Raw genomic sequence first — 922,746 nt, forward strand, 5'->3', positions numbered from 1 at the left:
TGGAGGTGTGGGACTCCGGCCCGGGCATTCCGGCGGGTCAGGAAGAGGCTATCTTTGATAAGTTTGCCCGCGGGAATAAGGAGTCCGCCATTCCCGGCGTCGGGCTGGGGCTGGCGATCTGCCAGGCAATTGTTGAGGTGCACGGCGGCACCATTACCGCCCATAATCGCCCCGAAGGCGGGGCCGGGTTTTGTGTTACACTGCCGCTTGATGCCCCACCCGACCTGAATGAACTTCCAGAGGATTTGTGATTAACGTCCTGATTGTTGAAGATGAACTCGCCATCAGTCGTTTTCTGCGTGCCGCGCTGGAAGGTGAAGGGTTACGCGTTCACGATGCCGGGACGCTGCAACGAGGCCTGATAGAAGCCGCCACCCGCAAGCCGGACCTGGTGATCCTCGATTTGGGCCTGCCGGATGGCGACGGCCTCGACTTTATCCGCGAAGTGCGCCAGTGGAGCCAGATGCCAATCATTGTGCTCTCGGCGCGTCTGGAGGAGACCGACAAAATTGCCGCACTCGATGCCGGTGCCGACGACTATCTCAGCAAGCCGTTTGGCATTGGCGAACTGCAGGCGCGTCTGCGCGTCGCCCTTCGCCGTCACGCGACCACCGTCCCCGTCGACCCGGTGTATACCTTTTCCGATATTCGTGTCGATCTGGCCTCGCGGCGTATTCAGCGCGGTGAGGCTGAAATCCACCTGACCCCCATCGAGTTTCGCCTGCTGGCGGTGTTGCTCAACAATCACGGTAAAGTGCTCACCCAGCGCCAGCTGTTAAGCCAAGTCTGGGGACCGAATGCAGTGGAGCATAGTCACTACCTGCGCATCTATATGGGACACCTTCGCCAGAAACTCGAAGCGGATCCCGCGCGTCCACAGCACCTGTTAACCGAAACAGGGATTGGCTACCGCTTTATGCTTTGAGCATAAAAAAGCCCGGTGGCGCTAGCGCTTACCGGGCCTACAAAATCGAAGCAGTTGTAGGCCGGGCAAACGCAGTGCCGCCCGGCGCACAAATCGCAGTTATGCGTTTTTCAGCACTTCGCTGACAATCTCTACCGCTTCTTTCTCAATCTGCTGGCGGTGTTCCGCCCCAAGGAAGCTTTCGCAGTAAATCTTGTACGCATCTTCCGTACCGGATGGACGCGCCGCGAACCAGCCGTTCTCGGTCATCACCTTCAGGCCGCCAATTGAGGCACCGTTGCCCGGGGCCGCCGTCAGACGGGCGGTGATCGGGTCACCCGCCAGGGTGCTGGCACTGACCATGTCAGGTGACAGCTTAGAGAGCGCCGCTTTCTGGGCGGAGGTGGCTGAGGCCTGCAGACGGTTGTAGCTCGGCGCACCGAAACGGGCGGCCAGCTCATCGTAGTGCTCCTGCGGGTTCTTACCGGTGACAGCAGTGATCTCCGCCGCCAGCAGGCACATGATGATACCGTCTTTGTCGGTAGACCACGGCGTACCGTCGAAGCGCAGGAAGGAAGCGCCCGCGCTCTCTTCGCCGCCAAAGCCGAAGCTGCCGTCGAACAGCCCGTCAACAAACCACTTAAAGCCCACCGGCACTTCCACCAGCTTACGGCCCAGGTCGTTAACCACACGGTCGATCATTGCGGAGGAGACGAGGGTTTTACCCACGGCAACCTCTGCGCCCCACTGTGGACGATGCTGGAACAGGTAGTTGATCGCCACCGCCAGATAGTGGTTTGGATTCATCAGGCCCGCAGGGGTGACGATACCGTGACGGTCGTAATCCGGGTCGTTGGCAAAGGCGAGGTCGAACTTGTCGCGCAGCGCCAGCAGGCCAGCCATCGCGCACTCGGAGGAGCAGTCCATACGGATCGCGCCGTCTTTATCCAGGTGCATAAAGCGGAAAGTCTGATCGACATGATCGTTAACGATGGTCAGATCCAGCTTGTAGTGCTCCGCAATACGTTTCCAGTACTCAATCCCGGAACCGCCGAGCGGATCAACACCCAGCTTCAGACCGGCTTTCTGGATCGCCGCCATATCGACGATATCTGCCAGCCCTTCAACGAACGGCTGCACCAGATCCTGCTCTTTCACGTGGCCGGAAGCCATCGCCTCGTCCAGAGAGATGCGCTTCACGCCTTTCAGGCCATCAGCCAGCAGCGCGTTGGCACGATCTTCCACCACTTTGGTAACGTTGGTGTCAGCCGGGCCGCCGTTGGGTGGGTTGTATTTAATGCCGCCATCTTCCGGCGGGTTGTGGGACGGCGTGATCACAATGCCGTCAGCCTGCGCGCCGCCCTTCTGGTTATGCACCAGGATGGCGTTAGAAACGGCAGGGGTCGGCGTATAGCCGTTGTTTTCCTGAATGATGACATCCACGCCGTTGGCCGCCAGCACTTCCAGTACGGAGATAAACGCTGGCTCTGACAGGGCGTGTGTATCCTTACCCACGTAACACGGACCGGTGACGCCGTTTTTGGCACGCTCTTCCGCAATGGCCTGAGCAATGGCCAGAATATGCGGCTCGTTAAAGCTATGGCGTACCGCACTGCCGCGGTGCCCGGATGTACCAAACTTAACTGCGTGTTCTGCGTTGCCCACTTCCGGCTTCAGCACGTAATACTGTGCGGTAAGCTGGGCGACGTTAATCAAATCGCTCTGTTGTGCAGGTTGACCCGCACGATTGTGATTTGCCATTGCCTGGTCCTTCTGATGCAAGGGTTAGATAGTACCGCAAACCTTATCAATCAATTCCACCGGGAACTGCATCGACTGCATGATGTGTTCGATCATGCTGCGTTTACGTCCGGTATTGGTATTGGTGATCACCCAGTACGGTGTACCAGGCAGGTGCTTGGGTTTAGTTTGATTGCCATTCTGTAACAGCGTTTGCTCGTCACCCGCGAAGTAGACACGCGTGCGACCATGCAGTGACTCCGTCGCATCGGCAAACGCGTTGTTATCCAGTGAATAGAGTGTAGTCAGCACTAGCATAAAGCGGTTAACTGCTTTCTTCTGCTCAGCGTATTCGTCAGAAAGCAGCAGTTCGCGCATCGCACGCACTTTGTCTTTTACCTGCGTCAGCGGCTTTTCCTGGGCGACGGCAACGGGCTGGCGCGTCTCTTTGAGGGCCGGAGCGGCAGACTGCGAGGCGGCGGCCATTTTGAGCATGCGCCGTAAAATGTCGGACGCGCTCTCACCGATATGCCGCGTCTGGCTGGCGATATACTGATAGAGTTCGTCATCAACTTCGATTGTTTTCATCTTAATCCAGTGCGATATCTTATCTGAATACAAGTCGTTGGGAGTATAAGGTCAAAACCCAACAGCGGATAGCGTCAAGCCAGAATGGCGGCAAAAGTCAGAATTAACTGTTTCCTTGCAGCCGGGCGGCAGAATGGTCAACATGATACCCTAACCTGACATACGTAAAAAAAGAACTTTGCCATGAAATTGAATACCCGAGCGCAATCTGCACAATCGCCGCACAATAATTCTCCCATCGTCCTGGTGCATGGTCTGTTTGGTAGTCTGGATAATCTTGGCGTACTGGCACGGGATCTGGTGCAGGATCACGCGCTGCTGCAGGTGGATATGCGTAACCACGGCCTGTCGCCGCGCTCGCCGCAGATGACCTACGCCGATATGGCCCAGGATCTGCTGGATACGCTGAATGAGCATAATATTGAAAAAGCGATCCTGATTGGTCACTCCATGGGTGGCAAAGCGGTGATGGCGCTGACGGCGCTTGCGCCGGAGCGCATTGCCGGCCTGGTGGTGATCGACGTGGCGCCGGTGGATTACGACGTGCGCCGCCACGATGAGATCTTCGCCGCTATCAACGCCGTCACGGACGCTGGCGTCAGTACCCGCCAGCAGGCCGCGGCGGTCATGCGCGAACATCTGGATGAAGAAGGCGTGGTGCAGTTTCTGCTGAAATCCTTCGTCGACGGCGAGTGGCGCTTTAACGTGCCGGTGCTCTGGGATCAGTATGACCAGATCGTCGGCTGGCAGCCGGTGCCGGCGTGGCCGCACCCGACGCTGTTTATTACCGGCGGCAACTCCCCGTACGTGACCGAAGCGTATCGTGATGCGCTGCTGGCGCAATTCCCCCAGGCGCGTGCGCATGTCATTGCCGGGGCCGGACACTGGGTACATGCCGAAAAACCGGACGCGGTGCTGCGCGCTATCCGTCGTTACCTCGCTGACACGGCAAATTGATTAAAAAGAGAGCGACTGGTCGCCTGCGGGCCTCCAGTCGTTGGCGTGCCGTTTTCGGTGATGTATGATGGCGCGCTTATCGCCCGGGCATTAGCAGGGTGTCTTGTTTCCCCCGAAGTCTCAAAATCATGGCCAAAGAACACACGGACCGCACGACATTAGATCTGTTCGCGAATGAGCGTCGCCCGGGACGACCAAAAACCAATCCGCTTTCGCGTGATGAACAGCTGCGCATCAATAAGCGCAATCAGCTTAAACGCGATAAAAGCCGCGGGCTTAAACGCGTCGAGCTGAAACTGAACGCTGAAGCCGTCGATGCGCTGAACGAGCTGGCGAATGCTCGTGATATCAGCCGCAGTGAGCTGATTGAAGAGATGCTGATTTCGCAGCTCGAGAAATGGCACGGCAAAGCGTAAGTCAGAAAACTCCCCTTCTTATTGCTTTCATGTAGCACAGAGTGCAGTCCTGGGTGATTGCAGTTTCCGCAGGCTTCTCTGTTCTGCTATGATTGCCCTTATCCGTGGCTAAATTGCGCCACCATACCATTAAGTTTCAAGAGGTTATTTTACTCATGGCAATCATCGGCATTTTTTTTGGCAGCGACACGGGTAATACCGAAAATATCGCAAAAAACATTCAAAAACAGCTAGGTAAAGACGTTGCCGATGTGCATGACATTGCGAAAAGCAGCAAAGAAGATATCGAAGGTTACGATATTCTGCTGCTGGGCATCCCTACCTGGTACTACGGTGAAGCGCAGTGCGACTGGGACGACTTCTTTCCGTCTCTGGAAGAGATCGATTTCAACGGCAAACTGGTAGCCCTGTTCGGCTGTGGCGATCAGGAAGACTATGCCGAGTACTTCTGCGATGCTCTCGGCACCATTCGCGACATCATTGAGCCGCGCGGCGCCGTGATCGTTGGTCACTGGCCAACTGCTGGATACCACTTCGAAGCCTCAAAAGGTCTGGCCGATGATAATCACTTCGTGGGCCTCGCCATCGACGAAGATCGTCAGCCTGAACTGACCGCTGAGCGCGTAGAGAAATGGGTTAAGCAGGTTCGCGAAGAGCTGCATCTCGACGATATCCTCAACGCCTGAAATGCTGCGGCGCAACGTTAAAGTTGCGCCGCATTGATAGGTAATATCAATCAAAATAATTGCTACAAATTTTTAACTTTTCCTGCCATACCTGTACAATGATCCAGGTTCAAACGGGTCACCCTGTAACAAGTTTGTTGGCGGTACCACGTTTTTATAAGCATACTTTACTTGAGACTTGCAGTTTTCATTAGGTCATGGCAGTTCTATAATGAGACGCATTTCCCAGGTGCATTTTCTGTCACTTCTTCTTTAGAAGTGAATCGTTTAGCAACAGGACAGATTCCGCATGACTGACAACAACACCGCATTAAAGAAGGCCGGACTGAAAGTCACGCTTCCACGGTTAAAAATCCTGGAAGTGCTTCAGGGTCCGGATAACCATCATGTCAGTGCGGAAGACTTATACAAGCGTCTGATCGACATGGGCGAAGAGATTGGTCTGGCGACCGTTTACCGTGTACTGAACCAGTTCGACGATGCAGGCATTGTGACGCGTCACAATTTTGAAGGCGGTAAATCCGTATTTGAACTGACGCAGCAGCATCACCACGATCACCTGATTTGCCTGGATTGCGGCAAAGTGATCGAATTCAGCGACGACTCTATCGAATCACGTCAGCGTGAAATTGCCGCACGTCACGGCATTCGTCTGACCAACCACAGTCTCTACCTGTATGGCCACTGTGCCGAAGGCGACTGCCGCGAAGATGACCACGCGCACGACGCGAAATAATTCATCCGCATACTCTGAGCCAACCTGACGGTTGGCTTTTTTTTGCCTGTCATTATGTAAAAAGCCCGGTAGCGCCTCACTGACACAGACCTACGCATTTGTAGGCCCGTGTCAGCGTAGCGCCACCGGGCGTGGTAAACAGCCGATTACTTGCTGTTGTTATTGCGGATCTCCTGCCAGATTTTATCGCAGTCTTTGGTCACGTCCTGATTGTTACCCGTTTTACGCGCCTGGATACAGGCCTGGTAATCTGCAACCCGAACGGTCTCTTGTGTCGCAAATTGCTCGTGCGCCTTCTCCTGGCGCAGCACGTCCAGCACGCTCTGGCAGGCTTCGATCTTCTCTGGCGACCCTTCAGCGGTATTGATACAGGCGCTGTAGGCCTCTTTCAGACGGGTATCTTCTTTCTGGGTCTGAGGTTGCGCGCAGGCGGTCAATCCTGATGCCACCAGCGCGACCAGTACGATTTTTTTCAGCATAGCAGTCTCCGGTCGGCGGGGTTATCCCCCGCCGGATGTGTCATCAGAAGATGGTGAACGGGGCGATAACCATAAACTTCACGTCTCGCTCATCCTGGAAGATATTGCCGTAACCGCCGCCGTAGCTTGGGATATCGGAATGGTTGTCATACTGCGTGAAGTGCAGTTTGAACATGGTGCCTTTCGCGCGACCATCCTGAAGGGTGTAGATCGCATCCAGACTGTAGGCCGACTCTTTAATCTTGTTAGAGGCAATATCTTCACGCTGGCCCGCGCTGTTGATCAGCCAGTCTGCCGGTTTTGCATCCCAGGCGTAAACATAAGACGCGCCCACACTCCAGCCTGCGAGGTTCCAGTTGCTCAGGTCATACATCGCGCCGAAGAAGACCGCTTTTTCGCCGTTGGCGTTGAAGTCGGAGCGGTTATCCCACCACACGTCCAGACGACCGTTGGACGAAGCGTAGGTTGGGGTCATACGCTGCAGGAAGTAACCCTGCTGACCTTCCGCCTTAACGTAAGTCCCTTCCAGACGTAAATCGACCTGCCCGACCTATAACCCAGGGTCAGCGCCTGCAGCCATGCCGTGCCGTCGTAGATATCATTCACGGTGCCGCTGTCGGCTTTATCACGCGTGCCGTAGAACTGGTAGCTGGTCGAGAGCGGGCCGCCCACGGTATCTAACTTGTAGCTGGCTTTGGCAAAATATTGATCGATGTAACCTTCGGCCTGACCAAACGCGGCTTCCAGAATCAGGTGATTTTTGAAATCGTACTTCGCGCCAAAGGAGTGGAGATAATCGACGCGGGTTTTTCTGTCATTCTGATAGAACTTGTCCATCTCGAGGTGCCACGGCGCTTTGTACTCGTTGGTCCACATGTACGAGAAACTCAACGCACCGCTGTCGCCGTAGTCAAAGTTGGCCCCGGCTTCGGCACCCTGATAGGTACCCGGCATAAAGCTCCAGTGCGGCGCTAACAGGGTTTGACCGGTTGGCTGCAGCCAGCCGCCGCGCGCCCAGACCGGGCCATATTTAAATTTAGCAGCCGCTTTATACAGGCTGATCCCGCTCTTATCGCCGGACCAGTCCTCTTTATAGGCTTTGTTGCTGGAGGAGAACGCAATTTCGTTCGGGTGGCCGCTGTCGCCATTTTCCGCCATTTCGATGGCTGTGAACGCAGCGAGATCAAGACCGAACATGTCGGCGGCATAGCCGGACTGGAAATCAAGGTTGGCGTTCCAGGTGGAGTGAGCCAGGTTAGTTTCGTATTTGTCTGCTTCGACATTTTTGCGGTCACGTTCACGCTGCCAGTAATAAATACCGCCCGTGAGCGTGGAATCATCAATAAAACCTTCGGCCTGGGCTTTCGGAGAAACCATCCAGCCTGACATTGCTGTTACACCGGCAATAGCCAGCGCAAGCGCACTACGTTTGCCACTGAACGTACGCATAATTAATCCTCTTTGACGTATTTAAAGCGCCTTAAACGGCGAAAAACAAAAAAGTAAAAAATGGAGGTAACCAGAAATACCCGCTTACATCTCCTGTCTGTAGACTATTTTTCGCGACGCGAATTATCAACGCTTTTCAGCGATCAAAAGTCAGGATTATGACAAAGCGCACATATTTGATTGCTATTTGTAACAATCAAAACTGAAAAGAATTTTTAATTAAAATAATGCACGTAATTAGCGGGTTATTTTTAACAGACAGCTATTTAACGGCCAGTTCGATAGCTATTATCGTGAATTTGTGAAAGGGAAGAGAAAGCGAATCGTTTTAAGAAATGGGATTAATTCGCAACGCGAACATATAGTCGGTTAATGGCTTGCTTGCGGGGCAAAAAAAACGCCGCTATGCGCGGCGTTTATCGAAAAATAATCAGTTACTCACCGACTTTCGTCCAGGTATCACGCAGTCCGACGGTACGGTTAAATACCAGTTTGTCCGCAGTGGCGTAGCGGCTATCGAGGCAGAAGTAACCTTCGCGCTCAAACTGGTACGCATGACCGGCAATAGCCTCTTTCAGGGATGGCTCCGCAAAGCCCTGCTTGATCACCAGCGATTCCGGGTTAATCACCTCCAGGAAGTCCTCAGCAGCACCTGGGTTTGGCACGCTGAAGAGGCGATCGTACAGACGGATCTCAACCGGCAGCGCATGTGCCGCGCTGACCCAGTGGATAACGCCTTTCACCTTGCGACCGTCGGCCGGATCCTTGCTCAAGGTCTCGGCATCGTAGGTGCAGAAGATGGTGGTGATATTGCCTTCAGCGTCTTTCTCAACGCGCTCAGCTTTGATCACGTAGGCGTTGCGCAGGCGCACTTCTTTGCCCAGCACCAGACGTTTGTACTGCTTGTTCGCTTCTTCGCGGAAGTCGGCACGATCGATCCAGATCTCTGCGCTGAACGGCACTTCACGGCTGCCCATCTCCGGCTTGCTCGGATGGTTAGGCATGGTCACCAGCTCGCTTTCGCCCTGCGGATAGTTTTCGATAACCAGCTTAACCGGATCGATAACAGCCATCGCGCGCGGCGCATTGTCGTTCAGATCTTCGCGGATACAGGATTCCAGCGACGCCATCTCGATGGTGTTGTCCTGCTTGGTCACGCCGATGCGTTTGCAAAACTCGCGGATAGATGCGGCGGTGTAGCCACGACGACGCAGACCGGAGATGGTCGGCATACGCGGGTCATCCCAGCCTTCAACGTGCTTGTCGGTCACCAGCAGGTTCAGCTTACGCTTGGACATCACGGTGTATTCCAGATTCAGACGAGAAAACTCGTACTGACGCGGATGTACCGGAATGGAGATGTTATCCAGCACCCAGTCATACAGACGACGGTTGTCCTGGAACTCCAGCGTACATAAGGAGTGAGTAATGCCTTCCAGCGCATCGCTGATGCAGTGGGTGAAGTCATACATCGGGTAGATGCACCACTTGCTGCCGGTCTGATGGTGATCGGCAAACTTAATGCGGTACAGCACCGGGTCACGCATCACGATAAACGGCGAGGCCATATCGATTTTAGCGCGCAGGCAGGCTTTACCCTCTTCGAAGCCACCGGCACGCATTTTTTCAAACAGCGCCAGGTTCTCTTCCACGCTGCGATCGCGGTACGGGCTGTTTTTGCCCGGCGCGGTCAGCGTGCCGCGGTATTCGCGGATTTCGTCAGCGGAAAGCTCGTCAACGTAGGCCAGACCTTTGTTGATCAGCTCTACGGCGTAAGCATACAGCTGGTCAAAATAGTCGGAGGAGTAGCAGATGTCGCCAGACCAGTTGAAGCCCAACCATTGCACGTCGTTCTTAATGGACTCTACGTATTCGATATCTTCTTTCACCGGGTTGGTGTCATCGAAACGCAGGTTGCATTGACCCTGGTAGTCCTGCGCGATGCCGAAGTTCAGGCAGATCGATTTCGCATGACCAATGTGCAGGTAGCCGTTCGGCTCCGGCGGGAAACGGGTATGAACTGTGGTGTGCTTACCAGTGGCCAGATCTTCATCAATGATCTGACGGATAAAGTTGCTCGGGCGGGCTTCAGCCTCACTCATCGTGGATTCCTCAAAGCGTAAACGACGTATAACGGCATATGATCTTATAAGCCGGGCGTAGTGACAACCTTTAGTTACGCAAAAAACGGTCTCTGAAGAGAATTATGAGGGCGATTGCTGCAAAAAAAAGCGGCGGGGATATCCCCGCCGCTCAGGCACTAACGCTTACTCAGGAGCACTTATTTGCCTTTAATTTCATACAGTGGTGTCTGGCCAGCAACGACCTGACCCTGCGCCTTAATGACCAGGCCGCTGAAGTCGTCGATATTGCTGCAGACAACCGGGCTAATCATCGAGCGCGCGTTGGCGTTCAGGAAGTCGAGATCCATCTCCAGGACCGGCTGACCCGCAACCACTTCCGCACCCTCTTCGACCAGGCGTTTGAAGCCCTGACCACCCAGCGCAACGGTATCGATACCCATGTGGACAACGATCTCCGCGCCTTTCTCGGTTTCCAGGCAGAACGCGTGGTTGGTGTTGAAGATTTTAACGATGGTACCGGCAGCCGGAGAGACCACGGTTTTATCCGTTGGTTTCACCGCCACGCCATCACCGACAGCTTTGCTGGCGAAGGCTTCATCAGGCACCTGCTCCAGGGCCACTACGTCGCCGGTCACTGGTGAAACCAGTGCTGCGATGGTGGTCGCGTTGGCAACAGCCTGTGGCTTAACAGCCGCAGGTGCGGCAGCTGGCGCGGATGTCGCTTCAGCAGCGGCAACAGGACCGGTAGTTTTCATCGCATTGGCGATTTTCTCAGCCACGAAGCCAACGATAATCTGCACGCTGGTTTTGTTCAGACGAATGACGCCAGATGCGCCCAGGCGCTTCGCCATCGCTTCGTTGACCAGAGAAGAGTCTTTCACGTTCAGACGCAGACGGGTGATGCACGCATCGATACCGGTCAGGTTATCAGAGCCGCCAACTGCCGCGATGTACTGACGCGCCAGACCAGAAACGTCTTCATTGGTTGCAGCACTGACATTCACATCCTGACCATCTGCTTCGCTACCGGCAACCGCCAGCTCACGGCCCGGGGTCATCAGGTTGAATTTGGTGATGGTGAAGCGGAACACCACGTAGTAGATAGCGAAGAACACCAGACCTTGTGGGATCAGCATGTACCAGTGTGTTGCCAGTGGGTTACGGGAAGAGAGCACCATATCCACCAGACCAGCACTGAAGCCGAAGCCCGCAATCCACTGCATACTTGCTGCAATGAATACAGAGATACCGGTCAGTACGGCGTGGATCACATACAGCACAGGCGCCACGAACATGAAGGAGAATTCCAGCGGCTCGGTGATACCGGTGAAGAAGGCCGCGAATGCGCCCGCCATCATAATACCCAGTACCTTCGCTTTGTTCTCAGGACGCGCGCAGTGGTAGATAGCCAGCGCAGCACCCGGCAGACCGAACATCATGATTGGGAAGAAGCCCGCCTGGTAGCGACCGGTGATACCGATAACCGCTTTACCTGCTTCGATGGACTGTGCGCCGCCGAGGAAGTTAGGGATATCGTTGATACCGGCAACGTCAAACCAGAATACGGAGTTCAGCGCGTGGTGCAGACCGACCGGGATCAGCAGACGGTTGAAGAACGCATAGACGCCCGCACCGACAGAACCCAGTTTCTGGATCTGTTCACCGAAGTTCACCAGACCGTCGAAGATCACCGGCCAGATGTACATCAGGATGAAGGCCACAACGATCATCACAAAGGAGGTCAGGATCGGCACCAGACGACGGCCGCTGAAGAAGGAGAGCGCTTTTGGCAGCTCAACACCACTGAAGCGGTTGTAGAGTTCAGCGGAGATGATACCCACCAGGATACCCACGAACTGGTTGCTGATCTTACCGAACGCAGCCGGCACCTGATCGGCGGGGATCTTCTGGATCATAGAAACCGCAGCCGGGGAGCAGAGCGTGGTCAGCACAAGGAAGCCCACGAAGCCGGTCAACGCCGCAGCGCCGTCTTTATCTTTGGACATACCATAAGCCACACCAATGGCGAACAGTACGGACATGTTATCGATAATGGCAGAACCGGATTTAATGAAGAACGCCGCTAACGCGTTGTCTCCACCCCAACCCACCGGGTCAATCCAGTAACCGACACCCATCAGTATTGCCGCCGCTGGCAGCGTGGCGACCGGCACCATTAAGGCGCGGCCAACCTTTTGTAAGTAACCTAAAATGCTCAATTTGTTCCCCCTATGAGACCCCTATAACGGTATGTTCTCAGCTGTGTTTTTATTGTGTCACTAACTTGTAAATACAGTTGATGATTCACTGGCTTTGAGAGTGTGTGGAAAATTAATTCGTATCGCAAATTAAACGCGTACTTTTTGTGAGTTTTGTCACCAAATATTGTTTATCCCCCTCCCCTGCACTGGCAAACAGGGAAAACTTATTTTATGATACGAAAAATCAAGACGGATTGACCCCTCTCGGTGTGAACCAGGTTAGGCTTATAGCATGCCCCGACAAGCAATCCGCCAACTTTTACTAAAACTTCAGAGGTGAATAATGAGACTGATCCCCCTGGCAACCGCAGAACAAGTAGGTAAATGGGCTGCTCGCCATATCGTACAACGTATCAACGCGTTTAAACCGACAGCCGATCGTCCTTTTGTACTCGGCCTGCCGACCGGTGGCACACCTCTTACCGCCTATAAAGCACTGGTTGAGATGCATAAAGCGGGCCAGGTTAGCTTTGAACATGTTGTTACCTTCAACATGGACGAATACGTTGGCCTGCCAAAAGATCACCCGGAAAGCTACCATAGCTTCATGCACCGGAATTTCTTTGATCATATTGATATTAAACCGGGAAATATTAATCTGCTGGATGGAAACGCACCGGATATCGATGCAGAGTGCCGTCATTACGAAGAAAAAATCCGCGCGTACGGTAAAATCCACCTGTTCATGGGTGGCGTCGGCAACGACGGCCATATCGCTTTCAACGAACCTGCCTCTTCTCTGGCCTCCCGTACCCGTATCAAAACCCTGACACATGACACCCGTGTGGCAAACTCCCGTTTCTTTGATGGCGACGTTAACCAGGTGCCAAAATACGCTCTGACCGTTGGCGTGGGTACCCTGCTGGATGCGGAAGAAGTGATGATTCTGGTGCTGGGCAGCGTGAAAGCGCAGGCGCTGCAGGCGGCGGTAGAAGGCAACGTCAACCACATGTGGACCATCAGCTGCCTGCAGCTGCATCCGAAAGCGGTTGTGGTATGCGATGAACCGTCTACCATGGAACTGAAAGTGAAGACGTTGAAATATTTCAACGAATTAGAAGCAGAAAACATTAAAGGTCTGTAATGTGACGCCGTCTCTGCCTGCAGAGACGGCATGCTATTTTTAAACCGGGGGTCGTTATGTACGCTTTAACCCACGGTCGGATTTATACCGGCCATGAATTTCTGGATGACCATGCGATCGTTATCGCCAATGGCCTGATTGAACGTGTCTGCCCACTGGCTGAACTGCCAGCGGACATTGAACAACGCTCGCTCAATGGAGCAATCATCTCCCCCGGTTTTATCGACGTACAGCTTAACGGCTGTGGCGGCGTGCAGTTCAACGATACCGCCGACGCCGTCACCGTTGAAACGCTGGAAATTATGCAGCGTGCTAATGAAAAATCGGGCTGCACCAGCTACCTGCCGACGCTTATCACTACCAGCGACGACCTGATGAAGCAAGGCGTTCGCGTGATGCGTGAATATCTGGCGAAATACCCACACCAGGCGCTGGGCCTGCACCTTGAGGGACCGTGGCTGAATATCGTCAAGAAAGGCACCCATAATCCTGATTACGTCCGTAAACCTGACGATGAACTGGTTGATTTCCTCTGTGCCAACGCGGATGTGATCACCAAAGTGACCCTGGCGCCAGAAATGGTCGATCCTGAAGTGATCCGCAAGCTGGCGGGCGCAGGTATTGTGGTCTCTGCAGGGCACTCCAACGCCACGCTGAAAGAGGCCAAAGTGGGCTTCCGCGCCGGTATCACCTTCGCGACCCATCTTTATAACGCCATGCCTTATATTACAGGACGCGAACCCGGTCTCGCCGGGGCGATCTTCGACGAACCGGACGTTTACTGTGGCATCATTGCCGACGGTTTACACGTCGATTATGCCAACGTGCGTAACGCTAAACGCCTGAAAGGTGACAAACTCTGCCTGGTTACCGACGCCACGGCACCGGCAGGGGCAAATATTGAACAGTTCATTTTTGCTGGTAAAACAATATACTACCGGAATGGACTCTGTGTGGATGAGAACGGAACGTTAAGCGGTTCGGCTCTGACCATGATCGAAGGCGTGCGCAATCTGGTTGAACATTGCAGCATTGCCCTCGATGAAGTGCTGCGTATGGCAACGCTCTATCCGGCACGCGCGATTGGCGTAGACAAACAGCTGGGCAGTATTGCACCGGGGATGGTCGCTAACCTCACCGCATTCACACACGATTATAAAATCATCAAGACCATCGTTAATGGTAACGAGGTCGTTACAGAGTAAGCGAAAGTATGACACCTGGCGGACAAGCTCAAATTGGCAACGTTGATCTGGTAAAGCAGCTGAACAGTGCGGCGGTTTATCGACTGATTGACCAGCACGGACCCATCTCCCGGATTCAGATTGCAGAACAGAGCCAGCTTGCCCCCGCCAGCGTGACGAAAATTACCCGTCAGCTTATTGAGCGCGGGCTGATTAAAGAAGTGGATCAGCAGGCCTCCACCGGAGGCCGTCGCGCTATCTCGATTGTTACCGAAACCCGTCATTTCCACGCCATCGGCGTGCGCCTTGGTCGCCATGACGCCACCCTGACGCTGTACGATCTGAGCAGTAAGGCTATTGCTGAAGAGCACTATGCGCTGCCGGAACGCACTCAGGAGACCCTCGAACATGCGCTGCTTAACGCCATCGAGCAGTTTATCGAATCCTGCCAACGCAAAATCCGCGAGCTGATTGCCATTTCGGTGATCCTGCCCGGGCTTGTCGACCCGGAAAGCGGTGTGATCCGCTATATGCCGCATATTCAGGTCGAAAACTGGGCGCTGATCGACGCGCTGGAGAAGCGTTTCGCCGTGACCTGCTTTGTGGGTCACGATATCCGCAGCCTGGCGCTGGCGGAGCACTACTTTGGTGCAAGTCAGGATTGTGAAGACTCAATTCTGGTGCGCGTTCACCGCGGTACGGGCGCCGGTATTATCTCTAATGGCCGCATTTTTATTGGCCGTAACGGTAACGTGGGCGAGATTGGCCACATTCAGGTTGACCCGCTGGGTGAGCGCTGCCACTGCGGCAACTTTGGCTGTCTGGAAACCGTCGCTGCCAATGCCGCCATTGAGCAACGAGTCCGTCATCTGCTGGAGCAGGGTTATCAGAGCCGCGTCACGCTCGATGACTGTAAAATCAACGCCATCTGCCGGGCGGCCAATAAAGGCGACGCGTTAGCCAGTGAAGTGATTGAGCAGGTTGGCCGTCATCTGGGTAAAACCATTGCCATCGCCATCAACCTGTTTAACCCACAAAAAGTGGTGATCGCCGGTGAAATTACCGAGGCTGAAAAAGTGCTGTTGCCCGCCATCGAAGGGTGCATCAATACCCAGGCGCTGAAGGCGTTTCGCCAGAACCTGCCGGTTGTTCGCTCCGCGCTGAACGACCGTTCCGCGATTGGCGCTTTTGCCCTGGTAAAACGCGCCATGCTTAACGGTATCCTGTTGCAGCGTTTGCTGGAAAGCTGACAGCGCTTTATAGTGACGCCTTCTTTTTTTGATGTCGGGAAGTCCATGACCATTAAGAATGTAATTTGTGATATCGACGGCGTGCTGATGCACGACAACGTTGCCGTGCCGGGCGCAGCAGAGTTTCTTAACGGCATCATGGAAAAAGGCATGCCGCTGGTGCTGCTCACCAACTTCCCGTCACAGACCGGGCAGGATCTGGCGAACCGTTTTGCCACCGCCGGTATCGATGTGCCCGCCAGCGTGTTCTATACCTCGGCAATGGCCACCGCAGACTTCCTGAAGCGTCAGGAGGGCAAAAAAGCGTACGTGGTCGGTGAAGGCGCACTGATCCATGAACTGTACAAAGCGGGCTTTACCATCACCGACGTCAACCCCGACTTTGTTATCGTTGGCGAAACGCGCTCCTATAACTGGGAGATGATGCACAAGGCGGCCTTCTTTGTCGCCAACGGCGCCCGCTTTATCGCCACCAACCCGGATACCCATGGCCGCGGCTTTTACCCCGCCTGTGGCGCGCTCTGTGCCGGTATCGAGAAGATGACCGGCCGCATGCCGTTTTATGTTGGTAAGCCCAGCCCGTGGATCATTCGTGCGGCACTCAACACAATGCAGGCCCACTCGGAAGATACGGTGATTGTGGGCGATAACCTGCGCACCGATATTCTGGCGGGCTTCCAGGCCGGGCTGGAAACCATCCTGGTGCTGTCAGGGGTCTCCACCCTGGACGATATCGATTCGATGCCGTTTCGACCAAGCTGGATTTACCCCTCGGTCGCGGAAATTGATGTCCTGTAACCCAAAACCACGTCCCCGGACGTGGTTTTTTCATTTTGGCTGATCAAAAACAGAAACCCATCTAATAAAAAACGCCTTTTACTGAATAAACATCAATAATCAAGCTTAAGGCGTACGCTTTTTTCAACATTCATCAACAGGTATTGCACTTTTTTCTTTTTACCCGGCAAATCGCTTGCCGCCCCTCCGCTTTTGCGGCATTTTCATAAGCAAGCAACATCACACTGCAACAGGGTTAATGGAGAAGGTTATGTGTTCAATTTTCGGCGTACTGGATATCAAAACTGACGCAGGCGAACTGCGTAAAAAAGCACTGGAACTGTCCCGTCTGATGCGCCATCGCGGCCCGGACTGGTCCGGTGTCTACGCCAGCGATAAAGCCATCCTGGCGCACGAGCGTCTGTCGATTGTGGATGTCAATGCCGGTGCCCAGCCGTTATATAACGAGAAAAAAACCCATGCGCTGGCGGTCAACGGTGAAATCTACAACCACCAGGCGCTGCGCGCGGAGTACGGTGATCGCTATACCTTCCAGACCGGTTCTGACTGCGAAGTGATCCTGGCCCTCTATCAGGAGAAAGGCCCGGAGTTCCTTGACGAATTGCAGGGTATGTTTGCCTTTGCGCTGTACGACAGCGAAAAAGATGCGTACCTGATTGGCCGTGACCACATCGGAATTATCCCGCTCTATATGGGCCATGATGAGCACGGCAACTTCTATGTTGCCTCTGAAATGAAAGCCCTGGTGCCAGTTTGCCGCACCATTAAAGAGTTCCCGGCGGGCAGCTATCTGTGGAGCCAGGATGGCGAAATTCGCCAGTACTATCAGCGCGACTGGTTCGATTACGATGCCGTTAAAGACAACGTCACCGATAAAAACGAACTGCGTCAGGCGCTGGAAGATTCAGTGAAAAGCCACCTGATGTCGGACGTGCCTTACGGTGTGCTGCTCTCAGGCGGTCTGGACTCGTCCGTTATCTCGGCGATCACCAAAAAGTATGCCGCACGTCGCGTGGAAGATCAGGAGCGCTCCGAAGCCTGGTGGCCGCAGCTGCACTCCTTCGCCGTCGGCCTGGAAGGATCCCCGGACCTGAAAGCCGCGCAGGAAGTAGCAAATCACCTGGGCACCGTGCACCATGAAATTCACTTTACGGTGCAGGAAGGTCTGGATGCGATCCGCGACGTTATCTATCACATTGAAACCTATGATGTGACCACCATCCGCGCCTCCACGCCGATGTACCTGATGTCCCGTAAAATCAAAGCGATGGGCATTAAAATGGTGCTTTCCGGCGAAGGTTCTGACGAAGTGTTCGGCGGTTACCTCTACTTCCATAAAGCGCCGGATGCCAAAGAGCTGCACGAAGAGACCGTTCGTAAGCTGCAGGCCCTGCACATGTTTGACTGCGCCCGTGCCAACAAAGCGATGTCTGCATGGGGTGTTGAAGCGCGCGTCCCCTTCCTGGATAAAAAATTCCTCGACGTGGCCATGCGTATCAACCCGCAGGACAAAATGTGCGGCAACGGCAAGATGGAGAAACATGTTCTGCGCGAATGCTTCGAATCTTACCTGCCTGCAAGCGTGGCGTGGCGTCAGAAAGAGCAGTTCTCTGACGGCGTAGGTTACAGCTGGATCGACACCCTGAAAGAAGTGGCAGCGAAGCAGATTTCCGATCAGCAACTGGAAACCGCCAGCTTCCGCTTCCCGTACAACACGCCGGGTTCGAAAGAAGCCTATCTGTACCGTGAGATCTTCGAAGAGCTGTTCCCGCTACCAAGCGCAGCAGAGTGTGTTCCTGGCGGTCCTTCCGTCGCCTGCTCCTCGGCGAAAGCCATTGAGTGGGATGAAGCCTTCAAAACCATGAACGATCCATCAGGTCGTGCCGTGGGTGTGCATCAGTCCGCTTATAAGTAATCAGCCAGATCGTCATGAGGCCCTTCGGGGCCTCTTTTTTTGCCTCGCGTTTCGCTGGACAAAATCGATTAATAACCAATAATTGCCGAATAATCGGCCACGCTGTTCGCAACCTAACCAAACAGTCACATTCCAGACATTTTCGTTGAAAAAGGTGTTGACGCTGCAAGGGTCTATACGCATAATGCGCCCCGCAACGCCGATAAGGTAACGCGAAAAAAAGATGGCTACGTAGCTCAGTTGGTTAGAGCACATCACTCATAATGATGGGGTCACAGGTTCGAATCCCGTCGTAGCCACCATCTTTTTTGCGGGAGTGGCGAAATTGGTAGACGCACCAGATTTAGGTTCTGGCGCCGCAAGGTGTGCGAGTTCAAGTCTCGCCTCCCGCACCATTCCCAGGTAAGCGTTGCACGGATGGGGTATCGCCAAGCGGTAAGGCACCGGTTTTTGATACCGGCATTCCCTGGTTCGAATCCAGGTACCCCAGCCATATTTCTTCGATTTTGCGGTTCTCCGCGGTTATTGGGGTATCGCCAAGCGGTAAGGCACCGGTTTTTGATACCGGCATTCCCTGGTTCGAATCCAGGTACCCCAGCCATCGAAGAATGCAGTCTGGCTACGTAGCTCAGTTGGTTAGAGCACATCACTCATAATGATGGGGTCACAGGTTCGAATCCCGTCGTAGCCACCATATCAGCTTGTATCGATTCCGGTCGGTAAAGCAAAAAATTGTTGGGGTATCGCCAAGCGGTAAGGCACCGGATTCTGATTCCGGCATTCCGAGGTTCGAATCCTCGTACCCCAGCCAATTTAAAAAGTCGTTAAGCTGTTTGTTTAACGCAATTGGGGTGTCGCCAAGCGGTAAGGCTCTGGTTTCTGATACCAGCATTCCGGGGTTCGAATCCCTGCACCCCAGCCACATAAAAAAAGCTCGCTTCGGCGAGCTTTTTGCTTTTCTGCGTTCCCGAACTGAACAAGCCGGGTGGCGGCTTCGCCTTACCCGGCCTACGGAACGTCTAGAGCCCTAAGGCGTACTTCAGCGCCTGACGTTTCAATCCACCGGCTCGCTGTGCCGCCATCAATCCCACATTACGCAGGATGCGCAGCGGTCCCAAATCGTTGCTGAACCCGGCGTAAAAGAGATCCATACCTGACTGCATAATAAAGTTATCTGCCATCCGTCGCGTCTGATAACGCTTAAGCACCTGATGGCTGGCCCAGGCTTCGCCGTGACTGCGGGCGTTGCTTAACACGTCCAGCAGCGCCTCTACGTCGCGATAGCCAAGGTTGACCCCCTGCCCCGCCAGCGGATGAATGGTATGCGCCGCATCGCCGACCAGCGCCAGCCCTTCGCGGGCATACTTCAGCGCATGACGACGCGTCAGCGGGAATGCCCCTGCAGCGACCGGCGTGACCTTACCCAGACGCGACGGGAAATGGTGGGCGATTTCGCGCTGCAGCTGTTCCATAGAGAGCCCCTGCAGCTGGCGGATCCGCGCGGGGGTGTCATACCACACCAGGGATGCCCAACGGTCAAACAGCGGTAAAAACGCGTGCGGACCGTTCGGGGTGAAATGCTGCCAGGTGCTGTCACCCGGATCGTTCTCACAGGCGACGGTGATCAGCATGCAGGATTGCTGATATTGCCAGGCGTGAATGCCGATCCCGGCCAGCTCGCGCACCCGGGAATTTGCGCCGTCGGCCCCAACCAGCAGTTTTACCGCCAGCTGCTCGCCGTTATCCAGCTCAATCAGATGCTGATCGTTATGGCGGTGGAGCGCCTTCACCGACGCAGGAACACGCAGCGTCACCTGCGGATGCGCCTCCAGCGCCTGCCAGAGCGCCTGTTGCAGCACCCTATTTTCAACCATGTAACCCAGCAGCGGGAGTTTCAGCTCCGCGGCGTCAAACACCACGTGGGCGTTTTCCCACTCCCAGGTCTCCAGGCAACGATACGGATGCGCGCGCATGGCCAGCACCGCGTCCCATACTCCCAGCCCGCGAAGCAGATCAACTGACGCGGCGCTGATCGCCGAAATGCGTACGTCCGGCTGCTGTGACGCGTCAAAAGCAGCAGGTGGCGCCTGTTCGATAACCGTTACGTCGAACCCGTGTTGCGCCAGCCCCAGCGCCAGCGCCCCGCCGACCATACCGCCGCCGACGACGGCGATCCCGGCTTGTTGGATAGTCATGGTCATTTGTCCTTATTTGATAATCTCCTAAGTTTACCGGATTTTTTTGGCCTTGAGGCTGACAACCTTCATACTGGTCACAACCGCACCAAAGCATTACAATACGCGCCCTGCAATCCTGAGCATGAGCAAGTCGATGACAAAAAAACTCCATATTAAAACCTGGGGCTGTCAGATGAACGAATACGATTCATCCAAGATGGCCGATCTGCTGGATGCCACCCATGGGTATCAACTCACCGACGTGGCGGAAGAGGCAGATGTGCTGCTGCTGAATACCTGCTCAATCCGTGAGAAGGCGCAGGAAAAAGTCTTTCACCAGTTAGGTCGCTGGAAGCTCCTCAAGCAGAAAAACCCGGATATCATCATCGGCGTTGGCGGCTGTGTTGCCTCGCAAGAAGGGAAGCTGATTCGTCAGCGCGCCCACTACGTCGACATTATTTTTGGTCCGCAGACCCTGCACCGTCTGCCGGAGATGATCAACTCCGTACGCGGAAGCGGTAATCGCAAAGCGATTATTGACGTCAGCTTCCCGGAAATCGAAAAATTTGACCGTCTGCCGGAACCGCGCGCAGATGGCCCGACCGCCTTCGTCTCCATCATGGAAGGCTGCAATAAATACTGCACTTACTGCGTGGTGCCTTATACCCGCGGCGAAGAAGTCAGCCGTCCTTGCGACGACATCTTGTTTGAGATCGCCCAACTGGCGGCACAGGGTGTCCGCGAAGTGAACCTGCTCGGGCAGAACGTTAACGCCTGGCGCGGCGAGAACTATGACGGCAGCACCGGCTCGTTTGCTGAACTGCTGCGTCTGGTGGCGGCGATTGACGGTATCGACCGCATCCGCTTTACCACCAGCCACCCGATCGAATTTACCGATGACATCATCGAGGTTTACCGCGATACGCCAGAGCTGGTGAGCTTCCTGCATCTGCCGATTCAGTGTGGTTCTGACCGCGTGCTGAACCTGATGGGCCGTACCCACACGGTGCTGGAATATAAATCGATTATCCGCAAGCTGCGTGAAGCGCGCCCGGATATTCAGATTAGCTCTGACTTTATCGTCGGCTTCCCGGGTGAAACGGACGACGATTTTGAACGCACCATGAAGGTGATTGGTGATGTTAACTTCGACGTGAGTTACAGCTTCATCTTCTCGGCGCGTCCGGGAACGCCTGCCGCCGATATGGTTGACGACGTGCCGGAAGAGGTGAAAAAGCAGCGTCTCTATATTCTGCAGGATCGCATCAACCAGCAGGCCAACGCCTGGAGCCGCCGGATGCTCGGCACCGTACAGCGTGTACTGGTAGAAGGCACTTCACGTAAGAGCATCATGGAGCTCTCTGGCCGTACGGAGAACAACCGCGTGGTGAACTTCGAAGGTACGCCGGATCTGGTGGGCAAGTTCGTCGATATTGAGATCCTCGAGGTGCTGACCAACTCCCTGCGTGGCAACCTGGTGCGCACCGAAGATGAAATGGGCCTGCGCGTCGCCCAGTCGCCGGAATCGGTGATTGCCCGTACCCGTAAAGAAAACGATCTCGGCGTCAGCGTTTATCAGCCGTGATCCTTCGGCCTGTCGTTTCTGGCAGGCCTTGTATTTCCCCCTGCTCTCCCCCATATCCTTCGCAATGCTTGCGCCTTTATTCCGTGGCGTGAATACTTTCATAAGACAGACCCACTGCCCTATGACACCCGAGACATTAAGAGGAACGGTTTGAATATAGACACACGTGAAATTACCCTTGAGCCAGCAGACAACGCTCGCCTGCTGAGCCTGTGCGGGCCGTTTGATGACAACATCAAACATCTGGAGCGACGTCTGGGTATCGAGATTAATCGTCGCGATAACCAGTTCAAACTCACCGGACGCGCCATTTGCGTCAATGCCGCTGCGGATATTCTCCGTAGTCTGTACGTTGATACCGCGCCGATGCGCGGTGAAACTCAGGATATTGAGCCGGAACAGATCCATCTGGCGATCAAAGAATCGCGAGTGCTGGAGCAGAGCGCGGAGAGCGTGCCGGAATTCGGCAAGGCTATCCACATTCAGACCAAGCGTGGCGTCATTAAGCCGCGCACGCCAAACCAGGCGCAGTACATCGCCAATATCCTCGATCATGACATCACCTTCGGCGTCGGCCCGGCAGGTACCGGTAAAACCTACCTTGCGGTGGCTGCTGCCGTGGATGCCCTTGAGCGCCAGGAGATCCGCCGCATTCTGCTCACCCGTCCGGCCGTTGAAGCGGGCGAGAAGCTGGGCTTCCTGCCTGGTGACCTGAGCCAGAAGGTCGATCCTTACCTGCGCCCGCTGTACGATGCGCTGTTTGAGATGCTCGGCTTTGAGAAGGTCGAAAAACTGATTGAACGTAACGTCATCGAAGTGGCTCCGCTGGCCTATATGCGTGGCCGTACCCTGAACGACGCGTTCATCATCCTGGATGAGAGCCAGAACACCACCATCGAACAGATGAAGATGTTCCTGACCCGTATTGGCTTTAACTCCAAAGCGGTGATCACCGGCGATATCACCCAGGTCGACCTGCCACGCAGCACCAAGTCGGGACTGCGTCACGCTATTGAAGTCCTGTCCGAAGTGGACGAAATCAGCTTCAACTTCTTCCACAGTGAAGACGTGGTGCGCCACCCGGTGGTTGCCCGCATCGTCACGGCGTATGAAGCGTGGGAAGCCGCAGATCAAAAACGTAAAGCAGAACAGGCCGCGGAACGTAAACGCGAAGCCCAGGAGCAAGAGCAGAAATGAGTCAGGTGATCCTCGATTTACAGCTGGCCTGTGAAGACAATTCCGGCCTGCCGGAAGAGAGCCAGTTCCAGGCGTGGCTGAATGCCGTCATCCCGCAGTTTCAGGAAGAGTCAGAAGTCACGATTCGCCTGGTGGATGAAGCAGAAAGCCACGACCTGAACCTGACCTATCGCGGGAAAGATAAGCCGACCAACGTGCTCTCTTTCCCGTTTGAAGCGCCGCCGGGTATCGAAATGCCGCTGCTTGGCGATCTGATCATCTGCCGCCAGGTGGTTGAGCAGGAAGCGAAGGAGCAGCAGAAGCCCCTCGAGGCCCACTGGGCGCACATGGTGGTGCACGGCAGCCTGCATCTGCTGGGCTACGACCACATTGAAGATGACGAAGCGGAAGAGATGGAATCCCTTGAGACAGAGATAATGCTTGCTCTGGGCTATGAGGATCCGTACATTGCCGAGAAAGAGTAGTCTGTAGGGCGCGTTTGCGCCTTACTGGCATAATGTGCCGTTGCGTATGACAAAAGTCCGCGACGGCAGTCAACAGACCAACATGAGAACCCTTAACAAACGCCATGAGCGACGACAATTCACACAGTAGCGACACACCAAACAGCAAAAAAGGATTTTTCTCCCTCCTTCTGAGCCAGCTGTTCCACGGTGAACCTAAAAACCGTGATGACCTTCTGGAGCTTATCCGTGACTCCGGGCAGAACGAGCTTATCGATGAAGATACGCGCGAGATGCTTGAAGGGGTAATGGACATCGCCGACCAGCGCGTTCGCGATATCATGATCCCCCGTTCGCAGATGATTACCCTGAAACGCAACCAGACCCTGGATGAGTGCCTCGATGTCATTATCGAATCCGCTCACTCACGTTTCCCGGTGATTAGCGAAGACAAAGACCACATCGAAGGAATTTTGATGGCCAAGGATCTGCTGCCGTTTATGCGCAGCGATGCCGAAGCCTTCAGCATGGAAAAAGTGTTACGTCCGGCGGTGGTTGTTCCGGAAAGTAAGCGGGTAGACCGCATGCTGAAAGAGTTCCGCTCTCAGCGCTACCACATGGCGATTGTTATCGATGAATTTGGCGGTGTTTCGGGCCTGGTCACCATCGAAGATATTCTTGAGCTGATTGTCGGCGAAATTGAAGATGAATATGACGAAGAAGAGGATATCGACTTCCGTCAGTTGAGCCGCCACACCTGGACCGTGCGTGCGCTCGCCCCTATCGAAGATTTCAATGACACCTTCGGCACGCATTTCAGCGATGAAGAGGTGGATACCATAGGTGGGCTGGTGATGCAGGCCTTTGGTCACCTGCCGGCGCGTGGCGAAACCGTGGAAATTGACGGCTATCAGTTCAAGGTGGCGATGGCCGACAGTCGACGTATTATTCAGGTTCATGTCAGAATGCCGGACGATGCTCCGCAACCCACACTGGATGATTGATTTAAATGGCATTTGCCCCCTTGCTTGAACGCCAGCGCACGCGTCTGCTGCTGGCGCTGATCTTCGGAGCCAGCGGTACGCTGGCTTTTTCCCCTTATGACTTCTGGCCAGCGGCCCTCGTCTCCCTGATGGGACTCCAGGGGCTGACCCTTAACCGACGCCCTGTTCAGGCGGCGGCGATTGGCTATTTCTGGGGGCTGGGCCTGTTTGGCTCCGGTATTAACTGGGTTTACGTCAGTATTGCCCAGTTTGGCGGCATGCCAGGCCCGGTGAATGTTTTCCTCGTGGTGCTGCTGGCGGCCTACCTCTCGCTCTATACCGGTCTGTTTGCCGGTATTTTGTCGCGCCTGTGGCCTAAAACCAGCTGGTTGCGGGTGGCGATTGCCGCCCCGGTGGTCTGGCAAATTACCGAGTTCCTGCGCGGCTGGGTGCTGACCGGCTTTCCGTGGCTGCAGTTCGGCTATAGCCAGATAGATGGTCCGCTGAAGGGGCTGGCGCCGGTGATGGGCGTCGAGGCGATCAACTTCCTGCTGATGGTGGTCAGCGGCCTGCTGGTGTTGGCGCTGGTGCAGCGCAACGGGCGAGCGCTGGCAGTCGCTCTGGTCCTCTTTGCCCTGCCTTTCCCGCTGCGTTATATCCAGTGGTTCACCCTTGAGCCGGAACGCGCCACCCAGGTATCGATGGTGCAGGGTAATATTCCCCAGTCGCTGAAATGGGATGAAGGTCAGTTGATCAACACCCTGAAGATTTATCTGGATGCCACCCAGAAAGAGATGGGCAAATCCCAGCTGATTATCTGGCCCGAGTCGGCAATCCCGGATCTGGAGATCAACCAGCAACGTTTTCTGACCATGATGGACGATCTGCTGCGGGCGCGAAACTCCACGCTGATCACCGGTATCGTTGACGCGCGGCTGAACAAGCAGAACCGTTACGACACTTACAACACCATTATCACGCTGGGAAAAGACAATCCGTACAGCTATGAGTCGGCGAACCGCTACAACAAGAATCACCTGGTGCCGTTTGGTGAGTTTGTGCCGCTGGAGTCGATACTGCGCCCGCTGGCGCCGTTCTTCGATCTGCCGATGTCTTCGTTTAGCCGGGGCCCGTACGTTCAGCCTCAGCTGAGCGCCCACGGCTTCCTGCTGACCGCCGCCATTTGCTACGAGATTATTCTCGGTGAGCAGGTGCGGGATAATTTCCGTCCGGACACCGACTATCTGCTGACCATCTCCAACGATGCCTGGTTCGGTAAGTCGATCGGTCCGTGGCAACATTTCCAGATGGCGCGGATGCGCTCCCTGGAGCTGGCGCGCCCTCTGCTGCGCAGCACCAACAACGGCATTACCGCCGTGATTGGTCCGCAGGGTGAAATTCAGGCTATGCTGCCGCAATTCACCCGCGACGTGCTGACCGCAAAAGTCACGCCGACGACCGGGCTGACCCCTTATGCCCGCACCGGCAACTGGCCGCTGTGGATCCTCACCGCACTGTTCGGTTTTGGCGCCGTGCTGATGAGTCTGCGCCAGCGCCGCAAGTAGTTCCCTCCCCTCTTTGCCCGGCGGCGCTACGCTTGCCGGGCCTACGATCTTGTAGGCCGGGTAAGGCGAAGCCGCTACCCGGCAATTCTCACTGCGACACAATTCTGGCACGGCTATTGCTTTATCTATTTACGTAAACGCGATTTGGCTTACTGTGCAACCCGGTCGCACCAGCGTAGCTCATCAGTAGCACCGAAACGGTGCAACGGAAGATTTATGCCTCTGAATGGTGCGGCGCGCTTCGCAAAAATAAACATTAACGCAGCAAAATCTTTACATTAAGCCAAACTAAATGTTAACAAACAGGTATAACACTGCACTCGTATCGCGCGAGCTATAACAACATCACACCGAATATCAATGCGTCTCTGGCGCTGATAATAAAGGAGTTGGATATGCAATTACGTAAACTGGCCACAGCAATGCTGGTGATGGGATTGTCCGCAGGCGTCGTACACGCTGAAGATGCTGCTCCGGCAGCAGGCGGTACCCTGGAAAAAATCGCGAAAAACGGCGTGATTGTGGTCGGCCACCGTGAATCGTCTGTTCCGTTCTCATACTACGACAACACGCAAAAAGTCGTGGGCTACTCACAGGCTTACTCCAATGCGATCGTCGACGCGGTGAAGAAAAAGCTCAACAAACCGGATCTGGAAGTGAAGCTGATCCCAATCACTTCACAAAACCGTATTCCACTGCTGCAAAACGGCACCTTTGATTTTGAGTGTGGCTCCACCACCAACAACCTTGAGCGTCAGAAACAGGCTGCCTTCTCCGACACCATCTTCGTCGTCGGTACCCGTCTGCTGACCAAAAAAGGCGGCGATATTAAAGACTTCGCCGATCTGAAAGGCAAAGCGGTGGTTGTGACCTCCGGGACGACCTCTGAAGTTCTGCTGCATAAGCTGAATGAAGAGAAGAAAATGGACATGCGTATCATCAGCGCCAAAGACCACGGTGACTCTTTCCGTACTCTGGAAAGCGGTCGCGCCGTCGCGTTTATGATGGATGATGCTCTGCTGGCGGGCGAGCGTGCTAAAGCGAAGAAACCGGATAACTGGGAAATCGTCGGCACCGCGCAATCCAAAGAGGCCTACGGCTGCATGATGCGTAAAGACGACGCTGAATTTAAGAAACTGGTCGACGATACCATCGCTCAGGTTCAGACCTCCGGTGAAGCAGAGAAATGGTTCGATAAGTGGTTTAAAAACCCAATCCCACCAAAAAATCTGAACATGAACTTTGAGCTGTCTGACGACATGAAAGCACTGTTTAAAGAACCGAATGACAAGGCACTTAACTAATTAGAACCACTAAGGGGCGGGTTCTCCTGCCCTCTCGATTGTCGGGAAGCGCGGACAGACTAAACGCTGAGTGGTCGTTCCCCACTCAGCGCGAATATTAAAGCTTCTCACCAATCTTCGAGGGTAGCGCTGCTACCCTTTTTTTTCTGGAGTTTACTATGTCAATTGACTGGAACTGGGGCATTTTCCTGCAGCAAGCCCCGTTCGGCAACACCACCTATCTTGGCTGGCTGTGGAGCGGTTTTCAGGTCACGGTCGCGCTGTCGATCACCGCCTGGATTATTGCGTTTCTTGTCGGCTCGTTGTTCGGTATTTTGCGTACCGTGCCTAACCGTTTTCTCTCTTCCATTGGCACCTGCTACGTCGAACTGTTCCGTAACGTTCCGTTAATCGTGCAGTTCTTTACCTGGTATCTGGTCATCCCGGAACTGCTGCCGGAAGATATCGGCATGTGGTTCAAATCTGAACTGGATCCAAACGTGCAGTTCTTTGTCTCCTCGATGCTCTGTCTGGGTCTGTTCACCGCCGCCCGCGTCTGCGAGCAGGTGCGTGCAGCGATCCAGTCTCTGCCACGTGGACAAAAAAATGCGGCGCTGGCGATGGGTCTGACCCTACCGCAGGCTTACCGCTACGTCCTGCTGCCAAACGCCTATCGCGTGATTGTGCCGCCGATGACCTCGGAGATGATGAACCTGGTGAAAAACTCGGCCATCGCCTCCACCATCGGTCTGGTGGATATGGCCGCGCAGGCGGGCAAACTGCTGGATTATTCCGCCCATGCGTGGGAATCCTTCACCGCCATTACCCTGGCCTACGTATTGATTAATGCTGTGATTATGCTGGTGATGAACCTGGTTGAACGTAAAGTTCGCCTGCCGGGCAACCTGGGGGGCAAATAATCTACGAATTTGACTGGAGCTCTATTGTTCCCTCCCTGCCCTACCTGATCGATGGCCTGATCATCACGCTGAAGATCACCCTGACGGCGGTGATTGTCGGGATTGTCTGGGGCACCCTGCTGGCGGTAATGCGTCTGTCGAGCTTTAAGCCTGTGCCCTGGTTTGCGACCGCTTACGTGAACGTATTCCGTTCCATCCCGCTGGTGATGGTGCTGCTGTGGTTCTATCTGATCGTTCCTGGGTTCCTGCAGAACGTTTTAGGCCTGTCGCCGAAATCCGATATCCGTTTGATCTCGGCGATGGTGGCTTTCTCCATGTTTGAGGCGGCCTACTATTCAGAAATTATTCGTGCCGGGATCCAGAGTATCTCCCGCGGGCAGTCCAGCGCCGCCCTGGCCTTAGGCATGACCCACTGGCAGTCGATGAAGCTCATCATTCTGCCGCAGGCGTTCCGCGCCATGGTTCCGCTGTTGCTCACCCAGGGCATCGTGCTGTTCCAGGATACCTCGCTGGTCTATGTATTGAGCCTGGCAGACTTCTTCCGTACCGCCTCCACCATCGGCGAGCGCGATGGTACCCAGGTTGAGATGATCCTGTTCGCAGGTGCGGTCTATTTTGCAATTAGTTTAAGCGCGTCGCTGTTGGTCAGCTGGCTGAAGAAAAGGACAGTGTAATGATTTCCCTGAAAAATGTTTCTAAATGGTATGGGCACTTTCAGGTGCTGACCGACTGCTCCACGGAAGTGAAAAAGGGCGAAGTGGTAGTGGTGTGCGGGCCGTCCGGCTCGGGTAAATCCACGCTGATCAAAACCGTGAACGGTCTTGAGCCGGTGCAGCAGGGCGAGATCATCGTCAACGGCACCAAGGTGAATGACAAGAAGACCAATCTGGCGAAGCTGCGTTCCAACGTCGGGATGGTGTTCCAGCACTTTGAACTCTTCCCGCATCTGTCGATCATTGAGAACCTGACCCTGGCGCAGGTGAAGGTCCTCAAGCGCGATAAGGCGGCCGCGCGTGAGAAAGGGCTGAAACTGCTGGAGCGCGTGGGTCTCTCCGCCCATGCCGATAAATTCCCGGCGCAGCTATCCGGCGGCCAACAGCAGCGCGTGGCGATTGCCCGCGCGCTCTGTATGGACCCGGTGGCGATGCTGTTTGATGAACCAACGTCCGCGCTTGACCCGGAGATGATCAATGAAGTGCTGGATGTTATGGTTCAACTGGCGCAGGAAGGGATGACCATGATGGTAGTCACGCACGAAATGGGCTTTGCGCGTAAGGTCGCAAACCGCGTGATCTTTATGGATGAGGGTAAAATCGTCGAGGACTCCGCGAAAGAAGAGTTCTTTAATAACCCGCAGTCTGAACGCGCGAAAGACTTCCTCGCCAAAATCCTGCATTAATCTCCCCGGTGCGCAATCGCTCAGATTGCGCACCGCTTCACGCTTTTTATCTCTTTATCTCGTCTGCCTCTGCCTTCAGCGTTAGCCTTGTCGCCAAACAACACTAAGAAATGGAGATTTCTATGGCACTGCCCATTATCCTCGATTGCGATCCGGGTCATGATGACGCGATAGCACTCGTCCTTGCCCTCGCCTCACCCGAGCTTGAGCTCAAGGCTGTAACCTCTTCTGCCGGTAACCAGACCCCTGACAAAACCCTGCGCAATGTGCTGCGCATGCTGACCCTGCTGAAACGCAGCGATATTCCGGTGGCAGGCGGCGCAGTTAAGCCCCTGATGCGCGATCTGATCATTGCCGACAATGTACACGGAGAAAGCGGCCTTGACGGCCCTGCCCTGCCCGAGCCAGATTTTGCGCCGCAGGAATGCACGGCAGTGGAGCTGATGGCAAACGTGCTACGCGAAAGCGCCGAGCCGGTGACGCTGGTCTCTACCGGTCCGCAAACCAACGTCGCCCTGCTGCTGAACAGCCACCCGGAGCTGCATGCGAAAATCGCCCGGATTGTGATCATGGGCGGTGCGATGGGGCTGGGTAACTGGACGCCTGCAGCGGAATTCAACATCTTTGTTGACCCAGAGGCGGCCGAGATCGTCTTTCAGTCCGGCATTCCGGTGGTCATGGCCGGGCTGGATGTGACGCATCAGGCACAAATTATGGCGGAAGATATCGAACGTTTTCGCCGGATCGGCAACCCGGTGGCAACCACCGTGGCGGAGCTGCTTGACTTCTTTATGGAGTACCATAAAACCGAGAAGTGGGGTTTCCAGGGGGCACCCTTGCATGACCCTTGTACCATCGCCTGGCTACTGAAACCGGAGATATTTACCACCGTGGAGCGCTGGGTAGGCGTGGAAACGCAGGGGAAATACACTCAGGGAATGACGGTGGTGGACTATTACTTCCTGACGGGTAACAGGCCAAATACCACTGTTATGACAAACATTAACCGCGAAGCCTTTGTAGATTTATTAGCCGAACGGCTGGCGTTTTACGCTTAACGCCACGCACCACCTTTGAACTGAAAAAGCTGGCATCACCGTGCCAGCTTATATTACGACAACATTAGGGTTCAAATGGCCGACGCTGGAACTGATCGTGGCCGCATTTAGGACAGACCGGCAGCATCTCCGGTGTATAAATCGCCATGTGGAAATGGCAGTTCTCGCACACCAGATTCCCCAGCCCGACAACCTCACCGCTGTGATACACCCCGTGATGGTTCAGATCCTGAAAGACCTCACGCCACTCTAGCTGGGTTTTATCGGTAATGTCCGCCAGCTCCTGCCAGAGGCTCTCTTTAATCACCCGCATAAACACACTGTCGGTGGCCTCGTCCTGGCTTTCGCCATAGCTACGGGCGAACTCTTCCAGATCGCGGCGAACCGCGCGGGTCACCTCTTCCACTTCGGTGCGCGTTAACTCACCCGTCTGCAACACCTTAACGCGTGCATGCTCGACGAGCGCATCAATATCACGCTCACCATTCCGCAGACGTTCTGTCAATGTGGCGACCAGTTCACGGTAAAATTGAGCAACCTTGTTCATCATTTTGCCTCCCGGGTAAGTAAACCTCTCTAATGATAGACCTTATTTGCGCCCCGCTTTGTCAGGTCATCCACACTCTACGTAAATTCCTGCAAGGCGCTTTTAGTGGTAAAGGCTGTTTTGACGCGGGCGTTTGGGCTATGCTATGCGGATCTGAATTACCACATCCATTGGCTACATTTGTAGCTGTATTGAACACAGGACCACTGGCTGCCATGCAAGAGCAATACCGCCCGGAAGAGATAGAATCGAAAGTCCAGCAACACTGGGACGAGAAGCGCACTTTTGAAGTCACCGAAGACGAGAGCAAAGAGAAGTATTACTGCCTGTCGATGCTTCCCTATCCTTCTGGCCGACTACACATGGGCCACGTGCGTAACTACACCATTGGTGATGTGATCGCCCGTTATCAGCGCATGCTGGGCAAAAACGTCCTGCAGCCAATCGGCTGGGATGCGTTTGGTCTGCCTGCAGAAGGTGCCGCGGTGAAAAACAACACTGCGCCAGCGCCATGGACCTACGACAACATCGCCTACATGAAAAACCAGCTCAAGATGCTGGGCTTTGGCTATGACTGGAGCCGCGAGCTGGCGACCTGCACCCCGGAATATTACCGCTGGGAGCAGAAGTTCTTCACCGAGCTCTACAAAAAAGGGCTGGTCTACAAAAAAACCTCCGCCGTTAACTGGTGCCCTAACGATCAGACCGTTCTGGCGAACGAACAGGTTATCGACGGTTGTTGCTGGCGCTGCGACACCAAAGTTGAGCGGAAAGAGATCCCGCAGTGGTTTATCAAAATCACCGCTTACGCCGACGAACTGCTGAACGATCTGGATAATCTGGACCACTGGCCAGATACCGTGAAGACCATGCAGCGTAACTGGATCGGCCGCTCTGAAGGGGTAGAGATCACCTTCAACGTTGAAAACTACGATCAGCCGCTGACCGTCTACACTACCCGTCCGGACACCTTCATGGGTGCGACCTACCTGGCCGTGGCCGCAGGTCACCCGCTGGCGCAGAAAGCGGCAGAGAACAACCCGGAACTGGCGACCTTTATCGACGAATGCCGCAACACCAAAGTCGCCGAAGCTGACATGGCAACGATGGAGAAAAAAGGCGTTGCCACCGGTTTCTATGCCAAACACCCACTGACGGGCGAAGCGATCCCGGTCTGGGTCGCCAACTTCGTCCTGATGGAATACGGTACCGGCGCGGTGATGGCCGTTCCGGGTCACGATCAGCGCGACTACGAGTTTGCCACCAAATACAACCTGGCGATTAAGCCGGTTATCCTGGCAGCAGATGGCAGCGAGCCTGACCTGTCTGAACAGGCATTGACCGAAAAAGGCACCCTGTTTAACTCCGGTGAATTTAGCGGCCTGAGCTTTGAAGAGGGCTTTAACGCCATTGCTGACAAACTGGCCGCGCTGGGCGTTGGCGAGCGTAAAGTTAACTACCGTCTGCGCGATTGGGGCGTTTCCCGTCAGCGTTACTGGGGTGCGCCAATCCCGATGGTGACGCTGGAAGATGGCACCGTTATGCCAACGCCAGAAGATCAGCTCCCGGTGATCCTGCCGGAAGATGTGGTCATGGACGGCATCACCAGCCCAATCAAAGCCGACCCTGAGTGGGCGAAGACTACCGTAAACGGTATGCCTGCGCTGCGTGAAACCGACACCTTCGACACCTTTATGGAGTCCTCCTGGTACTATGCGCGTTACACCTGCCCGCAGCATCAGGAAGGGATGCTGGATTCCAAAGCCGCAAACTACTGGCTGCCGGTAGATATCTACATTGGCGGTATCGAACACGCCATCATGCACCTGCTCTACTTCCGCTTCTTCCACAAGCTGATGCGCGACGCGGGCCTGGTGAACTCTGACGAGCCAGCAAAACAGCTGCTGTGTCAGGGCATGGTGCTGGCAGATGCCTTCTACTATGTGGGCGCAAACGGCGAACGTAACTGGGTTTCGCCGAAAGACGCGATCGTTGAGCGCGACGAGAAAGGCCGTATCGTGAAGGCGAAGGACGCGGCAGGCCATGAGCTGGTCTATACCGGCATGAGCAAGATGTCCAAGTCCAAAAACAACGGCATCGATCCGCAGGAGATGGTAGAGCGTTACGGCGCGGATACCGTGCGTCTGTTTATGATGTTCGCCTCTCCGGCGGATATGACTCTGGAGTGGCAGGAGTCCGGCGTAGAAGGGGCTAACCGCTTCCTGAAACGTGTCTGGAAACTGGTTTACGAGCACACCGCGCAGGGTGAGGCACCGGCACTGAACGCCGCGGCGCTGACGGAAGATCAGCAGGCGCTGCGTCGCGATGTGCATAAAACGATTGCCAAAGTGACTGATGATATTGGTCGCCGTCAGACCTTCAATACCGCAATTGCGGCTATTATGGAATTGATGAACAAGCTGGCGAAAGCCCCGCAGGAGGGCGAGCAGGATCGCGCCATCATGCGTGAAGCGCTGCTGGCTGTGGTACGTATGTTGAACCCGTTCACCCCGCACGTCAGCTTCACCCTGTGGCAGGAGCTGAACGGCGAAGGCGATATCGACAATGCGCCGTGGCCAGTGGCTGATGAATCCGCAATGGTGGAAAACACCACGCTGGTCGTCGTGCAGGTCAACGGTAAAGTCCGCGGTAAGATTACTGTTCCGGTTGATGCAACCGAAGAGCAGGTCCGCGAGCGTGCTGGCCAGGAAACTCTGGTGGCGAAGTATCTTGATGGCGTTACCGTACGTAAAGTGATCTACGTGCCTGGTAAACTGCTGAACCTGGTCGTTGGCTAAGCGCGGGAGGAAGCGTGCGACAACTGGCAACATTACTGTTATCGCTGGCGGTGCTGGTCACCGCCGGATGTGGCTGGCATCTGCGTAACACCACACAGGTGCCGGAGCAGATGAAAACGATGATTTTCGATTCGGGCGATCCAAATGGTCCGCTTAGCCGTGCCATTCGTAACCAGCTGCGTCTTAACGGCGTTGAACTGATCGAAAAAGGTACGCTGCGCCAGGACATCCCATCGTTCCGCATCCTGAGCTCTACCCTGAGCCAGGATACCGCCTCCATCTTCCAGGATGGTCGTACTGCGGAATACCAGATGGTGATGGAAGTGCACGCTGCGGTACTGATCCCGGGTAGCGATATTTACCCTATCAGCACCAAGGTTTACCGTTCGTTCTTCGATAACCCGCAGACGGCACTGGCGAAAGACGCTGAACAGACCATTATCATCAACGAAATGTACGACAAGGCGGCGGAACAGCTAATCCGTAAGCTGCCGAGCGTCCAGACTGCTGAAAAAGAGAATGACCTGAAAGCTCAGCCAGCTGCTCAGCCAACGGCATCCTCCTCGCGCGTCTCCACGACGCTGGGTCAGTAATGCTCAGGTTGTACCCTGAACAACTCCGCGCGCAGCTCAATGAAGGGCTGCGCGCGGCGTATCTGCTTCTCGGAAACGATCCGCTGCTGCTCCAGGAAAGCCAGGACGCCGTGCGTCAGTTTGCGGCCTCTCAGGGCTTTGAGGAGCACCACAGTTTCACTCTGGATAACAGCACCGACTGGCAGGAGATTTTCTCCCTTTGCCAGGCCATGAGCCTGTTTGCTGCCCGGCAAACGCTGCTTATCCAGCTCCCGGAAAATGGCCCTAACGCGGCTATCAACGAACAGCTTGCTACGCTGGTTAGCCTGCTGCACAGCGATCTGCTGCTGATCGTTCGCGGCAACAAACTGACCAAAGCGCAGGAAAATGCCGCCTGGTTTACGGCGCTGGCAAACCATTCGGTGCTGGTGACCTGCCAGACACCGGAGCAGGCGCATCTGCCAAAATGGGTGGCAGCCCGGGCAAAGCAACGCAATCTGCAACTGGATGACGCGGCCAATCAGCTCCTTTGTTACTGTTACGAAGGTAACTTGCTGGCGCTGGCCCAGGCTCTGGAGCGGCTGGCGCTGCTCTGGCCCGATGGCAAACTGACCTTACCGCGCGTTGAGCAGGCAGTTAACGACGCGGCGCACTTTACTCCTTTCCACTGGGTCGATGCCCTGCTGTCCGCTAAGAGCAAACGCGCTCTGCATATTCTGCAGCAACTGCGTCTCGAAGGCAGCGAGCCGGTGATTCTGCTGCGAACCTTACAGCGGGAACTGCTGCTGCTGGTGACGCTTAAACGTCAGTCAGCGCATACGCCTTTGCGCGCGCTGTTTGATAAACACCGGGTCTGGCAGAACCGCCGCGTCATGACCACCGAAGCCCTGAACCGGCTGAGTCCGGAACAGCTGCGCCAGGCCGTTCAGCTTCTGACGCGCACCGAGCTGACCCTGAAGCAGGATTACGGTCAGTCGATCTGGTCTGAGCTGGAGAGTCTCTCGCTGCTGCTGTGCCACAAGGCGCTGGCGGACATTTTTATAGAAGGGTAAGAGATGCATTCTCTACAGGCACTCTATGGCGGCACCTTTGACCCCATCCACTATGGGCATCTGAAACCGGTCGAGATCCTGGCCAACCAGATTGGCCTGCAGCGTGTCACTATTATGCCGAATAACGTGCCGCCGCATCGCCCGCAGCCCGAGGCCACCGCCGCCCAGCGCAAACAGATGCTGGAGCTGGCGATCGCCGATAAACCGCTGTTTGTTCTTGATGAGCGCGAGCTGCGCCGGGATAGCCCTTCCTATACGGCGCAGACGCTAGAGGAGTGGCGTCGCGAACAGGGGCCGGAAAAACCGCTGGCCTTTATTATCGGCCAGGACTCGCTGCTTAATTTCCCGAGCTGGTATCAGTACGAAACAATCCTCGATAACAGCCATTTAATCGTCTGCCGTCGGCCAGGCTATCCCCTGGCGATGAAAGAGGAGCAGCATCAGCTTTGGCTGGAGCAGCATCTCACTTATCAATCTGAAGATCTGCACAACCAGCCTGCCGGCAAAATTTACCTCGCGGAGACGCCCTGGTTTGATATTTCAGCCACGCTTATCCGCCAGCGCCTGCAGCAGGGTCTCCCCTGCGATGAGATGTTACCGATGCCGGTGTTGCGTTATATTCAACAGCAGGGGTTGTATCAGAAAAGCAGCAACTGACTGGCGCTCGGGAGAAAAAGCGCGCCATTCGCGCTCTCGCCATTGACACCCCCGTCCAGGCTGATATCCTCCGCTGCCAGACTTCCCGCCAGCACTGTTTTACAAAAACTGTTTTACAAAAATGGCGATGCAATCTTCGGCTGAGGGTGGGATGATACCCGCCTTCTCATGCCCGTCCGGTGACATTTGTCCCGACACTGCAGCCAGTTCAGGTATACTGTCTGGCTACGAATTTATAGTTGTTCAATCTCACTCTCCCAGGGGGAAAACTTGCAGGGTAAAGCACTCCAGGATTTTGTCATCGACAAAATTGATGATCTGAAAGGTCAGGACATCATTGCCATCGACGTTCAGGGCAAATCAAGCATCACCGATTGCATGATTATCTGCACCGGCACTTCTACGCGCCATGTTGCCTCCATCGCCGATCATGTGGTTCAGGAGTCTCGCGCTGCCGGCATGATGCCGCTCGGCGTTGAAGGCGAAGCCACCGCTGACTGGGTCGTTGTTGACCTTGGCGATGTGATTGTCCACGTCATGCAGGAAGAGAGCCGTCGCCTGTATGAACTGGAAAAACTCTGGGGTTAATGCGTGAAGCTGCAACTGGTAGCCGTCGGTACAAAAATGCCCGACTGGGTACAAACGGGGTTTACTGAATATCTGCGTCGTTTTCCAAAAGACATGCCGTTCGAGCTGGTGGAGATCCCCGCGGGCAAACGCGGTAAAAACGCGGATATCAAACGTATTCTCGATAAAGAGGGTGAGCAGATGCTGGCTGCTGCCGGTAAAAACCGCATCGTCACTCTCGATATTCCGGGCAAACCCTGGGATACGCCGCAACTGGCGGTTGAGCTGGAACGCTGGAAACAGGACGGTCGCGACGTCAGCCTGTTGATTGGCGGACCGGAGGGATTATCCCCCGCCTGCAAAGCGGCAGCAGAACAGAGTTGGTCTCTCTCCGCGCTGACGCTCCCCCACCCGCTGGTTCGGGTTCTGGTTGCTGAAAGCCTCTATCGCGCGTGGAGCATCACAACCAACCACCCTTATCACCGTGAGTAATGATTAAGTCCTGGATAAATTAAGCAGCGGATGAAACTACAGAATTCTTTTCGCGACTATACGGCTGAGTCCGCGCTGTTTGTGCGCCGGGCGCTGGTCGCCTTTTTGGGGATTTTGCTGCTGACTGGCGTGCTGATCGCCAACCTCTATAATCTGCAGATTGTCCGTTTTACCGATTACCAGACCCGCTCCAACGAAAACCGCATCAAACTTGTTCCTATCGCCCCCAGTCGCGGCATCATCTATGACCGCAACGGTACGCCGCTGGCGCTGAACCGCACCATCTACCAGATTGAAATGATGCCGGAGAAGGTCGATAACGTGCAGCAGACGCTTGATGCACTGCGCAGCGTGGTTGATCTCACTGATGACGATATCGCCGCCTTCAAAAAGGAGCGCTCGCGTTCGCACCGCTTTACGTCGATCCCGGTCAAAACCAACCTCACCGAGGTGCAGGTGGCCCGCTTCGCCGTGAACCAGTACCGCTTCCCCGGCGTGGAAGTTAAAGGCTACAAGCGTCGCTTCTATCCGTACGGTTCTGCCCTGACCCACGTTATCGGCTATGTCTCTAAAATCAACGATAAAGATGTCGACAGGCTGGATAAAGATGGCAAGCTCGCCAACTATGCGGCAACGCACGATATCGGCAAGCTGGGTATTGAGCGTTATTACGAAGACGTTCTCCACGGCCAGACCGGTTACGAAGAAGTTGAAGTTAACAACCGGGGAAGAGTGATCCGTCAGCTGAAAGAGGTGCCGCCGCAGGCCGGACATGACATCTATCTGACGCTGGATCTTAAACTCCAGCAGTATATCGAAACCCTGCTGGCCGGCAGCCGTGCGGCGGTGATTGTCACTGATCCGCGTACCGGCAGCATTCTGTCGCTGGTATCAACCCCAAGCTATGACCCGAACCTGTTTGTGGATGGCATCTCCAGCAAAGACTATTCTGGCCTGCTCAACGACCCGAATACGCCGCTGGTCAACCGCGCGACCCAGGGGGTTTATCCGCCTGCGTCAACGGTGAAACCGTACGTGGCGGTCTCTGCCCTGAGCGCCGGGGTCATCACCCGCAATACCGGCCTCTTCGACCCGGGCTGGTGGCAGCTGCCGGGCTCTGAAAAACGCTACCGTGACTGGAAAAAGTGGGGTCACGGGCATCTGAACGTCACCAAATCGCTGGAGGAGTCGGCGGATACCTTCTTCTACCAGGTGGCCTACGATATGGGGATCGACCGTCTCTCGGAATGGATGGGCAAATTTGGCTATGGCCATTACACCGGTATCGACCTGGCCGAAGAGCGTTCCGGTAACATGCCAACCCGCGAATGGAAGCTGAAACGCTTTAAAAAGCCGTGGTATCAGGGTGACACCATTCCGGTAGGTATCGGCCAGGGCTACTGGACCGCGACACCGATTCAGATGAACAAAGCGCTGATGATCCTTATCAACGACGGGGTGGTGAAAGTGCCGCACCTGCTAATGAGCACCGTCGAAGATGGCAAAAAAGTGCCGTGGGCGCAGCCCCATGAACCGCCGGTGGGAGACATTCACTCCGGTTACTGGGAAATTGCCAAAGACGGGATGTACGGCGTCGCCAACCGCGCGAACGGGACGGCGCATAAGTACTTTGCCGGCGCACCGTACAAAATTGCGGCGAAATCCGGTACCGCGCAGGTCTTCGGCCTGAAGGCGAACGAAACCTATAACGCACACAAAATTGCTGAACGTCTGCGTGACCATAAGCTGATGATTGCGTTTGCCCCTTATGAGAACCCGCAGGTTGCCGTGTCGATCATTCTGGAAAACGGCGGTGCCGGCCCGGCGGTCGGCACCATTATGCGCCAGATCCTCGACCACATTATGCTGGGTGACAACAACACTGACCTGCCGAGCGAGAGCCCGGCTGCCGCCGGCGCGGAGGACCAATAATCGTGACGGATAATCCGAATAAAAAATCGCTGTGGGACAAGATCCACATCGACCCGGCCATGCTGCTGATCCTGCTGGCGCTGCTGGTTTATAGCGCCCTGGTCATCTGGAGCGCCAGCGGCCAGGACCTCGGGATGACCGAACGCAAGATCGGCCAGATCACCATGGGTCTGATCATCATGGTGGTGATGGCGCAGATCCCGCCGCGCGTCTACGAAGGCTGGGCGCCCTATCTTTATATCTTCTGTATTATCCTGCTGGTGGCGGTCGATGCGTTCGGGGCGATTTCGAAAGGCGCGCAGCGCTGGCTCGACCTCGGTATTGTGCGCTTCCAGCCCTCGGAGATTGCGAAAATCGCCGTCCCGTTGATGGTGGCACGCTTCATTAACCGTGACGTCTGCCCGCCGTCGCTGAAAAACACCGCTATTGCGCTGGTGCTGATTTTCCTGCCGACGCTGCTGGTAGCGGCGCAGCCAGACCTCGGCACCTCGATTCTGATCGCCCTCTCCGGCCTGTTTGTGCTGTTCCTCTCCGGGCTGAGCTGGCGGCTAATCGGCATTGCAGTGGTGCTGGTCGCCGCCTTTATCCCGATTCTGTGGTTCTTCCTGATGCACGATTATCAGCGCCAGCGCGTCATGATGCTGCTGGATCCGGAGAGCGACCCGCTCGGGGCAGGCTATCATATAATACAGTCGAAGATTGCAATCGGCTCTGGCGGCCTGCGCGGTAAGGGTTGGCTGCACGGTACACAGTCGCAGCTTGAGTTCCTGCCTGAACGTCACACCGACTTTATCTTCGCGGTGCTGGCCGAAGAGTTAGGGCTGGTCGGGATTCTGATCCTGCTAGCGCTCTACCTGCTGTTGATCATGCGTGGATTGTGGATAGCCGCCCGGGCGCAAACCACCTTTGGCCGCGTGATGGCCGGTGGCTTGATGTTGATTTTATTCGTTTATGTTTTCGTAAATATTGGTATGGTGAGCGGTATTCTGCCGGTGGTAGGCGTACCGCTTCCGCTGGTGAGTTACGGAGGCTCGGCCCTGATTGTTCTGATGGCCGGGTTCGGGATCGTCATGTCGATCCATACACACAGAAAAATGTTGTCAAAAAGCGTATAAGGGGCACGCAATGCGTAAGCAGTGGTCTGGGATCTGCATCGCAGTGAGTTTACTGGCAGCCTGTACAAGTGACGATGGTCAGCAGCAAGCGACCGTCGCACCGCCGCAGCCGGCAGTATGTAATGGTCCGGTGGTTGAGATCAGCGGAGCCGATCCGCGTTTTGAACCGCTCAGCGCTACCGCGAACCAGGATTACGAGCGAGACGGTAAAAGCTACAAAATCGTCCAGGATCTTTCCCGCTTCAGTCAGGCAGGCCTGGCGGCTATTTATGATGCCGAGCCAGGAAGCAACCTGACCGCATCCGGTGAAGTGTTTGATCCAATGCAGCTTACGGCTGCGCATCCGACCCTGCCGATCCCGAGCTATGCGCGTATTACCAACCTGGCGAATGGCCGGATGATCGTGGTGCGTATTAATGACCGGGGCCCTTACGGCAACGATCGCGTCATCTCGCTTTCGCGCGCCGCGGCCGACCGCCTGAACACGTCAAACAACACCAAAGTGCGGATCGACCCGATTATTGTCGCCCAGGACGGCTCGCTCTCCGGCCCGGGTATGGCCTGTACTACCGTGGCAAAACAGACTTATGCCCTGCCCGCGCGTCCCGATCTGAGCGGCGGTATGGGTAGCGCGTCGTCCGTTTCCGAACCTGCGCCGCAGGGTGACGTGCGCCCCATCAGTAACGATACGCTGAAAAGCGAAGACACCATGGGCGCACCGGTGAGCAGCAGCGGTTTCCTCGGCGCACCCACCACGCTTGCGCCAGGTGTACTGGAAGGCAGCGAACCGCCAGCGCCACAGCCGGTTGTTACCGCGCCGGTGAACCAGACGGCTCCGGTCACTGCGCCAGTTTCCGCTCCGACTCAGGCGCCGGTTACGGCCCCCGTTTCCGCCCCTGCCCAGGCCGGTGGCTTTGTCGTGCAGGTTGGCGCAGTCAGCGATCAGGCACGTGCGCAGCAGTATCAGCAGCGTCTCGGCCAGCAGTTTGGCGTTCCGGGTCGCGTTGAGCAAAATGGCGCAGTCTGGCGTATCCAGTTAGGCCCGTTTGCCAGCAAATCTGAAGCCGCTGCGTTGCAGCAGCGCCTGCAGAATGAAGCGCAGTTACAATCGTTTATTGCTGTTGCAAAATGATAATCGGCGGTATCCGAATTGTCAGTATTTGTCATGTTGATACACATTCTCATGCTGAAAGTCGGATGCCTGCCTGTATAGCATTTGCTATAGTAAGGCACTTTTTTTAATTCCATCACGGATGTCGTTGTTCTGACCATGAAGACCACTTTCTCCGCTCGTTTTATGCAGCGCATGGCGCTCACTACGGCGCTTTGCGCAGCCACGCTCTCTGTTGCTCACGCCGATGACCTGAATATCAAGACCATGATCCCGGGCGTTCCGCAGATCGACGCGGAATCCTACATCCTGATCGACTACAACTCCGGCAAAGTGTTGGCTGAACAGAACGCTGATGCACGACGCGATCCGGCCAGCCTGACCAAGATGATGACCAGCTATGTCATCGGTCAGGCCATGAAAGCAGGAAAATTCAAAGAGACCGACCTGGTCACCATCGGTAACGATGCGTGGGCCACCGGCAACCCGGTATTTAAGGGCTCATCTTTGATGTTCCTGAAACCGGGTATGCAGGTTCCTGTCTCTCAGCTGATCCGCGGCATCAACCTGCAGTCCGGTAACGACGCCTGCGTGGCGATGGCAGACTTTGCCGCTGGCAGCCAGGATGCCTTCGTCGGCCTGATGAACAGCTACGTGAGCGCGCTGGGTCTGAAAAACAGCCACTTCCAGACGGTTCACGGCCTGGATGCTGAAGGTCAGTACAGCTCTGCGCGCGATATGGCGCTGATTGGTCAGGCGCTGATCCGTGACGTACCGAACGAATACACCATCTACAAAGAGAAAGAGTTTACCTTTAACGGTATTCGTCAGACCAACCGTAACGGCTTGCTGTGGGACAACAGCCTGAACGTTGACGGCATCAAAACTGGCCACACTGAAAAAGCCGGTTATAACCTGGTCGCTTCTGCTACTGAAGGCCAGATGCGCCTGATCTCTGCCGTGATGGGCGGTCGTACCTTTAAAGGACGCGAGGCCGAGAGCAAGAAGCTGCTGACTTGGGGCTTCCGCTTCTTCGAAACCGTGAATCCGCTGAAAGCAGGTAAAGAGTTTGCTTCTGAGCCGGTCTGGTTCGGGGATAACGATCGTGCCTCCCTGGGTGTCGATAAAGATCTCTACCTGACCATCCCTCGTGGACGCATGAAAGACCTGAAGGCCAGCTATGTGCTGAACGCCAGCGAGCTGCACGCTCCGCTGAAGAAAAACCAGGTTGTCGGCACCATCAACTTCCAGCTCGATGGTAAAACCATCGATCAGCGCCCACTGGTGGTGCTGGATGAAATCCCTGAAGGCAATTTCTTGGGCAAAATCATTGATTACATTAAATTGATGTTCCATCACTGGTTTGGTTAAGAATTGAACACTTGAAAGTGTGATTTCTGTCCCCATATACTATGTAACCTGATAACTCCCACCTGATGTGGGAGTTATTATTTTTTTGACGTACTGCCGGAGCTCCCATGAAAACCAAACTTAACGAACTGCTTGAATTCCCTACTCCTTTTACTTACAAAGTAATGGGGCAGGCGTTGCCTGAGCTGGTTGATCAGGTGGTTGAGGTGGTACAGCGCCATGCGCCAGGTGACTACTCTCCGACGGTGAAACCAAGCAGCAAAGGTAACTACCACTCCGTGTCGATCACCATCACGGCGACGCATATTGAACAAGTCGAGACCCTGTACGAAGAGCTCGGCAATATCGATATCGTTCGTATGGTGCTGTAACGCCTTTCGGTTACCCGCATCGCCGGGTAACCTGCTTCCCCTCTGTGATATACTCCCCGCTACAGTTTGTTCCTTCGTTCGGAGAGATCGTTTTGTATCAGGACACCCTTCTCGTTCGCCAGCTTGGGCTGCAGCCCTATGAGCCTGTCTCCCAGGCTATGCATGAATTTACTGACAAACGTGACGAGAACACGCCGGATGAGATCTGGCTGGTAGAGCATCCCCCCGTCTTTACCCAAGGCCAGGCAGGCAAAGCTGAGCATCTGTTGATGCCTGGCGATATTCCGGTTATCCAGAGCGATCGTGGCGGGCAGATTACCTATCACGGGCCGGGTCAGCAGGTGATGTATGTTCTGCTCAACCTGAAACGCAGGAAGCTTGGCGTGCGCGAACTGGTAACGCTGCTGGAACAGACGGTGGTTAACACGCTGGCTGAATTTGATATTGAAGCCCACCCGCGGGCGGACGCCCCCGGCGTCTATGTCGGTGAAAGGAAAATATGTTCACTCGGTCTGCGCATTCGTAAGGGGTGCTCTTTTCACGGTCTGGCATTAAACATCAATATGGATCTTTCACCTTTCCAGCGCATTAACCCTTGCGGTTATGCGGGAATGGAAATGGCACAAATGAGTCAATGGGTAGAGGACATTACGCCTGAGATTGCACGTCCACATTTGGTAAACTCTTTTTTAGCACTGCTAAACAATCCACCACACAAATATATTACTGCTTAATTCTCTTCCCCTTCTGGCTCATTTATTTGATGAGCCATTCTTATTTCATACCATTTATCCTTTACAACAATCCCTGATTTCTATATTTTCAAAAAGCCTGCAACACGTCTGCACATTCGCGTTTCACCTGTTTTTCAGCGTCGGCATGGCCAGCAAACTGGCGCAATTACGCCCGAACAAAAATCATACGACTCAATGAGTTAATTTAAAAAACTCCAATTATTTTAAGCAGTTTACCCATATCAATAAGCACATTATTTAAATTCAACTATTATTTATATCGTGAATAAATACGGAGGGATAGCGTGGATAATAATAAACTTCCAGAAAAGCGCTTGAGTGAAACCGGAAGTGATGCAAAACCGCAAATTTTTCGGACTTTACGTAATATCGATCTCAACTTATTGACGATTTTTGAGGCGGTATATGTTCATAAGGGGATCGTTAATGCTGCGAAAATTCTGAACCTCACTCCCTCGGCAATTAGTCAGTCCATTCAAAAATTACGGACAATTTTTCCCGATCCCCTGTTTATTAGTAAAGGCCAGGGTGTAACTCCTACCGCCTATGCCACCCACCTGCATGAGTACATTAGCCAGGGGCTGGAATCCATTCTCGGCGCGCTGGATTTAACCGGCAGCTACGATAAGCAACGCATCATCACTATCGGTACGACCCCCTCCGTGGGCGCCCTGGTGATGCCGATGATCTACCATGCCGTGAAGACCCACGCGCCACAGTTGATGCTGCGTAATATCTCGGTCAGTGACGCCGAGGCACAGCTCAGCCAGTTTCAGACCGACCTTATCGTGGACAGCAACGCCCTGAACGCCCGGGCCTTAAGCCGTAATGTACTTTTTGCGGATAAGCTGCTTTTGGTCTGTCGTAAAAATCACCCGGCATTGCACGAGCCTGCCACGGTTGAAAATCTCCAGCGCTACGAGCAAACGCTGCTGCTGATGGAGGGTCAAAATCTCAACGGGCTGCGCCAGCGCATTAATGACATTTTCCCGGAACGTCTGGTCAATTTTAGCAGTTACAATATTTTTACCATTGCCGCGCTGATTGGCAGCAGCGACCTGCTGGGCATCATCCCGGAGCGCCTGTTTGACCAGGTTCGTCACTGCTGGCCGGTGGACCAGATCCCCTTTGCCCCGCTCAATGCTGAATCCGTTGAAATCTCGCTGTATTACAACAAGCTGAGCCTGCGGGATCCGGTCCTTGAAAATATGATTACTATCATCCGCCAGGCTTTTTGAGCCTCACTCTTATCTGTAAAACCGGGTTATGCCGCACAAAAGGCTTAAAACAACAACTATTTTACAATTTGGCGACCGGGCAGGCTGCTTTATCGTCCGTATCAATGATATACTGCCTGTCGTTCGTTCAAAAATAGTTGATAAATACAACATTCCCTTGAATTGAAACGCTTTCCTTCGATATTCGCAACTGGAAGACGCACGCTATGAGTAAACCCATTGTGATGGAACGCGGTGTTAAATACCGCGATGCCGATAAAATGGCCCTAATCCCGGTTAAAAACGTGGCTACGGAGCGCGAAGCGCTGTTAAGAAAACCGGCATGGATGAAAATCAAACTTCCGGCGGACTCTTCGCGTATTCAGGGAATCAAAGCGGCGATGCGCAAAAACGGCCTTCACTCCGTTTGTGAAGAAGCCTCCTGCCCGAACCTCGCTGAATGTTTTAACCACGGCACCGCGACCTTCATGATCCTCGGCGCTATCTGTACCCGCCGTTGCCCATTCTGCGACGTTGCCCACGGACGTCCTGTTGCCCCGGACGCCAATGAACCCCAGAAACTGGCGCAGACCATCGCTGATATGGCGTTGCGCTATGTGGTTATCACCTCCGTCGACCGTGACGATCTGCGCGACGGCGGCGCTCAGCACTTTGCTGATTGCATCACTGCCATCCGTGAGAAAAGCCCATCCATCAAGATTGAGACCCTGGTTCCGGACTTCCGTGGCCGTATGGATCGCGCGCTGGAAATTCTCAATGCCAACCCGCCAGATGTCTTTAACCACAATCTGGAAAACGTACCGCGCCTCTATCGTCAGGTGCGCCCGGGTGCAGATTACAACTGGTCACTGAAGTTGCTGGAGCGCTTTAAAGAAGCCCATCCGGATATCCCGACAAAATCGGGTCTGATGGTCGGTCTGGGTGAAACCAACGAAGAGATCATTGAAGTAATGCGTGATCTGCGTCGTCATGGCGTCACCATGCTGACGTTGGGCCAGTATCTGCAGCCAAGCCGTCACCACCTGCCGGTGCAGCGTTACGTGAGTCCGGAAGAGTTTGACGAGATGAAAGCCGAAGCGATGGCAATGGGCTTCACCCATGCTGCCTGCGGTCCGTTCGTTCGTTCCTCTTACCACGCCGATATGCAGGCGAAAGGCGAAGAAGTGAAGTAAACCCGTCACAAAAGTTTACAGTTCACCCATAAAAAAACCGGCTTACAAGCCGGTTTTTTTTATCAAACGCTTTAACGCGTTGCCGTTACTCTTTGTGAGAGAGCTTCTCGGCAGCGATATCTGCATCGGCACTTCTTTTCGCCGTTGCATCATCTTCGTTCATCGCCTTTTTAAAGCCTTTGATGGCAGCACCCAGGTCTCCGCCCAGCGTACGTAATTTTTTGGTACCAAACAGCAGGACAACCAGTGCGGCTACCACCAGCAGTTTGGTAATACTAATCTCACCCATAGATACCTTCTTGACGTAAACAGGCTGCATTTCGCGCCTTAAAAACCCGACCGTATTAACGGTCATTTAGCGCCCGCACACAATAGCAATCTGTAACAAGGTGAATCAAGCGTTGTTTAAAAAACTCACAATAATTGCGGTGGCGCGAAACGTCGGTTGCGCAGGACAGGCAACTGCTGGCGCGCATGGGTGATGCGCTTGCGGTCGATTTCAGCCAGCAACAGTGCCGAGCCTTCAGCCGCGGCCGCAATGGTCACGCCCAGGGGGTCGATAATGCGGCTCTGACCGATGTTCTTATTGCCGCACTCGCCTGCTGCGATCACATAGCAGGTTGTGTCCAGCGCCCGGGCCGCCAGCAGCGTTGACCAGTGGTGCTCCTTGAGCGGCCCTCTGACCCATGCCGCAGGTAAAACCAATACTTCTGCTCCCGCCAGCGCCAGATTCAATGCCATCTCCGGGAAGCGCAAATCGTAGCAGGTCATCAGCCCCAGATGGATGCCGTCGATCTCAATCAGCGGCGGCACAACCGAGCCCGCATCAACCAGACGGGATTCCTGAATACTGAACGCATCATAAAGATGAAGTTTGGCGTACTGGGCAACGATCCTGCCGTCGCGCAGGGCGACAAGGGTGTTAATCGCTCTGCCTGCGGTTGAAGGAACATGCACGGTCAGTACTGTGGTCAGGTGATTATGCGCGCTCTCCTCCAGCAGCCGGGTCATAAAGCCACCGTCGAGCGGCTGAGCGGACTTTACGGAGAGGTCGGGATCGTTATCATCGCGCGCCAGCAGCGCTTCGGGCAGCACCAGCAGCGATGCCCCCTGCTCTGCCGCCTGCGCCATCAGCGACACGCAGGTTCCGGCATTTTTTTGCCAGTCCGCTGTTACTGCAAATTGTCCAACCGCAACGTACATATTTTCCCCCTGCATCAAACGGCGTTACACTCATAGCCCTTACACATCAAACAGCAGGTATTGTTCGTGTTTCAACTACTTTTAGCCGTTTTTATCGGTGGGGGCACAGGAAGCGTGGCGCGCTGGCTGTTAAGCATGCGGTTTAACTCCCTGCATCAGCAAATCCCGTTCGGCACGCTGGCAGCGAATCTCACGGGTGCCTTTATCATTGGCCTGGGGCTGGCGTGGTTCAACAGGATGACCCACATCGATCCGGTCTGGAAATTATTGATCACTACCGGCTTCTGCGGCGGGCTCACAACGTTCTCGACCTTTTCGGCGGAAGTGGTGTTCCTGTTGCAGGATGGCCGCGCCGCCTGGGCGCTGCTGAACATTGCGGTCAATCTGCTGGGCTCGCTAATGATGACCGCGCTCGCATTTTGGTTAGTTTCTGCGATTAACGCGCATTAAAAAGGCGGCCCTTAATGTTGGCTTAATTTTTCTCAGGCACCCTTGAGGCGGTTGACTGAGAGGGCGTGAGAATGAAAGAGAAAATGGCAAGCGCAGGGGCGGTAATGCTGGGCGTACTGATTATCGCCAGCTTTCTGAAACTGTACATGTTTAGCTGAGCTGAAACGAAAAAAACCCGCTCAATGAGCGGGTTTTGGAATTCTTGCTGTCTCGTCTGAATTACAGAGCGATTACGTTAGCAGCAGAAGGGCCTTTGGCACCGTTAGTGATTTCAAACTCAACGCGCTGACCTTCAGCCAGAGTTTTGAAACCATTGCTCTGGATTGCAGAGAAGTGTACGAACACGTCTTTGCTGCCATCTTCCGGAGTAATGAAACCGAATCCTTTGGACTCATTAAACCACTTAACGTTACCTTTAATCTTAGACATCAAAATTACCTTTACATGAAAATTGGACACAAATGCTGTGTCGGGTATCAGTACAACAATTGTTAGCGGTTTTGTCCAGTGGCTTTTTGAAGAAAAGTGACAAAAGTCGCGTTAATTTTTCCTCCCCAATTTTTATCCTTTACTATTCAATAACTGGCTATTAAATGACCAGTGTGTAAAGTTTTTTCAGTTAAAACTGAAACCGCATCCAGGCGAAGTAAACGTTGCCGTTGTTATAGGTGCCGGGGATGTAGGTCATCTGGAAGGTTGCCGGGCCATATCCCACAGAAGCCAGCGGCAAGAGCACCGGAATGGGAATGTAATTCCAGTTATCGCGGGCCGTCACGCCAGTGGTATAGCCAAGCCCCAGATGGACCTTATCATTCGATAGCGGACGCCAGGTTTTTTCCCAGCCGTAACCCGCTACAGGCTCCCACTTATTGTAGGAATCCTTAAAGGCCATCATGTAGAGGCCGTGCCAGTTACCTTTTTCATCCCAGCGTGACTGCCCGAACCCTGCCCCCCAGGGGCGCTCATTGTGGCGATCGGTCTTCTCTTTGTCATAAGCGAAGCGGGCATGCCAGGTTATGGCAGGCACATAGAGATCGTAATGCTGCGGCTTTTGCCAGGTTTGTTTTACATTATTCGTGAAGGTGCTCACCCAACTGTCGGAGGACGTTACGTCTTGTGCAGTCGCTACAGTAGAAAAAGAAACCTCAGCCAAAATAACAGAAAAAATTAAAATAAATTTATTAACAACTCTCACGATATTATTACCAATTATATATACACTGCATGTTTGCGCACAGAATATGCTCATTGATATTCGCGAGGTATGCCCTTTTACTTTATTAATCATTAACGCCGCATAAAAAAACCCTGAAAATAGCTTGCACCTGATATTAATTAAACAGCAATTAAGCAAAACTAATACTGAGACGACAGGTTATTTACCGCCGAGATAATTAAAATCGGTAATGCAGCACGGTAAGCCGCTGCGGCCCCGGCATCGCAGCGCAACAGGGGAGCAGCGGTCGTTGCAGCAGTGCACATACGCAGAACGGCCTCTTCCAGCAGAGCCTTCATTGATATCGCTTTTCCGCTATTGCTTTCCTGAGCGCTCTATTTCCCGGCACACCCAAAAGCCACAACAGACAATAATCCTGCAATTACATTCAATTATTTTTAAAGATCCAGCTAACGAGCGTAAATATTATTACCCGCGTTAAACCAAGGTATTTTTACGACAGTCTGAACCCGCTGTTTTTTCTCCGACAGCAGAGACGATTTATGCGCAACCGGCAGTGAAACCTTTTAGACAAGCGATTTTAAAAAGCGCAGACGCAAGCCTCATAACGGTTTAACATTCGTACCACAATCGCGTTTGCGCACACGCGCAGGCACCATCGGCGAAGAGAATGAGCCCGGCCACAGCAAAATTGGAAACATTGCCCCTCTAGTAGCCGATTTATTGATTTTAGTCAGCGAGACCGGGCCATTATTTCGGCACATTTTGTCACCTTATTTTCATTGCTACTTATCCTTCGCTCTGGGGGCGTCGGGAAACAGAGGAAACCATGCTAACGTTTATCGAGCTCCTGATCGGGGTGGTTGTCATTGTCGGCGTCGCGCGCTACATCATTAAAGGTTACTCCGCTACCGGGGTGCTGTTTGTCGGCGGTCTGACTCTGCTGATTGTCAGTGCCCTGATGGGTCACCAGGTGCTGCCATCCAGCGCCACCAGCACCGGTTACACCGCAACCGATATCATTGAATACATCAAAATCCTGCTGATGAGCCGCGGTGGCGATCTGGGGATGATGATCATGATGCTCTGTGGGTTTGCCGCCTATATGACCCACATCGGCGCCAACGACATGGTCGTTAAGCTGGCCTCAAAGCCGCTGAGCTATATCAACTCCCCTTACCTGCTGATGATTGCCGCCTATTTTGTCGCCTGCCTGATGTCACTGGCCGTATCGTCAGCGACGGGCCTCGGCGTACTGTTGATGGCAACCCTGTTCCCGGTAATGGTCAACGTGGGAATTAGCCGCGGCGCGGCGGCAGCCATCTGTGCCTCTCCGGCAGCGATTATTCTCTCCCCCACCTCCGGTGACGTGGTACTGGCCGCTAAAGCCGCCGAGATGCCGCTGATCGATTTCGCCTTTAAAACCACCCTGCCAATCTCTATAGCCGCCATTATCGGCATGGCAATTGCGCACTTCTTCTGGCAGCGCTACCTCGATAACAAAGAGAACATCTCGCACGAACGCCTCGACGTCAGCGAAATCACCACCACGGCCCCCTCCTTCTATGCCATTCTGCCGTTTACGCCCATCGTCGGCGTGCTGATTTTCGACGGCAAGTGGGGCCCGGAACTGCATATCATCACCATTCTGGTGCTGTGCATGCTGATTGCCGCGCTGCTGGAATTTGTTCGCGGCTTCAATACGCAGAAGGTCTTTAGCGGCCTGGAAGTGGCGTACCGCGGCATGGCGGATGCCTTCGCCGGGGTGGTGATGCTGCTGGTCGCGGCTGGGGTCTTTGCCCAGGGGCTGAGCACTATCGGCTTTATCCAGAGCCTGATCTCCATCGCCACCTCGTTTGGTTCAGCGAGTATCATCCTGATGATGGTGCTGGTCGTTCTGACCATGCTGGCAGCGATGACCACCGGCTCCGGTAATGCGCCGTTCTACGCCTTCGTGGAGATGATCCCGAAACTGGCGCACTCGTCCGGTATTAACCCGGCCTATCTCACCATCCCGATGCTGCAAGCCTCCAACCTGGGCCGCACCATCTCCCCGGTTTCCGGTGTGGTGGTTGCCGTTGCCGGGATGGCGAAGATTTCGCCGTTCGAAGTGGTAAAACGCACCTCGGTTCCGGTGCTGGTTGGACTGATTATCGTGATTATTGCCACGGAAGTACTGGTGCCTGGCACCGCCGTGGGCTAAGCCACGCCACAGCATAAAGCGCCTGCGGGCGCTTTTTGTGCTTTAATAAGCACCAGCAATATTTTGCATTCAACCATCAGGAATTGACATGTTCAGAAAGGATTTCGTTTTGCCTGTCAGCGTCACCGCAGTTGCGCTGTGCGCTTTCCCGGCGCAGGCCGCCCCGCTTCAGGCGACGCAATACGCGGATTTCGATCGCTACGTGCTGGCGCTCTCATGGCAATCTGGTTTTTGCCAGAGCCTGCATGACCGCAACCGCGCAGCGCCAGATGAGTGCCGCCTGCAAAAAGAGCGTGACGACAAAACGACGATCCTCACCGTTCATGGCCTGTGGCCGGGCTTGCCGAAATCTATCGCCGCCCGCGGCGTCGACGATCGCCGCTGGATTCGCTATGGCTGTGCCACCCGCCCTATTCCCAATATGCCGGAGGCAAAAGCCAGCCGTAAATGCGACGCCGCCGAGACCGGCCTGTCGCTGACCGGTGCCGCGAAGCTGAACGAAGTGATGCCCGGCGCAGGCGGCAACTCCTGCCTCGAACGTTACGAATATGCCAAACACGGCGTCTGCTTTGGGTTCGATCCCGACGCCTATTTCGGCACCATGGTGCGCATGAACCAGGAAGTCAAAGCCAGCCCTTTGGGGCAGTTCCTCGCGGCCAACTACGGCAAAACCGTCACCCGCAGCGCCTTTGACGCCGCCGTCGCCAGAAGCTGGGGACCGACGACGGTGAAAGCTGTCAAGCTCAGCTGCAGCGGTAATCCGGCCTATCTCACGGAAGTACAGCTTTCCCTCACCGCGGCCAGCATCAACGCCCCGCTGGCGACCTCCTCATTTGTGCCACAGCCGCATCCGGGCAACTGTGGCAAACAGTTCGTGATCGACAAAATCGGTTACTGAGATCTTACCCTTTTCGCGCGTCCGGGCGGACCAGATCAAAGCGTTGATCCTCGCTAATGGCGAAGTACGCCGTCGGGCCACCGGCGCGCAGCACCGGCTGCGCTTTCGCCGTCTGATAGATCCCGTCCTGCAGCAGGTTTTCGTCAATGTGGATCCCCACCACTTCCCCCAGCACCAGCCAGGTATCGATCGAAGCGCCGCTGGCGGCAGTCAACTGGATACACTGGGACAGGCGGCACTCAAAATTGACCGGACTTTCGGCGACGCGCGGCACCTTCACCAGCTGGCTCTCCGCTTTAGTCAGCCCGGCACGTAAAAATTCATCCTCCCCATGCGCAAGGCTGGCAGAGGTCTCATTCATGGCGCTGGCCAGCTCACGGGTGGTGAGATTCCAGACAATCTCCCCGGTCTCGACAATATTGCGCACGCTGTCCTTCCAGCCGGTGCTGGCAAAACCGATGATGGGCGGATGGTAATTAAAACAGTTGAAGAAGCTGTAGGGCGCCAGATTGGGCCGTCCTTCAGGATCGCACGAGGCAATCCAGCCAATCGGACGTGGGCCAACAATGGCATTGAGTGGATCGTGCGGCAGGCCGTGTCCCTGGGAAGGTTGATAAAAGTACATAGCGCTCTCTGAACAGGTTTGGAATGTAAACCGGCAGGCACGGATTACGCTTCGCTCATCCCCCTGCCCCAAGAGGATCAGCGTAACGCAATCCGTATGAAATGAAGAATGAATATGTGTCGTTTATCGACGCTTATCAGCGGCGCTCACTTTGTAAGGGCGCATAAAAAGGATAATCCAAATCGACGAACGATCACGTTTTTCGTACAAAATTCATACTATCGAGGCAGATGACAGCCCGGAACTCAATCCACGCCATGAATGTGACAGCCATCACTTCAAACCCGGGCGCAGACTCAGTATTATCAGTTAACGTTAAACCCTCGCTACCGGATGGCGAGGGTTTTCTTTTGGCATCTTCTGCGGTTGTCGCAGCATTAACGACATGGAGTAAATAATGTCCAGACCCACCATTATCATTAACGAACTCGATGCTGAACGTATCGACCGCCTGCTGGAGCAACCGGCCTTTGCATCGCTGCCCGTCGCAGATGCCCTGAACGCTGAACTGGATCGTGCCCAGATGTGTGCCCCGCAGGACATGCCGTCCGACGTGGTCACCATGAACAGCCAGGTGAAATTCCGCGATCTGACCACTGGCGAAGTGCGTACCCGCACGCTGGTCTACCCGGCGCAGATGACCGACAGCAGCACGCAACTGTCGGTCCTGGCCCCGGTGGGGGCCGCGTTGATTGGCCTGCGTACCGGCGACACTATCCACTGGGAACTGCCAGGCGGTACCGCCACGCATCTGGAGGTGCTGGAACTGCTCTGGCAGCCTGAAGCGGCAGGCGAATACCTGCGCTAAGCCCATCTGAATAAGCGTTTACGCGCTTAACCCAGAGGATGCCCGGGCATCCTCTTTCCGGCCTTCCGCGATCAGATCACGCCGCCAGGCATAGGGTTGACCAGCCCCGTGACCCGCTCTTTTGCCACTTCCGCGCTTTGTGCACCAGGCACCAGAATAATTTTCCGGCAATCTTCCTGACGTTTATCAAAGATCTCATACCCGCGAGCCGCCTCTTCAAACGGCATATAATGGGTGACGATCTCTTCAGGCGTGAGCAGCCCCTGCTCGATCAGCGGCAACAGTTCACCCAGCCAGGCATGAACGTCAGTCTGCCCCATTTTAAAGGTGAGCCCTTTGTCAAAGGCATCGCCAAACAGGAAACCATGAATAAAGCCGGCATAGACGCCCGGTACGCTGACGATCCCACCGCGTCGTACCGCAGCAATACACTGCCGCAGGGCTTTACCGCTGCTGCCCTCGAGCTTGAGATTGGTCAGCACCGTTTCGGTGGTGCTCCCTTTCGCCTCAAAACCTACCGCATCGATAACAGCATCCACCCCACGCTGTCCCCGGGTCTGCTCAATGATTTTTTCTGCGGCATCGTCGTCGCGATCAAAGTTAATCGGGATCGCGCCGTAACGATCCTGGGCGAAGCGCAGTCGGTAGTCGTGATGATCGACGATAAAAATCTGCTCGGCCCCGAGGTAACGTGCGCAGGCAACGGTCAGGAGGCCTACTGGCCCGGCACCAAACACCGCGACGCTGCTGCCCTGAGTGATCTGGGCATTTTTGGCGGCCTGCCAGGCAGTGGGCAGGATGTCCGACATAAACAGGGCCTTATCATCTGACAGCAGCGGCGGCACCTTAAAGGGGCCAACGTTGCCTTTTGGCACGCGGACATATTCCGCCTGGCCGCCGGGCACACCACCGTAAAGATGGCTATAGCCAAAAAGCGCAGCCGGAGGTGGGATCTGTTTTTTATTCAGGGAGGCACCGCGCCCGCTGTTGGTATTTTCACAGGCGGCATAATGCTGCATGCGGCAGAAAAAGCAGTCGCCGCAGGCAATGACAAAGGGGATCACCACGCGATCGCCCTTAGCGAGGTTTTTCACCTCTCGGCCGGTCTCCACCACTTCCCCCATAAACTCATGGCCGAAGATATCGCCATGTTCCACCTTCGGGATCTTCCCATGATAGAGGTGCAGATCAGAACCGCAGATCGCGGTGGCGGTGATGCGCAGGATAATATCGTCAGCTTGTTCGATGGCCGGATCGGGTACCGTTTCAACCTTAACGTTATGTGGGCCATGATACGTCAATGCTTTCATTCGACCTCCGGATTCAGAGAAAAAATGCGGGCTTACCTTAAAAGGGTAGCCATCAGCGGGGATATACCGGGAAAATGCACGGCTTTGGGATTATTCCTGGCCTGCAAGCGCGACGGCAGAACAGCTACAAGCGGGACGATATTAAAAAATGCCTGCCAGCTATCAGAATTTGCTTATATTTTGTGTTTGAATGGATTAATCGTAAATAAACAGGGAGAAACGGTTATGTACTAGACGATTATTATGCCGGTAGATGTTTTTGAGATGGAATTGAGCGACAAGGCGATTCGCCATGCTGAATTCCTGGCGCAACAGGATGGTATTATTCACTTACTGCATGTTTTACCGGGATCTGCCACCTTCGGATTGCATCGCTTCGCCGCGGACATGCGCCGCTTTGAAGAGCATATCGAAAAAGAAGCACAAGCTCGGTTAAAAACCATGATCGGCCATTTCAGCATCGACTCATCACGACTCAGAACCCATGTCTGTTTTGGTAATGTGCGTGACGTAGTGAATGAGATGGCCAGCGAGCTGAAGGCAGATATCGTGGTGATCGGGTCGCGTAACCCGTCAATCTCCACCCATCTGCTGGGGTCGAACGCCTCCAGCGTGATCCGCCACGCCTTTGTGCCGGTGCTGGTCGTGAGATAAAAAAAAGAGGCTACCTCAGGGTAGCCTCTTTACATTGCAGGTGTTGTCTTACGTTCTTATGCTGTTTTGGTACGAATCAGATGATCAAAGGCGCTCAGTGACGCTTTCGCCCCTTCGCCGGTGGCGATGATGATCTGCTTGTACGGTACGGTGGTGCAGTCGCCCGCCGCAAATACGCCCTTCACGCTGGTTTCACACTTGGCGTCGATGATGATCTCGCCCATGCGGTTACGCTCAATGGCGCCTTCCAGCCAGGTAGTGTTCGGCAGCAGACCAATCTGAACGAAGATCCCGGCCAATGCGACGCTGTGCACATCGCCGCTCACGCGGTCGCGGTACTCAAGACCGGTCACTTTGCTACCGTCACCTTTCACTTCAGTGGTCTGGGCGTTCAGGATGATGTCGACGTTGTTCAGGCTGCGCACTTTATCCTGCAGAACCTGATCGGCTTTCATCTCCGGCGCAAACTCCAGCAGCGTAACGTGCTCCACGATACCGGCGAGGTCGATGGCCGCTTCCACACCGGAGTTACCGCCACCAATTACCGCCACGCGTTTGCCTTTAAACAGCGGGCCGTCGCAGTGTGGGCAGTAGGTCACCCCTTTGGTGCGATACTGCTCTTCGCCAGGCACGTTCATGTTGCGCCATTTCGCACCGGTGGCAATGATGACGCTGCGCGCTTTCAGCACCGCACCAGACGCTGTCTCAATCTCGTGGAAGCCGCCTTCCTGCGCCGCAGGCACCAGTTTGCTGGCGCTCTGGCTGTCGATCACATCCACTTCATATTCGCTGACGTGCGCTTTCAGGGCGCCAGCCAGTTTCTGACCTTCGGTTTTAGGTACGGAGATGTAGTTTTCAATATCTACTGTATCCAGTATCTGGCCGCCAAAGCGTTCGCCCATCAGACCGGTGCGAATACCTTTACGGGCAGAGTAAACCGCAGCCGCCGCACCCGCAGGGCCGGAACCGACGATCAGCACATCATAGGCATCACGCTTGTTCAGCTCTTCTGCCGCACGTTTTTCAGCGCCGGTATCCACTTTAGCGACGATTTCAGCCAGCGTCATACGACCCTGACCAAACTCTTTACCGTTCACAAATACCGCCGGAACGCCCATCACGTTACGATCGGTGATTTCGTTCTGGAACACCCCACCGTCGATGGCGGTGTGTTTGATGCGCGGGTTCAGCACCGCCATCAGGTTCAGCGCCTGCACTACGTCCGGGCAGTTATGGCAGGAGAGCGAGTAGTAAGTTTCAAACTCAAAATCCCCGTCGAGGTCGCGGATCTGCTCAAGCAGCGCCAGGGCCTCTTTCGACGGATGACCGCCGGTCCACAGCAGGGCCAGCACCAGTGAGGTAAATTCGTGTCCCAGCGGAGAACCGGCAAAGCGCGGCCCCTGGGTTGAACCTGGGTTGGTGATCAGGAAAGAGGGTTTACGCACCGCAAGCGCGTTATCTTCCTTAAAAGTGACCTTTTCGGACAGGTCGGCAATTTCCGCCAGCAGTTCCTTGATTTCTGCCGATTTAGCGCTGTCATCCAGCGTGGCAATCAGCTCAACAGGTTTGGTCAGCTTCTCAAGGTAGGCTTTGAGCTGGGTTTTCATATTTGTGTCGAGCATTCTTTATCTCCTGCTTAAAAAACATCATCATGCAAGCGGCCTAATCCTGGCTGCCTGAGTGCAACTTGCATCATGGTGCTGGAATGAAATGGGCGCGGATGCGCCCATTGAATGCCGGGTGGCACTTCGTTTACCCGGCCTACGTTTTGTAGGCCTGTGCAAGCGCAGCGCCGCCGGGCGTTGCAAACGAATTTCCAAAGTGGTTCGCGTCAGAGCAAGGCGGCTAGCCTGTGAGTCCCCGGGAGCTTACATAAGTAAGTGACCGGGGTGAGCAGGCGACGCCAACGCCACTATGGCGCGAAATACGACGGAAATTTAGATTTTGCCAACCAGGTCCAGGGATGGAGCCAGAGTCGCGTCGCCTTCTTTCCATTTCGCCGGGCAAACTTCACCTGGGTGAGAAGCAACGTACTGAGCAGCTTTCACTTTACGCAGCAGGTCAGATGCGTCGCGGCCGATGCCTTCAGCTGTAACTTCTACCGCCTGGATGATGCCCTGCGGGTCAACGATGAAGGTACCACGGTCTGCCAGACCCTGATCTTCACGCATGTTGTCAAAGTTACGGGTCAGGGCGCCAGTTGGGTCGCCGATCATCGCATATTTGATTTTCGCGATGGTTTCAGAGCTGCTGTGCCATGCTTTGTGAGTGAAGTGGGTGTCAGTAGAGACAGAGTAGATATCTACGCCCAGCTTCTGGAACTCGCTGTAGTGGTCAGCAACGTCACCCAGTTCAGTCGGGCAGACGAAAGTGAAGTCAGCTGGATAGAAGAAGAAGACGCTCCAGCGACCTTCGGTATCTTTCTCGGTAACTTCGATGAATTCACCGTTTTTGAACGCCTGGTTTTTGAAAGGTTTGATTTTGGTATTAATTAAAGACATCTGTACTTCCTCCGTGTTTTCGTTGAGGTGTAAGGTACCTAACTTTGCCGATCCGAGCCAATGCGTTTGCATTATCAAATCAATCAGCGATACCTAACAACCCTGCACAAGAAACTGCGTGAACTAAAAAAGTAAAAAGGCCGCCTTGACGGCGGCCCTGATACCCGACTAACCCGAGGGCTCTTCGGTGCCAGCCACGCTGGCGATGTGTTGCGCTCTACATGACCTTTAGCAAGGCCGTAACAGCGAGGAGGATTACACCACCCACCCCAGCAAAGGGCAATTAGGATAGACGTTGTAATACCTATGGCTGTGATAGGTTTTATCTAATCGTCTCTTTACTGTTGATCTTATAAGGATTTAAAACGTACCTCTCACGCTCTCACCACTCTTCGTCCATACTAGAGAATAACTCGCATCGTTACCCTTTATCGCCGCCATAAGCTCTGCCACAACCTGGCGCGATTATGCAAAGTCCAGCAGTGAAACGCCCCTGAAAGCTTCTCCTGATCCGACATCTGTACGTTTAATAAACCTGAAAGGTCACGAAGCCATTATGGATGCTTTAGATGCCGTAGCCCCTCCAGCTATCTATTACATGAATAATGAGAATACATTACAAGAAATCGCAGGATTGTCAGATGCTGAACAGCTCAAATTAACGGTGGCTGCCCCCTTACAAAGAGTCCAGGGGGAATATCAATATCCCTCCCCATTTTATTTGACCAAAATTATTCACTTCTGGGCCAGCTTGTTTATTCAATTAATCTGCAACCATGATATATTAAGTACAAATTCAAGCGTCGTTAAGTCAGCCATTCTAATGGATGATGAATATCTGGCTAACCTCTATAGTTATATTATCTATGCCACTTATGGCAAACAGCTTATCAGGATGAGTTATGGCTAACCTTTATGACCTCAAAAAATTTGACTTAAATCTTCTGGTGATTTTTGAGTGTATATATCAACACCTTAGTATCAGTAAGGCTGCGGAGACGCTTTTTATTACCCCTTCCGCTGTCAGCCAGTCCTTGCAGCGGTTGAGAAACCAGCTCAACGATCCGCTCTTCATCCGGGCGGGAAAAGGCATCACCCCGACCACCGTTGGCATCAACCTGCATAAACATCTGGAAGAGAACCTGAACCAGATTGAGCAAACTATTAACATCATGCACTCCTCCTCGCTCAAAAAGAGCCTGACGGTATACGCGCCACAGGCGCTGACGCCGGACCGCCTTTTCGGGCCGATGAAGTTGCTGATTCGTGAACACAATTATGAGATTGAGTACCACGATCTGTTGCTGTCTAAAGATAGCGCTGACGATCTGCTGGCCTACCGCAAAGCCGATCTGGTCTTTTCCTTTTCATCCATAACGAATCGTTCGATTGTCTGCAATCACTTCCTGACTACTCCCGTAGTGATGGTCTGTCGACAGGGGCACCCCCGCATCGGCGAGTCGGCAACCCTGGAGCAGTTAAACGAAGAGAAGTTTACCTATTACATGATCGACGAATCCGGAATAAACCACTTACGTGCAGAATCGCATCAACATTTCCCGGATAGAAAATTTGGTTTTCGTAGTGACTCCTTCTTCTCGCTTATTAACATGATCAGCTCCTCCAATTTGCTGGGGTACATACCTGAAGTTGCCTACATTCAATACCGCGACGTACTTAAACTCCAAAAAGTCAATATCCCTTTTTCGCTGCCCGATCTGAACATTTATATGATGTACAACCGGACTGCTATAACAAGTAAGGTTTTTTCGAGTTTCATCGAGCAACTCAGCTCAGATGGCTTTAAGTATGATTAATGCTGGTAATGATCACCTGCGTCATTATATATATGCCAGATTAATAATTCTGGCATATTGAATCCAGTTATTTAGTTCGCAGACTTATAATGCGCAAAGGCGTTTTGCCGCGGCCAGCAGAGTGCTTTCCTGTTTAGCAAAACAGAGACGAATTAATTTATGCGGGAACGGGTCGGCGCAGAATACCGAAAGAGGGATGGCTGCGACGCCCGCCTCTTTCGTCAGCCATTTGCAGAAAGTGACGTCATCCAGATCGGAAATCGCACTGTAGTCCGCCAGCAGGAAATAGGTGCCTTCGCAGGGCAAAATCTCCAGCCGGCTGTCTCGCAGCGCGTCGATAAACAGATCCCGGCGGGCACGATAAAAATCCGGCAGCTCACGGTAATGTTCTGGCTGGTTACGCAGCATATCGGCAATCGCCAGCTGTGCCGGGGTGTTGACCGCAAAAGTCAGGAACTGATGCACCTTACGCAGTTCGGCGCTAATAGCCGCTGGCGCCACGCAGTACCCCACCTTCCAGCCGGTCATATGGAACGTTTTGCCAAACGAGGAGACGGCAATCGCCCGCTCGCGCAGCTGTGGATGCGCCAGCACGCTGGCATGCCCCGTTTCTGCAAAGCAGATATGCTCGTACACTTCATCGCTCAACACATAGATTTCGCGTTCCGCAATGGCCTGCCAGAGCGCGGCAAAATCCGCCTGCTGCCATACCGTGGCAGAAGGATTGTGCGGCGTATTCAAAATCACCAGCCGGGTTTTGTCACTTAGCAGCGCCGCGAAGGCCTGCCAGTCCGGGCGAAAATGCGGCGGCTGGAGCGCCACGCGTTTCACCACGCCACCCGATAACGCAATCGCAGGGGCATAGCTGTCGTAGCTTGGGTCAAAGCAGATTACCTCGTCGCCGGTACGCACCAGGGCGGTGATCGCGGCGTAAAGGGCTTCGGTCGCCCCGGCGGTGACGGTGATATCGCTGTTGGCATCTGGTCGATAGCCATACAGTTCCGCGGTTTTATCGGCAATCGCTTCGCGCAGCGGTTGCGCCCCCGTCATCGGCGCATACTGGTTGGCGCCGTTCGCCACATGGTAAGCCAGCCGCTGTTGCAGATAGTCCGGGCCATCGAAATCGGGAAAGCCTTGCGACAGGTTAATCGCCTTATACTGCTGCGCCAGGGCGCTCATCTGGGTGAAGATGGTGGTGCCAAGACCTGGAAGTTTACTCTGTGGAATCAACGCGTTATTACTCATTTCAACGGGCCTGTATGTAATACATATGTTGCTGCCACTATAACACGATGTTAGTATTTGGCAATCAAGACGCTTAGACGTCTAAACCATAATGATATTCCTGCCGAAGAGGTAAAAAGGATGACAGACAACCTGCAACTCAACGCCCTGGTAGATGCCTGCCACTGGATCGGCGCAAAAGGCTGGGCGCCCGCCACCGGCGGCAATATGTCCGTACGGCAGGATGAGACCTGGTGCTGGCTTAGCGAATCCGGTAAAGACAAAGGCAGCCTGACGCCCGCTGACTTCCTGCAGGTTGAGATCGCCACCAACCGCGCCCCCTCCGGGCGTAAGCCTTCCGCAGAAACTGGCCTGCATACTCTGATTTATCGCCTTTTCCCGGAGGCCAACGCGGTGCTGCATGTGCATACGGTCAACGCCACGGTGCTCTCCCGACTGGTGAAAACGCCGGAGCTACGCCTCAGCGGCTTTGAGATGCAGAAATCACTCCGCGGCCAGACCAGCCACCTCGATACGGTGCCCATCGCCGTGTTTGATAACGACCAGGATATCGACGCCCTGGCCTCGCGAATCGCCCATTACGCTCAGGAACGTCCGCTGAATTATGGTTTTCTTCTGCGCGGTCATGGCTTAACCTGCTGGGGAGGCGACGTGGCCGAAGCCCGGCGTCACCTTGAAGGCCTCGAATTCCTGTTCGAGTGCGAGATGCGTTTACGACAACTGGAGAGAGTATGATTCGCGCGATTGTGACGGATATTGAAGGCACCACCAGCGATATTCGTTTTGTCCACAATGTCCTGTTCCCTTATGCGCGCGAGCGGCTGGCGGCCTTTGTCAACGCCCAGCAGTATGCCGAACCGGTCAACACCATTCTGGATAATCTGCGCGAAGAGATTGCCAGGCCGCAGGCCAGCACCCGGGATCTGATTGACACCCTGTTCGCCTTTATGGACGAAGACCGCAAATCGACAGCGCTAAAAGCGTTGCAGGGGATCATCTGGCGGGAGGGTTACGTCAACGGCGACTTCACCGGTCATCTCTATCCGGACGTTCTGCCCTCTCTCGAAAAATGGAAAGCGCAGGGCATTGATCTCTATGTTTATTCCTCCGGCTCCGTGGCGGCGCAGAAACTGTTATTTGGCTACAGCGACGAAGGTGATATTACTCATCTGTTCAGCGGCTATTTTGATACCCATATCGGTGCCAAACGCGACGTGCAGTCTTATCAGAATATTGCGGCCCAGATTGGCGCAGCCCCCTCGCAGATCCTCTTCCTGTCGGATATTCATCAGGAGCTGGACGCCGCGGAACAGGCCGGTTTTCGCACCCTGCAGCTGATTCGCGGCGATGAGGACGGTGCCAGCCACCACCATCAGGTGCATCAATTTGACGACATCAATCCGGAGCAGATCCCTTCATGAGCGCATTGACCATTTATTCAGATAAAGAAGCCAGCCAGCCGCAGTGGCACAGCACCGACGCTGAGGCGATCCAGCAGCAGCTGAACGCCCGCGGCGTCCGCTTTGAGCGTTGGGAAGCCGACCGCGATCTGGGCCGCGATCCGTCGCCGGAGACGGTGATTAATGCCTACCAGCACGCCATCGATAAGCTGGTGGCGGAAAAGGGCTACCAGAGCTGGGATGTCATCAGCCTGCGCGCGGATAATCCTCAAAAAGAGGCTCTACGGGCGAAATTCCTCAATGAACACACCCACGGTGAAGATGAAGTGCGTTTCTTTGTCGAAGGTGCGGGGCTGTTCTGCCTGCACATTGACGACCAGGTCTATCAGGTTTTATGTGAGAAGAACGACCTGATCTCCGTTCCCGCCGGTACGCCGCACTGGTTTGATATGGGCTCTGAGCCGAACTTTACCGCGATCCGGATTTTCGATAACCCCGAGGGTTGGGTAGCGCAGTTTACGGGCGATGCGATAGCGGATGCGTATCCGCGGTTGCCTTAAGGTGCCCTGCCCCGGCCTACAAACGGTTGTAGGCCGGGTAAGCGTTAGCGCCACCCGGCATTATTCAGACCGCACTTCCCCCAAAAGCCCCCTTCGCCACCTCGTCAGGCGTCACCACCCCGCTATCCAGCACCCAACCGCTAATTAACGCCGCAGGCGTGACGTCGAACGCCGGGTTATAGACCTGCGCCTCTTCCGGCGCCCACTGCACCGCACCGAAGCTCCCCGCCGCGCCTGTCACTTCCCGGGCATCGCGCTGTTCAATGGGAATCGCCTCCCCGTTCGGGCAGTTCGGATCGAGCGTGGTTTGCGGGGCGGCTACATAGAAGGGAATACCGTGGAATTTCGCCAGCACCGCCAGGGAGTAGGTGCCGATTTTATTCGCCACATCGCCATTAGCGGCAATGCGATCCGCCCCCACCCACACCGCGTCCACCTGGCCTTTCGCCATCAGGCTGGCTGCCATTGAATCGGTGATAAGACTATACGGCACGCCCAGCTCGCCCAGCTCCCAGGCCGTCAGCCTGCCGCCCTGCAACAGCGGACGGGTCTCATCCACCCAGACGTTGCTGACGTTGCCCTGCTGATGCGCCAGAGCAATCACCCCCAGCGCCGTGCCTACGCCCGCCGTCGCCAGCCCGCCGGTATTGCAATGGGTGAGCAGGCGGCTGCCGGGCTTCACCAGCGCGCTGCCCGCATGGGCAATCGCGTCGCAGAGCTGCCTGTCTTCTTCAATCAGGCGCAGCGCCTCTGCCCCCAGCGCCGGGACAAAATCCTCCTGCCACAGCGCCTGTTTCATGCGGTCGAGATTATTCATCAGGTTGACCGCCGTCGGACGCGAGGCGCGCAGGGTCTCCAGCGCCACCGCCAGTTCATCCCGGCTGTGGCCGTTTTCCGCCAGCAGCGCCAACAGCAGGCTGGCAGACAGGCCAATCAGCGGCGCGCCGCGCACGCGCAGGGCGTGAATATGCCCCACCAGCGCCTCTACCGTTGTCGCATCCAGCCAGCGTTTCTCCTGCGGAAGCGCCTGTTGGTCGAGAATAAATAGCTGATTTTCCGTCACCCGCAGGCTGGTCGTCTGTAATCTCTGCATGTCGTTAATTCTCTGTTGCGTTGTTGTAGCACATTGTGTCAGGATAAAATTCAGATGTATAGACGTCTAAATGTCTTTATTACCGGAACAGATGAGGAACAGGCAATGTCGCAATACCATACCTTTACCGCTCAGGACGCCGTAGCGTATGCCCAACAGTTTGGCGGCCTCGACGATCCCACCTCGCTGGTGGAGGCGCAGGAGGTAGGCGACGGTAACCTCAATCTGGTGTTTAAAATTTTCGATAACGCAGGCGTCAGCCGCATCATCGTTAAGCAGGCCCTGCCCTACGTGCGCTGCGTGGGGGAATCCTGGCCGCTGACACTGGATCGCGCCCGCCTCGAAGCACAAACCCTGGTGGAGCACTATCAGCACAGCCCGCAGCACACGGTCAAAATCCACCACTTCGACCCGGTTCTGGCGGTGATGGTGATGGAAGACCTCTCCAGCCATAAGATCTGGCGCGGGGAGCTGATTAAAAATGTGTTTTATCCCCAGGCGGCGCGTCAGCTGGGGGAATACCTGGCTCATGCCCTGTTCCACACCAGCGATTTTTACTTGCATCCGCATACCAAAAAAGCGCAGGTGGCAAAGTTCCTCAACCCGGAAATGTGCGAGATCACCGAAGATCTCTTCTTCAACGATCCGTACCAGATCCACGCGCGTAATAACTACCCGGCGGCGCTGGAAAGTGATGTCGCCGCCCTGCGCGATGACGCCCAGCTGAAAATTGCCGTCGCCGCCCTGAAACACCGCTTCTTCTCCCAGGCCGAAGCACTGCTGCATGGCGACATTCACAGCGGCTCAATTTTTGTCGCCGAGGGCAGCCTGAAGGCCATTGACGCCGAGTTCGGTTATTTCGGCCCGATTGGATTTGATATCGGTACCGCCATCGGCAACCTGCTGCTGAACTTCTGCGGCCTGCCGGGCCACCTCGGCATTCGGGATGCAGCAGCCGGGCGTGAACAGCGCCTGATCGATATCCAGCAGCTGTGGACCACCTTCGCGGAACGTTTCCAGGCGCTGGCAACGGAGAAGTCCCGCGATGCGGCGCTCAGCGTGCCGGGTTATGCCAGCGCGTTTCTGAAAAAGGTCTGGCACGACGCCATTGGCTTCTGCGGTACCGAGCTGATCCGCCGCAGCGTGGGCCTGTCACACGTGGCGGATATCGACACCATCCGTGATGACGAGATGCGTCACGAATGCCTGCGTCACGCCATCACCCTTGGTAAAGCGTTAATCGTCATTGCCGACCGTATCGACAGCGTGGATGAGCTGGTGGCGCGGGTACGTCAGTACAGTTAGGTGCGGTCTGTTTGCCCGGTGGCGGCTTCGCCTTACCGGGCCTACAAAACCTGTGCGCTATCCCAAATACTCAATCACCGACAACCCACCGTTGTAATCCGTGCTGTAGATAATCCCCTGTGCATCAACAAACAGATCGCATGACTGGATCACCTGCGGGCGATTGGGACGGGTATCCATCATCTTCTCCGGTGCGGCAGGCACCAGCGCCCCGGTCTCAACCGGACGATAGGGATCCGAAATGTCGTACGCGCGCACGCCCGCATTCTGATAAGTTGCGAAAATCAGCGTTGAGCTGACAAAGCTTCCGGGGCGGTTCTCGTGCAGGTTATGCGGCCCGAAGTGTGCCCCTTTCGCCACATAATCCCGCTCGTTTGGCTGCGGGAAGGTGGAGATACTCACCGGGTTCGACGGCTCGCGAATATCAAACAGCCAGATCAGCTTCTCGCCGTCTTCCTGATTGTCGAGCACCGCTTCGTCCAGCACCACCAGCAGATCCCGGTCCGGCAGCGGCAACGCGGTATGGGTACCGCCACCAAACGGCGGGCTCCAGTTGCGATGGCTGATCAGCTTCGGCTGGGTTCTGTCTTTCACATCCAGCAACGTAAGGCCGCCGTCGCGCCAGCTGCCGTAGGCAGTATCCCCGGCGATAATCGCATGATGCAGGGCGTAGCGTTTGCCTTCCGGCCAGTTTGGGGCTTCCCCTGCCGCCTGGTTCATCCCCGGTAGCCACCAGCGCCCTGCCACTTCGGGTTTACGGGGATCTGCCAGATCGACGGTCAGGAAAATGTAATCAGTAAAGCCGTCGATCAGCGCCGAGACATAGGCCCAGCGTCCGCCCACGTACCAGATGCGGTGAATGCCGATACCACTCAGCGACAGGAAACTGATTTCCCGCGGTTTATCCGGGGTCGAAATATCAAAGATGCGCAGCCCGGCGCTCCAGCCTTTGTCCTGCACGTCGCTGACCGTCTCCCCCACCTGGCGGGTGTAGTAGACCTTTTCGTCAGCAAAGCGGGCATCGGCAAACAGATCCCGGGCGTTGATCACCAGCAGCAGGTCGTCATGGGCCTGCAGATGCACGTTCCAGGTGCCCGGCGGCGCAGGCACATAGCCCGCCGCCTTCGGGTTCTTCGGATCGCGCACGTCGACGATGGAAAAGCCCTGGGACACCATATGCCCAATATAGGCGAAGCCGCGATGCACCATCAGCTGTACGCCGTCCGGGCGTCCGCCCTGGTCGCTGTGGCCGATTAAGCGCATATTGCGGCTGTATTCGGGAGTGGGTAATGCGGTCACGCAACCTCCTGTTGCCCGGTGGCGCTGCGCTTACCGGGCCTACAGTCCGTAGGCCCGGTAAGGCGCAGCCGCCACCCGGCAAAGTTTATTTTGCCTTCGCTTCTAACGTCGCGAACCACGGGGCGATAAAATCGTCGGTCTGGCCCCAGCCTGGAATGATCTTGCCTAAAGAGGCCACGTTCACCGCACCCGGCTGCGCCGACAGCAGCGCCTGCGGAATAGCCGCAGCTTTAAAGTCATAGGTGGCAGGCGTCGCTTCCCCGGCAATTTTGTTAGCGATCAGACGCACGTTCGTCGCGCCAATCAGCTTCGGATCGACCGCCACGCTCACCACCCATGGGCTGCCCGCTTCGCGCATCAGCTGCAGATCCTGGTTGGAGATATCGATGCTGTAGAGTTTGATCTCGGTGCGGCCGTTCTCTTTCAGCGCTTTATAAGCGCCCTGGCTAAAGGCATCCCAGGTGCCCCAGATGGCGTCGATCTTGCCTTTCGGGTATTTCGCCAGCACCGCGCCCACCTTGTTGGCGGTGTCGCCCTGCACATCGGACGATACCGCCCCGATGGACTCCAGCTCTTTAATGCCCGGGTTCTCCTTCAGCAGCGCCTGGTAAGCGGTCTGACGGCGCTCCATCGGTGGGAAGCCCGCCACCCACAGCTTAATGATGTTGGCCTTGCCGTTGAAATCCTTCACCAGCTGGCCGAACGAGAGGTTGGTCAGGGAGGCGTCATCCTGCTGGGTCACCGTCACGCCCGGGATCTCCCCGTTGACCGCAGTATCAAACACCGCCACCTTGATCCCGGCATCCACCGCCTTTTTCACCAGCGCGGTGGAGTACGGGTCACGCCCCTGAGAGAGAATAATCCCGTCATACTTCTGGCTGATGGCCTGGTTAACGAAGTCCTGGAATTTGGCATCGTCGCCGTTGCTTAAAAAGGTGCTGACCTTAAAGCCGAGCTTTTTCCCTTCCTGAATCGCCCCGGCCACAAACTGGGTGGTGTTGTCATCAGAGCCGAGGTTACGGATCACCGCGATGCGGATCTGCCCGTCGTGGTTGGCAATGGCCGCTGGCACCGGCGCAGGCGTCGCCGCATAGCCCGGCAGTGAACTCAGTAATCCCAGCGTCAGCAAAGAGAGTGCAACTTTTTTCATTCTGTTATCCCGTTGTGTTGTTAGCGTTTTTGTACGTACGTCATCGCCAGTGCCACTGCAAGCACCAGCCCTTTTATAATGTCCATGGCGTAATAGGGTACCGAGAGCATCACCAGCCCGTTGGAGAGCACCCCGAGGATCACCGCCCCTACCAGGGTACCCAGCGCGTTCGGTTTACCGGAGCCCGCCAGCGAAAAACCGATCCACGCCGCCGCCACCGCATCCATCAGATAGCCGCCGCCAGCATTCACCTGCGAGGAGCCAATGCGCGAGGCGAGCAGAATGCCGCCCAGCCCCGCCAGCAGCGAGGCGATCACATAGGCCGCCACCTTGTAGCGTGTGGTGCGGATCCCGGATAAGCGCGCCGCTTCCGGGTTACCGCCAATGGCGTACATCCGGCGACCGTGGGTGGTGAGCGACAGCCCCAGCTGCGCCAGCAGCGTCACCGCCAGCATGATAATGACGATGGTCGGCACCTGCCCCAGCGCGCCAAAGGCCGCCGGGATGGTCCCCTCCGCCATGTCGCCGCTCGGCAGGACCATGTTCTCGGTGATCGACCCGCCGTAGCTGTAGGTCATCGCCACCCCCTGGATCACAAACAGGCTGGCAAGAGTGGCAAGCATGTCGGGAATGCGCAGAATGACGATCAAAAAGGCGTTAAACAGCCCCACCAGGGTGCAGAGCACCAGAGTAATGAGAATGGATTCAGTGGTGCCGAAGCCGTGCCAGACGAAGAGCGAGATCACCAGCGCATTCGCCAGCGACGCCGTCGACCCCACCGAGAGATCAAACCCGCCGATGGTCAGCGAGATGGAGACCCCGACGGCAATCACCGTCACGATGGCAATGGAGCGCAGAATGTTGATGATGTTGTTGGGGTCGAGGAAGTTCTCTGACGCCAGGCCGAAAATGGCCACCAGCGCGACCACCGTCAGCAACATGCCCCATTTATAGAGAAAATCGAAAATGTGCTGACGGCCAGACGCCGCCGCATTGAATGAAAGGGCCTTGCTCACGACGCCGTTCCTCCGGTTGAATAATAAAGTAATGTCTCTTCGCGGGCGCTTGCCCCATCCACTTCCGCCACAATGCGCCCGTCCCACAGCACGCAGATGCGGTCACACAGCCCCACCAGCTCAGCGAACTCGCCCGAGGCGTAAATCACCCCTTTGCCTTCCCGCGCCAGGCCGTCAATAAGCTGGAACAGATCGGTTTTGGCCTTCACGTCCACCCCTTTCGTGGGCTCGTCGAAAATCAGCACCTGGGCGTTGCCGCGCAGCCACTTGCCAATCGCCACTTTTTGCTGGTTGCCGCCCGACAGACGGCGCAGTACCTGCCCTGGCCCGCGGGTGCGCACCCCCACCCGGGCGATCACCTCTTCCGCCCAGCGCCACGCCTGGCGATGACCAAACAGGCTCCAGCGCGAAAAGGTCTTATCCGCTGACACAGCCAGGTTCATGCTCACCGGCTCATCAATGAAGATGCCCTCTTTGCGCCGCTCCTCCGGCACCAGCGCCAGCCCGCGCAGCACCGAGTCTGCCGGGTCGCGCGGCGTCCAGGGCTGATGGTTCAGCTCGCCCTTCGCCACCTGGCTTTTGGTCGCCCCAAAGAGCGCCTTGCAGAGTTCGGTTTTCCCGGCCCCCGCCAACCCGGCGATTCCAAGAATTTCCCCCTTACGCAGATGCAGGGAGATATCCTTCAGCAGCCCTTCGTCGTGCAGCCCCTCCACCCGCAGCAGCGTTTCGGTGCTGTGCTTTGGTCGCGCAGGCGGATAGATATCGCTCAGCTCATGGCCAAGCATCTTCTCGACAATCGCCTCCCCGCTGAGATCCGCCATCGGGCCGGACTCAATCAGCTTGCCGTCGCGCAGCACCGTTAAGGTGTCGCAGATCGCCTTCAGCTCATGGATGCGGTGGGAGATAAACACCACCCCGATCCCCTGCTGTTGCAGGCGACGCACCACGGCGAACAGCCGCTCGCTCTCATGGGCATCCAGCGGCGCGGTAGGTTCGTCGAGAATAAGAAAGCGGCAGTGATGGGAGAGCGCCCGCGCCAGCAAAATTTGCTGCTTCTCCGCCAGGGTGCAGCTGTCGATGGAACGTCGCACGTCGAGGGTGACGTCGAGCTGCGCCAGCGCCTGCCGGGCCTGCTCGCGCATCGCGCCCCAGCGGAAGCGGTGCCCCGGCTGCGCCAGATGGTCGAGCATGATGTTTTCTGCGATGCTGAGGCCGGGGATCAGCGCCACGTCCACCTCCTGCTGCACCAGGTGGATACCCAGCTGTTTGGCATCCACCGGCTCACGAATGACGACGGGCTGATTGTTAATGCTGATTTCGCCCGCATAGTGGGCGTGCGTCCCGCACAGCACCGCCATCAGCGTGGACTTCCCGGCGCCGTTCGCGCCCGTGAGCGCGTGCACCGATCCGCCCGTCAGGGTGAAATCCACCTGCGACAACGCCTGAAAGCCAGAAAAAGCCAGGCTGATGCCGCGCATCTCGAGGCGACTGGTTATCATCCGCTGCAATCCTGTATTAATCTTTTGATTTATAGAATTTTTCACAGCACTGGCTGGCTGGCAACGACGGAAAAAGCATAAGATAAAGCAAAATAATATTAGCCATCCGGATGTCCAGACATAACATCAGGTTAGCGCTTCGCAAAAAGGAAACCCTCATGAGCAACACTGACATCCGCGTCGTTCCCGGCCCGGCAAACTACTACTCCCACCGCGGTGCTCTGGCTCGCCTGGACGATTTTTTTACCCCGGAGCAACTCTCCCGGGCGGTATGGATCTACGGTGAACGCGCCTTGGCCGGGGCCCGACCGTTCCTGCCGGAAAGTTTTGACGCGGCGGGGGCAAAACGGCTGCTCTTTAAAGGCCACTGTAGCGAGCGCGATGTGAATCAGCTTGCAGAAGCCTCCGGCGCGGATCGCAGCGTGGTGATTGGCGTCGGCGGCGGCGCGCTGCTGGATACCGCCAAAGCGGTGGCCCGCCGCCTGGGTCTGCCGCTGGTGGCTATTCCCACCATCGCGGCCACATGCGCGGCATGGACCCCGCTGTCGGTGTGGTACAACGACGCCGGGCAGGCGCTCCATTTTGAGATCTTTGACGATGCCAACTATCTGGTGCTCGTCGAGCCCGAGATCGTCCTCAATGCCCCGGCAGAGTACCTGCTGGCGGGGATCGGCGACACGCTGGCGAAATGGTATGAAGCGGTGGTGCTGGCGCCAGAGCCTGAACAGCTGCCGCTGACGGTGAGGCTCGGCATTAACGGGGCGCTGGCGATCCGCGACGTGCTGCTGGCGCACAGCGAGCAGGCGTTAGCCGACCAGACGCGGCGCGAGGTGACGCGTGAGTTTCATGACGTGGTGGACGCCATCATCGCCGGTGGCGGCATGGTCGGCGGGCTCGGGGAGCGCTACACCCGCGTGGCGGCAGCGCATGCGGTGCATAACGGCTTAACGGTGCTGCCTCAGACCGCGCCATTCCTCCACGGCACCAAGGTGGCATACGGGATCCTGGTGCAGAGCGCCCTGCTCGGCCAGGATGATGTGCTGCGCGAGCTGGTCGCGGCGTACCAGCGTTTTAACCTGCCCACCACCTTGCGTGAGCTGGAAGTGGACATCCATAACCGCGAGGCGCTGGACCGGGTTATCGCCCATACCCTGCGCCCGGTAGAGTCGATCCACGCCCTGCCGATCGCCGTGACGCCAGAGGTTCTGCGCGCCGCGTTTGAAAAAGTGGAAAACCTCAGCCACCCGGCGCATTGACGCCGGGAACTGGCCCTCTATACCTAATGATGATCATCACCACTCTCGTAACGAGGTCATCATGCAGATCGATTTAACAGGTAAAAAGGCGCTGGTTACCGGCGCCAGTCGTGGGATAGGCCGTGCCATTGCGCTCTCCCTGGCACGTGCTGGCGCCGATGTGGTTATCACCTATGAGAAATCCGCCGATAAAGCCCAGGCCGTCGCGGATGAGATCCGCGCGCTGGGGCGGCACGCCGAGGCAATCCAGGCGGACAGCGCCAGCGCCCAGGCGATTCAGGATGCCGTCACCCAGGCGGCGCGAAGCCTCGGCGGGCTGGATATTCTGGTGAACAACGCCGGGATTGCGCGCGGTGGTCCGCTGGAGACGATGACCCTGGCGGACATTGATGCCCTGATTAACGTCAATATTCGCGGGGTGGTGATCGCCATTCAGGAGGCGCTGGTTCACATGTCCGACGGCGGGCGCATTATCAACATCGGCAGCTGTCTGGCGAACCGCGTTGCCCAGCCGGGCATCGCCGTGTACTCCATGACCAAATCGGCACTTAACTCCCTGACCCGCGGGCTGGCGCGCGACCTCGGACCACGCGGGATCACCGTCAACCTGGTCCACCCCGGCCCCACCCACAGTGATATGAACCCGGAAAATGGCGAGCAGGCGCCCGCCCAGCGTCAGCTTATTGCCCTCGGGCACTACGGGCAGGCAGAGGATGTCGCCGCCGCGGTGACCTTTCTTGCCAGCCCCGCCGCCGGGCAGATCTCCGGCACCGGGCTGGATGTGGACGGCGGGCTGAACGCCTGACGCTTGCTCGCAGAACTGATGTATGCCTCTGTCGCCCAGCAGAGGCGTTTTCGACCCGCCTCGACAAACTCACTTTTGCCGCTTTTTCCGCTCTTCTCCTCGCCCTACAGTACCCCATAAGTAATTCGGAATTTATCTAATAGTCTTATTATTTCCTTATATTTTGTGTGGGCGTACAGTGGAGGTACGGATGAAGATTGTCTGGTCAAAAACCGCGGAGAAGCAGTTAGCGAAAATCGATTCTCGCTATCGCTGGCGCATTGCACGCAGGCTGGCGAGTCTGGATGACCATGCCGCTCCCGTGGCAGATATTAAAAAATTGTCCTCACCCGAAAACCACCATCGATTGCGGGTGGGTGATTACAGGGTCATCTACACCCTTGAAAATCAGCAAAGTGATACCTGTTATGTGGTATCCGTTAAGCGTCGAACAACAACCACCTATCTTCATGAGGAGCATATGGAATATGACTGTGCAGTTGATTAAGGATGAAGAGGGAAAAACGCAATATGCCGTCATTCCGTACAGGGACTATCTTCGCATGCGCTTAGCCATGCTGGAGCAGGATGACGACGATGAAAGCGAATGGGAAGACATTCCATACGAATCAGATATCTACGATAATGTTGGCTTGCCGGGAGAGGTATGTAACGTAATGCATAGCGAAAACGTCAGCCTGCAGGCGGCCTGGCGCATCTACCGCGGTCTGTCCCAGCAGGAGGTGGCCGACAAACTGGGCATCAGCCAGTCCGCCGTATCACAGCTTGAGGCCGTGGACTCACGCCCGCAAAAACGCACCCGCGAAAAGCTGGCGGCCATCTATGGCTGTAAGCAGGAGCAGATCAGCCTCTACTTACCGAAAGAGGGTTAACAGCACTTCGCGCCGCCTTTACCGCCGTAGCGGGCATCCTGGCGATCGCGGAAAAACGCTTCGTAGGTCATCGGCGTCTGGTCAGGATGGTTGACGCGCATATGCTCGACGTAGTTGTCGTAGTCCGGCACGCCGATCATCATTTTTGCGGCCTGCCCTAAATATTTACCGGCTTTTGACAGGGTATCGAACATCACGTTTCTCTCACAAAAAAGGTAGGCCGGGCAAGCGCTAGCGCCACCCGGCACACAGGTTAATGCGCCCCTTTCGCCTGGGTCACAATCTCTTCATAGTTGGCTGGCATCGGCTCATACGGCGTCTCTTTCGCCGTAGGTTTGTCCTGTTTCAGGGCAGCCAGCGCGGTCTTCAGAGAATAGAGCGCCAGTACCACAACCACAACCATAAAGAAGATGGTCAGCCCGGCATCCAGACGGTTGTTAAAGACCAGCTGGGAAAGCTGCGACTCGGTGTACTGCGCTGGGATCTTGCCGCTGTCGATCATCGCCTGGAACTTGTTGGCGATGGCCAGGAAGCCCACTTTGGCATCGCTGCTGAAGGCTTTCTGCCAGCCTGCGGTCAGGGTACAGATCAGCAGCCAGGCGGTTGGCACCAGGGCGACCCAGGCGTAACGCTGGCGTTTCATCTTGAACAGCACCACCGCACAGAGCATCAGCGCCATACCGGCCAGCATCTGGTTAGCGATACCGAACAGCGGCCACAGGGTGTTGATGCCGCCCAGCGGATCGACCACCCCCTGATGCAGGAAGTAACCCCACGCCAGGACGCAGAGCGCCGTCGCCAGCAGGTTCGCGGGCAGCGATTCGGTGCGTTTCAGGTTAGGTGAAATGACTCCCAGCAGATCCTGCAGCATAAAGCGCGCCGCCCGTGTCCCGGCATCCACCGCCGTCAGGATAAAAAGCGCTTCGAAGAGGATGGCGAAGTGATACCAGAACGACACATCCATCAGACCGCCCAGCGCGCCGTGCAGAATGTAGGCCATGCCCACCGCCAGCGTCGGCGCACCCCCCGCGCGGGAGATAATCGACTGCTCGCCCACCTCGTTGGCAATCTGAGAGAGGGTATCCGGGGTAATGCTAAAGCCCCAGCCGCTGACCACCTGGGCCGCAGAGGCCACCACGTCCGCCGTACCGGCAGGCGCCAGCACCGCAATCGGGCTGTTCATTGCAAAGTAGACGCCCGGATCGATAATGCAGGCGGAGACCAGCGCCATAATGGCAACAAAGGACTCCATCAGCATACCGCCGTAGCCGATAAAGCAGGCCTGATTTTCATTAGCCAGCATCTTCGGCGTGGTGCCGGAGGCGATCAGGGCATGGAAGCCAGAGACGGCGCCACAGGCGATGGTGATAAACAGGAACGGGAACATATTGCCGGACCAGACCGGACCGGTGCCATCAATAAACTTTGTTACCGCCGGCATGGTCAGGGTCGGGCGCATGATCAGAATGCCAATCGCCAGGCCGACAATGGTGCCGATTTTCAGGAAGGTGGAGAGGTAATCCCGCGGCGCCAGCAGCAGCCACACCGGCAGTACCGCGGCCACAAAACCATAGCCCACCAGCATCCAGGTCAGCTGCACGCCGGTATAGTCAAAGTATGGCGCCCAGGTTGGGCTCTCGGCCACCCAGCCGCCGGAGATAATGGCGAAGACCAGGAAGACCAGGCCAATCACCGACACTTCGCCGATGCGCCCCGGGCGCAGGTAGCGGATGTAGATCCCCATAAAAATTGCCAGCGGAATGGTAAAGGCGACGGTATATGTCCCCCACGGGCTGTGGGTCAGGGCTTTCACCACGATCATCGCCAGCACCGCAAGGATGATCACCATGATCATAAAGCAGGCCACCAGCGCAATCACCCCGGCGGTCGGCCCCATCTCCTCTTTCACCAGCTCGCCGAGGGAACGCCCGTCGCGGCGGGTGGAGACGAACAGCACCATAAAGTCCTGCACTGCGCCTGCCAGCACCACTCCGGCGAGGATCCAGATCATCCCCGGCAGGTAGCCCATCTGCGCGGCCAGTACCGGCCCCACCAGCGGCCCGGCCCCGGCAATAGCGGCAAAATGGTGACCGAACAGCACTTTTTTGTCGGTTGGCACATAGTCCAGCCCATCGTTATGGCGCACCGCAGGCGTCATGCGCGTCGAATCGACCGAGAGGACGTTATGGGCAATAAACTTGCCGTAAAAACGGTAGGCAATCAGATAGATACAGACCGCTGCGACGACTATCCACAGCGCATTGATCTGTTCACCGCGGTTGAGGGCGATATAGCCCAGCGCAAAGGCACCCACGACGGAGAGCCCTGCCCATATGAGGTATTTCCCTGAGTTATTCATGATATGGTTTCCATCATCGCAGAAGTGAGATGTTACATTTTGTATCTATAACACTCGCTTAAGATTTAACAACTCAACTACACGTAAAAACAGACATCCAACCAGTCATTTACATAACATTGTTAAGCCGATCACTTTCACCCGCACCTGCCCGCCTCGCTTATTACCCAGCTCACATTTCGCGCAAATTTCCCCCTGACCGTCATTACAGAATGATTTACATCAGTTTTTTTGTTGCTTTTCTCACCAGAATAGCGTGGCAGGACATTACATTAACAAGGAAAAGGAAATGAAAAGTTCACACCCTGAGGAGTACAAGGTTGGTCCCGGCGCCTATATCGCCCTGGCGTTTGCGGCTGTTTTTTTCTCTGGATTGTTGGGCGGTAAAGCGTGGTACGGCGTGTTCGATTTCACCACGCTTAACGGCGCGTTTGGCAAGGTAGTCAGTAAAGCCTCTCTTAACGATGGCGCCTTAACCACCGCCACCAGCGCCTTTCGCGGCACCGGCGGCAGCGGCGCGATGGACGGTTTTCTGTTTGCTCTGGGGCTTATCCCGGCGGTGATGTTCGCTCTCGGCATGATCAACGTGCTGGAGCATTACGGCGCCCTGCGTGCCGCACGCAAACTGCTGACGCCTCTCCTGCGTCCACTGCTGGGCATCCCCGGTACTACCGGTCTGGCGCTGATCGGCAGTCTGCAAAGCACCGACGTTGGTGCCTCGCTGACCCGCAACCTCGCCGACGAGGGGCAAATCACCGAGAACGAGAAAGATGTCTTCGCCATGTTTCAGTTCTCGGCAGGGGCGATGATCACCAACTTCTTCTCCTCCGGCGCGATCCTCTTCACCCTGGTGGCAATCGACGGCACGGCGGCGGTCCCGACCTCCATCGGGGCCTGCATCGCGGTGATGTTTCTCATGAAAATCGTCGGCGCCAATATGATGCGCCTGATTGTCCGGTTCAGGACTAAAGCCCCCGTCTCTACCCCGGCAAAAGGAGAAGCCTGATGAGCGCCCCGAATGCGAATCCTGTTATTACCGACGTCTTTGTCGAAGGCGCCCGCAAGGGCTGGAACATCGCCACCAGCAGCACCCTGCCGAATGTGGTGATGGCGTTCATCATTATTAAAGCGCTGGAGATCACCGGGGCGTTAAAAGGGCTGGGGATGATTTTTGCCCCGCTGATGGGGCTGTTTGGCCTGCCGGGTGAAGCCGCCGCGGTGCTGATTGGCGGCTGGATGTCGATGGGGGGCGGGATTGGCGTTGCTATCGGCCTGTTTGATAAAGGCATTCTCACCGGTGAGCACCTGGCGATCCTCGCCCCGGCCATCTACCTGATGGGCTCCCAGGTGCAGTACCTGGGGCGTATTCTGGGGGTGATTGGCACCCGCGCCACCCGTATTCCGCTGATGATCGGCATCTCGGTGATCAACGCCTTCTTAGCCATGCTGCTGATGCGCATTATTCTCTGAAAAAGGACCTTACATGAATCTTGAACATTACATCGAAGAGTTGAAAACCCTGGTCAACGTCGACTGCGGAACCAAGACCGTCGCGGGCGTGGCGACGGTGGCAACCACTATGCAGCGCCTCTGGCAGGCAGAAGGCTGGCATACGGAGCAGGTTGATCTCGGCAATCAGGTCGGCCCCGGCCTGTTTGTCACTAACACGCCGCAGGCGCAGAAATTTGACGTACTGCTGGTGGGCCATCTGGATACGGTATTTGCCCCCGGTACGGCGGCAGCGCGTCCGCTGAGTCAGGATGAAACAAGGCTGTTTGGCCCAGGCGTGTCAGACATGAAGAGCGGCCTGCTGAATATTCTCTGGGCGATGCGCGGCCTGGATGAGGCCGATAAACAGCGGCTGTCTATTGCGGTGGCGATGAACCCGGATGAAGAAACCGGCTCGGTACACTCTCATGAATGGATTGGCGAGCTGGCAAAACGTTCCCGCTGCGTGCTGGTGTGCGAAGCGGCCCGCGCCGACGGCTCACTGGTGAAAGCCCGCAAAGGCATGGCGGGCTATCAGCTGCACTTCAGCGGCGTGGCGGCCCATGCCGGTAACGATCCGGAGAAAGGCCGATCGGCAGTGACGGCGCTGGCGAACGCCGTTATTGCCATTAACGCCTTAACCGACTGGGATCGCGGCACCACGCTCAACGTTGGGGTGATTCAGGGCGGCAGCGCGGGCAACGTCGTGGCCGACAGCGCAGAGGCCGAGCTGGACGTGCGCTTCTGGGAAAACGAGGAGTACGACCGGGTGCATCAGGCGCTGGAGGCGCTGTGCGCCAGCGGGTTCCTTGATGGCGTCACCACCACCCTCACCCGTGTTAACCACAAACCGGCAATGGCCACCAGCGACGAGACCCGCACGCTGATGCAGTTAGTTGAAAACGCCGGACGCGAAGAAGGCGTCACCATTAGCTGGCAGGCGGTAGGGGGCGGCAGCGATGCCAACCACACCGCCGCGCAGGGCATTCCAACATTAGATGGCTTTGGCCCGATCGGCGCCGGGTTCCACAGCCCCGCCGAGTGGCTGGAGATTGCCTCCATTGAACCGCGGATCAGGTTGTTGAAGCGGGTGGTGTCGATGTTGTAATCCCTCTGCGTAAAAATGCCCGGTGGCGGCTTCGCCTTACCGGGCCTACAACACACCGAACCGTAGGCCGGGTAAGCGTCAGCGCCACCCGGCACACAGCAACCACGAACCGTAGGTCGGGTAAGCGAAGCGCCACCCGGCACACAGCCGCACTCTCTACCCCAACACCATCGTACTCAACCGGCAGGTACAGCAGCGCCGTCCCTGTTCGTCATAGATCACAATCTCCCAGCTCTGGCTGGTGCGCCCGAGGTGTAGCGGCTGACACACTCCGCGCACCTTGCCCTGCGCCACCGCCCGGTGATGGGTGGCGTTCAGCTCCGTGCCCACCACGCTCTGCCCGTCGCGGGTCATCAGAAAACCAGCCATCGACCCCAGGGTCTCCGCCAGCGCCGCCGACGCGCCGCCGTGCAGTAAACCAAACGGCTGATGAGTCCGCGTATCTACCGGCATTTCGGCCTCCAGGGTGTCGTCTCCCAGCCGGGTGTAGACGATCCCCAGATGCGCCACCATCGTGTTCAGGCTGGTGGCGTTCAGCGCCTCCAGCGATAAATGACGTTTCCAGATCATCTAGGCCCCCAGCGTGGAGCCGCCGTCCACCACGATATCCTGCAACGTGATGTGGCTGGCGTGGTCGGAGGCGAGGAACAGCACGGTGCTGGCGATCTCCTCTGGGCGGGCGATTTTACCCAGCGGAATGCCGAGCTTGAACTGCTCGCCAAACCCGCGAATACGCTGCTGCTCGGCATCGTCGCTTTTCCACAGGGTGCGCTGCATGTCGGTATCGGTGGAGCCCGGCGACACCAGATTAGAGCGCACGCCGCTCCCCGCCAGCTCCAGGCCGACGGTGAGCGCCAGGCTTTTCAGCGCCGCTTTCGAGGCGCCGTAAGCGCTCATGCCGATGCGCGGCGTATGGGCCGCGTCGGAAGCCACGGTGACAATCGCCCCGCCCTGCTGACGACGGAACTGGCCCATCGTCTGCTGGAACAGGTTGAACGCCCCGCCCACGTTGACCGCAAAGGTCTGCTGCCAGTCGTCCTGCGACAGCTGGTCAGTCGCCCCCATCCGTAAAATACCGGCGGCGTTCACCAGTACATCCAGACGATCCATCCCCGCCAGTAAACGTCCGCAGACCGCATTCACCTGGACAGCGTCCGCCACGTTCAGCACTTCGGTGGCAAAGGGATAGCTCGCCTGCGGAAAGGCGACGTCAAACCCCGTCACCTGGGCACCCGCCTCAGCAAACGCCAGCGCGGTGGTATAACCGATGCCTTTACCGGCCCCGGTCACCCAGACGGTTTTACCCGTGAAATCCAGCATCATTTCACCTCGCGGGAGAGCAGCGCCCACCAGGCATCAAGGGTCGGATTTTTCGCCAGCATCACAAAGTCGATATCGCCATGCACTTTGCGCCAGCGCGCCGCCAGGGCCATCATCCGCACCGAATCCAGACCGTAGTCGATCAGGTTTTCATCATCCATCGGCTCATCGGACTCATCCAGCAGAGGCAGGATGAGCTCGCGCAGCGCCGCTTTGCTGGCCGGTAGCGACGGCAGCAGCTCGTCGGTGGTCACCACGCGCCCGGAACGACCGGCCACATATTTAAGCGACATCAGGTGCTCGTCCCGGGTGAAGTCCGCCAGCGCATCGGCGACAAAGAACGGCTGAATGTCGCGCATAAAGGCGTCGATGGCAGTGGTCATGCAGCCGATATGGGCGTACACGCCGGTGATGATCAGCTGGTCGCGGCCGCTCTCTTTAAGCATCTGCTCCAGCGGCGAGCGGTGAAACGCGCTGTAGCGCCACTTCACCAGCACGGTGTCCGCTTCGTCCGGCGTCAGTTCAGCCACGATGCGCTGCTGCTCCGGCGAGCGGGTCAGGCCCGGCCCCCACATGTCATTCAGCAGGGCGCGGTCTTCATCGCTCTGCTCTTTCGGCTGGGCGGTGTAATAAACCGGGATCCCCTGCTGTTTGCAGTAGTCGCGCAGGCGGGCGATGTTCGCCACCACCTGCGCCATCATCGGGCAGTTATCGCCCCAGAAGTTGAGGAAATACTCCTGCATATCGTGGATCAGCAGCGCGGCGCGCGCGGGCTCCATCGTCCAGCTCACCTTATTGGTCGGCAGATCTGCCGCGCCCGGCAGCGCGTAACCGGTTAATTTTGGAATTGCCATCGTCTTGCTCCTCAGCCCCGGGCCCGTTCGGCCAGCCACAGGCGTAATTGTTTTTTATCGACTTTCCCTACCGGCGTCAGTGGCAGTGCCTCCAGGCACTCGACGCGATCCGGCAGCTTAAATTCAGCCACGCCCTGCTCGCGCAGGAAGCGGCGCACCTCCACCGCGCGCAGGGGCTGTTTCACCACCAGATACGCGCAGCTCTTCTCGCCCAGCAGGCTGTCCTCCATGCTGACCAGCGCGGCGTGGATCACCGCCTCGTGGCGCAGGAGCAGGTTTTCCACCTCTTCGGCAGCAATTTTTTCACCGCCGCGGTTAATCTGATCTTTCTCTCGCCCCTGCACGGTGATGTAGCCCTGCTCGTCAATGGCGATCAGATCCCCGGAGCAGTAAAAGCCGTTCGCATCGAAGGCGCTGGCGTTGTGCTCCGGGCTCTTGTAGTAGCCGCGGAAGGTGTACGGTCCACGGGTCATCAGGCGCCCCACCTCGCCGCGCGGCAGCGGATTACCGTGCTCATCGGCCACCCATACTTCGTCATCCGGGCACATCGGGCGACCCTGGGTATTGATGATGCGCTCCGGCGTATCATCCAGCGCGGTGTAGTTCACCAGCCCTTCGGCCATGCCAAACACCTGCTGGAGCTGACAGCCGATCTCAGCCGGAATACGGGCGGCCAGGGTGGCGGAGAGTCGCGCCCCGCCTACCTGCAACAGTTGCAGGGATGCCAGCTGCGTATTGCCCGCCCCTTCCGCAATGGCCTGTAACCACAGGCTGACCGCAGGCGGCACCAGCGAGGTGACGGTGATCTGATGCTGTTCGATTAGCGGGAAGCAGAGCGTGGCGCTTGGATCGTTCGCCAGCACCACGCAGCCACCGGCCATAAAGACCCCCAGCGAGCCGGGGGAACTCATCGCGAAGTTATGCGCCGCCGGTAATGCGTTCAGGTAACGGGTATCCGCGGTAATGCCGCAGATCTCGTTGCTGCGACGAATGCTGTAGTAATAGTCGTTATGGGTGCGCGGGATCAGCTTCGGCGTGCCGGTGCTGCCGCCGGAAAGCTGGAAGAATGCCACTTCGTCCGCCGGGGTTGGGCTGGCGATAAAATTTTCTGCCGGGCGGGCCATCGTTGCCTCCAGCCCGTCGCCGCGCAGCAGCACCACGCGCAAGGAACGGTGCTGGTCAACAAAGGTGTTGAGGAAGTCGTCGCCAGCAAAGAGGCCGTGAGCGCGATCGGCAATCAGCAGGGCGGGTTCAATCTGGCTGGCGTAGGCGTTCAGCTCGCTGCGCTGATGGCTGAAGAGCGCATTAACCGGGGCCACCCCCACCTGCAACAGGGCGAAAAAGGTGATGTAAAACTCGGCGACGTTGCCCAGCTGCACCAGGGCGGTTTCACCCCGCTGAACGCCCTGCGCCTGCAACGCAGCTGCCAGGTTATTGACGGACTGCTGGAACTGGCCGTAGGTAAAGCGGCGTTCGCCGTCGATAATCGCCAGCGCGTCGCTGTCGCCGTGGCGGGTGAGAATGTCCGTCAGGGGCAGATCCTGCCAGTAACCTTTTTCACGATAGCGGCGGGCAAATTCATCGGGCCAGCGGGTAAAGGGAAGGGTCATGATTAATCCTTAATGCATACCAAAAACGTTGAGCATGGTGGTCAGCTTCACGCCGGTTTCGCGCCATTCGGCCACCGGGGAAGAGGCCGGAACAATCCCGGCGCCGGCAAACAGACGTACGCTGTTGGCCTGAATACGTGCGCAGCGGATGGTGACCACCCACTCGCCGTTGCCTTCGCTGTCGCACCAGCCGACGATGCCGCCGAACAGCTCGCGGTCGAACGGCTCCAGCTCGGCAATCAGCTCTTTCGCCGCCTGGTGCGGGAAGCCGCTCAATGCCGGGGTCGGGTGCAGCAGGCAGGCCAGGGTCAGGGCGTTCTCATCTTCACGCGCTTCGCCTTCTACCGGGGTGGCGAGGTGCCACAGGGTTGGGGTAGTCACCAGCTGCGGCGAGGCGGGCATGGCCAGCTGATGGCTGCGCGGGGCCAGCACCGCCTTCATCGCCTGGGTGACCAGCTCATGTTCGTGACGATCTTTTGCCGAGGCCAGCAGCTTGTTGCCCGCCTCGCGATCGAGCATGTCGTCCGGCTGACGACGGGCCGAGCCTGCCAGCGGCAGGGAGCTAAAGTGTGCCCCCTCTTTACGCAGCAGCAGCTCCGGGCTGGCGCCGAGCAGCACCCCGCCATCCTCCAATGGGACGTGGAAATTAAAGCTGGCCGGGTTCTGGGCGATCAGTTTTTCCAGCAGCGCGCCGCTGTCGAGTTTCTCTTCGGTTGCGATATCGATCAGGCGCGACAGCACCACTTTGTTGACGCGCGGAGTGGCGGTCAACGCGGCGGCGCGAGCCACCATCTCTTCAAAGGCTAACTGGGCCGGGATCTCGGTACGGGATTTGACCGTCAGCGGTGAGGTCCGGGCGGCATAGCGGGCAGATTGCTGACGCGCCGGGCGGGCAAAAGATTGCCACTGCTCCGGGATAAACAGCGACGACGGCTGGCGGGTATCAAAGGGGATGGCCCCCACCATCACCGGGTTAGCGATCCCGGCGGCTTTGGCATCTGCAAAGGCCTGGGCCAGCTTTTGCTGAAACGCGCTGGCCGGATCGTCGCCATTGACGGCAGGGGTCGTGAAACGGGCAAAGCAGCCAGAGGTGGTAAAACTGCGATAGGGCGACATAAAGAAGAAGCTCTCTTTTTGCAGCCGGGTCGCGTTGTGCTGAACATCCTCAGCCAGTGACGTATCCATATCATCCTCCTGAAATGATAAAAGCAGTAAGAATTATTATCATTTATATTTTCGCTGGCTAACCTAATCCCAGAGCGCAATGGTGTCAACAGCCCAGCGTGTAAGTTGTGCGACTATCGCTTGCATCCCTTCGCCTCATTCATGAAAATGAGAAGCATTAACTTCAACAAAAACAGGATGCCCCTTCGTGAAACTGCCCGCCTTTTGCCGTAACACCCTGCTTTTTATCAGCCTTTTATTTTCAGGATTAACCTCAGTCGTCGCCGCCGACTGGCCGCGTCAGGTGACGGACAGCCGCGGAACGCACACCCTTGAGAGCAAACCAACGCGGATTGTCTCCACCAGCGTGACCCTCACCGGCTCCCTGCTGGCCATTGACGCCCCGGTGGTCGCCAGCGGTGCCACCACCCCGAACAACCGGGTGGCGGACGATCAGGGTTTCCTGCGTCAGTGGGGTGATATCGCGAAACAGCGTAAGCTGGCCCGGCTCTACATCGGTGAGCCGAGCGCAGAAGCGGTGGCCGCACAGATGCCGGATCTAATCCTCATCAGCGCCACCGGGGGCGATTCCGCCGTCGCGCTCTACGATCAGCTCTCCGCCATCGCCCCGACGCTTATCATCAATTACGATGATAAAAGCTGGCAGGCGCTGCTGACCCAGCTCGGCACGATTACCGGTCAGGAGCAGCAGGCCGCGGCGCGGATTGCGGAGTTTGATAAGCAGCTCGCCCGGGTGAAAGCGCAGATGAAACTGCCGCCGCAGCCGGTGAATGCCATTGTCTATACCGCCGCGGCTCATAGCGCCAACCTGTGGACCGCCGAGTCGGCGCAGGGCAAGCTGCTGCAACAGCTCGGCTTCTCTCTTGCCACTCAGCCCGCCGGGCTGAATCCGTCCCAGAGCCAGGGCAAGCGCCACGACATTGTGCAATTAGGGGGTGAAAACCTGGCCGCCGGACTGAACGGCGAAGGGCTGTTCCTGTTTGCGGGGGATCAGAAGGATGTGGATGCGATCTACGCCAACCCCCTGCTGTCCCATCTGCCGGCGGTGCAGAACAAACGCGTCTGGGCGCTGGGTACCGAAACCTTCCGTCTGGATTATTTCAGCGCCACCCGGGTGCTGGAGCGGTTAGAGACCTTGTTTAAATAGTCGTGCCTGTTGATGCCCGGTGGCGCTGCGCTTACCGGGCCTACGGTTCGGGCGGGTGTGGGTTTTGTACCGTGCGGCCTTATGCCCGGTGGCGCTTCGCTTACCGGGCCTACGGTTCGGGCGGGTGTGGGTTTTGTACCGTGCGGTCTGATGCCCGGTGGCGCTGCGCTTACTAGGCCTACGGTTCGTGCCGGTGTAGGTTTTGTAGGCCGGGTAAGGCGTAGCCGCCACCCGGCACATTCCACCGCGTTAAACCGTGGCAATCTCCTGCCGAAACCGGCGTAGCTCCGCCAGCACCACCAGCAATATCGCCCCCACTATAGCCAGCACAAACCCGCTACTGCTCGCCGCGGCTACCGGGGTCATGATTGCCCCCAGGCCACCCAATATTGCGGCACCAATCGCATCGCCGGTAACGTTTTGCGCCGTCCACAGGCCGTTGATACGTCCGAGCATCACCTCCGGGGTCTGGGTCTGGATCAGGGTGTATTGCAGCAGCGAACTCACCGCGCTCAGCCAGCCAAACAGCGCCAGGCAGATCACCCCCAGCGCCCAGACCGGCATCAGGCTGAAGAAGCCGATGGCAACAAACGAGGCCAGGGTCGCCAGCAGCATAATCAGCCCCGGACGGGCACTCTGCGCCAGGTTGCCGCTGGTGAGGGCACCAAAGGCTGCACCCAGCGGGATGGCGGCATAGAGCAGGCCAATCTGCGACACGCTCATCTGCCACGAAATCGCCAGCGCCGGATAGAGCACCCGCACCGCGCTTGCCATCGTCAGCAGCCCGCCCAACAGGGCGATGCCGCCAATTAGCGGATTGCTGAACAGAAAGCGGATCGCTGCCAGCAGCGACTTAAGCGGATGCTCGCGCGGCTGGGGCGGAGGCGGCAGCAGGGGCAGACGCAACAGGGTTAAGGTGGTGATAAAGGTGCCCGCCGCGGCGAGGCCGTAGTTCCAGGCCACATTCCCAGTGCCGAGCAGCAGGCCGCCGACCATCGGCGAGATCACCGATCCCAGACGCACGGTGAGCATGGTGATGGCCCCCGCCTGCATCAGGTTTTCGCGCCCCACCAGCGCAGGCGTCGCCGCCAGCAGCGCTGTCACCCCTAATGATGCAAAAAAGCCATCCCACAGACCGAGGGCATAGATGGCGATTAATGATGGCTCCGGCAGCATGGCGTTCAGACAGAGGCCGACAAAGCCCACCCCGCAGGTGCCCCGCGCCAGCAGAATCAGCTTCTTACGCTCGTAGCGATCCGCCAGCACTCCGCCCACCATCAGGCCGATAAACATCGCCCCGCCGGTGAGGGTAACAGAGAGCCCCACCAGCCAGCTGGAGTGGGTCATCATCTGGATTTGTACCGGGACGGCCACGCCGAGCAGGCCAAGGGATAAAATAGAGATAAAACGGGCAATAAAAACAGCACGAAACGCCGGATGGGTCTTCAGCAAACTCAGATTGAGCAGCCAGGATTGTCGGGTCATTACAAAGCCTTAATGGTTTCTTTTGTACCAATTCCATGGCCGCACATGCTAACATAGCTAAATAAGATAGATAACGATAATTACTATCATTATCAAATCATGGACGTAGCTATGTCGTACTCCCTTTCCGCGTCACGTGCCGTTGCCGTGCCCGGCTTACTGTTACTGCTCACGCTGGCGATTGCCCTCAGCCTGTTGGTGGGCGCCAAACCGCTGCCCTTTTCGGTAGTGGTGGATGCCCTCTCCGCCACCTGTCAAAGCGCCGACTGCACCATCGTGCGGGATGCCCGCCTGCCGCGCACCCTGGCCGGCCTGCTGGCCGGCGCTGCCCTCGGTCTCGCCGGGGCGCTGATGCAAACCCTGACCCGCAATCCACTTGCCGACCCGGGCATTCTTGGCGTTAACGCCGGAGCGAGCTTCGCCATCGTGCTGGGCGCGGCGCTGTTTGGCTTTTCCTCTCCCGGCGAACAGCTGGTGATGGCGCTGTGCGGCGCCTTTGCCGCCTCGCTGCTGGTGGCCTTTACCGGCAGCCAGGGCGGCGGTCAGCTCAGCCCGGTGCGCCTGACGCTCGCGGGCGTGGCGCTCGGCGCGGTGCTGGAGGGCTTCTCCAACGGCATCGCCCTGCTCAACCCGGACGTTTACGACCAGCTGCGCTTCTGGCAGGCGGGCTCCCTGGATATCCGCACCCTGCAAACGTTGCAGGTGGTGAGCGTACCGGTACTGATCGCCGCCGCCGTGGCGCTGCTGTTAAGCCGGGCGCTCAACAGCCTGAGCCTTGGCAGCGACACCGCTACCGCGCTCGGCAGCCGGGTGGCGCGCACCCAGCTTCTGGGATTACTGACCATCACCGTATTGTGCGGGAGCGCCACGGCGGTAGTGGGCCCCATCGCCTTTATCGGCCTGATGATGCCGCACATGGCCCGCTGGCTGGTGGGAGCCGATCACCGCTGGTCGTTGCCGGTCACCCTGCTTGCCACCCCTGCCCTGCTGCTATTTGCCGATATCCTGGGGCGACTGCTGGTACCGGGTGAACTCCGGGTATCGGTGGTCAGCGCCTTTATCGGCGCGCCGGTGCTGATCTTCCTGGTGCGCCGCAAGCGTGGAGGTGGAGTGTGATGGCCCCTTCCCGTCGTTTAGTGTTCAGCTGCCTGCTGCTGGTGCTGATGAGTCTCGCCGTGGCGATCGTCAGCCTGCAAAGCGGCGCGGTGACGCTCGATTTCTCTCAGGTCTTTAACGCCCTCACCGGCAGCGCGCCGCGCAATATCACCATGGTGGTGACGGAATGGCGACTGCCAAGGGTGGCGATGGCCCTGCTGGTGGGCGCGGCGCTGGGGATCAGCGGCGCGATATTCCAGTCGCTGATGCGCAACCCGCTGGGCAGCCCGGACGTGATGGGCTTTAACACCGGCGCCTGGAGCGGCGTGCTGGTGGCGATGGTGCTGTTTGGTCAGCACCTGACGGCCATTACGCTTGCGGCCATGGCGGGCGGTATTCTCACTTCGCTGATCGTCTGGGCGCTTGCCTGGCGCGATGGGATCGAGACCTTCCGCCTGATCATCATCGGCATCGGCATGCGCGCCATGCTGATGGCCTTTAATACCTGGCTGCTGCTGCAGGCATCGCTGGAGACCTCGCTTTCTGCCGGGCTGTGGTTCGCCGGGTCGCTTAACGGCCTGACGTGGGCCAAAACCCTGCCCGCCGCCCCGCTGATCATGCTGATGTTTATCTGCGCCCTGTTGCTGGTGAAGCGCATGCGGCTGCTGGAGATGGGCGATGACAGCGCCTGTGCGCTGGGGGTGAGCGTCGAGCGTTCGCGCCTGATGCTGATGCTGGTGGCGGTGGTATTAACCGCCGCGGCCACCGCTATCGCCGGACCAATCTCCTTCATTGCACTGGTGGCGCCGCACATCGCCCGCCGCCTGAGTGGCACCGCCCGCTGGGGGTTAACCCAGTCGGCGCTGTGCGGATCGCTCTTGCTGCTGGCGGCGGATCTCTGCGCCCAGCGGCTGTTTATGCCCTATCAACTTCCGGTGGGGGTGGTGACCGTCAGTCTCGGCGGCATCTACCTCATCGTCTTGCTTGTTCAGGAGTCCCGCAAGAAATGAGTGCCAATCTGACCCGCTTGCGCGGCGACAATCTGACCCTTGGCTACGGTAAGAAAATCGTGGCCGAGGATCTGCAGGTGGCGATCCCCGACGGCCACTTTACCGCCATTATCGGCCCCAACGGCTGCGGGAAATCGACGCTCTTACGTACCCTGAGCCGTCTGATGACGCCGCTGCACGGCAGCGTTTATCTTGATGGCGAGCAGATCCAGCGCTTTGCCAGCAAAGAGGTGGCGCGCCGCGTCGGGTTGCTGGCGCAAAACGCCACTACGCCGGGGGATATCACGGTGCAGGAGCTGGTGGCGCGCGGGCGCTATCCGCACCAGCCGCTGTTTACCCGCTGGCGTAAAGAGGATGAGGCGGCGGTAGCCAAAGCGATGCAGGCCACCGGCATTACCGACCTGGCGGCGCAGAGCGTGGATACCCTCTCCGGCGGGCAGCGCCAGCGGGCGTGGATTGCGATGGTGCTAGCCCAGGAGACGTCGATCATGCTGCTGGATGAGCCGACCACCTGGCTGGATATCAGCCATCAGATCGATCTGCTGGAGCTGCTGAGCGACCTCAACCGCACCCAGGGCTTTACCCTGGCGGCGGTGCTGCATGACCTGAATCAGGCCTGCCGCTACGCCACCCATCTGATTGCCCTGCGCGACGGCAAGATTGTGGCGGAGGGGGCACCGAAAGCGATCGTCACCCCGGATCTGATCGAGCGGATCTACGGGATGCGCTGTATGATTATTGACGATCCGGTGGCGGGTACACCGCTGGTGGTGCCGCTGGGACGGCGGTAGAAAAACGCCGGGTGGCGGCTACGCCTTACCCGGCCTACAAAACCCTTATGGCACGAACCGTAGGCCCGGCAAGCGCAGCGCCGCCGGGCGTTGTTGCTACCCCAATATTTCCTTCAACACCGGGCCGATTTGCTCAAACGCCTGCGGGGAGATGATCTCCACATGGGCGCAATCCTGATGGTAGACCTCTAACTCCCCTACCCACGGCGCCCAGGCCTTGTGCGGATCCATCGTTCGTGTGCGTTCCGCAACAAATAGCGTCGCTTTGCCGTCAAAGTTGGAACTGTGCGCCGTGGTCAACAGGCGTACCGCATCGGCGTAGTTACCCTCGATGGCGCTAAACAACTCCCCGGATGCCTGTCCCTGCTGGGCAGCGAGAAATGCCTGTCGCTCACGTTCAATCTCCGCTAAAACCTCAGGATCCAGGCCGTTGGCCTCTTTTTCGGACCAGTTTTGCGTCTCCGGCGGCCAGGTGTCGAGCAGGCCGAGGAATGCCACCTCTTCTCCCTGCGCGCGCAGGCGGGCGGCGATCCCCTGGGCCAGGGTGCCGCCCAGCGAATAACCAAACAGATAATAAGGCCCGTGCGGCTGTTGAGCCCGGAGCGTCGCCAGATGGTGCTCGATCACCTCGTCCAGGGTAGCGCAGTTTTGCATTGGCCCCGGGCGCGGCGACTGAATGCCAATGATCGACCAGCGCGAACTCAGGTAGCGGGCCAGGACGCTGAACTGCCAGGCAAAACCGGAGGCGGGATGGAAGCAGAACAGCGTCGGGCCGTGGCTTTCGCGCAGAGGCAATAGTGTCTCGTAACCCAGACGCTGAGCCTGCTCGTCGCTGATGTCGGATGCCAGTAGCGCGCTCAGCTTGCCTACCGTCGGGGCCACCATCACCTGTCCTGGCGTAACCTGGCGGGCAAAGTGGCGGCTGAGGCTGGCGGCAAGACGCATCGCCAGCAGCGAGTGGCCGCCGAGGGCGAAGAAATCCGCCTCGATGTCGTTAATCTCACACCCCAGCAGGGCGTAAAACGCCGCGGCAATGGTCCATTCGGTGTCGGTTTCCGGCGGGCGCCCCTGGGCTTTAACCGTCAGTTCCGGCAGTGGCAGCGCCTTGCGATCCAGCTTGCCGTTGGCGCTGAGCGGCAGGTCACTGAGCTGCAATAACACTACAGGCACCATGTGCGGCGGCAGTTGAGTTTTAAGGGTATTTAACAGCGCATCACGATCCAGCGGCAGGCCGGATTCCGAAACCACGTAGCCCACCAGTTGCCGGGCATCGCCGCCGGTATCTGCCGCCTGATTGATGACGCAGGCGTGGGTCACCGCCTGGGCCACGTCCGGCAGGGTCAGCATCGCCCGGTCGATTTCACCCAGCTCGATGCGCTGGCCGCGAATTTTCAGCTGATCGTCGCTGCGGCCCAGATACTCCACCGCGCCGTTATCCAGCCAGCGGGCCACGTCCCCGGTGCGGTACATGCGCTCGCCGGGGGCAAAGGGGTCAGCGATAAAGCGGCTGGCGGTCAGATCCGGGCGGCCCAGATAGCCCTGTGCCAGCTGAATGCCGGTGAGGTACAGATCCCCTGCCACGCCGAACGGCACCGGGCGCATCATCCCATCCAGAATGCGCAGGCCGGTGTTCCACACCGGGAAGCCAATCGGCACGCTATTACCTGTCACCCGTGCCAGTTCCGGGCCATATGCCGGATACCAGCTGACATCCACCGCCGCTTCGGTGGGGCCGTACAGATTATGCAGCGGCACCTGGGTGAGCTGCTCCCACTCCCGGCACAGGGCGGTGGGCAGGGCTTCGCCGCTACAGAACACCTGCTTCAGGCTGGCGCAGCAGGCAACATTTTCCGGGGTCAGCGACGCGACAAAGGCCGCCAGCATCGAGGGGACAAAGTGGGTGGTGGTGACGCCATATTTCCCGAAGAATTCCTGCATCGCCAGCGGATCGCGGTGCGCCTCCGGCTCGGCCATCACCAGCTTCGCCCCGGCGATAAACGGCCACCAGAACTCCCATACCGAGACGTCAAAGCTGCACGGCGTTTTTTGCGCCACCACGTCTGCGGCGGTGAGCGGGTAGTGGTTTTGCATCCACAGCAGGCGATTGACGATGGCGGTCTGGCCGACCATCACCCCTTTCGGTCGTCCTGTCGAGCCAGAGGTAAAGATGATATAGGCGGTCTGTTCCGGCCTGCTCAGGTGCAGAGGTGTGGCATCCGCCGCAGGCAATAGTATGTTGTAACTAAAAATCGCCACCGGCAGATGGTCAAAGCGCGGGCGCTGGTCGTCGGTAGTGATCAGCAGTGAGGGTTGCGCATCCTCGATCATCATCTGCAGGCGATCGTCGGGATAGCCAGTGTCCAGCGGCAGCCACGCGGCCCCCACTTCGACAATGGCGTGCAGGGCCAGGGTCAGGAACACCGAGCGCGGGAGCGCCACCGCCACGCTGTCGCCGGGCTTCACCCCGCGTTCACGCAGCAGGTTCGCCAGGGCCACCACCTGCTCGCGCATCTGGCGGTAGGTCAGCTCGTATTGCGCATCGGCCAGCGCCGGGGCGTCCGGGGTTTTCGCCGCCTGCTCCGCCACCAGCCCGCTCAGGGTGGTATGCGGCAGCGGAACCGCGGTCTGGTTAATCTTTTTCAGCTGTTGATATTCGGCATCAGAGACCGTTTCGGCCTCGCCGCAGCGCAGGTCGCTGTTAGCGGCAAACTGCGCCAGCAGCCCATGCAGGCGCTCGACGTGGCGCACCAGGGTGGCCTCGTCGTAACGCTGTTTATTGGCGAGGATCTCAATACTCAGCCCGCCCTGCTCGTCCGGGAAGAGCGCCATCTCCAGATCGTTGACCGGGCCGGTGGCGAGGGTATGGGTCACCGCCTGAACGCCGTCGATATCCAGCTGATAGTCGAAGACCTTGACGTTAAACACCGGGCCAAACAGCGCCTCGTCACTGGCGGCACGCCCGCTGTCGCGGACGATCTGCTCGGCGTCGTAACGCTGATGGCCGCGCATCTTTTTCATCTGCCCCGCCAGGCGCTGGGCCAGTTCCGGCAGCGTCTCCTGCGGGTTGATGTTCACCGCCAGCGGCAGGACGTTCAGCACCGGGCCGGTGGCGGTGAGTGCCGCGGAGCCCATCCGGCGCATAAAGATAAACCCGGCGGCATAACTCATCCGTCCGGTCAGGCGGGCGAGCCACAAGGCCACCAGGGCCAGAGCAAGGTCGGTGCGCTGGCTCTGGCTGTTATTCGCAAGCTGGCTGAAGGCCTGGCGATCGGCGGTCAGCTTCAGGTGCAGAATATCAGTTGTGGCGGCGCGCCCCGGCAGCGGCGCGCTGGAGAGCGACACCGGCGGCGGCAACTGCTTGCGCTGCTCCGCCCAGAAGGCGCCGTCGCGGGCCCAGGCCTCGCTCTGCTGGTAGCGCTGATACTCCTCCACCACTTCAGCAAAGGGGGTAAACGGCGATTCCGGCGTGGCTTCCCCCTTAGACCAGGCGCGGTAAATGGCGGCGATCTGCCGGGTAATGGCCGGGAAACTGAATCCATCCACCACTAAATGGTGATAGCGCTGATACCAGTACCAGCGGTTATCCGCCACCTGAAGCAGCTGGTGGAAGGCCAGCGGCTGGCCGCTGTCGACGCGCAGGTTCTGGTTGAGGTCGCCCTGCATGGTTGCCAACGCGGCGGCATGCGGATCGGTGTGGTGGCGCAGGTCGATAATCTGCGGTTCCGGCAGGGTAGCACTCTCGTCCACCCACTGCCCGATCTCGCCGTTATCCTCGGTAAACCGCATGCGCAGGGTATCGGCCTGCATCATGCCCGCCACCACCGCTTTCGCCAGCAATGGCGCATCCACCGGGCCGGTCAGCTCGACATAGTGGGCCACGCTCCAGGCGTTGGGCAGGTCGGAGAGCTGTTCCGCCATCCAGATCCCCGGCTGGGCCGCCACGAGAGGGTGTTTTACGCTCATGGAGTCACCTGTGCAAAATGGGCCGGGCTCAGGGTTTGCCAGTGGGCCGCCAGCCACTGCTGACAGGCTTCCTGCGACTGTGCCTCACACACCACGCGCCAGCCTTCAGGCATAGCGCACTGCTGCGGCCAGAGGCTGTACTGCTGTTGGGCATTTTGCACAATGGCGAACAGACCCTGCGGATCGTCGAAGGGGTTACTGAATTCCATACCAGACTCCATTATTAAATAAGCGGCTGCCAGAGAGTCATCAGCCCCTGCGTCAGCCCTCCCCGCCAGCAAAGTGCATCATGTCCGCCTTCCACCGGACGCCAGAAAACCGGCTGCTGTGTCTGCTGTAGCTCGGCATACAGCGCCTGACAGGCGCGAAAAATCAGCGGCTCACGTCGCCCCGCCTCAAGGACGATGCGCAGCCCCTGGGCTGAAAGTTGTTGGTTTTTGAATTGTTCAATAATCACGCCCTCCTGCTTGCCGCCGCGATGTGGCCACCAGAACGACCCCGACTGGCTGAGCACGCAGCCAAAGCGCTGGGGCCAGTGCAGCCCGGCATAAAGCGCCGAGAGGCCGCCAAAACTCTGCCCGGCGACCACGGTGCGATCGGCGCGGTCGCTGAACGGCGCCAGCGCCTGCACCTGCGGCAGTAGCTCCTCCTGAACGGCGAGCCAGAAATCGGGATTACAGGGTAGCTCGCGGCTGCGATGGTCGGTGTCGATGACGTCGATCAGCACGTAGACCGCAGGCGGTAACTGACCATCGAGGGTGAGCGCCGTCAGCGCGGGCCAGACCGGCATGCTTTCGGCCCAGAACTGGCCGTCGAGCAGCACCGCCAGTGGACGTTCCTGCGGATTCTGTTCGCCGGTAGTGAAGATCCATACCCGGCGGGTGTTGCCGAGCCTTGCGCTCTGCCAGGTGATGCACTGCGCCGGTTGATGCGGGGTATCCGGCCGATCCCAGCCAGGCTGTAGTGGCGCCTCGGGCATTTCGAGAGCCGAGACCGGATGGCCGCGTCCGCCGCGCCAGTGCTGCGGGTTGCGCGGATCGGCGATAGCCTTTGGCAGCAGCCTGCGCCAGCCTTCGCGCAGGGCCATGCGGTCCGGGGGATCGCTGGCAAACACTGCATCCGCAAAGTCGTCGTCGCGTTCAGAGGGGATAAAACAGTAGCTGCCGCGCCAGTGGGGGCTGAACTTGCCCTGCCACTGCCAGACGTCGGTGCCATTAATGCGCTCCAGCGTCTGGGGGCGGGCGTTATGGTGATGATCGGTCACGCCGGTGATATAGAGCCAGACCCTTTTTAGCGGCGAGGTCTGCTCTGTGCCCTGCGGGTCGCGCCAGCAGAACGTCACCCGATAATGATCCCCCTCCCGCACCCGGTCGGGCCCCTGTTTCGACTGCCACCAGGCATCACTTCCCGTTTCCAGCGTCGTCACCGATTCAACCCCATGATTTGTTCTGAATTGTTGATTAAAGATAAACAATATCGATAATATTATTGATAACTATTTGCATTTGCAATAGCGTATGGGCGCGCTGTGGGAAGCGCGAACAGTTAATAACCATGCTCTGCGCTGCGTACTGACTCAGGATCGAGGGGTTTTCGCAGACTGCGGGCGATATCCTTCCGCCGCCTCACCCATTCGGGACGGAGCCATGAGGCATGCGGCATCGAAAAGCAGGACATACAATGAATAATAAGCTTCACTCGCTGACCTTACTGGTCAATCTGGGAATTTACGGTGTGGCACTGCCTGCGATGGCAGCCGAAACCGCCGGGCACGAAGATACCATGGTGATCACCGCCGCCGAGCAGAACCTGCAGGCGCCGGGCGTCTCCACCATTACCGCGGATGAGATCCGTAAAAACCCGTCGGCGCGCGATGTGTCGGAGATCATCCGCACCATGCCGGGCGTTAACCTGACCGGTAACTCCACCAGCGGCCAGCGCGGCAACAACCGTCAGATTGATATCCGCGGCATGGGCCCGGAAAACACCCTGATCCTGATTGACGGTAAGCCGGTGACCAGCCGCAATTCCATCCGTCTGGGCTGGCGCGGCGAGCGTGACACCCGCGGCGATACCGGCTGGGTGCCGCCAGAGATGATCGAGCGTATCGAAGTGATCCGAGGCCCGGCGGCGGCGCGTTACGGTAACGGCGCGGCAGGCGGCGTGGTGAACATCATCACCAAAAAGGTCAGCAACGAGTGGCATGGCTCCTGGAACACCTATCTGAATGCCCCGGAGCACAACGAAGAAGGCTCCACCAAACGCACCAACTTCAGCCTGAGCGGCCCGCTGAGCGACGCTTTCAGCTTCCGTCTGTATGGCAACCTGGATAAAACCCAGGCCGACGCCTGGGATATCAACCAGGGTCATCAGTCTGAACGTACCGGCGCCTATGCCGACACGCTGCCCGCCGGACGTGAAGGCGTGGAGAATAAAGACGTGAACGGCGTGCTGCGCTGGGAATTTGCCCCGATGCAGGCCCTGCAGTTCGAAGCGGGCTACAGCCGCCAGAACAACCTCTATGCCGGGGATACCCAGAACACCAACAACGACAACAGCAGCAACGGGCTGGTGAAGAAAAATTACGGCAAAGAGACCAACCGGATCTATCGCCAGAACTTCGCCCTGACCTGGACCGGCGGCTGGGATAACGGCATCACCACCAATAACTGGGCGCAGTACGAGCACACCCGCAACTCCCGTCTCGGCGAGGGGCTGGCGGGCGGTCTGGAAGGGCTGTTCAACAGCGATAAGTTCACCGACACAGACCTCTCCGACGTGATGCTGCACAGTGAGATCAACCTGCCGATCGACTTTATCGTCAACCAGAACCTGACCCTGGGCGCCGAGTGGGATCAGCAGCGGATGAAGGATATGTCCTCCAACGGCCAGGCCCTGCAGGGCGGCGCCATTGCGGGAATGAGCGATAATCGCAGCCCTTACTCCGATGCGGAAATCTTCTCCCTGTTCGCTGAAAACAACATGGAGCTGACCGACACCACCATGCTGACCCCGGCGCTGCGCTTCGATCATCACTCCATCGTCGGCAACAACTGGAGCCCGTCCCTGAACCTTTCCCAGGGGCTGGGAGATGATTTCACCCTGAAGATGGGCATCGCCCGTGCCTATAAAGCGCCGAGCCTCTACCAGACCAACCCGAACTACCTGCTCTACAGCAAAGGCCAGGGCTGCTATGCCAGCGCCGACGGCGTGGGCTGCTACATGCTGGGTAACGAAGATCTGAAAGCGGAAACCAGCATCAACAAAGAGATTGGTCTGGAGTGGAAACGCGACGGCTGGCTGGCGGGCGTGACCTGGTTCCGCAACGACTACCGCGACAAGATTGAAGCGGGCTATGCGCCGATCGGCCAGACCTCTGCCGGGAGAACCCGCACCGATATTTATCAGTGGGAAAACGTGCCGAAGGCGGTAGTTGAAGGGCTGGAAGGCACCCTGAATGTGCCGGTCAGCGACGCCATCAACTGGACCAACAACATTACCTATATGCTGCAAAGCAAGAACAAGGAGACCGGCGACCGTCTGTCGATCATCCCGGAGTATACGCTGAACTCCACCCTGAGCTGGCAGGTGCAGCAGGATGTGTCGTTGCAGTCGACCTTTACCTGGTACGGCAAGCAGCAGCCGAAGAAGTACAACTACAAAGGTCAGCCGGTGAGTGGCTCTGAGAAAGACGAAGTGAGCCCGTACAGCATCGTCGGCCTGAGCGCGACCTGGGATGTGACCAAATATGTGAGCCTGACCGGCGGCGTGGATAACGTCTTTGATAAACGCCAGTGGCGTGCGGGGAATGCCCAGACGACGGGGAATGCGACGACGGGGGCGTATATGTATGGTGCGGGGGCGTATACCTATAATGAACCGGGACGGACGTGGTTTATGAGTGTGAATACGCGGTTCTGATGGTTTAGGTCGGGTGGCATGGGGTATATGCGGCGGCTGTAGAGGTTCCGTTCACTTCCGGAGCCGTGCTTCTCTGTTACCGCCGAACCGGTGAACGTGCCAGGGTGGCTCAATCGCCACCACCCTGGCAACCCGGGCTCCCGGCAAGAAAATCGCCGCTTCGCGGGTTGTTCGCCCCATCCCTGGGGCTTACCCCTTCGGGGCCAGCGCAAGCGCTGTCCAAAATTGCTCCCGGCAATTTTGTCCTCAGCTTATTCCTTCAGGCTTTCGGGTCGGGCACCAGCCTGCATCCCTGCAGGCTATGCCCTCTCGGCGCATCCCTGCGCCTCGCCCCGGCCTTCCGGAAACGCTTCGGCGATTTTCAGCCGGACCAGGAAGCCGCTGTAAGGTCTTTGTTTTTTTGTTATTTCTTCATCGCTGTTTTTTTGGTTTTGTAGGCCGGGTAAGGCGAAGCCGCCACCCGGCGTTGTTGTCGTGCTGCGCCCACGCCCGGCGGCGCTACGCTTGCACGGGCCTACAAAACACAAAACCTGCACCAGCAAAATCACAGCACTGAAGAATCGTAAAAAGAATAAATGACCCACAGCGATGCCCGTGTCCGGCTGAAAATCGCTGAGGCGTTGACCGCAGGCCGGGGCGAGGCGCAGGGACGCGCCGAGAGGGGGCGACCTACAGGGATGTAGGATCGCCCCCGACCCGAAAGCCGAAGGGAATAAGCCGAAGGGACCGCGTAGCGGCGATTTTCGTTGCCGGGAGCCGGGGTTGCCAGGGGGGAGGCGGCGAGCCCCCCTGGCACGTTCACAGGTGACGCGGTTTACAGAGAAGCAGCGAACGCAAGGTGAACGGAACCCCCTCCACCGCCACATATTCCGCCACCCAACCCCAACCCCCGCCCGGCGGCGCTACGCTTGCACGGGCCTACAAAACACAAAACCTGCACCAGCAAAATCACAGCACTGAAGAATCGTAAAAAGAATAAATGACTCACCGCGATGCCCATGTCCGGCTGAAAATCGCTGAGGCGTTGACCGCAGGCCGGGGCGAGGCGCAGGGACGCGCCGAGAGGGGGCGACCTACAGGGATGTAGGATCGCCCCCGACCCGAAAGCCGGAGGGAATAAGCCGAAGGCACCGCAACGCGGCGATTTTCCTGGCCGGGAGCCGGGGTTGCCAGGGGGGAGGCGGCGAGCCCCCCTGGCACGTTCACAGGTGACGTGGTTAACAGAGAAGCAGCGAACGTATGGTGAACGGAACCCCCTCCACCGCCACATATTCCGCCACCCAAGCCCAGCCCCCGCCCGGCGGCGCTACGCTCGCACGGGCCTACATCCCCCCATCACCCAACTGCCATCTCCCTAAGATGCTTCTTCAGCTTATGATACTCATCAATCACATACTGTTCCGCAGCCTGCTGGTCAGCAATCGCCTCCACACGCACGGCGCAATACTTATACTCCGGCGTTTTGGTAATCGGGCTCAGGTTCTCCGTCACCAGCTCATTACAAGCCCCGATCCACCACTGGTAGGTCATATAGACCGCCCCTTTGTTCGGACGATCGCTCACCTGCGCACGGGTGATGACTTTGCCTTTACGCGAGGTCACCCACACCAGCGCTTCATCCTCGATGCCCAGACGTGCGGCGTCCGCCGTGTTGATCTGCGCATAGCCCGGTTCATCGGCCAGCGCCGCCAGCGCCGCACAGTTCCCGGTCATCGAGCGGCACGAGTAGTGCCCCACTTCACGCACGGTTGAGAGCACCAGCGGATACTCCTCCGTCAACTTGTCGATCGGCGCGACCCAGTCGCAGGTATAGAGCTGCCCCAGCCCGTTAGGGGTGGAGAATTCCTTCTCGAACAGGTAATCGGTCCCCTGATCGGCCTCGGACTCGTCCCGGCACGGCCACTGGATATAGCCCAGCTCGCCCATCTTCTCGTAGGTGGCACCATAGAAATCCGGACACAGATGACGCAGCTCATCCCAGATCTCCTGGGTGTTGTTGTAGTGCATCGGGTAGCCCATCCGCGTGGCAATTTCGCTGATGATCTGCCAGTCCGTTTTCAGGTCCCACTTCGGCTCAACCGCTTTAAAGAAGCGCTGGAAACCGCGGTCGGCGGCGGTGTAGACCCCTTCGTGCTCACCCCAGGAGGTGGACGGCAGGATCACATCCGCGGCAGCGGCGGTCTTGGTCATAAAGATATCCTGCACAATGACCAGTTCCAGCCCCTCAAACGCCTTACGCACCGCAGAGAGCTCGGCGTCCGTCTGGAGCGGATCTTCTCCCATGATGTACGCCGCGCGCACTTCCCCGTGGGCCACCCGGTGAGGCAGCTCGCTGATGCGATATCCGGTATGGGCCGGCAGTGAATCCACGCCCCAGGCTTTGGCAAACTTGGCCCGGTTTTCCGGGTTATTGATGTACTGATAGCCCGGATAGGTATCCGGCAGCGCACCCATATCACACGCGCCCTGCACGTTGTTCTGCCCGCGCACCGGGTTCACCCCTGCGTACGGTTTGCCGAGGTTGCCGGTCAGCAGCGCCAGGCTGGTGAGCGACCGCACGGTTTCCACGCCCTGGTAGAACTGGGTCACGCCCATGCCCCAGAGGATCGCCGCGTTTTCAGCCGCCGCGTACATCCGCGCCGCCTGGCGGATCTCCGCCGCGCTGACCCCGGTGATTTCTTCAACGGATTCCGGCGTATAGCCTTCGACGATCTTGCGATACTCTTCGAAGCCCTCGGTACGCGCCGCCACAAAGGCGCGGTCGTAGAGTTCTTCTTCAATAATCACATGCCCCATCGCGTTGAGCAGCGCGATGTTGGAGCCGTTTTTCAGGGCCAGGTGCATATCGGCGATGCGCGCGGTTTCGATTTTGCGCGGATCGCAGACGATAATCTTCGCCCCGTTGCGTTTGGCTTTGATCACGCGGTTCGCCACGATAGGGTGCGAATCCGCCGGGTTGTAGCCAAAAATAAAGACCATGTCCGCTTTTTCAATGCCGACAATGGAGTTGCTCATTGCGCCGTTACCGACCGACTGGTGCAGACCTGCAACCGATGGGCCGTGTCAGACGCGCGCGCAGCAATCGACGTTGTTAGTGCCGACTGCCGCGCGGGCAAATTTTTGCATAATGTAGTTGGTTTCATTCCCGGTACCGCGGGATGAACCGGTGGTCATGATCGCGTCCGGGCCGTGCTCAGCCTTAATGGCGCTGAGCTTGCTGGCAACATAGTCCAGCGCTTCGTCCCAGGAGACGGCTTCCAGCTTGCCGCCGCGCTCGCGTCGGATCATTGGCGTCTTCAGGCGCGGGGTGAGAATTTTGGTGTCGTTGATAAAATCCCAGCCGTAATACCCCTTCAGGCAGAGATCGCCCTGGTTGGTTTTACCCTGTGCTGCTTCAGCCTTGACGACTTTGCCGTTATTGACCACCAGGTTGATTTTGCAACCCGATGCGCAATAGGGGCAAACCGTGACGACTTTCTTCATCGGTGTTACTCCGTTGGTAATATGTCCCCAGCGGTATGCATTAACTATGCCAGCCTTAGAATTAAAATTAAGTAATTGAAAAGAAGAGGGATAAATGGCGGGAAGGGGTCCGTTCGTCAAAAGTGTCATGACGAACGGACAGCGGTGACGTTAGCGTACGACCAGGGCGTCGTAGTCTTTAAAGCGGTAGTTGATTAACGAGATAACCCAGCAGGCGACAAACAGCCCGACCACGATAAACCCGGCGTTGCCGAGATTATCGTTCAGCGCCGCGACGCCGTTCCACAGGCCACCTTCAAGACCCAGCTTATCCGCCAGCAGGCCCAGCGCTTCCAGCCCGCCGATAAACAGCGCCACCACCACCGAGGTGCCGGTGATGGTCATGTTGTAGTAGAGCTTGCGCTGCGGCTTGTTGAAGGCCCAGCCGTATGCGCCCACCATAATCAGGTTGTCGAGGGTGTCGATGAGCGCCATGCCGCTGGTGAACAGCAGCGGGAAGACCATGATTGCCCACACCGACATGCCGCTGGAAGCACCGGCCGCGGAGATCCCCAGCACCCCGATCTCGGTGGCGGTATCAAACCCAAGGCCAAACAGGAAACCCACCAGATACATGTGCCAGCTGCGGGTGACCAGGCGAAACGCCGAGCGGAACAGCCAGTTCATCACCCCGCCGCGGGCAAACGACACCGTTTCCGGCACACTTTCGCCGCGCTTCATTTTGTTAAAGCTGCCCCAGACGTCGCGCAGAATAACCAGGTTGACCAGCGCCATCGCCAGCAGGAAAAAGGCGGAGACCGCCGTGCCGATGGTGCCGCCGGTTTCGTGGAACCATGCCATATTGCGGCTGAACGCCGTAGCGGTGGCGGCGATGGCAATGGAGACCAGCACCACAATCGTCGAATGCCCCAGCGAGAACCAGGCCCCCACGCCGCAGGGACGCTTGCCCTGCTGCATCATCTTGCGGGTGACGTTATCGATGGCGGCAATGTGGTCGGCATCCACCGCGTGGCGCAGGCCATAGCACCAGGCCAGCAGGCTGGCCGCCAGCAGCGATGGCGTGGCGTGAAAGAGGTAGAACGCTAGCCCCCAGGCGAGAATATTGGTTGCGATTAACGCCAGCATCAGCGCCAGGGCTTTGGGATGGTTATTGAAATATTTCATGTACATAGTCAGATCCAGATTCAAAGAAAAGTCGCGGCGGCAATCACTGCCTGCCCAAAAGCCACCGCCCCGTCACCGGCGGGAAGCCGCCCGGGAAACAGCACGGTAAAATCGTTCAGCCAGAACTGCAGACGCTCGCGCAGCAGGCGGTTGTGCAGCACCCCGCCGCTGCAGACAACGGTGGAGAGCGCCAGCCGCCGGGCATGTTCGCCCGCAAGGGTCGCCAGCCCTTGGGCCAGCGCGTCGTGAAAGGCCCACGCCCGGGCGTTGTCCGGCGCCTGCCAGCCGAGCCACTGGCGCCAGAAGGTGGCCATATCCAGCTCGCCGTCGCGCACCGGCATCGTGACCGGGTGGCTTTGCGGCGCGGCGCTCAGGGCCAGGGCTTCCAGCCGACAGGCGGCCTCCCCTTCGTAGCTGATCTGTTCCGGGGCGCAGTTGAGCGCCGCGGCCACGGCGTCAAACAGCCGCCCGGCGGAGGAGGCCAGCGGCGCATTCACTCCGCGCTCAATCGCCCGGGCCAGCGGCTGCCAGGGTTTGTTCAGAAGGTGGGTGGCCTGGGGCAGCGTCCGCCACTCGGGGACAAACGCCTGCCACTGGGCCAGTAGGTTGCGCCAGGGCTGGCGCGCCGCCAGATCGCCGCCGGGCAGCGCCACCGCCGGTAGCCCACCCAGCTTTTCGCAGGTGCGGTAGTTCACCCGCAGGCACTCCCCACCCCACAGCGCGCCGTTTTCCCCCTGGCCGATACCGTCCAGCACCAGGGCGATGAGATCCCCGCCGTCCCGCGGCCAGCCGTGTTCCGCCATGCAGGCCGCAGCGTGGGCGTGATGATGCAGCACCTGATGCTGCGGATAGGGCATCTGCTGACCGAGCTGCGTGGCGCGGTAGCCAGGGTGGGCATCGGTCACCACCCGCTCGGGGGTAAACTGCCAGATAGCCTGAATGGTGGTCAGGGCCTGCTGCCACTGACGTTCGGCATCTTCATCATGCAGATCCCCCAGATGCTGGCTCAGCACCGCCTGGCCGCCACGCACCAGGCAGAAGGTATTTTTACGATCCGCCCCCAGGCAGAGCAGCGACGGGGCCTGTTCAAAACCGGGCGGCAGGGGCAGCGCATCCGGCACAAAGCCTCTGGCGCGGCGCAGCATTTCCCCGCTGGCGCGCATCACCGAGTCGTCCATGCGCTGGACGATATCGCGGTTATGGAGCAGCCAGCCGTCGGCGATCCCGGCGAGATCGCGCAGTGCCTGCGCGTTGGTGAGCGCAGGCGGGCAGCCGTTCAGGTTGCCGGAGGTCATCACCAGGGGGCGATCGAGATCCTGCATCAGCAGATGCTGGAGCGGATTGGCGGCCAGCATCACCCCCACCTCATTAAGCCCGGGGGCGATGGCCTCGCAGAACAGAGTGTGTTTTGCCACCAGCACCACCGGCGCGGCCGGGGAGCGCAGCAGCGCCTGCACGTCGTCAGGCAGCCATGCGGCGAGACGCGCGGGGATCATCACCGCCAGCGGCTTGGTCGGGCGGCGTTTACGTTCCCGCAGCCTGTTTACCGCCGCAACGTTTTGCGCATCGCAAGCCAGATGGAAGCCCCCCAGCCCTTTTACCGCCACGATCACGCCCTGTTTCAGCATCAATACGGCGGCCTTCAGGGCGGCTTCCCGCTCCTCACGCGCCTCGCCGCACACCCAACTGACCTGCGGCCCACATTCCGGGCAGGCCACCGGCTGGGCGTGAAAGCGCCGGTCCGCCGGGTTGCGGTACTCCGCCTCGCAGGCCGGACAGAGCGCAAACCCCGCCATGGTGGTGGCCGGGCGGTCGTAGGGCATCGCCCGGATAATGGTGAAGCGCGGCCCGCAGTGGGTGCAGTTGATAAACGGGTAGCGGTAGCGGCGCTCGCGCGGGTCGTTCATCTCCGCCAGACAGGCCGGACAGGTGGCGGCATCCGGCACCACCTGGGTGGTCATCTGGCTGTGGGCGCTGGCACGGATGGTAAAATCCACCGGAGGCTGCGCCCAGCGCCAGGGCTGCTCATGGATATTGTCGATACGCGCCAGCGGCGGACAGCCGACGGCAAGCTGGCGGATAAAGGCCTGCGCCCCACCGACGAGACGCACCTCCACCCCTGCCCCGTCGTTGCAGACGTCGCCCTTGAGCCCCAGTTGCTGGGCCACCTGCCAGACCCAGGGGCGGAACCCCACCCCCTGGACTTTGCCGCGAATGCGCACCCGCGTGCCGTTTGTACTCATTTAACTCTCCACCGCCTCACGCAGGCGGGTTTTCATGTCGCGATAGGTGGTCTGGGCGTAGCGTTCCGCCCAGGGCTGATCGGCGATGGCGTCGATTTTGACGGCGCAGTATTTGGTTTCCGGTGTTTTCGAGACCGGGTCAAGATTGTCCTGGGTCAGCTCGTTACAGGCGCCGATCCACCACTGATAGGTCATGTACACCGCCCCCTGGTTGATGCGCTCGTTGACGTCCGCCCGGCTGATCACCTTCCCGCGGCGGGAGCTGACCCACACCAGCTGGCGATCCTGAACGCCCAGTTTTGCAGCATCCTGCGGGTTCATCTGCACAAAGCCCGGCTCGTCTGCCAGGGCCTGCAGCGCGGCGCAGTTGCCGGTCATGGAGCGGCAGGAGTAGTGCCCCACTTCGCGCACGGTGCAGAGCACCAGCGGGTATTCATCGTCCGGCACTTCCGCCGGCTTGCGCCACGGGGCGGCAAAAAGCTGGCCTTTGCCGTTCGGGGTGTCGAAGCGGTTATCCGCATAGAGCCACGGCGTGCCGGGATGGTCGAGGGTCGGGCAAGGCCACTGGACGTGCCCCATCTCACCCATTTTTTCCCAGGTGACGCCGTAGAAGAGCGGGCAGAGCTCGCGCATCTCGTCCCAGATCTGCTGGTTGTCGCGATAGTGCATCGGGTAGCCCATCTCTGTGGCGATCAGGCTGATGATCTCCCAGTCGCGCTTGACGTTGCCTTTTGGCTCAACGGCTTTTTCAAAGCGCTGGAAGCCGCGGTCGGCGCAGGTAAAGACCCCGCCATGCTCGCCCCAGGAGGTGGCGGGCAGCAGCACGTCCGCCGCCTCGGCAGTTTTGGTCATGAAGATGTCCTGCACCACCACAAAATCGAGGGCCGCAAAGCCTTTGCGCACCAGGCCCAGGTCCGCCTCGGTCTGGAGCGGATCTTCCCCCATGATGTAATACGCTTTGACCTTACCCTCCAGGGCGAGGTGCGGCACCTCGGTGATGCGCACGCCCACCTGGTCATCCATCCGTGCAGGATCAACGCCCCACGCCCGGGCGAACTTCTCCCGCACCTGCGGGTCGGTCACATCCTGGTAGCCGGGGAACTGGTTGGGTATGACCCCCATGTCGCAGGCACCCTGGACATTGTTCTGACCGCGCACCGGGCCGACGCCGCAGTGTTCGCGCCCGAGGTTGCCAGTGAGCAGCGCCAGGGTTGAGAGCCCTTTCACCACGTCCACCGCCTGCCCGAACTGGGTGACGCCCATCCCCCACATCACGGTGGCGGATGGCGCGGCGGCGTAGATGCGCATCGCATCGCGGATCTGCCGGGCGCTGACGCCGGTAATGCCCTCGACGTTTTCCGGGGCGTATTCGCGCACCGTCTCGCGCAGCCTCTCCAGCCCGTCGGTGTAGCGCGCCACGTAGTCGCTGTTGTAGAGGTTCTCCTCCAATAGGGTGTAGATGAAGGCATTCACCAGCGCCATATTGCAGCCGTTTTTGATCTGCAGATGGCGGTCGGCGATGCGCGCGGTTTCGATTTTACGCGGATCGCAGACGATCACCTTCGCGCCGTGCTGTTTCGCCTTGATCACCCGCCGGGCGACAATGGGGTGCGAGTCGGCGCAGTTGTAGCCGAAGATCAGCAGACATTTTGAGTGCTCGATATCGCTGATGGAGTTACTCATCGCCCCATTGCCGAGCGTCTCCTGTAGCCCGGCCACGCTCGGGCCGTGACACACCCGGGCGCAGCAGTCGACGTTGTTGGTGTTGAGCACCCCGCGGGCAAACTTCTGCATCACGTAGTTGGTTTCGTTCCCCGTTCCGCGGGACGAGCCGGTGGCCATGATGGCCCGCGGGCCATACTTCGCCTTGATCTCTCCCAGCCGCTTCGCGGTATAGCGTATGGCCTCCTCCCAGGAGACCGGCACAAACTTGCCGCCCTTCTGGTAGCGGATCATCGGCTGCGTGAGGCGCGGCGTCAGGATGCGGGTGTCGTTGAGAAAGTCCCAGCCGTAGTAGCCCTTCAGGCACAGCTGGTTCTGGTTGGTCACCCCCTCTGCCGCTTCGGCACGGACGATTTTGTTGTTCTCAACGACGAGTTTTAATTTGCAGCCCGCACCGCAGTAAGGGCAAACGCTGGTGATTTTTTTCATCAGTAACAGACCTGCTAAAAGTGAAAAGAGAAAATGCTTACAGCATCATGGAAGAGACAGTGTCCAGCGCCGCCCGACGGCGTTTCTCCTGGCTCAGCTGCTCAAGTTTTTGCCTGTCGATGCAGACAATGGCGTTGGTCGGGCAGGCCTGCACGCAGGCCGGACCGTCCGGCTGGTGGTAGCAGAGATCGCACTTGTTGGCTTCGGCCTTCTCCGACATCACGTTCAGCCCGCTACCGATGCTGCGCACAACCGGACGCAGGACCACTTCCATCGCGCCGTACGGGCAGGCCACCACGCAGGTTTTGCAGCCGATGCAGCGCTCCTGGTGGACGTGAACAAAATCGTTATCGCGGGTAATCGCCCCGTTCGGACAGACGGTGGCACAGGGAGCATCTTCGCACTGGCGGCACATGGTGGCGGTGGAGACGTTGACGCCTTTAATGACGTGAATACGCGGCAGGAAGTTCTGCGGGGTCAGCGACGCGCAGTCCTGGGTGTCGTGATGGGAAACAACGCAGGCCACTTCACAGGTACGACAGCCGATGCATTTGCTGGCATCGGCAATGATAAAGCGATTCATCCTTTAACTCCGGCTGGGTAATAAGCGGGAGGGGGTATGCATAAATCGCGCCAGAAATTATAGCGTTGAATTTAAAGGGTTTTATTGAGAGGTGTCACTGTCGTCGTCAGAAGTGACGATGACAGGATTGCACTTTTATTTAGAAATGATGAACTCGATCATGCACAGCATCGCTCATTCCATGAGTCACGGTAGATAATATTCCCATCTGTATATTTCCAGGTGATCGCCTCGTAACGTAACTCCAGCGTTTCAAGATGAGTACTACTCATTCCATTCGGAGCCAGATAGGGTGCAACAGTTGTAAATTTCACATTCTCCAGAATGATATTAAAATATTCAGCCTCAATACCTGAATCAATGATTCGGTACATCTTAATTGTGGCTTTCTTCATCGTTCTTCCTTCACATACTGCACGATAAAGAAGCGGCGTGGTCCGGTCGAACTCTTTTACTATAGTGACGGGGCGATGGACACGCGTCCCGGTAAGCTTTCCCAGATTCGGATCCACCGGAATGGTGACACCGTGGGAGAACGACTTAAGCTCAATTGAGCCTAACCGTAGCGGCATAATGCAGCCACCTACAACTGGAGAGCCATTTTCATCTTCAAGCCATAAATGGGCGGGTGTAGACATATAACGTCCTTATTATTTCAAAAATTTAAATTGAGCTTTACCACTTAATGAAAATTAGAACAACTAAAAAAAACACAGGTATAGGCCATAAAGGACCGTTTGGAAAAAAATGTATCAGCACCAATGCGAATAATATTGTTAAAATGGACGGACCATAGTAAGAGAGTAAAGACTTAAATATCCGCCTGAATATTCTATATATTATATTAATCATGGTTAACTAATCATCTTAGTGATGATATCAGCTATATCGCTATCCGATGTTGAATGAGAGAATGCTCCGGCTCGTTCAAATAATGGTTCTACCAGGAAATACATCATTTCAAGCTCCCGTGAGTACAACGCTGCGTAATAGGCTGGATAGATATATTTCAGACGTTGCGCACTGTCGGCCGCTTTCTGCACGACGCCATACATACCCACAACGGCAACAACTCCTCCGGCCTTACCGCCAACCGACGCACTCATTTCAAGACTTAAGTTCATACCAATAGCGACACAGTAAGCGACCGCTAGCGCGAATCCTGCGCTGGTGAGAGCATTTGCGTCAATATGAACGTTAACCGCCATTAACTTACGCTTGATATTCTCTAACTGCTCAGACGTTTTGTACTGAAATATATCATTGAAATAAATACGAAGCATTTCACAGGCAATATCATTGTTCTGAAAGACCTGTACAACGCCATTTGCAAAACGAACATCTTCATTCTTTTGGTTTCTACAAACATCCTGATAATCATCTGTAAAACAGGATGTGTAATAAAGGGCTCGTTTAGCACCTGCGCCTATGGTTTCTATCTGCGTGGAAACCACTTCTCTAACGCCTGTTAGCGCACGATCGAGCTTTAACGCAAGAATATTGTTTGCTTGTAAATAGCTAATAACGTCATTGTTATAATTCATAGCCGCCCTGGCAATTTAGCTTAAGTCAACCCAGCGAGTATAAGAGGTAAAATTTAATGAGTAAATAAGCAAATTATATTTTGCATCTAATAAGTTCATAAGAGAACTTTTAAACGTTCTGGGTAATAGTTATGGCATTTATAGGGGCTGTCATCGACATAAGTAACGATGACAGTTTTGATATTTTCGCTGCGGATGTTAAAGGGGCAGGAAATATCATTTTCATGATAAGCAATAGTATCAACATCGTAGGCCGGGCAAGCGAAGCGCGCCCGGCATAGACTTTCTGGAAAGTGCCTCGCAACCTCTAAATTAACCTTATCCAATTCATGGTTAACGCTTTTATAACTGTAATCAGGCTCGTAGAGTGACTGCGTTGCGGCAAATCCACAATCGGTCGCAGGAACCCGTATTCTACATAGCGATATTTATAAGTCGCAGCAGCGCTTATCCTTCAGGCTCGCGGCGGCAGTGGCGAGCCCCTTTATTGATTCAAAGAGAAGGTAAGGTTGCATCATTCGATACCCTTCATAATCAATAATATGATCTATTTTGCAACATTAATGCAACATTTCCTCAATATACTCCGCGCCTTGTTTACATTTATTGACAAGGAGTATTGCTTTGAAATCGTCCGTACGTCCTCTGGCTGTCCTGATTTGCCTGTTCTGCACCACCGCCCAGGCTGAAACTCTCCTCAACACGCCCCGTCTCGCCGGGATCGATAATCTCCGCGATATAGCCGGAATCGATACGGCCTACACCACCACCTATAACGGTGAGATGCGCTCCGGCGTTTTCTATCGCTCCAATGCCCTGACGCCCCAGGGCGACGATCTTGCCACGCTCAACAGCCTGGCGATTTCCACGGTGATTGATGTCCGCTCCCCGTCGGAAGTGGCCGCACAGGCCGATACGCTGCCTGATGGCAGTCGATATGTGAACATCGACCTCATCGGGGATAACGGCACGTTCGTGATTGATCTCAGTAAGATGACCGTCGGCGATGTGGACGCGATGATGGAAGAGGGAGAGCGTAGCTTTGTCACCAGCGATTATGCCCGTCAGGGACTCGGCGAAGTCTTCCGGGAGCTGGCTAACGCGGATGATGCTGCGCTCTATCACTGCACGGCAGGTAAGGATCGCACGGGGTGGATTAGTGCGGTATTGCAATCAATAGCGGGCGTCAGTCAGGACGATATTATGGCGAACTATCTCGCCACCAACGACTACACAGCGGCACGCCTTAATGCCACCGTCGCCATGCTGCCGGCCTCGATGAAAGAGACGTACGGCGCACTGATGGGGGTGCGTGCAAACTGGTTGCAGGCTGGCCTGGATCAGGTCATCGCCAGCTATGGTTCAATGGACAGTTACCTTAAGGACGGGCTGGGCCTCGACCAGGCCACCATTTATGTGCTCAGAGGCAAGATGGTGCGCTATCTGACGCTGCCCGGTCAGGAAAACCTGTCTGGCAATGCGGGGGCTGGGGCCAGCGCGCTAAATGCTCTGCAGGATTCGGCACTCTCCGGACACTACACCGCGTTCAACTATTATCTCCAGAATGCCATCGATCAGAGATCGTTAGGCGGCGTGGAAAAACAAATTGGCGGCCAGGTTCATGCTGATGCCGAAAGCTATCTGCTGCGTCAGCCATCACGACAGTACGACGCCATTGCACCACAGATTACAGGCCGTAACCTTCAGACGGAGCAGTCTCAGGTCTGGCTGCAAGGGCTGACAAGTTACCTTGGAACAGACAGCCACGACGGCGCAAGTTCCAGTAATGAGCATACCAACGGAGCGCTTGTGGGCGTCACGCACCGCTTTAATGACTCCGCAACCGCTAACGGTGCCATCGGTTACAGCCAGGGTTCTGTTTCTGCGGCAGGAGGTGATGTAAAAACCCATACCACCTCGGCTACGCTCGGTGCTCGCTATGGTTTCCGTTCACTTAACAGCGGTCCATGGGCGGGTATACAGGGGAGTGCGGGATACATCGACTATGAGAGCGAGCGACATCTGGGGGGTGGCTTAGGTACGGCTCATGGGGACAGCAGCGGTCAGTACTACAGCGGCCGGGCCTCAGTGGGTTGGCTCACCAGAGCATCCTCACTGACGCTCGATCCCGCGCTGGGAGTGCAGGTCACTCACCTTTCGATTGATGGATTTCAGGAGAAAGGCAGCGAACTGGCGCTGGATATGGCAGGCGTGAATGAAACGCAAACCAGCGCAACCGCCGATCTGGGCATAGCCCTGTTGCCGCAACAGGTGGGAAGCTGGGCGCTAACGCCGGGCATCAATCTGGGCTATGAACGCCTGTTGAATGACGATAGCGTGAACAGTCACGGAACGCTGTATGGAATAGGTATTGATCAAACCTCTTCATTCGGCAGCAAAAATCTGTACAAAGCGGGTCTGCGTCTGAACGGGGAATACCGTAATATCACGGTCGCGACGCGCGTGGATTATCTCTCAGCAGATACTCACAGCGACGGTGTTACTGAATCGCCACGGGTTTAACAGACACCTCAGAGTCATTTAAGATGACTTAAAGAGAGGTGCCCATGAGCGGTAAGCGTTATCCCGAAGAGTTTAAAATTGAAGCGGTAAAACAGGTTGTTGATCGCGGCCATTCTGTTTCCAGCGTGGCAACACGTCTCGGTATCACCACCCACAGTCTTTATGCCTGGATAAAGGCATATGGCCCGGATTCCTCAACCAATAAAGTCCAGTCAGACGCTCAGGCCGAGATCCGACGCCTCCAGAAAGAGCTGAAGCGGGTTACCGACGAACGGGACATATTAAAAAAAGCCGCGGCGTACTTCGCAAAGCTGTCCGACTGAGGTACGCCTTTATCCGTGACAACACCCATTGCTGGCCTGTCCGACTGCTTTGTCGGGTGCTGGATGTGCATCCGAGTGGTTTTTACGCCTGGCTTCAGCAGCCGGATTCACGGCGGCATCATGCTGACCTGAGGCTGACGGGGCTGATAAAGCAGTTCTGGCTGGAGTCGGGTTGCGTTTATGGTTATCGCAAGATCCACCTCGACCTGCGGGATACCGGACAACAGTGCGGAGTTAACCGTGTCTGGCGACTGATGAAGCGAGCCGGGATAAGGGCTCAGGTCGGGTACCGTAGCCCACGGGCACGTAAGGGTGAAACCAGCATCGTGACGCCCAACAGGCTCCAGCGGCAGTTCAACCCGGAAGCACCGGATGAGCGTTGGGTAACGGACATCACTTACATCCGGACTCACGAAGGCTGGCTGTATCTGGCTGTGGTTGTTGACCTGTTCTCGCGCAAAGTTATTGGCTGGTCAATGCAGCCCCGGATGACAAAGGATATTGTCCTGAATGCACTTCTGATGGCCGTGTGGCGACGTAATCCTCAAAAGCAGGTGCTGGTTCATTCTGATCAAGGCAGTCAGTACACAAGCTATGAGTGGCAGTCGTTCCTGAAATCATACGGGCTGGAGGGCAGTATGAGCCGTCGCGGTAACTGTCATGACAACGCAGTCGCAGAAAGTTTTTTCCAGCTACTGAAACGTGAACGGATAAAGAAAAAGATCTACGGAACGCGAGAAGAAGCCCGCGGTGATATTTTTGATTACATCGAAATGTTTTATAACAGTAAGCGTCGGCATGGTTCGAGTGATCATATGCCACCAACTGAATACGAAAACCAATATTATCAGCGGCTCGGAAGTGTCTAGATTATCTGTGGCGATTCAGGTTAAATTCCCAGCGCAGCGTAGTAACAGCAATAAGAAGAATGCAGGTAATCAAAAAATAGAGCGTGCCGCGATGACGTTGATGCGCGGGAAACAGCGCCCGAACCAGCAACAGCGTTAAGGCCAACAGCGTTAATACAGGAAAGGGCACAGAAGGCATGGTGGCAAAATCAATCAAGATATTGGCTGGTAATCATTGCACATTTCCCAAACACTATCTCCTCTTATAAAAAGCAGGTGAACTACATCAGTAAGCTATGTGCCAACGTCCGCTCCTGGCACGTAGCGGACCGCTTGAAGAGCCATATGGTCTTCTAAGAGCGAAGAGCGGGCATTCTTTGATAATGAACAGTCCATGGCTCCTAAAACAACGAGATGACTACTGAGCTTGCAGAGAGAAGAGACGTTACATAATATTGAAAGCATATGGAAATTAATCTCATTGGCTTTTTACCTGTATTACTGCCTGTTGCATTATCACCCGGTGCAAGTTTCACACTTGTCATGAGCAGTGCACTGTCTGGTGGGCGCAATGGTCTTGTCAGAACCCTCGCCGGAACAGCATTGGGTATTTACACTCATGCTCTTCTGATTGGACTGGGTATAACTGCCCTTATTGTTTCATCTCCCGCAGTTTACGATGTCATAAAACTTGCAGGTACCCTTTATCTTCTTTGGTTGGGTTTTATGCTCATCAGAAGCGGCTTGAGTGCAAAGCTCAATCACCGGAATAATGGCATGACCACAGTTACTCTAAGAGATGCTTGGCTGGCTAATATCTTAAATCCTAAAGCTATTATCTTTTACCTCACTGTTGTTTCTCAGTTTAGCGGTAAGCATGGTGGCGTAGAGAATTACCTGGCATTAGCTTCTGTGCACGTAGCAGTTATGAGTCTTTGGCTTATTGCCATTAGCCATACCCTGGTCTTCTCAGCCAAAAAGGTTAATCCAGCGCAGCTAAAAAAATACGTGAACACAGCTGGAGGGACTCTACTCATCATTTTTTCACTACATAATCTTGCACACTGAGTTCTGAAAACTCAGCAAGCTATAGTCTTGAGAGGCAACGTCTGCTCTTGGCACAAAGCGGACATTCCAGCGTTATTTACCCGCCTACCCCCGCATATCAAACCCAACCTTTTGAAAATCCCGATACACCTCCGGATTACTAAACGCCGGGAACGTCGCTTTTTGGGCTGCCACTTTCAACGCTTCACAATACTCTTTATCGCCATCGCTGGTAGATACCTTTAACGCCCTACTATCCTGCGCAAATTCCATATGCAGCCTGCATTTCTTTCCCTTCCAGCGTTCTGGCTCAGCGATTTCATCCTCTATCGCCGCCTTGATTCCCCGTGCCTGCGAGCCCCACTCATCCTGATCGTCCCAGCGGCCAGAACTGCAACTGCCCAATGCTGAGGTTTTGTGGCATCCCGAAGGTTGTAACGGCGCACACCCTGCCGCCAGGCTAACCACTACTGCAAGCATGAACATCTTCCCTGGCATTTCGCGTGCTCCTGTTAAAATTACTGGCGCGTTATTTTCGGCATTACGGATTATCAGACTGCGGACCGGTGCCGCCGATTATGCTGTTCAGATATAGAACAGCTAGCAGAACTGAACGGTATCAACTAAACATCCAGACCCTACTGGCGTAACTTAATCAAATAACCATTTACCTGCTTCGGCAGATTCAGCGAACATACGTACAGTAAGTGGTAAGCGGGTTGCCTCAACGTCTTTCTGTTTAACGTTACCAAACCATCGTTTTAGCCGAGGAATATTCTGCCAGGGGAAATAGTAACGCCACTTCACATTTGACAGATCCACGTTGAATATCTGCTCATACTTAATCAAAACGTAATGTAGATCATCTCCTGGCACGTCAAATAAATCAGAATCCAGTACAAGCATTACCTCTTTGCCCTCATTGTCGAGTTCCTTCGAGATCTCTTTGTTGAATAATTCAAGTACCTCATTAGCGATTGTCATATTTTTGCATCAAAAAGATGTGAACTGAATACGGTCTTTAGGGCGAGCAATCAGGTTGTATTTTGCCTGAGTTTTACGTGAGACCTGGTACAATGAATTGACCAGCCCAACCCAGCCAATCCATGGAACATAACGAGCAATGACAGCGGCGAGACTATTAGTCGTTCTCATTCTTATACCGACGGGAGTTTTAACTCTCAAGCCAAAGGGTACTTTTGTATCCTTAAGCAGCATTCGTGCATACTTAGAGACAACACTCGTTCCTTTGATAGCCGTTCCTGGCTTCGTTCTTGTTTCCAGCCATGGTTGACCAGCAAGGATAGCAGCACCAGACGAAACCCCGATCCCGAATTCATCACAAAATTGCTCGAGGAATATCACATCAAATAGTTCGCCAGCCGTCAGGTTAGATTGACCGTGATAAAAGTATGTTCCGTTTCTTTCTTCTGTGGTATCCATCCACTCACCTCATTAAGCCGTCTGGCGTTCGTTCCATGCATCGGTGAAAATAATATTCCCATCGTTATGCTTCCATGTGATTGTTTCGTAGCGAAGCTCCACCGATTCAAGGTGATTGTTATTCCGATCTTCTGGAGAAGCCATTGTAGGGGTAACTGAAACAATACGAACACCTTCAAGAAGAATATTGAAGTATTCCGCTTCCTGGCCTGCATCATTAATTTTATAGAATTTCAGTTCGCATTTAACTAAGCGCTGGCCCGTGGCTACTGCTTTATACAGGTATGGGGAGGAGGGGTCGAACTCTTTGGTGATCAGCATTGCCGAATGCTGGCGCGGGCCTGTTGGTTTACCGGTAAAATTATCGGTTGGTATGGATAAGTTATGGTGAAAACCCTTGAATTCGATGCTGTAGTCCCGGTGTTGAACATCGCAGCCACCTTTAATTAAAGCGCCGCCATCGTCGTAAAGCCACATGTTGCCAGGAATAGCCATTTCCACATCTCCGTGTTGTAAATCCATATTCTGAGTGTGGATTATACAGAAATAGCGCAGGAATTATACGGCAGGCATAAAAAAGCCGCTTACGCGGCTTCGGGATTAAACGTGGTCTGCTGGAGTCCCGCTGTGGATTTCGGCAAGTCTCAGCTATTCAGTTTTTAGATCCGTACAGAATCTCCCCCTCACAACTCCCCAAACACCAGCACCCCATCCCGGTCTACCAGACTTTCATAAACCCTCTCGACGGCCCCCTTCACCTTCTCCGTCATCGGATAATAAAACCCCACAATATCCGGCTGGATGCCAAGGAAAACCACCTCCCCCACATCCCCCTTCAGCTGATCCACCAGATAATTCAGCGGCATATTATGCGTCGTCATCATAAACATCTCGGCAATATCGTCCGGGTCAATACGGCGGATCTCACCTGGGTTGAGTCCCATATCCGTCGCATCCACAATCAGCAGCCGCGCCGGGCGCAGCTCGCGGATCGCGACCACGTCGTTTTCCGGCGCGCTGCCGCCGTCGAACACCACCCAGTCGCCGCGCGGGGCTTCCCGGCACATCTCGGCCAGCAGCGGACCGGCGCCGTCGTCGCCCATCATGCTGTTGCCGACGCAGAGTAAAACATCAGTCACGTTGCCTCCTCACCATCAGGTAGATGGCATTTTCCTGGTGAATGGCGTGGAGCATGCCCAGCAATGCTTCGCTCCATTCCTGCTGCTGCGCCGTCTGCCGCGCTATCGCGGCGTCAAAGGCGCTGGCCAGCATCACAATATGATTACTGTCGATGACAATCTCCCCGTAGCGCGGCACGCCCTCCATCTTGCGCCGCGCCTCGCTCCCCGCTTCGAGGGTGGCGATCCAGTCCAGATAGGCCTCCCACGGGCAGGTGAGCGCCGCCTCCAGGCAGTCGATCACCCCCAGATGATGGCCGATGGCCAGCCCGTAGTAGATCACCTGCTGGGCATCAGCAGGCGTGTTGTCATTCTGGTCAATGAACTTGCGGCTGAGCTGGCTGAATACCACCGTCTCACTCATCACACACGCTCCTGCCCGACCACCTCGAGGAGGTTACCCACGATCTCGTTCAGGCGCGGATCGTTCTCGTTTGCCAGCCAGCGGGCCACGCTTTCGTCGCCCTCGATCAGATGGCGCATAAAGTCGTCGGCGATCTGGCGGCCATAGCGGTAGCCTGCCAGGCGGCGGGCGGCGCGGTCGATGCGCACCCGCAGGGGCTGGACCATCTCCGGGTGCAGCAGTTCGGCGGGCTGGTTGTCCTGGCTGCCCGGCTCGCGGGCGTGGATTTTTTGCTCCAGCAGCCCCAGCGCCATGGCAAAACCGTAGAGCGTGGCGGCAGGCGACGGCGGGCAGCCGGGAATGTAGACATCCACCGGCACGATTTTGTCGGTGCCGCCCCAGACGCAGTACAGGTCGTGGAAGATGCCGCCGGAGTTGCCGCAGGCCCCGTAGGAGATGCAGATCTTCGGATCGGGGGCAGACTCCCACGCCCGCAGCGCCGGGGAGCGCATGGCGCGGGTCACCGCCCCGGTGAACAGCAGAATGTCGGCGTGACGCGGAGATGGCACCACCTTGATGCCAAAGCGCTCGGTGTCGAAGATGGGCGACAGGGTGGCGAAGATCTCAATCTCGCAGCCGTTGCAACCGCCGCAGTCCACGCGGTAGACGTAGGCGGAGCGTTTGATTTTTTTCAGCAGCGAGGCCTTCATGCTGGCGATGGACTCGTCCACCGTGACGGGGACCGGGATCCCCTGCTCGTTACGTGGCCCTAACAGTTCGCTCATCGTGTCGCTTCCTCCATTTCCCGGGTCAGCTGGATCTTGTCCGCCGGGGTCAGCCCCTGCAGGCGCTTGCAGTCCGGGCAGGTTTCAAAACTCTCGCGATGCGATTCGGCGCGCTGGTCGCCGTTGTGGCGCAGCAGGGCGATCGCGTAATCAATCTCTTTCTGCACCGCATACGGGCGCTTGCAGACCCGGCAGTGACAGATGTCAAAGCGCGACTGTTGCAGGAAATCCGCTTTGCTCCACACCGCCAGCTCATACTCCTGGGAGAGCTTAATGGCGGTGGTCGGGCAGACCTCTTCGCAGCGTCCGCAGAAGATGCAGCGCCCCAGGTTGAACTGCCAGGCCAACTGGCCGTTTTTTAAATCGGTTTCCACCGTCAGGGCATTGGACGGACAGGCGTTTACGCAGGCCGCGCAGCCGATACACTGCTGAGGATCGTGCTCCGGCTTGCCACGCATATTTTTGTCGACCGCAATCGGCTGGAGGGGATAGGACTCCGTCACCGTGCCGGTTTTGATCACTTTTTTGATAAAGGTAAACATGGCAAGTCCTTATTTCAGCGGCGAATTTTTGCGTTCAATGCTGTAGCGCTCCAGCTCTTTGTACGGCACCACCTGGCTTTTCTTCTTGCGCACGTCCACCACCGTCATGCGGTCGGTGCAGGAGTAGCAAGGATCGAGGCTGCCGATAATCAGCGGCGCGTCGGAGACGGTGTTGCCGCGCAGCATGTAGCGCAGGGTCGGCCAGTTGGCGTAGGTGGCCGCCCGGCAGCGCCAGCGCCACAGCTTCTGGTTGTCGCCGGTCATGCTCCAGTGGATATCGTCCCCGCGCGGCGCTTCGCTAAAGCCCAGCGCAAAGCGGTTCGGGATGTAGGTGAAACCCTCCACCATCAGCGCGCCGCCCGGCAGGTTGTCCAGGCCGAAGTCGATCATGTTCAGGGCGGTAAAGACCTCGTTGATGCGCACCTTCAGGCGGGAGATGACGTCGCAGCCCTGCTCGCTGTGCACTTCCATCGGCAGCAGGCCGTAACCGACAAACGGGTGATCGGCGCGGGTGTCGCGGGCGTGGCCGCTGGCGCGCACCATCGGGCCGACGTTGCTAAAATCGCGGGCGATCTGCGGGTCGAGACGGCCCACGCCGACGGTCCGCTGTTCGATGTTCGGCGTGCTCAGCAGAATATCCACCAGATCCTGCACCTCACGGCGCATCTGCTGGGCCAGCTGGCGGGTGGCGATCATGTCCTCTTTCAGCAGATCGCGACGGATGCCGCCGATCAGGTTCAGGCCGTAGGTTTTACGCGCCCCGGTGAGGATCTCCGCCATCTTCATGGAGGTCTCACGCACGCGGAAGAACTGCATAAAGCCGGAGTCAAAGCCGACGAAGTGGCAGGCCAGGCCGAGGTTGAGCAGGTGCGAGTGCAGGCGCTCCACCTCCAGCAGAATGGCGCGGATCATCTGGGCGCGTTCCGGCACCACGATCCCCATCGCGTTCTCCACCGAGGTGGTGTAGGCGGTGCTGTGAGCAAAGCCGCAGATGCCGCAGACGCGATCTGACAGGAAGGTCACTTCGTTGTAGCCCATCCGCGTTTCGGCCAGCTTCTCCATGCCGCGGTGGACGTAGAACAGGCGGTAGTCGGCGTCGATGATGTTCTCGCCGTCGACGAACAGGCGGAAGTGGCCCGGCTCGTCGGAGGTGACGTGCAGCGGACCAATCGGCACCACGTTATTTTTCTTGTCGCCGAGTTCGTTAATGAACTCGTAGGTCTCTTTGTCGGTGGTCGGCGCCGGACGCTGGCGGTAATCCATGCTGTCTTTACGCAGCGGATAGAGTTCGTCCGGCCAGTCATCCGGCAGCACCAAGCGACGCTCGTCCGGCAGCCCGACCGGGATCAGGCCATACATGTCGCGCACTTCGCGCTCGCCCCAGACGGCAGCAGGTACGCGCGGGGTGACGGAGGGGAACTCTGGCTTATCGGCGTCCACTTCCACGCGCACGGTGAGCCAGCAGCGGGTGCCCTGCTCCATCGACAGCACGTAATAGACGGCATAGCTGCCGCAGAGCTGGCGTTCATCGTTGCCAAAGAGCACCGACAGCCAGCCGCCCTGTTTGTAATAGAGGAACTCGACCACTTCCGGCAGGTAGTTGATTTTCACCGTGACGGTGATTTGATCTTTGGTCTGCCAGGCTTCATCCAGCACCACGCCTGGGAAGGCCTGGTGCAGTGCGGCGAGATAGTGTTGACCAATTTTTTCTTCAGACATGGGTATTCTCTACAGTCACGCCGCCAGCAAGGAGACGAAAGCTAAAAATGCCAGACCAAAACCGGTCCAGGTAATTCGTGAGGTGGCGTTAAAGCGCAGGCGCGCCATGCTGTTCTCGAACAGGGCGATCACCAGCACGCCCACGACCAGCTTGACCACTGCCACCACCACCGCCAGCAGCAGGCCGCCTGCGGAGAAGTGGCTCATCTGTCCCCAGGGGATAAACACCCCGACGAACATCTGCAGCACCACCAGCTGTTTCAGGCTGATGCCCCACTTGAGGAGCGCAAAGCCCGCCCCGCTGTACTCTGACAGTGGCCCTTCCTGCAGCTCCTGCTCCGCTTCGGCAAGGTCAAACGGCAGCTTGCCCATCTCGATAAAGGTGGCGAAGGCGCAGGCGCACAGAGCAAGGAATAGCGTTACGGTGTGCGCCGCCGGCCAGTGGTAGATGGTGGCGGTAACCGCGCTGATGTGGGTGGTGCCTGCCACCTGAGCGGCAACCCACAGACCCAGCAGCAGGATCGGCTCCACCAGTACGCCGAGCATCGCTTCGCGGCTGGCGCCAATCCCGGTGAACGGGCTGCCGGTATCGAGCCCGGCGATGGCGAAGAAGAAGCGCGCGATGGCGAAGAGGTAGATCAGGGTGATGAGATCCCCCAGCGCGGGCAGCGGTGAAGCGAGCGTAATCACCGGCAGCGCGCTGGCGATGGCGAACATCACCCCCACCATCACCAACGGCATCAGGCGGAAGACCCAGCCAGAGGCGGCCGGGGCCACGCTCTGGCGGCCCAGCAGCTTGATGAGATCGCGGTACTCCTGGAAGATATCCGGCCCGCGACGGGTATGCAGACGGGCGCGGGCCACGCGGGTGATGCCCGCCAGCAGCGGCGCTGCGGCAAAGAGCACCAGCGCCTGAATCAGTGCGTAGATCAAAGTCATGTTCAGGCTCCTCGGGAGATAACGACAACCACCAGCACCGCCAGCTCAATCAGGGCGATACGGTGGAACAACACGGCGGTGCAGTCGCACTGCCAGCCAGGGATAAAGCGAACCGGGTTAAGCCATTTGCGCAGCTTCAGCACCGGCGCGAAGGACTCCTTAACCGGCATGGCAAAGCCGTGGGCGGTGATGACCATCGACTGCTCGTGGTCGTAGCCGCACACCCAGGCAAAGCCGCGGGCGCGGTTCGCCAGGCGGTTGCCTTTGAAGAGCACCAGCACGATAAAGGGCAGCAGCAGCCCCGCCAGCAGCAGGAGGGTGATCATCGGCTGGGAGACGGTGTTTACCGTTCCGCCGTTCACCGGGAACAGGTGGCCAATCATCGGCAGAAGCCACGGCGCGGCCACGCCGCCCGCCACGCAGCAGAGCGCCGCCAGCACGGTGCTGGCGGTCATCAGCCACGGGGCGCAGCAGGCGTTTTCCGCCTCCGGGGTGCGCGGTGCGCCGAGGAATGTGACGCCGTAGACTTTCGCCATACACATCACCGCCAGCGCGCCGGTGATCGCCAGCCCCGTAGCCAGCAGTGGCCCCAGCAGGCGGGCAACAAAGGCGTCGTGGGTGCCGAGGTTAAAGAAGGACTGGTAGATCACCCACTCCCCGGCAAACCCGTTCAGCGGCGGCAGGGCCGCCATCGCCATCAGCCCCACCAGCATCGCAAGGGAGATGAGCGGCATTTTTTTGCCGATGCCGCCGAGCTTCTCGATGTCGCGATGGCCGGTGCGATACCACACCGCGCCCGCGCCGAGGAACAGCGTGGTTTTAAACAGGCCGTGGTTCACCAGGTGATAGAGCCCGCCGGTAAAGCCCAGCGCCACCAGCAGCGGGCTTTGCAGCGCGATGCCGGTCACCCCTGCCCCCAGGCCGAGCAGGATAATGCCGATGTTCTCCAGAGTGTGGTACGCCAGCAGGCGCTGGATGTTGTGCTCCATCAGGGCATAGAGTCCGCCGACAAAGGCGGTGATCATGCCCAGCACCAGCAGCAGCACCCCGAGCCACAGCGGCGGCAGCGCCCCGCAAAGCGCGATGGTCAGCATGCCGTAGAGGCCCACCTTCATCACCACCGTGGAGAAGAGCGCCGCGGCAGGCGCGCTGGCGTTCGCATGCGCCTGGGGTGCCCAGCCGTGCAGCGGGATCACCCCCGCCAGCAGGCCAAAGCCCGCCAGACCCGGCAGCCAGATGCTGGCCCCCGGCGCCTGGTCTGAGGCCATCGCCCCCATCGCCGCGAAGTCCAGGGTGCCGTAGTAGCGCCACGCCTGCCAGCAGGCGAAGGCCAGCAGCAGCGTCCCCAGACGTCCCAGCACAAACCAGAGCTTGCCGGACTGGGCGCAGCCGGTAAGAAACGCGCCGCACAGGGCCATGATCTCCGCCATCACCACCAGCCAGCCGAGGTTATCGACCATGATCGCGGCGACGGCGGCGGCCATCAGCAGGTTGGTCAGCAGGCCGTTACTTTTGGCCTGCGGGTGGCGATGCCAGGCGACAGTAAACAGGCTGATGAGCAGCGCCGGCAGGCCGATGGCGATAAGCCACACCGCCCGGATGCCGCTCATCTGGATGTTGACGTGAAGCCAGGCGATCTCCCCCGTCTGTGAAAGGTGCGGCGCGGCCAGCAGCGCAACTCCTCCTGCCGTCACCGCCAGGGCGCTGGCAATCGCCCCGCCAAAGCCGGTAATGGCGCCGCTGAGGGTGCGGTTGGCGCTGAACACCAGCGCCAGCACGGCGCTGACGAGGTACCAGCCCAGCGCCTGGTTAATTAACGAAAAAACAGTCATCAGCGCTCTCCTTGTTGCGACTGGAACAACGACAGATCGCCCAGATCCGTATTGATAGTGAGCTCGCGTTTGCGCTTGCTGGCGCGGGCGATATCCTGGTTATTCACCAGACGCAGGGATTTGGTCGGACAGGTGCGTACGCACGCCGGGCCGTCCGGATCGAAGTGGCACAGGTCGCACTTCACCGCGATGGCACGCACGCCCGGCACCCAGTCGAGGAACGGGCTGACGCGGGCCGGGGCTGGTGGGGCCATCGGCGCTTTCGGGGTGTTGCTGTTGGCGGGGATCGCCAGCGGGCGACTGCCGGCAAACTCAATGGCGCCAAACGGACAGGCGATGCCGCACAGCTTACAGCTGACGCACAGGCTTTCATTGAGCTGGATAGCGCCGTCAACGCGGGTAATGGCGTTGACCGGGCAGACCTGGGCGCAGGGGGCGTCTTCGCAGTGATGACAGAGCTGCGGCGCGGAGTCTTTACTGTTACGCATCACTTTCAGCCGCGGCTGGCTTTGCAGGCCATGCTGGCGATGGTTTTCTGAACAGGCCGCCTCACAGGTGTGGCAGCCGATACAGAGCGAGGGATCAGCAATTACAAAACGATTCACCTGGTTTCCTCTGGTGATAGTCATTTTTGACGAAAAACGGGCGGAAGTGTCATTTTCGACACCTGTCGACACCCGGCTCAGACCGCAGCGTGGTGCTGCGCGAGGACGGCGAGGGTCAGGGATTCGCCGCGCTGCGTTGCCTGCCAGATCGCGGCGTAAACCCCACTGATTTTATTCAGGAAATGGTTCAGCACCGCCTCACGCTGGTCGATGTTGATCTCGCCATCCAGCATGCCGTCGTCACCGAGGCGGGCGCGGCCAATCAGCACGCTTTCTGGGTTATCGCGCTCTTCAACGGTGTAATTGAAGATATGCCCGTTGAACGCCTGCTCCGGCGTGACGCGAATAAGGAAGTGGTCGAACAGCCAGAAGCCGAGCCCGCTGTCGGTGTGGCAGCCCACGGTAAGGTGCAGGCTGGCTTTAGAGAGGGTGATAGCCTGAATCAACGAATTGCCGTAGTGGTTCCAGTGGGATCGCAGCACCCGCTGCTGTCCGGCAATGATGGTGGCCTTCTCACTTAATTCGGAAAGTGTCATGTGACGTACCTGATGCGTAATGTGTAAAGAGTTCGCTCCCTTAAGCACGTTTCGTGCCATTTTTTAATTTATTGAATTTAAGTAAAATAATTTTTAAAGCCGTTGGGATCACAAAAAATGACATGTCATTTCGTCATCTTTGACCGTGCGCCGTGTCCGCTCTCGCCACCCTGCTGCTAAAAGATGGCATCAATATTGCTTAATCCGGCCAGACTTTACCGGGAACAGCACAATGCACGAAATCACCCTCTGCCAGCAGGCGCTGGAATTGATTGAAAAACAGGCTCACCAGCATCAGGCGAAACGCGTGACGGGCGTCTGGCTGCGCGTCGGCGCCTTCTCCTGCGTGGAGAGCAGCGCCCTGCAGTTTTGCTTTGAGCTGGTGTGCCGCGAGACGGTCGCCGAAGGCTGCGCCCTGCATCTCGAAGAGCAGCAGGCGGAATGCTGGTGTCAGGATTGCAAAGCGTATGTCGAGCTGTTGACCCACCGCGTACGCCGCTGCCCGCAGTGCGGCGGGGCGAACCTGAATATCGTCGCCGACGACGGGCTGCATATCACGCGTCTGGAAATTGAACAGGAGTAAACCATGTGTACCACCTGCGGTTGCGATCAGGGCAACCTCTATATTGAAGGCGATGAGCATAATCCTCACTCCGCTTTTCGCAGCGCCCCCTTTGCGTCAGCACACCGTCCGGCGCTGCGCATCACCCGCGTGGACGCTCAGGCTTTTACCCCGAAAGAACCTCTGGCGGGCCAGCTGGATTATGGCCACGGCGAGGCGGGCACCCATGCTCCCGGCCTCAGCCAGCGCAAAATGGTGGAGATCGAGATGGACGTGCTGGGCAAAAACAACGACCTGGCCCGGCGCAACCGCGCGCAGTTCAGCGCCCGCAACCAGCTGGCGCTGAACCTGGTCTCCAGCCCCGGCTCCGGTAAAACCACCCTGCTGACCGAGACCTTAAAACGTTTGCAGCAGCGCGTACCCTGCGCGGTGATCGAGGGCGATCAGCAGACGGTGAACGACGCCGAGCGGATCCGCGCCACCGGCACCCCCGCCATCCAGGTCAACACCGGCAAGGGCTGCCATCTCGACGCGCAGATGATCGCGGATGCGATGGCGCGCCTGCCGCTGGAGGATGGCGGCATTATGTTTATTGAGAATGTCGGCAATCTGGTCTGCCCGGCGAGCTTCGATCTTGGCGAGCGCCATAAGGTGGCGGTGCTCTCCGTTACCGAAGGCGAGGACAAACCGCTGAAGTATCCGCACATGTTCGCCGCCGCCTCGCTGATGCTGCTGAACAAGGTCGACTTGCTGCCCTATCTGAATTTTGACGTGGAGAAATGCCTCGCCGCCGCCCGGGAAGTGAACCCGGAGATTGCGATTCTGCTGGTCTCCGCCACCCGCGGCGACGGGATGGACGCCTGGCTCGACTGGCTGGAGGCGCAGCGATGTGCATAGGCATTCCTGGAAAAATCAGCGCCATCCATGACGGCATGCAGGCCAGCGTGGAGGTGTGCGGCGTACTGCGCGATGTGGATCTGACCCTTGTTGGCGATTGCGACGAAAACGGCCAGAGCCGTCTCGGCCAGTGGGTGCTGGTGCATGTCGGCTTTGCCATGAGCGTGATTAACGAAGAGGAGGCGCTGGATACCCTTGCCGCCCTGCAGAACATGTTTGAGGTGGAGCCGGACGTCGGCCCGCTGCTGTTTGGCGAGGAGCCCCGCTGATGCGCTTTGTTGATGAATACCGCGACCCGCAAAAGGTGATGCAGCTGATCGAGGCCCTGAAGGCCCGGGCCGGGCTGCTGGCCTACACCGCTGCCCGTCCGCTGCGCATTATGGAGGTGTGCGGCGGTCACACCCACGCCATCTTTAAGTTCGGGCTGGATCAGCTCCTGCCCGACAACATCGAGTTTATTCACGGCCCCGGCTGTCCGGTCTGCGTCCTGCCGATGGGGCGGATCGATACCTGTATCGAAATCGCCAGCCATCCGGAGGTGATCTTCTGCACCTTCGGCGATGCGATGCGGGTGCCGGGGCAAAATGGCTCGCTGCTGGACGCCCGCATGCGCGGCGCGGATGTGCGGATCATCTACTCCCCCGCCGATGCGCTGAAGCTGGCCCGGCAGAATCCGGATCGCAAGGTGGTCTTCTTCGGGCTGGGGTTTGAAACCACTATGCCCGCCACCGCCCTGACCCTGCGCCAGGCAAAAGCGCTTAACGTGCAGAACTTCTTCTTTTTCTGCCAGCACATCACGCTGATCCCGGTGCTGAAAAGCCTGCTGGCGCAGCCGGAAAATGGCATCGACGCCTTCCTGGCGCCGGGGCACGTCAGCATGGTGATTGGCACCCATGCTTACGACTTTATCGCCGCCGAACATCAGCGCCCGCTGGCGGTGGCCGGTTTTGAACCGGTGGATCTGCTGCAGGGGGTGCTGATGCTGGTGGAGCAGAAGATTGCCGGCATAAGCCAGGTCGAAAATCAGTATCGCCGTATCGTCCCGGAAGGGGGCAACGCCGTGGCCCAGGCAGCCATCGCCGAGGTGTTCGGCATTGAAGGCGACAGCGAGTGGCGCGGGCTGGGGGTGATTTCGCACTCCGGCGTGCATCTCACCGAAGCGTATCGTCAGTTTGACGCCGAGCGTTACTTCCGCCCCCGGGCGCAACAGATTTGCGACGATCCCGAGGCGCGGTGCGGCGAGGTGCTCACCGGGCGCTGTAAACCGGCGCAGTGTCCGCTGTTTGGCGGCAAATGTACGCCACAAAGCGCCTTTGGCGCGCTGATGGTCTCATCGGAAGGGGCGTGCAGCGCCTGGTATCAGTACCGTTCTCAGGAGTGTGAAAGTTGAAACAGATAACCCTCGCCCACGGCAGCGGCGGACAAGCGATGCAGCAGCTGATCGGCGAGCTTTTTATGCGCGCCTTCGCCAACCCGCTGCTGGACGAACAGGAAGACCAGGCCCGAATCCCGCTGCACGAGCTGACCGCCCACGGCGACCGGCTGGCCTTTTCCACCGACAGCTACGTGATTGACCCGCTCTTCTTTCCGGGGGGTGATATCGGCAAGCTGGCCATCTGCGGCACCGCCAATGATGTCGCGGTAAGCGGGGCGATCCCGCGCTGGCTCTCCTGCGGCTTTATCCTCGAAGAGGGGCTGGAGATGGCGACCCTTGAGCGCATCGTCACCAGCATGGCCGCCACCGCGGCGGCGGCGGGCATTACCATCGTCACCGGCGATACCAAGGTGGTGCCGCGCGGCGCGGCGGACAAAGTGTTTATCAATACCGCCGGTATCGGTTCGGTGCCCGAGGGGGTAAACTGGGGCATGCGCCAGATTGAGGCCGGGGATGTGCTGCTGGTGAGCGGCACGCTCGGCGATCACGGCGCCACTATCCTTAACCTGCGCGAAGGGTTAGGTCTGGAGGGCGATCTGCAGAGCGACTGCGCTGTACTGACGCCGCTGATCCAGGCCCTGCGTGGCGAGCCCGGCATCAAAGCCCTGCGCGACGCCACCCGCGGCGGCGTGAACGCCGTGGCCCATGAGTTTGCCGCCAGCAGCGGCTGCGGGATTGAAATAGAAGAAGCCAGCCTGCCGGTGAAACCCGCCGTGCGCGGCGCGTGCGAGCTGCTGGGGCTTGATCCGCTCAACTTCGCCAACGAAGGCAAGCTGGCTATCGTGGTGGAACGCCAGGCGGCCGAACGGGTGCTGGCCCGGCTGCGGGAACACCCTTTAGGCGTGAACGCCGCTATTATTGGTGAGGTGGTTGAGCACAAAGGGGTACGACTTACCGGACTCTACGGCGTAAAACGGTCGCTGAATTTGCCCCACAGCGAGCCACTGCCGCGAATTTGCTGATCCGGGCGGCGCATTCGTCTCTCATTTTTCTGGATACTCTGGATAAAACGCATGTCGTATACACCCACCAACGATCCTGTCGATCACGGATTGTTCGACATTACCCGTACTTTGCTGCAACAGACCGATCTTTGCGCCCTGGCGCAGGCGCTGACCCAGCATGTCCGGCAGATAAACCTCGCCGATAGCGTCCATATTCTGCTCTGGCAGTCGGAATCGCGCCGGGTTTATCTCTACAGCACCGACGAACAGGGCTGTGATATCCGCTACGAAGATGAGCCCCTGCTGGCGAGCGGCCCTTTCCGCCGCATGCTTTCCCGCCCGGACGTGCTGCACTGCACGGCGGCGACCTTTAACGAGACCTGGCCGCAGCTTGCCGCCCTCGATCGTTATCCCTCGTTTGCTCACTATTGCCTGACGCCCATCGCCGCCGATGGCCGCATCTTCGGCGGCTGCGAGTTCTTGCGCACCCAGGAGAAGCCCTGGAGCGACAGCGATTTTTCCCGCCTGCAAACCCTGACCCAGGCGGCCGGGCTGGCCGTGGAGCAGATCCAGGCGCGGCTGCACAACAGCGATAACTACGACCTGCTTTGGCGGGAGCGTAACGATTTTCGCCTGCTGGTGGCGATCACCAACGCCGTGCTGTCGAAGCTCGACCTTGATGAGCTGGTGTCGGAGGTGGCGCAGGAGATCCAGCGCAACTTCGGCATTGACTCTATCAGCATGGTGCTGCGCAGCGATCGCAAAGGGAAACTACTTGTCTATTCCACCCACTACCTCGATAAAGAGGCGCCCCTGCACGACCAGAGCGAGGTGGACGAAAAGGGCACGCTGTCTGAAAAAGTGATGCGCAATAAGCAGATGCTGATGCTTAACCTGCATCACCGGGATCAGCACGCCCCCTATGAACGCATGCTGTTTGATATGTGGGGGGAGCAGGATCAGACCCTGTGCCTGTTCCCGCTGATGTTCCGCGACCGGGTGCTGGGCACCCTGAAGCTGGCGCAGTGCAAAGCCCAGGTGTTTACCCCATCCAATCTGAAGCTGCTGAACCAGATTGCCGAACGTGTCGCCATCGCCGTGGATAATGCCCTCTCCTACCGGGAAATCAGCCATCTCAAGGAGCGGTTGATCGACGAAAACCTGGCCCTGACCGAGCAGATCAACAACGTTGCCACCGATTTTGGCGAAATCATTGGCCGCAGCAGCGCCATGATGACGGTAATGAAGCAGGTGGAGATGGTCGCCCAGAGTAACAGCACCGTGCTGATCCTCGGCGAGACCGGCACCGGCAAGGAGCTGATTGCCCGCGCCATTCACAACCTGAGCGGGCGCCGCGATCGGCGGATGGTGAAGATGAACTGCGCGGCGATGCCTGCCGGGCTGCTGGAGAGCGATCTGTTTGGTCACGAACGCGGAGCCTTTACCGGCGCCAGCGCCCAGCGCATTGGCCGCTTTGAGCTGGCAGACAAAAGCACCCTGTTCCTGGATGAAGTGGGCGATATGCCCATTGAGCTTCAGCCTAAGCTGCTGCGCGTACTCCAGGAGCAGGAGTTTGAACGCCTCGGCAGCAACCGCATCATCCACACCGACGTGCGGCTGATTGCCGCCACCAACCGCGATCTGACGCAGATGGTGGCCGACCGCGAATTCCGCAGCGATCTCTACTATCGCCTTAACGTCTTCCCCATCTTCCTGCCGCCGCTGCGCGAACGCCCGGAAGATATTCCCCTGCTGGTGAAATCTTTCACCTTTAAGATTGCCCACCGGCTGGGGCGCAACATCGACAGCATACCTGCAGAGACCCTGCGCCAGCTCAGCAGGATGGAGTGGCCAGGCAACGTACGCGAGCTGGAAAACGTGATTGAGCGTGCCGTGTTGCTCACCCGCGGCAATGTCCTGCAGCTTTCGATGCCGGATATCGATTTTCATCGCGCCAGCAGTGCCGCACCGGAGACCGTGGTGAGCGATATCCGCGAAGGCGAGGAGGAGTATCAGCACATTGTGCGGGTGCTGAAAGAGACCAACGGGGTGATCGCCGGACCGCGAGGCGCAGCCCAGCGTCTGGGGCTGAAACGCACCACCCTGCTGTCGCGCATGAAGCGCCTGGGGATCGACAAAAACGCCCTCCTTTGAGCAACCGGGCCGCAAACAGGTTAAGATAGCGCTCCTTTTGTCCACCGCGAGAAGAACATGCAGACCACCCACGCCACATTTCTTCTCGCCGGACAGATCATTCACCGCGTCACCTTCGAGCCCGCCACTTTCACCGAGGCCGATCTGCTCTGGCTGCCGCACCATCACCAGCTCTCTGACGCCGGACGCAAACGCAAAGCCGACCACCTGGCCGGGCGCATCGCCGCCTTTCACGCCCTGAACAGGCAGGCCATTCCCGGCATCGGCAGCAGCGGCGAACCGCTGTGGCCTGCCGGGGTGCGGGGCAGCCTCTCCCACAGCGGCACGCAAGCGGTAGCGATTTGCCGCGATAATGGCCTGGTGGGGATCGATTGCGAAGCGATTATCGCGGAAAACGAAGCGCGTGAGATTCAGGATGGCGTGATTGATCCTGCTGAAGCCCAGGTGCTGGCCGACTGCGGTCTTCCCTTCGCGCTCGCCTTCACCCTGGTGTTTAGCGCCAAAGAGAGCCTGTTCAAAGCGCTCTTCCCTCAGGTACAGGCGTGGATGGGGTTTGAATGCGCGCGCGTCACCTCCCTGACCGCCGATGCTCTGACCTTAACGCTGACCCGCCTGCTTCCTCCCTTCACACAAAATCAGGTATTTACCGCGCACTGGCTGCGTAAAGACGCGACGGTCGTGACGCTGATTTGTGATGAATAATTGCTCAGGATCGTGATCCTTTTCTCCTTTTAAACAAATTAGCTGCCTGAACCGTAGACAGTTTTATCAGGCAGTCTTATCGTTACATTGAATAATAAATCATTATTGAATAAATATTCAATGTGGAGAAAAAGAATGAACACGACCTTTGTAAAATCCGCTTTACTGGCCTCAATGATCGCCGCTTCCGGTTCCCTGTTTGCCGCCGATAACGGACTCATTGCGATTATTACCCCCTCACACGACAACCCGTTCTTCAAGGCTGAAGCCGACGGCGCGGCGGCGAAGGCAAAGGAGCTGGGCTACACCACCCTTGTCGCCTCGCACGACGATGACGTGAACAAACAAAACCAGCTGATTGAAACTGCCATCGCCCGTAAGGCGAAAGCGATCATCCTGGATAACGCCGGGGCGGATGCCACCGTCGGTCCGCTGGAGAAGGCCAAAGCGGCAGGCGTCCCTGCTTTCCTGATCGATCGTGAAATCAATAAAACCGGCGTGGCGGTAGCGCAGATTGTCTCGAACAACTATCAGGGGGCGCAGCTCGGTGCGGAGAAATTCGTCAAGCTGCTGGACGGCAAAGGGAAATACGTTGAGCTGCTGGGCCGTCCGTCGGACACCAACGCCCACGTGCGCTCCCAGGGCTATCACGATGTGATCGACGACTACCCGGACATGAAGATGGTGGCGCAGCAGACCGCCAACTGGAGCCAGACCGAAGCCTTCACCCGTATGGAAGCCATCCTGCAGACCAACCCCGATATCGTGGGCGTGATCTCCGGTAACGACACCATGGCGCTGGGCGCCGAAGCCGCCCTGAAGGCCGCCGGGAAGAACAACGTGATTGTGGTCGGCTTTGACGGCAGCGACTACACCCGCGACTCGATCCTGAAGAACGGCAACATTAAAGCCACGGTGCTGCAGCCAGGCTGGCAGCAGGCGCAGATGGCCGTTGAGCAGGCCGACTACTACCTGAAAAACGGCAAAGCGCAAAAAGATGAGAAGCAGCTGATGGACTGCGTGCTCATCGACGAATCCAACGCCAGCAAGCTGAACCTGTTTAACCTCAGCAAATAAGCGGAGGCAGTATGCGATTAACACAATGGGGCGCCGCGCTGACAGGCGCAGCCGCCCTGTTGCTGACGGCCTGCACCGTGGTGGATCTGGATGAGAACGGCAAGCCGATTATGCCTGCCGATCCCAACGCCAAAGCGAGCTTTGACAACCAGACCCCACAGCAGATCGCGCAACAAACCTGGCAGCCGCGGATCCTCGACGCCGCGAAAAATCATGCCCTGGACGCCAGCGCCCTCACCACCCAGCTGAACACGCCCGCAGCCACACCGCAGAGCGTCTTCGTGCGCCTCACCGGCAAGGTGGAGCGCGTGGATGTCAGCAACGCGCGTGAGCAGAAGCTGGTGATGACGGTGAACGGCCAGCCGATGGAGATCCAGAGCGGGCCGGTGATGCGCGGCAACGCCATCCGCGACGCCGCCGGGTTCCGCTTCGATGAATTTACCAACCAGGTTCAGTATGCCCAGCTCTCCCGCGCCCTCAACCGCGAGGCGGCGAAGCATCTGCCGAAAATCGACGACAGCTGGAGCGGCAAAAATGCCACCGTGCTGTTCGCCACCACCCTGACGGGCGGCAAGGCGAATGAGGCGGCAGCGCTGGAACTGAAACAGGAGACGCCGTGATGAGCGATACCCTGGCAGACGACATTATCCTCAGCACCCGCGGCATCTCGATGCTCTTTCCCGGCACCGTGGCGCTGGATAAGGTCGATTACCGCGTCTGGCGCGGCAAAGTGAATGTGATTATCGGCGAGAACGGCGCCGGGAAATCGACGCTGATGAAGATCCTCGCAGGCGTCCAGCAGCCCAGCCTCGGCGAGATGTGGCTCAACGGCAAACAGGTCTCGTTCGCCAGTACCCGGGATGCCGCCGCCCACGGCATTGGCATGGTGCACCAGGAGCTGAACCTGTTTGAGAACCTCAACGTGGCGGAGAATGTCTTCCTTGGCCGCGAGCTGCAAAAGGGGATAACGCCGATCAACGAGGCGGAACAGGAGGCCCGCACCGCAGAGCTGCTGAAGCGCCTCGATCAGCCTATCTCCCCGCGGGAGCTGGTGGGCAACCTGAAGGTGGGACAGCAGCAGCTGATCGAGATCGCCAAGGCGCTGGCCGAGGACGCCGACATCCTGATCCTCGACGAGCCCACCTCGGCGCTGAGTAAAACCGAGGTGGAGATCCTGTTTCGGGTGATCCGCGAGCTGACCCGTCAGGGGGTCTCCATCATCTATATCTCCCACCGGCTGGAAGAGCTGATGGCGATAGGTGATGTGATCACCATTCTGCGCGACGGCAAATTCCAGGCCGAAGCGAAGGTGCAGGATATCGACGTGCCGTGGATTGTGCGCGAGATGCTCGGCAGCGACCCGGTGAGTAACTTCCTTGAGCCGGGCCGCACCTTCGGCGCGCCGGTGCTGGAGGCGGAGCACATCACCTGCGTCAACGCTGCCGGGAATACGGTGGTGAATGACGTCAGCTTCCAGGTCAAAGCCGGGGAGATCGTCGGCATCTACGGCCTGATGGGGGCCGGACGCACGGAGCTGTTCGAGTGCATGCTCGGCACCGAGCGCAACTATCTGGGCAAGCTGTGGCTCGACAGTAAACCGGTGCCCCAGCGCTTAACCACCGCCGAGCGTATCCGCATGGGGATGAGCCTGGTGCCGGAAGACCGCAAACGCACCGGCATTTTTCCCGGCTCGTCGGTGGCCAGCAACCTGACCATCGCCAGCCTGTGGCGTCGGTTGCAGCGCGGCTTTGCCATTGCGCAAAAGGCGGAGCAGCAGGTCGTCGCCAGCACTATCGGCAACCTGTCGATTAAGGTCTCCACCCCGGAAGTAGAGATCCAGGCGCTCAGCGGCGGCAACCAGCAAAAGGTGGTGATTGGCCGCTCGCTGCTGACCAACCCGAAGGTGCTCTTCCTTGATGAGCCGACCCGCGGCATCGACGTGGGGGCCAAAGCGGACGTGTTCCGCATGATGGTGCAGCTCTCTGAGCAGGGGATCGCGGTGGTCTTTTCCACCTCGGATTTGAAAGAGATTATGGCGGTATCTGACCGCATTCTGGTGATGTCCGGCGGCAAACTGACCGCCGATATTGTTCGCGATCGGGCCGAAGAGTCGGCACTGGTAACCGCAAGTGCTCAGGGGTTCTAAGATGAAAACGACACAGTCTGTCGCGCTGGCGCCGCATAAAGGGGCCGCGCTTTCCCGGGAAAATGTTCTGCTGCTGTTGCTGAAAATGCGCACCTTCATTGCGCTGTTTTTGATTGTCGGCTTCTTCACCATGACCGTGCCGGGCTTTCTCTCCACCGGCAGCCTGGTGATCATGATTAAGCATATCGCCATCAACGCCTTCCTGGCGCTGGGGATCACCTTTGTGATCATCACCGCCGGGATCGACCTCTCCATCGGCGCCACCCTGGGGCTGTGCGGGATGATTGCCGGGTGGATGATCACCAAAGGCATTGTGCTGCCGATGTTTGGCATCGCCATCTTCCCGAGCGTGTGGGTGATTGTGCCCGTGGTGCTGCTGATTGGCGCGCTGATAGGGGCGGTGAACGGCTGGATCATCACCCGCTATAACGTGGCGCCCTTTATCTGCACGCTGGGCACCATGTACGTGCTGCGTGGCGCGTCGATGCTGACCTCCGACGGCCAGACCTTCCCGGGACTCTCCGGCAATCCGCAACTGGGGAATACCGGCTTCGATGAGATAGGCGCAGGCACGTTCCTCGGCATTCCGTGGGCCATCTGGATGATGATCGTGCTGGCGCTGGTGATCGCCTACATCGCCCGCCGCCTGCCCTTTGGCCGCCACGTTTACGCCATCGGCGATAACGAGCGCGCGGCAGAACTCTCCGGGGTGCGGGTCAAGCAGGTGAAAGTGCTGGTCTATACCCTGTCCGGCTTCTGCGCCGCCATCGCCGGGATTGTGGTCTCTGCCCAGCTGTTAGCCAGCCATCCGGCCAACGGCACCGCCTTTGAGATGAACGCCATCGCCGCGGTGGTGCTGGGCGGCACCTCGCTTGCCGGCGGCCGCGGCACTATTCTCGGCACCCTGATCGGCGCCTTCGTCATCGGCTTTTTAGCCGACGGCCTGGTGATGATGGGGGTGAGCGAGTTCTGGCAGATGGTGATCAAAGGGATTGTGATTATCGTGGCGGTGATTATCGACCAGATGCAAAACCGGATGCAGCAGAAAGCGGCGGTGGTGGCGCAGAAGGCGGTGATGGAAGGGAAGTAGCGACATTGTGCGGGGTTTATGCCGGGTGGCGGCTTCGCCTTACCCGGCCTACAAAAACGTTAACGCAATGAAATAATTAAAGATTTATAAAAGACATACAGCGGCTCCCTGGTCCGGCTGAAAATCGCCGAAGCGTTTCCGGAAGGCCGGGGCGAGGCGCAGGGACGCGCCGAGAGGGCATAGCCTGCATGGATGCAGGCTGGTGCCCGACCCGAAAGCCTGAAGGAATAAGCTGAGGACAAAATTGCCGGGAGCAATTTTGGACAGCGCTTGCGCTGGCCCCGAAGGGGTGAGCCCCAGGGACGGGGCGAACAATCCGCAAAGCGGCGATTTTCTTGCCGGGAGCCGGGATTGTTAAGGGGGCGGCGATAGCCCCCTTAACACGTTCACCGGTGACGTGGTTTACAGAGAAGCAGCGAACGCAAGGTGAACGGAACCAGCACCTCAGTCGCATGTTCCCCCTCACCCATCGGGCTTACACCCCTTTCAACAAACTCCGCGCCGTCGGGTAATCGGTGATTAACACATCAATATACTTCCCTTCCAGCGCCCCGCGAATGGCGTTGCGTTTCTCTTCCCCGCCCGCCAGGGCGATTACCTGCGGGCAGGCGCGGATCTGCGCCAGCTCCATACCAATCACCGGATCTTCTTCCGCACTCAGCACCGGCTCGCCTTTCGCATCGTAGTAATGCAGGCAGATATCCCCTACCGCCCCTCGTTCGGCCAGCAGTTTAAGCATCTCTTCGTTGTAGTAGTTGCCGGAATTTTTCAGCAGCTGCGACGGCTCCAGCTCGCCGATGCCGACGATCGCCACATCCACTTCGGCAAATTTGCTCACTACCGCCGCCACGTCCGGGCTGCTCACCAGCCGGGCGCGCTCCTCTACCGAGTGCTCAATACTTTGCGATGGCAACAGCCACGCCGGGCAGCCAAGATGCGCCGCCAGCTGCTGGGTAAGAATGGTCGCCTGCACGTTGCCGTTGGGACCCACGCCGCCCAGAAGCTGGATCACCCCCGCGGCGCGGATATTCTGCGGGTGCATCTCATCCACCATGCAGCGGATGGTGCTGCTCCAGGAGGAGATCCCCACCAGGTCTTCCGGACGCAGGCGGGTTTCGACATAGTGCGCCGCCGCGCTGCCGATGGCGTGCTTGATCTGGGCGTTGGACGGGTTCTCGCCCACGTCCACCACGATGGCCTGTCGAATGCCGTACTGCTCCTCCAGCGCCTTTTCCAGCGAGACAAAAATATTGGTAGGCTGAACGACGGTAATTTTGACCAGCCCCTCTTTCTGGCAGCGCGTCAGCGCCCGCGACACGAAGGATTGCGAGAGGTGCAGCAAGGAGGCAATCTCGGACTGCTTTTTATTCTCGCTGTAGTAAAGTGTGGCGATCTTCACCAGCAATCGCTGTTCATCCTGTTTCGACATAACATTCCCCTTAATCGGCTGTCGTTATTTTTATTCATCACTGAATATTTAACAAGCAAGCGCCTGCCCGATCCGCCAGGCAAATGTGATCCTTTTCTCCTTTCTTCGAAATTTGCCCGCTCAAACCGTAGACAAACCCCGGTTATGGCGCTGCACTCCCTGCTAAGGGGCCGACTAACGGCACAAGGCAGCAATAGCCAACGTCGGGTGTTTGTAGTGATTAGGGATGGTGAACTGGCCGAGGGCAGTAACTGGGAAGCCGCGTTCCATGCTATTTTTTCTGCTGGTTGTAACCCAATGGGCGGCTCCAGTCATCGTCATACTTGATATTCCCTTCGATATAAAACCACTCAATTCCTGAATAGGAAATTGCGATATTCTCCATCATTCCTGGCGTGCGAGAACCCGGGATATAAGCATGAGAAGCATTAACTGACATGATCACAATGCTTGTAAGCGTAATTCTGTAAATCTCGTATTCAATGCCAGCCTCGTTGATGTCGTAATAGTGTATTACTGCCTTTTGCAGCCGCTTACTTTGACAGACTGCAACCGCAAAATATGGCGAGGTTTTATCAATCTCTTTGTGCAGGGTAAAAGCGTTGTGTTCGCGCGAACCCATAAGTTTACCCGTGTTGCGGCATGTGTTCTGGTACACACCGTAACTGCTGTTCATAATTTCAATTGCACCCTCACGGTCCAGCGCCATACAACTGCCTTTGATCAGCTGTCCATTTTCATCATAGAGATACATATAAGCTGGTAATGACATCGTTATTTCCCTTATTGATTACTTGAGACGTTCCAGTCATTGTCGATAAAGAACACGTAGCGATAATTTGAACCATTAAGCGTGTACGACACGCCATAGGTATAACCCGGCCTAAGCATCAGGTTTAAACAGGAGTCTGGATAGGAGAGAGCAACGTGCTCATTAGTAGCAAATTCTTTGTATTCTCCACCCTGCATTGAAGAAATGTTATAGCGACTCAGGACGTCGGTTTTATCCACCGAAAAGCAAACATGCCCCTTATCAACGATGATCGAGCGCCAGGGGGCTGCACGATCGCCTTTACCACATCCGACAAGGGTTACAGATAACAGAATCAAGGATAAGTAGCGTTTCAATGCGGGAAACTCCCAAGCACTTTCTGATATCGAGCGATGAGTTTGAGGGTAGGCTCTGACGGGTCATAGTTTTTGAGGCGATACAGGTCGTTTCGATTACCGAATCCATATGTTTTCAGCAACCAGTAATCACTCACGATACATGCCTGATTTTCTATGCCATAGTCCATCAAATTTGGTTTATTAAGCTCATAGTTGTAATCAACAGCCCATGAGAATGCGCCACGCGTTCTTACCATCATCCCGCGCTGGTGTTGCCAGACATGCATCATTTCATGCAGAAATATGTGCTGACCGCCTATGCGATCGTTTTTGACGTGTGGCTGTGAAAAATCAGGCTCATACACCCCTTCCTGAAAATATATTTCGCCGTTTGGCGCCATGGCGACGTTGTTCGCCTGCATATTGAAAGGAAGATAGCTGCTGCGGTGAATCCATACTTCGTTATAACGAATACTAAAAGCGTAGAGCGTGCGAGCCAGATTAATTTCACCAAGGGTCAATAACCGCAGACCTCCGCGATTTATTCCATTCGACATATTATCCCTCCAATAAGAAGGATTTATCATAGCAACGGTTTAAAATTGTACAATTGTTTATGTGCTGAATAAAAATAGACAATACATTGGTCTCGTTTATCATATTTCATATCGCTAAGCGTTAAACAGAGTACCTTTCTATTTTTCGTTAGCATAGCTAATATTTAAACAATTCATATTGGTATTTAAACAGCCCATTAATCCGGCATGACTGAGGTCAACATGTTTTATTAGTCTGCCTTCGTAACCCTTTGAAATAAAAATTACTACAATTGCCTTAGGTCTTGCCAAATCATTTTCTCTAAAGCTTTTTACAGCCCTTATGTTGACCGGCGACCTTGCAAGGATGAATGTGTCCTTCTGATTCTTCGCCCTTAATTCCCCTCTCGACGCGGATCATTCTGAAACAACTGGCGTAAAAACAGTATTACGCAGCGGTATGGCGCACCACGATGCGTTATTCCGCTCCGCCCGCAGGGCAATCACCTGTGGTCAGGCGCGGATGTGCGCCAGCTCCATGCCGATGACCGGGTCTTCTTCCAGGCAAATGTGATCCTTTTCTCCTTTCTTCGAAATTTGCCCGCTCAAACCGTAGACAAACCTCCTGACTGGGCATATCTTACATTACATGAATAATAAATCAGCATTGAATATATATTCAAAGCGGTCATAAATCCCTGCTCTGACAGAGAGAACAGGGAAATAGCTTACCCGGCTGGAATAATTATTCACACTAGATTATAAATTCAGGAGGTATGTTATGAATCCGTTTTCGCTCTCCATCGCGGAGCTCGAAACCCGGGCGCGCTCGATTCGTCGTCGGATCATCGTGCTGAATGCCGAAAGCCCGGCGGGCGGCCACACCGGGGCCGACCTGTCGCAGGTCGAACTGCTCACCGCCCTCTACTTCCGCATTCTGAACTGCTCCCCGGCGCTTCAGGATAGCGATGAACGCGATATCTATATCCAGTCGAAGGGCCACGCAGTGGGCGGCTATTACTGCGTGCTGGCCGAGGCCGGGTTTATCCCCGTTGAGTGGCTCGCCACCTATCAGCATGCCGACTCTCACCTGCCGGGCCATCCGGTGAAACATAAAACGCCGGGCATTGAATTGAATACCGGCGCGCTGGGGCATGGTCTGCCGGTAGCCGTAGGGATCGCCCTGGCCGCGAAACGCAACAACAGCAAGCGCCGGGTGTTTGTGGTGACCGGTGACGGGGAGCTGGCGGAAGGCAGCAACTGGGAGGCCGCGCTGGTCGCCGCCCACTATCAGCTGGATAACCTTTTCATTATCAACGACAAAAACAATCTGCAGCTGGCGGGCTCCACCAAAGAGATCCTCAATACCGATCCGCTGGATGAGAAATGGAAAGCGTTCGGCCTGGAGGTGACCGCCTGCAACGGCAACGACATGGCGGACGTGGTCGCCACCCTGGAAGGGCTGAAGCCCAACGGCAAACCCCATGTGGTGATCGCCCACACCACCAAGGGCGCGGGAATTTCGTTTATTCAGGGACGGCCTGAATGGCACCACCGGGTGCCGAAAGGGGAAGAGATTGAACTGGCGCTGGAGGAACTGAAAGATGAGTAATAGCGAACACCTCGCCACGGTGATGGTGAATGCCTTTATTGACGCCGTTGAACGCGGCGTGGACCTGGTGCCGGTGGTGGCGGACTCCACCTCGACGGCGAAAATTGCCCCCTTTATGCAGCGTTTTCCGGGTCGCCTGGTCAACGTCGGCATCGCTGAACAGACTCTGGTGGGCGCCGCTGCCGGTCTGGCAATCGGCGGCAAGATCGCCGTCACCTGCAACGCCGCGCCATTTTTGATCTCGCGGGCTAACGAGCAGATCAAAGTCGACATTTGCTACAACAACACCAACGTCAAGCTGTTCGGCCTGAACGCGGGGGCCAGCTACGGGCCGCTCGCCAGCACCCACCACAGCATCGACGATATCGCCATCATGCGCGGCTTCGGCAATATCGAAATTTACGCCCCGTCGAGCCCGAACGAGTGCCGCCAGATCATCGACTACGCCCTCGACCATGTGGGCCCGGTCTATATCCGTCTCGACGGGAAAAACCTGCCGGAACTGCATGACGACAGCTACCGTTTTGCGCCGGGCAAGATTGACGTCCTGCGCAGCGGCCAGGACGTGGCGCTGGTGGCAATGGGCTCGACGGTACATGAAATTGTGGAAGCTGCTGCACAACTCGCGGAAGAAGGTATTGACGCCACTGTTATCAGCATTCCATCTATTCGTCCCTGTGATACCCAACAGCTGCTGGCCGCCCTCGCCCCGTGCAGGGCGGTGGTGAGCGTCGAAGAGCATAACGTCAACGGCGGCGTCGGCAGCCTGGTGGCGGAAGTGCTGGCCGAAGCGGGATGCGCCGTGCCGCTGAAACGGCTGGGGATCCCGGATGGACAATACGCGATTGCTGCCGACAGAGCGTCAACGCGGGCACGCCACGAGATTGATGTCGCTGGGGTGGTGAAGCACGCCCGGGAAATGCTGACGCGACAGGTTTGCTGAAAATAACAACAACATCTTACTGGAGAGAAAAGCAATGTCCCGAATTCCTCAACAACTGACAATGGGCGTGGTCATCGGCAACCGGGGGTTCTTCCCGAGCTATCTGGTGGCGGAAGCGCGCGAGCAGGCGATCGCCCTCTTTGGCCGTCTGGGTATCAACACCATTATGCTCGATCCCAGCCAGACCGAACTCGGCGGCGTGGAAACCCGTCAGGATGCGAAAGCCTGCGCCGAGCTCTTTCGCGCCCACCGCGACAGCATTCACGGCGTGGTGGTGCTGCTACCTAACTTTGGCGATGAAAAAGCCATCGCCGAGACCCTGCGTCTCTCCGGTCTGAACGTGCCGGTGCTGGTCCAGGCCGAGGAGGACAACCTCGATAAAATGGGGCTGGCAACCCGCCGCGACAGCTTCTGCGGCAAAATCTCCCTCTGCAACAACCTGCGTCAGTACGGCATTCCTTTCACCCTAACCACCCAGCACGTCTGCGCCCTCAACGGGGAGGTGTTTGAGCAGGATCTGAAGCGTTTCGAGCAGGTCTGCCGCGTGGTAAGCAGCATGCGCGGCGTGCGCGTGGGGGCCATTGGTGCGCGTCCGGCGGGCTTTAACACCGTGCGCTACAGCGAAAAATTACTGGAGAGACTGGGCATCGCCGTGGAGACGCTCGATCTGTCCGAAGTCTTTACCCGGATCAAAACCCTGCGCGACGATGACATCCGCGTGGATGAAAAACGGCGGATCCTGATCGACAACGCCGACGCCAGCCGCATTCCGGCCGACAAGCTGGTGACCATGGCGAAGCTGTTTGTGGTCATCAGCGAGTGGGTGGTTGCCAACGATATCGACACCACCGCCATCCAGTGCTGGACCTCGTTGCAGGAGAACCTGGGCATTAACGTCTGCTCGATCATGAGCGTCATGTCCGGCCAGCTGATGCCGAGCGCCTGCGAGGTGGACGTGATGGGGGCACTCTCCATGTACGCGCTGGCCAGCAGCAATATGAATCCGGCCTCCATTGCCGACTGGAACAACAACTTCGGCGACGAGCGCGACAAGTGCGTGCTGTTCCACTGCGGTAACTTTGCTGCCGAAAGCCTGGAATCCCCGCACATGGGCACCGCCGACATCATCGGCACCACGGTCGGGAAAGAGAACACCTGCGGCGCGGTGCATGGTCGCCTGAAAAGTGGCCCCCTCACCTACTTCCGCCTGAGCACCGACGATCTGACCGGGGAAATTAAAGCCTACGTGGGCCAGGGCCAGTCGGTGGACGATCCGCTCGACACGGTGGGCTGCCGGGCGGTGATCCAGGTGCCGCATCTGGAGAACCTGCTGAACTGGATCTGCCGCAACGGCTTTGAGCATCACGTGGCGATGAACCACTCCGCCAGCGCAGAGATCCTGCATGAAGCCTTTACCCGCTACCTCGGCGTCTCAACTTACCTTCATCGTTAAGGCTGGAGGCCGCTATGTCGGTGAACAAGGACATTATCATCGCCCTCGACGAGGGCACCACCAATGCCAAAGCGGTGGCGCTGGATGCCAGCGGGCATGTGGTGGCGAGCTTCTCCCGGGCGCTGGCGATCCAGACGCCCCACGAAGGCTGGGTTGAACAATCCGCCAACCTGCTGGTGGAGGCCTCTCTGGAGGTGGTGGCCCGCGCATTGGCCACCGTCGGGGTAGAGAGAGTGGCGGCGCTGGCGATCAGCAATCAGCGTGAAACCGTGGTGGGCTGGGAGCGGGCAACGGGCAAACCTATTGCTCCGGCGCTGAGCTGGCAATGTTCCCGCACCGCGGCCTTTTGCCACCAGCTGCGTGAGCAGGGCCACGGCCCGGAGATTAGAGCGGCCACGGGCCTGCCCATCGCGCCGCTGTTTTCTGCCTCCAAAATGCGCTGGCTGCTGGATAACATCCCCGACGGCGCAGCGCGTGCCGCCCGGGGTGAGATCTGCCTCGGCACCGTTGACAGCTGGCTGCTGTGGAACCTGACCCAGGGGCAGGCGTTTAGCTGCGACTACGCCAACGCTGCCCGCACCCAGCTGATGAGCCTGCACAGCGCCGACTGGGACCCGCAGATACTGGCGCTGTTTGGCATCCCCCCCGCGGCCCTGCCTGATATCAAACCTTCCAGCGGACTGTTTGGTTACACCCGCGGCGGCCCCTCCATTCCTGACGGCCTGCCGGTGATGGCGATGATCGGTGATTCTCACGCCGCGCTCTTTGCCCACGGTCTGGGGGCGGAAGGCTGCGTGAAGGCGACCTACGGCACTGGCTCGTCGGTGATGGCGCCGGTGGCCTCTGCCCGCAGCGAGGTGAGCACGCTGGCCACCACCGTGGCCTGGCACGATGGCGATACGCTGGTCTACGGGCTGGAGGGGAATATCCCCCACACCGGCGACGCGGTGGCGTGGATGGCGGACAGCACCGGGCTAAGCGAACTGTCGCAGGCGGAGCTTATCCATGAGCTCAACACCCTCCCCCGCTCGGTAGACTCCACGCTCGGCGTCTACTTTGTTCCGGCGCTGACCGGCCTTGGTGCGCCGTGGTGGAATGAAAACGCCCGCGGGATGATCCACGGCCTGAGCCGCGGCGTGAAGCGGGCGCACCTGATCCGCGCGGCGCTGGAGTCGATCGCCTATCAAATTGCCGACGTGGTGCAGGCGATGCGCGCCCATCCGGGCTTTGCCCTGAACGCGCTGATGGTTGACGGTGGGCCGACAAAAAATGACTGGCTGATGCAGTACCAGGCGGACCTGCTCGGCTGCCCGGTGATGCGCAGCGACGTGGCGGAACTCTCAGCGATGGGGGCGGCACTGCTGGCCCGTAAGGCGCTGTTTAACCTGACCACCGCCCAGCTGCGCCAGTATCTGCCGGAGCATGTCACCTTTACGCCGGATATGGCGCGTCATGTCCGCTTGCAGAGCCGCTGGCAGGCCTGGCAGCAGGCCGTTGCGCTGGTACGCCAATAAAAATGCCCCGTCCGGCTTATCACCAGACGGGGCAAAAAAACGGGTACCCGAACCAAACCGACAATTGGATAAGCGGGGATTGCTCCCCACATACCGCTACTTCTTCGTTTCGTAAGCGAGAACAGCTTTCACTTCTACATCACGCTCCTTAAAGCTCAGCTCACATAACGTTTCGCGAACCAGAAACGTGACGCCCAGCACAGTTAAAGCCAGCACCAGGATCGCCCAAAAGGCGTACTTGTTAAGCATGTCATTGCCTCCTTGCTAAGAAGAGGCTACCATCCAAATTGCTTAGGTTTGGGTAGGTAGCCCCGGTTGATGGAAACATCTCCGGGGCTTTTGCTTTCTGCATCTCCAGACCTGCCTGAGCTCAGAAAGCATCAGGCACCCGCCGCAATACTACGCTCGCTCAGGTGAAAAAACCGCCTTTTCACTGGTTATTTAGCCAGGTAAATTACTTTTTCAGAAAACGTTTAGATGCTGGCGTGAAGTACGTTAAATCGACGTCATCACCGGAGCAGAGTGCAGTCATGCCAGAGGCGTAGAAACGTCATTCTGTACTACCTTTTTCGTTTGACGAACCTGTACGCTGAGACGAGCTTCAGTTATCGGGGTTAGGCTGATGGTGCTGGCGATGAAGCATCAGGGCTTCCGCGATGATGTCCTGTTTGCTTTTACGCGTTTCGTAAGCGGTGGCCTGCACGTACTCACAAAGCTCTTCATCGATGCGTGCGCTCAGCATGGTTAACCGGGCATTTTTACTTTCACCTCGCGGTCTGCGCTTTGATGGATAACTTCTGATTTTGTCCACACTCCCTCCGCCTTAAGCATGCAGTTATTTCATGTCCTGAAATATGAAAGTCTGCTTAAAACATGTCAACATTCTAAATCTGAGACACATTTTGTTGAAGGCATGTTAAATCAGAAAGACTTTATCGATAGATTATTTTCAAATGAAAGAAAATGATATGTCTTACAATAGACAGATAGGTACAGTAAATTATGTTTGCGATTAGACTTCCTCAATAAGACTTGCATGATTGATAAAGTGGTCATCTTTACAAGGATGGTGCAAACTTCAGGTGCACCAGAGCGTTATGCGCCTCACGAAAATCATATTCAAAGAGGATGCGCCGATACCCGATGCGTTTGAGCTGAACGCTTTAGATAACCTCTACAAACTCAATCAACCCAAAAGACCAGGTAAAGACTATTTTATCTAGTAACAACCTTTTAAAAATCGTCACCAAATAACATTATTAAGACAATTAAATAAGTCACTAAAGTTTGACTTTAGTCAAATGAGTCAAGGCGCATAAAGAGAGGTAACCGGACGATATCATGCCCACCAAAGAGGTGGGCGGACCTGTTTATCCGTGGTGGTGATGGTTGTAGCGCGCCTCACGATCGTGCTCGCATTCCCGCGCCTGTTTCTGCCCTGTCCTCAGGCGGTAACTTCTGATCTGTTCTCCTGGCGCACGCCCGCAAACAGCCAGCGCCAGAAAAAGACCTTCACACCCGAACCCAGGAACATCGCCAGCCAAAGCCACGGGCTGTATTTGAGGCTGGTATGAATGACCTCCACCAGGTCAACGTGCAGATGATCGGCGATGGCATACTCAACAATTACCCGCGCGATCAGCATGGTTACCATCATGATCGTAATCGCGACTGATTTCCCGATATGTGGCAGGTAGCCGGACGCCCAGCGCCATAGGAAAGCGGTACTCAGGATAAATACTGTCAGCAACTGCAAGCCAATATCGAGGCCATATTCATGAGCCTGTCTGGAGATATTCAGCACGCCAGCAATAATGACAATAGCCAGAAGGATTTTTTTAATTATGCCCATTTCAAATTTCTCTTTTCAATTAAGCAAAGAATTTAATAATTAATTCACATCACCATGAATCAGGACGACATTCGACAAAGTCACGCCCTCCCACACCGCGCAGAACAAGGTTGCGCCAGCCGAAAAGGCTACGACCCACGGACATTTACAGACAGCTGGTTTATTTGCGCTGAGTGCTACCATCTGCGCAATTAATACCAGCGGGGCGATGATAAGGCGTTTTAATTCGGGCTGCTAAAGATAATAAATGTATACTTTTAATTGCGGAGTAATCTGAATAAATAATATTGTTAATAACAAAAGAAAATAAACGGCGCAGGGGCCCCTTTTCAGAGGCGCGCCTGCAATAAATTCACTGTTATGCCGTTTCGGGGCGAACGTGAAATGCCTCGAGGCGTTTGATCTGCCGTCCATCGTTATCAAAATTATCTGCGGCCAGCCAGCCACGCAGAGCCGCGTCCCGCTCCGGCCATTCGCTGTCTATGATGGAGAGCATATCGCTGTCGCGGTTACGGCCTTTACGCACCAGCTTCTGGCGCAGCCGCCCTTCCCAGGTAAAGCCCAGCCGCTCTGCGGCCCGGCGCGAGGGGATGTTCATCGAATCGCACTTCCACTCCAGACGGCGATAGCCTCGCTCAAAACCATATTTCAGCAGCAGCCAGATCGCCTCTGTGCCGAGCGGACTGTTTTTCATTTTGCGCGACCAGGTGACATGCCCTATCTCCACCGAACCCAGCTGTTGCTCAATGGCCATATAACAGACCAGCCCGACGGCGCGCTCGCTCTGGCGATCGATCACTGCAAAAGGCACCAGCGCCTTATCCTGCACTTTGCCCTGCACCCAGCTGGCGGTCTCTTCCACGCTGGCAGGTTGATTGCTGGCAAGCCAGGTCCAGTCGCTGTCGTCGCCCAGCGCGTAGGCCTCGAACAGATCGCTCGCATGCTGGTGCGCATTCAGCGGCTCAAGGCGGCAAAAACGCCCTTCCAGCACCCCACGCTCCAGTACACTGGCCCCCTGCCAGCCGGGAACAGGATCGTTAACCATCTGTCCCCAGATATTCATCTCCGGCACGCTGCTACCCCCTTTCTTTGTGAACGGTTTGTTATTTCACAATACAGGATTGTCTGCATAACAGTACTGCCGGGCGCGTTAATCGCGTAAATAATTCTTTATGCTGGGGATGTATCAGGAGAGAAGGTCGATGAGAGGACGGCGCTGCGCTTGCACGGGCCTGTGTTTCGCGCCGCCTTGATTTTCCATGCCGGGTAAGGCGCAGCCGCTACCCGGCAGGATGCAGATTACTTCAGGTTCTTGAGCATTTTCACCGTGGCATCCAGGTCAATCTCATCTTCGGAGAAGATAAAGGTTTTGCCCTGGAAGGTGGTGATAGCCAGTTTTCTTACCGTGCGCATTTCGCCCGCTTTGGCCGTTGATTTCGGCGCGATATTGCCCATCAGGCTCTTCACCGACAGCACGCCGTTCTCTTTATCAATCCGGGTTTCGGCAGGCTCTTCTTCGCTGTAGACCAGGTAAGATTTGATGGAGGTGATTTTATGGCGCTCGCCATCAAGGTAAATATATTTGCTCTCGGGGATCACCTTCACCGCATACGCCGACAACCCCTTGTTGTTGGTGGTCGGTTCAAACGTTACCGCGGCATCTTTCTTAATCAGATCGGGATTGGCGACCTTAATCACATGAAAATAGCGGTTATCGCCGTTTTCATCTTTGATAAATCCAAAGCCCTTATCTGCAAACCAGGTTGTGATTGTTCCGTTCATCGCCATTGCCGTTACCGCCTAATTAATCGTTACTAACTCAGTTTTTGCCGCGCGCAGTGTAAAGCACAACGCTTGCGCAGACTATGTCTTTCATGCAGGAACTACTCATTGCCCCACTGGTTGAGGAAATTAGCGATATCGTCAATGCGCTGGGTGTTGATGCCGGCTTCCACCGCCATCTCGGTCTGCGCCGCTTCGCTGATCTCTTCGTTATTCATCAGGCGGGTGATCAACAGCTGGAAATAGAGCGCCAGCGAATCACGCTCTGACTCGTTGACCGGCTCGGCGGCTTCCGTCGTGTACTCATCCACGATGTCATAATATTTAATCGGTACGTCGTTGCTCATGCGTTATCCTCAGGGTGTCAGTTGTTGCGAGGATTTTAGCATCCTCACAATATTTTTTCCGCGGGCGCCACAATAGACTTGCTCATGTTGACTCCGGTAATGCCAAAACCGCTGGTCTCGTAAAGATGCCGGGCACGGGTATTATCCCCTGCCACTCGCAGTCTGATCTCTTTAAAGCCCCTTTCGCGCAGATGCGCTTCAAAAACGCGAAGAGTCTGTTTACCCAGCCCCTGCCCCTGACAAGAGGTGAAAATATGAAAATCGTAGATAAACACTGAACGCATCATTGTATCGGGTTTATACCAGAGATAACCGACAGGCCTGTTGGTCTGATCTATCGGCGCAACAAGAGAGAGTAAAACGTGTCCATGCGTATTCACGCCTTCAGGAAGCATTTCGGCAATTTCCTGCTTCGCTCTGGCAAGAGAATCGTGTTGAGAGAGTCCGTAGTTTGAGGCGATCTCCTCGGCATAATCATTAATAAAATAGTCCAGATAAGCAGGATACTCATCCTCTGTCAGGGGTCGAAATGAGAACATTGCTTGCTCCTTAATGTTAATAATCAGGCCAATATTAATAGCGATAACGACTCTGGAGCGTCAAGGTAGACTGGGCCTGTTCCATAGGGAAAGGGAGAACCTCACCCGTTGTCTATACTCAACTCATCACAGACAACGGAGTGCGCTATGCCTTTACCCGATTTTAAATCCTCTGAACCCTACACCCTCGGCATCGAACTGGAACTGCAGGTGGTTAACCCGCCGGGCTACGATCTCAGTCAGGACTCTTCTGCGCTTATCGCCGCCGTGAAAGATGACATCAAAAGCGGTGAAGTGAAGCACGATATCACCGAAAGCATGCTGGAGATCGCCACCGGCGTCTGCCAGAACATTGACCAGGCGGCGGCGCAGTTTTCCGCCCTGCAGCAGAGCATTTTGCGGGCTGCGGCGGAGCAGCATATTCAGATTTGCGGCGGCGGTACGCATCCGTTTCAGAAGTGGCAGCGTCAGGAGGTGTGCGAGGACGAACGCTACAACGCCACGCTTGAGCGTTTTGGCTATCTGATTTTGCAGGCCACGGTGTTTGGTCAGCACGTTCATGTGGGCTGCCGAACCGGGGATGACGCTATTTACCTGCTGCACGGGCTGTCGCGCTTTGTGCCGCACTTTATCGCCCTGGCGGCCACCTCGCCCTATATGCAGGGGACCGACACGAAATTCTCCTCTTCGCGCCTCAATATCTTCTCCGGGTTCCCGGATAACGGCCTGATGCCGTGGGTTAACAGCTGGCAGGAGTTCGAAGGGCTGTTCCGGCGTCTGAGCCACACCAGCATGATTGACAGCATCAAGGATCTACACTGGGACATTCGCCCGAGCCCCCATTTTGGCACCGTGGAGGTGCGGGTGATGGACACGCCGCTGACCCTCGCCCATGCCATTAATATCGCGGGGCTGATCCAGGCCACCTCCCACTGGCTGCTCACCACCCGGCCTTATAAGCACCAGGAGCGGGATTTTTTACTCTATCGCTTTAACCGTTTTCAGGCCTGCCGCTACGGGCTGGAGGGGATCCTGACGGACGTCCACACCGGGGAACAAAAAACCATTGCAGAAGATCTCGCCTGGCTGCTGGAGCGCGTCGCCCCTTCTGCGCAGAAGCTTGGGGCGTCGAGTGCGATTGAAGACATCGCCCGAAGCCTGAAACAGGAGAAGAGCGAGGCTCAGCGCATGCGGGACTTTATCGCAGACGGCGGCTCGCTCATCTCGTTAGTGCAAAAACAGTGCGAGGTTTGGGCGACCAGCCCGTAATCGCTCTGTTTTAACCTCCAAAGCGATCTTCTGAGGTGTGATAGCTTCCCCCTCTCCCTTTGGGAGAGGGGCAAACGTTATACCGCCTTACGGAACCTGCGGGTCAGTCGCTTCTCGATTTCGACGATGAAGAACATCGCGCCCGCGGTCGCCAGGGTTACACCCCAGTAGCGCAGCGGCAGCGCTTCGGTGCCGAACAGCATCTGCATAAACGGCAGGTAGATAATCGCCAGCTGCAGCAGCAACAGCACGCCCGTCACCAGCCAGATGCCTTTGTTCGCCAGCAAACCGCGGTTCAGGGAGAAGCCTTCGGTGTTGCGGCAGTTAATCATGTAGACCCACTGGGCGCAGACCAGCATCTGCAGCAGCACGGTGCGAATGAACTCCGCGCTGTGGCCGCGCGGAGCCAGCCAGGCTTCCAGCGCAAAGGCGGCGACGGCGATCAGGGTGCCGACAAAGGCCACCCGCCAGACGGCATAACCATCCATCACGTGCTGCCCGGTCTGACGCGGCGGGCGACGCATGATGTTGCGCTCGGCGGCCTCAAACGCCAGCCCGAAGGAGAGCGTGGCGGAGGTCGCCATGTTCATCCACAAAATCAGCACCGGCGTCAGGGGAATGATGTTCCCCGCCAGCAGGGCAATCACAATCAGCAGCCCCTGCGCGAGGTTGGTCGGCATGATAAACAGAATGGTCTTCTTCAGGTTGTCGTAGACGCGACGCCCCTCTTTCACCGCGCTGGCGATAGTGGCGAAGTTGTCGTCCGTCAGGACCATATCCGCCGCCTCTTTGGTCACTTCCGTGCCCTTGATGCCCATCGCGATGCCCACGTCCGCCTGGCGCAGCGCCGGGGCATCGTTTACACCGTCGCCGGTCATACCGACGATTTCACCTTTCTCCTGCAAGGCTTTCACCAGACGCAGCTTATGCTCCGGGCTGGTGCGGGCGAAGATATCGTACTCCACCGCCGCTTTTGCCAGCTCGCTATCATCCATCTGTTCCAGCTGGGAGCCGGTCACCGCCTGGCCACTGTTGGCGATCCCCAGCATCTGGCCGATACTCATGGCCGTCTGCGGGTGATCCCCGGTGATCATCTTGACGCGGATCCCCGCCTGCTGGCAGGCATGAATGGCGTCGATCGCTTCCGGACGCGGCGGATCCATCATCCCGGCGATACCGAGGAAGATCAGGCCGTGGCTGAGGTCGTCGTGGGTTAACGTCTGCTCACCGTTCGCCGGTTTGTACGCCGCCGCCACCATACGCAGCCCCTGACGCGCGTAACGCTCCATCTCAGCTTCCCAGTAGCTGCGGTTGAAGGCTTCGGCGCCATTGCGGGTCTGCTGCTGCGCGCAGAGAGCGAAAATAACGTCCGGCGCGCCGGTGATGAGGATCTGCTCCTCGTCACCTATCCGATAGTGGGCGCTCATGTACTTGTACTGGGAGTCAAACGGGATCTTGTTAATCAGCGTGGTCGTTACCGGTGCCAGCCGCGCTTTGGCCGCCAGTACCTTCAGCGCACCTTCGGTCGGCCCGCCGGTGATACGCCACAGGCCGCGCTCGTCCTGGATCATCTGGCTGTCGTTACACAGGTCGATGGTGCGCAGATAGTGCTCCAGCACCGTACCCGGCTGGATCTGCACCGGCTCGTCGCTGCCCTCCAGAGAGATGTTGCCTTCCGGGGCATAGCTGTCGCCCTCAACGCGGTAGCAGCTGTCGGCGGTGATGATCGCCTTAACGGTCATCTCGTTCATGGTCAGGGTGCCGGTTTTATCCGAGCAGACCACGGTCATCGCCCCCAGAGTTTCTACGGTGGGCAGTTTACGGATAATAGCGCGCTTGCGGGCCATCGCCTGCACGCCCAGCGACAGGATAATCGAGATAATGGCAGGCAGACCTTCCGGAACCGCCGCCACGGCCAGGCTAATCAAAGAGAGCAGCAGCTCGCCGAGCGGCATGTCGCGCAGCAGCAGGCTAAAGACGAACAGCGCGGCCATCATCGCCATGATGATCCCGAAGATGGCCTTGCCGAGTTTGTCCATCTGCACCAGCAGCGGAGTGCGGTGCTTTTCAATCCCGGCCATCATCTGATTAATGTGGCCCAGCTCGGTCTCCAGGCCGGTGGCAATGACTACCCCAACGCCGCCGCCTGCGCTCACCGTGGTACCGGAGAAGACCAGGTTGGTGCGGTCGCCGAGCGGTAATTCCCCGTTCAGCGGCTGGGTATGTTTATCCACCACCGTCGATTCGCCGGTGAGAATAGCCTCTTCAACGCGTAAATTATGCGCCTCAATTAAACGCATATCGGCCGGAATACGATCTCCGGCACGCAGAACAATAATATCCCCGGGAACTATTTCAGTTGTGGGTATTGTTTCATGATCGCCATCACGAATAACACGGGCATCGCTGGCGAGCATATTCCGGATACTGCTCAGTGATTTTTCGGCGTTACTTTCCTGAATATGACCAATTAACGCGTTAATGACCGCCACCCCCAGAATAACCAGGGTATCGATCCAGTGGCCCATTATTGCCGTTAATAGTGCAGCGGCCAGCAATACATAAATCAGCACATCGTTAAAATGGGCCAGAAAACGCAGCCAGGCTGGTCTGGCTTTCTTCTCCGGCAGCGCGTTGGGGCCATGCTTGTCCAGTCGCGCCTGTGCTTGCGCGCGGCTCAGACCCGCCGCGGTGCTCTGCTGCGCGGCAAGCGCCTGCTCTACGGTCTGCTGATAGGCCATGTCTGGCGTGGTGGGCGGCGGCGTCTGGGTGTGGTGCATTTTGGTCATATTTCAGCTCCTTCAGATTGCGGTGAGCAAAAGCCTGAATTCCATATCTGCTTTTATAAATCTGTCGACAATATTGGGTTGTCAGGAAAATTAATTTATCGCACTATTATTGTTGTCGGCGGCATTAAACCGGTAACGTTTCATTTCATCAGAGCGATTTTTACAAATTATTTCTAAACCGAAACTAAACGAGAGGGAACCATGTTTGGGATTTATCGCGGACGACGCCTGGCGTTATATATTTTTGTTGCCATTGTTATTGCAACGTTAATTGGAATGAGTACCTATACCTTTGTAAAACTATTCGCCGGAGGCTGACAATAATTGACATTAACGCAGGTTAATTGAATAGAGATTTTTCTGACGGGGAAATATTAGCGAATTAGCGGACCATTATTTATCTCGCCTGCGTCTGACGGTTGATATTGCTTTACGAAGCCCTATCCGTGACAATGTTATTTTTAACTGACGATTAACATAATCATGAGACACCCGTTAGAACCGCTGTTAACGGCAGGCGGCATTTTGTTGATGGCCTTTCTCTCCGTTCTGTTACTGCCTGCGCCGTCGCTGGGGCTGGTGGTGGCGCAAAAGCTGATGACCCTCTTCCATCTGATGGATCTGAATCAGCTTTACACCATCATCTTTTGCCTGTGGTTTTTACTGCTCGGCGCCATTGAATTCTTTATTCTGCGTTTCATCTGGCGCCGCTGGTTTGCGCGTTAAGTCTGCTGTTAATGCGCGCGACTGTGGTTATCCTTGCGATACGCCCCAGGCGGCTGGTTAAAGGTGCGGGTAAAGACGCGGGTAAAGGTCTGCTGGGAGTCAAAGCCGTAACGCAGGCAGATATCGTAGACCTTTTCGTCTGATTCACGCAGATCCCGCGCCGCCAGCCGCAGCTTACGTTCGCGAATATAGCGCCCCAGACTCTCGCCTTTATACTGCATAAACAGCCGCTGTAAGTGCCATTTGGAGTAGCCCGCATGTCGGGCGATATCCTCGATACGCAACGGCTGATGAAGGTTGTCGTCGATCCACTCGACAATGGTGTCGATAACCTGAGCGGAAATAGTCATGCTGCTCTCCCCCTCTGCTCTTCGATTTAACATTATTCCCACCACGCACGAAATTGTTGCGTGGCATCATCTACCCTGACCGGCTCACCGAGCTCCGGAGTCAGCAGGCGATATTTTTTATCCTTGCTGGCCTGCGTAAGCTGGATCAGTGGGTCGTTCCAGGTGTGTTTTGCCAGCACAAAGCGCCCGGAGTGGCCCGGTACTACCGCGCTGGCATTAAGATCCGCCGCCGCCTGCGCCGTTTCGGCAGGCTGCATGTGGATGTACTTCCAGTCCTGGTCATACTGGCCGTTCTCCATGATCGCCAGATCGACGGCGCCGAAGCGCTCGCCAATGGCGCTAAAGTGCGGGCCATAGCCAGAATCACCGCTGTAGAACACTTTCGTCTCTGGGGTGACAAACATAAAGCTGCCCCACAGCGTCTGGTTGCGCTTGAGCCCGCGCCCGGAGAAGTGGCGCGCCGGCAGGACATGTACGGTGAGATCGTCGCTGATCCGCACCGACTGCTCCCAGTCCCGCTCCTCAATGATCGAGGGTTCCATCCCCCAGTAGCGCAGGTGCGATCCCACCCCGAGCGGCGTGACCACGCGCTTCACTTTGGGCAACAGGGCTTTGATGGTGGCGTAGTCGAGATGATCGTAGTGATCGTGCGAGATAATCAGCAGATCGATATCGGGCATCTCTTCGGCACGCCACGGGTCCTCCCCGGCAAAGGCTTTATTGAGAAAAGAGAAAGGTGCGGCATAGTTGCTGAATACCGGATCGATCAGAATGCGTTTGCCTGCCAGCTGCAGATACCACGAGGAGTGGCCGAGCCAGACCAGCGTCTCTTGATCCAAGGGCAGCGTGGCCAGATCGGTTTTCACCAGCGGCAGCGGCTGGGCCGGACGTGCGTTCTCACGCTTCGTCACCAGAAAATCCCACCACGCCGCCAGCATGTTCTTATTGCCGGTAAAGCCGGGCGTCGGCAAGGTGTTATGGAACTGGCCATCGCGATACTGCGGCGAGGCGGCAAACTCATTCAGCTGCGCGCCCTGTGGCGGCTGGCCGAACCCGGCATTGAGTACAAACGGCAAACTCGCCGCGGATGCAATCATCATCACTACCACCACGCTAACAATAAAACGCTTTTTCATATCCCGACCCGAATTCGCGCCCCATCCGATGGCCTGCGCGGGCAAAACTTGATTATGAGTGAGTAAGCACTCATTATAGAAGTGATGCGAAAGTCGTCAAGACGTTTTAAGATCTTTGACATTCCGCGTTGCAGCCCCACAAAGGGCATGATTCAATCGGGGTTTTTGCACATTACCTGGAGGAAATGCAGTGGCTCGTCCGAAAAGTGAAGATAAAAAACTGGCGTTGCTGGACGCGGCAACCACCGCGTTTGCCCAGTCCGGCATTGCGGCTTCTACCGCGTTAATCGCCCGCAGTGCAGGCGTGGCAGAAGGCACCCTGTTTCGCTATTTCGCTACCAAAGACGACCTGCTTAACGCCCTCTATCTGCACCTGAAACAGGATCTATGCCAGACCATGCTGGCGAATATGGATCGCGCCCTGACCCAGCCAAAAGAGCATACCCGCAATATCTGGAACAGCTACGTTGACTGGGGGATCCGCAATCCGGTGGCCCACGGCGCCATCCGCCAGCTTGGGGTGAGCGAGAAGATCAATGCCGAAACTGAGCAGGCGGTGCATGAGATGTTCCCGGAGCTGCATGAGCTGTGCCGTCGCCATATCCGCCCGGTGTTTATGTCGGAAGAGTTCCGGCTGTTTGGCGACGCGCTCTTTTTATCCCTGGCGGAGACCACCATGTCCTTCGCTACTCGCGAACCGGCCCGCGCAGCCGAATTTAAGGCGCTGGGTTTTGAAGCGATGTGGCGGGCGCTGGCCGAAGAGGATAGCGATGGACAGTAAAACGCTCGCCGCCTGTGCAAAACAGGTGGCGCTGGAGCTGCCCTTTACCGAACACTGCTGGCCGTTCGGCCCGGACTACGATGTGTTTAAGGTCGGCGGCAAGATTTTTATGCTGATTGGCGTCGCGCGCGGACGCCAGCACGTAAGCCTGAAGTCCGACCCGCAAAAATCGCTGCTCAACCAGCAGATCTACCGGGGCATTGAGCCTGGCTACCATCTGAATAAAAAGCACTGGATCTCGATTTATGCGGCGGAGGATATCACCCCTGAGCTGATCGCCGATCTGGTCAATGATTCGTGGCATCTGGTGGTGGATAAGCTGCCGAAAAAAGAGCAAAAACGTCTGCGTCCGGGCCCTTAAGCGCTCGGAATGCCCTTACCTTTGTTCCTTTCCCTTTGTATCATTTTCCCTTTTGCATTAAACCCCAGGAGTCGTTATGGATATCATCTCTGTTGCCTTAAAACGTCACTCAACAAAGGCCTTTGATCCGAGCAAAAAATTGACTGCCGACCAGGCGGAACAGATTAAAACTCTGCTGCAGTACAGCCCGTCGAGCACCAACTCGCAGCCGTGGCACTTTATCGTCGCCAGCACCGAAGAAGGCAAAGCGCGCGTGGCGAAATCCGCAGCCGGTGGCTTTGTCTTCAACGAACGCAAAATGCTGGATGCCTCTCACGTGGTGGTGTTCTGCGCCAAAACCGCGATGGACGATGCCTGGCTGAACCGCGTGGTGGATCAGGAAGAGGCCGATGGCCGCTTCGCCACCCCGGAAGCGAAAGCTGCTAACCACAAGGGCCGCACCTTCTTCGCCGATATGCACCGTGTCGATCTGAAAGACGATCATCACTGGATGGCAAAACAGGTTTACCTGAACGTCGGCAACTTCCTGCTGGGCGTGGCCGCAATGGGCCTGGACGCCGTGCCAATTGAAGGCTTTGACGCCGCCATCCTCGATGAAGAGTTTGGTCTGAAAGAGAAAGGCTTTACCAGCCTGGTGGTCGTGCCGGTCGGGCATCACAGCGTGGAAGATTTCAACGCCACGCTGCCGAAATCGCGTCTGCCGCTGAACACGATTGTGACTGAGTGCTAATGATTACTGGCACGCTGGGTTCCGGCGTGCCTGTTTTCAATAGAGCGTAATCTGCGGATGCTTAACGCCGCACACCAACGCGTAACGCGTTAAGGTATCCAGACTCGCACGGGTAATATTGGCTTCCATTCGGGAGACGGTTGGCGCGCTGACCCCCATGCGCTCCGCCACCTGAGCACGCGTCAGTCCAGCCTGTTTGCGCCACTGTGCCAGCATCTCCTGTAGCCGCGCCTTACGCTCTTCGGCGTCAAAGGCAGCCTGCACATCTGAATCGCTTAACAGCTCCGCTCTTAACGTATCCCAGTCAATGATCTTCTTGCTCATCCAACATCTCCTGTTGTCTTTTCAGTGCCAGACGGATTTCAGCAGAAGGCGTTTTCTTCGTCTTCTTGATAAATACACGCAGCAGATAAATTGTTTTTTCCCGCTGATATATATAGATCCCGCGACTATGAATCAGACCGACGGTTCTTATTTCAAACAAACCATGGGGTAATGGCTCGCTGTCGGGCTCCCGAAGCGCCGTTGGGTTAGTACGCAATTTATCAAGCTGACGAATCAGCTTCGCCTGTACGCCTGCAGGCAACGAGAGGATCTCTTCTCTGACTGCCTGATGAACGATAAGTCTGAACACGATTTTTCATCCCTGGAGATATTAGCATGTAAGGCAATTTGCATTAAAGGCTAATTTTGCCTTTCGTGATTTACCTTACACCCTTATATCCAGGTCAGACCGGTGTGACTTCTATTCCCTGAAAGCCCCTCGCAGAAATTATTTCTGTGCAGCCAGCCACGCCATTGCCCTCTCTCCCGCCTCATCCACCGGCAGATAGACCAGCAGCCGCGAGCCGTTGCGCGGGGCGGAGTACCAGTACATCTGCTGGAGATGAAAATCCCCCAGTTCGGGATGGGTAAAGAGCTTGAGCTGGTTTTCCACGCCGCGCACGTCGTTGCGCTGGTGCCACAGACTTTCAAACTCCTCAGATACCGCAAAGAAGCGTGCCAGTTTGGCCTCCCACTGCGGGTCGCCCCGGTGCTCGGCCATCGCCGCGCGAAAATAGGAGACAAAAATCGGCAGTACATCGCCGCGCTTGCCCAGCCGGGCGCGCCACGCCGGATGGGTGAGGAAGAGATAGATACAGTTGCGATCTTCCGGCGGAATGGCGTTAAAGTCGACGCCCATCAGATGACCGAAGCTGTCATTCCACGCCACGATATCGAAATTCGGTTTCTGAATGCTGGCGGGTTTTGGCATCAGAGTATCGAGCAGACGTCGGGTGCCTTCGCTGATCCCCTCGCAGTAGACCGCCTGCGGCGCTTCGCCCGGCGGCAGGCCAGCCAGCAGAAAGAGGTGGCGGGCTTCGGTCGGGGTACATTGCAGCGCTTTCGCCACCGCCGCCATCACCGCGCTGGACGGGTTTACATTCCTGCCCTGCTCGAGCCAGGTGTACCAGGTGACGCCCACATCCGCCAGCATGGCCACCTCTTCACGCCGCAGGCCCGGCGTGCGGCGGCGACCGCTGCGCGGCAGGCCAAGACGCTGCGGGTCGAGACTTTCGCGTCGGGCACGTAAAAAGGCGCCCAGCTGTTTACGGGTGTCATCCTGGAGTGCGGTGACCGGTTCAGACATCAGCGCCATAGTGCCCCCTGCATAGTAGTGCCAGTACCAGTATAAGCAAGAACTGGTACCCGTTTATCAGATGGTTGATGCTACGACCATCTGATGAATGACGCAATGGAGTCACCATGAATAGGTCAGTTGTTTCACCGGGCCGGGCAGGCCTGATATTGCTGTTAACCGGCCAGATGCTGCCGCTGATCGATACCTCGATCACCAACGTGGCGCTGGATTCCATCACCCACTCGCTGCACGCCACCGCCACCGAGCTGGAGCTGATTGTCGCCCTCTACGGGGTGGCCTTCGCCGTCTGTCTGGCGCTCGGCAGCAAGCTGGGAGATAACCTCGGGCGCCGCCGTCTGTTTATGTGGGGCGTGGCGAGCTTTGGCCTGGCCTCACTGCTGTGCGGCGTGGCAGGCAATATTGAGCAACTGCTGGCCGCACGCATCGTGCAGGGCGCGGGGGCTGCGCTGATCATGCCGCAGATCCTCGCCACCCTGCATGTGACGCTGAAAGGCACCGCTCACGCCAGAGCCATCAGTCTGTTTGGCGGCATCGGCGGGATTGCCTTTATCGTCGGGCAGATGGGCGGCGGCTGGCTGGTGTCGGCGGATATCGCCGGGCTGGGCTGGCGCAACGCCTTCTTTATCAACGTGCCGATCTGCCTGCTGGTGCTGGCCCTGAGCCGTCGTTTTGTTCCGGAAACCCGTCGCGATACGCCGTCGCGCATCGACTGGCCGGGCACCGCGCTGCTGGCCGCGATCCTCTGCTGCCTGCTGTTCCCGATGGCGCTGGGGCCGCAGTGGCACTGGTCCTGGCCGCTGAAGGCGATGCTTCTCGCTATTATTCCGCTGGGCTGGTTGATGGTGCTGAACGCGCGTAAAAAAGAGCGGGAGGATGCCCACCCGCTGATCCCACCGCGTCTGATGCAGCTCGGCAGCATTCGCTTTGGCGTGCTGATTGCGCTGCTCTTTTTCAGCGTCTGGTCCGGGTTTATGTTCTGCATGGCGCTGACCATGCAGACCGGCCTGGGGATGGCCCCGTGGCAGTCCGGCAACAGCTTTATCGCCCTGGGCGTAACCTATTTTGTCTCGGCATGGTTTGCCCCGCGCCTGATTGCCCGCTACAGCACCAGCACCATTCTGCTTACCGGCCTGGCAATTCAGATAACCGGCCTGCTGGCGCTCATCGCCACCTTCCGCATCTGGGGGCTGGAAAACACCGCCCTGACCCTCGCCCCGGTCACCGGGCTGGTCGGCTACGGCCAGGCGCTGATTGTGAACAGTTTCTACCGCATCGGCATGCGCGATATTCAGCCCGACGACGCGGGGGCCGCCAGCGCCATTCTCAGCACCCTGCAACAGGCGGCGCTCGGCCTGGGGCCTGCGATATTTGGCGCGATTTTGCTCCACGCCCTGCAAAACCATCACGGGGATTACGCGGAGGCGATTAACTTCTTCCTGGCGGTAGAAACGGGCATGATGGTGGTACTGGCGCTGGCGACCTTGCGGCTGCGCCATCGTCTTAGCCTGCCGGTGACGAAAGCCTGCCACGCGTCCCGATAAGCCCCGGGGTTTGCATAATCGATCCGCAGCCGCCATTATGGCGGCTGCTTTAATACAGGAGATGTTATGCAGGAGTTTATTTCCCTGGTCGAAGAGTCAGGTATTGAAATTAATCACACCACTTCCCTCGTGATTATCTTTGGAATTATTTTTCTTACTGCACTGATTATTCACTTTATTCTGCACAAAGTGGTATTGCGGGCCTTCGAGAAACGCGCCCGAGCCAGCAGCCATTTATGGCTGCAAATCATCACCCAGAATAAATTATTTCACCGTCTGGCCTTTACCCTGCAGGGGATCATCGTCAACGTTCAGGCGGTATTGTGGCTGCAAAAAGGCAGCGATGCGGCAGAGATATTAACCACCTGCGCGAAGCTGTGGGTGATGATTTACGCCCTGCTGGCGTTCTTCTCGCTGCTGGACGTGATATTCAACCTGTCGCAAAAAATGGCCACCGCCTCGCAGCTGCCGCTGAAGGGTATCTTCCAGGGCATCAAGCTGGTGAGCGCCATTCTGGTGGGGATCCTGATTATCTCCCTGCTGATTGGTCAGTCTCCCGCCATTCTGATTAGCGGCCTGGGCGCGATGGCGGCGGTGCTGATGCTGGTGTTTAAAGATCCGATTCTCGGGCTGGTGGCGGGCATTCAGCTCTCGGCCAACGATATGCTCAAGCTCGGCGACTGGCTGGAGATGCCGAAATATGGCGCGAACGGCACGGTAACCGATATCGGCCTGACCACCGTCAAGGTGCGTAATTTTGATAACACGATTACGACCATTCCGACCTGGGCGCTGGTCTCCGACGCCTTTATCAACTGGAGCGGCATGTCAGCCTCCGGCGGACGACGGATTAAGCGCAGCCTGAACATTGATACCACCAGCATTCATTTTCTCGACGAACAGGAGCAACAGCGGCTGATTCAGGCGAAGCTGCTCAAGCCCTATATGGCCACGCGCCATGAGGAAATCACCCTGTGGAATCAGCAAAACGGTGAAGGCGAATCGGTGCTAAACCTGCGCAAAATGACCAATATTGGTACCTTCCGCGCCTATCTGAATGAATATCTGCGTAACCATCCGCGTATTCGCCAGGATATGACCCTGATGGTGCGCCAGTTAGCACCGGACGCCAACGGTCTGCCGATTGAAATCTATGCGTTTACCAACACCGTCATCTGGGCGGAATATGAGGCGATTCAGGCCGACATTTTCGACCATATTTTTGCGGTGATCGATGAATTTGGCCTGCGCATTCACCAGTCGCCGACCGGAAACGATATTCGCTCGCTGGCCGGCGTGCTGGCAAAATAACTCAGGTGCTGGCGCGGGAAATAAAGCGCCAGTTCATCATCACCCGCTCCGTGGGCGCATCGGGGTTGTCGATTTTGTTCAGCAGCAGATCGACCGCCTTGCGCCCGATATCCCGCGATGGCTGTTCAATGGTGGTCAGCGAGACCATCTCCGACAGCTCGGTACCATCGAAACCCACCACCGCGATATCTTCCGGCACGCGCAGCCCGGCCTTTTCGATAGCGCGTAACGCTCCTGCGGCCAGGGTATCGGAGACCGCAAACACCGCATCCGGACGCGGCTCTGTTGCCAGCAGTTTGCTCATCGCCGCCATCCCGGCCGCCGCACTCAGATCGCTCGCATACTCGACCGCCTGATACGCCAGGTCACGCAGATGCAGCACGCTTTTATAGCCCCGCTCGCGCAGGCGGGCATATTTGTAGCTCAGGTCGTGGTTGATAAGCGCAATCCGCTGTCGCCCGCCGTCGGCCAGGCGGCTGACCACATGCTGGGAGGCGTCGACATCGTTGATCCCCACACAGGAGACCGCCCCCGCATCGGCGTATTCGGCGCACTGTACCCAGGGGGCATCGCCGATGAGTGCCGCCAGTTCGGGGAGGCGGGTGAAGGCATCCATGGTGATAATGCCGTCGACCATTTTGCCCGAGAGCAGGCTGAGCCCCGAGCGGGAGCGTTCAATATCGGAGCCGGAGTTACACAGCAGAATGCGGTAGCCGTTTTTCTCCGCCTGCTCCTCAATGCCCTTCACCACCTCGGCGCAGAACGGGTTGGCAATGTTGGAAACCATCACCAGCACCATATAGCTGCGCGCCGTGCGCAGCTGGCGGGCCAGAAGATTGGGCTGATAGTTCGCCTCTTTAATCGCCTGCAAGACGCGATCGCGGTTTTTGGCTTTGACGGTATCGCTGTTATTCAGCACGCGTGATACCGTCGCCACCGAGACGCCCGCCAGTTGGGCGATTTTCTGAATTGACATAGCGACGAGTGATCCTGCAGTTTGCGTTTGCAGCAGGCTACCATAAATGGGCTGCCCGGCGCACCGGGCAACGTATTACTGCGCGACAGCGACCCAGCGCTGCTGCTGATGGCTTTTGACTATCGCATCAATGATATACATGACGCTCGCCCCGTCATGGAAGGTGGCGAACACCGGCTTCTCCGGCATCCTGCCCGCCTGTACCGCCTGATAAAAGTGCGCCATCATATTTTTAAAGGCATCCGGCCAGCCTTCGATATGGCCGCCCGGGAAGTGGGCGCTGTCGGCCACATCCCGGTTCATCAGGCCCGGATCGTCCGTCAGTACTTGATTGGCCTGCGCCCGATGGCCCAACCACAGCTGCTGCGGCACCTCCTGATCCCAGGCCACGGAGCCCTCGCTACCGTTTACCTCGAGGCTCAGGCGGTTTTTACGTCCGGCGCTCACCTGCGAGACGTTAAAGCTGCCCTTACTGCCATCGTCAAAGCGGAACAGCACCGAGCCGAAATCCTCGGTGGTGACGGGTTTGTCTTCATATACCGCATCGCCCGCCTGGCTGAAGGTTTGAGTGCCGGCGACGTTCGCCTTGCGGGTCGGCCAGACGATAGCGAGATCGGCCATCACTTCGGTGATGCGCCGTCCGGTCAGGAATTGAATAGTGTCGCACCAGTGGGAACCGATATCGGCCACCGCCCGCGATGCGCCCCCGAGCGCGGCATCAACTCGCCAGTTGTAGTCGGTTTCCAGCAGCATCCAGTCCTGCAGGTAACTGCCGTGGGCGGCAAAGAGCCGTCCGAGGGAGCCAGCTTCTACCATGCTCGCCGCCTGGCGCACCATCGCAAACTGACGGTAGACAAAGCTCACGCCGTGTATCACCCCCGCCTGTTCCGCCAGCGTGACCAGCTCCCGGGCCTCGTCTGGCGTCATGCACAGCGGCTTTTCGGAGAAAACATGTTTACCGGCACGCAGGATCTGGCGGTTGATCGCCGCATGCAGATGGTTAGGGGTGCAGTTGTGCACCACGTGCAGCTCCGGGTGCGCCAGCAGTGCCTCCACACTGCCGTAAGCGTGGGGAATATTCAGCGCCCGGGCTTTCTCTTGCGCCTGCTCCAGCGAGCCATCGCAGAGGGCGACCACCTGCACAAACCCCAGGCGGCGCAGGGCTTCGATATGCGCCGGGCCGATAAAGCCGCTGCCGATAATGCCGACGTTAATCATCACGCTCTCCTGCGGCGAAATCATCAAATGCCCGATCGGATACCGGGATAATATGGCGGGAGATAAACTCGCGCCCTTCCTGCGCCCCGGTTTCGCCATCTTTCAGGCAGCACTCCCACTCCAGCACCGCCCAGCCGTCGTAGTCGTACTGGGTCAGCTTGCTGAAGATGCCCTTAAAGTCGATCTGCCCGTCCCCCGGCGAGCGGAAGCGTCCGGCGCGGTTGATCCAGCTCTGATAGCCGCCATACACCCCGCTGCGCCCGTTGGGACGGAATTCGGCATCCTTAACATGAAACGCCTTGATGCGGGTGTGGTAGTGATCGATCCAGGTCAGATAATCGATCTGCTGCAACAGCAGGTGGCTCGGATCGTAAAGCATGTTGCAGCGCGGATGGTTGTCTACCAGCGCCAGAAAACGCTCGAAGGTGACGCCGTCGTGCAGATCTTCCCCGGGATGAATTTCATAGCAGACGTTAACCCCCTGCTCATCGAACGTATCCAGAATGGGTCGCCAGCGGCGGGCCAGTTCACTGAACGCCTCCGCAAAACGCGCCTCGTTGTGCGGCGGCCAGGGATAGATAAACGGCCAGGCCAGCGATCCCGAGAAGGTGGCGTGAGCCGTTAATCCGAGCCGTGCCGAGGCCACCGCCGCCTTTTTTACAATGTCGGTTGCCCAGGCCTGGCGGGCGCTGGCGTTACCGCGCACCGCCGGAGGAGCGAAGTTATCGAACGCCTCGTCGTAGACCGGATTGACCGCGATAAGCTGCCCCTCCAGATGGGTGGAGAGCTCGCTGATGACCAGCCCCTTCTCCGCCAGCCTGCCGCTTATCTCGTCGCAGTAGGTCTGGCTTTCTGCCGCCTGCTCGACGTCAAAAATCGCTTTATGGTTGCAGGGCATTTGCAGCGCTTTGTAGCCCTTTTCCGCCGCCCAACCGGCCAGCCCGTCGAGGGTGTTGAACGGCGGATGCTCCCCGATAAACTGCGACAGAAAAATACCCGGGCCTTTAATCGTCCTCATACCACCTCCAGAAATTACGCCTTGTCATCGTCATATTTGAACGAGACAAGGAAAACGAGTGCAATCACGGCAGCAGCCACCGCCGGGATCCACCAGAATGTTACCCACGCCTGTGGCACGGTCTGTCCCGCCACCAGGCGGTTGTAGAGCGCGCCGGAAATCTGCGAGCCGAGCAGCATGCCGATACCATAAGTGAACATCACGATCATGCTCTGCGCCTGGCCTTTGACCTTTTCGCCCGCCACGCGGTCGGTATAGATAAAGCCCACCACAAAGAAGAAGTCATAGCAGACGCCGTGCAGCAGGATGCCGAGATAGAGCAGAATGCGTCCCTCTTCACTTACCCCCAGAGCAAACATCGCGTAGCGGACAAACCACGCCAGCATGCCGATCAGCAGCATGTATTTAACGCCCAGACGGCGGAACAGCAGCGGGATCACCAGCATAAAGAAGATTTCGGACATCTGGCCGAAGGACATGGCGGTACTGACATCCGCGATCCCGGCATCCGCCAGGTAAGAGGCGGTATAAGCGTAGTAGGTGCCGAGCGGGACGGAGATCAGCATCGCGCAAAGGCAGAAGATAAAGAAGTGACGGGTTTTCAGCAGGGCGAAGGCGTCGGCGCAGAAGAGATCGCGCACCTTCACCGGCATCCCTTTGGCCGGGGCAGGCGTGTGCGGCAGCGTCAGGCTGTAGAGCGCCAGCAGGACGGAGCTGGCCGCCGCCACGTGGAAGATGGTAATGCTTGCGGCCACGCCGGTAACGCCGATAAAGATCCCCGCCACAATCCAGCCGATGGTGCCAAACACGCGGACCACCGGGAAGGTCTTGTCGATGTTCGCCAGGCTGTGGAAGGCGATGTTATTGGTCAGCGCCAGGGTTGGCATGTAGCAAAGCGTGTAGCCAAACAGCAGGCCGATTAGCAGCGCGCCATTTTCAGCAATTAGTGCGCCAGGCACGAACCACAGGATCGCCGCTCCGGCCAGGTGCATCACCGCCATCACCTTCTGCGAGGCGAAGAAGCGGTCCACCAGCATTCCGAGCACAAACGGCGATAAAATAGAGGCGATCGGCCCGGCGGAGAAGGCGTCGCCAATCAGCAATGACATGTTGTGCTGGGTCATCACCAGACCGAGCGTTACTGACCAGCTACCCCAGATAAAAAATTGCAGGAACATCATCAGGGAGAGGCGCGGTACCAGCAGCCGATACTCCCCTGTCACCTTTCCACTACTTTCAGTTGTCGACACCATGATAAGCCCCACCCTTAAAAAGTAATCGATTACAAACCGTATCAAATGAAAAGTAATCGATTACAAAATAAAGATCCTGGGGATCGGTTAAGAAGTGCGAGAGGGGTCACGATAAAGGTGAAGTGGGGTGCGCGGGGGTGCCGGGTGGCGGCTTCGCCTTACCCGGCCTACGGTTTTTATGCAAGCTGGGCGGTTGCAGGTATAGCCTTTTGGCTATAATATTTTATAGCCAAAAGGCTATAAGGAAATCACTATGTGGGAAGTCGAAACAACGGATATGTTTGACGAATGGTTTCACCATTAGAAACAAGTCCTGAAAGAAGATGTCCTGGCTGCGTTGCATATTCTTTCTGAGTATGGCCCTCAACTGGGGCGGCCCTGGGTTGATACCGTTAAGGCATCGCAATACACCAATATGAAAGAGCTACGCATTCAGCATGCAGGGGATCCGGTTCGCGCTTTTTTTGCCTTCGATCCCGGGCGTCAGGCCATTATTTTATGCGCTGGCAACAAGACAGGCGCGGGTGATAAGCATTTCTATAAGCGTATGATTAACATAGCTGACGCTGAGTTCAGCAAATATCTGGCGAGTAAGGAGGCCAAATGGCAACGTTAAAAGAACTGATGGCCCAGCAGAGTGAAGAAAGCCAGGAGCGGATAGCCGCTAAGGTTGAAGAATTACGCATTATTGTTGCGCTCAACCAACTGCGTGAAGAGCTCAATATGTCGCAAACAGAGCTTGCCGCCGCGATGGGCGTTAAACAGCCTACTGTTGCGAAAATAGAGCAGCCGGATAATGATCCGCGCCTTTCTACCCTGAAACGCTACGTTACAGCTTTAGGAGGCGAAGTGAGTATTGATGTCATACTGCCTACCGGAAAGCGGGTCGCGTTCCACATTTGATTATTTCTGCCCGGCAAGCGCAGCGCCGCCGGGCAGAAACCGCACTACTTTTTGCGGGAGAGTTTAAACGCCGCAAACAGGAAGACAATCCACACCGGGAGCAGGATCGCCGAGGTGCGCATGCCATCCATGGTGCACATCAGCACCAGGATCATCCCCAGGAAGGCGATACAGAGATAGTTACCCGCCGGATAGAGCAGCGCTTTGAACTGCGTCTCGCGCCCTTTGCGACGCATCGCCGCGCGAAAACGCAGGTGGGCCAGACAGATCATGATCCAGTTCAGCAGCAGCGTTGCCACCACCAGCGCCATCAGCAGGCCAAAGGCTTCGTGCGGCAGCAGATAATTGATCAGCACCACCAGCGAGGTAATGCCCCCGGAGAGCAGCAGCGAATTGACCGGCACGCCGCGACGGCTGACGCGGGTTAAGAATTTCGGGGCGTTGCCCTGCACGGAGAGACCAAAGAGCATCCGGCTGTTGGAGTAGACGCCGCTGTTATAGACCGACAGCGAGGCCACCAGAATCACAAAGTTGAGCGCCGAGGCCACCACGTTGCTGTTCAGATCGTGGAAAATCATCACAAACGGACTGCTGTCGGACTTCACTTCCACCCACGGGTAGAGCGCCAGCAGCACCACCAGTGAACCGATATAAAACAGCAGAATACGGTACACCACCTGGTTGACCGCTTTCGGAATGCTTTTATGCGGATCCTGCGCTTCCGCGGCGGTGATGCCGATCAGCTCCAGCCCGCCAAAGGAGAACATGATCACCGCCAGCGACAGTACCAGCCCTTTCCAGCCGGTCGCGAGGAAGCCGCCGTGCTGCCACAGGTTGTCGATGGTCGCCCGCTCGCCGCCGTGTCCGGAGAAGAGCAGCCACAGGCCAAAGCCGATCATGCCGATAATCGCCAGCACCTTGATCAGGGCAAACCAGAACTCCGTCTCGCCATACAGGCGCACGTTCACCAGGTTGACGGCGTTAATGATGATGAAGAACGCCGCGGCCCAGACCCAGGTGGGTACGTCCGGGAGCCAGTACTGCATATAGATGCCTGCGGCGGTCAGCTCCGCCATGCCCACCAGCACGAACATTACCCAGTAGTTCCAGCCCGACAGGAAGCCCGCGAAAGGGCCCCAGTATTTGTAGGCGAAATGGGCGAAGGAGCCGGAGACCGGCTCTTCAACCACCATCTCGCCAAGCTGGCGCATGATCAGAAAGGCGATCATGCCCGCAATGGCATAGCCCAGCAGCACGGCGGGGCCGGCCATCTGAATGGCGGGCCCGATACCGAGGAACAGTCCGGTGCCGATAGCGCCACCGAGAGCGATAAGTTGAATATGTCGATTTTGTAAACCACGATGGAGCGTCGGTGTCTGTTCCGACGCGGCTTCAGCAGCACTTTTGTCTGAAGCGGATGAGGCGTTTCTCACGGCCTGGCCCTGTCTCTTTTTGAGGAAGGGGCACCTTTTAACACTTCAGGCAGACGGGAGCAAGTTAAACGCCGGGCAACAGTTGCTGCCCGGCGGGAGGGGATCACGAACCGATCAGGCCGCCGTCCGCTTTGGTGATGACGACCGTTGACGCCCGGGGACGTCCGTTCGGGTTGTTGTCCGGCCAGTTGGAGACGGCGCGCGGGTTTGCCGGGTCGGTAATGTCGTCCCCGCCCTCACCCGGATGCTGAATATTGATAAACAGCGTGCGGTTATCCGGCGTGAAGGCGATACCGGTAATTTCGCAGCCGCGCGGGCCCGTCAGGAAGCGGCGATACTCGTTGGTGCCCGGAATGGTCGCCACCATCTGGTTATTGCCCATCCCCTCGTAGGCTTTCTTATTAATGGTGCTGGAGGAGACATCGGTCTGGATCCATAGCACCCCCTGATGATCGAACGAGAGGCCGTCCGGGCTGCCGAATTCGGCCCCCTTCATGCTGCCCTTCGCCTTTTCATCCGTCGTGTCCGTGCGTCCGGCCAGCACCAGAATATCCCATTTGAAGCGCAGGGCCGCGGGATCGCTCCCCTCTTCGAGCCAGTGCATGATGTGGCCGAAGGTGTTATTGGCCCGCGGGTTGGCCGCGTCCACCGGCGCTTTGCCCTCTTTACCGCGATCGCTGTTGTTGGTCAGGGTGCAGTAGACGCTGCCGCTGCTGTGGGGATCGACCGCGATCCACTCCGGGCGATCCATTTTGGTCGCGCCCACCGCGTCGGCCGCCAGACGGGTTTTGATCAGCAGATCGCCCTGGCTTTCGAAGCCTTTGCTCTTATCCAGCCCGTTCTGGCCGAAGACCAGCGGCAGCCATTCGCCGGAGCCGTCGTCGTTGAAGCGGGCGACGTAGAGCGTGCCGGTGGTCAGCAGCTGCATGTTGGCGTCGCGATCCGCCGGGTTATATTTATTGTCGGAGACAAATTTATAGATGTACTCAAACTTCTGGTCGTCGCCCATGTAGGTGACCACGCGCTTATCGGCGGCCAGGGTGACAGCGGCGCCTTCATGTTTGAAGCGCCCCAGCGCGGTGTGCTTGCGCGGCGTCGAGTCCGGGTTGTAGGGGTCGATCTCGACCACCCAGCCAAAGCGGTTGGGCTCGTTAGGGGTTTTATCCACGTTGAAGCGGTCGTCCACTTCGCTCCAGCGGTAGGACTCATCGCTGTCGCTGATGCCGTAGCGCTTCTCCAGCGCGTTCCGCTCGCCTTTCTTAACAAAAATATCTGACCAGTTCTCTTCGCAGGTGAGATAAGTCCCCCACGGGGTGTGGCCGTTGGCGCAGTTCTGCATGGTGCCGAGCACCCGCTCGCCCTGCGGATCGGCGGCGGTTTTCATTAAATCCTGCTGACGCGCCGGGCCGGTGATCTGCATCGGGGTGTTGACCGTGATGCGGCGGGCGAAGCTGGAGGGGCGCACCACTTCCCAGTCACTGCCGTTCTTTTTCACTTCGATAACCGACACCCCCATCGCGTTCTGGCCTTTACGCGCTTTGTCCAGGCTCCAGTTGGCGGTGCCGTCGGTAAAGAGCATGCCGTTGTCGATATACTCATGGTTCATCGCCAGCAGGCCGTGGCCGGGGTTCTCCTCCCCCTGCGGCAGGCTGAACCACGCCATACCGTCATGGTGCATGCCCGCCTGGGCCGCCTGCTCATCGGTAGTGTTGCTGGCGTCAAATTTGAACGCTGGCATGGCACCTTTCATGCCAGTGGCGTCGCCCCAGCGGTAGAAAGGCCGGGCGATGTAGCCCTCGGGCACCCTGACCGTGTCGTCGGTGGAGACCGGAATGCTGGTAAAGCCGAGCGCAACAGCCTTGCTCAGGGCGGAAGGCTGTGAGACCGCCGCAAGGGCGCTTTCAGGCTTGAGCAGGAACGGGAAAGAGGCGGCGGCACCGGCTACGGCACCCATCTGCAAGAAGCGTCGGCGGGAGAGGAACATCTCCGCCACGCTGGAAAATACCGGGTTAGCGCTGGGATTGCTGACATCGTCACGATGTTCTTTTTTGAATACGGACTTAAGAGGTTTACCCACGATGGCTTCCTTTCTTTTGGCTAAGAAACGATAAAGTGGGAACACTATAAGAACAATTGATTACATTTTTATAACAGTCGGACGGTGGGGCATCCCTGCCCCGATAACAAGGAACGAACTCAGAACTCGTAGCCGACAGAGACCTTAAAGGTGCGCGGCTCACCCTGGAAGAGGTAGGTGCCGCTGTCATCCACGCTTGCCCAGTAGTTCTCATCGGTGACGTTTTCGATCCCGGCGCGAACGGTCATCTGGTTCTGGTCATTGTTCACCGCGAAGCGGTAACGCACCCCCAGATCCAGCGTGGTGTAGCTATCCAGCTTCTTGCTGTTGGCGAGATCCGCATACTGTGAGCCAGAGTGGTTCACCCGGGCGGTGGCGGTCAGGCCATCGACGGGTTTGATGTCATACTCGGCCCCCAGCACGCCGTAGAAGTTCGGCACGCCAATCGCGTCGTTGCCCTGGTTTACGCCGTTGTTGGTTTTGGTCAGCTCCGCCTGCAGCCAGGTGGCGCTGGCGTTCAGACGCAGGCCCAGCATCGGCTCGCCAAAGATGTTCAGCTCCACACCGCGGTTACGCTGTTCGGCATCCAGACCGTAGTATTTGGTCTGGCTGTCGAGAATGGCGGACGGCATTTTGATCTCAAACAGCGCCAGCGAGCCGCCCACGCGACCGAAATCGGCCTTCACCCCCCACTTCGTTCTGTTTCGAGTGGACGATACCGGTGCTCTGACCATAGTTGATGGCGGTGTTTGGCGCGGTTTTACCCGGCTGCAACGCCTCGGTGTGGTTGGCATACAAGGAGACTGTTTCCCACGGCTTGTAGACCACGCCGTAGGTTGGCATCCAGCGGTCGCCATCGAAGCTGTCAGCCGCATTTTCCATCCCGGTGATTTTGTTATAACCGCGGATCACCACCTTCTGATGACGGGCGCCGACGGTAAACAGCAGTTTATCGTCCAGCACGCCGAGGGTGTCGCTCAGCAGCCAGCCCTGAGTGCGGGTGCGGCCGCTGGTCAGCGGATCGCTGTAGTTGCCGCCTGAGCCGTTGAAGTTGGTGCTCGGCGGCGCATCCACGCCGGTGTTGTGGTAGATGTTGGTGACCGGGTTATCCTTCGCGGCGGACATCTTCCAGGCGATTTTTTCGTTTTTGGTCATCGCCGAATAGCCAACGTTCACCTTGTGCGAGACAAAGCCGGTATCGAAGTTACCGCGAATGCCCGCCATGCCGCTCACGCTGTCGCTGAGGCGGTTGGTATCCAGACGGGACGCGGTGGCTTTGCCGCTCTTGTCCACCAGCTTGGCACCGCTGTAAAGCCCCTCTTCATGGGCGTGTTGTGCCCCCAGGCCGGTATAGGCGGTCCAGTTATCGGTGATGTCATACTCGCTGCGCCACATGCCGAATTCGTTTTCGATATTGCTGTAGGCCCATTTCTGGGAGTAGTTGCGATCGTTTTTCGGCGGCTCCGGTACAAAATCCACGCCGGAGACGTTGACCCCGGTTTCTGAACCGTGGAAGGTTTTCTTCTGATAACCCAGATCCACGGAACTGCGGAAGTTATCGCCCGCATAGTCGAGGCCGGTGGAGAGCAGCGTGGTGCGACGGCGGTCGTTGGCGACCGGGGCTTCACCTTCCCGGTGAACCACGTTGACGCGGGCGCCAAACTGGTCGTTGTCACCGAAGCGACGTCCGGCATCCAGGGTAGTGCCAATCTGGGAATCGGAGGTGTAGTCCACGCCCACTTTCGCCTGCGGCGTGGCGCCTGCATGTTTCGGCTCAAGGTTGATCATCCCGCCCACGCCGGAGCTGGCCGCGCCGTTCATCAGGGAGTTGGCCCCTTTGAAGATCTCAATCCGCTCCACCATCTGCGCATCCACCACCTGACGCGGCAGCACGCCGGAAAGTCCGCCGAAGGTCATATCATCCCCGTCGAACTTCAGGCCGCGAATGCGGTAGCTCTCCGCGCTGTTGCCGTAGCCCTGCACGGACTGGACGCCCGCATCGTTAGCCACCACGTCGGCTATGGTGCGCGCCTGCTGATCTTCCACCAGCTTCGAGGTGTAGCTGATGATGTTAAACGGCACGTCCATGGCATTTTGCTGCCCGAGCATCCCCATACGCCCGCCGTTTGCCACCTGGCCGTCCAGGAAGGCTGGCACTAGCTGGTCGCCGCCGGATTTAAAATCGCTGGCAGCGGCCTGCACCACGAGGGTCTCTTCTTTTTTGTTCTCAGCCGCGACGGCGGAATGGGCGATGGCACCGATGGTAAGGGCCAGCAGCGTTTTGTTCATTTTTCTGGTGTGGTTCATGATTAACTCGTTCAAATACGCGCAAAATGGCCCGTTGCCGGGCCTTGATTGTTATGAGAAAGATTATTTCAGGGCGATACGCACCACGCTGTCCGGCCCGTTGGTGGAGTGGTCTTTGTTGAACGGCTGTTTAACGGTGACGTACAGGGTCTGACCATCCGCCGACAGCAGCAAGCTGTTGGGGTTTGGCGGCAGATCCCAGCTCTGCTTCACTGCATAGGTGGTGGCATCCAGGCTCAGCAGCTTGCCGCTTTCGCGCTGGGTGATGTAGAGCTCGTTGCGTTTGGCGTTGAACTTCACCGCCAGCGAATCGCCTACGTCGAGCTGTTTGATGAGTTCTCCGCTGCGGATATCCAGCACCAGCGTGGTTTTGGCTTTGGAGTTATCGGTGACAAACAGGCGACCGGTGGCGGGATCCTCCGCCAGGTTGAGCAGCAGCGCTGGTTTATCGCCAAGCGGCTTCCAGCGTTTTTCGATGCGGTTGCTGCGGGGGTCAATAATCAGAATTTCGCCGCCGCCGTTGGCCACGTAGAGACGCCCGGTTTGTTCAGACCACATCAGGCCGGTCACCCACTGCCCCGCGTTTTTGATGGTTTTTTTCAGCGTCAGGGTCTTCGCATCCACCACCCAGACCACCGCTGGATCGCCCACTCCGCCGATATAGAGTAGGTCGTTATGCAGCAGCACCTGACGCGCGCCGTACGGGTAGCCCTCTTTATTGCGCTCGGTAAACAGCAGACGTTTTTTCACTTTGCCGTCTTCAGTGCTGATGGCGCTGATCCCGCCGTCCAGCGAATTCGTGGCATAGACCGTTTTGCCGTCCGGGGAGATAGCGAGCGCGAAGTTTTTCAGATCGGTATGGCTGCGACCGATGGTTTTGAGGGTCGCCGGGTCGAGCTTGTAGATCACCCCGCCCTGCACATCCTTGAAACCTTCCGAGCTGGCAACATACAGTGCATCCTCTTTCGGGCTCAGGACCATTTCGTACAGGCCGTCAGCCAGATCGCGTTTTACGAGGTTGGTCTGCGCCGGGGCAGCAGGTTTCGGGATATCAGCAGCAGGTTGGGTTGTGGCAGTGTGCTGTGCAGCACAGCCGCTGAGAGAGACAGCCACCAGCAGCGCCAGGGTAGAAAATTTCTTTGACATCAGGAGCATCCTTTACCGTACAAATCGAATTTGCGGTGGACGTCTGCGTCGCATAAGTGTTGCGATTATGGTTGTGATATCGGAGCTTACGCCCCGTGCAGAGTCACCATTAACACTCAGTGTTCCATGTGAGATCTGCGCTCACTGCTCTTGCGGAAAAGTCCCTGTGCACCCGCAAACACTAAAGAGAATGAGAACTATACTCATTATCTTTATATGATCAAGTGTAAACAGGGGCAACAAAGTAAAAAGGGAGATAAGCGCGGGTTACTCTTTGCGGGCCTGCAACACAAAGGGGGAGTGCTGTTCGTCAACCGGCATGCTTTTCAACACCGCAGGCTGGGCACCAGACAGCTCCGTCATCCCCAGCGCCGAAAAGACGCCGCTGTTGATGACCTCATCCGAAAACGGCACATTGCCGTTTTCCTGACGAATAATCGCCTTGCTGAGGGCGCGTAATATGTCAGGCGAGGTCACATCCAGCCGGGTGGTGGGCGAGACGCCGAGCGCCTGGCTGACATTCTGGATATAGGCGGTGGTATCGTTGTTATCCTGCGGTGGCGCCCAGCGGGAGATAATTTTGCTGATGGTATCCAGCCCGCGTCGCTGGTAGGAGAGCAGGTTGATCCCCAGCGCGCGTATCCCGTGTTCGGGGGTGGCAAAGGTGGCGAAACGCCCGTCAGTGCCATTCTGCCCCAGCCAGCTAAATGCCCAGCTGGCTTCCAGATTGCCGGGATTGTTATTGCGAATCCCGCGAACGCCTGCGCCTGGCGCCCGCCAGGCGGGACCGGAGCGGCTGTTTTTGTACTCAGACAGGCGGTTCATCAGCGCGATTTGCTTCTCACTCCAGCCCTGGATACGGGCGTACTGATCCAGTTGACCAAACGAGGCGGGCGTCGCGGCAACGGCGGTCTGGCGGGTATCAGCGGAATTGAGCGTCGGGATAGCGGGCTGCGAAACGATCGGTTGCGATGCGTGGGATACCTGCTGAAAAGAGGCCGGGACGCTGGTCTGCGACGCCCCTGAAGAGTCGGTCTGAGCCGATAGCGTCGCCACTTGCTGCGTGTTCATGCTCTGCTGCTGGACATAGTAATGCGCAATACCGGACATCATTTCCTCTGAATACTCACCCGTTATCTGTTCGGGCGTTGCCGGGTTCGCGTCGCTTGCCCGGCCTGGACACTACATGAATTATTTTTTGTTGAGCATCGATTTCAGATCGGCAAACGGATTGTAGGTGGCTGCTCCCACATCCTTTTGCGCATCCTCACCCGCCACCACGGTGGTTCCGTACATGTCGGCTTCGGTGTACTTCGAATGCTCGTGATCGTGGCAGAACAGGCACAGCAGCTCCCAGTTACTGCCATCCTCCGGGTTATTGGTGTGGTCATGATCGATATGGTGAACCGTCAGTTCACGCAGGTTTGAATAGACAAACTCCCGCGAGCAGCGTCCGCATACCCAGGGATAGATTTTGAGGGCTTTCTCACGGTAGCCGCTTTCCAGCCGCGCGTAGTTTTTGGGGATCAGAGCCATTGCCGGTGTTACCTGTCAGAAGGTGAGACGAGAATGTCGCTACTATATCGCAGAATGGAACCGAAGGAGAAAGGTACAGAACGCAGAATCGCTAAAAGGTGAAAAATGGAGTTTGAATGGCACGCCCTAAAGGATTCGAACCTTTGACCTACGGCTTAGAAGGCCGTTGCTCTATCCAACTGAGCTAAGGGCGCACAGAGAAGAAACTTCGCAGTGGTGAAGCGCGTGGAATTATACGGTCAACTCCGGTTGAGTCAATTGATTTTAGTACAATCCTCTTTCAGTTCATACCCCTGCCCCTCCTCAGCGCCGCTTAACAGGAAAATCCGCAAAGTGTGACTGACAGCAGCGCGCGCTTCTGACAAAATATGCTCATCCCCCCTTTCACTCCTTACAGACGGAATCTTCTCTCTGATGGCAGCAAAGATTATTGACGGTAAAACGATTGCGCAGCAGGTGCGCTCTGAGGTTGCGGAAAAAGTGGCAGCACGTCTGGCCGCGGGAAAACGCGCCCCTGGGCTGGCGGTTGTGCTGGTCGGCAGCAACCCGGCTTCACAAATTTATGTCGGCAGCAAACGTAAAGCGTGCGAAGAGGTCGGCTTTCTCTCCCGCTCTTACGATCTGCCGGAAACCACCACGGAAGCAGAGCTGCTTGAGCTGATCGATACCCTGAACGCCGATAAAGCAATCGACGGCATTCTGGTTCAGCTGCCGCTGCCTGCGGGCATCGACAATGTGAAAGTGCTGGAACGTATCGCGCCAGACAAAGACGTGGACGGCTTCCACCCGTACAATGTGGGCCGCCTGTGCCAGCGCGCGCCTCGCCTGCGTCCCTGTACGCCGCGCGGCATTGTGACCCTGCTGGAGCGTTATAACATCGACACCTACGGCCTGAACGCCGTGGTGATTGGCGCATCCAATATCGTCGGTCGCCCAATGAGCATGGAGCTGCTGCTGGCCGGCTGCACCACCACTGTGACCCACCGCTTTACCAAAAATCTGCGCCAGCACGTCGAAAATGCTGACCTGCTGATCGTGGCGGTCGGCAAGCCGGGCTTTATCCCGGGCGAGTGGATCAAGGAAGGCGCTATTGTGGTGGACGTGGGGATTAACCGTCTGGAGAGCGGCAAAGTGGTCGGCGACGTGGTGTTTGACGATGCCGCCGCCCGTGCCTCTTATATCACCCCGGTTCCGGGCGGCGTAGGCCCGATGACCGTTGCAACACTGATTCAGAATACTTTACAAGCATGCGTTGAGTATCACGACGTAGAGGAAGCGTAAGATGGCGACATTTTCATTAGGTAAACACCCGCATGTTGAGCTGTGCGATCTGCTAAAGCTCGAAGGCTGGAGCGAGAGCGGTGCCCAGGCCAAGATCGTCATTGCTGACGGTCTGGTCAAAGTTGATGGCGTGGTGGAAACCCGCAAGCGCTGCAAGATCGTAGCCGGACAGACTGTGAGCTTTGAAGGTCAGAGCGTGACCGTAACGGCCTGAGCCGTCTGATGCCCGGCGGCGCTGCGCTTGCCGGGCCTACATACGGGCTCTGTCTGTAGGCCGGGTAAGGCGCCAGCCGCCACCCGGCAATTCTCTTCACTATTCCCCCACGACCATCACGGTTAATTATCGATCAACTTCAAATAATCACTATTTCATCTGTTAAAAGGTGAGAATTCAGTTGCGCAGATTTCACCCTTTCATCACGATAAGTAGAACGTTCTACTAAAACGTTCTACTCACTATAACAGCGCTCACAGAGCGCACTCGGGGGAAATCAGCATGAGTCTGATATCAGGGTTTGTTAAATCGCTGTCAAAATTGTCGATGATTGGTCGCGCATTAATGCTGCCGATCTCGCTGCTTCCCGCTGCGGGCCTGCTGCTGGCTTTCGGCGATAAATTCCACCTGCCGTTGATGATGAACGCGGGCGGCGTCATTTTTGATAACCTGCCGATGCTGTTTGCCATCGGCTCTGCCGTCGGCCTGGCGTCAGAATCGGGTATCGCCGCGCTGTCGGCAGCGGTGGCGGTGTTTGTCACTAACATCACCATTGGCACCGTGCTCGGCATTACGCCGGAGATGGCCTCCCAGGGTGGCAAGTACGCCATGGTGGTGGGCATCCCGACCCTGCAGATGGGCGTCTTTGGCGGCCTGCTGTGCGGGATCCTCGCCGCGTGGTGTTATAACCGCTTCCACACCATGCAGCTGCCGGAGTTCCTCGGCTTCTTCTCCGGAAAACGTTTTGTGGCGATCGCCACGGCGTTCCTCTCATTTGTGATGGGGCTCCTGCTGCCGTACGTCTGGCAGCATATCCAGGCCGGTATCGACGCGCTGTCGGTGATCGTTAACGGTGATAACCAGGCGGCCTCGACCTTTATCTTTGGTCTGGTTGAACGTGCGCTGATCCCGCTGGGTCTGCACCATATCTGGTATCCGTCGTTCTGGTACTCGTTCGGGGATTACACCACCCAGGCGGGCCAGGTGATCCACGGCGACCAGACCATCTGGTTCAAGATGCTGGAAGAAGGGGTGAAATCCTTCAGCAGCGATACCTACCAGAACGCCGGTAAATTCATGCAGGGCGAGTTCCCGCTGATGCTGTTCGCACTGCCTGCGGCCTGTCTGGCGATGTACCACGAAGCGCACACCAAAAACAAAAAGATTGCCGCCGGTATTCTCTTCTCCGCGGCACTGACCTGCTTCCTGACCGGGATCACCGAGCCGGTGGAGTTCACTTTTATCTTTGTGGCGCCGATCCTCTACGTCTTTAACGCCATCATGGCGGGCCTGGCCTACATGACCATGTACCTGCTGCATGCGCATATCGCCAAGTCCTTCTCCGCGGGCTTTATCGACTATCTGTCGTTCGGGATCCTGCCGTCGTTCAACGGCTACCAGACCAACTTCCTCAACGCCATTATCATTGGTGTCCCGATGGCGCTGATTTACTACTTCACCTTCCGCTTTGTGATCCGTCGTTTCGACGTGAAAACGCCGGGCCGCACTGAAGTGACGGCCAATGCGGACGATAAAACCGATACCGAAATTGCCAACGAAATCATCGGCCTGCTGGGCGGCGCGCAGAACATCAACTCTGTCGGCTCCTGCATCACCCGCCTGCGTCTGGAAGTGGCGAAGAGCGATGTGGTGGACAAAGACGGTCTGAACGGCCTCGGCGCACGCGGCGTGGTCTTCGTCGGTGACTCCGGCATTCAGGTTATCTTTGGCGCCCGGGCGCAGTTTATCGCCCAGACGATGTCCACCCTAATCGGTAAATAATAAGCTGCCTGTCCGACACGTCTCCTGTACTCTTACGGGAGGCGTTGTCTTATCAGGCATTTCAGGGAGAAGATGTGAAGAAGGTCAGCATCATTGATGTCGCCAGAGAGGCAGGGGTTTCGGTCTCTACCGTCTCGCTGGTTCTGCGTCAGAAAGGAAAGATCTCAGAGGCGACGATCGAAAAAGTCCACGCCGCCATCACCGCCCTGGGCTACGTGCATAACGTGGCCGCCGCCAATCTTCGCGCCAACACCTCCAACCTTATCGGCCTGATCCTGCGCGATTTCAGCGACAGCTTTTCCATTAAGGTAATGGCAAGCATCGTCCAGGAGCTGGAAAAGCAAGGGTATATGGTCTTTCTCGGCCAGCCGCTGAACGACGGTGAGCATCTTGAGCGCTGCCTGCTCTCCTTTAAGCAGCAGGGGGTTGCCGGGGTGATCTACCTCTCCTCCAGCGCCCAGCAGGCCACCCTGCCCGCACTGATCCGCCAGTGCCCGCTGCCGCTGGTGGCGGTCTCCCAGTCGCTGCTCAACGAAACCTGCAATCTGGTGATGCGCGATAACCGCCAGGCGGCGCATCTGGCGACCCGCTATCTGATTGAGCGGGGCCATCGCAATATCGCCTATATCGGTGGCCGGGAAGGCGACTTAATCCGCGAGCAGCGGCTGCTCGGTTTTCGCAGCGCGATGACGCAAAACGGGCTGGTGTTCCGCGACGAATTCGCTCCCGTCTGCAGCGACGATACCCAGGCGGTGAGTTTCGCCACCCGTCAGCTGCTGGAAAAAAACAACACCATTACCGCCCTGCTCTGCCACTCCCCGGATGCGATGATTGGCTCTATCTCCGGGATCCATCACGTTGGCCGCACCGTGGGGAAAGATGTCTTCCTCACCCAGCAGGTGGCGCTGGTGGGATTTGAAGATATGCTGCACGTCAACCTCACCTCCCCGTCCTTTACCTATGTCTCCTCCGCCAGCGAAGAGACGGGGCGTCAGGCGGCGGGGTTAATGATCCGCCAGCTAAAAGAGCCTGAGCTGCAAACCCAGCGCATTACTCTCTCGGGGCAGCTCGTCGCCCGGGAATCGGCATAATTCAGATTTACGCCCGGCTCTGCGTTAAGCCGCGCTCTGCTATATTTCCTTGATTTGCCATGGATAATCCTTATGCCAACCATTATTACCCACGCCGCTGTGCCGGTTTGCCTCGGCTTAGGACTGGGCAGCCGGGTGATCCCCCCTCGCCTGCTGTTCGCCGGGATCGTTCTCGCCATGCTGCCGGATGCCGACGTACTCGCGTTTAAGTTTGGCGTCGCCTACGGCAATATTTTTGGTCATCGCGGGTTTACCCACTCGCTGCTCTTTGCCTTTGTGGTGCCATTACTCTGCGTGCTGGTCGGGCGACGGTGGTTCCGGGCGGGGCTGGTGCGCTGCTGGCTGTTTTTAACCGTGTCGCTGCTGTCGCACAGCCTGCTGGATTCGGTGACGACGGGCGGGAAGGGGGTCGGCTGGCTGTGGCCATGGTCGGATGAACGCTTTTTTGCGCCGTGGCAGGTGATCAAGGTCGCGCCCTTTGCGCTGTCGCGCTACACCACGCCGTACGGGCATCAGGTGATTATCTCGGAACTGCTATGGGTGTGGCTGCCGGGGGTTATCGTGATGGGTTTGTTGTGGTGGAAGCGGCGTTAAAAAAGCCGGGTGGCGGCTGCGCCTTACCCGGCCTACAAAAACCCATGTCCGGCAAGCGATGCGCCGCCGGACATGATGGACTTACTTACGGCGCCAGGTGGTGCCCTGCGGGCCATCTTCCAGGATGATGCCCATCTCGGTGAGACGGTTACGCGCGGCATCGGCCGCGGCCCAGTCTTTCGCCTGACGCGCTTCCAGACGCGCCTTGATTAACGCTTCAATTTCAGCCACTTCGCCGTCATCCGTCTGCGCACCGCTCTGCAGGAACGCTTCCGGCGCCTGCTCCAGCAGACCCAGTACGCCAGACAGTTTACGCATATGAGAGGCCAGCGCATTAGCCGCATGCGCATCTTCCCCTTTCAGACGGTTCACTTCACGGGCCATATCGAACAGCACAGAGTAGGCTTCCGGCGTGTTGAAGTCGTCATTCATCGCCTCGATAAAGCGGGCTTCAAACGCCTCGCCGCCCGCAGCCGCCACGGAGGTGTCAGTCCCGCGCAGGGCGGTGTAGAGACGCTCGAGAGCAGAACGCGCCTGCTTGAGGTTCTCTTCGCTGTAGTTCAGCTGGCTGCGATAGTGGCCGGACATCAGGAAGTAGCGGATGGTTTCAGCATCGTAATACTTCAGCACGTCGCGCACGGTGAAGAAGTTGCCCAGCGATTTGGACATCTTCTCGCGGTCAATCATCACCATCCCGGAGTGCATCCAGTAGTTCACATATTCGCCGTCATGGGCGCAGGTGGACTGGGCGATTTCGTTTTCATGGTGCGGGAACATCAGGTCAGAACCGCCGCCGTGAATATCGAAATGGTTACCCAGCTGTTTGCAGTTCATGGCCGAACATTCGATGTGCCAGCCCGGACGGCCCGCGCCCCACGGGGACGGCCAGCTTGGTTCACCCTCTTTGGACATCTTCCACAGCACGAAGTCCATCGGGTTGCGTTTAACCTCAACCACATCCACGCGCGCCCCAGCCTGGAGCTGATCCAGATCCTGACGGGAGAGCTGACCGTAGTGCGGATCGGTCGGCACGTCGAACATGACGTCGCCGTTGTCCGCCACGTAGGCGTGACCTTTGGCAATCAGCTGTTCGGTGATCTCAATGATCTCAGGGATATGGTGCGTCGCACGCGGCTCCATGTCCGGGCGCAGAATATTCAGCGCGTCGAAATCCTTGTGCATTTCGCCAATCATACGATCGACTAAATCGACAAAGTTTTCCCCATTTTCGTTCGCGCGTTTGATAATTTTGTCGTCGATATCGGTGATATTGCGTACATACTTAAGGTTGTACCCAAGGAAGCGCAGATAGCGCGAGACCACGTCGAAGGCGACAAAAGTACGGCCATGGCCGATATGACAGAGATCGTAAACGGTAATACCACACACGTACATGCCGACTTCCCCGGCATGAATAGGTTTGAATTCCTCTTTTTGGCGCGTCAGTGTGTTGAAGATTTTTAACATCGAAGATTCCATGTGAGACGTGTGTGGGTGAAAACAGCATATTCTAATGGTAATTCAAACCCGAAGCAGCACGCAATGCAAGGTGATCGCGTCGTGAGGTTATGCTATAACAAGCGCTTATTGTGGCCCCTGGCGGGGTCGAAGCACCACTATAACGGAACAGGATGCAAAAATGGTTACTTTCCACACTAATCATGGCGATATCGTAATCAAAACCTTTGATGACAAAGCGCCTGAAACAGTTAAAAACTTCCTGGACTACTGCCGCGAAGGTTTCTACAACAACACCATTTTCCACCGTGTCATTAACGGCTTTATGATCCAGGGCGGCGGTTTTGAACCTGGCATGAAACAGAAAGAGACCAAAGAGGCTATCAAAAACGAAGCTAATAACGGTCTGAAAAACACCCGCGGTACCCTGGCGATGGCCCGTACTCAGGCGCCACACTCTGCCACCGCGCAGTTCTTCATTAACGTAGCAGACAACGACTTCCTGAACTTCTCTGGCGAAAGCCTGCAGGGTTGGGGCTACTGCGTGTTTGCAGAAGTGGTAGAAGGTATGGACGTGGTTGACAAGATCAAAGCCGTTTCTACCGGCCGCAGCGGCATGCACCAGGACGTTCCAAAAGAAGACGTTGTGATCACAAGCGTGACCGTCAGCGAATAATTCGTGGCGACACTCTTTATTGCAGATCTGCATCTGCAAACAGAAGAACCGGCGATCACCGCCGGTTTTCTGCGTTTTTTGCAGGGTGAAGCCCGCCACGCCGATGCGCTTTACATCCTGGGGGATCTGTTCGAAGCCTGGATTGGCGACGACGACCCGAACCCGCTGCACCGCGAGATAGCGGGTGCGCTTAAAGCGCTGGTCGACTCTGGCGTCCCCTGCTTCTTTATCCACGGCAACCGCGACTTTCTGCTGGGCAAACGCTTCGCCCGGGAAAGCGGCATGATCCTGCTGGCGGAAGAGACCGTCCTCGACCTGTATGGCCGCCGGGTGCTGATTATGCATGGCGACACGCTCTGCACTGATGATACCGGCTATCTGGCGTTTCGCGCCAAAGTGCATACCCCCTGGATCCAGACCCTGTTTCTCGCCCTGCCGCTGTTTATCCGCAGCCGTATCGCCGCGAAGATGCGCGCTGGCAGCAAGGCCGCCAACAGCAGCAAATCGATGACCATCATGGACGTGAACCCGCAGGCGGTGGTCAGCGTGATGGAAAAACACCAGGTCCAGTGGCTGATCCACGGCCATACCCATCGCCCGGCCATGCATGACCTGACCGCCAACGGCGAGCAAGCCCACCGCGTGGTGTTAGGCGCCTGGCATAGCGAAGGATCGATGATTAAGGTCACGCCCGAAGGCGTGGAACTGATCGCTTTCCCTTTCTGAAATCCCCGCCTGAAAATTATTCAATTTTTTTGAACTCCTCCCGCAAATTGTTTTGATTTTAATCACACTTTGGTCGGCCTATGATTACTCACATCAGGGCAACAACGCCCTACTCCAGACAAATCAGCTTAAGGAATACGACCATGAAATCCATCAAAACTTTCGTTGCAGTTGCCGCACTTTCTCTGATCTCTTTCGGTTCTTTTGCCCAGAGCGTGAGCGCTACCGCCTCTACCATTGACCGCGCCGAAGCCAAAATCGCCGCTCAGGCCGCTAAAGAGGGTGCAGCCTACAAAATCACCAGCGCCCAGTTCGACAACCGTGTGTACATGACCGCTGAACTGACTAAATAACTTAATGCATTGCCGTGCCGCCAGATAAAAGACCAGCGACAGCGACAATACGATGAACAAGGAAAAGAGAATGAAAAATATCAGTATCGTCAGCGCCCTGCTGCTGGCCGCTTCCCTGACTTCTGGCGCGATGGCCGCCGAGAACACCTTCTCCACCCCGGAGGCGGGTTCGAATATCGACACGGCTGTACATCAAAATCATATTGATGTGAGCCATGCTTTTGATAAAGAGAGCCTGACCGCAGGTAATCTCCTGTAAATTGTCAAAGCAACCTGTGAAAAGACCGCCTTTCGGCGGTTTTTTTGTGGCAGAAAGCGCGGGATTTTGCCGGAAGTTTTAGCCGCGCAACCGTTTTCCTTGCCTGTGTATCGTGCTATTCTCTCTCACCTCAAAAGCCGAGAGTTGTGCACCACAGGAGTTTTAAGACGCATGTCTTCCAGCAATAATCCGGCGCGTGTCGCCATCGTGATGGGGTCCAAAAGCGACTGGGCTACCATGCAGTTCGCCGCCGAAATCTTTGACATCCTGAACGTTCCTCACCACGTTGAAGTGGTCTCCGCGCACCGCACCCCCGATAAACTGTTCAGCTTCGCCGAAAGCGCGGAAGAGAATGGTTATGAGGTGATTATTGCCGGTGCCGGCGGCGCCGCGCATCTGCCTGGTATGATTGCCGCCAAAACCCTGGTGCCGGTGCTCGGCGTCCCGGTTCAGAGCGCAGCCCTGAGCGGTGTCGACAGCCTCTACTCCATCGTGCAGATGCCGCGCGGCATTCCGGTAGGGACGCTGGCGATTGGCAAAGCAGGCGCAGCTAACGCCGCACTGCTGGCCGCTCAGATCCTGGCAACTCATGATAAAGAACTGCATCAGCGCCTGGTCGCGTGGCGTACCGCCCAGACCGACGAAGTACTGGAGAACCCGGACCCGCGAGGTGCGGCATGAAGCAGGTTTGCGTCCTTGGTAACGGTCAGTTAGGCCGTATGCTGCGCCAGGCTGGTGAACCCCTGGGGATCGCCGTCTGGCCGGTCGGGCTGGACGATGAACCTGAAGCCGTGCCGTTTCAGCAGAGCGTCATCACCGCAGAAATCGAACGCTGGCCGGAAACGCCGTTAACCCGCGAGCTGGCTCGTCACAACGCCTTCGTTAACCGCGACGTCTTCCCGATTATTGCTGACCGCCTGACGCAAAAGCAGCTGTTCGACGATCTGCATCTCGCTACCGCGCCGTGGCAGCTGCTGAGTGAAAAAAGCCAGTGGCCGGGTGTGTTTGACTCTCTGGGCGAACTGGCGATCGTCAAGCGCCGCGTGGGTGGCTACGATGGCCGCGGCCAGTGGCGTCTGCGTGCCGGGGAAACCGACCAGCTGCCGGACGAGTGCTACGGCGAGTGCATTGTTGAGCAAGGCATTAACTTCAGCGGTGAAGTGTCGCTGGTGGGTGCCCGCGCTCATGACGGCAGCACGGTCTTTTATCCCCTGACCCACAACCTGCATCAGGACGGCATTCTGCGCACCAGCGTGGTCTTCCCGCAGGCCAACGCAGCGCAACAAGCGCAGGCAGAAAGTATGCTCTCTGCCATCATGCAGGCGCTGGGCTACGTCGGCGTAATGGCGATGGAGTGCTTCGTCACCCCGGAAGGCCTGCTGATCAACGAGCTGGCACCCCGCGTCCACAATAGCGGCCACTGGACGCAAAACGGTGCCTCCATTAGCCAGTTTGAACTGCATCTGCGCGCCATTACCGGCCTGCCGCTGCCGCAGCCGGTGGTCAACAGCCCGTCGGTGATGATCAACCTGATCGGCACCGATCTGAACTACGACTGGCTGAAGCTGCCGCTGGTGCATCTGCACTGGTACGATAAAGAGGTGCGTCCGGGACGCAAGGTCGGCCATCTCAACCTGAATGACAGCGATATCCCTCGTCTTTGCGCAACGCTTGAAGCGATTGTCCCGCTGCTGCCGCCGGAGTACGCCAGCGGGATTGCCTGGGCGCAGTCAACGCTCAGCTAAGCCTCACCGCCGGGGAGTTGACCTTCCCCTTCCCCGGCGTAAAATCCTGCCCATTGTTGTTTTGAGGGATCCTTATGAACGATGGGACGGACTACCGCGCCATACTTGCTACCGACACGCCATTAATTGACGTGCGTGCCCCCGTGGAATTTGCCCAGGGCGCCATGCCTGCGGCACACAACCTGCCTTTGATGAACGACGACGAACGCGCCGCCGTGGGCACCTGCTATAAACGCCAGGGTCCGGAGGCGGCACTGGCGCTCGGCCACCGGCTGGTAAGCGGTGAGACGCATGAAGAGCGCCTGGAGGCCTGGCGCGCCGCCTGCCTTGCCCACCCGCAGGGCTATCTCTGCTGCGCCCGGGGCGGACAGCGCTCGCATATCGCGCAGGCGTGGCTGAAAGAGGCCGGGGTGGATTATCCGCTAATCGTCGGCGGCTACAAAGCGCTACGCCAGGCGGCAATCCAGGCGACCGTTGAGCAGGTGCAAAAACCCAGCGTGCTGATTGGCGGCTGCACCGGGAGCGGCAAAACGCTGCTGGTGAAGGCGCATCCTGAGGGCGTCGATCTCGAAGGGCTGGCGCACCACCGCGGCTCGTCGTTTGGCCGCACGCTGGCCCCGCAGCTTTCGCAGGCCAGTTTTGAAAACTATCTCGCCGTCGAGTTGCTGAAAAAGGACGCCGCGCGTTGGGTGCTGGAAGATGAGGGGCGGATGATTGGCTCTAACCATCTGCCGGAGTGCCTGCGCGACCGCATGGCGCAATCGCCCATTGTGGTGGTTGAGGACCCGTTTGAGGTGCGCCTTGAGCGCCTGCGCGAAGAGTATTTCGAGCAGATGTGGCAGGCCTTTCGTACCGCGCGTGGCGAAGAGGCGGGCTGGCTGGAGTACGCGGAGTATCTGCACCACGGCCTGTTTGCCATTCGCCGTCGGCTGGGGTTACAGCGATATGCCGAATTGACCGCCCTGCTGGATTCCGCGCTCGTTGAACAGCAGCGTACCGGCAGTACGGAGGCGCATCTCAGCTGGCTGGCGCCGCTGCTCAATGACTATTACGACCCGATGTATCGCTATCAGCTGGAGAAGAAGGCAGAGAAGATTGTCTATCGCGGGACGTATGGGGACGTGGCGGAGTGGCTGAGCCGCTGACAGAACGCCGGGTGGCGCTGCGCTTACCCGGCCTACACCGTTCCAGTACGCGCAGTGCAACCGGAAACAAACCGCACCGCACGTAGCCCCGGATCGCTGCGCGCTACCGGGGGAACAGACGACTCAGAAATCGTAGCGCAGACGCACCAGGTTCATATCGCCCAGATCGTCGGTGCTGGAGGTGAATACGTGCTCGTAATCGACGCGGAAGCCGTAGTCCAGCTGGAAGCTGATCCCTACGCCGTTGTCGATGCGCTGGTAGTTGCGGCCATTCATGGTCTCAATACGGTCACCCATAAAGTAAGGCTGGATCGTTTTCACCGCATACTGACCAATCGGGAATTTATAACCCGCGAAGTACTCAATACCCCACGCATCGCCCGCGAAGTAGTCATTTACCGACACTTTTTTGCTGGTCATAAAGTTCTGATACCAGCCGCCGCCTGCGGAGAAGGTCCAGTTGTCCGGGGTCCAGCTCAGCGCGGTACCGAGGATGTTCTGATCCCAGCTTTTGCTGTCGCCGTTATCCGGGTTACGCATGTCGGCGCGGGTGTAGTTCCAGGCAGCGCCCCAGGTCAGATCGGTGGTCAGACGATAATCCAGGCCCAGTGAACCGCCGCCTTTACGCTTGTAACGCAGACCGTTGCCCGGCAGGTATTCGCTGTCTTCGAACAGGTAAGAGGCGTAGATATCGGCATCGCCGAGGGTTTTCTTATATTTCAGCATCTGGCGGGAACGGTAAGAGCCGTCGTAGTCACCGTTGATGCCGTTCCCCGGGGCCTGGCCGATCATGTCGTAATCCCAGATATCGGTTTTCGCGCCGACCACATCGTAATAGACGCTGTTCTGCTGACCAAAGGTCAGGGTACCCCAGGTGTCGCTCTTCAGGCCGGTGTAGAGCATGCGGCGGGAGGTATCGCGCGCGCCGTCCGCATGGTGGTTGTCCCAGTTAAACTGCGCCGGAATGTTCACACCCAGCTCGTAGTAGCTGACCCAACTGATGTCATCAAACAGGTAGTAATCCGCCGCGAAACGGAAGCGGGTGCCGCCGTCAAAGCCGTTACGCTTGTAGCTGTTTTTGCCGTCGTCGCCGGTCATGTTCTGGAACTGAGGACGAATACTGCCGCCAACGGTGAAGTTCAGACGGCTCAGCGGATTGCCCGCCTGCGGATCTTGTTTAAGAACGGTGATTTCAGCCTGGGATGCAAAAGAGGTCAATGCCACTGCTGCGCCAATAGCCACTGCCAGCGCTTTTTTATTTATAGTCACTGTTTTTCCTTGTTAAACACACTGCCATTTATTTATCAGGTGAATATTAACCAGGATTTATCTGTCCGTGTTGCCCAGTTTTTAATGTTTTGTGCCACTAAAATTCAATGATTTATCTTTTTATGCTACATAGCCATCACGTGCCAGTATAAAAACTGGCACGTGATAGTTCAGGAAAGGAATTAACCGGAGAACTGGCGGAACAGGGCTTTGCCTTTCAGTAAACGCGCCCCCAGCCAGCCGCCGCACAGCGAAAGCAGCACCGCTCCGCTGAGCGGCAGGATCGCCCACAGCCGCCAGTCCGGCTCCCACGGGAAGTCGAACACCCGGGTTTGCAGCACCGCCAGCGCGGTTTCTGCCCCAATGGCCGCCACCAGGCCAGCCACCAGCCCCAGCAGGGCGAACTCGCTCCACAGCGTGGTGCGCAGCAGCTTTTTACCTGCACCCAAGGTACGGTAGACCACCAGCTCCTGATGACGCTGGCGCATCCCGACCTGCACCTGGGCCAGCAGCAGCAGCACGCCGCAAATTGTGACCAACACCACCATCACCTCCAGCGCCCGGCTCACCTGCTCCAGCACCTGCCCGACCTGTTTGAGGATCGCGCCGATGTCTAGCAGGCTGATGGTCGGGAACTCGCGGTTAAGCTGGGTGAGCATGCCGTTGCCATTCTCCCAGCGGAAGCTGGTGAGCCAGCTCTGGGGCTGCCCGTCCAGCGCCCCGGCGGGGAAGATAAAGAAGAAGTTAGGCCGCAGGCTCTCCCAGTCGACCTTGCGCAGGCTGGTCACTTTCGCACTGAAATCCTGGGTATCGCCGGTAAAGGTCACCGTATCCCCCAGGGCGACGTTAAGGCGTTTTGCCAGCCCCTCCTCCATGGAGACTTCACCCGCTTTTGGCGGCCAGTTGCCGGCCACAATGGGGTTGTGATCCGGGCGCTTATCCTGCCAGGTGAGGTTCAGCTCGCGGTTGAGGGATTCATCTTTATTGCCCTCGGTGGACTGTCCGTTAATCTGGGTCAGGCGCGCCCGCACAATGGGGTAGTAAGACTCCGGGATAATCTGGTGTTCAGCGAGAAACGCTTTCAGGGGCGTTACCTGCTCCGGGGCGATGTTGATCAAAAAGTAGTTCGGGCTTTCTGGCGGGAGCTGCTGTTGCCAGCGATCCAGCAGATCGCCGCGCAGCACCAGCAACAATGCCAGCAGCATAAACGAGAGCGAAAATGCCGACAGCTGGCTGAGGGTCGACCACGGCTGGCGCAGCAGGCGATTTACCGCCAGACGCACCGGCAGCGATTTTACCGTCAATCCTTTCAGCACGCTGAGCAGCATCCAGCCCAGCACGCCGCAGAGCAGCGCCAGCACGACGGCGCCAGCCAGCACGGCCCACAGCAGCATGCTCCCACCCATCAGCCAGGCGAGGAGCATCACCACCACCGCCACGATAGCCGGAATGTAATATTTCAGCGGCCAGACGCTGGCCACCACGTCGCGACGCAGAACGCGCAGGGGCTGTGTCGCCAGCAGCAGGCGGTAAGGACGCAGCCCCACCAGCAGCGAAATGACGGTCATCGCCCCGATCGCCCAGAGCCACGGCCACAGGCTGGCAGGAGGCAGCGCGACGGGCAGCACCGGCTTGAGGAGTACCATCAGCACTTTTTCAAACAGTAGCCCCATCATCCCGCCGGTGACAGCCGAGAGCGTCAGCACCATCAGCCACTGACCGATAATCAGTTTGCGCAGCTGCGTCCTGCCCGCCCCCAGCGTTTTGAGGATCGCCACCAGATCGTAACGGCTGCGGCAGTAGTGGCCCATGGCGACTGCCACCGCCGCCACCGCCAGCAGCAGCGTCAGCAGCGCCGAGAGCAGCAGGAACTGCTGGGAACGCTCCAGCGATTTGCCGAGCGCGCCCTCCTCCTGCTCCATCCCGGACCAGCGGTGCTCCGGCTTCAGCTGCGGCAGGAGCCATTGTTCGTAACGTTCCAGTTGCGCGGGCGTGCCGCCAAACTTAAAGCGCCAGGTGACGCGGCTGCCGGGCTGTACCGCCGCGGTTTTGGCGACATCGGCGGTGTTCATCAGCAGACGCGGCGCCATCTGGAAGGGGTTAAAACCGGAATCAGGTTCTTGAACCACTTCCCCGGCGATTTTCAGGGTGGCATCGCCGACATCAATGCTGTCGCCGGTTTTTAAATTCAGCAGCGCCATCAGACGCGACGCCAGCAGCACCGTGCCCGGCGCAGGCTTCAGCCCCGGCGGGTTGGTCTGAAGCTCGCCGTAGAGCGGATAGATATCATCGACCGCCTTCACGCTCGCCAGCTGCGGCGTCTCGGCGGCAAAGGTCATGGTCTGGAAACTGATCTGCTCACTGACCTTCAGCCCCTCTTTTCTTGCCTCTGCAATCCACGCCTGCGGCACCTCGCGGGAGCTGCGTAGCGTCCGGTCGCCAGCCATAAACTCGCGGCTTTGCTGGCTGAGCCCCTTTTCCATCCGATCGCTGACGCTGCCGAGCGCCAGCACGCAGGCCACCGCCAGGCTTAACGCCAGCCAGACAATCAGCAGCGAGGGGGAGCGCCATTCGCGCCAGAACCAGCGGGCAATCATGCTTCCTCCCTCAATTCACCGTTCACCAGACGCAGGCGGCGGTCACAGCGGGCAGCCAGCTGCGGATCGTGGGTGACGAGGATCAGCGTCGTGCCGTGCTCGCGGTTCAGGGAAAAGAGCAGATCGGCAATTTTATCCCCGGTCTGGCGATCGAGGTTGCCGGTAGGTTCATCGGCAAAGAGCACATCCGGGCGACCGTTAAACGCCCTGGCCAGCGCCACGCGCTGCTGCTCGCCGCCGGAGAGCTGCGCCGGAAGATGATCGAGGCGTTTGCCCAGCCCCAGCTGCTCCAGCAGCGCTTTTGCCCCCGCCCGGCTCTGGGTAGTGTTCTCGCCGCGCAGCAATCCCGGCAGCTCGACGTTCTCCAGCGCGTTGAGGGTTGGGATCAACATAAACGACTGGAACACAAAGCCAATGTGCTTTGCCCGCAGGGCGGCGCGCGCCTCTTCATCGAGCTTATGCAAGGGTTGCCCGACCAGGTTGACCTCGCCGCTGCTGCCGTCATCCAGACCGGCGAGGATCGCCAGCAGCGTGGATTTGCCGGAGCCCGATTCACCAATCAGGGCGATGCTCTGCCCGCGTTTGACAATGAGTTCAACTCCGGTGAGGATGGAAAGCTCGTGCTCACCCTGACCCACGGACTTCTTAAGATGATGAACTTCAACAATGTTTTCCGCTGGCATTTGCCCTTCCTGTTTTTGATGCTGTTCTCATTTCGCGCCGCAGCTGCGGACACGCTATTAATTCTGGGTGACAGTCTGAGTGCTGGCTACCGGATGGCGGCCAGTGCCGCCTGGCCTGCGCTGCTGAATGATAAATGGCAGAGCAAAACGTCGGTTGTTAACGGCAGCATTAGCGGGGATACCTCCCAGCAAGGGCTCTCCCGTCTGCCTGCCCTGCTGAAACAGCACCAGCCGCGCTGGGTGCTGGTGGAGCTTGGCGGCAATGACGGCCTGCGCGGTTTCCAGCCACAGCAGACCGAGCAAACCCTGCGCAAAATTTTGCAGGATATCCGCGCCGCGAACGCCCAGCCGCTGCTGATGCAAATTCGACTGCCTGCCAACTATGGTCGTCGGTATAATGAAGCCTTTAGCGCGATATATCCGAAGCTTGCTAAAGAGTTCGATATTCCGCTGCTGCCCTTTTTTATGGAAGAGGTTTACCTGAAACCGCAGTGGATGCAGGACGACGGCATTCACCCCAATCGGGACGCCCAACCGTTTATCGCCGACTGGATGGCAACCCGGTTGGCTCCATTAGTTAAACATGACTCGTAATTCAACGGAGATCCTGACAGGTAAAGTTATGCAAAAATCGGTCTTAATTACAGGATGTTCCAGTGGCATTGGCCTGGAAAGCGCCCTTGAGCTGAAGCGTCAGGGGTTCTGGGTGCTGGCCGCCTGCCGTAAACCGGAAGATGTTGAACGGATGAACGGCATGGGCTTAACCGGCGTACAGCTGGATCTGGATTGTACCGACAGCATTGAGCGCGCCGCCGATGAGGTGATCGCTCTCACCAATAATCGTCTGTACGGGCTGTTTAACAATGCCGGTTTCGGCGTTTACGGCCCGCTGCAGAGCGTCACCCGCCAGCAGCTTGAAGCACAATTCTCCGCCAATTTTTTTGGCGTTCATCAGCTGACTATGCGCCTGCTGCCAGCCATGCTGCCGCACGGCGAAGGCCGGATTGTGATGACCTCCTCAGTGATGGGGCTTATCTCTACCCCGGGCCGCGGGGCTTACGCCGCCAGCAAATATGCGCTGGAAGCCTGGTCAGATGCCCTGCGCATGGAGCTCCGTCACAGCGGCATTAAGGTGAGCCTGATTGAACCAGGCCCTATCCGCACCCGCTTTACCGACAACGTCAATCAAACCCAGGCTGACAAACCGGTGGAAAATCCCGGTATCGCCGCCCGTTTTACCCTGGGGCCGGAGGCGGTGGTCGCCAAAGTGCGCCATGCTTTTGAGAGCAAAAACCCCAAACTGCGTTATCCGGTCACGCTGGTGACCTACGCCGTCGGCCTGCTGAAACGTCTGCTGCCTGGCCGGATGATGGACAAATTTTTACAGGGTTGAGTTGAAGCCACGCGCCACGCCCCCATGTAAACAGAAACTCATAATTGGGATAGCCGCATGTCCGTACAGAATATTGTCAACATTACCGAAGCCAACCTGCACCAGACTCTTGAACAGTCGATGACCAAACCGGTGCTGTTCTACTTCTGGTCTGAACGCAGTCAGCACTGTCTGGAGCTGACGCCGGTGCTCGAGAAGCTGGCAGCCCAGTATAACGGTCAGTTTATCCTGGCGAAGCTGGACTGCGACGCCGAGCAGATGATTGCCTCCCAGTTTGGCCTGCGCGCCATTCCTACGGTTTATCTGTTCCAGAACGGTCAGCCGGTGGATGGCTTCCAGGGCCCGCAGCCGGAAGAGGCGATCCGCGCCCTGCTGGATAAAGTGCTGCCGCGTGAAGAGGAGCTGAAAGCGCAGCAGGCGGCAGCGTTGATGGCCGAAGGCAAACATGACGAAGCTCTGCCGCTGTTGAAAGAGGCGTGGCAGCTCTCCGGTCAGAATGGTGAAATTGGCCTGCTGCTGGCGGAAACGCTGATTATCTTAAAGCGTTCTGAAGAGGCCGAAGTGGTGCTGAAAACCATCCCATTGCAGGATCAGGATACCCGCTATCAGGGGCTGGTGGCGCAAATTGAACTGCTGAAGCAGGCGGCGGATACGCCGGAAATTCAGCAGCTGCAACAGCAGGTTGCCGACAACCCTGACGACGCGGTACTGGCGAGCCAGCTTGCGCTGCAGCTGCATCAGGTGGGTCGTAACGAAGAGGCGCTGGAACTGCTGTTCAGCCATCTTAAAAAGGATCTGGCTGCGGCGGACGGCCAGGCGCGTAAAATGTTCCAGGAAATTCTGGCCGCCCTCGGGACGGGTGATTCACTGGCTTCGACCTATCGCCGTAAACTTTACGCTCTGCTGTACTGATTCTGCCAGCTGGCCGATCAGTGCCGCCTTAAATACTCTGTCAGCCGCCGTTATGGCGGCTTTTTTATCTCTGCTGGTAGCGTTTGTTTAGTCTTCCTGATGTTTAATTTTAAACAAATGTTAATCAGACTTTAACAATGTAAAATATAGCCTTTGGCATGTCCACGTTTCTGGACGATTAGCCCGCCTGGAGTAACGTTTATCTTCCATTTGTGATCATCGCAAAACTCCCGCACACGGTGCCATTAGTCTCCTCTGGCAGGATGGTGTTAAACTTTTTCGTTATGAAAAGGCCACGCTAATAACTATAGGAAGTATGCGGCATGACACATATCTTTTATGAGTTCACCTCTCTTAAGCCGGGTGTTCCTGATGTAGAAACATTAATGCAAGTCATCCGCTCATCGGCAGAAACCAGCTTCGTTATTGGCCCGGAAGTCGTTGATTTCGTCAAAAAAGCGCTGATCGTCAACACCACCATCGTCAGCTTTAAAAACTGCAAATTTGCTTTCGACAACGGCACGCATTTCATTGAATTTGATGGCAAAGGTAAATCTAAGCGTTACAACGAGGTCCCGCACTGGTTTGTCTCCCCGGCAGATTTCTCCCGCTCTCAGTGGCTGATCAACCATAAGCTGTCGGATGTGATGGCGACAACGTTTATCGATGTGCTGATGTCTTACCCGCTGAAAGAGCGCCGTGCCCACTGCAATCTGCTGTTTGGTTTAGACTTGCATAAGACAGGTATCGTGCCGTCCAGTACGCCTGCTGCGAGCAAAATCGGCAATAAAAACGGTAAAACCACAAAACCGAAAATTATCGAACTGGGCTCCTTCGAACTGTTCAGCCAGTTCTTTGACCGCCTGAAAAGCGCCGTAGCGGAGGATCGCTTCCCGACCCTGCAGGTGCTGACGGGGATCGATGATCTGTCGAAAGCGCCAAATAACCTTAAACAGGGGATCCGCACCTGGTTTAAAGCGATCTCCGGCGATCTGCCACCGAATAATAAACGCGTCGAAGCGGGTAACGCCGGTCTTTTCTGCGCCCCGGTGCGCGAGCAGTTGCAGCAGATTGAAGCGATGGGGCTGGAAAAATATTATGCAGGGCTGTCGCGGGCGATCGTTGAGGCGGGCGAGCAGTATATCGCTGACTTCTCTTACACTCATCCCGAAGCCTGATCTTCTCCGTTGGCGGAAAACCGCGTTGCCCTGCTATTTTTAGCGGGGCTTTTTTATGTCTGAATCCAGCCCGGCTCGTTGATTTGGCGGGAATTTACCCCTGTTTGCCGGTATACTTATGCGCAACAAACGAACAGTTTTAATCGCAACATGGAATACAAAACAGGAGGTTTTACATGTTCATCGTCATCCCTATTTTGATCTTCGTGGCGCTGGTGATCGTCGCCGCCGGTGTCAAAATCGTTCCGCAGGGCTACCAGTGGACGGTTGAGCGTTTTGGTCGATATACCACGACGCTGCAGCCGGGCTTAAGCCTGGTCGTGCCGTTTATGGACCGCATTGACCGCAAAATCAATATGATGGAGCAGGTCCTCGATATCCCGTCTCAGGAGGTTATCTCCCGGGATAACGCCAATGTCACCATTGATGCGGTCTGCTTTATTCAGGTGATTGATGCGCCGAAAGCGGCCTATGAGGTCAGTAACCTTGAGCTGGCTATCATCAACTTAACCATGACCAACATCCGTACCGTTCTGGGCTCGATGGAGCTGGACGAAATGCTCTCCCAGCGCGACAGCATTAACACCCGCCTGCTGCACATCGTCGATGAAGCCACCAACCCGTGGGGCATCAAAGTGACCCGTATTGAAATTCGCGACGTGCGTCCGCCTGCCGAGTTGATCACATCCATGAACGCCCAGATGAAGGCCGAGCGAACCAAGCGCGCCTACATTCTGGAGGCCGAGGGGGTACGTCAGGCGGAGATCCTGAAGGCTGAAGGGGAAAAACAGTCGCAGATCCTGAAAGCTGAAGGCGAACGCCAGTCGGCCTTCTTACAGGCTGAAGCCCGTGAACGTTCGGCGGAAGCGGAAGCCCGCGCCACGAAAATGGTTTCGGAAGCTATCGCAGCCGGGGATATCCAGGCGGTTAACTACTTTGTGGCGCAGAAATACACCGAGGCGCTGCAGGCCATTGGCTCGGCGGATAACAGCAAGGTGGTGATGATGCCGCTGGATGCCAGCAGCCTGATGGGCTCGATCGGTGGTATCGCGGAACTGATCAAAAACAGCGGCAACGAGCGCAAATGATGATCGAGATGATTGCTGCACATCCGCACGTTTTCTGGCTGAGCCTCGGCGGACTGCTGCTGGCGGCAGAGATGCTCGGCGGCAACGGCTATCTGCTGTGGAGCGGCGTGGCAGCCGTTATCACCGGGCTGCTGGTGTGGATCTTACCGTTCGACTGGGCATGGCAGGGCGTGCTGTTTGCCCTGCTGACCCTGATTGCCGCCTGGCTCTGGTGGCGCTGGCTTTTAAGGCAGGTGCGCGCCCAGAAGCCCGCCGATGCCCGGCTCAATCAGCGTGGTAAACAGCTGGTGGGGATGCAGTTTACCCTGGACACCGCCCTGGTTAACGGGCGCGGTCATATGCGCGTCGGCGACAGTTCATGGCCGGTTGTGGCCGACGAGGATTTAAGCGTCGGCACCAAAGTTGAGGTGGTGGCCGTAGAGGGTATTACCCTTCGCGTCCGGGCCCTTTCCCGATAAGAACAGGAATAGCATGATGGTCAGGAAGACAACGCTGGCACTCAGCGTTAGCGCCTTACTGGCGAGCGCCGCGCCGGCATTTGCCTCATTTGATATGGAAGACTGCAACTGGAGCGATGAGCACTGTCTGCTGAAAGGCGACCCGGTGCTGACGCCCGGCAACGACTCCCGCGACAATCTGCTGCGCCTGCTGAGCGAAGCCAAATCCTTTGCCCTGCCCGTGCAGTCGATGCCTGCGGATATCACCCGCTCCCGGGATTTCTATTTTGCTTACCACCCGGAGTGGGATGACCTGGAAGATCCGGTCACCCCAGCCGCGGACAAACCCGCTGAAGAGAGCCTTCTCAGCCAGCAGCTGGCCGCATTGCAGCTCGAGGCCGTTGACACCCGGCAGGATGGCGAGCAGGAAAACCGCTTCGTCTCGAACAGTGCCGACAGCCTCAGCCAGTTTTTTGCCGCGCTGCTGGCCGACGACGCGCTGACGGCGGAACAGCGCCATGCCCTGGGGCAGGCGCGTCTGGGGCTCTACTCTGGCGCAACCGATGAGCAGATCTCCGCCTCCCTGACGACCCTTCCTGCCCACTCTTCAGCCCTGCTGTATAAAACCTATCTGACCGGGGCGGCCCGTTTTTATGGTGGCGATTATGACGAGGCAGATCGGGCGTTTACCTCGCTCGTTGACAGCGATCGTCCGTGGCTGGCAGAGACCGCGGGCTATATGCTGATGCGCACGGCGCTGAACAAAAGCAGCCAGAACAGCACCGGAGAATATGGCGATTTTGATATCGACCGCATCGACCGCCCGGCCGCTGAACAGGCGCAGAAAGCGGCCCAGACCTACCTCCAGCGCTGGCCGGAGGGGCGTTACGCCGATTCGGCGCGCGGTATGCTGCGCCGCATCAACTGGTATTTGCAGGCGTGGCCGCAGCTGGCAGAGCTGTACGAGCAGCGGTTCCAGCAGGCTGAGGATGCTGAGGCGCTGCGCGGCCTGGTGACCGAATACGATAATGTCTACGGCATGCAGTTCTACGGTCGCGCCGTGCGGGAGGCCTTCCCCGACGCGCCGCAGGTCAGCTATATCGAGCTGCTGCGCGCCCTTCGCCTGAACAGCGACGAGAAACCGACCCTGACGCAGGAGGATCTCAACAGCAGCAAACCGGCGTTTGAACAGAGCGGCAAGCTGGCGCTGTGGCGCAATTTACAGTTGAACCTGTGGCAGGCGACGAATAACCCTGCCGCCATCCTTCAGGCCGTTAAACCGGCAGAAACACTCCCGGCGCACGATATTGTCGCCTTCAGCGAGCAGGTACTGTACGGCGACGCGCTGATGGCGCAAAAGCAGTGGCCTGCGGCGCGTGATTTCTGGCTTAAGCTGCTGAAACTCAGCCAGGATGCTGAACAGCAGCAGTACGTGCAGTCCAGACTGGCGGCCACCCTGGTCTATAGCGGCAATACAGAGGCGATCTTTGCCGCGGATAGCGCCATCACCAGCCTGCGTTATCGCTCCCGGGTGTTGAAAGCGGTAGCCTCGCCTGAGCGGTTACGTCAGCAGGCCAGTCAGGGACCCAACAATGAAGAGCGGACCATTGCGCTGCATACCTTGCTGGTGCGCGATTTAACGGAGAACCGCTTTAGCGACTGGTTAAATGACAGAAAGCTCGCCAGCGCGATAACCTCGCCAGTCATTGGCAAAGCGTTTGACGATGTTAACCTGAGCGTATTCGACTGGAATGGTGATGCCGCCGAAGCCGGTTATGTGTGTCGTAGTCTGGATAAAACCGTTCAGGTGCTCAGCCAGAACGCCGAAGATGCCCATGCCCTGAACTGTCTGGGCGAGTTTTTCCGCACAACCAATACCCGTGTCGATCTGTGGAAAGAGAGCGCGGGTAACGGTCTGCTGGAGGCGGCCATCCACCGCAAAGAACCTTACGGGCAGTTCGACAGACAGGCTTACTACCAGCAGGTCATTACCTCACCGAAGGCGGAACATGAAGACAAGAGCTATGCGCTCTATCGGGCCATCATGTGCTACGCCCCGTCCGGCTATAACGAATGTGGCGGAACCGATGTGGACAAAGCCCAGCGCAAAGGCTGGTTCTCGCAGTTAAAAACGCAGTATCCGGGCAGTCCGTGGGCGCAAAAACTCAAATACTACTGGTAGCCGCGCTGCTGGCCGGAGAGGCGCAGGCGGCAGAAATTGTTACCGCCCACGAACATCCGGCCTTCTGGCTCTGGTCAGGGGTGAAGGCCAGCGACGCACTGAAAGAGGCGCAAACGGTCTATCTCCATCAGGGCGAAGTGCTGGCCCGGCCCAATGAGGTGGTGTTTCAGCGCCTCGGCTTGCCGGTCAGTCGCCTGACCTTTCCCTCCATCTGGCTGACCGTGCGCTTTACCACCCTTGAGGTACCGCCGACCATCGTGCCGAGAATTGTCCGCCTGATGCAGCGCTGGCAGGCCGCAGGAAATCAGGTAGTAGGTTTGCAAGTCGATTTTGATGCCGCTACCCACCAGCTGGCGGACTACGCGCGCTTTTTGCGCACACTTCGCCAGCAATTGCCGCCTGAATTCGCGCTGGGGGTGACCGGGCTACTGGACTGGGCGAAAACCGGTGATGTTGCCACGCTGAATAGCCTGGCAGTGGATGAAATGGTGATCCAGAGCTATCAGGGCCGCCATACGGTAGCCAACTATCAGGCCTATCTGCCCGCGCTTGCCCGGCTGCGCATTCCCTTTAAGCTCGGGCTGGTACAAAACGGTCAGCGGGATGTGCAGGCCGAAGCGCAACTGCGAAAATCTCCCTGGTATCGCGGTACGGTGGTGTTTATGCTCAACCCGGCCCGGCGTTAAGCCTTCGCTTTGCGGTGACAGCAGCCGGAGAGATTATCGATGATCGGGCAGTCGGCGCTCTCATCCCCCGGGCAGCTCTCTGCCAGGGCCAGCAGCCGATCGCGCATCGCCTGTAGCTCTACAATATGCCGCTCAATTTCGGCCACCTTATCCAGCGTCCGGCTTTTTACATCGGCGCTGTGGCGGGCAGGATCGTTAAACAGCGTCACCAGATCGCCGCACTCATCCAGATTGAACCCTACCTGACGCGCCTGGCGCAGCAGCGTCAGTTCATCAAGGTGCTTTTGCGTATAGCTCCGGTAGCCGTTCTCACTGCGCAGCGGCGGTGTCACCAGCCCTTTCTCTTCGTAAAAACGAATCGCTTTGCTGGTTAAGCCAGTTTTTTTGGCAACATCACTGATATTCACGTTTCCCCCTTGACCTTCCCCTTGATGGAAGGTTTAACCTTGATAACAGTTAGATGAAAGTGTCTCTCCGGTCAATATCTGGCTGGAGATTTATAAGGAGCTAATTATGTCTCAAACCATCGATCTGACACTGGACGGCCTCTCCTGCGGCCACTGTGTCAAACGCGTTAAAGAGAGTCTGGAGCAACGCCCGGACGTTGAGCATGCAGAGGTGACCATCGAGCACGCGGTCGTCACCGGCAGCGCCAGCGCCGATGCCCTGATCGACACCATCAAACAGGCCGGTTACGGTGCGGCGTTAAGCCACCCAAAGGCTGATCCGCTGACAGCGTCAACAACTCCGTCGGAAGCACTGACAGCGGACCCCTCTGAGCTTCCGGCAGCTCACGACAGTGATGACAGCCAACAGCTGTTGATCAACGGCATGAGCTGCGCCAGCTGCGTCACCCGGGTGCAGGATGCCCTGCAGGCGGTTCCGGGTGTGGCACAGGCACGGGTCAATCTGGCGGAACGCACTGCGCTGGTGATGGGCAGTGCTTCCGCCACTGATTTAGTGCAGGCTGTTGAAAAAGCGGGCTATGGCGCCGAAGCGATTGAGGATGACGTCGAACGGCGGGCGCGCCAGCAGGAGTCGGCCATCGCCACCATGAAACGTTTTCGCTGGCAGGCGATTGTTGCCCTGCTGGTAGGTATCCCGGTGATGGGCTGGGGTATGCTCGGCGACAACATGATGGTTACCGACGATAACCGCACGCTGTGGCTGGCGATTGGCGTGCTCACCCTCGGAGTGATGATCTTCGCGGGTGGCCACTTTTATACCAGCGCCTGGAAGAGCCTGAAAAACCGCACCGCCACCATGGACACCCTGGTGGCGCTGGGTACCGGCGCGGCGTGGCTCTACTCGATGAGCGTAAACCTCTGGCCGCAGTGGTTCCCGATGGAAGCGCGCCATCTCTACTATGAAGCCAGCGCGATGATTATCGGCCTGATTAACCTCGGCCATATGCTGGAGGCGCGGGCCCGCCAGCGCTCCTCAAAAGCGCTGGAGAGATTGCTCGATTTAACCCCGCCAACCGCCCGGGTAGTGACCGAACAAGGTGAACAAAACCTGCCGCTGGCCGAGGTTCAGGCGGGTATGATCCTGCGCCTGACCACCGGCGATCGCGTCCCGGTGGACGGGGAGATCACCCAGGGCGAAGCCTGGTTTGACGAAGCGATGCTTACCGGCGAGCCTGTGCCGCAGCAGAAAAGTGACGGGGAGAGCGTCCACGCCGGTACGGTGGTGCAGGATGGCAGCGTGCTGTTCCGCGCAAGCGCTGTCGGCAGCCACACTACGCTGTCGCGCATCATCCGCATGGTGCGTCAGGCCCAGAGCAGCAAGCCGGAGATTGGCAAGCTGGCGGATAAAATTTCCGCCATCTTCGTGCCGGTAGTGGTGGGTATCGCTCTGTTCAGCGCCGCTATCTGGTACTTTTTTGGCCCCGCGCCGCAGATTGTTTACACCCTGGTGATCGCCACCACGGTGCTGATCATCGCCTGCCCTTGCGCCCTGGGGCTGGCGACGCCGATGTCGATTATCTCCGGCGTCGGGCGTGCCGCGGAGTCGGGCGTGCTGGTGCGCGACGCCGACGCCCTGCAACGCGCCAGCACTCTGGATACGCTGGTCTTTGATAAAACCGGTACCCTCACCGAGGGTAAACCGCAGGTGGTAGCCATCCATACCCTGAACGGGATAAGCGAAGCCGATGCTCTGCATCTGGCCGCCGCGCTCGAACAGGGTTCCAGCCACCCGCTGGCGCGGGCGATTCTGGAGAAAGCAGATAGCGCCCTGCCGCAGGTAAATAACTTCCGCACTCTGCGCGGGCTGGGTGTCAGTGGGGAGGTCGATGGCCATACGCTGCTGCTGGGCAACCAGGCGCTGCTGACCGAAAACGGAATTGATACCGGGGCGCTGAATGAACATCTGCAAAAGTATGCCTCGCAGGGGGCAACGCCGGTACTGCTGGCGATTAACGGCGAGGCCACGGCGCTGTTTGCCATCCGCGATCCGCTGCGCGCAGACAGCGTGGCTGCGCTGCAACGCCTGCACCGGGAGGGTTATCGTCTGGTGATGTTGACCGGCGATAACGTCACTACCGCACAGGCTATCGCCAGCGAGGCCGGTATTGATGAGGTGATTGCGGGCGTACTGCCGGATGGCAAAGCGGATGCGATTATCAAACTGCAGGGCCAGGGCCGCCGGGTGGCAATGATAGGCGACGGCATCAACGATGCCCCGGCGCTGGCACAGGCTGATGTCGGGATTGCTATGGGCGGTGGCAGCGATGTCGCTATCGAAACGGCGGCGATAACCCTGATGCGCCACAGTCTGACCGGCGTGGCCGACGCGCTCGCCATCTCGAAAGCAACCCTGCGCAACATGAAGCAGAATTTGCTGGGAGCCTTTATCTATAACGCCTTCGGTATTCCTATCGCCGCCGGGATCTTATGGCCGCTGACCGGCACGCTACTGAACCCGGTGGTGGCGGGTGCCGCTATGGCCCTCTCCTCTATTACGGTGGTCAGCAACGCCAACCGCCTGTTGCGCTTTAAACCTAAAGCTTGAGGTTGTGGCAGGACAAGGACGTCTTGCGCCACTCCTCCCCACGCGCTAGCATGAATTTTTCATCAGGGAGCGCGTATGGGTCTGTTTCAACGTCTGAAAGCATCGTTTCGCGCCCTCTTCCCCCGCCGCTATCGCTGGCCTGGTCTTGATATCACCCTTCCCGGCGGACAGCATCTGCATCTGGTCGGCAGTATCCATATGGGGACGCGGGATATGTCTCCCCTGCCCGATGGCCTGGTTACCCGCTTGCATCACGCCGACGCGCTGATCGTCGAAGCGGATATCTCCGGGGATGAGTCGCCCTTCGCAGGGCTTGCGATCCCGCCTCCGCTGGCGGAGCGTCTCAGCCCGACCCAGCTTACGGAACTGCAACGGGTCGCCGAGGAGCTTGGATTATCGCTTAATCAGCTTGAGAGCCAGCCGCTGTGGCAGATCGCCATGGTATTGCAGGCTACCCAGGCGCAGCGGTTGGGGTTGCGGGGAGATTATGGCATCGATTACCAATTGCTGAATGCCGCGCGTACGCAGAACCTACCGGTCATTGAGCTGGAAGGAGCTGCCAGCCAGATCGCCCTGCTGCGCCAGATGCCAGACGACGGTTTGCTGCTGCTGGAAGATACCCTGACTCACTGGCACACCAATGCCCGCCTGCTGCAAACCATGGTGAGCTGGTGGCTGGATTCCCCCCCTGTCGTCGACAAGCTGGCGCTTCCGGCGACCTTCAGCGAATCGCTGTATGATGTGCTGATGCATGAGCGTAATCAGGCGTGGTGCGAAAAGCTGCACGCATTGCCGGCCGGGCGGTATGTGGTGGCGGTAGGGGCGTTGCATCTGTACGGCGAGGGGAATTTGCCGTCGCTGCTGAGATAAAAAAGTGGCCAATATTTCTATTGGCCCGTCAAAGAGGAATTTCATCATTGTTATTATGCCGGAGGAGACCCCCGGTTCAGCAGATTGTCGCTCAAAGTGACCATCACTGCCAACACTATTGCGCAAGATGGTGCTATTTTTTAGCCGCTTTTCAGGCGTATTCTTAAGGCGTTTATTGTCCGGGCTAAGAAGGATTGCTATGACTCCCGCCGTTAAATTACTCGAAAAAAACAAGATTTCGTTTCGGATCCACAGCTATGACCACGATCCGGCTGAAACCAATTTTGGTGATGAAGTGGTGCGTAAACTAGGTCTGAATGCGGATCAGGTCTATAAAACATTGCTGGTCGCGGTCAATGGCGATATGAAACATCTCGCCGTGGCGGTGACCCCGGTTGCCAGTCAGCTGGATCTGAAGAAAGTGGCCAAAGCGCTGGGCGCCAAAAAAGTGGATATGGCCGACCCGATGGTGGCGCAACGCACCACGGGGTATCTGGTGGGGGGTATCAGCCCACTGGGGCAGAAGAAGCGCCTGCCGACGCTGATTGATGCGCCTTCACAGGAATTTGAAACGATCTATATTTCCGGCGGCAAGCGCGGGATGGATATTGAACTGGCGGCGAGCGATCTGGCGAAAATGCTGGATGCGCAGTTTGCGGACATCGCGCGCCGGGATTAAAAAATCGCCGGGTGGCGCTGCGCTTACCCGGCCTACAAAACCCAAAACCGTTAAAACCGTTCGAACCGTAGGCCGGGTAAGGCGAAGCCGCCACCCGGCACTGACGGCGCTTACTGCCAGCTCACTTCACCCTGCGGTTCATAGGCATTCACATCCAGCGGTGAGTTCTGCTGGATGTACTGCTTCAGCACCTCGGCATCAATAAAGCCGGTATTCACATAGCCGGGTTTATCATCAATGTGCGGATAACCATCGCCGCCGGTGGCGTTGAAGCTCAAGGTCGCCATACGGTAGGTTTTTGCCGGATCAACCGGTTCACCCTTGATCTTCAGGTCGTTGAGCACCCCACCCTTCGCCACAAAGCTCACGTTGGCAAACTGCGGATAGGCCCCGGAGTCCGGTTTCATCTGCGCCACCGCGGTGAGATAGTCGGTGACCTCTTTGCCGCTCATATCGACATAGACCAGCACGTTGCCGAACGGCTGCACCTTGAGGACATCTTTATAGGTGATATCGCCGCCCTCAATGGAGTCGCGGATGCCGCCGCCGCTCATCACCGCAAAATCGGCATTGGTGCGCGCCATTTGCGCGGCCAGGATCAGATGGCCCATATTGGTCTGGACGAAGCGCACCTTGCTGCGATCGCCTTCCAGTCTGCCATTGAGCGTGCCGATCTTCACATCCAGCTGCGCTTTACCTTTATTCTGGAACGGCGTCAGCAGGGAGAGCATCTGTGGGTTTTCCGCAATTTCTGGCGTATAGAGAACGCGCTCGCTCTGGCCGTTATCGTAGGTCACCTTCTTCTTCAGGTTGACCGGGATGAGCTGGTAGTGGACCAGCTTCATCTCGCCGTTACGGAATTCGAAATCGGCCCGGCCCACATATTTGCCCCACTCGTGCGCCTGCACAATCCAGATGCCGTTCTGCTTATCGGGCGCGCACGGCGTGCCTGGCACGTAGTCCACCTGCTTTTTATTTTCCGAGGCCATGCAGACCGGATCCTGGGAGTGACCGCCCACGATCATCGCCAGGGAGCCCGCAGGCAGGCTGCGCGCCATCTCGACATCCCCTGGCGCATTCGAGCCATGCTCGCCGTTATCGTAATGGCCCATATGGGTAGTAGCGATAATCACGTCCGGCTTTTCGTTCTGCTGTAACTCCTGGATCACCAGCTTCGCTTCGTCAGCCGGTTTACGGAATTCGATATCAGTAAAATATTCCGGGTTGCCGATTTTCGCCGTATCGTCGGTGGTCAGCCCCACCACCGCAATTTTAATATCCTGGCGTTTGAAAATGGCCCAGGGTTTAAATAAGCGCTCGCCGGTGCTTTTCTGATAAATATTGGCGGAGAGGAACGGGAATTTGGCCCACTTCTCCTGCTGGCGTAATACTTCGATGGGATTATCAAACTCATGGTTGCCCACGGCCATCGCATCGTAGCCAATCAAATTCATGCCGCGAAAATCGGGTTCAGCGTCCTGTAAATCTGATTCCGGCACGCCGGTATTAATGTCGCCGCCGGAGAGGAGCAGCACACTGCCGCCTTTTGCCGCCACCTCTTTACGGATCCCATCCACCAGAGTTTTCTGTGCTGAAAGACCATATTCGCCATATTCGCTGCGCCAGAAGTGGCCGTGGTGATCGTTGGTATGCAGGATGGTGATGTTATAGGTTTTATCTTTTTCCCAGGCCTGGGCCGGCAGACTGAGCAGCCCACACGCCGCAATGATTGCCAGCGCGACGCCTCGCTTCATTAACTTCATTTCTTCACTCCCTGATGCATAGACAAACGCAAAAATTACAATGAGTAATCAGAATAGACAAATATGTTTTCAGAATTGCGACTTTCCTCAAATGTCGGGGAAAGGTATGTTAGGCGGATAATAATTACATCCTGCACTTCCTATAACAATCGACGTGGTATTTATGGCAATCAGTGAATCTACTCCACCGGTGTCGGCTGCTAAGGCTCGCACCTCATTTGGTATTCTCGGTGCAATCAGTCTTTCGCATCTGCTGAACGATATGATCCAGTCGCTTATTCTGGCGATCTACCCCTTATTGCAGTCCGAGTTCTCTCTTACCTTCGTGCAGATCGGCATGATCACCCTCACCTTCCAGCTGGCGTCGTCGCTGCTGCAACCGGTGGTGGGCTACTGGACGGATAAATATCCGATGCCGTGGTCGCTGCCGATTGGCATGTGCTTTACTCTGAGCGGCCTGATCCTGCTGGCGATGGCCGGGAGCTTTGAAGGGGTACTGGTGGCTGCCGCGCTGGTGGGCACCGGCTCGTCGGTATTTCACCCGGAGTCGTCCCGCGTGGCGCGTATGGCCTCCGGTGGCCGTCACGGACTGGCGCAGTCGCTGTTCCAGGTGGGCGGTAACTTCGGCAGCTCCCTCGGCCCGCTGCTGGCGGCGGTAATTATTGCCCCCTATGGCAAAGGGAACGTGGCCTGGTTTGTGCTGGCCGCGCTGCTGGCGATCGTGGTGCTGGCACAGATCAGCCGCTGGTACGCCGCCCAGCACCGGGTTAATAAGGGCAAACCAAAAGCGCCGGTTATCAATCCCCTTCCGCGTAACAAGGTTATTCTGGCGGTCAGCATCCTGCTGATGCTGATTTTCTCCAAATATTTCTATATGGCGAGCATCAGCAGCTATTACACCTTTTACCTGATGGAAAAATTCGGATTATCGGTACAAAACGCCCAGTTTCATCTCTTCGCCTTCCTGTTTGCCGTCGCCGCCGGGACCTTTATTGGTGGGCCATTGGGTGACAAAATTGGGCGTAAATATGTGATTTGGGGCTCTATCCTTGGCGTTGCGCCTTTCACCCTTATTTTGCCCTACGCAACCCTGTGGTGGACGGGTGTTTTAACCGTGATCATTGGTTTTATTCTTGCCTCTGCGTTTTCTGCCATTCTGGTCTATGCCCAGGAGTTGCTTCCGGGGCGTATCGGCATGGTATCCGGGCTGTTTTTTGGTTTCGCTTTCGGCATGGGCGGCCTTGGCGCGGCGGTATTAGGCCTGATTGCAGACCATACCAGCATCTTTTTGGTCTACAAAATCTGCGCTTTCCTGCCTCTTCTCGGGATGTTGACTATATTCCTGCCTGATAACCGGCATAAATCCTGATTTATCTGCGGTCAAACTTCTGGTTTGGCCGCGCCCTTTCCTTATGTCATCGGCCTTTCTTTACATTACTTCTGATAAATTCCCCGCACAGTCTTTCACCTCGCTCTTATTGCTGTTTTTGCCAAAATTCAATAATTATTCATAAACATAATCATTAATTCTGTCATAAACTATTACACGGTTTTTGGTTTGCGGACCAAAAATGGAGTCATACAGCAACGAAAGGAGACGGAATGCACCACGCCACACCGCTTATCACCACCATTGTTGGTGGACTTGTACTCGCTTTTATTCTCGGCATGATTGCCAATAAACTGCGCATTTCCCCTCTGGTGGGCTATTTATTGGCGGGCGTGTTAGCAGGGCCTTTTACACCCGGTTTTGTTGCTGATACGAAACTCGCTCCGGAGCTGGCAGAGCTTGGCGTGATCCTGCTGATGTTCGGTGTGGGTTTGCATTTCTCCGTTAAGGATTTGATGGCGGTAAAGTCCATTGCCATTCCCGGCGCGATCGCCCAGATAGCCGTGGCGACGTTGTTGGGTATGGCGCTTTCAGCGATGCTGGGCTGGCCGCTGATGACCGGCATCGTGTTTGGCCTCTGTCTTTCTACCGCCAGTACCGTGGTGCTGCTGCGCGCGCTTGAAGAGAGACAGCTGATTGACAGCCAGCGGGGGCAGATCGCCATCGGCTGGCTGATTGTTGAAGATCTGGTGATGGTCTTAACCCTGGTGCTGCTGCCTGCCATCGCCGGCATGCTGGAAAAAGAGAATGTCGGTTTAGCCTCGCTGGCGCTCGATATGAGTATTACCATCGGTAAGGTAGTGGCGTTTATTGCCATTATGATGCTGGTGGGCCGCCGCCTGGTGCCGTGGATCCTTGCCCGCAGCGCGTCGACCGGCTCGCGTGAACTGTTCACCCTCTCGGTGCTGGCGCTGGCGCTGGGTATTGCGTTCGGGGCCGTGGAGCTGTTCGATGTCTCCTTCGCGCTGGGGGCCTTCTTTGCCGGGATGGTGCTGAACGAATCGGAGCTGAGCCACCGCGCCGCCCACGATACCCTGCCCCTGCGCGACGCCTTTGCGGTGCTGTTCTTCGTCTCGGTAGGGATGCTGTTCAACCCGATGATCCTCATTGAACAGCCGCTGGCGGTGCTCGGCACGCTGGCCATCATTATCTTCGGTAAGTCACTCGCCGCTTTCTTCCTGGTGCGTATGTTCGGCCACTCGCCGCGTACCGCGCTGACTATTGCCGCCAGTCTCGCCCAGATTGGTGAATTTGCCTTTATTCTCGCCGGGCTGGGCATGGCGCTGGATCTGCTGCCTCAGGCCGGGCAAAACCTGGTGCTGGCGGGGGCGATCCTCTCAATTATGCTCAACCCGATACTGTTCGCGCTGCTGGAAAAATACCTCGATAAAACCGAAACCCTGGACGATCAGACGCTGGAAGAGGCCATTGAGGATGAGAAGCAGATCCCGGTGGATATCTGTAACCACGCCCTGCTGGTGGGTTTTGGCCGCGTCGGCAGTCTGCTGGGTGAGAAGCTAATGGCCCAGGGCATTCCACTGGTGGTGATTGAAAACTCCCGTACCCGCGTGGATGAGCTGCGCGCGCGCGGGATCCGTGCGGTGCTGGGGAATGCGGCGAACGAAGAGATCATGAATCTGGCGCATCTCGACTGCGCGCGCTGGCTGCTGCTGACCATTCCCAACGGCTATGAAGCGGGTGAAATTGTCGCCTCGGCGCGAGAAAAGTGTCCGGATATTGAAATCATTGCCCGCGCCCATTACGACGACGAAGTGGATTACATCACCGAGCGTGGCGCGAATCAGGTGGTGATGGGTGAGCGCGAAATTGCGAATACGATGCTGGCGCTGCTGGAGAAAAAGGCGGTGATGGGGTAAAAAAAAGCCTGCTGGCGCTTCGCTTAGCAGGCTCACACGTCGCCCCGGCAAGCGCAGCGCCGCCGGGGGATGGGCTTATCTGTCCCAGTAGGACTCTTCCAGACTGTCTTCCCGCTCCGGCAGGCCGCGCGTTAAGCGCGGTGAGTGCTGGTTTAGCACCTGATAGCTCACGCGGTTTGCGTACTTACACACCTGGGCCAGCGACGAATAGGTCAGCCAGTTAAACTTGTGTTTGCTGGAGTTCGGCACGTTGGTACGGTGGAACGCGTTGGCAGTGATATCGTGCAGCAGCGCCGCCAGCGCGCCGTCGCCTGCGCCGTTGGTGTTCATGATCTTCTCCGGGCCGCCCATGTACGGGGCGATATGCGAGAAGATACGCAGCGGATTAACACAGTCTTTGTGGCGCATGGCGCGGCTGAATTCAAACTGGTTGAACTCGGCAATCGCCCCCGGCAGCAGCGGATGCTGGGTCTTGCGTTTTGCCTCTTCTTCGGTGAAGCCAGCCATATACAACCCTACCGGCCCGGCGGTGCAGAGCACCAGGTCGACCCAGTCCAGCGCCTTATCGGATGCCAGCAGCGGATCGCTCTCGCCGGTCAGGGCTTCGGCCTCTTCTTCGTTCATCGCCAGAATCGAGACGTGCTCCTTCAGGAACGCCTGCCACCACTCCGGGTTATCGGCGATGACAAATTTGGTGCCCAGGGTCAGTACCACCGGCACGTTGTATTTCTTCGCGTATTCCACCGCCTTCATGGTCGCTTCCGGCATCGGCTCGCCGGGCTTGCAGCGCACCAGATAGGAGGTCAGCACCAGTGCAGATGCGCCGGCGATCACCTCTTCAGGAATACTCTCGGCGCGCAGTTGGTTCATATGGCCAGGGCTGATGGCGAAGGTGCGCTCGCCGGATTCACCGATCAGCGTAAAGCAGCGGCCAATCGCCCCGTCCACCCCCTGGAGGTAGTTCAGATCGGTACGACTGGAGGTGTTGCAGAGATAACGGTAGGCGTAACTGCCGATTTCAACATTGCTGCACATCACGCCCAGCAGCACGGAGCGGTCGTCCGCCAGCACGGAGTAGTTGTGCATGGTGTTGCCGATGGTCCCCCCGGCAAACTGATGGGTGATCAGGTTATCCCGCACCAGCTCCTGATAGAGCGCTTCCGCTACATCGTCTTCAATTACCAGAGAGTGCCCGGCGCTCAGGCCGTAACGTTCGACAAACGCATCGTCCACTTTTGCTTCAATATCCACCAGCGTCTGGTCGATACCCACCACCCAGGCGGCACTGGACTCATTTTCCGGCTGAATTTGCTGCAGCAGCGGATCGCGGGCGTTAACGGGAAAGTAGTGTTTGGATTTACGTTTACCGGGAAATTTCATGTTCTGAGCTATGAGTGACGGATGGGCCGGGAATGGTAGCACAAACCCGGCGCAGAGTGCGATCAGCGGCTGCGGGTCACCAGTGATGCCATCATCTCGATGTGCTCAGGATTATCGTTAAGCGCCGGAATATACTCGTACTTCGTCCCGCCCGCTTCGAGGAAGAACTCCCGGTTTTGCACCGCGATCTCTTCCAGGGTTTCCAGACAGTCTGACGCAAAGCCCGGCGACATCACCTGGATATGCTTCACGCCCTTCTCACCCAGCATTTTTAGCGTTTCATCGGTATAAGGGGTCAGCCACGGCTCGCGGCCAAAGCGCGACTGGAAGGTCATCATCACCTTCTCGGGCGGCAGGCCGAGGGCGGACACCAGCTCACGGGTGGTATCGCGGCAGCGCTGCGGATAGTCGTCCCCTTCGTTGGCGAATCGCTGCGGGATGCCGTGATAGGAGAGCAGCAGCAGATCCGGCTCGCCGTGTTTCTCAAACGACGCACGGGCGCTGCTGGCAAGGGCGTTGATATAGAGCTCGTTATCCGCGTAGTCGCGAATAAAGGTCACGCCAGGAATGCGACGACGGGTTGCCAGAATGCGCGCCAGCTCATCCCAGACGGCTGCCACGGTGGAGCAGGAGTACTGTGGATAGAGCGTCAGCACCACAATGTGATCAACGCCCTGCGCCAGCAGTTCATCGACGGCGCTTTTCAGGGAAGGTTTGCCGTAACTCATGCCCAGCGCTACCGGCATATCCGGCAGACGGGCAGCCAGTGCTTTCTCCTGACGACGGCTGTAGACCATCAGCGGCGAACCCTCTTCCATCCAGACGGACTGATAGAGCTTTGCCACGCGCGGCGAACGGATCGGCAGGATCACGCCGCGCAGCAAAGGCCACCACAGCAGGCGTGGGGTATCCACAACGCGCGTATCGCTTAAAAATTGTCGCAGGTAGCGTTTTACCGCCGCTGGAGTAGGTGCTTCGGGGGTTCCCAGATTGGCAAGCAGGATGCCGGTTTTCGCCTGACTCATTCACGCCTCATAACCTTTTAACAGGCTGATAAGTGTATCTGAAAAGTGCGTAAACGGAACCAATTGCAGTAAAAGGTAGAATGAGAATTTTTCTCACCCGGGGACCCGGGTGAGAACCCACATCATCCTTCAGGCTGCCTCTTTGTTGGCTGCGCACTCTCACCCCAGTCACATAGTAATCTATGTTCCTGGGGATTCGCGTGCTTGCCGCCGCGATGCAGCCCGAATGATTTAGTGGGGGCGTGATTAGCCGAGGATCTTTTCCAGCTCTGCACGCACATCAGCGACAGGCTTAGTACCGTCAACTTTTGCGTATTTGGTGTTACCCGCCTGCGCTTCTTTGCTGTAGTAGCCGATCAGCGGCGCGGTCATCTGATGGTATTCCACCAGGCGCTTACGCACGGTCTCTTCCTGATCGTCTTTACGGGTGGTCAGCTCTTCGCCGGTCACGTCGTCTTTACCTTCCACCTGCGGTGGATTGAACTTAACGTGGTAAACGCGGCCGGAAGCGGAGTGTACGCGACGACCGATGATACGGTCAACGATCAGTTCGTCCGGTACGTCGAACTCCAGCACGTAGTCTACGTTAATGCCCGCTTCTTTCATGGCATCCGCCTGCGGAATGGTACGTGGGAAGCCGTCCAGCAGGAAACCGTTACGGCAATCTTCCTGAGAAATGCGTTCTTTAACCAGAGCGATAACCAGCTCGTCGGTCACCAGTTTGCCGGCGTCCATAATGTCTTTCGCCTGTTTACCCAGCTCGGAGCCAGATTTAACAGCGGCACGCAGCATGTCACCCGTAGAGATTTGCGGAATACCGTATTTCTCCATGATGAACTGAGCCTGAGTTCCTTTACCCGCGCCCGGAGCGCCAAGCAGAATAATACGCATTGCGAAAATCCCCTCAAAAGTCGATTCAATTTTTCAAAAAGCGCTAAACAATACCACCAGAACGGGTATCGCTCAAGAAAGGCGGGCAGGCTGAAACGGTTAATGAGGGGAATTTATTAGTGGGTGCAGGCAGATAACCTGCACCCTTATCCTCTCTTCAGCGAAGAGAGGGAAGTAATTTACGCCAGCAGCAACGCATTCACGCGTTTGATGAACTGGTTAGGATCTTCCAGCGTGCCGCGCTCGGCCAGCAAAGATTGATCCAGCAGCAGTTCAACCCACTCGGCGAAGCGGGCTTCGTCCTGGGTCTCGGCTGCACGTTTCACCAGCGCGTGATCCGGGTTCAGTTCAAAGATGTATTTCACCTCCGGCACAGCCTGGCCCGCGGCGGCGAACAGCTTCGCCATCTGGGTACTCATCTCGTCAGCATCAGTGGTGACGATGGCAGGGGTATCGGTCAGACGGTGGGTGAAACGCACCTCTTTCACGCGATCGCCCAGATGGGTTTTCACGCGCTCAACAAACGGCTCCAGCGCTTTTTCTGCCTCTTTCGCGGTATCGTCCACTTCATCCGCCAGCTTGTCGATGGACTCATCGGCTTTGGCAACGGACTGGAACGCTTTGCCGCTGAACTCGGTCAGGTAGTTCATCATCCACTCATCGATGCGATCGGAAAGCAGCAGCACTTCGATGCCTTTCTTACGCAGCAGCTCCAGGTGCGGGCTGCTCTTCGCCGCGGCATAGCTGTCGGCGGTGATGTAGTAGATCTTCTCCTGCCCTTCTTTCATGCGGGAGATGTACTCTTCCAGCGACACGTTCTGCTCGGAAGAGTCGGTGTGCGTGGAGGCGAAGCGCAGCAGTTTGGCAATGGCTTCAACGTTAGACGGATCTTCCGCCGGGCCCTCTTTCAGCACCAGGCCGAACTGTTTCCAGAAGGTCTGGTATTTTTCGGCGTCGTCTTTCGCCAGCTTATCCAGCATCTGCAGGGCACGTTTGCTCAGCGCGGTGCGCAGATTACGGGTTACGGTGCTGTCCTGCAGGATCTCACGGGAGACGTTCAGCGGCAGATCGTTGGAATCAATCAGGCCGCGCACAAAGCGCAGGTAGTTCGGCATGAACTGTTCGGCTTCGTCCATGATGAACACGCGCTGCACGTACAGCTTCAGGCCGTGCTTGTGATCGCGGTTCCACATATCCCACGGTGCCTGCGCCGGGATGTAAAGCAGGCTGGTGTATTCCTGCTTCCCTTCCACACGGTTGTGGCTCCAGGTCAGCGGATCGGTAAAGTCATGGGCGATGTGCTTGTAGAACTCGTTGTATTCGTCGTCTTTGATTTCAGACTTGTTACGCGTCCACAGCGCCTGCGCCTTGTTGATCTTCTCCCAGGAGATGACGGTTTCGCCGTCTTTCTCTTCCTGTTTTTCGATCTCTACCGGCAGGGCGATATGGTCAGAATATTTGCTGATGATGGAGCGTACGCGCCAGTCGTTGAGGAAATCGTCTTCCCCTTCGCGCAGATGCAGGATGATCTCGGTGCCGCGATCGGCTTTGGTGATGTCAGCAACGGTGTACTCACCTTCGCCGTGGGATTCCCAGAATACGCCGTTTTCGGCGCTTTCGCCTGCCGCGCGGGTGCGTACGGTAACTTTATCCGCCACGATGAAGGCGGAGTAGAAGCCCACGCCGAACTGACCAATCAGCTGGCTGTCTTTCGCCTGATCGGAACCCATCGACTGCAGGAACGCTTTGGTGCCGGATTTAGCGATGGTGCCGAGATGGTCAATGGCTTCATCACGGGTCATACCGATGCCGTTGTCGGCGATGGTCAGGGTGCGGTTCTCTTTATCAAATGAGACACGCACGCGCAGTTCGCCGTCACCTTCATACAGCTCTGGCTTCGAGAGCGCACGAAAACGCAGCTTGTCTGCCGCATCAGAGGCGTTAGAGATAAGCTCGCGCAGGAAAATTTCTTTATTGGAATAAAGAGAATGGATCATCAGGTGCAGAAGCTGTTTTACCTCTGACTGGAAACCACGGGTTTCTTGTCCTTTCATACTAAGTCGACCTCAACAATGCCATTTAATGGGGTTTAAAAGCGTTGAGGGAGAGATGGGGATACGGGGGAAAGTTTTCAAGCGGAGGCCACGACTGCAGCCTCCGTTTGGTCAGAAATTAATCTTGTGACGTCCTGCCAGAGAGTGGGACAGCGTAGTGCCATCGACCATTTCCAGCTCACCGCCCACCGGCACACCGTGGGCAATTCGACTGGCGTCGACGCCCGACTCCGCGCACAGCTCGGCGATATAGTTGGCTGTCGCCTCCCCTTCCACCGTTGGGTTGGTGGCGAGGATCACCTCGTTAATCGTTTCCGATTTCAGGCGCTGTTCAAGGCGGTCCAGGCCGATATCATCCGGACCAATACCGTCCAGCGGCGACAGGTGCCCCATCAGCACAAAATAGCGGCCGGAAAACTGGCCGGTCTGCTCAATGGCATAGATGTCCGCAGGACTCTCCACCACGCAGATCTGACCATTTTCCTGACGACGCGGGTTGGCGCAGATGTTACACACCTCCTGCTCGGTAAAGGTGCGGCAGTCGGCACAGTGGCCAATTTCTGACATGGCGCGGGTCAGGGCCTGCGCCAGACGCATGCCGCCGCTACGATCGCGTTGCAGCAGGGTAAACGCCATGCGCTGCGCCGACTTCGGGCCTACGCCCGGCAGGCAGCGTAGCGCTTCCATTAACTGCGTAAGCAGCGGACTGGTTTGCATTAGAATGGCATCTTAAAGCCCGGTGGCAGCTGCATTCCGGAGGATACAGAGGCCATTTTTTCTTTCTGAGTTTCGTCGATACGGCGCGCAGCATCGTTGAATGCAGCGGCAACCAGATCTTCAAGCATCTCTTTGTCGTCTTCGAGCAGGCTTGGGTCGATCTCCACGCGACGGCAGTTGTGTGCGCCGTTGATGGTCACTTTGACCAGACCTGCGCCCGATTCGCCAGTGACTTCCATCTGTGCGATCTCTTCCTGCATCTTCTGCATTTTTTCCTGCATCTGCTGGGCCTGCTTCATCAGGCCACCCAGACCGCCTTTACCACCAAACATAGGCTTCTCTCTTCTTTCACGTTAAAGATAACAACCGTAAGTCAGACTCACGATCAAATGGGTCGAATACTCTCTTCATCCAGTTCTGCATCGAAGTAACGCTGCAGGGTCTGAATGTTATTATCCGCGATAATTGCCTCGCGCGCCTGCGCGAGCTTCTCTTCATAAATGGCCTGACGCCACTCCAGCGGGGTACGGACCGCCGGATTATCATCTTCAATGATAGTCAATTCAACCGGCGCGCCCTGTAATGTGGAGAGCGCCTCAGTCAGCACCTGCTGAGCGCTCGCCGAATTCAGGTGACGCTGGCCCGGACGCAGATGCAGGCAGATGCGGTTGCCCTCCTGCTCACGCCAGGCGTTGAGCGCAACCTGCTCCACCAGCTTCGGCAGCTTCAGTTTACTGACCTCTGCCGCCCAGGCATCGCGCGCAAGCGACTCTTCCGCCAGCTTCGCGGAGAGTTCCGGCGTTTTCTCGTGCTCCAGCGCCTTTTTCAGCGCCTTCGGCGTGGCAATCTCCACCTTCACCTCTTCGGTGACGGTGGTGGCTTTCCAGCGATAGGCTTCTTGCTTAACCGGCGCCTTCGGCTCAGAAGTGACCGATGCCGAACGCGACTGGACACGATCCGTGACCGAAGCCAGACGTTCAAGCGCGGCGTTATTTACCGGCCGCGCTCTTGCAGGCGCTGCCGGTTCACTCTTTTTTGGTCTGGGTGCTCCCTGCGCGCGCTGTAGCTGGCTGCGGGCAGCAAGCACCGAACTGGTGGCGTCCGACAGCGGCACATTTTGCGGCGATGGCGCTGCCGGCTGTACTGGCACCTGCTGCGGTGACATAACCGCCGTCGGCGCGGCCGGTGCGAACGACTGCGGCTGCACCTCGGGTTCCGGCAACGGCATGCGCGGATGGAACGCCAGCGCGCGCAGCAGGGTCATCTCAACCCCCATACGTCTGTCGGGCGCGAACGGCAGCTCTTTGCGGCCAATTAACAGGGTTTGATAGTAAAGCTGTACATCCGTTGGCGGAATGGTTCGCGCCAGCTCGCGCATCCGCTGTTCAATCGCGGCCATATCCGGGCCTAGCGCCGCCGGGGAGAGCTGCACCATCGCAATACGGTGCAGCAGGCTGAGCATCTCAACCAGCAGGGCTTCCCACTCCACGCCGCGTGAGGCCGAGGCGTTGACCAGCTCCATCACCCGCTCGCCGTTGGCCTCGACAACCGCTTCAATCAGCGACAGGGCCTGATCGTCATCCAGCGTGCCGAGCATGGTGCTCACCGCCTGAGTGGTCAGCTTGCCGTCGCCGCTGGCAATCGCCTGATCGGTCAGGCTGAGCGCATCGCGCAGGCTGCCATCGGCGGCACGCGCCAGCAGCTGCAGCGCCCGCGGTTCATGGGCAACCTGCTCTTCGTTCAGGATGTATTCGAGCCGATCGCGGATCTGCGTGACGTCCAGCGCCTTCAGGTGGAACTGCAGACAACGGGATAAGATAGTGACCGGCAGCTTTTGCGGATCGGTGGTCGCCAGCAGGAATTTAACGTGTGCAGGCGGTTCTTCCAGCGTTTTCAGCAGGGCGTTAAAGCTGTGGCGCGACAGCATGTGCACTTCATCGATCAGATAGACCTTGAAGCGGCCACGCGCCGGGGCGTACTGGACGTTATCCAGCAGATCGCGGGTATCTTCGACTTTGGTGCGCGATGCGGCATCGATCTCAATCAGATCGACAAAGCGCCCCTGCTCAATTTCACGGCAGTTATCGCACACGCCGCACGGCGTGGCGGTGATCCCGGTTTCGCAGTTAAGGCCTTTCGCCAGCAAACGGGCAATAGAGGTTTTACCGACGCCACGGGTGCCGGAAAAAAGCCAGGCGTGATGGATACGGCCTAGCGATAAGCTGTTCGCCAGGGCGGTCAGCACATGTTCCTGGCCGACAACGTCAGCAAAGGTTTGGGGTCGCCATTTACGGGCTAACACCTGATAACTCATGGGCAGGCTCTGCAACGCTGGAAGGTGGATATTCAGGGGGGTAATGCTAACACAACCTCACCCGTTGGGCGAGGTTGCGGGCGGGAGGATTAATGTCCCGGGAATGGCACGAGGCTGTAGCTGGTGATGCCCTGTTTTTCGAGGCGCTGTTCACCGCCCAGATCGAACAGGTTGATGATAAAGGCCGCATCGGTTACTTCACCACCCAGGCGACGGATCAGCTTCACGGTCGCTTCAATGGTGCCGCCGGTGGCCAGCAGATCGTCAACCACCAGCACTTTATCGCCAGGCTTGATCGCATCAACGTGGATCTCAAGCTGGTCGGTGCCGTACTCCAGCTCGTAGCTCTCGGCGATGGTTTCGCGAGGCAGTTTGCGCGGTTTACGCACCGGTACAAAGCCCACGCCCATTGCCAGCGCAACCGGGGCGCCAAACAGGAAACCACGGGCTTCGGTGCCTACAACTTTGGTGATCCCAGCGTTCTTATAACGCTCAACCAGCAGTTCAATGCTGAGCGCGTACGCTTTTGGGTCTTCCAGCAAGCTGGTGACATCACGGAAAAGAATGCCAGGCTTCGGATAATCCTGGATGCTTTTGATGCTGTTTTTAAGAAATTCAAGCTGCTGCGCAGTTGCGGTCATAAATGGATGCCTGATGAAAACGGTGTTACTCACGGAGCGGATAAAGGGTTGGTCAAAGTAACAATTGTTTAACCTTTAACCAGGCCCGCCCGTGCTCGAAAACGGTCGAATTTACTGGCTGCGCACAAGAAATGCAACAGCCAGTCTGAGGATTATTGCTTTTGTTGCTTTTCATCAACAACGGGGATCCGCCACATGAAAATGAGCAGGCAAGTGAGGATCGCCAGCAGCAGGATCCGTACCCACATCATTTTGACCAGCCATAATGAAATGGCGAAGGTCACCAGGATCAGCGCAATGGCCCGCGGCTTAGCCCCGGGCGGCATCGCACGGTACTGTTGCCAGTGGCGCAGATAACCGCCAAACCATGAGCGGTACAGCAGCCAGTGGTGAAAACGTGGCGAGGAGCGGGCAAAGCACCACGCCGCAAGCAATATAAAAGGGGTAGTCGGCAGAAGGGGTAAAACGACACCCAGCGTGCCGAGCACTACCGCAAGCCAGCCAATGATGATTAAAATAGTACGCTGCATAATGCGAATCGGTATCAAACTGAACGGCTACTGTACCACTGGAGTGCGGATTGAAAACAGCCTTGCTTTTACAGACACTGCAAAATCAGCTGTCGGCCCTGCGCACGCAGGCCTCCCCGCTGATGCAGCACGCCACGCTGAAGCCGCGCTTTGACCGGCAGCTGTTCCGCACCCGCAGCACGGTGATGAATGCCTATCTGGATGAAGCCCAGCACAACCTGGATGAGCTGCGTCACGCCGTGGAAAAGGGGCAATCTGAGCAGGTGGCCTGGCTTGCCGGTCATCTGGCGGAACAGATTGCCGCCCTGCATCGGGAGATTGCCGCCTGGCCGCTACGCGTCTGGGACAGTTCCTCTGCTGGCACCACAAAATGGCAGCGCAAGCGTCTGGAACACCAGGAGTTTGAACGTCGGCTCTGTGAAATGAAAAATGAACGCACGGCGCGGCTGAATCAGGCCGAAACGCTGGAAGAACAGCAGATGCTGATGCGTGAAATCACCGCCCTGGAAGGACGGCTTGAACGTTGCCGCAAGGCACTGGATGACATTGAACGCGTTATCGCGCGTCTGACCCGTTAACAGGAGTAGTGTGTGTCACTGGAAAACGCCCCCGACGAAGTCAAGCTGGCCGTCGACCTGATCATGTTGCTGGAGAACCATGCTATCCCCACTGAAACAGTGCTGAAAGCGCTGGAGATTGTTAAGCGGGATTTTGAAGGGAAATTACCCTCCCCCCTGCCCTCTCCCTGAAAGGGAGAAGGCGAGAGCGAGGGGGCGCATCACGCTGGGGTCGGATCGTCACCCTTAATGTCACGTTTCACTTCAGTGTGCTCGTCGCCCTTCTCATTGCGCAGATGCACTTCCAGCTGGTTAAACGCGATATTGATGTTGTTCTCGCGACACATACGTTCGATAGTGCGGTTCAGTTCATCCACCGTATAACTGCGATCGCGCAGTTCACGCACGTACAGACGCAGCTCATGATCTAACGTACTCGGCCCAAAGGTTGTAAAGAAGACGGCTGGCTCCGGATCGTGCATCACTTTTGGATGATCCATCGCCGCTTTCAGCAGGACATTTTTCACCGTCTCCAGATCGGAACCGTAGGCCACGCCGAGGCGGATCACCACGCGGGTGATGGTGTCCGACAGCGACCAGTTGATCAACCGCTCGGTGACGAACGCTTTGTTCGGGATGATCACCTCTTTGCGATCGAAGTCAGTGATGGTGGTCGCACGGATACGGATCTTGCTGACGGTGCCCGAGAAGGTGCCGATGGTAACGGTATCGCCGATACGCACCGGACGTTCGAACAGAATAATCAGGCCAGAGACGAAGTTCCCGAAGATCTCCTGCAAACCGAAACCAAGGCCCACCGACAATGCTGCCGCCAGCCACTGCAGTTTGTCCCACGACACCCCGAGCGAACCGAAGACGGTCATGGCACCCACCACCAGAATCACATAGTTCAGGATGGTGGTAATGGCGTAGGAGGCCCCCTGGCGCATATTCAGGCGCGAGAGGATCAGCACCTCCAGCAGGCCGGGTAAGTTGCGGATCAAGGCCCATGCCACCACCGACGAGACCAGCGCGAATAGCAGGCTGCCCATGGTGACGTTTTTCACCACTGCGGCCCCCGCTTCGGTGCCGCTGTAGTGCCATAGCGTAATGCTGTCGAGATAGGCAAAGACGGTGATTAAATCAGACCAGATCGCCCAGAACATCACGCCGAACAGAGCAATCATCACCAGCATGGTGATACGCAGCGTCTGCTGGTTGACCTGCTCCAGGGCGATGGTCGGCTCTTCCTGCGGTTCAGCGCCTTCGGCCCCCTCTTTCACCATATTCTGCCGACGCGCCAGCGCGCGGCGATAGGCAATACGGCGGGCGGCAACGCTCAGCCCGCGCAGCACGGTCTGATAGAGCAGGTTCCAGAAGATCACCAGATAGACGGTTTCAATCCAGCGCCCTGACAAACGCAGGGTGGTATAGAAATAGCCGGTGGCCGTCAGCACCATCAGCGCGACAGGGATAATAGAGAGTACGGTGACCGTCACCAGACGAATGGTATGCGACTCTTTGTCACGCCAGCTGTCACGGAATATCGGCCACATCAGGACGCTTATCAGTAGCAGGTTAAGCAGGATCACGAACTGCCCCAGCACATCATCCATCAGATGGAGCGGAGAGAGTTCCGCCACCACCGACCAGAAGTGCAGCGGCAACAGCGCCAGGCTGATGCGCACAATCTGGCGGCGCCAGTGACTGGTCAGCTGCGCAGGCATATTGAAGTGGCTCACCGCCACGCCGTCTTTTTCCAGCACTTTCCAGCACAGGCCAAAGACCAGCCAGAACAGCGCCAGCTTTTTGCTGAAGGCCCACAGCAGATCGCTGATATTGAGCTGCATGGTGAGCAGGATCAGCCCCGCCGCCAGAATTAACAGGCAGACCGGCAGGGCGCGGATCAGATCGATAAAAATGGCTTTCGGAGTATGAAGCTGGCTGTCATTACGCAACTGCCCGACTTCATTCGCCAGCTTCGCCTGGTACTTTTTCAGCCAGCCAAGACGCCAGCGGATTAAACCGGCAATCAGCAACAGCGGCAGACCCGCCAGGAAGGCAAAGGCCACCGCCGGGCCGGCTTTTTCCCAGTTAACGGTGATTTTCATCCCATTAATCTGGTCTTTTAGCATGCCCGGGAAGGATTTTATCCAGTCCCAGTCCATCGGTTTGTTGCTGTTCACCCAGAAGATTTGCTGGGTGAGGATCTCCTGCAGGCTTTTGGATACGCTCACCAGCTGCTGCTGGTTGATCTGCAGGTTAATGGCCATCATCAGCTGATTACCCAGCTGTTTATTCATCTGGTCCAGCAGCTCGCGGCGCATATCCACCACCTGCAACAGCGCGTCGTGGACCTCTCCATTGACCTCGCTTTTGTGCCCCTCTTCCAGCTTCGCCACAAAGGCATCGCTCTGGAACAGGGCGTCGCGCTGCTGGTTGACCTCAAACTGCTCCAGGCGCAGATCCGCAATGCGGTTGGTCATGTCCTCCAGCTCATCGGCGGAAGGTAAAGTTTGCTGCTGCTGATAAAGGATACGCGACAGTAGCAGGCCGCCTTTCAGGACGGCAATCTGCTCTTTAATATTGCGTTCCGACTGCAGGGCGCGATCGAGCCAGTTTTTGACTTTAATGTTCTGCTGAACCAGCGAGTTGCCGTTTTCGGTGGCGGTTATCAGACGCTGGCTGAGCTGGTGGTTAACATCCAGCTCTTGCTTCACCAGCGGGTTTTCCTGGATACGCGCGGTTTCGTCCGGGTTGATGGCCTCCTGAGCGGTTTTCTCCGTCAGGGTCAGTCGCTTGCTGTTAACCGCCTCCTGCAGCAGTTGCAGTTGATGCTCCAGACGGTTGATGTTTGCGGTGACGTAGTCGCGCTGTTTTTGCAGGGTATCCTGCAGGACGGTATTGCCTTCCAGGCTCTTGCGTTGCTGTTCGATCTGGGCATTCAGCAGAAGCTGCTGCGTCATGAGCAACGTTTGCTGCGTGGGGCGTAACGCCGCCTCGCCCACCGCGGTGCCGTTCAGCCGATTGCGGATCTGCTGCAACTCCTGAGAGGCGGTATACATCGCGTTCTGTACGCGCTCCGGCTGAGTTTGCAGCGAAACCAGCTGGCTGTTGTAGGTTGAGAGATCGCTCTGGGCGGTTTGTAAGTCGTCGAGCAATTGCGATACGCGCAGTTCCAGCTGGCGTAATGAGAGCGTGGCCAGCGTTTTGCGGGTTTCGTCATCATTGTCCACATCGCTCAGCGCATTCAGGCTTTCGGTCGCCTTACGCATCGCTTCCGGCGCCTGGGCCACTTTCTGGCGTAATTGTGTGGTTTCGGCCTTGATCCGCTCAAGCTTATCAATAGTCTCAAGGGTTTCCGTCAGGTCTTTTTGCACCAGCTTGTCCTGCGGATTGAGCTCTTTTTGTTTGCTCAGGGCATCAAGCTGGCTCTGAATATCTGCCCGGGTTGGCGTGTCGCTGGTGTTATCACCACGTGCAAACGCAACCGGGGAGGCCAATAAGGCAAAAAAGAGAAGCAAAATAAAGGCAAAAACAGGATGCGATTGGCGTGTGTAGTGCGACATAGTAATGTGTAATTTGTGTGATGAATGACCGGGATGACCGGCGTGAAGAATATCACGGCAGTCGAAAGCAAAATAGCGTGAACTGTTGGCTCCTGGATAATTCCTGGGAGTCAGGCCAGAAGCGGCTCAGGCTGCGCCCGTAGCGTGGGACAGAGCTGGTACATCTCCAGCAGGATCGCGACATAATCACGGGCTTCACGTTGCAGATCAAAAGACTGGGGGGCAAACAGCCAGTTTTCCATAATGCCGGAAATATAGCTGCGCATCAGAATGGCGGCGCGACGGGTCAAAAGATTAGCCGGGAGCATATTGGCTTTAATACAGTGCGTCAGGGTTTGTTCGATCCGGTCGTAACTGGCCAGACAGAGACTGCGCTGCGCCTGCTGCACCACCGCCATCTCCCCAACAAATTCACATTTATGGAAGATGATCTCGATCATAAGACGACGTCGTTCTTCAATAACTGTCGCCTCAAGGATATAGACCAGAATCTCTCTTAAAACTGAGAGTGGATCGTCAGGGAATTTTGCCCGATACTCAGTCTCAAGATCTCCAATACTGGATTCTGAAAGCTCCCAAATTTCACCAAATAAATCTGACTTATTTTTGAAATGCCAGTAAATCGCTCCCCGGGTAACCCCAGCAGCCTGAGCAATCTGTGCCAGAGAGGTGGAGGAAACCCCCTGTTGCGAAAACAAGCGTAAAGCGACATCAAGGATGTGTTGGCGTGTTGCAAGTGCTTGTTGTTTGGTTTTTCGTGCCATGCGCAGGTGAATTTACAGGAGCCAGATTTACATACATTTATGAATGTATGTACCATAGCACGACGATAATATAAACGCAGCAATGGGTTTGTGGACGCTTGATCCATTGATCAATTTGAAATCGGAAACTCGAGGTTTACATATGAACAAAAACAGAGGGTTAACGCCTCTGGCGATCGTTCTGATGCTCTCAGGCAGCTTAGCGCTTACAGGATGTGACGAAAAACAGGCTCAACAAGGAGCGCAGCAGGTGCCAGAAGTTGGTGTCGTGACGCTCAAAACCGAACCTCTCCAGATGACAACAGAATTACCCGGCCGAACCAGCGCTTACCGTATTGCTGAAGTGCGTCCACAGGTAAGTGGCATCATCCTGAAACGTAATTTTACTGAAGGCGGCGATGTTAAAGCGGGCGAGTCTCTGTATCAGATTGATCCTGCAACCTATCAGGCGAACTACGAAAGCGCAAAAGGCGATCTGGCCAAAGCGCAGGCTGCTGCAAAAATTGCCCAGCTGACCGTCAACCGTTATCAGAAACTGTTGGGTACGCAGTACATCAGCCAACAGGAATATGACAGTGCGCAGGCGGATGCCCAGCAGGCTAATGCTGCGGTCGTCGCTGCGAAAGCTGCCGTTGAAACCGCGCGTATCAACCTGGCCTATACCAAAGTGACCTCCCCAATCAGCGGCCGTATTGGTAAATCCGCTGTGACCGAGGGTGCGCTGGTACAGAACGGCCAGACCACTGCGCTGGCAACCGTGCAGCAACTTGACCCGATCTATGTCGATGTCACCCAGTCGAGCAACGATTTCCTGCGTCTGAAACAGGAGCTGGAAAACGGCACCCTGAAGCAGGAAAACGGCAAAGCTAAAGTTGAGCTGGTCACCAGCGACGGCATCAAGTTCCCGGAGACCGGCAGCCTCGAGTTCTCTGACGTGACGGTTGATCAGACTACCGGTTCAATCACCCTGCGCGCTATCTTCCCGAACCCGAACCATACGCTGTTACCGGGTATGTTCGTTCGCGCCAGCCTGGAAGAAGGGATCAACCCAACCGCACTGCTGGTACCACAGCAGGGCGTGACCCGCACCCCGCGCGGCGATGCCAGTGCGATGGTGATTGGCGCTGAAGACAAAGTCGAAGTTCGTCAGATCAAGGCAACCCAGGCGATTGGTGATAAATGGCTGGTGACCGACGGTCTGAAAGATGGCGATCGCGTCATCATTACCGGATTACAAAAAGTTCGCCCAGGCGCCAAGGTAAAAGCGCAAGAGGTCACGTCTGACAATCAACAACAAGCCTCAGCAGGCGGTCAGTCAGAACAACCTAAGTCTTAACTTAAACAGGAGCCGTTAAGACATGCCTAATTTCTTTATCGATCGCCCCATTTTCGCGTGGGTGATCGCCATTATCATCATGCTAGCCGGGGGACTTGCGATCCTGAAGCTGCCTGTCGCGCAATATCCAACCATTGCGCCGCCAGCAATTTCAATCGCCGCAACCTACCCAGGGGCTGATGCCAAAACGGTGCAGGACACCGTCACGCAGGTTATCGAACAGAACATGAACGGTATCGATAACCTGATGTACATGTCCTCCAACAGTGACTCAACCGGTACTGTTCAGATTACCCTGACCTTCGAGTCAGGTACGGATGCGGACATTGCCCAGGTTCAGGTACAGAACAAACTGCAGCTGGCGATGCCACTGCTGCCGCAGGAAGTACAACAGCAGGGTGTGAGCGTGGAGAAATCCTCCAGTAGCTTCCTGATGGTTGTCGGCGTTATCAACACCAACGGCACCATGACGCAGGAGGATATTTCCGACTACGTGGGTGCTAACATGAAGGACGCCATCAGCCGTACTTCTGGTGTCGGTGACGTTCAGCTGTTCGGTTCTCAGTACGCGATGCGTATCTGGATGGATCCGAACAAACTGAACAACTTCCAGCTGACGCCGGTAGACGTGATCAACGCCATTAAAGCGCAGAACGCCCAGGTTGCAGCCGGTCAGTTAGGCGGTACGCCGCCGGTTAAAGGCCAGCAGCTGAACGCCTCGATCATCGCCCAGACCCGTCTGACCTCTGCGGATGAGTTCAGTAAGATCCTGTTGAAGGTGAATCCGGACGGTTCTCAGGTGCGCCTGCGCGACGTGGCGAAGGTGGAACTGGGTGGTGAAAACTACGACGTGATCGCGAAGTTTAACGGCCAGCCGGCATCCGGTCTGGGGATTAAACTGGCGACTGGCGCCAACGCCCTGGATACCGCGACGGCGATCCGTGCCGAACTGAAGAAAATGGAACCGTTCTTCCCGTCAGGCCTGAAAATCGTCTACCCGTATGACACAACGCCATTCGTGAAAATCTCCATCCACGAGGTTGTGAAAACGCTGGTAGAAGCGATCATTCTGGTCTTCCTGGTCATGTATCTGTTCCTGCAAAACTTCCGTGCGACGTTGATTCCAACCATCGCCGTACCGGTGGTTCTGCTCGGCACCTTTGCTATCCTGGCGGCCTTTGGCTTCTCGATAAACACCCTTACGATGTTCGGGATGGTGCTGGCGATCGGTCTGCTCGTGGATGACGCCATCGTGGTGGTCGAAAACGTCGAGCGTGTGATGTCCGAAGAGGGACTCCCGCCGAAAGAGGCGACCCGTAAATCGATGGGCCAGATCCAGGGCGCACTGGTCGGTATCGCCATGGTGCTGTCGGCGGTATTTATCCCGATGGCCTTCTTTGGTGGTTCTACCGGTGCGATCTATCGTCAGTTCTCGATCACTATCGTTTCCGCGATGGCCCTGTCGGTACTGGTGGCACTGATCCTGACCCCGGCCCTGTGCGCCACCATGCTGAAACCGGTGGCAAAAGGCGATCACGGCGAGAACAAAAAAGGCTTCTTCGGCTGGTTTAACCGCATGTTCGATAAGAGCACGCACCACTACACCGACAGCGTGGGCAACATCCTGCGCAGCACCGGTCGTTATCTGCTGCTCTACATCATCATCGTGGTCGGCATGGCCTACCTGTTTGTTCGTCTGCCAAGCTCCTTCCTGCCGGACGAAGACCAGGGCGTATTCCTGACCATGGCTCAGCTGCCAGCAGGTGCTTCCCAGGAACGTACCCAAAAAGTGCTGGATGAGGTGACGGATTACTACCTGAACAAAGAGAAAGCCAACGTTGAATCGGTGTTTGCGGTTAACGGCTTCGGCTTTGCGGGTCGTGGTCAGAACACCGGTATCGCCTTCGTCTCTCTGAAAGACTGGGCTGAGCGTCCGGGCGACGAGAACAAAGTTGAGGCCATTACGGGTCGTGCGATGGGCACTTTCTCGCAGATTAAAGATGCGATGGTCTTCGCCTTTAACCTGCCAGCGATTGTTGAACTGGGTACGGCAACCGGCTTTGACTTCCAGCTTATCGACCAGGGTGGTCTGGGCCATGAGAAACTAACTCAGGCGCGTAACCAGCTGTTTGGCGAAGTTGCGAAGCACCCTGACCTGCTGGTTGGCGTTCGTCCGAACGGCCTGGAAGATACGCCGCAGTTCAAAGTGGATATCGATCAGGAAAAAGCCCAGGCGCTGGGCGTCTCTATCAGTGACATCAATACCACACTGGGCGCAGCCTGGGGCGGTAGCTACGTCAACGACTTCATCGACCGCGGTCGCGTGAAGAAGGTCTACGTGATGTCTGAAGCGCAGTACCGTATGTTGCCGAGCGATATCAACAACTGGTATGTGCGCGGCAGCAACGGACAGATGGTGCCATTCTCAGCCTTCTCCACCTCACGCTGGGAATACGGCTCGCCACGTCTGGAACGTTACAACGGTCTGCCATCCATGGAGATCCTGGGTCAGGCGGCACCGGGCAGAAGTACCGGTGAGGCCATGAACCTGATGGAAGAACTGGCAGGTAAACTGCCAGCAGGCATCGGCTACGACTGGACGGGGATGTCCTATCAGGAACGTCTGTCCGGCAACCAGGCCCCTGCCCTGTATGCCATCTCCCTGATTGTGGTCTTCCTCTGTCTGGCGGCGCTGTATGAGAGCTGGTCGATTCCGTTCTCCGTTATGCTGGTTGTTCCGCTCGGCGTTATCGGCGCCCTGCTGGCCGCCACGTTCCGTAGCCTGAATAACGACGTTTATTTCCAGGTGGGCCTGCTGACAACCATTGGCTTGTCGGCGAAGAACGCGATATTAATCGTCGAATTCGCCAAAGATCTGATGGATAAAGAAGGGAAAGGCCTGATTGAAGCGACGCTGGAGGCGGTACGTATGCGTCTGCGTCCTATTCTGATGACCTCGCTGGCCTTTATCCTCGGCGTTATGCCGCTGGTTATTAGCTCGGGTGCAGGCTCCGGTGCACAGAACGCCGTAGGTACCGGTGTAATGGGCGGGATGGTGACCGCAACCATCCTGGCCATCTTCTTCGTGCCGGTGTTCTTCGTGGTCGTACGTCGCCGTTTCAGCCGTAAGAACGACGAAACCGAACACAATCATCCGGTGTGATGACCCCGATTCGGGTTTAAACCTTAAAAAGGCCGCATATGCGGCCTTTTTTTCAGCAATTAAAAATCATAAAATTAGCTTATTGAGGGTTTATATATTTAATGTAACCCTTAAACGGCTTATCATATTTAACCTGGTTCTATTACAGAAATTCTCAAATTTTTGCGTCACGTCTTAGGTATTAAGAGTATTCCTAGTGTTTTTTGATTTTAAACGCCCGGGCCTATGATTTTAAGTGTGGCCGGAAAATCACACAGGGGGATAAGTAAAGAGCTGTATCAGGATAAAACAATATATAACATAGCGACCGCCAGAGCCTGTAAAATGCTGCGTAATTGTAATTTTTCGTAATAGCGCGGTGAAATCCTGATTAGAGTAGATTATAGTTAAAGCAAGAGGCATAACAGTAGTCATTGACACTGAGTCAAGTTGTACCCTTCCCGACAACGATGTTCGGTGAGTAAAAAATCACTCAAAAAGGGGATGCGCTATGGACGAATACTCGCCCAAAAGGCAAGATATTGCACAGTTGAAATTCCTTTGTGAATCCCTGTACCATGACTGCCTGACCAATCTCGATGAAAGCAACCATGGCTGGGTAAATGACCCTACTTCTGCCATTAATTTGCAGTTAAACGAGTTGATTGAGCATATTGCTACCTTCGCGCTTAATTATAAAATTAAGTATAACGAAGATAATAAGTTGATTGAGCAGATTGACGAATACCTGGATGACACTTTTATGTTATTCAGTAGCTACGGCATTAACACACAGGATTTACAAAAATGGCGTAAATCTGGCAATCGGCTTTTTCGTTGTTTTGTCAATGCGAGTAGAGCTAATCCGTTAGTTTCTCCGGTTAAAATTATTACAAACAATTAGGTGAATTTATGTCTGATAAACCATTAACCAAGACTGATTATTTGATGCGTTTGCGACGCTGTCAGTCCATTGACACCCTCGAACGCGTCATTGAAAAAAATAAATACGAGCTTTCTGATAATGAGCTTGCGGTATTCTATTCAGCAGCCGATCATCGCCTGGCTGAACTTACGATGAATAAGCTGTACGATAAAATCCCAACTGCTGTATGGAAGTTTGTACGCTGATTGTCTCTCACAACTGTCAGAGATAAAGACTCTACTTTCAGATGTTTCATCCTTTGCATGACAGGCCGTTCTCCATCGCTGGGCTAGCGCCATCGTTGGGGGGGAAGCATTGCGTTGTACTGAACAGCCAGCCATCTCATCCCACCCGCCCTTTCCTGGTAACTGTTATGATATTTCTTAGCATAACTGTTACTGTCCACAAACATTGTGGTCACTTAAAATATACGGATCCTTCGTATTAAGTTGAATTCAGAAAGGGCAGAAGATGACCGAGATACAACGCCTGCTTACCGAAACCATTGATGATCTCAATGTTCGCGAAAAGCGTGACAACAAGCCGCGCTTCAGCATCAGCTTTATTCGCAAACATCCTGGTCTGTTTGTCGCCATGTATGCGGCGTGGTTTGCTACGCTGGTGGTGATGCTGCAATCCGAAACGCTGATTGGTTCCGTCTGGTTGCTGGTTGTCTTGTTCATCGTCTTTAACGCCTTCTTCTTCTTTGACGTTAATCCGCGTTATCGCTATGAAGATATTGATGTGCTTGATTTCCGGGTCTGCTACAACGGTGAGTGGTACAACACGCGCTTTGTGCCTCCTCAGCTGATCGAAAATATTCTGCATTCCCCTAACGTCGAGTCGCAGCAAAAAGAGAAACTGCAGAAGATGATCGCCACGAAAGGCGAGCTCTCTTTCTACGATGTCTTCACCCTCTCCCGCGTAGCCGCCTAACCCTGGCTCTGGCCTGCCGCCGACATCAGCGGCAGGCATCTTTATCCCGCTTAACGTCTCTTCTTACGCCCCTGCACCGCCTTAAAGCGCGGATTAGATTTACAAATGACATATAGCCGCCCTTTACGCTTCACAATCTGACAATCAGGATGGCGTTGTTTAGCGCTGCGCAATGAATTCAGAACCTGCATACCTACCTCAATATGATTTGTTATAACATAACAATTAGCATATCCGAGTAGAGGTGCAAAAACAACCTGCGCCTGTAGCGATCGTCGGGTTTTCGCTCTGTGAAAAAGTCACTTAAAATGGTATTTAATTCAGTGTCTCAATTGCTGAATGAATTCACTCTCAACAGCGTGCTATGACACTACACTTCAACGGCTTTTTCGTTTTAATGTCATCGGCTTGGGCGCCCTATACCGGCGTTATAAAAGGAAACAGGAGCATGACAACCCGACACCTGGTCAGTGTGGTTACCTGTGTACTCATCATTGCTGTCCTTGTTCCTGTCTGCCTGAGCATCTGGCTGGCACACCGCAATGCAGAAGATAAGTTTGTCGATGATTTGAATAGTTACTCTTCGCGCGTACAGATACGTACCGACAAAGTGATTAGCCAGGCGGAATCCGCGCTGAAAGAGATGCACGCTTTTAACGGAACCCCCTGTACCTACGAACATGCGATGGCGATGCGCCGCGCCTCCTTTTCCTGGCGCTATATTCAGGAAGTCCTTTACGTTGAGGATCTGAAACCGCGCTGCTCGTCGCTGGAACAAGTGAGCCATGCCGCCCCGTTTCCGCCAGCATTGCGCATCACCTCCGATGGCTACCGGGCCTGGGTCACCTCACATAACGATCTGGGCCTCGACCGCTATATGGCTGCGATTGGCACAGAGCACTACATTGTCATGATCGATCCGGCCTCGCTGATCGATGTGATCCCCTTTGGCTCATGGCCGATCGACGTCGCCCTGGTGGGGCTTCGCCGCAATATCGTTTTTGCCAGCAGCAACAAGCTGGATATGCAGGTGTTCCAGGAAATGCAGCGCAATGGCAGCACGAATTTCCAGCATAACGGCGTGATGTACAACCGGCACGATGTTTCTGACCTGGGCTTCACCATTGTGGCGTGGTCCTCTCTGACCCCTTTGCAAAAGAGCTGGCACCACCAGCTTATTTTCTGGCTGCCTTTTGGTGTCCTGATCAGTCTGCTGACAGCCTGGTTTATATTGCGCGTGTTACGCCGCCTGCAGTCGCCCCGGTATCGTTTAATGGATGCGATTAATGCCCGGGAATTCCAGGTTCATTTCCAGCCGATTGTGAATCTGAACAGTGGCAGACTCACCGGTGCGGAAGCCCTCGCGCGCTGGTCGCAACCGGACGGCAGCTATCTGTCACCCGATATTTTTGTCTCCCTGGCGGAACAGACGGGCCTGACCAATCAGCTGACGACACTTATCATTGAAAAGGTGTTTGAGGATATGGGCGAATGGTTACGCCAGCATCCGGGCCACCATATCTCGATAAACCTGGCGCCGGAGGATTTGATCTCGGGTACCGTGCTCCCGCTGCTGAGCCGCCTGCTGAATCAGTGGCAACTGCACCCTTCGCAGATTGCGCTGGAGCTCACCGAGCGCGGGTTCGCCGATCCTGCGGTCAGCGCCCCGGCCATTGCCGCATTCCGACGTGCCGGGCACTCTGTCTATATTGATGATTTCGGAACGGGTTACTCCAGCCTCAGTTACCTGCAGGATCTGGATGTCGATACGCTAAAAATTGATAAGTCGTTTGTGGATGCGCTGGAATATAAAAATGTCACCTCGCACATCATAGAGATGGCCAAATCGCTCGATCTGGACATGGTGGCAGAAGGTATTGAAACCGAAGGCCAGCTGGCATGGCTTCGACGCCACGGTGTGCAGTACGGTCAGGGCTGGTTTTACAGCAAGGCGCTGCCGAAAGAAGCGTTTATCCAGTGGGCGGAAACGAATCTTGATCCCGAGAGCCACGCTTAGCACCCGGCGGGAAGCGCCGCCGGGCGTCACGCCTATTCGTCCAGAAGCGGCGAGAAGCCGCCATAAATCATCCGCTTACCGTCGAATGGCATCGATTCGCCAAATTCTTTCATTCGGGGATCGTTCATCATCTTCCGGTTCGCTTCGTCGCGCACCTCTCTGGAAGGATATTCAATCCAGCTGAAGACCACTTCTTCGTTTTCTTCCGCCTTCACCGCCAGGCGAAAGTCCGTTAATTTGCCGTCGGGTACGTCATCTGCCCAACACTCTACAATACGCAGCGCGCCAAACTCTTTAAACAGCGGCGCGGCTTTCGCCGCCAGCTCGCGATAAGCCTCCTTATTATTCGCGGGAACGGCAACCACAAAACCATCGACATACTTCATCAGATAAACCTCCGAAGTGAATGTGCGGCCACGTGGTGTGGCCGCATCCGCGATTAAGTTTAGTTCTGTTGCCAGCTAAAGGCGTAACGCACCTTTTTCACCTGCAGGATAAACTCCGGAGAGACGCTTGGGCTCCAGGAGTCATCGCCCCCAACGCCCATATGGAACGCGTCGAGGTTCAGCCAGCAGCCGGGCTCCTCACGTAACAGATGGTGATGCGAGGTCTCGCGCAGCTGCGTCTGACTGTAGCGGCTTACCGAGAAGTGAAAATCACCCTCCAGCTGATGCTGTCCTACATTCAGCTGACGCGTATCGCAGCGCAGGCCGTTGTCGGTCGGGAAAATGTAGGGAGTGTGCAGCTCAGCAAGCGGCAGTTCCCAGCGTCCCTGACGGGCAGCGAGCTTGCGATCCGGGTAGTTCTCATGGGGCCCGAGACCTTGCCAGCTTACGGTCTGCGGCGTCTGCGCCAGCTGACAGCTCAGCCCGATTCGGGCGGGCTCTGGCATATCACTCGCCACCTGCACCTCAACGTCGCCGTGCAGCACGCCCTGGCTATCGATGCGCCAGCATTTACGGCTCAGGAACAGCACCTGATTGTTGTGCTCCCAGGCGTGGAGCGTGGCGATCGTTACCCCCTGCGCCAGCTGCTCCCCCTCGCACTGCAGCAAACGCGGCGTCAGGCTGTACATCCCTGCCGCCTTCCAGCGTTCCACCCAGGCATTCGGATCGATGCGGGTCGCTTCGCTGACGCCGATATCGTTATCCAGCGGGGCGCGGGTAAAGTTATCGGTCAGCGGCGAAAGCAACGTCGGCACGCCGTCGCGCCACCATTGCGTCAGGTTGCCGCTGGTGCGATCAAACTCCCAGCGCTGCTGCTGATGGGTTATGACCAACGCATCATCCTCACGGATCAGCTGTGGAATGGGCCCGGCAGACTTTGGCGTCGCAATGCATAACGGCGCTGGCAAGGGCCATTGTTCCCAGGCGCAAAGGTGGTTTTCAGCAGACCACGGCGTGGCGACAGGCTGAATAACCTCAACGTTCAGCCGCAGATCGCCCGGCGCAGATGTCCACTGCGGCAGCGCGATCTCCAGCCGTTGCGTCCCTTGTGGCGGAATGTCCAGCGCCACAACGTCGGTGGCCAGCACGTCGCCATCGCGCATCACCGACCAGCGTAACTGCTCGTTGTCCGTGGTGCGGAAGAGATAATCGCTCTGCACCTCCACCACCAGCGGGGAGTGGCTTTGCAGGGTAAAGGTGAAGAACTGCTGCGCGCGCTGGGCCTCATAGAGGGCCGGATGCGGCGTGCGATCCGGGAAGACCAGCCCGTTCAGACAGAACTGTCTGTCATTCGGTTTATCACCAAAATCGCCACCGTAGGCCCAGAAAGGGTTGCCCTGTTCGTCATGCTTCGTCAGCGCCTGGTCGACCCAGTCCCAGACGAAACCGCCCTGCAGACGAGGATGTTTGCGGAAGGCTTCCCAGTATTTAGCGAACCCGCCAAAGCTGTTGCCCATCGCGTGCGCGTATTCGCAGAGGATCAGCGGACGCGTCTCATCCGGCATACCGATCCACTTTTTAAGGGACCATTTCGGTACCGCCGGGAAGGGTTGGTCCTGATCGACGCGGGCATACATCGGACAGACGATGTCGGTCGCCGCCGTATTCGCCCCGCCGCCCTCATACTGCACCGGACGGCCAGGATCGGTGGTTTTCACCCAGCGGTAAAGGGCGTCATGGTTGGCGCCATGACCGGATTCGTTGCCCAGAGACCAGATGATGATCGACGGGTGGTTACGATCGCGCTGTACCATGCGGGTGACGCGTTCGCTCATGGCGGGCAGCCAGCGCGGATCGTCAGCCAGGCGGCTCATCGGCACCATGCCGTGAGTTTCGATGTTGGCCTCATCCACCACATAGAGCCCATAGCGATCGCACAGGCGATACCAGAGCGGGTGGTTAGGATAATGCGAGCAGCGCACGGCATTAAAGTTGTGCTGCTTCATCAGCTCAATATCGCGGCGCATGGTGGCTTCGTCCATTACCTGCCCGCGCTCAGGGTGATGTTCGTGACGGTTTACGCCACGGATCAGCAGCGGCTTGCCGTTGAGCTTCAACAGCCCGTTTGCGATCTCGACACGACGGAATCCCACATCGCAAGCTTCAACGTCCTGGATCTGGCCCTGCGCGTCACGCAACACGAGGGTCAGCCGGTAAAGGGCGGGGATTTCCGCACTCCACAGCGCCGGGTGTTCCACCTTCAGAGAAACATTTACTCTCTCCTGCCAGCTTCCGCGCTCATCGACAACCGCAGAGCCCGGTGTACCGATGGCGCTGGCGATACGCTCTCCGTCCCGCCACAGGTTAACGCTCACCTCGCAGCCTGCGTAGTCGTTCCCGCCGAGAATCAGCCCCAGTTGGAGCTGTGCGCGGTCATAATCGGCGTTCAGCTCCGTCACAACGTGATAGTCGGCGATATGGGTATCTGGCTTATGCAGCAGGGTAACGTCGCGGAAGATACCGCTCATCCGCCACATGTCCTGATCTTCGAGATAGCTGCCATCGCACCAGCGCAGCACCATGACCGCCAACCGGTTGCTGCCTGACCGCAGAAACGCAGACACGTCAAACTCCGCAGGCAGACGGCTGTCCTGGGAGTAACCCACCCACTGCCCGTTGCACCAGAGGTGAAAGGCGGAATTAACGCCGTCAAAGACCAGCCGCGTCTGACCGCTTTCCAGCCAGCTGGCATCCATATCGAATGTGAGCGAGTAACAACCGGTCGGGTTCTCAGCCGGGACAAACGGCGGATTCACCGCAATAGGATAGGTGACGTTGGTGTAGATCGGCGTATCAAAGCCCTGCATCTGCCAGTTGGAGGGAACGGGCATCACCACCGCATCCGCGCAATCCTCCTGCGTCCAGCTGTCGGGAACCTGCTCTGGCGCAGAAAAAAAGCTGAACTGCCAGTCACCGTTCAGCGAGCGGATGGCCGGGGTTGGCTCCTCATCCCGCGCGGCGTGCTCGTCACGCCAGCCGCTCAGCGGGACGTGGGCAGGAAGTCGGTTCCATTGGGTGACACCGGGATTCTCCCAGTCACGACGGGCAAGTAGTGTGCTGAGGGTCAGCGAAGCACGATGGGACATAGTTACCTCTTTGCGAAGCGCTCACAATTTATGGCTACAATGCCCTGTCAGGTTGCCAGGGTAAAGGGGGAGAGCGTCATGAAGCGATGGCGATCACAAAAGCGTTAACGACGCGCCAACTGTTCGGCCAGCAGCGCCAGCGATTTAAGCTGGCGGGCCAGATCTTCACTTCCCTGCGGGATCCCCTCCCGGGCGGTGGAGTGGCGCTCGATAAGCGTCACCGGCAGCCGGGTTTGCGTCGGGGCCGCGTCGGTAGTGCCCTGCTGCGCCAGCAGCCACTCTACGCTGCGCAGTCCCGCCTCACGAAACGCCTGACGAACCGTGGTCAGGGGCGGGGTAAACCATGCGCTGTCAGTGGTATCGTCAAACCCCACCACCGAAACCTGTCCCGGCACAGCAATGCCCTTTTCGGCACAGGCGCGCATCACGCCAAGGGCCATCTGATCGTTCGCCACCAGGATCCCCTGCGGGAGGGTCGCCCCGGCGAGCAGCTGATGGCCTTTTTCATAACCTGAAGCCGCGCTCCAGTCCCCCTCCGCAACCGCACACGGTCCCAGGCCCGCCTCGCCTAAGGCAGACAACCAGCCGGCAAGACGCGCCCGGGCAGAGACGGAACTTTGCGGCCCGCCAAGCAGGGCGATCCGCTGATGGCCCTGCCCCAGCAGATGTTGCGCCCCCAGAGTGGCCCCTTGCCCGGCATCAAACACCAGGCTGTGTACCCGGGCGTCAGGGGAGACATCCAGAAACAGTACCGGCACCGGAAGGGCCTGCGCCTGCAGGCTTTCTGCCTGGGCGTCTTCAAGCGGCACGTTGACCAGCAGCCCTTCCACGCGCTGAGCCAGCAGCTCCTGCAGCGCCGCCATACATTGCTGGGGATTTTCCACCATCGAGATCAGCACGCTCGCGCCGCGCTCGCCTGCGCGGGTCTTCACCGCCGAGGCAATTTGCGAAGGAGCATGCAGGGCCAGATCGGTGGTAATCAACCCCAGGGTACGGGTGCGTTTACCGGCCAACTGCTGGGCGCCGCGATTGGGAACATAGTGCAGCTCGGCCATCGCCTGCAGCACTTTCTCCCGGGTCCGGGCCGAGACGTGGGCCGCATCATTAATGACCCGTGAGACGGTTTGATAAGAGACGCCCGCGAGGCGGGCAACATCATAGAGCGTTATGGCTTTCATGCGCTTCGCGTTGCAGTGACAGAGGTACCTATTCTGTCATAACGCCTGGCGTAAAGCATGTGAGCGCTTCGCAAAATCAGACAACGCGCTCAGGCTGCGGGGCTAACGGGCGCGGTCTCTGACGAAACCATGGCAGACAGATCTGGATCAGCGGGCCGATGCTTAACGCATAGAGCACGGTACCGACGCCAAAAGTGCCCCCCAGCAGGCAGCCAGTCAACAGAACTGAAATCTCAATCGCCGTGCGTACGCTGCGAACCGACCAGCCGGTGCGGGCGTTGATACCGGTCATCAGGCCATCACGCGGCCCGGCGCCAAATCCGGCCCCGATGTACATGCCGGTCGCCAGCGCATTTACGATGACCGCGCTGACCAGCAATACGCAGCGGGCCATCAGCGAATCGATAGCCGGAATAAATGCCAGCGCGACATCAGCCGCCAGACCGATGGCAATCACGTTACTGATGGTGCCGAGCCCCGGGCGCTGGCGCAGCGGGATCCACAGCAGGAGCACCAACACGCCGGTCAGAATGATGACGGTGCCAATATCCATTCCCAGCAGTTTTGCCACCCCCAGGTGGAAGACATTCCAGGGATCGGCCCCCAGATCCGCGCGCACAAACATCGCCGTTGACAGGCCATAGAGGCTTAATCCGATGTAAAGCTGAAGTAATCGACGTAACATGATCGCTCTCCGGTGGTTTCTGCTTTTATCATTGCCTGAAATGGCCCTATGATTAATGACCAGTTTTCAAAAAGTGGACTGCCTGTGTCATCACGTCGATTTGGAAGTCAGTCATTAGTGCGTCTGCTGGGTCACTGGCAGGAGAGCCCTTCCCGTACCCCGCTGTGGCGACAGCTGGCCGATGCCCTGCGCCTGCTGATCCTGGACGGCAGGCTGGCGCTGGATACGCGCCTGCCGGGAGAGCGGGAGCTGGCTTTAACGCTGGAAGTCAGCCGGACCACCGTCAGCAGCGCCCTTGCCCTTCTGCGGGATGAGGGCTACCTCGAAAGCCGACACGGCAGCGGATCGCGGGTGATCCTTCCCGACAGCCGCACGCCCCCTACCCGCGCCAACGCCAGTGCGGCGCTGGATCTCTCCACCGCCGCCCTGGGTGCCGGGCCGGAGATCCATCAGGCCTATACCCATGCCCTGACCGCCATGACGCAGCATCTGACGCAAACCGGCTATGACCAGCTGGGATTGCTGGCCCTGCGCGAAGCTATTGCCGCACGCTATACGGCGCGCGGCCTGCCGACCCGGGCAGAAGAGGTGATGGTGGTGAACGGCGCCGTCAGCGGGCTGGCGCTGGTACTGCGCATGTTCACCGGGCCAGGCGATCGGGTAGTGGTGGATCACCCCACTTACCCGCTGGCTATTGCCGCCATCCAGGGCGCCTCTTGCCGGCCGGTAGGTGTCTCGCTGCCGCAGACCGGCTGGGATATTGACGGCTTTGCCGCCACTCTCGCCCAGACCGCGCCGCGCCTGGCTTATCTGATGCCGGATTTCCACAATCCTACGGGCCGCTGCATGGATGCGACGAGCCGGCAAGCTATCGCCGCGGTGGCTGCCCGGGCCCGTACCCTGCTGGTTGTCGATGAAACCATGGTTGATCTCTGGTTCGATGCGCCTCCCCCTCCGCCGCTGGCTGCCTTCTGCCCGAACGGCAATGTCATTACCCTCGGCTCGGCGGGAAAAAGTTTCTGGGGCGGCCTGCGTCTGGGCTGGGTTCGCGCTCCGGCGCGCACCATCGCCACGCTGGCGCAAACGCGCGATACGCTCGATCTCGGCTCGCCGCTGCTGGAACAGCTGGCGACCCTGTGGTTGATTGAGCAGGGCGAAACCTTTTTACCTGCCCGACGGCAGATGCTGCGTGAGCGACGAGATGGCTGTGCCGCGCTACTGCGGGAGCATTTTCCCGACTGGCGCTTCCAGGTGCCGGAAGGGGGCTTATCCTACTGGGTGGAACTGCCGGATATGCTGGCCACTCAGCTCGCCACTCGCGCCGAAGCGGCGGGTATTCATCTGGGGACCGGGACGCGGTTTGGGCTTTCCGGGGCATTTGACCGCTATCTGCGCATGCCCTTCTCTCTGGAGCCAATGGCGCTGGAAAACGCCCTGGTGCGGATCAAGCCGCTGTGGCTGGCGCTGATTAACGGTGGGCAAAACGTAAAACGTACGCTGGTGTGATCGCCTTTTCGCCGTGGGCGAGTGCAACGCTGATATTAATTACGGGAAAAAAGTGAGCGGGCGCACAAATAATCGCGCATAACGGGCAATTTAAAAATGTCTGACTGTAGTTGTTACAGTCAGACATTTTCAGCATGGGAGGTCAGTGCTGAGCAGGAATAGGAAAACCTTTCAGGGAAATAACAAAACTATCGCCTTCTTTCTTTATTTTTGCGCCGGTATCACACCAGTCAGACGCAATTCGAAAGAACTCATCACTGCCAACGTCCCAGCCCAGGCGGACATGTTTGACATAGCCAGAGCGCAGAAGCGTGCAGGCTTCGGAGTAGCTGCTGGCGGTTGATTGTTGATGTTGTTTCATTTTTTCTTCTTCAGAATTTTTCTTAGTGCCTTGATTTCTTTAGGAGTAAATGGAGCTACACTCTCTTCTTCCGTATGCTGATTGTCGATATCCTCCTCCGTCACTCCCGCCTCATCTGCTACAGCAAATGCCATCTGCAGCAGCTTCTCAGTGGTAACGCTGAGATTCTCATTATTCACTTCGGCATAATGACGAAGTTTCTCTTTCAGCGCTTCGTCAATTTTTACATTCAGGACTGCAGTCGTCATCGTTTTTACATCCCTGGCTATTTTTTCTTAAATTAATACACGAAGTTAACATTATTATCCAGATATATATTCTCTGCTTATACATCATAAAAATGTCACACTTACCCTGCAGAAAATTTATGACAGAATAATGACAGCCATGTTTCAGTATGATGACAATTTGCGAAATATACAGGTCAGTTTAAAAATATATAATATGCGTACTGTTATTGGGGATAATAGCGCTGATGGGATTTGAAGAGATGCTGAGGAGAGCAGAAATGGGTGGGGGCCCTGCCAGCTACATCCCGGCACACACGTCGTCTGCCCTGGCTGCTTCCTTCCGGACCTGACCTGGTGAACAGAGTAGCGTTGCGGGAGAACCAACAGAGCCCCCATTGAGAGCGTTGTTAACCAACGCGCTGGCGCATTATCACTGTACGGGATTGCAATTGCAAGTTAACCGCGTCCGGGTGATGTTTTATTGCGCAAAGCGTTTACAGATTGGGCGCTTTCTTCCTGTCTTGTCCGTAAATCTTTATCATGCCCTTAACACAGGAGCACAAAATGGACGAGCACGACTCTTTTCCCCAGCGGGTATGGCAGATAGTGGCCTCAATTCCCGAAGGCACGGTCACCACCTATGGCGAGGTGGCGCGGCTGGCGGGTTCTCCCCGTGCAGCGCGACAGGTAGGCGGCGTGCTGAGAAGGCTGCCTGAAGGCAGCACCCTGCCCTGGCATCGGGTGGTCAACCGCCACGGAGCGATCTCCTTAACCGGGCCAGATTTACAGCGCCAGCGTCAGGCCTTACTCAGTGAAGGCGTGCAGGTGTCGGGAAGTGGGCAAATTGATATGCAGCGTTATCGCTGGCGGTATTGAACTGCCCCTCTCAGACGAGAGGGGCATGAGGCATTAAAGCTGGGTTGGGGCCGGGGTAGCCGTAGAGGGGCTAACCTGAGTTGGTGACGTTGACGGCACCGTTGTCGGCGCACCGCCGCCAGGCTGCAGCGGCAGCGAGGTCTGCTGTACCGGCACCAGAACCAGATCGGCTTTGGTTCCACCCTGGTTGATCACCGGTTTAACGATATCGGTCATCAGGACAACCTTATCGTCGATGGTGATAGCTGCGCTCAGTAGGATGCGGGCGTTAGGCTGAACATCCGCCGGGTTAAACGGCAGTTCAAATTTAAATGGCGCCTGTTTACCCTCGGTACGCGTCGCCCGCTGCGCCAGAACTTTCGATGGCGAATCCGCCAGCGAAGCATCAGACAGGGTAACGGTTAACACTGCATCCGGCGGTAAAGCCACCTTCTGGCGGATCCAGATTGTACCTGAGACATTTGGCTGCTGAATGGTCGGCTGCGTCGCTACGCCAGCAGTGTTAGGGTTCGGCGCTGGCGTCTGAATGTCTGCGCTTTTGTCCGCGCAGGCAGAGAGAGCAACCGCTACCGCTAAACCACTTAACATGTGCACGAGTTTCATTGAGTTCTCCTTATCATCAATGCACCAGCGGGATCGATACCGCCAGATGAGTGGTTAACATAAAGATAACGAGACTAAGTGTGGCACAGATCAATTATTTATGCCTGGAATCCCCCTGTTATTCAGATTATTGCACCCATCGGACCACTTGCATTTCTGCGTTATACTCTGCGTATCTTTCGCCACGGCGTGTTAATTGAGGACGACTATGAGTCAGGCACTAAGCAATCTGCTGACATTATTAAACCTGGAAAAAATTGAAGAAGGACTCTTTCGGGGACAAAGCGAAGATCTGGGATTACGCCAGGTTTTCGGCGGCCAGGTTGTGGGACAAGCCCTCTACGCTGCAAAAGAGACCGTACCTCAGGAGCGCTTTGTGCACTCCTTTCACAGCTATTTTCTGCGCCCTGGCGACAGCCAGAAACCGATCGTGTATGACGTTGAAGTCCTGCGCGACGGCACCAGTTTCAGCGCCCGCCGCGTGGCGGCGGTGCAAAACGGCAAGCCAATCTTTTACATGACCGCCTCATTCCAGGCGCCGGAGCCGGGCTATGAGCATCAGAAAGCGATGCCCCCTGCCCCCGCGCCTGACGCGTTGCGTTCCGAGACGGACATTGCCCGTGCGCTGGCGCATCTGCTGCCCCCGCAGGTTAAAGAGAAGTTTCTTTGCGATAAACCACTGGAGATCCGCCCGGTTGAGTTCCATAACCCAATGAAGGGTCATATCGCCGAGCCTGCCCGTCAGGTCTGGATCCGCGCGAACGGCGCGATGCCGGAAGATTTCCGCGTGCATCAATATCTGCTCGGTTATGCCTCCGACTTCAACTTCCTGCCGGTTGCCCTGCAGCCACATGGTGTGGGCTTCCTTGAGAAAGGGATGCAGGTTGCCACTATCGACCATTCGATGTGGTTCCACCGTCCGTTTGATATGAACGACTGGCTGCTGTACAGCGTGGAGAGTACCTCGGCGTCGAGCGCCCGCGGGTTTGTTCGTGGTGAGTTTTATACCCAGGATGGCGTGCTGGTCGCTTCTACGGTGCAGGAAGGAGTGATGCGCAACCGCGGCTGATATGAAAAAGCCGGGTGGCGTCTTCGCCTTACCCGGCCTACAAAAGCACAATCCGTAGGCCCGGTAAGCGTAGCGCCACCGGGCAATACTTTAATTTTACGCGTTGTATGCGTTCTCGCCGTGGCTGTTGACGTCCAGACCTTCGCGCTCCTGCTCTTCCGGTACGCGCAGCCCCACCGTCATGTCCGCCAGTTTGTAGCCGATAAAGGCCACAACACCCGACCAGACCACCGTGATGGCGATACTTTCCAACTGAACCAGAACCTGGTGACCCATGGTCACGCCTTCCGCATAACCCACGCCGCCAAGGGACGTTGAGGCGAAGAAGCCGGTCATGATGCAGCCGATGATGCCGCACACGCCATGCACGCCAAAGACATCACACGGATCGTCCACACGCAGAACACGTTTCAGCGCCGTCACGCCCCACAGACCGGCCAAACCCGCCACGATACCGATGATCAGCGCGCCACCGACACCAACGAAGCCACAGGCCGGGGTGATGCCCACCAGACCGGCAATGGCACCGGAACAGGCACCCAGCAGCGAAGGCTTGCCGCGTACCGCCCACTCGCCAAAGATCCAGGAGAGGATAGCGCCCGCTGTCGCCACAACGGTATTCACGAAGGCCAGCGCCGCGATTTCATTTGCTGCGCTTGCGGAGCCAGCGTTAAAGCCAAACCAGCCGAAGTAGAGGATCGCGGTGCCGGTAAAGACCATCGGCAGGTTGTGCGGTTTGAACGCCTCTTTGCCGAAACCGACGCGTTTGCCGATCAGGTAAGCCCCCACCAGCCCCGCTACCGCGGCGTTGATATGCACAACGGTACCGCCCGCAAAGTCCAGCGCGCCATGAGAAGCCAACAGGCCGCCGCCCCAGACCATATGCGCCACCGGCACGTAGGAGAGCGTGAGCCATACCACCACGAAGATCAGCACGGCGGAGAAGCGGATACGTTCCGCCAGCGCCCCGACAATCAGCCCGACGGTGATACAGGCGAATGAGCCCTGGAACGCCACGTGGATGTACTGATAGAAGCTGCCCATGACCGCGGTCAGCTCGATATTTTTCAGCATCGCCCAGTTAAAGCTGCCGAAGAAGGCGTTGCCCTCTCCGAAGGCCAGCGAGTAGCCGTAAACCACCCACAGCACACAAACCAGCGCAAAGGTCACCGTCACCTGGGTGAGCATGGAGAGGACGTTTTTGCCGCGGATCAGGCCGCCGTAGAAGAGCGCGATCCCCGGAATGGTCATAAACAGCACCAGCGCGGTGCAAATCATCATAAAGGCGTTATCGGCTTTGTCTGCTACCGCGGGTGCAGCCATTGCCAGCCCCGGCAACAGCGCCAGAGACCCCAGACCTGCTTTAAGTGTTGTTGTGTTCATTTTCTCGATCCCTATCACTGTGTGCCTGCTGTTTTACAGTGCCGCTTCGTCGGCTTCGCCTGTACGAATGCGAATAACGCGTTGCAGCTCAGCAACGAAAATTTTGCCGTCGCCAATTTTGCCGGTGTAGGCTGCTTTGCTAATCACGTCGATGACTTCATCCAGCTGATCGTCGGCAATCGCCACGTCAATCTTCACCTTTGGCAGAAAGTTAACGCTATATTCTGCGCCACGGTAGAGCTCCGCATGCCCCTTCTGTCGACCAAAGCCTTTCACCTCGGTGACGGTCAGCCCTTGAATACCCATTGAAGAGAGTGCTTCACGCACGTCTTCGAGCTTGAATGGTTTGATTACCACGGTAACCAGCTTCATATATCCCCTCCAGTCAGAATTCGGTTTTGGCGAGCTAACGAAGGAGGTATTGCAAGGGGTGTGCCAAAATTGAAAAGGGCGTGAATACGAGGCATCGCGATAGATGGCGAAAAAAAACGCACCATGACAGTGCAGGGTGCGTTTCATTTTTGCACCAACCGATTCAGCGGCTGGCAGGTTGCTTAATTTTAGTGCATCAGGCGCTGAGGGACTCCTCCCGCGCGCTGGCGGCCAGCTCTTCGCCAGCGAGCTGCAGTTGATACATTTGCCAGTAACGCCCTTTCGCCTCAAGCAGTTGCTTATGGGTGCCGCGCTCAACCGCCTGGCCGCGGTGAAGCACCAGAATGGTATCTGCCTCAACTATGGTCGACAGACGGTGGGCAATCACCACCAGAGTGGTGTGCTCGCGTACCGCCGCCAGCGCCTGCTGGATAGCCTGCTCGGTGCCGGAATCGATGCTGGCGGTGGCTTCATCGAGGATGAGCACCTGCGGTGTATCGATCAACACCCGGGCCAGCGCTAATAGCTGCTTTTGTCCGACTGACAGGTTATTCCCCTGCTCGCCCAGCCGGGTATGGATACCGTCGTGCAGGCCGCGGGCCAGCTCCGCCAGCTGTACTTTCTCCAGCACGTCCCACACCTGCTCTTCGCTAAATGGCCGTCCCAGCGTCACGTTGGCATAGAAGGTGTCGGCCAGCACCACCGGATCCTGCTGCACCATCGCCACCCCTTTACGCAACACGGCGTGGCTCAGGGTCGAGAGCGGGCGCCCATCCAGACGAATTTCACCTTCGGTGAGCGGGTAGTAGCCCATCAGCAGGCTGGCGAGGGTACTTTTACCGCTGCCGGTATGCCCCACCAGCGCGACAAAGCTTCGGGACGGCACCGTCAGGTTGATATCCTGCAATACCAGACGATCGTCGCGATAGGCAAAGGAGACCTGATCAAATTCGATCGCCCCGCTTTGCAGCTCGCGCTCGTCATCGCCATAGGCCTGGCGCGGGCGATCCATCAGCTCAAAAACGCGCTCACCGGCAACAACCGCCTGCTGCAACATCGACTGCTGGGTAGTAAGTTCAATCAGCGGCTCATTAAGACGGCCCAGATAGCTGATAAAGGCATAAAGTACCCCCACTTCGATGGTGCCACGGGCGGCAAAGCCAAACTGCATCAGCAACCCGCACAGCACCAGCGCCGAAAAGAGGCTTAACAGCGGGCGCAGCAGGAAACCGTCCAGACGCAGGGTCTGCATGCGAGCCATGTAGTGTGAGCGGCTGGCCTCGCCCATCCGCTCGCCAAAGCGCGCCTGCTGACGGAACTGCTGAATCACGCTCATGCCATTGATGACCTCGTTAAAGCCATCGTTGATATCTGCCAGATAGGTTCGCACCCGGCGCACAATCGGTGTGCTGTAGCGCTGGTAGATGATCATCACAATCATCACCGCCGGGAAAATCGCCATCGCCACCAGCGCCATGCGCCACTCCAGGCTGAACATCGCCACCAGCATGGCGCCGACCAGGGCGGCGCTGCGCAGCACCGTCGCCACCACCGTGACATAGAGATCGCGGATCACTTCCGTATCGTTAGTCACGCGGGAGATAATCTGCCCGACAGGCTGGGTATCGAACGCGCTCAGCGGCTGGCGCAGCGCGGCGTCCATCACGTCGGTGCGCAACTGCTGCACCACCCCCACGGCAGCCTGGTTGAAGAGCAGCGACTGGGCGTAGTGCAGCCCCGCCGCCAGCAACTGTAGCCCGACATAAGCCACCGCCAGCCCGGTAACTAAACCGAGCGGCAGATAGTTTTTCGCCACCATGTTATCGATGAAATAGCTGATCAGCAGCGGCCCGGTCACTTCAGCTATCGCCGCAATCCACAGTAGCACCACCGCCAGCGTCAGCGGCTTACGCCACGGCGAGCCATACGCCAGCAGGCGCTTCAGGGTAGGCCACAGCTGGGAAAAACTACGCATCGGCGGCCTCCTCGTCCGTTTCCGGCACCTCATCCAGCGCCGCTTCCAGTTGTTGATAACGGTACATATCGCGATACCAGCCCGGCTGTTCCGCCAGCTGCTCATGCTGCCCGCGCTGGGCAATGTGTCCGTGCTGCATCACCAGAATTTCACTCGCCTCGGTCAGGGCCGAGAGACGATGGGCGCTGATGATCACCGTGCGCCCCTCCCCCCACTGTCGCAGGTTATGCAGGATCTGATGTTCAGTACGGCCATCGACGGCAGAAAGGGCATCGTCGAGGATCAGAATTTCGGCATTCAGCAGCAGCGCACGGGCGATGGAAATACGTTGCTTCTGCCCGCCCGACAGCATTACGCCGCGTTCGCCCACTTCGGTTTCATAGCCCTGCGGCAGGCGCAGGATATCGTCATGGACGCTGGCGAGACGCGCAACGTGCTCGATCTCCTCGCGTGTGGCGTGCGGACAACCCAGCGCAATATTATTCGCGACGGTATCGGAGAAGAGGAACGGCGTCTGGCTCACCACCGCAAGGCGGCTGCGCCAGCTATCCAGCCGCAGCTGCGGCAGCGGAATATCGTGGAAGCGGATCTCACCCTGAGGGATATCGAAGTGACGCTGGATTAGCGACAGAATGGTGCTCTTCCCGGCGCCTGTTGGGCCGCAGATGCCCAGCATCTGCCCCGGTTGCAGCGTAAAGTGGACGTTTTCGAGCGTCACCTGTTCCGTCTGTGGATAGCTAAAGGCGCGGACGGCGACATTCAGCTCGCCGCGTCCGTTCGGTACCGTCTCGCTACCGTCGTTGACCACCGGCGCTTCGGCGAGCATGGCGCGGATCCGGCTGTAGGCCGCACTGCCGCGCTCGACAATATTGAACATCCAGGCCAGGGCCAGCATCGGCCAGATCATCAGCCCCAGATACATGGCAAAGCTGGTCAGCTGTCCGAGCGTCAGCGAGCCGTTAATCACCATCCAGCTCCCGCCGCCAATGGCCAGCAGGTTAGCGGTGCCGATGGCGATATAAATCGTGGGATCAAAACGGGCGTCAATCCGGGCGACGCGCAGGTTTTTGGCCCCGGTATCCGCCGCGTCGGCGGCAAACAGCGCCGACTGACGATCCTCCAGGCCAAAGGCTTTGATCATCCGGATACTGGTCAGGCTCTCCTGGGTGCGGTCGTTAAGAGTGGAGAACGCCGCCTGCGCCAGCTTGAAGCGCTGGTGAAGCTGGTCGCCGTAGCGTTTGATCGCCAGGGCCATCAGCGGCATCGGCAGCAGCGCCAGCAGGGTTAACTGCCAGCTGATTTGGGTCGACATGACGATCAGCACCGCGCAGCCCATCACCAGCGAGTCCACGAGGGTCAATACCCCTTCCCCGGCGGCAAAGACCACGCGATCCACGTCATTGGTGGCGCGGGCAATCAGGTCGCCGGTGCGGTGACGCAGATAAAACTCCGGATGCTGGCGGCTGAGCTGGCGGTAAAAATCTTCCCGCAGCTCGACGGCAAGCTGGTATGACGCACCGAATAACAGTACGCGCCAGACATAGCGTAGCAGGTAGACCACCACCGCCGTCAGGACCAGCGTGCCGATCCACATCATCACCCGTGCGGTGGTGTAATGCTGTTCCGTAACGCCATCCACAACGTAGCCCACCACTTTTGGCCGGATAAGCTGCAGAATGGCAATAATAATAAGCAGGGCGACTGCACCGAGGTAGCGTTGCCACTCCCGGCGAAAGTACCAGCTTAACTGAGCAAATAATCGCACGCGGTCTTTTCCTGAGGATTGTATTCCGGGTTATTCAATGGGTAAGGCGGTGGTGTATTTTATCTGTTCCATCGCAAAGCTGGAGGTGACATCCGACAGACCCGGCACGCTGTTGACCAGCCGTTTATAGAAGTCATCATAGCGCTTCATGTCTGCTACCTGTACGCGCATCAGGTAGTCATATTCGCCCGCCATGCGCCAGAAGCCCAGCACTTCCGGCATCTGTGAGACCACGCTGACGAATCCGCAGTACCAGTCGCTACTGTGGTGCTGCGTTTTTATCAGCACAAACGCGGTCAGGCCAAGCCCCAGTTTTTCGGGATCGAGCAGCGCCACACGCCCCAGCAATATGCCTTCGTCTTCGAGTCGTTTCAGGCGTTTCCAGCAGGGCGTGGTGGTCAGATTAACGGCATCCGCCAGCGCCTGCAAAGAGAGGGTGCAGTCGCTTTGCAGTAAGGAGAGCAGCTTACGGTCAATTTTATCTAGCATAACCACCCCGCAGAGAAAATTTTTCTCCTTACATTCTATTTTAAAGGCCAGATAGCAACAATTTTTTCTGTGCTTTTCGCTATGCTGGGCACAAAATGACAAATGGATAACTTCGATGAATAGCACCTGGGTTAAAAACGCCATCAGTGAAATTAACGCCGACTATCAGCGCTCGGCGGACACACACCTTATTCGCCTTGCCCTGCCCGGTTTTCCAGGTATCCAGCTCTATCTGAAAGATGAAAGCACCCACCCCACCGGCAGCCTGAAGCACCGTCTGGCGCGCTCGCTGTTCCTGTATGGGCTGTGTAACGGCTGGATCAATGAAGGCACCACCATTATTGAATCCTCCTCCGGTTCCACCGCCGTTTCCGAGGCCTATTTCGCTCGCCTGCTCGGCCTGCCATTTATCGCCGTTATGCCGTCGTGTACGGCAAAACGCAAAATCGAACAGATCGAATTTTACGGTGGTCGCTGCCACTTTGTGGAAAGCGCCTGTGAAATTTATGCCGCCTCAGAGATGCTGGCCCGGGAGCTGAACGGCCACTATATGGATCAGTTTACCTTCGCAGAGCGGGCCACCGACTGGCGCGGCAATAACAACATTGCCGACAGTATCTTCCGCCAGATGCAGAATGAGCCCCACCCGGTACCGGCCCATATCGTGATGAGCGCGGGCACCGGCGGCACCTCGGCCACTATTGGCCGCTATATTCGCTGCCAGGGTTACGATACCCGTCTTATGGTCGTGGATCCGCAGAACTCCGTATTCCTGGATTACTGGCAGCAGCGCGATCCTGCCCTGCGCAGCCCGGTGGGGAGCAAAATCGAAGGGATTGGCCGCCCGCGCGTCGAACCGTCGTTTATCCCGGACGTGGTCGACGAGATGCTCCGCGTGCCGGATGCCGCGAGCGTCGCCACCGCCCTCTGGCTGGAAACGCAGCTGGGCCGCAAGGTGGGGGCCTCAACCGGCACCAACATGTGGGGGGCATTACAGCTGGCCGCGCGGATGCGTGAGGCAGGGCAAACCGGCTCGGTCGTGACGCTGCTGTGCGACAGCGGTGAGCGCTATCTGGAGACCTATTACAATGCCGAATGGGTGAAAGCGAATATTGGTGATGTGGCGCCATGGCTTGCGGAAATCACCCGACTGGTAAAATAAAAAAAAGCCAGACGTTCGTCTGGCTTGCTGGAAGGGTCTCACTATTCGGGGGAATAAGGAAGATCAGGTGTATCCAGCCAATGGGTTAAGAAGTGGGACACGGCCTCGTTGCGGCAGTGTCCAATAACCGGTAAATGCGCCAGCTCGGCGATCAGCTGTGGCATCGCATTGCCCATAATCAGGCCGCGTCCCACGCTGCCCAACATCTCGCGATCGTTCATCGCATCGCCAAACGCCATACACTCCTGCAGGCTCAGGCCCAGATGTTCGCTCAGCACCGCCAGCGCGGAGCCTTTGTTGCACCCTACCGGCAGCACCTCCAGACAATCTATGGCCGAGAAGGTGAGATGCGCGCGACTGCCCAGCGCCTCGTTAAGTTGAATGCGCAGGCGGCACAGATCGTCATGATCGCCACAAAAACAGATTTTGGTCACCGCATGGGCCGGGATACGGCGCAGATCGGTCAGCTGGTACTGGAAGCCGCTATAGACGTGCGCTTCCAGCAGCGCCGGAATTTCCTTGCCTGTCAGCCAGCCGGTATCGTTAAAAACGTGAATGCTGGCCTGCGTATCCCATGTACTGTGCAGCACCTGTTCTGCTACATCCGGGGCGAGATCCTGACGATAAAGCACATCCCCTTCCAGAGAGTGAATGCGCGTGCCGTTGCCGGTAATCAAAAAGGCGTCGAGGGAGAGCGCCCCCATTAAATGGCGCATCTCCAGCACATGACGGCCCGTGGCGAAGGTGAGCGTAATATCGCGCTCACGCAGCCGCTTAAGCACGCTCAGCGTCTTATCACCTAAACGGTGATCCGGCATTAACAAGGTGCCGTCCATATCAAATGCCGCCAGCCGCGCCATGGGAACTCCAAAAATGTGAAGGGGTAACTTGTGCAACAGTATTGCCTGGTATATACGGAAGTAATACTGAATAGATGGAAATTATTGTTCCGGGTTTACGATGCGCCAGCTTAATCGACTTAATCAGTACCAGCGACTGTGGCAACCCTCTGCCGGTGCGCCCCAGCAGGTCAGCGTGGCAGAGCTGGCGAGCCGCTGTTTTTGCAGTGAACGGCATGTCCGCACCCTGCTGCGTCAGGCCCAGGAGGCGGGCTGGCTCAGCTGGCATGCGCAGTCCGGACGCGGAAAGCGCGGCGAGCTGCGCTTCCACGTCACGCCGGAATCGTTACGTAACGCGATGATGGAAGAGGCGCTGAAAAGCGGGCATCAGCAGAACGCCCTGGCGCTGGCCCAACTGGCACCCCAGGCGCTGCGTGCCCTGCTGCATCCTTTTCTCGGCGGGCAGTGGCAGAATGACACCCCGACGCTGCGCATTCCCTATTACCGTCCACTCGATCCGCTCCAGCCTGGTTTTCTGCCGGGCCGCGCTGAACAGCATCTTGTGGGACAGATCTTTTCCGGACTGACCCGGTTCGACGATACCCGCAGCGAACCCGTGGGCGATCTGGCGCATCACTGGGAGATCTCAGCCGACGGGCTGCGCTGGCATTTCTACATTCGCTCCACGCTGCACTGGCACAACGGGGATAAAGTCGAGGCAACCCAGCTCCAGAGCCAGCTGGCGAAGCTGCTTACCCTGCCCGCGCTGCGCAAGCTGTTTAACAGCGTGAGGCAAATGGAGGTCACCCATCCTCAGTGCCTGACTTTTGTATTACACCAACCCGACTACTGGCTGGCGCACCGGCTGGCAAGCTATTGCAGCCATCTTGCCCATCCTGAACAGCCCCAAATCGGGAGCGGGCCGTTTCGCCTGGCGATCTTCGACGCGGATCTGGTCCGGCTGGAAAGCCACGAGCAGTACCATCTCGGGCATCCGCTACTGAAAGCGATCGAATACTGGATCACGCCTCAGCTTTTTGACCAGGATTTAGGCACCAGCTGTCGTCATCCGGTGCAGATTGCCATCGGTGAGCCGGAGGAGCTTGCCAGCCTGCGGCCGGTCAGTAACAGCATCAGCCTCGGTTTTTGCTACCTCACGCTGAAACAGAGCGACCGTTTAAGCGAGGCGCAGGCCCGCAGGCTGATCGACATTATTCATCATACGTCGCTGCTGCATACCCTGCCGCTGGACGAAAATCTCATCACGCCGACCCAGGAGTTGCTGCCAGGCTGGTCAATCCCGCAGTGGACGCGGGAACAGGAGACCGTTCTGCCGGAAACGCTCACTCTGCTTTATCACCTGCCGGTGGAGTTGCATACCATGGCGGAACAGCTGAAACGCTATCTGGCGCAGGAAGGATGTCAGCTTAGAGTGATGTTTCATGACGCTAAAACCTGGGATGGCTGCACCGCCCTGGCGGAGGCGGATATCATGATGGGGGACAGGTTAATTGGCGAGGCGCCAGAGTACACCCTGGAGCAGTGGTTGCGCTGCGATGCCCTGTGGCCTTATCTGCTCAGCGCACCGGAATTTGCGCACCTGATGGCGACCCTGGATGCCGTTCAGACCCAGCCCGACCCATCTGCCCGCCATCTGGCGCTGAAAGAGGTTTACTCCCGTCTGATGGCGCGTGGCGTGCTGACGCCCCTGTTCAACTATCAGTACCAAATCAGCGCTCCGCCGGGGGTAAACGGCATCCGCCTGAATCCGCGCGGCTGGTTTGACTTTACCGAGGCCTGGCTGCCTGCGCCGAAAACGTGAAGAAGCTGGTCGCCGCCACGGGCAGACGTTACCATAGGTTTTTAACCGTCAAAGTTGGGAAGATTAATGAAACGTGCCGTTGTCGTGTTCAGTGGAGGCCAGGACTCCACGACCTGTCTGGTTCAGGCTCTGCAGCAATATGATGAAGTCCATTGTGTGACTTTTGACTATGGTCAGCGCCATAGCGAAGAGATTGAGGTCGCGCAGAAACTGGCGGTGAAACTCGGCGCACGGGCGCATAAGGTGCTGGATGTCACTCTGCTGAATGAACTGGCGGTGAGTAGCCTCACCCGGGACAGCATTCCGGTGCCGGACTACGAACCGGATGCCGAGGGGATCCCGAATACCTTCGTACCGGGGCGTAATATCCTCTTCCTGACCCTGACGGCCATCTATGCTTACCAGGTGAAAGCCGAGGCAATCATCACTGGCGTGTGCGAAACCGATTTTTCCGGCTATCCCGACTGCCGCGACGAGTTTGTAAAAGCCCTCAACCACGCCGTGAACCTCGGCATGGCCAAAGATATCCGCTTCGAAACGCCGCTGATGTGGCTCGATAAAGCCGAAACCTGGGCGCTGGCCGACTACTGGGGCAAACTGGATCTGGTGCGTAACGAAACGCTCACCTGCTACAACGGCATCAAGGGCGATGGCTGCGGCCAGTGTGCGGCGTGTAACCTGCGCGCCAACGGTCTGAATCACTATCTGGCGGATAAAGCCGGGGTGATGGCGGCTCTGAAGAAAAAAACCGGTCTTAACTGACCGGAGCGGTCTGCCGGGTGAAAGACGCTTCGCCCGGCATTAGAAGCAGGGTTATTTGATTAACAGCTCCAGCTTCTCACGTAACTCCCCCTCCAGCGGCAGCGCTTTCTGCGTTTTCAGATCGATGCAGACAAAGGTAATTAACGCATCTGCCACCACCTGTCCTTCCGGCTCCAGGGTGATCACCTGACTCAGTACCCCACTTTTCCCGTTTAACTGCTGTAGCTGGCTGGTCACGGTGAGTAGATCGCTGAGCACTGCGGGACGGCGATAGTTGATATTGATGTTCGCCACCACAAAAGCGATACGACGCTCGGTCATCCACTTAAAGCTGTCGCTGTTTTCCAGTCCATCCCAGCGCGCCTCTTCGAGGAACTCCAGATAACGGGCGTTATTAACGTGTTGGTAAACATCCAGGTGGTAGCCGCGTACTTTGATTTGGGTCTGCATAGCGCAATAGCCTTTAGAGTTGTTATTTATAAGATTCAGAGGTCATAACTGGTATGACCTCCTTATCCTGGCAAATTTTTGCCACTGTGCAAGTTATTACAGCATCAGATGCGCAAGATTACGTTCCACCAGCGCCCCACCCATACCCGGAACCTGCCGGAGATCGTCCAGGGTTTTAAACGGACCGTACTCTTCGCGGTAACTGACGATCGCCTGGGCTTTCTTTATCCCTACGCCATTCATCACCTTTGCCAGCTCCTCTGCCGATGCAGAATTAATGCTGACCCGCACCCCTTCCTCTTCGCCATTATTGCTGCTCGCGACGGCTTTCGACTGCGGTGACGACGTGGCGGAGGCCGACGGCTCAGATTTGCTTTGTGTGACCTGCGTTTTCGCGACCGAGGGTGCCGCCAGCGCGCTCTGGCTCAACCCCGCCGTTACGATGGCAAGCGTGACAAAAAGGGCTTTGATTCCATGTTTCATGCTGTTTTCTCCTTGTTTGTTGACAGCCCCCTTACCTTATTCGGGCCGCTTTTCAGGAACAAACAGCAGATTGCAGAAATGGAAAAGGCCGCGAAAGCGGCCTTTTGGTATTGCAGTATGTTGCTTAAGTTTGCGAGCAGGGCCGTAATTACTGCTGAGTGATGATATCGCCCAGCTTAATTTTGGCTTCTTTACGCAGGTTGCTCATCAACGCTTCGAAAGCGATTTGCGCGTTGTTCTGGGTGATACCCTGAACCATCGCTTTCTTCTGCGCTTCCGGCATGGTGCCCGCTTTGACTTCGTCCAGCGCCAGAATCACCACGTTGCCCTGCATATCGTTGGCGATACCAAAGCTCGGTTTGTCTTTCGCAGGCTGGCTCAGGGTAAATGCCGCCTGGCTGATCGGATCCTGACCGGTACGGCTCAGGGTCTTCGCCTCACCAAAGCTCAGGCCAGCCGCTTTCAGCGCTTCATCACCTTTACCGGCTTTCAGCTCAGCCAGCAGCTTTTCAGCATCCAGCTTCGCCTGTTGAACGGCTTTGTTATGCTTCACCAGCGCAGTAATCTGATCTTTCACCTCGTCCAGCGGCTTAACAGCCTCCGGCTTGTGCTCACTCACACGCAGAACAAAGGCGCGGTCGCCGTCCACGGTGATGATGTCGGAGTTGCTGCCCGGGGTGCCGTTTTCGCCCACCAGACCGCCACTGAAGATGGCATCCGCCACTGGCTTGAAGTTCAGCTCTTCCGGCAGGTTGTCACGATCAAACCAACCGGTGGTGACCGCTTTCGCGCCCGCAGCCTGCTCAGCACCCGCCAGGGATTCGTTGTCATTGCTGGCCGCATCGCTCACTTTCTGCTGCAACGCATAGAAGCCATCCAGCGCTTTCTCCTGCTTCACTTTCGCCGCGATCTCATCATGGACGTCAGTCAGCGGTTTGGTTGTCGCAGGGGTGATATCATCCAGACGTGCCACCAGGAAACCGACGGAAGATTTAATCACGCCAGAAAGTTGACCTTTCTCTTTCAGGCCGGCATTTTTCAGCTCGTCCGGGGTGGTCGCCTCTTCCAGCCAACCCATGTCACCGCCGTTTTTCGCAGAGATGATATCGGTAGACTTCTCTTTTGCGACCGTTGCAAAGTCGGTGCCTTTGTTCAGCTCATCCAGCGCCGCTTTAGCGTCAGCTTCCGTTTTGGTCTGGATCACGCTGTAACGGTTACGCTGTGGCTGAGTGAACTGATCCTGATGCTGATCGTAGTAAGACTGGATCTCCGCATCGGTGGCGTTTTCCTGCATCGCAGCCGCATCCAGCTTGATGTAGCTCACGCGGAACTGTTCCGGGGCGGTGAAGTTGTTTTTGTTCTGCTCGTAGTAGCTTTTCACCTCTTCGTCGCTCGCCTGCTGTTTCGCAGCCAGGGCGTTAACGTCGAAAGTGGCTTCGCGCACGACGCGCTGCTGAGCAACCAGCGTCGCCAGCTCGTCCGCTTCGCCCTTAAGCATGAAGTCGGTGCCCACAACAGCGTTAATAAGCTGCTGAGTGGTGAGCTGATTGCGCAGCGCCTGAGCGTATTGATCCGGCGTCATCCCCATCTGATTAACGATGGCGGTATAACGGGTGTTATCGAATTTGCCGTTATTCTGGAAAGCAGGGGTCGCGAAAATCGCATTCTTCACCTGGTCATCGCTGATGCTCAGACCCAGTTCACGGGCATACTGATCCAGCAGCGCTTCATCGATAAGACGGTTCAGCGTCTGCTGACGCAGGTTCTTCATGTACCCTTCGTTCGCCGCCAGTTCTGAGAACCGATCGCCCAGCTGTTGCTGCATGCGGTTACGTTCACCGGCAAATGCATTCTCAAACTGCCCACGGCTAATTTCCTGGTCGTTCACTTTTGCGGCGTAGTTTGCACTACCGCCAATCAGGTATCCGCTCACGCCGGTCAATATGAACGACACGATAATGATACCGAAAATAATCTTGAGCACGAGACTGTTAGCAGCCGTGCGTAAGCTGTCCATCATGGTGTAACCACACTCCGCTGTAGGTGACTGGTGACCTGACGCTGGCGGAATCCTGACCGCAGCGCGTAAAGGCGTATTGTGACAAGAAACCGGGGCTATTGTCAGCCCACAACTCGCATAAACTCACATAAATCAGGTCTGGACAAACAAAAAAGGCACATCAAATGATGCGCCCTTGTACTTTTCAACTTCCCTGAAGTAAGAAAGCGATCAGTTTACCGCGTCTTTCAGCGCTTTGCCGGCACGGAAGCCCGGAACTTTAGCAGCAGCGATGGTGATCTCTTTACCGGTCTGAGGGTTGCGGCCAGTACGGGCAGCACGCTCTTTAACAGCAAAAGTACCAAAACCTACCAGCGCTACGTCGTCCCCGGCCTGCAGAGATTCGGTAACAGAAGCAATCAAAGCATCTAACGCACGTCCAGCCGCAGCTTTGGAGATGTCAGCACCCGCAGCAATTTTGTCAATCAGTTGAGATTTATTCACTCTTCTCTTCCTCTCTTTATAATTTATATCGCGTCTGAATCCTTCACAACGCGACCGCGCAGCAGTTATATCAGGCCTGCCATGACCTTACAACACCCGTTGTTGATGGCTAGCCCAATCAGCAATCTAAATTAGCTATACAAAAAAAGGCTGGCAAGCCCGAAATAGCTTACCAACCTTTTTTTTATTGACGCTCTTTGCGCGAGGTCACTATTTTGCGGTCACAACCTGCATTCCTGAAGGCTCATTCTGCAACGCAAGTGTCAGAACTTCCTCAATACGTTTCACCGGATGAATCTCCAGATCGGCGATAACATTATCCGGAATCTCTTCCAGATCGCGCTTGTTCTCATACGGGATGAGGACCGTTTTAATGCCACCGCGGTGTGCCGCCAGCAGTTTCTCTTTCAAACCACCAATCGGCAATACCTGGCCACGCAGGGTGATTTCACCGGTCATTGCCACATCGGCACGAACCGGGTTACCGGTCAGGCAAGAAACCAGCGCGGTACACATAGCAATACCTGCGCTTGGGCCATCTTTCGGCGTTGCCCCTTCCGGCACATGAACGTGAATATCGCGTTTTTCGTAGAAGTCCGGATTAATACCCAGTTTTTCCGCACGCGCGCGCACCACGGTCAGCGCAGCCTGAATGGACTCCTGCATCACTTCACCCAGCGAGCCGGTATAGGTCAGCTTACCTTTACCCGGTACGCAGGCGGTTTCAATGGTCAGCAGATCGCCGCCCACTTCCGTCCATGCCAGACCCGTTACCTGTCCGACGCGGTTTTCGCTGTCCGCTCGGCCATAGTCGTAGCGCTGAACACCGAGGTATTCGTGCAGGTTGTCGCCAGTGATTTCAATGTGCTTCAGCGACTTATCGAGCAGCAGCTGTTTAACCGCTTTACGACACAGCTTGGAGATTTCACGCTCCAGGCTACGCACGCCCGCTTCACGGGTGTAGTAACGAATGATGCCGATAATCGCGCTGTCATCGACTGTCAGTTCGCTCTCTTTCAGGGCGTTACGTTCAATCTGCTTCGACAGCAGGTGACGACGGGCAATGTTCAGCTTTTCGTCTTCGGTGTAGCCAGAAAGACGGATCACTTCCATACGATCCAGCAGCGGTGCCGGGATGTTCATGGAGTTAGAGGTCGCCACGAACATCACATCGCTCAGGTCGTAGTCCACTTCCAGGTAGTGATCGCTAAACGCCACGTTCTGCTCTGGATCCAGCACTTCAAGCAGGGCAGAAGCCGGATCGCCACGCATATCGGACGACATTTTGTCGATCTCATCCAGCAGGAACAGCGGGTTTTTAACGCCCACTTTCGCCATCTTCTGGATCAGTTTGCCCGGCATTGAGCCGATATAGGTCCGGCGGTGACCGCGGATTTCCGCCTCGTCACGCACGCCGCCCAGCGCCATACGGATGTATTTACGACCGGTGGCTTTGGCAATGGACTGCCCCAGAGAGGTTTTACCCACCCCCGGCGGCCCGACCAGGCAGAGAATTGGACCCTTGAGCTTATTCACACGGCTCTGAACCGCAAGATACTCAAGGATGCGATCTTTGACACGCTCAAGACCGTAGTGGTCGGTATCCAGGATCTCCTGGGCCTGACGCAGGTCTTTTTTGACCTTGCTGCGGGCGTTCCACGGAACCTGAACCATCCACTCGATATAGCCGCGTACAACGGTCGCTTCAGCCGACATCGGAGACATCATTTTCAGCTTCTGCAGCTCTGCTTCCGCTTTCTCTTTCGCCTCTTTTGGCATCTTCGCCGCGTCGATCTTACGCTTCAGCGCTTCGTTTTCGTCCGGCGCGTCGTCCATCTCGCCGAGCTCTTTCTGAATAGCCTTCATCTGCTCGTTCAGATAGTACTCGCGCTGCGATTTCTCCATCTGCTTTTTCACGCGGTTGCGAATGCGTTTCTCAACCTGCAGCAGATCGATTTCAGACTCCATCATCGCCATCAGGTATTCCAGACGCTCGTTGACGTCGGACATCTCCAGCACGGACTGTTTGTCCGCCAGCTTCAGCGGCATGTGTGCAGCGATGGTGTCTGCCAGACGTGCAGGATCGTCGATGCTGTTCAGCGACGTCAGCACTTCTGGTGGGATTTTTTTGTTCAGCTTGATGTAGCCTTCAAACTGACTGATCGCGGTGCGAACCAGCACCTCCTGCTCACGCTCGTCCAGCTGAGGTGAGTCGAGGTATTCGGCTTTTGCTGCGAAGTGTTCGCCATCGTCAGATAGCGTGGTAATACGCGCACGCTGCAGCCCCTCGACCAGCACCTTGACGGTGCCATCAGGCAGCTTCAGCATTTGTAAAATAGAGGCCACGGTCCCGACGGTGAAAAGATCGTTTACACCCGGCTCATCCGTTGATGCTTCTTTCTGCGCAACCAGCATGATTTTTTTATCATGATCCATGGCGGCTTCAAGGCAACGGATAGATTTTTCCCGCCCTACAAATAAGGGTATGACCATGTGCGGATAAACCACCACATCGCGCAACGGCAATACGGGGATTTCAATGCGTTCAGAACGCTCAGGATTCATAGAGCTCTCTCTTAGTTTAGTGTCCGCCTGGTAAGCTGGTCATGAGACTGTGCTTCACATAACCATTAACATGTAATCCAGTATATGGGGATGTTTCCCACACATTCAACGCCATGTTTACGGAAAAATAAAAGGGGGGATTAAATCCCCCCTTTTTGATTAACTACTTGTATGCTCTGGTGAATTATTCGCCAGATGCCTGCTGCGCTTCCGGCGTACCGTAAATCAGCAGCGGCTTGCTTTGACCGGCAATCACGGACTCGTCGATAACCACTTTCTCGACCTCTTCCAGAGAAGGCAGGTCGTACATGGTATCGAGCAGGGCTGCTTCAACAATAGAACGCAGGCCACGGGCACCGGTTTTACGCGCCATCGCTTTCTTGGCAATTGCGTCCAGCGCTTCGTCGCGGAATTCCAGCTCAACGCCTTCAAGATTGAACAACGCCTGATACTGCTTGGTCAGGGCGTTTTTCGGCTCTTTCAGAATTTGAATCAGCGCATCTTCGCTCAGTTCTGTCAGCGTGGCGACAACCGGCAGACGACCAATGAACTCAGGGATCAGACCAAACTTGATCAGATCTTCTGGCTCAACCTGCATCAGCAGCTCGCCCTCTTTCGCTTTTTCAGACTTCGCTTTTACGGTGGCGCCAAAGCCAATACCCGAGCCGGTTTCAACACGGTTAGCGATGACTTTATCCAGGCCGGCAAACGCGCCGCCACAGATAAACAGGATCTTGGAGGTATCAACCTGCAGGAACTCCTGCTGAGGATGCTTACGACCGCCCTGCGGTGGAACCGCGGCAACCGTCCCTTCGATCAGTTTCAGCAATGCCTGCTGCACACCTTCACCGGACACGTCACGGGTGATCGATGGGTTATCGGATTTACGCGAGATTTTATCGATCTCATCGATATACACGATACCGCGCTGTGCCTTCTGCACATCGTAATCACATTTCTGCAGCAGTTTCTGGATGATGTTTTCCACATCTTCACCCACATAACCGGCTTCTGTCAGGGTGGTGGCATCCGCCATAGTAAATGGAACATCCAGCAGACGTGCCAGGGTTTCTGCCAGCAGGGTTTTACCGGAACCGGTTGGGCCGATCAGCAAAATGTTACTTTTGCCCAGCTCAACGCCGTTGCTGTTATCCCCGTTACGCAGACGTTTGTAGTGGTTGTACACCGCCACTGCCAGCACTTTTTTCGCCTGTTCCTGACCGATGACATAGTCGTCAAGATGATGACGAATCTCATGCGGGGTCGGTAACGCGCTGCGCTCACGGTGTGGTGCGACTTCTTTAATCTCTTCGCGGATGATGTCGTTACATAAGTCGACACATTCGTCGCAGATATACACGGATGGCCCGGCAATCAGTTTGCGCACTTCATGCTGGCTTTTGCCGCAAAAAGAGCAGTAAAGCAGTTTGCCCGATCCATCTTTGCGTTTATCTGTCATGAGTCAAAACCTCTTTTTAAGTTCTTTGTGCCGCACATGACGACGCAAATGCCATTCTCAGACGCAAGCTGCTCGTAAGCAAAGTGCCGCCCTACCATAGTATAGCGGCACACCCGCGTCGTGGGCATCAATTACGATGGGTCAAAATGGAGTCGACTAAGCCGTACTCAACTGCCTCTGGTGCGGACAGGAAGCGATCGCGCTCGGTATCACGCTCGATCTGCTCAAGTGATTGACCCGTGTGGTGAGCCATAAGTTCATTCATGCGCCCTTTAACTTTCAGAATTTCACGGGCGTGAATCTCAATGTCTGTCGCCTGGCCCTGGTATCCGCCCAGCGGCTGGTGGATCATAACGCGCGAGTTAGGCAGGCAAAAACGCTTGCCTTTCGCCCCTGCGGTCAGCAGGAATGCGCCCATCGATGCCGCCTGGCCCATACAAATGGTGCTCACATCAGGCTTGATGAACTGCATGGTATCGTAAATGGACATCCCGGCGGTGATAACGCCACCCGGGGAGTTAATGTACAGGTAAATGTCTTTTTCCGGGTTTTCCGCTTCCAGAAACAGCATCTGCGCCACGATCAGGTTCGCCATGTGGTCTTCCACCTGGCCGGTCATGAAGATAACGCGTTCTTTAAGCAGACGGGAGTAGATATCAAAAGAACGTTCACCGCGAGAGGTCTGTTCAATAACCATTGGCACCAGCGCCATATGGGGTGCAAAGTTATCTCGTTCGCCACTGTATGACATTTCCGTCTCCTGGATAAAAAATGAAAATACCTGCTGTACTGATTGTAACCTTGCGGACGGATTATCAGCCAGTCTCTTTAATACTACTTCCCCACTAATGGGGATGGCTCAGCCCTATTTCAAGCATAACAATCTTTTGTTGTAACGCTAACACTGAAAAGGCGTTTTATCACGCTTCGTGATTTATAACTGTGATAAAAAAAACCCGCCGCCGAAAGGCAACGGGTTTTTTGCTCAAACTTTAAACAAAGCGGGCAGAATTACGCCTGCTGGTTCATCAGTTCGTTGAAAGAAGTGGCTTTTTCGGACACTTTCGCTTTGGCCAGAACCGCTTCAACAGCCTGCTCTTCCAGGGCGACATTGCGCATGTTTTCCATCAGCTCTTTGTTGCTGCCGTAGAAAGCAACAACTTCTGACGGATCTTCATAGGCAGAAGCCATCTCTTCGATCAGACCTTTAACGCGCTCTTCGTCAGCTTTCAGCTCGTGGGTACGGATCACTTCGCCCAGCAGCAGACCAACGACAACGCGGCGTTTAGCCTGCTCTTCGAACAGCTCGCGTGGCAGTTCCAGCGCTTGCTTCTCGTTGCCACCGAAACGCTGTGCAGCCTGACGGCGCAGAACGTCGATTTCGCTGTCGATCAGCGCAGACGGGATCTCGATCTCGTTAGCTTTAACCAGACCTTCGATAGCCTGAGACTTCACGCGGTTACGCACGGCGCCTTTCAGCTCGCGTTCCATGTTTTTACGCACTTCTGCACGCAGACCTTCAACAGAACCATCTTCAACGCCGAAACGTTTGATGAAATCTTCAGTCAGTTCTGGCAGTTCGCGGTCTTCAACTTTCTTCAGGGTAATGGCGAACTTAGCCGCTTTACCTTTCAGGTTTTCAGCGTGGTACTCTTCCGGGAAGGTTACATCGATGGTGAACTCTTCGCCAGCGCTGTGGCCTTTGATACCCTCTTCGAAGCCTGGGATCATACGACCCTGGCCCATCGCCAGTACGAAGTCAGACGCTTTACCGCCTTCGAACTCTTCGCCGTCTACAGAGCCGGTGAAGTCGATGGTGACACGGTCTTCTGCGTCAGCAGCGCCGTCTTTATCTTTCCAGGTCGCCTGCTGCTTACGCAGGGTGTCCAGCATGCCGTCAACGTCAGCTTCAGTCACTTCAACGACAGGTTTTTCAACTTCAATCGTTTCCAGGCCTTTTAGCTCAACTTCTGGATAGACTTCGAACTCTACCGCGTAGGTGAAGTCTTCGCCCAGTTTGTATTCACCCGGAACATAGGTCGGGGAACCGGCTGGGTTGATTTTTTCTTTGATGATCGCGTCAACAAAGTTGCGGCTCATCAGGTCACCCAGCACGTCCTGGCGAACAGAAGCGCCATAACGCTGAGCAACGACATTCATCGGTACTTTGCCCTTACGGAAGCCGTCAATACGGACTTTCTTCGCTACGTTGACCAGCTCGCTTTTTACAGCGTTTTCGATGCTGTCAGCAGCGATTGTAATCGTTACACGGCGGCCAAGGCCTTGAGTGGTTTCAACTGAAACTTGCATCTTGTTACCTCAAAAAAATCACAGTGCTCGGTCAACTCTGAATTTGCCTCGCAATACCGGGATGCTCTCTTGTAGCAGATTCACATTCCCTGTCGCCAGAATCATCCCGAAGACATTCATTAAGACGCGGCATTATAGCGGCATCACTTTAGTGAGTCGAGAACGGTTGGCGTATGTTGCTGCGGCTTTTTTCACAAATTAAGGCTATTTTTAGCCTTAAAATCGCGCCACCTGCTCAAAACCCGGACAAAACAAAACGGCCCGCAGGCCGCTTTGACGTAATCTTTATGCAACATACTGGAAAAGCTCCTGCTGTTGCAAACAGGATTTATTACGCGATCGTTCCGGCTCCCCGGCACGGTGGCGATGCGAAAATCGTATCCTGTAATCCCTTCCACTCTTTGATTGTATAAGTGTGGAGCGCCAGCGCGTGGACCGTGGTCGAGAGCTCTTCCGTCAAGGTTCCGTAAATCATACGGTGACGGTTGAGAAAACGCTCGCCAGCGAAACGGTCACTGACCAGCACCACCTTAAAGTGGCTCTCAGAGCCTGCCGGTACGTTATGACGATAGCTTTCGTCGACGACTTCAAGGAACACAGGTTCAAACGCCGCCCTTAACTTATCTTCAATCTGTTCACGTATCATCATGAAATTACTCCTCCGACAACGCTGAGATGTCACCCATCCCTTTAAATGTTAGCCGCTTTTACCGCTTGCATAACAACAAGACAACAAAAATTTAGCTTTCGTCTGATTTTCTCATTCAACCGTATGAAGTCCTATAAGGGAAGCGTCGTTTTGTCGTTCGAATAACGGAAAAGCGTTTCAGGTGGTCAGTTTTCAGACAAGGCGATGAATTTACATGCGTTGACCACTTCCCCTTGCCGTTGGCGATGTTATGATGGCGGCAATTTTTATCTCTATATGCTTACGATTCGTTGAGAGCCTGAACATGTTAAAAAAACTCTTTTTCCCTTTAGTCGCCCTGTTTATGCTGGCTGGCTGCGCGACCCCGCCAACCACCATTGATGTTTCGCCAAAGATCACCCTGCCACAGCAGGATCCAAGCCTGATGGGCGTGACCGTAAGCATTAACGGCGCAGACCAGCGTCGCGACCAGGCGCTGGCGAAAGTCACCCGCGACAACCAGGTTGTCACCCTGACCGCTTCCCGCGATCTGCGTTTCCTGCTGCAGGAAGTGCTTGAGAAGCAGATGACCGCTCGCGGTTATATGGTCGGCCCAAGCGGTGCGGTGGATTTGCAGATCATCGTCAACAACCTGTACGCTGACGTCTCTCAGGGCAACGTGCGCTATAACATCGCCACCAAAGCCGATATCGCCATCATCGCTACCGCGAAGAACGGCAACAAGATGAACAAAAACTACCGTGCAAGCTACTCTGTTGAAGGTGCGTTCCAGGCCTCTAACCAGAACATTGCTAACGCGGTTAACAGCGTGCTGACCGACACCATCGCCGATATGGCGCAGGACACCAGCATTCACGAATTCATCAAGCAGAACGCACGTTAAGTCTGCCTGCTGACCCGGCCACCGGTCGGGTCAGTATTACCTCATGTCCAGTCATTACTTACGCATTTTCCAGCAGCCTAAATCAGCTATCTTGCTGATCCTCGGTTTTGCCTCCGGTTTACCCCTTGCCCTGACATCCGGCACGCTCCAGGCGTGGATGACCGTCGAAAATATCGATCTTAAAACCATCGGCTTCTTCTCGCTGGTCGGTCAGGCCTATGTCTTTAAGTTTTTGTGGTCACCAATGATGGACCGCTACACGCCGCCTTTCCTCGGCAGGCGTCGTGGCTGGTTGCTGATGACCCAGGCGATGCTGCTGCTGGCGATTGCCGCCATGGGCTTCCTTGAGCCTGCGTCACAGCTGCGCTGGATGGCTGCGCTGGCGGTGGTGATCGCCTTCTGCTCTGCGTCGCAGGATATCGTTTTTGATGCCTGGAAAACGGACGTGCTTTCAGCCGAAGAGCGCGGCGCCGGGGCCGCCATCAGCGTGCTGGGTTACCGTCTGGGCATGCTGGTCTCAGGCGGGCTGGCCCTGTGGCTGGCGGACAGATACCTCGGCTGGCAGGGGATGTACTGGCTGATGGCCGTCCTGCTTATTCCCTGCATGATCGCCACAATTCTTGCCCCGGAACCGAGCGATGTGATCCCGGTCCCCCGCTCCCTTGAGCAGGCTGTGGCTGAACCGTTGCGTGACTTTTTTGGCCGTAACAACGCCTGGCTCATTCTGCTGTTGATTGTGTTGTACAAACTTGGCGATGCGTTTGCGATGAGCCTGACCACGACCTTCCTGATACGCGGAGTGGGCTTCGATGCTGGTGAAGTGGGGGTCGTTAACAAAACGCTGGGGCTGATTGCCACCATTATCGGCGCGCTCTACGGCGGCGTGCTGATGCAGCGCTTAAGCCTGTTTCGTGCCCTGCTGATTTTCGGCATTCTGCAGGGGATTTCGAACGCCGGATACTGGCTGCTCTCCATCACCGATAAGCATATGCTCAGCATGGCAACGGCGGTGTTCTTCGAAAACTTGTGTGGTGGGATGGGGACAGCCGCGTTTGTCGCGCTGCTGATGACCCTGTGCAATAAATCGTTCTCCGCCACGCAGTTCGCCCTGCTCTCGGCGCTCTCTGCGGTGGGTCGCGTCTATGTTGGCCCTATCGCAGGCTGGTTCGTTGAAACACACGGCTGGGCGGAGTTCTATCTGTTCTCTGTGTTTGCGGCCATTCCAGGGCTGCTCCTGTTATTAATATGCCGTCGTTCGCTGGAATATACCCAGCAAACCGAACACTTTATGGAAAGGGCGCTCTACCCGTCCGCCTATCGCTTCGCCTTAAGAGTCTTGCTGGCGGGCTGTCTGATGCTGGCGCTGTGGCTTGTCGTGGCGATCGTGAATGCCACGACCACCCTCGATCTGCCGTTTACTCTGCTGCTGCTTGATGTGGGTGCGCTGCTGGCGATGGTCGGGATCGTGACCGGTGCGCTTCTCGATTATCTGGCCATGCGTAAAACCCAAACGGCGTAAAATGATAAAAAACGGTTATTTGCCGTTGTAATCACCTTGTGAAATTATAACGGTAAATAAATCTGTCCATTTCAAAATAATATTTGTTGTTTCGTGCGTCTTAGAATTCCGGAAATTATTGGAAGCGGTAATAAACCCTATTTTCCTTTAACCGATTCAGCAACCGAAAGATTAATTTTCCGTTTTTTAATTGTCTTTTTATTGCAAATTATTTGTTAATTATTTGTGTCTTTTTCACAATGGTTATACCAATTCCCCCCTTTCCCCTCCCGACAGGACTGGATTCGTTATAAGCCGCGTATGACGGGCCTCCTGTCCGGGATTGGCTATACTTTGCAACATGTGTGACTTATCCGGCAGAACCCGGTAACACGTTACTGACACAGTCCTAATGATGTTTACAGTAATGTAACCTTCCCGTAAAATGCCCCCACACTTTAAACGCCACCAAGGTCCCCGTGGAATTGAGGTCGTTAAATGACACTTAGGAAATACAATAAAGGTTTGGGCTGGTTGTCGTTAATTGCAGGCACTGTATTACTCAGTGGCTGTGATTCTGCGCTTCTGGACCCCAAAGGACAGATTGGACTGGAACAACGTTCCCTGATTCTGACGGCTTTCGGCCTGATGATGATCGTCGTTATTCCTGCCATTTTGATGGCTATTGGTTTCGCCTGGAAGTACCGTGCGAGCAACAAAGATGCAAAGTACAGCCCTAACTGGTCACACTCCAATAAAGTGGAAGCTGTGGTCTGGACGGTGCCTATCCTGATCATCCTGTTCCTTGCCGTGCTGACATGGAAAACCACTCACTCGCTCGAGCCGAGCAAACCGCTGGTTCACGATGAGAAACCTATCACCATCGAAGTGGTCTCCATGGACTGGAAATGGTTCTTCATCTACCCGGAACAGGGCATTGCTACCGTGAATGAAATCGCCTTCCCGGCGAACACTCCGGTAGAGTTCAAAGTGACCTCTAACTCCGTGATGAACTCCTTCTTTATTCCGCGTCTGGGCAGCCAGATTTACGCGATGGCCGGTATGCAGACTAACCTGCACCTGATTGCCAACGAAGCAGGCACCTATGACGGTATCTCCGCCAGCTACAGTGGTCCGGGCTTCTCTGGTATGAAGTTCAAAGCCATTGCCACACCTGACCGTGCCGCTTTCGACCAGTGGGTCGCTAAAGCGAAACAGTCCCCGAACACCATGTCTGACATGGCTACGTTCGAAAAAGTGGCAACGCCTAGCGAATACAACAAAGTGGAGTACTTCTCTAACGTGAAACCGAATTTGTTCAAAGATGTCATTGGCAAATTTATGGGACATGGCAAGAGCATGGACGTGACCCAGCCTGAAGGCGAGCACAACTCGCACGAAGGTATGGAAGGCATGGACATGAGCCACGCGGAAACCGCTCACTAAGGGGCCGAGGAAGAAAATGTTCGGAAAATTGACACTGGATGCAGTGCCGTACCATGAACCTATTATCATGGTTACGATTGCTGCAATTATCATTGGTGGCGCGGCCTTAGTTGGCCTGATCACTTACTTCGGTAAGTGGAGCTACCTGTGGAATGAGTGGCTGACTTCGGTCGACCACAAAAAACTCGGCATCATGTACTGCCTCGTCGGTATCGTCATGTTAATTCGTGGCTTTGCGGATGCGATCATGATGCGTAGCCAGCAGGCGCTTGCCTCCGCAGGCGAAGCAGGCTTCCTGCCACCGCACCACTACGATCAGATCTTTACCGCCCACGGCGTTATCATGATCTTCTTCGTGGCGATGCCGCTGGTTATCGGTCTGATGAACGTGGTCGTGCCGCTGCAAATCGGTGCGCGTGACGTTGCGTTCCCGTTCCTGAACAACCTGAGCTTCTGGTTCACGGTTGTCGGTGTGATTCTGGTTAACCTCTCTCTGGGCGTCGGTGAGTTCGCGCAGACCGGTTGGCTGGCCTATCCGCCGCTATCGGGAATTGAATACAGTCCTGGTGTAGGTGTTGACTACTGGATTTGGGCGCTGCAGCTCTCCGGTATCGGTACTACCCTGACCGGTATTAACTTCTTCGTGACCATCCTGAAGATGCGTGCCCCAGGCATGACGATGTTCAAGATGCCAGTATTTACCTGGGCATCTCTGTGCGCCAACGTCCTGATTATCGCCTCTTTCCCAATTCTGACCGTCACCATCGCGCTGCTGACCCTGGATCGCTATCTGGGTACCCATTTCTTTACCAACGATATGGGTGGCAACATGATGATGTACATCAACCTGATTTGGGCCTGGGGTCACCCGGAAGTGTACATCCTGGTTCTGCCGGTGTTCGGTGTCTTCTCCGAAATCGCGGCGACCTTCTCGCGTAAACGTCTGTTTGGTTACACCTCGCTGGTGTGGGCAACCGTATGTATTACCGTTCTGTCGTTCATCGTTTGGCTGCACCACTTCTTCACCATGGGTGCGGGCGCGAACGTAAACGCCTTCTTCGGTATTACGACCATGATTATCGCAATCCCTACCGGGGTTAAGATCTTCAACTGGCTGTTCACCATGTACCAGGGCCGTATCCAGTTCCACTCAGCAATGCTGTGGACCATCGGCTTCATCGTGACCTTCTCCGTCGGTGGGATGACCGGTGTACTGCTGGCTGTTCCAGGTGCTGACTTCGTTCTGCACAACAGCCTGTTCCTGATCGCGCACTTCCACAACGTTATTATCGGCGGCGTCGTCTTCGGCTGCTTCGCTGGCGTAACCTACTGGTGGCCAAAAGCGTTCGGCTTCACGCTGAACGAAACCTGGGGTAAACGCGCGTTCTGGTTCTGGATTATCGGTTTCTTCGTGGCATTTATGCCGCTGTACGTGCTGGGCTTCATGGGTATGACCCGTCGTCTGAGCCAGCAGATCGATCCGCAGTTCCACCCAATGCTGCTGATTGCAGCGGGCGGCGCGGCGCTGATTGCCTGCGGTATCGCATGTCAGCTGATTCAGTACTACGTCTCTATCCGTGACCGTAACCTGAACCGCGACCTGACCGGTGACCCATGGGGTGGCCGTACGCTGGAGTGGGCGACCTCTTCTCCACCGCCGTTCTATAACTTTGCCGTTGTGCCGCACATTCATGAGCGTGACGCATTCTGGGAAATGAAAGAAAAAGGCGAAGCGTACAAGCAACCTACGCATTACGAAGAGATCCACATGCCGAAAAACAGCGGTGCGGGCATTGTCATCGCCGCCTTCACTACGGTATTTGGTTTCGCAATGATCTGGCACATCTGGTGGTTGGCGATTGTTGGCTTTGCCGGCGTCGTAATTAGCTGGATTGTGAAGAGCTTTGACGAGGACGTGGACTACTACGTACCAGTCCGTGAAGTCGAAAAACTGGAAAACCAGCATTTCGATGAGATTTCTAAAGCGGGGCTGAAAAATGGCAACTGATACTTTAACGCACTCAACTGCCCACGCGCATGACCACGCGCACCACGATACAGGGCCGACGAAAGTTTTCGGCTTCTGGATCTACCTGATGAGCGACTGCATTCTGTTCTGCTGTCTGTTCGCGACCTATGCCGTTCTGGTGAACGGCACAGCGGGCGGCCCGACCGGTAAGGACATTTTTGAGCTGCCGTTCGTTCTGGTTGAAACTGCCCTACTGCTGTTCAGCTCCATCACCTACGGCATGGCGGCTATCGCCATGTACAAAAACAACAAGAGCCAGGTTGTCTCCTGGCTGGCGTTGACCTGGTTGTTTGGTGCTGGCTTCATCGGGATGGAAATCTATGAATTCCATCACCTGATCATGGAAGGCTTCGGCCCGGATCGCAGTGGCTTCCTGTCAGCGTTCTTCGCGCTGGTCGGTACCCACGGTCTGCACGTGACTTCCGGCCTGATCTGGATGGCTGTTCTGATGTTCCAGATCTCCCGTCGCGGCCTGACCAGCACTAACCGCACCCGTATTATGTGCCTGAGCCTGTTCTGGCACTTCCTGGATGTGGTTTGGATCTGTGTGTTCTCTGTAGTCTATCTGATGGGGGCGATGTAATGAGTCATTCTAACGATCATGGCGCTTCCCACGGCAGCGTAAAGACCTACATGACAGGGTTTATCCTGTCGATCATCCTGACGGTCATTCCGTTCTGGATGGTGATGAGCGGTACTGCTTCTCACGCGGCAATTCTGGGTACCATCCTGGTTACCGCGGTAGTGCAGATTCTGGTGCATCTGGTTTGCTTCCTGCACATGAACACCAAGTCTGATGAAGGCTGGAATATGACAGCATTCATCTTTACCGTGATTATCATCGCAATCCTGGTAGTCGGATCCATCTGGATTATGTGGAACCTCAACTACAACATGATGGTTCACTAAGAGCGGCGAGTATGTTTAAGCAATACCTGCAAGTAACAAAACCAGGCATCATCTTTGGCAACCTGATCTCGGTGATCGGAGGGTTCCTGCTGGCTTCTAAAGGCAGCATCGATTACACCCTCTTTATCTCCACGCTGATTGGGGTGTCACTGGTGGTTGCGTCCGGTTGTGTATTTAACAACTACATCGACATGGATATCGACAGGAAGATGGAAAGGACGAAAAATCGGGTGCTGGTAAAAGGCCTGATGTCTCCTGCCGTCTCGCTGGTGTACGCCACCTTGCTGGGTATTGCTGGCTTTATGCTGCTGTGGTTCGGCGCCAATCCTCTGGCCTGCTGGCTGGGGGTGATGGGTTTCGTGGTTTATGTGGGCGTCTACAGCCTGTATATGAAGCGTCACTCCGTCTACGGTACGTTGATTGGTTCTCTCTCCGGCGCTGCGCCGCCGGTGATTGGCTACTGCGCAGTCACCAACGAGTTCGACAGCGGTGCGCTCATCCTGCTGGCTATCTTTAGCCTGTGGCAGATGCCCCACTCCTACGCCATTGCGATTTTCCGCTTTAAGGATTATCAGGCAGCGAACATCCCGGTTCTGCCGGTGGTGAAAGGCATCTCCGTCGCCAAGAACCATATCACGCTCTATATCATCGCTTTTGCGGTGGCTACGCTGATGCTCTCCCTGGGCGGTTACGCCGGATATAAATATCTGGTCGTGGCTGCAGCGGTAAGCGTCTGGTGGCTCGGCATGGCGCTGCGCGGTTATAAAGTGGAAGATGATAAAGTCTGGGCGCGTAAGCTGTTCGGCTTCTCCATCATCGCCATTACCGCACTGAGCGTCATGATGTCTGTAGATTTTATGGTGCCGGATTCACATAACCTGCTGACTTACGTCTGGTAAGTTTTAATAACCTTACGTCTGCCCGCCAGACGTAAGCACAAAATAGCCCGCCACCTTAACGGTCGCGGGCTATTTTTATATTAAAGACAAATAATTCACGGCACATAAATATAAACAAAATATCGATCAAGCCAAAAAGAGAACATATAAACTGCTGCAAATAATATTAACTACCCAACGATATGGACCAATGGTAATCTTCGCCGTGGGTAATTAGCCCACCTATTAATTTCATTCCATAAGGAAATACAAAATGAAAGAATTATCAGTTCAAGAAATTCAGTTCGTATCCGGCGGTTTTAACCTGTTCGGCGCGTTAAGCGGTTTCAACAGCTTCCTGGCTAATGCGTCTCAGAGCTTTGGTACCTTCGCCCTGAACTCCGGTGCAGCATTCGCTGACTTCGTCGCTGAAAGCGCCACTGCGTTTGGTGATTTCCTGAAGGGTGATTCAAACTGGAATGGTTTCCTTACCAATGGTGCTAACAGCTGGAATAAATTTACCGACACTGCCGGTAAAAACTGGTCCGAATTTAAGGATAATGCTTCCTCTAGCTGGAACAGCTTCCTGGATGGCGCCAACGCGTAATTCGCTATGAATATAGAGTCAGGGCTTTGCCCCTGACTCTAGACTTTTAAATTTATTAAATCCCCTTTTATTTTTTTATAATTATTACTGCTCTTTTTGTCGTGAACTACCGTTCCTCTCTCTATTAACGTGATAGAAAAAAAATTAATCACCTTGCCCCCGGTTTAATCGCACGAATCATTAACTCCAGAAATAATTGTTTATCATCGCTCTGTTTACCCCGTCCCGCTCTCAGACTACACTGGACGCGCTTTTTAGACAGAGGTGGTAATGAACGACTATAAAATGACGCCGGGCGAGCTACGCGCTACCTGGGGTTTGGGGACGGTTTTTTCACTGCGCATGCTCGGTATGTTTATGGTTCTGCCGGTCCTGACGACATACGGCATGGCGTTACAGGGCGCAAGCGAGGCGCTGATTGGCCTTGCTATCGGCATTTACGGCCTTGCGCAGGCAATATTTCAGATCCCCTTTGGCCTGCTCTCCGATCGCGTCGGCCGTAAACCGTTAATCGTCGGCGGGCTGCTGGTGTTTGTCGCCGGTAGCGTGATTGCCGCCCTCTCCCACTCTATCTGGGGCATTATTCTCGGTCGCGCCTTGCAGGGCTCCGGTGCCATCGCCGCCGCCGTGATGGCGCTCCTGTCCGATCTGACCCGTGAACAGAACCGCACCAAAGCGATGGCCTTTATTGGCGTGAGCTTCGGCGTGACCTTTGCCATCGCCATGGTGCTGGGCCCGATCATCACTCATGCTCTTGGGCTACATGCCTTGTTCTGGATGATTGCCGTCCTGGCGACGCTGGGTATCGCCCTGACGATATGGGTAGTGCCGGACAGCAAAAACCATGTGCTGAACCGCGAATCGGGAATGGTTAAGGGCTGCTTCAGCAAAGTGCTGGTTGAGCCGCGCCTGCTGAAGCTCAACTTCGGCATTATGTGCCTGCACATTTTGCTGATGTCCACCTTCGTCGCCCTCCCCGGCCAGCTTGCCGCAGCGGGTTTCCCCGCAGCCGAGCACTGGAAAATCTACCCGGTGACCATGCTCATCTCGTTTGTCTCCGTGGTGCCGTTTATTATTTATGCCGAAGTGAAGCGCCGGATGAAGCGCGTCTTTATCACCTGCGTCGCTCTGTTGTTGATTGCGGAAATTGTGTTGTGGGGCTCAGGCCCGCACTTCTGGGAGCTGGTTGCAGGTGTGCAGCTGTTCTTCCTTGCGTTCAACCTGATGGAAGCCCTGCTGCCGTCCCTGATCAGTAAAGAATCCCCGGCAGGCTATAAAGGCACGGCAATGGGGATCTACTCCACCAGCCAGTTTATCGGTGTGGCAATCGGCGGCTCTCTGGGGGGCTGGGTCGATGGCATGTTCGATTCGCAAACCGTTTTCCTTGCAGGTGCGCTGCTGGCAACACTCTGGCTGCTGGTCGCCAGCACCATGAAAGAACCGAAGTATGTCAGCAGCCTGCGGGTGGAAATTCCGTCTGATGTGAATATCAGCGATGCCTTAAAACAGCGACTTGAAGCCAAAGAGGGTGTCAGTGAGGTATTACTGGTGCCTGAGGAGCGCAGTTTGTATGTCAAAATCGACAGTAAAGTGACAAACCGCTTCGAAGTTGAACAGGCACTGAGAGCCTGAAAAAATGCCCGGCTAAGCCGGGCATTTTCTTAATCGCGGAAGTTCTTGAACTGGAACGGCTGGCCGAGATCGCCGCCGCGTACCAGCGCCATCACGCTCTGCAGATCGTCGCGGGATTTCCCGGTTACACGAATCTCTTCGCCCTGGATCTGCGCCTGTACCTTCAGCTTGCTGTCTTTGATGAGCTTAACGATCTTCTTCTGAACCGCGCTTTCAATGCCCTGCTTCAGTTTGGCTTCAACAAACCAGGTTTTACCGCTGTGGACAAAATCCTCCGGTACATCCAGAGACGTCCCCTCAATGCCGCGCTTCAGCAGCTTGGCACGCAGGATATCCAGCAGCTGATTCACCTGGAAATCAGACTCACTCAGCACTTTAATCGTCTTATTTGCATCATTCAGCTCAAATGAAGCCTCAACACCACGAAAATCGAAGCGAGACTCAACCTCGCGGCTGGCGTTGTCCACGCCGTTACGTACTTCCTGGATATCAACTTCGGAAACAATATCGAAAGATGGCATCTTTTCTTCTCCCTTCACTTTTGTTGCGTTGCATAATACCCGCTACGAGGCATAACTCAACAGAAGCTTAGTTGTCGACGCTATACTAAATGCTGTAACACCTGGCGCAGTTGCAGGTGAGGAGGAACGATGAAAATTACCGTGCTCGGATGCGGGGCATTGGGACAACTTTGGCTCACCGCACTTTGCAAACATGGGCATGAAGTACAGGGCTGGCTGCGCGTGCCACAGCCCTATTGCAGTGTAAACGTGATTGAAGAAGATGGGAGTATCTTTAACGAATCTCTTATCGCTAACGATCCTGATTTTCTGGCGCAAAGCGATCTGCTGCTGGTCACCCTGAAAGCCTGGCAGGTTTCCGATGCGGTCCGGGCGCTGGCAACCACCCTCCCCCGCACCTCTCCGATCATGTTGCTACACAACGGCATGGGCACCATTGAAGAGCTAAGACACATTCACCAGCCGCTGCTGATGGCAATCACCACCCATGCTGCCCGCCGGGATGGCAATGTGATTGTTCATGTCGCCAGCGGCATGACGCATATCGGCCCTGCCCGCGACCAGGCGGGCGACTACAGTTATCTGGCGGATCGCTTTCAGCAGGTGCTGCCGGATGTCGCCTGGCACGATAACATTCGCCCACAGATGTGGCGCAAGCTGGCGGTAAACTGCGTGATCAATCCGCTGACTGCCCTGCTGAATTGCCCGAACGGTGAGCTTAAACATCATCCCGAGGAGGTGGCTACCCTGTGCGCTGAGGTGGCTGCCGTGGTGGAGCGGGAAGGCATTCACACCTCGGAAGAGGACATTCGCTATTACGTCGAAGAGGTCATTGAGAGTACCGCACAGAATATCTCCTCGATGCTGCAGGATATCCGCGCCCTGCGCCATACTGAAATTGACTACATCACCGGTTACCTGCTAAAACGCGCCCAGGCGCATGGTATCAGCGTGCCAGAAAATGTCCGTCTGTATGAACAGGTTAAACGTAAGGAGAGTGAGTATGAGCGCGTCGGCACTGGTATGCCTCGCCCCTGGTAGCGAAGAGACCGAAGCGGTCACCACCATCGATCTGCTGGTTCGCGCCGGGATTAGCGTCACAACGGCAAGCGTCGCCAGCGATGGCAACCTGGTTATTACCTGCTCTCGTGGGGTGAAGATTGTGGCAGATGCACCGCTGGTGGAAGTCGCCGACGGTGATTACGACGTTATTGTCCTGCCGGGTGGCCTGAAGGGCGCCGAGTGCTTCCGCGACAGCCCGCTGCTGGTCGAGACGGTCAGGCAGTTCCACCATTCCGGGCGGATCGTCGCGGCCATTTGCGCCGCGGCGGCTACGGTACTGGTTCCGCACAATATCTTCCCGATTGGCAACATGACCGGTTTCCCGACGCTGAAAGATCGCATTCCCGAAGAGCAATGGGTGGACAAACGTATGGTCTGGGATCCGCGCGTCAACCTGCTCACCAGCCAGGGGCCAGGTACGTCGATTGATTTTGCGCTGAAGATTATTGAGCTGCTGGTCGGGCGTGAAAAAGCGTATGAAGTGGCCTCATCGCTGGTGATGGCGGCGGGAATTTATAATTATTACGAAGCGTAGAAATTGCCCGGCGGCGCTACGCTTGCCGGGCCTCCAAAGCACGAGTAGGCCGGGTAAGGCGTAGCCGCCACCCGGCACAACCACTACGGACGATACACCTTCACATTGGTAAAGCCCTGCTCGCGCAGATAGAGCGCCTGCAGACGGCTCATCACCCCGCGCTCACACCACAGCAGATAGGTTTTGCTCTTATCGAGATCGCCAAATTTAGTGCTCAGCTTGTAGAACGGCAGTGAGGCCACTTCTACTCCCTCCGGCTCAAACGGCTTCGCATCCTGCTCATCAACGGAGCGGATATCCAGCAGCACGTCATCCGGGCCGAAACCGTAAACGGTCTCCACTTCGACGACTTCCTGCTCGGTCTGCTGGGCGATTTCGCGGATATCGATGTTAGAGGCTTCCTCCACCACTTTATCAAGAATGGAGAAATCGAAGTTCTCTTCCTCCGCTTCGATCTTCGCCTTCACCGCTTTTACGGTTGGGCTCTTCGAAATCACACCGCAGTATTCTGGCATGGTGCGGGCGAAATCTTCAGTACCGATTTCACGCGCCAGGTCGATGATGTGCTCTTTATCGTGAGAGATCAGCGGACGCAGGATCAGCGTATCCGACACGTTGTCGATCAGACGCAGGTTGGTCAGGGTCTGGCTGGAGACCTGACCCAGCGCTTCGCCGGTCACCAGCGCCTGTACGCCATAGCGTTCAGCGACTTTCGAGGCCGCACGCACCATCATGCGCTTCAGCACCACGCCCATCTGGCCGTCGTCCACTTTCTCGAGGATTTCACCCACCACAGGTTCAAAGTTAATCGCGACAAAACGCACGCGATGGGAGCTGCCGAAACGGTTCCAGAGATAGTGCGCAACCTGACGCACGCCAATTTCATGTGCAGCGCCGCCAAGGTTAAAGAAGCAGTAGTGTACGCGGCAGCCGCGACGCATCAGCATATAGCTGGAAACGCCGGAGTCGAAACCGCCGGAGATCAGCGACAGCACATCTTCCTGAGTACCAATCGGGAAACCGCCAATCCCTTCATAGCGGCCTTTAATCAGCAGCAGACGGTCGTTTTCGATTTCCAGATGAACGGTCACTTCCGGGTTGGTCAGACGTACGCGCGCAGATTCAACGTGCTGATTCAGACCACCGCCCACGTAACGTTCTACCTCAATCGAGCTAAACTCATGTTTACCGCGACGCTTGGCGCGTACGCAGAAAGTTTTGCCTTCGATCTGATCGCGATACTGCGCCAGCGCTTTTTCGAAGATGTCGTGCAGGGAAGTGAACGGAACATCTTCCACTTCCAGAATATGGTGGATCCCCGGGATGCGGGTTAAGGCATCACGAATGTCCAGGCGCTTGTTTTCATCTTTAGCGCGGACTTCAACGTGATCCCAGTGACGCACGACGGCAAGCGTCTCGTCGTAGTGCTTCAGAACGTTACGAATGTTCCCGGTTAAAATTTTAATAAAGCGCAAACGCACAGATTGGCTTTTGATGGTGATTTCCGGGAACAATTTAATGATAAACTTCATGGCGGCAATGTTTCTTTGGCAAGCATTTAAGCTTGTAATGGAAAAGTACAGCAGCCCCTTTAACCGAAGGCTGCTTCCAGGCGCGCAAGTATACCACCATCAGGCGCCTCCTGTGCACATTGCGCGTTATTTGATAATTACCCTGAGTCCGATACCATATCAGGGATAAAAAACTGAGAGTCAGACATTCACTATGCCGAAGAAAAACGATGCACCCGCCAGTTTCGAAACTGCGCTGAGTGAACTGGAGCAAATCGTTACCCGTCTGGAAAGCGGCGACCTGCCGTTAGAAGAGGCGCTTAATGAATTCGAACGCGGCGTGCAGCTGGCGCGCCAGGGCCAGGTAAAGCTGCAACAGGCGGAACAGCGCGTGCAGATCCTGCTCTCCGACAATGAAAACGCTGCCACCACACCCTTCACCCCGGATGCCGAGTAGATGGATTTTTCGAACCAGCTTCAGGCGTGTGTCGAGCGAGCTAACGACGCACTGCGCCGTTTTATAGAACCACAGCCTTTTCAGAACACTCCACTGGTTGAGGCCATGCATTATGGCGCACTGTTAGGCGGTAAGCGCCTGCGTCCTTTTCTGGTCTATGCCACCGGCAGAATGTTCGATATCAGTCTGGATACGCTGGATGCCCCGGCCGCTGCGGTAGAGTGTGTTCATGCCTATTCGCTGATCCATGACGATCTCCCGGCGATGGACGATGACGATCTGCGCCGCGGGCAACCAACCTGCCATATTAAGTTTGGCGAAGCGAATGCCATTCTGGCAGGCGATGCCCTGCAAACGCTGGCGTTTTCGATCCTGAGCGATGCACCGATGGTGGAAGTGGCGGATCGCGACCGTCTGGCGATGGTTTCGGAGCTGGCGATGGCCAGCGGCGTTGCCGGCATGTGCGGCGGTCAGGCGCTGGATCTGGAGGCGGAAGGCCGTCAGGTTAATCTGGAACTGCTGGAGCGCATTCATCGTCACAAGACCGGGGCACTGATTCGCGCCGCCGTTCGTCTGGGGGCGCTGAGCGCGGGTGAGCGAGGACGCGAAGCCTTACCGATTCTGGATCGCTACGCAGAAAGTATCGGTTTAGCGTTCCAGGTTCAGGATGACATTCTGGATGTCGTGGGCGATACTGCAACATTGGGTAAACGTCAGGGTGCCGATCAGCAGCTTGGCAAAAGTACCTATCCCGCCCTTCTGGGCCTTGAGCAAGCCCGACAAAAAGCCCGGGACCTGATTGCGGATGCCCGTCAGTCGCTTGAGCAACTGGCTGCGCAGTCACTGGATACCTCGGCACTGGAAGCGCTAGCGGACTATATAATCCAGCGTGATAAATAACGAAAAAACCACGATGAGTCTCTGATGAGTTTTGATATTGCCAAATACCCGACACTGGCGTTGGTTGACTCCACCCAGGAGTTACGTCTGTTGCCGAAAGAGAGCCTGCCGAAGCTGTGCGACGAACTGCGTCGCTATCTGCTCGACAGCGTAAGCCGCTCCAGCGGCCATTTCGCCTCCGGGCTTGGCACGGTGGAGCTCACCGTGGCGCTGCATTATGTCTACAACACCCCGTTCGATCAGCTGATCTGGGACGTAGGCCATCAGGCTTATCCGCACAAAATTCTTACCGGCCGCCGCGATAAAATTGGCACGATTCGCCAGAAAGGCGGCCTGCATCCGTTCCCGTGGCGGGGCGAAAGCGAGTACGACGTGCTGAGCGTCGGCCACTCCTCCACCTCGATTTCTGCCGGGATCGGGGTAGCGGTCGCGGCGGCTAAAGAGGGCAAACAGCGCCGCACCGTCTGCGTCATTGGCGATGGCGCGATCACCGCCGGGATGGCCTTTGAGGCGATGAACCACGCGGGTGATATCAAACCAGACATGCTGGTTATCCTCAACGACAACGAAATGTCGATTTCTGAAAATGTCGGGGCGCTGAACAACCACCTGGCGAATCTGCTCTCCGGCAAGCTCTACTCCACCCTGCGTGAAGGCGGCAAAAAAGTGCTCTCCGGCGTGCCACCCATTAAAGAGCTGCTGAAGCGCACCGAAGAGCACATCAAAGGCATGGTGGTTCCCGGCACGCTGTTTGAGGAGCTGGGCTTCAACTACATCGGCCCGGTGGACGGGCACGACGTACTGGGGCTGGTCTCCACGCTGAAAAACATGCGCGACCTGAAAGGCCCGCAATTCCTGCATATCATGACCAAAAAAGGTCGTGGTTATGAACCGGCGGAAAAAGATCCGATCACTTTCCACGCGGTCCCTAAGTTCGACCATACCAGCGGCTGCCTGCCAAAAAGCAGCGGCGGCATGCCGAGCTATTCGAAAATCTTCGGTGACTGGCTGTGCGAAACCGCCGCCAAAGACAGCAAGCTGATGGCTGTGACCCCGGCGATGCGTGAAGGCTCCGGCATGGTCGAGTTTTCCCGCAAATACCCGACTCAGTATTTTGATGTCGCCATTGCCGAGCAACATGCGGTGACCTTTGCCGCGGGCCTGGCGATTGGCGGTTACAAACCGGTGGTGGCGATTTACTCCACCTTCCTGCAGCGCGCCTACGATCAGGTGATCCACGACGTCGCGATCCAGAAACTGCCGGTGCTGTTCGCCATTGACCGGGCGGGCATTGTCGGTGCCGACGGCCAGACGCACCAGGGGGCGTTCGATCTCTCCTTCTTGCGCTGTATCCCGGATATGGTGGTGATGACCCCGAGCGACGAGAACGAATGTCGTCAGATGCTGTTCACCGGCTATCACTATCAGGATGGCCCAACGGCCGTGCGTTATCCGCGCGGTAACGCGGTTGGCGTTACTCTCGAGCCGCTGGCAAAACTGCCGATTGGTAAAGGCGTCGTCAAACGTCGCGGTGAAAAACTGGCGATCCTCAACTTCGGTACGCTGATGCCGGAAGCGGCAAAAGTGGCGGAATCCCTTAACGCGACGCTGGTGGATATGCGCTTTGTGAAACCGCTCGATGAGGCGCTGATCCTGGAGATGGCATCTGAGCACGAAGCGCTGATCACACTCGAAGAGAATGCGATTATGGGCGGCGCGGGCAGCGGCGTGAACGAAGTGCTGATGGCGAAGCGTAAAGTTGTGCCTGTTCTGAACCTGGGCCTGCCGGATCACTTTATTCCGCAGGGCACCCAGGACGAAGCACGCGCCGAAATCGGCCTGGATGCCGCAGGTATCGAAGCGCGCATCGCCGCCTGGCTGGCGTAATCCCTCCCCTTTCCGCTCCTGCTATGCTTAACGGTACGTTTTAAGCAAACAGCAGGAGTGGAACCATGCAATACAATACATTAGGAAAAACGGATCTTAAGGTTTCCCGTCTTTGCCTGGGCTGCATGACCTTTGGTGAACCGGACCGGGGTAAACACGCCTGGACGTTGCCGGAAGAGAGCAGCCGTCCGATCATCAAACACGCCCTCGAAGGCGGCATTAACTTCTTTGATACCGCCAACAGCTACTCCGACGGCAGCAGCGAAGAGATTGTTGGCCGGGCGCTGCGCGATTTTGCCCGCCGCGAGGAGGTGGTGGTTGCCACCAAGGTTTACCATCAGGTAGGCGATCTGCCGGAAGGCCTCTCCCGGGCGCAGATCCTGCGCTCCATTGATGACAGCCTGCGCCGCCTGAATATGGAGTATGTCGATCTCCTGCAGATCCACCGCTGGGATTACAACACCCCGATTGAAGAGACGCTGGAAGCGTTGAACGACGTGGTCAGGGCAGGCAAAGCGCGCTATATCGGCGCGTCGTCAATGCATGCCGCCCAGTTTGCCGAAGCACTGGCATTACAGGAACAACACGGCTGGGCACCGTTCGTCACTATGCAGGATCACTACAATCTTATCTACCGCGAAGAAGAGCGTGAGATGCTGCCCCTCTGCTACCAGCATGGCGTGGCGGTGATTCCATGGAGTCCGCTGGCGCGCGGGCGTTTAACCCGTCCGTGGGGCGAAACCACTGCCCGCTCGGTGTCCGATGAATTTGGCAAAACGCTGTATGACGAAACCGAGGCCAACAACGCGCAAATCGCTGAGCGCTTAACGGGCGTTGCCGAGGATCTTGGCGTAACGCGCGCCCAGGTGGCGTTGGCATGGGTGCTGAGCAAACGGGGCGTAGCCGCACCGATTATCGGTGCCTCGCGGGAAGAGCAGCTGGATGAGCTGATCAACGCCGTGGATATCACCCTGACGCCGGAGCAGATTGCCGAGCTGGAGACGCCGTACAAGGAGCATCCGGTGGTGGGGTTTAAATAGATGTGAACGCATTTGTAGGCCGGGTAAGCGCAGCGCCACCCGGCAATACAAGCCGCACAACGTTACGCGAAGTGGTCGTAACCTTTCCAGTCGAGCGTCACCGGCTCGCCGTTCTGCACAAATTGCAGCCCTTCGCTCTCCGGCATAATCTGGCCGATACAGGTAAACCCAGCCCCCAGATTGGCTAACGCCACATCCAGCGTGCCGCGGTTCAGCTCGGGTACGGTAAAGCACAGCTCGTAATCTTCACCGCCGGAGAGCGCCCAACGCAGCGCCTGCTCTGGCTCCACATGCCTGCGCATCGCCTCAGAGAGCGGGAAGAGATCGAGGTCGATCCGCGCGCCCACGCCGCTGGCTTTCAGGATATGCCCCAGATCGGAGATCAGGCCATCGGAGAGATCGATAGCTGAACTGGCGCGATCGCGCAGCGCCTGACCGTGCAGAATACGCGGCGTCGGGCGCAGATGGCGTTGCACGAAATAGGCCGCGTCATCGGCGTTTTGTACCATCAGGCGCTTCTGCAAAATTGCCAGCCCTGCCGCGCTGTCACCCGGCGTACCGGTGACATAAATCCAGTCGCCCGGCTTCGCGCCAGCGCGTTTCAGCGCGCGGCCAGCCGGTACATAACCGTGGATCGCCAAGGTCATCGACAGCGGCCCGGCGGTGGTATCGCCGCCGATCAGCTGCATATCGTAGTAGTTAAGCTGTTCAAACAGCGCGTCGCTGAAGGCCTCAAGCCAGCTTTCATCGACCTCTGGCAGGGTCAGCGCCAGGGTTAACCACGCCGGATCGGCCCCCATTGCCGCCAGATCGCTCACGTTTACCGCCAGCGCTTTGTACGCCAGATCGGCAGGATCGATATCCGGCAGGAAATGGTTACCGCACACCAGGGTGTCGGTGCTAATCGCCAGCGTCTGTTTTTCGGGGATGTTGAGAAGTGCACAGTCGTCGCCGATGCCGGTTTCCACATCGCGACGCGAGCTTCTGACTCGGTCAAAATAACGGGCAATCAGGGAAAATTCGCCACATGCCATACGTTATGCCTCAGCAAAGAAAATAAAAAAACCGGAGCCCGCACCACCCAAAGGCAGTACGACACTCCGGCTTGCGGATCACTTTTTACGGGGACGGATCGCAGGTGCAGCTTTATCCAGCACGCCATTCACAAATTTGTGGCTGTCTTCAGCACCGAAGGTTTTCGCCAGTTCGATCGCTTCGTTGATGGCCACTTTGTAAGGCACATCGTCACGTTTAGACAACTCAAACAGTGCGATACGCAGCACCGCTTTTTCAACCTGGCCCAGCTCTTCGAGCAGACGGGACAGGTACGGCTTCATCAGACCGTCGAGATACGCGCTATTAGTCGCCACTCCCGACAGCAGTTCACGGAAGTACACGACGTCAACGTCTTTGACGTCTTGTTCCGCCAGGAACTGGTATTCAACATCAGCGATGTCGTTCTGGGACAACTGCCAGGAGTAAAGTGCCTGAACGGCACATTCACGGGCGCGGCGACGAGCAGCAGGTTTCACGGAATTCCCCTTACAAAAAAATCAGGCCTTGATGGCTTTCAATACATTGATCATTTCAAGCGCGGTCAGTGCAGCTTCTGCACCTTTGTTACCGGCTTTGGTGCCAGCACGTTCGATGGCTTGTTCAATACTTTCAGTGGTGAGTACGCCGAACGCGACAGGAATTTCTGCATCCTGCGCCACGTGCGCCAGACCGTTGCTTGCGCCACCCGCAACATATTCAAAGTGCGCGGTACCGCCACGAATCACCGTACCCAGTGCGATTACCGCATCGTATTTGCCGGTTTTCGCCAGTGCGCCCGCTGCCAGTGGCAGTTCGTAAGCACCCGGAACCCAGACAACGGTAATGTTTTCGTCTTTCACCTGGCCGATACGTTTCAGGGCGTCAATCGCGCCATCCAGCAGGCTGTCGTTGATGAAGTTGTTGAAACGCGCAATGGTGATGGCGACGCGAGCGTCCGGGGTAGCAACGGCTGCTTCAATAATGTTCATACTCTTCCTTAACGGGTTCATTTGGTGGCCCCGCAGGGGGGCGGATTTTATCATAATATTTTGCGCACTGCTTCCCTATTTAGGCAAGCCTTACGCGGTGGTCAGGTGAAGACAGACATCCGGCCCAACCGGACGTATTTCGCTGAAGCTAAATGCCGGTGCATCCGCCAGTTTTTCCAGCCCTGGCAAGGCGCACAGGCCGCGCGCGTCGCTGCCTAACAGTTTAGGCGCAAGATAGACGATCAGCTCATCCACCAGCCCCGCCTGCAACAGCGCCCCGGCAAGCGTCGGGCCAGCTTCGACCCAGATGCTGTTGATCTGCTGTTTGCCCAGCAGCATCATCAGCACCACTAAATCCAGATGTCCTTTATGCTCCGGCACCAGAATGCTGCGCACGCCTTCCGGCCAGCTGCGCGCATCTTCCTGAGTGCGGGCAAACCAGGTCTCACCTGGCTGCTGCACAATGCGGTGCTCAGGGGTAACAAGATTCTGCCGGTCGACCACAATCCGCAGCGGCTGGCGTAAATTCTCTTGCGGATAGAGTGCCTGAGTATCCGCGTTTAGCTCATCCCAGCGCACGGTCAGGGCAGGATCGTCGGCCAACACTGTGGCATGCGTGGTGAGGATAGCATGGCTTTGCGCGCGCAGACGTTGCACATCGCGCCTTGCCTGTGGGGAGGTGATCCACTGGCTTTCACCGCTGGCCATTGCCGTGCGGCCATCCAGCGACGCGCCAAGTTTCAACTGCACGTAAGGGAAACCGGTCCGCATCCGCTTGAGAAAACCTTTATTCAGGCGTTCGGCTTCACTCATCATCAGGCCGTGGCTGACCTCAATCCCAGCCTCCTGAAGGCGGTATAGACCGCGCCCGGCTACCTGCGGATTAGGATCCTGCATCGCCGCCACAACCCGTGAAACGCCAGCGGCAATCAGGGCATCGCAGCAGGGTGGGGTTCGGCCATGATGGCTACAAGGCTCCAGCGTGACGTAGGCGGTTGCGCCCCGCGCCTTCTCGCCTGCCATGCGCAGGGCATGCACTTCGGCATGCGGCTCACCGGCACGGTAGTGAAAACCTTCCCCGACGATCTCGCCATCCTTCACAATGACGCAGCCGACATTTGGATTGGGATGGGTGGTAAAACGCCCGCGTTGCGCCAGCTTGAGCGCTCGCGCCATGTAAATCTCATCCAGCATGGGCTTAATCCTGTAGGCGGGCGATCTCTTCGCCGAACTCTTTGATATCTTCGAAACTGCGATATACGGAAGCAAAGCGGATATAGGCAACTTTATCGAGCTTTTTGAGCTGCTCCATCACCAGGTTGCCGATCATTTTACTCGGCACTTCGCGTTCGCCGGTAGCGCGCAGCTGGGTTTTGATGTGATTAAGCGCCATTTCAACGTCATCTGCGCTCACTGGCCGTTTTTCCAGTGCCTTAAGCATCCCGCTGCGCAGTTTTTCTTCGTTGAACGGTTCGCGGATGTCGTTACTTTTCACCACACGCGGCATCACCAGCTCTGCCACCTCAAAGGTGGTGAAACGTTCGTTACACACCAGGCACTGCCGACGGCGGCGCACGGACGAGCCCTCTCCCACGAGTCGGGAGTCGATTACTTTGGTATCCACGGCGAGACAGAATGGGCAATGCATACGGTGTCCTGACTATCGGGTTGACTGAACTCTATTTTACCCCGAACTGGCCTCACAACAAAGAAGGAGCGTTTTTGAGATAAAGGATCTATACGAACGCCTGCGTCGTTGACTACCCTTAGCAGAATCCGATATTTCAGGGAAATAATTGCCATGACAAGACGTTACCTGAGGATCCTGCTGGTGGGAAGCCTCTTTAGCCTCAGCGCCTGCGCGCAGCAAAGCGAAGTTCGTCAGATGAACCAGAGCATCAGTTCGCTGAATACGACCATGAACAAGCTGAACCAGGAAACCGTCAAAATCACCCAGCAGAATGCGCTGAACGCCAAATCGACCAGCGGCGTCTATCTGCTGCCAGGGTCAAACACCCCTGCCCGACTGAACAGTCAGATCGGCACGCTGCGTATGTCGCTGATGAATGTTGCGCCTAATGCCGATGGCACCCGGGCCACGCTGCGCATCCAGGGCGAATCCAACGATCCGCTGCCGGCATTTAGCGCCACCGTAGAGTGGGGCCAAATCCAGGGCACGACCGACAGCTTCCAGGAGCTGAACGTTCAGACCCAGCTCATTAATGCTCCGGCCAGTGTGCTGGCCCCCAGCGATGTTGATATCCCACTGCAGCTAAACGGCATGATGCCCGATCAGCTCGGCTTTATCCGCATCCACGATATTCAGCCCGTTGCGCAATAATCCCCCTGCGGAACGTGTTCGCGTTCCGCTCCCTTCTTTGGTTACAAACATTGGCAACAGAAATGTTTGCTATTACAATCCGCTCCGTCAAAAATACGCAAACGTGAACGCAATCGATTACGTATGTGAGAGAACTGTGAAACAACACATATTTTTGTGAGCAAGGATTCCTATAATAGGCTCCCAGAAACACGAAATATTTAGAAACGCAATTCGCGCCTTTTTCACTCCCGTCAGGGATTTCAAATCAGTGGCATTATTATGAAAAAAACATTACTCGCAGCCGGTGCAGTCCTGGCGTTCTCTGTGCAGGCAGCGGAAAACGATAAACCAGAGTACGTCTCCGACTGGTGGCACCAGAGCGTTAACGTCGTCGGCAGCTATCACACCCGTTTTGGACCGCAGATCCGCAACGATACCTACCTGGAATACGAAGCGTTTGCCAAGAAAGACTGGTTTGATTTCTATGGTTACATGGATGCGCCGGTCTTCTTCGGCGGTAACACTGACGCCAAAGGTATCTGGAACCACGGTTCCCCACTGTTCATGGAGATCGAACCACGCTTCTCTATCGACAAGCTGACCGGCACCAGCCTGGCGTTTGGTCCGTTCAAAGAGTGGTACTTCGCGAACAACTACATCTACGACATGGGTCGCAACAAGTCCGGTCGCCAGAGCACCTGGTACATGGGTCTGGGTACTGACATCGACACCGGTCTGCCGATGAGCCTGTCCATGAACGTCTATGCGAAATACCAGTGGCAGAACTACGGCGCGGCGAATGAAAACGAGTGGGATGGCTACCGTTTCAAAGTGAAATACTTCGTGCCAATCACTCAGCTGTGGGGCGGTAACCTGAGCTATATCGGCTTCACCAACTTTGACTGGGGTTCAGATCTGGGCGACAACGATTTCCGTGACCTGAACGGTAAGAAAGCGCGCACCAACGACTCTATCGCCTCCAGCCACATTCTGGCGCTGAACTACGATCACTGGCACTACTCTGTTGTTGCCCGTTACTGGCACAACGGTGGTCAGTGGAACGACGACGCAAGCCTGAACTTCGGCGACGGTGACTTCAGCGTTCGTTCTACCGGCTGGGGTGGTTACCTGGTTGTGGGTTACAACTTCTAATCTGTTCCAGAAGACTAGCTTGAAAACTAAGCACCGGTCGAAATGCTCGTTCGGTGCTTTTTTATGACAATACCGGTCTGCTAAAAAGTAAATGGACTGAGCCAATAGCTAATTGCAAGTAAAATCGCCACACACAGACAGCGTCGGGGGAAGGTTGAGAACATTACCAGATCTCCTGCACGTAACCGGAACGCTGTCGTTCTTTGCGCAATTTTTCAAGCTGCTTACGCAGACGTAGCCAGTAAGCCACGCGTTTTGAGCACAAGCGGGTAAGTTGAATCGCCAGGTCACTTGCCCCGAGAAGTGCGCCACAGCACATGAAGATGACTGAAATCAGCGTCTCAATCGCCCTGCCGATAGCATGCCAGTTCCAGTGGAGCTCACCGGCGCTCAAGGCAAAGCCGGCCCCAAACAGCAATGCAATCACCAGCATGCAAGGGGCGAAAATGAACAGAACAGAATGATAAAATGCCGCGACGCTTTGATCGCTGCGATACCAGTTTCCGTTAGTGATATAACAGCTGCCGTCAGTATAGTTATAGATACCGACTGCTTGATTACTGTGGTGGTTAAAAATAGTTAACAGGTGGTCGCCAACGCCGATAAAAGGCGCATGCACTTTATAGAAAAAGGGCAAAATTTTATTCATCTGGCTACGCCATGTCGGATCGCCCATTCGCCAGTTCAGTGATAACGGCCTTCCCTGACAAACATACACGAGCGCTATGCCGGAGTTATCAGAAATGTATGATGTCCACTCCCCCCCTCTGACCGCAGTGACCTGATGTTTTATCTCACTCAACTGCGGGCCAAAATCAGAGAAACCTTTTGGCATCGCATCAGGAAACGGCAGCGTTAACAACGAACAGCCAATATCTTTGCAAAATGCCGTATCACCGCGTTTTGCCTGTTCCAGCCTTTTCAGTAGTTCTCTAACGCGCGGTGAAGTTCTCAAACACACGGCATGGAGATCCTCCAGACCATAGGTGAGCAAGATCATCGTGACAACGAAAAACAGCAGCATCATCAAATAACCTGATGTAAACATCATCGAGGCGGAAACAAAAAATACTGTGACGCTGGTAAATAGACGGATAAGAGGAAGAGGTAAGGCTGGGCGTGCACCCGCCGTATTTAGCGTTACAGTGCCGTCTGTAATCCAGTCAATCCAGTAATTTCCATCGTTTAAACGATGGGTACCCATAAAGATCTGGCTGCCCGGCTTTAACAGGTCAAAGTTGACATTTTCATCAAAAAAAGACTTATCAGTATAAAAAGTATGCTGAGGTGTTATCAGGCGCAGATAGCTGCTTTTGGGATTGTTGCCCGCAGTAAAACCGTGAAACTGCAAAGTGAAATAGTGCGTATTTTTCATTAACTAACATCCGTGTTAAACGTGCAAAAAGCATCCATGTTTTTAAGCCGTATGGCGAAGCTATCGCATCACTAACAGGCTCCGGCGCAGCATCGCCCACAGAAAATTGTTTTAACGCTTTGTCGCGATAGCCGCTTTCCAGCCGCGTAGAATTTTGGGGAGTAATAGCCAGAGGTGTATCAAACGCTGGAGCAAACCCCGTTGTACGTTGCCCTGTTTTATTAATGATAAAAAAAACCGCAGCACTGAGGCTACGGTTTTTTTAAGCAGAGGCCGGGTTACGGAAGAATAGACGGCTGATCCGCCCCTTCTTTTTCGACTTTCTGCTGGAGCAGGTGCTCGCGCTTCATGCCAAGTTTCAGTGCCAGTGCAGACGCCACGTAGATGGACGAGGCCGTACCGATGGAAACACCGATCAGCATGGTCAGCGAGAAGCCTTCCAGAATCGGACCGCCGAAGAGATACAGCATCAGGATTACCATCAGGGTAGTTCCGGAGGTGATCAAGGTACGGTGCAGCGTCTGGGTCAACGACACGTTAAAGATTTCGTACGGCGTACCGCGACGGATCTTACGGAAGTTTTCACGGATACGGTCCGATACCACGATACTGTCGTTCAGCGAGTACCCGATAACCGACATCAACGAGGCCACAATGGTCAGGTCGATCTCGATATGGAACAGCGACAGAACGCCCATGGTGATCACCACGTCGTGCGCCAGAGCGATAACCACCCCGGCAGCCAGACGCCATTCGAAGCGGAAACCGACATACGCCAGGATACAGAGCAGCGCCACCAGCAACGCCATCGCACCGGTCTGGGCCAGATCAGCACCCACGCTCGGGCCAACGAATTCGATACGTTTTACCGTCGCATTCTGGCTGGTCGTTTCGTTAATCACGGTCACGACCTTACTGCCCAGCTCCTGGCTGCCGTTGGCATCCTTCACCGGCGGCATACGCACCATGATGTCACGGCTGCTGCCGAAGTTCTGCAGCAGCGGCTCTTCAAAGCCCGCCTTTTGCAGCGACTCGCGCATCTGGTCCATATCGACCGGTTTTTCCAGGGTGATCTCAATTACCGTACCACCGGTAAAATCGAGACCCCAGTTAAAGCCCTTCACGCCGATGATGGCGATGGACAGAATCAGCAGAAAACCTGATATGCCAAAGGCCCAGTAGTCCCAGCGCATAAAGTCCCAGACTTTACGGCCGTAGTTCAATTGTTCAACAGTATATTCCTGTGCCACAACGCACTCCTCAGATAGACAGCTTTTTAACGCGCTTGCCGCCGTACAGCAGGTTCACGATGGCACGGGTGCCGACGATAGCGGTAAACATTGACGTTGCCACACCAATACCGGTGGTGATAGCAAAGCCCTTGATCGCGCCGGTACCCACTGCATACAGGATAATAACCTTAATCAGTGTGGTTACGTTCGCATCAAAGATGGAGCTGAAAGCGCCACGGTAACCTTCGTCAATCGCCTGTTGGACTGAGCGACCATTGCTCAGTTCCTCTTTAATACGTTCGTTTATCAGTACGTTGGCGTCGACCGCCACCGCAAGGGTTAGAACGATACCCGCAATCCCTGGCATGGTCAGCGTTGCCCCCGGGAGCAGGGACATAATGCCGACAATCAGCACCAGGTTTGCAATCAGCGCAGAGGTCGCAATTAGACCAAACTTCTTGTAGAAGAAGACCATGAAGATGATGGAGATTGCCAGACCCGCCAGACACGCTTCCAGACCCTGAGTGATGTTCTGCATCCCAAGGGTTGGACCGATGGTACGCTCTTCAACAATCTGAATTGGCGCAATCAGCGCACCGGCACGCAGCAGCAGCGACAGCTGACGGGCTTCGTTCGGGTTGTTGATACCGGTGATACGGAAGCTGTTACCCAGGCGAGACTGGATATTGGCGATGTTAATCACCTCTTCCTCTTTCACCAGAACCGCACGACCGTTGGCATCTTTTTTACCGCTGTCTTTGTACTCCACGAACAGGGTCGCCATCGGTTTACCGATATTGTCCTTGGTGAAGTTAGACATGATGTTACCACCCGCGCTATCAAGCGAGATGTTAACCTGCGGCTGGTTGTACTCATCCTGGCTGGAGGTGGAGTCAGTGATGTGGTCACCGGTCAGGATCACACGCTTGTACATCACAACCGGCTGGCCTTCACGGGTCTGTTTCACTTCAGAGTCGCCCGGAACGCGGCCAGATGCGACAGCAGACTGATCGACGTTGGTGTTAACCAGACGGAATTCTAGGGTCGCGGTTGCGCCGAGAATCTCTTTGGCACGCGCGGTATCCTGGATACCTGGCAGTTCAACCACAATACGGTCAGCACCCTGACGCTGTACCAGCGGTTCAGCAACGCCGAGCTGGTTTACACGGTTACGCAGGATGTTGATGTTCTGCTGAACCGCGTATTCACGCGCTTCTTTCAGACGCTCATCGGTCATCACCGCACGCAACTGGTTGCTGCCCTGAGAAGAGAGCACCAGATCGCGGTGACGCTGGGTCAGATAATCTATCGCCTGGTCGCGGGCATTGCTGTCACGAAACGTGATGCTCATCCCGTATTTGTCTTCCTTACGCACGGTGGTGTAAGGGATGCCTTTATCGCGCAGATCGCTACGCAGGCTATCAATGTTTTGTTCCTGAAGTTTTCCGAGTGCGGTTTCCATATCCACTTCCATCAGGAAGTGAACGCCGCCACGCAGGTCGAGACCGAGTTTCATCGGCTCAGCGTTGATAGCAGCTAACCAACGCGGAGTTGCAGGAGCAAGGTTCAACGCCACGACATATTTATCACCCATCACGCCCATCAGCGCTTCACGAGCGCGGAGCTGCGTGTCGGTGGAGTCGAAGCGAGCAAGAATTGCGCCCTCTTCCAGTGCCACAGACTTAGCGGTAATTTTTTCTTCTTGTAAAGTTTTCTGGACCTGGATCAGCGTTTGCTCACTGGCGGCGACGCCGCGCGCGCCAGTGATTTGAACAGCCGGATCCTCACCATACAGGTTGGGAAGTGCATACAGCAGGCCGACGACAATGACGACGACCAGCATGACGTACTTCCACAAAGGATAACGGTTTAACACGGCAGTTCCCTTTGGGAAAAGTTAATTACAGCGCCTTCATGGTGCCTTTCGGCAGAACGGCAGCAACGAAGTCACGTTTGATAACCACTTCAGTGGTATCGTTCAGTGCGATAACGATATAGCCGTTATCAGCGACTTTGCTTACACGACCTACCAGACCACCGTTAGTCAGCACTTCATCGCCTTTCGCGATGGAGTCCATCAGCTTTTTGTGCTCTTTGGTGCGCTTCTGCTGTGGACGCAGGATCATGAAATAGAAGATCAGACCGAACACCACCAGCATCAGAATCAGAGACATCGGGCTGCCCTGCGCCGGTGCACCTGTTGCCGCTACCGCATCAGAAATAAAAAAGCTCATTAAATTTCCCTCATTAAATAAATTAATCAACGTTCAAAGGTGGAACATCCCGACCCTGTCGTTGGTAAAAATCGGTCACGAAGCTCTCTAATTTACCCTCTTCAATAGCCTTGCGTAAACCAGCCATTAAGCGCTGGTAATAGCGAAGGTTATGAATCGTATTGAGTCGCGCGCCCAGTATTTCATTACAACGATCAAGATGATGCAAATAGGCACGAGAATAATTGCGACAGGTATAGCAATCGCACTCGGCATCGAGTGGGCTGGTGTCGCTTTTATGCTTCGCATTACGGATTTTTACCACGCCATCGGTCACGAACAGGTGACCATTACGGGCGTTGCGGGTCGGCATAACGCAGTCGAACATATCAATGCCGCGACGTACGCCTTCAACCAGATCTTCTGGTTTACCGACGCCCATCAGGTATCGAGGTTTATCTGTTGGAATTTGCGGGCAAACATGCTCCAGAATACGGTGCATATCTTCCTTCGGCTCCCCTACAGCCAGACCGCCGACAGCGTAGCCATCAAAACCTATCTCTACCAGACCTTTAACAGAGATATCGCGTAAATCTTCGTAAACGCTGCCCTGAATAATGCCAAACAGCGCATTTTTATTGCCGAGGCTATCAAAACGGTCGCGGCTGCGCTTCGCCCAACGCAGCGACATCTCCATCGAGCGCTTGGCGTAGTCCCAGTCCGCCGGGTATGGCGTACATTCGTCGAAGATCATCACGATATCGGAGCCGAGATCGTACTGAATCTCCATTGATTTTTCAGGATCGAGGAAAATCGGGTCGCCGTTAATCGGGTTGCGGAAATGTACACCCTTTTCGGTGATCTTGCGGATATCACCCAGGCTGAAGACCTGGAAGCCGCCGGAGTCGGTCAGAATCGGTCCTTTCCACTGCATAAAGTCATGCAGATCCCCGTGCAGCTTCATGATCTCCTGACCAGGACGCAGCCACAGGTGGAAGGTGTTACCGAGGATAATTTGCGCGCCAGTGGCTTCAACTTCTTCCGGCGTCATCCCTTTTACGGTGCCGTAAGTACCCACAGGCATAAAAGCGGGCGTTTCTACTACGCCACGATCAAACACCAGGCGGCCACGGCGAGCGCGACCATCGGTGGTATCGAGTTCAAATTTCATTTTTTCTCCTGCACCAGAAAAACAGTCCGGCGCGTTAAACCAGTGCCGCGGACTTATTCCCCGACACGTTCATTCAAAGCCTGCGGATTGTACGTGATAAACATCGCGTCACCGTAGCTAAAAAACCGATATTTTTGTTCTACCGCAGCCTTGTAAGCATTCATGGTGTTTTGATAACCCGCAAATGCCGATACCAGCATGATCAGGGTCGATTCCGGCAAATGGAAATTCGTTACCAGCGCGTCGATCACCTGATATTGATAACCCGGGTAGATGAAGATTTGGGTATCGCCGAAGAAAGGCGCAATCAGATCGTTTTTGGCGGCCTGGGCTGCGCTTTCCAGCGAGCGAACCGAGGTGGTGCCAACCGCAATCACGCGGTTACCGCGCGCTTTCGCTGCCAGTACCGCATCCACAACCTCCTGCGGCACTTCGGCATATTCGGAGTGCATGATGTGGTCTTCAATGCTGTCCACACGCACCGGCTGGAAAGTACCCGCGCCGACGTGCAGGGTCACAAACGCCATCTCAATGCCTTTTGCGCGCAGTTTTTCCAGCAGCGGTTCATCAAAGTGCAGGCCCGCGGTCGGCGCTGCTACCGCGCCAGGCTTCTGGCTATATACGGTCTGATACAGCTCGCGGTCGGCCTCTTCGTCCGGACGCTCAATGTACGGCGGCAGCGGCATATGGCCGATGCTGTTGAGGATATCCAGTACCGGACGCTCATCGTTGAACTGCACTTCAAAGAGCGCATCGTGGCGCGCCACCATGGTGGCATTGATGCTCTCGTCATCCCCCAGCAGCAGCTCCGCGCCCGGCTTCGGTGCCTTGGAAGCGCGAATATGTGCCAGAATACGTTTATCATCGAGCATTCTTTCGACCAGCACTTCAATTTTGCCGCCACTGGCTTTACGGCCAAACAGACGGGCCGGGATCACGCGGGTGTTGTTGAACACCAGCAGGTCGCCCGGGTCGAGCTTGTCGAGCAGATCGGTGAAGGTACCGTGCGTCAGCGCACCCGTCGGCCCATCCAGCGACAATAAGCGACAGCTACTGCGCTCCGGCATAGGATAGTGGGCAATCAGGGACTCGGGTAAATCAAAAGAGAAATCGGCGACGCGCATGGCATATACTCGTGACTTAAAAACAGGCGGCTTAGTCTAGTGCTCACACCTCTTTGCTGCAACAACTAGCCTCGCTTCGGATAACGAATCGCATGAATTTTCTCGCTCACCTGCACCTCGCTCATCTCGCTGACAGCTCCCTTTCCGGCAACTTGCTGGCCGACTTCGTGCGCGGCAACCCCGCTGAGGCGTATCCCGCCGACGTGGTGGAAGGCATCTTCATGCACCGCCGGATTGATGTCCTTACCGACAACCTGCCCGAGGTCAAAGAGGCAAAGGAGTGGTTCCGCCCGGAGACCCGGCGCGTGGCGCCCATTACGCTGGATGTGATGTGGGATCACTTTGTCTCCCGCCACTGGGCTCAGCTCTCCCCGGAGATGCCGCTGCCGGAGTTTGTCCGCTACGCCCATGCGCAGGTGGCGATCATTTTGCCCGATTCACCGCCGCGCTTTGTGAATCTGAATAGCTATCTGTGGTCGGAGCGCTGGCTGGAGCGCTATAGCGAGATGGATTTTATACAGCGGGTGCTTAACGGCATGGCCAGCCGCCGTCCGCGTCTCGATGCCCTGCGCGACTCCTGGCAGGATCTGGATGCCCATTACGACGCCCTGGAGACCCGTTTCTGGCAGTTTTATCCGCGGATGATGGAACAGGCGAAACATAAGCAGCTTTAATATAAATGTGATTGATAGGTAAAAGCTGGGTTAACGATTGTCAACGCCTCTTTGTCTTTCAGGTGAACACTCTCTATACTGGCCCGCGTTGCGTTCTAAATAACCTTAGTAATCACAGGAGAATCATATGGTTCTGGTAACTCGTCCGGCTCCGGATTTTACAGCTGCCGCCGTTCTGGGCAATGGTGAAATCGTTGAAAACTTCAACTTCAAACAGCACACCAACGGTAAAGCCACCGTTCTGTTCTTCTGGCCGATGGACTTCACCTTCGTTTGCCCGTCTGAGCTGATCGCGTTCGACAAGCGTTACGAAGAGTTCCAGAAGCGTGGCGTAGAAGTGGTTGGCGTCTCCTTCGACTCTGAGTTTGTACACAACGCATGGCGTAACACCCCTGTCGACAACGGCGGCATCGGTCCAGTGAAATACGCGATGGTTGCGGACATCAAACGCGAAATCCAGCAGGCTTACGGTATCGAGCATCCGGACGCGGGCGTTGCACTGCGTGGCTCCTTCCTGATCGACGCGAACGGCATCGTGCGTCACCAGGTAGTGAACGATCTGCCACTGGGTCGTAACATCGACGAAATGCTGCGTATGGTTGACGCACTCCAGTTCCACGAAGAGCACGGTGAAGTGTGTCCGGCTCAGTGGGAAAAAGGGAAAGAAGGTATGAACGCGTCTCCAGACGGCGTTGCTAAATACCTGTCTGAGAACGTATCCAGCCTGTAATTGGCACGGTTTACGAAAAAGGCCCGCTTATGCGGGCCTTTTTTTATGCCTTACGCTGTGTCTCCCGCCAGATGCGCCAGGCCATACCGGCCAGCAAAATCACGCCCGCAATCAGCACGCCCCACACCAGCAGCGTGGTCATCCTGCTCTCCCGCTCGGCCGCGGAGGTGGCGGTCAGACGCCCCTCGCCGCCTAAGGCAACATTATCCTGAAGGTCAGCCTGCGGCAGGTTTGCCATATCATAGGATTTGCGCAGATCGGCAGGGATCAGCATGTCGGGCTCCACCTTTGCAGGCTTTGCCGCCCCGTTGCCCCAGGCGAGCACATACGGCGCTTTACCCTGCGCGTTGAACACCAGGTCATAGCGGTCGCGATGCCCCGTGACGCCCGGCAGATATTCTGGCAAACGCGCACTCAGCGTCGTGATTTTCACTGCCTGCACCAGGCCCCCGTTAAGCGAAACCGGTGGAGACATTTTCCCCTCCAGACGGTAGAGAACCACTTTTTTCAGCGGGTGCCATGCCTCTTTTTCGCTACTCCGCCACGCTATCTCCACGGGAAGGACGCCATCGCCATTCAGTAAGATGCTGACAGCACTCAGCGGCTGCGGTCGCGCCCAGTGCCACTGGGCTTCACTTGTCGATAACTGTTCTCCTTCCCCCTCCAGGCTGATCTCTTCCGGGGCCGCCTGGGCAGGTGCGCTAATTGCGTTTACGCCGGTCAGGGTTATCTCCTGGCTCTGCGTATTCAGCACCACCATGAGATAGCGATTCGCATCGGGAGATAAAACCGTATCGGTATCGATCCGGTCGAGCTTAAGGCGATCCTGGCCACTGACCACGTCCAGCAGGGGCATATCCTCGCGCAGGGTATACCACTGCTTAAGATCCTCGCTGTAATAAACCGACGCCGTTCCCTGCCACGGCGTCTGAGGGCTATTCCAGAGCAGCTGCAACTGGGACAGGGCCATCTCGCCCGTAGCCTGCTCCGGCAAGGTCAGCAGATAATGTTGCCCGGCTGCGGCGGCTTTTTGCCCCTCGAGCACTATCTCTACGCCGTTTCGGGAGCGGAGCAGGATTTTATCGCTATCCTCATCCCCGCGCGCAGGTGCAAGCGGCGAGGCGTTCAGAGGAAAGAGGCGAAGTGGTGTGGATTGCACTGACGCTTGCGGACGCGTCGCGGTGACCAGGCTGAAGGGAACCGGCTCGCCCGACTGATTAAAGACGCGGACATCATGCAGATCGGGTGACGTGCTCTGCTCATAGACGGCAAGCGGCAGCATCACCCGATACCACTGGGAAGGGACGGACGTATCCAGTGAACGCCCAAAGGCATAGTCCTGGGGCGATTCCGTTTGTCCCTCGTCGCAAAACGCCGGGCCGGAAAGCACCAGCAGCGCACTACACGCTACCGCTTTCATCCATTTCATTTTTCATCTCCTGTTTTGGGCGGCAGCGGTGAGAAATAACCCACGATCAGTACCAGGATCGCCACGCCGATAAACGCCACCGCGCGCGACAGCCCGCCTCCGCCCGCGCTGTCTACCAGCATCAGTTTAACCATCACGACTCCCAGCAGCGCAGCGCCGCAGAGCCACTCCTGCCGGGAAGCCCGACGGGTAGCATGGATCATGACCACCAGCGCGCTCAGCATCCAGAACAGGGCAAAACAGGTCTGGACAAGCCGGGAATCCCACAGCGAGGCCATATTCCAGGCCACGTCGCCATACCAGGCCAGCGCGCGCATTAGCGCACCGTTAAGCCACCAGAAGCCAAACGCCATAAGCGCGACGGCAGGCCACGGGCGGGCTTGCGAAAGCCGCGCGGGATAGTAACGATCCACCGCCCGATAAAAGACCACCAGCCCCAGCAACGCGAACGCGGCACCTTCTTCAAGCGGGTTCACCAGCGGCAGCCAGGTCTGTCGGTAGACCACGCCGTCCTGGAAATTGGTGACGACCAACAATACCAACAGCGCCACGACAACAGGGATCGGTGCCAGGCAGGCGTATAGCGCAGGCCACTCCCGGAACGGCCACCCGTGACGCCGTACCGCCGCAGAGAGCGCCATAATCAAACCGCCACCTGCTGCCATCGCCAGTCCACTGCCCCAGGCCACCATTCCCCACGGCAGCGACCGGGCAAACCAGTAAAGCTCGGCGGCCAGCGCCAGTAAAATCATCCAGAACAGCGACAGATGCAGCCCCATCGCGATGCGCGGCAGGAGCCTTTTACCGTCGCGCCGCAGCAGCATCAGTGCGACAGGAAGTGCAGCGCACCAGGCCAGATTTGACCAGCCAGCGGCAAAGATCTGCTGATGCCAGAGCTGATAAGCCACCATCAGCAGCATCAGCGGCCAGAGCAGCCATTTGCTGGCATCCAGCTCCCGCCACGCCAGACGAGCGGCCACCTGCCGCCAGCCCCAGACCGAGACGGCCGAGAGCGCCAGCACGCCTGCCAGAGCAGATAATTCCTGCTTCAGCATCAGCTGCGACGCCCCCAGCAGCGCCACTATCCAGAACAGCAGCCCGCCGGCCAGCAGTACCCCACTGACGGGCAGAACGATTTCCCGCCACAGCCAGGCCGCAGCCAGCCAGCAAAGACTGAGGACGGCGAAGATAAGCAGCAGGCTCAGCGATGTCACACCGTTCGTTTGCGCCCACAGCGCGCTACCCAGCGCCAGCACCAGCAGCGCCGTCCCGCTATAGCTCATACGCCGCTGCTGCTGTTGCACGCCCAGCCAGAGGATACCCAGCCCCTCCAGTGCCCAGGCCATCGCCGTCCAGCGCGCCGACAGCGCCAGCGGAATGGCGAGCGTGGCAAACCCGCCGCCGATCGCCAGCGCCGCCATGACCAGCGGCCGACCGAGGGAGGGATAGCGCCGCAGGGCAAGGAATGCGAGGGTAAGATAAAATGCGCCGTAACCCAGCGCGCTGAGCGCCGGACCATATTCCCAGTGGCGGGTCATGCCGTACTGCATCCCGAAGCCTATCAGTGGCGGGGCAAACAGCAGCACGCCGTCGATAATCTGCTTCCCTTTCTCCTGCGCCCGCAGCGACAGCGCCACGCTCAGCACGCCGAATATCAGCGTATTGGCAATCAGGAACAGCTGGCAGACCCCATAGTCTTCAGGCCGGTAGTCGCTTAGCCCCCACAGGCCAGCCACGCCGAATGTAAACAGCAGCCCGAGCAGATTCAGCTCGCGCCAGTGTTGCCAGATGCTGATAGCGAGAATGCCGATGGAAAGCAGGAGGTAGAATGAGAACAGCGCCACAAAGCTGCCGCCTCCGGTAGACAACAGCAGCGGCGCAAGATACCCACCGAGACTCGCCAGCATAGCGAGGCTCAGGGCCCTCTGCAGCACCGCCAGCCCGACGCTCGCCGCGCAAATGACCACCAGCAGCGCAAAGGCCAGCGTCATCGGCAACATCTGCCAGAGCCGGAAAGCACCAAAGATGGTCAGATAGAGGATGCCTGCCGCTCCACCCTGGAGGATCAGCGAATAGACGCGCTGTCTGTGCCGCAGCCGCCACCCGAGGACCAGCAGAACCATAGCAAGCAGCGCCGTCGCGGCCAGGCGCAGCTCAAGCGGGAACAGGGCGTGCTCGACGGTATAGCGCAGGAGGAATGAAAGACCGAGAAAAAGCAGCAGGATCCCAAGCTTCGCCAGCGGATTGCCCCGCATGAACCAGCGCACCAGCGACGTCAGCATGCCGCCAAAGGCAGAAGGCTGTTTTGCCGCGGGCGCAGGAGCCGGAGCCGGTGCTGCCGCGGCAGCGGGAATATCCGGGCGCCAGGGGTCGACAGGCGCGGGCGCGTCGTCAACCACTGGCTCAGCCACGGCCACCGGCGCAGCGGCCTGTTCAGGCTCCGGTGCTTTCTCTGCCACGCCGCGCTGCTCAAGAGCCTCAATGCGCTGGCGAAGCCGGGCAATCTCCTGTTTCGCCGCCGTGCTTCGATTAAATCCGATAACCGCAAGCACGGGCGCAACCACCAGCGCAAAAATCAGGAACAGACAGCCAAGGATGTAAAGCTCGTCCATGTTTCCACCTTCACCGTTAACGATCCGTTAAGATTGACACAAATCGTTGCATTTACGCCATCTTAAAAGGTGGTAGCCGTTCCGCCCGATATTAACTACCGAACCAGACCGCAGCGGAGACTGCCTGAAGCGTGAGCACGCCGTCCTGGAACGTCGCTTTACCCTCTTTGCTCTTCCACGTTTTCCCCGCCAACAGCGGTGAATCTTCCAGCACCACTTCGCAGGCCTCGCCCCGGTTAATCGCCACCAGCACGCGCTGCTGATTATAGACGCGAACAAACACCACCACGTTGTCGTGGGCGTAGACCACCTGACAGCCGCCGTAGCGCAGGGCCTGGCTCTGCTTGCGCAGCTTAATCAGCCGCTGATAGAGCGCCAGTAGCGTCTGGTCCTGCTTTTCAGCCTCCCACGGGAAGGTTTTACGGCAGAACGGATCATTGTTGCCATCGAGCCCCACCTCGTCCCCGTAATAGATACAGGGCACGCCAGGCCAGGTAAACAGCCAGGTGACCGCCAGCGGCAGGCGAGCGACATCCTTACCGAGCAGCGACTTAAAGCGGGCGGTGTCATGGCTGTCGAGCTGGTTAAACATGCGTAGCTGCTGCTGATGCGACAGGCTGGCGCGGTAGTTATCCATCCATTTTACGCAGGTTTCAGCGTCGATGTTCTGCGGATCGTAAGAGATATCGGTGTTGGCAAGGAAGCCCCACAGCGGGAAGGTGAAGCCGCGGTAGTTCATCGCTGAATCTTCTGCATCGGCCTGCAGCCACTGGCGGGCGTCACCAAAGTGCTCGCCAAAGACGAAGGCCTCCGGATTGGCCTGCTTCGCCGAACGGGTGATCCCGGTAACATGCTGAAGATTATGGCGCGCCCCACCCTCTTCTCCGAGCATATGCACCACATCCAGCCGCCAGCCATCCATATTCCACGGCGCTTTCAGCCAGTGACGAACAATACTCTCCTCGCCGCCGTAGATCTCGTTCACCACCCCTGACGACTGATAATCCAGCTTCGGCAGGCTGGCGTAGCCCAGCCAGTCGAGGGCGCGGCCCTCGTCGTCAAAGCTATACCAGTCGCGCTGGGGCGAGTCCGGGTTATGACAGGCGCCGCCGGTTCCGCGGTTGTGGCGATCAAACCAGGCGTGGGAGTCCCCGCTATGGTTAAACACCCCGTCCAGGATCAGGCGCATTCCCTCCCGTTGGGTATTCTCCCGCAGGCGTAACAGGGCCTCATCGCCGCCAAACCGCTCATCCACGTGGCGGTAATCTTCGGTGTCGTATTTATGCACGCTGGGGGCGACAAACACCGGATTGAGATAGAGTGCCGTGACGCCGAGTTTTTTCAGCCAGGGCAGCTTTTCACTGATGCCGTCGAGATCCCCACCGTAAAAGGTGGAGCCCCCCGCCTGGGCGGTGACCGGTTCGTCCCACTCGCGGAAAATCGTCTCATGGCCTGCGGCATGGTGATAATAGGTTTTGTCCAGCTCAGGGTTGCGCCGCTGGCTGCGGGCAAAGCGGTCCGGGAAGATCTGATAAAAGACCTGCTCGACCACCCACTGCGGCCCGGCATCCGGGTAATCAATGGCGAACTGCTCCAGCCGGGCGGGAGGAAAGCGGCTGAAGCCCTGCGGGGTGAACCACAGCTGGCGGTTATGCCAGAGCATTTTAAAGCTGTAGCGGTGCCGCGGCTGCCCCTTCGTCGTGTCAATGGTCGCCCGCCAGGCAGTGACGCCCGGCTGCGGCTGGCTGCGCTGCTTATGCATCGGCAGCGAGGTCTCTTCGTTATCGAATTCAGCGCGAAGCGTCACCCGCTCAGGCAGGTTTTCCCCTGTCAGCCACAGGGTGATGACAAGTTTGTCGTTGTTTTGTTTAACAAATGGGGCAACCGGCAGGTGCCATGCATTCAACATCTTTTATCCCCTTTCCCAGAAATGAGGCCACCTTGCCACAGGGTAGTTGATGTTCCCTCCTCATGGAGAGATTTATTGGGGGAGGAGGAAGGGGGAGGAGAAAAATGCCCGGCGTTTGCCGGGCATTTCGGTTACTGAGCTTCTGCTAACTGGCGCTCGCGGCGGCGTTTAAAGACCCATCCCACCAGCAACAGCGCAATCCACGCAAAGCCGACATACAGCGAGATACGGGTTTCCGGGTGGTAACCAATCAGGCCGATAATAAAGACCAGGAAGATCAGGCCAGCAACGGTAGTTGCCACGCCGCCCGGCACTTTAAACTTCAGCGCTTTTACCTCTTCAGGCGACAGACGGCGACGGAAGCCAATCTGCGACATCAGAATCATCATCCAGACCCAGACGGTGGCAAAGGTTGCCAGCGACGCGATCACCAGGAAGACATTCTCCGGCATGATGTAGTTCAAATAGACCGACAGCAGCAGCGCCACGGTCATCACCAGCACCGTCACCCACGGCGTGCCGCGGCTGGAGGTTTTGGCAAACGCCTTCGGCGCACTGCCCTGCTCGGCCATGCCGTGCAGCATGCGCCCCACGCCGAATACGTCGGCATTGATGGCGGAGAGCGACGCGGTGAGCACCACGAAATTCAGAATACTGGCGGCGAAGGTGATCCCCAGATGCTGGAACGTCAGCACAAACGGGCTACCGTTCGTGCCCACCTGGTTCCACGGATAGATGGACATGATCACAAACAGCGTGCCCACGTAGAAGACCAGGATACGCATCGGCACCGAGTTAATGGCGCGCGGAATAGACTTCTCCGGATCTTTCGCTTCCCCGGCGGTGATACCGATAATTTCGATCCCGCCGTAGGCAAACATCACCATCTGCAGCGACATCACCATGCCTATCCAGCCGTTACTGAAGAAGCCGCCGTTACTCCACAGGTTATGGATGCCGGTTGGTTCACCGCCGTTGCCGATACCCCAGATAATGATGCCAATACCGGCGGCAATCATGATGATGATGGTGGCCACCTTAAAGAAGGAGAACCAGAACTCCAGTTCGCCAAACACCTTCACGCTCATCAGGTTGATAGCGCAGATGATCAGCACCACGCTGAGCACCCAGATCCAGTGCGGCACCGCCGGGAACCAGACGCCCATATAGATGCCGAAGGCCGTTACGTCGGCAATGGCGACAATCAGGATTTCGAAGCAGTAGGTCCAGCCGGTGATATAGCCCGCCAGTGGGCCTAAGTTTTCCTGCGCATAGCGGGAGAAGGAGCTGGCTGAGGGGTTATGAACGGACATCTCTCCCAGCGCGCGCATGATGATGTAAGCGGCAACACCGCCGATAAGATACGCCAGCAAAACGCTGGGACCGGCCATTTTGATGGCATCTGCCGAGCCATAAAAAAGACCAGTACCGATCGCAGAACCCAGCGCCATAAAGCGGATGTGGCGGGCGGTAAGGCCCCGCTTCAGTTTGTTAGAGCTTTCCATTTACGTCTTGCCATTCAACACAAAAAAAACAAAAAACCACGGGGCCATAAGCCCCGTGGTTGAACATTTATCCGTTGATTAGTGCGCGTTCGACGTTACCCGACGCCCCGCAGCACGATCCCAGATTACGGCCAGAACCAGTGCAACAACGGTAGGCATCAACCAGGCCAGGCCCTGTTCGGACAGCGGCAGACGCTGTGTCCAGGCAGGGAGCGTATCGCCGATAGCCGATGCTTTAATGCCGTCAAGGATACCAAAAAGCAGGCTAATAAACATGGCCGGGGCAATAATTCGGGAAGAATTATTCCACCAACCGCGGGTGAAGCTCAGCACCACCAGCACGATACACGGCGGGTAGATGGCCGTCAGCACCGGAATGGAGACCTGGATCAGGTGGCTCAGACCGAGGTTAGAGACCGCCATGGAGAAGATACCGAGGATGAACACCAGCGTACGGTAAGAGAGCGGCAGATACTGGGCAAAGAACTCGGCGCAGGCGCAGGTCAGACCCACCGCCGTCACCAGACAGGCCAGGAAGATCAGGATCGCCAGCAGGAAACTCCCCGAACCACCGAAGGTATTCTGAACATAGGCATGCAGGATAGCCGCGCCGTTTGCGCTCTGGTCTACCAGGGCCGCGCTGTCAGAACCCAGACGGAACAACGCCAGATAGAGCAATGTCAGGCCTACGCCCGCAATCAGACCCGCCCAGATGGTGTAGCGGGTCAGCAGACGCGCTTCGGTCACACCGCGGGAACGGGCGGCGTTCACAATGACGATACCAAACACCATCGCGCCCAGAGTATCCATGGTCAGGTAGCCGTTGACAAAGCCGTTAGAGAACGCGGCGTTTTTGTAGGCGTCCATTGCATCGCTGATCGGGCCAGCAGGCCAGATAACGGCAGCCACGGCCAGGACAATCAGGGCCACGATTTTCAGCGGCGCGAGGAAGTTACCTACGGTATCCAGCAGCTTGCCCGGATAGAGGGAGACCAGAATCACCAGAGCAAAGTAGATCAGGCTGTAGATCAACAGCGGCATAGCGCCATCGCCGGTCAGCGGAGCGATCCCCACTTCAAAGGAGACGGTCGCGGTACGCGGGGTGGCAAACAGCGGGCCGACGGCCAGATAGCAGACGGTTGCCAGCAGAATACCTGCGACTTTCCCGATAGGGGTGCTCAGGCTATCCACGCCGCCGCCAACTTTCGCCAGCGCAACGACGGTCAGCACCGGCAGGCCAACCGCGGTAATTAAAAAGCCAATCGCAGCGGTCCAGACGTGTTCACCCGCCTGTAAGCCAACCATTGGAGGAAAGATGATGTTGCCAGCGCCAACGAACAGCGCAAATGTCATAAAGCCCAGCGCGATGATGTCGCGCGATTTCAATTGATGGGTCATAAAACCTTACTGCCTGTGGATGTGGTGTTGAAAACGTTGAATTTTTCGCTATCCGTTGCGGAACAAAACAGCGGAAAAAATGTGCAACCTCAGCGGGAAATGCTTCCCTACCGGCGTGGAGAAGAATAGTTTTTCGATTTACCACGCAAATACAGTCTGTCCGACGATATCAGGGTGGCAATTTAAACGCTTATAACGTTTAAAGGCAATATGGGATCTCAAAACCAGAACAATATGCCAACTCGAAAGTTAGAAGTGGGATAATAAACCATTTATAAGAAAAACTCATGGCTAATCATGCGAACAAAAAAGCAACAGGCGTATAATATTTATTCGCGCTTCGCTGAACTGCAAAGCAAACAGGCCAGCATTAGCTGGCCTGTGGCAATTTCTGATTACAGTGACGCCGTCAGGCGCTGTTACTGGCAATCAAACGTTCCGGGATCACAAAGCTAAAACGCGTACTTTTCCCCGGCGTACTGACGATATCCAGGCGGCTGTCGTGGTGATTAATGGCGTGTTTAACGATCGCCAGCCCCAGGCCACTGCCCCCCGTCTGCCGGGAGCGCGCCTTATCCACCCGGTAAAAACGCTCGGTAAGACGCGGAATATGCTCCGGGCCGATACCGGGACCATCGTCTTCCACGCTGAACTCCGCTCCCGTTGGCGCATGCTGCCAGCGCACGGTGATGTGGGTGCCAGGCGGGGTATGATTCACCGCGTTATAGACCAGGTTAGAGATGGCGCTGCGCAGCTCGTCGGTACTGCCGCGTACTTTCAGGCTGTTATCCACCTCAAAGGTGAGCTGATGCTGCTGCTGGCTTAACGTCTGCGCTTCGCGCTCCAGCATTCGCAGCATCATCGGCACGTCGATGGTTTCATTCAGCGCCAGGGTTGGTGCCGCCTCAATGCGGGAGAGAGTCAGCAGCTGCTTCACCAGCCCTTCCATGCGCTGCGTCTGCTCACGCATGGTATGCAGCGCTTTTTCCCGCGGCGCACCTTCCAGCGTCTGCTCCTGCATCATCTCCAGATAGCCCTGCAATACCGTCAGCGGGGTGCGCAGCTCGTGGCTGACGTTGGCGAAGAAATTGCGCCGCGCCCCTTCAAGCTGGTGCATTTGCGTCACATCCCGCGCCACCATCAGCCACTGCTGGTCGCTGTAGGGCATCACGCGGATCTCCAGATGGCGACCGTTGTTCATGACCAGATTGTGCGGGCGGGTAAAATCGCGTTTCTTCAGATACTGCGCAAACTCCGGATAACGCAGGAGGTTGAGGATATTCTGCCCGTTATCATCCGGCCAGCGCAGGCCCAGCAACTGCTGCGCCAGTCCGTTACACCAGAACATCGCCCCCTCTTCGGTGGTCAACACCACCGCATCCGGCAGCGATTCGGCGCCGCTGCGAAAGCGTTTGATCAGGCTGCCCAGCTCGCGTCGGCGTTTTTTATTACGCATCTGCATCTGGTGCAGACCATACAGCAGAGGTTCCCAGCTGCCGCTTCCTGGCGGTGGGGTCATACTTCTGTCAACCCATAGCCACCATGAGAGGCGGAGCAGATTCCAGAAGTGCCAGATCAGCAGTCCGGTGACTGCCGCCAGCAAAAACCAGGGTAAATAACCGAAAACAGCCCCGAGGATCAGGGCCGGAATACAGCAGAGTATCAGTTCAAAACAGAGCCTTTTCCATGACAGCCGTTCCAGCACGCGTCACACTCCTGTCATTGTTCAGAAACGGGTTGAGAAACGATAACCCGTGCCGCGGACGGTCTGCACCATGCGATCGTGACCGCTGGTTTCCAGGGCCTTGCGCAAACGGCGGATATGCACATCCACCGTGCGATCTTCAACATAGACGTTAGTGCCCCAGACATTGTTGAGCAACTGCTCGCGGCTATAGACGCGTTCCGGGTGGGTCATGAAAAAGTGCAACAGTTTGAATTCCGTTGGTCCCATATCGAGGGGATTTTCACCGGTCATTACGCGGTGCGAGGTAGGGTCCAGACTCAGCCCCTGCATCTCAATCACCTCTTCCACCGCCATCGGTGAAATACGGCGCATCACGGCTTTAATGCGCGCCACCAGCTCTTTCGGGGAAAACGGTTTGGTAATGTAGTCATCCGCGCCGGTCTCCAGACCGCGAACGCGATCTTCCTCTTCGCCGCGGGCCGTTAACATCATCACCGGAATATCGCGGGTTAACGCTTCACGTTTAATATGTTTGATGAATTGCAGACCAGAGCCACCAGGCAGCATCCAGTCGAGCAGGATCAGATCGGGCCAGGGTTCGTTGAGCTGGTTCACCGCGCTGTCGTAATCTTCGGCCTCTATCGGTTGAAAGCCATTTTGTTCGAGCACGAAACAGACCATTTCGCGAATGGGTGCTTCATCTTCTACGACCAGAATACGTCTCGCCATACTTAGCCCTGTCTTATTAAGGTTACATGTTTGTAATACGGCGTCATTATGCGTCAGATTTATGACAGATTTATGAAAAACGCGCCCGCTCATAAAGGCAAGCCGTTGTTTTATGGCAGCCCCGATTGTAGCGGTTATCTTCCTCCCCCTGAAAGTTTATAATCCCGCTAACCATTTTTTGCCACGGATCTGTTATGCGCATACTTCACACCTCGGACTGGCACCTGGGACAAAATTTTTACAGCAAAAGCCGCGCCGCCGAACATGAAGCATTTCTCAACTGGCTGCTTGAGATGGCGCAATCGCATGACGTGGATGCCATCCTCATGGCCGGGGATATTTTCGATACCGGCTCGCCGCCCAGCTACGCGCGCGAGCTCTATAACCGTTTCGTAGTCAATCTGCAAAAAACCGGCTGCCATCTGGTGATTGTGGCCGGCAACCATGATTCCGTCGCCACGCTGAATGAGTCCCGCGAGATCCTGGCGTTTCTCAACACCACCGTGGTCGCCAGCGCCGGACACGGGCCGCAAATTCTGACCCGACGCGACGGCACCCCCGGCGCGGTACTCTGCCCGATCCCGTTTTTACGCCCCCGGGACGTGGTACGAAGCCAGGCGGGCCTCTCCGGGCTTGAGAAACAGCAGCAGCTGTTGCAAGCCATTACCCACTATTATGCCGAGCAATATACCCAGGCCTGCGCGCTTCGCGGCGACAGCGTACTGCCGATTATCGCCACCGGGCATCTCACCACCGTCGGCGCCAGTAAAAGTGACGCGGTACGTGACATCTATATCGGTACGCTGGATGCGTTTCCCGCGCAACATTTCCCGGCCGCTGACTATATTGCGCTGGGCCATATCCACCGGGCGCAGATGATTGGCGGTTGCGAACATATCCGCTACTGCGGCTCCCCTATTCCCCTCAGCTTTGATGAAACCGGCAAAAGCAAATGCGTCCATCTGGTGAGTTTCGACCAGGGCAAGCTCAGCAGTGTCGAATCGCTTGAGGTGCCCATTACCCAACCGCTGGCGGTGCTGAAGGGCGATCTGGCGGCCATTACCGCTCAGCTTGAGCAGTGGCGCGGCGTGGAGCAGACGCCTCCCGTCTGGCTGGATATCGAACTCACCACCGAGGAGTACCTGCACGATATGCAGCGTAAGATCCAGCAGCTGACGGACGATCTGCCGGTAGAGGTCCTGCTGGTGCGGCGCAGTCGCGAGCAGCGCGAGAGAAGCCTTGCCAGCAACCTGCGTGAAACCCTCAGCGAGCTGCGGGTTGAGGAGGTTTTTGAGCGCCGACTCGCCCAGGAAACCCTGGATGAGACCCAGCGGGCCCGGCTAAACGAGCTGTTCAGCCACACGATCCACGCCCTCAGCAATGAGGAGGATGACGCATGAAAATTCTCAGCCTGCGCCTGAAAAACCTTAACTCGCTCAAAGGCGAATGGAAAATCGACTTTACCGCCGAGCCCTTCCTCAGCAATGGCCTGTTTGCCATCACCGGCCCAACCGGCGCGGGTAAAACCACCCTGCTGGATGCCATCTGCCTGGCGCTGTACCACGAGACGCCGCGCCTGAATACCGTCTCGCAATCGCAAAACGATCTGATGACCCGCGACACCGCTGAGTGCCTTGCCGAGGTGGAGTTTGAAGTCAAAGGGGTAGCTTACCGTGCGTTCTGGAGCCAGAACCGGGCGCGCAACCAGCCGGACGGCAACCTGCAGGTGCCCCGCGTGGAGCTCGCCCAGTGCAAGGACGGTAAGATCCTCGCAGATAAAGTGAAGGACAAGCTGGAGCTGGTTGCCTCTCTGACCGGGCTGGACTATGACCGCTTTACCCGCTCGATGCTGTTATCCCAGGGGCAATTCGCCGCCTTCCTGAACGCCAAACCGAAAGAGCGCGCCGAACTGCTGGAGGAGCTGACCGGCACCGAAATCTACGGCCAGATCTCCGCCATGGTGTTTGAAAAACATAAGGCGGCACGCAGCGAGCTGGAGAAGCGCCAGGCCCAGGCGGCTGGCGTGGTGTTGCTCAGCGAAGAGCAGCTACAGCAGCTTCAGCAAGGTTTGCAGGTACTTACTGACGAAGAAGCGCAACTGCTGGCACAGCAGCAGGGACTCCAGAAAGATTATCAATGGCTTACCCGCCACGATGAGCTGGTGCAGGAGCAACAGCGGTCGAAGGCCGCGCAGCAGCAGGCGCAGCAGGCCCTGACGGACGCCACGCCGGAGCTGGAAAAACTGCATCTGGCCCAGCCTGCGGCCCTGCTGCGCCCGCACTGGGAGCGGCAGCAGGAGCAGCTTGCCCAGCTTTCGCAGACGGAACAGCAGATGCTGGATGTGAATACTCGCTTACAGTCCAGGACGGCGCTGCGTTCAGGTATTCGTAACGGGGCGCTGCGCACGCACGACAGGCTGCAAACCGAGCTGACTGCACTCACCCAGTGGCTTACCGACCACGACCGCTTCAGCCAGTGGGGCCAGGAGATTGCAGGCTGGCGCGCCCACTTCACCCAGCTTAATCGCGATAAAACCCAGATCGCGACGCTGACTGGCCGTATCACGGCGTTACGCCATAAGCTGGCGGGATTACCGGAGAGCGCTCTGACGCTTACCGCAGAGCAGACCGCCACCGAGATGGCACAGCAGTCGCAGTCCCGCGCGGCACGTCAGCGCCTGACCACCCTGCATGCCCGCTATCAGCCTCTGCAACAGCGATTGCGGCAGAATAGCGAAAGCGTGCAAAAGGCCCAGGCCGAGCTGGCAAAACTGAACGAAACCCTGACGTTGCGCCGCCAGCAGTACAAAGAGAAAAACCAGCACTATCTCGATCTCAAAACCTTATGTGAGCAGGAAGAGAAGATTAAGAAGCTGGAGAGCTACCGGGCGGAACTGGAGCCCGGAAAGCCCTGCCTGCTCTGCGGCTCTACCGAACATCCGGCCATTGCCCAGTATCAGGCCCTGGCGCTCACCGGAAACCAGCGCCGCCGGGATGCGATGGAAAAGGAGGTCGCCGCACTCAAAGAGGAAGGCCTGCTGGTTCTGGGGCAAGTGAATGCGCTAAACAGCCAGCTTCAGCGTGAAACAAGCGAAGCGCAGACGCTCTCTCAGGATGAGCAAGCGCTCACTAAAGAGTGGAATGCGGTGTGTGAAACTCTTTCTGTGCAGTTGAGTATTCAGGACGATATCGCCCCGTGGCTGGCTAAACAGGAGCAGTACGAACAGCAGCTTTACCAGCTGAGCCAGCGCCTGACCCTGCAAAGCCAGCTGAGCGAAGAGGAAGCCCAGCTCCAGCTTTATCAGCAGCAGCTTCTGGCGACGCGTACGGCTATGGCGCAAACGCTTCACGCCCTGTCGCTGGCGGCGCCGGAGGACGGTAACGAGTCGGCCTGGCTTGCGGAACGGGAAAAAGAGTCGCAGGCCTGGCAAGAGCGGCAGTCTCAGCACAGCGCCCTGCGGGAGCGCATTACCGCCCTGGCACCGCTGCTGGATACCCTTCCGGCAACGGATTCCACCCAGGCGGAAAGTGCGATCCCGGATAACTGGCGCGACATCCATACTGAGTGCGTCTCTCTGCAAAGCCAGCTCACCACGCTACAGCAGCAGTACACGCTGGAAAGCGAACGCTTACAACAATCGCAGGCGCAGTTTGCCGCCGCGCTGGCTGCCAGCATCTTTAGCGATCGGGAGGCGTTTCTGGCGGCCCTGCTGGATGGCGATACGGTTCGGCGTCTGGAGCAGTTGAAACAGACGCTGGAGAGTCAGATCCAGCAGACCACGGCCCTGCTTCAGCAGGCCGGACAACGACTGAACGAACATCTGGAACAACGTCCGGCAGGCCTGACGACGGACGCGCCGGCTCTGCAGGAACAGCTTCAGCAGCTCGGCCTGAAACTGCGGGAAAATACCACCCGCCAGGGAGAGATCCGCCAGCAGCTCAAGCAGGACAGCGACAATCGCCAGCACCAGCAGGCACTGATGCAGCAAATTGAGGAGGCGGCCCGTCTGGCGGATGACTGGGGTTATCTTAACGCGCTGATCGGTTCCAAAGAGGGGGATCGCTTCCGTAAGTTTGCCCAGGGCTTAACCCTCGACAACCTGGTATGGCTCGCCAACCAGCAGCTGATGCGTCTGCATGGCCGCTATCTGCTGCAACGCAAGGCCAGCGATGCGCTGGAGCTGGAGGTGATGGATACCTGGCAGGCGGATGCCGTGCGCGATACCCGCACCCTTTCCGGCGGGGAAAGTTTCCTGGTAAGCCTGGCGCTGGCGCTGGCGCTTTCCGACCTGGTGAGCCACAAAACGCAAATTGACTCGCTGTTCCTCGACGAGGGCTTCGGCACCCTGGACAGCGAAACGCTGGATACCGCCCTGGATGCGCTGGATGCGCTGAATGCCAGCGGCAAAACCATTGGCGTGATCAGCCACGTCGAGGCGATGAAGGAGCGCATCCCGGTGCAGATCAAAGTGAAAAAGATTAACGGGCTGGGGTACAGCAGGCTGGATAAAGAGTTTGCTGTTTCATAAGCCGGGCTCGCTACGCGTCACCCGGCTTTTGCCCTGTCAGTTTGGCCACAGCCAGGCCGCGCCGCGCACACCGCTGGAGTCGCCGTGCACCGCTTTACGGATCGGGGTTTCGCATTCGCCGCCAAACACCCACTGCTTCACCAGCTGGGGAACGGTGCTATAGAGACGATCAACGTTGCTCATGCCGCCGCCCAGGACGATCACATCCGGGTCGAGAATGTTCACTACGTGCGCCAGCGACTTCGCCAGCCGCATTTCATAGCGGCTGAGCGCCAGCTCCGCGACGGCGTCCTGCTCTTCCACCAGCCGCATGATCTCGTTGCCTTTTAGCGGATGCCCACTCAGACGACGGTAATCGGTGGCGAAGCCGGTGCCGGAGATAAAGGTCTCGATACAGCCCTGTTTGCCGCAGTAGCACGGCACTTCAGCGCGGTACTTCAGTTCGTCTTCATCCATCCACGGCAGCGGATTGTGCCCCCACTCGCCAGCCGTGCCGTTGCCGCCAATATGGGCGCGGCCGCCAAAGGCCACGCCTGCGCCGCAGCCGGTACCGATGATCACCGCAAATACGGTCTGTGCCCCCGCCGCGGCGCCGTCGATAGCCTCTGACACCGCCAGGCAGTTGGCGTCGTTCGCCAGCCGGACTTCACGGTTCAGGCGCTGGCTTAAATCGCGGTCAAAAGGCTGGCCGTTGAGCCAGGTGGAGTTCGCATTTTTTACCACGCCGGTATAGGGCGAAATCGACCCCGGGATCCCCATACCGACCGTGCCGGTCTGGCCGGTGGCCTTTTCGGCCATCTCCACCAGAGTAGCGATGGTTTCAATGGTCTGCCGGTAGTCGTCACGCGGGGTAGGCAGGCGATGGCGGAACAGCTGCTCCCCCTGCTCGCCAAGGGCAATGACTTCTGTTTTCGTGCCGCCGAGATCAATACCAATTCGCACAGAACGTTCCTCATTATTTTGATTATCAACAGAGTAGAAGCCTGCTACCCGATTAGCAATGCAAGCGATGCGACAATTCGCTATCATGCCCGCTGAATTAAACGACAAGACCGTGGAAATTATCATGCTGTGGTTCAAAAATTTGATGGTTTACCGTCTCAGCCGCGATATCGAACTGCGTGCAGACGAGATGGAAAAACAGTTAGACCTTTACGCATTTACCCCGTGTGGCAGCCAGGATATGGCCAAAACCGGATGGGTTCCGCCTATGGGATCACAGAGCGATGCGCTGACCCACACCACCAATGGTCAAATCATCATCTGCGCGCGTAAGGAAGAGAAGATCCTGCCGACGCCAGTGGTGAAGCAGGCGCTGGAAGCCAAAATTTTTAAGCTGGAAGCCGAACAGGGCCGTAAGCTGAAAAAAACCGAGAAAGATTCGCTGAAAGATGAAGTGCTGCACTCCCTGCTGCCGCGCGCCTTTAGCCGCTTCAGCCAGACAATGATGTGGATCGACACCGTTAACGGCCTGATTATGGTCGACTGCGCCAGCGCCAAAAAAGCAGAAGATACTCTGGCGTTGCTGCGTAAAAGCCTCGGTTCGCTGCCGGTGGTGCCGCTGACGATGGAAAACCCGATCGAGCTGACCCTCACCGAGTGGGTACGGGGCAACAACGTCCCGCAGGGCTTCCAGCTGCTCGACGAAGCCGAGCTGAAAGCGATCCTGGAAGATGGGGGCGTGATCCGCGCCAAGAAACAGGAGCTGGTCAGCGATGAAATCGCCGTGCATATCGAAGCCGGCAAGCTGGTGACCAAACTGGCCCTCGACTGGCAGCAGCGCATTCAGTTCATGATGTGTGACGATGGCTCGATCAAGCGCCTGAAGTTTTCCGACGAGCTGCGCGATCAGAACGACGATATCGACCGGGACGACTATGCCCAGCGTTTTGATGCTGACTTCATTCTGATGACGGGTGAACTGGCGGCGTTGATTAAGAGCGTAGTGGAAGGATTGGGCGGCGAAGCACAGCGTTAATGCTTCATGCCAGGCTTTATGCCAAAAACAGGAGCCGGGTTAACCCGGCTCTTTTTTTTACAGATAACGACACAGATAAGAGGCAGGTTCAGCAACCTGCAGATGGAATTCGCTGTGGCCTGGCACGTTGAAAACATCGCCAGGGTTATAGACTTTCCACTCCGTTTCCCCCGGCAGTAACACTTTGAGCGAGCCGCTCACCACGGTCATCTCTTCTGGCTGCGCGGTACCGAAGGCGTACTCCCCCTCTTCCATTACGCCAACACTGGCGCGGCCAGTAATGCTGCTGGTAAAACCGATGGACTTCACTTTACCGGAAAAGTATTCATTAGTCTGAAGCATGGACTGGTCCTTATTGTCGTTGGTTGTCAATCCAATATAGGGGTGACACTCCGTACCTGTCACGCAAAATCATCAGACCAGCAATTCCGAGGCCAGCCGGGCCACCAGCACGTTTGATAACAGCACCGGCACGTCCAGGTGTTTTTGCAGTAAATCACGGTGATGTTGATGAAAACCAAGACAATCAAGCATCAGGACATCTGCGCCGCGGGCCAGCAGATCGCGTCCGGCGTCGATCAGTTTCTCTTCGCTGTCCCAGAAAGGATTGGCTACAGCGAGCAGCGGCGCCTTAGCCAGGCAATGCCATTTGCGGGATTGGTTCTCCATGAGCTCAGGGATCGGCACGATCACCCCCACCTGATGGCCATCGACAATCGATCCGACCAGCGGCGGGATGATCCGCGTCGGCTCAAGCAAAATCGCATTACGGGCGACGAGGCCAGTGATGGGCGCGGTGCTCATCAGCAGGATCACCTCATAGCCCTGGTTATCGAGCACTTCGATCACGCCTTGCAGGGCGCACGCGATCTTCGGCAACGAGACGTTTCCCAGCTCGCCGTCACTGAGCAGGGTAGGCAACTGCGCCTCGCCCGGTTCAGGGGCGTAGTCTTCCATGACCTCTTCCCGGCTCAGCGTACCGAGCAAACTGTGATGCGTAATTTGTTGCGCAGAAATATGCTCCGTTAAGAGCGGTAGTACTTCGCTTACCGGGACTACCCCAATCGTGAGGATCGCCAATGTCGCCTTCATCGTTCTCGCCTTTCTATACACTCACTACCGTGACACAGATACAGGCACACTACGCTGTTCAGAAAAAAGTGCTGAAAAGCGTAGCAGCAGATTCAACGGCTGGAATGTAAAGATTCACGTGCCTGACAGAATGTGTCTGTTAATCTTGAACATTACCCTCCGTTTAATGTTTACGCTTTTTAAATAGTGTGATTACGGTACGGTTTTGAGCGTATTCGGATTTAATTCAGGCTTTGTCGGGATCTTCGTAACGCACTTTCGCGTCCTTCGCTTCCTGCTCCGTTTCATGCTCACTGATCAATGAATCCGGTTTAGGGTGGTCAGCACGCAGCTGATACCAGGTGACAGTCTTGCCCGTTGCGCCTTTCTCAACGGCAACAATACGGGCTTCACGCGGATAGGGAGGTCTGGTTGGCATAGTTCATCCTTTATTTTATTAGGTTGGCTGAACTATCAGTATAGACATCAGTTAGCTGGCGCATGCCAGATGAAGCGCAGCGACGATATTTTGCACCACCTGCGCGGGGGGAAGGGAGGCATCCACCACGTGGTGAGCGGCCTCGCGATAGAGCACGTCACGCTCCGCCAGCACTGCGCTCACCTCTTCGCTGATTGGTTTGCCGGTAAGGGTTGGGCGCTGTCCCTCTTCCGGAGAGGCTTCGAGACGCCCGACCAGCACCGGAACCGGGGCACAAAGATAGATCACCCGGCCCTTTTCACGCATAAACTGACGGTTGTAAGCGGACAAAATAATGCCGCCGCCGGTGGCGATAATGCCGGAGCCTGCTGTCACCGCCTCGAGGGTCGCTGTTTCACGGGCGCGAAAACTCTCCCACCCTTCCTGCTCAACAATCTCGGCGATGCTTTGCCCGGCATGGGTCTGTAGCCAGTGATCGGTATCGACAAATTCACTCTGACACAGACGAGCCAGTTCAAGACCGACGGTGGTTTTGCCACAGCCGCGGGGGCCAATTAAAAAAATAGGCTGGGTCATGACCAGGTGTTCCCTTTGATGCCGCGCGCATGCGGTGCGTGAAGTCGAAAAGAGTGCAATGATACCATTAAGCTAGTACACGCGTTACTGTAAAAAAATTATTACACAAGGCGTGACTTTTAACTGACATTTCCGGCAACCCCAGAGATAAAAGGGGAAACTCTGTAAAGAAATCATTGCACTAAACGGTGCGCTCACCTTACCTGAACCCACCTGCCGTTGACAACCCCGGATTGCGGTAATAATGGCCAAAACCACTAACGCAGTGATGATTATCCCTGGCGGCGCTTCACTTCCAACAGCCATTTATCCAGCTCAGCGGCGAACTGCTGCCTGTCGCGCTGGGAGAGGCTGTCCGGCCCGCCGGTCTGCACGCCGCTGGCGCGCATCGTGTCCATAAAATCACGCATCGTCAGCTTTTCACGGATAGTGGCTGGTGAATAACGCTCGCCGCGCGGATTGAGCGCGGCGGCCCCTTTCTCCAGCACCTCCGCCGCCAGCGGAATATCGGCGGTGATCACCAGATCGTCCGCGCTGCACAGGCGTACGATCTCATTATCGGCCACATCAAAGCCGGCCGGTACGCGTAAGGAACGGATAAAACGGGACGGTGGCACGCGCAGGTTCTGATTCGCCACCAGCGTCAGCGGCATCTGTACGCGCTCGGCAGCACGAAACAGGATCTCTTTAATCACATTCGGACACGCATCGGCATCCACCCAAATCGCCATCTTCTCTCTCCGGCATAGAACAGGCGGCTATTGTCGCCTGCTTTTCGCCCCAGGCAAAGTCGCAGATGGTGCCGACGCTTTAATGCTGCGTAAAAAACCGCGATAGGCTAAAGTTCCACAATCATAACAAAGCCTAAGAGAGGGACGTGATGGAGAAGAAAATCGGTTTTATCGGCTGCGGTAATATGGGCAAAGCCATTCTCGGCGGTCTGATTGCCAGCGGTCAGGTGCAGCCTGGCCAGATTTGGGTCTACACCCCATCACCAGACAAGGTAGCCGCCCTGCACGACCAGTACGGGATCAACGCCGCGCAAAGCGCCCAGGAAGTGGCCCAGGTGGCCGATATCGTCTTCGGCGCGGTGAAGCCGAACATGATGGTGAAAGTCCTGAGCGACATCACCTCCAGCCTCAATAAAGAGACGCTGGTGGTCTCTATCGCGGCAGGCATCACCCTCGATCAGCTGGCGCGCGCGCTGGGCCATGACCGTAAAATCGTCCGCGCCATGCCTAACACGCCGTCGCTGGTAAAAGCGGGCATGACCTCCATCACCCCTAACGCGCTGGTGACCGCCGAAGAGGTTGCCGATGTCGTCAATATTTTCCGCTGTTTCGGGGAAGCCGAAGTGATTGCCGAGGCGATGATCCACCCGGTGGTGGGCGTCAGCGGTTCAGCACCCGCCTACGTGTTTATGTTTATCGAAGCGATGGCAGATGCTGCAGTGCTGGGCGGGATGCCGCGTGCGCAGGCCTATAAATTTGCAGCGCAGGCGGTAATGGGCTCCGCCAAAATGGTGCTGGAAACCGGAAAACATCCGGGCGAGCTGAAAGATATGGTCTGCTCTCCGGGCGGCACAACCATTGAAGCGGTGCGGGTGCTGGAGGAGCGCGGTTTCCGGGCAGCGGTCATTGAAGCCATGAACAAGTGCATGGAAAAGTCAGAGCTGCTGAGTAAATCCTGATCGACAGCCGGACGTCAGGCGGCCACTTCGGTACGGTTACGTCCGGCATTTTTTGCCTTATAGAGCGCAATATCCGCCGCTTTCAGCCATTCCTGATAATGCACCATTGACGTCGTGAGCGGCGCAACACCGACGCTGATGCGGAGCTTTACCTGCGGAGCACCCGGCAGGTGCAGTTCCGCCAGCCGTTCATGGACCCGCGACATCGCCGCAATGGCGTTTTCCGCAGGCGTCCCGCTCATGATCACCGCGAACTCATCGCCGCCAAAGCGGCCAATCATATCGCTGGCGCGTAACGTCAACTGTAGCTGGCGGGTCACGGCGATAATCGCCTGATCGCCTACATCATGGCCCCAGGTGTCATTAATGCCTTTGAAGTGATCGATATCGATCAGCAGGATCGTGGCGCTCCGGTGATAACGACGACAGTTTTCAAATTCCGTACGCAGCAACACTTCCCAGTGACGGCGGTTATATACCCCTGTCATCCCATCCAGGGTACTCATCAACTCAAGACGGCGCTTATGTTCCACCAGACGGCTGGTTGTACGGAAACTGACCCAGGCAAACAGCATCGGATAACCAATGATCCCTGGCAGCGCGAGCCAAATCTCAAGCGGGGTGCTGAGGAAGCCTGCCGGAATGTGCATCAGTTGCAGGGTAACCAGCGCCGCCAGCGCGGTCATCAATGCCCCTGTGCCATAGAGCCTCAGCCCCCCCACGCCCATCAGGTTCATGCTCATCATCATAACCAGTGCCGCGGTGGGCATGGCATTAACGCCCATCAGCCCAATCCACACCCCGGCCATAATGGAATCGACTTTGAGGTTAAACATCTCATTGTGGTAGGGATCGGCAGAACGCATCGCCAGTTGCCAGGCCAGATGGGGCCAGACAAAGACCCAGCCAACCAGCAAAAGCCACCAGACGCCGTTGACCGATTGCGTGGTCAGCACGCTGGCAACAGGGAAAAACAGAAAAGCCAGACCCGCCGCACGCGGGAGCCGTAAACGACGGGCCAGACGAATTCCTGAGCGATGATGCTCATCCGCCGAAAGCGCCAGATTTATTCCTTCCCGGGCATAGACTTTGTTGTAAATGTTTTCATCATTCATGGTCATTGGGAACACTCAAAAGCATTTTCCCAAATTATAGAAAGGCTTATCTGGCGCTAAGTATGATATTTCGGGTGAGCCAAACGGAACGCTCACCCTTTTGAACTAGCCGGTTTTCTTCAGGCAGGCGCTCATGAACTTACTCCGATCGTCCCCTTTGAGGGATTGTTGGGTCGCCTGGGAGTTGCATTCACGCATCCTTTGTTGTTGCGGCGTCAGGCTTTTTTCGTTGGGTTTAGAGGAGGCGTTTTTCAGGCAATCGCTCATGTAGGTCTTACGGGAGTCGCCCTTCAGGTCCTGGGCGGTCGCCTGCTGATTACAGGTGGTCATACGTTGCTGTTGCGGTGTGAGCGGCTGATCTTGCGCCCCCGCCGGAGCAAGTGAGAACAGGCCAAGGAGCAGGGTCGCCAGTAGTGTGATTTTCATAGCACTTTCCTTCTGTGAATGATCTCCTTAAGTCTGGTTCGTACTGCTAAAAAAACCACCCGCACCTTTGGGATAATTTCGCACGGCGTTTATTTCGGCGTCGCCCATTCCGTCGCTAATAAGCAGAATAATATGTTGGACCAGTGGCTGGGTGATATCCCGATAGCGCGGTCGATGCGCCATTTTCAGCATAGATTGTGGGGGTAAACAGCAGGCGGGAAGTCATGCAATATAAAGTACGCTCTGTTTCACTTATTTTTTCCAGTCCGGAATAGATAAAAATAAAACAGAGCGATGACAGGCAACCGGGGTGACGGTTCTTTGACAACAACTCAGGTCAAATAACCGGTCAACTGCGCGGGTGCCGTAGCAGCTTTTTTACGTATTGCTGCAGCATCTCGCTGTCCTCGGCCGGAACCTGAGCATCTGGCCTCGCCTCATCCAGCGCGCCTTCAACGCTTGCAATCAGCGCCTGTTGATCGCTTTGCGCCATCTGCCTTAGCAGGGCAGTAACCACTATTTCCAGCGCCTCAACCTGAACCACCAGCTCTTTTGACTCTTCTTCCTTTTCTGCCAGCTTAACTAACAACTCTGCAATAAGATTTTTCACAGTGCTATTTCCTTATCAAGTTTTTTCCGACGTTATCATTATGATTGAGACTTGCAAAGTGGGTAAAAGTACTATTTTTAAGCAAACCCCACACCGCTCATAAATTAGTTTCCATACGACCGGGAAAAATGAGACTTAAATTAAATTTTGCTTTTCCTGTGTAGCCTGAATTAAAAACAAGAACCGCCATTTCACATAAATGATAATGGCGGCCAGATCACAATATATTATATAGCTACATTAAGAGCGGCGGACTTCCTGCCGGCGGCGCTGGCGCATTGCCCACGCCAGTTGCAGGATGTTTACCAGCACCACCACGGCGGTGGCGGCAAATACCCAGCGGAAACCGGCCATCGCCGAGACCGCGGCCCCCATCAACGGACCGGCAACATTCCCCAGATACATAAACGACTGGTTATAACCGAAGATTCGCCCGGTGACCCGATCGCTGGAGTACTTAATCAGCAGGGTCTGCACGGCGGGCAGCATGGCGCCATCCGCAAAGCCAAGTAAAAAGCGCAGCACGCCCAACTGCAACGGAGTGGTGACAAAGGACATGGCGAAAAAGAGCACCACCGCCACGATAAGCGTCGCCATCAAAATACGCCCGGTGCCGATGCGGTCCCCGAGCTTGCCCAGACGTGGGGCGGACATCAATGCGGAGATGCCCGGCACCGCAGCAATCATCCCGCTGAGGAAGGCGATGTTATTACTCTCGGGTGCCATCGACTGAATAAAGAGCGCGAGGATCGGCCCCACCGAGCCGTTGCAAAGCTGGATAACCATGGTGGTGATGAACAGGCTGATCATCAGCCCCGGATAAGGGAGCGAGGCAAATACCGCCTTGCCGCTCAGCCGCTCCGCCTTGCTGACGGTGGGGCGAGCCCCCTCTTTAATCAGAAACAGCGTTACCAGAAAACTTACCATCAGCAGGACCGCCGTGATCAGGAACACCGCGCGCAGACCTACATGGTCTGCCAGAAAACCGCCCATCAGCGGGCCGCCGATCACGCCGCTGATTTGCGCCGTCGACAGAGTACTGATGGCCCAGCCGCTGCGCTCCCGGGGAACCTGGGACGCCACCAGCGCTATCGCGTTTGGAATATAGCCGGAGGTCAGGCCCATCAGTGCACGCAGCAGGAACAGCTGCCAGACATTAGTCGCAAAGGCCTGAAGCAGGATCGCAATCGCCATCCCCAGCGAGGCGCGCAGCAGCATCAGCTTGCGCCCTTTGCGATCTGCAAGGCTACCCCACATGGGCGAGACGATGGCCGAGACCAGAAAGGTGACGCTGAAGGTCAGGCCCGACCACATCGACAGCGCTTCGTGGGAAGAGACGCCCAGCTGGGACACGTACAGCGGCAAAAAGGGTAAAATCTGGCTAATGGCAAGGCCGGTGAAAAAACAACCGAACCAGACCGAAATGAGGTTAACTTTCCAGGATTCCATAGGCGGGTACTGTCTTCATATTACGTAAATTCGTTATCAGATTAGCAAGTTACCTTTCACCGGACGTTGTCAGAGATGCGCCCAGCGTCTCTTTGGGGTTTTATCTTCCCAGTCATCATATTTGTGAAATATGTCACATATTTTCGCCTTTTTGCTGGTGATTTATGCTTTGCGGGCAGTAGCCAAATCCCCGTATCCCAAGGTGAAAGTGGTTAGCATGGGCGGCGTTATAGTCCGGGCCGAGGGCGTTACCAAAATAGCCGCAGCTGGCACTGAGTAGCGCACGCAGCCAGGGTTCGGTGGAGGCACTCTTCCAGCCGCGCAAGACCGAAATTCGCTGACCGTTTTCCAGGGTAAAGCCGCTGATATCCAGCGCCTCGGCGGTGGCATGCTCGCTGCGCCGGGCGTTGGCGCGGTGATAGATATTGCGGCAGGCAAAGCTGCCGAAATGGTCAATGCGCGACAGACCGCTGCCCATCATGGTTTCGGTGATGGGCCGGGCCTGCTGGTTGACGAACAGCGCCGAGCTGAGCGCCAGCGGGCAGCTGGCAAGAAAACTGCTGCTAAGACTGACGGGGCCAAAACTACGCACGCGCACCACATCACTCAGCGGACACTCTCCCGTAGTGTCGGCCACCGCCTGGGTGCGGATCAGCTGACGCGCATTGGCCTGCGCCAGCAGCACATCACAATGCTCAGGCGTCAGGCGACGGAGCTTAAACTGGGTCAGGGTGCCGGGGGGATCCTCAAGCGTGAGCGGTGCAAACGGGTTGTAATAAGACGGCAGCCAGCGGTAGCCCGCAATGGCCGCGGCGATGATAACAAGACAGATAATCAGGCTTTTCCCTTTCACTCATCCTCCTGAAACGATGTGCCAAAACATTATGGCAGAAGGCGGCGAATCCCGCCGGGCATCGTGATATGGTAAGCGTTTTGAGTCAGAGTGGATGAGTGTACGTGATGGCGAAGTTGCGGGTAGGTATTGTCTTTGGGGGAAAATCAGCAGAGCACGAAGTGTCGCTGCAATCGGCCAAAAATATCGTTAACGCGATTGATAAGAGCCGCTTTGAGGTCGTGCTGCTGGGCATTGATAAACAGGGTCAATGGCACATTAACGACGAGCAGGGCTATCTGCTTAACGCCGACGATCCGGCGCATATAGCGCTGAATCCGTCTGAGGTCAGCGTTGCCACCGTGCCGGGTGTGACGAAGGGCCAGCTTATCGATGCCGGTACCGGACAGTCGCTTTCACAGCTCGATGTCATTTTCCCGATTGTCCACGGCACGCTGGGTGAAGATGGCTCCCTGCAGGGGATGCTGCGCATGGCGAACCTGCCGTTCGTCGGCTCCGATGTCCTCGGTTCCGCCGCCTGCATGGATAAAGATGTCACTAAACGCCTGCTGCGTGACGCCGGCCTGAACGTGGCGCCGTTTGTTACCCTGACCCGCGCCAACCGCGAGCAGCACACCTTTGCCGATCTGAGCGCCCGCTTTGGCCTGCCGCTGTTTGTCAAACCGGCGAACCAGGGCTCCTCCGTTGGCGTGAGCAAGGTGAACAGCGAAGCGCAGTTCAGCGAAGCGGTACGTCTGGCGTTCACCTTCGATCATAAAGTGGTGGTTGAGCAGGGAATTAAAGGGCGTGAGATTGAGTGCGCGGTGCTGGGCAATGATTTTCCGCAGGCCAGTACCTGCGGCGAAGTGGTGCTGAACAGCGACTTCTATTCCTACGACACCAAGTACATTGATGACAAGGGTGCGCAGGTGGTGGTACCCGCGGCGCTGGATGCTGACGTTAACGACGCGATCCGCGCAATTGCCATCGAAGCCTATCAGGCGCTGGGCTGTCGCGGTATGGCGCGCGTCGACGTCTTCTTAACGGCGGACAACCGCGTGGTGATCAATGAGATCAACACCCTGCCCGGCTTCACCAACATCAGCATGTACCCGAAACTGTGGCAGGCCAGTGGCCTCAGCTACCCGAATCTGATCACCCGCCTGATTGAGCTGGCGCTGGAGCGACATGCCGCTGACAGCGCCCTGCAGATTTCAGTAAACGGTTAATCCGCGTCGTTCGCCGTCGTCTCTTCCGGGCGACGGCGAATAATAAACCCCGCCAGCCAGAAGCTGACAACCCAGGTCACCAGCCCCACCGCATAAGTCTGCCAGCCCTTCGCTTCGAAGCCCAGCAGCCCCACCACCCCATTCAGAATAAAGATAAGCCCAATAGCAAAGGCGTAGAAATGCCAGTCACGGCGAATTTTGGCAGGCAGTTTCATGGTCGCTCCAGAAGAAAAAATCTATCCTCGCACAGATTTGTCCCCAGGTCTGCGGCCTATGCGGAAAATCTGAAAAGTGGGCAGGATTTCACTTAAGTAAAAAATCTGTGATGCGCGGCAGAATTCGGCAAACCAGGAGAATTCTCTGGGCTAAATTACCATCATTCCGATATTGACAACGGTCATGAGCTGTCAAACTTGACGTGTACAACAGGCACATAGCCAGTCAGAACACTCGGAGGTATGTATGGCAGATTTTACGATGTCAAAGCCCATCTTCAACACCAGGCAACCAAAAACCTCCACGGCAGGAAATATTGCATACGCGCTGTTTGTGCTGTTCTGCTTCTGGGCTGGCTCACAGCTGCTGAATATTCTTGTGCATGCACCCGGCGTCTATGAGCACCTGATGCAGGTTGAAGAGAGCGGTCGCCCGCGCGTTGAGATTGGGCTCGGCGTCAGCACCGTCTTCGGGTTGATCCCCTTCCTTGTCGGGCTCATGGTGTTGGGCGCCGTTGCCCTCTACGTGCGCTGGCGCCGTTATCGCTAGTTGAGCGCCATGCATTTTGCCCGGCGATCGTCAACGCGCTGGGCAAACCAGGCTGTCGTCAGATTGCGGGTGATTTTCGGGCTCTCAAGCTGGATCCCCGGCAGCATCGCTCTCGGTAGCGCCTTACCGCTCTTCTGCTCCGCCAGTTTAAATACCTGCTGATAGAGCTCGGTTTTCTCAAACGCAAAGCTGTCGCCCTTCTCCAACTGCCGACGGATCTCACTGTCGCTCATGTCCAGCTTGCCTGAAAGCATGCGCACCGCCAGCTCCGTCTTCCCTGCGTTACTGCTGCCATAGGCGATCAGATCGCCATCCAGGGCCAGCTTCACCCCACTGGCGCGGCTGACGGCATTCTGGAACGCCGCATTGCGGCTCGCATACCAGCCCGCGTTAAAGTCAGCAAAGCGGTAGAGCGGCACCGTATAGCTGGCGGGGTAGTTCAGCAGATGGTAAGTGCCGAACCACAGGCCGCCGCGCAGGGAGAAGACCTCCTGGCGAACCGTGTTCTCGATTTTCCACGGATAGCCGTCGGTATGCTTTTCGGCAAAGGCGATACTGACCTGCATTGGACCACCGGTATGCACCGGATTCAGGGAGCCAAACAGGGTCTGCCCCATCGGCACCGTACCGATCATATCGTCGAAGATGGCGCTGAGCTGCTTCTCGGTTTTCACCGTATCCAGCCGCTCGCTGTAGCTCTTGCCGTTTGGCGATTTGATCTTCAGTGCCGTGTGGACCAGAAACACCGGGATGTGCAGTTTTTCGGCGCGACGATCGATCTCCTTCCAGGCGATTTTATTCAGCCCCGGCACCGCCGGATCGGACTGATACAGCGACTCCTGCTGTGCCACCGCCAGCACCGAGCAGATGTTCTCCTCGGTAGGGGCAATCTTCTGGCTCTCAAAGGTTTTCGCCAGCGCCGAGGCCCACTGGTCCCGGTCTTTTACCGTGGCGGGCATTTTTTGCCGCACCACGCTTGCCACGTCGACGGGCTTTTCGCCCTTTTTCAGCGGCGCAGCCCCTTGCTCAGCACACCCGGCCAGCACCAGGGCGGCAAGCAGGGAAAAAGGTAATGCGCGCGGTACGGTAAAAGACATAACAGCTCCCTGTATCAGCTCAGCGTATGGGTAACTTCCTGAAGATCCTGACCATCCAGCTCACGTTCAAAACTGCGTAAACGTTTATAGATGGACATCAGCTCCACCAGCGTGGTCCATGAACTGATCAGATACTGGAACGACCCGCGTACCTGACCAAACACGTTAGTAATTTGCGTCATCAGACCCAGCGTAATCGTACCGGCTACAATCGACGGGAACAGCAGGAACAAACCGAAAACGTTATCTACCTGCAGATACAGAATGCGGGCAATATTGAAATACATGTAGTGGAAATAGAGGCGGAAGTAGTTCCGGCGCACCGCGCCAAACAGCTCACGTACCGTTGGCGGCGAGGCGCGGCTGGCATCGTCTTCGCCGTAAACCAGCTCTTTACGGTAGGCGGCCTCAACGCGCTGGTTTTTGAACTCCAGCCCCGGCAGTTTGATCCCCACCACCGCCAGCAGACCGGTGCCCATCAGCGACCAGACAATCGCGGCGATCACCAGGCCATAGGGCAGATGACCCACAATCGGCAGGTCCGGCACGTGCGCCGACAGCGTGACCAGAACCGGCAGGAAGGCGATCAGGGTCATAATGGCGTTGATAAAGCTGACCCCCATATCCTCAAGCGTGGAGGCAAAGCGCATAGTGTCTTCCTGCACACGCTGGGCTGCACCTTCAATATGGCGCAGCTGCTGCCAGTGGGCCATATAGTGTTCGTTCATCGCGGTACGCCAGCGGAAGACGTAGTGGCTGACGAAGAAGTTATTCATCACACCGATAACAACGGCGATAAGCGCGATACCGAGGAATACGCCAACTTCATGATAAAACTGATTGATAGAGACTTTGTGCGGCGCGCTGAGCGCGGTCTGGATCAGGTCATAGAACGGGGCATACCAGGCGTTGACCGCCACGCCCACCTCCACCAGAAACCAGGTGACGAAGATAATCAGCGCGGTGCCGAGAATCGACCAGTACTGCCAGCGGTGCGGCGAGTAGACAAACCAGAACAGGGCAAACACCCCAACGCAGAACGCATAATAGGCATAGAAAATCAGATAGCTGCGTGACCAGAAACGTGCCGCGCTGATCGGCACATCACCCGTAGCGCCAACCAGACGCTCAAACCAGGCTCCGCCACCCGCCTGCCAGAAAATGACCGCGATCAGAGCCCAAATAAAGGCCGAGAGAAAAAAGGGTCCCGGTTTTGGGAAAAACGACTTAAACATAACGCTTCCTTCTTGTAGTTATCGCTACTGCTGTGGACGACGGATTATCAGACCTGTGGGCCCTGTATTAGTTCGCCGTCAACCGCCACCCGAGCGGAAAAGCCAATGAACCTGGCAGGTATCATAAGCGCAATGTCACAAAACAGGAGATGGGTAATAACGAAATTGTTCGTATTTACCCGCGGTTACGTTTTTCACGCTATCGTTATGCTGTTATGGCCTTTGCATTATGGTGTTTAGTAGTATAAATACGCATACTTTTTCATTCACTTCATGGATACTTTCGTTGAAACGTTGTCTGTTCCTCTCCGCCGCGCTGTTTACGGCCAGCCTCACCAGCGCGCAGGCTGTCGAGCCGATCGCCGACCCGGCTTTTGCCTCCGATGTGGTTGATCGCTACGCGAATCATATTTTTTACGGAAGTGGCGCAACGGGGATGGCTCTGGTGGCGATTGACGGCAACCAGCGCGTATTCCGCAGCTTTGGCGAAACGCGCCCGGGCAATAATATCCATCCGCAGCTCGATTCTGTGGTGCGCATCGCCTCCCTGACCAAGTTAATGACCAGTGAGATGCTGGTGAAACTGCTCGATCAGGGCGTGGTCAAGCTCAACGATCCGTTAAGTAAATATGCGCCACCGGGCGCCCGGGTGCCGACATATCAGGGCGCGCCGATTACGCTCGTCAACCTGGCTACGCACACCAGCGCCCTGCCACGCGAACAGCCTGGCGGCGCAGCCCATCGTCCGGTCTTCGTCTGGCCAACCCGCGAGCAGCGCTGGAACTGGCTGTCGACGGCCACCCTGAAATCGTCCCCGGGCTCGCAGGCCGCCTACTCGAACCTGGCGTTCGATCTGCTGGCCGATGCGCTCGGCAACGCCGCGGGCAAGCCCTATGCGCAGCTGTTCGAAGAGCAGATTACCCGCCCGCTGGGGATGAAAGATACCACCTTTACCCCCTCTCCCGATCAATGCAAACGCCTGATGGTGGCGGAAAAAGGGGCCAGCCCGTGTAATAACACGCTGGCGGCGGTCGGTAGCGGCGGGGTTTACTCCACCCCTGGCGACATGATGCGCTGGATGCAGCAGTTCCTCTCCTCTGATTTCTACGCGCGCAGCAACCAGGCCGACAGAATGCAGACCCTGATCTATCAACGCAGCCAGTTAAGCCGGGTGATCGGGATGGATGTACCAGGCCGCGCGGACGCGCTGGGTCTTGGCTGGGTCTATATGGCGCCTAAAAATGGGCGTCCTGGCATCATTCAGAAAACCGGCGGTGGCGGCGGATTTATCACCTATATGGCGATGATCCCGCAATCTAACGTGGGGGTGTTTGTGGTGGTGACGCGCTCGCCGCTCACGCGTTTCGTCAACATGAGCGACGGCGTTAACCAGCTGGTGGTGGAGCTGAGCGAGAATAAACCGCGGGTTATCCCGGCATCCTGACGCTAATATTCAGCGGGCAAGTGGTTGATTCTGACCAGTTTGCCCCTGTCCATGGTGATGTAGTTCCCCTGGCGTAACGCTGCAAGCACTTCTGCCACCACGGAACGCGAAATACGTGTGCGGCGCTGGATATAATTCATTACCCCCACCCGCATACGCAGCGTCTCATCCCACTGGGCCATATCCAGCAACGTGGAACGGATTTGACTGTACGAATTGTTGCCCACCAGCTGTTTGTCGCGGATCTCCATTACCCGGTGGTGCCAGGAGAGCCAGCAGAAGGCATCTGACCATAAACCGGCCTGCTGGATCAGATGACGGGCCCCGGATGCGGGTAACCAGAAACCAGTACAGGGGGATTGTGCCACCAGCAGGTATTCGGTGCTGCAGCCCATCATGCCGGCATTGAGCCCGAAGATATAAGGTGCGGTGACAATCTCTATCAGCAGATCGTCCTGCTGACGGTGGATACTGAGCGTGCCCGACTGCAGCACTACTGCGTTTTCATTTTCTTTATCGCAATCCTCGAAGACAGGATGCATTGCAGGAAGCGTAAATGGCGTGCTGTGCGCCACCAGGCACTGTTCAAGTCGGGAGAACTCAGAAATGGGTTTTGCATAACGGTTCATGAGATCTCAAGTCATCCTTAACTGACGCTATAACAACGGGGAGGCAAGCCTCCCCGTATCAGACATATTACCAGGTGTATTTCACACCCAGATTTGCGCCCCAGTTTTGATCGACATCACCACCACCCAGATAGGTAGCATCAGTGTATGCACTGAAGTTTTTGGTGAAGCTGAACTGGGTTCCCAGGCCTACGCGTACCGCAGAGCCTTTCACACCATTATCGATGTTGTCGCCATTAACTTTGGCATCTTCACCGGCATCGTCATAAACGTAGGCCAGTTTGAAGAACGGCGTCAGCGCCTGATCGCCGCCATAGCCGAAGGTATAACCTGCATCGATACCGGCTTCATAACGCATGCTGTCGTAAGACTGGCTTCCCACACGCAGGTCGTTGCTCAGGCGGTAGTCATCCCCAGACTGGAACAGACCGGAGATGGCTGCATATGGGGTCAGGTAACCGGCAGTGTTCGGTTTCCAGTCGTAACCCAGTTTCAGCCCAAAGCCCCAGGCGTCATTCGTGGTATTGCCATCGACATATTCACCATTGCTCATGTTCGCTGAGAGATCGTTATTGAAGCGCGAGTAGCTCAGAGAGCTATCGATGAAGACATCGTTAGCAAAGCGCGCGGCGGAATAGAGCATTGCAGTCTGGCTGTCCTGATCCACCTGACCGCTGCGGTCGCTCATATCGCCTTTCGCAAAGCCTGCTGCCGCACCGAAGATCCAGTTAGCGTTATTGCCATCAATATGGGTATCGAGGCCCACCATGATGCCGCTAACGTCCTGATCGTAATGGATAGTGCCGTTATCGCCGTCAAAATTACCGCCGAAGACGTTCACCCATGCGCCACCGTTGTCTGCCAAGCCATGACGGCTGTTGGTCAGACGGTTAGCGAGCGCATCCTGCTGCAGATGCCAGATGTTGGTGTTGGCAGATGGAATGCTCAGCGCCATGTTGGCGTAATCAGTCAGACGCTCCTGACGCAGCACTACGGTATCGCCCTGCTGCTGTGCCTGATAGGTATAAGCACCGAGATCCGCTTTATTGGCTGCGGTGAAGCTGGCCTGCGTATCGGCGTTATTATCGTAGACGCGAATAATTTCCTTATTCTTGTAGTCAGCGACAGAACCCGCGCCGGTTGCGTCATCCAGACGCACTTTATAGTTACCGGACACTTCACCGTTCACCGCCAGATGACCGTCAGAGTTCAGGGCGATCACCCCGTAATCGTAATCGGCCTGGTGGATATCATTGGTGATATAGCGAGCATTGTTAAGATCGGAATTGAACACATAATCACGGCTGGCAACATTCAGCACACCACCATCGGTCAGCACCATTTTATGAGTGTCGACCTGGCCCAGACCCAGCGCCAGTTCAGCATGGTTATCCACGGTAATGGTGTTGGCATACAGCTCCGCGGTTTCCTGAGTCAGGGTGGTCCGGCTTGCGCTGTCGAGATACAGGCTGTCGGTTGCCACAGCACCGGAATCGCCGATGTTCATGGTCGACGCGTTGGTCAGAGTGATGCTGTCAGCCAGTAAGCCGGAGTTTTCTACATTGACCTGTGAACGGTTGTTGACGGTCAGCTTGTCAATGTTGGATTGCTTACGGGTATCCCATTCGGAACCGTTATCCAGCGCGACGTTGAACAGACCGCTCTGATAAACCTGATTGCCCACCAGATGGCCATTACTGTTGAAGGTGGAGCCAGGCCAGATGCTGTTTGGCTCCAGGCTACGCCAGTCGACGCTGCTGTAGCCCAGACCATACATCTGAGAAGGTCCAATCGCCTCGACGCTGGAGACGGCTGCGCCGACCCACTTGCTGCCGTTAGTAAGGGTCAGATCCAGTTTGTCAGTACCATCCCAGCCGTTAGTGGTCGGGTTGTAGACGTTGTCAGCAGTGGTGTCGGTAGCCGGATCGCCATCTGGATAGAAGTTGTTGTCGAAGGTGCTGGTGAACAACACATCGCCGGTCAGCGTGGAGTGATCGAAGTTAGCCGTAGTCTGCATGGCGTTATCTGCGCTGCTGGCACTGACGATCAGCGCTGCATCATCCGCAGCCGTGGCGTTGCTCTCGCCGTAATCGCTTGGTTTCGCCGACTGACCGTAAAAACCGTTGGTGCCCAGATCGCTGTATGCGCCGGAGGTGACAACCGAATCTTTAACCTGCAGGGTGTTGGTAAAGACATGGCCGTTGTCTTCAATGCCGGTCACAGAATCATACGGCGTGTTATCCAGCTGGTGATAGCCCTGAGTCAGGTTGATACCGGCCACGCGGGAGTTGTTTTGAATAACGATGTCAGATTCTACGTCGAGGGTAATGGCATTGCCCAGCGCGTAAGTATCCCAGTAACGGGTGGTTGTGTTGGTACCCTCAACGACGTCATACGCGTAGTGCTCGTAGGTATCATTGATGGTTGAATTGTCGACATTCAGACTAAAACGATCGTACTGGTTATGCGTTGTACCATCTGCATTCAAACCGCCAGCACATTCGGTGGTCATGCAACCGGAGGTGATCATACCGTTGACTGTGCTGTTGGAAATTGACAGCGAATTGGCATGCCCGCCCGCACCATCATCAAGGTAATACGTTGAGATAACGCCGTTTACTGTCGACTTGTTAATGACAGGATAGATATCGTTGTCATGTGTCGCACTGGAGTAATTCCAGTCGGTGTAGCCGTTATACCAGGCGGAGGTAGACGTATTATCATATCCAAAGGTGTTATAAGTGCTACCAGAAATATCTTTTGCATTGGCCTGAGAAGCGATAGCCAGCGTGCAGGCTAATGCAAGTTGAGATACAACAAATTTCTTTTTCCATGTTTGCATTGGGTCATCCCTCCTCAGGGACGTAAGCAAGTTTGTCCGTAAATACAGTGCAAATATATTGCGAGGAGAATTATGCAGTCCCTGAAGAAAATAGTTCAATGAATGCAGCAATTATGTCCGAAAACAGACAATATAAGCCACGCACTTTTTAAAATATAAAAAATAATAATAAAAAGCATAAATAACAGCAGCTTAAATTCATTCGAAAGAAAAGAAACACAAGGCGAAAGATCATCGGGAATTATTAAATAAAAGCGAACAAGAAATATAATATATAAATGATAAGAGCGTTTATAAAAAACAATGAGAAGGATTAAGATATTACCAGGGATACCTATATCCAGGTTCTATTAATTATCGCGAGACTTTATAATGTAAACTTATTTCAGGGTGTAAAATATAAAGCCATAAATAATACCGCTCCCACCGCCCAGCATTCTCTACCTAAACGACAACTTTAGTAAAACAGTCCGGCTGCATTTCAGGTACACTGTTCCTCTTCGATTCACTACCTCAGGCATATCATGACCGATTTAATTGCTCGTCCCCGTCGCCTGCGCAAAACCCCGGCGTTGCGCGCATTATTTGAAGAGACAACCCTGTCCCTGAACGATCTGGTGTTGCCGATTTTTGTTGAAGAAGAGATCGACGACTACAAAGCCATCGACGCCATGCCAGGCGTGATGCGCATTCCTGAGAAGCATCTGGCGCGCGAAATCGAACGCATTGCTAACGCAGGCATCCGCTCAATCATGACCTTCGGGATCTCCCACCATACCGATGCCACCGGCAGCGATGCCTGGAAAGAGGACGGTCTGGTGGCGCGTATGTCGCGCATCGCCAAACAGGCGGTGCCAGAGATGATCGTTATGTCCGACACCTGCTTCTGCGAATATACCTCCCACGGCCACTGCGGCGTGCTGTGCGATCACGGCGTGGATAACGATGCCACCCTGGAGAACCTGGGCAAACAGGCCGTCGTGGCTGCCGCCGCAGGCGCTGACTTTATCGCGCCATCTGCCGCAATGGATGGCCAGGTGCAGGCCATTCGCCAGGCGCTGGACGCCGCGGGCTTCACCGATACCGCAATCATGTCCTACTCCACCAAATTCGCCTCCTCCTTCTACGGTCCGTTCCGTGAAGCGGCGGGCACCGCGCTGAAAGGCGATCGCAAAACCTACCAGATGAACCCGCTCAACCGCCGCGAAGCGATCCGTGAATCGCTGCTCGACGAAGCGCAGGGTGCTGACTGCCTGATGGTGAAACCGGCTGGCGCGTATCTGGATATCCTGCGCGATATTCGCGAGCGCACCGAGCTGCCGCTGGGCGCCTATCAGGTGAGCGGCGAGTACGCGATGATCAAATTCGCCGCCCAGGCGGGGGCGATCGACGAAGAGAAAGTGATCCTCGAAAGTCTGGGGGCGATCAAGCGCGCCGGCGCGGATCTGATCTTCAGCTACTTCGCGCTGGATCTGGCCGAGAAGAAAATTCTGCGTTAATCCGTATTGCCGGGTGGCGGCTTCGCCTTACCCGGCCTACGGGCCCACAACACAAGCTTCACTCCTCTGCAATACAATCGACATCTGGCGCTTCTACTGTCTCAGCAGAACAGGAGGAGGAGCCACCATGTTTAGTCTCGACAGCGTTCTCGATGATCTTTGGCCGCAGGCAAAACCTGCACCCTGGCAAAAAAACCTGTTAAAGAAGCTCTTACACGAAGAGGAGTTTCAGCAGTTTGCCGCCGACCACCGTCACCTGAAAGGGCTCGATATGGTGGAACAGGTTCTGGAGCATCTTGATATCCTCTGTACCATTCCGGCTCACGACCTCGAACAGATACCCGCCCACGGCCCGCTGATTGTTATCGCGAACCACCCCACCGGTACGCTGGACGGGCTGGCGCTGCTGTATGCCATCTCCCGCGTACGCCGGGACGTGAAAGTGGTGACCAACCGCATGCTGACGCATCTGGCGCCGTTAAGCTCGCTGTTTATTCCGGTGGATAATATGGGCGGACGGACAGGGAAATCGTCGTTCGCCCTGATGGAGCTGCACCTGCAAAATGGTGGGGTACTGATCTTCTTCCCGGCCGGGGAAGTCTCCCGCCCCACGCGCACCGGGATCCGCGATAAAAAGTGGCAACCCGGCTTTATCAAGCTGGCGGGCAAATTCCGCGCCCCGCTGCTGCCGGTCCATATCCACGCCCGCAACAGCCTGCTGTTTTATGCGAGCACCCTGCTCTCTCCAGACCTGTCGATGCTGCTGCTGATGCAGCAGATGTTTCGCCGTCGCCACAGCCGCCTGCCGGTGAAAATCGGTCAGCAGATCGGCTGGCACCACTGGTACAGCCCTACGCTCTCCGCCCGGGAGATGGCCGAGCAGTGCCGCCAGCACGTGCTGCGTCTCGGCAAAGGGCTGCCGGGCGTGTTCAAAAGTGAGTCCGCCATTGCCCGCCCGGAAGATCGTGCGATCCTGAAGCGCGAGCTGGCGCAGGCGGAGTGTCTGGGCACCACCGCCGATGGCAAAAGCATCTATCTGTGGCAGCGCAACGGCCAGGAAGAGGCGCCGATCCTGCGCGAGCTGGGCCGCCTGCGGGAAATTGCTTTTCGCGCCGTGGCCGAAGGCAGCGGTAAACGACGCGATACCGATCGCTATGACGATGACTATCTGCACCTGATTTTATGGGATGACGACGATCTGGAGATTGTCGGCGCCTACCGCTTTATGCCCACCGCCTTGCAGGGACGAGATGCGCTCTACAGCCACAGTCTGTTTCACTACGGCGACGACATGGAGGAGATCCTGGAGCACGGGATTGAACTGGGGCGCAGCTTTATTCAGCCGCGCTATTGGGGACGGCGCGGGCTCGACTACCTGTGGTCCGGGATTGGCGCGTATCTGGCGCGCTATCCGCACTACCGCTACCTGTTCGGGCCGGTCTCCATCTCTGGGGGATTACCGCCTGCGGCGCGGGATCTGCTGGTGGCCTTTTACCGGCTCTGGTTCCCGGCCACTCATCCGCTGGCGACCTCGCGCCGACCGTATCCCGCCTCATTGCCCGACGTGCTGGCGCAGTTTAGTGGCGAAGATTATGTGGAGGATCTGACCCGGCTGAAGTCACTGCTTGGTAATCTGGGGTGCGGCATCCCGCCGCTGTACAAGCAATATTCCGAGCTGTGCGAGCCCGGCGGCGTGCAGTTTATCGATTTTGGCAGCGACCCGGCGTTTAACAACTGCGTGGACGGGCTGGTGCTGGTGGATTTGTGTTATCTGAAAGCCAGCCGTTATCAGCGGTATATCGAAGCCCATTTGTAGCGCCCGGTGGCGGCTTCGCCTTACCGGGCCTACGGGTGCCTCTGTCATGGGGCACGATAAAATGGTTTATCCCCTAAAATCGTTGCCCGATGCATTATCCGCCGCTGCGGCAGGTAATCGGCATTGGCGTAATGCTGGGTCACCCGGTTATCCCAGATCGCCAGATCGTTCTCCTGCCAACGCCAGCGCACCTGGAACTCAGGCTTAGTGATATGCGCAAACAGGAACCCCAGCAGCGCCTCGCTCTCTTTCTCGCTCAGGTCAACAATCCGCGTGGTGAAGCCTTCGTTGACAAACAGCGCCTGTTTGCCGCTCACCGGATGGGTGCGCACCACCGGGTGCAGCAGCGGCGGGTGTTTTGCAACGGCCTCGCGCCAGCGCTGGTGCTCCTCTTCCGTTTTACGGTACTTATACTCCGGGAACGATTTTTTGAAATCGTGCTCCGCCCGCAGGCCGCTCAGCAGCTGTTGTAACGGGGCGGATAACGCCTCGAAGGCGGCAATGCCGCTGGCCCACAACGTATCCCCTCCGCTCTCCGGCAGCCGTTTCGCCGCAAGGATCGCCCCGGCGGGCGGGGTCTCGATAAAGGTGACATCGGTGTGCCAGTTGTCGTTATCCGGTGGATTATCGTTATGGGTATCCAGCACGATGATCTCCTCCACGCCCTCGGCATGGGGATAGACCGGGTGAATATGCAGATCGCCAAACCGCAGCGCCAGGGCGCGCTGCTGCTGGGGCGTCACCGCCTGCTCGCGCAGGAATACCACCTGATGGCGCAGCACCGCGTGATAGAGCTGCTCAAACTGGTTATCGCTTAATGGGCGGGTCACATCCAGGCCGGAAATCTGTGCGCCAATGTACGGCCCCAGCGGGGTAATGGTCAGACGTTCACTCATTGTATCTCTCCATGCCAGGGCGTCAGGCGACGCTGTAGCGCGCGCAGCCCCAGTTCTAATCCGAAGGCGATCACGGCGATCACCGCGATCCCTGCCAGTACCACGTCCGTCGCCAGGAACTCCCCCGCCGACTGGACCATAAAGCCTAATCCGCGCGTGGCGGCGATCAGCTCAGCCGCCACCAGCGTTGACCAGCCGACGCCGAGGCCGATGCGCAGCCCGGTCAGGATCTCCGGCAGCGCGCCGGGCAAAATCACAAACCACAGCACCTGGGCACGGCTGGCCCCCAGCGACTGCGCCGCACGGATCCGCACCTGTTGGGCGCTTTTAACCCCCGCCACCGCCGACATCGCCACCGGGGCGAAAATCGCCAGGTAGATCAGCAGGATCTTTGAGGTCTCGCCGATGCCAAACCAGATCACCATCAGCGGTAAATACGCCAGCGGCGGCACCGGACGATAAAGTTCGATCAGCGGATCGAGAATGCCCCGCACCGTCGGGCTTAAACCCATCGCGATGCCCACCGGGATCCCGACGATCGTCGCCGCCAGCAGCGCCACCAGAATGCGCCCCAGGCTGGCCGCCAGATGCTGCCACAGGGTGGCATCCATAAACCCCTGCGGACCGGCGATGGTAAAGAGTTTCACCAGCACCTGGCCCGGCGGCGGCAGGAACAGCGGGCTTATCCACTGTGCCGCCGCCACTGCCCACCACACCGCAAGCAACACCAGCAAGGTGGTGACGCTGAGCGTCAACGAGCGGGAAAAGGGCCAGCGCAGGGTCAGCCGTTTGCGCGCGGTTTTGTCATTCACCACAATGCTCATGAGAAGGCCTCCCGCTGTTCAAACACGCGGCTCAGCACATATTCGCGCCGGGCAATAAAATCGGGGTCCGACTTGATGCTGCGCACCGGCTCTCCCGCCACGAAGCGGCGGGCAAAGTTGAGCGGCAGACGCTCCAGCACCCGGCCCGGCCCCGGCGAGAGCAGCACCAGTTCGGTGGCCATAAACACCGCTTCTTCGATGTCGTGAGTGATAAGTAGCACCTGCTTGCCGGTCTCATGCCACAGGCGCAGCAGCAGGGTTTGCATCTGCTCGCGGGTAAAGGCGTCCAGCGCGCCGAAGGGTTCATCCAGCAGCAACAGTTTCGGATTGGCTGCCAGCGCCCGGGCGATACCGACGCGCTGACGTTGCCCGCCGGAGAGCTGCCAGATAAAGCGTTTTTCCGCCCCCTCCAGCCCCACCTTTTTCAGCATGTCGCGGGCAATCGCCAGCCGTGCTTCCCGTGATTCGCCCACCAGCTGCAGGCCGAAGGCGACGTTCTCCTGCACGTTACGCCAGGGCAGCAACCCTTCGTTCTGAAAGACCACACCGCGCTCGGCACCGGGTCCTACTACCTTTTTCCCTGCCAGCTGGATAGCGCCATGCTGATAAGGTACAAACCCGGCGATCAGATTCAGCAGCGTGGTCTTCCCGCAGCCGGACGGGCCGAGCACCACCAGCAGCTCGCCGCTGTCCAGCGTCAGGTTGATATCCTCCAGCGCATGCTTGCCAGCGTAATCGGCGTAGAGACTTGTAATATTCAGCATCCGGCCCTCCTTACTTCACAAAGCGATCGGTCACGTACTGGCTGTAGTCCGCCGCCACCGCGGGCACTTTGCCCTGCTCTTTCAGGAAGCCTGCGGTATCAACAATCGCTTTATTCACCGGGCCTGACAGCTGCTGCAGCTGCTGGGCAGGCGTCAGGTAGGTATTGCCTTTTACCAGACCCGGCACATCGGCTTCCGGCATCCCGCTCAGGCGGGCCAGTTTTTCGAGGTTAGCGGGCTGTTTCAGCCATTCATCCGGGTTGGCAATGTAGGGCTGCTGAGCGTCGATGGCGCTTCTGGCGAAGGCTTTCACCACCTCCGGGTGTTTCTCGGCGAAGTCTTTACGCACCACCCACACGTCCAGGGTTGGCGATCCCCACTGGCCCACCTGGGCGGAGTCGGTCAGCACGCTGCCGTCCTTTTGCAGTTCGTTTACCGCCGGGGACCAGACATAAGCTCCGTCAATATCGCCACGCTGCCAGGCGGCGATGATCGCCGGGGGTTGCAGGTTGATGATCTCCACCTGCCCCGGCTTGATCCCCCAGTGTTTCAGGGCGGCGAGGAGGCTGTAATGGGTGGTGGAGATAAAGGGCACCGCGATGCGTTTGCCGATCAGATCGTCTGGCTTCGTGATGTTTTTCTTCACCACCAGCGCTTCGGAATTACCGAGCTGCGAGGCCAGCAGGAAGACTTCAATCGGCACCTGCTGACTGGCGGCGACCGCCAGCGGGCTGGAACCGAGATTGCCAATCTGCACGTCGCCGGAGGCCAGCGCCCGCACGATGGCCGCGCCGCTGTCGAACTTACGCCAGTCCACGTTGGCGCCGCTCGTTTTCTCAAAGGTTTTATCCGCCTGGGCCACTTTTGCGGGCTCAGCGGAGGTTTGATACGCGACGGTGACATCTATCGCCTGCGCCTGGAATACCCACAGCGCCAGGGCGCCGAGTAATGAAAAACGCGATGAAATTGCCATGGTGTCTGCTCCCCTCTGTTGTTATGGAGGCAGTATTTCCGCGGCGAGAATTTTGATAAAGGAATTAAAAAGCATCGTTAATGCCGAATCGTTTTTAGAAAAAAAGCGGCAATAGATAGTGAATTTTGTGCGATCTACCGTGCCCGGCGGCGCTGCGCTTGCCGGGCCTACAAGAGCCGTAGGCCGGGTAAGGCACTGCCAGCAATATTGCAATTTTGTTACATCCGTTACATAACCGCAGCCGCACAATTGCCAGCCCTCCATTGACAGGCATCATAGGCGGATAACTTCGCAAAGGTATCTGAGATGATCAAAGTGGTGCTGGTGGACGATCACGTGGTGGTACGTTCCGGGTTCGCCCAGCTGTTAAATCTGGAAGACGATCTGGTGGTGGAAGGCCAGTACAGCAGCGCCGCAGAGGCCTGGCCCACCCTTAGCCGCGAGGCCATCGACGTGGCGGTGCTCGACGTCGCCATGCCCGATGAGAACGGCCTGAGCCTGCTTAAGCGCCTGCGCCAGCAGCGCCCGGGCTTTCGCGCCATTATCCTCAGCATCTACGACACTCCCGCCTTTGTGCAGAGCGCGCTGGACGCCGGGGCCAGCGGCTATCTCACCAAGCGCTGCGGCCCGGAAGAGCTGGTCCAGGCGGTACGCTCCGTGGGCATGGGCGGCCACTATCTGTGCGCCGATGCGGTCAAAGCCCTGCGCGGCGGCGAGCCGGTGTCTCAGGCGCTGGCGGTGCTGACCCCGCGCGAGAAAGAGGTGTTCGAGCTGCTGGTCCAGGGCAAAAGCGTGAAGGAGATTGTCTTCCAGCTTGAGCTCAGCCACAAAACTGTCCATGTCCATCGCGCCAACGTGTTGGGCAAACTGCAGTGCAACAGCACTATCGAGCTGGTGCACTTTGCCCTCGATCACCAGCTGCTGACCGGCCACTGATGCGGCGCTCCCTGCGGCACCTCATCCTCTCGCTGTTTATTATGCTGGCCTGGGGCACCGGCTGGCTGATGCTGTGGACGCTGAGCTTTTACCTCACCCGCAACGGGCAGCAGGCGGCGCTGTTTTTGCCTCAGGGCGTCTATCTGGCGCTGCTGATCGTGCTCTCGCGCCGCTTCTGGCCAGCGCTGATCCTCCCTCCGCTGGCGGCGATGTTCTGGCTGCACGAGGAACAGCTGCTGACCCATCACCTGATGCTGGTGGTGCCCCTGGTGGGCACCGTCAGTGCGTGGCTGGCGCAGCACTACTGGCACCGCTATCCCCTCTACTGGCAGCGCCTGTCGCTGCTGATCGCGGCAGTGACCCTTAATGCCCTGCTCCAGACCCTGATCCTGGCGCCGTTCCTTGAAAGCCCGGCCACGCTGCTGGTGCTGGCCTCCTTTACCGGCGGGGTGCTGCTGACGCCGTTCGTCTACCTTGTGTTTGAGTTTTTGCGCCAGCAGCATCGCTACCATCTGCTGGGGCTCGATACCAGCAACCCGCCGCTGCGCACCTCGCTTATTATCTGGTGCAGCCTGTTTTTTATTATCGGCATCGGCACCCAGATGGTGCTCTCCCCGTCCCTGGAGCGGCTGCTGCTGATTGTGGTGTTTCTGCCCAACGTGGTGATGGCGTGGAAGTTCGGCTGGCAGGGGGGCGTGCTCTCCGGGCTGCTGGGCAGCATGATGATCACCATTGCCCGTCAGGTCGGCGTAGGGTTCAGCGATCTGCTGGAGCTGGAAATTTTTCTCGCCACCCAGTCGCTGCTGGGGATTGGGCTGGGGATCGCTATCAGCCGCCAGCAACATCTGGCGATGAACCTCGATCACTATCGTCGTCGGCTGGAGGCAGAATTGCAGGCCCGACGCGAGCTGACCGAAAAGCTGATCCATACCGAAGAGGATACCCGCAAGCACCTGGCCCGGGAGCTGCACGACGAGATTGGGCAGAACATCACCGCCATTCAGATCCAGTCCCAGCTGGTGAAACGGGCGGGAGATAATCCGCAGGCGTTAGAGGCCGCCGGGCAGATTAACGAGCTGGCCCGCCGCATTCACCACTCCACCCGCCAGCTGCTGCGCCAGCTTCGCCCCCCGGTGCTGGACGAGCTCTCCCTGAACGAGGCCCTGCACCACCTGGTGAACGAGTTCGCCTTTGCCGAGCGCGGCATTCAGTGTCGGTTTGACTACCGGCTCACCGCCCCGCCGCAGAGTGAAACCCTGGTCTTCACCCTCTATCGATTGCTCCAGGAGCTGTTGAATAACGTCTGCAAACATGCCAACGCCAGCGAGGTCAGCGTCCTGCTCTGTGAGCAGGATAACCAGCTGCGGCTGGAGGTTAAGGATAACGGCAACGGTATCAGCACACAGCAGATCCCCGGCTTCGGCATCCAGGGGATGCGCGAGCGAGTGCATGCCCTGGGCGGCGAGTTCCTCCTGGAGTCCCAGGGCGGCACGCGCGTAATTGTTAACCTGCCCACAGTTTTGCAACAAACACACCGCTAACCAGGAAAAAGTCTTAGTCACGCCAGACTTTCTCTCATCCCTTTTTCCTCGCCCTTTCATACAGTCATTGCAAATGGAGAACGCCATGTCCGCACTGTCAGCTGAACAGGTTACTCAACGCTACCGCAGGCTGCGCCCGCGACTGCTGCTCTGCATGGTCACCGGCTACGCCGCGTTTTACCTGACGCGTAAAAGCCTCAACTACGTGCTGCCCGCATTGCAGTTGGATCTGGGGTTAAGCAAGAGCGATATCGGCCTGATCGGATCGCTGTTCTACCTCAGCTACGGCCTGTCGAAATTTTCCGCCGGACTGTGGCACGACAGCAAGGGCCAGCGGGCGTTTATGGGCATCGGCCTGATGGCGACCGGCGTGCTGAACGTGCTGTTCGCCTTCGGCGACTCCCTGCCCCTGCTGCTGTTTATCTGGACGCTGAACGGCTTCTTTCAGGGATGGGGATGGCCGCCCTGCGCCAGGTTGCTCACCCACTGGTATTCGCGCAACGAGCGCGGCTTCTGGTGGGGATGCTGGAACACCTCCATCAATATCGGCGGGGCGATTATTCCGCTGATCTGCGCCTTCGCCGCCCATCGCTGGGGCTGGCAGGCGGCGATGCTGACACCGGGGATCATCAGTATCGTGCTCGGCCTGTGGCTGACCACACAACTGCGGGGCACACCGCAGGAAGAGGGTCTGCCGTCGGTCGGGGAGTGGCGCAACGATCCGCTGGAGTTGCGCCAGGAGCAGCAGAGTCCGCCGATGGGGCTGTGGCAGATGTTACGCACCACCATGCTGCAAAACCCGATGATCTGGCTGCTCGGGGCCTCCTATGTGCTGGTTTATCTGATCCGCATCGCCCTGAACGACTGGGGCAACATCTGGCTGGCGGAGAGCCACGGGGTAAACCTGCTGAGCGCCAACGCCACGGTGATGCTGTTCGAGGTGGGCGGCCTGCTCGGGGCACTGTTTGCCGGATGGGGGTCGGATCTGCTGTTCAGCGGCCAGCGGGCGCCGATGATTTTGCTGTTCACGCTGGGGCTGATGGTGTCGGTCGCCGCCCTGTGGCTGGCTCCGGTTCACCACTACGCCCTGCTGGCGATGTGCTTTTTTACGGTGGGATTTTTTGTCTTTGGTCCGCAAATGCTCATCGGCCTTGCCGCCGTAGAGTGCGGACACAAGCAGGCAGCAGGCTCGATTACCGGTTTTCTTGGCGTGTTTGCCTATCTGGGGGCGGCGCTGGCCGGGTGGCCGCTGTCGCAGGTTATCGAACGCTACGGCTGGTCGGGGATGTTCAGTTTGCTCTCCATCGCCGCCGTGCTGATGGGTTTACTCCTGATGCCGCTGCTGATGGCGGGCATCACCGCTTCTCGCAGTCACATAACGTCATAAAAAGGGCTGAATAATGAAAACAACGCTTCTCTCTACCCTCATTGCTTCCGGGATCGCGCTGGCAACCTTAACCGGTGCCGCACAGGCCAAAGGCCGCCTGGTGGTCTACTGCAGCGCCACCAACGAAATGTGCGAGGCCGAAACCAAAGCGTTTGGCGACAAGTACGACGTCAAAACCTCGTTTATCCGAAACGGCTCCGGCAGTACGCTGGCGAAAGTGGATGCCGAGAAGAAAAACCCGCAGGCTGACGTCTGGTACGGCGGCACCCTGGACCCGCAGTCTCAGGCCGGTGAAATGGGGCTGCTGCAGCCGTACAAATCAAAAAATCTGGAGCAGATCATGGAGAAATTCCGCGATCCAGCCAAGGTGAAAGGCAACCTCTCTTCTGCGGTGTACGTGGGCATTCTGGGCTTTGGCGTTAATACCCAGCGCCTGAAAGAGAAGAACCTGCCGGTGCCGCAGTGCTGGAAAGATCTGACCAAACCGGAGTATAAGGGCGAGATCCAGATTGCCGATCCGCAAAGCTCCGGCACCGCCTACACCGCGCTGGCGACCTTCGTCCAGCTGTGGGGAGAAGATCAGGCTTTCGACTATCTCAAACAGCTGAACGGCAACGTCTCCCAGTACACCAAATCGGGCATCGCCCCGGCGCGTAACGCTGCCCGCGGCGAAACGGCCATCGGCATCGGCTTCCTGCACGACTACTCGCTGGAAAAAGAGCAAGGCGCGCCGCTGGAGCTGATCTCCCCGTGCGAAGGCACCGGGTATGAGATTGGCGGCGTCAGCATCCTGAAGGGGGCGCGCAACGAAGAGAACGCGAAACTCTTCGTGGACTGGGTGCTGTCGAAAGAGGCCCAGGAGCTGGCGTGGAAGCAGGGCAAGTCCTATCAGATCCTGACCAACACCACCGCAGAGACCTCCCCGAACTCGCTGAAGCTCGATGACCTGAAGCTCATCAGCTACGACATGGATAAGTACGGCTCTACGGATGTACGCAAGGCGTTGATCAACAAGTGGGTCAGCGACGTGAAGATGGGTAAATAAACCCGCTATTGCTCCTTTGCCGGGTGGCGCTACGCTTACCCGGCCTACAACACCGGAATACCTATGTCACAGACACTCGCTCTCCATCCCGTAAAAAAACGGGATGCGGTCTTCCTTTGGGTTTTTGTTAGCTGGCTGGCGTTTGCCCTGCTGCCGAGCTGGAGCCTGGATTACGGCCTGCTGGAGTCCACCGGCGACGAGATCCTCGACGCCTACAGTTGGTCACACTTCAACATTAGCTGGCTGTGGTATCTGCTCCCCACCCTGCTGCTGGTGCGCCCGTTCACCGAGGCGAAGCGCGAACAGCGCAGCCGCCACTATCTCGACGCCGGTTGGGCGCTGCTGTGCATGGCCTTTGTGGTCATCAGTGCCACGATTGAAGGGCGCGGCCTGGGCTACGCCACCATTGTGCTGTTTGTGGCGCTGGGGGCGATCATGACCCTGGCGCTGACCCGCCTCGAGTGGCTGGGCGGCGACCGCTTTGTCATCGGCTCGCTGATTACCATTGTCGCCCTGATCGGCATCTTTATCGTCTGGCCGAGCATCGCCATCTTTATTCCGATGTTCACCAACGACGCGGGGGAGTTCGCGCCGCTGGCGTTTATGAATGTGCTCTCCCAGGCGCATATCATCCAGGTGATCATTAACTCGATCCTGCTCTCGATCGCCGTCGGCATCGGCTGCACCTTCTTCGGCCTGGTGCTGGCGATCTACACTACCCGCATCGCCAGACGCAGCGCCATTATTGGCCGTATTTTCTCCATCCTGCCGATTGTTACCCCACCGTTCGTGGTGGGCCTCGGCGTGACGCTGATGATGGGCCGCTCCGGCTATATTACGGAGCTGATGGTGGACTGGTTTGGGCTGACCAATACCAACTGGCTGTATGGCTTCACCGGCATCTGGCTGGCGCAGGTGCTGGCCTTCACCCCGATGGCCTTTATGATCCTCGACGGGGCGATCAAGACCATTCATCCGTCGCTGGAAGAGGCGTCGTACACCCTGCGCGCCAGCCGCTGGCAGACCTTTAACGGCGTCTTTGTCCCGCTGCTCAAGCCCGCGCTGGCTAACGCCTTCCTGATCGTCATCGTGCAGTCGTTGGCCGACTTCAGTAACCCACTGGTGCTGGGGGGCAACTTCGACGTGCTGGCGACGCAGATCTACTTCTACATCACCGGCTCCCAGCTGGACTATCAGGCGGCCAGCACTCTCGGCGCCTTCCTGCTGCTCTTCTCCCTGCTGGTGTTCTGCATCCAGTATATGTGGATCGGCAAGCGCTCCTACGTCACCGTCTCCGGCAAGTCCTACCGCGGCGACGTCCAGCCCCTGCCGGTCACCCTGGTGTGGAGCGTGGTCGCCCTGCTGACGGTGTGGATCGCCTTTAACGCCCTGCTCTACGGCAGCATTTTCTACGGCAGCTTTACCGTCAACTGGGGGGTGGATTACACCCTGACGCTGGATAACTTTATCAAGCTCTTCGGCCAGGGGATGAGCGACGGGGCATGGCCTTCGCTGCTCGATACCCTGCTCTACGCCGGGATCGCCGCGCCGATCACCGCCGCCTTCGGGCTGCTGATCGCCTGGGTGGTGGTACGCCAGCAGTTCAGGGGCAAGAAAACCATCGAGTTCACCACCATGCTCTGCTTTGCGGTACCGGGCACCGTGGCGGGCGTGTCGTACATCCTCGCCTTTAACAGCGCCCCGGTGTACCTCACCGGCACCGCGGCCATCGTGATTATCTCCATGGTGATGCGTAACGTGCCGGTGGGCATTCGCGCCGGGATCGCGGGCCTCGGCCAGATCGACAAATCGCTGGACGAAGCCTCTCTGAGCCTGCGCGCCGGAAGCCTGCGCACCATTACGCACATTCTGCTGCCGCTGCTGCGCCCGGCCATTCTGTCGGCGCTGATTTACAGCTTTGTGCGCGCCATTACTACCGTCAGCGCCATTGTGTTCCTCGTCACGCCGGATACCCGGGTGGCAACGGCCTACATTCTGAACCGCGTGGAAGACGGCGAATACGGCGTGGCGATTGCCTACGGCTCAATCCTGATTGTGGTCATGCTGGCGATCATTTTCCTCTTTGACTGGCTCATCGGTGAGGCGCGTATCTCCCGTTCAAAAGCCAAAAACCAGGCGTAACACTATGACTCAGAAACATTTCGTTGAACTGCGTAACGTGACCAAGCGCTTTGGCGCCAACACGGTGATTGAAAACATCAACCTGGCGATCCCCCAGGGGCAGATGGTGACCCTGCTCGGCCCCTCCGGCTGCGGCAAAACCACGGTGCTGCGTCTGGTGGCGGGGCTGGAAAAGCCCACCGACGGACAGATCCTCATCGACGGCGAAGACGTGACCCACCGCTCCATTCAGCAGCGTGATATCTGCATGGTGTTCCAGTCCTACGCCCTCTTCCCGCACATGTCGCTGGGGGAGAACGTCGGCTACGGCCTGAAGATGCTCGGCGTGTCGCGCGCGGAGATCAAATCCCGCGTTAAAGAGGCGCTGGCGATGGTGGATCTGGAGGGCTTCGAGGACCGCTATGTGGATCAGATCTCCGGCGGCCAGCAGCAGCGCGTGGCGCTCGCCCGCGCCCTGATCCTGAAACCGAAAGTGCTGCTGTTTGATGAGCCTTTAAGTAACCTCGACGCCAACCTGCGTCGCAGCATGCGGGATAAGATCCGCGAGCTGCAAAAGCAGTTCAACATCACCTCGCTGTATGTGACCCACGATCAGAGCGAGGCGTTTGCGGTGTCGGACACCGTGCTGGTGATGAACAAGGGCAACATCATGCAGATTGGCTCCCCGCAGGATCTTTATCGCCAGCCCGCGTCGCGCTTTATGGCGAGCTTTATGGGCGATGCCAACCTGTTCCCGGCTACCTTCACCCAGGATTACGTGGCGATCCACGGCTATCGCCTGCCGCGTCCGCTGCATTTTGCCGCCCAGGGGACGGGCACGGTCGGCGTGCGCCCGGAGGCGATCACGTTGAGCCAGCATGGCGAGACGAGTCAGCGCTGCGTGATCCGCCACGTCGCCTATATGGGGCCGCAGTACGAGGTGATTGTGGAGTGGCACGGGCAGGAGATTTTACTGCAGGTGAACGCCACGCGGCTGCAGCCGGACGTGGGGGAAGAGTATTTCCTGGAGATCCATCCGTACGGGATGTTTGTGCTGGCTGAGGTGGCCTGATTGATGCCCGGCGGCGCTACGCTTGCCGGGCCTACAAACCGCATGAACCGTAGGCCGGGTAAGGCGTAGCCGCCACCCGGCAAAAAATTAGCGCTGCGCGTTCAAATCCGCAATGTCTTTCGGCGTGGTGCGACAACATCCCCCAATCAGCTTCGCCCCTGCCGCTAACCACTGCGGCAAATACCCCGCCAGCGTCTCGCACGCTTCCCCGTGGTGGTGCCAGGTCTTACTCACCGCATCATAATGCTCGCCCGAGTTCGGGTAGACCACCAGCGGCAGCGCGGTCAGGCTTTGCAAATGCTGCAGCGCGGCGGTGGTCTTCTCCAGCGCGATACAGTTAATCCCCAGCGCAATCACCTGCGGGTAAGTCGCCAGCACCGACACCACCTCGCGCAGGGGCGTGCCGTCGCTCAGGTGCTCGCTGTCGCGCAGCGTAAACGAGAACCACGCCCGGGCACGCGGGTATGCTGTCAGCAGATCCGCCAGGGCTTTAATTTCAGCAAACGATGGCAGGGTTTCGCAGGCCAGCAGGTCAGCCCCGGCATCCAGCAACGCCTCTACCCGCGGACGATGAAAGGCGGTAAAAACCTCTGCGCTGCGCAGATAGTCGCCGCGGTATTCCGACCCGTCCGCCAGATATGCGCCATAGGGCCCCACCGAACCGGCCACCAGCAGCGTACCGGCTTGCGGATTTTCCGCCAGATACGCTTCCCGCGCCTTGCGCGCCAGCTCAACGCTTTTGCTAATTAGCGCCCGGGACTGTGTCTCATCCAGCCCGCGAGCGGCAAACCCGTCCGGCGTGGCCTGATAGCTGGCGGTGATCGCCACCTGCGCCCCGGCGCGGAAGTAGTCGAGGTGCACGTCGCGGATCAGCTCCGGGTTCTCCATTAATACCTTCGCCGACCACAGGCTGTCGGCCAGGTTACAACCGCGCGCTTCCAGCTCCGTTGCCATCGCCCCGTCCAGCACCACAAACGGCTGGGTTTCAAGGAGGGCGGTAAGCGGATTATTCTGCGACATGTTCAGGCTCCTGGGTTTTCAGATTTTGAGTAAGGTAGTACGCGCCATAGCAGAGCGCCACAAACGGCAAACCACAGTAAAGGGCGATGCGCTGGCTCGGGTCAAAGGCCAGGCCGACGCAGGCCACCAGGCAGAGGATAAAGCCCAGCACCGGCACCAGCGGATACCACGGGGCGCGATACTGGAGCTCGCTTAAGGATTTGCCCGCCTGCAGATGGCGACGGCGGAAGACAAAGTGCGAGGCGCAGATGCTGATCCACACTGCCACCACCGCAAAGCCAGAGATGGCCGACAGCGCGACAAATACCGTATCCGGGGCCACGACGCTTGAGAAGAGCGCCAGCACGCCGCCGAGCATCGACACCGACAGCGCCGTCAGCGGCACGCCGTTTTTGTTCACCCGGGCAAAGCAGCGCGGCAGGGTATTTTCATTCGACAGGGACCACAGCATCCGTCCGGAAGCGTAGAGTCCGGAGTTGGCCGCCGAGAGGATCGCCGTCAGGATGACAAAGTTAACGATATCCGCGGCATACGGAATGCCCACCTTCTCAAACACCAGCACGAACGGGCTTTTTTCCACTCCGGCCTGCTGCATCGGGATCAGCGCCGCCAGCACAAAAACGGTGCCGATAAAGAAGATGATCAGCCGCGCAATGGTGGTGCGAATGGCGACAGGAATCACCTTGTGCGGGTTTTCGGTTTCACCCGCCGCAATGCCGATCAGCTCGGTACCAGAGAAGGCGAAGTTAACCGCTACCATGGTCATCAGGATCGGCAGCCCGCCATGCGGGAACCAGCCTTCGGCGGTGATATTAGAGAGCCCCGGCGCGGGAGAACCGTCCTGCATCGGGATAAAGCCAAAGATGGCCGCGCCGCCCAGAACAATAAAGGCGATGATGGTGATGACCTTCACCAGCGAGAACCAGAACTCCCCTTCGGCAAAGAAGCGGGTTGAGATGACGTTGAGGGCAAAAATGACCGCGCAGAAGACCACGCACCACACCCAGACCGGCACCTGCGGGAACCAGTACTGCATGCAGAATCCGGCGGCGGTAAAGCTCGATCCCAGCGCTACCGTCCAGGTGAGCCAGTAGAGCCACGCTACGGTATAGCCGGTTGCCGGACCGAGATAGCGCGCGGCATAGACGTGAAAGGCGCCGGTCTCCGGCATCGCCACAGAGAGTTCGCCGAGGCACTGCATCACCAGCCAGACCACCAGCGCGCCAATCAGATAGGCCAGCAGCGTGCCCGCCGCCCCGGTGGTGGAAATAATGTAACCCGTATTAAAAAAGAGCCCTGTGCCAATCACGCCGCCGAGGGAGAGCATGATCAGGTGGCGGGTCTTCATGGTGCGCTGTAGCTGCCCGTTTTGTTCTGTTTGCATATCACCTTCTATACGTATGGACATCTAAACATCCAAAAGAAGGTGTGTTTATACCGCGATTGTTAACAAATTGCTAGCCATGCACCAGACGAAGACGCGCGCGACGGGCGCTCAGCCGGGGCCGCACCGTGTAAATCACATAGAGATAGGGTCGCCATGCCATAGGACACCTCCTGCAAACCGGTACTTACAGCATGTACCGCGCCGGGCCCCGCGTCGGTCAGGCGAAAGTGGGATCTGTTTATTAACCGCTAAACTGGCGAGTGGTGCGGCCTGTTGCCCGGCGGCACTGCGCTTGCACGGGCCTACGAACTGGCGGGTGGTGCGGCCTGTCGCCCGGCGGCGCTGCGCTTGCGCGGGCCTACGAACTGGCGGGTGGTGCGGCCTGTCGCCCGGTGGCGCTGCGCTTGCGCGGGCCTACGGACTGGCGGGTGGTGCGGCCTGTCGCCCGGCGGCGCTGCGCTTGCGCGGGCCTATGGACTGGCGGGTGGTGCGGCCTGTCGCCCGGCGGCGCTGCGCTTGCGCGGGCCTACGGACTGACGGGTGGTGCGGCTGCCCGGCGGCGCTGCGCTTGCGCGGGCCTGCTCATCCACGTAGGCCGGGTAAGGTGCAGCCGCCACCCGGCAGAAGATCGCAATATGTTAAATTACGCAAAACACTCTATAGTCGTAGTGTTTCATTAAAAAAGGATGAGCTGATGCGATTTAACGGACTGACCAAAGGTTTCTTCATACTGATACTGCTGATGGTTTCATGGGCGTTTTTTGATGTGCTGTCGCCCTACTTCTCAGCCATCCTGTGGGCTGCTATCCTGGCGGTGATTTTCTATCCGGTCAAAAACACCCTGCGTATCAAGCTGGGGGATCGCAACGGGCTGGCGGCGCTGCTGAGCGTGCTGCTTATTTGCCTTATCGTCTTTATTCCGCTGATGGTGATCTTTTCCTCATTAGCCTTTGAACTCAATATTGTTTATACCCGCCTGCAGCAGAACGACACCCAATTTTCCGGGGTGTTCGCTGGTCTCTTCTCTCATCTGCCCGACTGGCTGCGCGCGCTGATGATCGAACATGATCTGGATACCGCCGCGCAGATCCAGCAAAAGCTTTCTGAAGCGGCGTTACGCGGCGGGCAATACCTTGCCGGCAGCGCCTTCCTGATAGGTAAAGGCACCTTTGGCTTCGCCATCAGCTTTGGCGTGATGGTCTATCTGCTCTTTTTCCTGTTGAAAGATGGCCCGTGGCTGGTGCGCCAGATCCTCGACAGCCTGCCGCTGTCGAATTTCGCCAAACAGCATCTGTTTGCCAAATTTGCTGGCGTCGCACGAGCAACGGTAAAAGGCACGGCCGTGGTGGCCCTGGTCCAGGGTGTGCTGGGCGGTATCGCCTTCTGGGTAGTCGATATTAATGGCAGCATCTTGTGGGGGGCGCTGATTGCGTTCCTGTCGCTGATCCCGGCGGTCGGCTCGGCCATCGTCTGGGTACCGGCAGCCATTTTCCTCTTCGCCACCCATCAGCTATGGCAGGGGCTGTTTATCGTCGGCTTCTTTGTGCTGGTGGTGGGGCTGGTGGATAACCTGCTGCGTCCGCTGCTGGTGGGTAAAGACACCAAAATGCCCGATTATCTTATCCTCATCACCACTCTCGGCGGGATGGAGATTTACGGTATCAACGGCTTTGTGATTGGTCCGTTGATCGCCGCCCTGTTTATCGCCTGCTGGAATTTGCTTTCGGGTCGCGATCATGCCGGTAATGCCGAAGAGATTGATGATGCAATTATCGAGGAAGGGAAAAATTCGCCTGATCTATGAAGAAGGAATAAACCGTGCGCATCGCCACTATTACTAACTGGGCATACGGTGCCACGGTTTGTCTGACTATCGCTTCCGGCGTGGCTATGTTGATGGCCTCCAGCGCCGAAAGCGTTGAGCGGCAGGCCGTTGAACAGCGCTACGTCTTCGATCAGCTCACCGAAGAGGTGGAAGTGGACGCCTGGGCGCTCTCCGACCTGGCGCGGTTGTACGTCATTAAACAGGATCCCGCGGTGGCAGAGGAGTACCGCCAGAAAGCGGAAACGATGGTCAGAATTGAGCATCGCCTGCAAAAGCTGAAAGACGCGGGTGCCAGTGAGGAAGAGCTGGCGCTGCTGCACGAAGGTTTGCAGGTGGCCGATGCGCTACAGGATGAGCAACAGAGCGCCATCGCCAGCGTCGGGCGCGGGCAGCAGCCTCAGGCCATTGAGCTGCAGTATGGCGAGCGTTATGAAAATGAGCTGGAGCAGGTCCAGAACCAGCTCGACCATTTTCGTCAGATGCTGGACAGGCGTACCGACGCGGCGATTGAGGATGCCACGGCAAAATCCCGCGGGCTGCGTACCCTCTCCGAAGTGATGGTCGGCCTGACTGCGCTGATGTTTTTATTTGTGCTCGGTTTTATCCTCAAACGCCGGGTCCTGCGCCCGGTGGTGCGCCTGAGCGACGTAGTCAACCGGCTGGCCTCGCAGGATTATGGGGTCGAAGCCCCGGATTACCGGCAGATCGATGAGATTGGCGATATGGCCCAGGCGATTCGGATCTTCCGCGAGAACGGCCTGGCACGGCAGCGGCTGGAAAAAGAGCGTGATGCCGACTGGGCGATCCGCGAGCTGCTGGCGCGAATGACGCAGCGCCTGCAGGGGTGCGAGTCCATTGAGGATGTGCTGAACGTGGCGCGGCTGTTCGCCCCCAGCATTGCGCCGGGTATCGCCGGGCGGATCTGGCTTCTTGAGCACGATCCGTGGCAGATGCGCTGTGTCGCCGAGTGGCTCGATCCGCAGGGGGACGCCGATCCCTTCCATCCGGACCAGTGCTGGGCGGTGCGCCGCGGCCAGAGCCATCCGCCTGTCAACGGCGAGCCGGATATCGCCTGCTACCATCTGCCGGACAGCAGCGCCCCTCACGCGCTCTGTGTGCCATTGATTGCCCAAGGTGAAGCCATCGGTCTGCTCTCGTTCCAGAACCTGACCCCGGAGATGGCGCCGTCCCGCGCCTATCTGGAGCTGATGGCCGAGGCGCTCGGTCTGGCGCTGGCTAACCAGCGGCTGCGTGATGCCCTGCTGGAAAAAGCGCTGTTCGATCCGCTGACCGGCCTGCGCAACCGCCATCATCTGGAAGATGCTCTGCGCACCCAGATGAACCAGGCGATGCACAGCGGTACGCCGTTAAGCTGCCTGATGATCGATATCGATTACTTTAAAGCCATCAACGACAGACTGGGTCACGACGCAGGCGACCAGGTGATTAAAAGCGTGGCGGCCATTGTCCAGCGCGCGGTAAGCGACAAAGGCATGGCGTTCCGCTATGGCGGCGAGGAGTTTCTGGCCCTGCTGCCGGGGGCGGATGAAGAGACGGCGTTTACCTGCGCCAGTGAAATTCATACCGCTGTGCATAACCTGACGCTGCGTTATGAGCTCTCGGAGATCGGCCCGGTTGATGTATCGATCGGCATTGCCAGCTATCCACAGCACGCTCAGGGCGATAACCTGCTGCGCGCCGCCGACGTGGCGCTCTATCGGGCGAAAGAGCTGGGGCGTTCAAGGATCGTCAGCTTTGGGATGCTGGAAGAATCACGTATCATCCCTCGTCCGGTTTGATTACTGATACTGCCTCCATGAACCTGACGCTCATCTGTTACTCCCTTCTGGCCCTGGCCGCTGCGGGCAGCGCCTTGTCCCCTCACCCTTTTGCGATGTGGTTTCTGCTCGCCAGCGCGCTGACGTTTATGATCTACGGCGCCGACAAAATGGCGGCCCGCAAAGCCTGGCGCCGGGTCCCGGAGTCGACCTTGCTGGTCTGCGGGGTAGTCGGCGGGTGGCCGGGCGCCATCTTCGGCCAGCAGCTGTTTCGCCATAAAACCCAAAAACAGCCTTTCAAAACGTATTTTATGGTCAGCGTGATCCTTAACCTCGTAGTGCTGATCCTGGCGGCATGGCGCCTCCAGTATTATTAAAATAATGATAAATGCGGATGGCCATAGATCAGCCTTTGTGAAAGAGGTGTATGCGAAGAGAGACATACAGCATCGGTGAAAGCGCGATATTCATCGCATTATGCCAGGCTTTATGTTCATCAAAGAAAAGGGATCACTCATTTGAAAAATGCGAAATACGATATGCCGATGCGTGATAACGGGTTCGTTGGCCTCGGGGACTATACTGCTATCGGTGAAGGACGCTCGGTAGCGCTTATCGCCCCGGATGGCTCAATCGACTGGTGGGGCGCGCCCAATCTCGATTCCCCGCCCCTCTTCGATCGGCTACTGGATCCCAACATCGGCGGTTTTTTCAGCCTGACACCTGCGGATGAATACACCGTCTCGCGCGCCTATCGCGATGACAGCAACATTCTGGAAACCCGCTATGAGACGAAAGCCGGCACGGTTCTGTTAACCGAATCCATTAACAGTACCCTGGCAGGCCGCCTGCCCTGGAGTGAGCTGGCACGCCGTCTGGAAGGCCTGCGCGGCACCGTGACGTTCAGGCTTCATCTGCGATTCGGAACGATGATCGAAACGCGCTCGCCCTGGCGTTCAGATACCTTCAAAGGCAGCGTTTATCATATTGGCGATCTGATGGCGATGCTGCACACCAGCGAAAACGTGGTCATTACCCATGCGGATGATGAAGAGGTCGAGGCGGAGATCGTCCTGAAGAAAGGGAGCCGGGAGGTGGTTGCTCTGCTGGTGACGCAGAGTGAGCCGCTGGCGGTGCCCGATATCGAGGCGATTGATAACCGCATTGAGACCAGCCACACCGCGTGGCAGGACTGGGTGAAGGGGCTGAAATACGATGGCCTGTATAAAGATCACGTTATCCGCTCCGCGCTGGCCCTGAAGTTCCTCTGGTATTCGCCTACCGGCGCGCTGGCGGCGGCGGCCACCACCTCTCTGCCGGAGGGGCCCGGTGGCAGCAAAAACTATGATTACCGATTTGCCTGGGTGCGCGATGCCTGCCTGATTATCAAAGCCTTTACCTATCTTGGCACCCTTGAAGAGTGTAAGGCGGCCTTCTCCTGGCTGTCGAAAACCATCATCAAACACGGCCCGGAGATGCGGGCCTGCTATACCCTCGACGGTGAGCTGGTGCCGGAAGAGAAGTACGCGGAGCTCCAGGGCTACCGGGATTCGCAGCCGGTACGCCTGGGTAATAATGCCCGCACCCAGCGTCAGCTGAGCATGTATGGCGATATGCTGGGCGTGGCAAAACTGTTCGTCGAGGCGGGCCATATTCTGGATACGGGCACGTCGCGCTTTTTAGGCCATCTTGCCAATCAGTGCGCCGATCGCTGGCGCATGAAGGATTCCGGCATCTGGGAGCTGCCGGAAGAGCGGCACTATACCCACTCAAAAATGTCCTGCTGGCTGGCGCTGGACTGCGCCGTGGTACTGGCGGAGGGCAGCCATATCGAACCCACGTGGAAAGCTCGCTGGGCGCGGGAGCGGGACAGGATCCGCGACTGGATTGAAGAGCACTGCTGGTCTGAAACCCATCAGGCTTACTGCTTTTACAGCGGCGATGGCGGGCTGCTGGATGCCTCGCTCACCCTAGTGTCACGCTACGGTGTGAAGGTCAACCCGAAGCGCATGAAGCTCACCTATCAGGCAATCTATCGCGAGCTGGGCCATAACAGCGCAATGATCTACCGCTACAGCGGCGTTGAGCAGGAGGAGAGCACCTTTATCGCCTGCGCCTTCTGGCTGGCTGAGGCCTGGGCCTCCATGGGCGAACCGGCGCAGGCGGAAGCGAACATGGATGAAATTCTCAACACCCTGTGCCACCGCGGCAATGTCGAAACCTTCAATGAGATGTTCGATACCCGCACCGGCGAATGGGTCGGCAATATGCCCCAGGGGTTAAGCCATCTGGCGCTGATCTGCGCGGCACAAGCCATCAGCGATCACCGGCAGGATAAATAGCGCGGCCAACGAAGCGCAAAGCAATATTGCCTGCCTGACGGACTATCAGGCAGGCATGAAGGCAAGCAGAATCAATGCAGAATGGCTTTCAGCCGTTGCAGCGCCATGAAAGGCCGCAGGGTTCGCTGCTGGAAGGGTTTAACGCCGGTGATGGAGCAGGCGTTCAGATAGCTATCCAGCGCATCCCGGGCGGCAACTTTCAGCTCTTTGACATCGCTCGCCATAAAGCGGGCTTCACTTTTGGTATTCAGAAATACGCCACGGAACATATCAACCACCGGATCGTAGGTCACCCGGGCTTTATGTCCGTCGATAAAGAGTGTATTTGAACGGCTCATCCTTGAGAATCATCCTAATCAACTTAATTGTTATGGATATTACGCTCCATAAATCAAATTAAAAAGTAGTTTTGAAGTTAAAAAAATTTTTGAATATGGCCAGGTAGCTTTACGGTTTGTAAGGGCATACGGCCAGGTCAGAGACGATCCCTCTGTTCGCAAAATCACTTATTAAACCGCCTCATAACTGCATTCACCTTTTGAGAATAATCCCACCGACATCGCCGTCTATGCTTAACGTTTAAAAACAGACGACAACGTCGCGCCCTCTTTGAACGTTATTTCCCCCCTTTGCATACCGGAGGCCTGGCATGAGCAACCAAGGCGAATACCCCGAAGATGGTGAGTTCGGGAAGCACGAACAACACGATTTTAGCCTGTCCCGACGGGCCCTTTTAAAAGCCAGCGCCGCAGCGGCGGCGACCGCGGCGGTCTATCCCTGTTCCGCCCTGGCCGAGGGCGAACCCGCCGTCACCCCTGCACCGGAGAAGATGCCGGTAACGTTTCGCGTCAACGGCGAGGAGCAGAAGCTGGAGGTGGATACCCGCACCACCCTGCTGGATGCCCTGCGCGAGAACCTGCACCTGACCGGCACCAAGAAAGGCTGCGACCACGGACAGTGCGGCGCCTGCACCGTCATCGTTGACGGGCGCAGGATCAATTCCTGCCTCACCCTGGCCGTGATGCACCAGAATGCCGATATCACTACCATTGAGGGGCTGGGCACCCCTGACAATCTGCACCCCATGCAGGCCGCATTTGTCAAACACGATAGCTATCAGTGCGGCTACTGCACACCCGGGCAAATTTGCTCCTCGGTGGCGGTGCTGAAAGAGATTGAAGAGGGCATTCCCAGCCATGTGACCCTCGATCTGGTCTCTCCTCCCGAAATGAATGCCCAGGAGATCCGCGAGCGCATGAGCGGCAACATCTGCCGCTGCGGCGCGTACGCCAATATTCTCGCTGCCATTGAGGATGTCGCCGGAGGGCAAAAATCATGAAAGCCTTCACCTATGAGCGGGTAAAAACCCCAGCTGAAGCCGCCGCCAGCGCCCAGCGTACGCCTGGCGCCAAATTTATCGCGGGCGGCACCAATCTGCTGGATCTGATGAAGCTGGAGATCGAGACCCCTGGACATCTGATCGACGTGAACGGTCTGGAGCTGGATAAGATTGACGCCACTGACGAAGGCGGGCTGCGCATCGGCGCCCTGGTACGTAACACCGATCTGGCCGCAGATGAGCGCGTGCGCCGTGACTATGCCGTGCTTTCCAGAGCACTGCTGGCCGGGGCGTCTGGTCAGTTGCGCAACCAGGCCACCACAGCGGGCAATCTTCTGCAGCGCACACGATGCCCCTATTTTTACGATACGAACCAGCCCTGCAATAAACGCCTTCCCGGCAGCGGTTGCGCGGCGCTGGAAGGTTTTAGTCGCCAGCATGCGGTCGTCGGGGGGAGCGAAGCCTGTATTGCCACTCACCCGGGCGACATGCCCGTCGCAATGCAGCTGCTGGACGCGGTGGTAGAAACCATCGCTGCGGACGGAAAGACGCGCAACATCCCCCTCGCCGACTTCTATCGTGCCCCGGGGAAGACGCCCCATATTGAGACCGTGCTGACGCCGGGAGAGCTGATTACCGCCGTCACCCTGCCGCCGCCGGTGGGTGGGCAACACATCTACCGTAAGGTTCGCGATCGCGCCTCCTACGCCTTTGCGCTGGTCTCGGTAGCTGCGATTGTCCAGCCAGATGGCACCGGCCGCGTCGCGCTGGGCGGCGTCGCCCATAAACCCTGGCGGATGGCGCAGGCGGATGCGCAACTCCCCCAGGGGGCACAGGCGGTGTATGACGCGCTGTTTGCCGACGCGCATCCGACGGCTGAAAACAGGTTCAAACTCACCCTGGCGAAGCGAACGCTTGCCTCCGTGCTGACAGAAGCGAGGGCTCAGGTATGAAATTTGAAAAACCGGCAGGGGAAAACCCAATCGATCGGTTACAGGTGGTTGGACAGCCCCATGACCGTATCGACGGCCCGCTAAAAACCACCGGCAAGGCGCACTATGCCTACGAATGGCACGACACCGCACCGAATGCGGCCTATGGCTATGTGGTCGGTTCGGCGATTGCCAAAGGCGAGATTGCCGCCATCGACACCCAGGCCGCGAAAAACGCGCCGGGCGTGCTAACGGTCGTGACGGCCAGCAGTGCCGGCGAACTCGGCAAAGGCGAGCGAAACGCGGCCACTCTGCTGGGCGGCCCGAAAATAGAGCACTACCATCAGGCCGTTGCGCTGGTGGTGGCTGAGACGTTCGAACAGGCCCGGGCCGCGGCGTCGCTGGTGCAGGTCCAGTACCGACGTGAAAAGGGTGCCTGGTCGCTGGCGGAGGAAAAACCCGCTGTCAACCAGCCCCCGGAGAAGACCCCTGACAAAAAAGTCGGCGATTTTGACGCGGCCTTTGCCGCCGCCGAGGTAAAGATAGATGTGACCTATACCACCCCCGATCAGAGCCATATGGCGATGGAGCCGCATGCCTCTATGGCGGTCTGGGACGGCGACAAGGTGACCGTCTGGACCTCCAATCAGATGGTCGCCTGGTGCCGTACCGATCTGGCGGCGACGCTGAAGATCCCCGAGGAAAACGTGCGCATCATCTCCCCGTATATCGGCGGAGGCTTTGGCGGCAAGCTGTTCCTTAGGAGCGATGCGCTGCTGGCCGCGCTGGCGGCCCGCACCCTGAAGCGCCCTGTAAAGGTCATGCTGTCGCGCCCGACAATCCCCAACAACACTACCCACCGCCCGGCTACCATTCAGCATATTCGCATCGGGACCAACAAGGCGGGCAAAATTACCGCCATCGCCCATGACAGCTGGTCCGGTAATCTGCCCGGCGGCACGCCGGAGACGGCGGTGCAGCAGACCGAACTGCTTTATGCGGGCGCCAATCGTCATACCGGCTTGCGGCTGGCAAAACTGGATCTGCCCGAGGGCAACGCCATGCGCGCCCCCGGCGAAGCGCCGGGCATGATGGCGCTTGAGATCGCCATCGATGAGATGGCGGAGAAAGCGGGCATCGATCCTGTCGAATTTCGCATTCTCAATGATACTCAGGTCGATCCGGCCGATCCCAACCGCCCTTTCTCCCGCCGTCAGCTTATCGAGTGCCTGCGTACCGGCGCCGAGACGTTCGGCTGGAAGCAGCGCAACGCAACGCCCGGCCAGGTTCGCGACGGACGCTGGCTGGTGGGCTACGGCATGGCGGCCGGTTTTCGCAATAACCTGTTAGAAAAATCTGGCGCCCGGGTGCATCTGGACGCGGACGGAAACGTGACGGTAGAAACCGACATGACGGACATCGGCACCGGGAGCTATACCATCATTGCCCAGACGGCGGCGGAGATGCTGGGCGTGCCGCTGGACAAGGTGACGGTGCATCTCGGTGATTCGAACTTCCCGGTATCGGCCGGTTCAGGCGGCCAGTGGGGGGCGAACACCTCCACTTCGGGGGTGTACGCCGCCTGCGTGAAGTTACGCCAGACCATTGCCACGAACCTCGGTTTTGATCCGGACCAGGCGCAGTTTAGCGACGGGAAGATCACCCTTGATACCCGCAGCGCGGACATTCGTGAGGCCGCAGCCAACGGCACGCTGACCGCCGAAGACAGTATCGAGTTTGGCGATCTGGATAAGCAGTATCAGCAGTCGACCTTTGCCGGTCACTTTATCGAAGTGGCGGTAGATAGGGCGACAGGTGAAGTCCGGGTCCGCCGCATGCTGGCGGTCTGTGCCGCAGGCCGGATCCTCAACCCGAAAACCGCCCGCAGTCAGGTAATCGGCGCGATGACCATGGGTCTCGGCGCGGCGCTGATGGAAGAGCTGGCGGTGGATACCCGCCTGGGCTACTTCGTCAATCATGATATGGCGGCGTATGAAGTGCCGGTTCATGCCGATATCCCGGAACAGAAGGTGATTTTCCTCGACGATACCGACACCATCTCCTCGCCGATGAAGGCCAAAGGGGTGGGTGAACTGGGGCTGTGCGGCGTCGGGGCAGCCATCGCCAATGCGATCTATAACGCCACGGGGGTGCGGGTGCGGGAGTATCCCATCACCCTGGATAAACTGATCGATGCGCTACCCGATGTGGTGTAAGGAGAGAGCATGCTGCAAGGCGCTGCGCTAAGTGAACAGATAATCCCCGAGCAGGCTTTTGCTACCGACGACAGCGTGGCGGTGCTGCGCTTCGCGGCAGAGGCGTTTACGGCAGGCATGGCGGTAGCGTTGGTGACCTTGGTGGAGATCCGCGGCGGGGCCGCCAGGCCGCTGGGGGCGCAGATGGCCGTTCGCGAGGACGGCCTCTATTGCGGCTATGTCTCCGGGGGCTGCGTGGAGGCCGCTGCCGCGTACGAGGCGCTGGAGACCCTCGCCTGCGGCACGGACCGTCAGGTGAAGTATGGCGAGGGATCGCCGTGGTTCGACATCGTACTGCCCTGCGGCGGCGGGATTACGCTGAACATCCATAAAGTGCGCACGGTACAGCCGCTGCTGGCGGTGCTGAACAGCCTCGCCCAGCGCAAACCGGTGGGACTGCGTTATCACTCCTCTTCTCAATCCTTGCAGTCGGCGCCCTGGACAACCAGGACAGGCTGGAAGAACGATCGCTTCGAGCAGGGTTATCGTCCCTGCCCGCGGCTACTGATCTATGGCGGGTCGGTGGAGGCGCAGGCGACAGCCAATGTAGCGCAGGCGGCGGGATACGAGGTGCATTGCAATCCCCCCACGGTTGAGCTGATGGATGCGGACACGGCGGTAATTTTGCTCTGGCACGATCAGCACAAGGAGCTGCCGGTGTTACAGGCCGCGCTGGAAGCGGCACCGTTTTATATCGGTGCCCTCGGCAGCCAGCGCACCCACCAGCGGCGGGTGGACAAACTGCGTGAGCTGGGCTGGAAGGATGCGGATATCGCGCGGATTAAGGCCCCGATTGGGATCTTCCCCAAGGCGCGGGATGCCAACACGCTGGCGCTGTCGGTAGTGGCGGACGTGGCGGCGGTAAGGGCCCACACAGGTTGATCCTCTACGGGCATCTGGCGTCAGATGCTGCTGGCGTGTACGCATGGTAATGTTCGTGAGTGGCGAGTAAGCATGGCGGGAATGTCAGTGACCAACAGTTACCCTGCCGTATGCGGCGGCATAATCAATTTTGTGCCGACCCTAATGCTTTCTGGTGCTGGCGCGAACTTGTAACGTTGAGGGTAATTCAATGACTTTATCTGTCGATTTATCCGCCAGCAGATCAAGCAGCGTTTTTCCTGCCACCGTTCCCGTTTCACTCCAGGGGAATTCGACCGCCGTCAGCGCCGGGGAGCAAACTGCTGCAAGGGTTCCTCCACTCAAACTTGCCAGTGCCAGTGCGTCGGGCACTTTTTGCCCCGCACCGTTGCAGGCCATAATGCAGCCGCAGGCAATTTCATCAGAGGTGCAAATCAGCGCATCCAGCTCTGGCCAGGTAATACGAATATCGCCCAGCAGGTTTAAACCGGTCGTAATACCTGCGGGCAGATGAGAGGTCACCACGCGATGGGGAGAGTGGTTAACGGAGAGCATGGCGCTGTTCCAGCCGCTCAGTACCTGGCGAAACATAATGTTATTAGACGCCGTGCAAAGCAGGCCGATATTTTTATATCCGCCCTGGACAAGCGATGTGACCAACTTTTTGATGGCGGCAGCGTAGTCAACGCCAATACTGACCCAGCCTGCATCGCGATTGATGGCACCAATCTCAACCACCGGCACCCCGGTGTTACTGATCATTTGCGAACAGCTGCTGATGTTATCAATGTTGAACTGAACAATCGCCGCCGGGTTATAGGCGAGCATTTGCGCAAAAGCGCGCTCTTCGCTCTGCCCTCCCTGACCGGACTCAATAAACATCATGCTGTAGCCCTGAGTCGCGAGCACGGTCTGCAGGGTTTCGGAGACGGCAAGAAAGCCCGGAGAAGAAAATGTGGGCACCACGCCCATCACCAGGCTGGAGTCAGCAGAGGCGAGGCTACGTGCCTGAAGATTGGGTACATAGCCCAGCTCGCTCACTGCCGCTTCGATGCGGTTACGTAGTTCAGGATTCACTTTTTCAGGCATACGTAACGCGCGCGACACGGTCATCGTGCTAACGCCGACCAGTTTTGCAACTTCAGCGAGCGTAATTTTACCGGTGTTTTTCCTGCGTTTTTCTCTCGCGCTATCGTCCGCTTCTAACGTCTGCACTGATCTCCTCCTTTCGCCTGACTGGGCAACCATTGTAAATGATGTTTAGCGTTTTTCGCATTGCCCAACTGCAAAGTAATTACAAGTATCGATAATAAAGTTAGCGGTAACAAGGATTTTAACATTATTGCCATGTTAGCGCTAACTTTGCGATGCAGATCACGGTAAGCCGCGAAGTCATTCCACTATAGTAAGTTCACTTTCAACGCTATCGGGGTATTTATGATTACGACCTGGCTACCTGCAGAAAATATCCAGATTGTGGATTCAGTCAGCGACTGGAAACAGGCCATTAGGTTATCGGCTCAGCCCTTATTAGCGAAAGAGACGATTACTGAAGAGTATATTGAAGCCATTTTTAACAGCCATCAGGAGCTGGGTCCTTATTATGTATTAGCTCCAGGCCTGGCGATGCCACATGCTCGCCCGGAGCAAGGGGCAATTAAAAACGGGCTGTCGCTTTTACATATTAAACAAGGGGTTTCTTTTAACGCCGAAGAGAATGACCCTATTTACGTTGTGATTATGTTGTGCGCGCTTTCAGGAGACGAGCACATCAATATGATTACCGCCCTGGCGGAGATTTTTAGCGATGATGAACGACTCTCAGCACTGCTGAAAGCATCAACAATGGAAACAATTCAAACTGTTATCAACGGATAAAGAGGTGAAGATGAAAAAGGTTCTGATTGTTTGCGGTAACGGTTTAGGCAGCAGTTTTATCGTCGAAATGAACGTAAAAAAAATAATTAAAGAGCTGAATAAAGAAGCAGAAGTTTCTCATACCGATCTGACTTCGGCAAAAAGTGAAACTGCCGATATTATTCTTAGCGCCAGGGATATTGCCGAACATCTCTCCAGCCATTCTGCCCAGGTCTTTGGCTTATCTAACCTGCTGGATAACAATAAAATCAAAGAAATTCTTTCCGAAAATCTCTGATTAATTATTTGCGGCCTTACGGAGTTATTCTATGCTGCAGTTTATTATTCATGATGTGTTGGGCACACCAGCAATACTGGTCGGTCTGTTTTCCCTGATCGGCTTATTATTGCAGAAAAAAGCGTTTTCCGATGTTATTTCCGGAACCCTCAAAACCATTATGGGTTTTGTGATATTAACATCCGGGGCGGCGATTATCGCCACGACATTAACAACCTTTAGCCAGCTGTTTGAGCACTCATTCCATATTCAGGGGGTAGTGCCCAATACGAATGCTATGGCGGCGCTGGCCCAGAAAAACTACGGAACCGCGACGGCAATGATCATGGTCCTGGGGATGTTGTTTAACATTGTCCTGGCCCGTATTACGCCGCTGAAGTACATCTTCCTGACCGGGCACCACACGCTCTATATGTCGGCGATGCTGGCCGTTATCCTCTCAGTCGGCGGTCTGTCACCCTTGTGGGTGGTACTGGTGGGGGCGGTGATCCTCGGCATCATGATGGTGGTCTCTCCGGCCATTCTGCAGCCGTTCACACGCAAAATAACAGGTACTGATGACCTGGCACTGGGCCACTTTGGTTCAACTGGCTATCTGCTGTCGGCGCTGGTGGGAAAAGCGATCGGTAAAGGCAGCCCGTCGATTGAAGAGCTGAAGGTACCGAAGTCATTGAACTTCCTGCGTGACTCCTCGGTCGCCATCTCACTGACGATGATGATCCTGTTCGTGATTCTGGTGCTGGTAGCAGGCAAAGAGTTTGTCGAAACCAGTATCAGCGGCGGTCAGAACTTTATCATCTTCGCTATTATCCAGTCGCTGACCTTCGCGGCAGGCGTGTGGATCATCCTGGCGGGCGTACGCATGATTATTGCCGAAATTGTTCCGGCCTTTAAAGGCATCGCCGACAAACTGGTGAAAGACGCCAAACCGGCACTCGACTGCCCTACCGTCTTTCCATTCGCTCCAAACGCGGTGATCGTCGGATTCCTGTCAAGCTTTGCCGCCGGTCTGGTGAGTATGTTCCTGTGCCCGCTCTTTGGTTTAAGCGTCATCGTTCCAGGCCTGGTGCCGCACTTCTTCTGCGGGGCGACGGCGGGCGTTTACGGCAACATCTGCGGTGGTCGTCGCGGCGCGGTGGTGGGTGCATTTGCTCACGGTCTGCTGATTTCATTTTTGCCGGCAATTTTACTGCCTCTGATGGGCGACCTTGGCTTTGCATCCACCACCTTTGGCGATGCGGACTTCGGGGTAGTTGGCATCATTCTTGGGCATGTCGTATCGCTGTTTAACTAATTGATTCTTTTGGAGGTAAGTATGGCGGCTAAATTTTCGCCCTCGTTAATGTGTATGGATTTAACGCAATTCAGAGAACAAATTATGGCAATGAACGGACGCGCTGATTTTTATCACGTTGATATTATGGACGGCAGCTATGTGAAAAATATTACGCTATCACCGTTCTTTATCGAAAACCTGAAGAAAATCACCGATGTGCCAATTGATGTGCACCTGATGGTGAACCACCCGGAAGATATTATTCCGATGTGTATTGATGCAGGAGCCGATATTATTAGCTTCCACCCGGAGACGGCGAATAACAAAATATTCCGTCTGCTGAATCAGATTAAAGATGCGGGCCGTCGCTGTGGCGTGGTGTTGAACCCGGCTACCCCGGCTGATGCCATTAAAGAGTACGCGCATCTGCTGGATAAAGTGACCGTCATGTCGGTTGACCCAGGCTACGCCGGGCAGAAGTTTATTCCAGAATCACTCAACAAAATCAGACAATTGATTGCGATGCGTGAAGCGCATGGTTACCACTATCTGACCGAGATTGACGGCTCCTGCAACGAGAAAACCTTTAATGTGATCGCTCAGTCCGGTGTTGACGTCTTTATTGTCGGAACCTCGGGCCTGTTCTCCCTGGCGGATAACGTCAGCGATGCCTGGGATAAAATGGTCGATATTTACCAGCGCGAAGTCGCTGCCTGAAATTTGCAGTGCGCTCAGCCGTATTAAGCCATCGCGCAGGGTAAAGGTCTATTTAACCGGTCTGTCTCTTTATCCGCGCTCTTGATTAGTACGGTTGAGGGCGCTGTAACCTTCTTAGCGCGTAGTTGCCAATGCAAGAAGCATTTTGTATCCCCTCTTATTTCAGTGCTTGTTTATTATCGAAGGTGAATTATGGATATTTCGGAAGTTCTTAACGTAAAAAATATCAAGTTAAACATGAGTGCGAAAAGTAAGGAAGAAGCCATTGAAGAGTTAACGGACTTATTGGTGCAGGATGGCGCGGTCATTAATAAAGATGAATTTATTCGGGATGTCTGGTTGCGCGAGGAACAGGGATCAACGGGATTCGAAAATCATATTGCAATCCCGCACGGTAAATCATCCGGTGTCGCCCATACGGCATTGGCCATTGGACGTACCCAACATGATATTCCCTGGGAAACGATGGATGGTAGCGATGTCCGCTGTATTATTTTATTTGCCGTTCGTCTGGCAGATCAGAATACAACTCACATCCGTTTATTATCACATGTCTCAGGCTCATTAGCCGACGAGGATATTATCGCTAAGTTGCTGGTAGAAACTCATCCTCAAAGAATCATTGAACTATTAAACTCAGAAGCTGAAGATCAGACCGTTTAATTCCGGAAATTATTACCCCTGTTATTATCTGATAAGTTTGAACATCTCAAAGTAAATGATGGAGAGTACCCATGAATATCGTTGGAATTACAGCCTGTACTGTAGGCATTGCACATACATACATTGCGCAAAAGAAAATTGAAACAGCAGCAAAAAAGGCGGGTCATAATGTCAAAATTGAAACGCAAGGCACTATTGGTATTGAGAATGCCTTAACCGCTGATGAAATTGCACAGGCCGATATTGTCCTGCTGGCCGCTGATGTAAAGGTATCTGGAGAAGAACGTTTCGCCGGAAAGAGAGTAGTTAAAGTTCCAACAGAAATGGCGGTTAAATCTCCTAATAAGCTTATTGAAAAGCTCAGTGAATTAGTGAATTCATAACTTTTACCTGTGCGTATCCTATAAATTAAAGGGCGTAATTTATGAATATAAAAGAAATATGGAAAGCAGCCAACCCTAAAGGCCATCTGCTTACTGCTATCTCGTTCTTAATTCCCATTGTCTGTGGTGCTGGATTTATTATTGCCATCGGCATGGGCCTGGGGGGTACGGTTCAGGACGCTTTAGTGCCGGGCCAGTTTGATCTGTGGCAGGCCTTAGCAACAATGGGCGCAAAGGCCCTCGGACTTTTGCCCGTCGTTATCGCTATAGGGATTTCCGGCTCGATCGCTGGCAAACCCGGTATTGCGCCGGGTTTTATTGTGGGTCTGGCGGCTAATGCTATTGGTGCAGGTTTCATCGGCGGCATGATCGGCGGCTACATTTCCGGGTATATTGCGCTTGCCATCATTAAAAATGTGAAGGTTCCTGCCTGGGCTCGTGGCTTAATGCCTACACTGATTGTGCCATTTTTTGCCTCTATCATCAGCGCCCTGATCATGGTCTATATCATCGGTACGCCTATCGGTATTTTTACCGATGCTCTCACCTCTTTCCTGAGAAGTATGGGTACCTCCTCTAATTTAGTCTTAGGTGCTGTGATTGGCGCATTGTGTATTGTTGATTTTGGCGGGCCGATTAATAAAACCTGCTTCGCATTCGTCTTAACGCTCCAGGCGCAGGGTATAAATGAGCCCATTACTGCACTTCAGTTAGTTAATACCGCAACCCCTATCGGCCTGGGGCTGGCATTTTTTATCGCCAAACTTCTTCGCAAGAACATCTATAACAACGAAGAGATCGAGATGTTGAAATCTGCGGTGCCTATGGGAGTGGTGAATATCGTCGAAGGCTCTATACCTATCGTGATGAACGATATCATTCGTGGTATCACCGCTGCGGCAATCGGTGGCGCCTGTGGTGGTGCAGTTACCATGGTATATGGTGCTGACGCAACAGTTCCTTTCGGCGGCGTGTTGATGATTCCAACCATGTCACACCCCATGGCGGGCATTATGGCGTTACTGGTAAATATATTCGTCACGGCTACTGTCTATGCCGTCATCAAAAAGGATGTTCCTCGCGACGTGGTTATAAACCACGATGATGAAGAGGAAGATATTAATCTGGATGACATCAAAATAAGCTAAGACTGGAAGTAAAAACACGCAGGGTAGATTGGCAACATTCTATGTTTCACTGGGCGGCATCCAGGCTACTGGTGCCGCCCGAACACTTCTCAGGCCTATGTAAGCGGTGCAGGCTAAAAATGTTCGCATAGCTTATGGAACGAGTATGTTCTGTTGATGATACCTGGAACTCACATCCCCGGGCGGGTGAATTTCAGAGATAATGCGTTGATTTAGGTGGTGCCGATAATAGGAGTCGAACCTACGACCTTCGCATTACGAATTATAAGAACTGCTTTTTAACACAGTAACTTACCGCATCATCCCTGCGCTCACACGTCCCATGATGCCAAAAGATGTGAAGACACGACAAAGCCAGAAAAGCCATGCGTGTCCCACATTTGTCTCACACTACCCTATCGTCTTCGATCGCGCTGTTGATGAAATACGTCACACGCCCCAGCACCTCAACCTCTTCCGCAGCTTCCCCCTCGATCGCTTCACCATCATCACAAATCAGCGCCCTGCCCATCACTCGTGCAAACTGCGTCCGGCCGCCAGACAAAATCAGCAGAACCTGATTCTGTACTAACCGGGTGACAGGTTCGATTACAGCAAAGCCGGATGACGTTTCCAGGATGCGGCTGTCCATGCCGATCCCGCAGATACGCTCCGGTGTTAACCGCTGCTCTACGTAGTCGCCTGCCGGTGAAGGAAATCCCATCAGAGCACCCTCCCCATAGTACGCAACATCCACAACCTGTTCTGGCTGTCGTCCGGCGTTTTATCAACGAAGAATGTCTGGTAATACTCTATCCACTCGTTGGCGTCGGCCAGGGTGAAATGATGGTGAACTTTTGCCAACTCGCGGATAAAGTCTTCAGTCCTCAGGCACCGGTATCCCTTGGGGTTTAGCTGTATTGCGGCCACAAATGCGGCGTGAATGTCGGAACGGCGGGGCATGATCTGCACTCCTTGTTACTGTTTTTATATACAGTAGTTTTAAAGATAGTGCAGATCAAGAGTAAGCGAGCAGTTCTATGTCTTAAAGATCACTTAGCACCATACATCAGCGTAACGCTGATGCGCTGCGAAGTTCCGGATCTGTTCTCAACATAGATAGCCCCGGCAGTTGAGCTGACGGTAATCTTGCCGTCCGTGCCGGTTGTTCCTGTCAGAACGAGCGTGTTCACATCAACACCAGAGGATTTGCTGACTGAGGTGATTTGCGCCACCGAGACAGCCCGGGCAACGGCAATGAGATATTCCGCCGGGCCTATGCTTACCATCAAAAATCCGGTAAACGCTGAAGCCTGCATGGGCACAGAAAATACCGAATCATCGGCAACGGTTGCATCGTAACTGATAGGGAAATTGGTATCTTTAATTGCGCCAGGAGACAAGGATACGTTGTTCATGGTGCCAATCCGCTGGAATGGTGTGGCAACACCCAGCACATCGACGGTCTGATCGACTATGATGCCATCAAGTGTTCCAGCGACACGCTCGAGCCTTACGCCGACACCGGCGCCCCCGAGAACCTTTGTATTGCAGACTGATATCCTCCTGGTAGCCCCCGTACCACCCTGCTTGATGCTGATCCCGTTGATGACCTTGTCATTAGCCATTACCCCGTCGACCGATACGCCATCTACAGAACCTGTCCCTGTCGTTTCAATGTTCACGACGGCAGGCGCCTCAAAACCAGTTAACCCCCTGCAGTTAATATCATTGACCTTCACGCCGCTGATCTTCTTTGATTTAGCCGTAATGCTGACGGGAATGGACTTGCAGTTGCTGCGAACACCGGTCACGGTTGCTGAAGTAATATTGTTAACCCCCTGACCGCCGACGCTGACAATCGCCGCTGGCCCGAGGCCGTCACCAACCACCATTACATCTTCAACGAGGGCATCTGAGCCTTCAACGCAGATAACGCATGAGTTCGCACCAACATCAACACCTTCATCAAATGTGGCCCTGATCTGTTTGGCAGTGGATTTCCCTCCGGAAAGAAGGATGCTGTTTGAGGCCTTACCCACCCATACGTCATCCAGCTCAACCAGTTGCTGGTTAGAGTTGATAAACCATCCTGAACTGCGAAAGGTTGTAGGGAAATTATCGGAAAGCTCAAATTGCATGCCAGAGAAGCGCACACCATTAGCCTGGGCGGTAAATAAATCGTAACCGTTACCCAGCGCCTCAAAAATAGTACGACGCGAGCCCAGACAGCGGATCCATGTTGCCCGCGGCACTATCAGTCCGAAACCTATCGGATAACGACCGCTATCGAAATCGACAGAGCCTTCACGGGTATTGTCCAGCGATGCAAACAGTTTTGCGAGTGCCGGGGCCTGATCAATGGCTGCGTCATTAACAGGCACAACCCCAAACCAGGAGGCGTGGACATCATGCGAATCCTCACCGCTGTCCTCATCATTTCTCAATAAAACAGAGCCATCCCCACGGAATATGTATTGCTTGGGTGACTCAATATTTCCCGTGATTGTCAGCGTATTGCCAGCAGGTATCGTGATATAGGCGCCATAATCGAAATACAAAGGCGCATCCAGCGTACCAGTTGTAAAGACGTGCTCACCGTTTGCTAGCCGCACATACCCTAACCCCGCAATCATCGCGGTAGCACGCTCAAGAGATGATGACCCTGGATAATCCAGTATCGTTCTGAATTCCTGGTTTTTATCCTGCTGAGTGCGTCCATTGCCAATGCCAACCAATGATGCGCCAGTTGGTTTTGCCAAGTCAGCCCTCAGTCTGTCTGGATCATATTTCGCGACGTCTTCAAAATAGAACTGCTGCGCGTTATAGGCGTCATAAATAGCCATGCTGTAATTCTGCACGGTTACAAATCTTTTAATCTGACCACCAAGTACGGGGAAGCCGCCCGCATTAATAATGATAGGCTGCGGTACTGGAACGGGTGAGCCATCCTCATCTTCGACATAGACCTGAATCTGATTCGCCGGATTGGTCGGATCCGTATCAGGCTGGCCGATATAAATTTTCCCATTGGCATTGGCTTTGAATGAACGGGCCAGCGTAAAGAGTTGTGCTGGCATTCCAATAACCAGATTCGCGGTAATATCTGACATATTGCTGTGCTCCGGGCGCAAGTTATCCCCACATCGGAGATGCGTTGAGATTTTTGATAACGTACCTAAACGGTACTATTGTGAGTTATTCGGTCGGTTTACGATGCCTGTCCATTAACTGGCGAGGCATCAATGATGTACAGCAAGTACGATGAGGCACAGTTTCACTTGAGACTTTCAAATGAGCTTCACGCGAAGATAAAGCAGCGTGCAAAAATGAATAATCGCTCCATCAATGCTGAGATTGTGGCGACGATGGAGGAATCTCTTTCCCGGCCGTCACCAGTTGCTGGCTATCGCGATGAAGCAGAACGCGAGGCGGATATCGCTTCGAAAGAGATCCAGAAAATGGTGTTCGATAAACTGGCGGAGTTTTATCGCAAGAAGTAGGCGCAGGACATAAAAAAGCCCACCTAAGTGGGCTATTTTTTGTATTTTATTTCTTCAGTGTGATCACCTGATCAACGTTGTGATTCTGGTCATACGATACTTCATAGGCCATATCGGTACCATCTGCTGCGCTTTCGATTGGTGTTCCAGCAACTTCCCAAATCCCTAACGTGAGCACATCCATTGCGGCATGACCAACGGCCCGGGATGCTTTTACCCCGCCGCTGTATCCTTGTTTGAAGCGCCAAAGATCCCATTTTTTGCCATCATGTTCGGTCTGAGCGGTTGGGTACCCGAATTCTGCCAGAAGCACACTGCGCGGAGTTCCATGTCTGAATAGTGAAATATCCTTTTTCTCAGGCTGCTGTGTCGCACTATAAACTGAGCACCCGCCAGTGGTGAGCAGCAAGCTGCCAACCAACAAGACTACTGGTAAATTTTTTAGTTTCATTTCCATCTTCTTATGCTATCAATCACTGGAGAATATTATCTTCGATTTATATAGCAATGAAAACAAAACTAAGGAGGTTGGCGTGTATGCAGCGATTATTGTGATAGCCATTGTCGTCATTGCCATTCAGATTCAAATGGCATCACTAAAAACCAAAATAGAAGAACTTCATTCAGAAAATGAGACCCTAAGAACCTCGCTAAAGAGCACCGAAGACCAATTATCTACCTCGATTTCTAATATTGAAGACTCTATCGACGCACTTGAAATACGCGCTGAACGATTGGAAAACGAAGATGTTCATGGTTTTGCAGACGACATATCTTTCTTAAAGACTTGGGTTAAAAATGTTGGGCAAATTGCAACGTCTACCAGAGATAAGATCAATCCATCCGTGGAGAACTAACTACTCCTGCGCCATTCCGCTTAGCGAGGCGACGATGCCAGCCCTCGCTAAGCGCTGAAACTCATCATTTCCCACGGCGTCACGGACTGCTTTAACGGCGATTTTATTCGCCAGGAATCGACGTTCTGCAGCCGCCATAGCCCCACTGCTCGCCCCAGCCCTAACTGCCTTGGCTGCCTCCCTGATGGCCTTCTCTATTGCGTAACGACCACTTCTCGATGCCGCCAGTTTCTCAATCCCTGCCATGGCCCCAGCTGAACCTACGGCACCCAATACCCCTGCTACAGGTCCACCGCTTAACGTGCCGGTTATAGCGTAAACGGCAGGGTGAGAAGCGGCGCTAAGTACGGCATTTACTGCGGGATGGAATCCCTGCTCTAACGACTGCAATGCAGGGATGGACCGACCGGTCTGCTCGACGTATCGAAGCGGTTTTGTGGCTGCTTTTGCCAAATCCCCAAAAGCTCCGGCTATCTTACCAATCTCTGGAGAATGCCTGTTGATGGCGGCAATGTTCTGTGGAGTAAGGATAGAGGCGATATGCGATATCCCTGCTGCGTCAGACTTCCCGCCGCGTATCCCTTGCGACAATGCATCCTGCAAGATTGACGCAATTGCAGGAGATCTTTCAGCCTCTGGAAGTGAGCTTATCATCTGGTGGAATTTCCCTGTTCCATTTTTTGACGAGCCCTGCAACGCTTTAACGCCATTATTCACCAATGAGTCGGTGGCAAGGTCTTTCCCTAGCGCGGCCTCTGCCTGCTTTTGAGCGGCGAACCGTGCTTTTGATAGGTCGTTAGCCGCAGTCCACTGATCAAGGAAGCCGCCACTTTGAGCCATCGCCTTCATATCTTCGGTAGCAGCATCTCGCAGCTCACCCATTCGGCGGGCCATATTCGACTCACCGGAGCGGATATACTTCTGCTCGGCGTCAGCAAGCTTTCCTCTCCAGGCCTTCATGGCGTCGAATGTGATGCCAGCCTTGCCAGATTTATTGTATGCAGACACAAGCTGCTTCATTTCCGGGGTGAGTGGCATCCCAGCATCAATATCACCCTGGATAGTGGCGTTTGTGTTTGACATGCGCCCGCGCGACTCAGGCATTGTTGATCGTACGCTATCCCAGGCTGATTTCTCGGAAGATTTCATGCTATCAATGCCGGACAGAACTCGCTGCTTGATGGCGCGACTCTTTTCCGAAGCAGAACCAACTTCTGCCCCCAGATCATCAAGTGCAGAGTTAAACTTACCTTGAATTTCCCCAAATGCCTTCATATGCGCATCCTGCGCAATGCCTGGTTTAGATGCAAGGATTCCCTCTGCCTGGGCAACTCCTCGGCTACCTGATCGCATGCCAGGAGTAAGCGAGTTAACGTCAACACCGGCAATCTCTGCGGCTCTCGCTACATCCTCACTAACGCCTGCGGCCTGATTGGCAATAGCGTTACGCCCCGCCCCAGATTTAGCCAGGCGTGATACATCGTCAGCTGAACTAATAGCGGCAGTCCCAAGCGCCTGTGTTGCTTTTGGGGCCAGGACCCTGCCGGCTGCTGATATAACACCTTGCGCACCAAGGTTCAATGCTGCATTTTCTACTGCATTCTGTGCAAAATCACCTGACTGATTTCCTGCATCTGCTAATGAGCCGATAACCATATTTGCAGCATTGCTTGCATTGCTAATCGCTCCTGGGGTCCTCTCTGCCACCCCGACCGCCTTCGCCGCTGTGCCGAATGGCATAAGATAACCACCGATGGTCTCCCCTGCCTGCGCATACTGGTCTGTTGGGCGATCAACCGGGCGATACACATCATCCAGTACACGGGGGCCACCGAGACCCTGGCTGATAGCGTTAATCAAGCTTGCACCGCCCTGAAGCACATCAAACGGGATGTTAACAAGCCCTCGCCCTGCCTGCTCCGCGCTTTGCAGCAGAGACTGGTCCTGCTGTTTAGGTGCTTGCTCTGCCGCTGGAGCTTGCTCCTGCGGTGCTTGAGCCGCGGCCTGCCCAGCGAAATACTCGTCGATAGCATCGCCGATCTGCTCGTTGCTGGTTCCGTCTGGGAAAGTGAACGTTTTACCGTTGGCTGTAACTTCCATCATTTCACCGTAAATGTGATGCCTGATTTGGATGTATAGCTACCTCCGGCAGGCTGCTGCGCCGCGGGCTGCTGCATTTCTGACTGGCGCCCCCCGCCGCCGACATTGACCTGATATTGCCGGTTGTAGTTGTCTGTGTACTCTTGAATATCCCTGGCTGATTGTTGTGCTGCTTCCGGGCTCGAAAAATCAAGCTGCGGCATTCCCTGAAAGTACATCTTTGCCTCTGCAACGGTATTTATCCCGGATGCGCCCATATCTCTCGCGGCAGCGATGCCTTGTTTTTGCATTCGGCCCTGAATGCGTTGGGTGGCGTTATAGAGCTGTCGCTGTTCTTTTCCTGAAAGCCTGCTACGCACATCCGCTCCCAGCGCAGGAGTGCCATTTCCGCCAGTTACACCTGTCATAAAGTCCAGATCGCCGGATGAGGCTCCTGAAATGGCGTCGAGATCCTTCTTCATCGCATAATTCTGCGCACTTGCGGCTGATGTAGGTGGGGCAGCAATAGCACTGGCCGGCACACGAACCATGTTCCCGGCATCATCGATTCCCTCGTAAAATGCATTGGCGCCTGAACCATGAAGTTTGCCAGCCACATTAACGGTGCGACCGTCAGCTAACTGCACAACATTGGATCCGCCCCCATCCGGCTTGCCACGAACACGCAAATAGGTTTTTTGTTGTTCTGGCGACAGACTGTTGAAGTACTGATATTCACGAACTGAAGCTGGAGTTTGACCTCCGGAGCTTCGCATTGAATTCTCTCTGCTAACGGCAATTTGCTGCCCCTGCAACGCTTCTCCTGCGCGATTACTGCGGGCGGTTTCATCCAGTTGCTGTTGTTTCTGCTGCGCATCAACCTGCTTCTCAATAGGCATCGTTGCGTACATCGAGGTTTTCAGCAGGGAGCCGAATTGCTGTGGATCGCTCTGGTAGGTTTGCCACGCCTCTTCGGCAGGGACGCCCATCGAGCCGAGCGCCGGCTTCGCTGCCTGAATGGCCTGCTGTACCAATTGCGGGTTACCTGAAGAATAGGCTACAGAGAGGTTATTGAGCGCCTTGTTAACGAACGCAGCATGTTCAGCGTCCTGAATGCCGATCTCCTTCTGTACGCTGTCTGCGTAATCCGGAAACTCGGTTCTCAGGGTGTGAAGCTGATCAGGAGGCGTATTTTGAAGCCTGTTAAAAAATTGCTTTTGACGATCCGCAGCTGCTGCTGCCTTCTGGTTCTCCAGCTCCTGCTGGTTAGCAGCACCAATCAGGCCGCCCAGGCGAGCGCCTGCCATCAGCGACTGATTCAGGCCTGAGGTGTAATCAATTGGGTCAACCATCAGTAACCTCCATTGAGACCGCTGCCGATCAAGCTCTTACCACCCGTCGCCCATGCAGCGCCGAGCCCGGCAAGCGTGTTGAAACCTGCGGTGGCTTTACCAGCGTTAGCCGCCCCAATCTGCCCCATGTTCTGCCCGTAGGTGTTGGAATAGTCCCCGGCGGCCGCGTTGTTAGCTCCTGCCGCAGAAAGCCCTACGTTCGTGAGACCGAGCAACTGCCCGTACATATTGTTCTGCTGATCTGTCAGCATGGACAGATAGTTTTGCCCGAGCTGTGGTGCAATAGAAGCGAGCATATTCCCGGTAGCGGTTGAACCCAGCCCACCGGTTGCCTCAGCAGCAGTAAGGCCTTGATAGCGAGCCTGGTCACTTAGCATTTTGTATTCTGGTGAGGCGTAATACTCAGCGAGTGAGGCGTTACGGTCGATTGGCTTACCTGCAATGCCCTGCAGCCCGGTTAATCCGGTCAATCCTGCATTCAGGAATGGCTGGTTGGTTTTCTTTCTGTCCTGGTAGATATTCCAGGCCATCTGGTTCGAGTCTTTAGCCGCACTAACTTGAGCGTCAGCAGCCTTATTGGACCCGGTGATGCCGCCTACGACGCTACCGACCGCGTTACCGATACCTTTAGCGATCCCGCCCATTTGCATACCTCTTCATTAAAATTAGAACGCCGCGCGTGTCGTCGATGTACTCGACTTCACCGCGCCAGGTTTCGACGAATCCAAATTTCTTCGCCAGGTTGCACACCTGCCTGTGCTCAAAGCGGATCGGGGCGTGAACTTCCCGGGCGCCTATCATTTCCAGCACATCCGTCACAGCATCCCTGCATCGGTAGCGCTCGCCGGGTTTCATCGCCATATGCAGGTCTACGTGATCGCCATGGTCAATCGTCACGAACACTCCGCAGCCATCCCATATCCAGTAACTGGCATCGAAATTAGGCCATGAAGGGACGCCCCACAGGCGCATCAATCCCTGCCCGGTGAGAGCATCGATTTTTGTGAGCATGGGGATCCTTAATTAATTAAACCGTGGGTTCTCAGTGCCTGCTCAAGCGCCAGAATTCGTTGACTAGCCGCTAATAATGCATTGGCGATAGCCTGCACTTCGGTCTGTGAGTATGCTGCGCCTACTGTGAATGCGAGATCGGCATTGAACGCTCCGAGATTGGCCGTACCAGATCCCACCGTCCATCCGGTTTGCCGTGGGCCAAGCACCTTAACGCCATCAATTGAGAACGATGTCGCGACGCCCAGCGATGAAGCCAGTGACTGCGCGGCTGTGACTGTCTTTGAGACGTAATCGGCCTGAATGTCTTCGATATCCGATTCAGCCTGGGTAAGGCGTAGCCCCTGAGCGGATACGTCACTTTGCAGGCTACTGACATCGGTTTGCAGATCGGCAATGTCTCCCTGCGCCGCGATCAGCTCACTGGTGAGGAAGTCGATATCGCTTTCAGCTGCGGTCACCCGCCCATCCAGCGAGACGATGGCAGCCTCTGCTGATGTCAGCCGCGTACCCAGACTCTGAATCTGCGCCTCTGCATCGCCCAGGCGGATCTCATGATCGAGCAGCTGCACATCCTGCGCATCGTTCCTCACCTGCGCATCGTAGGCCCCGTCTCCCGCCTCGTTGGCCTTGTTGGCTACGTTGGTGAAGTCCAGAACCTGAGACAGGATGTATTGCTCATATGCAGGGGTGGAACCGCGTGGCAGTGATGATGCAGTCAGGCCGATTGCCCGGACGATTACCGGTGTATTGAGTGCGTTGTTTGCCATTACTCAACCCTCACCTGACATCCAGATAGCGTCACGGGTGACTTGGTGATGACGCGGATCTTGAAGGCGATGTTTTTACGCACCCGGCCAACTCTGCGCCACAACACGCGCTTGTCGTAAACGAATGGCGCGTTCTGCTCAATCATCTGCTCTCTGCCAAAGTTGATGCCGTCGGCGGTGGCAGACAGAAACAGGCGATCTGCGTACTGCGCAACACCGGTTGAGGATTCCAGTTCAAGGTCGAACAGTCTGGCCCCGTCAGCCTTTATCAATGGCGTGAAGAGCAGGTGCTCCTGCTGGTTTCCGTACTGGCTGGAGATATCGAACTGCAGCGCACCTTTTAACGCCGCTGACTTGTCGCCGCAGGTGATGGAGTTTCCTTCATACATAAAGTCAATGGCCCGATAGACGTCGTCACCCAGCCCGGTTTTCAGCACAGCCCATTGCGGCCCGTTTTGGCTGGCTGCCGCGTCGTACACCAGAACCTGACCAGGGAGATGAATCAGCAGCAACTCATGCCCATCAAAGCGCAATGTTTCCATGACAGCGGAGGCGAGTTCGCTGGCAGTGTACGAGCGGATTATCTTCTCGATGCTAGCGGTGGCAATAGCTGTCGCCCGGCCCGAATCGATGATATATACCGACGGCGCACCGGATGCCGGGTTGCTGATGATGGCATAGGCGTCCATGAATGGCGTTTTGCAGTGCGTACCGGCGATCCCCTTCTGCACCGCATAGGCCGAGTTCACGACATAAAGAGCCGCTCCAACAGTGGTTGCACCAGTTACCGTGAAGTATTCAATCGTCGTTGCGCCAAAGCAGACAATAAAATCTCGCCAGGTGCCGATCCCAATAATTCCGTCAGGTTGGGACTCAGCACGGTATTCACCCGCGTAACGGTCAGGATGCGACTCATCATCGAGGTCAGAGATGAACCACGAGTCAGAGCCATCCTTTGCCCAGGCATAGCGGCCACGCAATCGGGTGATGTCTCGCGCAGATCCGAGTTCGTACTGCGTGAATCCGCTGGATACCGGCCAGTTTGCAACCGTCTTGGTTGTTCCGTCGTAACGATACTCGACCACCTGCCCGCCGACGCAGACAGCCTGAGAAGTTCGACCATGCGCCAGCGACACCCGTGATGAACCGGCCACATCACCGACCACCGAATCGCCTTTGTAGAGCTTGCCGCCCATAACGCGATATACGGCGCTCTGAGAGGTGTTGTACTGAGCCCCACGAGATGCACCGGCAACATCAGATCGCTTCGCTATGCCCGGGAACGAGCGCAAATAACCTGATGCGTTGAGCACCTCCTTCGGCGTCGCCAGCATATTGACCGGCAGATAGTCGATGTAGTCAGCGTTGCGGTGGTCTTTACCCGTTCCCTTCATCAGAGGAAGTTGCTGGATCGGCATCTGTCTGTTCTCCCGGGAAGTAATGCCATCCATTCAGAGTGGCGAAGCTATTCCCGCTACCGATAGGCATCCTGTTCGGATAAGGCGCGCGCTTTGCACGACTGAGTGCCGTGTTTTTGACGAGCAACTCTTTGCCATTGCGGGCGGTGGTGATGACTTTGGCGGTTGGTTCGATCGCGTAATCAGGCGCGATGCGGCAGGCCAGATTAAAAACCACAGCACTGACAGCGCTGGAGCGCATGCCGTGATCGTCACCCTCGGCGGGCGGGTTATCCGGATCGGTGAATTCATACCCGGTGATGATGCCCTTCCCGTCCTGGTACCACTCAGCCATCATCGTTTCGAGGTCATCAACGCCGTCCTGGATTGACTGCGGCTCAACGTCGGTAAGCGTGGCATCAGATGCAACGCCAAGCTTACGCAGCGCCGCCCGGACAATGTCGCCCTTAGTCGCTATCAGCATCATCTGCCGCCTTAGCCTTTGGCCCCGGCTTTTTACGTGGTTTCACTTCAGGCTCAGGCTCAGGCTCAGGCTCAGGCTCAGGCTCAGGCTCAGGCTCAGCAGTAGCCGGTCGCAAACTCAGAAGCCGGTCAAGAACATCACTCGCTTCGTGACCATCCCACTCTTTTCCGAACTCCAGCTCGGCACCTTCTGGCAGGAATTCGATTTCTTCAACGGGGAGATGGTAAGTGACTTCACCTTCCGGCGTAGTAATGCCAGCGATGATCCATCCTTCCCACTCTTCCCCGTCACTGTGTTTACGAGACCACCACGAAAGGCCAGAGTAAGCATGCATAAGCGATGAGAACAGGCGCACCCGGTGAGCATATAGCTCATTAAAGGTGTGATAGCCGTCTGACACCTCACCCATATCTACTGGGTTAGCCCCCTCACCGCCAACACTCACAATCTGATCGCCAACAAGTGGCTCATCAGGAACATCGTGAGGATGCTTATACCAGCCATTGGCTAAGTGTTCAGCGACATCATCCTGATCCACAATTTTCGTTTTCAGCTTGCGGCCCCAGATTTTGGTATCGCCACCTGCCCGATAAATCATCACGCTCATTGCCTTCTCCTACCCAATAAAAAAGGGGCCGAAGCCCCTTGAAGATTAGTGATTAAGCCTGATCAGCCAGGCCGACGCCGATTGACTCAGGACGGGTTGCGTTGACGCCATACCAGACCGCGATACGGCACAGGCCAGACAGGGTATTGATATCTCCCTGCGTCGCGAAGATGCCATTCAGGCCCACCTCAGGGATGGTGAACGACTTGGTCTTCATGCCCGCGAACAGTTCGTGGTTAGCCGGGATTGGCTGACTAACGATGCGGATCGCGTCATCCGCCCAGAACACGTTAGTACGTGCAGTGGTGGTGTTAAGTACGTTTACCGCCATGCTGTTTGCCAGCGAGGTGTTCACGTTGGCATAAGCACGCTGCTCAGGTGACAGGGAAGTGTCATCCAGAGCGATCGGCTTAGGCGTAATCTCAACATGCGTACCATCGACAACGCGCACGACAGAGAATGTCGCATCCTGAGCCAGCAGGTTTTTAGCCATCTGACCGAGGAACTTAACGCCGGTGAAGCTGATTTTGTCGCCGCGCTTCAGGCCAGTGGTAGCAGAGAGAGTTACCGTAGCCAGGCGGTTATCAACGTTACGCTTGTTGCCGTCCGCGTCCAGATCCCACGCTACAGGCTTGAACTTCTGTGCGCCGCTGACGGTCAGACCGGTAGCGGTTGAAGCCGGTAGCACTGGCAGTTTAGGTGAGCGCAGGACGTCATCAAAGCCAGCAACCTGACGCTGAATGGTGCCGTTTTTGTAGGCATCTTCAGGGATGCGACCGAACATGTCGCGGTTAATCAGATCGTGACCGGCTGCCTTGTAGTCCTTCGGGTTGAAGAAGTAAGACAGGCCGGAATCACGGTTAAGCTCACGCGAGAACATGATTTCTTCTGCATCAGCCACGAAGTCCCAGCCGGAACCGGCAGCGGTGCCGATCGGGTCATCACTGGTTACTACCAGGGAGCCCATTTCAGCAGCCAGGTTCGCAACTTTAACCTCGCAGTTGCTTGCCAGTTTTTTGGCGGCTGCGTTGATGCGGCGGCGATATGCTGTTTCGTCACGCAGATCGTCAGCGCGCAGTTGGAAGAAGTCGTTGTCCGGCTCACCCAGGCTTACCGGAACGTTAAGCTCCAGCAGGCCAGTTGACTTGCCAGTTAAGTCCCAACCTTCCTGAGTTGGGGACTCCTGCTCTACAGGCATCCAGATCGTGTTGCTGGAGCGCTGCATTTCGCTTGCAGGAGGCGTGTATTTGCTCGCCTTCTGCGCCATTGGTGTCAGGCTGGTAATGGTTTCAATGATTTCATCCACTGCCAGCGTAACGATTTGACCTTCGTTCAATGCCATTATCGAATTCCTTTAAGTTTTGCCTTTAGCTTGCGATAGGTTTCTACATCGCCCTTGCTTGATGCTGCTTCCATCGCCTTGCGCATCGCATCGACGTTAGCCGCCGACACATCGCCAGTGAGGGATTGATCTGCAGGGGGAGCGGACGAGACCTGTTGACCGCGAGGCTTGAGAGTTAAGCGTTCCGAGAGTCGAGTGAGTTCAATCAGCGCGGACTGCCCGTCCATCGCCAGTAACTGGCGGGCTTTCTCGGGGTTGGCCCCAAGGTGATACATGAGCGCGGCGGATTTCTCAGGGAATAGGCGCATGATGTCAGTCGCCACCGGTGCCGGAACGATCTGCATAAACGCATCTTCTTTTTCCTGATAGTCAGGAATGTTGAGCTTCTCCGCCGCGTCATAGTGTTTACGGGCAGCATCGACGTATTGCGCTGATTGCTGGGTGAACTCCTGAACCTTTCGACCCTGCTCTGCCACTGCATTGCTTCGGGCGTCTAAAGATTTGTTATTCCACTCATCGTTTGCCTGCTGGAATGCGGCTGCCGCCATGACGGTGTCGCCGTTGTATTTGCTATACAGGGCGTCATCACCAAAGTAGTCAGTCACATTTGGCTTAGATGGGAGGTCAGGAGCGACCCGTAAGTTCTCCGGCAATTCACCGCGCTTTACTGCTTCCGCCTGCTGCTCAAGCTCACGTTGACGCTTGCGCTCCAGGCGCTTGGCCGCAAATCGCGCGTTAGTTTCCGGGTCTTGCTTTGGTTTTGCCTCATCGTCTTTCAGGACGATCTCGAAGCCTTCTCCATGCCCTGCGTTGTCGTTGGCATTATCGACAACAGAGCCATCAGCAGATGCCGCTGCATGATTGCCGGACGTGTTTAAGCCTTCAGTTTCCTGAATATTGATGGTGTCTTGCATGATTAACTCTCTCTTATTGAGGATTCTCGGCTACGCTGCCGGAAGGTGTGTTTTGTCTCTGCGATTGCAGGATGTTGGTGATGTCCATTCGCTTCTGGTGCGCCTGGCTATCACCTTTGAGAAGTAACTCTGCGTTGGCTCGCGCATCGGCGGCACTTTCGTTCTGAGCGCGCAGCATGATGTCGAGGAACTCGCGGTATGACGCTTGCTTATCGAGATCGATGTTGCTAAAGATTTCCAGCATCTTCACCTGGTTGAGCTGGTTAGCACTCTCAACCTTGGCCGCATCAACCTGCAACTGCTGCTGCTTAACCTGCGCATTGAGCAGATCGGCCTGACCAGTAAGCAATACGCCCTGAGCCTGTAATTGCTCTGCCGAAGGCTGCTGCGGTTGCTGCTGCGCCTCCATAAGCCACTGCTGTTCTTCAGGCGTTTCAGGCTTCTTAGCGCCCATCATGATCAGCTGTTTGTTGGCGTAGTCGCGCATCATCTCGACGCCTTTGCCATCCAGCAACGTGAAGTACTGCAGTAACAGAAGCTGATATTCCGGCGTGCCCTGCGGTGTTTTGCCGAGCAATTCCAGAATCTCAGCGCGGTTCTGCTGCTTCATCGACTGGAAGGATGGGCCAACGTCGGTGTAGCACTCATAGCGGCCCCTGATGTCGTTCAGGACGGTTGTTTCGCCAGTGGCAAGGTCAACCACCTGCTCCATCAATTGCACTTCCTTCTCGCTGCCATCTTCAAGCGTGATGGTAACGGTGCGGGGGATGTCGTAGATGTCATTGACGATCGACTGGTAAATCTCACCGTCACGGCGCATCGCTGTTGCGAGGTTGTCCTGGAATACGAACGTTTCCAGATCTGAGCGCATGTTCAGCTGATTGACTGTTTCGAAGGCAACCTGACCACCATTCACAGCCTCTGCATCCACACCGAGCGTCGCCACCTCTTTCACTGCTGCGGTGGCGGCCTCAAGCATATAGGCGTTGGCCTGCGGTACTTCAGGGTTCTCCATGTAGGCGATAGGCTGAACAGGAAGGTCGCCATTGTTTTCGTCGGTGCGGTTGAGAAGGTAGTACGGGAAATCATCATTTCCGTCATACATGTGCTCATAACCGGCGATCTGCTCAGGCCAGAACACTGGCTTTTTCTTCGGCGTGCGGGCGACGATGTCAGCGTTAAACGACATAATCATGTTGCGCAGGCGTTGGCCGTCTTTAGTGGCACGAACGACGCCCTCATACACCTCTTTGCTTTCGACGAAGCCCCACTCGCCAAATACAGGCACGATCGGGATGTGTTCGCCAGCAATTAGCTGCCTGTCCTTCAGGATGTCGGTGCAGGTGATGATGGATTTGTACACCCGGCAGCGCTCAACCTTACGCTCTGCAACCTTGATCATTCCACGGTCTGCCAGGTCATCAATAACGTTCTTGATGTCGCGCTTGTAGTACGCCGACGGCGCACCAGTAATCGGGTCCTGGTAGATGTAGACGGTCTCTTTCTTCCTCTCCACCTCGTAGTATTCAGCGACGTGAATGGTGTCCTGAGTCAGCCAGGGAAATGCCCATTCGTTCGGACTCTGGAATGACGGGATAACATCCTCATCAAGCCCATGCTCTTCAGCGAAGTTTTTCCAGCCGTCACGACTCATCGAGTGGATCAGTGTGCAGTGCCGGGCGTCTGACTTGTCCATCTGCTTGCTGTTGCTGTCCCACACCACACAGGAGCATGACGAGTGAATGGGCTCACGCAGCACAATCTGATTGTTGCTGGTCGGGCTCTGGTCTTCATATCGAGTGACTCGACGCCAGTGACCGATGCCGCATTCAATCTGCTCACGGACAGCGACATTCACCGATATCTTAGAGGCGTTATTCTGCGCATCAGTGCGATACATGCCCATCAGCGTATCAGCTGCGTCAGGGCTTGCGCCGTCTTTCGGGCGGTAGAGAACATCAATCGGGTTCTGGCGCATCTCTGCGACCAGCTTACGCACTACCGGGCGCACAACGTCGAACTGGCCTCGGTATTGCAATGTTGTGTACTGATTAAGCCAGTCATCCCAATGAGATACACGGGAGAAGAAAAGGTCATTCTTCGCCTCGGTTCTGGCTTCTTCTCCGGCTGTCCAGTCTGCGTCGAACTTGCACAGAATGCTCTCCAGCCTGCTTTCGTTGTCAGCCATTATCGTCCTCTGGGTACTGGTCTAATCGGGGCGGGGATCTTTTTGTCTTTCGGTTTATTGATATCGCGCATGGTTCTGGCGAACCTTCGCATCATGTAGCCATAGCGAACGGCAGAGAGTACGTCGTCATTGAGCTTGACGATCTTCCCGTTCTCATCGCGGTGGTACAGGCGGAACTCTTCGAAGAATGGCTCACAGGTGTTAAACACCTTGAAGCGCCCGTCGAGCATCATGTCGCGCAGCTCGGTGAGTCCAGGCTCAACAGCGTTTCCGCCATCCGGCCATGTGGCATGCTCAGGGAGCATCATGAAACCGGCATCTGCGTACTGGCTTTTGAGCTGTTCTCCACCGCCCTTCTCGTGCTGATGACCATCATGCGGCCATGCAGTAGGTATTTTCTGCGCCCAAGCCTTCACTGCGCCCCACGCCTGCACAGCCGTTTGCTCTTTCTTCTTCCACGTGCGAGCGACGTAGATGGTGTCTGCGTCTTTATCCCACCATAGCTGAATCTGTGCCTGAGGGTGATCCCAGCCAAAGTCCATCGCGTTGATGACGTAGAAGTGTTCAGGGCATTCAAACGGCTGGCACTTAATGGTCTCTTCCGGTATCTGGAATATGCGGCCACTACCCATCGTCGGAATACCTCGGGCCCGAGCTTCACGCTCATGCTCAGGATACGAAGCGACGATCTGCTCTTTCTGTTCGTCGCTGTAGTGGTCAGCGTCAAAGATTGTCATGGTGACAACCTTCTGTGCCTTGCTCGGGTTCTTCAGGAATTTGGTAACGACGTCTGACATCCCCATCAGCGGGGTAAACGTCAGCATGGAGAACTGGTCGTATTTGTTGGTACGCGTCAGGCCTTCACCGTAGATGCTGTATGGCGGCTCTTCATCGAACCAGACACCGTGAATTGTATCACCCTGCCAGCGGGCGCGGCCCTGCGAGTACGGCTTGAAGTAGCAGATGGATATGCCGTCTTCTACACCGTCAGCGTTGTGATGCTTAACCAGCAAGTGATCGACGAGATTCGGGAAGAATGGAGACTTCTTCCAGCTGATGATGTCCTCTTTCGGGATTGACCCGTAGCCAGGCTCATCATTCTCTTCGATACGACCGCACAGGATACGCTGTGTCGTCTTGGTTACGGTTTCGTTAGTCTCGCCACCAACCCAGAACACGACAGGCTCATAGAAGCGTTTACCGCCCCATTTTTCGCCGTATGCGCCATCATTCGGATAACCTTTAGTTCCGGGGTAGCGTCCGGTTAGATGGAATGCCACCTCTGCGCCGCCAGTGTAGGACTTACCCAACTGGTTACCGGCCATGAAGCAACGCTCTGGGAACTCAGATCCAGCGTCGATAAACTCTCGCTGCTTGCCATATGGTGTGAACTCATACAGCAGGTGTGTTTCCCGGTACCGCTCCTCTTCCTCCAGAAGCTCAAGCAGTTCTATCTGCTCGTCTTCCGTCAGGTCATCAAGAATCGCTTCGTTTTCCACGGGTCAGTAACTCCTGAATGCGAGAGCGGCGCTTATCGCGATCTCCCTTATCAGGTGTCACGTCTTCAACTTGCGACTGCTCTTTGAGGCCCAAATCACGGGCGATGATATTGGCGTTAAGCAGGTCAGCAGCTGCGCCAGAGAATTTCTGGTCGTAGATGATTTCTTCTGCTCGCGTGGTGACGTCAGAAAAGCCTTCCATAGCGCGGAAGGTTCCCCACGTTTGCCGGGTGATATCAAGGAAGATGCACAGGCCAGAAATCGTCATGGCTCGCATCTTTGGCATCGTTGCATTGATGATCTCACCCTGGTAGGAGAACACTTTCCCTTCCCATAGCGGGTTGTCGTCCGCCCATTCGAAATACTCACAGCATGCATCCCACAGCGCCTCAGGCGACTCGAACTTCGGGTTGCGCCCGTGACTGCTGCGGGCCTCCCAGAATCGGTTACCCTTTGGTGCCGCCATAGTCACTTCCCTTCTGTTTGCTTATCCCACTCATCGCGGAATTTGGATGGGTTGTCGAAACCTTGAGTTGCCATGCGCCACCTCAATACTCTTGCTCTGATGAATTGGCGTTAACCTGATCGAGAAGTTGGTTGACAACGTAAGACTGGCGACTCAATCCGCCCAGGATAGCGTGATAGTCTGTCTCCACACTCCGTCCATGAACAATGTCGCCATCGTGGGTTACGGCAACAAAGCAGATCGACTGAACATCTTCGTCATCCACCTTTTGCAGCATGTCTTTCAGCACCTGACGGCAGAGTTCTTTTCGCCGCTCAAGCTCAGGATCTATTCCATCATCGCCGACAACGCGAAAAGGATTGCTCTTTGCCATTACGGGCTCCGTCATTATCTGTCGCAGGGGTTATTTTTGATTTATCCGCTCAGGGGAATATTTGCCTTTGGCAGTTCGCCTGCCACGATTTGTTGTGCGCCAGGATGTCTTTCTTCGTCTGGCGATCCATCACTTCGATGTCGTGCTCAGTAAGCCGAATGACGCTGACCCAGTCGCACCCGGTGTCGATTACCTCAACCTTTGCGGGTCCAGTTTGCACGCAGCTCGCGATCGACATCGTCATCAGGCATATGGTTAACAGTCTGCTGAACATTGCTGGCCTCCCTGGTAACTTCGACGCGACGCTCTGCAGCTGCTTTGGTGGCAGCGGCGTTCTCGTCGGTACGTTTCTTTTCTGCCTCTGCTTCGGCCTTTTCCCGGCCACGCATACCGCCAATACCAAATGCGGCCAGTACCAGCATTATGGCGAGCCCGATCCCAGCCAGGATAGCTTTCAGTCTGGTCATAGGCTTACGCGCTCCCGCATCCAGCCATAGGCGAATGACTCGTTAGCCGGGCGCTGCTCTGCCAGTTCGAGATAACGCTGACCCTGGCTGCAGTTCAGTGCACGGAGCAATACGGTTTCTCCTTCACTACCGCGCTTCGCCAGGAAGGACTTCAACGCGCTGATGCTGCGAGGGCCAATCTGACCGTCGGCGATCAGGTCGGGATAGAACTGCTGCTGATTGTTGAATACGTTCAGCCAGCGCTGGAACCACTTCACCTGTACCGATGGCCCCATGTTCACGCCGGTATCGCAGAGTTCGGCGGCGATGAGCGGGGAGACAGTTGCAACCTGGTCAAAGCGTGGCCCGTACCAGTAATCGGCCTCGAGGATGTTGAGAGCCTGCTCGCGGGTCAGGTCACGCATATCACCGGTATAACCGTGGGCGCGGGCCGTTGCCTGAGTGATCCCCCAGTTCGTCGGGCCGCCTTTATCGTTCGGGTGATTAACGTAACCTCCCTCTTTTCCGAGGATGGCATTGAAGATGTCGTCTTTGGTCATTGCCCGGCCTTCTGGAATACTTTTGCGAGATTGCCGCGGGAGCGCCACACGGCGATGCAGATAGCGATGTTCAGCATCAGTTCGCCCGGGTCAACCTGCAGGTATTTCCCGTAGAGGATACGGAATGCCGTAAAACCGGCGGCGAGGATCATCATGTACGCCATCCATGCCACAGCAGGACGGTGTCGCTTTCCGCTCTTACTGAAGAACATCAGCCGGATGGCGATAAGCGCGCAGATAATGGCGTTTACATCAAGAACGATGGCTTGCCATGTCATTTACCTTCCTCCTCCAGTCCCGGCATTTTCCCCCGTTTTGATTTGGCGAGGATGCGTAACAGGACTGCGACAGAGATGGAAGCGGAAACCAGCGCGCCGATGTTCGGGGATACTTCGATGCTTACCGGCGGCTGCAACAGGCCAAGAGCGGTATTAATCACCCCGGCCAGTATCTTCGCCATCGGTACCGAGAAGAAAACCCCGCCGACAAAGCTGATGACAGCGAACAGGAACTGCTTCCACAGTTGGTGTGGATCGGATGTCAGAACGTACATTGCTGCACCGGCCAGCGCGCACAGCATTACGCCGGGCGTTGCCTCGGGGAACAGAGATGCGAACGTCACTCCGATAGTTGCGGACGTGACACCGCCAGCAATGGTTAGAGGTTCAGACATAGGTGGTCCATGTGTAGAGGTCGGGCTCTCGGGATGAATTAACGACGAGACGTATTGATAGTGATTCCCGGAGCCCGAAAATAAAAAAGGCGGGTTCTGGTCCGCCAATCGATGGGTGCTGCGTTGCGCTATGCGCTTATAGTCCCAAGTAGTGGGTTCTGGTGCTGATTGACGGAATCGAACCGCCGACATCCTGCTTACAAGGCAGGCGCTCTACCTACTGAGCTAAATCAGCCAATAAAAAAGCCCGAGGCGTTAACCTCAGGCTCGAATTCTTTGATACCGCCAGTGCATACAACATTGGCACAATATCAGATTTACATGAAATATATGCGTTTCAGTTCGGTTTTGCAAGACTTATGTCGTAATTTGCTGCCTTTTGTTGTGAACGTGATCGCGAAACAGTTAGTAAAGCCGTCTTATCAAGTCCCACGCATATCTCTCTCAGCACTTCCCAATGAGGCAGATATGTCTCTGACCATGTTGATTTGCTCACCCCGGTAAGTTCTGCCAGTTTCTGATGCTCAACCGCGCCCTCTCCTGCCAGTTCAGACCTGACGTCCTGAACGGATAGCCAGACAAAATCTCTAATTCGAGATATGGTTTTCTTTGCCACCCTCTTCCCTGCGATACGTGTCTGGAACGTAGCCCACACCCATTTAGTTATCGCCACTTGATGATCCCAGCTAACCTTGCCGCTGTAGTTCCAGAGTAGCCATGCCTTCTGATGTTCATCCAGCGATAAGACAGCGCGCCGCCAAGACGCAGTGGAGTATTCGACCGGTTGAACCAGCGGGATATGCGACCCTTTAGCACGCGATTGCTGCCCGGGGATCGGCGGGCTGCTCGGGTTAACCAGCTTCCCGTTCGCCGGGTTAATCACCTTCACTCGGGAACGGCTGCGAGGAGTGGCTGTGAACATGGCGTTTTCAGCAAAGGCGACCAGTTGGCCTTTAGTTGCTCCACTCAGATCGGCAGTCGCAACGATCAGCTGCTGGCGTACAAATTCCAGGTCTTGAGAAATCATGCTGCGGCCCTCTCTGGCTGTTTGGTTTTGGTCTGGTTCTGGCTGTGCTTTGCTACTGGCGGCTGTTTGGCGCGCATGACGCTTTCGGCCTGGTATCGGGCTATCTGGTCGCGGGTCATGCTGCCTCCTGCCTTTTCAGTTCTTTGAGTTTTGCGCGGTACTCGTCGCGGATACGGATAAAGTCGTCGCGGCGGTAGTTGGTCATTTCGTGGGGGGCATTCAGCCAGTCGACATATTCCTGCCCGTAACGAGCGACCAGACCGGCTTCATATTGCTGAGCGACCGTCGCCTCTTTGGCGGTGTACTTACCCGCACCGGCATTACAGGATTTGCATTGTTTATGGGCGTTGCGCTCTTCAAAGCGCAGCTCTGGATTAGCACCGACTGTTTTGAAGTGTCCGCAGTCCCATTGGCCGCCGTGCAGATCGGGTGGATTGGTCTCTCCGCAGCTGATGCATGGCAGATCGGCATCACGAGCGCGAATGTAGGCATTGAAAGCCTGCTGAGCCTGAGCCTTGTAGTACCCGGCAGGTCTTAACTCTGCCAGTCTCTTCTTGCGACGCTGACGTCCTTCCTTCTCGGCTTCCTTCTGCGCTTTGATGCGCTTGGCCTCAGCCTTAATCTTCTCCTTGGCACGCAGCTCCAGCGCGTAGATAGCGCCGTGAGCCGGGCAGCACCAACGGATGTTGTCGTATTGCGGTAAGAACCACTCATTGCATACCTTGCACTTGCGGCGGGCTGGCTTACGCATGATTCCTCCTTGCTGCCAGGCGCAGCCATTTCTGATCGACAAGACGGGCGGTATAGCCCTTGAGGGTTGGGATTTCAGATGGCTTGAGTTCCGGCTTGCGCTTGCGGCGCGTCCGGACACGGTAGATTTCGTTGGTGATGATGCGAGCGAGAGGACTAGCCACGGACACCTCCAAAGCGGGAAGCCCATTCCATAGCCAGGCGTGATTCGTCGCCCCAGCGGACGTTACGCTCAGCACCAAAGGCATGGATAAGCTCGATCAGGTCACGCATCTGGCCGACGGTCATCTTGCTGGTTGACTGGCCCAGCACCACGAAGCCATCACCGGCCAGATTCGGCACGACTTCCTGCTTAACCAGCGCGGCGGTGAAGATATGTTTCCAGGATTCAGAGGAGAGCTTGCGGCCATGCCATTCAACCTGGCTGCTGATGTCGCCCAAAATTGCCCAGAGCTTTGCGTTCTGGTCGATGGAACGGGTCATCTCTTTTATCTCGATGACGACCGGGCGCTTCTCGTCGAGCTGCAGCTGATTAATCGCGTTGATGGCATTGGCGCGGATGTTGGTGTTACGGAGGAGGAATTGCTGCTTCATACGCCACCTCCGAGAGGTAACGCAGAATGCAGAAAATCGCCGGTGCATTTCTGCATCGGTGACAGGTGAAGATGTTCAGATTGTGGTCGCATATAACGTCCCCATTATATGCGCAGGGGACACCGGTTGTTCAGGCCGGTGCGTTGTTATTATGGCTCGTTGAGTCTGAATTATCAACGCAAGAAAAAGGCCTCCGGAGAGGCCTGATTTTATTTCAGAAGTGCGTCAGCCATTGAAGAATGCACGTCTGATTTTACGCACATCCCAAATGACGCATGATGCAAATACTCCCGACGCGAACCCCATAAAGCTATTGCCGCTCTCGATGAATAACCACGCAGACATTGCCAGGCTTAATGCAGGCCAGATTAGAATTGCTAACGCAAGCGCAGCCCACTTCGGCAGAGTGAATAACGTCATCACTTCACCTCCTGTTGCGGTGCTGCTGGCAATGGTAAGTGAGACCATGACTCGCCAGTAACAACCCTAATTATTGTTCGTTTCGACACTCCATATCTTTTAGACAGAACCCCATAGGAAGCTCCAGAACATCGAAGTGATCTTATTTCAATAACGCTTTCATCGTTTAATTTCGAGTTAGCCTGTTTTTCCCCTTTGTGTGCTGGCAGGTGGGATCTATTTCTTAGGCCCGTATCCCACGCATGTTGTCTATTTTCCTGAGATGTAACCCACTCCAGATTGCTTAGTTGTGGGTTCGATTTATCCCCATCGATATGATTTACTTCAGGCTTACCATCAGGATTTGGCAAAAATGCCTCTGCAACCAGCCTGTGTATCCTTGCAATTTCCCTTCGGCCATTTGAAGCGTCGCTCAGCCTTACAACGCAATATCCATCCGAGTTAAGGAACGGGTTTAGCTGCTTACCTTTAAATCTCTGCTTGGTGCCATCTCGCCTAATAATTACTCTTGGGATGCTTAGTACAACCCCACGTTCATTAACCTGATAGATTCCTTCCCAACCTACAACTGGTAAGAATTCCATGAATCACTCCTTCGGCTGGTTTGGCAGTGGCATCCAATGAGTAACCCGGCCGCCATTTTCGCTTTCAACCCACCACCGGTCACCATTCCATGAGCAATTCCACTGGTAGTGGGATTTACCCAGACTGTTCTGCTCTTCGACGTAGCACCAGTAACGCCCGATTTCAGTCGGTATCCGCTCACTGCACGGAATCCACCCCTGAGCAGGTTCGGCACCCTGAAGCATGGCGGCGCTGCAGGCGCGAAAAGCAGACATTACCGCCAGGACACCACGATTCCATGCATACTCGTCAATGGCGTCTGACTTCCGGCAGATATCAATCGCTGCTTCGAATATCGCGGATTCATCCGGCACCGCTGGCTGCGGTAACTGTGGTGCTGCGTAGGTGAGCATAGACATAAGTGCGCAGATTGTGTCCTCGCTGATTTCAAACATGCCACTGGCGTTCTGCGTCGAGGATTTCAGCTCCTCGATGAGGCGCTCTTTGGTAACTTTGGTCATGCTGAAACTCCTTCCTGATATTGCTCGAACCAGAACACCACCGGATCGGATTTCATCTCAACCAATCCCATGCGGACCAGCGCCTTCCCCTTGCCGGAGCGCAGGAACTCTCTGCGGCCGTCATCGATGATTCGGCGGTAATCATCCAGGCTGTTGCAGTGCTTGTGCAGATTGCATGGGTGGCAGGCTGGAACCATGTTAGCGATGTCGTCACGCTCCTGGTGAAGCATCTGCCCATCAAAGCGAATCACCGGCTTAACGTGGTCGGCGTGCCATTTTTCGCCCAGCTCGCAGCCGCAGTAGGCGCAACGACCGCCGAATTTCATGCGCAGTTCCGCGCGCTGCGTTTTCGTCAGAGCCATATCCTACTCCCCCACCTTAGTGATGATTCCAGCGGCTACCAGTTCTGCGGTTTCATAGTCCTCAAGGTCGATGCCGCAGTTACATGACGGGCAAAATCCATCCTCTGCCGTTACCTGATCAACCGTTACGCTTTTCTGGCAAGACCAGCACTTAATAACTTTGCTTCCGCGTTCCAGTTCAGCGATGCGCTTCTCTGCGGCTTCCAGCTCATCCAGTAGCGCCAGCATGGTGTCCGGAGTCGATAACTCTGCGAGCCGAGCGTAATTCTCGTTCTCCGAGGAATATTCAGGGAATGAACTGTCGCGCAGAACGGTGAACACAATCCCACCACTGTTACGCAGGCACATTTTCCCGTGGTACTCGACAATCCTTAACGGTTCCTGCGCAGAGCATTGTTGTGCAGCTTCACGCAATTGCTGTTTGTTGATGTTGCTCATTGGGCTGCTCCCTGCTTCTGCTTGTTGTATACGGCCCAGCTCAGAGCGTCGAGCTTGTTGCGGCCTGCCTTGTCGTACATGTGGATGCCGTCTTTGCAGGCGTGTTCGAGCTTCACCTGCCCCTCAAGCTCGTTGAGCTGCTCGAATGACAGGGTTGCCAGTTTCAGGCGATTCCAGCCGAAGTTGCGGATGCGAGTCATTGGGCGGCCTCCTGGCGAAGTTGGGTGGCGAAGGTAAGTGCGCCTCTTTCGGTGCAGCTAATGTCCATTTCTGTGAGGAGTGCAGCAAACATCTCCACACCCTGAGCCCGCACTTCAGCCAGGAAGGCGTCGTGGCTTGGGGTTTCATCCCCCAGGGTGTCGCATCTCATGTGCAGGTACCCTTCGTTTGTTGGTCTGATTCGGTTCATGATTCCAGCGATAAAATATTCCCGGCACTCGCTAACAACTGATTTGGCCTGTGATAACTCCGCAGCCAGCGCCGCGCACTTGGCTTCCCGACCACTCCAGCCTTCCCACATGGCAGCCATCATGATGAACCAGGCGTTTCCGCAACCGTCTTTCTTGTTGTCGAAAAACCAGTTCACGAACTCGATGGTCATCCCGTTATCTTTCGCTAATTGCTCGCGCTCATTCATGCTTCTGCTCTCCCGCCCCTGACTGATGCCAGGCACTGATTGAATAGGTTGTTAAGAGGGTTGGCCATGCCAAAGATGTACGGTGCGCTCTTACTGTAGTGCCACACTTTCGCTCGGCCCAGCCATTGCCGGTGAACCTCCCCCTGCTTGCTTAGTGATGCAAGAATTTGCGAGGTGACTTGCATCTCAAGACCTGTCGCGGCTGCAATAGCCGATGAAGCTCCTTCGTTTCCAGCCTCCAGATAGTCCAGTACCGCTTTACGCCGGTTCGCATGAAGCTCGGTCAACCGATAACGCTTGATGCCGTTATGGGCGCTGTAGATTTCAAGTTGGCCTGATTCTGTGAGTTCCCGGAGGAGTTGGGTAATGCGGGATTTTGGTGCGCCGGTTAAAGTGTGGAATTCTCTGGATGATGTAGGTTTGTTGGTTTCAAGGTGGTGAAGTATTTTTTCTCGGGTGTTCATGTGCCTTGCCTCACGTTATCGCCTGCCCAGACCTCGTTGTATTCAGAGACCGGCATGTTGGCGATGTAGTTGTACGGGGATGCTGTTTCGGTGGGTAAGAACTGGTGCGAGTTTGCATCGAGATACAGCGGGATCCCGCCTTCCCATCCCTCGCCGTTACGCTGCTTCTCAAGCATCAGGACAGATGCGGGAGCGGCCAGCGCCTTGCGTTCCTTGTCGTCCAGTTCCTCACCCTGCTGGTCTTTCTGAATAGCCTTCTCACGAACCTTGTTGCGCCAGATGATGAACAGGTTATCGGTGAGGTCGGTGATCGAACCTGAACCTTTAACGTCCATCTTGCCGGTAGGCTTCTCCTCGCTGTCTCCCTTGCGACTATGGGTAACGAGCAGGACGTGAGTATTGGTTTTGTTCTTGAAGTCACACAGCGCGTCTACGAAGGCTTTCTGGCCGTTGTAGTCGTCATCCCCTATTCCGCATTTCATCAGGCTGTCGATGATGAACAGCTCGATGCCGTAACGTTTCCAGGCGTAGGTGAAGATTTCGATCAGCCGATCAGCTTTGGCGGTTCCCGTCAGGCCGAATAGCCATAGCCGGTCATCGTAAAACTTGAAAGCCGATTCGATTTCAAGCTGCGGCGGCAGTTTCAGGCACGTTGACTGCCGGGTCAGGCGTTTCAGCAGGATGCCGGGCTTAATCTCCAGTGAAGCGACGCAAGTCTTAACCCCCTGGCGCATGGCTTCCAGTGCCATATGTCCCACCACCTCGGTCTTGCCGTGGCCGTTGACACCGTTGACCAGTGTCAGCTCGGCCTGGCGGAACGCGAAGTTGTGATTCAGGCATTCCCACGGGCTGTAGAACAGGCTTTGCTCTTTGCCGTAGAAGGCGTTGATGGTGTCCTGATAAAACTCCCTGGCGCTGTAAAGCTCCTCCGGATCGAAAAATGATGCCCGTTCCAGATATCCCACGATGTCATCGGAAGAGATGCCAGCCATCAGGCACTCGTTGATGTCTTTGTGGGGTAGTTTTACCAGGCGGCAGCGGTGTTCACCGAGGCGGGTTGCAATTTCTCTGGCGGCAGTCTGGCCTACTTCGTCGCTGTCCATGCTGATCCAGATCTCGTCGAACCGGTCCAGATTGTGATACTCGAACTCAATCCACTGCTGCTTGGCTCCCTTACCACCCCCGAACGGCACAGACAGCGCCGGGAAGCCGTACTGGTAGTAACTCATGCAGTCGATTTCACCTTCGCACAGGATGACGATCCGCATGTTCTTCGGGATAGCCTGCCAGCCATACAAACACGGCTCACAATCACCCTCAGCCATGATGACCTTCTTCCCGTCAGGCCGTTCTGTGCTGATGCGCTTGACCTGCAACAGCTCACCGTCACGCTTGTAGGGGAATGCCAGTGCGTCCAGCTCTCTCTCTCCGTTCCAGACCTTAGCCGCGGCAACCTCGTATAGCTTCGCCGTCTCTGCGGAGATCCCGCGAGTGGCAAGATATTCGATATGCTTTTCGGTTTTGGTGAGATAACGGGAGATTTTCTTGCGATCTGGCCGGGAGAATTTCTTTTGCTGCTTTGCTGCGAAGTGGTGGTCGTCGTCCTTGATGCCCAGAAACTCTTTGGCTTCGGTCATCGCCTGATGTAACCCGCAATCCCTGACGGCTACCCAGAGGTCGAGAAGATCGCCAGCGGTTCCCTCTGCAAAATCAGACCAGACTTTCTTCCCTGCCAGATTAACCTTGAGGCTCTTACCTGACTCCCCGTTGATACTGCCGGCCACCCATTCGTGGCTTTCTCGCTTCCCGTTCGGCAGTAGGTATTTCGCTACCCTTTCGACCTGATTCCATAGCAGGTCACTCAATTCACTTGGCGTCATCATGATGCCCTCAAATCAAACTTATTGAACCAGTACCGGACAAACCCATCACTCAGTAAGCCGTGGTTGTAACCGGCAATCAGCAATGCCTTGACCCGTGATTTCATCGTCACCTCAGAAGAAAACGTATCCGCTATTGCTTACGGTCACGGCTGGCTTCTGGCCGGATGATTCGGGTTCTGCAGATGGCTTCTGGTCATTCCATCGCTGCCCATTTAGGTAACTGGATGGAAGCAGGCGATCAAACCCGAACTGTTTTCCTAGCCGACACGCGATATCTTCTGCCAGCATGGAAGCGAATTGCTCTGCCGTACCTTTGGTGGCGGCACGCCATTCCTTGAACTGAGTTCTGAATGCTGAGGCTGCATTTTTCTTGCCGTCTTTCCGCATTCCTGCAATCCAGAAAATCTTCTCGAATGCCTCATCGGTTGCCTGGTGTTTGTTTGAAGGCTGAGGTGGTTTTTCGTCCTCCGCTCGAACTTGTTCGGGCAGAGTGTTTTTAATGTCTTTATTGTCTTTTGTAATAGTGTCTTTTGTGTCCCCCTGTTTTGAGGGATTCGACTCCCTCAATTTGAGGGATGTTTTATCCCCTGTTTTGAGGGATTTCCCCTCGTTTTGAGGGATGCACCATTCATCGATGTTTTTGTTAGGCCCGAACATGCCACCTTGTTGCTTGATGACGTTCATTCTGACGAGCTCTAACTTCGCTTCATTGCACCGTTTGACCGGCAACTTTGTGATCTCGCTAAGCTGAGAATCGCTGATCCTGTCCATCGGCTTATTCCACCCGTAGGTTTTACGCAGAATAGCGAGCAGCACTTTGAAGTGTCGCTTGGTCAGATCAGCGCCTGAATAAGCCTCAAGGAGCATATTTGACAGCCTGGCGTACCCATCATCGAGTTCTGCCACACGACGCTCCACGACCGTCAGAGACGGCCTGATTGGTGTTACTGTTGCAGGGCTACTCATGACCGTTCTCCTTCCGCTTTAGTTCTTCGATGATGGCTCTCAGCTTTACGCCAACAGCCGGGTTACAGGATTTGATGAACCGGTCACGAGCAATATTTTTGTGTACTGCCGCCTGGTATAACCGAGGTTTTTTTGGCATAATTACTCCTGATTAAATGTGTTGGCGTAACACAGTGATCTAAGCCCCGAACGAGTTACCGCTCGCTTGGGGTTTTTCTTTTGTGAGAATTTCAGCAACCTGCTTTGCCAGCCGCGCCATATCCTCATCAACGACGCCCCACTCCAGCACGGCCAGTAACATCGACAGCTTCGGCAACATGCTTTCCTTCCATCGGGTGATGCCCGACTTATCCATCCCCAGCGCCTTTGCAACATTTGATGCACCGCGAATAGCAATCTGATTCAGGATCCAGGACTCAATTTTTCGAGCCTGATCTTTGTTTCGTGTGGTTGTGTTATCCATTTGTGATAATTCCTTTGTGTTGAAATAGTTAAAGGCCATGCGCAGACACGCAGAGCCATGTTTGATTTGTTTTACTTGGATTAGCTTTTCAGCTACGTAGGCCGGACGGCCGTTGTGAAATGCAGGTGTTACTTGAAACCCTACGCGGCAGCCCGGTAAGCAGCCTCGTTGTATTTGAGAGCGCCAGCTGTAACCACTTCCAGACGATAGGCGTCTTTCTCCGGGATCACTTCTTTCCACTGTGAAACCGCGGCGTCACTAATGCCTAAAGCCTTCGCTACTGCTCGCTGGGTTCCGAAGTGGTCGATAACTTGTTTTTTGTACATGGACTCGCTCCGAAATAAAGAACACTTAAATTATCAACTAAAGGAAACTTAAGTCAAGAAGATTTAAGATGACTTAACTATGAATATGAAAACGATGGGCGAACGCATTCGTGCGCGACGCAAAGAGATGAAGATCAGGCAGGATGCACTCGGCAAAATGGTGGGTGTGTCTAATGCTGCGATTTCGCAGTGGGAACGAAGCGAGACAGAACCGAAAGGTGATAACCTGCTTGCCCTGGCGAAGGCGCTTAACTGCTCTCCAACCTATCTGCACAATGGTGAACAAAGCCAGGCAAACGTCGCCTATCATGGACTGAATAAACCAAAAGGTAGCTACCCTCTTATCAGCTGGGTAAGCGCAGGGCAATGGATGGAAGCTGTAGAACCTTATCACCGCCGGGCGATTGATCACTGGTACGACACAACAGTGGAGTGCTCTGAGGACTCTTTCTGGCTTGATGTACAAGGTGATTCGATGACGTCACCAGTAGGGTTAAGCATCCCGGAAGGAATGGTTATCCTGGTTGATCCAGAAGTAGAGCCTCGAAGTGGAAAACTGGTCGTCGCCAAATTAGAGGGTGTGAACGAGGCCACCTTCAAAAAATACGTAGTCGACGCCGGGCGTAAATACCTCAAACCACTTAACCCCCAATACCAGATGATTGAGGTTGACGGGAACTGCAAGATTATCGGCGTTGTAGTCGATGCCAAAATAGCAAATCTTCCATAAGGGCCGTCTGGCCCTTTTCTTTTTTCTTCTCACACCCAGCAAATCAAGCGCCACTTCAATTCCCCTTCACTCACGAAAAATAAATTAAGTTTTCTTCAAATTACTCTTGACCATCAAATTAAGATGTCTTAAATTTATCCCATCAACAGGAAGCAGCACTCACCAGGACGGTGAACCGACAACGATTCAGTGATGAATCTACGAGGCTGAAAAGCCTGATAACCAAAGTGAACTTTGGGATTGGATGAATGCGCAGGCTGATGCGCTCATCGGGAGCTTAAACGATAAGCATTATCTCGGTTTGTTAATGCCGGAGATCAGCGCCGGCCATCCAATCACCAAAGTTCATCAGGAGGTCACCATGACACGCAGAACAGCATTCAATGGGTCAGCAGCAGGTCGTCGACGTGAGCGTCGTGCAGCAGTACAGAGCGCAGTTGCCGTAAGCGCTGAGACCATGCATCGCCCTACCCTTAGTCGCGCTCAGGTTCAGGCTAAAGGCCAGCACCACACGCCAGCAAGCATTGAAGATGCGACCCCGATTAAGTTCGTTGCACAGGATGCAGCGTGGCAGCGCCAGGAATACAAGCGCCAGCTCGAACGTGCAGCCATCGTTTACAGCAATGAGTTCGGCAATAAGCCGATTGAAAGCGGGATGTGCCTGCCGGATGTGGCGATTTATGCCGCCGGTCACCGTAAAAGCAAACATATTACGGCTCGCTGAGGTGGCCCATGAAGAACAGCATCAAGTGCCCGGTATGCGGTCGTGACTTCGATCCACGCACACCGGTCTGCCACATCAGCAGGTATCACCAGTCAGCGAAGAACTGCGAGCTGGAGAAGATACGCGATGCCCGGCGGCAATATTTCAAAGTAACAGCGAATGAGGTTAGGTGATGAGAAATACAGCTTCAGTTTTTGCGAGTGAATGTCGTGATGAATACAAACGCTATCGCGGCAAGTGCAAGTCTACGGTCCGTGGGGATGGCGTTCACGACCTTTGGGTCAAACTGGCGTGGGTAAACCGGCAGCAGGCTCGTCATTGGGCATCACAGGTCGCGTAGGCGGCCTTCACCAGAGGTCATTTACGAGTGGCCTGCGGTGAATAAACAAAGGGGTGAGGGTATGGGCAAACGAATTGATGGGGAGATTATCCGGGGCGTCATAAACGACCCTCGCCTCTTCCCTGGGATTGAGCGGGTAAGAAGTGGCAGCACTCAGATGTTTGGGAAGCGAATTATCCAGGGTGGGAAATGCATTCAGGAATGCGATTTTGAAATCACTCCTCCAGAAAAGAGCTGGTATTCAAAGGAAATTGATGGGGTTTGGCACTGGGTTGAAGGCTGCGACCATTGCAATGGGGAGCCTAAAGAATGGGCGTATTCCCGTTGCCAGAAGCATGATGTATGCGTTGATTGTGGCGGAAACAGAAAGAGTACGACGACAGCATGGGGCTGCAGTGGTGGATGGCGTTGCAATGACTGTCAGGAACAGATTAACAGACAGCGTCTCGCAGAAGCTGAGGCCCGGATCGTGCCTGATGATGAATACGATGAGATGGATTTTTGGCACGAAGCCGAAGCCAGATGTCCATGGTGTAAAGCTGAAATATCCACCGATGAATCATACGACGCCTGCCAGGAAGAGCATCAATGCTATGAATGCGAGCGTCACTTCAAGCTGACGGCAGAGCATTCGGTGTCATGGACAACAATTCGTTCAGTCAAACAGGTCGCATAACGCGGCCTTTTAGCGGGTAACTACAGAGGGTAAGGGTATGGCAGATAAGCAGGTTCAGCTATCTGGTAAATGCGTCTTGAAGATAGACACCATCAAAGGCAGCAGCACTATTGAAATACCAAAAGTAAATCTCAGCGGCAAAAACAATGCAGACGCTTTGCTTAATGAAGTGTTCCATTTTGGAGTAATGCGTCACGGCAAAAACAAGCTCCGCGAAATGCTTGAAGAGAAGCTTGATGGTTACGGTGAAGAGTACGAAAACCATGGCCTAACCTACGACTAACCCGCTCCGGCGGGTTTTTTATTGCCTCATACCCCAGCAACTTCACAGAGGTTGCTCAGTTATGAGACGGCGGCCATCCACCGCCAACATTTTTGGCCTTCGCATATATGCGTAGGGGGGTTTTACGTTCAGCGGCGCGGCTTAAGCGCGGAGATGATTATGAGCAAACAAGATAATGGCGGGCGAGCTTTCCCGGTAGATAGCGTTGTTGAGAGAGACGAGAAAGGTCACCTCCATGGATTCGAAATTAGTTCCGGCGGCATGACGCTGCGTGACTACTTTGCGGCAAAAGCCATGGCTTCAGTATCACTAGCCCTCGAACCCAGCGAGCAGTCGCTGATTGCCAGCGCCGCATATGCTCAGGCTGACGCCATGCTCCGTGCCCGGGAGGCCTCATGACAGTCACCCACAACGGCAAGCAGAACACCGCATCTAAGTTAAACGATAACGAGTGGCGCCTGAGTTCAGTCGATAAGCCGCGCGAGACTTTCACGATGGACCGCAAGCAGATGCAACTGGCCGGGTTACTTGAGCAGGTGGAGAAGCAATCATGACCATCAATCATTACCTGTTACAGGTCGCCCAGGGTGAGCTGGCCATAGCTCAGGTTCTTGGAGACGGGAAGCTCTGGCAGCGAGCCATGGAAAAGATGCGCGTGGCTATGGGCATACCGAGATATAAGCGCGGAGGCTGCAATGGAATGGATTAAGTGCAGCGAAGAGATGCCACCACCTGAAGAAGCAGTGTTAATACTTCGCAATGGTGATGTCTATCTCGGAATTCGGCAGTGGGAATATCCCTCGCATGAGGACGCCTTCGACGCATTCTTGTACTGGGACGATTTCCACAATGACGGGCAAGGCTGGGAAGATGACGAAGTAACGCACTGGCTACCCATCCCCGACAACCCGACCGAGTAATCCCCCACCCCATTTCACATCTGGCAGCCAATCGGTGCCGGGTGACGCAAATATTCAGGAGTAACCATGAACATCACATGCGAGTGCGCAGAGATGCGCACGTCTGTAGGTCAGCGCAACACAATCAGGCTTGAGCTTGAAGATGTGGTGCTGGCTGGAACCGTCGATACCAGAGAGGTGCTTAACCAGCTTGATGGCGTTGTCATCATCCAATGGCTGGCTGATCAGGGCTACACCATCATCCAGCAGGAGCGTGCAGCATGAGTGCTATGGAGCGCTGGGATGAAGATGCTTTCGTCAGGCTGATGCGTGACGTGATCCCCGATACGCCGGATGACGATGACGAACCGGTTAACCTGGCTGCAGGACGCCAGAACCCGGTGATCAGCTGGGCAGAATTTGCGGGAGATTTCACATGAACCTGAATCTTTTAGACGAGCCATTCGCCACAGGTGATATCGAGTGGCGAATTCAGCAAGCCGGGAAGAGCGGTAACAAGATTTGGGCCAAGGTGCTGGCATACGTTACCAACCGGGCAATCATGAAGCGCCTAGATGAGGTGTGCGGTAAGGCTGGCTGGCGTAACGAATATCGCGACATCCCGAACAACGGAGGCGTTGAGTGCGGAATATCCATCAAGGTGGATGGAGAGTGGATCACCAAATGGGATGCAGCTGAAAACACTCAGGTGGAAGCGGTTAAAGGCGGGCGATCTGGAGCGATGAAACGCGCTGCTGTGCAGTGGGGGATCGGGCGTTATCTCTACAACCTGGAGGAAGGATTCGCCATTGTCTCAGCGGAGCGGGCAAATGGATTCCACTATGCCAAATCAAAAGAAGTTGGCGTGTTTTACTGGAAACCCCCTGTCCTGCCAGCCTGGGCATTGCCTGCCGGGTCGGTGCACGAGCAGAGCGAACCACAGCCCGCAGAGCATATAAACGAGCCAGAGCCACCTCAAAACGTGGATGCGGACAAGATACTCGCCGCATTCTCTTCCTACGCCAATAACGAAACGGACATCAAGAAGTTAACTGAGCAATACAGAAAGACCTGGGCGGAGCTTAGTGGCTATGCAGAGCACCAGGAAAAATGCAAAGACGTCACTGGTATCAGACGTTCAGAACTTACACAGGCGGCATAAATGGCAAGCAAAGGCATCAACAAAGTAATTCTCGTTGGCAACCTCGGGCAGGATCCTGATGTCCGCTATCTCCCGAGTGGTGGCGCAGTAGCAAACATCACCCTGGCGACTTCTGAGTCGTGGCGCGATAAGGCGACAGGCGAGCAGAAAGAACAAACCGAATGGCACCGGGTGGTGCTGTTCGGCAAGTTAGCAGAAGTAGCTGGCGAATATCTTCGTAAAGGTTCGCAGGTATATATCGAAGGCCAGTTGCGCACCCGGAAATGGACGGATCAGTCAGGCATGGAGAAGTACACCACGGAGGTGCTGGTCAACGTCGGCGGGGTCATGCAAATGCTCGGTGGACGGCACGCAGGCGCACCGGCAGGAGGAGGTAATCAGCAAGCCGGCAATCAATCCAGCGGAGGGCTCCAGCAACAGCGGTCAACGCCTGCGCAATCAAATGAACCTCCAATGGACTTCGATGACGATATCCCCTTTTAACGCCTGATTAGCCCCTTTTCCACCCTATTTCACCTCACGGAGACGGGTTAACCACACCCGCAATTCGCTATGCACCACATATCTGGCAGACGCCACTACTCGAAAGAGACGCTTGTCCGACTGCTGAGCAAGGACAGCAAAAACTTCATCGCTACTTACTGGACAGGCGTTAACCCTGGCGACGGATGCTTCAACGCCGGGATTAACTTAGTCACTCACGAATCGTTCTATGCAGGATGGGGTGGCTCTCTGGAAGAGAAAAGCGAGTACATCACTGCTTCTGAGCTGGAGATGGTGAAGGAGATGTGTGATGCGACGCCGTGGGGCCAGGAGTTCGGCGGGAAGTGCCTCGGGGGGATGGAATATCGACTTAAGCCTGAAATGAGGGTGACGCCATGAAAGCGTGGACTACCGAAGAGCTGGCGCTTTTGTGGCGCTACAACAATAACCAGGTCGCGCAGATGACCGGGCGCAGCATCAAAGAGGTTGGTGATCGTCGCCTGCAGGCAAATCTGGAGCGCAACGGGTGGGATAAGAAAGACCCATCAGCGATGAATAAGTGGGAGGCGGCATGAAGCGACTGAGCACCGAACAAGAGAATGCCTTGCACTCTCAGGCGCGGCGATGCAGTGACGAACTGAAAGCGGCGATGCAGTGACGAACTGAAAGCGGCGATGCGCACAAAGCCCAAGCCGAACTGGAATAAAGTCGTCCCGCCTATCCTCCGAAAATATCACCAAATCGTCGAGCCTCTCGGCATCAGCCTTATCAAATTTAACAGCGAAATTGGGCGCCTTAATGGGCGCTACGGAGTGGAGCAATGAGCAAAAGTATTCGAATCGAACTCGGTGAAAAGTACGTCGTAACCGGTTCAGCGCACGACCTGATTTTGAGCGAGAAGAAAATCAGCAAAGAGGGTAAGAACGCCGGTCAGGAAATTCTCTCTCGCCTGGGTTACTACAGCAAGTTTGAGCACCTTGTCCGTGAGTTGATGCATAAGGAGATTCTGGAGTCGGAGGCGCAGAGCTTGCAAGAGTTGCGTGACCACATCCAGAAGGTCAGCGAGACGCTCGCAAAGGCCGTCGGTTTATGACAGCTCAAATCACCGGGTCGCTAATGCGGTTCTCTAATCTCACGAGGAGTTACCAATGAAATTGACGCTAGATCGATTAAAAGAGCTCCTTTCCTATGACCCCCAAACAGGCATTTTCACTTGGATATCACCTCCAAAAAACTACAGGCGTCCTGTTGGCTCTGCCGCTGGATACTTAACCAGCCTTGGGTACATTCAAATTGGTATCGATTGCGGCAACTACTCCGCACACCGGCTCGCTTGGATGTATATGCATGGAGAGTTTCCTGAGATGGGCATTGACCACATAAACGGGAACCCGGCAGACAACCGAATCGAAAACCTGCGTGCGGTAACTCACCAGCAAAACATGTGGAATAGAAGGGTTCAGAAAAATAATAGCTCAGGGTATCCGGGTGTTTACTTTAACAAATCCGCTAATAAGTGGCGTGCGTGTATCAGAGTTAAAGGGAAGCGGATTCATCTGGGGTATTTTAAATCGGCAAAAGAGGCGCATGACAAATATGTTGAGGCTTCAAAAGAACATCACTCCCAATACGCAAGAACCCATTCGTGACAGGGCACAGAAAGCTGGAACCTCACCCACCAAGCCTCTTTTAGAGGCTTTTTTATTGCTGGCGTTTGCCGTCAGCCGCATCAATGAACAGTTCAGGGAGCACTGACCATGGCAGATTTTGCAGACGAAGCATCGGCCGTCGAAGAGTTGCAGCGTAATGCTGCGTTGAGTGCTCACCGGATTAACCGTGATGCGGTATCTGCGACGCACTGTAGCGATTGCGATGAAGAGTTGCCGGAGGCTCGCCGGAAAGCGTACCCGGGATGCACGATGTGCGTTGAGTGCCAGGGTGAGCAAGAGCTTCGGAATAAGCAGAGGGGGATGTGATGGATATCGAACAATTTGATTCTGATATTTACCGGCTAGATATAGTCCAAATTTTCGACAAGTATCCGCACATTGATTTTAAAGTTTTTCGCGAGCCAACTGATGTGATCAGCCTACCTAATGGCCTGGAATGGACGTGCGAATGCGGTTGCGGAGTGGTGACACCTGGTTACTGGACGGTTGGCAGCGCTTATACCGCAGACCATAACGGGAATGTTTTCTCCTGCTCACTTGAGCTTGGCCTGGCATCTCCCTGTGTAAAAAACTCAGGTGAGCATTTCGGCATATCAGTCTTCGAGGGAAGGTGCCTGATGGATTACAGCAAGCTGAGTGACTTTGAGATAAACCGGGCTGTGGCAATCGCCCAGGGATTTTCTCCTGACGATTGCGACATTGCAAAGCGCGGATCGTCATTGGTTGGCGTGGAGTGGAATGAAGATACTGGCTACGCGACGAGGTCTTTCGATTACTGCAACAACCCGGCGGACGCATGGCCGATTATTAAAAACAATGGAATTTCACTCGTCAAATATGAGCATGGCATGTGGCTTGCGTCCTCAGATGCGTACTGGGTTGACGGTGTTGAATGGCAGATTGACGGAGAAGCACATTCACGCCCGCTCCGCGCAGCAATGATTATCTTCCTCATGATGCAGGAGGGGTCAAATGCTGACGTTTAAGCACTTCATGAACCGGCCAACCTGGGCAGCCGCTGCGGGCTATCCGTTCAATTACTTCGACTGCATGTCATATACGGCAGGGATGTACGGCGGTGTTTTCGTAGCCATCCGCAATGTCTTCTATGACTTCTTCGGCACTGAACTTCGCGAATTACCACTGGTGTTAGCCGTGCTGATTCTGGCATCCGCCGGGATTGTTTTATGGCCCCTCATCTTCTGGGTGGCAGCTATTTGGATATGGATTCGCTGCCGTCACCATCGCAGTAAATATCACCTTGGCGGCGGAATGACGGAAATAGCCAGGAAGAATCTGAACGTTTGGAAAGTGCAGCTTGACCGCGACTTTCTCAAAGAATCGCACCGCGCTATGCGTGCGGCATGAGGAGAGATTATGAACTTAACGACTAAGCAGATTTACGAAATTGCCTGTTTCGCCGGGCTGATGTGTAGCTCGCCTGAGGAATCTCAGATTGATGAGGAAACAGAGATCAGCATCGACAACGGCGTGATTCATGGTGATGACGGCCAGGTTCAATATGAAGGGCTGCGAGCGTGCTGCGCTGATTACCAGGAAGAAGGCTACATCCAGCTTGAAGATTGACGCAACTGATAGCTGATTCACTGAGTCGGCTATTGGGTGCGAATGCACTGCCACGTTATCCCCCTTTCAGCCCTCCATTGCGAGGGCATTTTTATAGGTGAAATTTATGGTCTCTACCGCATGCCCGGCGCCATCAATAATGACTACAGATATGGATATTCTTTCACTTACATCAAAAAGCGGAAACTCTCATCAGCCAATTAGGGATGGAGAATGGAGGCCGCCGGTTGGTTGCGAGTGCGAGATAAAAAGAATTGCTGACTGGATGCCAGTTACTATCAAATTTATTTCTGATCATCATACCGTCTTCACCACTTTCGGCGGCACTGAGGATTGCTATCAAACATGCAGCCTCCAGTTTCGACCTATACGCTCAAAAGAAGATAGGAAGCGTGATGCCGCTTGCGATGCAATGCATAAACGGTGGCGAGAGGTTGCAGGGCAGACGCGAGAAGATGGTTCTTTGGTTGATATTTACTCTTGTATTTACGACGCAATCGTCGCCGGGGATATCCCTGGCGTTTACGTCGAATAGCTGCCTGAGGGCGGTTTCTTTTTGCCTGGAGAACGCAGTGGAACAATACAGCATCACTCTCAATCAGGCCTGCGTAATGCTGGGCATATCCAGACCAACAGCTGCGAACTGGATCCGCACCGGCAGACTGCAGGCAACCCGCAAAGACCCATCCAAACCAAAATCCCCTTACCTCACTACCCGACAGGCCTGCATTGCGGCGCTCAAGTCACCGCTGCATACTGTCCAGGTGAGCGCGGGCGATGGCATACGAGAGGAATTAATATGTCACTCTTCCGCAGAGGTGAAACCTGGTACGCCAGCTTCACATTGCCGGACGGCAAAAGATTTAAGCAGTCTCTTGGGACAAAGGACAAAAGGCAGGCCACGGAACTCCATGACAAGCTAAAGGCAGAAGCCTGGCGGGTGAGCAAGCTCGGTGAAGTGCCTGACATGACATTTGAGGATGCCTGTGTGAGGTGGCTTGAGGAGAAGGCGCACAAGAAGTCGCTGGATGATGATAAGAGCCGGATCGGATTCTGGCTCCAGCACTTCGCAGGCATGCAGCTGAAGGACATCACTGAATCGCGGATCTACGCCGCCATACAGAAGATGACTAACCGGAGGCATGAGGAAAACTGGAAGCTGATGAGCGCGGCGCAGACGAAGAAAGGGAAGGAAGCACCTGATTACGTACCTCGCCCGGCATCGGTGGCGACAAAGGCCACGCACCTTTCGTTTATCAAGGCGCTTCTCCGCGCGGCAGAGCGTGAATGGAAGATGCTGGATAAGGCACCGATCGTAAAGGTTCCCCAACCGAAGAATAAGCGTATCCGGTGGCTGGAGCCGCACGAGGCCAAAAGGCTGATTGATGAATGCCCGGAGCCGTTAAAGTCTGTTGTCGAGTTTGCGCTGGCTACAGGACTTCGTCGGTCGAACATCATCAATCTGGAGTGGCAGCAGGTTGACATGCAGCGCCGGGTGGCGTGGATACACCCGGAGCAGAGCAAATCGAATCAGGCCATTGGCGTGGCACTGAATGATACTGCATGTCGCGTGCTGAAAAGACAAATAGGAAGTCACCACAAATGGGTGTTCGTCTATAAGGAGAGCTGCACTAAGCCGGACGGAACGAAAGCGCCAGCAGTGAGGAAAATGCGGTATGACGCCAACACTGCCTGGCGGGCAGCATTAAAACGAGCAGGCATCGAGGATTTCAGGTTTCACGATCTGAGACACACCTGGGCAAGCTGGTTAGTTCAGGCCGGGGTTCCGATATCGGTGCTGCAGGAAATGGGTGGGTGGGAGTCTATCGAAATGGTACGCCGGTATGCACACCTGGCACCAAATCACCTGACCGAACATGCCAAGCAAATCGACTCGATTTTTGGCGATTGTGTCCCAAATCTGTCCCACATGGAAAGCAAGGAGGGTACGAATAACACGTAACTGATTGTATTTTCTGGTGCCGATAATAGGAGTCGAACCTACGACCTTCGCATTACGAATTGCGCTGCTCTACCAACTGAGCTATATCGGCTTTCAGGAGAGGTACTGCGGTGTAAAAGGGTAAGAAAAAGAGGCCACCTCGTCAACCCCTCCTCTTTTAGTCGTTGATTTTTACACCAACCCGCGCAAAAACCATGCAACTAAAAGGGCTATTTTCGCCTTTCTTCACATTTTGCGGCTATTTGCCCCCATCGGAAATGCCATCTTTCCCCGTTTCCCTTCAGAATCGGCTATCTTGAGTTTTACATTTTGACATCAAGCCCCGCCAGAACAGGTCGATACTAATTCTAATCGGAACACAGAAATGCCTGAGAGAGTGGGTAAATAATGAATAAATTTTTTGTCACCGATGACATAGGCGGCACGGACCTTGAACCGAGAAGAACCGCCAGCTTTATCAAGCGCGCCCTGCTGCTGATGTTTTCTCTGCTGGCAATGCTGTTTATTATCGCCATCATCGCGTTGCTGACGATCGTGCGAAATATCAACGAAGACAGCGATAAGCACAGCGCCATGCTGCTGCAAAAGGCCATCCATAACCGCGTCGATACCCTCACGACCCACATCAAAGATTACGCCTGGTGGGGCGAAGCCTACCAGCATCTGCACCCGAAGGTGGATACCGACTGGGCGTACACCCGTCAGAATATGGGCGCGACCCTCTGGCGCGATTTTGAGTACGAAGGGGTGTTTGTGCTGGATAGCCATGGGCAGACCCGCTACAGCGTCATCAACGGCAAGCTGGTGACGCGCTCTCTGCAAGCCTGGCTGGGCGACGATCCCATGCCCGACCTGATTCAGAAAATAAGCAAGCCGGACGCCACACCCGTCTCCAACACGGTGGTGATGAAAGGAGGCTATCCGGCGCTGGTGGCGGCGGCAAACATCACTACGGGTGATGACTCAAGCATCACGGCTGCCCCTGGTCCAGCCTCGGTTCTGGTATTTGTGGACGTGCTGGATGAGCACAAGCTCGCCGCGCTGGGTGAAGAGTACGGTATCGCCCAGACTCGCGTGCAGCATACGGGTGCCCCAAAGCTGGAAGGACGACGCGGGGTAGCCACCCTTCCTGTTGATGGTCAGCAGGTTACGTTTGAATGGAAAAGCGAAAATCCGGGGCGGGAACTGCTGCGCTATATTCTGCCGCTGCTGATCCTGCTGGCGCTCTGCACCGCGATTCCCGGCGTGATGCTGGGACGTAACGCGCTCAAAAAGGCGCGCATGTATGATGAAAACACCTATCTGCTGGCGCAGAACCGTCTGGCGCTCACTGCCAGCGAACGGCGTTTTCGTGACGTTGCCGAGGCGACCACGGACTGGATCTGGGAGACGGACACCGAGCTGCGCTTTACCTGGCTTTCGGAACGTTTTCCGGGGATCACCGGGCACAGCATATCGGCCTGGATTGGTCGCCCGCTCAGCGAGCTGATGGAGGCCGAAAACCAGTCGCTGGCGGATTGGATCACCCTTCCCGGCCAGACGGGCCATCGCCGCCTGCTGCACTGCCGTTATCTTTCGGCGATGGGCCACCAGCGCTACTGCCATATTGCGATTAAACCGGTTATCGCGCCGGAAGGGATCACCGGCTACCGCGGCACCGCCACGGATGTCACTCTCGAAGTGGAGGCCCAGGCGCGCGTGGAGTACCTCTCCCGGCACGACGATCTCACCGGACTGCCCAACCGGGTGCGGATGCGCGAGTTCCTGGAGGGCAAGCTGCGGGCGCAGCCTACGCAGATGCATCCGCTGGCGATGCTCAGCCTCGATCTCGATAAGTTCAAACCGGTCAACGATCTGTTTGGTCACAGTGCCGGCGATAGCGTACTGCATGAAGTCTCGACCAGGCTACGGGCCTGTATCCGCGATTACGATCTGGTGGCGCGCCAGGGCGGAGACGAGTTTATCCTCATTATCTCCGACATTCGTGACAGGAAGTACATTGATACCCTGTGCGAACGTATCATTGCCGAGATTACGCGACCCTTCCTGATCAACGGGCATGAGATTGTCATCGGCGCCAGTATTGGCGTGGCTATCGCACCGCACGATGCTGTCGACGCGAGCGAGCTTCTGCGCTTCTCAGACATCGCATTGTACAAAGCGAAAAGCACCGGGCGTAGCAAGTGGATGTTTTATACGCCCGAAATGGCCGAACAGATGGTACAGCGTCGCGAGATGGAAGAGAGTCTGCGCGAAGGGATTAAAAAAGAGCAGTTCCGTCTGGTCTATCAGCCGCGCTATGGTCACGACTCCTCGCGCATCATTGCCGTGGAGGCGCTGGTCCGCTGGGATCACCCTGAGCTTGGCCTGATCATGCCGGATCAGTTTATCTCCCTGGCCGAAGAGACCGGGCTGATCATTCCGCTGAGCGACTGGGTGCTGAAAACCGCCTGTCGGGACGCACAGCAGTCGCTGCACGGTCTCTCCGTGTCGGTGAATATCTCTGCCGTCGAGTTCCAGTCCTGGCAGGTCGTGGAGCGCATCAAAGACGCGCTCCAGATGTCGCAGTTAGATCCTTCCCGGCTGGAGATTGAAATCACCGAAAACGCCACCCTGTGGAATCCGGAAAACAGCCTTGAAATCATGCTGGCACTGAAGAAACTGGGCGTGAAGCTGCTGATGGACGATTTCGGCACCGGCTACTCCTCCCTGAGCTACCTGCGCAATTTCCCGTTCGATGGCATCAAGCTGGATAAATCGTTTATCGACGGCATGCCAGAGAGCGACAGCGCCAATACCATCGTCGAAAATATTATCGGTCTGGGTAAAGCGTTCTCGCTGAGTATTACGGCGGAAGGAGTGGAGACCGAAGGACAACTGCAAAAACTGATGATGATGGAGTGCGATGAAACCCAGGGCTATTTAATCAGCAGGCCGCTCAGCCTGACAGCGCTACAACAGCAAATCGCCGCGCTGGACTCGGCGGCACAGGAACGGGCAGGTCATAACATCAGGAGTAGCGCGGGCAGCAGCTGAGGCTGCCCGCGAGGGCAATCAGGCGCGAACGGTATCGTCGCCGAAGCCAATCCACTTGTAGGTGGTGAGCGCTTCAAGACCCATCGGGCCGCGGGCATGCAGCTTCTGGGTGCTGACTGCCACTTCGGCGCCGAGGCCAAACTGGCCGCCGTCGGTGAAGCGGGTGGAGGCGTTGACGTAAACCGCAGACGAATCGACCTCGTTGATAAAGCGACTGGCATTGCTCAGGGTGCGGGTAAGGATTGCATCTGAATGCTGGGTGCCGTGTTCACGGATGTGCGCGATAGCATCATCGAGATCGGCCACCACCTTCACGTTCAGATCCAGCGACAGAAACTCGTCGTCGTACTGCTCCGCTTTCACCGGTTCGACCTTCGCCGGGCCGTTCTGCAGTTGCGTCAGCGCGTTGGCATCGGCATGCAAAGTCACGCCGCTTTCCGCCATCTGCTTGCTCAGTGCCGGCAGGAAGGTGTCGGCGATGCCCTGGTGTACCAGCAACGTCTCCACCGTGTTACAGGTGCTCGGACGCTGGGTTTTGGCGTTGACGATGATTTTCAGGGCCGGATCGAACTCGGCAGTGTCATCCACAAAAATATGGCACACGCCGATACCACCGGTGATCACCGGGATCGTCGACTGCTCGCGGCACAGCTTATGCAAACCTGCGCCACCGCGGGGGATCAGCATGTCGATGTATTTGTCCATGCGCAGCATCTCGTTGACCAGGGCACGATCCGGGCTTTCAATCGCCTGTACCGCACCGGCTGGCAGGCCGCACTCTTCCAGCGCCTGCTGGATCACCTTTACCGTGGCGGCGTTGGTGCGCCAGGTCTCTTTCCCGCCGCGCAGGATGGCGGCATTGCCGGTTTTCAGGCACAGCGAGGCGACATCTACGGTGACGTTCGGGCGGGCTTCGTAGATCACACCGATCACCCCCAGCGGCACGCGGCGACGTTCGATGCGCAGGCCGCTGTCCAGCAGTCCGCCGTCAATCACCTGCCCTACCGGATCGGCCAGACTGCATACCTGACGCACATCGTCAGCAATGCTTTTCAGACGCGCGGGGTTTAATGCCAGGCGATCGAGCATCGCCTCGCTCAGGCCGTTGCGGCGGGCTTCCAGCAGATCCTGCTCGTTAGCGAGCAAAATCTCGTGGGACTGGGCTTCCAGATACTCTGCGATTTTTTCCAGCACGCGGTTTTTCTCGCGGCTGGAAAGGAGCGCCAGTTTGTACGAGGCGGCTTTGGCAGCGGCGCCCATTTGTTCCAGCATGTCCTGCTCCTTAACGGGTGATCATATCGTCGCGATGGACAGCAACCGGGCCGTACTCATAGCCGAGAATGGCATCGATCTGCTGTGAATGGTGGCCTGCAATACGGCGCAGCGCGTCGCTGTTGTAGCGGCATACGCCGTGGGCAATGTCGCGCCCTTCCAGATTGCAGATACGAATCACTTCACCACGGGAGAAGTTGCCTGTCACGCTTTTAATTCCTTTTGGAAGCAATGAGCTGCCTCTTTCCAGAATAGCTGCGGTGGCGCCCTCATCGACGGTGAGCTGCCCGGCGGGCGGCGCGCCGAAGATCCAGCGTTTGCGGTTTTCCAGCGGCGTGGCTTCAGCATGGAAACGGGTGCCCACCGAAATGCCTTCCATCACATCGCCGATAACGCCCGGACGGCTGCCCGCGGCGATGATGGTGTCGATGCCCGCACGGCACGCTACGTCGGCAGCCTGTAGTTTGGTCCCCATGCCGCCGGTGCCGAGGCCAGAGACGCTGTCGCCCGCGATGGCGCGCAGCGCATCGTCGATACCTTTTACATCGGTGATCAGTTCCGCCTGCGGGTTGGTACGCGGATCGGCGGTGAAGAGCCCCTGCTGGTCGGTCAACAGCAACAGCTTGTCTGCGCCCGCCAGAATGGCGGCCAGCGCCGAAAGGTTATCGTTATCGCCGACTTTGATTTCTGCGGTAGCGACCGCATCGTTTTCGTTAATGACCGGCACGATGTTGTTATCCAGCAGCGCGCGCAAGGTGTCGCGGGCGTTCAGGAATCGCTCCCGGTCTTCCATATCGGCGCGGGTCAACAGCATCTGCCCGACGTGAATGCCATAGATGGAGAACAGCTGTTCCCAGAGCTGAATCAGGCGGCTTTGTCCTACCGCCGCCAGCAACTGCTTGGAGGCAATGGTGGCGGGGAGTTCGGGGTAACCCAGGTGCTCACGCCCGGCGGCAATCGCCCCGGAGGTGACAATCACAATACGGTGCCCTGCGGCGTGCAACTGCGCGCACTGACGCACCAGTTCAACGATATGGGCGCGATTAAGGCGGCGCGATCCGCCTGTTAACACACTGGTACCGAGTTTTACCACCAGCGTCTGGCTGTCACTCATGATTCTCTGCCATTCAACAATAAGGGAAATGATATCAATCAGACTTTTTATCAGGACTGGGGCCCGTTGCCAACCGCCATAACGCAGAGGTAACCACTTTGTTGCGCGGGATCAGGAAGCGTAGCGGCAGAATTTGACGGTTTTATTACTGAAATAAAAAAATACCCTTTTTTAAACTTATTCTGTATTTGTCATAAAATGTTCATTTCATCACGTTAAAACCCTTCCTGTTTTTTCACGGAACAAAAGCATGAGCTTACTGTTCAGCGAATATTAGCGCGTTTATAAGAAACCAGGATTGAAAATGAAAAAGAGTACTCTGGCATTAGTGGTAATGGGCGTTGTAGCAACTTCATCTGTACAGGCAGCCGAAGTGTTTAATAAAAACGGCAATAAACTGGACGTGTACGGAAAAGTTAAAGCGATGCGTTATATCAGTGATGATGATGCTAAAGATGGCGACCAGACTTACGTGCGTTTCGGCTTTAAGGGCGAAACTCAGATTAACGATCAGCTCACCGGTTATGGCCGCTGGGAAGCTGAGTTCTCCGGCAATAAAGCTGAAAGCGACGCTACGCAGAAAACCCGTCTGGCCTTTGCCGGTATTAAGCTGAAGGATTTCGGCTCATTCGATTACGGTCGTAACCTCGGTGCGCTGTATGACGTTGAAGCCTGGACCGATATGTTCCCGGAATTTGGCGGCGACTCTTCTGCGCAGACCGACAACTTCATGACCAAGCGCTCCAGTGGCCTGGCAACTTACCGTAATACCGACTTCTTCGGTGCCATCGATGGCCTGGATCTGACCCTGCAATATCAGGGTAAAAACGAAGGCCGCGAAGCCAAAAAACAGAACGGCGACGGTTTCGGTACCGCTCTGACCTATGATTTCGGCGGCAGTGATTTCGCCATCAGCGGCGCCTACACCAACTCTGACCGTACCAATGCCCAGAACCTGCTGGCGCGCGGCGAAGGTAAAAAAGCCGAAGCCTGGGGCACCGGTCTGAAATATGACGCGAACAATATTTATCTGGCAACCATGTACACCGAAACGCGTAATATGACGCCAATCTCCGGTGGCTTTGCCAATAAAGCGCAAAACTTCGAAGCCGTTGCGCAATATCAGTTTGACTTTGGTCTGCGTCCATCCCTGGGTTATGTTCAGTCAAAAGGCAAGGATATTGAAGGCATCGGTGATGAAGATATCGTGAAATATATCGACGTCGGCGCGACCTATTATTTCAACAAAAATATGTCCGCGTTTGTTGATTATAAAATCAACCAGATTGATGACGATAATAAACTGGGCGTGAGCAGCGATGATATCGTCGCACTGGGCATGACCTACCAGTTCTGATTTATTCCGATAAAAAACCCGGCTAAGCGCCGGGTTTTTTTATTGTCTTTTTTCCGCCGGGCTTATGCCGTCAGCTTCACCGGTTCATTGGTGAAATCATCAGCAGGCTCGAGTTTCAGTTCGAACGTTGCCAGCAGCGTACGGGCTTTTTCGTGGAATTCACGCAAGGTGTGCTCAAGGCGCTGGATCACTTCCGGATCCTTAATGGCCATCGCCTGCCAGTGACCCTCTTTATTGAACAGGCCAAACTGATAGTTGTAGGTGAAGCGTGACTCTTCTGCTTCCATTTCCATCCACCATCCCCAGAATTCGCGCTTCTCCGGCGCTGGCTTTACGTTAACGCAAACAGCCAGGCAATCGAAAAAGAAGCGATTCTCTTCGCACTGCTCTTCGCGGATGTAGGGGCCAAGAGCCATAAACTTCTTGATCATCCTACTTTTCGGATGTCCACTCGGTAACGTCATTGCGATCTCCTTTTGTGAAGCCACTGTTTTACCAAACCCAAAAAAATTAGCAATCTCTTAACTCAATCTCTGATGGATCCAGCGCGTGATCTGCTGCAGTGCTTTGTCAAAATTCTCATACACCGGGCTGAACGGCACCTCCAGCAGCTTGCCATCCACAGATGACGAGGTGATTAAGCGGGACTCCTCTTCCGGGCTGAAGGGATCGTTTTTCCAGAAGCCAGAGAGCATTGGCGTAGGGCAACGGCGTCCCAGCAGCCCCTGCATTTTCAAAGAGTAGCGGTTGAGCTCTACGCGCAGCGCCTCGTCCGAGGCATCGTGCATACCCAGCCGGCTGGCCAGCACATCAAGGTACATTTCCGGCACGCTGCCCTGGCGGGCAGGTTCACTTAACAGGGCGTGAACCACCGGCCCCAGACAGGCCACCGCCTTCAGACGTGAAGATTCGAGATAGGCGAGACGGACAGCGACATTGGCGCCAAAGCGGAAACCAAACGCCGCTACGCGGGTGTGATCCACCCACGGGTTTTGCTCCAGCGCTTTCAGGGCATGCTGGTGGAGTAAGCTGGAATCCTGGGTCAGTTTCCATTTTGACGAGAAGCCAATAGAAGGCATGTCGAGGGTCAACATCGCCAGCCCTTTTGGCGCAAAGTAGCGCTCATACAGGCTGTAGTAATCGGTCTGCAGGGAGTCGAGGCCGCCGCACATCATCACCGTCGGGAAGGGACCGTCGCCCGCGGGCATATGCAGGAAGCCGGTGACCGCCGGGCCACCGGGGATGGTAAAGCTGATTTCGCGCATCCGGCCTGGCAGGTGCTGGGCCGCCTCCTGATAGGCGCGGTTTGCCAGCGCCTGGGCCTGCTCTGCCAGTTCATCGCCTTTCAGGTGCGGGTAAGCCGCAATGCTGTAGAGATTAGAGGCGTGCAGCCAGTGCTGGCCGCTTAACAGAGGATCCTCCTCCTGGCTCGCCTTTTGCTGCCAGATCATCGCCTGTTTTGCCCATTCGTAGATCCAGTTGCCGCCGCGATAGCCCACCACCGTGTCGTACAGTTCGCTGTCAGTGCGCTCGGCCTGGCTCATGACGATACGCGCCTGCACATCGAGAATTTCGCGGGGATCAACACCGCGCCAGATCCACATCAGGCGGTTAACCATGCGATACCAGTGCGGGACATTTTTGCCATCCAGCGCCGACTGCACTGACGGCTGTACACCGCTGTTAAAACGACGAACCAGCGTCGACGTTTCCGGGTGCTTGAATTTGGGCTTGAAGAGAATTTCGCTGAGATTCGCCTGGGACATTGCGCGCTGCCTCTATTAATACGTCAGAGAGGGTCATTGTAACGCGCCAGTGGCGAAAACAATAACGCCCGGCATCACCGGGCGTTAAAAAATCTGGATTAGCGGCCAGAGATAGGTGGGACGAATACGACGCCCATATCCCATGGCTGTTCGATCCAGGTATCCTGTGGGATATCAATGACATAATCGTCAACCAGCGGCTTACCGGCCGGTTTCGCGAAGATAGTGACGAAATGCGCTTTTGGATACATTTCGCGGATAGCCACTGCCGTACCGCCGGTATCAACCAGATCGTCAATCACGATGAAACCTTCACCATCGCCTTCAGCGCGTTTCAGCACTTTCAGCTCACGCTGGTTGTCATGGTCATAGCTGGAGATGCACACGGTATCGACATGACGAATACCCAGCTCACGTGCCAGCAGTGCCCCTGGTACCAGGCCGCCGCGGCTGACAGCGATGATGCCTTTCCACTGTTCGGATGGCATCAGGCGTGCAGCCAGTTTACGTGCATGAATCTGCAACATGTCCCAGGTGACGATGTATTTTTCGCTCATGTGAATTGTCCCAGCCTGTGTTTATACGGCTTAAAAAGTGTTCGAGGGGGAAAATGGTTGCGCGAGATTATAGAGATCTGAAGCACTAAAAACCAGTGCTAAGCGGTTACAGCGGGAGTTTTTACTTGCTTACCCCTACCAGCCGACAGAGAAAGTGGTATTCTCAAACCCACCTCGCAAGTCTGACTTGTGGTAACTCTAAACCTGCTAACCCCGTGACCTGCAAGATTGTCTGCAGGAGATCGACAAGGAGACTTACTGTGTCTGAACTGTCTCAACTATCGCCACAACCGCTGTGGGATATTTTTGCCAAAATTTGCTCCATTCCTCACCCTTCCTATCACGAAGAACAGCTTGCCGAACACATCATGGGCTGGGCGAAGGAAAAAGGGCTGCACGCCGAACGCGACCAGGTTGGCAACATTCTGATCCGCAAACCCGCCACCGCAGGCATGGAAAACCGTAAACCGGTTGTGCTGCAGGCGCACCTGGACATGGTGCCACAGAAGAACAACGACACCGTTCACGACTTCACTAAAGATCCAATTCAGCCTTACATCGACGGCGAGTGGGTTAAAGCCCGCGGCACCACCCTGGGTGCGGATAACGGCATTGGTATGGCCTCTGCGCTGGCGGTGCTGGCCGACGATAGCGTTGAGCATGGTCCGCTGGAAGTGCTGCTGACCATGACCGAAGAAGCCGGTATGGATGGCGCGTTTGGACTGCAACCGAACTGGCTGCAGGCGGATATCCTGATCAATACCGACTCCGAAGAGGAGGGCGAAATCTATATGGGTTGCGCAGGCGGTATCGATTTTATCTCCACACTGCCACTGACCCGTGAAGCGATCCCGGCAGGGTTCCAGACCTTTAAGCTGACGCTGAAAGGGCTGAAAGGCGGCCACTCCGGCGGTGACATCCACTTAGGTTTAGGCAACGCCAACAAACTGCTGGCCCGTTTCCTGGCCGGTCATGCAGCAGAGCTGGATCTGCGTCTGGTGGATTTCAACGGCGGTACGCTGCGTAACGCTATCCCACGTGAAGCGTTCGCGACCGTGGCGGTTGCCGCTGACAAAGCCGATGCGCTGAAAAAGCTCTCCGCCGTTTATCTGGATATCCTGAAAAACGAACTGGACGCCAAAGAGAAGAACCTGACCGTGGTTCTGGAAGCGAGCACCAGCGATAAAGCCGCGCTGACTGAACAGTCCCGCGACCGCTTTATTCAGCTGCTGAACGCCACGCCAAACGGCGTGATCCGCAACTCTGACGTGGCGAAAGGCGTGGTGGAAACCTCCCTGAACGTCGGTGTGGTGACCATGGCTGACGACAGCGCAGAGATCATCTGCCTGATCCGCTCCCTGATCGACAGCGGGAAAGATTACGTGGTGAGCATGCTGGAATCTCTGGGCAAACTCTCTGGCGCGCAGACCGTCGCCAAGGGCAGCTACCCGGGCTGGCAGCCAGATGCGAGCTCGCCGGTGATGGCGCTGGTGCGTGAAACCTATCAGCGTCTGTTCAACAGCACGCCGAACATTCAGGTGATCCACGCTGGTCTGGAGTGCGGTCTGTTCAAAAAACCGTACCCGGATATGGATATGGTGTCCATCGGACCAACCATTACTGGTCCGCACTCTCCGGATGAGCAGGTTCATATCGAAAGCGTGGGCCATTACTGGACCCTGCTGACGGAACTGCTGAAAGCGATCCCGGAGAAGTAATCAGCCAACTGATGCCCGGCGGCACTGCGTTTGCCGGGCCTACAAGGTCAACGTCGTTTGTCATTTGTAGGTCCGGTAAGCAAAGCGCCACCGGGCAGTAGTTTGTAGGCCCGGTAAGCGCGAGCGCCACCGGGCTTTTTTACAGCCCCAGCACCAGCTGCCGCTCCAGCTGCGGGTCCAGCAGCGTGACATGTAATCCCACCAGCCGCACCCCGCGCCCTGCCCGACGCTCTTCCCAGGTTTTCTTCGCGGTGGCGATCAGATCGTCCTTATTGAGCCGCGGCCAGACGTGCTCCTGCGTGGTTTGCTGAAAGTCGTTGAACTTCAGTTTTACCCCCTGCCGGGCAATCAGCAGATCCGGTTTGACCTTCGCCAGCCGCCGTTCCAGTTCCGGATAAAGCTGTTCGACAATGATGGTTTCACAGGCTGCCCACTCGTGGATATCCTCTGCCAGGGTCCGTTCCACACCGACCGATTTACGCAGCCGCTCGCTGTTAACGTTGCGCTCGTCAATGCCCTGGCTTCGCTCCCAGAGCACCCGGCCAAACTTACCAAAGCGCTTAAGTAACATGCCCAGATCGCTGTTCTGCACATCTTCGCAGGTGCGCAGTCCCATCTTCTCCAGCTTTGCCGCAGAGACTTTACCCACGCCGGGTATCTTGCTGAGCGGCAGCGTTTTGATAAACGCCGGGACCTCGTCAGGGGTAATCACATACTGACCGTTGGGCTTATTGAGATCTGAGGCAATTTTGGCGAGAAATTTTACCGGGGCGACGCCCGCCGAGGCGGTGAGCTGCAGTTCATTGAAAATCGTCTGGCGGATCTCCTGCGCCATCAGCGTGGCGGAGCCGTGACAGTGCAGGCTGTCGGTGACATCCAGATAGGCTTCATCCAGCGACAGCGGTTCAATCAGGGAGGTGTAGCGGGAAAAGATGTCGCGGATATGGCTGGAGGCTTCTTTGTAGGCATCGAAGCGTCCCGGTAATAAGGTGAGATGAGGGCAGAGTTTTAACGCCATAGCGGTTGGCATGGCGCTGCGCACGCCAAACTTACGCGCCGGATAGTTAGCGGTACTGATCACGCCACGCCGCTCGCGACTGCCGCCAATGGCAATGGGGATATCCCGCAGCGCCGGGTTATCCCGCATCTCCACTGCAGCAAAAAAACAGTCCATATCGACATGGATGATTTTGCGCATCGTCTTCACCACACCTGTAATTACATCCAGTATAACAAAGTACAAAAAATGCGTCAGCAGTTTTACTGTCTCACTTCTGTCATTAAACCGTGGTACAAGATAGAGCCAGTAAACTCTTTAAATTCATCAAGTTAATGCATTTAAAATGGAAATTTATTCATGAAAAAGATGATTATCGCTTCACTGCTGATCGCCTCTAACGCCTGGGCTGACCCGCAGATTATTGCTCACCGCGGCGGAACCGCCGACGCGCCGGAGAATACGCTTCCGGCCATCGCGCTGGCGCTGGACAATCATGCTCAGGCTATCTGGATAACCGTGCAGATCAGCCGTGACGGCGTTCCCGTTCTGTATCGTCCCAGCGATTTGAGCGCGTTAACCCCCGCGAAGGGAAAAGTGTCCCAGTATACTCAGGCAGAGCTGGCGACATTTAACGCAGGTGCGAAATGGAAAGAGAGCGTTACCGGCGCCACTATTCCAACGCTGAAAGCCGTGCTTGAACGCTGGCCTGAGACCCGTTTCTATATTGATATCAAATCCCCGGATGCCGATGCGGCCGAGATGGGCAAGCAGTTGCTTAGCGTGCTGAAGGAGACCAACAGCCTGAACCGTGTGCGCGTGTACTCTACCGAAGATCGCTATCTGGATGCGCTGCCTGCAGAAATACCGCGTTTTGTCACCCGCAGTGAAACGCGTACCCGACTGGCAAACATCTCGCTGAACCACGTGTGTCAGGCCCCAGCAAATACAATGGATGCATACTGGTACGGGCTGGAGCTGAACCGCAAGGTCGAGGTGGTGGAAAAATTTACCCTGGGCGAGGGGATCTCTCCGGCAACCCTGACATGGGACAAAGAGGCGATGGACTGTTTCCGCTCACAGGGTAATGGTCACATTATCCTGCTGGGGGTAAATTCCGCGGAGGATTACCAGAAAGCAAAAGCGCTGGGGGCCGATGGGGTGATGGTCGATTCCCCAGCCCAGGCGCGGGAGTGGCTTAAGTAAAAAAATCAGGCCGCTTTATGCGGCCTGTTTATTAGAGGATCCGGTTTTGCTGGCGCTGTGCCTCACGCGCCATACGCTTTTTACGCGCATCGCATGGCTCAGGGCAATCGCAAACTTTCTCCATACCCAGGGAAGAGATGCCACCACAGCTGCCCTGAATGCTTTTGCGCTTAATCAGCCAGCCGAGGGACATGCCGAAGATCACCAGCACAAAAACGGCAAAGGTCAGCACGAAGGTCATCATCATCAGCCTCCAAAATCATCCAGCATGATGTTCTCATCTTCCACGCCCAGCTCCTGCAGCATTTTAATGACTGCGGCGTTCATCATCGGCGGACCACACATGTAGAACTCACAGTCTTCCGGCGCGGCATGATGCTTCAGATAGTTTTCATACAGGACGTTATGAATAAAGCCGGTATAGCCGGTCCAGTTGTCTTCCGGCTGCGGATCGGAAAGCGCAATGTGGAAGGTAAAGTTCGGGTTATCCCGCGCAAGCTGTTCAAACTCATCCTGATAGAACATTTCGCGCAGCGAACGGGCGCCATACCAGAAGCTGATCTTACGCTTACTGCCGAGGCGCTTAAGCTGGTCGAAAATGTGCGAGCGCATCGGCGCCATGCCAGCGCCCCCGCCGATAAAGACCATTTCGGCGTCGGTATCTTTAGCAAAGAACTCACCAAACGGACCGGAGATAGTGACCTTATCTCCCGCTTTCAGCGACCAGATATAAGAAGACATGATCCCCGGTGGTGCGTCCGGCACGTTTGGTGGCGGCGTGGCAATACGCACGTTGAGCATGATGATGCCCTTCTCTTCCGGGTAGTTGGCCATTGAATAGGCGCGCAGCGTCGGCTCTTTGACCTCAGAGACAAAGCGGAACAGGTTGAATTTATCCCAGTCACCGCGGTACTTCTCAGGCACATCAAAATCTTTATACGCGACAGTATGTTCCGGGCACTCAATCTGAATGTAGCCGCCCGCACGGAACGGCACGTCTTCCCCGTCGGGAACCCGTAGTTTCAGCTCTTTAATGAAGGTGGCTTTGTTATCGTTAGAGATAACTTCACACTGCCACTTCTTAATGCCGAAGATCTCCTCCGGCAGTTCGATCTTCATGTTCTGGCGAACCGCCACCTGGCAAGCCAGACGACAGCCCTCTTTCGCCTCGCGCTTGCTGATGTGCGACAGCTCGGTTGGCAGAATATCGCCGCCGCCCTCTTTGACGGTCACGCGGCATTGTCCGCATGAGCCACCACCACCGCAGGCAGAGGAGATAAAAATGCCATTGCCAGAGAGGGTGTTCAGCAGCTTGTCGCCCGCAGGCGTCAGGATCTGCTTATCTGCCTCATCGTTAATCTCAATGATCACATCGCCGGAATTGACCAGCTTTGAGCGCGCTACCAGAATCAGCCCCGAGAGCACCAGCACGATCAGCGTGAACATCACTACGCCAAGAATAATTTCCATAGATTTTGCCCTTACAGCTGCACACCGGAGAAGGACATAAAGCCCAGCGCCATCAGACCGGTGGTGATAAAGGTGATCCCTAAGCCGCGCAAACCAGCCGGCACGTTGGCATACTTCATTTTTTCGCGCAGGCCCGCCATCGTCACGATAGCCAGCATCCAGCCAATACCAGAGCCAAAGCCGTAGACCACCGACTCGCTGAAGTTGTAATCACGCTGAACCATAAACGACACACCCCCGAAGATGGCGCAGTTCACCGCAATCAGCGGCAGGAAGATGCCCAGCGCCGTGTAAAGTGATGGGAAGTATTTATCGAGGATCATCTCGAGGATCTGCACTAACGCCGCAATCACACCTATGAAGGTGATGAAGTTGAGGAAGCTCAGATCAACGCCCTCAACCAGCGCCCCATCGCGTAGCACCAGGTTAAATACCAGGTTGTTGATCGGGACCGACAGCCCCAGCACCACCGTGACGGCAATGCCCAGCCCGAAGGCGGTCGATACCTTTTTGGAGACCGCGAGGAAAGTACACATCCCGAGGAAAAATGCGAGCGCCATGTTTTCGACAAACACCGCGCGCACAAACAAGCTAATGTAATGAGCCATTGTCGGTTACTCCTTTTCCTGCTGCTCAGGACGCCAGGTTCTCACCGCCCAGATCAGCAAACCGATAATGAAGAACGCGCTGGGGGCCAGCAGGAACAGGCCGTTTGGCAGATACCAGCCACCGTTTTGCACAGTCTCAAGGACCGGGATACCAAACAGTTTGCCGCTGCCGATCAGCTCGCGCAGGAAACCGACCGTCAGCAGGATCACGCCATAGCCAAGACCGTTACCGATACCGTCCATAAAGCTGGCCAGCGGCGGCATTTTCATCGCATAGGCTTCTGCACGCCCCATCACGATGCAGTTGGTGATGATCAGGCCAACAAAGACCGACAGCTGTTTTGAGATTTCGTAGGCAAATGCCCGCAGCAGCTGATCCACTACAATTACCAGCGAGGCGATGATCGCCATCTGCACGATGATGCGCACGCTGTTGGGGATGTGGTGGCGGATCATTGAGATGAACATGCTGGAAAACGCCGTCACCAGCGTCACGGCCAAGGTCATCACCACGGCGGTCTCCAGTTTTGTGGTAACCGCCAGCGCCGAACAGACTCCCAGCACCTGCAGGGTAATCGGGTTGTTGGCGATGAGCGGCCCAATAAGCACCCGTTTAACTTCTTTCAGTTCGCCCACATCAGCCATTGTTCAGCTCTCCTTCACGTACCTTTTTAAGAAAAGGACCAAAACCCATCTCGCCCATCCAGAAATCAAAGCTATGCTGCACACCGTTTGAGGTCAGCGTGGCGCCCGACAGGCCATCGACGGCGTACTCATCACCCGGACGCGCGCCCCCTTTCACCACTTTCAGCGCTGGCTGGCCGTTATCATCCAGCACTTTTTTGCCGACAAACTGCGCCCGCCATGCTGGGTTTTCGACTTCGCCGCCCAGCCCCGGGGTTTCGCCCTGATCGTAGTAGGTGATGCCCTTGACGGTGCGTCCATCGGTGTTGAGAGCCACGAAGGCATACATCATCGACCACAGACCATTGCCATAGACCGGCAGAACCAGCTCCTGGACACGGTTTTGTTCATCGCGCACCAGGTAAATTTCCGCCGTATTGCTGCGGCGTTTAATGCCTGCCGGGTCCTGGCTGGCGTCCAGTTCGGTGCTGCGCTGCGGATCTTTCAGCGCCTGGGCCTGATTGTAAGTGGACGGATCGGTCTCCAGCAGCTCGCCAGTATTGAGATCCACCAGACGTGGCGTGATGCGTGAAGCAAAGGTCTGCGCCACATCCTCAGCGCTCGTTTCGCCGTTCATCAGCCCGGCGACGGCCAGAATGTTACGTTGTTTATCCAGGGCACGTTGCTCCTGCTGACGGGACTTAAGGCCCACCGCAGATCCTGCAACCACAATGGAGCAGACCAGGCAGAGCACCACCACCACCATCAGCGTCTTGCCGATAGTGTCATTATTTTTAATCTCAGCCACGCGCCTTCCTCCGTTTGATGTTGGCACGCACCACCAGGTAATCGAACAGCGGCGCAAACAGGTTGGCGAACAGGATCGCCAGCATCATCCCTTCCGGATAGGCCGGGTTCACCACGCGGATAAGGACGCACATCGCACCAATAAGCGCCCCGTAATACCATTTTCCTTTATTGGTAAAGGACGCCGAAACCGGGTCTGTCGCCATAAACATCATGCCGAAGGCGAACCCGCCCAGCACCAGATGCCAGTACCACGGCATGGCGAACATTGGATTCGTCGCCGAACCGATCAGGTTGAACAGCGTCGCGGTGAGGATCATGCCAAGCATGACGCCTGCCACGATGCGCCAGGAGGCGACACGGCCAAAGAGAATGATGGCCCCGCCAATCAGGATCATCAGCGTGGAAACTTCGCCGACTGATCCCGGAATGGTACCGATAAAGGCATCGAACCAGCTAACCGGCTGTCCGGTGGCGTTGTTGACCAGCGCCTCACCGCCGCGAGCGGCCCACTGGGAGAGTGGCGTTGCGCCGGAAAAGCCGTCCGCCGCGGTCCAGACCAGATCGCCGGAGATTTGCGCCGGATAAGCAAAGAACAGGAACGCGCGCCCGGCGAGGGCCGGGTTAAGGAAGTTGCGCCCGGTACCGCCGAAGATCTCCTTCGCCATCACCACACCAAAGGTGATCCCCAGCGCCGCCTGCCACAGTGGCAACGTCGGCGGCACAATCAGGGCAAACAGAATGGAGGTGACAAAGAAACCTTCGTTGATTTCGTGTTTGCGCACGATGGCAAACAGCACTTCCCAGAAGCCGCCGACCAGAAAGACCGTCATGTAAATGGGCAGGAAATAGACCGCCCCCAGCGTCATCATGCTGATCCAGCCGGCATCAGGCGCAAAGCTCACGCCCAGCATCTGCGCCACCCGGTAGTGCCAGTCGCCAGCGATGACCTGCTGAAGCTGCTGCGCATCGTACAGATGGTTAAGCGCGGGAATGGTTTGCAGACCAACGTTGTACATGCCCCAGAACATCGCCGGGAACACAGCGAACCAGACGAGGATCATCATACGTTTGAGATCGATGGCGTCGCGCACGTGCGCGGCCCCTTTCGTCACCTGCCCTTGCGTATACAGGAGCGTCGCGGTCGCTTCAAACAGCGGGTAGTACTTTTCCAGCTTGCCGCCGTGGGTAAAATGCGGCTCCAGTTTTTCAATGAGATGTTTCAGGCCCATCAGTTATCCTTCCTGCTCAATGCGGGTTAACACCTCGCGCAACACCGGTCCGTATTCATATTTGCCGGGGCAAACGTAGGTGCAGAGCGCCAGATCTTCTTCATCCAGCTCCAGGCAGCCCAACGCCTGAGCTCCGTCAGTATCACCCGCCAGCAGATCGCGCAGCAGCACGGTCGGCAGGATGTCGAGCGGCATCACCCGTTCGTAGTTGCCGATAGGCACCATCGCCCGTTCGCCGCCGTTGGTATCGGTGGAGAAGTTGAACAGCTTGTTACGCAGGAAATGGCCCAGCGTCGTACGGGTAATGGAGAACTTCTCTTTGCCCGGCATCACCCAGCCAAAGAGCTCTTTCTCACGCCCTTCCTTCACCACGCTGACCTGCAAATGGAAGCGCCCGAGGTACGCCTGCACCCCGACGGCATGTCTGCCGCTCAGCACAGAACCCGAAATATGACGGTTTTCACCTTCCAGGGTTTCGTCCACCAGCAGCTCGTTGATATCTGCGCCCAGGCAGGTACGTACCAGACGCGGATTGCGCATCTGCGGGCCGCCCAGGGCGATAACCCGCTCGGTGCAAAGCTGGCCGGTAGTAAACAGCTTGCCGATAGCGATAACGTCCTGGTAGTTCAGATGCCAGACCTGTTTGGTCAGGCTGACCGCCTCCAGGAAATGAATGTGCGTACCCACAAGCCCTGCCGGATGCGGCCCGGCAAAGGTATTAAAGGTGACTTGCCCCTGCGGGTGTCCGCCCAGTTTGCCGCCGCTTGCCTGGCAGACATGCACCTTGCCCTCCGTCAGACGCGTGAGCAGGGTCAGCCCGGCATCAAATGCCTGACGCTGCGCCAGAATGAGCGGCTGCGGGTCGGCGCAGAGCGGGTTGGTGTCCATGGCGGTGACAAAAATGGCTGCCGGGACGGTGCCGGGCACCGGGGTTTTGCTGAAGGGGCGGGTACGAAATGCCGTCCACAGTCCCGACTCCAGCAGTTGAGATTGCACAGCCTCACGGGTGAGGGTGGCGAGCGCCGTCGCATCGTGACGGGTAAATTCGCGCTCACCCTCCCCTTCGATGCGGATTACCACCGATTGTAATACCCGGCGTTCGCCACGATTGATGGCGACCACCGTCCCGCTGGCGGGTGCGGTAAAGAAGACCCCAGGATTTTTTTTGTCCTCGAATAGCGGCTGCCCCTTGATGACGCTGTCGCCTTCCTGTACCAGCATCGTGGGGCGCATGCCCACGTAATCGTCCCCCAGAAGCGCAACATGGCGAGGCATCGGACCGGGCGAAATCTGCTGATCGGGAATGCCAGAAATCGGCAAATCAAGTCCTTTTCTGATTCTAATCATAGTGTTAGTTGTTATCCATGAAAAATCGTTCCGGCCAGGTAGCCGGACGAGTCAGAAGTCGTTTCACAGGAGAAGAAAGGCGGTGAATGCTCACTCATATTACTTGCAGGATCGTGGCTGACCCTGAGAAAAGTATCCTTTCTTCACCTTCGGTCGTAAGACGCGGGGAGTGTACCATTTCTGCCAATCAGGCGGCAGCGATAACGCAGCGGCGGGTGCTAAAATGCGACCGATTACGCAAAGTTCTCAATGCCAGCACGGCCAATCCAGGTTATAAGGAAAACTATTTTGTAAACCGACGCGCTGACGCTTGCGAAAAAATGCAGTGGTGCTAATGTGAGCGCTCCTAATGCAGATTAATCTGATTTCGGGTCTCTTTTGCCGTACTGGCAAGTTGGTTAGGTTTTATCAAGGAACATGTAGTATGCGTAAAATCGCATTGTTCATTGCGATGCTTCTTATTCCGTGCGTTTCGTTTGCCGGGCTGCTCAGCAGCAACAGCTCAACAACGCCGATTAGCAAAGAATACAAACAGCAGTTGATGGGCTCTCCGGTCTATATCCAGATCTATAAGGAAGAGCGCACGTTAGACCTGTTCGTGAAGATGGGTGAGACGTATCAGCTGCTCGACAGCTATAAAATCTGCAACTACTCCGGCGGCCTTGGCCCGAAACAGCGTCAGGGCGATTTCAAAAGCCCGGAGGGGTTCTACAGCGTTCAGCGTAACCAGTTAAAACCTGACAGCCGCTTCTATAAAGCGATCAACATCGGTTTCCCGAATGCCTTTGACCGTGCGCACGGCTATGACGGTAAATATCTGATGATTCATGGTGCCTGTGTGTCAGTGGGTTGCTACGCCATGACCGACAGCGGTATTGATGAGATCTTCCAGTTTGTAACCGGCGCGTTGGTCTTTGGCCAGTCTGCGGTACAGGTTAGCATCTATCCGTTCCGCATGACCGATGCCAATATGCAGCGTCACAAGAGCTCATACTACGCCGATTTCTGGAAACAGCTGAAGCCGGGTTATGACTACTTCCAGCAGACGCACAAGCCGCCGACCGTTTCGGTGGTAGATGGACGTTACGTGGTCAGCAAGCCGCTGAGCCACGAAGTCGTCCAGCCACAGCTGGCGTCAAACTACGCGCTCCCCCAGACAAAATAAGATCCACTCGCCTGGCATGATTCTTTGCCAGGCTTCATTGCCCGTCAGCGGCTGAGTGGCGATGACCGTGACCACATCGTTGGGTGTGGTTTCGGTCTGAAAATCGATTTCCACATCCTGATCCAGCAGTTTTGCCACGCCGAACGGCGCCCGCCGGGTGATCCAGAACAGGTTCGTTGAGCAGAACGCCATCACATACCGCCCGTCCGACAGCAGCATATTAAAGACCCCTTTCTCCCGCAGCTCCGTCGCCAGCGAGGCCACGTATTTAAAGACCGCGGTCATGTTGCCTGGCGTACGCGGGTAGCGTTCAGTCAGCTTATGCAGCAGCCAGCAAAAGGCCTTTTCGCTGTCAGTTTCGCCCACCGGGCGGAAGTTGCCGGTCTCCAGCGACTTATAGCCGCTCAGCTGGCCGTTATGGGCGTAAGTCCAGTTGCGTCCCCACAGCTCACGGGTAAACGGGTGGGTATTTTCCAGCGCCACTTCACCACGGTTGGCCTGGCGAATATGCGCCACCACCGAGCAGGATTTAATCGGATAGTCCTGCACCAGTTTGGCAATCGGGGAATTGAAGCTGGGTTGTGGGTCCTTGAACGTGCGACAGCCTTTTCCTTCATAGAAGGTGATACCCCAGCCGTCTTTATGCGGCCCGGTTCCTCCACCGCGCTGCACCAGCCCGGTGAAACTAAAGCAGATATCGGTTGGCACATTGGCGCTCATCCCGAGCAGTTCGCACATATCTCACCTCCACAACAGCGGGGGGCATTCACCCCCCAGCGAAGTCTTACTTAACCATCTCTTTTTCAATCAGCTGGATCAGGATATGGATCACTTTGATGTGAATTTCCTGAATACGGTCAGCGTAACCGAAGTGAGGCACTCGAATTTCGATATCTGCGGTGCCTGCCATTTTGCCGCCATCTTTGCCGGTGAGGGTGATGACTTTCATCCCCTTCTCACGCGCCGCTTCAATGGCTTTGATGACGTTGCCGGAGTTGCCGGAGGTGGAGATCCCCAGCAGGACATCCCCTTCACGCCCTACAGCTTCAACATAGCGGGAGAAGACATAATCGTAACCAAAGTCGTTGCTCACGCAGGAGATGTGGCTGACGTCAGAGATCGCAATCGCCGGGTAGCCCGGACGGTTTTCACGATAACGCCCCGTCAGCTCTTCGGCAAAGTGCATGGCATCACAATGTGAACCACCATTGCCGCAGGAGAGCACTTTACCGCCCGCTTTAAAGCTGTCGGCCAGCAGGACCGCCGCGCGCTGAATAGCGTGGATATTGGCTTCATCTTTCAGAAAGTTGGCCAGCGTTTCCGCCGCTTCGTTCAGTTCGTTACGAATAAGATCCTGGTACATGAGGATAATCCTTCAGTATTGATGAAATAACAGAGCAAGTTTACCGGATAGCGGTAAAAGCGAGAAGCTAAAGCCATGGGAATCGTCGGGCGTTTTGCGTTTTTGTGCCGGGTAAAACCTGAACAATGTGAACCAGGTTGTAATTATTTTGTGAATGCATTGCTAAAAGAAATAACATCCACTACAACCATATCATCACAAGTGGTCAGACCTCCTACAAGACAGGGAGCAATTCTTTATGATGATTTTAAGTATTCTGTTAACCGTTGTTCTGCTCGGGGTGTTGTTCTATCACCGGGTCAGCTTAATGCTGAGCAGTCTTATCTTACTGGCCTGGACCGCTGCCCTTGGTGTGACCGGCATCTGGAATATCTGGGTGCTGGTTCCGCTGGCAATTATCCTGGTGCCGTTCAACGTGCGCTCAATGCGTAAGTCCCTGATTTCTGCACCGGTCTTTCGTGGTTTCCGTAAGGTGATGCCGCCGATGTCGCGTACCGAAAAAGAGGCGATCGACGCAGGTACCACCTGGTGGGAAGGCGAGCTGTTCCAGGGCAACCCTGACTGGAAAAAGCTGCATAACTATCCGCAGCCGCGCCTGACTGCTGAAGAGCAGGCGTTTATTGACGGTCCGGTTGAAGAAGCCTGCCGGATGGCGAACGATTTCCAGATCACCCATGAGATGGCCGATCTGCCGCCGGAACTGTGGGCATTTTTAAAAGAGCATCGCTTCTTCGCGATGATCATCAAGAAAGAGTACGGCGGGCTGGAATTCTCTGCGTATGCCCAGGCTCGGGTGCTGCAAAAACTGTCCGGCGTCTCCGGGATCCTGGCGATCACCGTCGGCGTACCTAACTCATTAGGCCCGGGCGAACTGCTGCAACATTACGGTACTGAAGAGCAAAAAAATCACTATCTGCCGCGCCTGGCCCGTGGTCTGGAAATCCCTTGCTTTGCACTCACCAGCCCGGAAGCGGGTTCCGATGCAGGCGCTATTCCGGACACCGGCGTAGTCTGCATGGGCGAGTGGCAGGGTGAGCAGGTTCTGGGTATGCGTCTGACCTGGAACAAACGCTACATTACGCTGGCGCCTATCGCCACCGTGCTGGGCCTGGCCTTTAAACTCTCCGACCCGGACAAGCTGTTAGGCGGCGAAGAGGATCTGGGCATCACCTGCGCGCTGATCCCTACCACCACGCCTGGCGTGGAGATTGGTCGTCGCCACTTCCCGCTGAACGTACCGTTCCAGAACGGTCCGACCCGCGGTCAGGATATCTTTGTGCCGATCGATTACATCATCGGTGGCCCGAAAATGGCCGGTCAGGGCTGGCGCATGCTGGTTGAGTGTCTGTCTGTTGGCCGTGGTATTACCCTGCCGTCGAACTCAACCGGCGGTCTGAAATCGGTGGCAATGGGGATTGGCGCTTACGCCCACATCCGCCGTCAGTTCAAAATCTCTATCGGTAAGATGGAAGGGATTGAGGAGCCGCTGGCCCGTATCGCAGGTAACGCCTACGTGATGGATGCCGCCGCTTCCTTAATTACCTATGGCATCATGCTGGGTGAAAAACCGGCCGTGCTGTCCGCCATTGTGAAGTACCACTGTACCCACCGTGCCCAGCAGTCGATCATCGATGCGATGGATATTGCCGGCGGTAAAGGCATTATGCTGGGTGAAGGTAACTTCCTGGCGCGTGGCTATCAGGGCGCACCGATTGCCATCACCGTTGAAGGGGCGAATATTCTGACCCGCAGTATGATGATCTTCGGTCAGGGGGCAATCCGCTGCCATCCATACGTGCTGGAAGAGATGGCCGCCGCGCAGAACAACGACGTGGATGCCTTCGATAAACTGCTGTTTAAACACATCGGTCATGTCGGTAGCAATAAAATGCGCAGCCTGTGGCTGGGTCTGACCCGCGGCCTGACCAGCGCCACGCCAACCGGCGACGCGACCCGTCGTTACTACCAGCACCTGAACCGTCTGAGTGCCAACCTTGCGCTGCTCTCTGACGTGTCAATGGCGGTGCTGGGCGGTAGCCTGAAACGCCGGGAACGCATCTCCGCCCGTCTGGGTGATGTGCTGAGCCAGATTTTCCTCGCCTCGGCGGTACTAAAACGCTACGACGATGAAGGCCGTCATGAAGCCGACCTGCCGCTGGTCCACTGGGGCGTTCAGGATGCGCTGTATCAGGCGGAACAGGCCATCGACGATCTGCTGGTGAACTTCCCGAACCGCTTTGTGGCTGGCGCTCTGCGTGTGGTGATTTTCCCGACCGGTCGCCACTATCTGGCGCCGTCCGATAAGCTGGATCATAAAGTGGCGAAGATCCTGCAGATACCGAGCGCAACCCGCTCCCGTATCGGTCGTGGTCAGTATCTGACCCCAAGCGAGCATAACCCGGTCGGTCTGCTGGAAGAGGCGCTGCTGGATGTGATGGCGGCCGACCCGATTCACCAGAAGATCTGCAAGCAGTTGGGTAAAAACCTGCCCTTCACCCGCCTGAACGAGCTGGCTAAAGAGGCGCTGGCGGGCGGTATCATCAATAAGGATGAAGCGGAGCTGCTGATCAAAGCCGAAGAGAGCCGTCTGCGCAGTATTAACGTTGATGATTTTGACGCAGAAGAGCTGGCGACACAGCCGGTAAAGCTGAAAGAGATTGTGCGTAAACCTGAAGCTGCATAAGCCGTTTCAACCCGCCAAAACCCCGCCTCGTGCGGGGTTTTTTATTGCCACCCGTTACTCTGCTTGTCGTGCTACAGTGTCAAAATGGGGTTATTCGAGGAGTCTTAACTGTGCCTGGTTTGAAGATTACGCTTTTGCAACAACCGCTGGTGTGGATGGATGGTCCGGCCAACCTGCGTCATTTTGATCGTCAGCTGGAAGGGATCGCCGGACGGGATATTATTATCCTGCCCGAGATGTTCACCACTGGCTTCGCCAAGGAGGCGGCTAAGCAGTCACTGCCGCAGGACGAGCTGGTTGTCTGGATGCAGGCCAGAGCGCAACAAACCCAGGCGTTAATCGCTGGCAGCGCAGCGTTGCAGACCGAACGCGGACCGGTGAACCGTTTTCTGCTGGTGGAGCCCGAGGGCAAGGTTCACTTCTACGATAAGCGCCATCTGTTCCGCATGGCGGACGAGCACCAGCACTATGAAGCGGGTAACGAGCGGGTTGTCTTTGAGTGGCGCGGCTGGCGCATTCTGCCGTTGGTCTGTTACGACCTGCGCTTCCCGGTCTGGTCGCGCAACCGCGATGATTACGACCTGGCGATCTACGTCGCCAATTGGCCGGCGCCCCGCTCTCTCCACTGGCAGGCGCTGCTGACGGCACGTGCGATTGAGAACCAGGCCTATGTCGCTGGCTGCAACCGGGTCGGTACTGACGGCAACGGGCATCACTACCGGGGCGACAGCCGGGTGATCAACCCGCAGGGTGAGATTATTGCCACCGCTGAGCCGCATCATGCAACCCGGATTGATGCCGAGCTGTCGCTGACGGCGCTGAGGGAGTATCGGGAGAAGTTTCCTGCCTGGCAGGATGCGGATCCGTTTAGTATTGGCTGAAGGGTAAAGCCGCACTGTCCCTGCCCCCTCACCTCATCGGCATAAAGGGACAGGAGCGGTGCGGCTCTGCTGTTTGTTACTTCATCTAATGAAAGGCGTCAGGCCTTTTTCTTACAGCATGCGTTGCAGGATTTCGCGCTGTCCCTTGAAGGTATATTTGATTACCGCCGCGACATGCCCAAGCAGAATCAGGCCCAGTAAAATGCAGCTAACGCGATGCACTTTAAAGAAGAATTCATTAACTTCAATCGTGTTAATCGGATGAGTAATCGGCAGCAGCCCAAACAGGCTGTAATCTTTGTGCAGCATCAGGAAGCCGCTGACCAGCACCAACATAATGGTCAGATAAAACAGCTCATGGATAAAAACCACCATCTGCTTTTTCCGCCCCGCCACCGTTGCCGGATAAGGCACTGAAGGGCGAAAGAAGCGCCAGACAAAACGCACCAGCATGATTGGCGTTGCAATGGTGCCAAGCGACATATTCAACACAGAAAAAAAGGTAAACCAACGGGTCCCTTCCAGCGCGTGAAGAATGTAGCCCATGCACATGGCGTAGATAATGACGACTGCAACCACCCAGTGCAAAAGGCGTGAAAAGCGATCGTAACGAGTGGGAATAACGGAAGAAGTTTGCATATCCTTGTCCTCTAAAACGTAATAACCTGGCGTCCTTTGAAGCCATGCGTTCAGAAATCATTCGTCCTGCCCCGCTTTAATCCTACGCCGGGTTTAACAATGAAATTCTGCCTCGCAAAATAGGATATTGCCCTGCCCCTTAATAGAAGAACGCAGACCATTTTTAACCTTTCTTTTTTCCGTTAACCGGTTGGGCGACTATAGCGTTGTTGAAATGATTATTTATGCAGGCCGGAATACGGATACAGGGAAAGTTATTGGTGCGAATGTACTGGATAAAGGTAACGGAACTTGGGCATTTTCAGGCTCAACGGCGTAAGCCAGACGGAAGATGATGCAAGGAGAAGTAGCACAAGAACAGAGATCGAAAAAAGGCCCATGTTATTGCTAACATGGGCCTGAATGTGGCGGAACGGACGGGACTCGAACCCGCGACCCCCTGCGTGACAGGCAGGTATTCTAACCGACTGAACTACCGCTCCGCTGTGTTCCCTTGGGAACGAGGCAGATATTACGGTTTACCCTCGATCCCGTCAATGCTTTTTCTCACCTTTTGAATCGTTTGCTGCAAAAACGATCCAAACGGTTATTTTACCGGCATTTCAGCCGCTTTTAGCCTCGCCAGAGGCAGCTTCCGCCCTTCTTCTGCACCAGATCCAGACGGGATTCATGCGCCATTAACTCTTCATCACTGGCAAGTATAACGCGCAGCGCACTGGACTTACGAATAATGCGCTGGATTTCACTCTCGCCGGACTCTTGCTGCGTCTCGTTATCGGCGTTAAATGCCAGGGCGGTCTGGCCACCCGTCATGATCAGATAAACATCCGCCAGGATCTGGGCATCGAGCAGCGCCCCGTGCAGCGTTCGTTTGCTGTTATCTATTTCATAGCGCGAGCACAACGCATCAAGGCTGTTCCGCTTGCCAGGGAACATCTTCCTGGCCATCGCCAGGCTATCTGTAACCTTGCAGAAGGCGTCTGTTTTCGGCAGGCCGCGGTTGAGCTTGCTGAATTCGTAATCCATAAAGCCGATATCGAACGAGGCGTTATGAATGACAAGCTCGGCGCCTTTGATGTAGTCGATGAATTCATCGGCGACGTCGGCAAAGGTGGGTTTATCCAACAAGAATTCATCGGCAATCCCGTGAACGCCAAAGGCTTCCGGGTCCACCAGCCGGTCTGGCTTCAGGTAAACGTGAAAGTTATTGCCGGTAAGACGGCGGTTAACCACCTCTACCGCACCGATCTCGATGATCTTATGCCCTTCATAGTGAGCACCGATCTGGTTCATACCCGTCGTTTCGGTATCGAGAACGATGATCCTGTCGGCGTTATGTGTGTCTGCAATACTCATTCTGTCAGCCTGTTCTTATTAACGACGACATTGTAATCAACCTGACCTGGCGTTCAAAGGCTAATTCACACGGACTTTATTTTGCCGTGCTGCCGGAGACCGTTTATGTCAGACTTACCGTTTTGATTACAGGATGTCTGCCAGGATGCGTAAACAGGTAGAGATTTACACTGATGGCTCGTGCCTCGGCAATCCGGGCCCAGGGGGTTACGGCGCCATTTTGCGGTATCGACAGCACGAAAAAACCTTCAATGAAGGCTTTCGCCTGACCACCAACAACCGCATGGAGTTGATGGCCGCGATTGTGGCCCTTGAGGCACTGAAAGAGCATTGCGACATTGTGCTGAGTACCGACAGCCAGTATGTCCGCCAGGGGATCACCCAGTGGATCCACAACTGGAAAAAACGCGGCTGGAAAACCGCGGACAAAAAACCGGTGAAGAATGTCGATCTCTGGCAACGCCTGGATGCGGCGCTCAGCCAGCATAGAATCCAGTGGGAATGGGTAAAAGGCCACGCCGGACATCCCGAAAACGAACGCTGCGACGAACTGGCGCGCGCGGCTGCGCTCAATCCGCAGCATGACGATGTGGGGTATAAACCGGAAGCCTGATCAGGGCTTTCGGTACTGCCGCGTGGCACCTACAGCGGGGCGTAACTGGGTCTTGGCTTTGCCTGGCTTCATTGGATTGAGCGTCAGGGGGATGGTTCTTTTGCGCGCCACAATCAGCTGCATACAGCCCAGCGCCGGAAAATGGGTGCTGAGCATCTTTCCGCCCTGCCGCGTCCAGGGTATCACCTGAAAACCGCTCTGGTGCATCACCTCAAAATTGAGCAGCGAGAGCCAGTCCAGCTGGCGCATCAGGGTGAACATGCGGCTGTTATACGGCGGGGTGCGACGCAGCACCGGCACCAGCTTTCTTAGCCCCATCAGACTCATCGGATTAAAGCCGCTGATCACCAGCCAGCCATCATCAATCAGAACCCGATCGGCTTCCCGCAGTAAACGGTGCGGGTCATCGCACCAGGGCAGCGAATGTGCCAACAGGCACGCATCAACGGACTTCTCGGCAAAAGGGAGCTGCAGCGGATTGGCCTTCACCTGAACGGGTTCACCGCCCAGCGAAACATTGACCTGATGCGAGATGGCGCAGCTTTCAGAGTTGATTTCCGCGCTCAGATTGCCAATCTTAAGCAGGTGAAAACCATACATTTTCGCAAACCAGGGCTTAAGCTGTAACTCGAGCGCTTCACGATAGTATTCACCCCAGGGCAACTCTGCCCAGTGTTTCGGTGCGGTAACAATCTGAGGTATCCTTGCCGGTTTCATCAAAACACCCGCCACGCTATGAGAGGTAATGTATGAATCTTAACAGTATTTCTGCTTTTCAGGACAATTACATCTGGGTTTTAAGCAATGATGAGGGTCGTTGCGTAATTGTCGATCCTGGCGAGGCGGAGCCGGTTTTAAAAGCCATCGAGGAAAACCAGTGGCAGCCGGAAGCCATTCTGCTCACGCACCATCATCATGACCATGTGGGCGGCGTGGCGGCACTCTGCGCAAAATTTCCTCATCTTGTGGTATACGGTCCTGCTGAGACACAAGATAAGGGGGCTACGCGCGTAGTAAAAGATGGCGAAAAGATCCTCATTCTTGCGTTGGAATTTTCTGTAATTGCCACACCGGGTCACACTTCTGGACATATTTCGTACTTTAGCTTCCCTTATCTTTTCTGTGGAGACACAATGTTTTCTGGCGGCTGCGGACGGCTCTTCGAAGGCACTCCAGCCCAGATGTACCAGTCCTTCCAGAAAATTAACGCTCTCCCCGACGACACCCTTATTTGTTGCGCACACGAATACACTTTAGCGAATATGAAGTTTGCGATGCACGTTCTGCCTGAGGATAGCGCGATTCAGGATTATTACCGCAAAGTGAATGAGTTACGTGCAAAAAACCAAAAAACACTGCCCGTAATTCTGAAAAATGAACGTAAAATTAATTTATTTCTTAGAACAAATGACATTGATTTAGTTAATAAAATTAAAGAAGAAACAAATATGTTACAACCTGAGGATTGTTTCGCGTGGTTAAGGGCAAAGAAAGATAACTTCTGACAATTGCATGTTGCCTTTTTAACTATTCGTCGTTATCATCGCTCGTCTTTTAAGCAACTATTGACACACACATGAAGGCAAAAGCGATATTACTCGCCTCTGTCCTGCTTGTGGGTTGCCAGTCGTCACAGAACACTGGCAACGTACAACAGCACGCACAGAGCCTTTCTGCAGCTGGTCAAGGGGAAGCAGGGAAGTTCACAAGTCAATCGCGATGGGCAGACGATGGGACGTCCTTCGCACAGGATCAAGACTTGTGGGTCTCTATTGGTGACGAGCTAAAGATGGGAATTCCGGAAAACAGCCGGATTCGCGAACAGAAACAGAAGTATTTAAGCAATAAGAGCTATCTCCACGATGTAACTTTACGGGCAGAGCCGTATATGTACTGGATAGCAGGGCAAGTTAAGAAACGTAACATGCCCATGGAACTGGTACTACTACCCATAGTGGAGAGCGCTTTTGACCCACACGCAACGTCTGGCGCCAAGGCCGCAGGTCTTTGGCAGATCATACCGAGCACAGGGCGCAATTATGGTTTAAAACAGACCCGCAACTACGATGCGCGTCGTGATGTGGTCGCCTCGACGACTGCCGCTCTCGATATGATGCAACGTCTGAACAAGATGTTCGACGGTGACTGGCTGCTGACTGTCGCTGCGTACAACAGCGGTGAGGGTCGTGTACTGAAGGCAATGAAAGCGAATAAAGCACGGGGTAAACCTACCGACTTTTGGTCGCTTCCACTGCCACGGGAAACCAAATTATACGTACCCAAAATGCTGGCTTTGAGTGAAATCCTCAAAAACAGCAAAAAGTACGGCGTGCAGCTACCGAGCTCGGACGAAAGTCGCGCGCTGGCGAAAGTCCGTATCAGCAACCCTGTTGAGTTAAAACAGGTTGCGGATATGACTGGTATTTCAGTTACCAAACTGAAAGCTTTCAACGCTGGCATAAAGGGCTCAAAAGTGGGTTCCAGCGGGCCGAAATACGTTCTGGTGCCGCAGAAACATGCTGAACAGTTACGCGTCTCGCTTGCTGCGGGTGAAATCGCTGAGGTTCAGTCTACGCTGCTTGCGGATAATTCACCGCTGAACAGCCGTAGCTACCAGGTGCGCAGAGGCGATACGCTTTCAGGCATCGCATCACGTCTTGGCGTGAGCACAAAAGATCTGCAGCAGTGGAACAAGCTGCGTGGCTCTACCCTGAAAGTGGGTCAGAACCTGACGATTGGTGCGGGTAACAGCGCACAGCGTCTCGCCAATAATAGCGATAGCATTACCTATCGCGTACAAAAAGGCGATTCGCTTTCCAGTATTGCCAAGCGTCACGGCGTGAACATCAAAGATGTGATGCGCTGGAACAGCGATACGGACAATCTGCAGCCTGGTGACCGGATAACGTTGTTTGTGAAAAACAACGCCACACCGGATTCCTGATTTCAGAGACCTGATGTAAAAAGGCACCGATTCCCCTCGGTGCCTTTTTTGTTTATCCCGCCTTTTGGGCTTCAGCCAGGAGGGTATCGCTGGTAAAGGAGCCCTCTTCCTGCAGCTCAAAGTAGGTTTTGACCTCGGCCGAGGCACTCTCCTGATACAGCCGGATCGCCTGGCTCAACGCCTCTGGCGTGCGCATACGCGCAATCCACGAAGAAAACTCCAGCCTTAATCTGTCTGTCTGCAGCGACCGTGAGATCAGCCCGGCATCGGTGAACATGGACAACCACTCGCCGCTGGAATAGTTGCGGACATGCGAGGTATCCCGCAACGCTTCTACCGTCTGTAACCAGATATCACGTACCGGATGCCCCGGCGACATAATATCCATGATGATAACCAGCCCACCCGGCTTCAGCACCCGCTTAACTTCGCGCAACGCCTGACCGACATCGTGCCAGTGGTGCGCCGAGTAGCGACTGATCACAATATCAAACATTTCATCGTCAAAGGGTAACGATTCTGCATAGCCCTGACGGGTGGCAATATTACTCAGCCCCTTCTCGCTGGCTGCGGCGGCAACCACCTCCAGCATCTGGCTGGATAAGTCATATGCCGTCACCTGAGCCACCTGCTGCGCTGCCACAAAGCTGGCATGACCTGCCCCGCAGCCTAAATCCAGGACGCTGGCTTTCGGAAAATCGGCCAGACGTTCAGCCAGACGCTGCAAATCGCGCCCCGATGCGTGAACCGCACTGGTGAGGTAGGCCTTAGCCTGAGAGCCAAACTGTTTTTCTACGTTGTCATGATGGGACTGTGTTGTCATTTTGCTGTCCTTCGGTTGATGAAAAATAAAGGGCAGCACCCGTACAGGCCTGCCCCACGGCAGACCTGACGCACCTCTATCTTTCAGGTTTGCCGGGACTGAATTCAACGAGTAGCGGATTGTGATCGGATGCGCGAGTGACCAGCACAGAGGCTTCACTCACGTTCAGACCACGATAGAAGACAAAATCGAGCGGACGACCAAAGGCCTTGCGCCGCTGGTCATCGGTAAAACGTACTTCGCGCAGCGACATCTCACGCGCAAAGCGATAAAGCGCATTCATTCGCGGACGGCTCCAGGCATTGAAATCGCCAGCCATAACCACCGGGCCGCTGTGATGGGCAATCTGATCGCCGATAGGCAGCAGCTGCTTGCTGTAGACATCGACGCCAAGGCTGAAGTTAACCGCGTGGATATTGACCACCATCAGTAGCCGGGTATCCGGCAGCGGGTAGACGGTGACCAGAGCGGATTTCGCCAGGCGCAGGAGCGGCTCGCGTTCGCGCAGTGGGCAGCAATAGACGGGATGAGCGGCAGAGAGCGTCATCACCCCTGACGGATGCTGGGGTAAGACAAATGCCGGCACCTGGTCAGCAGCGAGATAGTTAGTGGTCGCAAACCTGACCAGTTCAGGTGTGGTTTGCGCCTCCTGCAGCAGCACCAGATGAGCATCTTTACCAAAATTCTGCAGGACGGATAACCATTCGGCGCGTTGCTGTTTAAAGATATTCCATACCAGCACCCGAATTTTTTCGTCGCTGCTTAAAGGCGCACCCGCAGGCAATGCCTGGCCAATGCTCGCAAACGACCCCGGAGGTAAAATTCGCTCCGCTGGCTGTCCGGCAACATAACGCATGGCATAGGTATTTTTTCGCACGGTGTGAAACGACCCCTATCAACTTGAACCCGTCCAGAAACAGGAGCGGGTTCTAATGTTATAGGGTTTTCAGCTCACACTTTCAACGCTATTACTAAGAAACTACTGAGTTACTCAGATTCCGCTGAGCTGTTTTATCGGTAAGTACTTACATACAATTATCCGAGAGCAACGCGCGCGGGCTTATCCAGGCGGCCGCTCAGGCCGATCAACAGAAACGCCACGAGAAAGATGACTGCTCCAATCCAAGGCGTTTGCGACAGACCAAAGTGCTCAACCGTCTGCCCACCAATAATGGAACCCAGTGCGATACCGACATTAAACGCGGCGATATTAAGACCGGAAGCGACATCCACAGCGTTGGGTGTATAGAGTTCGGCTTTCTGCACGACGTAGACCTGCAAACCCGGTACGTTGCCGAAGGCGAAGATCCCCATTACCAGTACCGTACCCAGCGCGGCATACTGTATGGAAGCGGTGAACTGGAAGACCAGTAACAGCACAACCAGGGCAGCAAAGATAATTTTCAGCGCCGGGACAGCGCCATGCTTATCGGCCAGCTTTCCGCCCCAGATATTGCCGATCGCCACCGAAACGCCATAGCCCAGCAGGATCCAGCTTACTGCGCCCGGTGAAAAGCCAGCCAGATCCTGCATCATTGGCGCCAGGAAGGTAAATGCGGTAAACACGCCGCCATAGCCCAGCGCCGTAATGGCATAGATCATCAGCAAACGAGGATGAGTCAGCACTTTCAGCTGGTCGCGCAGCGTCGCTGCTGCGCGACCCGGAATAGTGGACGGGATCAGTACCAGACTGCTAATCAGCGCAATCACGCCCAGCAGAGAGACCGCCAGGAAGGTTTCACGCCAGCCAAAATGTTGCCCAATAAAGGTGCCCAGCGGTACACCCGTCACCAGGGCTACGGTTAAACCGCCAAACATAATGGCAATAGCAGAGGCCGCTTTCTCTTTCGGCACCAGGCTCGTCGCAATTGTCGAGCCGATGGAGAAGAAGACGCCATGAGCCAGCCCCGTCAGGAGGCGGGCAATGACCAGGGTTGTGTAATCAGGTGCCTGCCAGGCAAGGATGTTGCCTGCGGTAAACAGCACCATCAACGCCATCAGCAGCTGTTTACGCGGCAGACGGCCTGTGAGTGCGGTCAGTACCGGTGCGCCGATAGCCACACCGAGGGCATAGATAGAAACCAGTAAACCCGCCGAAGGCAGCGAGATGGCAAGTTGGTCAGCAATCGTAGGAACCAGACCTACAATAACAAATTCAGTCGTGCCGATTGCAAAGGCACTGATCGTCAGGGCAAGTAGCGCCAGAGGCATAAATAACTCCGTCTCATCAGGATTAAGATGACACGGAGTATGCGCCAGTGTTTAAATAACAAAAATGCTCAAAGTATCAATACAATTTTGCGGATAAAGCAATAATGAAAGCAACGTCTGAGGAACTGGCGATATTTGTCGCCGTCGTTGAGAGCGGCAGTTTTAGCCGTGCCGCGGAACAGCTGGGACAGGCTAATTCAGCCGTCAGCCGCTCGGTGAAAAAGCTGGAGATGAAGCTGGGCGTCAGCCTGCTTAACCGGACGACCCGGCAACTGAGCCTGACCGAAGAAGGCGAACGCTATTTTCGCCGCGTGCAGTCTATTCTGCAGGAGATGGCCGCCGCAGAAACAGAGATCATGGAGACGCGCAGCACGCCACGTGGGCTTCTGCGTATCGATGCGGCGACGCCCGTGGTGCTGCATTTCCTGATGCCTTTAATTAAACCTTTCCGCGAACGTTATCCGGAAATGACGCTCTCTCTGGTCTCTTCAGAAACATTTATCAACCTGATTGAGCGCAAGGTGGATGTGGCGATCCGCGCGGGGACGCTGACCGATTCCAGCCTGCGGGCACGCCCGCTGTTCACCAGTTATCGCAAAATCATCGCCTCCCCGGCCTATATTGCCCGTTTCGGCAGGCCTGAGACGATAGAGGAACTGAAGCAGCATCTCTGCCTGGGCTTTACGGAGCCGGTATCCCTTAATACATGGCCTCTCGCCTGCCATGACGGCCAGCTGCATGAAGTGGTTTGCGGTTTATCATCAAACAGCGGCGAGACGCTCAAACAGTTATGCCTTGAAGGAAATGGGATTGCCTGCCTGTCGGATTATATGATTGATAAAGAGATTGCGCGGGGGGAGTTAGTCGAGCTGATGGCAGACAAGCGCCTGCCGGTAGAGATGCCCTTCAGCGCGGTTTATTACAGTGACAGAGCGGTAAGCACCCGCATCCGGGCCTTTATCGACTTTCTGAGCGAGCATGTAAAACAGCTCCCGAAGGAGCTGTGAGAGGGTTCAGGGTACAGAGGGCGGGCTAGATTAGTCCCACTTCGGCGCCAGTCCTTCCGGGCTAACCAGACGATCGTTGCAATCCAGTGCAGCGATCGCTTTTTTGTCGTCCTGATCCAGCACCAGATCCTGTGCCAGCAGATTGCTCGCCAGGTTTTCACGCTTGGTTGAAGAAGGGATCACTGCATAACCCTCCCCCATCGCCCATGCCAGGATAACCTGTGCTGCGGTGGCATTATGCCTGGCAGCAATGCGCAGAATGGTTTCGTCTTTCAGAGCCTTACCGTAAGCCAGCGTCATGTAAGAAGTGATATGGATGGCGTGCTGCTTCGCCCACTCCACCACCTGACGGTTTTGCAGGTAAGGAGATAGTTCGATCTGGTTGGTGGCGATATTTTCTGCGCCAACTGCGGCAATTGCCCTTCCCATCAACGGGATAGTGAAGTTGGAGATACCAATTTCGCGCGTCAGTCCCTGCGTTTTCGCTTCCAGCAAAGCCTGCATGAATTCTTCAACGGACACCGCATCGTTCGGCGATGGCCAGTGGATCAGGGTCAGATCGACATAATCGGTGCGCAGCTTTTTCAGGCTCTCTTTCAGGCTTGGGATTAATTTCTCTTTGCTGAGGTTCTCAATCCAAATCTTGGTGGTAATAAAAAGCGCGTCGCGTGGTACGCCGCTCTCTGCGATCGCCTGACCCACAGCGGATTCGTTGTCGTAGATTTGGGCGGTATCAATCGTGCGATAGCCCAGTTCGAGGGCAGTTTTAACGGATGCGATAACAACGTCGTCTTTCAGGCGGAAAGTGCCAAGACCGAATGCAGGGATAGACATGAAATTCCTCTTTTCTTCATCATGTTTGTTAATAAAGAGGATTATCTCTGGCGGGGATATGTGAAAAAAGATCGTATTAAGCAGAGGATTTTTGCGTTTACAGCAATAATTAAACAGCAGGCAAGAAAAAAGCCCTGAGCGTGAGCTCAGGGCTTCTTAATAAGTGGCGGAACGGACGGGACTCGAACCCGCGACCCCCTGCGTGACAGGCAGGTATTCTAACCGACTGAACTACCGCTCCACCGAATACTTCTGTAACTACCGGTTTATTGCCCCAGTTTATTATGTAATTTGATGCCTGGCAGTTCCCTACTCTCGCATGGGGAGACCCCACACTACCATCGGCGCTACGGCGTTTCACTTCTGAGTTCGGCATGGGGTCAGGTGGGACCACCGCGCTACAGCCGCCAGGCAAATTCTGTAATCTGTATCAGCTGAAAATCTCTCAAACCCACCGAAACAGCTTCGGCGTTGTAAGGTTAAGCCTCACGGTTCATTAGTACCGGTTAGCTCAACGCATCGCTGCGCTTACACACCCGGCCTATCAACGTCGTCGTCTTCAACGTTCCTTCAGGACTCTCAAGGAGTCAGGGAGAACTCATCTCGGGGCAAGTTTCGTGCTTAGATGCTTTCAGCACTTATCTCTTCCGCATTTAGCTACCGGGCAGTGCCATTGGCATGACAACCCGAACACCAGTGATGCGTCCACTCCGGTCCTCTCGTACTAGGAGCAGCCCCCTCAATTCTCCAGCGCCCACGGCAGATAGGGACCGAACTGTCTCACGACGTTCTAAACCCAGCTCGCGTACCACTTTAAATGGCGAACAGCCATACCCTTGGGACCTACTTCAGCCCCAGGATGTGATGAGCCGACATCGAGGTGCCAAACACCGCCGTCGATATGAACTCTTGGGCGGTATCAGCCTGTTATCCCCGGAGTACCTTTTATCCGTTGAGCGATGGCCCTTCCATACAGAACCACCGGATCACTATGACCTGCTTTCGCACCTGCTCGAGCCGTCACTCTCGCAGTCAAGCCAGCTTATGCCATTGCACTAACCTCCTGATGTCCGACCAGGATTAGCTGACCTTCGTGCTCCTCCGTTACTCTTTAGGAGGAGACCGCCCCAGTCAAACTACCCACCAGACACTGTCCGCAACCCGGATTACGGGTCCACGTTAGAACACCAGCCATTAAAGGGTGGTATTTCAAGGACGGCTCCATGCAGACTGGCGTCCACACTTCAAAGCCTCCCACCTATCCTACACATCAAGGACCAGTGTTCAGTGTCAAGCTATAGTAAAGGTTCACGGGGTCTTTCCGTCTTGCCGCGGGTACACTGCATCTTCACAGCGATTTCAATTTCACTGAGTCTCGGGTGGAGACAGCCTGGCCATCATTACGCCATTCGTGCAGGTCGGAACTTACCCGACAAGGAATTTCGCTACCTTAGGACCGTTATAGTTACGGCCGCCGTTTACCGGGGCTTCGATCAAGAGCTTCGCGTTACCGCTAACCCCATCAATTAACCTTCCGGCACCGGGCAGGCGTCACACCGTATACGTCCACTTTCGTGTTTGCACAGTGCTGTGTTTTTAATAAACAGTTGCAGCCAGCTGGTATCTTCGACTGATTTCAGCTCCACCCGCAGGGGCTTCACCTACATATCAGCGTGCCTTCTCCCGAAGTTACGGCACCATTTTGCCTAGTTCCTTCACCCGAGTTCTCTCAAGCGCCTTGGTATTCTCTACCTGACCACCTGTGTCGGTTTGGGGTACGATTTGATGTTACCTGATGCTTAGAGGCTTTTCCTGGAAGCAGGGCATTTGTTGCTTCAGCACCGTAGTGCCTCGTCATCACACCTCAGCGTTAAAAGGTACCGGATTTACCTGGAACCTCCGCCTACATGCTTAAACCGGGACAACCGTCGCCCGGCCAACATAGCCTTCTCCGTCCCCCCTTCGCAGTAACACCGAGTACAGGAATATTAACCTGTTTCCCATCGACTACGCCTTTCGGCCTCGCCTTAGGGGTCGACTCACCCTGCCCCGATTAACGTTGGACAGGAACCCTTGGTCTTCCGGCGAGCGGGCTTTTCACCCGCTTTATCGTTACTTATGTCAGCATTCGCACTTCTGATACCTCCAGCATGCCTCACGGCACACCTTCGCAGGCTTACAGAACGCTCCCCTACCCAACAACACATAGTGTCGCTGCCGCAGCTTCGGTGCATGGTTTAGCCCCGTTACATCTTCCGCGCAGGCCGACTCGACCAGTGAGCTATTACGCTTTCTTTAAATGATGGCTGCTTCTAAGCCAACATCCTGGCTGTCTGTGCCTTCCCACATCGTTTCCCACTTAACCATGACTTTGGGACCTTAGCTGGCGGTCTGGGTTGTTTCCCTCTTCACGACGGACGTTAGCACCCGCCGTGTGTCTCCCGTGATAACATTCTCCGGTATTCGCAGTTTGCATCGGGTTGGTAAGCCGGGATGGCCCCCTAGCCGAAACAGTGCTCTACCCCCGGAGATGAATTCACGAGGCGCTACCTAAATAGCTTTCGGGGAGAACCAGCTATCTCCCGGTTTGATTGGCCTTTCACCCCCAGCCACAGGTCATCCGCTAATTTTTCAACATTAGTCGGTTCGGTCCTCCAGTTAGTGTTACCCAACCTTCAACCTGCCCATGGCTAGATCACCGGGTTTCGGGTCTATACCCTGCAACTTAACGCCCAGTTAAGACTCGGTTTCCCTTCGGCTCCCCTATACGGTTAACCTTGCTACAGAATATAAGTCGCTGACCCATTATACAAAAGGTACGCAGTCACACCCGAAGGTGCTCCCACTGCTTGTACGTACACGGTTTCAGGTTCTTTTTCACTCCCCTCGCCGGGGTTCTTTTCGCCTTTCCCTCACGGTACTGGTTCACTATCGGTCAGTCAGGAGTATTTAGCCTTGGAGGATGGTCCCCCCATATTCAGACAGGATACCACGTGTCCCGCCCTACTCTTCGAGTTCACAGCAAGTGTGCTTTCGTGTACGGGAGTATCACCCTGTACCCTGCGACTTTCCAGACGCTTCCACTAACACACAAGCTGATTCAGACTCCGGGCTGCTCCCCGTTCGCTCGCCGCTACTGGGGGAATCTCGGTTGATTTCTTTTCCTCGGGGTACTTAGATGTTTCAGTTCCCCCGGTTCGCCTCGTTAACCTATGTATTCAGCTAACGATAGTGTGACGAATCACACTGGGTTTCCCCATTCGGACATCGCCGGGTCAAGGGTTCATATCACCTCGCCGGCGCTTTTCGCAGATTAGCACGTCCTTCATCGCCTCTGACTGCCAGGGCATCCACCGTGTACGCTTAGTCGCTTAACCTCACAACCCGAAGCTGTTTCACTTCGCGTTGTGAAAATTTGAGAGACTCGAACACACCGCATTTCTGTTCCTATTACGGAGAACAGACACAGTGTGTCGTTTCAATTTTCAGCTTGATCCAGATTTTTAAAGAGCAAAACTTCGCAGCGCACCCTTGCAGGTACACTCTGAAGTTTTCAGGTTGTGCAGTAAAGATGGTGGAGCTATGCGGGATCGAACCGCAGACCTCCTGCGTGCAAGGCAGGCGCTCTCCCAGCTGAGCTATAGCCCCATCGTGGCAAATCTCTTCAAATTTGCATCGCAAATTTGGTAGGCCTGAGTGGACTTGAACCACCGACCTCACCCTTATCAGGGGTGCGCTCTAACCACCTGAGCTACAAGCCTGCAGAGATTTTTTACTGCTAATTTTCATCAGACAATCTGTGTGAGCACTACAAAGGCAGGTTCTTTAAGGTAAGGAGGTGATCCAACCGCAGGTTCCCCTACGGTTACCTTGTTACGACTTCACCCCAGTCATGAATCACAAAGTGGTAAGCGCCCTCCCGAAGGTTAAGCTACCTACTTCTTTTGCAACCCACTCCCATGGTGTGACGGGCGGTGTGTACAAGGCCCGGGAACGTATTCACCGTAGCATTCTGATCTACGATTACTAGCGATTCCGACTTCATGGAGTCGAGTTGCAGACTCCAATCCGGACTACGACGCACTTTATGAGGTCCGCTTGCTCTCGCGAGGTCGCTTCTCTTTGTATGCGCCATTGTAGCACGTGTGTAGCCCTACTCGTAAGGGCCATGATGACTTGACGTTATCCCCACCTTCCTCCAGTTTATCACTGGCAGTCTCCTTTGAGTTCCCGGCCGGACCGCTGGCAACAAAGGATAAGGGTTGCGCTCGTTGCGGGACTTAACCCAACATTTCACAACACGAGCTGACGACAGCCATGCAGCACCTGTCTCAGAGTTCCCGAAGGCACCAAGCCATCTCTGGCAAGTTCTCTGGATGTCAAGAGTAGGTAAGGTTCTTCGCGTTGCATCGAATTAAACCACATGCTCCACCGCTTGTGCGGGCCCCCGTCAATTCATTTGAGTTTTAACCTTGCGGCCGTACTCCCCAGGCGGTCGACTTAACGCGTTAGCTCCGGAAGCCACGCCTCAAGGGCACAACCTCCAAGTCGACATCGTTTACGGCGTGGACTACCAGGGTATCTAATCCTGTTTGCTCCCCACGCTTTCGCACCTGAGCGTCAGTCTTTGTCCAGGGGGCCGCCTTCGCCACCGGTATTCCTCCAGATCTCTACGCATTTCACCGCTACACCTGGAATTCTACCCCCTCTACAAGACTCAAGCCTGCCAGTTTCAAATGCAGTTCCCAGGTTGAGCCCGGGGATTTCACATCTGACTTAACAGACCGCCTGCGTGCGCTTTACGCCCAGTAATTCCGATTAACGCTTGCACCCTCCGTATTACCGCGGCTGCTGGCACGGAGTTAGCCGGTGCTTCTTCTGCGAGTAACGTCAATCACTGCGGTTATTAGCCACAATGCCTTCCTCCTCGCTGAAAGTACTTTACAACCCGAAGGCCTTCTTCATACACGCGGCATGGCTGCATCAGGCTTGCGCCCATTGTGCAATATTCCCCACTGCTGCCTCCCGTAGGAGTCTGGACCGTGTCTCAGTTCCAGTGTGGCTGGTCATCCTCTCAGACCAGCTAGGGATCGTCGCCTAGGTGAGCCATTACCCCACCTACTAGCTAATCCCATCTGGGCACATCCGATGGCAAGAGGCCCGAAGGTCCCCCTCTTTGGTCTTGCGACATTATGCGGTATTAGCTACCGTTTCCAGTAGTTATCCCCCTCCATCAGGCAGTTTCCCAGACATTACTCACCCGTCCGCCACTCGTCACCCGAGAGCAAGCTCTCTGTGCTACCGTTCGACTTGCATGTGTTAGGCCTGCCGCCAGCGTTCAATCTGAGCCATGATCAAACTCTTCAATTTAAGTTTGATGCTCGTGAATTAAACTTCGTAATGAATTACGTGTTCACTCAGAGACTTGGTATTCATTTTTCGTCCGAGGACGTTAAGAATCCATGTCACTTTGAGTGCCCACACAGATTGTCTGATAAATTGTTAAAGAGCAGTGCAACGCGGCTTTCGCTCGCCGTTGCGAGGTGGCGTATATTACGCTTTCCTCTTTCAGAGTCAAGCGATTATTTTCGCTTTTCTCTTCAACCCACCCGGCTGTTAGTGTGAAGTGATTCACATCTGCCGTGTCGATGGAGGCGCATTATAGGGAGTTCTCCGGCGCTGACAAGCGGAAAACGACAATTTTATTTCAACCGCTCACCTTTTCGCCACAATGCCTATTTTTGCTGCTTTTTGATGGTTTCCGGCAGCGCTGCCAGGCTGTTAATCACGCAATCCGCTGCATTTTCCGCTTCAGGCGTGACAGGCTTGCCAGTACGCACCAGAATTTTATGACCAACGCCTGCCGCGGCAGCTGCCTGCATATCTTCCAGTTTATCGCCCACCATATATGAAGCGCTCATATCTATATGAAGGAACTCTTGTGCGGAAGTGAGCATACCCGGATGTGGTTTTCGGCAATCACAGGTCTGGCGATACTCGTCTACGGTTCCCTGTGGGTGATGCGGACAATAATAGATACCGTCCAGATCAACGCCGCGATCCGCCAGTGACCAGTCCATCCATTCCGTTAAGGTCTCAAACTGTGCTTCGGTGAATTTACCGCGCGCGATACCTGACTGGTTGGTGACCACCACCAGCGCAAATCCCATCTCTTTTAATTCACGCATGGCTTCAATAACGCCATCGATGAATTCAAATTCGTCTATCTCATGCACATAACCATGATCGACATTAATTGTGCCGTCACGATCGAGAAAAATTGCGGGTACTGATTTTGCCACCGGTTTGCTCCTGAATAGGGATGTCTGCGTAGTATCTCATGTTTCACTGCGCAAGAAAGTGCTCATCGCGCACAGTTGGATTGATTTAGACGTCTGGATGCCTTAACATCCGTTTTGTTGACGGTCATCGCCCGTATCAGGCAGCAGAAAATGCCACGGCTAACTTACATACGATAAAAATAATCTAATGATTAAACTTTCGAATATCACCAAAGTGTTCCAGCAAGGGAACCGTACCATTCAGGCGTTGAACAACGTTAGCCTGCATGTTCCGGCTGGGCAGATTTATGGCGTCATTGGCGCCTCAGGTGCAGGTAAAAGTACGCTCATTCGTTGCGTTAACCTGCTTGAACGCCCGACCGAAGGTCACGTTCAGGTTGATGGTACGGAACTGACTACGCTTTCAGAAGCAGAACTGACTAAAGCCCGCCGCCAGATTGGCATGATCTTCCAGCACTTTAATCTGCTCTCTTCGCGCACAGTGTTTGGCAACGTTGCCCTGCCGCTGGAGCTGGATAACACGTCCAAAGACGAAATTAAACGTCGCGTGACCGAACTGCTGGATCTGGTCGGTCTGAGCGAGAAGCACGACACCTTCCCGGCCAACTTGTCCGGCGGACAAAAACAGCGCGTGGCGATTGCGCGTGCACTGGCCAGCAACCCAAAAGTATTACTCTGTGACGAAGCCACCAGCGCCCTGGATCCTGCAACTACCCGCTCGATTCTGGAACTTTTGAAAGATATTAACCGTCGCCTGGGGCTGACCATCCTCCTTATTACGCACGAGATGGACGTGGTTAAACGCATCTGCGACTGCGTGGCGGTAATAAGCCAGGGTGAACTGATTGAACAAGACACCGTGAGCGAAGTGTTCTCGCATCCGAAAACCCCACTGGCGCAGCAGTTTATTCAGGCCACTCTGCATCTGGATATTCCGGAAGACTATCTGGCACGTTTAAAGGCGCAACCAGAAACAAACAGCGTTCCGATGCTGCGAATGGAGTTTACCGGCAAGTCAGTGGATGCCCCGCTGCTGTCTGAAACCGCCCGTCGTTTCAACGTGAACAACAACATTATTAGCGCGCAGATGGATTATGCCGGTGGCGTGAAGTTCGGCATTATGCTGACCGAAATGCACGGCACGCAACAGGATACCCAGGCCGCTATCGCCTGGCTGCAAGAGCATCATGTAAAAGTAGAGGTACTGGGTTATGTCTGAGGCAATGATGTGGTTGCTGGCACGTGGCGTATGGGAAACGCTGGCGATGACCTTCGTATCCGGCTTCTTCGGTTTTGTCATTGGCCTGCCGGTGGGCGTGCTGCTGTACGTCACCCGTCCGGGTCAGATTATTGAGAACGCAAAACTTTACCGCACGCTCTCCGCGCTGGTGAACATCTTCCGTTCCATTCCCTTCATCATTCTGTTGGTATGGATGATCCCCTTCACCCGCGTTATTGTGGGCACATCCATCGGCCTGCAGGCTGCCATCGTCCCCCTGACCGTGGGTGCTGCGCCGTTTATCGCCCGTATGGTTGAGAACGCGCTGTTAGAGATCCCGTCGGGGCTGATTGAAGCGTCCCGGGCGATGGGTGCGACGCCGATGCAGATTGTACGCAAAGTCTTACTGCCAGAAGCCCTGCCAGGTCTGGTCAACGCGGCCACCATCACGCTGATTACTCTGGTGGGTTACTCAGCGATGGGTGGTGCGGTAGGCGCCGGTGGTCTGGGTCAGATCGGCTATCAGTATGGTTACATCGGCTACAATGCTACCGTTATGAATACCGTGCTGGTTCTGCTGGTTGTACTGGTTTATCTCATTCAATTCTCTGGCGATCGCATCGTCCGGGCTGTTACGCACAAATAACGTTACACAACACAAACTCGACGAGTTAAGGATAAAAACATGGCGTTTAAATTTAAGACCTTTGCTGCGGTAGGCGCGCTGATCGGCTCTCTGGCACTGGTAGGTTGTGGCCAGGACGAAAAAGATCCAAACCACATCAAAGTGGGTGTTATCGTCGGTGCGGAGCAGCAGGTTGCAGAGACGGCAGCGAAAGTGGCCAAAGAGAAGTATGGCCTGGACGTGGAGCTGGTGACTTTCAACGATTATGTTCTGCCTAACGAAGCGCTGAGCAAAGGCGATATCGATGCTAACGCCTTCCAGCACAAACCGTACCTGGATCAGCAGATCAAAGATCGTGGCTACAAGCTGGTTGCGGTAGGCAATACTTTCGTTTACCCAATCGCGGGCTACTCCAAAAAAATCAAATCATTAGAAGAACTGCAGGACGGTTCTCAGGTAGCAGTGCCTAACGATCCAACCAACCTTGGTCGTTCCCTGCTGCTGCTGCAGAAAGTAGGTCTGATTAAACTGAAAGATGGTGTTGGCCTGCTGCCGACCGTTCTGGATGTGACCGAGAACCCAAAAAACCTGAAAATTGTTGAGCTGGAAGCGCCACAGCTGCCACGTTCTCTGGATGATGCGCAGATCGCCCTGGCGGTTATCAACACCACTTACGCCAGCCAGATTAACCTGACGCCAGCGAAAGACGGTATCTTCGTGGAAGATAAAGACTCTCCGTACGTGAACCTGATCGTTACCCGCGAAGATAACAAAGATGCGGAAAACGTGAAGAAGTTCGTACAGGCTTACCAGTCTGATGAAGTTTACCAGGAAGCAAACAAAGTCTTTAACGGTGGTGCAGTTAAAGGCTGGTAATCTTACCTTTGTGTAATATCATTCAGGACGGGCGTAAGCCCGTCTTGTCATTTATGCAGGCAACTGATTCAATATCTGACGATTTGATTATTCATTGAGGAAATAATATGCGTGCTTTACCGATCTGTCTTTTAGCACTGATGCTGAGCGGTTGTTCTATGCTAAGCAGATCTCCTGTTGAACCTGTTAAAAGCACAGCAACCCCGCCGAAAGTGGAGCCTGAAAAGCCAAAAGCACCACGTCCTGCGCCGGTCAGAATCTATACCAAGGCTGAAGATTTAGTGGGTAAACCGTTCCGCGATCTGGGTGAAGTCTCCGGCGAATCTTGCCAGGCTACCAACCAGGATTCTCCTCCAAATATCCCTACTGCGCGTAAACGCATGCAGATCAATGCCTCTAAAATGAAGGCCAATGCGGTTCTGCTGCACAGCTGCGAAGTCACCAGCGGCACACCTGGCTGCTATCGTCAGGCCGTTTGCGTAGGTTCTGCCCTTAACGTCTCGGCGAAATGAGTGCATTCCAGTTCGAGCAGATAGGCGTTATTCGCTCACCCTATAAAGAGAAGTTTGCCGTGCCACGCCAGCCTGGTCTGGTGAAAAGCTGTAGCGGCGAACTTCACTTGCTCGCGCCCTATAATCAGGCCGATGCCGTGCGCGGGCTGGAAGCGTTCAGCCACCTGTGGGTGCTGTTTATCTTTCATCAGACCATGGCTGGCGGCTGGCGCCCTACCGTGCGCCCACCTCGTCTCGGCGGTAACGCCCGGATGGGAGTGTTTGCCACGCGCTCGACCTTTCGTCCAAACCCTGTCGGTATGTCGCTCATCGAACTGAAAGGCATTCGCTGCCAGAAGGATCAGGTGATTCTGGAGCTTGGCAGCCTGGATCTGGTGGACGGTACGCCCGTAGTGGATATCAAACCTTATCTGCCCTTTGCCGAAGCCTTGCCGGATGCGCGTGCCAGCTACGCCCAGCAGGCCCCCCAGGCAGATACGCCGGTCTGGTTTACCGATGCGCTCACCCCCCAGTTGCTCCAGCTGGAGAAGGGCTATCCTCGTCTGCGGGAATTTATCATCGACGTGCTGGCCCAGGATCCCCGTCCGGCCTATCGCAAAGAGGAAGAGGCCGGGAAAACCTACGCCGTCCTGCTGCTGGATTTTAACGTTCGCTGGCGCGTTACCGCGGCCGGCTTTGAAGTGTTTGCCCTCGAGCCTCAGTAATTTTATCCTCTTCTCTTTTGGCATCTTTGCCACACTGGTAAACTAAACCACTTTTTTTGTGTCAGGCTGCCGGTCAGCCTGTTCCACTCTTCGAAATGGAACCGTAACAACATGCGTACTAGCCAATATCTGCTCTCCACTCTGAAGGAGACACCTGCCGACGCCGAGGTGATCAGCCACCAACTGATGCTGCGCGCCGGGATGATCCGCAAGCTGGCCTCCGGGTTATACACCTGGTTGCCGACCGGCGTGCGCGTCCTGAAAAAAGTCGAAAACATCGTGCGTGAAGAGATGAATAACGCCGGTGCTATCGAGGTGTTAATGCCGGTAGTTCAGCCCTCTGAACTGTGGCAGGAGAGTGGTCGCTGGGAGCAGTATGGTCCGGAACTGCTGCGTATTGCCGATCGTGGCGATCGTCCATTCGTTCTCGGTCCAACGCATGAAGAGGTCATTACCGATCTGATCCGCAACGAGCTGAGCTCATACAAGCAGCTGCCGCTGAACTTCTTCCAGATCCAGACCAAATTCCGTGATGAAGTGCGTCCACGTTTTGGCGTCATGCGCTCTCGCGAATTCCTGATGAAAGATGCTTACTCTTTCCACACTTCTCAGGAATCGCTGCAGGAGACCTATGACAAGATGTACGAAGCGTACAGCAAAATCTTCTCCCGCATGGGTCTGGATTTCCGCGCCGTTCAGGCTGATACCGGTTCTATCGGCGGTAGCGCATCCCATGAGTTCCAGGTACTGGCACAGAGCGGTGAAGACGATGTGATCTTCTCTGACTCCTCTGATTACGCCGCGAACATTGAGTTTGCAGAAGCGCTGGCGCCAAAAGCACCACGTGCTGCGGCAACCGAAGAGATGAAGCTGGTTGATACACCAAACGCGAAAACCATCGCCGAGTTGGTTGAGCAGTTTAATCTGCCGATCGAAAAAACGGTTAAAACCCTGCTGGTGAAATCTACCGAAGGCAGCGCCTATCCGCTGGTTGCTCTGCTGGTCCGTGGCGATCACGAGTTGAACGAAGTGAAAGCCGAGAAGCTGCCACAGGTTGCAAGCCCGTTAACCTTCGCAACGGAAGCGGAAATCCGCGCCGTCGTGAACGCTGGCCCGGGTTCCCTGGGTCCGGTAAATATGCCTGTTCCTGTTGTGGTTGACCGCACGGTTGCCGCGATGAGCGACTTCTCTGCTGGCGCGAACATCGACGGCAAACACTATTTCGGCATTAACTGGGATCGCGACGTCGCGACGCCAGAAGTGGCGGATATTCGTAACGTGGTGGCAGGCGATCCAAGCCCGGACGGCAACGGCACCCTGATGATCAAACGCGGTATCGAAGTCGGGCATATCTTCCAGTTGGGTGATAAATACTCCCGCGCACTGAACGCCGCCGTTCAGGGTGAAGATGGCCGTAACCAGATCCTGACCATGGGCTGCTACGGTATTGGGGTGACCCGTGTGGTTGCTGCCGCTATCGAGCAGAACTACGACGAGCGTGGCATCGTCTGGCCGGACAACATCGCTCCGTTCCAGGTGGCGATCCTGCCGATGAACATGCATAAGTCCTACCGTGTGCAGGAGCTGGCGGAAAAACTCTACAGCGAGCTGCGTGCGCAGGGTATCGAAGTGCTGATGGACGATCGTAAAGAGCGCCCAGGCGTGATGTTTGCGGATATGGAACTGATCGGCATTCCGCACACCATCGTGATCGGCGATCGTAACCTCGATAATGACGAGATCGAGTATAAGTATCGTCGTAACGGTGAGAAGCAGATGATTAAAACCGGTGACGTGCTTGATTATCTGGTGAAAGCCATCAAGGCGTAAGCCATAAAAAAACCCTGCTGATGCGGGGTTTTTTATTGTCGCTATTTGCTGCCGCAGTTTTTGTCCGCTTCAAAGCGGGCGTCTCTGTCCGGTACCAGCATTTTGACTTTTTCACCACTGTCCGGGTTAGCCTCAAGAGTAAAATGCCCGTTCACGGTGAGCAGCACCGGTTTAGTATCATTTCCGCGCGCCGCCGCGTAATCCCGCTCCAGCTGCGCGTTATTCGCCACGCTCACCTTTTTGCCGGTGGCACAGTCGGTGAAGGTCGCCGCATCGGCCATATAGAAATACATGCCGCGCATCGCCATTGGCGTTGATGGCAGGGCAGCATTTACGGGCGCCAGCGTGTAGTTAAACTGCGACTCAATCGGATTTCCTTCCCGATCGAGCATCTCCAGCCCTTCGCCTTTCGCCCGGAAATAATGCTTTTCGCCCTGCGTATCCGTCAGCACCAGCTTATCCGCCGTTCGCGCCCAGCTGCCGTAGCTGGCGAAAGAGGAAGGCGCTTTTGCCCCCTGATAATGTTGATTCATTACCCAGGTGCCATCTTTTTCCAGAAACAGTGAGGTTTCGATACCTTCGCAATCGGCGCAGGGTAAAATCCCCCGCCAGCTCTGCTGCATCGGTTTTAGCGCCTCTTCATGGGCTGGCTCCAGCGCCTGTACTTCTGCCCGGTTATGACATCCCATCAGGATGACCAGCGCACCTGCAGCCACCACTGAAAATATTGCTGTTTTCACATCAGATTCCTTTTCTCAACCCGCCTGCTCCCCGTTAATCCTGGGGGCCTCGAACTTTGCCACGCAGTGCTTTGACGGTCGATTTTTGTGATTTAGAAGCCAGACGGCGCTCTTTCGATGCGCGTGTCGGGCGGGTTGCCCGCCGGCTTTTTTGCACTGCCGTTAACTCTTGTATTACCGCCACCAGCCGGGCAAGCGCGGCTTCCCGGTTCATCTCCTGGCTGCGGTACTCCTGCGCCTTGATAATAATGATGCCGTCAGAGGTGATCAGATGATGGCTGGCGGCGATCAGGCGCTCTTTATAATACTCTGGCAGGCTGGATGCCCGAATGTCAAAGCGCAGATGAATAGCCGTTGAGGTTTTGTTCACATGCTGGCCCCCTGCTCCCTGGGCACGGATCGCGGTGATCTCCACTTCATGATCGGGCAGGGCGACGGTTCGGGACACTACGATCATGAACGGGACTGCCAGGCTTCCGGATGAATTTCCAGATTATTCTCAGCATCCGACAGCCAGATGGCGCCATCCTGAATGGTTGCCTGCAGAATCATGGTTCGACCGGCAAATGCGCTCAGCTTAGCCAGTTGGTCATCATCCAGATACCAGACAGACAGGTTGGCAAACTGGGCGCACTTATTCTTGTTCTGCTGCCACCAGATCTCCGCTGCGCGGCTGTTGTAGGTAAAGAGCGCCACTTCAGCAGATTGCGTGCAGGCTTTCTTAATGCGACGCTCATCCGGCAGGCCCAGCTCAATCCAGAGATCGATACCGAGATGATCGTTGAGCAGCCAGGCTTCCGGCTCGTCTTCCGCACTTAACCCGCGGGTAAATTGCAGGCGTTCATTGGCGTACTTAATCCATGCCAGCAGGCGCAGCATCATGCGCTCTTGCGTTTCGGAGGGATGACGCGCCAGCGTCAAGGTCGCATCCAGAAACTGATTGCGGTCTAAATCCGCCACATTGACCGCGGCTTTGTAAATTGTCGCTTTAAGCGCCATGAGAGAACTCCTTTCGAATCAGGTGCGCATTGTAGCGAAATCTCCGCCAAAAGGCTGTTACAGGCTTGAGAATGTCTGCGACATCAACCTGCTGATATTGCTTAAATGAGTATGGTATAGTCACCTTGCTAAACCGAGTTTATCTTCGTAGGCTTAATGGTATCTCACAGTAAAGTCAGTGCGCTGGCAGGAGGGGATGTGGAAAATTATTGTGAGCTAATTCGCAAACGGTATGCGGAGATTGCCAGCGGCGATCTGGGGTATATCCCCGATGCGTTGGGCTGTGTATTGAAAGTTCTGAATGAAATGGCGTCGGATGACACGCTTTCAGAATCGGTCAGAGAAAAAGCAGCATATGCTGCTGCGAATTTACTGGTGAGCGATTATGTCAATGAATGATACCTATCAACCTATTAACTGCGATGACTACGACAATCTCGAACTCGCCTGCCAGCATCACCTGCTTCTTACGCTGGCGTTAAAAGATGGCGAAGTGCTGAAGGCCAAGGCGAACGATCTGGTTTCCCGTAAGAACGTGGAGTATCTGGTTGTGGAAGAAGGCGGCGCAACGCGCGAACTGCGTCTCGATAAAATAGCCAGCTTCAGTCATCCCGAAATCGGCACCGTTGTGGTGAGCGAGTCCTGATCCCGTGTAACGGGCAGCCTGCTGCCCGTTACGTTTTCCACTCCAGCTCTACGCCCCGATCCGCTTCAGCCGCCCCTTCATGCGTTACAAACACCCCCGCCGCTGCCACCAACGTTTCTCCGTAGAATAGAAGCGGCGTGCTGTCCCGACGCCAGGGGGCAACGTTAAGTTCCTGCCAGATTTTTTTGATCTTACGTCCGCCGTTTCGCCCGACAATGTGCAGCGTACCGCTGGCGCGAAAGCGCACCGTTACGGGCTCATCTGCCCGCGGCAGCCGAAGAGCGCCCCCCGTCTTGAGATGAAGCGTACCCAGCCCTTCGGGCAGAGAGAGGGGACGATCCAGCAACGACCAGTCGATAACCCGATCGGCCAGCGAGGCGTGAACTTTCACCCACCACAGCTGACCGCGAAAGCGACGGATCTCCCCTTCGCCGGAACGCAGCCGCGGTGCCGCATCTTCCCGGGCCAGCACCACTTCATCCCAGATGCGATTAAGCATGGCGCGTGACGGCATTAACGCCCCGTGCAGCGCCAGCCATCGGCGCAGCAACGCGGCCCGGCGTACCGCACTCATCGCCTGCAGTGGCGCGATAGCCAGCGCCCCGTCCGTAGACACTAAGGTTGAAAGCTCGTTTGCCAGCAGTTCATCCAACAGGTGCTCCTGCTCCGCGCACAGCGTGGCGCTGCGGGAGGTGGCCTGAGCAAAATGCGGCCAGCGCTCTGCCAGCAGCGGCAGGACGCGCAGACGCAAAAAATTGCGGTCATAGCTGTCGTCCTGGTTACTTTCATCCTCAATCCAGCGCAGATCCCAACGCTGGGCCCAGGCCAGTAGCGAGTCTCGCGTTTCACCAAGAAGGGGACGAATTTGTTCAGTACCGGCAAAACGCGCCCGTGCGGGCATGGCCGACAGCCCTGCCGGGCCGCTGCCGCGCTTTAGCGCCAGCAGAAAGGTTTCACACTGATCGTCCAGATGTTGCGCCGTGACCAGCGCTTCATCCGGCAACAGGGCATCGCGAAAGGCGGCATAACGCGCTTTACGCGCCTGCGCCTCCAGCCCCAGCCCCTCCTCCGCCAGCGTTACCCGCGCCACGATCAACGGGATACTCCACTGCTGGCACAGGTGTTGGCAATGGGCGACCCAGCTGTCGGCGTGGGGGCTCAGGCCGTGGTGAATATGGATAGCACGCAGTTCGAGGTCAGGCTCCTGTTCCCGCCACAGCATAAGCTGATGTAGCAATACCGTGGAATCCAGGCCACCGCTAAAGCCCACCAGCAGTCGGCGGTACGGATGAAGAGCTTGCTGAAGGTCGGCTGTGATCATCGTCGTCATTTATGCAGAAAGGTGCCCGGCACGTTACCGGGCATTCCCTGGCGAGGCAAGCGTTACTGCTGGTAGAGCTCCAGCGGCAGGCCATCAGGATCGTTGAAAAAGGTGAAGCGCTTTCCGGTGAAGGGATCGATACGGATGGCTTCGCACTTAACACCGTGGGATTCAAGATGCTCTACCGCCTGGTCAATGTCATCCACACTGAACGCCAGATGACGTAAACCGCAGGCTTCGGGCCGGGACGGACGCGCCGGCGGGAAGGGGAACGAAAAGAGCTCAATGACATACTGACCATTCAGCGCCAGGTCGCCTTTCCAGGAATCACGCTCTTCGCGATAAAACTCACTTTGCAGGGTAAAACCCAGCGTATCGCAGTAAAACGCCTTACTGGCGGCATAGTCGGTGGCAATGATTGCAATGTGATGAACCTGCTTTAAACCCAGCATAGCCTCTCCTTATTGGTGTGCCTGAACGTTATATCCGAACCCCCTTGCCGTGCAAGGGGTCATGACGCTTTTAAGACCCGTACCCGGTAGATGCCGTTTTCATCCCGTTTGGCACCGTGGATGTCGGTTTCAAATCCGGGATAGTGGCGGCCAATCGAGCAGAGCATTAACAGGAAATCGAGAACCGCCCTGCTCTTCTCGGTGATCATCTCGCCGGGCATAAGCAGCGGCACACCAGGAGGATAAGGCAGGATCATATTGGCTGACACCCGGCCAACCAGATCCTCCAGATCGACCGTCTCTACCTCTCCCTTCACCTGACGCTGCCAGGCGTGATGCGGGGTGAGCTTCATTTCTGGCAGGACATCAAACGCCTGCAGCATCAGTCGCGGCAAGTCGTGCTGACGAATGAGCTTGTGAATGCCTTTAGCCAGATCCTGAATACGCATGTTGCGGTAGAAATCGGGATCTTCGGCATAGAGATCCGGCAGCATGTTCTTGACCCGCAAATTCAGATCGTAGGCGCGCTTAAACTCCATCAATCCGCGCAGCAAACCCATCGCCCGGGTTTTGTCGATACCGATACTGAACAGGAAAAGCAGATTGTACGGCCCGGTTTTTTCAACCACCACGCCGCGCTCATCAAGGAATTTCGCCACCAGCGCCGCGGGGATCCCCTCTTCACTCATTACTCCCTGCTCGTCCATACCCGGCGTGAGAATGGTGACTTTGACCGGATCGAGGAACATATGATCCTCATCGGCATCGCGGAAACCATGCCAGCTCTCGCCCGGCGCCACCGGCCAGCATTCAGCTTCGTCGATATCGTCCGGCTGCCAGATATCGAAGAACCAGCCGTCGGCTTCATCTTTAAGGCGCTGAACCTCTTTGCGAAAATGCAGGGCGCGCTCAACGGAGCGGTTGATCAGGCGCTTACCGGGATTACCGCGCAGCATCGCCGCCGCAGTTTCAATCGAGGCCACCAGCGGATAGCTGGGCGAGGTGGTGGTGTGCATCATAAAGGCTTCGTTGAAGGTATCTTCATCGTACTCGCCCTTAATGTGGATCAGCGAGGCCTGAGAAAACGCAGCCAACATTTTGTGCGTGGACTGGGTTTCGAAGAACACTTTACCCGGCAGACGTTCACCGCTCATCCCGCTCTTTCCGGCATAGATCGGATGGAAATTGGTATAGGGGACCCAGGCAGAATCAAAATGGATGGAAGGCACATCGAGAGTCTGTTTCACCCAGTTGGTGTTGTACAGCAGGCCGTCGTAGGTGGAATTGGTGATCACCGCGTGAACCGGCCAGCTTGCGCCCGGCACGGCAGCCACTTTGCGCTCTATTGCTGCATGAGAAAATTCCCGGCGCGGGATCCCGCCCAGAATGCCCAGCGCATTGCGGGTCGGCGACAGCCAGAGCGGCACCACGTCACTCATCATCAGCAGGTGCGCCAGAGATTTATGGCAGTTGCGGTCGATCAGTAAAGTGCTGCCGCCCGGCGCGGCGTACATGCCAACGATCTTGTTCGACGTCGAGGTACCGTTGGTCACCATATAGCTCTGCTCGGCACCAAAAGTGCGAGCGATATACTCTTCGGCTTCGAGATGCGGGCCGGTATGATCCAGCAGCGATCCCAGCTCCGTCACCGAGATCGACACATCTGCCTTCAGCGTGTTCCCGCCAAAGAAGTCATAGAACAGACAGCCCACCGGGCTTTTCTGATACGCGGTTCCCGCCATATGACCGGGGGTACAGAAGGTGTACTTCCCCTCTTTTACGTAGGTGAAAAGGGCGCGAGTAAACGGCGGGGTAATGGTATCGAGGTACTCGCCGGTATATTGCTGAATGCGGGTCGCAATATCCTCGGCCACGCCCAGTGAGTACTCGAAGAACCACAGTGCCATGCGCATATCCTGAGCGCTAATATCCATCGTGGAGTGAGTATTGATAAAGGCGTAAAGCGGCAGGTATTCGTTGAGTTGGTTGATGTCGCTGCACAACTCCATATCGTACTCGTCCCAGTCGAAAATGACGCCGCAGATACGGGGGTTATGTTCAATAAACTTCAGTAGATCGGCGCTGTTCTGCGGCCAGATAAGTTGAAACCCGCGCGATGCCAGCGCCTGCTCCAGCTCCTTGATGGGTTCGTCTTTATAAAAGACGCCGTGCGGCCCCATAATGGCAATGATGTTCACGGTTTACCTCCTTAAAAAACATTAGCTAAGCATAGTTGAGGTAAACCCTGGACATAAAAAAAGCCGCAACAGGGTGCGGCTTTTAAGATTATTGCGTAGCTTACGCGTAGCCGTAGCTCATCAGACGCTGGTAACGACGGTTCAGCAGATCTTCTTTGCTCAGCACGTCGAGATCAGCGAGGTCAGCCAGCAGCTGCGCCTTCAGGGAGGCGGCCATCACTTCTGGCTTACGATGCGCGCCACCCAGCGGTTCCGGGATAACGGTATCGATCAGCTTCAGCTCTTTCAGGCGAGGAGCGATAATGCCCATCGCTTCCGCAGCCATCGGGGCTTTATCGGCGCTTTTCCACAGAATGGAGGCACACCCCTCCGGGGAGATAACGGAATAGGTGCTGTACTGCAGCATATTCACTTTATCGCCCACACCAATGGCCAGCGCGCCACCGGATCCGCCTTCACCGATAACGGTACAGATAACCGGCACGCTTAAACGCGACATTTCACGCAGGTTACGGGCAATCGCTTCAGACTGACCACGCTCTTCCGCGCCCACACCAGGATAGGCTCCCGGGGTGTCGATGAAGGTGATGATCGGCATGTTAAAACGCTCGGCCATCTCCATCAGACGTAGGGCTTTACGATAACCTTCAGGTGCTGGCATCCCGAAGTTGCGGCGAATTTTTTCTTTGGTTTCGCGCCCTTTCTGGTGGCCAATAATCATCACCGGACGGCCGTCAAGACGCGCAATCCCGCCAACGATAGCTTTATCGTCAGCGTATGCACGGTCACCAGCCAGTTCGTCGAATTCATCAAACGCCAGGCGGACATAATCCAGGGTGTACGGACGCTGAGGATGGCGAGCCAGTTGAGCAACCTGCCATGCGCCGAGATCGGCAAAGATTTTACGCGTCAGTTCTACGCTTTTTTCACGCAGACGATGCACTTCTTCGTCGATGTTAATATCCAGTTTTTCATCCTGACGGCCCACGGCAGTCAGAGAATCGATTTTCGCTTCCAGCTCTGCAATCGGCTGTTCGAAATCAAGGAAATTCAGACTCATAGTATTCCTGTATTAGTCAAACTCCAGTTCCACCTGCTCCGAACCAATGAGGCCACGTAGATCGTTGAGTAAACGATCGCTCGGAGAGACACGCCACGACGCACCAAAGCGCAACCGTGCACGCGCATCCGCCCTCTGATAGTAGAGATGTACTGGAATGGTCCCCGAGCGGTGGGGTTCCAGAGACTGACGGAGTCGGTTTAAAAGCTGGTCATCAATTTGCCTGTCCGTCAGCGAGATAGCAAGCCCGCGAGCATATTTTTCCCGGGCTTCGTCAATGTCCATCACTTCGCGGGCGGTCATTTTAAGTCCCCCGCTGAAGTCATCAAAGCTGACCTGTCCGCTGACGATAAGTATGCGGTCTTTTTCCAGCAGCTGCTGGTATTTATCCAGCGCGTCGGTGAATAACATCACCTCCAGCCGCCCGGAACGGTCATCCAGCGTACAGATGCCGATACGATTGCCGCGTTTGGTGACCATAACCCTCGCAGCAATGACGAGCCCCGCAGCCGTAGTAATCTTACCACGTTCTGTCGGATGCATGTCTTTCAGCCGGTAGCCTCCGACATAGCGCTCAATTTCTTTAATATACTGATTGATTGGATGCCCGGTCAGGTACAGGCCTAACGTCTCGCGCTCACCATCCAGCACGGTCTGTTCCGGCCACGGCTGACAGCTGGCATAGGATTGTTCAATCTGCTCCGGCTCTTCTGCCAGTACGCCGAACATATCCGCCTGCCCAATGGCCTCGGCTTTTGAGTGCTGGTCGGCGGCCTTCAGGGCGTCACCCAGCGAGTTCATCAGCGCCGCGCGATGCGGCCCGAGACGATCGAACGCCCCGGACATAATCAGCTTTTCCAGCACCCGGCGGTTGAGCTTTTTAATATCGGTGCGCGCGCACAGGTCAAACAGCTCGCGGAAGTAGCCGCCCTGGTTACGAGCTTCGATGATCGCTTCGATCGGGCCTTCACCCACTCCTTTGATCGCGCCGATGCCGTAGACAATCTCCCCGTCGTCATTGACGTGGAAGTGGTACTGACCGGAGTTGATGTCAGGCGGCAGGATTTTCAGCCCCATGCGCCAGCACTCATCCACCAGCCCGACTACCTTCTCGGTGTTGTCCATATCGGCGGTCATTACCGCGGCCATAAACTCGGCCGGGTAGTGCGCCTTCAGCCACAGCGTCTGATAGGAGACCAGCGCGTAGGCCGCAGAGTGCGATTTGTTAAATCCGTATCCGGCAAATTTCTCTACCAGATCGAAGATCTTCATCGCCAGTTCGCCGTCGATGCCGTTTTTCTTCGCCCCATCTTCAAATATAGAGCGCTGCTTGGCCATCTCTTCCGGCTTTTTCTTACCCATCGCACGACGCAGCATATCCGCGCCGCCGAGGGTGTAGCCGGAGAGCACCTGGGCGATCTGCATGACCTGTTCCTGATACAGGATGATGCCGTAGGTTGGCTCCAGCACCGGCTTCAGGCTTTCATGCTGCCACTGTACATCCGGATAGGAGAGCTCCTCGCGGCCATGCTTACGGTCGATAAAGTTATCTACCATCCCGGACTGCAGCGGCCCCGGACGGAACAGCGCCACCAGCGCGATCATATCTTCGAAGCAGTCAGGCTGTAGACGTTTGATCAGATCCTTCATGCCGCGGGATTCAAGCTGGAAGACCGCTGTGGTCTCCGAGCGTTGCAGCATGTCGAAACTTTTCTTGTCATCGAGCGGGATCGCGGCGATATCAATCGGCTCCAGGCCCTGCTTGGCCCGGCGCGGGTTGATCATCTTCAACGCCCAGTCGATGATGGTAAGCGTACGCAAGCCGAGGAAGTCAAACTTCACCAGCCCGGCATATTCCACGTCATTCTTGTCAAACTGGGTGACCGGATGCAGGCCCGATTCATCGCAGTAGAGCGGCGCAAAGTCGGTAATTTTGGTCGGGGCAATGACCACCCCACCGGCGTGTTTACCGGCGTTTCGGGTGACCCCTTCCAGCTTACGCGCCATGTCGATCAGCGCTTTAACCTCTTCATCCGCCTCATAGATTTCCGGCAGCTGCGGCTCCGCTTCGAACGCTTTCGCCAGGGTCATGCCCGGGTCAGGCGGCACCAGCTTCGAGATACGGTCAACAAAGCCGTACGGATGCCCCAGCACGCGGCCCACGTCGCGGATAACGGCTTTTGCCGCCATGGTACCGAAGGTAATGATCTGCGATACCGCGTCACGACCGTACATGTCTGCCACGTGTTCAATGACCTGGTCGCGTTTCTCCATGCAGAAATCGACGTCAAAGTCGGGCATCGAGACACGTTCCGGGTTAAGGAAGCGTTCGAACAGCAGGTCAAATTCCAGCGGATCGAGATCGGTAATTTTCAGCGCATAGGCCACCAGCGATCCGGCACCCGAACCACGGCCCGGCCCTACCGGTACGCCGTTGTCTTTCGACCACTGGATAAACTCCATAACGATCAGGAAGTAGCCGGGGAACCCCATCTGGTTAATCACCTGGAGCTCAACGTCCAGACGCTCGTCATACTCCGGACGTTTCTCGGCGCGAACGGCCGGATCCGGGAAGAGAAACTCAAGTCGTTCTTCCAGACCTTCTTTCGATTTCATGACCAGGAAGTCTTCGGTGGTCATGTCGCCGGTCGGGAACTGCGGCAGGAAATATTCACCCAAACGGACGGTGACGTTACAGCGCTTGGCGATCTCTACGCTATTCTCCAGCGCTTCCGGGATATCGGAAAACAGCTCGCACATCTCCTCTTCGCTGCGCATGTACTGCTGCGGCGAATAGTTGCGCGGGCGTTTGGGATCGTCGAGAGTAAAACCATCGTGAATGGCAACGCGAATTTCATGGGCGTCAAAATCGTCGGCGTTGATGAAGCGCACATCGTTGGTGGCAACCACCGGCAGGCCCTGCTCTTCCGCCAGGGCGACCGCGGCGTGCAGATAGCTCTCTTCATCAGGACGACCGGTGCGGATCAACTCCAGGTAGAAGCGATCCGGGAAATACTCTTTATAAAAATCGACGCACTGCTCCACCAGGGCGGTGTTGCCGCGCAGCAGGCAACGGCCTACGTCGCCCATACGCCCGCCGGAGATCAGCAGCAGCCCCTCATTCAGCTCCGCCAGCCATGCGCGATCGATCCACGGACCCTGCGGGCCGTAGCCGCGCTGATAGGCACGGGAGATCAACAGCGTCAGGTTCTGATAGCCGGTATTGTTCAGCGCCAGGACGGTAATTTGCGTCATTTCATCGGCGAGGAGCTCGCTCTGTACGTGAAAATCAGCACCAATTACCGGCTTCATCCCGGCACCGTGCGCCGTTCCGTAGAACTTCACCAGACCGCACAGGTTGGTGAAGTCGGTGATCGCCAGCGCAGGCATGCCAAGCGAGGCCGCCTTTTTCACCAGCGGCCCGGTCTTCGCCAGCCCATCAATCATGGAATAGTCGCTGTGCACCCGCAGGTGTACGAAACGTGGTTCAGCCATCTTCAGATTCCGCGTTACTTATTGGCGTCTTGATTCAGGACATCAGTCCCAGTGCGCGTTTCACCGGTCCAAAACTGCGGCGATGATGTTCAGTTGCGCCGTGTTCAGCCAGTCTTTCCAGATGGAAAGCGGTAGGATACCCCTTATGCTGGGCAAAACCATACTGGGGAAATGTGAGATCCAGCGCGGCCATTTCAGCATCGCGCGTGACTTTAGCAATGATCGAAGCGGCGCTAATTTCCGCCACCCGGCTGTCACCTTTTACCACCGCCAGCGACGGCATGGGCAGCGCCGGACAACGATTACCGTCGATCAGCACATACTCTGGCACCACGCTCAGCCCGGCGACGGCACGCTGCATCGCCAGCATGGTGGCATGCAGAATATTCAGCTCGTCGATCTCATGCGGTTCCGCCCGCCCGACACTCCAGGCCAGCGCTTTCTCTTTAATTTCATCGTACAGCGCCAGGCGGCGCTTCTCGGATAATTTCTTCGAGTCATTCAGACCGATAATCGGACGAGCAGGATCGAGGATCACCGCGGCAGTGACAACAGCGCCCACCAGCGGCCCACGCCCTACTTCATCCACTCCCGCCACCAGATGGGCGTGAGGGTAAACAAATTCTATCATTGAGCTAACTCCAGCACCGCGTCAGCTGCCTGCTCATCGGCATTACAGCGGATTTGCTGATGCAGTTCCCGGAAGGTGTCATGCATTTCATGGCTGGTTTTGCCGTTAGCCAGCAGCGGCAGCAGCGCAGCGGCTAATGCCTGCGGCTGACACTCATCCTGCAGCAACTCTTTCACCAGCTCGCGTCGGGCAAGCAGGTTCGGCAGGGAGACGTAATCCGTTTTCACCAGCCGTTTCGCCAGCCAGAAGGTGAACGGCTTCATACGATAACCCACCACCATTGGGCATTTCGCCAGCATGCACTCCAGCGCAGCGGTACCTGATGCCAGCAACGCGGCATCGCTGGCGACCATCGCCTCACGGCCTTTGCCATCCAGCAGATGGACATGCAGATCGGGGGCGACTTCCGCCTTAATACGCTCGAACTGCTCTCGGCGTTTGGCATTCACCAGCGGCACGACCACTTCCAGGTCAGGGTAAGTCTGACGCAGAATTTGCGCAGTTTTCAGAAAATCAGCGCTGAGCATTTCGACTTCTGCGCCGCGGCTCCCTGGCAACAGCGCCAGGCAGTGGGCATCATGTGAAATACCCAGCAGGTCACGTGCACCATTTTTATCGGGATCCAGCGGCATGGCGTCGGCCATGGTATGGCCGATAAAGCGGCACGGAACGTTGAATTTATCGTAAAACGCTTTTTCGAAAGGCAGGAAGGCCAATACCAGATTCGTCGATCTGCCTATTTTGAAAACGCGTTTCTGTCGCCACGCCCACACGGACGGACTGACGTAATGGATAGTTTTGATCCCCTGTTTTTTCAGATTACCTTCAAGGGTAATGTTGAAGTCAGGCGCATCAATGCCCACGAACACATCGGGCTTAAGTTCGGTAAAACGACGCGTCAGATCGGCGCGAATATGCAGCAACCGGCGCAGGCGACCCAGTACCTCGACGATGCCCATCACCGCCAGCTCTTCCATTTCGTACCAGGCTTCGCAGCCTTCAGCCTGCATCAATGGGCCAGCCACGCCGACAAAGCGCGCGTTGGGAACGCGCGCTTTGAGCGCTCGAATCAGACCAGCACCAAGAATATCGCCGGAGGTTTCTCCGGCGACGAGGGCGATCGTCAGCGGGCGACTATCGACCATTAACGAATCAGACCACGGGTTGAGCGTGCGAAGAACTCCACAAACGCGCTCACCTCAGGATGCTGCTTCGCCAGTTCGGCAATTTCCGGCTTAGCCTCTTCCAGTGTTTTACCGTTACGGTACAGCTGCTTATAAGCATTGCGGATAGCCATAATCGCTTCACGGCTGAAGCCGCGACGCTTAAGGCCTTCGATGTTGACGCCAAACGGCGTCGCATGGTTACCCTGCGCAATCACATACGGCGGAACGTCCTGCGCCACGCCGGAGCAGCCGCCAACCATCACGTGCGCACCGATGATGCAGAACTGATGGACAGCGGTCATGCCGCCAATGATTGCAAAATCATCAACTGATACGTGTCCCGCCAGCGTTGCGTTGTTGGCGAGAATGCAGCGGTCACCCACGGTACAGTCATGCGCGATATGCGCGTTGACCATAAACAGGTTATCGCTGCCCACCTTCGTCAACTCACCGCCCTGTACTGTGCCACGATGAATGGTGACGCTTTCGCGAATGCGGTTACGATCGCCAATTTCCACACGGGTTGGTTCGCCAGCATATTTCAGATCCTGGTTAACTTCACCGATGGAGGCGAACTGATAGATCACGTTGTCGCGGCCAATAGTCGTATGACCATTCACAACGACGTGAGATTTCAGTACGGTACCCTCACCAATTTCGACATGGGGTCCAACAATACAGAATGGACCAATGTGGACGTTAGCACCGATAACGGCACCCTCTTCCACAATGGCGGTTGGATGAATAAAGGCGGTTTTATCAATCACGTATCAGGCCTCCCGGCTACGCGCACACATCATGGTAGCTTCGCAAACAACCTTGCCGTCAACCAGAGCTACGCCTTTGAAGCGAGTCAGGCCGCGACGCGTTTTTTCAAAAGTCACTTCCATGATCATCTGATCACCAGGCACAACCGGGCGCTTGAAGCGCGCTTCGTCGATACCTGCGAAGTAATAGAGCTCACCTGGCTCCAGTTTCCCAACGCTTTTAAACGCCAGAATACCGGTAGCCTGAGCCATCGCTTCCAGGATCAATACGCCCGGGAAGATAGGCTTCCCAGGGAAATGCCCCTGGAAGAATGGCTCGTTTACAGAAACATTTTTCACTGCGCGCAGAAAACGACCTTCTTCAAAATCCAGCACACGGTCTACCAGCAAAAACGGGTAGCGGTGCGGCAGAAGTTCTAAAATCTCTTCAATATGCAGAGTATGAGTGTCAGTAGTCAAAATACTCTTCCTGTCAAAATATCTGAATGGCAATAATAACACGGCCTGCCGGTTTATAAGAAAGCCGACAGGCCGGGAAGTGTGCGTTAAACGGGTGAACGCTTAGTCTTGTTGATCGATTTTGCGCTCAATGGCCTTGAGGCGCTTGCTCATATCATCAATATTCATCACCAGGGCTGCAGTCTTACGCCACACCTTGTTAGGCTGCAACGGAATGCCTGAAGAGTAGACGCCCGGTTCGGTGATTGGACGCATAACCATGCCCATACCGGTAACCGTAACCTTATCGCATATTTCCATATGCCCGTTAATGACGCTGGCGCCGCCAATCATACAGTAACGGCCAATCTTCAGGCTGCCCGCCATAATAACGCCACCGGCAACCGCAGTATTGTCGCCAATCACAACGTTATGTGCAATCTGGCACTGGTTATCGATGATAACACCATTACCGATGATCGTGTCATCAAGCGCACCACGGTCAATAGTCGTGCATGCACCGATTTCGACGCGATCGCCGATGATCACCCGGCCAAGCTGCGGGATCTTAACCCAGTTACCACGATCGTTGGCATAACCGAAACCATCCGAACCGATAACGGTACTGGACTGGATCAGGCAGTTTTCGCCAATTTCGATCTCATGATAAACAGAGACATTGGCCCACAGGCGAGAGCCTGCACCAATTTTTGTTTTTTTACCGACGAAGCAACCGGCACCGATGACCACGTTATCGCCCAGCACGACGTCTGATTCGATAACCGCATTTGCACCAATTGATACGTTGTTACCCAGCTGCGCCGTCGGGTCAATCACCGCACTGGGTGCGATGTTTTGCGCCGGCTGCGGCGTGGTATCCAGAATTTGTGCCATACGGGCATACGTCAGGTAGGGGTTCTTTACTACCAGCGCAGCACCTGCGGCAAACGGCAAATCGTCCTGCGTCATGACGACAGCAGACGCCTGGCAAAGCGCCAGATGTTCACGGTACTTAGGGCTTACCATGAAGGTGATATTGCCTGCTTTAGCAGATTGCATGGACGCAACAGCGGTGATGACGATATCGCCATCACCGTGTAATTCTGCATCCAACTGCTGAGCTAAATCAGCGAGTCGAATTGAAGGCATTACTTATTTAACCTGTTTCAGGACATCAGCGGTGATGTCTTTAACATCGCTGCTGTTGAATGCAACGGCGTTGGCATCAACAACCAGATCGATGCTCTGATCGGCAGCTACAGCTTTCACAGCGGACTGGATACGGGTAACCAGCTTGCCGCGCTCTTCGTTAGAACGACGTTGACGATCCTGCTCAAAAGCTTGCGCTTTCTGAGAGAAAGTCTGACGCTGAGCCATTACGTCTTTTTCCAGTTTGCTACGTTCGCTCGCTTTCATGGTAGAACCATCGCGCTGCAGACGCTGCATTTTGGATTGCAGATCGTTTTCCATACCCTGCAGTTCGCTTGCACGGCCTTTGAACTCGCTCTCCAGCTTGGCAGAAACACCTGTTTTCTGCGCAACCTGCTGGAACAAGTTACCCATATTGACGATTGCAATTTTGTCCGCTGCCTGAGCAGAAGTTGCCATCGCTAAACCGAGACCTGCAGCTAATAACCACTTTTTCACAATTAACTCCTTACCATCCCATTGGCACCCGAAGGTACCGTTCTTTGCGTGGCAAGGCGATCCTGCGATCGCCAGTTGTCAGCGCTACACTGCCAACGCATTCCTTTGCGACGGACAATTACCAGGTTTTACCAATGTTAAACTGGAACTGCTCCGCCTTGTCTCCATCATATTTCTTAAACGGCTGGGCGTAAGAGAAGACCAACGGCCCCAGCGGTGACATCCATTGTAGTGCGAGACCCGCAGACATACGAATATTGCTCGGATCGCTGTAGTCCGGAATACCTGCAGCCCTGGTCGCACTGGTATTTTCCCAGTTAGTATCCCATACGGTACCCGCATCCAGGAAGAAGGAGGTACGAACGGAGTTGGCATACTTATCGCTGATAAACGGCGTAGGGGTAATAAACTCCAGGCTGGCGACACCCATGGCGTTACCACCAACTGCATCATCAGAGCTACAAACGTTTGTATTGCCAGAACCATCTGTGGCTGGTTTGTCGCAGTTATCTTCGTCGTTACCGCCGTAGTAAGCTGCTTTCGGACCAATGTTGTTGGACTGGAAGCCACGTACGGTACTTGAGCCACCGGCGTAGAAGTTTTCATAGAATGGCAGCTCTTTGCCACCTAAACCATCGCCATAACCCCAACGCGTACGGCCCAGAACCACCCATTTATGATCTTCGTCGATCGGGAAGTAGGACGCGGTATCAAGGGTGACTTTATAGAACTCATTATCTGAGCCCGGGACCGTAACTTTACCGTTCAGGTTGACGCGCGAACCTTCGGTCGGGAAGAAACCACGGTCGAGACGGTTGTACGTCCAGCCATAGTTGAAGGTGAAGTCATCGGCAGCAAAGCCGTTGTCATCACCGGACTTGCTCGCCGACTGCCCAATAGAGTCCAGATAACGCCACATTGCCACCTGCGGTTGCATGTTGGACAGGTCGTTATGGACGTAACCTAAGCCCGCACGCAGGGTGTTATATTCGTTAACCGGGAAGCCGAGCGTACCATCAACGCCGTAGCTTTTGTTGGTATACGAAGACAGGTCCGCATCATCCGCTTTAAAGTCGTTATAGAAGATACGACCGCCCAGACTCACACCATCAACGGTGAAGTAAGGGTTAGTCACAGAGAGCTCTGAGTAAGTCTGGTAGTCGTTCTTGGTACCGTTGATACCCACGGAGTAGCCCGTACCTAACCAGTTATCCTGCTGTACACCCACCTGGAAGCTAACGCCACTCTCTGTGCCGTAACCGACACCAAAGTTAAAGCTACCGGTGTTACGCTCTTTCACCTTATAGACCACGTCGACCTGATCCGGTTTACCTGGCACACGCTGGGTGTCGGTATCCACCGTTTCGAAGTAACCCAGACGGTTCAGACGCTCTTTACCCTGATCAACCAGATCGCTGCCCAGCCACGCCCCTTCCATCTGGCGCATTTCGCGGCGCAGGACAGAATCTTTGGAGGTATCGTTACCCTCAAAGCGGATCTTACGCACGTAGAAACGGTTACCCGCATCGACGTTTACGTGTAGCTTAACGGTTTTATCCGTATCGTTGATTTCAGGCTGGGTCTGAACGCGCGGGTAAGCGTAACCATAACGGCCGAGCAGCTTTTTAATGCCGTCTTCCATTTTGGTGACTTTGGAACCGCTATAGAGTTCACCCGGCTGCAGTTTGGTCAGGCTCTCAATCTCCGCAGAATGGCCCGCGAGGTTACCGCTTACTTCAACGCCCGAAAGCGTATATTTATCGCCTTCAGTGATGTTAACGGTAATGTAGATGCCTTTCTTGTCCGGAGTCAGACTGACCTGAGTCGAGTCAATGTTGAAACGGGCGTAACCGCGATCCAGATAATAGCTGCGCAGGGTTTCGAGGTCACCCGCCAGTTTCTGTTTCTGATACTTACGGTCGCCGACAACGTTCCACCACGGCACTTCATCACGCAGCTGGAACGTTGAGATCAGTTCATCGGTGCTGAATGCATGGTTACCAACGATGTTGATCTGCTGAATCTTCGCGGAAACACCTTCCTGGAAGACCAGTTTCAGATCGACACGGTTACGCGGCAGCGGCGTGACAACTGCTTTCACGCTGGCGCTGTATTTACCGACGCTGTAGTAGAAATCTTCCAGCCCTTTCTCAATATCAGAGAGGGTGGTGCGATCCAGGGATTCGCCAACGCGAACGCCAGAGGCCTCAAGGTTCTGCTTGAGCATATCGTCTTTCACCGACTTGTTGCCGGAGAAGGTGATGCTCGCAATTGTCGGGCGCTCTTTCACCTGAACCAGTAGCGTATCACCATCGCGCAGAACGCGAACGTCCTCAAAGTTGCCAGTGGCAAACAGGGCGCGAATGGTATTACTAATGTCTTCATCATTAACCGTGTCGCCTGGGCGCACTGGCATACTGAGGAGGGCCGCACCAACGGCGACTCGCTGAAGGCCTTCGAAATGAATATCTCTCACTACGAACCCGTCAGCACCGTATACGGTCGCGCTGCTAAACAGCAGCGACGCTATGAGCAACTTTTTCATCGCCATCGTTATTATGCGTTCTTCCTAACACTCTCTTACAACCGAGAGAAATCATTGAAAAGTGCAAGCCCCATTAACAGCACCAGTAAAATCGAACCAATGCGATAACTAAAGTCTTGAACTCGCTCGGATACCGGCCCGCCTTTTAGCTTCTCTATCGCTAAAAACAGCAGATGGCCCCCGTCTAAAACGGGAAGTGGGAACAGGTTGATTATCCCGAGGTTCACGCTAATGAGCGCAAGAAACATCAGATAGTAAATCACCCCGAACTCTGCTGACATCCCAGCCCCCTGAGCGATCGAGATCGGCCCACTGAGGTTGTTCAGTTTTACATCACCGGTAATCAATTTCCCCAGCATCTGCACGGTCAGCTTCATCAGTTGCCATGTTTTATCCGTGGCTTCAAGGATGGCGCTGAACGGCCCATACTGGCGTATTGTCTTGTACTCATCAGGCAGCGGGATCACTTTAGGCACCACGCCTGCGAACCCTTCAGCCTTTCCGCCGCCCGGCTTGGTATCCGGAATCAACGTTAAGGAGAGCGGACTCCCCTGCCTTTCTATCTCCAGCGCCAGCGGCGTTCCTGGATTATCACGCACCAGAGTAACAAAGGTCATCCATTGCGTTAAAGGCTGACCATCGACTTTAACGATCCTGTCGCCAGCTTGCAAACCTGCTTTACGCGCTGCTGAATCAGCCTGGACTTCAGCCAGTACCGGTTCAATCTGCGCGCTGCGCGGCCGGATACCTAATGCCGCAACAGGATCTTCTTTGTCCGGCTCAAAGGTCCAGTGGCGCAAATCCAGAATTTTATTCTGACGCTGCTCTGAACCGAAAGATGACACGCTGACGGTGGTTCTCTCATCACCAATTTTGGCGACCAGTTGCAACCGAACGGCATCCCAGTCAGGGGTTTCGATGCCATCAATTGCTTTAAGTTCCATCCCCGGAATAATTTGCGCGCTTGCCGCGATGGAGTTGGGTGTAATTTCACCAACAACCGGACGAACGCCAGGGACACCGATGATAAACACCAGCCAGTAAGCAAAGACAGCAAAGATGAAATTTGCAACCGGACCGGCAGCAATGATAGCGGCGCGCTGACCAACAGTTTTGTTGTTGAACGCGTAGTGGCGCATTTCAGGAGCAACCGACTCTACGCGTTCATCCAGCATCTTGACGTAGCCGCCTAAAGGGATGAGGGCAATAACAAATTCTGTGCCGTGGCGATCGGTACGACGCCAGAGCGCTTTACCAAAGCCAATGGAAAAGCGCTCAACACGCACGCCACAGCGCCGAGCAACCCAGAAATGGCCAAATTCATGCACCGTGATAAGTACACCCAGTGCAACAATGAATGCCGCCAGATTCCAGAGAATGCTAAGCATAAAACCTTCCGTTAAATCGTCCCAAACACCAGCAAAAACAGGCAGGCAAACACGGGTACTGCCGCCGTCAGGCTGTCTATGCGATCCAGGATACCACCGTGCCCTGGAATGAGATTGCCACTGTCTTTGATCCCTGCTTCACGCTTAAACATACTCTCGGTCAAATCACCCAGCACGGAAGCCAGCGCTGCGACAATTGAACAGACCAATAATGTTGCCGGTGCGACCTCGAGGTTGGCCCATACGCCGTAACCCCAGGAGATAATCGCCGCCGTAAACAGACCGCCGATAAAGCCCTGCCAGGTTTTACCCGGAGAGACTTTCGGGGCCAGCTTATGTTTGCCAAACAGTTTACCAAACATATAGGCGCCAGAGTCAGCCCCCCAGACGAGAATCATGACATAAAGCAGCCATAACGCGCCGCTGTATGGGTTATCGTCGTAGTGCCAGGTGCGGAGGGCAAGCATTCCCCAGAAGAAAGGAACGATGGTAAATAGCCCAAAGCAGAGGCGCAGCACTTTCGAGTTACGCCACAGCGAGGCAGAGCCCGGATAGAAGAGCACCAGCAGCAACGCTGCCAGCCACCATCCCAGCGAAAGCCAGAGCGAACCTGCAATGATCGGTTGATGGATATTGTGATGATACTCTGGCAGCATGAAGAGCATCAGCGCCAGCATCAAGCCGCACAGCACCGCCAGCCATACCCGCTGGGAACGCGAGGTAAAGCCGCTAAGCTGTCCCCATTCCCACGCCGCCAGCATGCAAACGACCAGTGTGACAATCGCAAATCCCACCGGAGGCAGTAAAAACAGCGCCGCGATGACAACAGGTATTAAAACAAACGCAGAAATCAGGCGATACTTCAGCAAAAGCTACCCCCATCAGGCGTTTTCGCCACCAGGCTCGGTACCACCGAAACGACGCTCTCGATTGGCAAAGGCATGCAGCGCACCTTCAAAGTCTTGTTCATCAAAATCGGGCCAAAGAACATCTGTAAAGTAAAGTTCGGCATAGGCAATTTGCCACAGCAAAAAGTTACTGATGCGATGTTCTCCCCCTGTCCTAATTACTAAATCCACGGGTGTCAGTTCACTCATGCAGATTTGCTTGCTCAGCGCCTCTTCATCAATCTGGTCCGGCCTTAAAAGCCCTTCCTGAACCTGTTCAGCCAAATGCCGCACACCCTGGACAATATCCCAACGTCCGCCATAATTCGCAGCGATATTGAGCGTTAAGCCGGTATTTTGCCCGGTCAACGCCTCCGCTTTACGAATGCGTTCCTGCAGACGTGAGTTAAAACGACTGGTATCGCCGATAATACGCAGGCGAACGTTGTGGCGGTGCAGGCTTTTTACTTCGCTGTCTAGCGCCCACACGAACAATTCCATCAACGCGCTAACTTCCTGCGCAGGTCGATTCCAGTTTTCACTGCTGAAAGCATAGAGCGTTAACGCGTCAATGCCGTTATTGGCGGCAAAAGAAACCGCGCGGCGCACAGATTTCGCCCCAGCTTTATGCCCAAAGGCTCGGATCTTCCCTTGTCTTTTCGCCCAGCGGCCATTGCCATCCATGATGATTGCTACATGACGACAGCCATGAGCCGGCAAGTTTTCGCTTATTGGTTGGTTCGCAGACAACATAACGCGTTTTTGGTCCCTGAAAGGATTTAACGGTACTCAGGAATACTGAAGCCTTTACGTAAAAAAGCCGTGTCATACCACGGCTTACCTGACCACAGAACGTCAACTACCCGTAATCAGGTGGCGCAGACTATATCACTGAAGCCCAACGCTAACAAATAGCAAGACCACCTGCGGGTGGATTATCACCAGCTTGCGAGGTGCGTCACCGCTTTTTGCGCCGTGAGCCTCGCTTTTGCGTCGACGGTCAATACGTCATCCACACTTTGCGGTTCGCGTAGATCCATCGCCTCAAGCACAGACAGGTTCAGCGCAGCGATATCCGTAAAGCGGATCTGCTTTTCGAGGAAGGCGGCGACAGCGATTTCATTCGCCGCGTTAAGTGCGGTCGTCGCCGCTTGCCCCTGCTCGAAGGCCTCCATCGCCAGCTTCAGACACGGATAACGCTGATAATCCGGCGCGCTGAACGTCAGCGCACTCAGCTTACAAAAATCGAGTGGCTTAACGCCTGAGCTTACGCGGTTTGGCCAGGCCATCGTATGGGCGATAGGCGTGCGCATATCAGGTTCACCTAACTGCGCCATCACGCTGCCATCACGATAACGCACCATGGAGTGGATCACCGACTGGGGATGAATCAACACTTCCATCTGCGTTGCCGAGGCGTTAAATAACCAGCGGGCTTCAATATATTCCAGACCTTTATTCATCATGGTGGCCGAATCAACGGAGATTTTACGCCCCATCGACCAGTTCGGATGACGGCATGCCTGATCCGGGGTCATTGAGACCAGTTCAGACAGCGGCGTGTCACGGAACGGGCCACCAGACCCGGTAAGCAGGATAGAAGAGACGCCATTCTGCTCGAGATCAGCGTACCCCAGGTTCTCCTGAAAGGGTTGCGGTAAACTCTGAAAAATCGCGTTATGTTCGCTATCTACCGGCAAAAGGCGTGCGCCATTGCGCTTCACGGCGTCCATAAACAGGCGACCACAGGTCACCAGCGACTCTTTATTGGCCAGCAAAACGGATTTTCCGGCATCGATCGCGGCAAGCGTAGGCAGTAACCCCGCCGCGCCGACGATAGCGGCCATGACCTGGTCGACGTCGTCCAGCGCGGCCATTTCACAGGCGGCCTCTGGCCCGCTCAGCACCTCGGTACGGCTGCCCTTCTCCGCCAGCAACGCCTTAACCTGCCGGGCGCTCGCTTCATCATCCATCACCGCGTAGCGCGGGGTGAACTCCAGGCACTGTTCCACCATACGATGAACGTTTTTGCCTGCGACAAGGGCGGCCACCGCGTAGTGGTCTGGATTATGGCGAACAACATCGAGAGTGCTGCAACCGATTGAGCCGGTCGAGCCAAGGAGAGTTAATTGCTTCATGAGATGCCCGGAAAAGTGAACCAGAAAAGCAAAACGCCGCCAGCAAAGCCCAAAGGCCTTCTGTACGGCGTTTTATCAGATTACGACAGAAATCAGAACTGCATCAGCTCTGCTTCTTTTTCTGCCAGCGCCGCGTCAATTTTCTTGATAGCGGCGTCAGTCAGTTTCTGAACGTCGTCCTGGGAACGGCGATCGTCGTCTTCGCTGATCTCTTTCTCTTTCAGCAGCGCCTTCACTTTATCGTTCGCGTCACGGCGAACGTTACGTACGGAGACACGGCCCTGCTCGGCTTCGCCACGAACCACTTTGATCAGGTCTTTACGACGCTCTTCAGTCAGCGGTGGCAGTGGAACGCGAATGTCGGTACCGGCTGAGCTTGGGTTCAGACCCAGATCGGAGGCCATGATCGCTTTCTCAACGGCCGGGCCCATAGAGCGGTCAAACACGTTGATTTTCAGCGTACGGGTATCTTCGACCGTCACGTTAGCCAGCTGACGCAGTGGCGTTGGCGTACCGTAGTACTCCACCACGATGCCGTCCAGCAGGCTTGGGGAAGCACGGCCTGTACGAATTTTGCTGATTTGGTTTTTGAACGCTTCGACGCATTTATCCATGCGTACTTCAGCATCTTTTCTGATGTCGTTAATCACGTTACGAATCCTTGAAAACTTGTCTCAGGCAGACTATCCGCCAGCACCACCGTTAATGATGTGCTAAGTATAGTCCCGTTTAATTCATGACAACGCCCGGGGCGTGTCCAGGTAAGAAACCCATAGAAAGTAGAGCGGAATCTTACCTGTATTTATCGTCGACGGAAATTATTCCGTGATCAAAGTGCCTTCTTTTTCGCCCATTACAACGCGACGCAGCGCGCCAGGCTTATTCATGTTGAAGACACGAATCGGCAATTTGTGGTCACGAGCCAGCGTGAAGGCGGCAAGATCCATCACTTTCAGCTCTTTATCCAGTACTTCGCTATAGGTCAGCTGATCGTACATGGTTGCCGCAGGATCTTTTGCCGGATCGGCAGTAAACACGCCATCCACTTTGGTGGCTTTCAGCACCACATCGGCTTCGATTTCGATACCGCGCAGACAGGCTGCGGAATCGGTCGTAAAGAACGGATTACCCGTACCGGCGGAGAGGATCACCACGCGGTTATTGCGCAGCAGGCTGATCGCTTCGGCCCAGCTGTAGTTATCACAGACGCCATTCAACGGAATAGCGGACATCAGGCGCGCATTCACATAGGCACGATGCAGGGCATCACGCATTGCCAGGCCATTCATGACCGTTGCCAACATACCCATGTGATCGCCCACAACGCGGTTCATGCCAGCTTTTGCCAGCCCTGCACCACGGAAAAGGTTACCACCGCCAATGACTACGCCAACCTGGATGCCCAGTTCAACCAGTTCTTTGATCTCCTGCGCCATGCGGTCAAGGATGCTTGCGTCAATACCGAAGCCTTCCGACCCCTGCAGCGCTTCGCCACTCAGCTTAAGCAGAATACGTTTGTAAACAGGTTTTGCATTGGTAGCCATATTTCTTTCCTGGGACTGTCAACGATTAAGATGAGGTTAATTCTGGCGACATGATATATCGCATCTCAACACAGACTCTATAGGCGTCTGGCTGAATTACACTGCCGTACACAAAAAGAAGCCGCCCTCAGGCGGCTTCTTTTCGCTGATTAAGACTGCTTGGACATTGCAGCAACTTCTGCTGCGAAGTCAGTCTCAACTTTCTCGATGCCTTCGCCCACTTCGAAGCGGATGAAGCCAGTTACGTCAGCGTTGTGCTCTTTCAGCAGCTGCGCAACAGATTTGCTTGGATCCATAACGAATGGCTGACCAGTCAGAGAAACTTCGCCGGTGAATTTCTTCATGCGGCCTTCAACCATTTTCTCTGCAATCTCTTTTGGCTTGCCAGACTGCATGGCGATGTCCAGCTGAACCTGGTACTCTTTTTCTACCACTTCAGCAGAGACGTCTTCTGGCTTAACGAATTCTGGCTTGCTTGCAGCAACGTGCATTGCCAGCTGTTTAACCAGCTCTTCGTCAGCGCCTTTAGCCGCAACCAGAACACCGATACGTGCACCGTGCTGGTAGCTGTTCAGTACGTCACCTTCGAGGATAGCAACACGGCGGATGTTGATGTTCTCACCGATTTTCGCTACCAGCGCAACGCGCTCTTCTTCGAACTGTGCTTTCAGGACTTCAACATCAGTCACTTTACCTGCAACAGCTGCGTCCAGTACTTTGTCAGCGAATGCCTGGAAACCACCATCTTTAGCAACGAAGTCAGTCTGGCAGTTAACTTCCAGAATCACGCCGAAGTTGCCTTCGATTTTGGTTTTGATCACGCCGTCAGCAGCAACGTTGCCTGCTTTCTTAGCTGCTTTGATCGCACCGGATTTACGCATGTTTTCGATAGCCAGCTCGATGTCGCCGTTAGCTTCAACCAGCGCTTTCTTACACTCCATCATGCCTGCGCTAGTACGTTCACGCAGCTCTTTTACCAGGGATGCGGTAATTTCAGCCATTCTAAAATCCTCGGGAGATGTGAACTGCCCGGCCAGAAGCCAAACAGTATAAATTGAAAAAAGGGGCCGATAATTGGCCCCTATTCATACACGGTACTAATAAGGGGTAGAACCTTATTATTCAGCTTCTACGAAGCTTTCTTCCGCCTGAGAAGCCAGATCCTGGGAACGGCCTTCACGAACGGTAGTAGCTACAGCGCTCAGGTACAGGCTAACAGCACGGATTGCATCGTCGTTACCCGGGATAACGAAGTCAACACCGTCCGGATCGGAGTTGGTATCAACGATTGCGAATACTGGGATACCCAGGTTGTTAGCTTCTTTGATTGCGATGTGCTCGTGGTCAGCATCGATAACGAACAGTGCGTCCGGCAGGCCGCCCATGTCTTTGATACCGCCCAGGCTGTTTTCCAGCTTGTCCAGCTCACGAGTGCGCATCAGCGCTTCTTTTTTGGTCAGCTTTTCGAAAGTACCGTCCTGAGACTGGGTTTCCAGATCTTTCAGGCGCTTGATGGACTGACGAACGGTTTTCCAGTTAGTCAGCATACCGCCCAGCCAGCGATGGTTCACGAAGAACTGGTCGCAGCTGTTAGCAGCTTCTTTCACAGCTTCGCTTGCAGCGCGCTTAGTACCAACGAACAGAATCTTACCTTTACGGGAAGAGATCTTGTTCAGCTCAGCCAGGGCTTCGTTGAACATTGGTACAGTTTTCTCAAGGTTGATGATGTGAACTTTGTTACGTGCGCCGAAGATGAAAGGCTTCATTTTCGGGTTCCAGTAACGGGTCTGGTGACCAAAGTGAACACCAGCCTTGAGCATGTCGCGCATGGAAACAGTTGCCATGTTTTAAAACCTCTATTTAAAAGTTGGGGTTATGCCTCCACGTATCCCATATTACCGACCCCAAAGGGCACCCCGGAATATGTGCCGATACGTGTGTGTTGTTACACAAAGTGAGATTTGTCGCTCCCGTCCATCCTGTGTATCTGAAATGGATCGGAAGTCCGGCGCGCTTTATATCACAAATCGCTACCCGAAACCAACTATTGTTAGCGGTGTGTGCGGTAAAGGAATCTCAGTTTGGCAGCATGTGCGCCTGACTGTTACCATTGACAACACTTAGACTAGTATTGTCGAAAAAAACGACACTGATGGACAGATTACATGGCTATCTCTATTAAGACACCTGAAGAAATTGAAAAGATGCGCGTCGCCGGTCGTCTGGCCGCTGAAGTGCTGGAAATGATCGAGCCGTTCGTTAAGCCGGGCGTTAGCACGGGCGAACTGGATCGCATCTGTAACGACTATATCGTGAACGAGCAGCACGCGGTCTCCGCCTGCCTCGGCTATCACGGCTTCCCGAAATCCGTCTGCATCTCTATTAATGAAGTGGTGTGCCACGGCATTCCGGATGACGAAAAACTGCTGAAAGATGGCGACATCGTTAACATCGACGTGACCGTCATTAAAGATGACTACCACGGTGACACCTCTAAGATGTTCATCGTCGGCAAACCCACCATTCTGGGTGAGCGCCTGTGCAAGGTGACCCAGGAGAGCCTTTATCTGGCGCTGAAGATGGTTAAGCCTGGCATTCGCCTGCGTACTCTCGGTGCGGCGATTCAGAAATTCGTTGAAGCCCAGGGTTTCTCTGTGGTGCGCGAATACTGCGGTCACGGTATTGGCCGTGTGTTCCACGAAGAGCCGCAGGTTCTGCACTATGATGCTGATGACGGCGGCGTGGTGCTGCAGGCGGGCATGACCTTCACCATCGAGCCGATGGTCAACTCCGGCGATTACCGCATCCGTACCATGAAGGATGGCTGGACGGTGAAAACCAAAGACCGGAGCTTGTCTGCCCAGTACGAGCATACTATTGTGGTGACAGACAACGGCTGCGAAATTCTGACGTTACGCAAGGATGACACCATCCCGGCGATACTCTCGCAAGACGCATGATAAGAAGCCGGCAAATGCCGGCTTTTTTAATGGCTATCGTTTTTTCTTATGGGTGGCGCGCAATGAGTAACCTTTTACCCGAACAGTATGCCAATACGGCACTCCCCACCCTTCCTGGTCAGCCGGATAACCCCGGCGTCTGGCCCACGGCCGAGCTGACGTGTGCGGGTATTAAAGCGCATATCGATACTTTCCAGCGCTGGCTGGGCGAGGCCTTTGACAGCGGGATCTCCGCCGAAGCGCTGATTGAGGCGCGCACGGAGTTTATCGATCAGCTTCTGCAGCGTTTGTGGATTGATTACGGTTTTGGTCAGCTGGCCGACGTCGCGCTGGTAGCCGTCGGCGGCTATGGCCGTGGCGAGCTGCATCCGCTGTCGGATATCGATCTGCTGATCCTGAGCCGCAAAAAGCTGCCTGACGAGCAGGCGCAAAAAGTGGGCGAACTGTTGACCCTGCTGTGGGACGTCAAGCTGGAAGTCGGCCACAGTGTTCGTACCCTGGAAGAGTGTCTGCTGGAAGGATTATCCGATCTCACCGTCGCCACCAACCTGATTGAAACGCGGCTGCTGATTGGCGACGTGGCGCTGTTCCTGGAGCTGCAAAAGCACATATTCAGCGACGGCTTCTGGCCGTCGGAGAAGTTCTTTGCCGCCAAGGTTGATGAGCAGCAGGTGCGCCACCAGCGCTACCACGGCACCAGCTACAACCTGGAGCCGGATATCAAAAGCAGCCCCGGCGGCCTGCGCGATATTCATACCCTGCAGTGGGTCGCCCGTCGCCATTTCGGCGCCACTTCGCTCGATGAGATGGTCGGCTTTGGCTTTCTCACCGAAGCCGAACGCACCGAACTGAACGAGTGTCTGCATCTGCTGTGGCGCATCCGTTTTGCCCTGCATCTCGAAGTGACCCGCTACGACAACCGCCTGCTGTTCGATCGTCAGTTAAGCGTCGCCCAGCGCCTGCACTACAGCGGCGAAGGTAACGAGCCGGTCGAGCAGATGATGAAGGACTTCTTCCGCGTCACCCGCCGGGTCGGCGAGCTCAACCAGATGCTGTTGCAGCTGTTTGATGAGGCGATCCTCGCCCTGACCGCCGATGAAAAACCGCGTCCGATCGACGATGAGTTTCAGCTGCGGGGCACGCTGATCGATCTCCGTGACGAGACGCTGTTTATCCGCAAGCCGGAAGCGATCCTGCGGATGTTTTACGCCATGGTGCGTAACAGCACCATCACCGGGATCTACTCCACCACCCTGCGCCACCTGCGCCATGCCCGCCGCCATCTCACTCAGCCTTTGTGCTATATCCCCGAAGCGCGATCGCTGTTTCTGAGCATGTTGCGTCATCCGGGCGCGGTAAGCCGCGGGCTGCTGCCGATGCACCGTCATAGCGTGCTCTGGGCCTATATGCCGCAGTGGTCGCATATCGTCGGCCAGATGCAGTTTGACCTGTTCCATGCCTACACCGTTGATGAACACACTATCCGCGTGATGCTGAAGCTGGAGAGCTTCGCCCAGGAGGAGGTGCGCAGCCGTCACCCGCTCTGCGTTGAACTCTGGCCGCGCCTCACCAACCCGGAGCTGATCCTGATTGCCGCCCTGTTCCACGATATCGCCAAAGGGCGCGGCGGCGACCACTCGATTCTGGGTGCGGAGGACGTGCTGAAATTCGCCGAACTACACGGGCTCAATTCGCGCGAAACCCAGTTGGTCGCCTGGCTGGTCCGCCATCATCTGCTGATGTCGGTCACCGCCCAGCGGCGCGATATTCAGGATCCCGAGGTGATCAAACAGTTTGCCGAAGAGGTGCAGACGGAAAACCGCCTGCGTTTCCTGGTCTGTCTGACGGTGGCCGATATCTGCGCCACCAACGAGACGCTGTGGAACAGCTGGAAGCAGAGTCTGCTGCGCGAGCTCTATTTCGCCACCGAGAAACAGCTGCGTCGCGGCATGCAGAGCACCCCGGACATGCGCGAACGCGTGCGCCATCACCAGATGCAGGCTCTGGCGCTGCTGCGGATGGAGAATATCAATGAAGAGGCGCTGCATCAGATTTGGGCCCGCTGTCGCGCCAACTACTTTGTGCGCCACAGCCCAAACCAGCTGGCCTGGCACGCCCGTCATCTGTTGCAGCACGATCTGACGAAACCGCTGATCCTGCTGAGCCCGCAGGCGACCCGTGGGGGAACAGAGATCTTCATCTGGAGCCCCGACCGCCCTTACCTGTTCGCCGCGGTCTGCGCCGAGCTCGACAGGCGTAATCTCAGCGTGCACGACGCGCAGATTTTCACCACCCGCGACGGCATGGCGATGGATACCTTTATTGTGCTGGAGCCGGACGGCAGTCCGCTGTCGGCGGATCGTCACGAGCCGATCCGCTTCGGGCTGGAGCAGGCGATCACCCAGCACAGCTGGCAGCCACCGCAGCCGCGTCGACAGCCGGCCAAACTGCGCCACTTTACCGTCGATACGGAGGTCAATTTCCTGCCGACGCATACCGACCGGAAATCGTTCCTCGAGCTGATCGCCCTCGACCAGCCGGGGCTGCTGGCCCGGGTCGGGCAGGTTTTTGCGGATCTGGGAATTTCGCTGCATGGCGCCAGAATTACAACCATTGGCGAGCGAGTAGAAGATTTATTTATAATCGCCACCGCCGACCGTCGTGGGCTTAATAATGCCCTGCAACAGGAAGTGCAACAACGGTTGACAGCAGCCCTCAATCCAAACGATAAAGGGTGATGTTTTTTTTTACCTGGAAAGAGTTGAACTATGCAGCAGTTACAGAACGTTATTGAGTCCGCTTTTGAGCGTCGCGCCGAAATTACTCCGGCAAATGTGGATACCGTGACCCGCGAGGCGGTTAATCAGGTTATTTCTCTGCTTGATTCCGGCGCGCTGCGTGTAGCCGAAAAGATCGACGGTCAGTGGGTCACTCACCAGTGGCTGAAGAAAGCGGTACTGCTCTCTTTCCGTATTAACGATAACCAGGTTATCGACGGTGCGGAAAGCCGCTACTTCGATAAAGTCCCGATGAAATTCGCCGATTACGACGAAGCGCGTTTCCAGAAAGAAGGCTTCCGCGTGGTGCCACCGGCAGCCGTTCGTCAGGGTGCATTCATTGCCCGCAACACCGTGTTGATGCCATCCTACGTGAACATCGGTGCTTACGTTGACGAAGGTACCATGGTAGATACCTGGGCGACCGTTGGCTCCTGTGCGCAGATCGGTAAAAACGTCCACCTCTCTGGCGGCGTGGGTATCGGTGGGGTTCTTGAGCCGCTGCAGGCTAACCCAACCATCATCGAAGACAACTGCTTCATCGGCGCACGCTCCGAAGTGGTTGAAGGCGTGATCGTAGAAGAAGGCTCCGTGATCTCCATGGGCGTCTACATCGGCCAGAGCACCCGTATTTACGATCGTGAAACCGGTGAAGTGCATTACGGTCGCGTTCCGGCGGGCTCCGTGGTGGTATCCGGCAACCTGCCTTCTAAAGATGGCAAATACAGCCTGTACTGTGCGGTGATCGTTAAAAAAGTCGATGCGAAAACCCGCGGCAAAGTTGGTATCAACGAACTACTGCGCACCATCGATTAATCGGGTATAACAAAAAGCGGGGGCGACCCCGCTTTTTTTATATCTGAGGGTGGCGAAAATAGATTTTTTCGTGAATTATTCATGGGTTATGTTGAGATCAAGGGTACCGCTATGTACGATAATCTGAAAAGTCTGGGCATTACTAATCCTGATGAAATTGACCGTTACAGCCTCCGTCAGGAAGCCAATAACGATATCCTGAAAATCTATTTTCACAAGGATAAGGGTGAGTTCTTCGCCAAAAGTGTAAAGTTCAAGTACCCGCGTCAGCGTAAAACTGTCGTTGCCGATGGCATCGGCCAGGGTTACAAAGAGGTGCAGGAGATCAGCCCAAATCTGCGCTATGTGATCGACGAACTGGATCAGATTTGCCAGCGCGATCGCACTGAAGTGGATCTGAAGCGTAAGATCCTGGATGACCTGCGTCATCTGGAAAGCGTGGTTGCCCACAAGATCACGGAAATCGAAGCGGATCTTGAGAAGCTGACCCGTAACAAATAAGCCGTTCCTGTGTGCCGGGTGGCGGCTTCGCCTTACCCGGCCTACTCCCGGGTTTTGCAGGCCCGGTAAGCGCAGCGCCACCGGGCAAAAATCACCGCTGCTCGTCCAACTGCAAGGCCACATACAGCAACAGACGGTCGTCAAAATTCCCCAGATCCAGCCCCGTTAACTCCGATATCCGGTTCAGGCGATACTCCAGCGTATTACGATGAATAAAAAGCGCCTTTGAGGTCGCCAGTGGCTGCACGTTATGACGGAACCACGCCTGTAAGGTGCGCCGCAGCAAGCCGTTGTTATCCATCGCTTTCAGACGCACCAGCGGACGCGCCAGTTCGTTGGCCTGCCAGCCGCCGCGCAGGCTGTCGAGGAGCACCGGCAACATCAAATCCTGGTAAAAATAGCTGCGGCTTTCCGGCATACGCTGCTTGCCGACCATCATCGTGGTTCGGGCCGTGCGCCAGGAGCGGGCGATGCTTCCCGGACCGGTAAAATAGTTACCTAATGCCACGCGAAAACGCAGCTGCCCGTTCTCTTTCATCCGCGCAATCAGCTGCTCCACGCGGCGACGATGATCTTCTGCATCCCAGCGGCCAAACTGGTTTAACGCCGGTTTGAGTACCACCATTTCGGTCAGCGAGACGATCGCCACCAGGTTATTGCGCTCCGGCGTAGCCAGTGCGTTCTGCAGCTGTTGTAGCTCCACCATGGCGCTGTCGACGCCCAACTGCCCGCTATCCACCTCAATCACCGCCACAACGCGGGGCTGGTTAAGGTCGATACCCAGGCGTTGAGCCCACTCCGTTAATGCCGGGGTATGCTCTTCCGCCTGGATCAGGTTCATGACCAGCTCTTCACGCAGGCGGCTGTCCTGCGCCAGCAGGTGCATCAGGCGGGATTGCTCCAGCATCATCTCCGCCGTCATGCAGACCAGCTCGCCATATTTGCGCAAAGATTCCGGCTCACCGGTAAGCCCGATAACCCCGACAATTTCGCCCTCAAGGCGCAGCGGCAGGTTGATCCCCTGCCGCACACCGTGCAGATGTCGCGCCACCGCGTCATCAATGTCCACCACGCGCCCCTGGGAGAGCACCAGCAGTGCGCCTTCGTGCAATTCCCCAATACGCTCGCGGTCGCCACTGCCGATGATCCGGCCACGTGCGTCCATCACGTTGATATTGGTGTCGATGATGCGCATTGTTCGCGCCACAATATCCTGCGCCATTTTGGTATCAAGATGCCAGCCAGCCATGTCGCCCTCCTCTGAGCAGAGCTCAAGCATAAGGAAGATTAATCAGTGCTGCATTGTGCAGATGCACAAACTCACAGGGAGAAGTATGGACTTGTGGAAGGGTTCACAGAACGGCAGAAAAAAGCCCCTGTTTCCGGGCGGAAACAGGGGCTGAACGGATTACTGCATCAGCAGATAGAGAGAGGTGTCGCCACGCTGGATGTTCAGCGCCAGTACCGACGGTTTGCTGTCGAGGATTTTGCGCAGTTCAGCGATGTTCTTAACCGGCTGCTGGTTCGCTCCGATAATCACATCCCCTTTCTTCAGGCCGATACGGGCAGCCGGGCTGTTGGCTTTAACGTTGTCCACCGACACCCCTTTATCCTGGCCTTTGTTGCTCATGTCCGCACCTTCGATGCCGCTGAAGATGGTGCCGGCATCCACCTGATTCTGGCTGCTCTGCTGCAGTTCCAGATTCACATTAACCGGTTTACCTTCACGCAGCAGGCCCAGGGTCACTTTGCTGCCTACCGGCATGGAGCCCACTTCCGCACGCAATGCCGCGAAGCTGCTTACCGGTTTGCCGTTCAGGGTAGTGATGACATCCCCGGCCTTGATCCCCGCTTTCGCTGCGGAGGAGTTCGGCATGACCTGGCTGACAAACGCACCGCGCTGGGCATCAACCTTCATCGCTTTCGCCAGCTCGGAGTTCAGCTCGGTGCCCAGAATACCCAGCTCACCGCGTTTAACCTGGCCAAACTCAACCATTTGCGCCGTCAGGTTTTTCACCATGTTACTTGGGATCGCGAAGCCAATCCCGATGTTGCCGCCGTCCGGGGCGAGGATTGCGGTGTTAATCCCGATCAGCTCACCGTTCAGGTTGACCAGCGCGCCACCGGAGTTACCGCGGTTAATCGCCGCATCCGTCTGGATAAAGTTTTCGTAGTTTTCTGCGTTCAGACCGCTACGGCCAAGGGCAGAAACGATACCGGAGGTGACCGTCTCACCCAGACCAAACGGGTTACCGATAGCCACGGTATAATCCCCTACGCGCAGCGCGTCAGAGTCGGCGAGCTTAATCGCGGTCAGGTTTTTCGGATCCTGAATCTGAATCAGGGCGATATCAGAGCGAGGATCTTTCCCGACGATTTTGGCGTCGAGCTTACGCCCATCGCTCAGTTGAACCTTAATGCTGGTGGCGTTATCCACCACGTGGTTGTTGGTGACGACGTAGCCTTTGGCGGCATCGATGATGACACCGGAGCCCAGCGCCATAAACTTCTGCTGCTGGCCGCCGCCGTTACCGCCGCCATCGCCCTGACAGAATGGAGAGCTCTGGAACGGGGAACCGTCCTGGCAGAACGGCGAGTTATCGCCGAAGAACTGCTGGAAGTTACGTGGCATGCGTGGCGTGTTGACGGTGGTGCTGCCCTCGACATTGATACTGACCACCGATGGCATCACTTTTTCCAGCATCGGCGCCAGGCTTGGCATCTGCTGTGCAGTGGCGGCCGACGATACGGTCTCCGCTGCGCTAGCAGACAGTGGAGACAACGCTAATCCTAAACTCAGAGCCAGTGCACTCATTGCTAAAGTCATTGCTAAAGTGGTTTTTTTCATGTTTCTTAATCTCGATTTACAGGTCACGCACAATTGCTGTGTACATCAGATTCGTTTTGCTGGGCTTAGTTCCGGTATTAAGTTTCTGGAAAAAGTAAAAATTTATTGTCCGTCTTTACAAAACTCCTCTTTATTCCACCGCCATCAACTTGCGGTATTCATCCCATGCATATAAGTCCGTCATTCCGCTAATATAGTCCTGGATCAGCCGGCAGCGATAATAAAACTCCAGCACCGGCCAGTCCGCCTGCTGGCGATTTAATTTACCAATAGATTCCACATATGCCAGCCGATGGCGCGTCGAAAGTTTATGAAATAGCCGGGTCTCAATCGGAAAACGGCGTACCCGTTCCTTTTCAACCAGCTCACTAAAGTCGTCCACCGATAATTGCAGCAGCGGGCGATAGATCTCCAGCAGGCCAGTTATCACGCGATAGCCCTGTAATTCCAGCTGCTCGACATCCGGATGGCTGAACACGTGCCGCATCGCCACATTCTTATAGAGCTCAAGGAGTTGACTGAATCCACTGTCATCCTCAAGCAGCGCATGGTTAAATTCCCCGCGGTAGATCTGCTCAATATTGTCTATAAAACGCTCAGCCGCATAGGGCACCAGTTTATTAAGGGTATTGACGCGTAAATACATAAAGAACTGATCTTCGGTGCTGCGGCTGAGGGTGTTCGAACGTGACTTCTCCCAGGCGTTTTCGACAACCTGCGAAAACAATGAACCTTTTTCATGGTTACCCCAGGCATCATAAAGATGCTGATAAAGCCCCTCGACGGTGAATATTCTTTTTTCGACAGCATCTTCCAGATCGGCAACGCAATAGGAGATATCGTCTGCCGCTTCCATAATCCAGGTTAATGGAAAACGGCCATACTGCGGAAGGGAGAGCTCCTGACGCAGCCGCTCTATATACGCCTCTTCTGAGAAATAATAGCCCGGCTTTTTCATCAAATAATTGTGCGTCTCGGGGGGATCGCCCTGCCACCAGGCGGGACGGGTATATTTCAGAATGCATCCCACCTGTGCCCAGGTAAGGTTCATGCGCATCAGGGAGTGCACCATCCGGATGCCCTGCGCATTTCCCTCAAAGTGACACAAATCCTGGCGCACCTTACGACGAAGCGCGTTCAGCGCCTCCTCGCCTTCACGCAGCCGCAGATCCTGCACCACACAGCGATCGTCGCTCAGCGGCTGGCTTGCCGCATCGGCAGGGTACAGACGCTGGCGGAACCAGTCATTGATCGCCGCTTCGCCAAAATGACCAAAGGGGGGATTACCGATATCGTGCATCAGGCACGCCATCTCAACGATGCTTTCGAACGGCCCCGTCAGCTCGTCCAGGCCGTAGGTTGCCAGCAGGCGCTGCTCTTTGAGGCGGCTCAGGATCTCTTTGGCGATGTAGCGCCCCACCTGCTGAACCTCCAGCGAGTGGGTGAGCCGGGTACGCACAGCGGCGTTGCGTTCGAGCGGGAAGACCTGCGTTTTTTGCTGTAACCGCCGGATCGCCGGAGAGTTAATGATGCGCCCGCGGTCGCTTTCAAAGATGCGCAGGATCTCGTGTTCGCTCTTGTTCCCCTGCGGAGAGCGGTAGCGACGCTGCCAGTTAATCTTGGTGCGAAAATCGATTGGTTCCATGTGCTCCCCCGCGTGAGAATGCGTTTCCCCTTAACCGCATGATAGACTATGCATCTTAACAAGGCACATCGCGAGTAAATCTATGAAAATCGGTATTATTGGAGCAATGGAAGAAGAAGTTACGCTGCTGCGTGACAAAATTGAGAACCGTCAGACCCTCTCCCTGGGCGGTTGCGAAATTTACACTGGCACGCTGAACGGAACTGAAGTTGCTCTGCTGAAATCGGGTATCGGTAAAGTTTCCGCCGCGCTGGGCGCCACTCTGCTGCTGGAGCGCTGCAAGCCAGACGTGATCATCAACACCGGCTCTGCGGGCGGTCTTGCGCCAACCCTGAAAGTGGGCGACATCGTGGTCTCTGACGAAGCGCGCTACCATGACGCCGATGTGACCGCCTTTGGTTACGAGTATGGCCAGCTTCCGGGCTGCCCGGCAGGCTTCAAGGCCGATGAAAAACTGGTTGCTGCTGCGGAAAATTGCATCGCAGAGCTGAACCTGAACGCCGTGCGCGGCCTGATTGTCAGCGGCGACGCCTTTATCAACGGCTCCGTTAACCTGGCAAAAATCCGCCACAACTTCCCGCAGGCGATCGCCGTGGAAATGGAAGCGACCGCCATCGCGCACGTTTGTCATAACTTCAGCGTGCCGTTCGTCGTGGTTCGCGCCATCTCTGACGTTGCGGATCAGCAGTCCCACCTGAGCTTCGACGAGTTCCTCGTGGTTGCTGCCAAACAGTCCAGCCTGATGGTTGAGACGCTGGTGCAGAAACTGGCGCGTGGCTAAGCCGCTCAAAAGGGCGCTGCTTGCGCTGCTTCTGCTGACACCGGCGTGGCTTCTGGCCGCGCCGCGTGTAATTACCCTCTCCCCTGCCAATACCGAACTGGCGTTTGCCGCCGGGATCACCCCCGTCGGGGTCAGCAGTTATTCCGACTATCCTCCCGAAGCCGCTAACATTGAACAGGTCGCCACCTGGCAAGGCATAAATGTTGAACGCATCGTCGCGCTGAAGCCCGATCTGGTGCTGGCCTGGCGCGGCGGCAATGCCGAGCGTCAGGTCAACCAGCTCACCTCGCTCGGCATAAAAGTGCAGTGGATCGATGCCACCCGCATAGAACAGATTGCCCAGGCCCTGCGCGATCTCTCCTCCTGGAGCCCCAATCCGGCGCAGGCGCAACAGGCCGCGCAGCAGATGATGGCTGATTTTGCCGCCCTCAAGGCCACCTACGGCACACTGCCGAAAAAGCGGGTATTCATTCAGTTCGGGCAACAGCCGCTGTTCACCACCAGCCAGGGCTCTCTGCAACATCAGGTTGTTGAGCTGTGTGGCGGGGAAAATATCTTCGCGGCCAGCCGGGTTCCCTGGCCCCAGGTGAGCCGTGAGCAGGTACTGGCGCGCCAGCCTCAGGTGATTGTGGTGGGCGGTTCGGCGGGCGATATTCCTAAAATAGAACAGTACTGGCAAGGTCAGCTAAAAATACCCATGATTCCGCTGAACAGTGACTGGTTTGAGCGCGCGAGCCCGCGTATTATCCTCGCCGCAAAACAACTCTGCTCTGCGCTGTCGCAGAGCCACTAATTTCTCGAGGATTACGATGCTCGTTTACTGGCTGGATATTCTTGGCACAGCCGTTTTTGCGATTTCCGGCGTTCTGCTGGCCGGTAAGTTACGTATGGATCCGTTTGGCGTGCTGGTGTTAGGTGTGGTCACGGCCGTCGGCGGCGGAACGATCCGCGACATGGCGCTGGATCATGGCCCGGTATTCTGGGTCAAGGATCCCACCGACCTGGTGGTGGCCATGGTCACCTGCCTGTTAACCATCATTCTCGTCCGCCAGCCGCGCCGCCTGCCGAAATGGCTGCTGCCGGTGCTGGATGCGGTTGGCCTCGCGGTGTTTGTCGGGATTGGCGTTAACAAAGCCTTTATGGCTGGCACAGGCCCGATGGTGGCGATCTGCATGGGTGTGGTGACCGGCGTGGGCGGCGGTATTATCCGCGATATTCTGGCCCGCGAAGTGCCGATGATCCTGAGAACGGAAATCTACGCCACGGCCTGTATTCTGGGCGGGATCGTTCACGCTACGGCCTGGTATACCTTTCATGTTCCGCTGGAACAGGCGGCAATGCTGGGGATGGTGGTGACGCTGGCAATCAGACTGGCGGCGATCCGCTGGCACCTGAAGCTGCCGACATTTGCGCTGGATGATAACGGGCGTTCGTAAAACAAAAACGGTAACCTCAAGGTTACCGTTTTTAGTATGGCTGACGGGGTAGACGCACCCGCCCCTGTCATCAGATGCTGAACGAAGAACCACACCCGCAGGTGCTGGTTGCGTTCGGGTTGGTTACCACAAAGCGCGAACCTTCCAGACCTTCGGTATAATCAACAGAGCCACCGACCAGATACTGCAGGCTCATCGGGTCAACAACCAGCGCGACGCCCTGCTTCTCAATGGTCATGTCGCCATCGTTAACCTGATCGTCAAAGGTGAAGCCATACTGGAAGCCGCTGCAGCCGCCGCCGGTAATGTACACACGCAATTTCAGCTCCGGGTTGTCTTCATCGGAAATCAGGTCTTTTACTTTTTTGGCTGCTGCTTCGGTAAACTGCAACGGCAGCGCTACGTCATCACTCATCTTATGCTCCCATGAATACTGCTAGTGGGTAAAAATCACCCAATTCTTGTCGTCATTATCTAATACCCTGGTAATTCATTCAAGTATTCTGCTTCGCCAGGGTACGGGCAAGAATGGTGGAGTATAGCGGTTGTCCGCCGAGGAACTGGGCTAATAGTGTGGCCCCCAGGCAGGTAATGATCATTGGCAAAATGAGCTGGTAATTGTCGGTCATCTCCAGCACCAGCACAATGCCGGTCAGCGGCGCGCGCAACGAAGCCGCCAGCAGGGCCCCCATTCCGGCGATGGCAAAGGTACCGGCCTCAAGATGATACGCCGGGAAACCTGCGGCGGCGGCCATGCCAAAGGCCGTACCCAGCAACGTCCCCAACGCCAGCATCGGGGCAAAAATGCCGCCAGGGGCGCCGGAAGAGAAGCAGAGTACGGTGGTGATGACCCGCGAGATAAACATAAACAGCAGCAGGCCAATGCTGAAGTTACCCGCAGCCGCAATGGGGATCAGCCCAAAGCCACCCCCAGCCGCGTTGGGTTCGATAAAGCCCAGCACGCCGCACACGCCCCCCAGCAGGCCACCCACCAGCACCCAGCGGGTTGTATTGCCGCCGTGGATCCGCTGGAACATATCCTGAGCGCGAATAATAAGGGCATTAAACAGCGGGCCAACAATGCCAAAAATCATGCCGAGGATCAGATAGAGCCAGAGCGTATTGACCGGGGCGTTGGTCAACTTACCGACCTCAATGACCGCCCCTTCGCCATTGAAAAGCCGAAAAACAATGCTCGACATAATCACGCCGGTAAAGACCGCTTTAATCGAGATCAGGTTATAGCGAAACTGAGCGCGCATCTCTTCGATGATAAAGAGTATTCCCGCCAGCGGGGCATTAAACGCGGCGGAAAGCCCCGCGGCGGCACCGGTTGCCAGCAACGTATGGCGTGCTTCAGCACTGCGCATCCTGAACAGATCGCTGACCATACGGCCAACATTACCGCCCAGCTGTACGGTCGGCCCTTCCCGCCCGAGCACCATCCCCGCTCCAAGCGTCCCCATTCCGCCGATAAACTTAACGGGCAGTACACGCCACCAGCGGACCGGACGCAGCTCTTCGAGCGCCCCTTCTATCTCAGGGATCCCCGAGCCGCCCGCTTCCGGGGCGAATTTACGCACCAGAAAATAACCGACCATCGCAAGCAGGGCAGATAAGCCGAACGCCAGGATCCAGACTACCCCTTCACGATCGGCATAACCCGCAACGGTGCCAATGCGCCAGTTCAGTACGCCATTGACGGCCCTTTCGAACGCGACGCCCACCAGTCCGGCCAGCGTGCCGACAACGGCAGCGCCCAGCAAAATTGCCAGCGGCGTCTTGTCACGGTTGAGCAGCCGACGGATGCTGATACGGTATTGCGCGCGCGCAAATTGTTGTTCTTCAAATGAGGGGGAATCTGATTTCATTGCCTGTTAATTTTCGTCATACAAATCGCCGCAGGGATTTTACCAGAGACCACCCAGCCGTCTCCTGAAAATTGCTTAACAATTGTTAATGCATTACCAGGGTAAAAATTTCATAACCTTCCACGAATCACTTAGAATAGTGCGCTTAACCATTTTATACGAGCCAGGAATCACGCCATGAGTAAGTCTGAAACGCTTTACAGCGCTGCCCGCGAGCTAATCCCTGGCGGTGTTAACTCCCCGGTCCGTGCCTTTACCGGCGTGGGCGGTACACCGCTGTTTATTGAACGTGCCGATGGCGCCTATCTGTATGATGTGGATGGCAAAGCCTATATCGACTATGTCGGCTCATGGGGCCCGATGGTATTGGGACATAACCACCCGGCTATCCGTAACGCGGTCATCGAAGCGGCGGAGCGCGGTTTAAGTTTTGGCGCACCAACCGAGTTGGAAGTCAAAATGGCGGAGCTGGTGACTGAACTGGTCCCGACCATGGATATGGTGCGCATGGTGAACTCCGGTACCGAAGCGACCATGAGCGCCATCCGTCTGGCCCGTGGTTTTACCGGCCGTGACAAAATCATCAAATTTGAAGGTTGCTACCACGGTCATGCCGACTGTCTGCTGGTGAAAGCCGGTTCCGGCGCCCTGACTCTCGGCCAGCCGAACTCTCCGGGCGTACCGGCTGACTTCGCGAAGCACACCCTGACCTGCACCTATAACGACCTCGATTCGGTGCGTGCCGCCTTTGAACAGTATCCTCAGGAGATCGCCTGCATTATCGTTGAGCCAGTGGCGGGCAACATGAACTGCATTCCACCGCAGCCGGGCTTCCTGCAGGGCCTGCGTGCGCTGTGCGATGAGTTCGGCGCGCTGCTGATTATCGACGAAGTGATGACCGGCTTCCGCGTGGCGCTGGCGGGCGCCCAGTCTTATTACGACGTAGTGCCGGATCTCACCTGTCTGGGCAAAATCATCGGCGGCGGCATGCCGGTGGGCGCTTTTGGCGGCCGCAAAGAGGTGATGGATGCGCTGGCCCCAACCGGTCCGGTCTACCAGGCGGGCACCCTCTCCGGGAACCCAATTGCCATGGCAGCCGGTTTCGCCTGCCTGACCGAAGTGGCCCAGCCGGGGATCCACACCACCCTGACCGATCGCACCAGCCAGCTGGCAAACGGTCTGCTGGAAGCGGCGGAAGATGCGGGTATTCCGCTGGTGGTAAACCACGTGGGCGGCATGTTCGGGATCTTCTTCACCACGGCTAAAACCGTCACCTGTTATCAGGATGTGGTGCAGTGCGATGTTGAGCGCTTCAAGCGCTTCTTCCATCTGATGCTGGACGAGGGCGTTTACCTGGCGCCGTCGGCGTTTGAGGCGGGCTTTATGTCAGTTGCGCACAGCGAAGAGGATATCAACAAAACCATCGAGGCGGCGCGCCGGGTGTTTACGAAGCTCTGATGATGTTGTTTGCCGGGTGGCGCTAACGCTTACCCGGCCTACAAAACCCTCGAACCGTAGGCCGGGTAAGGCGAAGCCGCTACCCGGCATTTTTTTACCGGCTCTGCTTGCGCAGCAGATAGATAAAGTACGGCGCACCGATAAAGGTGGAGAGCAGCCCGGCCGGGATCTGATACGGGAACAGCACCATCCGGCCGCACCAGTCGGCGAACACCAGCACTATCCCTCCGATTAACGCCGACATCACAATGTGCGGCATCGTCCGACGGAAGCCCATCATCCGCGCGATGTGCGGCGCCATCAGCCCGATAAAACTCAGCGGGCCAATCGTCAGGGTCGCCGTCGCCGTCAGCGCTGCCGCCAGCAGCAGCAGGCCGATTCGCGAGCGGTTCAACGCCATGCCCACCGAACGCGCCGTGTCGCCCCCCAGCGGCAGCACCGTCAGCCAGCGACGGCAGAGCGGCACCAGCGCCAGCAGGACGATCATTGCCATCCCGGTGCTCATGACCTGTTCGGTCGTCGCATTATAGGTTGAGCCGGAAATCCAGGTCAGGATCTGCGCCATACGCGGATCGCCGCTGGCCTGCAGCATCATCAGCAGCATGGTGAAGGCGGTACTCAGCGCCATCCCCGCCAGCAGCATCCGGTGCGGCGAGAAGCCGCCGCGCCCGGCGGAGACCAGGATAATCAGCAGCGTCGCTGCGGCACCAAGGCTACCCGCAGGCATCAGCCAGCCGAAGGCATTACCCGGCACAAAGAAGAGCATCAGCACCACGCCGAACGCCGCACCGGAGCTGATCCCCAGCACTTCCGGGCTCGCCATAGGGTTACCGGTGAGACGCTGAATAATGCAACCCGCCACCGCCAGCATCACCCCGGCCATCAGGGCGGCAAAAATACGCGGCGCGCGCCACGGCAACAGTTCGTCGAGCATCGCTCCGCTCGCCCAGTGCCATCCCTGCGCATCCCGGCCAAACGCCATCGCCGCTATCACCGCCAGCAGCAGTACCGCGCCGCCAGCCAGGGCAAACCACAATACATGGTGGCGCTCGGCCTGCACTTTATCGCCCGCATTCATCGCCGGGGCGCTCATGCTGCGCAGACGCGGCAGCAGCCACAGCAGCAGCGGCGCGCCGATCAGGGCGGTTACAGAACCGGTGGAGACTTCCATCCACACCCGGGTCAGCCAGAGGATCACCTGGTCAGAGAGCCAGAGGATCAGCGCCCCAATCAGCGGGGCCAGTATCAGTCGGGAGAGCAAGCGCCGCGCCCCCAGCATTTTCGCCAGCAGCGGCGCGAACAGGCCGATAAAGCCGATGATGCCCACGGCATTCACCAGCAGAGCACTGATAACAATCGCCAGCGTCAGCGCTGCCAGACGCGCCAGCGACAACGCCAGCCCGAGGTTGCGCGCCACGCCATCATCCAGCCCCATCAGGGTGAGCGGACGCAGCAGCAGCAGAGTCAGCACCACGCCGCCGAGCAACTGCGGCCAGAGGCGCTGGACGATGCTCCAGTCGGTTTGCGTCAGCGTCCCGGTACTCCAGAGGAACATGCTTTGCAGCTGGTCATGATGGAAAATCACCAGCAGCTGGTTGATCGCGCCGCAGTAGAGACTCACCACCAGGCCTGCCAGGATCAGGGTGACCGGCGAGAGGCGTTTACCCCAGGCCACGCCAAAGACAATCGCCCCGACGACGCAAGCGCCCACCAGGGCGGCAAACTGCGCCGCCAGTACGCCCGGCAGCGCCCACAGGGTGATAATAGTCATCCCCAGCTGGGCGCCGGTCGCCACCCCCAGAGTGGTTGGCTCGGCGAGCGGGTTACGCAGCACCTGCTGGAACAGTACGCCCACCAGCCCGAGCCCGGCCCCCACCAGCAGCGAGATCGCCAGCCGCGGCAGCAGGCTGTAGTGGAACAGCATCTGTTGAATATTGTCGATATCCGGGGCGGCCAGCGCGCTGCCCCACTCGCTGCGCGGCAGCGCAATGCTCAGGTTCCACCAGGTTAAGCCCAGCGCAACGGCCAGCAGCAGCGCCATAAACAGCGCCGGGAAAAGGGCAATCCGTGACCTCATGCCTGGCCTCCCAGGGCGCTATCCAGCACGCGGGCAAAGTGCATCGCCGACAGCGTCGCGCCGTAGAACCACACCGCGGGAACGCGCTTCACGCGCTGCTGGCGAACAAACGGCATCGCCTGCCACAGCGGCGTCGCCATTAAGGTCTGCATTTCCCGTTCATTGCCGTGATCGAAGCAGAGCACATCCACATCCTTAAACGCCGCCAGACGGTCGATCCCGACGGCGGTACTGCCCCAGAAGGTCATCTCCCCTTCCCAGGCGTTTTTAATCCCATAGCGATCCAGCACTTCCTGGAACAGGCAGTTATTGCCAAACACCAGCATATGGCGGGCATCGAGCAGCGTCACCATCAGCAGCGGACGATCTCCACGACCGGCGAAGCGCGGCTTGAAACTGTCAATCACGCTGTCGAAATGATCGAGATGCTGGCGGGCCGCACTCTCCAGATTCAGGAGCTGCGCCATCTCGGTTAACGACTTGCGGGCGTTAGTCAGCGGCTTTTTCCCGTCGCTGAAGGCAAAACCCCGCCCCGGCGCAATGCGCGCCAGCTTCTCTTCTGACGGGCCATACCCGGCCGACCAGACCAGGTACGAGGGTTTCATCTGGGTGAGCAGTTCGAGGTTGGGCTCGGTACGCAGGCCGATGTCGATAACCGACGCCGGCAGCCGGGGCTCGTTCACCCACAGGGTGTAGTTGGGAATATCGGCCACGCCGTAAGGGGTCACGCCAAGCGCCAGCAGCAGCTCAACAGGAAGCCACTCCAGGGCCACAATGCGCTGCGGATCGATTGCCGCAGCCTGCGCCGTGTTCATTTTCCACAGCAGCGGCGAGAGGGCCATGGCCGTCAGCAGGCGGCGACGGCTAATCATAAAATCAGGCATCAGTAGACAAAGCTCACCGGTGCCGCTCCCGCAGGATGCGGCAGAATACCCATCGGAATGCCGTAAATGTTTTCCAGCGTCTCGCTGCGCATCAGCTCGGCAGGCGTGCCCTGGGCGATCATCTCCCCGCCGCGCAGCGCCACCAGGTAATCGCAGTAACGCGCCGCCATGTTGATGTCGTGCAGCACCGCAATCACCGTCAGCCCGCGCTGCTGGCTTAAGCGATGCACCAGCGCCAGCACATCCACCTGATGGGCGATATCGAGGGCCGATGTCGGCTCATCCAGCAGTAGACAACGGCTATCCTGGGCCACCAGCATGGCGATCCAGGCGCGCTGGCGCTCGCCGCCGGAGAGGCTATCCACCAGACGATGGGCCAACGGTTTTAACCCCACCAGCGCAATCGCCTCTTCCACTTTCTCGCGGTCGGCCACGCCAAAACGCCCCAGCGCGCCATGCCACGGATAACGCCCGATCGCCACCAGTTCGCGGACGGTCATACCCTCCGCCTGCGGCAGTTGCTGCGGCAGATAGGCCACCTTGCGGGCAAAGGCTTTGCTGTTCCAGCTCTCCAGCGGCTGTCCATCCAGCAGGATATCGCCCTCAGACGGCGGCTGATGGCGGCCAAGCATTTTCAGTAAGGTGGATTTGCCGGAGCCGTTATGGCCGATAAGGCCGGTCACCTGGCCTGCGGGGAAGGTCAGCGAAAGGGGATGCAGCAGCGTGCGTCCGGGAACGCGAAAGGAGACGCCATCGAGCGCAAAAGTGGTATCGGATTGCGGGTTGTTTTCCTGCATGTCAGCCAACTTAAGTAAAGAAAAGGGCACGAAAAACGTGCCCAAATTTAAAGGTTAGAAGCGGAAGGTCGCAGTCGCAACAACCTGGCGTTCTGCTCCCCAGAAGCAGCCATAGGTGTTGAAGCAGCTGGCGACGTATTCACGATCCAGCAGGTTGTTCACGTGCAGCGCCACGTTCGACCCCGCCATGCCAAAGCGCGCCAGATCGTAGCGCACCAGCGCATCCATCACCGCGTAGCTGCCCACCTTGAAGGAGTTCGCCGGATCGCCATAGCTGGAGCTGGAGAAGCGACCGCCGGTGCCCAGGGTCAGGCCAGAGAGTGCGCCATCGTAGAAGGTGTAATCCCCCCACAGGGAAGCCATATGCTCAGGCACCTGCGCCGGGGTGTTGCCTTTGTAGTTGGTGTCGGTGGTGTACTCCACGTCGGTGTAGGTGTAAGACCCCACCACGTTCACGCTGGCAGACAGCGCCGCTTTGGCTTCGATCTCCACGCCGCGGGCGCGGATCTCGCCGCCTTCAACCGAGAAGAACGAGCCCGCAGGATCGGCCATCAGGTTGTTGGTTTTGGTCAGCTGATACAGGGCACCGGTCAGAACGATCGGACGATCGCTCGGTACGTACTTCACGCCCACTTCGTACTGCTTGCCTTTAGAAGGTGCAAACGGCTTGCCTTGTGCGTCGGACTGGGAAGACGGCTCGAAGGATTCGCTGTAGCTGAAGTACGGGGTGACGCCATTATCAAACAGGTAGTTCACGCCGCCACGCCAGGTGAACTGATTGTCATCACGTGATGCCGTCGTGCCCGCGACGCGGTTAAACGAATCCTGCTCTGCCCAGTCGTAACGGCCACCCAGGGTGACCAGCACCTTATTCCACTGCGCCTGATCCTGCACGTAGAGACCGGTCTGCTGCTGTTTGTTCAGGAGCTGATACGGGCCGGAGTTATCCGGGTTTTTCGAGCCGAAATCGAAATCGCTATACACCGGGTTGTAGAGATCCAGCAGCGGGACGGAACCGTCATAGCCGAACCAGGCGTTGATGTCGTTACGCATGCGCATATAGTCAACGCCGGTCAGCAGGATATGGTCAACGTCGCCGGTGGCGAATTTGCTCTGCAGCTGGGTATCAACGGTGAAGTTTTGCAGCTTCTCATCGTCAACCACATATTTACGCGCCAGGTAATGGCCTTTGTCCGCAGGGGATAAGGCGTTACAGAGAGCGTTGCCACTGTTCGCCGCATCGGAGCAGACGCCGTAACCATAGACGCTGTTCTGCGAGGTTTTATTCTCGGCAAAACGCAGGTTCTGACGCACGGTGAAGGTGTCGTTGAATTCGTGATCGAAGCTATACCCGACCATCTTCTGGTTACGGGAGTAGGTATTGTTTTTCGCCCCTTCGTTGAAGTCGGTCGGCAGGCGATCGCCGTTTGGCAGCGGATCAACCGTGCCCTCTTTCGGCAACCAACCGTAGTAACCGGTCTCCGGTTCGTTCTGGAAATAGGAGAGGAAGGTGAAGTTGGTTTTATCAGACGGACGCCAGGAGAAGGATGGCGCAATGGTGTAACGCTGCTCTTCCGCACGCTCCTGCTGGGCGTTGTTAGAACGCGCCAGACCGGTCAGGCGATAAGAGTAAACCCCGTCGTCGTCCAGCGCATCGCTGAAGTCAAACCCGGTCTGGAACAGGCTGTCCGTCCCGACCTTAAACTGAACCTCTTTCAGCGGCTCGGTCAGTGGACGTTTGCTGACCATGTTCAGCAAACCACCCGGGCTGCTTTTGCCGTAGAGAACGGAGGTTGGGCCGCGCATCACTTCCGCGCGCTCAATCATATAAGGGTCAATTACCGCGTCGTTATAGAAGTTGCCCTGCATCTTCATGCCGTCGAGGTAGTTGTTCTGGCTTTGGCCATCGGCAGCAAAGCCACGAATAATCAGGTAGTCGTAAGTATTGGACGCGCCACGCGTACCGACTGCCACCCCTGGCGTATAGCTTAGTGCTTCTTTCACCGAGCGCGGCTGGTGCAGCGCCATCTCTTCCGCGGTCACCACGGAAATCGACTGCGGCACCTTCTCAATGGAGGTATCCGTCTTGGTGCCGGTAGCGGACTGGCGTGCCGCAATGGTCGCCGCCGGACCCCAGGCGCTCTCCTGCGGAGCAGGCGCTGCGGTGACGGTGATGGTTTCTTCTTTTTTAGGGGTTTCGGCAGCGTGAGCGTAAGCAGACATGCCGCTAACCGCTGTGGCTACAACAACTGCGATTTTACGCAGTGAAGATTGCATTGGCTGAGCAGTTTTTGAAAGCGCCATTGGTATATCTCTGATGAAAGCGTGAATGATAACGTAAACGAGAATTATTATTATGACCGCAGCATATTATGCGAAACATTCACGGCATAGCAAGTGATATGCGCCCCTACAGGAAATAAGGGTATAAGAATTAAACAATGGAAAATAGAGGGTTAATAAATGGAGATTTGAGTGTTGGAGGGATGTTTAATTGAGGTGAAAATTCCCTCTCCCGCAGGAGAGGGAATAGTGGTGAGTTAACCGCCGAACATATCCTTGATCCAGCCCGCGACACCGTCGCTCTCTTTCTTCTCGGGCTGCTGCTGCGGCTGCTGCTGTTGCGGCTGCGACTGCGGCTGAGAAGACTGATCAAACGGATTGCCCGATGGTTCCGGGGCAGCCTGCTGACACAGGGAGTCCGGGTTGCTGGTCCAGACCGGCACACGGCGCATCCCGCCGCCACACACAAAGTTGCCCGACTCATCCACGCCCATATCGACGATATCTTCCGGTGGCGTCAGGGTTAACGGCACCGGCGACTGGTTAGCCAGATAGCGCTGGTAGATAGACATCGCCCCGCTGGCGCCGTACAGCTTCGTCGGCTGGTTGTTATCGCGGCCAACCCAGGTGATCACCACTTCACGTCCATCGATACCCGCAAACCAGGTGTCGACGTTGTTATTGGTGGTCCCGGTTTTACCCGCCAGATGCAGGCCTGGGTACTTCGCTCCCAGCTGACGTCCGGTACCGCGCTGCACAACCTGCTGCATGGTCCAGAGGGTCATATAGGCAGCCTGCGCCGGTACGGCACGCTCCGCCTGCGGGAAGCTCTGGTACAGCGGAGTGCCGTCTTCGGCAATCACTGAACGCAGCGCAGAGAGCGGAGCACGGTTCCCGCCGCTGGCGATGGTCTGGAACGCCTGCGCCACTTCAATTGGCGTCAGGTTCAGGGCCCCCAGTAGCATGGCCGGAACCGGATGCAGCTGATCTTTCGGCACGCCCAGCTTCAGCCAGGTATCGGTGACTGCTGGCAGGCCAAGCGCCATCCCGAGGTTAACCGTCGGCACGTTCATGGAACGCGTCAGGGCATCCACCAGCATCACCTGGCCGCTGTACTGCTTATCGTCGTTCTGCGGCGACCAGACCTGGCCATTCGGCTGGCGCAGGGCAATCGGGGCATCGGCGATCCAGGTGTTGAGACGATACTGGTTCGGCTGGCTCAGAGCGGTGAGATAGGTCGCCGGTTTAGCCAGAGAGCCGATCGAGCGGCGTGCCTGCATGGCGCGGTTATAGCCCGCAAACTGCGGCTCTGCCCCGCCGACCATCGCCCGCACTTCGCCGGTGGTGCGATCGACCACCACCATCGCGGTCTCCAGATCGCTCAGCTTGCGCTGTTTTTTCAGCGCCGGAATGCCTTCCACCGCCGCCTTCTCAGCGGCATCCTGCGCCACGGAGTCAAAGGTGGTGAAGATCTTCACGCCGGAGAGATCTTTAACTTTATCGCCCAGTTTGGCCTGCAGCTCCTGACGCACCATCTGCATAAATGCAGGCTGCGGGGAGATGACGCCGCCGCGCGGCTGTACGCCTAACGGACGCGCGCTGAGCATGTCATACAGTTCCTGGTCGATCACCTGCTGCTGTTGCAGCAGACGCAGCACCAGATTACGCCGCTCCAGAGCCAGTTTCGGATTACGCCACGGGTTGTAGATAGACGCCCCTTTCACCATGCCCACCAGCAACGCCTGCTGGTCGAGGCTCAGCTCTTCCACCGGACGGCCAAAGTAGTAGAGGCTCGCCAGCGGGAAGCCGCGGATTTCATTGTCGCCGCTCTGACCGAGGTAGACCTCGTTCATATAGAGCTCAAGAATGCGGTCTTTGCTGTAGCGCGCATCCATCAGCACGGCCATGTAGGCTTCGTTGGCCTTACGCCAGTAGGAGCGTTCGCTGGAGAGGAACAGGTTCTTCACCAGCTGCTGGGTCAGGGTACTTGCCCCCTGCACCGTGCGTCCTGCGGTGAGGTTCGCCAGCACCGCACGACCAATGGAGTAGAGGCTGACGCCATCGTGCTCATAGAAGTGACGGTCCTCGGTCGCCAGCAGGGTATCCACCAGCAGATCCGGGAAGCCATTACGCGCAACAAAGAGGCGCTGCTCGCCGTTTGGCGAGGAGAGCATGGTGATCAGCCGCGGATCGAGACGGAAGAAACCGAACTGACGGTTGTTCTCCATGTTCTCAATGGTTTCCAGATGATCGCCGTCGAAGGTCAGACGCGCGCGCACCTGCCCTTCTTTGCTGTCCGGGAAGTCAAACGGACGGCGGATCATCTCAATGCTCTTCGCCTGCACCGTAAACTCGCCGGGACGGGTCATCTTCGTCACCTGGCGGTACTGGGTCGCCTCCAGCAGCTTGACCATCTCGTTCTTGCTGATGGACATATCCGGCTCAAGGTTAACCATCCGGCCATAGACCGCCGCCGGCAGCTGCCAGACTTTGCCGTCAATACGGCTGCGGATCTTCTGATCCAGATAGACACCATAGATCGCCAGCAGGATGAGGAAAACAATAAACAGCTTCAGCAGCAGCCAGAACCAGCCGCGCTTGCCACGAGGTTTACCTTTTTTGCCTTTTCCTTTACGTGGCGCAGGTGCGTCATCGTCATACTCATTATCAACATCGTCGTACTCTTCATCTCTGAGGCGTCGACGGCCTGCCTTTTCTTTTGCCGGACGGGCAGGTCTTCCTTTACGTCCAATTGGCTCGCGGTCATTCCCCGCCATGCTTTCTCTCCGCAACTATCAGGCGCAAAGGCCCGATTCTCTGGTCTTCCCCCTGATGGAGGAAGAAGAAATCTCTCAAATTTACCCTCTCAGAGGGTATTGCCGGGTGGCGCTACGAATACTTCTTCGTGCGTCGGGTCGGCGCGGTATTTGCCGGGTCGTCCGGCCAGACATGTTTGGGATAACGCCCTTTCATCTCTTTTTGCACCTCGCGGTAGCTGCCAGCCCAGAATGCACCCAAATCCCGGGTGATCTGCAGCGGACGCTGGGCCGGTGACAACAGCTCCAACACCAGCGGCACCCGCCCCTGCGCAATGGCAGGCGTGGTCGCCTCGCCAAACATCTCCTGCATGCGTACTGCCAGCGCCGGAGGATTATCTTCATGATAACGAATGGCTATCCGGCTGCCGGTGGGCACAGTGTAATGCCCCGGAAGCTCGGTATCCAGACGTTGGCGTAACGACCAGTCGGTTAAGTTCTGTAACGCCGCCTTAACATCCAGCGCTTTTAACGCGCGCAGGGAGTGTACGCCACTCATTTGCGGCAGTAACCAGTTTTCCAGATTTGCCAGCAGCGAGGCTTCGTCTACCGCGGGCCACGCGTACTCCGGCAACCACTGGGCCGCGCAGTGTAGGCGGAGCCGGTACTGCTCCGCCTCCGGGGTCCAGTTCAGTACGCTGAGCCCTTTATCGCGGATGCCGTTAAGCATCGCCTGATGCAGCTCCTCTTCCGAGGGCTTCGCCAGCGGCTTAACGCTCACCGTCAGGCGGCCAATCTGGGAACGCCGCAGCGCCTTCAGCGTGCCCTGCGCTTCATCCCACTCTACGGTGTCAGACTGTTCCACCAGGCCCGGAGAAGCGGCGATCAGAGTATCAATATCCACTGCTATGGCCTGCAGAATACGGGCATCCGGCGACTGGCTGCCCTGCAACAGCAGCGGGGCAATCAGCCACTCGTGACGGGTCATGGCGTCGTCGCTCTGCAGCATCGCGCCCATGCCGTTCGCCAGTTGATAGCGTCCATCAAGCCCACGGCGGCGGGCAATCCGGTCCGGAAAGGCCTTCGCCAGCAGCGCGGGCACCCGGTCGCTCTCCGGCGCCCCGCCCCGGCTGTTGAGGCGCGAACTTAACTGCCGGGCACGCTGCTGCCACTCCGGCTGATTGCGGGAAAAGGCCTGGGCCAGATCGCTGCTGGCGCCTCGCGGCGGCTGTTCAAGGATAGCCGCCAGCTTTGCCGCCGTCGCAATTTCGTCTTCGCCCACGGCGCTGGCCAGCATGGCCGCCAGCCGCGGATCGTTGCCGAGCGTTGCCATCTTCTGACCAAAGGCGGTGAGCTGCTCTCCCGCCAGCGCCCCAAGCTGCGTTAATAAGCGCCGGGCCGCCGCAAGGTTAGTCGCAGGCGGCAGATCCAGCCAGTTTAATTGCGAGGGCTCCCGGCAGCCCCACTGCAACAGCTCCATCAGCAGGCCGCTGAGATCGCTTTGCATAATTTCGGGTGTGCCCTGCGCCGCGGCGCGTTCTGCCTGTTCAAACGGCGTAAGATGCAGGCAGATACCCGGCTCCAGTCGCCCGGCACGCCCGGCGCGCTGGGTCATGGAGGCCTGGCTCACGCGCTGGGTCAACAGACGGGTCAGGCCGGTGCGCGGGTCGAAATTCGCCACCCGCTCCTGGGCGGAGTCCACCACCAGCCGGATGCCCTCGATGGTCAGGCTGGTTTCGGCAATATTGGTCGCCAGCACCACTTTGCGCTGCCCTGGCGGGGCTGGCAGGATCGCTTTACGCTGCTCGGCCAGCGGCAGCGCGCCATACAGCGGGCAGAGCACCACGTCATCACTTACGCGACGTGACAGCTGCTCCTGCACACGCTGGATCTCAATCACGCCGGGTAAGAACAGCAGCAGCGAGCCCGGCTCCTGGCGCAACAGTTCGGCGGTCGCCACCGCCACCGCCTCGTCGAAGCGCAGCTGCGTGGAGAGCGACTGATAGCGCCGCTCCACCGGAAACGTCCGGCCCTCAGACACAATGGTGGGTGCCTCCGGCAGCAGGCGCTGGAGCCGCTCGTTGTCCAGCGTCGCGGACATGATCAGCAGTTTGAGATCGTCCCGCAGCCCTTGCTGGACATCCAGCAGCAGTGCCAGCGCCAGATCCGCCTGCAAACTGCGCTCGTGGAACTCATCAAGGATCACCAGCCCCACGCCGTTAAGCTCCGGATCCTGCTGCAGCATCCGGGTGAGGATCCCCTCGGTGACCACCTCCAGCCGGGTGTTGACCCCCACGCAGGTTTCGGCGCGCATCCGGTAGCCGACCGTCTCGCCGGGCTTTTCCCCCAGCAGCTCCGCCAGGCGCTGCGCCACGTTGCGGGCCGCGAGCCTGCGCGGTTCGAGTAGGATAATTTTGCCGTTGATCGCCCCCTGGGCCAGGATCTGCAGCGGCAGCCAGGTCGATTTACCCGCACCGGTTGGCGCGTTCAGCAGCACCTGGGGGGCATGTTGTAAGGCGAGAAGGAGATCGGGAAGGACAGCGGCGACCGGCAACAAGGACACGAATGGCTCCAGAGGGTTAACTTTAGACGGCGTACATTGTAGCATCGCCACAATTCATTACCGAGTGCGCCGTATGTCCGAGTCAAAAAGGTTGTTTTTTGCCATTGAAATGCCTGCCCCGCTCCAGCGGCAGATCGTCCGCTGGCGCGCCGACCATTTTGCGCCGGAAGCGGGCCGTCCAGTGGCGGGCGGCAACCTGCACCTGACGTTGGCGTTTTTAGGGGATGTCAGCCCTGAGAAACAGCAGGCGCTGGCGGCAATGGCCAGACGCATCCGCCAGCCGGAGTTTACCCTGACGCTGGACGATGCCGGACAGTGGCTGCGCTCTCGCGTGGTCTGGCTGGGTACCCGTCAGCCGCCGCGGGGGTTATTACAGCTAGCCAGTATGTTGCGGGCCCAGGCGGCGCGCAGCGGCTGCTATCAAAGCCCACAGCCGTTTCATCCGCATATCACCCTACTGCGCGATGCCAGCCACGCCGTCGCCATTCCGCCACCGGGTTTTCACTGGTCGTTTGCGGTGAAAGATTTTGTCCTCTACGAGAGCCGTTTCGCAGGCGGGCGCACGCGCTACACGCCGCTCCAGCGCTGGACGCTTACCGAATAACAAGGAATTTGCATGCAGTTTACCCCTCCCCTACAACCCGCCACGCTGATACAACGCTATAAACGTTTTCTTGCCGACGTGGTAACGCCCAACGGTGAAACCCTGACCCTGCACTGCCCCAATACCGGGGCGATGACCGGCTGCGCCACGCCGGGGGATACCGTCTGGTACTCCACCTCCAGTAATATCAAACGTAAATATCCCCACACCTGGGAAATAACCCAGACCGCGGACGGAGAATATATTTGCGTCAATACGCTGCGAGCGAACCAGCTGGTCAAAGAGGCGATTAGTCTGGATTTTATTCCGGAACTGCGCGGCTATAACCTCTTAAAAAGCGAAGTAAAATATGGCAGCGAAAGCAGCAGAATCGATTTTATGTTGCAGGCAGATGATCGCCCTGAGTGCTATATTGAAGTGAAATCAGTGACGTTAGCTGAGAAAGATAACGGTTATTTCCCGGATGCGGTGACGCTGCGAGGGCAGAAGCACCTCCGGGAGCTCATGAGTGTAGCGGCGGCGGGCAAACGCGCCGTATTGTTATTTGCGGTATTGCACAGCGCAATTGGGCGATTTTCACCTGCTCGCCATATTGACCTTAAGTACGCGCAACTGTTGAATGAGGCACAAAAGCAGGGGGTAGAGGTTTTGGTGTATAAAGCTGAACTTTCTGCCGATAATATCACTCTGAGATCCGCTCTCCCCGCCACGTTATGAAAGGGGTTGAGCGTTGGCTAATAAGTATTCTGGTCGTGTGCGCAAATACGCTTTTCCTCACAGGCTTGTCAAGTGTTACGTTTAGATAATTGCCATACGGAAAAGCATCTGCTATTTATAGCGGCCTGATTTTTCCCCCAACACGGGGATCGATAGTGCGTGTTAAGGAGAAGCAACATGCAAGAAGGGCAAAACCGTAAAACATCGTCCCTGAGTATTCTCGCCATCGCTGGGGTGGAGCCGTATCAAGAGAAGCCGGGCGAAGAGTATATGAATGAAGCCCAGCTATCACACTTCAAGCGAATCCTTGAAGCATGGCGTAATCAACTCCGGGATGAAGTCGATCGCACCGTTACACATATGCAGGACGAAGCGGCTAACTTCCCGGATCCGGTAGACCGTGCCGCCCAGGAAGAAGAGTTCAGCCTCGAACTGCGTAACCGTGACCGCGAGCGCAAGCTGATCAAAAAGATTGAGAAAACGCTGAAAAAAGTCGAAGACGAAGATTTCGGCTTCTGCGAGTCCTGCGGTGTCGAAATCGGCATTCGTCGTCTGGAAGCCCGTCCGACAGCCGACCTGTGCATCGACTGTAAAACGCTGGCAGAAATCCGCGAAAAACAGATGGCCGGTTAATGCCAGCCCTGTTATGACGCTACCACAGGCGGGAGTTCTCTCCCGCCTGATTACTTTCTGCGCCGTGTAATTATGCCTGCTGACTATATTGGGCGCTTCGCGCCATCCCCCTCTGGCGAACTGCATTTCGGCTCGCTTATTGCCGCCCTTGGCAGCTATCTGCAAGCCCGTGCCCGGCAGGGTATCTGGCGCGTGCGGATTGAAGATATCGATCCTCCGCGTGAAGTTCCCGGTGCGGCAGAGTCCATTCTGCGGCAACTGGAACATTACGGCCTGCACTGGGACGGCGAAGTTCTCTGGCAATCCCAACGCCACGAGGCCTACCGGGAACGCCTGGCCTGGCTGCACGCCCAGGGCCTTTCCTATTACTGCACCTGCACCCGCGCCCGCATTCAGAGCGTCGGCGGCGTCTATGACGGCCACTGCCGCACCCTGCATCACGGCCCGGAAAATGCGGCGGTGCGCGTGATGCAACAGCATCCCGTCACCTGCTTTACCGACCGGTTACAGGGAGAGCTCCACGCCGATGCGCGCCTGGCGGGCGAGGATTTCATTATCCATCGGCGGGACGGGCTGTTTGCTTATAACCTGGCGGTGGTGGTGGATGACCATTTCCAGGGCGTAAGCGAAATTGTGCGCGGGGCCGACCTGATTGAACCTACCGTCCGGCAGATTTCGCTCTACCGGCTGTTTGGCTGGCCGGTTCCGGACTACATTCACCTGCCGCTGGTGGTGAATGAAAAAGGGATGAAACTCTCGAAACAGAATCATGCCCCCGCATTACCGACCGGCGATCCTCGCCCTGTTCTTATCAATGCTTTACAATTTCTAAACCAGGATGTAACAAATGAGTGGCAGGATCTGCGCACCGACGAATTGCTGGAAAAAGCGGTGGCCAACTGGTCGCTCATTCGCGTGCCGAAAATCCAGCATTCTCAAATGCGTCTCGCTGAGCTATGATTAGCCGCTATTTTTTGTCCTGAATTCTGAAACACACACTACCGAGGTGTACTATTTTTACCCGAGTCGCTAATTTTTGCCGTAAGGTGCTGAGCCGCGATGAGAGCATGGCGGATGACGTCATTGTTCAAAATACGATGTCGGTTATTCCGCGCGAACAGCATGCTATTTCCCGCAAAGATATCAGTGAAAACGCCCTTAAGGTGCTTTATCGCCTGAATAAAGCTGGCTATGAGGCGTATCTCGTTGGTGGCGGGGTGCGTGACCTGTTGCTGGGCAAAAAGCCGAAAGATTTTGACGTGACCACCAGCGCCACGCCTGAGCAGGTGCGGAAATTATTCCGCAACTGCCGTCTGGTTGGCCGCCGCTTCCGTCTTGCTCACGTGATGTTTGGGCCGGAGATCATCGAAGTGGCTACCTTCCGTGGTCATCACGAAGGCACGCCAACCGATCGCACCACCTCCCAGCGCGGCCAGAACGGTATGCTGCTGCGTGACAATATCTTTGGTTCTATCGAAGAAGATGCCCAGCGTCGCGATTTCACGATTAACAGCCTGTATTACAGCGTGGCTGACTTTACCGTCCGCGATTTCGTTGGTGGGGTGCCGGACCTGAAAGCGGGTCTGATTCGCCTGATCGGCAACCCGGAAACCCGCTACCGTGAAGATCCGGTGCGGATGCTGCGTGCCGTGCGTTTTGCCGCCAAGCTGGGTATGCACATCAGCCCGGAAACCGCCGAGCCGATCCCGCGCCTGGCGACGCTGATCAACGATGTGCCCCCGGCGCGTCTGTTTGAAGAGGCGCTGAAGCTGCTGCAGGCTGGTCACGGTTTTGCCACCTATCAGCTGCTGCGCGAATACAGCCTGTTCCAGCCCCTGTTCCCGACCATTACGCGCAACTTCACCGAAAAAGGTGACAGCGCGATGGAACGTATCATCGACCAGGTGCTGAAGAATACCGATAACCGCATTCAGAACGACATGCGCGTTAACCCGGCATTCCTCTTTGCGGCGATGTTCTGGTATCCGCTGCTGGAAACAGCGCAGAAGATTGCTCAGGAGAGCGGTCTGGCCTACTACGATGCCTTCGCCCTGGCTGCTAACGATGTGCTGGATGAAGCCTGCCGTTCGCTGGCGATCCCGAAACGCATTACCACGCTGGTGCGTGATATCTGGCAGCTTCAGCTGCGGATGTCCCGTCGTCAGGGTAAACGCGCATGGAAGTTAATGGAGCATCCAAAATTCCGTGCGGCTTACGATCTGATGGCCCTGCGTGCCGAAGCGGAGAACAACCGCGAGCTGCAGGCGCTGGTGCAGTGGTGGGGTGAGTTCCAGGTTTCTGCGCCACCGGCACAGAAGGACATGCTGACCGGTCTCGATGAAGAGCCGGCGCCGCGTCGCCGCCATCGTCGTCCACGTAAGCGTGCTCCACGCCGCGAAGGGGCCGCATGACGCTGGCCTATATCGCCATCGGCAGTAATCTGGCCTCTCCGCTGGAGCAGGTCAATGCTGCCGTCCAGGCGCTGGGCGACATTCCGCAGACCCGCGTTGTCGCCCTCTCCTCTTTCTATCGTACGCCTCCTCTGGGCCCGCAGGATCAGCCCGACTACCTCAACGCCGCCATTGCGCTGGAAACCGCCCTTAGCGCTGAGGCGCTGCTGGACAACACCCAGCGTATTGAGCTGCAGCAGGGGCGCGTGCGTAAAGAAGAACGCTGGGGACCGCGCACCCTCGATTTAGACATCATGCTGTTTGGTGATGCGGTGATTAACACCGAACGCCTGACCGTGCCGCATTACGACATGAAACGCCGCGGCTTTATGCTCTGGCCACTGTTCGAAATCGCCCCCGATCTGATCTTCCCCGACGGCGAAAGTCTCAGCGCCCTGCTGACGCAGCTTAACGCCGAAAAACCGGCCAACTGGTAACAGCAAATTTTAGTTGATTAACCACGAAATATTTGTGGTTAATCGGTTGCCTAAAATCATTGTTCCCCCGAATGTTACTGTTAGAATGCGCAAAGATTCGCTTTGGGCTATCAGGAAACAGTATGAAACCAACCACCATCGCCACCCTGCAGAAATGCAAACAGGACAAGCAGCGCTTCGCCACCATTACCGCCTATGACTACAGCTTCGCCAAACTCTTTGCCGAAGAGGGCATTAACGTCATGCTGGTCGGCGACTCGTTAGGGATGACGGTCCAGGGACATGACTCCACTCTGCCGGTAACGGTCGAGGATATTGCTTATCATACCCGGGCGGTTCGCCGCGGTGCGCCAGCCTGTCTGCTGCTCGCCGATCTGCCGTTTATGGCCTACGCCACGCCTGAGCAGGCGTTTGAGAGTGCCGCCACGGTGATGCGCGCCGGCGCCAACATGGTCAAAGTAGAAGGCGGTGCCTGGCTGGTTGAGACCGTGCGTATGCTCACCGAGCGCGCGGTGCCGGTCTGCGGCCATCTGGGATTAACCCCGCAGTCGGTCAATATCTTTGGCGGCTATAAGGTGCAAGGGCGCGGTGACGCCGCCCAGACGCTGCTTGATGATGCGCTGGCAATTGAAGCTGCGGGGGCACAGCTGCTGGTGCTGGAGTGCGTGCCGGTTGCACTGGCGAAACGTATTACCGAGGCGCTCTCCATTCCGGTGATCGGCATTGGCGCCGGTAACGTCACCGACGGCCAGATCCTGGTAATGCACGATGCCTTTGGCATTACCGGCGGGCATATCCCGAAATTTGCGAAGAATTTCCTTATCGACGCAGGCGACATGCGCGGCGCAGTCAGGCAGTATATTGCCGACGTTGAATCGGGTGTTTACCCGGGTGAAGAACACAGTTTCCAGTAAGGAGTCTTGTCGTGCTAATCATTGAAACTCTGCCGCTGCTGCGCCAGCACATTCGTCGCCTGCGCCAGGAAGGTAAACGTATCGCGCTGGTTCCCACCATGGGCAACCTGCATGAAGGCCACATGAAGCTGGTGGACGAAGCCAAAGCCCGCGCCGATGTGGTGGTGGTGAGCATTTTCGTTAACCCGATGCAGTTTGACCGCGCCGACGACCTGGCCCGCTATCCGCGCACGCTGCAGGAAGATTGCGAGAAGCTGAAAAAGCATCAGGTCGATTTCGTCTTCGCCCCGGCACCGAATGATGTTTATCCCAAGGGTACAGAAGAGACGACCTATGTGGACGTACCAGGCATCTCCACCATGCTGGAAGGCGCCAGCCGTCCGGGTCATTTCCGCGGCGTCTCCACCATCGTCAGCAAGCTCTTTAACCTTGTGCAGCCGGATATCGCCTGTTTCGGCGAGAAAGATTTCCAGCAGTTGGCACTGATCCGCAAGATGGTGGCCGACATGGGCTACGACATTGACATCGTTGGCGTGCCGATTGTGCGTGCCAAAGATGGCCTGGCGCTGAGCTCCCGCAACGGCTACCTCACCGCTGACCAGCGCAAAATCGCGCCGGGCCTGTATAAGGTGATGAGCGCGATGGTTGAAAAGCTGCAGCAGAAAGCCCTGAGCAGTGAAGAGATTATCGCCATTGCCGAACAGGAGCTGAATGACAAAGGTTTCCGGGCTGATGATATTCAGATCCGCGATGCCGATACGCTGCTGGAACTCTCTGCCACCAGCAAACGCGCGGTGATCCTGGTTGCTGCGTGGCTCGGTCAGGCGCGCCTCATTGACAACAGTGTCGTTGAACTGGCTCAGTAATGACTGGGCTGATAGATAGCTAATGGATTAGTTTCCCTTCCCACTTGCAGGCAAGTGGGTTACGAAGAAGAGTAAAGGTAACATCATGATTCGCAAAATGTTGCAAGGTAAGCTTCACCGTGTGAAGGTCACTCAGGCCGATCTGCACTATGAAGGCTCCTGCGCGATCGATCAGGATTTTCTCGACGCGGCGGGTATTCTTGAAAACGAAGCCATTGATATCTGGAACGTGAGTAACGGCAATCGTTTCTCAACCTATGCTATCGCGGCTGAACGGGGTTCTAAAATCATCTCCGTGAACGGCGCGGCAGCGCATTGCGCCAGCGTGGGTGATATCGTCATCATCGCCAGCTTTGTCATGATGTCCGATGAAGAAGCGCGCCGCTGGCAGCCTAAAGTTGCTTACTTTGAAGGGGATAACGACATGAAACGTATCGCGAAAGCGATTCCGGTTCAGGTTGCCTGATGCTACCCCTGCGGCTGATTGCTGATCAGCCGCGACATGGTCTCTAAAGAATCCGTTCTGAGAACGTACAAACGCTTTAACAGGAACGGATTATCTCCCGGCTTTACCTTGCCTTTTACCGTTGTCACCGCCAGATGAAACCCTGCATCATTCGCCGCTTTTACCGCGTTATCGTTGTAACCACCAAACGGGTAGGAGAGATACAGTACGTGCGGGTTAAACTGCGCTAGCGCGCGGCGGGAGTGTTTGAAATCCATCAGGATATTATGATAACTGCGGCTGAGCAGGATCGGATGGCGGTTATTGTCCACCCGGTGCAGGAAATGGGTATGCGACTGCACGTCAAAAACATCCTGAATCTCCCGCAGCTCGGAAATGCTCATAAACTGCAGCGTCTTTGGATCCCACTTCAGCGGATGCGCTTTGATCCGCGAGGAGATGATAAACGCCGTGGCGTGAAAACCGTACTGCCTGAGGATTGGCCAGGCATAGCGGCTGACCGATTTCAGGCCGTCGTCAAAGGTGATCACCACTGCCCTGGCGGGCAGGTTCATTTTGTTACGCACATAACCTTCGAGCTGATACAGGGTCAGCGTGGTGTAGCCCTGGTCGCGCAGCCAGGTCATCTGGTTGTTGAAGGCGCGCACGCTGGTGGTGGTTGAGGTATGGCGGAAACGGGTGTTCTCTTCATCGCGCAGGATATGGTGATAGGTTAACACCGGCAGGCCATTATCCTCCTGCGCATCCAGGCTGCTGACCCAGGCCAGGCGGTTAGCGATGCGGATCTGATACCACGTCTGATTCAGGCGATCCTTGAGTTTATTGAGGATCGGATAGCGCAGATTATCTGCCAGCGTACCGAACGGGGCGCTACCGGCGCTGGGCGCGTTGTAGACCGGCGTATCCTTCCACGTAATTAAATTCTGGTTGCTGAGCGGCTTGTTCAGATCGCCCAAGCTATCCTCCACCCGCTGTTTGCCCTGCACTTCGCCCAGATGCCCTTTGTCGATAAAACCGGTGCCAAAGCCAAACCGGAATTCATAGTAATCCGCCGGGGTGGGAGAAACGGCGATGATCTGCCCGGCGCGCACATTGCCGACGGTCACGACGCGGTTACCTACCTGCGCCCAGATGGTGGCATCTTCGGTGGTTTGCATATAACGGGCCGGAGCCCCTTGCGGGCTTAGCAGACTGGCAGAAGCGCCGCCGGAAACCAGCAGCAGAAGCAGAAGAAAAATACGCGAGAACATAGAGAGTTATTCAGTACGAAAATCGGACGACATTGTAGCAAAAGCGCCAGTAATACCAATGCTTAATATTTCTCCGGTCCATGCAGCAGAACGAAGGGCGGGTTTTTCTGCTGCTGGTGCCAAAGGCTGCTGACGTCCGGCGCGCCGCGGGCCACGATGGTGTTACGAAAGCTGGCGCTGTCGGTCGTTTCACGCAGGGGGTACATCATCTCCAGCAGCGGATAGCTTATCCCGGAGATCACTTCGCAATTCTCATGCTTATGGCTGAGCAGCGCTGCTGCGCGATAGGGCGCAGCGCCGGAGATGTCGGTCAGGAAGATCACCCCATCACCGCTGTCGGCATGGTGCTGGGCATCACATAACATACGGCTGAGCATATTGCAGCTTAAGCCGCGCCAGAAATTGACCACCTGGCACTGTACCAGCGGCCCAAAGCGAGCGGCAAGCCGATCCGCCATCAGCTGCGCGTGTTCTTCATGGCACGTTATTACCCAACCCAGCATCGTCACCTCTCATCAGAAAGGGGTAGTGTAGCGGGAGAGATAAGGTATGGGGGTGACGGTGGTCAATAAAGCGGCCCGGCAGCAGAACGCCGCCGGGCCTGATGGTTAGCTACGCAGCCCGCGTCCGCGCTGGATCAGGTTCCAGCACAGCAGATAGAAGGCAACGATAAAGATCACCAGCACGGCAACGGTGGTCACCAGCGGCACGTCGGAAATGCCGAGGAAACCAAAGCGGAAGCCGCTGATCATATAGACGATGGGGTTCAGGTGTGACAGCCCCTGCCAGAACGGCGGCAGCAGCGTCAGGGAGTAGAAGACCCCGCCGAGGTAGGTGAGCGGCGTCAGGACGAAGGTCGGGATCAGGCTGATATCGTCAAAGGTTTTGGCGAAAACCGCGTTCAGCAGCCCTGCCAGGGAGAACAGTATCGCCGTCAGCAGCAGCGTCAGGCCGACAAACAGCCAGGAGTGCACCTGGAACGGCACAAAGAACAGCGAAACGGCGGTGACCAGAATGCCGACGCACAGGCCGCGCGCGACCCCGCCCCCGACGTAACCGGCAATGATGACGTGGGTAGGCACCGGCGCCACCAACAGCTCTTCAATGTTGCGCTGGAACTTAGCGCTGAAGAACGACGACGCCACGTTGGCGTAGGCGTTGGTGATGACCGCCATCATGATCAGGCCCGGCACAATAAACTGCATGTAGGTAAAGCCGTGCATCTCGCCGATGCGCGAGCCAATCAGGTTGCCGAAGATAATAAAGTAGAGGGTCATGGTGATCACCGGCGGAACCAGGGTCTGGATCCAGATACGCATGAAACGATTGATCTCTTTGGCCCAGATACTTTTCAGCGCCACCCAGTAAAGCTGCATCATGCGCGATCTCCTTGTTTCTCATGGACCAGCGAGACGAACAGCTCTTCCAGTCGGTTTGCTTTGTTACGCATACTTAATACCTGAATCCCCTGCTCGCTCAGCTGGCTGAAGACGCTGTTGATCCCCTGCTCGCGCAGCACTTCCACTTCAAGCGTGGAGGTATCCACCAGACGGTACTGATAGCCTACCAGCTTCGGCAGCGGACTTTTTGCCGCCAGGTCGAGAATGAACGTCTCTGATTTCAGCTTGGAGAGCAGATCTTTCATTGAGGTGTTTTCCACCAGCTCGCCGTGCTGAATGATGCCGATATTGCGACAGAGCATCTCAGCCTCTTCCAGATAGTGGGTGGTGAGGATAATGGTGGTGCCTTTGTCGTTTAAGTCCTTCAAAAAGCTCCACATTGAGCGGCGAAGCTCGATATCCACCCCGGCGGTGGGTTCATCGAGGATCAGCAGCTTGGGCTCGTGCATCAGGGCGCGGGCAATCATCAGACGACGCTTCATGCCGCCGGACAACATCCGCGCACGTTCGTTGCGTTTTTCCCACAGATCAAGCTGCTTAAGATACTTTTCGCTGCGCGCGACCGCCTCTTTGCGCTCCACGCCGTAGTAACCCGCCTGGTTGACCACAATCTGTTGTACGGTCTCAAACGGATTGAAGTTAAACTCCTGCGGCACCAGCCCCAGCTGGCGTTTAGCGTTGACCACATCTTTCTCCAGGTCGTAGCCAAACACGCTCACCCGGCCGGAGGATTTGTTCACCAGCGAGCTGATGATACCGATGGTAGTGGATTTACCTGCCCCGTTAGGCCCCAGAAGCGCATAAAAATCACCGGCTTCTACTTTGAGATCTATCCCGCGCAGCGCCTGGACGCCGCCCGGATAGGTTTTTTTAAGTTGCTCAAGCTCAAGTGCAATCGCCATGAAATAAACTTACCTATAGTTCTGACACACGTTGTGTGGTTTCATTAAAAGTCGGGTTACCCTATAGTAGCGCAACGCAATCACTCGGTTACAGGCCGTTAGCCTCCATGAATGACATAGATACACTCATCAGCAATAACGCACTATGGTCAAAGATGCTGCTGGAAGAAGATTCCGGATTTTTTGAGAAACTGTCTCAGTCGCAGAAACCACGCTTTCTCTGGATTGGATGCTCCGACAGCCGCGTTCCGGCTGAACGTCTTACCGGCCTTGAACCTGGCGAACTCTTCGTTCACCGCAACGTTGCGAACCTGGTGATCCACACCGACCTGAACTGTCTCTCCGTGGTGCAGTATGCGGTAGATGTTCTGGAAGTCGAACACATCATCATTTGTGGTCACTACGGCTGCGGCGGCGTGCAGGCAGCGGTTGAAAACCCGGAACTGGGCCTTATCGACAACTGGCTACTGCACATTCGTGATATCTGGTTCAAACATAGCTCACTGCTGGGGCAAATGCCGCAGGAGCGCCGCCTGGACACCCTGTGCGAGCTGAACGTGATGGAACAGGTCTACAACCTCGGCCACTCCACCATTATGCAGTCGGCGTGGAAACGCGGGCAAAAAGTGACGATCCACGGCTGGGCGTATGGCATTCATGATGGCCTGCTGCGCGATCTGGAAGTGACCGCCACCAACCGGGAAACGCTGGAGCAGCGCTACCGTCAGGGTGTCTCTAACCTGACCCAGAAGCACGTTAACCACAAGTAAACGCAAAACGGCAACGCAAGTTGCCGTTTTTAGTCCGTAGGCCCGTTAAGCGTAGCGCCACCGGGCAATACCTACCTTACTCGTCCAGCAGCACCACTTTGCCGACATACGGCAGATGGCGATAGCGCTGCGCGTAGTCAATCCCGTAGCCCACCACAAATTCGTCCGGGATCGAGAAACCGACAAACTCCACGGGAACGTCCACTTCACGGCGGGTCGGTTTATCCAGCAGGGTACAAATCGCCAGCGATTTTGGGCCGCGCAGGCTGAGAATTTCGCGTACTTTTGACAGCGTGTTCCCGGAATCGATGATGTCTTCCACGATCAGAACATCTTTGCCGCGAATGTCTTCATCCAGATCTTTGAGAATTTTAACATCACGGGTGGTCGACATGCCGCTGCCATAGCTGGAGGCGGTCATAAAATCGACTTCATGGGAGACCTGCACTTCGCGGCAGAGATCGGCCATAAACATGAAGGAACCGCGTAACAGACCCACCAGCACCATCTCACTGCCGCTGTCTTTATAATGTTCGGTGATCTGACGACCGAGTTCGGCGATACGCGTTTTGATCTCCGCTTCAGGGATCATCACTTCAACAGTATGTTTCATTTTACTAACCGTATGATTTTATAACAAATTTCTCAATGCCTATGGATTCGCGTCCAGCATCGCTTCATAAGCCCTGAAGTATACCAGCAAATGGATCCTCCTGGCGCATGAGTTCACAAAAGCCATATTTGTGATTCCGATCACACTTGTTAAGTCCTATAATTAATTGCTACTAAATAATTAACAAACTTATCGAGTGTCTTTTATGGCGGAAACAAAAAATCAACATTCACGTTTACTCGTGAGGCTAACAGCCCTGTTCGCTGCATTTTGCGGACTGTATCTGTTAATCGGCGGGGTCTGGCTGATAGCCATTGGCGGCTCCTGGTACTACCCGGTGGCGGGTGTGGTTATGCTCGGCGTCACCCTGCTTCTCTGGCGCAGTAAACAATCGGCACTGTGGCTCTATGCGGCCCTGTTGCTGGCTACGATGATCTGGGGCGTATGGGAGGTCGGCTTCGACTTCTGGGCCCTGACCCCGCGTAGCGATATCCTGGTCTTCTTCGGTATCTGGCTGATCCTGCCTTTCGTCTGGCGTCGCCTGCTTGTGCGCTCCAGCGGTGCGGTTGCCGCTCTGGTCGTGGCGCTGCTGATTAGCGGTGGCATTCTGACCTGGGCTGGCTTTAACGATCCGCAGGAGGTGAAAGGCACCCTGAATGCGGAATCTACACCTGCGGCGGCGATCTCCGACGTGGCAGATGGTGACTGGCCTGCCTATGGCCGTAACCAGGAAGGTCAGCGTTACTCCCCGCTGAAGCAGATCAACGCGGACAACGTGAAAAACCTGAAAGAAGCCTGGGTATTCCGTACCGGCGATCTCAAGATGCCGAACGATCCGGGCGAACTGACCAACGAAGTGACCCCAATTAAAGTGGGCAACATGCTCTACCTGTGTACGGCGCACCAGCGTCTGTTCGCGCTTGACGCGGCCACCGGTAAAGAGAAATGGCACTTCGATCCGCAGCTGAAAACCAATAACCAGTTCCAGCACGTGACCTGCCGTGGCGTCTCTTACCACGAAGCGCGTGCCGATAACGCCAGCCCGGAGGTGATCGCCGACTGTCCGCGCCGCATCATGCTGCCGGTGAACGATGGTCGTCTGTTTGCCATTAACGCCGAAACCGGCAAGCTGTGCGAAACCTTTGCCAACAAAGGTGTGCTGAACCTGCAGACCAACATGCCGGATCAGACCCCGGGTCTGTATGAACCTACTTCACCGCCAATCATCACCGATAAAACTATCGTAATTGCCGGTTCGGTAACGGATAACTTCTCCGTTCGCGAAACCTCTGGCGTGATCCGCGGTTTTGACGTTAACACCGGTAAGCTGCTGTGGGCCTTCGATCCGGGTGCGAAAGATCCAAACGCTATCCCGTCGGATGAACACACCTTTACCTTTAACTCGCCAAACTCCTGGGCGCCAGCCGCCTATGACGCGAAGCTGGACCTGGTTTACCTGCCGATGGGCGTGACCACGCCAGATATCTGGGGTGGCAACCGCACGCCAGAGCAGGAGCGTTATGCCAGCTCTGTCCTGGCGCTGAATGCGACCACCGGTAAACTGGCATGGAGCTACCAGACCGTTCACCACGATCTGTGGGATATGGACATGCCGTCCCAGCCGACGCTGGCAGACATTACCGTCAACGGTAAAACCGTACCGGTGATCTACGCCCCGGCGAAGACAGGTAACATTTTTGTGCTGGACCGTCGTAACGGCGAGCTGGTCGTGCCGGCACCGGAAAAACCGGTTCCGCAGGGCGCGGCGAAAGGCGATTATGTCACCAAAACCCAGCCGTTCTCCGATCTGAGCTTCCGTCCGAAGAAAGATCTCAGCGGCGCGGACATGTGGGGCGCCACCATGTTCGACCAGCTGGTGTGCCGCGTGATGTTCCACCAGCTGCGCTATGAAGGCATCTTTACCCCACCATCCGAGCAGGGCACGCTGGTGTTCCCGGGTAACCTGGGAATGTTCGAATGGGGCGGTATCTCCGTTGACCCGAACCGTCAGGTGGCGATTGCCAACCCGATGGCGCTGCCGTTTGTCTCTAAACTGATCCCACGCGGCCCGGGCAACCCGATGGAACAGCCGAAAGATGCCCAGGGCACCGGTACAGAGTCCGGTATTCAGCCGCAGTACGGCGTGCCGTATGGCGTGACGCTGAACCCGTTCCTCTCTCCGTTTGGCCTGCCGTGTAAACAGCCTGCCTGGGGTTATATCTCTGCGCTGGATCTGAAAACCAACCAGGTCGTCTGGAAAAAACGTATTGGTACGCCACAGGACAGCATGCCGTTCCCGATGCCGATCCCGGTGCCGTTCAATATGGGTATGCCGATGCTGGGTGGTCCAATCTCCACCGCCGGTAACGTGCTATTTATCGCCGCCACCGCCGATAACTATCTGCGCGCTTACAACATGAGCAACGGTGAAAAACTGTGGCAGGGCCGTCTGCCTGCGGGTGGACAGGCCACACCGATGACCTATGAAGTGAATGGCAAGCAGTACGTTGTCATCTCTGCGGGGGGTCATGGTTCGTTTGGGACGAAGATGGGCGACTATATTGTCGCGTATGCGTTACCTGACGAAAGTAAGTAACTAAAAAGCCCGGTGGCGCTGCGCTTACCGGGCCTATGGGTACGCTATCCAGGCCGGGTAAGGCGACGCCGCCACCCGGCTTTTTTATACCGTGAATCCGAGCATCATCCCGGTATCTTCATGCTCTAACAGATGACAGTGCGCCATATAGGCATACTCTTTCGGCGCGTCATGATCGAACTTCACTAGCACCTCGCTTACCCCGCCCTCCACGCGCACCGTATCCTTCCAGCCCGCGCGATGCACCGCTGGCGCTTTGCCGTTTTCCGTGAGGATGCGGAACTGGGTGCCGTGAATATGGAACGGATGCAGCATCATGTCCCCTTCCCCGGAGATCACCCAACGTTCATACTGCCCTTTAGCGGCGGCAAACTGTGGCGTGTGCATATCGAAGGCTTTGCCGTTGATCCGGTTGCCGTTATGGAAATCGAACCCATGCATGCTGTGATCCATTCCCCCCATCTGACCATGATTCATATGGCCCTTCATCTGGCCGTGATGCATCCCCGCCATCGCCTGGTCGCCATACTTCTTCATTAACGCCTGCATGCCCATCATGTCGAGCATCGGGTCCATGGAGAGCTGGAGTTTGCGCTGGGTCAGTCCTTCCAGCGACGGCAGAGCGGGCAGCGTGGTCAGGGTGTCCGGCAATACGCCCGACGCGGTCACCAGCAGCGGCTGAATGCGCAGCACCGGCTGCGGTTTATCGAACGGCGCCACCGCCATCCCCATCTGGCTTACCGGCAGGGTTATCAGGTCAAAGGGCTTGCCGTCGCTGATGTCCACCAGCACCTCAAAACGCTCCCCCATCAGCATTGGCAGCTCGGTCACTTTTACCGGTTCAGCCAGCAGCCCGCCGTCGCTGGCGACGACATAGAGTGGACGCTTATCGCTGGCGGCGAAATTGAGCGAGCGGGCGTTACAGCCGTTGAGCAGGCGCAGGCGTAGCCACCCTTTCGGGGCATTGTGCTGCGGGTAGATCGCCCCGTTGGTCAGCAGCGTGTCGCCAAACCAGCCCACCGCGGCGCTCATCACATCCAGCTGATAATCAATTTGCCCGTCGGCGGTAAATTTCTTGTCCTGCACAATCACCGGAACATCGTCGATGCCCCACTGCTTTGGCAGGCGCAGCAGACGACTCTCATCATCCTCAATCAGTACCAGACCGGCTAACCCCATCGCCACCTGATGGCCGGTTTTGCCGTGCTGATGGGGATGAAACCAGCAGGTCGCCGCTCGCTGATCCGGAGTAAAGGTCACCGTCCGCTGGCCGCCGGGCTTAATGATGCCGTGCGGTCCGCCGTCTACCTCGCCCGGCACTTCCAGACCGTGCCAGTGGACGGTGGTCTCTTCGTTCAGGGTATTGTTGATGTTAACGGTCAGCGCTTTTCCCTTGCGTAGCTGAATGGCCGGGCCGAGCAGGTTGCCGTTGTAACCCCAGGTGGTGGCGTTGTGCCCACCAAAGGCGGTTTTCCCCGCCTGCACCACCAGATTCACCTGATTGCGTGCATCGGGAGCGAGTAAATTCGGGATCGGCAAAACGGGCCGCTCGGCGGCAAAAGCCGCGCGGCTCCAGAGGGGCAGCGCACTGGCGACGCCCAGTGCGGCAGAATATTTTAAAAAATCACGGCGTTGCATGTTCATCTCCTTATTCGCAGCAGTCAATCGCCTGAGCATAAACCCTCCCCTTGCCGGAAGGTCAAGAAAAGCCGCAATAATAAAGATCGTCGTGCCGACGGGAAGTGTGCTAACGTTGAATTTCCGTGACGTATTGGTAGAAGCAATGAAGACGTTTTTCCGAACAATTCTGTTCAGCACCCTGATGATTAGTTGCGCAAACAGCTATGCGCTGAGTGAAAATGAAGCCGAAGATATGGCGGATTTAACGGCGGTGTTCGTATTCCTGAAAAACGACTGCGGCTACCAGAATTTACCCAACGGTCAGATTCGCCGCGCCCTGGTCTTTTTTGCTCAACAGAACCAGTGGGATCTGAGCAACTACGACAGTTTTGACATGAAAACCCTCGGTGAAGACAGCTACCGCGATCTCAGCGGCATCGGCATTCCCACAGCAAAGAAATGTAAAGCCCTGGCTCGCGACTCGCTGAGCCTCCTTGCCTACGTTAAGTAAATCCCTACCCGATGCCCCTTTGCTGAATTTATGACCGTGCAACCACGGTCATAGTTAGCTATGATGTTGCCCCCGTTTTATGCGGGTGTTAACAAAGGAGGTATCATCCCATGGCCGAAAAAAATATGTGGCATGAAACGCTGCATGACCATTTTGGACAGTACTTTGCCATTGATAACGTGCTCTATCATGAGAAAACCGATCATCAGGATCTGATCATTTTCGAAAACGCGGCCTTTGGCCGGGTGATGGCGCTGGATGGCGTGGTGCAAACCACCGAGCGTGACGAGTTTATCTATCATGAAATGATGACCCACGTCCCGCTGCTGGCACACGGCAATGCGAAACATGTGCTGATCATCGGCGGCGGCGACGGCGCTATGCTGCGCGAAGTCTCCCGCCATAAATCCATTGAAAGCATCACCATGGTCGAGATTGATGCGGGCGTGGTCAGTTTCTGCCGCCAGTACCTGCCGAACCACAATGCTGGCAGCTACGACGATCCACGCTTTACGCTTGTGATCGATGACGGCGTCAATTTTGTTAACCAGACGACGCAGACCTTCGATGTGATCATCTCCGATTGCACCGATCCGATTGGTCCCGGTGAGAGTCTCTTTACCTCGGCCTTCTATGAAGGCTGCAAACGCTGCCTGAACCCTGGCGGTATCTTCGTTGCCCAGAACGGCGTCTGCTTCCTGCAGCAGGACGAGGCCATCGACAGCCACCGCAAGCTGAGCCACTACTTTACCGACGTCAGCTTCTACCAGGCGGCGATCCCGACCTATTACGGCGGTGTCATGACCTTTGCCTGGGCGACGGACAACGATGCCCTGCGCCATCTCTCCACCGGTATCATTCAGGCGCGCTTCCAGCAGGCGAATCTGACCTGCCGCTATTACAATCCGGCCGTCCATACCGCAGCCTTTGCCTTACCGCAATATTTGCACGATGCTCTGAGGGGGTGAACGAATTGAAAAAGCTGAAACTGCATGGCTTTAACAACCTGACCAAAAGCCTGAGTTTTTGTATTTACGATATCTGCTATGTAAAAACGGCGGAAGAGCGCGATGGTTATATCGCCTATATCGATGAACTCTATAACGCCAACCGACTGACCGAGATCCTGTCAGAAACCTGCTCTATCATTGGCGCCAATATCCTGAACATTGCGCGTCAGGATTATGAACCCCAGGGCGCCAGCGTCACCATTCTGGTCAGCGAGGAGCCCGTCGATCCCACCCTTATCGACCATACGGAGCACCCCGGTCCGCTGCCAGAAGCGGTGGTTGCCCATCTCGATAAAAGCCATATCTGCGTACATACCTACCCGGAGAGCCACCCTGAAGGCGGGCTGTGTACTTTCCGCGCCGATATTGAAGTGTCCACCTGCGGCGTGATCTCCCCGCTTAACGCGCTGAATTACTTAATTCATCAGCTTGAGTCCGATATCGTGACCATTGACTACCGCGTGCGCGGTTTTACCCGTGATATCAACGGCATGAAGCACTTTATCGACCATGAAATTAACTCCATTCAGAACTTCATGTCCGAAGACATGAAAGCGCTCTATGACATGATGGATGTGAACGTATATCAGGAGAATATCTTCCATACCAAGATGCTGCTGAAGGAGTTCGACCTGAAGCACTACATGTTCCATACCCGGCCGGAAGATTTAAGCGAAGATGAGCGCAAGGTCATTACTGACCTGCTGTGGAAAGAGATGCGCGAAATTTACTACGGCCGCAATATCGCGACCGTATAAGATGCGTCAGGAGCAGGGATGCTCCTGATACTATTTCTGCTTCACAAACTCGCGGTAGGCCGCCACCACCTGCAAGAAATCCTCTACGCCGCACAGCGACAGACTCTCTTCATCGTAGTAGCTCATCCCCTCTTCCATCTCGTCGCCGGAAAACTCCAGCTGATTGGCACGAACCATGACCTCTTCGCCATCCATCCACAGCGTGTATTCATGCCCGGCGCGTTGCCAGGATCGTTCACTGCCTTTGACCGTGCGCGCAGCCTGTTCCACTTCATCGAGCAGGCCCAGGTTCTCTTTCACTTCCTCGTTGAACCAGTGACCGACCACCTCGTGGCCCATCGACATCCGCACTTTCACCACACCGGTGATATCACGCAGAAATTCGTAATCCATAGTATTTTCCTCTGCAAAGCTCTTGCAGTAATTATCGCAGCAGCGGGGAAGAAAAAAAGCCGAACGGGTGGAAGGAATGAAAATAAAAAACCCACCGCGCGTGCGATGGGTTTGACAGACCCGGTAAGCGTCGAGCCACCGGGCAATGAGGCGTTGATTACACCGCCGTCTGGAAGATCACCCCGTCCGCTTTCTCGGTGTACTGAGAGAGCTGGTCGAAGTTCAGATAGCGATAGGTATCCACCGCGGTCTTATCTACCTGCGACACGAAGGTCTGGTACTCTTCCGGCGTTGGCAGTTTACCAATCAGCGCTGCTACCGCCGCCAGCTCCGCAGAGGCCAGGTAGACGTTTGCACCGGTACCTAAACGGTTCGGGAAGTTACGGGTAGAGGTGGAGACCACCGTCGCACCGTCAGCCACGCGCGCCTGGTTACCCATACAGAGGGAACAGCCAGGGATTTCGATACGCGCCCCGCTCTTACCAAACACGCTGTAGTAGCCCTCTTCCGTCAGCTGAGCCGCATCCATACGGGTTGGCGGCGCCACCCACAGACGGGTTGGCAGCTGGCCTTTGTGGGTATCCAGCAGTTTACCGGCAGCACGGAAGTGACCGATGTTGGTCATGCAGGAGCCGATGAACACTTCGTCGATCTTGTCGCCCTGAACGTCAGAGAGCAGACGCGCATCGTCCGGGTCGTTCGGCGCACAGAGGATTGGCTCTTTGATGTCAGCAAGGTCGATCTCGATCACCGCGGCATATTCTGCATCGGCGTCAGCTTCCAGCAACTGCGGATCTGCCAGCCATTTCTCCATGCCCTGAATACGACGCTCCAGGGTACGGCGGTCGCCGTAGCCTTCAGCAATCATCCACTTCAGCAGCACGATGTTGGAGGTCAGGTACTCGATAATCGGCTCTTTGTTGAGCTTGATGGTACAGCCCGCAGCGGAACGCTCGGCGGAGGCATCGGTCAGCTCGAACGCCTGCTCCACTTTCAGCTCCGGCAGACCTTCGATCTCCAGGATACGGCCAGAGAAGATGTTCTTTTTACCTTTCTTCTCAACGGTCAGCAGGCCCTGTTTGATGGCGTACAGCGGGATCGCATGCACCAGGTCGCGCAGGGTGATGCCCGGCTGCATTTTACCTTTGAAACGCACCAGCACCGATTCCGGCATGTCCAGCGGCATGACGCCGGTCGCGGCAGCAAAGGCCACCAGACCGGAGCCCGCCGGGAAGGAGATACCAATCGGGAAGCGGGTGTGGGAGTCACCACCGGTACCGACGGTATCCGGCAGCAGCATGCGGTTCAGCCAGGAGTGGATCACGCCGTCGCCCGGACGCAGGGAGACACCGCCGCGGTTCATAATGAAGTCTGGCAGCGTGTGGTGCGTGGTGACGTCAACCGGCTTCGGATAGGCCGCGGTGTGGCAGAAGGACTGCATCACCAGGTCAGACGAGAAGCCCAGGCACGCCAGGTCTTTCAGTTCGTCACGGGTCATTGGACCGGTGGTGTCCTGAGAGCCCACGGAGGTCATCTTCGGCTCGCAGTACGCACCCGGACGGATACCGGCTACGCCGCACGCGCGACCAACCATTTTCTGCGCCAGAGAGTAACCACGGTTGCTTTCCGCGACGTCTTTCGCCTGACGGAACACGTCTGAATGCGGCAGACCCAGCGCTTCACGCGCTTTGGTGGTCAGGCCACGACCGATGATCAGCGGGATACGGCCACCGGCACGCACTTCGTCAATCAGCACGTCGGTTTTCAGCTCGAAGCTCGCCAGCAGCTCGTTGGTTTCGTGGTTACGCACTTCGCCTTTGAACGGGTAAACGTCAATCACGTCGCCCATGTTCAGGTTAGAGACATCCACTTCAATTGGCAGTGCGCCCGCATCTTCCATGGTGTTGAAGAAGATAGGCGCGATTTTGCCGCCGAGGCACAGGCCACCACCGCGCTTGTTCGGCACGTGTGGGATATCATCACCCATGAACCACAGCACGGAGTTGGTCGCGGACTTACGGGAAGAGCCGGTACCGACTACGTCACCCACGTACGCCAGCGGGAAGCCTTTTTTCTGCAGGGCTTCGATCTGTTTGATCGGGCCGACAACGCCTGGCTGATCCGGCTCAATGCCTTCGCGGGCGTTTTTCAGCATCGCCAGGGCGTGCAGTGGGATATCCGGGCGTGACCACGCATCCGGTGCCGGAGAGAGGTCGTCGGTGTTGGTTTCGCCAGTCACCTTGAAGACGGTAACGGTCATTTTTTCTGCCAGCGCAGGGCGGCTCAGGAACCATTCGGCATCGGCCCAGGACTGCATCACCTGCTTCGCGTAGCTGTTGCCCGCTTTGGCTTTCTCTTCTACGTCGTAGAAGTTATCGAACATCAGCAGCGTGTGGGACAGGGCTTTGGCGGCGCCAGGCGCCAGCGTGTCGCTGTCCAGGGCATCAATCAGCGGATGAATGTTATAACCACCCTGCATGGTGCCGAGCAGTTCAATTGCTTTTTCAGGAGTAACCAGTGGGGACGTTGCTTCGCCTTTGGCAATCGCAGCAAGGAAACCGGCTTTTACGTAGGCAGCTTCATCTACGCCTGGCGGTACGCGGTTGATCAACAGATCTAACAGGAATTCTTCTTCGCCTTTGGGCGGATTCTTCAGCAGCTCGACGAGCGCGGCCATTTGGGTTGCATCTAACGGTTTGGGTACAATCCCCTCGGCGGCACGTTCTGCTACGTGCTTACGGTATTCTTCTAGCACGACGGTTCTCCTCGCTCTCATTGTCATATGCGGCGGGCGTTCTCTTCACGCTCCTGTGAGACAGCAGTTTGTAGGGTATATGCCCGATACCGCGTCGGGCAGCATAGCAGGATTTTCAGACAGTGTTAATCCGTTTACAAAAAAGCAACATTAAATTGTTTGCTGAATCGTTAAGCATGGTATAGCAGCGAGGCGGTACAAATTTCGGGCACAAAAAAAACCGCCCTGAGGCGGTTAGTTTGTTGCCTTGCGGTGGTAGCACACCGGGTTGGCAGATTTGCGGCAAAGTCCCAACGAGAAAGATTTTGCTACCAGGCCTGCTCATTTGCAACTCTGTCACTCACTTTTGCGTAGCGTTATCCAATTTCGGATGAAGCCGCATGTCATTGTCTCTTTCCGCTTCTGAGCAAAATATTAATCCGCTATTGTTTGTATCGGCCTGCTTCGCTGGTGTAGCAACCAGTCACCGGGCCCGGGAGCAGTTCCGTAACCTACGTGGCAAAGTCCCAATTTGCCTGGTTCTGCCTTTCCCGGTGGAGAATGAACCCGCGTAGCCTGCAAAGGAACGCACGCAATGGAGATGCGAATCTATGCGCTGATCGTTGTGACCGGTTTACTGCTTACCGCGCTGCACGATGGCTGGAGCATATCCGACATCACAGTGCTGTTTGTCATTAACCTCGGCAACTAGCTGCTGGCCGCTCGCAAGAGCGGCCATTTGAAACCCCGGCGCGTTTTTCGCTATCCGGTATAATCTGTGTAATAACTGCTCACACTCTTTATCCGGTCATTCGGCGCGGTTCCCAGTTTAAGTCAAAAAAGTCATCCCCGGGTGCATATACTCGCGACAACGTAAATGCCTCACGGCCTCGCTTTCGTCGGAGTCTTATTATGAAGTTGCCCTTTAAGCCACATCTGCTTGTTCTCCTGTGTAGCGCCGGGCTGTTAGCCGCATCTGGCGTCGTCTACGTAAATAGCCGCGCGCCGGAGACTGTCACTCAGCCACCACAGCCCGCGCCGACAGCGCAAGCTGCACCGGTGCCTGCTCCCACGCAGCCGGCCCCGGTGGTCTATACCGCCGCGCAAATCGACCAGTGGGTGGCGCCCATCGCCCTCTATCCCGACACCCTGCTGTCGCAGATTCTAATGGCGGCGACCTATCCGACGAACGTGATACAGGCGGCCCAGTGGTCCCGTGACAACCCACGTATGCAGGGAGATGCCGCGATACAGGCCGTTGCAGGGCAACCCTGGGATCCCAGCGTAAAATCGCTGGTCGCCTTCCCGCAGTTGATGTCGCTGATGGGCGAAAATCCGCCGTGGGTACAAAACCTGGGCGATGCGTTCCTCGCACAGCCGAAGGATGTAATGGACTCCGTTCAACGTCTGCGCTTGCTGGCGCAGCAAACCGGGGCATTACAATCGACGCCCCAGCAGACTGTCACCACCGTGACAAAACCTGCGCCCGCTAAAACCACCACCCGCGAGTCGGACACATATACCCCTCCGACAAACCCAACGGTGATCAAGATAGAATCGGCCGATCCGCAGGTGGTTTACGTCCCCACCTATAACCCTAATACCGTATACGGCACCTGGCCGAACACCGCCTATCCGCCGGTCTATTTGCCTCCTTCTCCCGGCGAGCAATTTACCAACAGCCTGGTTAAAGGGTTAGGCTTTAGCCTGGGGGTAGCAACAACCTACGCCATCTTCAGCAATATCGACTGGGACGACGACTGGGATCACCATCACCACGATGATGACTGGGATCATCACGGCGGCTATAACCGCAACGGTGATAATAATATCAATATCAATGTAAATAATTTCAATAAGATAAGTGGCGAACATCTGACTGACGCTAACCGCACCTGGCAGCATAACCCGGCCTACCGTGAGAACGTGCCCTATCCGACGAACCCGCTTAACAACCGTTTTCACGCCACAAATACGGTAACGGGGCTCAGTTCCACACAACAAAAACCGGTCAATCGCGATAGCCAGCGTCAGGCTGCCCTGAGCCAAATGGAGAAATCGACGGGCAAGACCTTCCCACAGACAGTCCATTCCGGAAACAGAGATACGCAGCGTCAGGTCTCGAATCAACAGTTAAAACAGCTATCTCAACGCAACAACTTCCGTGGCTACGATACCCAGCCGCACACCACACACAGAGCAACCATGCGGCATCAGGCGACAACCCAGGGACAAGAGAAACGGGTTTCACACCCTGCGCAACAGCGCAGCGTACACGCCATGCCAACCCGCGCAAATGCGCTAAGCGGCAACGACAGCCGTTCCGCCAGCTGGCAAGCGCAACAGCAGCGCGGGGCGCAGAGCAGACAGATAGCAGCCCAACATCAGCAGCTACGGCAGATGCCTGCCGGGCGGACTGAACACCGTGAATTCCGTCATCGTTAAGGGAGCCGACATGAAAAGCAAACTACTCTGTGGAATGGTGTTGTTCATGGTTTCGGCCACGACGATGGCGCAGCAATCCTTCAACACGCCCGACCAGGCGACCGATGCCCTGGCAAGCGCCATCCGGGAGCAAAATGAAAGCGCCATGAATAATCTGCTGGGGGATAACTGGCGCGATTTTCTGCCACCTGAAGGGGTCGAGCCTGATGCCGTCGATCGCTTCCTGCGTGACTGGAAAGTCCGGCACAATACGATCATCGAGGGTAATACGGCACATCTTGTGGTAGGAAACAGCGACTGGCAGCTGCCGATCCCGGTTGTCAAAACCGCTGCTGGCTGGCAATTCGACATCAAGGAGGGGGCCGAAGCGATCCTGACCCGCGAGATTGGACGCAACGAGCTGGCAGCCATCGAAGCGCTGCATGCCTATGTGGATGCGCAGGAGCGCTATTACGCGCTTACCACGCACTATGCGCAGAAGATTGTCAGCAGCGAGGGCAAAAAAGATGGCCTCTACTGGCCTGTGCAGCCTGGCGAAGCGCCCAGCCCGCTCGGCCCGGCCTTCAGCCCGAAAGAGCCTGGTCAGGGGTATCACGGCTATCGCTTCCGCATTCTGCCGGACAGTCAATCAGGCTTTGCGATGATCGCCTGGCCAGTGAGCTACGGCGAGACCGGGGTAATGAGCTTTATGATCAACGGCGACGATCGGGTCTGGCAGGCGAATCTGGGCGAGAAGTCAGCGGAGGAAGCGAAAGCGATCCCGACGTATAACCCGGACGATCGCTGGCAGCAGGTCGCGCAGTAAGTTTTCAGAATAAAAAAAAGCGGCTCAGGAGCCGCTTTTTTCATGCCGGAAGAAAATTATTTCTTCTTCGCTTTCGCGTTTGGCAGGTCGGTGATGCTGCCTTCAAACACTTCTGCCGCCAGGCCAACAGACTCGTGCAGAGTCGGGTGAGCGTGGATGGTCAGCGCGATGTCTTCAGCGTCACAGCCCATCTCGATCGCCAGACCGATCTCACCCAGCAGCTCGCCGCCGTTGGTGCCGACAATCGCACCACCGATCACACGGTGAGTCTCTTTGTCGAAGATCAGTTTGGTCATACCGTCTGCGCAGTCGGAAGCGATAGCACGGCCAGAAGCAGCCCACGGGAAGGTGGCGGTTTCGTAGCTGATGCCTTTCTCTTTCGCTTCTTTCTCGGTCAGACCGACCCATGCCACTTCTGGCTCGGTGTAGGCGATAGATGGGATCACTTTCGGGTCGAAGTAGTGCTTCATACCGGCGATAACTTCTGCGGCAACGTGGCCTTCGTGAACACCTTTGTGCGCCAGCATTGGCTGACCGACGATATCGCCGATAGCAAAGATGTGCGGCACGTTAGTGCGCAGCTGCTTGTCAACGCGGATGAAGCCACGGTCGTCAACTTCTACGCCCGCTGCACCTGCATTGAGGTTTTTACCGTTCGGCACACGACCGATTGCCACCAGCACCGCGTCGTAACGCTGCGCTTCAGCAGGGGCTTTTTTGCCTTCCATGGAAACGTAAATACCGTCTTCTTTCGCTTCAACGGCAGTCACTTTGGTTTCCAGCATCAGGTTGAATTTCTTGCTGATGCGTTTGGTGAAGACCTTAACGATGTCTTTGTCAGCAGCCGGGATAACCTGGTCGAACATTTCAACCACGTCAATATCTGAACCCAGCGCATGGTATACGGTGCCCATTTCCAGACCGATGATACCACCGCCCATAACCAGCAGGCGTTTTGGTACTTCTTTCAGCTCCAGCGCATCGGTGGAGTCCCACACGCGCGGATCTTCATGTGGAATGAATGGCAGTTCGATCGGACGGGAGCCCGCCGCGATGATCGCGTTGTCGAAGTTGATCACGGTTTTGCCGTTTTCGCCTTCCACTTCCAGGGTGTTGGCCCCGGTGAATTTACCCAGACCGTTAACCACTTTCACTTTACGGCCTTTAGCCATACCTGCCAGGCCACCGGTCAGCTGAGTGATAACTTTCTCTTTCCAGGTACGAATCTTGTCGATATCGGTTTTCGGCTCGCCGAAGACGATACCGTGTTCAGCCAGCGCTTTGGCTTCTTCGATAACTTTCGCTACGTGCAGCAGCGCTTTAGAAGGGATACAGCCGACGTTCAGACAAACACCACCGAGGGTGTTGTAACGTTCTACGATGACGGTTTCCAGACCTAAATCCGCGGCACGGAATGCTGCGGAATAACCTGCCGGGCCTGCCCCAAGTACTACGACCTGAGTTTTGATTTCTGTGCTCATCATGACCTCTTAATTTATACCCGTCGTCCACCGGGTCGTTCTATCCGCTCGCATTTTACAAAATTGTTAACAATTTTGAAACAACAAACGGCTCACGAATTTTGCTTTCGCCAATAACCTTATGAACTGCATAAGATTACCAGAAAAAAGCCGGCCGTCAGGCCGGCTTTTCGATTACATCACCAGGCGGCGAATGTCGCTCAGCATGTTGTTGATGATGGTGATAAAGCGCGCACCATCAGCACCGTCGATCACGCGGTGGTCGAAGGAGAGAGAGATTGGCATCATCAGACGCGGCACAAACTCTTTACCATTCCACACTGGCTCCATCGCAGACTTGGAGACACCAAGGATCGCCACTTCCGGCGCGTTCACGATCGGCGCAAAGTGGGTGGTACCCAGGCCGCCGATGCTGGAGATGGTGAAGCAGCCGCCCTGCATTTCGCCGGCAGTCAGCTTACCATCACGCGCTTTCTTGGAGATGGTGGTCAGTTCACGGGACAGCTCGGTAACGCTCTTCTTGTTCACGTCTTTAAAGACCGGAACAACCAGACCGTTTGGCGTATCAACCGCAACACCGATGTTGATGTATTTCTTCAGCGTCAGCTTCTGGCCATCTTCGGACAGGGAGCTGTTGAAGCGTGGCATCTGTTCCAGAGCCGCAGCAACCGCCTTCATGATGAAGACCACTGGGGTGAATTTCACGTCCAGTTTACGCTTCTCAGCTTCGGCGTTCTGCTGTTTACGGAACGCTTCCAGATCGGTGATATCGGTTTTGTCGAAGTGGGTAACGTGCGGGATCATCACCCAGTTACGGCTCAGGTTAGCACCAGAGATTTTCTGGATACGGCCCAGTTCCACTTCTTCGATTTCGCCGAACTTGCTGAAGTCCACTTTCGGCCAAGGCAGCATGCCCGGGATACCGCCACCGGTGGCAGCAGCAGGTGCCGCTTCAGCGCGTTTAACCGCTTCTTTCACGTAAGCCTGAACGTCTTCGCGCAGGATACGACCTTTACGGCCAGTTCCTTTCACTTTCGCCAGGTTCACACCGAATTCGCGCGCCAGGCGACGAATCAGCGGGGTAGCGTGGACATAAGCGTCGTTCTCAGCGAACTCAGATTTGCCTTCCGCTTTAGCAGCCGGAGCCGCAGCAGGTTTAGCCGCCTGAGCCGGTGCAGCAGCAGGTGCTGGCGCAGCAGCGGCAGCCGGAGCAGAAGCAGGCGCAGCGCCTTCCACTTCGAAGACCATGATCAGGGAGCCGGTAGAGACTTTGTCGCCGGTGCTGATTTTGATCTCTTTAACGGTACCGGCGAATGGCGCAGGCACTTCCATAGAAGCCTTGTCGCCTTCAACGGTGATCAGTGACTGTTCAGCGGCAACTTTGTCGCCCACTTTCACCATCACTTCGGTAACTTCAACTTCGTCACCACCGATGTCCGGTACGTTAACTTCTTTCGCACCGCCAGCCGCAGCTGGAGCAGCCGCAGGTGCCGGAGCAGCAGCCTGAGCAGGCGCGGCAGCAGGTGCAGCACCCGCCACTTCGAAGACCATGATCAGGGAGCCAGTAGAGACTTTGTCACCGGTGTTGATCTTGATCTCTTTAACGGTACCGGCGAACGGCGCCGGGACTTCCATAGAGGCTTTGTCGCCTTCTACGGTGATCAGAGACTGCTCAGCCGCAACGGTATCGCCCACTTTCACCAGGATCTCAGTGACTTCAACTTCGTCACCGCCGATGTCAGGCACGTTGACTTCTTTCGCGCTCGCGGCAGCTGCTGGAGCAGCGGCGGCCGGAGCAGCTTCTTTCTTCTCTTCCTGCGCAGGTGCAGCAGCTGCTGCACCGTCGGCGGAATCGAAAATCATGATCAGTTTGCCCGTCTCGGTTTTATCGCCAACAGAGACTTTGATCTCTTTAACGATGCCAGCCTGAGGAGATGGGACTTCCATAGAGGCTTTGTCGCCTTCTACGGTGATCAGCGACTGTTCAGCTTCAACTTTGTCGCCTACTTTGACCAGGATCTCGGTGATTTCAACTTCATCAGCCCCGATGTCCGGTACATTGATTTCGATAGCCATTATTCTTTTACCTCTTACGCCAGACGCGGGTTAACTTTTTCTGCATCGATGTTGAATTTGGTAATTGCGTCCGCAACCACTTTCTTATCGATTTCGCCACGTTTAGCCAGTTCGCCCAGGGCTGCTACAACCACGTAAGAAGCATCAACTTCGAAGTGGTGACGCAGGTTTTCGCGGCTGTCAGAACGACCGAAGCCGTCAGTACCCAGTACGCGATAATCATCAGCTGGAACGTAAGTACGAACCTGCTCTGCGAACAGTTTCATGTAGTCAGTAGATGCTACGGCCGGAGCGTCGTTCATCACCTGAGCGATGTACGGAACGCGCGGAGTTTCCAGCGGGTGCAGCATGTTCCAGCGCTCACAATCCTGGCCATCACGCGCCAGTTCAGTGAAGGAGGTTACGCTGTACACGTCGGAGCCCACACCGTAGTCTTTCGCCAGGATCTGCGCTGCTTCACGAACGTGACGCAGGATAGAACCGGAGCCCAGCAGCTGAACTTTACCTTTGCTACCTTCAACGGTTTCGAGTTTATAGATACCTTTACGGATACCTTCCTCGGCACCTTCCGGCATGGCCGGCATGTGGTAGTTTTCGTTCAGGGTGGTGATGTAGTAGTAAATGTTCTCTTGCGCTTCACCGTACATGCGCTGCAGACCGTCATGCATGATGACTGCCACTTCGTACGCGTAGGACGGATCGTAAGAGATACAGTTCGGGATAGTCAGAGACTGAATGTGGCTGTGACCATCTTCGTGCTGCAAACCTTCGCCGTTCAGGGTCGTACGACCGGAAGTACCACCGATCAGGAAGCCGCGAGCCTGCTGGTCGCCTGCCTGCCAGCACAGGTCGCCGATACGCTGGAACCCGAACATGGAGTAGTAGATGTAGAACGGGATCATCGGCAGGTTGTTGGTGCTGTAAGAGGTCGCAGCAGCCAGCCAGGATGCGCCTGCGCCCAGCTCGTTGATACCTTCCTGCAGGATCTGGCCTTTCTCGTCTTCTTTGTAGTATGCAACCTGCTCACGGTCCTGCGGGGTGTACTGCTGGCCGTTCGGGCTGTAGATACCGATCTGACGGAACAGACCTTCCATACCGAAGGTACGCGCTTCGTCCGCGATGATTGGTACCAGACGATCTTTGATCGACTTGTTCTTCAGCATCACGTTCAGGGCACGCACGAAGGCGATAGTGGTAGAGATCTCTTTGTTCTGCTCTTCCAGCAGCTGAGAGAAGTCTTCCAGCGCTGGCAGTTCCAGTTTCTCAGTGAAGTTCACCTGACGGGACGGCAGGTAGCCGTTCAGTTTCTGACGCTGAGCGTGCAGATAGGTGTGCTCTTCAGAACCTTCCGGGAAGGTGATGTAGGAGAGGTTTTCAACCTGCTCGTCGGTCACTGGAACGTTGAAACGGTCGCGGATATAACGCACGCCGTCCATGTTCATTTTCTTAACCTGGTGCGCGATGTTTTTACCTTCGGCAGTGTCACCCATGCCATAACCTTTAACGGTATGAGCCAGGATTACGGTTGCTTTGCCTTTGGTTTCCTGCGCTTTTTTCAGTGCAGCGTAGACTTTCTTCGGATCGTGACCACCACGGTTCAGGGCCCAGATCTGCTCGTCAGTCCAGTCTGCAACCAGCGCTGCGGTCTCAGGATATTTACCGAAGAAGTGCTCACGAACATAGGCACCATCTTTGGATTTGAAGGTCTGGTAGTCACCGTCAACGGTTTCGTTCATCAGCTGGATCAGCTTACCGCTGGTATCTTTACGCAGCAGCTCGTCCCAACGACCGCCCCACATCACTTTGATAACGTTCCAGCCAGCACCTGCGAAGATGCCTTCCAGTTCGTTGATGATCTTGCCGTTACCGGTTACCGGACCATCCAGACGCTGCAGGTTACAGTTGATGATGAAGCAGAGGTTGTCCAGCTTCTCACGGGTCGCGATGGTGATCGCGCCTTTGGATTCTGGCTCATCCATTTCGCCGTCGCCCAGGAAGGCGTAAACGGTCTGCTGAGAGGTATCTTTCAGGCCACGGTGTTCCAGATATTTCAGGAATTTAGCCTGGTAGATCGCACCGATTGGGCCCAGACCCATGGAAACGGTCGGGAACTGCCAGAATTCTGGCATCAGTTTCGGGTGCGGATAAGAAGAGAGACCTTTACCGTGAACTTCCTGACGGAAGTTGTTCATCTGCTCTTCAGTCAGACGACCTTCCAGGAAGGCACGTGCGTAGACGCCCGGAGAGATGTGACCCTGGAAGTAAACCAGGTCGCCGCCATCTTTTTCAGTGCGCGCGCGGAAGAAGTGGTTAAAGCACACTTCATAAACGGTTGCAGAGGACTGGAAGGATGCCATGTGGCCACCCAGCTCCAGATCTTTTTTGGATGCGCGCAGAACGGTCATGATGGCGTTCCAGCGGATTGCAGAACGGATACGGCGTTCCAGATCCAGATTGCCCGGGTATTCCGGTTCGTCTTCAACGGCAATCGTGTTTACGTAGTTGTTAGCCCCTGCACCTGCAGCTACTTTCACGCCGCCTTTGCGGGCTTCAGAAAGCATCTGTTCAATCAGATACTGAGCGCGCTCAACACCTTCTTCACGGATGACCGATTCGATCGCCTGTTGCCAGTCGCGAGTTTCGATCGGATCCACGTCATTTTGGAGACGTTCTGACATGGGGGTATTCCTTATCTATCTAATACGTTGATTTGTCTGGAACCTGTCCCATTGCATTTTCGCCAGAAAACGCAATAAGACAGGTTCTGCGTTTAGTTGCCGCGCTCTAAAAAACTGGCGCTTAATCCTTTCGTTGCTGTATGCGGCGTAATGAACGTTCGCGACGCGACTGTTCACGACTGCGGTCCAGCAAGATTTCCTCAATGAAAGCCAGGTGACGGTGCGACGCTTCACGCGCCTGCTCCGGCTCCCCGGCCATTATCGCCTCGAATATTCGGGTGCGATGGTTGCTGACCAGCGGAAGCATCTCCCGGCGGGCATACAACAATTCAAAATTCTGACGAACGTTCTGGGCAAGCATTGGCTCCATGCAGCGTAGCAGATGGAGGAGCACCACGTTGTGGGCCGCTTCAGTGACGGCGATTTGATACTGGACGACGGCGTCGGACTCGGCGTCGAGATCGCCGGATTCCTGAGCCCGTTCGATGGCCTGATGCAGTTCGCGGATACGCTCGCGATCGGCATCATTGCTGCGCAGCGCCGCGTAATAAGCCGCGATGCCTTCAAGCGCGTGACGGGTCTCAAGCAGATCAAACTGGGATTCTGGGTGGTCGGAGAGCAGCTCCACTAGCGGGTCGCTGAAACTCTGCCACAGGCTGTTTTGCACAAAGGTTCCGCCACCCTGGCGACGAAGCAGCAGGCCCTTGGCTTCAAGGCGTTGGATCGCCTCACGCAGCGAGGGACGGGAAACGTCGAACTGTTTAGCCAGTTCGCGTTCAGGTGGTAGTTTTTCACCGGGGCGCAGGGTCCCCTCAAGGATCAAAAACTCCAGCTGCTGCTCAATCACATCGGATAATTTTGGTTGGCGAATTTTGCTGTAGGCCATATTCCCTGTCTTACGCCTTTTTGCCCGGAGTCAATTGGTCTTACCAATTTCATGTTCGTATCGCTAAAGTAACAAAGTATTCACCTTGTGTCCATATTGGTTTTGATTGAAATCATTAAACCCTGCTTATTTTAACAACCTTACAGAAATAACGTTTCAAAAGTGTAACTCTGCACAAATGAATTGATTACCCCGAAAGAGGCAGTTTTAACTTTATTGAAACGGTGAAAAGTGCGATATGAACCGATTTAGCGGAGTAAAAAATGAAAATCTGCCCACTTATGGCGCATTTTTATTCTATAGGTTGATAAAGGGACTTAAACGGGACGATTTACAAATGCTTTCTTTTTATTCGAACTCGCTTTCTCCTCGCATAAAGCAGGTGCATTCGCCGTCGCTTACCACTATTCTTCCGAATACGGAAGACACAGCCGGTTATTTCAGCCAATTGAACCGTAAACTAATAAATACATGAAATGGAATTTCATAATTACACACGCCAGAGCGTGAACATAACAACCACACACGAGGTTTTATAATGGAAGGTCAACAGCACGGCGATCAGCTAAAGCGCGGCCTTAAAAACCGCCATATCCAGCTTATTGCCCTCGGTGGTGCGATCGGTACCGGCCTGTTTCTGGGTAGCGCATCGGTTATTCAGTCTGCCGGGCCGGGTATTATTCTGGGCTATGCCATTGCCGGTTTTATCGCATTCCTTATTATGCGTCAGTTAGGTGAGATGGTGGTCGAAGAGCCGGTAGCCGGTTCCTTCAGCCATTTTGCTTATAAATACTGGGGCAGTTTTGCCGGCTTCGCGTCCGGCTGGAACTACTGGGTACTCTATGTTCTTGTCGCGATGGCGGAACTGACCGCAGTCGGTAAATATATCCAGTTCTGGTGGCCTGAAATCCCAACCTGGGCCTCAGCGGCGGTCTTCTTTGTGGTCATCAACGCCATTAACCTGACCAACGTGAAAGTGTTCGGCGAGATGGAGTTCTGGTTCGCCATTATTAAAGTTATTGCCGTTGTGGCGATGATTCTGTTCGGCGGCTGGCTGCTCTTCAGCGGCAATGGCGGCCCGCAGGCAAGCGTCAGCAACCTGTGGGATCAGGGCGGCTTCCTGCCGCACGGCATGACCGGGCTGGTGATGATGATGGCGATCATCATGTTCTCCTCCGGGGGGCTGGAGCTGGTAGGTATCACCGCCGCAGAAGCAGAGAACCCGGAGCAGAGCATCCCGAAAGCGACCAACCAGGTTATCTACCGTATCCTGATCTTCTATGTGGGCTCGCTGGCCGTGCTGCTCTCCCTGCTGCCGTGGACCCGCGTCACCGCAGATACCAGCCCGTTTGTCCTCATCTTCCACGAGCTGGGCGACACTTTCGTGGCGAACGCGCTGAACGTAGTAGTACTGACCGCGGCGCTGTCGGTTTACAACAGCTGCGTCTACTGCAACAGCCGTATGCTGTTCGGCCTGGCCCAGCAGGGTAACGCCCCGAAAGCGCTGCTCTCGGTTGATAAACGTGGCGTACCGGTAAACACCATTATCGTGTCGGCTATTGTGACGGCCCTGTGCGTGCTGATTAACTACCTGGCACCGGAATCGGCCTTCGGCCTGCTGATGGCGCTAGTGGTTTCTGCCCTGGTGATCAACTGGGCGATGATTAGCCTGGCACACATGAAGTTCCGTCGTACCAAGCAGCAGCAAGGCGTGAAAACGCGTTTCCCTGCCCTGCTCTACCCGCTGGGTAACTGGATTTGCCTGCTGTTCATGGCCGCCGTACTGGTTATCATGCTGATGACCCCAGGCATGGCCATTTCGGTCTACCTGATCCCGGTATGGATTGTGATCCTCGGGGTGGGCTACATGTGTAAGCAGAAAAATGCTAAAACGGTAAAAGCGCACTAATCCTCTCCCCTCTGTGTCCTCCCGGGCGCAGAGGGTTGTTACCTTCCTCACACTTTCCCGTCAACAGCAATTTTATCCATATCAGCGACGTTATACTGCAACGCATATTTTCCTTTGCCAGCGAATAATTCTCTCCATACCGCTACTCGGAGAAACGTCGATGGATAACAATAAATTATCAGTGAAAGAAAAGATCGGCTATGGGATGGGTGATGCCGGGTGCAACATCATCTTTGGCGCCATCATGTTGTTTGTGAATTATTTTTATACGGATATCTTTGGCCTGGCACCCGCCCTGGTGGGCGTACTGCTGCTCTCGGTACGCGTCATTGATGCCGTTACCGACCCGATTATGGGTGCTATTGCCGACCGTACCCGCAGTAAGTATGGGCGATTTCGTCCATGGCTGCTGTGGATCGCCTTCCCCTATGCGCTGTTCAGCATCCTGATGTTCACCACCCCGGAGTGGACCTACAACAGCAAAGTTATCTATGCCTTCGTTACCTACTTCCTGCTCTCTCTGACCTATACGGCGATTAATATTCCTTACTGCTCGTTGGGCGGGGTGATCACCAACGATCCTAAAGAGCGTGTTGCCTGCCAGTCCTACCGCTTTGTGCTGGTAGGTATTGCCACGCTGCTGCTGTCGCTGACGCTGCTGCCGATGGCCGACTGGTTCGGCGGCGAGGACAAAGCCAAAGGTTATCAGATGGCCATGACCGTGCTGGCGCTGATTGGCACCTGCATGTTCCTGTTCTGCTTCGCCACGGTGCGCGAGCGTGTGCGCCCGGCGGTACAGACCCATGACGAACTGAAAAACGATCTGAAAGATGTCTGGAAGAACGACCAGTGGGTGCGCATCCTGCTGCTGACCCTGTGTAACGTCTGCCCTGGCTTTATCCGCATGGCGGCCACCATGTATTACGTCACCTGGGTGATGGGCCAAAGCACCCACTTCGCGACCCTGTTTATCAGCCTGGGGGTGGTGGGCATGATGCTCGGCAGCGTTATGGCAAAAGTGCTGACCGACCGCTGGTGTAAACTGAAGGTCTTCTTCTGGACCAACATCGCGCTGGCGATCTTCTCCTGCGCCTTCTATTTCTTCGATCCAAAAGCCACCGTGACCATTGTGGTGCTCTACTTCCTGCTGAACATCCTGCACCAGATCCCATCCCCGCTGCACTGGTCCCTGATGGCCGACGTGGATGACTACGGCGAATGGAAAACCGGGAAACGTATTACCGGGATCAGCTTCTCCGGCAACATCTTCTTCCTCAAGCTGGGGCTGGCCATTGCCGGTGCCATGGTGGGCTTCCTGCTCTCCTGGTACGGTTATGATGCAGGCGCAAAAGCGCAAAGCGCGGACGCCATCAACGGCATCGTCCTGCTCTTTACCGTTATTCCTGGCATCGGATATCTCATTACCGCTGGCGTGGTACGTCTGCTGAAAGTTGACCGTGAGACGATGAAGCGGATCCAGGAAGATTTGGAGAAGCGTCGCAATAACTACCGCGAGCTGAATGACTATCAGGAACTCAAAGCCGCTGAATAAGGAAAGCCGAATGCAAACCTGGCCAAACCCGTTTATTGAACAACGCGCTGACCCGTACATTCTTCATCATGAAGGACAGTACTATTTTATCGCCTCGGTTCCGGAGTATGACCGGCTGGCGATCCGCCGCGCCGACTCGCTGGAAGGGCTGCGCAGCGCGAAAGAGGTCGTGGTCTGGCGCAAGCCCGACAGCGGCCCGATGGGTAATCTGATCTGGGCGCCGGAACTGCACGCTATCGACGGCAAATGGTACATCTACTTCGCGGCTGCCCACACTCAGGCGCTGGACGAGCTGGGCATGTTCCAGCACCGGATGTATGCCCTGGAGTGCACCGACAGCGACCCGCTCACCGGCAAGTGGGTAGAGAAGGGGCAGATCAAAACGCACTTTGATACCTTTGCGCTGGATGCCACCACCTTTGTCCATCAGGGTAAACGCTGGTATCTCTGGGCGCAAAAAGCCCCGGATATCACCGGTAACTCAAACCTTTATCTGTGCGAAATGGAAAACCCATGGACGCTCAAAGGCGACCCGGTGATGCTCAGCAAACCGGAATATGACTGGGAGTGCCGCGGTTTCTGGGTCAACGAAGGTCCGGCGGTGCTGTTCCACGGCGATCGGCTGTTTATCAGCTACTCCGCCAGCGCCACCGATGAGAACTACTGCATGGGACTGCTGTGGATCGACCTCAATGCTGACCCACGTAACCCGGCGAACTGGCATAAATCCCCGCAGCCGGTGTTCACCACCAGCTACGAGAACCGCCAGTACGGACCGGGTCATAACAGCTTTACCCAAACGCCGAAGGGGGAAGACGTGCTGGTTTACCATGCACGCAACTACACCGAAATCGAAGGCGATCCGCTGTACGATCCAAACCGCCACACCCGCCTGAAAACCGTACGCTGGAACGAAAACGGGATGCCCGATTTCGGCATCCCGTCAGCTGATACAGTCTGAAGCCTGCGGCGCGCTGGTTTAGATCAGCGTGCCGTAAATGGTCAGCAGCGCCACAATCACCACCACCACAAAAGAGGTTTTCTTAGCCATCGAAACGGCCGCTTTCGGCGTTGCGATCTTATCCGTGTGCGGCTCGCGGGCCAGGGAGAACTGGGCCAGACGTGTTAACACCAGATATTGCGAGGTGTGGCGATCGCCCAGCGAGGCGAACCATGCCGGCAGGGCTTTCTCGCCGTGGCCGATCAGGGCATACACCACGCCGAACAGCCGCACCGGCAGCCAGTCCACAACGTGCAGGATCGCATCGATACCGGACTGTAACCGCTCGTACGGGGTCAGATAACGTGCCAGCCAGCTCTGCCAGGCGCGTAAAAACGCATAGCCCATCAGCAGAACCGGGCCCCACGCGCCGCCCACCACAAACCAGAACAATGGCGCCAGATAGAAGCGGAAGTTAATCCACAGCAGCGCATTCTGCAGTTCGCGTAAAAACTCGCGCTCATCGCACTCCGGCGGTACGCCGTGGATTAAGGTCAGCTCGCTGGCCATCGCCCCACGGGCATGGGCGTCACCGTTAGTGGCCGCTTTCAGATAGGCATGGTAGTGCAAACGCACCTTGCCCGCGCCAATACAGAGCACACCGAGCAGGATCCACACCACCAGCAGCGGCACGTTGAAGAAGAGGCCATACAGCGACCGCAGCAGCAGGAATACCACCACCATCACGCCCGCCGTCATCAGCAGTGTGCGAAGCATGGAAAAGTGGCGGATGCGACGAAACAGCACTTCCATCCGATGGTCCAGATGCCAGTGCTCGCCCAGCTTAAACAAACGCTCGGCAATCAACACCAGCAGCATGGTAAATAACGTCATGTCATCTCCTTTTCTGACAGGGCGGTAAGCAGAGTTTTGAATCGTTCCCAGTCAAACGCCGGGCCGGGATCGGTCTTGCGCTGCGGCGCAATATCGCTGTGACCAGTCACGTTGTGGGCGATAGCCGGGTAGAGTGAAATCAGCGTGCGCGTTACTGCAGCCAGTTGCTGATATTGGGCATCGGTGTAGGGCAGCGTATCTGTCCCTTCGAGCTCAATACCGATGGAAAAATCGTTGCAGCGTTCACGCCCCTGATACTGAGAAACGCCCGCATGCCAGGCGCGTTTATCGAAAGGAACATACTGGACGATCTCGCCGTCACGACGAATCAGACAATGGGCAGAAACGCGCAGGTGGGCAATTTCTGCGAAAAAGGGGTGAGCATCGGGATCGATTGTCCCGGTGAATAACGCGTCAATCCACGGGCCGCCGAACTCGCCGGGCGGCAGGCTGATGTTATGCACCACCAGCAGCGACGGGGTTTCACCCTCCGGGCGGCAATCGTGGTGTGGCGAAGGAACACGCCGAGCCTCCACCAGCCAGCCATGTTCTGAGTGCATGCAGGATCTCCTTATATATGGTGCTGATTCCCGGTTCAGAGTAGCATGTTTCAATCTTATGATTCGTTACCAATTTGGAGTTTTAACATGCCGCCACGCCGCTACAACCCCGACCACAGACGTAACGTACTGCTGGAACGTATAAATATGGATATTCCAGCAAGCGTCGCCAATGCGCTGCGCGAAGATCTGGGTGGAGACGTCAATGCTGACAACGACATTACCGCCCAGCTGCTGGCGGAAGATGCCCGTTCCCATGCGGTTGTCATCACCCGTGAAGATGGCGTTTTCTGTGGCAAACGTTGGGTGGAAGAGGTCTTTACGCAACTGGCCGGGGACGGCGTTCAGGTGACGTGGCATGTCGAAGATGGCGACAGCATTGTGGCTAACCAGCCGCTCTTTGAACTTGAAGGGCCGTCGCGCGTCCTGCTCACCGGTGAACGCACCGCGCTGAACTTTGTCCAGACGCTCTCGGGCGTGGCAAGCGAAGTGCGCCGCTACGTCAACCTGCTGGAAGGCACAAACACCCAGCTGCTGGATACGCGCAAAACCCTTCCCGGCCTGCGTACCGCGCTGAAATATGCCGTGCTGTGCGGCGGCGGCGCCAACCATCGCCTGGGGTTGTCCGATGCCTTCCTGATCAAAGAGAACCACATTATCGCCTCCGGCTCCGTTCGCCAGGCGGTGGAAAAAGCCTTCTGGCTGCATCCGGATGTGCCGGTCGAAGTTGAAGTAGAAAGCCTGCAGGAGCTGGAAGACGCGCTGAAAGCGGGTGCCGACATCATCATGCTGGATAACTTCGAAACTGAGCAGATGCGTGAAGCCGTGAAGCGTACCAATGGTCAGGCCCGCCTGGAGGTCTCTGGCAACGTGACGCGTGAAACCTTACGTGAATTTGCCGAAACCGGCGTCGACTTCATCTCCGTTGGCGCACTGACTAAACACATTCGTGCCCTCGACCTGTCGATGCGCTTTCGCTAAGTGACAAAAAGCCCGGCCGGCACTGGCCGGGCAAGCCCGATTTACGACCCCTCTCGCAAACCCGCTGCACCACGCTGTAACGTCAACACTCCTCCCTGAATCCTGCTTCCCGAAATGATTTTTGCCGCTCGCTCCTGTTTTGCCGTACTGCCACAGTAGTGCCAGTTCACACAAGGAGAGACTCATGGAAAGACAAAAAGGATTTACCCTCATCGAGCTAATGGTCGTCATCGGCATCGTCGCCATACTCAGCGCCATCGGCATTCCGGCCTATCAGAACTACCTGCGAAAAGCCGCTCTCACCGATATGCTGCAAACCTTCCTGCCCTACCGTACCGCCGTTGAACTTTGCGCGCTCGATCATGGCGGGACAGAAAGCTGCGACGCGGGCGTCAACGGCGTTCCATCCCCTGCCACCTCCCGCTATGTCTCAGCCATGAGCATTGCCAAGGGTACCGTTACCCTGACGGGTCAGGAGAGCCTGAACGGTCTGGAGGTCGTGATGACGCCGCAATGGAATAATGGCAACGGCATCACCGGCTGGACGCGCGTTTGCACCATTGCCAACGACAGCGCGCTGAAACAGGCCTGTGAAGAGGTGTTCCGCTTTACGGCTGGCGAGGAGAACGTGCAATGAATTCTGACCAGCTCACCGCGCTGTGTCAGCGTCACAACGCTTTGTTGCTGACCAGCGCCCCGGACAGAGTCACGATTGCAGTGGTCGGTAACCCGCCTGCTGAACTGTTGGAGGCTTTACGTTTCGCGACGCAGAAAAGGATAGATATCGAATGCTGGACCAGCGAGAGAATGGAAAAACACCGGCAAACCGCGTCAGACTCGCATCTGCCTGTGGCCGCCATCTCCACCCGCTCCGCCATTGAGATCCTTAACCGCACCCTGATGCAGGCGATGAGCCAGCGGGCATCGGATATTCACATCGAGCCCGCCGACGAGAGCTGGCAGATCCGGTTACGCATCGACGGCGTGTTGTATCCGCAACAGCCTCTTTCGTCCGAGCTGGGCACTACGCTTATCGCCAGGCTGAAGGTGCTGGGCAATCTGGATATCGCCGAGCGGCGCTTACCCCAGGATGGACAATTTACGGTTGAGCTATCCGGCGCCCCCGTCTCGTTTCGTATTGCTACCCTCCCCTGTCGCAACGGGGAAAAAATCGTGCTGCGGCTTTTGCAGCAGGAGCAGCAGGCGCTCCTGCTGGATCAGCTGGGCATGAGCACCATCCAGCAGCGATTATTCGCCGAAGCGCTGCATAAATCCCAGGGGCTGATTCTGGTGACCGGCCCCACCGGCAGTGGTAAAACCGTTACCCTTTACAGCGCCTTACAGGCCCGGAACACGCCCGCTGTGAACATCTGCAGCGTAGAAGATCCTGTTGAAATCCCGCTCGAGGGGCTAAACCAGACCCCCATAAACCCCCGGGCGGGGTTAACCTTCCAGAGCGTATTGCGCGCATTTTTACGTCAGGATCCAGACATCATCATGGTGGGCGAAATACGCGATGGCGAAACGGCCGAGATCGCCATCAATGCCGCCCAGACCGGCCATCTGGTGCTGTCGACGCTGCATACCAACTCTACCGCCGAAACGCTGGTTCGCCTGCAGCAAATGGGTGTGGCGCGCTGGATGATCTCTTCGGCATTATCTCTGGTGATCGCCCAGCGGCTGGTACGTCGGCTGTGCCCGCACTGTCGTCAGGAGGCCCACCGGGATACCCCTCTGCCCCAGGCGTTGTGGCCTCGTCCGTTGCCGCACTGGCAACCGGTGGGTTGCGACCGCTGCTACCACGGTTTTTATGGCCGGGTGGCAATCTTCGAGGTGATGGTGATCACTCGCGAGCTGCGCACCGCCATTGCCAGCGGAGCGCCGGTGGAAGAGATCGAAAAGCTGGCCCGCCAGACGGGTATGACCACGCTGTTTGAGCATGGCTGCATGGCGGTAGAACAGGGGCACACCACCCTCGAAGAGCTGGTGCAGATGCTGGGCGCGCCGGATGGCAGGTAATCAGCTCTGGCGCTGGCGGGCACTCAGCCCGCAGGGGGAGCGGCAGGCGGGCGCGCTTTGGGCACCCGACAAACAAACGGCATGGGCTATCCTGCATGGCAAAGCGCTCGTTCCCCTGGAACTCAGGCGATGCGCGCAACAGACACGGTGGCAGGCGCAGCATCGCTACGACATTATCCACCAGCTGGCGACACTGCTGCAGGCGGGGTTAACCCTGTCGGCAGGGCTGGCGCTTCTGGCGCAGCAGCACCCGGCCAGGCAATGGCAGGCGTTGTTGCAAAGCGTCGCCGACGACCTCAGTGCCGGGTGCGCCTTCTCTGACGCCCTGAAAAAATGGCCGCATGTTTTTCCGCCACTTTATGTTTCGATGATCAAAACCGGGGAGCTGACCGGCAAGCTGGATGAATGTTGTCGCCAGCTCGCGCAGCAGCAAAAAAACCAGCAGCAACTCAGCGCAAAGGTAAAAAAAGCGCTGCGTTATCCGGTGATCATTCTCGGCCTGGCTTTCGCCGTAGTGCTGGCGATGGTCACGCTGGTGCTGCCGGAGTTTGCCGCTATCTATAAAACCTTTAACACCCCATTACCAGGCCTGACCCGGGCAGTGATGGGGCTGGCAAACGTGCTCCAGCAACAGGGGGTGGCGCTGCTGTTCAGCCTGTTGGCGATAACATCCGCCCTGCTGTTTCTTCGCCGCAAACGACGGTGGCGATACGCTACCCAGCGTCTGCTGCTGAACAGCCCGGTGATTGGCCCGCTGGTTCGGGGGCAAAAGCTCAGCCAGATATTTACCGTTCTCTCGCTCACACAGCAGGCGGGCATCGCCTTTATACAAGGGCTGGAAAGTACGGAGGAGACGCTGGAATGCCCCTTCTGGCAGGAGAAATTACAGACGATACGGCATCGCATCATGCAAGGGATGCCCATCTGGTCAGCCCTGAATGAGGCAGAAATTTTTACGCCACTCTGCATTCAGCTGGTACGCACAGGCGAAGCATCGGGCGCGCTGGACACCATGCTGAGCAATCTGGCGCAGCATCATAATGAGCAGACCTTTCAGCAGGCGGACAATTTAGCCTCATTGCTGGAGCCAGTACTGTTAATTGTGACGGGGTTGATTATCGGCACGCTGGTGGTCGCGATGTATCTACCGATTTTCCATCTGGGGGATGCGATGAGTGCGGGATAACGCTGGCGCGAAAACGCGCCAGCGAGAAACATTACAGGCTGTTGAAAACGCGGTTTTCCTGCTCCTGAACGCGGATAAAGGTCGTGCGCTTGGTCAGCTCTTTCAGGCGGGACGCCCCCACGTAGGTACATGCTGAACGCAGGCCGCCCAGGATATCACGTGCGGTATTTTCAACCGGGCCACGCAGAGGCAGCTTAACGGTTTTACCTTCCGCGGCACGATACTGCGCAACACCACCTACGTGGCGGTTCATGGCCGATTCTGAGCTCATGCCGTAGAACAGCATGAATTTTTCACCGTTTTCTTCAACAACGGTACCGCCGCTCTCGTCGTGGCCCGCCAGCATACCGCCCAGCATCACGAAGTCTGCGCCGCCGCCGAATGCTTTTGCCACGTCGCCCGGCATGGTGCATCCACCGTCACTGATGATCTGGCCACCCAGACCGTGGGCTGCGTCAGCACACTCGATCACTGCTGACAGCTGCGGATAGCCAACGCCGGTTTTAACGCGCGTGGTGCAGACAGAACCCGGGCCAATGCCCACTTTCACGATATCTGCCCCGGAGAGGATCAGCTCTTCACACATTTCACCGGTAACCACGTTACCCGCGATAATGGTTTTGGTCGGCCAGGCCTGACGCGCCTTGCTGACGAACTGAACGAAGTGCTCAGAATAGCCATTCGCAACATCAATACAGACGAAGTTCAGGTTTGGGTTAGCAATCAGGATCTGTTTCGTTTTTTCGAAATCGGCATCAGAGGTGCCGGTAGAGACCATCACGTGCTTCAGCACGTTTTCAGATACGGAGCCTGCAAACGCATTCCACTCTTCCACGCTGTAGTGCTTGTGTACAGCGGTCAGAATGTCGAAGGAAGCCAGCGCTTTTGCCATCGCAAACGTTCCAACGGTATCCATGTTAGCGGCGATAACGGGTACGCCAGACCAGGTCTGACCGGAATGCTTAAAGGTGAATTGACGTTCAAGTTCAACGTCGGAGCGACTTTTCAGAGTAGAACGTTTAGGGCGGATAAGAACGTCTTTGAAACCTAACTTCAAATCTTCTTCGATACGCATTTGCGGATTCCTGGGGTACTGGGGTAAATGTCGAAAAACGTAACACACAACTCCAGTGACGCTATCATACGCACTAATACCTGTTGCGCAAGACTGCGAAAATCACTTTTTTTACGCTACAATCCTATAAATTTACCTGGTAAAAAGTACGTAAGCAGAGCTTAATCTTTGCTGATAAAAGATTAAATCTTAAGCAATTGATATCAATAATGAATATTTCCCAGGATTTTATTTAATGGGGTACATCGTTGCATTAACGGGAGGCATTGGCAGTGGCAAAAGCACTGTGGCTGAAGCCTTCTCTCGTCTGGGTATCACGATAATTGATGCCGACATTCTTGCCCGCCAGGTGGTAGAGCCAGGTACACCCGCACTACGCGCTATTGCAGACCATTTCGGCAGCGACATTATTGAGCCTGATGGCACCCTTAATCGTCGAATGCTGCGCGAACGCATTTTCACGCATCCTGAAGAGAAAGCCTGGCTTAACGCCCTGCTTCACCCGCTTATCCAGCAGGAGACGCAGAAACAGATAGCACGCGCCACTTCCCCTTATGTGCTCTGGGTTGTCCCGCTTCTTGTGGAAAATAATCTCCATGATAAAGCGGATCGGGTACTGGTTGTTGACGTCTCTCCGGCAACACAAATTCAGCGCACCATCGCCCGTGATAACGTCGGGCGTGAACATGCGGAACAAATTCTTGCCGCGCAGGCCACGCGTGAAGCGCGTCTGGCCGTCGCGGATGATGTGATTGATAATAACGGCTCACCGGATGCCATTGCATCGGATGTGGCTCGCCTGCATCAGCAATATCTGGCGCAGGCCGTTTTACAGGAAAAAGCCTAATGCACACCCATGTTCTTTTCGAGCATCCCCTCAACGAAAAAATGCGCACCTGGCTGCGTATCGAATTTTTGATCCAGCAGCTTTCTGGCCTGCTTCCGATTCATGACCACACCTCGGCGCTGCACTTTTTCCGCAACGTGAGCGATCTGCTGGACGTGTTAGAGCGTGGCGAAGTCCGCACAGAATTGCTGAAAGAGCTGGAACGTCAGCAGCGTAAACTGCAGGCCTGGGCGGAAGTGCCGGGGGTGGATAACAGCCGTATCGACAGCCTACGCCAGCAGCTGAAACACAGCAGCGGCGTATTAATGGCAGCGCCGCGTATCGGCCAGTTTTTGCGTGAAGATCGCCTGGTCGCCCTGGTGCGTCAGCGTCTGAGCATTCCCGGCGGCTGCTGCAGTTTCGATTTACCGACCTTGCACATCTGGCTGCATATGCCCCAGGAGCAGCGCGATATCCAGGTGCAAAGCTGGCTGAACAGCCTTGAGCCGCTGAACCAGGCGCTGTCGCTGATCCTGGATTTGATCCGCAACTCCGCGCCATTCCGCAAGCAAACCAGCCTGAATGGTTTTTATCAGGATAACGGGGAAGATGCGGATCTCCTGCGCCTGCAGCTCTCCCTTGCCGATCAGCTTTACCCGCAAATTTCAGGCCATAAGAGCCGCTTTGCGATCCGTTTCATGCCGCTCGACAGTGAACATGGTCTGGTGCCGGAACGCCTCGACTTTGAACTGGCGTGCTGCTAAGGAGTTAAGATGTCTGATGTCACCACCGTGAACTGCCCCACCTGTGGCAAGCCCGTTGTCTGGGGCGAACAGAGCCCGTTCCGCCCTTTTTGCAGCAAGCGCTGCCAGCTAATCGATCTGGGCGAGTGGGCTGCGGAAGAGAAACGTATTCCCAGCTCAGGCGATATGTCTGACAGCGATGACTGGAGCGAAGAGCAGCAGTAACATCGCCATGGCCTGCCAGCACCTCGCTCGCAGGCCAGTCAGTCCGCCACTAAACGCGCAATGACAGGCGCATTTGCCGGTGGGAATTTATCGGCATCCAGCGCGTTCAGCGTCACCCAGTTTCCAGGCTGTCCCTCTTTGCCCCAGGGTTCCCCCTCCCAGTTTTCCACCAGCCAGAACCACAGCGTGATATGGCGATCGGGAAAGGTATATTCTAGTTTGTCGAACAGAGTCGCACCGCGCGGCGTGATGCCCACCTCTTCCTGAAGCTCGCGGATAAGCGCCTGTTCCGGGGTCTCGCCGGACTCAATCTTTCCGCCAGGAAACTCCCACTTATTCGCCATGTGCGCATCGGCCGCACGCTGGGTAATAAAGATTTGGTTATCGGAATTACGAATGATCCCGACAGCGATTTGCAGTATTTTCATTGACTTACATCCATAAAAAAGGCGCAGATATCTGCGCCTTTTAAGTGTGTTACAGGCTTAGCTCAGACGGCCATGGCACTGTTTGTATTTTTTACCGGAACCGCACGGGCACGGATCGTTACGACCGACCTTACGCTCACCGGACTGCGCGGCAATCGCGGCAGCGGCGGCTTCTTCATCGTCCTGATGGCTGAGCTGCTGCATCTGAGCCAGACGCTCCGCTTCTTCACGACGCTGCTGTTCCATCTCTTCCACTTCTTCCGGCATGCGCACCTGGACCTTGCTCAGGGTGCTGATCACTTCGTACTTCAGTGATTCAAGCATAGAGGCAAACATCGCAAAGGATTCGCGCTTGTACTCCTGCTTCGGATCTTTTTGCGCATAGCCACGCAGATGAATACCCTGACGCAGATAGTCCATCGCTGCCAGGTGCTCTTTCCACAGGGAGTCCAGGGTTTGCAGCATCACGCCTTTTTCGAAATGACGCATCATCTCGGCGCCAACCACTTCTTCTTTACGCTTATAGACCTCGAGGGCGTTAGCGAAAATACGCTCGCGCAGGGTCTCTTCATGCAGCTCCGGCTCTTTATCCAGCCACTCCTGAATCGGCAGATCCAGGTCGAAGTCGTTTTTCAGACGCGCCTGCAGACCTTCGACATCCCACATCTCTTCCAGAGATTGCGGTGGAATATGGTTATCGATAGTCGCTTTGAAGACATCTTCGCGAATGCTGTTGATGGTTTCACTCACGTCGGAAACGTCCAGCAGTTCGTTACGCTGGGTGTAGATAGCGCGACGCTGGTCGTTCGCCACATCATCGTACTCAAGCAGCTGCTTACGAATATCGAAGTTACGGCTTTCCACTTTACGCTGGGCGTTGGCGATGGCTTTGGTCACCCACGGGTGTTCAATCGCTTCGCCCGGCTTCATACCCAGTTTACGCATCATGCCCGACACACGGTCAGAGGCGAAAATACGCATCAACGCATCTTCCATCGACAGGTAGAAGCGGGATGAACCGGCATCACCCTGACGACCCGCACGGCCACGCAGCTGGTTGTCAATACGACGAGATTCGTGACGCTCAGTACCGATGATGTGCAGACCGCCCGCAGCCAGAACCGCATCGTGACGAACCTGCCAGTCGGCTTTGATCTGCGCGATCTGTTCCGGGGTTGGGTTTTCCAGCGCAGCCACTTCAGCCTGCCAGCTACCGCCCAGCATAATGTCGGTACCACGACCCGCCATGTTGGTGGCGATGGTCACAGCTGCCGGATAGCCCGCCTGGGCAACGATATCGGCCTCTTTAGCGTGGAACTTGGCGTTCAGCACGTTGTGTTTGATACCGGCTTTGGTCAGCTCATTGGAGACCACTTCCGATTTTTCAATGGAGATAGTCCCCACCAGCACCGGCTGGCCTGCAGCGGTACGATCGCGGATATCTTCAATGATGGCCTGAATTTTTTCCGCTTCGGTCATGTAGACCAAGTCCGGCATATCCTTACGGATCATTGGACGGTTGGTTGGAACGACTACGGTATCCAGCTTATAGATGGAGCTGAATTCAAAGGCTTCGGTATCCGCCGTACCGGTCATCCCTGCCAGCTTCTCGTACAGACGGAAGTAGTTCTGGAAGGTAATGGATGCCAGGGTCTGGTTTTCGTTCTGGATATCGACACCTTCTTTGGCTTCAACGGCCTGATGCAGACCGTCGGACCAGCGGCGACCCTGCATGGTACGACCGGTGTGTTCATCGACGATAATGACTTCGCCATCTTTAACGATGTAGTCCACGTCACGGGTAAAGAGCACGTGCGCACGCAGCGCCGCGGTCACGTGGTGCATCAGCATGATGTTGCCTGGGGAGTAGAGTGACTCGCCCTCTTCCATAATGCCCTGGGCAACCAGCAACTCTTCGATCTGCACCAGACCGCGCTCGGTCAGGTTCACCTGACGGGCTTTTTCGTCAACGGAGAAGTGACCTTCACCCTGGAAGGTGTCAGAATCCTCTTTCTCCTGACGGATCAGGTGCGGAATGATTTTATCGACTTTACGATACATCTCGGAGCTGTCTTCAGCCGGGCCAGAGATGATCAGCGGCGTACGCGCTTCGTCGATCAGAATGGAGTCCACCTCATCCACCAGCGCATAGTGCAGCTTACGCTGGACGCGCTCTTCCGGGCTGAAGGCCATGTTGTCACGCAGGTAGTCAAAGCCGTATTCGTTGTTGGTACCGTAGGTGATGTCGGCGTTATAGGCTTCGCGTTTCGCAGGCGCTGGCAAACCAGACATGTTGATCCCGACGGTCATACCGAGGAATTCGAACAGTGGACGGTTGTTTTCGGCGTCACGCTGCGCCAGATAGTCGTTGACGGTCACCACGTGCACGCCTTTACCCGACAGGGCGTTGACGTAGGCAGGCAGGGTCGCGGTCAGGGTTTTACCTTCACCGGTACGCATCTCGGCGATGCAGCGGTCGTTCAGCACCATCCCGCCCAGCAGCTGCACATCGAAATGACGCATGCCAAACACGCGCTTACTCGCTTCACGCACCACGGCGAACGCTTCCGGGATCAGGCTTTCAACGGTTTCACCTTTTTCAAGGCGGGCACGGAATTCAGCGGTTTTGGCTTTCAGCTCTTCATCAGAGAGTTTTTCCATCGCCGGCTCAAGGCTGTTGATGACGCTGACGGCTTTGCGCATGCGGCGCAGGGTACGATCGTTACGACTACCGAAAACTTTAGTTAGTAATTTGATTAACATAATAAATTCTCAAACACCCCATGATGGGCAGTTAAATTAAGGTATTAAACAACGGTTAATTTAGCTGAGGCGTTGAGGTCCGGCGCGGATGCCCTGCACCTGGCTAATCCAGGCGGAGACGGAGAAAGCGGTCTGTGGATAAAATGCGGCAAGCGCGACCTGACGGACGATAACCGGCGGCTTGCTTTGCTGTGTAAGCAGCGTAGTGAGTGTATCGAGCAGCGCCAGATGGTGCGCCTGTACCGGGAGAGGCTCTTCAACTACGGGTAAGGCCTGTGGCGCCATGGCAAAGGAGAGATGCCGGATGACGGTACGAATCGCATGCTGATGCCAGTAATCCACCGTGAAGTTGGGTCGGCGGTTCGCTTCCAGCAGGGCGAGATTCGTGAAATTGACCCGCGTGCTCAGATCGTGGCGGGTGGTAGTGGTCTTTGCCGGATTTGCGGTTTCGGTGTTACTGCTGAGCGCGGGCAGGCCAAGACTCGCCGCGACCATCCCCAGAAGGAGATGCGGCCAGAAGTAACGTCTGCCAAATTGTCGCCAGCGCGTCAGAATTCCGCTCAATTGCCCCACCACAAGTAAGTGAACCTTCAGGCTCACCGTATGATTTTTATATTTTCGCGCAAAGATAGTAACACTAAAGCCGGGTTGCAGCAGCAGTATTGCGCCACAGAGGAGGTTAAAAATGGTGATGAAATCAGCAAACGCGCCATTGACTACAGCGATACGGGGAAGATAAAAACAAAAACGACTGGTCTCCCTGGCCGGAGAGAGTGCCAGGTCAACCAGTCGAATTTACATAACGGAATTTACCGTTACGCCAGAACCGTGCTCGGTGCTTTGAATGCCAGTGGCAGTTCAGCTTCGTCTTCGAAGGTCACATATTCCCAGGCTTCCTGTTTTGCCAGAACAGCCTGCAACAATTTGTTGTTCAGCGCGTGACCGGATTTATACGCGGTAAACGCACCAATGATGTTGTGACCACACATGAACAGGTCGCCGATTGCATCCAGCATTTTGTGACGAACGAATTCGTCTTCAAAACGCAGGCCGTCTTCATTCAGTACGCGATAATCGTCAACAACGATGGCACAATCGAAGCTGCCGCCCAGGCACAGGCCGCGGGACTGCAGATATTCGATATCACGCATGAAACCAAACGTACGCGCTCGGCTGATCTGACGCATAAACGCATCAGCAGAGAAGTTCATCGCATAGCGCTGGGTGCTGGAATCAATCGCCGGATGGTTGAAGTCGATGGTGAAATCCAACGAAAAACCATTAAACGGCTTGAATTCAGCCCATTTGTCGCCATCCTGGACACGAACGGTCTCTTTGATACGTACGAATTTCTTCGCACTGTTCAATTCTTCGATGCCGGCGTCCAACAACAGGTAGACGAACGGTGCAGCACTGCCATCCATAATCGGGATTTCCGGCGCATCGACTTCAACAATAATGTTGTCGATACCCAGACCCGCCAGGGCGGCATTCAGGTGCTCTACGGTAGAGATCCGCACGTCATGCTCATTCACCAGGCAAGTACAGAGCATGGTATCACGCACAGATTTGGCATCAGCCGGGAAATCTACCGGTGGATTCAAGTCGGTGCGACGATAGATGACCCCGGTATTGGCCGGCGCAGGGCGCAACGTCAGGGTGACTTTCTTGCCGGTATGTAAACCGACACCTGTCGCCTGAACGATACGTTTTAATGTCCTTTGTTTGATCATCGTATAATCTCGCCAAGTTACTTATCCAACCGAGAGTGTACATCACTATCGGGCGGCCAGTTTAGCACAAAGAGCGTAAATTCCCTAATTCCAGCTAATTCTTAATCAGCTTGTTTACGCAGGAATGCTGGAATGTCCAGATAATCCGGCTCTTTCTGCGTTTGTGGCGTATTGTCATTCACCACCTTAGCGGCAGGTTTCTGCTCCTGGGTCAATGGTGCCATGCCGTGCGGCTGGTAGCGATCCATCACCGGCTGCTGTGCAGTTTTGTTGGTCACCAGGGTGATCTCAGGACGTTTGTCCATGCCGATACCGGTCGCAACAACCGTTACGCGCAGCTCATCGTTCATTTCCGGATCAAGGGAAGTACCGATTACCACGGTTGCGTTGTCAGACGCGAAGGCACGGATGGTGTTACCCACGGTTTCGAACTCATCCAGACGCAGGTCGAAGCCCGCAGTGATGTTAACCAGTACGCCGCGCGCGCCAGAGAGATCGATATCTTCCAGCAGCGGAGAAGAGATCGCCATTTCAGCGGCTTCTTCTGCACGGTCTTCACCTTTCGCCACGCCGGAGCCCATCATCGCGTAGCCCATTTCGGACATCACGGTGCGCACGTCAGCAAAGTCGACGTTCATCAGGCCTGGACGGGTGATCAGCTCGGCAATACCCTGGACTGCGCCTTTCAGGACATCGTTCGCCGCGCCAAAAGCGTCCAGCAGAGAGATGCCACGACCCAGCACTTTCAGCAGTTTGTCGTTTGGAATAGTGATCAGCGAGTCCACATGCTTGGACAGCTCGGTGATACCCTGCTCTGCAAACGCCATACGCTTCTTGCCTTCAAAGTTGAAAGGCTTAGTCACAACAGCAACAGTCAGGATACCTAAATCTTTAGCCACTTCCGCAACAACTGGCGCAGCACCGGTTCCGGTACCACCGCCCATGCCTGCGGCAATAAACACCATGTCTGCACCATCCAGTGCCGCACGCAGTGCTTCACGATCTTCTTCAGCAGCGTTACGGCCGACTTCCGGGTTTGCCCCAGCGCCCAGCCCTTTGGTGATGCCGCCGCCGATCTGAATTGTCTGGCCAACAGCCGTCTTACGCAGTGCCTGCGCATCGGTGTTCACCGCGAAGAATTCAACACCTTCGATGCGCTCGCGCACCATGTGTTCTACAGCATTACCGCCGCCGCCACCGACGCCGATGACTTTAATCACCGCGTCGTTGGTCAGTTCCATAGGTTCAAACATAGTTTCTCTCCGTTTTGTGCCTGTCGCCTGAAACCGTTAATTCTCTCCGGTCTCTTACAAAAATTAAAACTCTTTTCGCAGCCAGGTGTTGATTCGTTTAAACCACGAACCCACCGACGTGCGTTTTTCTACTTCTGCTTCGCCACTAAGATGGGTTTCCTTCCCGTAATGAAGCAAGCCCACTGCCGTTGAGTAATACGGCTCCTGAGCATAATCCGTCAGACCGGTGATGTTCAGCGGTGCCCCAATGCGCACCTGCGTATGGAACACGCGCTGAGCGCAAGCCGCAAGACCTTCAATTTGCGCCGCGCCGCCGGTTAATACAATCCCCGCCGCAAGATGATGTTTAACCCCCTGCTGGCGAAGCTGTTCCTGTAATTGCAAAATCTCTTCGTTCACGAGGTTGAGCAGCTCGGTATAACGCGGCTCAATGACCTCGGCTAACGTCTGGCGCTGCAGGCTGCGCGGCGGACGACCACCGACGCTCGGCACTTCGACGCTCTCATCTTTGCCCACGATGGAGCCCAGCGCACACCCGTGGCGCACTTTAATCGCCTCAGCATCGCTCGGTGGCGTACCAAAGGCATACGCGATATCGCTGGTGACCACATTCCCTGCATAAGGGATAACTTTAGTGTGGCGCAGCGCACCGCCGGTATAGACGGCCATGTCCATAGTACCACCGCCGATATCGACGACACAGACGCCCAGCTCACGTTCGTCTTCGGTCAGCACCGAATAACTTGCCGCCAGACCGGCGAAAATAAGTTGGTCAACTTTCAGGCCACAACGTTCCACGGCTTTAACAATGTTCTTCGCCATATCGTTGTGACATGTGATCAAGTGCACTTTTGCCTGCATACGCACGCCTGAAAGTCCTACCGGATTTTTAATGCCTTCCTGATAGTCGATGGCGTATTCCTGCGGGATCACATGCAGTACGCGATGCTCATCGCGGACACGCACCGACTTCGCAGTATGCACTACGTTCTCGACGTCTTCCTGCGAGACTTCTTCTTCTGAGATCGGCACCATACCGATCTCGTTCTGGCAGCTGATATGTTTGCCAGAGAGTGCCAGATACACGGAGGAAATCTGGCAATCTGCCATCAGTTCGGCCTGATCGATGGCGCGCTGTACGCATTTCACCACCGACTCGAGGTCGTTTACCCCACCTTTATCCATACCACGGGAGGGGCAGCTGCCCACGCCAATGATATTGACCATACCGTCGGGCAGAACTTCCCCTACTAAAGCAGCAACCTTCGCAGTGCCAATCTCCAGTCCTACTACCAGTTTTCTGTCCGTCGCCTTGATCATTGTTATTCTGCCTGTACCTGAGCCTGATTCTGTTGCTGATTAGGTTCCTCAACCGGGGCCGGGGACCACCCGACCGATGCGCCTGAGTCATAGCGCAAATCAACGTAGCTAATCCTTTTGCCTTCAGCCTGCGCCTGCTGCTGCAGAACGGGATAGAGTTCTACAAAACGTTCCAGACGCTTCATCGTGTCACCCCGCCCCAGGTTCAGCTTAATATCGTTCGTCAGCGTCAACTGCCAGGAACGACGCGCCGTCATTGCAGCCTGTTTCAGGGTAAAACGATCCTTAGCCAGCACTTTCCCCATGCTACGAAAACCTTCCAGCACTTCGTTTTCGCTGCCTTCCGGCCCATACAACATAGGTAAATTTTGCTTGCTGACACGATCGGCCGGGACGCTGAAAGAAACTCCCTCTACGTCAACCATATGCTGATCATTCCAACGCGCAATGGGTACATATTCAACCAGATGAATCTTCAATTCATCAGGCCATTGCTTTCTGACGCTTGCCTGTTTAATCCATGGCAGGCGCTCAATCTGACTCTGAATAATGTTTACATCCTGCGTCATGAAGGTGCCGGGCGATCCTAATGCCAGGATCGACTGACGGATATCATCATTACGCGTGTAGTGACGGTCACCCGTTACTACCAGTTTCGACAGAGGCAGACGTTGTGCATCTTCCATCCAGCCGAGCACCATCCAGCCGCTAACAAACACAGTACACAGCACGGCGAGCAGGAAGGTGATCCCTGCAAGACGCGTTCCATTACTCCGCCGGGAAGTATATTCTTCTTCCTCGTCGCGGTTTCGCGTGTTCAGCGCAGCCTGAGACATATCAGCCCGCCTGATCCAGAATGCGAACCACCAGCTGCGAGAAGCTCATTCCCGCCTGGCGAGCCGCCATCGGCACCAGACTGTGGCTTGTCATACCCGGTGAGGTATTGGCTTCCAGCAGATAAAACTGCCCGTCGCTATCCTGCATCACGTCAATTCGCCCCCAGCCACGGCAGCCAAGTACATGCCAGGCTTTCAGCACCAGAGCATTTAAAATGGCTTCACGCTCCGCTTCCAGACCACTTGGGCAGAAATATTGCGTCTCATCAGAGAGATACTTCGCCTCATAATCATAGAAGGTTCCGGCAGGTTGGATACGAATTGACGGTAAAATTTCTTCACCGAGCATCGCAACGGTAAATTCCGGTCCGCTTAGCCATTTTTCCACCAGAACTTCTTCATCATGTTGAAATGCCAGCGCTAATGCAGATGATATATCGTCAGCTTTGTCTACTTTAGACATTCCTACGCTTGAGCCTTCACGGCTGGGCTTAACGATCACCGGTAAACCCAGGGCAGCAATACGCTCGCTTACGCTTTCGGTAAGGCCTTGCTCAAATTCACGACGGGTCAATGCCACCCACGGCGCAACCGGTAAGCCAGCGCCCTGCCAGAGCAGTTTGCTGCGCAGTTTGTCCATGGAGATGGCCGACGCCATCACGCCGCTGCCGGTATAAGGCAGGCCGATGATATCCAGCAAGCCCTGCAACGTGCCATCTTCCCCGCCGCGACCGTGCAGCGCGATAAACACTTTGTCAAAACCCATCTCTTTCAGGCGCGTCACGTCGGTCTCTTTCGGATCGACCAGGTGCGCATCAACGTTACCTTCCCGCAGCCCTGCCAGCACCGCGGCGCCGGAATTCAGGGAGACCTCGCGCTCAGCCGAGGTGCCGCCGGCGAGGACCGCAATCTTATCAGCCATGGCGCTCTTCCTCCGAAATTTGCGGCTTAAGTTTGATTTCGGCCAGTGTACGGGCGATTTTGCCGATATTTCCTGCCCCCTGCACCAGAATCAAATCATTGCCGGTCAATACCGGGGCAAGCATGGCTGCCGCCTGGGCATGATCGGAGACCAGAATCGGGTCGACCTTGCCGCGACCACGAATGGTACGGCACAGCGAACGGCTGTCGGCACCCGGAATCGCCGTCTCACCCGCTGAGTACACTTCCAACATCAGCAACGTATCAACCTGTGAGAGCACATTAGCGAAATCGTCGTATAAGTCACGGGTACGGGTGTAACGGTGTGGCTGGAACAGCATAACCAGATTTTTGTCCGGCCAGCCCGCGCGCGCCGCTTTGATCGTGGCATCCACTTCTGTCGGGTGATGCCCGTAGTCATCCACCAGCATTGCGGTGCCGCTTTTGCCGTTAACCTCATCCAGCGGAAACTCGCCGAGGAAATCAAAACGGCGCCCGGTTCCCTGGAAGCTTTCCAGCGCCCGCAGAATCGCCTCGTCGTCAATGCCTTCCTCTGTGGCGACCGCAACGGCTGCCGCAGCATTAAGGGCGTTATGGCGCCCTGGCGCGTTAAGCGTCACCTGCAGCAGTTCTTTATCCTGACGCGCCAGGGTGAAATGCCCCTGCGCACCAATCTGTTTGAAACTCTCTATGCGGACATCAGCATCTTCGCTGAAACCGTATGTGGTGATCTGACGTCCGACACGCGGCAGCAGCTCGCGGATCACCGGATCGTCAACGCACATGACCGCACGTCCATAAAACGGCAGGTTGTGCAAAAAGTTTATAAAGGTTTGCTTTAAATTTTCGAAGTCGCCCTGGTAGGTATCCATATGGTCGGCTTCGATGTTGGTCACAATCGCCACCATCGGCTGCAAATGCAGGAAAGAGGCGTCGCTCTCATCCGCTTCCGCGATGAGATAACGGCTGTGCCCCAGGCGAGCATGCACGCCCGCCGCTTTGACCAGGCCGCCGTTAACGAAGGTCGGATCGAGACCCGCTTCGGCATAAATACTGGAGACCATCGCCGTAGTGGTGGTTTTACCGTGCGTACCGGCAATGGCGATGCCGTGACGAAAACGCATCAGCTCGGCCAGCATCTCCGCGCGGCGGATAACCGGGATACGCGCTTCATGTGCGGCAACGATTTCCGGGTTATCGGCGGGAATGGCGCTGGAGACCACGACCACGCTCGCGTCAAGCACGTTTTCCGGGCGGTGATTAAAATAGATGGTCGCACCCAGCGACGCCAACTGTTGCGTAACAGGGTTCGGCGCCAGATCGGACCCGCTGATCTGGTAGCCTTCATTTGCCAGCACCTCGGCAATACCGCCCATACCGGCGCCGCCGATGCCAACAAAGTGAATGTGCCGGACGCGACGCATCTCGGGCACGATTGAACGCAGTTTCGCCAGTTGTTGTGTATTCATTCTCTAAACGCCATCGACTACTTCAAAAAAATCGTGCAGCGCAACACGCGCTGCGAGGGTTACGCCTGGGCTGCCAGGCTCACTTCTTTCGCCACCCGCTCCGTTGCATCCGGGATCGCGGCGGCACGTGCGTGCTGCGCCATCGCCAGTAATGTCTCCCGGTCCCAGCCCGCCAGGGTGGTGGCGACCGCGTCGGCGGTAAACTGCGGCTGTTCAAAAATTTTCGCGGCGCCGGCTTTCTCAAGCGGCAGCGCATTCCAGTACTGCTGACGGTCTTTGTGCTGGAACGGCACAAACAGCGCCGGCAGACCAGCGGCGGCGATCTCGCTCACCGTCAGCGCGCCGGAGCGGCAGACCACGACATCGGCCCAGGCATACGCTGCCGCCATGTCGTCGATAAATTCGGTCACTTTATGCTGCGGCTGTCCGGCTTCGGCATAGGCTTGCTCTACCGTTTGCTGCGCGCCTTTTCCGCTTTGATGCCAGATGGTCACAGCGCTGCCGAGCTTCGCCGCCACCTGCGGCAGAGTCTGGTTCAGCACGCGCGCGCCCTGAGAGCCGCCCACAACCAGCACCCGCACCGGCCCTTCACGGCCAACGAGTCGCTCCTGCGGCAACGGCAGGGCCAGCACGTCAACACGCACCGGGTTGCCTACCACGTCGGCTTTCGGGAATGCCCCTGGAAAAGCCTGCATCACTTTTCTGGCAATTTTCGCCAGCCATTTATTGGTGAGGCCCGCGATACCGTTCTGCTCGTGGAGCACAACCGGAATACCCAGCGACCACGCCGCCAGCCCGCCAGGGCCGGAGACATAACCGCCCATCCCCAGCACTACGTCCGGCTTAAAACGCTTCATGATCGCCCGCGCCTGACGCCAGGCGTTGAAAATACGCACCGGCGCCAGCAGCAACGCTTTGATCCCCTTGCCGCGCAGCCCGGAGATACGAATAAAGTCGATCTCAATCCCGTGCTTCGGCACCAGATCGGCCTCCATGCGGTCGGCGGTTCCCAGCCAGCGTACCTGCCAGCCCTGATCCATTAAATGGTGCGCAACCGCGAGCCCGGGGAACACATGTCCACCAGTACCGCCCGCCATCACCATTAACCGCTTCGGTTGATTCATCGTGAACCTCGTGTAAACGCCTGGGCATTTTCCAGACGCGTTTCATAATCTATGCGTAACAAGAACATAATGGCGGTCGACATGATCAACAGACTCGAACCACCGTAACTGATTAACGGCAACGTCAGACCTTTGGTTGGCAGCATACCTGCTGCGGCACCTACGTTAACCAGCGCCTGGAAGCTAAACCAGATCCCGATTGAGCAGGCTAAAAAGCCTGAAAAACGGTGATCGATAACCAGCGCTTTTCGGCCAATCGACATCGCACGGAAAGCGACGAAGAATACCATTAATAGCGCTAATACCACACCGATATAACCCAGTTCTTCCCCAATAATGGAGAAGATGAAGTCGGTATGCGCCTCGGGTAAATATTCCAGTTTCTGGACCGAGTTCCCCAGCCCCTGTCCCCACATTTCACCGCGGCCAAAGGCCATCAATGACTGGGTCAGCTGATAACCGCTGCCGAATGGATCTTCCCAGGGATTCCAGAAAGAGGTCACGCGGCGGATACGATACGGCTCGGCGAGGATCAGCAGCACGACCGCGGAGATCCCCATTCCGATGATGGCGATGAACTGCCAGAGTTTCGCCCCCGCCAGGAACAGCATCGCCAGCGTGGTGACGAACAGTACCACCACGGTACCGAGGTCCGGCTGGGCCAGCAGCAGCACCGCCAGCACCAGAATCACACCCATCGGTTTTAAGAAGCCGCGCAGGTTATTACGCACCTCATCGACCTTACGCACCAGGTAGTTAGCGAGATAACAGAACAGCGACAGCTTGGTAAATTCCGCTGGCTGAATACGCAGCGGGCCAAAAGCAATCCAGCGCGACGCCCCGTTCACCGAGCTCCCGACCACCAGCACGATCAACAGCATGACGATCGAGGCGATGAGCATGGCGGTACTGTGGCGCTGCCAGAACGCCATCGGCAGACGTAACGTCACCATCGCCAGACAGAACGCCAGGATGATGTAGAGCCCGTCACGCTTGGCAAACAGGAAAGGATCGTTCGCCAGACGTTGCCCGACAGGCATCGATGCCGAGGTCACCATAATAAAACCAATCGCCGCCAGCCCCAGCGTGAGCCAGAGCAGCATGCGGTCGTACATCACCAGGCTATCGGAGTCTTTATCCCGGGAGCCCATGACCCAGCCTTTTAATGCCGACGAGATCCAGACCAGGATGCCAAATCCTGGCAGGCGCGGCATTTTTGGGCGAGGGAGAGAGAAACGCATCAGCCTAACTCCTTCGCCAGGCGGGTAAAGAGATCCCCCCGCTGTTCGAAATTCTTAAACTGATCGAGGCTGGCGCAGGCCGGAGAGAGCAGCACCATATCGCCCGGCTTCACGCGAGGGGCAATCAGGCGCATTGCCTGTTCCATGGTTTCGGTCTGCTCGGCAATCTCAGGACGCAGTTCAGCCAGTTCACTGCCGTCACGACCAAAGCAGTAGAGACGGATGTTCTCGCCGGAGAGATACTGCTTCAGAGAGGTAAAATCGGCGGATTTACCGTCACCCCCCAGCAGCAGATGCAGAGTGCCGTCGACGTGCAGGCCGTTCAGCGCCGCTTCGGTGCTGCCGACGTTGGTGGCTTTGGAATCATTGATCCAGCGCACGCCGTTATGCTCCAGCGCCAGCTGGAAACGGTGCGCCAGTCCGGTAAAGGTGGTTAACGCCTGCAAGCTGGAGGAACGTGGAAGACCGACGGCATCCGCCAGCGCCAGCGCCGCCAGCGCATTGGTGTAGTTATGCTGACCGGAAAGCTTCATCTCCTTCACGTTCAGCACTTTCTCACCTTTCACCCGCAGCCAGGTTTCACCCAGTTGACGGTTCAGATGATAATCGCCCATGGTGATACCAAAGCTGATGCAGCGGTCATCAGCGCCGCGTACTGGCATGGTCAGGGCATCATCGGCGTTAACGACGCAGACTTTCGCATTTTCATAAATACGCAGTTTGGCAGCGCGATACTGCTGCAGACCAAACGGATACCTGTCCATATGATCTTCCGTCACGTTCAGGATCGTGGCCGCGGCTGCATGCAGGCTGGAGGTGGTCTCCAGCTGGAAGCTGGAGAGTTCCAGCACGTACAGCTCACAGCCTTTGTCCAGCAGCATCAGCGCCGGCAAACCAATGTTGCCGCCAACGCCGACATTTTTGCCCGCCGCTTTCGCCATCTCACCCACCAGGGTGGTGACGGTGCTTTTTCCGTTAGAACCGGTAATGGCGATAACAGGCGCCTGCGCTTCGCGGCAGAACAACTCGATATCACCGACAATCTCAACGCCTGCATCGGCCGCGGCGCTCAGTGAAGGGTGCGCCAGCGCCATACCGGGGCTGGCCACAATCAGATCGGCTGCCAGCAGCCAGTCATCATTCAGACCACCAAGGTGGCGTTCAACCTGTTCCGGCAGTTTATCCAGACCAGGCGGAGAGACACGCGTATCCATCACGCGCGGCGTCACGCCCCGCGCGAGGAAAAAGTCCACGCAGGAGAGGCCGGTTAAGCCTAACCCGATGATAACGACTTTTTTACCCTGGTAATCTGCCATGATTAACGTACCTTCAGCGTTGCCAGGCCAATCAGCACCAGCATCAGCGAAATAATCCAGAAGCGCACGATGACGCGCGGTTCCGGCCAGCCTTTCAGTTCATAGTGGTGATGGATAGGCGCCATCCGGAAGATGCGCTGTCCGCGCAGCTTGAAAGAGCCTACCTGCAGGATCACCGACAGGGTTTCAACTACGAACACACCGCCCATGATCACCAGCAGGAACTCCTGGCGCAGCAGCACGGCGATAATGCCCAGCGCGCCGCCCAGTGCCAGAGAACCGACGTCGCCCATAAAGACCTGCGCCGGGTAGGTGTTGAACCACAGGAAGCCTAAACCTGCGCCGACAATCGCCGTGCAGACGATCACCAGCTCACCGGCGTGACGCAGATAAGGAATATGCAGATAGCTGGCGAAGTTCATGTTGCCGCTCGCCCACGCCACCAGGGCAAAGCCCGCCGCGACGAAGACCGTTGGCATAATGGCCAGGCCATCAAGACCGTCGGTCAGGTTGACCGCGTTGCCGGTACCGACAATCACAAAGTAGGCCAGCAGGATGTAGAACAGGCCCAGCTGCGGCATCACATCTTTAAAGAACGGCACCACCAGCTCGGTAGCGGGGGTGTCTTTTCCTGCCAGATAGAGCGCGAAGGCCACGCCCAGGGCAATCACCGACATCCAAAAATACTTCCAGCGGGCGATCAGACCTTTGGTGTCTTTACGTACCACTTTGCGATAGTCATCGACAAAACCGATAATTCCGTACCCGATCAGCACCACCAGCACGCACCAGACGTACGGGTTTGACGGGTAAGCCCACAGCAGCACCGACACCACAATCGCGGTGAGGATCATAATGCCGCCCATGGTCGGCGTACCGCGTTTACTGAAGTGTGATTCCGGACCGTCGTTACGTACTACCTGGCCGAAAGAGAGTTTTTGCAGACGGGCAATCATGCGCGGACCCATCCACAGCGAGATGAACAGCGCAGTCAGCAGGCTGACGATGGCGCGAAACGTCAGATAGGAAAAGACGTTAAAGCCGGAATAATATTTGACCAAATGCTCGGCCAGCCAAACTAACATGTCCCATTCTCCTGTAAAGCGTGCACAACCTCTTCCATGGCAGCACTGCGTGAACCTTTCACTAAAACTGTCACAATTTGTTGTTCTGCAACCAGTGCCTTAAGGCGAGCGATCAACGCCGCTTTATCGGCAAAGTGCTCACCGACGCCGCTGGCCTGGCTGATAAATTTACTGAGGTGACCGGCGCTTAATACGCGATCGATACCGGAGGCTTTTGCCGCCTCGCCCACTTGCTGGTGGCAGGCTTCGCTCTCATCGCCCAGCTCGGCCATATCGCCAACCACCATCACGCGATAGCCTGGCATCTCAGACAGCACCTGTACGGCGGCAGTCATGGAGCCGACGTTGGCGTTGTAGGAGTCATCCAGCAGCAGTTTGTTTTCCGCCAGCGGGATCGGGAACAGGCGTCCGGGAACGGCTTTGAGGTTTGCCAGCCCGCTTTTGACAGCAGACAGCGGCGCGCCGACGGCCATCGCCAGCGCACTCGCCGCCAGAGCGTTGGCGATGTTGTGGCGGCCCGGCAGCGGCAGCAGTACGTCCACATTCCCCGTTGGGGTCTGCAACGTAAATTCGGTGCCGTGAGAGGTCACATGAATGTTGTTGGCGGTGAAGTCGCTGTTCGCAGCATTAGGCGAGAAGCGCCAGGTTTTGCGATCCCCGATAACGCTTTGCCAGTTCAGCCAGTCGTTGTTGTCGGCATTCATAATGGCGATGCCGTTGGCCGGCAGGCCGGTATAGATCTCGCCCTTCGCTTTTGCCACGCCTTCGAGCGAGCCGAAGCCTTCCAGATGTGCCGCCGCCAGGTTATTCACCAGCGCCGCTTCCGGTTGCGTCAGGCTAACGGTCCAGGCGATTTCCCCCTGGTGATTGGCACCGAGTTCGATCACCGCAAACTCATGCTCGCGGGTCAGACGCAGCAGCGTCATCGGTACGCCAATATCGTTGTTTAGATTGCCTGCGGTATAAAGGGTGTTACCACACTGGCTGAGGATGGCCGCGGTCATCTCTTTGACGGACGTTTTACCAGAGGAGCCGGTCAGCGCCACAACGCGCGTCGGAACCTGCTGGCGAACCCATGCCGCCAGTTCACCAAACGCCAAACGGGTATCTTTTACCACCGCCTGCGGCAGGTCGATATCCAGTTTACGGCTTACCAGCAGCGCACCTGCTCCGGCGGCTTTCGCCTGTTCAGCAAAATCGTGTGCATCGAAACGCTCACCCTTAAGCGCCACAAACAGGCAGCCGGGGGTGATTTTACGCGTGTCGGTGGTCACCGCATCGAAACTCATCTCATCGCCGCTGACGTCTGCGCGCAGGATCGTCGCAAGCTGGCTTAGCGTTACGCTGATCATGCCACTACTCCCAGCAGACGCGCCGCGGTTACACGGTCGGAGTAATCCAGACGGTTGGTGCCGACAATCTGATAATCTTCGTGGCCTTTACCGGCCAGCAGGACCACATCGTTCTCGTTAGCCTGCATGATGGCGTTAGTCACCGCTTCTGCGCGGCCTTCCACCACGCGGGCACGGCCCGCATCCAGCATACCGGCCAGAATGTCGTTGATGATGGCGCGCGGCTCTTCGGTGCGCGGGTTGTCATCGGTCACGACCGCGATATCCGCGAACTGTTCAGCAATGGCACCCATCAGCGGACGTTTGCCTTTATCGCGATCGCCGCCGCAGCCAAAGACGCACCAAAGTTTACCGGCGCAGTGCAGGCGCGCGGCTTCCAGCGCTTTCTCCAGCGCATCCGGCGTATGGGCATAATCCACCACCACCGTCGGTTTGCCTGGGGCGGTGAAGACTTCCATGCGGCCGCAAACCGGCTGCAGGCGCGCGGAGGTACGGAGCAGTTCCGCCAGCGGATAGCCGAGCGCCAACAGGGTCGCGAGAGCCAGCAGCAGGTTGCTGACGTTGAATGCCCCCATCAGGCGGCTCTCGATTTCCCCTTCACCCCAGCTCGAGGCAAAGCGAATGGTCGCGCCGCTATCGTGATAGGTCACCTCGGTGGCCTTCAGCCAGCGGCCATGGCAGTTCGGATTAATATGATCGGCCATGGAGACCGCAACGGCATCCGGCAGTTTAGCCAGCCAGCGGCGACCTACTTCGTCATCGGCGTTGATGATCGCCTGACCGCAGTGATGCGTGGCATACAGCTGCCATTTCGCCGCTTCGTAGTTTTCCATGTCGCCATGGTAATCGAGGTGATCCCGGCTCAGGTTAGTGAACACAGAGGCGGCAAATTTCAGCGCCGCGACACGATGCTGTACCAGCCCGTGAGAAGAGACTTCCATCGCCGCGAAGGTCGCGCCCTGCCCAGCCAGACCGGCGAGCACGTGCTGTACGTCAACGGCAGAGCCGGTGGTATTTTCCGTTGGGTTCACTTTGCCCAACAGACCATTACCCACGGTACCCATCACCGCGCTGGTTTCACCCAGCAGTTGCGCCCACTGCGCCATCAGCTGCGTGGTGGTGGTTTTACCGTTGGTGCCAGTTACGCCAACCAGACGCAACCGGTCTGAGGGTTCGTTATAAAAACGTCCCGCCAGCGCAGAGAGACGTTCATTCAGCTGGCTGAGATAGATGACCGGCACGCCATGCATTTCACGGACTTCACCGTCAGTGGCCTCATCTTTTGCCTCAGCAATAATGGCAGCAACACCTTGCGCTATCGCCTGCGGGATATACCGACGCCCGTCCGCCTGATGACCTACGACTGCCACAAAAAGATCGCCCGAGGCAGCCACACGGCTGTCGAGTACCATCTCTCGCAGTTCTCTCGCAGGTAAGCCTGTTACCCACGGAGCAAGAAGGTCGCGCAAATTACGATCTGCCACCTGTTCCCTCGCCTTGATTAATTACAAATTCACTTTTCTCGCCCGTTGCCAGCGCATCCGGCTCGATGTTCATGGTGCGCAGTACGCCGCCCATGATGGCACCGAAGACCGGCGCGGAAACGGCGCCACCGTAGTATTTACCCGCTTGTGGATCGTTGATGACGACCACCAGCGCAAAACGCGGATTACTCGCAGGCGCAACGCCTGCGGTATATGCAATGTATTTATTGATGTAGCGGCCATCTGGCCCGACTTTTTTCGCCGTACCGGTTTTGATCGCGATGCGATAGCCTTTGATCGCCGCCTTCACGCCGCCGCCGCCGGGCAGCGCCACGCTTTCCATCATGTGAACGACGGTACGGACGATCGATTCCGGGAAGATACGCTCACCGGGAACCGGGGGATCAACTTTGGTAATTGAGAGCGGGCGATAGACGCCATAGCTGCCAATCGTTGCATAGACACGCGCCAACTGTAACGGCGTTACCATTAGCCCGTAGCCGAAAGAGAAGGTGGCCCTCTCTATGTCAGACCACCGTTGTTTTTGAGGATATAAGCCACTGCGTTCTCCGACCAACCCCAAATTGGTCGCCTTTCCCAGCCCAAAACGTGAGTAAGTTTCTACCAACGCTGAGGACGGCATCGCTAACGCCAGCTTAGAAACGCCAACGTTACTCGACTTCTGTAAAACCCCGGTGAGGGTCAATTCGCTGTAACGCGCCACGTCTTTGATCTCGTGACCGTTGATGCGGTAAGGCACGGTATTCAACACGGTGTTTTCATTGACGATACCGCGCTGCAGGGCGGTCATCACCACCATCGGTTTCACCGTTGAACCCGGCTCGAAGACGTCGGTGATGGCACGGTTACGCATGGCGTCTTTGGCCGTGCCGGTAAAATTGTTCGGGTTGTAAGACGGGCTGTTGGCCATCGCCAGCACTTCACCGGTGCTGACATCCACCAGCACGGCGCTGCCGGATTCCGCTTTGTTAAAGGCAACGGCGTTATTCAGCTCACGGTAGACCAGCGCCTGCAAACGCTCGTCAATACTCAACGCCAGGTTGTGCGCCGCCTGGCTGTCGGTTGAAGAAATATCTTCAATCACGCGACCATAGCGGTCTTTACGCACCACGCGCTCGCCCGGCTGACCAGTCAGCCACTTATCGAAACTCTTCTCAACGCCTTCAATCCCCTGGCTGTCGACGTTGGTAAAGCCAATCAGGTGGGCGGTCACTTCTCCGGACGGGTAGTAGCGACGCGACTCTTCACGCAGGTGAATGCCGGGCAGCTTCAATTTTTTGATGTAGTCGGCCATGTCAGGGTTTACCTGACGTGCCAGATAGATAAAGCGCCCTTTCGGGTTAGCATTGACGCGAGCAGCCAGCTGATCGAGTGGCATTTTCAGCGCGTCAGAGAGTGCCTTCCAGCGGTTATCCAGGGAGATCCCGCCAGCGTCATGCAGCTCTTTTGGATCCGCCCAGATCGCTTTCACCGGTACGCTGACCGCCAGCGGGCGGCCAGAACGGTCGGTGATCAGGCCACGCGATGTCGAGACTTCCTGAACGCGCAGGGAGCGCATATCGCCCTGGCGCACCAGCATGTCGGGGGCAATGATCTGCAGCCACGCCACGCGTCCCAGCAGGAAACCCAGCGCCAGTAAAATGCAGCCGCACAGCAACGCAAAACGCCAGCTGATAAAGCTGGCCTGTTCTTCCTGACGTTTTGGTTTTAGCGCCTTCGCCGCGGATTTCATGCGTCGCGTTTTTCCTTATTTTTGTACTACGATATTTTCCTGAGAGGGATCAACATGCTGCATCTGCAGCTTTTCCGTTGCGATCCGTTCCACCCGGCTGTGATCGCCGAGCGCATTTTCTTCAAGGATCAGATTTCGCCACTCGATATCCAGCGCATCACGCTCCAGCACCAGCTGTTCGCGCTGCGCCGTTAACAAACGGGTATGGTGCGCGGTGGTCACGACGGTGATCGCCGACACAATGATGCAAATAAACAGGCACAGTGGCAGCTTGCCGAAACGCAACAGATCGTCCCAGATCACGCCCGGCAACGCATGACGCTCGTTGCTGCCTAACGTCTCTTTGACCTTGCTTAAGGTGCCTGCCACTTTGCCGATCATGCACTCGTCCTTTCTGCAATACGCAGCACTGAACTACGGGCGCGTGGATTCTCTTCTACTTCTGCCTCGCCCGGCATTAACTTGCCCAATGCGCGCAGCTGACGGCCACCCAGCTTTTTGAGCTGCTCTTCCGTCATCGGTAAACCGGCCGGAACCTGCGGACCGCGGCTTTGCTCGCGCATAAAACGCTTCACGATGCGATCTTCCAGCGAGTGGAAGCTGATAATCGACAGGCGACCACCCGGCGCGAGTACGCCAAGCGAACTTTTCAGCGCCTGCTCGATCTCCTCGAGCTCGCTGTTCACCCAGATGCGAATCGCCTGGAAAGTACGGGTGGCGGGATGTTTGTACTTATCCTTCACCGGCGTTGCCGCCGCAATGACTTCTGCCAGCTCTTTGGTGCGGGTCATCGGCTCAATGCGGTTGCGCTCAACGATGGCGCGCGCGATACGCTTGCCAAAACGCTCTTCGCCAAAGGTTTTGATCACCCAGGCGATATCCGCTTCATCAGCCGTTTGCAGCCACTCGGCGGCGGACTGGCCGCGCGTCGGATCCATACGCATATCCAGCGGACCGTCGCGCATAAAGGAGAAGCCACGTTCAGCGTCATCAAGCTGCGGTGAGGAGACGCCAAGATCGAGAAGAATGCCGTCGATCTTGCCGGTTAAATCGCGCTCGCTGACGTAATCAGCCAGCGCAGAGAAAGGACCATGAACAATAGAAAAGCGTGGATCATCAATGGTTTTTGCTACCGCAATCGCCTGCGGATCGCGATCGATCGCCAGCAAACGGCCTTCCGCGCCCAGTTGGGAGAGGATTAAACGTGAGTGGCCACCCCGGCCAAAAGTGCCATCAATATAGATGCCATCAGGACGAATATTCAGGCCATTGACGGCCTCATCCAGTAGCACCGTCGTATGTTTATAATTTTCCATCATATTTATAGAGACAAATCCTGCAATCGTTCCGACAATGTCGCGGAATCAGACTGCTCAGCGTCGATATCTTCCTTGACCCGTTGATACCAGGCCGTTTCATCCCACAGTTCAAACTTATTGAACTGTCCGACCAGCATCACTTCTTTTGTCAGACCCGCATGCTGCCGCAGCACTGGCGCAATCAATAAACGCCCCGCGCTATCCATCTGACATTCACTGGCATGACCCAATAACAGCCGCTGCACGCGGCGTTCCTGCGGGTTCATGCTCGACAGTCGAGACAGCTTTTGCTCAATGATTTCCCATTCAGGCAAGGGGTAAAGCAACAGGCAGGCGTGGTTGATGTCAATGGTGCAGACCATTTGACCAGAAGCGCTCTCGTTCAGCTGGTCGCGATATCGGGTTGGTACCGACAAACGCCCTTTGCTGTCGAGATTGACTAACGTCGCTCCACGGAACATGCCAGTCTCACCCCTCCTCACCACTTTTACCCACAAATTCCCACTTAAGGGAGTTTACGGAGCGATGGAAAAGCTTGTCAAGCCAGGACTTCCGCGACATCAGTCTAAATGTTACTGATTTACGAACGGAAGTTAATCAGGCTATTAACCGTACAACTGGCGAGGCAAAATTAACGTGATGAATATTTGTGAGAAAAAACTCGAATATGCAGAGCAGCGTTAAAAATCACTCATCTCGTCGCAACCAAATATAAAGTGTCAGTTTGCGACGCGGGCGGCATTTTAAGCCATATCGTCAGGGGTGAACAGCGCCAGATTCAACGCTGCCGCCGCGTCGAACGCTGATAAGCGGATGGCGGAAAATTCAGGGGGCAAAAATGGTTGATAATTCAGCAATGATGATCGGTTGTGTAACAAAATAATACAAATAATGTCATTAATGGCTTTTAAATAAACATGAAAAGAAGTTTTAAATAGCAAAGTGAAATAAAAAGGCTGTGAGGCGATGTTTTTTATAGAATTATCTTAAAAAGAATAAGGGCATTCCTGAACGGATTAATAGCAATAAATTCAGGGCAGTTTCCACTGCCCTGTATCTCTTATGACCGGCTCAATATGCCGCGACGATAGAGGTTACGACGGATGCGCGTCAGGCCCGGTTTAGGCTTACGCGGCTCATCGAGACTCGCCAGCACAATCTCCAGCACCCGTTCTGCCACGTCACGATGACGCTGGGCGACTGCCAGCACCGGGCACTGCAGGAAATCGAGCAGTTCGTGATCGCCAAAGGTCGCAATCGCCAGATCGGACGGCAGCTTACCTTCGCGGCGCAGCGTCACGTCCATCACCCCTTGCAACAGGGCAAAAGAGGTGGTGAACAGCGCCTGTGGCATCGGATGGGTTTCCAGCCACTTCTCGAACAGCTGCGCCGAGGCTTCGCGCTCGTAACTGTTGGCATAGAGGAAATCCACTTTACGGGGATCGTCTTTCCAGGCGGTGCGGAAACCCTGCTCGCGCAGGAAGCTCACGGAGAGTTCCGGCAACGCCCCCAGGTAGAGGACATTTTCCGCCGGGAAGGTACGCAACTCTGCCGCCAGCATTTCAGCATCGTCCTGATCGGCACCCACCACGCTGGTGAAATGCTCGCGATCTAATGCACGGTCGAGGGCGACAATCGGGAAGGAATCATTAGCCCAGCGCTGATAGAAAGGATGCTCCGGAGGTAACGAGGTTGAAACGATAATGGCATCGACCTGGCGCTGGAGCAGATGCTCGATGCAACGCATTTCGTTATCGGGCTGATCTTCTGAGCAGGCGATCAACAGTTGATAGCCGCGCTGACGCGCCTGACGCTCAAGATAGTTGGCGATCCGGGTGTAACTGGTGTTCTCCAGATCCGGGATCACCAGGCCGATCGAACGGGTACGCCCGGCACGTAGACCTGCTGCGACAGCATTCGGATGGTAGTTATGTTCACGAACCACTGCCATGACTTTCTCAACGGTCTTGTCGCTGACACGATACTGCTTCGCTTTACCGTTAATCACATAGCTTGCCGTCGTTCGCGACACACCGGCGAGCCTGGCGATTTCATCCAGTTTCACAATTACCCCTTAAAAAAAAGAAAAGAGTCCATGACCTCGTCAGGGTTATGGCTAAATCTTGTAACATCTAAACGCAGAATAGTCTGTGCGGCAACCGCTTTTGTCGCGACACCGGCATCGGTGCGCAAAAAAAAGCCCGGTTAATCGCACCGGGCAATAGAGAGGCGAACTTTTTATCTTTAACGCATCACTTTGTCGCCGCGGGAAAGTCCCACAACGCCTGAACGCGCCACTTCAACAATTTTTGCTACATCCCGCACCGAGGCGAGGAAAGCATCCAGCTTATCGCTGGTGCCGGCAAGCTGAACGGTGTAGATAGACGGTGTGACATCGATGATCTGCCCGCGGAAGATATCCGCATTGCGTTTCACCTCTTCACGCCCGTAACCGGTGGCCTGAATTTTCACCAGCATGATTTCACGTTCAACGTAGGCCCCCTGCCCCAGCTCGCTGACGCGTAAGACATCCACCAGTTTGTGCAGCTGCTTTTCGATCTGCTCCAGCACCTTGGCGTCGCCCACCGTCTGGATGGTCATGCGGGAAAGCGTGGGATCGTCCGTCGGCGCTACCGTCAGGCTTTCAATATTGTAGCCACGCTGTGCAAAGAGCCCAATCACGCGCGACAGCGCACCGGACTCGTTTTCCAGTAATACAGATAATATCCGGCGCATCAGGTTCTCTCCGTTTTGCTTAACCACATTTCATCCATACCGCCGCCGCGAATATGCATCGGATAAACATGCTCGGTGCCATCCACAACCACATCGACAAAGACCAGGCGGTTATTTTTAACGTGCTCAAGGGCTTCACTGAGCTTCGCTTCCAGCTCTGCCGGATGACTGATACGTATACCAATGTGGCCGTAAGCCTCTGCCAGACGAACAAAATCCGGCAATGAATTCATATAGGACTGCGAATGGCGACCGGAATAGATCATATCCTGCCACTGCTTCACCATCCCCAGATAGCCGTTGTTCAGATTGAGCACCAGCACCGGCAGCTCGTACTGCAGCGCGGTGGAGAGTTCCTGAATGTTCATCTGGATACTGCCATCACCGGTCACGCAGACCACCGTCTCTTCCGGTAATGCCAGCTTTACGCCCAGCGCAGCGGGCAGGCCAAAGCCCATGGTGCCCAGACCGCCGGAGTTGATCCAACGACGTGGCTTATCAAACGGGTAATAGAGGGCGGCAAACATCTGGTGCTGGCCGACGTCCGAGGTCACGTAAGCGTCGCCTTTGGTCAGACGCCAGATAGTTTCAATCACCGCCTGCGGCTTGATGTTCTCGCTTTGGGTATCGTATTTCAGACACTGGCGCGCACGCCACTGCTCAATCTGCAGCCACCAGTCACGAATATCATCAAGCGGCTGGGCATAATTTTCCTGCGCCAGCAGCTCCAGCATTTGGTCCAGCACCTGACGCGCATCGCCCACAATTGGCACATCCGCCGGCACGGTTTTGGAAATCGAGGTGGGATCGATGTCAATGTGCAGCACCGTGGCATCAGGACAATATTTCGCCAGGTTATTGGTGGTGCGATCGTCAAAGCGCACCCCAACGGCAAAAATAACGTCGGAGTTGTGCATCGTCATATTGGCTTCGTACGTGCCATGCATACCGAGCATGCCGAGCGCCTGACGATGGGAAGCCGGGAACGCCCCGAGCCCCATTAATGAGGAGGCCACCGGCAGGTTCAGCTTTTCGATAAGCGCACGCAGCTGCGTTTCGCACTGGGCGTTCACCGCCCCGCCGCCAACGTAGACCACCGGCTTTTTTGCCGCTATCAGGGTTTGCAGGGCGCGCTTAATCTGCCCCTTATGTCCCTGGGTAGTAGGGTTATACGAACGCATGCTGACCGACTCCGGCCAGACATACGGCAATTTATTGGCCGGGTTGAGAATATCTTTCGGAAGATCCACTACCACCGGCCCCGGACGCCCGCTGGCCGCCAGCCAGAAGGCCTTTTTCAGCACGCCCGGAATATCTTCCGTCTGCTTGACCAGGAAACTGTGTTTCACCACCGGACGGGAGATGCCGACCATGTCGCACTCCTGAAAGGCATCATAGCCAATCAGCGAGGTTGCAACCTGACCGGAGAGCACCACCATCGGAATGGAATCCATATAGGCGGTGGCGATCCCCGTAATGGCGTTCGTCGCGCCAGGACCCGATGTCACCAGCACGACCCCCACTTCACCTGTCGCACGTGCCAGTCCATCAGCCATATGTACGGCGGCTTGCTCATGACGCACCAGGACGTGATCGATACCGCCAACGGTATGTAGTGCGTCGTAAATATCGAGGACCGCGCCTCCAGGGTAACCGAACACTTGCTTCACGCCCTGATCGATTAACGATCGGACGACCATTTCGGCGCCAGACAACATCTCCATGATTTGCCTCCAGGCTTATCGTTTCAGACGGACAGGAGAAATATGCACTGCGCCGTCTTTTTTGTCAGGGTTACCCCTGGCGATTTTTATTGTGCAGAGTGACAGTTACCATAACCGCTCGCCGGAAGGCAGGCAATTAGCAAACCCCGGCTGGCGCAGGATCACAAAAGAAGAAAAACAAGGTATTAATATTTGTTATGGATAAATCGACTACGAGAACGAAGGTGAGTGAGCGTTCATCATTTAAAATGGGGGCGGCACAGTAATTCATGCATTTTTACGGCCAGCAAAGGGCAGTGAAAATATCCTCAACAGAATAAAATTTCAGAAACGAAAAAAAAGTCAGGATAAATAACAATAATACTGAAATTTATCCTGACCACATTTATCGACGGCAGACGCTAACCAACAGCTCTTCCATCCACTGATGACCTTTATCGCGACCGGCCGCTTCATGCCATGAGAGATAGCAGGTGCGTGAGTTAAGGTTCAGCGGCAACGGCATAATCCGCAGGCTCAGCGGCTCGGCAAACTCTTCAGCCAGCCAGCGCGGGGCGATGGCAACCAGGTGAGTTTGCGAGACGATATTTAATACGCTGACCATCGCCATCCCCTGATAAGCTACACAGGCTTGCTTATCTGGCGTGTCATACCACGGCTGGCTAAAAGAGGCGTAGCGATCGAGCGCAACAACCGCATGCTGTTCGCGATAAATATCGCTCTCCTGCAGCATACCATTAAGGCGCGGATGCGTTTTGCTGGTAACCAGTACCATTTCATCCTTGAATAACGGTACACAAGAAAATTCGGGGCGACGAAATTCTTCGTAGCCAATAACAAACTCCGTTTCCTGATACCGCAGCTGATGTTCCGTATTCTGGTTAAGGGATGACTTAAAAACCAGCTGAATATTGGGTGCAACTTCCTCCACCTTATTGTAAATAAGTGAGGTCAGATAATTATCCAGAGGGCTGCAAACGCACAGATGGAAAACACGCTCGCTGCTGCGCGAGTCGAACCCGGAACCCGGTAGTTCATTCTGCACAAGCTGAAGCGCCTGCCGTACCGATGCAAACAGCTGATAGGCACGGGCTGTAGGCTGAATGCCACGGCCATAACGAACGAATAACTCGTCATTAAACATAACCTTGAGTCTTGCAACGGCATTGCTGACAGCCGGCTGAGACATTCCCAGCGACTGGGCGGCACGCGTAATATTTTGTTCCTGCATGACCGCATCGAAAACCGTTAAAAGATTCAGGTCCACCGTACGGAGCTGTGGTTTTGCCCCCTCTGATACAGGCGATTTTTCGCTACTTTCTTCACACATATCCTGCTCCATTGTCACGCTGAACTCCTTTCCTCGTGTGTAACAATAAATTTTGAAAATATGATTTATCACGCATATAAAACAAGCTAAAGAGAAATGTTACAAATTAGGAATATATAAATACCCGCCAGCCGTGACAGGACTCAGACATAAGATAAGAAAACATGTTTAAAAAACAATAAAACATATTAATTAGTTTATGTTGCGAATGAAACCATAGATCACGCAAATAAACAATATGGCTTCTCGTTAAGGCTCATTTAAGTTTTAATGAAATATTAACAGCAACTTAATTAAATTATTTAACAATTCATTATCAGGCCAATCACCTTACAACCTGTAACAACGCAATTATCATGATAACTTAATGAAAGTTAAAGGATTCAAAATGATGACTTATTGTTCCTGGATTTTAAGCAATTGCAATAAAGTATATGCAAACGATTCAACTGATAAATTCGCACACATAATTCAGAATAAGAAAATGGCAGAAAAGGGAAAAACCAGCACAATAAGCTAATTGTTTCCACCCGGGTCTTGCGGGTGAATGGGGGTTTTCGCCTGGCAGGGGTTGACATCAATCCGCGTATCCAGTACCACTAAAAGCATATCTTATTTATCTGGAGCTGATTCATGATTCGCAGCATTCGTTTCACCGGTCTACTACTACTAAACGCATCCACTGTGCGCGGTAGACTGGCGGGCGAAATTCAGCGTTGAATCGTTCTCTGGTTAAGACAAAAAACCCGCGCCACTGCGCGGGTTTTTTTATGCTCGTAGCAAGGCGCCCAAATTCAGACAAGGACCTAACCCATGAGCCAGCAAGTCATTATTTTCGATACGACCTTACGTGACGGTGAACAAGCATTACAGGCAAGCCTGAGCGTTAAAGAGAAATTGCAGATTGCTCTGGCCCTTGAACGTATGGGCGTAGACGTCATGGAAGTGGGCTTCCCGGTCTCTTCTCCGGGTGATTTTGAATCTGTTCAGACCATCGCCCGCACCGTCAAAAACAGCCGTGTGTGCGCCCTGGCGCGCTGCGTCGAGAAAGATATCGACGTGGCTGCGGAGTCGCTGAAGGTCGCCGAAGCCTTCCGTATTCACACCTTTATTGCTACCTCGCCGATGCATATCGCCACCAAGCTGCGCAGCACCCTGGATGAGGTGATCGAGCGCTCCATCTATATGGTGAAACGCGCCCGCAATTATACCGACGACGTTGAGTTCTCCTGTGAAGATGCAGGCCGTACGCCAATTGAAGATTTGGCCCGTGTCGTTGAAGCGGCCATCCGTGCCGGCGCCACCACCATCAACATCCCGGACACCGTCGGCTACACCATGCCGTTTGAGTTCTCCAATATCATTACCGGGCTGTATGAGCGTGTGCCAAACATTGATAAAGCGATCATCTCCGTTCACACCCATGACGATTTGGGCCTGGCGGTGGGTAACGCCATTGCCGCGGTCCACGCCGGGGCGCGTCAGGTTGAGGGTGCCATGAACGGTATCGGTGAACGCGCGGGCAACTGTTCGCTGGAAGAGGTGATCATGGCGATCAAGGTGCGCAAGGACATCATGAATGTGCATACCCGCATCAATCACCAGGAGATCTGGCGCACCAGCCAGACCGTCAGCCAGATCTGCAACATGCCGATCCCGGCGAACAAAGCGATTGTGGGCACTGGCGCCTTCGCTCACTCCTCCGGTATTCACCAGGACGGCGTGCTGAAGAACCGCGAAAACTACGAAATCATGACCCCGGAATCGATCGGTCTGAATCAGGTGCAGCTGAACCTGACCTCCCGCTCTGGCCGTGCGGCGGTTAAACACCGCATGGAAGAGATGGGCTATAAAGAGACCGACTACAACATGGATCACCTGTATGACGGCTTCCTGAAGCTGGCCGATAAAAAAGGCCAGGTCTTTGACTACGACCTGGAAGCGCTGGCGTTTATCAACAAGCAGCAGGAAGAACCAGAGCATTTCCGTCTGGACTACTTCAGCGTGCAGTCGGGTTCAAGCGACATCGCGACCGCCTCCGTCAAGCTGGCCTGCGGTGAAGAGGTTAAAGCCGAAGCCGCCAACGGCAACGGTCCGGTCGATGCCATCTACCAGGCCATTAACCGCGTCACCGAATATGACGTTGAGCTGGTCAAATATGACCTGACGGCGAAAGGCCAGGGCAAAAACGCGCTGGGCCAGGTAGACATCGTGGTCAACTATAACGGCCGCCGCTTCCACGGCGTGGGCCTGGCGACCGATATCGTCGAATCCTCCGCCAAAGCCATGGTTCACGTCCTGAACAATATCTGGCGCGCCGCAGAAGTAGAAAAAGAGTTGCAACGCAAAGCTCAGAATAAAGAGAACAATAAGGAAACCGTGTAATGTCGAAGAATTACCATATTGCTGTGTTACCGGGCGACGGAATTGGTCCCGAAGTTATGGCACAGGCGCTGAAGGTGCTGGACGCTGTTCGCACCCGTTTTGCGATGAAAATTACCACCAGCCACTACGATGTGGGCGGTATCGCGATCGATAACCACGGTACGCCGTTGCCGCAGGCAACCGTGACCGGCTGTGAGAATGCCGACGCGGTTCTGTTCGGATCTGTAGGTGGCCCGAAATGGGAACACCTGCCACCGGCCGAGCAGCCAGAGCGCGGGGCGCTGCTGCCACTGCGTAAACATTTCAAGCTCTTCAGCAACCTGCGCCCCGCCAAACTGTACCAGGGGCTGGAAGAGTTTTGCCCGCTGCGCGCCGATATCGCCGCCAACGGCTTCGACATTCTGTGCGTCCGTGAGTTGACCGGCGGCATCTACTTTGGTCAGCCGAAAGGCCGCGAAGGCAGCGGTCAGCACGAAAAAGCGTTCGATACCGAGGTGTATCACCGTTTTGAGATCGAGCGTATCGCCCGTATCGCGTTCGAATCTGCCCGCAAACGCGGCCATAAAGTGACCTCTATTGATAAAGCTAACGTGCTGCAATCCTCCATCCTGTGGCGCGAAATCGTTAACGAGATTGCACAGGAATACCCGGACGTTCAGCTGGCGCATATGTACATCGACAATGCCACCATGCAGCTGATTAAAGATCCGTCCCAGTTTGACGTCCTGCTCTGCTCCAACCTGTTCGGGGACATTCTCTCTGACGAGTGCGCGATGATCACCGGCTCTATGGGAATGCTGCCATCCGCCAGCCTGAACGAAGAAGGTTTTGGCCTGTACGAACCAGCAGGCGGATCCGCACCGGATATCGCGGGTAAAAACATCGCCAACCCGATCGCGCAGATCCTCTCTCTAGCGCTGCTTTTGCGCTACAGCCTGGATGCCAACGAGGCGGCTACCGCGATCGAAAACGCCATCAACCGCGCCCTGGAAGAGGGTGTGCGCACCGGCGATTTAGCCCGCGGCAACGCGGCGGTCAGTACTGAAGAAATGGGCGATATTATTGCCCGCTATGTCGCTGAAGGGGTGTAATCATGGCGAAGACGTTGTACGAAAAAATTTATGATGCTCACGTGGTCTATGAAGCGCAGAACGAAACCCCGCTGCTCTATATCGATCGCCATCTGGTGCACGAAGTGACCTCGCCGCAGGCGTTCGATGGCCTGCGCGCGCACAAGCGTCCGGTACGTCAGCCGGGCAAAACCTTCGCCACGATGGACCATAACGTTTCAACCCAGACTAAAGACATCAACGCCTCCGGTGAGATGGCGCGCATTCAGATGCAGGAGCTGATCAAGAACTGCAACGAGTTTGGCGTCGAGCTGTACGATCTGAACCACCCTTACCAGGGCATCGTGCACGTGATGGGCCCTGAGCAAGGTATCACCCTGCCGGGCATGACCATCGTTTGCGGCGACTCCCATACCGCGACCCACGGCGCGTTTGGTGCGCTGGCCTTCGGTATCGGCACCTCCGAAGTGGAACATGTTCTGGCGACCCAGACCCTGAAACAGGGTCGCGCGAAGACCATGAAAATTGAGGTCACCGGCGAGGCCGCACCGGGCATCACTGCCAAAGACATCGTGCTGGCAATCATCGGTAAAACCGGTAGCGCAGGCGGCACCGGACATGTGGTGGAGTTCTGCGGCAGCGCGATCCAGGCCCTGAGCATGGAAGGCCGTATGACCCTGTGCAACATGGCGATTGAGATGGGTGCGAAAGCCGGTCTGGTTGCGCCTGACGAAACGACCTTCAACTATGTGAAGGGGCGTTTGCACGCCCCGAAAGGCCAGGATTTTGACGACGCGGTCGCGTACTGGAAAACCCTGAAAACCGACGAGGGTGCGGTATTCGACACCGTGGTCACTCTGCAGGCCGAAGCGATTGCGCCGCAGGTCACCTGGGGCACTAATCCGGGGCAGGTTATCTCCGTTAACGACAGCGTTCCCGATCCGGCCTCGTTCGCCGATCCGGTTGAGCGCGCCAGCGCAGAGAAAGCGCTGGCCTATATGGGGCTGAAACCGGGCGTACCGTTGACCGACGTGAGCATTGATAAAGTGTTTATTGGCTCCTGCACCAACTCACGCATCGAAGATCTGCGCGCCGCGGCAGAAGTGGCGAAAGGCCGTAAAGTGGCGCCGGGCGTGCAGGCCCTGGTAGTGCCAGGCTCCGGCCCGGTCAAAGCCCAGGCGGAAGCTGAAGGTCTGGATAAGATTTTCATTGAAGCAGGCTTTGAATGGCGTCTGCCGGGTTGCTCCATGTGTCTGGCGATGAACAACGACCGCCTGAATCCGGGCGAGCGCTGCGCTTCCACCAGCAACCGTAACTTTGAAGGTCGTCAGGGGCGCGGTGGGCGCACGCATCTGGTCAGCCCGGCGATGGCCGCGGCAGCCGCAGTGACCGGCCACTTCGCCGATATTCGCAGCCTGAAATAAGGAGACCATCATGGCAGAGAAATTTACCCAACATACTGGCCTGGTGGTCCCTCTGGACGCGGCTAACGTCGACACCGACGCCATCATTCCAAAACAGTTTTTGCAGAAGGTAACCCGCACCGGTTTTGGCGCGCACCTGTTTAACGACTGGCGTTTTCTGGACGACAAAGGCGAAGTGCCAAATCCGGAGTTCGTGCTGAACTTTCCTGAGTACAAAGGCGCATCTATCCTGCTGGCGCGGGAAAACTTCGGCTGTGGCTCATCGCGCGAGCATGCGCCATGGGCGCTGACCGATTACGGTTTTAAGGTAGTGATTGCCCCAAGCTTTGCCGACATCTTCTATGGCAACAGCTTCAACAACCAGCTGCTGCCGGTCACGTTGAGTGATGAACAGGTCGACGAACTGTTTACGCTGGTGCAGGGCAACCCGGGCATGACCTTTGAAGTGGATCTGGAAGCGCAGGTCGTAAAAGCCGGGGATAAAACCTACAGCTTTAATATCGACGCGTTCCCCCGCCACTGCATGATTAACGGTCTGGACAGCATCGGATTGACCCTGCAGCACGAAGAGGCCATTGCTGCCTACGAGAGCAAGCAGCCAGCCTTTATGGGCTAATCGCTTAGCCCTCACGCTAAAGAGTCCATTGCACAGTCAATGGACTCTTTTTTATTCAGACATCTTTTACCCGCCAGGTGAGCACCAGCGTCACCAGCGAAATCCCTGCTATAACCATGTAAACCACAGAGTGGCCGTAGCTTTGCGCCAGCGCGCCCTGAATCACCCCCGCCAGGATCACGCCGGTAGAGATGCTGTTGGTAAACAGCGTGGTTGCCGACCCCGCCCTGCCCGGCATCAGATCCTGGAACCAGAGCATGCCAATCCCGGCGATGATGCCAATAAAGATCGCGTTAAAGAGTTGCAGGCCAAGCAAGGCCTCGCGGCTGTGAAAGAGGATCAGACCCAGATAAAAGAGCACACCCGCCGCCACCGCGATCACCATCATCCGCCGCTTACCGACGTGTTTGACGTAATAACCTGCAAGGATCATTGCCGGGATTTCCAGCCCGGCGGCAGTCCCCATTAAGATCCCGGCCAGCTTGTCCGGCAGCCCCAGATCGCTGCTGATCCACAACGGCATGTCGATGATATACATGGTGTTACAGGTCCACATTAGCGTGGACGCGATAAACAGCCTGCGAACATTTTTGTCTTTCCAGCCGCTTACCTCCGTCACCGGAACAGTGGTCGCCGATTCCACCCTGGCCACAGAAGGCAGCGCGAAGGCGATCAGCGCCAGGCTGATGGCAAAAATGGCCGCCGCAATAGAGAACATGGTGGTAAAGCCATAGTTAAGCGCCAGCATAAACGCCAGCGGCGGACCGATGACCCACGCCAGCGAAAGCTGCGCACGCATCACCGAGCTGAACATCACCACCTCACGCGCAGAGCTGTCGGCATATTCCCGCGCCAGAGCAAACAGCTGCGGCATGGCGGTGTTGGCAATTGAGGCCAACAGTACGCCGCAGGTTAATAAGGTCAGATAGTGGCGGTTGAAGGCAAACAGCAGCGCGTTGCCAATCGCCATCGCGCAGCAAAAGAGGATCAGCTTGCGGCGATCGCCCTGGCTGTCCGAACGCTTCGCCAGCCCCAGGCTGACCAGGATCCCGGCGACGGCATTGACGGTATAGAACAGCCCCACCCAGAAGGGTTGGGCACCCACCTCGCGGCTCAGGAACAGACTCAGGGTCGGGGCCTGCAGCGCACCGGCGACGCCCATCATAAAAGCCACCATTAAAAAAGCGGCATACACACCGTTTAGACGGCGTCCCATCGTCATTAACCAGAGCATTCACTGTTCCTTTAGCGCAAGTGAAAACGAAAAAAGCCAGCAGATAATACCTGCTGGCGTGGTGATTCGCACCAATACTCAGTCACACATGATCGAAGCCATTCAGCGTTCCGAGGTCGACGTTGTCACCTGCCACTGCATCAGCTCTTCCAGTATTTTCAGGCGCTGCTCTGCACACCGGCGGGCCAGCCAAGACACTCCCTTTGTCGCTGAAAAGTACTGTTGGTAAAACTGATTCGTGGTCGACCTCTTCATATTCACCTCCTCGCTTCATCGAAGTGAATTATTGGCTTAATATAGGGATTAATAAATTGCTGATTTTTTGTCAGGAGTTCCCCTTTTATGCCCTCTGGTCGTCTGCAACAACAATTTATCCGCCTGTGGCAGTGCTGTGACGGCCAGACCCGGGAGACCACGCTCAGCGAACTGGCCGACTTGCTCAACTGTTCGCGCCGCCATATGCGTACCCTGCTTAACACCATGCAGCAGCAGGGCTGGCTGAGCTGGGAAGCGGAGGCCGGGCGCGGCAAGCGCTCGCGTCTCACCTTTTTGTATACCGGCCTTGCGCTTCAGCAGCAACGGGCGGAGGATCTGCTGGAGCAGGACCGCATCGAGCAGCTGGTGCAGCTGGTCGGCGATAAGGCCGCGGTGCGCCAGATGCTGGTTTCCCACCTCGGGCGCAGCTTCCGCCAGGGCAAGCACATCCTGCGCGTGCTCTACTATCGCCCGATGAAAAACCTGTTGCCGGGCAGCGCATTACGGCGCTCCGAAACCCACATGGCGCGGCAAATCTTTAGCGGGCTGACGCGCATAAATGAGGAAAATGGGGAACTGGAAGCTGACATTGCCCACCACTGGCAGCAGCTTTCTCCTCTGCACTGGCGATTTTTCTTGCGGCCTGGCATCCATTTCCATCATGGCCGCGAGCTGGAGATGGCTGATGTTATCGCCTCGCTGCAGCGCGCCCGCGAATTGCCCCTCTATTCACACATTAGCCAGGTCCAGTCACCCACCGCCTGGACGCTGGATATTCAGCTTACGCAGCCCGACCGCTGGCTGCCGTGGCTGCTGGGGTATGTGCCGTCGATGATCCTGCCGCGCGAATGGGAAACGATGCACAACTTTGCCAGCCTGCCGGTAGGTACCGGGCCGTACGCCGTTTCCCGTAATAACAATAACCAGCTGAAGATCCGCGCCTTCGACGATTACTTCGGCTACCGGGCGCTGATTGACGAGGTGAACGTCTGGGTGTTGCCGGATATTAACGAAGAGCTGAGCGTCGGCCTGACGCTGGAAGGGCCAACCGAGGGGGAAAAGGCGGTGGAAAGTCGGCTTGAAGAGGGCTGTTACTATCTGCTGTTTGACGCCCGCTCCCACCGCGGGGCCAGCGCAGAGGTGCGCCAGTGGGTAAGCCGGATCCTCTCCCCGGCGAACCTGATCTACCAGGCTGAGGAAGTGTATCAGTCCTACTGGTTCCCGGCGTATGGCCTGCTGCCGCGCTGGCACCACGCCCGCCCGGGACGTGGCGACAAACCAGCCGGGCTGGAGAGCCTCACCCTGACCTTCTACCGTGAACATATCGAACATCGGGTGATCGCCAGAATGATGAGCGAGCTGCTCGCCGCCGAACAGGTGACGCTGAACATTCAGGAGGTCAGCTATGAGGAGTGGCATCGCGGCGAGATCGTGAGCGACATCTGGCTCAACAGCGTCAACTTCACCCTGCCGCTGGATTTCTCGCTGTTCTCACATCTCTATGAGGTGCCGCTTCTGCAAAACTGTATTGAGCGCGACTGGCAACAGGACGCCGCCGAGTGGCGCGCGGGTGAGATGAATCTTGCGGTCTGGTGCCAGCAGTTGCTTGCCCAGCAGGCGATCGTCCCGCTGATCCACCACTGGCTGATGATCCAGGGCCAGCGCAGTATGCGCGGCTTGCGCATGAATACGCTGGGATGGTTTGATTTTAAATCGGCGTGGTTTGCGCCGCCGGAACCATAACACTTTCGTAATATTCACCAAATCATTACAATACCCCCGTTCTCAACGGGGTGCTGCGCGAAAGCGTGTGCTGAGAAAATACCCGTCGAACCTGATCCGGATAACGCCGGCGAAGGGATTTGAGGCTGTTGCTCAAAATCCTTTGCCACTCTCAAACAATGAGGTGCAAAGTGTTCAAAACTGTTCTTCCCCTGTTGGCGCTGGTTGCGCTGCCTGCCGTGGCCAGTCCTGTCCTGACGGTCTACACCTACGACTCTTTCGCTGCCGACTGGGGCCCGGGCCCGGCGGTCAAAAAAGCCTTTGAAGCCGACTGCAAGTGCGAGCTGAAGTTCGTGGCGCTGGAGGATGGCGTCTCGCTGCTGAACCGCCTGCGCATGGAAGGCAAAAACAGCAAAGCCGACGTGGTGCTGGGGCTGGATAACAATCTGCTGGAAGCGGCCACCCAGACCGGGTTGTTCGCTAAAAGCGGCGTGCCGACCGATGCGGTTAACGTCCCAGGCGGCTTGAAGAACGACACCTTTGTGCCTTTCGATTACGGCTATTTCGCCTTCGTCTACGACAAAAACAAGCTGAAAAATCCGCCAAAGAGCCTGAAAGAGCTGGTTGAAAGCGACCAGAAATGGCGTGTGATCTACGAAGATCCGCGCACCAGCACCCCGGGGCTGGGTCTGCTGCTGTGGATGCAAAAGGTCTACGGCGACAAGACCCCGGAAGCCTGGCAGAAACTGGCCGCCAAAACGGTCACCGTGACCAAAGGCTGGAGCGAAGCCTATGGCCTGTTCCTGAAAGGGGAGAGCGATCTGGTGCTGAGCTACACCACCTCCCCGGCGTACCACATCATTGCCGAGAAAAAAGAGAACTACGCCGCCGCTGACTTTGCTGAAGGTCACTATCTGCAGGTTGAGGTCGCCGCCCGGACCGCAGCCAGCAAACAGCCGGAGCTGGCTGAGAAGTTCCTGAAATTTATGGTCTCGCCGTCGTTCCAGAACACCATCCCGACCGGCAACTGGATGTACCCGGTCACCAATGTGACGTTACCGGCAGGTTTTGACACCCTGGTGAAACCGCAAACCACGCTGGAATTTACCCCGCAGGAAGTGGCCGGGAAACGTGCAGCATGGATCAATGAATGGCAACGCGCCGTCAGCCGTTAATCGCCGGCTGGTTGCTGCCGGGGCTGCTGGCCGCCACGCTGATGGTGGCCGTCGCCCTGGGCGCATTTCTGGCGCTGTGGTTTAACGCGCCAGCCACCGATGTCGCGGCGCTGCTGCACGACTGCTATCTTTGGCACGTCATCCGCTTCTCGTTCTGGCAGGCGTTTCTCTCCGCCCTGCTCTCCGTCGTGCCCGCGATATTTCTTGCCCGCGCGCTCTACCGGCGTCGCTTCCCGGGCAGGCAGGCGCTGCTGCGCCTGTGCGCCATGACCCTGATCCTGCCGGTGCTGGTGGCGGTATTTGGCATTCTCAGCGTTTACGGACGTCAGGGGTGGCTGGCCGCGCTATTCCAGGCGCTCGGGCTGGAGTGGAGCTTCTCGCCCTATGGCCTGCAGGGGATCCTGCTGGCGCACGTTTTTTTCAACATGCCGATGGCCACGCGCCTGCTCTTACAGGCGCTGGAGAATATCCCCGGCGAACAGCGTCAGCTTGCCGCCCAGCTCGGGATGCGCGGCGGGTCATTTTTCCGCTTCGTCGAGTGGCCGTGGCTGCGCCGCCAGATCCCGCCCGTCGCCGCGCTGATCTTTATGCTCTGCTTTGCCAGCTTCGCCACCGTGCTCTCGCTCGGCGGCGGACCGCAGGCCACCACTATCGAGCTCGCCATCTATCAGGCCCTGAGCTACGACTACGATCCGGGCCGGGCAGCCCTGCTGGCGATGGTGCAGATGGTCTGCTGCCTGGGGCTGGTGATGCTGAGCCAGCGGCTGGGGAAAGCTATCCCCGTCGGCACCAGCCAGCTTGCCGGCTGGCGCGATCCCCAGGATAGCCTGCGCAGCCGCCTGACCGATGGCCTGCTTATTACCCTGGCGCTGCTGCTGTTGATTCCGCCGCTGCTGGCGGTGGTGGTCGATGGTCTGAACCTGAATTTGCTGTCGGTGCTGCAACAGCCGGTACTGTGGCAGGCGCTGGGCACTTCGCTGCGCATCGCGCTGGGAGCCGGGCTGCTCTGCGTCCTGCTGACCATGATGCTGCTGTGGAGCAGCCGGGAGCTCTATGCCCGGCAGGCGATTGTGGCCGGACAGGCGCTGGATCTCAGCGGCATGCTGATCCTGGCGATGCCCGGCATCGTGCTGGCGAGCGGCTTTTTCCTGCTCTTCAACAGCACCGTTGGCCTGCCCGAATCGGCCGATGGCATTGTCATCTTCACCAACGCCCTGATGGCCATTCCGTATGCGCTGAAAGTGCTGGAAAATCCGATGCGCGACCTCAGCGCCCGCTATACCCTGCTTTGCGACTCGCTGGGGATGCACGGCTGGCAGCGGCTGAAGGTGGTGGAACTGCGCGCCCTGAAGCGCCCGCTGGCCCAGGCGCTGGCCTTTGCCTGCGTACTGTCGATTGGCGATTTCGGGGTGGTGGCGCTGTTTGGTAATGATGATTTCCGCACCCTGCCGTTCTGGCTCTATCAGCAGATCGGCTCGTATCGCAGCCAGGACGGGGCCGTCACGGCGCTGCTGCTGCTGCTGCTCTGCTTTGCGTTATTTACCGTTATCGAAAAACTACCGGGGCGTGATGTTAAAACTGACTGATGTAACCTGGCTTTATCAGCACCTGCCGATGCGCTTCACCTTGTCCGTGCGCCGGGGCGAACTTATCGCCGTGCTCGGCCCCAGCGGCGCCGGGAAAAGCACCCTTCTCAATCTGATCGCCGGTTTTCTGCAACCGGCCAACGGCAGCATCACCCTTAACGGTCACGATCACACCCGTACGCCGCCTGCTGCGCGCCCGGTGTCGATGCTGTTTCAGGAAAACAATCTCTTCACTCATCTGAACGTGCGCCAGAACATTGGCCTGGGCATGCATCCCGGCCTCAGACTGAATGCTGTGCAACAGCAGAAGCTAAGCGACATCGCGCTGCAGATGGGGATCGGCGATCTGCTGGAACGCCTGCCGGGTGAGCTGTCGGGCGGTCAGCGTCAGCGCGTCGCGCTGGCGCGCTGTCTGGTGCGCGAACAGCCTGTCCTGCTGCTGGACGAGCCCTTTTCGGCACTCGATCCCGCCTTACGCCAGGAGATGTTGCTGTTGGTTAAAGAGGTATGTGAACGTCAGAACCTGACGATGCTGATGGTGTCGCACAGCGTGGAAGATGCGCTCAGGATCGCCCCCCGGTCAGTGGTGATTGCCGATGGCCGTATCGCCTGGGATGGCGATACGGAACAGCTGGCAAGCGGAAACGCGAGCGCGTCGCGCCTGCTGGGGATCCACTGATGCCGATCAGCGGCTGACAACCTTAAGCAGGATCTCACCATACACCGGCATCAGCGGGTGACGTACCAGCATCACCAGTGCCACCAGCGCCACGCCCAGGGTGACGGGGGCCAGCCAGAATAAGCGTCCACGCGGCAGATAGCGGCTGAGGCGATCCGAGGAGGCTTTCCCGCTGCGCCACAGCCGCCAGCAGAGCCAGGCCGCCAGCCACAGCAGTAGCGCGGTCGCCAGCAGCAGCCAGCGGAAGCCGCCGCTCTGCACACCAGCAGGAATATCGATTGCCGCGCCGGCCAGGATACCCGGCAGGAAGTAAATGGGCGGCCAGAACAGGCAGCCAATCAGGTTCGGCACGATAAATTTCGCCACCGGCAGATCCAGCATCCCCGCCACCATCGGCACCAGCGGGCGCGTCGGGCCAACAAAGCGCCCCACCAGAATGGTAAACATGCTGTGTTGATGCAGGGCATGCTCGGTTTTATCGAGCAGGGCTTTGTTCTTTTTCATGAATGACCAGCGGTGCAGCGGCTTTTTAAAGCGCCAGCCCAGCCAGAATGAGATCCAGTCGCCCAGCAGACAGCCGACGATCCCCGCCAGCCACGCCTGCCAGAAGTTAACCTCGCCACTGCCAATCAGCGCGCCGAGCCCGGTCATCATCACCGTGCCGGGCAGGATCAGCCCAACCAGCGCCAGAGATTCCAGAAAGGCCACAAGCGCGACGGCGACGAGCGAATAGGTAACGGACTGGGTAATAAAATGTTCCAGCAATGCCTGCATAACAGTTCCGGTCAGGTGGCGAAGCAGGGATTCTGCGAAGAGCGCCCTGCTGCGTCAAGACAACAATTGTCTGAATAGTTTACCGGGTGTGAACAGGATCCAGCGAACTTGTTTAGTTTTATTTACTTTCTATTCACACCCTGCGCGAAATTCGCTGGGGCTGGCGCCAGTGCATTTTTTAAAGACCCGGGAAAAGTAGAGCTGATCCTCAAAGCCGACGTTGCGCCCGACGGTGGCAATCGGCATGCGGGTGGTGCTGAGCAGCAGCTTGGCCTGGCTGATGCGCTGATCCTCACGCCAGCTCAGCACGCTCACCCCCAGCTGCTGGCGGAACAGGTGCGACAGACGCGACGGCGACAGGCAGACATGCTGGGCGACGCTGGCGATATCAAACTGGCTGTCCGCCAGATGGTCGCTGATGTACTGACAGGCTTCGCGCACCCGGTGATCCAGCGGCGGGTTGAGCGATTCGTTGATCGCCTCCATCCGGCGCAGCAGCAGCTGTTCCAGCAGGTTGATAGCCAGCAGCTCGGCATAGCGTCCCCCGCCCTGTCCGGCCTCGATGATCTGGGCAAACAGCTCCCGAAACTGCGGCTGATGCGCTTCATCCGGGCGATAAAAGCCAGTATGGGCAAACATCGACGGCCAGGCCAGCCACTCCTGCCAGTAAGCGCGCGGACGGAAGTAGACCCACTGGTGATACCACTCCCGGGCATCGGGATGACGGCCATAGTGATGAATTTCACCCGGCGGGAAGAGCAGAATATCGCCCGGACGGCAGACGAAGGTCTGATCGCCATTCTTGATCACCCCCTCTCCGCGCACGGTCAGGTTGAGGATATAGCCCTTCATCCCCAGCGGTCGATCAACGTAAAAATCGAGATAGCCGTCAGCCTCAATGGGCGTCAGTCCCGCCACCAGATGCGCGTTAAACGAGTAGCCCGGCAGCAGCGGATCGCTTTGCGTTTCAGCCATATTTTCAGTCCTCCTGGCAGTCCTGAAGGAAACCATTTGTCCATATCATCAAAAGCGGCATAAAAACGGGCTGCTCAAAGATCGAAAAGGTATCAGCCCGCTTTCAGATCCGCCATCATAACGCTTCCGTTGCGATTTATCCGTAACATCGAGCGGGTCGGCGGTAACAAAAGTGTCTATAACCACGGCAGAAATGTCCACATAGATTATTTGCTCGGCGTCACACTTTCCCATGTCACAGCAAAATCATCCATAAGATTAGCGGATCCCGCCTGACGATTTTCCCCCTCACTCTCTAATGTTCATTCATATCTGTTTTTGATGGAGCAACACCATGGCAATTGCGATTGGCCTCGATTTTGGCAGTGACTCAGTACGCGCCCTGGCAGTGGAATGCACTACGGGTCAGGAGATAGCAACCAGCGTCGAGTGGTATCCGCGCTGGCAAGAGGGGCGCTATTGCGATGCGCCAAACAATCAGTTCCGCCATCATCCACGTGACTATATCGAGTCGATGGAAGCGGCAATCAAAACCGTACTGGCGGAGTTAAGCGAGGCGCAGCGCGCTCAGATCGTCGGGATTGGCGTGGACAGCACCGGCTCAACCCCGGCGCCGATTGACGCCGATGGTCACGTGCTGGCGCTGCAGCCGGCGTTCGCCGATAACCCGAACGCCATGTTTGTGCTGTGGAAAGACCATACCGCGGTGGAAGAAGCCGAAGCCATCACCCGTTTGTGCCATCAGCCAGGCAAAAACGACTACTCCCGCTACATCGGCGGCATTTACTCCAGCGAGTGGTTCTGGGCGAAGATCCTGCACGTTACCCGTCAGGATCCGCAGGTGGCAAAAGCGGCAGTCTCCTGGATTGAGTTGTGTGACTGGGTTCCGGCCCTGCTCTCCGGCACCACCCGTCCGCAGGATATCCGTCGCGGTCGCTGTAGCGCCGGGCACAAATCCCTCTGGCATGAAAGCTGGGGTGGCCTGCCGCCTGCCACCTTCTTTGACGAACTCGACCCGATCATCAACCAGAACCTCGACTACCCGCTCTTTACCGATACCTGGACCGCTGATATCCCGGTCGGCACGCTCTGCGCCGAGTGGGCAGAACGCCTGGGCCTGCCTCAGACGGTAGCCATTTCCGGCGGCGCTTTTGACTGCCATATGGGCGCGGTCGGCGCGGGCGCACAGCCTAACACGCTGGTGAAAGTGATCGGCACCTCCACCTGCGACATCCTGACGGCGGATAAAGCCAGCGTCGGCGATCGCGCCGTAAAAGGCATCTGCGGCCAGGTTGACGGCAGCGTGGTACCGGACTTTATCGGGCTGGAAGCGGGTCAGTCCGCCTTTGGCGACATCTACGCCTGGTTTGGCCGCGTGCTGGGCTGGCCGCTGGATCAGCTGGCCGCCGCCCATCCGGAACTGAAAACCCAGATCGCAGAGAGCAAAAAACAGCTCCTGCCGCAGCTGACCGACGCCTGGGCGAAGAATCCTTCCCTCGATCATCTTCCGGTCGTTCTCGACTGGTTTAACGGCCGCCGTACGCCGAATGCCAACCAGCGCCTGAAAGGGGTGATTACCGATCTGAATCTCGCCACCGACGCCCCGGCGCTGTTTGGCGGGCTGGTAGCGGCTACCGCCTTTGGCGCGCGCGCCATTATGGAGTGCTTTACCGAACAGGGGATCGCCGTCAATGAGGTGATGGCGCTGGGCGGTATCGCCCGTAAGAACCCGGTGATCATGCAGGCCTGCTGCGACGTGCTGAACCGTCCGCTGCAAATTGTCGCCTCGGATCAGTGCTGTGCCCTGGGCGCGGCGATCTTCGCGGCGGTGGCGGCGGGCGTACACACCGACATCCCGACAGCGCAGCAGCATATGGCGAGCAAGGTGGAAAGTACCCTGCAGCCGCGCGCGCAGCAGGCGCAACGTTTTGAACAGCTTTATCAGCGCTACCAGCAGTGGGCGAAGAGCGCTGAGCAGCACTATCTCCCTGTCGCCGCCCCGGTTAAAAACATCCCGGAATCTACGGCAACCCTGACACATTAAGGACACGATAATGACGATTTTTAATAATTATGAAGTGTGGTTTGTGATTGGTAGCCAGCATCTTTATGGGCCGGAAGCCCTGCGCCAGGTGACTCAACACGCAGAACATGTCGTAAACGCCCTGAATGCGGAAGCAAAATTGCCGTGCAAGCTGGTGCTGAAGCCGCTGGGCACCTCCCCGGATGAAATTACCCATATCTGTCGCGATGCTAACTACGACGATAAATGCGCGGGTCTGGTGGTGTGGCTGCACACCTTCTCTCCGGCCAAGATGTGGATCAACGGCCTCTCCATCCTCAACAAACCGCTGTTGCAGTTCCATACGCAGTTCAACGCGGCGCTGCCATGGGACAGCATTGATATGGACTTTATGAACCTGAACCAGACCGCGCACGGCGGCCGTGAGTTCGGCTTCATCGGCGCGCGTATGCGCCAGCAGCATGCTGTCGTCACTGGCCACTGGCAGGACAAGCAGGCGCACCAGCGGATTGGTTCCTGGATGCGCCAGGCCGTATCGAAGCAGGATACCCGGCAGCTGAAAGTGGTGCGCTTCGGCGACAACATGCGTGAAGTGGCGGTAACGGACGGCGATAAAGTGGCCGCGCAGATCAAGTTTGGTTTTTCCGTCAACACCTGGGCGGTGGGCGACCTGGTGCAGGTCGTCAATGAAATCAGCGATGGCGACGTCAATGCGCTGGTGGATGAGTACGAAAGCAGCTATCGCCTGACGGCGGCGGCACAGGTGAATGGTGATAAGCGCCAGAACGTGCTGGATGCAGCCCGTATTGAGCTGGGCATGAAACGCTTCCTGGAACAGGGCGGCTTCCATGCCTTTACCACCACCTTTGAGGATCTTCACGGCCTGAAGCAGCTTCCGGGCCTGGCGGTACAACGTCTGATGCAGCAGGGCTACGGCTTTGCCGGTGAAGGCGACTGGAAAACTGCCGCTCTGCTACGCATCATGAAAGTGATGTCGACCGGTCTGCAGGGCGGCACCTCCTTTATGGAGGATTACACCTACCACTTCGAGGACGGCAACGATCTGGTACTGGGTTCGCACATGCTGGAAGTCTGCCCGTCGATCGCCGTGGATGAAAAACCGATCCTCGACGTTCAGCATCTCGGCATCGGCGGCAAAGCCGATCCAGCGCGTCTGATCTTCAACACCCGTACCGGTCCGGCCATTAACGCTAGCCTGATCGATCTGGGCGATCGTTTCCGCCTGCTGGTGAACTGCATCGACGCCGTTGAAACGCCGCATTCCCTGCCAAAACTGCCGGTGGCGAACGCCCTGTGGAAAGCCCAGCCGGATCTGGCAACTGCTTCCGAAGCCTGGATCGTAGCAGGTGGCGCGCACCATACCGTCTTCAGCCATGCGCTGGATCTCAACGACATGCGTCAGTTCGCGGAACTGCACGATATCGAACTGACGGTCATTGATAACGACACCCGTCTGCCAGCCTTTAAAGATGCGCTGCGCTGGAACGAAGTCTACTACGGTTCAAAACGTTAACAGGGGAACCTTTGGCCTGCCGCAGGGCGGGCCTTTTTTCCTGGAGGATACATGCTGGAAGATCTCAAACGTCAGGTGCTTGAAGCCAACCTCGCCCTGCCGGAACATAATCTCGTTACCCTGACCTGGGGCAACGTCAGTGCCGTGGACCGCGAAGCAGGCGTGTTCGTCATTAAACCGTCCGGCGTCGACTACCGGGTAATGACTGCCGACGATATGGTGGTAGTGAGCATCGCCACCGGTGAAGTGGTTGAAGGGAAGAAAAAGCCCTCCTCCGATACGCCAACGCATCGCCTGCTCTATCAGGCCTTCCCGTCTATCGGCGGCATCGTCCACACTCACTCCCGTCACGCCACTATCTGGGCGCAGGCAGGCCAGCCGATCCCGGCGACCGGCACCACCCACGCCGACTATTTCTATGGCACCATCCCCTGCACCCGCAAGATGACTGATGCCGAGATCAACGGTGAATACGAGTGGGAAACCGGCAACGTGATTGTTGAAACCTTCGAGAAACAGGGTATCGACGCCGCGCAGATGCCGGGGGTGCTGGTTCACTCTCACGGCCCCTTTGCGTGGGGTAAAAATGCCGAAGATGCGGTGCATAACGCTATTGTGCTGGAAGAGGTGGCCTATATGGGCATCTTCTGCCGCCAGCTGGCGCCGCAGCTGCCGGATATGCAGCAGACGTTGCTGGATAAACACTATCTGCGTAAGCACGGCGCGAAAGCCTATTACGGGCAGTAAAACCCGCCCGGTGGCGCTACGCTTACCGGGCCTACAGGTCTCCCAGGCCGAATAAGCGCAGCGCCATCTGGCAAAGCTCACCTGTATAAAACCCCAGCAAAACACCCTTAACCAGGCTATAATCAGGCCTGGTTTTGTTTTATGAGAGAACGGCGTGGCGCAGGCGCAACAAGGCTTTTTACTCACCCGGCACTGGCGGGATACGCCCCAGGGTACCGAAGTTGAATTCTGGCTGGCGACAGATACCGGCCCGCTAAACGTCACCCTGCCTGTCCAGGAGTCCGTTGCGTTTATTCCCGAGCCTGACGTCGAAAAAGCCCGCCAGCTGCTGCAGGGTGAAAATGGCTGGCGGCTGACGCCCCTTGAGCTGAAAGATTTCCACCGTCGTCCGGTTTACGGCCTTTACTGCCGTGCCCACCGCCAGCTGATGCGTTATGAAAAGCTGCTGCGCGAGGCGGGCGTGACCCTCTTTGAGGCCGATGTTCGTCCCCCGGAGCGCTTTCTGATGGAGCGTTTTATCACCGCCCCGGTCTGGGTGGACGGTACGCCCAAGGGCGAACGGCTGATCAACGCCCGTCTCAAACCCAACCCGCACTATCGTCCGCCCCTGAAATGGGCGTCGGTGGACATTGAAACCACTCGTCACGGGGAGCTGTACTGCATCGGCATCGAAGGCTGCGGCCAGCGGGTTGTCTATATGCTGGGCCCGGCCAACGGCGACGCTTCGGAGCTCGATTTCCAGCTGGAGTACGTCAACAGCCGTCCGCAGCTGATCGAAAAACTGAATGCCTGGTTTGCCCGGCACGACCCGGACGTCATCATCGGCTGGAACGTAGTGCAGTTTGATTTGCGCATTCTGCAAAAACATGCCGAGCGCTACCGCATCCCCCTGCTGCTCGGCCGCGGCAACAGCGAGCTGGAGTGGCGCGAGCACGGCTTTAAAAACGGCGTCTTTTTTGCTCAGGCGAACGGGCGCTTAATCATCGACGGCATCGAGGCACTGAAATCCGCCTTCTGGAGCTTCTCATCATTTTCGCTGGAATCGGTATCGCAGGAGCTGCTCGGGGAAGGTAAATCCATCGACAATCCCTGGGACAGGATGGACGAAATTGACCGCCGCTTCGCCGAAGATAAACCGGCCCTGGCGACCTATAACCTGAAAGACTGCGAGCTGGTGACGCGGATTTTCCACAAAACCGAGATCATGCCGTTTCTGCTGGAGCGCGCCACGGTCAATGGCCTGGCGGCCGACCGGCACGGCGGCTCCGTGGCCGCCTTTAGCCATCTCTATTTTCCGCGCATGCACCGGGCGGGCTATGTAGCCCCCAACCTCGGTGACGTGCCGCCCCAGGCCAGCCCCGGCGGCTATGTGATGGACTCCCGCCCCGGCCTGTACGACTCGGTGCTGGTGCTGGATTACAAAAGCCTCTATCCGTCGATCATTCGCACCTTTCTTATCGATCCGGTCGGACTGGTGGAAGGGCTCGCCCAGCCGGATGAGCAGCACAGCACCGAGGGCTTCCTCGGGGCGCGTTTCTCCCGGGAAAAACACTGCCTGCCGGAGATCGTCAGCCAGATCTGGTACGGGCGCGAAGAGGCCAAGCGCCACGGCAATAAGCCGCTTTCCCAGGCGCTGAAGATCATCATGAATGCCTTTTATGGCGTGCTCGGCACCAGCGCCTGCCGTTTCTTCGACCCGCGCCTGGCCTCGTCCATTACCATGCGCGGCCACGAGATCATGCGCCAGACCAAAGTGCTGGTGGAATCCCAGGGCTATGACGTGATCTATGGCGATACCGACTCGACCTTCGTCTGGCTCAGGGGGGCGAAAAGCGAAGCGGAGGCGACCGCCATCGGCCAGGCGCTGGTGGCTTACGTGAACGACTGGTGGCGAACGCATCTGCAACAGGCTGGCTTAACCAGCGCCCTGGAGCTGGAGTATGAAACCCACTTCTGCCGCTTTTTAATGCCCACCATCCGGGGAACCGATCAGGGCAGCAAGAAACGCTATGCCGGGCTTATCCAGGAGGGGGAAAAGCAGCGGATGGTATTTAAAGGGCTGGAAACCGTCCGTACCGACTGGACCCCACTGGCGCAGCGTTTCCAGCAGGAGCTTTATCTGAAAATTTTTCGGCGCGAACCCTATCAGGAGTTTGTGCGCGAGACCATCGCCAGCCTGATGGCGGGCGAGCTGGATGATCAGCTGGTCTACCGCAAGCGGCTGCGTCGCCCGCTGGCGGAGTATCAGCGCAACGTGCCGCCCCACGTTCGTGCCGCCCGGCTTGCCGATGAAGAGAACGTCCGTCTTGGGCGCGCGCCGCAGTACCAGAACCGAGGCACCATCAAGTATGTCTGGACCATCAGCGGCCCGGAGCCGGTGGATTATCAGCGTTCGCCCCTTGACTATGAGCACTACCTCACCCGCCAGCTACAGCCCGTCGCCGAGGGAATTTTACCGTTCATGGACGACGACTTTGCTACACTGATGACAGGTCAGTTGGGGCTATTTTGACAGGTGACGAAATCGCTGCCATCCAGTACCATAGCGCCCTTTCCATTCCCGGACCCATTATTCGATTACCGTCATTTCTGATCGGTGGTTGAACTATTGCCTGCAATTAAAGATTAGAGCCGAACAAATATGCCTTTTACACTTGGTCAACGCTGGATCAGCGACACAGAAAGCGAACTTGGATTAGGAACGGTAGTGGCGCTGGATGCGCGTATGGTCACTCTCCTCTTCCCCGCCACCGGTGAAAACCGTCTGTATGCTCGCAATGATTCCCCTGTTACCCGCGTGATGTTTAACCCGGGCGACACCGTTACCAGCCATGAAGGCTGGCAGCTGAAGATTGAAGACGTAAAAGAAGAGAATGGACTGCTCGCCTATATCGGAACCCGACTGGATACCGAAGAGACGGGCGTCATGCTGCGCGAAGTGCTGCTCGACAGCAAACTGGTCTTCAGCAAGCCGCAGGATCGCCTGTTCGCCGGTCAGATCGACCGCATGGATCGCTTCTCGCTGCGCTACCGTGCGCGCAAGTTCCAGAGCGAGCAGTACCGCATGCCGTGGAGCGGTCTGCGCGGCCAGCGCACCAGCCTGATTCCCCATCAGCTCAACATCGCCCATGACGTTGGCCGCCGCCATGCGCCGCGCGTCCTGCTGGCGGATGAAGTCGGTTTAGGTAAAACCATCGAAGCGGGCATGATCCTGCACCAGCAGCTGCTCTCCGGCGCGGCCGAGCGCGTGCTGATTGTGGTGCCAGAAACCCTGCAGCACCAGTGGCTGGTAGAGATGCTGCGTCGCTTCAACCTGCGTTTCTCCCTGTTTGACGACGAGCGCTACGCCGAAGCCCAGCACGACGCCGATAACCCGTTCGAAACCGAACAGCTGGTGATCTGCTCCCTGGACTTCGTGCGCCGCAGCAAGCAGCGTCTTGAGCACCTCTGTGATGCCGAGTGGGACATCATGGTGGTCGATGAAGCGCACCATCTGGTGTGGAACGTCGACGCGCCGAGCCGTGAATATATGGCGATTGAACAGCTGGCCGAGCGCGTACCTGGCGTACTGCTGCTCACCGCTACGCCGGAACAGCTGGGTCTGGAGAGCCACTTCGCGCGTCTGCGCCTGCTGGACCCAAACCGTTTCCATGACTTTGACCTCTTTGTCGAAGAGCAGAAAAATTATCGCCCGGTGGCGGATGCTGTTGCCCTGCTGCTGGCGGGCAAGCACCTCTCCAACGACGAGCTCAACACCCTGAGCGATCTGATTGGCGAACAGGATATCGAGCCGTTACTCCAGGCGGCCAACAGCGATCGTGAAGGCGCCGACGCCGCACGCCAGGAGCTGGTCTCCATGCTGATGGACAGGCACGGCACCAGCCGCGTGCTGTTCCGTAACACCCGTAACGGGGTGAAAGGCTTCCCGAAACGCGAGCTGCATACCGTTCGTCTGCCGCTGCCCACCCAGTATCAAACGGCGATCAAGGTCTCCGGCATCATGGGCGCACGCAAAACAGCGGAAGAGCGCGCCCGGGACATGCTCTATCCGGAACAGATTTATCAGGAGTTTGAAGGCGATACTGGCACCTGGTGGAACTTCGACCCGCGCGTTGAATGGCTGATGGGTTATCTGACCGCCAACCGTTCCCAGAAAGTGCTGGTCATCTGCGCCAAAGCCACCACCGCGCTGCAGCTTGAGCAGGTTCTGCGCGAGCGGGAAGGTATTCGCGCGGCAGTGTTCCATGAAGGCATGTCCATTATCGAGCGCGACCGCGCGGCGGCGTGGTTCTCCGAAGAGGACAGCGGCGCCCAGGTGCTGCTCTGCTCTGAGATCGGCTCCGAGGGGCGTAACTTCCAGTTCGCCAGCCGTCTGGTGATGTTCGATTTACCGTTCAACCCGGACCTGCTGGAGCAGCGTATTGGTCGTCTGGACCGTATTGGTCAGGCGCACGACATTCAGATCCACGTTCCGTATCTGGAAAAAACCGCCCAGTCGGTGCTGGTGCGCTGGTTCCACGAAGGGCTGGATGCGTTTGAACATACCTGCCCGACCGGTCGTACCATTTACGATAGCGTGCATAACGAGCTGACGGGCTATCTGGCGGCGCCGGAAAACACCGAGGGCTTTGACGAGCTGATCAAAACCTGCCGTGAACAGCATGACGCCCTGAAAGCGCAGCTGGAGCAGGGTCGTGACCGTCTGCTGGAGATCCACTCCAACGGCGGTGAAAAGGCCCAGCGGCTGGCAGAGAGCATTGAAGAGCAGGATGACGATACCAGCCTGATCAGCTTCGCCATGAACCTGTTTGATATCGTCGGTATCAACCAGGACGATCGCGGCGAGAACTTGATTGTGCTGACCCCGTCCGATCACATGCTGGTGCCGGACTTTCCGGGCCTGCCGGAAGATGGTTGCACCATCACCTTCGAGCGTGATGTGGCGCTCTCCCGCGAGGATGCGCAGTTCATCACCTGGGAGCACCCGCTGATCCGCAACGGTCTGGATCTGATCCTCTCCGGCGACACCGGCAGCAGCACCATCTCGCTGCTGAAGAATAAGGCGCTGCCGGTGGGTACCCTGCTGCTGGAGCTGATCTACGTGGTGGAGGCCCAGGCGCCGAAACAGCTGCAGCTCAACCGTTTCCTGCCTGCCACGCCGGTACGTCTGCTGCTGGATAAAAATGGCACCAACCTGGCGGCGCAGGTCGAGTTTGAGAGCTTTAACCGCCAGCTGAGCGCGGTGAATCGCCATACCGGCAGTAAGCTGGTGAATGCGGTGCAGCAGGATGTCTACGCCATCCTCCAGCAGGGTGAGTCTCAGGTTGAGAAAGCGGCGCGCGCCCTGATTGACGCGGCGCGCAGCGAGGCGGATGAAAAACTGTCGGCGGAGCTCTCTCGTCTCGAGGCCCTGCGTGCGGTGAACCCGAATATTCGTGACGATGAACTGGCGGCGATTGAAACCAATCGTCAGCAGGTGCTTGAGAGCCTGAATCAGGCGGGATGGCGTCTGGATGCGCTGCGCCTTATCGTTGTGACGCATCAGTAAGCGGAGCGAAACATGTTGATGGAACCCTACAATCCGCCGCAGGATCCGTGGCTGGTCATTCTCTATCAGGATGAGCATATTATGGTGGTCAACAAGCCAAGCGGCTTGTTGTCCGTGCCGGGCAGGCTGGATGAGCACAAAGACAGCGTGATGACGCGCGTTCAGCGCGATTATCCGCAGGCGGAGTCCGTCCACCGTCTGGACATGGCCACCAGCGGAGTGATTGTAGTGGCGCTGACCAAGGCCGCAGAGCGCGAGCTGAAACGTCAGTTTCGAGAGCGTGAGCCGAAGAAACAGTACCTGGCGCGCGTCTGGGGACATCCACAGCCTGCGGAAGGGCTGGTCGACCTGCCGCTGATCTGCGACTGGCCTAACCGCCCGAAGCAGAAGGTTTGCTACGAGACCGGCAAGGCGGCGCAAACCGAGTATGAAGTGCTGGAGTACGCGGAGGACAACAGCGCCCGCGTGCTGTTAAAACCGATTACCGGCCGCTCGCACCAGCTGCGTGTGCATATGCTGGCGCTGGGTCACCCGATTCTGGGGGATCGCTTTTATGCCACGCCGGAAGCCCGGGCGATGGCGCCGCGTCTGCAACTGCATGCGGAAATGCTCACCATCACCCACCCGGAATACGGTACGCCGATGACCTTTAAGGCACCGGCAGACTTTTGATCCGTTGCCCGGCAGCACCTTGCCGCCGGGCCAACCACTTCCTTACTTAAAGCCCTTCTGCTCTTTGATGAGCTCGTACGCTTTCTGAATTTCCTGCGCTTTTTGCTTCGCCATCTCCATCATCTCTGGCGGTAAACCTTTGGCCACCAGCTTATCCGGGTGATGTTCGCTCATCAGCTTACGATAGGCGCGCTTAATGGTTGTCGGCTCATCGGTTGGCTTCACGCCCAGCACATTACAGGCATCTTCTAGGGTTGGCCCGCGCTGCGCCTGCTGCCAGCCGCCCCCGCCCGTCTGCTGTTGCTGATAGCCGCCGCCAAACTGTGCGCCGCCCTGCATCATGCGCAGGAACTGATCGAACTGGGTGCGGGAAATGCCCAACTCTTCGGCGATAACATACAGCACCTCACGTTCGTTCGGGTGGAGCGACCCATCGGCAAACGCCGCCTGGATCTGAATCTCCAGAAACATCCGAATTAAGTCGAAGCGCCCGAAGCAGATGCTGCGGAACTGACGCATTTTTTCGCGCAAGGGATAGTTATCCGCCTTACCGATACGAAATGCGTTTTGCGCGGCCGCCCGGGAGTCACCGTGCAGGTTCATGCGATCCATAAACTGGCTGGCGACATGGATGTCGGCCTCGGTGACACGCCCTTTCGACTTGGTCAGATGGCCCATTACCTCGAAGGTTGTCGCAAAAAAAAGCGCCTGGCGTTCACGCTGGTTAGCGAACCAGGCCATCTTGCGACTGCGCGCTTTATCAAACATATGGCCGATAAGCAGCCCCAGAACGATACCCCAGAAGCCCGCGCCCATCAGTAAAGCGAACGCTACGCCGATAATTTTTCCCCAATACTGCATATACTCCCCAAATGGTGATCGATTTGATCCAGCGCAACGCCATCATTCCGGTGGCCTGGCCACGGTCAAGTGAAGGACATCGCCTATAATTTGCATTATCATACTCGTCATTCAATAACGAGCCTATCACCATGGCTCGTTTACGGGCAGGATTAACGCTGGCACTGTGATGATGAGTAAGATAGTCTCTGACCGTTTGCCAGCGATAAGCCACTGATGACGGAACAATAAATAAAACGTATGAAAAAACGTATCCCCACCCTTCTGGCCACGATGATAGCTACGGCTCTGTACAGTCAACAGGGTCTGGCAGCCGATCTCGCCTCGCAATGTATGCTGGGTATCCCCAGCTATGATCGCCCGCTGGTACAGGGTGATACGAACACGCTACCGGTTACCATCACCGCTGACAACGCAAAAGGGAATTATCCTGACGACGCCCTGTTTAGCGGGAATGTGGATATTAACCAGGGCAACAGCCGCTTGCAGGCCGATGAAGTGCAGTTGCACCAGAAACAGCCAGAAGGCGCAGCCGAACCGGTACGTACGGTCGATGCGCTGGGTAATGTGCACTATGACGATAATCAGGTCATCCTGAAAGGTCCGAAAGCCTGGTCGAACCTGAATACCAAAGACACTAACGTCTGGGAAGGTGATTACCAGATGGTTGGCCGCCAGGGTCGCGGTAAAGCGGACCTGATGAAACAGCGCGGTGAAAACCGCTACACCATTCTGGAGAACGGGACCTTTACCTCCTGTCTGCCAGGCTCGGATACCTGGAGCGTGGTAGGTAGCGAAGTGATCCACGACCGCGAAGAGCAGGTTGCGGAGATCTGGAACGCCCGCTTTAAGCTCGGCCCGGTGCCGGTCTTCTATAGCCCCTATCTGCAACTGCCCGTGGGCGACAAACGTCGCTCCGGCTTCCTGATCCCGAACGCCAAGTACAGCACCTCAAACTACTTTGAGTTTTACCTGCCGTACTACTGGAACATCGCGCCCAACATGGACGCCACGATCACGCCGCACTATATCCACAAGCGCGGCAACATCATGTGGGAGAACGAGTTCCGCTATCTGACGCAGGCGGGTTCTGGTCTGATGGAGCTGGACTATCTGCCATCGGATAAAGTGTATGAGGATGATCCAAGAAATACCTCCGGGGATAATCGCCATCGCTGGTTGTACTACTGGCAGCACTCGGGCGTAATGGATCAGGTGTGGCGTTTCAACGTCGACTACACCAAAGTCAGCGACTCGAGCTATTTTAACGATTTTACGTCTAAATACGGCTCAAGTACCGATGGCTACGCCACGCAGAAATTCAGCGCGGGCTATGTAGTACGGAATTTTGACGCGACCGTTTCAACCAAACAGTTCCAGGTCTTTAGCGACCAAACGCAAAGCACCTATGCTGCAGAGCCACAGCTTGATGTTAACTGGTACCAGAATAATGTGGGTCCTTTTGACACCCGGGTCTACGCCCAGGCGGTGCATTTCGTCAATACCGACTCAGACATGCCTGAAGCGACGCGTCTGCACCTTGAGCCAACGATTAACCTGCCTGTTTCAAACGACTGGGCCAGCCTTGATACCGAAGTGAAGCTGATGGCGACCCACTATCAGCAGGATAATCTGGAAACGTACAATGCCAACCATGGCACGCGTCTGGAAGATTCCGTTAACCGCGTGCTGCCGCAGTTTAAAGTGGACGGCAAGCTCGTCTTCGAGCGCGACATGAACTGGAGCGAGGGCTATACCCAGACGCTGGAGCCGCGCGCCCAGTATCTCTATGTGCCGTACCGCGATCAGAGCAATATCCAGAACTATGACTCTTCATTCCTGCAATCTGATTACAGCGGCCTGTTCCGCGACCGTACTTACGGTGGCCTGGACCGTATTGCATCGGCCAACCAGGTGACTACCGGGGTCACAACCCGTATTTATGATGATGCTGCAGTTGAACGTTTTAATGCTTCTGTGGGTCAAATCTACTACTTCACCGAAGCACGTACCGGTGATGACAATATCCAGTGGGAGAAGGACGACAAAAAAGGATCGCTGGTATGGGCTGGAGATACTTACTGGCGCATAACCGATCGTTGGGGTCTGCGCAGCGGCGTGCAATATGATACGCGACTGAACAATGTTGCCACCGGTAGCGGTTCAATCGAGTACCGTCGTGATGCGGACCGAATGGTACAGCTTAGCTATCGTTACGCCAGCCCGGAATATATCCAGGCGACGTTACCTAACTTTGCCACGTCCGAACAAACGAAAGAGGGCATTTCGCAGGTGGGGGGCATCGCAAGCTGGCCAATTGCCGATCGTTGGTCGGTGGTGGGAGCCTACTACTTCGATACCAACCAGAATAAGTCTGCAGATCAGATGCTGGGTGTGCAGTACAACTCCTGCTGCTACGCGATCCGCGTTGGATACGAACGTAAGCTGAATGGCTGGGACTATGACAAAGGTCAGAGCGAATACGACAACATCATCGGCTTTAACATCGAACTGCGCGGTCTGAGTTCCAACTATGGTCTGGGTACTCAGCAGATGCTGCGCTCACCGATTCTGCCGTACCGTAGTTCATTGTGATGTACTTGATTTAACACGTAATCCGCTTTGCGGTTAATTGATATGGAAAAAGTATGAAGAACTGGAAAACGCTGCTGCTCGGTATCGCTATGGTCGCGAATACCAGCTTCGCGGCCCCACAGGTTGTCGACAAAGTCGCTGCCGTTGTGAACAACGGTGTGGTACTTGAGAGCGACGTTGATGGTTTAATGCAGTCTGTGAAGCTCAACGCGGGTCAGGCAGGTCAGCAACTTCCGGATGATTCCACGCTGCGTCATCAGATCCTGGAGCGTTTGATCATGGATCAAATCGTTCTGCAGATGGGTCAGAAGATGGGTGTGAAGATCTCTGATGAGCAGCTCGATCAGGCTATCGCCAACATTGCGAAGCAGAACAATATGACCCCGGACCAGATGCGCAGCCGTCTGGCCTATGACGGCATCAACTATTCGACCTACCGTAATCAGATCCGTAGAGAGATGCTGATTTCAGAAGTGCGCAATAACGAAGTGCGTCGCCGTGTCACCATCCTGCCGCAGGAAGTAGACGCCCTGGCCAAACAGGTCGGCAATCAGAACGATGCCAGCACCGAACTGAACCTGAGCCACATCCTGATCCCACTGTCAGAAAACCCATCCTCTGACCAGGTGGCCGAGGCGGAAAGCCAGGCGCGTTCCATCGTCGATCAGGCACGTAACGGTGGTGATTTCGGCAAACTGGCGATCACCTATTCCGCTGACCAGCAGGCGCTGAAAGGCGGCCAGATGGGCTGGGGTCGTATTCAGGAGCTGCCTTCTATCTTTGCCCAGGCGCTGAGCACGGCGAAGAAAGGCGATATTGTGGGGCCAATCCGTTCCGGCGTGGGCTTCCATATTCTGAAAGTCAACGATCTGCGCGGTCAGAGCAAGAGCATCTCCGTGACGGAAGTTCATGCCCGTCACATTCTGCTGAAAACCTCCCCGATCATGTCTGATACGCAGGCGCGGACCAAACTGGAGCAAATTGCCGCCGATATTCGCAGCGGTAAAACCTCTTTCGCTAACGCCGCGAAAGAGTTCTCTCAGGATCCGGGTTCCGCGAATCAGGGCGGCGATCTGGGCTGGGCGGCTGCGGATATTTACGATCCCGCCTTCCGCGATGCGCTGATGAGAATGAACAAAGGTCAGATGAGCGAACCGGTTCACTCCACCTTCGGCTGGCACCTCATTGAGCTGCTGGATACCCGCAATGTGGATAAAACCGATGCGGCGCAAAAAGATCGTGCGTACCGTATGCTGTTCAACCGTAAGTTCTCTGAAGAAGCCGCGACATGGATGCAGGAACAACGCGCCAGCGCCTACGTCAAAGTCCTGAGCAACTAATGAAACAACATCGTGTTGTCATCACTCCCGGCGAACCCGCCGGGATTGGTCCCGACCTGGTCGTCCAGCTTGCCCAGCGCAGCTGGCCGGTCGAACTGGTGATCTGCGCCGATGCCAGCGTGCTCGAAGCGCGGGCGAAACAGCTTAATCTCCCGCTCACGCTTCTGCCGTATCAGGCAGAAAATGCTCCCCTTCCCCAGCAAGCAGGCACCTTAACGCTGCTACCTGTCCCGCTACGAACCCCGGTTATCCCCGGCCAGCTGAGCACCGAAAATGGCCATTACGTGGTAGAGACGCTGGCGCGCGCCTGCGATGGCTGTCTGAGCGGGGAATTTGCCGCGTTGATCACCGGCCCGGTCCATAAAGGGGTGATCAACGATGCCGGCGTGGCCTTTACCGGCCATACCGAGTTTTTTGAAGAGCGGTCGCACAGCGCAAAAGTGGTGATGATGCTGGCAACCGAGGAGCTGCGCGTTGCGCTGGCGACCACGCACCTGCCCATCAAAGCCATTTCTGACGCCATTACGCCGGATCTGCTGCGCGACGTCATTACCATCCTGCACCACGATTTACGCACCAAGTTCGGTATTGCCGATCCGCACGTGCTGGTATGCGGCCTGAACCCACATGCGGGTGAAGGCGGGCATATGGGTACGGAAGAGATCGACACCATCATTCCGGTGCTGGAAGAGATGCGCGCCAAAGGCATGAATCTCAGCGGGCCGCTGCCTGCCGATACCCTGTTTCAACCGAAATACCTCGATCATGCAGATGCCGTGCTGGCGATGTACCACGATCAGGGCCTTCCCGTGCTAAAATACCAGGGATTTGGCCGCGGGGTGAATATTACCCTCGGTTTACCCTTTATTCGTACTTCTGTTGACCACGGTACTGCGCTCGATTTAGCAGGCCAGGGAAAAGCAGATGTCGGCAGTTTTATTACGGCGCTTAATCTCGCCATCAAAATGATTGTTAATACTCAATGAATAATCGCGTCCACCAGGGCCATTTAGCCCGTAAACGTTTCGGGCAAAACTTCCTCAACGATCAGTTTGTGATCGAAAGTATTGTTTCGGCTATCAACCCACAGAAAGGCCAGGCGATGGTCGAGATCGGGCCGGGTCTGGCTGCACTGACCGAGCCGGTTGGCGAGCGTCTGGATCAACTGACCGTTATCGAACTGGATCGCGATCTGGCAGCACGCCTGCAGACGCACCCGTTCCTCGGGCCGAAACTGACTATTTATCAGCAGGATGCCATGACCATGAACTTCGGCGAACTGTCGGAGAACATGGGCCAGCCGCTGCGCGTATTCGGCAACCTGCCCTATAACATTTCCACACCGCTGATGTTCCACCTGTTTAGCTATACTGATGCCATTGCTGACATGCACTTCATGTTGCAAAAAGAGGTCGTTAATCGACTGGTTGCAGGGCCGAACAGTAAAGCGTATGGTCGTTTAAGCGTGATGGCACAGTACTACTGTAACGTGATTCCGGTACTCGAAGTACCACCATCGGCGTTTACGCCGCCGCCAAAAGTTGACTCAGCGGTTGTGCGCCTGGTGCCGCATAAAACGAAGCCGTATCCGGTCAACGATCTGCGCGTGCTGAGCCGCATCACCACCGAAGCCTTTAACCAGCGTCGTAAAACGATTCGTAACAGCCTTGGCAATCTGTTTACTGTTGAAGTGTTAGCTCAGTTGGGTATCGACCCGGCGATGCGCGCGGAGAACATTTCCGTAGAGCAGTACTGCAAGCTGGCTAACTACATCAGCGAAAATGCGCCGCCGAAGGAGAGCTAAGCCATGATTAATTCGCCCCGCGTATGTGTTCAGGTGCAAAGCCTTTACATCGAGTCTCAATCCACACCGGATGAAGAACGTTTTGTTTTTGCTTACACCGTGACCATTCGCAATCTCGGGCGAACCCCTGTCCAGCTGCTGGGGCGTTACTGGCTTATCACTAACGGCAATGGTCGTGAAATTGAAGTGCAGGGCGAAGGTGTGGTGGGTGAACAGCCGCACATTGCGCCCGGCGAAGAGTATCAGTATACCAGCGGCGCAGTAATTGAGACGCCGCTGGGAACCATGCAGGGCCATTATGAAATGGTCGATACCGAGGGCAATGCATTCCGCGTTGCTATTCCTGTTTTCCGTCTGGCTGTACCAACACTCATTCACTAAACATGTCTACATATCTCATTGGCGACGTTCACGGTTGCTACGATGAACTGATCGCCTTGCTAAAGCAGGTGGATTTTACCCCAGGTACAGACACGCTGTGGCTCACGGGCGATCTCGTTGCCCGCGGCCCTGGCTCGCTGGAAGTCCTGCGCTATGTCAAATCGCTGGGCGACAGCGTGCGGATCGTCCTCGGCAACCACGACCTGCATCTGCTGGCGGTCTACGCCGGGATCAGCCGCAATAAACCGAAAGACAGGATCACACCGTTGCTGGATGCGCCCGACGCCGATGAGCTGATTAACTGGCTGCGTCGCCAGCCGCTGCTGCAAATCGACGAAGAGAAAAAACTGGTGATGGCGCACGCGGGCATTACCCCACAGTGGGATCTGCAAACCGCCAGAGAGTGTGCGCGGGACGTCGAAGCGGTGCTCGCCAGCGACTCTTACCCGTTCTTCCTCGATGCGATGTATGGCGACATGCCCAACAACTGGAGCATGGAGCTCAGCGGCGTTGCGCGTCTGCGTTTTATCACGAACGCCTTCACCCGCATGCGCTACTGTTTCCCGAATGGTCAGCTGGATATGTACTGCAAGGATGTGCCAGAAAACGCGCCGACGCCACTTAAGCCGTGGTTTGCGATCCCTGGCCCGGTAACGGAGCAGTACAGCGTCGTCTTTGGCCACTGGGCATCGCTGGAAGGGAAAGGCACGCCTGAAGGCATTTATGGGCTGGATACGGGTTGCTGCTGGGGGGGAGAACTCACCTGTCTGCGCTGGGAAGATAAAGCCTGGTTTATGCAGCCGTCGAACCGGCACCTGGATTTAGATGAAAACGAAGCAGTCGCGTCGTAAAAGAGCACTGCACCTCTCCCGGCGGGAAAGGTGCAGTAACCACATTAGCGGCGTTCAAGGATCTCGAAGCAGTAGCTATGGGAGTTTTGCGCATCCGCATCGTGGAATTCGCTGAACACCGATTCCCACTCGTCAGGATCGTAGTCCGGGAAATGGGTATCACCTTCCACTTCAGCATCAATGTGGGTCAGATATAATTTCTGCGCTTTCGGCAGGAATTGCTCATAGATACGACCCCCGCCAATCACCATGATCTCTTCAGCATCGCCGCAGGCAGCAATGGCTTCGTCAATGGATTTAACCCACTCAACACGATCGTCCGTGCCGGGCTGGCTGCTTATTACGATGTTTTTACGGCCCGGCAATGGGCGCCCGATTGACTCCCAGGTCAGGCGACCCATTACTACCGGCTTGTTCAACGTTGTACGTTTAAACCACGCGAGATCGGCAGGCAGATTCCACGGCATGGCATTTTCCATACCAATCACGCGATCTACCGCAAGCGCCGCAATCAGACTGATCATTGATTATTTCCCGGATGCAAAAAATTGCCGCCACTATACGGAAAGCTTAATCTTTCGTCGACTGGCGGCAGAGTAAAGAACAGGAAATTTTTTATATTTGCTGGCAACCCCTCTTCACGCCACAGGTTTACTCTCCGGCTCATCCTGCGGATCGCCGGTATGCTTACCCTCTTCCGTTCCCTGCCAGCCATGACGCTGGGTCAGCGAGAGGTGATTACGATCCTCATTGATGATCTCGGTCAGCATGGCGCTGGTGCGTTTAACGACCGCCGCACGTGATGTGGCATCGTTTTCCGCCATTTCAGCCATCTCCTCCAGCATCTCAATATTAAAGCGACGGAACAGATCGGCCCGCTCCCGGGCTTCATATGCCCCGAGCCCAAGGCTCTCCAGCGCCAACCGTCCGGATTTGAGCGCCCCTTCAAAGGTTTCACGCTCCGGGGCATCGACACCTGTCTGACGCAGCTTGATGTAGTGATCGATATCGCGTGCGCGGGAGATGATTTTCAGATGCGGGAAATGGGTCTTAGCCAGCTCAACCAGCTGCAGGCTGTTCTTCGGATCGTCTATCGCATTGATCAACACTTCGGCCTTGTGCGCCCCGGCAGATTCCAGCAGGTCCACGCGCGTGGCGTCGCCGTAAAAGACCTTCATATCAAACTTACGCAAGGTTTCAATATGATCGGGATCGTGATCGAGGATGACCATTTTTACCCCACTGGAGAGCAGCAAACGGCCCGCAATCTGACCGAAGCGACCAAATCCGGCGATAATGACCCGCGGTTGCTCTTCATCAATTTCATCAGCCTCGTGCTGTTGACCACTGTTGGCAGCGTCGAGACGGGTCAACACCACCAGCAGCAGCGGAGTCACCGCCATTGACAGCGCCACCGCCAGCGTCAGCGCCTTCGCCCATTCGGGATCGAGCACGTTCGCCATGTTCGCCGCGCCAAACACTACAAACGCAAACTCACTCCCCTGCCCCAGCAGCACTGCAAACCAGCGCCGCTGTTTCGCAGGAACCTTCAGCGGGCGAGCCACCAGCCAGAGCATGAGCATTTTAATGGCCAGGAAGCCCACCAGCAGTATGGCGATGCGCAGCGGATGGGTGACTAACGTCCCGAAATCAACGGACATCCCCACACCAATAAAGAACAGCCCCAGCAGCAGCCCCTTAAAGGGCTCGATATCGCTTTCCAGGGCGTGGCGGTACTCGGAGCTCGCCAGCAGAACACCCGCCAGAAATGCCCCCATCGCCATGGAGAGCCCCGCCTCTTCCAGCATCAGGCCAAAGCCGAAAACCAGAAACAGGGCCACGGCGCTGAACACTTCGCGCAGGCCGGAGCGGGCGACAAAACGCAGCAACGGTCGGCTGACGTAACGCCCCAGCAGCACCACCAGCGCCAGCGCCCCGACCACTTTCAAGGCCGAAAGGGCAAAGGCGCCCAGGGTAGTTGACGCCCCGGAAGCGGCCAGCAGCGGGATCATCGCCACCAGCGGAATGGCGGCGATGTCCTGAAACAGCAGCACCGAGAAGGCGCTGCGCCCCATCTGTGAAACCGTCAGGTTGCGTTCATTCATGGCCTGCATGGCGATCGCCGTGGATGAAAGCGCCAGCGTCATGCCGATCAGCTCCGCCACTTTCCAGTCCATACCCAGCAGGATGCAGAATCCGCCCAGCAGCAGACCGCAGGCCAGCATCTGCAATGCCCCGCCGCCAAATACCGAGGCGCGCAATTTCCACAGGCGACGCGGATCCAGCTCCAGTCCAATCACAAACAGCATCAGCACCACGCCAATTTCCGCAAAGTGCAGTATCGACTGGGCATCGGTGACCAGCCGGAATCCCCACGGGCCAATAACGCAGCCGGCAATCAGATAGCCCAACACCGACCCCAGCCCCAGACGTACCGCAACCGGCACAATCAGCGCCGCGGCGCCCAAATAGATCAGCGCCTGAATCAGCGTATGGCTATCCATGGTGCGCCTCCTGCCAGTCGAGTAAACGTTGTTTGTAGTGGCGCGCCTGCGCCTGAAGGGTTTCGTCGTCGCAAACGAAGGTGCAGTGCATAGCAAATGGGGGAAGCCAGTTGAGTCCACAATAGAGCGCTGTCGCCTGCAGCGGCTGCGCCAGCACCTCAAAACCGGGGAAGGAACCGATATCAAAATGACTTTCGCCGCCACCGGTGGTCACCGCCCACAGCAGGCTTTTACCCTTGAGCGCTCTGCCGTTATGACCGTACGCCCAGCCGTGCGAGAAGACTTTATCTATCCACAGTTTCAACAACGGAGGTGTGCTGTACCACTGCATCGGATGCTGCCAGACGATGAGATCGGCCCTGGAGATAGCCTCCTGCTCTGCAGCGATATCAATATTAAAGTCAGGATAGAGCTGATAGAGCGAGCGGATCTCTACACCCTCCAGCGTCTTTATTTGTTCAAGCATTCGCTTATTCGCATGCGAATGATGTGGATAAGGATGGGCGTAAATAATGAGTATCATGATTAACCTGGGCAGACTGCTTTCTTGTTGTGACTGTCAGTGTAGTCAGGAAAGCGAAGCGTTTGAAGGGCTCAGTCCCGCCGCCAGGCTTAACAGCAAGGATTGGCAAACCGTGCCAGGATGAAGGCTATACTTTGCATCAAATAAATAATTTGAAATTATAATATTTAAAATACAGATCAATAAGGCAGTAAAAATAAAAAATACTGAGCAATTAATTTTAAATTAATTCATCATTTAATATGAATTGATATACACAAGTGGTTTTAGAATCAATAATTTCAATTTTAAGTAATATGATTATCCTTATAAAACAAGTATTTACAAGAAATTACCCCCTTATTAAAATAGACATCCTTTTATCACAAAATGGATGTGGCAATGAAAAGCAAAACCCCTCAATTAAATAAGACGACAAAATCATTAAAAAGTCTTTTTCCATCCTTATCAGCGTTAATCGCATTCACTCCGTTGATAGTTTCCGCAGAAATCATAGTTAAGGATTCAACAGATACCGCACAGATTTTTTCATCAGATAATACATACATTATCCCTGAGGGTATCAGCATTACCAATAACACTGCCACGCCCACTGTTACTATCAGTGGAAACCTGATCGACGGTGTCATAAATGGCGGAAATGTGATTGGTGTGGGCGACGGAATGTATGTCACAACAGCCAATCAAGACTTTGAATTGGCTAACCAACAAAATGCCCTGATCGAATCTACTGCTGCCAACGGAATTACCGTCAACAGCATGAATGGCGAAATAAATAACGCAGGGAAAATTATTGGCGCAGAGAAGGGCATTCAGGTTCTGGTAGATTCAGACAGCTTTGGCATCAATAATACTTCGACAGGCACTATAGAAGGTAAAACAGCGATCTTTGCAGATGCAGGTATCGCAATAACAAATGCTGGCATTTTAAAAGGCAGCACCGGAAATGGTATAGAGCTTAATACGGCAGGTAAAAGCACCCTTACTAATAATGGGACGATTGAAGGTGCCGAACACGGCATCCTCGTGACCGGTGAGCACAGATTTAAGATCGGTAATGCTGGTCTGATAAAAGGTTCAGAAAGCGCTATCACATTTCAGAGTAACCAGAGCAACATGCTGACTCTGGATACCGGATCTGAGCTGGACGGCGATGTCATCTCAACAAATTCCAAAACAAATACTTTAATATTAATTGGCCAGGGTTCGGAAGACAGCAACTTCCGCGGCCTGAACGAAGATGACGGCTTTGCTTCGCTAACCATGGACGGCACTGACTGGACCCTGACTGGCAATGTCGATGTGATCGGTTCAGACGACTCGATTAAGGTCAACACGGGTAAACTGACGCTGGCAGGCGATGTGAAAAATAGCGCCGGAAATACCCTTATTGCCAACGACGCTACGCTGCAATTGGGTGATGGCACGAATACCGGCTCATTGACCGGGGCTATAACCAATAACGGCACGTTCACCTTTAACCAGGGCTCGGATTCTACCTTCGCTTCTGATATTACCGGCACAGGCAGTGTCATCAAAACTGATGCTAACATCCTGACCCTGACCGGCAACAACAGCTACACCGGCAATACGCTACTGAGCAGCGGCACCACGCTGGTGGCCGAGGGCGCGACCCTGGGCAGTGCAGGCAACACGGCCACCATTACCGTTGACGACGGCGCAACTTTCGCCAGCGCAGGCACTGTTAATAATAATATCGATATCCTGAGCGGCGGCGTGCTGGCCTCATGGAATGCCGTAGCCGGTAACAACGCGACCAGTTCTCCGACGGCTAACACCATCAACGGCAACGTTACCAACAGCGGCACGCTGCAAATTAGCGGCCTCAACAACTACGTGGGTAATAACTTCACCATCAACGGCGATTACACCGGCGTGAGCGGCAGCAAGCTCGTAATGAATAGCATCCTCGGTGATGACAGTTCAAGTACCGATCACCTGACTATCACCGGCAACAGCGCCGGCGCATCCGGCATTCAACTCAGCAACATTGGTGGCCTCGGCGCGCAAACCGTTAACGGGATCGAGATTATCAGCGTAGGAGGCAATTCCGAGGCGGCATTTACCTTAGCTAAACCTGCCGTTGTAGGCGCCTGGGAATATAACCTGAACCAGAAGAGTGATGGCAACTGGTATCTGGAATCCAAAACCCCACCTTCCGACGACAACCAGGACGGTGGAGACGACAACAATGACAACGGCGGCGATAACGGCGATAACGGCGGCAACGGCGGCAATGGCGGCAACGGCGATAACGGCGGCAATGGCGACAACGGCAACAACGGCGGCAACAACGATAATGGCGGGGATAATACGCCTGACGTTCCAGAGGTGATGGCGCCGGAAGTCGGTGCTTACCTGGGTAACTATCTTGCCGCTCAGAATATGTTCCTGCATAAACGTGACGACCGCGATCAGCTGACCCTGCGCAATGGCGAGGATCTGAATACCTGGATGTATGTCAAAGGCCGTTATCACGATAACGATATCGCTGGCGGCAAAGTGAACTACGACACGACCGAGCTCGTTATGCAGGTCGGTAGTGATTTTATCAGTAAGCAGATGGATCAAGGGGTGCTGCACGCCGGGATGATGTTCGGTGCAGGTCAGGCGAAAACCGACTCCACAGCACGCTACAACTCCCGTAGCGCGCAGGGTAAAGTCGATGGTGTGAACGTCGGGCTGTACGCTACCTGGCAGGAAGATCCGGCATTACGCACAGGCAACTATATCGATACCTGGACCGCGTTTAGCTGGTATCACAATACGGTGAATGGCGATAAGCGCAGCAGCGAATCCTATGACAGCAACGGTTTCGCCGCGTCAATCGAAATGGGCCATGCCTGGGTGGTTGCCTCTGAAAACGAAAGAACCTGGAAAATCGAGCCGCAAATCCAGGCTATCTATAGCTATCTGGATCAGGAAAATCACAAGGATGCCGATGGCGTACGGATCTCCACCCTTGATAATGACGGCGTACTTGGCCGCGTTGGGGTGAAAACCAGCTACTTTGACCAGAAAGATGTGCAGGCGTGGCAGCCTTACGTCGCGGTCAACTGGCTGAAAGGCGCCGGGCAGAACGATATCGCCTTTAACGGCGAAGCGTTCAGCAACGATACGCCGGATGATCGGGCGCAGCTGGAGCTGGGCGTAACAGGCAAGCTGAACGAAACCACTCTGATTTCACTGCGTGCCAGCGGTGAATGGGGTGAAAACAGCTACGACGCCTATGGCGGTCATATCCTGTTAAATCACCGCTGGTAATCCTGTTACCGCAATAACCGATGCAGTGGCGCAGGCCACTGCATTTTTTTATCAGTTATCCAGTTCACCCATGGATTTCACCTGATCACGGTTAATCTGTTCCGTCTGACCGGTTTCGGCATTATCAATAGACATCATTCCAGTATCGTCATCTACCTGCGGTTTTCCGTCGGTGACGATGGTTTTACCGTCAGTAGTTTTCACCGCCTGGTTAGACGAACAACCTGCAACGGTGAACAGTGCTGCGGCAGTAAAAATTGAAGTCAGCAAAAGATTCTTTCGCATGGTGTTCTCCCTGCTTTTCAGTTGGATTTAATTATCGACCTGATAATTTTAGGCTAACTGACTGATGGGAGATGAGAAAGCAGAAGGTTCTGAAGAGGGAGACAGCCATCGTAGGGCGGGTAAGCGAAGCGCCACCCGCCGTTTGCCCGGCGTCGCTTTCGCTTACCGGGCCTACGATAACAGGCTTGTTACTTGCTAATCTGCGCGTGCATCTCTTGCACAGAAATAACCTTCTCGGTGGCATCCGCGTTCAGCGCCATCGCTGTTGCAAAACCGCCGTTCAGGGTAGTGTCGTAATGCACTTTGTACTGCAGCGCGCTGCGGCGAATCAGCTTGGAGTCTTCAATCGCCTGACGCCCTTCGGTGGTGTTGATGATGTAGGTATATTCGCCATTCTTGATACGGTCCTGAATGTGCGGACGACCTTCATGCACCTTGTTCACCAGACGCGGGTTGATGCCCGCTTCACCCAGCACAATCGCGGTGCCGTGGGTCGCATCCAGCTCAAAGCCATACTTCAGCAGCTTGGCCGCCAGGTCCACCACGCGCTCTTTGTCGCCTTCGCGCACGGAGAGCAGCGCACGACCCTGTTTCTTCATGGTGGAGTTGCTGCCCAGTTGCGCCTTGGCGAACGCTTCCGCGAAGGTACGGCCCACGCCCATGACTTCACCGGTAGAGCGCATCTCTGGCCCTAACAGCGGGTCAACGCCCGGGAACTTGTTGAACGGCAGCACTACTTCTTTCACCGAATAGTACGGCGGGATAATCTCTTTGGTTACGCCCTGCTGCGCCAGCGTCTGGCCAGCCATCACGCGCGCCGCCACTTTCGCCAGAGGGATGCCGGTGGCTTTGGAGACGAACGGGACGGTACGTGCCGCACGTGGGTTCACTTCAATCAGGTAGACTTCGTTGTCTTTCACCGCAAACTGCACGTTCATCAGACCGCGCACCTGCAGCTCGAAGGCCAGCTTCTGCACCTGCTCGCGCATTACGTCCTGAATCTCTTTGCTCAGCGTATAGGCTGGCAGAGAACATGCGGAGTCGCCGGAGTGCACGCCCGCCTGCTCGATGTGCTCCATGATGCCGCCAATCAGCACCCTTTCGCCGTCGCAGATGGCATCCACATCCACTTCTACCGCATCGTCCAGGAAGCGGTCCAGCAGGACTGGCGCATCGTTAGAGACGCTGACCGCCGTCTGGAAGTAGCGGCGCAGGTCGGCTTCGTCGTAGACGATCTCCATTGCGCGGCCACCCAGCACGTAGGAGGGACGCACCACCAGCGGATAGGTGATCTCTTTGGCCTTCTCAACCGCCTGCTCAATGGTGGTGACGGTGGCGTTAGCCGGCTGTTTCAGTTTCAGACGGTCAACGGCGTGCTGGAAACGTTCGCGGTCTTCTGCACGGTCAATCGCGTCCGGGCTGGTGCCGATAACCGGCACACCTGCCGCTTCCAGCGCACGGGCCAGCTTCAGCGGAGTCTGGCCGCCGTACTGCACGATAACGCCTTTTGGCTTCTCGATACGCACGATTTCCAGCACATCTTCCAGCGTTACCGGCTCGAAGTAGAGGCGGTCGGAGGTGTCGTAGTCGGTCGAGACGGTTTCCGGGTTACAGTTAACCATGATGGTCTCGTAACCGTCTTCACGCAGCGCCAGGGAGGCATGTACGCAGCAGTAGTCGAACTCGATGCCCTGGCCGATACGGTTTGGACCGCCGCCCAGCACCATAATTTTGTCGCGGCCAACGGACGGGTTCGCTTCACACTCGTCTTCATAGGTGGAGTACATGTAGGCGGTGTCGGTCGCAAACTCTGCCGCACAGGTATCCACGCGCTTGTAGACCGGGTGCAGGTCGTACTGGTCACGCAGCTTGCGGATCTCCGCTTCGCGTACGCCCGCCAGTTTAGCCAGACGCGCATCGGCAAAGCCCTTACGCTTCAGCATACGCAGGAAGTCAGCGTCGAGGCCGTTGATACCCAGCTCTGCCACCTTCTCTTCCAGACGCACCAGCTCTTCAATCTGCACCAGGAACCAGCGGTCGATGTTGGTCAGGTTGAAGACGCCATCGACGGACATGCCCGCACGGAAAGCGTCAGCGATATACCAGATACGCTCGGCGCCCGCGTCTTTCAGCTCACGACGAATTTTGGTCAGCGCTTCCGGGTCATCCAGGCTCACTTTCGGGTCGAAACCGGTGGCGCCCACTTCCAGGCCGCGCAGCGCTTTCTGCAGGGACTCCTGCTGGGTGCGGCCAATGGCCATCACTTCGCCGACAGATTTCATCTGGGTGGTCAGACGGTCGTTAGCGCCGGCAAATTTCTCGAAGTTGAAGCGAGGAATTTTGGTCACAACGTAGTCGATAGACGGTTCGAACGAGGCCGGAGTACGCCCGCCGGTGATGTCGTTCATCAGCTCGTCGAGGGTGTAACCTACCGCCAGTTTCGCCGCCACTTTGGCAATCGGGAAGCCGGTGGCTTTCGATGCCAGCGCAGAGGAGCGGGATACACGCGGGTTCATCTCGATAACAATCAGACGGCCGTTCTTCGGGTTAACCGAGAACTGCACGTTAGAGCCGCCGGTTTCGACGCCAATCTCACGCAGTACCGCCATCGAGGCGTTACGCATGATTTGGTACTCTTTGTCGGTCAGGGTCTGGGCGGGCGCCACGGTGATGGAGTCACCGGTGTGGATGCCCATGGCATCGAAGTTTTCGATGGAGCAGACGATGATGCAGTTGTCGTTTTTATCACGCACCACTTCCATCTCGTACTCTTTCCAGCCGATCAGCGATTCATCAATCAGCAGCTCGTTGGTTGGAGAAAGATCCAGACCTCGGGCACAAATCTCTTCGAACTCTTCACGGTTGTAAGCGATACCGCCGCCGGTGCCGCCCATGGTGAAGGAAGGACGGATGATGCACGGATAACCCACGTCAGCGGCAACCGCCAGCGCCTCTTCCATATTGTGTGCAATGCCGGAACGCGCGGTGTCGAGGCCGATTTTTTTCATTGCCACGTCGAAGCGACGGCGGTCTTCTGCTTTATCAATCGCGTCAGCGGTGGCACCAATCATGGTCACGCCGAACTCTTCCAGCACGCCCTGACGCTCCAGCTCCAGCGCACAGTTCAGCGCCGTCTGGCCGCCCATGGTTGGCAGTACCGCATCCGGGCGCTCTTTTTCGATGATTTTGCGTACCACTTCCCAGTGAATCGGCTCGATGTAGGTCGCATCGGCCATTTCCGGGTCGGTCATGATGGTGGCCGGGTTGGAGTTCACCAGGATAACGCGATAACCCTCTTCACGCAGGGCTTTACACGCCTGGGCGCCAGAGTAGTCAAATTCACAGGCCTGGCCGATAACAATCGGGCCAGCGCCAAGGATCAGGATGCTTTTTATGTCTGTACGTTTTGGCATGGTCTTCTCGGCTCCTGATTATTTAGCAGTCTTACGGTATTGCTCGATAAGTTCGATGAAGTGATCGAACAGCGGCGCGGCATCGTGCGGGCCTGGGCTTGCCTCCGGGTGTCCCTGGAAGCTGAACGCCGGTTTGTCGGTACGATGAATGCCCTGCAAGGTGCCATCGAACAGCGACTTGTGCGTGACGCGCAGGTTGGCAGGCATGGAGGCTTCATCGACGGCAAAACCGTGGTTCTGTGCGGTAATCATTACCGTGTTGTTGTCGATATCTTTCACCGGGTGGTTACCACCGTGGTGACCGAACTTCATCTTCACGGTTTTCGCACCGCTCGCCAGCGCCAGCAGCTGATGGCCGAGGCAGATGCCGAATACCGGAATGTCGGTTTCAAGGAAAGTTTTAATCGCGTCGATAGCGTAGTCGCACGGTGCCGGGTCACCCGGGCCGTTAGAGAGGAAGATCCCGTCCGGGTTCATCTTCAGTACTTCGTCTGCCGGGGTTTTGGCCGGCACAACGGTCAGGCGGCAGCCGCGATCCACCAGCATACGCAGGATGTTGCGCTTGGCGCCGTAGTCGTAGGCCACCACGTGGAACGGCAGCTCTTCCTCTTTTTTCGCTTCCGGCAGTTCACCAGCCAGCGTCCAGCTCCCCTGCGTCCAGCTGTAGGACTCAGCGGTGGTCACTTCTTTTGCCAGATCCATACCGTTCAGACCCGGGAAGGCTTTGGCTTTTTCCTGCGCCAGAGCCGCATCCAGATTGTCGCCAGCGATGATGCAGCCGTTCTGGGCACCTTTTTCACGCAGCAGACGCGTCAGCTTACGGGTATCGATATCGGCAATCGCCACGATGTTATGGCGTTTCAGGTAAGAAGAGAGGTCTTCGGTATTGCGGTAGTTGCTGGCAATCAGCGGCAGGTCACGAATGATCAGACCTTGTGCATGTACCTGGGAGGACTCTTCATCAGCGGCGTTAGAGCCGACATTACCAATATGGGGATAAGTTAAAGTGACGATTTGGCGGGAATAGGAAGGATCAGTGAGGATTTCTTGATAACCGGTCATTGAAGTATTGAAAACGACTTCCCCAACCGCCGAACCTGTTGCCCCAATGGCCCGACCGATAAACTGGGTTCCGTCTTCCAGAACCAATAGCGCTGACTTAATCAAAACACCCTCCAGAGAATATTCACTCACTTTATTTGCATATTAATTCATAACCAAGGTTCAAATCAATGCAAATCTGCTGCCAGTGGATTTTCGGCAAACGGCGGCATTCTGGAGATTTAGCAGGGGAAAGTCAACTTAAAAAGTGGGTTTTGTCTGTCGTTTTTATGCCACTGGTGGGAAAGAGAGTTGTTAACGGGCAAAAAGATCAACTAAATCACTTGGGAAAACGCTTGCGAACCCATTTTATTGTTAGAACTGCCGTTGCGGTCCAAAAAAGTGGACCATTTGGTCAAAATTCACAAGAATGAAACAAAAACAGAGGACAAAAAGAAGAATTATAGAGGTTTAGCTTAGTAATTACGTTAAGAATGTTAAAATTAAAGGGCAATAAAATATTGCCCTCTGCAATCAATTAATTACGACTGCAATAACCACATCACGAAGGGTAACCATGATTATAAATTGTTAAGATCGAGCACATCTCGCATGTCAAAAAGACCATTTTTTTTGCCTTTCAACCAAACAGCAGAACGAACAGCCCCATTTGCAAAAGTCATACGACTGGAAGCCTTATGGGTGATTTCAACGCGCTCACCAATATCGGCAAACATCGCGGTATGTTCGCCTACAATGTCACCGGCACGCACCGTGGCAAAACCAATGGTGCCCGGGACGCGTTCACCGGTATGACCTTCACGGGTGTAGACGGCACACGCTTTCAGATCCTTATCCATCGCCTGGGCAATCGCCTCGCCCATCGCCAGGGCCGTACCTGACGGTGCGTCCACTTTGTAGCGATGGTGAGCTTCAACGATCTCAATATCGGTATAGTCGCCCATCACCTTCGCCGCTTTCTCCAGCAGCTTGAGCATCACGTTCACGCCCACGCTGAAGTTGGCCGCAAATACGACGGGGATGACTTTCGCCGCATCCTGAATCGCCTGTTTGCCCGCGTCGTCAAAACCAGTGGTGCCGATCACCATGCCCTTGCCGTGCTGGCGGCAAAACGCCAGGTGATGCAGCGTGCCTTCCGGGCGCGTAAAATCGATAAACACGTCAAAGTCATCTTTTACTGCATCAAGGCTGCTCTGCACGGTGACGCCCGTCTTAGCCACGCCTGCCAGCTCACCGGCATCCGCGCCTAATAAAGAAGAGCCTTCGCGCTCCAGCGCGGCGCCAAGCGCAACGCCGTCCATCTGCAGCGTAGCCTGAATTAACTGACGGCCCATACGGCCACCCGCGCCCGCAATTGCGACACGGACCTGTGCATCATGCATAGTTATTCTCTTACGTTAAAATGATGTAAATCGCTTCCAGAGTAACCAGCCAGCAAGATTGCCGCCATCTGAAAACGCCGATAATTAGAATTTAATGATAAAACGGGTCAGATATCAGTAAAAAACATAGGCGTCAGCGAAAACCGCACGATTCATGCACCGCCAGCGTAGGGGGCAGGAGGTTATCTCCGGCCCGGGCAGGACAACATGGCAAGCCTACAGGATTAACAGCTCCACCTCCTTTCAAGCCTTCCGCTCTGTCGGGTTAATCACACTCCAGTTACGCCTGCTCGTGAAGGGCATATGTGACCACCAGCTGCCCTTTTTTTATTTTCATCCCCAGGATCTCCATTTCACCTATTTCCGCCAGTTGGCTAACATGCGTTCCGCCACACGAATAAGCCGGAAGATCGCCAAAGCGAACCTTGCGCCTGCCCGCTTCCATTTCTGTATGACGGGGCAGATTGTCCGCTTTCCAGCCGTTGATAAGGGCGATTAGCGCGCTGGCATCAGGCATTGCGCTCTTAAGGTCCCGGGCCGTAAAGGTAATACGTCCTTCACCGGGCCAGTGGTGGGCTTTTACCGGTTCCCAACCGCATCGCTCACCGGCATAACCGATCAAATGGCCTGCGCTATGCCAGCGGGAATGTCGCACCCGCGCGCTTTTATCCACCTGAATGTCCACCTCGCCTGGCACAAGCGGCCGGGCCAGAATGTGAATGACCTGCTCTCCACGCAGGTTCACGCTCTCCACCGCGATCCCGGCGATGAAGCCCCGATCTGCTGGCTGTCCGCCGCCCTGCGGATGGAAAAGGGTTTGATCCAGCTCGACGGCGTAACGGCCATCCGCCTCTTCAGTGCAACGGATCACTTTCGCGCGGCCTTCTGTCGCTTCACTGGTGTAATAAAGTCGTTCTGTCATGGTTGTTCTCCTCTGTACCCTGACAGTATATTCATCACTTAAGCATCGATAATTGGCCTTTCAAACAATGCACTCTTGCCTGGTATGCACAAATGAAACCTGCACTGCTTCCCGATCTCGCAACCTTCGTGACCATCGTTGAACACGGCAATTTTTCCACCGTAGCCCGTATTACGGGCGCGACCCCCTCGGCGATCAGCCGTTGTGTTTCACGCCTGGAGAAGGAAATGGGGTGTAAATTACTGAACCGTACCACGCGCAAGCTGGCACTTACCGAAACCGGAAAATCGGTCTATGAACATGCCCTGGATATGCTGGACGCGGCACAACAGGCAATGGATTCCGGCAGCAGTCTGCAAACCATTGCGCAGGGAAAGCTCACGATAAGCGTACCGAAAGCCGTGGGACGGTTCGTGATCCATCCGCTGATGCCGGCATTCCTGGCGCGCTATCCGCAAATAGATATCTGCCTGCGCCTGGAAGATCGCTACATGGATCTGATCGATGACGGTGTCGATCTGGCATTACGGATCACCGATACCCCTTCGCCAGGCCTGTACGGAAAACCGCTGATGCCGGTAACCCATATTATTTGCGCGACGCCAGAATACCTTCGTCGCGCAGGCACGCCTCAGCATCCGCACGATCTCCGGGGGCATAGCTGTATTTCGCTCGGTGAAACCCCGGCCGATTCACGCTGGAAATTTACCTCGCAGGGAAAAACGGAGATTGTCCAGACGCACGGCCGCTACGCGGCTAACCACACGGGCGTGCGGCTGGATGCGGTCAAACACCATGTAGGTATCGGGAGTTTGCCGCTGTTTACGGCGCGTGAGGCGCTTGAAAAAGGGGAAATTGTACAGGTTCTGCCGGAGTGGACGTTTATCAGTAGCTATTCGGGCGATTTATGGCTGCTCTGGACGCGTAACAAACATATGCCAGCCAGAATGCGAGCCATGATCAACTATCTGAATGAAAAAATGCCAGTCACCTGATGACTGGCATTTTTAAATCTTATTCTACTTCGCGGGCGTCGATACGCAGCTCTTTCGGGACTTCGAAGACGATATTCTCTTCGCGCCCTTCCAGCGGAACGGCTTCACCTCCACCCAACTCCTGAAGGCGGGCAATCACATTCTGCACCAGGATATCCGGCGCGGAAGCCCCTGCGGTGACACCGACACAGGCTGCGTTTTTAACCCACGCTTCCTGGATGTCCGTTGCGTCGTCGATCAGGAACGCCGCCTTGCCCATTCGCTGTGCCAGTTCGGCCAGGCGGTTGGAGTTAGAGGAGTTTTTCGAGCCGACCACCAGCACTACGTCCGCCTGTTCTGCCAGAGCGCGCACCGCTTCCTGACGGTTAGTGGTTGCGTAGCAGATATCATCTTTACGCGGCCCGACGATTTTCGGGAAGCGCTGGCGCAAGGCATCAATCACATCCGACGTATCATCAACCGAAAGCGTGGTCTGCGTCATAAACGACAGACGGGCTTCGTTTTTCACGTTCAGCGTCAGGACATCTTCCGGGGACTCAACCAGATACATCCCCCCTTCCGGGTTGCTGTACTGCCCCATGGTGCCTTCGACTTCCGGGTGACCGGCGTGGCCAATCAGGATCGACTCTTCACCACGACGGCTGGCACGGGCCACTTCCATATGCACTTTCGTCACCAGCGGACAGGTAGCGTCGAAGACGGTCAGATCGCGGCTTTTGGCTTCGTTACGCACGGCCTGTGAAACGCCGTGCGCGGAGAAGATCAGGATCGCGCCATCCGGCACTTCGCTGATTTGCTCGATGAAGATCGCCCCACGCTCGCGAAGGCTATCCACCACGTAGCGGTTGTGTACCACTTCATGACGCACGTAAATCGGCGCGCCGTAGATCTCCAGCGCGTTTTCAACAATGCTGATTGCGCGGTCTACACCGGCGCAGAAACCGCGCGGGTTAGCCAACAGGATCTGCATTTCAGGCCTCCAGTGCCGGATCGATTTCCAGCACTTCTACATCAAAATGAACGGTACGCCCGGCAAGCGGATGGTTGAAGTCAACGGTAATCGAGTCGCCGTTGATTTCACGGATCACACCTGGCATTTCGCTGCCATCCATAGCGGTAAAGAGCATTATCGCCCCGATCTCAGGCTCTCCTGCATCCATAAATTCACGACGCGAGAAGTACTGGATCAGGTCCGGGGACGGCACGCCAAACGCCGCATCCGGTTCCAGTGAAAAGCTTTTTTTATCCCCCTCTTTCAGCCCCAGCAGCTGTTGCTCAAGACCTTCAGACAGAGAGGTGTCACCCATACGGAACAGCGCCGGTTTGCCGTTATTGCGGGTGGACTCCGCCGTGGAGCCATCATCGAGTTTCAGCGTGAAATGAACCAGCATCGCGCTGTTGGACTGTACGGATTTAGACATGCAGAGTGCTCACTCATTTTGCCCGGTAGCGCTGCGCTTACCGGGCCTACTCATCGTAGGCCGGTGCAAACGCAGCGCCGCCCGGCGGGTTTGTTACGCCTGCTCTTTCGCTGCGGGCTTCGGCAAGAAGCCTTCCAGCACAATCAGCGCCGCACCGATACAAATCGCCGTATCGGCCAGATTGAAGGTGGCGAAGTGCCAGTTGCCGACATAGAAGTCGATCATATCGACCACAAAGCCGTGCCACAGACGGTCGAACAGGTTACCCAGCGCGCCGCCAATGATCAGCGCGTAGGCGATGTTGTTCAGCTTTTGCGTGGCTTTCGAACGGTACATCAGCACGGCCAGTACCACGCAGATACCGAGTGCGATACCTGCAAAGAACCAGCGCTGCCAGCCGCCGCTATCCGCCAGGAAGCTAAACGCTGCGCCATAGTTGCGCGCATAGTGCAGATTAAGCGACGGGAACAGCGGAACCGTATCCCCCAGAGCGAAGTTCTGGAGGATCAGGTATTTGCTGCCCAAATCAATAATCAGCACGACTACCACCAGCCACAGCCAGCGCAGCCCTGTTGAAGAGAGTGATTTACTCATCAGGCAAACTTACGTTTTTCGCCATCACCGGCGACGTTGCTGACACAGCGTCCGCAGATCTCTGCGTGTTCCGCCACCTGACCGACGTCGGTCGTGTAGTGCCAGCAGCGCGGGCACTTCTCGCCGTCGGCTTTCGCCAGCGCCACTTTCAGCCCTTTGAGCAGTTCGCTCTGCTGGGCATCAGCGCTCGCATCGGCATAATCCGCAACTTTTGCACCGGAGGTCAACAGGACAAATCGTAATTCATCGCCCAGCGCCGTCAGCTTCGCCGCCAGCTCTGGTTCAGCGTACAGGGTTACTGCCGCCTCCAGAGAGCCGCCCACTTTCTTGTCGGTACGCGCCTGCTCGATCACCTTGTTCACTTCGCCGCGCACTTTCAGCAGCTCGTCCCAGAAGGCATCGTTCATGGCTTCGGTTTCGCCCAGGCCAAACAGACCTTCATACCACTCGCCGGTGAAGACATACTTCTCACGGTCGCCTGGCAGGTAGCCCCAGATCTCATCTGCGGTGAAGGACATGATCGGCGCCATCCAGCGCACCAGCGCTTCCGCGATGTGGTACAGCGCTGTCTGGCAGCTACGACGCGCCACGCTGTCCGCTTTGGCGGTGTACTGACGGTCTTTGATGATGTCGAGGTAGAACGAGCCCATCTCGATGGAGCAGAAGCGCATCAGGCGCTGCACCACTTCGTGGAAGTCGTAGGAGTCGTACGCCTTAACGATATCTTCCTGCGCCGCCTGGGCACAGCCTACCGCCCAGCGATCCAGCACTACCATCTCTTCCGGTTTCACCATGTCTTTTGCCGGATCAAACCCATTCAGGTTCGCCAGCAGGAAGCGTGCGGTGTTACGGATACGACGATAGCTGTCGGCAGCACGTTTCAGGATCTCGTCAGAAACCGCCATTTCGCCGGTGTAGTCGGTGGATGCCACCCAGAGACGCAGAATATCCGCGCCCAGCTTGTTCATCACGTCCTGCGGAGAAACGGTGTTACCGATAGATTTGGACATCTTACGGCCCTGACCATCGACGGTGAAACCGTGGGTCAGTACCTGACGGTAAGGCGCTTTGCCCTTCATGGCGGTGGAGATCATCAGAGATGACATGAACCAGCCGCGGTGTTGGTCAGAACCTTCCAGATACATGTCGGCAGCGTGACCGGCAAACTCAGGACGCACGTCAACCACGGAGGCGTGAGTGGATCCGGAGTCGAACCAGACGTCCAGCGTATCCGGCACCTTCTCGTAGTTATCCGCATCTGCGCCCAAGATGTCGCGGGAATCAAGATCCCACCACGCCTGAATGCCGTCCACTTCAACGCGCTTAGCGACTTCTTCCATCAGCTCCAGCGTGCGTGGGTGCAGCTCCTGGGTCTCTTTATGCACGAACAGAGACATCGGTACGCCCCAGGTACGCTGACGGGAGATACACCAGTCAGGACGGTTCGCCACCATGGACTCGATACGCGCCTGGCCCCAGTCCGGGATCCACTGCACACCTTTGATCTCTTTCAGTGACTGCGTGCGCAGCCCTTTCTGATCCATGCTCACAAACCACTGCGGGGTCGCACGGAAGATGATTGGCGTCTTGTGGCGCCAGCAGCATGGATAGCTGTGCTGCATTTTTTCAACGTGCAGCAGCGAGCCGTTGTCGCGCAGCATGTTGACGATGATATCGTTGGCTTTAAAGACGTTAACACCGTCCAGCGTCGGGTATGTGCCAGGCAGGTAAGCGCCATCCGGGCCAACCGGGTTAGCGATTTCCAGCCCGTACTGCAGGCTGATGTTGTAGTCGTCCGGGCCGTGGCCACCGGCGGTATGTACCGCACCGGTACCCGCTTCCAGGGTAACGTGCTCGCCCAGGATCGCCGGCACATCGAAATCGAGGAACGGATGCTTAAAGCGCATCAGCTCCAGCTCAGCGCCCTTCACGGTGCCGAGTACCTGGTAATCAGTGATGTTCGCGCGCTTCAGCACGCTCTCAACCAGATCTTTCGCCAGGATCAGCGCACGGCCTTCAACCTGTACCAGCGCGTATTCGAACTCCGCAGAGAGGGAGATCGCGCGGTTGGCAGGCAGGGTCCACGGTGTGGTGGTCCAGATGACCAGCGAGATTGGGCCGTTGACGCCCGGCAGACCAAATTTGCCCTGCAGCGCATCCTGATCGACGCCTTCAAAGGCTACGTCGATGGACGGAGAGGTTTTGTCGTAATACTCAACTTCTGCCTCTGCCAGCGCAGAGCGGCAGTCCACGCACCAGTGCACCGGCTTAGCGCCTTTGTGCAGGTGGCCGTTGCCGATGATTTTACCCAGCGCACGGATGATGTTGGCTTCGGTTTTGAAGTCCATGGTCAGGTACGGATGCGACCAGTCGCCCAGTACGCCCAGACGGATAAAGTCTTTACGCTGACCATCAACCTGCGTGGCGGCATATTCGCGGCATTTAGCACGGAATTCAGCAGCGGTGAATTTCTCACCCGGCTTGCCAAACTCCTGCTCCACTTTCAGCTCGATCGGCAGACCGTGGCAGTCCCAGCCTGGAACGTAAGGCGAGTCATAGCCCATTAAGCCTTTGGACTTAACGATAATGTCTTTCAGAATCTTGTTTACAGAGTGACCAATATGAATGCTGCCATTCGCATAGGGAGGGCCATCATGCAGAATGAAAGTTTTTTTACCTTTTTTGGCTGCACGGATGATGCCGTACAGGTCATCATCGGTCCAACGCGCCAGCATTCCCGGTTCGCGCTTGGCGAGATCGCCGCGCATCGGGAACCCTGTTTCCGGCAAATTCAGGGTTGATTTATAGTCACTCATCAGATTCTCGGTTCCGTATTTATATCTCAGGCATTAAGCCGGGTTCGATAGCCCAAATATTTCGCGGGCTGTTAATTCATCTCTCGCGATTTGCGCTTTCAGCTCATCAAGCGAGGCGAATCGCTGCTCATTGCGTATTTTTTTACGCAGGATTACATCTATATGGCGACCGTAGAGGTCCATTACAACGTCCAGCAAATGCACTTCGAGCTGCTGGCGCACGCCAGCAACTGTCGGACGGGTACCAATATTGGCAACACCCGGTAAAGGCTTATCACCCAGTCCCGTCACTTCTACCGCATAAACCCCTTTGACCGGGGAAACCTGACGGCGCAGCGGTACATTCGCCGTAGGGAAACCAATGGTGCGACCCAGTTCATCGCCATGCACGACCCGTCCGGAAATGGAGAACGGGCGCCCGAGCAGTTTTGCGGCGGTATCCAGATCGTCATCGGCTAAAGCCTGGCGAACCGCCGTGCTGCTGATGCGCACGCCGCCTTCGCAAAAGGTCTGGGTGCTGGTGACGTCAAAGCCATACTCCAGACCAGCCTTCTGTAATAGCAAGAAATCCCCCTGACGACCAGCGCCAAAGCGGAAATCATCGCCCACCGCTAAAAACTGTACCCCAAGGCGATCGACCAGCAGGTCGCCAACAAAATTTTGTGCCGTCAGGGCGGCAAAGCGTCGGTCGAACCGGACGCACAGGACATAATCCACGCCACACTGCGCCAGATAGCGTAATTTTTCACGCAGACGGGTCAGTCGCGCAGGCGCCTTTTCGCTGGCGAAGAGCTCCAGCGGCTGCGGTTCAAAAATCATTACGACGACCGGCAGACCCCGTGCCCGTCCCTCTTCACGCAATCCCTGCAACAGCACCTGATGCCCACGATGCACGCCGTCGAAATTACCAATAGTCAGCACACACCCGTGCGGGGCCTGACTGAGATTATGTATGCCGCGTATCAGCTTCATGACTGGCTCAAAACAGTGAAAATCGCCAGAGTATACCTTGTACAGCGGTTAAGGTTAACCGGCGATTGTTGCCGCAAAACAGAAAGCTGTAATGATTTCATCATGCTGACCTTTCAGAGCGAAAAAAACTGTCGGCAGATAACGTTTTTTGTGCCGAAAAGCTGTATTCAGACACGACAAGCTGGTAGAATCCTGCGCCATCACTACGTAACGTAGCGTCGCCACCTTAACGGCGCTTATTTGCACAAATCCATTGACAAAAGAAGGTATAGAGGGCATATTCCTCGGCCTTTGAATTGTCCACATAGATCATATTTGGGAGTTGGACCTTGGCTAATATCAAATCAGCTAAGAAACGTGCTATCCAGTCTGAAAAGGCTCGTAAGCACAATGCAAGCCGTCGCTCTATGATGCGTACTTTCATCAAGAAAGTATACGCAGCTATCGAAGCTGGCGACAAAGCTGCTGCGCAGAACGCATTTAACGAAATGCAACCAATCGTGGATCGTCAGGCTGCTAAAGGTCTGATCCACAAAAACAAAGCAGCGCGTCATAAGGCTAACCTGACCGCGCAGATCAACAAACTGGCTTAATCGCTATTTGTTGTTGCTTGTTTTAAAAGAACCCGCTTAACGCGGGTTTTTTTATGCCTTCAGAGTACCGGTGGCGTAAACAGCGCAGCGTAATCCTGATTACAGATACGTTGTACCGCCGGATGCTGGATCATCCTTTCGGCAAAAATGGCGTGATACTCTTCCATCACATTGTCCACCCGGCCAATCTCGGTAATCTTCTCATCCGCATAGAGATCCTGCGCATAGAGCGTTGGGGCGACAAAAATGGCGTTATGCGCTTCGCCGAACGCTTTCATCAATGCAGCATCGTCAAACTCACCCAGAATTTCAACGTTCAGTCCCTGGGAGTTAAACCAGTTCAGCAGCTTGCGTCCCAGCATCGAACGACGCCCGGGAACCAGTAAACGGCGCTCTTCCAGACAGGCGGGGAACGGTTTTTCTGGCGGCGGATTACTGCACCAGAAGCTGACGCCGCATTCACCAATCTTCACCGAAAAAAGGCCTTCCTGCTGCGTGGAGTCGATGGGGCAGTCAGAGATAATCATATCCAGCTTATGCTGGCTCAACTGCTCCAGCAGCATCTCGTGCGTCGATTCAAAACAGCGCAGGTGGATCTGCTCATCCTTCACGACTGCCGCATCCAGCACCCCGCTGACCAGCCGCTTTGACAGTGCATCCGCAATGCCCACATCAAAGAGCAGGTTCGACTCCTTACGGTAATTCACAATATCCAGCATCTCCTGGCTCAGGGTGAACATTTTGTCGGCGTAGCGAAACACCAGTTCACCCAGTTCGCTTGGCTCAATACCGCGCCCCTTACGCTTGAAGAGCTTGCCCTGCAGGCGCTCCTCCAGCGCTTTGATCTGCCCGGTAATCGTCTGCGGCGTCAGGTAGAGCGCTTCTGCAGCGCCGACAACCGACCCCTCTTTATAGACATGCCAGAAGTAGTAAAGATGGTTGTAGTTAAGATGAGACATACGATCCTCGCTCCCTGATTGTGTTAACGGGAGGGCTGCCTGTCCCTCCCGGAGTCCCGTTACGCCGGATGCGCCTGCGATGGCAGTTTCGTCTTCAGCAACATATAACCTACAAACGCAGCCAACAGCGATCCGGTTAAGATAGCCAGCTTAGCCCAGATGATAAGCTCAGGGGCATTCGCGCCAAACGCCAGTGTTGAGATAAAGATCGACATTGTAAAGCCGATCCCGCACAGCACGCCAACGGCCATGATCTGCCGGCAGGTGGTTCCGTGCGGCAAGGTGGCAAGCTTCAGTTTCAGCGCCATCCAGCAGAAGAGGCCAATCCCCAACGGCTTACCGATAAACAGCCCGGCGATGATCCCCAGCGGCAGCATCGACATCAATCCATCCAGCGTGACGCCCTCAAGGGAAACACCCGCGTTTGCGAAGGCAAAGAGCGGCAGGATCATAAAAGCGACCCACGGATGCAGCACGTGCTCAAGCTGCTTCGCCGGCGATTTACCCTCTTGCGCCTTCAGCGGCATGAAGAAACCGATAATCACGCCGGCCAGAGTGGCATGCACGCCCGATTTCAGTACAGCCGTCCACAGCACCATGCCCACCAGGAGATAGATACCAATGCGACGGACATTGCAGATATTGAGTAGCGCCAGCACCGCGATGGCCGCCGCCGCTACCGCCAGCGACAGCACCGACAGTTCGCTGGTATAGAACAGGGCAATAATGACGATTGCGCCCAGGTCATCGATGATCGCCAGCGCCATCAGGAAGATTTTTAACTCCATCGGCACGCGTTTACCTAACAGCGCCAGAACGCCCAACGCAAAGGCGATGTCCGTTGCTGCCGGGATCGCCCAGCCATCCCGGGCAATGGGATCCTGATAGTTAAAAGCCAGAAAGATGAGGGCCGGAACCACCATCCCGCCGATGGCGGCAATCACCGGAAACGCCGCGCGCTGACGGCTTGCAAGGGAGCCCTGAACCAGCTCACGCTTGACCTCCAGCCCCACCAGCAGGAAAAAGACCGCCATCAGTGCATCGTTGATCCACAGCAGCATGTTCTTGTTGATTTCCAGCACGCCGACGCGTAACTCAACGGGTGTTTCCAGAAAAGCGTGATACAGGCCGCGGGTTGGGCCCAGGTTTGCCAGCAGCATAGCGATGGCTGCGGCCAGCATGAGTATGATGCCCCCAGAGGCCTCATTGCGGAAAAAACGATTCAAAAGTTTCACTATTACTCTCTCTTTTTACGACAATCCTTCGTTAAAACCATCATACGCACGGATATTCATCGGCAAAAGCAGGTTAATGTTAACTATAGACTCAGTTTTTTCGAACTGACCATTTCAGGGATAAAAAAGCCCGGAATCGCTTCCGGGCTTCGGGGACAACGTTAGCTCAGTGTTAGCGAGTCAAATCGTCAAAGAATTTTTTCACGCCATCAAAGAAGCTTTTGGAGCGCGGGCTGTTGTTTTCACCGGTTGGGCCACCAAAGCTATCCTGAAGTTCTCGCAGCAGTTGCTTCTGTTTTTCGTTCAGGCCAACCGGAGTTTCGACCACCACGCGGCAAAGCAGGTCGCCCTGAGCGCCGCCACGGACGGATTTCACGCCTTTGCCCCGCATACGGAACAGCTTGCCGGTCTGGGTTTCGCCAGGCACTTTCAGGTTTACACGGCCGTCCAGCGTTGGCACTTCAATCTCACCGCCCATCGCCGCCATCGCAAAGTTGATCGGCACTTCGCAGTACAGGTTGTTACCTTCACGTTCAAAAATCGCGTGCTGCTTCACCTGTACCTGAACGTACAGATCGCCTGCCGGTGCGCCATGCTCGCCTGCTTCGCCTTCGCCAGAGAGACGAATACGATCGCCGGTATCCACGCCCGCCGGGATTTTAACGGAGAGGGTTTTGGTCTTCTCGACACGACCGTGACCATGACATTTGTTGCACGGATCCTTGATCAGCGTACCGCGACCCTGACAGTGCGGACAGCTCTGCTGTACCGCGAAGAAGCCCTGACGCATCTGCACCTGACCAGAGCCGTGACAGGTTGGACAGGTCTGCGGCTTGGTGCCCACCTTCGCGCCGCTGCCGTGGCAAACGTCACACTCTTCCAGCGTCGGGATGCGGATCTCTTTCGTCACGCCACGGACCGCCTCTTCCAGCGTCAGCTCCATGTTGTAACGCAGGTCTGCGCCACGGGCTGCACGCTGACGACCGCGGCCGCCGCCGAAGATATCGCCGAACACGTCACCAAAGATATCGCTGAAATCTGCGCCGCCGCCGCCAAAACCGCCGCCGCCCATGCCGCCCTGTTCAAACGCGGCATGACCGTACTGATCGTAAGCCGCACGTTTCTGCGCATCGGTCAGGACTTCGTAGGCTTCTTTGATCTCTTTAAATTTGGCTTCGGCCTCTTTGTCACCCTGGTTGCGGTCCGGGTGATATTTCATGGCCAGGCGCTTGTACGCCTTTTTGATTTCACGCTCTTCCGCTGTTTTGGAAACGCCTAAAATCTCGTAATAGTCTTGCTTTGCCATCTTGTTTTATCTGCCCCTAACATGCGTGCACGGGCGGAGAGGAAACCTCTTCGCCCGTGCCAGTGTATTACCCGTTCAAAGGGCGATTATTTTTTGTCTTTCACTTCTTCAAACTCTGCGTCGACAACATCGTCATCTTTCGCGTTGTTCGCAGAAGCGTCAGCGCCTGCACCAGCCTGCTGCTGTGCGTGCTGCTGCTGTGCGATCTCCATCAGCTTCCCGGAAACCTGCGCCAGTGCCTGCATTTTCGCTTCGATATCAGCTTTGTCTTCGCCCTTCAGGGAAGCTTCCAGCGCGCTCAGTGCAGACTCGATAGCGGTTTTATCGTCAGCTGGCAGTTTATCGCCCGCTTCTTCAACCTGCTTACGGGTGCTGTGCAGCAGATGGTCACCCTGGTTGCGGGTCTGAACCAGCTCTTCGAACTTACGGTCAGACTCGGCGTTCGCTTCTGCTTCGCGAACCATTTTCTGGATCTCTTCTTCGTTCAGACCAGAAGAGGCCTTGATGGTGATCTTCTGCTCTTTACCGCTGTTTTTGTCCTTCGCGGAAACGTGCAGGATACCGTCAGCATCGATGTCGAAGGTGACTTCGATCTGAGGCATACCGCGCGGCGCCGGGCTGATACCGTCGAGGTTAAACTGGCCCAGATCTTTGTTATCTGCGGCACGTTTACGCTCACCCTGCAGCACGTGGATGGTTACCGCAGACTGGTTGTCTTCAGCGGTAGAGAACACCTGGCTGTGCTTGGTCGGGATGGTGGTGTTTTTGGCGATCAGCGGAGTCATCACACCGCCCATGGTTTCGATACCCAGAGACAGCGGGGTAACGTCCAGCAGCAGTACGTCTTTAACATCACCGGTCAGTACGCCGCCCTGAACAGCAGCACCGATAGCAACGGCTTCGTCCGGGTTAACGTCTTTACGCGGCTCTTTACCAAAGAATTCAGCGACTTTCTTCTGAACCATTGGCATACGAGTCTGGCCACCTACCAGAATAACGTCCTGGATTTCAGATACGGACAGGCCCGCATCCTGCAGCGCAACTTTCAGCGGCTCGATGGAACGGTTAACCAGGTCTTCTACCAGGCTTTCCAGTTTCGCGCGAGTCACTTTGATGTTCATGTGTTTTGGACCGGTGGCGTCTGCAGTGATGTACGGCAGGTTCACGTCGGTCTGCTGCGCAGAAGAGAGCTCGATTTTCGCTTTTTCTGCGGCTTCTTTCAGGCGCTGCATAGCCAGCGGATCGTTACGCAGGTCAATGCCCTGATCTTTCTTAAATTCGTCAACGAGGTAGTTGATCATACGGCTGTCGAAGTCTTCACCACCCAGGTGGGTATCACCGTTGGTTGCCAGAACTTCGAAGGTTTTTTCGCCGTCAACTTCGTCGATTTCGATAATAGAGATATCGAAAGTACCACCACCAAGGTCGTATACCGCGATAGTGCGGTTGCCAACTTCTTTATCCAGACCGTAAGCCAGTGCCGCTGCGGTTGGTTCGTTGATGATACGTTTGACTTCCAAACCCGCGATACGGCCTGCGTCTTTGGTTGCCTGACGCTGCGCATCGTTGAAGTAGGCTGGTACAGTGATAACCGCTTCAGTTACCGGCTCACCCAGGTAATCTTCCGCCGTTTTCTTCATTTTTTTCAGCACTTCAGCAGAGATCTGCGGCGGTGCCATTTTCTGACCTTTAACATCAATCCAGGCGTCGCCGTTTTCAGCGCCGATGATTTTGTACGGCATGATGGCTTCATCACGCTGAACTTCTTCGTCCTGGAAGCGACGGCCAATCAGGCGCTTAATCGCAAACAGCGTGTTTTGCGGGTTTGTCACTGCCTGACGTTTAGCCGGCTGACCAACCAGAGTTTCACCATCCTGGGTATAGGCAATGATAGAAGGCGTGGTGCGATCGCCCTCGGCATTCTCCAGCACACGTGCAGTAGTGCCGTCCATAATCGCTACACAAGAGTTGGTAGTACCCAGGTCGATACCAATAATTTTACCCATCTAAACGTCTCCACTATAAATTCGGTCAACATGTGGTTGTGTACCTGTAATAAGGGCAGAAGGTGCTTTTTCAACTGCCCAGATTTGAATTTTTTCAGGTCCACACACTGCGGTTGACTACAAGATGGGGTCGCAACAGCATCCATCAAGGGGGATGGATAAAAAATTTTTTAATTTCACCCTGATTAGATCATAGACGGCATCGATGGCGCCCATTATGATGCCGCGCCCCGCCAGGGAGTATTGGCGTGGGAACCACTATTTCACCATATTAATGATGATTTTTTTGAGGACTTATGGGCAACACTAAGTTGGCTAATCCGGCTCCGCTGGGCCTGATGGGTTTTGGCATGACCACCATTCTGCTGAACCTGCATAATATCGGGATGTTCCCGATGGATGGCGTTATCCTGGCGATGGGCATTTTTTATGGCGGTATCGCACAGATCTTCGCGGGCCTGCTGGAATATAAGAAAGGCAACACCTTCGGTTTAACCGCATTCACCTCTTACGGCTCTTTCTGGCTGACCCTGGTCGCCATTCTGCTGATGCCGAAAATGGGCCTGGCCGATGCGGCTAATACACCGTTCCTGGGTGTCTACCTGGGCCTGTGGGGCGTCTTCACGCTGTTCATGTTCTTCGGCACGCTGGTAGGTAACCGCGCGCTGCAGTTCGTCTTCCTGAGCCTGACCGTGCTGTTCGCCCTGCTGGCAGTGGGTCACCTGGTGGATAACGGCGAAGCCATTATCCACGTGGCGGGCTGGGTTGGCCTGGTCTGCGGCGCCAGCGCCATCTACCTGGCAATGGGTGAAGTCCTGAACGAGCAGTTCGGTCGCACCGTTCTGCCGATTGGTGAAAAACACTGATCCCCTTCGTGCCCGCTCCGCGGGCACGAAATCTCTCCGGCGTTTATCCGCGAGCGGAGCTAGCCAGTTCCGGCACCTCTTTCTCTATCATCCCCTGCCGTAGCCAAATTCCCAGCGCCAGCCCCATCAACGAGAGCGCCAGCACATACCAGGCGGGTGCCATTGGCGACACGCCCATCAGTAGGGTTACGGCAACCGGCGTCAGGCCGCCGAAGATGGCGTACGAAACGTTATAGGAGAACGAAATACCGGTGAAGCGCACCTCTGGCGGGAAGGCGCGGACCATCACGTACGGCACAGCGCCTACCACACCCACGCAAAGCCCCACCGCGCCATACAGCAGGAACAGCTGTTCAGGATGGCTGCCCGCAAGATGGTAAAACGCCCAGCTCGATCCGGCCAGCAGCAGGCTGCCAATGATAAAGGTCAGGCTGGAGCCGATACGATCCACCGCCAGCCCGGCAATCAGGCAGCCAAAGCAGAGCATGATGGTGGCGATGCTGTTGGCCTGCAGCGTCACCGCCGGCGCAAAGCCGTACTGTTTTTGCAGCCAGACCGGTGACATCAAAATCACCACCACGATACCTGCTGAGAGCAGCCAGGTGAGCAGCATTGACACCACCACCGCCTTTCTGTGCCGCACCACCACCGCTTTCACCGGCAGCTCCTGCGCCAGCGCCTTACGCTGCTGCATCTCAAGGAATACCGGTGTCTCCTGCAGCCAGCGGCGCAGATACATGGCGACCAGGCCAAACGCGCCGCCCAGCAGGAATGGAATACGCCAGCCCCAGTCGTGTACCGCCTGTTGGGTCATGCTGGTATTCACCAGCGTCGCCACCACCGAGCCCAGCAGAATGCCAACGGTCAGCCCTGCGGTCAGCGTGCCGCAGGCAATGCCGATCCGCCGGGCCGGAACATGTTCCGCCACAAATACCCATGCACCTGGCACTTCACCGCCGATCGCCGCCCCCTGCAGGATGCGCATCAGTAAGAGCAGGATCGGCGCGAGAATGCCCATGGAGGCATAGGTCGGTAACAGGCCAATCGCCAGGGTGGGTACCGCCATCAGCAGGATGCTAAGGGTGAACATCTTCTTACGCCCGACCAGATCGCCGAAGTGGGCCATTACGATGCCGCCCAGCGGGCGCGCCAGATAACCGGCGGCGAAAATGCCAAAGGTCTGAACCTGACGCAGCCATTCGGGAATGTCAGGCGGGAAGAACAGCTCCCCGACGACAGCAGCAAAGAAGACGAAAATGATGAAGTCATAAAACTCCAGCGCGCCGCCGAGTGCGGCAAGCGTGAGGGTTTTATAATCCTGACGAGTGAGAGGCCGGTTGTAATGTGACATAGCGAACCATTCTGGGCTGAATTATTGGATTATATTTACAGCGATCGTAAAGAAAAAATTACTATACCGTAAATCAATCAGCACGCTACCATCGTTACAGCTTATGTCACATTATTGTTAATTTCAGGAGATTGTTTCACGCCTTGCGCTTTTCGGGCGAAAAGCTGCTACCACCTGCGGATCGGTTTCGACATAAGGTCCTTCAAGAAGCTGTACACAATACGGTACACTGGCAAAGATCCCCGCCACCACCACTTTGCCGTCAGCCTCTTTAACGCCTTCCAGCGTCTCTTTAATGGACTTCGGCTGGCCTGGTAAATTGAGGATCAGCGCCTGCTTGCGGATCACCCCGACCTGGCGTGACAGGATTGCCGTTGGCACAAAGTGTAGACTGATCTGGCGCATCTGTTCGCCAAAGCCCGGCATTTCACGGTCGGCGATGGCAAGCGTTGCGTCCGGGGTCACATCGCGTCGTGCCGGACCGGTACCGCCGGTTGTCAGCACCAGGTGACAGCTCATTTCATCCACCAGTTCACACAGGGTTTGCTCAATCACGGCCTGCTCGTCCGGGATCAGACGGGTTTGTACTTCAAACGGCGTAGTCAGGGCAGACGCCAGCCAGGCTTCCAGCGCGGGGATGCCTTTATCTTCATAGACACCGCTGGAGGCGCGATCTGAGACGGAAACTAAGCCAATGCGTAAGGTATTCATATCCATTCCATTCAAACAATACAGATTGAGGGGAATGATACACGCAGGAAGGCGATTCAGACAGGGTACGAGAGAGGTAGCGTGACCGGGAGCCCGGTCACGCTGGAATGATTACAGCAGGTCGCCGATCATTTTTTCCAGTTTTTCCTGGTCGATGGCAAACTTACGGATACCGTCCGCCAGTTTGTCTACCGCCATTGGATCCTGGTTGTGCTGCCACAGGAACTCAGATTCAGTGATGCGCTCTGGGCGGGCTTTCACTTCACCGCTGAAGCTCAGCTTACGCTCGATGGTACCTTCGCTTTCTGCCAGCTCTTTCAGCAGCGCAGGTGCGATGGTCAGACGGTCACAGCCAGCCAGTTCCAGGATCTCGCCCACGTTACGGAAGCTTGCGCCCATCACCACGGTTTCATAACCGTGCTGTTTGTAGTACTCGTAGATCTCGGTAACGGAAACCACACCCGGATCTTCCGCTGCCGCGTACTCTTTCTTATCGGTGTTGGCTTTGTACCAGTCCAGAATACGGCCCACGAATGGCGAGATCAGGTACACGCCCGCTTCTGCACACGCACGCGCCTGCGCGAAGGAGAACAGCAGGGTCAGGTTACAGTTGATGCCCTCTTTTTCCAGCTGCTCTGCAGCGCGAATGCCCTGCCAGGTGGAAGCCAGTTTGATCAGGATACGGTCGTTGCTGATACCCGCATCGTTGTACAGCTTGATCAGGCGTTTGGCTTTCGCGATGGAGGCTTCGGTGTCGTAAGAGAGACGCGCATCCACTTCAGTGGAGATACGGCCCGGAACCAGTTTCAGGATCTCCAGACCGATGTTCACAGCCAGTTTGTCGGTAGCATCCACTACCTGCTGTGCGCGATCGCTGCTCTGGCTTTTCGCCCAGGCAACAGCATCGTCGATCAGTTTACGGTATTCAGGGATCTGTGCAGCGTTAAGGATCAGAGAAGGGTTCGTTGTGGCATCCTGCGGCTGGTACAACTTCATTGCCGCGATATCTCCGGTGTCAGCGACAACAGTCGTGAACTGACGAAGGGAGGTTAATTTATCCGTCATGATAGTGTTTCTCTTTAACTTGCCCTGGATAATTCGCGTTACCAGCAAGATGCCAGAAACGGAAAAATGACAGGTTTACTTGTTAGGGGGATGTAACCGGTCTGCCCTGATGATAACACGACGGAAGGTCAGCGCAACCGCAGACAATGCGCTGAAGGATACTGTGATAAACTCGGCAAAATAACAGATTACCCATTCACTGTTTGTTCAATCGCTCGAAGCGATTACCTATGCACTTTGGCATCAACACGAGGGACGTTAGTGCCTGATTATCTGTCGTTTATTAATGAAATCCTGTGGGGTTCGGTGATGATATACCTGCTTTTTGCGGCAGGTCTTTGGTTCACTGTTCGCAGCGGGTTTATTCAATTTAGCGCCCTTCCTCAACTGCGCATTAATCTGAAAAATAGCCTGAGCCCGCAGCCGGGAGGCTTAACCTCGTTCCAGGCGCTCTGCACCAGTCTGGCGGCCCGGCTCGGCAGCGGTAACCTGGCCGGGGTCGCGCTGGCCATCTCCGCTGGCGGCCCGGGGGCGATATTCTGGATGTGGATGACCGCCATTATCGGTATGGCGACCTCCTTCGCAGAGTGCTCGCTGGCGCAGCTATATAAGGAAGCGGATAAACAGGGGCAATTTCGCGGTGGCCCAGCCTGGTACATGGCCCGGGGCCTTGGCATGCGCTGGATGGGCGTGCTCTTTTCACTCTTTTTGCTCGTCGCCTACGGTCTTATTTTTAACACTGTCCAGGCCCACTCGGTGGCCCATGCGCTGCGCTTCGCCTTTGACTGCCCGGAAATCATCACCGGCGGCATGCTGGCCGCGTTCACGCTGCTGGTGATCGTCACCGGCATCAAAGGCGTCGCCCGGCTGATGCAGTGGATGGTGCCGGCGATGGCGCTGCTGTGGCTCATGACCAGCCTGATCATCTGCGCCTGGCATGCCGAACAGTTACCTGCCGTCTTCAGTCTGATCGTCAAAAGCGCCTTTGGCTGGCGCGAAGCGGCCGCCGGGGCTCTGGGCTATACCCTGAGTCAGGCCCTGACGGCGGGTTTCCAGCGCGGCATGTTTTCCAACGAAGCGGGCATGGGCTCAACCCCGAATGCCGCAGCAGCCGCCGCCTCCTGCCCCCCTCACCCGGCCTCTCAGGGGCTGGTGCAGATGATCGGCGTCTTCGTCGATACCATCATTATCTGTACCGCCAGCGCCATGATCGTGCTGCTGGCAGGGCCGATGGATCTGCCGGCAGATACCGCAGGCATACAGTTGCTGCAACAGGCGCTGATAAACCTGACCGGGAGCTGGGGAGCCGGATTCATAGGGTTTATCCTCATCCTGTTCGCGTTCAGCTCCATCGTGGTGAATTACATCTATGCCGAAAATAATCTGATCTTTCTGCATCCCGATGCCCGGCGATCGCGCTGGGTATTACGGGGCGGCGTTGTGCTGATGGTGCTGCTCGGATCGCTGTTAAGCCTGCCGATGGTCTGGCAGCTGGCGGATATCATCATGGCTCTGATGGCCATCGCCAACCTGACGGCTATCCTGCTGCTCTCCCCGGTGGTGACCCTGATTGCCCGGGACTATCTGCGTCAGCGCAAGCTGGGCGTCCAGCCGGTCTTTGATGCCTCGCGTTATCCCGAGATTGTAGAACAGCTCGCCCCTGGCGCCTGGGATGATTTGCCGCGTCAATAACAGCCATCGATCAATCGAGGCGGTTTTTTTGTTAAAATCGCACCAAATCTCCTGCAAGGACTGGATATGCTGATTCTGATTTCACCTGCCAAAACGCTCGACTACCAGAGCCCCCTCGCCACCGAGCGCTATACCCAGCCGGAACTGCTGGATCAATCGCAACAGCTGATCCACGAGGCGCGTAAACTTTCGGCTCCGCAAATTGCGACCCTGATGAGCATCAGCGACAAGCTGGCGGATCTGAATGCCACCCGTTTCCACGACTGGCAGCCCGATTTCACCCCATCCAACGCGCGTCAGGCGATTCTGGCCTTTAAAGGCGATGTTTATACCGGTCTCCAGGCAGAAACCTTTAGCGAAGCGGATTTTGATTTTGCCCAGCAGCATTTGCGCATGCTCTCCGGCCTGTACGGGGTATTGCGCCCGCTGGATTTGATGCAGCCTTACCGCCTGGAGATGGGGATCCGCCTGGAAAATGCGAGAGGGAAGGATCTCTATCAGTTCTGGGGCGAGACCATCACCGACACGCTGAACGCGGCGCTGAAGGCGCAGGGCGACAATGTCCTGATCAACCTGGCATCCGATGAATACTACAAATCGGTCAAACCGAAAAAGCTGAACGCGGAGATCGTCAAGCCGGTCTTCCTGGACGAGAAGAATGGCAAATTCAAAGTGATCAGCTTCTACGCCAAAAAAGCGCGCGGGCTGATGAGCCGCTACATCATTGAAAACCGTCTGACCCAGCCAGAGCAACTGAAAGCATTCGACAGCGAAGGCTATTTCTTTGATGAGGAAGCATCAGGGAAAGGTGAGCTGGTGTTTAAGCGCCACGAGCAGTAAAGCAAAACCCCGCCGGTTGGCGGGGTAATTTTAATGGTGCTTCCGGTCCGGTCCCGGACGGTGATCGTCATGACGATCGTGATGGCGATTATCGTGATGCTCGCCATGCGGATGCCAGCGGTTATCCCGCCACTCGTAGTGAGATTTCCACCAGTCATGGTCACGCCAGTGACCGCCATCCCAGTAGTGTCCTTGCTTGTCCCGATCGCCAATTTGCAATTTGACCGCCGGTACCAGGGTGATTTCAGAGGCCTGAGCCGCCATCGGAGCCACCAGCATCAGAGAAAGCGCGATCAGCACAGGTTTCAGTTTCGACATAGGTTACTCCTTATTGATCTTGCCCGTTGTGGGCCGATGTAAGGAGATTACGTGAGGGAGAGGGAGGATGTTATTCTCTGCAATCCTATTCTGTAAGTGTCCGCATTTATTGGGAAATTCTACTTTTTCCCTGCTATTTTTCTCCTTAATTTCTCCATAAAAAAGCCGGGTAACGCAGAGGCGTCCCCGGCTGGATTATGCGGCATGGTGCCCGGCGGCGCTGTGCTTGCCGGGCCTACAATTCGAGCTCGTGTAGGCCGGGTAAGCGAAGCGCCACCCGGCAACAAACAATCACCCGCGCGTCATCATCAACTTACGCAGCGCCGCAAAATCGGCCGGCAGATTGTGCGACAGCAGCGGCAGATCGGCACGTTCGGCCAGCTCTTTCGGCAGCGGCAGGGAATCGCCCAGGATTGCGTCCACGCTCTCTTTGAACTTCGCCGGGTGCGCGGTGCCGAGGAACAGGCCGTACTCGCCCGGGTTCAGCTGATCGCGCAGGGCGCGATACGCCACCGCGGCATGCGGTTCAGAGATGTAGCCCAGCTGCTTCAGCTCACGCATGGTCTCTTTAGTGGTTTCGTCAGTCACCGCAGCGTAACCCAGCTCATTCAGACGCCAGATTTTACGGCGGAACAGCTCTTCCACACGCGGCCAGTTGTTAGGCTGTGAGACATCCATCGCGTTAGACAGAGTGGCCTGCGTCGCGTTTGGCGTCCACTTGCCCTCTTTCAGGAAACGGGGAACGGTGTCGTTGGCGTTGGTGGCCGCGATAAAGCGTTTCACCGGCAGGCCCAGAGACTTCGCCAGCAGGCCGGCTGTCAGATCGCCAAAGTTGCCGCTCGGCACCGAGATCACCAGCTGATTACGCGCTTCCTGCGGCAGCTGGGCCACCGCTTCGAAGTAATAGCAGATCTGCGCCAGCAGGCGGCTGATGTTGATGGAGTTGGCGGAGTTCAGACCCAGCGCCACTTTCAGTTCTTCATCATCGAAGGCCTGCTTAACCAGCGCCTGACAGGCATCGAAATCCCCGTCGATAGCGACGGTTTCAATGTTGCCGCCGAGCGTACAGAAGAGTTTTTCCTGCAGCGGGCTGATTTTCCCCTGCGGGTAGAGGATCACGACGCGGACGTTTTTCAGGCCGTAGAAGGCATGCGCCACCGCCGCCCCGGTATCGCCGGAGGTGGCGGTCAGGATGGTTACTGGCTTATCGCCGCTGATATGGGTCAGCATCTGCGCCATAAAGCGGCCGCCAAAATCTTTAAACGCCAGCGTCGGGCCGTGGAACAGCTCAAGGCAGCCGACATCCGGCTCGACCTGGCTTACCGGTGCCGGGAAGGCAAAGGCCGCGCGGACGCGCTCTTCCAGCAGCTCCTTCGGGATTTCGTCGCCAATAAAGGCGGAAAGAATTTTGGTGCTGCGGGTGACGAAATCCTGCTTCAGCATCTCGTCAATTTCGGTCAGACCGAATTCCGGCAGATCGTGCGGGAAGAACAGCCCCTGGTTTTTGCCCAGCCCCTGCGTTACTGCCTGTGCAAAACTTACCTGCTCGTTATGATCTTTAAGATTGTAGAGTTTCATCGTTTATCCCAGTACTCGTGCGCCCGCCGTATCCAGACGGCAAATATGAACAAAGCCTTCCTGATTTTGCAGGTAATTTTTCTCCAGCCAACCTGCCACCCGCTCAGCCGTATCCGGTTTGTCGCACAGCGCAAACAGGGTCGGTCCGGAACCGGAGATGCCGCAGGCCAGTGCGCCAATATCCAGTGCGGCGCTGCGTGCCTCGTCAAAGCCAGGCAGCAGCTTAGTGCGGTACGGCTCGGCAATAACATCTTTCATCAGTTTTGCTGCAAGCCCTGGCTGACGGGTATAGCAGGCATGAATAAAGCCCGCCAGATGACGGCCATGGGCGATGCAGTCCTGACGGCGATACTGCGCCGGCAGAATAGCGCGCGCTTCCGCGGTCGATACTTTGATGCCCGGATAGGCCAGCACCCACAGCCACTCATCAAAGCCTGGCACCTGCTGGCTGATGATGCCGTTCTCTTCGATCATCAACTGCATGCCGCCCAGGAAACAGGGGGCGACATTATCATAATGAATGCTGCCGGAGATGCGCCCTTCCAGCTCTCCCATCAGGGCCAGCAGGCGAGTGTTATTCAGCGGCTTGCCGCAATGTTCGTTCATCGCCACCAGCGCGGCGACGACGGAACAGGCGCTGGAGCCCAGCCCGGAGCCAATCGGCATGCTTTTTTCCAGCGTCATGGCAACAGGGACGTTTTTACCGATCTCCTGACAAAAACGCTCCCAGCACTGATAGACAATATTTTCCCGCGGCTCGCTCGGCAGCTTGCTGGCGAAACGCCCGACGTTGTTCAGACTGAAGCTGTCCGCCGCTTCTACCGTAACCGTATCACCCAGCAATGCGCCATTCACTGGCGTCACCGCCGCACCCAGCACATCAAACCCGACGCTCATATTGGCGCTGGAAGCCGGGGCATAAACTTTGACCATGTTAAACTCCTAACTTCCATGACAGGGTACGCAGCAGATCGGCAAACACGCCCGCCGCCGTCACATCATTCCCCGCGCCATAGCCGCGAAGGACCAACGGCAGTGGCTGATAATAGTGGCTGTAAAACGCGAGGGCGTTTTCGCCGTTTTTCACTTTGAACAGCGGATCGTTACCGTCGACCGCCGCCACTTTGACACGGCAGACGCCATCTTCTTCAATGTTGCCAACATAGCGCAATACCTTGCCTTCATCACGGGCTTTTGCGACCCGGGAGGCGAAAGCGTCATCCAGCTGCGGCAGATTCGCCATAAAGGTGGCGACATCGCCAGCGTGGTCAAAACTCTCCGGCAGAACCGGTTCGATTACGATATCCGACAGCTCCAGCTCACGTCCCGTTTCGCGGGCGAGGATCAGCAGCTTGCGCGCCACATCCATGCCGGAGAGATCGTCACGGGGATCGGGCTCGGTGTAGCCCAGCTCACGCGCCATTTTGGTCGCTTCCGACAGGCTCATGCCTTCGTCCAGCTTGCCAAAGATAAAGGAGAGCGAACCCGACAGAATGCCGGAGAAACGCTGCAGTTCATCCCCGGCATTGAGCAGGTTTTGCAGGTTTTCGATAACCGGCAGCCCGGCGCCGACGTTGGTGTCGTAGAGGAACTTACGGCGGGATTTTGCCGCCGCGTGGCGCATCTGATGGTAGTAATCCATCGACGAGGTGTTGGCCTTTTTATTTGGCGTCACCACATGGAAACCTTCACGCAGGAAGTCGGCATACTGATCGGCCACCGCCTGGTGGGAGGTACAGTCGACAATCACCGGATTCAGCAGATGATACTCTTTGACCAGGCGGATCAGGCGGCCAAGGTTAAACGGCTCTTTCGCCTCCGCCAGCTCTGCCTGCCAGTTCTCGAGGTTCAGCCCGTGAACGTTGGTCAGCAGGGCTTTGGAGTTCGCAATGCCGCAGACGCGCAGATCGATATGCTTTTTCTTCAGCCACTCCTGCTGGCGCTTCAGCTGCGCCAGTAACGCACCGCCGACCCCGCCGACGCCAATCAGGAACACCTCAATCACCTGATCGGTGTTAAACAGCATCTGGTGGGTGACGCGCACGCCGGTGGTCGCATCATCATTATTCACCACCACGGAGATGGAGCGCTCTGAGGAGCCTTGGGCAATGGCAACAATATTGATGTTCGCCCGCGCCAGCGCCGCAAAGAACTTCGCGGAGATGCCGCGCAGGGTGCGCATACCGTCGCCCACCACCGAGATAACGGCCAGACGCTCCTGTATGGAGAGCGGCTCCAGCAGCTCCTCTTTCAGCTCCAGGTAAAATTCCTCTTCCAGCGCCCGGCGCGCGCGCAGGCAGTCGGCCTGGTGTACGCAGAAGCTGATGCTGTATTCCGAGGAGGACTGGGTGATTAACACCACCGAGATGCCGTTGCGCGACATGGCCGCAAACACGCGCGCCGCCATGCCAACCATCCCTTTCATGCCTGGCCCGGAGACGCTGAACATCGCCATATTATTGAGGTTGGAGATGCCTTTTACCGGCAGGCCATCTTCATTGCTGCTGGCGCCAATCAGCGTGCCTGGCGCCTGTGGATTACCGGTGTTTTTAATCAGGCAGGGGATCTGGAACTGGGCGATTGGAGCGATAGTACGAGGGTGAAGCACTTTGGCGCCGAAGTAGGAGAGCTCCATCGCTTCCTGATAAGACATCGACTTCAGCAGGCGGGCATCGGGCACCTGGCGGGGGTCGCAGGTATATACGCCGTCGACGTCAGTCCAGATCTCACAACAGTCGGCCCGCAGGCAGGCGGCCAGCACAGCGGCGGAGTAGTCGGAACCGTTACGGCCCAGCACCACCAGCTCCCCTTTTTCATTCCCGGCGGTGAAGCCCGCCATCAGGATCATGTGGTCGGCAGGAATTTTGCCTGCCGCAATGCGACGGGTAGATTCGGCAATATCTACGGTTGATTCGAGGTAATGGCCAACAGCGAGCAGTTTTTCAACGGGATCGATCACCGTGACGTTATGGCCGCGCGCTTCCAGCAGGCCCGCCATAATGGCGATAGAGAGTTTTTCACCGCGGCAGATCAGCGCCGCGTTGATGCTGTCCGGGCACTGCCCCAACAGGCTGATACCATGCAGAACGTGTTTAATCTGAGCGAACTCTTGCTCAACGAAGGCTTTCAGTTGGGCGTGAGGAAAGCCAGGCTGTGCATCCGCCAGGCCCTGCAGCAGGCTGGCAAAGATCTGCTCAGCGTCGCTGATGTTCACCAGTGCATCCTGACCCCCGATGGTTTTTTCAATCATCGCCACCAGGTGATTGGTAATTTTAGCCGGGGCAGAGAGAACCGTCGCCACCTGCCCCTGCCTGGCATTGCTCTCCAGGATGTCGGCAACACGCAGAAATCGTTCTGCATTTGCCACTGATGTACCGCCGAACTTCAACACTCGCATGGTTGTTACCTCGTGATCTTTAGCCGAAAAAAAAGCCCGCACTGTTCAGGTGCGGGCTTTTTTCTTTTCTTTCCTGTACGCGTCAGCCCGCACCGTTACCTGTGGTAATGATGATGGTGGTGGTAATGGTGGTGATGCTGATGCGTTTCATGGATGTTGTGTACTCTGTCATTATTATCTGTCTGTGCTGTCTGACTCTATTGGTTAAAGCATACGTGCCGGTAAGTCAACGAATTTCTAATTTGATCACATTTTCCGGCCCTTTCACGTATCTCTACCTGAGTTTTTATTTCCGTCCGGATCGGACCGTGCACAGCACATTTTTTGGAGCATTCAACCATAACAAAAAAGTATGACAGCGTTTTACTCTGCCAGTTTTTTTTCGATATCGTGCAGTAATCTGTGCAACATTGCCGTGTCTCGCTGACCTAACAGACCTAACCGCTGCTGTAGCCACTCCGCCATTTTCTGATCGTCGGCGACATTCAGCGAGGTCAGCAGGCGTTCGGTACGCGTACGCAGAGCAGAAAGCTGGTTTTCATCCACCTCAGCCGGAGGTGAAGCAGGATTTTGCATCAAGGATGCTAATTGATAGCAATACACCATCACGGCCTGACCTAAATTTAGCGACGGATAATCTGCCACCATCGGCACGCCGGTCAGCACGTCCGCAAGTGCCAGTTCCTCGTTCGTCAGGCCGGAATCTTCCCGGCCAAAAACCAGCGCCATGTTGGGCAGCCACTGGCTTTTTTCTGCCAGTAACGGCACCAGCTCAGCGGGCGTGGCGTAGTAATGAAACTTAGATCGGCTACGGGCGGTGGTAGCGACGGTAAAAGAGATATCGTGCAGCGCGTCGGCCAGAGTTTCGTAAGTAGTTAAATTATCAAGGATATCTCCCGACCCATGGGCAACCCAACGTGCCGCAGGTTCGTTGTGCGCATCGCTGGCGACAATACGTAAATCGGTAAACCCCATGGTCTTTATTGCCCGTGCGGCGGCGCCGATATTTTCTGCTCTTGCTGGGGATACCAGTACGATAGACAAATGCATTTATGCTCTCTTTTTAGGCAGTTAGCCGATAAAAATGTGATACGCATCATTATATTACGCATCACGAATTTACAAATTCGCAACAGAAATCACCGAAATAGCGTTTCACTACAAATTAAAAATACTAAACTATTTCATGGATGAACTTTAAGGGATAATGTTAATGAATAACGCTTATCCCTATGTTTAATAATGATAATGATTTCTCAGGTTCAATGTTGACATTGGATTCACCTTGTTTATTAATTAACGGTCGCAACTAGTTGGTTTGTTGAAAATTTGTGACAAAGGCTAGCGATCCGCTACGATGATTTCATCAAACTGTTAACGTGCTACAATTGAACTTGATATATGTCAACGAAGCGTAGTTTTATTGGGTGTCTGGTGTCACTTAGCCTGTTATGTTGCTGTTAAAATGGTTAGGATGACAGCCGTTTTTGACACTGTCGGGTCCAGAGGGAAAGTACCCACGACCAAGCTAATGATGTTGTTGACGTTGATGGAAAGTGCATCAAGAACGCAATTACGTACTTTAGTCACGTTACGCCGGTCATGTTAATTTGTGGCATGTATCAGGCAGGTCAGGGACTTTTGTACTTCCTGTTTCGATTTAGTTGGCAATTTAGGTAGCAAACATGCAGACCCCGCACATTCTTATCGTTGAAGACGAGTTGGTAACACGCAACACGTTAAAGAGCATTTTCGAAGCAGAAGGCTACGATGTCTTTGAAGCGACCGATGGCGCAGAGATGCATCAGATCCTTTCTGAAAATGATATCAACCTGGTTATCATGGACATCAACCTGCCGGGTAAAAACGGCCTTCTGCTGGCACGTGAACTGCGTGAACAGGCGAACGTTGCGTTAATGTTCCTGACTGGCCGCGATAACGAAGTTGATAAAATTCTTGGCCTGGAAATCGGCGCGGATGACTATATCACCAAACCGTTTAACCCACGCGAGTTAACCATTCGTGCACGCAACCTGCTGTCCCGCACCATGAACCTGGGCACGGTCAGCGAAGAGCGTCGTAGCGTAGAGAGCTACAAATTCAACGGCTGGGAACTTGATATTAATAGCCGTTCTCTGGTGAGCCCGCAGGGCGACCAGTACAAACTGCCGCGCAGCGAATTCCGCGCCATGCTGCACTTCTGCGAAAACCCGGGCAAGATCCAGTCCCGTGCAGAACTGCTGAAAAAAATGACCGGCCGTGAGCTGAAGCCGCACGACCGTACCGTTGACGTGACTATCCGCCGTATTCGTAAACACTTCGAATCCACGCCGGATACACCAGAAATCATCGCCACCATTCATGGTGAAGGCTATCGTTTCTGCGGCGACCTGCAGGAATAATTCTGCACATAAGTCATAAAAAACGGCGCCCTGGCGCCGTTTTTTTTATTTCCATAACCGCATCGTATCTTTATCCGTTGACCCGGATGGCGCCGTGCGCTTCGGCTGGGAGAGCGAGTACCAGTCAAAGTGGCGCGTGAGATACATTACCGCGAACAGGGCCAGCGCCAGCACCGCAGAGCCCAGCAGCAACGCACTCTCTTCTGAACGCAGCAGGAACCACATCACCACGTCCAACCCCAGCAGCGCCAGCACAAACAGGCCACTGCGTTTCCAGCTTTTCAGCACTGCCTGCAGATAGACGCCGTTCATTAGCGCCCCCACCAGGCTGGCGATAATCCATGCGGGTGTAAAGCCCACATGCTCAGACAACGCCAGTAGCACCAGATAGAACAGCACCAGCGCCAGTCCCACCAGCAGGTACTGCATCGGGTGCAGCCGCAATCCGGTTAAAGTTTCAAAGACGAAGAAGGCCATAAACGTCAAAGCAATCAGTAAAATGGCGTACTTAATCGCGCGGTCGGTCAGCTGATACTGATCCGCGGGGGTCGCCACCGTGACGCTAAACGCCGGGATCGCACTCCATTCAGCGACCTCGTTGTCGTTGAACCAGCCCGCTAGGTTGTTCGCAAACCAGCTGCTTTTCCAGTTTGCCTGGAAACCGGACGCGCTAATCTCGTGCTTAACCGGCAGGTAATTGCCCATAAAGCTCGGGTGCGGCCAGTTACTGTTCAGGGTCATTTCGCTGTTACGCCCCACCGGAACCACGGCAAAGCTGCCGGTACCAGCCAGATTGAGCGACATCTCCAGCGAGACGGTTTTTGCCGCCAGCGCGTTGTCGGTCAGTGGGATGTGAATGCCGGATAACGCCCCGTACACCCCGGCGCCAGGCTCGATACTTAACGTCTCACCATTGATTTTTGAGATGCTCACTGCCCCTATTCCGCGCGCATCCCCGACGCCGACCACAATAAATGGCTTGCCGAGCGTCATCGTCTCACCCTGCAACTCCGCCAGTTTTTCCGTCGTAAACTGCGCCTTAATGTTGAGATCGGTATTCCAGATTTGCCCGTCATAGATGCCGATATTGCGTGTCTGCACGTGCTGATTGCCCACGACCTGTAGCGTCTCCGGCAGGATGAAGTGCATATAACGCTTCTTATACTCCACCTTTTTCGCCTCTTCCTGTTTGTAATAAACCTCCGTTACCGGAATGGCGATCAGCGGGCCCACCAGCTGCTGCGGGCCGCTGGTACTCTGGCGGAGGGTGTTTTCGACCTCGTTGCGATAACTCTCACGCTCCGAAATCAGATTGCCCACCAGCATCAGTGGGACGAGTAACAGCAGAATGCACCCCAACAGGGTGCTGACTTTCCAGAACAGGGGGGATTTCATATCAGGTCTCCTTTGTGATGAGGAGAGCCTAACCAGGCTATGTGGGGCCAGTTTGAAGTTATGTGAAGGGACGGTGAAGTATCAGGGTGGCCGTCACGCCGCCGTCAGTTCGGTTTCGCAGATCGATGCTCCCCTGATGCAGACGCGCCACCTCCAGCACAAAGGCCAGCCCGAGCCCGCTGCTTTTCAATCCGTTCTCGCGCGGGAGAGAGTAGAAGCGCTCAAAGATTCGCGCCTGCGCATAATCCGGAATACCGCTTCCGTTATCCGTCACGGTGATGGTGACCTGCCTGAACGCCTGCGTAGCGGCAAGCTGGATCGCCCCACCCGGCGGGGTAAAGTCGATAGCGTTATCCAATAAATTGCCCAGCGCCTGCTCAAGCAGATCGGCATCGCCCTCCACGTAGCACCCGCTCCTTTGCCAGTTCAGGGTGATGTTTCGGGAGGCCAGCGTCGCCGCGCGCGCATCGGCAAGGCGTGTAAACAGCGCATCAATGCTAACACTGACCGGAACGATCTCGACCCTGTTTTCCAGCCTGGCCTGAGCGAGAAGTTTTTCAACCAGCGACTGCATGCGCGCGTTTTGCGCCAGGATATTATCAATAAACCGCGCCGCCACCTGCGGCGGGGGCTGCTCTGCCAGGATCTCCGCCGCACCGCGGATCGCGGCCAGCGGGCTCTTCAGTTCGTGGGTGAGCGCATGCACATAATTTTCGATATCATTTTTTCCCTCCAGACGAACACGCATGTTCTCCAGCGCCTGCGCCAGTTTGCGCAGTTCACTGCTGCCCGGATCGGGCAACGGCAGCGGCGTATCATTGGTCACCGAGTCGGCATAGCGCGACAGGGTGTTAATCGAGCGGTTGATCCACCAGGCCACCGCCAGACCAATGAGCAACGCAATCCCCAGCAGCGCGCCGCCGGCCCACAGGATCCGTCGCTCGCTGCGCTGGATCACCGGCGCCATCGCGCTATTAGGCTTGCCAACCGACAACACGCCGATAATCTTGCCCCGATCGACCACCGGCGCGGCAACGTACATGACCGTGCTCTCCGGATCCTGCGGATCGCTCGGCGTACTGCGGGCGCCATACTCCCCACGCAGCGTCAGCCAGACGTCGTTCCAGCGCGCGTAATCCTTCCCCACGGCCAGGCCGGCGGAATCAAATACCACCCGGCCGCGGGCATCGGTCATGTAGACATGATATTCGTTACGCACTTTATGAATGCCGCCAATATTGGCGCGAAACGGGCGCTGGTGGAGCCGGGAAAAGGCCTGCGCCAGCTTGCCCTCCTGCGGGTTGCTTGCCAGCAGATCGTCTCGTCCCACTTCCGCCAGCAGCGTCGCGGTGTCAATCAACGTGCCTTCGGTTGCCCTGCGCACGCCGGGCTTAATCTCCTGAACAAAGATCGACAGCACAAACCACGCCGCGATGGCCACAATCAGGAAGTATCCCAGCAACAGCCGCATGCCTATGCGCATTAATATAATCCCAGGCTATAACCCATGCCGCGATGGGTGCTGATAGGGGAAAGCTGGTCATTCACGGCCCGCAGCTTGGCGCGCAGGGTTTTAATATGGGTATCCACGGTGCGATCGAAGCTGTCGCCCTCCTCTCCCCAGACTTTATCCATCAGTTGCTGGCGGGAATAGACGCGCCCCGGCGCGTTCAGCAGCGTTTTAAGCAGCAGGAACTCGTAGCGTGTCAGGGGTAATGGCTCACCAAACCAGCTGATTCTGGCGGCAGGTTCATTCAGTTCAAACTCGCCGATACGGACAATCTCTGAAGGCGCAGCGGACTTTTGCATGCGCCGTAAAATGGTTCGCACCCGGGCGCATACCTCCCGGGGCGAGAAGGGTTTGGCGACGTAATCATCGGCGCCGATCTCCAGACCGAGCAGCTTGTCCACTTCATCGCTGCGGGCCGTCAGGAACAGCACCGGTAGCGAAGGATGCCGGGCCAGCAGCTGACGGCAGAGCTCAAAACCGCTGATATCCGGTAGCCCCACATCCAGGATGGCGAGCGCCGGGCTTTGTCGGCGCGCTTCCTCCAGCACCGGCAGGCCACGTTCAAAGGCCTTTACCGCAAATCCCTCCTGCTGGAGCATGTAGATCAGCGTATCGGCGATGCTGATTTCGTCTTCAACCAGCCAGACCACAGGTTGCTGCATGGCGTGTCCCTGAATTAATGCCACGGCATAATGGGCACCGCGCTGAGCGCGTTTTTCGGTGAACCTTCAACGACCTTGTCCGAGTAGGCCAGATAAGCCAGCGCGTTACGCTTCGCATCATAGAAACGCACCACCTGCAGTTTTTTGAACACCAGCGAGGTGCGTTTCTGGAACACCACGTCGCCCTGCGCCTTACCGTTTTTGATCTTCTCGCTCAGCTCAACCGGCCCCACCTGCTGACAGGAGATTGCCGCGTCGGAGGTGTCTTCCGCCAGCCCAAGGCCCCCTTTTATCCCGCCCGTTTTTGCGCGACTGATATAGCAGGTCACGTTTTTTACATCGGGATCGTCAAAGGCTTCGACAACAATTTTATGGTCCGGCCCGAAAACTTTGAACACGGTATCGACAGAGCCAATCTCCTCTGCCTGCACGGCGCGCCCCATTAATAACAGCAGCGTCGTGACGATCAATGTCTTGTATTTCATATTGTTACCATATTTGAAAATTGAACTGCGTAATTATTCAACAATCATATAAAAAAAGCAGCAAGATCACAGCATTAGAAAATATTCTCCTGGATCACCAGGAAAACCGCATTTAAGCGCAAAAAAAACACTGAATGCTAAAACATCAAAAAATGCTATTATCCGCTAACCTGTTAGCAGGGTACCTGCTGTATTAAGGATGAGGATAGTATATGGATCAGGCTGGAATTATTCGCGATCTTCTTACCTGGCTGGAAGGCCATCTGGATCAGCCTTTGTCACTAGATAATGTGGCGGCAAAAGCGGGATATTCTAAGTGGCACTTACAGCGGATGTTTAAGGATGTCACAGGTCATGCCATTGGTGCTTATATCCGCGCGCGTCGCCTGTCCAAGTCCGCCGTGGCGCTTCGCCTGACTGCGCGTCCGATTCTGGATATCGCTTTACAGTACCGCTTTGATTCACAGCAGACCTTTACCCGCGCGTTCAAAAAACAGTTCTCGTTGACCCCTGCGCTCTACCGCCGCTCGCCGGACTGGAGTTCGTTCGGGATGTGCCCGCCGCTGCGCCTCGGCGAGTTCACCCTGCCTCAGCATGAGTTCGTCACTCTGCCAGAGACGCACCTGGTCGGTACGACGCAAAGCTACTCCTGCTCGCTGGAGCAGATCTCCGAATTTCGTCATCAGATGCGCGTTCAGTTCTGGCGTGATTTCCTCAGCCATGCGCCAGCTATTCCGCCGCTGCTATATGGCCTGAACGAGACGCGTCCAAGTCTGGAAAAAGATGACGAGCAGGAAGTGTTCTACACCACGGCATTAACGCTGGAAATGGCCAATGGCTATATTCAGGGGTCGAAACCGGTGGTGCTGGAAGGCGGTGAATATGTGATGTTCACCTATGAAGGGCTGGGTACCGGCGTGCAGGACTTTATCATGACGGTCTATGGCACCTGTATGCCGATGCTGAACCTGAACCGCAGAAAGGGGCAGGATATTGAGCGTTACTATCCGTCAACGGATGTTAAACCGGACGAACGCCCAATCGATCTGCGCTGCGAATACCTGATTCCTATCCGCCGTTAACGCTGCAGCTCATCTAATGCAGGGGCATCGAGATGCGAGATATCCCCTGCCATCTCCACAATCCAGCCTGAAGCCAGCCATGGACTTTGCTGATAGTCGATGCGGGAAAGCGAGCAGTTACGCAGACGCAGGCGACGTTCAGCCCAGGCCGGAAGCCCAAGGATGGTGCTGACCAGACAACCCAACGCCATTCCGTGACTCACCAGCAATGGCCGACTGCCCTCGGGAAGATCCAGGCAGGCTGCCAGTGCCGCATGCATACGCTCGCTCAGCTCCAGCATCGATTCGCCTTGCGGAATACGGCCATCTTCGCTGCCGTTAACCAGCGTACGACGCCAGGACTCTTCTTCTTCCGTCAGGGTATCGATAAGACGCTGTTCCAGCACTCCCATATCCAGCTCACGCAGGCGGGCATCCACGGTGACATCGCAGCCGCAGGCCTGCGCGATAATCTCCGCTGTGCGTCGCGTGCGACCTAAATCGCTGGCGATGATATGGGTAATGCCCAGCGTTCTGGCGCGTTCGCCAACCTGCCGGGCCTGTTCCTCACCCTTGGCAGTAAGTGGACTGTCTGACTGGCCTTGAATACGTCGCTCGGCGTTCCACTGCGTTTCACCGTGGCGAACAAGGTATACCTGTAACATGCTTTTTTTCCGTTATACTGCGATGATATTTTTAGAGTTAGGCTTAATTATGCACCAGGTTGTCTCTGCTACCACTAATCCTGCCAAAATTCAGGCAATTCTAAGGGCATTTGACGAGATCTTCGGCGAAGGATCCTGCCACATTACATCCGTCAGCGTCGAGAGCGGCGTCCCGGAACAGCCATTCGGCAGCGAGGAAACGCGCGCTGGCGCACGGAACCGCGTCGCCAATGCGAAGGCCGCCTGTCCAGATGCGGACTTTTGGGTGGCGATTGAAGCGGGCATTGACGAAGGCGCAACCTTTAGCTGGGTGGTTATCGAGAGCCGGGAGCAGCGCGGCGAAGCCCGTTCCGCTACCCTGCCGCTTCCGGAGGTCATTCTGGATAAAGTGCGCGAAGGGGAAGCGCTTGGGCCGGTGATGTCGAAATACACCGGCATTGATGAGATTGGGCGCAAAGAGGGGGCGATTGGGGTCTTTACCGCCGGGGCGCTGACGCGCTCAAGCGTTTATCATCAGGCGGTGATCCTGGCGTTGAGCCCGTTTCATAACGCGATATACAGGTAATTACGCCTTATCCGGCCTACGGTACACACGTCTTGTGTAGGCCTGATAAGCGCAGCGCCATCAGGCGTTTTTCAGCAGCACCTGCTCCAGCCACTGGCGTAATTCAACCGGCGCCGATTTCAGGCTGTTCGATCCGCGGGTGATGGTGGCGATCCCCGCCCCCAGCTCGCTTTTCAGTTCGCGCTGGCTCATCTCACCGCGCAGTAACTCTTCGATAATCCGCACCCGGGTGCCCAGCGCCTCGCGCTCGTCGGGGGTGAGCATCAGCTGCAGCAGCGGCAGATGCAGATCCTGTTCATAAGACTGACGAAGCAGCTCCACAAAACGAAGCCACTCCTGATGACGTTGCTCGGCCATCGCCGATGAATAAGGGGAATGCTGGGTCATGTTATGCCGCCTTTCGTACTCTTAAACGAGTACAAGCATAACATAACCCCACCGATCAGTAACGTCGCTGCCACTCACTGTCGCTCATCAGGGTATCTTTCTCTCCCATGAAGTAGCGATAGTAAGCATCATACGCCAGGACGTTTTTCACATAGCCGCGGGTTTCCGAGAACGGAATGCTCTCGACAAACGCCACCGCGTCAATGCGTCCGGCGCTGTTGCCAAGCCAGGTGCGCACGCGTCCCGGACCGGCGTTATAGGCCGCCGAGGCAAAGATGCGGTTATCGCCGAACTGATCGTAGACGCTCTGCAGATAGGTGGTGCCAATATTGATATTGGTCTCCGGATCCAGCAGCTGCGACGGGCTGCTATAGCCCGGTAGATTAAACTTCTTCACCGTATGGGCGGCGGTGGCAGGCATCACCTGCATCAGACCGCTGGCCCCCACCGGCGAGCGCACTTTCGGGTTCCAGGCGCTCTCCTGGCGGGCAATCGCCATCGCATAGCTCTGCGGGATAGTTTTGCCGCGGGTATAGCGTTCGAACAGATCCTTATAGGCCAGCGGGAAACGCTCCTCAAGATGATCCCACAGCTTACCGGCGATCGTCGCCTGCACGCTGAGATCCCACCAGTGATTATCAAAGGCATAGCGCGCCAGTTGTGCTTTTTCCTCTACCGTGCGGCTGGTGACCAGGTTCGCCCATTCGCTGCGGGCGGTGTTGTCCAGATTCCAGTACATCAGCTCGCGCACCCGCGCCATCTCCGGCCCATTTACCAGCGCCGCGTTGACGCCGGACGGCGCTTTATCAATCTTTAAGGTGTACTCCTCGCCGAGCCGCTGGGCCGCGACCATCGGATAGAAACCGCGCTGCTGCATCAGGCTGTGCAGAATCGATTTCGCCTCCTCCTCACGCCCCCGCTCCAGCAGAAGATCCGCCTGCCAGTAGAGCCACTCGTCCTTCTCTTTCGCTTCCATCGGCAAGCGCGCCAGCCAGGTGTTCAGGCCGCGGCGATCGCCATTCCCCAACGCCATGCGCACACGGCGTTCCACCAGCGAGGTGGACTGGGAACGCATGATGGCGTCATCGCGCCAGCGCGCCTGTTCATCGGTGACATCGCTGCCCATCAGTCGCCACGCCACAATATCGCGCAGCTCCTGGGTCTGATCCTCATTGAGCTGCTGCGCCTGGGCAAGGGATGGGATCATCAGCCGGGCGTTTTCCACGTCGTCACGCGCCACGCTGGTGAACGCCACTGCCGCCATCTGGCGGGTAAAATCGGTAGCACCCGTGGTGCGGGCAAAGTCCATCACCGTCTTCGGATCGTTCGCCAGCTGGATCAGCGCGCTGGAGATGGTCTGATACTCGGGGGGCATCTGTCCGGCGAGCGCGGTCACCAGACGGGTGTTGCCCGCTTTCATCGCCAGACGGATGCGCTCCAGATACGCTAAAGGATCCTGCTTGCCGGAGGCACGCCAGGCGCCGAACAGCGAGTCGCAGGCGTTCGGCTGGCTTTTACCGGTGAGCCATAGCTCTTTGGCGCCGTTCCAGGCCTCTTCCTGCTGGCCTGTCGCCCATTTTGCATAATAGTAGTTACACTGCGCTTCGGTAGTGCCCGGCTTCTCCGGGCTAAAGGCCAGCAGGCCGCGCCAGTCTTCACGGCGGGCCAGCTCGTTGACAAAGCGCGACTGTAAGGTACGCGCCGGAGGCAGCGTCGGGTTGGCCTGGATAAAGTTTTTGACGGTGATCGTCGGCTGGTTCATCAGGTCGTCGGTGAGCTGGCGGTATTCCAGATAGGGGTACAGCGGGTAATCTTTCAGCGTCGGCATCAGGGCCTGCACCGTCTCCATCTGTCGCTGATCCCATGCCTGTTTGATCTGGGCATAGCGGTTACGTTGTTCATCCAGTGAATCGGCTCGCGCCGCGCTGCTGATGGTCAGCACGCAGACGCTGGCAGCCAACAGTCGCCAGCCCACTTGTTTGGCTTTTACCACACGCTCATCCTCTGTTAATCGTCATAAAATGCAGCATCGTGCCGCGCAAAAACGTAATTAACTTATGCTAACCAGGCATCCCGCAACGCGCCACGTTACCGACACATTTTTACCTTTCTTGCGCGTTTTAACACTCCTGCCGTCGATGGCTGGGATTAGGCGGGGAAAAAGGCTACACTTCGCCACTATTCTCATCACGATAAAAGAGGCGAAGTCCAACGTGGCTCAATTCGTTTATACCATGCATCGTGTCGGCAAAGTGGTACCGCCGAAACGTCATATTCTTAAAAATATCTCGCTGAGCTTCTTCCCGGGCGCAAAAATTGGTGTGCTGGGTCTCAACGGTGCCGGTAAGTCCACCTTGCTGCGCATCATGGCGGGCATCGATACAGAGATCGAAGGTGAAGCCCGTCCGCAGCCTGGCCTCAAAATCGGTTACCTGCCGCAGGAACCGCAGCTGAACCCGGAGCACACCGTTCGCGAATCTGTTGAAGAAGCCGTTTCCGAAGTGGTTAACGCGCTGAAAGGTCTGGACGAGGTGTATGCGAAGTACGCAGAGCCGGATGCAGACTTCGATAAGCTCGCGGCCCAGCAGGGTAAATATGAAGAGATCATCCAGGCACACGACGGTCATAACCTGAACGTGCAGCTGGAGCGTGCAGCCGATGCCCTGCGCCTGCCAGACTGGGATGCAAAAATTGCCAACCTCTCCGGTGGTGAGCGCCGCCGCGTCGCGCTGTGCCGTCTGCTGCTGGAAAAGCCAGACATGCTGCTGCTCGACGAACCAACCAACCACCTGGATGCGGAATCTGTCGCCTGGCTGGAACGCTTCCTGCACGACTTCGAAGGGACCGTTGTGGCGATCACCCACGACCGTTACTTCCTCGATAACGTTGCCGGCTGGATCCTGGAGCTGGACCGCGGGGAAGGTATTCCTTGGGAAGGTAACTACTCCTCCTGGCTGGAGCAGAAAGATCAGCGTCTGGCGCAGGAAGCCTCTCAGGAAGCGGCCCGTCGCAAATCCATTGAGAAAGAGCTGGAGTGGGTTCGTCAGGGCACTAAAGGCCGTCAGTCTAAGGGAAAAGCCCGTCTGGCGCGCTTCGAAGAGCTGAACAACACCGAATACCAGAAACGTAACGAAACCAACGAACTGTTTATTCCACCTGGAGCCCGTCTGGGTGACAAAGTGGTTGAAGTCAGCAACCTGCGTAAATCCTACGGCGACCGCGTGCTGATCGACGATCTGAGCTTCTCGGTACCGAAAGGCGCGATCGTGGGCATCATCGGCCCGAACGGCGCGGGTAAATCGACCCTGTTCCGCATGATGTCCGGTCAGGAACAGCCTGACAGCGGCACCATCACCCTCGGCGAAACCGTGAAGCTGGCCTCCGTGGATCAGTTCCGCGACGCAATGGATAACAGCAAAACCGTCTGGGAAGAAGTTTCCGGCGGCCTGGATATCATGCGTATCGGCAACACCGAAATGCCAAGCCGTGCCTATGTAGGCCGCTTTAACTTTAAAGGGGTTGATCAGGGTAAACGCGTGGGCGAGCTGTCCGGCGGTGAGCGTGGTCGTCTGCATCTGGCCAAACTGCTGCAGGTTGGCGGTAACATGCTGCTGCTCGATGAACCGACCAACGACCTGGATATCGAAACCCTGCGCGCGCTGGAAAACGCCCTGCTGGAGTTCCCGGGCTGCGCCATGGTGATCTCCCACGACCGTTGGTTCCTCGACCGTATCGCGACCCACATTCTGGATTACCAGGATGAGGGTAAAGTGGAGTTCTTCGAAGGTAACTTCACCGAATACGAAGAGTACAAGAAACGCACGCTGGGCGCCGACGCGCTGGAGCCGAAGCGTATCAAGTACAAGCGTATCGCCAAGTAAAGGCAAAACGGCAACCCACTGGTTGCCGTTTTTATGTGTGCCGGGTGGCGGCTTCGCCTTACCCGGCCTACGGTTTTGTAGGCCCGGCAAGCATAGCGCCGCCGGGCAATTCGCGGCAGAGGGTCTACCCCTTCTCCCCCATCATCTCTTTCACCAGCTCCACGCAGCGCAGGAATCGGTTGTCATAGTCCGCCTCTTCCACATGCACAAAGTCGATATTGTTCGCTTCAAGCATCTCCACCAGCATGGTCTGGAACTCTCTCCTGTCCACCGAACTGCCCAGGCTGCGCATCCCGTCCGCCACCCAAGGGGTGTTGTTTTCCAGCAGGATCACTAAGTCGAAGCGGTACTCGTCGATCAGCGCCTGCACAAACGGGTGCTCGCGCCCTTCATATTTTTTACAGAACGCCTGGGTAGTGACGAAATCGGTATCGACAAACGCCACTTTATTGGCATATTTCACCGCAAAATCAATGTACTGGGCGTGTCCCAGCGCAATCTTGTCGTAGTCGGAATATTGCAGCGCCATCTCGTCGCCGCCGAGGTGCGAGAAGACGTAATCCCGGCCATACTCCCAGGCGCTGGTGGTGTTGAAGATGTTCGCCAGCTTGTTGACCAGCGTGGACTTACCGCTGGACTCACCGCCGAGAATCGCCACCGTACGCACGAAGAACGGCTTCACTTCCGTCGGGATGTACTCCCAGTAGCGGAACGGGTTTTCGCGGATCTGGGCGCCACTGATATTCATAAAGGTGCGTTTAGGGTCGATCAGCACCGTTTCGGTGCCCAGATGTTCGGGATATTGCGAAGCGTCAGACTCTTCAGAGGTGTAGATCCAGTTCGGCTGGATCCCTTTCTCTTCCATAAAGGCTTTTATGCCGTTGCTCCAGACATCCCAGCCGTGGGGATAGGGCTCCATCCCCTCTTCGTTAAAGGCATGAATGCGGATATTTTTCTGGTACTTGAAGGTCTGTAACAGCCAGCGCAGGCGGTCCGGGACGGTGGGCTGCTGGGACATGGCGCTCGCTTCGAACAGCTCGCGGTCGCGCTTGTCGTCGTAGCCCATGATGATGTGCAGTTCGTCCACCTGGCTACAGGCGCGCTGGATGAGGTAGATATGCCCGGTATGCAGCGGATAAAACTTGCCGAACACCACGCCGATGTTCTTCTGCATACGTGGAAACTCAAGCCCCAGAAAGCGGTGCAGCGCTTCCAGCTTCTGCGCGCTGGGGCTTTTGATTTTGGCATTCAGCAGCTGGCTTAAATAGCCCTTGGTCATACCGCTGGCTTCCGCCACCTGCTGCAAGGTACAGCCTTTCTGGCGGATCGCGGTCTTGATATAGTCAAATGACGACATAAATTACGGTGCCTCCTGCAACATCGAATAGATAATTATATGTCGTCAAAGACATTTAACGCATCAGCAAGTTTTTTAACCCCAAAGACCTTCATCCCTTCCGGCACTTTTTTCGGCACGTTGGCGGCGGGCACAATCGCCCGGCGGAAGCCATGTTTTGCCGCCTCGGAAATGCGCTCCTGACCACTCGGTACCGGGCGGATTTCGCCGGCCAGCCCGACCTCGCCAAAGACCACCAGATCCTGCGGCAACGGGCGGTCACGCAGGCTGGAGACCATCGCCAGCAGCAGTGCCAGATCGGCGCTGGTTTCGGTGACCTTCACGCCGCCGACCACGTTCACAAACACATCCTGATCTGCCATCTGCAGGCCGCCGTGACGGTGCAGCACCGCCAGCAAAATCGCCAGACGGTTTTGCTCCAGCCCCACCGCCACGCGACGGGGATTGCCCATCATCGAGTGATCGACCAGAGCCTGGATCTCCACCAGCAGCGGGCGCGTCCCTTCCCAGACCACCATCACCGAACTGCCGGAGGTCACTTCGTCGCCGCGGCTCAGGAAGATGGCGGACGGGTTGCTCACTTCACGCAGCCCCTGCTCGGTCATGGCAAAGACGCCCAGCTCATTCACCGCGCCAAAGCGGTTCTTATGGCTGCGTAGGGTACGGAAACGGGTATCGGCATCACCATCCAGCATCACGGAGCAGTCGATACAGTGCTCCAGCACTTTCGGACCGGCCAGCGCGCCATCTTTGGTGACGTGGCCGACCATGATGATCGCCACGCCGCGGGTTTTGGCAAAGCGCGTCAGATAGGCGGCGGTTTCGCGCACCTGGGCGACGCTCCCCGGCGAGGACTGGATGTCTGCCATGTGCATTACCTGAATGGAGTCGATCACCATCAGCTTCGGCTGCTCTTCTTCAGCAATCATGCAGATCTGCTCGATGCTGGTTTCGGAGAGCATATTCAGCTCGCTGGTGGGCAGCCCCAGCCGGTGGGCACGCATCGCCACCTGCTGCAGCGACTCTTCCCCGGTGACGTAGAGTGTTTTCATCTGCGCCGCCAGCTTGCAGAGGGTTTGCAGCAGCAGGGTCGATTTCCCGGCACCTGGGTTTCCGCCAATCAGAATGGCGCTGCCCGGCACCACGCCGCCGCCCAGCACCCGGTCAAACTCTTTAAAACCGGTTGAGAAGCGCGGCAGAGCTTCAAGGCTGATGTCGGAGAGCTTCTGGACTTTCGATACGCCTGCGTTGCCCGCATAGCCGCTCAGACGCTCGTTACGGGCAACGGTGGGTGAAGCGGCAACTCCGCGCACTTCGGTGATGGTGTTCCAGGCATGACAGGCGCTGCACTGCCCCTGCCAGCGCGGATAATCCGCACCACATTCATTACAGACAAATGCGCGTTTTGGAGCTTTCGCCACGTTTTACCTCTTTATTTCTGGTTTACGCTGCCAGAGAGAATGCAGAACACCCCCATCAGGTCAGCATGACGGATAGTGACTTCCGTCTTTTCATTCACTGTCGGTTTGGCATGGTAGGCGATGCCAAGCCCGGCAACTTTAATCATCGGCAGATCGTTCGCCCCGTCGCCAATGGCCACCGTCTGGGCAACCGGGATCTCATATTTTTCCGCCAGACGCGTCAGGGTGTTGGCCTTGAACTGGGCATCAACGATATCGCCAACCACGTTTCCGGTCAGTTTGCCGTCGCGGATCTCCAGCTCGTTGGCGACCACCGCGTCCAGGCGCAGCTTGTCACGCAGATACTCGGCAAAGAAGGTGAACCCGCCGGAGGCGATGGCCACTTTCCAGCCCAGGGTTTCCAGCTTCAGCACCAACTGCACCAGCCCCGGCATCAGGGGGAGCTTTTCCCTGACCTGCATCAGGATATTTGCGTCGGCATCTTTCAGGGTCGCCACGCGCTGTTTCAGGCTGGCGGTGAAGTCCAGTTCGCCACGCATGGCGCGTTCGGTCACTTCGGCCACCATCTCGCCGGTACCCGCCAGTTTAGCAATTTCGTCGATGCACTCGATCTGGATGGCGGTTGAATCCATGTCCATAACCAGCAAGCCCGGCGTTTTCAGGTGCGGGATTTTACCCAATGGCGCGACATCGAGACCCGCATCATGCGCCAGACGGGTGGCACGCTGGGTCAGGGAACCGGCCAGACGAATCACCTGATAATCTTCCACACACCAGGCCGCCACGATCACCATTGCCGCGCCCAGCTTGCGCTGATACGTCGTTAACTGCTGTTTATCCAGGCCGCGTCCATACAGCAGCCAGCCGCTACGACCAGCATGGTAATCCAGTGGCATTACCTCATCACCACTTAATGAGAGCGGCAATCCTGGCCAGAGAGAGAGATCATTGGGCAGGTCGCACCAGGTAATGTTTGGCATTAAAGCTCCTGTAAAATCGTTCGCGCCGGGAATCATCCAGGGGAGGGAAAATAACGCATGAGGCTACCTTGTAACCATCACTTCTGGCAACATTAACCCCGAAAATTTTCAGCAGGTGGAATATGGCTCGTGCAAAACTGAAATTCCGGCTTCATCGTGCCGTGATTGTCCTCTCCTGTCTCGCCCTGTTAGTGGCGCTGATGCAGGGCGCATCGTGGTTCAGCCAGAATCATCAACGGCAGCGTAATCCGCAGCTTGAAGAGCTGGCGCACACCCTGGCGCGTCAGGTGTCGCTCAACATCGCCCCGCTGATGCGCACCGAAACGCCGGATGAAAAGCGCATCACCCAGGTGCTGCATCTTCTGACGGAAGAAAGCCGCATCCTGGATGCCAGCGTTTACGATGAAGAAGGAGCCCTCATTGCCCGCTCCGGCGAGCATGTTGACGTGCGCGACAGGCTGGCGCTGGATGGTAAAAAAGCGGGCGGCTACTTTAACCAGCAGCTTGTGGAGCCGATTCAGGGTAAAAACGGCCCGCTCGGCTATCTGCGTCTGACGCTCGACACCCATACTTTGGCCACCGAGGCCAAGCAGGTGGATAACACCACCAATATTCTGCGCCTGATGCTGCTTTTGTCGCTGGCGATCGGCGTGGTGCTGACCCGCACGCTGCTGCAGGGCAAACGCACCCGCTGGCAGCAGTCGCCGTTCCTGCTCACCGCCAGCAAGTCGGTGCCTGAAGAGGAAGAGAGCGAAAAGAAAACCGAGTGATTGAGTCGATAACCGTTTCAGGAAAGGAAATCTGCATGTCTACATTGCGTCTGCTTATCTCAGATTCATACGATCCCTGGTTTAACCTTGCGGTAGAAGAGTGTATCTTCCGCCAGATGCCCGCCACGCAGCGGGTGTTGTTCCTGTGGCGCAACGCCGACACGGTGGTCATTGGCCGGGCGCAAAACCCGTGGAAAGAGTGCAACACACGACGCATGGAAGAGGACAACGTGCGCCTGGCCCGTCGCAGCAGCGGCGGCGGCGCGGTATTTCACGACCTCGGCAACACCTGCTTTACCTTTATGGCCGGAAAGCCGGAGTACGACAAAACCATCTCCACCAACATTGTGCTCAACGCATTGCAGGCGCTGGGGGCCACGGCGGAAGCCTCCGGGCGCAACGACCTGGTGGTAAAAACAGATGAAGGTGACCGGAAGGTCTCCGGCTCGGCCTATCGCGAAACGATGGACCGGGGTTTCCATCACGGCACCCTGCTATTAAATGCCGATCTCAGCCGCCTGGCGAACTATCTCAATCCCGACCAGAAAAAGTTGCAGGCCAAGGGCATCACCTCCATACGCGGGCGGGTTGCCAATCTGGTGGATCTGCTGCCGGGCATCACCCATGAGCGGATCTGCGAGGCTATCCGCGAGGCGTTTTTTGCCCATTACGGCGAGCGGGTTGAAGCCGAACTCATTTCACCTGACAAGACGCCGGATCTGCCGAACTTTGCCGAAACCTTTGCCCGCCAGAGCAGCTGGGAGTGGAACTTCGGTCAGGCGCCTGCCTTCTCGCACCTGCTGGATGAGCGCTTTACGTGGGGCGGCGTGGAGCTGCACTTCGACGTCGAGAAGGGCCATATCTCGCGTACCCAGGTCTTTACCGACAGCCTGAACCCGGCGCCGCTAGAGGCGCTGGCGGCGCGTCTGCAGGGCTGTTTGTACCGTGCGGATAGGCTGCAACAAGAGTGCGATGCCCTGATCGGTGATTTCCCGGAACAGGAAAAAGAGCTGCGGGAGCTGTCAGCCTGGATTGCGCGGGCGGTACGCTAATAAAAAAGCCCGCTTGCGCGGGCCTGTAACCGTAGGCCGGGTAAGGCAAAGCCGCCACCCGGCAGAACATTCACGCCATTCTCTGGACCATTACCGCAATATCGCTTAACCGCGTTTTCATTCCCGCGGCGATTGTGCGGAAATTTTCACTTATCCGCTTTTCATCCATCACCTGCTGCCAGAATTGTGCCGCCAGTGGCAGGGCAAATTCCCATGCCTGACGCGATATTGTGCTATCGAAACGCAACTCGCACGCTTCTTCCCGCATCATACCCGCGCTGGAAGGCGCAAACGCCATGGGCAACATGTCATAAACCGGGGCAAGGGATAACGGGAACGCGGAATAGTAAAATGAGAGGTTCCCCGCGTGCATATCGCTGTTAGCGATAAGGCGCCCAAACGCCCATATCTTTTCGACCTGTCCCGCAGCGGTTGCCTCTACGATGCCAGCCTGCACGAGCTTCTCAACCGTGTGCGGCCATGCTCCGCTCGCGGTGACAAATTCACTTTGTACCGCCTCAAGGGAGACGATGGCGCGTCTGCCCGTTACGCCTTCGCAGTCAAAGCGTTTAGCCTCAAGAAAAACCTGGCCGCTTTCCCCTTGTAGCGCGATGGCATCGCTTGCCGCGAGCCCTGCCCGGGTAAGTGTGCTGTGCGCGATAGCCTCGGCAAACAGCAGATCGCCCCATCGTACAGAGACTGCGCTACTTTGTGACGCAGTAAACTTGACCAGCACATGCGCGTCACCTGTTGCCGTTTGGGCAAAGCAGGAGAACTTGGGTTGTTCCCCACCCGCAGAAGAACCTACGATCTCCCCTGCCAACGCCTCCTGAGATAGCTGCGCATAGACCCGGTTTTTTTGAACGTCGGTAATGGGCTGCGGAGGGGTTGCACAGAGCCAACGTTGGTAGTTCTCCTCACCCACCAGCCAACCGCCGGAATGCTCACCAGAAAACTGGCTAAGGGCATAAAGCACATCGCTTTCCTGCCAGAGACGAATATCTTCCGGCAGCGAGAATTGCTGTGCCAGGCGGCGACCCCACGCCCGTCCTAAAAAACCTTGCGGGCGAAGGTCGGTCAGATACCTGGGAAGACTATCAAACCATTGCCATTGCCCATCAGCCTGAAGCACAAGGCAGCTTCCCTGCGGCCAGGTGGGGTAAATCTCCCCGCCTTTAATGGCCCGACCCTCAGCATCCACTTGCCAGAAAGGAAATACGCTGATGCCCCGCACAGGGCGCAACAGAGCGTAGCGCGTGGCGCGCGCTTTTCCAAACTGGATCACCTGTTGCTGGGTAGCCACCAGACGTGAAAATGTCGCCTGGCTGATGCCCAGATGCTGGCGAAGCTCAGTCGCCCCACGTGGGCCCTGTAGCAGCAAATCACTTATCGTTGTCATCAGTGAATGGTTTTATGAATAGATACTTGAATGAATTTCATAGCATATTCAGATGAAATGTAAAGAAAAATGGGGAAGCAGGATGTGAAAGGTGAATAGATAAAAAAAGGGGGCAGAACGCCCCCGCAGGAAATCTTACTCTTTATCGCCCAGCAGAACGGATTCCAGCGCGATCTTGATCATGTCGTTGAAGGTGGTCTGACGCTCAGCGGCAGTGGTCTGCTCGTGAGTACGGATGTGGTCAGACACGGTGCAGATGGTCAGGGCTTTCGCACCGAACTCAGCCGCCACACCGTAGATACCCGCCGCTTCCATCTCCACGCCCAGGATGCCATATTTCTCCATCACGTCGAACATCTCGCCGCCGTCTGGCGCGTAGAAGAGGTCCGCAGAGAAGATGTTACCCACGCGCGCGTCCACGCCCAGCGCTTTGGCGGCGTCAACGGCGTTGCGCACCATGTCAAAGTCGGCGATGGCCGCGAAGTCATGATCTTTGAAACGCATGCGGTTAACTTTGGAGTCGGTGCAGGCGCCCATGCCGATCACGATGTCACGCAGCTTAACGTCCATACGCACGGCACCGCAGGAGCCGACGCGGATGATTTTCTTCACGCCAAAATCGGTGATCAGTTCTTTGGTGTAGATGGAGCAGGATGGGATACCCATGCCGTGACCCATGACGGAAATTTTGCGACCTTTGTAGGTACCGGTGAAGCCCAGCATGCCGCGAACGTTGTTCACTTCACGCACCTCTTCGAGGAAGGTTTCGGCGATGTGCTTCGCGCGCAGCGGGTCGCCCGGCATCAATACGACGTCAGCGAAATCACCCATCTCTGCATTAATGTGAGGAGTTGCCATCTTCAGTTCCCTTATTAGTATGTTGTTTTGCCGGGCGGCGGCTGCGCCTTACCCGGCCTACAAAAAACGTAGGCCCGGCAAGCCACGCGCCGCCGGGCAACGTCATCAGAACATGGCTTTGCCATATTCCATGTCAGACGTACCAAAGTATTTCGCAATCGTCTGGCCGATATCCGCGAAAGTTTCGCGATGGCCCAGAGAGCCTGGTTTCACTTTCGGGCCGTACACCAGCACAGGAATGTGCTCGCGGGTGTGGTCGGTACCGGTCCAGGTTGGGTCGCAGCCGTGGTCGGCGGTCAGGATCAGAATGTCATCTTCACCCACCAGCTCCATCAGCTCCGGCAGACGGCGGTCGAACAGCTCCAGACCGGCAGCATAGCCAGCCACATCGCGACGGTGACCCCAGGAGGAGTCGAAGTCCACGAAGTTGGTAAAGACGATTGTCTTGTCGCCCGCCTCTTTCATCTCTTTGACGGTAGCGTCAAACAGCGCATCCAGACCAGTGGCTTTCACTTTTTTGGTGATGCCGCAGTTAGCGTAGATATCGGCGATCTTACCGACAGAGACCACCTGGCCCCCTTTCTCATCAACCAGTTTCTGCAGCACTGTCGGCGCTGGCGGTTCAACGGCCAGGTCGTGACGGTTACCGGTACGCTGGAAGTTACCCGCTTTGTCGCCCACAAACGGACGCGCGATCACGCGGCCAATGTTGTAGCCGCCTTCGGTCAGCTCTTCACGGGCGATTTCGCACAGCTCGTACAGGCGATCGAGGCCAAAGGTCTCTTCGTGGCAGGCAATCTGGAACACGGAGTCAGCGGAGGTGTAGAAAATCGGCTTCCCGGTTTTCATGTGCTCTTCGCCGAGCTGATCCAGAATCACGGTACCGGAAGAGTGGCAGTTGCCGAGGTAACCCGGCAGGTTCGCACGCTCAACCAGTTTATCCAGCAGCTCCTGAGGGAAGCTGTTTTCGTGATCGGAGAAATAGCCCCAGTCAAACAGAACCGGCACACCGGCGATTTCCCAGTGACCTGACGGGGTGTCTTTCCCGGAAGAGAGCTCGTGCGCCCAGGCGTATGCGCCCACCACTTCCGCGTTAGCGTCCATACCGGCGGCAATTTTGCCGGTAGAACCTTCGTGGGCCTTAACCAGACCCAGACGGGTCAGGTTTGGCAGATTCAGCGGGCCCTGACGCCCGTTGTTCGCTTCGCCTTTTGCACAGGCTTCTGCGATGTGACCCATGGTGTCTGCACCTGTGTCACCAAAGCGACCAGCATCTTCTGTAGCGCCGATGCCGAAAGAGTCCAGCACCATAATAAATGCACGTTTCATATGTTCTCCGTACTCAGTGCTTCATAAAAAAGCGATCAGATCAGTATACCGCTATTCGGTAATACGACGATAGACCGAAGGCGAGCTTTCTGGGGCATTATCTGCCAGGGTAATGGCCGCTTTCACCGCTTTCGCCGCCTCCTGCCAGCTGTTTTCATCTTTCGCGTGGATCACCGCCAGCGGACGTTGACCGTCAACGCTGTCGCCCAGACGGGCCATATCGGTAAAGCCGACGCTGTAATCAATGCTGTCCGAGGCCTGACGACGACCGCCGCCCATCGAGACCACCGCCATACCCAGCGCACGGGTATCCATCGCCGAGACAAAGCCTTCGGTATCCGCGTAGACCGCTTTGCTGAGCATCGCAGTAGGCAGGTATTTGGCGTAGTTCTCCACGAAGTCGGTCGGGCCTTTCTGCGCGGCAACCATCCGGCCAAAAATCTCCGCCGCTTTGCCGTTGTCCAGCACCGCCTGCAACTTCGCGCGGGCTTCGGCGTCATCTTTCGCCAGGTTACCGGAGATCAGCATCTCGACGCACAGCGCCATGGTGACGTCAAAGAGACGCGGGTTACGGTATTCGCCGGTCAGGAACTGCACCGCTTCACGGACTTCGACCGCGTTACCGGCGCTGGAGGCCAGCACCTGGTTCATGTCGGTGAGCAGCGCGGTGGTGCGCACGCCTGCGCCGTTGGCCACGCCAACAATCGCTTCGGCAAGCTGGGCAGAGAGTTCATAAGTCGGCATAAAGGCGCCGCTGCCCACTTTAACGTCCATCACCAGCGCATCCAGCCCTTCGGCCAGCTTCTTGGCGAGGATCGAGGCGGTGATCAGCGGGATGGAGTCGACGGTCGCGGTAATGTCACGCGTGGCGTAAAAACGCTTATCCGCCGGGGCAAGGGAGCTGGTCTGGCCGATAATCGCCACACCCACATCTTTAATAATGTCGCGGAAGCGATTGTCATCCGGGAAGATATCGAAGCCCGGAATGGCTTCCAGTTTGTCGAGCGTGCCGCCGGTATGACCGAGGCCGCGCCCGGAAATCATAGGAATGTAGCCGCCGCAGGCAGCGACCATTGGCCCCAGCATCAGCGAGGTGACATCACCCACGCCGCCGGTGGAGTGTTTGTCCACGATTGGGCCATTAAGGTTAAGGCCTTTCCAGTCCAGAACGGTTCCTGAATCCCGCATTGCCATGGTCAGCGACACGCGCTCCGGCATCGCCATATCGTGGAAGAAAATGGTCATCGCCAGGGCGGCAATCTGCCCTTCAGAGATGGTATTGTCGCGAATGCCGTTGATAAAAAAGCGGATCTCTTCGTCGCTTAACGCATGACCATCACGTTTTTTACGAATAATTTCTTGTGCGAGAAACAAAATAACCCCCTGAGGAAGTGAGTCGAAGGCTAACCGTAGGCCGGGTAAGCGTAGCGCCACCCGGCGAAGCGGAATAACGCCGGAGGGCGGCTACGCCTTATCCGGCTTACAACGAGTAGTGCTATTAGTAGCTGCTTGCGCTCTTACCGTCGCCGTGACCCAGCGCTTTCAGCAAGCTCGCCAGCAGGCTGGATGCGCCAAAACGGTAGTGACGAGCATCGGCCCAGTCGGCACCGAACAGCTCATCGGCGATCGCCAGGAACTGCTGCGCATCTTCTGCGGTACGCACGCCGCCCGCCGGTTTGAAGCCCACGGTTTTTTCCACGCCCATGTCGCGGATCACTTCCATCATGATGCGTGCGCTTTCCGGAGTGGCGTTCACCGGCACTTTACCGGTGGAGGTTTTAATGAAGTCTGCCCCGGCTTTGATGGAGATTTCAGACGCTTTGCGAATTAGCGCCTCTTCTTTCAGTTCGCCGGTTTCGATGATCACTTTCAGCAGTACGTTTGCCGCGGCGCAGGCCTCTTTACAGGCTTTTACCAGATCGAAACCGACCTGCTCGTTACCCGCGATCAGCGCGCGGTACGGGAAGACCACGTCCACTTCGTCAGCACCGTAGGCAATGGCGGCGCGGGTTTCTGCCAGCGCGATCTCGATGTCGTCGTTGCCGTGCGGGAAGTTCGTCACGGTGGCGATACGCACCTCCGGCGTGCCCTGCTCTTTCAGGGTTTTACGCGCGATGGGAATGAAACGCGGGTAGATACAGACAGCCGCGGTGGTGCCCACCGGGGTTTTCGCCTGATGACACAGCGCGATCACTTTTTCGTTGGTGTCGTCATCATTCAGGGTGGTCAGATCCATCAGTTTCAGTGCGCGCAGGCTGCTGGCGGTTAAATCGGTCATAACATTCTCCGGGCGTATAGCCGTAAATTTCACCTTGCGGGTCTGTGAGTATTCTAACATTCACCCGCATTCTCACTTCGACATTCATCACACTTAATGAAAAATGCATACAAATTTGCATTACCGTAATGCGATCAACTTCAAATAATTAAGCTGCAACTGCGGATTAAAGCGTCAGGCACCCGCGCAGGATCAAAGGCAGCCGGTGGGACTCTTTTTACACTCTCCTTCTGTCCATGCCGAACAATAAGGAAGCGACAATGTCCCTCTCCACACCCGCCGCCCTGCAACAACGTTGCCAGAAAATTGTGACAAGCCCGATGTTAAGCCCCGAACAAAAACGCCATTTTCTGGCGCTGGAGGCGGAAAACAACCTGCCCTATCCCGCGCTGGATAACGATGCGCGCCTGGCGCTGGCCGGGGGATTTATCTGCGATATGTTTGAAGGCCATGCGCCTTACAAACCGCGCTACGTGTTGCCCGACTATGCGCTGTTCCTGAAACAGGGTTCGGCGTGGCTGGAGCTGGAGGGCGCTCAGGATCTGGATGATGCGCTGTCGCTGCTGACCATCCTTTATCACCATGTCCCCTCCGTCACCGGCATGCCGGTCTTTCTCGGCCATCTCGATACGCTGTTGCAGCCATATGTTAAAATTCTAACACAAGAAGAAATCGATATTCGAATAAAACGTTTCTGGCGCTACCTCGATCGCACCCTGCCTGATGCCTTCGTCCATGCCAATATCGGCCCGGCAGAGGGACCGATCACGCGCGCCATCTTACGTGCCGATGCAGAGCTTAAGCAGGTTTCACCCAACCTCACCTTTATTTATGATCCTGACATCACCCCGGATTCACTGCTGCTGGAGGTGGCGAAGAACATCTGCGAATGCAGCAAGCCGCACATTGCCAACGGTCCGGTGAATGATAAAATTTTCACAAAAAAGGGCTACGGCGTGGTCAGCTGTTACAACTCGCTGCCGCTGGCGGGCGGAGGCAGCACCCTGGTGCGCCTCAATCTGAAAGCCATCGCCGAACAGAGCGAGACGGTGGAGGCGTTCTTTACCCGCACTCTGCCGCACTACTGCCAGCAGCAGATAGCCATTATCAATGCGCGCTGCGACTTCCTGTACCAACGTTCCGGCTTCTTTGAGAATAGCTTCCTGGTTAAAGAAGGGCTGATCGATCCCGACAACTTTGTGCCGATGTTCGGTATGTATGGCCTCGCTGAGGCGGTGAACGTGCTGTGTGAAAAGGCCGGGATCAACGGGCGCTACGGCCAGGATGACCAGGCCAATGCGCTGGGATATCGCATCAGCGAACAGCTGGCGGCGTTCGTGGAAACGACCCCGGTTAAACATGGCTGGAAAAAACGCGCCATGCTGCATGCCCAGTCGGGGATCAGCTCTGACGTCGACACCACGCCGGGCGCGCGCCTGCCGTATGGGGACGAGCCCGATCCCATCAGCCACCTGCTGGCGGTGGCCCCGCATCACCGGCATTATCACGCCGGGATCAGCGACATCCTGACGCTGGATGAAACCGTAAAACGCAATCCGCAGGCGGTGGTGGAACTCTGTCTGGGTGCCTTCCGCGCCGGAATGCGTGAATTCACCGCCAACGTGTCGGGCAACGATCTGGTTCGCGTGACGGGCTATATGGTGCGGCTGTCCGATCTGGAAAAATATCGCGCCGAAGGTTCCCGCACCAACACCACCTGGCTGGGAGAAGAGGCCGCCCGCAACACCCGCATTCTGGAGCGCCAGCCGCGCGTGATAAGCCATGAACAACAGATGCGCTTTAGTCAGTAAGGTTATCCCGTTCTCCTGCGTTGACGGGCCCGGCAGCCGCCTGGCCCTGTTTCTGCAAGGGTGTAACCTGCGCTGCAAAACCTGCCACAACCCGTGGACAATAGGACGTTGCAACGACTGCGCTGCCTGTGTGCCGCACTGCCCGCATGAGGCGCTGAACGTTCAGGCCGGGCGCGTCTGGTGGGATGATGTACATTGCCAGCAGTGCGACACCTGCCTGCAAATGTGCCCGCAGCAGGCGACGCCTATGGCGCAGCGCTATAGTGTGGAGGAGATCGTGACGCAGATCCGCAAGGTCGCGCCGTTTATCTCCGGCATTGCCGTCAGCGGCGGGGAGGCCACTACTCAGCTGCCGTTTCTGGTGGCGCTGTTTTCGACGCTAAAAGCCGATCCGCAGCTACAGCATCTGACCTGCCTGGTAGACAGCAACGGCCTGCTAAGCGAAACCGGCTGGCAAAAACTGCTCCCGGTGTTTGATGGCGCGATGCTGGATCTCAAGGCATGGGGTAATGAACACCACCGCTATCTGACCGGACGCGAAAACCCTCTCATCAAGCACAGCATCCGCTGGCTGGCGGCGCACAAAAGGCTGAGCGAGCTGCGCCTGCTGGTGATCCCGGATCGGTGTGATTACCTGACGCACCGTCGCGAACTGATCAAATTTATCCCCCAGTTGGGGGATGTTCCTGTCAGGATCAACGCCTTTCACGCGCATGGCACCTATGGCGAAGCCCGGCACTGGCGCAGCGCAACGGCTGAGGATGTTGAGCCCCTGGCGCAGCTGCTGGAGCGCGAGCAGATCAGCGTGATCCGCCCGGCGCTTTATCTATAACGACAGGCCGAACAGCGCGCGGGTATTGTCCAGCAGCGCCTGGGCGATCTCCTCCGCGGGCTCCGGGCGCAGTTCACACAGGGTGGTAAAGACCCTTGCCGCCTGCTCCGGGCGGTTCGGCTGCCCCTGAAAACCGTTGAGCGGCATATCCGGGGCATCGGTTTCCAGCACCAGCGCGGAGAGGGGAAGCTGCGCCATCACCTCACGGGTTTTGTTTGCGCGGGGATAGGTAATGGTGCCGCCGACGCCAATGTTATAGCCCAACGCCACAAAGCGCTGCGCCTGCTGCAGGCTGCCGGCAAAGCCGTGTACCACCCCGGTACGCGGCAGATTGTGGCGCTTAAGGTGCATCGCCAGTTTGTCATGGGTGCGTCGGGAGTGGAGGATCACCGGCAGATCGTAGCGTTTCGCCAGCTTGAGCTGCGCATCGAGGATCGCCTGCTGCCGCTCGAAGTGAGGATCCTCGCGATAGAGATCGAGGCCAATCTCCCCCACCGCCACCAGCCTTTCCGGGCGCGCCGCGAGCACCGCCTCCAGCTTTTCCAGATCAGCATCCTGATGGTTTTCGATCACAATCGGATGAAGACCCAGCGCCATATAGAGCGCCGGGTAGCGCGCGCCGAGAGCCAGCACGCGATCGATACTCGCCGCATCAATGGCCGGCACCACGATCGCCATAACCCCCGCATCGGCGGCACGCTGGATGCTGGCGGGCTCATCGCCGGTGAAGGGTGAAAAATCAAAGTGGCAATGGGTATCAATAAAACGATAAGTCACGCCAGATCCTCATTATCAAACAGGGTGTCGTTCGCCTGCGGGGCATCGATCAGCGGTGTGGCAACAACATCGTTGGCCACGCTTGCCGGGGGAACCACCACCGTAGCAGGGGCGATGATCCGCTGATGACGGCGCAGCGGTGGACGCTCGGCCAGCATTTTGCCCACCGTCGCCAGGAAATAGCGTCCGCACAGACGCCCGGTTTTGTAATCGTCCCGCAGGGCCGGTACGCGGCTGCCCAGCGCCATGCTGTTGAGCGGCTTTGGCGGATAGATTTCAAAGATCCTGAGTTTACCCGGTGGCTTTTCAATAAATTGCTGGATGGCGTGATAGCTCGCCTCATGGTGCGACACCAGATTGAGCATCGGTTGCAGACTGCTTTCACCCAGCCAGCGTTCCATTCGCTTAAACCACTGCGGCGTATAGTACATCTGCGAGGGCACGGTGCGGATCACCACAATGGTGTTTGCCCCGCGCCGGGCCGCTTCCTGCACCGGAACCGCATCGCTGACACCGCCATCGAGATAGCTGACCCCATCCAGCAGCGCCCCCGTCCGGTAGAAACCGGGGATGGCGCTGGTGGCGCGAAGAATATCGAGCCAGTTCTCTTTTTGCGGCGAAAAATAGCTCGCCGAGTAGTCATCTCCGCGGCAGGCGCACATCCAGAAGGCTTTGCCGGTATCGAACAGGCGCGAAGCGTTGTCCATCGCCAGCGGCATTTTGCTTGCGGTAGCATCCAGCAGCCAGTCGAGATCGATAAGATTTCCCCCGCGCACAAAGCGCAACGGATCGAAGAAGTCGCGGGAGGTGGTGTAACGCATGATCACTTTACGGGCGTAGCCCGGCTGGTTACAAACATACGCTGAGAGGTTCTGCGCCCCGGCGGAGGTGCCAAAATAGAGATCGAACGGGTTAAATTGCGCACGCATAAACTCATCCAGCACGCCAGCCGTGAAGATCCCTCGTTGCCCCCCGCCTTCGCAAACCAGCGCAATCTGGCCTGGCCGAAAGGGTTTCAGTGCTAACAGCGCAATATTGCCGAGCGTAACCGGAATTCGCTGCCCCACCTCTGCTTTCCTGTTTTTTATTTGTTATGTCACTACACAGTAGCCTACACCGGCGGGTTTCCCAAACAGGATGTACGCGAAAAGGTCAGCCAAAGAAAAAGGCCCATGCTTAACATGGGCCTTTTCATCAACATACGGTTACCTGAGCTATGGACGACGACGTCCGGTGAACAGGCTTACCAGGAACAGGATAATACCGACGACGAAGACAATTTTCGCCGCGCCCGCCGCGGTACCCGCCAGTCCACCAAAACCCAGAGCGGCGGCAATTAACGCGATAACCAGAAAAATGATGCCCCAACGAAACATATGACTCTCCTTTACCATAGTTAATGTCGACCGCATGGTGAGCGCTCAGGTTGCTCACGGCGATATCTACATGTGTAATTCTTATCTCGCCTTCTGGCCTCAGCCAGAAGGACGAATTTTGGAGTTTTATTTCACTTTCAGATCGTTTTTAACGCTTTTCACGCCATCAATGGCTTTAGCGATACTTTCAGCACGGTCGCTCTGTGCCTTAGACTCTACTTCACCGCTGAGCTGTACCACACCGTCGGTGGTTTCCACTTTCACATTACGTGAAGGAACGATGTCGTCGGCAAGCAGTTTCGCTTTGATTTCGCTGGTAGTCGCAGCGTCACCGGCATAGCCTTTAGCAGACTGTTCCTTGCCGTCACGAACATGCAGTTTGTCGCTGACAGATTTTACGCCTTCAATGCCTTTCGCCACGGAGACCGCTTTTTCAGCCTGCGCCTGGCTTTCAACGAAGCCACTCAGCGTGACGACGTTTTTATCGGTTTCTACAGAGATATCGGTGCTTTTAATGTCATCAGCGTCTACCAGCGCAGCTTTTACTTTAGCTGTGATAGAGCTGTCATCCATGAAGTTACCGACTTTATTCATAGAGTTATCGATTTTTTCCCCTGCGGTGTTCGCGGTGGATTGCGCTTTATCCGTTGCGGTGGTTTCTGCCATTGCAGAACCGCATACCAGAGCACTACCCATCATTACCGCCAGCAGAGTTTTCGAAATCTTCAGTTTTTTAGTATTCATCGATGTATTCCTGTGGTTTGCTCCGAATTCGAGCGTCAAACATCACGTGCAAGTAGTCTTTAGTACTACCAATCAACACTCGGGCGAGATGAGAATCTTATCAACACGCATTGAATGAAACTTTCATCTGCGCCCGGTGTTAAACACTGAGTTAAATATAGATCACTCTCACAGGTCCGCTTTCAGAATTGGGCAAAAAATGAGCAATAAGCAGCAAAAGTCGTTGAATTAAGAACATTCCGCAAGGGATTAATAAGGCAGGGATTTAAGCAGAGCACGGCGGCTGCCGTGCTCCGGGAAGGGATTAATGCTCGCGGGTTTTGCGGAACTGAATATCCGGATAACGTTCGTGCGCCAGGTTCAGGTTAACCATGGTTGGGGCGATATAGGTGAGGTTATCACCGCCATCGAGCGCCAGCTGAACTTCGTTCTTACGCTTGAACTCTTCGAATTTCTTCACGTCAGAACACTCTACCCAGCGCGCCGTCGCCACGTTGACCGATTCGTAAATCGCTTCAACGTTGTACTCGCTCTTCAGACGGGCAACCACCACGTCAAACTGCAGCACACCGACGGCGCCGACAATCAGATCGTTATTGGCGATAGGACGGAATACCTGCACCGCCCCCTCTTCCGACAGCTGAACCAGCCCTTTCAGCAGCTGTTTCTGCTTCAGCGGATCCTTCAGGCGGATACGGCGGAACAGCTCCGGTGCGAAGTTCGGAATACCGGTGAACTTCATCATCTCACCCTGAGTAAAGGTGTCGCCAATCTGGATGGTGCCGTGGTTATGCAGGCCAATGATGTCGCCCGGATACGCCTCTTCCACGTGGGAACGGTCACCGGCCATAAAGGTCAGCGCGTCGGAGATCACCACATCTTTACCGGTACGCACCTGGCGCAGCTTCATGCCTTTTTCATATTTGCCGGATACCACACGCATAAAGGCTACGCGGTCGCGGTGTTTCGGGTCCATGTTGGCCTGAATCTTAAAGACGAAGCCGGTGAACTTCTCTTCGCTGGCAACCACTTCACGGGAGTCGCTATTACGCGGCATTGGCTGCGGCGCCCACTCCACCAGACCGTCCAGCATATGGTCCACACCAAAGTTACCCAGCGCGGTACCAAAGAAGACCGGCGTGATTTCACCGCTCAGGAACAGCTCTTTATCAAATTCGTGGGAAGCGCCTTTGACCAGCTCCAGCTCTTCACGCAGCTGTTCTGCCAGCTCTTCGCCAACAGCCGCGTCCAGATCCGGGTTATCCAGCCCTTTAACGACGCGCACTTCCTGAATGGTGTGACCTTTACCGCTCTGGTAGAGGTAGGTTTCATCTTTGTAGAGATGATAAACGCCTTTAAACAGCTTACCGCAGCCAATTGGCCAGGTGATTGGCGCACAGGCGATCTTCAGCTCGCGCTCCACTTCGTCCATCACTTCCATTGGATCGCGGATGTCACGGTCGAGTTTGTTCATGAAGGTCAGGATCGGCGTGTCGCGCAGACGGGTAACTTCCATCAGCTTACGGGTACGATCCTCAACGCCTTTTGCGGCATCGATCACCATCAGACAGCAGTCCACCGCCGTCAGGGTACGGTAGGTATCTTCGGAGAAGTCTTCGTGCCCCGGGGTGTCCAGCAGGTTCACCAGGCAGTCGTGATACGGGAACTGCATTACGGAGGTGGTAATCGAGATCCCACGCTGCTTTTCCATCTCCATCCAGTCCGATTTTGCATGCTGGCTGGAGCCACGGCCTTTTACCGTACCGGCGGTCTGGATCGCCTGTCCGAACAGCAGCACCTTTTCGGTGATGGTGGTTTTACCGGCATCCGGGTGAGAGATAATGGCAAAAGTACGGCGTTTCGCCACCTCTTGCAGATAAGGAGACAACGTCATAATTCAATCTTCTTTAAAAAGCGCGGCAGCGGGCCGCGCATCATGAATACGAAAATGCGGCTATTTTACCCATCAATGGGGGGCAGGCAATCAATGTTTACACAGGAGTTGCTCCAGTTCGCTCAGGGAGGTCACGGTCCAGGTCGGTGTGATCCCCTCCGGCAGGGTGCGGTTGTGCGCGTTCAGCCAGCATGTGGAGAGCCCGGCATTCATCCCACCAAGGATATCCGACTCCGCCGTGTCCCCCACCATCAGCACTTTCGCCCGGTCAGGGTTTCCGGCCTGGGCCAGCGCATAATCAAAGATTTGCGGGGCCGGTTTTGCCACGCCCACCTGTTCTGAAATCACTAATAAATCAAAGTAGTCACGGAAACCGGTCCGCTCAAGGCGGATCTGCTGGAGCGCGGTAAAGCCGTTGGTAATGATCCCGAGCTTCGCCTTGCCTTTCAGGGAGGCGAGCAGCGACGCGGCGCCCGGCAGCGGGGCGCAGATTTCAGCCATTGCATTAAGGAAGGCGTCGTTCAGATCGCCTGGCGGAACGTTCAGGCGCTCCGACCACCCCTGAAAACGCTGGTGCTGCAGCTGTAACGCGGTGATCGCCCCGTTCTGGTAATCCACCCACAACGGTTTATTCACCATCTGGTAAGCCTGGAAATCTTCAGCAGTAAAGGTCACGCTGTAGTCGAGAAACATCCGCTGTAAGCCGCCGTACGAATCGAAGGTAAACAGCGTTTCATCAGCGTCAAAGAAAATCCAGTCCCAGTTCATTGTTACAACCTTTTTAGTTATCCAAGCGGCAGAGCCATGATGATGGCGTCTTCACGTCCTTCTGCGGTGGGGTAATAGTTACGGCGGATCGTCGCCTCGTTAAAGCCCAGGCTTTCATAGAGTGCGATGGCGGCGACGTTCGAGGCCCGTACTTCCAGCCACAGCGTGAACACGTCTCGGGCTTCCAGCTCGCGAATTAAATGTTCCAGCAGTTCTCTGCCCAGCCCACGGCGCTGGAAAGCAGGATCCACAGCGATGTTAAACAGCGTCGCTTCATCCAGAACGACCTGCGTGATGGCAAATGCCGCCAGCTGGTTATCGACATCCAGCCGATAGTTCAGGTAACGCTCACCCTGGTTGCTGGCAAAGGTTTTTTCACTCCACGGAAAGGCGTGGGCGCGTTTTTCGATCTCAAAAGCCTGCGCTAAATCAGTTGTCGTGAGGGAAGAAATTGTGTTCATGTTCGCAGATTTGTTGCCACAGCGCGCGACGTGCCGCCGGGTTTACGTTAAGTTCGTCCAGCGCCGGAGAGGCCATACTCGCCCCCTCCAGAGCAATCTCTTCTCTTACGCCAAGCTGCCAGCTGTTGCAGCGGCTGCCCTCGGGCAGCATGGCCACGCGATCGGGCGTCAGTTGCAGCACCTGATCGGCACTCAGCCTCAGCGCCCGCAGTACGTCGGCGATCACCGGCTCGCTGAGGGCGGGCAGGCTTTGGGCCACCATCACCAGACGAATATGCGCCGGTAGCGAGATAGCGATTTCGCCCTGCAAGGCCGCCGGGCGGCGCAGCCCCCACTGGGTGATGCCCAGCTGCTGTAATTGCCTGTCTCGTCGGGATGCCATTGCGAAAACTCCTGTCTGTCAGGCGCGCAAATATAGCAAATGTGTCGAATCTGCGCCATCTACCTACTATAATCCCCGCCTGAGTTTATTGAGGAACAATTCATGTCTGCATTTACCCCGGCAAGTGAAGTCTTGCTGCGTCACAGTGATGATTTCGAACAAAGCCGTATTCTGTTTGCCGGAGATATGCAGGATGACCTGCCTGCCCGTTTCGAGTGCGCCGACAGCCGTGCGCACACCCAGCAGTATCACCACTGGCAGGTCCTGAGCCGTCAGATGGGCGAGCGCGTCCGTTTCAGCCTGGTGGCTGAGCAGAGCGACGTGGCGGACTGCGATACGCTGATCTACTACTGGCCGAAGAACAAACCCGAAGCCCAGTTCCAGCTGATGAACCTGCTCTCCCTGCTGCCGGTGGGTTGCGATATCTTCGTGATCGGAGAAAACCGCAGCGGCGTGCGCAGCGCCGAGCAGATGCTGGCAGATTACGTCACGCTGAATAAAGTCGACAGCGCCCGTCGCTGCGGCCTCTACCATGGCCGTCTGGACAAAAAACCGACCTTCGACGCGGAAAAATACTGGGGCGAATATCAGCTGGATGGCCTGACCATCAAAACGCTGCCGGGCGTCTTCAGCCGTGACGGTCTGGACGTGGGCAGCCAGCTGCTGCTCTCCACCTTTACGCCACACACCAAAGGTAAAGTGCTGGATGTCGGCTGTGGCGCAGGCGTGCTCTCCGCGGTCCTCGCAAGCCACTCGCCGAAAGTGCGTTTAACCCTCACCGATGTGGGCGCATCCGCCATCGAAGCCAGCCGCGCGACCCTTGCGGCCAACGGCATTGAGGGCGAAGTTTTTGCCTCCAACGTCCTCTCCGACGTCACCGGCCGTTTCGATATGATTATCTCCAACCCGCCATTCCATGACGGTGTGGAAACCAGCCTCGAAGCCGCGCAGACCTTGATTCGTACCGCGGTACGCCATCTGAACAGCGGCGGTGAGCTCCGAATCGTGGCGAACGCCTTCCTGCCGTACCCGAAAGTGCTGGATGAAGTCTTCGGCTTCCACGAAGTGCTGGCGCAAACTGGCCGCTTTAAGATCTACCGCGCCATCATGACCCGCCAGGCGAAGAAGTAACGTCTCCCGCTGGCCTGAGCCGCCCGTTCAGGCCATTTTTGCAGCAAATAATATCTCCCGCACAATTATCTGTTGACGAAAAGCTGAAAACATCTAGAATGCGCCTCCGTGGTTACGATACTTTTACTGTATCGATGGTCTGCGAAGGTGGCGGAATTGGTAGACGCGCTAGCTTCAGGTGTTAGTGTCCTTACGGATGTGGGGGTTCGAGTCCCCCCCCTCGCACCAATAACCATGATTGATATTGCTCGCACTGGGCGAAGGTGGCGGAATTGGTAGACGCGCTAGCTTCAGGTGTTAGTGTCCTTACGGATGTGGGGGTTCGAGTCCCCCCCTCGCACCAACGAGGCGATATCAAAAAATAAGATGACTGTGCGAAGGTGGCGGAATTGGTAGACGCGCTAGCTTCAGGTGTTAGTGTCCTTAGGATGTGGGGGTTCGAGTCCCCCCCCTCGCACCAATTATCTTATCTCTCCTGCTTTTCTCTCTTCTTTTCCTGTTAGTTCAGATTCATTATCAGCACCCACATTCCCGCAATCAGCGCAACACATGATGGCAGCAGCACGAAATGCCGCAGTTGTTTATGCCAGATCATGGCGGATGAAATCAGCAAGCCCGACGCGATAATCACTTTCCAGACCGCTAACGACAGATCGGTACACGCCAGCCCGGCCATGACCATCCCCGGCAGTATCACGCCCCATCCACTTCCCAACGCTCTGCTCAACATGATTCGTCTCTCAAATCGATAATGATAACCAATATCATATGATATATTTTCTCATTTGTCAGCGTTAAGGCCGGATGTGTAAAAAGCCTTGCGCACGGTTTTATCTATAGTTAGGATTGGCAATCATTATCATTTAGATTTTTATCCAGCTAACTTATGGCCACACGTTCCGCACACGCTGTTGAGAATATTATCTGGCAAACGCCGCTGTCGGCCGGGCCTTCAGGGCTTGCGGACGCGATGCGTGACGCTATCGGTCAGACGCGTGCCTATCTGCTGGATGTCATCAAGCTGGATGAACCCCATCCTCATCACGCCATGACGCTGGCGCAGTGGCAGCGTCCTGCCGAACTGCAGTCATTACTGGCGACCTACTCCGATCATATCTACCGCAACCAGCCCACGATGGCGCGGGAAAACAAGCCGCTGCTGTCGCTGTGGGCACAGTGGTATATCGGGCTGATGGTCCCACCGATGATGCTGGCCCTGCTGACCCAGGATGTGGCGCTGGATATTTCCCCGGAACATTTCCACGTTGAGTTTCACGAAACCGGACGCGCAGCCTGCTTCTGGATCGACGTTCAGGAAGACAGCAAGGCAACCTCGCTGTCGCCCCAGCAGCGTATGGAAATGCTGGTGACGCGCGCCCTGGTCCCGGTGGTTGACGTGCTGGAAGCGACGGGTGAGATCAACGGCAAACTTATCTGGAGCAATACCGGCTATTTAATTCACTGGTATCTGACCGAAATGAAACCCCTGCTGGGGGATGAGAAAGTGGACGCGCTGCGTCAGGCGATTTTCTTTGCCCGCCAGCTCTCCGATGGGCGTGACAACCCGCTTTACCGCACCGTTGTTCCACGCGACGGCCTGCTGGTGCGTCGTACCTGCTGTCAGCGCTATCGCCTGCCGGACGTTCAGCAGTGCGGCGATTGCACGCTGAAGTAGTTTGTCAGGTCCAATAGATGAAAACGGCAACCCGAGGGTTGCCGTTTTGCTTTTATTACGCGACCTGCTGACTTTCTTCTTCTGCACGCTGGGCCTCTTCGGCCTCCTGCGCCAGCAGCTGCTTCTCGTAGACCTTAAAGAACGGGTAGTAGATGATGGCGGAAACCATCGCTAACAGCAGGACCAGGATCGCCGCACGGAAATCCCAGCCCAGCGCCCAGGCAGCCCCCACCGGCGCAGGAGCGGTCCAGGGAACCACCGAAATCACGCGACCAATCAGATCCAGCTTCATCGCCGCCCACGCCAGCACCGCGTTGACCATTGGCGCCAGCAGGAACGGGATAAAGAACACCGGGTTCATCACGATAGGCGTCCCGAAGATGACCGGTTCGTTGATGTTGAAAATACTCGGCACCACGCTCAGCCGTCCAATAGAACGCAGGTGCGCCGAACGGCTACGCAGATAGCAGAACACCAGCCCCATCGTCGCCCCGGATCCGCCAATCACAATGAAGAAGGTCCAGAACGCCTCCATAAAGATGTGCGGCAGCGGCGCGCTTTGCGCCAGCGCGGTCTGGTTCATCCCCAGGTTGGTGAGCCAGAACATCTGCAGCATACCGGAGACAATCGCCGCCCCGTGGATGCCCGCAAACCACAGCAGGTGACCAATCAGCACCGCCAGCAGGATCGCCGGCAGCGAGTCCGCCGCGGAGACCAGCGGTTTAAAGATGGCCATGATCGCCTGCGGGATCAGCATGCCAAACTCAGACTGAATGAACAGGCTCAGCGGATAGAGGGTTAACACCACCACCAGCACCGGGATCAGCAGATCGAAGGAGTTCTTGATCATCGGCGGCACCTGGTCGGGCAGGCGAATACCGATGTTGTGCGCCTTCAGAAAACGCATCATCTCCACACAGTAGATTGCCACCAGAATGGCGGTGAAGATCCCCGTCCCACCGAGGCTATCCACCGGCAATGCGCCTTTAGTTTTTGGCGCGGCGATCAGCAGGAAGGCCATCAGCGACAGCATGGCGCACATGAAGGGGTCGAGCTGATGCGACTTAACGTAGTGCTTGCCGAGGTTGTAGGCGATAGCGGCACAGATATAGAGGGACATCACGCCCATCGTCATATCGAAGGGGGTGAGGATCTGGCCTTCAAACTGTTTTGCCATATCCAGCCAGGCGCGGGCAAAGCCCCATGTGGTGTCCGGCGAAAACGGCGGGTAAGCAAACACTAATAAGAACGAGCCAACAATCATAAACGGCATTGCGGAGATAAAGCCGTCGCGGATCGCCATCACGTGACGCTGGGAGGAGATGCGTCCGGCAATGGGGCTGACATAGTTTTCAACAAATCGGAATATCAGGTTAAACGCAGCATGGTTGGCAGACATAACGGCTCTCCTGTCAGACGATCGTTTCGGGCGCTGTGACGCCGCACGGTGTTCCATATACCACTTTCACCACCTTGCTGGTTCGCTTACCAGCGGTACTGCTCAAACGGATAGGTTTCATAATCGACTCTTATTATTGGATACAGGGGAAGTGACGTAATCAGTATTAATCTCCATATCATGGTCTGCAACCGGTTACTGTAACCGGTTTCCGTGATTGTGAAGAGGATCCAGAAATCGCTGATATAAGAAGTGTGTGACCTGGTAAATATTTACAGAGCATAATTTCTTATGACCGACTACACAGAGTATTTTCTGGAGGAAACAATGAGTTTGCAGTCTGTGCGCCAGTTTTTTGCTGACCACGCCCCGGATGTTGAAGTCATCGAACTGGGTCAGAGTACCGCTACCGTTGCGCTGGCTGCCGAGGCCCACAATGTCGCGCCGGGTCAGATAGCGAAAACGCTGTCGCTAAAAATTAAAGATGAGGTGATCCTCGTGGTCGCTAAAGGCGATGCGCGTCTTGATAACAAAAAGTTGAAGCAGACGTTTGGCGCAAAGGCCAGGATGCTGAGCAGTGACGAGGTGGTGACAATCACAGGGCATCCTGTGGGTGGCGTCTGCCCTTTCGGACTGGAAACGCCGCTGGCGGTCTATTGTGACATCTCGCTAAAACAGTATGCGGAAGTGCTGCCCGCTGCCGGTGCGATCCACAGCGCGGTCCGTATTTCTCCGGAAAGAATGGCCGAACTCACTCAGGCGACATGGGTAGACGTTTGCCTGTAAGTCCCGCGCCAGAAATCGTTCTGGCGCAGACTTTCGCATGGGCTATGAAAAGTGCTGGGACATGAAGCGCGAGTTGCGGGGATCCGGGACGGGAAAATGCGTCAGGATGTCCGCCGCGTGCAGTAATCCCACGTCGGAACGCACACCGAGCTTAATCATGGCATTAAATTTATGCGCACGAATGGTTTTGATGTTGCGATCGAGCCGGGTGGCGATTTCCGGGATGGAGAAGCCGCACGACATAAACTGCAAAATGGCGCGCTCGGTTGGGCTCAGCAGTCTCCCACGATGGATATTCCAGTGGTTATTATGACTGTCATTGACCCGTCGGTTCTCACTCAATATTTTGCTGAGTTGCTCCTGCAGTTCGGCGAGTGGCTCAGATTTGAGAATGACGCCATGCAGGCGTGACGGCGAAAGCTGATTAATCAGGCTCGCTTCTGCCTCATCTGATGCGAGCACAATTCGCTGAATCATGCCGTACGTGGTGGCCACTTCCTTAATACAGACCAGGCAATTACGCCGTTCTTCCCGCTCATCCGAGAGTGAATAAATTAACGACGTGTATGGAACAAAACTAAGTGATGACTGGAAACTATTAATATTATTAAAAAGGTGGACTTCATAACCTTTAAGTGAGGGACTGGCAAAAAGATGCTTCAGCCCCATAGCACTCATCATGCACTTTTCGACGATAGCGATATGTCTTTTTGGCGCGCTCTTTTCCATTCGTCTTGCTCTCCATAGGCAGAGAATAAACTCAGCTCTTTCATTCCCTTAGTGCTGTTAATCCACGCGTACATTTCGGCATTACTCGTTAAAGCAAGTCTTCTCATGGCACTGTTTTTTTGCGCGCTTACCGTTTTATTACTCTTTTTCAGCAATGCGGCGATTTGATTAATACCCCATCCTTTTCCCAGTAAGCGTAATACTTTACGCTCTGAGAAGGTCAACATGACTTCGTCCTGATTGTCATATAAATCATCTGGATCGGGGATTAATAGCGTCTGGCTAATACGTTCAGCGTTTTCACTACCCGCCCGGATAGCCTTAACCACGCTTTCGATGGGCTCCATGTTGGATAGCAACGTGCTTTCTGGACGCATTAAGTGCTCAACAGCGAGGGGGTAAATTGCCCGAGAAACCAAAAATATCCAGTGAATATCCCGATACTGATTTTGTAATACGTGATACTGATTGCAAATATTACGCGAATTACGCTGTTCATCTGAAATATCAACGATGACCACGCCTGCACGACGCAATTGAAGAAGCGTCAGCTCTTCATGGGTCCGACAGTATGAACGATCGTAGTCCGGGAAATAGCGAGACATAATGCTGCCGAGGCCGGTCTGCATTATGGGTGACTTTCCAATTATTATAACACTCTTACAGATCAATGACGGCATTTTCGCTCCGAATCCATTCATACGTTCATTCCACGTCTTTCATCCAATTGAAATACCTGTTTGTCTAACAGGGCGACGTAAAAATGTAATGTCTTTCCTTTTCTATTAGCTGAACGAAATGAGATTGCGATAAGAATCAGCATCACAAATGTATACACCGCCAAAACGGCATTAATATCGCAAAATAACGCCGCAATGTTAACCCCTGGCGCGCGATATTTTTAAAAAGAGCAAATTAGATATTCTAAATATAAATTAAATAAATATGTAAATATAAAATGCATAGAAATTAATAATTAATTAGCTGTTCGTAACGCCTGTTTACAGCACTAATCTGCTTAAACCTTGATCTGGCCCAGAGCAAACGCCACCGGGTTGTGTGCTAAAAGTAGACATTCCGGCTATCCACTCGTCACTCTCTCCTCAGGGCAACAGATGCAGGCAGATCAATCCTCACAACGCGCCGTCACGCGACTGTGTATTCAGTGCGGCCTTTTTTTATTGCAACATGGCGCCGAAAGCGCCCTGGTCGAGGAACTCTCTACCCGACTGGGGCTGGCCCTGGGTATGGACAGCGTAGAGAGCTCCATCTCCTCTAACGCAATTGTGCTGACCACCATTAAAGCGGGCCAGTGTCTGACCTCAACGCGTAAAAACCACGATCGTGGGATCAACATGCACGTCGTCACCGAGGTGCAACACATTGTGATCATGGCGGAACACAAGCTGCTGGATGCGCAGGGTGTCGAAAAACGCTTCAGCCAGATCAAGCCGTTGCGCTATCCACGCTGGCTGGTGGCGCTGATGGTGGGTCTCTCCTGCGCCTGCTTCTGCAAACTTAACAACGGCGGCTGGGACGGCGCGATGGTGACCTTTATCGCCAGCACCCTCGCCATGTACGTACGTCAGGTGCTGACAGGCCGGCATCTGCATCCACAAATTAACTTCTGCATCACCGCCTTTGTCGCCACCACGGTCTCCGGCCTGCTGCTGCGGCTGCCGAGCTTTGCCACCACCCCGACCATCGCCATGGCCGCCAGCGTACTGCTGCTGGTGCCGGGCTTTCCACTGATTAATGCCGTGGCCGATATGTTCAAAGGTCACATCAATACCGGCCTTGCCCGCTGGGCGATAGCCAGTTTACTCACCCTAGCCACCTGTATTGGGGTGGTGATGGCCATGACGTTATGGGGGCTTCGCGGATGGGCGTAATCGATTTTCTCTGGGCGCTGGCCCAGGACATGATGCTGTCGGCCATTCCGGCAGTGGGCTTTGCCATGGTGTTTAACGTTCCCCATCGCGCCCTGCCGTGGTGCGCGCTGCTGGGGGCTATTGGCCACGGCTCGCGCATGACGATGATGACCGCCGGGCTGAATATCGAATGGTCGACCTTTATGGCCTCGATGCTGGTGGGCAGCATTGGGATCCAGTGGTCGCGCTGGTATCTGGCCCATCCGAAGGTCTTTACCGTTGCGGCGGTGATCCCAATGTTTCCGGGCATCTCTGCCTATACCGCAATGATTTCGGCGGTGAAAATTAGCCACTTTGGCTACAGCGAAGCGCAGATGATTATGCTGCTGACCAACTTCCTGAAAGCCTCGTCCATCGTCGGCGCCCTTTCAATAGGGCTGTCGATCCCCGGACTGTGGCTCTACCGCAAACGCCCCCGGGTTTGAGAGTTGTGTTCTCCCGCTGCCGTGGTGATAATCCTCTGCTCTCATGTGGCTAAGTAAGGAGCAGATGTGTCTAACCCCGGCAGCGAAAACGCGGAAAACGGCGACGGCTCCCGCCTGAAAGATAAAATCTTCCTCAGCGCCCTCTCGCTGTTTGCCGAGTACGGGCTTAACGGCGCACGCATGGAGCAGATCGCCGAGAAAGCGGACACCACCAAACGGATGGTGGTGTATCACTTTAAGACCAAAGAGAACCTCTATCTGCTGGTGCTGGAATATGTCTACACCCAGATCCGCGCCAGTGAAAAGCAGCTCAGTCTGGATGCGATGCCGCCGGTAGAAGCGCTGGTGCAGCTGGTGGAAACCACCTTTGACTATCACGCCGACCATCCGGACTACATTCGCATTATCTGCATGGAGAATATGCAGCGGGGCCGGTTTATGCAGCAGTCGGCCTTGCTGCGCCAGGTGAACCGCAGCGCGCTGGATCTGCTGGAAACCATCCTCAAACGCGGCAAAGAGAAGCAACTCTTTAACCAGACGGTGAACGCCCGGGATCTGCACCGCCTCATCAGCAGTTTCAGCTTTCACTATGTGGCTAACAGCTACACCTTCACCCTGCTGTTTGAGGATGGCGCCGATGAACAGGCCCAGCGGCAACACTATCGAAAAATGGCGGTTCAGGTTGCCTTGCGTTATACCTGTCCTTAGCGCAAACAACCCTGAGATAAGGAACCCACCATGTCTTTAGAAAAAGTTGTCTATACCGCCAAAGCCAAAGCCACCGGAGGCCGTGATGGCCGCGCCACTTCGTCCGACGGCGTGCTGGATGTCAAACTGGGCGTCCCCAAAGAGATGGGCGGCGCGGGCGGTGAAGTCACCAACCCGGAACAACTGTTCGCGGCGGGCTACTCAGCCTGTTTTCTCGGCGCCATGAAATTTGTGGCTAACCGCGACAAAATCACTATGCCGCAGGACGCCTTTATTGAGGGCGAAGTGGGGATCGGGCCGCTACCAACCGGGTTTGGCATTGAAGCGAAACTGAATATTCACCTGCCAGGAATGGACGCCGATGAGGCGAAAAAGCTGGTGGATGCGGCGCACATTGTCTGCCCGTACTCTAACGCCACCCGCAACAATATCGATGTGACGCTGAATATTATCTCCTGATTTTTCAGGGGGTCAGGGAGCGGGTTTCAGACCCCTGCCTGCCCCCTCCTCTCTGTGCTACCATAAGCCCATATCTCGTCCGCAGTAACTCAGTAGAGAAGTATTATGTCCTCCAGAATCCTGACCACCAGCGTCACTGGCATTGATGCCTTTATGCACGATCCCCGCGGCGTGCTGTCCAGGGCGCAAGGCGGTACTGTCGCCGTTTTCGCCGACAATGCACCGGCTTTTTACGCCATCACGCCGCAGCGTCTGGCCGAGCTGCTGGAGCTGGAAGCGCGCCTGTCGCGCCCGGCCAGTGACGTCACTCTGGATACCCAATTCTTCGAGGAACCCACCAGCGCGCCGGTGGCGGTGCCGATGGGCAAATTCGCCATGTACAACGGCTGGCAGCCGGATCCCGACTTCCAGCGTCAGGCGGCGCTGTGGGGCATTGCCCTCACCCAGCCCGTCGCCCCGGAAGAGCTGGCCGCCTTTACCGCGTACTGGCAGGCGGAAGGGAAAGTCTTTCACCATATTCAGTGGCAGCAGAAGCTGGCGCGCAGCGTACAGATCAACCGGGCCAGCAGCGGCAACCAGGCCAGACGCGATGTGAATACCTTTTCAGAACCGGATAAACAGATCCCCCACGGATTCCGAGGTGCCAAATGAAAGAGTTCGGCGAACTGATGAAACGTCTGCAGAAGATCATGCCCGCTAACGTCAAACCGGCCTTTACCACCGGTGAAGAGTTGCTGGCGTGGCAAAAAGAGCAGGGTAAGATCCGCGCGGCGGCGCTGGCACGGGAGAACCGCGCCATGAAGATGCAGCGCACCTTTAACCGCTCCGGCATTCGTCCTCTGCATCAGAACTGCTCCTTCGACAACTACAACGTCGAGACCCAGGGACAGCTCCAGGCCCTGCAACAGGCGCGCCAGTACGTAGAAGAGTTCGACGGCAACATCGCCAGCTTTATCTTCAGCGGCAAACCGGGCACCGGCAAAAACCATCTCGCGGCGGCCATCTGCAACGAGCTGCTGCTGCGCGGTAAATCGGTGCTGATCATCACCGTGGCTGACATCATGTCCGCCATGAAAGATACCTTCAGCAACCGGGAGACCAGCGAAGAACAGCTATTGAACGATCTGAGTAATGTCGATCTGCTGGTGATCGACGAAATCGGCGTGCAGACCGAATCACGCTATGAAAAGGTGATCATCAACCAGATTGTCGATCGTCGCTCCTCCTCCAAGCGCCCGACCGGTATGCTGACCAACCATAACGTTGAAGAGATGACCCGTCTGCTGGGCGAGCGGGTGATGGATCGCATGAAACTCGGTAACAGCCTGTATGTGATTTTTGACTGGGAAAGCTATCGCAGCCGCGTTACCGGTAAAGAGTATTAGGATATTTACCCAAGTTCTGCGCTGTCGCGAGGTTTATACTGGCTGCCACTCCGCCCCGGCGGGCAATCGACAGAGTAGGTCTTATGAAAACACATTTTCTTCTTAGCGCCGCAGTCAGCGCCCTCCTGATGACGGGTGCAGCCCAGGCGGCCTCCTCCTGGCAGGATACGCTCAACAGCGCCGCCAGCCAGCTCAGCGCGGGCAGTAGCAACAGCACCACCACAACGCCCCAGAACGGTGGCCTCTCCCTCTCCTCGCTCACCGGTCTGCTTAACAATGGCGGCCAGTCGCTCTCTGCCAGCAACATGAATAACGCAGCCGGGATCCTCGAGTACTGCGCGAAAGAGAAACTGGCCTCGATGACCGACGCGACCAACATTAAAAATCAGGTGCTGGGTAAGCTGGGTCTCGACACCCAGGAAGAGCAGCAGCAGGACACCAACTATCTGGAAGGGATCCAGGGTCTGCTGAATGCCAATAACGGCGAACAGCTGAATCTGGAAACCATCGGCAACTCGCCGCTGGCGAAGAAGGTCAAAGCCCAGGCCTGTGATTTTGTCCTGAAACAGGGCATGAGCTTTATCTCTTAATCCCCGATACGCCGCGACGACTGCCGCGGCGTTTCTCCCCTTCCCCACAGAAAGCGACGCCCGTCAAACATTCGATTTTCTAAACCAAATCCTAACAACAGCACAATTGCGTGACACTACAATTGCAGCTTGATGGCATCGCCATTACATTGGATCACCCAAAAATTAAACAGTTAATCCGCCAATCGGCGGATGCCTTTGTTGAGGATAAGCTGTTGTCAGAGTTCATTTCTATTGCCCTGTTTATCGCCTCGGTTGTTATCTATTCCCGCAAAGCGGGTCGTAACCCCTGGTGGTTTGCCGTCACCCTTCTGGTGCTGGGGCTTTTTGTCGTACTGAACATTACTCTCTACGCCAGTGACTACTTTACCGGCGATGGCATTAACGATGCCGTCCTCTATACCCTGACCAACAGTCTGACCGGCGCCGGGGTTAGTAAGTACATACTTCCTGGTATTGGCGTGGTGGTTGCGCTGGTGGCGGTATTTGGCCTGCTGGGCTGGATCCTGCGCCGCCGCCGTCATCATCCGCATCACCTCGGTTATAGCCTGCTGGCGCTGGTGTTGGCCCTCGCCTCGGTGGATGCCAGCCCGGCGTTTCACCAGATCACCGAACTGGTGAAATCGCAGTCGCGCGATGGCGATCCCGACTTTGCGGCGTATTACAAAGAGCCGGGTAAAACCATTCCGAACCCGAAACTCAACCTGGTCTATATCTATGGCGAAAGCCTGGAGCGCACCTACTTTGATAATGACGCCTTCCCGGATCTCGCGCCGGAGCTGGGTGCTATCAAAAATGAGGGGATCGATTTTAGCCACACCGCGCAGCTGCCGGGCACCGATTACACCATCGCTGGCATGGTCGCCTCCCAGTGTGGCATCCCGCTGTTCGCCCCGTTTGAAGGCAACGCCTCCGCGTCAGTGTCGAGCTTCTTCCCGCAGAATATCTGTCTCGGCGATATCCTGAAAAACTCCGGGTACGAGAACTATTTCATGCAGGGTGCCAACCTGCGTTTTGCCGGGAAAGATGTGTTCCTGAAGTCCCACGGTTTTGACCATCTGTACGGTGCAGAAGAGTTAAAAACCACCGTCGCGGATCCGACCTACCGTAACGACTGGGGCTTCTATGACGATACGGTGCTGGATGAAACCTGGAAAAAATTCGAGGCGCTGTCACAGTCCGGCAAACGCTTCTCGCTGTTTGCCCTGACGGTGGATACGCACCACCCGGATGGCTTTATCTCCCGTACCTGCCAGCGCAAGAACTATGCCCTTGAGGGCAAACCTAATCAGTCCTTCAGCGCGGTGGGCTGTAGCCAGGAGCACATTGCGGCGCTGATCGAAAAAATCAAAGCCTCGCCGTACTTCAAAAACACGGTGATCGTGGTCTCTTCCGACCATCTGGCGATGAAAAACACCGCCTGGGATGCGCTTAACAAGCACGACCGCAGCAACCTGTTCTTTATCCTGCGTGGCGATAAGCCGCAGCAGGAGGTGATGGCCGTGAAGCGCAACACCATGGATAACGGCGCGACGGTGCTGGATATTCTCGGCGGGGATAACTTTATCGGCCTGGGCCGCAGCAGCCTCTCCGGGCAGTCGCTGTCTGAGGTGTTCCTCAACATGAAGGAAAAAGTGCTGGCGTGGAAACCGGACGTCATTCGCCTGTGGAACTTCCCGAAAGAGCTGAAAGAGTTCACCATCGACAGCCAGAAAAACATGATGGCCTTCTCCGGCAGCCACTTCCGCCTGCCGCTGCTGCTGCGCGTTTCCGATAAGCGGGTCGAACCGTTGCCGGAAAGCGAATACTCGGCTCCGCTGCGCTACCAGCTGGCGGACTTTGCCCCACGGGATAACTTCGTCTGGGTTGACCGCTGCTACAAGATGGGTCAGCTCTGGTCGCAGCCGCTGGCGCTCTCTACCGACTGGTGTGTTTCTCAGGGCCAGTTAGGCGGCGAGCAGACCGTGCAGCATGTCGATAAAGCGCAGTGGAAGGGCAAAACGGCCTTTAAAGATACGGTGATCAGTACCGATCGCTACCAGCGCAACGTCGATATGCTCAAGGTGTCCGACAACGACATTCGCTACAAGGCTGACAGCTTTGTCTTTAACGTGGCCGGTGCGCCCGAAGAGGTGAAGAAGTTCAGTGGCATTTCGCGCCCGGAATCCTGGGGACGCTGGTCCAACGCCCAACTGGGTGATGAAGTGAAGATCGAATATAACCAGCCGCTGCCGGCGAAATTCGACCTGGTGATCACGGCCAAAGCCTGGGGGCCGAACGCTAACAAACCGATTCCGGTACGCATTGGCGATAAAGAGCAGACCCTGACGCTGGGGAATGAGGTTACTACCACGACGCTGCATTTCGACAACCCGTCGCACAGCAGCACGCTGGTGATTGTTCCGCCTGCACCGGAGTCCACTAACGAGGGGAATATTCTCGGCCACTCTCCGCGCCAGCTGGGGATCGGTATGGTGGAGATCAAAGTGGTTAACGCGGAAGGGTAATCGAAGGAGAGTGCCGGGTAGCGCTGCGCTTACCCGGCATGGGAAACCGTAGGCCCGCGCAAGCCAGGCGCCGCCGGGCATAAAAAGCGCCCTGCCTGAACAGGGCGCTTTTTTACATCAGAAGGTTTCCCAGTTATCACCGCTGTCGGTAACGGCCGCTTTGCGCGTCGTCACCGGCGACATCACGGTTTTCACCGCCGCGTGTGAATGGGCTTTCTGCTGCTCCTGCTGAATGCGGAACACCGCCACCGCCTGAGTCAGACGGCTCGCCTGCTCTTCCAGTGCCGCTGCCGCAGCCGCAGATTCCTGCACCAGGGAGGCGTTCTGCTGGGTGACGCGATCCATCTCTGCCACTGCCAGACCCACCTGGTCGATCCCGCGGCTCTGCTCATCAGAGGCAGAGGCGATCTCACCCATGATGTCGGTCACGCGGGTCACCGCGCTGACGATTTCACCCATGGTCTCACCGGCGCTTTCCACCAGCGTGGAACCCACTTCGACGCGACCCACGGAGTCCTCAATCAGGCTTTTGATCTCGCGTGCGGCCTGGGCGCTGCGCTGGGCCAGGTTACGGACTTCACCCGCTACCACCGCAAAGCCACGCCCCTGCTCACCGGCACGTGCCGCTTCTACCGCCGCGTTCAGCGCCAGGATGTTGGTCTGGAAGGCAATACCGTCGATGACGCTGATGATATCAGCGATCTTCTGGGAACTGCCGGCGATGTCACGCATGGTTTGCACCACGTTATCCACCACTTTGCCGCCTTTCTGCGCGGTTTCGGATGCGCTCAGCGCCAGATGGCTCGCCTGACGGGCGTTCTCGGCGTTCTGCTTCACGGTGGCGGTCAGCTCTTCCATGCTGGCTGCGGTCTCTTCCAGCGAGGCCGCCTGCTGCTCGGTACGGGAGGAGAGATCGTTGTTGCCCATGGAGATTTCGCTCGCGCCGCTGTAGATGGCATTAGCGCCATTACGTACGTCGCCGACGGTACGCATCAGTTCAGCCTGCATGTGACGCAGCGTATCGGCCAGCTGGCCCATCTCGTTAGAACCTTCCACTTCGATGCGTTTCACCAGATCGCCGCTGGCGATATGACGAATGCTGTCAGTCAGACGGTTCAGCGGAGAGATCAGGGCGTGACGGATACCCAGCCACACGCCGACAATCACCACCAGCACCAGGATCAGCACGCTAAGCAGGATCCAGAGGGCCTGGCTGTAAGAGCTGTTGCTGTCGTCCACGGCGGTCTGATACAGATGATCGTTCTGCTGCAGATAGTTAACGTACTGCTTCTCAAAGCCATCCTGGTAGCTCTGGGTCGGCTGATCGAAGAACTCATTGATCTTGCCTGCGCCCAGCAGCTGGATCAGTTCGGCCAGCGCACCATGATAAATATCGTAGTTACGTTTGATTTCCAGCGCGGCGCCTTCACTCTGACGCGGGTCACGCGGCAGGGCTTCGTACTCCGCCCAGCTTTTTTCCGCCTGCTTCAGTGAAGCAGCAGCAATCTGCATCAGATCGTTCACGGTGGCACCGCTACCGATGTTGTTCTGATCCATCATGTAGCGGATGCCCGCGCGGTTCAGGGTGTTACGGGTTTGCAGCAACGCTACCCAGCTGCTGTTAAGCGTGGACTGTTGCTGACGAATGGTTTGCAGGACGGTGAAATTTTCTTTGTCATGCTTCAGGGCATTAAAGAAAAGGCCACCGGATGTGAGCTGTAATAAGCCAAAAATAACTAATACCAGCAATAAGCTAGTAACAATCTTGATACGATTTAACATGATTTCTCATTCCACCAGACAGGTACAGAATTTTCGGCCTGGAATGGGAAAACTTTACGGAAATTGTGTTGATGACCGCAGCGATCTACTCCTCTTCCTGGCTGTTAACCTGCCCATCGCCCAGCGCAATAAACTCCTGTAGCAGGGCCGTCAGCTGCTGCATTTTCTCCGGCGTGTACCGCGCCTCAATCTGCTGATAGGCCTCTTCCACCTGCGCCTGGGCGCGTTCATACAGGGCGTTCCCCTCTTTGGTGAGGGAGACATAGAGCTTGCGCTGGTCGTTGAGCGGCTTTAAGCGCAGCACCAGCCCGTCACGCTCCATACGCGTCAGGATCCCGGTCAGGCTCGGGCGCAGAATACAGGTGCGGAAGGCCAGATCATGAAAATCCATCGACGGATGTTCCGCCAGCACGCGCACGATCCGCCACTGCTGCTCCGTCAGATTCTGCTGCTTGATAATCGGGCGAAAAAAGGTCATCGCGGTTTCCCGCGCCTGGAGTAGTGCGATAGTTAACGAATCGTGCATGGCGCTCCCACCTCAACATCATTAATAACGAAACAATCAATGCATAACGCTCTCTCTGCGCGCCAGCGGCGCGACTGAAAAGTCTAACAGATATCACATTAAAATATTAACTCACTGATATATATGATTAATATATCGTAAATGTAAATTTATTGTTATCACTATCACAAAATATTCACTTCTGTTTGCCAAACACCCAGTGAGGGGCTAAAACCTAATCATTAACATATTAATGAACTCAAAACCCGCGACCCGGGCCAGAGGAGAAAGGAATGAAAGGTACTGTTTTCGCGGTGGCACTCAATCACCGCAGCCAGCTTGACGCCTGGCGTGACGCATTTAACCAGCCCCCATACAACACGCCACCGAAAACCGCCGTCTGGTTTATCAAACCGCGCAATACCCTGATCCGCGCCGGCGATGCCATCCCGCATCCTGAAGGGGAACAGGTACTGAGCGGTGCTACGGTGGCGCTGATTGTCGGCAAGACCGCGAGCAAAGTCAGCCCGGAAGAGGCCGCCGACTACATTGCCGGGTACGCGCTGGCAAACGAGGTAAGCCTGCCGGAAGAGAGCTTCTACCGCCCGGCGATCAAAGCCAAATGCCGGGACGGCTTTTGCCCGCTGGGTGAACTCGCCGCCGTCGACAACGTGGATAACCTGACCATCATCACCGAGATCAACGGCCGCGAAGCAGACCACTGGAACACCGCCGATTTGCAGCGTAACGCCGCTGAACTGCTGAGCGCCCTGAGTGAGTTTGCAACGCTCAACCCCGGCGACGCGATTCTGCTCGGCACTCCGCACTCGCGCGTGCCGCTCCAGCCAGGCGACCGCGTGCGCATTCTGGCAGAAGGCTTTCCGGCGCTGGAAAACCCGGTGGTCGATGAACGCGACGTCGCCATCGCTCAGGGGGCGCATCCGCACCCCACGCTGTTTGCCCTCGGCCTGAACTACGCCGATCACGCCAGCGAGCTGGACTTTAAGCCCCCCACCGAGCCACTGGTGTTTATCAAAGCGCCGAACACCTTTAACGGTGACAACCAGACTTCGGTGCGTCCGGACAACGTTGAGTACATGCACTACGAAGCGGAGCTGGTGGTGGTGATCGGCAAAACCGCGCGTAAGGTCAGCGAAGCCGAGGCGATGGATTATGTCGCGGGCTATACGGTCTGCAACGACTACGCCATCCGCGACTACCTGGAAAACTACTATCGCCCCAACCTGCGGGTCAAAAGCCGCGACGGGTTAACCCCCATCAGCCCCAACATCGTGCCAAAAGCGGCCATTCCTGACCCGCATAACTTAACCCTGCGCACCTTCGTCAATGGCGAGCTGCGCCAGCAAGGGACCACGGCCGATCTGATCTTCAGCATCCCGTTCCTGATTGCGTACTTAAGTGAGTTTATGACCCTGCAGCCGGGGGACATGATCGCCACCGGCACGCCAAAAGGGCTGGCCGACGTGCGCCCGGGGGATGAAGTGGTCGTGGAAGTGGAAGGCGTTGGCCGTCTGGTCAACCGGATTGTCAGCGAGGAGGCCAAATAATGAAAAAGATTAACCACTGGATCAACGGTAAAAACGTCGCGGGTAGCGACACCTTCCACACTACCAACCCGGCTACCGGCGAGGTGCTGGCGGAGGTGGCCTCCGGCGGTGCAGACGAGATCAATCAGGCGGTAGAAGCAGCCAAAGCGGCGTTCCCGAAATGGGCCAACCTGCCGATGAAAGAGCGCGCGCGCCTGATGCGCCGCCTGGGCGATCTGATCGACCAGAATGTGCCGGAGATCGCCGCGATGGAGACCGCCGACACCGGTCTGCCGATCCACCAGACTAAAAACGTGCTGATCCCGCGCGCCTCGCACAACTTCGAGTTCTTCGCCGAAGTGTGCCAGCAGATGAACGGCAAGACCTATCCGGTCGATGACAAGATGCTCAACTACACCCTGGTGCAGCCGGTGGGGGTTTGCGCCCTGGTCTCGCCGTGGAACGTACCCTTTATGACCGCCACCTGGAAGGTTGCGCCTTGCCTGGCCTTAGGCAATACCGCGGTACTGAAGATGTCTGAACTCTCCCCGCTGACCGCCGACCGTCTGGGCGAGCTGGCGCTGGAGGCGGGTATTCCGGCGGGGGTGCTAAACGTGGTGCAGGGCTACGGCGCCACGGCAGGCGATGCGCTGGTACGTCATCACGACGTGCGCGCGGTCTCCTTTACCGGCGGTACTGCCACCGGGCGCAACATCATGAAAAACGCCGGGCTGAAGAAATATTCCATGGAGCTGGGGGGTAAATCCCCGGTGCTGATTTTTGAAGATGCCGATATCGAACGCGCCCTGGATGCCGCCCTGTTCACCATCTTCTCCATCAACGGCGAGCGTTGCACCGCGGGCTCGCGCATCTTCATCCAGCAGAGCATCTACCCGGAATTCGTCAAACGCTTCGCCGAGCGCGCCAATCGCCTGCGGGTGGGCGACCCGACCGATCCGAATACCCAGATTGGGGCGCTCATCAGCCAGCAGCACTGGGAGAAAGTCTCCGGCTATATCCGCCTCGGCATTGAGGAGGGGGCGACCCTGCTGGCGGGCGGCCCGGACAAACCAACCGACCTGCCTGCCCACCTGAAAGGCGGCAACTTCCTGCGCCCGACCGTGCTGGCGGATGTCGACAACCGCATGCGCGTGGCGCAGGAGGAGATCTTCGGCCCGGTGGCCTGCCTGCTGCCGTTTAAGGACGAAGCGGAAGGGCTGCGCCTGGCGAACGACGTGGAGTACGGTCTCGCGTCCTACATCTGGACCCAGGATGTCAGCAAGGTGCTGCGTCTGGCGCGCAATATCGAAGCGGGCATGGTGTTTGTGAACACCCAGAACGTACGCGATCTGCGCCAGCCGTTTGGCGGCGTGAAGGCCTCCGGCACCGGACGCGAAGGGGGCGAGTACAGCTTTGAAGTCTTCGCCGAGATGAAGAACGTCTGCATCTCGATGGGCGACCATCCGATCCCGAAATGGGGGGTATGAAATGGGCAAGTTAGCGTTAGCAGCAAAAATCACCCACGTTCCGTCGATGTATCTCTCTGAGATCCCGGGTAAAAACTTTGGCTGCCGTCAGGGGGCCATCGACGGGCATAAAGAGATCGGCAGACGCTGCCGCGAGATGGGCGTCGATACCATTATCGTCTTCGACACCCACTGGCTGGTGAACAGCGCCTATCACATCAACTGTGCGGACCATTTTTCAGGCGTCTACACCAGCAACGAGCTGCCGCACTTTATCCGCGACATGACCTACGACTACACCGGCAACCCGGCGCTGGGCCAGCTGATTGCCGACGAAGCGGTGAAGCTCGGCGTACGCGCCAAAGCGCACAACATCCCGAGCCTGAAGCTGGAGTACGGCACCCTGGTGCCGATGCGCTACATGAACGCCGACAAGCACTTCAAGGTGGTCTCCATCTCGGCCTTCTGCACGGTGCATGATTTCGCCGACAGCCGCAGGCTGGGCGAGGCCATCCTGAGCGCCATCGAGAAATATGACGGCACCGTGGCGGTGCTCGCCAGCGGCTCGCTCTCACACCGCTTTATTGACGACCAGCGCGCCGAAGAGGGGATGAATAGCTACACCCGCGAGTTTGATCGCCAGATGGACGAGCGGGTGGTGAAGCTGTGGCGCGAAGGCCAGTTTAAAGAATTCTGCAGCATGCTGCCGGAGTACGCCGACTACTGCTACGGCGAGGGCAACATGCACGACACGGTGATGCTGCTGGGCATGCTCGGCTGGGACAAATACGACGGCAAGGTAGAGTTTCTCACCGAGCTGTTCCCCAGCTCCGGCACCGGCCAGGTTAACGCTGTTTTCCCTCTGCCCGTATAAGGATGTCCCATGCCGCACTTTATTGCTGAATGCACCGACAACATCCGCGACCAGGCCGACCTGCCGGGCCTGTTCGCCAAAGTCAACGAGGCGCTGGCCGCCACGGGGATCTTCCCCCTCGGCGGGATCCGCAGCCGCGCGCACTGGCTGGACACCTGGCAGATGGCAGACGGCAGGCACGACTACGCCTTTGTGCATATGACGCTGAAGATCGGCGCGGGCCGCAGCCTTGAGAGCCGTCAGCAGGTGGGGGAGATGCTGTTTACGTTGATTAAAGACCACTTCGCCGGGCTGATGGACGCCCGTTACCTGGCGCTCTCTTTTGAAATCGACGAGCTGCACCCGACGCTCAACTTCAAACAGAACAACGTGCACGCCTTGTTTAAGTAGCGCGCCCTCATGCTCGGTGGCGCTGCGCCACCCGGCAAACAGCAGCATCAACCGTAGGCCGGGTAAGCGTAGCGCCACCCGGCAAAACAGGATATCGCCATGCTCGACAAACAGACCCATACCCTGATTGCCCATCGCCTGCATCAGGCGGAACAGACCCGGGAGCAGATCCGTGCGATCTCGCTGGATTACCCGCAGATCACCATCGACGACGCCTACGCCGTCCAGCGCGAATGGGTGAGCCTGAAAATCGCCGAAGGCCGCACCCTGAAAGGCCACAAGATCGGCCTCACCTCGAAAGCGATGCAGGCCAGCTCGCAGATCAGCGAGCCGGACTACGGCGCCCTGCTGGATGACATGTTCTTCCACGACGGCAGCGATATCCCCACCGATCGCTTTATCGTCCCACGCATTGAGGTGGAGCTGGCCTTCGTGCTGGCGAAACCGCTGCGCGGCCCGAATTGCACGATGTTCGACGTCTACAACGCCACAGATTACGTCATCCCCGCGCTGGAGCTGATCGACGCCCGCTGCCACAACATCGATCCGGAAACCCAGCGCCCGCGCAAAGTGTTCGACACCATCTCCGATAACGCCGCCAACGCCGGGGTGATCCTCGGTGGCCGCCCGATCCGCCCGGACGAGCTGGATCTGCGCTGGATCTCAGCCCTGCTCTACCGCAACGGCGTGATCGAAGAGACCGGCGTTGCCGCTGGCGTGCTCAACCACCCGGCCAACGGCGTGGCGTGGCTGGCGAACAAGCTGGCGCCCTACGACGTGCAGCTGGAACCCGGCCAGATCATTCTCGGCGGCTCCTTTACCCGCCCGGTCGCGGCGAGCAAGGGCGATACCTTCCATGTGGACTACGGCAACATGGGCTCTATCAGTTGCCGCTTTGTGTAAGGAGACGACTATGGGAAATGCATTTAAAGCGGCACTGCAAGCAGGCAAACCCCAGATCGGTTTATGGCTGGGGCTGACCAGCAGCTACAGCGCCGAACTGCTGGCGGGCGCCGGCTTCGACTGGCTGCTGATCGACGGCGAGCACGCCCCTAACAGTGTGCAGACCGTCCTCACCCAGCTCCAGGCCATCGCCCCCTACCCCAGCCAGCCGGTGGTGCGCCCGTCGTGGAACGATCCGGTGCAGATCAAACAGCTGCTGGACGTAGGAGCGCAAACCCTGCTGGTGCCGATGGTGCAGAATGCCGACGAAGCGCGGCAGGCGGTGCGCGCAACCCGCTACCCGCCTGCGGGTATTCGCGGCGTCGGCAGCGCCCTGGCCCGCGCGTCACGCTGGAATCGCATTCCCGATTACCTGCATCAGGCCAACGACGCCATGTGCGTGCTGGTACAGATTGAAACCCGCGAGGCGCTGAAAAATTTGCCGCAGATCCTGGATGTGGAGGGCGTCGACGGGGTGTTTATCGGCCCGGCGGACCTCAGCGCCGATATGGGCTTTGCTGGTAATCCACAGCATCCGGAGGTGCAGGCCGCCATCGAACAGGCGATCGCGCAGATCCGTGCTGCGGGCAAAGCGCCCGGCATCCTGATGGCGAACGAGCAGCTGGCGAAACGCTATCTCGAACTCGGGGCGCTGTTTGTCGCCGTCGGCGTGGACACCACCCTGCTCGCCCGCGGCGCCGAAGCGCTGGCGGCACGCTTTATCGATAAACCGGTTACGTCAGTTAATAACAATAAATCCGTCTATTGAACGGACACTGTGGAGCGCAACATGACGACCTCTACCCTGCACCCTGATAATAAAAAAGCCGTTGAACATCGCGTCATCAATAAGCTGTTTCGTCGTTTGATCGTGTTTCTCTTTATTCTCTTTGTCTTCTCGTTCCTTGACCGCATCAATATCGGCTTTGCCGGGCTGACGATGGGCAAAGATCTGGGCCTCACCTCCACCATGTTTGGCCTGGCCGCAACGCTCTTTTACGTCACCTACGTGCTGTGCGGGATCCCCAGCAATATCATGCTGGCGAAGATTGGCGCGCGCCGCTGGATCGCCGGGATCATGGTGGTGTGGGGCATCGCCTCGACCTGCACCATGTTCGCCACCAGCCCCGAAACTCTCTATGTGCTGCGCATGCTGGTGGGCATTGCCGAAGCCGGTTTCCTGCCGGGCATTCTGGTCTATCTCACCTGGTGGTTCCCCGCCTATCACCGCGCCCGCGCCAACGCGCTCTTTATGATCGCCATGCCGGTGACCATGATGCTGGGCTCGATCCTCTCCGGCTACATTCTGGCGCTGGACGGGCTGTGGAACCTGAAGGGCTGGCAGTGGCTGTTCCTGCTGGAAGGTCTGCCGTCGGTGGTGCTTGGGGTGGTGACCTGGTTCTTCCTGAACGACACGCCGGATCAGGCCACCTGGCTGGACGACGAAGAGAAGCAGACCCTGAAAACGATGATCGCCCGCGAGCAGGAGAACGCCGTGGCACACGCCGCCACGCCGCGCTCAACGCTGCGTGAAGTGCTGACCCCGGCGGTACTGCTCTACACCCTGGCCTATTTCTGTCTGACCAACACGCTCAGCGCCATCAACATCTGGACGCCGCAGATCCTGCAAAGCTTCAACACCGGCAGCAGCAATATCGTGATCGGCCTGCTGGCGGCGATCCCGCAGTTTTGCACCATCCTCGGGATGATCTGGTGGAGCCGTCGCTCCGACAGGCTGAAAGAGCGAAAAAAGCACACCATCCTGCCGTACCTTTTTGCGGCGGCGGGATGGCTGCTGGCGTCGGCGACCGATCACAGCCTGATCCAGCTGCTTGGCATCATCATGGCCTCAACCGGATCGTTTACCGCCATGGCGATCTTCTGGACCACGCCAGATCAGGTTATTAGCCTGCACTCCCGGGCGGTGGCGCTGGCGGTGATCAACGCCATCGGCAACGCCGGATCTGCCGTCAGCCCGCTGCTGATTGGCATTCTGCGCGACGCCACCGGCAGCTTCAGCTCCGGGCTGTGGTTCGTGGCCGGGCTGCTGGTGGTGGGTGCGCTGGTGCTGACGCGTATTCCGATGACCCGGCAGGAGAGCCGTGCAAACGTGCCGGACATGGCGACGCAGAAGATCCATTGAGGAGCGGTTATGTGCCAGAGCCCGATTACCAATATCGACATCAGCAAAGAGTACGACGAGAGCCTGGGAACGGACGATGTGCATTACCAGTCCTTTGCGCGTATGGCGGCCTTTTTTGGCCGCGATATGCAGGCCCATCGCCATGACCGCTATTTTCAGATGCACTTTCTTGATACCGGGCAGATTGAGCTGCAGCTGGACGATCACCGCTACTCGGTGCAGGCCCCGCTGTTTGTCCTCACCCCGCCCTCGGTGCCGCACGCATTTTTCACTGAATCGGACAGCGACGGGCACGTGCTGACGGTGCATGAAGATCTGATCTGGCCGCTGCTGGAAGTGCTCTACCCCGGCACCCGGGAGACCTTCGGGCTGCCGGGCATCTGCTTATCGCTGGCCGATAAACCCGATGAGCTGGCGGCGCTTTCTCATTACTGGCGGCTGATTGAACGCGAATCCACCGCCCAGCTTCCCGGGCGGGAGCACACCCTGGCGCTGCTGGCGCAGGCGGTGTTCACCCTGCTGCTGCGCAACGCAAAGCTCGACGATCACGAGGCCTACGGCATGCGCGGTGAACTGAAACTGTTCCAGCACTTTACTCAGCTGGTTGACGCGCACTTCCACCAGCACTGGACGGTACCGGAATATGCCAGCGAACTGCACCTCACCGAATCGCGGCTGACCGACATCTGCCGCCGTTTCGCCAACCGGCCGCCGAAACGGCTCATCTTCGACCGCCAGTTGCGCGAAGCCAGGCGGCTGCTGGTCTTCTCCGACAGCGCCGTGAATGAGATTGCCTGGCAGCTGGGATTCAAAGACCCGGCCTATTTCGCGCGGTTTTTTAATCGCTTAGTGGGGTGTTCGCCAAGCAAGTATCGGGCACAGAAAGTGCCGGTGTCGTGAATTTCCCAAGTGGCGCCGCGCTTACCGGGGCTACGGATTGTAGGCCGGGTAAGCGCTGCACCACCCGGCAAAACCCACCCCGATCACAAATCTCATAACTCTCTGAAAAGTACCCGTCGTTGACCTATTCGTCCCTTCACGTCTAGCCGCTCTCACGCTTCAATTAAACAACAAAAAGAACACATAAATTTAACAAACCTATTCCGATACGAGGTCCCTATGAAACCTGAAGATTTCCGCGCGAGCACCCAACGCCCGTTAACCGGCGAAGAGTATCTGAAAAGCCTGCAGGATGGTCGTGAGATCTATATCTACGGCGAGCGCGTGAAAGATGTGACCACCCATCCGGCGTTTCGCAATGCGGCGGCCTCGGTCGCACAGCTGTACGATGCGCTGCACAAACCTGACATGCAGGACACGCTCTGCTGGAACACCGATACCGGCAGCGGCGGTTACACCCATAAGTTCTTCCGCGTGGCGAAAAGTGCCAACGATCTGCGTCAGCAGCGCGATGCCATCGCCGAGTGGTCACGCCTGAGCTACGGCTGGATGGGGCGCACCCCGGATTACAAAGCGGCCTTTGGCTGTGCGCTGGGGGCGAACCCGGCGTTTTATGGTCAGTTCGAGCAGAACGCCCGCAACTGGTACACCCGTATTCAGGAGAGCGGTCTCTACTTTAACCACGCCATCGTCAACCCGCCGATCGATCGCCATAAACCGGCTGACGAAGTGAAAGATGTCTACATCAAGCTGGAGAAAGAGACCGACGCCGGGATCATCGTCAGCGGCGCGAAGGTGGTTGCCACCAACTCGGCGCTGACCCACTACAACATGATCGGTTTTGGCTCGGCGCAGGTGATGGGGGATAACCCCGACTTCGCCCTGATGTTTGTCGCCCCGATGGATGCCGAAGGGGTGAAGCTGATCTCCCGCGCCTCCTACGAGCTGGTAGCAGGCGCGACCGGCTCCCCTTACGACTACCCGCTCACCAGCCGCTTCGACGAGAACGATGCCATTCTGGTGATGGATAATGTGCTGATCCCATGGGAGAACGTACTGATCTACCGCGACTTTGACCGCTGCCGTCGCTGGACCATGGAAGGCGGCTTCGCCCGCATGTATCCGCTGCAGGCGTGCGTACGTCTGGCAGTGAAACTCGACTTCATCACCGGGCTGCTGAAAAAGTCGCTTGAATGTACCGGCACCGCCGAGTTCCGCGGCGTGCAGGCCGACCTCGGCGAAGTAGTGGCCTGGCGCAACATGTTCTGGGCGCTCAGCGACTCCATGTGCTCAGAAGCCACACCGTGGGTGAACGGCGCCTACCTGCCGGACCACGCGGCGCTGCAAACCTACCGCGTGATGGCGCCGATGGCCTACGCGAAGATCAAAAACATCATCGAGCGTAACGTCACCAGCGGTCTGATCTACCTGCCGTCCAGCGCCCGCGATCTGAACAATCCGGAGATCGACAAATACCTGGCGAAATATGTGCGTGGCTCCAACGGCATGGACCACGTGGAGCGCATCAAGATTTTAAAACTGATGTGGGATGCCATCGGCAGCGAGTTTGGCGGTCGTCATGAGCTGTACGAGATCAACTACTCCGGTAGCCAGGATGAAATCCGCCTGCAGTGCCTGCGCCAGGCGCAGACCTCCGGCAACATGGACAAAATGATGGCGATGGTCGACCGCTGTTTGTCTGAATATGACCAGAACGGCTGGACGGTTCCGCACCTGCACAATAACACCGATATCAACCTGCTGGACAAGCTGCTGAAATAAGGCAGCGGGAGCTCAAGATGCAACATGATGAACAACGTCTGCGTTTTCGCGACGCGATGGCCAGCCTCTCTGCGGCGGTCAATGTGATTACCACCGATGGTGAAGCCGGACGCTGCGGCATCACCGCTACCGCCGTCTGCTCGGTAACGGATACGCCCCCCTCGGTGATGGTGTGCCTGAATACCAGCAGCGCCATGAACCCGGTTTTTCAGGGTAACGGCAAGCTCTGTATTAATGTGCTCAATCACGAGCAGGAGCTAATGGCGCGCCACTTTGCCGGAATGACCGGCATGGCCATGGAGGAGCGGTTCACCCTCTCCTGCTGGCAGAAAGGCGTGCTGGCCCAGCCGGTATTAAAGGGGGCGCTGGCAAGTCTGGAAGGTGAGATTAGCCAGGTGCAGACCATCGGAACCCATCTGGTCTACCTGGTGGAGATCAAAAACATCCACCTGAGCCAGGAGGGACACGGGCTGATTTACTTTAAGCGCAGATTTCATCCGGTCTTAATCGAACAAGAAATAACCGTTTAATATTCTCTCCACGCCAGTTGCGACCGCAATTGGCGTTTTTTTATACTATTTAATTTCACTTAGAAATATTTACGAAAGTTATATTTCATAATTCATCCTATTTTTCCCATCCCCCACCAAAGTTAATAGTTGTGTGCTTTCGGATAATGCTTAGTGACAAAAACGAATGAAATTCCAATGACAGAAACCCTCTAATTATGTAATCTTCTGCGTACAAACATTTTAGTGAATAATAAAATCCATATTAGTTGTTTACTGAATAGTCCCCTTGTGACACTACAGTAAAAACTGCGCACATTTTAACCGGAATCGTCCATTTCCGTGCGGTAGCCTACTCTTTTTTTGGCGTTCCTTGCCTTAATTCTGCGTTTTTTGCTTTTCCTGCGCCTGCATGACACCTCAACTGCGTAGCTATTAAGCGCGGTTGATTACCATCGACATTTTATTTCGCCTTCCAGTTACTGATTTGTTGGAAAATATTGATCTATGAAGAACGCAACTCGCCTTCTGGTGATTTCGCTCGCCCTCATGCTGAGTGGCTGCGCATATTCACCGAAGCAGGTTGAAGCATCCCGACCACTTGTCAATCAGACTGCTTCGACCAACCTCCAGGCTATGGCAGCCAATCTGCAACAACCTTTGAACACCCTGCCGCAAGGCGCCGCGCTCAGCGCGAATGGCAATACCTGGATTCTGGGTCAGCGTTATGTCTCCGCCCTGGGGCTGGAATGCATAGAACTGCTGCGTAATCGCAGCTACAACCAGTCGCAGCGCGGTGTGACCTGTAAAAACGGTGATACCTGGTATCTGGTACCGCAGCTGGAACAGGCTTCCGCCAGTAACCTGCTTGCCGTGCAATAATTTTGAAGAGAAATGTTGTGAAGATAACGAATTTACGGCAATTGAGTGCCGTCCTGTTGCTGGCCTGCGTCTCCTGCGCATCTTTAGCCGCCCCCACCCAGCAAGAAGCCCAGGCTTTTGGGATGAACGCCCCGGCAGATAACGGCGATGGCCGACTGCAGCTTGGCGGCGAGCAGGCGATGAGCGGCCAGGCCAATACCTCCTCCACTACCGGTACTTTCGCGCAGCAAAACCGCCAGGGCATGTTACTGCCGGGCGAGTCCGACGTGCGTAAATTACTGCCGCAGTCCGAGTCCGGCCTTCCCCCTCCGTACGGTGCCAACCTGTTTGCCGGTGGTTATGAAACCGAGCGCAGCGACGGCTTAAACGATAATTATCTGATCGCTCCCGGCGATAAGCTGAATATCTGGATCTGGGGCGCGGTTAATTTCTCCAACGTGGTCACCGTTGATAATCAGGGCAATATTTTCATTCCTGATGTCGGGCCAATAAATGTCAAAAATGTGGCAGCGAGTAAAGTCAATAACTTAGTCACCAGCCATATCAGCGAAGTATTCACCAATAACGTAAATGTTTACGTTAATTTACTTACCGCGACGCCGGTCAGCGTATATGTCACCGGGCCAGTAATCCGCCCTGGGCAATATGCCGGACAATCTTCCGACAGCGTTTTATATTTCCTGAAACGCGCTGGCGGCATCGACTCCGATCGCGGAAGCTATCGTCACATTAAGGTGTTACGTCAGAACCGTGTGATCCAGCAGATCGACCTGTATGAGTTTATGCAGCAGGGCAAAATGCCGAAGCTGTCCCTCAAAGATCAGGACGTGATCCTGGTGGAACCGCAGGGGCCGATGATCAACGTGGCCGGTAAAGTGCGTAACCCGTTCCGCTTTGAGCTGAAGAACAGCACTGCGCTCGGCTCGGAACTGATCGATTACGCCCTGCCCCTCGCCAAAGTGAGCCACGTGGGCGTGATTGGCGATCGCTCCAACGGCCCGTTCTCGGTCTATATGCCATATAAAGATTTCGACCGCGTTCAGCTGAGCGACGGCGACAAGGTGCTGTTCAACGACGACATGCATGCGCAGGTGTACGACGTGCAGGTGATGGGCAGCTATCGCGGGCCATCTTACTTCACCGTGCGTAAAGAGACCCGTCTGCACGATCTGCTGAACCATATCCCGATTGATCCGAACATGGCGGATTACGGCTCGATCTACATTATGCGTAAGAGCGTGGCCGCGCGGCAGAAAGAGATGCTGGAAGACTCCCTTAACCGTCTGGAGCGCAGCGTGTTTACCGCGCCAGCTAATTCTGACGGTGAAGCCTCCATCCGAACCAAAGAAGCCGAGCTGGTGATGCGCTTTGTGGAAAAAGCCCGCAAGGTTCAGCCGCTGGGTAAAGTGGTGGTGGCGGATAAGGGCGTGATCGCCAACATCCTGCTGGAACAGGGCGACCAGATTGTGATCCCGAACAAAACCGACCTGATTCAGGTGGGTGGCGAAGTGATGATGCCGCAGGCGGTGGTCTACAACAAAAGCGCCAGTCTGGAAGACTACGTGGCCTGGGCGGGCGGCTATACCGACCGTGCGAACGACAAGCGCATTGCCGTGGTGCATGCCAACGGGCTGATGGAGTTTAAAGACGGCGGTGATGTTATGCCAGGCGATCAGATTCTGGTCATGCCGAAAGTGGACAGCAAAATGATGCAGTCCATCAAGGACATCACCCAGGTCATCTATCAGGTTGCCGTGGCGGCCAACGTGGTCCTGAACTAAACCTCAATGCGGGCTCGCCCCCTCGCGGGCTCGTTCTGTGATATCGGCCTTCTTATGCTTAAACCTGTTCTCAACCAAACGCCCCGCAGCTCGTTACAGGTGCTGAGGGATGTGACGTTTGGCCTGCTTATCCGTGAACTGAAAACGAGATTTGGGAGCTACCGGCTGGGGTATGCCTGGGCGCTGTTGGATCCGCTGTTGATGATTGGTCTGTTTAGCGCAATTTTTGGGATGCGCGGGCACAGTGGGTTTGGTGGCGCACCTGCACCACTTTTTATCACCGCGGGTTATTTGCCGTTCATCTTTTTTAAAAATGTGGTGAGCAAACTCCAGTCAGCGGTCAATGCTAACAAAGGTTTGTTCTGCTACCGCCAGGTGACGCCGTTTTCCACTTTTATCGCCCGTTTTATCCTTGAGACTATTGTTGGGATGATGGTCGGGGGCATCCTGATACTGGGATTATTATGGTTTGGGTTTGATGCCGTACCTGCTGACCCGCTGCAAGTCATTCTTATCTATATGCTGTTGATGATTTTTTCCTTTTCATTGGGCATCGTCTTTTGCATTACGGGCAACCTAGTTAACGAGGCTGAAAAATTCCTCGGATTGATAATGATGCCGTTAATGTTTATCTCCTGCGTTATGTATCCCCTCGCAAGCATCCCGCCACAGTATCAACACTGGTTTTTATGGAACCCGCTGGTACACGCCCTTGAGTTAATACGCTCTGGCTGGATCGCTGGCTACGCTAGCCCGAATGCCAGTTGGACGTATCTGTTCGGGGTGACGCTGATACTGCTAACCTTTGCTATGAGCAGTTATCGCCTGAGCCATCGCCGCCTAATTGCCAGCTAAGGGGATAACATGATTGTTCTGGATAACGTTTCCAAGTATTACCCCACTAAGTTTGGCCGAAATTATGTTTTGCGTGACGTAAGTATTACGCTTCCACGCGATCGCAATATCGGTATTTTGGGCGTCAACGGCGCGGGTAAATCCACCCTCTTACGTCTGCTGGGCGGCATGGATATGCCTAATAAGGGCAAAGTGACCCGCCATTGTCGCGTCTCGTGGCCCCTTGCTCTGAACGGAGGCTTTCAGGGAAGTATGACCGGGCGGGAAAATACCCGCTTTGTTTGCCGTATTCATGGCGTACGTGACACTCAGGCTATCGAGGAGTGGGTAAAAGAGTTCTCTGAAATCGGTCAGCATTTTGAACTGCCGATTAAGGGCTACTCCAGCGGTATGAGATCAAAATTCTCTTTTGCCGTGAGCATGGCCTTTGATTTCGAAATCTACCTGACCGACGAAATTATGTCAGTGGGTGATGCCCGCTTTAAGCAGAAATGTATTGATGTATTTAACCAAAAACGCGAGACCGCCAGCTTAATCATGGTATCGCACGATATGAAAAATTTACGTCAACAATGCGATATGGGGATTTTGCTGCGCAACAGCGCTCTTGAGGTGTTTGATAATATTGACGACGCCATCCGCATTTATCAGAATTTGTAAACAACCGATAAAATCATGACCCAACCAATTCGTTCCAATAAAGCATCAGGAATGATGCGTAAGCTGCGCAAGTTAAAAACCAAACCAAAACATTTTATCGTCGACTCCAGCGGGTTCCGACTTGCTCAGCGCTCATGGAAGCATAGCCTTAAGCTCGGCAGTTTTATGTGGGTAGTCGCCTGTTTTGCAGTCGCTGTTCTCTATTTTGGTTTAATTGCGTCAGATCGGTATGTGAGCCGGGCGCAATTAGTCATTAAACAAGCAGATCAAATAAAAATGTTGCCTGACGCACTGTCAATGCTGGGCATCGGTGGAAGCAATCATGAAGATGTATTGCTGGTTCAAGATTATCTTAACTCTCCAGATATGCTTGCAAAACTGGATAAAGAGTTGGGTCTGAAAGCACATTATCAAAGCCATGACATTGATTATTTTTCTCGCTTATCAGGTGATGTAAGCCAGGAGGATTTCCTTAAATATTACCGGAATCATCTGTCATTACGTCTCGATGACCTCTCGGGTGTGTTAACGGTTGAGCTGCAAGCATTTGATCCTGGTTATGGTCAACGCGTAGTAAACCTGATGCTTAAGGAATCAGAGGGTTTTATCAATAAACTCGGCCATCAGGTCGCGCTGGAACAACTGGCCTTTGTTGAAAAGGAAGTCGATCGTGCCTATCAGCGTGTTCAGGATGAAAAAGCGAAGGTTCTTGATTTCCAGAATAAACATAACCTGATTAGCCCTGAATCAACCAGTACTGCCCGTCTGGGTGTGGTCAGCCAGATCGAAAGCGAACTGGCAAGCCAGCAAGCGCAACTGAAACAATTGCAGAGTTATATGAAGGATACGGCTCCCGCTGTCATTTCTGTTAAGGCCAGAGCCGAGGCCTTAACTGAGCAGCTGGCGCAGGAAAAAGCCAGACTTACTGGTACCGATCAAGATGCAATGAACGAAGTAACCGCTCGCTATATGGATGTTCAAACGCAGGCAACTTTAGCGGCGGATCTTTATAAAAGCGGTCTTATCAGCCTGGAACAAGCTCGGGTTGAGGCGTACCGCAAGCTGAAACACTTGCTTGTGGTGAGCCAGCCTACCCTTGCTCAAGATGCTGAGTACCCTCGACGCCTCTATAACCTGGCAACCATCGGAGTACTGCTGTGTTTAATGTATGGGCTGATCGTGATGGGCCTTGCTACGCTGCGTGAGCACCAGGACTAACCCACCTTTAGAATAAAATTAATATCCTTATTTTCAATGTAGCTTATCCGAGAAATTAACATTATGAAAAACCAACAGACAGTGGATGTTCGCAGTTTTTATGATGAAGTTCCCTTTGATGGGGACATTACTGAAAGCATTAAACAGACATTAAAGCAACAGGGTGAGACGTTGCTGACTTTGTCGGAACAATTTAACAAAGCGCAATACAAGCTAGCCCTTTCTTTGATGCTTCAATGCAAGGGCCATGTCATTATCTGTGGTATGGGAAAATCCGGCCACGTAGGGCGTAAAATGTCTGCAACGCTTGCTTCCACCGGTACGCCTAGTTTTTTTGTACATCCTGCGGAAGCGTTTCATGGTGATCTGGGAATGATCACTTGTGATGATGTGGTTATTTTAATTTCAAATAGCGGCGAAACTGATGAGATTTTAAAACTCATCCCTTCACTGAAAAATTTTGGTAACCGTATTATCGCTATCACGGGCGGCTTACAATCCACGCTGGCTAAGAACGCTGATGCAGTATTAGAAATAAAAATGCAAAGTGAATCCTGCCCCAACAACTTAGCGCCTACTACCTCTACGACTTTGACTATGGCGATTGGTGATGCTTTGGCATCAGCACTGATAAGTAAACGCCGCTTTATGCCCAATGATTTTGCCCGGTTCCATCCTGGTGGTAGTTTAGGTCGCCGTTTGCTGACCCGTTTAAAAGATGTAATGAGTGAACGACTAACCAGAGTTCTTCCTGAAGCAGCCTTAAAAGACGTCATCGTTGATATGACTCAAGATCAACATGGCATCGCTCTCGTCATGAAAGACAGTAATTTGATAGGGGTTATTACTGATGGAGATCTGCGACGAGCTATGGCACGTAATGACTTTGATCTAAATACTTTTAAAGCACAAGACATCATGACACAAAGTCCTATAACCGCATCACAGCATTCAATGTTAAGTGATGCGGAAGAAATAATGAGACTACATCAAATTAAACAGCTCTTAGTAGTAGATGAAGGCAACACTCCAGTCGGAGTTGTAGAATTTTATAACTAGAACCTAAATGCTATAGGATAGTAAATAGCTTGGTATACGCATATAATAATTAGCTACTTCCTAGCAAAGAAAGTTCATAATCAATAGTAATAAACATCGATACATATTTACAATGCTTAGGCTTAATTCAATGCTATTTTTATAGCTTATATATAAGGAATTAAGTACTAAAAATTTTAATATGGATATGCATAGGTTTATTTAACCCCAATTTTTTCAAATCTTAACACACACTATGAAATACTATCTCGTAAGCCCTTTTTCAAATAAAAATAATGGTATAACTAACTATGTTAGCAGTGCCCATGATTTGTTGCTAAAAAATGGGATAGATGTTACTGTAATTGATAATCATGATAATTTGAAGCCTGTTGATTTAGAAAAAAAAATAGTCGATATTATTGGAAATACCGCATCAATTGTGGAAATACCCGATGCCTGGGGCTTATTTTATAACACTCCAACTTCTTTTATCAGGCATGTGAGATTACATGCTCCGTCGCTTTTATTACAAGAAATAAATGGTATTACGCAAAACAAACAACGTTTTAATAGGGAGTGCAATTCAGCACGCTCCGCAAATTTTGTAAGTTCTCCAAGTGTAGTAAATTCAAATGCATATAATTTAAAAAATATTGATTGCTATTCCTACCCTAATCCTATTCCATTTTCTTTTCAGGATTGTAGCCAAAAGGATATAGATATTATTTTTATTGGACGAGCAGATAATGTTAAAGGTATAGATTTATTTGCAAAAATACTTTCACACTTGCCTTCCAAAATTCGTGTAGTACTAATAGGTGTAACCGCTGAGCAATTTGAGTGCTTTAGATTAAAAGGTATTAAATGTAGTATAGAAATTTTAGGCTGGTTAAATAACGATGATAAACTTGAATATTTAAAAAGAGCTAAAGTTTGTGCAATAACCAGTCGTTTCGAAAGTTTCAGCCTTGTCGCAGCTGAAGCCATTAGCTGTCGTTGTCATGTAATAACTTGGGATGTCGGTGGATTTTCAGAGTGCTATCCAGAAGACTTGCTTTCATTAATTAATTATGAAGATATCATAAGTTACTCTGCCACTATTTTAGATAAGCTCGAAGCACCATTAATCAGTGAAGAAAAAATAAATCATTTTATCAATGAAAATAATGCAAAATATATTGAGGCAGTTAAAAGCATAATTACAGGAAAAATAATTAACAATAGTTTTAATTTTAATAACAAAAAATATACACCTACAAGGGAAAATATTAACAATATATATAAGCAAGCTGTTATAAATTATCTTGAAAATGGAATTAATACTTTTGGTTTTTCAATGATGAATGAACATGCTGAAGAGATGTGGGGCTCTCTTATCGGCAGTGTTATTAGCAACTATACATTCATATCGAGAAAACCACTTGGATATAATTCTAAATTTGATCATAGGTTCCCCATATCCCCTAATAATTTTAAAGTATATGACTGGCGTTTTAATACAAGGCAACTAATTGATGATTTTTCTAAATTAAATGATCCTGTTGTATTTGTCTTTAATGGAAATACCTCTGCTTTTGACGATTCAATAAAAGCTATAAAATTAACAGGTAACCCTCCTATCGTATATTCAGAACTAGGCTGGCTCCCACAAAAAAATAATATTTATTTCGATAGTACTGGTGCGAACTATAGAAGTAGCATCCGACACTCTTCCCTAGAAAAATTAACGCATAAATATAATTATAATTCAGATCAAGAAGTTCATGCATTCTCATTTAAAACTGTATTGCTTGCTTTACAGTTACCAGGTGATACTACTTTACAAAAAGAATCATACCCGCTTCAACTTCTACACCAAGATTTAATAGCACATATCAGAAGTATACTCCCCGCAGACATGAAATTAATAGTCAGGAAACACCCACGTGATCCTAATGACTACAATGTTGAATTTTTAGAAAATACAATTTATGATATCAATATCAATTCTCATGACACACTTAAGTCGGTTGACGCTCTAATAGCGGTTAATTCAACTATAATAATAGAAGCATTATCATATCCTATTAATATATATTCACTTGGATATGGTCTATTTGAGAACAAAGGAATTGTTACAGAGTGTCATAGAGATAAAGATGAACTTCAAGAAAAATGGCTTAACTATATTGAATTTAACAGAGAAAGAAGACAAGAATTCTTAAGATTCTTGAGAGAACGGCAATTTTCTGTTTCTGATTTTTATCAAGATAAAGATATACAGAAACAAGCTCTATCTCTTTACCCTATTGTCGAGTCAATAATGAATATATCCCCTTCAAGCTCACCAGTTATTCTTGCTAAGCCTACTATATCCAAAACTGATACAAAGGAAACAAAGAAGTTAAATGCTTTGGTGAAAACAAAGAATAAGTTCAGAAAACTAGTACGAACGCCCAAAAAATTCACTCAAGATTTCGCTATCAAAAATCATAAAAAATTAACCAAAGTACTTAGCATCAGTCCCAAAGCCAACGCTTGGCTATTCTCTGGCTTAATTAAACCATTGGTTTCAAAAAAGATCATTGGTTTTGAGTTAGATAAAACATACAAAACCATAAGACATATTGAAAAATATATTCCAGAAATAGCTTACTTATACTATAGAACAAAATGGATATACTTTGGCGTAAACAAAGATATGATTAAGTTTGCGAAGAGCGCTAGCGTGAAACATCTCAGTGATGCTATGAAGTTTGATATCGCGTCTATACTTTGTGAGAGTGGGAATTACAATGACGCAATTAGCATCGCCAAGTCATGTTTAAATAAACAGCCCGATATTTTTAGAAAAAAACAATACTTAAGGCTGGCAACATTGATCTATAATGATAAGAACTACCTTAGTTCTTTACCACAAGATGAAATGACATACATTACTGAACTGAATAACTGTTTTTTCCATATACTAAACAGTAGAAATAAAATTGAAACACTGATCAAAAATAGTAAATCAAATATAAAAACAATCGGCAACTCTCCCAATCAACGAGGTATCAAAAAAGGCAAAGCTATAAACAATGCTGGCTTGGTAATTAGATTTAATAGTTTTGATACATCATTAAATAGAAGGGCTGATGTTGGCGTTAAAACCGATATTTGGGTCAAATCTCCATCATTCGAAGAAGTAGAAAGAAAATCTTTGTCATCGATAAAATCTGTTATTATTACGGGGACAAATCATCTAGATCGTTCTCCTTCAGCTTACGACTTTTTTTACGATTTTTATAAAAATAAAATCCCTGCAACAAATGTTCCTCAAGATATATATCAAACTTTGAGTAGAAAGATTTCATCTCCACCTAGTGGTGGTATACAGGTTTTATTTTGGCTTAAAGAACTTAATGGCCGCATAAATTCAGCAAATATATATGGCTTTAGTTTGGATAAAAAAAATGCGTTAAAAGGGCCTAATGGAGAAGTTAATCAAAAAGCAAAATACTCTCATAATTGGGATAAAGAAATTGAAATAATAAAAAAAGAATGCTTATGGTAATTATTTATGACTAACCCTTATGTACTGCAGGTTGATAAAAATTCTGACAATAATGTTTTTGCGTTTTCTGCAATTAACATTCCTTCAGGCCAATTTCAGTTTTATAAATTGCTTTCCGAAACCGATGCTAATCTGACACTAATAAATTCTAAAGATAATGATTGGTATCAACGCGGAATTCCCGGCATCCATGAGAATATCCAAAATTGTGTTAAATTTTTGCTTGATAAAAATAAAGGTAATGGCCAAACAATTTGTATCGGTAGTTCTATGGGAGGATATGGTGCGGGTTTATATGGGGCAAAAAGCAGCGCAAATATAGTTATTATTTTTGGTGCCGAATTTAAACTTGGCCTTCCTTTTAGCCGCAGTAAATTACATATGCCTTCCGATATATCTTACAGATACGAAGATTTATCAAAAGTAATAAATGAGAGCGGAGACCAAACTCAATATCATATTTTTGTTGGCGATGCCGATATAATTGACATTTACAATGCAACTTTTTTATCCGACGCCCCAAATATTAAAATTTACAACATTAAAAACTCTAATCATAATGTCACAAAGTTTATTAGTGACAATGTGATAAATATAAATGAATTAGTTAATTTATTATCTAACGATCCCCTTACTTTTGATAAGAAAATATCTACGCACATTTCTTATGATATTCTCCATCATGAAAAATTCATATGTGCTTTATATAATGCTTATGTTTCTTTGAGAATGAGGGATTTTGACAATGCACATGAAATCTTAAAATCAATAAGTTCGCCTTTCGCACACACTATGACCTGCTCCCCGTTGATTAGTACACCCCGATGTTAGTAATGTCTTCATAAGCCACATGAGGACATCCCCATGAAGAAGCGTTTTTCCGACGAACAGATCATCAGTATTCTCCGCGAAGCCGAAGCTGGGGTACCCGCCCGTGAACTCTGCCGCAAGCATGCCATTTCCGATGCCACGTTTTACACCTGGCGTAAGAAGTATGGCGGTATGGAGGTGCCTGAAGTTAAGCGCCTGAAGTCGCTTGAGGAAGAGAACGCCAGACTCAAGAAGCTGCTTGCCGAAGCCATGCTGGATAAAGAGGCGCTTCAGGTGGCTCTTGGGCGAAAGTACTGACGACAGACCAGAAGCGGGAAGCCGTGATGTTGATGTGTGATGCGACCGGTCTGTCGCAACGTCGTGCCTGCAGGCTTACAGGTTTATCCCTGTCGACCTGCCGCTATGAGGCTCACCGTCCGGCTGCTGATGCGCATTTATCAGGGCGCATCACTGAGCTGGCACTGGAGCGCAGGCGTTTTGGCTACCGTCGTATTTGGCAGTTGCTGCGCCGTGAAGGGCTTCATGTTAATCATAAGCGCGTGTACCGGCTTTATCACCTCAGTGGCCTGGGCGTAAAACGCAGAAGACGTCGTAAAGGGCTGGCAACAGAACGTCTGCCGCTGCTCCGTCCGGCGGCGCCCAATCTGACCTGGTCGATGGATTTCGTCATGGACGCACTTTCCACCGGTCGCAGGATCAAGTGTCTTACCTGCGTCGATGATTTCACAAAGGAATGCCTGACGGTCACTGTTGCCTTTGGGATTTCAGGCGTTCAGGTCACGCGTATTCTGGACAGCATTGCACTGTTTCGAGGCTATCCGGCGACGATAAGAACTGACCAGGGGCCGGAGTTCACTTGCCGTGCACTGGATCAATGGGCCTTTGAGCATGGTGTTGAGTTGCGCTTAATCCAGCCGGGCAAGCCAACGCAGAACGGATTTATTGAGAGCTTTAACGGACGATTTCGCGATGAATGTTTGAATGAGCACTGGTTCAGCGATATCGTTCATGCCAGGAAAATTATTAATGACTGGCGGCAGGATTATAACGAATGCCGCCCGCACTCCACGCTGAATTATCAGACACCGTCTGAATTTGCAGCGGGCTGGAGAAAGGGTCATTCTGAGAATGAAGATTCCGACGTTACTAACTGAGTGTTGTATCTAATCGTGGGGGCAGGTCAACTAATAGCTTATATAATTTATATTATGGGATGATCCTAACCAGATTAAAACTACCAGCAAAAGCTTTACCTTATCTGAATCGTTCCATTCAAAACAACGCTTATAATCGTGATGCTTTTTTTGAATTAGGAATGGCTTACAATCATGTTGGAAAACCTGAAAAATCAATTCATTACTACTCTGAATGTCTAAAAATAGACTCTTCTTATGCACCAGCGCATCATCATCTAGGTTTGATATATAAACAAGACAATGATTTTAAGCTTGCAGAAGCTCATCTTAAATGTGCTTATGAATTAGAAAAGAATGAGAGATATAAAAAAGAACTTATTGATTTATATCAGCTAGTTATTAAAATAACTTCTGAAAAAATTAAAGACATATCTTTATAATCATCAAAGGAAAGTTAATCGTGTTTCTTATAGCAGGACCTTGCGTCATTGAATCCGAACAACTCGTAATGGATGTTGCCGGACGCATTAAAGAAATCACCGACAAATTGGGTATGGATTACATCTTCAAATCCAGTTTTGACAAAGCTAACCGTAGCTCCACCGACAGCTTCCGTGGCCCAGGTATGGAACGCGGTCTGCAAATTTTGCAAAAGGTGAAGGAGACCTATGGCTTACGTGTACTAACCGATGTGCACGAAGACACGCCAGTTGAAGAAGTGGCTTCAGTGGTTGATGTTCTGCAAACTCCAGCCTTCCTGGTACGTCAGACCAATTTCATTCAGCGTGTCGCTCGTTGTGGCAAGCCTGTAAACATCAAGAAAGGTCAGTTCCAGGCGCCGTGGGATATGGAGCAGGTCGTTAAGAAATGCCATGAAGTAGGCAACCAAGATATCTGGCTGTGCGACCGTGGCACGTCCTTCGGTTACAACACCCTGATCTCTGATATGCGCGGCCTGCCGGTTATGCGTCGTACCGGCTGTAAAGTGGTCTTTGATGCAACACACTCTGTACAACAACCAGGTGGACAGGGTGCTACCAGTGGCGGCCAGCGTGAATTTGTCCCGGTTCTGGCCCGTGCTGCCGTGGCGGTCGGTGTGGATGGCCTCTTTATGGAAACGCATCCAGAGCCAGCAAAAGCATTGAGTGATGGTCCTAACATGCTGCCTCTCACTGTGATGGAAGAGATGCTTACCCTATTAGCAGAAATCGATCACGTTACTCGCTCCCACCGTTTCCTCGAAGATACATTGGTTTAATTACCTTTCCTTCGAAATCCAAGAAAAAGGCGTATTACGTAATACGCCTTTGCTTTATCCGCCCTGCCGATAAATTTATGGACTTTTTTATGTCTTACAAAATCGTGATTCCAGCCCGTTATGGTTCCAGTCGTTTACCAGGCAAGCCCCTGGCCCTGATTAATGGTCGTCCTATGGTTTGGCATGTCTGGCAACGAGCACTGGAAACCGGAATCCCGTCCGTGGATATCTGGGTTGCAACCGATGACCAACGCATCTATGACGCAGCTACGGCTTTCGGTGCCAATGTGGTAATGACTGATGTTAATCACAGTTGTGGTACAGACAGGCTTGCTGAAGTCGCTAAGCTACAAAGCTGGGCTGACAACGAGATTGTGGTCAATGTTCAGGGCGACGAACCCTTGCTTCCCGCTCATCTGATCCAGTTGGCGGCTGATACTTTAGCGGCTGACAGGGAAAGTGGGATTGCCACACTGGCATGCCCTATTGTGGATTTCGAACAAGTCATGGCTCCCCAATGCGTCAAAGTAGTAACAAACGCTGCAGGCCAGGCACTCTATTTTTCTCGCGCACCAATTCCATGGGATCGGGACAAATTCGCCCAGTTGCAAAGCACTAATGCAGAAGTCGCCCTTACCAGCACAACCACGAGCTGGTTACGTCACATCGGTTTATACGCTTATAAAGTCAGTACCCTCATGTCTCTCAGCGATCTGCCAGTCTCCCCTGTAGAACAACTGGAGTCACTGGAGCAACTTAGAGCACTCTGGCATGGCATTAAGATTGCCGTTGCTCGTGTCGAGCAAGCGCCTCCACATGGGGTTGATACTCCAGAAGATTTGGTTCGGATTCAGAGACATTTCGAGTCTGAGGTTGCAACAGCATAATGACGGTTTGGGTCAGCAGCAAAGGAGTGTATTCCCGTCGCCATCAGATTGCCCCGCTTCTTGGGCAGAATATTGAGCACTATTCGTCCCGCTCGCATGCGGAACCAGGAGACCTGTTTGCTGGCTGGGGCCAAAAAGCTAATACCCGCCAAATCAAACAAAAAGCCCAGCAACTCGGGCTGCCGTACTGGCAGCTTGAGGATGGCTTTATCGGGTATATTGGCCATCCCGCCCGGGGGGGCAAGGCCGTCTCCCTGATCGCCGATCCTGTGGGAATTTACTACGATGCCCGACAGCCGAGCCGCCTTGAAGAGCTGATCGCGACCCCCTGCGATGACAGCATGCTGGCGCGTGCCGAAGCGCTCATAGCTGAACTACTGCGTCTCGGCATCACCAAGTACAACTGCTATACCGCAGGCAGCGGCCTGCCGGATACGCTGGCGGCCCGCCTGCATAGCGACCCGCGCCCTAAAGTGCTGCTGATTGACCAGGTGGCGGGGGATCTCTCCATCCCGGGTGCGCTGGCAAGCGAAGACGATTTTGTCGCAATGGTGGCGGCGGCCCGCCGTAACCACCCCGATGCCCGCCTGCTGCTGCGCACTCATCCGGATACCCGGCTGGGTAAAAAAAGCGGCGTGCTGGCGCGGCTGGCGCTGGACGACGTGGAGGTGGTGGCCGAACACTGCCATCCCCACGCCCTGCTGAACAGCGTAGAGGCGGTTTATACCGTCTCCTCCCAGATGGGCTTTGAAGCGCTGCTGCTCGGGAAAGCGGTCCACTGCTTCGGCATGCCGTTTTACGCGGGCTGGGGGCTGACCCACGACAGCAAAACCTGCCCGCGCCGTCAGGGGCCGATCGCCCTGCCCCAGCTGGTGGCGGCGGCGCTGATCCTCTACCCGCGCTATCTGGACCCGATCCTGGGCCAGCGCTGCGAAGTGGAACAGGTGCTCGACATTATTGCCGGTCAGCAGAATCCCACCCCACGCTATCGCCGTCTCTATATGGTGGGCTTCTCGCTGTGGAAGCGCGCCTTTATGCGCGCCTTCTGCCAGCCGCTGGCCGAAGAGCTGCACTTTGTGCGCAAGCTGCCTGAAACGCTGGCTGCCGACGAACAGGTGCTGGTCTGGGGCAGCCGCCATCCTGAACTTAAAAGCGCCATCCGGGTGGAAGATGGTTTTATCCGCTCCCGGGGGTTGGGCTCGAACCTGTGCCGCCCCTCGTCGCTCTCCATCGACCCGGTAGGGATCTACTTCGACAGTCGCCGTCCAAGCAGACTGGAGCAGTTGCTTAATCAGCATGAGCTTACTGACCAGGAGCTGGCTCGCGGCGAGACGCTGGTGGATCTGCTCCGCCAGCATGGGGTGAGCAAATATAACGTTGGCACCGTCAAACCGTTCACCCCACCTGCTGATGGCCGTTCGCTGGTGCTGGTGGTGGGCCAGGTGGATGGCGATGCCTCGATCCTCACCGGCAGCCCGGTGATCCGCAGCAACGAAGCGCTGCTGTGGGCGGTACGGGACGCCAGACCGGAGGCGCACATCCTCTTTAAACCGCACCCGGACGTGGTGGCGGGCAACCGGGCCGGGGCTATCTCTGCAGAATGTCTGGCCCACTGCGTCGACAGCCAGGTGCTGGATCTCGGCCTGACCAGTCTCTATCCCCATGTGGATGAGCTGCACACCATGACGTCGCTGAGCGGCTTTGAAGCGCTGGTGCAGGGGGTGAAGGTCACCACCTGGGGCCAGCCGTTCTACAGCGGCTGGGGACTGACCGAAGACAGGCATCCTGCCCCGCGTCGTCAGCGCCCTCTGCCACTGGCGGCGCTGGTCTACCTGACTCTGGTGGCCTATCCGCGCTATATCGACTGGCAGAGCGGGCTGTGGATGAGCCCGGAGCAGTTGATCCGCCAGCTGGCCGCGCAGGGTAACTCCTCATCGCAAAAAGCCAGCCGCTGGCAGCGCTGGCAGTTAAAACTGAGCTATCTGGCGCAGACGCTTCGCTAGCGAACGATTTCTCCTGATGTATTAAAGAAAAGCGGTCATCAAGCCGTTAATCACCTGTCTCATCAACGGAACGGATCTGGGAAAAGAAATGGAAGAGCAAGCCATACGCCATTTATTAAATGGCCGCCGATATCTTTTATTACAAGGACCGATGGGCCCCTGCTTTGCACGTCTGGCGACCTGGCTGCAGCACAGCCACCGCGAAGTGAAGCAGGTCTGCTTTAATGCCGGAGACGCCTGGTATGCCGCAAAAGAGACGTCGCTGCACTACACCGGCCCGGTGAAAAATTTTGCCTTCTGGCTGCGCGATCTGCACAAAGAGTACGCCTTCGACACCATCGTCTGTTTCGGGGATTGCCGCCCGATGCATGTCGAAGCGAAGAAGTGGGCGCGCTGCAAAGCCATCGACTTTCTCGCCTTTGAGGAGGGGTATTTCCGGCCATTTTATATCACCCTGGAAAAAGGCGGCGTGAACGCCTTCTCCTCAATGCCCATCGATGCGAAATACTATCGCGAGCAGCCGCTGCCGGAGCTGAAAACCCCGACGCCGTGGAAGCCCAGCGCCTTTAACCGTGCCGCCCACGCCATGCTTTATTACGCGGCGGGCTGGTTTGGTCGCCATCGCTATCGCGGCTACCGCCACCACAAGTCATTCTCCCCGTGGTATGAGATGCACTGCTGGGTCCGTGCCGGCCGTCGTAAGCTGTGGTATCGCTGGAAGCAGCGCCACATGCTGAGCCATATCACCGAAACGCTGGACAACGCGTACTACCTGGCGATTTTGCAGGTCTACAACGACAGCCAGATCATTCACCACAGCCCGTATAAAGATGTGCGTGACTATATCGAAACCGTGATCCGCTCCTTTGCCCGCCATGCGCCGAAAGAACTCCATCTGGTGTTCAAGCATCATCCGATGGATCGTGGTCACCGCTATTATGGCGTGCTGATTAATACGCTGTGCGAGAAGTACGGCATTACGACTGACCGGGTGATCTATATCCACGATCTCTCCCTGCCCGCCCTGCTGACCCACACCCGTGGAGTGATCACCGTTAACAGCACTGCGGGGCTGTCGGCGCTGATCCACAACAAGCCGCTCAAGGTGATGGGCAAAGCGCTGTATGACATCGAAGGCTTAACCTGGCAGGGGCCGTTGAACCAGTTCTGGCAAACGGATTTCGCGCCTGACAAACAGCTTTTCCACCGTTTTCGTACCCACCTGCTCTACAACACGCAGATCAACGCCGTGTTTTACGGTAAGTCCGACTGGCTTAACGTCCCGACCGAACTCCCCCTGCCGGATTCTATTACCGATTCCGAACTCGAACGCTAATTCACCACTCCGCCGGGGAGATTGCCCCGGCGGATCCGATCTGCCCCTCGCTTTTATCCCCTCGTTGTAAAAATAACTAATGTTTATCCCTAATCTGGCCGTTATAACCTAAGACAAATTTTCACGCCGTTTTTTGCACTGACATATTTTGTCAGCCCGCACCGGCGTAATTCACAGCAATGTTTTAGATCACGGGAAAGCTATATGACAATTCCGACCAGGAGTCGCTCGGCTGAAAGGTTGGTAGATATTCTGCTGGAGCTTCATTTACACGGCGTGGTTAACCGCCAGGCATTGATGCATAAATTTAATATTACTGAGCGCACCGTCTATCGCGATCTGAATGCACTCTCGCCGATTGTAGAGTACACCGGAAACGGGCTGTACCGGCTTATTCATTCCCCGCAGGGACACACCGGCCCGGGGCTGCATCACGTCATTGCTAACTTCCTGAATGTGGATGACTATTTTCCTGATAAAGGCCGTGAATTCTGGCAGAAACTGGAGTCACGGGTAGAGGAAAACCATATTATGATCCTCGGTAACGAGGCCGAGCGAAAAGAAAAATGGGATATTCACGCGCAGCTTGCGGCCTTTGAGAAGGCGATTAAGGGCCAGCAGATTTGCCAGATCCTCTATAAAGGAAAATCGCGGCAGGTTAACCCTTATAAAGTAATTAACAAAAAAAATATATGGTATTTACAAGCCACCGAAGGCGGCAGATTGAAATCGTTTTCTTTAAGCCTTATTCAGTGGCTGGATATTCGCAGCGAAACCTTCACGCCAGATAACGACACCCTCGAATTACTGGAAAAAAATCCCGACCCGTGGGTCAGCGAAGAGACATTCGAAGTGGATGTGCTTATTCCCACCACCATTGCGCACTATTTTAAACGCCGCGATCTGCTGCCCGGCCAGGAAATTCTGGCGGAAGATAAAAACGGCATCACCCTGCGCTGCCATGCCGCACATGAAAACCAGATCCTGCCGCTGCTCTTCTACTGGCTGCCTAACATCGAGGTGCTGGAACCGGCATGGCTGAAGCAGAAATTTGTTGCCACTCTGGAGAACTATCTGGCGGACGTGGAGTGATCCGCCCCTGACATCGTGATCCCCTTCACACAATTTCCTCCTCTGACGGCGAGCCTGAACCACTCGCCCTCGCAGTTGACCGCTCATCCCGCCATACAACCACTCACCGATTTACCTTCCTTTACACGCGCAAGGCTCTGGCAAGATCGCCGTAGCATTAATCACTCTCTCTACAGCGAACCCTGACGCTTTTTTCATCTAAAAACCAGGTCTTATTATGGATATCAAAAAACTACTTAAGCACGTCCCCTGGCTGCTGCTTGGGATACTCGGGGCATGTTGCCTTGCCGTCGTCGCCCTGCGTCGCGGCGAGCACATCAGCGCCCTGTGGATCGTCGTGGCCTCCGTGTCGGTCTATCTGGTGGCGTACCGCTACTACAGCCTCTACATCGCGCAAAAGGTCATGAAGCTCGACCCGACGCGCGCCACCCCGGCGGTCATTAACAATGACGGCCTGAACTACGTGCCAACCAACCGCTACGTGCTGTTTGGCCACCACTTTGCGGCCATCGCAGGCGCGGGTCCGCTGGTTGGGCCGGTCCTTGCGGCGCAGATGGGCTACCTGCCGGGTACCCTGTGGCTGCTGGCGGGCGTGGTGCTGGCGGGTGCGGTGCAGGACTTTATGGTGCTGTTTATCTCTTCTCGCCGTAACGGCGCCTCTCTGGGTGAGATGATCAAAGAAGAGATGGGCCGCGTTCCAGGCACCATCGCTCTGTTCGGCTGCTTCCTGATCATGATCATCATCCTTGCGGTGCTGGCGCTGATCGTGGTGAAAGCGCTGGCGGAAAGTCCGTGGGGCGTCTTTACCGTCTGCTCTACCGTGCCGATTGCGCTGTTCATGGGGATCTACATGCGATTCCTGCGTCCGGGCCGCGTGGGTGAAGTGTCAGTGATTGGTATTGTGCTGCTGGTAGCCTCCATTTACTTTGGCGGCGTGATTGCCCACGACCCGTACTGGGGCCCGGCGCTGACCTTTAAAGACACCACCATCACCTTTGCGCTGATTGGTTACGCCTTTATCTCCGCCCTGCTGCCGGTATGGCTGATTCTGGCGCCGCGCGATTACCTGGCGACCTTCCTGAAAATCGGCGTCATCGTCGGTCTGGCGATCGGCATTGTGATCATCAACCCTGAGCTGAAAATGCCTGCGGTGACCCAATACATCGACGGTACCGGTCCACTGTGGAAAGGCGCGCTGTTCCCGTTCCTGTTTATCACCATTGCCTGTGGTGCGGTCTCTGGCTTCCACGCCCTGATCGCCTCCGGTACTACGCCAAAACTGCTGGCGAACGAAACCGACGCGCGCTTTATCGGTTACGGCGCGATGCTGATGGAATCTTTCGTGGCGGTCATGGCCCTGGTGGCGGCCTCCATCATCGAGCCGGGTCTCTACTTCGCGATGAACACCCCACCAGCGGGCCTGGGCATTACCATGCCGAACCTGCATGAGATGGGCGGTGACAACGCAGCGCTGATCATGGCGCAGCTGAAAGACGTAAGCGCCCACGCGGCGGCGACCGTCAGCTCCTGGGGCTTTGTGATCTCTCCTGAGCAGATCATGCAGACGGCCAAAGACATCGGTGAACCGTCTGTTCTGAACCGTGCCGGTGGCGCACCAACCCTGGCGGTAGGTATCGCCCACGTGTTCCACAAAGTGCTGCCATGGGCAGACATGGGCTTCTGGTACCACTTCGGTATTCTGTTCGAAGCGCTGTTCATCCTCACCGCGCTGGACGCCGGTACCCGTGCAGGCCGCTTTATGCTCCAGGATCTGCTGGGCAACTTCGTGCCGTTCCTGAAGAAAACCGACTCGCTGGTAGCGGGCGTACTGGGAACCGCGGGTTGCGTAGGTCTGTGGGGTTATCTGCTGTATCAGGGCGTAGTCGACCCACTGGGCGGCGTGAAGAGCCTGTGGCCGCTGTTCGGTATCTCTAACCAGATGCTGGCGGCTGTTGCCCTGGTGCTCGGCACCGTGGTACTGGTGAAGATGAAGCGCACCAAATACATCTGGGTGACCGTGGTTCCTGCTCTGTGGCTGCTGCTCTGCACCACCTGGGCGCTGGGTCTGAAACTGTTCAGCTCCAACCCGCAGCTGGAAGGCTTCTTCTTTATGGCTAACCAGTACAAAGAGAAGATTGCCGCAGGCGGCAATGAGCTGACTGCCCAGCAGATTGCCAACATGAACCATATCGTGGTGAACAACTACACCAACGCGGGTCTGAGCATTCTGTTCCTGGTGGTGGTCTACAGCATCATCTTCTACGGCATCAAAACCTGGATGAAAGTGCGTAACGCCGAGGGTCGTACCGATAAAGAGACGCCGTACGTACCGGTGCCGGAAGGCGGCGTGAAGACCTCTTCACACCATTAAGTCAGTAACCTCTATATAGGCCCGGATCGCTGCGCGCTACCGGGCTTTTTCTATCTGGATGGCACAATGTTTGGTAACTTAGGCGAAGCAAAAAAATACCTCGGTCAGGCGGCGAAAATGCTGATTGGCATTCCGGACTATGACAACTACGTTGAGCATATGAAGACCAACCATCCGGATAAGCCGTACATGACCTACAACGAATTCTTCCGCGAGCGTCAGGAAGCGCGCTACGGCGGAGGAGGAGAAGGCGGCGTACGCTGCTGCTGAAGGAGAAACCATGACACCGATTGCAGTTACCCTACTCACCGGCTTTCTCGGCGCGGGCAAAACCACCCTGCTGCGTCACATCCTCAACGAACAGCACGGCTTTAAAATCGCCGTTATCGAAAACGAGTTCGGTGAAGTCTCGGTGGACGACCAGCTCATTGGCGATCGCGCCACCCAGATCAAAACCCTGACCAACGGCTGCATCTGCTGCACCCGCTCCAACGAACTCGAAGATGCCCTGCTCGACCTGCTCGACAGCCGCGATCGCGGTGAGATCGACTTCGACCGCCTGGTGATTGAATGCACCGGCATGGCCGACCCCGGCCCGATTATTCAGACCTTTTTCTCCCATGAGATCCTCTGCCAGCGCTATCTGCTGGATGGTGTGATCGCCCTGGTCGATGCGGTCCACGCTGACGAGCAGATGAACCAGTTCACTATCGCCCAGTCGCAGGTGGGCTACGCCGACCGCATCCTGCTGACCAAAACCGATGTGGCGGGCGAGAGTGAAAAACTGCGCGAGCGCCTGATGCGCATCAATTCCCGGGCCCCTATCTATACCGTCACCCATGGCGATATCGACCTGTCTCAGCTGTTCAACACCAATGGCTTTATGCTGGAAGAGAATATCACCGCTAAACCGCGCTTCCACTTTATGGCGGACAAGCAGAACGACGTGGCGTCGATTGTGGTGGAGCTGGATTACCCGGTGGATATCAGCGAAGTCTCCCGGGTAATGGAGAACCTGCTGCTGTCGTTTGCCGACAAACTGCTGCGCTACAAAGGGATGCTGTGGATCGATGGCGAACCGAACCGCCTGCTGTTCCAGGGCGTGCAGCGCCTCTACAGCGCCGACTGGGATCGCCCCTGGGGCGACGAGCAGCCGCACAGCGTGATGGTGTTTATTGGCATTGAACTACCAGAAGAAGAGATTCGCGCAGGGTTTGCGGGATTGCGGAAGTAACGCCTGATGGCGCTTCGCTTACAGGCCTACGGGACAGGTAGCCCCGGCAAGCGCAGCGCCGCCGGGGAGGTGGCTACTCAAACAGCTCCGCATGTGTCCCCAGGTCGGTAAACACCACCAAATGCTTTTTATCATCGACGCGATAAATGAGAAGATAATCCCCCCAATATGCAGTTCCCGAAATCCTTGCATATCACCAGTCAGGGCGTGGTCGCTGTACTCGGCGGGAATGGGATTGCCGGAAAGCACTAACGACATGATCGCTGCTGTATCGTGCATATCTCTCCGGCCTGCTTTGTTGTAGCGTTCCCATGCCTTAACAAAGGTTTTGGTGTAATCAGATCGGAACGGTAGCGGGGCGCGTTTACTCTTTCCCATTCTTTAAGCTCTCCATGAGCTGTTCAACACCATCGAAGCGTCCGTTCTGGTGTGTGGAAATCTCTTCGGCTTCGCGCATCGCATTGCGTAACCGTGTAGTAGGTTTGCGGGTTACCTCAAAAGGAATCCCTTCATTTTTAACAATCTGTTCTGCAAACAGGCGTATCGCCGTGCTCCAGTTAAGGCCACAGCTTTCAAGCACATCGCCCGCGCGAGCTTTCAGTTCACTGTCAATACGTGATCGAATAACGGAATCTATAGCTCCTCCTAATTTTCGTAGCTACATTGTAGCCACAAAAACGGTGGTTTGCACTTTTTCTGAGCGTCTGGCAGAAATGGAATTAATGTTGGTGGGAATGGGAAATGCAGTAGCTTACCGTTGAAAATGTAAATCCACGTTTTTATCTGTTACTTCAGAAACATTTTCGGAAATTATAAGAAACTCAATTAATACTTAACTAATTACTTTTCCCGCCCCGTTCAGTTTCTGTTTAGGCGCTAATCTAAACCTCCGCTCAACGTGAAAAATTTAACGATTGACCCGGCACCATTTACACCTTTCGCTCACATCATCTGAACAAATCCCACACAAAAACAGCATAAAACCGCGCGCCTGAGCACATTTGCAGCCGTAAACCTCGCCTGTTAGGGTGTGCGCAGACAAATTAGATGACGAGGCATAAAACATGAAAAAGCTTAATATCTTCATCCTTGCTGCACTGACCGCGATTTCCGGCTCCGCAATGGCCATGGGCGGCAGCATTGAGCAGAGCAAAAACTTCACCAATCTGAACATTGAGATGGGTAAATCCTCCTCAGGTCTGTATGCCGAAGGTAACTGGCTGAAAAACACCGATGACGGCACCCAGACCGGCGGTGTTGGTGCGGGTTATAACCTGGAAGTAGGGCCGGTGATGCTTAATGCCGGTGCGAAAGCCATCTATCTCGGGCCGAAAAAAGGCGATAACGGCGTGGCATTCCCTATCGGTGGCGGCGTCAACCTGGCCCTGACCGACAGCATCCACGTTTATGGTGAAGGCTATGTCGCGCCGGAAGGACTGAACAACAGCGTGAAAAACTACGTTGAAGCCAACGGCGGCGTGAGCTGGACGCCGGTTACCCCCGTTACCCTGAAGGTGGGTTACCGTCACGTCAGCGTTGACGGCAAAGATGGCCGTCCGGGCCACACCCTGATTGACGGCGCCTACGTTGGCGGCGGCGTCACCTTCTGATAAAACCAGGCCGAAGCATAAAAAAGGCGGCATCCGCTGCCGCCTTTGTACCGGTAAAGACTTTTACCGGCGAATCACCACCAGCTTCTGGTTCACAAACTCTTTGATCCCCAGATCCGACAGCTCACGCCCGTAACCGGAACGCTTCACCCCGCCAAACGGCAGCTCTGCTGCGGTATCGGTGAGCCAGTTGATCCACACCATCCCGGTTTCGATCTTCGAGGCCATCTTTTTGGCACGATCGGTATCTTTACTGAAGATCGCGCCGCCCAGACCGTAGTGCGAGTCGTTGGCGAGCTTCACCGCCTCCTCGTCATTTTTCACCACATAAATCTGCGCCACCGGGCCGAAGAATTCTTCGAAGTACGCCGGGTTATCGCGGGTGATATTGGTCAGGATGGTCGGCTCAAAGAAGCTGCCCTCGCGCTGCACCGGTTTGCCGCCGTAATGCAGGTTGGCGCCATTTTTCACCGCCTCATCGACCTGCTTTGTCAGGGTTTCCAGCGCGTCTTTAGAGGAGAGCGGCCCAAGCGTGGTGCTTTCGTCCAGCGGATCGCCAATCTTCACCTGCTTAAAGGCTTCTGTGTACTTCGCCAGGAACTCCTCCGCCACTTTCTCGTGGATAATAAAGCGCTTGGCTGCGGTACAGACCTGTCCGGCATTGGCCAGGCGCGCATTGACGCCAATTTTTACCGCCTTCTCCAGATCGGCATCGTCCAGCACCACGAAGACATCGTTACCGCCCAGCTCAAGGGTCGATTTTTTGATGTGCTTCGCCGCCTGGGCCGCCACGATGCTACCGGCCTTCTCAGACCCGGTCAGCGCCGCGCCCTGCACACGATCGTCAGCGATGATATTTGCCACCTGATCTGAAGAGATAAACAGGTTGGTCCACGCCCCATCCGGGGCACCGGCTTCACGCACCAGATGGGCGAAAGCCTCGGCACAGTGCGGCACGATGCTGGCATGTTTGGCGATAACCGGGTTACCCGCCGCCAGGTTCGGGGCCAGCACGCGCATCAGTTGGTAGTAAGGGAAGTTCCACGGCTCTACGGCCATCACCACGCCGATGGGGTGATGCTCCACCCACGCCTCGCCGAGCTCCGAGGGGTATTTCACCGGCGCAAGGAACTGCTTCGCATTGTCGGCGTAGTAGCGGGCGATCTGCGCGCAGAGTTTTACCTCGCCACGGCTCTGGGCTATGAGTTTCCCCATCTCCTCGCTGGCGATTTTTGCCAGCTCTTCAGTGCGGGAATCAATAAGGTCCGCCAGCTTATGCAGCACCGCCAGGCGCTTGTCGATACTGCCCTTTGACCAGTCGGAATGGTAGAGCGCATCAGCCGTATTCAGCGCCGCTTCGACGTCAGCATCAGTATGAGAAGGATATTCTTTGATGAGTTTGTTGTTGGCAGGATTCACTGTCTGATAGGCCATTGTTGCCTCCTTTTTTACCGCTTGGGGTATTAAGGGTAGTCAAAATAGCTGGGTGTGGGGGTAAAGATAGGTATATGGCGTGCGCTATCCGGAGATGGGGAAGATAATTATTTTCTGAGAAACCTGCCGCGTACCGCGCCTGACCATTGCTTCAGGTATATCGCTGACATCGATTTCATTATCAGATTTCTCTGCCAGAGCCTGTAGTTCATTACTGTCATTAACGCCTGACGAAGGCATTTCATCGCGTTTAAATCTCCTCAACTTTTTTGAATGCATGTCCATATTACCTTAACGTACTCCTGTAGCATTTATATTAATAACAGGGATAATCAATTCCTCCTGAGCATAAAACATTGTCAGGTTACTGAAAGAATAAATACGGCCAGTTAGCTTAACGTTGACGGTATTACCGTAGCCGCTAATTTCCGTATGACAATTATCTGTAGTCAGAAAAGGCACTCTTTCCCTGATTTGCTCTATCGTCTGTTTGTTATCATCAAGATAATAACGACATACATCTGAAACTGTCGCACCACCGCCTTCATATTGCGTGACGTAAAGGGTTACGTTTTCTGAAATATCCTTTTTAAGGATTAAACGATCATCGTTTCGACTATTCATAAGATATTCATAAGATAAATATCCTCCAACAATAATAATCAGCAGGATGGTGGTAAACCGATGAAGCCACTTAATAACCGTGTTGACGCGCATAATCAATTCCTTGTTTTATCCAAAACTGGTCGCGTGGATCGTCGCCATAAGGAAATTTTCCATACCATGCGCCCCACTGCGGACGCGAGGTTTAGGCTCTCGATTGGGCGAAACCAACTCCCATATAAAGTGTTTTTTCGAGAATACCCGCTGCAAATCCTGCAGCGCCATAATTGAAATTGCCAAAATCAGCCAATTTTCTGTCTTGTTGTTTGTAATCCCAGGGGCGATGATTTCTGACTTTTTGATAGAACCAGCAATACGTTTGCGGCAAAGCCATGTCTCTAGACATTCCATTTATACGCGCTTCACGTATATTCTTATGGATAAGTTCCCTACCCTCATTTGGTAGCAATGGGATAATAGCCATACATTCATTCCTTTGATAATTTTCCTTTGCAATTTCATAATGCAGGTACGTTATTTTATTTATCCCAAAAACTATATCACTATTTTTAATTCATAATGATATTTACCTAAATTCTTACAGGAGACACTGACAATGTCTCATGCTATAACCTCTTTACCCCTCACACCGGTGACCGCTATGCCCCATACTCGCCAAGTCAATCAGACCTTCATACGCCAGCCCGGCGTGGAGCTGCGCAGCACCTGGCAGAGCACGCAAGCCTATAAGCGTCACAGCCATGCCCAGCTTTCTATTGGCGCCATTCTCGAGGGGCAAACCTGCTGCACCTGCAACGGCGAGCCGTTCACCCTCCATCCTGGCGATCTAATTGTGATCCCCGCGCATCTGCCGCACAGCTGTAACCCCGTTGCGGGACAACCCCGCAGTTACCACATGCTCTATCTGGAGACTGACCTTCAGCCCGCCATGCAGGTGATCCGCAGCGAAGCGCTTTTCCGCCAGTATCTGGCTGTGGTTGACACGCTGTCGCCCGGGGCGATCAACGCCCTGCTATCTGCTCTGGCTGAAAGCAGCGCCACGCCTGAGCCTCTTCGTCCTTCCAGCCTTGCGCTGTTACAGACCCTGCGCCAAAGCCTGCAGGAACCGCCCTCACTCGATGTTTTAGCCCGACGCTTTTCCCTGCGCAAAGAGACGCTAATCAGAACCTTTAAGCAGGATACCGGCCTGACGCCCGGCACCTTCCTTGCCATCTCAAGGGTAGAGTTCGCCAAAGCCCGGCTGCGCGCCGGGGACAACATCGCCGACGTCAGCTACCAGAGCGGCTTTGCCGATCAGAGCCACTTCCATAAAACCTTTGTCAGCTACACCGCCGCCACGCCGCGCCAGTACGCCACCGGGCGATCAATATCCGACAATAATTAGCGCTCGCACCGGCGTAGCCTGACCTCAGTTTTATTGATGAGGTCACTATGGAACTGACTACCGCTCTCTTCCCGCCCGCTTTTCTGGCGCTCGCGCTGGCGCATTTTGTCGCCCTGCTCAGCCCCGGCCCGGATTTCTTTTTGCTGATGGGATTCGCCGCCCGTCATCGCCTGCGCGGCAGCGCCGGGCTGTGCGTGGGGATCGCCCTGGGCAACGGGCTCTATATCCTGCTGGTGATCATTGGCGCCAGCGCGTTGCGTCAGTACACGCTGCTGTTTAACGCCATTGAACTCCTGGGCGGGCTGTATCTGCTGTGGATAGGCTGGCATCTGCTCCATAGCCGCGCCCGCACCCTGAAGCTGGATAGTGCGGAGCCGGAACGCCCAGGCTTACGCAGGCAGTTTCTGCTCGGTCTGGGCTCGGCGGTATTAAATCCGAAAAATGCCCTCTTTTATCTGGCGCTGATGACCGCCCTGCTCGGGCCGAATGTGACGCTGCTCCAGCAGTCGGTGAGCGGCATCTGGATGGTCACGGTGGTGCTGGCGTGGGATCTGGCGGTGGTGTCGTTCATCGCCCTGCCCGCCGTTCAACGTCGGCTGAGCAACCATCTCTGGAAGATGGAGCGCGTGGCGGGGATGGTGCTGATGGTGTTTGGCGGCGGGATCCTGTGGCAATTTTTTTACCTTCTTGCCGCTTCCCTCTATCCTTAACCCTATGGAAAAACTCGCTGAACTCAAACGCGCCAAGCTGCTGGCGCTATCGCTGCTGCTGATTGCCGCCGCGACCTTTATCGCTACCCTCTTTCTGCCACAAACCTTTTGGGTGCGCGGCGTAAAAGCCATTGCCGAAGCGGCGATGGTTGGCGCGCTGGCGGACTGGTTTGCCGTGGTGGCCCTGTTTCGCCGGGTGCCGATCCCCTTTATTTCGAAGCATACGGCGATTATCCCGCGTAATAAGGACCGGATTGGCGACAATCTCGGCCAGTTCGTGCAGGAGAAGTTTCTTGATACCCAGTCGCTGGTGGCGCTCATCCGCAAGCATGAACCGGCGCTGCTCATCGGCAACTGGTTCAGCAAGCCGGACAACGCCGAGCGCGTCGGGCAGCATATTATGCAGGTGATGAGCGGTTTTCTGGAGTTGACCGACGACGGGCGCATTCAGCGGATGCTGAAGCGGGCGGTGCATAAAGCGCTGGATAAGGTCGATTTCAGTGAAACCAGCGCCGCCATGCTGGAGAGCATGACGAAAAACGGGCGTCATCAGGTGCTGCTGGACGCGGTGATTAATCGCCTGATTACCCTGCTGCAGCGCGACAGCACGCGCGATTTTATCGCCGCGCAAATCGTCCACTGGCTGAAGACCGAACATCCGCGCAAATCGATGGTGCTGCCCACCGAGTGGCTGGGGGATCAGAGCGCCGAGGTGGTTTCAAACGCGGTGAATGCCATCCTGGATGACGTCAGCCACGATCGTACCCATCAGATCCGCCAGGCCTTCGACCGCGCGGTACTTAAGCTGGTTGATAACCTGAAAAACGACCCGGAAACCGCGGCCAAAGCCGAGAACATCAAAACGTATCTTAAGAACGACGAGGCGTTTAACCGCTATCTGGGCGAGATGTGGGCCGACCTGCGCCAGTGGCTGAAGGCCGATATGCAGCGCGACGACTCCCGCGTCAAGCAGCGTCTCGCCAACGCCGGGCTGTGGTTTGGTGAAACCCTGGTGGCAGACAGCAACCTGCGCGCCTCGCTGAACGAACATCTGGAGCAGGCCGCGCACCGCGTGGCGCCCGATTTTGCCCGCTTCCTCACCCGTCATATCAGCGATACGGTAAAAGGCTGGGATGCCAAAGATATGTCCCGCCAGATTGAGCTGAACATCGGCAAGGACTTACAGTTTATCCGCGTCAACGGCACGCTGGTGGGCGGCACGATTGGGCTGATCCTGTTTTTACTCTCACAACTGCCGGAACTCCTGCCGCTGCTGGGCCGCTAAAAAAAGGCCGGATCGCCGGCCTTCTGCGCATTATGCCAGCCAGCCGCCCTGATCGATCTCCAGCAGCAGCAGGATGGTTAACGCCTGGGCGTAGGGCACCGGGGCCATCGCGATATCGCAGTAGTACTGAATATCCCAGCCCAGCATGGTGCCGCGGGAGGCTTCCAGCACAATCCCCTCCTCGTCAATGCGCGCCATCACCGCGTCGAACGCCCGCAGGGCATGCCTGCTCACCGACGCATCCAGAATGCCCATCCGCACTCCGCGCAGCATCCCCCAGGCGATACCCGCCGTGGCGGAGGACTCCTGCGGCGAAAGCGGATCGTCCAGCACCGTGTGCCACATGCCGTTCTCCGCCTGCAGATCGCACAGCGTGCGCACCTGACGCGCCACCACCTGCGCCAGATAGCGACGTACGCTGGCGTCCAGATGCTCGCCCATCAGCGCGATAAACTCCGGAATGGCGACGGTGATCCACGCGTTGCCGCGCGCCCAGAACGCCCCGGCAAAATGGTGCTTATCGACAAAAGTCCAGCCGTGATACCACAGCCCGCTCACCGGATCGCTGAGATAGCGGGTATGGAGCAGGAACTGGTAGCTCGCCTCGTCGATCAGATCCCGGCGTTTGAGCACGATCCCCGCCACGCCAAGGAACAGACAGGTCATAAACAGCGTGTCATCCCACAGCTGGCCGGTATTCGCCTGCTCTTTCACCACGTGCTGAAATCCGCCCTCTTCGGTTTTTGGCAGGTCGCGCAGCAGGGCGTCGGCCCAGTCGTTGACCGTCTCCAGCAGATCCTGACGCTGATGATGCCCGGCCACCAGCGCCAGGGCGATCATCGGCGCGGTGGTGTTGATCTGCATCTCCGGCAGCCCTTTCGCAATCTGCGTTTCGTACCACGCCAGAATCGACTGCTGCAGCGCCGCATCCTGCTGGTGTTCCGCAAAGCGCCAGAAGCCGTACAGCCCGACGCCAATCTCCCACTCCCACTCTTCGAAGTTGATAGAGAACCCGTCGCCAGCCCCCACTTCATCGAGATTTTTCAATCGGCAGAAACCGCGCACCACGCGATCCAGTATTTTCCTCTGCTGCGCGCTGTTCATGCTGTTGCCCCTTTTATGAATGTTTCTGCATGGGCCAGTAATGCCCCGGTATCGGCGGCACGTGCGAGCGCCAGACGTTGCTGTTGATGCCCCAGACGGCCAGAAGCGATAAACAGCGCATCCGGGAACAATTTCCCCGCCAGATACTGCGCCGTCTGGAAGGCGAGTACGTTCTCCTCGCCCCAGAACGCCATCACGTCGCAGCCCCGTTCATCGTGCCAGTAGCGATAGCCCAGCAGCGTGGATTTTACCCGCCGCCACAGCACCGCCGGGAAGTGCTCTCCCCGATGGCGATGCCAGAGAACGAGCAGCGACAGGAGTGAAAACACCGAGCCCGCCTCCCGGGCGCTGACGCGCTTCAGGGTGCTGTACAGCAGCGCGTCGAGTTCCGGACCATATTCCCGCTGCGCCATCAGCGTCAACAGGCGTTGGCCGCTATCGTCGTGGGCCGTCGAGCTGTGCGCAGGCGGCGTGTACTGCCGTGGGGCGCTGAGCTGCGGGCACGCGTCCGGCAGCCCATAGCCAAGCGGGATCGCGTCGAGGTAGACCATTTGCAGGGCAAATGTCGTATCACGTTCAAACAGTTCATCCAGATGGATCAGCAGGCGGTTCTTACCGGCGCTCAACGGTAGCGCGACCTCGGTGTGCTGCATGCGGTTGCGGGTGAAGGGCGTAAAGCAGGCCAGCGGCTCGTCGTCACGCCAGATCCGCACGCCGCCGCAGGTCGTCAGACGAAAGGTAAAGGCGCCGCTATGGGGCGCAAAAAGATCCACCCGCAGCCAGCGCTGCAGATGGTACGCCAGCGGATAAAAGCCCGAAAAAGAGAGAATGTTGTTGTCGCCGCTAAAAACCCCTTCCCGGCACGGCAGAGCCTGGGCGGGATCCACCCGCCGCCGGGCGTGGGTTTTCAGGAACACCCGACGGCAAAACGACGGCGCATCCGGCCCCACCTCAATGGTGGGCTCTGTCGTTTCACCGGTATAGAACTCGGCAAAGCGCTCTGCTTTTGCCGCTGACCCCAGAAAACGCGTGAGTGCGTCGCCCTGTGCTAACTGCCAGTCACCTTGTGACATATCTTCCTCATCAACCCGTCCATTACACCGCTATCATCAGCAGATTGGCCTTGCGGGGCGAGCAGCCCAGGAGGGGGATTGGCGGGATATGCCTGACAACTCACAAACCGGACGACAGGCAGCGATGCAGCGTGATGCCGATCACACCACGCAACCGGCAAGGAAGAAGAATGATGAGGACGATCACGTCAGGTTTTTAGCCCTCTCCACCTGACGTGATGTTGATCACACTAAGACTTCAGCGCTTTCAGCTCTTCGCTCAGGCTGTCCGCCAGGGCGCGCACGCGGGAGGCATCGAACAGCACGTGCATGCCGGGAGAAGCATCGGCATGTTTTAAGCAGAAGTCGTCCAGTTCGGCGGCGCTACGATAGAGCTCCTGGATATTGATCTGACAGATTTCACGCATGCTCCAGCTGTTCTCTACTTCGCGGGCAAAGCGCAGGGTAAAGAACGCCTTCTGGGCATGGACAAACAGATGGCAGTAGAGGGCAAAGCCCTGCCACTCCTCAAGCCAGCGGCGTTTCAGCGCATACGGAAACGCGGCGGTGTCGGTAAAGCGCAGGGCCGCTTCCTGTAACGTCTGCGAGGCGTCCCGGGCCTCGTCTTTTTCGCGGGCAATGCGCGCCAGCGACGCGGCAGAGGCTTCCACGTCGCTGGCGCTGAAGAAAATATCGCGCTCCGAACCCGGCAGCCAGTGGTTGCGGTTGAGCTGCCCGTAGAGGCTCCACACTGCCTGGCCATAGCTTTCCGGCACCTGACTGTGGCGATGAAAAACATGATCGCGCACGTAGATGGCGCCATAGAGCACCTGCCCGGCCTGCTCCAGCAGCGCGTGGAAGGTGGCAAAAGTGTCGGCATCCGGCTGCCAGCCATAGCGCTCATCCAGCCAGCTATGCAGCAGTTGCGCCACGCTAAGGTGGCTGCCATCGCTGGCTAACATCCGGCTACAGGCCACCAGATTGCACTCGCTCAGGGTGCCCATCACCCAGTGGTTATCCACCCCTTCCCAGCTGGCTTTGCACACCACGCCGCGGATCGCCGGATTCGAGCGGCACCACAGCAGACGCCCCTGCAGTTCGTCGATGCGCAGCCAGGGAAAGACGCCCCAGCCCACCTCTTCGCCCACCAGATCGATATCCGCCCACACTTCGCGCTCCTCCACCGCCAGCAGGGCCGGGTTATTGGGAAACGACGGCCAGAAACGTTCCGGAGTGAGTTTAATGGAGACGCTGACGCTCTCGGGCAGCGGGCGGATCGCCTCCAGCACGTTGTGCAGATCGTGATTGCCCGCCGGAAATACCCGCAGCACCAGATGTTTATTTTCGGCCTGCATGGTGCGGGACATGGCATTAAAGCAGCGGCTGTAGATGGCCAAGCTTCGGGCGTCGCGCTGGATCTGGTTGACCTCGCCCTCTGCCTGTAACTCCCAGTTAGGGCGCGACACGGGCAGCAGGCCGTCGGTGCTGGAGATCGCGACCAGCAGGCCGCTAATGGCAGGAATCCGCTGGCAGATCAGGGCGATTTTACGGGTCAGGAACCCGCACCAGAAATCAACGTCGAGGCGCACGCCGTGGCCCGGCTCAAACAGATGCGGGTGCGCCAGCAGCAGTTCGGTAGGGAAGCTGAACTCTTTGGCCTGCAGGTAAAAACGCAACCCCTTTTGCTGGCAGAGTTGGCCCAGCCGGTTGAGGTAGACGCAGCGGGCACGCTGCTGGCTGGAGAGGCGATCGTTGTCGAGATGCGGCGTATAGCCTTTCGGGGAGACCAGTTTGTCGAACAGATCCACCTGCCCGACAACCACGGCGTTAAAGTCATGCGCGACGGCCCAGTCCACCAGTTCGCAAGCCTTTTCCCAGTTCCAGTAAGCCTGATTATTCAGCTCCAGCGCCCGCGTCTGCCACATAGATCCCTTCCCTTTGTCATCCGATTAGCCAACCGGCATTACTACCACAGAAGGATGAATTAATGTGCAGACTACCGCACATTATCATTTATCCCTGGCGGGTGGCGTGATGATATAGCGCGTCGGCGCAAAGCAGTTAAGAAACAGATGCATAAGGAATACGATCGTCAGGGTCGCCACCAGCGCCACCGTCACCGAGACGATGCGGTAGAGATCGCTGAACACCAGGTCGCCGTCCGGGTGCATGTTCTGGCCGAACATAATGCCGATGGTGGTGATGCTGGCAAAACCGACCCCGGCCCCCACCTTCTCCATCACGTGCAGGCGGGCGCCAAACGCCAGCCCGAGGCCAATCAGCGGCATCATCAGCAGCATGTGGCTGCTGTGATCGTAGAGCACCATCTGCACCAGCAGAATATAGAGGCAGCCGAGCACCACCCCCACCACGCGCCACAGCGAACTCATTACCGCGCCGCGATAGTGCATCGGGAAGAGGATCAGGATGCCCGCCATCAGCGCCGACAGCGAATCGCTGAGATCGCTTATCTGGAACACCACAAAAATCAGCGTCGCCACGGTCCCGGAGAGCAGCGATTCGTGGCGCACGCGGGCGGCGTCTTTCTCCAGCCGCGGCGGTGGCGTTCGCGGTTCGACATCCGGCAGCAGATAGTGCATCAGCGCGCTCAGGCAAACCGCCATCACGCTGGCTTCGAGGTTGGAAAAGAGCAGCGTGTGCCAGTTGGTGGTGGGATAGCTCATAAAGTTGAGCATGGTGCTCTGGCACACCACCCCCATCGAGCCAAAGAGGAACAGCGGCCCCTGGCTCATAAAGCGAAAACGCATCACATAGAGGCCAAACACCACTAGGGTCATGATCACTGGCCATTGCGCCAGATAACCGATGATAAACACCATTTCAATGCAGTTCAGCGCCGAACTGAACACAAACTGTTTTGCCACGTGGCGGTTAAACACCGGCACCAACGACAGCAGCATGATCGGGTAGATCACGAAAAAGACGCCGTAGCTGGTGTTGTAGAAGCTCGACACGCTCAGGGCGATCATCCCGGCAAAGACGATGCGCAGCGTCTGGCGAAAGTCGTTGGCGGTGTAGACGATGTTGCCGTGAGGGGTAAAGACCCGCGCCAGGGTATTAATAGACATGATCAGTACACATAGTGCAGCAGGCTGACGAGGTGGATCTGCATGCCGGAGAAGAAGCGGGCAAACGGACCTTCGCTGTTATAGAGCTGCACGGTGGCGCGCGCCCCGGTCGGCAGGTGCTTTGGCAGCGGCTCGTCCAGCGCCACGTGAATGCGCATGCGCTGCGCGTCACGCACCCAGCGGTTGGAGGTTTCCGGCTCAGAGAGCTGGCCGTTGACGGCCTCCTGCCCGGCCAGAATACCGGCGTCGCTGCTGGTGACATGGGCGCGGAAAACGTGGCCCGGGAAGGCGTCAAACACCACGGCGGCATCGGTTCCCTGACGGGTATGGCGCAGGCTCTTTTCCCGGAAATCGGCGACGATATCGCTCTGGTTATTGACCAGCGCCAGCGCCGCCGAACCGGAGGCGGCATAAAAACCGGGGCTCAGCTGCACGTTACTGACGGTCCCGTCCGCCTCGGCGTAGATTTTCGTCCAGCGGAGATTGAGTTCCGCCTCCTCCAGCGCGTTGCGGTATTTTTGCAGGGTCACGTTACGCTTTTCGTCCCGCTCGCCACGCTCAATACGCAGCTGATGGATGGTGGCTTCCAGATTCGCCACCACCTGCTCGCTGCCCTGCCAAGTGGTGCGGACTTTATCCAGATCCGCCTGGGAGACGTTCTGCAACGTGCTGAGTTTCTGATAGCGATCGAAGGTAACTTTATCGTTACGGGCGGTGAGCTGGGCAGTTTTCAGGCTCGCCTGGGTCGCCACAATTTGCGCGTCCAGCTGCTGATTGGCGAGACGCGCCTGCTCCAGCGCGATCTGCGCCGCTTCCACTTTATTACGGAATGGCGTCGGATCGAGTTCAAACAGCAGATCGCCCCGCTTCACCTGGCTGTTATTATGTACGTGCACCGCCGCTACATAGCCGGAGACGCGCGCGGAAACGGGCGTCACCACGCGCATCACCGTGGAGTCCGGCGTCAGCGGGATCCAGATATCGGCGATAATGAAATAGACAAACATCAGCAGGAAAGAGGCAATACTTACCCTTACCCAGCGGGCAAACTTTTGTTCAGGGGTCATGATTATTCGGTCTTGTTATCTTCTTCGCGGATAGTCCGCAAGTTGCAGGCGATTTGATTGAGTGTGGCGCTGAAAATCTCGAGATGTTCCGGGGCGATATTCTGCGATACCCGCTCCTGGAACGTCTCGATAATCTGGGTCAGGGTTTTCAGCACCGCGTTACCCTCGGGTGTGAGCGTCAGCAGCCGGATACGCTTGTCATAAGGCGATGTAGTGCGCAGCAGGTAGCCCTGCTTTTCCAGCTGTGAAAGAGTGCGCATCAGCGGCGGCAGTTCAATGCCCTGCACCTCCGCCAGTTCGCTCACCGAGACGTTATCCCCTAACTGCTTTAGCTGCATCATCACCGTCCAGCTCGACTGGGTTAACCCGGTGTCGAGAATGGCTTCGTCAATCACTGCGCGCCACTGACGCACAATCATTGCCATCCGCATGCCCATCGGCCTGCGGCAGAACAGATCTTCTTCACGCATGGGGGATCCTCGTTTCACACGCTGAGAAGATAATAGTTATCAGGGTAAGTATCAAGAAACGAGGATGTTAAGAGCAGGAATTGCGAAACGGTCAGGCTAGTTGATCACCTTATGCAACGTGTTCTGGAAGGGCTTGTGCTCCTGGGAAAATAAGAGAAACTCGGATGCTGAAAGGTATTGTTCAACGGCATTCCATGCCACGACTTCGGTATAAAGCTCCGCGATCAGCGTCACCAGTTCGTGGTGTTTATTCATCCAGACTTCATGTTTAAATAACGTGGCTTTATTTTTATCGCTCAATAAGGAGACCAGAGATTTTATCTCTTTCAGGGTGTTACGTAGCGTAACCGGCAGATCGTGGCTGCTGAGCCGGGAAATATAATTCTCGGAAAGGGCGGCCAGCCTATCCGGCGTACACTCCCCGCTCGCGAGAGAAATAACGCTTTGAAATAACACGCTTTCAGCATAACTTTTTAATGTTGACATAATTTATACACGTCCTTGTTAATATATTCCATTATGCGAGCAACTTAATATCCAAGCTGCAATTATGAGTATCAACTTTTCATAAAGCGTGAGGTTTGGCAATCGTAATAATATTAATTATTGATATAAGACAATTCTAATAAACAATATAATGAATAGATATGAATTTAGCTAAATTCATTCATGGCACAAATAATATCTATTCGTAAGGGCGCCGAAGTATACGCCGTGAAAGCATACACGTTGATTGAAAATCCCGCCTTTCCGATTTATAGTCAATGTACGGAAAAATTCCGTACATTAAAGATCACTTCTGGAGTAAAAATGTCAGCACTGAAAAAACAGCGCATCGACCTCAGGTTAACGGAAGAAGACAAGGATCTGATCGAAGAGGCTGCGGCGATGACTAACCAGACAATTACCCAGTTTATGGTTAACAGTGCCTCTGAACGTGCTGCAGAAGTCATTGAGCAGCATCGTCGTCTCATCCTCAATGAAAATTCGTGGAACCGGGTGATGGATGCGCTCGACAATCCGCCAGAGCCGAACGACCAGCTGAAACGCGCAGCGAAACGCTTACAAAACATGGAGTAAGGCGTGACTAAACTGACGATAAGGATGTTTTCGCATGAGGCACGCTATGATTTAACAGACTTCAATTGCGGGGATAGCACCCTGAATCGTTTTCTGTTCGATCACCTTGCATGCCAACACAGCGGGCGCCTGCTACGCGCCTATCTTCTTGTCACCGATGACCCTGAGCCAAAAGTGCTGGGTTACTATACGTTGTCCGGCAGTTGCTTTGAGAAAGAGACACTGCCCTCAAAAACGCAGCAGCGCAAAGTGCCGTACGTCAATGTGCCCAGCGTCACGTTAGGACGTCTCGCCATACATCAGGATTTCCAGGGACAGGGCTGGGGGATGACGCTGGTGACCCATGCCATGAAAGTGGTCTACCTGGCCTCACAGGCCGTTGGCATTCACGGCATGTTTGTGGATGCACTCAACGATAAAGCGAAAGCGTTTTATCTCAAGCTCGGCTTTATTTCGCTAACCGGCAGCAATGCCAACTCTCTTTTTTATCCTACAAAATCAATCGAGAAGCTGTTTGTTGAGTAAGTTGCGAATCGCCGGGTGGCGCGTAGCGATCCCGGCGTACGGGATACACACCTCAACGGCGGAAATACCGGTTAATGGCCCGCTGGCCTGACGCCGTCACCGTCACTTCACGAAACCCTTCCACCCGCTGGATCCAGCCTTTGGCTTCCAGATGAACCAGCAGCGCTGCACCTGCCTCACCGCCCAGATGGAAGCGGCGCTCGCTCCAGTCCATGCAGGCACTACAGGCTTTTCGCCGGGTGTTAGCCTTAAGCGCGATACCCAGGGCCAGAAACGCCTCGCGGCCTTTCCCGGTGAGGGCAGAACCGTCCGCCATCAGCCAGCCCTCGGCCTGCATAAAATCATAGATTTGCACGGCGACCGTGCCCGCCAGATGGTCGTAGCAGGTGCGGGCATAACGCATCGACGCAGGCGCGGTGGTTTCCGGTGGCGTGATGCGGCTCCACGATAGCCCCATCATCTGCTCCACCAGCTCAGCGACGTCGTGCCCCGCCAGACGATAGTAGCGATGCCGCCCCTGAGAAAGGCAGGTAATCAGCCTGCCGTCCACCAGCCGGGCGAGATGGCCGCTGGCGGTTGAAGGGGCCACATTCGCCGCCGCGCTAAGCTCCGTGGCAGTCCACGCCCGCCCGTCCATCAGGGCACAGAGCATTTTGATACGCGACGGGTCGGCCATCGCCGCTGCGACAGCCGCAACGGCCAGCTCCAGTGCGGCGCTGTTATCAGGAGGTAAACTCGTCTTTAGCATTGGCAGCCCATGGCGCGGTGATCTCTGCGGCCAGCTTATCATTATCCGTCAGCAGAATAAGGTGATTCGCGTGATCGCTGTACTGCGTCAGGATAGTCACCCCCTGCGACGCCAGCGCCGCGGCAATCTCACCCAACTCGCCGGGGCGCGCCTGTTTCAGCTTATGGATCAGCGGTTTTCGCACCGCTTTCACATTAAAACCCGCGGCAAGGAGCACGCGCTGGGCCTTTTCGCCCTCCTCCACCAGGAAATGCGCCTCTACGCCAAACACGCCGCCGCCCTCCAGCCCTACGCCGTTGCGCCCCAGCAGTTGACCAAAACGCGCCAGCTCGCCGGGTGTGTCGTTGAATATCACATGGATGTCATACATCGGCGTGCCCTCTGGTTTCTGAGCTGTACTCCCGCACCACCTGCGCCACGCGAATACGGTAACAGGAAAAAATGGACGCCCGCCCTTCGGCCTGCGCGGCCTGGTGAAACACGTTTTGCTTCCAGTGGCGAATCGCCTCTTCATCCCGCCACCAGGAGAGGGAGAGAATTTTGCCCTCGGTAGTCAGGCTCTGGAAACGTTCGATATCGATAAAACCGTCGATATCCGCCAGCAGCGGCTTCAGCTCCGCGGCCAGCTGCAAATAACGCGCCTGATGCGCGGGCGCGGCTTTGGCTTCAAACAGGACTGCGATCATGATGTCTCTCCGTTGTGAGGTTAAGGAGAGCATGAAGGAAAGAGAAACGTGATGCTTCGGTGATGAACGAAATGTCGCTTTTGTGCGCCGGGGTTGCCGGGTGGCGCTGCGCTTACCCGGCCTACCCAGGTACGAACCGTAGGCCCGGCAAGCTTGCGCCGCCGGGCGTTTTTTAGCCAAGGATCGTCTTCGGCTCCATAAACGCGCTGATGCCCCAGGCTCCCATCTCACGCCCCACGCCGGAGTGCTTAAATCCGCCAAACGGCGCTTTGGGCTCGTGTGTGAGGGTATTGACCAGCACGCGACCCGCCTGGATCTGCTGCGCCACGCGCCGGGCACGCCCGCTGTCGCCACCCAGCACCAGCGCGCTCAGGCCATAGTCGGTGTCATTGGCAATAGCAATGGCCTCCGCCTCATCGCGGTAGGCGATCACACACAGCACCGGACCAAAAATCTCTTCCCGGGCGATAGCCATCTGGTTATGCACATCGGTGAACAGCGTTGGCCGGACAAACCAGCCGTCCCGGGTACCCTCCGGCCGCCCTACCCCGCCCGCCAGCAAACGCGCCCCCTCTACCAGCCCTTTCTGAATATACCCCTGCACCCGTTGCCACTGTTTTTCGCTCACCATCGGGCCGACCACGGTCTTCGCATCGCGCGGATCGCCCGACACCACCGCCGCGACAGCCTGGGCCAGCGCCTGCTCGAATTCAGTCTTACGCGACTGCGGCACCAGAATACGCGTACCGGCCACACACGCCTGCCCGCTGTTCATCAGCCCGGCCTGGATCGCCAGCGGAACCGCCTGTCTGATATCGGCATCCTCAAGAATGAGCGTCGGGGATTTACCGCCCAGCTCAAGGGTAACGCGGGTAAAGTTCTCCGCCGCGTTGCGCAGGATCGCTTTGCCGGTGCGGGTCGACCCGGTAAAGGAGATTTTTGCCACATGCGGGTGACGGCTAATCGTCTCCCCCACCGTATCACCGCGTCCGGTGACGATGTTAAACACCCCCGGCGGCAGATCTGCGGCATGCAGCGCCTCGGTCACAATCTGCGTTTGCAGGGCGCTCATCTCGCTGGGCTTGATCACCGCGGTGCAGCCTGCGGCCAGCGCCGCCGCCAGTTTGCCGCAGATAAAGCCCGCATCGCTGTTCCACGGGGTGATAAGCCCGGCGACGCCAAGCGGGGTCATCTCTACTCTGGCCGCACCCGCGACGGTGGTAAATTCGAACGCCTCCAGCGCCTCAATGGCCTGGGCGATCACCTCCGCCGGATAGCTTGCCATCCACGCCGAGCGCGACGCGGGGGCACCATACTCCTCAACCACCGCCTCCAGCAGATCGTCGTGACGGGCGGCCACCGCCGCGTGCATCCGTTGCAGGGCGGCAATGCGCACCTGCTTTGTGGTTTTCGACCACGCCGGAAACGCGGCGCTGGCCGCGGCAATGGCACGTTCGCCATCCACCGCGTCGGCCAGACGCACCTGACCGATGACGCGTGCCGTCGCCGGGTTATACAAATCGAAGCGCTCCGTGCCGTGTGGGGTGACAAACTCACCGTTGATATAAACCTGTTCGATGTGATGCATAGCGACCTCCTCAGACTGGATAAAGCGAGTCTGACACGCCTTCTCCGTTACGATAATCCACGCTATGCTGCAAAGGTTGTTTCAATTTTCAGGATAATCTATGCACCGTTCAGGACTGACAGAGCTGGAAGTGGTCATGGCCGTAGTGCGTCGCGGCAGCTTTCGCGCCGCCGCCCAGGAGCTGGGGATGTCGGCCACCGCCGCGAGTAATGCCATTGCCGGGCTCGAAAGCCGCCTGCAAACGCGCCTGTTCAATCGCACCACCCGCAGTGTGGCCCTCACCGAGGCGGGGCAACGCTTTGTCGCGCGCGTGGGGCCGGCTTTGCAGGAGATCCGCCAGGCCAGCCTGGAGATCCACAGCGATGCCGACGAGCCCGCCGGCATCCTGCGCCTGAACGTGCCGAACAACGTCGGCGCCCTGTTCCTGGACGCGCTGCTGATCGACTACATGATCCGCTACCCGAAAATGCGCGTCGAAGCGGTAAGCGAAGCGCGGATGATCGATATCGTGGCGGAAGGGTACGACGCCGGGATCCGCCTCGCGGAATCGGTCCCGCAGGATATGATCGCCGTGCCGCTTACCCCCGATATCCGCCAGCTCATCACCGCCACGCCAGACTATTTTGCCCGTCACGGCATTCCGCGTACGCCGGACGATCTGCTGCAACATCAGGGGATCGGCATGCGGATGGCGCACGGCGGGATCTACCGCTGGGAGCTGGAGCGGCGCGGAGAGCAGATTGCTCTGGCGGTGGTGCCCCGTTTTGCCACCTCGGATCTGTTTGCTTCGATCCGGGCGGTAAAAGCCGGGCTGGGGGTGGGATTTTTACCGGAACTCTATATTCAACAGGAGCTGCAAAGCGGGGAACTGGTGAGCGTGCTGGAGGAGTGGACGCAGCCCTTTGCCGGACTGCGTCTCTATTACCCTGGCCATCGTCACGTCCCGCCTGGGTTGCAGGCGCTGGTGGCGATGATCCGCGAGCGGGGCCTTACTCGAGGTTAGCCTTGTTGAGGCCGTAGGCACCGTCGAGGGAGCCCGGTTCCATACGGGAGGTGATGCCTAAGCGGTTCCAGGCGTTGATCGCCACAATGGCAAAGTTCAGCTCTGAAATCTCCTTTTCTGAGTAGTGTTCCGCCACGCTGCGGTAGAGGACGTCGCTGATCCCGTGCGGGCCGATCTGCGTCAGCGCTTCGGCGAAGGCCAGCGCCGCTTTTTCCCGGGCGCTGAACAGCGGGGATTCACGCCATGCGGCCAGATGATAGAGGCGCAGCTCGCGCTCGCCAGCAATTTTCGCCTCTTTCGCGTGCATATCCAGACAGAAGGTACAGCCGTTGAGCTGGGAGACACGAATGTCGATCAGGTGCTTCAGCGCCGGGTCGAGGGAGGTCTGGCTCACCGCCATGCTCAGGTCGGAGAGCGCTTTAGCGAGGGCAGGTGTGGCTTTATGGTGGTTAACGCGCGTGCTCATGGTCTTTCCTCTTTTGTGCGGTACAGGTCATGCGATGGGGCAAATTTACGCCGTTAATGACATAGTAAAAAGATACAAAAACCGCGAAACGAGGTAGGACATGAAACCGGGTTATCACCAGATCTATACCCGCTACCGGGACAATATCACCCGCGGCATACTGAAGCCCGGCGACAAAGTGCCCGCCATTCGTGTGCTGGCGGAGGAGCTGAAGGTCGCGCGCAAAACGGTGGAAACCGCCTACGCCATTCTCATCGGCGAGGGGTATCTGGTGAGCCAGGGGGCGCGCGGTACCCGGGTAAACCCGGACTTAAACCTCCCCGCCGCGCCACCGCCGCCCGACGATCCCGTCACCGGCACGTTACCGGAGTCCCTGGTCAGCCAGCGCGAACGGGCTGGCTTTTTACGCCCCGGCATTCCGGCGCTGGACAGCTTCCCCTACAAAAAATGGCTGCTGCTGGCGGGCCAGGCGGTGCGCGCCATGCGCCAGGAGGAGATGCTCAACCCGCCGGTGATGGGCTGGGCTCCCCTGCGCCAGGCGATTGCCCGCTACCTGAACATCTCCCGCGGGCTGACCTGCACGCCGGATCAGGTGCTGATCACCAGCGGCTACAGCGGTAGCCTGCGCCTGATCCTTGATACCCTAGCCAGCCGCAACGACAAGGTGGTGTTTGAAGATCCGGGCTATTTTATGGGCCAGCAGCTGCTGCGGCGCATCGTGCCCCGGCTCTATACGGTGCCAGTAGATCGCGCGGGGATGGACACAGACTACCTGCTGCACCACCACGCCGACGCCCGGTTTGCCATCGTCACCCCGTCGCACCAGAGCCCGCTGGCGGTCACTCTCTCGCTGCCGCGCCGTCAGCAACTGCTCGACTGGGCCACCCGTAACGAGGCGTGGATCGTTGAGGATGACTATGACGGCGAGTTTCACTACACCCGCAAGGTGCTGCCGTCGCTGAAAAGCCTCGATCGCCAGGATCGGGTGATCTACATGGGCACCTTCAGCAAAACCGTGATGCCGTCCCTGCGTCTCGGCTATGTGGTGATGCCCGCCAGCACGGTAGCGGCTTTTAACGACTGCGCCGATCTGCTCGCCAGCGGCCAGCCGGTGCTGACGCAAAAGATCCTCACCGCCTTTATCAACGAGGGCCACTTCTTCCGCCATCTGAAAAAGATGCGCGCGCTCTATCAACAGCGACGCGACTGGATGATTGCCGCCCTGCACGCGGTCTACGGCGACCGGTTTTTCACCGAGCAGAACGACGGCGGGATGCATATCGTGGCGTTCTTAACCAAAGGCAGCTGTGATCTGGAGATCGCCCACTGCTGGCAACAGCAGCAGCTCCAGGTGAATGCCCTGTCGGCGTGGTACAGCGGGTCGGGCAAACGCTACGGGCTGGTGATGGGGTATAACAACGTGCGGTCGTATCAGGAGGCACTGGCGCTGCTGGAAAAACCGAAACAGCAGACGCTGGCACTGTTGCGCTGACAAGCGCCGGGTGGCGGCTACGCCTTACCCGGCCTACGGTTCGCGCCCTTGTAGGCCCGGTAAGCGCAGCGCCACCGGGCGATAACTGCGCAAGCTAAAAATCATACCGTGACAACCCGATGTCCTTTAAATCTTCATCACTTAACTCGCTCAAAATCCGGCGCGTGCGGTTGATGCGATACCAGCGGACAAGGGCTTTTCCCATCCAGATAAAGATTGCAAAGGGGCGTTTGGCTCGATTTTCGTGGAATTCCATGATGCTCTCCTCGGGGTGTCTGAGGGGTTATCATCACGGATCCCACACCTTGCAATACAGATTCAAAAATTACTTTTTTTTAACATACAGATCGTCTAAAACAGGAACTGCATGGCAGTTTTTACCGCCATCTGTACCGGTTTACTTTTCTGTATGGTGAGAATAAGGGATACAGCATGACGCGCTACCAACATCTGGCCAATCTTCTGGCGGAACGCATTGAACAAGGGCTCTATCGCAGCGGGGAACGTTTACCCTCGGTGCGCGCCCTGAGCCAGGAGCACGGCGTCAGCATCAGCACCATACAGCAGGCCTATCAGATCCTCGAAAACTTACAGCTGATCGCCCCCCAGCCGCGCTCGGGCTATTTTGTCGCGCCGCGAAAGGCGCAGCCGCCGGTGCCGGCAATGTCGCGCCCGGTTCAGCGTCCGGTGGAGGTAACCCAGTGGGATGAGGTGCTGACCCTGATGGAGGGGCGCAACAAAACCGACATTACGGCGTTTGGCGGCGGTCAGCCCGACCTGACCCAGCCAAGCCTCAAGCCCCTGTGGAAAGAGCTGAGCCGGGTGGTGCAGCACAGCGTTAAAGAGGTGCTCAGCTATGACGAACTCGCCGGGCGACGTGAACTGCGCGAGCAGATCGCCCGCCTGATGCTGGACGCCGGATCGGTGGTCACCGCCGACGATCTGATCGTCACCAGCGGCTGCCACAGCGCCCTCTCTCTGGCGCTGCTGACCATCTGTAAGCCCGGCGACATCGTGGCGCTGGAATCCCCTTCTTTCTACGGCACCATGCAGATGCTGCGCGGTCTGGGGATCAAGGCGATCGAGATCCCCACCGATCCGGTAACGGGGATCAGCGTCGAAGCCCTGGAGCTGGCGCTGGAGCAGTGGCCGATCAAAGGGGTGATTGTGGTGCCCAACTGCAATAACCCGCTGGGGTTTATCATGCCCGAAGCACGCAAGCGTCAGCTGCTGGCGCTGGCCCAGCGGCACGATATCGTCATTTTTGAAGATGATATTTATGGCGAGCTGGCGTTCGAGTATCCCCGCCCCTCCACCATTCACTCGCTGGACATCGATGGCCGGGTGCTGCTGTGCAACTCCTTTACCAAAACTGTCGCCCCCGGGCTGCGGGTGGGGTGGATTGCCCCGGGCCGCTATCACGACCGGATTATGCACATGAAGTATGCCGCCAGCGGCACCAACGTGCCTGCCAGCCAGCTGGCACTGGCTACCTTTATCCGGGAAGGGTACTACCACCGCCACGTGCGGCGGATGCGCCAGATCTACCAGCAGAATATCGAGACCTACACCTGCTGGGTCAGGCAGTTCTTCCCCTGTGGCATCTGTGTGACCCGCCCGATGGGCGGCTACATGCTGTGGGTGGAGCTGCCGGAACATGTGGATATGGTCTGCGTATCGCGGGAGTTGACGCGGTTTAACATCCAGATCGCCGCCGGATCGCTCTTCTCGGCCTCCGGCAAGTACCGGAACTGTTTGCGGATCAACTGCGCCCTGCCGCCAAACGAGAAGCACCGTGCGGCGGTAGAGCAGATGGGGGAAGCGGTGAATATTGCGATGGCGGAGTAACGCGGTACGGCCTGTTCGCCGGGTGGCCGCTACGCCTGACCCGGCCTACGGTTCGACTCTTTTGTAGGCCCGGTAAGCGCAGCGCCACCGGGCATTTTCACATCAGAACGTCCACGACACGCTGCCGACAATGCTGCGCTCGGCGCCAAAGTAGCAGTAGGAGAGCGAGTTACAGGCCGCCACGTAGCTTTCGTCCGTCAGGTTGTTAACGTTGAGCTGGGCGCTTACCCCGGTCAGCCCCACCTTCGACAGGTCATAGCCCACCGCCAGATCCACCAGCGTGTACGACGGCAGGGTGTGAGTATTCATACGATCGCTGGTCACGCCGTTGACGTAACGCACACCAGATCCCACCGTCAGGCCATCCAGCGGCCCGGTTTTCACGTCATAGCTGAGCCAGCCGCTGGCCATGTTGCGTGGGGCATAGACCGCACGCTTGCCCTCTTCCTCCGGGCTGCTCTTCTTGTAGCGGATGTCGGTATAGGTATAGGCCGCCTGCAGGCGCAGGCTGTCGGTCAGCTGCCCTACCGCTTCCAGCTCCACCCCTTCCGATTCAATTTCGCCGATGGAGCGGTATGGATCGGTCGGCTCCTCTTTGGTGGCGATGTTTTTCTGGTTGATGCGGAACACCGAGGCGCTGAACTGACTGTTCATCCCCTCCGGCTCAAACTTCACCCCCGCTTCCCACTGTTTGCCTTTCATCGGGTCCAGCAGATCGCCGTTCTCATCGGCAAAGCTGGTCGGGGTAAAGGCGGTGGAGTAGCTGACGTACGGCGCGATGCCGTTATCGAACAGGTAGAGCAGCGCCGCGCGGCTGCTGAAGTTATTCTTGTCCAGATCGCTGCGGGTATCGTTGAGCTTGTCGACATTGGAGACGCTCACCTGGTCATAGCGTCCACCCAGAGTCAGGCGCCAGCGGTCCAGGGAGAGCTGATCCTGCAGGTAGTAGCCGGTCTGGCGCAGCTTGTGTTTCTCCTTGCTGTACATCGTGATGCTGTCCGGCCCGGCACCGTAGACCGGGTTAAAAGCGTCAATCGGCGGGAAGCTGCCGTAATAGCCGGTGGTGTGGTTGCTGCGATCTTGGTAATCGAGGCCAATCAGCACCCGGTGGTTCACCGCCCAGGTATCGAAGCTGCCGTCGATCTGGTTGTCCAGGGTGATGGCGTTCATCTTCTCGTCCGAGCCGGAGTAACCGCGGTTGAGTTCGGTGTTGTTCAGCCACCCCGCGGCATAAACCTGGTTCAGCTCCACTTTGGTGTGCAGATAGCGCAGCTTCTGGCGCACCGACCAGCCGCTGTCGAACATGTGCTCGATGTTATAGCCGACCATATCCTCGCGGCGATCGTACTTGTCATAATCGTCCTCGCCTTCGAAGAAGGTGTTAGAGATCATCTTTCCGTTGTGCGGCACCACGGTGCCGTCGTACGGCAGGCCAGAGTGGCTCCCGCCCTCGGGATCGCGGTGCAGGTAGGCCATCAGATCCAGGCGGGTGTTATCGGTGATGCGCCAGGTCAGGCTCGGCATCAGGGCGTAACGCTCCTCTTTCAGCGGATCGAACTGGGAGTCGGCATAGCGGGTCATGCCGCTCAGACGGGCCGCCACGCGGTCGTTATCGTCCAGCGCGCCGGTGACGTCAAACATCGCCCCGCGCTGATCGTTATTCCCGGCGAACAGCTTGATCTCGCCGCCCGGATCGAACGACGGTTTGCGCGAGGTGAGCGCCACGATCCCGCCCGGCGACGAGCGGCCATACAGCACCGAGGCCGGGCCGCGCACCACTTCGATATTTTCCAGGAACCAGGGGTCAACCACCAGCGAGCTATGGGAGTTGGTGTCGCCCATCATCTTCAGGCCGTCGAGGTAGACGTTATCCAGGCTGCCGTCGGAGAAGCCGCGCAGCACAATGTAGTCAAAGCGGTTCGAGGCGCCGATCTGGTTGCTGTAGACGCCCGGGGTGTAGCTCACCGCCTGACGCACGCTGGTAGCGCCCTGCTCCTCAAACTGCTCACGAGTGACGATCGACACCGCCTGCGGGGTCTCGATATCCGGCGTCGCCAGCTTGGTGGCGCCGCTCTGCATCTGCGAGGTGACAACAACCGTTTCGGTTTTTGGTGTCTCCTGCGCCATCAGGGGGAGCGCGAAACTCCCGGTAACCCATCCCACCAGCAGTGCCAGCCGCGATTTAGCGAACATGAAAATCTCCAGAGCTATTTCTAATTATTAATGAGAATTATTACCTTTTTCATTTAGAAGATAGCTATGCGCGCTGCCAGAGTACGTATGCGCAATGCCAAACCGCACGAATGGCGTTGGCGACGGAGGAAAAAAGGGATTAGCAGCCGTTACGGACCGCGCCGGGGCAGATACCGTAGCGACGGCGAAAGGCGGTGGCAAAGTTGGTGGCATGCTGGTAGCCCGACATCCAGGCCGCCTGCTGTACGCTGTGGCCTTCCAGCAGATAGCGGCGCGCCAGCGCGAGACGGCAGTCGCGCAGGTAGTCGAATACCGTGCAGCCATAGGCCTGACGGAACTTGCTACGCAAGCTACTGGGGCTCATCGCTGCCTGAGCGGCCAACTGGGCGAGGGTGTACTCCTGCTCCGGGGCCTGTTCCAGCAGATGGCGGATCTGCTCCAGCCGGGCCTGTTCACCGCTTGATGCGCCAGCAAGCGCCGTGCCCTGCTGCTCCCGCAGGTGCAGGCCGTGGCCGAGCAGCTGGTACATCACCCCTTCCAGCAGCAGCTGGCGCGACAGGCTGCTGCGCTCGCGCTGGCGGGCATGCTGGATCCCGGCCAGCACAAAATCTGGCACCTGCCAGACAAAGGTGGGGGCATTCAGCCTCTCCCACTGCGCCAGCAGTGAGGCAAGCAGGTTCTCCCGGCGGGCATCGTCGGGGTAAACGCCAAAAGAGAGGGTTTTCAGGGCGATATCCGCGTCATGACGGGCAGACATCGCCTGCTGCTCGCTGAGCCTGGCGCTGAAAGCCATACCCGGGCGCACCGAGTAAACCTTGCCGCTGAGGGTCAGGGTCACGCACCCTTCCAGCACCACCAGCACATAGAGCGGGCTGCTGTGGCGGGAGGTGGTTTCATAGGGTTGCAGAACGCGGACATCGGAGTGGGTTAATGAGATGCCGGACGGCAGGATCATCTCTTCGACATCGCCGTGCAGAACCGGGCTGCTGCTGGCACATGTATCAGTGAGCAGCGGAAAACGGTAGTCAATGCCGTAGCGCTCGCCAAAGACCTTAAAGTCAGCAACGGAAAAGGTTTTTTTCGCTGTGGGGGCCGGGTGAGGGAGCATTGTGTCGGACATACCTGCGCCTGGAAAAGCATATTAAAAATAAAACAGTATCACTCCTTTAACGCGGCGGCAATGCAGGCAAATTTAATAAATATTAAGCTCCGACAAGATGCCGGAGCTCAAATATATCCGCCTGGTACTGACGATTATTACGCTTCTTGCCAGCCAGCAAACACTTCTTTATGGTCTTTGGTCAGAACCACATTATTCCCGTCGATTTTATCGACCCATTCAAGCGGAATATAATGGTGTTTACCGCCGGACTCGGAGTCATTTTTTGCCAGCTTAATGCGGTTGCCGTCAAGATGGTCAACGGTGCCAACGTGGGTACCGCAGCTTGCCATTACCTGAGCATGGTCCTTGATTTCACTCTGGTTTACCATAATTAATTCTCCTCATTTGGTTTCTACGGGTGTGACACGAAACTAACTGTAGTCCATAAATAACGTTTCTACCGCCTCATTAGCATTTCGAAACATTATTTCCCGCCGCGTTTAAGGTTCGCACGAAATATATAAGAATCAACTGAGAAATATTCCAGGCACGTGATTATGTCGCATAATTATCTTCACGCACTCAACACGGAGGCATATATGGTAGAAACGCATCGTACCGAAATATCCCTGGCTCTTGGTGAAGCGGTTTTAGATATCGTCCAAAAAGGCCAGGAGGTGTCGAGAGAGAATCTGGCACGGGCCATGAAAAGTAAAGCGGAGCGAGAACCTGATGACGAGCGCCTTCTTGATTACTGGAAAGCCTGTCATATCCTCGCCGCTTAAAGGTGGCGGCGTGGGGCCTGTGCCCCGCGCCGCCTTTGCGATCACTCGTCGAAGAACCAGTAACCCTGGTTAATCAGTCCGGTCAGCTCTATCACAAATGCCGGATTTTGCAGGGCATCCCCCAGCTCCGCACGGCTAAGCTCGGTGTAGCGACACAGTGCATCCGCTGCGTTTGCATCCGACACCTCCAGCCGCTCGCTGTTGATAAAGAAGCTGCCCCCGACATTCAGCACCCGCAACCCGCTCAGGCGAGTCAGCGTTTCGCCGCCCGTCAGCGCGTCGAGCACCTCTTCCGGCGTGTACTCCGGTTCCGCCGGGGCAATATCCAGCTCGTGGCGCGGCGTGGAGATGAAGCTGCCAAACCACTGTGTAAAATCGTCTGGCTTGCTGATCATGTCGATCATCATCTTGCGCAGACGCTCAAGTTCATAGGCTTCAACCCGGCCCGGATGCTCCCGGCAGGTGAGATCCGGATCGCTGTAGTGCTCCCCGCCCAGATCGTTTTCCAGCGCGTAATCGGCAAAGCTGCTGATCAGATCCCGGCCATTCGGCCCGCGGAAGCCTACGGAGTAGTTGAGCGCCGTCTCGTGGGTGAAGCCGTCGTGCGGGAATCCAGGCGGAATATAGAGAATGTCGCCCGGGGCCAGATCTTCATCGATGATCGGCTCAAAAGGATCGACATGCAGCAGCGCCGGATGCGGGCAGAACTGACGCATCGGCAACTTGTCGCCTACGCGCCAGCGACGGCTACCCATCCCCTGAATGATAAACACATCGTACTGATCGATATGCGGGCCTACGCCGCCGCCCGGCACCGAGAAGGAGATCATCAGATCGTCCAGACGCCAGTCCGGCAGCACGCGGAACGGGCGCACCAGTTCGGCAGAAGGTGCGTGCCAGTGGTTTACCGCCTGCGCCAGCAGCGACCAGCCGGTTTCGCCTAAGCCATCGAAGTGTTCAAACGGACCGTTGCTGGCATGCCATTTGCCCTCTTTATGGCTCACCAGGCGACTGTCCACCTCCGGCTCCATCGCCAGCCCTGCCAGTTCATCGGGGCTGATAGGATCGACAAAATTGGGCAGTGCGTTTTTGAGAACAACGGGTTTCTTTTGCCAGTATTTTTCTAAAAATTCCGGCCAGTTCAGGTTGAGTTGATACGCCATGGTTAGCACCAGTTAAAAAGACAAACGGGTGTGATTATAGGAAGAGGTGGGGCCGCGCTGCCTTGTCGTGGGTCAAGGGGGAATGAAAACCTGCCGCATTCAGCCATTCGCATGACACAGGGTGACAGTTTCACGCTTTATCGTGAGCGCGAGTTACGGAGCGACTTATATCGTTAATCACTAAGAGCGTATTGTCATGAGGCCTGCGATGAGCCCGTTTATTGAACTGCCGGTTTCCGCCAGCGTAAAGACCCTGATGGGGGTATATACCCGTAAGGAGAACCCGTCCGTTTTCGCACCTGTGGCCGGTGAGCTGCCTGAAGGAAGCGTGGTTCGCATTCAGGCGGCGGTGGTGGGTGATGCGGTGCAGGGCAATCCGCACTGGTACCGGATTGATGAAGAGACCTTTATCTGGGCGGGCGCCTGCACGCCGATCCAGCCCTGTCCCGAATTTCCCCCTGCTACGCGCGTTAGCTGGACGGCGGTGGTGTTTGCGGTGCGTTAGGCGCTGATAACCCGCACATCCTCTGCCGTAAACGCCGCGATCGCCTCCTGATCCAGGCTCGCTTCCACCACCAGCACGTCGATATCGCGGCTTTTCGCCACCACAAAGCGCGCCACGCCGGGGATTTTGTCGGTGGTGAGCGCCACGATGCTCTGGCTGCTCTGGCTAATTACCGCTTTCTTGAACTCGCAGTCAGCAAAGTCGAACCCGGTCAGCCCCATGCCGGGGTCCATCGCGCAGCCGCCGATAAACGCCTGATCGAAAATCATCCCCTGGATCTGGCTCGCCGCCGTCGCCCCCACGGCCCCGCCGGAGCTGCGCTGGATCTGCCCGCCGGTGATGATCACCTCGCACAGGGGGAGACGCAGCAGCTCTGCGGCGATGGCCGGGGAGTTAGTCACCACGGTGACGGCCAGATCCGGTGGTAGCGCCTTCGCCAGCGCAAGGTTGGTGGTGCCGGTATCGATAAAGATACAGCTGCCCGGCTTGATCAGGGTTGCCGCTTTCTGCGCGATCGTGGCTTTTTTTGCATGGTTTTGTTGCTCACGGCTGTAGAAGTTCCCGGCATCGGCCAGCTGTAACACCGCGCCGCCATAGACCTTCTTACAGAACCCTTCTTTGCTAAGCTCATGTAAATCACGGCGAATCGTGTGTTCCGACACCTGCATGCGGATCGCCAGGTCGGCGCAGACCACCCGGCCATTTTCATGCAGGATCTGTCGGATCCGATCTTGTCGTTGTTTCGGGAAAGCTGCATAATCGAGCATAAATTATCTTCTCTGGATTTGAATCGAGCAACAATGCGCATAATGTTGCATGAACGCCTGCTCTGTCAATCCATGCCATCACAACCGGAGCGTCACAATGAAGCGCGATGATGATTACCATCAGCAGGTGCCCGCCACTCAGCCCTATGACGGCTTCCTGTTTGAACCTGTAAACGCAGATGCGCGCGCCGGGGAAACGGTGCAGCGCAAGACGCCTGCCTCCCCGTTACTGAAACCTGATAAGGATGTGAAATGACCTCTCAGACCACCGGAGCCGTTCACCGGCTTGCCACCCGGATCGTCTTTTTTATTGCCGGCTACGTGACCGCCACCTGGGCGGTGCTGGTGCCTTTCGCCAAAGCCAATACCGGCGTTAACGAGGCCACGCTTGGTTCGCTCCTGCTCTGTCTGGGGATGGGGGCGCTGATTGCGATGCCGCTTACCGGGATACTCACCAGCCGCTACGGCTGCCGCCGGGTGATTATCACCGCGATGGCGATCGTCCTGCTCACTACCCCACTGCTTGCCATCATCCCGGATCCGCGCCTGCTCGCCGCCGCATTGCTGCTGTTTGGCGTGGGGGTCGGCGTGACGGACTGCGCCATGAATATTCAGGCGATCATCGTTGAACGCGACGCCCCCGGGCCGGTGATGTCCGGTTTTCACGGCATGTACAGCGTGGGCGGCATCGCGGGCGCCGGAGCGATGACCCTGCTGTTGACCCTCGGGGCCAGCGCTTTTGTCGCCTGCCTGATCATCATCCTGAGCGTTATCCTGATGCTCGCTTTCAGTCTGAAAGGGCTGCTGCCCTGGGCCAATCCCGCCTCTGGCCCGGCCTTTGCGGTGCCGCGGGGCGTGGTGCTGCTGATCGGCCTCATCTGCTTCGCGGTGTTTCTCGCCGAAGGCACGGTGCTGGACTGGAGCGCGGTGTTCCTGACCGAGGTGCGCGGCGTGCCTGAATCCCTGGGCGGGCTGGGCTTCACCTGCTTCTCGGTCGCGATGACCTTTTTCCGCTTAACCGGCGATAAACTGATCGCCCGCACTGGTGCCCTGCGCGCCGTGGTGGGGGGTGCCATCGTGGCCGCCGCAGGGTTTGCGCTGGTGACCTTTGTCCCGCAGTGGCAGTTGTCATTGCTGGGCTACGTGCTGGTGGGCGCCGGTTGCGCCAATATCGTGCCGGTGATGTTCTCCGCCGTTGGCCGTCAGACCCGTATGCCGCAGGCGGTTGCGGTACCAGCCATCACCACCCTGGGCTATCTCGGCGTGCTTGCCGGGCCCGCGATTATCGGTTTCGTGGCGCATGCCACCTCTTTAACCCAGGCGTTTATGGTCATTATGGTGCTGATGCTGGTCGTCGCCCTGCTCTCCGTGACCGTCACCACCTCTCAACCCGCCCGCAGCGAGGGATAAGATGAATATTGCACACGTCGCACTCTGGACTCACAACCTGGATGCCCAGGTCCACTTCTGGGAGACGGTTTTTGGCGGCCAGCGTAACGAACGCTACCTCAGCAAAAACCGTCCGGGCTTTAAATCGCACTTTATCACGCTTTCCGACGGACCGACCATCGAGCTAATGACGGTGCCGGATCTGCCCGATCGCCCGTCGCACCCGGAGTTTGTCGGCTGGGCGCATATTGCCCTGAACGTGGGCAGCAAGGCGGATGTGGATCGGATGGCGGAGCAGGCGCGGCTGAATAACACGCTGCTGAGCGCCCCAAGGATGACGGGTGATGGCTATTATGAAGCGGTCATTGCGGACCCTGACGGGAACCGTATTGAGCTGGTGGGGGAGTGAGACAGCGCATTCAGGACTGAAACACATCCGGATAATTCGTCACTGCCTCCCCTGAACAGGCAGTGACGCAATTCAGATAAATCCTATAAGATACGGATTATCTTAATTTCTTTATCCTACACATGGAGTGCGTCATGGTTCAGGATTCATCTGCGTTAGCCCCTTTCTTCAATGCCCACATTGCAAAAAACGATCGGTATAGCCCGGATTGGGGTAAGCGCTACCGCAAACTTGTTGACAAGATTCAGGCAGAAAAACCCAATTTTAGCGCGGATACGATCCGACAGATCTGGTATGAACGCAGCAATGGTATCTCAAGCCTGAAACAGGGCGGCATGTCCCAGTTTGAATTCGAATCTGCGCAAAAACAGCTTCTCGCTCTTACCCGTCAGATAGCTAAAGAGTGCTCCCTGGACAATTACGAACAGGTAATTAAACGCCTGAACAAGCTGAAAGCTGACGGCGTGCTGAACAAAGTTTACTTGGCATTGTGCCATCGCGCCTTTGCAGCCTTTTATCCTCAGCAAATCACTAATGTCGTCAACGTTAGTTATTTTTTCAGTAGCTATAACTACTGCAATAACCATTTTCAACTCGGACTTCCAGAGGAGCAGGGATGGTTTGCACGTAATCTGGATCTCAAAAAAGCGCTGCATAGAGCATTGGGTGATGAGATCGATCCTATCGAACTTAACATGTCGCTCTGGCATCTCTATAACCAGGTGATTGAGAAAAAAAATGATATCACGACACTCGGCAGTGACATGACCTCCTCAGAGGAGGAGCAGGACGAAAAAGTGAGCACTCCGCAACTGCCGAAAAATACCATCCTTTACGGCCCGCCTGGTACCGGTAAAACCTATCGCACTATTGCCCTGGCTGTGCGTGCCTGCGAACCCGAAGCGTACTTGCAGCAGTTTGGTAAAGATGAAACCGAAAAACGCCGCGAGCTAAAAAAAATCTACGACCATCTGATTGCTGAAAAACGGGTGCGTTTTATTACTTTCCATCAGAGCTTCGGCTACGAGGAGTTTATTGAGGGGTTAAGAGCGGAGACCACTGACGACGGCAATATTCGCTATGAAATCAAACCGGGTATTTTTAAACAAATCTGTGAGGATGCCGCATTCGGTCACGCAGGCGTTCAGCTAAAACTTGATAAAGCGCTTGCCCGCCTGCAAGGGCGTCTGGCAGAAGGCGAGAACATTACCCTTGAAACGCAGCGAGGAAAACCTTTCCAGCTGACTTATAAGAGCCAGACCACCTTTGGGATCTTCCCGTCGCAATCGAAAAAAGATGATTTAGGCCAGGGCTATAATGCCTACCTCAAAGACATCCGTCTGGTTTACCAAAACCCGAAGGCTGAAGTACATAATCCTTCATATGTACGCAGCATTATTAACTATCTGGTTGATCAGGGCGAAATATCCTTAAACCCTGAGGAGACGCCTGAAAAACGACAAAACTACGTCCTGATTATTGACGAAATTAACCGTGGCAATATCTCTAAAATTTTCGGCGAGCTGATCACGCTGATTGAAACTTCTAAACGCGCCGGAGAGCCTGAAGCGCTTAGTGTTATGCTGCCATACTCCGCCACCTCATTCAGCGTGCCAAATAATCTCTATCTAATTGGTACTATGAATACCGCCGACCGCTCTCTCACTGCGCTGGACACCGCCCTGCGACGCCGTTTCGAATTTGAAGCCATGCTGCCAGATATTGATGTTCTGGCTAATACCATCGTTAAGGGCATAAATCTGCCGCGCCTGCTGCAAACCCTAAATGACCGCATCCAGGTACTGTATGACAGCGAACATACGCTGGGTCACGCCTTTTTCATCCCGGTTGTGCAGGCCAGAGAAGACGAAGAACTGGCCTTTGCAAGACTCAAGCGGATCATGAGAAATAAGGTTCTGCCGCTGCTGGAAGAGTACTTCTATAATGACTGGCAAAAGATCCGCATGGTGCTGGGCGATAACCAGAAAGACGAACAACTGCAATTTATCCGCGAGGTAAAAGATCAGAAACAGTTCGCTGACCTCTTCGGCATGAGTGGCACTAACGACCTGCAAGAGATCGGCTCCCGTTTCTTGCTGGCTGACGAAGATGACGACATCTGGAATAACCCACTCGCCTGGCAGCAAATTTATGCCTTACGCAAAGGTAACGGGGAATGAGCTCCCGACAACATTTTACCGTCTTCGAATACGGACACCTGGTAAGCGAAAAAGATAGCGACCGCGTAGCTCATGCGGTCGCCTTGCCCGCTCGCCTGTTTGAGTGGCTTGAGCAGCGCGCTCTGAGGGATGATGCGGAGAACACGCATCGCCTGCTTACTTTACGTAGCCGGGGTGGTGTAAAGACCCTTCAGGTAAAGAATTGTGCCGGGGTGATCGCCCTGCCCGGCAATAGCTTTATTGAAGTGCTGCCAAAAACTGGACACAGCGAAGAGAATGTCGACATTGCACGTCAACAGCTCCTGATGATGCTGCGTACGCTAAAATCCTTTCGCCATATTGCTACCTCCACATCCAGCATCAGGACCTCAAAAATGCCGCTGTTGGATGTGTTTATTCAGCAATTTATCGATAGCGTACAGCAAATTGTGCGTCAGGGCCTCAAACGAGACTATTTGCGTCTTCAGGATAATTTGCCGTGGATGAAGGGAAAATTGCAGATCTCCGCCCAGCTCAGCAAAAATTGTGTAAGAAAGGATCGTTTTCAGGTTGAGTTTGATGAGTACAACGTTGAACGCCCGGAAAATTGCATCCTGAAAACCGCGCTTGCTAAGGTCTATCGCCAGACGCGCCATCCACAACTTTTGCAGCAACTTCGCCCATTGCAGGCACACTTTGAAGATATCCCGTCCATCAACGATGTTCGCGTTGCCTTCGACCAGGTGCGGCTGGATCGCCATATGCACCATTACGAACATGCACTCGCCTGGGCCCGGTTGATCCTGCTGGGTCAGTCGCCTCACTGTATGCAGGGGGAATCCAGCGCCATCTCTCTGCTTTTCCCAATGGAGGCGGTATTTGAGTCTTTTGTCACGGCATGGATGCGTCATCACTATCGCCACAGCTGGCATGTGGAGCCACAAGTCTATGAACATAAACTGGTGCGATTCAACAGCGATGAACTCTTTGCTCTTTGGCCCGACATCAAATTAAGGCCGCGAGAGGGAAGCGCTGGAGCGACAATCATTTGCGATATTAAATGGAAAATTGCGGACGATCGTAAGGCTCAGCTCGATCAGTCCCGGGACGATCTCTTTCAGATGCTGGCATACGGGGTGAACTACCTACAGGGCAACGGGGATATGTTACTTATTTACCCTGCTCACGATCATTTTAATCAGCCGCTGCAAATGCCCTACGAATTTTGCAATACAGGTATACGCTTATGGATTGTACCCTTTTATATTGGCGAAACCCTGCAAGCGTCTGAGCTGCGGCTACCCGATGCGCTGAGCCTGCAATAATTCGCCTTTCATATAGTTATCATATTGTTAAATGATAATGAGAATTAATGTGTTAGAGTAATTGCGTTCGAAAGCTGCCGCCATACTCGTTTGATCGTCAGGGAGGTAGCTTGCACGCTGAGCGAAAATCCTCTCATCTCTGTCAGGCTGAAACATTGGGGCTATTAATGGAACACATTGTCTATGTCGTTGATGATGATCACGCTGTCAGGCGGTCCGTGGTCGGGCTGCTGGAGTCTGCCGGGCTGAACGCCCTCGACTTCTCCTCGGCAGAATCTTTTCTGCAACACACCTTTGAAGATGTGCCCTCCTGCGTGATCCTCGATATGCAGATGCCCACCATCAGCGGGTTTGAAGTGGCGGACTCCCTGAAGGCCAGCGGGCGCGAGATCCCGATAATCTATCTTACCGGTCACGGCACCATTCCGATGACGGTGAAGGCGATGAAGGGCGGCGCGTATGAGTTTCTCACCAAGCCGGTGGCGTCGAACGATCTGCTGAACTCCATTGGCGACGCGCTGAAGCTGGCAGAAGAGAATGCTCTGCAATTGCGGGAGCAGTACTCTCTGAAGCAGCGCCATCTCTCGCTGACGCCGCGGGAGCAGGAGGTGTTGCAGCTGGCGATCAGTGGGATGCTGAACAAGCAGATCGCCGCCGAACTGGGGGTGAGTGAAATCACCGTCAAAGTCCACCGCCGACGGGTGATGGAGAAGATGCAGGCCCGCTCGCTGGCGGATCTGGTCAGGGCCGCGGAGCGCCTGACCAGAAGCCAGCCCTCAGAGTGACGTCTCGCCCTCCGCCAGCGGCAGGGTAAAGGCAAAGACAGAGCCGTGCGGCTCGCGGTTGCGGGCCGTCAGCTTGCCGCGATGGCGCTCGATAATGCTGTAGCTGATGGTCAGCCCCACCCCCATCCCCTGAGCTTTGGTGGAGTAGAACGAGTCAAAGATACGCTCGGTCTGCCCCGGCGCGATGCCGGTACCGCTGTCGGCGATTTCAAATGTGATCCCGCCCCCTTCCGGGTTCGAGGTAGAGAGCAGCAGCATACCGGGCCGCGTTTTGATCTCGGCCATCGCCTCCACCGCGTTCATCACCAGATTCAGCAGCACCTGCTGGATCTGCACGCTGTCAGCCACAACAAAACTGTTTGCCGCCGCCAGGGCATAGTTGACGCTGATGCTCCGCCGCTCCAGCTCGCTGCGCGACAGGGTGATGATGTGCCGCACCAGATGATGCAGATCGATGCGGGCAAAGGCCGGATCCTGTTTGCGGGTGAGGGACTGCAGGCTGCGAATGATCTCCCCTGCCCGCTCCCCCTCGGAGACAATCTCCTCCAGCCCGAGTCTGGCCTTATCCAGCCGGGCCGGATCGCGGTTCAGCCAGCGCAGGCTGGCCCCGGCATTCGCGACGATCGACATCAGAGGCTGGTTGATCTCGTGAGCAATGGATGAGGTTAACTGCCCGACGGTGGTCGCCCGGGAGACGCGGGCCAGCTCGGCCTGCGCCACCCGCATGGCATCTTCCGCCGTCCGCTGGGTGGTGATGTCGGTGATGATGCCGTAATACTCATTCACCTCCCTGCCCACACCGACCGGATCGCCAATCCCCAGAATGGTGCGCACGGCGCCGTCGCCACGAATAATACGGAACTCGGCGCGCATGGTCAGGCCGTCGCGCACGCTCTCGGTCACCAGGGTGCTGATGCGCGGATAGTCATCCTGATGCACGAAAGTCAGAAACTCCGCCATCGAGATCATCTTCTGCTTCTCCGGCAAGCCCAGAATGCGGGCATACTCCTCCGACATAAACATCAGATCCTGCTGCAGCTCCCAGCGCCAGCTGCCGGTATGGCTGATCTGCTCCCCCAGCATCAGCGAGGTCTGGCTGGCCCGCAGCTCTTTCTCCACCCGACGCCGCTGCTGGTTCTCCTCCAGCAGCTCGGCATAGAGCCGGGCGGTCTCCAGCGAGATGGCGGCGTGTGCCCCCAGCAGGCTGACCACCCGGGAGTGCTCGACGGTAAAGACCTCCGGCATCAGGCGGTTCTCCAGGTAGAGCACCCCCACCAGCCGCGCCTGCTTGAACATCGGTACGCACATCACCGCCGCGCCGGAGGTGACCAGATACGGGTCCTGGCTGAAGGGGTGGAACTCTTCCGGTTTGCCGGTGTGGATCTCCTGCCCGGTGCGGATCACCGCCGCCAGTACCGTCAGCGGCATCTCAGTGGCCGTCGGCACCTCTTTGCGGATCTGCACCTGCACCCCGTCGGTGGTGGTGCTGGCGCTGGCCTCGATCTCCGGGATGTTGTTGTCATTCACCCGGATCAAAAAGCCGCGCTGCGCCCCGGCCCGCTCCAGCAGGATGGTCATCAGGGTTTCGATCAGCCGTTCGAGGTTGATCTCTTCCGACAGGGCGCGCGACGCCTTGATCACGCTCTGTAAGTCGCGGATCTCCTCGTTACGGGCAAAGGCCACGGTGTCCCAGGCGTTGGCCTGGCCGGGGGCCAGCAGATAGGGGAAATCCCGCTCCAGCTGGCGTATTTTGGACTGCGCCCCGGCCCGTCCCCAGGCGGTCATCGCCCCGCGGAAGTGGGCCTCGGCGGCGGTGGTGTAGCCGCAGGCGTGGGCGAAGCGGCCCGCCAGCTCGTGGGCCAGGGCGTTGAAGGGGTTGAAGCCCCCTTCGCGCGACAGGCGCACCGCCTTCTCGTACTGTTCGAGAGCGATGCTGTTCATGCCGTCGAGGCGCACGATCTCGGCGTAGATCAACGCCTCTTTATCGGCAAAGGTGCCGGGGTTAATCCGCGCCCAGAGGGCGATCTTGTCGTAATGAAGGTGGATCTGACGGCGCAGATCGGCGGAAAAGGTCTCCGGGGTCAGCTGCTGCGAGAGGGTGAGCGCGCTGTAAAGGTGGTAGTCCAGCAGGTGGATATGGCCCGGCGCGGACCAGGCAAAGCGCCCGGCCTGGGCCAGATTATCTGCCGCCTGCGGGAACTCGCCGCAGGCGAAGTGGGCCATGCCGCGGTAGAGCCAGAACCAGAACAGCATGGTGGAGGTCTGCTCCGGAGCCTGCTCTGTAGCTCCGGGCAGCAGGGATTGCGGTAGCACCTCGCTGGCGCTCCACTGCCCGTTCACCGGGGTACGCAGGTGCTCCACATAGTGGCGCTGCATCAGCAGGATCGCCTCCACGTCCTGGAAATGGGTTTTGCGCACGAAGGCCAGTCCGCGCTCAATGCTCATCAGCACCGCGTCGAGGTGATCGCCCCGGGTGAGGAAATTGATCACCTGGTGACAGGCGGCGAAGCAGGCCACCGTCATATCGCCGTGGGTTACAGCGGAGGTGAAGCAGGCCTTGGCGCACTCAATGGTGTAGCCCAGCGGCTGAGTCCAGACGCTAAGCTGATCCAGCGCCAGCAGGGTTTTGGCTTCAAAGGCGTCGTAGCCGTGGCGGTTGACCAGCTCCCGGGCCAGGGTGCCGTACTGGAAGCCGAGGCGATACTCAGCGTAGCGGTGACCAATCAGCACCCCGAACCACGCCATCGCGGTGGTGGAGGCGCCGGTGATGCCGTGATCCAGGGTCAGGTGCATCATCCGGCACAGCAGAATGAAATGCAGGCGCGAGCTGGTAAAGCTGGCGAACAGGCTGGCGCTGTTGAGCAGGTTCATCACCGCCTCGGTGTCGCCATCTTTCATCAGCGGCAGGCGGCTAAAATGGTCCTGCGGGTTCTCGCCAACGCGGTTGCACAGGCTCTGCCAGGCCTCGTCGCACTCGGCGGTCTCCGGGAAGCGGCTGACGTGAATGCCAAACACCGCCAGCCAGCAGAGGGCCGCCTCCAGCGCCAGCCGGTTGTCGGACTGGCGCATGTAGACTTCGGCCAGCAGGTTGGCCGCCAGCGCTTTCTCCGCCAGCCCGCCGGGGGAGCCGAGAATGCGGTCGCACAGCCTGCGGGTGGCCTCAAGGTTGCCCAGCGCAAACTCGCAGCCCGCCTCTTCGCTGTCGAGAATAAAGTCGCTGGCGCTCTCGGGCGCCGATCCGGTGTTGCCCAGCGCCCGGGCGGTCTGGATATAGCTCAGGGCCGACAGATAATCCCCCGAGCGGCGGGCGCGGCGGGCGGCCAGCAGGCTCAGCTCGCGGAACATCTGGCGCTGGGGCGCAGGCTGAATGCTGTCCAGCGCCGCCGTCACGTGGTGGACGGCGCGGAACAGGATCTCGTTACCCGCCGCCTGGCGGGCTGACTCCGCCAGCAGGCTGGCGGTGGTAAGGTGCAGGCGGCTGCGCTCGGCATTATCCAGCAGGGCGAAGGCCGCCTCCTGAACCCGGTCGTGGGTAAAGGCATAGCCTTCGTCGCTGAGGGTGATCAGCTGCGCCGTCACCGCCGGATGCAGGGCGTAGCGGATCTCCGCCACCGACATTGATACCACCCGGCAGACCATCTCCAGTTCGCCGCTTCCGCCCAGACAGGCGATGCTGCCCAGCAGCCGACGGGTCTCTTCGGGCATCTCCTCCAGCTGCTGGAGCACCAGCGTGACCACGTTTTCGGTGTAGTGCCGGGTGCGGATGGCGTGCAGATCGTAGTGCCATTTATCCTGATATTTGTTGTGCGTCACCAGCCCGTCATCGACGATGCGGCGGAAGAACTCATGGACAAACAGCGGGTTGCCGCCGGTTTTCTCATGAATCAGCCCGGCCAGATCCGCAGTGCTGGCGGAGCGGGTATGGAAGATGCTCGCCAGCCAGCGCGACACCGCCTTCACCGACAGCGGCTCCGGGCGCAGCTCGGTGGTATTGCGCGAGGCCCGGTGCAGGTTCGCCAGCTGCTGATTCAGGGTTGCGTCCGGCACCGGGCAGACATCCCGGTGCGCCACCACCAGCAGCAGCGGCACGTTACTGGCGTTGGTCAGCAGGTACTCCAGAATTTGCAGGCTGGCGGCGTCGATCCAGTGGATATCATCCAGCAGCAGCACCAGCGGGCAGCCCGCGCTGGCGAAGGTTTTCACCAGCGCCAGCACCATATGGCTGAAGCGCGCCCGGGCGTCGAGGGAGAAGCTGTCGCTGGAGAAGCGCGGCTTGTTCTCCAGCAGCAGCCGCAGCTCCGGCACCAGGCTGACGGCCAGCTCTTCATACCCCTCCAGCTCCCGCGACAGGCGGATCTTCCACTGCGTCACCTCCGTTGCCGACAGCCCCAGCAGGTGCAGCACCAGGGTGCGAAAGGCTGAGCTCAGGGCGGCATAGGGCAGCGTGGGGGAAAACTGATCCACCTTGCCCACCGCCAGCAGCACGTTGCGGTGCTGTAGCGCCTTTAGCGCCGAGGCGATAAGGGACGATTTGCCGATCCCCGACGGGCCGCTGATCGCCACAAACCCGGCGAGGTTGTCGCGGCATACCCGGTCAAAGGCGTGGCTCAGATCCGTTGCCTGGGGATGGGCGGTGTAGAGGGTGTCGGTGAGATGAAACGCCGGGGAGCGATCCTGTAAGCCGGGGGTAAAGGCGGCAATATCGCCCTCGTCGCTCAGGGTAGCCTGGCAGCGGCGCAGGTCGGCGATCAGGCCGTCGATGGTCTGGTAACGGTTCTCCGGTTTTTTCGCCAGCATCTTCAGGATGATGGCCGAGATCATAGCGGGCACGCCGGGGCAGACCACTCCCGGGGAGCGCGGCTCCGAGGCGATGTGGTAGTGCGCCCACTTGCCCTGATCCTGGCCGCCCAGCTCAAACGGCAGGCTGCCGGTGAGCAGCTCGTAGAGCACCACCCCGAGGCTGTAGAGATCGCTGCGGCTGTCCACCGAGCGGTGAGTACGGGTGGTGTGCTCCGGCGACATGTAAGCGGGTGTGCCGCCCACGATGGCCAGTCGCGACTGCTGTAGCTCTTCCGAGGCGCCGGACGACAGGCCAAAGCCCCCCAGCCGACAGCTGTTGTCGTCATGAATAAAGATATTGCCGGGCTTGATATCCCCGTGTACCAGGTTGCGCAGATGCATCAGACGCAGAGGCAGGCTGATGCGGATCGCCAGCTCCAGGAAGCTCTGGATACAGGCCATCGGCGCACCAACGATGCGCGTCAGCAGCACAAAGGAAAAAGGGGCGTAAACCAGTGCAAAGCGCCCGTGGTACTGCGTGGTGGCGACCGGACGGATAGCCCAGTCGTCGCTCAGGTACTCCCGCAGGGCAAACTCATTACGCAGCAGGCGCGTTGCGCTGGCCTCTTCTTCATCGCTCACGGCGGTGGCGATAATAAAGGACCCGCCCGAACTGGGCAGGCGGGCATTCAGCCAGCAGAGGCTTCCCTCCTGGCCCAGCGGGGTAAAAATGACATCTTCTTTAAGCACAAAAGCCCGCCCTTCGGATAAATTTCCGGGGGCGGGCCAGAGTGCAGGCAGCGATGGGGTGTTCATCCACGTTTCCTTATTTTTCTTCATTAATGGTTCTCGTGGGATAACGGTGCAGGTGGTGTCAGGTGGCGAGCGCGCGCTGAATGTGCGCCAGCAGCACATCGACGTTTATCGGCTTGCGCAAAAAAGCAACGGCGCCATTCTCAACAGCGTAGCGCTCTATGTTGTCATCCGCATGACCTGAGATAAAAATGAGCGGCGGCGGTGAACTGGCGATAAGGTGCAGCCTGTCGAGCATCTCCAGACCGTTCATCCCCCGCAGGCGGATGTCGGCAATCACCAGCGCCGCGTCTGTCAGCGCGGTGGGGTGGCTGAGAAACCCCTCCGCCGAGTCGAAGGCTTCTGTGGCATACCCCTCCGACTGCAGCAGGTTGCTTAACCCGCTGCGAACAGACCGTTCATCATCAATGATGGCTATGCGCTGCGGCATGCTCTCTTTCCTCAATATGGACGTGATTAACCCTCGCTGCCGTCGCCGGGACGGGGTGGAGGCGGAGTACCGCTGATTTTGGGTACGCATTTGTGGCGAAACCAGGTCATCGTCAGCTGACGGCTGAACAGGCGGCGGCCAATCGGGATCAACTGCTCCCCCACCAGCATGCCAAATAGCCCCATCAGCGCAACAACGGGCGGCGCGGGCGAGTGTACATCAATTGCGGCATAAATAACCCCTGCCAGAATTCCGCAGCTCAGCGAAACGACCCAGGCTTTCATGAGGAGGCTCCTGTGGAGAGGGTGACAGGCGCCTTTTGCGCGGTGTCGTCAGCATGCAAAAAATGGCGGGTGGCCTGTTCGCCTGCCAGCATGCCCAGCAGACCAATCAGCGCCAGCGCGGGCGGCGCCGGAGAGCGGACTTTCAACAGCGCGTAGAGCAGGCCGATAAGCACGCCTGCCGCGAGGGAAATTAACCCAGTACTCATGATGTACTCCAGAGAGGTCAGCAGCAGGCCGGATGAGGGCCCAGCCTGCCGCTGTTAACTTAGCGGACCGGGGCCGGAACCGGCGCCAGGGTTTCGAGCTCGCTCTTCTGGCGAGACGGTGCTTTGTGCACCATGGTGTAGGCGTAATCGACGCCCATGCCGTAGGCACCGGAGTGCTCACGCACGATATCCATTACCGCGTTGTAGGTCTCTTTGCGCGCCCAGTCACGCTGCCACTCCAGCATCACCTGCTGCCAGGTTACCGGGATCACGCCCGCCTGGATCATGCGCTGCATGGCGAAGTCGTGGGCCTCTTTTGAGGTGCCGCCAGAAGCGTCCGCCACCATGTAGATCTCGTAGTCGCCTTCCAGCATCGCGCACAGGGCGAAGGTGTTGTTGCACACTTCGGTCCACAGACCGGAGACCACCACTTTCTTCTTGCCGTTGGCTTCCAGCGCGTCACGCACTTTCTGGTCATCCCAGGAGTTCATGGAGGTACGCTCAAGGATCTCTTTGCCCGGGAAGACATCCAGCAGTTCCGGGAAGGTGTTGCCCGAGAAGCTTTCGGTTTCAACGGTGGTGATGGTGGTCGGGATGTTGAACACTTTGGCCGATTTCGCCAGCGCTACCACGTTGTTTTTCAGCACCTGACGGTCGATAGACTGCACGCCAAACGCCATCTGCGGCTGCTGGTCGATGAAGATAATCTGACAGTTATCCGGGGTTAACACTTCGAGCTTTGAGTTAGACATAATGGTATCCAGTGAGGTTAACAGGTGAAATCGCACCACGCGTTGACGATGCGTTGAGTGCATCCTATGCCTCTCTGGCTCCGGCGGTAATTATCTCTTTGTATAATTAACCTTTCGTATAGTTATACGCAGGTATAGTTATACTTTGGTATACCTATCCCTTTGTATAACTGGTTTTTTTCAGTAACCGATTCCAATAATCCTGACCATTCCCCCTCTCAGTCAGGAGCAATTATGACTTCCTCTGCCAAAGCAGATCTGATTCTGGTGAATGGCCAGTTTCACACCGTCGATCGTGAAAATCCCCTCGCCGAAGCGGTGGCCGTGCGTGACGGTAAATTCCTTGCGGTGGGCACCGCTGCCGAGGTGATGCAGTACCACGACGACGCCACCAAAGTGGTGGATCTGAAAGGCCACACCGCCATTCCCGGTCTTAACGACTCGCACCTGCACCTGATCCGCGGCGGGCTGAACTACAACCTCGAGCTGCGCTGGGAGGGGGTGCCCTCGCTGGCTGACGCCCTGCGGATGCTGAAAGAGCAGGCCCTGCGCACCCCGTCACCGCAGTGGGTGCGCGTGGTGGGCGGCTGGAGCGAGTTCCAGTTCGCCGAGCGCCGCATGCCCACCCTGGACGAGATCAACGAGGCTGCGCCGGATACCCCGGTCTTTATCCTGCACCTGTATGACCGCGCCCTGCTCAACCGCGCGGCGCTGAAGGTGGTGGGTTACACCAAAGAGACCCCGAACCCGCCGGGCGGTGAGATCCAGCGCGACGCCAACGGCAATCCGACCGGGATGCTGATCGCCCGTCCGAACGCCATGATCCTCTACGCTACCCTCGCCAAAGGGCCGAAGCTGCCCCTGGAGCAGCAGGTGAACTCCACCCGCCAGTTTATGCGCGAGCTGAACCGTCTGGGCTTAACCAGCGCCATCGACGCCGGCGGCGGTTTCCAGAACTACCCGGAAGACTACGAGGTGATCGCCGAGCTGCACGAGAAAAAGCAGATGACCATCCGCATCGCCTACAACCTCTTCACCCAGCGTCCCGGTCATGAGCTGGAAGATTTCGAGAAGTGGACCGACATGCTTAAGCCGGGCCAGGGCACCGACTTCTTCCGCCATAACGGTGCGGGGGAGATGCTGGTCTTCTCCGCCGCCGACTTCGAAGATTTCCTTGAGCCGCGCCCGGATCTGGCCCCCGGCATGGAGGACGAACTGGAGCGCGTGGTGCGCCATCTGGTGGAACACCGCTGGCCATTCCGCCTGCACGCTACCTACGATGAGTCCATCAGCCGGATGCTGGACGTATTCGAGAAGGTGAACCGTGAGATCCCGTTCGACGGCCTGCACTGGTTCTTCGACCACGCCGAGACGGTGACCCAGCGCAACATCGACCGCATCAAGGCGCTGGGCGGCGGCATCGCCGTGCAGCACCGCATGGCCTTCCAGGGCGAGTACTTCGCCGAACGTTACGGGATGGAAGCGGTTCGCCACACTCCGCCAGTCACCCGTATGCTTGAGACCGGCGTGCCGGTAGGACTCGGGACCGACGCCACCCGCGTGGCGAGCTACAACCCGTGGACCGCCCTCTACTGGCTGGTCTCTGGCCGTACCGTCGGCGGAATGCAGCTGTACGATCACAGCGCCCGTCTGGATCGCGACACCGCCCTGATGCTCTGGACCCAGGGCGGCGCGTGGTTCTCCAACGAGCAGAACCAGAAAGGGCAGATCAAAAAGGGCCAGCTCGCGGATCTGGCGGTGCTGAGCAAAGACTACTTCCGCGTGGCGGAAGAGGAGATCAAGGGCATCGAGTCGGTGCTGACGGTGGTGGATGGTAACATCGTCTATGCCGCAGGCAGCTTCGGCCCACTGGCGCCGCCTGCCATCCCGGTTCTGCCGGAGTGGTCCCCGGTGGTCAAGGTGCCGGGTCACTACCGCAGTGCGCCACCACAGGCCGCCCGCGTGGGGATGAGCGCCGTACACCACTGTAGCGGTCCGTGTGGGGTGCATAACCACTCGCACGACTTTGCCCGCACGGCAGAGATGCCGGTGGCCGACGATAACGCCTTCTGGGGAGCGCTGGGCTGCAGCTGCTTCGCGTTCTGATCATGATGAATTCAACTCAACCCAACCTGCCCCGGATCGACCTGGGGCTGTTCTTCCTGCGCATCACCGGCAGCCTGCTATTGCTCTACGTGCACGGTCTGCCGAAAGTGCTGCACTTCAGCGAAGAGCTGACGCGGATCGAAGATCCCTTTGGCTTCGGGCCGTACTTCAGCCTGATCCCGGCGATCGTTGCCGAAGTGATCTGCCCGATCCTGATCCTCTTCGGCGTGGCGACCCGGCTGGCCTGCGTGCCAATCATCGCCGTGCTGCTGGTGGCGATGCTGGTGGTGCATCCGGGCTGGTCGATCGCCGAAGGTCAGTTTGGCTGGCTGCTGCTGATCATCTTCACCACCCTGGCCATCACCGGCCCCGGTGGCTGGCGGCTGCGTACACGTGCCACGGAGAGATTCGCATGACCCAGGTGACCGACGCGCACATCGAACATCCGCCTGCCCCGGCGATCTCAACGTGGCAGCCGCTGCACCAGCGGGTGTTCCGCATGCTGTGGATCGCTACGGTGGTCTCCAACGTCGGCTCGTGGATGAGCGACGTCGGCGTGAACTGGAGCATGCTGACCCTCAGCGCCGATCCGCTGGATATCGCCCTGGTGCAGGCGGCAAGCAGCCTGCCGATGTTCCTCTTCGCCCTGCCCTCCGGGGTGATGGCGGACATCGTCGATCGTCGCAAGTACCTGCTCTTCTCCCAGCTGTGGGTGTTTATTGCCGCGGCGGGGCTGACGGTGCTGTCGTTTACCGGCCAGGTGACCCCGACGGTGCTGCTGGTGGCGGCCTTTCTGCTGAGCGTCGGCAGCGCCATGAGCTCGCCGCCGTTCCAGGCGGTGGTGCCGGATCTGGTGAGCAAGGCGGAGCTGGGCCCGGCGATTGCGCTGAACTCGCTGGGAGTGAACATCAGCCGCGCCATCGGTCCGGCGCTGGGGGGCTTTTTGCTCTCGCTGGCGGGGCCGTGGATGGTATTCCTGCTCAATGCCCTGTCGGTGCTGGGCGTGGCATGGGTGCTGTGGCGCTGGAAACCTGCGGCATCGGTGCAGCGCCTGCCGCCGGAGCACTTCTTCTCGGCGGTGCGTGCCGGGGTGCGCTATGTGCACGCCGCCCCGGTGCTGCGTAACGTCTTAATTCGCACCGTGGCGTTCTTTCTCTTCGCCAGCGCGGGCTGGGCGCTGCTGCCGCTGGTGGCGCGCCGGGAGCTGGGCCTCGGCCCGGCGGGGTACGGCATCATGCTGGCCTGTATCGGTCTGGGGGCGATTGCCGGGGCGGTGCTGCTGCCGCGTCTGCGTCAGCGCCTCAATGCCGACCAACTGATGGTGGCGGCAAGCCTGGTTTTCGCCATCACCATGCTGGCCCTGGCCTTTGTGCGCCACTTCTGGCTACTGAACCTGTTTGAGTTCTTCACCGGCTTTGCGTGGATCGCGGTGCTCTCCACCCTCAACCTGGGGGCGCAACGCAGCGCCGCACGCTGGGTGAAGGCCCGGGCGCTGGCGGTCTATCTGACGGTCTTCTTCGGCTCGATGACCGCGGGCAGCGCCCTGTGGGGGCAGATCGCCTCGCACGCCAACACCGCCACCTCGCTCTGCGTGGCAACGGTGGGGATGCTGCTGGCGAGCGCCACGGTGCTGCGCTGGAAGCTGGAGAAAGATCCCAATCTGAACCTCGACACCAGCGGGCTTATCGCCGACGACGCCCGGGAGAACATCCCCAACGAGCGCGGGCCGGTGCTGGTCTCCTGTGAGTACCGGATCGATCCTGAAGCGGTCAGCGATTTTCTGCAGGCCGTCCACGAGCTGCGCCGGGTACGCCGCCGGGCGGGCGCCATCAGCTGGGCGGTGTATGAAGATATCGACCAGCCGGGCCTGTATATCGAGACCTTCCTGCTGGGATCGTGGGTGGAACACCTGCGCCTGCAGGAGCGCCACACCATGAATGACCACCTGCTGCAAAGCCGCGTCCTGGCTTTTCATCAGGGCGATGCACCCCCGGCGACCCGCTATCTGGTGGCGCCGGTTTAAAACCTAAAACAACCTTTTGAGGAAGAGACTATGGCTACGATCAAAGCGAAAGACGGCACGCAGATTTACTACAAAGACTGGGGTGCAGGTAAGCCGGTGCTGTTCAGCCACGGCTGGCCGCTGGATGCCGACATGTGGGACAGCCAGCTTAACTATCTGGCCGAGCGCGGTTTTCGCGCCATCGCCTTCGACCGCCGCGGCTTTGGCCGTTCGGATCAGCCGTGGAATGGCTATGACTACGACACCTTTGCCTCCGACATCAACGACCTGATCACCGCCCTCGATCTGCGTGACGTGACCCTGGTGGGCTTCTCCATGGGCGGCGGCGACGTGAGCCGCTATATCGGCACCTACGGCACCGACCGCTTGGCTGGCCTGGCGCTGCTGGGAGCGGTAACGCCGATCTTCGGTAAATCCGACTCTTATCCGCAGGGTGTGGATCAGTCAGTCTTCGCCGGCATTCGTGACGGGCTGCTGAAAGATCGTGCCCAGTTCATCAGCGACTTCGCCACCCCGTTCTACGGCACCAACGCCGGGCAGACCGTCTCTGAGGGCGCCCTGACCCAGACCCTGAACATCGCCCTGCTGGCCTCGCTGAAAGGCACCCTGGACTGCGTGACCGCCTTTGCCGAGACCGACTTCCGCCCGGATATGGCGAAAGTCGACGTGCCGACGCTGGTGATCCACGGCAGCAACGACCAGATCGTGCCGTTCGAAACCACCGGCAAAGTGGCGGCGGAGCTGATTAGCAATGCGGAACTGAAGGTGTATGACAATGCACCGCACGGCTTTGCGCTGACGCATCAGGACCAGCTGAACGAAGATCTGCTGACGTTTGTGAAATCGCTGTAAGATCTAAGATTGACGCCTGTTGTACAGGCGTCAATCAAAATTTATATTGATAACGTTTCTGAACACATCTAGACGTATACAAAATTTGAGCGTAGATCTGCCAAATCCTTCCAGATTAATATCAATTAATTTAGAAAGGAGAGATACAGACATGAATATTCAGCTACATAAACGCTTAAGTAGAAAATTTATCATCGCAATTTTAACATCTTCATCTTTTGTCACGGCGTGTACGTTTAGCGTAATTTGGTTTTATCTGGCCAATATAGAGCGCTTGGACATATTGTATGACGCACTGAGTGTCAGTAGTGCGATAGGAATAATATTCGGCTTTACCCTGCTCTCTTTATTAGGATTCAGTCTTATTATTTTTATCTCATCTTTCATTATTTATCTTATCTATACGGCACATGAAAAAGAATTAAAACATTATGATGGTCTAACCCATACTTTCACGACCGTATGTATGTGCAACAGCTTCGTCATGTGTTTAATACTGATCAGCGCATTTTGTTTGCAATTTTTTGGAGATCTTAATGGTTTCATCGTGTTCGCATTAGCGACATGCGCTATTATTTTATTTTCTTATGGCTTATGCCACAAATTAATTTTTTCTGTTAAGTCCTATATCGATAAAGACAATGAACGTACAGTAAAGTACCTCCAAAAGAAATCAGTTAAACGCTTCCTTCCTGCATTACTCATAATCCCTGCATTTACACAAATTTTTCCTCTGATTTTTATTGCAGGGCAGTTAGACTTTGTTGAAGAAAACAATTCTTTTTTGCAAGTTGCAATATTCTTTATGTTGTCGGTAGTCCTTATCATAGTAGGGATTTTTCCAGGAGTAATCATTATAAATGAAAAGAAAAACAAAAATATCCTTCAAATCATAACCTATACACTGATTATTATTCCTGTGAGCATTCTTGTCCTGACTATGATTTTTCGTCCTACACCGAATATGATTATCAACATGTCAATGAATCTTTCTGGGATAAGCGACTGGCGCACACATCAATATTATATAAGCATTGAAAGCCATCCTCCAGCCATGTTTGATGGCGCCCTCTGGAATACACGTTTTTATAAAGAAATCCCATCAAGATTTTTTATCACCGGCGTCAGTATCTTCTCCTTGGGTAATATTAAACTTGTATGTCCAACGCGGATCAATGATGCAAGGATTGCAAGCCTAAAAACTACCGTCGATGATTTTGATGAATATGACATTCGTATCAAAAAATTAAAACAAACTGCTATGGCATGCGTACCTTTTGATAAGGGAGAAATACATCTCTGGGACTCCCCAATATCAGAACCGATCTTTTACCAAAAAGTAAAATCGACCGCCAACAGCAAGTTCTTAAATCTGCTTCATGAACTTAAATAATTTTCGCAAAAAAAATACTGATGTCCGTAACAGGGCATCAGCATTGTCCTGCTCTAACTGCATTTTTGTCTGGTCATTAACTTGGTTATATCTATCAGTTTTTATCCTGTATCAAAAAAGCAGCTCAACCGAGACAAAAATGCTTATTGCTATTGCCGTGCTTGAGCTAGTCAGCAGAAATGAAGTTCATTCCCGCATAAGGCTTCTGCCGACACACCGCCAGCCGCGCGGCCAGATCCCCCACGTGCAGTTCCAGCTTGTGCCCGTCCGGGTCGAGAAAATAGAACGACTCCCCTTCGCTTTTGTTCTCTTTCCAGACGGTAACGCCTGCGTCTTTAAGCTTTTGCGTGAAGGTGTCGAAATGTTCTGGTGCGATAGAGAACGCGTAGTGGGTGTAGTCGCTCTCTTGCGGCGGAATGAATTTACGCGAGTCATCATACGAGAGACAGAGCCAGAGATCGCCGCAGGTGAGATAAGCCCCGGCGTGCCATTCGGCGTGCAGGCGCAGGCCAAGGAGATCGCGCTAGAATACAATGCTGCCCGGTAGGTTGCTGACCGCGAGGGTCAGATGGTTAAGGGCGTTGAGCATGAGGTTCACTCCTGGATAGAGGTTAACCTCACTTCTTTAGCATGTTTATCGACGTATAAATAGAAGCGATCCTTGCACGCTTTTTTGGGCTGGCACCACATTTCCATTCCACGCTGTGTTCGCTTTTCTTTGATATAGCCTAAATCGGCGAAGTAGACACGAAGCGGTTCGGCATTAGTCGTATCTTTGAAAATGATGGCATTCGAAGGAGGATATCCGTCACCGGGTTGAGATTCAAAGTAGTAACTTTGAGAAATTCTCGGCGCGTTTTGAATTTGTTTGTAGGTGAGAGAATAATAGTTATAACGATCGGTTTCTTTATAGACTGTTATCCCGTTTATGCTGGATGCGATGAGATAGATAAATAATCCACAAAGAATTAATGTGGTGATGGATATAGCAATAAAAGATCTAATAAAAATATTCACCATCCCTGGTATCTTTTTATAAACACACTTTATAGCTTTATAAATGAATGCCCTGATGGTACTTACTCTGTTTTATTGTTGTCTATCTCGCTTGATATTATTAGGATTTTCGCCCGACACACTGCCAGCATTTACGCCGGGTGGCGCTGCGCTTACCCGGCCTACGAAATAAAACCCCAGGCCCGTGCAAGCGAAGCGCCGCCGGGCAATGCCGTTAGTGCTTCACCATCACATGCCGCACCACGGTGTAGTCTTCCAGCCCGTACATCGACATATCCTTGCCGTAGCCGGAGAGCTTCTGCCCGCCGTGCGGCATCTCGCTGACCAGCGTAAAGTGGGTGTTCACCCAAGTGCAGCCATATTGCAGGCGGGCGCTCATGCGGTGCGCGCGACCCACATCCAGGGTCCAGACCGATGAGGCCAGCCCGTACCGGGAGTCATTGGCCCACTCGAGCACCTGCTCTTCGTCGTCAAACATGCTCACACTCACCACCGGGCCGAAGACCTCGCGCTGGACGATCTCATCCTCCTGCTTCGCCCCGGCCAGCAAGGTTGGCTGGTAGTAATACCCGCTGCCACCCGCCACATTTCCACCGGTGACCACGTGGATGTGCGGCAGGGCTTTGGCGCGCTCTACCGCCTCGCTGACGCGGGTCAGATGGGCGGCGGAGCTGACCGGGCCCAGCTCGGTGGTTTCATCGTCCGGGGCGCCCATTTTCAGGCTGGCGACGGCGACGCCCAGTTTTTCCACCAGTGTGTTATAGACCTCTTTTTGCGCATAGATACGGCAGGCGGCGGTGCAGTCCTGTCCGGCGTTGTAGAACCCGAAGGTGCGTACCCCCTCCACCACCGCATCGATATCGGCGTCGTTAAAGACGATCACCGGCGCTTTGCCGCCGAGCTCCATATGGGTGCGCTTAATCGACGGCGCGGTATGGGAAATAATGTGCTCCCCGGTGGCGATGGAGCCGGTCAGGGAGACCATGCGCACCTTGTCGTGGCCAGTCAGCGGGTCGCCCACGGTTTTCCCCCGGCCAAACAGGACGTTAATCACCCCTGCCGGGAAGATATCTTTTGCCAGCTCGGCCAGCTTCAGCGCAGTCAGCGGAGTGATCTCCGACGGTTTAAGCACCACGCAGTTGCCCGCTGCCAGCGCCGGGCCCAGCTTCCAGGCCGCCATCATCAGGGGGTAGTTCCAGGGGGCGATGGAGGCGACAACGCCCACCGGATCGCGGCGAATCATCGAGGTGTGCCCCTCCATATACTCCCCGGCGGCCAGGCCGCTCAGGCAGCGGGTGGCACCCGCAAAGAAGCGGAACACGTCGACAATGGCCGGGATTTCATCATTCAGCACACAGTGCAGCGGCTTGCCGCAGTTCTGCGATTCCAGGCGGGCAAAGGTGTCGGCGTTCTGCTCAATCACATCCGCCAGCTTCAGCAAACACTCCGCACGCGCTTTCGGCGTGGTCTGGCCCCAGGTTCGGAAGGCGCGATCGGCCGCCTGTACCGCGGCATCTACCTGCTCCGCGCTGGCTTCGGCTATCTCCAGCAGGACCTCGCCGGTGGCCGGGTTGTACACGGGTTGCATCTCACCTGAACCCGCAACCAGTTCGCCATTAATCAGTAAGTTGTGTTGCATAGCCGACTCCATTGTTTTTATGGTCTGAGTGAATTACAGAGGTTGTCCCGCGTTAAGGCGTTTTGCATGCTCGATCGCGTCGTTTTCCGGCGCGTTTGAGCGGCCAAACGGTCGGGCCAGCGCCATGTACACCAGCCCCGAAATCACCACCACCGACAGCCCCACCAGCACCGTCCAGCGGTCGATAAAATCACTGCTCTCGGCAGGCTGGGCCAGCAGCCAGATACCGCACAGCCCGTAGGCCAGGGCCAGGATATTGACCAGCATCCCCCAGCCGCCGACGCTCCACTCCCCGGCCGGTTTCCAGCCTTTCAGACGCTGGCGCAGCGCCGCCAGCACCACCATCTGGAACGAGATGTAGATACCGATAACCGCAAAGGCGGTGATGCGCGCCAGGTTATCCGGCTGGAAGTAAACCCACACGCAGATCAGCACCGGCAGCAGGCAGCTGACGATCATCGCGTTGTCCGGGACGCTGTTTTTCGACAGCTTCGACATCCAGGCGCTACCCGGTAGCATCTGGTCGCGGGAGAAGGAGAAGATCAGGCGGCTCAATGCGGCCTGTAGCGACAGGATGCACGACAGCATGGCGATCACCGCGATGATGATAAACACCGTGGCGCCGGTTTCCCCCATGGCTTCGTTGAGGATCGCTGGGATCGGATCGGCAATCTGGCCGTTAACGATATTCATCAGATTCGGGGAGGCGAGCAGGTAGCCGAGGATCGAGATCAGCGCCGAGATGGCGCCAAACACTATGCTGAGGATCATCGCCACCGGGATCTTCTTGCTCGGATTTTTCACCTCTTCCGCCACGTTGCCGCAGGCTTCAAAGCCGAAGAACATAAACAGGCCGATCAGCGCCGCCGCCATAAACGCCGGCTGGTAGCTGCCATCTTTCGCCAGCACCCCCATCGAGTCGAAGACCACCGAGAAGGGCTGCGCGCGATGGAAAATCAGCAGGTAGATCCCGAGCGCAATCACGCTGACGATCTCGCACCAGAAGCCAATTCGGGCCACCCGGGCGAGGTTTTTGGTGCCCGACATGTTGATGGCCATCATCATCAGGAGCAGCACCACCGAGGTGATCAGCATGTTGCCTGCCGAGGTTTCAAAACCGAACAGTGACCCGACGAAGGTGGCGGTATATTCCGCCACCGAGGTGATGGTCACCACCAGCGCCCAGAGGTAGATCCAGGCGGCGATCCACGCATATTTTCGCCCCCACAGACGGCGCGCCCACGGGTACAACCCGCCGGTGATCGGATACTGCGACGCCACTTCGCCAAACACCAGCGCCACCAGCAGCTGCCCGCAGGCCACAATCGGGATCCACCAGATGGCCGGTGGCCCCGCCAGCGTCACCGCCAGGGCAAACAGGGAGTAGACCGCCGTCAGCGGCGAGAGGTAGGTGAATCCGAGCGAAAAGTTAGAGATAAGGCCGATGGAGCGGTGAAATTGCTGTGTATTATCGCTATGAATTGCTTCACTTTTCTTGCCAGAAGTCTGTTCCATACGTTTTTCTCTGTGTAGTGATAAGGCCGCAGGTAACACGAATCAAGGTATAGAAGAGCGCCTGAAGGCCGTACAGCGTCGCCCGTGCGATTTGTTAAGATTTGTATGGATATGTCACGCTTTTGTTATGGTTAACCCGCATTTTCCGTGAGGCGCATCACGTCAGTAAGATCAGATAGCGACCTGAGAGCGTATTTTCCCGACCACTTCGCCTGTTTTTCCTGCCTGTATCACATAATTCAAACAATCCCCGCTTAATAAATCCATTTTGCAAAAACGTAGATATTTTTAATTTATGGCTACGAAACACCCCGTTCCCTGAATACTTTCTGAGAGGATTGATTCTGATGAATGCACTGACCGCCGTACAACAGCCCGACGAGGCGTTAGCCCGGACCATCACCGGTTTTAGCATTGCGCCCTCCGCGCAGTCTCCGCGCCTGCTGGAGCTGACGTTCTCCGCGGAGGTCACGCAGCAGTTCCTGCGGGAGGTGGAGCAGTGGCCCATCCAGGCGCTGGAATACAAATCCTTCCTGCGCTTTCGGGTGGCGAAGATCCTCGATGACCTGTGCGGCAACCAGCTTCAGCCCCTGCTGCTGAACACTATCCTCAGCCGCAGCGAAGGCGCCCTGCTGATTAACGCCGTCGGGGTGGATAACGTCGCCCAGGCGGACGAGATGGTGAAGATTGCCACCGCCGTGGCGCACCTGATCGGCCGCTCCAATTACGACGCCATGAGCGGCCAGTACTACGCCCGCTTTACGGTGAAAAACGTCGATAACTCAGACAGCTACCTGCGCCAGCCCCACCGCGTGCTGGAGCTGCACAACGACGGCACCTTCGTCGACGAAGTGACCGACTACGTGCTGATGATGAAAATCGACGAGCAGAACATGCAGGGCGGCAACTCCCTGCTGCTGCATCTCGACGACTGGGAAGCGCTGGATAAATTCTTCAGCCATCCGCTGGCCCGTCGCCCGCTGCGCTGGACGGCACCGCCGAGCAAAAACGTCACCCAGGATGTGTTCCACCCGGTGTTTGACGTCGACCAGCAGGGCCGCCCGGTGATGCGCTATATCGACCAGTTCGTACAGCCGAAAGATTTTGAAGAGGGCGTCTGGCTGAGCGAACTTTCTGACTCGCTGGAGAGCAGCAAAAACATCGTCTCGATTCCCGTACCGGTGGGTAAATTCCTGCTGATTAACAATATGTTCTGGCTGCATGGCCGGGATCGTTTTACTCCGCATCCGGATCTGCGTCGGGAGCTGATGCGTCAGCGCGGGTATATCAGCTATGCCACCACCCACTATCAGACTCATCAGTAGGGATGGCGCGGATGTATGACTTCGTGATTACCGGCGGCGGCATTATCGGCATGTCCACCGCCATGCAGCTGATTGCGCTCTACCCGGATGCCCGCATCGCCCTGCTGGAGAAGGAGGCGGGCCCGGCCTGCCACCAGACCGGGCGCAACAGCGGGGTGATCCACGCCGGGGTCTATTACACTCCCGGCAGCCTGAAGGCGCAGTTCTGCCTGGCGGGGAACCGGGCCACCAAAGCCTTCTGCGATGAGAACGCTATTCGCTATGACACCTGCGGCAAGATGCTGGTCGCCACCTCCCCGCTGGAGATGGCACGGATGCAGGCCCTGTGGGATCGCACCGCCGCCAACGGGATCGAGCGCGAGTGGCTGAGCGCTGCCGAACTGCGCGAGCGCGAGCCCAACATCACCGGGCTGGGCGGGATTTTTGTCCCCTCCAGCGGGATCGTCAGCTATCGCGAGGTGGCAGCGGCGATGGCAAAACGCTTCCAGCAACAAGGCGGGGAGGTGATTTTCAACGCTGAGGTCAGCGCCCTGAAGGAGCACGCCAGCGGCGTTGTCATTCATACCCGCGACGGGCGCGAGTTTGAAGCCCTTACCCTGATTGCCTGCGCCGGGCTGATGGCCGACCGGCTGGTGAAAATGCTCGGCATCGACCCCGGCTTTATTATCTGTCCGTTCCGCGGGGAGTATTTCCGCCTGGCGCCGGAGCACAATCAGATCGTGAACCACCTTATCTACCCGATCCCCGATCCGGCCATGCCGTTCCTGGGCGTACACCTTACCCGGATGATCGACGGCAGTGTCACGGTGGGGCCCAACGCGGTGCTCGCCTTTAAGCGCGAGGGCTATCGCAAGAGCGATCTCTCCTTCACCGATATGCTGGAAATTCTGAGTTCAACGGGCATCCGCCGGGTGCTGCAAAACAACCTTCTCTCGGGTTTAAGCGAGATGAAAAACTCCCTGTGCAGAAGCGGCTACCTGCGCCAGGTGCAAAAATATTGCCCGAGCCTGACCCTGAAAGATCTGCATCCCTGGCCTGCGGGTGTAAGGGCGCAGGCAGTTTCGCCAGAAGGGAAGCTGATCGACGACTTTTTATTTGTCACCACGCCGCGCACCATCCATACCTGTAATGCGCCCTCACCGGCGGCGACCTCGGCGATCCCTATTGGCGCGCATATTGTCAGCAAGGTCCAGACCCTGCTCGCCAGCCAGCACAACCCCGGCCGCGCGCTGCGGGCAGCCAGCAGCGTGGAGCCACTACACGCCGCGTATACCCGTTAATCATTCTGAGACAGGAAGCTATCATGCAACTCAACGATCCCAGCTTATTCCGTCAGCAGGCTTATATAGAAGGAGAGTGGTGCGACGCCCACAGCGGCGAGACCCTCGCCGTGACCAACCCGGCGAACGGCCAGACCCTGGGCAGCGTCCCGAAAATGGGTGCCGGTGAGACCCGCGAGGCGATTGAGGCGGCGAACCGCGCCCTGCCCGCCTGGCGCGCGCTCACCGCCAAAGCGCGCGCCAACATTCTGCGCCGCTGGTTCGATTTGATGATGGCGAACCAGGACGATCTGGCCCAGCTGATGACGCTCGAACAGGGCAAACCGCTGGCCGAAGCGAAAGGCGAGATTAGCTATGCCGCCTCCTTTATAGAGTGGTTCGCCGAAGAGGGGAAACGCGTCTACGGCGACACCATTCCGGGCCATCAGGCGGACAAGCGGTTGATTGTGATTAAGCAGCCGATTGGCGTCACCGCTGCCATTACCCCGTGGAACTTCCCGGCGGCGATGATCACCCGTAAGGCGGGCCCGGCCTTGGCGGCAGGCTGCACCATGGTGCTCAAACCCGCCAGCCAGACCCCCTACTCCGCCCTGGCGCTGGCCGAACTGGCGCACCGCGCCGGGATCCCGGCAGGCGTGTTTAACGTGGTCACCGGTTCCGCATCCGATATCGGCAACGAGCTGACCGGCAACCCGCTGGTGCGCAAGCTCTCCTTTACCGGCTCGACCGATATCGGCCGCCAGCTGATGGCCCAGTGCGCGAAGGATATCAAAAAGGTCTCGCTGGAGCTGGGCGGCAACGCCCCCTTTATTGTCTTTGACGATGCCGACCTCGATAAGGCCGTGGAAGGGGCGCTGGCCTCCAAGTTCCGCAACGCCGGGCAGACCTGCGTCTGCGCCAACCGCCTGTACGTGCAGGAGGGCGTTTACGATCGCTTTGCTGAAAAACTCCAGCAGGCGGTGGAAAAAATGCAGATCGGCGATGGCCTGACCCAGGGCGTCACCATCGGGCCCCTGATTGACGGCAAGGCGGTGGAGAAAGTCGAAGAACACATCGCCGACGCGGTGGAGAAAGGCGCTCGCGTGGTTACCGGCGGATCGCTGCATAAATTAGGCGGCAACTTCTTCCAGCCGACTATTCTGGTAGATGTACCCGGTGATGCGAAAGTGGCGAAAGAGGAGACCTTCGGCCCGCTGGCCCCGCTGTTCCGCTTTAAGAATGAAGCGGACGTTATCCATATGGCTAACGACACCGAGTTCGGCCTCGCCGCCTACTTCTACGCCCGCGATTTGAGCCGCGTGTTCCGCGTTGGCGAGGCGCTGGAGTACGGCATCGTCGGGATCAACACCGGCATTATCTCTAACGAAGTGGCCCCGTTCGGCGGCATCAAAGCCTCTGGCCTGGGTCGGGAAGGTTCTAAATACGGCATCGAAGATTACCTAGAAATCAAATATATGTGCATCGGCCTTTAATCTTTCAGGAGATTTCAATGAGCAGCAATAAAGCGTTAATGCAGCGTCGTAGCAATGCCATTCCGCGTGGCGTGGGCCAGATCCACCCTATCTTTGCCGCCCGCGCCGAGAACTGCCGGGTGTGGGACGTCGAAGGCCGTGAGTATCTTGATTTCGCCGGGGGGATTGCGGTGCTGAACACCGGGCATCTGCACCCGGAGGTGGTCAGCGCCGTAGAAGCGCAGCTGAAAAAGCTGTCGCACACCTGCTTCCAGGTGCTGGCCTATGAACCCTATCTGGAGCTTTGCGAAACCCTGAACCAGAAAGTGCCGGGGGATTTCCCGAAAAAAACCCTGCTGGTGACCACCGGCTCCGAAGCGGTGGAGAACGCGGTGAAAATCGCCCGCGCCGCCACGAAGCGCAACGGCACCATCGCCTTTACCGGGGCCTATCATGGCCGTACCCACTACACTCTGTCGCTGACCGGGAAAGTGAACCCTTACTCGGCGGGCATGGGGCTGATGCCAGGCCACGTCTACCGCGCCCTCTATCCCTGCGCCCTGCACGGCATCAGCGATGACGATGCCATCGCCAGCATCCATCGCATCTTCAAGAACGATGCCGCGCCGGAAGATATCGCCGCCATCGTGATCGAGCCCGTCCAGGGTGAAGGCGGTTTCTACGCCACCTCCCCGGCCTTTATGCAGCGCCTGCGCACGTTGTGCGACGAGCACGGCATCATGCTGATTGCCGATGAAGTGCAGAGCGGCGCGGGCCGTACCGGCACCTTCTTCGCCATGGAGCAGATGGGCGTGGCGGCGGATATCACCACCTTCGCCAAATCCATTGCCGGTGGCTTCCCGCTGGCGGGCGTCACCGGTCGCGCCGACGTGATGGATGCCATCGCCCCGGGCGGACTGGGCGGCACCTACGCCGGGAGCCCGATTGCCTGCGCCGCAGCGCTGGCGGTGATCAAGGTCTTTGAACAGGAAGATCTGCTGGGCAAAGCCAACAAACTGGGCGACACCCTGCGCGAAGGGCTGCTGGCTATCGCTGAAAAACACCGGGAGATCGGCGACGTTCGCGGCCTGGGGGCGATGATCGCTATCGAGCTGTTTGAAGAGGGCGACCACCATAAACCGGACGCTGCCCTGACGGCGCAGATTGTGACCCGGGCGCGGGACAAGGGGTTGATCCTGCTCTCCTGCGGCCCGTACCATAACGTGCTGCGCATCCTGGTGCCGCTGACCGTGGAAGAGGCGCAGCTTCAGCAGGGGCTGGCGATTATCGCCGAGTGTTTTGACGAGGCGAAGCAGGGTTAATCTTTATGCCCGGTGCAGGCCGGGCCGTATTCAAGGAGCAGGACCATGACCATCATTTCCCAGGCGACGGCCATCGACGGCTACCGCTGGCTGAAGAACGACATTATCCGCGGCGTTTATCAGCCAGATGAGAAGCTGCGCATGAGCCTGCTGACGTCCCGGTATGAGCTGGGCGTCGGCCCGTTGCGCGAAGCGCTGTCGCAGCTGGTTGCCGAGGGGCTGGTGACGGTCATCAACCAGAAAGGCTACCGGGTGGCACCCATGTCCGAACAGGAGCTGCTCGATATCTTTGATGCCCGCGCCAATATGGAGGCGATGCTGGTGCGCCTCGCCATTGCGCGCGGCGGCGAAGAGTGGGAAGCGGAGCTGCTCGCCCGGGCACACCTGCTGAACAAGCTGGAATCCCGCGACGCCAGCGAGACGATGCTGGACGAGTGGGACCAGCGGCATCAGGCGTTTCATACTGCGATTGTGGCGGGGTGTGGGTCGCGGTATTTGATGCAGATGCGGGAAAGATTGTTCGATTTAGCGGCGCGGTATCGGTATGTGTGGTTGAGGAAGACGGTGTTGTCGGTGGCGATGTTAGAAGAGAAGCATGTGGAGCATCAGAAACTGATGGACGCGGTGCTGGCGCGCGATGCCGATAAGGCGGGGGAACTGATGTATCAGCATTTGTTGACGCCGATTCCGATTATTCGGGGGGCGATGGGGGTGGGTCTGGCGACCTGAAAATTAAATGCACCTTAAAACAGGCACGGTAATGCTGCCAACTTACTGATTTAGTGTATGATGGTGATTTTAAGGTGCTTGCGTGGCTTCCATTTCCATCAGATGTCCTTCCTGCTCCGCTACTGAAGGCGTGGTGCGTAACGGCAAAAGCACTGCCGGACATCAGCGCTATCTCTGCTCTCATTGCCGTAAAACATGGCAACTACAGTTCACTTACACCGCCTCTCAGCCCGGTACGCACCAGAAAATCATTGATATGGCCATGAATGGCGTCGGATGTCGCGCCAGTGCACGCATTATGGGCATTGGCCTCAACACGGTTTTACGTCACTTAAAAAACTCAGGCCGCAGTCGGTAACCTCGCGCATACAACCGGGCAGTGATGTGATTGTCTGCGCTGAAATGGACGAACAGTGGGGCTACGTCGGTGCTAAATCACGTCAGCGCTGGCTGTTTTACGCGTATGACAGGATACGGAGGACGGTTGTGGCGCACGTCTTCGGTGAACGCACTCTGGCCACACTGGAGCGTCTTCTGAGCCTGCTGTCGGCTTTTGAGGTCGTGGTATGGATGACGGATGGCTGGCCGCTGTACGAATCACGCCTGAAGGGAAAGCTGCACGTTATCAGCAAGCGTTACACTCAGCGCATTGAGCGACATAACCTGAATCTGAGACAACATCTGGCAAGGCTGGGACGGAAGTCACTGTCGTTCTCAAAATCGGTGGAGCTGCATGACAAGGTCATCGGGCATTATCTGAACATAAAACACTATCAGTAAGTTGGAGTCATTACCGTATTTCATTAACATGTGAAACTATAATAATTAAATGTATATTTATCTCGTAACAATTAATTCACTACCAGTTTATATGCTGAACGGCTTTCTGTTATTTGCAGTGATTTATTATTAATTAGCAGATAAATCTCATCTTGATATTTTCAAGCTAATGATATCCCGCACAAACGAAATTTATCAAAAGGAAAATCTGGTTTAGGTTTAGGTGAAGCTAGTAACAGACACAAAAAAAGCCGCCCTTAAGCGACTTAATTTTTGCATCTTATGGTGCCGAAGGCCGGACTCGAACCGGCACGTATTTCTACGGTTGATTTTGAATCAACTGCGTCTACCGATTTCGCCACTTCGGCACTGAAGGGGATGCGGAAACGTTGTGGATTATACCTGTCGCACGCCGCCATGCAAGCGGCGACGCGCTAAACCGCGTTAAGTGCCCAAAAAACCAGCGCTCCCGTCAATCAAGTTCCGTCACCGCCATCCGAATCACCCTCGCCGCCTTCTGTTCCGGCAGCTTCAACACCTTGCCCCACATCGCCTGCGTCATCTCGCAGGTGAGCTTCTCTTTGCCCACCGCGTTCTCCGGCATCACCAGTAACCGGATATCCTTACCATATTGAATAGTGAGTTCCTGCATAATCGGGCGCACGTCCTCCACCGCGGCGGCGTGTTCTTCCGGGGTCACGGTGTGGCGATCGTTACTCCAGCCCGCGCGCATCATCTCGGCGTCGGCCTGCATGCGGCGCTGCATCATATCTTTATCCAGCACCCGCATCGGGTTGATGCCCCCCTTCACGCCCGGAAACAGGAAACGAAAACAGGCGTCGTCACTCACCTTCTGAATGGCGGCCGTCTGCTCCATGTTGATCTTCATATACGCCACCGCATTCGCGTCGGGGGCGTATTGCAGGCGCGACATCTGCAGGCTAAGGATCTGCGGCTGGACCACGTCGATAATGTCCTGCTCAGAATCGCCCGCCTTTTGCATAGTGAGGATCTGCTCGCGAATACGGGTCACAAACCTGGGGTCCTGCTCTTTGAGCACCTGCCAGGAGGGCATGGCGTTAAGGGTGGTATCAAGCCGGTGTTCGGGCGTGTTTTGCAGGCGTTGCTTATCGTAATAAACCCAGAAGGCTACTGCTGCGGAGATAACTGCCACTGCGACTATAGGTGTCCACGCTCTTCTCATCGTTACGCATCCTTAATCCTTTAGCTATGCCGATTTACACCGGCACGCCGCTATGGAAGCGAAACTCGTTATCCGGTGTTGAGATAAGTGTGGCTTCAATTTCACCAAAAAGCTGTATCCGGGAAGAGATATCCTCGTCGCTGACCTGTTGGGCAAGCGTCAGATAGTCCTGATAATGCCGCGCCTCAGAGCGCAGCAGCGACAGGTAAAACTTCTGCAATTCCTCGTCGAGGAAGGGTGCCAGCGCGGCGAAGCGTTCGCAGGAGCGGGCTTCGATATAGGCGCCGCAGATGAGCTTGTCGATCAGCGTCAGCGGCTCGTGGGTGCGCACGGCTTTCAGCATCCCTTTGGCGTAGCGGCTGGCGGTAATTTTGACGTAGGGGATGTTGCGGGTCAGCATCGCCTCCCGCACCTGCCAGAAGTGGTGCAGCTCCTCTTTAATCAGCAGCACCATGCTGTCGATGAGCGCCTGGCCCCAGGGATCGTCGGTTTTGGGCATCACGCTTTTGCCAATCTGCTTGTGCAGGGCGACAAAGTCTGGTTCCGGGCCTTCGCGGAAGGTAAAGGCTTCGTAGGGCTTGAGCCACTCGAGCAGCGCGTCGGCCCCGCTCTCGTCGGCGACGTATTTACGCACTAATAACAGCGCGGTCTGAGCGGCTTTGAGCTCGCACACCATATGGTCGGTGAGCAGCAGCGGCAGGTTGGCCGGGTCGCGGGCTTGATCAATCCATGCTTGCGGGGTCGGGCACTGGAGGAAGTTTAAAACAGGGGCAAGTATCTGCGGGTAGTCCATTATCTTTCCTGAAGCGACAGCCGAAGCTGCCGCAAATACACGTCGCCCTTCACGCTGCCTCTTCGTTGGCTGCCTTCGTTCACCCCAGTCACTTACTTATGTAAGCTCCTGGGGATTTACTCAGTTGCCGCCTCGATGCAACGCGAATGACTCGTGTATTGAATCAATTAGTGACGCACGCCGTCGTCATCTTCGTCGATGAAATCTTCGTCGTCTTCGTCACCCTCTTCGCCGTTCGGATCTTCGAAGTAGGTGCCCCAACCGTCGTATTCCACTTCAAACTTCTCGGCCAGGTTCATCAGCTGTTCAACCTGGGCGTCGATCAGCTCTGCCTTCAGCGCACCTTCGCTCAGGATATCGCAGCAGATGACGGTGTCGCCCTCTTCCACTTCCAGCTCTTCCGGCTCGGTCACTTCATAACCCAGACGGAACGCTTCCACCGCCAGTTTCTCCAGCGCTTCGAAATCATCCGCAGAGAAATGGTGCTCGATGGTGTAGAGCGCATCCGGATCGCTGCCGTCTTCCAGCAGTTCTTCAATAATCAGTCGCGTCTCTTCGCGCTGTTCTTCCAGCAGTTCTGGGTTTGCCATGGCTCGTTCCTCTTTAAAGTGCGGCAGATACTTCTATTTTCACACACGGATGTGTTTGCCTCCACCTTTGTAAGAAAGATTTGTGCAACGGGGTTGCATGTGCATATTGATACAGATAAAGTGAATTTTAATTCAATAAGTGGCCTTTGCCATGTGAGGATAAAATGTCTGAACTGTATAAAAAACATTTCCTGAAATTGCTCGATTTTACCCCTGCACAGCTCACCTCTCTGCTTGCCCTGTCAGCACAGTTAAAGTCCGATAAGAAAAAAGGGACTGAAGTACAGAAACTTACTGGCAAAAACATCGCGCTCATCTTCGAAAAAGACTCAACCCGTACCCGATGCTCTTTCGAAGTTGCCGCATTTGACCAGGGCGCACGCGTGACCTATCTCGGGCCGAGCGGCAGCCAGATTGGGCATAAAGAATCAATTAAAGATACCGCACGGGTGCTGGGCCGGATGTACGACGGCATTCAGTATCGCGGCCACGGCCAGGAAGTTGTCGAAACCCTGGCGGAATTTGCCGGGGTGCCGGTGTGGAACGGGCTGACCAACGAGTTCCATCCCACCCAGCTGCTGGCGGACCTGCTCACCATGCAGGAGCACCTGCCGGGCAAGGCGTTCAACGAGATGGTGCTGGTCTATACCGGCGATGCGCGTAACAACATGGGTAACTCGATGCTGGAAGCAGCCGCGCTCACCGGGCTGGATCTGCGCCTGGTGGCGCCCAAAGCCTGCTGGCCGGAAGAGCGCCTGGTGGCAGAGTGCAGCGCGCTGGCAGAAAAGAACGGCGGCAAAATCACCCTCACCGAAGATGTCGCGGCGGGCGTGAAGGGCGCGGACTTTATCTACACCGACGTGTGGGTGTCGATGGGCGAAGCCAAAGAGAAGTGGGCCGAGCGTATCGCCCTGCTGCGCGGCTATCAGGTGAATGCGCAGATGATGGCGCTGACGGGTAACCCGGACGTCAAGTTCCTGCACTGTCTGCCGGCGTTCCACGACGACCAGACCACGCTGGGTCAGCAGATGACGAAAGAGTTCGATCTGCACGGCGGAATGGAAGTGACGGACGAGGTATTTGAATCGGCGGCAAGTATTGTATTTGATCAGGCAGAGAACCGGATGCACACCATTAAAGCGGTAATGGTCGCGACCCTGGGTGAATAACGGTTGCGTTTAAAATAACGGGAGGGTTTTGGCCCTCCTGCTTTTCATATTATCCGTTCGGGATATTAATTTGCTGTTACCCGCACCTTACCGTAAGGGCACTTTTTAAAAATACATTTTACCGGGGCATCGCACTGTTTGCTCTCCGGATCGCGATGGCCGGGGCATCTGGACATGTTGTGCATCACGCGCCACAGGGTGTGGCTGTATTTATCGATTTGCAGGATATTGATATCGCGTAGCTCGTCGTTCACGAATAAACGATTATAAACCACCTTTATTTCATCGCCCGGTTTAAAAAGCTGCTCGCTGTTATACCACAGAATATATTTATGATTATGCTGAGTAAGAACTTTTGAAAATAATGTTCCTGTGGCCGGACTGGCAATAGTACCTAAAGTGATCCATGTTTTAGAAGCGGTCATCAAAATACCTTTTAAACGAGCATGCAGAAAGCGGAAAGCCATACGGTAAATAAGTGTAAAAGAACAATCAAAATGTGGTAATAGGTACAGCCTATCCTTTCAATCAAGGGTAATAAGCCTCAAAGTTTACTTAAGTCAAATTACAGCGGCATGAATATGACCCGGCGTAAAGAACCTGCCTCCCGCATCGATTGATTTTTCAGCGTAAACAGGGTACGTTTTGGCCCTGATTCCAGCGCGGATGTCCCGATCTTATGCCTATTATTCAATCTGTTGAACGTGCCTTACAGATCCTCGATCTGTTTAATGAACAGGCGACGGAACTTAAAATCACCGACATCAGTAAACAGATGGGCCTGAGCAAAAGCACGCTCCACTCGCTCCTCAAAACCCTGCAACTGCACGGCTATATCGATCAGAACCCGGAGAACGGTAAATATCGCCCCGGCATGAAGCTGGTCGAGCGCGGTCACTTTGTGGTGAGCACTATGGATATCCGCCAGAAAGCGAAGCACTTCCTGACCGCGTTGTCGGAGCGAACGGGGCAGACCACCCATCTGGGCATTCTGGACGGGCGCGAAGGGGTCTATATCGAGAAGATCGAAGGCAAACTGGCGGCCATCGCCTACTCGCGCATTGGCCGTCGCCTGCCGGTGCATGCCACCGCCATCGGCAAAGTGCTGATCGCCTGGCTGAGCGAGGCCGAGTTGAATACCCTGCTGGAAGGCTATCACTACACCACCTTTACCCCGGCGACCCTGGCCTCCCGCGAGGCGCTGCTGGCCGCGCTGGCGCAGACCCGCGAGCAGGGCTATGCCCTCGACAGCGAAGAGAACGAGCAAGGTGTGCGCTGCGTATCGGTCCCGGTGCGTAACCACGAATCCCGGGTCATTGCCGCCCTGAGCCTCTCCACCTTAACCTCCCGGGTAGACGACGAGGAGCTGGCCCGCTTCCGCGAACAGTTGCAGGAGGCCGGGCGCCAGCTCTCACGCGCGCTGGGCTACCCGGCCTGAGCCGTTATACCGGCTCGTAAGTGAAGTAGTCGAAGTCGGCGTGACAGCCGTCACCGCTGATATCCTCGCAGTGCAGCCCGACAAACGCGCCGGTAAAGAAGCCCCGCCCGCCGATATAGTCATCCGATAGCTTCCACGCCTCGTACGTCACCGGCACGGTGTGCCACTGCTCCCCGTCAAAGGAGTAGCTGTAGCGGTAGACCAGGCGATCGACATCCACCCGCAGCCAGATGCTCTCTGCGCTCTCCGGCACCGGGATGGGCTGCTCGTGCAGCGGCCACGACGGCACGTTGTGGTCGAGCTGGATCACCTTGAGGGTTCTGCCCTGCCCCTCCTCATAGTCCACAAAGCAGTAGCTCCAGTTTTTGCTGTTGTAGTAGCAGGCCAGCCCCGCACTCTGCTGGAAGTGACGCGGGGCAAACTCCATCCGCGTTTCCGCCCGGAAGGTGAAGTGCTGCCAGCGGCGCGCCACGGTGGACTGGGTGAAGGTCGAGTTCAGCGAGTCGTTGCCGTACAGGCGTAAAAAGCCTTTACGGGCCCGCAGGGAGCCGAGGGAGTCGTCGAACGGAATGCGCAGGGTTTGCAGCTCCGGGTCGAGGCGCTCGCCGTCGAAATCGTCTCGCCAGTTGGTCTGCGCCACGGCGGGGCTTTCGGTCATCTGCGGGCCAGGCACCATCAGTTGGGCATGCTTACCGCCTTCCACGTACGGCCAGCCGTCGCGCCATTCAATGCGCGCGATCCCCGTCTCACGCCCCAGGGAGCAGTATCCGCGCCCGCCGGAGCCCAGCAGCGGAATACCCGGCAGCCGCTGCGGGCGGCTGGTGAGATAAGCCATGTACCACTCTCCGGTGTGGGTCTGAAGCAGCGAGCCGTGGCCGCTTTTTTGCAGCGGGTTCTCCGGCAGGTGCCAGCTGGTCATCATCGTCACTTCCGGGTGTAGCTCGTAGGGCCCGTCGATGGTTTTTGAGCGCAGCACCACCACCGCGTGCTCATAGCTGGTGCCGCCTTCGGCGACCACCAGATAGTACCAGCCATCCTTACGGTAGATATGCGCCCCTTCGGTGTAGCAGAGCGGCGTGCCGGTGAAGAGGGTTTTGCGCTCCGGCGACAGCGTGCAGGTCTGCGGATCGTACTCCTGCATCACGATGGTGTTATGCGGGTTGCTGTGGTGGCGCGGCCCCCACGGGCGGTAGATGTAGTATTTGCGGCCATCGTCATCGTGGAACAGGGAGGGATCAAACCCGCCGTTGCCCATCGGGATCGGCTCGCTCCACGGCCCCTCGATGGAGGGGGCGGTGACCAGGAAGTTGCGCCCGTTTTTCCACGGGGAGTCGACAATCTTCACATCGGTATAGAGCAGCCAGAACTGCCCGTCGGCGTAGCTCAGGCACGGCGCCCAGATGCCGCCGGAGTCCGGGTTGCCCTTCATGTCCAGCATCGACACGCGATCCAGCGGGGTGCTTACCAGCCGCCAGTTCTTCAGATCCCGGGAGTGGTAAATACGCACACCCGGGAACCACTCGAAGGTAGAGGTAGCGATGTAGTAATCCTCACCCTGGCGACACATCGACGGGTCGGGGTTAAAGCCGGTCAGAATCGGGTTGGTAATGGTGTACATAGTGCCTCCTCCTTAATGAGATGCTGCCGTTGCCGCGGCGGGAATGGCTTCGCCCTGCGCCGCGCGATGCTTGAGTAACTGCTGGCTGATGGCCTCCACCCGCGCATCGGTGAGTTTGTAAAACGACAGCATGGTGAACATGCCCACGTAGAGCGCCACCGGCACCACGCAGAACAGAATTTTGATGGTGGTGAGCACCTCTACCGGCTGCACGCTGCTGCTGGCGGAGTAGTTCACGTACGCCAGGATCCAGCCCACCACCGCGCCGCCAATCGCCAGGCCGATCTTCAGGCTGAACAGGTAAGTGGAGAACACCAGCCCGTCCAGACGGCGGCCGCTGCGGCTCTCTTCGTAATCCACCACGTCGGAGGCCATCAGCCACTGCAGCGGCGTGGTGGTGTTAAAGACGAACAGGAACACGATGTTGAGGGCAAAGATCAAAGCGATATACTCGGCCGGGGTGAAGAAGATCAGCAGGCTGATCAGAGAGTAAGCGACGATGATCCACTTGAAGGCCTTAACCCGGTCGAAACGGCCCAGCAGACGGGAAGAACAGAGCGAGCCAAACATGGTGGCGATGCTGCCGTAGAGCAGGAACTGGGTCGCCAGCTCCGGATGATCCATCACATATTTCACAAAGTAGAGCGTCGCCCCGCCGCGCACCACGTTGGAACAGGTGGCCATCATTTTGAAAGCGCACATGATCCGCCACTGGCTGTTGCCCAGCAGCAGCTTCAGATCTTTCGCCACCGACGATCCCGGCTGCACCTCAAAGGTGTAGCGCTCTTTGGTGGTGAAGAAGCAGACGAACAGCAGCACCACGCCGCAAAGCCCCAGCACGCACATCGCGCCGAAGTAACCCAGTTGCTCGTTGCCTTTCCCGATGATCCCCACCAGCGGCAGGGCAATGCCGCTGATCGCCAGCGATCCCGCCGCGGCGAGGAAGAAACGCCAGGACTGCATGGCATGGCGCTCCTTCGGATCGGCGGTGATCACCCCCGGCATGGCGCAATAGGGCACGTTGACGAAGGTGTAGACCAGGGTCAACAGGATGTAGGTGACGCAGGCGTAAATCACTTTGCCGTTGGCCGAGAAGTCCGGCGTGTAGAAGGTGAGCATGCAGACGAGGCCAAACGGGATTGCGCCCCACAGCAGGAACGGGCGGAACTGGCCGTAACGGGTGCGGGTACGGTCCACCAGCAGCCCCATCAGCGGGTCGGTTACCGCATCCAGCACGCGGGAGACTAAAAACAGCGTGCCCATAATCCCGGCGGATAAACCAAACACATCGGTGTAGAAATAGGCCAGCAGGAACATGGTCGCCTGCCAGACGAAGCCGCAGGCGGTGTCACCCAGCCCGTAGCCAATTTTATCTTTCATGGTTAATGGCATCATCAGAAATACACCCTTATTTAGTGTGCTGAATTCACAATAACGTGTTAATAGAGTGTAATAAGCTGATTAATTTATCAGCAATGACCATATCTTATTTCTGAATTACGTTATTTTGCTTTTGTGACACTGCTCGATATATATCAAATCACTGTTTTAAAATCGTAAAAATAAATAAATGGCAGGCATAGAAAAGCCGTCCACGGAATATTTTCCGTAGACGACAAGAGCAATAAATATAATTAAAGACCGAGCGCTTTTTTACCGACGTTAATAACCTCGATAATTTTATCCGTGTCGTAAATACACCCTTTCCAGGTGCCGCCGCTCACTGACTGTAATGCCGCCCACAGACGCGTATCGTCCGGTAAAAATTCATGGGCATGCAATTCAGGATGCGGCTGGCGACGTGCCAGTTCAATGACGCCCTCTTCCGGGGTGAGCGGCGTCAGTGGCGTGCCGATAAAGTTCACGCTGCCGGTCAGGGAAAGGCGGTCCACCACAATCTCGATGATGTCGCCGTCCCGCAGTTTGCCAATCGGCCCACCGGCCAGCGCTTCGGGCGCCACATGGCCAAAACAGGCCCCGGTGGAGACGCCAGAGAAGCGGGCATCGGTGATCAGCGAGACCGTTTTACCCCATGAAACATGCTTGAGCGCCGAAGTGAGCTGGTAGGTCTCCTCCATGCCGGTGCCGGACGGCCCGCCGCCGATCACCACCATGATGTCGCCCTGGGCGATCTCGCCGTTTTTGATTGCCTTGATCGCCCGGGCTTCCGAGACGAACACCCGCGCCCGGCCGGTATGACGGTAAACGCCATCATCACCCACCACCGACGGGTCGATGGCCGTGGCCTTGATCACCGATCCCTCCGGCGCGATGTTGCCCACCGGGAAGGCCACCGTGGAGGTCAGTCCGCGGGCTTTCGCACGCTCCGGCGGCAGGATCACATCATCCGGATCGACGCCGTCCTGCTCGCGCAGGCACTGGCGGAAGCGTTCCCGTCGCTCAGAGCCCTGCCACCAGTCGAGGTTTTCCCCGACGGTCTGGCCGGTAACGGTCATCGCATCCAGATGCAGCAGACCGAGATCGCGCAGATGGAGCATCACTTCCGGCACGCCGCCCGCAAGGAAGGCCCGCACCGTCGGGTGATAATCCGGCCCGTTCGGTAATACGCTCACCAGCCGCGGCACCTTGCGGTTGATCCGCGTCCAGTGCTCCACGTCCGGAATAGTGCAGCCCGCCGCGTGGGCAATGGCGGGGATGTGCAGCAGTAGGTTAGTGGAGCCGCCAAAGGCGGCGTGGATCACCATCGCATTTTCAATCGCTTTATCGGTGAGGATATCGCGCGTGGTGATGCCGCGGTTATCCAGCTCAATCACCGCCCGCGCGGACTGGCGGGAGATCTCCAGCCATACGTCCTGCCCTGACGGGGCCAGCGCCGAATGGGGCAGCGCAAGACCTAAGGCTTCGGCCACCACCTGGGAGGTGCCCGCCGTGCCGAGAAACTGACAGCCGCCGCCCGGTGTGGCGCAGGCGCGGCAGCCCAGCTCGGCAGCCTCCTGCAACGAGAGTTCATGGTTGGCGTAACGCGCTCCGATGGTCTGCACCTTGCCGGCATCTTCGCCGAAGGTTGGCGGCAGCGTGGCCCCGCCCGGCACCAGAATGGTCGGCAGAGTATGCATCGCGGCCAGGGCGATCATGGTGGCAGGCAGCCCTTTGTCGCAGGTGGCGACGCCAATCACCGCCCGGCGCGTGGGCAGGGAGCGGATCAGACGACGAAACACGATCGCCGCATCGTTGCGGTACGGCAAAGAGTCAAACATCCCGTGGGTGCCCTGGGAGCGGCCATCACACGGGTCGCTGACAAACGCGGCGAACGGGATCCCGCCGTTGCGGGTGATCTCTTTTGCCGCCGCCTGCATCTGCAGGCCAATCTCCCAGTGACCGGTGTGGTAACCCAGCGCCACCGGGCGGCCATCTCCCGCGCGGATCCCGCCCTGGGTGCCGATAATCAGCACCTCTTTGCCGGTAAGTTTGTTGGCATCCCAGCCCATCCCGGCGTTCTGCGTCATGCCAAACAGATTGCCGCTGGGGGATTCCATCAGCATCTGCGGGGTCAGGGGCAGTGCCCCCTGCGGCCCCGCCGCGTGGGTGATCACCGAATAGAAGGCATCATCCTGCGGGGTAAAAATGGTTTCTATCGACATCGTGACCTTCCGGTTCAGCAGAGCTTGAGCTGTTGCAGCAGCGTTTTCAGCTGCGCCTTGCGCGCGTCATTCAGCGGCCCGGCAGGCGGCAGCACGTGGGTGGAGACCGGGCGTACGCACAGGGAAATCGCCTCTTTGATCACGTTCACAAACGGCGTATCCAGCTGATACATCTGCGGGATTTGCAGCAGGGTCTGATGATACTGCGCCGCCCGGGCCAGGTCGCCGTCGCGGAAAGCCTGCAACAGGTTGACTGACACCTGCGGGGCAAAGTTGCCGCTGGCGGAGATCGCCCCGTCGCCCCCCAGCAGCAGGGTGTTGAACAGGTGATCGTCGTAACCGCACAGCACCACAAACTGCGGGTGCGCCGCTTTGACGGTGAGGACCATGCTGCGCAGATGGGCCACCGAGTCGATGGTGTCTTTGATGCCCACGATATTGGCCCGGGAGTCCACCAGAGTTTTAACCAATTGCGGGGTCAGATCCTGCCCGGTCAGGGCCGGGAAGTTATAAAGGATCACCGGCAGGGTGACGCTGTCGGCCACCTGCTCAAAGTAGCGGATCAGGTTCGCTTCCGACACTTTCCAGTAATAGGGATTGATCACCACGATGCCGTCGGCACCGGCCTGCTGGGCGTGCTGGCTCAGCTCGATGGTTTCCCGGGCATTAGTGCCTCCGGTACCGATCAGGACCGGTACACGCCCCTTCACGTGGGCGATGGCGAATTCGGCGATCGCTTTGCGCTCTGCGGTGTTGAGCTGGGAAAACTCTCCGCCGCTACCTAAAAAGAACAGGCCATCGACCCCGGCGTCGATCATATGGTCGATAAGTGCGGCGCTGCCCTGCTCATCCAGCTTGCCGTCGGCGGTGAAGAGGGTGGAGACAGGGGGAATAATGCCCGAGAACTGCACGGTCTGCTGCATGAGAACTCCTTGCTGACTCATTTTGTTCTACATTATAGAACAGCGTTCATTTATTTAACTTTTATACTAGAACGCGAAGAAAGCGAAGGACAATCAGGTAACACGAGGGTGTGTCTGTTTTTTAAGCTTGATCACAGAACGGAATGAAAGGATGAAACTCCCTCTCCCGACGGGAGAGGGGAAAGGCATCAGGCCACCAGCATCTTCACAACCACTTTGCGCACCTGCGCCGGGTTGCCCACCGCGCACAGCGGTTTGTGGACTTCGCCCGGGTAGAAGACCACGAAATCACCTTCGCTCAGCACCACGGTTTTCTCCTGCTCGCCTTCCGGCAGGAAAGCGATATCTTTATCCGCCAGCCAGTCGGTCTCCGGCGTGCCGTTTGGCAGGGTGCTGAAGGTCATCCCTTCCTGGCCTTTCAGGACGATCTGAATGTCCAGATAACGGGCGTGGTACTCGGCGCGACGCTCGGCGAACGGCTGGGTCATATCTTCGGAAACCAGATAGAACAGGTTGTTGCCGTCGATGTCATGTTTACCGGTCGGGGTAGCATCGGTTACGTGCGCTTTAACGTGTTCGATCGCCTGACGCAGTTCTTGTGGCAGCCAGGCCTGTAGATTATGAATATTACCAACGATCATGTTTAAATCCTCAATATAAAACACCGTTTCATTTTCAACTTTTATACGAGAATTTCAGCTGCCATACCACCACTTTTTGACCGGGATTAGCACTTGCGCATAACCATGCACGCCCAACCGTTTTCGCTGCGTAAAGTGTGCATTATTCGCTTGATCCGCGGGTCAGGCTGCGTATAATGCCCCACAATTTGCCAGGAGGAAGCATGCTCAAACATGTTCGACAGAGTGCCCCAGCGCGTCTTAAAGCAGACGCTGGCCTGCTGTTTTTCTTCCCGTTGCGATCCCTATTCCAGAAGCCCCTCATTTGAGGGGCTTTTTTTTGCCCGGCGTCAGGAGATAAAAATGAATCCGCTTTATCAAAAACACATCATTTCCATCAACGACCTCAGCCGTGAAGAGCTGGAGCTGGTTCTGGCAACCGCGGCAAAACTGAAAGCCAATCCACAACCGGAGCTGCTGAAGCACAAGGTGATCGCCAGCTGCTTCTTCGAAGCTTCCACCCGTACTCGCCTGTCGTTTGAGACCTCTATCCACCGCCTGGGCGCAAGCGTGGTGGGCTTCTCCGACAGCAGCAATACCTCGCTCGGTAAAAAAGGCGAAACCCTGGCGGACACCATCTCGGTCATCAGCACCTACGTTGACGCCATCGTCATGCGTCACCCGCAGGAGGGTGCAGCCCGCCTGGCGACCGAGTTTTCCGGCGGTGTTCCGGTGTTGAACGCCGGTGACGGCGCCAACCAGCATCCAACCCAGACCCTGCTGGATCTGTTCACCATTCAGGAGACCCAGGGCCGCCTGGAGAACCTGAATATCGCCATGGTCGGCGACCTGAAATATGGCCGTACCGTCCACTCCCTGACCCAGGCGCTGGCGAAATTCAACGGCAACCGCTTCTACTTTATCGCCCCGGACGCGCTGGCGATGCCGCAGTACATCCTCGATATGCTCGATGAGAAAAAGATTCAGTGGAGCCTGCACGCCAGCATCGAAGAGGTGATGGGTGAAGTGGATATTCTCTATATGACCCGCGTGCAGAAAGAGCGTCTGGATCCGTCGGAGTACGCCAACGTGAAGGCGCAGTTCGTCCTGCGCGCCAGCGACCTTGAAGGCGCACGCGACAATATGAAGGTGCTGCACCCGCTGCCGCGTATCGATGAGATCACCACCGACGTGGATAAAACGCCGCACGCCTGGTACTTCCAGCAGGCCGGAAACGGCATCTTCGCCCGTCAGGCGTTACTGGCACTGGTTCTGAATCGCGATTTAGCTCTGTAAGGGGAAATGACAATGACACACGATAACAAACTCCAGGTCGAAGCCATCAAGCGCGGCACCGTAATTGACCACATCCCTGCGCAGGTGGGCTTTAAGCTGCTGACCCTGTTCAAACTGACCGAAACCGACCAGCGCATCACCATCGGCCTGAACCTGCCTTCTGGCGAGATGGGCCGCAAAGACCTGATTAAAATCGAGAACACCTTCCTGACCGACGAGCAGGTTAACCAGCTCTCCCTGTATGCCCCGGAAGCAACCGTTAACCGCATCGACGACTACGAAGTGGTGGGCAAATCCCGCCCGAGCCTGCCGGAGCGCATCGAGAGCGTGCTGGTGTGCCCGAACAGCAACTGCATCAGCCATGCTGAGCCAGTAAACTCCAGTTTTGCAGTGAAAAAACGCGCGAATGATATCGCACTTAAATGCAAATATTGTGAAAAAGAGTTTTCACATAATGTGGTGCTGGCCAACTAATTGAGGTGGCAATGCATGCCTGGCTTTCTATAATGGCCGGGACTTTTCGTATTCATTCAGGAGAAATCATGACCAAAGTACTCGCGACGGAAAATGCACCTGCAGCTATCGGCCCTTACGTTCAGGGCGTTGATCTTGGCAGCATGATCATCACCTCCGGCCAGATCCCGGTGAACCCAAAAACCGGTGATGTGCCAGAAGATGTCTCCGCTCAGGCGCGTCAGTCGCTGGAAAACGTCAAAGCGATCGTTGAATCCGCTGGCCTGAAAGTGGGCGATATCGTTAAGACAACCGTATTTGTAAAAGATCTCAACGACTTTGCTACCGTTAACGCCACCTACGAAGCCTTCTTCACCGAGCATAACGCCAGCTTCCCGGCGCGCTCATGCGTGGAAGTGGCGCGTCTGCCAAAAGATGTGAAGATCGAAATCGAAGCGATTGCCGTGCGTCGCTAATAGTTGATTTTAATATGCAAAAGGCAGCCCAGGCTGCCTTTTTTATTTTGTTAATACACAGCCATAAATAGACTTCAAGTATTTTCATCATTATTTTTCATCACCGATTGAAATGATCAATTTTTTATTCCAGGGGAAACTGACCCTGCCCAAAAAATTATTAATCCCTTTTAATGGAATAAAAAATGAAACTGTCTAAAATTGCGTTGGCACTTGCCACACTCACGGTTGCTTCATCGGCTTTAGCACATGGCTATGTAGAATCTCCAGCCAGCCGCGCTTATATGTGTAAGCTCGGTAAAAATATTGATTGTGGTTCTGTTCAGTGGGAACCGCAGAGCGTTGAACGCACCTCTGGCTTCCCAACTGGCGCGCTGCCGCCGGATGGACAGCTGGCCAGCGCCGGTATTACGCAGTATTCTCAGCTCGATCGTCAGAGCCTGAACGCATGGACCAAAACTCCGATTACTGCCGGTAAAAATACTTTTACCTGGTATCATACTGCTCCACATAAAACCACCAACTGGCGTTGGTATATTACTAAACAAGACTGGAATCCAAATAAACCGCTGACCCGCGATCAATTTGAATCCACACCATTCTGTACTGTAAATGGTAATGGCCAGGCACCAGCTCAGCGTCAGCAAATGACCTGTAATGTGCCACAGCGTACCGGCTACCAGGTTATTTACGCGGTATGGGAAATTGCCGATACCACTAACAGCTTCTACCAAGCTATCGACGTTGATTTCGGTAACGGCGGCAACGTGATCCCTGACGAAACCCCGGCTCAGGTATCCGAGTGGACGAAAACCCTGAACGGCCAGATCGCCGGTAATAACGTCAATGCAGGCGATAAAGTGATTGCCCGCTTCTTCGATGCTAATGGCGAAGTGGTCTCCATGCGCACCGAACTGACCATCTCCTCCGCTTCCCAGGGTCAGGCAAGCCAGTGGTCCTATGACCTGGCGCAGGCAATCAACGCCGCGCACAGCGATGTCCGCGTAGGTGTTAAAGATGAGAGCGGTGTGGTGAACCCGGTTCACGGCGCGAACAACGTCTATGTGAAAGATGGCAGCAACCTGAAATCTGTCGCGATCTCCTATGAAGAACAGCAGGCTCAGGTGAACGAAAACATCGCTATCACCAACGTGCAGTTCTCCAAAATCAAGAACGGCGCGGCAACCGTGACCTTCCACGTGAACACCCAGGGCGATGTTAACCTGGAAGCACGTGTGATGAACCACGCGGGTGCAGAAAAAGGTTACCTGAAGCAGGAGATGAATAACGCCAACCAGGACGTGATCATGAACCTGTCTGACGTGACTGCCGGTCACCACATGCTGAAATACTTCGCCACCAACAAAGATGGCGTAATGTTCGCGCAGGACGTGATCGACATGATGCTGGAGAACGAAGCGTCATCCGGTACTACAGGTAAATATGACTACACCTTCCCGCAGAACATCGCTTCCTACAAAGCGGGCACCGTGGTACTGCAGCCGAAAGATGGCAAAACCTACCAGTGTAAGAAAGCACCTTACAGCGGCTACTGCGTACAGTACGCTGCCGGCGCTAACCAGTTCGAACCGGGTGTAGGTTCTCACTGGCAGATGGCGTGGACCCTGAAGTAACAGGCTCTCCTGATGCCCGGTGAACAGGCCGGGCACAGAGGACCGTGGTCTGTTTGCCGGGTGGCGGCTTCGCCTTACCCGGCCTACGGATCTGAATGTTTAGTCAGCCCGGTAAGCGTAGCGCCACCGGGCATTTTTTTACTGATTGCGCGTCGCGCGCAGCAGTTTCTCCAGCGGATAGACCGCCGCAATCACCACTTCATCCTGAATCTGCGCCGCCTTATCCAGCTCGCCCTGAATCGACGCAATCTCCGTATCATCCAGCGTCCCCTGACGCGCCACCAGATCCGTTAAGCGCAGCCCAATCGCCGCCAGCTTGTCCACCGTCTGGATCACCGGCGTTATCGCCTTCAGCTGATAGCTGTTTTCGGCCAGCGCCAGCACGTCCGGCGTATTGTTCTGCCAGCGGTTAAAGAGATGGCGCAGCGACTCCGCGCTTTCGCTATCCTCAGCATCGCTCACCAGCCGCTCCACCCAGCGGTTCATCTGCCGCACCTGGTTGCTCTCCGGCGCCAGCGCGTCGGCCAGTCGGTTTAGCGGCTCAAACAAATCATAATTTCCGGCCTGGAATTTAAGATGGTTACGGGTGTAATAGTGGGCAGGCTCCAGCGCCTGGGCGAGGATCGTCAGCGGCAGCGTGTCGGTGGTGTTCCCCAGACGTGTGAACTGTACCTGCTGGCGGGCATGCTGCTGCAACCCTACCGACACCGTCGACCAGCTATCCATCGCCTGCAGGCGGGTATACATGTTGTCGATATCCTTCACCTCCTGCGCCGACCACAGGCGTTCCGCCACTGCAAATGTCCGCGGCCACAGTTTGATATCCAGCACCGGCGCCGCCACGTTTTCCGCCCACAGCGCCGCCTCGCCGCCCAGCAGATTGGCCTGCTGGCTGGCGTCCGGCACCGCCGGAGCGATCCCTTCCGGCACCGCATCCAGCCGTTGGCCTGTCACCGGATAACGGCTGTTACCCAGCAGGAAATAGCCGTCAATCTTGTCCTCTTTCACCGTCACTACCGGGCGGGTCTCCCCCATCCAGGTATCCACGGTGAAGCTCACCTGATTGTCGCTGCGCCAGACGATATCCTGCACCGCCCGTCGGGATTTGCCGTTGAAATCAATAAACCCGCGCCAGCCCGCGTCGCCTTTTATCAGGGTAAAACTGCCCTCCAGCGGCTTGCCCTTCAGGCGCGGCAGGGTGAAGGACCAGCTCTGGGCGCTGTCGCTGTCGGTAATGACATCCACATTGTTCAGCCCCTGGGGCACGATCTCATTGCGGTAGTGATAGGCGGTGTACTGGGGCTGATCGAGATAGAACCCGGTAGAGAGGATCCCTTTGTAGCCCTGCTTCGCCACCTCCCCCAGTGCGTCCTGCCCCTGCCAGGACTGGATCAGAATGCTTTTGGGCAGATCCGGGTGGAAGATCTCATCCCAGCCCACCATCTGGCGCTGATTTTTCTCGAGGATCGTCTCCAGCTTGCGGTTGAAGTACGCCTGCAACGCATGACTGTCCGCCAGCTTGTTGTCACGCATAAATTGCTGGATGGCGGGATTCGCTTTCCACTGGGTGTCGTCCACCTCATCGCCGCCGATATGCAGATAGGGATCCGGGAAGATCGCCGCCAGTTCAGCGATCATCGCGCCAGCGAAGGTGTAAGTCGCCTCTTTGGTGGGATCCATCACCGGCTTGAGCACGCCCCACTGGCGCTCCATCTCGTAAGGCCCCGGGGCGCTCATCAGCTCCGGATAGGCCACCGCGATGGCCGACGCATGGCCGGGCATGTCAATTTCCGGCACCACGCGAATACCACGCGCGGCGGCGTAGCGCACCACGTCACGCATTTGATCCTGGGTGTAGAAGAGTCCGTCACTGGCGAGCTCGGTCAGTTTCGGGTAGCGCTTCGAGGCAAACCGCCAGCCTTGATCGTCGGTTAAGTGCCAGTGCAGCACGTTGAGTTTCGCCGCCGCCATGCCGTCGATCTGGCGTTTGATATCCTCCAGCGGAATAAAGTGGCGGGCCGAATCAAGCAGCAAGCCACGCCACGGGAAACGCGGGGCATCTTCAATGGTCACCCACGGCAGGGCGGTGTTTTCCGGGCCGTTCTGCACCAGCTGAAGCAGGGTCTCCATTGCCCGCAGCGCGCCGAAGCGGGTGTTGGCGGTAATGTTCACCCCGCTGGCGTCAACGGTGAGTTTGTAGCTTTCATCGCTGTCCGGTTTAGGCAGTGGAGCCACCTTGCGGGCGATGGCGATGGTCACCGTAGGCTTCTCTGGTTTTTCTGCCTGCGGCTGAAGCGTCCAGCCGGTTTGCAGCGCCACCCGCTGGCGCAGACGGGTCACCGCATCGCCGAGCTCGTCTCCGGAGACGCTGACGGAGAAGTTATTGCTCAGCACCAGCGTGCCCTGGGTGGCCGGGCGTTCGACCTTTGCAGGCCAGGGCATCAGGGGGAGATCGCCTGCGGGAGCCGCAAACGCAGAAAAGCCGAGCATAAGCCCGGCGGTTAAGAGGCTGTACCGTAACATGAATGTTCCTTATTTGACGGGCCGAAAAAGGCAAAACATTCTGTTAACATGTGCGCAAATTTGCGTCAAGCGCGGCGGATGATGGCGATCACAGGTTGTTGAATTTGGGAAGAAAGCCATTTGCCGGGTGGCGGTTTCGCCTTACCCGGCAAAAATCACTGCCACCCGTACCGGCGGCTATAAAACCCTTTCACCAGCTGCGTCAGCGTCATATACCCGGCGAGGATCGCCACCAGCCACGGGAAGTAGCTGAGCGGCAGCGCCTGCAGTTGCAGATAGCCCGCAAGCCCCGAGAACGGCAGCGCGATGCCGAGCACCATCACCAGCCCCGTCATCACGATCAGCGGCCAGGCGGCGCGGCTCTGGAGGAACGGGATGCGCCGGGTGCGGATCATATGCACAATCAGCGTTTGCGACAGCAGCCCCACCACGAACCAGCCGGATTGGAATAAAGTCTGCTGCTCCGGGGTGTTAGCGTGGAACACAAACCACATCAGGCAGAAAGTTAAAATGTCGAAGATCGAGCTGATCGGGCCGAAAAAGAGCATAAAACGGCCCAGTTCTGCCGGTTCCCAGCGCTGCGGCTTCTGGATCTGATCGTCGTCGACGTTATCAAACGGGATCGCCACCTGGGAGATGTCGTACATCAGGTTCTGGATCAGCAGATGCAGCGGCAGCATCGGCAGGAACGGCAGAAACGCGCTCGCCACCAGGACGCTAAAGACGTTGCCGAAGTTGGAGCTGGCGGTCATTTTGATGTACTTGAGCATATTGGCGAAGGTGCGGCGGCCTTCGATCACTCCCTCTTCCAGCACCATCAGGCTCTTCTCCAGCAGAATGATATCCGCCGCCTCCCGGGCGATATCCACCGCGCCGTCGACCGAAATCCCGATATCCGCCGCACGCAGCGCGGGGGCGTCGTTAATGCCATCACCCATAAAGCCCACCACATGCCCCTCGCGCTTCAGCAGGGTGACAATGCGCTCCTTGTGCATCGGGGTCAGGCGCGCAAAGAGCGTGGTGCGTTGGGCCAGCAGCGCCAGCGCGTCGTCAGAGAGGGCTTCTATGTCGCTGCCCGTCACCACTTCGCCTGCATCCAGCCCCACGTCGCGGCACACTTTCGCCGCCACCAGCTCGCTGTCGCCGGTGAGGATTTTCACCGTAATGCCGCTCTCTTTCAGCGCCTTTAACGCCGGTGCCGTGGTCTCTTTCGGCGGATCGAGGAAGGCGATATACCCTTCGAGGATCAAATCGGATTCGTCGATACGCTGATAGTCACCTTCCCGCGCGGGCAGGAACTTGCTGGCGACCGCCACCACCCGCAGCCCCTGGCGGTTCAGGTTGTCGGTGACGCGTTTGATGCGTCGTAGCATGGTCTCATCCAGGGGAACGATTTCACTGTGATGCCGCACCTGGGTAGAAACATTGAGGATCTCCTGCAATGCCCCTTTGCAGATCAGCTGATGCACGCCCTGCTCTTCACTCACCACCACCGACATGCGGCGGCGTTCGAAATCGAAGGGGATCTCATCCACCTTCTGCCAGCGGGATGAAAGGGCGCGGGCGGTGGCTTCATCCACCCCTTCCAGCACCGCGACGTCGAGCAGATTCTTCAGCCCGGTCTGGTAGTGGCTGTTCAGCCAGGCGGTTTCCAGCACCCGCTCGCAGATCTTGCCTGCGATGTCGGTGTGGTGCTCCAGCACAATCTTGTCCTGGGTCAGGGTGCCGGTTTTATCGGTGCAGAGGATATCCATGGCGCCAAAGTTCTGGATGGCGTCCAGGTGCTTGACGATCACCTTCTGCTTCGAGAGTTTTACCGCCCCACGCGCCAGGGTCGAGGTGACAATCATCGGCAACATCTCCGGGGTGAGTCCCACCGCCACCGAGAGGGCGAACAGCGCCGCTTCCCACCAGTCACCTTTGGTGTAGCCGTTAATCAGCAGCACGATGGGGGTCATCGCCAGCATAAAGCGGATCAGCAGCATGCTGACGCGGCCAATTCCCTGCTGGAAGGCGTTGGGTTCGCTCTCCTGCTCGCTGACGCGCCCGGCCAGCTGCCCAAACCAGGTGTTGCCTCCGGTGGCGATCACCATCGCCTGCGCCGTACCACTCACTACCGTGGTGCCCATAAAGCAGAGGGTGTCGCACTCCAGCGGGTTTTTCTGCTGCGAATCGCGGCTGTGGGCGACTTTCTCTACCGGCAGGGATTCGCCGGTCAACGACGCCTGGGCCACGAACAGGTCGCGGGCCTGGATAATGCGTAAATCGGCCGGGATCATGTCCCCGGCCGCCAGCTTCACCAGATCCCCCGGCACCAGCTGGTCAATGGGGATCTCCTGCCAGCCGCTTTCCCCTTTGTCGTTGAGGGTGCGCAGGACGGTGGCGGTGTTGCTGACCATCGCCTTCAGGGCATCAGCCGCCCGGGTGGAGCGGGCCTCCTGGATAAAGTTCAGCAGCGTGGAGATGCCCACCATCAGGGCGATCACCCCGGCGGCAAACAGGTCTTCCGTGGCATAAGAGATAAGACCAAGCACCGTCAGCAGCAGGTTAAAAGGGTTGCGGTAGCAAGCCCACAGATGCACCCACCAGCGGGCCGGTTGTTGCGCCGGGATGGTGTTTTCGCCGTGAAGAGCGCGGGTAGCCTGAACCTCGGCGGCGGTGAGCCCTTCCGGGTGGCTGCCAAACGTCCGCCACAGGGCGGGCTCATCCATGGCGGCAACCTGCAGGCAGTGGGCGGCAAGGGTGGCGGGAATAGCGGCATCACTTTTGCCGGTTGCCATAGGGGTGCGCTGCACCAGACGGCGCGGCAGGTGACGGCTCAGCCGGGCAAACAGCTGCTGTGTGAAATTTTTAAACATAACAAGTCCCCCGCACCCGCAAAAAACGGGCGCAGTTTTGCCTTCAGACGTGACAGAGCCACACCTGAGCGGCGATATCAGTTATGCAGGGACGCGGGAATACGTCACTGCCCTACGCATCCGGTAAGGCAGTGAAAAGGCTTACCGGAGTGAACGGGTTCTCCCTGTCGGGAGAGGGGTGGGATCGGGATCCATACAGCCTCCGGTAAGAAAAAAAGGTAAGTCGGTGCGCACTATAGCGTTTTAGCCATACCGCGTACGGCAATTCGGGCGGTATGATAACGGCCGGGTATTAAACCAAACGTAAACCAGACATTGCCCATTGCACAACCCGGGACCCGACTTAGGATTAGTGATTATTTCATTGATGCATAACAGGATATAAAGCATGCAGAACCGCCTCACCATTAAAGATATTGCGCGTCTGAGCGGCGTGGGTAAGTCCACCGTCTCACGGGTGCTGAACAACGAAAGTGGTGTCAGCCAGCGCACGCGTGAACGGGTCGAGGCGGTTATGAACCAGCACGGTTTCTCCCCTTCCCGCTCGGCCCGCGCCATGCGTGGGCAGAGCGATAAAGTGGTGGCGATCATCGTCACCCGTCTGGATTCGCTTTCAGAGAACCTGGCCGTACAGACCATGCTGCCCGCCTTCTATGAGCAGGGCTACGATCCGATCATGATGGAGAGCAAATTCTCGCCGCAGATGGTGGAAGAGCACCTCGGCATGCTGAAACGCCGCAACATTGACGGGGTGGTGCTGTTTGGCTTTACCGGCATCAATGAAGAGATGCTCATCCCTTGGAAGCCGTCGCTGGTGCTGATGGCGCGGGATGCCCGCGGGTTTGCCTCTGTGTGCTATGACGACGAAGGGGCGATCCTTACCCTGATGCAGCGTCTGTATGAGAGCGGCCATCGCCATATCAGCTATCTTGGCGTGCCGCATAGCGACGTTACCACCGGTCAGCGCCGTCATGCTGCCTACCTCGCGTTTTGTAAACAGCACGCGCTCCCCGCCGTAGCCGCGTTACCCGGCCTTGGCATGAAGCAAGGTTATGAAAAGGTGGCCGACGTGCTGACCCCGCAGACCACTGCGCTGCTCTGTGCCACGGATACGCTCGCTCTGGGCGCAAGTAAGTACTTACAAGAACAGCGAATCGATAACCTGCAACTGGCGAGCGTGGGCAATACGCCGCTGATGAAGTTCCTCCACCCGGAGATCATCACTGTCGATCCCGGCTACGCCGACTCCGGCCGTCAGGCCGCCAGACAATTGATTGAGCAGATTAACGGCCGCAGCAAACCGCGTCAGATCGTCATTCCCGCCACCCTCTCCTGAGCGTCAAAAGAGGCTTTATTGTGATCCTCGCCCGATTTCGGGAACGTTCCCATTTTCCGGATTACGCTGAAAGAGTAGGCTTGCCCCCAGTCCATAACCCCTACCATCTGTCATGAGGTTTCATGATGAGCAAAGTAAAACAAACGGATATCGACCAGCTGATCGTGCTGGTTGGCGGACGTGACAACATCGCCACGGTCAGCCACTGCATTACCCGCCTGCGTTTTGTGTTAAACGATCCGGCCAAAGCCAACCCGAAAGCGATCGAAGAGCTGTCGATGGTGAAAGGCTGCTTCACCAACGCCGGACAGTTCCAGGTGGTGATCGGCACCGAGGTGGGCGACTACTACAAGGCGCTGCTGGCCACCACCGGTCATTCATCGGCGGATAAAGAGCAGGCCAAAAAGGCCGCGCGCCAGAATATGAAGTGGCATGAACAGCTCATTTCACATTTCGCGGAGATTTTCTTCCCGCTGCTGCCGGCGCTGATCAGCGGCGGCTTGATCCTCGGCTTCCGTAACCTGATTGGCGATGTGCCAATGAGCGGCGGCAAAACCCTGGCGCAGATCTACCCGGCGTTGCAGAGCATCTATGACTTCCTGTGGCTGATTGGCGAGGCGATCTTCTTCTATCTGCCGGTGGGGATCTGCTGGTCGGCGGTGCGCAAAATGGGTGGTACGCCAATCCTCGGCATCGTGCTGGGCGTAACGCTGGTCTCTCCGCAGTTAATGAACGCTTACTTACTTGGTCAGCAGGTGCCGGAGGTGTGGAACTTCGGCCTGTTCACCATCGCCAAAGTGGGCTATCAGGCGCAGGTGATCCCGGCCCTGCTCGCCGGCCTGGCGCTGGGGATGATTGAAACCCGTCTTAAGCGCATGGTGCCGGATTACCTCTACCTGGTGGTGGTGCCGGTCTGCTCCCTGATCCTCGCGGTGTTCCTCGCCCACGCCTTTATCGGTCCGTTTGGCCGCATGATTGGCGACGGCGTGGCGTACGCGGTGCGTCACCTGATGACCGGCAGCTTTGCCCCGATTGGCGCCGCGCTGTTTGGCTTCCTCTATGCCCCGCTGGTGATTACCGGCGTGCATCAGACCACCCTGGCGATTGATATGCAGATGATCCAGAGCCTCGGCGGCACCCCTGTGTGGCCGCTGATCGCCCTGTCGAACATTGCGCAGGCCTCGGCGGTCACCGGCATCATCATCGTCAGCCGTAAGCATAACGAACGTGAGATCTCGGTTCCGGCGGCCATCTCCGCCTATCTCGGCGTCACCGAACCGGCGATGTACGGCATCAACCTGAAATACCGCTTCCCGATGCTCTGCGCGATGATCGGCTCCGGGCTGGCGGGCCTGCTGTGCGGCCTGAACGGCGTGATGGCCAACGGCATCGGCGTCGGCGGTCTGCCAGGCATCCTCTCCATCCAGACCGCCTTCTGGCAGGTCTTCGCGCTGGCGATGGCCGTGGCGATCGTCGTGCCGATGGCGCTCACGACCGTTGTTTATCAGCGCAAGTATCGTCAGGGCACGTTGCAGGCGGTTTAATCTTCTTCGGGGCGCAGTTGCGCCCCTTCGCATTTGCAGGAACGCATTATGAATACCCTTCCTCACTGGTGGCAAAACGGCGTCATCTATCAGATCTACCCGAAGAGCTTCCAGGACACCACCGGGCGCGGCACCGGCGATCTGCGCGGCGTGACGTCGCGTCTCGACTACCTGAAAACCCTCGGCGTTGACGCCCTCTGGCTGACACCGTTCTACATCTCCCCACAGGTGGATAACGGCTACGACGTGGCAAACTACCTCAGCATCGATCCAGCCTACGGCACGCTGGATGATTTCGACGCGCTGGTGGCCCAGGCTCATGAGCGCGGGATACGCATCGTGCTGGATATGGTGTTTAACCATACCTCCACCCAGCACGCGTGGTTCCGCGAGTCGCTCAATAAAGCCAGCCCGTACCGGGAGTTCTATATCTGGCGCGACGGCACCCCGGAGCAGGCGCCAAACAACTGGCGCTCCAAGTTTGGCGGCAACGCCTGGCGCTGGCACGCCGAAAGCGAGCAGTACTATCTGCACCTCTTTGCCCCGGAGCAGGCCGATCTCAACTGGGAGAACCCGCAGGTGCGCGCCGAGCTGAAAAAGGTATGCGAGTTCTGGGCCGATCGCGGCGTGGACGGCCTGCGTCTCGACGTGATTAACCTGGTGTCGAAAGACCAGGACTTCCCCGACGATGCGATCGGTGATGGCCGCCGCTTCTACACCGATGGCCCGCGCATACACGCGTTTTTGCAGGAGATGAGTCGGGAGGTTTTTACCCCGCGTAATCTGATGACGGTGGGCGAGATGTCCTCTACCCGCCTCGAACACTGCCAGCAGTACGCGGCGCTCGACGGGCGTGAGCTGTCGATGACCTTTAACTTCCACCACCTGAAGGTGGATTATCCCAACGGCGAAAAGTGGACGCTGGCGAAGCCCGATTTCGTGGCGCTGAAGGCCCTGTTCAGCCACTGGCAGCAGGGGATGCACAACCGGGCATGGAACGCGCTGTTCTGGTGTAACCACGATCAGCCGCGCATCGTCTCGCGCTTTGGCGATGAGGGAGAGTATCGCGTCCCGGCGGCGAAGATGCTGGCGATGGTGCTGCACGGCATGCAGGGCACGCCTTACATCTATCAGGGTGAAGAGATTGGCATGACCAACCCGCACTTCACCCGCATCACCGACTACCGGGACGTGGAGAGCCACAACATGTTCGCCGAACTGCGCACCCAGGGGCGGGACGCCGATGAGCTGCTGGCGATCCTCGCGAGCAAATCCCGCGACAACAGCCGCACGCCGATGCAGTGGGACGCCTCCCCCAACGCCGGCTTCACCACCGGCGAGCCGTGGATCGCCCTGAGCGATAACGCAGAGACAATCCACGTCGCCGCGGCGCTGGCCGATCCCGACTCGGTGTTTTACACCTACCAGGGGCTGATTAAGCTGCGTAAAACCCTGCCGGTGCTGACTTGGGGTGAGTATGAGGATCTGCTCCCGGATCACCCGTCGCTGTGGTGCTACCGCCGTCAGTGGCAGGGCCAGACGCTGATGGTGGTGGCTAACCTGAGCCGCGACTGCCAGCCCTGGCAACCGCAGGCGGTGGACGGCAACTGGCAGGTGGCGATGAGCAACTATGCCGAGGTCTCGCCGCAGCCGGGCGCCATGACCCTGAGGCCGTTTGAAGCGGTCTGGTGGCTACAGGCATAACCTTCTGCGCCGGGCACCGCGCGGTTGCCCGGCGCACGCTTTTTGGGTGGAAAATCACCCCGATTTCGGCTTGCAAAATTTACAAATCCTCTATCGCGCGTCATCTGTACACTTCGTTTTTTACCTTGTCCTGAATCAAATAAATCGCAAACTTGTTTGATGCAAATCACTACATATAGAACTTAGAATGCTCGCCGACCCAAGATGTTGTATCCATGGTCTATTATTTCCACAAGACGACGGACACCACACAACATAAATTTGTGGATAAAAAGGGTCGAAATCAGGAGAAATCGCGCGCGCGTCGAGAGTTACGCTCCCGCGCCTTTTCCCTGCCTCTGTGGATAACCTGTTCTTAAATGGAGTGATCATGACACCGCATGTGATGAAACGAGATGGCTGTAACGTGCCTTTCAAATCAGAGCGCATTCAGGAAGCGATTCTGCGTGCAGCTAAAGCAGCGGGAGTCGATGACGCAGATTACTGCGCCACCGTCGCAGAGGTGGTCAGCAACCAGATGATGGGCCGCAGCAAGGTCGACATTAACGAGATCCAGACCGCGGTGGAAAACCAGCTGATGTCCGGCCCGTTTAAGCAGCTGGCGCGCGCCTACATTGAATACCGTCACGACCGGGATATTGAACGTGAAAAACGCGGTCGCCTGAACCAGGAGATCCGCGGCCTGGTGGAACAGACCAACTCCGCGCTGCTCAACGAAAACGCCAACAAAGACAGCAAAGTGATCCCCACCCAGCGCGATCTGCTGGCCGGTATTGTGGCTAAACACTACGCCCGTCAGCACCTGCTGCCACGCGATGTGGTGCAGGCCCATGAGCGCGGGGATATCCACTATCACGATCTCGACTATTCGCCGTTCTTCCCGATGTTCAACTGCATGCTGATCGACCTGAAGGGCATGCTGACGCACGGCTTCAAGATGGGCAACGCCGAGATTGAACCGCCAAAATCGATCTCCACCGCCACCGCAGTGACGGCGCAGATTATCGCCCAGGTCGCCAGCCACATTTATGGCGGCACCACCATCAACCGGATCGACGAAGTACTGGCCCCGTTTGTGACCGCCAGCTTCAACAAGCATCGCCAGGTGGCGGAAGAGTGGCAGATCCCGGATGCGGATGGATATGCCCGCTCCCGCACCGAGAAAGAGTGCTACGACGCCTTCCAGTCACTGGAATATGAGGTGAACACCCTGCACACCGCCAATGGTCAGACGCCGTTTGTCACCTTTGGCTTTGGGCTGGGCACCAGCTGGGAATCACGCCTGATCCAGCAGTCCATTCTGCGTAACCGCATTTCCGGCCTCGGCAAAAACCGCAAAACCGCGGTCTTCCCGAAGCTGGTGTTCGCCATCCGCGACGGTTTGAACCACAAGTTCGGCGATCCGAACTACGACATCAAACAGCTGGCGCTGGAGTGCGCGAGCAAGCGCATGTATCCGGACATTCTGAACTATGACCAGGTGGTGAAAGTCACCGGCTCGTTCAAAACCCCCATGGGCTGCCGCAGCTTCCTCGGCGTGTACGAAGATGAGAACGGCGAGCAGATCCACGACGGGCGTAACAACCTGGGCGTGATCAGCCTGAACCTGCCGCGCATCGCGCTGGAAGCCAAAGGCAATGAAGCAACATTCTGGAAACTGCTGGACGAGCGCCTGGTGCTGGCGCGTAAGGCGCTGATGACCCGTATCGCCCGTCTGGAAGGAGTCAAAGCCCGCGTCGCCCCGATCCTCTATATGGAAGGGGCCTGCGGGGTACGCCTGAAGGCCGACGATGATGTGTCGGAGATCTTCAAGAATGGCCGGGCCTCCATTTCGCTGGGCTATATCGGCATTCACGAAACCATTAACGCCCTGTTTGGCGACCAGCACATCTACGACAGCGAAGCCCTGCGTGAGAAAGGTATCGCTATCGTCCAGCGCCTGCGCGACGCGGTGGATCGGTGGAAAGAGGAAACCGGCTACGGCTTCAGCCTCTACAGCACCCCGAGCGAAAACCTGTGCGACCGCTTCTGCCGCCTGGATACCGCCGAGTTTGGCGTGGTGGAAGGTGTCACCGATAAGGGCTACTACACCAACAGCTTCCACCTCGACGTGGAGAAGAAGGTGAACCCGTACGACAAGATCGATTTTGAAGCAGCCTACCCACCATTGGCGAGCGGCGGGTTTATCTGTTACGGCGAGTACCCGAACATTCAGCACAACCTGAAGGCGCTGGAAGACGTATGGGATTACAGCTATCAGCACGTGCCCTACTACGGCACCAACACGCCTATCGACGAGTGCTACGAGTGCGGCTTTACCGGTGAGTTCGAGTGCACCAGCAAAGGCTTCACCTGTCCGAAATGCGGTAACCACGACGCCGCCCGCGTCTCCGTGACCCGCCGCGTGTGCGGCTACCTCGGCAGCCCGGACGCCCGTCCGTTCAATGCAGGTAAGCAGGAAGAGGTGAAGCGCCGGGTTAAACACCTGGGGAATGGGCAGATCGGTTAATCCGCTGCCACATTTATGCCCGGTGGCGCTGCGCTTACCGGGCCTACAATTCGCATTCACATTGTAGGCCGGGATCGCTACGCGACACCCGGCGTGGTTATACGCTATGAAGTATCATCAATATTATCCTGTCGACATCGTCAACGGCCCCGGCACCCGCTGCACCCTGTTTGTCTCCGGCTGCATCCACGAATGCCCCGGCTGCTACAACAAAAGCACCTGGCGACTGAATTCCGGCATGCCGTTTACCGCGGAGATGGAACAGCAGATCATCGACGATCTCAACGACACGCGCATCAAACGTCAGGGGATTTCGTTATCCGGCGGCGATCCGCTGCACCCGCAAAACGTGCCGGATATCCTTAAGCTGGTGCAGCGCATTCGCGCCGAGTGCCCGGGCAAAGATATCTGGGTGTGGACGGGTTATAAGCTGGACGAACTGAACGATAAGCAGATGCAGGTGGTGGATCTGATCAATGTGCTGATCGACGGCAAATTTGTGCAGGATCTAAAAGATCCGATGCTGATCTGGCGGGGCAGCAGTAACCAGGTGGTGCATCATCTGCGTTGAGCTCAAAACCGGCTCAAACTCTCCATCGCCACGGCTTTAAACTCCGCAAAGTCGTGACATTGACAGAGCCGCGTCATCGCCCGTTCGCGCAGGAAGGTGACGAAGATATCGTAGATGGCCATCGCCTCTTCATACTCGCTTTTACTGATCGCCAGCAGGAAGATCACGTGCGCGGTTTCATCCCCCCACTGAATCCCCTGCGGGGCCAGCACGGTGTAGACCACGGTTTTTTGCGCCAGCAAACCGAGGGAGTGCGGCAGGGCGATGCCGTCGCCGAGCAGGGTGCTGACGATGGCCTCGCGCTCCACCACCGAGTCGAGAAACTCCGCGTCCACAAACCCCTCCTCCTGTAGCTGACCGCACAGCTCACGGAACAGCGTCTGCTGGTCGATGGGTTGATTAATCACGCGGAAGTGGCTGGCGTCAAAGTACTTTTCCAGCATCCAGGGGCGCGTTCTGTCCACCAGCACCAGCTTGCCGATCTGCTCAAGCTGATAGTCGGTCGGGAACGGGGCGATCATCACCACCGGCTTGGCTTTTTCGCCGATCCGCGCGGTGGAGATGACGAAATCTTCGCTGATGTTCTCGCACTGCTCATACTCCCGCAGCGTCAGCACGCGCGTCACCTCGATTTGCGGATACTTGCGCTGCAAAACGGCCTCGATCATCCGCACCATCGCGTTACCCGCGTCGCACACCAGCATCACCCGCGGCTGGCGCTGATAGCCAATGTTGTAGTGGCGCTCCAGCCCGACGCCGATATGCAGCACCAGGAAGCCAATCTCGTTTTCGCTGATCACATACGGGGTGTACTTGCCCCAGCTCGACACCGCAGCCAGGGTCATGTCCCATGCCATCGGATAGTGCTGCTTGATGTTATCCAGCAGCGGATTGGGGATCATGATCTGATAGCGCACCCGGGTGATCATGGTTTTTATGTGGGTCAGCAGATCCGCGTGGAGCTGGGCGTCGTCGAGGAGGTTGTAGTTATAGTGGGTGTTGATATAGCGCAGGATGTAGTTCACCAGCGCCTCTTCATCATCGGCGTTGATGGCGCTGGGGGAGATCTCCTGCACCTGACGCGCGGCAATATGCACCCCCAGCCAGGTCACCTCCGAAGGCGACAGCGTTTTATCTGCCAGCCGGGCGATGGCGCTGGCGATATCCCGCGCGGCGTCGCGCACATTCTCGGCCACCTCTTCGGCGTTAAACTCCGGCAGCGGATAGCCTTCGCTGATGCGTCGCACCGTTACCGCGCCGTAGAGCCGTAAAAACAGCTCGCCCTCATCGGTCAGGCGGATATGGTGGCGGGTGAAGGTCTCATGCAGCACGGCGGCGAGCTCCTCCGGCACGCCCGCATTGAGTGCCACTTCCGTCACCAGCGGATTAAGGTTGTCCTGCTGCGCCAGCTGCCACAGCAGATCGGTGAGGCAGGCGCGGATCGCCATCTCGCTGCCAAACAGCTTCATGCCGTGACGCGGGCGGGTCTCCAGGGTCAGGCGATAGCGATGAAACCACTCGCGCACCTCCGCCATATCGCTCTGCAGCGTGGCGCGGCTGACAAACCACTCGTCGGCCAGATCCTCCAGCTTGAGGGAGAATGCCGAGGTGAGAAAGCGCACCACCAGGTAGTGCACCCGCTCCTGGCTGGTGCGCGGAATACGCAACGTCCGCGGATGCGAAGCCTGCAACAGCTGATAGCGCGCCGGATCGTCAATTTTCAGTTGGTAGCCGTTACCCCGGCTAAGGATAAACTGCGCCCCGTTCCCCGCCAGCAGCGCGTTGAGCGCGGTGATATCAGCCCGGACGGTACGCGTGGAGACCGACAACCGTTGCGCCAGTTCGTCCTGCGGCAGCGTCTCGTTTTGCAACATCTCGAACAGTTGCGCTAAACGTTGGTTGGGAAATCGCACGGGGTTGTCCTCTTACAGCTTAGGGTGAAATGACCATCTGGGATGGACTGCCGACCGGGGTATAGTCTGGCTCGACGCTCAGCTTGCCGTCCTGCGCCACGCGAAAACGGGTGATGTTGTCGCTGCGCTGGTTCATGACATAGAGCCAGCGCCCCTGTTTATCCAGCGTCAGGGTGCGCGGGTAATCGCCCCGCGTCCAGACATCGTCCTGATGCGTCAGCGTTCCTTCCGCCGTTACGGTAAAGTGGCCGATGCTGTTATGCAAACGGTTAGCAACATACAACTGCTTACCATCATCACTTAACGCCAGCCCGGCGGCAAAATTGGTGCCCTTGTAACCGGCTGGCAGCGCAGAGAGGCTCTTGCCCTCTTTCAGCGTGCCGTTGGCCTCTACGGCATAATGGGTCAGCGTAGACGCCTCTTCGTTTATCAGCCACAGGGCGTCACCTTTTGGCGTAAAGACGAAATGGCGCGGCCCGGCCCCTTTCGAGGAGGCGCTGATAAACGGCGGATCGTTCGGGGTGAGCTTCCCGGTGCGATCGTCAAAACGGTACTGATAGATACGATCCAGCCCCAGATCGGTGGCAAAGACATATTTCCCGCTCGGATCGGCAGCGATCATGTGCGCATGGGGGCCGTTATGATCGCTAATGGCAAAACTGCCCTCTACGGCGGCTTCAGGTTTAGCGGCGCCCGGTTCGCCTTGATCCTGGTGGGTATCCGTGGCGTCACCCAGGCTGCCGTCAGTGTTGATCGGCAGTACCGCAATGGATCCGCTGACATAGTTGGCCACCAGCAGGTGCTTGCCGTTCGGCGTCAGCGAGAGATAGACAGGCCCCGCACCGCCGGAGGCCACCTGATTCAGTTCGCTCAGCTCGCCGTTATCGCCCACCCGCAGCGCCTGCACCACCCCCTGCTCCACTTCGCTTGCCAGATAGAGCGTTTTGCCGTCGTGGGAGACGGTTAACTGCGCGGCGTTCGGCAGTTTGCTCACCAGCGTTTTGTTGGCAAGCGCGCCGGATTGCGGGTCGACGGTAAAGCGGTAGAGCCCTTCACCGTTGGGGTTGTAGGTTCCCACCCAGGCGTATTGCGTCTGGGCGACAGCGGCGGTGGCAAGCATTGAGAGTGAAGCGACAAGCAGGTTACGGGTGTGCATGGTGGCTCCTGATCGTGTTTCCCTCCCCCGGCGGGAGAGGGTTAGGGTGAGGGACTACTTAACCTGTTTTTTCGTCATCTCCAGCAGCGTACGCACATCTTCCGGACGCGTATCACCGCTGGCTTTGTCGATAATCGAGCTGTAGATATGCGGGATGATCTTGCTCACGCCTGCATCGAGGGCGATCTGCAGGATCGCCTCATAGTTTTCCAGATCGATGCCACCGGTGGGCTCCAGCCAGAAGTCGTGTCGGGCGCAGGCTTCCGCCACCGCCTGGTATTCGTCCCGGCATTTCAGGCCGCCCATCGGGAAGTATTTGATTGAGCTGCCGCCGAAATCTTTCAGCAGGGCAATGGCCGTTTCCACCGGGACGATCCCATCAGGGGCCGCGCTGCTCAGCGGGCCGGTAGAGATCTTGACCATCCCGACGGTGCCGGTCGGGGAGACCAGGCCGTTAACCACGGACTCGCTCTGCCCCAGCAGCGCGCGGCTGGTCGCCACGCCAGTAAAGACCTGGTTGACGTGCTGCGGCTGCACCTGACGGGCGATCTCGCTCACCATCGCCGACTGGTTCGGGTCACCCGCCCCCAACCCTACGGAGAGGGCGTTATCGATAAGCTGAGCGTACTCACGCATATCCGCCACCGCGCTTGCCACGTCCGGGTAGTTTTTGGAGAGCACGCCTACCAGCACATGACCTTCCGCCGCCTCGTAAATGGCGCTGGCGTTGGCTTTCGAGCCGGCCAGCACGTTCAGGCAGACGCGGTCGCGGTAAAAGTTGGGGGTCAGTTTCATGCGGTTTTCTCCTGGCCTAATACTTCGCTGATGCGGCGATAGACAATGTTCAGTTGGTCAGCGGTGACGCTGCGCACGTCCGCTTCGATAATCCCTTCGTTCGCTTTATAGCCGCGGAAGTAGATGGCGTATTCGCCCTGCTTCAGCGCGTGCACCAGATCGCCGGTGCCGACGCCGGTGGTGGCTTCGTCAAACTTAATCTCGGTGCGGGCGATATCGCGACCGGCGCTGTCCCAGACCACGCGGGCGGTCACGCCGTTCAGGGTATTGAGCGCGTCGATGAACGGCGTCATCTTCGCCACCATCTCCGCCCCGCTCTCTTTGGTCGCCGTCAGGTAGTGTTCGATGGCGCAGGTGAGGCCCAGAATGCCCTCTTTACCCACCTTCATCGCCCGGCCAATGCCCGCCGTCTGGCGTTTAACCCACTCAACGTACTGGGTTCTGCCAATCACCAGCCCGCTGGTGGGCCCTTCGATCGCCTTCGCGCCGCTGTAGATAACAAGAGAAGCCCCGGCGCGGTAGTAAGTGTGCAGATCCTCTTCCGCTGCGGCATCGACGATCAGCGGCAGGTCGTGTTTACGCGCGACTACCGCCGCCTGCTCGACGCTGAGCATGCTCTTCTGCACGCAGTGGTGAGATTTGATGTACATGATCGCCGCGGTGCGTGGGGTGATCGCCGCCGCCAGCTGATCGGCGGAACATTCGTTGGCGTAGCCCGCTTCCACCAGCCTGCCGCCGCCCAGCGCCACCATGGTGCCCACCGGGGCGCCAAAGTTGACGTTGTGGCCTTTCGGCAGGACGATCTCATTGTTTTCAATCGGGGTGACGTGGAGGTTCTCCAGCAGCCAGTCGCTGTCCTTCACCAGCACCGCCGCCACCGACTGGGCGATGCCCGCCGAGGCGCAGGAGACGACGGTCGCCCCTTCCACATCCAGCAGCTTCGCGATGTACTCGCCGGTTTTGTTGACCAGATCCTTCATCTCGAAGTACTGGTTCATGCCGTCCATTGCCGCCTGCACCACTTCCGGGCGCGGGGTGGAGACGCCGAGCGCCGTCATGCGCCCGGAGGTGTTAATCACCTGTTTTAAATTGTATTTCTCAAAAATTGAAGGCATGTTCCGTGCTCCCTTGTTCGGTCATGTAGCCCTTGCCCGCGCGGATCGCGGCAAGCGGCACCAGAATGTGTTCAGCCTGCAGGCTGTCGTTTTCGGCATCCACCAGCAGCGTTGGCTGGCGCTTAAGGGTGAAGAGCGTCAGGTCGGCGTCGAGACCCGGCTGAATGCGCCCTTTACGCGTCAGGCGCAGACCGTCGGCAGCGTTGGCGGTGACGCACTCAATCACCTGCGGCAGCGACATGCCGATGGCGAGGAATTTCGACATCACGCTCGCCAGCGAGCCGACCGGGCCGTTAATGCGGTTGCGGCAGTAGATATCCGAGCTGATGGTGTGCGGCAGAATGCCCATCGCGATGGCGCGTTTCGCCACCTCAAAGCTGAAGCTCGCCGTGCCGTGGCCGACGTCGAGGCGCACGCCGCGCTTCAGGGCGGAGGTAATGGAGGCGCGCAGCTCCCCGGAGGGGGTCAGAATGCGGTTCGGTTTGCCGTTGTAGCAGTGGGTGATGATGTCGCCTGAACTCAGCAGCTCGGCGATTTCGTCGAGGTTTGGCGGGTTGTTGCCAATGTGCACCATCAGCGGCAGATCGCCGTTCTCTTTCTGGATGGCCTTCGCACGTTCCAGCGGCGTAATGCCATTCTCGCCCACCACGCTGCTGCTCATGCGCGCTTTCAGGCCGACGATAAAATCAGGGTGGCGCTTCACCGCCTGCTTTACCGCGTCGGCGTCGATATTGGCCATGTTCGCCAGCTCGTTCTGGGCAATCAGCCCCACGCGGGAGATGTTCAGCAGGGCAAAAACCTCGGTGGAGGCGTTGCGGGTGATCGTGTAAAAATCATCCACGTCGTCCGCCCCGGTGCTGCCCGCGTCCACCACGGTGGTGACGCCGGTGGCGATGCCGACGCTGTCCGGCTCGTCGTGATAAATCGGCGAATTCGGGTAGCAGTGAACATGGGAGTCAATCCAGCCTGCACTGACCCAGGTGTCACCGTTGAGCTCAACGGTGTGCTGTGCGGGATCGGTGATGTCGCCAACCGCCGCGATCTTCCCGTCCTGAATGGCGATATCGGTCAGGGTATCGTCGGTGAGGCGCGCACGGCGCAGGAGTAAATCAAACATGGGGTTCTCCTGAGAAGACGGGCGCCGGAGCGCCCGCGGTATTAAAGGGCGACCGGGAACAGCCAGCCCAAAAGCATTGCGCCGAGGATGGCGCCACCGGTAATCGGCTTCTGCCAGATATAGAACAGCAGCGCGCCCAACAGGGAACCGATGCCGATTGGGATCGAGGCGGTCATCGCGCTGAGGATAATTAACGGCCCGAGGAAGCGGCCGGAGGCGTTACCCGCGCCCATCATCACGTCTGCCCCGTAGGTGGAGTTGCTCTGATTGATGGTGAACTTACGCGCCAGGATGATGACGTAGCCAATCGCCAGGCCAATCACCAGGCCGGTTGCCAGCGAGGCGATAAAGTTGGTCACCGGGAACATGATGCCCGCCCCCAGCAGCAGCGCCGGCACGCCTAAGCCGACGCCAGTCTGGATCGCCCCGCCGATATCCAGAATCCCCACCAGGGAGCCTTCGATAATACGGGCGAACAGGAAGCTGGCGCCGAACGCCGCCACCGCGCCGTAGGCACCGGTATCGATGCCCGCTTTCAGCATCGCCACGAAGGCCACTTCGTTAAAGGCGCCGATGCCGTAGAGGTAATACATGTGCGTCCCGGCGAAGACGCCGGAGGAGAGCAGGCCAACAAAGATCGGGAACGACCAGTCGGCATACCAAAAACCTTTATTCTGTTCCATTTAGAGGCTCCTGTTACTTGCCGCTGAGCGAGTTGTGGATCATGTCGAGCCAGTTCGGCACGGTCAGATGGAAGGATTCGATCATCTTCATGTCGAAGCCGCGGAAGAAGCCGCTCAGCACGAAGAGCAGAACGATGGCCGCCATCATCACTTTGGTGACGTGGTTCCAGCCGCTCTCTTCCACCCCTTTACCGATCAGGATCCCCAGCACCAGACCCGGCACGGCGTTACCCATAATCAGCTGCGCCGCGCCGCCAAAAACGGTGGCCCAGAAGCCCGATTTTTTACCCGCGTCGATGGCCGCCAGCCAGAAGATCACCGGCATCACGGTGTTGACCAGCAGGTTTGCCGCCGGCACCAGCACCTTAACGGCGGTGACCTGCAGCGCGGCCGGAACGGAGGAGGCGGTGAGGTTCAGGAAGGTGACGACAATCATGCCGATCACGCCGCAGGCAATCGCCATTTTGCGGGGATCGTGCAGCGTCTCGCCGACGTTGCGGTTTTTGATCATCAGCGCCGCGGCACCCCAGTTCGGGATGATGCGGTGGTCAACGTCCTGGGTGAAGGAACCCGCCGCAACCGACGAGGCCCAAGCGTTGAAGAAGAAGCCTAACCCAAAGGAGAAGTGGGACGCCGGATCCCCCTCGCAGGAGTTCAGCTCCCCCAACGTACGAAACGCGCCCATACCCTGTGTGGTAGGCGCATGAAACATGCGTGCAGCCCCGGCCCCAACGCCGACGCCAACCAGGCCGCCGATGATGAGCGATTTTATTAAAATTATCAGGAACATTCGTCTGCCCTATTAGTAAGAATCAGCGTTGCGTGACAAAGTCCACCTGGTCCAGATTGATGGCAGTCACGTTGACGGTCACGTCCAGCTCCACGCTGTAGGTGCGTCTTTCCCGGCGCAAAAAGAAGAACAGAAACGCCTCTTTACGCACCGCTTCTTGCGCCTGAACAACCTGCACATCCTGTGGCTCAATACGCAGTAAGATATGCGGCGATGCTTTCATCACCGCGGCCTGAACATGGTTCAGCGCGTCGGCAAAGGCGCGCGCTTTGGCGTCGCCCTTGCCCTTCACTCTCACCGTGGTGGTGAACTGTTCTTTCATGCTTATGCGCCGTGCTTCTTCTGCCACGCCTGGACCAGACGCTCGCCCAGCTCTTCTTTATCCATAAAGCCAAAGCCGAGCACGTTGCAGCCTTCGTTGATGGCGGTGACGCCTTCATCGACCGAGCGCATGCCGTACTTCGCTTTGTAGCCATATTTGGTCTGGGCGGTGATAGCACCCGCGCCGCCGCTGCCGCAGAAGGAGATACCGAAGGTGGCGTTCTCCGCCTTCATCACGTCGCCCAGCTTCATATCTGCCGCCATGCCTGGCACCACGACCGCACGGCCACCCGCTTTTTCAACGCCTGCTGCAACCTTCTGGCCTTTACCCAGGCGATCGCCGATGACCACTGTAATTTGTTCCATGATGTGCTCCTTAAAGGTTGTCTTTGGCGACTTCGAAGTGAACGGAGAGCAGCCAGGCTTCTTCATCAGGAAGATTGCCAAACTGCGCCACCACTTCACGGGCAAGTCGCATGGATTCTGGTGAAATTTCGTCAAACAGGTCAGCCTCGACCTCCGGCAACGGTTCGCCGGTTACCGACCGGTGCGCCATGGCGTGAACGTGGGAGGTCAGCATCTGCTCCTGAACAGCATTGGGGATAATGTGGTGATGACTAAGCAGGGCGAAAATCTGCCTGAGCATGGTGTTGGCCAGCTGTTCAGTTTGCGCCGCCTGGTCTCCAGTGTCGTTTATTACCGTTCCGTTAATCACTCGTCTTACCCCGTTATTGGCTCTGGGATAAAACTAACGCCGGGTGTCAGGGGTTTGTAGCGAGTTGTTTTCCACTTCGAAGTGGAAAGGAGAGCGGCACCAGTGATCTGTGCCACATAATTGCGCTGAATAACGATTTTTCGCTGGCCTAACGTGATGAATATCACGCTCCTGAACGGCAAAAGCCACGTTGTGGAAGTGAAAAAGTTTACGAGCAGACTCGTAGAAGTGTGAGCTGGATAAGGTTTTCTTATGAGGATTCGTTAGAGTGGCCGTGGGTGTTTGAGACTGACCGTCTCATGCATGGGACGGGAAGTGGAAAGCCCCGCCTGACGAAAAATCAGGGCGGGGGCTCGAAACGACACGTCCGAACACGTGGAGTTCGCTACCTCGCCCGCTTAAGAAGCAAGGAGGCATCCATGAAAAGCACAAAACTTATTATCAGAGTAACAACGATTGCCGCAATAACAGCAATCCTGCTCACACTGATAACCCGGCGAAACCTGTGCGAAATTAGCTATCGCAAAGGTTCACTGGAGGTGACTGCCCGACTGGATTGCAACTCTGGCAAGGAGTAGAGCGAGTATGCGGGGGGAGTACAATCCCCCTGCATTTCATGAGTGTATCAAGGACGTAAGGCTCAGGCACCCATTAACGGTATTTTTTGTGATAGGTATTGCGCGTGGTAACAAAGCCATCGGCTGCCGCCTGGGCCTCTTTTACTTTGCCTTCGTTCGCCAGCTTCAGCGCGCCGTCAATCTGCCCCACCAGCGTCTCAAGGCCATGGCGGAAATCTTTCATCTCCGGGCTATCTTCCGCTTTGCCTTCCAGCTTTGGCGGGGTCTCTTTTTGCGCGTCTACCGCGGCGGTGCGCATTTTGGTTAACGCCTCTTTCATCTCCGCCGCGTTATCGGTTTTTTGCACCACTTTCAGGTTTTCGCTGAGGGTGTCCATATTGTCTTCAAGGTCGGCAAAGACCGAGGTGCTCATGACCAGCGATGACGCTGCGAGGACAGCTAACAGGATTTTACGCATTGCTCACTTCCTTTTTATTATTAAAAAAACCGACTAATACCCTAAATAATTCGCGTTGCAGAAAGGCGGCAAGCGCGTGAATCCCCGGGAGCTTACATAAGTAAGTGACCGGGGTGAGCGCGCGCAGCCAACGCATCTGCGGCGTGAAGTATGACGGGTATTACTGACCGGCGATTTTCATTTCCGGTAACAGAACGGAACCGCACTGGATATTGCTGCGTGTCTCAATATCGTTCCCCACCGTCACGATATTGCGCCACATATCTTTCAGGTTACCGGCGATGGTAATTTCGCTCACCGGATACTGAATCTCACCGTTTTCCACCCAGAAGCCAGACGCCCCGCGCGAGTAGTCGCCGGTGACGCCGCTCACGCCCTGCCCCATCAGCTCGGTGACCACCAGGCCGGTGCCCATTTCTTTCAGCATCTGCTCAAAGCTCAGGCCGCGGCCCGGAATACGCCAGTTGTGGATACCGCCCGCATGGCCGGTGCTCTTAAGCCCCAGTTTGCGTGCGGAGTAGTTGGTCAGCAGCCACTGGGTCAGGATGCCCTCTTTGACGATATCGCGTCGCTCGGTGCGCACACCTTCGCTGTCGAACGGCGTGGAGGCCAGCCCTTTCAGCAGGTGCGGATGCTCTTCAATGGTCAACCACTCCGGCAGGATTTGCGTTCCCAGCGCATCGAGCAGGAAGGTGGATTTACGGTAGACCGCGCCGCCGGCAATCGCGCCGACCAGATGCCCAAACAGCCCGGTCGCCACTTCATTGGCAAAGATAACCGGTGCTTTCATGGTAGAAAGTTTACGCGGAGCCAGGCGGGATAAGGTGCGTTTTGCACACTCCGCTCCAACCCACTCCGGCGACTGCAGATCGCCCATCGCGCGGCCAATGGTATAGGCGTAATCGCGCTCCATGTCGCCGTTCTCTTCGGCAATCACGCAGCTGGAAAGAGAGTGACGGGTGGAGCAATAGCCCTGCAACATGCCGTGGCTGTTGCCAAAGACTTTAATGCCGTAGTGGCTATTAAAGCTGCCGCCTTCGGTATTGGTGATGCGCTTATCGGCATTAAGGGAGGCCTGCTCCGCGCGAGCGGCGAACTCAATGGCTTCGTCCGGGGTCACTTCCGCCGGATGGAAGAGATCCAGATCCGGGGCCTCAAAGGCCAGCAGCTCTTTGTCAGCCACCCCGGCATAGGGGTCTGGAGAGGTGTAGGAGGCGATATCCAGCGCCGCCTGGACGGTCCGCGCAATGGCGTCAGGGCTTAAATCGGTAGAGGAGGCGCTGCCTTTACGGTTCTGGTGATAAACAGTAATCCCTAATGCGCCATCGCTATTAAATTCAACGGTTTCCACTTCGCCATAGCGGGTGCTGACGCTCAGGCCGGTGGTTTTGCTGACGGCGACTTCTGCCCCGTCCGATTTCGCTGACGCCAGCTCCAGGGCCATGGAGACGGCCTCTTCCAGTGCTTTACGCTGCGCTGCAACTTGTGAGATCACTTTCATCGTAAATGCCATAATGTAAGGTGTAGTTAGCTGAAGTCTAACAGAGAACCGTTTCTCAGTACGCGTCTAAACTGGTAACATTAGCCTCTTTTTTTAAGGAGCCTGACATGACTAAGCAGCCCGAAGACTGGCTCGACGACGTTCCCGGTGATGACATCGAAGACGAAGATGATGAGATCATCTGGGTCAGTAAAAGTGAAATTAAACGCGACGCCGAAGAGTTAAAACAGCTTGGTGCGGAGATGGTAGAGCTGGGTAAGAACGCGCTGGATAAAATCCCGCTCGACCCGGATCTGCGTGCCGCCATCGAACTGGCACAGCGCATCAAGAAAGAGGGCCGTCGCCGCCAGCTTCAGTTGATTGGTAAATTATTGCGCCAGCGCGACGTAGAGCCGATTCGCCAGGCGCTGGATAAGCTGAAAAACCGCCACAACCAACAGGTTGCGCTGTTCCATAAGTTGGAGCAGATCCGCGATCGTCTGATTGAACAGGGCGATGACGCCGTACCGGAAGTGCTGAACCTATGGCCGGACGCCGATCGCCAGCAGTTGCGCTCTCTGATCCGTAACGCGAAGAAAGAGAAAGAGGCGAACAAGCCGCCGAAGTCTGCACGTCTGATTTTCCAGTATCTGCGCGAGCTGGCGGAAGCCGAAGGTTAATATCTTACTTGCTGTTTGCCGGATGGCGGCGTAAACGCCTTATCCGGCCTACAAAAAAAGCCCGGTCAGCGTTAACGCTACCGGGCTTTTTTTTACACCACTGCTTCTGCTTTCTTCGCCAGACCGTCCAGCAGTTTCTGATGGATCCCACCAAACCCGCCGTTGCTCATCACCAGAATGTGATCGCCCGGCTGCGCGGTTTTCACCACCATCTCCGCCAGCGTATCCACGTCGGCACTCCAGTGCGCAGGCTGGACGCAGGCTTCGGCCACTTCCGCCACCTGCCACGGAATGTGCTGCGGTTGCAGGAGGAAGACCTCGTCCGCGCGACCTAAAGAGGGGGCTAAATCGTCTTTGCAAATCCCCATCTTCATGGTGTTGGAGCGCGGTTCCAGTACGGCCAGAATGCGTGCCGTGCCGCCCACTTTGCCGCGCAGGGCAGCCAGCGTCGCGAGGATCGCGGTCGGGTGATGGGCAAAATCGTCATACACCGTCACGCCATTGGCTTCGCCGCGCAGCTCAAGACGACGACGGGCATTGATAAAGGAGCCCAGCGCGTTGGCCGCATCGGCAGGCAAGACGCCCACATGACGGGCCGCGGCAATCGCCATCAGGCCGTTATGCATGTTGTGTTCGCCCACCAGCGCCCACTGCACTTCCCCGACTTTTTCGCCATCCAGCAACACTTCCCAGCGGGAGGCATCATTGGTGAGCTTTTTCGCCTGCCAGTGGCCCTGCTCGCCCACCAGCTCCTGCTCGCTCCAGCACCCCATCGCCAAGGTCTGCTTCAGGTTAATGTCGTTCTCCGGCAGAATGATGCGTCCCTGGCCCGGTACGATGCGCACCAGGTGGTGGAACTGCTTCTGAATCGCTTTCAGGTCGTCGAAAATGTCCGCGTGGTCAAACTCAAGGTTGTTGAGGATCAGCGTGCGCGGGCAGTAATGAACGAACTTGGAGCGTTTATCAAAGAACGCGCAGTCATATTCGTCCGCCTCAATAACAAAGAACGGGCTCTCGCCCAGACGGGCAGAAACGTCAAAGTTCCCCGGTACGCCACCAATCACAAAGCCCGGCTTGTAGCCGCAGGCTTCGAGGATCCACGTCGCCATACCGGCGGTGGTGGTTTTGCCGTGGGTTCCCGCCACCGCCAGCACCCAGCGATCGCGCAGAACGAAATCATGCAGCCACTGCGGCCCTGACATGTAGGGAATATTCCTTTCCAGCACGGCTTCTACGCAGGGATTACCCCGGGTCATGGCGTTTCCGATGATCACCAGATCCGGCTGCGGCTCCAGCTGGCTGGCGTCGTAGCCCTGAATAAGATCGATGCCCTGGTTTTCCAGCAGCGTGCTCATCGGCGGATACACATTGGCGTCCGAACCTGTCACCTCATGGCCAAGAGCGCGCGCCAGCATAGCCAGGCCGCCCATGAAAGTGCCACAAATCCCCAATATATGAATGCGCATACGTCACTATCCTTCTTCAATGTGGCGCACATTTTACGCATATGTCAGCAGCAGAGAAATGCATTTCAGGAAAATCTGTAGCAAGCTGGCGCGATTCACCTCTGCGCGACAATTTGAAAGTTTGTTAAGATTGTTGGGCATCAACAACTTTACTCAACATCCAATGCAGGGAAAGTGTTATGAAAACGTTAGGTGAATTTATTGTCGAAAAGCAGCACGAGTTCTCGCATGCTACCGGTGAGCTCACTGCTTTGTTGTCGGCAATAAAGCTGGGCGCCAAGATCATCCATCGCGATATCAACAAAGCCGGACTGGTCGATATCCTGGGTGCCAGCGGTGCTGAAAACGTGCAGGGCGAAGTTCAACAGAAACTCGATCTGTTCGCGAATGAAAAACTGAAAGCTGCACTGCGCGCACGCGACATCGTTGCGGGGATCGCCTCCGAGGAAGAAGATGAAATCGTCGTCTTTGAAGGCTGTGAACACGCCAAGTATGTCGTCCTGATGGATCCGCTGGATGGCTCCTCCAACATCGACGTTAACGTCTCTGTCGGCACCATTTTCTCCATTTACCGTCGCGTCACCCCTGTCGGCACGCCGGTCACCGAAGAAGATTTCCTGCAGCCGGGCAATAAGCAGGTTGCTGCGGGTTATGTGGTATATGGCTCCTCCACCATGCTGGTCTACACCACCGGCTGCGGCGTCCATGCCTTTACCTACGATCCGTCGCTGGGTGTATTCTGCCTGTGCCAGGAGCGCATGCGCTTCCCGCAGAAAGGCAGCACTTACTCCATCAACGAAGGGAACTACATTAAATTCCCGGCGGGGGTGAAGAAGTACATCAAATTCTGCCAGGAAGAGGATAAATCGACCCAGCGTCCTTATACCTCGCGTTATATCGGCTCCCTGGTGGCGGATTTCCACCGTAACCTGCTGAAGGGCGGTATCTACCTCTACCCAAGCACCGCCAGCCACCCGGAAGGCAAGCTGCGCCTGCTGTATGAGTGCAACCCAATGGCCTTCCTCGCCGAACAGGCGGGCGGTAAAGCCAGCGACGGCAAAGAGCGGATTATGGATATCATTCCTGAAAGCCTGCACCAGCGCCGTTCCTTCTTCGTTGGCAACGATCATATGGTTGACGACGTGGAACGCTTTATCCGTGAATTCCCGGATGCCTGAATGTTGAGTTTGACCAAAAGGGGCCACTCGGCCCCTTTTGTTTTTCCAAACATTTATATCTTTGTTGGTATAAAACTATATAAAAATGCTGCTGTAACCCGCTGAATCAATGCGTCATCATGACGGCGTTCAAATAGCGTTCAATGGAAATCAGCCGATATGAAAAACCTCTCTCGCTCATCCACTGGCATCGACCTCAATCTGATTCCGGTATTTATTGAAGTCGTCAGGTGCGGGAGCATGGCCAAAGCCTCTTCACGTCTTGAGATGTCCAGGCCAGCAGTCAGCCTGGCCCTGAAACGCTTTGGCATGCTGTTTAATGAGCCGCTGTTTACCCGCAAGGGTCTGTTTCTTGAGCCAACGCCTTATGCGTTGCGCTTGACCGCCGAGATGGAAAAGCTGCTGGGCGCCATTCATGACCATATCGCCAGCACCCCGGCTGGCGCGGAAAGCCTCCCGGCGCCGGAAGACGATAAGGCTACGCCTGTTGCGACGACAGCTTAAACAGTGACATCGCCTCGATGAGCTCGCGGGACTGCTCTTCCAGCGAGCGCGTCGCGGCGGACGATTGCTGGACCAGCGCCGCGTTTTGCTGCGCGGTTTCGTCCATCTGATTAACCGCAATATTCACCTGCTCAATACCTCGGCTCTGCTCGTGCGACGCATTGGCGATCTCACGCATCAGGCGGGTCATGCGCATCACCTCGTTGGCGATCTCGTCCATGGTTTCCCCCGCCTGCTGCGCCAGTTCGCTGCCTTCGCTGACGTGCGCCTGCGAATCGCTAATGAGCGTGCGGATCTCTTTTGCCGCATCGGCGCTACGGCTGGCGAGGTTACGGACCTCTCCGGCCACCACCGCAAAGCCGCGCCCCTGCTCACCCGCGCGGGCGGCTTCCACCGAGGCATTCAGCGCCAGAATATTGGTCTGGAAGGCGATACCGTCGATCACGCTGAGAATATCGGCGATACGGTCGGCGCTGCCGGAGATATCGCGCATCTTCTCAATGACATAACAGACCATCTCGCTGCCGCGGTCAGCGGTATCTGACATCGTCTTCGCCACCTGATGCGCCTGCTCGGCATTGTGGGCGTTCTGCTTCACCGTGGCGGTGATCTCTTCCATGCTGGCCGCGGTCTGCTCCAGCGAGGTGGCGGTCGATTCTGTACGCTGGGCAAGGTGCATATTGCCTGCGGTCAGCTCCCGGCTGCCGGTATCGATCTGCGAGCTGGCGTCACGCACCCGCAGTACCGAGCCCATCAGCGACTGACGCATCCCCTCAATGGCGGCGTTGAGGCGGTTAAACTCCTGGCTTGCGGGAGTGGTCAGGGCATGAGTCAGATCCCCGGCGGCCACGTGCTCAAGCTGGGCAATAGAGGAGGAGAGCGGCTTCAGCAGCATATGACGAAGCGCCAGCCACGCCAGCACGATAATGCCCGCGGTCAGCAGCGCGGCGACGATGATCAGCAGCATCACCCGATTTTTACTCGCCTGCACCGCGGCGACTTCAGCTTTGCCCCGGCTGTCGCTCCAGGCCTGGAAGGCCTGCATATCGTTATCAAACTGACGCGCTACCGGCACCAGACGGTTCTCCAGCAGATCGTAATAGTCATCGGCATTCTGCGCATTGAGGGCGTTCTGCATTGGCACGATCCCCTCAGCATTATAGGCGGCGAGGCTCGCGGCAACTTTCTTCAGCAGCGCCTCACCTTCGGGATCGTTTACCCCGCTATCGATCACGCTTTTCAGCGTGGTTTGCGCCTGTTTGAGTTCGTCATTGATGTTTTTCACCGATTTTGTGGCGTCATCCAGCAGCCCCACCTCCATCATGCGGACGGCCTGCCCCGCCTCGTTGCGCGCACGCAGGATCAGGGTGTAGCCCGAATTAAGCTGCACCAGCTGTTCGCCCTGAAGATGGTTAATGCGCTGCAAAGAGGAGGAGCTTTGGGTGAGGGCATAAATGCCGATACCGCTGACAAGCAGCAGCAGAAGGGTCATAACGGCCAGTAACGAAAGCAAGCCGGTACGAATCGATAGCGTTTTAAGCATGATGTAATTTCCGGTAGCGAGATAAATCTGGACAGAATTAAGGGTTATCGGCCGCTACCGGAAAAGATTTAGACTTGACGTAAATTCAGGCGCTTATAGCTTGCTGGTGGTGCTCACCCGGGTAACAGGCGAGTTCTGGCGGTTCTCCCAGAGCACCGTCAGGCCGCGCTGCAGGGCGATAAAGATGAACAGCAGAATGCCAATCGCAATCTTGGTCCACCACGAGCTGAGGGTGCCGTCGAAGTTAATATAGGTCTGGATCAGCCCCTGGATGGCCACCCCAAACAGCGTGCCCAGCACCGTGCCGACGCCGCCGCTGAGCAGCGTGCCGCCAATCACCACCGAAGCAATCGCGTCCAGCTCCACCCCTACCCCCGCCAGCGCATAGCCCGCCTGGGTGTAGATGGAGAAGACGATCCCCGCCAGCGTCGCCAGCCCGGTGGAGAGCATGTAGATACGAATGGTGGTGCTGCGGGTGGAGATGCCCATCAGGTTGGCGGAGGTCGCGCTGCCGCCGATGGCATACACTTCGTTGCCAAAGCGGGTGCGGTGGGCGAGGAAAATGCCGATCACTACCACGCCCAGCATCACCAGCCCCAGAATACTCAGACGGCCGCCGCCGGGGATTTTCCACGCCAGGCTTGAGAGGGTGTCGTAGACCGGATGGTTAATCGGGATCGACTCCTCTGACACCAGATAGCTGACGCCGCGCAGGAAGAACATCCCGGCGAGGGTGATAATAAACGCCGGGATCTTCAGGGCGTCGATCAGCAGTCCCATAAAGGCGCCAAAGGCGCAGCCCATCACCAGCACCAGCGGGAAGGCCAGCAGCGGGGAGATCCCCCAGTAGCCAATCGCCTTAGCCAGGAAGACGCCGGTAAAGGCGATCACCGACCCGACGGAGAGGTCGATCCCGCCGGAGAGGATCACGAAGGTCATGCCGACGGCGATGATCCCGAGGAAGGCGTTGTCGGTCAGGATGTTGCAGATCACCCGCGTCGAAGCAAAACCGGGGAACTGCGTCAGGCAGTAGAGATACCCCAGCACAAACACGCCCAGGGTAATCATGAGCGGTAAATTACGTTTTATCATGACCACGCATCCCCTTAATGAGACTGATAAAGCGCGGCGACTGCACGATGAGCACGCAGAGCACCACCACCGCTTTCACCACCTGGTTGAGTTCCGGCGGGAAACCCGACAGCAGGATCCCGGTGTTCATCCCCTGGATAATCAGCGCGCCAATCACCGACAGCAGCAGGTTGAAGCGCCCGCCCATCAGCGAGCCGCCGCCAATCACCACCGCGAGGATCGCATCCAGTTCCAGCCAGAGCCCGGCGTTATTGGCATCGGCCCCGCGAATATCCGCCGCGACGATAATCCCGGCAATGGCGGCGCAGACCCCGCTCAATACGTAGGTGAGCATCACCATCAGACGGGTGCTGACCCCGGCGTTTTTCGCAGCGCGAATGTTAATCCCCACCGCTTCGATAAACATCCCGAGGGCGGTTTTGCGGGTGAACAGCCAGAAGGCGATCAGGGTGACCACCACAATAATCACCGGCGTCGGGAAGAAGAACAGCGATCCGCTGCCAATCCACGCCAGATTCGGGGCGTTGAAGGTGACGATCTGCCCGGAGGTGATCAGCTGCGCCACCCCGCGTCCGGCCACCATTAAAATGAGGGTGGCGACAAAGGGCTGGATTTTGAGGATCGCCACCAGGATGCCGTTCCACAATCCCGCGAGCACGCCGGTGCCCAGCGTCGCCAGCAGCACCACCGGCAGGCTGTGTCCGGCCACGGTCATTGAGGCCGCCGTCGCCCCGGCAATCGCCATCACCGCCCCGACCGACAGATCGATACCGCCGGTGGCAATCACCAGCGTCATGCCGATCGCCAGCAGGGCGACCGGCGCGGCACGGTTTAAGATATCAATCGGACTGCCGAACAGGCGGCCATCCTGGAGGATAATCTGATAAAAATGCGGCGAAACGAGGCTATCCACCAGCAACACGAGGATCAGCGCAATGATTTGCGGCGTGCCGGTGGGCCAGCTGAAGCGGCGCTTCGTCTCGCCGGTCTGAGAAAGTGAACGTGACATCACGATCTACTCCTTATGCCGCAATGGCGTTCATGATTGCCGGAACGGAGAGCGCATCCAGCGGGATCTCGGCCACCTGCTGACGGTCGCGCATGATGATCACCCGATCCGCATAGCCCACCAGCTCCTCCAGCTCCGAGGAGATCACCAGCAGCGCCAGACCGTCGGCGCAGAGGGTTTCGATCAGGCGGATAATTTCCGCGTGCGCCCCTACGTCGATACCGCGGGTCGGCTCGTCGAGGATCAGGAACTGCGGCTTGGTCAGCAGCCAGCGTGACAGCAGCACCTTCTGCTGGTTACCGCCGGAGAGAAATTCGATCGGCTGCTCCGCACTCGGGGTGCGGATGCCCAGCTGGCGAATAAAGCGCTCGGCAATCACATTTTGCTCTTTACGGGGAATGGGCCGCAGCCAGCCGCGCTGGGCCTGCAGGGCCAGAATGATGTTCTCGCGCACCGAAGCGGCGGCGATAATGCCGTCGGTCTTGCGATCTTCCGGGCAGAAACCGATCCCCAGGCTGGAGGCCTGGTGCGGAGAGCGCAGCGTCTGCGGTTTACCTTTGATCAGCGCAGTGCCGCTGTCGGCAGGTTTGATCCCGAAGATCACCTCTGCCGTTTCGGTACGTCCCGACCCTAACAGCCCCGCCAGGCCGACGATTTCGCCCGGGCGCACCTCAAGATCAAAAGGCGCAATGGTGCCTTTCTTGCCGTACCCTTTAAACGCCGCCACCGGCTTCTCGCTGAGCAGCGTCCGGCCCGCACGCTGCAGGGCATTGCTCTCCAGCTCGCGGCCCAGCATCATTTTCACCAGCTCGATTTGCGGCAGCTCCCGGGTTTCGCGACAGCCGACGAAGCCGCCGTTACGCAGGACGGTAATGCGGTCGCTCACCTCATACACCTGATCGAGGAAGTGGGTGACGAAAATCAGGCTCACCCCCTGATCGCGCAGCTGGCGCATCAGGGTGAAGAGCATTTCGACCTCTTGGTTATCCAGGCTGGCGGTAGGTTCATCGAGGATCAGCACTTTTGCCGAGAGATCGATAGCCCGGCAGATGGCGACGATCTGCTGCATCGCCACCGAGAAGCGGTTGAGCGGCTCGCGGACGTCGAGAGAGAAACCGTATGACGCCATCAGTTTTGTGGCGCGCTCTTCCATCTCTTTACGGCGCAGCAGGCCAAAGCGTCGTGGCTCGCGGCCGATAAACAGATTATCCGCCACCGACATATTCGGCAGCAGGTTCACTTCCTGATAGACCGTCCCGATACCCAGCTGCTGGGCATGGGCGGTATTTTTGGGCGATATGGCGTGGCCTTCCAGCCAGATGGTGCCGCGATCGGCGTGATAGACACCGGTCAGGGCTTTAATCAGGGTCGATTTTCCGGCGCCGTTTTCGCCCAGCAGGGCCATGATCTCGCCACGCCGCAGGCTGAAATCGACGTTATCCAGCGCTTTTACGCCGGGAAAATATTTGCTCAAGCCCTCTGTGCGGAGGATTTCCTGGTGCTGGTCTGTGATCATGGTTCCCCCTGCATCATGTCGGATGGCGCTACGCTTATCCGGCCTACAAAAAGCGAGCCGAAGGCCGGGCAAGCGCAGCGTCGCCCGGCATTTTCAGTCGAGCTTAGTAGCCCATATTTTTCTTCTTCTCTAACTCTTCTGCAGCGGTATCAGGCAGATAGAGCGTGGACTTGGTGATCGTGACTTTCTCTGGCATGGTGCCGTCTTTCTTGAATTTCTCCAGCGCGTCAAAGGCCGGGCCTGCCATGTTTGGCGTCAGTTCCACGCTGGCGTTGGCCTCTTTGTCGATCATCGCTTTATAGATATCCGGTACGCCGTCGATGGAACCGGTCAGGATGTCGGTACCCGGCTTCAGGCCCGCCTCTTTGATCGCCTGGATAGCGCCGATCACCATGTCATCGTTATGGGCGTAAACCATGCAGATGTTCTTGCCGTTGTTCTCAGCTTTGATAAAGCTCTCCATGACCTCTTTCCCTTTACTGCGGGTGAAGTCGCCGGACTGAGAACGGATAATCTTGATGTTTGACGCTTTGGAGATGGCATCAGCAAAGCCTTTCTTACGGTCGATGGCCACGCTGGCGCCGACGGTGCCCTGCAGCTCCACCACGTTACACGGCTTACCATCCACCTGTTTCACCAGCCATTCACCAATCAATTTGCCTTCCAGCACGTTGTCGGCGGTGACGGTGGTCATATAGAGAGATTTGTCTTTTACATCGATGGAACGATCGAGCAGGAAGACCGGAATTTCGGCATCTTTCGCTTCTTTCAGAACCGGTTCCCAACCCGTCGCCACGACCGGGGCAATGAAGATGGCGTCAACGCCCTGAGCGATAAAAGAGCGTACCGCTTTGATCTGGTTTTCCTGTTTTTGCTGACCATCGGCGATCTTCAGCGTGATGCCGCGTTTTTCGGCCTCACTCTTCGCGACGTTGGTCTCAGCGGCGCGCCAGCCGGACTCTGAGCCGACCTGGGCAAATCCTACGGTTAAGGGGGCGGCCATCGCCATAGACGACATGGCTGCCGAAACTGCTGTGACAAGAAGTAAGCGCTTCCACATAAGTGCGTCCTCGTAGGGGAGTTTATTGTTGGGTAAAAAATGTTCTGCGAAGAGACTATAGACAATGCGAGATGTAACGGAGTGTGTTACATCACACTTCGGAAAAGTGAATAAAACGTTAATCACAAGTTTGTAATCGCTTTCACTGAGCCATTAAAAATGCGGCTGAGTTTATGGATTATCTTGTCATGAGAAAGTGCTGATAAGGGTTTTCAGGAACAGGGATTGGCGAAAACAGGCGGAGACATTCCGCGCCAGTTGGCTATAATACTCGCCACTTGATTACCAATCATTTAAAGGACACAGACATGAGCTTACTCAACGTCCCAGCGGGTAAAGAACTGCCGGAAGACATCTACGTAGTTATCGAAATCCCGGCGAACGCTGATCCTATCAAATACGAAATCGACAAAGACACCGGCGCACTGTTCGTTGACCGTTTCATGTCTACCGCGATGTTCTATCCGTGCAACTACGGTTACATCAACCACACCCTGTCTCTGGACGGTGACCCGGTAGACGTGCTGGTCCCAACGCCATACCCACTGCAGCCGGGCTCCGTGATCCGCTGCCGTCCGGTTGGCGTGCTGAAAATGACCGACGAAGCGGGTGAAGATGCGAAACTGGTTGCGGTACCGCACACCAAGCTGAGCAAAGAGTACGATCACATCAAAGATGTGAACGACCTGCCAGAGCTGCTGAAAGCGCAGATCGCCCACTTCTTCGAGCACTACAAAGATCTCGAGAAAGGCAAATGGGTGAAAGTGGAAGGCTGGGACAACGCAGAAGCCGCTAAAGCGGAAATCGTTGCCTCCTTCGAACGCGCTAAGAAGTAATGCTTAACGTGTGAAAAAAAGCCCCGACTTGTCGGGGCTTTTTTTGTCTGTGCGGTCTGTTGCCGGGTGGCGGCTGCGCCTTACCCGGCCTACAAAATCTGTGCGGCCTGAAAAAACAACGCCACCCAAAGGTGGCGTTATTCATATCAGTACTGGTCTCTGTCTAACCAGTTACCGCTTTCAATCAGCGTCAGACCTTCCACCGAACGTTGGTACACGTACATCCATGCACTGCCGTAGGGTGTCTGGATTAACCGGCGAGCGTATTCCCCGCCTTTGGTGCGCAAGGCATCAAGTTCGGCCAGCGTGGCATTATCAATACGATAAACCTCACCGTGTACTGCTCCTTCTCCCGGAACGGCGCCTGGATAGTGGCCCAGGCTGTACAGCTGGTAGTTCTCGATACTGTAATCCCCCAGCAACTGGGCGTTAGTCATCCAGTGGCTGTTGCCTTGCTTGGTTCTTAAACTGCCGTAGACAAATATTCGCATTGCTAAAACTCAAACTGATAGAGCAGATCGAGTGCCTGGTCTACGCCAGACACCGCTTCCAGATATAGCTTAGGCATCAGGCGATAGCGTAACGTGAGAGTTGCTAATGAGTCAAAGATCCCCACACCATATTTCACCTGCAGACCCGGCAGTACATAGCCGCTGACCACCACCTGAGAGGAGTCGCCGACCCCCTGGGTGTCCAGCGCCAGATTGCTTACGCCAAACGTCTCGCCGATTTTACCCACAACCTGACCACTTTGTGCAACCCCCAGACCGACTAACATTGAGGTCATCGCCGCGCTGTCGCTCTGATTGCTGTCCAGCCCCTGCCCGCGCAGCAGGTATGAGAGCGCTTCCTGCTGGGACATGGCCGGGTCAGAGAAAATTTCCGCTTTCGGTTCGTCCGCGGTGCCCGTCACGCGCACCCCGGCGATCACGTCATTTTCGGTGGCCTCCGGATTACGGATCGCTTCGATATTCAGCAGCGGCTGATCCGGCGGGCCGGAGAAGAGCAGTTCGCCTTTACGCACCATCAAATCTTGGTCGTAGGCGTGGAAACGCCCTTCCGGAATGTTGATCTGCCCGTTCAGGCCCAGCCCCTGTTTATCCTGCGCGACTTTCAGATCGCCGGTCAGTCTTGCCTTTAGCCCAAACGCATCCAGGCGCACGTTGTTGCCTACGTGTACGATCAGGTTGCTGTTGATCGGGATAGAGGCACTCTGTGGCTCCTCCGGCTGGAGGTTGTTGTTGAGCATCACCTCATCGCTGGAGACGCCCACCGCGCTTTCCGGCAGTTCATGCACCACGATACGAGCCCACGGTACATCGACGCGGCCATCAAGGGTGAACAGCTGCGGCGTGGCCTCAAAGACCACATCCGGCGAGACGTCTAAACGCACCATCGGCGGCACGGTGATCCGCACCTTGCTGCCTTTGGCCGCCACACGGGCGCGCCAGTTATCAAGCTGGCTCCAGTCCGCGTCGCCGCTGAGGTTGATCTGCCCCTGCTGGGTACGCACGGTGCCCGTAAGCGTCGAACTCATACCGTTAAAGTTCATCGCCAGCTGGCTCGGCAGCATATCGAACGGCATAAAGTTGCCGTCGATATCCACCCCGTTCAGCTGCATCTGACCAAACAGCTGCGGGCTCTGGGCGCTGCCCGCGAGCCGCAGGTTGGCATTCAACATACCTGCCGCCTTCTCGCCGCGGGAGAAGATGGCATTCGCCATCGCCAGGTTAAGGTTGCGAATATTGACGTTGCCCCCCAGGTTGCGCCGTCCTTGCGGATCGGTCACCTGGATCTGGCCATCGAGCTGGCCGTTGTTGGTGAGGCGGATCAGCCAGCCCAGCTCGGCGCGGTTGTTATGCAGATCAGCGGTGAGATTAAGAGTGCTGAAGGCCAGCGGCAGCGGCGCATCGTTCACCACCTGCGTCACCTTGACGTTACGCCCGGCGAGCGTGACGTTGCCCTCCGGCAGCCCCGGCTTGGTGGCATCCCAGGAGACGTCCGCCTTGCCGCTGAACACCCCGCTTGCTTGCGTAGTGTCTGGCATGAACGGCTTGAGCATCGCCAGATCGAAGCGGTTAAGGTTGACCACCGCCCGCCCTTCTGCGCCTGCGTCAATGGTCTGCGGCACGCACAGTTCGGCATTCGGGTTAGTCCAGCAGTGCGGCCCGATACTGATCTTCTGCTCTGCGTTGCGGTAATCCAGGGCAATAGCGCGCGATAACGACCACGGCCCCACCGGGGTGGCGAAGCGGGTGTTATCCAGGGTGCCTTTCCAGCGGGTCTCCTGGCGGTCAAAGCTGCCCGCCAGGTGCAGCTGGCCGGAGACCGGTTCACCCTGAATGCGCAGCTGGAGATCGTGCTGTTTCTCGCTGCCTTTGGCTTCCAGCGTGACCTGATTAAGGTTGAGGCCCGGCTGGGAAATGCGATCGACCCGCAGGTTCAGGTGCCCGGCGATCTGATCGGTGGATTTCACGTCGCCATCTACCCGTACGCGGGCGATGGTGAGATCCTGCCAGCGCAGGCCGTTGGCGGTGATATCCGCCAGCAGCTGCGGGGCTTCTACCGTGCCGCGCACCTTCAGCAGCCCTTTCGCGGTTCCGCCCAGCCCTGGCAGGGCATTATCCAGATTCGGCGCGTCGATGGTGGCATCCAGATCGAGATCTTTCACCCCCAGCTCGCCCTTAATATCGGCGGTGTTGCGCCCCAGCGCGACGTGCAGGCCCGGGATGACCCATTGCAGGTAGCTGTTGCCCTTCAGCGAGCCGTTCACATCCACTTTGTTCTGCTTCACGTTGCCGGTGATTTTCAGCTCCGGCACCTCCATCTGCCAGCTACCGCCGTAGAGACTGCCGCGGGTTTTAATCAGCCCGTCGAGCTTCGAGGGCCAGTCCGGCACCTCTTTGGCGGTGTTGATCCCGGTGAGCTTCAGCTCCCCGCGCCAGCTGATCGCCTTCTGCCAGTCGAGCAGCGCCGTCAGCTCGGTTTTGCCCTCCAGCGCGGCCACCGTCAGCTTGTCGAGATTAATCTGCTGCTCGTTGCCCTTCGCATCCAGAGTGATGCCAGCAGGGGGCAGCCCCTCCCCTTTCACCGCAGTGCGGAACGACAGGGTGTAATCGGTCATTTTGCCGGTGAGCTTCAGCTTCACGTCATCGGCCTGGTACTGCTTCTCACCGGTAAATGGCCAGTAGAGCTGCTCACTCACCACCTCAAGGTTGAGCGGCAGGCCCGCCTCTGCAAGCCGGGTCTGGCCGCGCAGCACCACGTCAACCGGGCCGGAGAGGTTCACGCCAAACTCCAGCTGTTCGCGCATGGCGCCGCCCACCTTCAGCTTCACCTTCTCGCCTTTAATCGGATCGATGTTCAGGGTGCTGTTGAGGGTGATATCCACCGGCCAGTTATCCCGCAACAGGGCGTTGCCGGTGGCGTTGACGCTCCCCTGGTTGGTGTCGATATCCAGCGCGTCGAGCTTCATGTTGCCGTCGATGCTGCTCACTTTCAGCAGCATGTTGAAGACCGTCAGATCGGTATCGCCGGTGAGGCGCAACTGCTCGCCCTTAAACTCTTCAATATTAAGGTTCAGCGGCAGGTGAACGTCGGTCATCTCCGGGAGGACCGGTTTCGAGAAGAGATCCTTCAGGGTTTCGCCCAGCGGCTTCTCTTCCGGCTGCGGGTTCTGAATTTTAGGCTCGACGATCTCTTCCTGAGCCACCTCCGCCACTTTCGGCAGGGCAATCAGCAGCCCTTGCAGTGACGTCGGAGTCAGGGTCAGGTTTTTCTCCTGCCAGCGCAGGCCGGAGGTGAAGTCCATCACTGACACGGTGGTGTCGTCGATTTTGACGTTGATGTTATTCAGCGCCACCCGGTTAAGCGATATCGGATATGGCGTGGAGAGATCCAGCGGCCCGCTCTCCTCTTCGGCAACGGGCTCTGACTGTGGCATTTTTTTGGAATCTATCGTCACGAAGACATCTTTTAACGACAGATCGTTAATGCACAGGCTGCTGTCGCGCAGACAGCTGAGCTTCACCGCCAGATGCAGATCCCCGGCGTTGACCGCCACGCCCGGCTGGTCATAGCGGACGTTTTTCAGGTGTAAGTCGCGCCAGCCGCCGGTGACCTGGCCAATCTCCAGCCCCGGCACCCAGCGGTCTGCCGCCTTAAACAGCAGATGCAGCCCGCTGGTGGTCCCCACCAGAAAGGCCACCGCAGCCAGCAGCAGCAGGATAAACAGCAACACGCCGAGGCTGATTTTCTTCCATAAACTCATAATTCCGGCCCCAGACCGATGTAAAACTGTAAACCGTGTTCATCTTTATCGCCCACCGGCACGGCGAAATCGAGCTTGATCGGCCCGACCGGTGACTCCCAGCGCACCCCGACGCCTGCGCCGGTTTTAAAGTCGCTGCGGCGGATATCGCTCACCGCTTCTCCGCTGTCGATAAAGGTCGCGCCCCACCATTTTCCGGTGACGTTGTACTGATACTCCAGCGAGCCGGTAGCCAGCTTCGAGGCCCCGATCAGCTTGCCGTCGTCATCTTTTGGCGCGATGGATTTGTATTTGTAGCCACGAATGCTGCGATCGCCCCCGGCGAAGAAGCGCAGATCCGGCGGCACTTTTTCAAAGTCGCCGGTTTCAATCCAGCCCAGGTTGCCACGCACTACAAAGCGATGGCGGTCATAAAAGGTGCGGATCCAGACGTTTTGCGCCTGTACCACGGAGAAATCCACATCCGAGCCCCAGGCGGTATTGGAATAGTCTATCGAATAGCGCTGGGAATCCCCCCAGTCCGGCATCAGGCCGCCGCGGGAACGGGTCCGGCTGATCATCACCCCCGGATAGAGCAGCATGGTGGTGTTGGTGACGTTGGCCTGGGTAAAGTGGTCGAGGCTCCAGCGCAGGTTAATGGCGCGCTGCCAGCCGCTGGAGAGATCCCAGTAACGCGACACGGCGAGGGTCGTGGAATCCGCTTCGGTGTCGTTCAGATCGGTACGCTTAAAGCCGCCCTGCACCAGGTAATATTGCTCAAGCGGATTTTTCAGCAGCGGCATTTTATAGCTGAAATCGAGCTGCTGTTCCGGGGCTGAGAGACTGACGTTGCTGGTCAGGCTGTGGCCGTAGGAGTTCATCCACGGCTTTTTCCACGTCGCTTTTACGCGCGGGCCGACGTCGGTGGAGTAGCCCACCCCGGTCTCAATGGTGTTCTCGGTGCGTGGCGATACCACGCCGTGCAGCGGCAGCACTTTGGTCTGTCGCGCTTTATCAAACTCTGGTGCCACCACCACTGAGTTAAACCAGCCGGTAGCTGACAGACGGCGGTTGAGCTCGGCCAAATCTTTCGACTGGTAATAGTCGCCCTCTTTAAAAGGGATCAGATTCTGCAAATACTCATCACGGATCTGCGAGCCTTCGAAGGTCACATCACCAAAGCGGTAGCGTTCCCCGCTGTCGTAGTCGATGTCCCAGAATGCCTGATGGCGGTCGAGGGCGATGCCGAGCTGACTTTTATTGAACTGGCTGTCAAAGTAACCTTTGCGCAGCGCCACCTTGGTCAGATCTTTTTTGAAGCCGTCATAGTCGCTGTGATTGAGCACGGTGCCGTTCTTTGGCCGCGTGTTCAACAGTTCAAGATAGTCCTGATCGGTACGCGCGCCGCCGCGCAGCACCACGTCCGTGCCGCCGATGAGCACCGGAACCCCAGGCTTGACGCGGGCAATCAACACCTGCCGCCCTTTGGCCGGAGGTGGACGCAGTTCGAAGTCGATGGTCGGCTCATAGTAGCCGAGCGCTTTTAAACCGCCACGAATGGCATCGTCCACGCGAGCGCGAAAGCGACGATCGGGCGTCACTTCGTCGCTCTCAATAGTGGAGAGCTGTGCGCGTACGTTTTTTTCCAGCGCCCCGGATAGCCCCTCAACCTGTAAACGAACGTTCGCCGCGCTGGCGATTCCGCTTGTCAGCAAGAGACTGGCTAAACATAACTGGCGGATTTTTGGCACGTTTTCTCCTGAATATCCTTGTTTCCACCCCTGGAAGCATATGAAGTGCCGCTCCGCAGCAAATCACGGCAAAAGCCCAAAACCCAATACGCGGGTTGAAAAATGGTTAAACACCCTAATATTTCTTATGTTTAAATCTAGACTCATTCACCGCATTTATTGTGTTCAATTAAACGCGTCGTGACAACCTTAACCCAAACATCACCCACCCGGAGGCCACACCGTGAGTTTATTCGATAAAAAGCACCTGGTTGCTCAGGCGGACGCATTACCGGGACGTAACACCCCTATGCCTGTCGCGACTCTCCATGCCGTCAACGGCCACTCTATGACCAACGTCCCGGAAGGGATGGAAATTGCCCTGTTCGCGATGGGTTGTTTCTGGGGCGTGGAGCGCCTCTTCTGGCAACTGCCGGGCGTCTACAGCACCGCGGCAGGCTATACCGGGGGCTATACCCCGAACCCAACCTACCGCGAAGTCTGCTCCGGCCAGACCGGTCACGCCGAGGCGGTACGGGTAGTATATGATCCGAACGTCGTCAGCTACGAACAGCTGCTGCAGGTATTCTGGGAAAACCACGATCCTGCGCAGGGTATGCGTCAGGGTAATGACCACGGTACCCAGTACCGCTCGGCGATCTATCCGCTCACGCCGGAACAGGATGCCGCCGCCCGCGACAGTCTGGCGCGCTTCCAGCAGGCGATGCACGCCGCCGGCGACGATCGCCCGGTGACGACCGAAATCACCAACGCCTTACCGTTCTATTATGCGGAAGATGACCACCAGCAGTATCTGCATAAAAATCCGTACGGCTACTGCGGTATCGGTGGCATTGGTGTCTGCCTGCCGCCTCAGCTGGCATAACAGTAAGCCGGTTTTGCCTGTTGACGAGCAAAACCGGCTCAAAATGCGATCTCTGGCGACTTTACAGCCGTTTACGCTATACTACCCCTCGAAATAACCGGCCTACCGCTTCGGACCGGTGTTCAAAATATCTACACACCTGTATGACCAACTTCCCTCCGAGGATCTGGCGAGAAGCCGGATAAGATATGTTAAACAGTATTTTAGTAATACTTTGTCTCATCGCTGTCAGTGCATTTTTCTCTATTTCAGAAATCTCTCTGGCCGCATCCCGTAAAATTAAACTTAAACTGCTCGCCGATGATGGCGATCTCAATGCCCAACGCGTCCTGAAAATGCAAGAAAACCCGGGGATGTTCTTTACCGTGGTGCAAATCGGCCTCAATGCGGTCGCCATTCTTGGCGGTATTGTGGGTGATGCTGCATTCTCGCCCGCATTCCATAGCGTTTTCTCCCGATACTTCTCCCCTGAGCTTTCCGAGCAGCTGAGCTTCATTCTCTCCTTCTCGTTGGTGACTGGCCTGTTCATTCTCTTTGCCGATTTGACCCCGAAACGCATCGGTATGATTGCGCCAGAAGCTGTGGCTTTGCGCATCATCAACCCGATGCGCTTCTGTCTCTTCGTGTTCCGCCCGCTGGTGTGGTTCTTTAACGGACTGGCCAATACCATTTTCCGTCTGTTTAAGCTGCCGATGGTGCGTAAAGATGACATCACCTCTGACGATGTCTACGCGGTATTCGAAGCCGGCGCGTTGGCGGGGGTACTGCGTAAGCAGGAGCATGAGCTGATCGAGAACGTGTTTGAGCTGGAGTCCCGTACCGTGCCGTCATCCATGACCGGACGTGAGAACGTGATCTGGTTCGATCTTCACGAAGATGAGCAGAGCCTGAAGAAAAAGGTGGCGGAACATCCGCACTCCAAGTTCCTGGTCTGTAATGAAGATATCGATCACATCATCGGCTATGTCGACTCCAAAGACCTGCTGAACCGCGTGCTGGCGAACCAGAGCCTGACGCTGAACAGCGGCGTGCAGATCCGCAATACCCTGATTGTCCCGGACACCCTGACGCTCTCCGAAGCACTGGAAAGTTTCAAAACCGCCGGGGAAGATTTCGCGGTGATCATGAACGAATATGCGCTGGTGGTGGGGATCATCACCCTGAATGACGTGATGACCACCCTGATGGGCGATCTGGTGGGCCAGGGTCTGGAAGAGCAGATTGTGGCGCGCGATGAGAACTCATGGCTGGTGGACGGCGGTACGCCTATCGACGACGTGATGCGCGTGCTGGACATCGACGAGTTCCCGCAGTCGGGCAACTACGAGACCATTGGCGGCTTTATGATGTTTATGCTGCGTAAAATCCCGAAACGCACCGACTCGGTGAAGTTCTCGGGGTATAAGTTCGAGGTGGTGGATATCGACAACTACCGCATCGACCAACTGCTGGTGACGCGCATCGACAACAAACCGACGGTGCTGGTGCCAAAAATGCCGGATGCTGAAGAGAACGCCTCGGCCTAAACCAGAAACATCAACGGCTCCCATCGGGAGCCGTTTCTTTTACTGCATAGCACGTTGGTTAAGCCATCTCAGTTTGCAGACGCATAACCTGACGGTTGACTTCGGACATCACAGAAAAGTGCTGTTTATCCTTCACTTTTGGGACAAGGATCTTGCCCTTATCAAATTCAAAAGCGCCAACGTCCTTGATATACAACCGTCCACGGAACAGGATTTTTACGTATTTAGCTACCTGAAGCGGATTGTAGCGTTGAAAAATTTTCATTCTATTATCTCCTGCGAATCATACGCTCTTGCGGCACCACAATCGGGCCGACCCTCTGGAGCGCAAATTTTGTTGCCCAATGACTATAGACGAGAAAAATGGTGATACCCAGTCTGCATAATTTTATTTACCTTTTGATGACAAATAATCAGAATATTCTTTGCAATCGTAACTTTCGGGCAGTATAAGCCATCGTTTTTGTGCAGATATGTGCGTTCCCCCTCACTCTGGCACCGGGATTGCGGGTAAACCGCTGCGATCGCACTTATGATTAAAACATCAGACCAAGTGGTCGGATCACCTGCTAATAAAACAAAAAGGAAAACACCATGACCATACGTAACATCCTGGCAACTGCCTGCCTGATGCTGCCACTGATGGCTTCCGCACATAATTTTGAGAAGGGACAACGTGTGCCACCGGTGGGCATTGCCGACCGGGGAGAATTGATCCTCGACAATAATGAGTTTAGCTACAAAACCTGGAATAGCGCGCAGCTTCCTGGCAAAGTGCGAGTGGTGCTACATATTGCCGGTCGCACCTCGGCAAAAGAGAAAAACGCAACCCTGATTGAAGCGATCAAGTCGGCACATTTACCAAAAGATACTTATCAGACCACTACCATAGTAAACACCGATGATGCGATACCGGGGTCCGGCATGTTCGTGCGCAGCAGCCTGGAGAGCAATAAAAAGCTCTACCCATGGTCACAGTTCATCGTCGACAGCAACGGCGCAGCCCGCGGCGCCTGGCAGCTGGAAGAAGAGAGCTCAGCCGCCGTCGTGCTGGACAAGCAAGGTAAAGTGCAGTGGGCGAAAGACGGGGCGCTGACCCAGGAGGAGGTGCAGCAGGTGGTCGCCCTGCTGCATAAGTTGGTCGGTCAGTAAAGCGAGACCCGGAAGCCTGGATTAAGGAAGGATTCCCGCGGGGTATAGTCGAGCGGCTTGCCCTGCCAGTCGTGAACATGGGCCCCCGCGGCGGCGGCAACGGCATGACCTGCCGCCGTATCCCAGACGTTGGTTGGCCCAAAGCGGGGATAGAGCTGCGCCTGCCCTTCTGCCACCAGGCAGAACTTCAGCGATGACCCGATCGACGTTGTCTGGTGCTCACCCAGCTGATGCAGATACTCCTCCAGTTCGTTATCCGAGTGGGAGCGGCTGATCACCACCAGCGGTGGCCGGGCGTCACGCACCTGGATCGGGTTGCGCACGCCACACTCCTCTTTCCACGCTTTGCCTTCGGCGGCGCTGTACATCACCTTCAGCACCGGGGCGTAGACCACCCCCAGCACCGCTTTGCCTTTATCAATCAGGGCAATATTCACCGTGAATTCACCGTTACGCTTGAGGAACTCTTTGGTGCCGTCCAGCGGATCAACCAGCCAGTAACGCTGCCAGTGCTGACGCTCCTCCCAGGGCTGGGGATCTTCTTCGGAAAGTACAGGGATATCGGGCGTTAACGCCTGCAAGCCTTTCAGGATCACCCCGTGCGCCGCGAGATCGGCTGCGGTAACCGGGGAGTCGTCGATTTTACGGATCGTGTCCATTGGGATCTTGCCATCGTAGACCTGCATAATGGCCTCGCCCGCTTCCCGTGCGAGCTGACAAATTTTATCTAACATTCTCCACCTCTTTGTTATCACAGTGGGTATAACTCTTTGTTTTATTTATATCGCATTGTGAATAAATCCGCTATCTGTGAAGCAATTCCGGTTTCAGGGCCCTTTTTTCTGGCAGGATTCACAATTCTGTAAGCAAAAAAATATAGATACATATTCTTTTGTGGCCTGGATCGAATAAAAGGACTCCTCTGATGATTAAGTTTAGCGCAACGCTCCTGGCGACGCTGATTGCGGCGAGCGTACAGGCAGCGACGGTTGATCTCCGCATTCTGGAAACCACCGACCTGCACAGCAATATGATGGACTTCGACTACTACAAAGACGCCCCGACGGAAAAATTTGGTCTGGTGCGTACCGCAAGCCTGATTAACGCAGCCCGTAGCGAAGTGAAAAACAGCGTCCTGGTCGATAACGGCGACTTAATTCAGGGTAGCCCGCTTGGGGATTACATGGCGGCGAAAGGTCTGAAAAAGGGCGATGTGCATCCGGTCTACAAGGCGCTGAACACCCTGGATTACGCGGTGGGTAACCTGGGTAACCATGAGTTTAACTACGGTCTGGACTATCTGCATATGGCGCTTTCAGGGGCCAAATTCCCGTACGTTAACGCCAATATCATCGACGTTAAGACCCAGAAGCCGCTGTTTACCCCTTATCTAATCAAAGAGACCACCGTGGTCGATCAGGACGGGAAACCGCAGACCCTGAAGATCGGCTATATCGGCTTTGTGCCGCCGCAGATCATGACCTGGGATAAGGCCAACCTGAGCGGCAAAGTGACGGTCAATGACATCACCGAAACCGCCCGCAAGTATGTGCCGGAGATGCGCGAGAAAGGCGCCGATCTGGTGGTGGTGGTAGCCCACTCCGGTCTCTCTGCCGATCCGTATCAAGCGATGGCGGAAAACTCGGTCTACTACCTCAGCGAAGTCAAAGGGGTGGACGCCATTCTCTTCGGCCACGCCCATGCGGTCTTCCCGGGCAAAGATTTCGCCAGCATTAAAGGGGCTGACATTGCCAAAGGCACCCTGAACGGCGTGCCCGCGGTGATGCCGGGCATGTGGGGGGATCACCTTGGGGTGGTCGATCTGGTGCTCAATAATGACGGCGGCAAATGGCAGGTCACCCAGTCGAAAGCCGAAGCCCGCCCGATCTACGATCTGGCCGCTAAAAAAGCGCTGGTGGGCGAGGATAAAAAGATCGTCGAGGTGCTGAAGCACGATCACGACGCCACCCGTGAGTTTGTCAGCAAACCCATCGGCAAATCCGCCGACAACATGTACAGCTACCTGGCGCTGGTTCAGGACGATCCTACCGTGCAGGTGGTGAACATGGCGCAGAAAGCCTACGTGGAGCGCTATATTCAGGGCGATCCGGATCTGGCGAAACTGCCGGTCCTCTCCGCTGCGGCGCCGTTTAAAGTGGGTGGACGCAAGAACGATCCGGCCAGCTATGTTGAAGTCGAAAAAGGCCAGCTGACCTTCCGGAACGCCGCCGATCTCTATCTCTACCCGAACACCCTGGTGGTGGTGAAAGCCACCGGTCAGGAGGTGAAGGAGTGGCTGGAGTGTTCCGCGGGCCAGTTTAACCAGATCGACCCGACCAGCACCAAACCACAGTCGCTGATTAACTGGGACGGTTTCCGCACCTATAACTTCGATGTGATCGACGGGGTGGAGTACCAGATTGATGTCTCCCAGCCGGCGAAATATGACGGCGAGTGCCAGGTGGTGAATGCCCAGGCCGAACGCATTAAAAACCTGACCTTTAACGGTAAGCCGATTGATCCGAAAGCGACCTTCCTGGTAGCGACCAACAACTACCGCGCCTACGGCGGTAAGTTTGCCGGGACCGGCGACAGCCATATCGCCTTCGCTTCACCGGATGAGAACCGTTCGGTGCTGGCAACGTGGATTGGCGAGCAGTCGAAGAAGAGCGGCGAAATCCATCCGGCAGCGGACAACAACTGGCGTCTGGCCCCTGTTCACAGTGATGTGAAGCTGGATATCCGCTTTGAGACCGCACCAACGGAAAAAGCAGCGGCGTTTATCAAAGAGAAAGCGCAGTACCCGATGCAGCAGGTCGCGACCGATGAGATTGGATTTGCGATTTATCAGGTGGATTTAAGCAGGTAAAAACACGTTGCCGTTTCGTAGGCCGGGTAAGGCGCAGCCGCCACCCGGCAAGCAGACCGCACAATGCCCGGCGGCGCTACGCTTGCCGGGCCTACAAAACCCGTTCATCCCGGTTACTCATCACCTGGGGCAAATTCAGCTCGATCCAGTCGGCCAGCGCCGCCACTTTCTCACTCACCTCTTCCCCCAGCGGGGTCAGGCTGTACTCCACATGCGGTGGCACCACCGGATACGATACACGGTTGACAAAGCCATCCTGCTCCAGCGCCTGCAGCGACTGGGCCAGCATCTTCTCGCTCACCCCGCCCATCTTGCGGCGCAGATCGCTAAAGCGATGCGTCCCCTGACGCAACGCCACCAGGATCAGCACGCCCCAGCGGCTGGTCACATGCTTGAGTACATCCCGGGAGGGGCATTGCTCGGCAAAGAGATTGCCGTCGCGCATTTGCTCGCTGAGGGTTGGGTTTGCCATGAGATACTTACCTTTTTGTACGTACTTACTAAAAGTTAGTTTGAGTGATAGTGTGCCACAACATTCACCCGAGACGAAGGATATTCATCATGATCGCAATTACCGGCGCAACCGGCCAGCTTGGCCAACTCGTTATTGAACAGCTGCTGAAAACCGTTCCGGCGAGCCAGCTGGTCGCCATTGTTCGTAACCCGGCGAAAGCTGAGGCGCTGAGCCAGCAGGGCGTGACCTTGCGCCAGGCTGATTATACCGACCTGGCCGCTTTCACCACCGCACTCGCGGGCGTGGATAAACTGCTGCTGATCTCCTCCAGCGAAGTGGGCCAGCGCGCGCCGCAGCATCAGAACGTCATTAACGCGGCGAAGGCGGCTGGCGTGAAATTTATCGCCTACACCAGCCTGCTGCATGCCGACACCTCCCCGCTGGGCCTGCATGTGGAGCACGTCGCCACCGAAAAAGCGCTGGCCGAATCGGGCATTCCTTACGCCCTGCTGCGTAACGGCTGGTACACCGAAAACTACCTCGCCAGCGCCCCGCCTGCGCTGGAACACGGCGTGTTTATTGGTGCGGCCGGTGAAGGCAAAATCGCCTCCGCCACCCGCGCCGACTATGCCGCCGCTGCGGCCCGCGTTATCAGCGAAGAGGGTCATGCCGGTAAAGTTTATGAGCTGGCAGGCGACCAGGCGTGGACATTAAGCGAGCTTGCTGCCGAGCTGAGTCGCCAGAGCAGTAAAAACGTGGTCTATCAGAACCTGAGCGAAGCCGATTTTGCCGCCGCGCTGAAGGGAGTGGGTCTACCGGCAGGTTTGGCGGAGATGCTGGCCGACTCCGATATTGGTGCCTCGAAAGGCGGCCTATTTGATGACAGCCGCACCCTGAGCGCCCTGCTGGGCCGCCCGACCACCACGCTTGCGGAGAGCGTGAAGCACATCCTGTAATTGTTAAAACATGGTTAATTAGTGTGGCATCCCTGCGGGTCATCTCTGATAATGACATTCTGACCCGCGAGGAGGCTCACCGTGCAAGGCGTACCTGAACAGTTTTTCGATGAGAGAGACAGCGCGCGCTTTCGCCATCTGGCGCAGGTGCCGGGCGTGGAGCTGTATCACGCCCATATCTCCCGCTACGCCTTTGAACCCCACACCCACGAGGCCTTCGGCATCGGTGCCATAGAAGCCGGTGCCGAACGCTTCCGCTATCGCGGCACGCAGTACGTCGCCCCCGTTCACTCCGTCGTCACGATGAATCCCGACGAGCTGCACACCGGCGAGGCCGAAACCGCCGACGGCTGGCGCTACCGGATGATCTATCTCGAACCGGATCTGCTGGAGGAGGTGACAGGCATCCGCCACTGGTGGTTCAGCGACGTCACCCGCCACGATCCCCGCCGTTCGCAGCAGATCTGTCAGCTGATCTACGGCCTGTGGCACACCGACGATCCGCTGGCGCAAAAGGGCCTGCTGCTGGATCTGATTGATACCTTCCAGCCGCTGGCGCGTCATGCGCCGGTCGCAAAAGAAGGGGCGCATCGCTTCGAGCGCGTGCGCGACTATCTGCATGACAACTACATGCACTCTCTGACCCTCGATGAGCTGGCGCAGGTGGTGTCGCTCAGCCCGTACCATTTCCAGCGCCAGTTCAAAGCCCATTTTCACGTCACACCGCATCAGATGCTGATGGCGATCCGCCTGTGGCGCGCCAAAGCCTTTCTCACCCAGGGGCTCCCGGCGGCAGAGGTGGCCGCCGCGACGGGCCTGACCGATCAGTCGCACCTGACCCGGGCCTTTACCCGTCGCTATGGCATTACGCCGGTGCGCTACCAGAAACAGGTAACGCAGCGTTAATGCGCAATCTCATACAATACCGCCCTCTGTTGCCTTTCTACACTGCCAGCAGGTTCAGAGCAGAGGAAGGGAAAAATGATTAGCGGCGTGTTGTATGCCCTGCTTGCAGGGTTAATGTGGGGACTGATTTTTGTCGGGCCGCTGATCGTCCCGGAATACCCGGCGGCGCTACAGTCGATGGGACGCTATCTGGCGCTGGGGCTGATCGCCCTGCCGATCGCCTGGCTCGGCCGGGCGCGGTTACGCCAGCTGAAAGGCCGGGACTGGCTCACCGCCCTGTCGCTGACGATGATGGGCAACCTGATCTATTACGTCTGCCTGGCAAGCGCGATCCAGCGTACCGGGGCCCCGGTGTCGACCATGATCATCGGCACGCTGCCGGTGGTGATCCCGGTGTTCGCCAACCTGCTCTACAGCCAGCGCGATGGTAAGCTGGCGTGGTCGAAGATGCTCCCGGGGCTGTTTGCCATTGCGCTGGGGCTGGTGTGCGTGAATATCGCCGAGCTGCGTCACGGCGTGGCCGGAGGCAGTGGCTGGCGCTATGTTTCGGGGATCCTGCTGGCGTCGGTGTCGGTGGTCTGCTGGGCATGGTACGCCCTGCGTAACGCCCGCTGGCTGCGGGAAAACCCCGACAAACATCCGATGATGTGGGCTACCGCCCAGGCGCTGGTGACACTGCCGGTCTCGTTACTGGGCTACCTTGCCGCCTGCGCATGGCTGAACGTGCAACAGCCGGACTTTGCCCTGCCACTGGGGCCACGCCCGTGGGTCTTTCTCGGGCTGATGCTGGCGATTGCCGTCTGCTGCTCGTGGGTGGGCGCCCTGTGCTGGAACGTCGCCAGCCAGAAATTACCGACGGTGATCTTAGGGCCGCTGATTGTCTTCGAAACCCTGGCCGGTCTGCTCTATACCTTCCTGATGCGCCAGAGCCTGCCGCCGCTGTTAACCAGCACGGGAATTGTGTTGCTGGTGGTGGGGGTGGTGATTGCGGTGAGTGCGAAACCGGAAAAACCGAGGGTAATTCCGGTTTCACAGCCGTGAAAAAGCCCGGCGGCGCTGCGCTTGCCGGGCCTACAAAGTCATGCGTTTCGTAGGCCGGGTAAGCGTTAGCGCCACCCGGCCTCTGTCAGAAGGTTTCCCAGTTGGCGTCGGTCGTCGCCTGTACCGGTTTGGCTTTTGCAGCATAGGTTTTCACCGGCGCAGCCTTAGCCACCGGGCCCTTCGCGATCTTAAACACCGCCACCGCTTCGTTCAGGCGTGCCGCCTGCTCTTCCAGCGCTGCCGCTGCCGCCGCAGACTCCTCCACCAGCGAGGCGTTCTGTTGGGTCACGCGATCCATCTCGGCCACCGCCTGGCCGACCTGATCGATACCCCGGCTTTGCTCATCTGAGGCGGACGCAATTTCGCCCATGATGTCGGTGACACGAGTTACGGCGCTGACGATCTCCGCCATCGTCTCTCCGGCCTCATTGACCAGCGCAGAACCGGCGCTGACCCGGGCACCCGAGTCGTCAATCAGCCCTTTGATCTCTTTCGCCGCCTGGGCGCTACGCTGGGCCAGGGTACGAACTTCCCCTGCCACCACCGCAAATCCGCGTCCCTGCTCTCCGGCACGCGCCGCTTCTACCGCCGCGTTCAGTGCCAGGATGTTGGTCTGGAAGGCGATGCCGTCAATCACGTTGGTGATCTGGGCGATTTTGCTGGAACTGTTGGCGATCTCGTCCATGGTGCGCACCACCCCTTCCACCACGTTTCCGCCTTTTTTGGCGGTGCTTGAGGCATCCAGCGCCAGACGTGACGCCTGACGGGCGTTATCGGCGTTCTGCTTCACGGTGGCGGTCAGCTGTTCCATGCTGGCCGCGGTCTCCTCCAGCGAGGCCGCCTGCTGCTCGGTACGGGAAGATAGATCGTTGCTGCCTGCGGAGATTTCGCCCGCGCCGGTGTAGATGGTGTCGGAGCCTTCGCGCACCACACCTACGGTGTTCGCCAGCGCCTTCTGCATCTCGTGAACGTTATAGGCCAGCATCGCCATTTCGTTTTTGCCCTGAACGTCAACAGGCTGTGTCAGGTCACCCGCGGCGATAGCGCGAATATGATCGATGACCTCCTGCAGCGGCAGCAGCAGCACACGGCGCATGGCGATCCAACTGGAGACAATCACGGCGATCACCAGAAGCATCATCCCGGAAAGGATCCACAGGATGCGTTTGTAGTCGCTTTCGTTATCTTCGATGCCTTTATCGGTAAGGGCTGCCTGAGCCTGGCGCCATTCACGATAGACTTTCTGCATTGCGGTCTGCTTCTGCTCGGCGTTCTGCTTAAACATATCTTCGAGGTTGCCCTGGGAGAGCAGAAGGTTCATCTGGGTCAGGGTGGCCGAGTAGATGCGGTACTGCTCTTCCAGCTGGCTGGAGAGTTTTTCATCCAGGCCCGGCGTTTCCGGCAGCGCGTAGTATTTGTCGTAATGGGACTGGGCGTCTGCCAGCAGATTTTTTGCCGTGTTGACCAGCTCGTTCAGCTGCCCGCCGTTGATCTGCGAAGCCATGCTGCTTTGCAGGCGCAGCATGCCGCGGTTCAGGGTGACGCGCGCCTGGTTAAGGCTGATCCAGGCGTCGGTGAACTCGGCCACATTCTGGCTGGAGACCTGGGAAACGGTGAAGTTCTCTTTGTCGTTATTAAGCGCGTTGATGAAAATGCCGGCGGAGATCAGTTGCATGATCCCGAGCGCCAGCAGCACCGAAATCAGAAGGGTTATCACTTTTATACGTTTAAACATGCGTTGCCTTTTTTATATGCAGGTATTGTCTGACCTGTATCTATCGGCAGGCGCAGCGGGTTGTTTACCGTCTCTGTGCCTTTAAAAAGTTTCTAAACCCGTTTTTTAAATCCATTCATAGAGTTAAATCGGCATTTTTTTGTGATCTATATCGCTTTTTTACCCCTGCCTATAAAGGGTTATAGCTTCGCCTAAAAGATGCATTTAAAATACATCTTATCAAATAACGATGAGGTAACGACCATGGCCTTCCGCGACCAACCTTTAGGCGAGCTGGCGCTCTCCATCCCACGCGCTTCCGCGCTGTTTCGTAAATACGATATGGATTACTGCTGCGGCGGTAAGCAAACCCTGGCGCGTGCCGCGTCGCGTAAAGAGCTGGATCTGGACCTCATCGAAGCAGAACTGGCGAAGCTGGCCGAGCAGCCGCTGGAAAAAGACTGGCGCAGCGTGGCGCTGGCCGAAATCATCGATCACATCATCGTGCGCTTTCACGATCGCCACCGCGAACAGCTGCCGGAGCTGATCCTGCAGGCCACCAAAGTTGAGCGCGTTCATGCCGAAAAAGCCTCTGTACCGCGCGGCCTGGCGAAGAACCTGACCCTGCTGCACGAAGAGCTCTCCAGCCACATGATGAAAGAGGAGCAGATCCTGTTCCCGATGATCAAACAGGGAATGGGCAGCCAGGCGATGGGGCCGATCAGCGTGATGGAAAGCGAGCACGACGACGCCGGTGAACTGGTTGAGGTGATCAAGCACATCACCCATAACGTGACCCCACCTGCGGATGCCTGCACCACCTGGCGCGCGATGTACAATGGCATTAACGAGATGATCGACGATCTGATGGAGCACATCAGTCTGGAGAATAACGTCCTGTTCCCCCGGGCGTTGGCCGGGGAATAAAAAAGCCCGGTAGCGTTAGCGCTTACCGGACTTACAAGAGCAAAGAACCGTAGGCCGGGTAAGGCGCAGCCGCCACCCGGCACAACACAATTAACGCATGCCAGCCATACGTTTCTTACCGATAAACAGCCAGCCCAGCCCCAGCGCGATAAACCACAGCGGCGTGACCATCAGCGCCTGACGGGTATCCTCTTCCAGCGTCAGCAGTACCAGCACAAACACGAAGAACGCCATGCAGACCCAGCACATCAGCTTGCCCCACGGCATCTTATAGATGGATTTTTCATGCAGGTGCGGACGCTGTTTGCGGTACACCAGGTACGAGCAGAGGATGATGGTCCAGACGAACATGAACAGGATCGCCGAAACCGTGGTGATCATGGTGAACGCGCCAATCACGCTTGGGTTCACATAGAGCATCACCACGCCGCCCAGCAGGCAGATACAGGAGAAGGTCAGCCCTTTCGCCGGTACCGCACGTTTAGAGAGCTTGGCGAACGCGCTCGGGGCAACGCCTTCCTGCGCCAGACCAAACAGCATACGGCTGGTGGAGAAGACGCCGCTGTTAGCCGAAGAGGCCGCGGAGGTCAGCACCACGAAGTTAATCAGGCTTGCCGCCGCCGGTAAACCGACCAGCACAAACAGCTCAACGAACGGGCTCTTGCTGGGTACCACGGAGCTCCACGGCGTCACCGACATAATGACGATCAGCGCGAAGACGTAGAACATGATGATACGCACGGGAATGGAGTTAATCGCCCGCGGCAGAGACTTCTCAGGATCTTTGGTTTCTGCGGCAGTGGTTCCCACCAGCTCAATCCCCACAAAGGCGAAGACCGCAATCTGGAAGCCGGCAAAGAATCCGCTCAGCCCTTTCGGGAACCAGCCCCCGTCATTCCATAGATGGGTGAACGAGGCCTGTACGCCGCTCGGGGAAGTAAAGTGGGTCATGATCATCACCAGGCCAACCACAATCAGGCCAACAATGGCGACGATTTTGATCATCGCGAACCAGAACTCCATCTCACCGAACATTTTTACGGTGGCGAGGTTAAGGCTCAGCAGCAGGATAATCACCGCCAGCGAGGCCACCCAGTCCGACAGGCCCGGGAACCAGAACTGCGCGTAAGCCGTAATGGCGACGACGTCGGCCATCCCGGTCACTACCCAGCAGAACCAGTAGGTCCAGCCGGTGAAGTAGCCCGCCCACGGCCCGAGAAGGTCGGAGGCAAAGTCGCTAAAGGATTTGTATTCGAGATTCGAGAGCAGCAACTCGCCCATTGCCCGCATCACGAAAAAGAGCATAAAGCCGATGATCATATAGACAAAAATGATCGACGGCCCGGCAAGACTGATGGTTTTGCCTGACCCCATAAACAGCCCGGTACCGATAGCGCCGCCGATGGCGATAAGCTGAATATGACGGTTTGTGAGATTTCGCCGTAGCGATTGTTCAGACGGTGCCTCTTCGTCGGCAACGACTTTTACCTGATCTACCATGTGATGTTTTCCTGTTGTTACTGCCTGTGTTGTTTAGGCTCTTCTGGCCCTTTATTACGTCGAAAAGCGATGCCCCGGTTAAGGACTCATCGATATTAGGTAAGAATCGGCGGGATGAATACTTTGATTTAAATATTATGTTAACAATATGTTGAAACTGAGTGACATATCACTTAAGCCACGCAAAACAGCTCACAAAAATACACTTACTGTGACCTTTTGCAAGATAATCTGTTGATTGGGGCGTAACTATAGGTTTTTTAACTAATTTCCCCTCCCCTGCCGGGGAGAGGAAGAAGGGAAGTCGCTTACAGGATTTCCAGCAGCTCAACTTCAAAGACCAAGGTGCTGAATGGCGGAATAGAGGCGCCAGCGCCACGCTCGCCGTAGGCCAAGTTCTGTGGGATAGTCAGTTCCCATTTAGAACCGACCGGCATCAGGGTCAGGGCTTCGATCCAACCAGGGATCACGCCGTTTACCGGGAATTCTGCCGGTTCGCCGCGGGCAACAGAGCTGTCGAACACGGTGCCGTCAATCAGTTTACCGGTGTAGTGCACGCGAACGTGGTCGGTACGCGCCGGGATTGGACCTTCGCCCTGGGTGATAACGCGGAACTGCAGACCGGTTTCGGTGCTGTTCACGCCTTCGCGCTCACGGTTCTCTTCAAGGAATTTCTCGCCTGCCGCAGCCATCTCTTCGAAACGGGCACGACGCACAGCGTCTGCACGTTCGTGGATTTCACGCAGCGCGCGGTGAACCACATCTACCGGAACCGCTGGCTGTTTACCTTCCAGCGCATCGGCGATACCCGCCACCAGCGCTTCAGGTAACAGACCCTGCAGACCTGATTCGCTCAGCTGCTGTCCTACCTGCAAACCAATGCCGTAGCTTGCCTGCGCTTCGATTGTGTCAAAAGTCGGGGTGGTCATGGGATTTCCTTCCATCACATTTAAAGTAGCGGGCAGCATAACAGCCACCTTCCATCCGGTAAAACTTTGTCTTATGGAAAGATGACAAATTACGACGAAACGGAAACAATAGAGGCTATCTGGATTTTTCCCGAATGCGTGTCACGGAAGCTGGCTTTGTTACGCTCATCAGGCAGTTAGCAAACTATACTTCTCGGGACAGGAAAAAAGACGCGGAGCAGGAGGAGAGCCATGCCCGGGCCATTTGAACTAAAACCTACCCTGACGAAAATCTGGCATGCGCCAGATAACTTTCGCATCATGGACCCGCTGCCGCCGCTGCACCGCAGAGGCATAATTATCGGTGCGCTGATGGTGATTGTCGGTTTTCTGCTGCCAGGCGGCGCGGACGACAGCGCCACAGCGCCCGTGCGTCGTGATGCCGAACTGGATTTCCGTTCGCAGACGCAGCCGCAGCCAGATTCACAGCCGATGCAAACGCAGCTGGTGTCACCCTCTAACGATCCCGGCCAGGTCGCGCCTGTTGAGCCGGAGCCGATTCAGGAAGAGCAGCCCCAGGAGCAGGCCGCCGCGCCGGTACAATCCCAGCAATCCCCTCCCGGTATAGAACAGCAGTGGCGTTCCTACCGTGTAGAGTCGGGCAAAACGATGGCGCAGCTGTTCCGCGATCACAACCTGCCGCCGACCGACGTCTATGCCATGGCGCAGGTTGAGGGACCAGGCAAGCCGTTAAGCAATCTGCAAAACGGCCAGATGGTGCAGATCCGCCAGAATGCGAGCGGCGTGGTGACAGGGCTGACCATTGACAGCGGCAACGGCCAGCAGGTGCTGTTTACCCGTCAGTCTGACGGCAGCTTCATCCGCGCCAGATAGCGGTTCGCCCGGTGGCGTAACGCTTACCGGGCCTGCTTTTCACTGACTTTGTTAACCCACCAGATCCCCGAGCAGACCAGCACCAGCGCCACAACGTATTTGATCTCCAGAATATTTTCGCCGAGGAAAATGGCCGAGAGGACGGTTCCGGCCACCGGTACTAAGAAGTTGAACGGGGCGATCATGCTGACGCGGTTATATTTCAGCAGCAAACTCCACAGTGCAAACGCCACCGAGGAGAGCAGAGTCAGGTAGCCCAGGATGGCCGCCGCTTTGACGCTGGGAACGGCCAGCGTTCCGCCGGTGATATAGCCTCCCACCACCAGCATCACCCCACCTATCGCCAGCTGCCAGCCGGTCATCACCATCGGATCCACCGTCTGAGAGATGCGTTTACCGTACAGCGTGGCGGCAGAGAGGATAAACGCCGCCAGCACCACAAAACCATCCCCGTTCCAGACGAAGTGGAAGTCCTGCAAGCCGCTGTTAAAGTTCACGATCATCACCCCGGCAAACCCGAGGATACAACCGAGGGCTTTGTTGTAGCTGATCTTGTCGTTCTGGTAGATAAAGTGCGCCAGCATAACGCTGAAGAAGGTGGCGGTCGAGTTCATGATCGACCCTTTGGCACCCGTTGTGTATGCCAGACCGATATAAAAGAACGTGTACTGGATCGTGGTCTGCGTCAGGCCCAGTATCGTCAGTTGCCCGAACTGGCGCGGGCTGAGCCGACCAATCGGCTTGCGCTGAGCCAAAGCGAGCAGCAGCAATAGCAGGCCAGCAAAAACAAAGCGATACCCCGCAAAGACCACTTTTGATGGAATGTCGTTGGTGGCGATATGAAAGAGTTCGTAGCCACTCTTGATCGCGGGATAGGAGCTACCCCATAGCAGACAGCACAGCGTAGCACTGGCGAACACAATGTTTTTACGGGAGAAAAGCGGTGCGGGCAGAGCGGTATCCATGACAAATCCCAAAGATAAAATAGTGTTTCATTTTATTATCAGGGAATGCGCAAGGAATAGCCACCATACAAGTCACAAAGAAGGGAACAGGACGCGTTAAAAAGCAAAACGCCGGCACAAGGCCGGCGCTTCGACGTGGTGAAGAGTAATTACTTACTCAGCAACAACGTTAACAACCAGTTTCGCGAAGACTTCGCTGTGAACCTGGAAGTCCACTTCGTGCTCACCGGTGGTACGCAGAACGCCGTTCGGCAGACGAACTTCGCTCTTAGCAACGTCAACGCCAGCTGCAGTTACAGCGTCAGCGATGTCGCGGGTACCGATGGAACCGAACAGTTTACCTTCGTCGCCAGATTTAGACGCGATGGTAACGGTGCCCAGTGCGTTGATTTTCTCAGCGCGAGCGTTAGCAGCCGCCAGAACGTCAGCCAGTTTGGCTTCCAGTTCAGCACGACGTGCTTCGAAAAACTCTACGTTTTTCTTGGTAGCAGGAACAGCTTTACCCTGTGGAACCAGGAAGTTACGAGCGTAGCCCGCTTTAACGTTTACCTGATCACCCAGGCTGCCCAGGTTTGCTACTTTATCAAGCAGAATAACTTGCATTACCTTATCCTCTTAAAGTCGTATTAATGGACCGTGCCCGATTACTGATGACGATCAGTGTACGGCAGCAGAGACAGGTAGCGAGCGCGTTTGATAGCGCGAGCCAGCTGACGCTGGTATTTTGCACGAGTACCGGTGATACGGCTTGGGACAATCTTACCGCTTTCGGTGATGTAGTTTTTCAGCGTTGCGATATCTTTATAGTCGATCTCTTGAACGCCTTCCGCGGTGAAACGGCAGAACTTGCGACGACGGAAATAACGTGCCATTTGGCTAGTCTCCAGAATCTATCAAATCAATCTGCTCGGCATGCAGAACAAGTTTGCTCAGGCCGTTCTTTGCCTTGTGGCAAGAGATGAACCCCTGAACCGTTACTGCGCTACCGACCGTTATACTGTGAGTAATGGCCTGGTTTTCGTGACCGCTAATAATAACGGGCATTTGGCACCACGCCTGCCGGTTAAACCCGGCTTCCTCCTGCACTGAACGATGCTCAAGCACGAACTGGCAGTGAGGAATTCCTGATGGGCTGACCTTGCGAAGTGGGGTCCTGCACACGGTACCGGACAACACCAGACGGTTGGTCATCAGAAATTACTCTTCAGAATCCCCAGCATCAGAATCATCTGCGGTTTCGTTTGCGAAATCATCGCGACGCTCACGGCGCTCGTCTTTCGCTTTAACCATCGGAGATGCTTCGGTCACTGCGTTTTTGGTACGCATAACCATGCTGCGGATAACGGCATCGTTGAAGCGGAAGTTAGTTTCCAGCTCATCGATCGCTTCCTGCGGAGCTTCAACGTTCATCAGAACGTAGTGAGCTTTGTGCAGTTTGTTGATCGGATAAGCCAGCTGACGACGGCCCCAGTCTTCCAGACGGTGGATCGTGCCTTCTGCTGCAGTGATTGCACCAGTGTAGCGCTCGATCATACCCGGAACCTGTTCGCTCTGGTCAGGATGGACCATAAAAACGATTTCGTAATGACGCATCGAATTGCTCCTTACGGATTATTCAGCCTCCTGTCTGGGTCAGCCGAGGCCCGGGGAGGCAAGGAACGTGTTAAAGGTCGGCTGAAAAATTGACGCGTCATAATACTTGCGCACCCTTCGAAACTCAAGCTGATTGCGCAAATAATTCGCACAAAGCGCAAAGCGGTTGTAAGTGGGTGATTTACCATTACTCACGGGCGATCGCGGCGATTTTTTGAACAACTGCATCAGAAATGGTCGCCATAGCCTGCGAGATTCGTGCTTACACTTTAATCAGACCCTGTCTCTGGACAAAAGACAGCCGTGAATATCGTCGCACCGTAGTTAGTCGTGGAGCGCATATCATGAAAAAATTCACCCTTGCCGTTCTGGCTGCGCTTTTGCTTTGTGCAAACGCGACAGCAGCCATTCAGGTTGATGGCCGACAGGCCAGAAATATGGATGATGTGCAAAGTCTGGGCGTCATTTATATCAACCATAACTTCGCCACGGAAAGTGAAGCGACTGAAGCCATTAATGCAGAAGCCGATGCGCGGGATGCCCGCTACTATCACGTCATGCTCACCCGTGAACCGGGCAGCAACGGCAATATGCACGTCAGCGCAGATATCTATCGGTAACGCTTTGACGCTAGCACCAGGAAAGCCAACAACGAAAAAATTGTCATAGTCTTATTAGCCCCCTGCCCGGGGGCTTTTTTTATTTTTGCCCGTAATAAGCATTCGGGCCATGTTTACGCATAAAGTGCTTGTCCATCAGATAGCTGTCTATAGGTTTCAGGCATGGATTAATACCGCGCGCAATCCACGCCATTCTCGCCACCTCTTCCATTACCACGGCATTGTGCACGGCATCATGGGCATCTTTACCCCAGGCGAAGGGGCCATGTTGATAGACCACAATTCCCGGCGTGTGCAGCGGTTCGCCGTCACCCAGCGTTTCAATAATCACTTTGCCGGTATTGAGCTCGTACTCGCCGAGCACCTCCTCTTCGGTGAGTGCGCGCGTGCAGGGGATATCGCCAAAGAAATAGTCTGCATGGGTGGTGCCGAGCGCGGGGATCGCCTGCCCTGCCTGCGCCCAGGCTGTCGCATGGGTCGAGTGGGTATGCACTACCCCGCCAAGAGAGGGATAACGCCGGTAGAGCGCCAGGTGGGTCGCGGTATCAGACGAGGGTCGCCACTGCCCTTCCACGACCTTTCCGTCGAGATCCACGACAACTATATCTTCCACGCGCATGGTCTCGTAGGCCACCCCGCTGGGTTTGATCGCCACCAGCCCGCGCTGGCGGTCAATCGCGCTGACGTTTCCCCAGGTAAAGGTGACCAGACCGTAACGCGGCAAATCCATGTTTGCCTCAAATACCTGCTGTTTAAGCTGCTGCATGATCTTCCTCCCCAAGCCCGGCTCGCGCCATACGCTCAAGTACCCAGTCACGCGCCTGCACCACTTCGCGCTCGGGATCGTCCGACGTTTCACTCCACATCTCGATCAGGTAAGGCCCACAATAGCCACTCTGTTTTAACGTCTGGAAACAGCATTCAAAATCGACGACTCCGCTGCCAAACGGTACGTTTTTGAAGACGCCGGGACGGGTATCTTTCACATGTACCGCCACGATATGTCCGATGCCGGCCTGCAGCTCCATCTGCACGTCGTTATCCCACGCAGAGAGATTGCCGATGTCGGGATAGAGCTGGAACCACGGATTATTCAGGTAATGGGCATAACCCAATGCCTTGCTGATGGAGTTCATCAGCGGATAATCCATGATCTCCATCGCCAGGGTGACCTGCGCGCGGCTGGCCATTTCAACGCTCTCTTTCAGGCCATCACGGAAACGACGGCGCGTCTCATCATTGGCTTCCTGATAGTAAACGTCGTAACCGGCAAGCTGGATTACGCGGATCCCGACATCCTGCGCAAAGCGAATCGCTTTACGCATGATCTCAAGGCCCTGCGCCCGCACCGCGTCATCTTCACTGCCGAGCGGAAAACGACGGTGGGCGCTCAGGCACATCGAGGGAACTCTTACGCCAGTTTCGGCGACGGCGTCCACCAGCGCCAGACGCTGCTCGCGGCTCCAGTCGAGTCGGGAGAGACGCGCATCCGTCTCATCCACCGACATTTCAACGAAATCGAATCCCAGCCGTTTCGCCAGCCGCAGCCGCTCAAGCCAGCACTCCCCGGTGGGGAGCGCCTTTTCATAGATGCCAAGCGGAACCTGTTTGCTTAACATAACCGCTCCTTATCCCCACAGCTGGGCGATGGAACGTTTAAACTGACGCGCCGCTTCCACCGGCGAGGCGGCATCGCGAATGCTGCGACCGGCGATAAAGACGTGGATTGGAATACCGGCAAACAGCGGCAAATCTTCGAGCGCCAGCCCGCCCGTCACCGTAACCTTAAAGCCCATATCTGCCAGACGCTTAACGGCGCTGATATCCGCCTCGCCCCACGCGACCCCCGCGGCCTGCGCATCGCGGCTGCGGTGATAGACCACCTGCTGAATACCTGCAGCGCGCCACGCTTCTGCCTGCTCCCAGGTCCAGAAGCCCGTGAGTTCGATCTGCACGTCACCGTTAAATTCTTTGGCGACTTCCAGCGCGCCTTTCGCGGTGTTGATATCTGCGCAGCAGATGACCGTCACCCAGTCGGCATTGGCTTCGAAACACATCCGCGACAGGATTTTGCCCGCATCGGCAATTTTGGCGTCGGCCAGCACAATCTTATGCGGATAGAGGGCTTTCAGATCGCGGACGGCACGGACCCCCTCCCCGACGCACAGAATGGTGCCCACTTCGATAATGTCTACCTCTTCCGCGATCAGACGCGTGGTTTCGTAAGCGTGGGCCAGAGTCTGGTTATCCAGCGCAACCTGCAACATTGGTAATGACATGTTCAACTCCCTCTTAAGCTGCCGCCGCAGTGGCATTGTCGATTAAATCCAGCACGTCCTGCGCGGTACGGCAGGCGCGTAAACGGTCAAAATTGGCTTCATCTTCAAACAGGTTGACGATCTGCATAATGCCCACTTCCTGGTGGGTATTGGCATCAACGGCCGCCATGGTGATCAGGATGTCCACCGGATCGTTATCTTCGTGGTTAAACACCAGCGGCGTTTTCAGGGTGACCAGGGCGAAACCCGTTTTTTTGACCCCCTCTTCCGGACGGCCATGGGGCATCGCCAGCCCTGGCGCAATCACAAAATAGGGCCCGAACTGCTCAACGCCATCAAGAATGGCCTGGTAATAGCGCGGCTCAACGACATCCGCCTTAACCAGCAAATCAACGCCCAGCTTTACCGCCTCCTGCCAGGTATTGGCCTCGGCCTGGAGAAGGATGGAATTATTCTCCGCCAGCGAATCACGTAGTTTCATATGCCTCTCCTTACTTCACATCTTGCGGAAAGTGCGCTTTGATCACTTCCAGCAGTTTTGGGCCGAAGTCCGCAGGCGACAGCATGTTGCGTACACCCACCACATATTTATTGCCTGCGACGCTAATCTCACCGGCGATGTGGGTAGAGGCGATGATGATGTCCGCGCCGTTCAGTTCACTTTTGTATTCACCCACCGCGCAGCTGTTTACCGTGTGGTCAATGTTTGACTGGGTTAAAAACTGGTCCACTTTCATCTTCATGATCATGGAGCTCCCTTGCCCATTGCCACACACAGCCAGGATACGTACGGTCATAATCAAAACTCCTTAGTGAGCAGAAACTTCTGCTGTTTGTTTTTCCGCATCTTCTTCCGCCCGCAGCGTACGGCCAGCGAAGAACATATAAGCCAGTGCAATCAGAATGATGACGCCCATAAAAATAAGGCCGACAGAGGCGAAGCCTTGCATCATTGGCGGCGCCAGGATTGACCAGTCCGCCATGCCCATCCAGGCGCTCATACCGGTCAGTTTGACCGCCCACACGCAGCCGAAGATTTCAACCATGCCCATCACCAGGCAGATCTTGAGCGCCGCGCGCCAGCCGCCAAAGTGATTAGCGAACACGCCGATAGTGGCGTTGGAGAAGAACATCGGGATAAAGCCAGGAATGATCAGGATGGAGGAGCCGCAGCCCACCAGGATGGCCACCGCAATCAGCTGGCCGATGGTGCCCCACATAAAGCCCCAGACGACGGCGTTCGGCGCAAAGCTATAGATAGCCGCGCAGTCAATTGCCAGTACGGCGCCAGGGATCAGGCGTTGAGAAATACCGTTGAAGGCCTCAGACAGTTCGGCCACGAACATACGCACGCCCTGGGTGATGATGAAAATCGCTACCGCGAAGGAGAAGCCGGTTTGCAGGATATAGATAGACCAGTGCGTTTTACCGGCCATCGCCTGCACCGTATCAATACCGAATGAGAGCAGGATCGCGCCGAAGAAAATGGTCATCACGATGGCGGTAGAGACGATATTGTCGTGGAAGATATTCAGCCAGCCGGGCAGCTTCAGATCTTCAACGCTCTCCTCTTTTTTCCCCAGATACGGGGCGACCTTATAGGCAATCCATGAGGCAAACTGCTGTTGATGGCCGATAGAGAAACCGCAGCCGTCGGTCACTTCCTGCGTCGGCTTGTACATCATATTGGAGGTGATGCCCCAATAGAGCGAGACCAGGATCGCCGTGCAGATAATGGTGGTCCACACCGGGTAGCCGAAGATATAGAGGGAAACAGCAATCAATCCGGCCTGCTGGAACATGATGTGGCCGGTGAGCATGATGGTGCGGATGCCGGTAATCCGACGCAGCAGAACGTAAATGATGTTCAGCGCCAACGCGAGCAGGACGGCGTATCCCACCCAGCTATAGGCATCTCCCATCCGTTCGATAGTGGCCATCATTGAGGCGTAGGTGTCTGATATAGCGCCGTTGATGCCATACACTTCCGACATTTTGGCGACAACGGGTTTAAAGGTGCTGGTTAAAATGCCTGAACCCGCCTGAAGCAGCATAAAACCGATGATGGTTTTAATGGTGCCTTTGATTATCACGCTCACGCTTTTACGCAGCAGGATATAACCCAGACACGTCACGATACCCAACAGCAGCGGGGCGTTGGTCATGACCTGATTAAAAAAGACGGTAAAGACGCTGTAGAGGATCTCCATAACACTCTCCGGTAAAGGCAGTACGATGCCTAATGTTCGTACAACAGGCCACCACTCTAGTAATCACAAATAATCACCACAAGATTGAATTTGATTATTTGTGACCTATCACGCAAATTATTTCCACCCTAAGTGCAATGTCTTTATCCGCACCTATGCGTTATCAATAAAAAATATTTATTTCAATAAGTTAACCAAGACAAAGCATAAAAATCACGTATAGGATTTTTAATCAGAGCAGCTTTAGATTGGCGTAACGCTCGCAAATCGCCATTGCAATGCTGATTCATTGGTGCCAATATCAATCAAAACACGTCACCAAATGATTACTTGTGATAGAGAGGGAGTCTGACTATGAGTAAAGTGAACACTATTACCCGCGAATCATGGATCCTCAGCACCTTCCCGGAATGGGGAAGTTGGCTGAATGAGGAGATCGAGCAGGAGCAGGTCGCGCCGGGCACATTTGCGATGTGGTGGCTGGGTTGTACCGGTATCTGGCTGAAATCTCAGGGCGGGGCTAATGTTTGCGTCGATTTCTGGTGCGGCACCGGCAAACAGAGCCACGGCAACCCACTGATGAAAAAAGGTCATCAGATGCAGCGTATGGCGGGCGTCGAGAAGCTGCAGCCAAACCTGCGTACCACGCCATTTGTCCTTGATCCTTTTGCGATTCGTCAGATAGATGCCGTCCTCTCGACCCACGATCACAACGATCACATCGACGTTAACGTCGCGGCGGCAGTCATGCAGAACTGTGCGGATGACGTGCCTTTCATTGGGCCACAGACTTGCGTCGATTTGTGGATCGGTTGGGGCGTGCCAAAAGAGCGCTGCATCGTAGTGAAACCGGGCGATGTGGTGAAAATCAAAGACATTGAAATTCATGCCCTCGATGCGTTTGACCGTACAGCGCTGATTACTCTGCCAGCCGATCAAAAGGCAGCGGGTGTGTTACCGGACGGCATGGACCAACGTGCGGTGAACTACCTGTTCAAAACCCCGGGCGGTACGCTGTACCACAGCGGTGACTCACACTACTCCAACTACTATGCCAAACACGGTAACGAGCACCATATCGACGTGGCGCTGGGTTCCTATGGCGAAAACCCACGCGGCATCACCGATAAGATGACCAGCGCTGACATTCTGCGCATGGCTGAAGCGTTGAATACCCAGGTGGTAATCCCGTTCCACCATGATATCTGGTCAAACTTCCAGGCCGATCCGCAGGAGATCCGCGTGCTGTGGGAGATGAAAAAAGATCGGCTGAAATATGGCTTTAAGCCCTTTATCTGGCAGGTGGGCGGCAAGTTTACCTGGCCGCTGGATAAGGATAATTTCGAATATCACTACCCGCGCGGCTTTGACGACTGCTTTACCATTGAGCCGGATCTGCCGTTCAAATCTTTCCTGTAATTGGCCCCTCATCGCCAGGCGCTGTGCCTGGCGATTCCAACTTTTGCTTAGTAATTTCAGGCTATTTCAAATATCATCTTTTAAAATCAATTTATTTCGGAATAGCTCATGACAGAAGCACAACGTCATCAAATCTTACTGGAACTCCTGGCGCAAACGGGGTTTGTCACCGTTGAACAGGTGATTGCCCGGCTGGGCGTTTCTCCGGCGACGGCACGCCGGGACATCAACAAACTTGATGAGAGCGGTAAGCTGAAAAAGGTGCGTAACGGCGCGGAAGGGATCAGCCAGCAGCGCCCACGCTGGTCGCCAATGAATATTCATCAGGCGCAGAACCACGACGAGAAAGTGCGTATTGCCAGAGCCGCCTCCCAACTGGTTAATCCTGGCGAAAGCGTGGTGATTAACTGCGGTTCCACCGCCTTTCTGTTGGGCCGCGAGATGTGCGGCAAACCGGTGCAGATCATCACCAACTACCTGCCGCTGGCCAACTACCTGATTGACCAGGAGCACGAAAGCGTGGTGATCATGGGCGGACAGTACAACAAAAGCCAGTCCATCACCCTAAGTCCGCAGGACAGCGAGAACACGCTCTATGCCGGCCACTGGATGTTTACCAGCGGCAAAGGGCTCACCACCGAAGGGCTGTATAAAACCGACATGCTGACGGCGATGGCGGAGCAGAAGATGCTAAACGTGGTCGGCAAGCTGGTGGTCCTGGTCGACAGCAGCAAGGTCGGGGAACGTGCGGGCATGCTCTTCAGCCGTGCCGAGCAGATAGACATGGTAATCACCGGTAAAAATGCTAACCCACAGATCCTCCAGAAACTGGAAGATCAGGGCGTGAAGATCCTGCGCGTTTAAAGGTGCTGGCGGAAAAACGCGACCGTGGCGTCGAGCGCGCCCGGCGTAATACGGTGTTTTACTCCCGCCTCCCACAGACAGGTCAGATTTTTATCCAGCCCTTCCTGCTGCAACGCCTGTTGCAGGCGGAACGTCTCCCCGGCGGGCACCACATCATCCTCTTCACCATGCCACAGCAGCAACGGGCGGTCAGCCAGACGCGGTAGCGCGGTCGTTACCTCCCAGTCAGCAAGCGGTGCGACCATCGACGCGAATGACCAGAGTTGCTGCGGCGGAAACAGCGTACGGGCCAGCGAGGTAAAGTAGCCCGATCCCATCAGGCTTGCCACGCATTTCACCTCCGGATAGCGCGTCATGATGCCCAGCGCGGTCATCCCGCCCATCGAGGCCCCGGCGACCGCAAGGCGTTCATCCGCCACCAGCCCGGCCTGATACAAAGTATCCCGCAGCGCGCCAAACTCGATGAGGTTGCCATGCAGGATCGGCCAGAACTGTCCCAGGCGGGCCTGCTCATCACCGTTAAAACGGGCCCCGTGATCGGGCGCATCCGGCATCACCACCCGAAAACCTGCCTGTGCCAGCGCCACCGCAAAATAGCTGTAGACCAGTTTTGATGAGGTAAAACCATGATAAAAAATAACAACCGGCAACGGTTTAGCCCCCTTTCCTGCGGGAACGGCATGTACAATCTCATGGTCGCCAAGCTGCCGTACTTCAAGTTCAATCATAATTGGGCCTCATACTTATGGGTGAATCATAATGTTGAGAACTGGCTTACGCTTTCACACAATTTTCATTCGAAATTTACGCTATAGCTAACAATTTGGGAACATTCCCCCAATGTCAAATCAACAGAGATCTACACTATGGCTATCAGGAAACGAGACAGGTTTATGCGAAAGGTTGCTGCTTTAACGCTGATGATGTTGTTGGGCGGATGTAGCGTATTGCAAGGTACGCCGCAGCCTGCGCCACCGGTCGCCGATCACCCCCAGGAGATACGTCGTAATCAAACGGAAGGATTACAGCGAATGGGTACCGTGACCGCACTCGAGCGAGGCTCTCCCGATGATGCGGCAGAGGCTATTAAAGCAAAAGCTGTCGCCGCGAAAGCAGATTATTACGTCATCGTCCTTATCGATGAAACCATCGTGACGGGACAATGGTATTCGCAAGCCATTTTATACCGTAAATAACGCGCGGTATTTAAACGACATTTACACTGCTTTGCGTCCATAGACGTTTTCCTGTCCACAATAAACTCCAGCCAGTGACAATGGAAATGAGTTTATTAGCGAAGGATTGCCCGGCGGATACCGGGGACACGTAAAATGGAGCTGACGATGAAACGATCTCTTGCTTTGACCACACTGTTACTCTCAGCCGGTCTGGTGAGTACGGCAGCACAGTCAGCTGAATTTGCCAGCGCTGATTGTGTGACGGGTTTAAATGAAATTGGATTGATCTCCGTGAGTGATATCTCAGGGAGCCCGCAGGACGTAGAGCGCATGATTGCGCTGAAAGCCGATGAGCAGGGTGCCTCGTGGTATCGCATCATAAAAATGCAGGAAGAGAGCCATGTCGATCGCTGGCGAGCGCAGGCCATTCTTTACGTCTGAAAGTCGTCAAGAAAAGCCACTAAAAAAGAGTGGCTTTTTAATCTTTACAATTCTATTATCCTTGCCATAACTCCTCTGAGATATCTTTGTAACATTTTGTTACATAAAGCCAATAAATGTTATCCCCGCTCTGCCGTTGAAAAGCGATACCTTTTTAACAATGAGCAATTTATGATCAACTTTTTCCGCCGTGCAGGTCTGGGCACAAAGCTATCGCTGCTTACCGGCTTGAGTGTCGCCACTCTCTTTTTACTTTTCACTTTTCTCCTGAGCTACAACGCCAGTCAAAAACTTGAATCGCTGGCCGTAGAAGACCTTCATAACCAGTCCACCGGTGTGGTGGATATGGTGCAGATGTTCAATACCAGCCTCACCGAAGAGGTAGAAAGTTACACCCGCCTGTTCACCACCTTTTTGCCGCAGCCGCTGAGTATTGATGCCAGCCAGAGCCGCGTCATCAACGGCCAGAGCGTCCCCCTGCTAAAAGGCGGCGATACGGAACTCCATGAGAACAACACCACCCCCGATGATTTTCTGAATCGCACCGGCGCGATCTCTACGCTCTTTGTCCGTAGTGGCGACGATTTTGTCCGCGTGGCGACCTCGCTGCGTAAAGAGAACGGCGACCGGGCCATCGGTACGGTACTCGACCATGCCAGCCCGGCATGGGTAGTGGTCAACAAAGGTGAGGTCTATCGCGGCCTCGCCCTGCTGTTCGGTAAGCGCTATATCACCCAGTACCAGCCGGTAAAAGATGCGGGCGGTCAGGTGATCGCCATTATCTTCGTTGGGGTAGACATTACCCACTCATGGAACGTCATGCGCGAGAAGATCCTTAGCCGCCGTCTGGGTGAGAGCGGCCACTTCTTTGTGCTGAACCGCAGTAACGGCAAGAACCACGGCCAGTACCTGTTCCATAGCGCAGAAGAGGGAGAGCTGCCGAAGTGGGATAACACCGTTCAGCAACAGCTGCTGGGGGATCAATCCGGCACACTGGAGCGCCAGAGCGCCGATGGTCGCACGTTGATCATGGCCTGGACACCGCTACCGGGCTGGAACTGGACGATTGTGGGCGAGGTGGATAAAACCGTACTGCTGGCTGATGTGACCAGCATGCGCGACCGCTTCCTGCTGGCGGGCGTGGCGCTTTCCGCGCTCTTTGCCATGCTGTTCGTGTTTATTATCCGCCGCTGGCTCACGCGCCCGCTGCGCGATGTGATTGGCCTGGCCGAACAGTATGCCGCAGGCGATCTGCGTGCCACCCTGCCTGCTACCCGTCAGGATGAGGTGGGTCAGCTGATCGGTGCCATCAACGGCATTGGCGGCGGGCTGCAAAAAATCGTGCTGCAGGTGCGGGAAGCTGCGGGCGATATCCATCTGGGCACCAACGCCCTGGCGGCGGATACCGGCGAGATCTCCGAGCAGATCAACAAGCAGGCCAGCAGCGTGGAGGAGACGTCCGCCAGTATGGAGCAGCTGGCGGCCACCGTGCAGCAGAACGCCGCCAATATGGAGCAGACCCAGCAGCTGGTCGGCGAAACCTCCCGGGCGGTGCATCAGGGTGGGGAGACCGTCAGCAATGCTGTCTCCACCATGGATGATATTCGCGAAGCATCAAAACGTATCGAAGCCATCACCCGGGTGATTGAAGGTATCGCCTTCCAGACCAATATTCTGGCGCTCAACGCCGCCGTCGAAGCCGCCCGGGCGGGCGAGCATGGTAAAGGCTTCGCCGTGGTAGCCCAGGAGGTCCGCGCCCTCGCAGCGCGCAGCGCCAATGCGGTGAAGGAGATTGAGCAGCTGATTGGCGATACGCTCAGCAAGGTGAGCGAAGGCCACGCCCTGTCGGAGCAGACCCGCCAGGCGATGGAGAGCATCATCGCGCACATCGATAACATCAAGGCGCTGGTAACCGAGATTAACCATGCCTCTCACGAGCAGTCGGCGGGTATTGGTCAGGTGAACCTGGCGATGACCCATATCGGCGAAGCGTCGCATATCAACGCCGACCGCGTCTCACGCAGCGAACAGACGGCGCAAACCCTGCGGGAGAAGGGTTCGCACCTGACCGAGCTGGTCAGCCTGTTCCGCCTGTAAGGATCAGGCCACGCCGCCCGTGGCGCGCAGCAGCAGGTCGTCCTGCACCTGCTCGCTGAGCAACGATCGGCCACGGGCGTCGAGCATTTCACGGCACCAGGCCTGCGCCAGCGGCGGAGAAGCATGGCGCAGCATCTGCGCCCCTGCGCCCAGCAGGTAAATCTGCCGGGCGATCTCCCTGCCCTGCGCCTCCTGCGGTTTACGCAGTTTTTGCTGGAGCTGGCGCCAGCTGCGATCGAAATGACGATCCTGACCTTTAACCTCGGCAAAATCCGCCGCAAGCAGATCGACCACGCCAGGCTGTTTCGCCAGCACCCGCAGCACGTCCAGCCCCATGATATTGCCCGAGCCTTCCCAGATGCTGTTGACCGGCATCTCACGGTACAGGCGCGGCAGTTCGCTCTCTTCGCAATAGCCAATGCCGCCAAGAACCTCCATCGCTTCGGCGACGAAGGGTATCCCCGCTTTGCAGATCGCCAGCTTCGTCGCCGGGGTAAACAGCCGCGCCCAGAGCGCCTCCAGCTCGTTACCCCGGCGATCCCAGGCCCGCGCCAGGCGGAACAGCAGCGCCGTCTGCCCCTCCAGCTGGAGCGCCATGCGGCTTAACACATCGCGCATCAGCGGCTGGTCGATCAGGTTTTTGCCAAAAGTCTGCCGCTGGTGGGCGTGGTACAGCGCGACCGAGAAGGCCCGGCGCATCAGGCCGTGGCTGCCGAGTACGCAGTCGAATCGAGTGAGGCCGCCCATCTTCAGGATCTGGCGCACCCCTTCCCCCTCTTCACCCAACAGCCAGCCGGTGGCATCGAGGAACTCGGCTTCGCTGCTGGCGTTCGAGCGGTTGCCCAGCTTCTCTTTCAGGCGCTCCAGATGCACGGCATTGCGCAGCCCATCAGGCAGGAAACGGGGGACGAAGAAGCATGACAGGCCACCTTTGGCCTGCGCCAGCACCAGGTGGGCATCGCTTTGCGGCACCGAGAAAAACCATTTATGCCCCACCAGCCGATAACTCCCGTCGCCGCAGCGTTCTGCCCGGGTGGTGTTGCTGAGAACATCCGAGCCGCCCTGCTTCTCCGTCATCCCCATGCCAATTAACAGACCCCGCTTCTGATTGCCCGGTGCCAGATGGGAGTCATACCGGTCGCTGAGGAGCGGCGTCAGCCAGTCGTGAAACGCGCGCGGTAGCGCCTGCTGCAAAAGCGGCGTGGCGGCGTGGGTCATGGTGATGGGGCAAAGCGTGCCGGCCTCAACCTGCGCATGGAGGATAAACCGTGCCGCCCGGGCCACGAAGGCCCCTTTTCGCGCCTCCTCTTCCCACGCCAGGTTATGGACCCGGTTGGCACAAAGCCCCTGCATCAGCAGGTGCCAGGCGGGATGGAAGCGCACATCATCCAGCCGGGTTCCGCTGGCATCATAGCGCAGCAGTTCAGGGGGATTGGCGTTGGCCAGGCGGCCAAGCTCCAGGGATTCTGCCGTACCCAGCTGTTGACCGATGCTGGCGAGCAGCTCAGCGTCCCAGTCGGCACCTTCACGATTGACCGCTTCACACAGCGCGCGATTGGAAAGAAACAGGTTGCTGTTGGTGAGTGGCGCAGGCTGATTAAAAACAGTGTGCGTCTGCCAGTGCATAACGTATCCCTCCTTCTATGGCAATGGAATAAGTATGGACAAACCGGGCAGGCGCTGCACAACAGCGGGCACACAATATCGCCACCCTCAAGCGTGAATCTGGTCACACAATGAACGAATAATAAATTTCTTATCGTTTGTTATGGTGAATAATTTATTCTTACCCTCATGGAGAGATGACGATGCAAACCACTCAACGGGCGCCGGATGCCCATAAGCGCGCTTTAATTGCTGGCTCAATTGGTAATTTCATCGAATGGTACGAATTTGCGGTATACGGTTTTCTCGCCACCGTGATTGCGAAAAACTTCTTTCAGCTCAGCGGGGAAGCGGGACTGACCAGCCTGATCCTCACCTACGCCTCTTTCGCTATCGCCTTCTTCTTTCGTCCGCTGGGGGCCATCGTCTTTGGCCGGATTGGCGATCGCATCGGCCGCAAACCCACGCTCATTATCGTGCTGGTGATGATGACCCTGGCAACCGCGGCAATCGGCATCGTGCCGGTCTATGCCAGCATCGGCATTGCCGCCCCGCTCATCATCACCGGCCTGCGGATCCTGCAGGGACTTTTCGCCGGGGGAGAGTATGGCGGCGCGGTGTCGCTGATGACCGAGTTCGCCCCGCGCGGCAAGCGCGGGCTCTACGGCGCCTGGCAGTCCTTTACCGTAGCGCTGGGCCTGCTGGCCGGCGCGGGCATCGTGGCGCTGCTCTCCGCGCTGCTAACGCCAGAAGCCCTGCACGACTGGGGCTGGCGCATTCCCTTCTTTATCGCCCTGCCGCTGGGGGCCGTCGCTTTATGGCTGCGGGTGAGCATGGAAGAGACGCCCAGCTTCGTGAAGCAACAAACCAAACCGGTGGCCGTGAAGGCGCGCACCAGCGACACGCTGAAAGCCATCGGGATGGGAATTGGCCGGGTGATGGTGTGGTCTGCCGCAGGGTATACCTATCTGGTGATCATGCCCGCCTACCTGCAATCGGCGCTGCATACCGGCTTTAACCAGGCGCTGCTGATTGCGGTGATCTCCAATATCGGTTTTGCGCTGACCATTATCCCATCGGGGATCCTCAGCGACCGCATCGGACGCCGGACGGTGATGGTTATCGCCGCCGCGCTGCTGCTGATCCTCGCCCTGCCGTTGCTGAAAATTTTGCAGGCGGAGTCCAGCACCCTGGCGGTGAAAGCGATAGTGGTGCTAATTGCCGGTGGCCTGGTGGGGATGCTGGCAGGGCCGGGCCCGGCCATGCTGTCAGAGATGTTCCCGACAAGGGTGCGCTATACCGGACTGGGGCTGGCCTATTCGCTGTCGAACGCCATCTTCTCGGGCTGTGCGGGGCTAATCATTACCGGGCTGATAAAAGAGACGGGGAACCTGGATATTCCGGCGTATTACGTGATGGTCACGGCGGTGGTAAGTATTGTGGCGCTAATGACGCTTAAGAAGGATGACCACTTGCGGTCGCTGGAGGAGTGATACTGCCGGGTGGCGGCTTCGCCTTACCCGGCCTACAACAGCACGGACCGTAGGCCCGGTAAGCGCAGCGCCACCGGGCACAACAGACTACCCGCGCTGGCGTACCGCTTCGAACAGGCAGATGCCGGTTGCTACGGAAACGTTCAGGGACGAGACGCTGCCCGCCATCGGAATGCTGATCAGCTCGTCGCAATGCTCGCGCGTCAGACGACGCATGCCTTCACCTTCGGCACCCATCACCAGCGCCAGACGACCTGTCATTTTGCTCTGGAACAGGGTGTGGTCTGCTTCACCTGCAGTACCGACGATCCAGATATTCTCTTCCTGTAACTGACGCATGGTGCGCGCCAGGTTGGTCACGCGGATCAGCGGCACGTTCTCCGCCGCGCCGCAGGCCACTTTTTTGGCCGTCGCGTTGAGCTGCGCGGAGCGATCTTTTGGCACGATCACCGCATGGACGCCCGCCGCATCGGCGCTACGCAGGCAGGCACCGAGGTTGTGCGGATCGGTCACGCCGTCGAGGATCAGGAAGAACGGGTTTTCCAGCGCGGCGATCAGATCCGGCAGATCGTTCTCCTGATACTGGCGGCCCGGCTTCACGCGGGCGATGATGCCCTGGTGCACTGCCCCTTCGCTTTTCTCATCCAGGTACTGACGGTTCGCCAGCTGGATCACCACGCCCTGCGCTTCCAGGGCATGGATCAGCGGCATCAGGCGTTTATCTTCACGCCCTTTCAGAATAAAGACTTCCTGAAAACGCTCCGGTGCGCGCTCCAGCAGGGCCTGCACCGCGTGGATGCCGTAAATCATTTCACTCATTGATGGTTCTCATTAATTACTGTTCACCTCTCCCTTTCGGGAGAGGATCAAGGTCAGGGGAGAATTACTCCGCCACTTTTTTCTTTGCCGCGCGCTTCGCTTTGGTCGCCGCAGCTATTTTTTGGGTTTTGGCCGACGGTTTTTTGGCGGCTCTGGCCTCTTTCTTCGCGGCCTTCGACTTCTGTTTTTTCTCGCCACGGAAGGCGCTGTCCGGCTCGAAGTTTACCCGCTTACCGGCCTGACGGCGTTTGCCGCTGGTTTTTCCGGCGGCCCCTCTCTTCGCATTATCCCGCGCGGTTTTACCCACGTTACGTGGCGCGCGTTCGCTGGAGATCAGGCTGAAATCAATCTTACGCTCGTCCATGTTGACGGCTTCGACCTTCACTTCCACACGATCGCCCAGACGGTAGGTCTGGCCGCTGGACTCGCCGGTCAGACGCTGCCCAACCTGATCGTAACGGTAGTAGTCGTTGTCCAGGGATGAGACATGCACCAGACCATCGATAAACAGTTCATCAAGGCGTACAAAGAAGCCAAAGCCGGTGACGCTGGCAATCACGCCTTTAAAGACGTTACCTACCTGATCCAGCATGAAGTCGCACTTCAGCCAGTCCGCCACGTCACGCGTCGCTTCATCGGCGCGGCGTTCGGTCATGGAACAGTGTTGGCCCAGCTGCAGCACCTCTTCCATGGAGTAGTGATAACCCCCGGTTTCGGTCGTGTTGCCTTTGTGGCCCTGCTCATGTGCCAGCAGATACTTAATGGCACGGTGCAGTGACAGATCCGGATAACGGCGGATCGGCGAGGTAAAATGCGCATAAGACTGCAATGCCAGACCAAAGTGGCCGCGGTTCTCAGGATCGTAAATCGCCTGCTTCATGGAGCGCAGCAGCATGGTTTGCAGCATTTCCGCGTCAGGGCGATCGCTAATCGATTCCAGCAGCTCGGCGTAATCGCGCGGCTCTGGCTTGTTGCCCCCCGGCAGCTCAAGACCCAGCTCCGCCAGTACGGTACGGAAAGAGGTGATGGCCTCGGTGGTCGGTTTATCGTGGATACGGAACAGCGCGGGCTCTTTGGCTTTCTCAACGAAGCGTGCCGCGGAGATGTTCGCCAGGATCATGCACTCTTCAATCAGCTTGTGGGCATCGTTACGCTGGGTCTGTTCGATACGCTCGATGCGACGCTCAGCGTTAAAGATGAACTTCGCCTCTTCACTCTCAAATGAGATGCCGCCGCGCTCTTCACGCGCCTGCTCCAGCACTTTATAGAGGTTATGCAGCTCTTCGATGTGCTTCACCAGCGGAGCGTACTGTTCACGCAGATCCCGATCACCCTGCAGCATATGCCACACTTTGGTATAGGTCAGGCGCGCATGTGAACTCATCACCGCTTCATAGAATTTGTAGCCGGTTAAACGCCCCTTGCTGGAGATGGTCATTTCACAAACCATGCAGAGACGGTCAACCTGCGGGTTAAGCGAGCACAGGCCGTTGGAGAGCACTTCCGGCAGCATCGGTACAACCTGGGACGGGAAGTAGACCGAGGTGCCACGGTTACGCGCTTCGCCATCCAGTGGGGTGCCAGTACGAACGTAATAGCTCACATCGGCAATCGCTACCCAGAGACGCCAGCCGCCGCCGCGTTTTTTCTCACAGTAGACGGCGTCATCAAAGTCACGGGCGTCTTCGCCATCAATGGTGACCAGCGGCAGGCTGCGCAGATCCACGCGGCCCGCTTTTGCCGATTCCGGCACCTGCTCTTTCAGTCCTTCAACCTGCTCTTCAACGGCTTTTGGCCAGACATGGGGGATTTCATGGGTGCGCAGTGCCATATCCACGGCCATGCCGGTGCCCATGTTATCGCCCAGCACTTCCACAATCTTACCGACCGCTTTGGTACGACGGGTTGGACGCTGAGTCAGCTCAACCACCACCACAAAGCCCATCCGCGCGCCCATTACCTCTTCAGGCGGAATGAGGATGTCAAAGCTCAGGCGACTGTCATCCGGCACCACAAAACCTACGCCGGCATCGGTGAAGTAGCGGCCCACGATCTGGCTGGTTTTTGGCACCAGCACACGCACAACGCGCGCTTCACGACGCCCTTTGCGGTCTGCACCCAGCGGCTGGGCCAGGATCTGGTCACCGTGAATGCACATTTTCATCTGTTCAGATGAGAGGTAGAGGTCATCTTTGCGGCCTTCGACGCGCAGGAAGCCATAACCATCACGGTGGCCAATCACCATGCCTTTCAGCAGATCGAGACGCTCCGGTAGGGCATAGCATTGACGGCGGGTAAAGACGAGTTGTCCGTCGCGCTCCATCGCGCGAAGGCGGCGGCGAAGGGCTTCAATTTGCTCTTCGCCTTCAATGTTCAGTTCAACGGCAAGTTCTTCACGGTTGGCAGGTTTTTCGCGTTTTGTGAGGTGTTCAATGATGAACTCGCGGCTGGGGATAGGGTTCGCGTATTTTTCGGCTTCGCGTTCCTGGAAAGGATCTTGTGACATAGCGGTTCCTCCGTTGTCATCTCCGGTGGACGTTTTCTTCATTCCACCAGCAATAATTTATACAGCGGTTGATTCTCTTCAACCAAATCGGCCAGCGTGTAGTTATCCAGCTCCATGAGAAAACTTTGCACAGCCTTTGAAAGCGCCTGTTTCAGTCGACAGGCGGGGGTAATGTGGCAGAACTCGCTGCTGCAGTTCACCAGAGACAATGGCTCCAGTTCGCGCACCACATCACCAACACGAATACTCTGTGCCGGTTTACCGAGGCGGATGCCGCCATTTTTCCCGCGGACGGCAGCAACGTATCCGGCTCGGCTAAGTTGATTGATTATTTTGACCATATGATTACGGGACACACCGTAGACCTCTGTCACCTCAGAGATACTGGTCATCTGTCCAGCGGGCAACGACGCCATGTAAATCAGCGCACGCAATCCGTAATCGGTGAAACTTGTTAACTGCACATCAACCTCAGGAAAAGGGTAAAACGCGGTATATCCGCAGAGATATTCATTAATGATGATAAACCAGCCAGATAGTCAACGGCGAATTTATTTAAACTGAAAGGGGGAAAGGAGAACGAAAAAGCCGGATGCGCATGGCTTTCCGGCCTGTATGGGTGTTGTAGGCCCGGCAAGCGTAGCGCCGCCGGGCGAAACCATCATTATGCGTCGAACGGGTCGCGCAGGATCATGGTTTCAGAACGATCCGGGCCGGTAGAGATGATATCAATCGGCACACCGGTCAGCTCTTCAATACGCTGGATGTAATCCAGCGCTGCCTGTGGCAGGCCGCTACGTTCTTTCACGCCGAAGGTGGTTTCAGACCAGCCCGGCATGGTTTCGTAGATCGGCTCGATGCCCTGCCAGTCGTCAGCAGCCAGCGGAGTGGTGGTCACTTCACGGCCATCCGGCATACGGTAGGCAACACAGATTTTCACTTCTTTCAGACCGTCCAGGACGTCCAGCTTGGTCAGGCAGAAGCCAGACAGGGAGTTGATCTGCACCGCACGGCGCACAGCAACCGCATCCAGCCAGCCGGTACGACGACGACGACCGGTGGTCGCGCCAAACTCATTACCTTGCTTGCAGAGGAACTCGCCGGTTTCATCAAACAGTTCGGTCGGGAACGGACCCGCACCCACACGAGTGGAGTAAGCCTTGATGATACCCAGAACGTAATCCACATAACGTGGACCCAGGCCAGAGCCAGTTGCCACGCCACCTGCGGTGGTGTTGGAAGAGGTTACGTACGGATAGGTACCGTGGTCGATATCCAGCAGTGTACCCTGCGCACCTTCGAACATGACGAAATCGCCACGCTTGCGCGCCTGGTCCAGCAGATCGGAGACATCAACAACCATACCGGTCAGGATGTCAGCGATCGCCATGACGTCATCCAGCACTTTCTGGTAGTCAACGGCGTCAACTTTGTAGAAATTCACCAGCTGGAAGTTGTGATATTCCATCACTTCTTTCAGTTTTTCAGCAAAGGTGGCTTTATCGAACAGGTCGCCAACGCGCAGACCGCGACGAGCGACTTTATCTTCGTAAGCCGGGCCGATACCACGGCCGGTGGTGCCGATTGCTTTCGCGCCGCGTGCTTTTTCACGCGCCAGATCCAGCGCAACGTGGTAGTCGAGGATCAGCGGACAGGCTTCGGAGAGCAGCAGACGCTCGCGAACCGGGATGCCACGGTCTTCCAGGCCTTTCATCTCTTTCATCAGCGCAGCAGGAGACAGCACAACACCGTTACCGATGATGCTGGTCACATTGTCACGAAGAATGCCTGATGGAATAAGATGGAGGACGGTTTTTTCACCGTTGATTACGAGAGTATGGCCTGCGTTGTGACCACCCTGATAGCGTACAACAAATTTAGCACGCTCAGTCAGAAGATCGACGATCTTCCCTTTACCTTCGTCACCCCATTGGGTGCCCAGTACGACGACGTTGTTACCCATTTTCAAAATCACCGATTGCTTAAAAATGGATTCTACCATCGGTTTTGATGATGTTCAGCTTTTTTTGTATACAAATTTCGGCGAAATTGATGCCTTCCTCGCCAGTTAAACGATTACCTCAATATCTTGTGTGATGGGCCAATTCTCATCACAAGCGGTGCGGCAATTTCACTTACCGCTATGCCGAAGGAATTAGCGCTTTTCGTTCATCTCCAGTAAATCGGCTGTAACGAACAAAAAAAATGGCGCCCCTGAGGGGCGCCATTCGCTTTTTGAAGCCGTGAAATCAGCGACTGGCTTCCGGTGACTTCATATAGCGGAAGAAATCGCTGTCCGGGCTGAGAACCATAACGTCCTGATTGCTCTGGAAGCTGCTCTCATAGGCACGCAGGCTACGGATAAAGGCATAGAAGTCTGGATCCTGGCTGAAGGCATCCGCAAACAGCTTCGCCGCTTCGGCATCACCTTCACCGCGCAGGATACGGCCCTGACGCTCCGCTTCTGCCAGGGTTTTGGTCACTTCATAGTCTGCGGTTGCACGCAGCTTTTCAGCCTCTTCCTGACCCTGTGAACGATGACGACGGGCTACCGCTTCACGCTCGGCACGCATACGGTTGTAGATCGCCTCAGAGACTTCCGTTGGCAGGTTGATCTGCTTGATACGCACGTCAACCACTTCGATACCCAATGCCGCCATACTGTTCGGGTTGATAACCGCCACTTTACCGTTGGTTTCAGCCTGAACGCGTTCAGCCGCTTTGGCGATGGCATCGTCAGCCGCCGGAGTTGTCACTTCATCTTCCGTGCCGGCGGAACCGGAGTTCAGCGCATCGCGTACTTCAGAGGTCAGACGACCGCGGGAGTCGGTTACGATATCCCGCACATCCAGACGACCAATTTCAGAACGCAGACGGTCAGAGAACTTACGTTTCAGCAGCACTTCGGCCTGAGAGACGTCGCCGCCGCCCGTTGCCAGGAAGTAACGGCTGAAGTCGCTGATACGCCACTTGATATAGGAGTCAACGATCAGGTCTTTTTTCTCTTTGGTCACGAAACGGTCGGCCTGGTTATCCATCGTCTGGATACGCGCATCAAGCGTTTTCACTGACTGAATAAACGGCACTTTGAAGTGCAGGCCTGGCTCATAAATGACCGGACGCTTGTCGCTGTCACGCACGACGCTGCTGAACTGGAATTTAATCCCACGCTCGCCCTCTTTAACCACAAAAATTGAGGTGTAAAGCACAACCAGCACGATAATAATGATCGCAATTACTGACTTACGCATCGTTATTCCCCCTGACGCTGGTAGTCGTTACGCTGCGCGTTGGCGCGGCGTTGGTCCATGATGTCACCATCGCTTGAAGAAGAGCGGGTGTTTGCGCTGGCGTTACCGGTAGACGCAGGCGGCAGACGCAGCAGGTTATTCGCCCCACTGTCGTTCTTTGCGCCCGCGGCACTGGTGCCTTTCAGCATCTGATCCAGCGGCAGAACCATCAGGTTGCCACCTTTGCTGTCATTGACCAGTACCTTACGGGTGTGGCTCAGCACTTTCTCCATGGTTTCGATATAGAGACGTTCACGGGTAATTTCCGGCGCAGCTTTATATTCCGGCAGGATTTTCGCAAAGCGAGCCACCTCACCCTGGGCTTCCAGCACGGTCTGGGTCTTATAGGCTCGCGCCTCTTCCAGAATACGCTGTGCCTGACCGTTCGCACGCGGCTGAACTTCGTTGGTGTAGGCTTCTGCCTCACGGATGTACTGCTGTTCGTTTTCACGGGCAGCAATCGCATCGTCAAACGCCGCTTTGACCTCTTCCGGCGGACGAGCAGCCTGGAAGTTGACGTCCAGCAGGGTGATACCCATGTTATACGGACGAATGGTCTCTTCCAGCTCACGCTGGGTATCGCTACGAATAACGGTACGACCTTCGGTCAGAATGCGGTCCATGGTGTATTTACCGATCACGCCACGCAGGGCGCTGTCGGTCGCCTGACGCAGGCTGTCATCGGCGCTGGTCACGCTAAAGAGGTAACGTTCAGGATCGGTCACGCGATACTGCACGTTCATCTCAACGCGCACCACGTTTTCGTCTGACGTCAGCATCACGCCGGATGCCGCCAGTTCGCGTACCGATTCAACGTTCACCGCCGTGACGTCATCGATAAAGGTCGGTTTCCAGTTCAGGCCCGGCTCAACCAGATGGCTGAATTTGCCGAAACGGGTGACAACACCGCGCTCTGCTTCTTTGATTGTGTAGAACCCGCTGGCTGCCCAGATAATCACCGCCGCTGCGGCAACAATGCCCACCACACGACCGCCCATATGAGGACGCGGCCCCTGGCCAGTACCGCCGCCAGTGCCTTTACCACCGCCGAGTCCGCCCAGCTTTTTGCTCAGCTTGCGGAAGATATCATCCAGATCGGGTGGCCCCTGCTCGCGACCACCTTTGTTGCCATTTCCCCCGGAGTTGCCGCCTTGATTATTGCTGCTCCCCCACGGGTCGCGGTCTTGTCCGTTATTACCGGGCTGATTCCACGCCATGTATGTGCTCCATATTTGTTATGCGGTGATATACCCTCAAACGCCTGGCATGCCGGAGCATTCGCAGCGGTTCGGGTATCCCAAAGGGCAAAATCCTTCAGGCATCTCCTTTCCGGTCAGACGACGTAGTCGACCAGCGCAGGTTCTTGTTTACAGAGGCGACGCCAGTCGACGATTGGCATACGCACCTGCAACCCCACGCTGCCGTCATCCTCCATCCACTCTTTTTCTATCGCCTGAAGCTGATAAAAACGGCTGCGCAGTCTGCCTTCCTCGGGTGGCAGACGCAGCGTGTGCTGAGCCACTTCACCGGAAAGACGTTCTGTTAAAGCCTGGAAAAGCAGTGGTACACCGACACCGGTCTGCGCAGAAAGCCAGACCCGAATCGGTATGTTCTCTTCATCCCTGTCGATACGCGGTTCGAAATTATCCAGCATATCGATCTTGTTCATCACCAGCAGCGTCGGGATCTCGTGGGCATCAATCTCTTCCAGCACGATATTCACTGCATCAATATTTTCCTGTACGCGTACATCCGCAGCGTCGATAACGTGCAACAGCAACGTCGCCTGACGGGTCTCCTGCAGGGTGGCTTTAAACGCGGCCACCAGATCGTGCGGCAGATGACGGATAAACCCAACGGTATCCGCCAGCACGGTTTCACCGACATCCGTCACATCAATGCGGCGCAGCGTCGGATCCAGGGTCGCAAACAGCTGGTCTGCGGCGTAAACCTGGGCCTCAGTAATCTGGTTAAACAGGGTGGATTTACCGGCGTTGGTATAACCAACCAGCGACACCGTCGGGATGTCGGCTTTCTGTCGGGAGCGGCGCCCCTGCTCACGTTGCTTCTCAACTTTTTCCAGCCGTGAGAGGATCTGGGTAATACGGCCACGCAGCAAGCGACGGTCGGTTTCGAGCTGGGTTTCACCCGGGCCGCGCAAACCAATCCCGCCCTTTTGTCGTTCAAGGTGTGTCCAGCCACGCACCAGGCGCGTCGCCAGATGGCGCAACTGCGCCAGCTCAACCTGCAATTTCCCTTCATGGGTACGTGCACGTTGGGCAAAAATGTCTAAAATCAAACCCGTCCGATCGATAACACGACATTCGCACAGACGTTCTAGGTTGCGTTCCTGGGCCGGTGTCAGGGCGTGATCAAACAGCACGACCGATGCGCCAGTCGCTTTAACGGCATCCGCAATCTCTACTGCTTTACCTTCACCAACAAAAAACTTTGGGTGCGGCGCTTTACGGCTACCGGTAATCACCTGCATTGCTTCGACACCGGCGGAAGAGACCAGAGATTCAAACTCCTGGAGATCTTCCATATCTTTGTCTTGCGAAAAATAGATGTGTACCAGCACCGCCTGCTCACCGGCATCGTAACGGTCAAACAAGCGTAAACCTCTCAAAAAAGATCAGCGGGGAACGCAGAAAATCTGGCTCCCCGATATGGAAATAACAGCCAGTAACCTTATTCGGTCTCTTCGCTGTCCTGCGCAGGCGCAGAAGAACCCTGCGCGTTGCTGCCATGATGGTAGTTACTGGAACCGCCGCCAGCGTTATTGCTGTGATGAGATACCGGGCGAGACGGAACAACAGTAGAAATCGCGTGCTTATAAACCATCTGGCTGACCGTGTTTTTCAACAGGATCACGAACTGATCGAAAGACTCAATCTGACCTTGCAGCTTAATACCATTCACCAAATAAATAGAAACTGGAACACGTTCCCGACGCAGTGCGTTCAAGAACGGATCTTGTAAAGATTGCCCCTTAGCCATTCTATCTTTTCCTTATATGCTTGTTTTGTACTTAGAACCTTGCGATTCTGAAAAATTGCGCACGATACGGCTTAATTGTACACATTCAGTCTGCGATATCACCAACAACCTGTAATACATCGTGTAACGCCTGTTGCGGTTTTTCACTGTCTAACCAGTGAACTCCCTCCCAACCGCGTAACCAGGTAATCTGGCGCTTCGCTAACTGTCTCGTGGCGCAAATACCTCGATAAACCATTTCATCATGCGAAATCTCACCTTCAATGTATGACCACATCTGGCGATAACCCACACAACGAATGGAAGGCATATCCGTATGCAAATCTCCACGGGCAAATAGCGCCCGCACTTCTGCTTCAAAATCTGAAGCCAACATCTGATGAAAACGCTGCTCAATTCGCTGATGGAGCAGTTCACGGCTCGCCGGGGCGATGGCGAACTGATGCACCTGATACGGCAGAGCCTCTCCTGACGTTTGCGTCAGTTCCGTTAAAGTTTTACCCGAAATGAAAAAAACTTCCAGTGCCCGGGAAAGCCTTTGCGGATCATTTGGATGAATACGTGCTGCCGCAACCGGATCAATTTCTGCCAGCTGCGCATGCAGTACACCCCATCCCTGCTCTGCTGCCTGATGCTCAATTTTTGCTCTAATGGCCGGATCTGCCGAAGGTAACGGCGACAACCCTTCCAGTAACGCTTTGAAATAGAGCATTGTTCCGCCCACCAGCAGCGGGATACGTCCTGCTGCTGTGATCTCAGCCATATGCGCCAGCGCATCGCGACGAAAATCAGCCGCTGAATAAGCCTGCGCAGGGTCAAGGATGTCCAGCAATCGGTGCGGCGCCGCGCGTAACTCGTCTGCGTTAGGCTTTGCCGTACCAATATCCATCCCCTGATAAATAAGGGCGGAATCAACGCTAATCAACTCTACTGGCAAAACTTTACGTAACTCAATGGCTAACGCGGTTTTACCCGAGGCCGTTGGCCCCATCAAAAATATCGCCTTAGGCAGGCGGGTATTGCTTACATCACTCATTTTTCAGGGCGGCCTTAGCCGTTTGTAGATCAACAGGTTGTAATAAACCACCCGGCGGAGCCTTCACCAGCTGCGGACAGAGGCGCTCGACCTCCGCCAGCACGGTGATAGCCTGCGCCATACTCCACGTCGGGTGATCGCTGGCCAGCTGGCGGGCGATCCACTGTGCAGTATTGGCGGCATCAAACGTTGTCTGCTGCGCCAGGTAGCCTATCAGTTCAGGAATCAAGTTTTGTAAATTTTGTTGGCGTAAGGGTAAAGGCACGGCCCGAAGCGTCACATGATGCGATTCCAGCACCATTTCGATCCCCATTTCAGCAAGGGCAGCCTGATGACGCTGCACCACCTGCGTCTCCTGCGGCGAGATTTTTATCCGCACAGGGATCAACAGCGGCTGGGCGCAGGCCTGATGAGGACCGGGCGCCAGCTGCGCCTGTTTCAGCCAGCGTTCGGCAACCGGCAGGGATAACAGCGCCAGATGACCGTCCTGCTCAAGCAGCGCGGCATCGGGTGCTATGATGGTCAGCACCCGACCAAAACTCTGGTTATGGCCCATCAGGGCGGGGGCTGCGGGAGCGGCCTCAGCCGTTTTTTGTGCCGGAGCCGGGGTGTCCAGCAAGGTGCGATACACCGCGCCCGCCTGCTTCTGATAGCCCGGCTGGGCATGTGGATAATTCGCCCCGGACGTCCGGGGAGCTGAGCCGCCAGACGAAAAACGCGGTGCGGCAGGTTCCCGCGCGACAGCGGGTTCAGCAAACTGGTTTTTGCCCGCCGCAATACGGTTTTCCGGGATGGGACGCGGCGCAGGCTCCACGTTACTCAGCGGCAGGTTTGGCTCGGCCTGCTGCTGCAATACGCTCAGCACTCCCTGGTAGATGAAGTCATGCACCAGCCGGGACTGGTGAAAACGCACCTCATGCTTCGCCGGATGGACATTGACATCCACCTGATGCGGGTCGATCTCCAGATAGAGCACAAATGCAGGTTGTTCGCCGGCACCGAGTTTATCTTCACACGCCTGGCGGATCGCATGGTTGATGAGACGGTCACGCATCATGCGTCCGTTCACGTAGCAATACTGGATCTCGGCAAAAGCCGCGCTGCTCGCTTTCGGATCGGCCACCCAGCCGCGCAGGGTCAGATCGCCATGCTGCCACTCAATGGCCAGCGCCTTTTCAAGAAACGGCGTGCCGCAGATGGCGCCCAGCCGGCGCTCCTTCTGCCCGCCCTGCGCCACGGCGCGGTACTGGCGTATCATCTTGCCGTTATGGCTCAGATTGATGGTGACATCGAAGCGCGCCAGGGCAATGCGGCGAATAATCTCGTCGATATGGCCAAATTCGGTTTTCTCGGTGCGCATAAACTTGCGCCGCGCGGGGGTGTTGTAGAAGAGATCCAATACCTCCAGCGTCGTTCCCACCGGATGCGCGGCAGGTTTGACCGTCACGTCCATATCCCGGCCTTCGGCATAAGCCTGCCAGGCTTCCGGTTGTTCTGCCGTGCGGGAGGTGAGCGTTAAGCGGGAGACGGAGCTGATACTGGCCAGCGCTTCGCCGCGGAAACCGAGGCTGATAATGGCTTCGAGATCGTCGAGAGAGGCGATTTTGCTGGTTGCGTGACGAGCCAGCGCCAGCGCCAGCTCCTCTTTTTTGATGCCGCAGCCGTTATCACGGATCCGAATGAGCTTCGCTCCGCCGCGTTCAATATCGATATCGATGCGGGTGGCGCCCGCATCAAGGCTGTTTTCCACCAGCTCTTTCACTACCGACGCAGGTCGTTCTACCACCTCACCGGCGGCGATTTGGTTCGCAAGCTGCGGCGGCAGAACCTGAATCGGCATGATAGCTCCTTAATTGGTCGAGGTTGACTCGCCCGGTAACATGGCGCTGGCGGTCTGCCCCGCGCCGCCCTGTGGGGCAGACTGGAGCGGATGCGCATCAAAGTACTTACGCAGGCCTTTATAAATCGCTTCGGCAATCTGCTGCTGGTAGCTGTCGCTGGCCAGCAGGCGCTCTTCACCGTTATTACTGATGAAGCCCGTCTCCACAAGAATGGACGGAATATCCGGCGAACGCAGCACGCCGAGGCTGGCATGTTCCGGGCGGCGCTTATGCAGGGAACCGACACTTTGCAGCTGATTCAGGACGTTAGTCGCTACATCATACCCGACACGCTGGGAATGGCCGAACTGTAAATCCAGTACCGCCTGGCTCAGGTAGGGATCCGACTGGCTGTTTGCCAGCACGTCGCCCGCCCCGCCTAACAGCTCGGATTGCTTTTCATGTTCCTCAAGCCAGTTTGCCATTTCGCTGTTGGCGCGACGGTTGGAAAGTACCCATACGGATGCCCCCGTCGCGTTGCGGTTTGGAGCCGCATCGGCATGTACTGAGACCAAGAAATTGGCATTCTGCTGACGCGCCACATCTGAACGGCCCATGACCGAGATAAAATAGTCACCGTCACGGGTCAACACCCCTTTAAACATCGGGTCGTCGTTCAGCAAGGTCCGCAGCTTACGGGCAATGGCGATGGTCACGTTTTTCTCACGCGTACCCCCCGGCCCAATGGCGCCAGGGTCATCGCCACCGTGTCCAGCATCGATGGCGATAATAACTTTATCGCCGCTTGCCGGGCGTGCCTGCACCGCGGGACGGGTCACCGTGTTGCTGCTGGTGACGCTGGTAATACGATCGCTGCCGGATTTAAACGGATTTCGTGCGGGCTCCGAAGGGCGCGGCGCAACGACAGGCTCTTCCACCCGCTTGACCACGACCGGTGGCGGCGGAGGCGGCGGTGGTGCATCGGCGTTGATGGTAAAGACCACCATATAGTTCGCGCCGTTTTGTTGCTTCACCGCCCGGGTCTTGCCGTTCTCCGTTAAATCAACCACCAGACGCAGGGATTGCGCGTCTTTTGGCGTACCGGAACGAATGCTGCGCACCAGGTTGTTGCCGCTGAACTGTAACGGCAGCCCCTTGATAACGCCGGTCTGTTTAATATCCAGCGCGACGCTGCGCTTATCGTCCTGCGAAAACGCATACTCAGGATCGCCCATAAAGCTGAAGGTGATTCGGGCCTGAGTGTCTCCGTTGGAAACCTGAATATCGGACAACGTTGCCGCCCCGGCCTGTGCGCAAAACAGCACCGTTGCAGCTATCAACCAACTTTTAACGCGATTAATCATCCCGTTATCTCTTAACTTAACCGGCTAAACGCGCCAGTATCGAATTTCCTGATGCGGAGAGAGCAGTCACGCGGGCCTCACGCCCTTGCGCCTGATACTCCAGGTGAATTTCAACATCGGGTTCAGGTAACACACCGGTACCCTGCTGCGGCCACTCGACCAGGCAAATGGCATCGTTGGCAAAGTAGTCACGGATCCCCATAAATTCCAGCTCTTCAGGATCGGCAAGGCGATAGAGATCGAAGTGGTAGACCATCAGGTTTTCCAGGGTGTAGGGCTCGACCAACGTGTAGGTCGGGCTTTTCACATTACCCTGATGCCCCAGCGCCTGTAAGAAGCCCCGGCTAAAGGTGGTCTTACCCGCGCCAAGGTCGCCATACAGATAGATGACGGTTGCGCCTTCGCAGGCCTGCGCCACGCGCTGGCCGAGATCTAAAGTTGCTTGTTCGTCGGGTAAAGGGATCACGCGATTAATCATTTTCTACGTCAGTTATTTTCGGGTTAACGACACGCCTTAGCGTGTCAAAAAGATCGGTTGCCAGCATGCCGCGCGTGCCATAGTGGTCAGCCAGCCGATCGGCTGCTGCACCATGCGCGACGCAGCCTGCGCAGGCGGCATCATAAAGCGCCAGTTTCTGTCCAAGCAACGCGCCAATAATACCGGAAAGCACGTCGCCCATTCCGCCGCTCGCCATTCCGGCATTGCCGACATCCACGATGCCTGCCTCTCCGCTCTCGCTGGCGACGACGGTACCGGCGCCTTTCAGGACGACAACACCACCGTAACGTTTTACCAGACGCTGGGCAGAATGTAAGCGATCGCTTTCAATTTCTGCAACGCTGCAGTTAAGCAGCCGCGCGGCCTCGCCGGGGTGCGGCGTCAGGATGCGATTGTGACGTTTATCCGGGTTGATTGCCAGAAGGTTCAGCGCGTCAGCGTCCCATAGCATCGCATGGCGAAAGTTTTCGACCTTGCGTAGTGCCTCTTTCCCCCACGGCTCCTGACCGAGACCGGGGCCAATCACCACCACATCGGCCCATTGCAGACTGTCATCCAGCGCCTTCGGCGTCAGTTCATGCACCATCAGCTCAGGCCGGGCGGTAACGATCGGGGCAATATTTTCGCGGCGGGTCAGGACGCGCACCAGCCCAGCCCCCGTGCGCAGTGCTGCTTCGCCGGTCATACGAATAGCGCCCGCTGTGCCATGGTCGCCGCCGATAATCACCAGCCGGCCATGATCGCCCTTATGGGAGGTTGGACGGCGTGGCGGCAACCACTGCGCCAGATGCGAGGCATCAAAGCGGGTGATGGCGGTCTCCTGCCCGGCGAGCCAGCCTTCCAGGCCAAGCGCGTGATGATGCAACGTGCCCACCACATCGCGCGCTTTACCGGTCAACAGGCCCGGTTTAAGGGCAATAAACGTCACCGTATGGTCGGCATTTATGACCGCGCCTGGCGTGGTGCCCGTCTGAGCAACCAGCCCGGAGGGAATATCCAGCGCAACGATGGAGGCCGCATGCTGGTTAGCGTGGGCGATCAATCCGGCAACCTCGTCGCGAGGCGCGCTGCGCAAACCTGTTCCCAGAAGGCCGTCAACAATCAGGTCGATGCCTTCCGGCCAGGGGGTATCCGCAGCGTGGATAATCCCCGCCGCATCCAGCCAGGCTTGCCGCGCGTTTGTGGCTTCTTCCGGAAGCGGTTTGTCGCTCTCTGTCGCCAGCAGCGTAACGGTAATGCCCGCGGCAAGTGCCAGTCGGGCGACGACATAGCCATCACCGCCGTTATTGCCATGACCGCACAGGATGAGCCAGTGGCGGGATTGCGGATAAGCGGTACGGGCAACGGTGAACGCTGCCTCACCCGCACGTCGCATCAGTTCATAAAGGGTAATGCCCAGACTGTCTGCCGCCTCTTTTTCGGCGCGCCGCAGGTCGTCCGCGGGCCAGACAGAGTGTGGTATACTTGCGGGGTTTTTCTTCACAGTATGGTCCGTCATGTCACAGCCCCTCGATCTCAATCAGTTAGCGCAAAACATTAAACAGTGGGGCGCTGAGCTTGGTTTTCAACACGTGGGTATCACCGATACCGATCTCTCTGCCAGCGAGCCCAAATTGCAGGCATGGCTGGATAATCAATACCACGGCGAGATGGAGTGGATGGCGCGTCACGGCATGATGCGCGCCCGCCCGCATGAACTGTTGCCGGGAACCCTGCGCGTGATCAGCGTGCGTATGAACTACCTTCCCACCGGAGCCGCTTTTGCCAGTACGCTGAAGAACCCCTCTCTAGGGTATGTCAGCCGTTATGCCCTGGGGCGTGACTATCATAAACTGTTGCGTAACCGGCTCAAAAAGCTTGGGGAAATGATTCAGGAGCAGTGCGCCACGCTGAATTTTAGACCTTTTGTCGATTCTGCGCCTGTTCTTGAGCGCCCGCTGGCGGAAAAAGCCGGGCTCGGCTGGACAGGTAAGCACTCACTTATCCTCAGCCGCGATGCCGGGTCGTTCTTCTTCCTGGGGGAACTGCTGGTGGATATTCCGTTGCCGGTGGATAAGCCGGTCGAAGAAGGCTGCGGCCGCTGTGTGGCCTGTATGACCATCTGCCCTACCGGCGCCATTGTCGAGCCCTATACCGTCGATGCCCGCCGCTGCATCTCCTACCTGACCATTGAACTGGAAGGGGCGATCCCGGAAGAGTTTCGGCCGTTAATCGGCAATCGCATTTACGGCTGCGATGATTGTCAGCTGATCTGCCCGTGGAATCGTTATTCACAGCTAACGGAAGAGGACGACTTCAGCCCGCGCAAGGCGTTACACGCGCCGCCGCTGACAGAGCTGTTTGCCTGGAGCGAAGCCTGGTTCCTGAAAGTGACGGAAGGATCGGCGATTCGCCGTATTGGTCACATCCGCTGGCTGCGTAATATCGCCGTTGCGCTGGGAAATGCCCCCTGGAATGAAGCCAATCTCCGGGCGCTGGAAAGTCGCCGAGGTGAGCACCCACTTCTCGATGAACACATAGAGTGGGCGGTTGCGCAGCAGATCGCCAAACGAAATGCCTGCGTAGTGGAGGTGCAATCTCCGCAGAAACTCAGGCTGGTAAGGGTCGTCGAAAAGGGGCTCCCGAGAGATGCATGATGTTTCCACAGCCTGTGAATAAAAATTAAAAGGCAGAGAGAGACTGGTTCTGGCTATTGGTCAAGTGATCGAGCTAACATTTTGAAATGAAATTTTCTTTATAAATTTCAAGACATTAAAACGTTACTATTCATCAGGCGAAGTTTCCGAATATTCGGTAAAAAGAGATTAACCTGTGGATAAGTCTGTTAAGAAGAGTTTGTCAGAAATGAAACAAGTCGTCCCCGGCGGGGCTTTCCGCGGTGGATATCTGGAGGAGGAGAAAAAATTTGGAGCGGGAAACGAGACTCGAACTCGCGACCCCGACCTTGGCAAGGTCGTGCTCTACCAACTGAGCTATTCCCGCTTGGGTGGTGTTACTTCTTTGCGAACAAATTTTGGAGCGGGAAACGAGACTCGAACTCGCGACCCCGACCTTGGCAAGGTCGTGCTCTACCAACTGAGCTATTCCCGCTTAATCTTCGTCTTTCAAGCCGCCACTGCGTTAGCTGCCTTCACTCACCTTAGTCACTTACTTTAGTAAGCTCCTAAGGATTCGTTCAGTTGCCGCCTTGTTGCAACCTGAAATCCTGCGATTGGTGGTCTTACTTCTCAGCGAACAGATTTGGAGCGGGAAACGAGACTCGAACTCGCGACCCCGACCTTGGCAAGGTCGTGCTCTACCAACTGAGCTATTCCCGCAAAATCTGTGCTGTCGTAACGATGAATTCTCTGTCGTTACGGGAGGCGCATTATACGAGAAATCCTTTCTGCTGCAACCCCCCAAAAAGCGTTTTTTTATAAATTTAGTTCAAGTGCTGCAATATTCGTCACATTGTGCAGATTTAAAGCGTTATGCCCCGGCAGGTGCACGCCTGCCGGAAAGATCGCTTATAAATTAATAAAATGTTCGCGGTAGTAGGCCAGCTCCGCCACTGACTCACGGATGTCATCCATGGCCTGGTGGGTGCCCTGCTTCTTAAAACCGTCGAGAATTTCCGGCTTCCAGCGACGCGCCAGCTCTTTCAGGGTGCTGACATCCAGATAACGGTAGTGGAAATACGCTTCGAGTTCCGGCATGTACTTAAACAGGAAGCGGCGATCCTGGCCGATGCTGTTGCCACAAATCGGTGATTTTCCCTGCGGTACCCACTGCTTCAGAAATTCGATTGTCGCCAGCTCGGCTTCGCGGTCGCCCTGGGTGCTGGCTTTCACGCGATCCACCAGCCCGCTGCCGGTGTGGGTGCGCACGTTCCAGTCATCCATCAGCGCCAGCTGTTCGTCGGACTGGTGCACGGCAATGGTCGGCCCTTCCGCCAGGATATTCAGCTTTGCGTCAGTGACCAGCGTGGCGATCTCAATAATGCGATCGCGCTCGGGATCAAGCCCGGTCATCTCCAGATCGATCCAAATCAGATTGTTTTCATCTGCACTCATGTTATTTTCCACCCTTCTCGCATAACCGGCCGTGGCAGGTTAACTACTATTAATTAGTGTGTATCATAGAGGTTTTGCCCAATATGGGCGACCAGGAGCCAGCACGATTGAGTAAAAATAAACTCTCCAAAGGGCAGCAGCGCCGCGTTAAAGCCAACCATCAGCGCCGCCTTAAAACCACTTCAGAGAAGGTCGACTACGACGACAACCTGTTTGGCGAGCCCGCGGAAGGCATCGTGATTAGCCGCTTCGGTATGCATGCTGATGTGGAGTCTGCCGACGGCGACGTTCACCGCTGCAACATTCGTCGCACCATCCGCTCGCTGGTAACGGGTGACCGCGTAGTATGGCGCCCCGGTAAAGCCGCTGCTGAAGGCGTGACGGTGAAAGGTATCGTCGAAGCCGTGCACGAGCGCTCGTCGGTATTAACCCGCCCCGACTTTTACGACGGCGTAAAACCGATTGCCGCCAATATCGATCAGATTGTCATTGTCTCGGCCATTCTGCCCGAACTGTCGCTGAACATTATCGACCGTTATCTCGTCGCGTGTGAAACCCTGCAGGTTGAGCCGCTGATCGTCCTGAATAAGATTGATCTGCTCGACGCCGAAGGCACCGCATTTGTTAACGAGCAGATGGATATCTATCGCAAGATTGGCTATCGCGTATTGATGGTTTCAAGCCGCACTCAGGATGGCCTGAAGCCGCTTGAAGAGGCGTTGACCGACCGCATCAGCATCTTTGCGGGCCAGTCCGGGGTGGGCAAATCCAGCCTGCTGAATAATCTGCTTGGCTTGCCGCAGGAGATCCTGACTAACGATGTCTCCGACACCTCCGGTCTTGGCCAGCACACGACTACCGCTTCACGCCTCTATCACTTCCCGCACGGCGGCGATGTGATCGACTCCCCCGGCGTGCGTGAATTTGGTCTTTGGCATCTTGAACCGGAACAAATCTTTAACGGTTTTGTCGAATTCCACGACTACTTAGGCGCGTGTAAATATCGCGACTGTAAGCATGACAACGACCCGGGCTGCGCCATTCGTGAAGCGGTCGAAAACGGTGAAATTGCGGAAACCCGTTTTGAAAACTACCACCGCATTCTCGAAAGCATGGCTCAGGTAAAAACGCGTAAAAGCTTTTCTGAATCTGATGACTGACAACTAAGCTAAGCGTCGCTAAAATCGTCCCCTTTTTTCAGGTTCCGGCTGTTTAACAGCCGGCTCAGGAACGACAAAACAATGGCCTGGAGGCTACCTTGTTAAACTCATTTAAACTTTCGCTTCAATACATTCTGCCGAAACTGTGGCTCACTCGCCTGGCGGGCTGGGGCGCAAGCAAACGAGCGGGCTGGCTGACTAAGCTGGTAATCGATCTGTTCGTGAAATATTACAAGGTCGATATGCGTGAAGCGCAGAAGCCGGATACGGCAAGCTACCGCACCTTCAACGATTTCTTCGTCCGCCCACTGCGCGATGAAGTACGCCCCCTGAACACTGACCCGAACGTGCTGGTAATGCCTGCCGACGGCGTGATCAGCCAGTTGGGTGCTATCGAAAACGACAAAATTTTGCAGGCTAAAGGCCACAACTACAGCCTGGAGGCCCTGCTGGCCGGTAACTACCTGATGGCGGATCTGTTCCGCAACGGTACGTTTGCTACCACCTACCTGTCGCCACGCGACTACCACCGCGTGCATATGCCGTGCAACGGTATCCTGCGCGAGATGATCTACGTGCCGGGCGATCTCTTCTCGGTTAACCACCTCACCGCGCAAAACGTACCGAACTTGTTTGCCCGTAACGAGCGCGTTATCTGCCTGTTCGACACCGAGTTTGGCCCGATGGCGCAGATTCTGGTGGGTGCGACCATTGTCGGCAGCATCGAAACGGTCTGGGCGGGCACCATTACGCCGCCGCGTGAAGGGATCATCAAACGCTGGACGTGGCCTGCGGGCGAAAGCGAAGGTTCCGTGGCGCTGCTTAAAGGCCAGGAGATGGGCCGCTTCAAGCTCGGCTCCACCGTTATCAACCTGTTTGCGCCGGGTAAAGTGAAGCTGGTAGAGCAGCTTGAAAGCCTGTCCGTGACCAAGCTCGGCCAGCCGCTGGCGGTATCAACAGAGCCCTTCGTCACCACGGATGCAGAGCCTGCGCCGCTGCCAGCGGAAGAGATTGCCGCCGAACACGAAGCCAGCCCACTGGTCGACGATAAAAAAGACGTAAGCTAAGCAAAAGGTAAACTGACGTGCGCCTGATTATCACTTTTCTGATGGCCTGGTGCCTCAGTATGGGGGCCTACGCAGCGACGGCCCCCGATACCAAACAAATCACGCAAGAACTGGAGCAGGCAAAGGCGGCAAAACCCGCCCAGCCAGAAGCCGTAGAGGTGCTCCAGGCTGCGCTGAACGCCCTTGAGGAGCGTAAAGGCTCCCTTGAGCGTGCTACGCAGTATCAGCAGGTTATCGATAATTTCCCCAAACTTTCTCAAACCCTTCGCGCACAGCTGAGCGATATCCGTGAAGAGCCGCGTCAGGTGCCCGCGGGCTTAACCTCTGACGCGCTCAACCAGGAAATCCTGCAGGTCAGCAGCCAGCTACTGGAAAAAACCCGCCAGGCGCAGCAGGAGCAGGAGCGTGCCCGGGATATCGCCGACTCGCTGAACCAGCTGCCACAGCAGCAAACCGACGCCCGCCGCCAGCTCAATGAGGTTGAACGCCGGGCCGGAACGCAAACCGGCAATACCCCCCTTAACCAGGCACAGAATCTCGGCATGCAGGCGGAATCCGCCAGATTAAAAGCCCTGGTGGATGAACTGGAGCTGGCGCAACTCTCGGCTAACAACCGTCAGGAGCTGGCCCGTATGCGCTCTGAGCTGGCGAAAAAGCAGGGTGAGCAGCTGGACGCTTATCTTCAGGCGCTGCGCAATCAGCTCAATAGCCAGCGCCAGCGTGAAGCTGAGCGGGCGCTGGAAAGCACCGAGATGCTGGCGGAGAACAGCGAGAACCTACCCTCCGGCATCGTTGAGCAATTCAAAGTCAACCGGGAGCTTTCGGCCGCGCTTAACCAGCAGGCGCAGCGTATGGATCTGGTGGCCTCGCAGCAACGCCAGGCAACCAGTCAGACCCTGCAGGTGCGCCAGGCGCTTAATACCCTTCTCGAACAGTCCCAGTGGCTGGGTTCGTCGAATCTGCTGGGCGAGGCGCTGCGCGCTCAGGTTGCCCGTCTGCCCGAGATGCCAAAACCGCAGCAGCTGGATACCGAAATGGCACAGCTGCGCGTACAGCGTCTGCGCTTTGAAGATCAACTGAATAAGCAGCCCCAGTTGCGCCAGATCCACCAGCCGGATGGCAAGCCGCTGACCGCCGAACAAAACCGGATTCTGGAAGCCCAGCTGAGAACGCAGCGCGAGCTGCTGAACTCTCTGTTGCAGGGCGGCGATACGCTGCTGCTCGAACTGACCAAACTGAAAGTGTCGAACAGCCAGCTGGAAGATGCGTTAAAAGAGGTCAACGAGGCAACTCACCGCTATCTGTTCTGGACCTCGGACGTGCGCCCCGTCTCCTTCTCCTGGCCGATTGATATTGTTCAGGACCTGCGCCGCTTGATTTCGCTGGATACCTTCAGCCAGCTTGGCAAAGCCAGCATTATGATGCTCACCAGCAAGGAGACGATTTTCCCGTTGCTGGGGGCGCTGATCCTGGTCGGATTCAGCATTTATTCGCGTCGCCATTTCACCCGCTTCCTTGACCGCTCCAGCGCCCGTGTAGGCAAGGTGACACAGGATCATTTCTGGCTCACGCTGCGCACGGTTTTCTGGTCGATTCTGGTTGCCTCACCGCTGCCGGTGCTGTGGATGACCCTGGGTTATGGCCTGCGCGAAGCCTGGCCATACCCGCTGGCGGTGGCGATAGGTTTCGGGGTAACGGCTACCGTGCCGCTGCTGTGGGTGGTGATGATCTGCGCCACCTTCGCGCGCCCGAACGGGCTGTTTGTCGCCCACTTTGGCTGGCCGCGTAATCGCGTGGCGAGGGCCATGCGCTACTACCTGATGAGCATCGGGCTTATCGTGCCGCTGATTATGGCGCTGATCATGTTTGATAACCTCAACGATCGGGAGTTTTCCGGCTCGCTGGGTCGCCTCTGCTTTATGCTGATTTGCGGTGCGCTGGCGGTGGTAACGCTGAGCCTGAAGAAAGCCGGGATCCCGCTCTACCTCGATAAAGAGGGTAGCGGCGATAACATGGTCAACCATATGCTGTGGAATCTGCTGCTCGGCGCCCCGCTGGCGGCGATCCTCGCGGCCGCCGTCGGCTATCTGGCCACCGCTCAGGCGCTGCTGGCGCGTCTCGAAACGTCTGTAGCGATCTGGTTCCTGCTGCTGGTGGTCTACCACGTGATCCGCCGCTGGATGCTGATCCAGCGCCGTCGTCTGGCCTTCGACCGAGCGAAAAACCGCCGGGCCGAAATCCTTGCTCAGCGTGCGCGCGGCGAAGAAGAGCCAGCCCATATGCTTAGCACCGAAGGAGTAGTGGAAGTCGATGAAACGGAGCTGGATCTGGATGCCATCAGTACCCAGTCACTGCGGCTGGTACGATCCATCCTGATGCTGATCGCCCTGCTCTCCGTTATCTTCCTGTGGTCGGAAATTCATTCGGCGTTTGGCTTCCTGGAGAACATCACCCTCTGGGATGTAACCTCGACGGTACAGGGCGTGGAGAGTCTGGAGCCGATTACGCTCGGCGCAGTCCTGATTGCCATTCTGGTCTTCATCATCACCACCCAGCTGATCCGGAACTTCCCGGCGCTGCTGGAGCTGGCCCTGTTGCAGCATCTGGATTTGACCCCAGGAACCGGATACGCCATCACCACCATCACCAAATACCTGCTGATGCTCTTTGGCGGGCTGGTGGGCTTCTCGATGATCGGCATTGAGTGGTCGAAGTTGCAGTGGCTGGTTGCTGCGCTCGGGGTGGGGCTCGGGTTTGGTTTGCAGGAGATCTTCGCCAACTTTATCTCCGGCCTGATCATCCTGTTTGAAAAGCCGATCCGTATTGGCGATACCGTGACGATCCGCGATCTGACCGGGAGCATCACCAAAATCAACACCCGCGCCACCACCATCAGCGACTGGGACCGCAAAGAGATCATCGTGCCAAACAAGGCGTTTATCACCGAGCAGTTTATTAACTGGTCGCTGTCTGACTCCGTCACGCGTGTGGTCCTGACCGTGCCGGCACCATCGGATGCCAACAGCGAAGAGGTGACGCAGATCCTCTACACGGCGGCCGAGCGCTGCTCGCTGGTGATCAGCACCCCGGAGCCGGAAGTGTTCCTGGTGGATTTACAGCAGGGGATCCAGATTTTCGAACTGCGTATTTACGCGGCGGAAATGGGCCATCGTATGCCGCTGCGTCATGAGATCCACCAGCTGATACTGGCGGGCTTCCGTGAACACGGTATCGATATGCCGTTCCCACCGTTCCAGATGCGCCTGGAAACGCTGGACGGACGTAAGACGGGAAGAACGTTGACGTCGGCTGCGAAGCAGCGCCCGGCGGGGAGTTTGTAAGTCTGCATGCCCGGCGGCGCTTCGCTTGCACGGGCCTACGGATTCGTAGGCCGGGTAAGCGAAGCGCCACCCGGCAAAATCTCAGGCACGATCAACCGTAAACGCAATCACATCACCCAGTTGCTCGGCGCCCAGCGCCAGCATCACCAGACGATCAACACCCAGCGCCACGCCGGAGCAGTCCGGCAGTCCCGCTTTTAACGCACCCAGTAAGTTGTGGTCGATAGGCTGTTGCGGCAGGCCGCGTGCGGCACGCTTGCGGTTATCCTGTTCGAAACGCTGTTGCTGCTCCCGGGCATCGGTCAGCTCATGGAAACCATTCGCCAGTTCAATACCTTTAAAGTAAACCTCGAAGCGCTCCGCCACGCGGTGGTCTTCCGTGCTGATTTGCGCCAGTGACGCCTGGCTTGCCGGGAAGTGATAGACGAAGGTCGGACGATCTTTGCCAATCTGCGGCTCAACACCAAAGGTAAAGAGCATCTGCAGCAGCGTATCGCGATCCTCTTCGGTATCGGCAATGTTGCTGAGATCCAGTTTTGCTGCCGCTTCACGCAGTTGCGTTTTGTCAGCCGAGAGCGGATCAATCTCCAGATGACGCTGGAAAGCCTGCTGATAAGAAAGCGTTTCGGCTTCCGGGCACTCCAGCACCTGTTGCAGCAGGTCGTCCACCTCGTTCATCAGGCGGTACATGTCATAGTGCGGACGGTACCACTCCAGCATGGTGAATTCCGGGTTGTGATGACGCCCCATCTCTTCATTGCGGAAACTGCGGCACAGTTGGTACACCGGGCCACATCCGGCTGCCAGCAGGCGTTTCATATGGTATTCCGGGCTGGTCATCAGATAGAGATTCATCCCCTGTGAGTGACCAGGGCCAACAAAACGGGTTTCAAACGGCACCAGATGAATATCCGTGACCGTCGCCTGACTCATGCAGGGCGTTTCCACCTCCAGCACTCCGCGGTCGGCAAAGAAGCGGCGGATCTCCGCCATAATCGCTGCGCGTTTTAACAGATTGGGGATGGATGCGCTCGGCTGCCAGGTGGCCGTTTCGCTCATGAGAATTTCTCCGATTTCAGACAAGGGGACGAAGTCTACTCGCAACCCAGGGCGGAGACAAATTTTGCCCAGTGAATTTTAGGGTTTTCATAACTTCCAATAATTACGTGACGCAATTCATCAATTGCAGTGATAAATGAAGGGAAATAACCGCAAAAAAATCGAACACGTCAAATTTCCCTTCTTTCCCTACGGCTATACTGCGTTACCCATAAAGGAGCAGTGGAATCGCTTTCGCATTTGCCCTCCGGGGCCCTGCACTACCCCAGGGTAGTCGTGATGCGAATATCAAAAATCTGGAGGAATGTCGTGCATACCTTTCAAGCCGATCTTGCCATTATAGGCGCTGGCGGAGCAGGATTACGCGCAGCGATAGCTGCGACCCAGGCTAATCCGAACGCTAAAATCGCCCTGATTTCAAAAGTATACCCAATGCGCAGCCATACGGTTGCCGCCGAAGGGGGATCCGCCGCCGTCGCGCAGGATCATGACAGCTTTGATTATCACTTCCACGACACGGTGGCCGGCGGCGACTGGCTATGCGAGCAGGATGTCGTTGATTATTTCGTCCATCATTGCCCGACAGAAATGACCCAGCTTGAGCAGTGGGGTTGTCCGTGGAGCCGCCGGGATGACGGCAGCGTCAACGTGCGTCGCTTTGGCGGCATGAAAATTGAGCGTACCTGGTTTGCCGCTGATAAAACGGGCTTCCATATGCTCCACACCCTGTTCCAGACGTCACTCCAGTTCCCCCAGATCCAGCGCTTCGACGAACATTTCGTCCTCGACATTCTGGTCGATGACGGCCAGGCTCGCGGCCTGGTGGCGATGAACATGATGGAAGGTACGCTGGTCCAGATCCGCGCCAATGCTGTGGTGATGGCGACCGGCGGGGCCGGGCGTGTCTACCGCTATAACACCAACGGCGGCATTGTGACCGGCGACGGAATGGGCATGGCGCTACAGCACGGCGTTCCGCTGCGCGATATGGAGTTCGTGCAGTATCACCCGACCGGCCTGCCGGGTTCCGGTATTCTGATGACTGAAGGCTGCCGCGGTGAAGGCGGTATTCTGGTCAATAAAAACGGCTATCGCTATCTGCAGGATTACGGCATGGGCCCGGAAACGCCGCTGGGCGAGCCGAAGAACAAATATATGGAGCTTGGTCCGCGCGATAAAGTGTCGCAGGCTTTCTGGCATGAGTGGCGCAAAGGCAACACCATCCCTACCCCGCGCGGCGATGTGGTCTACCTCGATCTGCGCCACCTGGGTGAGAAAAAGCTGCTGGAACGTCTGCCGTTCATCTGTGAACTGTCCAAAGCCTATGTCGGCGTCGACCCGGTTAAAGATCCGATTCCTGTACGTCCAACCGCGCACTACACCATGGGCGGTATCGAAACCGATCAGCAGTGTGAAACCCGCATTCAGGGCCTGTTTGCGGTGGGCGAATGCTCCTCCGTTGGCCTGCACGGGGCTAACCGTCTCGGTTCAAACTCGCTGGCGGAACTGGTGGTATTTGGCCGTCAGGCCGGGGAGCAGGCCGTTGCGCGCGCCGCTGCCGCCGGTGTGGCTAACGACGCCGCGCTCGATGCGCAGGCAGCCGATGTCGAGCAGCGCCTGAAAAATCTGGTGAATCAGGAAGGCAGCGAAAACTGGGCGAAGATCCGCGATGAGATGGGGCTCTCTATGGAAGAGGGCTGCGGTATTTACCGTACGCCGGAGCTGATGCAGAAAACCATCGATAAGCTGGCTGAGCTGCAGGAGCGCTTCAAACGCGTGCGGGTGACGGATACCTCCAGCGTCTTCAACACCGATCTGCTCTACACCATTGAGCTGGGCCACGGGCTGAATGTTGCCGAATGTATGGCGCACTCCGCCATGGCGCGTAAAGAGTCGCGCGGCGCGCATCAGCGTCTGGACGAAGGCTGCACCGAGCGTGACGACGTGAACTTCCTCAAGCACACCCTCGCTTATCGCGATGCGGACGGCACGACCCGTCTGGACTACAGCGACGTGAAAATCACCACGCTGCCACCAGCGAAACGCGTTTACGGTGCAGAAGCGGAAGCAGCCGATAAGAAGGAGACGGCGAATGGCTGAGATGCAAACCCTGAAAGTCGAAGTGGTGCGCTATAACCCGGAAGTGGATAGCGCCCCGCACAGTGCTTTCTATGAAGTCCCTTACGATGAACAGACCTCCCTGCTGGATGCGCTGGGCTACATCAAAGACAATCTGGCGCCGGACCTGAGCTATCGCTGGTCCTGCCGTATGGCCATTTGCGGCTCCTGCGGCATGATGGTCAACAAGGTGCCTAAGCTGGCCTGTAAAACCTTCCTGCGTGAACACCCGAAAGGGCTAAAGGTCGAAGCCCTGGCTAACTTCCCGATTGAGCGCGATCTGGTGGTCGACATGACCCACTTTATCGAAAGCCTGGAAGCCATTAAGCCATACATCATTGGTAACCCGCGCACGCCGGATCAAGGGCCTAATAAACAGACCCCGGCGCAGATGGCCAAATATCATCAGTTCTCCGGCTGTATCAACTGCGGTCTGTGCTATGCCGCCTGCCCGCAGTTTGGCCTGAATCCGGAGTTTATCGGGCCAGCAGCCATTACCCTGGCGCACCGCTACAACGAAGACAGCCGCGATCACGGTAAGAAAGAACGTATGACGCAGCTGAACGGCCAGAACGGCGTATGGACCTGTACCTTTGTCGGCTACTGCTCGGAAGTCTGTCCGAAGCATGTCGATCCGGCCGCCGCGATCCAACAGGGTAAGGTGGAAAGTTCGAAAGACTTTCTTATCGCCACCCTGAAACCACGCTAAGGAGTGCATGATGACGACTAAACGCAAAGCCTATGTACGGCCAATGCCGTCCACCTGGTGGAAAAATCTGCCGTTTTATCGCTTCTATATGCTGCGTGAAGGCACAGCAGTACCGGCGGTGTGGTTCAGTATTGAGTTGATGTACGGCCTGTTTGCTCTTAAACACGGTCCGGAAACCTGGGCCGGTTTCGTCGGGTTCCTGCAGAATCCGATTGTGGTGATCCTGAATATCATCGTGCTGGCGGCGGCGCTGTTGCATACCAAAACCTGGTTTGAACTGGCGCCAAAAGCAGCAAATATTATCGTGAAAAACGAAAAACTTGGGCCAGAGCCAGTCATTAAGGGACTCTGGGTGGTGACTGCGGTGGTAACCGTGGTGATTCTTGGCGTAGCCCTGTTCTGGTAAGGAGACCATCGTGATTAATCCAAATCCAAAACGCTCTGATGAACCCGTCTTCTGGGGTCTTTTTGGGGCAGGCGGCATGTGGTGCGCCATTATCGCGCCGGTCATTATTCTGCTGGTGGGCATTATGCTGCCGCTGGGGCTCTATCCTGGCGATGCGCTGAGCTACGAGCGGGTGCTGGCCTTTGCCCACAGCTTTATTGGTCGGGTATTCATCTTCCTGATGATTGTTCTACCGCTGTGGTGCGGTTTGCACCGTATCCATCACGCCATGCATGACCTGAAGATCCACGTGCCTAACGGTAAATGGGTGTTCTACGGTCTGGCGGCTATTCTGAGCGTCGTCACGCTGGTTGCCGTGGTCTTTATGTGATCTCTCCCCCGCTCTCCCGCCTGCCGGTGGGAGAGCAAAATTCCTGACAGGTTCTACACTTAACAAAAATCCTGTAAGGATATTCTTATGCGCATCCTGCCTGTCATCGCCGCAGTTACCGTTGCGTTTCTGGTTGTTGCCTGTAGCTCCCCTACCCCACCCCGGGGCGTGACGGTTGTTCGTCCTTTTGAAGTCCAGCGATTCCTTGGCACCTGGTATGAAATTGCCCGCTTTGACCACCGTTTTGAACGTGGACTGGAAAAAGTGACAGCGAATTACAGCCTGATGCAAGACGGGGGAATCCAGGTGATCAACCGGGGCTACAATCCTGCACGCGGCATGTGGCAGAAGGTGACGGGCAAGGCGTACTTTACCGGCGCGTCTGATACCGCAGCGCTGAAAGTCTCCTTCATAGGCCCTTTTTATGGCGGTTATAACGTGATTGCGCTGGATAAAGATTACCGGCATGCGCTGGTGTGCGGGCCAGATCGCGATTACCTGTGGCTCCTCTCCCGCACACCGACGATTTCAGATGAGATGAAACAAGCGTTACTGGATTCCGCAACGCGTCAGGGATTTGATGTCAGTAAGCTTATCTGGGTTGAGCAGACCCATTAATGGGTGCTGAGCTTCAGCCCGATAATACCGGCAACAATCAATGCGAGACTGGCAATACGCGCCAGGCTCGCAGACTCGCCCAGCAGTAAAATCCCGGTAATGGCCGCCCCTACCGCACCGATCCCCGTCCATACGGCATAAGCCGTTCCCACAGGCAGCGAACGCATCGCCCAGGAGAGCAGCACGATGCTCACAATCATGGCGGAGACGGTAATCACGCTGGGGGTGAGACGCGTAAAGCCGTGGGTATATTTTAGGCCGATGGCCCATACGACTTCGAGTAAACCGGCAATAAAAAGGATGATCCAGGACATTTCAGGCTCCTTAACTTAAATAACAGTCTGGGGCCGTCCCCTATGAGAGAAACGCTTACAGGTCGTCCTGTAAGGGATAAGAATTTCCTATTGTGAAGAGCTTGACTTCTTTTTTCAACTCGTTTGTTTTATTCAATAGTTGAGACATTAAAGCCAGGAAATAGACGCAATTCGCAGCGAAATTCAGTCATTTATTACTCATCCGACTTCTTTATGATGGGGTACTTCCTGATAGCAGGAAGCGACTATACTTTGCCGATTGCGAAATAAAATGTTCAAAATTCTCTTGATTGACCGGTGTCATTACACCCGTAAGGGCCTGGAAATGTGGATCAATCATTCAGGGCTATTTCCTTCACCCGTACTGGTGACGGGCCTTAACAATCTCTTTCTTGCCAGAGAGCATATCCTGCAGTGGAAGCCGGCGCTGGTTATCGCCGATTTTCAAGGCTTTACTTCAGACATTCAGCATATCCAGCAACTCTCTTCGGTGATGAATGCCAGTAAAACTGTGCCTTTCATTTCGCTTCATTCCGATGAACGCCCTGAAATGTCAGCCTTTATGGATACCTTTCCTTTGTGGGCGTCGTTGTCTAAAACGGCCCCGCTGGACGTACTGGCCCAGACGATTAACGCCGCATTAGCCGCACAGGAAGTCAGTGAGCCAGGGCCTGCCGCGACGCCATTATTGACGCGCCAGGAGGAGAAGGTGTTGATGCTGTGGATGGATGGCACCAGCAACCACATCATTGCCAGCAAACTGAGGATTCATGGAAAAACGGTTTATACCTACAAGCGCAATATTCGCATGAAGTTGCACATGGATACCCGGTACTCGCCGTTTCTGTCACTGCCCTGAGCGGTAAACTGAGGGTACGGCGATTCGATATTCAGCACCGTACCGCCCAAAATTACGCCTGTGCTTTAGTTCTGTGCTTTAGTCGCCGCACCAGAAATCGCATTGCCGCCAGAGGAGATATCCTCACCGACGCCGCGAGTGGTATTACAGGCGGTTAATACAGATGAAAGCACCAGGACAGAAAAGATCGCTACACATGTTTTCTTAAGCATAATGTCTTCCTTTTTTAGGCAAAGTTATTTTGTACAGCTACATAAGCATAGCCAGGATCCCGGCGAGTGACGGAAAAGGAAGAATTTTTAGGAAAAGTAGAGGATCAGGAGGCGGCGTGCGAAATAGCATTACCCAGGTTTCTGATATCTTCCCCGACACCACGAGCGGTGTTGCAGCCGGAAAGCAGAGCGCTGGCAATCATTGTCATCAGGATAATTTTGAGTGTACGCGACATCTTCCATGACCCTTCTTTAGAATGGTAAGGCGCAGCAGACCGCTGCGCCCAGCATCCCGGAATGAATTACTTCACGCGAGAAACGTATTCACCAGAGCGAGTGTCAACTTTGATCACTTCGCCAGTCTGGACGAACAGTGGAACTTTAACCACAGCGCCGGTAGACAGCTTAGCTGGCTTGCCGCCGGTACCTGCGGTGTCACCCTTCAGACCTGGATCGGTTTCAACGATTTCCAGCTCAACGAAGTTTGGTGGGGTCACAGCGATAGGCTGGCCATTCCACAGGGTCACGATGCACTCCGCCTGATCGAGCAGCCATTTAGCGCTGTCACCGACAGCTTTCTCATCAGCAGAGAGCTGTTCGAAAGTAGAGTTGTTCATGAAGTGATAGAATTCACCGTCGTTGTACAGGTAGGTGAGGTTCATATCAACAACGTCTGCACCTTCAGCAGAGTCGGTGGATTTGAAGGTTTTCTCGATACGGGTACCGGTCAGCAGGCGGCGCAGCTTAACGCGTGCGAATGCCTGGCCTTTACCTGGTTTCACGAATTCACTGGCTTCAACCGCGTACGGTTCGCCATCCATCATGATTTTAAGACCGGCACGAAAATCGTTGCTATAGTAAGTCGCCATAAGGCCCTCTGAAATTGTTAACTGGTAGCTAAGCCACAAAATGGCGCATATTGTAACCCTAAACACCCCATCCAGAGAAGATTGGTTATTGCAACTTGCCGATGTAATCACCAGTCCTGATGAACTGCTACGTCTTTTAAATGTAGACGCTGACGAAAAACTCCTTGCCGGACGGGAAGCGAAGCGCCTGTTTGCGCTGCGTGTTCCCCGCGCTTTTGTTGCACGCATGGAAAAAGGCAACCCTGACGATCCGCTCTTAAAACAGGTGCTTACTGCGCAGGATGAGTTTGTCACCGCCCCCGGTTTTAGCACCGATCCCCTTGAAGAGCAGAACAGCGTGGTGCCCGGTTTGCTGCACAAGTACCGTAATCGCGCACTGTTGCTGGTTAAGGGCGGTTGCGCGGTAAATTGCCGGTACTGTTTCCGTCGCCACTTCCCCTATGCCGATAACCAGGGGAACAAGCGTAACTGGCAGACGGCGCTTGATTACATCGCCTCTCATCCGGAACTGGATGAGATCATCTTCTCCGGCGGCGACCCTTTGATGGCGAAGGATCACGAGCTGGACTGGTTAATTACACAGCTGGAAGCGATCCCGCACATTAAACGGCTACGCATTCATAGTCGTTTACCGATTGTTATCCCGGCACGTATTACCGATGAGCTGACTCACCGGCTGGGGCGTTCTACACTCCAGATCCTGTTAGTGAACCATATCAACCATGCCAACGAGATTGACGATGCGTTTCGGGATGCCATGTCCAGGTTGCGTCGGGCAGGCGTGACATTACTCAATCAAAGCGTTCTGCTGCGTGGCGTGAATAACAGTGCCGCGACGTTAGCCGATCTGAGTAATGCTCTGTTTGATGCCGGGGTGATGCCCTATTACATCCATGTGCTGGATAAAGTGCAGGGTGCTGCGCACTTTATGGTCGATGATGAGGAAGCGCGCGCCATAATGCGTGAATTGCTTACCCTGGTGTCAGGTTATATGGTGCCTAAACTGGCGCGTGAGATTGGCGGTGAACCGAGCAAGACGCCGCTGGATCTGGGATTAAAGCAGCATTAATTAAATTGCCTGTTTCACAGGAAGCAGGCAAATTCGATTTTAATTTTTGAGCTATGCCCGTCGTAATATAGATACATATTAATGTTAGTAGATTAGGTAAATATAAATACTACGAATAATTCTTGTTATTATAACAGAAAATACAGAAGATTATCTGTATGTTTTCTTATAAACTATTGTATTCAATTTCACTTTACTTTTGTTTAACATCATGCAGAATCCTCTGCCGGGACCGTCCACGCTAATAACAAGTGAAAATACATGGGAAATAGTTTGTATCGCAAGGAAGCGATTGAATATAAGAAAAATCACTGGAAAGGAAAAGCATTATTGTTGGCAGGAATGCCTGCATGGCTTATAAGCCTGCTGGCCTTTGCATTTTTAGTCATACTGATCTCAACGCTCACTTTTTGCAGCTATACCCAGCGTATTGACGTCCGCGGAGAAGTGATTACGCATCCTCATTCAATAAACGTTTACGCTCCCCAACAAGGATTTGTCGTTAAAAAGCATGTGGAAGCCGGAGACATTGTCGCTAAAGGCACACCGCTTTACGAACTGGATGTTTCACGTACGACGGTTATTGGCAATGTAACCGATGCGATGAATGCCGCCATCTCAGAAAAAATCCTTAATGCCGAAGAGATTATCAATAAGACCTTAATTAATAAAAAAGAGACGCTCGAAGCCCTTGATACCCAGGTTAAGCAATATGAGAGCTCGCTCAAAGAGACGAAAGTGATGCTTGCAAACGCTGGCACAGGCCTGAAAAAGATGAAGGATAACCTGTCCAGCTATGACTCCTATCTTAAGCAAGGGTTGATTACCAAAGATCAATATAACTACCAGCACTCTCTCTATTTCCAGCAACAGGGTACCTATCAATCCCTTATTAGCCAGAAAATGCATCTCGAATCGCAACTCACCCAATTAAAGAGTGATATTGTGATTAAAGCTGCCGATTTTGATAATCAGATCTCCAGTCAAAAAAACCAGATAAATGATTTCAAAAATCAAGCCGTGGAATCAAACGCCAACGGTAATGCGGTTATTAAAGCCACAGCAGCAGGCAAGATTGAATCTGTAGCCGTAACGGTGGGTCAGATGGTTGATAAAGGCAGCAGCCTTGCACAAATTAAACCCACCGGAAATATCGAGTATTATTTAATACTGTGGTTGCCTAATAACAGTATCCCCTACGTCAAACCCGGGGATACGGTTAATATTCGCTATGATGCATTTCCTTCCGATAAGTTTGGTCAGTTTCCGGGAGAAATTATGTCTATCTCCTCTGTACCCGCTTCTCGTCAGGAAATGGCTGAGTACACTAACGTTACAACAGGGGCCAATCAACAGGAGTTCGCGCTTTATAAAGCAATAGTAAAAATAAAACATACGAGCTTCATCTACAACGGAAAGAAACTTGAATTGTCCAATGGCTTAAAAGCACAGGCGATTGTTTTCCTTGAAGAGCGTCCGCTTTACATGTGGATGTTTACTCCATTTTATAAAATTGCCCAGAGCGTAAGTGGACCAATCAATGACTAAGGCCTTATTTAAAACGATTACAGAACAGCTGAACTTTTCTTTGCGAAATAAAACGCCCGTTATTTTGCAGGCAGAAGCGTCAGAATGCGGTATCGCATGCCTGGCAATGGTCGCCGGTTTTTATGGCCTGAATATCGATTTGTTTAATTTTCGCCAGCGCTTCGGCAGCCCCAGCCAGGGCACGACGCTGCTATCCTTAAGCCACACAGCAGAACGTGCAGGTCTGAAAAACCGTGCGCTTTCCCTCGATCTGGATGAAATTCGGCAACTGAAGTTACCCTGTATTCTCCACTGGGGAATGAATCACTTTGTCGTTTTGACGCAAGTAAAAAAATCGAGTTTCGTTGTTCACGATCCCGCGCTGGGCAAACGCGTCATCGGCATGCAGGAGATGTCCAACTATTTCACCGGCGTGGCCCTCGAACTGTGGCCCGATCACTCTTTCAGGCAAGAAAAAGCGAAAACGCAATTACGCTTGCTGGATTTGATGAGAAATATTGTTGGTCTCAAAAGCACCTTACTTAAGCTGTTTGCCTTTTCTGTAGTTATTGAAGCTATCGGTCTTTTATTACCAGTCGGTACACAGCTGGTTACCGACCATGTGATTATGGCACATGACCAGAGCTTATTATCCGTCATTTGTATTGGACTGGTATCCTTTACGTTATTTCGTACCTTCATTAGCATGTTGCGCGCGTGGACGTCGCTCACGCTAAACACCTTAACCAATATCCAGTGGAAAACGACGCTGTTTGATCACCTTACCAGCCTGCCGCTCTCATTTTTTGAAAAGCGGCATTTGGGGGATATCCAGTCTCGATTCTCCTCTCTGGACGTAATTCGCTCGACCTTTACGAACAGTATCGTCACCGGAGTTATTGATTCAATCATGACTATCGGCCTGCTCATCATGCTTACGCTATATGGTGGCTGGCTGGTATGGGTGGTGGTAGGTTTTACAGCCTGCTATGCCATTATGCGTTTAGGCACTTATCGTTTTTATCGCCGTGTTTCTGAAGAGCAGGTCATTAAAGGGGCGCGTTCAAGTTCCCATTTCATGGAATCCCTGTACGGCATCTCTACAATCAAAGCGCTTAATTTAAGAGAGAGACGCTCTAAATACTGGCTTAATATCAACGTAGATGTGAATCGCCACAGATAATCTAGACACTTCCGAGCCGCTGATAATATTGGTTTTCGTATTCAGTTGGTGGCATATGATCACTCGAACCATGCCGACGCTTACTGTTATAAAACATTTCGATGTAATCAAAAATATCACCGCGGGCTTCTTCTCGCGTTCCGTAGATCTTTTTCTTTATCCGTTCACGTTTCAGTAGCTGGAAAAAACTTTCTGCGACTGCGTTGTCATGACAGTTACCGCGACGGCTCATACTGCCCTCCAGCCCGTATGATTTCAGGAACGACTGCCACTCATAGCTTGTGTACTGACTGCCTTGATCAGAATGAACCAGCACCTGCTTTTGAGGATTACGTCGCCACACGGCCATCAGAAGTGCATTCAGGACAATATCCTTTGTCATCCGGGGCTGCATTGACCAGCCAATAACTTTGCGCGAGAACAGGTCAACAACCACAGCCAGATACAGCCAGCCTTCGTGAGTCCGGATGTAAGTGATGTCCGTTACCCAACGCTCATCCGGTGCTTCCGGGTTGAACTGCCGCTGGAGCCTGTTGGGCGTCACGATGCTGGTTTCACCCTTACGTGCCCGTGGGCTACGGTACCCGACCTGAGCCCTTATCCCGGCTCGCTTCATCAGTCGCCAGACACGGTTAACTCCGCACTGTTGTCCGGTATCCCGCAGGTCGAGGTGGATCTTGCGATAACCATAAACGCAACCCGACTCCAGCCAGAACTGCTTTATCAGCCCCGTCAGCCTCAGGTCAGCATGATGCCGCCGTGAATCCGGCTGCTGAAGCCAGGCGTAAAAACCACTCGGATGCACATCCAGCACCCGACAAAGCAGTCGGACAGGCCAGCAATGGGTGTTGTCACGGATAAAGGCGTACCTCAGTCGGACAGCTTTGCGAAGTACGCCGCGGCTTTTTTTAATATGTCCCGTTCGTCGGTAACCCGCTTCAGCTCTTTCTGGAGGCGTCGGATCTCGGCCTGAGCGTCTGACTGGACTTTATTGGTTGAGGAATCCGGGCCATATGCCTTTATCCAGGCATAAAGACTGTGGGTGGTGATACCGAGACGTGTTGCCACGCTGGAAACAGAATGGCCGCGATCAACAACCTGTTTTACCGCTTCAATTTTAAACTCTTCGGGATAACGCTTACCGCTCATGGGCACCTCTCTTTAAGTCATCTTAAATGACTCTGAGGTGTCTGTTAAACCCGTGGCGATTCAATGCCTGTAACGCTGGCATTAAGCAGACCCGGTTTGACATGATGTTTAGCGGCATTAATACGTTCATATCGACCATCGATCAGGTGGTTATTTTATGGCTGGGCGCCTTGATGGTCATCGATAATAATATGACTCTCGGTATGTTTATGGCGTTTAACGCCTATCGCGGCCAATTCTCTCAGCGAGCCTCAAGCCTCGTCGATCTCTTTATGCAGGTTCGCATGTTATCGTTACATAACGAGCGACTGTCAGAAATTGTCTTTAGCGAGCCGGAAGCGGAGATGCCCACCCGCCGCGTATTTGAAGAAAACACGGGCGTGAAACTTGAGATTAAAAATCTCAGCTATCAGTACGATCCTTTTTCACAACCTATATTTTCCCAGCTGGATCTCACCATCTCCCCCGGGGAGTCAGTCGCTTTAGTGGGCCCATCAGGTGTAGGCAAAACGACTTTACTGAAAGTGATGTGCGGTCTTCTTGCGCCGACAACGGGTGATGTCCTGGCTAACAATCTCGATATTAATAAGATTGGCCTGAATAACTATCGCCTGAGTACATCCTGTGTGTTGCAGGAGGATCGCCTGTTTTCTGGCTCTATAGCTGAAAACATCAGCTGCTTTGAAGACAATGCAGATCAAGCATTTATTGAGCAATGCGCCCGTAACAGCAATATCCACAATGAAATCATGAAAATGCCGATGGGTTATGAAACGATAATCGGTGAGTTAGGATTAGGGATTTCTGGTGGGCAGAAGCAACGCATACTGATTGCCCGGGCGCTTTATCGCAAGCCAAGTATCTTATTTATGGATGAGGCGACAAGTCACCTCGACCTTGATAATGAATCATACATTAACCAGGCGATCTCGAATCTAAGCATTACACGCGTGATTGTTGCACATCGTCCTTCAACGATTGCCTCTGCAGATCGGGTTATCGATTTATCTACCCATAAAACGACCTTCCAGTCCGTTTAATCACTCAAAGGGAAAACGCCAAAATGGAAATCAAAGGCATAAATACTGTACCAATCAAACAGGGTGAACGCCTGTCCGTTATGACCTTAAAGGTAAGGGATAACACTGACAACGAGCATATACTCTTCATGCAAATGTCTACCCTCGTTGATTTCCTTACCATTCTTAATAACCGTATGCATAAGGTTTCTCAGCGCATAAAAGAACGAGGGGAGAGTTACAAAGCAGGGTTGATGGCTACTATTGAATCGTTGACTAAAAACATCCCTCAAATTACTGCGCAAGAGGTTATGCAACCCGATACCGGTAAACTGGTCATGTCTATGGCACCCAAATTTGCCGATGAAGGATTCACGCTAATTATGTCACTCAATAATCAGCATGTTGTTACTCTCGATATTGGTGACTTAGAGGCTGAATTTATTATGATGGCGATCGTCAAAGCGATTGAAGCCTCTAATGATAAAGAAGCGTTCCAGATGATGGGATCGATTCTGGATTTCATCCTGCTTTATAACGTTGACTTAGCGAATGTCGAAAATTTGCGCTATCTCGAGATTAAGCACGAGCCGTGGAAAGAGAGCCTTTTTGCGCATCATCTGGCGGTCTTGTATTGCTTTAATACCGAAAACGGAAAGAAAATCCTTGCCGGCACGGTAATTAAATCCAATGCTCAGCCGAACACGCCGGAAGCTGACAACATTATTCAGCGAGTGGCCTTTTTAACCCCGTCGATTAAAGAGATTCAGGGGAAATATACCCTGTGTCAGACCTTTAGCAGAATTATTCCATCACAGCCTGAAAAAACCCTGGCGAAAGCAAACTGCCTTAAAGCGCTTCAGAACTTCTGTCTTGAGACGCAGGGAACACTGTCTCAGTAAGTTGCGTCGGGCTGAAAAACAGGTTCCATTAACGGCTTGTACGGGTTGCCCTCTCCCGATGGAGAGGGATAATCCGACGATGAATCAGTTCGGGCACTTATAAACCTGGCCCTGCATTTCGCTGGCGGTCGGGACAAAACTCGACAGCAAGCCCTGGGTTGGGCTGCTCACGCCATAAATCACGTTCCCGCCCATCTCCGCTGCATGATTACGCAGAGCGTTTGCCGCGCCGCGCATTGAACCGCCCTCTTCGCCATGCTGCCCAGAAAGCCAGTTACTTTGTTTACCGGTTGCGGTACCGACCAGCTGACATTCACTGCCCGGCTTATCTTCTACAAAGCGAACGCTCTGCCCACCAGAAGAGAGTTCGTTACCGGAACTACAACCCGCCAGCAGCAACGCTGCCGCTACGATCCCTGCACCCACTTTAACGCGCATGTTATTCCTCGTTTTCAATAAGCTGGGCACGTGCTGCCCGCGTCTAAACCTTATACCTAAAAGATGACCAAAAGAAAAACCCCCGATCATTTCTGACCGGGGGTTTATTCATTTCTGCGAGGTGCAGAACAACATGATTACATCATGCCGCCCATACCACCCATGCCGCCCATACCACCAGCGGCACCTAAATCAGGCGCATCGCCTTTTGGCAGGTCAGTGACCATGCACTCGGTGGTGATCATCAGGCCAGCAACAGAGGCCGCGTACTGCAGAGCAGAACGGGTCACTTTAGTTGGGTCCAGGATACCGAAGTCGATCATGTTACCGTACTCTTCGGTAGCGGCGTTGTAACCGTAGTTACCTTCGCCCGCTTTCACCATGTTCGCCACAACAGACGGCTCTTCACCGGCGTTGGAAACGATCTGACGCAGTGGCGCTTCCATTGCGCGCAGCGCAACTTTGATACCCACGTTCTGGTCTTCGTTCTGAGCGGTCAGGCCAGCCAGTTTCGCTGCAACGCGAACCAGAGCAACACCACCACCGGCAACCACGCCTTCTTCTACCGCAGCACGGGTCGCGTGCAGGGCATCGTCAACGCGGGCTTTCTTCTCTTTCATCTCAACTTCGGTAGCGGCACCGACTTTGATAACGGCTACGCCGCCTGCCAGTTTAGCAACGCGCTCCTGCAGTTTTTCACGGTCGTAGTCAGAGGTCGCTTCTTCGATCTGCTTACGGATCTGAGCAACACGGCCCTGGATAGCATCTTCTTCACCCACGCCATCGATGATGGTGGTGGTGTCTTTGTTGATAACAACGCGTTTCGCCTGACCCAGGTCTTCCAGCGTCGCTTTTTCCAGCTCCATACCGATCTCTTCAGAGATGACGGTACCGCCAGTCAGGGTAGCGATATCCTGCAGCATCGCTTTACGGCGATCGCCGAAGCCAGGTGCTTTAACCGCAGCCACTTTCACGATGCCACGCATGGTGTTAACCACCAGCGTTGCCAGCGCTTCGCCTTCAACGTCTTCAGCGATGATAACCAGCGGCTTGCCTGCTTTCGCAACGGCTTCCAGAACTGGCAGCATTTCGCGGATGTTGGAGATTTTCTTGTCAGCCAGCAGGATGAACGGGCTTTCCAGCTCAACAGCGCCAGTTTCTGGCTTGTTGATGAAGTATGGAGAGAGGTAACCGCGGTCGAACTGCATACCTTCAACCACGTCCAGTTCGTCTTCCAGACCGGTACCGTCTTCAACGGTGATCACGCCTTCTTTACCGACTTTATCCATCGCTTCAGCGATCAGTTTACCTACGGTTTCGTCGGAGTTAGCGGAGATGGTACCAACCTGAGCAATAGCTTTAGAGTCAGAGCACGGTACGGACAGCGCTTTCAGCTCTTCAACAGCGGACGCGACAGCTTTGTCGATACCACGTTTCAGATCCATCGGGTTCATACCCGCAGCAACGGCTTTCAGACCTTCAGTGATGATAGCCTGCGCCAGTACAGTTGCGGTGGTGGTGCCGTCGCCTGCAGCGTCGTTCGCTTTAGAGGCAACTTCTTTCACCATCTGGGCACCCATGTTTTCGAACTTGTCTTCCAGCTCGATCTCACGCGCTACGGAAACACCATCTTTGGTGATGGTTGGTGCGCCGAAGGATTTGTCCAGAACCACGTTACGGCCTTTCGGGCCCAGGGTCACTTTAACTGCGTCTGCCAGTACGTTTACGCCGCGCAGCATTTTCACACGAGCGTCGTTACCGAATTTTACGTCTTTAGCTGCCATTTTAATCTTTCCCTTAAATTCGTATGTTCAGTGTCGTTCGCGGATTACGCTTCAACAATTGCCAGAATGTCGCTTTCGGACATGATCAGCACTTCTTCATTGTCGATCTTCTCGGATTTCACACCGTAGCCATCGTTGAAAATGACGATGTCACCAACTTTAACGTCCAGCGGCTGCACATTTCCGTTTTCCAGAATGCGACCTTTACCGACAGCGATGATTTCGCCACGCGTTGATTTTGCTGCTGCAGAACCGGTCAGAACGATGCCGCCCGCAGATTTGGTTTCAACTTCTTTACGTTTGACGATCACACGATCATGTAACGGACGAATACTCATTGATAGCTCTCCTTTGAGAAAGTCATTATCAGTTATGGGTGACGCCGGGCCGTAAGCGGTTTTCCGGCTAGTGCCCTGAGAGATGGGGATGGGGTTTTACCCCTTCAAGGGGTAGTCGAAAAAAAATTTGTGAAAGTGTTACCATCGCCTCTCTTTTGATGGCGGCAGGACAATGGAATGAGTGGACTCAAACAGGAGCTGGGACTCGCACAGGGTGTTGGCTTACTTTCAACCTCTTTATTAGGCACGGGGGTGTTTGCCGTACCGGCGCTGGCGGCCCTGGTGGCGGGTGATAACAGTCTGTGGGCCTGGCCGGTGCTTATTGTACTGGTCTTCCCGGTGGCGATTGTCTTTGCCCTTCTCGGGCGACACTTCCCGAGCGCCGGTGGCGTGGCGCACTTTGTCGGTATGGCATTTGGCCCGCGTCTGGAGCGTGTCACCGGCTGGCTATTCCTCTCGGTGATCCCCGTGGGGCTGCCTGCCGCCCTGCATATTGCGACGGGGTTTGGCCAGGCGCTGTTTGGCTGGCATGACGCGCAGCTCTTGCTGGCTGAACTGGGTACGTTGGCCATCGTCTGGTGGGTCGGTTCACGCGGCGCCAGTTCCAGCGCCAATCTGCAAACCCTGGTGGCAGTGCTGATTGTGGCGCTGATTGCCGCTATCTGGTGGGCAGGGGATCTTGAGGTGACACAGATCCCCTTCCCTGCCTTAACCGATATCGATCATTCGCAGCTCTTCGCAGCCCTTTCCGTTATGTTCTGGTGTTTTGTCGGCCTTGAAGCCTTTGCGCACCTGGCCTCCGAGTTTAAACAGCCGGAACGTGATTTCCCGCGGGCGCTGATGATAGGGCTGCTGCTGGCAGGTACGGTCTACTGGGCCTGTACGGTGCTGGTGCTTCATTTCACTGCCTATGGTGCCGATATGGCTGCGGCGGCCTCGCTTCCCGCCATCGTGGTCCAGCTATTTGGCGTAAAAGCGCTGTGGGTTGCCTGCGTGATTGGTTACCTCGCCTGCTTCGCCAGTCTGAATATCTACATCCAGAGCTTTGCGCGGCTGGTGTGGTCCCAGGCGCTGTACAAACCCGAAAGCCCCCTCGCCCGCCTGTCCAGACGCCAGCTACCGCTCAACGCCCTGAACGCGGTGCTGGGCTGCTGTGTGATAAGCACCCTGGCAATCTACTGGCTGGATATCAACCTTGACGCGCTTATCGTCTATGCCAACGGCATCTTCATCATGATCTATCTGCTGTGCATGCTGGCGGGATGTCGCCTGCTGAAAGGACGCTATAAAGCGCTGGCGATAATCGGTGGGGTACTCTGCTTACTGCTGCTGGCGATGGTGGGATGGAAAAGTCTCTACGCCATTGTGATGCTGGCGGGATTGTGGCTCTTTTTACCGAAACGGAGTGCGGTGTAAACGCCGGATGGCGCTTCGCTTATCCGGCCTACGAAATCGTAGGCCCGTGCAAGCGCAGCGCCGCCGGGCAACTGACATCAACGGTCGTCTTTATGATCCAGACGGTCGCGCTGATCATCCTTACGGTGATACTCCCCGTCAAAGGTCTCGCCACCGCCCGTTCCGGCGCTAAACCCGCCGCCCGGCATCCGGTTAAAACGCAGATGCGGCAGTAGCTTCAGGGTCAGATGTTTCTGCACAGGCGGTAACAGCAGCAGCAGCCCCAGGAAATCGGTAAAGAATCCCGGAAGCAACAGCAGCAGGCCGGCGATAATCAGCGACACGCTTTTGACCATCTCCGCTGCCGGACTCTCCCCGGCGGCCATCTTCTGCTGCATTAACAGGAAATTTTTGAAACCCTGGTTGCGCACCAGTGACATGCCAATCACCGATGTAAAAATGACCAGAATCAGGGTCAGCAGGACGCCAAACACGTGGGCGACCTGAATAAAAATAGAAATCTCTATATAAACATAAAGAAAGATTGCAGCTAACGGTATCCAGCGCACTGGCTTCTCCTGTGTGGCAGACGCCGTTACGGCCCCTGTCGGTAACAATTTGCGATTCGCGTCTGTCAGAAATGGAGGCGTTTAGTCAAAATTCAATCGGTTTGCACGGATATTTTTTCTGGAAATATTAAAGCGGTGATTCATTTCACAGATTGATAAATATCATGTCGCTGGGTCCATAATAAGTGATCCAGGTTACGGCAATTCACTATCATCAGCATATCATTCCGGGTATCTGGTCGATTCAGGGGATAATCGTCGGTCAGAAAATAGACATAACCACATATGTACTGTGTGTTTAGTACATCAATCGGCAGCTTGAAAAGAAGGTTCACATGTTAAACAACATTCGTATCGAAGAAGATTTGTTGGGTACCAGGGAAGTTCCAGCGGATGCCTATTATGGTATTCACACTCTGAGAGCGATTGAAAACTTCTACATCAGCAACAGCAAAATCAGTGACACCCCTGAGTTTGTGCGTGGCATGGTGATGGTGAAGAAAGCGGCAGCCATGGCAAACAAAGAGCTGCAAACCATTCCAAAAAGCATCGCCAATACCATCATCGCCGCCTGCGATGAAGTGCTGAACAACGGCAAGTGCATGGATCAATTCCCGGTAGACGTCTATCAGGGCGGCGCGGGCACGTCAGTGAACATGAATACCAATGAGGTGCTGGCAAACATCGGTCTCGAGCTGATGGGCCACCAGAAAGGTGAGTACCAGTACCTGAACCCGAACGATCACGTCAATAAATGCCAGTCTACCAACGACGCCTATCCGACCGGTTTCCGTATCGCCGTATACGCTTCCATCGTGAAGCTGGTTGATGCCATTAACCAGCTGGGCGAAGGTTTCCAGAACAAGGCCGTCGAATTCCAGGACATCCTGAAAATGGGTCGTACCCAGCTGCAGGATGCAGTGCCAATGACTCTCGGTCAGGAGTTCCACGCATTTAACGTGCTGCTGAATGAAGAGACCAAAAACCTGATGCGCACCTCTGAGCTGCTGCTTGAGGTGAACCTGGGTGCAACGGCGATTGGTACGCGTCTGAATACCCCGGACGGCTATCAGCAGCTGGCGGTGCAGAAGCTGGCCGAAGTCTCCAACCTGGCGGTGGTGCCAGCAGAAGACCTGATTGAAGCCACCTCCGACTGCGGCGCCTACGTGATGGTGCACAGTGCGCTGAAACGCCTGGCGGTGAAACTCTCCAAGATCTGTAATGACCTGCGCCTGCTCTCTTCCGGGCCACGTGCCGGTCTGAACGAAATCAACCTGCCGGAATTGCAGGCGGGCTCCTCCATCATGCCAGCCAAAGTGAACCCGGTGGTGCCAGAGGTGGTTAACCAGGTGTGCTTCAAAGTCATCGGCAACGACATTACCGTTACCATGGCTTCCGAGGCGGGTCAGCTGCAGCTGAACGTGATGGAACCTGTGATTGGCCAGGCGATGTTTGAATCCATTCATATCCTGACCAACGCCTGCTACAACCTGCTGGAAAAATGCATCAACGGCATCACCGCCAACAAAGCGGTATGTGAAAGCTACGTCTATAACTCCATCGGGATCGTCACTTACCTCAACCCGTTCATCGGTCATCACAACGGCGACATCGTCGGTAAGATCTGTGCGGAAACCGGTAAGAGCGTACGAGAGGTCGTACTTGAGCGTGGCTTGCTGACAGAAGCCGAGCTGGATGATATCTTCTCCGCGCAAAACTTAATGCA

General features: G+C 56.3%; 870 protein-coding genes, 21 tRNA genes, 3 rRNA genes, 1 other RNA gene, 10 pseudogenes, 1 riboswitch and 2 other annotated features (2 of these 908 only partly in view). Of the genes and pseudogenes, 418 read left to right on the top strand and 487 right to left on the bottom strand.

Going from position 1 to position 922,746, the window contains the following annotated elements; translation table 11 throughout:
* Together kdpD and kdpE are read left to right on the top strand one after the other, a co-directional pair.
* Positions 1 to 251, top strand: the end of a protein-coding gene (kdpD, locus tag DVA44_RS17320; protein WP_114387654.1) for a two-component system sensor histidine kinase KdpD. It extends 2,425 nt beyond the left edge of the window; 251 of the gene's 2,676 nt are visible here — the last part of the coding sequence; its start codon lies off the left edge, out of view; it ends in the stop codon at positions 249 to 251.
* On the top strand, positions 248 to 925 hold the full coding sequence (gene kdpE / locus DVA44_RS17325; RefSeq protein WP_114387655.1) for a two-component system response regulator KdpE: 678 nt from the start codon (positions 248 to 250) through the stop codon (positions 923 to 925). Before kdpD ends, kdpE begins: the two co-directional genes overlap by 4 nt.
* A gap of 99 nt (positions 926 to 1,024) precedes the next feature.
* Here the strand turns inward: kdpE and pgm are convergent, their stop codons facing one another.
* The gene (gene pgm, locus DVA44_RS17330; RefSeq protein ID WP_114387656.1) at positions 1,025 to 2,665 is read right to left on the bottom strand and encodes a phosphoglucomutase (alpha-D-glucose-1,6-bisphosphate-dependent); all 1,641 of its coding nucleotides are present in this window, start codon (positions 2,663 to 2,665) and stop codon (positions 1,025 to 1,027) included.
* 24 nt (positions 2,666 to 2,689) lie between these two features.
* Positions 2,690 to 3,232: a replication initiation negative regulator SeqA gene (gene seqA / locus DVA44_RS17335; RefSeq protein ID WP_103823576.1), complete on the bottom strand. Its 543-nt coding sequence runs from the start codon at positions 3,230 to 3,232 to the stop codon at positions 2,690 to 2,692.
* A 183-nt stretch (positions 3,233 to 3,415) separates the two neighbouring features.
* On the opposite strand from seqA, the gene ybfF reads away from it, so the two are divergent.
* The 4 genes from ybfF (at position 3,416) to fur (ending at position 6,027) form a co-directional block, all read left to right on the top strand.
* Positions 3,416 to 4,189: an esterase gene (gene ybfF, locus DVA44_RS17340; protein WP_114315613.1), complete on the top strand. Its 774-nt coding sequence runs from the start codon at positions 3,416 to 3,418 to the stop codon at positions 4,187 to 4,189.
* A 128-nt stretch (positions 4,190 to 4,317) separates the two neighbouring features.
* Positions 4,318 to 4,605, top strand: coding sequence for a LexA regulated protein (gene ybfE, locus DVA44_RS17345; RefSeq protein ID WP_103823578.1), 288 nt, complete (start codon positions 4,318 to 4,320; stop codon positions 4,603 to 4,605).
* 155 nt (positions 4,606 to 4,760) lie between these two features.
* Positions 4,761 to 5,291 carry a flavodoxin FldA gene (gene fldA / locus DVA44_RS17350; RefSeq protein WP_168192007.1) on the top strand — a complete coding sequence of 177 codons (531 nt, stop codon included), beginning with the start codon at positions 4,761 to 4,763 and terminating at the stop codon, positions 5,289 to 5,291.
* 289 nt (positions 5,292 to 5,580) lie between these two features.
* Positions 5,581 to 6,027, top strand: a complete 447-nt coding sequence (gene fur, locus DVA44_RS17355) for a ferric iron uptake transcriptional regulator (RefSeq protein ID WP_010428651.1) — start codon at positions 5,581 to 5,583, stop codon at positions 6,025 to 6,027.
* A gap of 146 nt (positions 6,028 to 6,173) precedes the next feature.
* Here fur and chiQ read toward each other — a convergent pair whose 3' ends face one another.
* The 4 genes and pseudogenes from chiQ to nagE form a co-directional block, all read right to left on the bottom strand.
* The gene (gene chiQ / locus DVA44_RS17360) at positions 6,174 to 6,506 is read right to left on the bottom strand and encodes a ChiQ/YbfN family lipoprotein (protein ID WP_197080134.1); all 333 of its coding nucleotides are present in this window, start codon (positions 6,504 to 6,506) and stop codon (positions 6,174 to 6,176) included.
* A gap of 43 nt (positions 6,507 to 6,549) precedes the next feature.
* Positions 6,550 to 7,955: pseudogene (gene chiP / locus DVA44_RS17365) on the bottom strand (chitoporin).
* A gap of 434 nt (positions 7,956 to 8,389) precedes the next feature.
* A complete protein-coding gene (gene glnS, locus DVA44_RS17370; RefSeq protein WP_103823580.1) occupies positions 8,390 to 10,057 on the bottom strand; it encodes a glutamine--tRNA ligase in 1,668 nt (555 codons plus the stop codon).
* A 179-nt stretch (positions 10,058 to 10,236) separates the two neighbouring features.
* Positions 10,237 to 12,258, bottom strand: coding sequence for an N-acetylglucosamine-specific PTS transporter subunit IIBC (gene nagE / locus DVA44_RS17375; RefSeq protein WP_114387657.1), 2,022 nt, complete (start codon positions 12,256 to 12,258; stop codon positions 10,237 to 10,239).
* A 325-nt stretch (positions 12,259 to 12,583) separates the two neighbouring features.
* On the opposite strand from nagE, the gene nagB reads away from it, so the two are divergent.
* From nagB to DVA44_RS17435, 12 genes are all read left to right on the top strand, one after another.
* Complete coding sequence (gene nagB / locus DVA44_RS17380) at positions 12,584 to 13,384, top strand: glucosamine-6-phosphate deaminase (RefSeq protein ID WP_114387658.1); 801 nt, start codon at positions 12,584 to 12,586, stop codon at positions 13,382 to 13,384.
* 56 nt (positions 13,385 to 13,440) lie between these two features.
* Positions 13,441 to 14,589: an N-acetylglucosamine-6-phosphate deacetylase gene (gene nagA / locus DVA44_RS17385; RefSeq protein WP_114387659.1), complete on the top strand. Its 1,149-nt coding sequence runs from the start codon at positions 13,441 to 13,443 to the stop codon at positions 14,587 to 14,589.
* Positions 14,590 to 14,597: 8 nt separating this feature from the next.
* On the top strand, positions 14,598 to 15,818 hold the full coding sequence (locus tag DVA44_RS17390; RefSeq protein ID WP_103823583.1) for an N-acetylglucosamine repressor: 1,221 nt from the start codon (positions 14,598 to 14,600) through the stop codon (positions 15,816 to 15,818).
* Between the two features lie 45 nt (positions 15,819 to 15,863).
* A complete protein-coding gene (locus DVA44_RS17395) occupies positions 15,864 to 16,616 on the top strand; it encodes an HAD-IIA family hydrolase (protein ID WP_103181044.1) in 753 nt (250 codons plus the stop codon).
* A gap of 250 nt (positions 16,617 to 16,866) precedes the next feature.
* Positions 16,867 to 18,531, top strand: coding sequence for an asparagine synthase B (asnB, locus tag DVA44_RS17400; protein ID WP_103823584.1), 1,665 nt, complete (start codon positions 16,867 to 16,869; stop codon positions 18,529 to 18,531).
* A gap of 225 nt (positions 18,532 to 18,756) precedes the next feature.
* Positions 18,757 to 18,833 (top strand) — tRNA-Met (locus tag DVA44_RS17405).
* An 8-nt stretch (positions 18,834 to 18,841) separates the two neighbouring features.
* Positions 18,842 to 18,926 (top strand) — tRNA-Leu (locus DVA44_RS17410).
* Positions 18,927 to 18,949: 23 nt separating this feature from the next.
* Positions 18,950 to 19,024, top strand: a tRNA-Gln gene (locus tag DVA44_RS17415).
* A gap of 33 nt (positions 19,025 to 19,057) precedes the next feature.
* Positions 19,058 to 19,132: transfer RNA gene (locus tag DVA44_RS17420), tRNA-Gln, on the top strand.
* A 16-nt stretch (positions 19,133 to 19,148) separates the two neighbouring features.
* Positions 19,149 to 19,225 (top strand) — tRNA-Met (locus DVA44_RS17425).
* Positions 19,226 to 19,267: 42 nt separating this feature from the next.
* Positions 19,268 to 19,342: transfer RNA gene (locus tag DVA44_RS17430), tRNA-Gln, on the top strand.
* A 36-nt stretch (positions 19,343 to 19,378) separates the two neighbouring features.
* A tRNA-Gln gene (locus DVA44_RS17435) sits at positions 19,379 to 19,453 on the top strand.
* 97 nt (positions 19,454 to 19,550) lie between these two features.
* On the opposite strand, the gene ubiF is transcribed toward DVA44_RS17435, so the two are convergent.
* On the bottom strand, positions 19,551 to 20,726 hold the full coding sequence (gene ubiF / locus DVA44_RS17440) for a 3-demethoxyubiquinol 3-hydroxylase (RefSeq protein WP_114387660.1): 1,176 nt from the start codon (positions 20,724 to 20,726) through the stop codon (positions 19,551 to 19,553).
* Between the two features lie 136 nt (positions 20,727 to 20,862).
* Between ubiF and miaB the strand changes: the two genes are divergently transcribed.
* The 10 genes from miaB to rihA all read left to right on the top strand — a co-directional run bounded on the left by miaB (position 20,863) and on the right by rihA (position 31,141).
* Positions 20,863 to 22,293 (top strand): tRNA (N6-isopentenyl adenosine(37)-C2)-methylthiotransferase MiaB, encoded by a 1,431-nt coding sequence (gene miaB, locus DVA44_RS17445; RefSeq protein ID WP_114388445.1) that lies wholly within the window; start codon positions 20,863 to 20,865, stop codon positions 22,291 to 22,293.
* A gap of 150 nt (positions 22,294 to 22,443) precedes the next feature.
* Positions 22,444 to 23,490 (top strand): PhoH family protein, encoded by a 1,047-nt coding sequence (locus DVA44_RS17450; RefSeq protein WP_103178684.1) that lies wholly within the window; start codon positions 22,444 to 22,446, stop codon positions 23,488 to 23,490.
* Positions 23,487 to 23,954, top strand: a complete 468-nt coding sequence (ybeY, locus tag DVA44_RS17455) for an rRNA maturation RNase YbeY (RefSeq protein WP_103823586.1) — start codon at positions 23,487 to 23,489, stop codon at positions 23,952 to 23,954. Before DVA44_RS17450 ends, ybeY begins: the two co-directional genes overlap by 4 nt.
* Before the next feature lie 104 nt (positions 23,955 to 24,058).
* Complete coding sequence (gene corC, locus DVA44_RS17460) at positions 24,059 to 24,937, top strand: CNNM family magnesium/cobalt transport protein CorC (RefSeq protein WP_114315621.1); 879 nt, start codon at positions 24,059 to 24,061, stop codon at positions 24,935 to 24,937.
* Between the two features lie 5 nt (positions 24,938 to 24,942).
* Complete coding sequence (gene lnt / locus DVA44_RS17465) at positions 24,943 to 26,481, top strand: apolipoprotein N-acyltransferase (protein WP_114315622.1); 1,539 nt, start codon at positions 24,943 to 24,945, stop codon at positions 26,479 to 26,481.
* 395 nt (positions 26,482 to 26,876) lie between these two features.
* Positions 26,877 to 27,785 (top strand): amino acid ABC transporter substrate-binding protein, encoded by a 909-nt coding sequence (locus DVA44_RS17470; RefSeq protein ID WP_168192006.1) that lies wholly within the window; start codon positions 26,877 to 26,879, stop codon positions 27,783 to 27,785.
* A gap of 158 nt (positions 27,786 to 27,943) precedes the next feature.
* Positions 27,944 to 28,684 (top strand): glutamate/aspartate ABC transporter permease GltJ, encoded by a 741-nt coding sequence (gene gltJ / locus DVA44_RS17475; protein WP_103178679.1) that lies wholly within the window; start codon positions 27,944 to 27,946, stop codon positions 28,682 to 28,684.
* Positions 28,684 to 29,358, top strand: coding sequence for a glutamate/aspartate ABC transporter permease GltK (gene gltK / locus DVA44_RS17480; RefSeq protein WP_114387661.1), 675 nt, complete (start codon positions 28,684 to 28,686; stop codon positions 29,356 to 29,358). Before gltJ ends, gltK begins: the two co-directional genes overlap by 1 nt.
* A complete protein-coding gene (locus tag DVA44_RS17485) occupies positions 29,358 to 30,083 on the top strand; it encodes an amino acid ABC transporter ATP-binding protein (RefSeq protein ID WP_103823591.1) in 726 nt (241 codons plus the stop codon). The genes gltK and DVA44_RS17485 overlap by 1 nt, the downstream gene beginning before the upstream one ends.
* Positions 30,084 to 30,205: 122 nt before the next feature.
* A complete protein-coding gene (rihA, locus tag DVA44_RS17490; protein WP_114387662.1) occupies positions 30,206 to 31,141 on the top strand; it encodes a pyrimidine-specific ribonucleoside hydrolase RihA in 936 nt (311 codons plus the stop codon).
* A 64-nt stretch (positions 31,142 to 31,205) separates the two neighbouring features.
* Here rihA and DVA44_RS17495 read toward each other — a convergent pair whose 3' ends face one another.
* A complete protein-coding gene (locus DVA44_RS17495) occupies positions 31,206 to 31,688 on the bottom strand; it encodes a zinc ribbon-containing protein (protein ID WP_114388446.1) in 483 nt (160 codons plus the stop codon).
* Between the two features lie 215 nt (positions 31,689 to 31,903).
* Between DVA44_RS17495 and leuS the strand changes: the two genes are divergently transcribed.
* From leuS to lipA, 14 genes are all read left to right on the top strand, one after another.
* The gene (leuS, locus tag DVA44_RS17500) at positions 31,904 to 34,486 is read left to right on the top strand and encodes a leucine--tRNA ligase (protein WP_141806767.1); all 2,583 of its coding nucleotides are present in this window, start codon (positions 31,904 to 31,906) and stop codon (positions 34,484 to 34,486) included.
* Between the two features lie 14 nt (positions 34,487 to 34,500).
* Positions 34,501 to 35,079: an LPS assembly lipoprotein LptE gene (lptE, locus tag DVA44_RS17505; RefSeq protein ID WP_103823594.1), complete on the top strand. Its 579-nt coding sequence runs from the start codon at positions 34,501 to 34,503 to the stop codon at positions 35,077 to 35,079.
* The gene (gene holA / locus DVA44_RS17510; RefSeq protein WP_114387664.1) at positions 35,079 to 36,110 is read left to right on the top strand and encodes a DNA polymerase III subunit delta; all 1,032 of its coding nucleotides are present in this window, start codon (positions 35,079 to 35,081) and stop codon (positions 36,108 to 36,110) included. Before lptE ends, holA begins: the two co-directional genes overlap by 1 nt.
* A gap of 3 nt (positions 36,111 to 36,113) precedes the next feature.
* Positions 36,114 to 36,767, top strand: a complete 654-nt coding sequence (nadD, locus tag DVA44_RS17515; protein WP_114387665.1) for a nicotinate-nucleotide adenylyltransferase — start codon at positions 36,114 to 36,116, stop codon at positions 36,765 to 36,767.
* A 270-nt stretch (positions 36,768 to 37,037) separates the two neighbouring features.
* On the top strand, positions 37,038 to 37,355 hold the full coding sequence (gene rsfS, locus DVA44_RS17525; protein ID WP_103178668.1) for a ribosome silencing factor: 318 nt from the start codon (positions 37,038 to 37,040) through the stop codon (positions 37,353 to 37,355).
* Positions 37,356 to 37,358: 3 nt separating this feature from the next.
* Positions 37,359 to 37,826: a 23S rRNA (pseudouridine(1915)-N(3))-methyltransferase RlmH gene (gene rlmH, locus DVA44_RS17530; RefSeq protein ID WP_103823598.1), complete on the top strand. Its 468-nt coding sequence runs from the start codon at positions 37,359 to 37,361 to the stop codon at positions 37,824 to 37,826.
* A 30-nt stretch (positions 37,827 to 37,856) separates the two neighbouring features.
* On the top strand, positions 37,857 to 39,758 hold the full coding sequence (gene mrdA / locus DVA44_RS17535) for a peptidoglycan DD-transpeptidase MrdA (RefSeq protein ID WP_103823599.1): 1,902 nt from the start codon (positions 37,857 to 37,859) through the stop codon (positions 39,756 to 39,758).
* Positions 39,759 to 39,760: 2 nt separating this feature from the next.
* Positions 39,761 to 40,873 carry a peptidoglycan glycosyltransferase MrdB gene (gene mrdB, locus DVA44_RS17540; RefSeq protein ID WP_114387667.1) on the top strand — a complete coding sequence of 371 codons (1,113 nt, stop codon included), beginning with the start codon at positions 39,761 to 39,763 and terminating at the stop codon, positions 40,871 to 40,873.
* A gap of 10 nt (positions 40,874 to 40,883) precedes the next feature.
* Positions 40,884 to 42,005, top strand: coding sequence for an endolytic peptidoglycan transglycosylase RlpA (gene rlpA / locus DVA44_RS17545; RefSeq protein ID WP_114387668.1), 1,122 nt, complete (start codon positions 40,884 to 40,886; stop codon positions 42,003 to 42,005).
* A gap of 138 nt (positions 42,006 to 42,143) precedes the next feature.
* Positions 42,144 to 43,355: a D-alanyl-D-alanine carboxypeptidase DacA gene (gene dacA / locus DVA44_RS17550; RefSeq protein ID WP_114387669.1), complete on the top strand. Its 1,212-nt coding sequence runs from the start codon at positions 42,144 to 42,146 to the stop codon at positions 43,353 to 43,355.
* A gap of 107 nt (positions 43,356 to 43,462) precedes the next feature.
* Positions 43,463 to 43,726, top strand: coding sequence for a DUF493 family protein YbeD (gene ybeD / locus DVA44_RS17555; protein ID WP_003022706.1), 264 nt, complete (start codon positions 43,463 to 43,465; stop codon positions 43,724 to 43,726).
* Between the two features lie 92 nt (positions 43,727 to 43,818).
* Positions 43,819 to 44,460, top strand: coding sequence for a lipoyl(octanoyl) transferase LipB (lipB, locus tag DVA44_RS17560; protein WP_114315630.1), 642 nt, complete (start codon positions 43,819 to 43,821; stop codon positions 44,458 to 44,460).
* Between the two features lie 305 nt (positions 44,461 to 44,765).
* Positions 44,766 to 45,719 (top strand): YbeF family transcriptional regulator, encoded by a 954-nt coding sequence (locus DVA44_RS17565; protein WP_114387670.1) that lies wholly within the window; start codon positions 44,766 to 44,768, stop codon positions 45,717 to 45,719.
* 206 nt (positions 45,720 to 45,925) lie between these two features.
* A complete protein-coding gene (lipA, locus tag DVA44_RS17570) occupies positions 45,926 to 46,891 on the top strand; it encodes a lipoyl synthase (protein ID WP_103824200.1) in 966 nt (321 codons plus the stop codon).
* 85 nt (positions 46,892 to 46,976) lie between these two features.
* On the opposite strand, the gene tatE is transcribed toward lipA, so the two are convergent.
* Entirely contained in the window at positions 46,977 to 47,180 is a 204-nt protein-coding gene (gene tatE, locus DVA44_RS17575; RefSeq protein ID WP_103824199.1) for a twin-arginine translocase subunit TatE, read from the bottom strand.
* Positions 47,181 to 47,305: 125 nt separating this feature from the next.
* Entirely contained in the window at positions 47,306 to 48,094 is a 789-nt protein-coding gene (locus DVA44_RS17580; protein ID WP_114387671.1) for a deaminated glutathione amidase, read from the bottom strand.
* Positions 48,095 to 48,160: 66 nt separating this feature from the next.
* Here DVA44_RS17580 and crcB point away from each other — a divergent pair, with 66 nt between their 5' ends.
* Positions 48,161 to 48,544, top strand: a complete 384-nt coding sequence (gene crcB / locus DVA44_RS17585) for a fluoride efflux transporter CrcB (RefSeq protein WP_114315633.1) — start codon at positions 48,161 to 48,163, stop codon at positions 48,542 to 48,544.
* Between the two features lie 219 nt (positions 48,545 to 48,763).
* Here the strand turns inward: crcB and cspE are convergent, their stop codons facing one another.
* The gene (gene cspE, locus DVA44_RS17590) at positions 48,764 to 48,973 is read right to left on the bottom strand and encodes a transcription antiterminator/RNA stability regulator CspE (RefSeq protein WP_002439184.1); all 210 of its coding nucleotides are present in this window, start codon (positions 48,971 to 48,973) and stop codon (positions 48,764 to 48,766) included.
* Between the two features lie 190 nt (positions 48,974 to 49,163).
* Positions 49,164 to 49,739, bottom strand: a complete 576-nt coding sequence (gene pagP, locus DVA44_RS17595; protein WP_370463891.1) for a lipid IV(A) palmitoyltransferase PagP — start codon at positions 49,737 to 49,739, stop codon at positions 49,164 to 49,166.
* A gap of 811 nt (positions 49,740 to 50,550) precedes the next feature.
* On the opposite strand from pagP, the gene dcuC reads away from it, so the two are divergent.
* Positions 50,551 to 51,924, top strand: coding sequence for an anaerobic C4-dicarboxylate transporter DcuC (dcuC, locus tag DVA44_RS17600; protein WP_114387673.1), 1,374 nt, complete (start codon positions 50,551 to 50,553; stop codon positions 51,922 to 51,924).
* Positions 51,925 to 52,012: 88 nt separating this feature from the next.
* The gene (rna, locus tag DVA44_RS17605) at positions 52,013 to 52,822 is read left to right on the top strand and encodes a ribonuclease I (protein ID WP_114387674.1); all 810 of its coding nucleotides are present in this window, start codon (positions 52,013 to 52,015) and stop codon (positions 52,820 to 52,822) included.
* A 4-nt stretch (positions 52,823 to 52,826) separates the two neighbouring features.
* Here rna and DVA44_RS17610 read toward each other — a convergent pair whose 3' ends face one another.
* Complete coding sequence (locus DVA44_RS17610; protein ID WP_114387675.1) at positions 52,827 to 53,447, bottom strand: flavin reductase family protein; 621 nt, start codon at positions 53,445 to 53,447, stop codon at positions 52,827 to 52,829.
* Between the two features lie 397 nt (positions 53,448 to 53,844).
* On the opposite strand from DVA44_RS17610, the gene rnk reads away from it, so the two are divergent.
* On the top strand, positions 53,845 to 54,255 hold the full coding sequence (rnk, locus tag DVA44_RS17615) for a nucleoside diphosphate kinase regulator (protein ID WP_103178653.1): 411 nt from the start codon (positions 53,845 to 53,847) through the stop codon (positions 54,253 to 54,255).
* 71 nt (positions 54,256 to 54,326) lie between these two features.
* On the opposite strand, the gene DVA44_RS17620 is transcribed toward rnk, so the two are convergent.
* Positions 54,327 to 55,565, bottom strand: a complete 1,239-nt coding sequence (locus DVA44_RS17620) for a zinc-dependent alcohol dehydrogenase (protein WP_114315638.1) — start codon at positions 55,563 to 55,565, stop codon at positions 54,327 to 54,329.
* Positions 55,566 to 55,808: 243 nt separating this feature from the next.
* Here DVA44_RS17620 and uspG point away from each other — a divergent pair, with 243 nt between their 5' ends.
* The gene (uspG, locus tag DVA44_RS17625; protein WP_246843583.1) at positions 55,809 to 56,219 is read left to right on the top strand and encodes a universal stress protein UspG; all 411 of its coding nucleotides are present in this window, start codon (positions 55,809 to 55,811) and stop codon (positions 56,217 to 56,219) included.
* Between the two features lie 56 nt (positions 56,220 to 56,275).
* On the opposite strand, the gene ahpF is transcribed toward uspG, so the two are convergent.
* Together ahpF and ahpC are read right to left on the bottom strand one after the other, a co-directional pair.
* On the bottom strand, positions 56,276 to 57,841 hold the full coding sequence (gene ahpF / locus DVA44_RS17630; RefSeq protein WP_114387676.1) for an alkyl hydroperoxide reductase subunit F: 1,566 nt from the start codon (positions 57,839 to 57,841) through the stop codon (positions 56,276 to 56,278).
* Positions 57,842 to 58,156: 315 nt separating this feature from the next.
* The gene (ahpC, locus tag DVA44_RS17635; protein ID WP_103178649.1) at positions 58,157 to 58,720 is read right to left on the bottom strand and encodes an alkyl hydroperoxide reductase subunit C; all 564 of its coding nucleotides are present in this window, start codon (positions 58,718 to 58,720) and stop codon (positions 58,157 to 58,159) included.
* Between the two features lie 556 nt (positions 58,721 to 59,276).
* On the opposite strand from ahpC, the gene DVA44_RS17640 reads away from it, so the two are divergent.
* Positions 59,277 to 59,630: a hypothetical protein gene (locus DVA44_RS17640; RefSeq protein ID WP_114387677.1), complete on the top strand. Its 354-nt coding sequence runs from the start codon at positions 59,277 to 59,279 to the stop codon at positions 59,628 to 59,630.
* The gene (locus tag DVA44_RS17645) at positions 59,623 to 60,537 is read left to right on the top strand and encodes a LysR family transcriptional regulator (RefSeq protein WP_114315640.1); all 915 of its coding nucleotides are present in this window, start codon (positions 59,623 to 59,625) and stop codon (positions 60,535 to 60,537) included. The genes DVA44_RS17640 and DVA44_RS17645 overlap by 8 nt, the downstream gene beginning before the upstream one ends.
* Positions 60,538 to 60,621: 84 nt before the next feature.
* On the opposite strand, the gene DVA44_RS17650 is transcribed toward DVA44_RS17645, so the two are convergent.
* Positions 60,622 to 61,782, bottom strand: a complete 1,161-nt coding sequence (locus DVA44_RS17650; protein WP_114387678.1) for a pyridoxal phosphate-dependent aminotransferase — start codon at positions 61,780 to 61,782, stop codon at positions 60,622 to 60,624.
* Between the two features lie 120 nt (positions 61,783 to 61,902).
* On the opposite strand from DVA44_RS17650, the gene DVA44_RS17655 reads away from it, so the two are divergent.
* Genes DVA44_RS17655 through DVA44_RS17665 form a run of 3 tightly spaced genes read left to right on the top strand, consistent with a single transcriptional unit; the run spans position 61,903 to position 63,742 of the window.
* Entirely contained in the window at positions 61,903 to 62,517 is a 615-nt protein-coding gene (locus tag DVA44_RS17655; protein WP_114387679.1) for a methylthioribulose 1-phosphate dehydratase, read from the top strand.
* Complete coding sequence (gene mtnC, locus DVA44_RS17660; protein WP_114387680.1) at positions 62,514 to 63,203, top strand: acireductone synthase; 690 nt, start codon at positions 62,514 to 62,516, stop codon at positions 63,201 to 63,203. Before DVA44_RS17655 ends, mtnC begins: the two co-directional genes overlap by 4 nt.
* Positions 63,200 to 63,742 (top strand): acireductone dioxygenase, encoded by a 543-nt coding sequence (locus DVA44_RS17665; RefSeq protein ID WP_114387681.1) that lies wholly within the window; start codon positions 63,200 to 63,202, stop codon positions 63,740 to 63,742. Before mtnC ends, DVA44_RS17665 begins: the two co-directional genes overlap by 4 nt.
* A 64-nt stretch (positions 63,743 to 63,806) precedes the next feature.
* Here the strand turns inward: DVA44_RS17665 and mtnA are convergent, their stop codons facing one another.
* Entirely contained in the window at positions 63,807 to 64,835 is a 1,029-nt protein-coding gene (mtnA, locus tag DVA44_RS17670; RefSeq protein WP_114387682.1) for an S-methyl-5-thioribose-1-phosphate isomerase, read from the bottom strand.
* 105 nt (positions 64,836 to 64,940) lie between these two features.
* Between mtnA and mtnK the strand changes: the two genes are divergently transcribed.
* Positions 64,941 to 66,140: an S-methyl-5-thioribose kinase gene (gene mtnK / locus DVA44_RS17675; protein ID WP_114387683.1), complete on the top strand. Its 1,200-nt coding sequence runs from the start codon at positions 64,941 to 64,943 to the stop codon at positions 66,138 to 66,140.
* 57 nt (positions 66,141 to 66,197) lie between these two features.
* On the opposite strand, the gene DVA44_RS17680 is transcribed toward mtnK, so the two are convergent.
* The 4 genes from DVA44_RS17680 to DVA44_RS17695 form a co-directional block, all read right to left on the bottom strand.
* Positions 66,198 to 67,439, bottom strand: a complete 1,242-nt coding sequence (locus DVA44_RS17680) for an LVIVD repeat-containing protein (RefSeq protein WP_210405518.1) — start codon at positions 67,437 to 67,439, stop codon at positions 66,198 to 66,200.
* An 85-nt stretch (positions 67,440 to 67,524) separates the two neighbouring features.
* Entirely contained in the window at positions 67,525 to 68,589 is a 1,065-nt protein-coding gene (locus tag DVA44_RS17685; RefSeq protein WP_114387685.1) for a sugar ABC transporter substrate-binding protein, read from the bottom strand.
* A gap of 20 nt (positions 68,590 to 68,609) precedes the next feature.
* Positions 68,610 to 69,605 carry an ABC transporter permease gene (locus DVA44_RS17690; RefSeq protein ID WP_114387686.1) on the bottom strand — a complete coding sequence of 332 codons (996 nt, stop codon included), beginning with the start codon at positions 69,603 to 69,605 and terminating at the stop codon, positions 68,610 to 68,612.
* Positions 69,602 to 71,104 carry a sugar ABC transporter ATP-binding protein gene (locus DVA44_RS17695; protein WP_114387687.1) on the bottom strand — a complete coding sequence of 501 codons (1,503 nt, stop codon included), beginning with the start codon at positions 71,102 to 71,104 and terminating at the stop codon, positions 69,602 to 69,604. The genes DVA44_RS17690 and DVA44_RS17695 overlap by 4 nt, the downstream gene beginning before the upstream one ends.
* 158 nt (positions 71,105 to 71,262) lie before the next feature.
* Here DVA44_RS17695 and DVA44_RS17700 point away from each other — a divergent pair, with 158 nt between their 5' ends.
* The 4 genes from DVA44_RS17700 to DVA44_RS17715 all read left to right on the top strand — a co-directional run bounded on the left by DVA44_RS17700 (position 71,263) and on the right by DVA44_RS17715 (position 74,037).
* Entirely contained in the window at positions 71,263 to 72,360 is a 1,098-nt protein-coding gene (locus DVA44_RS17700) for an oxidoreductase (RefSeq protein ID WP_114387688.1), read from the top strand.
* A gap of 61 nt (positions 72,361 to 72,421) precedes the next feature.
* A complete protein-coding gene (locus tag DVA44_RS17705; protein WP_114387689.1) occupies positions 72,422 to 73,165 on the top strand; it encodes an SDR family NAD(P)-dependent oxidoreductase in 744 nt (247 codons plus the stop codon).
* Positions 73,166 to 73,355: 190 nt separating this feature from the next.
* Positions 73,356 to 73,652, top strand: a complete 297-nt coding sequence (locus DVA44_RS17710; protein WP_114387690.1) for a type II toxin-antitoxin system RelE/ParE family toxin — start codon at positions 73,356 to 73,358, stop codon at positions 73,650 to 73,652.
* Entirely contained in the window at positions 73,633 to 74,037 is a 405-nt protein-coding gene (locus DVA44_RS17715) for a helix-turn-helix domain-containing protein (protein WP_114315653.1), read from the top strand. Before DVA44_RS17710 ends, DVA44_RS17715 begins: the two co-directional genes overlap by 20 nt.
* On the opposite strand, the gene DVA44_RS17720 is transcribed toward DVA44_RS17715, so the two are convergent.
* The gene (locus DVA44_RS17720) at positions 74,034 to 74,231 is read right to left on the bottom strand and encodes a YbdD/YjiX family protein (protein ID WP_014169079.1); all 198 of its coding nucleotides are present in this window, start codon (positions 74,229 to 74,231) and stop codon (positions 74,034 to 74,036) included. The genes DVA44_RS17715 and DVA44_RS17720 overlap by 4 nt on opposite strands.
* A gap of 59 nt (positions 74,232 to 74,290) precedes the next feature.
* Complete coding sequence (gene cstA, locus DVA44_RS17725; RefSeq protein ID WP_114387691.1) at positions 74,291 to 76,396, bottom strand: pyruvate/proton symporter CstA; 2,106 nt, start codon at positions 76,394 to 76,396, stop codon at positions 74,291 to 74,293.
* Positions 76,397 to 76,685: 289 nt separating this feature from the next.
* On the opposite strand from cstA, the gene DVA44_RS17730 reads away from it, so the two are divergent.
* The 3 genes from DVA44_RS17730 to DVA44_RS17740 are packed head-to-tail and all read left to right on the top strand — an operon-like array spanning position 76,686 to position 78,992.
* A complete protein-coding gene (locus tag DVA44_RS17730) occupies positions 76,686 to 77,402 on the top strand; it encodes a nucleoside recognition domain-containing protein (RefSeq protein WP_114387692.1) in 717 nt (238 codons plus the stop codon).
* The gene (locus DVA44_RS17735) at positions 77,402 to 77,866 is read left to right on the top strand and encodes a YjiG family protein (protein ID WP_114387693.1); all 465 of its coding nucleotides are present in this window, start codon (positions 77,402 to 77,404) and stop codon (positions 77,864 to 77,866) included. Before DVA44_RS17730 ends, DVA44_RS17735 begins: the two co-directional genes overlap by 1 nt.
* 13 nt (positions 77,867 to 77,879) lie before the next feature.
* Positions 77,880 to 78,992 carry a M20 family metallopeptidase gene (locus tag DVA44_RS17740; protein ID WP_114387694.1) on the top strand — a complete coding sequence of 371 codons (1,113 nt, stop codon included), beginning with the start codon at positions 77,880 to 77,882 and terminating at the stop codon, positions 78,990 to 78,992.
* Positions 78,993 to 79,148: 156 nt separating this feature from the next.
* Here DVA44_RS17740 and entH read toward each other — a convergent pair whose 3' ends face one another.
* From entH to entC, 5 genes are read right to left on the bottom strand one after another with little or no spacing between them, the layout of a single operon-like run.
* On the bottom strand, positions 79,149 to 79,562 hold the full coding sequence (gene entH / locus DVA44_RS17745) for a proofreading thioesterase EntH (RefSeq protein ID WP_114387695.1): 414 nt from the start codon (positions 79,560 to 79,562) through the stop codon (positions 79,149 to 79,151).
* Entirely contained in the window at positions 79,563 to 80,309 is a 747-nt protein-coding gene (gene entA, locus DVA44_RS17750) for a 2,3-dihydro-2,3-dihydroxybenzoate dehydrogenase EntA (protein ID WP_114388447.1), read from the bottom strand.
* Between the two features lie 2 nt (positions 80,310 to 80,311).
* Entirely contained in the window at positions 80,312 to 81,166 is an 855-nt protein-coding gene (locus DVA44_RS17755; RefSeq protein WP_114387696.1) for an isochorismatase, read from the bottom strand.
* A gap of 11 nt (positions 81,167 to 81,177) precedes the next feature.
* A complete protein-coding gene (gene entE, locus DVA44_RS17760) occupies positions 81,178 to 82,776 on the bottom strand; it encodes a (2,3-dihydroxybenzoyl)adenylate synthase EntE (RefSeq protein ID WP_114387697.1) in 1,599 nt (532 codons plus the stop codon).
* A gap of 9 nt (positions 82,777 to 82,785) precedes the next feature.
* On the bottom strand, positions 82,786 to 83,961 hold the full coding sequence (entC, locus tag DVA44_RS17765; protein ID WP_114387698.1) for an isochorismate synthase EntC: 1,176 nt from the start codon (positions 83,959 to 83,961) through the stop codon (positions 82,786 to 82,788).
* Positions 83,962 to 84,148: 187 nt separating this feature from the next.
* Here entC and fepB point away from each other — a divergent pair, with 187 nt between their 5' ends.
* Positions 84,149 to 85,108: a Fe2+-enterobactin ABC transporter substrate-binding protein gene (gene fepB, locus DVA44_RS17770; RefSeq protein ID WP_114387699.1), complete on the top strand. Its 960-nt coding sequence runs from the start codon at positions 84,149 to 84,151 to the stop codon at positions 85,106 to 85,108.
* A 249-nt stretch (positions 85,109 to 85,357) separates the two neighbouring features.
* On the opposite strand, the gene entS is transcribed toward fepB, so the two are convergent.
* Positions 85,358 to 86,593, bottom strand: coding sequence for an enterobactin transporter EntS (gene entS, locus DVA44_RS17780; protein ID WP_114387701.1), 1,236 nt, complete (start codon positions 86,591 to 86,593; stop codon positions 85,358 to 85,360).
* 111 nt (positions 86,594 to 86,704) lie between these two features.
* Between entS and fepD the strand changes: the two genes are divergently transcribed.
* The 3 genes from fepD to fepC are packed head-to-tail and all read left to right on the top strand — an operon-like array spanning position 86,705 to position 89,489.
* On the top strand, positions 86,705 to 87,709 hold the full coding sequence (fepD, locus tag DVA44_RS17785) for a Fe(3+)-siderophore ABC transporter permease (protein WP_114387702.1): 1,005 nt from the start codon (positions 86,705 to 86,707) through the stop codon (positions 87,707 to 87,709).
* Complete coding sequence (gene fepG / locus DVA44_RS17790) at positions 87,709 to 88,698, top strand: iron-enterobactin ABC transporter permease (RefSeq protein ID WP_114387703.1); 990 nt, start codon at positions 87,709 to 87,711, stop codon at positions 88,696 to 88,698. Before fepD ends, fepG begins: the two co-directional genes overlap by 1 nt.
* Complete coding sequence (fepC, locus tag DVA44_RS17795) at positions 88,695 to 89,489, top strand: iron-enterobactin ABC transporter ATP-binding protein (RefSeq protein ID WP_114387704.1); 795 nt, start codon at positions 88,695 to 88,697, stop codon at positions 89,487 to 89,489. The genes fepG and fepC overlap by 4 nt, the downstream gene beginning before the upstream one ends.
* A 96-nt stretch (positions 89,490 to 89,585) precedes the next feature.
* Here the strand turns inward: fepC and entF are convergent, their stop codons facing one another.
* Genes entF through fes form a run of 3 tightly spaced genes read right to left on the bottom strand, consistent with a single transcriptional unit; the run spans position 89,586 to position 94,878 of the window.
* Positions 89,586 to 93,452: an enterobactin non-ribosomal peptide synthetase EntF gene (gene entF, locus DVA44_RS17800; protein WP_114387705.1), complete on the bottom strand. Its 3,867-nt coding sequence runs from the start codon at positions 93,450 to 93,452 to the stop codon at positions 89,586 to 89,588.
* Entirely contained in the window at positions 93,449 to 93,661 is a 213-nt protein-coding gene (locus DVA44_RS17805) for an MbtH family NRPS accessory protein (RefSeq protein ID WP_114388448.1), read from the bottom strand. Before DVA44_RS17805 ends, entF begins: the two co-directional genes overlap by 4 nt.
* A 14-nt stretch (positions 93,662 to 93,675) precedes the next feature.
* A complete protein-coding gene (gene fes / locus DVA44_RS17810) occupies positions 93,676 to 94,878 on the bottom strand; it encodes an enterochelin esterase (protein ID WP_114387706.1) in 1,203 nt (400 codons plus the stop codon).
* A gap of 254 nt (positions 94,879 to 95,132) precedes the next feature.
* On the opposite strand from fes, the gene DVA44_RS17815 reads away from it, so the two are divergent.
* Positions 95,133 to 97,373: a TonB-dependent siderophore receptor gene (locus DVA44_RS17815; RefSeq protein ID WP_114315666.1), complete on the top strand. Its 2,241-nt coding sequence runs from the start codon at positions 95,133 to 95,135 to the stop codon at positions 97,371 to 97,373.
* 299 nt (positions 97,374 to 97,672) lie between these two features.
* Here DVA44_RS17815 and DVA44_RS25725 read toward each other — a convergent pair whose 3' ends face one another.
* The 8 genes from DVA44_RS25725 to DVA44_RS17870 form a co-directional block, all read right to left on the bottom strand.
* On the bottom strand, positions 97,673 to 97,957 hold the full coding sequence (locus DVA44_RS25725) for a hypothetical protein (protein WP_114315667.1): 285 nt from the start codon (positions 97,955 to 97,957) through the stop codon (positions 97,673 to 97,675).
* A 751-nt stretch (positions 97,958 to 98,708) separates the two neighbouring features.
* Positions 98,709 to 100,856, bottom strand: a complete 2,148-nt coding sequence (gene fdhF, locus DVA44_RS17840) for a formate dehydrogenase subunit alpha (RefSeq protein WP_114387707.1) — start codon at positions 100,854 to 100,856, stop codon at positions 98,709 to 98,711.
* Positions 100,857 to 101,006: 150 nt separating this feature from the next.
* Entirely contained in the window at positions 101,007 to 102,020 is a 1,014-nt protein-coding gene (locus tag DVA44_RS17845; RefSeq protein WP_371413872.1) for a HoxN/HupN/NixA family nickel/cobalt transporter, read from the bottom strand.
* A 20-nt stretch (positions 102,021 to 102,040) separates the two neighbouring features.
* A complete protein-coding gene (gene hypF / locus DVA44_RS17850) occupies positions 102,041 to 104,263 on the bottom strand; it encodes a carbamoyltransferase HypF (protein WP_114387709.1) in 2,223 nt (740 codons plus the stop codon).
* Positions 104,264 to 106,414, bottom strand: coding sequence for a formate dehydrogenase subunit alpha (gene fdhF / locus DVA44_RS17855; protein WP_114387710.1), 2,151 nt, complete (start codon positions 106,412 to 106,414; stop codon positions 104,264 to 104,266).
* Positions 106,415 to 106,451: 37 nt separating this feature from the next.
* Complete coding sequence (gene hydN / locus DVA44_RS17860) at positions 106,452 to 106,997, bottom strand: electron transport protein HydN (RefSeq protein ID WP_114315672.1); 546 nt, start codon at positions 106,995 to 106,997, stop codon at positions 106,452 to 106,454.
* Between the two features lie 158 nt (positions 106,998 to 107,155).
* A complete protein-coding gene (locus DVA44_RS17865) occupies positions 107,156 to 107,635 on the bottom strand; it encodes a type VI secretion system tube protein TssD (RefSeq protein ID WP_114387711.1) in 480 nt (159 codons plus the stop codon).
* Positions 107,636 to 107,851: 216 nt separating this feature from the next.
* A complete protein-coding gene (locus DVA44_RS17870; protein WP_114315674.1) occupies positions 107,852 to 108,541 on the bottom strand; it encodes a hypothetical protein in 690 nt (229 codons plus the stop codon).
* Between the two features lie 624 nt (positions 108,542 to 109,165).
* Between DVA44_RS17870 and DVA44_RS17875 the strand changes: the two genes are divergently transcribed.
* Positions 109,166 to 111,064 carry a tyrosine-protein phosphatase gene (locus tag DVA44_RS17875; RefSeq protein ID WP_139157110.1) on the top strand — a complete coding sequence of 633 codons (1,899 nt, stop codon included), beginning with the start codon at positions 109,166 to 109,168 and terminating at the stop codon, positions 111,062 to 111,064.
* A 44-nt stretch (positions 111,065 to 111,108) separates the two neighbouring features.
* A protein-coding gene (locus tag DVA44_RS17880) for an IS3 family transposase (RefSeq protein ID WP_114386812.1) occupies positions 111,109 to 112,256 on the top strand; the annotation gives its coding sequence in 2 pieces (ribosomal slippage) (positions 111,109 to 111,346 and positions 111,346 to 112,256; 1,149 coding nt in all).
* 1 nt (position 112,257) lies between these two features.
* On the opposite strand, the gene DVA44_RS17885 is transcribed toward DVA44_RS17880, so the two are convergent.
* Positions 112,258 to 112,452: a hypothetical protein gene (locus DVA44_RS17885; protein WP_114387713.1), complete on the bottom strand. Its 195-nt coding sequence runs from the start codon at positions 112,450 to 112,452 to the stop codon at positions 112,258 to 112,260.
* A gap of 248 nt (positions 112,453 to 112,700) precedes the next feature.
* Here DVA44_RS17885 and DVA44_RS17890 point away from each other — a divergent pair, with 248 nt between their 5' ends.
* Positions 112,701 to 113,303, top strand: coding sequence for a LysE family translocator (locus tag DVA44_RS17890; RefSeq protein WP_114387714.1), 603 nt, complete (start codon positions 112,701 to 112,703; stop codon positions 113,301 to 113,303).
* A gap of 84 nt (positions 113,304 to 113,387) precedes the next feature.
* On the opposite strand, the gene DVA44_RS17895 is transcribed toward DVA44_RS17890, so the two are convergent.
* From DVA44_RS17895 to DVA44_RS17955, 13 genes are all read right to left on the bottom strand, one after another.
* Positions 113,388 to 113,780, bottom strand: coding sequence for a cell envelope integrity TolA C-terminal domain-containing protein (locus tag DVA44_RS17895; RefSeq protein ID WP_246842301.1), 393 nt, complete (start codon positions 113,778 to 113,780; stop codon positions 113,388 to 113,390).
* A gap of 153 nt (positions 113,781 to 113,933) precedes the next feature.
* On the bottom strand, positions 113,934 to 114,266 hold the full coding sequence (locus DVA44_RS17900; protein ID WP_114315679.1) for a DUF1493 family protein: 333 nt from the start codon (positions 114,264 to 114,266) through the stop codon (positions 113,934 to 113,936).
* 9 nt (positions 114,267 to 114,275) lie between these two features.
* Complete coding sequence (locus DVA44_RS17905; RefSeq protein WP_103824149.1) at positions 114,276 to 114,725, bottom strand: STM2901 family protein; 450 nt, start codon at positions 114,723 to 114,725, stop codon at positions 114,276 to 114,278.
* Positions 114,726 to 114,737: 12 nt separating this feature from the next.
* Positions 114,738 to 115,220, bottom strand: coding sequence for a type VI secretion system tube protein TssD (locus DVA44_RS17910; RefSeq protein WP_114315680.1), 483 nt, complete (start codon positions 115,218 to 115,220; stop codon positions 114,738 to 114,740).
* 188 nt (positions 115,221 to 115,408) lie between these two features.
* Positions 115,409 to 115,864, bottom strand: a complete 456-nt coding sequence (hycI, locus tag DVA44_RS17915) for a hydrogenase maturation peptidase HycI (protein WP_114315681.1) — start codon at positions 115,862 to 115,864, stop codon at positions 115,409 to 115,411.
* The gene (locus DVA44_RS17920) at positions 115,857 to 116,267 is read right to left on the bottom strand and encodes a formate hydrogenlyase maturation HycH family protein (RefSeq protein ID WP_114315682.1); all 411 of its coding nucleotides are present in this window, start codon (positions 116,265 to 116,267) and stop codon (positions 115,857 to 115,859) included. The genes hycI and DVA44_RS17920 overlap by 8 nt, the downstream gene beginning before the upstream one ends.
* Positions 116,267 to 117,031 carry an NADH-quinone oxidoreductase subunit B family protein gene (gene nuoB / locus DVA44_RS17925; RefSeq protein WP_103178602.1) on the bottom strand — a complete coding sequence of 255 codons (765 nt, stop codon included), beginning with the start codon at positions 117,029 to 117,031 and terminating at the stop codon, positions 116,267 to 116,269. The genes DVA44_RS17920 and nuoB overlap by 1 nt, the downstream gene beginning before the upstream one ends.
* Positions 117,028 to 117,573: a formate hydrogenlyase complex iron-sulfur subunit gene (locus DVA44_RS17930; protein WP_114315683.1), complete on the bottom strand. Its 546-nt coding sequence runs from the start codon at positions 117,571 to 117,573 to the stop codon at positions 117,028 to 117,030. Before DVA44_RS17930 ends, nuoB begins: the two co-directional genes overlap by 4 nt.
* A gap of 9 nt (positions 117,574 to 117,582) precedes the next feature.
* Entirely contained in the window at positions 117,583 to 119,292 is a 1,710-nt protein-coding gene (gene hycE, locus DVA44_RS17935) for a formate hydrogenlyase subunit HycE (protein ID WP_114315684.1), read from the bottom strand.
* 15 nt (positions 119,293 to 119,307) lie between these two features.
* Positions 119,308 to 120,231 carry a respiratory chain complex I subunit 1 family protein gene (locus DVA44_RS17940; protein WP_114315685.1) on the bottom strand — a complete coding sequence of 308 codons (924 nt, stop codon included), beginning with the start codon at positions 120,229 to 120,231 and terminating at the stop codon, positions 119,308 to 119,310.
* 2 nt (positions 120,232 to 120,233) lie between these two features.
* Positions 120,234 to 122,063: a formate hydrogenlyase subunit 3 gene (gene hycC, locus DVA44_RS17945; RefSeq protein WP_114387715.1), complete on the bottom strand. Its 1,830-nt coding sequence runs from the start codon at positions 122,061 to 122,063 to the stop codon at positions 120,234 to 120,236.
* Positions 122,063 to 122,668, bottom strand: a complete 606-nt coding sequence (locus tag DVA44_RS17950) for a 4Fe-4S dicluster domain-containing protein (protein ID WP_103824141.1) — start codon at positions 122,666 to 122,668, stop codon at positions 122,063 to 122,065. Before DVA44_RS17950 ends, hycC begins: the two co-directional genes overlap by 1 nt.
* A gap of 77 nt (positions 122,669 to 122,745) precedes the next feature.
* Complete coding sequence (locus DVA44_RS17955) at positions 122,746 to 123,204, bottom strand: transcriptional regulator (protein ID WP_168194495.1); 459 nt, start codon at positions 123,202 to 123,204, stop codon at positions 122,746 to 122,748.
* A gap of 232 nt (positions 123,205 to 123,436) precedes the next feature.
* Between DVA44_RS17955 and hypA the strand changes: the two genes are divergently transcribed.
* The 11 genes from hypA (at position 123,437) to DVA44_RS18010 (ending at position 134,211) form a co-directional block, all read left to right on the top strand.
* Complete coding sequence (gene hypA, locus DVA44_RS17960; RefSeq protein ID WP_114315689.1) at positions 123,437 to 123,787, top strand: hydrogenase maturation nickel metallochaperone HypA; 351 nt, start codon at positions 123,437 to 123,439, stop codon at positions 123,785 to 123,787.
* Positions 123,788 to 123,790: 3 nt separating this feature from the next.
* Complete coding sequence (hypB, locus tag DVA44_RS17965; RefSeq protein WP_114387716.1) at positions 123,791 to 124,663, top strand: hydrogenase nickel incorporation protein HypB; 873 nt, start codon at positions 123,791 to 123,793, stop codon at positions 124,661 to 124,663.
* Positions 124,654 to 124,932, top strand: a complete 279-nt coding sequence (locus DVA44_RS17970) for a HypC/HybG/HupF family hydrogenase formation chaperone (RefSeq protein WP_114387717.1) — start codon at positions 124,654 to 124,656, stop codon at positions 124,930 to 124,932. The genes hypB and DVA44_RS17970 overlap by 10 nt, the downstream gene beginning before the upstream one ends.
* Positions 124,932 to 126,053 (top strand): hydrogenase formation protein HypD, encoded by a 1,122-nt coding sequence (hypD, locus tag DVA44_RS17975; protein WP_114387718.1) that lies wholly within the window; start codon positions 124,932 to 124,934, stop codon positions 126,051 to 126,053. The genes DVA44_RS17970 and hypD overlap by 1 nt, the downstream gene beginning before the upstream one ends.
* Positions 126,050 to 127,060 carry a hydrogenase expression/formation protein HypE gene (hypE, locus tag DVA44_RS17980; protein ID WP_114387719.1) on the top strand — a complete coding sequence of 337 codons (1,011 nt, stop codon included), beginning with the start codon at positions 126,050 to 126,052 and terminating at the stop codon, positions 127,058 to 127,060. The genes hypD and hypE overlap by 4 nt, the downstream gene beginning before the upstream one ends.
* Positions 127,061 to 127,111: 51 nt before the next feature.
* Complete coding sequence (gene flhA, locus DVA44_RS17985; RefSeq protein WP_103824136.1) at positions 127,112 to 129,196, top strand: formate hydrogenlyase transcriptional activator FlhA; 2,085 nt, start codon at positions 127,112 to 127,114, stop codon at positions 129,194 to 129,196.
* Between the two features lie 57 nt (positions 129,197 to 129,253).
* The gene (gene entD / locus DVA44_RS17990) at positions 129,254 to 129,898 is read left to right on the top strand and encodes an enterobactin synthase subunit EntD (protein WP_114387720.1); all 645 of its coding nucleotides are present in this window, start codon (positions 129,254 to 129,256) and stop codon (positions 129,896 to 129,898) included.
* 135 nt (positions 129,899 to 130,033) lie between these two features.
* Complete coding sequence (locus tag DVA44_RS17995) at positions 130,034 to 130,975, top strand: D-ribose ABC transporter substrate-binding protein (RefSeq protein ID WP_103824134.1); 942 nt, start codon at positions 130,034 to 130,036, stop codon at positions 130,973 to 130,975.
* An 11-nt stretch (positions 130,976 to 130,986) separates the two neighbouring features.
* Positions 130,987 to 131,595 (top strand): DUF2291 family protein, encoded by a 609-nt coding sequence (locus DVA44_RS18000; RefSeq protein ID WP_114387721.1) that lies wholly within the window; start codon positions 130,987 to 130,989, stop codon positions 131,593 to 131,595.
* Positions 131,595 to 133,121, top strand: a complete 1,527-nt coding sequence (locus DVA44_RS18005; RefSeq protein WP_210405519.1) for a sugar ABC transporter ATP-binding protein — start codon at positions 131,595 to 131,597, stop codon at positions 133,119 to 133,121. The genes DVA44_RS18000 and DVA44_RS18005 overlap by 1 nt, the downstream gene beginning before the upstream one ends.
* Before the next feature lies 1 nt (position 133,122).
* Positions 133,123 to 134,211: an ABC transporter permease gene (locus DVA44_RS18010; RefSeq protein WP_103824133.1), complete on the top strand. Its 1,089-nt coding sequence runs from the start codon at positions 133,123 to 133,125 to the stop codon at positions 134,209 to 134,211.
* 475 nt (positions 134,212 to 134,686) lie between these two features.
* On the opposite strand, the gene DVA44_RS18015 is transcribed toward DVA44_RS18010, so the two are convergent.
* A complete protein-coding gene (locus tag DVA44_RS18015; RefSeq protein ID WP_114387722.1) occupies positions 134,687 to 135,640 on the bottom strand; it encodes a sugar-binding transcriptional regulator in 954 nt (317 codons plus the stop codon).
* Between the two features lie 174 nt (positions 135,641 to 135,814).
* On the opposite strand from DVA44_RS18015, the pseudogene DVA44_RS18020 reads away from it, so the two are divergent.
* Positions 135,815 to 135,913 (top strand): annotated as a pseudogene (locus DVA44_RS18020) (transketolase); the annotation flags it as partial.
* On the opposite strand, the gene DVA44_RS18025 reads toward DVA44_RS18020, so the two are convergent.
* Genes DVA44_RS18025 through DVA44_RS18030 form a run of 3 tightly spaced genes read right to left on the bottom strand, consistent with a single transcriptional unit; the run spans position 135,912 to position 137,307 of the window.
* On the bottom strand, positions 135,912 to 136,412 hold the full coding sequence (locus DVA44_RS18025) for a type VI secretion system tube protein Hcp (protein WP_103824130.1): 501 nt from the start codon (positions 136,410 to 136,412) through the stop codon (positions 135,912 to 135,914). The pseudogene DVA44_RS18020 and the gene DVA44_RS18025 sit on opposite strands and share 2 nt — an antisense overlap.
* Positions 136,413 to 136,423: 11 nt before the next feature.
* Positions 136,424 to 136,768, bottom strand: coding sequence for a putative T6SS immunity periplasmic lipoprotein (locus DVA44_RS25585; protein WP_138369655.1), 345 nt, complete (start codon positions 136,766 to 136,768; stop codon positions 136,424 to 136,426).
* Positions 136,765 to 137,307, bottom strand: a complete 543-nt coding sequence (locus tag DVA44_RS18030) for a type IV secretion protein Rhs (protein WP_103824129.1) — start codon at positions 137,305 to 137,307, stop codon at positions 136,765 to 136,767. The genes DVA44_RS25585 and DVA44_RS18030 overlap by 4 nt, the downstream gene beginning before the upstream one ends.
* A 760-nt stretch (positions 137,308 to 138,067) precedes the next feature.
* On the opposite strand from DVA44_RS18030, the gene DVA44_RS18035 reads away from it, so the two are divergent.
* The 4 genes from DVA44_RS18035 to DVA44_RS18050 are packed head-to-tail and all read left to right on the top strand — an operon-like array spanning position 138,068 to position 142,808.
* Entirely contained in the window at positions 138,068 to 138,898 is an 831-nt protein-coding gene (locus DVA44_RS18035) for a transketolase (protein ID WP_114387723.1), read from the top strand.
* Positions 138,891 to 139,841 (top strand): transketolase family protein, encoded by a 951-nt coding sequence (locus DVA44_RS18040; protein WP_114387724.1) that lies wholly within the window; start codon positions 138,891 to 138,893, stop codon positions 139,839 to 139,841. Before DVA44_RS18035 ends, DVA44_RS18040 begins: the two co-directional genes overlap by 8 nt.
* A gap of 34 nt (positions 139,842 to 139,875) precedes the next feature.
* Positions 139,876 to 141,294, top strand: a complete 1,419-nt coding sequence (locus DVA44_RS18045) for an L-fucose/L-arabinose isomerase family protein (RefSeq protein WP_114387725.1) — start codon at positions 139,876 to 139,878, stop codon at positions 141,292 to 141,294.
* 14 nt (positions 141,295 to 141,308) lie between these two features.
* Positions 141,309 to 142,808 carry an FGGY family carbohydrate kinase gene (locus DVA44_RS18050; protein WP_114387726.1) on the top strand — a complete coding sequence of 500 codons (1,500 nt, stop codon included), beginning with the start codon at positions 141,309 to 141,311 and terminating at the stop codon, positions 142,806 to 142,808.
* 96 nt (positions 142,809 to 142,904) lie between these two features.
* On the opposite strand, the gene DVA44_RS18055 is transcribed toward DVA44_RS18050, so the two are convergent.
* From DVA44_RS18055 to DVA44_RS18080, 7 genes are all read right to left on the bottom strand, one after another.
* Positions 142,905 to 143,057: a Hok/Gef family protein gene (locus DVA44_RS18055; protein ID WP_103824124.1), complete on the bottom strand. Its 153-nt coding sequence runs from the start codon at positions 143,055 to 143,057 to the stop codon at positions 142,905 to 142,907.
* 352 nt (positions 143,058 to 143,409) lie between these two features.
* Positions 143,410 to 143,550, bottom strand: a complete 141-nt coding sequence (locus tag DVA44_RS25730) for a hypothetical protein (RefSeq protein WP_197080127.1) — start codon at positions 143,548 to 143,550, stop codon at positions 143,410 to 143,412.
* 702 nt (positions 143,551 to 144,252) lie between these two features.
* Positions 144,253 to 144,660: a hypothetical protein gene (locus DVA44_RS18060; protein ID WP_114315703.1), complete on the bottom strand. Its 408-nt coding sequence runs from the start codon at positions 144,658 to 144,660 to the stop codon at positions 144,253 to 144,255.
* A gap of 358 nt (positions 144,661 to 145,018) precedes the next feature.
* The gene (locus DVA44_RS18065) at positions 145,019 to 145,732 is read right to left on the bottom strand and encodes a GNAT family N-acetyltransferase (protein ID WP_114315704.1); all 714 of its coding nucleotides are present in this window, start codon (positions 145,730 to 145,732) and stop codon (positions 145,019 to 145,021) included.
* 227 nt (positions 145,733 to 145,959) lie between these two features.
* Entirely contained in the window at positions 145,960 to 146,448 is a 489-nt protein-coding gene (locus tag DVA44_RS18070) for a cold-shock protein (RefSeq protein ID WP_103178570.1), read from the bottom strand.
* 95 nt (positions 146,449 to 146,543) lie between these two features.
* A complete protein-coding gene (locus DVA44_RS18075) occupies positions 146,544 to 146,789 on the bottom strand; it encodes a YmjA family protein (RefSeq protein ID WP_103178569.1) in 246 nt (81 codons plus the stop codon).
* A 44-nt stretch (positions 146,790 to 146,833) separates the two neighbouring features.
* Positions 146,834 to 147,328, bottom strand: coding sequence for a GNAT family N-acetyltransferase (locus DVA44_RS18080; RefSeq protein ID WP_114387727.1), 495 nt, complete (start codon positions 147,326 to 147,328; stop codon positions 146,834 to 146,836).
* A gap of 147 nt (positions 147,329 to 147,475) precedes the next feature.
* Between DVA44_RS18080 and DVA44_RS18085 the strand changes: the two genes are divergently transcribed.
* Positions 147,476 to 148,597, top strand: a complete 1,122-nt coding sequence (locus tag DVA44_RS18085) for a YbdK family carboxylate-amine ligase (RefSeq protein WP_114387728.1) — start codon at positions 147,476 to 147,478, stop codon at positions 148,595 to 148,597.
* Between the two features lie 77 nt (positions 148,598 to 148,674).
* Here the strand turns inward: DVA44_RS18085 and DVA44_RS18090 are convergent, their stop codons facing one another.
* Entirely contained in the window at positions 148,675 to 151,377 is a 2,703-nt protein-coding gene (locus tag DVA44_RS18090; RefSeq protein ID WP_371413873.1) for a cation-transporting P-type ATPase, read from the bottom strand.
* A 492-nt stretch (positions 151,378 to 151,869) separates the two neighbouring features.
* Between DVA44_RS18090 and DVA44_RS18095 the strand changes: the two genes are divergently transcribed.
* Complete coding sequence (locus DVA44_RS18095; protein WP_114387730.1) at positions 151,870 to 152,112, top strand: DUF1158 domain-containing protein; 243 nt, start codon at positions 151,870 to 151,872, stop codon at positions 152,110 to 152,112.
* 8 nt (positions 152,113 to 152,120) lie between these two features.
* On the opposite strand, the gene DVA44_RS18100 is transcribed toward DVA44_RS18095, so the two are convergent.
* Positions 152,121 to 152,462: a RamA family antibiotic efflux transcriptional regulator gene (locus tag DVA44_RS18100; RefSeq protein WP_103178564.1), complete on the bottom strand. Its 342-nt coding sequence runs from the start codon at positions 152,460 to 152,462 to the stop codon at positions 152,121 to 152,123.
* 32 nt (positions 152,463 to 152,494) lie between these two features.
* Positions 152,495 to 153,598, bottom strand: a complete 1,104-nt coding sequence (locus tag DVA44_RS18105; protein WP_114387731.1) for an MBL fold metallo-hydrolase — start codon at positions 153,596 to 153,598, stop codon at positions 152,495 to 152,497.
* 190 nt (positions 153,599 to 153,788) lie between these two features.
* Between DVA44_RS18105 and DVA44_RS18110 the strand changes: the two genes are divergently transcribed.
* The 3 genes from DVA44_RS18110 (at position 153,789) to nfsB (ending at position 155,470) form a co-directional block, all read left to right on the top strand.
* The gene (locus DVA44_RS18110; protein ID WP_114315708.1) at positions 153,789 to 154,379 is read left to right on the top strand and encodes a TetR/AcrR family transcriptional regulator; all 591 of its coding nucleotides are present in this window, start codon (positions 153,789 to 153,791) and stop codon (positions 154,377 to 154,379) included.
* Positions 154,369 to 154,740 (top strand): MmcQ/YjbR family DNA-binding protein, encoded by a 372-nt coding sequence (locus DVA44_RS18115; protein ID WP_114387732.1) that lies wholly within the window; start codon positions 154,369 to 154,371, stop codon positions 154,738 to 154,740. The genes DVA44_RS18110 and DVA44_RS18115 overlap by 11 nt, the downstream gene beginning before the upstream one ends.
* A gap of 76 nt (positions 154,741 to 154,816) precedes the next feature.
* On the top strand, positions 154,817 to 155,470 hold the full coding sequence (gene nfsB, locus DVA44_RS18120) for an oxygen-insensitive NAD(P)H nitroreductase (RefSeq protein ID WP_114387733.1): 654 nt from the start codon (positions 154,817 to 154,819) through the stop codon (positions 155,468 to 155,470).
* A 36-nt stretch (positions 155,471 to 155,506) separates the two neighbouring features.
* Here the strand turns inward: nfsB and DVA44_RS18125 are convergent, their stop codons facing one another.
* The 3 genes from DVA44_RS18125 to DVA44_RS18135 all read right to left on the bottom strand — a co-directional run bounded on the left by DVA44_RS18125 (position 155,507) and on the right by DVA44_RS18135 (position 157,109).
* The gene (locus DVA44_RS18125; RefSeq protein WP_103178559.1) at positions 155,507 to 155,794 is read right to left on the bottom strand and encodes a helix-turn-helix transcriptional regulator; all 288 of its coding nucleotides are present in this window, start codon (positions 155,792 to 155,794) and stop codon (positions 155,507 to 155,509) included.
* Positions 155,775 to 156,104 (bottom strand): type II toxin-antitoxin system RelE/ParE family toxin, encoded by a 330-nt coding sequence (locus tag DVA44_RS18130; protein ID WP_114387734.1) that lies wholly within the window; start codon positions 156,102 to 156,104, stop codon positions 155,775 to 155,777. Before DVA44_RS18130 ends, DVA44_RS18125 begins: the two co-directional genes overlap by 20 nt.
* A 138-nt stretch (positions 156,105 to 156,242) precedes the next feature.
* Entirely contained in the window at positions 156,243 to 157,109 is an 867-nt protein-coding gene (locus DVA44_RS18135) for a helix-turn-helix transcriptional regulator (RefSeq protein ID WP_114387735.1), read from the bottom strand.
* Between the two features lie 107 nt (positions 157,110 to 157,216).
* On the opposite strand from DVA44_RS18135, the gene DVA44_RS18140 reads away from it, so the two are divergent.
* Both DVA44_RS18140 and DVA44_RS18145 read left to right on the top strand, forming a co-directional pair.
* On the top strand, positions 157,217 to 158,653 hold the full coding sequence (locus DVA44_RS18140) for an MFS transporter (RefSeq protein WP_114387736.1): 1,437 nt from the start codon (positions 157,217 to 157,219) through the stop codon (positions 158,651 to 158,653).
* Between the two features lie 66 nt (positions 158,654 to 158,719).
* On the top strand, positions 158,720 to 159,964 hold the full coding sequence (locus DVA44_RS18145) for a mechanosensitive ion channel family protein (RefSeq protein ID WP_103824110.1): 1,245 nt from the start codon (positions 158,720 to 158,722) through the stop codon (positions 159,962 to 159,964).
* Between the two features lies 1 nt (position 159,965).
* Here the strand turns inward: DVA44_RS18145 and DVA44_RS18150 are convergent, their stop codons facing one another.
* From DVA44_RS18150 to DVA44_RS18165, 4 genes are all read right to left on the bottom strand, one after another.
* Positions 159,966 to 160,940, bottom strand: coding sequence for a LacI family DNA-binding transcriptional regulator (locus DVA44_RS18150; RefSeq protein ID WP_114387737.1), 975 nt, complete (start codon positions 160,938 to 160,940; stop codon positions 159,966 to 159,968).
* A 75-nt stretch (positions 160,941 to 161,015) separates the two neighbouring features.
* Positions 161,016 to 162,158: a Gfo/Idh/MocA family protein gene (locus DVA44_RS18155; RefSeq protein ID WP_114387738.1), complete on the bottom strand. Its 1,143-nt coding sequence runs from the start codon at positions 162,156 to 162,158 to the stop codon at positions 161,016 to 161,018.
* Positions 162,151 to 163,176: a sugar phosphate isomerase/epimerase gene (locus DVA44_RS18160; RefSeq protein ID WP_114387739.1), complete on the bottom strand. Its 1,026-nt coding sequence runs from the start codon at positions 163,174 to 163,176 to the stop codon at positions 162,151 to 162,153. Before DVA44_RS18160 ends, DVA44_RS18155 begins: the two co-directional genes overlap by 8 nt.
* A gap of 14 nt (positions 163,177 to 163,190) precedes the next feature.
* The gene (locus DVA44_RS18165; RefSeq protein WP_114387740.1) at positions 163,191 to 164,429 is read right to left on the bottom strand and encodes an MFS transporter; all 1,239 of its coding nucleotides are present in this window, start codon (positions 164,427 to 164,429) and stop codon (positions 163,191 to 163,193) included.
* 313 nt (positions 164,430 to 164,742) lie between these two features.
* Between DVA44_RS18165 and DVA44_RS18170 the strand changes: the two genes are divergently transcribed.
* Both DVA44_RS18170 and DVA44_RS18175 read left to right on the top strand, forming a co-directional pair.
* On the top strand, positions 164,743 to 165,045 hold the full coding sequence (locus tag DVA44_RS18170) for a type II toxin-antitoxin system RelE/ParE family toxin (RefSeq protein WP_246843642.1): 303 nt from the start codon (positions 164,743 to 164,745) through the stop codon (positions 165,043 to 165,045).
* A complete protein-coding gene (locus tag DVA44_RS18175) occupies positions 165,033 to 165,332 on the top strand; it encodes a helix-turn-helix domain-containing protein (protein WP_103178550.1) in 300 nt (99 codons plus the stop codon). Before DVA44_RS18170 ends, DVA44_RS18175 begins: the two co-directional genes overlap by 13 nt.
* Before the next feature lie 44 nt (positions 165,333 to 165,376).
* Here DVA44_RS18175 and pheP read toward each other — a convergent pair whose 3' ends face one another.
* The 7 genes and pseudogenes from pheP to DVA44_RS18210 form a co-directional block, all read right to left on the bottom strand.
* Complete coding sequence (pheP, locus tag DVA44_RS18180) at positions 165,377 to 166,765, bottom strand: phenylalanine transporter (RefSeq protein WP_114387741.1); 1,389 nt, start codon at positions 166,763 to 166,765, stop codon at positions 165,377 to 165,379.
* Positions 166,766 to 166,868: 103 nt separating this feature from the next.
* Positions 166,869 to 168,842, bottom strand: coding sequence for a PhoX family phosphatase (locus tag DVA44_RS18185; RefSeq protein ID WP_114387742.1), 1,974 nt, complete (start codon positions 168,840 to 168,842; stop codon positions 166,869 to 166,871).
* Positions 168,843 to 168,961: 119 nt separating this feature from the next.
* A pseudogene (locus DVA44_RS18190) lies at positions 168,962 to 171,149 on the bottom strand (TonB-dependent receptor).
* Positions 171,150 to 171,212: 63 nt separating this feature from the next.
* Positions 171,213 to 172,295: a YncE family protein gene (locus DVA44_RS18195; RefSeq protein WP_114387743.1), complete on the bottom strand. Its 1,083-nt coding sequence runs from the start codon at positions 172,293 to 172,295 to the stop codon at positions 171,213 to 171,215.
* A gap of 267 nt (positions 172,296 to 172,562) precedes the next feature.
* On the bottom strand, positions 172,563 to 173,366 hold the full coding sequence (locus tag DVA44_RS26280; protein ID WP_139157112.1) for a hypothetical protein: 804 nt from the start codon (positions 173,364 to 173,366) through the stop codon (positions 172,563 to 172,565).
* 120 nt (positions 173,367 to 173,486) lie between these two features.
* Positions 173,487 to 173,831 carry an HNH nuclease YajD gene (yajD, locus tag DVA44_RS18205; protein WP_103178545.1) on the bottom strand — a complete coding sequence of 115 codons (345 nt, stop codon included), beginning with the start codon at positions 173,829 to 173,831 and terminating at the stop codon, positions 173,487 to 173,489.
* A gap of 117 nt (positions 173,832 to 173,948) precedes the next feature.
* Positions 173,949 to 174,025: transfer RNA gene (locus DVA44_RS18210), tRNA-Arg, on the bottom strand.
* Between the two features lie 220 nt (positions 174,026 to 174,245).
* Here DVA44_RS18210 and folD point away from each other — a divergent pair.
* From folD to DVA44_RS18240, 5 genes are all read left to right on the top strand, one after another.
* On the top strand, positions 174,246 to 175,112 hold the full coding sequence (gene folD / locus DVA44_RS18215) for a bifunctional methylenetetrahydrofolate dehydrogenase/methenyltetrahydrofolate cyclohydrolase FolD (RefSeq protein ID WP_103178543.1): 867 nt from the start codon (positions 174,246 to 174,248) through the stop codon (positions 175,110 to 175,112).
* Position 175,113: 1 nt separating this feature from the next.
* Positions 175,114 to 175,326 (top strand): ribosome-associated protein YbcJ, encoded by a 213-nt coding sequence (ybcJ, locus tag DVA44_RS18220; protein WP_023334767.1) that lies wholly within the window; start codon positions 175,114 to 175,116, stop codon positions 175,324 to 175,326.
* A 282-nt stretch (positions 175,327 to 175,608) separates the two neighbouring features.
* Entirely contained in the window at positions 175,609 to 177,108 is a 1,500-nt protein-coding gene (locus DVA44_RS18230; RefSeq protein WP_103178542.1) for a PTS transporter subunit EIIC, read from the top strand.
* A 74-nt stretch (positions 177,109 to 177,182) separates the two neighbouring features.
* Positions 177,183 to 178,199 carry a Mal regulon transcriptional regulator MalI gene (gene malI, locus DVA44_RS18235; RefSeq protein ID WP_114387746.1) on the top strand — a complete coding sequence of 339 codons (1,017 nt, stop codon included), beginning with the start codon at positions 177,183 to 177,185 and terminating at the stop codon, positions 178,197 to 178,199.
* A 72-nt stretch (positions 178,200 to 178,271) separates the two neighbouring features.
* Entirely contained in the window at positions 178,272 to 178,793 is a 522-nt protein-coding gene (locus tag DVA44_RS18240; RefSeq protein ID WP_103824098.1) for a metal-dependent hydrolase, read from the top strand.
* 81 nt (positions 178,794 to 178,874) lie between these two features.
* Here the strand turns inward: DVA44_RS18240 and cysS are convergent, their stop codons facing one another.
* Entirely contained in the window at positions 178,875 to 180,260 is a 1,386-nt protein-coding gene (cysS, locus tag DVA44_RS18245) for a cysteine--tRNA ligase (RefSeq protein WP_114387747.1), read from the bottom strand.
* A 172-nt stretch (positions 180,261 to 180,432) separates the two neighbouring features.
* On the opposite strand from cysS, the gene ppiB reads away from it, so the two are divergent.
* The 7 genes from ppiB (at position 180,433) to mnmH (ending at position 185,155) form a co-directional block, all read left to right on the top strand.
* The gene (gene ppiB / locus DVA44_RS18250; protein WP_020685026.1) at positions 180,433 to 180,927 is read left to right on the top strand and encodes a peptidylprolyl isomerase B; all 495 of its coding nucleotides are present in this window, start codon (positions 180,433 to 180,435) and stop codon (positions 180,925 to 180,927) included.
* A 3-nt stretch (positions 180,928 to 180,930) separates the two neighbouring features.
* Entirely contained in the window at positions 180,931 to 181,653 is a 723-nt protein-coding gene (lpxH, locus tag DVA44_RS18255; protein WP_114387748.1) for a UDP-2,3-diacylglucosamine diphosphatase, read from the top strand.
* Positions 181,654 to 181,796: 143 nt separating this feature from the next.
* Entirely contained in the window at positions 181,797 to 182,006 is a 210-nt protein-coding gene (locus DVA44_RS18260; protein WP_103178537.1) for a YdgH/BhsA/McbA-like domain containing protein, read from the top strand.
* Between the two features lie 70 nt (positions 182,007 to 182,076).
* Positions 182,077 to 182,265 carry a hypothetical protein gene (locus tag DVA44_RS18265; RefSeq protein WP_114315725.1) on the top strand — a complete coding sequence of 63 codons (189 nt, stop codon included), beginning with the start codon at positions 182,077 to 182,079 and terminating at the stop codon, positions 182,263 to 182,265.
* 171 nt (positions 182,266 to 182,436) lie between these two features.
* Positions 182,437 to 182,946: a 5-(carboxyamino)imidazole ribonucleotide mutase gene (gene purE / locus DVA44_RS18275; protein WP_103824094.1), complete on the top strand. Its 510-nt coding sequence runs from the start codon at positions 182,437 to 182,439 to the stop codon at positions 182,944 to 182,946.
* Complete coding sequence (purK, locus tag DVA44_RS18280) at positions 182,943 to 184,010, top strand: 5-(carboxyamino)imidazole ribonucleotide synthase (RefSeq protein ID WP_114315726.1); 1,068 nt, start codon at positions 182,943 to 182,945, stop codon at positions 184,008 to 184,010. Before purE ends, purK begins: the two co-directional genes overlap by 4 nt.
* Positions 184,011 to 184,084: 74 nt before the next feature.
* Complete coding sequence (mnmH, locus tag DVA44_RS18285; RefSeq protein ID WP_114387749.1) at positions 184,085 to 185,155, top strand: tRNA 2-selenouridine(34) synthase MnmH; 1,071 nt, start codon at positions 184,085 to 184,087, stop codon at positions 185,153 to 185,155.
* A gap of 123 nt (positions 185,156 to 185,278) precedes the next feature.
* Here mnmH and DVA44_RS18290 read toward each other — a convergent pair whose 3' ends face one another.
* The 3 genes from DVA44_RS18290 to ybbA form a co-directional block, all read right to left on the bottom strand.
* A complete protein-coding gene (locus DVA44_RS18290) occupies positions 185,279 to 186,424 on the bottom strand; it encodes a porin (RefSeq protein WP_114387750.1) in 1,146 nt (381 codons plus the stop codon).
* 182 nt (positions 186,425 to 186,606) lie between these two features.
* On the bottom strand, positions 186,607 to 189,021 hold the full coding sequence (ybbP, locus tag DVA44_RS18300; protein WP_114387752.1) for a putative ABC transporter permease subunit YbbP: 2,415 nt from the start codon (positions 189,019 to 189,021) through the stop codon (positions 186,607 to 186,609).
* Positions 189,018 to 189,704 (bottom strand): putative ABC transporter ATP-binding protein YbbA, encoded by a 687-nt coding sequence (gene ybbA / locus DVA44_RS18305; protein WP_114387753.1) that lies wholly within the window; start codon positions 189,702 to 189,704, stop codon positions 189,018 to 189,020. The genes ybbP and ybbA overlap by 4 nt, the downstream gene beginning before the upstream one ends.
* Between ybbA and tesA the strand changes: the two genes are divergently transcribed.
* The 8 genes from tesA to DVA44_RS18345 all read left to right on the top strand — a co-directional run bounded on the left by tesA (position 189,675) and on the right by DVA44_RS18345 (position 197,580).
* The gene (tesA, locus tag DVA44_RS18310) at positions 189,675 to 190,298 is read left to right on the top strand and encodes a multifunctional acyl-CoA thioesterase I/protease I/lysophospholipase L1 (RefSeq protein ID WP_103178530.1); all 624 of its coding nucleotides are present in this window, start codon (positions 189,675 to 189,677) and stop codon (positions 190,296 to 190,298) included. The genes ybbA and tesA overlap by 30 nt on opposite strands.
* Positions 190,288 to 191,097, top strand: coding sequence for an SDR family oxidoreductase (locus DVA44_RS18315; RefSeq protein ID WP_114387754.1), 810 nt, complete (start codon positions 190,288 to 190,290; stop codon positions 191,095 to 191,097). Before tesA ends, DVA44_RS18315 begins: the two co-directional genes overlap by 11 nt.
* 57 nt (positions 191,098 to 191,154) lie before the next feature.
* Positions 191,155 to 192,009, top strand: coding sequence for a co-chaperone YbbN (locus DVA44_RS18320; protein ID WP_103824087.1), 855 nt, complete (start codon positions 191,155 to 191,157; stop codon positions 192,007 to 192,009).
* Between the two features lie 323 nt (positions 192,010 to 192,332).
* Positions 192,333 to 193,187 (top strand): hypothetical protein, encoded by an 855-nt coding sequence (locus tag DVA44_RS18325; RefSeq protein WP_114387755.1) that lies wholly within the window; start codon positions 192,333 to 192,335, stop codon positions 193,185 to 193,187.
* Positions 193,188 to 193,363: 176 nt separating this feature from the next.
* Positions 193,364 to 194,275 carry an SPFH domain-containing protein gene (locus DVA44_RS18330; protein ID WP_114387756.1) on the top strand — a complete coding sequence of 304 codons (912 nt, stop codon included), beginning with the start codon at positions 193,364 to 193,366 and terminating at the stop codon, positions 194,273 to 194,275.
* The gene (locus DVA44_RS18335; protein ID WP_114388449.1) at positions 194,275 to 194,733 is read left to right on the top strand and encodes an NfeD family protein; all 459 of its coding nucleotides are present in this window, start codon (positions 194,275 to 194,277) and stop codon (positions 194,731 to 194,733) included. Before DVA44_RS18330 ends, DVA44_RS18335 begins: the two co-directional genes overlap by 1 nt.
* A gap of 16 nt (positions 194,734 to 194,749) precedes the next feature.
* Complete coding sequence (locus DVA44_RS18340) at positions 194,750 to 196,894, top strand: hypothetical protein (protein WP_114388450.1); 2,145 nt, start codon at positions 194,750 to 194,752, stop codon at positions 196,892 to 196,894.
* Positions 196,864 to 197,580, top strand: coding sequence for a DUF3142 domain-containing protein (locus DVA44_RS18345; protein WP_114387757.1), 717 nt, complete (start codon positions 196,864 to 196,866; stop codon positions 197,578 to 197,580). Before DVA44_RS18340 ends, DVA44_RS18345 begins: the two co-directional genes overlap by 31 nt.
* On the opposite strand, the gene cueR is transcribed toward DVA44_RS18345, so the two are convergent.
* On the bottom strand, positions 197,577 to 197,987 hold the full coding sequence (gene cueR / locus DVA44_RS18350) for a Cu(I)-responsive transcriptional regulator (protein WP_114387758.1): 411 nt from the start codon (positions 197,985 to 197,987) through the stop codon (positions 197,577 to 197,579). The two genes, DVA44_RS18345 and cueR, sit on opposite strands and share 4 nt — an antisense overlap.
* A gap of 106 nt (positions 197,988 to 198,093) precedes the next feature.
* On the opposite strand from cueR, the gene copA reads away from it, so the two are divergent.
* The 3 genes from copA to ybaK all read left to right on the top strand — a co-directional run bounded on the left by copA (position 198,094) and on the right by ybaK (position 202,141).
* Positions 198,094 to 200,592 (top strand): copper-exporting P-type ATPase CopA, encoded by a 2,499-nt coding sequence (copA, locus tag DVA44_RS18355; RefSeq protein ID WP_114387759.1) that lies wholly within the window; start codon positions 198,094 to 198,096, stop codon positions 200,590 to 200,592.
* A gap of 75 nt (positions 200,593 to 200,667) precedes the next feature.
* Entirely contained in the window at positions 200,668 to 201,462 is a 795-nt protein-coding gene (locus tag DVA44_RS18360; protein WP_114387760.1) for a TraB/GumN family protein, read from the top strand.
* A 199-nt stretch (positions 201,463 to 201,661) separates the two neighbouring features.
* A complete protein-coding gene (gene ybaK / locus DVA44_RS18365; RefSeq protein ID WP_114387761.1) occupies positions 201,662 to 202,141 on the top strand; it encodes a Cys-tRNA(Pro)/Cys-tRNA(Cys) deacylase YbaK in 480 nt (159 codons plus the stop codon).
* 110 nt (positions 202,142 to 202,251) lie between these two features.
* On the opposite strand, the gene ushA is transcribed toward ybaK, so the two are convergent.
* Positions 202,252 to 203,904: a bifunctional UDP-sugar hydrolase/5'-nucleotidase UshA gene (gene ushA / locus DVA44_RS18370; RefSeq protein ID WP_114387762.1), complete on the bottom strand. Its 1,653-nt coding sequence runs from the start codon at positions 203,902 to 203,904 to the stop codon at positions 202,252 to 202,254.
* Positions 203,905 to 204,067: 163 nt separating this feature from the next.
* Between ushA and DVA44_RS18375 the strand changes: the two genes are divergently transcribed.
* Both DVA44_RS18375 and ybaL read left to right on the top strand, forming a co-directional pair.
* Positions 204,068 to 205,273, top strand: coding sequence for an MFS transporter (locus tag DVA44_RS18375; RefSeq protein ID WP_039032418.1), 1,206 nt, complete (start codon positions 204,068 to 204,070; stop codon positions 205,271 to 205,273).
* 233 nt (positions 205,274 to 205,506) lie between these two features.
* Positions 205,507 to 207,171, top strand: a complete 1,665-nt coding sequence (gene ybaL, locus DVA44_RS18380; protein WP_114388451.1) for a YbaL family putative K(+) efflux transporter — start codon at positions 205,507 to 205,509, stop codon at positions 207,169 to 207,171.
* Between the two features lie 75 nt (positions 207,172 to 207,246).
* Here the strand turns inward: ybaL and gsk are convergent, their stop codons facing one another.
* The 9 genes from gsk to DVA44_RS18425 form a co-directional block, all read right to left on the bottom strand.
* Positions 207,247 to 208,551 carry an inosine/guanosine kinase gene (gene gsk, locus DVA44_RS18385; protein WP_114315738.1) on the bottom strand — a complete coding sequence of 435 codons (1,305 nt, stop codon included), beginning with the start codon at positions 208,549 to 208,551 and terminating at the stop codon, positions 207,247 to 207,249.
* A 62-nt stretch (positions 208,552 to 208,613) separates the two neighbouring features.
* Positions 208,614 to 209,576, bottom strand: a complete 963-nt coding sequence (gene hemH / locus DVA44_RS18390; protein WP_103824076.1) for a ferrochelatase — start codon at positions 209,574 to 209,576, stop codon at positions 208,614 to 208,616.
* A gap of 246 nt (positions 209,577 to 209,822) precedes the next feature.
* Positions 209,823 to 210,467 (bottom strand): adenylate kinase, encoded by a 645-nt coding sequence (adk, locus tag DVA44_RS18395; protein ID WP_114387763.1) that lies wholly within the window; start codon positions 210,465 to 210,467, stop codon positions 209,823 to 209,825.
* A 179-nt stretch (positions 210,468 to 210,646) separates the two neighbouring features.
* On the bottom strand, positions 210,647 to 212,521 hold the full coding sequence (gene htpG / locus DVA44_RS18400) for a molecular chaperone HtpG (RefSeq protein WP_114387764.1): 1,875 nt from the start codon (positions 212,519 to 212,521) through the stop codon (positions 210,647 to 210,649).
* A 111-nt stretch (positions 212,522 to 212,632) separates the two neighbouring features.
* Complete coding sequence (gene recR / locus DVA44_RS18405) at positions 212,633 to 213,238, bottom strand: recombination mediator RecR (protein ID WP_103178512.1); 606 nt, start codon at positions 213,236 to 213,238, stop codon at positions 212,633 to 212,635.
* Positions 213,238 to 213,570 (bottom strand): YbaB/EbfC family nucleoid-associated protein, encoded by a 333-nt coding sequence (locus DVA44_RS18410; protein WP_014882811.1) that lies wholly within the window; start codon positions 213,568 to 213,570, stop codon positions 213,238 to 213,240. The genes recR and DVA44_RS18410 overlap by 1 nt, the downstream gene beginning before the upstream one ends.
* Positions 213,571 to 213,623: 53 nt before the next feature.
* Positions 213,624 to 215,552, bottom strand: a complete 1,929-nt coding sequence (gene dnaX / locus DVA44_RS18415; RefSeq protein WP_114387765.1) for a DNA polymerase III subunit gamma/tau — start codon at positions 215,550 to 215,552, stop codon at positions 213,624 to 213,626.
* Positions 214,230 to 214,294 (bottom strand) — a sequence feature (DnaX frameshifting element). Its footprint overlaps the gene before it by 65 nt.
* 89 nt (positions 215,553 to 215,641) lie before the next feature.
* The gene (gene apt, locus DVA44_RS18420; RefSeq protein WP_010428187.1) at positions 215,642 to 216,193 is read right to left on the bottom strand and encodes an adenine phosphoribosyltransferase; all 552 of its coding nucleotides are present in this window, start codon (positions 216,191 to 216,193) and stop codon (positions 215,642 to 215,644) included.
* Positions 216,194 to 216,345: 152 nt separating this feature from the next.
* Entirely contained in the window at positions 216,346 to 216,723 is a 378-nt protein-coding gene (locus tag DVA44_RS18425) for a DUF454 family protein (RefSeq protein WP_103824072.1), read from the bottom strand.
* 50 nt (positions 216,724 to 216,773) lie between these two features.
* Between DVA44_RS18425 and priC the strand changes: the two genes are divergently transcribed.
* Both priC and rsmS read left to right on the top strand, forming a co-directional pair.
* Positions 216,774 to 217,301 carry a primosomal replication protein N'' gene (gene priC, locus DVA44_RS18430; RefSeq protein WP_103824071.1) on the top strand — a complete coding sequence of 176 codons (528 nt, stop codon included), beginning with the start codon at positions 216,774 to 216,776 and terminating at the stop codon, positions 217,299 to 217,301.
* 12 nt (positions 217,302 to 217,313) lie between these two features.
* A complete protein-coding gene (rsmS, locus tag DVA44_RS18435; RefSeq protein WP_103824070.1) occupies positions 217,314 to 217,472 on the top strand; it encodes a pleiotropic regulatory protein RsmS in 159 nt (52 codons plus the stop codon).
* A 29-nt stretch (positions 217,473 to 217,501) separates the two neighbouring features.
* Here the strand turns inward: rsmS and mscK are convergent, their stop codons facing one another.
* Positions 217,502 to 220,849, bottom strand: a complete 3,348-nt coding sequence (gene mscK / locus DVA44_RS18440; protein ID WP_114387766.1) for a mechanosensitive channel MscK — start codon at positions 220,847 to 220,849, stop codon at positions 217,502 to 217,504.
* 110 nt (positions 220,850 to 220,959) lie between these two features.
* Positions 220,960 to 221,613: a multidrug efflux transporter transcriptional repressor AcrR gene (acrR, locus tag DVA44_RS18445; RefSeq protein ID WP_114387767.1), complete on the bottom strand. Its 654-nt coding sequence runs from the start codon at positions 221,611 to 221,613 to the stop codon at positions 220,960 to 220,962.
* A gap of 142 nt (positions 221,614 to 221,755) precedes the next feature.
* On the opposite strand from acrR, the gene acrA reads away from it, so the two are divergent.
* The 5 genes from acrA to DVA44_RS18470 all read left to right on the top strand — a co-directional run bounded on the left by acrA (position 221,756) and on the right by DVA44_RS18470 (position 227,952).
* A complete protein-coding gene (acrA, locus tag DVA44_RS18450) occupies positions 221,756 to 222,949 on the top strand; it encodes a multidrug efflux RND transporter periplasmic adaptor subunit AcrA (RefSeq protein WP_103824067.1) in 1,194 nt (397 codons plus the stop codon).
* A gap of 22 nt (positions 222,950 to 222,971) precedes the next feature.
* Positions 222,972 to 226,112: a multidrug efflux RND transporter permease subunit AcrB gene (gene acrB / locus DVA44_RS18455; protein ID WP_103178504.1), complete on the top strand. Its 3,141-nt coding sequence runs from the start codon at positions 222,972 to 222,974 to the stop codon at positions 226,110 to 226,112.
* A 490-nt stretch (positions 226,113 to 226,602) separates the two neighbouring features.
* On the top strand, positions 226,603 to 226,995 hold the full coding sequence (tomB, locus tag DVA44_RS18460) for an Hha toxicity modulator TomB (RefSeq protein WP_114387768.1): 393 nt from the start codon (positions 226,603 to 226,605) through the stop codon (positions 226,993 to 226,995).
* A gap of 8 nt (positions 226,996 to 227,003) precedes the next feature.
* Positions 227,004 to 227,222 (top strand): HHA domain-containing protein, encoded by a 219-nt coding sequence (locus DVA44_RS18465; RefSeq protein WP_032616864.1) that lies wholly within the window; start codon positions 227,004 to 227,006, stop codon positions 227,220 to 227,222.
* Positions 227,223 to 227,487: 265 nt separating this feature from the next.
* Positions 227,488 to 227,952, top strand: a complete 465-nt coding sequence (locus DVA44_RS18470) for a YlaC family protein (RefSeq protein ID WP_114315745.1) — start codon at positions 227,488 to 227,490, stop codon at positions 227,950 to 227,952.
* Positions 227,953 to 228,002: 50 nt separating this feature from the next.
* Here DVA44_RS18470 and ykgO read toward each other — a convergent pair whose 3' ends face one another.
* Positions 228,003 to 228,143 (bottom strand): type B 50S ribosomal protein L36, encoded by a 141-nt coding sequence (gene ykgO / locus DVA44_RS18475; protein ID WP_003859006.1) that lies wholly within the window; start codon positions 228,141 to 228,143, stop codon positions 228,003 to 228,005.
* Between the two features lie 257 nt (positions 228,144 to 228,400).
* Between ykgO and DVA44_RS18480 the strand changes: the two genes are divergently transcribed.
* On the top strand, positions 228,401 to 229,969 hold the full coding sequence (locus DVA44_RS18480; RefSeq protein WP_114387769.1) for an EAL domain-containing protein: 1,569 nt from the start codon (positions 228,401 to 228,403) through the stop codon (positions 229,967 to 229,969).
* A gap of 32 nt (positions 229,970 to 230,001) precedes the next feature.
* Here DVA44_RS18480 and DVA44_RS18485 read toward each other — a convergent pair whose 3' ends face one another.
* The 4 genes from DVA44_RS18485 to DVA44_RS18500 form a co-directional block, all read right to left on the bottom strand.
* Complete coding sequence (locus DVA44_RS18485; RefSeq protein ID WP_103824063.1) at positions 230,002 to 230,355, bottom strand: DUF1428 domain-containing protein; 354 nt, start codon at positions 230,353 to 230,355, stop codon at positions 230,002 to 230,004.
* 59 nt (positions 230,356 to 230,414) lie between these two features.
* On the bottom strand, positions 230,415 to 233,501 hold the full coding sequence (locus tag DVA44_RS18490) for a beta-galactosidase (RefSeq protein WP_114387770.1): 3,087 nt from the start codon (positions 233,499 to 233,501) through the stop codon (positions 230,415 to 230,417).
* A 104-nt stretch (positions 233,502 to 233,605) separates the two neighbouring features.
* Positions 233,606 to 234,679 (bottom strand): LacI family DNA-binding transcriptional regulator, encoded by a 1,074-nt coding sequence (locus DVA44_RS18495; protein ID WP_114387771.1) that lies wholly within the window; start codon positions 234,677 to 234,679, stop codon positions 233,606 to 233,608.
* Between the two features lie 76 nt (positions 234,680 to 234,755).
* Positions 234,756 to 235,364 carry a YitT family protein gene (locus tag DVA44_RS18500; RefSeq protein ID WP_114387772.1) on the bottom strand — a complete coding sequence of 203 codons (609 nt, stop codon included), beginning with the start codon at positions 235,362 to 235,364 and terminating at the stop codon, positions 234,756 to 234,758.
* An 84-nt stretch (positions 235,365 to 235,448) separates the two neighbouring features.
* Between DVA44_RS18500 and DVA44_RS18505 the strand changes: the two genes are divergently transcribed.
* A complete protein-coding gene (locus tag DVA44_RS18505) occupies positions 235,449 to 236,870 on the top strand; it encodes a PLP-dependent aminotransferase family protein (protein ID WP_114388452.1) in 1,422 nt (473 codons plus the stop codon).
* Between the two features lie 142 nt (positions 236,871 to 237,012).
* Here the strand turns inward: DVA44_RS18505 and DVA44_RS18510 are convergent, their stop codons facing one another.
* The 3 genes from DVA44_RS18510 to ffs all read right to left on the bottom strand — a co-directional run bounded on the left by DVA44_RS18510 (position 237,013) and on the right by ffs (position 237,847).
* The gene (locus tag DVA44_RS18510; protein WP_032616855.1) at positions 237,013 to 237,231 is read right to left on the bottom strand and encodes a hypothetical protein; all 219 of its coding nucleotides are present in this window, start codon (positions 237,229 to 237,231) and stop codon (positions 237,013 to 237,015) included.
* The gene (locus DVA44_RS18515; protein ID WP_039032396.1) at positions 237,228 to 237,479 is read right to left on the bottom strand and encodes a hypothetical protein; all 252 of its coding nucleotides are present in this window, start codon (positions 237,477 to 237,479) and stop codon (positions 237,228 to 237,230) included. Before DVA44_RS18515 ends, DVA44_RS18510 begins: the two co-directional genes overlap by 4 nt.
* Positions 237,480 to 237,750: 271 nt before the next feature.
* Positions 237,751 to 237,847: signal recognition particle sRNA small type (gene ffs / locus DVA44_RS18520), an RNA gene on the bottom strand.
* Positions 237,848 to 238,001: 154 nt separating this feature from the next.
* Between ffs and DVA44_RS18525 the strand changes: the two genes are divergently transcribed.
* The gene (locus DVA44_RS18525; RefSeq protein ID WP_114387773.1) at positions 238,002 to 238,337 is read left to right on the top strand and encodes an MGMT family protein; all 336 of its coding nucleotides are present in this window, start codon (positions 238,002 to 238,004) and stop codon (positions 238,335 to 238,337) included.
* Between the two features lie 33 nt (positions 238,338 to 238,370).
* Here DVA44_RS18525 and DVA44_RS18530 read toward each other — a convergent pair whose 3' ends face one another.
* The gene (locus tag DVA44_RS18530) at positions 238,371 to 238,940 is read right to left on the bottom strand and encodes a YbaY family lipoprotein (protein ID WP_103178495.1); all 570 of its coding nucleotides are present in this window, start codon (positions 238,938 to 238,940) and stop codon (positions 238,371 to 238,373) included.
* A gap of 208 nt (positions 238,941 to 239,148) precedes the next feature.
* On the opposite strand from DVA44_RS18530, the gene tesB reads away from it, so the two are divergent.
* Complete coding sequence (gene tesB, locus DVA44_RS18535) at positions 239,149 to 240,009, top strand: acyl-CoA thioesterase II (RefSeq protein ID WP_114387774.1); 861 nt, start codon at positions 239,149 to 239,151, stop codon at positions 240,007 to 240,009.
* A gap of 96 nt (positions 240,010 to 240,105) precedes the next feature.
* On the opposite strand, the gene amtB is transcribed toward tesB, so the two are convergent.
* The 5 genes from amtB to DVA44_RS18565 form a co-directional block, all read right to left on the bottom strand.
* Positions 240,106 to 241,392 (bottom strand): ammonium transporter AmtB, encoded by a 1,287-nt coding sequence (amtB, locus tag DVA44_RS18545; RefSeq protein WP_032616850.1) that lies wholly within the window; start codon positions 241,390 to 241,392, stop codon positions 240,106 to 240,108.
* A gap of 33 nt (positions 241,393 to 241,425) precedes the next feature.
* Entirely contained in the window at positions 241,426 to 241,764 is a 339-nt protein-coding gene (glnK, locus tag DVA44_RS18550; RefSeq protein ID WP_032616849.1) for a P-II family nitrogen regulator, read from the bottom strand.
* Positions 241,765 to 241,960: 196 nt separating this feature from the next.
* A complete protein-coding gene (locus DVA44_RS18555) occupies positions 241,961 to 243,739 on the bottom strand; it encodes a SmdB family multidrug efflux ABC transporter permease/ATP-binding protein (RefSeq protein ID WP_114387775.1) in 1,779 nt (592 codons plus the stop codon).
* Entirely contained in the window at positions 243,732 to 245,504 is a 1,773-nt protein-coding gene (locus DVA44_RS18560) for a SmdA family multidrug ABC transporter permease/ATP-binding protein (protein ID WP_114387776.1), read from the bottom strand. The genes DVA44_RS18555 and DVA44_RS18560 overlap by 8 nt, the downstream gene beginning before the upstream one ends.
* Positions 245,505 to 245,534: 30 nt before the next feature.
* Entirely contained in the window at positions 245,535 to 245,993 is a 459-nt protein-coding gene (locus DVA44_RS18565) for an Lrp/AsnC family transcriptional regulator (protein ID WP_168194496.1), read from the bottom strand.
* Positions 245,994 to 246,108: 115 nt separating this feature from the next.
* Here DVA44_RS18565 and DVA44_RS18570 point away from each other — a divergent pair, with 115 nt between their 5' ends.
* Positions 246,109 to 247,155: a PLP-dependent cysteine synthase family protein gene (locus DVA44_RS18570; RefSeq protein WP_114387777.1), complete on the top strand. Its 1,047-nt coding sequence runs from the start codon at positions 246,109 to 246,111 to the stop codon at positions 247,153 to 247,155.
* A 41-nt stretch (positions 247,156 to 247,196) separates the two neighbouring features.
* On the opposite strand, the gene cof is transcribed toward DVA44_RS18570, so the two are convergent.
* The gene (cof, locus tag DVA44_RS18575; protein WP_103824050.1) at positions 247,197 to 248,015 is read right to left on the bottom strand and encodes an HMP-PP phosphatase; all 819 of its coding nucleotides are present in this window, start codon (positions 248,013 to 248,015) and stop codon (positions 247,197 to 247,199) included.
* A 100-nt stretch (positions 248,016 to 248,115) separates the two neighbouring features.
* Here cof and DVA44_RS18580 point away from each other — a divergent pair, with 100 nt between their 5' ends.
* Both DVA44_RS18580 and queC read left to right on the top strand, forming a co-directional pair.
* The gene (locus DVA44_RS18580; RefSeq protein ID WP_114387778.1) at positions 248,116 to 249,816 is read left to right on the top strand and encodes an SgrR family transcriptional regulator; all 1,701 of its coding nucleotides are present in this window, start codon (positions 248,116 to 248,118) and stop codon (positions 249,814 to 249,816) included.
* A 66-nt stretch (positions 249,817 to 249,882) separates the two neighbouring features.
* Positions 249,883 to 250,578 (top strand): 7-cyano-7-deazaguanine synthase QueC, encoded by a 696-nt coding sequence (gene queC, locus DVA44_RS18585; RefSeq protein WP_103178487.1) that lies wholly within the window; start codon positions 249,883 to 249,885, stop codon positions 250,576 to 250,578.
* 51 nt (positions 250,579 to 250,629) lie between these two features.
* Here queC and DVA44_RS18590 read toward each other — a convergent pair whose 3' ends face one another.
* The 9 genes from DVA44_RS18590 to bolA form a co-directional block, all read right to left on the bottom strand.
* Positions 250,630 to 251,028: a YbgC/FadM family acyl-CoA thioesterase gene (locus tag DVA44_RS18590; RefSeq protein ID WP_114387779.1), complete on the bottom strand. Its 399-nt coding sequence runs from the start codon at positions 251,026 to 251,028 to the stop codon at positions 250,630 to 250,632.
* 96 nt (positions 251,029 to 251,124) lie between these two features.
* Positions 251,125 to 251,511, bottom strand: coding sequence for a helix-hairpin-helix domain-containing protein (locus DVA44_RS18595; RefSeq protein WP_114387780.1), 387 nt, complete (start codon positions 251,509 to 251,511; stop codon positions 251,125 to 251,127).
* A 148-nt stretch (positions 251,512 to 251,659) separates the two neighbouring features.
* Positions 251,660 to 253,531, bottom strand: coding sequence for a peptidylprolyl isomerase (ppiD, locus tag DVA44_RS18600; RefSeq protein ID WP_114387781.1), 1,872 nt, complete (start codon positions 253,529 to 253,531; stop codon positions 251,660 to 251,662).
* 210 nt (positions 253,532 to 253,741) lie between these two features.
* A complete protein-coding gene (gene hupB, locus DVA44_RS18605) occupies positions 253,742 to 254,014 on the bottom strand; it encodes a nucleoid-associated protein HU-beta (protein ID WP_002444653.1) in 273 nt (90 codons plus the stop codon).
* Positions 254,015 to 254,224: 210 nt separating this feature from the next.
* On the bottom strand, positions 254,225 to 256,579 hold the full coding sequence (gene lon / locus DVA44_RS18610; protein ID WP_103824044.1) for an endopeptidase La: 2,355 nt from the start codon (positions 256,577 to 256,579) through the stop codon (positions 254,225 to 254,227).
* A gap of 184 nt (positions 256,580 to 256,763) precedes the next feature.
* The gene (gene clpX, locus DVA44_RS18615) at positions 256,764 to 258,038 is read right to left on the bottom strand and encodes an ATP-dependent protease ATP-binding subunit ClpX (protein ID WP_103178482.1); all 1,275 of its coding nucleotides are present in this window, start codon (positions 258,036 to 258,038) and stop codon (positions 256,764 to 256,766) included.
* Positions 258,039 to 258,165: 127 nt separating this feature from the next.
* Positions 258,166 to 258,789 (bottom strand): ATP-dependent Clp endopeptidase proteolytic subunit ClpP, encoded by a 624-nt coding sequence (gene clpP, locus DVA44_RS18620; RefSeq protein WP_032616835.1) that lies wholly within the window; start codon positions 258,787 to 258,789, stop codon positions 258,166 to 258,168.
* A 260-nt stretch (positions 258,790 to 259,049) separates the two neighbouring features.
* The gene (tig, locus tag DVA44_RS18625; protein ID WP_103824043.1) at positions 259,050 to 260,348 is read right to left on the bottom strand and encodes a trigger factor; all 1,299 of its coding nucleotides are present in this window, start codon (positions 260,346 to 260,348) and stop codon (positions 259,050 to 259,052) included.
* Positions 260,349 to 260,679: 331 nt separating this feature from the next.
* Complete coding sequence (gene bolA, locus DVA44_RS18630) at positions 260,680 to 260,997, bottom strand: transcriptional regulator BolA (protein ID WP_039032378.1); 318 nt, start codon at positions 260,995 to 260,997, stop codon at positions 260,680 to 260,682.
* 304 nt (positions 260,998 to 261,301) lie between these two features.
* Between bolA and DVA44_RS18635 the strand changes: the two genes are divergently transcribed.
* The 9 genes from DVA44_RS18635 to DVA44_RS18675 all read left to right on the top strand — a co-directional run bounded on the left by DVA44_RS18635 (position 261,302) and on the right by DVA44_RS18675 (position 270,879).
* Complete coding sequence (locus DVA44_RS18635) at positions 261,302 to 261,880, top strand: lipoprotein (RefSeq protein ID WP_103178480.1); 579 nt, start codon at positions 261,302 to 261,304, stop codon at positions 261,878 to 261,880.
* Between the two features lie 43 nt (positions 261,881 to 261,923).
* Positions 261,924 to 263,399 carry a muropeptide MFS transporter AmpG gene (gene ampG, locus DVA44_RS18640; RefSeq protein ID WP_114387782.1) on the top strand — a complete coding sequence of 492 codons (1,476 nt, stop codon included), beginning with the start codon at positions 261,924 to 261,926 and terminating at the stop codon, positions 263,397 to 263,399.
* Positions 263,400 to 263,876: 477 nt separating this feature from the next.
* Positions 263,877 to 264,824 carry a cytochrome o ubiquinol oxidase subunit II gene (cyoA, locus tag DVA44_RS18645; protein ID WP_103824041.1) on the top strand — a complete coding sequence of 316 codons (948 nt, stop codon included), beginning with the start codon at positions 263,877 to 263,879 and terminating at the stop codon, positions 264,822 to 264,824.
* 16 nt (positions 264,825 to 264,840) lie between these two features.
* A complete protein-coding gene (gene cyoB / locus DVA44_RS18650; protein ID WP_103824040.1) occupies positions 264,841 to 266,832 on the top strand; it encodes a cytochrome o ubiquinol oxidase subunit I in 1,992 nt (663 codons plus the stop codon).
* A complete protein-coding gene (locus DVA44_RS18655; protein WP_103178476.1) occupies positions 266,822 to 267,436 on the top strand; it encodes a cytochrome o ubiquinol oxidase subunit III in 615 nt (204 codons plus the stop codon). Before cyoB ends, DVA44_RS18655 begins: the two co-directional genes overlap by 11 nt.
* Complete coding sequence (locus tag DVA44_RS18660; RefSeq protein WP_103178475.1) at positions 267,436 to 267,762, top strand: cytochrome o ubiquinol oxidase subunit IV; 327 nt, start codon at positions 267,436 to 267,438, stop codon at positions 267,760 to 267,762. The genes DVA44_RS18655 and DVA44_RS18660 overlap by 1 nt, the downstream gene beginning before the upstream one ends.
* Before the next feature lie 11 nt (positions 267,763 to 267,773).
* Positions 267,774 to 268,661, top strand: coding sequence for a heme o synthase (gene cyoE, locus DVA44_RS18665; protein ID WP_114387783.1), 888 nt, complete (start codon positions 267,774 to 267,776; stop codon positions 268,659 to 268,661).
* Positions 268,662 to 268,914: 253 nt separating this feature from the next.
* Positions 268,915 to 269,247 carry a hypothetical protein gene (locus DVA44_RS18670; RefSeq protein WP_103824038.1) on the top strand — a complete coding sequence of 111 codons (333 nt, stop codon included), beginning with the start codon at positions 268,915 to 268,917 and terminating at the stop codon, positions 269,245 to 269,247.
* Positions 269,248 to 269,517: 270 nt separating this feature from the next.
* Positions 269,518 to 270,879 (top strand): MFS transporter, encoded by a 1,362-nt coding sequence (locus tag DVA44_RS18675; protein WP_114387784.1) that lies wholly within the window; start codon positions 269,518 to 269,520, stop codon positions 270,877 to 270,879.
* Between the two features lie 29 nt (positions 270,880 to 270,908).
* Here the strand turns inward: DVA44_RS18675 and DVA44_RS18680 are convergent, their stop codons facing one another.
* A complete protein-coding gene (locus tag DVA44_RS18680) occupies positions 270,909 to 271,400 on the bottom strand; it encodes a YajQ family cyclic di-GMP-binding protein (RefSeq protein ID WP_103178471.1) in 492 nt (163 codons plus the stop codon).
* 129 nt (positions 271,401 to 271,529) lie between these two features.
* Here DVA44_RS18680 and panE point away from each other — a divergent pair, with 129 nt between their 5' ends.
* Both panE and yajL read left to right on the top strand, forming a co-directional pair.
* Positions 271,530 to 272,441: a 2-dehydropantoate 2-reductase gene (gene panE, locus DVA44_RS18685; RefSeq protein ID WP_114387785.1), complete on the top strand. Its 912-nt coding sequence runs from the start codon at positions 271,530 to 271,532 to the stop codon at positions 272,439 to 272,441.
* A complete protein-coding gene (yajL, locus tag DVA44_RS18690) occupies positions 272,404 to 272,997 on the top strand; it encodes a protein deglycase YajL (protein WP_114387786.1) in 594 nt (197 codons plus the stop codon). Before panE ends, yajL begins: the two co-directional genes overlap by 38 nt.
* Positions 272,998 to 273,080: 83 nt before the next feature.
* Here yajL and thiI read toward each other — a convergent pair whose 3' ends face one another.
* Positions 273,081 to 274,529 carry a tRNA uracil 4-sulfurtransferase ThiI gene (gene thiI, locus DVA44_RS18695; RefSeq protein WP_114387787.1) on the bottom strand — a complete coding sequence of 483 codons (1,449 nt, stop codon included), beginning with the start codon at positions 274,527 to 274,529 and terminating at the stop codon, positions 273,081 to 273,083.
* A 193-nt stretch (positions 274,530 to 274,722) separates the two neighbouring features.
* On the opposite strand from thiI, the gene xseB reads away from it, so the two are divergent.
* The 4 genes from xseB to DVA44_RS18715 all read left to right on the top strand — a co-directional run bounded on the left by xseB (position 274,723) and on the right by DVA44_RS18715 (position 278,792).
* Positions 274,723 to 274,965, top strand: a complete 243-nt coding sequence (gene xseB / locus DVA44_RS18700) for an exodeoxyribonuclease VII small subunit (protein ID WP_103824033.1) — start codon at positions 274,723 to 274,725, stop codon at positions 274,963 to 274,965.
* On the top strand, positions 274,966 to 275,865 hold the full coding sequence (gene ispA, locus DVA44_RS18705) for a (2E,6E)-farnesyl diphosphate synthase (protein WP_114387788.1): 900 nt from the start codon (positions 274,966 to 274,968) through the stop codon (positions 275,863 to 275,865).
* 24 nt (positions 275,866 to 275,889) lie between these two features.
* Positions 275,890 to 277,752 (top strand): 1-deoxy-D-xylulose-5-phosphate synthase, encoded by a 1,863-nt coding sequence (gene dxs / locus DVA44_RS18710; RefSeq protein WP_114387789.1) that lies wholly within the window; start codon positions 275,890 to 275,892, stop codon positions 277,750 to 277,752.
* Positions 277,753 to 277,817: 65 nt separating this feature from the next.
* A complete protein-coding gene (locus DVA44_RS18715; protein ID WP_103178465.1) occupies positions 277,818 to 278,792 on the top strand; it encodes an aldo/keto reductase in 975 nt (324 codons plus the stop codon).
* 62 nt (positions 278,793 to 278,854) lie between these two features.
* Here DVA44_RS18715 and thiL read toward each other — a convergent pair whose 3' ends face one another.
* The 5 genes from thiL to nrdR form a co-directional block, all read right to left on the bottom strand.
* Positions 278,855 to 279,826 carry a thiamine-phosphate kinase gene (gene thiL, locus DVA44_RS18720; protein ID WP_114387790.1) on the bottom strand — a complete coding sequence of 324 codons (972 nt, stop codon included), beginning with the start codon at positions 279,824 to 279,826 and terminating at the stop codon, positions 278,855 to 278,857.
* 78 nt (positions 279,827 to 279,904) lie between these two features.
* Entirely contained in the window at positions 279,905 to 280,324 is a 420-nt protein-coding gene (gene nusB / locus DVA44_RS18725; protein ID WP_032616814.1) for a transcription antitermination factor NusB, read from the bottom strand.
* 21 nt (positions 280,325 to 280,345) lie between these two features.
* Entirely contained in the window at positions 280,346 to 280,816 is a 471-nt protein-coding gene (ribE, locus tag DVA44_RS18730) for a 6,7-dimethyl-8-ribityllumazine synthase (RefSeq protein ID WP_039032362.1), read from the bottom strand.
* Positions 280,817 to 280,906: 90 nt separating this feature from the next.
* Positions 280,907 to 282,010: a bifunctional diaminohydroxyphosphoribosylaminopyrimidine deaminase/5-amino-6-(5-phosphoribosylamino)uracil reductase RibD gene (gene ribD, locus DVA44_RS18735; protein ID WP_114387791.1), complete on the bottom strand. Its 1,104-nt coding sequence runs from the start codon at positions 282,008 to 282,010 to the stop codon at positions 280,907 to 280,909.
* A 4-nt stretch (positions 282,011 to 282,014) separates the two neighbouring features.
* Positions 282,015 to 282,464 carry a transcriptional regulator NrdR gene (gene nrdR, locus DVA44_RS18740; protein ID WP_103178462.1) on the bottom strand — a complete coding sequence of 150 codons (450 nt, stop codon included), beginning with the start codon at positions 282,462 to 282,464 and terminating at the stop codon, positions 282,015 to 282,017.
* 153 nt (positions 282,465 to 282,617) lie between these two features.
* Between nrdR and DVA44_RS18750 the strand changes: the two genes are divergently transcribed.
* Both DVA44_RS18750 and DVA44_RS18755 read left to right on the top strand, forming a co-directional pair.
* A complete protein-coding gene (locus DVA44_RS18750; RefSeq protein WP_114387792.1) occupies positions 282,618 to 283,157 on the top strand; it encodes a DUF3251 domain-containing protein in 540 nt (179 codons plus the stop codon).
* Between the two features lie 261 nt (positions 283,158 to 283,418).
* A complete protein-coding gene (locus DVA44_RS18755) occupies positions 283,419 to 284,291 on the top strand; it encodes a nucleoside-specific channel-forming protein Tsx (protein WP_114387793.1) in 873 nt (290 codons plus the stop codon).
* A gap of 163 nt (positions 284,292 to 284,454) precedes the next feature.
* On the opposite strand, the gene DVA44_RS18760 is transcribed toward DVA44_RS18755, so the two are convergent.
* The 6 genes from DVA44_RS18760 to queA all read right to left on the bottom strand — a co-directional run bounded on the left by DVA44_RS18760 (position 284,455) and on the right by queA (position 291,406).
* A complete protein-coding gene (locus tag DVA44_RS18760; protein ID WP_114387794.1) occupies positions 284,455 to 285,666 on the bottom strand; it encodes a hypothetical protein in 1,212 nt (403 codons plus the stop codon).
* Positions 285,667 to 285,944: 278 nt separating this feature from the next.
* Positions 285,945 to 286,916 carry a protein translocase subunit SecF gene (secF, locus tag DVA44_RS18765; protein WP_114387795.1) on the bottom strand — a complete coding sequence of 324 codons (972 nt, stop codon included), beginning with the start codon at positions 286,914 to 286,916 and terminating at the stop codon, positions 285,945 to 285,947.
* A gap of 10 nt (positions 286,917 to 286,926) precedes the next feature.
* The gene (secD, locus tag DVA44_RS18770; protein ID WP_114315773.1) at positions 286,927 to 288,774 is read right to left on the bottom strand and encodes a protein translocase subunit SecD; all 1,848 of its coding nucleotides are present in this window, start codon (positions 288,772 to 288,774) and stop codon (positions 286,927 to 286,929) included.
* A 25-nt stretch (positions 288,775 to 288,799) separates the two neighbouring features.
* On the bottom strand, positions 288,800 to 289,132 hold the full coding sequence (gene yajC, locus DVA44_RS18775; protein ID WP_032616800.1) for a preprotein translocase subunit YajC: 333 nt from the start codon (positions 289,130 to 289,132) through the stop codon (positions 288,800 to 288,802).
* Positions 289,133 to 289,154: 22 nt separating this feature from the next.
* The gene (tgt, locus tag DVA44_RS18780; protein WP_114315774.1) at positions 289,155 to 290,282 is read right to left on the bottom strand and encodes a tRNA guanosine(34) transglycosylase Tgt; all 1,128 of its coding nucleotides are present in this window, start codon (positions 290,280 to 290,282) and stop codon (positions 289,155 to 289,157) included.
* Positions 290,283 to 290,335: 53 nt separating this feature from the next.
* Entirely contained in the window at positions 290,336 to 291,406 is a 1,071-nt protein-coding gene (gene queA, locus DVA44_RS18785) for a tRNA preQ1(34) S-adenosylmethionine ribosyltransferase-isomerase QueA (protein ID WP_114387796.1), read from the bottom strand.
* 92 nt (positions 291,407 to 291,498) lie between these two features.
* Here queA and acpH point away from each other — a divergent pair, with 92 nt between their 5' ends.
* Together acpH and DVA44_RS18795 are read left to right on the top strand one after the other, a co-directional pair.
* Complete coding sequence (gene acpH / locus DVA44_RS18790; RefSeq protein WP_103824018.1) at positions 291,499 to 292,080, top strand: ACP phosphodiesterase; 582 nt, start codon at positions 291,499 to 291,501, stop codon at positions 292,078 to 292,080.
* A 127-nt stretch (positions 292,081 to 292,207) separates the two neighbouring features.
* On the top strand, positions 292,208 to 292,810 hold the full coding sequence (locus tag DVA44_RS18795; RefSeq protein ID WP_040076949.1) for a peroxiredoxin: 603 nt from the start codon (positions 292,208 to 292,210) through the stop codon (positions 292,808 to 292,810).
* Positions 292,811 to 292,853: 43 nt separating this feature from the next.
* Here DVA44_RS18795 and DVA44_RS18800 read toward each other — a convergent pair whose 3' ends face one another.
* The 7 genes from DVA44_RS18800 to phoB all read right to left on the bottom strand — a co-directional run bounded on the left by DVA44_RS18800 (position 292,854) and on the right by phoB (position 304,079).
* Complete coding sequence (locus DVA44_RS18800; RefSeq protein ID WP_114387797.1) at positions 292,854 to 294,239, bottom strand: DUF3999 family protein; 1,386 nt, start codon at positions 294,237 to 294,239, stop codon at positions 292,854 to 292,856.
* Positions 294,236 to 296,851, bottom strand: a complete 2,616-nt coding sequence (locus tag DVA44_RS18805) for a DUF2339 domain-containing protein (protein ID WP_114387798.1) — start codon at positions 296,849 to 296,851, stop codon at positions 294,236 to 294,238. Before DVA44_RS18805 ends, DVA44_RS18800 begins: the two co-directional genes overlap by 4 nt.
* A gap of 91 nt (positions 296,852 to 296,942) precedes the next feature.
* Positions 296,943 to 298,760: a maltodextrin glucosidase gene (gene malZ, locus DVA44_RS18810; RefSeq protein WP_114387799.1), complete on the bottom strand. Its 1,818-nt coding sequence runs from the start codon at positions 298,758 to 298,760 to the stop codon at positions 296,943 to 296,945.
* 131 nt (positions 298,761 to 298,891) lie between these two features.
* A complete protein-coding gene (proY, locus tag DVA44_RS18815; protein ID WP_114387800.1) occupies positions 298,892 to 300,265 on the bottom strand; it encodes a proline-specific permease ProY in 1,374 nt (457 codons plus the stop codon).
* 78 nt (positions 300,266 to 300,343) lie between these two features.
* Complete coding sequence (gene brnQ, locus DVA44_RS18820; RefSeq protein ID WP_103178447.1) at positions 300,344 to 301,663, bottom strand: branched-chain amino acid transporter carrier protein BrnQ; 1,320 nt, start codon at positions 301,661 to 301,663, stop codon at positions 300,344 to 300,346.
* A 409-nt stretch (positions 301,664 to 302,072) separates the two neighbouring features.
* A complete protein-coding gene (gene phoR / locus DVA44_RS18825; RefSeq protein ID WP_103824012.1) occupies positions 302,073 to 303,368 on the bottom strand; it encodes a phosphate regulon sensor histidine kinase PhoR in 1,296 nt (431 codons plus the stop codon).
* Positions 303,369 to 303,389: 21 nt separating this feature from the next.
* Positions 303,390 to 304,079 (bottom strand): phosphate response regulator transcription factor PhoB, encoded by a 690-nt coding sequence (gene phoB / locus DVA44_RS18830; RefSeq protein ID WP_039031479.1) that lies wholly within the window; start codon positions 304,077 to 304,079, stop codon positions 303,390 to 303,392.
* A gap of 194 nt (positions 304,080 to 304,273) precedes the next feature.
* Here phoB and sbcD point away from each other — a divergent pair, with 194 nt between their 5' ends.
* Both sbcD and sbcC read left to right on the top strand, forming a co-directional pair.
* Entirely contained in the window at positions 304,274 to 305,479 is a 1,206-nt protein-coding gene (gene sbcD / locus DVA44_RS18835; RefSeq protein ID WP_114387801.1) for an exonuclease subunit SbcD, read from the top strand.
* The gene (gene sbcC, locus DVA44_RS18840; protein WP_114387802.1) at positions 305,476 to 308,607 is read left to right on the top strand and encodes an exonuclease subunit SbcC; all 3,132 of its coding nucleotides are present in this window, start codon (positions 305,476 to 305,478) and stop codon (positions 308,605 to 308,607) included. Before sbcD ends, sbcC begins: the two co-directional genes overlap by 4 nt.
* Positions 308,608 to 308,643: 36 nt before the next feature.
* Here the strand turns inward: sbcC and mak are convergent, their stop codons facing one another.
* Positions 308,644 to 309,549, bottom strand: coding sequence for a fructokinase (mak, locus tag DVA44_RS18845; RefSeq protein ID WP_168192002.1), 906 nt, complete (start codon positions 309,547 to 309,549; stop codon positions 308,644 to 308,646).
* A 124-nt stretch (positions 309,550 to 309,673) separates the two neighbouring features.
* Here mak and rdgC point away from each other — a divergent pair, with 124 nt between their 5' ends.
* Positions 309,674 to 310,585, top strand: a complete 912-nt coding sequence (gene rdgC, locus DVA44_RS18850; RefSeq protein WP_039031486.1) for a recombination-associated protein RdgC — start codon at positions 309,674 to 309,676, stop codon at positions 310,583 to 310,585.
* Between the two features lie 57 nt (positions 310,586 to 310,642).
* Here rdgC and ppnP read toward each other — a convergent pair whose 3' ends face one another.
* The 5 genes from ppnP to DVA44_RS18875 form a co-directional block, all read right to left on the bottom strand.
* Positions 310,643 to 310,927 (bottom strand): pyrimidine/purine nucleoside phosphorylase, encoded by a 285-nt coding sequence (ppnP, locus tag DVA44_RS18855; RefSeq protein WP_103178442.1) that lies wholly within the window; start codon positions 310,925 to 310,927, stop codon positions 310,643 to 310,645.
* Between the two features lie 72 nt (positions 310,928 to 310,999).
* A complete protein-coding gene (locus DVA44_RS18860) occupies positions 311,000 to 311,677 on the bottom strand; it encodes an AroM family protein (protein WP_114387803.1) in 678 nt (225 codons plus the stop codon).
* Between the two features lie 226 nt (positions 311,678 to 311,903).
* Positions 311,904 to 312,095 carry a protein YaiA gene (yaiA, locus tag DVA44_RS18865; protein WP_103178440.1) on the bottom strand — a complete coding sequence of 64 codons (192 nt, stop codon included), beginning with the start codon at positions 312,093 to 312,095 and terminating at the stop codon, positions 311,904 to 311,906.
* A gap of 51 nt (positions 312,096 to 312,146) precedes the next feature.
* On the bottom strand, positions 312,147 to 312,671 hold the full coding sequence (gene aroL, locus DVA44_RS18870; protein WP_114387804.1) for a shikimate kinase AroL: 525 nt from the start codon (positions 312,669 to 312,671) through the stop codon (positions 312,147 to 312,149).
* A 272-nt stretch (positions 312,672 to 312,943) separates the two neighbouring features.
* The gene (locus DVA44_RS18875; protein WP_103178438.1) at positions 312,944 to 313,402 is read right to left on the bottom strand and encodes a YaiI/YqxD family protein; all 459 of its coding nucleotides are present in this window, start codon (positions 313,400 to 313,402) and stop codon (positions 312,944 to 312,946) included.
* Positions 313,403 to 313,551: 149 nt separating this feature from the next.
* Here DVA44_RS18875 and proC point away from each other — a divergent pair, with 149 nt between their 5' ends.
* On the top strand, positions 313,552 to 314,361 hold the full coding sequence (proC, locus tag DVA44_RS18880; protein WP_114387805.1) for a pyrroline-5-carboxylate reductase: 810 nt from the start codon (positions 313,552 to 313,554) through the stop codon (positions 314,359 to 314,361).
* A 14-nt stretch (positions 314,362 to 314,375) separates the two neighbouring features.
* Here the strand turns inward: proC and adrA are convergent, their stop codons facing one another.
* The 6 genes and pseudogenes from adrA to DVA44_RS18910 all read right to left on the bottom strand — a co-directional run bounded on the left by adrA (position 314,376) and on the right by DVA44_RS18910 (position 318,814).
* Positions 314,376 to 315,476 (bottom strand): diguanylate cyclase AdrA, encoded by a 1,101-nt coding sequence (gene adrA / locus DVA44_RS18885; RefSeq protein WP_114388453.1) that lies wholly within the window; start codon positions 315,474 to 315,476, stop codon positions 314,376 to 314,378.
* A gap of 105 nt (positions 315,477 to 315,581) precedes the next feature.
* Positions 315,582 to 315,902, bottom strand: coding sequence for a phosphate starvation-inducible protein PsiF (gene psiF, locus DVA44_RS18890; RefSeq protein WP_103824006.1), 321 nt, complete (start codon positions 315,900 to 315,902; stop codon positions 315,582 to 315,584).
* Positions 315,903 to 315,950: 48 nt separating this feature from the next.
* Positions 315,951 to 316,040: pseudogene (locus DVA44_RS26100) on the bottom strand (hypothetical protein); the annotation flags it as partial.
* Positions 316,041 to 316,251: 211 nt separating this feature from the next.
* Positions 316,252 to 316,512, bottom strand: coding sequence for an anti-adapter protein IraP (iraP, locus tag DVA44_RS18900; protein WP_103824005.1), 261 nt, complete (start codon positions 316,510 to 316,512; stop codon positions 316,252 to 316,254).
* A 240-nt stretch (positions 316,513 to 316,752) separates the two neighbouring features.
* Positions 316,753 to 317,961, bottom strand: coding sequence for a multidrug efflux MFS transporter (locus DVA44_RS18905; protein ID WP_114387806.1), 1,209 nt, complete (start codon positions 317,959 to 317,961; stop codon positions 316,753 to 316,755).
* A 133-nt stretch (positions 317,962 to 318,094) separates the two neighbouring features.
* The gene (locus tag DVA44_RS18910) at positions 318,095 to 318,814 is read right to left on the bottom strand and encodes an extensin family protein (protein ID WP_114387807.1); all 720 of its coding nucleotides are present in this window, start codon (positions 318,812 to 318,814) and stop codon (positions 318,095 to 318,097) included.
* A 107-nt stretch (positions 318,815 to 318,921) separates the two neighbouring features.
* Between DVA44_RS18910 and ddlA the strand changes: the two genes are divergently transcribed.
* Positions 318,922 to 320,022, top strand: a complete 1,101-nt coding sequence (gene ddlA / locus DVA44_RS18915; protein ID WP_114387808.1) for a D-alanine--D-alanine ligase — start codon at positions 318,922 to 318,924, stop codon at positions 320,020 to 320,022.
* Here the strand turns inward: ddlA and DVA44_RS18920 are convergent.
* The gene (locus DVA44_RS18920; RefSeq protein WP_039031465.1) at positions 320,019 to 320,237 is read right to left on the bottom strand and encodes a DUF2754 domain-containing protein; all 219 of its coding nucleotides are present in this window, start codon (positions 320,235 to 320,237) and stop codon (positions 320,019 to 320,021) included. The two genes, ddlA and DVA44_RS18920, sit on opposite strands and share 4 nt — an antisense overlap.
* Positions 320,238 to 320,484: 247 nt before the next feature.
* On the opposite strand from DVA44_RS18920, the gene DVA44_RS18925 reads away from it, so the two are divergent.
* Complete coding sequence (locus DVA44_RS18925; RefSeq protein ID WP_103824002.1) at positions 320,485 to 320,787, top strand: DUF2755 family protein; 303 nt, start codon at positions 320,485 to 320,487, stop codon at positions 320,785 to 320,787.
* Here DVA44_RS18925 and DVA44_RS18930 read toward each other — a convergent pair.
* Positions 320,784 to 321,884, bottom strand: a complete 1,101-nt coding sequence (locus DVA44_RS18930) for a DUF1615 domain-containing protein (protein WP_114387809.1) — start codon at positions 321,882 to 321,884, stop codon at positions 320,784 to 320,786. The two genes, DVA44_RS18925 and DVA44_RS18930, sit on opposite strands and share 4 nt — an antisense overlap.
* Before the next feature lie 14 nt (positions 321,885 to 321,898).
* Positions 321,899 to 323,119 (bottom strand): peptide antibiotic transporter SbmA, encoded by a 1,221-nt coding sequence (gene sbmA / locus DVA44_RS18935; protein ID WP_114387810.1) that lies wholly within the window; start codon positions 323,117 to 323,119, stop codon positions 321,899 to 321,901.
* 286 nt (positions 323,120 to 323,405) lie between these two features.
* Here sbmA and ampH point away from each other — a divergent pair, with 286 nt between their 5' ends.
* The gene (gene ampH / locus DVA44_RS18940; RefSeq protein ID WP_103824000.1) at positions 323,406 to 324,563 is read left to right on the top strand and encodes a D-alanyl-D-alanine-carboxypeptidase/endopeptidase AmpH; all 1,158 of its coding nucleotides are present in this window, start codon (positions 323,406 to 323,408) and stop codon (positions 324,561 to 324,563) included.
* A gap of 2 nt (positions 324,564 to 324,565) precedes the next feature.
* Here ampH and DVA44_RS18945 read toward each other — a convergent pair whose 3' ends face one another.
* Together DVA44_RS18945 and DVA44_RS18950 are read right to left on the bottom strand one after the other, a co-directional pair.
* A complete protein-coding gene (locus DVA44_RS18945) occupies positions 324,566 to 325,192 on the bottom strand; it encodes a helix-turn-helix domain-containing protein (RefSeq protein ID WP_103823999.1) in 627 nt (208 codons plus the stop codon).
* 67 nt (positions 325,193 to 325,259) lie between these two features.
* Positions 325,260 to 328,034, bottom strand: coding sequence for an autotransporter outer membrane beta-barrel domain-containing protein (locus tag DVA44_RS18950; protein ID WP_114387811.1), 2,775 nt, complete (start codon positions 328,032 to 328,034; stop codon positions 325,260 to 325,262).
* A gap of 524 nt (positions 328,035 to 328,558) precedes the next feature.
* On the opposite strand from DVA44_RS18950, the gene hemB reads away from it, so the two are divergent.
* Together hemB and DVA44_RS18960 are read left to right on the top strand one after the other, a co-directional pair.
* Positions 328,559 to 329,533, top strand: coding sequence for a porphobilinogen synthase (hemB, locus tag DVA44_RS18955; RefSeq protein ID WP_103823997.1), 975 nt, complete (start codon positions 328,559 to 328,561; stop codon positions 329,531 to 329,533).
* Positions 329,534 to 329,660: 127 nt separating this feature from the next.
* Complete coding sequence (locus DVA44_RS18960) at positions 329,661 to 331,349, top strand: lysophospholipid acyltransferase family protein (protein WP_114387812.1); 1,689 nt, start codon at positions 329,661 to 329,663, stop codon at positions 331,347 to 331,349.
* A gap of 44 nt (positions 331,350 to 331,393) precedes the next feature.
* On the opposite strand, the gene tauD is transcribed toward DVA44_RS18960, so the two are convergent.
* From tauD to tauA, 4 genes are read right to left on the bottom strand one after another with little or no spacing between them, the layout of a single operon-like run.
* Complete coding sequence (gene tauD / locus DVA44_RS18965; protein WP_114387813.1) at positions 331,394 to 332,245, bottom strand: taurine dioxygenase; 852 nt, start codon at positions 332,243 to 332,245, stop codon at positions 331,394 to 331,396.
* Positions 332,242 to 333,069, bottom strand: a complete 828-nt coding sequence (gene tauC, locus DVA44_RS18970; RefSeq protein ID WP_114387814.1) for a taurine ABC transporter permease TauC — start codon at positions 333,067 to 333,069, stop codon at positions 332,242 to 332,244. Before tauC ends, tauD begins: the two co-directional genes overlap by 4 nt.
* On the bottom strand, positions 333,066 to 333,833 hold the full coding sequence (tauB, locus tag DVA44_RS18975; RefSeq protein ID WP_114387815.1) for a taurine ABC transporter ATP-binding subunit: 768 nt from the start codon (positions 333,831 to 333,833) through the stop codon (positions 333,066 to 333,068). Before tauB ends, tauC begins: the two co-directional genes overlap by 4 nt.
* Positions 333,834 to 333,843: 10 nt before the next feature.
* Positions 333,844 to 334,806 carry a taurine ABC transporter substrate-binding protein gene (gene tauA, locus DVA44_RS18980; protein WP_114387816.1) on the bottom strand — a complete coding sequence of 321 codons (963 nt, stop codon included), beginning with the start codon at positions 334,804 to 334,806 and terminating at the stop codon, positions 333,844 to 333,846.
* 306 nt (positions 334,807 to 335,112) lie between these two features.
* Between tauA and DVA44_RS18985 the strand changes: the two genes are divergently transcribed.
* The 6 genes from DVA44_RS18985 to fbpC all read left to right on the top strand — a co-directional run bounded on the left by DVA44_RS18985 (position 335,113) and on the right by fbpC (position 342,908).
* Entirely contained in the window at positions 335,113 to 335,742 is a 630-nt protein-coding gene (locus DVA44_RS18985) for a response regulator transcription factor (RefSeq protein WP_114387817.1), read from the top strand.
* Positions 335,742 to 337,283, top strand: coding sequence for an MASE1 domain-containing protein (locus tag DVA44_RS18990; RefSeq protein ID WP_114387818.1), 1,542 nt, complete (start codon positions 335,742 to 335,744; stop codon positions 337,281 to 337,283). Before DVA44_RS18985 ends, DVA44_RS18990 begins: the two co-directional genes overlap by 1 nt.
* Before the next feature lie 85 nt (positions 337,284 to 337,368).
* Positions 337,369 to 338,670 (top strand): MFS transporter family glucose-6-phosphate receptor UhpC, encoded by a 1,302-nt coding sequence (gene uhpC / locus DVA44_RS18995; RefSeq protein WP_114387819.1) that lies wholly within the window; start codon positions 337,369 to 337,371, stop codon positions 338,668 to 338,670.
* A 13-nt stretch (positions 338,671 to 338,683) separates the two neighbouring features.
* Complete coding sequence (locus DVA44_RS19000; protein WP_032616757.1) at positions 338,684 to 339,715, top strand: ABC transporter substrate-binding protein; 1,032 nt, start codon at positions 338,684 to 338,686, stop codon at positions 339,713 to 339,715.
* 63 nt (positions 339,716 to 339,778) lie between these two features.
* Complete coding sequence (locus tag DVA44_RS19005; RefSeq protein WP_114387820.1) at positions 339,779 to 341,857, top strand: iron ABC transporter permease; 2,079 nt, start codon at positions 339,779 to 339,781, stop codon at positions 341,855 to 341,857.
* A gap of 4 nt (positions 341,858 to 341,861) precedes the next feature.
* Positions 341,862 to 342,908 (top strand): ferric ABC transporter ATP-binding protein, encoded by a 1,047-nt coding sequence (gene fbpC, locus DVA44_RS19010; RefSeq protein ID WP_114387821.1) that lies wholly within the window; start codon positions 341,862 to 341,864, stop codon positions 342,906 to 342,908.
* An 87-nt stretch (positions 342,909 to 342,995) separates the two neighbouring features.
* Here the strand turns inward: fbpC and mmuM are convergent, their stop codons facing one another.
* The 3 genes from mmuM to DVA44_RS25735 all read right to left on the bottom strand — a co-directional run bounded on the left by mmuM (position 342,996) and on the right by DVA44_RS25735 (position 345,932).
* Complete coding sequence (mmuM, locus tag DVA44_RS19015) at positions 342,996 to 343,928, bottom strand: homocysteine S-methyltransferase (RefSeq protein ID WP_114387822.1); 933 nt, start codon at positions 343,926 to 343,928, stop codon at positions 342,996 to 342,998.
* Positions 343,915 to 345,312, bottom strand: a complete 1,398-nt coding sequence (mmuP, locus tag DVA44_RS19020) for an S-methylmethionine permease (protein WP_114387823.1) — start codon at positions 345,310 to 345,312, stop codon at positions 343,915 to 343,917. The genes mmuM and mmuP overlap by 14 nt, the downstream gene beginning before the upstream one ends.
* Positions 345,313 to 345,785: 473 nt before the next feature.
* Positions 345,786 to 345,932, bottom strand: a complete 147-nt coding sequence (locus tag DVA44_RS25735; RefSeq protein ID WP_168194497.1) for a hypothetical protein — start codon at positions 345,930 to 345,932, stop codon at positions 345,786 to 345,788.
* Between the two features lie 77 nt (positions 345,933 to 346,009).
* On the opposite strand from DVA44_RS25735, the gene DVA44_RS19025 reads away from it, so the two are divergent.
* From DVA44_RS19025 to DVA44_RS19040, 4 genes are all read left to right on the top strand, one after another.
* Positions 346,010 to 347,119, top strand: a complete 1,110-nt coding sequence (locus tag DVA44_RS19025) for an AI-2E family transporter (protein ID WP_114315803.1) — start codon at positions 346,010 to 346,012, stop codon at positions 347,117 to 347,119.
* A gap of 14 nt (positions 347,120 to 347,133) precedes the next feature.
* Positions 347,134 to 348,939 (top strand): diguanylate cyclase, encoded by a 1,806-nt coding sequence (locus DVA44_RS19030; RefSeq protein ID WP_114387824.1) that lies wholly within the window; start codon positions 347,134 to 347,136, stop codon positions 348,937 to 348,939.
* A 17-nt stretch (positions 348,940 to 348,956) separates the two neighbouring features.
* A complete protein-coding gene (locus tag DVA44_RS19035; protein ID WP_114317143.1) occupies positions 348,957 to 349,295 on the top strand; it encodes a DUF1294 domain-containing protein in 339 nt (112 codons plus the stop codon).
* Between the two features lie 141 nt (positions 349,296 to 349,436).
* On the top strand, positions 349,437 to 351,260 hold the full coding sequence (locus tag DVA44_RS19040) for a glycoside hydrolase family 15 protein (RefSeq protein WP_114387825.1): 1,824 nt from the start codon (positions 349,437 to 349,439) through the stop codon (positions 351,258 to 351,260).
* Between the two features lie 71 nt (positions 351,261 to 351,331).
* On the opposite strand, the gene DVA44_RS19045 is transcribed toward DVA44_RS19040, so the two are convergent.
* Entirely contained in the window at positions 351,332 to 351,598 is a 267-nt protein-coding gene (locus tag DVA44_RS19045) for a type II toxin-antitoxin system HicB family antitoxin (RefSeq protein WP_114387826.1), read from the bottom strand.
* A 311-nt stretch (positions 351,599 to 351,909) separates the two neighbouring features.
* Between DVA44_RS19045 and paoA the strand changes: the two genes are divergently transcribed.
* The 4 genes from paoA to DVA44_RS19065 are packed head-to-tail and all read left to right on the top strand — an operon-like array spanning position 351,910 to position 356,668.
* The gene (gene paoA / locus DVA44_RS19050; RefSeq protein WP_114387827.1) at positions 351,910 to 352,599 is read left to right on the top strand and encodes an aldehyde dehydrogenase iron-sulfur subunit PaoA; all 690 of its coding nucleotides are present in this window, start codon (positions 351,910 to 351,912) and stop codon (positions 352,597 to 352,599) included.
* The gene (locus tag DVA44_RS19055) at positions 352,596 to 353,552 is read left to right on the top strand and encodes a xanthine dehydrogenase family protein subunit M (RefSeq protein ID WP_114387828.1); all 957 of its coding nucleotides are present in this window, start codon (positions 352,596 to 352,598) and stop codon (positions 353,550 to 353,552) included. The genes paoA and DVA44_RS19055 overlap by 4 nt, the downstream gene beginning before the upstream one ends.
* Positions 353,549 to 355,747, top strand: coding sequence for an aldehyde oxidoreductase molybdenum-binding subunit PaoC (gene paoC / locus DVA44_RS19060; RefSeq protein WP_114387829.1), 2,199 nt, complete (start codon positions 353,549 to 353,551; stop codon positions 355,745 to 355,747). The genes DVA44_RS19055 and paoC overlap by 4 nt, the downstream gene beginning before the upstream one ends.
* A 9-nt stretch (positions 355,748 to 355,756) precedes the next feature.
* A complete protein-coding gene (locus tag DVA44_RS19065; RefSeq protein WP_114387830.1) occupies positions 355,757 to 356,668 on the top strand; it encodes an XdhC family protein in 912 nt (303 codons plus the stop codon).
* A 141-nt stretch (positions 356,669 to 356,809) separates the two neighbouring features.
* Here the strand turns inward: DVA44_RS19065 and DVA44_RS19070 are convergent, their stop codons facing one another.
* The gene (locus DVA44_RS19070; protein ID WP_114387831.1) at positions 356,810 to 357,862 is read right to left on the bottom strand and encodes a LacI family DNA-binding transcriptional regulator; all 1,053 of its coding nucleotides are present in this window, start codon (positions 357,860 to 357,862) and stop codon (positions 356,810 to 356,812) included.
* Positions 357,863 to 358,084: 222 nt separating this feature from the next.
* On the opposite strand from DVA44_RS19070, the gene DVA44_RS19075 reads away from it, so the two are divergent.
* The 7 genes from DVA44_RS19075 (at position 358,085) to DVA44_RS19105 (ending at position 362,989) form a co-directional block, all read left to right on the top strand.
* Entirely contained in the window at positions 358,085 to 358,525 is a 441-nt protein-coding gene (locus DVA44_RS19075; RefSeq protein ID WP_114387832.1) for a PTS sugar transporter subunit IIA, read from the top strand.
* Between the two features lie 10 nt (positions 358,526 to 358,535).
* A complete protein-coding gene (locus tag DVA44_RS19080) occupies positions 358,536 to 358,802 on the top strand; it encodes a PTS sugar transporter subunit IIB (protein ID WP_087859397.1) in 267 nt (88 codons plus the stop codon).
* 31 nt (positions 358,803 to 358,833) lie between these two features.
* Positions 358,834 to 360,096: a PTS ascorbate transporter subunit IIC gene (locus tag DVA44_RS19085; RefSeq protein WP_114387833.1), complete on the top strand. Its 1,263-nt coding sequence runs from the start codon at positions 358,834 to 358,836 to the stop codon at positions 360,094 to 360,096.
* Between the two features lie 21 nt (positions 360,097 to 360,117).
* Positions 360,118 to 360,795 (top strand): D-allulose 6-phosphate 3-epimerase, encoded by a 678-nt coding sequence (alsE, locus tag DVA44_RS19090; RefSeq protein ID WP_114387834.1) that lies wholly within the window; start codon positions 360,118 to 360,120, stop codon positions 360,793 to 360,795.
* Between the two features lie 192 nt (positions 360,796 to 360,987).
* Complete coding sequence (locus DVA44_RS19095; protein WP_103823960.1) at positions 360,988 to 361,458, top strand: PTS sugar transporter subunit IIA; 471 nt, start codon at positions 360,988 to 360,990, stop codon at positions 361,456 to 361,458.
* Between the two features lie 71 nt (positions 361,459 to 361,529).
* Positions 361,530 to 361,841, top strand: coding sequence for a PTS fructose transporter subunit IIB (locus DVA44_RS19100; protein WP_103823959.1), 312 nt, complete (start codon positions 361,530 to 361,532; stop codon positions 361,839 to 361,841).
* 41 nt (positions 361,842 to 361,882) lie between these two features.
* Entirely contained in the window at positions 361,883 to 362,989 is a 1,107-nt protein-coding gene (locus DVA44_RS19105) for a PTS fructose transporter subunit IIC (RefSeq protein ID WP_114387835.1), read from the top strand.
* A gap of 385 nt (positions 362,990 to 363,374) precedes the next feature.
* On the opposite strand, the gene DVA44_RS19110 is transcribed toward DVA44_RS19105, so the two are convergent.
* From DVA44_RS19110 to DVA44_RS19120, 3 genes are all read right to left on the bottom strand, one after another.
* On the bottom strand, positions 363,375 to 363,692 hold the full coding sequence (locus DVA44_RS19110; RefSeq protein ID WP_114387836.1) for a hypothetical protein: 318 nt from the start codon (positions 363,690 to 363,692) through the stop codon (positions 363,375 to 363,377).
* Positions 363,692 to 363,931, bottom strand: a complete 240-nt coding sequence (locus tag DVA44_RS19115) for a hypothetical protein (RefSeq protein WP_114387837.1) — start codon at positions 363,929 to 363,931, stop codon at positions 363,692 to 363,694. Before DVA44_RS19115 ends, DVA44_RS19110 begins: the two co-directional genes overlap by 1 nt.
* An 89-nt stretch (positions 363,932 to 364,020) precedes the next feature.
* Positions 364,021 to 366,081 carry a phage head-binding domain-containing protein gene (locus DVA44_RS19120; protein WP_114387838.1) on the bottom strand — a complete coding sequence of 687 codons (2,061 nt, stop codon included), beginning with the start codon at positions 366,079 to 366,081 and terminating at the stop codon, positions 364,021 to 364,023.
* Positions 366,082 to 366,216: 135 nt separating this feature from the next.
* Between DVA44_RS19120 and DVA44_RS19125 the strand changes: the two genes are divergently transcribed.
* A complete protein-coding gene (locus tag DVA44_RS19125; protein WP_039032036.1) occupies positions 366,217 to 366,471 on the top strand; it encodes an Arc family DNA-binding protein in 255 nt (84 codons plus the stop codon).
* Between the two features lie 46 nt (positions 366,472 to 366,517).
* Here the strand turns inward: DVA44_RS19125 and DVA44_RS19130 are convergent, their stop codons facing one another.
* Positions 366,518 to 366,922, bottom strand: coding sequence for a hypothetical protein (locus DVA44_RS19130; RefSeq protein WP_210405520.1), 405 nt, complete (start codon positions 366,920 to 366,922; stop codon positions 366,518 to 366,520).
* Positions 366,923 to 367,004: 82 nt separating this feature from the next.
* Between DVA44_RS19130 and DVA44_RS19135 the strand changes: the two genes are divergently transcribed.
* The gene (locus tag DVA44_RS19135) at positions 367,005 to 367,328 is read left to right on the top strand and encodes a hypothetical protein (RefSeq protein ID WP_114387839.1); all 324 of its coding nucleotides are present in this window, start codon (positions 367,005 to 367,007) and stop codon (positions 367,326 to 367,328) included.
* On the opposite strand, the gene DVA44_RS19140 is transcribed toward DVA44_RS19135, so the two are convergent.
* The 36 genes from DVA44_RS19140 to DVA44_RS19320 all read right to left on the bottom strand — a co-directional run bounded on the left by DVA44_RS19140 (position 367,329) and on the right by DVA44_RS19320 (position 392,904).
* Positions 367,329 to 369,428 carry a DNA transfer protein gene (locus tag DVA44_RS19140; RefSeq protein ID WP_114387840.1) on the bottom strand — a complete coding sequence of 700 codons (2,100 nt, stop codon included), beginning with the start codon at positions 369,426 to 369,428 and terminating at the stop codon, positions 367,329 to 367,331. It lies immediately after the preceding gene.
* Positions 369,428 to 370,759 (bottom strand): phage DNA ejection protein, encoded by a 1,332-nt coding sequence (locus DVA44_RS19145; RefSeq protein ID WP_114387841.1) that lies wholly within the window; start codon positions 370,757 to 370,759, stop codon positions 369,428 to 369,430. The genes DVA44_RS19140 and DVA44_RS19145 overlap by 1 nt, the downstream gene beginning before the upstream one ends.
* Positions 370,759 to 371,403 (bottom strand): DNA transfer protein, encoded by a 645-nt coding sequence (locus DVA44_RS19150; protein ID WP_210405521.1) that lies wholly within the window; start codon positions 371,401 to 371,403, stop codon positions 370,759 to 370,761. The genes DVA44_RS19145 and DVA44_RS19150 overlap by 1 nt, the downstream gene beginning before the upstream one ends.
* A complete protein-coding gene (locus tag DVA44_RS19155; protein ID WP_114387842.1) occupies positions 371,387 to 371,770 on the bottom strand; it encodes a hypothetical protein in 384 nt (127 codons plus the stop codon). Before DVA44_RS19155 ends, DVA44_RS19150 begins: the two co-directional genes overlap by 17 nt.
* A gap of 8 nt (positions 371,771 to 371,778) precedes the next feature.
* The gene (locus DVA44_RS19160) at positions 371,779 to 372,540 is read right to left on the bottom strand and encodes a hypothetical protein (RefSeq protein ID WP_114387843.1); all 762 of its coding nucleotides are present in this window, start codon (positions 372,538 to 372,540) and stop codon (positions 371,779 to 371,781) included.
* Positions 372,540 to 373,958, bottom strand: coding sequence for a packaged DNA stabilization protein (locus tag DVA44_RS19165; RefSeq protein ID WP_114387844.1), 1,419 nt, complete (start codon positions 373,956 to 373,958; stop codon positions 372,540 to 372,542). The genes DVA44_RS19160 and DVA44_RS19165 overlap by 1 nt, the downstream gene beginning before the upstream one ends.
* Positions 373,918 to 374,421, bottom strand: coding sequence for a packaged DNA stabilization gp4 family protein (locus DVA44_RS19170; RefSeq protein ID WP_114387845.1), 504 nt, complete (start codon positions 374,419 to 374,421; stop codon positions 373,918 to 373,920). The genes DVA44_RS19165 and DVA44_RS19170 overlap by 41 nt, the downstream gene beginning before the upstream one ends.
* Positions 374,405 to 375,028, bottom strand: coding sequence for a hypothetical protein (locus DVA44_RS19175; RefSeq protein ID WP_114387846.1), 624 nt, complete (start codon positions 375,026 to 375,028; stop codon positions 374,405 to 374,407). The genes DVA44_RS19170 and DVA44_RS19175 overlap by 17 nt, the downstream gene beginning before the upstream one ends.
* A gap of 52 nt (positions 375,029 to 375,080) precedes the next feature.
* The gene (locus DVA44_RS19180) at positions 375,081 to 376,370 is read right to left on the bottom strand and encodes a P22 phage major capsid protein family protein (protein ID WP_114387847.1); all 1,290 of its coding nucleotides are present in this window, start codon (positions 376,368 to 376,370) and stop codon (positions 375,081 to 375,083) included.
* Complete coding sequence (locus DVA44_RS19185; protein WP_114387848.1) at positions 376,370 to 377,284, bottom strand: scaffolding protein; 915 nt, start codon at positions 377,282 to 377,284, stop codon at positions 376,370 to 376,372. Before DVA44_RS19185 ends, DVA44_RS19180 begins: the two co-directional genes overlap by 1 nt.
* A 13-nt stretch (positions 377,285 to 377,297) precedes the next feature.
* Positions 377,298 to 379,472: a portal protein gene (locus DVA44_RS19190; RefSeq protein WP_114387849.1), complete on the bottom strand. Its 2,175-nt coding sequence runs from the start codon at positions 379,470 to 379,472 to the stop codon at positions 377,298 to 377,300.
* Positions 379,472 to 380,971, bottom strand: a complete 1,500-nt coding sequence (locus DVA44_RS19195) for a terminase large subunit domain-containing protein (protein ID WP_114387850.1) — start codon at positions 380,969 to 380,971, stop codon at positions 379,472 to 379,474. Before DVA44_RS19195 ends, DVA44_RS19190 begins: the two co-directional genes overlap by 1 nt.
* Entirely contained in the window at positions 380,949 to 381,437 is a 489-nt protein-coding gene (locus tag DVA44_RS19200) for a DNA-packaging protein (RefSeq protein ID WP_114387851.1), read from the bottom strand. The genes DVA44_RS19195 and DVA44_RS19200 overlap by 23 nt, the downstream gene beginning before the upstream one ends.
* Positions 381,438 to 381,519: 82 nt before the next feature.
* Positions 381,520 to 381,810, bottom strand: coding sequence for a hypothetical protein (locus DVA44_RS19205; protein WP_114387852.1), 291 nt, complete (start codon positions 381,808 to 381,810; stop codon positions 381,520 to 381,522).
* 194 nt (positions 381,811 to 382,004) lie between these two features.
* A complete protein-coding gene (locus DVA44_RS19215) occupies positions 382,005 to 382,277 on the bottom strand; it encodes a hypothetical protein (RefSeq protein WP_114387854.1) in 273 nt (90 codons plus the stop codon).
* Complete coding sequence (locus tag DVA44_RS19220) at positions 382,274 to 382,816, bottom strand: glycoside hydrolase family 108 protein (RefSeq protein WP_114387855.1); 543 nt, start codon at positions 382,814 to 382,816, stop codon at positions 382,274 to 382,276. Before DVA44_RS19220 ends, DVA44_RS19215 begins: the two co-directional genes overlap by 4 nt.
* Positions 382,813 to 383,094 (bottom strand): phage holin family protein, encoded by a 282-nt coding sequence (locus DVA44_RS19225; protein ID WP_113382985.1) that lies wholly within the window; start codon positions 383,092 to 383,094, stop codon positions 382,813 to 382,815. The genes DVA44_RS19220 and DVA44_RS19225 overlap by 4 nt, the downstream gene beginning before the upstream one ends.
* Positions 383,091 to 383,489, bottom strand: a complete 399-nt coding sequence (locus DVA44_RS19230) for a putative holin (RefSeq protein WP_061353777.1) — start codon at positions 383,487 to 383,489, stop codon at positions 383,091 to 383,093. The genes DVA44_RS19225 and DVA44_RS19230 overlap by 4 nt, the downstream gene beginning before the upstream one ends.
* A gap of 159 nt (positions 383,490 to 383,648) precedes the next feature.
* Positions 383,649 to 383,724: transfer RNA gene (locus DVA44_RS19235), tRNA-Thr, on the bottom strand.
* Between the two features lie 102 nt (positions 383,725 to 383,826).
* Entirely contained in the window at positions 383,827 to 384,516 is a 690-nt protein-coding gene (locus DVA44_RS19240; RefSeq protein ID WP_114387856.1) for a bacteriophage antitermination protein Q, read from the bottom strand.
* On the bottom strand, positions 384,513 to 384,635 hold the full coding sequence (locus DVA44_RS19245) for a hypothetical protein (RefSeq protein ID WP_114387857.1): 123 nt from the start codon (positions 384,633 to 384,635) through the stop codon (positions 384,513 to 384,515). The genes DVA44_RS19240 and DVA44_RS19245 overlap by 4 nt, the downstream gene beginning before the upstream one ends.
* Positions 384,632 to 385,267, bottom strand: coding sequence for a recombination protein NinG (locus DVA44_RS19250; protein ID WP_114387858.1), 636 nt, complete (start codon positions 385,265 to 385,267; stop codon positions 384,632 to 384,634). Before DVA44_RS19250 ends, DVA44_RS19245 begins: the two co-directional genes overlap by 4 nt.
* Positions 385,260 to 385,430: a NinE family protein gene (locus DVA44_RS19255; protein ID WP_032612199.1), complete on the bottom strand. Its 171-nt coding sequence runs from the start codon at positions 385,428 to 385,430 to the stop codon at positions 385,260 to 385,262. The genes DVA44_RS19250 and DVA44_RS19255 overlap by 8 nt, the downstream gene beginning before the upstream one ends.
* Positions 385,423 to 385,860, bottom strand: a complete 438-nt coding sequence (locus DVA44_RS19260) for a recombination protein NinB (RefSeq protein ID WP_114387231.1) — start codon at positions 385,858 to 385,860, stop codon at positions 385,423 to 385,425. Before DVA44_RS19260 ends, DVA44_RS19255 begins: the two co-directional genes overlap by 8 nt.
* Positions 385,861 to 386,279: 419 nt before the next feature.
* Positions 386,280 to 386,864, bottom strand: coding sequence for an HNH endonuclease (locus DVA44_RS19270; RefSeq protein WP_114387233.1), 585 nt, complete (start codon positions 386,862 to 386,864; stop codon positions 386,280 to 386,282).
* 3 nt (positions 386,865 to 386,867) lie between these two features.
* A complete protein-coding gene (locus DVA44_RS19275) occupies positions 386,868 to 387,365 on the bottom strand; it encodes a DUF551 domain-containing protein (RefSeq protein WP_114387859.1) in 498 nt (165 codons plus the stop codon).
* Complete coding sequence (locus tag DVA44_RS19280; protein ID WP_114387860.1) at positions 387,362 to 387,727, bottom strand: HNH endonuclease; 366 nt, start codon at positions 387,725 to 387,727, stop codon at positions 387,362 to 387,364. The genes DVA44_RS19275 and DVA44_RS19280 overlap by 4 nt, the downstream gene beginning before the upstream one ends.
* Before the next feature lie 3 nt (positions 387,728 to 387,730).
* Positions 387,731 to 388,165: an ead/Ea22-like family protein gene (locus DVA44_RS19285; protein WP_114387861.1), complete on the bottom strand. Its 435-nt coding sequence runs from the start codon at positions 388,163 to 388,165 to the stop codon at positions 387,731 to 387,733.
* Entirely contained in the window at positions 388,162 to 388,365 is a 204-nt protein-coding gene (locus DVA44_RS19290) for a hypothetical protein (RefSeq protein WP_114387862.1), read from the bottom strand. Before DVA44_RS19290 ends, DVA44_RS19285 begins: the two co-directional genes overlap by 4 nt.
* The gene (locus tag DVA44_RS25885; protein WP_210405522.1) at positions 388,362 to 388,802 is read right to left on the bottom strand and encodes a hypothetical protein; all 441 of its coding nucleotides are present in this window, start codon (positions 388,800 to 388,802) and stop codon (positions 388,362 to 388,364) included. The genes DVA44_RS19290 and DVA44_RS25885 overlap by 4 nt, the downstream gene beginning before the upstream one ends.
* Entirely contained in the window at positions 388,799 to 389,266 is a 468-nt protein-coding gene (locus tag DVA44_RS19300; RefSeq protein ID WP_114387863.1) for a transcriptional regulator, read from the bottom strand. Before DVA44_RS19300 ends, DVA44_RS25885 begins: the two co-directional genes overlap by 4 nt.
* Positions 389,263 to 391,146 carry a toprim domain-containing protein gene (locus DVA44_RS19305; protein ID WP_114387864.1) on the bottom strand — a complete coding sequence of 628 codons (1,884 nt, stop codon included), beginning with the start codon at positions 391,144 to 391,146 and terminating at the stop codon, positions 389,263 to 389,265. The genes DVA44_RS19300 and DVA44_RS19305 overlap by 4 nt, the downstream gene beginning before the upstream one ends.
* A 114-nt stretch (positions 391,147 to 391,260) precedes the next feature.
* Positions 391,261 to 392,115, bottom strand: a complete 855-nt coding sequence (locus DVA44_RS19310) for a replication protein (RefSeq protein ID WP_114387865.1) — start codon at positions 392,113 to 392,115, stop codon at positions 391,261 to 391,263.
* A complete protein-coding gene (locus DVA44_RS26110) occupies positions 392,108 to 392,254 on the bottom strand; it encodes a hypothetical protein (RefSeq protein ID WP_224213928.1) in 147 nt (48 codons plus the stop codon). The genes DVA44_RS19310 and DVA44_RS26110 overlap by 8 nt, the downstream gene beginning before the upstream one ends.
* Positions 392,255 to 392,293: 39 nt before the next feature.
* Positions 392,294 to 392,578, bottom strand: a complete 285-nt coding sequence (locus tag DVA44_RS19315; protein ID WP_114387866.1) for a CII family transcriptional regulator — start codon at positions 392,576 to 392,578, stop codon at positions 392,294 to 392,296.
* Between the two features lie 140 nt (positions 392,579 to 392,718).
* The gene (locus tag DVA44_RS19320) at positions 392,719 to 392,904 is read right to left on the bottom strand and encodes a Cro/CI family transcriptional regulator (RefSeq protein ID WP_114387867.1); all 186 of its coding nucleotides are present in this window, start codon (positions 392,902 to 392,904) and stop codon (positions 392,719 to 392,721) included.
* Between the two features lie 79 nt (positions 392,905 to 392,983).
* Here DVA44_RS19320 and DVA44_RS19325 point away from each other — a divergent pair, with 79 nt between their 5' ends.
* The 24 genes and pseudogenes from DVA44_RS19325 (at position 392,984) to DVA44_RS19425 (ending at position 403,421) form a co-directional block, all read left to right on the top strand.
* Positions 392,984 to 393,634, top strand: coding sequence for a LexA family transcriptional regulator (locus tag DVA44_RS19325; RefSeq protein WP_114387868.1), 651 nt, complete (start codon positions 392,984 to 392,986; stop codon positions 393,632 to 393,634).
* A gap of 361 nt (positions 393,635 to 393,995) precedes the next feature.
* Complete coding sequence (locus DVA44_RS19330) at positions 393,996 to 394,358, top strand: antitermination protein (RefSeq protein WP_114388455.1); 363 nt, start codon at positions 393,996 to 393,998, stop codon at positions 394,356 to 394,358.
* A gap of 401 nt (positions 394,359 to 394,759) precedes the next feature.
* Positions 394,760 to 395,374, top strand: coding sequence for a hypothetical protein (locus DVA44_RS19335; protein ID WP_139157114.1), 615 nt, complete (start codon positions 394,760 to 394,762; stop codon positions 395,372 to 395,374).
* A gap of 37 nt (positions 395,375 to 395,411) precedes the next feature.
* Positions 395,412 to 395,657, top strand: a complete 246-nt coding sequence (locus tag DVA44_RS19340; RefSeq protein WP_114387870.1) for a hypothetical protein — start codon at positions 395,412 to 395,414, stop codon at positions 395,655 to 395,657.
* A 159-nt stretch (positions 395,658 to 395,816) separates the two neighbouring features.
* Positions 395,817 to 396,056, top strand: coding sequence for a hypothetical protein (locus DVA44_RS19345; RefSeq protein WP_114387871.1), 240 nt, complete (start codon positions 395,817 to 395,819; stop codon positions 396,054 to 396,056).
* On the top strand, positions 396,053 to 396,211 hold the full coding sequence (locus DVA44_RS25740) for a hypothetical protein (RefSeq protein WP_168194498.1): 159 nt from the start codon (positions 396,053 to 396,055) through the stop codon (positions 396,209 to 396,211). Before DVA44_RS19345 ends, DVA44_RS25740 begins: the two co-directional genes overlap by 4 nt.
* Positions 396,208 to 396,366, top strand: a complete 159-nt coding sequence (locus tag DVA44_RS19350; protein WP_114387872.1) for a host cell division inhibitory peptide Kil — start codon at positions 396,208 to 396,210, stop codon at positions 396,364 to 396,366. The genes DVA44_RS25740 and DVA44_RS19350 overlap by 4 nt, the downstream gene beginning before the upstream one ends.
* Positions 396,353 to 396,577 (top strand): DUF551 domain-containing protein, encoded by a 225-nt coding sequence (locus tag DVA44_RS19355; RefSeq protein ID WP_114387873.1) that lies wholly within the window; start codon positions 396,353 to 396,355, stop codon positions 396,575 to 396,577. Before DVA44_RS19350 ends, DVA44_RS19355 begins: the two co-directional genes overlap by 14 nt.
* 66 nt (positions 396,578 to 396,643) lie before the next feature.
* The gene (locus tag DVA44_RS19360; protein ID WP_114387874.1) at positions 396,644 to 396,841 is read left to right on the top strand and encodes a thioredoxin reductase; all 198 of its coding nucleotides are present in this window, start codon (positions 396,644 to 396,646) and stop codon (positions 396,839 to 396,841) included.
* Positions 396,838 to 396,996 carry a hypothetical protein gene (locus DVA44_RS25745; protein ID WP_168194499.1) on the top strand — a complete coding sequence of 53 codons (159 nt, stop codon included), beginning with the start codon at positions 396,838 to 396,840 and terminating at the stop codon, positions 396,994 to 396,996. Before DVA44_RS19360 ends, DVA44_RS25745 begins: the two co-directional genes overlap by 4 nt.
* Positions 396,993 to 397,718 carry a Rad52/Rad22 family DNA repair protein gene (locus DVA44_RS19365; protein WP_114387875.1) on the top strand — a complete coding sequence of 242 codons (726 nt, stop codon included), beginning with the start codon at positions 396,993 to 396,995 and terminating at the stop codon, positions 397,716 to 397,718. The genes DVA44_RS25745 and DVA44_RS19365 overlap by 4 nt, the downstream gene beginning before the upstream one ends.
* Complete coding sequence (locus tag DVA44_RS19370; protein WP_114387876.1) at positions 397,719 to 398,201, top strand: single-stranded DNA-binding protein; 483 nt, start codon at positions 397,719 to 397,721, stop codon at positions 398,199 to 398,201. It abuts the gene before it with no gap.
* Between the two features lie 69 nt (positions 398,202 to 398,270).
* Entirely contained in the window at positions 398,271 to 398,600 is a 330-nt protein-coding gene (locus DVA44_RS19375) for a hypothetical protein (RefSeq protein ID WP_114387877.1), read from the top strand.
* Positions 398,597 to 398,776 carry a hypothetical protein gene (locus DVA44_RS19380; RefSeq protein WP_114387878.1) on the top strand — a complete coding sequence of 60 codons (180 nt, stop codon included), beginning with the start codon at positions 398,597 to 398,599 and terminating at the stop codon, positions 398,774 to 398,776. The genes DVA44_RS19375 and DVA44_RS19380 overlap by 4 nt, the downstream gene beginning before the upstream one ends.
* A 69-nt stretch (positions 398,777 to 398,845) precedes the next feature.
* A pseudogene (locus DVA44_RS26115) lies at positions 398,846 to 399,025 on the top strand (hypothetical protein); the annotation flags it as partial.
* Positions 399,022 to 399,294: a DUF5405 family protein gene (locus DVA44_RS19390; RefSeq protein WP_114387879.1), complete on the top strand. Its 273-nt coding sequence runs from the start codon at positions 399,022 to 399,024 to the stop codon at positions 399,292 to 399,294. The pseudogene DVA44_RS26115 and the gene DVA44_RS19390, both read left to right, overlap by 4 nt.
* 55 nt (positions 399,295 to 399,349) lie before the next feature.
* Complete coding sequence (locus tag DVA44_RS19395) at positions 399,350 to 399,850, top strand: HNH endonuclease (RefSeq protein ID WP_114387880.1); 501 nt, start codon at positions 399,350 to 399,352, stop codon at positions 399,848 to 399,850.
* Between the two features lie 108 nt (positions 399,851 to 399,958).
* Complete coding sequence (locus DVA44_RS19400; protein ID WP_114387881.1) at positions 399,959 to 400,177, top strand: TraR/DksA family transcriptional regulator; 219 nt, start codon at positions 399,959 to 399,961, stop codon at positions 400,175 to 400,177.
* A complete protein-coding gene (locus DVA44_RS26285; RefSeq protein ID WP_371413819.1) occupies positions 400,177 to 400,857 on the top strand; it encodes a phage protein NinX family protein in 681 nt (226 codons plus the stop codon). The genes DVA44_RS19400 and DVA44_RS26285 overlap by 1 nt, the downstream gene beginning before the upstream one ends.
* Entirely contained in the window at positions 400,844 to 401,239 is a 396-nt protein-coding gene (locus DVA44_RS19410; RefSeq protein ID WP_210405523.1) for a hypothetical protein, read from the top strand. Before DVA44_RS26285 ends, DVA44_RS19410 begins: the two co-directional genes overlap by 14 nt.
* Positions 401,240 to 401,248: 9 nt before the next feature.
* On the top strand, positions 401,249 to 401,458 hold the full coding sequence (locus DVA44_RS19415) for a hypothetical protein (protein WP_114387882.1): 210 nt from the start codon (positions 401,249 to 401,251) through the stop codon (positions 401,456 to 401,458).
* 139 nt (positions 401,459 to 401,597) lie between these two features.
* Positions 401,598 to 401,993, top strand: a complete 396-nt coding sequence (locus tag DVA44_RS25750; RefSeq protein ID WP_168194441.1) for a hypothetical protein — start codon at positions 401,598 to 401,600, stop codon at positions 401,991 to 401,993.
* Positions 401,994 to 402,030: 37 nt separating this feature from the next.
* Positions 402,031 to 402,381: a helix-turn-helix domain-containing protein gene (locus DVA44_RS19420; protein WP_246843643.1), complete on the top strand. Its 351-nt coding sequence runs from the start codon at positions 402,031 to 402,033 to the stop codon at positions 402,379 to 402,381.
* Positions 402,303 to 403,421 (top strand): site-specific integrase, encoded by a 1,119-nt coding sequence (locus DVA44_RS19425; RefSeq protein WP_246843644.1) that lies wholly within the window; start codon positions 402,303 to 402,305, stop codon positions 403,419 to 403,421. Before DVA44_RS19420 ends, DVA44_RS19425 begins: the two co-directional genes overlap by 79 nt.
* A gap of 14 nt (positions 403,422 to 403,435) precedes the next feature.
* Here DVA44_RS19425 and DVA44_RS19430 read toward each other — a convergent pair.
* A tRNA-Thr gene (locus tag DVA44_RS19430) sits at positions 403,436 to 403,512 on the bottom strand.
* A gap of 296 nt (positions 403,513 to 403,808) precedes the next feature.
* Here DVA44_RS19430 and DVA44_RS19435 point away from each other — a divergent pair.
* A complete protein-coding gene (locus DVA44_RS19435; RefSeq protein WP_305773797.1) occupies positions 403,809 to 406,457 on the top strand; it encodes an EAL domain-containing protein in 2,649 nt (882 codons plus the stop codon).
* A gap of 18 nt (positions 406,458 to 406,475) precedes the next feature.
* On the opposite strand, the gene proA is transcribed toward DVA44_RS19435, so the two are convergent.
* Positions 406,476 to 407,729, bottom strand: a complete 1,254-nt coding sequence (gene proA, locus DVA44_RS19440; RefSeq protein WP_114387884.1) for a glutamate-5-semialdehyde dehydrogenase — start codon at positions 407,727 to 407,729, stop codon at positions 406,476 to 406,478.
* 10 nt (positions 407,730 to 407,739) lie between these two features.
* Positions 407,740 to 408,843 (bottom strand): glutamate 5-kinase, encoded by a 1,104-nt coding sequence (proB, locus tag DVA44_RS19445; protein WP_103823956.1) that lies wholly within the window; start codon positions 408,841 to 408,843, stop codon positions 407,740 to 407,742.
* A gap of 304 nt (positions 408,844 to 409,147) precedes the next feature.
* On the opposite strand from proB, the gene phoE reads away from it, so the two are divergent.
* Positions 409,148 to 410,200, top strand: a complete 1,053-nt coding sequence (gene phoE / locus DVA44_RS19450) for a phosphoporin PhoE (RefSeq protein WP_114315829.1) — start codon at positions 409,148 to 409,150, stop codon at positions 410,198 to 410,200.
* A gap of 62 nt (positions 410,201 to 410,262) precedes the next feature.
* Here phoE and crl read toward each other — a convergent pair whose 3' ends face one another.
* From crl to gpt, 3 genes are all read right to left on the bottom strand, one after another.
* Positions 410,263 to 410,664 carry a sigma factor-binding protein Crl gene (gene crl / locus DVA44_RS19455; RefSeq protein WP_103823954.1) on the bottom strand — a complete coding sequence of 134 codons (402 nt, stop codon included), beginning with the start codon at positions 410,662 to 410,664 and terminating at the stop codon, positions 410,263 to 410,265.
* A 57-nt stretch (positions 410,665 to 410,721) separates the two neighbouring features.
* Positions 410,722 to 411,966: an esterase FrsA gene (gene frsA / locus DVA44_RS19460; RefSeq protein ID WP_103823953.1), complete on the bottom strand. Its 1,245-nt coding sequence runs from the start codon at positions 411,964 to 411,966 to the stop codon at positions 410,722 to 410,724.
* 98 nt (positions 411,967 to 412,064) lie between these two features.
* Complete coding sequence (gene gpt, locus DVA44_RS19465; RefSeq protein WP_032616685.1) at positions 412,065 to 412,523, bottom strand: xanthine phosphoribosyltransferase; 459 nt, start codon at positions 412,521 to 412,523, stop codon at positions 412,065 to 412,067.
* 260 nt (positions 412,524 to 412,783) lie between these two features.
* Between gpt and pepD the strand changes: the two genes are divergently transcribed.
* Complete coding sequence (gene pepD, locus DVA44_RS19470; protein WP_114387885.1) at positions 412,784 to 414,241, top strand: cytosol nonspecific dipeptidase; 1,458 nt, start codon at positions 412,784 to 412,786, stop codon at positions 414,239 to 414,241.
* Between the two features lie 139 nt (positions 414,242 to 414,380).
* On the opposite strand, the gene dinB is transcribed toward pepD, so the two are convergent.
* Complete coding sequence (gene dinB, locus DVA44_RS19475; RefSeq protein ID WP_114315831.1) at positions 414,381 to 415,439, bottom strand: DNA polymerase IV; 1,059 nt, start codon at positions 415,437 to 415,439, stop codon at positions 414,381 to 414,383.
* 159 nt (positions 415,440 to 415,598) lie between these two features.
* Between dinB and DVA44_RS19480 the strand changes: the two genes are divergently transcribed.
* Positions 415,599 to 416,444 (top strand): glycerophosphodiester phosphodiesterase family protein, encoded by an 846-nt coding sequence (locus DVA44_RS19480; protein WP_114387886.1) that lies wholly within the window; start codon positions 415,599 to 415,601, stop codon positions 416,442 to 416,444.
* Positions 416,445 to 416,475: 31 nt separating this feature from the next.
* On the opposite strand, the gene nqrM is transcribed toward DVA44_RS19480, so the two are convergent.
* From nqrM to DVA44_RS19515, 7 genes are read right to left on the bottom strand one after another with little or no spacing between them, the layout of a single operon-like run.
* The gene (gene nqrM, locus DVA44_RS19485) at positions 416,476 to 416,691 is read right to left on the bottom strand and encodes a (Na+)-NQR maturation NqrM (RefSeq protein ID WP_168192001.1); all 216 of its coding nucleotides are present in this window, start codon (positions 416,689 to 416,691) and stop codon (positions 416,476 to 416,478) included.
* A complete protein-coding gene (gene nqrF, locus DVA44_RS19490) occupies positions 416,691 to 417,914 on the bottom strand; it encodes an NADH:ubiquinone reductase (Na(+)-transporting) subunit F (protein ID WP_103823949.1) in 1,224 nt (407 codons plus the stop codon). Before nqrF ends, nqrM begins: the two co-directional genes overlap by 1 nt.
* Positions 417,915 to 417,925: 11 nt before the next feature.
* On the bottom strand, positions 417,926 to 418,522 hold the full coding sequence (nqrE, locus tag DVA44_RS19495) for an NADH:ubiquinone reductase (Na(+)-transporting) subunit E (RefSeq protein ID WP_103823948.1): 597 nt from the start codon (positions 418,520 to 418,522) through the stop codon (positions 417,926 to 417,928).
* A gap of 6 nt (positions 418,523 to 418,528) precedes the next feature.
* Positions 418,529 to 419,167 carry an NADH:ubiquinone reductase (Na(+)-transporting) subunit D gene (locus DVA44_RS19500; RefSeq protein ID WP_103823947.1) on the bottom strand — a complete coding sequence of 213 codons (639 nt, stop codon included), beginning with the start codon at positions 419,165 to 419,167 and terminating at the stop codon, positions 418,529 to 418,531.
* The gene (locus tag DVA44_RS19505) at positions 419,160 to 419,954 is read right to left on the bottom strand and encodes a Na(+)-translocating NADH-quinone reductase subunit C (RefSeq protein WP_114387887.1); all 795 of its coding nucleotides are present in this window, start codon (positions 419,952 to 419,954) and stop codon (positions 419,160 to 419,162) included. The genes DVA44_RS19500 and DVA44_RS19505 overlap by 8 nt, the downstream gene beginning before the upstream one ends.
* Positions 419,947 to 421,185 carry an NADH:ubiquinone reductase (Na(+)-transporting) subunit B gene (locus DVA44_RS19510; protein ID WP_114387888.1) on the bottom strand — a complete coding sequence of 413 codons (1,239 nt, stop codon included), beginning with the start codon at positions 421,183 to 421,185 and terminating at the stop codon, positions 419,947 to 419,949. The genes DVA44_RS19505 and DVA44_RS19510 overlap by 8 nt, the downstream gene beginning before the upstream one ends.
* 3 nt (positions 421,186 to 421,188) lie before the next feature.
* On the bottom strand, positions 421,189 to 422,532 hold the full coding sequence (locus DVA44_RS19515) for a Na(+)-translocating NADH-quinone reductase subunit A (RefSeq protein WP_103823944.1): 1,344 nt from the start codon (positions 422,530 to 422,532) through the stop codon (positions 421,189 to 421,191).
* Between the two features lie 424 nt (positions 422,533 to 422,956).
* Here DVA44_RS19515 and dpaA point away from each other — a divergent pair, with 424 nt between their 5' ends.
* Positions 422,957 to 423,697, top strand: a complete 741-nt coding sequence (dpaA, locus tag DVA44_RS19520; RefSeq protein ID WP_103178375.1) for a peptidoglycan meso-diaminopimelic acid protein amidase — start codon at positions 422,957 to 422,959, stop codon at positions 423,695 to 423,697.
* Here dpaA and DVA44_RS19525 read toward each other — a convergent pair.
* Positions 423,668 to 424,435, bottom strand: a complete 768-nt coding sequence (locus DVA44_RS19525; protein WP_103823943.1) for a class II glutamine amidotransferase — start codon at positions 424,433 to 424,435, stop codon at positions 423,668 to 423,670. The two genes, dpaA and DVA44_RS19525, sit on opposite strands and share 30 nt — an antisense overlap.
* Positions 424,436 to 424,481: 46 nt before the next feature.
* Positions 424,482 to 425,060, bottom strand: a complete 579-nt coding sequence (gene lpcA, locus DVA44_RS19530) for a D-sedoheptulose 7-phosphate isomerase (RefSeq protein ID WP_103178373.1) — start codon at positions 425,058 to 425,060, stop codon at positions 424,482 to 424,484.
* Positions 425,061 to 425,298: 238 nt separating this feature from the next.
* Here lpcA and fadE point away from each other — a divergent pair, with 238 nt between their 5' ends.
* Positions 425,299 to 427,743: an acyl-CoA dehydrogenase FadE gene (fadE, locus tag DVA44_RS19535; RefSeq protein ID WP_114387889.1), complete on the top strand. Its 2,445-nt coding sequence runs from the start codon at positions 425,299 to 425,301 to the stop codon at positions 427,741 to 427,743.
* Positions 427,744 to 427,853: 110 nt separating this feature from the next.
* A complete protein-coding gene (locus DVA44_RS19540) occupies positions 427,854 to 428,624 on the top strand; it encodes an amidohydrolase (protein WP_114387890.1) in 771 nt (256 codons plus the stop codon).
* A 111-nt stretch (positions 428,625 to 428,735) separates the two neighbouring features.
* Here the strand turns inward: DVA44_RS19540 and DVA44_RS19545 are convergent, their stop codons facing one another.
* The 3 genes from DVA44_RS19545 to dnaQ all read right to left on the bottom strand — a co-directional run bounded on the left by DVA44_RS19545 (position 428,736) and on the right by dnaQ (position 430,619).
* Positions 428,736 to 429,263, bottom strand: a complete 528-nt coding sequence (locus DVA44_RS19545; protein WP_114387891.1) for a cytochrome b — start codon at positions 429,261 to 429,263, stop codon at positions 428,736 to 428,738.
* Positions 429,264 to 429,668: 405 nt separating this feature from the next.
* Positions 429,669 to 429,745, bottom strand: a tRNA-Asp gene (locus DVA44_RS19550).
* A 130-nt stretch (positions 429,746 to 429,875) separates the two neighbouring features.
* Complete coding sequence (gene dnaQ, locus DVA44_RS19555; RefSeq protein WP_103823939.1) at positions 429,876 to 430,619, bottom strand: DNA polymerase III subunit epsilon; 744 nt, start codon at positions 430,617 to 430,619, stop codon at positions 429,876 to 429,878.
* Between the two features lie 145 nt (positions 430,620 to 430,764).
* Between dnaQ and rnhA the strand changes: the two genes are divergently transcribed.
* The gene (rnhA, locus tag DVA44_RS19560; protein ID WP_114387892.1) at positions 430,765 to 431,232 is read left to right on the top strand and encodes a ribonuclease HI; all 468 of its coding nucleotides are present in this window, start codon (positions 430,765 to 430,767) and stop codon (positions 431,230 to 431,232) included.
* Here rnhA and DVA44_RS19565 read toward each other — a convergent pair whose 3' ends face one another.
* Positions 431,233 to 431,949 (bottom strand): class I SAM-dependent methyltransferase, encoded by a 717-nt coding sequence (locus DVA44_RS19565; RefSeq protein ID WP_114315839.1) that lies wholly within the window; start codon positions 431,947 to 431,949, stop codon positions 431,233 to 431,235.
* 32 nt (positions 431,950 to 431,981) lie between these two features.
* On the opposite strand from DVA44_RS19565, the gene gloB reads away from it, so the two are divergent.
* Positions 431,982 to 432,737 (top strand): hydroxyacylglutathione hydrolase, encoded by a 756-nt coding sequence (gloB, locus tag DVA44_RS19570; RefSeq protein ID WP_114387893.1) that lies wholly within the window; start codon positions 431,982 to 431,984, stop codon positions 432,735 to 432,737.
* A 71-nt stretch (positions 432,738 to 432,808) separates the two neighbouring features.
* Positions 432,809 to 434,176, top strand: a complete 1,368-nt coding sequence (mltD, locus tag DVA44_RS19575) for a murein transglycosylase D (protein ID WP_114387894.1) — start codon at positions 432,809 to 432,811, stop codon at positions 434,174 to 434,176.
* 52 nt (positions 434,177 to 434,228) lie between these two features.
* On the opposite strand, the gene DVA44_RS19580 is transcribed toward mltD, so the two are convergent.
* The 3 genes from DVA44_RS19580 to DVA44_RS19590 all read right to left on the bottom strand — a co-directional run bounded on the left by DVA44_RS19580 (position 434,229) and on the right by DVA44_RS19590 (position 437,210).
* Positions 434,229 to 434,999 (bottom strand): class I SAM-dependent methyltransferase, encoded by a 771-nt coding sequence (locus tag DVA44_RS19580; RefSeq protein ID WP_114387895.1) that lies wholly within the window; start codon positions 434,997 to 434,999, stop codon positions 434,229 to 434,231.
* 76 nt (positions 435,000 to 435,075) lie between these two features.
* Entirely contained in the window at positions 435,076 to 435,876 is an 801-nt protein-coding gene (locus tag DVA44_RS19585; RefSeq protein WP_039032074.1) for an endonuclease/exonuclease/phosphatase family protein, read from the bottom strand.
* A 158-nt stretch (positions 435,877 to 436,034) separates the two neighbouring features.
* Positions 436,035 to 437,210 carry an MFS transporter gene (locus DVA44_RS19590; RefSeq protein ID WP_114387896.1) on the bottom strand — a complete coding sequence of 392 codons (1,176 nt, stop codon included), beginning with the start codon at positions 437,208 to 437,210 and terminating at the stop codon, positions 436,035 to 436,037.
* Between the two features lie 104 nt (positions 437,211 to 437,314).
* Here DVA44_RS19590 and yafC point away from each other — a divergent pair.
* A pseudogene (gene yafC / locus DVA44_RS19595) lies at positions 437,315 to 438,246 on the top strand (DNA-binding transcriptional regulator YafC).
* A gap of 1 nt (position 438,247) precedes the next feature.
* Here the strand turns inward: yafC and dkgB are convergent.
* The 8 genes from dkgB to gmhB all read right to left on the bottom strand — a co-directional run bounded on the left by dkgB (position 438,248) and on the right by gmhB (position 445,353).
* Positions 438,248 to 439,051: a 2,5-didehydrogluconate reductase DkgB gene (gene dkgB / locus DVA44_RS19600; RefSeq protein ID WP_114387897.1), complete on the bottom strand. Its 804-nt coding sequence runs from the start codon at positions 439,049 to 439,051 to the stop codon at positions 438,248 to 438,250.
* A 164-nt stretch (positions 439,052 to 439,215) separates the two neighbouring features.
* Positions 439,216 to 439,292, bottom strand: a tRNA-Asp gene (locus DVA44_RS19605).
* A gap of 55 nt (positions 439,293 to 439,347) precedes the next feature.
* Positions 439,348 to 439,463, bottom strand: a 5S ribosomal RNA gene (gene rrf, locus DVA44_RS19610).
* Positions 439,464 to 439,526: 63 nt separating this feature from the next.
* Positions 439,527 to 442,428, bottom strand: a 23S ribosomal RNA gene (locus tag DVA44_RS19615).
* A gap of 195 nt (positions 442,429 to 442,623) precedes the next feature.
* Positions 442,624 to 442,699, bottom strand: a tRNA-Ala gene (locus tag DVA44_RS19620).
* Between the two features lie 36 nt (positions 442,700 to 442,735).
* Positions 442,736 to 442,812: transfer RNA gene (locus tag DVA44_RS19625), tRNA-Ile, on the bottom strand.
* 70 nt (positions 442,813 to 442,882) lie between these two features.
* A 16S ribosomal RNA gene (locus tag DVA44_RS19630) occupies positions 442,883 to 444,421 on the bottom strand.
* Together the 16S, 23S and 5S rRNA genes with 3 tRNA genes alongside form the textbook arrangement of a ribosomal RNA operon.
* Positions 444,422 to 444,786: 365 nt before the next feature.
* Positions 444,787 to 445,353, bottom strand: coding sequence for a D-glycero-beta-D-manno-heptose 1,7-bisphosphate 7-phosphatase (gene gmhB / locus DVA44_RS19635; RefSeq protein ID WP_114387898.1), 567 nt, complete (start codon positions 445,351 to 445,353; stop codon positions 444,787 to 444,789).
* Between the two features lie 187 nt (positions 445,354 to 445,540).
* Here gmhB and metN point away from each other — a divergent pair, with 187 nt between their 5' ends.
* The 6 genes from metN (at position 445,541) to proS (ending at position 451,119) form a co-directional block, all read left to right on the top strand.
* On the top strand, positions 445,541 to 446,572 hold the full coding sequence (gene metN, locus DVA44_RS19640; RefSeq protein ID WP_114387899.1) for a methionine ABC transporter ATP-binding protein MetN: 1,032 nt from the start codon (positions 445,541 to 445,543) through the stop codon (positions 446,570 to 446,572).
* Positions 446,565 to 447,218, top strand: a complete 654-nt coding sequence (locus tag DVA44_RS19645; RefSeq protein ID WP_039030285.1) for a methionine ABC transporter permease MetI — start codon at positions 446,565 to 446,567, stop codon at positions 447,216 to 447,218. The genes metN and DVA44_RS19645 overlap by 8 nt, the downstream gene beginning before the upstream one ends.
* 39 nt (positions 447,219 to 447,257) lie before the next feature.
* Positions 447,258 to 448,073: a methionine ABC transporter substrate-binding lipoprotein MetQ gene (gene metQ, locus DVA44_RS19650; protein ID WP_039030286.1), complete on the top strand. Its 816-nt coding sequence runs from the start codon at positions 447,258 to 447,260 to the stop codon at positions 448,071 to 448,073.
* A gap of 107 nt (positions 448,074 to 448,180) precedes the next feature.
* A complete protein-coding gene (rcsF, locus tag DVA44_RS19655) occupies positions 448,181 to 448,585 on the top strand; it encodes an Rcs stress response system protein RcsF (RefSeq protein WP_103178358.1) in 405 nt (134 codons plus the stop codon).
* Positions 448,582 to 449,289 (top strand): tRNA (N6-threonylcarbamoyladenosine(37)-N6)-methyltransferase TrmO, encoded by a 708-nt coding sequence (gene tsaA, locus DVA44_RS19660; RefSeq protein WP_114387900.1) that lies wholly within the window; start codon positions 448,582 to 448,584, stop codon positions 449,287 to 449,289. The genes rcsF and tsaA overlap by 4 nt, the downstream gene beginning before the upstream one ends.
* A gap of 111 nt (positions 449,290 to 449,400) precedes the next feature.
* Positions 449,401 to 451,119 (top strand): proline--tRNA ligase, encoded by a 1,719-nt coding sequence (gene proS / locus DVA44_RS19665; protein ID WP_114315848.1) that lies wholly within the window; start codon positions 449,401 to 449,403, stop codon positions 451,117 to 451,119.
* 41 nt (positions 451,120 to 451,160) lie between these two features.
* Here proS and nlpE read toward each other — a convergent pair whose 3' ends face one another.
* From nlpE to DVA44_RS19680, 3 genes are read right to left on the bottom strand one after another with little or no spacing between them, the layout of a single operon-like run.
* Positions 451,161 to 451,859, bottom strand: a complete 699-nt coding sequence (gene nlpE, locus DVA44_RS19670; protein WP_114387901.1) for an envelope stress response activation lipoprotein NlpE — start codon at positions 451,857 to 451,859, stop codon at positions 451,161 to 451,163.
* A gap of 34 nt (positions 451,860 to 451,893) precedes the next feature.
* Positions 451,894 to 452,316: an alternative ribosome rescue aminoacyl-tRNA hydrolase ArfB gene (gene arfB / locus DVA44_RS19675; RefSeq protein WP_114387902.1), complete on the bottom strand. Its 423-nt coding sequence runs from the start codon at positions 452,314 to 452,316 to the stop codon at positions 451,894 to 451,896.
* Positions 452,313 to 452,858 (bottom strand): YaeQ family protein, encoded by a 546-nt coding sequence (locus DVA44_RS19680; RefSeq protein WP_103178352.1) that lies wholly within the window; start codon positions 452,856 to 452,858, stop codon positions 452,313 to 452,315. The genes arfB and DVA44_RS19680 overlap by 4 nt, the downstream gene beginning before the upstream one ends.
* Before the next feature lie 198 nt (positions 452,859 to 453,056).
* On the opposite strand from DVA44_RS19680, the gene DVA44_RS19685 reads away from it, so the two are divergent.
* Complete coding sequence (locus tag DVA44_RS19685; RefSeq protein WP_103823307.1) at positions 453,057 to 453,257, top strand: YaeP family protein; 201 nt, start codon at positions 453,057 to 453,059, stop codon at positions 453,255 to 453,257.
* Positions 453,244 to 453,504: a Rho-binding antiterminator gene (gene rof, locus DVA44_RS19690; protein WP_114387903.1), complete on the top strand. Its 261-nt coding sequence runs from the start codon at positions 453,244 to 453,246 to the stop codon at positions 453,502 to 453,504. Before DVA44_RS19685 ends, rof begins: the two co-directional genes overlap by 14 nt.
* Before the next feature lie 28 nt (positions 453,505 to 453,532).
* Here rof and tilS read toward each other — a convergent pair whose 3' ends face one another.
* The 20 genes from tilS to rpsB all read right to left on the bottom strand — a co-directional run bounded on the left by tilS (position 453,533) and on the right by rpsB (position 477,025).
* Complete coding sequence (gene tilS / locus DVA44_RS19695; RefSeq protein WP_114387904.1) at positions 453,533 to 454,825, bottom strand: tRNA lysidine(34) synthetase TilS; 1,293 nt, start codon at positions 454,823 to 454,825, stop codon at positions 453,533 to 453,535.
* Positions 454,826 to 454,887: 62 nt separating this feature from the next.
* Positions 454,888 to 455,277, bottom strand: coding sequence for a VOC family protein (locus DVA44_RS19700; RefSeq protein WP_103178348.1), 390 nt, complete (start codon positions 455,275 to 455,277; stop codon positions 454,888 to 454,890).
* Positions 455,278 to 455,336: 59 nt separating this feature from the next.
* Positions 455,337 to 457,475, bottom strand: coding sequence for a lysine decarboxylase LdcC (locus DVA44_RS19705; RefSeq protein WP_114387905.1), 2,139 nt, complete (start codon positions 457,473 to 457,475; stop codon positions 455,337 to 455,339).
* A 100-nt stretch (positions 457,476 to 457,575) separates the two neighbouring features.
* A complete protein-coding gene (accA, locus tag DVA44_RS19710) occupies positions 457,576 to 458,535 on the bottom strand; it encodes an acetyl-CoA carboxylase carboxyl transferase subunit alpha (protein ID WP_103178346.1) in 960 nt (319 codons plus the stop codon).
* Between the two features lie 12 nt (positions 458,536 to 458,547).
* On the bottom strand, positions 458,548 to 462,030 hold the full coding sequence (gene dnaE / locus DVA44_RS19715; RefSeq protein WP_103178345.1) for a DNA polymerase III subunit alpha: 3,483 nt from the start codon (positions 462,028 to 462,030) through the stop codon (positions 458,548 to 458,550).
* A gap of 34 nt (positions 462,031 to 462,064) precedes the next feature.
* Complete coding sequence (gene rnhB / locus DVA44_RS19720) at positions 462,065 to 462,661, bottom strand: ribonuclease HII (RefSeq protein ID WP_114387906.1); 597 nt, start codon at positions 462,659 to 462,661, stop codon at positions 462,065 to 462,067.
* Complete coding sequence (lpxB, locus tag DVA44_RS19725) at positions 462,658 to 463,806, bottom strand: lipid-A-disaccharide synthase (RefSeq protein ID WP_114387907.1); 1,149 nt, start codon at positions 463,804 to 463,806, stop codon at positions 462,658 to 462,660. The genes rnhB and lpxB overlap by 4 nt, the downstream gene beginning before the upstream one ends.
* Entirely contained in the window at positions 463,806 to 464,594 is a 789-nt protein-coding gene (lpxA, locus tag DVA44_RS19730; RefSeq protein WP_114387908.1) for an acyl-ACP--UDP-N-acetylglucosamine O-acyltransferase, read from the bottom strand. Before lpxA ends, lpxB begins: the two co-directional genes overlap by 1 nt.
* Positions 464,595 to 464,597: 3 nt before the next feature.
* Positions 464,598 to 465,053 (bottom strand): 3-hydroxyacyl-ACP dehydratase FabZ, encoded by a 456-nt coding sequence (gene fabZ / locus DVA44_RS19735; RefSeq protein WP_007373234.1) that lies wholly within the window; start codon positions 465,051 to 465,053, stop codon positions 464,598 to 464,600.
* 102 nt (positions 465,054 to 465,155) lie between these two features.
* On the bottom strand, positions 465,156 to 466,181 hold the full coding sequence (lpxD, locus tag DVA44_RS19740; protein ID WP_103823301.1) for a UDP-3-O-(3-hydroxymyristoyl)glucosamine N-acyltransferase: 1,026 nt from the start codon (positions 466,179 to 466,181) through the stop codon (positions 465,156 to 465,158).
* 3 nt (positions 466,182 to 466,184) lie between these two features.
* Positions 466,185 to 466,679: a molecular chaperone Skp gene (skp, locus tag DVA44_RS19745; RefSeq protein ID WP_103178340.1), complete on the bottom strand. Its 495-nt coding sequence runs from the start codon at positions 466,677 to 466,679 to the stop codon at positions 466,185 to 466,187.
* A gap of 118 nt (positions 466,680 to 466,797) precedes the next feature.
* Entirely contained in the window at positions 466,798 to 469,230 is a 2,433-nt protein-coding gene (bamA, locus tag DVA44_RS19750) for an outer membrane protein assembly factor BamA (RefSeq protein WP_114387909.1), read from the bottom strand.
* 29 nt (positions 469,231 to 469,259) lie between these two features.
* Positions 469,260 to 470,612 (bottom strand): sigma E protease regulator RseP, encoded by a 1,353-nt coding sequence (gene rseP / locus DVA44_RS19755; protein WP_114387910.1) that lies wholly within the window; start codon positions 470,610 to 470,612, stop codon positions 469,260 to 469,262.
* Between the two features lie 11 nt (positions 470,613 to 470,623).
* Positions 470,624 to 471,481, bottom strand: a complete 858-nt coding sequence (cdsA, locus tag DVA44_RS19760; protein ID WP_039030306.1) for a phosphatidate cytidylyltransferase — start codon at positions 471,479 to 471,481, stop codon at positions 470,624 to 470,626.
* Between the two features lie 12 nt (positions 471,482 to 471,493).
* Positions 471,494 to 472,252, bottom strand: coding sequence for a (2E,6E)-farnesyl-diphosphate-specific ditrans,polycis-undecaprenyl-diphosphate synthase (gene ispU / locus DVA44_RS19765; protein WP_103178336.1), 759 nt, complete (start codon positions 472,250 to 472,252; stop codon positions 471,494 to 471,496).
* Positions 472,253 to 472,437: 185 nt separating this feature from the next.
* Entirely contained in the window at positions 472,438 to 473,637 is a 1,200-nt protein-coding gene (ispC, locus tag DVA44_RS19770) for a 1-deoxy-D-xylulose-5-phosphate reductoisomerase (RefSeq protein WP_114387911.1), read from the bottom strand.
* Between the two features lie 92 nt (positions 473,638 to 473,729).
* Positions 473,730 to 474,287, bottom strand: coding sequence for a ribosome recycling factor (gene frr, locus DVA44_RS19775; RefSeq protein ID WP_103178334.1), 558 nt, complete (start codon positions 474,285 to 474,287; stop codon positions 473,730 to 473,732).
* A gap of 168 nt (positions 474,288 to 474,455) precedes the next feature.
* Positions 474,456 to 475,181 (bottom strand): UMP kinase, encoded by a 726-nt coding sequence (gene pyrH / locus DVA44_RS19780; RefSeq protein ID WP_032616613.1) that lies wholly within the window; start codon positions 475,179 to 475,181, stop codon positions 474,456 to 474,458.
* Between the two features lie 149 nt (positions 475,182 to 475,330).
* On the bottom strand, positions 475,331 to 476,182 hold the full coding sequence (gene tsf / locus DVA44_RS19785; protein ID WP_103178333.1) for a translation elongation factor Ts: 852 nt from the start codon (positions 476,180 to 476,182) through the stop codon (positions 475,331 to 475,333).
* Between the two features lie 117 nt (positions 476,183 to 476,299).
* Complete coding sequence (rpsB, locus tag DVA44_RS19790; protein WP_103178332.1) at positions 476,300 to 477,025, bottom strand: 30S ribosomal protein S2; 726 nt, start codon at positions 477,023 to 477,025, stop codon at positions 476,300 to 476,302.
* A gap of 321 nt (positions 477,026 to 477,346) precedes the next feature.
* Between rpsB and map the strand changes: the two genes are divergently transcribed.
* The 4 genes from map to DVA44_RS19810 all read left to right on the top strand — a co-directional run bounded on the left by map (position 477,347) and on the right by DVA44_RS19810 (position 482,235).
* A complete protein-coding gene (gene map, locus DVA44_RS19795; protein WP_103178331.1) occupies positions 477,347 to 478,141 on the top strand; it encodes a type I methionyl aminopeptidase in 795 nt (264 codons plus the stop codon).
* A gap of 62 nt (positions 478,142 to 478,203) precedes the next feature.
* Entirely contained in the window at positions 478,204 to 480,879 is a 2,676-nt protein-coding gene (gene glnD, locus DVA44_RS19800) for a bifunctional uridylyltransferase/uridylyl-removing protein GlnD (RefSeq protein WP_114388458.1), read from the top strand.
* 30 nt (positions 480,880 to 480,909) lie between these two features.
* The gene (dapD, locus tag DVA44_RS19805) at positions 480,910 to 481,734 is read left to right on the top strand and encodes a 2,3,4,5-tetrahydropyridine-2,6-dicarboxylate N-succinyltransferase (RefSeq protein WP_008501915.1); all 825 of its coding nucleotides are present in this window, start codon (positions 480,910 to 480,912) and stop codon (positions 481,732 to 481,734) included.
* A gap of 111 nt (positions 481,735 to 481,845) precedes the next feature.
* A complete protein-coding gene (locus DVA44_RS19810) occupies positions 481,846 to 482,235 on the top strand; it encodes a DUF3461 family protein (RefSeq protein WP_032616607.1) in 390 nt (129 codons plus the stop codon).
* Positions 482,236 to 482,326: 91 nt separating this feature from the next.
* Here DVA44_RS19810 and cdaR read toward each other — a convergent pair whose 3' ends face one another.
* The 3 genes from cdaR to dgt all read right to left on the bottom strand — a co-directional run bounded on the left by cdaR (position 482,327) and on the right by dgt (position 486,728).
* Positions 482,327 to 483,484 carry a DNA-binding transcriptional regulator CdaR gene (gene cdaR / locus DVA44_RS19815; RefSeq protein ID WP_103178330.1) on the bottom strand — a complete coding sequence of 386 codons (1,158 nt, stop codon included), beginning with the start codon at positions 483,482 to 483,484 and terminating at the stop codon, positions 482,327 to 482,329.
* Between the two features lie 159 nt (positions 483,485 to 483,643).
* On the bottom strand, positions 483,644 to 485,083 hold the full coding sequence (gene degP, locus DVA44_RS19820) for a serine endoprotease DegP (RefSeq protein WP_114387912.1): 1,440 nt from the start codon (positions 485,081 to 485,083) through the stop codon (positions 483,644 to 483,646).
* A 130-nt stretch (positions 485,084 to 485,213) separates the two neighbouring features.
* Positions 485,214 to 486,728: a dGTPase gene (dgt, locus tag DVA44_RS19830; RefSeq protein WP_114387913.1), complete on the bottom strand. Its 1,515-nt coding sequence runs from the start codon at positions 486,726 to 486,728 to the stop codon at positions 485,214 to 485,216.
* 82 nt (positions 486,729 to 486,810) lie between these two features.
* On the opposite strand from dgt, the gene mtnN reads away from it, so the two are divergent.
* From mtnN to DVA44_RS19845, 3 genes are read left to right on the top strand one after another with little or no spacing between them, the layout of a single operon-like run.
* On the top strand, positions 486,811 to 487,509 hold the full coding sequence (mtnN, locus tag DVA44_RS19835) for a 5'-methylthioadenosine/S-adenosylhomocysteine nucleosidase (protein ID WP_103823295.1): 699 nt from the start codon (positions 486,811 to 486,813) through the stop codon (positions 487,507 to 487,509).
* Complete coding sequence (btuF, locus tag DVA44_RS19840; RefSeq protein ID WP_114387914.1) at positions 487,502 to 488,302, top strand: vitamin B12 ABC transporter substrate-binding protein BtuF; 801 nt, start codon at positions 487,502 to 487,504, stop codon at positions 488,300 to 488,302. The genes mtnN and btuF overlap by 8 nt, the downstream gene beginning before the upstream one ends.
* A 16-nt stretch (positions 488,303 to 488,318) precedes the next feature.
* On the top strand, positions 488,319 to 488,945 hold the full coding sequence (locus tag DVA44_RS19845) for a TRIC cation channel family protein (RefSeq protein ID WP_114387915.1): 627 nt from the start codon (positions 488,319 to 488,321) through the stop codon (positions 488,943 to 488,945).
* A gap of 70 nt (positions 488,946 to 489,015) precedes the next feature.
* Here DVA44_RS19845 and erpA read toward each other — a convergent pair whose 3' ends face one another.
* Together erpA and clcA are read right to left on the bottom strand one after the other, a co-directional pair.
* Positions 489,016 to 489,360 carry an iron-sulfur cluster insertion protein ErpA gene (erpA, locus tag DVA44_RS19850; RefSeq protein ID WP_039030319.1) on the bottom strand — a complete coding sequence of 115 codons (345 nt, stop codon included), beginning with the start codon at positions 489,358 to 489,360 and terminating at the stop codon, positions 489,016 to 489,018.
* 79 nt (positions 489,361 to 489,439) lie between these two features.
* Positions 489,440 to 490,816 (bottom strand): H(+)/Cl(-) exchange transporter ClcA, encoded by a 1,377-nt coding sequence (clcA, locus tag DVA44_RS19855; RefSeq protein WP_114387916.1) that lies wholly within the window; start codon positions 490,814 to 490,816, stop codon positions 489,440 to 489,442.
* 177 nt (positions 490,817 to 490,993) lie between these two features.
* Here clcA and hemL point away from each other — a divergent pair, with 177 nt between their 5' ends.
* Positions 490,994 to 492,274, top strand: a complete 1,281-nt coding sequence (gene hemL, locus DVA44_RS19860) for a glutamate-1-semialdehyde 2,1-aminomutase (RefSeq protein WP_114387917.1) — start codon at positions 490,994 to 490,996, stop codon at positions 492,272 to 492,274.
* 94 nt (positions 492,275 to 492,368) lie between these two features.
* On the opposite strand, the gene fhuB is transcribed toward hemL, so the two are convergent.
* From fhuB to hrpB, 6 genes are all read right to left on the bottom strand, one after another.
* Positions 492,369 to 494,351, bottom strand: a complete 1,983-nt coding sequence (gene fhuB, locus DVA44_RS19865; RefSeq protein WP_114387918.1) for a Fe(3+)-hydroxamate ABC transporter permease FhuB — start codon at positions 494,349 to 494,351, stop codon at positions 492,369 to 492,371.
* On the bottom strand, positions 494,348 to 495,223 hold the full coding sequence (gene fhuD / locus DVA44_RS19870) for a Fe(3+)-hydroxamate ABC transporter substrate-binding protein FhuD (RefSeq protein ID WP_371413820.1): 876 nt from the start codon (positions 495,221 to 495,223) through the stop codon (positions 494,348 to 494,350). The genes fhuB and fhuD overlap by 4 nt, the downstream gene beginning before the upstream one ends.
* An 11-nt stretch (positions 495,224 to 495,234) precedes the next feature.
* The gene (fhuC, locus tag DVA44_RS19875; RefSeq protein ID WP_103823288.1) at positions 495,235 to 496,032 is read right to left on the bottom strand and encodes a Fe3+-hydroxamate ABC transporter ATP-binding protein FhuC; all 798 of its coding nucleotides are present in this window, start codon (positions 496,030 to 496,032) and stop codon (positions 495,235 to 495,237) included.
* Positions 496,033 to 496,086: 54 nt separating this feature from the next.
* Positions 496,087 to 498,336, bottom strand: coding sequence for a ferrichrome porin FhuA (gene fhuA / locus DVA44_RS19880; protein ID WP_114387920.1), 2,250 nt, complete (start codon positions 498,334 to 498,336; stop codon positions 496,087 to 496,089).
* 236 nt (positions 498,337 to 498,572) lie between these two features.
* Positions 498,573 to 501,092 (bottom strand): bifunctional glycosyl transferase/transpeptidase, encoded by a 2,520-nt coding sequence (mrcB, locus tag DVA44_RS19885; protein ID WP_114387921.1) that lies wholly within the window; start codon positions 501,090 to 501,092, stop codon positions 498,573 to 498,575.
* Between the two features lie 112 nt (positions 501,093 to 501,204).
* Entirely contained in the window at positions 501,205 to 503,634 is a 2,430-nt protein-coding gene (gene hrpB / locus DVA44_RS19890; RefSeq protein ID WP_114387922.1) for an ATP-dependent helicase HrpB, read from the bottom strand.
* Positions 503,635 to 503,707: 73 nt separating this feature from the next.
* Between hrpB and thpR the strand changes: the two genes are divergently transcribed.
* The 9 genes from thpR (at position 503,708) to panD (ending at position 510,721) form a co-directional block, all read left to right on the top strand.
* A complete protein-coding gene (gene thpR / locus DVA44_RS19895) occupies positions 503,708 to 504,238 on the top strand; it encodes an RNA 2',3'-cyclic phosphodiesterase (RefSeq protein WP_114387923.1) in 531 nt (176 codons plus the stop codon).
* Positions 504,239 to 504,250: 12 nt separating this feature from the next.
* A complete protein-coding gene (gene sfsA / locus DVA44_RS19900) occupies positions 504,251 to 504,955 on the top strand; it encodes a DNA/RNA nuclease SfsA (protein WP_114387924.1) in 705 nt (234 codons plus the stop codon).
* Positions 504,956 to 505,132: 177 nt separating this feature from the next.
* A complete protein-coding gene (dksA, locus tag DVA44_RS19905) occupies positions 505,133 to 505,588 on the top strand; it encodes an RNA polymerase-binding protein DksA (RefSeq protein ID WP_012016093.1) in 456 nt (151 codons plus the stop codon).
* Positions 505,589 to 505,660: 72 nt separating this feature from the next.
* Positions 505,661 to 506,548, top strand: a complete 888-nt coding sequence (gluQRS, locus tag DVA44_RS19910; protein WP_114387925.1) for a tRNA glutamyl-Q(34) synthetase GluQRS — start codon at positions 505,661 to 505,663, stop codon at positions 506,546 to 506,548.
* A 53-nt stretch (positions 506,549 to 506,601) separates the two neighbouring features.
* On the top strand, positions 506,602 to 507,999 hold the full coding sequence (gene pcnB / locus DVA44_RS19915) for a polynucleotide adenylyltransferase PcnB (protein WP_210405546.1): 1,398 nt from the start codon (positions 506,602 to 506,604) through the stop codon (positions 507,997 to 507,999).
* Complete coding sequence (gene folK, locus DVA44_RS19920; RefSeq protein ID WP_103823280.1) at positions 507,996 to 508,475, top strand: 2-amino-4-hydroxy-6-hydroxymethyldihydropteridine diphosphokinase; 480 nt, start codon at positions 507,996 to 507,998, stop codon at positions 508,473 to 508,475. The genes pcnB and folK overlap by 4 nt, the downstream gene beginning before the upstream one ends.
* Before the next feature lie 122 nt (positions 508,476 to 508,597).
* Entirely contained in the window at positions 508,598 to 509,389 is a 792-nt protein-coding gene (gene panB / locus DVA44_RS19925; RefSeq protein WP_114387926.1) for a 3-methyl-2-oxobutanoate hydroxymethyltransferase, read from the top strand.
* An 11-nt stretch (positions 509,390 to 509,400) separates the two neighbouring features.
* Entirely contained in the window at positions 509,401 to 510,255 is an 855-nt protein-coding gene (gene panC / locus DVA44_RS19930) for a pantoate--beta-alanine ligase (RefSeq protein ID WP_114315871.1), read from the top strand.
* A gap of 85 nt (positions 510,256 to 510,340) precedes the next feature.
* On the top strand, positions 510,341 to 510,721 hold the full coding sequence (gene panD / locus DVA44_RS19935; RefSeq protein ID WP_114387927.1) for an aspartate 1-decarboxylase: 381 nt from the start codon (positions 510,341 to 510,343) through the stop codon (positions 510,719 to 510,721).
* 2 nt (positions 510,722 to 510,723) lie between these two features.
* Here the strand turns inward: panD and DVA44_RS19940 are convergent, their stop codons facing one another.
* The 4 genes from DVA44_RS19940 to DVA44_RS19955 form a co-directional block, all read right to left on the bottom strand.
* The gene (locus DVA44_RS19940; protein WP_114387928.1) at positions 510,724 to 511,971 is read right to left on the bottom strand and encodes a polysaccharide deacetylase family protein; all 1,248 of its coding nucleotides are present in this window, start codon (positions 511,969 to 511,971) and stop codon (positions 510,724 to 510,726) included.
* Positions 511,972 to 512,033: 62 nt separating this feature from the next.
* A complete protein-coding gene (locus DVA44_RS19945; protein WP_114387929.1) occupies positions 512,034 to 512,474 on the bottom strand; it encodes a PTS sugar transporter subunit IIA in 441 nt (146 codons plus the stop codon).
* 105 nt (positions 512,475 to 512,579) lie between these two features.
* On the bottom strand, positions 512,580 to 513,350 hold the full coding sequence (locus DVA44_RS19950; protein ID WP_103823275.1) for an ABC transporter permease: 771 nt from the start codon (positions 513,348 to 513,350) through the stop codon (positions 512,580 to 512,582).
* Complete coding sequence (locus DVA44_RS19955) at positions 513,347 to 514,273, bottom strand: ABC transporter ATP-binding protein (RefSeq protein ID WP_103178306.1); 927 nt, start codon at positions 514,271 to 514,273, stop codon at positions 513,347 to 513,349. The genes DVA44_RS19950 and DVA44_RS19955 overlap by 4 nt, the downstream gene beginning before the upstream one ends.
* Positions 514,274 to 514,380: 107 nt before the next feature.
* On the opposite strand from DVA44_RS19955, the gene can reads away from it, so the two are divergent.
* The gene (gene can, locus DVA44_RS19960) at positions 514,381 to 515,043 is read left to right on the top strand and encodes a carbonate dehydratase (RefSeq protein ID WP_103178305.1); all 663 of its coding nucleotides are present in this window, start codon (positions 514,381 to 514,383) and stop codon (positions 515,041 to 515,043) included.
* A gap of 76 nt (positions 515,044 to 515,119) precedes the next feature.
* On the opposite strand, the gene hpt is transcribed toward can, so the two are convergent.
* Positions 515,120 to 515,656 carry a hypoxanthine phosphoribosyltransferase gene (hpt, locus tag DVA44_RS19965; protein ID WP_103178304.1) on the bottom strand — a complete coding sequence of 179 codons (537 nt, stop codon included), beginning with the start codon at positions 515,654 to 515,656 and terminating at the stop codon, positions 515,120 to 515,122.
* 205 nt (positions 515,657 to 515,861) lie between these two features.
* Between hpt and DVA44_RS19970 the strand changes: the two genes are divergently transcribed.
* A complete protein-coding gene (locus tag DVA44_RS19970; RefSeq protein WP_114387930.1) occupies positions 515,862 to 518,252 on the top strand; it encodes a glucose/quinate/shikimate family membrane-bound PQQ-dependent dehydrogenase in 2,391 nt (796 codons plus the stop codon).
* Between the two features lie 84 nt (positions 518,253 to 518,336).
* On the opposite strand, the gene cueO is transcribed toward DVA44_RS19970, so the two are convergent.
* The gene (cueO, locus tag DVA44_RS19975; protein ID WP_114387931.1) at positions 518,337 to 519,890 is read right to left on the bottom strand and encodes a multicopper oxidase CueO; all 1,554 of its coding nucleotides are present in this window, start codon (positions 519,888 to 519,890) and stop codon (positions 518,337 to 518,339) included.
* A gap of 145 nt (positions 519,891 to 520,035) precedes the next feature.
* On the opposite strand from cueO, the gene DVA44_RS19980 reads away from it, so the two are divergent.
* The 3 genes from DVA44_RS19980 (at position 520,036) to speD (ending at position 522,151) form a co-directional block, all read left to right on the top strand.
* The gene (locus tag DVA44_RS19980; protein WP_103178301.1) at positions 520,036 to 520,383 is read left to right on the top strand and encodes a YacC family pilotin-like protein; all 348 of its coding nucleotides are present in this window, start codon (positions 520,036 to 520,038) and stop codon (positions 520,381 to 520,383) included.
* 110 nt (positions 520,384 to 520,493) lie between these two features.
* Positions 520,494 to 521,351: a polyamine aminopropyltransferase gene (gene speE, locus DVA44_RS19985; protein ID WP_103178300.1), complete on the top strand. Its 858-nt coding sequence runs from the start codon at positions 520,494 to 520,496 to the stop codon at positions 521,349 to 521,351.
* Positions 521,352 to 521,356: 5 nt separating this feature from the next.
* Positions 521,357 to 522,151: an adenosylmethionine decarboxylase gene (speD, locus tag DVA44_RS19990; RefSeq protein ID WP_103181029.1), complete on the top strand. Its 795-nt coding sequence runs from the start codon at positions 521,357 to 521,359 to the stop codon at positions 522,149 to 522,151.
* A 30-nt stretch (positions 522,152 to 522,181) separates the two neighbouring features.
* Here speD and yacL read toward each other — a convergent pair whose 3' ends face one another.
* Positions 522,182 to 522,544, bottom strand: coding sequence for a protein YacL (yacL, locus tag DVA44_RS19995; protein WP_103178299.1), 363 nt, complete (start codon positions 522,542 to 522,544; stop codon positions 522,182 to 522,184).
* Positions 522,545 to 522,701: 157 nt separating this feature from the next.
* Positions 522,702 to 525,299: a bifunctional aconitate hydratase 2/2-methylisocitrate dehydratase gene (acnB, locus tag DVA44_RS20000; RefSeq protein WP_114387932.1), complete on the bottom strand. Its 2,598-nt coding sequence runs from the start codon at positions 525,297 to 525,299 to the stop codon at positions 522,702 to 522,704.
* 891 nt (positions 525,300 to 526,190) lie between these two features.
* Here acnB and DVA44_RS20010 point away from each other — a divergent pair.
* Both DVA44_RS20010 and DVA44_RS20015 read left to right on the top strand, forming a co-directional pair.
* On the top strand, positions 526,191 to 527,723 hold the full coding sequence (locus tag DVA44_RS20010; protein ID WP_114387933.1) for a DUF3300 domain-containing protein: 1,533 nt from the start codon (positions 526,191 to 526,193) through the stop codon (positions 527,721 to 527,723).
* Between the two features lie 10 nt (positions 527,724 to 527,733).
* The gene (locus DVA44_RS20015) at positions 527,734 to 528,528 is read left to right on the top strand and encodes a DUF2950 family protein (protein WP_114387934.1); all 795 of its coding nucleotides are present in this window, start codon (positions 527,734 to 527,736) and stop codon (positions 528,526 to 528,528) included.
* 56 nt (positions 528,529 to 528,584) lie between these two features.
* Here the strand turns inward: DVA44_RS20015 and lpdA are convergent, their stop codons facing one another.
* The 4 genes from lpdA to pdhR all read right to left on the bottom strand — a co-directional run bounded on the left by lpdA (position 528,585) and on the right by pdhR (position 535,649).
* Positions 528,585 to 530,009: a dihydrolipoyl dehydrogenase gene (gene lpdA, locus DVA44_RS20020; protein WP_114387935.1), complete on the bottom strand. Its 1,425-nt coding sequence runs from the start codon at positions 530,007 to 530,009 to the stop codon at positions 528,585 to 528,587.
* 174 nt (positions 530,010 to 530,183) lie between these two features.
* Positions 530,184 to 532,085, bottom strand: a complete 1,902-nt coding sequence (gene aceF, locus DVA44_RS20025) for a pyruvate dehydrogenase complex dihydrolipoyllysine-residue acetyltransferase (protein ID WP_114387936.1) — start codon at positions 532,083 to 532,085, stop codon at positions 530,184 to 530,186.
* Positions 532,086 to 532,099: 14 nt separating this feature from the next.
* Positions 532,100 to 534,763 carry a pyruvate dehydrogenase (acetyl-transferring), homodimeric type gene (gene aceE / locus DVA44_RS20030; RefSeq protein WP_103178292.1) on the bottom strand — a complete coding sequence of 888 codons (2,664 nt, stop codon included), beginning with the start codon at positions 534,761 to 534,763 and terminating at the stop codon, positions 532,100 to 532,102.
* A gap of 121 nt (positions 534,764 to 534,884) precedes the next feature.
* Positions 534,885 to 535,649, bottom strand: coding sequence for a pyruvate dehydrogenase complex transcriptional repressor PdhR (gene pdhR, locus DVA44_RS20035; RefSeq protein WP_039030352.1), 765 nt, complete (start codon positions 535,647 to 535,649; stop codon positions 534,885 to 534,887).
* A gap of 538 nt (positions 535,650 to 536,187) precedes the next feature.
* On the opposite strand from pdhR, the gene aroP reads away from it, so the two are divergent.
* From aroP to DVA44_RS20055, 3 genes are all read left to right on the top strand, one after another.
* Positions 536,188 to 537,558 carry an aromatic amino acid transporter AroP gene (gene aroP, locus DVA44_RS20045; RefSeq protein ID WP_139157115.1) on the top strand — a complete coding sequence of 457 codons (1,371 nt, stop codon included), beginning with the start codon at positions 536,188 to 536,190 and terminating at the stop codon, positions 537,556 to 537,558.
* Positions 537,559 to 537,718: 160 nt separating this feature from the next.
* Positions 537,719 to 539,110 carry a glycoside-pentoside-hexuronide (GPH):cation symporter gene (locus DVA44_RS20050; protein WP_114387939.1) on the top strand — a complete coding sequence of 464 codons (1,392 nt, stop codon included), beginning with the start codon at positions 537,719 to 537,721 and terminating at the stop codon, positions 539,108 to 539,110.
* Positions 539,111 to 539,120: 10 nt separating this feature from the next.
* Positions 539,121 to 540,071: a family 43 glycosylhydrolase gene (locus DVA44_RS20055; RefSeq protein WP_114387940.1), complete on the top strand. Its 951-nt coding sequence runs from the start codon at positions 539,121 to 539,123 to the stop codon at positions 540,069 to 540,071.
* Between the two features lie 18 nt (positions 540,072 to 540,089).
* Here the strand turns inward: DVA44_RS20055 and ampE are convergent, their stop codons facing one another.
* Together ampE and ampD are read right to left on the bottom strand one after the other, a co-directional pair.
* Complete coding sequence (gene ampE, locus DVA44_RS20060; protein WP_114387941.1) at positions 540,090 to 540,944, bottom strand: beta-lactamase regulator AmpE; 855 nt, start codon at positions 540,942 to 540,944, stop codon at positions 540,090 to 540,092.
* Entirely contained in the window at positions 540,941 to 541,504 is a 564-nt protein-coding gene (gene ampD / locus DVA44_RS20065; RefSeq protein ID WP_114387942.1) for a 1,6-anhydro-N-acetylmuramyl-L-alanine amidase AmpD, read from the bottom strand. The genes ampE and ampD overlap by 4 nt, the downstream gene beginning before the upstream one ends.
* 87 nt (positions 541,505 to 541,591) lie before the next feature.
* Here ampD and nadC point away from each other — a divergent pair, with 87 nt between their 5' ends.
* From nadC to hofC, 4 genes are all read left to right on the top strand, one after another.
* Positions 541,592 to 542,485, top strand: coding sequence for a carboxylating nicotinate-nucleotide diphosphorylase (nadC, locus tag DVA44_RS20070; protein ID WP_103823262.1), 894 nt, complete (start codon positions 541,592 to 541,594; stop codon positions 542,483 to 542,485).
* A 184-nt stretch (positions 542,486 to 542,669) separates the two neighbouring features.
* The gene (gene ppdD / locus DVA44_RS20075) at positions 542,670 to 543,122 is read left to right on the top strand and encodes a prepilin peptidase-dependent pilin (RefSeq protein WP_114315886.1); all 453 of its coding nucleotides are present in this window, start codon (positions 542,670 to 542,672) and stop codon (positions 543,120 to 543,122) included.
* A complete protein-coding gene (gspE, locus tag DVA44_RS20080; protein WP_114387943.1) occupies positions 543,119 to 544,504 on the top strand; it encodes a type II secretion system protein GspE in 1,386 nt (461 codons plus the stop codon). The genes ppdD and gspE overlap by 4 nt, the downstream gene beginning before the upstream one ends.
* Positions 544,494 to 545,690, top strand: coding sequence for a protein transport protein HofC (hofC, locus tag DVA44_RS20085; RefSeq protein ID WP_114387944.1), 1,197 nt, complete (start codon positions 544,494 to 544,496; stop codon positions 545,688 to 545,690). The genes gspE and hofC overlap by 11 nt, the downstream gene beginning before the upstream one ends.
* A 31-nt stretch (positions 545,691 to 545,721) precedes the next feature.
* Here hofC and DVA44_RS20090 read toward each other — a convergent pair whose 3' ends face one another.
* On the bottom strand, positions 545,722 to 546,765 hold the full coding sequence (locus DVA44_RS20090) for a GMP reductase (RefSeq protein ID WP_103823258.1): 1,044 nt from the start codon (positions 546,763 to 546,765) through the stop codon (positions 545,722 to 545,724).
* Between the two features lie 235 nt (positions 546,766 to 547,000).
* Between DVA44_RS20090 and coaE the strand changes: the two genes are divergently transcribed.
* From coaE to yacG, 3 genes are read left to right on the top strand one after another with little or no spacing between them, the layout of a single operon-like run.
* A complete protein-coding gene (gene coaE / locus DVA44_RS20095; protein WP_114387945.1) occupies positions 547,001 to 547,612 on the top strand; it encodes a dephospho-CoA kinase in 612 nt (203 codons plus the stop codon).
* Positions 547,612 to 548,355, top strand: a complete 744-nt coding sequence (zapD, locus tag DVA44_RS20100; protein WP_103823256.1) for a cell division protein ZapD — start codon at positions 547,612 to 547,614, stop codon at positions 548,353 to 548,355. Before coaE ends, zapD begins: the two co-directional genes overlap by 1 nt.
* A 9-nt stretch (positions 548,356 to 548,364) precedes the next feature.
* Positions 548,365 to 548,559 (top strand): DNA gyrase inhibitor YacG, encoded by a 195-nt coding sequence (yacG, locus tag DVA44_RS20105; protein ID WP_103823255.1) that lies wholly within the window; start codon positions 548,365 to 548,367, stop codon positions 548,557 to 548,559.
* A gap of 38 nt (positions 548,560 to 548,597) precedes the next feature.
* Here yacG and mutT read toward each other — a convergent pair whose 3' ends face one another.
* The 23 genes from mutT to leuO all read right to left on the bottom strand — a co-directional run bounded on the left by mutT (position 548,598) and on the right by leuO (position 575,746).
* Positions 548,598 to 548,987 carry an 8-oxo-dGTP diphosphatase MutT gene (mutT, locus tag DVA44_RS20110; RefSeq protein ID WP_103178278.1) on the bottom strand — a complete coding sequence of 130 codons (390 nt, stop codon included), beginning with the start codon at positions 548,985 to 548,987 and terminating at the stop codon, positions 548,598 to 548,600.
* Positions 548,988 to 549,044: 57 nt separating this feature from the next.
* Entirely contained in the window at positions 549,045 to 551,750 is a 2,706-nt protein-coding gene (secA, locus tag DVA44_RS20115; protein WP_114315892.1) for a preprotein translocase subunit SecA, read from the bottom strand.
* A 60-nt stretch (positions 551,751 to 551,810) separates the two neighbouring features.
* Positions 551,811 to 552,314, bottom strand: coding sequence for a secA translation cis-regulator SecM (gene secM, locus DVA44_RS20120; RefSeq protein WP_139157116.1), 504 nt, complete (start codon positions 552,312 to 552,314; stop codon positions 551,811 to 551,813).
* A 251-nt stretch (positions 552,315 to 552,565) separates the two neighbouring features.
* Positions 552,566 to 553,483, bottom strand: a complete 918-nt coding sequence (gene lpxC, locus DVA44_RS20125) for a UDP-3-O-acyl-N-acetylglucosamine deacetylase (protein ID WP_103178276.1) — start codon at positions 553,481 to 553,483, stop codon at positions 552,566 to 552,568.
* A 101-nt stretch (positions 553,484 to 553,584) separates the two neighbouring features.
* Entirely contained in the window at positions 553,585 to 554,736 is a 1,152-nt protein-coding gene (gene ftsZ / locus DVA44_RS20130; RefSeq protein ID WP_103178275.1) for a cell division protein FtsZ, read from the bottom strand.
* A gap of 63 nt (positions 554,737 to 554,799) precedes the next feature.
* A complete protein-coding gene (gene ftsA, locus DVA44_RS20135; protein ID WP_103178274.1) occupies positions 554,800 to 556,056 on the bottom strand; it encodes a cell division protein FtsA in 1,257 nt (418 codons plus the stop codon).
* Positions 556,057 to 556,058: 2 nt separating this feature from the next.
* On the bottom strand, positions 556,059 to 556,892 hold the full coding sequence (gene ftsQ / locus DVA44_RS20140; protein WP_114315894.1) for a cell division protein FtsQ: 834 nt from the start codon (positions 556,890 to 556,892) through the stop codon (positions 556,059 to 556,061).
* A 1-nt stretch (position 556,893) separates the two neighbouring features.
* The gene (locus tag DVA44_RS20145) at positions 556,894 to 557,814 is read right to left on the bottom strand and encodes a D-alanine--D-alanine ligase (RefSeq protein WP_114387946.1); all 921 of its coding nucleotides are present in this window, start codon (positions 557,812 to 557,814) and stop codon (positions 556,894 to 556,896) included.
* The gene (gene murC, locus DVA44_RS20150) at positions 557,807 to 559,282 is read right to left on the bottom strand and encodes a UDP-N-acetylmuramate--L-alanine ligase (RefSeq protein ID WP_114315896.1); all 1,476 of its coding nucleotides are present in this window, start codon (positions 559,280 to 559,282) and stop codon (positions 557,807 to 557,809) included. Before murC ends, DVA44_RS20145 begins: the two co-directional genes overlap by 8 nt.
* Positions 559,283 to 559,341: 59 nt before the next feature.
* Positions 559,342 to 560,406, bottom strand: a complete 1,065-nt coding sequence (murG, locus tag DVA44_RS20155; RefSeq protein WP_114387947.1) for an undecaprenyldiphospho-muramoylpentapeptide beta-N-acetylglucosaminyltransferase — start codon at positions 560,404 to 560,406, stop codon at positions 559,342 to 559,344.
* Entirely contained in the window at positions 560,403 to 561,647 is a 1,245-nt protein-coding gene (gene ftsW, locus DVA44_RS20160) for a cell division protein FtsW (protein WP_039030375.1), read from the bottom strand. The genes murG and ftsW overlap by 4 nt, the downstream gene beginning before the upstream one ends.
* Entirely contained in the window at positions 561,647 to 562,963 is a 1,317-nt protein-coding gene (murD, locus tag DVA44_RS20165; RefSeq protein WP_114387948.1) for a UDP-N-acetylmuramoyl-L-alanine--D-glutamate ligase, read from the bottom strand. Before murD ends, ftsW begins: the two co-directional genes overlap by 1 nt.
* 2 nt (positions 562,964 to 562,965) lie before the next feature.
* Positions 562,966 to 564,048, bottom strand: coding sequence for a phospho-N-acetylmuramoyl-pentapeptide-transferase (mraY, locus tag DVA44_RS20170; protein WP_103823246.1), 1,083 nt, complete (start codon positions 564,046 to 564,048; stop codon positions 562,966 to 562,968).
* Positions 564,042 to 565,400 (bottom strand): UDP-N-acetylmuramoyl-tripeptide--D-alanyl-D-alanine ligase, encoded by a 1,359-nt coding sequence (gene murF, locus DVA44_RS20175; RefSeq protein WP_114387949.1) that lies wholly within the window; start codon positions 565,398 to 565,400, stop codon positions 564,042 to 564,044. The genes mraY and murF overlap by 7 nt, the downstream gene beginning before the upstream one ends.
* A complete protein-coding gene (murE, locus tag DVA44_RS20180; protein ID WP_114387950.1) occupies positions 565,397 to 566,884 on the bottom strand; it encodes a UDP-N-acetylmuramoyl-L-alanyl-D-glutamate--2,6-diaminopimelate ligase in 1,488 nt (495 codons plus the stop codon). The genes murF and murE overlap by 4 nt, the downstream gene beginning before the upstream one ends.
* Positions 566,871 to 568,637 carry a peptidoglycan glycosyltransferase FtsI gene (locus DVA44_RS20185; RefSeq protein ID WP_114315899.1) on the bottom strand — a complete coding sequence of 589 codons (1,767 nt, stop codon included), beginning with the start codon at positions 568,635 to 568,637 and terminating at the stop codon, positions 566,871 to 566,873. The genes murE and DVA44_RS20185 overlap by 14 nt, the downstream gene beginning before the upstream one ends.
* Positions 568,638 to 568,652: 15 nt before the next feature.
* Positions 568,653 to 569,018: a cell division protein FtsL gene (gene ftsL / locus DVA44_RS20190; RefSeq protein WP_103823242.1), complete on the bottom strand. Its 366-nt coding sequence runs from the start codon at positions 569,016 to 569,018 to the stop codon at positions 568,653 to 568,655.
* On the bottom strand, positions 569,015 to 569,956 hold the full coding sequence (rsmH, locus tag DVA44_RS20195) for a 16S rRNA (cytosine(1402)-N(4))-methyltransferase RsmH (RefSeq protein WP_103178263.1): 942 nt from the start codon (positions 569,954 to 569,956) through the stop codon (positions 569,015 to 569,017). Before rsmH ends, ftsL begins: the two co-directional genes overlap by 4 nt.
* 2 nt (positions 569,957 to 569,958) lie before the next feature.
* Positions 569,959 to 570,417, bottom strand: coding sequence for a division/cell wall cluster transcriptional repressor MraZ (gene mraZ, locus DVA44_RS20200; protein WP_103178262.1), 459 nt, complete (start codon positions 570,415 to 570,417; stop codon positions 569,959 to 569,961).
* A gap of 599 nt (positions 570,418 to 571,016) precedes the next feature.
* Positions 571,017 to 572,021, bottom strand: coding sequence for a catabolite repressor/activator (cra, locus tag DVA44_RS20205; protein ID WP_103823241.1), 1,005 nt, complete (start codon positions 572,019 to 572,021; stop codon positions 571,017 to 571,019).
* Positions 572,022 to 572,200: 179 nt separating this feature from the next.
* Positions 572,201 to 572,692: an acetolactate synthase small subunit gene (gene ilvN, locus DVA44_RS20210; protein WP_032616525.1), complete on the bottom strand. Its 492-nt coding sequence runs from the start codon at positions 572,690 to 572,692 to the stop codon at positions 572,201 to 572,203.
* On the bottom strand, positions 572,692 to 574,416 hold the full coding sequence (gene ilvI / locus DVA44_RS20215) for an acetolactate synthase 3 large subunit (RefSeq protein WP_114387951.1): 1,725 nt from the start codon (positions 574,414 to 574,416) through the stop codon (positions 572,692 to 572,694). The genes ilvN and ilvI overlap by 1 nt, the downstream gene beginning before the upstream one ends.
* Positions 574,417 to 574,801: 385 nt before the next feature.
* On the bottom strand, positions 574,802 to 575,746 hold the full coding sequence (gene leuO, locus DVA44_RS20220) for a transcriptional regulator LeuO (protein WP_139157125.1): 945 nt from the start codon (positions 575,744 to 575,746) through the stop codon (positions 574,802 to 574,804).
* Between the two features lie 633 nt (positions 575,747 to 576,379).
* Between leuO and leuL the strand changes: the two genes are divergently transcribed.
* The 5 genes from leuL (at position 576,380) to leuD (ending at position 581,241) form a co-directional block, all read left to right on the top strand.
* Positions 576,380 to 576,466 (top strand): leu operon leader peptide, encoded by an 87-nt coding sequence (leuL, locus tag DVA44_RS26290; RefSeq protein ID WP_103178258.1) that lies wholly within the window; start codon positions 576,380 to 576,382, stop codon positions 576,464 to 576,466.
* A 93-nt stretch (positions 576,467 to 576,559) separates the two neighbouring features.
* The gene (gene leuA / locus DVA44_RS20230) at positions 576,560 to 578,131 is read left to right on the top strand and encodes a 2-isopropylmalate synthase (protein WP_114387952.1); all 1,572 of its coding nucleotides are present in this window, start codon (positions 576,560 to 576,562) and stop codon (positions 578,129 to 578,131) included.
* A complete protein-coding gene (gene leuB, locus DVA44_RS20235; protein ID WP_103823237.1) occupies positions 578,131 to 579,222 on the top strand; it encodes a 3-isopropylmalate dehydrogenase in 1,092 nt (363 codons plus the stop codon). Before leuA ends, leuB begins: the two co-directional genes overlap by 1 nt.
* A 2-nt stretch (positions 579,223 to 579,224) precedes the next feature.
* A complete protein-coding gene (gene leuC / locus DVA44_RS20240) occupies positions 579,225 to 580,625 on the top strand; it encodes a 3-isopropylmalate dehydratase large subunit (RefSeq protein WP_103823236.1) in 1,401 nt (466 codons plus the stop codon).
* A 10-nt stretch (positions 580,626 to 580,635) separates the two neighbouring features.
* On the top strand, positions 580,636 to 581,241 hold the full coding sequence (leuD, locus tag DVA44_RS20245; RefSeq protein ID WP_114387953.1) for a 3-isopropylmalate dehydratase small subunit: 606 nt from the start codon (positions 580,636 to 580,638) through the stop codon (positions 581,239 to 581,241).
* Between the two features lie 55 nt (positions 581,242 to 581,296).
* Here the strand turns inward: leuD and DVA44_RS20250 are convergent, their stop codons facing one another.
* Both DVA44_RS20250 and sgrT read right to left on the bottom strand, forming a co-directional pair.
* On the bottom strand, positions 581,297 to 582,475 hold the full coding sequence (locus DVA44_RS20250; RefSeq protein ID WP_114387954.1) for a sugar efflux transporter: 1,179 nt from the start codon (positions 582,473 to 582,475) through the stop codon (positions 581,297 to 581,299).
* A 102-nt stretch (positions 582,476 to 582,577) separates the two neighbouring features.
* Positions 582,578 to 582,730, bottom strand: coding sequence for a glucose uptake inhibitor SgrT (gene sgrT / locus DVA44_RS20255; RefSeq protein WP_114387955.1), 153 nt, complete (start codon positions 582,728 to 582,730; stop codon positions 582,578 to 582,580).
* An 87-nt stretch (positions 582,731 to 582,817) separates the two neighbouring features.
* On the opposite strand from sgrT, the gene sgrR reads away from it, so the two are divergent.
* The 4 genes from sgrR to thiQ all read left to right on the top strand — a co-directional run bounded on the left by sgrR (position 582,818) and on the right by thiQ (position 587,892).
* A complete protein-coding gene (gene sgrR / locus DVA44_RS20260; RefSeq protein WP_114387956.1) occupies positions 582,818 to 584,473 on the top strand; it encodes an HTH-type transcriptional regulator SgrR in 1,656 nt (551 codons plus the stop codon).
* Between the two features lie 36 nt (positions 584,474 to 584,509).
* Positions 584,510 to 584,609, top strand: a riboswitch (TPP riboswitch).
* A 34-nt stretch (positions 584,610 to 584,643) separates the two neighbouring features.
* Positions 584,644 to 585,627: a thiamine ABC transporter substrate binding subunit gene (gene thiB, locus DVA44_RS20265; RefSeq protein WP_114388459.1), complete on the top strand. Its 984-nt coding sequence runs from the start codon at positions 584,644 to 584,646 to the stop codon at positions 585,625 to 585,627.
* The gene (thiP, locus tag DVA44_RS20270; protein WP_114387957.1) at positions 585,603 to 587,213 is read left to right on the top strand and encodes a thiamine/thiamine pyrophosphate ABC transporter permease ThiP; all 1,611 of its coding nucleotides are present in this window, start codon (positions 585,603 to 585,605) and stop codon (positions 587,211 to 587,213) included. Before thiB ends, thiP begins: the two co-directional genes overlap by 25 nt.
* Positions 587,197 to 587,892 carry a thiamine ABC transporter ATP-binding protein ThiQ gene (gene thiQ / locus DVA44_RS20275; protein WP_103823230.1) on the top strand — a complete coding sequence of 232 codons (696 nt, stop codon included), beginning with the start codon at positions 587,197 to 587,199 and terminating at the stop codon, positions 587,890 to 587,892. The genes thiP and thiQ overlap by 17 nt, the downstream gene beginning before the upstream one ends.
* Before the next feature lie 6 nt (positions 587,893 to 587,898).
* Here thiQ and DVA44_RS20280 read toward each other — a convergent pair whose 3' ends face one another.
* Positions 587,899 to 588,666: a DedA family protein gene (locus DVA44_RS20280; RefSeq protein WP_103823229.1), complete on the bottom strand. Its 768-nt coding sequence runs from the start codon at positions 588,664 to 588,666 to the stop codon at positions 587,899 to 587,901.
* Between the two features lie 129 nt (positions 588,667 to 588,795).
* A complete protein-coding gene (araC, locus tag DVA44_RS20285) occupies positions 588,796 to 589,641 on the bottom strand; it encodes an arabinose operon transcriptional regulator AraC (protein ID WP_103823228.1) in 846 nt (281 codons plus the stop codon).
* Positions 589,642 to 589,975: 334 nt separating this feature from the next.
* Between araC and araB the strand changes: the two genes are divergently transcribed.
* From araB to rluA, 6 genes are all read left to right on the top strand, one after another.
* Positions 589,976 to 591,685, top strand: a complete 1,710-nt coding sequence (gene araB / locus DVA44_RS20290) for a ribulokinase (protein ID WP_114387958.1) — start codon at positions 589,976 to 589,978, stop codon at positions 591,683 to 591,685.
* A gap of 10 nt (positions 591,686 to 591,695) precedes the next feature.
* Positions 591,696 to 593,198 (top strand): L-arabinose isomerase, encoded by a 1,503-nt coding sequence (gene araA / locus DVA44_RS20295; RefSeq protein WP_114387959.1) that lies wholly within the window; start codon positions 591,696 to 591,698, stop codon positions 593,196 to 593,198.
* Positions 593,199 to 593,249: 51 nt separating this feature from the next.
* Positions 593,250 to 593,945 (top strand): L-ribulose-5-phosphate 4-epimerase, encoded by a 696-nt coding sequence (araD, locus tag DVA44_RS20300; protein ID WP_032616482.1) that lies wholly within the window; start codon positions 593,250 to 593,252, stop codon positions 593,943 to 593,945.
* A gap of 154 nt (positions 593,946 to 594,099) precedes the next feature.
* Positions 594,100 to 596,457, top strand: a complete 2,358-nt coding sequence (polB, locus tag DVA44_RS20305) for a DNA polymerase II (protein WP_114387960.1) — start codon at positions 594,100 to 594,102, stop codon at positions 596,455 to 596,457.
* Positions 596,458 to 596,586: 129 nt separating this feature from the next.
* Positions 596,587 to 599,493 (top strand): RNA polymerase-associated protein RapA, encoded by a 2,907-nt coding sequence (gene rapA, locus DVA44_RS20310; RefSeq protein WP_114387961.1) that lies wholly within the window; start codon positions 596,587 to 596,589, stop codon positions 599,491 to 599,493.
* Between the two features lie 12 nt (positions 599,494 to 599,505).
* Complete coding sequence (gene rluA / locus DVA44_RS20315) at positions 599,506 to 600,165, top strand: bifunctional tRNA pseudouridine(32) synthase/23S rRNA pseudouridine(746) synthase RluA (RefSeq protein WP_114387962.1); 660 nt, start codon at positions 599,506 to 599,508, stop codon at positions 600,163 to 600,165.
* Between the two features lie 42 nt (positions 600,166 to 600,207).
* Here the strand turns inward: rluA and djlA are convergent, their stop codons facing one another.
* The gene (gene djlA / locus DVA44_RS20320; RefSeq protein WP_114387963.1) at positions 600,208 to 601,026 is read right to left on the bottom strand and encodes a co-chaperone DjlA; all 819 of its coding nucleotides are present in this window, start codon (positions 601,024 to 601,026) and stop codon (positions 600,208 to 600,210) included.
* Between the two features lie 240 nt (positions 601,027 to 601,266).
* On the opposite strand from djlA, the gene lptD reads away from it, so the two are divergent.
* Genes lptD through apaH form a run of 6 tightly spaced genes read left to right on the top strand, consistent with a single transcriptional unit; the run spans position 601,267 to position 607,997 of the window.
* A complete protein-coding gene (gene lptD / locus DVA44_RS20325; RefSeq protein WP_114315912.1) occupies positions 601,267 to 603,621 on the top strand; it encodes an LPS assembly protein LptD in 2,355 nt (784 codons plus the stop codon).
* A 53-nt stretch (positions 603,622 to 603,674) separates the two neighbouring features.
* A complete protein-coding gene (surA, locus tag DVA44_RS20330) occupies positions 603,675 to 604,961 on the top strand; it encodes a peptidylprolyl isomerase SurA (RefSeq protein ID WP_103823220.1) in 1,287 nt (428 codons plus the stop codon).
* On the top strand, positions 604,961 to 605,947 hold the full coding sequence (gene pdxA / locus DVA44_RS20335; RefSeq protein ID WP_114387964.1) for a 4-hydroxythreonine-4-phosphate dehydrogenase PdxA: 987 nt from the start codon (positions 604,961 to 604,963) through the stop codon (positions 605,945 to 605,947). The genes surA and pdxA overlap by 1 nt, the downstream gene beginning before the upstream one ends.
* Positions 605,944 to 606,765, top strand: coding sequence for a 16S rRNA (adenine(1518)-N(6)/adenine(1519)-N(6))-dimethyltransferase RsmA (rsmA, locus tag DVA44_RS20340; protein WP_114387965.1), 822 nt, complete (start codon positions 605,944 to 605,946; stop codon positions 606,763 to 606,765). The genes pdxA and rsmA overlap by 4 nt, the downstream gene beginning before the upstream one ends.
* Positions 606,766 to 606,768: 3 nt before the next feature.
* Positions 606,769 to 607,146, top strand: coding sequence for a Co2+/Mg2+ efflux protein ApaG (gene apaG / locus DVA44_RS20345; protein ID WP_103178235.1), 378 nt, complete (start codon positions 606,769 to 606,771; stop codon positions 607,144 to 607,146).
* Between the two features lie 2 nt (positions 607,147 to 607,148).
* The gene (gene apaH / locus DVA44_RS20350) at positions 607,149 to 607,997 is read left to right on the top strand and encodes a bis(5'-nucleosyl)-tetraphosphatase (symmetrical) ApaH (protein ID WP_114387966.1); all 849 of its coding nucleotides are present in this window, start codon (positions 607,149 to 607,151) and stop codon (positions 607,995 to 607,997) included.
* 44 nt (positions 607,998 to 608,041) lie between these two features.
* On the opposite strand, the gene folA is transcribed toward apaH, so the two are convergent.
* The 3 genes from folA to kefF all read right to left on the bottom strand — a co-directional run bounded on the left by folA (position 608,042) and on the right by kefF (position 611,024).
* Positions 608,042 to 608,521, bottom strand: a complete 480-nt coding sequence (folA, locus tag DVA44_RS20355) for a type 3 dihydrofolate reductase (protein ID WP_103178233.1) — start codon at positions 608,519 to 608,521, stop codon at positions 608,042 to 608,044.
* A 114-nt stretch (positions 608,522 to 608,635) separates the two neighbouring features.
* A complete protein-coding gene (gene kefC, locus DVA44_RS20365) occupies positions 608,636 to 610,501 on the bottom strand; it encodes a glutathione-regulated potassium-efflux system protein KefC (RefSeq protein ID WP_114387967.1) in 1,866 nt (621 codons plus the stop codon).
* Entirely contained in the window at positions 610,494 to 611,024 is a 531-nt protein-coding gene (gene kefF / locus DVA44_RS20370) for a glutathione-regulated potassium-efflux system oxidoreductase KefF (protein WP_114387968.1), read from the bottom strand. Before kefF ends, kefC begins: the two co-directional genes overlap by 8 nt.
* Before the next feature lie 381 nt (positions 611,025 to 611,405).
* On the opposite strand from kefF, the gene DVA44_RS20375 reads away from it, so the two are divergent.
* Entirely contained in the window at positions 611,406 to 614,309 is a 2,904-nt protein-coding gene (locus tag DVA44_RS20375) for an autotransporter outer membrane beta-barrel domain-containing protein (protein WP_114387969.1), read from the top strand.
* A gap of 51 nt (positions 614,310 to 614,360) precedes the next feature.
* Here the strand turns inward: DVA44_RS20375 and DVA44_RS20380 are convergent, their stop codons facing one another.
* From DVA44_RS20380 to carA, 3 genes are all read right to left on the bottom strand, one after another.
* Complete coding sequence (locus DVA44_RS20380; protein WP_103178229.1) at positions 614,361 to 614,594, bottom strand: YgdI/YgdR family lipoprotein; 234 nt, start codon at positions 614,592 to 614,594, stop codon at positions 614,361 to 614,363.
* Positions 614,595 to 614,782: 188 nt separating this feature from the next.
* Positions 614,783 to 618,007, bottom strand: a complete 3,225-nt coding sequence (gene carB / locus DVA44_RS20385) for a carbamoyl-phosphate synthase large subunit (protein WP_114387970.1) — start codon at positions 618,005 to 618,007, stop codon at positions 614,783 to 614,785.
* An 18-nt stretch (positions 618,008 to 618,025) separates the two neighbouring features.
* Positions 618,026 to 619,174 carry a glutamine-hydrolyzing carbamoyl-phosphate synthase small subunit gene (gene carA, locus DVA44_RS20390; protein WP_114387971.1) on the bottom strand — a complete coding sequence of 383 codons (1,149 nt, stop codon included), beginning with the start codon at positions 619,172 to 619,174 and terminating at the stop codon, positions 618,026 to 618,028.
* Between the two features lie 65 nt (positions 619,175 to 619,239).
* On the opposite strand from carA, the gene DVA44_RS20395 reads away from it, so the two are divergent.
* Entirely contained in the window at positions 619,240 to 619,482 is a 243-nt protein-coding gene (locus DVA44_RS20395) for a hypothetical protein (protein WP_114387972.1), read from the top strand.
* 147 nt (positions 619,483 to 619,629) lie between these two features.
* On the opposite strand, the gene dapB is transcribed toward DVA44_RS20395, so the two are convergent.
* Positions 619,630 to 620,451, bottom strand: coding sequence for a 4-hydroxy-tetrahydrodipicolinate reductase (gene dapB / locus DVA44_RS20400; RefSeq protein ID WP_114387973.1), 822 nt, complete (start codon positions 620,449 to 620,451; stop codon positions 619,630 to 619,632).
* Positions 620,452 to 620,731: 280 nt separating this feature from the next.
* Positions 620,732 to 621,373 (bottom strand): alanyl-tRNA editing protein, encoded by a 642-nt coding sequence (locus DVA44_RS20405; protein WP_114387974.1) that lies wholly within the window; start codon positions 621,371 to 621,373, stop codon positions 620,732 to 620,734.
* Between the two features lie 92 nt (positions 621,374 to 621,465).
* Between DVA44_RS20405 and DVA44_RS20410 the strand changes: the two genes are divergently transcribed.
* Positions 621,466 to 622,368 (top strand): LysR family transcriptional regulator, encoded by a 903-nt coding sequence (locus DVA44_RS20410; protein ID WP_114387975.1) that lies wholly within the window; start codon positions 621,466 to 621,468, stop codon positions 622,366 to 622,368.
* Between the two features lie 19 nt (positions 622,369 to 622,387).
* On the opposite strand, the gene ispH is transcribed toward DVA44_RS20410, so the two are convergent.
* From ispH to DVA44_RS26120, 6 genes and pseudogenes are all read right to left on the bottom strand, one after another.
* Positions 622,388 to 623,338, bottom strand: a complete 951-nt coding sequence (gene ispH, locus DVA44_RS20415) for a 4-hydroxy-3-methylbut-2-enyl diphosphate reductase (RefSeq protein WP_028015471.1) — start codon at positions 623,336 to 623,338, stop codon at positions 622,388 to 622,390.
* Between the two features lies 1 nt (position 623,339).
* Positions 623,340 to 623,789, bottom strand: coding sequence for an FKBP-type peptidyl-prolyl cis-trans isomerase (gene fkpB / locus DVA44_RS20420; protein WP_103823207.1), 450 nt, complete (start codon positions 623,787 to 623,789; stop codon positions 623,340 to 623,342).
* A gap of 93 nt (positions 623,790 to 623,882) precedes the next feature.
* A complete protein-coding gene (gene lspA / locus DVA44_RS20425; protein WP_103178215.1) occupies positions 623,883 to 624,383 on the bottom strand; it encodes a signal peptidase II in 501 nt (166 codons plus the stop codon).
* Positions 624,383 to 627,199, bottom strand: coding sequence for an isoleucine--tRNA ligase (gene ileS / locus DVA44_RS20430; protein WP_114387976.1), 2,817 nt, complete (start codon positions 627,197 to 627,199; stop codon positions 624,383 to 624,385). Before ileS ends, lspA begins: the two co-directional genes overlap by 1 nt.
* Before the next feature lie 33 nt (positions 627,200 to 627,232).
* Complete coding sequence (gene ribF / locus DVA44_RS20435; RefSeq protein ID WP_103823205.1) at positions 627,233 to 628,171, bottom strand: bifunctional riboflavin kinase/FAD synthetase; 939 nt, start codon at positions 628,169 to 628,171, stop codon at positions 627,233 to 627,235.
* A gap of 7 nt (positions 628,172 to 628,178) precedes the next feature.
* Positions 628,179 to 628,346: pseudogene (locus DVA44_RS26120) on the bottom strand (DUF2575 domain-containing protein).
* Between the two features lie 154 nt (positions 628,347 to 628,500).
* Here DVA44_RS26120 and rpsT point away from each other — a divergent pair.
* Entirely contained in the window at positions 628,501 to 628,764 is a 264-nt protein-coding gene (gene rpsT / locus DVA44_RS20445) for a 30S ribosomal protein S20 (RefSeq protein WP_008502037.1), read from the top strand.
* A 59-nt stretch (positions 628,765 to 628,823) separates the two neighbouring features.
* Here rpsT and nhaR read toward each other — a convergent pair whose 3' ends face one another.
* The 4 genes from nhaR to dnaK form a co-directional block, all read right to left on the bottom strand.
* The gene (gene nhaR, locus DVA44_RS20450; protein WP_103178211.1) at positions 628,824 to 629,723 is read right to left on the bottom strand and encodes a transcriptional activator NhaR; all 900 of its coding nucleotides are present in this window, start codon (positions 629,721 to 629,723) and stop codon (positions 628,824 to 628,826) included.
* Between the two features lie 59 nt (positions 629,724 to 629,782).
* Entirely contained in the window at positions 629,783 to 630,958 is a 1,176-nt protein-coding gene (gene nhaA / locus DVA44_RS20455) for a Na+/H+ antiporter NhaA (RefSeq protein WP_114387977.1), read from the bottom strand.
* Between the two features lie 172 nt (positions 630,959 to 631,130).
* Positions 631,131 to 632,264, bottom strand: coding sequence for a molecular chaperone DnaJ (gene dnaJ, locus DVA44_RS20460; protein ID WP_103178209.1), 1,134 nt, complete (start codon positions 632,262 to 632,264; stop codon positions 631,131 to 631,133).
* An 86-nt stretch (positions 632,265 to 632,350) separates the two neighbouring features.
* The gene (gene dnaK / locus DVA44_RS20465) at positions 632,351 to 634,270 is read right to left on the bottom strand and encodes a molecular chaperone DnaK (protein ID WP_103823202.1); all 1,920 of its coding nucleotides are present in this window, start codon (positions 634,268 to 634,270) and stop codon (positions 632,351 to 632,353) included.
* Between the two features lie 296 nt (positions 634,271 to 634,566).
* On the opposite strand from dnaK, the gene satP reads away from it, so the two are divergent.
* A complete protein-coding gene (gene satP, locus DVA44_RS20470) occupies positions 634,567 to 635,136 on the top strand; it encodes an acetate uptake transporter (RefSeq protein ID WP_114315923.1) in 570 nt (189 codons plus the stop codon).
* 43 nt (positions 635,137 to 635,179) lie between these two features.
* Here the strand turns inward: satP and DVA44_RS20475 are convergent, their stop codons facing one another.
* The 3 genes from DVA44_RS20475 to tal form a co-directional block, all read right to left on the bottom strand.
* Positions 635,180 to 636,487, bottom strand: coding sequence for an MFS transporter (locus DVA44_RS20475; RefSeq protein ID WP_114387978.1), 1,308 nt, complete (start codon positions 636,485 to 636,487; stop codon positions 635,180 to 635,182).
* A gap of 123 nt (positions 636,488 to 636,610) precedes the next feature.
* On the bottom strand, positions 636,611 to 637,198 hold the full coding sequence (mog, locus tag DVA44_RS20480; protein ID WP_114315925.1) for a molybdopterin adenylyltransferase: 588 nt from the start codon (positions 637,196 to 637,198) through the stop codon (positions 636,611 to 636,613).
* 111 nt (positions 637,199 to 637,309) lie between these two features.
* A complete protein-coding gene (gene tal, locus DVA44_RS20485; RefSeq protein ID WP_103823198.1) occupies positions 637,310 to 638,263 on the bottom strand; it encodes a transaldolase in 954 nt (317 codons plus the stop codon).
* A gap of 261 nt (positions 638,264 to 638,524) precedes the next feature.
* On the opposite strand from tal, the gene DVA44_RS20490 reads away from it, so the two are divergent.
* Positions 638,525 to 639,955, top strand: a complete 1,431-nt coding sequence (locus DVA44_RS20490) for a sodium:alanine symporter family protein (protein ID WP_114387979.1) — start codon at positions 638,525 to 638,527, stop codon at positions 639,953 to 639,955.
* 66 nt (positions 639,956 to 640,021) lie between these two features.
* Complete coding sequence (gene yaaA, locus DVA44_RS20495; RefSeq protein ID WP_114387980.1) at positions 640,022 to 640,795, top strand: peroxide stress protein YaaA; 774 nt, start codon at positions 640,022 to 640,024, stop codon at positions 640,793 to 640,795.
* A gap of 30 nt (positions 640,796 to 640,825) precedes the next feature.
* Here the strand turns inward: yaaA and DVA44_RS20500 are convergent, their stop codons facing one another.
* The 7 genes from DVA44_RS20500 to yjjY form a co-directional block, all read right to left on the bottom strand.
* Positions 640,826 to 641,113 (bottom strand): DUF2502 domain-containing protein, encoded by a 288-nt coding sequence (locus DVA44_RS20500; protein WP_103823195.1) that lies wholly within the window; start codon positions 641,111 to 641,113, stop codon positions 640,826 to 640,828.
* A gap of 291 nt (positions 641,114 to 641,404) precedes the next feature.
* Positions 641,405 to 642,691, bottom strand: coding sequence for a threonine synthase (thrC, locus tag DVA44_RS20505; protein ID WP_114387981.1), 1,287 nt, complete (start codon positions 642,689 to 642,691; stop codon positions 641,405 to 641,407).
* A 3-nt stretch (positions 642,692 to 642,694) separates the two neighbouring features.
* Positions 642,695 to 643,624 (bottom strand): homoserine kinase, encoded by a 930-nt coding sequence (gene thrB / locus DVA44_RS20510; RefSeq protein WP_103178196.1) that lies wholly within the window; start codon positions 643,622 to 643,624, stop codon positions 642,695 to 642,697.
* A gap of 1 nt (position 643,625) precedes the next feature.
* Entirely contained in the window at positions 643,626 to 646,088 is a 2,463-nt protein-coding gene (thrA, locus tag DVA44_RS20515) for a bifunctional aspartate kinase/homoserine dehydrogenase I (protein WP_114315931.1), read from the bottom strand.
* A gap of 25 nt (positions 646,089 to 646,113) precedes the next feature.
* Positions 646,114 to 646,232 (bottom strand) — a sequence feature (Thr leader region).
* Positions 646,171 to 646,239, bottom strand: coding sequence for a thr operon leader peptide (thrL, locus tag DVA44_RS20520; protein WP_103181027.1), 69 nt, complete (start codon positions 646,237 to 646,239; stop codon positions 646,171 to 646,173). (Overlaps the previous feature by 62 nt.)
* Positions 646,240 to 646,451: 212 nt before the next feature.
* On the bottom strand, positions 646,452 to 647,138 hold the full coding sequence (locus DVA44_RS20525) for a tRNA/rRNA methyltransferase (protein ID WP_114387982.1): 687 nt from the start codon (positions 647,136 to 647,138) through the stop codon (positions 646,452 to 646,454).
* Between the two features lie 399 nt (positions 647,139 to 647,537).
* Complete coding sequence (yjjY, locus tag DVA44_RS20530; protein WP_001541509.1) at positions 647,538 to 647,678, bottom strand: protein YjjY; 141 nt, start codon at positions 647,676 to 647,678, stop codon at positions 647,538 to 647,540.
* Positions 647,679 to 647,773: 95 nt separating this feature from the next.
* On the opposite strand from yjjY, the gene arcA reads away from it, so the two are divergent.
* Complete coding sequence (gene arcA / locus DVA44_RS20535) at positions 647,774 to 648,490, top strand: two-component system response regulator ArcA (RefSeq protein WP_039030451.1); 717 nt, start codon at positions 647,774 to 647,776, stop codon at positions 648,488 to 648,490.
* Positions 648,491 to 648,535: 45 nt separating this feature from the next.
* Here the strand turns inward: arcA and creD are convergent, their stop codons facing one another.
* Genes creD through creA form a run of 4 tightly spaced genes read right to left on the bottom strand, consistent with a single transcriptional unit; the run spans position 648,536 to position 652,542 of the window.
* Positions 648,536 to 649,885 (bottom strand): cell envelope integrity protein CreD, encoded by a 1,350-nt coding sequence (gene creD / locus DVA44_RS20540; protein ID WP_114387983.1) that lies wholly within the window; start codon positions 649,883 to 649,885, stop codon positions 648,536 to 648,538.
* 58 nt (positions 649,886 to 649,943) lie between these two features.
* Positions 649,944 to 651,368, bottom strand: coding sequence for a two-component system sensor histidine kinase CreC (gene creC / locus DVA44_RS20545; RefSeq protein ID WP_114387984.1), 1,425 nt, complete (start codon positions 651,366 to 651,368; stop codon positions 649,944 to 649,946).
* Complete coding sequence (gene creB / locus DVA44_RS20550; RefSeq protein WP_103178191.1) at positions 651,368 to 652,057, bottom strand: two-component system response regulator CreB; 690 nt, start codon at positions 652,055 to 652,057, stop codon at positions 651,368 to 651,370. Before creB ends, creC begins: the two co-directional genes overlap by 1 nt.
* A gap of 14 nt (positions 652,058 to 652,071) precedes the next feature.
* Positions 652,072 to 652,542 carry a protein CreA gene (gene creA / locus DVA44_RS20555; protein ID WP_103823187.1) on the bottom strand — a complete coding sequence of 157 codons (471 nt, stop codon included), beginning with the start codon at positions 652,540 to 652,542 and terminating at the stop codon, positions 652,072 to 652,074.
* Between the two features lie 212 nt (positions 652,543 to 652,754).
* Here creA and robA point away from each other — a divergent pair, with 212 nt between their 5' ends.
* Positions 652,755 to 653,624: an MDR efflux pump AcrAB transcriptional activator RobA gene (gene robA, locus DVA44_RS20560; RefSeq protein ID WP_114387985.1), complete on the top strand. Its 870-nt coding sequence runs from the start codon at positions 652,755 to 652,757 to the stop codon at positions 653,622 to 653,624.
* On the opposite strand, the gene gpmB is transcribed toward robA, so the two are convergent.
* The gene (gene gpmB / locus DVA44_RS20565) at positions 653,621 to 654,268 is read right to left on the bottom strand and encodes a 2,3-diphosphoglycerate-dependent phosphoglycerate mutase GpmB (RefSeq protein ID WP_103823185.1); all 648 of its coding nucleotides are present in this window, start codon (positions 654,266 to 654,268) and stop codon (positions 653,621 to 653,623) included. The two genes, robA and gpmB, sit on opposite strands and share 4 nt — an antisense overlap.
* 49 nt (positions 654,269 to 654,317) lie before the next feature.
* Here gpmB and yjjX point away from each other — a divergent pair, with 49 nt between their 5' ends.
* Positions 654,318 to 654,833, top strand: a complete 516-nt coding sequence (gene yjjX, locus DVA44_RS20570; protein WP_114388460.1) for an inosine/xanthosine triphosphatase — start codon at positions 654,318 to 654,320, stop codon at positions 654,831 to 654,833.
* A gap of 60 nt (positions 654,834 to 654,893) precedes the next feature.
* Here the strand turns inward: yjjX and trpR are convergent, their stop codons facing one another.
* A complete protein-coding gene (gene trpR / locus DVA44_RS20575) occupies positions 654,894 to 655,220 on the bottom strand; it encodes a trp operon repressor (protein WP_103178187.1) in 327 nt (108 codons plus the stop codon).
* Between the two features lie 55 nt (positions 655,221 to 655,275).
* On the bottom strand, positions 655,276 to 657,213 hold the full coding sequence (gene sltY / locus DVA44_RS20580) for a murein transglycosylase (protein WP_114387986.1): 1,938 nt from the start codon (positions 657,211 to 657,213) through the stop codon (positions 655,276 to 655,278).
* 220 nt (positions 657,214 to 657,433) lie between these two features.
* Here sltY and ettA point away from each other — a divergent pair, with 220 nt between their 5' ends.
* On the top strand, positions 657,434 to 659,101 hold the full coding sequence (gene ettA, locus DVA44_RS20590) for an energy-dependent translational throttle protein EttA (protein ID WP_103178185.1): 1,668 nt from the start codon (positions 657,434 to 657,436) through the stop codon (positions 659,099 to 659,101).
* Positions 659,102 to 659,225: 124 nt separating this feature from the next.
* Here the strand turns inward: ettA and nadR are convergent, their stop codons facing one another.
* From nadR to serB, 3 genes are read right to left on the bottom strand one after another with little or no spacing between them, the layout of a single operon-like run.
* Complete coding sequence (gene nadR / locus DVA44_RS20595) at positions 659,226 to 660,458, bottom strand: multifunctional transcriptional regulator/nicotinamide-nucleotide adenylyltransferase/ribosylnicotinamide kinase NadR (RefSeq protein ID WP_103178184.1); 1,233 nt, start codon at positions 660,456 to 660,458, stop codon at positions 659,226 to 659,228.
* A gap of 35 nt (positions 660,459 to 660,493) precedes the next feature.
* Positions 660,494 to 661,879: a DNA repair protein RadA gene (radA, locus tag DVA44_RS20600; RefSeq protein ID WP_114387987.1), complete on the bottom strand. Its 1,386-nt coding sequence runs from the start codon at positions 661,877 to 661,879 to the stop codon at positions 660,494 to 660,496.
* An 11-nt stretch (positions 661,880 to 661,890) separates the two neighbouring features.
* On the bottom strand, positions 661,891 to 662,859 hold the full coding sequence (gene serB / locus DVA44_RS20605) for a phosphoserine phosphatase (protein WP_103178182.1): 969 nt from the start codon (positions 662,857 to 662,859) through the stop codon (positions 661,891 to 661,893).
* 122 nt (positions 662,860 to 662,981) lie between these two features.
* Here serB and DVA44_RS20615 point away from each other — a divergent pair, with 122 nt between their 5' ends.
* Positions 662,982 to 663,629 carry a YtjB family periplasmic protein gene (locus tag DVA44_RS20615; RefSeq protein WP_114387988.1) on the top strand — a complete coding sequence of 216 codons (648 nt, stop codon included), beginning with the start codon at positions 662,982 to 662,984 and terminating at the stop codon, positions 663,627 to 663,629.
* Between the two features lie 35 nt (positions 663,630 to 663,664).
* Entirely contained in the window at positions 663,665 to 664,681 is a 1,017-nt protein-coding gene (lplA, locus tag DVA44_RS20620; protein ID WP_114387989.1) for a lipoate--protein ligase LplA, read from the top strand.
* A gap of 70 nt (positions 664,682 to 664,751) precedes the next feature.
* Here the strand turns inward: lplA and yjjJ are convergent, their stop codons facing one another.
* The 5 genes from yjjJ to deoC form a co-directional block, all read right to left on the bottom strand.
* Positions 664,752 to 666,080, bottom strand: a complete 1,329-nt coding sequence (gene yjjJ / locus DVA44_RS20625; protein ID WP_114387990.1) for a type II toxin-antitoxin system HipA family toxin YjjJ — start codon at positions 666,078 to 666,080, stop codon at positions 664,752 to 664,754.
* Between the two features lie 135 nt (positions 666,081 to 666,215).
* Positions 666,216 to 666,938 carry a purine-nucleoside phosphorylase gene (gene deoD, locus DVA44_RS20630; protein ID WP_103823179.1) on the bottom strand — a complete coding sequence of 241 codons (723 nt, stop codon included), beginning with the start codon at positions 666,936 to 666,938 and terminating at the stop codon, positions 666,216 to 666,218.
* Positions 666,939 to 667,043: 105 nt separating this feature from the next.
* Positions 667,044 to 668,267: a phosphopentomutase gene (deoB, locus tag DVA44_RS20640; protein WP_114315939.1), complete on the bottom strand. Its 1,224-nt coding sequence runs from the start codon at positions 668,265 to 668,267 to the stop codon at positions 667,044 to 667,046.
* A 51-nt stretch (positions 668,268 to 668,318) separates the two neighbouring features.
* Positions 668,319 to 669,641 (bottom strand): thymidine phosphorylase, encoded by a 1,323-nt coding sequence (gene deoA / locus DVA44_RS20645; protein ID WP_114387991.1) that lies wholly within the window; start codon positions 669,639 to 669,641, stop codon positions 668,319 to 668,321.
* A 124-nt stretch (positions 669,642 to 669,765) separates the two neighbouring features.
* Complete coding sequence (gene deoC / locus DVA44_RS20650; protein WP_168192000.1) at positions 669,766 to 670,545, bottom strand: deoxyribose-phosphate aldolase; 780 nt, start codon at positions 670,543 to 670,545, stop codon at positions 669,766 to 669,768.
* 260 nt (positions 670,546 to 670,805) lie between these two features.
* Here deoC and DVA44_RS20660 point away from each other — a divergent pair, with 260 nt between their 5' ends.
* Positions 670,806 to 672,356 (top strand): YjjI family glycine radical enzyme, encoded by a 1,551-nt coding sequence (locus DVA44_RS20660; RefSeq protein ID WP_114387993.1) that lies wholly within the window; start codon positions 670,806 to 670,808, stop codon positions 672,354 to 672,356.
* Complete coding sequence (locus tag DVA44_RS20665) at positions 672,328 to 673,188, top strand: YjjW family glycine radical enzyme activase (protein WP_114387994.1); 861 nt, start codon at positions 672,328 to 672,330, stop codon at positions 673,186 to 673,188. The genes DVA44_RS20660 and DVA44_RS20665 overlap by 29 nt, the downstream gene beginning before the upstream one ends.
* On the opposite strand, the gene DVA44_RS20670 is transcribed toward DVA44_RS20665, so the two are convergent.
* The 8 genes from DVA44_RS20670 to DVA44_RS20705 form a co-directional block, all read right to left on the bottom strand.
* Positions 673,183 to 673,965 carry a TatD family hydrolase gene (locus tag DVA44_RS20670; protein WP_114387995.1) on the bottom strand — a complete coding sequence of 261 codons (783 nt, stop codon included), beginning with the start codon at positions 673,963 to 673,965 and terminating at the stop codon, positions 673,183 to 673,185. The genes DVA44_RS20665 and DVA44_RS20670 overlap by 6 nt on opposite strands.
* A complete protein-coding gene (locus DVA44_RS20675; RefSeq protein WP_114387996.1) occupies positions 673,962 to 675,032 on the bottom strand; it encodes a patatin family protein in 1,071 nt (356 codons plus the stop codon). Before DVA44_RS20675 ends, DVA44_RS20670 begins: the two co-directional genes overlap by 4 nt.
* A 147-nt stretch (positions 675,033 to 675,179) precedes the next feature.
* Complete coding sequence (locus DVA44_RS20680) at positions 675,180 to 675,341, bottom strand: DUF1328 domain-containing protein (RefSeq protein WP_002887716.1); 162 nt, start codon at positions 675,339 to 675,341, stop codon at positions 675,180 to 675,182.
* Positions 675,342 to 675,467: 126 nt separating this feature from the next.
* Positions 675,468 to 676,085, bottom strand: coding sequence for a molecular chaperone OsmY (osmY, locus tag DVA44_RS20685; RefSeq protein ID WP_103178169.1), 618 nt, complete (start codon positions 676,083 to 676,085; stop codon positions 675,468 to 675,470).
* A gap of 304 nt (positions 676,086 to 676,389) precedes the next feature.
* The gene (gene prfC, locus DVA44_RS20690; protein WP_114387997.1) at positions 676,390 to 677,979 is read right to left on the bottom strand and encodes a peptide chain release factor 3; all 1,590 of its coding nucleotides are present in this window, start codon (positions 677,977 to 677,979) and stop codon (positions 676,390 to 676,392) included.
* Between the two features lie 90 nt (positions 677,980 to 678,069).
* The gene (yjjG, locus tag DVA44_RS20695; RefSeq protein WP_114315946.1) at positions 678,070 to 678,747 is read right to left on the bottom strand and encodes a pyrimidine 5'-nucleotidase; all 678 of its coding nucleotides are present in this window, start codon (positions 678,745 to 678,747) and stop codon (positions 678,070 to 678,072) included.
* Between the two features lie 17 nt (positions 678,748 to 678,764).
* Positions 678,765 to 679,208 (bottom strand): ribosomal protein S18-alanine N-acetyltransferase, encoded by a 444-nt coding sequence (gene rimI, locus DVA44_RS20700; protein WP_103178166.1) that lies wholly within the window; start codon positions 679,206 to 679,208, stop codon positions 678,765 to 678,767.
* On the bottom strand, positions 679,177 to 679,590 hold the full coding sequence (locus DVA44_RS20705) for a DNA polymerase III subunit psi (RefSeq protein ID WP_114387998.1): 414 nt from the start codon (positions 679,588 to 679,590) through the stop codon (positions 679,177 to 679,179). The genes rimI and DVA44_RS20705 overlap by 32 nt, the downstream gene beginning before the upstream one ends.
* A 102-nt stretch (positions 679,591 to 679,692) precedes the next feature.
* On the opposite strand from DVA44_RS20705, the gene rsmC reads away from it, so the two are divergent.
* From rsmC to DVA44_RS20725, 4 genes are all read left to right on the top strand, one after another.
* The gene (rsmC, locus tag DVA44_RS20710; RefSeq protein WP_114387999.1) at positions 679,693 to 680,721 is read left to right on the top strand and encodes a 16S rRNA (guanine(1207)-N(2))-methyltransferase RsmC; all 1,029 of its coding nucleotides are present in this window, start codon (positions 679,693 to 679,695) and stop codon (positions 680,719 to 680,721) included.
* A 141-nt stretch (positions 680,722 to 680,862) separates the two neighbouring features.
* Positions 680,863 to 680,949: transfer RNA gene (locus DVA44_RS20715), tRNA-Leu, on the top strand.
* Between the two features lie 29 nt (positions 680,950 to 680,978).
* Positions 680,979 to 681,064: transfer RNA gene (locus tag DVA44_RS20720), tRNA-Leu, on the top strand.
* Positions 681,065 to 681,095: 31 nt separating this feature from the next.
* Positions 681,096 to 681,181 (top strand) — tRNA-Leu (locus DVA44_RS20725).
* 39 nt (positions 681,182 to 681,220) lie between these two features.
* Here the strand turns inward: DVA44_RS20725 and DVA44_RS20730 are convergent.
* Positions 681,221 to 681,451 carry a DUF1435 domain-containing protein gene (locus DVA44_RS20730; RefSeq protein WP_114388000.1) on the bottom strand — a complete coding sequence of 77 codons (231 nt, stop codon included), beginning with the start codon at positions 681,449 to 681,451 and terminating at the stop codon, positions 681,221 to 681,223.
* 156 nt (positions 681,452 to 681,607) lie between these two features.
* Here DVA44_RS20730 and fhuF point away from each other — a divergent pair, with 156 nt between their 5' ends.
* Complete coding sequence (fhuF, locus tag DVA44_RS20735) at positions 681,608 to 682,396, top strand: siderophore-iron reductase FhuF (protein ID WP_103823169.1); 789 nt, start codon at positions 681,608 to 681,610, stop codon at positions 682,394 to 682,396.
* Between the two features lie 55 nt (positions 682,397 to 682,451).
* Here the strand turns inward: fhuF and DVA44_RS20740 are convergent, their stop codons facing one another.
* Positions 682,452 to 683,795 carry a PTS sugar transporter subunit IIC gene (locus tag DVA44_RS20740; protein ID WP_114315950.1) on the bottom strand — a complete coding sequence of 448 codons (1,344 nt, stop codon included), beginning with the start codon at positions 683,793 to 683,795 and terminating at the stop codon, positions 682,452 to 682,454.
* Between the two features lie 327 nt (positions 683,796 to 684,122).
* Between DVA44_RS20740 and DVA44_RS20745 the strand changes: the two genes are divergently transcribed.
* Complete coding sequence (locus DVA44_RS20745) at positions 684,123 to 684,581, top strand: YbaK/EbsC family protein (protein WP_103823167.1); 459 nt, start codon at positions 684,123 to 684,125, stop codon at positions 684,579 to 684,581.
* Between the two features lie 42 nt (positions 684,582 to 684,623).
* Here DVA44_RS20745 and bglJ read toward each other — a convergent pair whose 3' ends face one another.
* A complete protein-coding gene (gene bglJ, locus DVA44_RS20750; RefSeq protein WP_103823166.1) occupies positions 684,624 to 685,259 on the bottom strand; it encodes a DNA-binding transcriptional activator BglJ in 636 nt (211 codons plus the stop codon).
* Positions 685,259 to 685,990 (bottom strand): response regulator transcription factor, encoded by a 732-nt coding sequence (locus tag DVA44_RS20755; RefSeq protein WP_103823321.1) that lies wholly within the window; start codon positions 685,988 to 685,990, stop codon positions 685,259 to 685,261. Before DVA44_RS20755 ends, bglJ begins: the two co-directional genes overlap by 1 nt.
* Before the next feature lie 435 nt (positions 685,991 to 686,425).
* Here DVA44_RS20755 and DVA44_RS20760 point away from each other — a divergent pair, with 435 nt between their 5' ends.
* From DVA44_RS20760 to opgB, 8 genes are all read left to right on the top strand, one after another.
* Positions 686,426 to 687,202: a threonine/serine exporter ThrE family protein gene (locus DVA44_RS20760; RefSeq protein ID WP_114388001.1), complete on the top strand. Its 777-nt coding sequence runs from the start codon at positions 686,426 to 686,428 to the stop codon at positions 687,200 to 687,202.
* Positions 687,193 to 687,666: a threonine/serine exporter gene (locus tag DVA44_RS20765; protein ID WP_103823164.1), complete on the top strand. Its 474-nt coding sequence runs from the start codon at positions 687,193 to 687,195 to the stop codon at positions 687,664 to 687,666. The genes DVA44_RS20760 and DVA44_RS20765 overlap by 10 nt, the downstream gene beginning before the upstream one ends.
* Positions 687,667 to 687,732: 66 nt before the next feature.
* On the top strand, positions 687,733 to 688,374 hold the full coding sequence (locus DVA44_RS20770; protein WP_114388002.1) for a TetR family transcriptional regulator: 642 nt from the start codon (positions 687,733 to 687,735) through the stop codon (positions 688,372 to 688,374).
* A 30-nt stretch (positions 688,375 to 688,404) separates the two neighbouring features.
* Positions 688,405 to 688,833, top strand: a complete 429-nt coding sequence (locus DVA44_RS20775) for an organic hydroperoxide resistance protein (protein ID WP_103823162.1) — start codon at positions 688,405 to 688,407, stop codon at positions 688,831 to 688,833.
* Between the two features lie 105 nt (positions 688,834 to 688,938).
* Positions 688,939 to 689,484: a primosomal protein DnaT gene (dnaT, locus tag DVA44_RS20780; protein ID WP_103823161.1), complete on the top strand. Its 546-nt coding sequence runs from the start codon at positions 688,939 to 688,941 to the stop codon at positions 689,482 to 689,484.
* Positions 689,481 to 690,218: a DNA replication protein DnaC gene (dnaC, locus tag DVA44_RS20785; protein WP_103823160.1), complete on the top strand. Its 738-nt coding sequence runs from the start codon at positions 689,481 to 689,483 to the stop codon at positions 690,216 to 690,218. Before dnaT ends, dnaC begins: the two co-directional genes overlap by 4 nt.
* A gap of 83 nt (positions 690,219 to 690,301) precedes the next feature.
* Entirely contained in the window at positions 690,302 to 690,808 is a 507-nt protein-coding gene (locus DVA44_RS20790; RefSeq protein WP_114388003.1) for a DUF2501 domain-containing protein, read from the top strand.
* Positions 690,809 to 691,023: 215 nt separating this feature from the next.
* Positions 691,024 to 693,315 (top strand): phosphatidylglycerol--membrane-oligosaccharide glycerophosphotransferase, encoded by a 2,292-nt coding sequence (opgB, locus tag DVA44_RS20795; RefSeq protein ID WP_114388461.1) that lies wholly within the window; start codon positions 691,024 to 691,026, stop codon positions 693,313 to 693,315.
* 117 nt (positions 693,316 to 693,432) lie between these two features.
* On the opposite strand, the gene tsr is transcribed toward opgB, so the two are convergent.
* Both tsr and hpaR read right to left on the bottom strand, forming a co-directional pair.
* Positions 693,433 to 695,097, bottom strand: a complete 1,665-nt coding sequence (tsr, locus tag DVA44_RS20800; protein ID WP_114388004.1) for a methyl-accepting chemotaxis protein — start codon at positions 695,095 to 695,097, stop codon at positions 693,433 to 693,435.
* An 85-nt stretch (positions 695,098 to 695,182) separates the two neighbouring features.
* Positions 695,183 to 695,623 carry a homoprotocatechuate degradation operon regulator HpaR gene (hpaR, locus tag DVA44_RS20805; protein ID WP_103178148.1) on the bottom strand — a complete coding sequence of 147 codons (441 nt, stop codon included), beginning with the start codon at positions 695,621 to 695,623 and terminating at the stop codon, positions 695,183 to 695,185.
* A 272-nt stretch (positions 695,624 to 695,895) separates the two neighbouring features.
* On the opposite strand from hpaR, the gene hpaG reads away from it, so the two are divergent.
* The 28 genes from hpaG (at position 695,896) to yjiA (ending at position 728,275) form a co-directional block, all read left to right on the top strand.
* A complete protein-coding gene (gene hpaG, locus DVA44_RS20810; RefSeq protein ID WP_114388005.1) occupies positions 695,896 to 697,170 on the top strand; it encodes a 4-hydroxyphenylacetate degradation bifunctional isomerase/decarboxylase in 1,275 nt (424 codons plus the stop codon).
* Positions 697,170 to 698,636: a 5-carboxymethyl-2-hydroxymuconate semialdehyde dehydrogenase gene (gene hpaE, locus DVA44_RS20815; RefSeq protein WP_114388006.1), complete on the top strand. Its 1,467-nt coding sequence runs from the start codon at positions 697,170 to 697,172 to the stop codon at positions 698,634 to 698,636. Before hpaG ends, hpaE begins: the two co-directional genes overlap by 1 nt.
* A gap of 1 nt (position 698,637) precedes the next feature.
* Positions 698,638 to 699,489, top strand: coding sequence for a 3,4-dihydroxyphenylacetate 2,3-dioxygenase (hpaD, locus tag DVA44_RS20820; RefSeq protein WP_114388007.1), 852 nt, complete (start codon positions 698,638 to 698,640; stop codon positions 699,487 to 699,489).
* A 9-nt stretch (positions 699,490 to 699,498) separates the two neighbouring features.
* Positions 699,499 to 699,879 carry a 5-carboxymethyl-2-hydroxymuconate Delta-isomerase gene (locus DVA44_RS20825; RefSeq protein WP_114388008.1) on the top strand — a complete coding sequence of 127 codons (381 nt, stop codon included), beginning with the start codon at positions 699,499 to 699,501 and terminating at the stop codon, positions 699,877 to 699,879.
* Between the two features lie 99 nt (positions 699,880 to 699,978).
* Entirely contained in the window at positions 699,979 to 700,782 is an 804-nt protein-coding gene (hpaH, locus tag DVA44_RS20830; RefSeq protein WP_103823153.1) for a 2-oxo-hept-4-ene-1,7-dioate hydratase, read from the top strand.
* A 10-nt stretch (positions 700,783 to 700,792) separates the two neighbouring features.
* Positions 700,793 to 701,590, top strand: a complete 798-nt coding sequence (hpaI, locus tag DVA44_RS20835) for a 4-hydroxy-2-oxoheptanedioate aldolase (RefSeq protein WP_114388009.1) — start codon at positions 700,793 to 700,795, stop codon at positions 701,588 to 701,590.
* Positions 701,591 to 701,611: 21 nt separating this feature from the next.
* The gene (hpaX, locus tag DVA44_RS20840; protein ID WP_114388010.1) at positions 701,612 to 702,964 is read left to right on the top strand and encodes a 4-hydroxyphenylacetate permease; all 1,353 of its coding nucleotides are present in this window, start codon (positions 701,612 to 701,614) and stop codon (positions 702,962 to 702,964) included.
* Between the two features lie 9 nt (positions 702,965 to 702,973).
* Positions 702,974 to 703,864, top strand: coding sequence for a 4-hydroxyphenylacetate catabolism regulatory protein HpaA (gene hpaA, locus DVA44_RS20845; RefSeq protein ID WP_114388011.1), 891 nt, complete (start codon positions 702,974 to 702,976; stop codon positions 703,862 to 703,864).
* Positions 703,865 to 704,083: 219 nt separating this feature from the next.
* Complete coding sequence (hpaB, locus tag DVA44_RS20850; protein WP_114388012.1) at positions 704,084 to 705,646, top strand: 4-hydroxyphenylacetate 3-monooxygenase, oxygenase component; 1,563 nt, start codon at positions 704,084 to 704,086, stop codon at positions 705,644 to 705,646.
* A 17-nt stretch (positions 705,647 to 705,663) separates the two neighbouring features.
* Entirely contained in the window at positions 705,664 to 706,176 is a 513-nt protein-coding gene (locus DVA44_RS20855; protein WP_114388013.1) for a 4-hydroxyphenylacetate 3-monooxygenase reductase subunit, read from the top strand.
* A gap of 486 nt (positions 706,177 to 706,662) precedes the next feature.
* Positions 706,663 to 707,037, top strand: coding sequence for a hypothetical protein (locus tag DVA44_RS20860; RefSeq protein ID WP_114388014.1), 375 nt, complete (start codon positions 706,663 to 706,665; stop codon positions 707,035 to 707,037).
* A gap of 17 nt (positions 707,038 to 707,054) precedes the next feature.
* Entirely contained in the window at positions 707,055 to 708,818 is a 1,764-nt protein-coding gene (locus DVA44_RS20865) for a polysaccharide biosynthesis/export family protein (protein WP_114388015.1), read from the top strand.
* A 111-nt stretch (positions 708,819 to 708,929) separates the two neighbouring features.
* Positions 708,930 to 709,673 (top strand): ABC transporter permease, encoded by a 744-nt coding sequence (locus DVA44_RS20870; RefSeq protein ID WP_246843585.1) that lies wholly within the window; start codon positions 708,930 to 708,932, stop codon positions 709,671 to 709,673.
* 9 nt (positions 709,674 to 709,682) lie between these two features.
* Entirely contained in the window at positions 709,683 to 710,333 is a 651-nt protein-coding gene (locus DVA44_RS20875) for an ABC transporter ATP-binding protein (RefSeq protein ID WP_114388016.1), read from the top strand.
* A gap of 15 nt (positions 710,334 to 710,348) precedes the next feature.
* Entirely contained in the window at positions 710,349 to 711,551 is a 1,203-nt protein-coding gene (locus DVA44_RS20880) for a sugar transporter (RefSeq protein WP_114388017.1), read from the top strand.
* A 63-nt stretch (positions 711,552 to 711,614) separates the two neighbouring features.
* Entirely contained in the window at positions 711,615 to 712,610 is a 996-nt protein-coding gene (locus tag DVA44_RS20885; protein WP_114388018.1) for an SIS domain-containing protein, read from the top strand.
* Between the two features lie 235 nt (positions 712,611 to 712,845).
* The gene (locus DVA44_RS20890; RefSeq protein WP_114388019.1) at positions 712,846 to 716,127 is read left to right on the top strand and encodes a glycosyltransferase family 29 protein; all 3,282 of its coding nucleotides are present in this window, start codon (positions 712,846 to 712,848) and stop codon (positions 716,125 to 716,127) included.
* Between the two features lie 6 nt (positions 716,128 to 716,133).
* On the top strand, positions 716,134 to 716,958 hold the full coding sequence (locus DVA44_RS20895) for a hypothetical protein (protein ID WP_114388020.1): 825 nt from the start codon (positions 716,134 to 716,136) through the stop codon (positions 716,956 to 716,958).
* Between the two features lie 33 nt (positions 716,959 to 716,991).
* Positions 716,992 to 718,112 (top strand): IS3-like element ISSen4 family transposase gene (locus tag DVA44_RS20900; RefSeq protein ID WP_087451024.1). Its coding sequence is split into 2 segments (ribosomal slippage): positions 716,992 to 717,250 and positions 717,250 to 718,112, totalling 1,122 coding nucleotides; the frame shifts between segments, so codons are not numbered across the junction.
* A 59-nt stretch (positions 718,113 to 718,171) separates the two neighbouring features.
* Positions 718,172 to 718,534 carry a tetratricopeptide repeat protein gene (locus DVA44_RS20905; RefSeq protein ID WP_114388021.1) on the top strand — a complete coding sequence of 121 codons (363 nt, stop codon included), beginning with the start codon at positions 718,172 to 718,174 and terminating at the stop codon, positions 718,532 to 718,534.
* A gap of 20 nt (positions 718,535 to 718,554) precedes the next feature.
* Positions 718,555 to 719,352, top strand: a complete 798-nt coding sequence (gene kdsA, locus DVA44_RS20910; protein WP_114388022.1) for a 3-deoxy-8-phosphooctulonate synthase — start codon at positions 718,555 to 718,557, stop codon at positions 719,350 to 719,352.
* An 89-nt stretch (positions 719,353 to 719,441) separates the two neighbouring features.
* Positions 719,442 to 720,239, top strand: coding sequence for a 3-deoxy-manno-octulosonate cytidylyltransferase (kdsB, locus tag DVA44_RS20915; RefSeq protein ID WP_114388023.1), 798 nt, complete (start codon positions 719,442 to 719,444; stop codon positions 720,237 to 720,239).
* Positions 720,239 to 722,242 carry a capsular polysaccharide biosynthesis protein gene (locus DVA44_RS20920; protein WP_114388024.1) on the top strand — a complete coding sequence of 668 codons (2,004 nt, stop codon included), beginning with the start codon at positions 720,239 to 720,241 and terminating at the stop codon, positions 722,240 to 722,242. Before kdsB ends, DVA44_RS20920 begins: the two co-directional genes overlap by 1 nt.
* An 88-nt stretch (positions 722,243 to 722,330) precedes the next feature.
* Positions 722,331 to 723,578, top strand: coding sequence for a capsule biosynthesis protein (locus DVA44_RS20925; RefSeq protein WP_114388025.1), 1,248 nt, complete (start codon positions 722,331 to 722,333; stop codon positions 723,576 to 723,578).
* A 204-nt stretch (positions 723,579 to 723,782) separates the two neighbouring features.
* A complete protein-coding gene (locus DVA44_RS20930; protein WP_114388026.1) occupies positions 723,783 to 724,670 on the top strand; it encodes a YafY family protein in 888 nt (295 codons plus the stop codon).
* 217 nt (positions 724,671 to 724,887) lie between these two features.
* Positions 724,888 to 727,041 (top strand): carbon starvation CstA family protein, encoded by a 2,154-nt coding sequence (locus DVA44_RS20935; protein ID WP_114388027.1) that lies wholly within the window; start codon positions 724,888 to 724,890, stop codon positions 727,039 to 727,041.
* Between the two features lie 66 nt (positions 727,042 to 727,107).
* A complete protein-coding gene (locus tag DVA44_RS20940; protein ID WP_032616354.1) occupies positions 727,108 to 727,311 on the top strand; it encodes a YbdD/YjiX family protein in 204 nt (67 codons plus the stop codon).
* A gap of 10 nt (positions 727,312 to 727,321) precedes the next feature.
* Positions 727,322 to 728,275 carry a GTPase gene (yjiA, locus tag DVA44_RS20945; protein ID WP_114388028.1) on the top strand — a complete coding sequence of 318 codons (954 nt, stop codon included), beginning with the start codon at positions 727,322 to 727,324 and terminating at the stop codon, positions 728,273 to 728,275.
* Between the two features lie 18 nt (positions 728,276 to 728,293).
* Here yjiA and DVA44_RS20950 read toward each other — a convergent pair whose 3' ends face one another.
* Both DVA44_RS20950 and DVA44_RS20955 read right to left on the bottom strand, forming a co-directional pair.
* The gene (locus DVA44_RS20950) at positions 728,294 to 728,653 is read right to left on the bottom strand and encodes a type II toxin-antitoxin system mRNA interferase toxin, RelE/StbE family (protein ID WP_246843586.1); all 360 of its coding nucleotides are present in this window, start codon (positions 728,651 to 728,653) and stop codon (positions 728,294 to 728,296) included.
* Positions 728,640 to 728,855, bottom strand: a complete 216-nt coding sequence (locus DVA44_RS20955) for a type II toxin-antitoxin system RelB/DinJ family antitoxin (RefSeq protein WP_246843587.1) — start codon at positions 728,853 to 728,855, stop codon at positions 728,640 to 728,642. Before DVA44_RS20955 ends, DVA44_RS20950 begins: the two co-directional genes overlap by 14 nt.
* Positions 728,856 to 729,339: 484 nt before the next feature.
* Here DVA44_RS20955 and DVA44_RS20960 point away from each other — a divergent pair, with 484 nt between their 5' ends.
* The gene (locus DVA44_RS20960; protein ID WP_114388029.1) at positions 729,340 to 729,885 is read left to right on the top strand and encodes a YfaZ family outer membrane protein; all 546 of its coding nucleotides are present in this window, start codon (positions 729,340 to 729,342) and stop codon (positions 729,883 to 729,885) included.
* A 63-nt stretch (positions 729,886 to 729,948) separates the two neighbouring features.
* Here the strand turns inward: DVA44_RS20960 and DVA44_RS20965 are convergent, their stop codons facing one another.
* The 4 genes from DVA44_RS20965 to DVA44_RS20980 all read right to left on the bottom strand — a co-directional run bounded on the left by DVA44_RS20965 (position 729,949) and on the right by DVA44_RS20980 (position 732,406).
* On the bottom strand, positions 729,949 to 731,319 hold the full coding sequence (locus DVA44_RS20965; RefSeq protein ID WP_114388030.1) for an NAD-dependent succinate-semialdehyde dehydrogenase: 1,371 nt from the start codon (positions 731,317 to 731,319) through the stop codon (positions 729,949 to 729,951).
* 84 nt (positions 731,320 to 731,403) lie between these two features.
* Positions 731,404 to 731,598, bottom strand: a complete 195-nt coding sequence (locus DVA44_RS25890) for a hypothetical protein (RefSeq protein ID WP_246843588.1) — start codon at positions 731,596 to 731,598, stop codon at positions 731,404 to 731,406.
* A 12-nt stretch (positions 731,599 to 731,610) separates the two neighbouring features.
* Positions 731,611 to 732,036 carry a hypothetical protein gene (locus tag DVA44_RS20975; RefSeq protein ID WP_114388031.1) on the bottom strand — a complete coding sequence of 142 codons (426 nt, stop codon included), beginning with the start codon at positions 732,034 to 732,036 and terminating at the stop codon, positions 731,611 to 731,613.
* A 91-nt stretch (positions 732,037 to 732,127) separates the two neighbouring features.
* Entirely contained in the window at positions 732,128 to 732,406 is a 279-nt protein-coding gene (locus tag DVA44_RS20980) for a polymorphic toxin type 44 domain-containing protein (RefSeq protein ID WP_246843589.1), read from the bottom strand.
* A gap of 177 nt (positions 732,407 to 732,583) precedes the next feature.
* Here DVA44_RS20980 and DVA44_RS20985 point away from each other — a divergent pair, with 177 nt between their 5' ends.
* Genes DVA44_RS20985 through DVA44_RS20995 form a run of 3 tightly spaced genes read left to right on the top strand, consistent with a single transcriptional unit; the run spans position 732,584 to position 735,322 of the window.
* Complete coding sequence (locus DVA44_RS20985) at positions 732,584 to 733,327, top strand: AraC family transcriptional regulator (RefSeq protein ID WP_114388032.1); 744 nt, start codon at positions 732,584 to 732,586, stop codon at positions 733,325 to 733,327.
* A gap of 47 nt (positions 733,328 to 733,374) precedes the next feature.
* Complete coding sequence (locus DVA44_RS20990) at positions 733,375 to 734,037, top strand: LysE family translocator (protein WP_114388033.1); 663 nt, start codon at positions 733,375 to 733,377, stop codon at positions 734,035 to 734,037.
* Positions 734,038 to 734,041: 4 nt separating this feature from the next.
* Positions 734,042 to 735,322: a DUF445 domain-containing protein gene (locus DVA44_RS20995; protein ID WP_114388034.1), complete on the top strand. Its 1,281-nt coding sequence runs from the start codon at positions 734,042 to 734,044 to the stop codon at positions 735,320 to 735,322.
* 30 nt (positions 735,323 to 735,352) lie between these two features.
* On the opposite strand, the gene DVA44_RS21000 is transcribed toward DVA44_RS20995, so the two are convergent.
* Both DVA44_RS21000 and DVA44_RS21005 read right to left on the bottom strand, forming a co-directional pair.
* A complete protein-coding gene (locus tag DVA44_RS21000) occupies positions 735,353 to 736,426 on the bottom strand; it encodes a glycoside hydrolase family 105 protein (RefSeq protein WP_114388035.1) in 1,074 nt (357 codons plus the stop codon).
* A complete protein-coding gene (locus tag DVA44_RS21005; protein ID WP_114388036.1) occupies positions 736,423 to 737,499 on the bottom strand; it encodes a hypothetical protein in 1,077 nt (358 codons plus the stop codon). Before DVA44_RS21005 ends, DVA44_RS21000 begins: the two co-directional genes overlap by 4 nt.
* Before the next feature lie 88 nt (positions 737,500 to 737,587).
* Here DVA44_RS21005 and DVA44_RS26155 point away from each other — a divergent pair, with 88 nt between their 5' ends.
* The gene (locus DVA44_RS26155) at positions 737,588 to 737,713 is read left to right on the top strand and encodes a hypothetical protein (RefSeq protein WP_255410173.1); all 126 of its coding nucleotides are present in this window, start codon (positions 737,588 to 737,590) and stop codon (positions 737,711 to 737,713) included.
* A 16-nt stretch (positions 737,714 to 737,729) separates the two neighbouring features.
* On the opposite strand, the gene DVA44_RS21010 is transcribed toward DVA44_RS26155, so the two are convergent.
* The 5 genes from DVA44_RS21010 to DVA44_RS21030 all read right to left on the bottom strand — a co-directional run bounded on the left by DVA44_RS21010 (position 737,730) and on the right by DVA44_RS21030 (position 742,590).
* Entirely contained in the window at positions 737,730 to 739,403 is a 1,674-nt protein-coding gene (locus DVA44_RS21010) for a hypothetical protein (RefSeq protein WP_114388037.1), read from the bottom strand.
* Positions 739,404 to 739,487: 84 nt separating this feature from the next.
* The gene (locus DVA44_RS21015) at positions 739,488 to 740,567 is read right to left on the bottom strand and encodes a DUF2955 domain-containing protein (protein ID WP_114388038.1); all 1,080 of its coding nucleotides are present in this window, start codon (positions 740,565 to 740,567) and stop codon (positions 739,488 to 739,490) included.
* A 2-nt stretch (positions 740,568 to 740,569) separates the two neighbouring features.
* On the bottom strand, positions 740,570 to 741,637 hold the full coding sequence (locus DVA44_RS21020; protein ID WP_114388039.1) for an HlyD family secretion protein: 1,068 nt from the start codon (positions 741,635 to 741,637) through the stop codon (positions 740,570 to 740,572).
* The gene (locus DVA44_RS21025; protein WP_114315995.1) at positions 741,637 to 742,104 is read right to left on the bottom strand and encodes a MarR family winged helix-turn-helix transcriptional regulator; all 468 of its coding nucleotides are present in this window, start codon (positions 742,102 to 742,104) and stop codon (positions 741,637 to 741,639) included. Before DVA44_RS21025 ends, DVA44_RS21020 begins: the two co-directional genes overlap by 1 nt.
* Positions 742,105 to 742,200: 96 nt before the next feature.
* On the bottom strand, positions 742,201 to 742,590 hold the full coding sequence (locus tag DVA44_RS21030; protein WP_114388040.1) for a hypothetical protein: 390 nt from the start codon (positions 742,588 to 742,590) through the stop codon (positions 742,201 to 742,203).
* Between the two features lie 324 nt (positions 742,591 to 742,914).
* On the opposite strand from DVA44_RS21030, the gene DVA44_RS21035 reads away from it, so the two are divergent.
* Entirely contained in the window at positions 742,915 to 743,184 is a 270-nt protein-coding gene (locus DVA44_RS21035) for a DUF1778 domain-containing protein (protein WP_103823103.1), read from the top strand.
* A 3-nt stretch (positions 743,185 to 743,187) separates the two neighbouring features.
* On the top strand, positions 743,188 to 743,709 hold the full coding sequence (locus tag DVA44_RS21040; RefSeq protein WP_114388041.1) for an N-acetyltransferase: 522 nt from the start codon (positions 743,188 to 743,190) through the stop codon (positions 743,707 to 743,709).
* A gap of 52 nt (positions 743,710 to 743,761) precedes the next feature.
* Here the strand turns inward: DVA44_RS21040 and DVA44_RS21045 are convergent, their stop codons facing one another.
* The 4 genes from DVA44_RS21045 to DVA44_RS21060 form a co-directional block, all read right to left on the bottom strand.
* Positions 743,762 to 744,457: a helix-turn-helix transcriptional regulator gene (locus tag DVA44_RS21045; protein WP_114388042.1), complete on the bottom strand. Its 696-nt coding sequence runs from the start codon at positions 744,455 to 744,457 to the stop codon at positions 743,762 to 743,764.
* Positions 744,432 to 744,827, bottom strand: coding sequence for an amino acid-binding protein (locus tag DVA44_RS21050; protein ID WP_114388043.1), 396 nt, complete (start codon positions 744,825 to 744,827; stop codon positions 744,432 to 744,434). The genes DVA44_RS21045 and DVA44_RS21050 overlap by 26 nt, the downstream gene beginning before the upstream one ends.
* Positions 744,820 to 745,143 (bottom strand): antibiotic biosynthesis monooxygenase, encoded by a 324-nt coding sequence (locus tag DVA44_RS21055; protein WP_114388044.1) that lies wholly within the window; start codon positions 745,141 to 745,143, stop codon positions 744,820 to 744,822. The genes DVA44_RS21050 and DVA44_RS21055 overlap by 8 nt, the downstream gene beginning before the upstream one ends.
* A gap of 172 nt (positions 745,144 to 745,315) precedes the next feature.
* Entirely contained in the window at positions 745,316 to 746,731 is a 1,416-nt protein-coding gene (locus DVA44_RS21060; protein ID WP_114388045.1) for an aldehyde dehydrogenase family protein, read from the bottom strand.
* 100 nt (positions 746,732 to 746,831) lie between these two features.
* Here DVA44_RS21060 and DVA44_RS21065 point away from each other — a divergent pair, with 100 nt between their 5' ends.
* Positions 746,832 to 747,734 carry a LysR family transcriptional regulator gene (locus DVA44_RS21065; RefSeq protein ID WP_103823097.1) on the top strand — a complete coding sequence of 301 codons (903 nt, stop codon included), beginning with the start codon at positions 746,832 to 746,834 and terminating at the stop codon, positions 747,732 to 747,734.
* Here DVA44_RS21065 and DVA44_RS21070 read toward each other — a convergent pair.
* Positions 747,721 to 748,200: a carboxymuconolactone decarboxylase family protein gene (locus DVA44_RS21070; protein WP_114316000.1), complete on the bottom strand. Its 480-nt coding sequence runs from the start codon at positions 748,198 to 748,200 to the stop codon at positions 747,721 to 747,723. The genes DVA44_RS21065 and DVA44_RS21070 overlap by 14 nt on opposite strands.
* A gap of 100 nt (positions 748,201 to 748,300) precedes the next feature.
* Between DVA44_RS21070 and DVA44_RS21075 the strand changes: the two genes are divergently transcribed.
* On the top strand, positions 748,301 to 749,692 hold the full coding sequence (locus DVA44_RS21075) for a PLP-dependent aminotransferase family protein (RefSeq protein ID WP_114388046.1): 1,392 nt from the start codon (positions 748,301 to 748,303) through the stop codon (positions 749,690 to 749,692).
* Positions 749,693 to 749,786: 94 nt separating this feature from the next.
* On the opposite strand, the gene DVA44_RS21080 is transcribed toward DVA44_RS21075, so the two are convergent.
* Positions 749,787 to 749,948 carry a DUF1127 domain-containing protein gene (locus tag DVA44_RS21080; RefSeq protein WP_114388047.1) on the bottom strand — a complete coding sequence of 54 codons (162 nt, stop codon included), beginning with the start codon at positions 749,946 to 749,948 and terminating at the stop codon, positions 749,787 to 749,789.
* A 176-nt stretch (positions 749,949 to 750,124) separates the two neighbouring features.
* Here DVA44_RS21080 and DVA44_RS21085 point away from each other — a divergent pair, with 176 nt between their 5' ends.
* The gene (locus tag DVA44_RS21085; protein WP_114388048.1) at positions 750,125 to 751,540 is read left to right on the top strand and encodes a PLP-dependent aminotransferase family protein; all 1,416 of its coding nucleotides are present in this window, start codon (positions 750,125 to 750,127) and stop codon (positions 751,538 to 751,540) included.
* Between the two features lie 102 nt (positions 751,541 to 751,642).
* Here the strand turns inward: DVA44_RS21085 and foxA are convergent, their stop codons facing one another.
* The 3 genes from foxA to DVA44_RS21100 form a co-directional block, all read right to left on the bottom strand.
* Positions 751,643 to 753,751 carry a ferrioxamine B receptor FoxA gene (gene foxA / locus DVA44_RS21090; protein ID WP_114388049.1) on the bottom strand — a complete coding sequence of 703 codons (2,109 nt, stop codon included), beginning with the start codon at positions 753,749 to 753,751 and terminating at the stop codon, positions 751,643 to 751,645.
* 121 nt (positions 753,752 to 753,872) lie between these two features.
* Positions 753,873 to 754,853: a helix-turn-helix domain-containing protein gene (locus DVA44_RS21095; protein ID WP_114388050.1), complete on the bottom strand. Its 981-nt coding sequence runs from the start codon at positions 754,851 to 754,853 to the stop codon at positions 753,873 to 753,875.
* A 137-nt stretch (positions 754,854 to 754,990) separates the two neighbouring features.
* Positions 754,991 to 755,224 (bottom strand): DUF2171 domain-containing protein, encoded by a 234-nt coding sequence (locus DVA44_RS21100; RefSeq protein WP_103178088.1) that lies wholly within the window; start codon positions 755,222 to 755,224, stop codon positions 754,991 to 754,993.
* A gap of 210 nt (positions 755,225 to 755,434) precedes the next feature.
* Between DVA44_RS21100 and DVA44_RS21105 the strand changes: the two genes are divergently transcribed.
* Entirely contained in the window at positions 755,435 to 755,620 is a 186-nt protein-coding gene (locus DVA44_RS21105) for a DUF2767 domain-containing protein (protein WP_114317151.1), read from the top strand.
* A 41-nt stretch (positions 755,621 to 755,661) separates the two neighbouring features.
* On the opposite strand, the gene DVA44_RS21110 is transcribed toward DVA44_RS21105, so the two are convergent.
* Positions 755,662 to 756,783: a cupin domain-containing protein gene (locus DVA44_RS21110; protein ID WP_114388051.1), complete on the bottom strand. Its 1,122-nt coding sequence runs from the start codon at positions 756,781 to 756,783 to the stop codon at positions 755,662 to 755,664.
* 208 nt (positions 756,784 to 756,991) lie between these two features.
* On the opposite strand from DVA44_RS21110, the gene DVA44_RS21115 reads away from it, so the two are divergent.
* A complete protein-coding gene (locus tag DVA44_RS21115; protein ID WP_114388052.1) occupies positions 756,992 to 757,288 on the top strand; it encodes an SH3 domain-containing protein in 297 nt (98 codons plus the stop codon).
* Here DVA44_RS21115 and DVA44_RS21120 read toward each other — a convergent pair.
* Entirely contained in the window at positions 757,285 to 758,055 is a 771-nt protein-coding gene (locus DVA44_RS21120) for a DeoR/GlpR family DNA-binding transcription regulator (RefSeq protein ID WP_114388053.1), read from the bottom strand. The genes DVA44_RS21115 and DVA44_RS21120 overlap by 4 nt on opposite strands.
* 97 nt (positions 758,056 to 758,152) lie before the next feature.
* On the opposite strand from DVA44_RS21120, the gene DVA44_RS25755 reads away from it, so the two are divergent.
* The 6 genes from DVA44_RS25755 to DVA44_RS21145 all read left to right on the top strand — a co-directional run bounded on the left by DVA44_RS25755 (position 758,153) and on the right by DVA44_RS21145 (position 764,122).
* Complete coding sequence (locus DVA44_RS25755) at positions 758,153 to 758,311, top strand: hypothetical protein (protein ID WP_168194500.1); 159 nt, start codon at positions 758,153 to 758,155, stop codon at positions 758,309 to 758,311.
* Positions 758,308 to 759,465, top strand: coding sequence for an MFS transporter (locus tag DVA44_RS21125; RefSeq protein WP_114388054.1), 1,158 nt, complete (start codon positions 758,308 to 758,310; stop codon positions 759,463 to 759,465). The genes DVA44_RS25755 and DVA44_RS21125 overlap by 4 nt, the downstream gene beginning before the upstream one ends.
* A 1-nt stretch (position 759,466) precedes the next feature.
* A complete protein-coding gene (locus DVA44_RS21130) occupies positions 759,467 to 759,853 on the top strand; it encodes a VOC family protein (RefSeq protein ID WP_114388055.1) in 387 nt (128 codons plus the stop codon).
* Between the two features lie 134 nt (positions 759,854 to 759,987).
* Positions 759,988 to 762,033, top strand: a complete 2,046-nt coding sequence (locus DVA44_RS21135; protein ID WP_114388056.1) for an McrB family protein — start codon at positions 759,988 to 759,990, stop codon at positions 762,031 to 762,033.
* Positions 762,030 to 763,337, top strand: coding sequence for an McrC family protein (locus DVA44_RS21140; RefSeq protein WP_114388057.1), 1,308 nt, complete (start codon positions 762,030 to 762,032; stop codon positions 763,335 to 763,337). The genes DVA44_RS21135 and DVA44_RS21140 overlap by 4 nt, the downstream gene beginning before the upstream one ends.
* Before the next feature lie 167 nt (positions 763,338 to 763,504).
* On the top strand, positions 763,505 to 764,122 hold the full coding sequence (locus DVA44_RS21145) for a response regulator transcription factor (RefSeq protein WP_039030554.1): 618 nt from the start codon (positions 763,505 to 763,507) through the stop codon (positions 764,120 to 764,122).
* On the opposite strand, the gene DVA44_RS21150 is transcribed toward DVA44_RS21145, so the two are convergent.
* The 5 genes from DVA44_RS21150 to DVA44_RS21170 are packed head-to-tail and all read right to left on the bottom strand — an operon-like array spanning position 764,114 to position 771,386.
* Positions 764,114 to 769,717, bottom strand: a complete 5,604-nt coding sequence (locus DVA44_RS21150) for an AAA family ATPase (protein WP_114388058.1) — start codon at positions 769,715 to 769,717, stop codon at positions 764,114 to 764,116. The two genes, DVA44_RS21145 and DVA44_RS21150, sit on opposite strands and share 9 nt — an antisense overlap.
* Positions 769,718 to 769,775: 58 nt before the next feature.
* A complete protein-coding gene (locus DVA44_RS21155) occupies positions 769,776 to 770,144 on the bottom strand; it encodes a response regulator (RefSeq protein ID WP_114316011.1) in 369 nt (122 codons plus the stop codon).
* 26 nt (positions 770,145 to 770,170) lie between these two features.
* A complete protein-coding gene (locus tag DVA44_RS21160) occupies positions 770,171 to 770,428 on the bottom strand; it encodes a DUF1427 family protein (protein WP_114388059.1) in 258 nt (85 codons plus the stop codon).
* Positions 770,425 to 770,634 carry a DUF1427 family protein gene (locus DVA44_RS21165; protein ID WP_032616311.1) on the bottom strand — a complete coding sequence of 70 codons (210 nt, stop codon included), beginning with the start codon at positions 770,632 to 770,634 and terminating at the stop codon, positions 770,425 to 770,427. Before DVA44_RS21165 ends, DVA44_RS21160 begins: the two co-directional genes overlap by 4 nt.
* A 59-nt stretch (positions 770,635 to 770,693) precedes the next feature.
* The gene (locus DVA44_RS21170; RefSeq protein ID WP_114388463.1) at positions 770,694 to 771,386 is read right to left on the bottom strand and encodes a hydrolase; all 693 of its coding nucleotides are present in this window, start codon (positions 771,384 to 771,386) and stop codon (positions 770,694 to 770,696) included.
* A 234-nt stretch (positions 771,387 to 771,620) separates the two neighbouring features.
* Between DVA44_RS21170 and DVA44_RS21175 the strand changes: the two genes are divergently transcribed.
* The 5 genes from DVA44_RS21175 to DVA44_RS26125 all read left to right on the top strand — a co-directional run bounded on the left by DVA44_RS21175 (position 771,621) and on the right by DVA44_RS26125 (position 777,760).
* A complete protein-coding gene (locus tag DVA44_RS21175; protein WP_114388060.1) occupies positions 771,621 to 773,492 on the top strand; it encodes an amidohydrolase in 1,872 nt (623 codons plus the stop codon).
* Positions 773,493 to 773,497: 5 nt separating this feature from the next.
* Entirely contained in the window at positions 773,498 to 773,908 is a 411-nt protein-coding gene (locus tag DVA44_RS21180; protein ID WP_114317152.1) for a DoxX family protein, read from the top strand.
* The gene (locus DVA44_RS21185; RefSeq protein WP_114316013.1) at positions 773,905 to 775,515 is read left to right on the top strand and encodes an MFS transporter; all 1,611 of its coding nucleotides are present in this window, start codon (positions 773,905 to 773,907) and stop codon (positions 775,513 to 775,515) included. Before DVA44_RS21180 ends, DVA44_RS21185 begins: the two co-directional genes overlap by 4 nt.
* Positions 775,516 to 775,545: 30 nt before the next feature.
* Positions 775,546 to 776,367, top strand: coding sequence for an alpha/beta fold hydrolase (locus DVA44_RS21190; RefSeq protein ID WP_114388061.1), 822 nt, complete (start codon positions 775,546 to 775,548; stop codon positions 776,365 to 776,367).
* 151 nt (positions 776,368 to 776,518) lie between these two features.
* The gene (locus DVA44_RS26125; RefSeq protein WP_246843590.1) at positions 776,519 to 777,760 is read left to right on the top strand and encodes a hypothetical protein; all 1,242 of its coding nucleotides are present in this window, start codon (positions 776,519 to 776,521) and stop codon (positions 777,758 to 777,760) included.
* Between the two features lie 166 nt (positions 777,761 to 777,926).
* On the opposite strand, the pseudogene fos reads toward DVA44_RS26125, so the two are convergent.
* The 4 genes and pseudogenes from fos to DVA44_RS21220 all read right to left on the bottom strand — a co-directional run bounded on the left by fos (position 777,927) and on the right by DVA44_RS21220 (position 781,931).
* Positions 777,927 to 778,349 (bottom strand): annotated as a pseudogene (gene fos, locus DVA44_RS21200) (fosfomycin resistance glutathione transferase).
* 5 nt (positions 778,350 to 778,354) lie between these two features.
* Entirely contained in the window at positions 778,355 to 778,780 is a 426-nt protein-coding gene (locus DVA44_RS21205; protein WP_114388062.1) for a hypothetical protein, read from the bottom strand.
* A gap of 211 nt (positions 778,781 to 778,991) precedes the next feature.
* Entirely contained in the window at positions 778,992 to 780,416 is a 1,425-nt protein-coding gene (patD, locus tag DVA44_RS21215) for an aminobutyraldehyde dehydrogenase (RefSeq protein WP_114388064.1), read from the bottom strand.
* A 33-nt stretch (positions 780,417 to 780,449) separates the two neighbouring features.
* Complete coding sequence (locus DVA44_RS21220; RefSeq protein ID WP_114388065.1) at positions 780,450 to 781,931, bottom strand: APC family permease; 1,482 nt, start codon at positions 781,929 to 781,931, stop codon at positions 780,450 to 780,452.
* 347 nt (positions 781,932 to 782,278) lie between these two features.
* Between DVA44_RS21220 and glaH the strand changes: the two genes are divergently transcribed.
* The 6 genes from glaH to DVA44_RS21250 all read left to right on the top strand — a co-directional run bounded on the left by glaH (position 782,279) and on the right by DVA44_RS21250 (position 788,818).
* Complete coding sequence (gene glaH / locus DVA44_RS21225) at positions 782,279 to 783,256, top strand: glutarate dioxygenase GlaH (protein ID WP_114388066.1); 978 nt, start codon at positions 782,279 to 782,281, stop codon at positions 783,254 to 783,256.
* Between the two features lie 11 nt (positions 783,257 to 783,267).
* Positions 783,268 to 784,536, top strand: coding sequence for an L-2-hydroxyglutarate oxidase (lhgO, locus tag DVA44_RS21230; protein WP_114388465.1), 1,269 nt, complete (start codon positions 783,268 to 783,270; stop codon positions 784,534 to 784,536).
* 23 nt (positions 784,537 to 784,559) lie between these two features.
* On the top strand, positions 784,560 to 786,008 hold the full coding sequence (gene gabD / locus DVA44_RS21235; RefSeq protein WP_114388067.1) for an NADP-dependent succinate-semialdehyde dehydrogenase: 1,449 nt from the start codon (positions 784,560 to 784,562) through the stop codon (positions 786,006 to 786,008).
* Between the two features lie 17 nt (positions 786,009 to 786,025).
* Positions 786,026 to 787,309 (top strand): 4-aminobutyrate--2-oxoglutarate transaminase, encoded by a 1,284-nt coding sequence (gene gabT, locus DVA44_RS21240; protein WP_114388068.1) that lies wholly within the window; start codon positions 786,026 to 786,028, stop codon positions 787,307 to 787,309.
* Between the two features lie 45 nt (positions 787,310 to 787,354).
* The gene (gene csiR, locus DVA44_RS21245; protein ID WP_114388069.1) at positions 787,355 to 788,038 is read left to right on the top strand and encodes a DNA-binding transcriptional regulator CsiR; all 684 of its coding nucleotides are present in this window, start codon (positions 787,355 to 787,357) and stop codon (positions 788,036 to 788,038) included.
* An 82-nt stretch (positions 788,039 to 788,120) separates the two neighbouring features.
* A protein-coding gene (locus DVA44_RS21250) for an IS1 family transposase (protein ID WP_225321516.1) occupies positions 788,121 to 788,818 on the top strand; the annotation gives its coding sequence in 2 pieces (ribosomal slippage) (positions 788,121 to 788,370 and positions 788,370 to 788,818; 699 coding nt in all).
* A gap of 283 nt (positions 788,819 to 789,101) precedes the next feature.
* On the opposite strand, the gene DVA44_RS21255 is transcribed toward DVA44_RS21250, so the two are convergent.
* From DVA44_RS21255 to rraB, 4 genes are all read right to left on the bottom strand, one after another.
* Positions 789,102 to 789,186 (bottom strand) — tRNA-Leu (locus DVA44_RS21255).
* Positions 789,187 to 789,290: 104 nt separating this feature from the next.
* Complete coding sequence (locus DVA44_RS21260; protein ID WP_114388070.1) at positions 789,291 to 790,022, bottom strand: topoisomerase II; 732 nt, start codon at positions 790,020 to 790,022, stop codon at positions 789,291 to 789,293.
* Positions 790,023 to 790,056: 34 nt separating this feature from the next.
* Positions 790,057 to 790,815, bottom strand: a complete 759-nt coding sequence (gene miaE / locus DVA44_RS21265; RefSeq protein ID WP_114316036.1) for a tRNA isopentenyl-2-thiomethyl-A-37 hydroxylase MiaE — start codon at positions 790,813 to 790,815, stop codon at positions 790,057 to 790,059.
* Positions 790,816 to 790,982: 167 nt separating this feature from the next.
* Positions 790,983 to 791,405 carry a ribonuclease E inhibitor RraB gene (gene rraB, locus DVA44_RS21270; protein ID WP_103178050.1) on the bottom strand — a complete coding sequence of 141 codons (423 nt, stop codon included), beginning with the start codon at positions 791,403 to 791,405 and terminating at the stop codon, positions 790,983 to 790,985.
* On the opposite strand from rraB, the gene DVA44_RS26295 reads away from it, so the two are divergent.
* A complete protein-coding gene (locus DVA44_RS26295; protein WP_371413825.1) occupies positions 791,295 to 791,600 on the top strand; it encodes a hypothetical protein in 306 nt (101 codons plus the stop codon). The genes rraB and DVA44_RS26295 overlap by 111 nt on opposite strands.
* Positions 791,570 to 792,574 carry an ornithine carbamoyltransferase gene (argF, locus tag DVA44_RS21275; protein WP_114388071.1) on the top strand — a complete coding sequence of 335 codons (1,005 nt, stop codon included), beginning with the start codon at positions 791,570 to 791,572 and terminating at the stop codon, positions 792,572 to 792,574. The genes DVA44_RS26295 and argF overlap by 31 nt, the downstream gene beginning before the upstream one ends.
* Positions 792,575 to 792,639: 65 nt before the next feature.
* On the opposite strand, the gene DVA44_RS21280 is transcribed toward argF, so the two are convergent.
* Positions 792,640 to 792,999, bottom strand: a complete 360-nt coding sequence (locus DVA44_RS21280; protein ID WP_114388072.1) for a hypothetical protein — start codon at positions 792,997 to 792,999, stop codon at positions 792,640 to 792,642.
* A 254-nt stretch (positions 793,000 to 793,253) separates the two neighbouring features.
* Between DVA44_RS21280 and DVA44_RS21285 the strand changes: the two genes are divergently transcribed.
* A complete protein-coding gene (locus DVA44_RS21285; protein ID WP_114316039.1) occupies positions 793,254 to 794,012 on the top strand; it encodes an IclR family transcriptional regulator in 759 nt (252 codons plus the stop codon).
* A gap of 4 nt (positions 794,013 to 794,016) precedes the next feature.
* On the opposite strand, the gene DVA44_RS21290 is transcribed toward DVA44_RS21285, so the two are convergent.
* From DVA44_RS21290 to DVA44_RS21310, 5 genes are all read right to left on the bottom strand, one after another.
* Positions 794,017 to 795,630: a glycoside hydrolase family 43 protein gene (locus DVA44_RS21290; protein WP_114388073.1), complete on the bottom strand. Its 1,614-nt coding sequence runs from the start codon at positions 795,628 to 795,630 to the stop codon at positions 794,017 to 794,019.
* Positions 795,631 to 795,642: 12 nt separating this feature from the next.
* Positions 795,643 to 797,025 carry an MFS transporter gene (locus tag DVA44_RS21295; protein WP_114316041.1) on the bottom strand — a complete coding sequence of 461 codons (1,383 nt, stop codon included), beginning with the start codon at positions 797,023 to 797,025 and terminating at the stop codon, positions 795,643 to 795,645.
* A 239-nt stretch (positions 797,026 to 797,264) separates the two neighbouring features.
* Positions 797,265 to 799,232, bottom strand: coding sequence for a YjhG/YagF family D-xylonate dehydratase (locus DVA44_RS21300; protein ID WP_114388074.1), 1,968 nt, complete (start codon positions 799,230 to 799,232; stop codon positions 797,265 to 797,267).
* A 14-nt stretch (positions 799,233 to 799,246) separates the two neighbouring features.
* The gene (locus DVA44_RS21305) at positions 799,247 to 800,155 is read right to left on the bottom strand and encodes a dihydrodipicolinate synthase family protein (protein ID WP_114388075.1); all 909 of its coding nucleotides are present in this window, start codon (positions 800,153 to 800,155) and stop codon (positions 799,247 to 799,249) included.
* A 188-nt stretch (positions 800,156 to 800,343) separates the two neighbouring features.
* Positions 800,344 to 800,796 (bottom strand): YhcH/YjgK/YiaL family protein, encoded by a 453-nt coding sequence (locus DVA44_RS21310; protein ID WP_114388076.1) that lies wholly within the window; start codon positions 800,794 to 800,796, stop codon positions 800,344 to 800,346.
* Between the two features lie 203 nt (positions 800,797 to 800,999).
* Between DVA44_RS21310 and DVA44_RS21315 the strand changes: the two genes are divergently transcribed.
* From DVA44_RS21315 to gbpA, 5 genes are all read left to right on the top strand, one after another.
* Positions 801,000 to 801,104 carry a pyrBI operon leader peptide gene (locus tag DVA44_RS21315; protein ID WP_103178041.1) on the top strand — a complete coding sequence of 35 codons (105 nt, stop codon included), beginning with the start codon at positions 801,000 to 801,002 and terminating at the stop codon, positions 801,102 to 801,104.
* A gap of 34 nt (positions 801,105 to 801,138) precedes the next feature.
* The gene (pyrB, locus tag DVA44_RS21320; RefSeq protein WP_114316045.1) at positions 801,139 to 802,071 is read left to right on the top strand and encodes an aspartate carbamoyltransferase; all 933 of its coding nucleotides are present in this window, start codon (positions 801,139 to 801,141) and stop codon (positions 802,069 to 802,071) included.
* Between the two features lie 12 nt (positions 802,072 to 802,083).
* A complete protein-coding gene (gene pyrI, locus DVA44_RS21325) occupies positions 802,084 to 802,545 on the top strand; it encodes an aspartate carbamoyltransferase regulatory subunit (protein WP_103823058.1) in 462 nt (153 codons plus the stop codon).
* 68 nt (positions 802,546 to 802,613) lie between these two features.
* Complete coding sequence (gene ridA / locus DVA44_RS21330) at positions 802,614 to 803,000, top strand: 2-iminobutanoate/2-iminopropanoate deaminase (RefSeq protein WP_103823057.1); 387 nt, start codon at positions 802,614 to 802,616, stop codon at positions 802,998 to 803,000.
* A 185-nt stretch (positions 803,001 to 803,185) separates the two neighbouring features.
* Positions 803,186 to 804,634, top strand: a complete 1,449-nt coding sequence (gbpA, locus tag DVA44_RS21335) for an N-acetylglucosamine-binding protein GbpA (protein WP_114388077.1) — start codon at positions 803,186 to 803,188, stop codon at positions 804,632 to 804,634.
* A gap of 138 nt (positions 804,635 to 804,772) precedes the next feature.
* On the opposite strand, the gene DVA44_RS21340 is transcribed toward gbpA, so the two are convergent.
* Complete coding sequence (locus DVA44_RS21340; RefSeq protein WP_114388078.1) at positions 804,773 to 807,157, bottom strand: beta-N-acetylhexosaminidase; 2,385 nt, start codon at positions 807,155 to 807,157, stop codon at positions 804,773 to 804,775.
* Positions 807,158 to 807,312: 155 nt separating this feature from the next.
* Positions 807,313 to 810,015 carry a magnesium-translocating P-type ATPase gene (gene mgtA / locus DVA44_RS21345; RefSeq protein ID WP_114388079.1) on the bottom strand — a complete coding sequence of 901 codons (2,703 nt, stop codon included), beginning with the start codon at positions 810,013 to 810,015 and terminating at the stop codon, positions 807,313 to 807,315.
* Positions 810,016 to 810,403: 388 nt separating this feature from the next.
* Here mgtA and treR point away from each other — a divergent pair, with 388 nt between their 5' ends.
* The 5 genes from treR (at position 810,404) to nrdG (ending at position 817,679) form a co-directional block, all read left to right on the top strand.
* Positions 810,404 to 811,351, top strand: a complete 948-nt coding sequence (treR, locus tag DVA44_RS21350; RefSeq protein WP_114316049.1) for a trehalose operon repressor TreR — start codon at positions 810,404 to 810,406, stop codon at positions 811,349 to 811,351.
* Positions 811,352 to 811,476: 125 nt separating this feature from the next.
* Complete coding sequence (gene treB, locus DVA44_RS21355) at positions 811,477 to 812,895, top strand: PTS trehalose transporter subunit IIBC (protein WP_197080147.1); 1,419 nt, start codon at positions 811,477 to 811,479, stop codon at positions 812,893 to 812,895.
* 48 nt (positions 812,896 to 812,943) lie between these two features.
* On the top strand, positions 812,944 to 814,599 hold the full coding sequence (gene treC, locus DVA44_RS21360) for an alpha,alpha-phosphotrehalase (RefSeq protein ID WP_114388081.1): 1,656 nt from the start codon (positions 812,944 to 812,946) through the stop codon (positions 814,597 to 814,599).
* Between the two features lie 370 nt (positions 814,600 to 814,969).
* Positions 814,970 to 817,108: an anaerobic ribonucleoside-triphosphate reductase gene (gene nrdD, locus DVA44_RS21365; protein ID WP_114388082.1), complete on the top strand. Its 2,139-nt coding sequence runs from the start codon at positions 814,970 to 814,972 to the stop codon at positions 817,106 to 817,108.
* A 106-nt stretch (positions 817,109 to 817,214) separates the two neighbouring features.
* Positions 817,215 to 817,679 carry an anaerobic ribonucleoside-triphosphate reductase-activating protein gene (gene nrdG / locus DVA44_RS21370; protein WP_114388083.1) on the top strand — a complete coding sequence of 155 codons (465 nt, stop codon included), beginning with the start codon at positions 817,215 to 817,217 and terminating at the stop codon, positions 817,677 to 817,679.
* Positions 817,680 to 817,681: 2 nt separating this feature from the next.
* Here nrdG and DVA44_RS21375 read toward each other — a convergent pair whose 3' ends face one another.
* From DVA44_RS21375 to DVA44_RS21420, 10 genes are read right to left on the bottom strand one after another with little or no spacing between them, the layout of a single operon-like run.
* Positions 817,682 to 819,592, bottom strand: a complete 1,911-nt coding sequence (locus DVA44_RS21375; RefSeq protein WP_114388084.1) for a transcription antiterminator — start codon at positions 819,590 to 819,592, stop codon at positions 817,682 to 817,684.
* A 19-nt stretch (positions 819,593 to 819,611) separates the two neighbouring features.
* Positions 819,612 to 820,748, bottom strand: a complete 1,137-nt coding sequence (locus tag DVA44_RS21380) for a lactonase family protein (protein ID WP_114388085.1) — start codon at positions 820,746 to 820,748, stop codon at positions 819,612 to 819,614.
* Between the two features lie 54 nt (positions 820,749 to 820,802).
* A complete protein-coding gene (locus DVA44_RS21385) occupies positions 820,803 to 821,543 on the bottom strand; it encodes a KDGP aldolase family protein (RefSeq protein WP_114388086.1) in 741 nt (246 codons plus the stop codon).
* A complete protein-coding gene (locus DVA44_RS21390; RefSeq protein ID WP_114388087.1) occupies positions 821,540 to 822,658 on the bottom strand; it encodes a DgaE family pyridoxal phosphate-dependent ammonia lyase in 1,119 nt (372 codons plus the stop codon). Before DVA44_RS21390 ends, DVA44_RS21385 begins: the two co-directional genes overlap by 4 nt.
* Positions 822,642 to 823,775, bottom strand: a complete 1,134-nt coding sequence (locus DVA44_RS21395) for an amidohydrolase/deacetylase family metallohydrolase (RefSeq protein WP_114388088.1) — start codon at positions 823,773 to 823,775, stop codon at positions 822,642 to 822,644. Before DVA44_RS21395 ends, DVA44_RS21390 begins: the two co-directional genes overlap by 17 nt.
* Positions 823,776 to 823,816: 41 nt before the next feature.
* Positions 823,817 to 824,458: a DUF4310 family protein gene (locus DVA44_RS21400; RefSeq protein ID WP_103178023.1), complete on the bottom strand. Its 642-nt coding sequence runs from the start codon at positions 824,456 to 824,458 to the stop codon at positions 823,817 to 823,819.
* A gap of 13 nt (positions 824,459 to 824,471) precedes the next feature.
* Positions 824,472 to 825,248, bottom strand: coding sequence for a DUF4311 domain-containing protein (locus tag DVA44_RS21405; RefSeq protein ID WP_039030609.1), 777 nt, complete (start codon positions 825,246 to 825,248; stop codon positions 824,472 to 824,474).
* Between the two features lie 22 nt (positions 825,249 to 825,270).
* Positions 825,271 to 825,570 carry a DUF4312 family protein gene (locus DVA44_RS21410; protein WP_006810338.1) on the bottom strand — a complete coding sequence of 100 codons (300 nt, stop codon included), beginning with the start codon at positions 825,568 to 825,570 and terminating at the stop codon, positions 825,271 to 825,273.
* 2 nt (positions 825,571 to 825,572) lie between these two features.
* On the bottom strand, positions 825,573 to 825,935 hold the full coding sequence (locus DVA44_RS21415; protein WP_006179053.1) for an SFCGS family glycine-rich protein: 363 nt from the start codon (positions 825,933 to 825,935) through the stop codon (positions 825,573 to 825,575).
* A 10-nt stretch (positions 825,936 to 825,945) separates the two neighbouring features.
* On the bottom strand, positions 825,946 to 826,284 hold the full coding sequence (locus DVA44_RS21420; RefSeq protein WP_114388089.1) for a glycine dehydrogenase: 339 nt from the start codon (positions 826,282 to 826,284) through the stop codon (positions 825,946 to 825,948).
* 419 nt (positions 826,285 to 826,703) lie between these two features.
* Here DVA44_RS21420 and DVA44_RS21425 point away from each other — a divergent pair, with 419 nt between their 5' ends.
* The gene (locus DVA44_RS21425; RefSeq protein WP_103823040.1) at positions 826,704 to 826,862 is read left to right on the top strand and encodes a Hok/Gef family protein; all 159 of its coding nucleotides are present in this window, start codon (positions 826,704 to 826,706) and stop codon (positions 826,860 to 826,862) included.
* Between the two features lie 73 nt (positions 826,863 to 826,935).
* Here the strand turns inward: DVA44_RS21425 and cybC are convergent, their stop codons facing one another.
* Positions 826,936 to 827,319, bottom strand: a complete 384-nt coding sequence (cybC, locus tag DVA44_RS21430; protein ID WP_114388090.1) for a cytochrome b562 — start codon at positions 827,317 to 827,319, stop codon at positions 826,936 to 826,938.
* Between the two features lie 160 nt (positions 827,320 to 827,479).
* Complete coding sequence (pmbA, locus tag DVA44_RS21435) at positions 827,480 to 828,832, bottom strand: metalloprotease PmbA (RefSeq protein ID WP_103823038.1); 1,353 nt, start codon at positions 828,830 to 828,832, stop codon at positions 827,480 to 827,482.
* A gap of 95 nt (positions 828,833 to 828,927) precedes the next feature.
* Between pmbA and yjgA the strand changes: the two genes are divergently transcribed.
* A complete protein-coding gene (yjgA, locus tag DVA44_RS21440; protein ID WP_103178015.1) occupies positions 828,928 to 829,479 on the top strand; it encodes a ribosome biogenesis factor YjgA in 552 nt (183 codons plus the stop codon).
* Positions 829,480 to 829,571: 92 nt separating this feature from the next.
* Here yjgA and mpl read toward each other — a convergent pair whose 3' ends face one another.
* Positions 829,572 to 830,945, bottom strand: coding sequence for a UDP-N-acetylmuramate:L-alanyl-gamma-D-glutamyl-meso-diaminopimelate ligase (gene mpl, locus DVA44_RS21445; protein WP_114316061.1), 1,374 nt, complete (start codon positions 830,943 to 830,945; stop codon positions 829,572 to 829,574).
* A 179-nt stretch (positions 830,946 to 831,124) separates the two neighbouring features.
* Between mpl and fbp the strand changes: the two genes are divergently transcribed.
* Positions 831,125 to 832,123 (top strand): class 1 fructose-bisphosphatase, encoded by a 999-nt coding sequence (gene fbp, locus DVA44_RS21450; RefSeq protein WP_103178013.1) that lies wholly within the window; start codon positions 831,125 to 831,127, stop codon positions 832,121 to 832,123.
* Positions 832,124 to 832,282: 159 nt separating this feature from the next.
* Positions 832,283 to 832,627 carry a LysR family transcriptional regulator gene (locus DVA44_RS21455; RefSeq protein ID WP_103823035.1) on the top strand — a complete coding sequence of 115 codons (345 nt, stop codon included), beginning with the start codon at positions 832,283 to 832,285 and terminating at the stop codon, positions 832,625 to 832,627.
* Here DVA44_RS21455 and DVA44_RS21460 read toward each other — a convergent pair.
* The 5 genes from DVA44_RS21460 to ytfQ all read right to left on the bottom strand — a co-directional run bounded on the left by DVA44_RS21460 (position 832,602) and on the right by ytfQ (position 838,847).
* The gene (locus DVA44_RS21460) at positions 832,602 to 834,170 is read right to left on the bottom strand and encodes a methyl-accepting chemotaxis protein (RefSeq protein ID WP_114388091.1); all 1,569 of its coding nucleotides are present in this window, start codon (positions 834,168 to 834,170) and stop codon (positions 832,602 to 832,604) included. The genes DVA44_RS21455 and DVA44_RS21460 overlap by 26 nt on opposite strands.
* Positions 834,171 to 834,263: 93 nt before the next feature.
* Positions 834,264 to 835,262, bottom strand: coding sequence for a galactofuranose ABC transporter, permease protein YjfF (gene yjfF, locus DVA44_RS21465; RefSeq protein ID WP_114316064.1), 999 nt, complete (start codon positions 835,260 to 835,262; stop codon positions 834,264 to 834,266).
* Positions 835,249 to 836,274: a galactofuranose ABC transporter, ATP-binding protein YtfT gene (gene ytfT / locus DVA44_RS21470; protein ID WP_168194501.1), complete on the bottom strand. Its 1,026-nt coding sequence runs from the start codon at positions 836,272 to 836,274 to the stop codon at positions 835,249 to 835,251. The genes yjfF and ytfT overlap by 14 nt, the downstream gene beginning before the upstream one ends.
* 10 nt (positions 836,275 to 836,284) lie before the next feature.
* Positions 836,285 to 837,787, bottom strand: a complete 1,503-nt coding sequence (gene ytfR, locus DVA44_RS21475) for a galactofuranose ABC transporter, ATP-binding protein YtfR (RefSeq protein ID WP_114388092.1) — start codon at positions 837,785 to 837,787, stop codon at positions 836,285 to 836,287.
* A 103-nt stretch (positions 837,788 to 837,890) separates the two neighbouring features.
* Positions 837,891 to 838,847: a galactofuranose ABC transporter, galactofuranose-binding protein YtfQ gene (gene ytfQ, locus DVA44_RS21480; RefSeq protein ID WP_103178007.1), complete on the bottom strand. Its 957-nt coding sequence runs from the start codon at positions 838,845 to 838,847 to the stop codon at positions 837,891 to 837,893.
* Positions 838,848 to 839,155: 308 nt separating this feature from the next.
* Here ytfQ and ppa point away from each other — a divergent pair, with 308 nt between their 5' ends.
* On the top strand, positions 839,156 to 839,683 hold the full coding sequence (ppa, locus tag DVA44_RS21485; protein WP_103178006.1) for an inorganic diphosphatase: 528 nt from the start codon (positions 839,156 to 839,158) through the stop codon (positions 839,681 to 839,683).
* A 146-nt stretch (positions 839,684 to 839,829) separates the two neighbouring features.
* Here the strand turns inward: ppa and DVA44_RS21490 are convergent, their stop codons facing one another.
* Genes DVA44_RS21490 through tamA form a run of 3 tightly spaced genes read right to left on the bottom strand, consistent with a single transcriptional unit; the run spans position 839,830 to position 845,683 of the window.
* Positions 839,830 to 840,174 carry a gamma-glutamylcyclotransferase gene (locus DVA44_RS21490; RefSeq protein ID WP_103823030.1) on the bottom strand — a complete coding sequence of 115 codons (345 nt, stop codon included), beginning with the start codon at positions 840,172 to 840,174 and terminating at the stop codon, positions 839,830 to 839,832.
* A gap of 2 nt (positions 840,175 to 840,176) precedes the next feature.
* Positions 840,177 to 843,953 (bottom strand): autotransporter assembly complex protein TamB, encoded by a 3,777-nt coding sequence (tamB, locus tag DVA44_RS21495; RefSeq protein WP_114388093.1) that lies wholly within the window; start codon positions 843,951 to 843,953, stop codon positions 840,177 to 840,179.
* Positions 843,950 to 845,683 carry an autotransporter assembly complex protein TamA gene (gene tamA, locus DVA44_RS21500; RefSeq protein ID WP_114388094.1) on the bottom strand — a complete coding sequence of 578 codons (1,734 nt, stop codon included), beginning with the start codon at positions 845,681 to 845,683 and terminating at the stop codon, positions 843,950 to 843,952. The genes tamB and tamA overlap by 4 nt, the downstream gene beginning before the upstream one ends.
* 223 nt (positions 845,684 to 845,906) lie before the next feature.
* Between tamA and msrA the strand changes: the two genes are divergently transcribed.
* Entirely contained in the window at positions 845,907 to 846,548 is a 642-nt protein-coding gene (gene msrA / locus DVA44_RS21505) for a peptide-methionine (S)-S-oxide reductase MsrA (RefSeq protein ID WP_103178003.1), read from the top strand.
* A gap of 188 nt (positions 846,549 to 846,736) precedes the next feature.
* Positions 846,737 to 848,074 (top strand): hemolysin family protein, encoded by a 1,338-nt coding sequence (locus DVA44_RS21510; protein ID WP_103178002.1) that lies wholly within the window; start codon positions 846,737 to 846,739, stop codon positions 848,072 to 848,074.
* Between the two features lie 58 nt (positions 848,075 to 848,132).
* On the opposite strand, the gene DVA44_RS21515 is transcribed toward DVA44_RS21510, so the two are convergent.
* Positions 848,133 to 848,339 carry a DUF1107 domain-containing protein gene (locus tag DVA44_RS21515; RefSeq protein WP_032616223.1) on the bottom strand — a complete coding sequence of 69 codons (207 nt, stop codon included), beginning with the start codon at positions 848,337 to 848,339 and terminating at the stop codon, positions 848,133 to 848,135.
* A gap of 329 nt (positions 848,340 to 848,668) precedes the next feature.
* Here DVA44_RS21515 and DVA44_RS21520 point away from each other — a divergent pair, with 329 nt between their 5' ends.
* On the top strand, positions 848,669 to 849,226 hold the full coding sequence (locus DVA44_RS21520) for a YtfJ family protein (RefSeq protein WP_103178001.1): 558 nt from the start codon (positions 848,669 to 848,671) through the stop codon (positions 849,224 to 849,226).
* Here DVA44_RS21520 and cysQ read toward each other — a convergent pair.
* Positions 849,220 to 849,960 (bottom strand): 3'(2'),5'-bisphosphate nucleotidase CysQ, encoded by a 741-nt coding sequence (gene cysQ, locus DVA44_RS21525; protein WP_103178000.1) that lies wholly within the window; start codon positions 849,958 to 849,960, stop codon positions 849,220 to 849,222. The genes DVA44_RS21520 and cysQ overlap by 7 nt on opposite strands.
* 191 nt (positions 849,961 to 850,151) lie before the next feature.
* On the opposite strand from cysQ, the gene DVA44_RS21530 reads away from it, so the two are divergent.
* The gene (locus tag DVA44_RS21530) at positions 850,152 to 852,095 is read left to right on the top strand and encodes a bifunctional 2',3'-cyclic-nucleotide 2'-phosphodiesterase/3'-nucleotidase (protein ID WP_114388095.1); all 1,944 of its coding nucleotides are present in this window, start codon (positions 850,152 to 850,154) and stop codon (positions 852,093 to 852,095) included.
* A gap of 91 nt (positions 852,096 to 852,186) precedes the next feature.
* On the opposite strand, the gene DVA44_RS21535 is transcribed toward DVA44_RS21530, so the two are convergent.
* Positions 852,187 to 852,567, bottom strand: a complete 381-nt coding sequence (locus DVA44_RS21535; protein WP_168194502.1) for a helix-turn-helix domain-containing protein — start codon at positions 852,565 to 852,567, stop codon at positions 852,187 to 852,189.
* 89 nt (positions 852,568 to 852,656) lie between these two features.
* Here DVA44_RS21535 and DVA44_RS21540 point away from each other — a divergent pair, with 89 nt between their 5' ends.
* From DVA44_RS21540 to DVA44_RS21550, 3 genes are all read left to right on the top strand, one after another.
* A complete protein-coding gene (locus DVA44_RS21540; protein ID WP_114388096.1) occupies positions 852,657 to 853,505 on the top strand; it encodes an SDR family oxidoreductase in 849 nt (282 codons plus the stop codon).
* Positions 853,506 to 853,586: 81 nt separating this feature from the next.
* Entirely contained in the window at positions 853,587 to 854,411 is an 825-nt protein-coding gene (locus tag DVA44_RS21545; protein ID WP_103177996.1) for an AraC family transcriptional regulator, read from the top strand.
* Between the two features lie 75 nt (positions 854,412 to 854,486).
* The gene (locus DVA44_RS21550) at positions 854,487 to 855,452 is read left to right on the top strand and encodes a DMT family transporter (RefSeq protein WP_114388097.1); all 966 of its coding nucleotides are present in this window, start codon (positions 854,487 to 854,489) and stop codon (positions 855,450 to 855,452) included.
* Between the two features lie 85 nt (positions 855,453 to 855,537).
* Here the strand turns inward: DVA44_RS21550 and DVA44_RS21555 are convergent, their stop codons facing one another.
* Positions 855,538 to 857,187 (bottom strand): methyl-accepting chemotaxis protein, encoded by a 1,650-nt coding sequence (locus DVA44_RS21555; protein WP_114388098.1) that lies wholly within the window; start codon positions 857,185 to 857,187, stop codon positions 855,538 to 855,540.
* Between the two features lie 243 nt (positions 857,188 to 857,430).
* On the opposite strand from DVA44_RS21555, the gene ytfE reads away from it, so the two are divergent.
* A complete protein-coding gene (gene ytfE, locus DVA44_RS21560; RefSeq protein ID WP_103823313.1) occupies positions 857,431 to 858,093 on the top strand; it encodes an iron-sulfur cluster repair protein YtfE in 663 nt (220 codons plus the stop codon).
* A 90-nt stretch (positions 858,094 to 858,183) separates the two neighbouring features.
* On the opposite strand, the gene cycA is transcribed toward ytfE, so the two are convergent.
* Together cycA and fklB are read right to left on the bottom strand one after the other, a co-directional pair.
* A complete protein-coding gene (gene cycA / locus DVA44_RS21565) occupies positions 858,184 to 859,593 on the bottom strand; it encodes a D-serine/D-alanine/glycine transporter (RefSeq protein ID WP_103177992.1) in 1,410 nt (469 codons plus the stop codon).
* 308 nt (positions 859,594 to 859,901) lie between these two features.
* A complete protein-coding gene (fklB, locus tag DVA44_RS21570) occupies positions 859,902 to 860,522 on the bottom strand; it encodes an FKBP-type peptidyl-prolyl cis-trans isomerase (protein ID WP_168191996.1) in 621 nt (206 codons plus the stop codon).
* A 231-nt stretch (positions 860,523 to 860,753) separates the two neighbouring features.
* On the opposite strand from fklB, the gene DVA44_RS21575 reads away from it, so the two are divergent.
* On the top strand, positions 860,754 to 861,395 hold the full coding sequence (locus DVA44_RS21575; protein ID WP_114316074.1) for an OapA family protein: 642 nt from the start codon (positions 860,754 to 860,756) through the stop codon (positions 861,393 to 861,395).
* Between the two features lie 23 nt (positions 861,396 to 861,418).
* Here DVA44_RS21575 and DVA44_RS21580 read toward each other — a convergent pair whose 3' ends face one another.
* From DVA44_RS21580 to rpsF, 5 genes are all read right to left on the bottom strand, one after another.
* The gene (locus DVA44_RS21580; RefSeq protein ID WP_114388099.1) at positions 861,419 to 862,360 is read right to left on the bottom strand and encodes a DMT family transporter; all 942 of its coding nucleotides are present in this window, start codon (positions 862,358 to 862,360) and stop codon (positions 861,419 to 861,421) included.
* Between the two features lie 153 nt (positions 862,361 to 862,513).
* A complete protein-coding gene (rplI, locus tag DVA44_RS21585; protein ID WP_103177988.1) occupies positions 862,514 to 862,963 on the bottom strand; it encodes a 50S ribosomal protein L9 in 450 nt (149 codons plus the stop codon).
* A gap of 41 nt (positions 862,964 to 863,004) precedes the next feature.
* The gene (gene rpsR, locus DVA44_RS21590) at positions 863,005 to 863,232 is read right to left on the bottom strand and encodes a 30S ribosomal protein S18 (protein ID WP_000135199.1); all 228 of its coding nucleotides are present in this window, start codon (positions 863,230 to 863,232) and stop codon (positions 863,005 to 863,007) included.
* Between the two features lie 4 nt (positions 863,233 to 863,236).
* On the bottom strand, positions 863,237 to 863,551 hold the full coding sequence (gene priB / locus DVA44_RS21595) for a primosomal replication protein N (RefSeq protein WP_103177987.1): 315 nt from the start codon (positions 863,549 to 863,551) through the stop codon (positions 863,237 to 863,239).
* A gap of 6 nt (positions 863,552 to 863,557) precedes the next feature.
* The gene (rpsF, locus tag DVA44_RS21600; RefSeq protein ID WP_103177986.1) at positions 863,558 to 863,953 is read right to left on the bottom strand and encodes a 30S ribosomal protein S6; all 396 of its coding nucleotides are present in this window, start codon (positions 863,951 to 863,953) and stop codon (positions 863,558 to 863,560) included.
* Between the two features lie 344 nt (positions 863,954 to 864,297).
* On the opposite strand from rpsF, the gene yjfY reads away from it, so the two are divergent.
* Positions 864,298 to 864,573, top strand: a complete 276-nt coding sequence (yjfY, locus tag DVA44_RS21605; RefSeq protein ID WP_114316075.1) for a DUF1471 family protein YjfY — start codon at positions 864,298 to 864,300, stop codon at positions 864,571 to 864,573.
* 79 nt (positions 864,574 to 864,652) lie between these two features.
* Here yjfY and DVA44_RS21610 read toward each other — a convergent pair whose 3' ends face one another.
* From DVA44_RS21610 to ulaA, 6 genes are read right to left on the bottom strand one after another with little or no spacing between them, the layout of a single operon-like run.
* Positions 864,653 to 865,339, bottom strand: coding sequence for an L-ribulose-5-phosphate 4-epimerase (locus tag DVA44_RS21610; RefSeq protein WP_103823011.1), 687 nt, complete (start codon positions 865,337 to 865,339; stop codon positions 864,653 to 864,655).
* A complete protein-coding gene (locus tag DVA44_RS21615) occupies positions 865,326 to 866,192 on the bottom strand; it encodes an L-ribulose-5-phosphate 3-epimerase (RefSeq protein WP_114388100.1) in 867 nt (288 codons plus the stop codon). The genes DVA44_RS21610 and DVA44_RS21615 overlap by 14 nt, the downstream gene beginning before the upstream one ends.
* 9 nt (positions 866,193 to 866,201) lie before the next feature.
* Positions 866,202 to 866,852, bottom strand: coding sequence for a 3-keto-L-gulonate-6-phosphate decarboxylase UlaD (locus DVA44_RS21620; protein ID WP_103177982.1), 651 nt, complete (start codon positions 866,850 to 866,852; stop codon positions 866,202 to 866,204).
* Positions 866,853 to 866,865: 13 nt separating this feature from the next.
* A complete protein-coding gene (gene ulaC / locus DVA44_RS21625; RefSeq protein ID WP_103823008.1) occupies positions 866,866 to 867,333 on the bottom strand; it encodes a PTS ascorbate transporter subunit IIA in 468 nt (155 codons plus the stop codon).
* Positions 867,334 to 867,343: 10 nt separating this feature from the next.
* Complete coding sequence (ulaB, locus tag DVA44_RS21630) at positions 867,344 to 867,649, bottom strand: PTS ascorbate transporter subunit IIB (RefSeq protein ID WP_103177980.1); 306 nt, start codon at positions 867,647 to 867,649, stop codon at positions 867,344 to 867,346.
* Positions 867,650 to 867,661: 12 nt separating this feature from the next.
* Positions 867,662 to 869,062, bottom strand: a complete 1,401-nt coding sequence (ulaA, locus tag DVA44_RS21635; protein WP_114388101.1) for a PTS ascorbate transporter subunit IIC — start codon at positions 869,060 to 869,062, stop codon at positions 867,662 to 867,664.
* A 354-nt stretch (positions 869,063 to 869,416) separates the two neighbouring features.
* On the opposite strand from ulaA, the gene ulaG reads away from it, so the two are divergent.
* Both ulaG and ulaR read left to right on the top strand, forming a co-directional pair.
* The gene (ulaG, locus tag DVA44_RS21640; RefSeq protein WP_103823006.1) at positions 869,417 to 870,481 is read left to right on the top strand and encodes an L-ascorbate 6-phosphate lactonase; all 1,065 of its coding nucleotides are present in this window, start codon (positions 869,417 to 869,419) and stop codon (positions 870,479 to 870,481) included.
* A 108-nt stretch (positions 870,482 to 870,589) separates the two neighbouring features.
* Positions 870,590 to 871,345: an HTH-type transcriptional regulator UlaR gene (ulaR, locus tag DVA44_RS21645; RefSeq protein WP_114388102.1), complete on the top strand. Its 756-nt coding sequence runs from the start codon at positions 870,590 to 870,592 to the stop codon at positions 871,343 to 871,345.
* Here ulaR and yjfP read toward each other — a convergent pair.
* Positions 871,342 to 872,073 carry an esterase gene (gene yjfP / locus DVA44_RS21650; protein ID WP_114388103.1) on the bottom strand — a complete coding sequence of 244 codons (732 nt, stop codon included), beginning with the start codon at positions 872,071 to 872,073 and terminating at the stop codon, positions 871,342 to 871,344. The genes ulaR and yjfP overlap by 4 nt on opposite strands.
* A 138-nt stretch (positions 872,074 to 872,211) precedes the next feature.
* On the opposite strand from yjfP, the gene bsmA reads away from it, so the two are divergent.
* The 3 genes from bsmA (at position 872,212) to DVA44_RS21665 (ending at position 875,061) form a co-directional block, all read left to right on the top strand.
* On the top strand, positions 872,212 to 872,541 hold the full coding sequence (bsmA, locus tag DVA44_RS21655) for a biofilm peroxide resistance protein BsmA (RefSeq protein WP_103823004.1): 330 nt from the start codon (positions 872,212 to 872,214) through the stop codon (positions 872,539 to 872,541).
* 135 nt (positions 872,542 to 872,676) lie between these two features.
* The gene (yjfN, locus tag DVA44_RS21660) at positions 872,677 to 872,964 is read left to right on the top strand and encodes a DUF1471 family protease activator YjfN (RefSeq protein WP_103823003.1); all 288 of its coding nucleotides are present in this window, start codon (positions 872,677 to 872,679) and stop codon (positions 872,962 to 872,964) included.
* A 171-nt stretch (positions 872,965 to 873,135) separates the two neighbouring features.
* Positions 873,136 to 875,061, top strand: coding sequence for a methyl-accepting chemotaxis protein (locus tag DVA44_RS21665; protein WP_114388104.1), 1,926 nt, complete (start codon positions 873,136 to 873,138; stop codon positions 875,059 to 875,061).
* Between the two features lie 3 nt (positions 875,062 to 875,064).
* Here DVA44_RS21665 and DVA44_RS21670 read toward each other — a convergent pair whose 3' ends face one another.
* A complete protein-coding gene (locus tag DVA44_RS21670; RefSeq protein ID WP_114388105.1) occupies positions 875,065 to 876,687 on the bottom strand; it encodes an isovaleryl-CoA dehydrogenase in 1,623 nt (540 codons plus the stop codon).
* Positions 876,688 to 876,869: 182 nt separating this feature from the next.
* Between DVA44_RS21670 and DVA44_RS21675 the strand changes: the two genes are divergently transcribed.
* On the top strand, positions 876,870 to 878,159 hold the full coding sequence (locus DVA44_RS21675; protein WP_114388106.1) for an MFS transporter: 1,290 nt from the start codon (positions 876,870 to 876,872) through the stop codon (positions 878,157 to 878,159).
* A gap of 87 nt (positions 878,160 to 878,246) precedes the next feature.
* On the opposite strand, the gene rlmB is transcribed toward DVA44_RS21675, so the two are convergent.
* The 13 genes from rlmB to nnr form a co-directional block, all read right to left on the bottom strand.
* Complete coding sequence (rlmB, locus tag DVA44_RS21680; protein ID WP_103822999.1) at positions 878,247 to 878,978, bottom strand: 23S rRNA (guanosine(2251)-2'-O)-methyltransferase RlmB; 732 nt, start codon at positions 878,976 to 878,978, stop codon at positions 878,247 to 878,249.
* Between the two features lie 64 nt (positions 878,979 to 879,042).
* Positions 879,043 to 881,484 (bottom strand): ribonuclease R, encoded by a 2,442-nt coding sequence (gene rnr, locus DVA44_RS21685; protein WP_114316084.1) that lies wholly within the window; start codon positions 881,482 to 881,484, stop codon positions 879,043 to 879,045.
* Positions 881,485 to 881,522: 38 nt separating this feature from the next.
* Entirely contained in the window at positions 881,523 to 881,948 is a 426-nt protein-coding gene (gene nsrR / locus DVA44_RS21690) for a nitric oxide-sensing transcriptional repressor NsrR (RefSeq protein ID WP_103822997.1), read from the bottom strand.
* 200 nt (positions 881,949 to 882,148) lie between these two features.
* Complete coding sequence (locus DVA44_RS21695; protein ID WP_039028486.1) at positions 882,149 to 883,447, bottom strand: adenylosuccinate synthase; 1,299 nt, start codon at positions 883,445 to 883,447, stop codon at positions 882,149 to 882,151.
* Positions 883,448 to 883,733: 286 nt separating this feature from the next.
* Entirely contained in the window at positions 883,734 to 884,735 is a 1,002-nt protein-coding gene (gene hflC, locus DVA44_RS21700) for a protease modulator HflC (RefSeq protein ID WP_103822996.1), read from the bottom strand.
* Between the two features lie 2 nt (positions 884,736 to 884,737).
* The gene (hflK, locus tag DVA44_RS21705) at positions 884,738 to 885,991 is read right to left on the bottom strand and encodes an FtsH protease activity modulator HflK (RefSeq protein WP_103822995.1); all 1,254 of its coding nucleotides are present in this window, start codon (positions 885,989 to 885,991) and stop codon (positions 884,738 to 884,740) included.
* 116 nt (positions 885,992 to 886,107) lie between these two features.
* Complete coding sequence (hflX, locus tag DVA44_RS21710) at positions 886,108 to 887,388, bottom strand: ribosome rescue GTPase HflX (protein ID WP_103177967.1); 1,281 nt, start codon at positions 887,386 to 887,388, stop codon at positions 886,108 to 886,110.
* 77 nt (positions 887,389 to 887,465) lie between these two features.
* Complete coding sequence (hfq, locus tag DVA44_RS21715; RefSeq protein ID WP_032616179.1) at positions 887,466 to 887,774, bottom strand: RNA chaperone Hfq; 309 nt, start codon at positions 887,772 to 887,774, stop codon at positions 887,466 to 887,468.
* Between the two features lie 85 nt (positions 887,775 to 887,859).
* Positions 887,860 to 888,810, bottom strand: coding sequence for a tRNA (adenosine(37)-N6)-dimethylallyltransferase MiaA (miaA, locus tag DVA44_RS21720; protein WP_103822994.1), 951 nt, complete (start codon positions 888,808 to 888,810; stop codon positions 887,860 to 887,862).
* Positions 888,803 to 890,650 carry a DNA mismatch repair endonuclease MutL gene (mutL, locus tag DVA44_RS21725; protein WP_114316086.1) on the bottom strand — a complete coding sequence of 616 codons (1,848 nt, stop codon included), beginning with the start codon at positions 890,648 to 890,650 and terminating at the stop codon, positions 888,803 to 888,805. Before mutL ends, miaA begins: the two co-directional genes overlap by 8 nt.
* Before the next feature lie 9 nt (positions 890,651 to 890,659).
* A complete protein-coding gene (gene amiB, locus DVA44_RS21730) occupies positions 890,660 to 891,994 on the bottom strand; it encodes an N-acetylmuramoyl-L-alanine amidase AmiB (protein ID WP_114388107.1) in 1,335 nt (444 codons plus the stop codon).
* Positions 891,995 to 892,010: 16 nt separating this feature from the next.
* On the bottom strand, positions 892,011 to 892,472 hold the full coding sequence (tsaE, locus tag DVA44_RS21735; RefSeq protein WP_103177963.1) for a tRNA (adenosine(37)-N6)-threonylcarbamoyltransferase complex ATPase subunit type 1 TsaE: 462 nt from the start codon (positions 892,470 to 892,472) through the stop codon (positions 892,011 to 892,013).
* A complete protein-coding gene (gene nnr, locus DVA44_RS21740) occupies positions 892,465 to 893,991 on the bottom strand; it encodes a bifunctional ADP-dependent NAD(P)H-hydrate dehydratase/NAD(P)H-hydrate epimerase (RefSeq protein ID WP_114388108.1) in 1,527 nt (508 codons plus the stop codon). Before nnr ends, tsaE begins: the two co-directional genes overlap by 8 nt.
* Here nnr and queG point away from each other — a divergent pair.
* Positions 893,990 to 895,129, top strand: coding sequence for a tRNA epoxyqueuosine(34) reductase QueG (gene queG, locus DVA44_RS21745; protein WP_114388109.1), 1,140 nt, complete (start codon positions 893,990 to 893,992; stop codon positions 895,127 to 895,129). The genes nnr and queG overlap by 2 nt on opposite strands.
* A gap of 270 nt (positions 895,130 to 895,399) precedes the next feature.
* Here the strand turns inward: queG and DVA44_RS21750 are convergent.
* The 4 genes from DVA44_RS21750 to orn all read right to left on the bottom strand — a co-directional run bounded on the left by DVA44_RS21750 (position 895,400) and on the right by orn (position 896,545).
* Positions 895,400 to 895,475: transfer RNA gene (locus DVA44_RS21750), tRNA-Gly, on the bottom strand.
* Positions 895,476 to 895,507: 32 nt separating this feature from the next.
* Positions 895,508 to 895,583 (bottom strand) — tRNA-Gly (locus DVA44_RS21755).
* A gap of 151 nt (positions 895,584 to 895,734) precedes the next feature.
* Positions 895,735 to 895,810, bottom strand: a tRNA-Gly gene (locus DVA44_RS21760).
* Positions 895,811 to 895,999: 189 nt separating this feature from the next.
* On the bottom strand, positions 896,000 to 896,545 hold the full coding sequence (orn, locus tag DVA44_RS21765; RefSeq protein WP_114388110.1) for an oligoribonuclease: 546 nt from the start codon (positions 896,543 to 896,545) through the stop codon (positions 896,000 to 896,002).
* Positions 896,546 to 896,652: 107 nt separating this feature from the next.
* On the opposite strand from orn, the gene rsgA reads away from it, so the two are divergent.
* The 3 genes from rsgA (at position 896,653) to mscM (ending at position 902,113) form a co-directional block, all read left to right on the top strand.
* Positions 896,653 to 897,705 (top strand): small ribosomal subunit biogenesis GTPase RsgA, encoded by a 1,053-nt coding sequence (gene rsgA / locus DVA44_RS21770; RefSeq protein WP_168191995.1) that lies wholly within the window; start codon positions 896,653 to 896,655, stop codon positions 897,703 to 897,705.
* A gap of 98 nt (positions 897,706 to 897,803) precedes the next feature.
* Entirely contained in the window at positions 897,804 to 898,772 is a 969-nt protein-coding gene (gene asd / locus DVA44_RS21775) for an archaetidylserine decarboxylase (RefSeq protein WP_114388111.1), read from the top strand.
* Between the two features lie 17 nt (positions 898,773 to 898,789).
* Positions 898,790 to 902,113 (top strand): miniconductance mechanosensitive channel MscM, encoded by a 3,324-nt coding sequence (mscM, locus tag DVA44_RS21780; RefSeq protein WP_114388112.1) that lies wholly within the window; start codon positions 898,790 to 898,792, stop codon positions 902,111 to 902,113.
* Positions 902,114 to 902,194: 81 nt separating this feature from the next.
* On the opposite strand, the gene epmA is transcribed toward mscM, so the two are convergent.
* Positions 902,195 to 903,172 (bottom strand): elongation factor P--(R)-beta-lysine ligase, encoded by a 978-nt coding sequence (gene epmA / locus DVA44_RS21785; protein ID WP_103177957.1) that lies wholly within the window; start codon positions 903,170 to 903,172, stop codon positions 902,195 to 902,197.
* A gap of 309 nt (positions 903,173 to 903,481) precedes the next feature.
* Between epmA and frdA the strand changes: the two genes are divergently transcribed.
* The 5 genes from frdA to DVA44_RS21810 all read left to right on the top strand — a co-directional run bounded on the left by frdA (position 903,482) and on the right by DVA44_RS21810 (position 907,393).
* Positions 903,482 to 905,272, top strand: a complete 1,791-nt coding sequence (gene frdA, locus DVA44_RS21790; RefSeq protein WP_114388113.1) for a fumarate reductase (quinol) flavoprotein subunit — start codon at positions 903,482 to 903,484, stop codon at positions 905,270 to 905,272.
* Positions 905,265 to 905,999 carry a succinate dehydrogenase/fumarate reductase iron-sulfur subunit gene (locus DVA44_RS21795; RefSeq protein WP_114388114.1) on the top strand — a complete coding sequence of 245 codons (735 nt, stop codon included), beginning with the start codon at positions 905,265 to 905,267 and terminating at the stop codon, positions 905,997 to 905,999. The genes frdA and DVA44_RS21795 overlap by 8 nt, the downstream gene beginning before the upstream one ends.
* A gap of 10 nt (positions 906,000 to 906,009) precedes the next feature.
* Complete coding sequence (gene frdC, locus DVA44_RS21800; protein WP_103822986.1) at positions 906,010 to 906,405, top strand: fumarate reductase subunit FrdC; 396 nt, start codon at positions 906,010 to 906,012, stop codon at positions 906,403 to 906,405.
* 10 nt (positions 906,406 to 906,415) lie between these two features.
* On the top strand, positions 906,416 to 906,775 hold the full coding sequence (gene frdD, locus DVA44_RS21805; RefSeq protein ID WP_039028426.1) for a fumarate reductase subunit FrdD: 360 nt from the start codon (positions 906,416 to 906,418) through the stop codon (positions 906,773 to 906,775).
* Positions 906,776 to 906,862: 87 nt separating this feature from the next.
* Complete coding sequence (locus DVA44_RS21810) at positions 906,863 to 907,393, top strand: lipocalin family protein (protein ID WP_114388115.1); 531 nt, start codon at positions 906,863 to 906,865, stop codon at positions 907,391 to 907,393.
* On the opposite strand, the gene sugE is transcribed toward DVA44_RS21810, so the two are convergent.
* Entirely contained in the window at positions 907,390 to 907,707 is a 318-nt protein-coding gene (gene sugE, locus DVA44_RS21815; protein WP_014882209.1) for a quaternary ammonium compound efflux SMR transporter SugE, read from the bottom strand. The two genes, DVA44_RS21810 and sugE, sit on opposite strands and share 4 nt — an antisense overlap.
* A 271-nt stretch (positions 907,708 to 907,978) precedes the next feature.
* Here sugE and DVA44_RS21820 point away from each other — a divergent pair, with 271 nt between their 5' ends.
* Entirely contained in the window at positions 907,979 to 908,566 is a 588-nt protein-coding gene (locus DVA44_RS21820) for a LuxR C-terminal-related transcriptional regulator (RefSeq protein WP_114388116.1), read from the top strand.
* Between the two features lie 65 nt (positions 908,567 to 908,631).
* Here the strand turns inward: DVA44_RS21820 and ecnB are convergent, their stop codons facing one another.
* The 3 genes from ecnB to efp all read right to left on the bottom strand — a co-directional run bounded on the left by ecnB (position 908,632) and on the right by efp (position 909,647).
* Positions 908,632 to 908,778 (bottom strand): lipoprotein toxin entericidin B, encoded by a 147-nt coding sequence (gene ecnB, locus DVA44_RS21825; RefSeq protein WP_114316097.1) that lies wholly within the window; start codon positions 908,776 to 908,778, stop codon positions 908,632 to 908,634.
* Positions 908,779 to 908,882: 104 nt separating this feature from the next.
* Entirely contained in the window at positions 908,883 to 908,987 is a 105-nt protein-coding gene (locus DVA44_RS21830; RefSeq protein WP_371413874.1) for an entericidin A/B family lipoprotein, read from the bottom strand.
* A gap of 93 nt (positions 908,988 to 909,080) precedes the next feature.
* On the bottom strand, positions 909,081 to 909,647 hold the full coding sequence (gene efp, locus DVA44_RS21835) for an elongation factor P (RefSeq protein ID WP_103822981.1): 567 nt from the start codon (positions 909,645 to 909,647) through the stop codon (positions 909,081 to 909,083).
* Between the two features lie 40 nt (positions 909,648 to 909,687).
* On the opposite strand from efp, the gene epmB reads away from it, so the two are divergent.
* The 3 genes and pseudogenes from epmB to DVA44_RS21850 all read left to right on the top strand — a co-directional run.
* Positions 909,688 to 910,716, top strand: a complete 1,029-nt coding sequence (gene epmB / locus DVA44_RS21840; protein WP_114388118.1) for an EF-P beta-lysylation protein EpmB — start codon at positions 909,688 to 909,690, stop codon at positions 910,714 to 910,716.
* A 261-nt stretch (positions 910,717 to 910,977) separates the two neighbouring features.
* Positions 910,978 to 912,264, top strand: coding sequence for an HlyD family secretion protein (locus tag DVA44_RS21845; RefSeq protein WP_114388119.1), 1,287 nt, complete (start codon positions 910,978 to 910,980; stop codon positions 912,262 to 912,264).
* Positions 912,257 to 913,408, top strand: a pseudogene (locus tag DVA44_RS21850) (peptidase domain-containing ABC transporter); the annotation flags it as partial. The gene DVA44_RS21845 and the pseudogene DVA44_RS21850, both read left to right, overlap by 8 nt.
* A 19-nt stretch (positions 913,409 to 913,427) precedes the next feature.
* Here the strand turns inward: DVA44_RS21850 and DVA44_RS21855 are convergent.
* Positions 913,428 to 914,575, bottom strand: a protein-coding gene (locus DVA44_RS21855) for an IS3 family transposase (protein ID WP_114386812.1) whose coding sequence is annotated in 2 segments (ribosomal slippage) — positions 913,428 to 914,338 and positions 914,338 to 914,575 — 1,149 coding nt in all. Because the reading frame shifts where the segments join, the coding sequence is not laid out codon by codon here.
* A 62-nt stretch (positions 914,576 to 914,637) separates the two neighbouring features.
* Here DVA44_RS21855 and DVA44_RS21860 point away from each other — a divergent pair.
* A pseudogene (locus tag DVA44_RS21860) lies at positions 914,638 to 915,615 on the top strand (peptidase domain-containing ABC transporter); the annotation flags it as partial.
* 23 nt (positions 915,616 to 915,638) lie between these two features.
* Entirely contained in the window at positions 915,639 to 916,496 is an 858-nt protein-coding gene (gene yjeJ / locus DVA44_RS21865) for a YjeJ family protein (protein ID WP_114388120.1), read from the top strand.
* 84 nt (positions 916,497 to 916,580) lie between these two features.
* Here yjeJ and DVA44_RS21870 read toward each other — a convergent pair whose 3' ends face one another.
* The 3 genes from DVA44_RS21870 to DVA44_RS21880 all read right to left on the bottom strand — a co-directional run bounded on the left by DVA44_RS21870 (position 916,581) and on the right by DVA44_RS21880 (position 919,056).
* Complete coding sequence (locus DVA44_RS21870; protein WP_103822976.1) at positions 916,581 to 916,934, bottom strand: DUF4156 domain-containing protein; 354 nt, start codon at positions 916,932 to 916,934, stop codon at positions 916,581 to 916,583.
* A 137-nt stretch (positions 916,935 to 917,071) separates the two neighbouring features.
* On the bottom strand, positions 917,072 to 918,718 hold the full coding sequence (groL, locus tag DVA44_RS21875) for a chaperonin GroEL (protein WP_103822975.1): 1,647 nt from the start codon (positions 918,716 to 918,718) through the stop codon (positions 917,072 to 917,074).
* Between the two features lie 44 nt (positions 918,719 to 918,762).
* The gene (locus DVA44_RS21880) at positions 918,763 to 919,056 is read right to left on the bottom strand and encodes a co-chaperone GroES (protein ID WP_032616151.1); all 294 of its coding nucleotides are present in this window, start codon (positions 919,054 to 919,056) and stop codon (positions 918,763 to 918,765) included.
* 177 nt (positions 919,057 to 919,233) lie between these two features.
* On the opposite strand from DVA44_RS21880, the gene yjeH reads away from it, so the two are divergent.
* The gene (yjeH, locus tag DVA44_RS21885) at positions 919,234 to 920,472 is read left to right on the top strand and encodes an L-methionine/branched-chain amino acid transporter (RefSeq protein ID WP_114388121.1); all 1,239 of its coding nucleotides are present in this window, start codon (positions 919,234 to 919,236) and stop codon (positions 920,470 to 920,472) included.
* A 77-nt stretch (positions 920,473 to 920,549) separates the two neighbouring features.
* Here the strand turns inward: yjeH and DVA44_RS21890 are convergent, their stop codons facing one another.
* Positions 920,550 to 921,020 (bottom strand): FxsA family protein, encoded by a 471-nt coding sequence (locus DVA44_RS21890; RefSeq protein WP_114316102.1) that lies wholly within the window; start codon positions 921,018 to 921,020, stop codon positions 920,550 to 920,552.
* Positions 921,021 to 921,355: 335 nt separating this feature from the next.
* On the opposite strand from DVA44_RS21890, the gene aspA reads away from it, so the two are divergent.
* Positions 921,356 to 922,746, top strand: partial view of an aspartate ammonia-lyase gene (aspA, locus tag DVA44_RS21900; RefSeq protein WP_114388122.1) — the 5' portion only. The gene runs 46 nt beyond the window's last position; only the first 1,391 of its 1,437 coding nucleotides appear in the window; its start codon is at positions 921,356 to 921,358; the stop codon falls past the right edge of the window.

This window comes from Leclercia sp. W17 (assembly GCF_003336325.1).
Taxonomy (GTDB): Bacteria; Pseudomonadota; Gammaproteobacteria; order Enterobacterales; family Enterobacteriaceae; genus Enterobacter.

Coding starts and splice junctions, on each gene's coding strand:
- lon (WP_103824044.1), bottom strand. CDS start 256,579: ATGAATCCTGAGCGTTCTGAACGCATTGAAATCCCCGTATTGCCGTTG.
- gsk (WP_114315738.1), bottom strand. CDS start 208,551: ATGAAATTTCCCGGTAAACGTAAATCCAAACACTACTTTCCCGTTAAC.
- DVA44_RS18105 (WP_114387731.1), bottom strand. CDS start 153,598: ATGAAAAAGCGTTTTATTGTTAGCGTGGTGGTAGTGATGATGATTGCA.
- DVA44_RS19035 (WP_114317143.1), top strand. CDS start 348,957: ATGAACCTGACGCTCATCTGTTACTCCCTTCTGGCCCTGGCCGCTGCG.
- panD (WP_114387927.1), top strand. CDS start 510,341: ATGATTCGCAAAATGTTGCAAGGTAAGCTTCACCGTGTGAAGGTCACT.
- ybaK (WP_114387761.1), top strand. CDS start 201,662: ATGACTCCCGCCGTTAAATTACTCGAAAAAAACAAGATTTCGTTTCGG.
- DVA44_RS20985 (WP_114388032.1), top strand. CDS start 732,584: ATGCCCCATACTCGCCAAGTCAATCAGACCTTCATACGCCAGCCCGGC.
- DVA44_RS17695 (WP_114387687.1), bottom strand. CDS start 71,104: ATGATAACCAGTCGCCTCGAGATGCGCGGCATCAGCCTGGCTTTTTCT.
- kdsB (WP_114388023.1), top strand. CDS start 719,442: ATGTCTTACAAAATCGTGATTCCAGCCCGTTATGGTTCCAGTCGTTTA.
- rof (WP_114387903.1), top strand. CDS start 453,244: ATGTCAATGAATGATACCTATCAACCTATTAACTGCGATGACTACGAC.
- DVA44_RS19955 (WP_103178306.1), bottom strand. CDS start 514,273: ATGGCGATTGCACTTGAGCTTGAGCAACTTAAAAAAACCTATCCGGGC.
- DVA44_RS19945 (WP_114387929.1), bottom strand. CDS start 512,474: ATGCTGGGTTGGGTAATAACGTGCCATGAAGAACACGCGCAGCTGATG.
- hpaE (WP_114388006.1), top strand. CDS start 697,170: ATGAAAAAGATTAACCACTGGATCAACGGTAAAAACGTCGCGGGTAGC.
- leuO (WP_139157125.1), bottom strand. CDS start 575,746: ATGTGTGAAGAAAGTAGCGAAAAATCGCCTGTATCAGAGGGGGCAAAA.
- DVA44_RS18905 (WP_114387806.1), bottom strand. CDS start 317,961: ATGGAATCCTGGAAAGTTAACCTCATTTCGGTCTGGTTCGGTTGTTTT.
- DVA44_RS18470 (WP_114315745.1), top strand. CDS start 227,488: ATGACCGAGATACAACGCCTGCTTACCGAAACCATTGATGATCTCAAT.
- DVA44_RS19305 (WP_114387864.1), bottom strand. CDS start 391,146: ATGACGCCAAGTGAATTGAGTGACCTGCTATGGAATCAGGTCGAAAGG.
- sugE (WP_014882209.1), bottom strand. CDS start 907,707: ATGTCCTGGATCATCCTTTTTATTGCCGGTTTACTCGAAGTCGTATGG.
- ubiF (WP_114387660.1), bottom strand. CDS start 20,726: ATGACTATCCAACAAGCCGGGATCGCCGTCGTCGGCGGCGGTATGGTC.
- DVA44_RS17485 (WP_103823591.1), top strand. CDS start 29,358: ATGATTTCCCTGAAAAATGTTTCTAAATGGTATGGGCACTTTCAGGTG.
- DVA44_RS17495 (WP_114388446.1), bottom strand. CDS start 31,688: ATGAACAAGGTTGCTCAATTTTACCGTGAACTGGTCGCCACATTGACA.
- DVA44_RS18595 (WP_114387780.1), bottom strand. CDS start 251,511: ATGAAACATGGAATCAAAGCCCTTTTTGTCACGCTTGCCATCGTAACG.
- fadE (WP_114387889.1), top strand. CDS start 425,299: ATGATGATTTTAAGTATTCTGTTAACCGTTGTTCTGCTCGGGGTGTTG.
- DVA44_RS18515 (WP_039032396.1), bottom strand. CDS start 237,479: ATGACGACTGCAGTCCTGAATGTAAAAATTGACGAAGCGCTGAAAGAG.
- DVA44_RS20050 (WP_114387939.1), top strand. CDS start 537,719: ATGGATAACAATAAATTATCAGTGAAAGAAAAGATCGGCTATGGGATG.
- gpmB (WP_103823185.1), bottom strand. CDS start 654,268: ATGTTACAGGTATACCTTGTTCGCCACGGTGAAACGCAGTGGAACGCC.
- DVA44_RS18930 (WP_114387809.1), bottom strand. CDS start 321,884: ATGTCTTTTACCGTACCGCGCGCATTACCTTTTTCCCTGCTTGCCGCC.
- mtnK (WP_114387683.1), top strand. CDS start 64,941: ATGTCGCAATACCATACCTTTACCGCTCAGGACGCCGTAGCGTATGCC.
- ulaR (WP_114388102.1), top strand. CDS start 870,590: ATGACAGAAGCACAACGTCATCAAATCTTACTGGAACTCCTGGCGCAA.
- DVA44_RS18715 (WP_103178465.1), top strand. CDS start 277,818: ATGCAATACAATACATTAGGAAAAACGGATCTTAAGGTTTCCCGTCTT.
- DVA44_RS18530 (WP_103178495.1), bottom strand. CDS start 238,940: ATGAAACTCGTGCACATGTTAAGTGGTTTAGCGGTAGCGGTTGCTCTC.
- DVA44_RS21140 (WP_114388057.1), top strand. CDS start 762,030: ATGAGCTCCCGACAACATTTTACCGTCTTCGAATACGGACACCTGGTA.
- hypA (WP_114315689.1), top strand. CDS start 123,437: ATGCACGAAATCACCCTCTGCCAGCAGGCGCTGGAATTGATTGAAAAA.
- nnr (WP_114388108.1), bottom strand. CDS start 893,991: ATGACGGACCATACTGTGAAGAAAAACCCCGCAAGTATACCACACTCT.
- thiQ (WP_103823230.1), top strand. CDS start 587,197: ATGTTAAAACTGACTGATGTAACCTGGCTTTATCAGCACCTGCCGATG.
- DVA44_RS18670 (WP_103824038.1), top strand. CDS start 268,915: ATGAAAGAATTATCAGTTCAAGAAATTCAGTTCGTATCCGGCGGTTTT.
- DVA44_RS19005 (WP_114387820.1), top strand. CDS start 339,779: ATGTCACAGACACTCGCTCTCCATCCCGTAAAAAAACGGGATGCGGTC.
- dnaK (WP_103823202.1), bottom strand. CDS start 634,270: ATGGGTAAAATTATTGGTATCGACCTGGGTACTACCAACTCTTGTGTA.
- DVA44_RS17470 (WP_168192006.1), top strand. CDS start 26,877: ATGCAATTACGTAAACTGGCCACAGCAATGCTGGTGATGGGATTGTCC.
- nagB (WP_114387658.1), top strand. CDS start 12,584: ATGAGACTGATCCCCCTGGCAACCGCAGAACAAGTAGGTAAATGGGCT.
- DVA44_RS18085 (WP_114387728.1), top strand. CDS start 147,476: ATGCCTTTACCCGATTTTAAATCCTCTGAACCCTACACCCTCGGCATC.
- deoB (WP_114315939.1), bottom strand. CDS start 668,267: ATGAAACGTGCATTTATTATGGTGCTGGACTCTTTCGGCATCGGCGCT.
- DVA44_RS20395 (WP_114387972.1), top strand. CDS start 619,240: ATGCAAATCTGCTGCCAGTGGATTTTCGGCAAACGGCGGCATTCTGGA.
- DVA44_RS17940 (WP_114315685.1), bottom strand. CDS start 120,231: ATGACTTTGATCTACGCACTGATTCAGGCGCTGGTGCTCTTTGCCGCA.
- yajD (WP_103178545.1), bottom strand. CDS start 173,831: ATGGCTCTGATCCCCAAAAACTACGCGCGGCTGGAAAGCGGCTACCGT.
- dnaT (WP_103823161.1), top strand. CDS start 688,939: ATGTCCTCCAGAATCCTGACCACCAGCGTCACTGGCATTGATGCCTTT.
- hemL (WP_114387917.1), top strand. CDS start 490,994: ATGAGTAAGTCTGAAACGCTTTACAGCGCTGCCCGCGAGCTAATCCCT.
- DVA44_RS21665 (WP_114388104.1), top strand. CDS start 873,136: ATGATCAACTTTTTCCGCCGTGCAGGTCTGGGCACAAAGCTATCGCTG.
- rnhA (WP_114387892.1), top strand. CDS start 430,765: ATGCGTAAACAGGTAGAGATTTACACTGATGGCTCGTGCCTCGGCAAT.
- DVA44_RS21390 (WP_114388087.1), bottom strand. CDS start 822,658: ATGCCTTCAATTTTTGAGAAATACAATTTAAAACAGGTGATTAACACC.
- DVA44_RS18465 (WP_032616864.1), top strand. CDS start 227,004: ATGTCTGATAAACCATTAACCAAGACTGATTATTTGATGCGTTTGCGA.
- DVA44_RS19315 (WP_114387866.1), bottom strand. CDS start 392,578: ATGGATAACACAACCACACGAAACAAAGATCAGGCTCGAAAAATTGAG.
- gpt (WP_032616685.1), bottom strand. CDS start 412,523: ATGAGCGAAAAATACATCGTCACCTGGGACATGTTGCAGATTCATGCA.
- DVA44_RS18945 (WP_103823999.1), bottom strand. CDS start 325,192: ATGAACCGTTATGCAAAACCCATTTCTGAGTTCTCCCGACTTGAACAG.
- DVA44_RS21515 (WP_032616223.1), bottom strand. CDS start 848,339: ATGAAAATTTTTCAACGCTACAATCCGCTTCAGGTAGCTAAATACGTA.
- hycC (WP_114387715.1), bottom strand. CDS start 122,063: ATGACTGTTTTTTCGTTAATTAACCAGGCGCTGGGCTGGTACCTCGTC.
- DVA44_RS19145 (WP_114387841.1), bottom strand. CDS start 370,759: ATGGTTGACCCAATTGATTACACCTCAGGCCTGAATCAGTCGCTGATG.
- nqrF (WP_103823949.1), bottom strand. CDS start 417,914: ATGGAAATTATTCTTGGCGTAGTGATGTTCACGCTGATCGTGCTGGTG.
- DVA44_RS19100 (WP_103823959.1), top strand. CDS start 361,530: ATGAATATCGTTGGAATTACAGCCTGTACTGTAGGCATTGCACATACA.
- DVA44_RS19645 (WP_039030285.1), top strand. CDS start 446,565: ATGTCTGAGGCAATGATGTGGTTGCTGGCACGTGGCGTATGGGAAACG.
- DVA44_RS20090 (WP_103823258.1), bottom strand. CDS start 546,765: ATGCGTATCGAAGAAGATTTGAAGTTAGGTTTCAAAGACGTTCTTATC.
- DVA44_RS20880 (WP_114388017.1), top strand. CDS start 710,349: ATGACCCAACCAATTCGTTCCAATAAAGCATCAGGAATGATGCGTAAG.
- chiQ (WP_197080134.1), bottom strand. CDS start 6,506: ATGCTGAAAAAAATCGTACTGGTCGCGCTGGTGGCATCAGGATTGACC.
- DVA44_RS21300 (WP_114388074.1), bottom strand. CDS start 799,232: ATGTCGATAGAAACCATTTTTACCCCGCAGGATGATGCCTTCTATTCG.
- yajL (WP_114387786.1), top strand. CDS start 272,404: ATGAGCGCGTCGGCACTGGTATGCCTCGCCCCTGGTAGCGAAGAGACC.
- uhpC (WP_114387819.1), top strand. CDS start 337,369: ATGTCCGCACTGTCAGCTGAACAGGTTACTCAACGCTACCGCAGGCTG.
- DVA44_RS19125 (WP_039032036.1), top strand. CDS start 366,217: ATGTACAGCAAGTACGATGAGGCACAGTTTCACTTGAGACTTTCAAAT.
- DVA44_RS19580 (WP_114387895.1), bottom strand. CDS start 434,999: ATGACAACACAGTCCCATCATGACAACGTAGAAAAACAGTTTGGCTCT.
- rnk (WP_103178653.1), top strand. CDS start 53,845: ATGTCCAGACCCACCATTATCATTAACGAACTCGATGCTGAACGTATC.
- DVA44_RS21045 (WP_114388042.1), bottom strand. CDS start 744,457: ATGCTAAAGACGAGTTTACCTCCTGATAACAGCGCCGCACTGGAGCTG.
- DVA44_RS17640 (WP_114387677.1), top strand. CDS start 59,277: ATGGATGCTTTAGATGCCGTAGCCCCTCCAGCTATCTATTACATGAAT.
- DVA44_RS17730 (WP_114387692.1), top strand. CDS start 76,686: ATGAAAAGTTCACACCCTGAGGAGTACAAGGTTGGTCCCGGCGCCTAT.
- pmbA (WP_103823038.1), bottom strand. CDS start 828,832: ATGGCATTTACGATGAAAGTGATCTCACAAGTTGCAGCGCAGCGTAAA.
- DVA44_RS18960 (WP_114387812.1), top strand. CDS start 329,661: ATGTTTAGTCTCGACAGCGTTCTCGATGATCTTTGGCCGCAGGCAAAA.
- DVA44_RS20920 (WP_114388024.1), top strand. CDS start 720,239: ATGACGGTTTGGGTCAGCAGCAAAGGAGTGTATTCCCGTCGCCATCAG.
- orn (WP_114388110.1), bottom strand. CDS start 896,545: ATGAGTGCAGATGAAAACAATCTGATTTGGATCGATCTGGAGATGACC.
- DVA44_RS26280 (WP_139157112.1), bottom strand. CDS start 173,366: ATGAACACGCAGCAAGTGGCGACGCTATCGGCTCAGACCGACTCTTCA.
- DVA44_RS17845 (WP_371413872.1), bottom strand. CDS start 102,020: ATGAAATATTTCAATAACCATCCCAAAGCCCTGGCGCTGATGCTGGCG.
- araD (WP_032616482.1), top strand. CDS start 593,250: ATGCTGGAAGATCTCAAACGTCAGGTGCTTGAAGCCAACCTCGCCCTG.
- tesB (WP_114387774.1), top strand. CDS start 239,149: ATGAGTCAGGCACTAAGCAATCTGCTGACATTATTAAACCTGGAAAAA.
- erpA (WP_039030319.1), bottom strand. CDS start 489,360: ATGAGTGATGACGTAGCGCTGCCGTTGCAGTTTACCGAAGCAGCAGCC.
- DVA44_RS18755 (WP_114387793.1), top strand. CDS start 283,419: ATGAAAAAAACATTACTCGCAGCCGGTGCAGTCCTGGCGTTCTCTGTG.
- DVA44_RS17905 (WP_103824149.1), bottom strand. CDS start 114,725: ATGGATACCACAGAAGAAAGAAACGGAACATACTTTTATCACGGTCAA.
- DVA44_RS21555 (WP_114388098.1), bottom strand. CDS start 857,187: ATGTTTAAACGTATAAAAGTGATAACCCTTCTGATTTCGGTGCTGCTG.
- ispC (WP_114387911.1), bottom strand. CDS start 473,637: ATGAAGCAATTAACTCTCCTTGGCTCGACCGGCTCAATCGGTTGCAGC.
- DVA44_RS18565 (WP_168194496.1), bottom strand. CDS start 245,993: ATGCTAGATAAAATTGACCGTAAGCTGCTCTCCTTACTGCAAAGCGAC.
- cyoB (WP_103824040.1), top strand. CDS start 264,841: ATGTTCGGAAAATTGACACTGGATGCAGTGCCGTACCATGAACCTATT.
- phoE (WP_114315829.1), top strand. CDS start 409,148: ATGAAAAAGAGTACTCTGGCATTAGTGGTAATGGGCGTTGTAGCAACT.
- rsmA (WP_114387965.1), top strand. CDS start 605,944: ATGAATAATCGCGTCCACCAGGGCCATTTAGCCCGTAAACGTTTCGGG.
- DVA44_RS26110 (WP_224213928.1), bottom strand. CDS start 392,254: ATGCCAAAAAAACCTCGGTTATACCAGGCGGCAGTACACAAAAATATT.
- DVA44_RS17930 (WP_114315683.1), bottom strand. CDS start 117,573: ATGTTTACCTTTATCAAAAAAGTGATCAAAACCGGCACGGTGACGGAG.
- DVA44_RS20855 (WP_114388013.1), top strand. CDS start 705,664: ATGCAACATGATGAACAACGTCTGCGTTTTCGCGACGCGATGGCCAGC.
- DVA44_RS17650 (WP_114387678.1), bottom strand. CDS start 61,782: ATGAGTAATAACGCGTTGATTCCACAGAGTAAACTTCCAGGTCTTGGC.
- DVA44_RS21175 (WP_114388060.1), top strand. CDS start 771,621: ATGACTTCCTCTGCCAAAGCAGATCTGATTCTGGTGAATGGCCAGTTT.
- tauC (WP_114387814.1), bottom strand. CDS start 333,069: ATGAGCATTGTGGTGAATGACAAAACCGCGCGCAAACGGCTGACCCTG.
- DVA44_RS18525 (WP_114387773.1), top strand. CDS start 238,002: ATGCCCTTAACACAGGAGCACAAAATGGACGAGCACGACTCTTTTCCC.
- DVA44_RS18990 (WP_114387818.1), top strand. CDS start 335,742: ATGCGGCGCTCCCTGCGGCACCTCATCCTCTCGCTGTTTATTATGCTG.
- rnr (WP_114316084.1), bottom strand. CDS start 881,484: ATGTCACAAGATCCTTTCCAGGAACGCGAAGCCGAAAAATACGCGAAC.
- proS (WP_114315848.1), top strand. CDS start 449,401: ATGCGTACTAGCCAATATCTGCTCTCCACTCTGAAGGAGACACCTGCC.
- DVA44_RS21615 (WP_114388100.1), bottom strand. CDS start 866,192: ATGTTAAGCAAACAGGTTCCGCTTGGCATCTATGAAAAGGCGCTCCCC.
- DVA44_RS21510 (WP_103178002.1), top strand. CDS start 846,737: ATGTTAAACAGTATTTTAGTAATACTTTGTCTCATCGCTGTCAGTGCA.
- frsA (WP_103823953.1), bottom strand. CDS start 411,966: ATGTCCCAGGCGAATCTCAGCGAAATTCTCTTCAAGCCCAAATTCAAG.
- dcuC (WP_114387673.1), top strand. CDS start 50,551: ATGCTAACGTTTATCGAGCTCCTGATCGGGGTGGTTGTCATTGTCGGC.
- rimI (WP_103178166.1), bottom strand. CDS start 679,208: ATGAACACAATTTCTTCCCTCACGACAACTGATTTAGCGCAGGCTTTT.
- hpaG (WP_114388005.1), top strand. CDS start 695,896: ATGAAAGGTACTGTTTTCGCGGTGGCACTCAATCACCGCAGCCAGCTT.
- DVA44_RS18925 (WP_103824002.1), top strand. CDS start 320,485: ATGGCAGATTTTACGATGTCAAAGCCCATCTTCAACACCAGGCAACCA.
- fhuD (WP_371413820.1), bottom strand. CDS start 495,223: ATGATTAGCCGTCGCCGCCTGCTGACGGCCATGGCCCTCTCGCCGCTG.
- rplI (WP_103177988.1), bottom strand. CDS start 862,963: ATGCAAGTTATTCTGCTTGATAAAGTAGCAAACCTGGGCAGCCTGGGT.
- degP (WP_114387912.1), bottom strand. CDS start 485,083: ATGAAAAAAACCACTTTAGCAATGACTTTAGCAATGAGTGCACTGGCT.
- dgt (WP_114387913.1), bottom strand. CDS start 486,728: ATGGAACCAATCGATTTTCGCACCAAGATTAACTGGCAGCGTCGCTAC.
- ispU (WP_103178336.1), bottom strand. CDS start 472,252: ATGTTGTCTGCGAACCAACCAATAAGCGAAAACTTGCCGGCTCATGGC.
- DVA44_RS19940 (WP_114387928.1), bottom strand. CDS start 511,971: ATGTTCTCGCGTATTTTTCTTCTGCTTCTGCTGCTGGTTTCCGGCGGC.
- DVA44_RS20280 (WP_103823229.1), bottom strand. CDS start 588,666: ATGCAGGCATTGCTGGAACATTTTATTACCCAGTCCGTTACCTATTCG.
- DVA44_RS18060 (WP_114315703.1), bottom strand. CDS start 144,660: ATGGGCATAATTAAAAAAATCCTTCTGGCTATTGTCATTATTGCTGGC.
- DVA44_RS20890 (WP_114388019.1), top strand. CDS start 712,846: ATGAAATACTATCTCGTAAGCCCTTTTTCAAATAAAAATAATGGTATA.
- ytfE (WP_103823313.1), top strand. CDS start 857,431: ATGGCCTTCCGCGACCAACCTTTAGGCGAGCTGGCGCTCTCCATCCCA.
- DVA44_RS21490 (WP_103823030.1), bottom strand. CDS start 840,174: ATGCGAATATTTGTCTACGGCAGTTTAAGAACCAAGCAAGGCAACAGC.
- DVA44_RS19340 (WP_114387870.1), top strand. CDS start 395,412: ATGGCAGATAAGCAGGTTCAGCTATCTGGTAAATGCGTCTTGAAGATA.
- DVA44_RS19980 (WP_103178301.1), top strand. CDS start 520,036: ATGAAGACGTTTTTCCGAACAATTCTGTTCAGCACCCTGATGATTAGT.
- DVA44_RS21190 (WP_114388061.1), top strand. CDS start 775,546: ATGGCTACGATCAAAGCGAAAGACGGCACGCAGATTTACTACAAAGAC.
- DVA44_RS20055 (WP_114387940.1), top strand. CDS start 539,121: ATGCAAACCTGGCCAAACCCGTTTATTGAACAACGCGCTGACCCGTAC.
- hflC (WP_103822996.1), bottom strand. CDS start 884,735: ATGCGTAAGTCAGTAATTGCGATCATTATTATCGTGCTGGTTGTGCTT.
- DVA44_RS21000 (WP_114388035.1), bottom strand. CDS start 736,426: ATGAACAGCGCGCAGCAGAGGAAAATACTGGATCGCGTGGTGCGCGGT.
- nqrM (WP_168192001.1), bottom strand. CDS start 416,691: ATGATGATGACCTTCGTGCTGACCTTTGCCGTTTTTGTGCTGGTGATC.
- dnaC (WP_103823160.1), top strand. CDS start 689,481: ATGAAAGAGTTCGGCGAACTGATGAAACGTCTGCAGAAGATCATGCCC.
- DVA44_RS18485 (WP_103824063.1), bottom strand. CDS start 230,355: ATGAAGTATGTCGATGGTTTTGTGGTTGCCGTTCCCGCGAATAATAAG.
- ridA (WP_103823057.1), top strand. CDS start 802,614: ATGACCAAAGTACTCGCGACGGAAAATGCACCTGCAGCTATCGGCCCT.
- ybbP (WP_114387752.1), bottom strand. CDS start 189,021: ATGATTGCCCGCTGGTTCTGGCGCGAATGGCGCTCCCCCTCGCTGCTG.
- mtnA (WP_114387682.1), bottom strand. CDS start 64,835: ATGCAGAGATTACAGACGACCAGCCTGCGGGTGACGGAAAATCAGCTA.
- groL (WP_103822975.1), bottom strand. CDS start 918,718: ATGGCAGCTAAAGACGTAAAATTCGGTAACGACGCTCGTGTGAAAATG.
- glnK (WP_032616849.1), bottom strand. CDS start 241,764: ATGAAGCTGGTTACCGTGGTAATCAAACCATTCAAGCTCGAAGACGTG.
- yjfY (WP_114316075.1), top strand. CDS start 864,298: ATGAAAAAATTCACCCTTGCCGTTCTGGCTGCGCTTTTGCTTTGTGCA.
- DVA44_RS18080 (WP_114387727.1), bottom strand. CDS start 147,328: ATGTTCTCATTTCGACCCCTGACAGAGGATGAGTATCCTGCTTATCTG.
- ileS (WP_114387976.1), bottom strand. CDS start 627,199: ATGAGTGACTATAAATCAACCCTGAATTTGCCGGAAACAGGGTTCCCG.
- DVA44_RS21550 (WP_114388097.1), top strand. CDS start 854,487: ATGATTAGCGGCGTGTTGTATGCCCTGCTTGCAGGGTTAATGTGGGGA.
- thrB (WP_103178196.1), bottom strand. CDS start 643,624: ATGGTCAAAGTTTATGCCCCGGCTTCCAGCGCCAATATGAGCGTCGGG.
- proB (WP_103823956.1), bottom strand. CDS start 408,843: ATGAGTGACAGCCAGACGCTGGTGGTAAAACTCGGTACCAGTGTGTTA.
- DVA44_RS18555 (WP_114387775.1), bottom strand. CDS start 243,739: ATGCGTAGTTTTTCCCAGCTGTGGCCTACCCTGAAGCGCCTGCTGGCG.
- aroL (WP_114387804.1), bottom strand. CDS start 312,671: ATGACCCAGCCTATTTTTTTAATTGGCCCCCGCGGCTGTGGCAAAACC.
- ahpC (WP_103178649.1), bottom strand. CDS start 58,720: ATGTCTTTAATTAATACCAAAATCAAACCTTTCAAAAACCAGGCGTTC.
- DVA44_RS19290 (WP_114387862.1), bottom strand. CDS start 388,365: ATGACTCGCATCCGCAACTTCGGCTGGAATCGCCTGAAACTGGCAACC.
- leuS (WP_141806767.1), top strand. CDS start 31,904: ATGCAAGAGCAATACCGCCCGGAAGAGATAGAATCGAAAGTCCAGCAA.
- pgm (WP_114387656.1), bottom strand. CDS start 2,665: ATGGCAAATCACAATCGTGCGGGTCAACCTGCACAACAGAGCGATTTG.
- DVA44_RS18410 (WP_014882811.1), bottom strand. CDS start 213,570: ATGTTTGGTGGTAAAGGCGGTCTGGGTGGCCTGATGAAGCAGGCCCAG.
- DVA44_RS20995 (WP_114388034.1), top strand. CDS start 734,042: ATGGAAAAACTCGCTGAACTCAAACGCGCCAAGCTGCTGGCGCTATCG.
- DVA44_RS18055 (WP_103824124.1), bottom strand. CDS start 143,057: ATGCTTAACAAGTACGCCTTTTGGGCGATCCTGGTGCTGGCTTTAACT.
- thpR (WP_114387923.1), top strand. CDS start 503,708: ATGTCCGAGTCAAAAAGGTTGTTTTTTGCCATTGAAATGCCTGCCCCG.
- DVA44_RS21455 (WP_103823035.1), top strand. CDS start 832,283: ATGAAAAACCTCTCTCGCTCATCCACTGGCATCGACCTCAATCTGATT.
- nrdD (WP_114388082.1), top strand. CDS start 814,970: ATGACACCGCATGTGATGAAACGAGATGGCTGTAACGTGCCTTTCAAA.
- DVA44_RS19545 (WP_114387891.1), bottom strand. CDS start 429,263: ATGCAAACTTCTTCCGTTATTCCCACTCGTTACGATCGCTTTTCACGC.
- rlpA (WP_114387668.1), top strand. CDS start 40,884: ATGCGTAAGCAGTGGTCTGGGATCTGCATCGCAGTGAGTTTACTGGCA.
- DVA44_RS20410 (WP_114387975.1), top strand. CDS start 621,466: ATGAAACCTGCACTGCTTCCCGATCTCGCAACCTTCGTGACCATCGTT.
- DVA44_RS21530 (WP_114388095.1), top strand. CDS start 850,152: ATGATTAAGTTTAGCGCAACGCTCCTGGCGACGCTGATTGCGGCGAGC.
- gabT (WP_114388068.1), top strand. CDS start 786,026: ATGAGCAGCAATAAAGCGTTAATGCAGCGTCGTAGCAATGCCATTCCG.
- ribE (WP_039032362.1), bottom strand. CDS start 280,816: ATGAACATTATTGAAGCAGCCGTTGCTACCCCGGACGCTCGCGTCGCC.
- yaiA (WP_103178440.1), bottom strand. CDS start 312,095: ATGCCAACCAGACCTCCCTATCCGCGTGAAGCCCGTATTGTTGCCGTT.
- DVA44_RS21205 (WP_114388062.1), bottom strand. CDS start 778,780: ATGGTGAATATTTTTATTAGATCTTTTATTGCTATATCCATCACCACA.
- prfC (WP_114387997.1), bottom strand. CDS start 677,979: ATGACGTTGTCTCCTTATCTGCAAGAGGTGGCGAAACGCCGTACTTTT.
- DVA44_RS18000 (WP_114387721.1), top strand. CDS start 130,987: ATGCGATTAACACAATGGGGCGCCGCGCTGACAGGCGCAGCCGCCCTG.
- tatE (WP_103824199.1), bottom strand. CDS start 47,180: ATGGGTGAGATTAGTATTACCAAACTGCTGGTGGTAGCCGCACTGGTT.
- DVA44_RS20615 (WP_114387988.1), top strand. CDS start 662,982: ATGGCTCGTGCAAAACTGAAATTCCGGCTTCATCGTGCCGTGATTGTC.
- thrA (WP_114315931.1), bottom strand. CDS start 646,088: ATGCGAGTGTTGAAGTTCGGCGGTACATCAGTGGCAAATGCAGAACGA.
- DVA44_RS21820 (WP_114388116.1), top strand. CDS start 907,979: ATGTTCAAAATTCTCTTGATTGACCGGTGTCATTACACCCGTAAGGGC.
- DVA44_RS21100 (WP_103178088.1), bottom strand. CDS start 755,224: ATGGTAAACCAGAGTGAAATCAAGGACCATGCTCAGGTAATGGCAAGC.
- DVA44_RS19080 (WP_087859397.1), top strand. CDS start 358,536: ATGAAAAAGGTTCTGATTGTTTGCGGTAACGGTTTAGGCAGCAGTTTT.
- entH (WP_114387695.1), bottom strand. CDS start 79,562: ATGATCTGGAAACGTCATTTATCGCTGGAGGCGCTGAACGCCACCAGC.
- DVA44_RS25750 (WP_168194441.1), top strand. CDS start 401,598: ATGACTACAGATATGGATATTCTTTCACTTACATCAAAAAGCGGAAAC.
- DVA44_RS18035 (WP_114387723.1), top strand. CDS start 138,068: ATGAATCCGTTTTCGCTCTCCATCGCGGAGCTCGAAACCCGGGCGCGC.
- DVA44_RS21580 (WP_114388099.1), bottom strand. CDS start 862,360: ATGGATACCGCTCTGCCCGCACCGCTTTTCTCCCGTAAAAACATTGTG.
- fkpB (WP_103823207.1), bottom strand. CDS start 623,789: ATGTCTAAATCCGTACAGTCCAACAGCGCGATGCTGGTTCATTTCACG.
- mscK (WP_114387766.1), bottom strand. CDS start 220,849: ATGTCGCACTACACACGCCAATCGCATCCTGTTTTTGCCTTTATTTTG.
- DVA44_RS20525 (WP_114387982.1), bottom strand. CDS start 647,138: ATGCATTTGTCTATCGTACTGGTATCCCCAGCAAGAGCAGAAAATATC.
- DVA44_RS19345 (WP_114387871.1), top strand. CDS start 395,817: ATGAGCAAACAAGATAATGGCGGGCGAGCTTTCCCGGTAGATAGCGTT.
- rpsR (WP_000135199.1), bottom strand. CDS start 863,232: ATGGCACGTTATTTCCGTCGTCGCAAGTTCTGCCGTTTCACCGCGGAA.
- DVA44_RS20935 (WP_114388027.1), top strand. CDS start 724,888: ATGGATATCAAAAAACTACTTAAGCACGTCCCCTGGCTGCTGCTTGGG.
- DVA44_RS21050 (WP_114388043.1), bottom strand. CDS start 744,827: ATGTATGACATCCATGTGATATTCAACGACACACCCGGCGAGCTGGCG.
- lptD (WP_114315912.1), top strand. CDS start 601,267: ATGAAAAAACGTATCCCCACCCTTCTGGCCACGATGATAGCTACGGCT.
- clcA (WP_114387916.1), bottom strand. CDS start 490,816: ATGAAATCAGATTCCCCCTCATTTGAAGAACAACAATTTGCGCGCGCG.
- apaH (WP_114387966.1), top strand. CDS start 607,149: ATGTCTACATATCTCATTGGCGACGTTCACGGTTGCTACGATGAACTG.
- hpaR (WP_103178148.1), bottom strand. CDS start 695,623: ATGCACGATTCGTTAACTATCGCACTACTCCAGGCGCGGGAAACCGCG.
- DVA44_RS21025 (WP_114315995.1), bottom strand. CDS start 742,104: ATGCGTGAAGAAGATCTGTTCTGCCGCAGGCCGATGGGCATGCGGATG.
- gspE (WP_114387943.1), top strand. CDS start 543,119: ATGAATTCTGACCAGCTCACCGCGCTGTGTCAGCGTCACAACGCTTTG.
- dksA (WP_012016093.1), top strand. CDS start 505,133: ATGCAAGAAGGGCAAAACCGTAAAACATCGTCCCTGAGTATTCTCGCC.
- DVA44_RS25885 (WP_210405522.1), bottom strand. CDS start 388,802: ATGAATGAGCGCGAGCAATTAGCGAAAGATAACGGGATGACCATCGAG.
- DVA44_RS19395 (WP_114387880.1), top strand. CDS start 399,350: ATGAAATTGACGCTAGATCGATTAAAAGAGCTCCTTTCCTATGACCCC.
- DVA44_RS19360 (WP_114387874.1), top strand. CDS start 396,644: ATGAACATCACATGCGAGTGCGCAGAGATGCGCACGTCTGTAGGTCAG.
- DVA44_RS20375 (WP_114387969.1), top strand. CDS start 611,406: ATGAAAAGCAAAACCCCTCAATTAAATAAGACGACAAAATCATTAAAA.
- DVA44_RS18070 (WP_103178570.1), bottom strand. CDS start 146,448: ATGGCGATGAACGGAACAATCACAACCTGGTTTGCAGATAAGGGCTTT.
- mpl (WP_114316061.1), bottom strand. CDS start 830,945: ATGCGCATTCATATATTGGGGATTTGTGGCACTTTCATGGGCGGCCTG.
- DVA44_RS19055 (WP_114387828.1), top strand. CDS start 352,596: ATGAAAGCCTTCACCTATGAGCGGGTAAAAACCCCAGCTGAAGCCGCC.
- epmB (WP_114388118.1), top strand. CDS start 909,688: ATGGCGCATATTGTAACCCTAAACACCCCATCCAGAGAAGATTGGTTA.
- bamA (WP_114387909.1), bottom strand. CDS start 469,230: ATGGCGATGAAAAAGTTGCTCATAGCGTCGCTGCTGTTTAGCAGCGCG.
- ftsL (WP_103823242.1), bottom strand. CDS start 569,018: ATGATCGGCAAAGTGGCAGGCACCTTAAGCAAGGTCAAAGAGACGTTA.
- murC (WP_114315896.1), bottom strand. CDS start 559,282: ATGAATACACAACAACTGGCGAAACTGCGTTCAATCGTGCCCGAGATG.
- treC (WP_114388081.1), top strand. CDS start 812,944: ATGAATACCCTTCCTCACTGGTGGCAAAACGGCGTCATCTATCAGATC.
- DVA44_RS21395 (WP_114388088.1), bottom strand. CDS start 823,775: ATGTTTGATTTACTCCTGCGCCGTGCGCGCCTCACCGACGATACCCTG.
- DVA44_RS21280 (WP_114388072.1), bottom strand. CDS start 792,999: ATGACCGCTTCTAAAACATGGATCACTTTAGGTACTATTGCCAGTCCG.
- hflK (WP_103822995.1), bottom strand. CDS start 885,991: ATGGCGTGGAATCAGCCCGGTAATAACGGACAAGACCGCGACCCGTGG.
- yjfN (WP_103823003.1), top strand. CDS start 872,677: ATGGAGCTGACGATGAAACGATCTCTTGCTTTGACCACACTGTTACTC.
- hpaD (WP_114388007.1), top strand. CDS start 698,638: ATGGGCAAGTTAGCGTTAGCAGCAAAAATCACCCACGTTCCGTCGATG.
- proC (WP_114387805.1), top strand. CDS start 313,552: ATGGAGAAGAAAATCGGTTTTATCGGCTGCGGTAATATGGGCAAAGCC.
- cysS (WP_114387747.1), bottom strand. CDS start 180,260: ATGTTAAAAATCTTCAACACACTGACGCGCCAAAAAGAGGAATTCAAA.
- aceE (WP_103178292.1), bottom strand. CDS start 534,763: ATGTCAGAACGTCTCCAAAATGACGTGGATCCGATCGAAACTCGCGAC.
- fbp (WP_103178013.1), top strand. CDS start 831,125: ATGAAAACGTTAGGTGAATTTATTGTCGAAAAGCAGCACGAGTTCTCG.
- tamB (WP_114388093.1), bottom strand. CDS start 843,953: ATGAGTTTATGGAAGAAAATCAGCCTCGGCGTGTTGCTGTTTATCCTG.
- mtnC (WP_114387680.1), top strand. CDS start 62,514: ATGATTCGCGCGATTGTGACGGATATTGAAGGCACCACCAGCGATATT.
- DVA44_RS17995 (WP_103824134.1), top strand. CDS start 130,034: ATGAACACGACCTTTGTAAAATCCGCTTTACTGGCCTCAATGATCGCC.
- ppiB (WP_020685026.1), top strand. CDS start 180,433: ATGGTTACTTTCCACACTAATCATGGCGATATCGTAATCAAAACCTTT.
- hemH (WP_103824076.1), bottom strand. CDS start 209,576: ATGAGTCAGGCGAAAACCGGCATCCTGCTTGCCAATCTGGGAACCCCC.
- DVA44_RS19205 (WP_114387852.1), bottom strand. CDS start 381,810: ATGGCAAAGAGCAATCCTTTTCGCGTTGTCGGCGATGATGGAATAGAT.
- DVA44_RS17685 (WP_114387685.1), bottom strand. CDS start 68,589: ATGAAAAAAGTTGCACTCTCTTTGCTGACGCTGGGATTACTGAGTTCA.
- dapB (WP_114387973.1), bottom strand. CDS start 620,451: ATGCATGATGCACAGGTCCGTGTCGCAATTGCGGGCGCGGGTGGCCGT.
- DVA44_RS18165 (WP_114387740.1), bottom strand. CDS start 164,429: ATGGTGTCGACAACTGAAAGTAGTGGAAAGGTGACAGGGGAGTATCGG.
- acrA (WP_103824067.1), top strand. CDS start 221,756: ATGAACAAAAACAGAGGGTTAACGCCTCTGGCGATCGTTCTGATGCTC.
- lpcA (WP_103178373.1), bottom strand. CDS start 425,060: ATGTACCAGGATCTTATTCGTAACGAACTGAACGAAGCGGCGGAAACG.
- DVA44_RS21460 (WP_114388091.1), bottom strand. CDS start 834,170: ATGCTTAAAACGCTATCGATTCGTACCGGCTTGCTTTCGTTACTGGCC.
- DVA44_RS21260 (WP_114388070.1), bottom strand. CDS start 790,022: ATGAGAAGAGCGTGGACACCTATAGTCGCAGTGGCAGTTATCTCCGCA.
- yjeH (WP_114388121.1), top strand. CDS start 919,234: ATGAGTGGACTCAAACAGGAGCTGGGACTCGCACAGGGTGTTGGCTTA.
- ppdD (WP_114315886.1), top strand. CDS start 542,670: ATGGAAAGACAAAAAGGATTTACCCTCATCGAGCTAATGGTCGTCATC.
- miaB (WP_114388445.1), top strand. CDS start 20,863: ATGACAAAAAAACTCCATATTAAAACCTGGGGCTGTCAGATGAACGAA.
- DVA44_RS19500 (WP_103823947.1), bottom strand. CDS start 419,167: ATGGCTGATGTGGGCGAACTGAAAGAAGTTAAACGGGTGCTTATTGGG.
- deoC (WP_168192000.1), bottom strand. CDS start 670,545: ATGACCGATTTAACCGCCAGCAGCCTGCGCGCACTGAAACTGATGGAT.
- DVA44_RS18920 (WP_039031465.1), bottom strand. CDS start 320,237: ATGAAACTGCCTGCCAAAATTCGCCGTGACTGGCATTTCTACGCCTTT.
- lpxB (WP_114387907.1), bottom strand. CDS start 463,806: ATGGTCGATAGTCGCCCGCTGACGATCGCCCTCGTCGCCGGAGAAACC.
- DVA44_RS21285 (WP_114316039.1), top strand. CDS start 793,254: ATGCCTATTATTCAATCTGTTGAACGTGCCTTACAGATCCTCGATCTG.
- DVA44_RS20145 (WP_114387946.1), bottom strand. CDS start 557,814: ATGGCTGATAAGATTGCGGTCCTCGCCGGCGGCACCTCGGCTGAGCGC.
- DVA44_RS20765 (WP_103823164.1), top strand. CDS start 687,193: ATGGGCGTAATCGATTTTCTCTGGGCGCTGGCCCAGGACATGATGCTG.
- DVA44_RS18175 (WP_103178550.1), top strand. CDS start 165,033: ATGGCAACGTTAAAAGAACTGATGGCCCAGCAGAGTGAAGAAAGCCAG.
- sgrT (WP_114387955.1), bottom strand. CDS start 582,730: ATGAAGAGGTCGACCACGAATCAGTTTTACCAACAGTACTTTTCAGCG.
- DVA44_RS20980 (WP_246843589.1), bottom strand. CDS start 732,406: ATGGCTATTATCCCATTGCTACCAAATGAGGGTAGGGAACTTATCCAT.
- yjeJ (WP_114388120.1), top strand. CDS start 915,639: ATGGAAATCAAAGGCATAAATACTGTACCAATCAAACAGGGTGAACGC.
- ilvI (WP_114387951.1), bottom strand. CDS start 574,416: ATGGAGATGTTGTCTGGCGCCGAAATGGTCGTCCGATCGTTAATCGAT.
- DVA44_RS21145 (WP_039030554.1), top strand. CDS start 763,505: ATGGAACACATTGTCTATGTCGTTGATGATGATCACGCTGTCAGGCGG.
- ppiD (WP_114387781.1), bottom strand. CDS start 253,531: ATGATGGACAGCTTACGCACGGCTGCTAACAGTCTCGTGCTCAAGATT.
- metQ (WP_039030286.1), top strand. CDS start 447,258: ATGGCGTTTAAATTTAAGACCTTTGCTGCGGTAGGCGCGCTGATCGGC.
- mtnN (WP_103823295.1), top strand. CDS start 486,811: ATGAAAATCGGTATTATTGGAGCAATGGAAGAAGAAGTTACGCTGCTG.
- htpG (WP_114387764.1), bottom strand. CDS start 212,521: ATGAAAGGACAAGAAACCCGTGGTTTCCAGTCAGAGGTAAAACAGCTT.
- yjjJ (WP_114387990.1), bottom strand. CDS start 666,080: ATGACAACGATAAGTGATTTGCTGCTACAGGGCCCACGTGGGGCGACT.
- DVA44_RS18265 (WP_114315725.1), top strand. CDS start 182,077: ATGAAAAATATCAGTATCGTCAGCGCCCTGCTGCTGGCCGCTTCCCTG.
- fepD (WP_114387702.1), top strand. CDS start 86,705: ATGTCGTACTCCCTTTCCGCGTCACGTGCCGTTGCCGTGCCCGGCTTA.
- adk (WP_114387763.1), bottom strand. CDS start 210,467: ATGCGTATTATTCTGCTTGGCGCTCCGGGCGCGGGTAAAGGAACTCAG.
- DVA44_RS18480 (WP_114387769.1), top strand. CDS start 228,401: ATGACAACCCGACACCTGGTCAGTGTGGTTACCTGTGTACTCATCATT.
- DVA44_RS17700 (WP_114387688.1), top strand. CDS start 71,263: ATGAGCAACACTGACATCCGCGTCGTTCCCGGCCCGGCAAACTACTAC.
- ykgO (WP_003859006.1), bottom strand. CDS start 228,143: ATGCAGGTTCTGAATTCATTGCGCAGCGCTAAACAACGCCATCCTGAT.
- DVA44_RS19180 (WP_114387847.1), bottom strand. CDS start 376,370: ATGGCATTGAACGAAGGTCAAATCGTTACGCTGGCAGTGGATGAAATC.
- lspA (WP_103178215.1), bottom strand. CDS start 624,383: ATGAGTAAATCACTCTCTTCAACAGGGCTGCGCTGGCTGTGGCTGGTG.
- DVA44_RS20885 (WP_114388018.1), top strand. CDS start 711,615: ATGAAAAACCAACAGACAGTGGATGTTCGCAGTTTTTATGATGAAGTT.
- creC (WP_114387984.1), bottom strand. CDS start 651,368: ATGCGCATAGGCATGCGGCTGTTGCTGGGATACTTCCTGATTGTGGCC.
- DVA44_RS25755 (WP_168194500.1), top strand. CDS start 758,153: ATGAAGCGCGATGATGATTACCATCAGCAGGTGCCCGCCACTCAGCCC.
- nadR (WP_103178184.1), bottom strand. CDS start 660,458: ATGTCGTCATTTGACTATATCAAGACCGCGATCCGCCAGAAAGGCTGT.
- DVA44_RS20825 (WP_114388008.1), top strand. CDS start 699,499: ATGCCGCACTTTATTGCTGAATGCACCGACAACATCCGCGACCAGGCC.
- purE (WP_103824094.1), top strand. CDS start 182,437: ATGTCTTCCAGCAATAATCCGGCGCGTGTCGCCATCGTGATGGGGTCC.
- tig (WP_103824043.1), bottom strand. CDS start 260,348: ATGCAAGTTTCAGTTGAAACCACTCAAGGCCTTGGCCGCCGTGTAACG.
- queG (WP_114388109.1), top strand. CDS start 893,990: ATGTCACAGCCCCTCGATCTCAATCAGTTAGCGCAAAACATTAAACAG.
- miaA (WP_103822994.1), bottom strand. CDS start 888,810: ATGAGTGATGTAAGCAATACCCGCCTGCCTAAGGCGATATTTTTGATG.
- DVA44_RS19480 (WP_114387886.1), top strand. CDS start 415,599: ATGAAAAAGATGATTATCGCTTCACTGCTGATCGCCTCTAACGCCTGG.
- DVA44_RS20975 (WP_114388031.1), bottom strand. CDS start 732,036: ATGCGCGTCAACACGGTTATTAAGTGGCTTCATCGGTTTACCACCATC.
- DVA44_RS20940 (WP_032616354.1), top strand. CDS start 727,108: ATGTTTGGTAACTTAGGCGAAGCAAAAAAATACCTCGGTCAGGCGGCG.
- DVA44_RS19260 (WP_114387231.1), bottom strand. CDS start 385,860: ATGAAGCAGCAATTCCTCCTCCGTAACACCAACATCCGCGCCAATGCC.
- DVA44_RS21070 (WP_114316000.1), bottom strand. CDS start 748,200: ATGAGCACGCGCGTTAACCACCATAAAGCCACACCTGCCCTCGCTAAA.
- DVA44_RS21670 (WP_114388105.1), bottom strand. CDS start 876,687: ATGCACTGGCAGACGCACACTGTTTTTAATCAGCCTGCGCCACTCACC.
- DVA44_RS18590 (WP_114387779.1), bottom strand. CDS start 251,028: ATGCAGACCCAAATCAAAGTACGCGGCTACCACCTGGATGTTTACCAA.
- DVA44_RS20405 (WP_114387974.1), bottom strand. CDS start 621,373: ATGACAGAACGACTTTATTACACCAGTGAAGCGACAGAAGGCCGCGCG.
- ybeY (WP_103823586.1), top strand. CDS start 23,487: ATGAGTCAGGTGATCCTCGATTTACAGCTGGCCTGTGAAGACAATTCC.
- patD (WP_114388064.1), bottom strand. CDS start 780,416: ATGCAACACAACTTACTGATTAATGGCGAACTGGTTGCGGGTTCAGGT.
- pyrH (WP_032616613.1), bottom strand. CDS start 475,181: ATGGCTACCAATGCAAAACCTGTTTACAAACGTATTCTGCTTAAGCTG.
- adrA (WP_114388453.1), bottom strand. CDS start 315,476: ATGAATGATGAAAACATTTACAACAAAGTCTATGCCCGGGAAGGAATA.
- mraY (WP_103823246.1), bottom strand. CDS start 564,048: ATGTTAGTTTGGCTGGCCGAGCATTTGGTCAAATATTATTCCGGCTTT.
- ampE (WP_114387941.1), bottom strand. CDS start 540,944: ATGACGTTATTTACCATGCTGCTGGTGTTGATTGCCGAGCGTTTGTTT.
- fklB (WP_168191996.1), bottom strand. CDS start 860,522: ATGACCACCCCGACTTTTGACACAATCGAAGCGCAGGCAAGCTACGGC.
- DVA44_RS18115 (WP_114387732.1), top strand. CDS start 154,369: ATGGACAGTAAAACGCTCGCCGCCTGTGCAAAACAGGTGGCGCTGGAG.
- DVA44_RS18570 (WP_114387777.1), top strand. CDS start 246,109: ATGAATAGCACCTGGGTTAAAAACGCCATCAGTGAAATTAACGCCGAC.
- ilvN (WP_032616525.1), bottom strand. CDS start 572,692: ATGCGCCGGATATTATCTGTATTACTGGAAAACGAGTCCGGTGCGCTG.
- bsmA (WP_103823004.1), top strand. CDS start 872,212: ATGGCTATCAGGAAACGAGACAGGTTTATGCGAAAGGTTGCTGCTTTA.
- yjjG (WP_114315946.1), bottom strand. CDS start 678,747: ATGAACTGGGACTGGATTTTCTTTGACGCTGATGAAACGCTGTTTACC.
- tsaA (WP_114387900.1), top strand. CDS start 448,582: ATGAGTGCATTCCAGTTCGAGCAGATAGGCGTTATTCGCTCACCCTAT.
- DVA44_RS20895 (WP_114388020.1), top strand. CDS start 716,134: ATGACTAACCCTTATGTACTGCAGGTTGATAAAAATTCTGACAATAAT.
- gltJ (WP_103178679.1), top strand. CDS start 27,944: ATGTCAATTGACTGGAACTGGGGCATTTTCCTGCAGCAAGCCCCGTTC.
- DVA44_RS17655 (WP_114387679.1), top strand. CDS start 61,903: ATGACAGACAACCTGCAACTCAACGCCCTGGTAGATGCCTGCCACTGG.
- bglJ (WP_103823166.1), bottom strand. CDS start 685,259: ATGAGTGCTATGGGGCTGAAGCATCTTTTTGCCAGTCCCTCACTTAAA.
- cof (WP_103824050.1), bottom strand. CDS start 248,015: ATGGCGCGGCTGGCGGCATTTGATATGGACGGCACCTTGTTAATGCCG.
- DVA44_RS17710 (WP_114387690.1), top strand. CDS start 73,356: ATGAAGATTGTCTGGTCAAAAACCGCGGAGAAGCAGTTAGCGAAAATC.
- cybC (WP_114388090.1), bottom strand. CDS start 827,319: ATGCGTAAAATCCTGTTAGCTGTCCTCGCAGCGTCATCGCTGGTCATG.
- DVA44_RS21125 (WP_114388054.1), top strand. CDS start 758,308: ATGACCTCTCAGACCACCGGAGCCGTTCACCGGCTTGCCACCCGGATC.
- DVA44_RS19150 (WP_210405521.1), bottom strand. CDS start 371,403: ATGGGCGGGATCGCTAAAGGTATCGGTAACGCGGTCGGTAGCGTCGTA.
- nrdG (WP_114388083.1), top strand. CDS start 817,215: ATGAAGTATCATCAATATTATCCTGTCGACATCGTCAACGGCCCCGGC.
- DVA44_RS20965 (WP_114388030.1), bottom strand. CDS start 731,319: ATGGCCTATCAGACAGTGAATCCTGCCAACAACAAACTCATCAAAGAA.
- DVA44_RS19350 (WP_114387872.1), top strand. CDS start 396,208: ATGACCATCAATCATTACCTGTTACAGGTCGCCCAGGGTGAGCTGGCC.
- kefF (WP_114387968.1), bottom strand. CDS start 611,024: ATGATACTCATTATTTACGCCCATCCTTATCCACATCATTCGCATGCG.
- ybfF (WP_114315613.1), top strand. CDS start 3,416: ATGAAATTGAATACCCGAGCGCAATCTGCACAATCGCCGCACAATAAT.
- ytfQ (WP_103178007.1), bottom strand. CDS start 838,847: ATGTGGAAGCGCTTACTTCTTGTCACAGCAGTTTCGGCAGCCATGTCG.
- DVA44_RS18025 (WP_103824130.1), bottom strand. CDS start 136,412: ATGTCATTACCAGCTTATATGTATCTCTATGATGAAAATGGACAGCTG.
- DVA44_RS19155 (WP_114387842.1), bottom strand. CDS start 371,770: ATGCTCACAAAAATCGATGCTCTCACCGGGCAGGGATTGATGCGCCTG.
- DVA44_RS21085 (WP_114388048.1), top strand. CDS start 750,125: ATGACGCGCTACCAACATCTGGCCAATCTTCTGGCGGAACGCATTGAA.
- tgt (WP_114315774.1), bottom strand. CDS start 290,282: ATGAAATTTGAACTCGATACCACCGATGGTCGCGCTCGCCGTGGCCGC.
- DVA44_RS20755 (WP_103823321.1), bottom strand. CDS start 685,990: ATGCCGTCATTGATCTGTAAGAGTGTTATAATAATTGGAAAGTCACCC.
- DVA44_RS19140 (WP_114387840.1), bottom strand. CDS start 369,428: ATGGAAGTTACAGCCAACGGTAAAACGTTCACTTTCCCAGACGGAACC.
- cyoE (WP_114387783.1), top strand. CDS start 267,774: ATGTTTAAGCAATACCTGCAAGTAACAAAACCAGGCATCATCTTTGGC.
- rnhB (WP_114387906.1), bottom strand. CDS start 462,661: ATGATAGAATTTGTTTACCCTCACGCCCATCTGGTGGCGGGAGTGGAT.
- cueO (WP_114387931.1), bottom strand. CDS start 519,890: ATGCAACGCCGTGATTTTTTAAAATATTCTGCCGCACTGGGCGTCGCC.
- rseP (WP_114387910.1), bottom strand. CDS start 470,612: ATGCTTAGCATTCTCTGGAATCTGGCGGCATTCATTGTTGCACTGGGT.
- DVA44_RS18340 (WP_114388450.1), top strand. CDS start 194,750: ATGGTCAGGAAGACAACGCTGGCACTCAGCGTTAGCGCCTTACTGGCG.
- DVA44_RS19230 (WP_061353777.1), bottom strand. CDS start 383,489: ATGTCTGAACCTCTAACCATTGCTGGCGGTGTCACGTCCGCAACTATC.
- yaaA (WP_114387980.1), top strand. CDS start 640,022: ATGCTGATTCTGATTTCACCTGCCAAAACGCTCGACTACCAGAGCCCC.
- DVA44_RS20745 (WP_103823167.1), top strand. CDS start 684,123: ATGAGTTTGCAGTCTGTGCGCCAGTTTTTTGCTGACCACGCCCCGGAT.
- clpP (WP_032616835.1), bottom strand. CDS start 258,789: ATGTCATACAGTGGCGAACGAGATAACTTTGCACCCCATATGGCGCTG.
- alsE (WP_114387834.1), top strand. CDS start 360,118: ATGGCGGCTAAATTTTCGCCCTCGTTAATGTGTATGGATTTAACGCAA.
- DVA44_RS21795 (WP_114388114.1), top strand. CDS start 905,265: ATGGCTGAGATGCAAACCCTGAAAGTCGAAGTGGTGCGCTATAACCCG.
- entD (WP_114387720.1), top strand. CDS start 129,254: ATGCAGACCACCCACGCCACATTTCTTCTCGCCGGACAGATCATTCAC.
- ulaC (WP_103823008.1), bottom strand. CDS start 867,333: ATGAAACTACGTGATTCGCTGGCGGAGAATAATTCCATCCTTCTCCAG.
- DVA44_RS19130 (WP_210405520.1), bottom strand. CDS start 366,922: ATGAAACTAAAAAATTTACCAGTAGTCTTGTTGGTTGGCAGCTTGCTG.
- ddlA (WP_114387808.1), top strand. CDS start 318,922: ATGGCGAAGTTGCGGGTAGGTATTGTCTTTGGGGGAAAATCAGCAGAG.
- DVA44_RS18125 (WP_103178559.1), bottom strand. CDS start 155,794: ATGAGCAAGAAGATCATTGACTGGGATACGTTAAGAGCGGAGCTGTTA.
- amtB (WP_032616850.1), bottom strand. CDS start 241,392: ATGAACACAACAACACTTAAAGCAGGTCTGGGGTCTCTGGCGCTGTTG.
- hycE (WP_114315684.1), bottom strand. CDS start 119,292: ATGTCTGAAGAAAAAATTGGTCAACACTATCTCGCCGCACTGCACCAG.
- DVA44_RS21380 (WP_114388085.1), bottom strand. CDS start 820,748: ATGCACACCCGTAACCTGCTTGTCGCTTCACTCTCAATGCTTGCCACC.
- sgrR (WP_114387956.1), top strand. CDS start 582,818: ATGCCCTCTGGTCGTCTGCAACAACAATTTATCCGCCTGTGGCAGTGC.
- ribD (WP_114387791.1), bottom strand. CDS start 282,010: ATGCTGGATGAGATTTACATGGCGCGAGCGCTCAAGCTGGCGCAACGC.
- dxs (WP_114387789.1), top strand. CDS start 275,890: ATGAGTTTTGATATTGCCAAATACCCGACACTGGCGTTGGTTGACTCC.
- dacA (WP_114387669.1), top strand. CDS start 42,144: ATGAAGACCACTTTCTCCGCTCGTTTTATGCAGCGCATGGCGCTCACT.
- DVA44_RS21110 (WP_114388051.1), bottom strand. CDS start 756,783: ATGGCGTATCAACTCAACCTGAACTGGCCGGAATTTTTAGAAAAATAC.
- DVA44_RS18095 (WP_114387730.1), top strand. CDS start 151,870: ATGAGACACCCGTTAGAACCGCTGTTAACGGCAGGCGGCATTTTGTTG.
- DVA44_RS18135 (WP_114387735.1), bottom strand. CDS start 157,109: ATGGCGCTGATGTCTGAACCGGTCACCGCACTCCAGGATGACACCCGT.
- rcsF (WP_103178358.1), top strand. CDS start 448,181: ATGCGTGCTTTACCGATCTGTCTTTTAGCACTGATGCTGAGCGGTTGT.
- malZ (WP_114387799.1), bottom strand. CDS start 298,760: ATGTTGAATGCATGGCACCTGCCGGTTGCCCCATTTGTTAAACAAAAC.
- holA (WP_114387664.1), top strand. CDS start 35,079: ATGCTCAGGTTGTACCCTGAACAACTCCGCGCGCAGCTCAATGAAGGG.
- fbpC (WP_114387821.1), top strand. CDS start 341,862: ATGACTCAGAAACATTTCGTTGAACTGCGTAACGTGACCAAGCGCTTT.
- lhgO (WP_114388465.1), top strand. CDS start 783,268: ATGTATGACTTCGTGATTACCGGCGGCGGCATTATCGGCATGTCCACC.
- DVA44_RS21180 (WP_114317152.1), top strand. CDS start 773,498: ATGAATTCAACTCAACCCAACCTGCCCCGGATCGACCTGGGGCTGTTC.
- DVA44_RS19365 (WP_114387875.1), top strand. CDS start 396,993: ATGAACCTGAATCTTTTAGACGAGCCATTCGCCACAGGTGATATCGAG.
- DVA44_RS20760 (WP_114388001.1), top strand. CDS start 686,426: ATGCAGGCAGATCAATCCTCACAACGCGCCGTCACGCGACTGTGTATT.
- DVA44_RS18655 (WP_103178476.1), top strand. CDS start 266,822: ATGGCAACTGATACTTTAACGCACTCAACTGCCCACGCGCATGACCAC.
- DVA44_RS19515 (WP_103823944.1), bottom strand. CDS start 422,532: ATGATTAGAATCAGAAAAGGACTTGATTTGCCGATTTCTGGCATTCCC.
- thiL (WP_114387790.1), bottom strand. CDS start 279,826: ATGGCATGTGGCGAATTTTCCCTGATTGCCCGTTATTTTGACCGAGTC.
- ulaB (WP_103177980.1), bottom strand. CDS start 867,649: ATGACCGTACGTATCCTGGCTGTGTGTGGCAATGGGCAAGGGAGCTCC.
- DVA44_RS18750 (WP_114387792.1), top strand. CDS start 282,618: ATGACAAGACGTTACCTGAGGATCCTGCTGGTGGGAAGCCTCTTTAGC.
- sbcC (WP_114387802.1), top strand. CDS start 305,476: ATGAAAATTCTCAGCCTGCGCCTGAAAAACCTTAACTCGCTCAAAGGC.
- djlA (WP_114387963.1), bottom strand. CDS start 601,026: ATGCAGTATTGGGGAAAAATTATCGGCGTAGCGTTCGCTTTACTGATG.
- DVA44_RS21065 (WP_103823097.1), top strand. CDS start 746,832: ATGCACCGTTCAGGACTGACAGAGCTGGAAGTGGTCATGGCCGTAGTG.
- tsr (WP_114388004.1), bottom strand. CDS start 695,097: ATGTTAAATCGTATCAAGATTGTTACTAGCTTATTGCTGGTATTAGTT.
- hpaI (WP_114388009.1), top strand. CDS start 700,793: ATGGGAAATGCATTTAAAGCGGCACTGCAAGCAGGCAAACCCCAGATC.
- DVA44_RS21845 (WP_114388119.1), top strand. CDS start 910,978: ATGGGAAATAGTTTGTATCGCAAGGAAGCGATTGAATATAAGAAAAAT.
- flhA (WP_103824136.1), top strand. CDS start 127,112: ATGTCGTATACACCCACCAACGATCCTGTCGATCACGGATTGTTCGAC.
- tal (WP_103823198.1), bottom strand. CDS start 638,263: ATGACGGATAAATTAACCTCCCTTCGTCAGTTCACGACTGTTGTCGCT.
- queA (WP_114387796.1), bottom strand. CDS start 291,406: ATGCGCGTCGCCGATTTCTCTTTTGATTTACCCGAGTCCCTGATTGCC.
- cdaR (WP_103178330.1), bottom strand. CDS start 483,484: ATGGCTGGCTGGCATCTTGATACCAAAATGGCGCAGGATATTGTGGCG.
- acpH (WP_103824018.1), top strand. CDS start 291,499: ATGAATTTTCTCGCTCACCTGCACCTCGCTCATCTCGCTGACAGCTCC.
- mmuM (WP_114387822.1), bottom strand. CDS start 343,928: ATGTCGCAGAATAATCCGCTTACCGCCCTCCTTGAAACCCAGCCGTTT.
- DVA44_RS19390 (WP_114387879.1), top strand. CDS start 399,022: ATGAGCAAAAGTATTCGAATCGAACTCGGTGAAAAGTACGTCGTAACC.
- DVA44_RS18100 (WP_103178564.1), bottom strand. CDS start 152,462: ATGACTATTTCCGCTCAGGTTATCGACACCATTGTCGAGTGGATCGAC.
- DVA44_RS18040 (WP_114387724.1), top strand. CDS start 138,891: ATGAGTAATAGCGAACACCTCGCCACGGTGATGGTGAATGCCTTTATT.
- DVA44_RS19170 (WP_114387845.1), bottom strand. CDS start 374,421: ATGCTGATAGCGACTAAGGGCGACATTGTCCGGGCGGCGCTGCGTAAG.
- DVA44_RS19370 (WP_114387876.1), top strand. CDS start 397,719: ATGGCAAGCAAAGGCATCAACAAAGTAATTCTCGTTGGCAACCTCGGG.
- carB (WP_114387970.1), bottom strand. CDS start 618,007: ATGCCAAAACGTACAGACATAAAAAGCATCCTGATCCTTGGCGCTGGC.
- DVA44_RS21155 (WP_114316011.1), bottom strand. CDS start 770,144: ATGCCGCAGCGCATAGCCATCATTGATGATGAACGGTCTGTTCGCAGC.
- panE (WP_114387785.1), top strand. CDS start 271,530: ATGAAAATTACCGTGCTCGGATGCGGGGCATTGGGACAACTTTGGCTC.
- brnQ (WP_103178447.1), bottom strand. CDS start 301,663: ATGACCCATCAATTGAAATCGCGCGACATCATCGCGCTGGGCTTTATG.
- DVA44_RS21290 (WP_114388073.1), bottom strand. CDS start 795,630: ATGTACACCATTACCAACCCGATTCTGACCGGCTTTAACCCCGACCCG.
- clpX (WP_103178482.1), bottom strand. CDS start 258,038: ATGACAGATAAACGCAAAGATGGATCGGGCAAACTGCTTTACTGCTCT.
- DVA44_RS19245 (WP_114387857.1), bottom strand. CDS start 384,635: ATGACCCGCGACCAGATAGCCCGATACCAGGCCGAAAGCGTCATGCGC.
- DVA44_RS17815 (WP_114315666.1), top strand. CDS start 95,133: ATGAATAATAAGCTTCACTCGCTGACCTTACTGGTCAATCTGGGAATT.
- DVA44_RS19240 (WP_114387856.1), bottom strand. CDS start 384,516: ATGATTTCTCAAGACCTGGAATTTGTACGCCAGCAGCTGATCGTTGCG.
- DVA44_RS19075 (WP_114387832.1), top strand. CDS start 358,085: ATGATTACGACCTGGCTACCTGCAGAAAATATCCAGATTGTGGATTCA.
- DVA44_RS20010 (WP_114387933.1), top strand. CDS start 526,191: ATGAAGTTGCCCTTTAAGCCACATCTGCTTGTTCTCCTGTGTAGCGCC.
- DVA44_RS21315 (WP_103178041.1), top strand. CDS start 801,000: ATGCTCAAACATGTTCGACAGAGTGCCCCAGCGCGTCTTAAAGCAGAC.
- rsmH (WP_103178263.1), bottom strand. CDS start 569,956: ATGATGGAAAATTATAAACATACGACGGTGCTACTGGATGAGGCCGTC.
- DVA44_RS18795 (WP_040076949.1), top strand. CDS start 292,208: ATGGTTCTGGTAACTCGTCCGGCTCCGGATTTTACAGCTGCCGCCGTT.
- DVA44_RS18240 (WP_103824098.1), top strand. CDS start 178,272: ATGCCAACCATTATTACCCACGCCGCTGTGCCGGTTTGCCTCGGCTTA.
- hpt (WP_103178304.1), bottom strand. CDS start 515,656: ATGAAACATACTGTTGAAGTGATGATCCCTGAAGCGGAGATCAAAACG.
- dnaX (WP_114387765.1), bottom strand. CDS start 215,552: ATGAGTTATCAGGTGTTAGCCCGTAAATGGCGACCCCAAACCTTTGCT.
- DVA44_RS19225 (WP_113382985.1), bottom strand. CDS start 383,094: ATGACATGGCAAGCCATCGTTCTTGATGTAAACGCCATTATCTGCGCG.
- cysQ (WP_103178000.1), bottom strand. CDS start 849,960: ATGTTAGATAAAATTTGTCAGCTCGCACGGGAAGCGGGCGAGGCCATT.
- murD (WP_114387948.1), bottom strand. CDS start 562,963: ATGGCAGATTACCAGGGTAAAAAAGTCGTTATCATCGGGTTAGGCTTA.
- DVA44_RS19400 (WP_114387881.1), top strand. CDS start 399,959: ATGGCAGATTTTGCAGACGAAGCATCGGCCGTCGAAGAGTTGCAGCGT.
- ybcJ (WP_023334767.1), top strand. CDS start 175,114: ATGGCGACATTTTCATTAGGTAAACACCCGCATGTTGAGCTGTGCGAT.
- lpxC (WP_103178276.1), bottom strand. CDS start 553,483: ATGATCAAACAAAGGACATTAAAACGTATCGTTCAGGCGACAGGTGTC.
- DVA44_RS21385 (WP_114388086.1), bottom strand. CDS start 821,543: ATGAAACTGACCCCCAACTTTTACCGCGACCGCGTCTGCCTGAACGTG.
- DVA44_RS20875 (WP_114388016.1), top strand. CDS start 709,683: ATGATTGTTCTGGATAACGTTTCCAAGTATTACCCCACTAAGTTTGGC.
- DVA44_RS20015 (WP_114387934.1), top strand. CDS start 527,734: ATGAAAAGCAAACTACTCTGTGGAATGGTGTTGTTCATGGTTTCGGCC.
- DVA44_RS17720 (WP_014169079.1), bottom strand. CDS start 74,231: ATGTTCGATACCCTGTCAAAAGCCGGTAAATATTTAGGGCAGGCCGCA.
- rraB (WP_103178050.1), bottom strand. CDS start 791,405: ATGGCAAACCCAGAACTGCTGGAAGAACAGCGCGAAGAGACGCGACTG.
- DVA44_RS21810 (WP_114388115.1), top strand. CDS start 906,863: ATGCGCATCCTGCCTGTCATCGCCGCAGTTACCGTTGCGTTTCTGGTT.
- DVA44_RS19375 (WP_114387877.1), top strand. CDS start 398,271: ATGCACCACATATCTGGCAGACGCCACTACTCGAAAGAGACGCTTGTC.
- copA (WP_114387759.1), top strand. CDS start 198,094: ATGTCTCAAACCATCGATCTGACACTGGACGGCCTCTCCTGCGGCCAC.
- DVA44_RS19970 (WP_114387930.1), top strand. CDS start 515,862: ATGGCGGAAACAAAAAATCAACATTCACGTTTACTCGTGAGGCTAACA.
- cycA (WP_103177992.1), bottom strand. CDS start 859,593: ATGGTAGATCAGGTAAAAGTCGTTGCCGACGAAGAGGCACCGTCTGAA.
- glnD (WP_114388458.1), top strand. CDS start 478,204: ATGAGTAACCTTTTACCCGAACAGTATGCCAATACGGCACTCCCCACC.
- serB (WP_103178182.1), bottom strand. CDS start 662,859: ATGCCAAACATTACCTGGTGCGACCTGCCCAATGATCTCTCTCTCTGG.
- DVA44_RS17865 (WP_114387711.1), bottom strand. CDS start 107,635: ATGTCTACACCCGCCCATTTATGGCTTGAAGATGAAAATGGCTCTCCA.
- arcA (WP_039030451.1), top strand. CDS start 647,774: ATGCAGACCCCGCACATTCTTATCGTTGAAGACGAGTTGGTAACACGC.
- DVA44_RS19525 (WP_103823943.1), bottom strand. CDS start 424,435: ATGTGCGAACTGCTCGGGATGAGCGCCAATGTGCCAACCGATATCTGC.
- DVA44_RS21095 (WP_114388050.1), bottom strand. CDS start 754,853: ATGTCCGACACAATGCTCCCTCACCCGGCCCCCACAGCGAAAAAAACC.
- csiR (WP_114388069.1), top strand. CDS start 787,355: ATGACCATCATTTCCCAGGCGACGGCCATCGACGGCTACCGCTGGCTG.
- rihA (WP_114387662.1), top strand. CDS start 30,206: ATGGCACTGCCCATTATCCTCGATTGCGATCCGGGTCATGATGACGCG.
- DVA44_RS18330 (WP_114387756.1), top strand. CDS start 193,364: ATGTTCATCGTCATCCCTATTTTGATCTTCGTGGCGCTGGTGATCGTC.
- leuB (WP_103823237.1), top strand. CDS start 578,131: ATGTCGAAGAATTACCATATTGCTGTGTTACCGGGCGACGGAATTGGT.
- DVA44_RS20740 (WP_114315950.1), bottom strand. CDS start 683,795: ATGTCTGCCAACCATGCTGCGTTTAACCTGATATTCCGATTTGTTGAA.
- dnaE (WP_103178345.1), bottom strand. CDS start 462,030: ATGGCTGAACCACGTTTCGTACACCTGCGGGTGCACAGCGACTATTCC.
- paoC (WP_114387829.1), top strand. CDS start 353,549: ATGAAATTTGAAAAACCGGCAGGGGAAAACCCAATCGATCGGTTACAG.
- DVA44_RS18675 (WP_114387784.1), top strand. CDS start 269,518: ATGAACGACTATAAAATGACGCCGGGCGAGCTACGCGCTACCTGGGGT.
- DVA44_RS18320 (WP_103824087.1), top strand. CDS start 191,155: ATGTCCGTACAGAATATTGTCAACATTACCGAAGCCAACCTGCACCAG.
- DVA44_RS26155 (WP_255410173.1), top strand. CDS start 737,588: ATGCCTGACAACTCACAAACCGGACGACAGGCAGCGATGCAGCGTGAT.
- DVA44_RS25745 (WP_168194499.1), top strand. CDS start 396,838: ATGAGTGCTATGGAGCGCTGGGATGAAGATGCTTTCGTCAGGCTGATG.
- fdhF (WP_114387710.1), bottom strand. CDS start 106,414: ATGAAAAAAATCACCAGCGTTTGCCCTTACTGCGGTGCGGGCTGCAAA.
- DVA44_RS19335 (WP_139157114.1), top strand. CDS start 394,760: ATGGGCAAACGAATTGATGGGGAGATTATCCGGGGCGTCATAAACGAC.
- efp (WP_103822981.1), bottom strand. CDS start 909,647: ATGGCGACTTACTATAGCAACGATTTTCGTGCCGGTCTTAAAATCATG.
- DVA44_RS20790 (WP_114388003.1), top strand. CDS start 690,302: ATGAAAACACATTTTCTTCTTAGCGCCGCAGTCAGCGCCCTCCTGATG.
- DVA44_RS17970 (WP_114387717.1), top strand. CDS start 124,654: ATGTGCATAGGCATTCCTGGAAAAATCAGCGCCATCCATGACGGCATG.
- DVA44_RS21015 (WP_114388038.1), bottom strand. CDS start 740,567: ATGTCTATTAATACCCTGGCGCGGGTCTTTACCCCTCACGGCAACATC.
- lipA (WP_103824200.1), top strand. CDS start 45,926: ATGAGTAAACCCATTGTGATGGAACGCGGTGTTAAATACCGCGATGCC.
- DVA44_RS21105 (WP_114317151.1), top strand. CDS start 755,435: ATGGTAGAAACGCATCGTACCGAAATATCCCTGGCTCTTGGTGAAGCG.
- ulaG (WP_103823006.1), top strand. CDS start 869,417: ATGAGTAAAGTGAACACTATTACCCGCGAATCATGGATCCTCAGCACC.
- ybeD (WP_003022706.1), top strand. CDS start 43,463: ATGAAAACCAAACTTAACGAACTGCTTGAATTCCCTACTCCTTTTACT.
- DVA44_RS19300 (WP_114387863.1), bottom strand. CDS start 389,266: ATGAACACCCGAGAAAAAATACTTCACCACCTTGAAACCAACAAACCT.
- leuC (WP_103823236.1), top strand. CDS start 579,225: ATGGCGAAGACGTTGTACGAAAAAATTTATGATGCTCACGTGGTCTAT.
- cstA (WP_114387691.1), bottom strand. CDS start 76,396: ATGAATAACTCAGGGAAATACCTCATATGGGCAGGGCTCTCCGTCGTG.
- tauA (WP_114387816.1), bottom strand. CDS start 334,806: ATGGCAATTTCATCGCGTTTTTCATTACTCGGCGCCCTGGCGCTGTGG.
- DVA44_RS21115 (WP_114388052.1), top strand. CDS start 756,992: ATGAGCCCGTTTATTGAACTGCCGGTTTCCGCCAGCGTAAAGACCCTG.
- DVA44_RS21415 (WP_006179053.1), bottom strand. CDS start 825,935: ATGGAACAAATTACAGTGGTCATCGGCGATCGCCTGGGTAAAGGCCAG.
- DVA44_RS17620 (WP_114315638.1), bottom strand. CDS start 55,565: ATGAAAGCATTGACGTATCATGGCCCACATAACGTTAAGGTTGAAACG.
- pyrI (WP_103823058.1), top strand. CDS start 802,084: ATGACACACGATAACAAACTCCAGGTCGAAGCCATCAAGCGCGGCACC.
- mraZ (WP_103178262.1), bottom strand. CDS start 570,417: ATGTTCCGTGGAGCGACGTTAGTCAATCTCGACAGCAAAGGGCGTTTG.
- DVA44_RS21005 (WP_114388036.1), bottom strand. CDS start 737,499: ATGTCACAAGGTGACTGGCAGTTAGCACAGGGCGACGCACTCACGCGT.
- DVA44_RS19160 (WP_114387843.1), bottom strand. CDS start 372,540: ATGGCAAACAACGCACTCAATACACCGGTAATCGTCCGGGCAATCGGC.
- DVA44_RS21880 (WP_032616151.1), bottom strand. CDS start 919,056: ATGAGTATTCGTCCGTTACATGATCGTGTGATCGTCAAACGTAAAGAA.
- mog (WP_114315925.1), bottom strand. CDS start 637,198: ATGAATACCTTACGCATTGGCTTAGTTTCCGTCTCAGATCGCGCCTCC.
- DVA44_RS19250 (WP_114387858.1), bottom strand. CDS start 385,267: ATGCGTAAGCCAGCCCGCCGCAAGTGCAAGGTATGCAATGAGTGGTTC.
- psiF (WP_103824006.1), bottom strand. CDS start 315,902: ATGAAAATCACACTACTGGCGACCCTGCTCCTTGGCCTGTTCTCACTT.
- deoD (WP_103823179.1), bottom strand. CDS start 666,938: ATGGCAACTCCTCACATTAATGCAGAGATGGGTGATTTCGCTGACGTC.
- hpaX (WP_114388010.1), top strand. CDS start 701,612: ATGACGACCTCTACCCTGCACCCTGATAATAAAAAAGCCGTTGAACAT.
- DVA44_RS20475 (WP_114387978.1), bottom strand. CDS start 636,487: ATGTCACATTACAACCGGCCTCTCACTCGTCAGGATTATAAAACCCTC.
- DVA44_RS25740 (WP_168194498.1), top strand. CDS start 396,053: ATGACAGTCACCCACAACGGCAAGCAGAACACCGCATCTAAGTTAAAC.
- ulaA (WP_114388101.1), bottom strand. CDS start 869,062: ATGGAGATCCTCTACAGCGTCTTTACCGTCTTTTTTAATCAGGTCATG.
- DVA44_RS20250 (WP_114387954.1), bottom strand. CDS start 582,475: ATGCTCTGGTTAATGACGATGGGACGCCGTCTAAACGGTGTGTATGCC.
- hpaH (WP_103823153.1), top strand. CDS start 699,979: ATGCTCGACAAACAGACCCATACCCTGATTGCCCATCGCCTGCATCAG.
- DVA44_RS21075 (WP_114388046.1), top strand. CDS start 748,301: ATGAAACCGGGTTATCACCAGATCTATACCCGCTACCGGGACAATATC.
- folD (WP_103178543.1), top strand. CDS start 174,246: ATGGCAGCAAAGATTATTGACGGTAAAACGATTGCGCAGCAGGTGCGC.
- ytfR (WP_114388092.1), bottom strand. CDS start 837,787: ATGATCACAGACCAGCACCAGGAAATCCTCCGCACAGAGGGCTTGAGC.
- DVA44_RS19380 (WP_114387878.1), top strand. CDS start 398,597: ATGAAAGCGTGGACTACCGAAGAGCTGGCGCTTTTGTGGCGCTACAAC.
- DVA44_RS21035 (WP_103823103.1), top strand. CDS start 742,915: ATGTCAGCACTGAAAAAACAGCGCATCGACCTCAGGTTAACGGAAGAA.
- ftsW (WP_039030375.1), bottom strand. CDS start 561,647: ATGCGTTTCTCTCTCCCTCGCCCAAAAATGCCGCGCCTGCCAGGATTT.
- DVA44_RS21540 (WP_114388096.1), top strand. CDS start 852,657: ATGATCGCAATTACCGGCGCAACCGGCCAGCTTGGCCAACTCGTTATT.
- epmA (WP_103177957.1), bottom strand. CDS start 903,172: ATGAGCGAAACGGCCACCTGGCAGCCGAGCGCATCCATCCCCAATCTG.
- leuL (WP_103178258.1), top strand. CDS start 576,380: ATGATTCGCAGCATTCGTTTCACCGGTCTACTACTACTAAACGCATCC.
- nrdR (WP_103178462.1), bottom strand. CDS start 282,464: ATGCATTGCCCATTCTGTCTCGCCGTGGATACCAAAGTAATCGACTCC.
- ftsZ (WP_103178275.1), bottom strand. CDS start 554,736: ATGTTTGAACCTATGGAACTGACCAACGACGCGGTGATTAAAGTCATC.
- DVA44_RS18425 (WP_103824072.1), bottom strand. CDS start 216,723: ATGCAGCGTACTATTTTAATCATCATTGGCTGGCTTGCGGTAGTGCTC.
- DVA44_RS18680 (WP_103178471.1), bottom strand. CDS start 271,400: ATGCCATCTTTCGATATTGTTTCCGAAGTTGATATCCAGGAAGTACGT.
- tomB (WP_114387768.1), top strand. CDS start 226,603: ATGGACGAATACTCGCCCAAAAGGCAAGATATTGCACAGTTGAAATTC.
- frdC (WP_103822986.1), top strand. CDS start 906,010: ATGACGACTAAACGCAAAGCCTATGTACGGCCAATGCCGTCCACCTGG.
- DVA44_RS19085 (WP_114387833.1), top strand. CDS start 358,834: ATGCTGCAGTTTATTATTCATGATGTGTTGGGCACACCAGCAATACTG.
- DVA44_RS21150 (WP_114388058.1), bottom strand. CDS start 769,717: ATGAACACCCCATCGCTGCCTGCACTCTGGCCCGCCCCCGGAAATTTA.
- gbpA (WP_114388077.1), top strand. CDS start 803,186: ATGAAACTGTCTAAAATTGCGTTGGCACTTGCCACACTCACGGTTGCT.
- creA (WP_103823187.1), bottom strand. CDS start 652,542: ATGAAATACAAGACATTGATCGTCACGACGCTGCTGTTATTAATGGGG.
- DVA44_RS19355 (WP_114387873.1), top strand. CDS start 396,353: ATGGAATGGATTAAGTGCAGCGAAGAGATGCCACCACCTGAAGAAGCA.
- DVA44_RS25890 (WP_246843588.1), bottom strand. CDS start 731,598: ATGCATTCAAAAAAGTTGAGGAGATTTAAACGCGATGAAATGCCTTCG.
- ampG (WP_114387782.1), top strand. CDS start 261,924: ATGTCCAGTCATTACTTACGCATTTTCCAGCAGCCTAAATCAGCTATC.
- mmuP (WP_114387823.1), bottom strand. CDS start 345,312: ATGCAAACAGAACAAAACGGGCAGCTACAGCGCACCATGAAGACCCGC.
- DVA44_RS21170 (WP_114388463.1), bottom strand. CDS start 771,386: ATGTCTAACTCAAAGCTCGAAGTGTTAACCCCGGATAACTGTCAGATT.
- DVA44_RS18195 (WP_114387743.1), bottom strand. CDS start 172,295: ATGTCAAAGAAATTTTCTACCCTGGCGCTGCTGGTGGCTGTCTCTCTC.
- fldA (WP_168192007.1), top strand. CDS start 4,761: ATGGCAATCATCGGCATTTTTTTTGGCAGCGACACGGGTAATACCGAA.
- DVA44_RS20665 (WP_114387994.1), top strand. CDS start 672,328: ATGAACAACAGATGCGCTTTAGTCAGTAAGGTTATCCCGTTCTCCTGC.
- DVA44_RS21060 (WP_114388045.1), bottom strand. CDS start 746,731: ATGCATCACATCGAACAGGTTTATATCAACGGTGAGTTTGTCACCCCA.
- yajC (WP_032616800.1), bottom strand. CDS start 289,132: ATGAGCTTTTTTATTTCTGATGCGGTAGCGGCAACAGGTGCACCGGCG.
- DVA44_RS18500 (WP_114387772.1), bottom strand. CDS start 235,364: ATGTTACGTCGATTACTTCAGCTTTACATCGGATTAAGCCTCTATGGC.
- seqA (WP_103823576.1), bottom strand. CDS start 3,232: ATGAAAACAATCGAAGTTGATGACGAACTCTATCAGTATATCGCCAGC.
- dapD (WP_008501915.1), top strand. CDS start 480,910: ATGCAGCAGTTACAGAACGTTATTGAGTCCGCTTTTGAGCGTCGCGCC.
- DVA44_RS19415 (WP_114387882.1), top strand. CDS start 401,249: ATGAACTTAACGACTAAGCAGATTTACGAAATTGCCTGTTTCGCCGGG.
- DVA44_RS17610 (WP_114387675.1), bottom strand. CDS start 53,447: ATGTACTTTTATCAACCTTCCCAGGGACACGGCCTGCCGCACGATCCA.
- ushA (WP_114387762.1), bottom strand. CDS start 203,904: ATGAAGTTAATGAAGCGAGGCGTCGCGCTGGCAATCATTGCGGCGTGT.
- ybfE (WP_103823578.1), top strand. CDS start 4,318: ATGGCCAAAGAACACACGGACCGCACGACATTAGATCTGTTCGCGAAT.
- DVA44_RS18580 (WP_114387778.1), top strand. CDS start 248,116: ATGCGCCAGCTTAATCGACTTAATCAGTACCAGCGACTGTGGCAACCC.
- DVA44_RS18005 (WP_210405519.1), top strand. CDS start 131,595: ATGAGCGATACCCTGGCAGACGACATTATCCTCAGCACCCGCGGCATC.
- DVA44_RS18230 (WP_103178542.1), top strand. CDS start 175,609: ATGAGTCTGATATCAGGGTTTGTTAAATCGCTGTCAAAATTGTCGATG.
- DVA44_RS20680 (WP_002887716.1), bottom strand. CDS start 675,341: ATGTTTCGTTGGGGCATCATTTTTCTGGTTATCGCGTTAATTGCCGCC.
- aroP (WP_139157115.1), top strand. CDS start 536,188: ATGGAAGGTCAACAGCACGGCGATCAGCTAAAGCGCGGCCTTAAAAAC.
- DVA44_RS17910 (WP_114315680.1), bottom strand. CDS start 115,220: ATGGCTATTCCTGGCAACATGTGGCTTTACGACGATGGCGGCGCTTTA.
- DVA44_RS21160 (WP_114388059.1), bottom strand. CDS start 770,428: ATGAAAGCCTGGGTCGTTTCGCTGAGCTGCGGAATTCTGGCAGGGGTT.
- DVA44_RS25730 (WP_197080127.1), bottom strand. CDS start 143,550: ATGCTGAGCGCACGCATCGATGAAGAGCTTTGTGAGTACGTGCAGGCC.
- mutT (WP_103178278.1), bottom strand. CDS start 548,987: ATGAAAATACTGCAAATCGCTGTCGGGATCATTCGTAATTCCGATAAC.
- DVA44_RS18375 (WP_039032418.1), top strand. CDS start 204,068: ATGGCAATCAGTGAATCTACTCCACCGGTGTCGGCTGCTAAGGCTCGC.
- DVA44_RS19950 (WP_103823275.1), bottom strand. CDS start 513,350: ATGATGCAGCTTTACTGGGTGGCGCTGAAAAGTATCTGGGCCAAAGAG.
- araA (WP_114387959.1), top strand. CDS start 591,696: ATGACGATTTTTAATAATTATGAAGTGTGGTTTGTGATTGGTAGCCAG.
- dpaA (WP_103178375.1), top strand. CDS start 422,957: ATGCGTAAAATCGCATTGTTCATTGCGATGCTTCTTATTCCGTGCGTT.
- tsf (WP_103178333.1), bottom strand. CDS start 476,182: ATGGCTGAAATTACCGCATCCCTGGTAAAAGAGCTGCGTGAACGTACT.
- entF (WP_114387705.1), bottom strand. CDS start 93,452: ATGAGCGTAAAACACCCTCTCGTGGCGGCCCAGCCGGGGATCTGGATG.
- hpaB (WP_114388012.1), top strand. CDS start 704,084: ATGAAACCTGAAGATTTCCGCGCGAGCACCCAACGCCCGTTAACCGGC.
- mutL (WP_114316086.1), bottom strand. CDS start 890,650: ATGCCGATTCAGGTTCTGCCGCCGCAGCTTGCGAACCAAATCGCCGCC.
- DVA44_RS18495 (WP_114387771.1), bottom strand. CDS start 234,679: ATGAAAGCCATAACGCTCTATGATGTTGCCCGCCTCGCGGGCGTCTCT.
- araC (WP_103823228.1), bottom strand. CDS start 589,641: ATGGCTGAAACGCAAAGCGATCCGCTGCTGCCGGGCTACTCGTTTAAC.
- araB (WP_114387958.1), top strand. CDS start 589,976: ATGGCAATTGCGATTGGCCTCGATTTTGGCAGTGACTCAGTACGCGCC.
- DVA44_RS17890 (WP_114387714.1), top strand. CDS start 112,701: ATGGAAATTAATCTCATTGGCTTTTTACCTGTATTACTGCCTGTTGCA.
- ampD (WP_114387942.1), bottom strand. CDS start 541,504: ATGCACTCAGAACATGGCTGGCTGGTGGAGGCTCGGCGTGTTCCTTCG.
- DVA44_RS18075 (WP_103178569.1), bottom strand. CDS start 146,789: ATGAGCAACGACGTACCGATTAAATATTATGACATCGTGGATGAGTAC.
- hypD (WP_114387718.1), top strand. CDS start 124,932: ATGCGCTTTGTTGATGAATACCGCGACCCGCAAAAGGTGATGCAGCTG.
- paoA (WP_114387827.1), top strand. CDS start 351,910: ATGAGCAACCAAGGCGAATACCCCGAAGATGGTGAGTTCGGGAAGCAC.
- DVA44_RS17955 (WP_168194495.1), bottom strand. CDS start 123,204: ATGACACTTTCCGAATTAAGTGAGAAGGCCACCATCATTGCCGGACAG.
- ecnB (WP_114316097.1), bottom strand. CDS start 908,778: ATGCTTAAGAAAACATGTGTAGCGATCTTTTCTGTCCTGGTGCTTTCA.
- DVA44_RS18950 (WP_114387811.1), bottom strand. CDS start 328,034: ATGCAAACATGGAAAAAGAAATTTGTTGTATCTCAACTTGCATTAGCC.
- ppa (WP_103178006.1), top strand. CDS start 839,156: ATGAGCTTACTCAACGTCCCAGCGGGTAAAGAACTGCCGGAAGACATC.
- DVA44_RS20660 (WP_114387993.1), top strand. CDS start 670,806: ATGTCCCTCTCCACACCCGCCGCCCTGCAACAACGTTGCCAGAAAATT.
- DVA44_RS17920 (WP_114315682.1), bottom strand. CDS start 116,267: ATGAGTGAGACGGTGGTATTCAGCCAGCTCAGCCGCAAGTTCATTGAC.
- rluA (WP_114387962.1), top strand. CDS start 599,506: ATGTTGATGGAACCCTACAATCCGCCGCAGGATCCGTGGCTGGTCATT.
- DVA44_RS18760 (WP_114387794.1), bottom strand. CDS start 285,666: ATGAAAAATACGCACTATTTCACTTTGCAGTTTCACGGTTTTACTGCG.
- DVA44_RS21575 (WP_114316074.1), top strand. CDS start 860,754: ATGCCCGGGCCATTTGAACTAAAACCTACCCTGACGAAAATCTGGCAT.
- DVA44_RS17735 (WP_114387693.1), top strand. CDS start 77,402: ATGAGCGCCCCGAATGCGAATCCTGTTATTACCGACGTCTTTGTCGAA.
- asnB (WP_103823584.1), top strand. CDS start 16,867: ATGTGTTCAATTTTCGGCGTACTGGATATCAAAACTGACGCAGGCGAA.
- creD (WP_114387983.1), bottom strand. CDS start 649,885: ATGAAATCCCCCCTGTTCTGGAAAGTCAGCACCCTGTTGGGGTGCATT.
- DVA44_RS21305 (WP_114388075.1), bottom strand. CDS start 800,155: ATGCAGCAGACCGTGCAGTTCTCGGGCATTATTCCCCCTGTCTCCACC.
- DVA44_RS17755 (WP_114387696.1), bottom strand. CDS start 81,166: ATGGCAATTCCAAAATTAACCGGTTACGCGCTGCCGGGCGCGGCAGAT.
- DVA44_RS21135 (WP_114388056.1), top strand. CDS start 759,988: ATGGTTCAGGATTCATCTGCGTTAGCCCCTTTCTTCAATGCCCACATT.
- hypF (WP_114387709.1), bottom strand. CDS start 104,263: ATGAGTACAAACGGCACGCGGGTGCGCATTCGCGGCAAAGTCCAGGGG.
- DVA44_RS18875 (WP_103178438.1), bottom strand. CDS start 313,402: ATGGCGATTTGGGTGGATGCCGATGCGTGTCCGAATGTGATTAAAGAG.
- DVA44_RS17580 (WP_114387671.1), bottom strand. CDS start 48,094: ATGTACGTTGCGGTTGGACAATTTGCAGTAACAGCGGACTGGCAAAAA.
- ribF (WP_103823205.1), bottom strand. CDS start 628,171: ATGAAGCTGATACGCGGCATACATAATCTCAGTCAGGCCCCGCACGGG.
- bolA (WP_039032378.1), bottom strand. CDS start 260,997: ATGATGATACGTGAACAGATTGAAGATAAGTTAAGGGCGGCGTTTGAA.
- yjfP (WP_114388103.1), bottom strand. CDS start 872,073: ATGATTGAACTTGAAGTACGGCAGCTTGGCGACCATGAGATTGTACAT.
- ahpF (WP_114387676.1), bottom strand. CDS start 57,841: ATGCTCGACACAAATATGAAAACCCAGCTCAAAGCCTACCTTGAGAAG.
- DVA44_RS19280 (WP_114387860.1), bottom strand. CDS start 387,727: ATGGCTCTGACGAAAACGCAGCGCGCGGAACTGCGCATGAAATTCGGC.
- tauB (WP_114387815.1), bottom strand. CDS start 333,833: ATGCTGAATATTACAAGTCTCTACGCCGATTACGCTGGCAAGCATGCG.
- nadC (WP_103823262.1), top strand. CDS start 541,592: ATGCCGCCACGCCGCTACAACCCCGACCACAGACGTAACGTACTGCTG.
- DVA44_RS19200 (WP_114387851.1), bottom strand. CDS start 381,437: ATGGCGGCACCAAAGGGTAACCGATTCTGGGAGGCCCGCAGCAGTCAC.
- DVA44_RS18860 (WP_114387803.1), bottom strand. CDS start 311,677: ATGAAGGCGACATTGGCGATCCTCACGATTGGGGTAGTCCCGGTAAGC.
- DVA44_RS17395 (WP_103181044.1), top strand. CDS start 15,864: ATGACCATTAAGAATGTAATTTGTGATATCGACGGCGTGCTGATGCAC.
- yjfF (WP_114316064.1), bottom strand. CDS start 835,262: ATGATAAAACGTAATTTACCGCTCATGATTACCCTGGGCGTGTTTGTG.
- treR (WP_114316049.1), top strand. CDS start 810,404: ATGCAGAACCGCCTCACCATTAAAGATATTGCGCGTCTGAGCGGCGTG.
- DVA44_RS21295 (WP_114316041.1), bottom strand. CDS start 797,025: ATGATGCCATTAACCATGAAAGATAAAATTGGCTACGGGCTGGGTGAC.
- ispH (WP_028015471.1), bottom strand. CDS start 623,338: ATGCAGATCCTGTTGGCTAACCCGCGCGGTTTCTGCGCCGGTGTAGAC.
- DVA44_RS20380 (WP_103178229.1), bottom strand. CDS start 614,594: ATGCGAAAGAATCTTTTGCTGACTTCAATTTTTACTGCCGCAGCACTG.
- speE (WP_103178300.1), top strand. CDS start 520,494: ATGGCCGAAAAAAATATGTGGCATGAAACGCTGCATGACCATTTTGGA.
- fhuF (WP_103823169.1), top strand. CDS start 681,608: ATGGCCACACGTTCCGCACACGCTGTTGAGAATATTATCTGGCAAACG.
- thiI (WP_114387787.1), bottom strand. CDS start 274,529: ATGAAGTTTATCATTAAATTGTTCCCGGAAATCACCATCAAAAGCCAA.
- DVA44_RS21410 (WP_006810338.1), bottom strand. CDS start 825,570: ATGAAAGAACAGTTCACCACCACGGTGAGAGTGAAGGGCAAGGGCGAC.
- DVA44_RS21130 (WP_114388055.1), top strand. CDS start 759,467: ATGAATATTGCACACGTCGCACTCTGGACTCACAACCTGGATGCCCAG.
- DVA44_RS21610 (WP_103823011.1), bottom strand. CDS start 865,339: ATGCAGCAGCTTAAACAGCAGGTATTTGAGGCAAACATGGATTTGCCG.
- DVA44_RS18015 (WP_114387722.1), bottom strand. CDS start 135,640: ATGTCGAAACAGGATGAACAGCGATTGCTGGTGAAGATCGCCACACTT.
- DVA44_RS19310 (WP_114387865.1), bottom strand. CDS start 392,115: ATGAGTAGCCCTGCAACAGTAACACCAATCAGGCCGTCTCTGACGGTC.
- DVA44_RS20500 (WP_103823195.1), bottom strand. CDS start 641,113: ATGTCGAAACTGAAACCTGTGCTGATCGCGCTTTCTCTGATGCTGGTG.
- fepC (WP_114387704.1), top strand. CDS start 88,695: ATGAGTGCCAATCTGACCCGCTTGCGCGGCGACAATCTGACCCTTGGC.
- mrdA (WP_103823599.1), top strand. CDS start 37,857: ATGAAACTACAGAATTCTTTTCGCGACTATACGGCTGAGTCCGCGCTG.
- rpsF (WP_103177986.1), bottom strand. CDS start 863,953: ATGCGTCATTACGAAATCGTTTTTATGGTCCATCCTGACCAGAGCGAA.
- DVA44_RS18325 (WP_114387755.1), top strand. CDS start 192,333: ATGACACATATCTTTTATGAGTTCACCTCTCTTAAGCCGGGTGTTCCT.
- arfB (WP_114387902.1), bottom strand. CDS start 452,316: ATGATCGTAGTGTCCCGAACCGTCGCCCTGCCCGATCATGAAGTGGAG.
- DVA44_RS19215 (WP_114387854.1), bottom strand. CDS start 382,277: ATGACCAGACTGAAAGCTATCCTGGCTGGGATCGGGCTCGCCATAATG.
- aceF (WP_114387936.1), bottom strand. CDS start 532,085: ATGGCTATCGAAATCAATGTACCGGACATCGGGGCTGATGAAGTTGAA.
- folA (WP_103178233.1), bottom strand. CDS start 608,521: ATGATCAGTCTGATTGCGGCGCTTGCGGTAGATCGCGTGATTGGTATG.
- zapD (WP_103823256.1), top strand. CDS start 547,612: ATGCACACCCATGTTCTTTTCGAGCATCCCCTCAACGAAAAAATGCGC.
- entS (WP_114387701.1), bottom strand. CDS start 86,593: ATGACCCGACAATCCTGGCTGCTCAATCTGAGTTTGCTGAAGACCCAT.
- DVA44_RS17390 (WP_103823583.1), top strand. CDS start 14,598: ATGACACCTGGCGGACAAGCTCAAATTGGCAACGTTGATCTGGTAAAG.
- fepG (WP_114387703.1), top strand. CDS start 87,709: ATGGCCCCTTCCCGTCGTTTAGTGTTCAGCTGCCTGCTGCTGGTGCTG.
- DVA44_RS19590 (WP_114387896.1), bottom strand. CDS start 437,210: ATGCCTCTGGCGCTACTTGCCCTGACGATCAGTGCCTTTGCAATCGGC.
- DVA44_RS21870 (WP_103822976.1), bottom strand. CDS start 916,934: ATGCGCGTTAAAGTGGGTGCAGGGATCGTAGCGGCAGCGTTGCTGCTG.
- gluQRS (WP_114387925.1), top strand. CDS start 505,661: ATGCCTGCTGACTATATTGGGCGCTTCGCGCCATCCCCCTCTGGCGAA.
- DVA44_RS20705 (WP_114387998.1), bottom strand. CDS start 679,590: ATGGCATCCCGACGAGACAGGCAATTACAGCAGCTGGGCATCACCCAG.
- DVA44_RS20775 (WP_103823162.1), top strand. CDS start 688,405: ATGTCTTTAGAAAAAGTTGTCTATACCGCCAAAGCCAAAGCCACCGGA.
- DVA44_RS18010 (WP_103824133.1), top strand. CDS start 133,123: ATGAAAACGACACAGTCTGTCGCGCTGGCGCCGCATAAAGGGGCCGCG.
- gloB (WP_114387893.1), top strand. CDS start 431,982: ATGAATCTTAACAGTATTTCTGCTTTTCAGGACAATTACATCTGGGTT.
- DVA44_RS21010 (WP_114388037.1), bottom strand. CDS start 739,403: ATGTGGCAGACGCGGGCGCTGGAGCTGAATAATCAGGCTTACTGGAAC.
- DVA44_RS19700 (WP_103178348.1), bottom strand. CDS start 455,277: ATGCTGGGTTTAAAGCAGGTTCATCACATTGCAATCATTGCCACCGAC.
- DVA44_RS19110 (WP_114387836.1), bottom strand. CDS start 363,692: ATGGGATTTCCTTCACCGGCAGGCGACTACGTAGAGCAGCGGTTAACA.
- DVA44_RS21080 (WP_114388047.1), bottom strand. CDS start 749,948: ATGGAATTCCACGAAAATCGAGCCAAACGCCCCTTTGCAATCTTTATC.
- DVA44_RS21520 (WP_103178001.1), top strand. CDS start 848,669: ATGACCATACGTAACATCCTGGCAACTGCCTGCCTGATGCTGCCACTG.
- yjiA (WP_114388028.1), top strand. CDS start 727,322: ATGACACCGATTGCAGTTACCCTACTCACCGGCTTTCTCGGCGCGGGC.
- rna (WP_114387674.1), top strand. CDS start 52,013: ATGTTCAGAAAGGATTTCGTTTTGCCTGTCAGCGTCACCGCAGTTGCG.
- DVA44_RS18800 (WP_114387797.1), bottom strand. CDS start 294,239: ATGAAATGGATGAAAGCGGTAGCGTGTAGTGCGCTGCTGGTGCTTTCC.
- DVA44_RS21310 (WP_114388076.1), bottom strand. CDS start 800,796: ATGATCGTTGGTAATATTCATAATCTACAGGCCTGGCTGCCACAAGAA.
- apt (WP_010428187.1), bottom strand. CDS start 216,193: ATGACCGCAACTGCGCAGCAGCTTGAATTTCTTAAAAACAGCATCAAA.
- DVA44_RS18260 (WP_103178537.1), top strand. CDS start 181,797: ATGAAATCCATCAAAACTTTCGTTGCAGTTGCCGCACTTTCTCTGATC.
- DVA44_RS21030 (WP_114388040.1), bottom strand. CDS start 742,590: ATGTCAACATTAAAAAGTTATGCTGAAAGCGTGTTATTTCAAAGCGTT.
- DVA44_RS18050 (WP_114387726.1), top strand. CDS start 141,309: ATGTCGGTGAACAAGGACATTATCATCGCCCTCGACGAGGGCACCACC.
- yacG (WP_103823255.1), top strand. CDS start 548,365: ATGTCTGATGTCACCACCGTGAACTGCCCCACCTGTGGCAAGCCCGTT.
- yjjX (WP_114388460.1), top strand. CDS start 654,318: ATGCACCAGGTTGTCTCTGCTACCACTAATCCTGCCAAAATTCAGGCA.
- DVA44_RS20925 (WP_114388025.1), top strand. CDS start 722,331: ATGGAAGAGCAAGCCATACGCCATTTATTAAATGGCCGCCGATATCTT.
- hfq (WP_032616179.1), bottom strand. CDS start 887,774: ATGGCTAAGGGGCAATCTTTACAAGATCCGTTCTTGAACGCACTGCGT.
- DVA44_RS18160 (WP_114387739.1), bottom strand. CDS start 163,176: ATGAGGACGATTAAAGGCCCGGGTATTTTTCTGTCGCAGTTTATCGGG.
- DVA44_RS18660 (WP_103178475.1), top strand. CDS start 267,436: ATGAGTCATTCTAACGATCATGGCGCTTCCCACGGCAGCGTAAAGACC.
- DVA44_RS19025 (WP_114315803.1), top strand. CDS start 346,010: ATGCGATTTAACGGACTGACCAAAGGTTTCTTCATACTGATACTGCTG.
- sfsA (WP_114387924.1), top strand. CDS start 504,251: ATGCAGTTTACCCCTCCCCTACAACCCGCCACGCTGATACAACGCTAT.
- can (WP_103178305.1), top strand. CDS start 514,381: ATGAATGACATAGATACACTCATCAGCAATAACGCACTATGGTCAAAG.
- rdgC (WP_039031486.1), top strand. CDS start 309,674: ATGCTGTGGTTCAAAAATTTGATGGTTTACCGTCTCAGCCGCGATATC.
- hydN (WP_114315672.1), bottom strand. CDS start 106,997: ATGAATCGCTTTATCATTGCCGATGCCAGCAAATGCATCGGCTGTCGT.
- DVA44_RS21340 (WP_114388078.1), bottom strand. CDS start 807,157: ATGTTACGGTACAGCCTCTTAACCGCCGGGCTTATGCTCGGCTTTTCT.
- DVA44_RS20930 (WP_114388026.1), top strand. CDS start 723,783: ATGACAATTCCGACCAGGAGTCGCTCGGCTGAAAGGTTGGTAGATATT.
- apaG (WP_103178235.1), top strand. CDS start 606,769: ATGATTAATTCGCCCCGCGTATGTGTTCAGGTGCAAAGCCTTTACATC.
- DVA44_RS18335 (WP_114388449.1), top strand. CDS start 194,275: ATGATCGAGATGATTGCTGCACATCCGCACGTTTTCTGGCTGAGCCTC.
- dinB (WP_114315831.1), bottom strand. CDS start 415,439: ATGCGCAAAATCATCCATGTCGATATGGACTGTTTTTTTGCTGCAGTG.
- miaE (WP_114316036.1), bottom strand. CDS start 790,815: ATGGACTACCCGCAGATACTTGCCCCTGTTTTAAACTTCCTCCAGTGC.
- fur (WP_010428651.1), top strand. CDS start 5,581: ATGACTGACAACAACACCGCATTAAAGAAGGCCGGACTGAAAGTCACG.
- DVA44_RS19105 (WP_114387835.1), top strand. CDS start 361,883: ATGAATATAAAAGAAATATGGAAAGCAGCCAACCCTAAAGGCCATCTG.
- osmY (WP_103178169.1), bottom strand. CDS start 676,085: ATGAATACTAAAAAACTGAAGATTTCGAAAACTCTGCTGGCGGTAATG.
- DVA44_RS18635 (WP_103178480.1), top strand. CDS start 261,302: ATGTTAAAAAAACTCTTTTTCCCTTTAGTCGCCCTGTTTATGCTGGCT.
- queC (WP_103178487.1), top strand. CDS start 249,883: ATGAAACGTGCCGTTGTCGTGTTCAGTGGAGGCCAGGACTCCACGACC.
- hemB (WP_103823997.1), top strand. CDS start 328,559: ATGACCGATTTAATTGCTCGTCCCCGTCGCCTGCGCAAAACCCCGGCG.
- hofC (WP_114387944.1), top strand. CDS start 544,494: ATGGCAGGTAATCAGCTCTGGCGCTGGCGGGCACTCAGCCCGCAGGGG.
- lplA (WP_114387989.1), top strand. CDS start 663,665: ATGTCTACATTGCGTCTGCTTATCTCAGATTCATACGATCCCTGGTTT.
- leuD (WP_114387953.1), top strand. CDS start 580,636: ATGGCAGAGAAATTTACCCAACATACTGGCCTGGTGGTCCCTCTGGAC.
- DVA44_RS19435 (WP_305773797.1), top strand. CDS start 403,809: ATGAATAAATTTTTTGTCACCGATGACATAGGCGGCACGGACCTTGAA.
- DVA44_RS17715 (WP_114315653.1), top strand. CDS start 73,633: ATGACTGTGCAGTTGATTAAGGATGAAGAGGGAAAAACGCAATATGCC.
- mnmH (WP_114387749.1), top strand. CDS start 184,085: ATGAACGATGGGACGGACTACCGCGCCATACTTGCTACCGACACGCCA.
- DVA44_RS21425 (WP_103823040.1), top strand. CDS start 826,704: ATGAAAAGCACAAAACTTATTATCAGAGTAACAACGATTGCCGCAATA.
- DVA44_RS19000 (WP_032616757.1), top strand. CDS start 338,684: ATGAAAACAACGCTTCTCTCTACCCTCATTGCTTCCGGGATCGCGCTG.
- DVA44_RS19220 (WP_114387855.1), bottom strand. CDS start 382,816: ATGACCAAAGACGACATCTTCAATGCCATCCTCGGAAAAGAGGGAGGT.
- ftsA (WP_103178274.1), bottom strand. CDS start 556,056: ATGATCAAGGCGACGGACAGAAAACTGGTAGTAGGACTGGAGATTGGC.
- DVA44_RS18490 (WP_114387770.1), bottom strand. CDS start 233,501: ATGTCCCATCGTGCTTCGCTGACCCTCAGCACACTACTTGCCCGTCGT.
- secA (WP_114315892.1), bottom strand. CDS start 551,750: ATGTTAATCAAATTACTAACTAAAGTTTTCGGTAGTCGTAACGATCGT.
- DVA44_RS18315 (WP_114387754.1), top strand. CDS start 190,288: ATGACTCGTAATTCAACGGAGATCCTGACAGGTAAAGTTATGCAAAAA.
- DVA44_RS18090 (WP_371413873.1), bottom strand. CDS start 151,377: ATGCACCACACCCAGACGCCGCCGCCCACCACGCCAGACATGGCCTAT.
- ppnP (WP_103178442.1), bottom strand. CDS start 310,927: ATGCTTCAGACTAATGAATACTTTTCCGGTAAAGTGAAGTCCATCGGT.
- sbcD (WP_114387801.1), top strand. CDS start 304,274: ATGCGCATACTTCACACCTCGGACTGGCACCTGGGACAAAATTTTTAC.
- DVA44_RS19680 (WP_103178352.1), bottom strand. CDS start 452,858: ATGGCGCTTAAAGCGACAATTTACAAAGCCGCGGTCAATGTGGCGGAT.
- DVA44_RS19165 (WP_114387844.1), bottom strand. CDS start 373,958: ATGCCGATCCAGCAACTTCCTCTGATGAAGGGAACGGGTAAAGACCAC.
- DVA44_RS19270 (WP_114387233.1), bottom strand. CDS start 386,864: ATGGAATTCTTACCAGTTGTAGGTTGGGAAGGAATCTATCAGGTTAAT.
- amiB (WP_114388107.1), bottom strand. CDS start 891,994: ATGATTAATCGCGTTAAAAGTTGGTTGATAGCTGCAACGGTGCTGTTT.
- rapA (WP_114387961.1), top strand. CDS start 596,587: ATGCCTTTTACACTTGGTCAACGCTGGATCAGCGACACAGAAAGCGAA.
- trpR (WP_103178187.1), bottom strand. CDS start 655,220: ATGACCCAGCATTCCCCTTATTCATCGGCGATGGCCGAGCAACGTCAT.
- DVA44_RS21400 (WP_103178023.1), bottom strand. CDS start 824,458: ATGGAACAGAATAAAGGTTTTTGGTATGCCGACTGGTCGTTCCCGATC.
- DVA44_RS19285 (WP_114387861.1), bottom strand. CDS start 388,165: ATGAGCAACATCAACAAACAGCAATTGCGTGAAGCTGCACAACAATGC.
- DVA44_RS19845 (WP_114387915.1), top strand. CDS start 488,319: ATGCTCGTTTACTGGCTGGATATTCTTGGCACAGCCGTTTTTGCGATT.
- map (WP_103178331.1), top strand. CDS start 477,347: ATGGCTATCTCTATTAAGACACCTGAAGAAATTGAAAAGATGCGCGTC.
- rlmB (WP_103822999.1), bottom strand. CDS start 878,978: ATGAGTGAAATGATTTACGGCATCCACGCGGTGCAGGCCCTGCTGGAG.
- DVA44_RS21405 (WP_039030609.1), bottom strand. CDS start 825,248: ATGTTCCTGATAATTTTAATAAAATCGCTCATCATCGGCGGCCTGGTT.
- DVA44_RS19565 (WP_114315839.1), bottom strand. CDS start 431,949: ATGAAACCGGCAAGGATACCTCAGATTGTTACCGCACCGAAACACTGG.
- DVA44_RS21120 (WP_114388053.1), bottom strand. CDS start 758,055: ATGCTCGATTATGCAGCTTTCCCGAAACAACGACAAGATCGGATCCGA.
- DVA44_RS19175 (WP_114387846.1), bottom strand. CDS start 375,028: ATGAGCGTGATGATTTATCGGGCAGGTGGCGATACCAAAATCTGGGGC.
- kefC (WP_114387967.1), bottom strand. CDS start 610,501: ATGGATAGCCATACGCTGATTCAGGCGCTGATCTATTTGGGCGCCGCG.
- ispA (WP_114387788.1), top strand. CDS start 274,966: ATGGATTTTTCGAACCAGCTTCAGGCGTGTGTCGAGCGAGCTAACGAC.
- nqrE (WP_103823948.1), bottom strand. CDS start 418,522: ATGGCTCATTACATTAGCTTGTTTGTGCGCGCGGTGTTTGTCGAAAAC.
- entC (WP_114387698.1), bottom strand. CDS start 83,961: ATGGATACGTCACTGGCTGAGGATGTTCAGCACAACGCGACCCGGCTG.
- glnS (WP_103823580.1), bottom strand. CDS start 10,057: ATGAGTGAGGCTGAAGCCCGCCCGAGCAACTTTATCCGTCAGATCATT.
- lnt (WP_114315622.1), top strand. CDS start 24,943: ATGGCATTTGCCCCCTTGCTTGAACGCCAGCGCACGCGTCTGCTGCTG.
- nagA (WP_114387659.1), top strand. CDS start 13,441: ATGTACGCTTTAACCCACGGTCGGATTTATACCGGCCATGAATTTCTG.
- tauD (WP_114387813.1), bottom strand. CDS start 332,245: ATGAGTGAACGTCTGACCATTACCCCGCTGGGGCCGTACATTGGCGCA.
- DVA44_RS17705 (WP_114387689.1), top strand. CDS start 72,422: ATGCAGATCGATTTAACAGGTAAAAAGGCGCTGGTTACCGGCGCCAGT.
- mgtA (WP_114388079.1), bottom strand. CDS start 810,015: ATGTTTAAAAATTTCACACAGCAGCTGTTTGCCCGGCTGAGCCGTCAC.
- DVA44_RS21185 (WP_114316013.1), top strand. CDS start 773,905: ATGACCCAGGTGACCGACGCGCACATCGAACATCCGCCTGCCCCGGCG.
- tesA (WP_103178530.1), top strand. CDS start 189,675: ATGAACTTCAACAATGTTTTCCGCTGGCATTTGCCCTTCCTGTTTTTG.
- fhuB (WP_114387918.1), bottom strand. CDS start 494,351: ATGAGGTCACGGATTGCCCTTTTCCCGGCGCTGTTTATGGCGCTGCTG.
- nfsB (WP_114387733.1), top strand. CDS start 154,817: ATGGATATCATCTCTGTTGCCTTAAAACGTCACTCAACAAAGGCCTTT.
- DVA44_RS18150 (WP_114387737.1), bottom strand. CDS start 160,940: ATGTCAATTCAGAAAATCGCCCAACTGGCGGGCGTCTCGGTGGCGACG.
- DVA44_RS19095 (WP_103823960.1), top strand. CDS start 360,988: ATGGATATTTCGGAAGTTCTTAACGTAAAAAATATCAAGTTAAACATG.
- treB (WP_197080147.1), top strand. CDS start 811,477: ATGAGCAAAGTAAAACAAACGGATATCGACCAGCTGATCGTGCTGGTT.
- DVA44_RS17740 (WP_114387694.1), top strand. CDS start 77,880: ATGAATCTTGAACATTACATCGAAGAGTTGAAAACCCTGGTCAACGTC.
- DVA44_RS21220 (WP_114388065.1), bottom strand. CDS start 781,931: ATGGAACAGACTTCTGGCAAGAAAAGTGAAGCAATTCATAGCGATAAT.
- DVA44_RS20990 (WP_114388033.1), top strand. CDS start 733,375: ATGGAACTGACTACCGCTCTCTTCCCGCCCGCTTTTCTGGCGCTCGCG.
- DVA44_RS21535 (WP_168194502.1), bottom strand. CDS start 852,567: ATGGCAAACCCAACCCTCAGCGAGCAAATGCGCGACGGCAATCTCTTT.
- glaH (WP_114388066.1), top strand. CDS start 782,279: ATGAATGCACTGACCGCCGTACAACAGCCCGACGAGGCGTTAGCCCGG.
- DVA44_RS17895 (WP_246842301.1), bottom strand. CDS start 113,780: ATGCCAGGGAAGATGTTCATGCTTGCAGTAGTGGTTAGCCTGGCGGCA.
- DVA44_RS21165 (WP_032616311.1), bottom strand. CDS start 770,634: ATGAGTACTGGGTTAATTTCCCTCGCGGCAGGCGTGCTTATCGGCCTG.
- DVA44_RS21620 (WP_103177982.1), bottom strand. CDS start 866,852: ATGTCATTACCAATGTTGCAGGTTGCGCTGGATAACCAGACTCTGGCC.
- accA (WP_103178346.1), bottom strand. CDS start 458,535: ATGAGTCTGAATTTCCTTGATTTCGAACAGCCGATTGCAGAGCTGGAA.
- DVA44_RS20960 (WP_114388029.1), top strand. CDS start 729,340: ATGAAAAAGCTTAATATCTTCATCCTTGCTGCACTGACCGCGATTTCC.
- DVA44_RS19810 (WP_032616607.1), top strand. CDS start 481,846: ATGTACGATAATCTGAAAAGTCTGGGCATTACTAATCCTGATGAAATT.
- nuoB (WP_103178602.1), bottom strand. CDS start 117,031: ATGAGCGAACTGTTAGGGCCACGTAACGAGCAGGGGATCCCGGTCCCC.
- murF (WP_114387949.1), bottom strand. CDS start 565,400: ATGATCAGCGTAACGCTAAGCCAGCTTGCGACGATCCTGCGCGCAGAC.
- panB (WP_114387926.1), top strand. CDS start 508,598: ATGAAACCAACCACCATCGCCACCCTGCAGAAATGCAAACAGGACAAG.
- DVA44_RS18510 (WP_032616855.1), bottom strand. CDS start 237,231: ATGAAACAACATCAACAATCAACCGCCAGCAGCTACTCCGAAGCCTGC.
- surA (WP_103823220.1), top strand. CDS start 603,675: ATGAAGAACTGGAAAACGCTGCTGCTCGGTATCGCTATGGTCGCGAAT.
- DVA44_RS19410 (WP_210405523.1), top strand. CDS start 400,844: ATGCTGACGTTTAAGCACTTCATGAACCGGCCAACCTGGGCAGCCGCT.
- ybbA (WP_114387753.1), bottom strand. CDS start 189,704: ATGCCAGCGGAAAACATTGTTGAAGTTCATCATCTTAAGAAGTCCGTG.
- folK (WP_103823280.1), top strand. CDS start 507,996: ATGACGCTGGCCTATATCGCCATCGGCAGTAATCTGGCCTCTCCGCTG.
- cspE (WP_002439184.1), bottom strand. CDS start 48,973: ATGTCTAAGATTAAAGGTAACGTTAAGTGGTTTAATGAGTCCAAAGGA.
- acrR (WP_114387767.1), bottom strand. CDS start 221,613: ATGGCACGAAAAACCAAACAACAAGCACTTGCAACACGCCAACACATC.
- coaE (WP_114387945.1), top strand. CDS start 547,001: ATGGGGTACATCGTTGCATTAACGGGAGGCATTGGCAGTGGCAAAAGC.
- mrcB (WP_114387921.1), bottom strand. CDS start 501,092: ATGGCGGGGAATGACCGCGAGCCAATTGGACGTAAAGGAAGACCTGCC.
- dnaJ (WP_103178209.1), bottom strand. CDS start 632,264: ATGGCAAAGCAAGACTATTACGAGATTTTAGGCGTTTCCAAAACAGCG.
- DVA44_RS26285 (WP_371413819.1), top strand. CDS start 400,177: ATGGATATCGAACAATTTGATTCTGATATTTACCGGCTAGATATAGTC.
- DVA44_RS21830 (WP_371413874.1), bottom strand. CDS start 908,987: ATGACAATGATTGCCAGCGCTCTGCTTTCCGGCTGCAACACCGCTCGT.
- DVA44_RS19320 (WP_114387867.1), bottom strand. CDS start 392,904: ATGTACAAAAAACAAGTTATCGACCACTTCGGAACCCAGCGAGCAGTA.
- DVA44_RS19275 (WP_114387859.1), bottom strand. CDS start 387,365: ATGACCAAAGTTACCAAAGAGCGCCTCATCGAGGAGCTGAAATCCTCG.
- acrB (WP_103178504.1), top strand. CDS start 222,972: ATGCCTAATTTCTTTATCGATCGCCCCATTTTCGCGTGGGTGATCGCC.
- DVA44_RS21055 (WP_114388044.1), bottom strand. CDS start 745,143: ATGATCGCAGTCCTGTTTGAAGCCAAAGCCGCGCCCGCGCATCAGGCG.
- hpaA (WP_114388011.1), top strand. CDS start 702,974: ATGTGCCAGAGCCCGATTACCAATATCGACATCAGCAAAGAGTACGAC.
- DVA44_RS17870 (WP_114315674.1), bottom strand. CDS start 108,541: ATGAATTATAACAATGACGTTATTAGCTATTTACAAGCAAACAATATT.
- DVA44_RS18985 (WP_114387817.1), top strand. CDS start 335,113: ATGATCAAAGTGGTGCTGGTGGACGATCACGTGGTGGTACGTTCCGGG.
- DVA44_RS18360 (WP_114387760.1), top strand. CDS start 200,668: ATGGGTCTGTTTCAACGTCTGAAAGCATCGTTTCGCGCCCTCTTCCCC.
- purK (WP_114315726.1), top strand. CDS start 182,943: ATGAAGCAGGTTTGCGTCCTTGGTAACGGTCAGTTAGGCCGTATGCTG.
- DVA44_RS18030 (WP_103824129.1), bottom strand. CDS start 137,307: ATGTCGAATGGAATAAATCGCGGAGGTCTGCGGTTATTGACCCTTGGT.
- DVA44_RS19065 (WP_114387830.1), top strand. CDS start 355,757: ATGCTGCAAGGCGCTGCGCTAAGTGAACAGATAATCCCCGAGCAGGCT.
- argF (WP_114388071.1), top strand. CDS start 791,570: ATGTCTGAACTGTATAAAAAACATTTCCTGAAATTGCTCGATTTTACC.
- DVA44_RS20905 (WP_114388021.1), top strand. CDS start 718,172: ATGATCCTAACCAGATTAAAACTACCAGCAAAAGCTTTACCTTATCTG.
- recR (WP_103178512.1), bottom strand. CDS start 213,238: ATGCAAACCAGTCCGCTGCTTACGCAGTTAATGGAAGCGCTACGCTGC.
- DVA44_RS19120 (WP_114387838.1), bottom strand. CDS start 366,081: ATGTCAGATATTACCGCGAATCTGGTTATTGGAATGCCAGCACAACTC.
- DVA44_RS18155 (WP_114387738.1), bottom strand. CDS start 162,158: ATGATTAACGTCGGCATTATCGGCAGCGGCTTTATCGGCCCGGCGCAT.
- entE (WP_114387697.1), bottom strand. CDS start 82,776: ATGACCCTTCCCTTTACCCGCTGGCCCGATGAATTTGCCCGCCGCTAT.
- DVA44_RS20185 (WP_114315899.1), bottom strand. CDS start 568,637: ATGAAATCCGCGGCGAAGGCGCTAAAACCAAAACGTCAGGAAGAACAG.
- thrC (WP_114387981.1), bottom strand. CDS start 642,691: ATGAAACTCTACAATCTTAAAGATCATAACGAGCAGGTAAGTTTTGCA.
- pdhR (WP_039030352.1), bottom strand. CDS start 535,649: ATGGCCTACAGCAAAATTCGCCAACCAAAATTATCCGATGTGATTGAG.
- crl (WP_103823954.1), bottom strand. CDS start 410,664: ATGACGTTACCGAGTGGACATCCGAAAAGTAGGATGATCAAGAAGTTT.
- gabD (WP_114388067.1), top strand. CDS start 784,560: ATGCAACTCAACGATCCCAGCTTATTCCGTCAGCAGGCTTATATAGAA.
- DVA44_RS19325 (WP_114387868.1), top strand. CDS start 392,984: ATGAATATGAAAACGATGGGCGAACGCATTCGTGCGCGACGCAAAGAG.
- priB (WP_103177987.1), bottom strand. CDS start 863,551: ATGACCAACCGTCTGGTGTTGTCCGGTACCGTGTGCAGGACCCCACTT.
- DVA44_RS19510 (WP_114387888.1), bottom strand. CDS start 421,185: ATGGGCCTGAAACATCTCATTGAAAAACTGGAGCCGCATTTTACCCAC.
- xseB (WP_103824033.1), top strand. CDS start 274,723: ATGCCGAAGAAAAACGATGCACCCGCCAGTTTCGAAACTGCGCTGAGT.
- DVA44_RS18145 (WP_103824110.1), top strand. CDS start 158,720: ATGCAGGAGTTTATTTCCCTGGTCGAAGAGTCAGGTATTGAAATTAAT.
- lpdA (WP_114387935.1), bottom strand. CDS start 530,009: ATGAGCACAGAAATCAAAACTCAGGTCGTAGTACTTGGGGCAGGCCCG.
- rsmC (WP_114387999.1), top strand. CDS start 679,693: ATGTCTGCATTTACCCCGGCAAGTGAAGTCTTGCTGCGTCACAGTGAT.
- lpxD (WP_103823301.1), bottom strand. CDS start 466,181: ATGCCTTCAATTCGACTCGCTGATTTAGCTCAGCAGTTGGATGCAGAA.
- thiP (WP_114387957.1), top strand. CDS start 585,603: ATGGCAACGCGCCGTCAGCCGTTAATCGCCGGCTGGTTGCTGCCGGGG.
- proY (WP_114387800.1), bottom strand. CDS start 300,265: ATGGAAAGCTCTAACAAACTGAAGCGGGGCCTTACCGCCCGCCACATC.
- robA (WP_114387985.1), top strand. CDS start 652,755: ATGGATCAGGCTGGAATTATTCGCGATCTTCTTACCTGGCTGGAAGGC.
- DVA44_RS19330 (WP_114388455.1), top strand. CDS start 393,996: ATGACACGCAGAACAGCATTCAATGGGTCAGCAGCAGGTCGTCGACGT.
- pdxA (WP_114387964.1), top strand. CDS start 604,961: ATGAAACAACATCGTGTTGTCATCACTCCCGGCGAACCCGCCGGGATT.
- tilS (WP_114387904.1), bottom strand. CDS start 454,825: ATGATCACAGCCGACCTTCAGCAAGCTCTTCATCCGTACCGCCGACTG.
- ybaL (WP_114388451.1), top strand. CDS start 205,507: ATGCACCACGCCACACCGCTTATCACCACCATTGTTGGTGGACTTGTA.
- DVA44_RS17900 (WP_114315679.1), bottom strand. CDS start 114,266: ATGACAATCGCTAATGAGGTACTTGAATTATTCAACAAAGAGATCTCG.
- DVA44_RS21695 (WP_039028486.1), bottom strand. CDS start 883,447: ATGGGTAACAACGTCGTCGTACTGGGCACCCAATGGGGTGACGAAGGT.
- nhaR (WP_103178211.1), bottom strand. CDS start 629,723: ATGTCTCATCTTAACTACAACCATCTTTACTACTTCTGGCATGTCTAT.
- ftsQ (WP_114315894.1), bottom strand. CDS start 556,892: ATGTCTCAGGCTGCGCTGAACACGCGAAACCGCGACGAGGAAGAAGAA.
- yacL (WP_103178299.1), bottom strand. CDS start 522,544: ATGGATTACGAATTTCTGCGTGATATCACCGGTGTGGTGAAAGTGCGG.
- DVA44_RS17665 (WP_114387681.1), top strand. CDS start 63,200: ATGAGCGCATTGACCATTTATTCAGATAAAGAAGCCAGCCAGCCGCAG.
- hypB (WP_114387716.1), top strand. CDS start 123,791: ATGTGTACCACCTGCGGTTGCGATCAGGGCAACCTCTATATTGAAGGC.
- leuA (WP_114387952.1), top strand. CDS start 576,560: ATGAGCCAGCAAGTCATTATTTTCGATACGACCTTACGTGACGGTGAA.
- dkgB (WP_114387897.1), bottom strand. CDS start 439,051: ATGTCTATCCCTGCATTCGGTCTTGGCACTTTCCGCCTGAAAGACGAC.
- DVA44_RS17645 (WP_114315640.1), top strand. CDS start 59,623: ATGGCTAACCTTTATGACCTCAAAAAATTTGACTTAAATCTTCTGGTG.
- DVA44_RS20730 (WP_114388000.1), bottom strand. CDS start 681,451: ATGTTGAGCAGAGCGTTGGGAAGTGGATGGGGCGTGATACTGCCGGGG.
- pyrB (WP_114316045.1), top strand. CDS start 801,139: ATGAATCCGCTTTATCAAAAACACATCATTTCCATCAACGACCTCAGC.
- dnaQ (WP_103823939.1), bottom strand. CDS start 430,619: ATGAGTATTGCAGACACACATAACGCCGACAGGATCATCGTTCTCGAT.
- corC (WP_114315621.1), top strand. CDS start 24,059: ATGAGCGACGACAATTCACACAGTAGCGACACACCAAACAGCAAAAAA.
- fhuA (WP_114387920.1), bottom strand. CDS start 498,336: ATGGCGCTTTCAAAAACTGCTCAGCCAATGCAATCTTCACTGCGTAAA.
- DVA44_RS19115 (WP_114387837.1), bottom strand. CDS start 363,931: ATGCCCCGCCGTTCCGACATTCACGCCGCATTTGTGGCCGCAATACAG.
- DVA44_RS18140 (WP_114387736.1), top strand. CDS start 157,217: ATGAATAGGTCAGTTGTTTCACCGGGCCGGGCAGGCCTGATATTGCTG.
- satP (WP_114315923.1), top strand. CDS start 634,567: ATGGGCAACACTAAGTTGGCTAATCCGGCTCCGCTGGGCCTGATGGGT.
- murG (WP_114387947.1), bottom strand. CDS start 560,406: ATGAATCAACCGAAGCGGTTAATGGTGATGGCGGGCGGTACTGGTGGA.
- DVA44_RS18805 (WP_114387798.1), bottom strand. CDS start 296,851: ATGGACGAGCTTTACATCCTTGGCTGTCTGTTCCTGATTTTTGCGCTG.
- DVA44_RS19190 (WP_114387849.1), bottom strand. CDS start 379,472: ATGGCTGACAACGAAAGCAGGCTGGAGAGCATTCTGTGCAAGTTCGAC.
- phoB (WP_039031479.1), bottom strand. CDS start 304,079: ATGGCGAGACGTATTCTGGTCGTAGAAGATGAAGCACCCATTCGCGAA.
- proA (WP_114387884.1), bottom strand. CDS start 407,729: ATGCTGGAACAAATGGGCGCCGCTGCCAAAGCCGCCTCGTACAAACTG.
- metN (WP_114387899.1), top strand. CDS start 445,541: ATGATTAAACTTTCGAATATCACCAAAGTGTTCCAGCAAGGGAACCGT.
- DVA44_RS26295 (WP_371413825.1), top strand. CDS start 791,295: ATGGTGCTCGATGGTGTAGAGCGCATCCGGATCGCTGCCGTCTTCCAG.
- uspG (WP_246843583.1), top strand. CDS start 55,809: ATGCCGGTAGATGTTTTTGAGATGGAATTGAGCGACAAGGCGATTCGC.
- DVA44_RS19185 (WP_114387848.1), bottom strand. CDS start 377,284: ATGCAAGACACCATCAATATTCAGGAAACTGAAGGCTTAAACACGTCC.
- fhuC (WP_103823288.1), bottom strand. CDS start 496,032: ATGCAGGAAAACAACCCGCAATCCGATACCACTTTTGCGCTCGATGGC.
- DVA44_RS20950 (WP_246843586.1), bottom strand. CDS start 728,653: ATGGGAAAGAGTAAACGCGCCCCGCTACCGTTCCGATCTGATTACACC.
- DVA44_RS18045 (WP_114387725.1), top strand. CDS start 139,876: ATGTCCCGAATTCCTCAACAACTGACAATGGGCGTGGTCATCGGCAAC.
- creB (WP_103178191.1), bottom strand. CDS start 652,057: ATGCAGCAACCTGTGGTCTGGCTGGTTGAAGACGAAATCAGCATCGCC.
- nadD (WP_114387665.1), top strand. CDS start 36,114: ATGCATTCTCTACAGGCACTCTATGGCGGCACCTTTGACCCCATCCAC.
- sbmA (WP_114387810.1), bottom strand. CDS start 323,119: ATGTTTAAGTCGTTTTTCCCAAAACCGGGACCCTTTTTTCTCTCGGCC.
- yjgA (WP_103178015.1), top strand. CDS start 828,928: ATGACTAAGCAGCCCGAAGACTGGCTCGACGACGTTCCCGGTGATGAC.
- DVA44_RS19045 (WP_114387826.1), bottom strand. CDS start 351,598: ATGAGCCGTTCAAATACACTCTTTATCGACGGACATAAAGCCCGGGTG.
- DVA44_RS26125 (WP_246843590.1), top strand. CDS start 776,519: ATGAATATTCAGCTACATAAACGCTTAAGTAGAAAATTTATCATCGCA.
- mltD (WP_114387894.1), top strand. CDS start 432,809: ATGAAGGCAAAAGCGATATTACTCGCCTCTGTCCTGCTTGTGGGTTGC.
- DVA44_RS21675 (WP_114388106.1), top strand. CDS start 876,870: ATGCAAACCACTCAACGGGCGCCGGATGCCCATAAGCGCGCTTTAATT.
- rpsB (WP_103178332.1), bottom strand. CDS start 477,025: ATGGCAACTGTTTCCATGCGCGACATGCTCAAGGCTGGTGTTCACTTT.
- DVA44_RS20860 (WP_114388014.1), top strand. CDS start 706,663: ATGAAGAACGCAACTCGCCTTCTGGTGATTTCGCTCGCCCTCATGCTG.
- cyoA (WP_103824041.1), top strand. CDS start 263,877: ATGACACTTAGGAAATACAATAAAGGTTTGGGCTGGTTGTCGTTAATT.
- tsaE (WP_103177963.1), bottom strand. CDS start 892,472: ATGATTAATCGCGTGATCCCTTTACCCGACGAACAAGCAACTTTAGAT.
- DVA44_RS17805 (WP_114388448.1), bottom strand. CDS start 93,661: ATGGAATTCAGTAACCCCTTCGACGATCCGCAGGGTCTGTTCGCCATT.